673 protein-coding genes, 4 tRNA genes, 1 other RNA gene and 3 pseudogenes (1 of these 681 cut by a window edge) are annotated in these 922,746 nt (G+C 50.6%); 290 read left to right on the forward strand and 391 right to left on the reverse strand.

The window, feature by feature from the left end:
* The 4 genes from P2W70_RS30865 to P2W70_RS30880 all read right to left on the reverse strand — a co-directional run.
* Positions 1-3,176: the 5' portion of a SusC/RagA family TonB-linked outer membrane protein gene (locus P2W70_RS30865; protein WP_276485461.1), read on the reverse strand. It extends 124 nt beyond the left edge of the window; only the first 3,176 of its 3,300 coding nucleotides appear in the window; the start codon lies at positions 3,174-3,176; its stop codon lies beyond the left edge, outside the window.
* A 200-nt stretch (positions 3,177-3,376) separates the two neighbouring features.
* Positions 3,377-4,561, reverse strand: coding sequence for a FecR family protein (locus tag P2W70_RS30870; protein ID WP_276485462.1), 1,185 nt, complete (start codon positions 4,559-4,561; stop codon positions 3,377-3,379).
* A 91-nt stretch (positions 4,562-4,652) separates the two neighbouring features.
* A complete protein-coding gene (locus tag P2W70_RS30875) occupies positions 4,653-5,270 on the reverse strand; it encodes an RNA polymerase sigma factor (protein ID WP_276485463.1) in 618 nt (205 codons plus the stop codon).
* Between the two features lie 170 nt (positions 5,271-5,440).
* Positions 5,441-5,827: a hypothetical protein gene (locus P2W70_RS30880; RefSeq protein ID WP_276485464.1), complete on the reverse strand. Its 387-nt coding sequence runs from the start codon at positions 5,825-5,827 to the stop codon at positions 5,441-5,443.
* A 132-nt stretch (positions 5,828-5,959) separates the two neighbouring features.
* On the opposite strand from P2W70_RS30880, the gene P2W70_RS30885 reads away from it, so the two are divergent.
* From P2W70_RS30885 to P2W70_RS30895, 3 genes are all read left to right on the forward strand, one after another.
* Positions 5,960-7,891, forward strand: a complete 1,932-nt coding sequence (locus P2W70_RS30885) for a TlpA family protein disulfide reductase (RefSeq protein ID WP_276485465.1) — start codon at positions 5,960-5,962, stop codon at positions 7,889-7,891.
* A gap of 86 nt (positions 7,892-7,977) precedes the next feature.
* Entirely contained in the window at positions 7,978-8,649 is a 672-nt protein-coding gene (gene ung, locus P2W70_RS30890) for a uracil-DNA glycosylase (protein ID WP_276485466.1), read from the forward strand.
* 17 nt (positions 8,650-8,666) lie between these two features.
* Positions 8,667-9,407, forward strand: a complete 741-nt coding sequence (locus tag P2W70_RS30895) for a lysophospholipid acyltransferase family protein (RefSeq protein WP_276485467.1) — start codon at positions 8,667-8,669, stop codon at positions 9,405-9,407.
* A gap of 130 nt (positions 9,408-9,537) precedes the next feature.
* Here P2W70_RS30895 and P2W70_RS30900 read toward each other — a convergent pair whose 3' ends face one another.
* Positions 9,538-12,216: a putative LPS assembly protein LptD gene (locus P2W70_RS30900; protein WP_276485468.1), complete on the reverse strand. Its 2,679-nt coding sequence runs from the start codon at positions 12,214-12,216 to the stop codon at positions 9,538-9,540.
* Positions 12,217-12,334: 118 nt separating this feature from the next.
* Between P2W70_RS30900 and P2W70_RS30905 the strand changes: the two genes are divergently transcribed.
* The 12 genes from P2W70_RS30905 to P2W70_RS30960 all read left to right on the forward strand — a co-directional run bounded on the left by P2W70_RS30905 (position 12,335) and on the right by P2W70_RS30960 (position 30,389).
* Positions 12,335-13,264 carry an N-acetylmuramoyl-L-alanine amidase family protein gene (locus tag P2W70_RS30905; protein ID WP_276485469.1) on the forward strand — a complete coding sequence of 310 codons (930 nt, stop codon included), beginning with the start codon at positions 12,335-12,337 and terminating at the stop codon, positions 13,262-13,264.
* Positions 13,265-13,383: 119 nt separating this feature from the next.
* Positions 13,384-14,307, forward strand: coding sequence for an N-acetylmuramoyl-L-alanine amidase family protein (locus P2W70_RS30910; protein WP_276485470.1), 924 nt, complete (start codon positions 13,384-13,386; stop codon positions 14,305-14,307).
* 116 nt (positions 14,308-14,423) lie between these two features.
* Positions 14,424-15,407, forward strand: a complete 984-nt coding sequence (locus P2W70_RS30915) for an MlaD family protein (RefSeq protein ID WP_276485471.1) — start codon at positions 14,424-14,426, stop codon at positions 15,405-15,407.
* A gap of 16 nt (positions 15,408-15,423) precedes the next feature.
* The gene (locus P2W70_RS30920) at positions 15,424-17,064 is read left to right on the forward strand and encodes an OstA-like protein (RefSeq protein WP_276485472.1); all 1,641 of its coding nucleotides are present in this window, start codon (positions 15,424-15,426) and stop codon (positions 17,062-17,064) included.
* A 145-nt stretch (positions 17,065-17,209) separates the two neighbouring features.
* Entirely contained in the window at positions 17,210-17,719 is a 510-nt protein-coding gene (locus P2W70_RS30925) for a hypothetical protein (protein ID WP_276485473.1), read from the forward strand.
* Between the two features lie 309 nt (positions 17,720-18,028).
* Positions 18,029-18,778, forward strand: a complete 750-nt coding sequence (locus P2W70_RS30930) for a DeoR/GlpR family DNA-binding transcription regulator (RefSeq protein WP_276485474.1) — start codon at positions 18,029-18,031, stop codon at positions 18,776-18,778.
* Positions 18,779-18,891: 113 nt separating this feature from the next.
* On the forward strand, positions 18,892-22,143 hold the full coding sequence (locus P2W70_RS30935; protein WP_276485475.1) for a SusC/RagA family TonB-linked outer membrane protein: 3,252 nt from the start codon (positions 18,892-18,894) through the stop codon (positions 22,141-22,143).
* 18 nt (positions 22,144-22,161) lie between these two features.
* Positions 22,162-23,883, forward strand: coding sequence for a RagB/SusD family nutrient uptake outer membrane protein (locus tag P2W70_RS30940; RefSeq protein ID WP_276485476.1), 1,722 nt, complete (start codon positions 22,162-22,164; stop codon positions 23,881-23,883).
* A 184-nt stretch (positions 23,884-24,067) separates the two neighbouring features.
* The gene (locus tag P2W70_RS30945; RefSeq protein WP_276485477.1) at positions 24,068-24,817 is read left to right on the forward strand and encodes a DeoR/GlpR family DNA-binding transcription regulator; all 750 of its coding nucleotides are present in this window, start codon (positions 24,068-24,070) and stop codon (positions 24,815-24,817) included.
* A 140-nt stretch (positions 24,818-24,957) separates the two neighbouring features.
* Positions 24,958-28,077: a SusC/RagA family TonB-linked outer membrane protein gene (locus P2W70_RS30950; RefSeq protein WP_276485478.1), complete on the forward strand. Its 3,120-nt coding sequence runs from the start codon at positions 24,958-24,960 to the stop codon at positions 28,075-28,077.
* Positions 28,078-28,095: 18 nt separating this feature from the next.
* On the forward strand, positions 28,096-29,619 hold the full coding sequence (locus P2W70_RS30955; RefSeq protein WP_276485479.1) for a SusD/RagB family nutrient-binding outer membrane lipoprotein: 1,524 nt from the start codon (positions 28,096-28,098) through the stop codon (positions 29,617-29,619).
* Positions 29,620-29,630: 11 nt separating this feature from the next.
* A complete protein-coding gene (locus P2W70_RS30960; protein WP_276485480.1) occupies positions 29,631-30,389 on the forward strand; it encodes a DUF4397 domain-containing protein in 759 nt (252 codons plus the stop codon).
* Positions 30,390-30,469: 80 nt separating this feature from the next.
* Here the strand turns inward: P2W70_RS30960 and P2W70_RS30965 are convergent, their stop codons facing one another.
* The 4 genes from P2W70_RS30965 to P2W70_RS30980 all read right to left on the reverse strand — a co-directional run bounded on the left by P2W70_RS30965 (position 30,470) and on the right by P2W70_RS30980 (position 33,825).
* Entirely contained in the window at positions 30,470-31,714 is a 1,245-nt protein-coding gene (locus tag P2W70_RS30965) for a nucleoside recognition domain-containing protein (protein WP_276485481.1), read from the reverse strand.
* A 160-nt stretch (positions 31,715-31,874) separates the two neighbouring features.
* Entirely contained in the window at positions 31,875-32,669 is a 795-nt protein-coding gene (locus P2W70_RS30970) for a hypothetical protein (RefSeq protein ID WP_276485482.1), read from the reverse strand.
* A 109-nt stretch (positions 32,670-32,778) separates the two neighbouring features.
* A complete protein-coding gene (locus P2W70_RS30975) occupies positions 32,779-33,186 on the reverse strand; it encodes a hypothetical protein (protein ID WP_276485483.1) in 408 nt (135 codons plus the stop codon).
* Between the two features lie 111 nt (positions 33,187-33,297).
* Complete coding sequence (locus tag P2W70_RS30980) at positions 33,298-33,825, reverse strand: GNAT family N-acetyltransferase (protein WP_276485484.1); 528 nt, start codon at positions 33,823-33,825, stop codon at positions 33,298-33,300.
* 104 nt (positions 33,826-33,929) lie between these two features.
* Between P2W70_RS30980 and P2W70_RS30985 the strand changes: the two genes are divergently transcribed.
* Positions 33,930-34,610: a DUF2461 domain-containing protein gene (locus P2W70_RS30985; protein ID WP_276485485.1), complete on the forward strand. Its 681-nt coding sequence runs from the start codon at positions 33,930-33,932 to the stop codon at positions 34,608-34,610.
* 1 nt (position 34,611) lies between these two features.
* Here P2W70_RS30985 and P2W70_RS30990 read toward each other — a convergent pair whose 3' ends face one another.
* The 13 genes from P2W70_RS30990 to P2W70_RS31050 form a co-directional block, all read right to left on the reverse strand.
* Positions 34,612-35,460 (reverse strand): STM4011 family radical SAM protein, encoded by an 849-nt coding sequence (locus P2W70_RS30990; protein WP_276485486.1) that lies wholly within the window; start codon positions 35,458-35,460, stop codon positions 34,612-34,614.
* Entirely contained in the window at positions 35,457-36,758 is a 1,302-nt protein-coding gene (locus P2W70_RS30995; RefSeq protein WP_276485487.1) for an STM4012 family radical SAM protein, read from the reverse strand. Before P2W70_RS30995 ends, P2W70_RS30990 begins: the two co-directional genes overlap by 4 nt.
* Positions 36,758-37,567: an STM4013/SEN3800 family hydrolase gene (locus P2W70_RS31000; RefSeq protein WP_276485488.1), complete on the reverse strand. Its 810-nt coding sequence runs from the start codon at positions 37,565-37,567 to the stop codon at positions 36,758-36,760. Before P2W70_RS31000 ends, P2W70_RS30995 begins: the two co-directional genes overlap by 1 nt.
* Positions 37,558-38,232: an HAD family hydrolase gene (locus P2W70_RS31005; protein ID WP_276485489.1), complete on the reverse strand. Its 675-nt coding sequence runs from the start codon at positions 38,230-38,232 to the stop codon at positions 37,558-37,560. Before P2W70_RS31005 ends, P2W70_RS31000 begins: the two co-directional genes overlap by 10 nt.
* Entirely contained in the window at positions 38,226-39,326 is a 1,101-nt protein-coding gene (locus tag P2W70_RS31010; protein ID WP_276485490.1) for an STM4014 family protein, read from the reverse strand. The genes P2W70_RS31005 and P2W70_RS31010 overlap by 7 nt, the downstream gene beginning before the upstream one ends.
* 6 nt (positions 39,327-39,332) lie before the next feature.
* Complete coding sequence (locus P2W70_RS31015) at positions 39,333-40,241, reverse strand: STM4015 family protein (protein WP_276485491.1); 909 nt, start codon at positions 40,239-40,241, stop codon at positions 39,333-39,335.
* A gap of 75 nt (positions 40,242-40,316) precedes the next feature.
* Positions 40,317-40,961, reverse strand: a complete 645-nt coding sequence (locus tag P2W70_RS31020) for an NAD(P)H-dependent oxidoreductase (RefSeq protein WP_276485492.1) — start codon at positions 40,959-40,961, stop codon at positions 40,317-40,319.
* 112 nt (positions 40,962-41,073) lie between these two features.
* On the reverse strand, positions 41,074-42,618 hold the full coding sequence (locus P2W70_RS31025; protein WP_276485493.1) for a M20/M25/M40 family metallo-hydrolase: 1,545 nt from the start codon (positions 42,616-42,618) through the stop codon (positions 41,074-41,076).
* 161 nt (positions 42,619-42,779) lie between these two features.
* On the reverse strand, positions 42,780-44,426 hold the full coding sequence (locus tag P2W70_RS31030; RefSeq protein WP_276485494.1) for a serine hydrolase domain-containing protein: 1,647 nt from the start codon (positions 44,424-44,426) through the stop codon (positions 42,780-42,782).
* A gap of 117 nt (positions 44,427-44,543) precedes the next feature.
* Positions 44,544-45,353, reverse strand: a complete 810-nt coding sequence (locus P2W70_RS31035; RefSeq protein WP_276485495.1) for a helix-turn-helix transcriptional regulator — start codon at positions 45,351-45,353, stop codon at positions 44,544-44,546.
* Positions 45,354-45,377: 24 nt separating this feature from the next.
* Entirely contained in the window at positions 45,378-46,340 is a 963-nt protein-coding gene (locus P2W70_RS31040; protein ID WP_276485496.1) for a family 43 glycosylhydrolase, read from the reverse strand.
* 1 nt (position 46,341) lies between these two features.
* A complete protein-coding gene (locus P2W70_RS31045) occupies positions 46,342-47,412 on the reverse strand; it encodes a glycoside hydrolase 5 family protein (RefSeq protein ID WP_276485497.1) in 1,071 nt (356 codons plus the stop codon).
* Positions 47,413-47,630: 218 nt separating this feature from the next.
* A complete protein-coding gene (locus P2W70_RS31050) occupies positions 47,631-47,981 on the reverse strand; it encodes a winged helix-turn-helix transcriptional regulator (RefSeq protein ID WP_276485498.1) in 351 nt (116 codons plus the stop codon).
* Positions 47,982-48,095: 114 nt separating this feature from the next.
* Between P2W70_RS31050 and P2W70_RS31055 the strand changes: the two genes are divergently transcribed.
* On the forward strand, positions 48,096-48,848 hold the full coding sequence (locus P2W70_RS31055; protein ID WP_276485499.1) for an SDR family NAD(P)-dependent oxidoreductase: 753 nt from the start codon (positions 48,096-48,098) through the stop codon (positions 48,846-48,848).
* Between the two features lie 68 nt (positions 48,849-48,916).
* On the opposite strand, the gene P2W70_RS31060 is transcribed toward P2W70_RS31055, so the two are convergent.
* Entirely contained in the window at positions 48,917-49,894 is a 978-nt protein-coding gene (locus P2W70_RS31060; RefSeq protein WP_276485500.1) for a pectinesterase family protein, read from the reverse strand.
* A gap of 144 nt (positions 49,895-50,038) precedes the next feature.
* Positions 50,039-51,082, reverse strand: coding sequence for an NAD(P)-dependent alcohol dehydrogenase (locus tag P2W70_RS31065; RefSeq protein WP_276485501.1), 1,044 nt, complete (start codon positions 51,080-51,082; stop codon positions 50,039-50,041).
* Between the two features lie 184 nt (positions 51,083-51,266).
* Here P2W70_RS31065 and P2W70_RS31070 point away from each other — a divergent pair, with 184 nt between their 5' ends.
* On the forward strand, positions 51,267-51,896 hold the full coding sequence (locus P2W70_RS31070) for a hypothetical protein (RefSeq protein WP_276485502.1): 630 nt from the start codon (positions 51,267-51,269) through the stop codon (positions 51,894-51,896).
* A gap of 178 nt (positions 51,897-52,074) precedes the next feature.
* A complete protein-coding gene (locus P2W70_RS31075; RefSeq protein WP_276485503.1) occupies positions 52,075-52,554 on the forward strand; it encodes a hypothetical protein in 480 nt (159 codons plus the stop codon).
* Positions 52,555-52,689: 135 nt separating this feature from the next.
* On the opposite strand, the gene P2W70_RS31080 is transcribed toward P2W70_RS31075, so the two are convergent.
* The 12 genes from P2W70_RS31080 to P2W70_RS31135 all read right to left on the reverse strand — a co-directional run bounded on the left by P2W70_RS31080 (position 52,690) and on the right by P2W70_RS31135 (position 82,272).
* Positions 52,690-54,612 (reverse strand): RICIN domain-containing protein, encoded by a 1,923-nt coding sequence (locus tag P2W70_RS31080; RefSeq protein WP_276485504.1) that lies wholly within the window; start codon positions 54,610-54,612, stop codon positions 52,690-52,692.
* 29 nt (positions 54,613-54,641) lie between these two features.
* Positions 54,642-60,983: a cellulose binding domain-containing protein gene (locus tag P2W70_RS31085; RefSeq protein ID WP_276485505.1), complete on the reverse strand. Its 6,342-nt coding sequence runs from the start codon at positions 60,981-60,983 to the stop codon at positions 54,642-54,644.
* Positions 60,984-61,112: 129 nt separating this feature from the next.
* Entirely contained in the window at positions 61,113-62,906 is a 1,794-nt protein-coding gene (locus tag P2W70_RS31090; protein WP_276485506.1) for a glycoside hydrolase family 97 protein, read from the reverse strand.
* A gap of 4 nt (positions 62,907-62,910) precedes the next feature.
* Positions 62,911-63,924 (reverse strand): family 43 glycosylhydrolase, encoded by a 1,014-nt coding sequence (locus P2W70_RS31095; RefSeq protein ID WP_276485507.1) that lies wholly within the window; start codon positions 63,922-63,924, stop codon positions 62,911-62,913.
* A 49-nt stretch (positions 63,925-63,973) separates the two neighbouring features.
* The gene (locus P2W70_RS31100; protein WP_276485508.1) at positions 63,974-65,368 is read right to left on the reverse strand and encodes a glycosyl hydrolase family 28 protein; all 1,395 of its coding nucleotides are present in this window, start codon (positions 65,366-65,368) and stop codon (positions 63,974-63,976) included.
* A 97-nt stretch (positions 65,369-65,465) separates the two neighbouring features.
* Complete coding sequence (locus P2W70_RS31105; RefSeq protein ID WP_276485509.1) at positions 65,466-67,304, reverse strand: RagB/SusD family nutrient uptake outer membrane protein; 1,839 nt, start codon at positions 67,302-67,304, stop codon at positions 65,466-65,468.
* Positions 67,305-67,325: 21 nt separating this feature from the next.
* Positions 67,326-70,526 carry a SusC/RagA family TonB-linked outer membrane protein gene (locus P2W70_RS31110; protein WP_276485510.1) on the reverse strand — a complete coding sequence of 1,067 codons (3,201 nt, stop codon included), beginning with the start codon at positions 70,524-70,526 and terminating at the stop codon, positions 67,326-67,328.
* Positions 70,527-70,898: 372 nt separating this feature from the next.
* Positions 70,899-75,029 carry a hybrid sensor histidine kinase/response regulator transcription factor gene (locus P2W70_RS31115; protein WP_276485511.1) on the reverse strand — a complete coding sequence of 1,377 codons (4,131 nt, stop codon included), beginning with the start codon at positions 75,027-75,029 and terminating at the stop codon, positions 70,899-70,901.
* A 51-nt stretch (positions 75,030-75,080) separates the two neighbouring features.
* A complete protein-coding gene (gene fucP, locus P2W70_RS31120; RefSeq protein ID WP_276485512.1) occupies positions 75,081-76,307 on the reverse strand; it encodes an L-fucose:H+ symporter permease in 1,227 nt (408 codons plus the stop codon).
* Positions 76,308-76,334: 27 nt separating this feature from the next.
* On the reverse strand, positions 76,335-78,236 hold the full coding sequence (locus P2W70_RS31125; protein WP_276485513.1) for a glycoside hydrolase family 97 protein: 1,902 nt from the start codon (positions 78,234-78,236) through the stop codon (positions 76,335-76,337).
* Positions 78,233-79,432: a glycoside hydrolase family 88 protein gene (locus P2W70_RS31130; protein ID WP_276485514.1), complete on the reverse strand. Its 1,200-nt coding sequence runs from the start codon at positions 79,430-79,432 to the stop codon at positions 78,233-78,235. The genes P2W70_RS31125 and P2W70_RS31130 overlap by 4 nt, the downstream gene beginning before the upstream one ends.
* 11 nt (positions 79,433-79,443) lie before the next feature.
* The gene (locus tag P2W70_RS31135) at positions 79,444-82,272 is read right to left on the reverse strand and encodes an endo-acting ulvan lysase-like protein (RefSeq protein ID WP_276485515.1); all 2,829 of its coding nucleotides are present in this window, start codon (positions 82,270-82,272) and stop codon (positions 79,444-79,446) included.
* 260 nt (positions 82,273-82,532) lie between these two features.
* On the opposite strand from P2W70_RS31135, the gene P2W70_RS31140 reads away from it, so the two are divergent.
* A complete protein-coding gene (locus P2W70_RS31140; RefSeq protein ID WP_276485516.1) occupies positions 82,533-83,219 on the forward strand; it encodes an XAC2610-related protein in 687 nt (228 codons plus the stop codon).
* On the opposite strand, the gene P2W70_RS31145 is transcribed toward P2W70_RS31140, so the two are convergent.
* The 4 genes from P2W70_RS31145 to P2W70_RS31160 form a co-directional block, all read right to left on the reverse strand.
* Entirely contained in the window at positions 83,220-84,062 is an 843-nt protein-coding gene (locus P2W70_RS31145) for a glycoside hydrolase family 16 protein (RefSeq protein WP_276485517.1), read from the reverse strand.
* A 159-nt stretch (positions 84,063-84,221) separates the two neighbouring features.
* Positions 84,222-84,947 carry a hypothetical protein gene (locus P2W70_RS31150; RefSeq protein WP_276485518.1) on the reverse strand — a complete coding sequence of 242 codons (726 nt, stop codon included), beginning with the start codon at positions 84,945-84,947 and terminating at the stop codon, positions 84,222-84,224.
* A 206-nt stretch (positions 84,948-85,153) separates the two neighbouring features.
* Positions 85,154-85,651 carry an SRPBCC family protein gene (locus P2W70_RS31155; protein ID WP_276485519.1) on the reverse strand — a complete coding sequence of 166 codons (498 nt, stop codon included), beginning with the start codon at positions 85,649-85,651 and terminating at the stop codon, positions 85,154-85,156.
* 38 nt (positions 85,652-85,689) lie between these two features.
* Positions 85,690-86,481, reverse strand: coding sequence for an SDR family NAD(P)-dependent oxidoreductase (locus P2W70_RS31160; RefSeq protein ID WP_276485520.1), 792 nt, complete (start codon positions 86,479-86,481; stop codon positions 85,690-85,692).
* A gap of 125 nt (positions 86,482-86,606) precedes the next feature.
* On the opposite strand from P2W70_RS31160, the gene P2W70_RS31165 reads away from it, so the two are divergent.
* Entirely contained in the window at positions 86,607-87,596 is a 990-nt protein-coding gene (locus P2W70_RS31165) for a GlxA family transcriptional regulator (protein WP_276485521.1), read from the forward strand.
* A 17-nt stretch (positions 87,597-87,613) separates the two neighbouring features.
* Positions 87,614-88,057 carry a YqgE/AlgH family protein gene (locus P2W70_RS31170; protein WP_276485522.1) on the forward strand — a complete coding sequence of 148 codons (444 nt, stop codon included), beginning with the start codon at positions 87,614-87,616 and terminating at the stop codon, positions 88,055-88,057.
* A gap of 4 nt (positions 88,058-88,061) precedes the next feature.
* On the opposite strand, the gene P2W70_RS31175 is transcribed toward P2W70_RS31170, so the two are convergent.
* Positions 88,062-88,592, reverse strand: coding sequence for a hypothetical protein (locus tag P2W70_RS31175; RefSeq protein ID WP_276485523.1), 531 nt, complete (start codon positions 88,590-88,592; stop codon positions 88,062-88,064).
* 123 nt (positions 88,593-88,715) lie between these two features.
* Positions 88,716-89,576 (reverse strand): LysR substrate-binding domain-containing protein, encoded by an 861-nt coding sequence (locus tag P2W70_RS31180; RefSeq protein ID WP_276485524.1) that lies wholly within the window; start codon positions 89,574-89,576, stop codon positions 88,716-88,718.
* 95 nt (positions 89,577-89,671) lie between these two features.
* Between P2W70_RS31180 and P2W70_RS31185 the strand changes: the two genes are divergently transcribed.
* The 4 genes from P2W70_RS31185 to bla are packed head-to-tail and all read left to right on the forward strand — an operon-like array spanning position 89,672 to position 92,578.
* Complete coding sequence (locus P2W70_RS31185; RefSeq protein ID WP_276485525.1) at positions 89,672-90,193, forward strand: GNAT family N-acetyltransferase; 522 nt, start codon at positions 89,672-89,674, stop codon at positions 90,191-90,193.
* 17 nt (positions 90,194-90,210) lie between these two features.
* Positions 90,211-91,110, forward strand: a complete 900-nt coding sequence (locus P2W70_RS31190; RefSeq protein WP_276485526.1) for a DMT family transporter — start codon at positions 90,211-90,213, stop codon at positions 91,108-91,110.
* A gap of 35 nt (positions 91,111-91,145) precedes the next feature.
* Positions 91,146-91,691, forward strand: coding sequence for an alpha/beta fold hydrolase (locus P2W70_RS31195; protein WP_276485527.1), 546 nt, complete (start codon positions 91,146-91,148; stop codon positions 91,689-91,691).
* 14 nt (positions 91,692-91,705) lie between these two features.
* Entirely contained in the window at positions 91,706-92,578 is an 873-nt protein-coding gene (bla, locus tag P2W70_RS31200) for a subclass B3 metallo-beta-lactamase (RefSeq protein WP_276485528.1), read from the forward strand.
* 37 nt (positions 92,579-92,615) lie between these two features.
* On the opposite strand, the gene P2W70_RS31205 is transcribed toward bla, so the two are convergent.
* From P2W70_RS31205 to P2W70_RS31215, 3 genes are all read right to left on the reverse strand, one after another.
* Positions 92,616-93,017, reverse strand: a complete 402-nt coding sequence (locus tag P2W70_RS31205; protein WP_276485529.1) for a (R)-mandelonitrile lyase — start codon at positions 93,015-93,017, stop codon at positions 92,616-92,618.
* A 32-nt stretch (positions 93,018-93,049) separates the two neighbouring features.
* Positions 93,050-93,439 (reverse strand): putative quinol monooxygenase, encoded by a 390-nt coding sequence (locus P2W70_RS31210; protein ID WP_276485530.1) that lies wholly within the window; start codon positions 93,437-93,439, stop codon positions 93,050-93,052.
* A 104-nt stretch (positions 93,440-93,543) separates the two neighbouring features.
* Positions 93,544-94,437 carry an SDR family oxidoreductase gene (locus P2W70_RS31215; protein ID WP_276485531.1) on the reverse strand — a complete coding sequence of 298 codons (894 nt, stop codon included), beginning with the start codon at positions 94,435-94,437 and terminating at the stop codon, positions 93,544-93,546.
* A gap of 147 nt (positions 94,438-94,584) precedes the next feature.
* Here P2W70_RS31215 and katE point away from each other — a divergent pair, with 147 nt between their 5' ends.
* Positions 94,585-96,774: a catalase HPII gene (gene katE, locus P2W70_RS31220; protein ID WP_276485532.1), complete on the forward strand. Its 2,190-nt coding sequence runs from the start codon at positions 94,585-94,587 to the stop codon at positions 96,772-96,774.
* Positions 96,775-96,959: 185 nt separating this feature from the next.
* Here katE and P2W70_RS31225 read toward each other — a convergent pair whose 3' ends face one another.
* A complete protein-coding gene (locus tag P2W70_RS31225) occupies positions 96,960-97,655 on the reverse strand; it encodes a LytR/AlgR family response regulator transcription factor (protein ID WP_276485533.1) in 696 nt (231 codons plus the stop codon).
* Complete coding sequence (locus tag P2W70_RS31230; RefSeq protein ID WP_276485534.1) at positions 97,652-98,419, reverse strand: sensor histidine kinase; 768 nt, start codon at positions 98,417-98,419, stop codon at positions 97,652-97,654. Before P2W70_RS31230 ends, P2W70_RS31225 begins: the two co-directional genes overlap by 4 nt.
* A gap of 272 nt (positions 98,420-98,691) precedes the next feature.
* Here P2W70_RS31230 and P2W70_RS31235 point away from each other — a divergent pair, with 272 nt between their 5' ends.
* On the forward strand, positions 98,692-99,837 hold the full coding sequence (locus P2W70_RS31235) for a metallophosphoesterase (RefSeq protein WP_276485535.1): 1,146 nt from the start codon (positions 98,692-98,694) through the stop codon (positions 99,835-99,837).
* A 31-nt stretch (positions 99,838-99,868) separates the two neighbouring features.
* On the opposite strand, the gene P2W70_RS31240 is transcribed toward P2W70_RS31235, so the two are convergent.
* On the reverse strand, positions 99,869-101,350 hold the full coding sequence (locus tag P2W70_RS31240) for a sensor histidine kinase (RefSeq protein WP_276485536.1): 1,482 nt from the start codon (positions 101,348-101,350) through the stop codon (positions 99,869-99,871).
* 10 nt (positions 101,351-101,360) lie between these two features.
* A complete protein-coding gene (locus tag P2W70_RS31245) occupies positions 101,361-102,065 on the reverse strand; it encodes a response regulator transcription factor (protein ID WP_276485537.1) in 705 nt (234 codons plus the stop codon).
* A gap of 138 nt (positions 102,066-102,203) precedes the next feature.
* Here P2W70_RS31245 and P2W70_RS31250 point away from each other — a divergent pair, with 138 nt between their 5' ends.
* The 10 genes from P2W70_RS31250 (at position 102,204) to P2W70_RS31295 (ending at position 113,866) form a co-directional block, all read left to right on the forward strand.
* A complete protein-coding gene (locus P2W70_RS31250; RefSeq protein ID WP_276485538.1) occupies positions 102,204-103,499 on the forward strand; it encodes a spondin domain-containing protein in 1,296 nt (431 codons plus the stop codon).
* Between the two features lie 16 nt (positions 103,500-103,515).
* A complete protein-coding gene (locus tag P2W70_RS31255; protein WP_276485539.1) occupies positions 103,516-103,986 on the forward strand; it encodes a YHS domain-containing (seleno)protein in 471 nt (156 codons plus the stop codon).
* A gap of 15 nt (positions 103,987-104,001) precedes the next feature.
* The gene (locus P2W70_RS31260) at positions 104,002-104,442 is read left to right on the forward strand and encodes a YHS domain-containing (seleno)protein (protein WP_276485540.1); all 441 of its coding nucleotides are present in this window, start codon (positions 104,002-104,004) and stop codon (positions 104,440-104,442) included.
* Between the two features lie 31 nt (positions 104,443-104,473).
* A complete protein-coding gene (locus tag P2W70_RS31265; RefSeq protein ID WP_276485541.1) occupies positions 104,474-104,875 on the forward strand; it encodes a DoxX family protein in 402 nt (133 codons plus the stop codon).
* Between the two features lie 99 nt (positions 104,876-104,974).
* A complete protein-coding gene (locus P2W70_RS31270; RefSeq protein WP_276485542.1) occupies positions 104,975-106,039 on the forward strand; it encodes a T9SS type A sorting domain-containing protein in 1,065 nt (354 codons plus the stop codon).
* A 201-nt stretch (positions 106,040-106,240) separates the two neighbouring features.
* Positions 106,241-108,313 (forward strand): hybrid sensor histidine kinase/response regulator, encoded by a 2,073-nt coding sequence (locus tag P2W70_RS31275; RefSeq protein ID WP_276485543.1) that lies wholly within the window; start codon positions 106,241-106,243, stop codon positions 108,311-108,313.
* Between the two features lie 210 nt (positions 108,314-108,523).
* A complete protein-coding gene (locus P2W70_RS31280) occupies positions 108,524-109,939 on the forward strand; it encodes an OmpA family protein (protein ID WP_276485544.1) in 1,416 nt (471 codons plus the stop codon).
* Between the two features lie 147 nt (positions 109,940-110,086).
* A complete protein-coding gene (locus P2W70_RS31285; RefSeq protein WP_276485545.1) occupies positions 110,087-111,499 on the forward strand; it encodes a sulfatase family protein in 1,413 nt (470 codons plus the stop codon).
* A 279-nt stretch (positions 111,500-111,778) separates the two neighbouring features.
* Positions 111,779-113,107, forward strand: coding sequence for a serine hydrolase domain-containing protein (locus P2W70_RS31290; protein ID WP_276485546.1), 1,329 nt, complete (start codon positions 111,779-111,781; stop codon positions 113,105-113,107).
* A gap of 78 nt (positions 113,108-113,185) precedes the next feature.
* Entirely contained in the window at positions 113,186-113,866 is a 681-nt protein-coding gene (locus P2W70_RS31295; protein ID WP_276485547.1) for a DUF421 domain-containing protein, read from the forward strand.
* Positions 113,867-113,882: 16 nt separating this feature from the next.
* Here the strand turns inward: P2W70_RS31295 and P2W70_RS31300 are convergent, their stop codons facing one another.
* A complete protein-coding gene (locus P2W70_RS31300) occupies positions 113,883-114,200 on the reverse strand; it encodes a putative collagen-binding domain-containing protein (protein ID WP_338119872.1) in 318 nt (105 codons plus the stop codon).
* Here P2W70_RS31300 and P2W70_RS31305 point away from each other — a divergent pair.
* Positions 114,194-115,036, forward strand: a complete 843-nt coding sequence (locus tag P2W70_RS31305; protein ID WP_276485548.1) for a chromate resistance protein ChrB domain-containing protein — start codon at positions 114,194-114,196, stop codon at positions 115,034-115,036. The genes P2W70_RS31300 and P2W70_RS31305 overlap by 7 nt on opposite strands.
* Positions 115,037-115,111: 75 nt before the next feature.
* On the forward strand, positions 115,112-115,630 hold the full coding sequence (locus tag P2W70_RS31310) for a hypothetical protein (RefSeq protein ID WP_276485549.1): 519 nt from the start codon (positions 115,112-115,114) through the stop codon (positions 115,628-115,630).
* Positions 115,631-115,705: 75 nt separating this feature from the next.
* On the opposite strand, the gene xth is transcribed toward P2W70_RS31310, so the two are convergent.
* From xth to P2W70_RS31325, 3 genes are all read right to left on the reverse strand, one after another.
* The gene (xth, locus tag P2W70_RS31315; protein WP_276485550.1) at positions 115,706-116,482 is read right to left on the reverse strand and encodes an exodeoxyribonuclease III; all 777 of its coding nucleotides are present in this window, start codon (positions 116,480-116,482) and stop codon (positions 115,706-115,708) included.
* An 81-nt stretch (positions 116,483-116,563) separates the two neighbouring features.
* A complete protein-coding gene (locus P2W70_RS31320; RefSeq protein WP_276485551.1) occupies positions 116,564-117,826 on the reverse strand; it encodes a GAF domain-containing sensor histidine kinase in 1,263 nt (420 codons plus the stop codon).
* A 50-nt stretch (positions 117,827-117,876) separates the two neighbouring features.
* Positions 117,877-119,484: a sensor histidine kinase gene (locus tag P2W70_RS31325; RefSeq protein WP_276485552.1), complete on the reverse strand. Its 1,608-nt coding sequence runs from the start codon at positions 119,482-119,484 to the stop codon at positions 117,877-117,879.
* Between the two features lie 321 nt (positions 119,485-119,805).
* On the opposite strand from P2W70_RS31325, the gene P2W70_RS31330 reads away from it, so the two are divergent.
* The 4 genes from P2W70_RS31330 (at position 119,806) to P2W70_RS31345 (ending at position 123,825) form a co-directional block, all read left to right on the forward strand.
* Positions 119,806-120,261 (forward strand): response regulator, encoded by a 456-nt coding sequence (locus P2W70_RS31330; RefSeq protein WP_276485553.1) that lies wholly within the window; start codon positions 119,806-119,808, stop codon positions 120,259-120,261.
* A gap of 36 nt (positions 120,262-120,297) precedes the next feature.
* A complete protein-coding gene (locus P2W70_RS31335; RefSeq protein ID WP_276485554.1) occupies positions 120,298-121,689 on the forward strand; it encodes a GAF domain-containing sensor histidine kinase in 1,392 nt (463 codons plus the stop codon).
* Positions 121,690-122,441: 752 nt separating this feature from the next.
* A complete protein-coding gene (locus P2W70_RS31340; RefSeq protein WP_276485555.1) occupies positions 122,442-122,846 on the forward strand; it encodes a hypothetical protein in 405 nt (134 codons plus the stop codon).
* A gap of 427 nt (positions 122,847-123,273) precedes the next feature.
* Positions 123,274-123,825, forward strand: a complete 552-nt coding sequence (locus tag P2W70_RS31345) for a ferritin-like domain-containing protein (protein WP_276485556.1) — start codon at positions 123,274-123,276, stop codon at positions 123,823-123,825.
* 323 nt (positions 123,826-124,148) lie between these two features.
* On the opposite strand, the gene P2W70_RS31350 is transcribed toward P2W70_RS31345, so the two are convergent.
* From P2W70_RS31350 to P2W70_RS31360, 3 genes are all read right to left on the reverse strand, one after another.
* Positions 124,149-124,976: a hypothetical protein gene (locus P2W70_RS31350; protein WP_276485557.1), complete on the reverse strand. Its 828-nt coding sequence runs from the start codon at positions 124,974-124,976 to the stop codon at positions 124,149-124,151.
* 27 nt (positions 124,977-125,003) lie between these two features.
* Entirely contained in the window at positions 125,004-125,825 is an 822-nt protein-coding gene (locus tag P2W70_RS31355; protein WP_276485558.1) for a hypothetical protein, read from the reverse strand.
* A gap of 334 nt (positions 125,826-126,159) precedes the next feature.
* Positions 126,160-126,339: a hypothetical protein gene (locus P2W70_RS31360; RefSeq protein WP_276485559.1), complete on the reverse strand. Its 180-nt coding sequence runs from the start codon at positions 126,337-126,339 to the stop codon at positions 126,160-126,162.
* A 460-nt stretch (positions 126,340-126,799) separates the two neighbouring features.
* On the opposite strand from P2W70_RS31360, the gene P2W70_RS31365 reads away from it, so the two are divergent.
* The 7 genes from P2W70_RS31365 (at position 126,800) to P2W70_RS31395 (ending at position 131,796) form a co-directional block, all read left to right on the forward strand.
* The gene (locus P2W70_RS31365; RefSeq protein WP_276486159.1) at positions 126,800-127,399 is read left to right on the forward strand and encodes a DUF2490 domain-containing protein; all 600 of its coding nucleotides are present in this window, start codon (positions 126,800-126,802) and stop codon (positions 127,397-127,399) included.
* Between the two features lie 98 nt (positions 127,400-127,497).
* Complete coding sequence (locus tag P2W70_RS31370) at positions 127,498-127,890, forward strand: GlcG/HbpS family heme-binding protein (protein WP_276485560.1); 393 nt, start codon at positions 127,498-127,500, stop codon at positions 127,888-127,890.
* 35 nt (positions 127,891-127,925) lie between these two features.
* Positions 127,926-128,738, forward strand: a complete 813-nt coding sequence (locus tag P2W70_RS31375) for an SDR family oxidoreductase (RefSeq protein ID WP_276485561.1) — start codon at positions 127,926-127,928, stop codon at positions 128,736-128,738.
* Between the two features lie 108 nt (positions 128,739-128,846).
* Entirely contained in the window at positions 128,847-129,341 is a 495-nt protein-coding gene (locus tag P2W70_RS31380) for a nuclear transport factor 2 family protein (protein ID WP_276485562.1), read from the forward strand.
* Positions 129,342-129,369: 28 nt separating this feature from the next.
* A complete protein-coding gene (locus P2W70_RS31385) occupies positions 129,370-129,753 on the forward strand; it encodes a DoxX family protein (RefSeq protein ID WP_276485563.1) in 384 nt (127 codons plus the stop codon).
* A gap of 135 nt (positions 129,754-129,888) precedes the next feature.
* Positions 129,889-130,743 (forward strand): AraC family transcriptional regulator, encoded by an 855-nt coding sequence (locus P2W70_RS31390; RefSeq protein ID WP_276485564.1) that lies wholly within the window; start codon positions 129,889-129,891, stop codon positions 130,741-130,743.
* A gap of 174 nt (positions 130,744-130,917) precedes the next feature.
* The gene (locus tag P2W70_RS31395) at positions 130,918-131,796 is read left to right on the forward strand and encodes a helix-turn-helix domain-containing protein (RefSeq protein ID WP_276485565.1); all 879 of its coding nucleotides are present in this window, start codon (positions 130,918-130,920) and stop codon (positions 131,794-131,796) included.
* 44 nt (positions 131,797-131,840) lie between these two features.
* Here P2W70_RS31395 and P2W70_RS31400 read toward each other — a convergent pair whose 3' ends face one another.
* A complete protein-coding gene (locus P2W70_RS31400) occupies positions 131,841-133,241 on the reverse strand; it encodes a sigma-54-dependent transcriptional regulator (protein ID WP_276485566.1) in 1,401 nt (466 codons plus the stop codon).
* A gap of 495 nt (positions 133,242-133,736) precedes the next feature.
* Here P2W70_RS31400 and P2W70_RS31405 point away from each other — a divergent pair, with 495 nt between their 5' ends.
* Positions 133,737-136,145, forward strand: coding sequence for a tetratricopeptide repeat-containing sensor histidine kinase (locus P2W70_RS31405; protein WP_276485567.1), 2,409 nt, complete (start codon positions 133,737-133,739; stop codon positions 136,143-136,145).
* 54 nt (positions 136,146-136,199) lie between these two features.
* On the opposite strand, the gene P2W70_RS31410 is transcribed toward P2W70_RS31405, so the two are convergent.
* From P2W70_RS31410 to P2W70_RS31450, 9 genes are all read right to left on the reverse strand, one after another.
* Complete coding sequence (locus P2W70_RS31410; protein WP_276485568.1) at positions 136,200-138,326, reverse strand: histidine kinase dimerization/phosphoacceptor domain -containing protein; 2,127 nt, start codon at positions 138,324-138,326, stop codon at positions 136,200-136,202.
* 282 nt (positions 138,327-138,608) lie between these two features.
* The gene (locus P2W70_RS31415) at positions 138,609-139,073 is read right to left on the reverse strand and encodes a hypothetical protein (protein ID WP_276485569.1); all 465 of its coding nucleotides are present in this window, start codon (positions 139,071-139,073) and stop codon (positions 138,609-138,611) included.
* A 174-nt stretch (positions 139,074-139,247) separates the two neighbouring features.
* Positions 139,248-140,018 carry a ceramidase domain-containing protein gene (locus P2W70_RS31420; RefSeq protein ID WP_276485570.1) on the reverse strand — a complete coding sequence of 257 codons (771 nt, stop codon included), beginning with the start codon at positions 140,016-140,018 and terminating at the stop codon, positions 139,248-139,250.
* A gap of 364 nt (positions 140,019-140,382) precedes the next feature.
* Positions 140,383-140,913 carry a GNAT family N-acetyltransferase gene (locus tag P2W70_RS31425; RefSeq protein WP_276485571.1) on the reverse strand — a complete coding sequence of 177 codons (531 nt, stop codon included), beginning with the start codon at positions 140,911-140,913 and terminating at the stop codon, positions 140,383-140,385.
* Positions 140,906-141,346 carry a MarR family winged helix-turn-helix transcriptional regulator gene (locus P2W70_RS31430; RefSeq protein ID WP_276485572.1) on the reverse strand — a complete coding sequence of 147 codons (441 nt, stop codon included), beginning with the start codon at positions 141,344-141,346 and terminating at the stop codon, positions 140,906-140,908. Before P2W70_RS31430 ends, P2W70_RS31425 begins: the two co-directional genes overlap by 8 nt.
* A gap of 202 nt (positions 141,347-141,548) precedes the next feature.
* Positions 141,549-142,217: a hypothetical protein gene (locus tag P2W70_RS31435; RefSeq protein WP_276485574.1), complete on the reverse strand. Its 669-nt coding sequence runs from the start codon at positions 142,215-142,217 to the stop codon at positions 141,549-141,551.
* 82 nt (positions 142,218-142,299) lie between these two features.
* Positions 142,300-142,515: a hypothetical protein gene (locus tag P2W70_RS31440; RefSeq protein WP_276485575.1), complete on the reverse strand. Its 216-nt coding sequence runs from the start codon at positions 142,513-142,515 to the stop codon at positions 142,300-142,302.
* 418 nt (positions 142,516-142,933) lie between these two features.
* Positions 142,934-143,617 carry a hypothetical protein gene (locus P2W70_RS31445; protein WP_276485576.1) on the reverse strand — a complete coding sequence of 228 codons (684 nt, stop codon included), beginning with the start codon at positions 143,615-143,617 and terminating at the stop codon, positions 142,934-142,936.
* A gap of 525 nt (positions 143,618-144,142) precedes the next feature.
* Positions 144,143-144,973: an RteC domain-containing protein gene (locus P2W70_RS31450; protein WP_276485577.1), complete on the reverse strand. Its 831-nt coding sequence runs from the start codon at positions 144,971-144,973 to the stop codon at positions 144,143-144,145.
* Between the two features lie 444 nt (positions 144,974-145,417).
* On the opposite strand from P2W70_RS31450, the gene P2W70_RS31455 reads away from it, so the two are divergent.
* Positions 145,418-146,050 (forward strand): Crp/Fnr family transcriptional regulator, encoded by a 633-nt coding sequence (locus tag P2W70_RS31455; protein WP_276485578.1) that lies wholly within the window; start codon positions 145,418-145,420, stop codon positions 146,048-146,050.
* Between the two features lie 14 nt (positions 146,051-146,064).
* Here the strand turns inward: P2W70_RS31455 and P2W70_RS31460 are convergent, their stop codons facing one another.
* Genes P2W70_RS31460 through P2W70_RS31470 form a run of 3 tightly spaced genes read right to left on the reverse strand, consistent with a single transcriptional unit; the run spans position 146,065 to position 147,604 of the window.
* Positions 146,065-146,484, reverse strand: a complete 420-nt coding sequence (locus P2W70_RS31460; RefSeq protein ID WP_276485579.1) for a response regulator — start codon at positions 146,482-146,484, stop codon at positions 146,065-146,067.
* Positions 146,481-146,921, reverse strand: a complete 441-nt coding sequence (locus tag P2W70_RS31465) for a response regulator (RefSeq protein ID WP_276485580.1) — start codon at positions 146,919-146,921, stop codon at positions 146,481-146,483. Before P2W70_RS31465 ends, P2W70_RS31460 begins: the two co-directional genes overlap by 4 nt.
* A 26-nt stretch (positions 146,922-146,947) precedes the next feature.
* A complete protein-coding gene (locus P2W70_RS31470) occupies positions 146,948-147,604 on the reverse strand; it encodes a DUF6766 family protein (RefSeq protein ID WP_276485581.1) in 657 nt (218 codons plus the stop codon).
* Between the two features lie 235 nt (positions 147,605-147,839).
* On the opposite strand from P2W70_RS31470, the gene P2W70_RS31475 reads away from it, so the two are divergent.
* Entirely contained in the window at positions 147,840-148,439 is a 600-nt protein-coding gene (locus P2W70_RS31475; protein WP_276485582.1) for a YciE/YciF ferroxidase family protein, read from the forward strand.
* Between the two features lie 93 nt (positions 148,440-148,532).
* Here the strand turns inward: P2W70_RS31475 and P2W70_RS31480 are convergent, their stop codons facing one another.
* On the reverse strand, positions 148,533-149,705 hold the full coding sequence (locus tag P2W70_RS31480) for a zinc-dependent alcohol dehydrogenase (protein ID WP_276485583.1): 1,173 nt from the start codon (positions 149,703-149,705) through the stop codon (positions 148,533-148,535).
* A gap of 15 nt (positions 149,706-149,720) precedes the next feature.
* Positions 149,721-150,524, reverse strand: coding sequence for an SDR family NAD(P)-dependent oxidoreductase (locus tag P2W70_RS31485; protein ID WP_276485584.1), 804 nt, complete (start codon positions 150,522-150,524; stop codon positions 149,721-149,723).
* 222 nt (positions 150,525-150,746) lie between these two features.
* Here P2W70_RS31485 and P2W70_RS31490 point away from each other — a divergent pair, with 222 nt between their 5' ends.
* Positions 150,747-151,955, forward strand: a complete 1,209-nt coding sequence (locus tag P2W70_RS31490) for a PQQ-dependent sugar dehydrogenase (RefSeq protein ID WP_276485585.1) — start codon at positions 150,747-150,749, stop codon at positions 151,953-151,955.
* A gap of 4 nt (positions 151,956-151,959) precedes the next feature.
* Positions 151,960-152,910 (forward strand): hypothetical protein, encoded by a 951-nt coding sequence (locus tag P2W70_RS31495; RefSeq protein WP_276485586.1) that lies wholly within the window; start codon positions 151,960-151,962, stop codon positions 152,908-152,910.
* Here the strand turns inward: P2W70_RS31495 and P2W70_RS31500 are convergent.
* Together P2W70_RS31500 and glgX are read right to left on the reverse strand one after the other, a co-directional pair.
* Positions 152,903-153,130: a KTSC domain-containing protein gene (locus tag P2W70_RS31500; RefSeq protein WP_276485587.1), complete on the reverse strand. Its 228-nt coding sequence runs from the start codon at positions 153,128-153,130 to the stop codon at positions 152,903-152,905. The genes P2W70_RS31495 and P2W70_RS31500 overlap by 8 nt on opposite strands.
* Before the next feature lie 35 nt (positions 153,131-153,165).
* Entirely contained in the window at positions 153,166-155,319 is a 2,154-nt protein-coding gene (gene glgX / locus P2W70_RS31505; protein WP_276485588.1) for a glycogen debranching protein GlgX, read from the reverse strand.
* Positions 155,320-155,612: 293 nt separating this feature from the next.
* Here glgX and P2W70_RS31510 point away from each other — a divergent pair, with 293 nt between their 5' ends.
* The 6 genes from P2W70_RS31510 to P2W70_RS31535 all read left to right on the forward strand — a co-directional run bounded on the left by P2W70_RS31510 (position 155,613) and on the right by P2W70_RS31535 (position 163,004).
* Positions 155,613-156,593, forward strand: a complete 981-nt coding sequence (locus tag P2W70_RS31510; protein WP_276485589.1) for a TIGR03885 family FMN-dependent LLM class oxidoreductase — start codon at positions 155,613-155,615, stop codon at positions 156,591-156,593.
* 121 nt (positions 156,594-156,714) lie between these two features.
* On the forward strand, positions 156,715-157,083 hold the full coding sequence (locus P2W70_RS31515) for a hypothetical protein (protein WP_276485590.1): 369 nt from the start codon (positions 156,715-156,717) through the stop codon (positions 157,081-157,083).
* A 68-nt stretch (positions 157,084-157,151) separates the two neighbouring features.
* A complete protein-coding gene (locus tag P2W70_RS31520; RefSeq protein WP_276485591.1) occupies positions 157,152-158,207 on the forward strand; it encodes a chemotaxis protein CheB in 1,056 nt (351 codons plus the stop codon).
* Between the two features lie 54 nt (positions 158,208-158,261).
* Complete coding sequence (locus P2W70_RS31525) at positions 158,262-161,861, forward strand: CheR family methyltransferase (RefSeq protein ID WP_276485592.1); 3,600 nt, start codon at positions 158,262-158,264, stop codon at positions 161,859-161,861.
* A gap of 3 nt (positions 161,862-161,864) precedes the next feature.
* A complete protein-coding gene (locus P2W70_RS31530) occupies positions 161,865-162,227 on the forward strand; it encodes a response regulator transcription factor (protein ID WP_276485593.1) in 363 nt (120 codons plus the stop codon).
* A gap of 525 nt (positions 162,228-162,752) precedes the next feature.
* Positions 162,753-163,004: a hypothetical protein gene (locus tag P2W70_RS31535; RefSeq protein ID WP_276485594.1), complete on the forward strand. Its 252-nt coding sequence runs from the start codon at positions 162,753-162,755 to the stop codon at positions 163,002-163,004.
* A gap of 68 nt (positions 163,005-163,072) precedes the next feature.
* Here the strand turns inward: P2W70_RS31535 and P2W70_RS31540 are convergent, their stop codons facing one another.
* The 5 genes from P2W70_RS31540 to P2W70_RS31560 all read right to left on the reverse strand — a co-directional run bounded on the left by P2W70_RS31540 (position 163,073) and on the right by P2W70_RS31560 (position 167,718).
* Positions 163,073-163,747 carry a YciE/YciF ferroxidase family protein gene (locus tag P2W70_RS31540; protein WP_276485595.1) on the reverse strand — a complete coding sequence of 225 codons (675 nt, stop codon included), beginning with the start codon at positions 163,745-163,747 and terminating at the stop codon, positions 163,073-163,075.
* Positions 163,748-163,827: 80 nt separating this feature from the next.
* Positions 163,828-165,192 carry a hypothetical protein gene (locus tag P2W70_RS31545; RefSeq protein ID WP_276485596.1) on the reverse strand — a complete coding sequence of 455 codons (1,365 nt, stop codon included), beginning with the start codon at positions 165,190-165,192 and terminating at the stop codon, positions 163,828-163,830.
* A 256-nt stretch (positions 165,193-165,448) separates the two neighbouring features.
* Positions 165,449-165,844 (reverse strand): response regulator, encoded by a 396-nt coding sequence (locus P2W70_RS31550; RefSeq protein ID WP_276485597.1) that lies wholly within the window; start codon positions 165,842-165,844, stop codon positions 165,449-165,451.
* Between the two features lie 273 nt (positions 165,845-166,117).
* Entirely contained in the window at positions 166,118-167,266 is a 1,149-nt protein-coding gene (locus P2W70_RS31555) for a sensor histidine kinase (protein WP_276485598.1), read from the reverse strand.
* 95 nt (positions 167,267-167,361) lie between these two features.
* Positions 167,362-167,718, reverse strand: coding sequence for a hypothetical protein (locus P2W70_RS31560; RefSeq protein ID WP_276485599.1), 357 nt, complete (start codon positions 167,716-167,718; stop codon positions 167,362-167,364).
* Positions 167,719-167,955: 237 nt separating this feature from the next.
* On the opposite strand from P2W70_RS31560, the gene P2W70_RS31565 reads away from it, so the two are divergent.
* Positions 167,956-168,168, forward strand: coding sequence for a hypothetical protein (locus P2W70_RS31565; protein ID WP_276485600.1), 213 nt, complete (start codon positions 167,956-167,958; stop codon positions 168,166-168,168).
* A 92-nt stretch (positions 168,169-168,260) separates the two neighbouring features.
* Here the strand turns inward: P2W70_RS31565 and P2W70_RS31570 are convergent, their stop codons facing one another.
* On the reverse strand, positions 168,261-168,896 hold the full coding sequence (locus tag P2W70_RS31570) for a hypothetical protein (protein WP_276485601.1): 636 nt from the start codon (positions 168,894-168,896) through the stop codon (positions 168,261-168,263).
* Between the two features lie 12 nt (positions 168,897-168,908).
* Positions 168,909-169,895, reverse strand: a complete 987-nt coding sequence (locus P2W70_RS31575) for an SDR family oxidoreductase (protein WP_276485602.1) — start codon at positions 169,893-169,895, stop codon at positions 168,909-168,911.
* Positions 169,896-169,959: 64 nt separating this feature from the next.
* On the opposite strand from P2W70_RS31575, the gene P2W70_RS31580 reads away from it, so the two are divergent.
* From P2W70_RS31580 to P2W70_RS31590, 3 genes are all read left to right on the forward strand, one after another.
* The gene (locus P2W70_RS31580) at positions 169,960-170,241 is read left to right on the forward strand and encodes a SemiSWEET family sugar transporter (RefSeq protein ID WP_276485603.1); all 282 of its coding nucleotides are present in this window, start codon (positions 169,960-169,962) and stop codon (positions 170,239-170,241) included.
* Between the two features lie 103 nt (positions 170,242-170,344).
* The gene (locus tag P2W70_RS31585) at positions 170,345-170,536 is read left to right on the forward strand and encodes a hypothetical protein (protein ID WP_276485604.1); all 192 of its coding nucleotides are present in this window, start codon (positions 170,345-170,347) and stop codon (positions 170,534-170,536) included.
* 44 nt (positions 170,537-170,580) lie between these two features.
* Entirely contained in the window at positions 170,581-172,083 is a 1,503-nt protein-coding gene (locus tag P2W70_RS31590; RefSeq protein ID WP_276485605.1) for an ADP-ribosylglycohydrolase family protein, read from the forward strand.
* Between the two features lie 4 nt (positions 172,084-172,087).
* On the opposite strand, the gene P2W70_RS31595 is transcribed toward P2W70_RS31590, so the two are convergent.
* Positions 172,088-173,725, reverse strand: a complete 1,638-nt coding sequence (locus P2W70_RS31595; protein ID WP_276485606.1) for a trypsin-like peptidase domain-containing protein — start codon at positions 173,723-173,725, stop codon at positions 172,088-172,090.
* Positions 173,726-174,023: 298 nt separating this feature from the next.
* Here P2W70_RS31595 and P2W70_RS31600 point away from each other — a divergent pair, with 298 nt between their 5' ends.
* From P2W70_RS31600 to P2W70_RS31615, 4 genes are all read left to right on the forward strand, one after another.
* Positions 174,024-176,054 (forward strand): hypothetical protein, encoded by a 2,031-nt coding sequence (locus P2W70_RS31600; protein ID WP_276485607.1) that lies wholly within the window; start codon positions 174,024-174,026, stop codon positions 176,052-176,054.
* A gap of 11 nt (positions 176,055-176,065) precedes the next feature.
* Positions 176,066-177,484 (forward strand): hypothetical protein, encoded by a 1,419-nt coding sequence (locus tag P2W70_RS31605; protein WP_276485608.1) that lies wholly within the window; start codon positions 176,066-176,068, stop codon positions 177,482-177,484.
* A gap of 9 nt (positions 177,485-177,493) precedes the next feature.
* On the forward strand, positions 177,494-178,132 hold the full coding sequence (locus P2W70_RS31610; RefSeq protein ID WP_276485609.1) for a TVP38/TMEM64 family protein: 639 nt from the start codon (positions 177,494-177,496) through the stop codon (positions 178,130-178,132).
* A gap of 98 nt (positions 178,133-178,230) precedes the next feature.
* The gene (locus P2W70_RS31615; protein WP_276485610.1) at positions 178,231-178,827 is read left to right on the forward strand and encodes a leucine-rich repeat domain-containing protein; all 597 of its coding nucleotides are present in this window, start codon (positions 178,231-178,233) and stop codon (positions 178,825-178,827) included.
* 3 nt (positions 178,828-178,830) lie between these two features.
* On the opposite strand, the gene P2W70_RS31620 is transcribed toward P2W70_RS31615, so the two are convergent.
* Positions 178,831-179,526, reverse strand: a complete 696-nt coding sequence (locus P2W70_RS31620) for a response regulator transcription factor (RefSeq protein WP_276485611.1) — start codon at positions 179,524-179,526, stop codon at positions 178,831-178,833.
* Positions 179,526-180,893, reverse strand: coding sequence for a sensor histidine kinase (locus P2W70_RS31625; RefSeq protein WP_276485612.1), 1,368 nt, complete (start codon positions 180,891-180,893; stop codon positions 179,526-179,528). Before P2W70_RS31625 ends, P2W70_RS31620 begins: the two co-directional genes overlap by 1 nt.
* A gap of 256 nt (positions 180,894-181,149) precedes the next feature.
* Between P2W70_RS31625 and P2W70_RS31630 the strand changes: the two genes are divergently transcribed.
* Positions 181,150-181,809: a 2TM domain-containing protein gene (locus P2W70_RS31630; protein ID WP_276485613.1), complete on the forward strand. Its 660-nt coding sequence runs from the start codon at positions 181,150-181,152 to the stop codon at positions 181,807-181,809.
* A 52-nt stretch (positions 181,810-181,861) separates the two neighbouring features.
* Positions 181,862-182,590 carry a peroxiredoxin family protein gene (locus tag P2W70_RS31635; protein WP_276485614.1) on the forward strand — a complete coding sequence of 243 codons (729 nt, stop codon included), beginning with the start codon at positions 181,862-181,864 and terminating at the stop codon, positions 182,588-182,590.
* Between the two features lie 66 nt (positions 182,591-182,656).
* Here P2W70_RS31635 and P2W70_RS31640 read toward each other — a convergent pair whose 3' ends face one another.
* Entirely contained in the window at positions 182,657-184,246 is a 1,590-nt protein-coding gene (locus P2W70_RS31640) for a flavin monoamine oxidase family protein (protein ID WP_276485615.1), read from the reverse strand.
* 244 nt (positions 184,247-184,490) lie between these two features.
* Between P2W70_RS31640 and P2W70_RS31645 the strand changes: the two genes are divergently transcribed.
* Entirely contained in the window at positions 184,491-185,252 is a 762-nt protein-coding gene (locus P2W70_RS31645) for a hypothetical protein (protein ID WP_276485616.1), read from the forward strand.
* Between the two features lie 112 nt (positions 185,253-185,364).
* Complete coding sequence (locus P2W70_RS31650) at positions 185,365-186,543, forward strand: polysaccharide lyase 6 family protein (RefSeq protein ID WP_276485617.1); 1,179 nt, start codon at positions 185,365-185,367, stop codon at positions 186,541-186,543.
* Between the two features lie 56 nt (positions 186,544-186,599).
* On the opposite strand, the gene P2W70_RS31655 is transcribed toward P2W70_RS31650, so the two are convergent.
* From P2W70_RS31655 to P2W70_RS31695, 9 genes are all read right to left on the reverse strand, one after another.
* Complete coding sequence (locus tag P2W70_RS31655; protein WP_276485618.1) at positions 186,600-190,076, reverse strand: ThuA domain-containing protein; 3,477 nt, start codon at positions 190,074-190,076, stop codon at positions 186,600-186,602.
* 19 nt (positions 190,077-190,095) lie between these two features.
* The gene (locus P2W70_RS31660) at positions 190,096-190,881 is read right to left on the reverse strand and encodes a ThuA domain-containing protein (protein WP_276485619.1); all 786 of its coding nucleotides are present in this window, start codon (positions 190,879-190,881) and stop codon (positions 190,096-190,098) included.
* A gap of 37 nt (positions 190,882-190,918) precedes the next feature.
* Positions 190,919-192,097, reverse strand: a complete 1,179-nt coding sequence (locus tag P2W70_RS31665) for an AGE family epimerase/isomerase (RefSeq protein ID WP_276485620.1) — start codon at positions 192,095-192,097, stop codon at positions 190,919-190,921.
* Between the two features lie 9 nt (positions 192,098-192,106).
* The gene (locus tag P2W70_RS31670) at positions 192,107-193,327 is read right to left on the reverse strand and encodes a glycoside hydrolase family 130 protein (RefSeq protein WP_276485621.1); all 1,221 of its coding nucleotides are present in this window, start codon (positions 193,325-193,327) and stop codon (positions 192,107-192,109) included.
* Between the two features lie 21 nt (positions 193,328-193,348).
* Complete coding sequence (locus tag P2W70_RS31675; RefSeq protein ID WP_276485622.1) at positions 193,349-195,181, reverse strand: sodium:solute symporter family protein; 1,833 nt, start codon at positions 195,179-195,181, stop codon at positions 193,349-193,351.
* A gap of 26 nt (positions 195,182-195,207) precedes the next feature.
* The gene (locus P2W70_RS31680; protein WP_276485623.1) at positions 195,208-196,371 is read right to left on the reverse strand and encodes an esterase; all 1,164 of its coding nucleotides are present in this window, start codon (positions 196,369-196,371) and stop codon (positions 195,208-195,210) included.
* 23 nt (positions 196,372-196,394) lie between these two features.
* On the reverse strand, positions 196,395-198,059 hold the full coding sequence (locus tag P2W70_RS31685) for a DUF5060 domain-containing protein (RefSeq protein ID WP_276485624.1): 1,665 nt from the start codon (positions 198,057-198,059) through the stop codon (positions 196,395-196,397).
* 54 nt (positions 198,060-198,113) lie between these two features.
* Positions 198,114-199,151: a glycoside hydrolase family 26 protein gene (locus tag P2W70_RS31690; RefSeq protein WP_276485625.1), complete on the reverse strand. Its 1,038-nt coding sequence runs from the start codon at positions 199,149-199,151 to the stop codon at positions 198,114-198,116.
* Between the two features lie 101 nt (positions 199,152-199,252).
* Complete coding sequence (locus P2W70_RS31695) at positions 199,253-203,455, reverse strand: hybrid sensor histidine kinase/response regulator transcription factor (protein WP_276485626.1); 4,203 nt, start codon at positions 203,453-203,455, stop codon at positions 199,253-199,255.
* A 353-nt stretch (positions 203,456-203,808) separates the two neighbouring features.
* Between P2W70_RS31695 and P2W70_RS31700 the strand changes: the two genes are divergently transcribed.
* Entirely contained in the window at positions 203,809-204,684 is an 876-nt protein-coding gene (locus P2W70_RS31700; RefSeq protein WP_276485627.1) for an AraC family transcriptional regulator, read from the forward strand.
* A 14-nt stretch (positions 204,685-204,698) separates the two neighbouring features.
* On the opposite strand, the gene P2W70_RS31705 is transcribed toward P2W70_RS31700, so the two are convergent.
* From P2W70_RS31705 to P2W70_RS31725, 5 genes are read right to left on the reverse strand one after another with little or no spacing between them, the layout of a single operon-like run.
* Positions 204,699-205,823 carry a PKD domain-containing protein gene (locus tag P2W70_RS31705; protein ID WP_276485628.1) on the reverse strand — a complete coding sequence of 375 codons (1,125 nt, stop codon included), beginning with the start codon at positions 205,821-205,823 and terminating at the stop codon, positions 204,699-204,701.
* Between the two features lie 28 nt (positions 205,824-205,851).
* Positions 205,852-207,534 (reverse strand): RagB/SusD family nutrient uptake outer membrane protein, encoded by a 1,683-nt coding sequence (locus P2W70_RS31710; protein ID WP_276485629.1) that lies wholly within the window; start codon positions 207,532-207,534, stop codon positions 205,852-205,854.
* A 17-nt stretch (positions 207,535-207,551) separates the two neighbouring features.
* Positions 207,552-210,443, reverse strand: a complete 2,892-nt coding sequence (locus P2W70_RS31715) for a SusC/RagA family TonB-linked outer membrane protein (RefSeq protein WP_276485630.1) — start codon at positions 210,441-210,443, stop codon at positions 207,552-207,554.
* Between the two features lie 35 nt (positions 210,444-210,478).
* Positions 210,479-212,260, reverse strand: coding sequence for a RagB/SusD family nutrient uptake outer membrane protein (locus tag P2W70_RS31720; protein ID WP_276485631.1), 1,782 nt, complete (start codon positions 212,258-212,260; stop codon positions 210,479-210,481).
* 23 nt (positions 212,261-212,283) lie between these two features.
* On the reverse strand, positions 212,284-215,619 hold the full coding sequence (locus P2W70_RS31725) for a SusC/RagA family TonB-linked outer membrane protein (RefSeq protein ID WP_276485632.1): 3,336 nt from the start codon (positions 215,617-215,619) through the stop codon (positions 212,284-212,286).
* A gap of 277 nt (positions 215,620-215,896) precedes the next feature.
* Here P2W70_RS31725 and P2W70_RS31730 point away from each other — a divergent pair, with 277 nt between their 5' ends.
* Complete coding sequence (locus P2W70_RS31730; protein WP_276485633.1) at positions 215,897-216,598, forward strand: hypothetical protein; 702 nt, start codon at positions 215,897-215,899, stop codon at positions 216,596-216,598.
* 63 nt (positions 216,599-216,661) lie between these two features.
* On the opposite strand, the gene P2W70_RS31735 is transcribed toward P2W70_RS31730, so the two are convergent.
* Both P2W70_RS31735 and P2W70_RS31740 read right to left on the reverse strand, forming a co-directional pair.
* Positions 216,662-221,263: an FG-GAP-like repeat-containing protein gene (locus P2W70_RS31735; RefSeq protein WP_276485634.1), complete on the reverse strand. Its 4,602-nt coding sequence runs from the start codon at positions 221,261-221,263 to the stop codon at positions 216,662-216,664.
* Positions 221,264-221,438: 175 nt separating this feature from the next.
* Complete coding sequence (locus tag P2W70_RS31740) at positions 221,439-222,302, reverse strand: class I SAM-dependent methyltransferase (protein WP_276485635.1); 864 nt, start codon at positions 222,300-222,302, stop codon at positions 221,439-221,441.
* Positions 222,303-222,498: 196 nt separating this feature from the next.
* Between P2W70_RS31740 and P2W70_RS31745 the strand changes: the two genes are divergently transcribed.
* Together P2W70_RS31745 and P2W70_RS31750 are read left to right on the forward strand one after the other, a co-directional pair.
* Positions 222,499-223,287: a hypothetical protein gene (locus P2W70_RS31745; RefSeq protein ID WP_276485636.1), complete on the forward strand. Its 789-nt coding sequence runs from the start codon at positions 222,499-222,501 to the stop codon at positions 223,285-223,287.
* 67 nt (positions 223,288-223,354) lie between these two features.
* Complete coding sequence (locus tag P2W70_RS31750) at positions 223,355-223,486, forward strand: hypothetical protein (protein ID WP_276485637.1); 132 nt, start codon at positions 223,355-223,357, stop codon at positions 223,484-223,486.
* Positions 223,487-223,648: 162 nt separating this feature from the next.
* Here the strand turns inward: P2W70_RS31750 and P2W70_RS31755 are convergent, their stop codons facing one another.
* The 3 genes from P2W70_RS31755 to P2W70_RS31765 form a co-directional block, all read right to left on the reverse strand.
* Positions 223,649-225,418: a serine hydrolase domain-containing protein gene (locus P2W70_RS31755; RefSeq protein WP_276485638.1), complete on the reverse strand. Its 1,770-nt coding sequence runs from the start codon at positions 225,416-225,418 to the stop codon at positions 223,649-223,651.
* A 78-nt stretch (positions 225,419-225,496) separates the two neighbouring features.
* Positions 225,497-226,240 carry a LytR/AlgR family response regulator transcription factor gene (locus P2W70_RS31760; RefSeq protein ID WP_276485639.1) on the reverse strand — a complete coding sequence of 248 codons (744 nt, stop codon included), beginning with the start codon at positions 226,238-226,240 and terminating at the stop codon, positions 225,497-225,499.
* Positions 226,241-226,243: 3 nt separating this feature from the next.
* Complete coding sequence (locus tag P2W70_RS31765; protein WP_276485640.1) at positions 226,244-228,163, reverse strand: tetratricopeptide repeat-containing sensor histidine kinase; 1,920 nt, start codon at positions 228,161-228,163, stop codon at positions 226,244-226,246.
* A gap of 255 nt (positions 228,164-228,418) precedes the next feature.
* Between P2W70_RS31765 and P2W70_RS31770 the strand changes: the two genes are divergently transcribed.
* Complete coding sequence (locus tag P2W70_RS31770; protein ID WP_276485641.1) at positions 228,419-231,454, forward strand: T9SS type A sorting domain-containing protein; 3,036 nt, start codon at positions 228,419-228,421, stop codon at positions 231,452-231,454.
* Positions 231,455-231,537: 83 nt separating this feature from the next.
* Here P2W70_RS31770 and P2W70_RS31775 read toward each other — a convergent pair whose 3' ends face one another.
* Entirely contained in the window at positions 231,538-233,139 is a 1,602-nt protein-coding gene (locus P2W70_RS31775) for a glycoside hydrolase family 76 protein (protein ID WP_276485642.1), read from the reverse strand.
* A 636-nt stretch (positions 233,140-233,775) separates the two neighbouring features.
* On the opposite strand from P2W70_RS31775, the gene P2W70_RS31780 reads away from it, so the two are divergent.
* Both P2W70_RS31780 and P2W70_RS31785 read left to right on the forward strand, forming a co-directional pair.
* Positions 233,776-234,306: a DUF6036 family nucleotidyltransferase gene (locus P2W70_RS31780; protein ID WP_276485643.1), complete on the forward strand. Its 531-nt coding sequence runs from the start codon at positions 233,776-233,778 to the stop codon at positions 234,304-234,306.
* A complete protein-coding gene (locus P2W70_RS31785) occupies positions 234,303-234,488 on the forward strand; it encodes a hypothetical protein (RefSeq protein WP_276485644.1) in 186 nt (61 codons plus the stop codon). Before P2W70_RS31780 ends, P2W70_RS31785 begins: the two co-directional genes overlap by 4 nt.
* Before the next feature lie 443 nt (positions 234,489-234,931).
* Here P2W70_RS31785 and P2W70_RS31790 read toward each other — a convergent pair whose 3' ends face one another.
* Entirely contained in the window at positions 234,932-235,981 is a 1,050-nt protein-coding gene (locus tag P2W70_RS31790) for a DUF5694 domain-containing protein (RefSeq protein ID WP_276485645.1), read from the reverse strand.
* A 418-nt stretch (positions 235,982-236,399) separates the two neighbouring features.
* Between P2W70_RS31790 and P2W70_RS31795 the strand changes: the two genes are divergently transcribed.
* The 5 genes from P2W70_RS31795 (at position 236,400) to P2W70_RS31815 (ending at position 245,655) form a co-directional block, all read left to right on the forward strand.
* Positions 236,400-237,782 (forward strand): IPT/TIG domain-containing protein, encoded by a 1,383-nt coding sequence (locus P2W70_RS31795; protein ID WP_276485646.1) that lies wholly within the window; start codon positions 236,400-236,402, stop codon positions 237,780-237,782.
* Positions 237,783-237,885: 103 nt separating this feature from the next.
* Positions 237,886-240,972, forward strand: a complete 3,087-nt coding sequence (locus tag P2W70_RS31800; RefSeq protein ID WP_276485647.1) for a SusC/RagA family TonB-linked outer membrane protein — start codon at positions 237,886-237,888, stop codon at positions 240,970-240,972.
* A gap of 5 nt (positions 240,973-240,977) precedes the next feature.
* A complete protein-coding gene (locus P2W70_RS31805) occupies positions 240,978-242,996 on the forward strand; it encodes a RagB/SusD family nutrient uptake outer membrane protein (RefSeq protein WP_276485648.1) in 2,019 nt (672 codons plus the stop codon).
* An 83-nt stretch (positions 242,997-243,079) separates the two neighbouring features.
* Positions 243,080-244,081: a DUF4973 domain-containing protein gene (locus tag P2W70_RS31810; RefSeq protein ID WP_276485649.1), complete on the forward strand. Its 1,002-nt coding sequence runs from the start codon at positions 243,080-243,082 to the stop codon at positions 244,079-244,081.
* A 38-nt stretch (positions 244,082-244,119) separates the two neighbouring features.
* Positions 244,120-245,655 (forward strand): family 43 glycosylhydrolase, encoded by a 1,536-nt coding sequence (locus P2W70_RS31815; protein ID WP_276485650.1) that lies wholly within the window; start codon positions 244,120-244,122, stop codon positions 245,653-245,655.
* A gap of 87 nt (positions 245,656-245,742) precedes the next feature.
* On the opposite strand, the gene P2W70_RS31820 is transcribed toward P2W70_RS31815, so the two are convergent.
* From P2W70_RS31820 to P2W70_RS31840, 5 genes are all read right to left on the reverse strand, one after another.
* Positions 245,743-246,270 carry a DUF3237 domain-containing protein gene (locus P2W70_RS31820; protein WP_276485651.1) on the reverse strand — a complete coding sequence of 176 codons (528 nt, stop codon included), beginning with the start codon at positions 246,268-246,270 and terminating at the stop codon, positions 245,743-245,745.
* Between the two features lie 78 nt (positions 246,271-246,348).
* Entirely contained in the window at positions 246,349-247,206 is an 858-nt protein-coding gene (locus P2W70_RS31825) for an RNA polymerase sigma factor (protein WP_276485652.1), read from the reverse strand.
* A gap of 51 nt (positions 247,207-247,257) precedes the next feature.
* Entirely contained in the window at positions 247,258-248,061 is an 804-nt protein-coding gene (locus tag P2W70_RS31830; protein WP_276485653.1) for an SDR family NAD(P)-dependent oxidoreductase, read from the reverse strand.
* Between the two features lie 431 nt (positions 248,062-248,492).
* Positions 248,493-248,624, reverse strand: a complete 132-nt coding sequence (locus tag P2W70_RS31835; RefSeq protein WP_276485654.1) for a hypothetical protein — start codon at positions 248,622-248,624, stop codon at positions 248,493-248,495.
* 569 nt (positions 248,625-249,193) lie between these two features.
* Positions 249,194-249,267 (reverse strand) — tRNA-Pro (locus P2W70_RS31840).
* A gap of 117 nt (positions 249,268-249,384) precedes the next feature.
* Here P2W70_RS31840 and P2W70_RS31845 point away from each other — a divergent pair.
* The 4 genes from P2W70_RS31845 (at position 249,385) to P2W70_RS31860 (ending at position 252,765) form a co-directional block, all read left to right on the forward strand.
* Complete coding sequence (locus tag P2W70_RS31845; protein WP_276485655.1) at positions 249,385-250,248, forward strand: AraC family transcriptional regulator; 864 nt, start codon at positions 249,385-249,387, stop codon at positions 250,246-250,248.
* 104 nt (positions 250,249-250,352) lie between these two features.
* A complete protein-coding gene (locus P2W70_RS31850; RefSeq protein ID WP_276485656.1) occupies positions 250,353-251,027 on the forward strand; it encodes a response regulator transcription factor in 675 nt (224 codons plus the stop codon).
* Positions 251,024-252,073, forward strand: a complete 1,050-nt coding sequence (locus P2W70_RS31855; RefSeq protein WP_276485657.1) for a sensor histidine kinase — start codon at positions 251,024-251,026, stop codon at positions 252,071-252,073. The genes P2W70_RS31850 and P2W70_RS31855 overlap by 4 nt, the downstream gene beginning before the upstream one ends.
* Positions 252,074-252,138: 65 nt before the next feature.
* Positions 252,139-252,765 (forward strand): histidine phosphatase family protein, encoded by a 627-nt coding sequence (locus P2W70_RS31860; RefSeq protein ID WP_276485658.1) that lies wholly within the window; start codon positions 252,139-252,141, stop codon positions 252,763-252,765.
* A gap of 530 nt (positions 252,766-253,295) precedes the next feature.
* On the opposite strand, the gene P2W70_RS31865 is transcribed toward P2W70_RS31860, so the two are convergent.
* The 5 genes from P2W70_RS31865 to P2W70_RS31885 all read right to left on the reverse strand — a co-directional run bounded on the left by P2W70_RS31865 (position 253,296) and on the right by P2W70_RS31885 (position 259,409).
* Positions 253,296-254,519: a DUF4374 domain-containing protein gene (locus tag P2W70_RS31865; protein ID WP_276485659.1), complete on the reverse strand. Its 1,224-nt coding sequence runs from the start codon at positions 254,517-254,519 to the stop codon at positions 253,296-253,298.
* A 33-nt stretch (positions 254,520-254,552) separates the two neighbouring features.
* Positions 254,553-256,928, reverse strand: coding sequence for a TonB-dependent receptor (locus P2W70_RS31870; protein WP_276485660.1), 2,376 nt, complete (start codon positions 256,926-256,928; stop codon positions 254,553-254,555).
* 186 nt (positions 256,929-257,114) lie between these two features.
* Complete coding sequence (locus P2W70_RS31875) at positions 257,115-258,719, reverse strand: PepSY-associated TM helix domain-containing protein (RefSeq protein WP_276485661.1); 1,605 nt, start codon at positions 258,717-258,719, stop codon at positions 257,115-257,117.
* Between the two features lie 9 nt (positions 258,720-258,728).
* Positions 258,729-259,016 carry a hypothetical protein gene (locus P2W70_RS31880; protein ID WP_276485662.1) on the reverse strand — a complete coding sequence of 96 codons (288 nt, stop codon included), beginning with the start codon at positions 259,014-259,016 and terminating at the stop codon, positions 258,729-258,731.
* Between the two features lie 3 nt (positions 259,017-259,019).
* A complete protein-coding gene (locus P2W70_RS31885) occupies positions 259,020-259,409 on the reverse strand; it encodes a hypothetical protein (RefSeq protein WP_276485663.1) in 390 nt (129 codons plus the stop codon).
* Between the two features lie 168 nt (positions 259,410-259,577).
* On the opposite strand from P2W70_RS31885, the gene P2W70_RS31890 reads away from it, so the two are divergent.
* On the forward strand, positions 259,578-260,324 hold the full coding sequence (locus P2W70_RS31890; RefSeq protein WP_276485664.1) for a hypothetical protein: 747 nt from the start codon (positions 259,578-259,580) through the stop codon (positions 260,322-260,324).
* Positions 260,325-260,367: 43 nt separating this feature from the next.
* Here P2W70_RS31890 and P2W70_RS31895 read toward each other — a convergent pair whose 3' ends face one another.
* The 13 genes from P2W70_RS31895 to P2W70_RS31955 form a co-directional block, all read right to left on the reverse strand.
* Entirely contained in the window at positions 260,368-260,805 is a 438-nt protein-coding gene (locus tag P2W70_RS31895; RefSeq protein WP_276485665.1) for an SRPBCC family protein, read from the reverse strand.
* 92 nt (positions 260,806-260,897) lie between these two features.
* Positions 260,898-261,863 carry a glycoside hydrolase family 43 protein gene (locus tag P2W70_RS31900; RefSeq protein WP_276485666.1) on the reverse strand — a complete coding sequence of 322 codons (966 nt, stop codon included), beginning with the start codon at positions 261,861-261,863 and terminating at the stop codon, positions 260,898-260,900.
* Between the two features lie 126 nt (positions 261,864-261,989).
* Positions 261,990-263,213, reverse strand: coding sequence for a hypothetical protein (locus P2W70_RS31905; RefSeq protein ID WP_276485667.1), 1,224 nt, complete (start codon positions 263,211-263,213; stop codon positions 261,990-261,992).
* Positions 263,214-263,223: 10 nt separating this feature from the next.
* Positions 263,224-264,540 carry an OmpA family protein gene (locus tag P2W70_RS31910; protein ID WP_276485668.1) on the reverse strand — a complete coding sequence of 439 codons (1,317 nt, stop codon included), beginning with the start codon at positions 264,538-264,540 and terminating at the stop codon, positions 263,224-263,226.
* A 79-nt stretch (positions 264,541-264,619) separates the two neighbouring features.
* Complete coding sequence (locus tag P2W70_RS31915) at positions 264,620-265,255, reverse strand: response regulator transcription factor (RefSeq protein WP_276485669.1); 636 nt, start codon at positions 265,253-265,255, stop codon at positions 264,620-264,622.
* 42 nt (positions 265,256-265,297) lie between these two features.
* Complete coding sequence (locus P2W70_RS31920) at positions 265,298-267,508, reverse strand: sensor histidine kinase (protein ID WP_276485670.1); 2,211 nt, start codon at positions 267,506-267,508, stop codon at positions 265,298-265,300.
* Positions 267,509-267,623: 115 nt separating this feature from the next.
* On the reverse strand, positions 267,624-268,727 hold the full coding sequence (locus tag P2W70_RS31925) for a hypothetical protein (RefSeq protein ID WP_276485671.1): 1,104 nt from the start codon (positions 268,725-268,727) through the stop codon (positions 267,624-267,626).
* A gap of 194 nt (positions 268,728-268,921) precedes the next feature.
* Complete coding sequence (locus tag P2W70_RS31930; protein WP_276485672.1) at positions 268,922-270,163, reverse strand: COG1470 family protein; 1,242 nt, start codon at positions 270,161-270,163, stop codon at positions 268,922-268,924.
* 48 nt (positions 270,164-270,211) lie between these two features.
* Positions 270,212-271,912 (reverse strand): TlpA family protein disulfide reductase, encoded by a 1,701-nt coding sequence (locus tag P2W70_RS31935; RefSeq protein WP_276485673.1) that lies wholly within the window; start codon positions 271,910-271,912, stop codon positions 270,212-270,214.
* A gap of 64 nt (positions 271,913-271,976) precedes the next feature.
* Positions 271,977-272,567 (reverse strand): hypothetical protein, encoded by a 591-nt coding sequence (locus P2W70_RS31940; RefSeq protein ID WP_276485674.1) that lies wholly within the window; start codon positions 272,565-272,567, stop codon positions 271,977-271,979.
* 45 nt (positions 272,568-272,612) lie between these two features.
* A complete protein-coding gene (locus tag P2W70_RS31945) occupies positions 272,613-273,716 on the reverse strand; it encodes an AAA family ATPase (protein ID WP_276485675.1) in 1,104 nt (367 codons plus the stop codon).
* On the reverse strand, positions 273,700-274,410 hold the full coding sequence (locus P2W70_RS31950; RefSeq protein WP_276485676.1) for an RNA ligase family protein: 711 nt from the start codon (positions 274,408-274,410) through the stop codon (positions 273,700-273,702). The genes P2W70_RS31945 and P2W70_RS31950 overlap by 17 nt, the downstream gene beginning before the upstream one ends.
* Positions 274,411-274,700: 290 nt before the next feature.
* Positions 274,701-275,723 carry a bestrophin family protein gene (locus tag P2W70_RS31955; RefSeq protein ID WP_276485677.1) on the reverse strand — a complete coding sequence of 341 codons (1,023 nt, stop codon included), beginning with the start codon at positions 275,721-275,723 and terminating at the stop codon, positions 274,701-274,703.
* A gap of 324 nt (positions 275,724-276,047) precedes the next feature.
* On the opposite strand from P2W70_RS31955, the gene P2W70_RS31960 reads away from it, so the two are divergent.
* Positions 276,048-276,974: a family 2A encapsulin nanocompartment shell protein gene (locus tag P2W70_RS31960; RefSeq protein ID WP_276485678.1), complete on the forward strand. Its 927-nt coding sequence runs from the start codon at positions 276,048-276,050 to the stop codon at positions 276,972-276,974.
* The gene (locus tag P2W70_RS31965; RefSeq protein WP_276485679.1) at positions 276,958-278,640 is read left to right on the forward strand and encodes a family 2A encapsulin nanocompartment cargo protein cysteine desulfurase; all 1,683 of its coding nucleotides are present in this window, start codon (positions 276,958-276,960) and stop codon (positions 278,638-278,640) included. Before P2W70_RS31960 ends, P2W70_RS31965 begins: the two co-directional genes overlap by 17 nt.
* Positions 278,641-278,689: 49 nt before the next feature.
* Here P2W70_RS31965 and P2W70_RS31970 read toward each other — a convergent pair whose 3' ends face one another.
* Positions 278,690-283,489 (reverse strand): RecQ family ATP-dependent DNA helicase, encoded by a 4,800-nt coding sequence (locus tag P2W70_RS31970; RefSeq protein ID WP_276485680.1) that lies wholly within the window; start codon positions 283,487-283,489, stop codon positions 278,690-278,692.
* Positions 283,490-283,717: 228 nt separating this feature from the next.
* Positions 283,718-283,912 (reverse strand): PepSY domain-containing protein, encoded by a 195-nt coding sequence (locus tag P2W70_RS31975; protein ID WP_276485681.1) that lies wholly within the window; start codon positions 283,910-283,912, stop codon positions 283,718-283,720.
* Between the two features lie 219 nt (positions 283,913-284,131).
* On the opposite strand from P2W70_RS31975, the gene P2W70_RS31980 reads away from it, so the two are divergent.
* Positions 284,132-285,376, forward strand: a complete 1,245-nt coding sequence (locus tag P2W70_RS31980) for an SMP-30/gluconolactonase/LRE family protein (protein ID WP_276485682.1) — start codon at positions 284,132-284,134, stop codon at positions 285,374-285,376.
* Positions 285,377-285,382: 6 nt separating this feature from the next.
* Here the strand turns inward: P2W70_RS31980 and P2W70_RS31985 are convergent, their stop codons facing one another.
* Positions 285,383-286,174: a polysaccharide deacetylase family protein gene (locus tag P2W70_RS31985; protein WP_276485683.1), complete on the reverse strand. Its 792-nt coding sequence runs from the start codon at positions 286,172-286,174 to the stop codon at positions 285,383-285,385.
* Positions 286,175-286,310: 136 nt separating this feature from the next.
* Here P2W70_RS31985 and P2W70_RS31990 point away from each other — a divergent pair, with 136 nt between their 5' ends.
* From P2W70_RS31990 to P2W70_RS32010, 5 genes are all read left to right on the forward strand, one after another.
* Entirely contained in the window at positions 286,311-286,781 is a 471-nt protein-coding gene (locus P2W70_RS31990; RefSeq protein WP_276485684.1) for a TfoX/Sxy family protein, read from the forward strand.
* A 55-nt stretch (positions 286,782-286,836) separates the two neighbouring features.
* Positions 286,837-287,550, forward strand: coding sequence for a 2OG-Fe(II) oxygenase (locus P2W70_RS31995; protein ID WP_276485685.1), 714 nt, complete (start codon positions 286,837-286,839; stop codon positions 287,548-287,550).
* 134 nt (positions 287,551-287,684) lie between these two features.
* Complete coding sequence (locus P2W70_RS32000) at positions 287,685-289,718, forward strand: M13 family metallopeptidase (RefSeq protein ID WP_276485686.1); 2,034 nt, start codon at positions 287,685-287,687, stop codon at positions 289,716-289,718.
* A gap of 26 nt (positions 289,719-289,744) precedes the next feature.
* Entirely contained in the window at positions 289,745-290,599 is an 855-nt protein-coding gene (locus P2W70_RS32005) for a helix-turn-helix domain-containing protein (RefSeq protein ID WP_276485687.1), read from the forward strand.
* A 137-nt stretch (positions 290,600-290,736) separates the two neighbouring features.
* Entirely contained in the window at positions 290,737-291,162 is a 426-nt protein-coding gene (locus P2W70_RS32010) for a DinB family protein (protein ID WP_276485688.1), read from the forward strand.
* An 83-nt stretch (positions 291,163-291,245) separates the two neighbouring features.
* Here the strand turns inward: P2W70_RS32010 and P2W70_RS32015 are convergent, their stop codons facing one another.
* Complete coding sequence (locus P2W70_RS32015; RefSeq protein WP_276485690.1) at positions 291,246-292,277, reverse strand: dipeptide epimerase; 1,032 nt, start codon at positions 292,275-292,277, stop codon at positions 291,246-291,248.
* Between the two features lie 54 nt (positions 292,278-292,331).
* Positions 292,332-295,034 carry a 4-alpha-glucanotransferase gene (locus tag P2W70_RS32020; protein ID WP_276485691.1) on the reverse strand — a complete coding sequence of 901 codons (2,703 nt, stop codon included), beginning with the start codon at positions 295,032-295,034 and terminating at the stop codon, positions 292,332-292,334.
* Positions 295,035-295,350: 316 nt separating this feature from the next.
* Here P2W70_RS32020 and P2W70_RS32025 point away from each other — a divergent pair, with 316 nt between their 5' ends.
* Positions 295,351-295,503: a hypothetical protein gene (locus tag P2W70_RS32025; protein ID WP_276485692.1), complete on the forward strand. Its 153-nt coding sequence runs from the start codon at positions 295,351-295,353 to the stop codon at positions 295,501-295,503.
* 135 nt (positions 295,504-295,638) lie between these two features.
* Here P2W70_RS32025 and P2W70_RS32030 read toward each other — a convergent pair whose 3' ends face one another.
* Together P2W70_RS32030 and hppD are read right to left on the reverse strand one after the other, a co-directional pair.
* Positions 295,639-296,856 carry a L,D-transpeptidase family protein gene (locus P2W70_RS32030; protein ID WP_276485693.1) on the reverse strand — a complete coding sequence of 406 codons (1,218 nt, stop codon included), beginning with the start codon at positions 296,854-296,856 and terminating at the stop codon, positions 295,639-295,641.
* A gap of 365 nt (positions 296,857-297,221) precedes the next feature.
* The gene (gene hppD, locus P2W70_RS32035) at positions 297,222-298,352 is read right to left on the reverse strand and encodes a 4-hydroxyphenylpyruvate dioxygenase (protein ID WP_276485694.1); all 1,131 of its coding nucleotides are present in this window, start codon (positions 298,350-298,352) and stop codon (positions 297,222-297,224) included.
* Between the two features lie 579 nt (positions 298,353-298,931).
* Between hppD and aqpZ the strand changes: the two genes are divergently transcribed.
* The 7 genes from aqpZ (at position 298,932) to P2W70_RS32070 (ending at position 308,049) form a co-directional block, all read left to right on the forward strand.
* Positions 298,932-299,630 carry an aquaporin Z gene (gene aqpZ / locus P2W70_RS32040; protein WP_276485695.1) on the forward strand — a complete coding sequence of 233 codons (699 nt, stop codon included), beginning with the start codon at positions 298,932-298,934 and terminating at the stop codon, positions 299,628-299,630.
* Positions 299,631-299,672: 42 nt separating this feature from the next.
* Positions 299,673-300,794, forward strand: coding sequence for a 5-(carboxyamino)imidazole ribonucleotide synthase (locus P2W70_RS32045; RefSeq protein WP_276485696.1), 1,122 nt, complete (start codon positions 299,673-299,675; stop codon positions 300,792-300,794).
* 175 nt (positions 300,795-300,969) lie between these two features.
* Positions 300,970-302,022, forward strand: a complete 1,053-nt coding sequence (locus P2W70_RS32050) for an efflux RND transporter periplasmic adaptor subunit (protein ID WP_276485697.1) — start codon at positions 300,970-300,972, stop codon at positions 302,020-302,022.
* Between the two features lie 9 nt (positions 302,023-302,031).
* The gene (locus P2W70_RS32055) at positions 302,032-305,154 is read left to right on the forward strand and encodes an efflux RND transporter permease subunit (protein WP_276485698.1); all 3,123 of its coding nucleotides are present in this window, start codon (positions 302,032-302,034) and stop codon (positions 305,152-305,154) included.
* Between the two features lie 13 nt (positions 305,155-305,167).
* The gene (locus P2W70_RS32060) at positions 305,168-306,496 is read left to right on the forward strand and encodes a TolC family protein (protein WP_276485699.1); all 1,329 of its coding nucleotides are present in this window, start codon (positions 305,168-305,170) and stop codon (positions 306,494-306,496) included.
* Between the two features lie 99 nt (positions 306,497-306,595).
* Complete coding sequence (gene purE, locus P2W70_RS32065) at positions 306,596-307,111, forward strand: 5-(carboxyamino)imidazole ribonucleotide mutase (protein WP_276485700.1); 516 nt, start codon at positions 306,596-306,598, stop codon at positions 307,109-307,111.
* A 65-nt stretch (positions 307,112-307,176) separates the two neighbouring features.
* Positions 307,177-308,049, forward strand: coding sequence for a DUF6929 family protein (locus tag P2W70_RS32070; protein ID WP_276485701.1), 873 nt, complete (start codon positions 307,177-307,179; stop codon positions 308,047-308,049).
* A gap of 85 nt (positions 308,050-308,134) precedes the next feature.
* Here the strand turns inward: P2W70_RS32070 and bshC are convergent, their stop codons facing one another.
* The 7 genes from bshC to rimO all read right to left on the reverse strand — a co-directional run bounded on the left by bshC (position 308,135) and on the right by rimO (position 317,834).
* Positions 308,135-309,730: a bacillithiol biosynthesis cysteine-adding enzyme BshC gene (gene bshC, locus P2W70_RS32075; protein ID WP_276485702.1), complete on the reverse strand. Its 1,596-nt coding sequence runs from the start codon at positions 309,728-309,730 to the stop codon at positions 308,135-308,137.
* A 239-nt stretch (positions 309,731-309,969) separates the two neighbouring features.
* A complete protein-coding gene (locus tag P2W70_RS32080; protein ID WP_276485703.1) occupies positions 309,970-311,220 on the reverse strand; it encodes an NAD(P)/FAD-dependent oxidoreductase in 1,251 nt (416 codons plus the stop codon).
* Positions 311,221-311,305: 85 nt separating this feature from the next.
* Entirely contained in the window at positions 311,306-312,337 is a 1,032-nt protein-coding gene (locus P2W70_RS32085) for an aldose epimerase family protein (protein ID WP_276485704.1), read from the reverse strand.
* Positions 312,338-312,560: 223 nt separating this feature from the next.
* Positions 312,561-313,622, reverse strand: a complete 1,062-nt coding sequence (locus P2W70_RS32090) for a 4-hydroxyproline epimerase (protein ID WP_276485705.1) — start codon at positions 313,620-313,622, stop codon at positions 312,561-312,563.
* 67 nt (positions 313,623-313,689) lie between these two features.
* Positions 313,690-315,171, reverse strand: coding sequence for an aldehyde dehydrogenase (NADP(+)) (locus tag P2W70_RS32095; RefSeq protein ID WP_276485706.1), 1,482 nt, complete (start codon positions 315,169-315,171; stop codon positions 313,690-313,692).
* Between the two features lie 155 nt (positions 315,172-315,326).
* Positions 315,327-316,262: a dihydrodipicolinate synthase family protein gene (locus P2W70_RS32100; protein ID WP_276485707.1), complete on the reverse strand. Its 936-nt coding sequence runs from the start codon at positions 316,260-316,262 to the stop codon at positions 315,327-315,329.
* A 261-nt stretch (positions 316,263-316,523) separates the two neighbouring features.
* Positions 316,524-317,834, reverse strand: coding sequence for a 30S ribosomal protein S12 methylthiotransferase RimO (gene rimO, locus P2W70_RS32105; protein WP_276485708.1), 1,311 nt, complete (start codon positions 317,832-317,834; stop codon positions 316,524-316,526).
* Positions 317,835-318,080: 246 nt separating this feature from the next.
* Between rimO and P2W70_RS32110 the strand changes: the two genes are divergently transcribed.
* The gene (locus tag P2W70_RS32110) at positions 318,081-318,557 is read left to right on the forward strand and encodes a hypothetical protein (RefSeq protein WP_276485709.1); all 477 of its coding nucleotides are present in this window, start codon (positions 318,081-318,083) and stop codon (positions 318,555-318,557) included.
* Between the two features lie 100 nt (positions 318,558-318,657).
* Here the strand turns inward: P2W70_RS32110 and ftsY are convergent, their stop codons facing one another.
* The 5 genes from ftsY to P2W70_RS32135 all read right to left on the reverse strand — a co-directional run bounded on the left by ftsY (position 318,658) and on the right by P2W70_RS32135 (position 320,811).
* On the reverse strand, positions 318,658-319,626 hold the full coding sequence (gene ftsY, locus P2W70_RS32115; protein WP_276485710.1) for a signal recognition particle-docking protein FtsY: 969 nt from the start codon (positions 319,624-319,626) through the stop codon (positions 318,658-318,660).
* Between the two features lie 77 nt (positions 319,627-319,703).
* Positions 319,704-319,877, reverse strand: coding sequence for a DUF4295 domain-containing protein (locus tag P2W70_RS32120; RefSeq protein WP_276485711.1), 174 nt, complete (start codon positions 319,875-319,877; stop codon positions 319,704-319,706).
* 108 nt (positions 319,878-319,985) lie between these two features.
* Positions 319,986-320,168, reverse strand: coding sequence for a 50S ribosomal protein L33 (rpmG, locus tag P2W70_RS32125; RefSeq protein WP_119050615.1), 183 nt, complete (start codon positions 320,166-320,168; stop codon positions 319,986-319,988).
* Between the two features lie 28 nt (positions 320,169-320,196).
* Positions 320,197-320,433, reverse strand: coding sequence for a 50S ribosomal protein L28 (gene rpmB, locus P2W70_RS32130; RefSeq protein WP_276485712.1), 237 nt, complete (start codon positions 320,431-320,433; stop codon positions 320,197-320,199).
* Between the two features lie 138 nt (positions 320,434-320,571).
* The gene (locus P2W70_RS32135; RefSeq protein WP_276485713.1) at positions 320,572-320,811 is read right to left on the reverse strand and encodes a hypothetical protein; all 240 of its coding nucleotides are present in this window, start codon (positions 320,809-320,811) and stop codon (positions 320,572-320,574) included.
* Between the two features lie 217 nt (positions 320,812-321,028).
* Between P2W70_RS32135 and ppk1 the strand changes: the two genes are divergently transcribed.
* The 8 genes from ppk1 (at position 321,029) to P2W70_RS32175 (ending at position 333,833) form a co-directional block, all read left to right on the forward strand.
* Positions 321,029-323,140 carry a polyphosphate kinase 1 gene (ppk1, locus tag P2W70_RS32140; protein WP_276485714.1) on the forward strand — a complete coding sequence of 704 codons (2,112 nt, stop codon included), beginning with the start codon at positions 321,029-321,031 and terminating at the stop codon, positions 323,138-323,140.
* A gap of 31 nt (positions 323,141-323,171) precedes the next feature.
* A complete protein-coding gene (locus tag P2W70_RS32145; protein ID WP_276485715.1) occupies positions 323,172-324,080 on the forward strand; it encodes a Ppx/GppA phosphatase family protein in 909 nt (302 codons plus the stop codon).
* A gap of 44 nt (positions 324,081-324,124) precedes the next feature.
* Entirely contained in the window at positions 324,125-324,940 is an 816-nt protein-coding gene (gene panB, locus P2W70_RS32150) for a 3-methyl-2-oxobutanoate hydroxymethyltransferase (protein ID WP_276485716.1), read from the forward strand.
* A 242-nt stretch (positions 324,941-325,182) separates the two neighbouring features.
* Positions 325,183-327,768 carry a TonB-dependent receptor gene (locus P2W70_RS32155; protein ID WP_276485717.1) on the forward strand — a complete coding sequence of 862 codons (2,586 nt, stop codon included), beginning with the start codon at positions 325,183-325,185 and terminating at the stop codon, positions 327,766-327,768.
* Between the two features lie 150 nt (positions 327,769-327,918).
* Complete coding sequence (gene amaB / locus P2W70_RS32160) at positions 327,919-329,442, forward strand: L-piperidine-6-carboxylate dehydrogenase (protein WP_276485718.1); 1,524 nt, start codon at positions 327,919-327,921, stop codon at positions 329,440-329,442.
* Between the two features lie 230 nt (positions 329,443-329,672).
* Positions 329,673-331,124, forward strand: coding sequence for an OmpA family protein (locus P2W70_RS32165; protein WP_276485719.1), 1,452 nt, complete (start codon positions 329,673-329,675; stop codon positions 331,122-331,124).
* A 298-nt stretch (positions 331,125-331,422) separates the two neighbouring features.
* Positions 331,423-333,129 (forward strand): S8 family peptidase, encoded by a 1,707-nt coding sequence (locus P2W70_RS32170; RefSeq protein WP_276485720.1) that lies wholly within the window; start codon positions 331,423-331,425, stop codon positions 333,127-333,129.
* Positions 333,130-333,278: 149 nt separating this feature from the next.
* Entirely contained in the window at positions 333,279-333,833 is a 555-nt protein-coding gene (locus tag P2W70_RS32175; protein WP_276485721.1) for a DinB family protein, read from the forward strand.
* Positions 333,834-334,112: 279 nt separating this feature from the next.
* Here the strand turns inward: P2W70_RS32175 and P2W70_RS32180 are convergent, their stop codons facing one another.
* Positions 334,113-334,877 carry a Rossmann-like and DUF2520 domain-containing protein gene (locus P2W70_RS32180; RefSeq protein WP_276485722.1) on the reverse strand — a complete coding sequence of 255 codons (765 nt, stop codon included), beginning with the start codon at positions 334,875-334,877 and terminating at the stop codon, positions 334,113-334,115.
* Positions 334,878-335,104: 227 nt separating this feature from the next.
* Here P2W70_RS32180 and P2W70_RS32185 point away from each other — a divergent pair, with 227 nt between their 5' ends.
* The 10 genes from P2W70_RS32185 (at position 335,105) to P2W70_RS32230 (ending at position 348,524) form a co-directional block, all read left to right on the forward strand.
* The gene (locus P2W70_RS32185) at positions 335,105-335,950 is read left to right on the forward strand and encodes an alpha/beta hydrolase (RefSeq protein ID WP_276485723.1); all 846 of its coding nucleotides are present in this window, start codon (positions 335,105-335,107) and stop codon (positions 335,948-335,950) included.
* 118 nt (positions 335,951-336,068) lie between these two features.
* A complete protein-coding gene (locus tag P2W70_RS32190; RefSeq protein ID WP_276485724.1) occupies positions 336,069-337,655 on the forward strand; it encodes a flavin monoamine oxidase family protein in 1,587 nt (528 codons plus the stop codon).
* 14 nt (positions 337,656-337,669) lie between these two features.
* The gene (locus tag P2W70_RS32195; RefSeq protein WP_276485725.1) at positions 337,670-338,842 is read left to right on the forward strand and encodes a pyridoxal phosphate-dependent aminotransferase; all 1,173 of its coding nucleotides are present in this window, start codon (positions 337,670-337,672) and stop codon (positions 338,840-338,842) included.
* 169 nt (positions 338,843-339,011) lie between these two features.
* The gene (locus P2W70_RS32200) at positions 339,012-340,028 is read left to right on the forward strand and encodes a Hint domain-containing protein (protein WP_276485726.1); all 1,017 of its coding nucleotides are present in this window, start codon (positions 339,012-339,014) and stop codon (positions 340,026-340,028) included.
* Positions 340,029-340,546: 518 nt separating this feature from the next.
* On the forward strand, positions 340,547-340,912 hold the full coding sequence (locus P2W70_RS32205) for a helix-turn-helix transcriptional regulator (RefSeq protein WP_276485727.1): 366 nt from the start codon (positions 340,547-340,549) through the stop codon (positions 340,910-340,912).
* 348 nt (positions 340,913-341,260) lie between these two features.
* A complete protein-coding gene (locus P2W70_RS32210; RefSeq protein ID WP_276485728.1) occupies positions 341,261-341,695 on the forward strand; it encodes a MauE/DoxX family redox-associated membrane protein in 435 nt (144 codons plus the stop codon).
* A 93-nt stretch (positions 341,696-341,788) separates the two neighbouring features.
* Positions 341,789-342,442 (forward strand): RNA polymerase sigma factor, encoded by a 654-nt coding sequence (locus P2W70_RS32215; protein WP_276485729.1) that lies wholly within the window; start codon positions 341,789-341,791, stop codon positions 342,440-342,442.
* Positions 342,443-342,488: 46 nt separating this feature from the next.
* Positions 342,489-343,685, forward strand: coding sequence for a FecR family protein (locus tag P2W70_RS32220; RefSeq protein WP_276485730.1), 1,197 nt, complete (start codon positions 342,489-342,491; stop codon positions 343,683-343,685).
* Between the two features lie 202 nt (positions 343,686-343,887).
* Positions 343,888-347,124: a SusC/RagA family TonB-linked outer membrane protein gene (locus tag P2W70_RS32225; protein ID WP_276485731.1), complete on the forward strand. Its 3,237-nt coding sequence runs from the start codon at positions 343,888-343,890 to the stop codon at positions 347,122-347,124.
* A 5-nt stretch (positions 347,125-347,129) separates the two neighbouring features.
* The gene (locus P2W70_RS32230; RefSeq protein ID WP_276485732.1) at positions 347,130-348,524 is read left to right on the forward strand and encodes a RagB/SusD family nutrient uptake outer membrane protein; all 1,395 of its coding nucleotides are present in this window, start codon (positions 347,130-347,132) and stop codon (positions 348,522-348,524) included.
* Positions 348,525-348,526: 2 nt separating this feature from the next.
* Here the strand turns inward: P2W70_RS32230 and P2W70_RS32235 are convergent, their stop codons facing one another.
* The 4 genes from P2W70_RS32235 to P2W70_RS32250 all read right to left on the reverse strand — a co-directional run bounded on the left by P2W70_RS32235 (position 348,527) and on the right by P2W70_RS32250 (position 352,119).
* Complete coding sequence (locus P2W70_RS32235; RefSeq protein ID WP_276485733.1) at positions 348,527-348,841, reverse strand: hypothetical protein; 315 nt, start codon at positions 348,839-348,841, stop codon at positions 348,527-348,529.
* A gap of 458 nt (positions 348,842-349,299) precedes the next feature.
* The gene (locus P2W70_RS32240) at positions 349,300-349,962 is read right to left on the reverse strand and encodes a hypothetical protein (RefSeq protein ID WP_276485734.1); all 663 of its coding nucleotides are present in this window, start codon (positions 349,960-349,962) and stop codon (positions 349,300-349,302) included.
* Positions 349,963-350,564: 602 nt separating this feature from the next.
* Positions 350,565-351,299, reverse strand: a complete 735-nt coding sequence (locus tag P2W70_RS32245; protein WP_276485735.1) for a hypothetical protein — start codon at positions 351,297-351,299, stop codon at positions 350,565-350,567.
* A 61-nt stretch (positions 351,300-351,360) separates the two neighbouring features.
* A complete protein-coding gene (locus P2W70_RS32250; RefSeq protein WP_276485736.1) occupies positions 351,361-352,119 on the reverse strand; it encodes a hypothetical protein in 759 nt (252 codons plus the stop codon).
* Positions 352,120-352,595: 476 nt separating this feature from the next.
* Here P2W70_RS32250 and P2W70_RS32255 point away from each other — a divergent pair, with 476 nt between their 5' ends.
* A complete protein-coding gene (locus tag P2W70_RS32255; protein WP_276485737.1) occupies positions 352,596-352,835 on the forward strand; it encodes a hypothetical protein in 240 nt (79 codons plus the stop codon).
* A 225-nt stretch (positions 352,836-353,060) separates the two neighbouring features.
* Positions 353,061-353,273, forward strand: a complete 213-nt coding sequence (locus P2W70_RS32260; protein WP_276485738.1) for a hypothetical protein — start codon at positions 353,061-353,063, stop codon at positions 353,271-353,273.
* A gap of 840 nt (positions 353,274-354,113) precedes the next feature.
* Here P2W70_RS32260 and P2W70_RS32265 read toward each other — a convergent pair.
* Positions 354,114-356,075: an alpha-L-arabinofuranosidase C-terminal domain-containing protein gene (locus tag P2W70_RS32265; protein WP_276485739.1), complete on the reverse strand. Its 1,962-nt coding sequence runs from the start codon at positions 356,073-356,075 to the stop codon at positions 354,114-354,116.
* Between the two features lie 476 nt (positions 356,076-356,551).
* Here P2W70_RS32265 and P2W70_RS32270 point away from each other — a divergent pair, with 476 nt between their 5' ends.
* The 3 genes from P2W70_RS32270 to P2W70_RS32280 are packed head-to-tail and all read left to right on the forward strand — an operon-like array spanning position 356,552 to position 360,688.
* Positions 356,552-359,716, forward strand: a complete 3,165-nt coding sequence (locus tag P2W70_RS32270; protein WP_276485740.1) for an NAD(P)/FAD-dependent oxidoreductase — start codon at positions 356,552-356,554, stop codon at positions 359,714-359,716.
* Between the two features lie 34 nt (positions 359,717-359,750).
* Entirely contained in the window at positions 359,751-360,242 is a 492-nt protein-coding gene (locus P2W70_RS32275; RefSeq protein ID WP_276485741.1) for a TlpA family protein disulfide reductase, read from the forward strand.
* A 41-nt stretch (positions 360,243-360,283) separates the two neighbouring features.
* Positions 360,284-360,688 (forward strand): hypothetical protein, encoded by a 405-nt coding sequence (locus tag P2W70_RS32280; protein ID WP_276485742.1) that lies wholly within the window; start codon positions 360,284-360,286, stop codon positions 360,686-360,688.
* Between the two features lie 172 nt (positions 360,689-360,860).
* Here P2W70_RS32280 and P2W70_RS32285 read toward each other — a convergent pair whose 3' ends face one another.
* The 4 genes from P2W70_RS32285 to P2W70_RS32300 all read right to left on the reverse strand — a co-directional run bounded on the left by P2W70_RS32285 (position 360,861) and on the right by P2W70_RS32300 (position 370,216).
* A complete protein-coding gene (locus tag P2W70_RS32285; RefSeq protein ID WP_276485743.1) occupies positions 360,861-362,330 on the reverse strand; it encodes a RagB/SusD family nutrient uptake outer membrane protein in 1,470 nt (489 codons plus the stop codon).
* A gap of 38 nt (positions 362,331-362,368) precedes the next feature.
* Positions 362,369-365,788 (reverse strand): SusC/RagA family TonB-linked outer membrane protein, encoded by a 3,420-nt coding sequence (locus P2W70_RS32290; RefSeq protein WP_276485744.1) that lies wholly within the window; start codon positions 365,786-365,788, stop codon positions 362,369-362,371.
* 408 nt (positions 365,789-366,196) lie between these two features.
* Positions 366,197-367,414 carry a FecR family protein gene (locus P2W70_RS32295; protein WP_276485745.1) on the reverse strand — a complete coding sequence of 406 codons (1,218 nt, stop codon included), beginning with the start codon at positions 367,412-367,414 and terminating at the stop codon, positions 366,197-366,199.
* Between the two features lie 102 nt (positions 367,415-367,516).
* On the reverse strand, positions 367,517-370,216 hold the full coding sequence (locus tag P2W70_RS32300) for a TonB-dependent receptor (protein ID WP_276485746.1): 2,700 nt from the start codon (positions 370,214-370,216) through the stop codon (positions 367,517-367,519).
* Positions 370,217-370,336: 120 nt separating this feature from the next.
* Between P2W70_RS32300 and P2W70_RS32305 the strand changes: the two genes are divergently transcribed.
* Complete coding sequence (locus P2W70_RS32305; protein ID WP_276485747.1) at positions 370,337-371,182, forward strand: DUF5995 family protein; 846 nt, start codon at positions 370,337-370,339, stop codon at positions 371,180-371,182.
* Here P2W70_RS32305 and P2W70_RS32310 read toward each other — a convergent pair.
* Positions 371,179-371,802 (reverse strand): RNA polymerase sigma-70 factor, encoded by a 624-nt coding sequence (locus tag P2W70_RS32310; protein WP_276485748.1) that lies wholly within the window; start codon positions 371,800-371,802, stop codon positions 371,179-371,181. The genes P2W70_RS32305 and P2W70_RS32310 overlap by 4 nt on opposite strands.
* A gap of 439 nt (positions 371,803-372,241) precedes the next feature.
* On the opposite strand from P2W70_RS32310, the gene P2W70_RS32315 reads away from it, so the two are divergent.
* On the forward strand, positions 372,242-372,727 hold the full coding sequence (locus P2W70_RS32315; protein ID WP_276485749.1) for a hypothetical protein: 486 nt from the start codon (positions 372,242-372,244) through the stop codon (positions 372,725-372,727).
* Positions 372,728-372,800: 73 nt separating this feature from the next.
* On the opposite strand, the gene P2W70_RS32320 is transcribed toward P2W70_RS32315, so the two are convergent.
* The 7 genes from P2W70_RS32320 to P2W70_RS32350 all read right to left on the reverse strand — a co-directional run bounded on the left by P2W70_RS32320 (position 372,801) and on the right by P2W70_RS32350 (position 382,399).
* Complete coding sequence (locus tag P2W70_RS32320; RefSeq protein ID WP_276485750.1) at positions 372,801-373,082, reverse strand: hypothetical protein; 282 nt, start codon at positions 373,080-373,082, stop codon at positions 372,801-372,803.
* 182 nt (positions 373,083-373,264) lie between these two features.
* The gene (locus P2W70_RS32325; protein ID WP_276485751.1) at positions 373,265-374,680 is read right to left on the reverse strand and encodes a RagB/SusD family nutrient uptake outer membrane protein; all 1,416 of its coding nucleotides are present in this window, start codon (positions 374,678-374,680) and stop codon (positions 373,265-373,267) included.
* Positions 374,681-374,685: 5 nt separating this feature from the next.
* Positions 374,686-378,057, reverse strand: coding sequence for a SusC/RagA family TonB-linked outer membrane protein (locus P2W70_RS32330; protein WP_276485752.1), 3,372 nt, complete (start codon positions 378,055-378,057; stop codon positions 374,686-374,688).
* A gap of 327 nt (positions 378,058-378,384) precedes the next feature.
* Entirely contained in the window at positions 378,385-379,578 is a 1,194-nt protein-coding gene (locus P2W70_RS32335) for a FecR family protein (protein ID WP_276485753.1), read from the reverse strand.
* 93 nt (positions 379,579-379,671) lie between these two features.
* Complete coding sequence (locus P2W70_RS32340) at positions 379,672-380,256, reverse strand: sigma-70 family RNA polymerase sigma factor (RefSeq protein ID WP_276485754.1); 585 nt, start codon at positions 380,254-380,256, stop codon at positions 379,672-379,674.
* A 173-nt stretch (positions 380,257-380,429) separates the two neighbouring features.
* A complete protein-coding gene (locus tag P2W70_RS32345; RefSeq protein ID WP_276485755.1) occupies positions 380,430-381,311 on the reverse strand; it encodes a hypothetical protein in 882 nt (293 codons plus the stop codon).
* A gap of 431 nt (positions 381,312-381,742) precedes the next feature.
* Positions 381,743-382,399: a protein-L-isoaspartate(D-aspartate) O-methyltransferase gene (locus tag P2W70_RS32350; protein WP_276485756.1), complete on the reverse strand. Its 657-nt coding sequence runs from the start codon at positions 382,397-382,399 to the stop codon at positions 381,743-381,745.
* 283 nt (positions 382,400-382,682) lie between these two features.
* Between P2W70_RS32350 and P2W70_RS32355 the strand changes: the two genes are divergently transcribed.
* Positions 382,683-383,729 carry a sensor histidine kinase gene (locus tag P2W70_RS32355; protein ID WP_276485757.1) on the forward strand — a complete coding sequence of 349 codons (1,047 nt, stop codon included), beginning with the start codon at positions 382,683-382,685 and terminating at the stop codon, positions 383,727-383,729.
* An 88-nt stretch (positions 383,730-383,817) separates the two neighbouring features.
* Here the strand turns inward: P2W70_RS32355 and P2W70_RS32360 are convergent, their stop codons facing one another.
* From P2W70_RS32360 to P2W70_RS32380, 5 genes are all read right to left on the reverse strand, one after another.
* Positions 383,818-385,248, reverse strand: coding sequence for a glycoside hydrolase family 125 protein (locus P2W70_RS32360; protein WP_276485758.1), 1,431 nt, complete (start codon positions 385,246-385,248; stop codon positions 383,818-383,820).
* Positions 385,249-385,464: 216 nt separating this feature from the next.
* Positions 385,465-385,794: a hypothetical protein gene (locus P2W70_RS32365; protein ID WP_276485759.1), complete on the reverse strand. Its 330-nt coding sequence runs from the start codon at positions 385,792-385,794 to the stop codon at positions 385,465-385,467.
* Positions 385,795-385,903: 109 nt separating this feature from the next.
* Complete coding sequence (locus tag P2W70_RS32370; protein ID WP_276485760.1) at positions 385,904-387,313, reverse strand: serine hydrolase; 1,410 nt, start codon at positions 387,311-387,313, stop codon at positions 385,904-385,906.
* Positions 387,314-387,429: 116 nt separating this feature from the next.
* Positions 387,430-388,731: a RagB/SusD family nutrient uptake outer membrane protein gene (locus tag P2W70_RS32375; RefSeq protein ID WP_276485761.1), complete on the reverse strand. Its 1,302-nt coding sequence runs from the start codon at positions 388,729-388,731 to the stop codon at positions 387,430-387,432.
* Between the two features lie 19 nt (positions 388,732-388,750).
* Positions 388,751-391,912, reverse strand: a complete 3,162-nt coding sequence (locus P2W70_RS32380; protein ID WP_276485762.1) for a SusC/RagA family TonB-linked outer membrane protein — start codon at positions 391,910-391,912, stop codon at positions 388,751-388,753.
* Positions 391,913-392,302: 390 nt separating this feature from the next.
* On the opposite strand from P2W70_RS32380, the gene P2W70_RS32385 reads away from it, so the two are divergent.
* Positions 392,303-392,376 (forward strand) — tRNA-Arg (locus P2W70_RS32385).
* Positions 392,377-392,485: 109 nt separating this feature from the next.
* Here P2W70_RS32385 and P2W70_RS32390 read toward each other — a convergent pair.
* The 8 genes and pseudogenes from P2W70_RS32390 to P2W70_RS32425 all read right to left on the reverse strand — a co-directional run bounded on the left by P2W70_RS32390 (position 392,486) and on the right by P2W70_RS32425 (position 399,975).
* A complete protein-coding gene (locus P2W70_RS32390; RefSeq protein ID WP_276485763.1) occupies positions 392,486-393,226 on the reverse strand; it encodes a TIGR02391 family protein in 741 nt (246 codons plus the stop codon).
* A 396-nt stretch (positions 393,227-393,622) separates the two neighbouring features.
* A pseudogene (locus P2W70_RS32395) lies at positions 393,623-394,120 on the reverse strand (IS66 family transposase).
* A gap of 250 nt (positions 394,121-394,370) precedes the next feature.
* Positions 394,371-395,666 (reverse strand): hypothetical protein, encoded by a 1,296-nt coding sequence (locus P2W70_RS32400; RefSeq protein WP_276485764.1) that lies wholly within the window; start codon positions 395,664-395,666, stop codon positions 394,371-394,373.
* Between the two features lie 95 nt (positions 395,667-395,761).
* On the reverse strand, positions 395,762-397,243 hold the full coding sequence (locus P2W70_RS32405; RefSeq protein WP_276485765.1) for a hypothetical protein: 1,482 nt from the start codon (positions 397,241-397,243) through the stop codon (positions 395,762-395,764).
* Between the two features lie 270 nt (positions 397,244-397,513).
* A complete protein-coding gene (locus P2W70_RS32410; RefSeq protein ID WP_276485766.1) occupies positions 397,514-398,605 on the reverse strand; it encodes an exodeoxyribonuclease VII large subunit in 1,092 nt (363 codons plus the stop codon).
* Complete coding sequence (locus P2W70_RS32415) at positions 398,595-399,374, reverse strand: reverse transcriptase family protein (protein WP_276485767.1); 780 nt, start codon at positions 399,372-399,374, stop codon at positions 398,595-398,597. The genes P2W70_RS32410 and P2W70_RS32415 overlap by 11 nt, the downstream gene beginning before the upstream one ends.
* Before the next feature lie 41 nt (positions 399,375-399,415).
* Positions 399,416-399,709 carry a helix-turn-helix domain-containing protein gene (locus tag P2W70_RS32420; RefSeq protein WP_276485768.1) on the reverse strand — a complete coding sequence of 98 codons (294 nt, stop codon included), beginning with the start codon at positions 399,707-399,709 and terminating at the stop codon, positions 399,416-399,418.
* Between the two features lie 23 nt (positions 399,710-399,732).
* Positions 399,733-399,975, reverse strand: a complete 243-nt coding sequence (locus tag P2W70_RS32425; RefSeq protein ID WP_276485769.1) for a hypothetical protein — start codon at positions 399,973-399,975, stop codon at positions 399,733-399,735.
* A gap of 1,191 nt (positions 399,976-401,166) precedes the next feature.
* On the opposite strand from P2W70_RS32425, the gene P2W70_RS32430 reads away from it, so the two are divergent.
* Together P2W70_RS32430 and P2W70_RS32435 are read left to right on the forward strand one after the other, a co-directional pair.
* Positions 401,167-402,237, forward strand: a complete 1,071-nt coding sequence (locus P2W70_RS32430; RefSeq protein ID WP_276485770.1) for a hypothetical protein — start codon at positions 401,167-401,169, stop codon at positions 402,235-402,237.
* A gap of 160 nt (positions 402,238-402,397) precedes the next feature.
* Positions 402,398-402,673, forward strand: coding sequence for a hypothetical protein (locus P2W70_RS32435; RefSeq protein WP_276485771.1), 276 nt, complete (start codon positions 402,398-402,400; stop codon positions 402,671-402,673).
* 700 nt (positions 402,674-403,373) lie between these two features.
* On the opposite strand, the gene P2W70_RS32440 is transcribed toward P2W70_RS32435, so the two are convergent.
* The 4 genes from P2W70_RS32440 to P2W70_RS32455 all read right to left on the reverse strand — a co-directional run bounded on the left by P2W70_RS32440 (position 403,374) and on the right by P2W70_RS32455 (position 406,425).
* Positions 403,374-404,102, reverse strand: coding sequence for a hypothetical protein (locus P2W70_RS32440; protein ID WP_276485772.1), 729 nt, complete (start codon positions 404,100-404,102; stop codon positions 403,374-403,376).
* Positions 404,103-404,174: 72 nt separating this feature from the next.
* Positions 404,175-404,684: an HAD family hydrolase gene (locus tag P2W70_RS32445; RefSeq protein ID WP_276485773.1), complete on the reverse strand. Its 510-nt coding sequence runs from the start codon at positions 404,682-404,684 to the stop codon at positions 404,175-404,177.
* Positions 404,659-405,810 (reverse strand): DNA-processing protein DprA, encoded by a 1,152-nt coding sequence (locus P2W70_RS32450; RefSeq protein ID WP_276485774.1) that lies wholly within the window; start codon positions 405,808-405,810, stop codon positions 404,659-404,661. Before P2W70_RS32450 ends, P2W70_RS32445 begins: the two co-directional genes overlap by 26 nt.
* Positions 405,811-405,816: 6 nt before the next feature.
* Positions 405,817-406,425, reverse strand: a complete 609-nt coding sequence (locus P2W70_RS32455; protein ID WP_276485775.1) for a ComF family protein — start codon at positions 406,423-406,425, stop codon at positions 405,817-405,819.
* Between the two features lie 579 nt (positions 406,426-407,004).
* Between P2W70_RS32455 and P2W70_RS32460 the strand changes: the two genes are divergently transcribed.
* Positions 407,005-408,582 (forward strand): IS1182 family transposase, encoded by a 1,578-nt coding sequence (locus tag P2W70_RS32460; protein WP_276485776.1) that lies wholly within the window; start codon positions 407,005-407,007, stop codon positions 408,580-408,582.
* 335 nt (positions 408,583-408,917) lie between these two features.
* On the opposite strand, the gene P2W70_RS32465 is transcribed toward P2W70_RS32460, so the two are convergent.
* Positions 408,918-409,289: a hypothetical protein gene (locus P2W70_RS32465; RefSeq protein ID WP_276485777.1), complete on the reverse strand. Its 372-nt coding sequence runs from the start codon at positions 409,287-409,289 to the stop codon at positions 408,918-408,920.
* A 48-nt stretch (positions 409,290-409,337) separates the two neighbouring features.
* Positions 409,338-411,116 (reverse strand): glycoside hydrolase family 9 protein, encoded by a 1,779-nt coding sequence (locus tag P2W70_RS32470; protein ID WP_276485778.1) that lies wholly within the window; start codon positions 411,114-411,116, stop codon positions 409,338-409,340.
* Between the two features lie 224 nt (positions 411,117-411,340).
* Between P2W70_RS32470 and P2W70_RS32475 the strand changes: the two genes are divergently transcribed.
* Together P2W70_RS32475 and P2W70_RS32480 are read left to right on the forward strand one after the other, a co-directional pair.
* Positions 411,341-412,474: an acyltransferase family protein gene (locus P2W70_RS32475; RefSeq protein ID WP_276485779.1), complete on the forward strand. Its 1,134-nt coding sequence runs from the start codon at positions 411,341-411,343 to the stop codon at positions 412,472-412,474.
* Between the two features lie 131 nt (positions 412,475-412,605).
* Entirely contained in the window at positions 412,606-415,491 is a 2,886-nt protein-coding gene (locus tag P2W70_RS32480; RefSeq protein ID WP_276485780.1) for an alpha/beta hydrolase family protein, read from the forward strand.
* Here the strand turns inward: P2W70_RS32480 and P2W70_RS32485 are convergent.
* The 8 genes from P2W70_RS32485 to P2W70_RS32520 form a co-directional block, all read right to left on the reverse strand.
* The gene (locus P2W70_RS32485) at positions 415,469-416,101 is read right to left on the reverse strand and encodes a class I SAM-dependent methyltransferase (protein ID WP_276485781.1); all 633 of its coding nucleotides are present in this window, start codon (positions 416,099-416,101) and stop codon (positions 415,469-415,471) included. The genes P2W70_RS32480 and P2W70_RS32485 overlap by 23 nt on opposite strands.
* A 186-nt stretch (positions 416,102-416,287) precedes the next feature.
* Positions 416,288-417,265 (reverse strand): DUF5007 domain-containing protein, encoded by a 978-nt coding sequence (locus P2W70_RS32490; protein ID WP_276485782.1) that lies wholly within the window; start codon positions 417,263-417,265, stop codon positions 416,288-416,290.
* A gap of 18 nt (positions 417,266-417,283) precedes the next feature.
* Positions 417,284-417,970, reverse strand: a complete 687-nt coding sequence (locus P2W70_RS32495; protein ID WP_276485783.1) for a hypothetical protein — start codon at positions 417,968-417,970, stop codon at positions 417,284-417,286.
* Positions 417,971-418,003: 33 nt separating this feature from the next.
* Positions 418,004-419,608: a RagB/SusD family nutrient uptake outer membrane protein gene (locus P2W70_RS32500; protein ID WP_276485784.1), complete on the reverse strand. Its 1,605-nt coding sequence runs from the start codon at positions 419,606-419,608 to the stop codon at positions 418,004-418,006.
* A gap of 18 nt (positions 419,609-419,626) precedes the next feature.
* Positions 419,627-422,764 (reverse strand): SusC/RagA family TonB-linked outer membrane protein, encoded by a 3,138-nt coding sequence (locus tag P2W70_RS32505; RefSeq protein ID WP_276485785.1) that lies wholly within the window; start codon positions 422,762-422,764, stop codon positions 419,627-419,629.
* A 271-nt stretch (positions 422,765-423,035) separates the two neighbouring features.
* Positions 423,036-425,312, reverse strand: a complete 2,277-nt coding sequence (katG, locus tag P2W70_RS32510) for a catalase/peroxidase HPI (protein WP_276485786.1) — start codon at positions 425,310-425,312, stop codon at positions 423,036-423,038.
* 191 nt (positions 425,313-425,503) lie between these two features.
* Complete coding sequence (locus P2W70_RS32515) at positions 425,504-426,043, reverse strand: DsbA family protein (RefSeq protein ID WP_276485787.1); 540 nt, start codon at positions 426,041-426,043, stop codon at positions 425,504-425,506.
* On the reverse strand, positions 426,036-426,521 hold the full coding sequence (locus P2W70_RS32520) for a redoxin domain-containing protein (protein WP_276485788.1): 486 nt from the start codon (positions 426,519-426,521) through the stop codon (positions 426,036-426,038). The genes P2W70_RS32515 and P2W70_RS32520 overlap by 8 nt, the downstream gene beginning before the upstream one ends.
* 368 nt (positions 426,522-426,889) lie before the next feature.
* Between P2W70_RS32520 and P2W70_RS32525 the strand changes: the two genes are divergently transcribed.
* Positions 426,890-428,182: a sugar MFS transporter gene (locus P2W70_RS32525; RefSeq protein ID WP_276485789.1), complete on the forward strand. Its 1,293-nt coding sequence runs from the start codon at positions 426,890-426,892 to the stop codon at positions 428,180-428,182.
* 46 nt (positions 428,183-428,228) lie between these two features.
* On the opposite strand, the gene P2W70_RS32530 is transcribed toward P2W70_RS32525, so the two are convergent.
* On the reverse strand, positions 428,229-429,236 hold the full coding sequence (locus P2W70_RS32530) for a bestrophin family protein (RefSeq protein WP_276485790.1): 1,008 nt from the start codon (positions 429,234-429,236) through the stop codon (positions 428,229-428,231).
* A gap of 268 nt (positions 429,237-429,504) precedes the next feature.
* Between P2W70_RS32530 and P2W70_RS32535 the strand changes: the two genes are divergently transcribed.
* The 4 genes from P2W70_RS32535 (at position 429,505) to P2W70_RS32550 (ending at position 432,775) form a co-directional block, all read left to right on the forward strand.
* On the forward strand, positions 429,505-430,032 hold the full coding sequence (locus P2W70_RS32535; RefSeq protein WP_276485791.1) for a hypothetical protein: 528 nt from the start codon (positions 429,505-429,507) through the stop codon (positions 430,030-430,032).
* Between the two features lie 461 nt (positions 430,033-430,493).
* Positions 430,494-431,183: a BclA C-terminal domain-containing protein gene (locus P2W70_RS32540; RefSeq protein ID WP_276485792.1), complete on the forward strand. Its 690-nt coding sequence runs from the start codon at positions 430,494-430,496 to the stop codon at positions 431,181-431,183.
* Between the two features lie 50 nt (positions 431,184-431,233).
* A complete protein-coding gene (locus P2W70_RS32545) occupies positions 431,234-432,187 on the forward strand; it encodes a T9SS type A sorting domain-containing protein (RefSeq protein ID WP_276485793.1) in 954 nt (317 codons plus the stop codon).
* A gap of 180 nt (positions 432,188-432,367) precedes the next feature.
* On the forward strand, positions 432,368-432,775 hold the full coding sequence (locus P2W70_RS32550; protein ID WP_276485794.1) for a c-type cytochrome: 408 nt from the start codon (positions 432,368-432,370) through the stop codon (positions 432,773-432,775).
* 74 nt (positions 432,776-432,849) lie between these two features.
* On the opposite strand, the gene P2W70_RS32555 is transcribed toward P2W70_RS32550, so the two are convergent.
* The 4 genes from P2W70_RS32555 to P2W70_RS32570 all read right to left on the reverse strand — a co-directional run bounded on the left by P2W70_RS32555 (position 432,850) and on the right by P2W70_RS32570 (position 442,191).
* Positions 432,850-434,766, reverse strand: a complete 1,917-nt coding sequence (locus tag P2W70_RS32555) for an ulvan lysase-like protein (protein ID WP_276485795.1) — start codon at positions 434,764-434,766, stop codon at positions 432,850-432,852.
* Between the two features lie 115 nt (positions 434,767-434,881).
* Positions 434,882-437,281, reverse strand: coding sequence for a carbohydrate-binding protein (locus P2W70_RS32560; RefSeq protein WP_276485796.1), 2,400 nt, complete (start codon positions 437,279-437,281; stop codon positions 434,882-434,884).
* Between the two features lie 249 nt (positions 437,282-437,530).
* A complete protein-coding gene (locus P2W70_RS32565; RefSeq protein ID WP_276485797.1) occupies positions 437,531-439,063 on the reverse strand; it encodes a RagB/SusD family nutrient uptake outer membrane protein in 1,533 nt (510 codons plus the stop codon).
* Between the two features lie 20 nt (positions 439,064-439,083).
* On the reverse strand, positions 439,084-442,191 hold the full coding sequence (locus tag P2W70_RS32570) for a SusC/RagA family TonB-linked outer membrane protein (RefSeq protein WP_276485798.1): 3,108 nt from the start codon (positions 442,189-442,191) through the stop codon (positions 439,084-439,086).
* A gap of 216 nt (positions 442,192-442,407) precedes the next feature.
* Here P2W70_RS32570 and P2W70_RS32575 point away from each other — a divergent pair, with 216 nt between their 5' ends.
* The 3 genes from P2W70_RS32575 (at position 442,408) to P2W70_RS32585 (ending at position 446,911) form a co-directional block, all read left to right on the forward strand.
* Positions 442,408-445,362: a ligand-binding sensor domain-containing protein gene (locus tag P2W70_RS32575; protein ID WP_276485799.1), complete on the forward strand. Its 2,955-nt coding sequence runs from the start codon at positions 442,408-442,410 to the stop codon at positions 445,360-445,362.
* 264 nt (positions 445,363-445,626) lie between these two features.
* Positions 445,627-446,190, forward strand: coding sequence for a peroxiredoxin (locus P2W70_RS32580; RefSeq protein ID WP_276485800.1), 564 nt, complete (start codon positions 445,627-445,629; stop codon positions 446,188-446,190).
* Between the two features lie 121 nt (positions 446,191-446,311).
* Complete coding sequence (locus tag P2W70_RS32585; protein WP_276485801.1) at positions 446,312-446,911, forward strand: carboxymuconolactone decarboxylase family protein; 600 nt, start codon at positions 446,312-446,314, stop codon at positions 446,909-446,911.
* An 82-nt stretch (positions 446,912-446,993) separates the two neighbouring features.
* Here P2W70_RS32585 and P2W70_RS32590 read toward each other — a convergent pair whose 3' ends face one another.
* From P2W70_RS32590 to rpmI, 8 genes are all read right to left on the reverse strand, one after another.
* Positions 446,994-450,491 (reverse strand): VCBS repeat-containing protein, encoded by a 3,498-nt coding sequence (locus P2W70_RS32590; RefSeq protein WP_276485802.1) that lies wholly within the window; start codon positions 450,489-450,491, stop codon positions 446,994-446,996.
* Positions 450,492-450,496: 5 nt separating this feature from the next.
* On the reverse strand, positions 450,497-452,068 hold the full coding sequence (locus P2W70_RS32595; RefSeq protein WP_276485803.1) for a RagB/SusD family nutrient uptake outer membrane protein: 1,572 nt from the start codon (positions 452,066-452,068) through the stop codon (positions 450,497-450,499).
* Positions 452,069-452,136: 68 nt separating this feature from the next.
* Positions 452,137-455,553, reverse strand: a complete 3,417-nt coding sequence (locus tag P2W70_RS32600) for a TonB-dependent receptor (protein ID WP_276485804.1) — start codon at positions 455,551-455,553, stop codon at positions 452,137-452,139.
* Between the two features lie 176 nt (positions 455,554-455,729).
* Positions 455,730-456,836, reverse strand: a complete 1,107-nt coding sequence (locus P2W70_RS32605; protein WP_276485805.1) for a FecR family protein — start codon at positions 456,834-456,836, stop codon at positions 455,730-455,732.
* 176 nt (positions 456,837-457,012) lie between these two features.
* Entirely contained in the window at positions 457,013-457,585 is a 573-nt protein-coding gene (locus P2W70_RS32610; protein WP_276485806.1) for an RNA polymerase sigma factor, read from the reverse strand.
* 232 nt (positions 457,586-457,817) lie between these two features.
* A complete protein-coding gene (locus tag P2W70_RS32615; RefSeq protein ID WP_276485807.1) occupies positions 457,818-459,218 on the reverse strand; it encodes a type III PLP-dependent enzyme domain-containing protein in 1,401 nt (466 codons plus the stop codon).
* Positions 459,219-459,451: 233 nt separating this feature from the next.
* Positions 459,452-459,796, reverse strand: a complete 345-nt coding sequence (gene rplT, locus P2W70_RS32620) for a 50S ribosomal protein L20 (RefSeq protein ID WP_276485808.1) — start codon at positions 459,794-459,796, stop codon at positions 459,452-459,454.
* A 48-nt stretch (positions 459,797-459,844) separates the two neighbouring features.
* On the reverse strand, positions 459,845-460,042 hold the full coding sequence (gene rpmI, locus P2W70_RS32625; RefSeq protein ID WP_276485809.1) for a 50S ribosomal protein L35: 198 nt from the start codon (positions 460,040-460,042) through the stop codon (positions 459,845-459,847).
* Positions 460,043-460,563: 521 nt separating this feature from the next.
* Between rpmI and P2W70_RS32630 the strand changes: the two genes are divergently transcribed.
* A complete protein-coding gene (locus tag P2W70_RS32630) occupies positions 460,564-463,986 on the forward strand; it encodes a ThuA domain-containing protein (protein ID WP_276485810.1) in 3,423 nt (1,140 codons plus the stop codon).
* Between the two features lie 163 nt (positions 463,987-464,149).
* Here P2W70_RS32630 and P2W70_RS32635 read toward each other — a convergent pair whose 3' ends face one another.
* From P2W70_RS32635 to thrS, 5 genes are all read right to left on the reverse strand, one after another.
* Positions 464,150-467,611 (reverse strand): SBBP repeat-containing protein, encoded by a 3,462-nt coding sequence (locus P2W70_RS32635; RefSeq protein ID WP_276485811.1) that lies wholly within the window; start codon positions 467,609-467,611, stop codon positions 464,150-464,152.
* A gap of 247 nt (positions 467,612-467,858) precedes the next feature.
* On the reverse strand, positions 467,859-468,239 hold the full coding sequence (locus P2W70_RS32640) for a transmembrane 220 family protein (RefSeq protein ID WP_276485812.1): 381 nt from the start codon (positions 468,237-468,239) through the stop codon (positions 467,859-467,861).
* 21 nt (positions 468,240-468,260) lie between these two features.
* The gene (locus P2W70_RS32645) at positions 468,261-468,602 is read right to left on the reverse strand and encodes an MmcQ/YjbR family DNA-binding protein (RefSeq protein WP_276485813.1); all 342 of its coding nucleotides are present in this window, start codon (positions 468,600-468,602) and stop codon (positions 468,261-468,263) included.
* 84 nt (positions 468,603-468,686) lie between these two features.
* Positions 468,687-469,280: a translation initiation factor IF-3 gene (gene infC / locus P2W70_RS32650; RefSeq protein WP_276485814.1), complete on the reverse strand. Its 594-nt coding sequence runs from the start codon at positions 469,278-469,280 to the stop codon at positions 468,687-468,689.
* Between the two features lie 152 nt (positions 469,281-469,432).
* Complete coding sequence (gene thrS, locus P2W70_RS32655) at positions 469,433-471,373, reverse strand: threonine--tRNA ligase (protein ID WP_276485816.1); 1,941 nt, start codon at positions 471,371-471,373, stop codon at positions 469,433-469,435.
* 236 nt (positions 471,374-471,609) lie between these two features.
* On the opposite strand from thrS, the gene P2W70_RS32660 reads away from it, so the two are divergent.
* Positions 471,610-472,794 carry a hypothetical protein gene (locus tag P2W70_RS32660; RefSeq protein WP_276485817.1) on the forward strand — a complete coding sequence of 395 codons (1,185 nt, stop codon included), beginning with the start codon at positions 471,610-471,612 and terminating at the stop codon, positions 472,792-472,794.
* Positions 472,795-473,084: 290 nt separating this feature from the next.
* Positions 473,085-473,930, forward strand: a complete 846-nt coding sequence (locus P2W70_RS32665) for a hypothetical protein (RefSeq protein WP_276485818.1) — start codon at positions 473,085-473,087, stop codon at positions 473,928-473,930.
* Between the two features lie 129 nt (positions 473,931-474,059).
* Here the strand turns inward: P2W70_RS32665 and P2W70_RS32670 are convergent, their stop codons facing one another.
* The 11 genes from P2W70_RS32670 to P2W70_RS32720 all read right to left on the reverse strand — a co-directional run bounded on the left by P2W70_RS32670 (position 474,060) and on the right by P2W70_RS32720 (position 498,036).
* Entirely contained in the window at positions 474,060-475,631 is a 1,572-nt protein-coding gene (locus P2W70_RS32670; protein ID WP_276485819.1) for a M20/M25/M40 family metallo-hydrolase, read from the reverse strand.
* A gap of 230 nt (positions 475,632-475,861) precedes the next feature.
* A complete protein-coding gene (locus P2W70_RS32675; RefSeq protein ID WP_276485820.1) occupies positions 475,862-478,147 on the reverse strand; it encodes an FAD-dependent oxidoreductase in 2,286 nt (761 codons plus the stop codon).
* Between the two features lie 48 nt (positions 478,148-478,195).
* Positions 478,196-481,024 carry a glycoside hydrolase family protein gene (locus P2W70_RS32680; protein WP_276485821.1) on the reverse strand — a complete coding sequence of 943 codons (2,829 nt, stop codon included), beginning with the start codon at positions 481,022-481,024 and terminating at the stop codon, positions 478,196-478,198.
* A gap of 6 nt (positions 481,025-481,030) precedes the next feature.
* Positions 481,031-482,896 carry a glycoside hydrolase family 97 protein gene (locus tag P2W70_RS32685; RefSeq protein ID WP_276485822.1) on the reverse strand — a complete coding sequence of 622 codons (1,866 nt, stop codon included), beginning with the start codon at positions 482,894-482,896 and terminating at the stop codon, positions 481,031-481,033.
* A 103-nt stretch (positions 482,897-482,999) separates the two neighbouring features.
* Positions 483,000-484,409, reverse strand: coding sequence for an SGNH/GDSL hydrolase family protein (locus P2W70_RS32690; RefSeq protein WP_276485823.1), 1,410 nt, complete (start codon positions 484,407-484,409; stop codon positions 483,000-483,002).
* A 30-nt stretch (positions 484,410-484,439) separates the two neighbouring features.
* Positions 484,440-487,841, reverse strand: a complete 3,402-nt coding sequence (locus P2W70_RS32695) for a hypothetical protein (RefSeq protein WP_276485824.1) — start codon at positions 487,839-487,841, stop codon at positions 484,440-484,442.
* Between the two features lie 33 nt (positions 487,842-487,874).
* Positions 487,875-490,487 (reverse strand): glycoside hydrolase family protein, encoded by a 2,613-nt coding sequence (locus tag P2W70_RS32700; RefSeq protein WP_276485825.1) that lies wholly within the window; start codon positions 490,485-490,487, stop codon positions 487,875-487,877.
* Positions 490,484-492,226, reverse strand: coding sequence for a sodium:solute symporter family protein (locus tag P2W70_RS32705; RefSeq protein ID WP_276485826.1), 1,743 nt, complete (start codon positions 492,224-492,226; stop codon positions 490,484-490,486). The genes P2W70_RS32700 and P2W70_RS32705 overlap by 4 nt, the downstream gene beginning before the upstream one ends.
* A 27-nt stretch (positions 492,227-492,253) precedes the next feature.
* The gene (locus P2W70_RS32710) at positions 492,254-493,141 is read right to left on the reverse strand and encodes a DUF5017 domain-containing protein (RefSeq protein WP_276485827.1); all 888 of its coding nucleotides are present in this window, start codon (positions 493,139-493,141) and stop codon (positions 492,254-492,256) included.
* Between the two features lie 29 nt (positions 493,142-493,170).
* Positions 493,171-494,814, reverse strand: a complete 1,644-nt coding sequence (locus P2W70_RS32715) for a RagB/SusD family nutrient uptake outer membrane protein (RefSeq protein WP_276485828.1) — start codon at positions 494,812-494,814, stop codon at positions 493,171-493,173.
* A 21-nt stretch (positions 494,815-494,835) separates the two neighbouring features.
* Entirely contained in the window at positions 494,836-498,036 is a 3,201-nt protein-coding gene (locus tag P2W70_RS32720; RefSeq protein ID WP_276485829.1) for a SusC/RagA family TonB-linked outer membrane protein, read from the reverse strand.
* A 146-nt stretch (positions 498,037-498,182) separates the two neighbouring features.
* Between P2W70_RS32720 and P2W70_RS32725 the strand changes: the two genes are divergently transcribed.
* Entirely contained in the window at positions 498,183-499,196 is a 1,014-nt protein-coding gene (locus tag P2W70_RS32725) for a LacI family DNA-binding transcriptional regulator (protein WP_276485830.1), read from the forward strand.
* Positions 499,197-499,239: 43 nt separating this feature from the next.
* Here P2W70_RS32725 and P2W70_RS32730 read toward each other — a convergent pair whose 3' ends face one another.
* The 3 genes from P2W70_RS32730 to P2W70_RS32740 form a co-directional block, all read right to left on the reverse strand.
* On the reverse strand, positions 499,240-500,907 hold the full coding sequence (locus P2W70_RS32730) for a glycosyl hydrolase family 28 protein (RefSeq protein ID WP_276485831.1): 1,668 nt from the start codon (positions 500,905-500,907) through the stop codon (positions 499,240-499,242).
* Between the two features lie 46 nt (positions 500,908-500,953).
* A complete protein-coding gene (locus P2W70_RS32735) occupies positions 500,954-502,282 on the reverse strand; it encodes a T9SS type A sorting domain-containing protein (protein ID WP_276485832.1) in 1,329 nt (442 codons plus the stop codon).
* Positions 502,283-502,492: 210 nt separating this feature from the next.
* Positions 502,493-503,275, reverse strand: coding sequence for an AraC family transcriptional regulator (locus P2W70_RS32740; RefSeq protein WP_276485833.1), 783 nt, complete (start codon positions 503,273-503,275; stop codon positions 502,493-502,495).
* Between the two features lie 112 nt (positions 503,276-503,387).
* Here P2W70_RS32740 and P2W70_RS32745 point away from each other — a divergent pair, with 112 nt between their 5' ends.
* Complete coding sequence (locus P2W70_RS32745; RefSeq protein ID WP_276485834.1) at positions 503,388-504,446, forward strand: SDR family oxidoreductase; 1,059 nt, start codon at positions 503,388-503,390, stop codon at positions 504,444-504,446.
* A 398-nt stretch (positions 504,447-504,844) separates the two neighbouring features.
* Here P2W70_RS32745 and P2W70_RS32750 read toward each other — a convergent pair whose 3' ends face one another.
* The 4 genes from P2W70_RS32750 to P2W70_RS32765 form a co-directional block, all read right to left on the reverse strand.
* Positions 504,845-505,429: a hypothetical protein gene (locus P2W70_RS32750; protein ID WP_276485835.1), complete on the reverse strand. Its 585-nt coding sequence runs from the start codon at positions 505,427-505,429 to the stop codon at positions 504,845-504,847.
* A 64-nt stretch (positions 505,430-505,493) separates the two neighbouring features.
* Positions 505,494-506,204: a hypothetical protein gene (locus P2W70_RS32755; RefSeq protein ID WP_276485836.1), complete on the reverse strand. Its 711-nt coding sequence runs from the start codon at positions 506,202-506,204 to the stop codon at positions 505,494-505,496.
* A gap of 504 nt (positions 506,205-506,708) precedes the next feature.
* On the reverse strand, positions 506,709-509,015 hold the full coding sequence (locus P2W70_RS32760) for a TonB-dependent receptor (RefSeq protein ID WP_276485837.1): 2,307 nt from the start codon (positions 509,013-509,015) through the stop codon (positions 506,709-506,711).
* A 162-nt stretch (positions 509,016-509,177) separates the two neighbouring features.
* A complete protein-coding gene (locus P2W70_RS32765) occupies positions 509,178-509,771 on the reverse strand; it encodes a DUF3347 domain-containing protein (protein ID WP_276485838.1) in 594 nt (197 codons plus the stop codon).
* Positions 509,772-509,944: 173 nt separating this feature from the next.
* On the opposite strand from P2W70_RS32765, the gene P2W70_RS32770 reads away from it, so the two are divergent.
* The 4 genes from P2W70_RS32770 (at position 509,945) to P2W70_RS32785 (ending at position 515,417) form a co-directional block, all read left to right on the forward strand.
* Positions 509,945-511,951 (forward strand): ABC-F family ATP-binding cassette domain-containing protein, encoded by a 2,007-nt coding sequence (locus P2W70_RS32770; protein WP_276485839.1) that lies wholly within the window; start codon positions 509,945-509,947, stop codon positions 511,949-511,951.
* Positions 511,952-512,092: 141 nt separating this feature from the next.
* Positions 512,093-512,605, forward strand: a complete 513-nt coding sequence (locus tag P2W70_RS32775; protein ID WP_276485840.1) for a BON domain-containing protein — start codon at positions 512,093-512,095, stop codon at positions 512,603-512,605.
* 15 nt (positions 512,606-512,620) lie between these two features.
* Positions 512,621-512,998 carry a LysM peptidoglycan-binding domain-containing protein gene (locus P2W70_RS32780; protein ID WP_276485841.1) on the forward strand — a complete coding sequence of 126 codons (378 nt, stop codon included), beginning with the start codon at positions 512,621-512,623 and terminating at the stop codon, positions 512,996-512,998.
* Between the two features lie 181 nt (positions 512,999-513,179).
* Positions 513,180-515,417 (forward strand): patatin-like phospholipase family protein, encoded by a 2,238-nt coding sequence (locus P2W70_RS32785; protein WP_276485842.1) that lies wholly within the window; start codon positions 513,180-513,182, stop codon positions 515,415-515,417.
* On the opposite strand, the gene P2W70_RS32790 is transcribed toward P2W70_RS32785, so the two are convergent.
* Entirely contained in the window at positions 515,414-519,652 is a 4,239-nt protein-coding gene (locus tag P2W70_RS32790) for a PDC sensor domain-containing protein (protein ID WP_276485843.1), read from the reverse strand. The two genes, P2W70_RS32785 and P2W70_RS32790, sit on opposite strands and share 4 nt — an antisense overlap.
* A gap of 246 nt (positions 519,653-519,898) precedes the next feature.
* Between P2W70_RS32790 and P2W70_RS32795 the strand changes: the two genes are divergently transcribed.
* Both P2W70_RS32795 and P2W70_RS32800 read left to right on the forward strand, forming a co-directional pair.
* Positions 519,899-520,918 carry an SDR family NAD(P)-dependent oxidoreductase gene (locus P2W70_RS32795; RefSeq protein ID WP_276485844.1) on the forward strand — a complete coding sequence of 340 codons (1,020 nt, stop codon included), beginning with the start codon at positions 519,899-519,901 and terminating at the stop codon, positions 520,916-520,918.
* A gap of 55 nt (positions 520,919-520,973) precedes the next feature.
* Positions 520,974-521,804 (forward strand): helix-turn-helix domain-containing protein, encoded by an 831-nt coding sequence (locus P2W70_RS32800; RefSeq protein WP_276485845.1) that lies wholly within the window; start codon positions 520,974-520,976, stop codon positions 521,802-521,804.
* Here P2W70_RS32800 and P2W70_RS32805 read toward each other — a convergent pair.
* The 8 genes from P2W70_RS32805 to P2W70_RS32840 form a co-directional block, all read right to left on the reverse strand.
* Positions 521,773-522,822, reverse strand: a complete 1,050-nt coding sequence (locus P2W70_RS32805) for a formimidoylglutamase (RefSeq protein ID WP_276485846.1) — start codon at positions 522,820-522,822, stop codon at positions 521,773-521,775. The genes P2W70_RS32800 and P2W70_RS32805 overlap by 32 nt on opposite strands.
* Positions 522,823-522,847: 25 nt before the next feature.
* Positions 522,848-524,875, reverse strand: coding sequence for a site-specific recombinase (locus P2W70_RS32810; RefSeq protein WP_276485847.1), 2,028 nt, complete (start codon positions 524,873-524,875; stop codon positions 522,848-522,850).
* A 46-nt stretch (positions 524,876-524,921) separates the two neighbouring features.
* A complete protein-coding gene (gene hutI / locus P2W70_RS32815) occupies positions 524,922-526,169 on the reverse strand; it encodes an imidazolonepropionase (RefSeq protein ID WP_276485848.1) in 1,248 nt (415 codons plus the stop codon).
* A 21-nt stretch (positions 526,170-526,190) separates the two neighbouring features.
* Positions 526,191-527,948, reverse strand: coding sequence for a glycoside hydrolase family 15 protein (locus tag P2W70_RS32820; protein WP_276485849.1), 1,758 nt, complete (start codon positions 527,946-527,948; stop codon positions 526,191-526,193).
* Between the two features lie 7 nt (positions 527,949-527,955).
* Complete coding sequence (locus P2W70_RS32825) at positions 527,956-530,190, reverse strand: bifunctional alpha,alpha-trehalose-phosphate synthase (UDP-forming)/trehalose-phosphatase (RefSeq protein ID WP_276485850.1); 2,235 nt, start codon at positions 530,188-530,190, stop codon at positions 527,956-527,958.
* Positions 530,191-530,666: 476 nt separating this feature from the next.
* Positions 530,667-532,346: a urocanate hydratase gene (hutU, locus tag P2W70_RS32830; protein WP_276485851.1), complete on the reverse strand. Its 1,680-nt coding sequence runs from the start codon at positions 532,344-532,346 to the stop codon at positions 530,667-530,669.
* Positions 532,347-532,370: 24 nt separating this feature from the next.
* Positions 532,371-533,942, reverse strand: a complete 1,572-nt coding sequence (gene hutH / locus P2W70_RS32835; RefSeq protein WP_276485852.1) for a histidine ammonia-lyase — start codon at positions 533,940-533,942, stop codon at positions 532,371-532,373.
* 2 nt (positions 533,943-533,944) lie between these two features.
* On the reverse strand, positions 533,945-534,436 hold the full coding sequence (locus P2W70_RS32840) for a MarR family winged helix-turn-helix transcriptional regulator (protein WP_276485853.1): 492 nt from the start codon (positions 534,434-534,436) through the stop codon (positions 533,945-533,947).
* A gap of 331 nt (positions 534,437-534,767) precedes the next feature.
* Between P2W70_RS32840 and P2W70_RS32845 the strand changes: the two genes are divergently transcribed.
* From P2W70_RS32845 to P2W70_RS32860, 4 genes are all read left to right on the forward strand, one after another.
* A complete protein-coding gene (locus P2W70_RS32845; protein WP_276485854.1) occupies positions 534,768-535,976 on the forward strand; it encodes a nucleoside permease in 1,209 nt (402 codons plus the stop codon).
* 42 nt (positions 535,977-536,018) lie between these two features.
* Positions 536,019-537,212 (forward strand): Gfo/Idh/MocA family protein, encoded by a 1,194-nt coding sequence (locus P2W70_RS32850; protein WP_276485855.1) that lies wholly within the window; start codon positions 536,019-536,021, stop codon positions 537,210-537,212.
* 210 nt (positions 537,213-537,422) lie between these two features.
* Positions 537,423-538,076 (forward strand): hypothetical protein, encoded by a 654-nt coding sequence (locus P2W70_RS32855; protein ID WP_276485856.1) that lies wholly within the window; start codon positions 537,423-537,425, stop codon positions 538,074-538,076.
* Positions 538,063-540,234, forward strand: coding sequence for an outer membrane protein assembly factor BamB family protein (locus P2W70_RS32860; RefSeq protein ID WP_276485857.1), 2,172 nt, complete (start codon positions 538,063-538,065; stop codon positions 540,232-540,234). Before P2W70_RS32855 ends, P2W70_RS32860 begins: the two co-directional genes overlap by 14 nt.
* A 60-nt stretch (positions 540,235-540,294) precedes the next feature.
* Here the strand turns inward: P2W70_RS32860 and P2W70_RS32865 are convergent, their stop codons facing one another.
* Entirely contained in the window at positions 540,295-540,870 is a 576-nt protein-coding gene (locus P2W70_RS32865) for an OmpH/Skp family outer membrane protein (RefSeq protein WP_276485858.1), read from the reverse strand.
* Between the two features lie 103 nt (positions 540,871-540,973).
* Positions 540,974-542,701 (reverse strand): phospho-sugar mutase, encoded by a 1,728-nt coding sequence (locus tag P2W70_RS32870; RefSeq protein ID WP_276485859.1) that lies wholly within the window; start codon positions 542,699-542,701, stop codon positions 540,974-540,976.
* 116 nt (positions 542,702-542,817) lie between these two features.
* Between P2W70_RS32870 and P2W70_RS32875 the strand changes: the two genes are divergently transcribed.
* Positions 542,818-543,858 carry a DUF2279 domain-containing protein gene (locus P2W70_RS32875; RefSeq protein ID WP_276485860.1) on the forward strand — a complete coding sequence of 347 codons (1,041 nt, stop codon included), beginning with the start codon at positions 542,818-542,820 and terminating at the stop codon, positions 543,856-543,858.
* A 3-nt stretch (positions 543,859-543,861) separates the two neighbouring features.
* Here the strand turns inward: P2W70_RS32875 and P2W70_RS32880 are convergent, their stop codons facing one another.
* Complete coding sequence (locus P2W70_RS32880) at positions 543,862-544,356, reverse strand: phosphoribosyltransferase family protein (RefSeq protein WP_276485861.1); 495 nt, start codon at positions 544,354-544,356, stop codon at positions 543,862-543,864.
* A gap of 236 nt (positions 544,357-544,592) precedes the next feature.
* Between P2W70_RS32880 and P2W70_RS32885 the strand changes: the two genes are divergently transcribed.
* Positions 544,593-545,924 (forward strand): 4Fe-4S dicluster domain-containing protein, encoded by a 1,332-nt coding sequence (locus P2W70_RS32885; RefSeq protein ID WP_276485862.1) that lies wholly within the window; start codon positions 544,593-544,595, stop codon positions 545,922-545,924.
* A 202-nt stretch (positions 545,925-546,126) separates the two neighbouring features.
* Here the strand turns inward: P2W70_RS32885 and P2W70_RS32890 are convergent, their stop codons facing one another.
* From P2W70_RS32890 to P2W70_RS32910, 5 genes are all read right to left on the reverse strand, one after another.
* A complete protein-coding gene (locus P2W70_RS32890) occupies positions 546,127-546,774 on the reverse strand; it encodes a LysE family translocator (protein ID WP_276485863.1) in 648 nt (215 codons plus the stop codon).
* 12 nt (positions 546,775-546,786) lie between these two features.
* On the reverse strand, positions 546,787-547,851 hold the full coding sequence (locus P2W70_RS32895; protein ID WP_276485864.1) for an ATP-grasp domain-containing protein: 1,065 nt from the start codon (positions 547,849-547,851) through the stop codon (positions 546,787-546,789).
* Positions 547,851-548,579, reverse strand: a complete 729-nt coding sequence (locus P2W70_RS32900; protein WP_276485865.1) for an NRDE family protein — start codon at positions 548,577-548,579, stop codon at positions 547,851-547,853. The genes P2W70_RS32895 and P2W70_RS32900 overlap by 1 nt, the downstream gene beginning before the upstream one ends.
* The gene (locus P2W70_RS32905; protein ID WP_276485866.1) at positions 548,567-549,067 is read right to left on the reverse strand and encodes a hypothetical protein; all 501 of its coding nucleotides are present in this window, start codon (positions 549,065-549,067) and stop codon (positions 548,567-548,569) included. Before P2W70_RS32905 ends, P2W70_RS32900 begins: the two co-directional genes overlap by 13 nt.
* A gap of 63 nt (positions 549,068-549,130) precedes the next feature.
* Positions 549,131-549,694 (reverse strand): YceI family protein, encoded by a 564-nt coding sequence (locus P2W70_RS32910; RefSeq protein WP_276485867.1) that lies wholly within the window; start codon positions 549,692-549,694, stop codon positions 549,131-549,133.
* Between the two features lie 187 nt (positions 549,695-549,881).
* On the opposite strand from P2W70_RS32910, the gene P2W70_RS32915 reads away from it, so the two are divergent.
* From P2W70_RS32915 to P2W70_RS32965, 11 genes are all read left to right on the forward strand, one after another.
* On the forward strand, positions 549,882-550,658 hold the full coding sequence (locus P2W70_RS32915) for a (Fe-S)-binding protein (RefSeq protein ID WP_276485868.1): 777 nt from the start codon (positions 549,882-549,884) through the stop codon (positions 550,656-550,658).
* Positions 550,659-550,723: 65 nt separating this feature from the next.
* The gene (locus P2W70_RS32920; protein ID WP_276485869.1) at positions 550,724-551,236 is read left to right on the forward strand and encodes a hypothetical protein; all 513 of its coding nucleotides are present in this window, start codon (positions 550,724-550,726) and stop codon (positions 551,234-551,236) included.
* Between the two features lie 64 nt (positions 551,237-551,300).
* Positions 551,301-552,092: a class I SAM-dependent methyltransferase gene (locus P2W70_RS32925; RefSeq protein WP_276485870.1), complete on the forward strand. Its 792-nt coding sequence runs from the start codon at positions 551,301-551,303 to the stop codon at positions 552,090-552,092.
* An 829-nt stretch (positions 552,093-552,921) separates the two neighbouring features.
* Complete coding sequence (locus P2W70_RS32930) at positions 552,922-554,220, forward strand: hypothetical protein (protein ID WP_276485871.1); 1,299 nt, start codon at positions 552,922-552,924, stop codon at positions 554,218-554,220.
* A 62-nt stretch (positions 554,221-554,282) separates the two neighbouring features.
* Positions 554,283-554,672, forward strand: a complete 390-nt coding sequence (locus tag P2W70_RS32935; RefSeq protein WP_276485872.1) for a ribosomal maturation YjgA family protein — start codon at positions 554,283-554,285, stop codon at positions 554,670-554,672.
* A 261-nt stretch (positions 554,673-554,933) separates the two neighbouring features.
* On the forward strand, positions 554,934-555,230 hold the full coding sequence (locus P2W70_RS32940) for a hypothetical protein (protein WP_276485873.1): 297 nt from the start codon (positions 554,934-554,936) through the stop codon (positions 555,228-555,230).
* Between the two features lie 211 nt (positions 555,231-555,441).
* A complete protein-coding gene (locus P2W70_RS32945) occupies positions 555,442-556,143 on the forward strand; it encodes an ABC transporter ATP-binding protein (protein ID WP_276485874.1) in 702 nt (233 codons plus the stop codon).
* A gap of 21 nt (positions 556,144-556,164) precedes the next feature.
* The gene (locus P2W70_RS32950) at positions 556,165-558,642 is read left to right on the forward strand and encodes a TonB-dependent receptor (protein WP_276485875.1); all 2,478 of its coding nucleotides are present in this window, start codon (positions 556,165-556,167) and stop codon (positions 558,640-558,642) included.
* A 9-nt stretch (positions 558,643-558,651) separates the two neighbouring features.
* Positions 558,652-560,100 carry an ABC transporter permease gene (locus tag P2W70_RS32955; RefSeq protein ID WP_276485876.1) on the forward strand — a complete coding sequence of 483 codons (1,449 nt, stop codon included), beginning with the start codon at positions 558,652-558,654 and terminating at the stop codon, positions 560,098-560,100.
* 2 nt (positions 560,101-560,102) lie between these two features.
* On the forward strand, positions 560,103-561,446 hold the full coding sequence (locus tag P2W70_RS32960; RefSeq protein ID WP_276485877.1) for a DUF3526 domain-containing protein: 1,344 nt from the start codon (positions 560,103-560,105) through the stop codon (positions 561,444-561,446).
* A gap of 108 nt (positions 561,447-561,554) precedes the next feature.
* Complete coding sequence (locus P2W70_RS32965; protein WP_276485878.1) at positions 561,555-562,346, forward strand: nuclear transport factor 2 family protein; 792 nt, start codon at positions 561,555-561,557, stop codon at positions 562,344-562,346.
* A 95-nt stretch (positions 562,347-562,441) separates the two neighbouring features.
* Here P2W70_RS32965 and P2W70_RS32970 read toward each other — a convergent pair whose 3' ends face one another.
* Positions 562,442-563,332 carry a glutamate--tRNA ligase family protein gene (locus tag P2W70_RS32970; RefSeq protein WP_276485879.1) on the reverse strand — a complete coding sequence of 297 codons (891 nt, stop codon included), beginning with the start codon at positions 563,330-563,332 and terminating at the stop codon, positions 562,442-562,444.
* Positions 563,333-563,426: 94 nt separating this feature from the next.
* On the opposite strand from P2W70_RS32970, the gene P2W70_RS32975 reads away from it, so the two are divergent.
* Positions 563,427-565,688 carry a glycosyl hydrolase family 95 catalytic domain-containing protein gene (locus P2W70_RS32975; RefSeq protein WP_276485880.1) on the forward strand — a complete coding sequence of 754 codons (2,262 nt, stop codon included), beginning with the start codon at positions 563,427-563,429 and terminating at the stop codon, positions 565,686-565,688.
* Between the two features lie 473 nt (positions 565,689-566,161).
* Here P2W70_RS32975 and P2W70_RS32980 read toward each other — a convergent pair whose 3' ends face one another.
* Both P2W70_RS32980 and P2W70_RS32985 read right to left on the reverse strand, forming a co-directional pair.
* The gene (locus P2W70_RS32980) at positions 566,162-567,508 is read right to left on the reverse strand and encodes a sensor histidine kinase (protein ID WP_276485881.1); all 1,347 of its coding nucleotides are present in this window, start codon (positions 567,506-567,508) and stop codon (positions 566,162-566,164) included.
* 90 nt (positions 567,509-567,598) lie between these two features.
* Positions 567,599-568,963, reverse strand: coding sequence for a sigma-54-dependent transcriptional regulator (locus P2W70_RS32985; RefSeq protein WP_276485882.1), 1,365 nt, complete (start codon positions 568,961-568,963; stop codon positions 567,599-567,601).
* A 327-nt stretch (positions 568,964-569,290) separates the two neighbouring features.
* Between P2W70_RS32985 and P2W70_RS32990 the strand changes: the two genes are divergently transcribed.
* From P2W70_RS32990 to P2W70_RS33090, 21 genes are all read left to right on the forward strand, one after another.
* Positions 569,291-570,547: an efflux RND transporter periplasmic adaptor subunit gene (locus tag P2W70_RS32990; protein WP_276485883.1), complete on the forward strand. Its 1,257-nt coding sequence runs from the start codon at positions 569,291-569,293 to the stop codon at positions 570,545-570,547.
* Positions 570,548-570,597: 50 nt separating this feature from the next.
* Complete coding sequence (locus P2W70_RS32995) at positions 570,598-570,816, forward strand: hypothetical protein (protein WP_276485884.1); 219 nt, start codon at positions 570,598-570,600, stop codon at positions 570,814-570,816.
* Positions 570,817-570,861: 45 nt separating this feature from the next.
* Positions 570,862-571,539: an ABC transporter ATP-binding protein gene (locus P2W70_RS33000; protein WP_275832779.1), complete on the forward strand. Its 678-nt coding sequence runs from the start codon at positions 570,862-570,864 to the stop codon at positions 571,537-571,539.
* 95 nt (positions 571,540-571,634) lie between these two features.
* Positions 571,635-574,058: an ABC transporter permease gene (locus tag P2W70_RS33005; protein WP_276485885.1), complete on the forward strand. Its 2,424-nt coding sequence runs from the start codon at positions 571,635-571,637 to the stop codon at positions 574,056-574,058.
* Between the two features lie 26 nt (positions 574,059-574,084).
* Complete coding sequence (locus tag P2W70_RS33010) at positions 574,085-574,489, forward strand: hypothetical protein (RefSeq protein WP_276485886.1); 405 nt, start codon at positions 574,085-574,087, stop codon at positions 574,487-574,489.
* Positions 574,482-574,739, forward strand: a complete 258-nt coding sequence (locus P2W70_RS33015) for a hypothetical protein (RefSeq protein WP_276485887.1) — start codon at positions 574,482-574,484, stop codon at positions 574,737-574,739. Before P2W70_RS33010 ends, P2W70_RS33015 begins: the two co-directional genes overlap by 8 nt.
* Before the next feature lie 68 nt (positions 574,740-574,807).
* Entirely contained in the window at positions 574,808-577,222 is a 2,415-nt protein-coding gene (locus tag P2W70_RS33020) for an ABC transporter permease (RefSeq protein WP_276485888.1), read from the forward strand.
* A gap of 43 nt (positions 577,223-577,265) precedes the next feature.
* On the forward strand, positions 577,266-579,641 hold the full coding sequence (locus P2W70_RS33025) for an ABC transporter permease (RefSeq protein ID WP_276485889.1): 2,376 nt from the start codon (positions 577,266-577,268) through the stop codon (positions 579,639-579,641).
* 65 nt (positions 579,642-579,706) lie between these two features.
* Positions 579,707-582,118, forward strand: coding sequence for an ABC transporter permease (locus P2W70_RS33030; RefSeq protein WP_276485890.1), 2,412 nt, complete (start codon positions 579,707-579,709; stop codon positions 582,116-582,118).
* Positions 582,119-582,173: 55 nt separating this feature from the next.
* The gene (locus P2W70_RS33035; protein ID WP_276485891.1) at positions 582,174-584,618 is read left to right on the forward strand and encodes an ABC transporter permease; all 2,445 of its coding nucleotides are present in this window, start codon (positions 582,174-582,176) and stop codon (positions 584,616-584,618) included.
* Between the two features lie 99 nt (positions 584,619-584,717).
* Positions 584,718-587,069, forward strand: coding sequence for an ABC transporter permease (locus tag P2W70_RS33040; protein ID WP_276485892.1), 2,352 nt, complete (start codon positions 584,718-584,720; stop codon positions 587,067-587,069).
* A gap of 28 nt (positions 587,070-587,097) precedes the next feature.
* Positions 587,098-589,491 carry an ABC transporter permease gene (locus P2W70_RS33045; RefSeq protein ID WP_276485893.1) on the forward strand — a complete coding sequence of 798 codons (2,394 nt, stop codon included), beginning with the start codon at positions 587,098-587,100 and terminating at the stop codon, positions 589,489-589,491.
* 38 nt (positions 589,492-589,529) lie between these two features.
* On the forward strand, positions 589,530-591,932 hold the full coding sequence (locus tag P2W70_RS33050) for an ABC transporter permease (protein WP_276485894.1): 2,403 nt from the start codon (positions 589,530-589,532) through the stop codon (positions 591,930-591,932).
* A 24-nt stretch (positions 591,933-591,956) separates the two neighbouring features.
* Positions 591,957-594,368: an ABC transporter permease gene (locus P2W70_RS33055; RefSeq protein WP_276485895.1), complete on the forward strand. Its 2,412-nt coding sequence runs from the start codon at positions 591,957-591,959 to the stop codon at positions 594,366-594,368.
* A 32-nt stretch (positions 594,369-594,400) separates the two neighbouring features.
* Positions 594,401-596,779: an ABC transporter permease gene (locus tag P2W70_RS33060; RefSeq protein WP_276485896.1), complete on the forward strand. Its 2,379-nt coding sequence runs from the start codon at positions 594,401-594,403 to the stop codon at positions 596,777-596,779.
* Between the two features lie 30 nt (positions 596,780-596,809).
* Positions 596,810-599,221, forward strand: coding sequence for an ABC transporter permease (locus P2W70_RS33065; RefSeq protein WP_276485897.1), 2,412 nt, complete (start codon positions 596,810-596,812; stop codon positions 599,219-599,221).
* 53 nt (positions 599,222-599,274) lie between these two features.
* Positions 599,275-600,312, forward strand: coding sequence for a DUF4097 family beta strand repeat-containing protein (locus P2W70_RS33070; RefSeq protein ID WP_276485898.1), 1,038 nt, complete (start codon positions 599,275-599,277; stop codon positions 600,310-600,312).
* Between the two features lie 97 nt (positions 600,313-600,409).
* Entirely contained in the window at positions 600,410-602,821 is a 2,412-nt protein-coding gene (locus P2W70_RS33075) for an ABC transporter permease (protein ID WP_276485899.1), read from the forward strand.
* Positions 602,822-602,837: 16 nt separating this feature from the next.
* Positions 602,838-605,282 (forward strand): ABC transporter permease, encoded by a 2,445-nt coding sequence (locus P2W70_RS33080; protein ID WP_276485900.1) that lies wholly within the window; start codon positions 602,838-602,840, stop codon positions 605,280-605,282.
* A gap of 26 nt (positions 605,283-605,308) precedes the next feature.
* Positions 605,309-607,714 (forward strand): ABC transporter permease, encoded by a 2,406-nt coding sequence (locus P2W70_RS33085; protein WP_276485901.1) that lies wholly within the window; start codon positions 605,309-605,311, stop codon positions 607,712-607,714.
* 65 nt (positions 607,715-607,779) lie between these two features.
* The gene (locus tag P2W70_RS33090) at positions 607,780-610,176 is read left to right on the forward strand and encodes an ABC transporter permease (RefSeq protein ID WP_276485902.1); all 2,397 of its coding nucleotides are present in this window, start codon (positions 607,780-607,782) and stop codon (positions 610,174-610,176) included.
* Positions 610,177-610,179: 3 nt separating this feature from the next.
* On the opposite strand, the gene P2W70_RS33095 is transcribed toward P2W70_RS33090, so the two are convergent.
* Both P2W70_RS33095 and P2W70_RS33100 read right to left on the reverse strand, forming a co-directional pair.
* Complete coding sequence (locus P2W70_RS33095) at positions 610,180-612,666, reverse strand: mechanosensitive ion channel family protein (RefSeq protein ID WP_276485903.1); 2,487 nt, start codon at positions 612,664-612,666, stop codon at positions 610,180-610,182.
* A gap of 63 nt (positions 612,667-612,729) precedes the next feature.
* Positions 612,730-615,453, reverse strand: coding sequence for an autotransporter outer membrane beta-barrel domain-containing protein (locus tag P2W70_RS33100; protein ID WP_276485904.1), 2,724 nt, complete (start codon positions 615,451-615,453; stop codon positions 612,730-612,732).
* A gap of 357 nt (positions 615,454-615,810) precedes the next feature.
* Here P2W70_RS33100 and P2W70_RS33105 point away from each other — a divergent pair, with 357 nt between their 5' ends.
* The 5 genes from P2W70_RS33105 (at position 615,811) to lhpI (ending at position 623,611) form a co-directional block, all read left to right on the forward strand.
* Positions 615,811-618,201 carry an ABC transporter permease gene (locus tag P2W70_RS33105; protein WP_276485905.1) on the forward strand — a complete coding sequence of 797 codons (2,391 nt, stop codon included), beginning with the start codon at positions 615,811-615,813 and terminating at the stop codon, positions 618,199-618,201.
* A gap of 41 nt (positions 618,202-618,242) precedes the next feature.
* Positions 618,243-618,905 (forward strand): ABC transporter ATP-binding protein, encoded by a 663-nt coding sequence (locus P2W70_RS33110; RefSeq protein ID WP_276485906.1) that lies wholly within the window; start codon positions 618,243-618,245, stop codon positions 618,903-618,905.
* A gap of 28 nt (positions 618,906-618,933) precedes the next feature.
* Entirely contained in the window at positions 618,934-620,268 is a 1,335-nt protein-coding gene (locus P2W70_RS33115) for a TolC family protein (protein ID WP_276485907.1), read from the forward strand.
* 202 nt (positions 620,269-620,470) lie between these two features.
* Positions 620,471-622,633 carry a S9 family peptidase gene (locus P2W70_RS33120; protein WP_276485908.1) on the forward strand — a complete coding sequence of 721 codons (2,163 nt, stop codon included), beginning with the start codon at positions 620,471-620,473 and terminating at the stop codon, positions 622,631-622,633.
* A gap of 9 nt (positions 622,634-622,642) precedes the next feature.
* On the forward strand, positions 622,643-623,611 hold the full coding sequence (gene lhpI, locus P2W70_RS33125; RefSeq protein WP_276485909.1) for a bifunctional Delta(1)-pyrroline-2-carboxylate/Delta(1)-piperideine-2-carboxylate reductase: 969 nt from the start codon (positions 622,643-622,645) through the stop codon (positions 623,609-623,611).
* 77 nt (positions 623,612-623,688) lie between these two features.
* Here the strand turns inward: lhpI and P2W70_RS33130 are convergent, their stop codons facing one another.
* From P2W70_RS33130 to P2W70_RS33140, 3 genes are read right to left on the reverse strand one after another with little or no spacing between them, the layout of a single operon-like run.
* A complete protein-coding gene (locus tag P2W70_RS33130) occupies positions 623,689-628,287 on the reverse strand; it encodes a MopE-related protein (protein WP_276485910.1) in 4,599 nt (1,532 codons plus the stop codon).
* 22 nt (positions 628,288-628,309) lie between these two features.
* Complete coding sequence (locus P2W70_RS33135) at positions 628,310-629,056, reverse strand: YncE family protein (protein WP_276485911.1); 747 nt, start codon at positions 629,054-629,056, stop codon at positions 628,310-628,312.
* Between the two features lie 22 nt (positions 629,057-629,078).
* The gene (locus P2W70_RS33140) at positions 629,079-634,958 is read right to left on the reverse strand and encodes a CARDB domain-containing protein (protein WP_276485912.1); all 5,880 of its coding nucleotides are present in this window, start codon (positions 634,956-634,958) and stop codon (positions 629,079-629,081) included.
* 520 nt (positions 634,959-635,478) lie between these two features.
* On the opposite strand from P2W70_RS33140, the gene P2W70_RS33145 reads away from it, so the two are divergent.
* A tRNA-Gly gene (locus P2W70_RS33145) sits at positions 635,479-635,554 on the forward strand.
* A gap of 18 nt (positions 635,555-635,572) precedes the next feature.
* Here P2W70_RS33145 and P2W70_RS33150 read toward each other — a convergent pair.
* On the reverse strand, positions 635,573-636,556 hold the full coding sequence (locus P2W70_RS33150) for a patatin-like phospholipase family protein (RefSeq protein ID WP_276485913.1): 984 nt from the start codon (positions 636,554-636,556) through the stop codon (positions 635,573-635,575).
* A gap of 746 nt (positions 636,557-637,302) precedes the next feature.
* On the reverse strand, positions 637,303-639,825 hold the full coding sequence (locus P2W70_RS33155; RefSeq protein ID WP_276485914.1) for an outer membrane beta-barrel protein: 2,523 nt from the start codon (positions 639,823-639,825) through the stop codon (positions 637,303-637,305).
* A gap of 467 nt (positions 639,826-640,292) precedes the next feature.
* On the opposite strand from P2W70_RS33155, the gene miaB reads away from it, so the two are divergent.
* The 9 genes from miaB (at position 640,293) to P2W70_RS33200 (ending at position 648,085) form a co-directional block, all read left to right on the forward strand.
* Complete coding sequence (miaB, locus tag P2W70_RS33160) at positions 640,293-641,717, forward strand: tRNA (N6-isopentenyl adenosine(37)-C2)-methylthiotransferase MiaB (protein WP_276485915.1); 1,425 nt, start codon at positions 640,293-640,295, stop codon at positions 641,715-641,717.
* Positions 641,718-641,788: 71 nt separating this feature from the next.
* Positions 641,789-643,036, forward strand: coding sequence for a sigma-54 interaction domain-containing protein (locus P2W70_RS33165; RefSeq protein WP_276485916.1), 1,248 nt, complete (start codon positions 641,789-641,791; stop codon positions 643,034-643,036).
* Positions 643,037-643,046: 10 nt separating this feature from the next.
* Positions 643,047-643,616, forward strand: a complete 570-nt coding sequence (lptE, locus tag P2W70_RS33170) for an LPS assembly lipoprotein LptE (RefSeq protein ID WP_276485917.1) — start codon at positions 643,047-643,049, stop codon at positions 643,614-643,616.
* 8 nt (positions 643,617-643,624) lie between these two features.
* Positions 643,625-644,806, forward strand: coding sequence for a hypothetical protein (locus tag P2W70_RS33175; RefSeq protein WP_276485918.1), 1,182 nt, complete (start codon positions 643,625-643,627; stop codon positions 644,804-644,806).
* 1 nt (position 644,807) lies between these two features.
* Entirely contained in the window at positions 644,808-645,137 is a 330-nt protein-coding gene (secG, locus tag P2W70_RS33180; RefSeq protein ID WP_276485919.1) for a preprotein translocase subunit SecG, read from the forward strand.
* Positions 645,138-645,233: 96 nt separating this feature from the next.
* Positions 645,234-646,283 carry an endolytic transglycosylase MltG gene (gene mltG / locus P2W70_RS33185; RefSeq protein ID WP_276485920.1) on the forward strand — a complete coding sequence of 350 codons (1,050 nt, stop codon included), beginning with the start codon at positions 645,234-645,236 and terminating at the stop codon, positions 646,281-646,283.
* Positions 646,284-646,304: 21 nt separating this feature from the next.
* Positions 646,305-647,267, forward strand: coding sequence for a YihY/virulence factor BrkB family protein (locus P2W70_RS33190; RefSeq protein ID WP_276485921.1), 963 nt, complete (start codon positions 646,305-646,307; stop codon positions 647,265-647,267).
* Between the two features lie 33 nt (positions 647,268-647,300).
* Positions 647,301-647,906 carry a redoxin family protein gene (locus P2W70_RS33195; RefSeq protein ID WP_276485922.1) on the forward strand — a complete coding sequence of 202 codons (606 nt, stop codon included), beginning with the start codon at positions 647,301-647,303 and terminating at the stop codon, positions 647,904-647,906.
* Positions 647,903-648,085: a hypothetical protein gene (locus tag P2W70_RS33200; protein ID WP_276485923.1), complete on the forward strand. Its 183-nt coding sequence runs from the start codon at positions 647,903-647,905 to the stop codon at positions 648,083-648,085. The genes P2W70_RS33195 and P2W70_RS33200 overlap by 4 nt, the downstream gene beginning before the upstream one ends.
* A gap of 20 nt (positions 648,086-648,105) precedes the next feature.
* On the opposite strand, the gene P2W70_RS33205 is transcribed toward P2W70_RS33200, so the two are convergent.
* The 5 genes from P2W70_RS33205 to P2W70_RS33225 all read right to left on the reverse strand — a co-directional run bounded on the left by P2W70_RS33205 (position 648,106) and on the right by P2W70_RS33225 (position 652,686).
* On the reverse strand, positions 648,106-648,891 hold the full coding sequence (locus tag P2W70_RS33205; RefSeq protein ID WP_276485924.1) for a hypothetical protein: 786 nt from the start codon (positions 648,889-648,891) through the stop codon (positions 648,106-648,108).
* A gap of 189 nt (positions 648,892-649,080) precedes the next feature.
* A complete protein-coding gene (locus P2W70_RS33210; protein WP_276485925.1) occupies positions 649,081-649,875 on the reverse strand; it encodes a hypothetical protein in 795 nt (264 codons plus the stop codon).
* A gap of 400 nt (positions 649,876-650,275) precedes the next feature.
* Positions 650,276-651,061: a hypothetical protein gene (locus P2W70_RS33215; RefSeq protein WP_276485926.1), complete on the reverse strand. Its 786-nt coding sequence runs from the start codon at positions 651,059-651,061 to the stop codon at positions 650,276-650,278.
* 383 nt (positions 651,062-651,444) lie between these two features.
* Positions 651,445-651,930: a TlpA disulfide reductase family protein gene (locus P2W70_RS33220; protein WP_276485927.1), complete on the reverse strand. Its 486-nt coding sequence runs from the start codon at positions 651,928-651,930 to the stop codon at positions 651,445-651,447.
* Positions 651,931-652,083: 153 nt separating this feature from the next.
* Positions 652,084-652,686: a TrmH family RNA methyltransferase gene (locus tag P2W70_RS33225; RefSeq protein ID WP_276485928.1), complete on the reverse strand. Its 603-nt coding sequence runs from the start codon at positions 652,684-652,686 to the stop codon at positions 652,084-652,086.
* A 76-nt stretch (positions 652,687-652,762) separates the two neighbouring features.
* Between P2W70_RS33225 and P2W70_RS33230 the strand changes: the two genes are divergently transcribed.
* From P2W70_RS33230 to P2W70_RS33245, 4 genes are all read left to right on the forward strand, one after another.
* On the forward strand, positions 652,763-655,837 hold the full coding sequence (locus P2W70_RS33230) for an AsmA-like C-terminal region-containing protein (RefSeq protein WP_276485929.1): 3,075 nt from the start codon (positions 652,763-652,765) through the stop codon (positions 655,835-655,837).
* A 503-nt stretch (positions 655,838-656,340) separates the two neighbouring features.
* Positions 656,341-658,551, forward strand: coding sequence for a sodium-translocating pyrophosphatase (locus P2W70_RS33235; protein WP_276485930.1), 2,211 nt, complete (start codon positions 656,341-656,343; stop codon positions 658,549-658,551).
* 436 nt (positions 658,552-658,987) lie between these two features.
* Entirely contained in the window at positions 658,988-659,371 is a 384-nt protein-coding gene (locus P2W70_RS33240; protein ID WP_276485931.1) for a BlaI/MecI/CopY family transcriptional regulator, read from the forward strand.
* A gap of 3 nt (positions 659,372-659,374) precedes the next feature.
* Positions 659,375-661,246 (forward strand): M56 family metallopeptidase, encoded by a 1,872-nt coding sequence (locus P2W70_RS33245; RefSeq protein WP_276485932.1) that lies wholly within the window; start codon positions 659,375-659,377, stop codon positions 661,244-661,246.
* Between the two features lie 296 nt (positions 661,247-661,542).
* On the opposite strand, the gene P2W70_RS33250 is transcribed toward P2W70_RS33245, so the two are convergent.
* On the reverse strand, positions 661,543-662,013 hold the full coding sequence (locus P2W70_RS33250) for an FKBP-type peptidyl-prolyl cis-trans isomerase (protein ID WP_276485933.1): 471 nt from the start codon (positions 662,011-662,013) through the stop codon (positions 661,543-661,545).
* Between the two features lie 2,469 nt (positions 662,014-664,482).
* The gene (locus tag P2W70_RS33255) at positions 664,483-664,998 is read right to left on the reverse strand and encodes a WbqC family protein (RefSeq protein WP_276485934.1); all 516 of its coding nucleotides are present in this window, start codon (positions 664,996-664,998) and stop codon (positions 664,483-664,485) included.
* Between the two features lie 400 nt (positions 664,999-665,398).
* On the opposite strand from P2W70_RS33255, the gene P2W70_RS33260 reads away from it, so the two are divergent.
* Positions 665,399-665,848 (forward strand): LEA/WHy family protein, encoded by a 450-nt coding sequence (locus P2W70_RS33260; protein WP_276485935.1) that lies wholly within the window; start codon positions 665,399-665,401, stop codon positions 665,846-665,848.
* 2,837 nt (positions 665,849-668,685) lie between these two features.
* Here P2W70_RS33260 and P2W70_RS33265 read toward each other — a convergent pair.
* Both P2W70_RS33265 and pyrE read right to left on the reverse strand, forming a co-directional pair.
* Positions 668,686-669,039: a heavy-metal-associated domain-containing protein gene (locus P2W70_RS33265; RefSeq protein ID WP_276485936.1), complete on the reverse strand. Its 354-nt coding sequence runs from the start codon at positions 669,037-669,039 to the stop codon at positions 668,686-668,688.
* Positions 669,040-669,064: 25 nt separating this feature from the next.
* Positions 669,065-669,700 carry an orotate phosphoribosyltransferase gene (pyrE, locus tag P2W70_RS33270; protein ID WP_276485937.1) on the reverse strand — a complete coding sequence of 212 codons (636 nt, stop codon included), beginning with the start codon at positions 669,698-669,700 and terminating at the stop codon, positions 669,065-669,067.
* A 61-nt stretch (positions 669,701-669,761) separates the two neighbouring features.
* On the opposite strand from pyrE, the gene P2W70_RS33275 reads away from it, so the two are divergent.
* On the forward strand, positions 669,762-670,388 hold the full coding sequence (locus P2W70_RS33275) for an NUDIX hydrolase (RefSeq protein WP_276485938.1): 627 nt from the start codon (positions 669,762-669,764) through the stop codon (positions 670,386-670,388).
* A 24-nt stretch (positions 670,389-670,412) separates the two neighbouring features.
* Here P2W70_RS33275 and P2W70_RS33280 read toward each other — a convergent pair whose 3' ends face one another.
* The 5 genes from P2W70_RS33280 to P2W70_RS33300 all read right to left on the reverse strand — a co-directional run bounded on the left by P2W70_RS33280 (position 670,413) and on the right by P2W70_RS33300 (position 673,817).
* Entirely contained in the window at positions 670,413-670,838 is a 426-nt protein-coding gene (locus P2W70_RS33280) for a hotdog fold thioesterase (RefSeq protein WP_276485939.1), read from the reverse strand.
* 85 nt (positions 670,839-670,923) lie between these two features.
* Positions 670,924-671,400: a pantetheine-phosphate adenylyltransferase gene (gene coaD / locus P2W70_RS33285; protein ID WP_276485940.1), complete on the reverse strand. Its 477-nt coding sequence runs from the start codon at positions 671,398-671,400 to the stop codon at positions 670,924-670,926.
* A 33-nt stretch (positions 671,401-671,433) separates the two neighbouring features.
* Positions 671,434-672,369, reverse strand: coding sequence for an aspartate carbamoyltransferase catalytic subunit (locus P2W70_RS33290; RefSeq protein ID WP_276485941.1), 936 nt, complete (start codon positions 672,367-672,369; stop codon positions 671,434-671,436).
* Between the two features lie 69 nt (positions 672,370-672,438).
* A complete protein-coding gene (gene pyrR, locus P2W70_RS33295; RefSeq protein ID WP_276485942.1) occupies positions 672,439-672,960 on the reverse strand; it encodes a bifunctional pyr operon transcriptional regulator/uracil phosphoribosyltransferase PyrR in 522 nt (173 codons plus the stop codon).
* Positions 672,961-673,232: 272 nt separating this feature from the next.
* Positions 673,233-673,817, reverse strand: coding sequence for a porin family protein (locus P2W70_RS33300; RefSeq protein ID WP_276485943.1), 585 nt, complete (start codon positions 673,815-673,817; stop codon positions 673,233-673,235).
* Positions 673,818-674,156: 339 nt separating this feature from the next.
* Between P2W70_RS33300 and P2W70_RS33305 the strand changes: the two genes are divergently transcribed.
* A complete protein-coding gene (locus tag P2W70_RS33305) occupies positions 674,157-674,699 on the forward strand; it encodes a porin family protein (protein WP_276485944.1) in 543 nt (180 codons plus the stop codon).
* 85 nt (positions 674,700-674,784) lie between these two features.
* Here P2W70_RS33305 and pruA read toward each other — a convergent pair whose 3' ends face one another.
* The 3 genes from pruA to prfB form a co-directional block, all read right to left on the reverse strand.
* Entirely contained in the window at positions 674,785-676,416 is a 1,632-nt protein-coding gene (gene pruA / locus P2W70_RS33310) for an L-glutamate gamma-semialdehyde dehydrogenase (RefSeq protein WP_276485945.1), read from the reverse strand.
* A 15-nt stretch (positions 676,417-676,431) separates the two neighbouring features.
* Entirely contained in the window at positions 676,432-676,962 is a 531-nt protein-coding gene (locus tag P2W70_RS33315) for a hypothetical protein (RefSeq protein WP_276485946.1), read from the reverse strand.
* An 85-nt stretch (positions 676,963-677,047) separates the two neighbouring features.
* Positions 677,048-678,140 (reverse strand): peptide chain release factor 2 gene (prfB, locus tag P2W70_RS33320; RefSeq protein ID WP_420832411.1). Its coding sequence is split into 2 segments (ribosomal slippage): positions 677,048-678,079 and positions 678,081-678,140, totalling 1,092 coding nucleotides; the frame shifts between segments, so codons are not numbered across the junction.
* A gap of 286 nt (positions 678,141-678,426) precedes the next feature.
* On the opposite strand from prfB, the gene P2W70_RS33325 reads away from it, so the two are divergent.
* On the forward strand, positions 678,427-679,263 hold the full coding sequence (locus P2W70_RS33325; protein ID WP_276485948.1) for a dienelactone hydrolase family protein: 837 nt from the start codon (positions 678,427-678,429) through the stop codon (positions 679,261-679,263).
* A 125-nt stretch (positions 679,264-679,388) separates the two neighbouring features.
* Positions 679,389-681,437, forward strand: coding sequence for a TonB-dependent receptor (locus P2W70_RS33330; protein WP_276485949.1), 2,049 nt, complete (start codon positions 679,389-679,391; stop codon positions 681,435-681,437).
* Positions 681,438-681,463: 26 nt separating this feature from the next.
* Here the strand turns inward: P2W70_RS33330 and P2W70_RS33335 are convergent, their stop codons facing one another.
* Positions 681,464-682,858 (reverse strand): sensor histidine kinase, encoded by a 1,395-nt coding sequence (locus P2W70_RS33335; protein WP_276485950.1) that lies wholly within the window; start codon positions 682,856-682,858, stop codon positions 681,464-681,466.
* Between the two features lie 237 nt (positions 682,859-683,095).
* Between P2W70_RS33335 and P2W70_RS33340 the strand changes: the two genes are divergently transcribed.
* From P2W70_RS33340 to P2W70_RS33350, 3 genes are all read left to right on the forward strand, one after another.
* On the forward strand, positions 683,096-683,521 hold the full coding sequence (locus tag P2W70_RS33340) for a YqaE/Pmp3 family membrane protein (RefSeq protein ID WP_276485951.1): 426 nt from the start codon (positions 683,096-683,098) through the stop codon (positions 683,519-683,521).
* A gap of 142 nt (positions 683,522-683,663) precedes the next feature.
* Entirely contained in the window at positions 683,664-684,095 is a 432-nt protein-coding gene (locus P2W70_RS33345; protein ID WP_276485952.1) for an META domain-containing protein, read from the forward strand.
* Positions 684,096-684,117: 22 nt separating this feature from the next.
* On the forward strand, positions 684,118-684,912 hold the full coding sequence (locus P2W70_RS33350; RefSeq protein WP_276485953.1) for a DUF2452 domain-containing protein: 795 nt from the start codon (positions 684,118-684,120) through the stop codon (positions 684,910-684,912).
* A gap of 94 nt (positions 684,913-685,006) precedes the next feature.
* On the opposite strand, the gene P2W70_RS33355 is transcribed toward P2W70_RS33350, so the two are convergent.
* The 8 genes from P2W70_RS33355 to P2W70_RS33390 all read right to left on the reverse strand — a co-directional run bounded on the left by P2W70_RS33355 (position 685,007) and on the right by P2W70_RS33390 (position 696,297).
* The gene (locus P2W70_RS33355; RefSeq protein WP_276485954.1) at positions 685,007-685,486 is read right to left on the reverse strand and encodes a hypothetical protein; all 480 of its coding nucleotides are present in this window, start codon (positions 685,484-685,486) and stop codon (positions 685,007-685,009) included.
* 17 nt (positions 685,487-685,503) lie between these two features.
* Positions 685,504-688,944, reverse strand: a complete 3,441-nt coding sequence (locus P2W70_RS33360) for a beta strand repeat-containing protein (protein WP_276485955.1) — start codon at positions 688,942-688,944, stop codon at positions 685,504-685,506.
* Between the two features lie 71 nt (positions 688,945-689,015).
* Entirely contained in the window at positions 689,016-689,579 is a 564-nt protein-coding gene (locus P2W70_RS33365) for a T9SS type A sorting domain-containing protein (RefSeq protein WP_276485956.1), read from the reverse strand.
* 1,224 nt (positions 689,580-690,803) lie between these two features.
* The gene (locus P2W70_RS33370; protein ID WP_276485957.1) at positions 690,804-691,727 is read right to left on the reverse strand and encodes a glycerophosphodiester phosphodiesterase family protein; all 924 of its coding nucleotides are present in this window, start codon (positions 691,725-691,727) and stop codon (positions 690,804-690,806) included.
* A 55-nt stretch (positions 691,728-691,782) separates the two neighbouring features.
* A complete protein-coding gene (locus P2W70_RS33375) occupies positions 691,783-692,031 on the reverse strand; it encodes a hypothetical protein (protein ID WP_276485958.1) in 249 nt (82 codons plus the stop codon).
* 81 nt (positions 692,032-692,112) lie between these two features.
* Entirely contained in the window at positions 692,113-694,230 is a 2,118-nt protein-coding gene (locus tag P2W70_RS33380) for a TonB-dependent receptor (protein WP_276485959.1), read from the reverse strand.
* A 138-nt stretch (positions 694,231-694,368) separates the two neighbouring features.
* Positions 694,369-695,505: a cytochrome-c peroxidase gene (locus P2W70_RS33385; RefSeq protein ID WP_276485960.1), complete on the reverse strand. Its 1,137-nt coding sequence runs from the start codon at positions 695,503-695,505 to the stop codon at positions 694,369-694,371.
* A 315-nt stretch (positions 695,506-695,820) separates the two neighbouring features.
* A complete protein-coding gene (locus P2W70_RS33390) occupies positions 695,821-696,297 on the reverse strand; it encodes a DUF4920 domain-containing protein (RefSeq protein WP_276485961.1) in 477 nt (158 codons plus the stop codon).
* Between the two features lie 211 nt (positions 696,298-696,508).
* Here P2W70_RS33390 and P2W70_RS33395 point away from each other — a divergent pair, with 211 nt between their 5' ends.
* The 5 genes from P2W70_RS33395 (at position 696,509) to P2W70_RS33415 (ending at position 700,526) form a co-directional block, all read left to right on the forward strand.
* The gene (locus tag P2W70_RS33395; RefSeq protein ID WP_276485962.1) at positions 696,509-697,060 is read left to right on the forward strand and encodes a YceD family protein; all 552 of its coding nucleotides are present in this window, start codon (positions 696,509-696,511) and stop codon (positions 697,058-697,060) included.
* 29 nt (positions 697,061-697,089) lie between these two features.
* Positions 697,090-697,281 carry a 50S ribosomal protein L32 gene (gene rpmF / locus P2W70_RS33400; RefSeq protein ID WP_275832594.1) on the forward strand — a complete coding sequence of 64 codons (192 nt, stop codon included), beginning with the start codon at positions 697,090-697,092 and terminating at the stop codon, positions 697,279-697,281.
* Between the two features lie 29 nt (positions 697,282-697,310).
* Positions 697,311-698,255: a phosphate acyltransferase PlsX gene (gene plsX, locus P2W70_RS33405; RefSeq protein ID WP_276485963.1), complete on the forward strand. Its 945-nt coding sequence runs from the start codon at positions 697,311-697,313 to the stop codon at positions 698,253-698,255.
* Positions 698,256-698,358: 103 nt separating this feature from the next.
* On the forward strand, positions 698,359-699,276 hold the full coding sequence (locus P2W70_RS33410) for a CPBP family glutamic-type intramembrane protease (RefSeq protein ID WP_276485964.1): 918 nt from the start codon (positions 698,359-698,361) through the stop codon (positions 699,274-699,276).
* Between the two features lie 164 nt (positions 699,277-699,440).
* Positions 699,441-700,526 carry a tetratricopeptide repeat protein gene (locus P2W70_RS33415; protein ID WP_276485965.1) on the forward strand — a complete coding sequence of 362 codons (1,086 nt, stop codon included), beginning with the start codon at positions 699,441-699,443 and terminating at the stop codon, positions 700,524-700,526.
* Between the two features lie 7 nt (positions 700,527-700,533).
* Here P2W70_RS33415 and rnpB read toward each other — a convergent pair.
* An RNA gene (rnpB, locus tag P2W70_RS33420) (RNase P RNA component class A) lies at positions 700,534-701,009 on the reverse strand.
* Positions 701,010-701,228: 219 nt separating this feature from the next.
* Here rnpB and P2W70_RS33425 point away from each other — a divergent pair.
* Positions 701,229-702,062: a Cif family virulence factor gene (locus P2W70_RS33425; RefSeq protein WP_276485966.1), complete on the forward strand. Its 834-nt coding sequence runs from the start codon at positions 701,229-701,231 to the stop codon at positions 702,060-702,062.
* An 83-nt stretch (positions 702,063-702,145) separates the two neighbouring features.
* Here P2W70_RS33425 and P2W70_RS33430 read toward each other — a convergent pair whose 3' ends face one another.
* From P2W70_RS33430 to P2W70_RS33450, 5 genes are all read right to left on the reverse strand, one after another.
* A complete protein-coding gene (locus tag P2W70_RS33430; RefSeq protein WP_276485967.1) occupies positions 702,146-703,174 on the reverse strand; it encodes a Smr/MutS family protein in 1,029 nt (342 codons plus the stop codon).
* A 94-nt stretch (positions 703,175-703,268) separates the two neighbouring features.
* On the reverse strand, positions 703,269-703,910 hold the full coding sequence (locus tag P2W70_RS33435) for an HD domain-containing protein (RefSeq protein WP_276485968.1): 642 nt from the start codon (positions 703,908-703,910) through the stop codon (positions 703,269-703,271).
* A 4-nt stretch (positions 703,911-703,914) separates the two neighbouring features.
* A complete protein-coding gene (locus P2W70_RS33440; RefSeq protein ID WP_276485969.1) occupies positions 703,915-705,543 on the reverse strand; it encodes an amino acid permease in 1,629 nt (542 codons plus the stop codon).
* Between the two features lie 123 nt (positions 705,544-705,666).
* Positions 705,667-708,195, reverse strand: a complete 2,529-nt coding sequence (locus P2W70_RS33445) for a tetratricopeptide repeat-containing sensor histidine kinase (RefSeq protein ID WP_276485970.1) — start codon at positions 708,193-708,195, stop codon at positions 705,667-705,669.
* Positions 708,196-708,362: 167 nt separating this feature from the next.
* The gene (locus P2W70_RS33450; RefSeq protein WP_276485971.1) at positions 708,363-709,328 is read right to left on the reverse strand and encodes a polyprenyl synthetase family protein; all 966 of its coding nucleotides are present in this window, start codon (positions 709,326-709,328) and stop codon (positions 708,363-708,365) included.
* A gap of 979 nt (positions 709,329-710,307) precedes the next feature.
* On the opposite strand from P2W70_RS33450, the gene P2W70_RS33455 reads away from it, so the two are divergent.
* Entirely contained in the window at positions 710,308-710,796 is a 489-nt protein-coding gene (locus tag P2W70_RS33455; RefSeq protein WP_276485972.1) for a VOC family protein, read from the forward strand.
* 161 nt (positions 710,797-710,957) lie between these two features.
* Here the strand turns inward: P2W70_RS33455 and P2W70_RS33460 are convergent, their stop codons facing one another.
* Complete coding sequence (locus P2W70_RS33460; RefSeq protein WP_276485973.1) at positions 710,958-712,235, reverse strand: hypothetical protein; 1,278 nt, start codon at positions 712,233-712,235, stop codon at positions 710,958-710,960.
* 260 nt (positions 712,236-712,495) lie between these two features.
* Here P2W70_RS33460 and P2W70_RS33465 point away from each other — a divergent pair, with 260 nt between their 5' ends.
* Entirely contained in the window at positions 712,496-713,098 is a 603-nt protein-coding gene (locus P2W70_RS33465) for a hypothetical protein (RefSeq protein ID WP_276485974.1), read from the forward strand.
* A gap of 49 nt (positions 713,099-713,147) precedes the next feature.
* On the opposite strand, the gene rnr is transcribed toward P2W70_RS33465, so the two are convergent.
* From rnr to P2W70_RS33495, 6 genes are all read right to left on the reverse strand, one after another.
* Complete coding sequence (rnr, locus tag P2W70_RS33470; protein ID WP_276485975.1) at positions 713,148-715,277, reverse strand: ribonuclease R; 2,130 nt, start codon at positions 715,275-715,277, stop codon at positions 713,148-713,150.
* A 10-nt stretch (positions 715,278-715,287) separates the two neighbouring features.
* The gene (lpxK, locus tag P2W70_RS33475; RefSeq protein WP_276485976.1) at positions 715,288-716,364 is read right to left on the reverse strand and encodes a tetraacyldisaccharide 4'-kinase; all 1,077 of its coding nucleotides are present in this window, start codon (positions 716,362-716,364) and stop codon (positions 715,288-715,290) included.
* Entirely contained in the window at positions 716,354-716,923 is a 570-nt protein-coding gene (locus P2W70_RS33480) for a 5-formyltetrahydrofolate cyclo-ligase (protein WP_276485977.1), read from the reverse strand. Before P2W70_RS33480 ends, lpxK begins: the two co-directional genes overlap by 11 nt.
* Complete coding sequence (bioD, locus tag P2W70_RS33485) at positions 716,920-717,549, reverse strand: dethiobiotin synthase (RefSeq protein ID WP_276485978.1); 630 nt, start codon at positions 717,547-717,549, stop codon at positions 716,920-716,922. The genes P2W70_RS33480 and bioD overlap by 4 nt, the downstream gene beginning before the upstream one ends.
* 74 nt (positions 717,550-717,623) lie before the next feature.
* Entirely contained in the window at positions 717,624-718,163 is a 540-nt protein-coding gene (locus P2W70_RS33490; protein ID WP_276485979.1) for an RsmD family RNA methyltransferase, read from the reverse strand.
* Positions 718,154-719,002, reverse strand: coding sequence for a DUF3822 family protein (locus P2W70_RS33495; RefSeq protein ID WP_276485980.1), 849 nt, complete (start codon positions 719,000-719,002; stop codon positions 718,154-718,156). Before P2W70_RS33495 ends, P2W70_RS33490 begins: the two co-directional genes overlap by 10 nt.
* A gap of 253 nt (positions 719,003-719,255) precedes the next feature.
* Between P2W70_RS33495 and P2W70_RS33500 the strand changes: the two genes are divergently transcribed.
* Positions 719,256-720,629 carry an MATE family efflux transporter gene (locus P2W70_RS33500; RefSeq protein ID WP_276485981.1) on the forward strand — a complete coding sequence of 458 codons (1,374 nt, stop codon included), beginning with the start codon at positions 719,256-719,258 and terminating at the stop codon, positions 720,627-720,629.
* A gap of 38 nt (positions 720,630-720,667) precedes the next feature.
* Here P2W70_RS33500 and folB read toward each other — a convergent pair whose 3' ends face one another.
* From folB to P2W70_RS33520, 4 genes are all read right to left on the reverse strand, one after another.
* The gene (gene folB / locus P2W70_RS33505; RefSeq protein ID WP_276485982.1) at positions 720,668-721,027 is read right to left on the reverse strand and encodes a dihydroneopterin aldolase; all 360 of its coding nucleotides are present in this window, start codon (positions 721,025-721,027) and stop codon (positions 720,668-720,670) included.
* Positions 721,028-721,145: 118 nt separating this feature from the next.
* Positions 721,146-722,084, reverse strand: coding sequence for a thioredoxin-disulfide reductase (gene trxB, locus P2W70_RS33510; protein WP_276485983.1), 939 nt, complete (start codon positions 722,082-722,084; stop codon positions 721,146-721,148).
* Positions 722,085-722,274: 190 nt separating this feature from the next.
* Positions 722,275-723,162: a DUF4249 family protein gene (locus tag P2W70_RS33515; protein ID WP_276485984.1), complete on the reverse strand. Its 888-nt coding sequence runs from the start codon at positions 723,160-723,162 to the stop codon at positions 722,275-722,277.
* Between the two features lie 87 nt (positions 723,163-723,249).
* Positions 723,250-724,107 carry a sigma-70 family RNA polymerase sigma factor gene (locus P2W70_RS33520; protein ID WP_014217201.1) on the reverse strand — a complete coding sequence of 286 codons (858 nt, stop codon included), beginning with the start codon at positions 724,105-724,107 and terminating at the stop codon, positions 723,250-723,252.
* Between the two features lie 407 nt (positions 724,108-724,514).
* Between P2W70_RS33520 and P2W70_RS33525 the strand changes: the two genes are divergently transcribed.
* Both P2W70_RS33525 and P2W70_RS33530 read left to right on the forward strand, forming a co-directional pair.
* Entirely contained in the window at positions 724,515-724,886 is a 372-nt protein-coding gene (locus P2W70_RS33525; protein ID WP_276485985.1) for a BlaI/MecI/CopY family transcriptional regulator, read from the forward strand.
* Between the two features lie 39 nt (positions 724,887-724,925).
* Complete coding sequence (locus P2W70_RS33530) at positions 724,926-727,403, forward strand: M56 family metallopeptidase (RefSeq protein ID WP_276485986.1); 2,478 nt, start codon at positions 724,926-724,928, stop codon at positions 727,401-727,403.
* A gap of 401 nt (positions 727,404-727,804) precedes the next feature.
* Here the strand turns inward: P2W70_RS33530 and P2W70_RS33535 are convergent, their stop codons facing one another.
* From P2W70_RS33535 to P2W70_RS33580, 10 genes are all read right to left on the reverse strand, one after another.
* Complete coding sequence (locus P2W70_RS33535) at positions 727,805-728,968, reverse strand: AIR synthase related protein (RefSeq protein ID WP_276485987.1); 1,164 nt, start codon at positions 728,966-728,968, stop codon at positions 727,805-727,807.
* 242 nt (positions 728,969-729,210) lie between these two features.
* Entirely contained in the window at positions 729,211-729,897 is a 687-nt protein-coding gene (locus P2W70_RS33540; RefSeq protein ID WP_276485988.1) for an SGNH/GDSL hydrolase family protein, read from the reverse strand.
* A 21-nt stretch (positions 729,898-729,918) separates the two neighbouring features.
* Positions 729,919-731,298: a glycoside hydrolase family 28 protein gene (locus tag P2W70_RS33545; RefSeq protein WP_276485989.1), complete on the reverse strand. Its 1,380-nt coding sequence runs from the start codon at positions 731,296-731,298 to the stop codon at positions 729,919-729,921.
* A 30-nt stretch (positions 731,299-731,328) separates the two neighbouring features.
* Positions 731,329-732,852: a glycoside hydrolase family 28 protein gene (locus tag P2W70_RS33550; RefSeq protein ID WP_276485990.1), complete on the reverse strand. Its 1,524-nt coding sequence runs from the start codon at positions 732,850-732,852 to the stop codon at positions 731,329-731,331.
* 16 nt (positions 732,853-732,868) lie between these two features.
* Positions 732,869-734,581, reverse strand: a complete 1,713-nt coding sequence (locus P2W70_RS33555) for a T9SS type A sorting domain-containing protein (protein WP_276485991.1) — start codon at positions 734,579-734,581, stop codon at positions 732,869-732,871.
* Positions 734,582-734,612: 31 nt separating this feature from the next.
* The gene (locus tag P2W70_RS33560) at positions 734,613-735,368 is read right to left on the reverse strand and encodes a hypothetical protein (RefSeq protein WP_276485992.1); all 756 of its coding nucleotides are present in this window, start codon (positions 735,366-735,368) and stop codon (positions 734,613-734,615) included.
* A 165-nt stretch (positions 735,369-735,533) separates the two neighbouring features.
* On the reverse strand, positions 735,534-737,474 hold the full coding sequence (locus tag P2W70_RS33565; protein ID WP_276485993.1) for a RagB/SusD family nutrient uptake outer membrane protein: 1,941 nt from the start codon (positions 737,472-737,474) through the stop codon (positions 735,534-735,536).
* A 13-nt stretch (positions 737,475-737,487) separates the two neighbouring features.
* On the reverse strand, positions 737,488-741,153 hold the full coding sequence (locus P2W70_RS33570) for a SusC/RagA family TonB-linked outer membrane protein (RefSeq protein ID WP_276485994.1): 3,666 nt from the start codon (positions 741,151-741,153) through the stop codon (positions 737,488-737,490).
* A gap of 72 nt (positions 741,154-741,225) precedes the next feature.
* Positions 741,226-742,392 carry a FecR family protein gene (locus tag P2W70_RS33575; protein ID WP_276485995.1) on the reverse strand — a complete coding sequence of 389 codons (1,167 nt, stop codon included), beginning with the start codon at positions 742,390-742,392 and terminating at the stop codon, positions 741,226-741,228.
* A 73-nt stretch (positions 742,393-742,465) separates the two neighbouring features.
* On the reverse strand, positions 742,466-743,032 hold the full coding sequence (locus P2W70_RS33580) for a sigma-70 family RNA polymerase sigma factor (protein WP_276485996.1): 567 nt from the start codon (positions 743,030-743,032) through the stop codon (positions 742,466-742,468).
* A 309-nt stretch (positions 743,033-743,341) separates the two neighbouring features.
* Here P2W70_RS33580 and P2W70_RS33585 point away from each other — a divergent pair, with 309 nt between their 5' ends.
* The gene (locus tag P2W70_RS33585; RefSeq protein WP_276485997.1) at positions 743,342-744,322 is read left to right on the forward strand and encodes a bifunctional riboflavin kinase/FAD synthetase; all 981 of its coding nucleotides are present in this window, start codon (positions 743,342-743,344) and stop codon (positions 744,320-744,322) included.
* On the opposite strand, the gene holA is transcribed toward P2W70_RS33585, so the two are convergent.
* On the reverse strand, positions 744,319-745,317 hold the full coding sequence (holA, locus tag P2W70_RS33590) for a DNA polymerase III subunit delta (RefSeq protein WP_276485999.1): 999 nt from the start codon (positions 745,315-745,317) through the stop codon (positions 744,319-744,321). The genes P2W70_RS33585 and holA overlap by 4 nt on opposite strands.
* A 230-nt stretch (positions 745,318-745,547) precedes the next feature.
* On the opposite strand from holA, the gene P2W70_RS33595 reads away from it, so the two are divergent.
* A complete protein-coding gene (locus P2W70_RS33595; protein WP_276486000.1) occupies positions 745,548-746,525 on the forward strand; it encodes a hypothetical protein in 978 nt (325 codons plus the stop codon).
* Between the two features lie 217 nt (positions 746,526-746,742).
* Here P2W70_RS33595 and P2W70_RS33600 read toward each other — a convergent pair whose 3' ends face one another.
* Entirely contained in the window at positions 746,743-750,219 is a 3,477-nt protein-coding gene (locus P2W70_RS33600; RefSeq protein ID WP_276486001.1) for a hypothetical protein, read from the reverse strand.
* A gap of 366 nt (positions 750,220-750,585) precedes the next feature.
* Between P2W70_RS33600 and P2W70_RS33605 the strand changes: the two genes are divergently transcribed.
* Positions 750,586-751,449: a hypothetical protein gene (locus P2W70_RS33605; protein ID WP_276486002.1), complete on the forward strand. Its 864-nt coding sequence runs from the start codon at positions 750,586-750,588 to the stop codon at positions 751,447-751,449.
* Positions 751,450-751,469: 20 nt separating this feature from the next.
* On the opposite strand, the gene P2W70_RS33610 is transcribed toward P2W70_RS33605, so the two are convergent.
* The 6 genes from P2W70_RS33610 to P2W70_RS33635 form a co-directional block, all read right to left on the reverse strand.
* Positions 751,470-753,086 carry an ABC-F family ATP-binding cassette domain-containing protein gene (locus P2W70_RS33610; RefSeq protein ID WP_276486003.1) on the reverse strand — a complete coding sequence of 539 codons (1,617 nt, stop codon included), beginning with the start codon at positions 753,084-753,086 and terminating at the stop codon, positions 751,470-751,472.
* A gap of 225 nt (positions 753,087-753,311) precedes the next feature.
* Entirely contained in the window at positions 753,312-755,453 is a 2,142-nt protein-coding gene (locus P2W70_RS33615) for a S9 family peptidase (RefSeq protein WP_276486004.1), read from the reverse strand.
* 97 nt (positions 755,454-755,550) lie between these two features.
* The gene (locus tag P2W70_RS33620; protein WP_276486005.1) at positions 755,551-756,039 is read right to left on the reverse strand and encodes a VOC family protein; all 489 of its coding nucleotides are present in this window, start codon (positions 756,037-756,039) and stop codon (positions 755,551-755,553) included.
* Positions 756,040-756,128: 89 nt separating this feature from the next.
* Positions 756,129-756,893 (reverse strand): succinate dehydrogenase/fumarate reductase iron-sulfur subunit, encoded by a 765-nt coding sequence (locus P2W70_RS33625; RefSeq protein ID WP_276486006.1) that lies wholly within the window; start codon positions 756,891-756,893, stop codon positions 756,129-756,131.
* Between the two features lie 43 nt (positions 756,894-756,936).
* Entirely contained in the window at positions 756,937-758,910 is a 1,974-nt protein-coding gene (locus P2W70_RS33630) for a fumarate reductase/succinate dehydrogenase flavoprotein subunit (protein WP_276486007.1), read from the reverse strand.
* Between the two features lie 111 nt (positions 758,911-759,021).
* Positions 759,022-759,729 (reverse strand): succinate dehydrogenase cytochrome b subunit, encoded by a 708-nt coding sequence (locus tag P2W70_RS33635; protein WP_276486009.1) that lies wholly within the window; start codon positions 759,727-759,729, stop codon positions 759,022-759,024.
* A 390-nt stretch (positions 759,730-760,119) separates the two neighbouring features.
* Here P2W70_RS33635 and accD point away from each other — a divergent pair, with 390 nt between their 5' ends.
* The 3 genes from accD (at position 760,120) to P2W70_RS33650 (ending at position 762,713) form a co-directional block, all read left to right on the forward strand.
* Positions 760,120-761,031 (forward strand): acetyl-CoA carboxylase, carboxyltransferase subunit beta, encoded by a 912-nt coding sequence (accD, locus tag P2W70_RS33640; protein ID WP_276486010.1) that lies wholly within the window; start codon positions 760,120-760,122, stop codon positions 761,029-761,031.
* 76 nt (positions 761,032-761,107) lie between these two features.
* Positions 761,108-761,545 carry an SsrA-binding protein SmpB gene (gene smpB, locus P2W70_RS33645; protein WP_276486011.1) on the forward strand — a complete coding sequence of 146 codons (438 nt, stop codon included), beginning with the start codon at positions 761,108-761,110 and terminating at the stop codon, positions 761,543-761,545.
* A gap of 187 nt (positions 761,546-761,732) precedes the next feature.
* The gene (locus P2W70_RS33650) at positions 761,733-762,713 is read left to right on the forward strand and encodes a hypothetical protein (protein ID WP_276486012.1); all 981 of its coding nucleotides are present in this window, start codon (positions 761,733-761,735) and stop codon (positions 762,711-762,713) included.
* Between the two features lie 78 nt (positions 762,714-762,791).
* On the opposite strand, the gene P2W70_RS33655 is transcribed toward P2W70_RS33650, so the two are convergent.
* The 7 genes from P2W70_RS33655 to P2W70_RS33685 all read right to left on the reverse strand — a co-directional run bounded on the left by P2W70_RS33655 (position 762,792) and on the right by P2W70_RS33685 (position 774,166).
* Complete coding sequence (locus P2W70_RS33655) at positions 762,792-763,478, reverse strand: hypothetical protein (RefSeq protein WP_276486013.1); 687 nt, start codon at positions 763,476-763,478, stop codon at positions 762,792-762,794.
* 173 nt (positions 763,479-763,651) lie between these two features.
* The gene (locus P2W70_RS33660; protein ID WP_276486014.1) at positions 763,652-766,174 is read right to left on the reverse strand and encodes a DNA gyrase/topoisomerase IV subunit A; all 2,523 of its coding nucleotides are present in this window, start codon (positions 766,172-766,174) and stop codon (positions 763,652-763,654) included.
* Positions 766,175-766,279: 105 nt separating this feature from the next.
* Positions 766,280-767,629, reverse strand: a complete 1,350-nt coding sequence (locus tag P2W70_RS33665) for a serine hydrolase (protein WP_276486015.1) — start codon at positions 767,627-767,629, stop codon at positions 766,280-766,282.
* Positions 767,630-767,633: 4 nt separating this feature from the next.
* The gene (locus P2W70_RS33670) at positions 767,634-768,473 is read right to left on the reverse strand and encodes a DUF1835 domain-containing protein (RefSeq protein WP_276486016.1); all 840 of its coding nucleotides are present in this window, start codon (positions 768,471-768,473) and stop codon (positions 767,634-767,636) included.
* 6 nt (positions 768,474-768,479) lie between these two features.
* Positions 768,480-769,268 (reverse strand): class I SAM-dependent methyltransferase, encoded by a 789-nt coding sequence (locus tag P2W70_RS33675; protein ID WP_276486017.1) that lies wholly within the window; start codon positions 769,266-769,268, stop codon positions 768,480-768,482.
* A gap of 2 nt (positions 769,269-769,270) precedes the next feature.
* Positions 769,271-771,181: a DNA topoisomerase IV subunit B gene (locus P2W70_RS33680; protein WP_276486018.1), complete on the reverse strand. Its 1,911-nt coding sequence runs from the start codon at positions 771,179-771,181 to the stop codon at positions 769,271-769,273.
* Between the two features lie 834 nt (positions 771,182-772,015).
* Entirely contained in the window at positions 772,016-774,166 is a 2,151-nt protein-coding gene (locus P2W70_RS33685) for a M43 family zinc metalloprotease (RefSeq protein ID WP_276486019.1), read from the reverse strand.
* Positions 774,167-775,004: 838 nt separating this feature from the next.
* Here P2W70_RS33685 and P2W70_RS33690 point away from each other — a divergent pair.
* Together P2W70_RS33690 and P2W70_RS33695 are read left to right on the forward strand one after the other, a co-directional pair.
* The gene (locus tag P2W70_RS33690; RefSeq protein ID WP_276486020.1) at positions 775,005-775,328 is read left to right on the forward strand and encodes a carboxypeptidase-like regulatory domain-containing protein; all 324 of its coding nucleotides are present in this window, start codon (positions 775,005-775,007) and stop codon (positions 775,326-775,328) included.
* Positions 775,329-775,443: 115 nt separating this feature from the next.
* On the forward strand, positions 775,444-776,901 hold the full coding sequence (locus P2W70_RS33695; RefSeq protein ID WP_276486021.1) for an ATP-binding cassette domain-containing protein: 1,458 nt from the start codon (positions 775,444-775,446) through the stop codon (positions 776,899-776,901).
* Between the two features lies 1 nt (position 776,902).
* Here the strand turns inward: P2W70_RS33695 and P2W70_RS33700 are convergent, their stop codons facing one another.
* Positions 776,903-778,453 (reverse strand): MbnB/TglH/ChrH family RiPP precursor modification enzyme, encoded by a 1,551-nt coding sequence (locus P2W70_RS33700; protein ID WP_276486022.1) that lies wholly within the window; start codon positions 778,451-778,453, stop codon positions 776,903-776,905.
* Between the two features lie 4 nt (positions 778,454-778,457).
* Positions 778,458-778,715, reverse strand: a complete 258-nt coding sequence (locus P2W70_RS33705) for a hypothetical protein (protein WP_276486023.1) — start codon at positions 778,713-778,715, stop codon at positions 778,458-778,460.
* Positions 778,716-779,183: 468 nt separating this feature from the next.
* On the opposite strand from P2W70_RS33705, the gene P2W70_RS33710 reads away from it, so the two are divergent.
* A tRNA-Lys gene (locus P2W70_RS33710) sits at positions 779,184-779,257 on the forward strand.
* Between the two features lie 96 nt (positions 779,258-779,353).
* Here the strand turns inward: P2W70_RS33710 and P2W70_RS33715 are convergent.
* Positions 779,354-780,769 carry a TlpA family protein disulfide reductase gene (locus tag P2W70_RS33715; protein ID WP_276486024.1) on the reverse strand — a complete coding sequence of 472 codons (1,416 nt, stop codon included), beginning with the start codon at positions 780,767-780,769 and terminating at the stop codon, positions 779,354-779,356.
* A gap of 300 nt (positions 780,770-781,069) precedes the next feature.
* Between P2W70_RS33715 and P2W70_RS33720 the strand changes: the two genes are divergently transcribed.
* Positions 781,070-782,212 carry a DEAD/DEAH box helicase gene (locus tag P2W70_RS33720; protein WP_276486025.1) on the forward strand — a complete coding sequence of 381 codons (1,143 nt, stop codon included), beginning with the start codon at positions 781,070-781,072 and terminating at the stop codon, positions 782,210-782,212.
* Between the two features lie 9 nt (positions 782,213-782,221).
* Here P2W70_RS33720 and P2W70_RS33725 read toward each other — a convergent pair whose 3' ends face one another.
* A complete protein-coding gene (locus P2W70_RS33725; RefSeq protein ID WP_276486026.1) occupies positions 782,222-782,971 on the reverse strand; it encodes a response regulator transcription factor in 750 nt (249 codons plus the stop codon).
* Positions 782,972-783,048: 77 nt separating this feature from the next.
* Here P2W70_RS33725 and P2W70_RS33730 point away from each other — a divergent pair, with 77 nt between their 5' ends.
* Positions 783,049-783,765 carry a DUF3667 domain-containing protein gene (locus P2W70_RS33730; protein ID WP_276486027.1) on the forward strand — a complete coding sequence of 239 codons (717 nt, stop codon included), beginning with the start codon at positions 783,049-783,051 and terminating at the stop codon, positions 783,763-783,765.
* A 6-nt stretch (positions 783,766-783,771) separates the two neighbouring features.
* Complete coding sequence (locus tag P2W70_RS33735) at positions 783,772-783,966, forward strand: hypothetical protein (RefSeq protein ID WP_276486028.1); 195 nt, start codon at positions 783,772-783,774, stop codon at positions 783,964-783,966.
* Positions 783,967-784,018: 52 nt separating this feature from the next.
* On the opposite strand, the gene P2W70_RS33740 is transcribed toward P2W70_RS33735, so the two are convergent.
* Positions 784,019-784,579, reverse strand: coding sequence for a dihydrofolate reductase family protein (locus tag P2W70_RS33740; protein WP_276486029.1), 561 nt, complete (start codon positions 784,577-784,579; stop codon positions 784,019-784,021).
* Positions 784,580-784,791: 212 nt separating this feature from the next.
* Between P2W70_RS33740 and P2W70_RS33745 the strand changes: the two genes are divergently transcribed.
* The 5 genes from P2W70_RS33745 (at position 784,792) to P2W70_RS33765 (ending at position 789,473) form a co-directional block, all read left to right on the forward strand.
* Entirely contained in the window at positions 784,792-785,763 is a 972-nt protein-coding gene (locus P2W70_RS33745; RefSeq protein ID WP_276486030.1) for an aldo/keto reductase, read from the forward strand.
* A gap of 16 nt (positions 785,764-785,779) precedes the next feature.
* On the forward strand, positions 785,780-786,619 hold the full coding sequence (locus P2W70_RS33750) for a helix-turn-helix domain-containing protein (protein ID WP_276486031.1): 840 nt from the start codon (positions 785,780-785,782) through the stop codon (positions 786,617-786,619).
* 100 nt (positions 786,620-786,719) lie between these two features.
* Positions 786,720-787,325, forward strand: a complete 606-nt coding sequence (locus P2W70_RS33755; RefSeq protein ID WP_276486032.1) for a hypothetical protein — start codon at positions 786,720-786,722, stop codon at positions 787,323-787,325.
* A 136-nt stretch (positions 787,326-787,461) separates the two neighbouring features.
* On the forward strand, positions 787,462-788,058 hold the full coding sequence (locus P2W70_RS33760) for a YdeI/OmpD-associated family protein (protein WP_276486033.1): 597 nt from the start codon (positions 787,462-787,464) through the stop codon (positions 788,056-788,058).
* Positions 788,059-788,234: 176 nt separating this feature from the next.
* Positions 788,235-789,473, forward strand: coding sequence for a hypothetical protein (locus tag P2W70_RS33765; protein ID WP_276486034.1), 1,239 nt, complete (start codon positions 788,235-788,237; stop codon positions 789,471-789,473).
* Between the two features lie 168 nt (positions 789,474-789,641).
* On the opposite strand, the gene P2W70_RS33770 is transcribed toward P2W70_RS33765, so the two are convergent.
* Positions 789,642-790,727 carry an alpha/beta hydrolase gene (locus P2W70_RS33770; RefSeq protein ID WP_276486035.1) on the reverse strand — a complete coding sequence of 362 codons (1,086 nt, stop codon included), beginning with the start codon at positions 790,725-790,727 and terminating at the stop codon, positions 789,642-789,644.
* A gap of 264 nt (positions 790,728-790,991) precedes the next feature.
* Between P2W70_RS33770 and P2W70_RS33775 the strand changes: the two genes are divergently transcribed.
* Complete coding sequence (locus P2W70_RS33775; RefSeq protein ID WP_276486036.1) at positions 790,992-792,041, forward strand: linear amide C-N hydrolase; 1,050 nt, start codon at positions 790,992-790,994, stop codon at positions 792,039-792,041.
* A 54-nt stretch (positions 792,042-792,095) separates the two neighbouring features.
* On the opposite strand, the gene P2W70_RS33780 is transcribed toward P2W70_RS33775, so the two are convergent.
* Entirely contained in the window at positions 792,096-794,081 is a 1,986-nt protein-coding gene (locus tag P2W70_RS33780) for a tetratricopeptide repeat-containing sensor histidine kinase (protein WP_276486037.1), read from the reverse strand.
* Positions 794,082-794,313: 232 nt separating this feature from the next.
* Here P2W70_RS33780 and P2W70_RS33785 point away from each other — a divergent pair.
* The 5 genes and pseudogenes from P2W70_RS33785 to P2W70_RS33805 all read left to right on the forward strand — a co-directional run bounded on the left by P2W70_RS33785 (position 794,314) and on the right by P2W70_RS33805 (position 801,334).
* A pseudogene (locus P2W70_RS33785) lies at positions 794,314-794,991 on the forward strand (serine hydrolase domain-containing protein).
* Positions 794,945-795,337 carry a hypothetical protein gene (locus P2W70_RS33790; RefSeq protein ID WP_276486038.1) on the forward strand — a complete coding sequence of 131 codons (393 nt, stop codon included), beginning with the start codon at positions 794,945-794,947 and terminating at the stop codon, positions 795,335-795,337. Before P2W70_RS33785 ends, P2W70_RS33790 begins: the two are co-directional and overlap by 47 nt.
* Positions 795,338-795,349: 12 nt before the next feature.
* Entirely contained in the window at positions 795,350-797,308 is a 1,959-nt protein-coding gene (locus P2W70_RS33795; protein ID WP_276486039.1) for a sensor histidine kinase, read from the forward strand.
* Between the two features lie 2 nt (positions 797,309-797,310).
* On the forward strand, positions 797,311-797,913 hold the full coding sequence (locus P2W70_RS33800; protein WP_276486040.1) for a response regulator transcription factor: 603 nt from the start codon (positions 797,311-797,313) through the stop codon (positions 797,911-797,913).
* A gap of 31 nt (positions 797,914-797,944) precedes the next feature.
* Positions 797,945-801,334 carry a DEAD/DEAH box helicase gene (locus P2W70_RS33805; protein WP_276486041.1) on the forward strand — a complete coding sequence of 1,130 codons (3,390 nt, stop codon included), beginning with the start codon at positions 797,945-797,947 and terminating at the stop codon, positions 801,332-801,334.
* A 94-nt stretch (positions 801,335-801,428) separates the two neighbouring features.
* On the opposite strand, the gene P2W70_RS33810 is transcribed toward P2W70_RS33805, so the two are convergent.
* Positions 801,429-802,232 (reverse strand): SPFH domain-containing protein, encoded by an 804-nt coding sequence (locus P2W70_RS33810; protein ID WP_276486042.1) that lies wholly within the window; start codon positions 802,230-802,232, stop codon positions 801,429-801,431.
* Positions 802,232-802,417, reverse strand: coding sequence for a hypothetical protein (locus P2W70_RS33815; protein ID WP_276486043.1), 186 nt, complete (start codon positions 802,415-802,417; stop codon positions 802,232-802,234). Before P2W70_RS33815 ends, P2W70_RS33810 begins: the two co-directional genes overlap by 1 nt.
* Positions 802,418-802,600: 183 nt before the next feature.
* Between P2W70_RS33815 and P2W70_RS33820 the strand changes: the two are divergent.
* Positions 802,601-803,338: pseudogene (locus tag P2W70_RS33820) on the forward strand (M90 family metallopeptidase).
* Between the two features lie 45 nt (positions 803,339-803,383).
* On the opposite strand, the gene P2W70_RS33825 reads toward P2W70_RS33820, so the two are convergent.
* Both P2W70_RS33825 and P2W70_RS33830 read right to left on the reverse strand, forming a co-directional pair.
* Positions 803,384-804,088: a hemerythrin domain-containing protein gene (locus P2W70_RS33825; protein WP_276486044.1), complete on the reverse strand. Its 705-nt coding sequence runs from the start codon at positions 804,086-804,088 to the stop codon at positions 803,384-803,386.
* Between the two features lie 126 nt (positions 804,089-804,214).
* A complete protein-coding gene (locus P2W70_RS33830) occupies positions 804,215-804,946 on the reverse strand; it encodes a YdeI/OmpD-associated family protein (protein WP_276486045.1) in 732 nt (243 codons plus the stop codon).
* Positions 804,947-805,045: 99 nt separating this feature from the next.
* On the opposite strand from P2W70_RS33830, the gene P2W70_RS33835 reads away from it, so the two are divergent.
* The 3 genes from P2W70_RS33835 to P2W70_RS33845 all read left to right on the forward strand — a co-directional run bounded on the left by P2W70_RS33835 (position 805,046) and on the right by P2W70_RS33845 (position 811,173).
* Positions 805,046-805,423 carry a hypothetical protein gene (locus P2W70_RS33835; RefSeq protein WP_276486046.1) on the forward strand — a complete coding sequence of 126 codons (378 nt, stop codon included), beginning with the start codon at positions 805,046-805,048 and terminating at the stop codon, positions 805,421-805,423.
* 225 nt (positions 805,424-805,648) lie between these two features.
* Entirely contained in the window at positions 805,649-810,010 is a 4,362-nt protein-coding gene (locus P2W70_RS33840) for a CusA/CzcA family heavy metal efflux RND transporter (RefSeq protein ID WP_276486047.1), read from the forward strand.
* A gap of 17 nt (positions 810,011-810,027) precedes the next feature.
* Positions 810,028-811,173: an efflux RND transporter periplasmic adaptor subunit gene (locus tag P2W70_RS33845; protein WP_276486048.1), complete on the forward strand. Its 1,146-nt coding sequence runs from the start codon at positions 810,028-810,030 to the stop codon at positions 811,171-811,173.
* A gap of 80 nt (positions 811,174-811,253) precedes the next feature.
* Here the strand turns inward: P2W70_RS33845 and P2W70_RS33850 are convergent, their stop codons facing one another.
* Positions 811,254-811,706 (reverse strand): hypothetical protein, encoded by a 453-nt coding sequence (locus P2W70_RS33850; protein WP_276486049.1) that lies wholly within the window; start codon positions 811,704-811,706, stop codon positions 811,254-811,256.
* 116 nt (positions 811,707-811,822) lie between these two features.
* Positions 811,823-812,440: a hypothetical protein gene (locus P2W70_RS33855; protein WP_276486050.1), complete on the reverse strand. Its 618-nt coding sequence runs from the start codon at positions 812,438-812,440 to the stop codon at positions 811,823-811,825.
* A gap of 91 nt (positions 812,441-812,531) precedes the next feature.
* Between P2W70_RS33855 and P2W70_RS33860 the strand changes: the two genes are divergently transcribed.
* Positions 812,532-814,598 (forward strand): M48 family metallopeptidase, encoded by a 2,067-nt coding sequence (locus tag P2W70_RS33860; protein ID WP_276486051.1) that lies wholly within the window; start codon positions 812,532-812,534, stop codon positions 814,596-814,598.
* Between the two features lie 71 nt (positions 814,599-814,669).
* Here the strand turns inward: P2W70_RS33860 and P2W70_RS33865 are convergent, their stop codons facing one another.
* The 12 genes from P2W70_RS33865 to P2W70_RS33920 form a co-directional block, all read right to left on the reverse strand.
* Positions 814,670-815,770, reverse strand: a complete 1,101-nt coding sequence (locus tag P2W70_RS33865) for a DNA alkylation repair protein (protein WP_276486052.1) — start codon at positions 815,768-815,770, stop codon at positions 814,670-814,672.
* Positions 815,771-815,829: 59 nt separating this feature from the next.
* Positions 815,830-816,864 (reverse strand): phosphotriesterase family protein, encoded by a 1,035-nt coding sequence (locus P2W70_RS33870; protein ID WP_276486053.1) that lies wholly within the window; start codon positions 816,862-816,864, stop codon positions 815,830-815,832.
* A gap of 47 nt (positions 816,865-816,911) precedes the next feature.
* Complete coding sequence (locus P2W70_RS33875) at positions 816,912-820,157, reverse strand: glycosyl hydrolase (protein WP_276486054.1); 3,246 nt, start codon at positions 820,155-820,157, stop codon at positions 816,912-816,914.
* Between the two features lie 102 nt (positions 820,158-820,259).
* The gene (locus P2W70_RS33880; protein ID WP_276486056.1) at positions 820,260-821,300 is read right to left on the reverse strand and encodes a LacI family DNA-binding transcriptional regulator; all 1,041 of its coding nucleotides are present in this window, start codon (positions 821,298-821,300) and stop codon (positions 820,260-820,262) included.
* Between the two features lie 51 nt (positions 821,301-821,351).
* Positions 821,352-822,011 carry a hypothetical protein gene (locus P2W70_RS33885; RefSeq protein ID WP_276486057.1) on the reverse strand — a complete coding sequence of 220 codons (660 nt, stop codon included), beginning with the start codon at positions 822,009-822,011 and terminating at the stop codon, positions 821,352-821,354.
* 101 nt (positions 822,012-822,112) lie between these two features.
* Positions 822,113-824,560 carry a glutaminase family protein gene (locus P2W70_RS33890; RefSeq protein ID WP_276486058.1) on the reverse strand — a complete coding sequence of 816 codons (2,448 nt, stop codon included), beginning with the start codon at positions 824,558-824,560 and terminating at the stop codon, positions 822,113-822,115.
* A gap of 38 nt (positions 824,561-824,598) precedes the next feature.
* Positions 824,599-825,639 carry a glycoside hydrolase family 43 protein gene (locus P2W70_RS33895; protein ID WP_276486059.1) on the reverse strand — a complete coding sequence of 347 codons (1,041 nt, stop codon included), beginning with the start codon at positions 825,637-825,639 and terminating at the stop codon, positions 824,599-824,601.
* A 15-nt stretch (positions 825,640-825,654) separates the two neighbouring features.
* Complete coding sequence (locus tag P2W70_RS33900; RefSeq protein ID WP_276486060.1) at positions 825,655-827,727, reverse strand: beta-L-arabinofuranosidase domain-containing protein; 2,073 nt, start codon at positions 827,725-827,727, stop codon at positions 825,655-825,657.
* Positions 827,728-827,735: 8 nt separating this feature from the next.
* A complete protein-coding gene (locus P2W70_RS33905; protein ID WP_276486061.1) occupies positions 827,736-829,583 on the reverse strand; it encodes a glycoside hydrolase family 2 protein in 1,848 nt (615 codons plus the stop codon).
* 103 nt (positions 829,584-829,686) lie between these two features.
* Positions 829,687-830,391, reverse strand: a complete 705-nt coding sequence (locus P2W70_RS33910; protein ID WP_276486062.1) for a DUF3823 domain-containing protein — start codon at positions 830,389-830,391, stop codon at positions 829,687-829,689.
* Positions 830,392-830,431: 40 nt separating this feature from the next.
* A complete protein-coding gene (locus P2W70_RS33915; RefSeq protein ID WP_276486063.1) occupies positions 830,432-832,315 on the reverse strand; it encodes a RagB/SusD family nutrient uptake outer membrane protein in 1,884 nt (627 codons plus the stop codon).
* Positions 832,316-832,332: 17 nt separating this feature from the next.
* Positions 832,333-835,521 carry a SusC/RagA family TonB-linked outer membrane protein gene (locus tag P2W70_RS33920; protein WP_276486065.1) on the reverse strand — a complete coding sequence of 1,063 codons (3,189 nt, stop codon included), beginning with the start codon at positions 835,519-835,521 and terminating at the stop codon, positions 832,333-832,335.
* Positions 835,522-835,836: 315 nt separating this feature from the next.
* Between P2W70_RS33920 and P2W70_RS33925 the strand changes: the two genes are divergently transcribed.
* Together P2W70_RS33925 and P2W70_RS33930 are read left to right on the forward strand one after the other, a co-directional pair.
* Positions 835,837-839,037: a ligand-binding sensor domain-containing protein gene (locus P2W70_RS33925; RefSeq protein WP_276486067.1), complete on the forward strand. Its 3,201-nt coding sequence runs from the start codon at positions 835,837-835,839 to the stop codon at positions 839,035-839,037.
* A gap of 10 nt (positions 839,038-839,047) precedes the next feature.
* Positions 839,048-839,818, forward strand: a complete 771-nt coding sequence (locus P2W70_RS33930) for a response regulator transcription factor (RefSeq protein ID WP_276486068.1) — start codon at positions 839,048-839,050, stop codon at positions 839,816-839,818.
* A gap of 77 nt (positions 839,819-839,895) precedes the next feature.
* Here P2W70_RS33930 and P2W70_RS33935 read toward each other — a convergent pair whose 3' ends face one another.
* From P2W70_RS33935 to P2W70_RS33960, 6 genes are read right to left on the reverse strand one after another with little or no spacing between them, the layout of a single operon-like run.
* Complete coding sequence (locus P2W70_RS33935) at positions 839,896-842,643, reverse strand: T9SS type A sorting domain-containing protein (RefSeq protein ID WP_276486069.1); 2,748 nt, start codon at positions 842,641-842,643, stop codon at positions 839,896-839,898.
* 40 nt (positions 842,644-842,683) lie between these two features.
* Positions 842,684-843,661 (reverse strand): methionyl-tRNA formyltransferase, encoded by a 978-nt coding sequence (locus tag P2W70_RS33940; protein ID WP_276486070.1) that lies wholly within the window; start codon positions 843,659-843,661, stop codon positions 842,684-842,686.
* The gene (locus tag P2W70_RS33945) at positions 843,658-844,791 is read right to left on the reverse strand and encodes an ABC transporter substrate-binding protein (protein ID WP_276486071.1); all 1,134 of its coding nucleotides are present in this window, start codon (positions 844,789-844,791) and stop codon (positions 843,658-843,660) included. The genes P2W70_RS33940 and P2W70_RS33945 overlap by 4 nt, the downstream gene beginning before the upstream one ends.
* Positions 844,792-844,803: 12 nt before the next feature.
* Positions 844,804-845,346: a phage tail protein gene (locus P2W70_RS33950; RefSeq protein WP_276486072.1), complete on the reverse strand. Its 543-nt coding sequence runs from the start codon at positions 845,344-845,346 to the stop codon at positions 844,804-844,806.
* Positions 845,347-845,383: 37 nt separating this feature from the next.
* Positions 845,384-845,917, reverse strand: coding sequence for a phage tail protein (locus tag P2W70_RS33955; protein WP_276486073.1), 534 nt, complete (start codon positions 845,915-845,917; stop codon positions 845,384-845,386).
* A gap of 52 nt (positions 845,918-845,969) precedes the next feature.
* On the reverse strand, positions 845,970-846,512 hold the full coding sequence (locus P2W70_RS33960; RefSeq protein WP_276486074.1) for a phage tail protein: 543 nt from the start codon (positions 846,510-846,512) through the stop codon (positions 845,970-845,972).
* 873 nt (positions 846,513-847,385) lie between these two features.
* On the opposite strand from P2W70_RS33960, the gene P2W70_RS33965 reads away from it, so the two are divergent.
* Together P2W70_RS33965 and P2W70_RS33970 are read left to right on the forward strand one after the other, a co-directional pair.
* On the forward strand, positions 847,386-848,699 hold the full coding sequence (locus P2W70_RS33965) for a DUF2130 domain-containing protein (protein ID WP_276486075.1): 1,314 nt from the start codon (positions 847,386-847,388) through the stop codon (positions 848,697-848,699).
* A gap of 33 nt (positions 848,700-848,732) precedes the next feature.
* Complete coding sequence (locus P2W70_RS33970) at positions 848,733-849,407, forward strand: SH3 domain-containing protein (protein ID WP_276486076.1); 675 nt, start codon at positions 848,733-848,735, stop codon at positions 849,405-849,407.
* A 13-nt stretch (positions 849,408-849,420) separates the two neighbouring features.
* Here P2W70_RS33970 and P2W70_RS33975 read toward each other — a convergent pair whose 3' ends face one another.
* Entirely contained in the window at positions 849,421-850,059 is a 639-nt protein-coding gene (locus tag P2W70_RS33975; RefSeq protein ID WP_276486077.1) for a 4'-phosphopantetheinyl transferase family protein, read from the reverse strand.
* Positions 850,060-850,130: 71 nt separating this feature from the next.
* Between P2W70_RS33975 and dcd the strand changes: the two genes are divergently transcribed.
* Positions 850,131-850,667, forward strand: a complete 537-nt coding sequence (gene dcd / locus P2W70_RS33980; RefSeq protein WP_276486078.1) for a dCTP deaminase — start codon at positions 850,131-850,133, stop codon at positions 850,665-850,667.
* Here dcd and P2W70_RS33985 read toward each other — a convergent pair.
* The gene (locus P2W70_RS33985) at positions 850,664-851,743 is read right to left on the reverse strand and encodes a DUF3810 domain-containing protein (protein WP_276486079.1); all 1,080 of its coding nucleotides are present in this window, start codon (positions 851,741-851,743) and stop codon (positions 850,664-850,666) included. The genes dcd and P2W70_RS33985 overlap by 4 nt on opposite strands.
* A 187-nt stretch (positions 851,744-851,930) precedes the next feature.
* Here P2W70_RS33985 and P2W70_RS33990 point away from each other — a divergent pair, with 187 nt between their 5' ends.
* Both P2W70_RS33990 and rnhA read left to right on the forward strand, forming a co-directional pair.
* Positions 851,931-853,562 (forward strand): acyl-CoA carboxylase subunit beta, encoded by a 1,632-nt coding sequence (locus P2W70_RS33990; RefSeq protein ID WP_276486080.1) that lies wholly within the window; start codon positions 851,931-851,933, stop codon positions 853,560-853,562.
* Positions 853,563-853,646: 84 nt separating this feature from the next.
* Positions 853,647-854,120, forward strand: coding sequence for a ribonuclease HI (gene rnhA / locus P2W70_RS33995; RefSeq protein WP_276486081.1), 474 nt, complete (start codon positions 853,647-853,649; stop codon positions 854,118-854,120).
* Between the two features lie 60 nt (positions 854,121-854,180).
* Here rnhA and P2W70_RS34000 read toward each other — a convergent pair whose 3' ends face one another.
* Entirely contained in the window at positions 854,181-854,762 is a 582-nt protein-coding gene (locus P2W70_RS34000; RefSeq protein ID WP_276486082.1) for a DUF6580 family putative transport protein, read from the reverse strand.
* Between the two features lie 69 nt (positions 854,763-854,831).
* A complete protein-coding gene (manA, locus tag P2W70_RS34005) occupies positions 854,832-856,100 on the reverse strand; it encodes a mannose-6-phosphate isomerase, class I (RefSeq protein WP_338119871.1) in 1,269 nt (422 codons plus the stop codon).
* Between manA and P2W70_RS34010 the strand changes: the two genes are divergently transcribed.
* From P2W70_RS34010 to xerD, 3 genes are all read left to right on the forward strand, one after another.
* Complete coding sequence (locus P2W70_RS34010; protein ID WP_276486084.1) at positions 856,087-856,443, forward strand: YraN family protein; 357 nt, start codon at positions 856,087-856,089, stop codon at positions 856,441-856,443. The genes manA and P2W70_RS34010 overlap by 14 nt on opposite strands.
* Before the next feature lie 162 nt (positions 856,444-856,605).
* Positions 856,606-857,106 carry a YkgJ family cysteine cluster protein gene (locus tag P2W70_RS34015; protein WP_276486085.1) on the forward strand — a complete coding sequence of 167 codons (501 nt, stop codon included), beginning with the start codon at positions 856,606-856,608 and terminating at the stop codon, positions 857,104-857,106.
* 3 nt (positions 857,107-857,109) lie between these two features.
* Positions 857,110-858,012, forward strand: coding sequence for a site-specific tyrosine recombinase XerD (gene xerD, locus P2W70_RS34020; protein WP_276486086.1), 903 nt, complete (start codon positions 857,110-857,112; stop codon positions 858,010-858,012).
* A 111-nt stretch (positions 858,013-858,123) separates the two neighbouring features.
* On the opposite strand, the gene P2W70_RS34025 is transcribed toward xerD, so the two are convergent.
* The 3 genes from P2W70_RS34025 to P2W70_RS34035 all read right to left on the reverse strand — a co-directional run bounded on the left by P2W70_RS34025 (position 858,124) and on the right by P2W70_RS34035 (position 861,214).
* Positions 858,124-859,176: a T9SS type A sorting domain-containing protein gene (locus P2W70_RS34025; RefSeq protein WP_276486087.1), complete on the reverse strand. Its 1,053-nt coding sequence runs from the start codon at positions 859,174-859,176 to the stop codon at positions 858,124-858,126.
* A gap of 92 nt (positions 859,177-859,268) precedes the next feature.
* A complete protein-coding gene (locus P2W70_RS34030; protein ID WP_276486089.1) occupies positions 859,269-860,285 on the reverse strand; it encodes a carboxypeptidase-like regulatory domain-containing protein in 1,017 nt (338 codons plus the stop codon).
* 107 nt (positions 860,286-860,392) lie between these two features.
* Entirely contained in the window at positions 860,393-861,214 is an 822-nt protein-coding gene (locus P2W70_RS34035; RefSeq protein WP_276486090.1) for a T9SS type A sorting domain-containing protein, read from the reverse strand.
* 114 nt (positions 861,215-861,328) lie between these two features.
* Between P2W70_RS34035 and P2W70_RS34040 the strand changes: the two genes are divergently transcribed.
* The 3 genes from P2W70_RS34040 (at position 861,329) to P2W70_RS34050 (ending at position 864,595) form a co-directional block, all read left to right on the forward strand.
* Complete coding sequence (locus P2W70_RS34040; protein WP_276486091.1) at positions 861,329-861,928, forward strand: RNA polymerase sigma factor; 600 nt, start codon at positions 861,329-861,331, stop codon at positions 861,926-861,928.
* Positions 861,929-861,935: 7 nt separating this feature from the next.
* Positions 861,936-863,672 (forward strand): anti-sigma factor, encoded by a 1,737-nt coding sequence (locus tag P2W70_RS34045; RefSeq protein WP_276486092.1) that lies wholly within the window; start codon positions 861,936-861,938, stop codon positions 863,670-863,672.
* Positions 863,673-863,737: 65 nt separating this feature from the next.
* Entirely contained in the window at positions 863,738-864,595 is an 858-nt protein-coding gene (locus tag P2W70_RS34050) for a DUF2911 domain-containing protein (RefSeq protein WP_276486093.1), read from the forward strand.
* 289 nt (positions 864,596-864,884) lie between these two features.
* Here the strand turns inward: P2W70_RS34050 and P2W70_RS34055 are convergent, their stop codons facing one another.
* The 11 genes from P2W70_RS34055 to P2W70_RS34105 all read right to left on the reverse strand — a co-directional run bounded on the left by P2W70_RS34055 (position 864,885) and on the right by P2W70_RS34105 (position 882,972).
* Complete coding sequence (locus P2W70_RS34055) at positions 864,885-867,467, reverse strand: alpha-L-arabinofuranosidase C-terminal domain-containing protein (protein ID WP_276486094.1); 2,583 nt, start codon at positions 867,465-867,467, stop codon at positions 864,885-864,887.
* Between the two features lie 102 nt (positions 867,468-867,569).
* A complete protein-coding gene (locus P2W70_RS34060; protein ID WP_276486095.1) occupies positions 867,570-869,981 on the reverse strand; it encodes a glycoside hydrolase family 127 protein in 2,412 nt (803 codons plus the stop codon).
* Between the two features lie 94 nt (positions 869,982-870,075).
* Positions 870,076-871,053, reverse strand: a complete 978-nt coding sequence (locus P2W70_RS34065; protein ID WP_276486096.1) for a hypothetical protein — start codon at positions 871,051-871,053, stop codon at positions 870,076-870,078.
* 36 nt (positions 871,054-871,089) lie between these two features.
* Positions 871,090-871,764, reverse strand: coding sequence for a hypothetical protein (locus P2W70_RS34070; protein WP_276486098.1), 675 nt, complete (start codon positions 871,762-871,764; stop codon positions 871,090-871,092).
* Between the two features lie 19 nt (positions 871,765-871,783).
* Positions 871,784-873,310, reverse strand: a complete 1,527-nt coding sequence (locus tag P2W70_RS34075) for a RagB/SusD family nutrient uptake outer membrane protein (protein WP_276486099.1) — start codon at positions 873,308-873,310, stop codon at positions 871,784-871,786.
* 11 nt (positions 873,311-873,321) lie between these two features.
* Positions 873,322-876,483: a SusC/RagA family TonB-linked outer membrane protein gene (locus P2W70_RS34080; protein WP_276486100.1), complete on the reverse strand. Its 3,162-nt coding sequence runs from the start codon at positions 876,481-876,483 to the stop codon at positions 873,322-873,324.
* 672 nt (positions 876,484-877,155) lie between these two features.
* Complete coding sequence (locus tag P2W70_RS34085) at positions 877,156-878,202, reverse strand: agmatine deiminase family protein (protein ID WP_276486101.1); 1,047 nt, start codon at positions 878,200-878,202, stop codon at positions 877,156-877,158.
* A gap of 95 nt (positions 878,203-878,297) precedes the next feature.
* Positions 878,298-879,176 carry a carbon-nitrogen hydrolase gene (locus tag P2W70_RS34090; RefSeq protein WP_276486102.1) on the reverse strand — a complete coding sequence of 293 codons (879 nt, stop codon included), beginning with the start codon at positions 879,174-879,176 and terminating at the stop codon, positions 878,298-878,300.
* 246 nt (positions 879,177-879,422) lie between these two features.
* Positions 879,423-880,496, reverse strand: a complete 1,074-nt coding sequence (locus P2W70_RS34095; protein ID WP_276486103.1) for a fatty acid desaturase family protein — start codon at positions 880,494-880,496, stop codon at positions 879,423-879,425.
* 137 nt (positions 880,497-880,633) lie between these two features.
* Positions 880,634-881,371, reverse strand: coding sequence for a bacillithiol biosynthesis deacetylase BshB1 (bshB1, locus tag P2W70_RS34100; protein WP_276486104.1), 738 nt, complete (start codon positions 881,369-881,371; stop codon positions 880,634-880,636).
* A gap of 467 nt (positions 881,372-881,838) precedes the next feature.
* The gene (locus tag P2W70_RS34105; RefSeq protein WP_276486105.1) at positions 881,839-882,972 is read right to left on the reverse strand and encodes a serine hydrolase domain-containing protein; all 1,134 of its coding nucleotides are present in this window, start codon (positions 882,970-882,972) and stop codon (positions 881,839-881,841) included.
* A 169-nt stretch (positions 882,973-883,141) separates the two neighbouring features.
* Between P2W70_RS34105 and lpdA the strand changes: the two genes are divergently transcribed.
* Positions 883,142-884,545, forward strand: coding sequence for a dihydrolipoyl dehydrogenase (gene lpdA, locus P2W70_RS34110; protein WP_276486106.1), 1,404 nt, complete (start codon positions 883,142-883,144; stop codon positions 884,543-884,545).
* Between the two features lie 72 nt (positions 884,546-884,617).
* Here lpdA and P2W70_RS34115 read toward each other — a convergent pair whose 3' ends face one another.
* Positions 884,618-885,931 (reverse strand): hypothetical protein, encoded by a 1,314-nt coding sequence (locus P2W70_RS34115; protein ID WP_276486107.1) that lies wholly within the window; start codon positions 885,929-885,931, stop codon positions 884,618-884,620.
* Between the two features lie 217 nt (positions 885,932-886,148).
* Between P2W70_RS34115 and P2W70_RS34120 the strand changes: the two genes are divergently transcribed.
* Both P2W70_RS34120 and P2W70_RS34125 read left to right on the forward strand, forming a co-directional pair.
* On the forward strand, positions 886,149-887,156 hold the full coding sequence (locus tag P2W70_RS34120; protein WP_276486108.1) for a sensor histidine kinase: 1,008 nt from the start codon (positions 886,149-886,151) through the stop codon (positions 887,154-887,156).
* Complete coding sequence (locus P2W70_RS34125; protein ID WP_276486109.1) at positions 887,132-887,854, forward strand: LytR/AlgR family response regulator transcription factor; 723 nt, start codon at positions 887,132-887,134, stop codon at positions 887,852-887,854. Before P2W70_RS34120 ends, P2W70_RS34125 begins: the two co-directional genes overlap by 25 nt.
* A gap of 322 nt (positions 887,855-888,176) precedes the next feature.
* Here P2W70_RS34125 and P2W70_RS34130 read toward each other — a convergent pair whose 3' ends face one another.
* Positions 888,177-888,899: a DUF4197 domain-containing protein gene (locus P2W70_RS34130; RefSeq protein ID WP_276486110.1), complete on the reverse strand. Its 723-nt coding sequence runs from the start codon at positions 888,897-888,899 to the stop codon at positions 888,177-888,179.
* A 180-nt stretch (positions 888,900-889,079) separates the two neighbouring features.
* Between P2W70_RS34130 and P2W70_RS34135 the strand changes: the two genes are divergently transcribed.
* The gene (locus tag P2W70_RS34135; RefSeq protein ID WP_276486111.1) at positions 889,080-890,213 is read left to right on the forward strand and encodes an NAD(P)/FAD-dependent oxidoreductase; all 1,134 of its coding nucleotides are present in this window, start codon (positions 889,080-889,082) and stop codon (positions 890,211-890,213) included.
* Positions 890,214-890,287: 74 nt separating this feature from the next.
* Here the strand turns inward: P2W70_RS34135 and P2W70_RS34140 are convergent, their stop codons facing one another.
* Positions 890,288-891,544 (reverse strand): M43 family zinc metalloprotease, encoded by a 1,257-nt coding sequence (locus P2W70_RS34140; RefSeq protein WP_276486112.1) that lies wholly within the window; start codon positions 891,542-891,544, stop codon positions 890,288-890,290.
* 410 nt (positions 891,545-891,954) lie between these two features.
* Between P2W70_RS34140 and P2W70_RS34145 the strand changes: the two genes are divergently transcribed.
* Complete coding sequence (locus tag P2W70_RS34145) at positions 891,955-892,788, forward strand: glutaminyl-peptide cyclotransferase (protein WP_276486113.1); 834 nt, start codon at positions 891,955-891,957, stop codon at positions 892,786-892,788.
* Positions 892,789-892,835: 47 nt separating this feature from the next.
* Here the strand turns inward: P2W70_RS34145 and P2W70_RS34150 are convergent, their stop codons facing one another.
* From P2W70_RS34150 to P2W70_RS34165, 4 genes are all read right to left on the reverse strand, one after another.
* Positions 892,836-893,729 carry a class I SAM-dependent methyltransferase gene (locus tag P2W70_RS34150; protein ID WP_276486114.1) on the reverse strand — a complete coding sequence of 298 codons (894 nt, stop codon included), beginning with the start codon at positions 893,727-893,729 and terminating at the stop codon, positions 892,836-892,838.
* 75 nt (positions 893,730-893,804) lie between these two features.
* Positions 893,805-894,437, reverse strand: coding sequence for a hypothetical protein (locus tag P2W70_RS34155; RefSeq protein WP_276486115.1), 633 nt, complete (start codon positions 894,435-894,437; stop codon positions 893,805-893,807).
* A gap of 75 nt (positions 894,438-894,512) precedes the next feature.
* Complete coding sequence (locus P2W70_RS34160) at positions 894,513-896,171, reverse strand: TonB-dependent receptor (protein WP_276486116.1); 1,659 nt, start codon at positions 896,169-896,171, stop codon at positions 894,513-894,515.
* A gap of 46 nt (positions 896,172-896,217) precedes the next feature.
* Entirely contained in the window at positions 896,218-899,244 is a 3,027-nt protein-coding gene (locus tag P2W70_RS34165) for a tetratricopeptide repeat protein (protein ID WP_276486117.1), read from the reverse strand.
* Positions 899,245-899,521: 277 nt separating this feature from the next.
* On the opposite strand from P2W70_RS34165, the gene P2W70_RS34170 reads away from it, so the two are divergent.
* Both P2W70_RS34170 and P2W70_RS34175 read left to right on the forward strand, forming a co-directional pair.
* Positions 899,522-899,929, forward strand: a complete 408-nt coding sequence (locus P2W70_RS34170) for a DoxX family protein (RefSeq protein WP_276486118.1) — start codon at positions 899,522-899,524, stop codon at positions 899,927-899,929.
* Positions 899,930-899,972: 43 nt separating this feature from the next.
* Positions 899,973-900,395 (forward strand): acyl-CoA thioesterase, encoded by a 423-nt coding sequence (locus tag P2W70_RS34175; protein WP_276486119.1) that lies wholly within the window; start codon positions 899,973-899,975, stop codon positions 900,393-900,395.
* A gap of 361 nt (positions 900,396-900,756) precedes the next feature.
* Here the strand turns inward: P2W70_RS34175 and P2W70_RS34180 are convergent, their stop codons facing one another.
* The 4 genes from P2W70_RS34180 to P2W70_RS34195 all read right to left on the reverse strand — a co-directional run bounded on the left by P2W70_RS34180 (position 900,757) and on the right by P2W70_RS34195 (position 904,020).
* The gene (locus P2W70_RS34180) at positions 900,757-901,719 is read right to left on the reverse strand and encodes an alpha/beta hydrolase (RefSeq protein WP_276486120.1); all 963 of its coding nucleotides are present in this window, start codon (positions 901,717-901,719) and stop codon (positions 900,757-900,759) included.
* A gap of 30 nt (positions 901,720-901,749) precedes the next feature.
* On the reverse strand, positions 901,750-902,403 hold the full coding sequence (locus P2W70_RS34185) for an SdpI family protein (protein ID WP_276486121.1): 654 nt from the start codon (positions 902,401-902,403) through the stop codon (positions 901,750-901,752).
* 3 nt (positions 902,404-902,406) lie between these two features.
* Positions 902,407-902,661 carry an autorepressor SdpR family transcription factor gene (locus P2W70_RS34190; RefSeq protein WP_276486122.1) on the reverse strand — a complete coding sequence of 85 codons (255 nt, stop codon included), beginning with the start codon at positions 902,659-902,661 and terminating at the stop codon, positions 902,407-902,409.
* Between the two features lie 120 nt (positions 902,662-902,781).
* Positions 902,782-904,020 carry an RNA polymerase sigma factor gene (locus P2W70_RS34195; protein ID WP_276486123.1) on the reverse strand — a complete coding sequence of 413 codons (1,239 nt, stop codon included), beginning with the start codon at positions 904,018-904,020 and terminating at the stop codon, positions 902,782-902,784.
* 448 nt (positions 904,021-904,468) lie between these two features.
* Between P2W70_RS34195 and P2W70_RS34200 the strand changes: the two genes are divergently transcribed.
* The 3 genes from P2W70_RS34200 to P2W70_RS34210 are packed head-to-tail and all read left to right on the forward strand — an operon-like array spanning position 904,469 to position 910,118.
* Entirely contained in the window at positions 904,469-907,504 is a 3,036-nt protein-coding gene (locus P2W70_RS34200) for a SusC/RagA family TonB-linked outer membrane protein (RefSeq protein WP_276486124.1), read from the forward strand.
* 9 nt (positions 907,505-907,513) lie between these two features.
* On the forward strand, positions 907,514-909,043 hold the full coding sequence (locus P2W70_RS34205) for a RagB/SusD family nutrient uptake outer membrane protein (RefSeq protein ID WP_276486126.1): 1,530 nt from the start codon (positions 907,514-907,516) through the stop codon (positions 909,041-909,043).
* A 40-nt stretch (positions 909,044-909,083) separates the two neighbouring features.
* On the forward strand, positions 909,084-910,118 hold the full coding sequence (locus tag P2W70_RS34210; RefSeq protein ID WP_276486128.1) for a TlpA disulfide reductase family protein: 1,035 nt from the start codon (positions 909,084-909,086) through the stop codon (positions 910,116-910,118).
* Positions 910,119-910,216: 98 nt separating this feature from the next.
* On the opposite strand, the gene P2W70_RS34215 is transcribed toward P2W70_RS34210, so the two are convergent.
* The 4 genes from P2W70_RS34215 to dacB all read right to left on the reverse strand — a co-directional run bounded on the left by P2W70_RS34215 (position 910,217) and on the right by dacB (position 913,204).
* A complete protein-coding gene (locus P2W70_RS34215; protein WP_276486129.1) occupies positions 910,217-910,555 on the reverse strand; it encodes a YciI family protein in 339 nt (112 codons plus the stop codon).
* A 29-nt stretch (positions 910,556-910,584) separates the two neighbouring features.
* The gene (locus P2W70_RS34220; protein ID WP_276486130.1) at positions 910,585-911,046 is read right to left on the reverse strand and encodes a carboxymuconolactone decarboxylase family protein; all 462 of its coding nucleotides are present in this window, start codon (positions 911,044-911,046) and stop codon (positions 910,585-910,587) included.
* Between the two features lie 120 nt (positions 911,047-911,166).
* Positions 911,167-911,742: a putative glycolipid-binding domain-containing protein gene (locus P2W70_RS34225; RefSeq protein WP_276486131.1), complete on the reverse strand. Its 576-nt coding sequence runs from the start codon at positions 911,740-911,742 to the stop codon at positions 911,167-911,169.
* A 61-nt stretch (positions 911,743-911,803) separates the two neighbouring features.
* Positions 911,804-913,204 carry a D-alanyl-D-alanine carboxypeptidase/D-alanyl-D-alanine endopeptidase gene (gene dacB, locus P2W70_RS34230; RefSeq protein ID WP_276486132.1) on the reverse strand — a complete coding sequence of 467 codons (1,401 nt, stop codon included), beginning with the start codon at positions 913,202-913,204 and terminating at the stop codon, positions 911,804-911,806.
* A 119-nt stretch (positions 913,205-913,323) separates the two neighbouring features.
* Here dacB and P2W70_RS34235 point away from each other — a divergent pair, with 119 nt between their 5' ends.
* Positions 913,324-914,580: a CinA family nicotinamide mononucleotide deamidase-related protein gene (locus tag P2W70_RS34235; protein ID WP_276486133.1), complete on the forward strand. Its 1,257-nt coding sequence runs from the start codon at positions 913,324-913,326 to the stop codon at positions 914,578-914,580.
* A gap of 190 nt (positions 914,581-914,770) precedes the next feature.
* Positions 914,771-916,129 carry a dihydrolipoamide acetyltransferase family protein gene (locus tag P2W70_RS34240; protein WP_276486135.1) on the forward strand — a complete coding sequence of 453 codons (1,359 nt, stop codon included), beginning with the start codon at positions 914,771-914,773 and terminating at the stop codon, positions 916,127-916,129.
* An 82-nt stretch (positions 916,130-916,211) separates the two neighbouring features.
* On the opposite strand, the gene P2W70_RS34245 is transcribed toward P2W70_RS34240, so the two are convergent.
* The gene (locus P2W70_RS34245; RefSeq protein ID WP_276486136.1) at positions 916,212-916,742 is read right to left on the reverse strand and encodes a histidine phosphatase family protein; all 531 of its coding nucleotides are present in this window, start codon (positions 916,740-916,742) and stop codon (positions 916,212-916,214) included.
* A gap of 202 nt (positions 916,743-916,944) precedes the next feature.
* Here P2W70_RS34245 and P2W70_RS34250 point away from each other — a divergent pair, with 202 nt between their 5' ends.
* The gene (locus P2W70_RS34250) at positions 916,945-917,661 is read left to right on the forward strand and encodes a hypothetical protein (protein WP_276486137.1); all 717 of its coding nucleotides are present in this window, start codon (positions 916,945-916,947) and stop codon (positions 917,659-917,661) included.
* Between the two features lie 128 nt (positions 917,662-917,789).
* Here P2W70_RS34250 and P2W70_RS34255 read toward each other — a convergent pair whose 3' ends face one another.
* The 3 genes from P2W70_RS34255 to P2W70_RS34265 all read right to left on the reverse strand — a co-directional run bounded on the left by P2W70_RS34255 (position 917,790) and on the right by P2W70_RS34265 (position 922,730).
* Positions 917,790-920,846 carry an alpha/beta hydrolase family protein gene (locus P2W70_RS34255; protein ID WP_276486138.1) on the reverse strand — a complete coding sequence of 1,019 codons (3,057 nt, stop codon included), beginning with the start codon at positions 920,844-920,846 and terminating at the stop codon, positions 917,790-917,792.
* Positions 920,847-920,949: 103 nt separating this feature from the next.
* The gene (locus P2W70_RS34260) at positions 920,950-921,840 is read right to left on the reverse strand and encodes a DMT family transporter (RefSeq protein ID WP_276486139.1); all 891 of its coding nucleotides are present in this window, start codon (positions 921,838-921,840) and stop codon (positions 920,950-920,952) included.
* Positions 921,841-921,932: 92 nt separating this feature from the next.
* The gene (locus P2W70_RS34265) at positions 921,933-922,730 is read right to left on the reverse strand and encodes a polyprenol monophosphomannose synthase (RefSeq protein WP_276486140.1); all 798 of its coding nucleotides are present in this window, start codon (positions 922,728-922,730) and stop codon (positions 921,933-921,935) included.
* Positions 922,731-922,746: the final 16 nt, after the last annotated feature.

Here is a 922,746-nt window from a genome sequence, read left to right on the forward strand (position 1 = left end):
ATACCCACCCTTTTTATAAATCCACGGTTACTGAAATCATATCCCACGCGTACAGACTCCGCACTCAGCGTATTCTCTTCCTGGATGAAGCGGGAAGACATCTTCGTATCGGCCGTGATGGAAATAGCCCGGAACTGCGTCACATCACCTGCCTTTTTCCACCGGTCGTACAGTGCCCGCTTATCCTGGTTATTCATTACGTTGTTGTTGTCGATATTCTCTACTTTGGTAAACAAGGCGTCGTTCATGATATCGCCACCGTATTGATACCTGATCACGATACCCAGCGAAAATCCTTTCCACGCGAAGGCCGACGACATGACGCCTTCCACCACCGGACGCCGGTTACCCACTACCACCACATCTGCGGCGTCGTAGTCGTAGGTCATCGTACCATCGAGCTTGCGGAAGATCTCACGACCACTGGCCGGATCGATGCCGTAGGAATACACGGCCCACAGATCGTCGGCACTGTAACCGTCTTTGTACCTGTCCAATTGCTTGCTTTCTTCCTGCGTTTTGTTGAGTCCTTCCAGTTGCTTGCCCAGTCCACCGAAGACGGCTTTCTGCATGATACCTGTCAATCCGATGGACCAGTTGACGCCATGACGGTTCTGCCGGATCGGTGTATACCGGATATTCGCTTCGAGCCCCCGGTTGATCTGGTGCCCCACATTGCGGGGAAAACCATAAATGCCGGTGGAAGAAGGCAGATCAAGCTGCACGATCAGCGGATCTGTATTTTTCTCGAAAGCATTGATAAAACCTGTTAGTTTGCCTGCCAGCAAGGTGAAGTCGAGACCTATATTTGTTTGCAGGGTCTTTTGCCATTCGAGGTCTGGATTACCCAGCGTGGCCAGTGTAGTACCCTGACCAAACAGGTTGATCATTCGCTCGTAGGAGTATACCGACACGGACGTTATCTGGCCGAAGTTTTGGTTGCCCGTAGCACCCGTATTGGCTTTCAGGCGCAGCACTTCGATCCAGGGTTTGTCGGCAAAGAACTTTTCGCGGTGCAGGTTCCAGGCACCACCCACCGACCAGAACGGGGAATACATCTTACCCGATCCAAAAGCAGTGGAACCATCCATCCGATAGGAGAAGTCGACCACAAAACGTTTGTCGTAGGTATAGCTGGCGGAGGCCAGGAAGTTGTTTCTCCTGAACTGGTTGTAAAAAGTATTTGGACGTCCATTAGGTGCATACCCATAGGCAAATGCGGGATTGCCGTTGGAGCCTGACGGGAAACCGACGGACTCGGAGAAGTATACTTCATCTTTATTCTCCTGCGCTTCCATGCGCACCGTTCCATTTAATTGGTGACGGTCCCCAAACAGGTGGTTGTAGGTGAGCATGGCATTGGCCTGGTAAATAAAACTATTGAGGCGCTGGTTGGTGTGTCTTCCTTTTTCAAAGATGCCCTTGTCGTCGAAGTCGGTATGCTCAGGGGCTTTGTAGGTTACCGCATCTTCTGTACTCTTCGACAATTGTATACCGGCCAGCAGGTTGAGGTCGTTGTTGAACTGGTAACCAAACTGCAGGTTGTTCTGCACCAGCATGCCTTTCGTATTGTTGTAATTGTTGAGCGTCGCATTCCACAGCGGATTGACGATCCTTTCGGATCGGATGTTTCGATTATACGACACTTCCAGGTACTTATCGACTCCGCCGCCTGCATTGTATTTCTCATAGTAAGGATTCGCCTCGGCAAAGATGTTGAATGAACCATATGGCGACTCCACAGCCGTATATCCATTCACCATGGTGCGATTGGTGATGCTGACCTTGTTCTTCTTATAAAAGAGATCGACATTACCTTGCCAGGTCTTTCTGCCGGATCCCTTGAGCACCCCATCGGTTTGCTTGAATTGCAGACCGGCAATATAACTGATCACGTTATCGCTGCCTTCTGCGCGAATGGAGTGCCCGTGCGAAAAACCTGGTTGCACAGGTTCATTGAGCCAATAGGTGTTAACGCCACGGCGTACGCGGGTAAGCCGGGAAGAATAGAGGCTATCCAGGTAAAGCTGTTGTTCGATCAACGAAGGATGATATACGGTATACCTGCCGGACAGTCTTTCGAACTCGAGTTTCTCCTCGCCATTCATGAGGTTGTAGCCCGACAGATCAGGTAATTCCAGTTTGAAGTCACCGGTATAACTTACCTGCATCCTGCCGGCTTTGGGGCGGCGGGTTTCCACCACCACTACCCCATTGGCCGCGCGGGCACCATAGATGGCCGTGGAGGCTGCATCCTTCAACAGCGTAACGGATTCGATCCGGTTGATGTCGAGGTCTACGATGGTGCGTAGTTTGGCTTCAAAACCATCGAGGATGAAGAGGGGTTGGTTGGGATCGGCGGCAAACTGGCTGCGCAATGTATTGTTCGTAATACTGGTTTTACCGCGGATCTCCACATCGGGCAATTGATTGGGATTGGAACCAAGGGTATTGTTTTCAGTGAGAATAAAGGAAGGATCGAGAGAACGCAGACTCTGTATAACGTTCTGGTTGCCGATCGCCTTGATCTGAGCATTGTTGAAGGAAGCGGTGGCGCCGGTAAAGCTTTCTTTGCGGCGGGTGGTGATGCCAGTCACAACCATGTCCTGGAGGTTGGTATCGGAAGGCGAGAGTACGATAGCTGGTACTTCACCGTCTTTTACTTTAACGGAGCGGGCGGTAAAGCCAACATAGCTGATGACCAGCGTGAGGTTGTCGCTGCCGCCGTCGATCTCGAACGAACCGTCGGCTTTGGTGACGACACCAATCTTGGTACCGCGCACCACGACGCTGGCGCCCACGATGGGTTTGCCTTTGTCGTCAACGACCTTTCCTTTGAGGACAGGTGGCGCTGTGGCCGGGGCCGCTGTTTCCGGATCAGCTTCTTCCTTGCGGCGCAGTACAACGGTGTTGCGCACCGTTTCCCAGGTAAAAGGCTGTCCTTTGAAGCAGAGGTCCAGTACGGTACGCAGGCTCGCATTGTTCACATCGATCGTGACCGGATGTGCTTCCTGCAGCCAGTCGTTGCGGTACACGAAGGTGTAGCCCGTCTGCTCACGGATCTTTCTAAAGACCGTTTGGATCGGCACATTTTTTTCGGACAAGGTAACCTGCGACATCGTCCCGGCGCTGACGTGCAAACAAATGCCGAGTAACAAAAAAGTAGTCATTCTCATAGCCAACCCAAGTTTGGAGCGGCGGCTCAAAACCTGCCTGTAAACCGCTACAGGCATGGCTTTGCCATACGCAATTAAATGCATAGTTTTGGTTAGGTTTTGGTGATCAATAACAGTGTGTCAAAAATTGTTAGTATTCGCCAGCCAGCCGGTCATGTTGCCGCATGCCCGGCTTTTTTATGCGATTACCTTTCTTTCTCTTATTTAGCCGATAGCAATAATTTTTTGTTTTCGATCCTATACCTGACGCCACTCAACTCGAGAATGCGCAATACCTCCGATAACAAGAGGCTCCGGGGAAACTCGCCACTCAACGTCCCCCCTGGTATACCGTTTTCATAGACGACATCCACATCGTACCAACGCTCCAGCTCGGCCATCACCAGCGGCATTTTGGTATCACTGAAATAGAACTGCCCTTCTTTCCAGGCCATGATCGCGGAAAGATCGACCCCGGTTCGTTTTTTCAGCTGACTGTTCCCTACCACCATTTGCTCACCGGGTTGCAGTATCCCCTGGTTGCCGCCAGCAGATAACTTCACCGAACCTTCCAGCAAGGTGGTCGCAGTACCTTGTGAGATATCGTAGGTATTGATGTTGAAATGTGTACCCAATACTTGTATGGTTCCCTCTGTAGGAGCACCGGCTTTTGCAGCAAAATCTACCACAAAGGGTCTTGCCGCATCCTTCGCCACTTCAAAATAGACTTCACCACTCACTACCACCTTGCGGTTGTTTTCGACAAATCTGGTGGGATAAGTGATGCTGGAAGCCGCGTTAAGCCACACTTTCGTACCATCGGGCAATACCACCTGGAACTGCCTGCCACGGGGAGTAGACATCGTATTGTAGGCAACCGGACCATCCGTCACGGCAGGCACTTCATACACCAGCATGCCTTCCCTGATCACTGCCCGCATGCCCTGCTCTTCCAGTAACCCGGTATGGAGACTATCCAGCACGATCTTTTGTCCGTTGGCCAGCGTCAGCACGGCCCCATCCTGACCAGGCAGGGCATCGTGGTGGAGAACGGCCGCTGCGGGAACCGGCACCAATGGCTTGGGTGTACGCAGGAAGAATAGACCCGCGGTGACGGCAGCCAGCAAAACAGCAGCTGCTGCCCACCAACCATACCGGCGGCGCATCGGCACTACCCGGGCAGCTGGAATATCGGCCGCCAGTACGGATTGCAGCAATGGGTCATACCGTTCGCTGTTGTAGTCAACATCTGGTGTTTGTCGTGCCAGTAACGCAGCCAGTGCCTCGGTAACGGCTTCCTTGTTATGCGGTTCCCGCACAAACTGATGCAATTGCTCCAACTCTTCGGCATCGATGGCCCCCTGCAATTGTTTGTTCAATAAGGTTTGTAATATTTCCGGTTGCATCGGTAAAATTGATCAGGTTGTGTCAATAAGACCGGTAGGCCGATCTTTTATACCAATACACCGAAAAATATTTTTTTGGGGAGCAACTGGCTCAGCGCCTGAGCAGGAGAATGACGAGGATGGTGACAGTATAGCCCTGGCGGTTCAGCTGACTACGGAGAAACTCGAGGGAGGCCGACAAGGTATTGCGGACGGTCTGTACCGACAACCCCAGTTGTACAGCGATCTGGTCGGCGGTCAGGCCCTGTTCGCGGTTCATGAGGTAGATCTTTCTGCGCTGGGGTGATAGTTGAAGGACGGCCTGTTGTAAAGCGGCTTTGAGAAAATTGAGCTGGATGAGGTCGGCTGTTTCGGAATTGGCTTCCTCTGCCTGCCGCCCGACGGCCTGCAGGGCTTTGCGCTCGGTCACCGAACGCTGGAAAAGGGAGTAGCAAAGATTGGCGGTGATCTTGAAAAGCCAGGCCCGCGGATTGGTCAGCCCGGGGATCTTATCGCGGTTGAGCCAAAAACGCAAAAAGCTTTCCTGGATGACTTCTTCTACCTGCGCGTCGGAATGGGTAATGCTGAAGATGAAGGGACGTAATTGAGGCACCATCTGGCGATAGAAACTGGCAAACGCCTGTTCGTCACCAGCGGCAATGCCGGTAAACAAGGAGTAATCAGTCAGCAGTTCGCTGGTTTCCGATGGAGTAAATGTTGCCTCGTCCATAGCCTCGGGCTAAAATTAGTTAAAAATTGCACCTGTAAAAGGCAGGACCCCGATTGAATCGGTTAAACAAACGTTTGCATACGATGTTTTTGTTTGTTTTTCATGGCCAGGATCAACAACTTCAAAGCGCGGCGACCAGGCCACCGCGCTCTGAAGCGTATAACGCCATGTTACTTATGCAAGGCTTCTCCGTCGCAGGGACTTTGTCCGGTGGTGGCTGCCCCATCAGTATGAGAATACACGCCCGACAGGTAAGATGGATACACATAGAAAGAATGGATATGGTATCCCCAACCATGTTTCGTCACATACCCCGTGTACGATTCAGTAGGGATCTGCAGGCACGAGCTGGCATAAAAAAGCCGGACGTCGGTGACTGTACTGGTCGTCGATTCGATGGTGAGACTAAGCAAGGCCGGGGTACTATCTGACAGGGTCGTAGACCGGTACACCGTTACAGGTGCCAGCGGGGCGGATGTATTGCCCACGGCTTGAAAGCTAACAAACGATACTGCCATGACCAGGAGTGCGACCATGGAAAACAGGAATTTTCTCATGCAAAAATTTTAACGGTTATGAATAGTTTAAATATACCAATAAGCTACCGGATTGTAACAACCGATTACTTCTTTTTTTTCGTACATTTTCGGTTTGAAACAAGCTGTATTACCGTCACAAAAAGAATCCGTATGAGATCGCTCCTCTACGTGCTTGCTTTACTATGTTGTGGCTCGTTGTCGGCCCAGGTGTCCGTTCAATTTCTGCCAGCGAAACCAATACCCGGCCAGCCGATCACCGTTGTCGTCAACGGCGACTCGATCGGTTTGCCCCCACAAGACAGCCAGGTCGCTGTTGTTTATCTGTTGGAAATGGATCAGGTACCGGTTGCACAAGAAATAAAACTGGTACGTAATGGCATCTATCACACGGGCAACTTTACCACACAGCCAGGTACGCTGGCAGTAGCGATCGGTTTTCCGACAAGGCTTTACATAAAAGACGCAGATCCCCACACCTACCTGTATGGAAATGACAGCCGGCCTTTGCCAGGCGCGCGACGCACCTGGGGACAGGCCGCCCAACGATATGGAAACCTCTGGGCAAAAGAAATGTCGATTGCAGAGAGTCAGCAATTAGCGTTGGAAGATATGGCGCTTCATAAAGCCTACCTGAAAGCAACATACCCACAATACTATCTTTTTACCCTCACCCTTAGTGACAAGCCGGAAGACCGCGCACAATTGCAACAAGAGATCGACAGGCTGATCGACAATCCGGTTACCCCGGAAAGCGACCTCGACTACATCAAATACCTCTATACCCGTATCAAGCAACCGCAAAGGAAAGCAGGTGTCGACTCGGTGATCCTTGCTCGTTACCCCACAGGCAAAGTCTACCGCTTTTACCGCGTCGCGGCATTCTGGAATGAAGAAGAAAATCCGGAGAAAATGGAAGTGTTGTATGGTCAGTTGCTGAAGGACCTGCCCCCCGTAACCCCTGCCGACTCGATTGATTTTGACCGCTATTGCAATGGACTCTCAGCCGCCTGGCTGGCCAAAGACAGCATTGCCAAAGCAGAATGGTATGCCCACCGTATCCGTGACAACCGGCAACGGGCCGTTATGTACCACGATATTGCCGAGAAACTCGCCGGTGAAAACATTCATGGCAAGCCCATCAACGTTTCGCTGTCGGAGAAATATGTACAGGAAGCTATGGCTCTGCAACAGGCACTGCTGAACAATACCAACGGCAAACCAGCTTATTTGACGGAGGCGGGATGGAAGCATCAACTGCACAATACGTACCTGGCCTATACAAGAACCTATGCGCTGCTCCTGTATCACCGCAAACAATACCAGCAAGCTTATGACTGGCAGGAAAAAACCATGTCGGTCTTTTCTTATACAACTACTCCTTATGAGGCATTTGCTGTTTATTCGGAGAAAGTGAAAGGGGCGGTCGCCACGCAACCCTTCCTGGAACAATGTGTACGAACCGGCAAAGCCTCTCCGGCCATGAAAGCAGCCCTGAAAAAAACATACCTGCTCAAGCATACCGAACAGCAATGGGATGGCTACTACAATGGGTTGAAAACCGAACTGCTGGCCAGGTTGCGCACCAAACTCTCCCAGGAGATACTCCAGGAAACAGCTCCTGATTTCACACTCAAAGACCTTGATGGCAAAGAAGTATCAATGTCCAGCCTAAAAGGGAAAGTGGTCGTACTCGATTTTTGGGGTACCTGGTGTGGGCCTTGTGTAGCCTCTTTTCCAGCCATGAAGATGGCCAAAGAAAAATTCAAACAGGATCCCAACGTCGTATTCCTGTTTGTCGATGCAAGAGAAAAAGGAACCCCGCAGGAGGTGAATAAAAAAGTGGCCAGTTTTCTACAAAAGAACAACTACCCGTTTCGTGTACTGCTTGACCTGGATGATGCGGTCGTCAACAGCTTCAAAGTACCTGGTTTCCCCACCAAATACATTATCGACGGTAATGGTCTCATTCGCTTTATGGAGGCTGGGTTTGGCGGATCAGACGAAAACCTGACCGACCAAATTACGGCTATGATCGAACTGGCCCGCGAAGCGGGCGCAGGCAGTGGTAAAAGAGGATTTTGACAATCATCGATCAGATTACGATGGGCCTGTACCAAGAGGGGATGCAGGCCCATCATTTTTTTTATACATTTGGGCAAAATCAAGGCATGGAAGTCAAAATAGACGATAGCTGGAAACAGGTATTGAAGGAGGAGTTTAAAAGAGATTATTTCACGCAGATCGTAGGTCACCTGAAACTGGAAAAAGCGGGTGGCAAAACCATCTATCCGCCCGGTGGTCTTATTTTCAATGCCTTTAACCTCACCCCGTTCCATGCGGTAAAAGTAGTGGTGATCGGACAGGACCCTTACCATGGACAGGGGCAGGCCCATGGACTTTCCTTTTCGGTACAGGATGGCGTGAAGCCCCCGCCCTCCCTGGTCAATATCTATAAAGAGATCCACAACGATATCGGGCTGCCCATTCCCAAACACGGCAACCTGACAAAATGGGCCGAGCAGGGCGTTTTGATGCTCAACGCTTCGCTGACCGTAAGAGCAGGCGAACCCATGAGCCATTCCCGCATTGGCTGGGCCGACTTTACCGATGCCGTCATCCGCAAGGTATCGGAGCAAAAGAAAGGCGTCGTATTCCTGCTCTGGGGCAAGTTTGCACAGGCCAAACAAGAGCTCATCGATGAAACCAAACACCAGGTGCTCAAAGCAGCACACCCTTCTCCCTACTCGGCCGACAGCGGTTTTTTCGGCTGCCGCCATTTTTCCAAAACCAATGAATACCTGGTTCAGGAAGGGCTCGATCCGATAGACTGGTCGCTCTAATCCATTAACTTGCGTCCATGAAACTGATCAAAGAGATATTGGGTCGAGTTTTTGCCATATGGGCCATCATCGTATTTACCGTTACGCTGATCGTGTTCCTCATCCCCTTCCTGCTGTTTACCGTATACCTGCCCGATCCGAAAAAAACGCTGCGCTTCATCTCCATGTCGCGCGTATGGATGGGTGTATTCCTGCCCCTCATCGGCTGTCCGCTGCGTGTACGCGGCCGCAAAAACTTCAAGCCCGGCGAAAATTATGTGGTCGTTTGCAACCACAATTCGTTCATGGATGTGCCCATCTCCTCGCCCTATATTCCTGGAGGCAATAAGACCATCGCCAAAATAGAAATGGCAAAGATCCCCCTCTTCGGATTGATCTATCGCACAGGTAGCGTACTGGTAGACCGCAAGAGCGAGAAAAGCCGGAAAGATAGTTATGGGCAAATGAAGAAAGTACTGGCGATGGGCCTGCACATGTGTATTTATCCCGAAGGCACCCGCAATAAAAGTGACCAACCCATCAAGGCTTTCCATGACGGCGCCTTCCGCCTGGCCATCGATACCGGCAAAGCGGTGGTGCCCGGGATCATCTTCAATACCCGTGGTGTGCTGCCGGCCGACAAACCTTTCTTCCTGATGCCGCACCCTTTACGTTTTCACTTCCTGCCGCCGATACCCGTAGCCCCCAACGATACGGTAGAGTCGCTGAAGAACCGGACCCACGAGATCATGACGGCGTATTATGTGTCGAATAAGTGATACCAGGCACCGAGGCAACAAGGCAGCGAGGCACAGAGGCAACGAGACAGTGAGGGAAAATATAAGCTAATTATAAACAAAGCGGCCCGCCGTCGATGAGACAGCGGGCCGCTTTGTTGGTAATCTATTGTTACTGGTAGTAGAAACGGGTTCTGTTGATCCGAAGGTCACGCAGCAGGCCCGACTTGGGATTGATGGTGATGTTGAACGAACGATAGGTGCCCACCGGTGTTACGTTGATCGACAACTGCCAGCAGTGCATTTCACGCGACAGGAACATCGTCAGCATCTGTATCGAGGAGGTACGGAAATCGTAATAGGTGTTAACGCCCACCTTCCACTTGGGTGTCAGGTTGAAATCACCGTTCACGCTGACGTTTGAATTGGTCTGTGTTTCCCAGCCCGAGTAATCGGCTTTGAACAAGCGCGAAAAACTGAACGAATACGACAAGTTCAGCGACCAGGGGATATTGAAGTCGGTAAACTCCGCCGGGTTCTGTCGGGCAAACATCAGCTGTTCCTGCTGTTCTTCCGGCGTCATGGGCGGCAATTGACTGTTGAACGAGTCTTCTTCCTTGGGTGCCTTTTTATCGTCCTTGGGCTTACTCTGGAAAGAGGTAGATACGGCGACGTTACCACTGGTAATACGGCCCGGAGAGAACCGCCCACCCGACCAGGAATACTCGTCGATCCTGAATCCTCTGTCATTCACCTTATAGGGATCGAGGTTGGCCCCTGCGGTGATGTTGATCTTTTCAAACAAGGTACTGCGCAGGTAAAGACTGATCGTCGACAATTTGAACGAGTCGGCCAGGAAGTTATACCCTCCATTGAAACCAAAGCCATCGATGAGGCGGATCTTTTTAATGCCGCCGTCAGTGGTATCTTTTTTTGACCGCACTTTCGCTTCCAGGTTGTTGTCGAGACCAAAACTGATACCGCCAAATTGCCCTTCCCCAAAAGGTCCGAAGATGGTACCGTCGAAATGAGAGAACCGGTAAAAGTTCTTACCAGTACTATCGATTTGTGCATTGTAATATGCCCCTTTCGACAAGTCTGGCTTATAGCTGATGGATAAGGTAGGCCTTATCACGTGGCGGATCGCCGTTATGGGACTATTGGGGCCAAACTTTTCAAACTTCCCGAAGATAGCTGTACTCAAGCCCAGGCTGAAGGAGATATCACGCATGGTGTAGAACCCTTTTTCGGTAAGCGTATCCATCCGGTTGTTGACCTTATCCCACTCACGCGTGAACTTGCGCGAGTACCATTTTTCCTGGAAGCTGATACCGGGCGATACCTGTAAGGGGCCCAGCGAAGGCAGCGACAGCTGGATGGGAATACTGTGTTGGGCACCCCATTGCATCGTATCGAGGATCTTGCTGAGGCTGAAATCCTTTTCGTACAGACTGATCTGGTTCGCCACATTCGTGTTCAGACCAATACCCAGCTTCTCATACCATTTCGAAGCCCCCACGGCCTCTTTACGGGCAAAGGGATAAAAGGTATTGACCGTGAACGCCACATTGGGCAGGTTCATATTAATAAGCGTGGTGGTGTTATTCTGGTTGTGGTTGGCACTGGCCGTCAGGTTGAACATAGTACCCCAGGTCTTGGAATACGTGATAGAAGAACTCAAACTGTTCTGGTAGTTGCGCAATGGGTTGTTGGTGACATACTGGTTGTATTTGGATGAACCGGCATTCACGTTGGCGGAGAAGCTCTGTCCCGGCCTGGCCCGGCTATCTACCGAATGGCTCCAGGAGATGTTGAAGGTTTGCGCGGTGGTAAATTCCTGCTTGGCGTCATTACTGAGGATCCGCGTACTCTGGTAAGCCAGGTTCATGGATCCATTGTACCGGTACCGTTTTCGGTAAGTCGGCGTTACGAATGCGGCCCAGCCCCCATAGGAGTAAATATTGGTACGCAAAGTAACGTCGAAGTAATCGTTGATTACTTTATAATAACCCAGTCCTTCGAGGCCAAGACCAAACTGGTCGCTGGCGGCAAACTGGGGAGGCAACATACCCGAATGACGCCCCTGGTTGAGTGGAAAGAAACCAAAGGGCAGGTAGATGGGTACGGGTACTCCTTCAAATTCGGGGTGTATCGGCCCCGTGATCGCCAGCTTCTGGGTCACCATCTTCATGCGGGGTGTCCGGAAATTGAAGTGCGGTGTATCCAGGTTACAAGTCGTGATGATACCTCTTGCCGCGAAATATTCTGTAGGAGAAATCTTTTTAATGGTAGCGCCATGAACGATCATTTCACCCTGGGCAGTAATGGCCGATTGGGTAAGCCCTTTCATGGTTTTGGTATTGAAACGCATGAAGTCCGCATCCAGGATACTTTCGGCCTGCACCATTTTGGGTCTGCCCCTAAAATTACCGGCTGAGTCGCGGCGTGAAGTGGCAATCACTTCATTCTTCGATTGATCCATTTCAATACTATCGGCCGTCAGGTCCATATCCTTGTACTTCACCTGACCTTTGCTATACATGATGATCCGCTTATTGGGTATATCCATCACCATCGAATCCGAGGCCGAATAATGAATGGGGGCATCCAATGAGTCTTTGGAAAGTTTTATGCCGAAGGTATCGGTTTTGATACCCGATGTATCGTTCTTTTTACCGGCCGTGTCCACGGTTTTCCTGGCCGCGGAATCGCGCAGCCTGGGGATGGTATCCGTTCCCGGTTTCGTAGTATCCTGGTAGGCCGTTAATGTATTGTCAAAACCAGTAGTACGGGAATAATTACCCAGCACATTCACCGTTAAAAGGAATAGTGCAGCGAGTAATATCGGCAACCCTGGTTGTTTTAGGCTATTTTTGCGTCCGTAGATCATATGCAGTGGTGGGCAAAAATAGATATAAATGCATTAAGAATGTGTGAAGATTGGTGTGCCCATAAAATCATAACAAAATATGTTCAAAAGGATTACAGGCGTCGTTTTTTTCACTGTGGGAGCATTGCTGTTGATTGCGTTTACTGCTAAAAAACCTGTACCCCCCAAACAAGGTTCTCCAATAGGTATCATCATCATCGACCCCGGTCATGGAGGGCGCGACCCCGGTACCCTGGGCAGTTTCTCCCGCGAGTCGCATGTGGCACTTGCCATCTCCCTCAAACTGGGCAAAGCCATCAAAGCCGCCTTTCCCGATACCAAGGTGTTGTATACACGCTCTACCGACATCCTACCGGGCAACAAAACGATGAAAGAGTCCTATTATTACAGGTCCGACTTTGCAAATTCCTCTAATGGCGATCTCTTTATCAGCATCCATTGCAATTCGATCGGTAAAAAGCCAGGTGGCTGGTACGAAAAAAAGATCGTGTCGTACAGGAACGTGACCACCGGTAAAGGGAAAAAGAAGAAAACAAAAAAAGTTCCTGTATATAAATCTTATTACGTCAAGAACACCCATAAGGGTACCGAAACCTATATCTGGGCATCCGACCGGGTGGGACTTAAAGGCGAAGCGATCAATCAACGCCAGGAAGAAAGCGGAGAACATGCCGACAGCTCCATCGAGTTTGACATGAATACCCCCGAAGCCCGCATCCGGGCGCAGTTGTACGAGAAAAAATACTTTGGCAAAAGCCTAACCCTCGGCAATTTCGTCGAAGAAGCTTTCCGCAAAAGTGGGCGCATCAGCTATGGGGTAAAGCAGCGGAACCAGGAGGGCATCTGGGTGTTGCAGGCGACGGGTATGCCCAGCATTCTGGTAGAAACAGGATTTCTCTCCAATACAGAAGAAGAAAAATACCTCAATAGCGACAAAGGCCAGCAGGAAGTAGTGAACGGCATCATCACAGCACTCCGCAAATACAACGCCGCCCTTGACGGAAAATAACCGCTATCGGGAAAAATATCGCCTCCCTGAATATTAACGTATTAATAAGCATCTTCATCCGTTATTTTTGCATCTATAAAATCCCAGGCACTCACTATTTAAAGCGCCCGTTAAGCGATATGATGAAAAAGATCACTTGTTTACTGCTGATAGCCATCGCCTTTACGGTATTGACCTCCTTTTACGCCGAGCCCGGTGCTCCTGTGCAGAAACCTGTGATAAAAACCATCATCGTCGATGCAGGTCATGGCGGCTCCGACAATGGTGCCCGCGGCGATTATTCTTTCGAGAAAGACATTTGCCTGGCGGTAGCGTTGAAGCTGGGTAAAAAACTGGAACAGGAATTTCCCAATGTCAAGATACTCTATACGCGTACCCGCGACGAATATCCTTCGATCAAGTCCCGTGCTGATTTTGCCAATGCCAACAAGGGGGATCTGTTCGTATCGATCCACGTAAACGCCGGAGGTAAGATCAAGCATTCCAAGTTCGCCGGCTACCGTACCGAAACCTATTATACCGGTAAAGGCAAAAGCCGGAAAAAGCGAACCCGCAAAGTGCCAAAGTACACCGTCTATTATACCGACAACCCTTCCCGGGGCACGGAAACCTATATCTGGGCTGCCGATCGCGCCGATGCCAAAGGGGAATACGTGGGTGAGCGCCTTTCGGAAGATGTGAACGACTCTACCGAATACGCACCCGATATCAACGATCCGGAGTTCAAGGCCAAATCTTTGCTGTGGACTAAAAAGTATTTTGACAAGAGCCTGATGCTGGCGACCCTGGTGGAAGAAGAATTTGTGAACGGCGGCCGCGAAAGCCGGGGCGTAAAACAGCGCAATGAAAAAGGCATCTGGGTGCTGCAGGCCACGGCCATGCCCAGTATCCTTGTGGAAACCGGGTTTATTTCGCACCGCCCGGATGAAGATTACCTCAACAGTACAAAAGGGCAGGAGGAAATTGCCACCCAGGTCATGAATGCCATCAAGCGCTATAAATTGGCCACTGAAGGCAATCCAGCGCCGCAACAGGGCTTTTAAATGCCGAAAACTGGATTCCCACAACCTGTAATTCCCTATTTTTGTCGCTGGTATGCTTTTTTAAGGAATTCATAAACAACATTCCAGAAGCGCCATTGCTCACAAAATAGCCGGTAATGAAAATTTCGAATGAAACCAAGGTAGGATCTCTCACTGCTATAGCTATCGTCATATTGATCTTGGGGTTTAACTTTCTGAAGGGTAGAAATGTTACCGACCGTAGCGATAAGATCTACGCAGAATTCCCCAATGTAGACGGCTTACAGGTATCCAATCCCATCATGATAAATGGTTTACAGGTGGGTAAAGTGTACGGTATGAAGGAAAAGGACAAGAACCTGAGCGCCATCATCGTCACCATCAGCCTCAACAAAGACATCAATATCCCCAGAAATTCGGTGGCCACCATTAGCAGCGAACTGCTGGGTACGACCGCTATAAAGATCAAATTGGGCAATTCGACGGCTTATGTCGTAGATGGCGATACCCTGAACACCATGAAAAGCCTCGGACTGGCCGACAGACTGCAAAGCAGCCTCGACCCCACCCTGGCCAGCGTCAACAAAACACTGGGTTCCCTGGATAGCGTACTCCACAATCTCAACAGCGTCCTGGACCCCAATACCAAGAATAACCTGCAAAGTATTGTAGCCAACCTGACAACTTCTTCCAAATCGCTGGAACGGCTGCTCGATGCCCAAACCGGCATGCTGGCCAAAACGCTGGCTCATACCGAGTCCATCACCGGCAACCTGGCCAACAACAATGAAAAGATATCGGCGACAGTAGCCAATATGGAAAAAGCAACAGCAAAGCTTGCCAATGCCAATTTCGACCAGGCAGTCAATACCCTCGAAGGCACGTTGAAAAAGCTGGACGCTACGGTGGACAACATCAACAACAGCAAAGGCACCCTCGGTTCGCTGTTAAATGATCGCAAATTGTACGACCAGCTTCTGCAAACGAATCGCAGTTTGACTACCTTGCTCGACGATTTGCGGATGCACCCCAAACGTTATGTTAGCATTTCCGTATTTGGGAGAAAAGACAAAAAAGGACCGCTGACGGCACCTATCTATGACTCTACCTCCAAGAAGTAATCCTGAGAAGTATAAGATGCGAAGGTTCCTTAACCTCCTGGTGGCATTACTATTATTGAGCACCGCGGCTTCCGCACAGGTAACTGTTACACCACAACCAGGCGCCGATAGCGTCCGGGTGGTAGACCTGATCTATGCCGATAAGATCCGCCTGGAAACCGTCGACACCACGGTCGACTTACAGATACTCGTGGGTAAAGTGCACCTGAAGCAAGGCAAAACCCATTTCTTTGGCGACAGCGTCATCTACAACAAGAAAACCAGGATCGTCGAGGCTTTTGGGCATGTACACATCAATGATGCCGACAGCATCCATACCTATGCGGATAAACTGCTGTACTACGTGGATACCAAGAAGGCCATCCTCACCAACAATGCCAGGCTTACGGACGGCAAATCCACACTGACCACGAATGAATTGCACTACGACTCCAACGAAAAGATCGGAGAATACTTCAATGGCGGCAAAGTAGTCAACAGCAAATCGGTACTGACCAGCAAGGAAGCCACTTATTATGGCGATCTCAAAGATGTATATTTCAAGAAGGAGGTGGTATTGATCGACCCCGCCTACCAGCTCCGGTCCGATTCATTGTTATATAATACGAATACGGAGGTCACCACCTTTATTACCAAGACCTATATCAAAGACAGCTCGCAACGCGAGATCGAAACCAAAGAGGGTTTCTATGACCTCAAAAACAAAAAAGCGGAATTTGGCAAGCGCCCGACCATGATCGATGCCAAAGCCAGGACCAGGACCACCGCCGACTTTGTAGATATCAATGATAGTACCGGCATTACTACGCTGACTGGTCGTGCTGTGCACGTAGACAGCGTGCAATCGGTATCGGTACTCGCCAATTATATGTGGGTCAACAAAAAGGACGAGACCTTTTTTGCCACCCAAAATCCTTTGATGATCATCAAGCAGGACAAAGACTCTATTTATGTGACGGCCGATACCTTGTACTCTGGCCGGCTCAGCAAGTTGAAAGTACTGACCCGCACTGACTCATCGACCGGTAAGCTCGATACCATCAAAGGTGCTATTACACTGAACGTAAAGGAAAAGCCCAAAAACGACAGTGCCGACCGGTACTTCCAGGGCTACCACCATGTACGGATCTTCTCCGATTCACTGCAGGCCGTATCCGACAGCATGTTCTACAGCGGGGCCGATTCGGTTTTCCAATTGTTTACTGACCCTATTGCCTGGGCCAATAACAGCCAGATCACGGGCGATACCATGTACCTCTATACGAAGGATAAAAAACCTTCCCGGCTCTATGTATTCGAGAATGGGTTTGCGGTCAACAAGGTTGGCAAAGACATGTACAACCAGTTACGGGGTAACCGGATGAATGGATACTTTGTCGACGGGAATATCGATTACATGCGCTCGAAAGGCAATGCAGAAAGTGTTTTCTACGTCATGGACGAAGACAGTGCCCTGGTGGGCGTCAACAAAGCCGAAGGAGATATCATCGATCTGCGGTTCCTCAACAAAGAACTGAACAAAGTGGTGGTCATCAGCGAACCCAAGGCAACGATGTTCCCCGCCAAACAAACCACCGAACAAGACAAGCTACTACGCAACTTCCGGTGGCTGGAAGCCAGAAGACCCAAGACCAAGTTTGAACTCTTCGGCAACTAGCCCTATGGGAATAATATAAGATATCACACCGCACGTGCCACCCGCCGTGCGGTGTTTTTGTGTCCGTTTACATTCACGCAACTTTAACGGGCACACCATATATGATGGCATTATTTTTCGTTCATAACTACAAACCGGACGGACCATGAAACGCCTTACACCGCACATCAGCAACAACCCCATTGCAAAACAGGTAACGCTACTGGTCGCCTTCACCAGCTGCTGCCTGCTACTTCATCAACGTGCCGATGCACAGGATTACCGCTGGGGATTTGGCTTACGCCTCAGCAATTCCTCGCCAACCATCAACACCTCCGTCAGCGGCAAATATTTCATTCATGAGAAGAGTGCGGTAGAAGGCCTCGTATCCTTCGGCAGTCGCTTTGGAATGGGTGCCCTGCTCGAGATCCACAATACCATTCCCGGAGCTGATGGACTGCGCTGGTTTTATGGAGCTGGTCCTTATATCGGCTGGCAGGATAACAGAACCTATGCCGGTCCGATGGGGGTACTGGGCCTCGACTACAAGTTTCCCACGGTCCCCGTCAGCCTATCGATCGACTGGAAACCGGAGCTCGACATTAGCCCGGAGATCAACTTTGTGCCGGACGCTTTCGCGCTATCGGTGCGGTTTACGCTAGGTCCCAAACCCTAAATCCCCCTTTCATAGCCCCCTTCCTGTCCTCAGCGCCTGCCTGCCTTTATGGGTAGGGCAGCCTCCTTGCGTCCGTGGCGACGCGATTTTTAGCGCATCCTCTCCCCTTCGTTCAGCCTTCCGCATCACCCCTGCTGCCGGTTATCTCCTCCGGTTGCGGAATTTAGTCGCATTTTACCCCTCAAACCGACTTTACCTGCACATATATGTCGAAACATGCACGATTGGCAGGTTAAATGCTCGTTATCTATCCCATATTTGCTTTTTTATGCGACAATTTTCCTAATTTGGCTCGTCAACCAAGCTGATATGCTTAAAAAAGAACGGCAAGCTTATATACTCCGGCAGGTCAATCTGCACAACAAAGTATTGTCTTCCACACTCAGCAGCGAGATCAATGTATCTGAAGATACGATCCGCAGAGACCTGCATGAACTGGCAGAAGATGGCCGGATCATCAAGGTACATGGAGGCGCTCTCTCCCACTCCTTTCATGACCTGTCCAATCCATCCAGCAGTATTTACCTGCATGACCACAAAAAGGTGATCGCAGAAAAAGCAGCTTCCCTGATCGAAGATGGTATGTATATCCTCACGAGTGGGGGTAGCACCATCCTTGAACTGGCTCGTGTATTGCCACCGCAGTTGCGCGCCACTTTCGTATCGGGTAGCTTGCCGGCTATCGTAGAATATCTCCAGCATCCCAATATTGACGTGATCGTCATTGGCGATAAAATATCCAAGAACAGTCGTATCACGGTTGGCGGTGAAGCCATCTCCAAGATTGGGCATATCCGTGCCGATCTGTGTTTCCTGGGTATCGATGCGATCTCCGTGCAGCACGGTGTTTCCGACAGCGATTGGGATGTAGTCCAGCTAAAGAAAGCAATGATCGAGTCTTCCCAGAAGGTCGTTTGCCTCAGTATTGCCGAAAAGACTAACAGCGTCAAGCCTGTACACGTTTGTCCGGTCAGCAGTATCCATACGCTGATCACCGAATTGCCGCCGGGTGACCCGGCCTTACAGCCCTATGTCAATATGGGTATCGAGGTATTATAAGGCGAACTGCCCGTTCACCGTCCCTTTGTGCATTCCAGCCATTCTTATCCTATTCTTATCGGGTCCGGCTTATTGTTCATCAACTAGGCTCCATACACTTTAAATAACAATTTATGAGAACAAAACCACTATTCCTGCTTATACTGCTTTGCCTGACAGGCTTTGCTTATGGGCAGACCATCACCGGCGGGGTAGTCGATAAAGCTACCCGGGAGCCGATCGCGTCGGCTACGGTGACTGCCGGCAAGGGTCCGCAGTCCGTTCAAACAAATGCACAAGGAAAATTCACGATCGATGTGAAAGGAGCCAAAACCATTACCGTGACTGTTGTCGGATATGCGCCTTCAACGTCAAACGTAACGGCAGCTACCGAGTACAGCATTGAACTGGAACCTACCAACCAGGCGATGCAACAGGTGGTTGTTGTAGGTTATGGCACCCAAAAGAAAGCCAACCTGACCGGCGCGGTTGCCACGGTAGATGTTGACAAAACCTTTGGTTCCCGTCCGGTGACAGACGTTGCGCGTGGGTTACAGGGCGCCGTGGCCGGCCTTACCATCACTACTGCTACCGGTGACCTCGGCACTGATCCCAAGATCAGGTTACGCGGTCTCCAGGGTTCATTGAATACCGGCTCGGGAGGCGCCAAGCCCCTGGTTCTCGTAGACAACGTAGAGATCCCCAGCCTTCAGATGATCAATCCCGATGATATTGAATCGATCTCCGTACTGAAAGATGCGGCCTCGGCTTCCATCTACGGTACGCGTGGTGCTTTTGGCGTTATCCTGATCACTACTAAATCAGGCAAAAAAGGCGCTCCTACCAGGATCACTTATTCCAACAACTTTGCCTGGAGTGCTCCTACCACCACTCCCAAGCTGATGGGTGCGGCAGATAACTCGGAAGCAACCCTGGCTGCTCTTCAACGCACCAGCAGCGCTACCTCCTTCAAACTGCTGGGCTCTACCATCGACCAGTTTGCCATCGGCAAAATGCGGGAATGGGAAAAGCAATATGGCGGTCAGGACCTCGGCGATGAAATGTTGAAAGGACGCGATTGGGATACCATCGGCGGTAAATTATACTTCTATCGCTCTTTCGATCCTGAAAAAATGTACATGAAAGACTGGACACTGCAACAACGCCACGATATCAACGTGAGCGGCGGCAGTGAAAAGACCTCCTATACACTCGGCCTTGGTTATATGAACCAGGACGGTATCCTGAAAACCAATCCCGATCAGTTCAAACGTTATAATCTTACGCTTGGCATGACCACGGCAGTGAAAGATTGGCTGGATGTACGGGGAAAACTCATCTATTCGAATACGCTGCTCGAAACACCCTTCATATTCAGCGGCACCCAGTACGGCCCCTTGTATTATCTCTACCGCTGGCCAGCCAACCATCCTTATGGTACCGTAGACGGCAAGCCGTTCCGGAATGCTGTGACCGAGGTGGCCCAGGCCAATATGGATAACAACAAACGCGCGATGTCGCGTATCTCCGTTGGAGCCACCCTCAAACCCTTCAAAGGATTTACGCTCGACGCCGACTACACGTACACCAACATCAACCAACACCTGAAGCAGGTAGGTGGTAATACGCTGGCGTATAACTGGTGGGATTACAGCACCACTGTGGGCCTGAACTATTCTGCCTACCAGCCCGTGAGCTACAACAAAGCCCGTTATTATTCTTACTGGAATGAGATCAATACGGGCAAAGTGTTTGCGACCTATAACAAGACCATCAACAAGGACCATGTATTGAAATTCATTGCAGGTGGCGATATCGAATTGTATCGTGCCACGGATCAATCGTCTGAGCGCGCACTGCTCATCGACCCTGCTTATGGCGAGCCGTCGCTGGCAACTGGCGCTATGACCGCCGATAACAGCAACAGCCATTGGTCTACCCTCGGTTTCTTCGGCCGTATCAACTATGCTTATAAGAACAAGTTGCTGCTGGAGCTGAATGGCCGCTATGACGGTTCATCTAAGTTCCCGCCCAGCGATCTCTGGGGTTTCTTCCCCTCCGTATCGGCAGGTTATGTTCTCACGGAAGAAGACTATATGGATCCCCTCCGTGATGTATTGTCCTTCCTGAAGGTTCGCGCCTCTTATGGCTCCGTGGGCAACCAGGTGGTGGGCAACTACCGCTTCCTGTCACTCATGAGCTCCAGCAACTCCGGATGGATCCTGCCCAGCGGCAATACCGTTACCATGAGTACACCTGGCGCCTTGTCGCCCAACCTGACCTGGGAAACCATCAACACCCTCGACTTCGGTGTGGATGCCCGTTTCATCCAGAATAAACTGGGTGTCAGCTTCGACTGGTTCCGCCGCAATACGCTCGACATGATCACGGCTGGTGTTACCCTGCCTTCTTCCTTCGGTACTTCTTCGCCGGTACGTAATTTCGGTGAACTGCAGGGTACCGGTTGGGAACTGTCGATCGACTTCAACCACACCTTCCACAATGGACTGCACATCGGCCTCACCGGCACCTTGTCAGACGCCCTGGAGAAGATCACCAAATTCTCTGCGGTTACCAAGTCTTTGCCTGGTGCTATTGCAGCGATCAACACCACTTATTATGAAGGCATGACACTCGGTGAGATCTGGGGTTATGAAACAGACCGTCTCTTCACGGCAGACGATTTCTCAGGTGTAGGAACTACCAAACCCGGCATTCCCAGTCAGAAAAAACTGGAAAGCGGCTCCTTCGTATACGGTCCTGGTGATATCAAGTACAAAGACCTCGATGGCGATGGAGAGATCTTTCAGGGCACCAACACCGTAGACAACCCCGGCGACAAACGCATCATCGGCAACTCTACGCCCCGGTATCAGTACGGCTTCCGCATCGATGCCGACTATAAAGGTTTCGATCTTGGTGTATATGTACAGGGCGTTGCCAAACGTGACCTCTGGGCAAGTGGCCCCATTGTATTCCCTGGTTTCCGTGCTGCAGAATCGTGGTTCTCGCACCAGACCGATTATTGGAAAGATGCCAATACTCCGAATGCCTTCTATCCCCGCCCGGTTGAATACGGTGCCACGATCGATCGCTGGAACTTCCAGCCTCAGACGCGCTACCTGCTGAACCTGGCCTATACCCGTATCAAGAACATTACCGTTGGATATACCTTGCCTGCCGCCATCGTAAAGAAAGCCGGCATGCAAAGAGCCCGTATCTATTTCACCGGCGAAAACCTGATCACCTTCGACAAGCTCGGCGATATACCCATCGATCCGGAAATCGACTTCAGCCAGACTCAATTGGATAATGACCGGGCTGGTTTCGGTCGCGTGTATCCGTATCGCAAAACCCTGGCCGTCGGATTACAGGTTACTTTATAATTCTTAAAAAAAGATTGTATGAAAAAAATCATATTCACCATATTAGCGCCGGTAATGCTGACCGTGGCCTGCAAAAAGACCGACGAGTTTCTCACTAAACTGCCGCTGGATCAGCTGACTGACCAAACTTACTGGACCAGTGAAAGCAACGTAAGGACCTTTACCTGGGGCTTCTATCCCAGTTATTTCCCCGGGTATGCCTCCGGATTCGACCTCAGCTGGGGTGGCTATTTCTCCGGCGAATCCCTGAACGATGATTTTGCACCGACAACACCTACCCCCTTTACCAAGACGGTACCCGCTACGGGCGGTGGTTGGGCATTTACGAATATCCGCAAAGCCAATCTTTTCATCGAACGCGTAAAAGGGGTTCCCATGAGCGCGGAGGCGATCAACAACTGGGTAGGCATTGGCCGTTTTTTCCGTGCTATGGAATTCAGCAGCAAGGTGCGCACCTTTGGAGATTTCCCCTGGTACGGCCAGGCAATCACCAGCGAAAATGATACCGCTGCCCTGTATAAGCCGCGCGATCCACGTGAACTCGTGATGGACAGTGTACTGGCAGATTTCAAATTCGCCGCTGAAAATGTACGGGAAGCGGATGCAGCAACGGGCCCCAAAGGCCTGATCGTGAACAAAGCGGTTGTACTGGCTTTCATGTCACGTGTATTTCTCTTCGAAGGTACCTGGCAGAAATACCAAAAGAACAACACGACAAAGGCCAATGAATACCTGGAAGCAGCTAAATGGGCATCCAATGAGCTAATCACCAAATTCACTTATACGTTGGGACCCGATTACCGCAAACTCTTCAATTCACTGGATCTGTCTACCAATAATGAAATGATCCTGTATAGAAGGTATGAGGCTGGTACCAACCTGCTGACCCATAGCTTGCACAGCTACGTGAATAAAGAAGCACAAACCGGCGCTTCCCGCAACCTGCTGGAAAGCTACCTGGCCAAGGATGGTCTACCAATCAGCCTTTCTCCCCTGTACAAAGGAGATAAGACCATCGCCAATGTAGTAGCAGACCGCGATCCCCGCCTCAACGCCACGATCGTACCAGCGCTCAGGCTGAATGGCATAGCGAGTAACTATTCCACCTCTGGTTATTCGACGTTGAAGTTCTTCAACGACGACATCAAGGATGTGGCAGATGGCAACTCCAACACCAATACCACCGATGCACCTGTGATCCGTTTTGGTGAAGTGTTGATCAACTATGCAGAAGCCTGCGTTGAACTGGGTACCCTTACCCAGGCAGACCTCGACAAGAGCGTCAATAAACTGCGCAAGCGTACCGGCATCAACCTGCCCGATCTGCAGATCCTGGGGGGCGCTCCGGCCGTTAATGGCGTCGCCTACGATGACCCAAAACGCGACCCGCTGGTACCTGCCATGATCTGGGAGATCCGCCGGGAGCGCCGCATCGAACTGGCCATGGAAGGCTTCCGCAACAATGACCTGAGAAGATGGAAGAAACTGGACTACACGGATACCAAAACCAACCTGACCATCAACCGCGGCGCCTGGGTGAAGAAATCGGACTACGCCGCCACGTTAACCGTCGTCATCGAGGGTGGTGCCGCTGAAGGGTATGTCGTTCCATCCAGCAAAGCTGAATTGGAGCGTCCTTTTCCCGGCGACAAAGTCTACCTGAGCCCCCTGCCGTTGGATCAGATCAAACTGTACAAGGACAGAGGTGTTGACCTGAAACAGAACCCCGGCTGGGAATAATCACGTCCCGCCAACCGATATATCGAAAAGAGGATGCGCCGGCATCCTCTTTTCATTTACAAGCTGTTGTTTGCAGGATACAGCACCTCACCGGTCCAAATCCTCCCCTTTCTGCAAATAATATCCTGATTTAATGCGCATTTATGCGGCAATTGCCCTATTTTGTGCGTGTAACCGCTAACAAATGCTTAAGAAAGAACGCCAGGCCTACATACTGCACCAGGTGAACCTGCACAATAAAGTATTGTCTTCCAGCCTCAGCCAGGAAATCAGCGTATCGGAGGATACCATCCGTCGCGATTTACAGGAACTGGCCGACGAAGGCAAGATCATCAAAGTACACGGAGGTGCTTTGTCCCACTCCTTCAACCAGGTGTATTACCCCTCCAACAACGTTTATTCGCACGATCATAAGAAGATAATAGCGCAAAAAGCAGCATCGCTGGTAGAAGATGGCATGTTTGTGATCACGACCGGTGGTACCACGATTATCGAGCTGGCGAGGGCGCTCCCACCCCAATTGCGCGCCACATTTATCTCCGGCAGTATTCCCGCTGTGCTGGAATACATGCACCACCCTACCATTGAAGTGATCCTGATTGGCGACAAGGTGTCCAAGAATTCCAAGATCACCATCGGCAGTGAGGCGATTGCGCAGATCAAACGCATCCGCGCCGATGTCTGTTTCCTCGGTGTCAACGCCATCAGCATCAAAGATGGCATCACCGACAGCGACTGGGACGTGGTGCATCTGAAGAAAGCCATGATCGAATCTTCCCGTAAAGTGGTTTGTCTGTCGATCGCAGAAAAGATCAATTCCCTGCAGCCCATTCATATCTCAGAAGTCAATAAGATACATACCCTGATCACCGAGTTATCACCCGATGATCCCTTACTGAAACCATACCGCGATGCCGGTATTGAAGTACTATAGCAACAGCTGCCCCCTATCCGCTGCCACACTGATTGAATATCCTTTGAACTGCCCATATTGTAACCAGCAGACCTCGAGCCCATTTGAACGAAGGCTTATACGAAAACTGTTATAACTAAAAAGAACTAAACACTCGGCTTATGAGAAACACCCTCCGGCTGCTTCTGGCAGTCCTCTGGCTTTTGCCAGGCTATTCCGTTTCATTTGCACAAACGAGGACCGTGTCAGGTACCGTTTTGTCGGATGATAACGCTCCCCTGGCATCCGTGTCTGTCACAAACAAGACTACCAAAAAATCGGTAGTGACCAACATGGCTGGCCGCTTCACGATCGCGGCTGAAAAAGGACAGGTGCTCACCATTTCTTATGTAGGCTACTCCAACAAAGAGGTGGTGATCGGTGACAACGCAGAGATCACCATTCGCCTCGATGCAGCCAAAAACCAGATGGATGCGGTAGAAGTAACCGCGCTGGGCATTCCCCGTAGTAAAAAATCACTGGGCTACAGTACGCAAACCGTAAAAGGGGATGACCTGGCCCAATCGCAACGCGAAAACCTGTTGACGGCCCTTGCCGGTCGCGTGGCCGGGGTTACGGTCACCACCACCACCGGTCTGCCAGGCGCTTCCGTATCGATCATGCTTCGCGGCGCTGTATCGATGGACGGTAGTAACCAGCCCTTGTTCGTGATCGACGGTATGCCGGTTGACAACTCCACCTTCGCGCAGGGCGCGCTCGTCTCTGACGGCCCCAACCGCAACAACGACTACGCCAACCGGTTGTCCGATATCAACCCCAACGATATTGAAAGCCTGACGGTACTGAAAGGCCCCGAAGCAACGGCGCTGTATGGAAACGCCGGCGCTTCCGGAGCTATCATCATAACGACCAGGAAAGCCAAGGCTGGCCGCACAGCTACTTCTTATGACAATGCCTTCCGCCTGGAAAAAATCACCCGCTTCCCCGAAATTCAACAGATTTATGGCAGGGGTACCGTCGGTGTAGCCGATCCGCTTGTCCGCACCTTCCTGGGCCCTAAATATGCTGAAGGAGCCCCCATTTATGATAACATCAGAGGATTCTTCAAAACCGGCTTTACACAAAAGCATAACCTGTCTGTAGAATCCGGTACGGAGCAAAACTCCTTCCGTTTTGCAACCAACTATGTTGATCAGGATGGTATCGTGCCGCAAACCGGTTACAGAAGATTTTCTGCCCGCCTTACCGGCAATGTGGTCCTTTCGCCCAAGTTCGATATTCAGTCATCCCTGAACTATGCGCAAACGAAGACCCGCAAAGCTACCAAGGGGCAATACGGCTTCCTGATCAGTTTATTGACCTGGCCAAGTGACGACAACATCGAGAACTACCTGAACCCAGACGGTTCCCGCCGTGAGATCAGCGAAGGTTCTACCACCGAGATCGACAATCCGTTCTGGGATGTTGCCAAAAATAAAAGCGAAGACGACAACCAGCGCCTGATCGGTAACGTGAACCTGAACTACAAGCCTACCAAATGGCTGACGTTGAGATCAACGCTAGGGGTAGACCAGTACGTCACCAAGGGCTTTTCCATGATACACCCGCAATCCAGGCTGGGTATCGGCACCAACGGTGTGCTGGAAACCTTTACCGAAACCAACCTGCTGTACACCGGCCAGTTTACCGGTATTGCCATTAAGCAATTCGGCGATTTCAGTACGCAGTTCGTAGGTGGCTTTGCTTTTGACCAGAAAGAATATGAAGTGAACGCCATGCGCGGCGAGCAATTTTACATCCCTGACTACAACAGTATCAACAATACCAAACCCGAAACCATGCGTACCAAGAGTACACTGAACCGGGTACGTAACGTAGGCTGGTTTGGTCAGGCACAGGCAGGGTACAAAGACATCCTTTTTGCGACCCTCTCCGCCCGCTATGATGGTTCTTCTACCCTGGTACGTCCAGTAACAGCCGAAGCGACACTGAAAGACCGGACCGACCCGGCTTTCTTCTTCTACCCTGCTGCGAGCCTTGCTTTCAACTTCTCTGAGCTCGAAGTGTTCAAAGGCATGTCCTGGCTCGACTACGGTAAACTCCGTTTTTCAGCCGGTAAAACCGGTAAAACGGCCCGCTCTCCTTATGTAACAGCCAGCCGCTACGTACCCGTGCAAACCACCGGCGGTGGCTTTGCCTTAAGTGTATACGCCGGTAACGACCAGTTGACACCCGAGTTCACCTACAACTATGAAGTGGGTACAGAATTAAAGTTCCTGAAGAACAGGCTCGGTATCGACCTGGCTTATTACCATGTAGAATCTGAAAGCCAGATCCTCGCACCCCGTCTTAGCTATGCCACTGGTGCCATCCTGAAATGGCTCAATGGTGGTACCATCCGCAACCGCGGTATCGAAGTCATGCTGACTGGTAACCCGATCAGAACGAGAGATTTCAACTGGGATGTGACAGTCAACTTCGACAGGAACGTCAACATGATCACGAAGATGCCGGCCGACCTGCCGATCTTCTACATCTCCGACTACGACATGGTACCCTTTGGTGGTGTAAAGGCCTTCTACCGCGCGGGCAGTTCGATCAGCGCGCTGGGTGTGGAAGCCAGCGGTGCTACCGCCTTCCAACGCAGCAACAACGGAACTATCCTGATCAACCCCACCAACGGCCTGCCATACAGAGATACTGCCGCATCGTTGCTGGGTGATCGTAACCCCGACTTCAAGATTGGTTTCATCAACAATATCCGGTACAAGAACTGGACCCTGAGCATGAACTTCGATATCCGCAAGGGTGGAGATATCTTCAACGCGAATGCACTGGTGTTGAACAATATCGGATTGGGCGTAAGAACAGCCGATCGCGAAACACCCCGGGTGATCCAGGGCGTATTGAAAGACGGTCTGGAAAACAGCCCTCACCCTACTGCCAATACCATCTCGGTAACCCCCTATTACCAAAATGGTTACTACAACAATATCTATAACGTAGAAGATTATTTTGAAAGAGACATCAGCTGGGTAAGACTGCGCGACGTGACCCTGGCGTACAATTTTACAGGACTGTTGGGCAAGAAAGGCTTCTTTAGAAGTGGTTCAGTATTCGTAACAGGCACCGACGTATTCATGATCACCAACTACACGGGTGTAGACCCCAACGTAAGCGGTCTTACCGCCTCTGCGGGTGGCTTCGGTGGACAGGGTTACGATTACGGTGCACTGGCCCTTCCGGTTGGTATCAATTTTGGCCTTCGGGTAACTTTCTAACTTTCAAAAAAAACGGATATGAAAAAACATAGCCTTCTCTATATAGCAATAACACTACTGGCAGTCGCAGGTTGCCGGAAGTACCTGGACGTAAACGAAGATCCCCGTACACCACAACAAACCACTGCAGAAACATTGCTGCCCCATATGCAATCGTACATGGGTTATGCGCTGGGTCTCGATGGACGGTATACGGGTAAATATGTTCAATATTGGGTCAGCAATGCCGCCAATGATGGCGTAGAAGGACATGGCTCTGCTACCGGTACGGAAATGTGGACCATGCACTATACCAAACTCGGCCTCGCCATCGATCAGATGCTCAACGACGCCGTACTCAACGAGAAATGGTATTATGCCGGCATCGCCAAAGCGTTGCGTGCCTGGAGCTGGCAGCTGAGTACCGATCACTTCGGTCCCATGATCCTCAAACAGGCCTGGGAAACCGACCGGTACATCTTCGACTACGATTCACAGGAAGAGATCTACAAAGAAGTAGAAAAGCTTTGCAATGAATCATTGGAATATTTCAACAGGGAATCTGCCAAGACTATCCTGGGCTCCAGTGACTACATTTTTAAAGGCAATAAAGACCGCTGGGTAAAATTCGTGTACGGTGTATTGGCCATCAATGCCAACCACCTCTCCAATAAAGCGACTTACAATCCCGCTAAGGTGATCGAATACGCCGACAAATCAATGGCCGATAACGTAGATAATGCCCGCATCCAATACAATGGCACTACTGGCGGTTCAGCCACCACTTCAGATGCTTTTGTACTCGGTCCCAAACGCGCGAACATCACGTCCCTCTCCTATGTACAATCATCGGTGATCGTCAACATGCTGAAAGGCTACCACAGAGGTGTATCGGTAGAAGATCCGCGTATTATCAATATGATCCAACTGAGTGCGGATAGCACCTACAACGGCGCAGTACCCACCAGTGGCGATCCCAACAGCGCAGCCACCAACAAAAAAAGGATTCCTGCTATCATTGGTGGCTTCGCAGCCCCCTGGCCCGGCAGGTACCTGTTCCGCGACACCGTCAATTTCCCGATCATGACCTATTCGCAGATCCAGTTCATCAAAGCCGAGGCTGCCTTTAAAAGCGGTCAGCTGGGTATAGCCTATACCGCGTACAAGAACGGTATCGATAAAAGCATCGACCTCGTCAGCAGTCTGGGACCCAATACCATTACTGCCGCTAAGAAAAACACCTTCCTGGCAAGCGCCGCTGTCGCACAAACCGATGCGGACCTGACCATCAAGGATATCATGTGTCAGAAATACATCGCCCTGTGGGGATGGGGTTTTGAAGAAACCTGGGCCGATCTCCGGAGGTACAATTACGATACGACCGTATTCAAAGGATATGTCATTCCGGAACTTTCCAAGATCAGCAGTTCCAATGATGGCAAGCTCGTACAACGGTACCGTCCACAAAACACCGAGTACCTGTACAATGTAGACGCTTTGAACAAGATCGGCGCTACCAGAGACAACTATCATACAGACACCATGTGGTTTGCAAAACCTTAAAATGAATGAACATGAAAAAACTCAGCATATTCATCGTCCTCGCAGCTACGCTGGTAGCCTGTAAAAAGGAATACAAATCCATTTATTCTTTCGAGGACAAGACCAATAAAGCGAAAGTAAAATTCGTCCATGCGCTGGTCAATGCGTATCCACTGCCCGACACCGCAGCGCAGGCAGGATTGCAGCTCTACCTGAATGGTGAAAAACTCACGGGTGCCACCAATGTGACCTATGGTACGGGGGTTTTCCCCAGCCTGGAATATACCATGGTACCAGCCGGCGACAACAAACTGAAAGTGGTGATTCCCGTAGGCGCCAAGAACGCAGAGATCCCGGTATTTGAAGGACCACTCGTGCTCGAAGACCAGCAAACCTATACGGCCTTCATTACCGACTCACTGCCCAACAGTTCTATCTTTCTGATCAAAGAGAACTTTTCACAGTTTGCCGATTCCGGTAAATACTTTGTGCGGGTGATCAACCTGATGCCCAATGCAGCTATTGACCTGTATGGCACTACCGATCAAACCATGATCGCTACCAACATCGCCTACAAAGGATCGACCGAGTTCATCCAGGTCAATGTTGGTACGGGTGCGCGTGCTTTCCAGGCGCGCATGGTGGGTACCAACCTGACAGCTACAGCGAGCATCACACCGGTAGCCGGCAGAATGTACACCATCTTCTCGTACGGTGTAGCAGGCAAGGGCGGTACACGTGCACCCAAACTTGGATTCTACACTTCGAGGTTCCAGACGTATCAGTTCTAGCAACAATTATTACCAGATATAAAAAAGCCCCGGTCAATGTGAAGTTGACCGGGGCTTCTTATGTCAATATTGTTCAGCGTCTACCCCCAGGGCCAGTTATAAGCAACAATGATAGCGGTAATGATGCCAGCCAGATCGGCGAGCAAAGAAGCGGGAATGGCATAACGCGTACGTTTGATGCCCACCGAACCAAAGTACAAGGCCACTACATAGAAAGTGGTATCCGACGAACCCTGGAACATGCAGGCCAGCCGGCCCACAAACGAGTCGGGACCATAGGCCGGATTACGCATCACATCGATCATCATCGCGCGGGAACCGCTACCACTAAATGGCCGCATGAGTGCCGTAGGCAGGGCGGGTACAAAATCAGTATTGAATCCCAACTGGGCAAACAGCCAGGCAGCCCCTTGTAAGATATAATCAAATACCCCACTGCTGCGCAGCACCGAGATCGCCACCAGCATACCCACGAGATAAGGGATGATCTTAACGGCTACTTCAAAACCCTGCTTGGCGCCATCGATGAACGCATCGTACACAGCGATCTTCTTGTACATACCACCCAGAATAAAGGTGACAAACAGCAGCATGATGAGTCCCGTGCTGAGTACATTGGAGAAGATGGTAGCATTGCCAGGCGTCAATCCACGAAGAAACAGCGCCAGGGCAGCCAGCAAAGCCGAACCGATGAGACTGAACGCGGCGATAGCCACCCATTGCCGGGAGCTGAAACGTTGTTTAAAAGCGGCAATGATCATCGCCACCATGGTCGCCACGAACGTGCAGATCACACAGGGAATAAAGATATCGGTAGCATTTTTCGAACCTACAATCACCCGCTGGGCAATCACACTCACGGGAATAATACTAAGCCCCGAAGCATGCAGTACCATAAACATCACCTGGGCATCGGAAGCGGTATCTTTTTTAGGATTCAACTCCTGCAGGCTCTCCATGGCTTTGAGGCCAAATGGCGTGGCTGCATTGTCGAGCTGCAACAGGTTGGCCGAAAAGTTCATCATCATATGCCCCATCGCCGGGTGATTACGGGGTACACCGGGAAACAGTTTGTTAAAGAAAGGCCCCACGATACGCGACAACACATTGATGGCCCCTGCCCGTTCGCCGATTTGCATAAATCCAAGAAACAGGCTCATCACACCAATTAACCCCAGGGAGAGATCAACCCCACCCTTGGCAGAGTCGAACACACCATCCATCATTGTTTTAAACACCTGCGTATCGCCCAGGAAAATGAGCTTGAGCAAGGCCACCACAAAGGCAATCAGGAAAAAAGAGATCCACAGATAGTTCAATACCATAGCAGCTGGTTAAAAGCTTGTAAGTACATTAACTTTTAAAACGCTGAAGATAAAGTAAAGTTGTGGAAAGGCGACTGTTAAAACAACGCCGCTAAAGGTGGGGCAAGCCTTTCATCCGTCGAAGGTCGGCACCGGTCGATGATTGGGTTAACAGGGTTCGTCAATGATGCCCGCCGTCCGCTGCAACCCTGAAATAGGGCTTATAGGCGATCAATCTGTTCACCAGGTCTTTTCCATCGGCCAGGATCTTTGCCCGCTCCATTTCGCCTTCGGGCATGATGATATAACCATGAGGGGCTTTTCTTTCACCGAGTATCCACTGACCTGCATTCAACAATATGGGCCCCTGTTCATGCGGACCTGCGCCACCTATATCGGCATTGGTCATATAGGGTGCATAGAACATCGTATGCGGAAAACTCATCGTTACGATCTCTTTGTTGTCGGGATTGGCCGGATATACCCGCATGACAGGCGACAACATATAAGAAACACCTGGCCTGGCGGGCGCTTTGTAATAACCCCTTTTCATGCGTGCCACTACGGTATCCCTGATCTGCACCGGTGTATACTTCCCCGAAATCCCCATCGCAGCCACATCTTTATAAACCGGGAAGATCGTTCGCGCACCTTCTGCATCATAACTGATCGGTGTTGCCAGGTCTTTCGGGTATTGCTCCCACTCCCAGTCGATGCGTGATACAAAACAGAGGAAGCCGTTGGTCCCTTTCCTATGCTCATAGTAACCCCTTTTGGCATCGAACAGGTATACCGAAGCACCCGCGCGCAAGCGTGGCGGCAACGCGCTGAGCGCATAATCTGTTTCCAGGTCCGCCGGCATGATATCCGGCTCCCACCGGGTCGTGGGCTGCCCGCAGGCTGACAAGCTAAGCGTCAATACAAGCGTTGATAAGACATAATTGAGTATGACTTTTATGAGGGGACAACTTTTCATATGCAGCATTTACCTAAAGGTAAAGCCCCCTGCCAGCGAAGACAGGGGGCTACTGTAACGAATTGCAGGGGTAAATGCGACAAGTCCTGGCTCGCTCCTGCTAAAGTGGTCAATACAAGATGATCCGGCGGTCGGCGGTAGCAGCTGATGCGCCATCGCCCTGGCCCGACAGGTACACGATGATGCGCCGGTCGGCGGTGGCCGATGCACTGTTGCCCGTGTGGGAAATGGTCGAATACACGATGATCCGGCGGTCGGCCGAAGCATTGCCACCTTCCGATCCCACAAAGACATAGCTACCCAGACCGAGGTTGGCAGCAATACCATCCAGCTCGGCGGTACTCCTGGCCACACAAAGCCCTACCTGCTGTCCGTTGCGAAAGATCTTGTAGACAACCCCTTCCTGTTGGGCAACCATGCGGGCAGCCGACATAGCACCTGCAGCCTGCAGGGATTGCACACCCAGGCACAGGCTGACCATGGCTGATAAAGCCATTGCTTTAAACATGTTTTTCATACTTTTTTTGCCCTAAAACTAACGGTGGGTATAACCTGTCCAGCGCCTGAATCGTTGGGTGGCCCTGCGGGCAGATCAAATGCGGATAAATACGATGAATGACAGCAACCGCTATACTTCAAACTCGGCCGGGTACTGTACCGTGCCGGAAACATGCTGCAGGCCACCTTCCACCAGTTCGAGACCCAGGTATACATTGGACGGCACCTGGAAGGGAGGATGTATATGCCAGCGACTGGTAGGAACAAAACCAAAACGAGGATAATAATTTTCATGGCCCAATACGATCACCGACTGAAAACCCATATCGCGGGCTGCCGCCAATCCGTGACCCATCAGTTGCCGGCCTATGCCATTTTTTTGAAAGCCTGGCGCCACGGCCATGGGTGCCAGTGCCAGACTTACCACTTCATGCACCGTCTGGTCTACGATCTTCACTTTCGAAAAGAAGATATGACCAACAACCTGGTCTTCCATGACCGCAACCAACGACAATTCCGGAACAAACACATCGGGATTCTTACGCAAGGCATCTACGAGTTTCGCTTCCTTTTCTCCGCCAAAGGCATGGAAAAGCATTGCCTGCACGGCCGGTATATCTGCAGTCGTTTCCTGCCTGATGATAACTTCTTTTTTCATGGCCATCGTTTTTCAATCTATAAAAACCTGCCCCTCATTGCACACACTTCGCCTACTGAAAATTAAAACAATCGGCTGATTGATAAAGAATTTATATTTGAAACATGCCCACTATACCCGTATCGGCCATGAAGTTCCTGAGCACGTTGAAGAAAAACAATAACCGGGAATGGTTCAATGTCAACAAAGAAGCTTTCCTGGCACAGCAGGAGGCCATCGCCGTCGTCATGGAAGCCCTGTTGCAACAGCTTACTACACACGATGAGATAGAAACGCGTTCGGGCAAAGACAGCCTGTTCCGCATTTACCGCGACACGCGTTTCTCTACCGATAAAACACCCTACCGCACCAATTGGGCAGGCCGCTTCAAACGTGCCACCAAATTCCGCCGGGGCGGCTATTATTGGCAACTCGAGCCCGGCGCCAGCTTCCTGGCTGGTGGCTTCTGGGGTCCCAATCCGCAGGACATGAAACGCATCCGGGAAGACATCGCCTTCGATGCTACACCCTTGAGAAAGATCCTGAAACAGCGATCATTTGTCAACACCTTCGGTGCGCTGAAAGGAGAGCAGGTGAAAACAGCGCCCAAAGGGTTTACAGCCGACCATGAAGCGATCGACCTGCTGCGTTACAAACAGTTTCTGCTGATCAGGCCTTTTACAGACGAAGAAATATTGGGAAACGGGTTTGTCAAACTGGCCAACGAAACTTATAAAAGCATGCGCCCCTTTCTCGACTACATGAGTGAGGTACTCGTAGCAGATGCCAATGGATTGATGGAATAGCTCAACGGGGGGCGATACGCTCCAGTTCCCGACCCCGGAATACATCATACAAACCCAGCTCCTCCAGATGTACATAGCCGATATGGCAGCCACAGGTGGTATTGGTACAGGGCCGGGGAAATAAGGCCGTCCGGAAATCACCTTCATACAGGTTGCCCAGTTTCTCTTTCACAAAATGACAACGGAACATATCACCGGCGCCATTCACGCTAATAACGGTATGCCCGGTACGACAGGCTTTTCCCGCACTCGCATGATGCACCATATTGTACGGCACGAAGGGATCGACCGCCATCAGCCGGTCCTTTTCTTCCGTGGTATAATAATCGGCTGTTTTCTTCAGGGCATTCACCCACAAATAGGTTTGGGAGGGCAATAACGTACGCAACGCTTCGATCTCTGCAATGGTTTCTTTGAAGCCCACCACGCCCACGCTATAGGTAATACCCATAGCATCTAATTGCCGGCATTGATCCAGGAAACGCTCCCGGCTTACCTGCCCCGGATGGTAAGTGGTCCACAAGGCAATCTTTTCTTTATCGGCCTGCTGCAACCATTCCAGCCGGCAAGACAGGTTGGTTTGGATCGCTACCCGCTCTACCTGTGGCAGCCGGCTCAGCGCCACCATGGCCTGCTGGTAATGCTTACGGATCAATCCCTCACCCCATGGCGTAAAGAATAGCTTGAAGCGGATAGCAGGTTGCGCGGTGACAAATGCCACAAAGCGTTGCACCTGTCGCGCATCTTCGGCCAGCACCTCCCTGGAGTCCTTGCGCTTGGCAAAAGGACAGTAGGGGCAATCATAATTGCAGCCCGATAAGTCGCCCCGGTATAGTATAGACAGGTTCATTGTAAGGCAAATCCATTGATCCGTTCACGTATAGGTTCCGAATACAGGGCAGGCCCTATCGCATCCGAATAATCGATGCCGGTACTGGTCAGCCTTAACACGCTACCTTCCAGCGCTGCCAGTTGGTGGCCGACCAGCTTTTGCAGCAGCGGATAAGCAGCCATCGCCGCTTTTCCGTATAAGGTCCTGAACCTCGACAGATCGAGTCCGCTGCCATGCAGCACCGATTTGATCACATACCGCCGCTCCTGCTCTTCGGGCTCCAGTACGATGCCGTAATCGATGGTACCAAAGTCGCGGTGATCGATGTATTTTTCAATAATAGACCGGATATGTTGCCGCCCGACAGCATACTCCGACGAATAATGTACCTGCTTCGTATATGAACGTGCACCCGCTCCCAACCCGATCATCCCATCTTCCTGGCATACATACGACCGCACCGGCCCCATTTTACCACTGGTCGCTTTTCGAAACAAACGCATCGAAACCTGCTGGTAACCGGCCGATAACAACAATTGCTTGGCCGCCTGGTAATAAGGCCAACGCTGGTCCTCAACAGGCTGATCCAGCTTATTGATGCCCGTCAGCGGACGTACATACAAGGGATACATAAACACCTCGCCTATGCCCAGCCTGATCACCTCCTGCACCGAATGCAGCCAGGAAGCGAGCGTCTGACCATATGCTCCGTAAATGAGGTCGATATTCAATACCGGAAAATCGAAGGATTGTATCAGTTCGAGTGCCGCATATACGGCCTGATTCTTTTGCGGACGCCCCATCGCTTTGAGCTCCCGCTCTACAAAACTCTGCACGCCCATGCTCACCCTGTCTACCCCCTGCTCCTTCAGCAGGGCCAGCTTCTCACGCGAGATCGTGGCTGGCGACATCTCTACAGAGGCAGGTATCGTGGCAGGATCACAGCCCAGTTTCCGGATGATCCCAAATAGCTTTTCCAGTTGCGGCACCGTCAAAAACGTAGGCGTGCCCCCACCGATCGCCAGTTGACCAAAACCAGCCGGCCCAACCACCTCGTTGACCATATCGGCTTCCGCGGCCAGCGTATCGAGGTATACATCGACCATATCCTGCTTCGGATTGGCAATGGTAAAGAGATTGCAAAACCCACAACGCATTTCACAAAAAGGCAGGTGCACATACAGGAAAAGACTGTCCTTCTGCTCTGCCGACCACAAGCTGGCCAGCGACTGCGGTGGCAAAGCCCGATAACTGTGCTTATGCGGATAAGAATACGCATAGCCGTCAAAAACACGCTCAAATAATGAGTCCACCATCACACATGCTTTATGATAAATGTTGCCATCGGCACTTCCCACACCGTGGGATGACCGACGCGATGCCCCGTGTACCCGTCTTCGCCATAAGCCGTACCATGGTCGGAACACACGATACAAAAAGTATCCCTGCCCGACTGCCGGCAGGCATCAAACAAAAGTGGCCACTGGCCATCTATATATTTCAAGGCCGCTCCATGCGATGCCATCGAATCAACGGTAGCACCAGGCAGGTAACAATAATTGGGCTGATGAATGGCCGATACGTTGATAAAAAGAAACAAGGGTCGTTCTCCTCCATCGTGCATCAGGTCAGCAGCCAATGTAAACTGGTGTTGCGTAGATGCCGGATCGGTCACGCCAAAACGTGGTTCCCAATAACTTTCTTCAAACAAGCCGGGCAATACCCTGCCCAGCGCAGTTTGCTGGTTAAAGAAACCCACTCCACCGATACAGATGGTGCGGAAGCCCAGCCCCGCAAAACCTGAAACAATATCGGCCGTTTCAAATACCAACGTGCTGTCACCCGTTGTTTCGCTGCCGGCAAATTGGGCAGCAAAAAGACGTCCCGCTTTGGGCTGATCCGCCGGCGTTGGTAAAAAGCCGGCAAAAAATGCCTGGTGGGCAGCATAGGTAAAACTGCCGGGCGAATGGCAGCGCGTCCATCCTTCGGGGCAGTACTGCGCAAACTGCGGCAGTTGACCCTGTTGAAAGAGTTCATGCGCTACATCGTACCGCAGGCTATCGAGCGTAACCATCACCACGTTCATGGTACGCGCAACCTCGTTCATATCGTACCTCACAGCCATTGGGCAAGATCGGTGGTTTTGGCAACGATGAGATCGGGTTGAATACTGCCGGTAAAGGGTCGGTTATACGACACCCAGCAGGCATGAAATCCCGCCGTTTTGGGTCCGGCAATATCATGCTCCGGATGGTCACCGATAAAAAGGGTACGATCGGGATCAAGTTGCGCTTTTTCGATCATGCGTTGGTAGAAAACAGGATCGGGCTTGGGCACACCCACTTCTCCGGATATAAAGACGACTTCCGGTGCAAAGAGGTCTGTCAGTTCTGCCAGGCGCAACTTGTTCCGCTGATTAACACTGCTGCCGTTGGTAGCCAGTCCCAGGCGGAATGACTGCGCGGCCAGTCGCAGAAAGTCGGATACTTCCGGCGTGGGCTTCATAAAACCAGGTATACGTTGAAACAACCAGTTTAATAATTCATCGGCATTATACGGAACATCGGTCTTGGCCGCATATTGTCCGTGCAGCCACTCGGCAAATGCAAAACGGTCCAGGTAACCCCAGCTATCTTTTTCCATCACTGCATCGAGCAGCACACTATCATTGTATCGGTCATTGCCCTGCTCCTGCAACCACAGGCCGATCGTTTGCCGCATGGCACCATTGCGATCGACGAGGGTGTTATCGAGATCAAACACTAAAGTATCATAACGCTCTTTCAACATAGTTCACGGTTTATACGATGTAATACGGATCTTATTTCAGCTTCATAACAGGTATCGCCCTCATGCAACAGATTGGGCAGCAGATCGCCAAAAGCATTTACCTCCAATACGAAACAGCGGCGATGGTCTGCTGTCAGCAGTACGTCAACACCCAGGTACAGGGAGTTGGGAAAACAGGCAGCCGCCTGTTCGGCAGTACGTTGTATCGCGTGCCAGGCCTCCTGCCCGATCAGGTCGATGCATTCCCGGGGATCGGCCCGCCGGTTGCCCAGGTGCAGATTGGTGATGATCGTTGCGCTCGAGCGCACCACCATATGCCGGGCCCTGCCATTGATCACCAGCACACGCACATCAAAATAACGTTGCTGCAAGGTCGCTTTGGGCAACCAGGCCTCTGCAAAAACCTGCTCCCCTACCAGCCGGTCGACCAACGCCGCGATATCTTCTTCCTGCGTATAGGTACGCACCCTGCGTGAATTATATAGTGATACCTCCGCTCCATTGCGTACCAGTTCCACCGAAGTAATAGCCTGTACGCGGGTGCCCAGCTTTCGAAAAGCTACCACGCCTGAAGCCGATGAACCATGTGCCGGTTTCAGGAAAACACGTTGCAGCTGTTGCTGTTCCATGTGCAGGAGCAGGTCTTTATATCCCTTTATCTGCGATAACCGGGCAGGAACTGGTACGCCTCGCAGTTCCAGTAGTTGCTGGCAGGCAGGCTTATCAAATAGCAGTTGAATATCGGCCGGTGTATTCATCACAGACGCGCCAGCCCGATCTATCACCTGTTCTATTTGTTCCAGGCATTGACAGTACCCCCGGTACCAGGCCCGCATATTTCCGATGTGTCCAAACGGTTCATCTGTATCGGGCTCAGCCCCGCCCTGCTTCACCAGTAGCTTACGGACAAGATCGTTCTCTCCAGGCGATTCGATCCGCACGATAGAATCGGCCTTCAACGCCAGCGGCGTACTGCCCGTAAGCAATCCTTCGTACGACACTATTACCGGCTCGCCGGCACCCAGGTGCCGTACCGCGTCGGCGAATGCTGTCACACGCCTGTTTTCCGGATTGCCAATAACCACAAAATACATGGAATATTATTCAGTCACTTCTGCGTACCGGTATTCATCATCTGTTTGCCGGTCGTCTACATTGATGCCCACCCCCAACGACTGCAATTGTTGCATCATGTCTTCCGACAGGTAATGACGGCGCAGGTTGAGGAAAGTAAGTTGCCTGATACCCGGACTATTGAGCAAAGCTTTTGCTCCCTCATCACTCAAGGTGCCCATCGACAGGTCGAGCACTTTCAATTGCTGCAGTACCGGAGCGGTCGATACGGCGATCGCGAGGTCGTCCTGGATCTCGCTATTCATCAGGCCCAGGTGTGTCAGTTTGGGGAAGGTTTTACCACTGAGCAGGCTATCAAAATCTTCCACCCCGGAAGCGAAACCATAATTTTCTGAACCCAGCCACAGATCGAGGCGCTCCAGATTGGGCAACCGGGCTGCACTGATCTCTTTGATTACATTGGGTGGCATACCGCCTGTTTCCACGATCAGCGTTTGCAACTGGTCGTGTTGCAGGTTGCCGAAGGCCAGGTCTTCGCCGCCCCTTACCTGAAAATGCACCAGGCCGGGATAAGCCTCCAGCAATGGCTCCATATTTTCCTGCTTGATCCAGGATATTTCACATTCTTCATACGTGATATCGCCAATAAACAGGGCCTTCAATCCTTTAAAGAGCGTCCTATGCGAGATCAGCTTCATCACCACATCCGTCGAATTGTCCATTTCTGTACTGAACTGACCGATGATCAGTTCCTCCACCTGCCCAGCTTTGGGGTCTGCAGCGAAAGCATCGATCAGTTGTTCGATCGTCACATCTTCGTTGTCATAACTGATAGCGATGCGGTATACGGTGTTGATAGGATCGGCGATCCCCGTTGCGGGTGAATATTCCTGGACTGGTTTATTACGAAATACTGTCAGGTGTTCGGATACCATTGGTGAAGTTTTTGTAAATGTAACAGATGGGTGTTAAAGATTTATTACCGGACACATATCGACTCATTAAAATACTTATAAGAATCGCGGCGTACCCATATCCAATGGACCACTGGCAGGCCAGTCACCCTCCCGTCGCGGTAGCGAAACATGCGGCCACGCCACCCATTGGGCAGTACTAACCTGCATAGCAGCCACCAGGTTGTTCAGCACGATCACGAGGTCATCCATACGCCATACATCTTCGTTGGGATCATCGGGTTGCCCCGCAGAGGCGGCAATCGCTTCCAGGCCCACGCGCGATAATACCAGCGTGGAGCAGGGCGGACTCCAGCAACCCAGTCCGGAAAAAGCAGCCTGCAACCGGCTGGCAACATCAGTACCGCCTACCGAATCCATCGTCACTGCACAGGCGACCGGCTTGCCGAAGAAGGCTGGCGTATTTTCAAACGCCGTCGCTACTTCCAGGAAACGCTGCAAGGACGAGCTCCAGCTGTTCCAATACACGCCCGTTACTACCAGGAAGCCATCGGCTGCAGCCAGTAGTTCATAAACCTGTTGTGTAGCTGGCATGGGATCAGTAAGCGTCAGCACATCCGCCAATAGGTTCTTTTGCTGCCCGAGCCAGTCGACTGCTTTGCTGATCACTGCCCAGGAATTACCAGACGTACCACGCAAAGAGGCATTGAGGAGAAGGATCTTTTTAACCGCGGGTTCCATAGCGCTGCTTCTATTGTTTGAATAAAAGTATTTCTTTCCCCGCAATGACCCGCTTACACAAAATAAAAAATGCGGTCCGGGACCGCATTCCATATTCTTTCCTGGCAAACAACTAAGGTTGGTCGTACTCCCGGAACATCAATTCATAATACCGGATCATCCGGGCAAAATTGGTGACACTGATGTATTCGTTGTTGTTGTGAATGGTCTGTTGTTCGAAATTATTGATCGCTACCGGGCTGAACCGGTATACGTGATCACTGACCTGCTCATATTTGTAGGCATCGGTACCACCAATGGTCAGGTAGGGCGTTACCAAAGCATCGGGAAACAGTTTGCCGATCGTGCGTTTCATGACAGTGTATCCCTGCGATGCGATGCTGGAAATACCGGACGCTTCGCGTGGCGGGCTGTAATCTTCTATCGTGACTTCATAGCCCTTGCAGGCGTTCTCCAGGTGCTTGCGCACGTCGGCCACTTTATTACCGGGTAGCAGCCTGAAATTAACGACAAACTCTACCTCGGGCGCCAGCACATTGCTGGCATCGCTTCCTTTCAACATCGTCAGGGCGGTAGTGGTACGCACCAGGGCGTTGGTCGTATGCGATTTGGTGAGCGAACGCATCAGCACCCCTTTTAACAACCATTGGTTGGCAATGGCCATCCGGCTGGTAAACGACATGGTGCCGCCGACATTGGTAAAGAACTGATCGATCACCGGTATCACCATCGGTTTCATCTGGTCTTTTTCCAGCCGTTGCATGATCACCGCTGCTTTGCCGATCGCCGTCTCCAACGGCGGCATGGACGAGTGACCGCCCAGCCCCTTCACCTTCACCCGGGCCGACCAGAAACCCTTTTCAGCACAACCGATCAGCGCTACCGTGGCATCGATACCGGTCAGACTGCCTTTGGTCGACACGATACCGCCTTCATCATACACGGCGTCGAAGCGGATCCCTTTTTGTTTAAAGTCATCAGCTATCAATTGAGCTCCCTGGGTGCCCCCCACTTCTTCATCAAATCCAAAAGCAAAATAGATATCGCGGGAAGGCTTGAACCCTTCTTTCACCAGTTTCTCGCAGGCCTCCAGCAAGGCGAACAGCATATTTTTCATATCCAGGGTTCCCCGTCCATAGACCCTGCCATGCTCCACTGCGCCGGAAAAAGGGAAATGATCCCAGGCCTGCGCAATAGCGTTTATCGGCGGCAATGCCTGATCACCCGGTTTGAACGGCCCGGGCACACTATCCACATCGCCGGAATTGCCCGGTGGCACCACATCATAATGCGACAGGAAAAGAACGGGTTTCAGCGCCGCATTGCTGCCCTTCCAGTGGAAGACCATTCCCCGTTGATTGATGGTATAGTACTCCAGCTTTTCATACAACAAGGGATATACCTGGCGCAGGTACACCATAAAGGAGTCAAAAGGCTGGTAGTTAAAGTGAGTATAGTCGGCATTCGAGACCGTGGGGATCTGAATGCCACCGGCAAACCGTTGCAGGGAAATATCTTCGATCCGTAGCGTGGTCGCATCCGCAGATGCCGGAGCCGTTTTGGCCACCGGTGTAAACGGATACGTAAAAGTTTTGACCACAACGATGATGGCCACGATCAGGGCCAGTAACAGGATGCCGCCAATAAGTCTCCACATACAGATGAGGTTTTGCAAAAAATTAGGAGATTATTGACGACGACCCGCATCTTGTTTATGTTGTTGCGCTATGCTAACTGCATCGATGAAACAGGGTAACCTATTACCGCATCAACCCTGCCTGCAATAGCTCTCCCTGCTTTCCGGAAACTGTACGCTGGCTACTTGCTGGCGCCAGCCACATCCAGCACCGCCGGCAATACAAACTCGTTCATGATACGATCCACCTGCGGATGAGCATAAGGCATACCGTAAGCACTGGCGGTCACTACGATCACCAGTGGCTGATCGGTGAATACAAACACCTTATTGCCGCCATTGCCGGTGCAATAGTAGGTTTCATAAGCCTTGCCGTTCACCGTATATTGTTTGTTCCAGAACAACAAACCGTAATATTCGCCAGCCCGCTCGGGCAGGGCGATCTGTTTGCTGAAAGTCTGGTTGATCCAGGCTTTGGGCACCACCTGTTTGCCCTGCCAGGTTCCCCCGTTCTTGTATAGCTGCCCATACTTGGCCAGGTCGAGTGCTGCCAGCTGTAAACCACCCGCCGTACTGGGTACGTGTTGGGGCGTATAAGTCCATTCATATTTGCCGATCTGCAGCGGATCAAACAGCTTCTGCTTCGTATAAGCTTCCAGGCCACCAGGTACTTTTTGGTTCAGCATATCACCCAATACCATCACACCAGCCGTAAAATAATGCCACTGTCCGCGGGGAATGGTTTTCGTCACCGGCAGGTCGAGCGTAAACTTGACCCAATTGTCCGTCGGGTACATATTCTCTTCATTGCCGGGTGAATCGCCATCATTGTCATCGCCATCAAACACACTGTTCATCGTCAACAGGTCTCTGATCGTTACCTGTTCCTTCAACGGCGAATAGTTGGCATACTGCTGCAGGGCATAGAAATCTTTGAGTGGTTGCGTGATCGACTTGATATGCCCTTCCTGCAAGGCGATTCCCGTCATGGTAGAGGCAAAGGACTTGCCCACGGAGCGGGAATTGTGTAACGTGGTGCGACTGGCACCGTTGAAATATTCTTCAATCAGCAGTTTACCCTCCTTGATCACGATGATGCTGTTGATCTTTTTAAATTCCGCCAGTTCAATGCGCGCTTTGAGCTCACGGATCTTGTTGCGGTCAAAGGCAGCCGTCGATACCGCCAAGCCCGGGTAGGACGTTGGTGGGTGCAGTGTGACGGCAGAGAGGTCTATTTTGGGATGCAGGTTCACCGTAAGCACCAGATCACCGGCAGCGATCACCTCCCCTATGATATCCCGTACATGGGGCCGTATCTCCAACCGCATCAGGTGTTGCCCGTCTGTCAATGCATCCGTTCCACCATTGCGCAAAAAACGGCCCCAGAAGAACTGTGTCCACCAGGCCCCTTCCCGTGCATTATCGATCAGCGGCTTGTGCAGCACCGTTTCCGTATCGCGTATGGCCGGCAGGGGCGCGCCCTGGATATCGCTGGTATAAACGGGCTTGCCATCGAGGTACAGCGTAAAACGATAGCCACTCAGGCGGTGCAGCGTGTCCACTGGTAAAGCGGGTGCCAGTGCCTGCATCTGTGCGGTCAGTGGTTTGCTCAGGTAGGCGGTGAAGTAGAGATTGCTTTTATAGGTCAGCTCATAGTGGGCAATAAAATCACGCTCCGAAGCAGCGCTGGGCGTCACCGCCCGGGTTGAAAACAGGATCTTTCCCACCTGGGCCTGCTTCCAGGGGGAAGGAATGCCCTGACTAGGTGCCTGGGCCGAAGCGCGGCTGATCAACAACAATACAACAAATAACAAGAGGGGTAAACGCATGGCGCAAAACTACAGCAGCCCGCGTCTAAAAAATAGAACGAGGTTAACATCTGCCAACGGGGGCGGCAAGGAAGCCTGACAAATCCGTTGCAGGCAGATCAGTACGCAATTTCCCCCTCATCGTCTGGAGAGGCATTTGCGATAATGCAGCGGTGTGATGTGGTAGTGTGATTTAAAGGAGCGTATAAAATGACTTTGATCTGCAAATCCACATTCCAGTGAGATATCGGTCAGCGACAAGGCAGGATCGGGCAACAAGGTCATCGCCCGTTGCAGTTTGATGGTCCTGGCATAATCGCCAAACCCCATCCCGAAATAGCGGGTAAAATAGCGGGAAAGATGTACCGGATGCACCTGCACCGCCTGCGCCAGCGCCGGCAGTGACCATGCTTCGTGGGAGTCGTGCAGCAACTCGCGCAGCTTGCTTACCCAGGGTGGCCTGCGGTCTTTGGCAATAGGTTTCCCATCGCTCAATAACCCAAATAACTCCAGCAGCAGCGCATCTATCGCAGCTCGTCCCCCCGCCCCCATCAGCTTCATCTCCCGGATGATATTGTACATCAACCCCTTGATACGCGGATCGCCAATGCGGATACTGCCTTCTGTAAGATCATTGTGGCGGTCGAACGACTGAAACCAGTGGTCACTGACCTCCACATGAAAACCGCGCGTAAACCTTCCGGAAGCAATATTGTAATGTGCATCCTGCCAGTTGTGAAAAAGCAGGTCTCCGGCCCTACACTCGTACACCTCCTTTTTGTTGCCTTCCGTCATCCCCCCTTCGAGGATAAACGTGAAGTAATTGTTTTCATGAAAATGCCAGGGCACCCGGCCCTGTGTGTAGACGGTGTCCGTCAGGGTGACGCCTTCCAAACGGATGGTTTCATGGGTATCTCCGTAAAATTGTCCTGTGCGCGAGCAATTCATGGAGGTAATATACAATAACCTTTCTTATAGCACGACCAATTTATTCCCCTTCCACCGGAGGCGTTGGTGGCTCAGGAACCAGGTACGTCCTTTGTCGTTATTGCCCTGGTAAAACAGGTACAACTGCCCCTGTTGATCCTGAAAAATATCCGGATGTCCGCTTTCACTGGCGTTCCAGCTACCCGCAGGCCCATTGGGCAACAGGGGCTCATTCGACATACGCTCCCAGCGGAGGCCATCCCGGCTGCGGGCTACGCCGATCTGCTGCGGCTCGTTGTTGTACCCACCGGCATACACCATGTATAAGTATTTACCACGCACGATACAACTGGCCGCTTCGATGCAATTCTTTTCCCAGCCAAGCTGCGGTTTCAGAATAGACGAGTCTACCGCCTGCCTCCAGGTGTCACGACTGAAATCGGATCCCAGGCTGGTAACAGCCACTCCCTGCATTTGTACTTTATAAGCGGTATCGCGGGTAGCGAAATACAGAAAATACTGATCGCGGAATTGTACCACTTCCGCATCGATGGCACGGCCCACCGTCCAGTTGCCCGTAGGGCGGAAAATGGGGTTGGTGGGATTGCGGGTGAAGTGAATACCGTCTACCGACCACGCATGACAGATCGCATCCAGTTTCGCATTACCATAAGTTTGGTAAAACAGGTGCAGCGTATCCTTCCGCACGATCGCACCGGGTGCACAAAGGCCTTTTTGTTCATACCCTTCGCCGGGAGGTATCTCCCCTACTTTTTTCCAGTTGGTAAGATCCTGGCTCGTGGCGATGCCGATGCCCCATCCCATCTTGTCATTTGCCGGAATGGAATAATACATCCAATAGCTGTTCTTAAAGAAAACCACTTTGGGGTCTTTGGCCAGGGGCCTGCCGAGCCGGCTGCTGTCGGCAAAATACATAGCCGGTTTTTGCTGGGCGCGGACCACACCGCACAGCCAGCAAAAACCGGCCAGCAACAATAGCTTGCGCATATTATTTACCAGTTTGACTTCTGATCAGGGTTACTTCTTCCAGTTTGAAAGGGGTACCATCTTTTCTAAAGACATCATGAAACCAGATGGCAGGTTCGCTGCCATCGGCAATGGGCGTATCCCAGGCATAGATGGTATTGGACTTGCCCGCTACCAGGCCCCAGTTGATGGCAATGACCTTGTACTGCTTCAACAAAGGCAGGATGTTCTCGAAACGGCTGCCGCGGCTGCGTGCCATGTACTCCGTACAAACGAGTGGCTTACCGGTTTTCACCAGGAAGGAATCAAGCCATTGCTTATGCTCTACTTCGTTGGCGTAGTTGTGGTAAGTGATCACATCGGAATTTTCCAGTTGGTATTTGTTCAGCTCTTTCAGGCGCAGGTTCCATACACCGGCCGACAATGGCTGTACGGGATTGATCTCACGACCCCAGGCAAACACCTTTTGCAACAGCGGCATACTTTGGTTACCATAACCCGAGTTACCCGGCTCATTGTATACATCCCACAGCAGGATGCGTGTATCTTTTTTGAAACGGGTGAGCACATCCTTTACATATCCTTCCAGCATCTTATCGACCGTGAGGTCCATAAAGATCAGCTTACCGGGGTCCTGTACCCAACCCGAATTGTGCGTACCAGGTTTGGGCGCCGGTTGTTTGCCGATCTTATACGTATCGTTCCAGCAATCATCGAAGAAAACGAAGATGGTTTTGATATGATGACGATCGGAAATGTTGAGGTAGGTATTCATGCGGCGCTTGAATCCTTCTTTATCGGCCTGCCAGGCCAGGTGATGCAGGTATACCCGCATAACGCCCATACCTATTCCTTCCGCATAACCCAGTTCGCGATCGATGAGCGTAGAATCGAACGATTCGGCCTGCCACATTTCCAACTGGTTGATGGCATTGCTGGAGATATAATTAGCGCCTGCGGTCCACTTTACCTTGCTATACCAGGCATTGGCCTGTTCTTTGGTCCAGGGGGTAGTTCTTTTCTGGGCGATACTTGTTTGGGAGGCCCCAACCAACAGGAAAGGCAGCGCAGCAATCATTAGTTTCTTGTACATGTTCGAAGTATTATTCAGTTTAGCAATTCAGACCGTAAACTTAGTCCAAAAAAAGCTTGCAGCGCCCGCCGGTCAACGCACTTCCGTATCAACCTTTGTACGATACGTCTCAATTGGTGTGGCGAAACAAGGCAACAAGGCCCCGACGCACCAGGGAGACGGTCTAGCTATCCTTAATCCCTGTATTCCATTTTCAGTTTAGCTCATTCCCGAATTATTCATTTGCCTCTCTGCTTCTTCCCCCATGCACTCAATCGATCCAGAATCGGCATCAGCTCCACCGCCCGTTCGGTAAGTGTATATTCTACCCGGGGCGGCACTTCCGCATATACGGTACGTATGACAAGTCCATCCTGCTCCAATGCCTTTAGCTGCATCGACAACATACGCTCTGTGATGTGTGGATACGCTTCGCTCAGCTCATGAAAGCGATAAGTCTTTTTGCTCAGCCTGGCGAGCAACTGCAGTTTCCACCGGCCTGCCAGCATATTGACCGCATAGGTAAGATCACATTCCGTGATGAATTGCTCATTGAGAGAATAGGTAGATGCTTTTTTTCTGACGCCCATTACTTACAGGATTGATAGTCTCATACAATCATTTCCGCCATCCTAAAATTATAGACATCCTGCTACTTTTGACGAAGAAAATGCAACCCACTAACAGTCATAACTAAAAAAGCCATGGAACTTCATTTAACAGGAAAAACGGCGATCGTAACAGGCGCCAGCAAAGGTATCGGCCGCGCCATTGTAAAAGAGTTGGCCCTGGAGGGGGTACAGGTACTGGCCACCGCCAGGAATGCACAAAGCCTGCAGGCTTTACAACAGGAGATCATCGCAGCTGGCGGGGTAGCTCCCTTGCTGCTCGCGCAGGACATCACAGCCCCCGGCGCACCGCAACAGATCGCTCAATATGCCCTGGTCCACTTATCCCAGGTCGATATACTCGTGAACAATGCGGGCCGCAGCCAGCCGTTGGACGTGGTAGGCAACGAAGCAGATTGGGATGCCTCCATGACGCTCGACTTCGATCGTCCACGACAGTTGACCCAGGCACTGCTGCCCCATTTTATGGAACGCCGGCAGGGCGTCATCCTCAACCTCACCAGCACGTACGAATTACGCAGCCTCAACGGCTCGGCGATCGCCAAGGCGGGTATTGCTGCCTGGTCCAAAGGGTTGGCTGGTCAACTCGGCCCTTACGGCATCCGGGTCAATTGCCTGCAACCCGGCCTCATCGATACAGACAATATCCGCCGTTATTTCAATGCGGAAGAACGCCGGCAGTTTGCGACGCAGGAGATCCCACTGGGCGATTTTGGAGAGCCGGAAGACATGGCCAATATGGCCGTATTCCTGGTATCGCCCCGCGCCCGTTATATAACCGGTACGGTCGCTGTGGTCGACGGCGGTATGCGTCGCTATGCATTTTAAGGCGCTACCAATTCATAGGTTTTACCAGCGACAGTAGGAAGTATTGATCAGTGCTGAAGGGCTGGTAACTATTTCGCAGGTTTCCAGTCGCGGAACACCACACCGGGAACGTACTGACCAGCCTGCTCTTTTGTCAATTGTTTGGACCAGGATACGCGGCCTTCGGTAGCAGCGCCGGCACCCTTGTTGCTGTACTCCACATAGCGGGCAGTTTGTTCATTGCTTTCTTTGCCCCAGTTATGCCAACCTTCGGGTCTGATGAACGCAGGTAAGGTGCATTCGATGAACGCTACGTGCGCATAAGGCCGCCAGGGCCTGCCCAGGTAAAAGGTACCCGCTGCTGCATCGCCCGTTATCGTACAGCGAAGAAAAAGATAACCGTAAGGTTGCTCCTGCGAAGTGGAGGCGGCCGTAATATACCCACCGCGTTTGCAGAAAATAGTACAGTTTTCAAATACGGCAGTAGCCGAACCGAAAATAAAATCCACCGTACCCTCTATATAACAGTTGAGAAAATACTGACGGTTGAAGTTGCCATTGGTATACAGCGTATCCTGGAAACCAAGGAAGCGGCAGTTCTTGAATACGATCTTATCACCCCCTACCCACATGGCTACTGCCTGCCCCACAGGTCCGGAAGAATTTTCGAAGGTGATGTTCTCGGCGCGCACATCGCTACCCCTGATGAAGACACTGCTGGAACCCGAGGTGCCGATATTTTTTCCGGCACTGTCTGGTTTCGACGCATAGTCATCATAGGTAATGATTGTCTTTTGCACATCTTCCCCCAGCAGCACGATGGGCGCCTTGCCTGTAGGAATGGTGAGCTTCTCTTTATAAACACCGTTGCGGATGAAAATAGTAACAGCGGCGTGAGTACTATCCGGTACAGCCCGGATCGCTTCGTGCACGGTGCGGAAATCACCACGACCATCGGCCGATACGGTAATCTTTTTCGTTTGTGCCACGGCAGGCAACACGAAACACAGCAACAACAAGGGAAGTAAAAAAACAGTTGGGCGGCGATTGGCAAAAGATCGTTTCATATGACAGCAGAAATGGAACCCAATATGCGCCATATTTATCGTAACGCCAACTATTTAGGCAACAGACAGTGCAGGACAGTGCATAAAAAAACGTGCATGGTATCCAGTACCATGCACGCTATGAAAAGTTACCTGAAATAACAATTATTTCAACGTTGCGATATCGATCACGAAGCGGTAACGCACATCGCCTTTCAGCATGCGCTCGTAAGCCGCCGTAATGTCTTTGATATCGATCAGTTCGATATCTGAAACGATGTTGTGCTCGGCACAGAAGTCCAGCATTTCCTGCGTTTCCTGAATGCCACCGATACCAGAGCCAGCCAGGCTGCGACGACCACCGATCAGGGAGAAAGGTGCTACTTCCAGTTTGGCAGGAGGTACCCCTACACCGATCTGAACACCATTTACGCGCAGCATCGACTGGTACATGTCGATGTCGTGTACAGCAGAAACCGTATCGAGGATGAAATCGAATTTGTTGCGAACCGCTTTCACCTGCTCCTTGTCTGTCGTCACCACGAAATGGTGCGCACCCAGTTCTTTGGCAGCCGCTTCTTTAGAAGCCGACGTGCTCAACACGGTCACTTCCGCACCGAAAGCCACGCCAAACTTCACCGCCATGTGACCCAGACCACCGAGACCAACAACGGCCAGTTTATGACCTTTGCCCACTTTCCAGTGACGGAGGGGAGAATAGGTGGTGATACCAGCGCACAGCAAGGGTGCTGTAGCAGCCAGCGACAGTTTATCGGAGATGTGGAGTACAAACTCCTCGCGCGCTACGATCGTATTGGAATAACCACCATACGTGGGTACACCGCTGCGATCGAGGTTGTTGTAGGTTTGGGTATTACCCTCCAGGCAGTATTGCTCCAGGCCTTCCTGGCAGTTTTCACAAACCTGGCAGGAATCGACCATACAGCCAATACCGGCCAGATCACCCACTTTAAAGTTCTTGACATGGTCGCCCACTTTCACGATCTTACCGACGATCTCGTGACCGGGTACCATGGGAAATACCCCGGGAAACCAGTCGTTCTTTATCTGGTGCAGGTCCGAATGGCAGACACCGCAATATTGGATCTCTATCTGAATATCATGAGGCCCTACTTCCCGGCGTTCGAAACTCCAGGGAGCAAGGTCCGTTTCCGGTGTTTGTGCAGCATAACCTTTGGCTTGAATCATGGTTTTTTTCTTTTTATAAGGGGCAAAAATAGCTATCCTATACTTTTACCCGATTAAAGATTTCAAAGTAAATATTGCATAATTCAAACATTCGATCATCGCTTGTTGAAGGTTTGCGCCCAAATCGGGGGCGATTGGCAAGAAGTTTACCCTCTCCGGCGTCCAATAACCGTAAACCTTCGTTATGTCCCGTCCACACTTTACGATAGCGCTGCTTGCCGCCGCCCTCCTGCTGGGCTGCACCACCACCAGGCAACCATTGCATACAAAAGATTCCTTTGCGATCCTGGCAACCCCTCCAGACTATTTTGCCCGGCAAACCGGTCGGCTGGACATTGTGCGTAATGACAAGGAACCGCTCATTACCTGCCTGACCGATACTTCAGAAATGACCCTAAGTACGAACGACACTGCGCAAACCCGACTCGTGACACTATTATTCAACAACGGCCTCCTCACCCCAGAACTCCTGTCAAAAGCGATCAACAATTACAAATTAGTTGACCACCGGGGCGACACAATCGTGCATACCGGTAACATCAGCGGACGTCGTATTGAATTGCTTCAGCTTAGGCTGGTTCATGGTCCAAAAACGATAAAGGATTACAAGAAAACAGTAACCGTAAAAGTCCATGCAGCCTTTCCTGCCAGGCAACTTCCCGTTATGTCTGCGGTGGAAATACTAAAGCTGGGGAACGGCGTTTTTCTGTTTGAGCTAACTTTGAAAAGTAAAAGCAGTCCCGATGTAGACCTCGCCGCTTTTCTTCGTGAGGCCACCATCCTGCGACTGCTTTATACTGGTGCGGAGATCTGAGGCTTACCTGCTATTTGCGGAAGCCTGGTATCTTTTTAATATTGATTACCATAAAACTCTTCTCCTCCCGGTCCGTGAATCGGTCAGTTCAACACCTTTATCTGTCGCTTCGTCGAACCATAGGGTGCAACATCGCTTTTAGGGCCCTGCACCAGGCACCCGCCATTATTTTCGCAATATGAACACAACAACCTGGTTCCGCTTAATGGCTACACTCGTAGCTGTGCTCGTCATCACCGCCTTTAACCGGACTGTTGCCGGCAAGCTGCAAGCACCCTTTGCCGACAAATACTGGTTGCTCGAATCTTCCACGGTAGTACCCGCCATCGACCTCGACATGGACGGCAAACCCGACAACGATATCCGGGTCATGCTGGAAGATTGCAATAAAGACGATGCGGAAATGTACAAGACCGGTGGTAAGATCATTAAACACAACGGCGCCAAAAAATGTGATGAAGACGAAGAGACGATCGAAGAAAATGGTACCTGGGAATACAACGCCGCCACCAAACAACTCACTTCCCACCACAGCGATACCGATAAACCGCAAACGGTCACCATCCAGGAAGTATCGGCCACTAAAATGGTAGCCACGTATGTGTTCAAATCAGCCAAAGCCACCCATACCATTACTGCCGTATTCAAAAGCAAATAGGCGTCATCAAACCTCCCCATGCACCCACTCGGTGGCAGGGTTTCAGAACAGTCGTGTACAGCATGCCGGTGAAGTATATACAAGAAAACGGTCGCCCGACATGCGTAGGACGACCGTTCAGCTATTTTGTACTATTTATTGCTTGACCACTTTTACTGTCACTACTTCCCCACCCTGTACCACGCGCACCAGGTATACACCGGCCGGCTGTTTTTTCATATCCACTGCATGCCGGTTAGTCCGGATCAAACCGTTGTAAATGAGCCTGCCCGACAGGTCAGCCACTGTCATCAGCGGCGCCGTTCCCTCCGCGAGGGGGACTGTTACCACCAACTCATCGGTTACCGGGTTGGGAAATACCGCCAACTTTACCGTAGTCGCCGATACCGGTTCAGCAGGTAACGTAGCCACCCGTGCCTGTACCGGCAGGTTTTCCTGCACTAGTTGCCATTGCTGGTTCCTGCCACTGTTGTAGGTCCATTGCTGGATATTGGCACCATCGGTGAGCGAGTTACTCGTCACCTCTACTGCCTTACTGCTGTGCACTGGCGTGATGCGGTAAAATCCTCCACCCACATTCGTAAACGTAAATCGCTGATTGGTGCCACCGGTCGACTGCCAGATCTGCGCATTGGCGCCATCGGCCGTATTGCTGCTGGCTACATCGAGGAACTTGTTGCTGCCAACACCCACGACACTGAACTGGTTGCTGCCCGTATTGGTAAGTATCCATTGCTGGCACACACAATCATTGGCCGGCCATTGCCGTACATTGGCGCCATTGGCCGTACCATTGTTGGCTACTTCCATCGCTTGTCCGCTGTGCCGTGCAAAGATCTTGTAGGTGCCATTGGCCACCGTAGTCGGCAGGGGATCGCGCGTAAAGGTTAGCGTACCAAAACCCAGCTGATCGTAACCACCGCTATTGGGGCCATAGTTACCGCCGCCACCCTCCGGGCGATGCAGCGCTGCATAGGCCGCCATACCGGGTACCGACAGTCCACGCCTGTTGGCGTAGTGCTGGTATACCATCTCCCATACTGGTCGGATATTGCCCCGGCCGGCAGCTGCGATCAAGGTCTGCGACATGCCTGCACAGTTTTGCCCGGTGCCCCAATTGTAGGTGGTATAAGGAACTGTATTCCCGATATTGTATTGCGCCACGTATTCAGCCCCTTTCATAAACCGGTTGCTGTCGTACCCATACATGTCGTCGCCCTGGTTCCAGGCCATTTCACAAAAAGCGCCCATCAGGCCAATGCCCAGGGTGCAATGCCCCTGATCGCGGCCACTCTCCTGCCATTGACCCAGCGTACCCGAATGCAGGTACCATACCGCCTTGGTGATGGCCCCATTGCCTGCCCCATTCTTGAAATACTCGATGGCGCGGTTGTACAGGTCACGCCGGTCGCACAACACACCGATGGCCAGGATGGAAGCCATATTGCAGAGATCCCAGTTGGCCCAATAGTTAGTGATGCAAGCCGTATTGTGGTTCGTGAGAAAGTCTTCATTCAACGGATAAAATTCATTCAGCATCATATCCTTGAACCGCGTAAAATCAGCCACAGCCCAACCGGAATAGCTGCGCATGATCTCCGCTGCATTAGCAAACTGGTAACCATAGATACCGGCGGCAAGAAAACGATCGGCATTACCCGTAAGGTGTTTCATAGTCAACGACCAGGCATTCATGATCGCGATCGACTTGTTGGCATAAGCTACATCACCCGTCACCTTCCAGCGGATGGCTGTTTGATAAGCAGCGGCAATGTCATTGTACAGGATCGTGTAATTCTGACCCGTTCCACCGCGGATCACGGTATCCTGTGGATTGGGATTGTAAGTAAGTTGCGATCGGCTGTTGGCTACCAGGATATCCCAACTACCCTTCCAGGGTTGTGCATTCGCATTGACCTTCGCGTGCATCCGCGCAAAATCAGCTTCGGTATGTAATAGACCGGGGTGAACGAACGGCTGCGCTTGCGAAGCACCAGCCAGTAAGAGGGCCACCAGCAGCCATAAGCTGCCGGCGCCATAAAAAGCAAAACGTTTCATATGACAAGTGTTTAGTGAAAAAACAATCGTTATAGCTTCACCAGCCTCTTGGTGATCAGCACGCTGCCATTCCTAACCTGCACATGGTAGATACCAGCTGGTAACCCGTCCAGCGAAATGACCTGTACAGCTTGCGTCAACAACTGCGTCTTCAGCAACTGGCCCTGTATCGTCCTGATCTCCAACATAGCTTTCGGGTCCAGGCGCCCCATGCTCACCACCAGCCGGTCAGTGGCAGGATTAGGATACAGTCCTATCCGTGTTGCTGCTATGTCCTCCTGCACGGTCGCAGGGGTGGTAGTGCGGGCACCCGTCAACAAGGTTTGCCCGGGCTCTACACCCCAGATCAACCTTTCTTTATAGTAAACCGTTACTTTATCGCTGAGCGTCAAACTAACCACAGGAAGAAAAGAATGGTCATCGGATTGATCCAATACCGACCAGTTGCTTTTAGCTACACGGAACTGGATATTGCCCGTGTTGCTGAGCGGATACAGTAACCCTTTTGCAGGGTTGACCTGCAACTCGAGGTAGTGGTCGGCACCGGCCACACCACCACCGATGTTTTTAATACGTCCTGCGATAGCGCCTGAACCCAGAGCGGCATAGTCGGTCCAGTAATTGAGCGCCGTACTATCACCGCTGGTAAACCAGTAGCGCACACGCAGGTCGCCATAGTTAACCGGCACATTGCCCTCATTGCGCAATTGCAGCCAGGTACTGATCGTGGAGCTGCCACTGTTCACGGTTTGCGTGTAAGCTTTTACAGCCGTAACCGGTGTTACCAATGCCGGTTCTTCCCCCCACATCAGTTTGCCGTTGTAATACAAGGTAACCTTGTTATTGGGTGTGTAAGCAGTGGCAGGTGTATAGGAGTGATCATCGGATTCATTGAGAACTGCCCAGTTGCTGTTGGCGAACCGTGATTGGATCGCACCGGAATACCCTCCTGCCACAAGTTGTCCGGCGGCAGCATCGAAACGATACTCCACATAACCCAATGCCCCCATGCGCGGCGCTGTGAGGGGCACATAGTTCGCTTTGACGTTGCTGCCCAGCACCGCATAGTCGATCCAGGTCTGGATACCCGCATATTGCTCGGGTGTAAACCAATAACGTGCGGTAAGGCCTGCATAGGGAATCGCCACACTATCCTGGTTCACGATCCGCAGGTAAGGACGGATGCTGTTGTTGCCGGGTTGTGCGTGATCACCATCGAGGTGCTCGACCAGCAGGTGCAGCTTGCGCTCCATCGCCGTATTGATCTCGACACCTGACAATGCCCGGTTGAAGAGCTTGAACTCATCGATCGCCCCCCTGAACAATGGATCGTTGTATTGCGATTTACCGAGATAATTGATCGGTGTATTGCCCATGGCAGCAGGCCGCAGGGTCATATTGCTGTTTGTTGCCACCAATACCCCATCGATGTATAGCTTCGCTTCATTACCCGATTGGGTAATGGCAATATGCATCCAGGTATGGAGTGGCAAAGTACGGTTCACGCTCAGTTGCTGCTCCGCACTGTTGTTGTTTTTGATGGCATACCGCACGGTCGATTGCCCGTTCACCACGGCGGCCTGCAGGGTAAGGAACATATTGGTGGCCGAGCCATTGCCAAAATCAAAGATCCGCATCCAGCTCGATAAGGCATCGATCCGTATCCAGGTCGTCAGCGAGAAATCATTGAGACCACTTACCACACCAGCTGGCAAACTGGCGTAGCTGTTCGCAGTACCATCCAATACCAGTCCTTTTCCATGATAGCCGCTACCACGCGTAGCCGTAGCAGCCAGCGTAGCATGTTTCGCGCCCCAGCCATCGATACCACGGCCACCACCTGCTTCATCGAAAGCCCAGTAGCCATATTGATTCAGCCCTGGGGTCGCTTCCACTGCCGCACTTACTGCATATTGCGCGGAACTGTCGATAGCCCTGACAGTATAGAAGTACGTATTGCCATTCACGACCGGCGAATCGATGTACCGGCTGGCGTTGGTAGTGGTTACCAGGCTAAATGGACCTGTAGCTGCCGAAGCACGACGCACCTCGTACCGCATGCCATAGATGGGAGACCATTCCACAATAGTTTTGGCATCACCCGAGGCCACCAGCAGATCGCTGATCGAAGTGGATTGTATCGTAAGGCGCAAAGATCCCGTCGCGGAAGCTGTATCATTGCTTGCTGTCAGCGTGATCACATAGTCGCCCGCATCCGCAGGCACCCCGCTAATAATTCCGGTAATAGTATCGATGGTCAAACCCACCGGCAAAGGCGTCGCCCCAAACCGGTTGGGTGTATTGAGGGCCGTAATGGCATAGCTATAGTTTTTTCCGGTCAGCGTTGTGTCTACCCGGGCACTGGTGATGGCGGTCGACATCGTACGTTCATCGAGCAACACGATATCATTGCCTGTACCGCCGAGATAGCTGATCCGGAAATGGTACCCATTGATCGTCACAGGCGCCAGCTCGGGCAATCCTGCAAATACGCCATTGACAGCAGCGACACCCGTATTCTGCACGATCATGAAGGAAGTACCGGTAGCCATAGCCTGACTATTGATCGCCGTTACCTGCAAGCGTGCGCCCGTCAAATTCACGCTTGTCGCTTTTATCGTATCACTGCCTCCGGCGGGATTGACCTCTATCGCCAGCGTCGCATCTCCTTTCATCGTCAAGGCCCCGATCAGGATATTACCGACGCCTTCATTACCCGGTTCGAGCACTGCACCGATGCCATTAACCGTACCCACTGTTACGGCAGCCGTACTGCGGCCATTGCCACCAAAGCTGCCCTTCTCCACAATGACCGGACTGATGAACGTGCCATTGACCGGGTTATTGATCAGCAGGAACTTTCCACCCTTGATCGTGGTATTGCCACCATAGTTATGGTTGCCCGAGAAGGATAAGGTACCAGTACCTACTTTCTCCACATGTACGAAATTGACAATGGTACCACCAAATACGGTGTTTGTGTTCAGAGCACCGATACTGATGACCGGCGAACCTCCGGCATTGTTGCGGATATAGCCGCGGCCACTCAGCGAACCGAAATGCAGCGTACCGGTCGGGAACTGTATGCCCTGGCAATCGACGCCATTGGCATCCAGCAACCAGTTGGCTTTCGCACTGCCCGCATTGGGCGACTCGAAACGGACACGCTGGTTACCGCTCCGCAGCTTGGAAATAAACGTGCCGGTAAACTCACTGTTGTCTCCCTGCAGGTGAAGTCCTGCATAGGTATTGCCATCGTGCTCCAGTGTACCATTACCCAGTAACCGACCTTTCAACGTGATGGCATTGACCGTTTCATACATATAGCTGCGCTTGCCATCCACCACTTCAATGTCATTATAAAGGGTAGCATCGCCATTATCCGAATACAACGATCCGCCATTCAGGATGATCTTGCCGGTACCCAGTGGGCCGGATGTGGGCGCTGATGGTGCGCCGGTGCCGGTACCTGCAATCGCAATAGCATTCACCGGCGGCCATCCACCAGTGATACCATTGATGATGGTATTGCCCGCGTAAGTATTGTTACCAGAAATATAAAGGAAACCAGGGCCCGTCTTCGTTAAACCACCGGCACCACTGATAGGCCCACTCAGCGTGATGCGGTTGCTGGTGATGGTATTAACCTGCAACTGATCGGTCAACACGATCGGCATGCTGAGGGTCTGGTTGCTGGTCGAACTGTTGACCAGGTCGTTCTTCAATACCAAGCTATTGCCGTCGATGGTATAGGCATTGGCGCCGGGCAGGAAATCGATGCGCGACGCCTGCAGGTTAGTAAGATCGTTGGTGATCAATGTATCTTCCGAAGCTTTGAAAGCCAGTATGGCCGGATTCGCGGGCGCGGCCCCTTCCTCCCAATTTGCCGCCAACAGGAATGAATCGGTGGCCGCATTGTTCTTCCAGGTATATAGGCCCGCGCCGGGTACCCCAAATGCTTCGGGGGAATTGCTGCTCTCTTTGGTTTGTCCCACGGCGGAGATAACATAATAATAGGGCGATCCATTGACCAGATCATTGTCGGTGAAGCAAGTAGTCGCAACAGTATCGGTCACGGTGTAAGGCCCTCCGCTGACCGTACTGCGTTTGATGCGATAGGTAACCGCACCCGCCGCTGCCGGCCAACTGAGCTGCAACTGTCCCTGTCCATGCACGACAACAGGTTTATCCGGTGTAGCCGGCGGCACCGAAGCAAACACGACATTGGATGCACCGCTTTCCAAAGCACCGGCCATCGCAGTGACCACGTAATAGTTATTCACTTCCGGTACTGGTTGCGCATCGGTATAGGTAGTACCGGTGATGCCGGATTGCAACACGGTAAAAGGTCCCGCTGCCGCTGTACCCCGCTTTACGACATAGCCACTCGCATTGGCCACCGCCGGCCAGCTGAGCGTGATCCTTGTTGCGTTCGTTACGGCCGCCGTTACACCCGCCGGAACTGCCGGTGCAGTGGCTGCTGTTGTCTTTATCACCAATACGGCTGCCCCCGTGTCGATCACATTGATCGCCTGCAGCAAGACCGTGGCCGTTCCCGGCGCTGCCGGCGTGCCACTGATCACCCCCGTCAGTGAATCGAGCGCCAGGCCTGCCGGCAAGCCAATAGCACGGAATTGCACGGGCTGCGGTGTTGCCGTGATCGTATACTGTAAAGCTGTACCTGCTACTCCATGGACCAGGGTGGAGCTGTTGATGACAGGTCCACCAGACACCGTCGTATTGGTGATGGATACATGGCTGAACGTCGCCGTATTGAGTGCAGAGGTATTGTTGGATATCGTATACAATCCGATATAAGTATCAGTGGGCAGGTTCGTCAGGAACAAAGAATTGTTGGTCCAGTTGACCCCATCCTGCGAGTGAAAGGTGAAGACCCGGTGCCCCACTCTTTCGATCTTCAGCCACCAGGACGTTCGCGGACCATAATGCGTATAGCCCGCACCTGTATTGTAGCGCGAGTTGAGTGTACCATTGTTGTACAGGTTCATCGATACGAAATTCGCATTGGCTGCCAGCGACTCGCGGATCATAACACCCGTAGTAGCCGTACCCAGCGAATTGCCCTCTATCCGCGCCACGATGCTTACATCGCCCTGGACCGGCTTACCGGCGAACTGTATATTGGTACCGATCGCATTACCGGCTCCATTCAATTGCCAGCTTCCACTATTGTATGCTGCACTACCACCAATCCCTGTATTGCCGATGTCCACGCTGGTCAGGTAGTCGATCGGTGTCGTAGCCGGGTACACGATCGGTGGCGGCGCCACTGCAGTTGATGTATCAACAGATTTGAGGTACAGGAAAGACCAGGCGCCCTCGCCCACCAGCGTGCGCATGGAATCGGTATACGGCGTGGGAATGCCTTTGCGCAGCTGATAAGCACCCTTGATGATATTGTTGAAAGGTGACTGCCGGCGGAAGCCCGGAGGGATACCCCAGTTGGTATAATACGCGGAATAGCCACCAAAGGGTATGAAGCTCACCGTTTGGGGCGCCATGCTGTACTGGTGATACAGTTCCCCGATCGCCAGCAGGCGGTTGTCGAATTCAGCAAACAGGTCGATCCCCTGCTTCCAGGCCACTTCGGCGCTCCAGCCCAGGGCAGCTATCTGCACAAACCAATGATCATCGCGCCCCGCATCACCTACTTCGCCATTGGGCAGACTGTTGCGGAGGCCACCACCCGCATCCATCCGATACACTTCCAGGGCCTCTTTCCAACGCACGGGATCATCGAGAAAAGCAGCAATGCCCAACGCGATCTCCAATTGAATGGCCCCCTTGTTATGATCCCGCAATACACCAGGCACCCACGAGGCGGGGTACAATACATTGGCGAAATATTGCTTGACGTGATTGGTATTGGTGGCCGTCCACCCCGGGTAAGTACCCCGCAGGATATCCGCGCCGGTGACGAAGTACGGCGCATAATCACCGATATCGAGCATGTTCTCCCCGCCACCCCAGGTGGTATTGGTCACTGCCCAGGCCTCGAGCATATCCGTGGCCTTACGGGCATAGGCCGTATCGCCCGTAAAGATCCACATGAAAGCCAGGTTGTGGATGGCGACCATATCGCTTTTCCATTGCTCGTTGTTGAGGTTGGGAACACGGCTCACAGTAGCAAATGGCCCCCGCATGGCATAGTTCAACTTTGACCGTCCATCGTTGGCCAGCGCAGCATAACCCGTAGCCCAGGGCTCTCGGGTGATATTGCTTTTCAACAGGTCGAGATCGGAACGGGTGAAAGGTATACCGGGATGCGTAAAACGCTGGGAGAATACTATCAGCGGACATAGTAACGTCACAAGCAGCAGGCAGCGGCCTGCGGACAGGATAAACCTCATATGGCAATTTTTAGTCGTTGGTTAGAACACTAAAAATAACCAGGAGGCAACGTCCAGACGGGGGTAAAAGCAGCCAAATAAGGGGGATAAATAAGCTATCGGGCCATCACCGGCAGCTGCACCGGAACGTTACCGGAAAATGATCGCCTGGCCGCCCTTCGCTTTGATGGCCACCGGTAGCTTATCACCACGGCGTACGGTCAGCGTTCGCTTACGGATACCGCTCTGTGCATCATCTTCATAGATGGTGGCCGTATAGGTCTTACCCTTCCCCAGGAAATCGCAACGGATCTCACCGGCCCAATCAGCCGGTCCCGCCACATTGCCCATAAACCAGGTATCACCACTACGCCGCGCGACCGCCACATACTGCCCGATCTCACCGGCCAGGTAATGCGACTCGTCCCACACCGTCGGTACATATTTGAAGAATTCGATCTCGTCGGTATTGGTATAATCCAACGGCTTGCCATACCAGAAGATGGACTGCAGCGGACTGAAATATACCACCGTCAGTGCGAGCTGTTGCGCTTTGCTCACTTTGATGTTCTTACTGAAGCTATTCGTGGGATTGGGAAAACAAAACGTAAAATCTGCCGGCCCCGCCAGGAACCGGCTAAACGGCAATACAGTATTGTGAAAAGCATCCGGACTGTTCTCATCACCCCGTATGCCCTCCTGCGTCAACAAGGCAGGGTAAATACGGCTCAGTCCTGTTGGTTTGTAGTTGTCATGGATATTGAGCACAAAGCCGTGGTCTTGTGTTTTTTTCATCGCCTGCGCCAGCCATTGTATACCTTGTTGTGATACCCCATCTACAAAACCAAACTTCAACCCGGCTACCCCCCATTTTTTATACAAGGGTAAGATCGAATCCAGTTGGGCCTTCAATCCTACATAGTTCACATACAGGATCACCCCAATGCCTTTTTGCTTACCGTAATCGATCACCCGCTGCATGTCGATGGCGTCGATCGGTTGGGTAGGATCGGAACTGCCCCGGAACTCCGCACCATACCAACCCGCATCGTACATAATGTATTGAAAGTTATTGGTCGCCGCAAAGTCGATGCATTCCAGGCCAGCCTGTGTGGTCAATTGAGCACGGATCAGCTTACCAGGTTTGATCCAGTCCATGTTGTTCGAGACAACCGGCTCCGACAATTTCAAATACAGGTCACTGCTGGCCTGCAACCCGATGGCCGAATTGGCCACGCTGATCGTACGCCAGGGTGTGCGGAAGGTAGTATTATACCGAACCACACTGTCCTTGGTGAACGCGATGCCAAGGGTATGTTTTCCGGCCTTCTTCAACTCAGCCTTGGTATAATCCTCATTATTAGCCTCGCCAATACTCAGGTAATGCTTTCCCGATACGATGGTCGTTGGCAGGTCCGAACTACGTACCAAAGTGTCGATCGCCGTAGGAGTAAACACCGACTCATGGTTGTATTGGTACAAGGTAAATGCCGATGGTAGCTGGAAAGTAGTTTCCTCCTTCCCGATCCGCCATTCACTACCGGGCGGCGTCAGGACCTCATACCGGAAAGCTACATTGCCGTCAAACACCCGGAACACCAGGCGGAAACCAATGCCACTGTCGTCACACTCCATTATCAATTGCTGGTAGTGATTGTTAACCACCGCCCGTTCTCCCAGCGGCCAGTTAAATTGACTGCGCACTTTGAGCATGTGGCTTTTTATGACCGTTACCTGCCGGCCGATCACCCCCGCCTGGGTTTGCAAGCCCAGGGCAGACCAATCCACGACAGTAGCCCCCCGGAACAATACCCGGTAGACCAATTGCCCGTCATGCCGGGGATCGATCTCTGCTACCGTTTGTTTATCCGGCGAGGCGACCCGCAACTGACCATAACTATTTACAACACACAACAAGGCTATAAAAACAAGAACAACACGCATACAATTATTTCGCTTTAGTCGTATCTGCCGGCTTCCACACACCGGTCTTCACATTCACTTGAAAAGGCTTGGGTTCGGGCAACCACAGTTTACCATCACCGATCTCCACAGGCATCCACAAATAACGGGAATCCCATTGAGTAGCAGGTCTCCATTGGTCTCCCATATAGAGGATCGTCGTATCCTTCGATCCGGCGACTTTGAACAACATGGTCGATTGGGAACCCCAGGTATTCGATTCGGGTGGCGCAATATCCTTAAACTCGGACCACGGCCCTGCCAGCGATGTAGCCGTAGCATATTTATTTGGATTGGGTCGCCAGCCGGTCAGGGCCGAGCCGATCGCATAATACAACCCTTTGTAATGCACGATGGCGCCACCTTCCAGCGGAGATTTAATGAAACTTATTTCCTTCACCACATCCAGGTAATCAGCCGACAAACCCGCGATATAAAACCCTTTCGAGGGACGGCTTTCAAACACGAGATAAGGCGTACCATCATCATCGATAAACTGGCCAATATCACGGCTCTCATAACCCAGCGGACGGAAACTCTTTACATAGACAAATGGTCCTTCCGGTCTTTTGCTGGTGGCCACCCCTACCCGGGCCAATTTATAGGGCCGGTCATCGAGGTGAAAATACATGACATAGGTCTTCGACGATTTATTGTAGAAAACCTTCGGACGCTCCAGTACCCAACGGGGGCCCAGTTGCTCGGGATCGGTCAACTGCAAAGCATTGCCTTTGAAGGTCCAGTTGGTAAGGTCTTTGGAAGCATAACAACTTACATAGCGGTAATTGGTATCCTGCCCGCGCGACCGTTGCTCGCCATACCAATAATAAGTATTACCAAGTTTGATGATACCGCCACCATGCGCCTGGATATGATTGCCCTGTTGATCGGGCCATACCCCACCGGGTTGGATGACGTTTTTATGTTGTGCCAACACATGGCCCGACGAAAACAGGCAGATGGTCAGCAATAAGTGTACAGAGATCCGGGAGATTTTCATGTGCAATCATTTAAGGAGGCTTCGAAGCTAGCAATAAATACCATTAAAACTAATTAAAGACCACACCGTGAGCATGTGGCCCCACCCGCAGGTTGATGCCGGCAGCATGGGTGACCCGCTTACCATTTACCCGCAGGTTCTCAAACCGCACCCCCTCTACGGTATGTCCTGCATCCAACCCGTCGATCACTGGCATGGTGCTGTTACTGCCCTGGTAGAAAATATTCCTAAAAGAGATGTCCCGCACCCCACGGCCCGGTCCCGTATTGTATTTCTCATTGTACACGACCCGGATATTGAGCAACTGTCCTTCCTCGAAATCGTCTACATACACATTTTCAAAGTTGATATTGCGCACCAGGTTGGCATCGCCACAGGTAATCGCCATACATCCCTGGTAATTGGGATCGTCTTCATCCTGCTCCAGGATATAGAGGTTCCGGAATACCATATTCTCCAGCGTATCACCGGCATGCGTGGTATTGCCATGAATCCCGATATTGATGGGATGGGCTACGTCGGCCCATAAGGTCGCATTGGTTATTGCATAATTCCGTGCATTGCCAAAAAACTTCCAGCGGTGACCATAGATAGCAATACAATCATCCGAATTGCGCATAAAGATGTCGTCGATGCGCACATCCGAACAACTCATCAGGTCGATGCCGTCGCTCCAGCCCTGGCAACTGAACGAGGTGATATTACGGATCGTCAGCCCCCGCGAACCGCCGCCATAGATCGTGTAATGGCGTGGGTTGATAAAATTGATACCATTCACCTCCACACTGTCCGAATGGGTGATGACCACGCCTTCCTGTGGCTGGTCGATAATGCCCCGCCCCAGGATACGCACATTCTTTACACTGTCACAGACCAGCATGCCACGCAGCACGGCGCTGCCATGTATATAGACCGTTTTACCCGAGGGAATACGGAAGGTCTTGCGCACCGTATCCTTCGGCAGGTGCAAACCAGGACCATAATAGATCACGTTGGGGTCATTCGCAGCAGGCCTGGATGATTCAATTTCCTTGGCAAACACATGCAGGTTGCACCGTTTGTCGCCGTTGAATTCCACCGATAACTTTTTTGGAGAGGGCAGCGTAAACCGGATCGTGTTGCCCTCTATGACCGGGCGTACCCCCTGCACTTCGGGTCTTATCTTCACGCTTTGTACCTGGTCATTGTTCTTGCGCACCATCACTTCTACCGGCCCCTTCATATCGAAGTAGACCATCGAAGCCTCCTGCACTTTATCGAGGTCTACTTTTACCTTGTATTCAAAGAGATCCTGCCATACACCACCGGGGGTACGCACCCGCACGGTATAGTCATCGTTGTGCATGGAATAGACGACAGCCTGCGGTGGCGGGTACACCACCAGCTCCTGCGCAGCGATTGACTGCACACCGCAGAGCAAATAGAAAAAAAGAAATATTCTCATAGTTTTACGAATAGAATACGCCCCATTGGCGGGGCAACAAGGAGAGGTTGGCCTGGTAGCCTACCTCCCCTCAATGCCTCGATGCCTTGTTGCCTTCCTAGTAACCGGGATTCTGCAACAGTTTCCTGTTGAGGTTGATCTGATCGGTGGGTATAGAAGTCAGATAATTCTTCTTCGTCATCGGTACCGCCGGCGGTAAACCGAGCTTCAAAGCACCGGTAGCCGCGTCCACGCCATAGGGATACGATTCCGGTTTATAGGCAGGTTTATTGGTATAAGGATTCGTAAACGTGGCAATCTCCGTGGGCTGCCCGTTGTATTGCACGATCATCCCCTTCGGCACCTCGTTCAACTCCTGCTCCGCAATTCCCCACCGCATCAGGTCCGTAAAGCGGGTATTCTCGCTCAGCAATTCCAGCGTGCGCTCGCGGCGGATCTCGCCCAGCATAGTCAGACTGGCATACGGCGCGATCAGCGCATTGGTAAGGGCCGCTGCACCGGCCCGCGTCCTGATCTTATTGATCGACAAATTGAGGTCGGCATCAGAGATGGAACCATTGTTCAGTTCGCATTTAGCTTCGGCGTAGATAAGGTATACTTCCGCCAGGCGTATCTGCGGATAATCGTACGACTCCTGGTAATCATTACGGGCGATATGTTCGCTGCTCCATTTACGGCTGCCGTAACCACTGCCACCGGTCGTCAGGTCGGGAAAGCTGAAGTTGATATAAGATGGCCAGTTGAAAACGGTGAGGTAGTTGGCCAGCGTATAGTTGGCGCCGAAGGCCGCACTGAAACCCCAATACTTCTGCCGGGGTTTGCCGGTGATACAGGTCATACGCGACTCCCGGTTGTCAAACTCGTCGGTCATCTTCGCATAGCCCTTCGCTAATGGCGATACGGAGAACGGTAAACCATCCCTGCACAGGAACATGTCCATCAGCTTGCGGGATACACCGCCACCACCGGTATGCGTAAGGTTGGCATTGCCCTGCAACAAGGTGAAATCATATTTACTGGATAAGATATACTCTTTGTTGGCCGTCTTGGTAACTCCCTTGGGATTGGATTGTGCATCTTCCAGGATAAACAGGTAACGATAGCTGAGTGAGTCCACGCTACTGAACAACGCGTAGTCGTTGTACGCCATCACCTGCGCAGCCAGTTCGGCCGCTTCTGTCAGGTATTTCGTCACATTGGTCGCATCATAGCCCTTGCTACCGGCCCCGAACGAAGTACCATCACCATCGGTGTTCTTGCCCACATATTTTTCATAAGTGCCTTCGTACAACAATACCCGCGCTTTGAAGGCTTTCGCTGCCTGCTGGCTCACCTGTCCTTTATCCGATGCGGCAATATTTCCTTCCAGTGGCAGACCCGCGATGGCGACATCGAGGTCACTCAATACCTGCTGGGTCACTTCATACCGGCTGTTGCGGGGCGCCTGCAACAATGCACTGTTCACATCGGCCACTACGGTGTCGATGGGAACCCCACCAAAACGTTTCAACAGGAAGAAATGATGCCAGGCACGGAAGAAATGCGCGGCGGCCACATACTGCTTAATTCCATTGTAATCGCCTGCGTAGGCACGTCCTTTACCGATCAGGATATTGTTACCGCGGATATAGCTATACGGATTGTTCCAGTAAAGATCGGAACCGTTCAGCGTAGCGGGCCAGCCGTACCCGGCATTCAGCAGGTCGCTGCCCCAATCCATCCAGTTATAGATATTGCTGCCACTCACCGGCCTGAAGCCGATCATCTTGTTGTAAAAATCATTGGCGGCCGCTTTGAACTGATCGGGATTGTTGAAATAGATCGCCTCCGTAGCTGCATCCAGCGGATCGAGGTCGAGGAAGGTTTTCTCACAGGCGGTGAGGCACAGCATACTGCCGATACCCAATGCACCCAATAGTTTTTTCACCTTTTGCATATGGTAATACAGGTTGAAGAATTAGAAAGTAAGGTTTAGACCAAAAGACCAGGTTCTGAAGAACGGATAACTACTATCCGAGCTCTCCCCTCTTTCCGGATCAAATCCATCGCGTACAGACGTGATCTCGAAGAGATCATTGCCGGAGAAGAAGAAGCGGATATGCTGCGCACTGATCTTGCTGGCCATACCGGCAGGCAATGAATAACCGATCACGAGCGCCTTGAGCCTGGCATAACGCAGGTTCTGCACATTCACATCGTTGAACTGCCAGTTCCAGTTGTTGATATTACTGTCAAACGAAAGGCGGGGATACTGCGCATCAGGATTGGTCGGCGTCCAGGTTTTACCAACATACGTCGTATTCACGTTGAGGTAATTGCGGAAGAAAGGAGCGCGACCGTTACCACCACGCAGGATATTCCATTTCAATACGCCCTGTATGAAAGCGCTGAAGTCGAAACCCTTCCATTGTGCACCCAGGTTCACCCCAAAATTGTAGTGCGGATCGGCATCGCCGTAGAAGTACAGGTCACCGCTACCCTTCAGCCCGGTGCCGGTGGGCGTGATCAATCCATCGCCATCCAGGTCAACCAGTTTCAGGTCACCGGGACGCAGGGTATTGGAACCACCGGCAGCTGAACCATTATAGGTCGCCACCCTGCCGGAAGCACCATATTTCTTGAAGTAATCATTGGCTTCTTCCTGCGTTTTGAAATACCCTTCGCTTTGGTATACATAAATGCTGTTGAGCGGGTATCCTTCACGTGGATTGGTCCACTTGCCTTCGCCCCAGGTATTCGCTCCTGCATAAGAGATGATCGTGTTCTTTGCATTGGCTATATTGAACCCGACATTATACTGCACGTTGCCCACTTTATCCTTCCAGTTCAGCGTCAGCTCCCAGCCACGGGTACGCAGGGTACCGCTGTTGGTGGTAGGCGCCGCACCACCCAATACGCTGGGGTACACCAGCCGCACAAGCATGCCGACGTTCTTTTTCTCAAACAACTCTACGGTACCGGTCAACCGGTTGTTCAGCACACCAAACTCCAGGGCCAGGTTCTTGTTCACCATGCGCTCCCAGGTACGTACATTCGAGGTAATGCCATTCAGGTAACCGGTAGGCTGCATGGCCGGTGTAGCACCAAACAACGCGGTACCGGCGCCGATCAGCGCGAGGTAATCGTAATTGCCAATCCCTGCCTGTCCACCCGTCTCTCCATAGCTACCTTTCAGTTTCAGTTCATCCAACCATTTTACCCGTTCCAGGAACGACTCCTGCGCTATACGCCAGCCGCCCGATACGCCGTAGAAATTAGACCAACGGTTATCGGCATTGAAACGTGACGATCCATCGCGACGACCGAGGAACTCGACGAGGTATTTATCCTTGTATCCATAGTTGACGCGGGCAAAATAAGAGATCAATCCCCAATGGGAGGAACCGCCACCATTGAGACCGGCGTAAGAGGCTGTCGCAGGCGAAATGGCGGTATTGAGGTCAAACAATCCTTCGTATTGCAACTGGTTGCGGGTAGCGCTCGCTGATCTTGTTTCATACAATTCAGCGGAATTGCCGACCATCACCGCAATATCATGATCATCCGCTATGGTCTTGATGTAGTCCAACTGTGCACCATAGGTCTGGTACAGGGTATTACCCATCGATTCGGTAATAGCCGGGTTATTAGGAGGCGCAAACTGTGTAGAGTTGACCTTTGTGCCCAGCCAGTTGTACAGCATATAGGTTTGGTTATAAGCACTGTTCCAGCCATCACGTTTTACAATGGCGGCTGTACCTGTCAACTTCAGGCCACGGATCAGTTCAGCGATCAGTTTACCATTCAGCCGCACGATACCTTCCCGGTTTTTCGTGGTACCGCCGGAAGTAGTAGCGGCCACGGGATTGCGGTAACCGTAATCATCATAGTATTGACCCAATTTGTTGTAGGTGGCGAAAATAGGCGCATCAAAGAACCCATTGCCGATGCCATTACGCGGACTTTGTACCAGCCTGTTATCAAAGGACACACCGGTCTCCAATCGCACCCGCTCGGAGATATTGTAATCATAATTAAAGCGGGCGGTATACTTTTTTTCGCCGTCGTAAGCCGTCTTCAACAGCGACTTGTTATCGGAATAACCCAGTGACAGCATATAAGAGGACTTACCGGTAGCACCGCGCAGCGACACATTCTGTTGATTGGACCAGGAAGGGCCATACAACGCATCGAGCCAGTTGTTGTTTTCAAAATGGCGCACCACACCCGATGGGTCGGTCCAGTCGAAAGAAGAATCGGCCGCCATCTTGATCAGGTTTTCCTTGGTCCACTGCGGAAACCATTCCACCGGGTTGCCCTGCAGATCACGCCGGTCAGAAGTAGCCGTTTGCAAATACAGCGACGCCCACTCCGACATGGTGGCCCAAGGTACTTTGATGCCAATGGTATTGAGGTTGAAGTTGGAAGTGACACTGATCTGCGTGCGGTTGCCGCGGCCACGTTTGGTGGTCACCAGCAACACACCGCCCTGCGCACGGGCGCCATAAATGGCAGCAGACGCATCTTTCAGGGCCGTCACACTTTCAATATCATTGGGATTGATCAGGTTGAATTCCCAGGTGCCGATCAGCGGCACACCGTCTACAATGATCAATGGATCGACATTACTGACGGAAGAGGCACCCCGCATGGTGATGCTCAGTCCCTCGTTGCCCGGACGCGCGGAAGTACGTGTGATCTGCAGACCGGGCATCGATCCCTGCAGCGCATTGACCGCATTGGCCACCGGCCGGTCCTTGAATACCTCTTCCCCTACCCGCACGATAGAGCCGGTCAGCGTCGCCTTCTTTTTGGCGCCATAACCGACCACTACTACTTCATCAAGGTTGTTCTGCAGCTTTTCCAGTTTTACCACCAGCGCGGCGTTGCCATCGGGCAGCACCTCCTGTTCTATAAAGCCAACGCCCGAGATCAGCAGCCGGCCGTTGACCGGCAGTTGAATGGAGAATTGACCGTCGGTCGTGGTGGCAGCAGCCACCGATGATCCTTTTACGGTTACCGTTGCGCCGGTCACGGGTTGACCGGTAGCAGCATCGACAACAGTACCTGTAACGCTCCGCGTTTGTGCCAGCGCAGCAAACTGGTGCAGGAGTAAAAAACAGCACAACAGCCAGAGCGATCGGCCTTGTTGGCGGTGCAATCGTGTTACATTTCTCATAAAGCAATAATTATTGAAGTTTGGAGAGTTAGTAATTGACTAGTATGCCCGTATCTGATCACCAGGAGGGATATTCCGTAGATAGCTTACAAACCCGCCCTGTACCGGACCTCTCTGGTTGGTTGACGGTATTCGCCCACACGCCAATAGGGGGGAAAAATCGGGGGAGTGCCGGAAGGGGGCCGTGGCACAAGCGGTTACGTCGTAGCATAGCATAGCAATCGTATTAGGGTTGATAATCGACCAGCCACTGTTGCAAGGAGCTGATACTGATCATCAAAACTAATAGCGGGCGTAAAAAAGGAGGCGGGTAAAAAGGTCCAAAAAAGGGGGTGGAATTGTTCATTTGCCCATCAAGCACCGAAAAATCCCCTAATCGGGTTTGATGACATGTTTGTTGAGCTGGAGATTGTTGTGGAAAGGCTTTCGAAACCGCTTGATATACTCGGAAGGGTTCATACCGAAGAGCTGCTGGAAATGCGTGCGGAAATACTTGATATCGTTGAATCCGGTGATGGAGGCGATCTCGTTGATATTGTTTTCCGTATTGATCATGAGCCCGGCGGCCTTCCGCAAACGAATGAACCGGATAAACCCAACGATCGATTGGCCCGACACAGAATTCACCTTCCGGTACAGGCTCGAGCGGCTCATGCCCATCTCGGTCGAGAGGGTTTTGATCGAAAAGGTCTCGTCGTCGAGGTGGTCTTCCACCACCTTGATACAGCGCTCCAGGAACTCCCGGTACTCTACCGACACTTTCTGGTCGTTCTGCTGCAGGGTGATCTCATTATAGAAATATTGCTGCAGGGTATTCCGCTTTTTCAGCAGGCTGACCACCCGGGCCTTCAGCAATTCCTTTTCAAAAGGTTTGGTGATATAATCATCGGCGCCGGCCTCGATGCCTTTGAGGCGGGTTTCCGAAGCCGTACTCGCCGTGAGCAGGATGACGGGGATATGCGAGAGCGAGGTATTGTCCTTCACCTGCCGGCACAGTTCCAGTCCGCCCAGTTCCTCCATGGTGATATCGCTGATGATGAGGTCTGGCAGGTATTGTTGGGCAAGGTCCACACCGATCCTCCCATTGGCGGCCTCCAGGATCGAAAAGTCTTTACTGAAAGCCTGCGATATGTATTTCCGCAACTCTTCGTCATCGTCCACCACCAGGATAGTCGGTTTTTCCGACACGAGGGTAACCATCTCCTGGCTTTTTTCTTTGGGTGTTTCTTCCAATGCTGCAGGACGTAACTCTTCGAGGAAGGCCGGAGCAGCCGGTTGGTCGCGAACGATCTCCATCCCCGCAAAATGCGCCTGTCCTTTCAACAGCGACAGCGTAAAACAGGTGCCTTTGCCCGCTTCGCTCGTATACTGCAACGACCCGTGGTGTAATACGGTAAAATGCCGGGCGAGGTACAGCCCGATGCCAAAACCGGTTTTACCGGCCGACTGCCCCTCCCGCACCTGGTAAAAACTATTGAACAGTTTGTCGCCGACCTCCGGTGGTATACCAGGTCCGGTATCGCTTACACGAATGGAAAGTTCATCTGCCGCCTCCACCAACTGTAGACTGATGCGGCCACCCGCGGGGGTAAACTTCATCGCGTTCGACAAGAGGTTGAATAAGATGATCTCGAGTTTATCCCGGTCGGCACTTAGCATAACGGGTGCCTCCCCTGCTTCAAAGCGGTAATTTATCTTCTTGATGCGGGCTTGTTGGTCGAAACTGAAGAATACTTCTTTGCACAATTCAGTAGCATCCAGCTCCGTCAGGTGGAGGGAGTCGCTATGGGTTTCTGCTTTGCGGAATAACAACAATTGATCGACGAGGCTGAGCAGGCGGCGCGCATTGCGGTACACCATGTGTAGGCCTTCCTGCTGCGCGCCGGCAGTTTCGGCCGCCATCATTTCTTTGACGGGGTCGATGATGAGCGTAAGTGGTGTACGGAACTCGTGCGATACATTGGTGAAGAAGGCCAATCGCTTTTCGTGCACGGCTTTCTCCTGCTGTGCCGTCAGCTGTGATTCGCGGGCGGCCAGCTGCGCCACCTTCACATCGTAGTGCAACCTGTTTTGCCGGGTCTTGTAATACAGGAACAGGTAGATAGCGCCGGCAGCAGCAAGCACGTACAGGCTATAGGCCCACCAACTACGGTACCAGGGAGGCAGCACGATGACCTGGATGGCCAGCTCACGCGGGTTCCAGTCGCCATCGCCATTCGTACTCTTCACACGGAAAGTATACGTGCCTTCATCGAGGTGGGTATAGGTGGCCGAGCGCAGGTTGCCCGTGTAGTTCCAGCCACGATCCCACCCTTCCATGAAATAAGCATAGTTGATCTTTCCCGGCACGGTGTACTCTACAGCCGTAAAATGAAAACTGAAGATGGCTTCGTCATAAGGCACCCGGATCGTTTGAACCTGCGTACCTTCCGCAGCGGTGATGAATTGCGGCGCTTTTTCTATCGGTTGGTTGTTGATGTAGAGGTCGGTCAATAGCAAGGGAGGCATCACATGACTACCGGTGATCTCATCCGGCTTGAACAGGCTGAAACCTTTGATGCCCCCAAACACCAGTTCGCCCGACGACAACATGAGCGCACTGTTGTAATGAAATTGATTGCTTTGCAAGCCATCCGCCTGGTAGTAGTTCTTAAAGGTCTTCTGCGCGGCATTGAAGCGCGACAGGCCATTGAAGGTACTCAGCCACAGCTGGGCTTTTTCATCTTCCAGAATGGTCAATACCACATCACTGCACAACCCTTCTCCTGTGGTATAGATAGCGGTAACTGCCTTCTTATTGCGGTCAAACCGTTGCAGGCCGCCGCCTTCCGTACCGATCCACAGATCGCCACGGCTGTCTTCATAGATACATTTTACCGCATAACCAATATTGTAAAAGACATGTTGCTTGTTGACCCGGTCGATCTTAACCAGCTGCGTCAGGTTGCCACCCCAGAGGTTGCCCAGCCGGTCTTCATACAACGCAAACAGGTCCGACAGGGAGGCATCGAATACATCGAAACGATCTGCTGCGCGGTTATACCGGTAGAGTGCCCCATACTCACTGCCCTGCCGGAGGGTGGAAACCCACAACGATTGGTTGCGGTCTTCCAGCAGCGAATACGCTACCTTATTGTATCGATCGGAAACGCTGTTCAATAATGGGTAGGCGGTAAAGCGGCCGGTGGCAGCCTCGAAGCGGTTCACGCCTACACCGAAGGTGGTGATCCAGGTGGCGCCCGTATGATCTTGCTTGATCGCCACCACCGCATTGTGCGATAAAGAGGCAGGATTGCCCGGCTCGTTGCGATAATGCTGGAAGGTGTTGGTGTGCCGGTCCCAGCTATTGAGGCCACCGCCATCCGTTCCGATGTAGAGTTTACCGCCGGGCGCCTCATAGAGTGCGGAAACCGCATTGTCTACCAGGCTATTCGCTATGCCCGGCTCATGCGACACGGTCAGGAAATGCCCCTTCTGCGGATCGATGATGTTGACACCGGCGCGGGCAGTGCCCAGCCATTTGCGCGATTGCTGATCGATGAACACGGCATAAATGGTGCCGCCCGTCATTTCCTCGGCGTATTTACCATTGGCCGGTACTTCAAAACCCGTTCTGCCGGGTTGCCAGGTAAACAACTTACCGGTGGTGGTGCCGATCCAGAAACAATTGGCCGCATCGATGGCAAATGTGTTGATCGCACCATTGGTGGGGGGCGCCGAACTACCGTCAGCCACCACCGTGGTGATACCGGAAGAAGGCCGGTATAAATAAATCGACGACCCACTGCTGATCCATAGGTGATCGCCACGCAGTTCCATGGCCGTGGCTTCTGTCATCGTACTGCTGACGAGTTGCAGTTGTTGCGTACGGGCGTTGTATAAGGCAATGCCGTATTTGTGTACGAGTGCCCAGGCATTACCGGCTTCATCGACGCGGATGGCACGAACCGCATACTGGGTAATCGTACCCGTGTTGGTTACCAGGGGAACAGCGGTAGCAGTGGTGGCCCCTTTGGGGATGAGCAACAGGCCGGTACCCTCTGAGGCGACAAAAACATTTCCGGGCCGATCGGCACGGATATCTTTTACGACGGCGTTCAACGCTTGTACTGGCTGATCGGGTGATCGCTGCCAGCGGATGGTGGTAAAGCGGCCCGACAGCGTATTGAGTTTGCTGATACCCTGGCGGGTACCGATCCATAAATTGTGCAGGCTGTCTTCCGTAATGCTGGCGATGATATTGTGCACGAGAGAATTGCTGTCGCCTGTGCGGTGGCGGTACACTTTAAAGTCGTACCCATCGTAGCGGTTGAGACCATCGAAGGTGCCCAGCCATACCAGTCCGCGATGATCACGGAAGATGCAGCGCACCGTGTTGTTGGAAAGTCCCTGTTCGATGCCCAATGCCGTCAACGGCGGAAGTGGTGTAGCCTGCACCGTAACCGGGCGCCACAACAGCAGCAACAGGCCGATCAGCCAGCCATGGCGCCGCAACAGTTTCATATGGGGAACAGTTTCTCGCACGATCAACGTATCAATGCATGGAAAATTAGGTTATTTAACGCGATATAGACGGGCTCCAAACAGGAAAATAACGGCATAACAAACAATGGGCAGGTAATAGGCACTGGCCACATCATGATTGGCGATGAGGCCCATGATATACGGAAAGAAAGCGCCACCGACTACACCCATCGAGATAAAGGACGAGGCTGGTTGCGTATGTTTTCCCAGGTTCTTGAGACCCAGGCTGAAGATCGTCGGGAACATGATGCTGAAAAAGAAATTGATCATCAGCAGGGCCACGAAGGACGTCCAGCCCCAGCGTTGTGCCACGACCACACAAGCTACTACACTGCCCATCGCAAAAGCTGCCAGCAGTTTATTGGGTGCAATGAACTTCATCAGGTAGGTGCCCACAAAACGGCCCGCCGCCATCATGCCCATGAACAAGACCATATAATTGCCGGCCTTCTCCTCCGAGAAGCCCATTACCTCATTGCCGTAGTTGATGAAATAACTCCAGGTACCCGCCTGCGCTGCCACGTTGAAGAACTGTGCAATCGCTGCCCATACAAAATGGGGGTGCTGAAACAATTTCTTGCCGGGCGCCGTATCGACATTGGCCGCATCGGCATTCGTGGCAGCGTGGGGATCTTTCAAAGCCGGCACCTTCACCAACGCAAAAGACACAGCCACCAGCAACAGAAAGATGCCCAGACCCACGTACAGGGACTTTACCGACTCCAGGTCACCGGCACTTTCACCGGTCGACCGTAGCAGGAAGAAGGTACCTAACCAGGGGCCGATCATCGTACCCACGGCATTGAAGGATTGCGAGAAATTGATCCGCCGGTCGCTGGTACGCTGGTCACCCAGCGATACCACAAAGGGGTGAGCGACCGTTTCAAGGGTGGCCATTCCGCAACCCAGGATAAACAGCGCTACGCGAAAGAAGGTAAAAGAAAAAGCGTTGGCAGCGGGCACAAACAGGAAGGTGCCCAGTGCAAACAACGACAGGCCCAGTAACACGCCCATCTTATAGCCAAACCGTTTCATGAACAAGCCTGCGGGGATACTCATGATGAAATAGGCGCCAAACACCGAGAATTGGATAAGGCCCGATTGTGACTTCGACAGCTTCAGCACATTTTGAAAATGCTTATTGAGTACATCACTCATGGAATGCGCCACACCCCACAGCAGGAACAGCGAGGTCACGAAGATGAAGATGATGATGAAACGCTTTTCGGTGAACGCGGGTTGGTTGTGTTGATTCATATGCAGCAATGGTTGTATTGATCGTTATTAAGGATTGACAGCAATGGGTTGCAGCCGGATCGCCTGTCCGCCGGAAGCACGTAGAGGCACTTCCCACACCGTGGCGGCTGTTACCACTTTCTCCTCCACCCGCACCTGCGTGTTGGTCTTCACTGCCGGGTCGTCACTGTACACCGTGGCTTTGAATGACTGCCCTTTGGGCAAAAAGTCAAAGGACACCTGCAGCTTCCGCGCCTCCTTACTGGTGATCGTGCCGACAAACCACTCCTCTCCTTTCCTCCGCGCGATACTGACATATTCGCCTGGCCTGCCCTGCAACACCCTGGTTTCATCCCAGGAGGTGGGAATATGATCCCAGAACGACAGTTCAGGCTCGTGCTGACTCATTGCCGGCTTGTCGTACCAATACAATGTTTGCAACGGACTGTAATAGACCGCCGCCAGGGCCAGCTGGTGCGCGTGTGTCGTCCTGATGCGCGGATCGTAATAACAGATGGTGTAATCGGCTGCACCTGCAATATAGCGTGTAAAGGGCAGAATCGTGTTATGGGTTGCATCCGGCATTTCTTCGTTGCCCCGGATACCTTCCGCCGTTACCAGGTTGGGCCAGGTGCGCTGCTCGCCGGTCGGCCGCCAGTCATCGTGTACATTCACCATGAGTTGATTATGGGCCGCCTTTTTAAACATCTCCTCCAGCCAGGTTGTCCACCGGTGAGAGCCAACCTGCACAAACCCAAACTTCACCCCTTTTACACCCCAACGATTATACACGGCAAACAGTGAATCCGACTGGGCGTACAACCCCTGCAGGTTCGCATATAGCCACACACCAATACCCTTTTCTTGGCCGTAGGCAATAATACCCGGCAGGTCAAAATCGGGGATGGCCACTTTGGTCGCGTCGGAGTCGAAGGTAAAAGAGGGGCCATACCATTTCCAGTCGAACAAGATGTACTGCAATCCATGCCGGGCGGCAAAGTCGATGTTCTCTTTCGCATCGCGCGTGGTTTGCGTCATCACCCGCATGATCTTACCGGGTTTGATCCAGCTCATATCGGGTATGCGCGAAGGCTCATTCAGGTTGAGCAAAAGGTCGTTGTTTTCGATCAACTGACCGGGTTGCTCCGCCACCATGATCACCCGCCAGGGCGTCGCAAAAGGCGAAATGAGGTCGGCTGGCGTATACATACTCGTTACGATGGTATTGGGTTTGGCGCCTGCTTTGAATTTGGTACGGGCATAATCCACCATACGTGCTTCGGCCAGACAGGCATATAGTCCATTGGACAGTTGCAGCGTCAAGGGCCTTTCACTTTCATCGGGCCATTGGGCAAGCGGCAACAATTGATAGGCTCCTTGTGCCCACCCTGTATACCAGGCTTTCGTGTTGGCGGGCAATACAAACTCGGTATGCTCCTGCATCACGCGGTAATAGGTACCCTTCACATTCTCGGGAAAAAAGTAACGGATCGCAGCCCCTTCATTGTAGACACGTACTTCGATGGTCATCGGGTAGATCGGGTTGTCATCCTTGACCAGTTCTATCGAAGCCGCATGGTACCGGTCACGGATCACAGACCGCTCTCCATAAGGCGGCGTCCAGTCACTATCGTGTGTACTGGTACGGATCTGCTTTACCACCAGGTTTTCGCACCAGCGGGCGTGGCTATCCACCTTCAGGGCCATGGCCTGTTCGGACAAATGGTTGTCAAGTTGAATATCCAATGCCGATTCACCGATCACCAGCTGGTCTTTGAAACGCAGCTGGTAATACAACCTCTTGTTGCTGGGAGCCAATTGTTTCTGGTAGCACTGTAAGGTCAGCTTTTTATCGGGCGATTGCAGGGTCACTTCCGAACCAGCGACGACCGACTGGGCGCAGACCGGTAATACCGTGCAACAACAGAGTACGAACAACAATGATCTCATCGTTTACCCTCCTGTAATTGACGCAAGCGCGTCAGGGCTTCAATGTAATAGTAATCGGCATAGTTGATCGAAGCATCGATCTCGCTGCCATTGGGTTTATGACCGGTAGCATGCAACAGGAAAGCCGGCGACTGGTGACGTGCCTGGTATTGGTTGGAAGACAAGGCGGTGAGTAATGCCTCGGCCTGCTGCCGGTAGTAAGTTGCTTTCGCAGCATCGGTTGCCATCGTACTTAGTTCCAGCAGCGCCGATGCCGTGATGGCGGCCGCAGAGGCGTCTTTGGGAGCACGAGGTATATCGGGCGCCTGGAAATCCCAGTAGGGAATGCCATCTTGCGGCAGGCGTTGCAACCACACATCGGCCACCGATTGTGCAAAACGCCGGTAAGTAGTATCCTTTGTTTCGCGGTACATCAGCGTATAGCCATAGATGCCCCAGGCCTGTCCCCGCGCCCACATGGTACTGTCGGCATAACCCTGGTGTGTTTGCTGACGGATCACTTTTCCCGTGATGGTATCATATACCACCACGTGATAAGAAGTGAAATCCGGCCGGAAATGGTTTTTCATGGTGGTGTTGGCATGTTGCACCGCCATATCATACAGGCGTTGACCGCCCCCGTTTTTCGCCGCCCAGAACAGTAGCTCCAGGTTCATCATGTTGTCGATGATCGTATTGTGCCCGCCGAGGTGCTGCACCTCATGCGGCCAGCTGAGGATGGTACCGGCGACGGGGTTGAACAAGGTCGCTAAGGTATCGGCGGCCGCCAGCATGACACTTTTATAAGCCGTATCACCCGTTAACCGATAGCCGTTGCCATAACTGCAGTAGAGCTGAAAACCAATATCGTGATCACCCGCCTTGCTGAAAGCGATCGGTCGCAAGGTATTGGTGAAGGCTTGTGCTTTGGCTTTCCACGCAGTATCCTTCGTGTATTCGTATAAGTACCACAAAGTGCCGGGCCAGAAACCTGAGGTCCAGTCACGATAGTTGACATAACGCCAGCGGTCTTTGCCGGTAGCGATCGTACGTGGAATGCTGTCGTAAGACGGGATAGCGGCCGCTGTTTTTGCAGCCTGCGCTACACAGTAGTCGAGATGACTATTGGCAAGGTTGGTCTTTTGCGCACCACAGGCAGCCACCAGCAAGGTGGTGCCCGCTACCAGTAAGGAACGACCTGAAGAAGCAGTGATCATATGGAAGTATTTCAAGGTAACCATTCAAGGGTAGTATACGACACAGCCGGCAGCGCAAAGCGCAACACAGCTTGTCCATTCAATGTTGCGGTCTGTCCGGTATAGCGTGCAGTTCCATTGCCCAGGCGCAGGTGCTTATTGCCTTTGAGCACCGCCACCGGAACACTCAGCACAACAGGTTGCGCAGCGGTGAAATGCCAGTTGCCCTGTTGACGGGCCAATGCAGCGACCGTGTTGATTGTGGCCTCTATCCGGTAGCCACCGCTGCCGATGGACTTACCCTGGCCCAGAAACAAGTATTGTACAGCCCCTGCCTGCTCGCTGATAATACCCAGCGTACCGGTGCACGACTTATCATTGTAGCGAATGGCCTGCACGCCACTGGCATCGGCGAAGATGGTTTGCACATCACCCGCCTTACCGCGTACGACCAGTCCGCTGAAATCAGCCGGCGCCTGCGCGGGATAGAAGGCATCGATGGCAGCTATGGACTTTGGTTGTTCCGCAGTAGAAGGCTCAAATATCGCGACGAAGGGCCTCCGCCACGCCTCACCGCTTTGACGTGCAACGATCGTAGGCAGCGGCAGTTCGGCGATCTCGGCAGGCAAGCCCATCCGGCTGATCGCTTTCGACTTCGGGGCTTTCACGGTAAACAAAGTACGGCCAGGCGCTCCCTGCATCCACATATTCATTTGTATGGCCGGTCGCCCCGGTAACGCAAGATCCCACACGGCCTGGACATCTGCGCCCGTTGTCACCGAGCGCTTGTCCCAGAAATAATCATAACCGGGCAGGTGGCCACCGCCGAAAGAAAGCTCCTCGGTAGGTTGCAGGTTCAGTGCACCTCCTTTGGCAGCCTGCAATACAAACTGCTGACCCATATTGTGGTAAAAATAATCGTGCATCTTGTCCTTCCCATCGCGGCGGCGCGAACGGAATACATCTACATAATAACCGCTCGTTTCGCTGGTACGCACCACGGCGATCAGGCGCCGCTGGTCCGACTGTGTTTCCGGCTCTATGAAATACAGATCGCCAAAACTTACGCCGGGGAAATAACCCGCCTTCACACCGGAGGCGGGATAATTAGCCTTCACGGAGAATCCATGGTTGCTTTTCATGACGGGGTACATCGAGATACCATCCACGGCCACCGTATTGTGCGCGGGAAACTGTGCATAGTATTCATGGTAATCGGCCTGCCAGTAACTGGTACCAATACCAGCTTCGGGCGCCAGCACCAGCCCTTTGCCATACAGTTCCATCGCAATACCACCGGCATGCATATGATTGCCTTTGGAACCTGATAAAGACACCATCAATCCGTGCGTACTATCAAACCCATTGCGCAAGGCGAGGTAACTGACATGGGGCGAACTGAACACGGGCGATACATAGTCGGTGATCTTTCCGGCTTTTTCCGCAGGTGTATGTTCCCGCGCAGCAGGCAACAAGGCTGCCAATCCTTCCCGTCGCTCACCCGTCGCCCCTCCGCTACCCTGCAGCGATTCGAGGAAACCAATATACCGGGTTAAACTATCCGCCAGCCCCCGCTTCCCATGCAATTGAGCATGCGCCAGCAATTGCTTCGCCGGGTTGGACGAGATCCGGCCATAATACGAATCGCCCCAGGCCGTGAAATAGCCGTGCGGAAACAAATATTCTGCAGCTGCCACAACGGCCTTCTTTATGATCGGTAGGCCGGCCAGCAGATCGTGCTTATACTGCTGATCGAACCGTGCGACCAGGCCCGTAAAATCACCCAACACATTGAGCGAATACCCCGGGCATTCATTCCATAAACCGGTTAGCGAGTCATACCCTTGTTGCGCCAACCGGGCGATACTCCATTGCCGTTCTGCATTTTCATTGAGCACAAAATGGATGAAGTATTGACGGCCTTGTTGGTCGGGATACTGATCATCATCTTCCAGGATACTGGCGATGCTGAGGATATTACGCGCTTCGATGAGGTCCCAGTTGTTGAACCCTACCCCGTTGGCGATCTGCACACGCGCCCATTTGCGGAATACGTCGGCATAGAGGGCCATTTTGCCGGGCGCGCGTCGTTGCAGGTAGGCATATAGAAAATCATAGATGGCGGTGAGGTGGTTGATCATCGGCGTTTCCTGGATCACTTCAAACGTGATGAGGCCTGCGATGGTTTCATGGTGACCGTGGTTTAGGTCTTTGGGCGTAGACCGGTAATGCAGCCCTGTCATATAGGTATCGAACAGGTCGAAGGCAAAACGTCCATAGGTTGTATCACCCGTTACCCAATATACCTGGGCGGCCTGGCTGGCCAATGCCATGATGTTGTTGTTGATCGATTCGATGGTGCGGCCCGTCTTGCCGATCTCAGCCCATTCGAGCGGTTCTCCGGGTTTGGAGCGGTTGATGAGCCATACGCCGCGTGGGTCGTCTGAATAAGGCAGCAGGTCTTTCAGGGCAGGCGCGGCATATACCGTCACATTGTCGCGGGCACCTGGAAAGCGTACCGTAGGAACCGGGGCCGTTCCGTCGGCGTGGTCATAAACACCCCCTTTTATATATACCGTCGATGCTTTGGTGGTCCAGTACATTTGCAGCCGGGACACGATCCAGCTGCTGTCGTTACGGTGACGGCTCACATACGGATCGATCGTCGATTTCATTTTTTCGAAAAGGCTGCGGGCTGCCGGGTCTTCCGATACCGCCTTTTTGATTACCGGGAGGTCAGTGGTTTGTACAGCCTGCCGGGGATGGCCGGATGGATATTGCGCAGGCACCGGAATGCGTTGGGCGCAAAGGGAAGCAGCAATGATCAGTAAGGCAGCAAGGATAGACAAGCGGGGCAGCATGGCAATGTTTCGTTAATGATACACGGAAGTTACCGTATGTAGACAAATGTAGCCTGGCAGGGGGGTAAACCAGCGGGTATTATTTACCAAAAAAGGGGGAGGAATTGACCAATCTGTCTTCCCGCCTGCCCTAAACAGCTGTTACTGAATAATTTTACAAAACGGGCTGCCTTTATATTAAAAACTGCGTTAATAGCTATAAACAGCTTTAACAAAGCTGCACCATCAACGATCAAAAAATGGCGCTACATTCGGGTTACATGAAACGCCTGCTCCCCATACTGGCTGTGTTCATCGCCGGCTGCCTGTCTGGCGAACCCGGCAACGAAGCAACCATCGATCCTGCTGCCGGCATTATTTATCCAGCCGGGTTTTCGTTAGCCGGTACCCTTCAATGCGACCAGACCCGGTTGTCCGAACAGTTTGACGTAGCAGTAAACTTTGTACGCCTGACCGACTCGATCGAGCAGGAAGACTCCTGCCTGGTGCAGTTGCTGATCCGCGACAAAACCAGCCATGCTGTACTGGACAGTCTTACCCTCAGTTCTATTTTTTATAATGATGATGTGTTTGCCGGGTGCGACAATGCCCGTTCCTACACGACACGTCACCAGGCCGACCGGGAGATCTACAACGGTTACCAGGGTGATATCATCGTGGCCGACCTCAACTTCGACCACCTCGACGATATTGCCGTCATCAGCGATGTGGGCTTCACCAGCAATGCGCTTTATCATTATTTCGTGCAGACGACGGGCCGGAAATTCGTGGCAGACACTTATCTCACCGATTCTGTAGCTTATTTTCCCGAAAAGATCGATCCCCTGCGGCAACAATTGGTGACGCGTGTGCCCGCCGGCGTTTGCTGCCTCGGCATTCACACCTACCAATTGGGCAATGCCAACCGGCAGTGGCAACAGATCGCCTACGAAACCATCGGTCAGTAACTATTGTTGCTGGTACACCCGCACATAATCCACTTCAAAGCGATGGGGAAACGTGGCATCATTGGGTGTGCCGCCATTGTCGCCACCCAGGGCGAGGTTGAGCAGCATGTATTGAGGTTGCTGGAAGGGCTTGAAGTTACTGCCATCGCGGTTGGTCAGGTCAGCCTGCATCACCTTATTGAGCAGGATATCGTCTACATAGAGCGCCAGCGAATCGGCATCCCAGTCCATACGCCAGGTATGGAATTTCGTGGCCCAGGAAGCGTCGCCTAATTCCTCCAGTTTCTTCGTCACCGTGTACCACTTTTGTTTGCCATTTTCGCCGAGGTGCACAAAATTGGCCAGTAGCATGCCGCGATAGTATTCCATCATATCGATCTCGCCATTGGCAGGCCAGCGTTTGTTGACACCCAACGCCCACCAGGCAGGCCACATACCCGGACTTACATCGATACGTCCCCGCATTTCGAAGCGGCCGTATTGCCACTGGTGCAGGCCACGTGTGATGAGGCAGGAGGAGGTATAGTCGATCGTGGCGCGGTTCTTCCGCCAGTCCTGGCTATTCGCTTCGTAGTTCGGGTTCGGCCTTTGCTCCCGCTTTGCTTCAATGATCAGCAATCCTTTTTCGCAGCGTGCATTGTCCGGCTGGTACCATTGCAACTCATGGTTGCGTACAAAACCTTTTTCGTAGGTCCATTTGGTACTGTCGGGCCGGCCGTCTTTATTGAATTCGTCGCTCCACACCAATTTATAACCGGGCAGATTGTTGATCGAAGCGCGACGCGTAGCGCATCCTGAAAACAACAAGGTACTGGCAGCTGCAAAAAAAAGAAAGGTTCGCATCCTGCAATATAACCGACAAGATCATAAACAGCAAATCCTGGGAAGAACGCAGGATTTACTATCGACAGCCTTCAGTCGTGACCGCACTGCTCTATCAGGTTACAGGCCCGTAGCAGCAGAAAGTTCACCTTTTTAACTTATCGTATTTATAAAATCCATTTAGTGCAGTACCCAGGCTGGGCGTACCATCGGGCGCAAAACTGAATACAGAGTCCACCACCAATTGCCATAAAAGGTCGCCCGCGTTGGATTGTTGGGTAACACGGGCTCGAATAGGATATAACTAAAATACACATTGTTGGACATGGGTATTAACGTCGTATTGATCAACGTGCTGTAAGGACTGTGTTCGTTGTCGTACGTGTAGTCGATGTAGACAATAGGCAGGGAGGATGCGGCTCCAGCTCCTTTAGCAGAAAAGTTGTTGTAAAAATTGGCGCGCTTGAAATTGGGCGAATTGCCGGCATATTCATAAGTGGCAAAATTGTAGTATCGGAAATCACCTTCTTTACGGGCCAATCGGCCTTTGTTGTCATAGGAAAACTGAAAGCGGCTTGCCACAGTGACGCTATCCTGGTGGTAATCGATATACACCACGCGGCCACCCTGATAGTGGTACTTATAAAATCCTGGATCAACAGAATCTTTGGCCGTCCTGGGCCGTTGCTGAGCGTCGTTGGTCATCCTGAAATTGGGGCCAAATCCCCATGGCTGTGCAGTGATGTTGGTGAGCAGACGGTTGGCGTCGTACTTGTACTGAAAGCTGGCACCATTACCATCGAAGTTCAATTGCCAGTACTCTTTGTGACTGTGCCAATCGTCTTTGTGACAGGAAACCAGGAATAGTATCAACAGCAAGGGGGGCAAAACAATTATTCGTTTCATCATTAAGGTTTGAATGAGGAGTAAATAATGAATGCCTTGTTTGCACAGGGAAACAGCACTATGAGAGGCTTTCAGGAAAGATGGATGTGTGGAGAAAAGTGCTAGCTGCTTGAGTAGTAGAAATTACCAAATAAAAGCGACCCGGTAAATTAAAATTCCCGGGTCGATAAGAGCCACCAGAAAGGGTGAAAAAACGCTGGGGGAAACTATCCCTTCAGATCGAATTGTTCGATCATGTCGGCAACAACAACGTCAGGCTCGGGAGGATTGGGTTCTCCCTTGCCTTCTTCTATCAGTTTACGCAAACTTCCCTGCACGTATTTCGTCCAGCCAGCATAGCAGGCATCGTAACACTCATTGTCGGGCGACAGACCCTCGTGGGTAAATTGGATGTCGGTTTTGCCGTTGCTGGAACCGATCTCAAAAATGATGCGGTCACCCTGCCATTCGTGTTGATCCTCGGTGAAGTTGAAATAATTGTCGACGACCTGCCATACCACACGCTGCCCGGGTACCAGCTCGGTCACCTTCATCCTGCATACATGCATGTCCTTGTAGCGGTAAAACCATTCTGCTTGTAGTTTATCCGTATCACCCTTGATGTTTTGCGACCACCAGCCCCGAACATTGTTGATGGCTTTAAAAGCTTCCAGGGGCGATTGAAACACCTGGATCGACGTGGTAAAATCATTTCCTTGTTGCATAAGATGTCGTTTATTAAGTGGAATAAATCAAAACGTTTCTAACTGACCAACATACCGGCCGTGAGGTTCAATACCGTGCCGGAGATAGCAGCACCTTCATCCGATGCGGCAAAGAGGGCGGCATTACCCAGTTCATCGAGCGTCGTCAGCCGCTTGCGATGGGTCATCGACGACATCACTTCGGTAAACTGTTCGTAATTGGTGCCATGTGCTTTGCCGTGAATGGCGAACACCTCATCGATGAGGGGCGTTTCCGGAATGCCGGTCGTCAGCAGGCAAACTGATCGTACACCGTAGGCACCACATTCGGCAGAAATAGAACGGCACAAGGCTTCCAGGGTTGCCCAGGCAGGCACCATGCCGCCCACAAAGGGAGGACTCACGCGGCTCGCGTTGGGAATATGCATCAGGATGACGCCCCTACCCTGCTTCACCATTCGCCGCGCGGCTGCTCGCCCGGTAATAAAATGCGCTTGTGCATAGGTGCTGATGGGATGCATGTAGCTTGATACCGGCAGTTCGGTCAATGCGATCCCCTGAATGCCCGTTTGTGGTATACCAATGGCGTTGAAAGATATATCGACGCTGTGTGTACGCCCGATCACTTTGTTGAGGTGGGTTTCTACAGCCTGTTCATCCAAGGCATCGACAATAGCTGTTTCAATTTGGCCCCCATCCAACCGGATTTCGTCGGCGATCTGCTGCAATTTGGAGGCCGTGCGACCGGCTATAAAAACATGGGCACCCTCCCGTGCAAAAGCACGCGCCATGGCGCTTCCCACGGCACCATCACTGTATACGATGGCTACTTTGTTGTGTAATCTTTTCATGGCTATAAATTAGTTGTAGCACCAAAGCTACTATCCCCCCTTTCGGAAACGGCTGTGCTGTTTAGACATTCCCATGGGTTGATTTGGACAGCAACAATCCCTAACTTTACCAAAAACAGCAAGCCATGAAACACCTTACCATCGTCGTACCGGATGGGCAAACCAACCTCAGCAGCATTGCCTGCATCGTAGGTACCTATGAGATATTTGAGCGTGCCAATGCCTATTGGTACGAACAGCATTTTGAAGAACGTTTCCAGATTGTACTGGCAGGCGTCACGAAGAAAACCGATTTTCACCATGGGCTACTCACCGTCAATACCCATTGTCATGTCGATGACATCAGTCATACCGACCTGATCGTGATCCCTTCTCTGGCACGCAACTACGAGCAGGCATTGAACAAGAACAAACAACTGGTACAATGGATAGAAGCGCAATACCAGGGAGGCGCAGAGATGGCCAGTATGTGTTCGGGTGCTTACATGCTGGCTTCAGCCGGATTGCTCGATGGCAAGAAGTGCTCCACCCACTGGTGTTTCTCCGACAGCTTCAAAAACCAGTTTCCCAAAGTCGACCTGCAACCAGCCCAACTGATTACGCATGAACACCGCATTTATACCAACGGTGGCGGCTATTCCTTCCTCAACCTGGCGCTGTACCTGATCGAGCGGTTCTACGACCGGCAAACGGCCATCTATTGTTCCAAGATGTTCCAGATCGAGCTGGACCGTCAAACACAATCGCCTTTTATCATCTTCAAAGGGCAAAAAGAACATAGTGATGACGTGATCCGCCAGGCACAGGTATACATCGAAGACAACCTGCAGGAGAAGATCTCGATTGAAGAGTTATCATCGCGTTTTGCCGTAGGAAGGCGCAATTTTGACCGCCGCTTTATCAAGGCCACGGGCAATACACCGGTTGAATATGCGCAGCGGGTGAAAATAGAAGCGGCTAAAAAGGCCTTCGAGACCAGCCGTAAGAACATCAACGAAGTAATGTACGAGGTGGGATATTCAGACATCAAAGCATTTCGGGAAGTATTCCGGAAGATCACGGGCATGTCGCCCCTGGAATACCGTAACAAATACAACCGCGAAGCGGTAATTTAGCGAACAATCCTACCAATATGAAGGCCGGACAATTTCTTACCAGTACGTACCTGCTCGACGAAGACTATTTTGCCCAGGCAGTGATCCTGCTCACCGAATGCAATGAGCAGGGCGCGATGGGCTTTATCATCAACCGGCCGTTTGCGCGCCGCTTTAATGAGTTGGAAGAGTTTAAGCACAGTATTGCATTCCCCCTGTACGAAGGCGGTCCGGTCGACCAGGAACACCTGTTCTTTGTACACCGGCGGCCCGACCTGATCCCCGGAGGCGAACCCGCCGGCGAAGGGCTGTACATCGGTGGCGACTTCTCAACCGCCGTACGCCTCCTCAACAACAAAACCCTCACGGAGAAAGATATCAGGCTCTTCATCGGCTACTGTGGCTGGGACCGGGAAGGACTGGAAGCGGAAATAGCGGAAGGGAGTTGGACCCTGAGCGACTCAGGTCAACTATTATCCTAAATCCCTAGCAACCGCCTTTGCGAGGAAGATGCTGATACATGATGGTCCCGTCCCGTTCTACGTGTTCGCCCGAAATGATGGGATAGGCATACTTGGGTGCGCACGATACGCCATGGCTCTTTATCATTATTTTGTCGTTCACCTGCAGCCTGCGCAGCTGCTGCGGATCATCGTCAAACCTAAGAATATACTCGACGCCATCAATGTTGACCATCACCCCGAAACCCAGCAAGGAGCCTGGGGGAAGTGAAAGCGAGGTTACAACCGCCTCCATATCCGTATAGTCATTAATTGACTTCCTTATTTTAGCCGCACCGGCATACACTTTTTGACCCGCGGGCGACGCTTCCCATTTTTTGAACTGCCTACCGGCGGGGGTAGCCTCCCAGGCTTTCCTGGCTGCCCGCTTTTCAGCATCCGTAAGCGGTTTGGGTGCTACTGTTTTAGCAGGCTCTTTTTTCACTTCCCGACTGGCAAATACCAGTCCGCTCAACACCACCAGCGTTACCGTCAGCGCATACATATATTTTTTCATAGCCTATTAAGTTTGATACAGCAAACCTACTCTTATCCTTTCAGCTGGGCGGATTATGATTGTAAATAAACCGGTAAACCTTGTAAATTATTGTAAAAATGGCCCCTGCACCATTACCCACCGCTAACGGATCAACTTCAAAATATTCAGCACCACCGCATTCTCTTCTTCCTTGCGCCAGTGCAGGTACAAAGGGATTTCGAAAGGCAATTCGATGAAGCGCACGCCGGGATGCTTGGCGTAAGAGTAAGAAAAGGGAATCACCGACACGCCGAGCCCTTTTTCCACGGCACTCAGGATCACCGAGCCAAAGTCCGACTCGAACCGTACATCGGGTATAATCTTGTAATGGGTAAACACTTCGTTGATGATCAGCTCATAGCTTTCGCCATCGGTCAAGGTCGACATAATGAAGCGCTCGTGCTGCAAGGCTTTCGCCGTGATCTGTGATTTCCGCACGATCGGGTGCGCGGCGGGCACCACCAGGGCCAACTTGTCCTGCCGGATGAGTACCGAACCCAGGTCTTCCCCTTCATGCAAATGCCGGCTATAGCAGAGATCCATCTCGTACGCCTTCAGCATCTCGATCTCCTGCGTATGTTTGATCTGTAGCAATTCCACTTTCACCTCCGGAAAGCTCACAGCAATCCGGCTCAGTATATCCGGAAGTATATCATAGCTGATAGAGCCCGGGTGGTTGATGACGATCCGCCCGCCTTCGCCCTGGTGGATCTTGCGGGCATATAGGGCCGCTTCCTGGAACTTATCGAACAGTGGCTGCCATTGCTGCTGCAGAAACTTGCCCGCCGGTGTCAACTCTACCTTACGGTTGGACCGCTTGAACAACTGCACCTGCAACTCTTCTTCCAAAGCCTTGATCTGCCGGCTGAGTACCGACTGCGTCGCGTTTATTTTATACGAAGTACGCCAGTAATGCAGCTCTTCTGCCAGTTGCAAAAAATACCCGATCTGCTGTGTAGTCATACGATCATTAATGCCATTTTAGCATCATTCCAGTTAAAATTAGCATTTTTCAGCATCAAGCAACCCGCTAGTTTTGTAGCCGAAATCAAACACCGATGGAACAGATCAGCATCAGACCCGTTACCACAGCAGATATTGCGGCTTTACAAAATATCAGTCAGCAAACCTTCCTCGAAACGTTTGCCCACCACAATACGGAAGAGAACATGACCCAGTACCTGCAAGAGGGGCTCTCCTTCGATCGCTTGCAGACAGAGGTCCTCAACAACGAATCCACCTTCTTCTTCGCAGAACTGAACAGTGAGGTGATCGGCTACCTGAAAGTCAACACCGGACAATCGCAGACGGAACTACAGGACAACCGGGCCATCGAGATCGAACGGATCTATGTCTTGAAAGCTTACCATGGTAAGCAAGTAGGCCAGCAGTTGTACGACTGGGCCATCCGGATGGGCCAGGAGCGCCAGTCAGATTACGTATGGCTGGGCGTATGGGAACACAATACCAAGGCCCTAAGGTTCTACGAAAAGAATGGCTTTGTTCCATTCGACAGACACATTTTCCGACTGGGGAATGACGAACAGACCGACCTCCTGATGAAAAAGCAACTGGCATAAACACCCCCACGCATCCCATGAACAAGAAACATCTATTCCTGACACTGCTGATCATCGGCACGGCCTGCTGGGGCATCTCCTTTCCCGTTACCAAGATGGCGGTAACCGGCGTATCACAACCCATCTTCTTGTTGTACCGGTTTGGCCTCGCCACCCTGGTACTGGCCATCGTCTTTTTCCGCCAGCTTAAAAAGACCACGAAGAAATCCTTCATTGGTGGTGTACTGCTAAGCATCCCCCTGACTGCGGCCATCTATTTCCAGACCTGGGGCCTACAGCATACCTCCGCCTCCCAATGCGCTTTTATTGCCGGCATGACGGTGGTGGTGGTACCCATTCTCAAATGGCTTGTATATAGAAAAACTGTGGCCGCGAAGATCTGGCTGGCCGGACTGGTTGCCCTGGCGGGTTTATTCGTGATTTCCATCAAAGGCAGTCTGACCATCGGCCTGGGCGACCTGTTTACCATCATTGGCGCCATCGGCTTTGCGGGGTACCTCATCCAGGTAGAACGTTACTCCGCCACCGGCAACGATATCATACCTACTATAGTACCCATGTTCCTGACCTGCACGGTCATCATGCTGGGTTTTGCGCTGAGTGACACCAGGGCCAGCTGGCTACCGGACAAGCCCACCTTCTGGCCTGGTATTGCCTATTGCGCACTGCTGTCTACGGCATTCATGTACACCGTTTCCAATATCTCCCAACGTTATATCGCCGCCGAGAAGGTGGCGATCATTTACCTCTTTGAACCGGTCTTCGCCGCCGTGGCGGCGTATTTCCTGCTCGATGAAACCCTGTCCTGGCGCCTGGCCGTCGGCGGTACGCTTATTGTTGCCGGAACGATCATCTCCGAGATCAGGTCCAGAAGGCCAGGCATAAAACCGCTGTCGCCGGCCCCTGCTATTGAGTAGTATTCCCCGGCACACCATTTGACGCCATCATTGCTATGCAACAACAAGTACTATTCATCCAGGGAGGTGGCGATGACGGCTTTCATGCCGATCAGCCCATGGTCCGCGCGCTACAAGCTGCACTGGGCACCGACTACGAGATTGTCTACCCCGAACTGAAAAGCGATGACCAACGATCGGACTTCGGTTGGCCACGCCAGATCGGCCAGCTCATCGATCAACACCCCGATGGATTGATCCTGGCGGGCCACTCCTTAGGTGCCTCGCTGATCCTTAAATACCTGTCGGAGACAACCCCGCAAAAGAGGATCGCCGGCCTCTTCCTGCTGGCGCCCCCTTTCTGGTCGGGTGAGGAAGATTGGAAGCAGGGACTCATACTGCGACCGGACTTTGGTACCCAACTTCCGAAAGAGGTCCCTATAGGCATATACCAATGCCTGGACGACGACGTAGTGCCACCAGCCCAATTCGACCGCTACCGGGAGCACCTACCACAGGCAACCTTCCGCTTAATCGAAACAGGTGGCCATCAATTCAACAACGGCATGAATATTGTCGCCAGAGACATTCAACAATTATAACGCATCATCCTATCATGAATCGAATCGCCAAGTCCAGCCTGCTCATCATCACCTTGTTCGCCACCCTGTGCACCACCGCCCAATCAGTAAAAGAACCCACAAACACCGATCCCAATTGGAGCAAGTCCTACCCGGCCTTCCGCATCGCCGGCAACCTGTATTATGTAGGCACCTACGACCTGGCCAGCTACCTCATCGTGACACCTGTCGGAAATATTCTTATCAACACCGGACTGGCAGCTTCCGATAAAACCATTAAGACCAGTATCGAATCCCTGGGCTTTAAACTGGCCGATACCAAAATATTGTTAACCACCCAGGCGCATTACGATCACCTCGGTGCCATGTCCGCCATTCAACAAGCCACCGGCGCCCATATGATGATCGACGAGGCCGACGCGGCCGTAGCCGCCGACGGAGGCCGGTCTGATTATGCTTTTGGAGATACCGTTAGTTCCTTTGCCCCCGTGAAGATCGACCGGGTCTTGCACGACAAAGACACCATCACCCTGGGCGGCATGCACCTCCTCATGCTCCATCATCCCGGCCATACCAAGGGCTCCTGCAGCTTCCTCTTTGACGTGAAGGACGACAAACGTTCCTACCGGGTATTGATCGCCAATATGCCGTCCATTGTGACCAATAAACCGTTCAACAACATAGCAGCCTACCCGAACATTTCACAAGATTATGCGTACACGCTGAAGGCCATGAAGTCCCTGACATTTGACCTCTGGCTCTCCTCACACGCCAGCCAGTTTGACCTGCACCGCAAGCACCAACCCGGCAACAAGTACAATCCAGCCGCCTTCATCGACAGGAAAGGTTACGACACAGCGCTCAAGGGGCTGGAGCAACAATACCTGAAAAAAATAAGCGAGCAATAAGCGCTCCGCTTATGCCCGCGAATAAATTGCCCAAAATCTATGTAGCCCCCTGGTACTGTGCATCGCTCACCTGCTCCATCCAGTCCACCACCTTGCCGTTGAGGTTTTCCTGAATGGCAATATGGGACATGCCATGGGTCGAGGTGGCCCCGTGCCAATGCCGCTCTTCCGGGGCAAACCATACCACATCGCCCGGATGTACTACTTCTACTGCTCCACCTTCCCGCTGTACCCAGCCAATGCCCGAAACGACAATAATCGTTTGCCCCAATGGATGGGTATGCCAGGCCGTGCGCGCACCTGGTTCAAAAGTTACCGTAGCTGCAGCAGCCCGCCGGGCTTCGTTGGGGTCAAACAGCGGGTCGATGCGGACCGCCCCGGTAAACCAGTCCGCAGGGCCTTTGATAGATGGCTTAGTGCCTATTCTCGTAATCTCCATGGAATATCTTTTAATTAGCTCCTATGGTCCCTTTATTTAATTTTCAGCGTTGGTATCAGTGGATCAGTTTCCACCAATTCCAGCGACTTCACCATATCTTTGGTGCCTTCTTTATATTTAATAAAATGCGGTGTTTGTAAATGTGCCTTGTAAGCCGCTTCCGTTGCATACATTTCAAGTATGGTGAGATGAGTGGGTCGCTCTTTTTCAAACACCGCGTACAGCGTTAATACGCCCGATTCCTTTTGAACAGACATTTCAATCTCCTCCTTCAAAAATGCCTTGTAGCTGTCAAGTTGCGCGGAATCCACGACAACCCTGGCCAATCTTACTTTTTCGGGTTTTGGAGAAGACGTGGTACCGGTCGTGCAGGATACGACCACCAGACCCAGAGCGATGAACGATAGCGCAATTTTCAGCATTTTGGTAAAATTAAAGGCCGGAACGGACAGGTCCACTCCGGCCTTTCACTAAGGTAAGACATTAACTGCTTTAACTCCTGGTAGCACACGCACCACTATCCGCCTTATATCGTCGGCGTACCACCCGTTACCTGGATGGTGGAGCCCAGCATATAACTGGAATCATTCGAGGCCAACAACACATAAGCCGGTGCCAGCTCGGCCGGTTGCCCCGCACGCTTCAGGGGCGTCTGTAAGCCAAACTCAGCCACTGCTTCCGGCGGAAAGGTAGAAGGGATCAGCGGTGTCCACACCGGCCCGGGCGCCACGCAATTGACACGTATGCCCTTTTCGGCCCAGAGCTGTGCCAAACCGGACGTGAAGTTTTGGATCGCCCCCTTGGTCGTAGCATAATGCAGCAACGTTGGATTGGGCTTGTACGCATTGACCGAAGACGTATTGATCACCGTACTCCCTGGCTTCAGGTGTTGCTCGGCTGCCTTGCACAAATGGAACATCGAGAGAATGTTGACCTTAAAAGTATATTCCAGCTCTTCTGCCGTAATATCCTGCAAAGATTCGTGCGACATCTGGTAGGCCGCATTGTTCACCAGTATGTCTATTTTTCCAAAAGCCGCCACCGCCTGGTCGATGATATGGATGCAATGTTTTTCTTCGCTGATATCACCAGGTAACAACACTGCTTTACGTCCCGCGTCTTCCACCCATTTCGCTGTCTCTTTCGCATCGTCGTCTTCATTCAGGTAAGAGATCAATACATCGGCACCCTCGCGTGCAAAGGCAATGGCCACAGCACGGCCTATGCCGGAATCACCACCGGTGATGACCGCTTTCTTGCCCGTCAACTTGCCCGACCCTTTGTAACTCTTTTCCCCATGGTCTGCCTTCGGCTGCAGGTCCTTATCGGTACCAGGCACGCTTTGCTGCTGCTTGGGATAAGGGGGCTGCGGAAACTTACTGACGGGATTCTCTGTATGTTGAGTAGCTTGCTTTGCCATTGTTTTTTATTTAGCAGCGCCAACACCAAAACCATACCCCAGCAAGGTCCACGAACCGTAACCATGCGCGTTAATGCCCCATCTCCACAGGCATGCAAATTGTGACGGCCAACCCCACAAACCAATTTGAAAGCCAAAACCTACCATATGCCATCCAAAAAGAAGTCAGGGGCCAATGCCGATACCACCAATACCAAGATCGATGAACTCGCTCCCAACACCGAAAACGCTGCTAACGAATTCATGACCACCAACACCGGCGTCCGCATCAACGACGACCAAAACTCCCTCAAGGCCGGCGATCGTGGGCCTACCCTGCTCGAAGACTTCATCTTACGGGAAAAAATTACGCATTTTGACCATGAACGCATTCCGGAAAGGATCGTCCATGCCCGGGGAAATGCCGCCCACGGCGTGTTCAAACTATACGAGCCCATGGGTAAGTATACCAAAGCAGCATTCCTCAACGACACCAAAACAGAAACACCCGTCTTTGTGCGCTTTTCTACCGTGGCTGGCTCCCGTGGCTCCAGCGACCTGGCCCGCGACGTACGTGGCTTTGCTGTGAAATTCTATACCCAGGAAGGGAACTTCGACCTCGTGGGTAACAATATGCCCGTATTCTTCATTCAGGATGCGGTGAAATTTCCGGACCTCATCCATGCCGTAAAGCCCGAACCCCACAACGAAATACCACAGGCCGCTTCGGCACACGATACTTTCTGGGATTTTATCTCCCTCATGCCCGAGTCGACGCATATGATCATGTGGGCCATGAGCGACCGCGCCATCCCCCGCAGCCTGCGCATGATGGAAGGCTTTGGCGTACACACGTTCCGCTTCATCAACGAACAGGGCAAAGCCTGCTTTGTCAAGTTCCACTGGAAGCCCCTGCTCGGCGTACATTCCGTAGCGTGGGATGAAGCCCAGAAAATATCGGGCAAAGATCCCGACTTTCACCGGCGCGATCTCTGGGAAGCCATCGAAAGCGGTGCCTTTCCCGAATGGGAACTGGGCGTACAGATCGTACCGGAAAAAGATGAGTTCAAATACGATTTCGACCTGCTCGATCCCACCAAGATCATTCCCGAAGAACTGGTGCCGGTACAGCGCATCGGTAAGATGACGCTGAACCGCAACCCCGATAATTTCTTTGCAGAAACAGAACAGGTAGCTTTTCACGTGGGACATGTAGTACCCGGTATCGATTTTACCAACGATCCGCTACTGCAGGGCCGCCTCTTCTCCTATACCGATACGCAGTTGATTCGCCTCGGTGGACCCAATTTCCAGGAGATACCTATTAACCGTCCGGTAGTACCCGTGCACAACAACCAGCGGGATGGGCATATGCGCCAAACCATCAACCAGGGTCGTACCAGTTACAACCCCAATAGCCTGGGCGGCGGTTGCCCCTTCCAGGCCAAATGGGCCGAAGGAGGTTTTGCCTCCCATACCGAAAGGATCGACGCCAGAAAGGTTAGGGAACGTAGTCCCAGTTTCTTTGATCATTTCAGTCAGGCCACGTTGTTTTACAACAGCCAGTCCGACGCCGAAAAAGCGCATATCGTCAAAGCCTTCAGCTTCGAACTCGGCAAAGTAGAAACAGTAGCCATCCGCCAGCGTATGCTCGGCATCTTAACACAGGTGGATAAGGACCTCGCCGTGCAGGTAGCTTACAACCTGGGATTACCGGTACCCAAAAAGCCCGAGCAGCCCATCAACCACAGCATACCAGCCGATGGCAATCCGAAGAAGTACCAGCCCATCCATGTTGAAAGCCGGGTACAACAATCCGGTGCCCTCAGCATGGCCAATACCATCAAAGGAAATATACAAACACGTAAAGTGGCGATCCTCGCGGCAGATGGCGTAGACGCTGCCGCATTGACCACTGTAAAGAATGCGCTCCTATCCAAGGGAGCGGTACCGGAAGTGATTGCCCCGCGTTTGGGATCGATCGTGGCCGCAGACAAAACCGCCATTCCGGTTGATAGAAGTCTGCTGACGGTCGCCTCCGTGTTGTATGATGCAGTATATGTGCCCGGCGGTACCAACAGTGTGGCCACCATCGCCGATGAGCCCGATGCCGTCCATTTCCTGAATGAAGCGTACCGGCATTGCAAAGCCATCGCTTTCGATGCGTCGGCCACCAATGTTTTGGATCAAACCTATTTTGGTAAGAAGGTGCAAAAAGGCATGCCTGGTGAAGACTTCAAGCTGGATGCCGGGGTAGTGATACAGGCCAATCCAAAAAAACTGGCTGAACAATTCATCACCGCCATCGGTCAGCACCGTTTCTGGGAGCGCGAGCAATCCAAAGAAGTACCTGCGTAAGCAGGGATAATGATATTACAACGCGGGCGGATCAAATGATCCGCCCGCGTTGATCTTCTATTTTGCCTCTTTAGCGGCCACCTTTCGGTTGGGGGTAGCCAGTTTTCTCGCTTGCTGCAATTGGGTTTTGAAGATGATATTCTCCTTTACACCGCCAGGCAAAAGATACCATCTGCCCAGAATGCCTAACCAAGCAGTTTCAGAACATTTGTCCTGTAGGCGCCTCCAATTGGAATGGTACGATCGCCGATTTCAAGGCAGTTTCCCTCGATGCTGCGAATATGGTTACGGGCAACGACGAATGACTTGTGCACTTGCAAAAACTCGCCTGCCGGCAGCGACTCCAGGAGCGCGGATATCTTTTCACGAACCAGGATCATTTCATCCAACAATACCACCTTTGTATAATTACCGGTGGCTTCCAGCACTAAAACGGCATCCACTTTTACCTGAATGAATTTCTTATTACTCTGCAGAAAAATGTGACGATGACCGGCATTGGATGTTGATGGTACTGAAAAAGGAGAAACAGTTCCGCTAAATGCCTTGTTGACCGCCTTCAACATCCGCTCAAAACTAAAGGGCTTCAGGAGATAGTCAGCCACAGCATACTCATACCCTTCCAGTGCATGTTCCTGGTAAGCCGTAGTCACGATGACACGCGGCATACGCTCCAGCAACTTCAATAATTCGAACCCCTTCAACACCGGCATGTGCAGATCTAAAAAAACAAGATCCACTTCGTTCGACTGCAGATGTTCAAATGCGGACAAGGCATCATAGCAATGCTTCACCAACCGCATATCAGGCAGCAGATCGCAATACCCTTTGATAATATCATGGGCCATAAATTCGTCGTCAACTATTAAATACCTGATCATACATCATTTAATATTAGTTCGGCCTTGTATACATTATTCACAACTGTTGTAGCGAGTTGATGCTTGTCCGGGTAGGTCAATTCCAGCCTGCGTTGCAGGTTTTGTAACCCGATACCGGTTTTATTGGACTGTCCCCCCGGCGCAAAATTATTTGTAATAACAAAACTGATCGCATCCTCTTTACAGGTCAGGCGAATGTCGACAAAAGCGTTTTCGCGTAAACTATCTACTCCATGCTTGAATGCATTTTCCAGCAGCATAATAAACAACAGTGGCATCACCGTCTTACCCTCGTCAATTGCATCGTGAAAGGTAATGGCGATATGCTTTTGATACCTTGTTTTGTGCAGCTCAATATAGTTCAGCAAATGGTCTCTTTCTTCTTTTAATGTAACAACAGTTTTTTCCCCATCATAAATAGTATAGCGCATCAGGTCAGACAAACGCAAAATCAATTCCCGCGCTTTTACGGGATCTTTCGCTACCCAGCCGTACAGGTTATTGAGCATATTAAAGAAAAAATGAGGGTTTACCTGGCTCTTCAACAGCATTAGTTCCGCGATTGCCTTTTCATGGCGCAACCGCGCGATCGACAACAGTTGCCGCACCAACCAGGCAATACCCAATCCCAATAAAAGTGTATAGTAACCAATGACCAGCTTTGAGATGACAGGGTGATCGATTCCCAGAAAAGAAACGGATGGCTGGTCTGTGACAATCACCTGGATACTCGCTATAATCAGGGGGATGACACCAGCCAGCACCAACCCAACCACTACCCAACGCCTTGCATTTAATCTCCGTGCCATTCCGCAAAATACGATGCAACAACCGGCCTATCAAATCCCTTGATGAACGAAGCCCTCGCGGGGATAAACCACGCTTCTCCAGGGATGAATTCAAAGTTCCAGGGCCAATCGGCTATTCATGGCGCACATCGTTGAACTTGTCACATTTATTTCAAGGCCCCTGCACGCCTTTTTAGGTTTGCCGAAACATTTTAGCAATGAGTATTAAGAAAAGATGCCTAAGGTATTTGAAACACCTCGCTATTACCATTTTCGTCCTGGGTTTATCCGCTGTGCTTTTCGGACTGTATCACGGCGCCAGTTTTAGTTATGGCGAAGATGCCCGGATGATGGACTGGGACCATGACGGCCCCTATGTATTCCAGCAAGGCAATACTTTAAGCGTGGAGTATATCCGGGGAAATCACCACCAGGGGTTTTATACAGACAAGCAGCTATTTTCCGCAGATAGTGCCGTTGCAGCTTACTGCTATTTCCCGCTTGACTCCACACGTTTTGGGTTCCCAATATTACCAGGCACGAAAAAGCCGGCACACACCTATACTGCCGCCAGTAAGATCTTTGCCCTTTCCGATATAGAAAGTAGCTTCAGGGCCTTTCGGGATCTCCTGCTCAACAATGGTGTGATAGACCAAGAGCTGCGCTGGACCTTCGGCACCGGCCACCTCGTACTGGCAGGAGATTTCATTGATCGCGACTTCTCGGCGACGCAGGTCCTTTGGCTGATCTACAAGCTGGAACAAGAAGCCGCAAAGCAGGGTGGGCAGGTACATTATATCCTGGGAAACCATGAATTAAAGAACATGCAGGGGAATTATGAATCGACTTCGCCTAAATACTTCCATGTTTCAGCGATCCTGGGAAAGCAACAACAAGCACTGTATGACACCAACGCTGTGCTGGGAAAATGGATGGCCTCCAAAAATGCAGTCGAAATGATCAATGGTATCCTATTTACGCATGGCGGCATTCATCCGGATATCGCCCAGCGAGGTCTAAGCCTGGAAGATATTAATAAAATTACAGCCCAACATTACTATATTCCCTTCTATCCCCAAGCCGGCAAAAGCAATGCACAATTAGTCACCTCTACGAAAACCGGAGTTTCATGGTACAGGGGCTATTTCAAGGACAACCCAAATCAAAGAGACATAGATCGGATACTGAATCACTTCAAGGCAACCCATATCGTTGTTGGCCATACGCTTCAATCCAGCATCCGCAGGTTATACAACGGAAAGGTAATTGGTATAGATGTAAAGCATCCCAAAGACTACAACAAAAACTTTCCGGCAAAGACCTCGGAAGGGTTGCTGATCGAGGGAAATAAATTTTACAGATGTTCAGATTCTGGCAGCAAGGTGGAAATATAAGGCACCCAACCAGCTGTCCAACTCATAAAAACTAGGTCAGGGAACGCGGCAAAGCCGGCAACACAAACCGGAATGCCGCCCCTTGGCCCGGACTACTGATCACCTGTATCGTAGCCTGGTGAAGCTCCAGTATCTTTTTCACAATGGCCAACCCAATGCCCATGCCTTTCTTCGGCGTATGCCCCTCATTAAGTTGCTTGTAACGGTCAAAGATCAGGGCCAGCTCTTCCTGGGCAATCCCGATGCCCGTATCCACGACCTGCACCAGTATGCCCTCCGGCGTAGCTTCCAGCAACACGGTAATGCGCCCACCATCGGGTGTAAACTTGAAAGCATTGTCGATCAGGTTTTGCAGTACCCGCTCCGTCAATCCAATATCCGCGAATACCGGGGCCAGTGTGCCACTTGATTCCAGGCGCAGGTCGATACGCCGAGCCTCCGCCATCAGTTGGTACGATAGCAGGATATCTGCCGCCAGTTCATTGAGCAGGAATTGCTCTTTCTCCGGGTGTACCTGATTGGCCTCCAGTTTGGCATATTGAAACAACTGATCCACCAAACCCGACAACTTCTTATTGCTTTCAAACACGATGTTGAGGTATTTATCCTTATCTGCTTCGCTCAGGTCTTTTTTGATCAGGAGGGTTTCGATATACCCCTGCATGATCGATAACGGCGTACGCAGGTCATGCGATACATTGGCGATCAACTCCTGCCTGAACTTATCCGTCGCGCTGATCTTGTCGAAATTATCGACGATCACATCCGCCATCTCGTTGAAGGTACTCGTTAGCATACCCAGGTTGCCCTTACCATGACCTTCAATGCGGGCCGCATAATCTCCTTCTTTGAACCGCCGCACCACGCCCGCAATCTGACAAATGCTGTCTGTTATGAGGAAAAACGTGATCGCACCAACGATCAGCGCGATCAGCAGCGCACAGATAAAGAGATAGATGCCCAGTTTGTACGACAGGTCGCCGTTGAGCGAGTGCAGGATCTCCTGCTGCTTTTCACTGGCCAGCACCGCATAGACATACCCCGCCAGTTTGCCACCTTCGTATACCGGTGCTGCCGAAAAGATGCTGGGCTCTCCCGGCATTTTGGGATTATCCCCCATCGGTCGTTCGCCCCCCTTCATCGCCAACCATTGCTGTACCACACCAATATCCACCTGGTGTTGCCGCACCGAACGATCGGGCACCACGTAGTCGGTAATGCGCCCCGTCGTATCGAGCAAATACACTTCGACGCTGGGATTGGCCACCATCATCGAATGAATGATATCGTGCGTTACCGCGGTATCCGGCTGTCCATTTTTGATAGGATGCGTAAACTCGGCCAGGTGCGAAGCAATATTGCCATACAACTCCTGGTGTGCCATGGTATAATAAGAGCGTGATAGCCGGGAGGCAATGAGCACATAGACCAGCCCCAGCACGATCAACAGGATCGTAAAGGCCGCGGTGATCTTCCAGAATAACAGGTTGCCCCGGATCGTTTTTACAGACATGTGATTGGCTTTACAGTTCTTCGTTGAAGCGATACCCTACTCCCCAGGTCGTGAGGATGAAACGCGGATGAGCGATGTCTTCCTCTATCTTGCCCCGCAACCGGTTGATGTGCGAATTGACGGTATGTTCATACCCCTCAAAATCGTATCCCCATACCAGGTTCAGCAGCCGCTTGCGGCTATAACTTTTACCCGGATTGGAGGCCAGCAACGTGACCAGGTCAAATTCTTTGGGGGATAAGTCTACCCGGCTATTGTTCAGCGTCACTTTTCTTTTTTCGGTATCGATCTCAAGTCCATCAAAACGCAATACCGATGTAAGGGCTGTGGCCTCCGGCACGCCTCTACCCTCTTCTTTGCGGCGAAAGATGACCTTTACCCGGGCAATGAACTCCCGTACACTAAATGGCTTGGTAAGGTAATCATCGGCCCCTGTTTCCAATCCTACCACCTTGTCGATCTCCTCCGACTTGGCCGAAAGGATCAGTACCGGTGTATGCCGGTCTACCTGGCGCAGGCGCCTGCAAACCTCCATCCCATTCATGCCCGGCAACATCAGGTCGAGGATGATCAGGTCGAAGGGTTGGTCCAGCGCCAGGGCCAGCCCCTGCTGACCATTGGCCTGCGTCTGTACGGCACATCCCAGGTCCACGAGGTGGATCGTCAGCAAATCGACGATCTGCGCATCATCTTCCAGCAGCAACACCTTATGCATAGGCTTGTGGGTTTGATATTTTACCAAAATTCAGGAAAAATGGCATCCGTACAGCGTTGTGATACTTTTGTTATACTTCTGCAACCGCTTTGGGATATCGCCTGGATTCCTTTGTACCATCAAAAAACAAAGAAAGACATGAAACACCAACTCCTGCAGGCAACGCTCCTGCTCACCGCTACGATATCCCTCCTGGCTTGCAAAAAAGACCACGAAGACATGGCCCAACCAGCTACCCTGATGATCGAGAACGTATTGGCGGCCAAACCGCTCGTGCAATCGGGTACTTTTATGGGGCCTGGCACACCACCAGTCATCCTCCCCGGTCAGTCTGCCTCCATTACTTTTTCTGCCGCTAAGAACCAGCGCCTCTCTTTCGCCACTATGTACGGCTGGAGCAACGACCTTTTCTTTGCCCCCGCCAATCCCGGCATCCGGTTGTACAACGACGACGGCAGCCCCATTACCGGCGACGTATCGGCCCAGGTAAAGCTGTGGGACAATGGCACCCGCCTTAACCAGGCACCCGGCATGAAAGTCACGCATCCGGGTACGGCAGAAGCCACCCCCAAAAACATCAAAGAAGTGAACGGACTCGATGACTATGGCAACACCTACCTGGCCGCCTCGCAGCTCATGCAACTCACCCTCGCCTACAACGGCAACTCGATGTTCACCCTCACCATCAGCAACCACTCGGGCGGCACCGCCAACGAAACACCTTTCAGTCCCGGCGTATGGGCCATCTCTTATGTGGCCGGTCAGGACCTGCTATTGCCAACACCCGTGTATGCCAGCAACCAGCCATCCGCCAACGGATTGACCGATATCGCAGAACGGGGCGATAATATGATGCTGAGCAGTTACCTCACCGCACAAACCGGTATCTTTACCCCCTTATCACCCGTGCTGGTGGTGGTATACAAAGGCGACAACAATCCTTTCTACCAGCCAGGAGAAAAAGACCGGGGCGAGGGCCTGAAAGAATTGGCCCAAAAAGGCAATGCCGATATACTGGCAGCCAGCCTGCAACAAAAGATGGGCGTACAGCAGGTGTATGTGTTGAAAGCAGCGTCCACCACCGTACTGTTGCCCCGCATCGGTGAGAACGCTGGCGGCAAAGTATCCCAATCATTAATGCTCCACACAGGCGACAGAATAGCGATCGCCACGATGTATGGGTTTTCCAATGACTGGTTCTTCGCTACCACGGGCAATGATATTGCCGCCACACAGAAAGGCGATGTAACAAGTACCGTCGCATTGTTTGACAATGGCACGGCCATCAACCAGTTTCCCGGAGCCGGCATTACCCAGTTCAACCTCGCCGGCACCCCGTTATCCGAAAGCTTACCCATTCAAACGGTACCCAATCCCAATGCGTTCACGACACTGCCTCCCATAGCGCAGATCCTGAAAGTAACCTTACAATAAACAACGATACAACAACATGGAAAAGATCATCGGCACACTCCTGCTCGCGCTACTGAGTATAACCTTGGTATACGGACAGGAGACCAGCCAGCGCAAGCAGCAATTCAACATCGAAAAAACAGGCCTGGCCATAGAGGGTTATGACCCGGTAGCCTATTTTACCGGCAACAAAGCGCAGGAAGGTAAAAAGGAGATTAGCATGGTCTATGAGGGCATCACCTACCGGTTTGCCAGCCCGCAAAACAGGGACCTGTTCAAGGCCAATCCGGCGAAATACGAACCACAATACGGCGGCTGGTGCGCCTATGCCATGGGCGCCAAAGGCGAGAAAGTGGAAGTGGACCCGGAAACATTCAAGATACTCAACGGCAAGCTCTACCTGTTTTACAACAAATTCTTCAACAACACATTGAAGAGCTGGAACAAAGAAGAAAACAGCTTACAGACCGCGGCAGATAAAAACTGGACCAAATACTATCATCACTAATATCGAATCGACAACATGAAACAACTCCTGTTCGGCATTGGCGGGTTACTCCTGGCCACACTCAGCACCCAGGCACAACAACAAGAAGTCTTCACGGTAGATGGCAAAGCCATCAAAGGGTACGACCCGGTCGCCTTTTTCAAGGTTGCCATGCCGGTGAAAGGCATCGATAGTTTTTCCTACACGTACAAGGGAGCGCAATGGCAGTTTTGTTCCCGGGAAAACCTCGAGGCCTTCAAGGCCAACCCCGAGGCCTATGCTCCGCAATATGGTGGTTACTGTGCATACGGCACCGCAGAAGGGCATAAGGCGCCTACGCAAACCGACACCTGGACGATCATTAACAACAAGCTTTATTTCAATTACAACAGTAAGGTGAAACAAAGCTGGTTGAAAGATACCACCCACCTCATCGAAAAAGCAGACCGGCAATGGCCGGCGGTAAAGGCGCAATAAGCGCCTTTACCTTACTCAAAAACAACGAATCATGAAAACACGTACAAAGAATACGATCACCTGGATACTGCGGCTGCTGGCAGCCGTGATCATGCTGCAAACCCTGTTCTTCAAGTTTACGGCCGCGCCGGAATCGGTCTATATTTTTACCACCGTAGGCATGGAGCCGTGGGGACGTATTACGGTTGGCATCCTGGAGGCCATTGCCGCCATATTGTTGTTGGTGCCCCGCACAACATCCATCGGCGCCCTGCTTGGACTGGGCCTCATGTCGGGCGCCCTCTTTTTCCATTTTACCACGCTCGGCATTGCTGTACAGGGCGATGGCGGACAATTGTTTCTCTATGCTTTCCTGGTATGGATCAGTTGCCTGGTACTACTGGCCTTTGAACGTCGCGGCATTGGACTAATTAGAAAGCAAAATCGTGTCTAACGCCGGGTTATGAATTTGGGGCAAGATTTGTTGGCAGACCTGGCGGTCTTACAGGCCGAAAAGTGTCAACCCTGTTATTAGCCAGCAAATCTGTAAAATATGAAACATCGATTTCACCAATGGATAACCTGCCTGCTATTGCTGTCGACACATTCCCTATTCAGTCAGGTAGTGTACCAATTCCCGACCGTTACCAATCCGGCCGGATGCCCCTACTCGTATGACATATCCATTTCCATCAAGCTTGATTCAGTCAGTGTTACCAATATCTATTTCGACGACGGCACCACTGGATCATTCGCCTTTCAAACCCACTTCTCCTACACCAATATTTTCTCCAATTCCACCCTCCCAGCAGGCACTTTCTATACCTACGAGATGATCATTTTCTCCGACAACCCCAATCTTAATCAACCCTCGCAGACAAACAACGTTAGCGGTGTACCCTTGGAGACCGGTTCAGCCGGCAACTACCGCCCCTCCAACAACCCAACCTATAATTCCTCAGCATCCGCCCTCGGCCTAGTTTTGGGAGGCGTTTATACCTCTCCTACCATTTTGAATACGCTGGGCTACGACAGCGCCGTCATTCACATCAACCTGCCCTGCCTCGACACCACGATGTCGACGGATAACAACCTGCTGCCTGTATTATGGTCGCCCCTGCAAGTGGCCGTGGTGGACAAACAGGTAACCCTTAGCTGGCAGACCTATACCGAACAGCAGAATGCCGGCTTTTCCATTGAACGGAGCACGGATGGTCGCAACTGGACGAAGATCGGCTTCGTGCTCTCACAGACTGCCGATGGCAACAGTTCGACCATACTATCCTACAGCTTTTCGGAAACCCTTCCCGGCAACAACCAATGCCTGTACCGGGTCATACAGCATGACCTGGATGGCAACCAGGCCATCAGTAATATCGCACGTCTTCGGCCTGGAGGGGCATCCGATCGCAACAGCATCACCGTGTTTCCCAATCCCACGGCGGGAAAGATCAGGCTCAGCGGCGTCAATAGCAACACGCCATTCAACATCTACGACAACAATGGCCGCCTGCTGCAGAAAGGCCTCTACCAACAATACATCCAATTGCAGGTGCTCAAACCAGGCGTTTACTGGATACAGGTGCAGCAAAAAGCCATCCGGTTCGTCGTACAATAAAATCACTCCCGATCAAAATACCCGGATCAGATTACTTTCAATCGGTTTGCATACAATTGGCAGAAACACGCAGGGGCTAAAAATTAGCCCCTTCTTTTTTTCATAGTCTATCAACAATTCAGGATATTGCGTCCATAGCTATAGCAGGTAATCGTCAGGAAGGCGATTACCCATCAATCTAAGGAATCCAACCTATTACCCATGGACTTATTGCAAGAGGAACGCCGGATACAGGCTGTGCAGTGTTACAATTTACTCGATACGCCACCGGAAGAAGAATTTGATCATATTACCCGGTTGACAGCCTCCCTCTTCCATGTGCCCATCGCCATCATTTCGCTGTTTGACAGAACCCGCCAATGGTACAAATCCAGGATAGGACTCACCACCAACGAAATAGCCCGCGAACAATCTTTCTGCAATTTCACCATACAACAAACACAGTTGCTGGAAGTGGAAAATGCCACGCTGGATGAGCGATTCCGCCTCCATCCGAGTGTAGTGCCCGAGCAGGGTGTACGTTTCTATGCCGGCATTTCCATGATCGACGACGAAGGCTATGCACTTGGCACTTTCTGCATCGTAGGTTTTGAACCCAAAAAACTCACGGCTGCCGAAAAAGAGCAATTCCTGCTGCTGGCGCAAACAGCCACCGCCCTCATCAAGAGCTACAAAAAGAAAAACGAAGCGCAGCAGTTTGAAAAGATCTTCGAGGTATCGGCCGATTTTGTAGGCCTCTTTGCCCCCAGTGGCACCATCCTGAAAGCCAATCCGGCTTTCTGCAAGGCCATATCGGTGGACAGGGAACGCCTGGCAACGCTTTCCTTCTTCCAGGTGGTACATCCCGACGATCGGCCAGCTGTACTGGCCCTCTTCCACGACTGCCACCTGTGCGATGCGCCCATCCACTTCACGCATCGTCTACGGGTAGACCACAACGTCTACATCACCGTACAATGGACCATTACGGTGGAGCAGCCCTCTGGACACCTGATCGCCATTGGACGCGATATCACCGAAGCAGTACGCCAGGAACAGGAACTGCAGCGCGCCAGGCAGGAGGCAGAACAAGCCAGCACCGCCAAAAGCAGGTTCCTGGCCAATATGAGTCATGAGATCCGCACACCCCTCAATGGCATCATCGGCTTTGCAGGTCTTTTGAAAGAAACATCAATGACTCCGCTACAGTCGCAATACAGTACCATTATCAACCAATCGGCTACGGTATTATTGGGCCTCATCAATGATATCCTCGACTTTTCCAAGATCGAATCGGGCAAGTTGGAGCTGAACCTGGAAGGAACGAATTTGTCCGATCTCGTGGAGGAAACAGCCCATCTGATTGCCTTCCAAACACAGCAAAAAGGCTTGAAGGTGTTGATCAATACATCGAAGCAGCTGCCGGCCAGGGTACTGATCGATCCGCTGCGCGTGAAGCAAGTGCTTACCAACCTGCTCAGCAATGCCGTTAAGTTTACGGAGCAGGGCCAAATTGAAGTAACTGTGGAGCCCATTCGTCATCACGAAGACGGGCAAATGGATATACTATTTCAAGTCCGCGATACCGGCATCGGCATCCAAAAAGAACACTCCGCTAAGATATTTGAATCATTTTCCCAGGCCGACCCCAGCACCACCCGGAAATATGGTGGCACCGGGCTTGGCCTTTCCATCAGCAACTTACTGCTGGAAAAAATGAACAGCCGGCTGCAGTTATCCAGTGAGCCAGGCAAAGGCAGCACTTTCCATTTTGTCCTGAAAGTGACGATAGACGACCATACCGAACCGGCATCCACCACCACTCGTATTGACCCACCTCCTATTGCTAATCAGTCAACCACTTCCAGCACCTCCCAAAAAGCATCGCTGGCCAATCTACCCCTGAGCATACTGATCGTGGAAGACAATATGGTCAACAAGATCTTTGCACGCACGCTCATAGAACGACTGCTGCCCACCGCTACTATCCACGAAGCCAGCAACGGACTGGAGGCCATTGCTGCCTGCGAACAGTACACGCCCGGCTTCGTGTTGCTCGATGTGCAAATGCCTGAAATGAACGGTATAGAAGCGTGTAAACACATTCGCCGGCAGCCTGCTATGCGCGATAAACCGATCATCGCATTAACGGCCGGCAATGTGGTCGGTGACCGTGAAATATGCCTGGAAGCCGGCATGAATGACTTTCTCGTGAAGCCCTTTGCCCTCGACGACCTGGAAAAGCTGGTCAGGAAGTGGGTTGTCCGGGATAGCAACACGCCCCCTCCGCTTTAACGGCCACCGGTATATTTATTTATTACCTCGCACCGTGCCTGGCAACAGCACGCCCAGCTCTTTTTGCGGGTATACCTCCCCAGTTGCCACAAATGCTAAATCCGTGCAGGTTTGTTTTGATGAGCCAGGTCAATTCCATTAAGTTTAAGTATCCATTCACCTCCTTCCCTACACTGCAGTTTCGTTCATCACCCGCTTAAATTAAAGCAAATGAAAATCATATACTTTACGTTATGTATGATCCTGCTGTTGTCATTCGTTTTTGTGCAGGGACAGGAGGTAGATAAAATGCCACAGCTCATCAAAGAGCGTTACACCATTTCCGGGGGTATCCTCGGCGCATATAACCTGACCAGGCTGCGCGTGGGAGACAACAACGGCTCCGTCGAGTCAGACGGCTGGAAATCGGGCTTTGCCGGCGGACTCTGGGCCAACTTCCCGCTAGGCGGCAAAGTAGTATCCATCGAACCGCAGGTACAATACTCCCGCGTAGGCGGCAAAATAAAAACACCCAGTCCCAGTGGCAATCTCGATCAAACGCTCGACTACCTCTCCGTACCGCTCTTGTTCAAATGGAGCTCAAAGTCGGTAGCCCTGTTTGTAGGTCCGCAATTCGATTTTCTCCTGAGTGCGAAAAACAAAAACACCGATACCGACAACAAAGATGCCTTTGAAAGCAACGATATCGCCGTCACCGGTGGCATCGAGTTCATTCCACACGGGCGCATTACCATTTATGCGCGGTATATACATGGGTTTAAAAATGCCAACACCACGTCGTCTCCCGAATACTTCAACCAGGGCGGACAGGCAGGCATTAAACTGAAATTGTTCGGGAAATTCGTACCCGGTGATAAAGATGCCGATGGTGTCATCGATTCAAAAGATAAATGTCCGACGGTGATCGGCCTCGACCGCTATCAAGGCTGTCCGATTCCCGATACAGACGGCGATGGCGTAAATGACGAGGTAGACAAATGTCCCAACCAGACCGGCCTCGCCAAATACCAGGGTTGTCCCATTCCCGATACCGATGGTGATGGCATCAATGATGAAGAAGACAAATGCCCCAACGAAAAGGGTACGGCCAAGTACCAGGGTTGCCCGGTACCCGATACCGATGGTGATGGTATCAATGATGAAATGGATAAGTGCCCCAACGAGAAGGGCCTTGAAAAATACCAGGGATGCCCCATTCCTGATAGTGATGGCGACGGCATCAATGATGAAGAAGACAGGTGCCCCAACGAGCCTGGTGTACCGGAAATGAAAGGTTGTAAGAAGATCGAGAAGTTTGAAGCCAGCAGGGTCACCTTTGCCAGCAGCAAATCCATCCTGACGAAACAGGGCATGACCGAACTGGATATTGTGGTAGCCTTTATGCAACGTGCACCCGAAGGAGTCAAGATCAATCTGGTTGGTCATACAGACAATACGGGGTCCGACAAGATCAATGACCCGCTATCGCAAGCCAGGGCCGATGCTGCCAAAGCCTACCTGGTGAGCAAAGGCATCAGTGCAGACCGGATATCGACCGAAGGCCGCGGATCGGGAGAGCCCATCGCCCCCAACGACACAAAAGCCGGCAAAGCACAGAACAGAAGAGTGGAAGTGAAAATACAATAGACTCACATTACCATAGAGCCATCCAACCCCACAAGCGGAGTGATCCATTCGGACACTCCGCTTTGCTATCAGTACTACTGCAACGGCCAATCACTTATTTACTTATATTGGATCAATAAACTTTACTGGTACCATCAAATACCTTGCATGATCCATTCAGCATCGCTCAAACTGTCCGTTCTTGCTGCATTTTTGTTAGCCATTGCATGGACGGCTCCTGCCCAATCAACTACCAGGAGCGCCGGCAAAGCCTCCTCCAGCCAACGCCCCAATGTTATCATCATCCTAACGGACGACATGGGTTATACGGATATCGGTCACTTCGGTGGCCGCTTCGTGCCTACGCCCGGCATTGACCGGCTGGCACAACAAGGCCGCAGCTTTCACCAGTATTATAGTCCGGCCCCCATCTGCTCCCCCTCGCGCGCCGGCCTGCTTACGGGCACCTACCCCGGCCGCTGGAACTTTGCCACCTACCTCGACAATAAAAAACACAACCGGGAAGCCGAACAGGTCGACTTCCTCGATCCATCAGCCCCTTCCATTGCCCGCTTCTTCAAAAACGCCGGATACGCCACCGGTCATTTCGGCAAATGGCACCTGGGTGGTGGCAGAGATGTAAAGAACGCACCAGGCTTCGTGCAATATGGCATTGACGAACATGCCAGCACCTACGAGAGTCCTGAACCCGACCCATTACTAACAGCTACCAACTGGATCTGGTCCGACAAGGACAGCATCAAGCGTTGGAACCGCACCCAATACTTCGTCGACAAAACGCTCGACTTCCTGCGACGGCACCCCGACCAACCCTGCTTCATCAACCTATGGCCCGATGATGTGCACACACCCTGGGTGCCGCAAAAAAACGATGGCGATACCGGCAAGCTGCCACTCAATGCCGAGCAGGAGCCGGCCTTCAAACGCGTACTCACCGAATACGACCGGCAGATCGGCCGCTTGCTCGAACAATTGGATAAAATGGGCATTGCCAACAACACCATCGTCATTTTCACCAGCGACAATGGCCCTTTGCCCAGTTTCCGGGGCAGCCGCGCCGCCGGACTACGCGGCACCAAATTATCCCTGTACGAGGGCGGTACCCGCATGCCTTTTATCATAAGCTGGCCGGGTCATATCCCGGCTGCTTCGCTCGATACCAGTTCGGTGATCAGCGGGCTCGATCTACTGCCCTCGCTGGCCAACATTTGCAAGGTCCCACTTCCCCGCCCTTACGCGGGCGATGGAACCGATATCAGTAAGGTATTGCTGGGCAAGCCAGCCACCCGCACAAAAGACATCTGCTGGGAATATGGCCGCAACAACATCGCCTATCGGTACCCGGCAGCTCATGATAAAAGTCCGCAACTCGCCATCCGATCGGGCGACTGGAAACTATTGATGAACAGCGATGGCACCGGTGCGCAGTTATTCAATATCCTGAAAGATCCGCATGAAGATAATAACCTGGCATCCACCAAACCGGCTATTGCACAAAAACTCTCGGCAAAGCTCATGACCTGGTGGACATCATTGCCGAAGTATACCGCGCAACCATAATCAACCGCTCAAAAGTTCCACCACCTATCCTATTTCCGTGCCTCCCGGGCAAGCGATATCGCTATGCCTCCACACCAACAGACTGGCACTCAACGGTGATGCACCCGCCTGCAGATTAAACCAGGATCAGCCGGCTGCCATTCCATTATTTTTCCTTTGAAATATTAAAGAATCTATCTACTTTGCAATTCAAAGTGCTTTTAACCACAGAAACCATACACCCTTTTTATAGCGCTCACGGGCTTTGAACCATAAGTAATCACACCTAAAAATAACGTCATGATTACCACCGGGATGAAAACCATGCTGGCCATACTGTGCTGCCTGTTAGTTTGCGGTATCAGCCACGCCCAAACACTCGACAAGGCCAGGCTCGATCTGTTGTTTGACCGCCTGCTCGACAAGCACAAAGGCATGGGTAGTATCACGCTCACCAAAGACGGTAAGCTGCTGTACACGCATTCATTTGGCTATGCGCAGATCACCGATGCCGGCAATAAACCGTTGACCGACAACACCCGGTACCGCATTGCTTCGATCACCAAAACCTATACCGCCGTAATGATCCTGCAACTGGTGGAAGAAGGCAAACTCAAACTGACCTCCCCCCTCGGCCAATTCTTTCCGCAGATTCCGAATGCAGACAAGATCACGATCGCACAGATCCTGCAGCACCGCAGTGGCATCCCCGACATGACCGTCGATCCCGGTTGGAGAGCACAAGCCCATACCCACGAAGAGATCGTGGCCGCCATCGCCAAGGGCAAACCCTTGTTTGAGCCCGACAGCCAGCACCTCTACAGCAATACAGGTTATGTGCTGCTGGGTTATATATTGGAAAAAGTAGAAGGCAAGCCCTACGCGGACATACTACAACGACGCATCAACAAAAAGATCGGATTACAAAATACCTACCTGGGTATCGGCAACACTGATACAAGCAAGCAGGAGGCGCTTTCGTACCGGTATATGGGTGCCTGGAAGGAAGTGCCGGAGATGGACCTCAGCATTCCCGCCGGTGCCGGCGCCATCATCGCCACCCCAACCGATATGTGCCACTTTATCACCGCCTTGTTTGAAGGGAAACTGCTTTCTAAAAAAAGTCTTGATTTGATGACCACGATGCGCGACGGTGAAGGCATGGGCATGGAACCTTTCTCATTTGCCGGCCACACGCTGTATGGCCATACAGGCGGCAGCAATGTGTCGGGCTCCTGGCTGGCCTATGAGCCTACTGAAAAACTGGCCCTGGCCTATACCACCAATGCCAAGATCTATCCCGTGAAGGACATCGTTGCCGGTGTTTTCGACATCTACTGGAACAAACCTTACCAGGTACCTACGTTCGACGCCGTGGCCGTGAGCGACGAATTGCTCAATCAATATGTTGGTGTTTACGTAATCGCCGGTACGCCGGCGAAGATGACAGTTACCAAAAACGGCAGCAACCTGTTCATCGACAACAATGGAAACGCCATTCCGCTCGAAGCGACCTCCGATACCACCTTTACCCTCGCCCCCGGCGTTACCGTTACCTTCGATACCGCCAACAAACAAATGACCATCAAGCGTCCCCAGGGAGAAAGAGTGTTTACAAAGCAGCCATGAGCCCATGGCACAGGCTTTGCAAACCTGCCAGTGGCAGCCCTTTCCTTAAAACCGGCCGCCCATTCAACCTACCTTTTTATGGAGTGGAAAGAGATCTTGCTGAGCGACCTGAGCTGGTCGGCCGCATTGGAAATACTCATACGTACGCTATTGATGTTCACCTTCGTATTGCTGATGCTACGGGCCTCGGGCAAGAAGGGGGTGCGACAACTATCGATCTTCGAGGTAGCCATCATCATAGCGCTGGGTTCCGCAGCCGGTGATCCCATGTTCCGGCAGGATGATGCGATCGTTCCTTCACTCATCGTTTTTACGGCCATCCTCGTCTTCTACCGCGGCATTACCTGGTTATCGGCCCGCTTCGAACGGTTTGAAAGTATTTTGGAAGGCGATCCGGTGACGATCATCAAAGACGGACAGATCGAGCTCAACAACAAAGGCAACTCGCCGTTTGCGCGGGATGAGTTCTTTGCGGAGATGCGGGCGAAAAGCATCGAGCACATGGGGCAGGTAAGGCTCGCCGTGCTGGAAACCAATGGTACGGTCAGTTTCTTTTACTTCGAAGACAAAGACGTAAAGCCCGGCCTGCCGGTATTGCCCGACACCTACGAAACAGCCTGCACGCATATAGCGGGCGATGGACTATATGCGTGTTGTTATTGTGCCCATACACTGCCGCTGAAGGCTGGTAAGCACCAATGCCCGCGCTGCGATAAAAAGGAATGGGTGAAGGCGATCGATACGCGCCGTATTACTTAACCGGCCATGCTGCACCCTACCTACCCGGGGCGGGATACTTAGCCGCCACTGCATCGATTACGAGTACCCAGTCGTTACCGGTGCCGATGGATGGCGGGGTAAATTCTGCGGCAGCCTTTCGCTGTACCGTCCCGATCTTACTGGCCTTGCCATCTTTGGGATTGAACCACCAGGCGACAAATGCATCGCCACTCAGCAACGAGAGGTCGACCTGCACCGTTTTACCGATCGGCAGGTAGATCATGGCGTAGCTATCCTTGCCTTTCGGCTGGATACTACGTACTTCTTGCCTCCCGATCCGCAGCCTATATTTCGGTACATTAGCGCATGAAATGGATCACCCGCGAAAGACCTAAGATCGACCGCATCGCCTGCCCCTGGCTCCTGCTTCGCTTTGTGGATCCGGAAGCGGAAATCATCTATGTACCGTTTGACCAGGTGCTGCCGCTGTCTCAATCGCTGCCAGCCATTCCCTTCGACATTCCCGGTGTGGAATATACCCACTATGGAAAGGATTGCACCTTCGACTACATCATTCGCAAACACGGCATTACAGACCAGGCGGTCCTCGATATGGCGCCTATTGTGCGCGGGGCCGATACCGACAAACACGAACTGGCCCGGCAGGCGGCCGGCTTATGGGCCATTGCAGCCGGCATGGCTTACAATTACCCCGATGATCAGGTGCTGCTGCAACAAGGCATGATCATTTATGATGCGTTGTACAGCTGGGCCAAATACCTGCAACAGGAACGGCACCTGCAACATCCGCAGGAAGACCTGCTGATCCAGGTATTTGATAAATTCCTGAAAGCCCATACCACGAAAAAAATCCCGGCCTGGGCCCGTGAACTCAAAGAAATGATCCAGGATCATATCGACAGCAACCTCAACCTCACCGAGCTGTCGCGTAACCTCGATATCAATCCTTCGTATTTATCGCGTGAGTTCTCCAAACATTTCGATAACCTCAGTTTTGGCGAATACATCCGCCGGCAACGCATAGAAAAAGCCATCGACCTGATGAAAGACCCAGCCCATTCACTCACGCATATCGCTTACCTCACCGGCTTCTCGGACCAAAGCCATTTTACGCGCATCTTTAAGAAGCATACCGGGCAAAGTCCTTCCGCGTATCGTAAAAAAAACAGCCCAAAAGGTAAAGAATAGACCACGCAGTAAAACCTGTTCTATTTCATGACACAGAAGCGGGATAGCATTGCAGGGTAACAAACCATGACTGTGATGAAGCATCTCCGACTTTACTGTAGCGCCCTATTCCTGACTGTCTTAAGTGTTCATACCACCGCCGCACAACAACCGCCTGTAACCTACCCCAGGATCACCGCGTATGTAGGCATCCTGCATCCTCTTGTCACGGTTAGCCGTGCGCAGGAACCCCATTACAATTTTGATGGCGCGTATGTAGTCGGAATGCCTACGGGCATCAATATCTGGAAGAGTGCGCGGATCGGCTTTTCGATGGAGTTTGTGCCCCTGATCCGTGCCAATGGCGGCACCAGCAAGATGAACAATTTCCTGTTTCACCCCGGCGCTTTGTTTGGCCTGGGTAAGGGATTTACGCTGGCTACCCGGGCCGCTTTTGAAACATCTGGTAGATATGGCTTCACGCCCGTGCTCAACAAGATTGTGAAGAAAGGAGCTGGCAGTAGTGTATTTGTAGCCGTGCCGGTACCTGTCAGGTTTGGCAATGACCAGCCGGTCAGTTGTACCCTTGGCTTTCAGTTTGGGATCATCTTTTAACGCACCGACTGACCTGTTTACACTGGCCCCACCTGGTTGCTGAAAGTTGACCACGGTGAATGGGAGTATTATTATTTACGCTTTCAACTCAATCCAGGTAGGCGCGTGGTCACTGGCCTGCTCCCATCCTCGTACGTGGGTGTCTACGCCTGCCTTGCGCAGGCGGGGCCGCAGTTGCGGACTGAGTAGGAAATGATCGAGCCGCAGGCCGGCATTGCGTTCCCAGGCCTGGCGCAGGTAATCCCAGAAAGTATAGATCACTTGGCGCGGATAACGGTGACGAAGTGCATCGGTCCAACCCTGTTGCTGCAGGCGTGCAAACACCTGCCGCATCTCGATGCGAAAGAGTGCGTCATCGATGTATTTTCCGGGTTTGTAACAGTCCAGTTCCGTGGGCATGATGTTGAAGTCGCCAGCCAGCACCACGGGTACCTCATGGGCCAGCAGGGTTTTCGCATGGGCCTGCAATCTTTTATACCATTGCAGTTTATAGCTGAACTTAGGTCCCGGGTAAGGATTGCCATTGGGCGCATATAGACAAGCGATAACGATCTTGCCCACGATGGCTTCCAGGTAACGGCTTTGCACATCGTTGCGCCCGCCGGGCAGTTTACGGCGCAGTTCCTGGATGGGCTCGGTGCGCGAAAGGATCGCCACGCCATTCCAGGTCTTTTGCCCGTGCCACAAAGCCTGGTAACCAGCCTTCGCTATAGCTGCTTCCGGAAACCTTCCCTGCTCGGCTTTCAGTTCCTGCAGACACACGATATCCGGCCTGGATTCCAGCAACCAGCGCAACAACACAGGCAGCCGCTTATTGATATTATTGATATTGTAGGTAGCGATCTTGATCATAGAATTCCAGCAGCAAAAGATTTGCCTATACTGCCAGGTACACTTTGAAAGGGTCATCGTTGGGCAGGAAAACAGGAGGCATTAGTGGTCCTCATCTTGCACAATAACAGGAAACAACAAGGAAAAGACCGACCCCTTCCCTTCTACCGATTCTACCAACACGACCCCATCATGCTGCCGCATGATACGGCGCGCCTGCGATAAGCCGACACCAACACTGTCAACATGTGCTTTGGGCTTTAGCTGCACAAACAGGTCAAATATCTTTTCCAGGTGGGTGCCTTCGATCCCGATGCCATTGTCACGGATGCACACTTTATGGTATTTACGGTACTGCGTGCCCACCTGCGCATGTTGTATACTGCCGGCGTCCACGATGTCCGCAAAAATGTCGATGATCGGTAGGATATAGCCTTGGGAATACCTGAGTGCGTTGTCGATAATATGGTAAAGCACGATTTCCAATTGCCCGGCAATACCTGCCACTACTGGCAATGAGTGGACGGTTACAACAGCCTGCCTGCTTTTAATACCGGTCCGCAAACCAATCAGCACGTTGGCTACCACTTCCTGCAGGTCTACTTTCGTGAATTTTTCCGGGGCAGCTTGCATATCGGCCAGTTCATTCAACCGATTGATCTTTGCACTCAGGTCACCGGACAGTCTATTGATCTTGACGGCCAGGTCCCGCACCCGGTGTTCAGGAGGCAGCGAGACATCGTGGACGATCATGTCGGTAAATACCTGCAGCTTGCGCAAAGGCTCTTGCAACGAATGACGGCTCACGTGTTCATATTGGCGAACATCATCGCGGGAAGCTGCCAGATCCTGTTGCGCTTTGTTCAACACCAGCGCTTTGGCCTGCTGTTGATCCTGATTGTGCAGGTGGAAGGCGATCAGATCAGCAAACAGGTTGAACATTGTGACCATATTGCCAGCCTTCAGCGGCAATGGTTTCGGATCGATGGCACACAGCGTACCGAAGAACTGTCCGGATTTCAGGAAGATGGGTATGGAAATATAACTCTGAAATCCATACATCTTGGGGGTATGGTGATTGAAGAAGTATTTATCCTTTGCCACTTCATCTATAATTACCGGTTGCCCATGTCCCCGTATCTCGTTGCAAATGGTAGTTTCCAATTGCAGTTCCCCACCGGGCTTCAATCCAAAGCCGATCTCGTCCTGCACGGCACAGGCAATCCACCGGTTTTCCGTAACCCGGGCTACGGCGGCGAACCCCATGTTGGTCGTTCGGCAAATAAGTTCCAGCATAGATGGCACGATCTCCAATGACTGGATCTTTTCAACATCCCTCCTGAATTCTCCTTCCAGTGTAACCATTGTCAAATGGGTTTTTATAAAGATCGGGTAATTGCCTGGTAGCGTAGTTATCAGGCAGGTAAAAACACAGTAAAAGTAGCACCTTCCTGTGGTTTGGAGGAAGCCACGATATCTCCCCCATGTTGCTGGGCGATCTTTTTACACAGCGATAACCCAATGCCCGTACCATGGTACTCGGATTTGCTGTGTAACCGGTAAAAGATATCGAATACCTTATCTGCATCTGCTGCATTGAATCCAATACCATTGTCTCGTACGATGATGGTATGATACATCCGTTCCGGATCAAGTTTACCCTGGCCTTCGGGCTTTGATTGCGGCGGCGCAGCCTCGATGCTAATTTCGGGCACCACACCTGGCTTGTTGTACTTTAAGGCATTCGACAGCAGGTTGCCGAATAGCTGCATCATCTGAAGGCCATTGGCGTTCACAATGGGCAATGCGCTTACCCTGATCAGGGCTTTCTTTTCTTCGATCAGCAGTTCAAAATCTTCCATGGCTTCGTGTATGACCTTGTTGAGATCAATCCGTTCTATCTTTTGAAGTGGCTGGGAAGAGAGCTCTGCATAGGCCAGCAGGTCACGTACGAGGGTATTCATCCGATCGGAGGACCGCCTGATCTTCGCAGCATAATTGGTGTCACCAGTTTGTTTCGGCGCAGTTACCTGTTCCAGCCGGTCGGCGTAAATAGAAATTTTACGCAGCGGTTCCTGCAAATCATGAGAAGCGATATGGGCAAACTGTGCCAGATCGCTATTGGACCGTTGCAGCTCTTTATTCACTGCCGCCAGGTCGGCCGTACGATCTTCCACCATTTGTTCGATGCGCTGCCTGGCCAGCACCTGGGGAGTCACATCGATCGAGATGGCCAATACCCCCAGTATGTGTCCATCACTATCACGGTAGGGTTCGTACACGAAATTCTGGTATACCACATCAGGTTTTCCTTCACGGATCAGGTGCACGGGCCGTTCACTCGCGGTAAAGGTTTTGCCGGTATGGTACACTTCTGCCATCACCGCTTCCAGCCCCTGGTTGCGGGCATCCGGCAATCCGTCAAAGATGGGGCGGTGCATCACCGACTCCACCGGCTTGCCCCATATCTTCAACATGAGGGCATTGGCCATCTCCACCACATGTTGTGGCCCCAGCAGGATGCACATCGCTACCGGTGCCTGCAAAATCATGTTGCGGAAATTTTGTTCACTTTGCTCGATCCGGGATTTGGCAATATGCAGATCGGTGATGTCTGCCGCTGTATTCATGACCCCGTAAATATTGCCAGCCGCATCGTACAGTGGGGTAAAACTATAATTGAAGTAATAGGGCTGTAATACGCCTTCTTTCACCAGGTCCACTCGTTGGTTCCTGGCGTGAAAAGGTATCCCAGTCGTAAACACTTTATCCAGTTGATCGTAAATGCCCGTATCGACCAGTTCCGGCAATAAGTCCGCATAGCGTTTTCCTATTACATCGTTGCCTTTTCCCCACACGTCCAGGATCGACTGGTTGACGTATTGAATGCGCATGTCGCGGCCCACGTACACCCCTATCGGAAAAGGAGCGCCGGCCACCAGCGATTCGGCCTGGTTGTCGTAAAAGCGCCCTGAAGGCGGTTGGGGTCCGTAAGCGGCCCCTTCGGCAAAAGAATCCTGCATAATTTTATGTATGGCCACTCCGGGTTTAGCGGTCCCGGAATGTATTACAATAATAGAAGTTGAACGTAACTAATGTACAAAACCTTCAGTTACAACAAAACAAACGCCACCGACAACCCAAATCAATCAGCTGGAAAAACTGCCGCTTGCGTCCCTATTTGTCCATTTCAGACAACAAATAACCGATGAAAATACCCAGCAGGCTATCCCCACCATGCCCCAAAAGGCTCCTCGTTACAAGCCAGTTAGAAAAAACGCCCGGCTATCGACCACAATTAACTAACTTTCGTCAGTTTTCCCTTACATAAATACCCCTTTTTGTTGAAACAACTCCTTTTGGTGGATGATGATGCTGACGACGCTTTCCTGTTTAAGGAGGCGATCGATCGCATGCAATTGGCTATCTGCCAGACGGCAGAAGACGGCATTGCGCTGTTTAAACAGCTGGCCGCAGCCAACAGCGCCCTGCCGGATATTATATTCCTGGATATCAACATGCCGATGATGACCGGTTGGGAATGCCTGACAAAACTAAAAGGGGAAGAAGCTTACAGCCCTATTCCTGTAATCATGTATTCTACGTCCACGGCCAAAAGTGATATCGACAAATCGTTTGAACTGGGGGCATCATTGTTTATTTCGAAGCCAGAAAATTTCCAGGAGCTGACCAGGATTTTGGCGATCATAGCGATCAACCCCCTCTCCTCACTCCCGGAATTGTTGGCAGGGAGTCAACATGTTAAAAGTCCGACCCAGCTGAATCCGTCCAGGAACTAATATTTGTTACTGTGTCTTAAGATCAACTTGTGCGTTATGAATAGTACATCTGCATCCAAAAAGTCACTACATCATGGCAACTTGCATATCTATAATGAGCAGGAAAACCGTACCGCTCAGTTGGAGGAAGAGCTGGCTGATGCGCTTTTATTGCACAGGTTGAGTACAGAAATGATCCAGGAAGATGGGATAGATGGGCTGTATAAAAAAATTGTGCAGGCGGCCGTGGCGCTCATGCGTTCGCAGTTTGCCACCCTGCAGATGCTGTATCCCGACGAAGGCACGGTCGGTAAGCTCCGTATCCTGGCCAGCAGCGGCTTCACGCCGGAGGCGGAAGAATACTGGAAATGGATTTATAGTTATACGGGTAGTTCTTGCGGAGAGGTGTTGAGGACCGGCATACGACAGGTAATTCCGGACTACCGCACTTGTGCATTTATGCAAAACCAGCCCACGCTGGCGGTATTTTTAGATGGCGGCGTCATTGCGGCGCAAAGCACACCACTCTATTCCAGAAGCGGTCAACTGCTGGGCATGATATCGACGCATTGGGACCATCCGCATACACCACCCAAAAGACGGCTCGACCTGCTGGATATTTTGGCCCGCCAGGCGGCCGACCTGATCGAGCGCACCTCGTTGTTGACAGACCTGGAGAGCAAGGTGGCAGACAGGACGCGGGACCTGCAACGGTCCAACGAAGACCTGCAGCAGTTTGCCCATGTGGCCAGCCATGATTTGAAAGAGCCGGTTCGTAAGATCCGCACCTTTGGCTTACGCCTGAAGAATGAATGCAGTGACCATATGACGGCGGTATCAACACGGTATACCGATAAAATACTCGAGTCGGCCAGCCGCATGTCGACCATGATCGAAGGGATACTGACCTACTCATCGGCCAATGTGGCCCTGCAAAATGTGGAGCCCATCGACCTCAATCGCATCCTTACCGACATTGTCATCGACCTGGAGGTGATGATCGCCGACAAGCATGCGACCATTGAATGCGGGCCTTTACCGAATGTGGAAGGCGTGCAGGTGCTGCTTTACCAACTCTTCTATAACCTCCTCAACAACTCGCTGAAGTTCTCGAAACCTGCCGGTACGCAGCGCATCACTATGCAGGCGACATCGCTGGTAAAAGATGGCCGGGCCTATGCGCAGATCCTGTTGACCGATACGGGTATCGGTTTTGATCCTGTCTATAACGAAAAAGTATTTGAAACCTTTACCCGCCTGCAGGCAAAAAGCAAGTACGACGGTACTGGCCTTGGCCTTTCCCTGGCGCGGAAGATCGTCGAGCGGCATCAAGGCACTATCACCGCTGATGGCCGTATCGATCAGGGAGTTACCATCACCATCGTGTTGCCCTGGCGCAGTGATTCCCTAAGCTCAGCGTGCTGTGGTCCCCCTATGCTACTTCATTAACAGAAGCTGTTATCGCTATTGCATCCCGCCATGCCGTGGTACGCCCTATCACTAACGGGCATACTGCACGCATATCCATAAAGGACCACAGTGGTGATCGATTTCATGCACAAAAAGGCATCAAAACCTGGCATTACTGCCATAATTCCTGGATATAAAATAATTGTAAAATAACTGCCCCTTCGTTTAGTACCGATCGACGGTTTAGTTGTTATATAAGAAAGGATAAGGTTTAAGGTTAACGAATTTAGTTAGTTTGGCCCTGCGTGTCTACGTGGGGCTTTCTTATAAACTTTTTAGACTGCTCCACAGCTAAAACAATGCCTGGACGTATTGCAGACTGATCAATGGGATCTTCTGTAGTAGTTTGGAACAACAGTTCAAGCATTGGGGTTTATACATTTGTAGGTTAAGGCTCTTAATTAGATACCCCGCTCTTGTCGAAGAGTGGGGTTTGTTTTATTTAGGCAAGTCATAAATGACAGCCACAGCATTATAGTATATATCTACTTTTCGAAAGACTGGTAAGGCAGGTGGACGTAACTGAAAAAAGTATTCGAAAGTATAAGGTAATTGGCCCTATTGCATTTTATTGCTCCCTTTGAGGAACTGGAAAAAGATAAACAGGCCCACAGCGCCTACAAAAGAAATGTAATGATATACATCCTGATAAGTATTGCGGTATTGTTGGGCACGTTAGTTTATGCAGACATCAGGTTTGATGGGCATTTGTGACAACTCAACGAAAGCACATGAAGAAGATCATTGACCAAATCTATTACCTCGCCGCTACGGTTTACCGGACACTTGAAGCTGCCCGGCTCCATTCCCCCCATTTCCGGATGGTGGTAATCCTGGCATTTGGCACATTTTTATTGGCCACCTGCATTGCCATACCGCTCGCCGTGCCGATCACGACCTGGAGCCCCCGCGAACCAAAGATCATCCAGTGGCTGAAAGCAGGCCTCTATTTTGGAGCCCTCTTCATCCTGTTTGGCATAGTGTTCAGAAAACGCCTCCTCGATAAAAAAGAAGTAACAACAGAAAGCATTAGAAAATGTAAGAGATATGGTCCTTGGATCTTCTTCGGACTAATACTGCTAATGACAGCCTTATTGATCAAGAGAGGAATCGATATGGGAACGATAAAATGGTAAATGACTGTCTCGGGTCTTTAGAGAGCATTGGTTTGCACACCCCCCAAAAACCAAGAACCCAGCCTCCTCAGCTGGGTTTGGTTTCGCCTTAACCATTAAACCTAATTTCTATGAGTGTAATTGAACAGCCTGAGTTTAAAAACAACCCGGCCCGCGAGCCGGGTTAATAACAAAAACTGAAAAAAAGTATTCTCCTGGTGATTATGTACGAAGCAGCAATCCATATAGATTACTAAATTAAAAATATTTTACAGGCAGGGGTAGTTGTACTTAGCTGATCTTTTCCGGGCAGTCACAGTTTCTACCCAACTTGCGGGCATTCCGCCACAATACCTGGATAAAGCTGCGTATAGGTACGCATACAGCCAGATTTTGACGCCAGCCGGCACCGGCACATCATTTTATATAATCCTTAAAACAACTTATTATGGAACAAATGATCAACTTATACGACCTGCTGGAACATGAGATCAATGACCTCTATTCTGCGGAAGAGCAGATCATCGAAGCCCTGCCCAAGATGATCGAAAAGGCTGAAAACCCCAGGCTCAAGGCAGCGCTTAACGAACACCTGACCATCACCAAAGGCCACAAGGACCGCCTCGACCAGGTGAAGAAGATACTGCTGGCCGGTGAACAAGAAAAAAAGCCCGGCTTCCTGGAAAAGATCTTCGGCTCCTCCAAATGCAAAGGCACGGAAGGGCTCATCAAAGAAGGGGAACACATGATCAAACAAAACATGTCGCCCGAAGTGAGGGACGCCGCCATTATCGCCGCTGCCCAAAAGATAGAACACTACGAGATTTGTGGATATGGTACTGCCCGTGCCTATGCGATGCAATTGGGATTATCGAAGATAGAAGGATTGCTGAAACAAACACTCGACGAAGAATACGAAGCAGACGACAAATTGAGCGAGCTCGCCTTCTTCGATGTGAACCTGGATGCAGAAGTGGCGGATGGTCCCGTTAGCAAATGATAACAACACAGCACCAGCAACCTACACGAGACAATTACACAGGCGTCCAAAGGGGCGCCTGTGGTCGTACAGGCCTGTTATCATGCCTGCAACAATGGCAAGCCCTGCAAATGGTCCGTTGATCAGCCCCCTAACGAAGCTTATCGGTGCCAAAAAGAAAAACCCCGCATAGACATGCGGGGCGTCGCTAATCAAATTCGTTAACCATTAAACCTTATCCTTTCTTATATAACAACAAAAACATGAATCAGTACTAAACGATTTTCAAGTTTTTTTAGATCATTTTTCCTACCCGGAAGCGATCAACGGATATGCCTACCATCTCACTTTCCCAACACCGCCTCCAACATATCGTCGGTAATAAATATAACACCCAGTATCAGCATAAATTTCCCTATCCCAGGTTCCGGCCACTGGTCAAGGAACAGGTCAGCCATCTTATTGATATAATTCGCCTGGTACCTGAACGGCTTCGCTGCACGATCCCCTTCGTGTAAACCAAGCGTAAATACATTGCAGTAGGCCGCCCTGAGCCTGTCGCCTTTTCTGAGAAAAGCTTTCTCATTAAAGTCTTTTCTATGCGCCTTATACAAAGCATTAAAATCCTTGAACCTACCCATATCAACCTGGATAAAACGCCGGTAGCGTTTACAGATCACTTCACAGGCTATGACAGGATCGGCCGGAGGCCGAACCGTCTGGGTCAAGGTCAACAACACCAGGCCCATGAATTCGACCAGGCTGCCCTTCCAGGTCATCCTATCGCCTTCTTCGGGTGTGCCTACAAAAGCATTTTGGGGCCTCTCCAGGTATAACTTGATTTCGGGCAATCGATGACGGTTGCCTGTCTTGCCGACATTAGACATGTCGAGCTGACCGTCCGCTGCGACCTCAACAGTTCCCAATTGCCGTCTCCCCTGTTCCGCTATATAGCCGTCAACGTCGCAATCATTCTCCAGCGCCAACCGCATAGACTGGAAATCAGCATAAGGATGAATATTCACGATGACATGACGGTGCATTTCTTCCCACACCTCTTCGGGCTCGTGATCCTGGGTTTTGCTGATAGCCAACACAGCAGTCAGTATTTCTACCTTACTTCCCAGCCATTCCCACCTCTCTTTTCCCGGAGCCTGGTTCATTTCAGCCATGACAGTATTATTTAGTAAATAGATAGACTACTGCTTCTCCACTCCCAACACTTGCAGTAGCAACAGTTCCGATACAAATAACAGGTTGAAAACATGTGCCAAAATAGCCGGGTTAAGCTCTGGGCACCGGGCAGCAAATTCGGAACCGGTAACGGCGTTGTAAGAAGCCTGCACCATGAAACCCGACAACACCCTTTTATCGTCGGCCGATCGCTGCTGCAAAACCAACTGGCTCGCCTTCTGCAAGCGGTCGGATTTATCGCGGATATTATCAACATTTACAGCATACCCCATTGCGGTATAGACCGCTTCGATGTCGGGATATCCCTCAAAGTCCACCTCCACGGCAGTCAGCAGCAGCTGACAGATGTCTTCCCGTGCTTGAGACGGCTTTTTATCACGCATGATCCCCAGCCGCTCACATAAAACAACGACTCCCAGAAAGTCGACCAATTCGGCCTCCCAGACAAGCTTTTTCCCAGCCACTGGTTGCCCCACAAAAAACTCCGGATCAGGCCAGGTTTCGTACCCCTCCACCGCAAAACCCAAGTCTTCCAATTGCGCCTTGTGATCGGCATCCATCTCATGGGTGGCCCGTATACCATGCTTTTCCATATCCAGCAATGTGCTCTCCACATCACATAACGGTTGAAGCGCGAGGCGCATGGCTCGGAAGTTGAGATAGGGCCCCAAATCCAGGTCTGAGTCCGATAGTATTTTTTCGCCCAGTTCATCGATGTCCACATTGGGTACATCAAGGCTATAGATCAATACAAACTCTACAAATTGAACCTGGGCATTGATCAATTCGTTTTTTTGGTCTTCGGAAAGTTGATCGTATCCAGACATGCAATGCTTTTTAAAATGATGAATGTTAAATGACCTGATTACCAGGCACCAAAAAGAAAACCCCGCATAGACATGCAGGGCGTCGCTAATCAAATTCGTTAACCATTAAACCTTATCCTTTCTTATATAACAACTAAACCGCGAATCGGTACTAAACGAAATCAAACTTTTTTTAAGAAAACTTTTTATACCCAAAAGGGATCAAGTCATCAGTATGCATCTCCTGCAAACCTTTCGTCAGTTGTGCATGAGCAGACTGATCATTACCTGCACATATGGGTATAAAAGGAGGAACTTGCCGCGCGGCATTTGACCTCGATAGACGAGTAAAGCATCACTTCACGTAGCCCTTACTCCTGAACAGGGGAGAAGGACGCATTTGCTGACCGGCTGCCTCTTTAAAGTCTTTGACGGTCTTTCCATCGTACCGAAAAACCCCACCGCCCGATCCAAACCATATACTTCCATCCTTCGCTTCCACGATCGCCAAAAAATCCATTGCCTCGCCTGACATGATTTCGGTTACGACCGGTTTATCCTGGTACAACGACTTTTGATCGTACCGGGTAAGCGCCCAGCCTCTCGAATTTACCTCACCGGTCGTCCAGATAATTCCTTTATTATCTTGTAGGATGGCATACGCTGCGCGTTGCGATACCTTGGAATATGTGCGGTGGCTTGCTGTTGTGCACAGGCAGTGTCAACCACCAGCAGCAGGAGCCAGGTATAGCCGTGCAGGTATTTCATACAATACCGAAACTACCTCAATTCGATCAGTTTGACCGGTCAGGATGGTAAATTCCACCGTAAAGGTTGTAAATTATTGTAAACGGGCGCCTGATAGTACTTTTCGAAAAACCGCACCGCGTCGCCACAGCCAAGCTATTTGACCGTCCGCATCAAATACCTCTTATGCGCCTTAGCCAATTTTAGGAGCAAAAACCGTGTACTACCAACGACTATTATTGACATGGATGATGGCCGGCATCCAGATGACGCACGCCCAGCCGACCTCCATATGGGCTTTCCCGGGCATCAGCTGGCAATCAAAACATCACCAGCGCATCACCGCACAATATGGCTACAATCCGCAATGGAACATGCACGCCGCCTATGTGCAAGCCTTCCTACCAATCAACAAGCATATTACCCTCAACCCCGGCTACCTCTACCTGCAACGCAACCGTCCCCGGCTGGAGGAGCACGGCCTGATGCCAGCCATCATCTTCACGTGGTCTATCCGGCAACTCATCATTGACGATCGTAACCTTTATTGGCTCCGCATCAGGCACGCCGCCGAGGATATCCAGCTTTACCGTAACCGGTTGCGGATCTCCTATAGTATTTCTGCCGGACCGCTCACCATTAAACCCTACTGTTATGTAGAAGTTTTCTATCTCTTCAACCCTGGCCGATGGACACGTAACCGGGTAGCCCCCGGTATTTCAGTAGACCTGGCACATCGATTCAATCTCGATATCTCCTTCAATCGTGAACTCGATTATTTCAATGGACGTTCCAACCTCATCTTCCTCATGAGTACGGTCTCGCTCAACCGGCGCACTACAAAGTAGTGATGAGCGCCATAATCAACAACTACGACTGTCGCAGAAAAATAAAGTTCCCGAACGCTTGGCAATTTTACATCAGCAAACAAACAAATACAACAACCATGAACATCTCCTTACAACAAGCCAACCAGGCCTTGCAACAAGCCATCGACAAAGCAGTCGAGATCAGCGTACCGGTCAACATCGTGATAGTCGACAATACTGGCTACCTGAAAGCATTCGCCCGCATGGACGATGCCCTCCTCGGGTCCATCGACATCGCCTTGCAGAAAGCCAAAACATCCATGCTTTTCCGTATGGACACAGAAGCCGTAGGTGATTTCCTACAGCCCGGTGCTAAAGCTTATGGACTCGAGCTTACCAATGGAGGCCTGCTCGGCTTCGCCGGCGGAAAGCCCATCACGATCAACGGACAGGTCGCTGGCTTCATCGGCATTTCAGGCGGCGCTATCACGCAGGACGCACAGATCGCGCAGGCCGGTAGTAAACTGTAAACGTCATTTATTCAAACACCATACAAACATTTACTATGGCAGACAAAAAAAGGATCCTCATCACCGGAGCAGGTTCCGGATTGGGAGAAGGCGCAGCAATCGGTTTAGCAAAACTTGGCCACCAGGTCATCGCCGGCGTACAGATCTCACCGCAGGTCACCGCCCTCCGCGCTAAGGTGGAAGAGCTCGGCCTGCAAAACACCCTGCGCGTCGAAAAACTGGACGTCACCGATGCTTATGATGTGAAGTACGCCCTCACCTGGGACATCGACATCCTCTTCAGCAACGCCGGCATCGGTGAAGCCGGCCCCGTATTCGAGATTCCGGTAGACCTCGTCAGGCGTAATTTCGAGACCAATGTATTTGCCCCGCTGCACCTGGCACAAGGCTTCGTAGCCAAATGGATCAATGAAAAAAGAAAAGGAAAGGTAGTCTTCACTTCCTCTATGGGCGGCCTCTTCACCCCCGATGGCTATGGCATCTATGTGTCGACCAAGCATGCACTGGAAGCTGTTGCAGAAGCAATGTCTTCCGAATTGAAACCCTACAATATCCAGGTGCAGACCATCAACCCGGGCGCGTATCTGACTGGATACAACGAAACCATGGCCGACAACCCCTTCCGTTGGCTCGACGACAGCAAGAACTTCACCAAGCGGGCCGATATGCGTGCCACCTTCGATTCGCTACTGGGTACACCTCAAGGCCGTCTCGATCCCAAAGAAATGATCGACGCGATCATTCGCATCGTACCATCCGAAAAAGGCAAGTTCCGCAACGTGGTACCACAATTCGTGGAGGATATGCTGAAAGATCATCAACAGAAAGCCTGGGAGGTGACTATTTAAAAAAGGCTTGCGCTACGAAACGATTCCCGGCAACCGAACTGAAGCATATGCATACGGTGCAGAGGATTTAAGTTGTCCGGGGATCTTTTTCCCACCATACTATTTCATATGCAATACCCACATCAGCCGGTAAAGCGGTGCAGCATACTCACCATCCTGTTGCTGATCATCGCACTACCCGCCTTTACACAACATACCATGAACAATAAAACATTGATCAAGGAGGCCTTCGAAAAGTGGGCCAAAGGCACAGGTTCTTTTTTCGACCTGTTGGCCCCCGATGTGGTCTGGACGATCACTGGAAAAAGCGCCATTGCGAAGACCTATACCAGCAAAACACAATTCATACAGGAAGCCATCGACCCGCTCAATCGCCGCTTTAGTCATAAAATTGTTCCTACCGTTAAAGGTATCTATGCAGAAGCCGATATCGTCATTGCCCTTTGGGAAGGCAATGCCGTCGCTTCCGACGGCAAACCCTATACCAATACCTATTCCTGGTACATGAAGATCAGTGGAGGCCGCATCGTTGCAGTGACCGCTTTCTTTGAAAGCAAAGACCTCGACGATATCTGGTACCGGATACCTGACCCGCAGCAATAAACTTTTTTCACCAACTCAATACAACAACATGCGCAGTACAAAACTGGTTTATTACATCACCACCGCCCTGGTATCGTTGATGATGACGTATGCAGCGATCAGTTATTGCATCGATCCCAACCTTGAAGCGGCCTTTGATCACCTGGGCTTTCGGGCATATTTCCGCATTGAGCTGGCCATTGCGAAAATGATAGGCGTAGCACTGCTATGGTTGCCCGTTGCCGCCTGGATCAGGGAATGGACCTATGCAGCCTTTACCATCGTTTTTATCTCAGCTTTCATTTCCCACACCGCCATGGGCGATCCACTCATGGCCAGGATCATGCCCATCATTTTTCTCGTGCTACACCTCGCCTCGTATGTTTCCTGGCGTATACTTCGGTATACCCCGGATACAGGCAAACCGTATTGATCGTACCAAAACTATCCATCACCATGTATTACCTGCACGTTGTTGCGCTCACAGATTCCTACTTAGCGCCTTTTCGGTATGGGTTATACAGCCCATAGAGCGCGGCAACGTGCAGGTGATCAATAACCATCAACCATGTATTACCAAGCTGTTGCACCCACTCCTACAAACATCCTGCCCGCCTGCACCATTGCCCGCCTTACCACGTCTGGCAGTACAGACCACCAACCCTTTTCGCAGGTCACCGGACCGCAACAATACACCTTGCTCTGGATACAGGAGGGAAACGGGCAGATCAGCCTGGATACTGATCGGCTTACCATCTATCCTCAACACATCTATTGCCTGCGTCCCGGCCAGCGCGTACAGGTCACCCATTCCGACATGGAAGGCTGGCAACTTACTTTTCGCAAAGAATTTCTCGACCTGGTTGACAAAGGAGCGTCGTCCTTTGTGCATGGCGTATTGCTCCACCACTTTTGCGGCCGGCCAGCCATTCAGTTATCCCCGACCCTGGTGCCGCTGCTCGACTCCCTGATCAGCCAGATGCAACAAGAACAACATGGGCAGGATGTGTTACGACAGGAGGTGGTCCGCAATCTCCTGCGCCTCTTCATCATCTACCTGTGCAGGCATTGCGACACCATGCCCCCTTTGCCGGAAAACACCCGGCGTGCAGATATGGTCACCCATTTTTTTCAACTGGTCGAACAGCATTTTGTAACCCACAAAAAAGTTAATGAGTATGCATCCCTGCTGGGCATTACGCCCAACTACCTCAATGCTATCGTACGCGAGCACTCCGGCTTCTCCCCCAGCTACCATATTCAACAACGAATCGTGCTCGAAGCAAAACGACAGGCACTGTACGAACGCGATAGCATGAAAGAGATTGCCTATGCCCTCGGCTTCTGCAACCCCGCGCATTTCAGCAAGTATTTCAAGAGTACCACCGGTATCAATTTCACCACGTTTAAACGATCAGCATAAGCAGCGACGACAGTACTCCCGAAATACCGGGAGTTCTATCGGGACCACTCCCGGCATATCGGGATATGAAAAAAAGGAACAGGTGTAAATAGTTGAGCGGTAGGTGCTCATGCTTACGGCACAGGCTTTGGAAAAGTATAGTAAAGCCACTAAAGGCAGCTAAAAATGGCAAGTATGTACAACCAAACAATTGCATCCGCAGGTAACACACCTACCAAACAACTACTATCCACAGTCATCCAATACCGGAAAGACCAGGAAGGACAATGCTACCTCGAAGAAAATACCATCTTATACGTGTGCCGGGGGCGGTGGCGGATCGAACACGGCGCTACAATGCTGGAGGTGAATACCGGGCAACTCGTTTTGTTACACCAGCATCGGCTCATCAGGTACCGGGTGGTGCAGGAAGAGGCATTGGAAGCGCCTGCCTTTTTATTGCTCACCCTTTGCGGTTCGGTAGTTAGGGACTTCGTGAAGCAGGCACACCTGCAAGCAGTAACACCTCCAACGCCTGGCAATATGGTCTTGCACGAACCCAGCGTTCGGGTAAGTGCATGTTTACAATCAGTAGAAGCTTATTTTCGCCAGGGTGTATCGATGACCGACGCACTTATCCGTCTTAAAATACAGGAGTTCCTGTATTGCTTACCTGGTAGTATGGCCGACCAGTCCTTGCTGCAGCTGATACTCGACCTGCGCCAAAACTACCCCTGCAACATCACCACTGTGGTGGAAGAGAACCTGACCAACACCATTACGCTGGGTCAGCTGGCCAGGATGTCGGGACGTAGCCTATCCAGCTTTCGCAGGGATTTCCTGGCAATCTACAACATGCCGCCCTCCAGGTGGATCCGCCTGCAGCGCCTCGAAAAATCATTGCAGCTACTGGCCAGCACCCGGATGTCGGTCACCGATATTTGCTATACCCTGGGCTTCGAGAATATCGCCCATTTTTCCCGCCTGTTCAAATCGCATTTTGGCATACCGCCTTCTGCTTGTCGCACTACGGCCAATACGCAACCGCTAGCCGCTACCATGGGCGAGGCCTGAAGATTGACCAAAAGAGGTTTCGCTTAAACAACTACCGAGAATGTCTAATCTGGTTTGATGTAATCGCTTTTCTGTATGCCCAGTCTTTTCATTTTCGACTCCAGGGTGGAGGGGGCTAATTGAAGGAGTTCAGCGGCTCCCTGGTGACCACTGATCTTGCCCTGGGCTTTACGCAGGGCTTGCAGGATATAGGCCCGCTCATATTCCATCCAGGATTTGATCTCAGACGTTTCGGCCACGGCAGGTTCAGCGGGCTGCGAACGGATGCCAAAATAGATGGATGTTTCCGGTTGGTCGGGACCGAGCAGAACCATGCGCCGCATGGTATTTTCCAATTCGCGGATATTGCCGGGCCAGTGATAGTTGACCAGTTTATCGGCCAGTGTCGGTGACAGCGTAAACGGGGCTTTACCTTCCTGCCGGGAAAACAGCTGGATGAAGTGGTCGGCCAGCAACAGGATGTCTTCCTGGCGGTGGCGCAGGGCAGGTACCTGGATAGGAAATACATTGAGGCGGTAATAGAGGTCCATGCGAAACCGACCGGCAGCTACTTCCTGCTCGAGGTTGCGGTTCGTAGCAGCCACAATGCGCACATCTACCTGGATGGTTTGTTTGCCGCCTATGCGCTCGATCTCTTTTTCCTGCAAGACCCGTAACAGTTTGGCTTGTACCGCCGGCGGCATTTCGCCGATCTCATCGAGAAAGAGGGTACCTTTTTCGGCCTGCTCAAATTTACCGGTTGTTTTGGCCACCGCGTCGGTGAAGGCGCCTTTCTCGTGACCGAAGAGGATCGATTCGATCAAGGTGACCGGCATGGCGGCACAGTTGACTTTTATCAAGGGATATTGGCTCCGTGGCGACATGGCATGGATGGTTTCCGCCATCTTTTCTTTGCCGGTTCCACTTTCGCCCAGGATCAGCACGGAGGTCGATGAGGGGGCCACGATCCGGATATGCTCCATGGCTTGTTGCAGGGTGCTGCTTTGGCCTACAATATTCGGGAGTGGCTGCGGGTTAGTCCTGGCTGGCGCATTCGCCCCGGTTGTTGCTGCCTGTTGCTGCTTCATGGCTTCGATGCCATGACTGTGCTGGTACAGGGCGATCTCCAGCATGACTAGCACATCGCGTTCCCGGAAAGGCTTCACCAGAAAACCGGAAGGCCTGGTTTCCTTGGCGGCATCCAGGGTGACTTTATCGGAATTAGCAGAAATAAAGAGGAAGGGGATATTGCGCGTGCGAAGGCTCCGGGCCAGCTCAATTCCTGTTTGCGGACCTTTCAGGTAAATGTCAACCAACACAAAGTCTGGACTATCCTGGTCGAGCATCGCGAGCGCTACCGGAACCGATTTGGCAATGCCAGCCACTTCGTAACCTGCCTTCACCAACAGCCGTTCGAGGTTGGTCGCTTCAATGAATTCGTCTTCTACTATTAATACTTTTTTCATTTGGTTGAATTGGGCCCTGTTGTTGCGATCCATTGAACTTAGCTATTTACTGGTCAAATTTAATTCCTTTACGAGCTAACCTGATGGAGCGGTTGCCAATTCTGGTATTTTATTATATAAGTCGAGGAACGCATGAAAAAGCTTTGGTATGACAAGAGGCGTCACAGTGAAAAACCGGCTGATAAATATGACCTGGATAAGGAAATTCAAGGGCGAGGGCAGGATACCTGAAATGGATAGCATCAGTTTTCTAGAGGGGGCTGCGCGAAAAATAGCTCTCGAGCCGGGAACGCTAAGATACGATTTCCAGGCAGCCAGCTCAACATTTAATGCCCAACTTAATGCCATAAATCGTATTTTAGAAGCACTTAACGCACATCCAATCTATCCAACTTACCCGTTCCCTCTGAGTATGGCTTCCCGACATCAATCCGTCTACCTATCGCCCTTAGATAAGCCTTATCTGTTCAACTGTTACCATTTAACACTTCTAGTATGCGTGCAATCCACGTCGCATTGGGTCTAGCTGTCCATTTTATCGTATTGGTGAGCTACGGCCAGTTTATTCCTGGTGGCATGGTTATAAAACAAGAGCGGGTCCCAGGCCTGCTAAACCAGCTACACAATACGCTTACAAACACCCAACGAGCAGAAGTACTACTGGAACTCAGTTCTGCTTACCTGTATAGGCAGAAGACAGCCAAGAATGACGTTGACAGCGGAATGTTGTACGCCAGGCAATTGACAGAGCTGGCGTATCTAATGAAAAGTACCCACTATCAACAGCAGGGGCTTTTATTAACCGCCCTTTTGCGCATGGAATACCAGGACTTTGCTGGTGCCGAAAAATTACTGCGCGGCATGAATGATACCATGCAGGTAAAAATGCTTATCTGCCTGTCTGACCATTTTTACGCAAAAGCAAATACATCGCCGCTGGAACGCAGTCACGTCGACCAGGCTACCCGCTACGCGGAAATGGCGCTACCACTAGTAACCAAGACGAAAGTTCATATAAAGCGTATGGCCAGGGTGCTGGAAATTGCAGCTGACAAATACCGGCTCCTGCATCTAATGCCGCAAGTAGAAAAATACTCGCTGATGGTGCTGCAATGCAGGGACGGCAAGGGCTTCCCTTCGACAGCCGTGGTATACAGCATCCTGAGTATCCAATATACCCTGGAAGGTAATTTTTTCAAAGCCATGGAATACGGCCAAACGGCCGAAAAATCATTGACTAAAAGCAGCACCGCCGATGAAGTCGCTAACGTATACAATAGTCTGGGGAGTCTAAGCGCCGTACAAGAGCGACCTGAAAGAGTATTGTATTATTATGGTAAATTATTAGAAAACCCAATGCCCTATGCAAAGGTGCCAGGCTTTTATGGTGCTGTTGCGACCTATAGCGCCAATCTGCAAAAGCTCGGCCGCATCGATGAAGTAATACCCTTCCTGCAAAAAATGCAAAAAATGGTACCTCCAGCATCTGATGTAAATAAATACTACGCTTGTCTGGCATGGGGTCGTTGTTATCGCGAACTGAAGCAATTTGAACAGGCAGAAAAATACTTTAAAGAAGGGATAAAACATGCCGAAGCAGCGCGCATAGCGACCGGGGCGATCAGTTACCACCTAGGTATTCTATATTTCGAGTCTGATCAACCCGAAAAGGCAGTCACCACCCTTCAGTTTGCAGAAACCAACATGCGTGCCGAAAACAACCCCTTGATCGCGCAGAATTACAGCTATCTGTCCAAAGCACAAGCGGCAGTAGGAAAGTACGAAGAAGCTTATAGAAACCTGGTGAAAGGGAAAACCCTATCGGATTCATCATTTACTGCCAGCAGGGCACGCCTTACAGACGAATTGGAAACGCAATACGAAGTGCAGAAAAAAGAAGCAGACCTGCGTCAGAAAGAGCAAAACATACAAGCCTTGCACCTGGATGCTGCCACCCTGAAGCAGGATGCCCTGTTGAAAGATGCGGCATTAAAGCAGGCAGCGCTTGAGCAGCGGCAGAAAGATATAGAGCTGCAATTGCGGGAAAAGGACGTGAAAGGGTTAAAATTGGATAAGGAGCTTCGTGACAATATCATCCACCAAGCGGAGGTGAGAAAACACGTTACCTGGCTGATCATGGGATTGATGGGAGTCATCTTAGCCCTTTTGGGCTGGCTGTTTTGGTCGAAAATAAAGAGCAATAAAAAGATTGCCGGTCAAAATGGGCAGCTGCAGCAACTGGTCGCTGACAAGGTGTGGCTCCTAAAAGAAATGCACCATCGCGTCAAGAACAACCTGCAAACGATCGTGAGCCTGTTGGAGCTTCAATCTTCACATCTTCAGCATGACGCACTCGAGGCGATCCAACATTCACAATCCCGCATCTTTGCGATGTCATTGATACACCAGAAACTGTATCAGTCAGACGATACCAAAACGATTGACATGGCCGACTATGTTCCGGAACTGGTATGTTACCTGGAACAAAGCTTCCATAGCGACCAAAAGATCCGCATCATTTTAGACATCGATCACACTGCCTTAATCGTCAATGAAGCCGTATGCCTGGGGCTTGTCATCAATGAGGCAGTGACCAATGCTATGAAGTATGCATTCACAGAAGACAGGACAGGAGAGATCAGCATTCGCCTCAAAGCAATCCGGACAGATGAATTTGAACTGGTGATTGCAGACAACGGGCGAGGTCTGCCCAACAACTTCAATTTTCACCAATCCAATTCCATTGGCTTCAAACTAATCAGGGGGCTGAGCGATCAGCTGGAGGCTGCTATAGCTATTGAAAACGACAATGGACTAAAGATCACGGTCTCCAAGATACCTACCCTTCGGGTCCACAAAGTAAAAGCCATGGAAAAGGGCCTGGAGCAGCAACTGGCGGGATAGCTCATGCTTTCGTAGCTCGTAATCCCGCACCAAACCGACATCAAAAATTTCATGCTATTCCTGCGCCTTGTTTATTATTTCCGTTTGTTCAATAGTCGCTTGAAGTGCATGCCTGGGCTTGAACCGTATCATCACCGTAGTACCTTCGTGCGAAAGAATGGTGGCCTTTCCATCGATGTCTTCCGCCAACCCCTGAACAAGCTTCAATCCCAGACCCAGATTTACTTCATCCGCTTTCTGGAAACCGAGGCCATTGTCGGCAATCACAAGATCTGCCACATGGCCGTCGGTGGTGAGAGATACCGTGATTTGCGGATTTGCGATCGTTTCGTCGAACGCGTACTTGAAGGCGTTGGTGATGATCTCATTGACCATTAAGCCAATAGGCACGCCCTGGGTAACGTCCAGTTCGATCGGTGTGATATGTGTAGTGATAGACACCGACTGAACGGTAGACAGTGACGCTTTGAGGTGCTGAAGGAGTTCGTTGAGGTATACTTCCATATTGACAGACGACAGGTTGTCTGATCGGTACAGCTTCTGGTGCAGCAGGGAGGTGGCGTAAATGCGATTCTGGCTGGTTTGTAAAGCAAATTGTGCGTCCTCGTTTACGGAGCCAGCTTGCAGTTCCAGCAGGCTCATAATGGTCTGTAAATTGTTTTTTACGCGGTGGTGTACTTCTTTCAGCAGCCATTCTTTTTCTGTGACCAGCCGCTCCAGTTTCTGGTTTTTGTCTCCAATGAGCAAGTTGCTTTTTTGCTTGTTGCGGTATTGACGATACAGCAGCACTATGATTACCCCTGCCAATACGATGCCTGCAATGGTAAAACGCTTCACGAGGTTCGCTTGCCGGAGGTTGTCATCCTGTAGCAGGTTGGTACGGGTCAGCAGGGATATATGGTCGTCTTTGTGACGGAGTGAGTCTTCCTTTTTTTGCGTCTCGTATTGTGTCTGGTATTTTTGAATAGCTGCCGTTTTTGATTGGGTGATCATCGAATCGTCCCATCGTTTGTTTTCCCTCAGGTGGCGCATAGCGGAGAGGTAGTTGCCAGTAGCAGAGTCAGCGAGGAAAAGGCAATAGTGCAAGTGCCCTTTGGTACGTATTGATGTGGTACTATCTACCTGTTGCAGTGCTTTTTCCAGGTAGAATTTTGCCTGACGAAATTTGCCGGCTTCGACATATAACTGACCCACCGCATGGTAATCCGGGTCAATGTTGTTCCGGGTGCGTATCGCGAGTTCTGACAGGTAACAGGTTTCAGCCTTGTTGTATCGCTTTGCCAATCTGTAAAAATTTCCCATAGAATTTAGCCATTGCATGCTATCCATGGCGTTGTCTGGTGGGTATTTTTGATATAGCGTAGCAAAGGTGCTGTCGGCCTGCTTAAATTGTTTCAGTTTAATATATTCGTCTACCAATTGGCGAAGCACCTGGGTCATGTCGTAGTTTCCATATCGTATTTTGTAAAATTCGATCGCCTGTTTCAAATAAGTGATGCTTTTTTGGTGTTCTCCGCTTTTGGCCAATATCACGCCATGTGCCACGCAAAAATCACCATACCCTGCGCTGTCTTTTGAAGCTGCAGTCGCTCTTAAAGCTAGATCGGAGTAATAGAACGCTTTGTCTTCACTGCCTAACAGGTAAGTAAATCCGGCTAACTCATAGTAGATGTATTGCAGGTAGGGGTACTGAAGTTCTTTGAGCAATGCCACAATCCTCAACAATTTCACCTCTGCGTCAGGACTTATTTTTTCCGATTCAATACAGCTCACTTCTTTCATTGCCAATACCTTTTTCAAGGTGTCATTGAGTTTATTCGCTATCAGTAGGGCTTGTTGCGCGTAGTTCATACCTTTTTCCAAACGGTTTTTGGCATTGTCATGATTTCGGGTGTGTTGGGCCAGGTTGAGCAACAGCACAAACCGGGTGGAGTCATTTAGCGAAGGCAAGACCAGAACGGCGCTGTCGAGGTTGAATTTTCGCAGGTAGGCAAAGGCGGTCAGTAGTTTTGCTTCGTTATAAGTTCTGGCCAATCCGGCTTTTGCACTAATATCTGCCGCTTCATTGGCGAGTTTGAGGGCGCTGGAGAGGTTGTGTGTTTTAGGATAAGGGTTATGGACATAATAAGCGCCAAGCAGCACGAGTGCATGGGCCTTTTCCGGTGCGGACTTTGGTTTCACGATGATTTTTCTCAGTGTGGTTATTTGTGAAGCATTCACGTAGGGTACTCCAACAAGCAGTTGAGCACCGGTTTTCAAGTGCAGCAATAGGAAAGCAAGTAGCAGTATTAATGAGACCATGAATGGTCTACAGTATTGAAGTATGTTGGCGTTTGGCATAACAGGAGGACGTACTATGGTGGACAAGTCGCAGCCACTACGCAGTTTGTGTCCAAATGGTTTCTTGATCATACAAATTGATTTGATCTTTGGCGCTGGGGGCAAACCGGTCGCTTATATTTTTCAGGGGGATACTTCTAGTTTCTGTATGGATGTTGTGAGTGCTTGTCGACTGTAATAGCCCGACAATTCAAAATAGGCTTTGCCCAAGCAGTATCGGTAGGCACTTTTCTCCAAAAGAGGAATAGCCTGCTCCACTGCTTTTCTCCCGTTAGCCTCGTCGCCTTTTTCCCGATAGATAAAAGCTTGTGTCAACAGTATACGACCATCGGCGCCCGCGACCGGGTTGGATTTGTTGATGCGTGCGGCTTCTTCCACGCAGGCATTGGCACTGTCGAAATCAATCTTGTTTTCTCCCGGTTTGAATGCGTGGTAGTCTGCCAGGCGGAGTAATGGTTCCAACCTTCCAGGCCCTTTGGAGATTTGCTTTAGTATCTGTGTAAGAGAGTCCGCCTGTTGGCGATTGGTTGGTTGGGTAGCCGCAGCATGGGCTATCGTCATGGCCAGCATGACAAGGAGCATACGCATAGATAAAGCAATTGAATGTGTATGTTGACCAGGATAAGGGTTTACACAGGGAACGATCAGGTGTTTGATCCGGATGGCAAGAAAATGTATGCTCAATGGGAACGGGTAGAAAGGATAGATTGGACCATGATATTGGGTGTCCGAATATACGATAATTTTAAATACTTAGTACCCTTACGCCGGAAGTGCCAAAAGAGGCGATGCCTGGTAATACTTTTCATAAAACCGTACCATGTACCAGGTGGCCACCGCAGCCGCCAGGTGTTTGATAGAATGCCCGCTGAAGCCGATGGCGGCGAACAATTGCTCATCGTATACTTCGGCTACTTTGGCGACAATGTACCATAAGAATACCCAGATGAGAATGCGGATCTTTCGGTTCTTTTCCGGAGATCGGTATAGCCAATAAATGAGTGGGATAGCCAGCATGGGATAAAACTGCACAAATAAGTAAAACCGGAGATCGCCCCTCCCCTGCTGCTCCGTGTAATACCACCATCCCAGGCTCACAAAACCAACCAGCAACAATAGGTAGAATAACCGGTTGCCCCATTGCGGGGATATCCATTCGTAAACGGTAATCGCCAAAAAGCTCATGAAGATGATGGTCATGGGCAGCCGGTCAAACAATAGCCGGAAGTTGTCCGGCACCAGGTGGTAAAAGGCAGACCCAATTCCGGTCAATATGATACCGAGAAACAGTATGGTATACATGCGTTTGATGGCAGCGCTGGTGCTGGTAATGGTGAGGCAGTAAAGCCCATAACCACCAACAATAATAAAAGGCAGGTTGGTCAGCACGTTCCAGGCGTTGGAAATGCCCCAAAAACTAACCTGGTCGGCAAACTGGTGATAACTGGCAGGTTGACTGAATGGCTTTTGCAGCGCAGTAAGCACGATCAATACAATGGTTATGACAATAAGCGTAATCGACTTCTTATCCATAAGCAAGGTTCGTTTCAGATTCTACATTGAATATAACGAATAGCAGGTACAAAATAAAGCCCGCCTTAAAAAAAGCGGGCATTCCCATTCATATGCGTTAACCATTAAACCTTATCCTATATTCAATATACGTGGTACTATTTCGGATAGATTCACAAATCATAAATAAATTAACACTTACCTCTAAACGCCTTATTGACCTTTCTCGGGCACATTACGGTCGCTTACGGCCATACACTGATACCAACATATAAATTGAATTGGCAATTAATGAAGCTATACGGATATAGAGAACGATTCTCTTGGTCATCGACACGAGATTTAATAAAGTGCCAGGTAACCCATAATTTTAATCTTAACTTCTTCAAACACCAGCCGGCCGTCGTGTATTATTATTCAATTCATATCGCCTTTCCGTAACTAATCGACCAAAGGCATTCGTTTGCTTTTCTTCTGTCAGTTCAAAGCCGAAGCGCACGTACAGAGAAATGGCAGAATCCAACTCCGCTGTTGTCCATAAATAAGAATAGTCGTAACCTTTCTCGTTATGATAGTCGACGAATAACTGCATCAGCTTTTTACCCAAACCTATTCCCCTGTACGCTGAGTCAATATAAAAATAACGGAGTTGCGAACCATTTTTTTCTCGGTGCATCAGCAATACAAATCCGATGATATTTCCATCATCTTCGCAAACCCAAACCCGGTCCTTCTCAGGATCATAGGTGGTACAAAATTCATGCATACCTGCCAATGCGTACGACTCGAATGCTATCCCAAAATTGTATTCTTCGCTGTACAGCTTTGCCTGCCGGTAAATGGCGAAAGATAAATCGCCAGGAGCCAACTCTGTCCTGATCGTAATATCTTGCAAGGTTTTGTTTGCTTTACTCATACTTTATTCCTTTTTTCATCAACAACCTTATTTCTGCCATCTTCGTAATCAGGCGATTGCATTCGCTTTCCGACAGGTTTTTGAATAAGTCTTCAGCTTGTTTATCAGATGCCTTATCTAGTTTTTCAAATTCCTTTTTTCCCAGTTCAGATAGCTGTAATGCTACAACCCGCTTATCTTTGAGAGAATCAACCTTTTTGATCAACCTGGCTTTTTCAAACTTTTTTAGTATTCTGCTGAGATAGCCTTTGTCAATATCGACCAGTCCAATGATATCCGAAGCCGTCAATCCTTTACCATTATTCAACTCGAACAAGATGCGCGCCTCGATTAAGGAGTATTTACTGTTTAATATATGCTTATCGAGCAGGCCTACGATATCGGTATAAAACCTATTGAAACTTCTAAATTCCTGAATTTGTTCCGGCTTCATAAGGTCAAAGATCGGGCATATAGTTGACTTTGTCAACTATATTTAGTACCCTTACCAGCTAAACATTGATCTTAGGGAGATGTTCGAGCCCACTCTGCTCAAACTTTAAAAGATATTTTTATACTCGGAAATGATCAGACAAAAAACCCAGCCTTTATCGGCCGGGTTCAATCTGAGCTTAACCGGATTATTAAACCTTGATCTAGGGCGAATTACTTTTTATGAGTTCCCCATCCCACCCCACCACCATACCCGATAGCTCACGGGCTTTTAGAAAATCGCGCAGTTCACCAAGCGGTGCCAGGAAAGCCTTGTTTTCTGGAAGCAAGTCAGAAAACCGGATGAAGTGCACACATTCTACGCGCTCTCCAAACATGCGCTCACCCAGTACATTAAATACGGCCTGCTCGGCCATGATGTCCAGGTCATCGTGGGCATCCCTACCTACATCGACAAAGACCAGGAACGGTTTCCGGAACGTAAGCGAATTTCGCACGTCAAACCAAAACGACTCCCCGTCAAGTCCTGCTTCTGCCAGCTCTTCCCGAATGCCAGCTGCAACTGAGACGGGCGATATCAGCGATTCAAAATACCAGGCTGCCAGCCGCGGCGCTTTGTTGACCAACCGGTCAGCAGCCTTGAACGACTTTGCCCGTCCATGGGCTGTAATCAATAACCTGCCCAGTTTATGTACCCTATCGTCACTACAGGCGAGAAAGGCTTCCAGGTGACGGTCGTAGGCTGCCATATGCACCTCCAATTCGGCCATCCAATAAGCCTGTGCTGCCGGCGCCAGCTCATCATAACCGAGAAAGTGATGCTGGTTACGCCTGAACCATGCCCAAAAACGAGCTGCTTTGGTTGTTTTCATACAATGAATTTGATGTGGTGAATGATGGTTAAAAAGGACGCCCTCAGCCCGAGGGCGTCCTGAATGGATGGTCTGACCTTCCCTACTCTTCTTCGTTCAGTACCGCCGTTTGACTGACGGCGCCCATCACACTACCGGCTACGGCTACGTAACCTGCGATGGTATTCACGGCATCCGGCAGTTCTATCGGCGCTGCGAGTAAAGCGCCACTGGCGGCAGCCAGCGCCACGCCCAGGGTGCGCAGGAATTTGAAGAACTTGGGCGTTTTGGTGGTCATACGATTGATGATGTTGCTCATTGTTGATGTTTGAAAAATGAATAATGAAAATGCTGCTACTGATCATTGCCAGGATACGGATCGGCTCGGGCATTTGTATTCCCTGCGTTGCCTTTATGCCTCTTTGCCTTGGTGCCTTTCTTCCGGTGATCCGCCTCCCCAGCTGCCTGCCATCTCTGCGCAGAGAGCGCGGCAGCTGAGCGGGTGTAAGAACACGGTCCAATCGATGATCCGCGTGATAGCGGGACATGGCAGTGCCCGTACACACCAGGGGCGAACCTGTGGGTGTTGCGCGACGTGTGGTCCACGATGTTTGTTGGCTGAGGTGGTGGTCGCTGTAGCAACAGCGACCAGTGTCCTGTAGAAGGAGGATAGCCGCAACGGCGTGCCTGTGCGCCCTAACTTCGACTATTCACCGCACTGGAGGTTGGCTACTGGTTTACGGCTTGCTTACCGCAACAATTGCAGCTGCATTCGACTGGCCGGTCTTAAGGTCATAACTTACGCCGTTGATGTTTTGGTAGAACTCCACGCTCATAACAACAATGATGTTGTCGGGCGTATTGGCGGGAAAGTTTAGTACCATGTTTTCAGCCGGCCTCAAAACCTGGTCCCACCCGATCTCATTGGTGCTCACCTTAACATAGGTCGACGCGTCTGTCTCAAAATTCAGGGTAGCCAGCGCCAAAACCAGTTTGAAGTGGGTAGTCGCCTTCGGGCAGCCGATCAACACTTTCGGCACGAACTCAGGCATCGCAATAGTTGCCTGACCGGCAGCCCGGTCAATCGCAACGGTGTAACGAGGATAAACGATTTCGCGTAAGGGCACACGCCTGTTGAAATTGAATCCTTTCAACAACAGAAGATCACCATTTGTGACCGTACGTTCTCCCCTTTTACTGATAGGATCAGTACTAATCACCTTCGACAGTAATTTCACCAAACGGGTATGCGCATCATTGCTTTTAGCATATATCGTGAGCTCGCGAAATAGTTCACGAATAGACACCGACGCTTTACCCGATCGGGTAAACTCTGCCATGTTTTCTCTCGTACGCTCAAATACTGCATCATTCTGGACCTTTTCGGCTGTTACGCCATTGGCTGGAATTTTCTTCGCCATTTTTTTTTGATTTTTAGATGAATAAATAAGTTGGCCGGCCCAACTAACTAAATCGGTATAACCTGGCTGGTACCTGTGCAGCACTTCCTGCCGGGTACCTTTCGGATTGGTTGTTGTAAGCGGGGGACTGGTATGGGACTGGTACTGGACTGGTATGAAACTCCTATATAAGCGATACCAGTCTGCTAGGATATTCATAGGATCGGCATACAATAAACCAGCAAGTAGTGCCGCAGTCTGGTGCAAGTCGGATACGGGTGGAATATTATCGCCGCCGGGTATGTTTGCTTGTGTTGTCATATACATCAATTTTGATAACACAAAGCTGCGGCAATTACGCGACCCGATCTATATAGGAAGTATATACTATATACTTTTTTATTTTTGCAACAAGGCATAAAAAAAACGTCCAGTAAATGGACGTTCTAGTTAGTGTTTGACCTGGTTTATGTCGGGCCGTAAGACTTCTTTACGACAAAAACTATATAGTATATACCTATTATTACAGCAACTTTTTGGAGGAAATCATTTGTCCCGATCATCGAAATACTTCCTGTAACGTTCGATCAACCGGAGAAGAAACCGAAGTGGCTCTTTGCGACTTTCATTTTGCTGCGTCACCTGGCTATGAAGGCTAAGATCAACCGACCAACTTTCCTGAAAATGCTCCATGACCTCTTTCAAAGTGGCATTACCAAAAAAGCCGTCGAGGTAGAGGGCCTTTCCCAACTCACTCACCTCCGATGTCGATGCTGTACAACGCAACGTAGACTTTGAAGGTAAACGCACTGGAGCACTGGCGGGATGGTCCAGTTGTGACAAACGCCGGTCGACATACTGCATGTACAATTCTGTCGCCAGCAATTCGGCCAGTTGGATTTCACCAGCCGTTGAGCAGGGATCATCTATACTAAAATGTAAGGGATGGAAAAAAGCATCTTCATGGCCGCGTACAAAGTATTGCTCGTCCAGGGCATTGCTACCCGACTTGCAATAACACCAGAAGGAATCGTTTTGCGCTAAGACCTGGCTGGCTGCATCCAGCTCCCTGGCCAGGCGCTCCTTTTCCAGCTTGGGGGCGTTCAACTTGCCTAGCAGCAAATGCTGTACACGCTTATAATAGATATACCGGCTGGAAACCACCGCTTTGATATGCTTGAAAAAAAAGATCTCCGCTGCCCGGTCCGGGAAACCCTGCTCATTGACCGATTGCCTCAGTTGCCGCAGACTGTTGCGGCATTGTTGAATACGACTGGCATACACCGCAGGCGGGTCATTGTCCTGCGCCTCCAGTTCGCCGAGTTCATGGAGCAATGTTTGCAGCTGACGGGAAAATTGATCCGATTTGTTTTTCATACAAATTGATTTGAGTTTGTAGATATTGAATGCACGTGCCCTTTAACCGGCAGCGTGCTGCTATTACATTGTCACGTGGGCATCGGATCAAATACAGGGATATCGGAAAAGATTCGGTTGTGCGCGTTAGGCAGCAACAAAATTAATAGCGGTTAAGCATTCAAAAAATTAGCATATGCTAAGAAATTGCCGATTTGCCTGGTTGTTTTCAGGCATAAATTGACGTATGTTAATTTTCGAAGACGCCGCTTTTATCATCAACAACTTACCCGGGCCCATGCAGCGTCCATTGATCAACGATAATCCCTCATCCGGCAGCGAGCATGTTTGTGTTGTTTTATAAGTTTGTTTATATTTACGCTGCTTTTATCACCGTTAGTAGCCACTGTGTCCCAACCAAACAATCCAGAGATCATTTTATTCACCCAATAAAATGAATAGCACATGATCGATTGGATTGACCAGTTTTTCACCTACATCGAAAGCAAGAAAAAGCTGCCAGCGCAGACCCTTGACCAACTAAGGCTCCACATTGTCATCGAAAAAATCCCGAGGAATACCTGCATACTTCATTATGGCGCCATGAGCGACAAAATGTATTTTATTTGCCAGGGTGCGATGCGGGGCGAAATGCGGGAAATGGAGAACGAGGAATGGCAATACAAGTCATCTCGCTTTATGATGGAGCAGGAGATCGTCTTCAACGTAGAGAGTTTTGACGACCAGGTACCCAGCAGAGAAGCTATTTACACCCTGGAACCTGTCATCGCATTGACGATTAATCGCAATGAATACTATGACCTTGAAGCTGCCTTTCCTGAACTGGGTGGCCTTAGGGCAGACCTGGCTTTTGGGGTCATCAAGAAGGACAATAAACGTATCGAAGGCAAACAATCGCTCAACGTAGAGAAGCGAATTATATACCTCATAGAAAATGAACCGGAATGGATGAAACGGGTTCCCCAAATATACCTGGCGTCCTACACCTCCACTACACCAGAAAATTTCAGCCGCACCCTCAAAAAGATACGGAGAAAGGGCCTCAATAGAGATGGACAAACAAACGAACCATCCTGATCAATCGCCACCCCTCACACATTATTAATATGCTTGCACAGTTCCCAATAATCGAAGATCTTGGTCAGCATCGTACGGATCGTGCCCATACTCGCTGGTTTCATGAAATACCCCTGCACACTCAGTATATGGGCTTTCCGCACAGTCGATGGGTGGGCATTGGTAGAAATGAAGACAAAGGGGATCCCTTTTTGACGGAGATACTCGTCGGCTTGTATCTTCTCTTTGAACTCCAACCCATTCATCCTGGGCATATTGATGTCTGACAGGATAACAAATGGCTGCTCAGTGGTCGTGGAGAGGTATTGCAGGCATTCCTGACCGCCGTTAAAAAACCTGATCTGGTTGGGTATACCCATGTCACGGATGATTTCCGCATAAATATCCCGGTCATCCGGATCGTCGTCGACTATAATGATGGGCCCTTTTGTCATATGGTGGTTGAATGGTTGACGTCGCCATGCAAATGACCTTCCGCCAGTTGCTTAAACCAATGCGCAGTTGCAATGATCTCTTTCATCGTCAACCCCTTCGTGCGGCAGGCAAAGGCGCCGGCAGCCATTAAAGCCTCCTGCGCAGCGGGCGACACCAGGGTAGTGTAGATCACTACCGGTATATGCCCGTACCGGGTGCTCGCTTTTAAGGTGACAAGTAATTCGAGGGCCGAACTGCCAGGCAAGGAATTATCCAAAACGATGAGCGACGGATAAAGCGGTTGTTCTACCGTATCCAGGTAATGCATCAATTGCGCCCCATCTGCCAGTTTCTTAATGTCTGCTGCAGCACCAATCGCCAGGAAAGCTTCATCGAGCAACATCCGGTCATCGGCATCATCCTCCACCGCAACGATCTTAAAGGTCGCCGTACGCATATCTTTTTTGGGTATTTATAAAAAAATCATTCCCCTGTCTCCGCATGGGGTGCATCCACCGGCTTGGACTGCGGCGATCCTTTTTGCCGCAGAAAGATCGATAACACGATAATGGCAAATACACTCAGGAACTCACTCTGCCAGTTCTGAAACGATTCAAACCAAAAGCGGCTGTCGCCGATAAAGGCGCCCAGCGATTCCCGAGGCTTTCCCTGGCTGATCAGTTGTTCGTTCTCGTCTTTCAGGCTGCCATAGAGGTGCAGCAGAAAGGAGCCCGCAAACAAGAGCAGCAAAACGATCGTCAGCGAATGCTTATACACCGCCAGCACCCAGCCTCCCTTGCGTACCGGCCAGGGCGCACCGGGCCGGCTTGCGGAAGGTTCCCGGTCTACTTCTTCCTCCCCTTCACCCTTTTTTGACTCCGAGGAGCCTTTCTGGTACAGGAAGATCGTCAACCACACAAACAACGCCATTTGCAAAAACTCACTCTCCCAGTTCTCAAACGTGGCTTCTATAAAATGGCCCGATGTAATGTATTGAGCAGCTTGCACCGATGCCTGCCCTGCTTCTTCCCGCTCCTTATTGTACTCTTTCATACCCGTAACGAACTGGCCAACGATCGACACCAGGAAGAGCGCCAGGAAGATAATGGACAAACTGTTGTTTTTAATGAAACGCGCCATATACAATAGGTAGATGATCGTCGATACCAATTACGTACCAGCCGGTCACCGGCAAAGTTCAACCGCCATTGCCTGGATCACACAGGAGGAAAAGAAGGGAAAGACAATACACAATTAAGTGTCCATCCAATACCTCCTCGTACAGGAAAACCGTCTTCAATACACCATTCACGCTGCAATCCACGCTGGCACAGGCTTTGAACAGGTACCCTGAAAATAAAACAAACATATATTTATGGCAAAGACTAAAACACCCGCGAAAAAAAAGCAGTCAACTGCAAGCAGTGGTGCCGCTAAAGGCAATACACAACTGGAAAAGTTCTTCCTCGATTCAATGAAAGATATTTATTGGGCAGAAAAAGCGCTGACCAAGGCCCTGCCCAAGATGCAGAAAGCTGCTACAACCGAAGAGCTGCAGGAAGCCATCGGCACCCATCTCGTGCAAACCCAGGAGCAAGTAGGCCGTCTGGAGCAAGTATTCCAACTGCTGGGTAAAAAAGCCCAGGCAAAAAAATGCGACGCCATGGAAGGCCTGATCAAAGAAGGAGAATCGATCATTGAAGAAACGGAAGATGGAAGTATGACCCGTGATGTAGGGATCATCGCTGCGTCGCAAAAGGTAGAACACTACGAGATCGCTACCTACGGTACCCTGGTTCAATTGGCACATACCCTGGGACAGGAAGAGATTGCCGACATCCTGGCCACTACGCTGGACGAAGAAAAAGAGACTGACCTGTTGCTGACCGATATCGCCGAAAACAATGTTAATTGGGAAGCTGAGCAGGAAAATGGTGAAGATACAGATGACGAATCAACCGAGGAAGAAGAATAGTGTGTACCGACTGGTTCGCAAAAAAGAGCACCGGATCAACCGGTGCTTTTCTTTTTGCTACTATCTATAAAAGGTCGGATGGTTTAAATAACCCTATACTGCCCAGGGATCCAGTACCACCTTTACGCAATTGTCTTCTTTCTGTTTGAACATCGAATAGCCATCGGCTATCTTCGCAAGAGGCAAGCGGTGCGTGATGATGTCGTCGAGCACAACCCTGCCCTGCACCACATACTCCAGTAGTTCATCGATGTATTTCTGCGCCGGCGCCTGTCCGCCTTTCAGCGTAATACCTTTATCGAAGAACTGGCCAATCGGGAAATTGTCGTAAGTGGTGGGATATACCCCCAATACAGATACTGTTCCGCCGCGTCGCACCGCACTCATGCAAGCCTCCATCACTTTTACCGACCCCTTCTCCAGGTTGATCACTGCTTTGGCGCGGTCGAGCAGATCCCGGTCCGGCTCGAAGCCTACGGCATCGATGCAGGCATCCGCCCCACGATTATAAGTGACTGACCTGATTTGTTCAATCACGTTCTTGCCATTGCCTTCCCACAGGATGGTTTCGCAATTGGCCACGCGTGCTGCCTTGTCGAGCCGGTATTGTAACGTATCGATAATGAATACGCGACCCGCGCTCCGCAACCAGGCGCTTTTGGCGGCCATAATGCCTACCGGTCCGGCCCCAAAGATGGCGACGGTTTCCCCACCTTTGATATTGGCCCAGTCGATGCCGGTATAACCCGTGGGAAAGATATCAGTAAGAAACAATACCTGCTCGTCGGTCAGGTTGTCGGGCACCTTCCGCGGACCGTAATCGCCATAAGGCACCCGCACGTATTGTGCCTGTCCACCGTCGTAACCACCGTAAAGATCGGTGTAGCCAAACAAGGCGCCGCCCTTCTCCGTGAGCAAGCCACCCTCAGGGCCATAATTTTCAGGATTGCTATGTTCGCAATGCCCCGGCAACTGGTGGTTGCAGAAGAAACAATGGCCGCAGGCGATGGGAAACGGTACCACTACCCGATCGCCTCTTTTGAGGTTATTGACCGAACTGCCGGTTTCTTCCACAATGCCCATGAACTCGTGCCCCAATACCATGGGGCGTGGTTGCGGTATGCCGCCGGAATAGATGTGCAGGTCCGATCCGCAAATGGCGGTCGCGGTGACTTTCAATATAATGTCCCGTGGGTCCTTGATGATGGGATCATCGACCGTATCACAGGTGACCTTACCGGGTCCGTGTATAACTGCTGCTTTCATAATGGTAAAAGATGGTTAAAGACTTGAATATTTATTGACCGGCTCCTGTTTCTTTTTCATGTTATCGGCTACGGTGCTGTCGGGCAGTACGTTACTCATCGCCACATTGACCTTGTTGTGGAAGCCCGATACAACCATATCCTTACCCGCCATCAGCGCTTCATAACCATCTTTGGCCACCTTAGCCGCATCGTCCAGTTTGCCCTCCTGTACCACTTTCGATTCTGTCATCCCGGCTTTGTTGAAGAAGTCGGTATCGGTGGCGCCTGGCAGCAAAGCGGTGATTACTACCCCTGTATCTTTCAGTTCACTGCGGATGGCCTCTGTAAAGGACTGCACAAAGGCCTTGGTACCGTGGTACACCGACTGGTAAGGGCCGGGTGCCTTGCTGGCGATGGAGGAGAGGTTGAGGACCTTACCGTAGCCGCGGGCCACCATGTCTTTTACGAATTGCTTGGTCAGTATGACCAGGCTGCTGATGTTGAGGTCGATGATCGCGAGTTCGCGTTCGATGTCTGTTTCGATGAACTTACCGTACAGCCCCTGCCCGGCATCATTGACGAGCACATCGATGCGTATGCCCTTATGGATCATTTCTTCATAGACCTCGAAAGCACTTTGCGGGTGAAAGAGGTCTTTGTTAATCGTGATCACGTCAATGCTGAAAGCCTTCAATTCGGTAGCCGTATGCTGCAACGTCGCCTCGTCGCGGCCAACGATCACCAGGTGGTACCCATCCCGGGCAAACAGCCTGGCCAATTCATGGCCAATACCACTGGTAGCCCCGGTGATCAACGCATATTTTTTTTGTTGTGACATACTATTTTATTTGGTGAATACCGGTGCAGCAGCGATAACTATGCCCTATCAGGTTAATGAGCTACACTGCCAGCAGGTGGGAACTAAGTTCCCCGTGGCGTGGAGTATCATTGCTATTGCTTACCCCTCAATTACTGGCCGATGGTGACTTGTAGCCATAAGGCACCGATCACTGCCAGGGCACAAAGTTTGCGCGGCCGCTATTGATCAACCCAACTAAAAATGAAGACCTTCCTGCTCTTATCACTTGTTATCACACACCACTTTGTAGTACATGCCCAAAAAGGGCATCCGGCGAAGCAGCCAACTTCAGCCAACGTTCATACTTACTTTGCCGCCCACCAGGATTTTCAACCATCACTGGTGAGCAAATTAAAGGTGCCGACGGGCTTCAGGGTACAGGTGGCAGCCAGTGGGCTGGGCAAACCCCGTATGATGGCCGTAGGTGCCAACAATAGTCTCTACATCACCCGGCGCGATGTGGGTGATGTATTGCTGCTGCAGCAAATGGACGCCAACGGCCAATTCCAGTCGCTGAAAACCATTGTAGCGCAGTTCAACGGCGTACACGGCATCACCATTCATGACGGATGGCTGTACCTCTGCGCTACCAAAAAACTGACCCGCGGCAAACTTAATGCCGATGGTACTGTGGGCCCACTCGACACGCTGATCAATGACCTTCCTGATGGCGGCCAGCATGATAACCGCACTATTGCATTTGGGCCCGATAATAAATTATATGTAACGGTAGGGTCGGACTGCAACGACTGTAAGGAAACCAATCCCGAGCACGCTACCATCCTGCAAATGAATGCGGATGGCACCGAAAGAGTCGTTTACGCCCGCGGCCTGCGCAATACGTTGGGATTCGACTGGCACCCGCAAACCAGGGAGTTGTGGGGCATGGACCACGGCACCGACTGGCGGGGAGATGAGATACCGCCAGAAGAATTGAATAAGATCGTGAAAAACGGGGATTATGGATGGCCGCTCGTGTTTGGCAAACAGACCGTCGATCCTACCCGCGAAGACCCGGTAGGCAGTACCAAGGAGGCCTATGCCAAAACCACGCAGCCCGCCGTATGGCTTTTTCCTGCTCATGCGGCGCCCATTGATTTCCGTTTCCTGGGCAACGCCCCGCAGGCTAACTACCCGGCGGGTTATGCGACCGATGCCCTCGTCACCTGGCATGGCTCCTGGAATCGCCAGCAGCCGGAAGGGTTTAAAGTGCAACGTATCCGGTTTGTGAACGGACAACCCATTGCAGTCGAAGATTTCCTCACCGGCTTCTTTGATCCTGTGGCCAAAACAAGGTTTGGCAGGCCGGCCGGGCTGGCCATCGCCCCCAACGGCGTCATCTTTATTTCCGACGATGCAGGTGGCGTTGTCTACGCCGTGACAACCACAGCAACCACTGCTAAAAACTAATTACATGAAAACACTATTGATAGGATTTCTTTTGCTCACGGTCATCGCCCAGGGCCAAACCAAACGCATCAACTTCAAAGCGCCGATGTTTTACCCCGAAGGCGTTGTCTATGACGAGGCGGGCAAGCACTTTTTTGTAGGCTCTGTAAAAACAGCCACCATCGGCACCGTCAGTGAATCGGGTGATTTCAAGACGTTCTTTGCCGATACGACGCTCAAGTCCAGCTTTGGCATGAAGATCGATCCCCGGTCACAAAAACTCTGGGTATGCACGGGCGATCCCAATTACAGCGATTATGTCGACTCTGCCACATACAAAAAACAGATCAGGCTTATCGCCCTGGATCTCAAGACGGGTAAACGGACCCATGATATCGATCTATCCAATCTGTACCCCGGCAAACATTTTGCCAACGACCTGGTAATCGATGACGACGGAACCGTCTATATCACCGACAGCTATTCGCCGGTGGTGTACCGCGTGACTGCTGCCGGTAAGCCCGAATTATTTGCCCAGGATCCCCGCTTTGGGTCTGTAGACATCGGGCTCAATGGCATTGCCCTTACCAAAGAATACGTGCTGGTGGTCAACAACGGCACTGGTCAACTTTTTGTCATCAACAAGCAAAACCCTTCCCAAATCAGGCCGGTGAAGCAACCTGCTTTCTTTCCCGGCGCCGATGGCCTATTATGGGACAAAACAGGCCACCTGGTGTTGGTGCAAAACAAGGGCAGCCACAAGATCTACCAGTTGCGGTCTACCGATAACTGGCAATCTTGCCAACTGGTAGCCGCCACTTCCAGCGAAGACCGCTTTCTACAGCCTTCTACCGCTACCTTGAAAGGAAGTACCGTGTATGTCGTCAATTCCAAACTGAATGAACTCAGTGATCCTACCGCCAAACCATCTGAGGAATTCTCTTTGCAGGAAGTCGTTTTCCGGCCCGTTAAATAACTGCGCTACCAGCCGCATCGCCGGGCAGTATCTTTTCGAAGGCATACTTGCCTTTGATCTGCTGGTTATAAAAAATGCCTTTTTCCCGGAACCGGCGAAAGGCTTCTACCACTGCTTTGTCGACCTCGAAATAACGGTACCGGGTGCCGGTCACAAACTCGATGACCAGCACCCGGTTATCTTCGTCGTAATCGAACCGTTTGATGACTGTAGAGGGCATATCAATGCGTATCTACAACAACGCCATGCCAGTGTTTAGACCACATGTTGAGCATCGATGCTTTTGCCATTACTTTTCAGTAAGATCACCGACCGACCGCTGGCATTGACGACCTGGCCGGAGTGGTGTATGTCGGTATCTTCTTTCATAATACCATTGCCCGTATCGAGTATCTTGCGCCACTGCTGACCATATTCCGGTTTGGGCAGCTGGTAATCGACTGCTTCATGGTGGGCATTGAAGATGATGTAAAAGTTCTCATGGCTCACCACCTCGTTCTGCGGATCCTGTACATGGCTTTCCAGGCCATGCAGGTAGACACCCAGGCTCTTGGCAAAACCAGCCTGCCAATGCGTGTCTTGCATAGGCTCGCCTTCGGGCAAAAACCAGGCAATGTCTTCCATGCCCCCACCCGTGAGTGGCCGTCCACGAAACCAGCGGTTGCGACTGAATACGGGATGCTGCCGCCGCAGGTGGATGATATACTGCACAAATTGAAGGAGTTCCTGATCAGCCTTCGCCCAATCGATCCAGGAAAGCTCGTTGTCCTGACAATAGGCATTGTTGTTTCCTTGCTGGGTTTTACCCAGTTCATCGCCGGCCGTGATCATGGGCACGCCTTGTGACAACAACAAGGTGGCCAGTAAATTCCGTTGCTGCCGGCTACGCAGGGCATTGATATCCGGATCGTCGGTAGGGCCTTCGGTGCCGCAATTCCAGGAATGGTTCTCGTCTGCCCCATCACGATTCTCATCGCCATTGGCTTCGTTGTGCTTGTCGTTGTAGCTCACCAGGTCACGCAGGGTAAACCCATCGTGGGCGGTGATGAAGTTGATGCTGGAAGTAGGTTGACGGTTGCTGTTCTCATACAGGTCGGCGCTTCCTGCAAAGCGGGCGGCAAATTCGGCGAGCTTGCTATCGGCCCCTCGCCAGAAATCGCGCATACAGTCGCGGTAGCGGTCGTTCCACTCCGCCCATTCCGGCGGAAACTTGCCCAGCAGGTAACCTGTCTCGGTAATATCCCAGGGTTCGGCGATCAGCTTTACCTGCGAAATGACGGGGTCCTGGTGGATGATATCGAAAAAAGCATTGAGCCGGTCGGCATCGCGTAACTCGCGTACCAGGGCTGGCGCCAGGTCAAACCGGAAGCCGTCTACATGCATTTCCGTTACCCAATACCGCAGGCTGTCCATGATGAGGCGCAGCACATTCGGGTTGCCGGCATTGAGGGTATTGCCGGTACCGGTATAATCGTCGTAATAACGGGGACTTTCATGCCCGGGCCGGTAATAAGACTGGTTGTCGATACCGCGGAAAGACAAGGTAGGCCCGAGGTGATTGCCTTCGGCGGTATGGTTGTACACCACATCGAGGATCACTTCGATGCCTGCGTTGTGCAAGGCTTTGACCATCCGCTTGAACTCTTTCACCTGCTCGCCCAGCACACCGCTACTGGAATAGCGTACATCGGGGGCAAAAAAGCCGATGGTATTGTACCCCCAGTAATTGGTGAGCCCACGCTCGACGAGGTGACGGTCGGCCACATAATGGTGTACCGGTAACAGTTCGACCGCAGTAACACCCAGCTGTTTCAGGTAACGGATGGTGACCGGGTGGGCCAGGCCCGCGTACGTGCCGCGCAATTGCTCGGGCAATTCCGGATGCAATTTGGTAAAGCCCTTCACATGCAATTCGTAAATGACGGATTCATGATAAGGTATGTTCAGCGGTTTGTCGTTGCCCCATTTAAAGGCATCGTCTACTACGACAGATTTAGGAATATAGGGAGCACTGTCTACCGGTGAGGGATGCAGGTCGGCATCGGGGTGGCCGATCTCGTACCCAAACAGGGCATTGTTCCAGTCGATGCGCCCCGCGATGGCTTTTGCATACGGGTCGATCAGCAGCTTCGCGGGGTTGTGCCGATGACCCGCTTCGGGTTCGTAGGCACCATGAACCCGGTAGCCATACAGTTGCCCGGGCCGTATACCCGGGAGGTAGATATGCCATACCCCATCAAAACGATCGCGTATATTGATACGCAGCTGTTCTACATCCTGCTTTGCCTGGTCAAACAGGCACAACTCAACTGCCGATGCATGTGCCGCATAAAAAGCGAAGTTAACGCCCTTGCCGTCCCAGGTAGCGCCCAGTGGGTAAGGCTTGCCGGTTCTGGTAGTTAGTTTCATAGTAAGCCGATCTTGGTTTTCAATTCCTGTCTTGGATCACGCGCATAAAAAACATACCGGCTTTGGCGACACCGCTTAGGCCCTACAGGGTACACCAATGACTGATCGGCAGCAGGCATTTTCACAGTCAGGCTATTCAAATGTATTCCCCGAATTGAGACCGTCGGTCCACAGATACCCATACTGGTGCAACAACAGCAGGGCAACAGCGCTATACTATTTTGTGCAAAGATTGGTATTCGATTTGCGCAGAAGGCAATACCGTCACTTAATTATAAATAACTGCTAGTGTCATGTGCACCATCGCTTACCATGCTTCGCACGAACAATTTTCACCGGCCCACCTGCTGCAGTTGGTCATACAGGCGCAGGCGGCCGGCTTTGGCGCCATTCATTCTTCCGATCATTTTTACCCGTGGAGTGAACGACAAGGCCATAGTGGCTTTTCCCTCTCCTGGCTGGGTGCTGCTATGCAGGCCACTACCCTGCCCTTCAGCGTGATCTGCGCGCCAGGACCACGCTACCACCCGGCCGTGCTGGCGCAGGCAGCCGCTACCCTGGCCGAATTGTTTCCACGCCGGTTCTCCCTGGAGCTGGGCAGCGGCGAAGCCCTGAATGAAAACATTACCGGGGCACCCTGGCCACCCAAGCAACAACGCAATGAGCGCCTGCGCCAGGCAGCACAAATGATGCAGCGATTACTGGCCGGAGAAGAGATCACCGAGCAAGGACATTTCAACGCCGTTCAGGCCAGGCTCTATAGCTTACCGGCTGAACCACCGGCACTCTTTGGTGCCGCCATTACCGCAGCAACAGCGGCGTGGTGTGGACAATGGGCGGCGGGTTTGCTCACCACGGCGGGCGATCCGGCCGAAGTGCAGGAAAAGGTCGATGCATTTCGGCAAGGGGGCGGCGAAGGCAAACCTGTTTATCTGCAGTTTGCCTTCAGCTTTCACCCTGATCATGCCGTGGCGCTGCACAGCGCCCACGATCAATGGCGCTCCAACCTGGTATCAACGGGAGACCTGGCCGATTTCTCGCATCCACGGCAATTTGACGAGGCTTCGGCGAATATATCACCGGCACAGGTAGCAGAAAAGTTACCCATCATTTGTACTACACAAGACCTGTTTCGACAGGTGGACGCACTGGCTGCAACGGGAGCTAACCGGGTCATCCTGCACAATGTGAACCGTCACCAGGAATTGTTTATCCAGCAAGTGCAGGGTCACCTGCATAGGACTCGCCTCAAAGTGGGATTGGAAAGCTTTTAAACCATTGCCGCACAGCCCAATAATAACTCATTGCAGGTAGCTGGTAGTTGCCTGCGCATTAAAACACTTGGATGCACTATATCCCTGGCAACAATTGTGCATACCCTTAATAAACCTCTTTATGAAACGATTACCGGTTCTATTGTTAACCACCGCCTGCTGTTTTGCCGCCTGTATGAAAGACGGTACCTGGACTAAGGCCTGTCAACTCTCCACCGGGTTGCATACAGCCCCTGGCGATGCGAAAATCATGTATGAGATCACCGGCACCGGATCCGTATTTGTGAACCACGCTATTTATTACGATGCCGGTAACCCCATCAAAGTTGATAAACCTACCCTGCCGTTCGTGCTCACGTTGCCCGTACAGGCAGCCGACACGATCGGTTTGCAGGTGGAAGGACGGGCTATGGAAGGCAGACTCCAGATCAGGCATCGATTCATCATGGGTACCGATACCGTAACGACTACCGATGCGTGCGCCGGGTAAATCTGGCAACCACGGTGCCTCACCGGCGCCCCCAATTGTGGTGCGGTTTTGGTGGTTCAAGCAAACATATGAACAGGAATATCATCGTGCTGGGCGCTTCTGCCGGCGGTTTCGATGCGATCCGAAGCATAATAGCCGGGTTGCCCCGCCACCTGGAGGCAGCCGTCTTTGTCGTATGGCATATGGCTCCCGATGTCCGGGGCATATTACCTGACGTATTGAACACGCTGCAAACCTTACCCGCCGGTCATGCCATCGACCACGAACCGATCCGAAATGGACGCATCTATGTGGCACCGCCCGACCGGCATTTGCTGATCGAAAATGACCATATCCGGGTCACCCAGGGTCCCAAAGAAAACCGCTTCCGGCCTGCCATCGATCCCCTGTTCCGCTCTGCCGCCTTTACCTTTGGCACCCGTGTGATCGGTATCGTGCTCAGTGGAGGGCTCGACGATGGTTCGGCCGGCTTATGGACGATCAAGCAACGGGGTGGACTGGCCATTGTTCAGGATCCAGAAGAAGCCGACGTACCAGCCATGCCGCAGAATGCCCTGGCAACTATCGAGGCCGACTACATCCTGCGCACCGCAGATATACCCGCTGTACTGATCCGTTTGGTAAAGGAAGAAATGCCAAAGCCACTTCCTGGACCGGTAAGCGCCGAAGAAGTAGAGAAGACAGCCCGGGAGATCAACATCCAGCTGGAATCAGACACCTTGCAACAACACGTGATGGGGTTGGGCCAATTAAGCCCCTACACCTGTCCCGAATGCCATGGCGTACTAACCACGCTCCGCGAAGGCAACCTGGTGCGCTTCCGCTGTCATACCGGCCATGCTTTCTCCGCCGACAGCCTGCTCGCTTCGCTGACTGAAAACATCGAATCCAACCTCTGGAATGCGATACGGAGTATGCAGGAAAGCATTTTATTACTGAACCACCTCGGCGACCACCTGGCTGAGGCCAATCAGCCCAAGCTGGCTGCCGTGTATTTCAAGAAAGCCCGGGAGGCTGAATCCCGGTCGCGCCAGCTGCAGCAGATCGCGTACAACAACGAGTCACTAATGACGGCGGAATTGAACAAGCAGACAAAAACACCAGATAATAGATTCGGTAATTAGTCACAAAATCCGCACATCAACGGCTTTCTCCTGCAATCCAGTAACTTGCGCTTTATGTCCGAACATCAAGCCTCCTCTTCCTTCCTGGTCGTTGGCATCGGCGCTTCTGCCGGCGGCGTACAGGCACTGCAACAGTTTTTTAAGCAGGTGCCGGCCAATAGCGGTATGGCGTACGTGGTGATCCTGCATTTATCGCCCGATCATGACAGCCAGCTGGCCTCGGTGCTGCAGGTGGTGACAAGCATTCCCGTGGTACAGGTACAGGAAAAGGTAAAAGTGCAGCCCAATAATGTATATGTGATTTCCCCCAATATACACCTCACCATGGAAGACGGCCACCTGGCCGTGTCTACCAACATGGAGGTGGAAGACCGGCGGGCACCCGTAGATATCTTCTTCCGGACACTGGCCGATTCACATGGGCCCGAGGCCGTCTGCGTGATCTTATCCGGCACCGGCGCCAACGGATCGATGGGTCTCAAGCGTATCAAAGAAAAAGGTGGTGCCGCCTATGTGCAAAATCCGCGCGAAGCGGAGTTCAACGAAATGCCCCGCAATGCCATCGCCACCGAATTGGTCGATGAGGTATTGCCGGTAGCCGAGATACCTCACAAGATCATCGCCTACCAGCGCAGCCTGGGCACGGTACACATCCCCGTAGAGCCCGAAAACCGGCCCGAAGACCAGCAGCATGCCCTGCGCGAGATCTTCAGCCAGCTGCGCATGCGCACCGGCCATGATTTCAGCAACTACAAGCGGCCTACGCTGCTGCGCCGCATCGAGCGACGCATCAACATGCGTAACCTGCCCAACCTGCTGGCCTACGCCACGTATATTCAGCAAAACCCCGACGAGATCGTTTCCCTGCTCAAAGACCTACTCATTTCCGTGACCAATTTCTTCCGCGATAAAAAACCTTTTGACACCATTGCCGCCGAAGTGATCCCGACCATCCTCCAGGATAAAAAAGCCGAAGACCAGGTACGCATCTGGGTAGCAGGTTGCGCCACCGGCGAAGAAGCTTACTCACTGGCCATGTTGCTGGCCGAGCAAACACTCAGTTCCATCGACGGGCCCAAAGTGCAGATCTTCGCGACCGACATCGACGAAACGGCCATCGGCATTGCGCGCGAAGGCTATTATACCATCAACGACGCCGCCGACGTAACGCCCGATCGTCTCCGCCGTTTTTTCAACAAGGAAGGCGACGGCTACCGCATCCGCCGCGAGATCCGCGAAATGGTATTGTTTGCCAACCACAACTTCATCAAAGACCCGCCCTTCAGTCACCTCGATATGGTGGCCTGCCGCAATGTGCTCATCTACCTCAACCGCACGGCGCAGGAAAGGGTCATGGAAACCTTTCACTTTGCCCTGAAATCGGGTGGTTATTTGTTTCTCGGCTCCTCCGAATCAGCCGATGGATCCAACGACCTGTACACCACCTATAACCGCGAAGACCATATCTTCCAAAGCCGCAAGCGGCTCATCCGCACCTTTCCGGTACCGGAATCGGTACCTACTTTCCGGATAGAACCACCGCGCCTCACTACTACCCGTGAGCGTGACGCGCAGTCGCTGGACCGTATTACCAGTAGCGAACTGCACCAGCGGCTGCTGGAAGCTTACGCACCCCCTTCGCTGGTCGTCAATGAAGAATACGATATCGTTCACATATCCGAAAAGGCTGGCCGCTACCTGCAGATCGCCGGTGGTGAATTATCGCAAAACCTGCTCAAGCTGGTAAGGCCCGAACTGCGGCTGGAACTGCGCGGCGCCCTGTACCAGGCCACTCAACGGCAAACGGGCATCGAACTGCTGGCGATGAAAGTGGTGATCGAAGACCGAACCGAAACGGTCAACATCCATATTCGCCCGGTGCTGGAAGAAGGCAATGCTGCCAAGGGATACATCCTCGTGGTGTTTGAGCCGACCGCCGTCAGCGAAGATTCCATGCAGGAACTGGTGTTGCGGGCCGATGAACCCGTGGCGCGGCACCTGGAAGAAGAATTGATCCGCTTGAAAACCCAGTTGCGCGCCTCCATCGAGCAACACGAGTTTCACGCGGAAGAACTGAAAGCCAGCAATGAAGAATTGCAGGCCATGAACGAAGAGCTGCGCAGTGCCGCGGAAGAACTGGAGACGAGCAAGGAAGAACTGCAAAGCATCAATGAAGAGTTGCGCACCGTGAACCAGGAGCTGAAGGTAAAGATCGAGGAAACCAGCCTCAGCAGCAACAACCTGCAAAACCTCATCAATTCCGCCAGCATCGGTACCATCTTTCTCGACCGCAGCTTTCGCGTGGCGCTGTTTACCCCGGCTATCCGCGATATCTTCAACCTGATACCCGCCGATTTTGGCCGTCCGCTGTCCGACATCACCCACCGGCTGGAATACCACAACCTGTTGCAGGATGCAGAAACCGTACTGGAAAAATTACATACCGTAGAGCGGGAAGTGAGTACCACCGAAGGCCGCTCTTTTATGATGCGTGTACTGCCCTACCGAACGGCCGAAGACCATATTAACGGCGTGGTGATCACCTTCTTCGACATCACCTCGCGCAAACAGGCGGAACAGTCGCTGCAGATGTCGGAAGAAAGGCACCGCGTGGCCCTTTCTTCTGCCGGCATGGGTGCGTGGGATTGGAACCTGCTGACGGATAGTATCGTGTGGAATGACCAGCATTTTACCCTGCTTGGATTGAAACCTGACGGGCAATCGAAAACATTGAGTTACCTGCTGCATTTTGTCCATCCCGACGACCGGGCCATCGTGAGCGGGGCCTTCAGGCACGCCGCGGCACAAACCGGCATCTACCGCGCAGAGTTTCGTGTTATACGGGCCGATAATGGCGTTACACAGTGGATGAGCGGTTATGGCCGGGTGATAGAACAGCAGGACGGCAGGGCACGCCGCATGATCGGCGTAACGGTCGACATCTCCGAACACAAAGAACTGGAGCGGCAGAAAGACGAATTCCTCGGCATTGCCAGCCACGAATTGAAGACACCCGTCACCGGCATTAAAGCTTATACAGAATTGTTGCTCGCCATTTTCGAAGAAGGCGGCAACCCGGAAAATGCTGCCCTGATGCAGAAGCTGGACGGTCAGGTAGACCGGCTCACCAGCCTGATACGTGCCCTGCTGGATGCCACCAGCATTTCGGAAGGTCAATTGATGGTACACGCCGAAAGCTTTGACCTCAACGACATGATCACGGCCAGCCTGGATAATTTGCGACGACTTTCTACCAAGCACCACATCGATTTTGAGCCAGGCCCGATCAGACCGATCACGGCCGATCGCGATCGCATCGAACAGGTACTGAGCAATCTTGTATCCAACGCCATCAAGTACTCGCCCGATGGCGGGTCTGTATCCGTCCGCTCCGAAGACACCGGTACCGGAATTCGCATCACCGTACAGGACAATGGGATCGGCATACCGGAAGAAATGCAACACAAGGTGTTTGATCGCTTTTTCCGCATCAGTTATGCCCACTCCAATACCTATCCGGGCATGGGCCTGGGATTATACATCAGTGCCGGCATTGTACGCAGACATGGTGGCAGTATCGGATTAAAGAGCAAACCGGGTGAAGGATCACAATTTTATTTTACCCTCCCGTACGTAGCCCATCCAAATAAGTAATTATTGAAACGTATCATCATCGTAGACGACGATCCGGCTATCCTGGAAGCCTTTCACCTGATCCTTGGCAGGGCTGGCTATTCCGTTTCCTCCTATGTGAACGGGCAGGTACTGCTGACCCTGCCCTTGCCGCCCGTAGACCTGATACTGCTCGACAAGCAACTGTCTGGCGCCGATGGGCTCGACATTTGCCAACGGCTCAAACAACAGCCGGAGACCAAACATATCCCCATCGTGATGTTATCTGCCAGCCCCCATGTAAGGCCGCTGGCGATGAATGCCTGTGCCGACGATTTCCTGGAGAAGCCGTTCAGGATGAAGGACCTGCTGGAGATGGTAAAAAAGCATATAGGCATGGCCGGGTGAGCAAAAAAAAGACCGCGGTAACAACCGCGGTCAGGTGCTGAACATAGAAATACTCCGCTTAAAGGATGATTGAAATCCTACAGCATAGATCGCTGCACGAGGCCTTATCACGGACCCTATTGATACAACACCAATGAGTAGCTCAACGCAGGTGAAGTAACGCTTCACAGGAATGAAGCTGAAACATTTTATCACCTCCGTTCAGTGGGGTTAACAACTCAGCTGGTTTTTCTGATAAATGGCTTGTATGCGCAGACAGCGCTGCGCGGCTCGTTGAGGTACTCAATAAAGGCCGTCGTCCCATCTTGGACACCATTGAAACACCAATGAAGGGCTGAATCAGCAGTACCCTAACCAAAAGCATTAATAAACCAGTGTGAATCAGACCGAACAACGGTCCAAATTGAGTGTAAGATGTATAGACAAACGGTGAAGAATATTCCGTTGGTATCCTAAAACTATCTCATTTAAACGAGACCACCTAAATTACTTACCCCTTCATCCTGTAATCACGGGAAAACAACAATGAAAAGCGGCGCCTTTGCCTGGCCAGCCCTCCGCCTCGATAAAACCGTCGTGCGCCAACATGATCTTACGGCAGATGGCCAGTCCTGCACCGGAACTGGCGTATTTTTGGGGCATTTTATCCACCATGAGGAATATCCTTTCCGCATCTTCCGGCTCAAGAAGCCGTTCACGATGAATAACCTGCTTGCCATGGTAGGAAGGCATGTTGGCATGGCCAGCGAAGTACCCCCCAAAAAAAGACCGCGGTAACAACCGCGGTCAGGTGCCGAAAATAGAAATACTACGAAAAAAGTCTGGTTGCATTCAATGCAATCCGGTCACAGCGTAACACTTCCGGCGCCTATGGCCTGTTTGTCCCAGGAGTAGCCGCCTTCATGCTCAGCTTCGATATTGATATAAGACTCAGCGATATGCGTCAGCTGCTGGTCTGTATCTTCTTCTTCCTGTAAGGTTTTGTCGAGAATATCGGCCGCCCGCCGCATATCCATGGTTACAGCCAACTGCACCAATCCACCGTAGGTAGCAATTTCATAATGCTCTACTTTTTGTGCAGCAATGATCAGTGCGGCATCGCGGGTGAAACTTCCCTCCTCCGTTTCGCTGATGATGTTGCGCGCCTCCTTCAGCAAGCCGTCCATAGCGGCACAGGGCTTCGCCTCGGGTTCTTGTTTGATAAGGCGGAATACCTGTTCCAACCGTTTTACATGCCGCTCTGTTTGCTGGCGATGCGTTTCAAAAGCATCCTGCAATTCTTCGGTGGATACCGCGCTTTTCATTTCCTCCAACCCATTCAGCAAGGCCTTTTCTGCATAATATATATCCTTCAACTGATCGGTGAAGAACTTCTGCAGGTAGGAAGGAGACGTGCTGGATATCGCTTCTTTATCTGCTTGCTGGCCGGTGATCTGGCTATCGGATGAGGTACCCGAAGATCCGCTCGCTTTACCGGAAGCAGCCGCTCTATTGTTTTTTGAACTGGTGCCTGATTTCATAGTTGCATCTTATTTCATAGTGATCGATAACAGCAAGATCAGGGAATACCCTGATCCTGCTGCTGTATTTATCACGGGGGTTACCGGGAACTCTTTTTACCCGTGCCGCTGCTTTTGCTGCGGGCGCTGCTGGTATTGCTGCTGCCGCTGCGTTTACTGCTGCTGGTATTGCCCGCGCTGCCCGACGATTTGCCGCGGCCACTGCTGGCGTTGCTGCCACCTGACCGGCTATTGCTTTTGCCAGACTGGTTGTTGCTGCTGCCGGAACGACTGCTGGTGCTTCGTCCGCTGGTGCTGCTACCCGATCGGGAACTGCTGCCCGATGACCGGTTGCCGCTTTCGTTATCATCGTCCATGCCGTCGTTTTCATGGTAGTAGCGGCGGGAGTTATCGCTCTGGCTGTATTGGTCATTCATGCTGCCACGGCTGCCTTCATTGCCATAGCCAAACTCACCTTGCCGGTTGCGGTTGTGCTGTCCCATTCCCCGCTGGTTTTCGTACCCGGCATGGTTGCCGTTGCCCATTTGATCGTCGTAGCCGCCAAAGCCGCCTTGCGACCCGCCAAAGCCACCAGTGCCCCACTCATCGCCCCCAGTGCCGAGGCCACCGCCCTGGTTGCGTTGTGACCACTGGTTGCTTCCGCCCTGGTTACTGCCCTGTCCACGATAACCCTGGTTGCCATAGTTCTGGCCTCCCTGGTTGTCGTAGCCTCCCTGGTTGCCATAGTCGCCCTGGTTCCATTGGTTGCGATTGTTACCCTGGTTGCGTTGCAGCCATTGGTCATGGCCACCCTGCTGGCCGTATTGGTGTGAACCACCCTGGCCGCCGCCCTGGTTACCATAGCCCTGGTTGCCGTAACCACCCTGTTGGCCATATCCTTCATCACCCTGGTTCCACTGATTACGGTTGCCACCCTGGCTGCGTTGCGACCACTGGTTGCTGCTGCCCTGGTTCCCATAATCCTGCTGACCACCTCCGTAGTTGCCATAACCTTGATTACCATAACCGTGATTGCCGTAGCCCTGGTTACCATAACCTTGCTGCCGGCCGCCTTGCATGCCACGTCCTTTGCTGTATTGGTTGCTGTCGTCCTGGTTACGACCACCGCCGAAACCGCGCCGGCTACGACGCTGGCGCTCCATGCCACCGCTTTGCTGCTGGTCATACCCGCCTCGCTCCTGCTGATAACGCCCCTGCATGTTTCCGTGGTTATCGTCATCATCTTCGTTCCGGTCATAATCGTCGTCATAATCTTCATTATCATCATCTTCGTCGCCATAGCGGCCCTGCAATTCATTGTCATCGTCCTCATCATGGTCGTCTTCGTCGTATTGCTCGGCATACTGACGGCCATATTCTCCTGCTTGTTGTCCACTGTTCCGTTGGCCATATTGTGGCTGGCGTGAACTGTTTTGTCCACTGGAACGTCTGTCTCTTGTTGCCATAATCGATGAATTGATTTGTTAAGAATGAAAGTTTCATATGGTAATAATCCTGGCAGCCATTCCTGTAATTGATTACCCTCAACAGGTCATTCAGGCCACAGGTGTGCTGCCGATACAATTGTTATATTATGTAAAAACCACTGCGTACCGCAGGTTTGGTGGGATGGGGCTCCAAGGCCTTTACAGGCTTGTTATAGCAAGCTGTCGCTATGCTGTAAGCGGCATAAATTTCATGCCTGCCAGGTAGGTAAGATGATTACAGGTGCGGTTGTAATGTTTTATCACCGCCATTCAACTTTGATAAGAACTCAGCCAATTGCTGGATAGAACCTGGCTTTTGCAAACAGGAAGCGCCCTGCTTCATTGCCAGTTCTCTGGTAGTATCACTGAGGAAGTTTGAATACAGGATCACCTGCGTTTTATCGAGGTGGTGCATATCGCGGATGATGCGGAGACAATCCATTCCATTCGACACGGGCATGTTGTAATCGATGAGGATAACGTCGGGTAATATTTCTCGCAGTAATTGACGTGCGCGCGACAGGGAATTGGCCCACACACAATAATGGGGCAATTGGGCCAATTGTATGGCTTGATCGAGCATGAAATATTCGTCCTGGTCGTCGTCAATCAATAAGATCAGTTGCTGCATCCTTACTGGCTTTTCTGATAAAATGGCTTGTATGCGCAGACAGCGTTGCGCAGCGCGTTGAGGTACTCAATAAAGGCCGTCGTCCAATCCTGGACACCATTGAAGGGCTGAATCAGCAGTACCCTAACCAAAAGCATTAATAAACCAATGTAAATCAGACCGAACAACAGTCCAAATTAAGTGTAAGATCTATAGACAAACGGTAGAAGAAATATTCCGTTAGTATCCTAAAACTATTGCATTTTTACGACACCACCAAAATAGGCTATCTCTTCATCCGGTAATCAGTGGAAAATAACAATGAAAAGCCGCGCCTTTACCTGGCCAACCCTCCGCCTCGATAAAACCATCGTGCGCCAACATGATCTTACGGCAGATGGCCAGTCCCGCACCGGAGCTGGCGTATTTTTGGGGCATTTTATCCACCATGAGGAATATCCTTTCCGCATCTTCCGGCTCAAAGCCGGTACCATTGTCGGTCACACTTATTTTGAAGAAGGCGCGTTGCCCCTCCTCATAAGGGTCGTTATCGGGCATCGTCACTGACTGGCTGGAGATCGCTATGCGCAAAGGTGCCTGGTGCGGCCGGAAGCGGATAGCATTGTTCATCAGGTATAGAAACAGGTAGTGCAGAATATCCTTATACCCATTGACGACGGGTAGCACTGCTGCAGCAACTGTTGCGTCACTGGACAACAATTTTTCTGTCAATTGCGCCGACACCTGTTGCAACACCTCATTCAGGTCAACTGGCGTGCCTTCGTCCATCGGTGCATGTATGCCCGACAGCGCTACAATATCATCCAGTAACAGGTTCATGCGATTGAGTGAAGACTGCATGCGCCGCAGATTGGCCTTTCCGCCATCGGATAAAGACTTTGCCTCTGCCCGGATCAGCAATTCGAGCGAGGAATAGACATTGCGCAATGGCTCCTTGATATTGTGGGAAGTGATGTACGTGATCTGCGCCTGTTCTTCGTTGGCCCTTTCGAGCTGCTCGTATTTTTTCTTCAAGGCAATATTCAGCTTGTGCAATTGTTGTTCGGCCTTGATGCGGTGCGCCACATCGTGCATGATGTTCATGATACCCAACAATTTGCCTTCTTCACTTTTTAAAGGGATAAAATGATTTTCGTAGTGCTGGCGGTTGAAGCGCTCCCGGTGTGCCGGTACAAAACTTTTAATGCCGGAGAAGGCCAGCTCCATGGCCTGTAAAAGCTCCTTATCCTGCCGGCATTGCGGAAACACTTCCAACAGGTTTCTGCCCAGGATTTCCGCACCCCGGATACCCGATACCATTTCTGCTGTGCGGTTCCAGGCGATGATATTCCACTGTAGATCAATGGCCATGATCCGATCGATGCTGCAATCATTCAGCATTTCGGCAAGAGCGGGGGATACCAGGTATTGGGGGGAAGACATACCGTAAATTTAAGTCAATGCTGCAAATTGCTTACCAGCGTTTACCAATTGCTCCCGATGCCATCATCAACCGGTCAGGCAGTCATTGTGCCATGTTATGATTTCCCTTTCAGCGGCTTGGTCGGATTGATCGAATGGACATAATATTCATTGGTACCTGCGCGCCAAAAAGGTTTCGGGGGCGCTTCAACTGCCCGGCTGGCCAGCCAGGCTTTTAACGCCTCATAAAGGGAAGCGCGCAACACCTGTACCCGGTCGGGGCATTTCCCTGTCAAGGGGTCTAGTATGCCATTATACTCGGTAAATATATGGTGCCCGTACAACCAATTGTCGAGCCGGTTATTCATGATGCGTACATGGTATTCGCGGCCTGCCAGCCCTTCATGTACCCGTACGATGCCGCAATAGGTTTTGTCCCGGTAGATGAATTCTACGGAAAATATAACGCGCATAAATAAATTGTTTTGAGTGAAATATGCGTTCGCCACAACGACCAATATTTAAAAAAAGAAATCGCTGAAGAATTGTAAAAACAGGTCGATCGTTAGATCGCCGGTACCTTATATGACAAAAAAACAATGCCAGCCATTGCATTAAATATGTATTAAATAAATGAGATGACCAGTCTGGACATTGGCATACTTTTTTAATCCCTATCCATAAAGATTGTAAACCATAAAACTTTTGTTATGCCAGGTAACAACAGATCGATCGGCGGCCAGGAGCAGGCCGGTCCCAATATAGGTAACGACATCAGCCGCAACATCACCCGCGAAACACAAAGCGATGATACAACAGCGCCTGTTGTCAAGAATAAAGACAAGCAGCAACAAGAGCAAGCACAAAAAGACCAACAAAGACAACAACAAGGAAGTAACAGAGAAGACGACCAGGCACATTGAGGCCTGGTGCATAGACCAAAGCCTGGCGGTTCTACTGCCGGGCTTTATATTTATATACTGACCGGAAACATTGGCCGTACAAGACAGCAGCTTCAATGTTCAAACCGCAACAATCCGTTGGTCAAGCTTTTCCATTGCAGGGCAGACAAGCCCAGGCGGGCGCCCAGGTAAACGAACCAGTTGCGTAGTCTGGTCAACAGGTTGCCCTGATGTATGTTAGGGTGTTCGTTGCGGCCATACACGGCAGCGATCAATCGCTGCGCTTCACGGTAAACAACAAAGGTAGAAGTAGCCGCACTGTCAAAGAAATGTGGAGCCGCCTGCTGCGGCACGATGGGACTGCGCGCTGCCCGCACCGTGATGTACACGGCCTGTTGATGCATGGCTGTGCGTTTACCAATCTTTTCCACCTGCACCCAATCATCACCTTTTCCGCCTGGATTGCCGGGACCGGGCAGATCGATACAAAAATAATCTCCCTCCTGCGCAGGCCTGTCTGCTTTATGCCCCCGTGCATCGATGAGTTGAAAAGCAGCGGTGGCCTGGCCCGCCCATTGCTGCCAATGATTGACATCCAACAGCCGGCTGGCAGCTTTTTCAAAACAGGCAATACCTTCGGCTTCATTCCGGGCCGTATAATCGCTGCGGGTAGTTGTGGTGCTGCCGTGCACCTGGGGCGGTACCAGTTCCTGCAGCCACGCCGCGTAAATAGCAGATTCAGGTTTCATACAATGGTGGTTCTACAGGTGGTGCTGGTTTTTTCTGGCGGCGATGAGTAAACCGGCGGCCACACCGGCAATACCCGCGGCCACTACTACGGCCGCACGTTGCCTGCTGGCCTTGCTCATCTGCCAGCCACCGTCGACGCTGGTGCCGAAATCGACCGGTTGGGTGACATTACCGGAGGTGGTGGCCAGTGCAGGTGCGTTGTTCAGGTAACGACGCATCACAAATACCGTGGCAGCCCGGCTGATGGCCGGGAAAACATTCCAGGCCAGGCGCAGCAAGGCCGCACCAGCGCCAATCGTTTTTTTCGGCACGGGTGATTGGATGATGCGTACCACAGCACGAGCCACTTTTTCGGCGCTGTACACCGGTGGTGCAGGCTTCAGCGCTTTGCCGGTGTAGTTGGCGGCGTGTTGCATGCCGGGGGTATCGAGAAAGCCAGGATAGAGATCGCACACATGAATGTTGCGCCAACCCTGCAGCTCGCCTTTGAGGGCCTCCGAAAACCCGCGCAGACCAAATTTGCTGGCCGTATAGGCTGTAGCATAAGGCGTCGGAAACCAGCCACCTACAGAAATATTGTTGATCAGTATGCCATGCTGCTGTTGCTTGAAATAGGGAATAACGATATGGGCAGCGTGCATATAACCCAGGAGGTTGGTTTTGATCACCGCTTCACTCACTTCGGCAGGTACCTCTTCGAGCGGACCGGCGGCGAGCACGCCGGCATTGTTGATCCACACGTCGATGGCCCCTCCAAACTGATGCGCTTTTTCTGCCAGCAGGCGAATCGCCTCCACTTGCTGCATATCGGTAGGCACGGTCAACACGTTACTGCCTGCTTCGATACAGGCCTGGGCTGTTTCTTCGAGTGCTGCTTCCCGGCGTGCTGCCAATACCAGCGTAGCACCCTGTGCTGCCAACGCCAGTGCCATCGCCTTCCCTACCCCGCTCGAAGCGCCGGTGATGACAATGGTCTTTTCTTGAAAGGATGATTGCATACCAGTGGGCATGCAAATCGGATGCCCTGTGTAGGCAGTGGCGAGGCGCCGGGTATAAGTTTTGATGATTGATATACAAATGGATATTACCCAGCTAATAGGCATTGGAGCAAGTATAGGTACGGGCATCTCCCTCCTGCCGCAACTGATCAAAATTATACGGGAGAAAAAAGCCGAGCAACTTTCGATGGGTATGATGGCCGTTTTGTTAACCGGACTGATCTTATGGATAATCTATGGAGTCAGTAAAGATGACTGGATCATCATACTATCCAATGCTGTGTCCTTATTGCTGAATGTGGCGATCATCCTGCTGTCCATCAAATATAAAAAAGAAAGCCATTAACCGTTTGCCTGCTTAACAGACCTGTGGGGGGATGATTACCGGCAGGAGATTATGTCCGGCCGGGAAACGTCTGCTGTAGTGAACGTCGCTACTGATCGATGTATTGGATCGCAAATGCCAGCCAATCACCGATGGTTCACTCGACGACGGGAATACGAAAGACCCCGCCATCACCGAAAAATGGTTTTCCGAACTGGAAGGCTTGATTGAAGCCAATGATGGCTACTTCTACCCCGCTATGACGCCGTATCGTGAATGGGCAGACCTTGATTTCCGCAACCTGTCTCCTCTTTAGCACGGGAAATCTTCCTATCTTCCTACTCCAACCAATACCGCCACATGAAATACATCCTGCTTGCCGCCGCCTGCTGTACCCTGACCATGACCGCCACTGCGCAAAAGCGTATTACGCTATCAAAAGAAACCCTCAAAGACAAGATCATGGGTGGCTGGGCCGGACAAACCATCGGCGTCACCTACGGTGGCCCGTATGAATTCCAGTTCAACGGCACCTTCATCCAGGACTACCAGCCCCTGCCCTGGGACGGCAGCGTATTAAAGACCAATATGCTCCACAATGCCGGCCTGTACGATGACCTGTACATGGACCTCACCTTCGTCGATGTATTTGAAAAATACGGCCTCAACGCCCCGGTGGATTCCTTTGCCAATGCATTCGCCAACGCTGGGTATTTCCTGTGGCATGCCAACCAAGCCGCCCGCTACAATATCCTGCATGGCATCAAAGCCCCACAATCGGGCCAATGGCAACACAATCCCCATGCAGAAGACATCGACTACCAGATCGAAGCCGACTACGCCGGCCTCATGAGCCCCGGCATGCCCAATACCGCCTCCGCCATCTCCGACAAGATCGGGCATATCATGAACTACGGCGATGGCTGGTACGGCGGCGTCTATATCGGCGCCCTGTATTCGCTGGCCTTCCTGCATAATGACATTCACTTCATCGTAACGGAAGCCTTGAAAGTAATTCCTGCGTCCAGCACCTATTACCAGTGCATCAACGATGTCATCAACTGGCACAAGCAATACCCCAACGACTGGCACCGTACCTGGTATGAGATCCAACGCAAATGGTCGAACGATATCGCCTGCCACGACGGTATTTTCTCGGCATTCAACATCGACGCCAAGATCAACTCCGCCTATGTCGTACTGGGATTGCTGTATGGTCAAGGAGATTTTGGCCGGTCGCTGGAGATCGCCACCCGGGCCGGACAGGATGCCGATTGCAACCCCTCGTCGGTGGGCGGTATACTGGGCACCATCTTGGGATACAAAAAGATTCCCACCCATTGGAAACAGGGCCTCGTGGATATAGAAGACATTCCCTTCAAGTACACCGACATCTCGCTCAACAAAGCGTATGTGATCGGTCTCGGTCACGCCTTGAAGAATATACAGGCCAACGGTGGCAACATCAACGGTGACCAGGTGGAGATCCTGGTACAATCACCCAAAGCCGTTGCGCTGGAACAGGGATTCCCGAATAACCAACCCATCAGCCGCACGGGCTTTTACAAAACCCTCGGCGAAGCGTCTTTCGAATTCGAAGGCACGGGCTTTTCGCTGGCAGGCGCAGCACATAAAAAGCAAAAGGATAGTCTGGAGTATGTATTTGAGGTGGCGGTCTTTATAGACGGGCAGCCAACGGAGACCGTTCAACTGTCTACTGATTTTATCAAGCGCCGGCTCGAGATCTGCTGGAAATACCAACTGCCCAAAGGAAAACATGCTGTAAAACTAAAAGTCCTCAATCCACACGAATCGTATGAACTAAAGACCTCCAGCTATATTGTATTTTCGGAGAAACGCTGAGCACTTACTCTTTCCTGAGTAAGGGCGCCATCCATCCATTGATCACGGCCATGGGCATCACCAATGCCGCCGTGCGACTAAACCGGCTGATCACGATACCACAACACTTGCCTGCCGCATCGTATACGGGTGCGCCACATTCCGCGGCTTGTACCCGGGCATCGATGGTCCACACCGAGGCAAATCCATCCCGGCGCACACTCGCGCCGCCTTTAAACAGTTCTGCCGGATGGGTTGGGGTGCGCGCGGGCCAGGCTCCCATCACGATCGTTTGCTGAAAAAGACTATCGCCCCTTTTCACGTCCAGCACCAGCGTATCATTGGGAAAGTATTGCGCTAATAGCGCACCATAGTCGGCCGGCTGATGGATGGGCTGTCCGCCAAAACGCAGTATCTTATCCTGCAGTTGTATGCGGGCCTGTACCAAGGGGCTATTGGGATGTATATTGGCCAGGGTAGCCGCACCGTCCATCCACCGGGCACCGGCGCCGAAAAAGCCGCTGCTGTATTTCACCGGCAGCGCAATGGGGGCACAGCCCACCACTCCCCGCTTCTGCCGGCCACCCGGCAGCGCCGCATACACGAAACTACCGGGCGCCGGGCCAACGCCTGCATAGCTGGTATCTGTCTTCGACAAGGCACCTGTTAACTTTTTATCGACCCACAACAATACCAGGTCATGCTCCCGGCTATGGCTCACCACCTTCGCCAACAGGCGTTCCTGGTTGGTGACCACCACCGGCGCTGCTCCCACCTCACTGCTTTTACTCAGGATATAAGTGCCGCGTCCATCAAGGCTGATCGCCGTGCCAGCTATCGATTGTAGCTTACCCGCTACCTCACTCTGCAGCGACACTACGGCGGCGTTGGCAAGCTTTACCTGCGCGGGCACTGGTGCGTACTTAACAGCTGCGGCCGTTGGCACCTTCACTTTGTCCGCTGCCGGGAAATCAGTATACGTTTCCGCTTTGGTCAAGGCTGTCCAGTATTGCCGGTACAGATCGACGGGTGTATGAAAATTGCGGTCTTCCGATGTATCGCAACGACTATTGAGGGCAATCACGCGGCCTTGCAGATCGAATAGGGGTCCGCCCGAATCACCCGGCTCCATCACAGCCGTAGTGGCCAGGAACTCCGATTCCATCCTCGGGTTGGCGACCACGCCAAACCGTACCGTCGGGAAAGGCTGCGCGAGTGTTTCGGGATAAGCGATCATCAAACACGGATCACCGGATCGCATAGCTGCCGTATGGCCCATGGGCGCAAAGGGCCACGGGCCCGGCGCGAGGAGCTTCATCATCGCCACATCGGGGAGGTTGGATACATTGTCGCGCGCGATACGGCCCAGCCCGACGGCCAACGCTTCGCGCCCGTCGGGGAAATGCACCTTGTAGGTCTGTTGCGGGCGCGTGGTATGTGCCACCGTCAACAGATAACCATCAGCGGTCACCACCACCGCACTGAAAGGCGCACTGTTCTGTTGCTGCTGTACGGTATCGAAACCATAACAACGCACCGAAGCAGGGCGCGCGCGTTCGATAGCCGTTCGCAAAGCAGCGGGCACGGGAATTGGTTGTTGACGACCATACACGGTAATCGCACTCAACAACAGGATTGATACAAAGAGTCGGTTCAATAACATATAATTCGGTACGGGATTTAGTTCAGCGCGCGAATGTATCTCTTTTTCGCGGCTTCGATCATTACGTGCGTCCCAGTGCAGCAAGCGGCTGCATCACCGGCTGTATTTGCGTTTGAACGGAAACGAGCATATCCGTAGTTATACTGATTTCTTAGATCACTGGCGGATAAAATACCGTCTTTATACTGTTTTTACAATGCGCGGCATATCCTTTCTTTACACCAGCAACCTACCTTATAGCCCCTCTCCCTCACCCGTATATCATTATCGCTCGCAAACACTATTAAATCTTTCTGCTATGGGAGTTTTCCATTATCCACGCATCAACGTGAACGGGTTGTTGCAGGTGAACGTTGGCACCGCCAACAACGACGATTATTCCAATGACACCTTTTTACCAGACTCGCCTTACGCACCTGGTCAACCCGTGCGACTGGCCGATTCGGTCAACGTACAACCCATGCGCTATGGGATGTCGGACGAAGAGTGGATGAAATGGGCTGTTACGCCGCTGGACGTAGCCCCGCCCCCTTCATCGCCCCTGCTACTCAACAAGAGCGAAGGCGCTACCAGCAAAACCCAACTCATTCCCGGCGAATGGAACTTTTACGGCGATATGGGCCTTACCATGATGGGCGTGAAGGTCACCGGCATCACCGATCCCGGCAGCATCATTCCTGCCTCGCTGAAATCATCCTTATTGCAAGGCATACTCAGCTTCAACAATCGCCCCGGCGATACCGGCAGAAGTACGGGTATGATCATCGATGTAAACCCGGAGGATTCCAACTGCTCGCAAATGTTTGCCGACTTTCTCTCTATGGAGGCCAATGGAGCCTTTCTTTTTTCGGGTAAACCCACCAAGGGCATGACACGCTGGATCAACTTTCAGCGCAACACCAACCTCTCTGGCCCCAATGGAGCGGCCGCTACGTTTCAAATGTGTGTACCACTGGCCGACCTGCAAGGACAGCCCATCTTACAAGGTATGCCAACCACTTCGCCCGAAGGTACGCCCCTCAAAGGCATCTTATTCCGCTATACGCTGTACCGCCCCTTGCAAAAGATCAACGTATTCAAATACGATCCGCAGCAATGGATACAACAAATGACGGCGCTGTATGCCAACCAGGGCCTCAATCCCGACTATATCCAACTGCAGGGCACCATCGCACCCTGGTTTGCCGGAGAGCCGGAATCATGCCCTGTAGGCCGTTTCCTGGTGCCTCCACCCGGCAAGCCACCGCTGCCGGTACCACCCAACTCCAAAAGCAATGGGCCGCTGTTCAATCTTTGTCCGGCGATGGCTGCTATCGATGCCAATAGCAATACCCTGTCGGTCGACTTTTCGGCCAGCTTCCCCGACCAATATGGCGGTGGCCCTGCTTATGATCCGCTACAGCTCAACAACAATCCCCGGTGGGATTTTGGCCCCGTATACCTCAAGTTATCTTACAATGGCGTATCGGTGATCTCGCAATTGATCGACTACCAAAACCTGGCCGCCAACGACGCTGCGGGCTGGGTATTCGATTTTCCCATCGACCTCACCAGCGACGTGATCCAGGAATACCTGCAGCAAGGATCGTTCACCGTCGAAAGCACGCAATACGGTGTGTTGCTGCAGGAGAGCCCTTATTTTATCGTATCCGACCAATCGGGCGTGTATGCCGAGCAGGATACCACCCAGTCGCCCAATAATTTGTTTCGTAATGATGGGGGGGGCCTGGTCAATACCTCCTTCCTCGTGTACAAAAGAGGTACGCTGTTGACGGCAGCAGACCCTGAAAGGCTCACCTTATCGTACTACGACACCACGCCCAACCAGCAACCGGGTACCCTGCAACCGCTGGCCAGCAACTACCAGTCGGGCCAACCCATCAGCATTGCCGTGAGTACGGCTGGCAACCGTTGCATCACCGCTGTACTTTCTACCGACCCACCACCGCCGACGCAATACAGTGGCCTCAATGCCACTATTGCCCCGCTCATCAACCTGCGGATATTGCCGTATACCGATTACACCCAATACTACCTGCCACGCACCAACCCCACCGATCCGTATGTGGGTAATGACCTGCTCACCTTCGACGTGATCTACAACGAAGTGTTTCGCAATTATTACCTGCTGTACCCGGCCATGAGCCAGCGTATACCGTTGAATGATCCGGAGCAATGGAACGATGCAGAAATGGCGGGCCGCCTCCTGCAGCGGATCAGTCTGCCTTATTGGGGTAAAGCCGAAGCCATGCCGAGAACGCGGGACCTCTCCCAAAGCCGGCGGGAACTGCTGACTGCCTGGTGTTTAAAATTCTTCCAAAATCCTTAATCAACTGTTTTATGTCAACCATCCATAAATATGTCCTTTGCCTGATCGCTGTGCTCATGACCGGTGTCGCCAGCGCACAGGCTCCTTATGTCGTTACCGTAAAACCCTGGGATAGCAGCTTCGCCATCGGCGTGCAGTCTTTTGCCTGGGCCAGCTATGAAGGCAAATTGCTCATCGTAGGTGGACGCACCAACGGCTTTCACCGCACGTCGGACAAAGAGCGCACCTTCCCCTCCCAATACGACAACCAACAGTTCCGGGTAATCGATCTGAAAAATAAGCAAGCCTACAGTGCCGACATCCCCGGCGACTTTCTGTTGCCTTTGCGCACCACCAATATGGCCTACTACCAGGATGGCAATACACTGTACTTTGCCGGCGGTTATGGCTCTACCTGCAACAGTGATTCGGCTTCCTGCTACCAAACCTTCCCCAACCTGACAGCCATCCAGGTAGCCGGACTCGTCAATGCGATCGTGGCCGGACAAACCACCAACTTAGAACAATACCTGACCATGATCACCGATGAGCGGATGCGTGTGACCGGCGGTGGCCTGGAGAAGATCGGCGATTATTTCTACCTCGTATTCGGACAGAATTTCAACAGCATCTATAAGGGTGGGATCAGCGGCATCTATACCGAAGAGATCCGGCAGTTCAGGATCAACAACAGCAACGGCCAGTTATCGATCAGCGATTACAGTGCCACGACTACGCCCTTGCAATACCAGGGCATGTCGCAGTTTCACCGGCGCGACCTCAACATCTTCCCCACCATACTACCCAATGGCACGGAGGGTATTGGTGCGCTGGGCGGCGTATTTACCCAACAGGCAGGCCCCTACCCCAATCCGCTGACCATTGCTGCCGGCAATGGGTCGGCAACCGCGGCTATCGACACCGGGTTTCAGCAAAAGTTTTGCCTGTACGATTGTGCCCGCATGCTGGTATATGATCCCCGTGGCAAGAATATGTACGCCACGCTGTTTGGCGGCATTACGGATTACTACTACGATAAGTCCGGCAAGCCAGTACCATCGAACATGTCCAACTTCATGCCCTTCTTCAATCACCTGAGTACGGTGGGCCTTAGCAGCGCTGGCACCTATACAGAATATCCGCAATACCAGCCGGCCCTGCCGGGATATATAGGCTCCAATGCGTCTTTTATACCGCTCACGGGCGTAGCTACCTATGGCCGTAATCCCAACATCATCGATTACTCCACCTTACCACCCGGCAAGGCAGTACAGGTCGGCTGGATCTATGGGGGCATTACGGCTACAGCGCCACAGTCGAGCGAGTTCAACCCCACTTTTTCCAACAAGGTGATCTATGCCGTCTACGTCACGAGAAACAGTGCCGCGGGCAAAAAGGCAACACCCAAACCCATCAAACGAATGACCCGAAAACCTTCTTCAAAAGCATAAGCCACGACTATGCGCAAGATGGGCATCACGTTATTGGTCATTACCACGATTATCATTGGTATATTCCTGGGCTTTCCGGAACTGGAGGCGCGTTGTATGGCCTGGCTCGATCGATACCGGGCGCAGCCGGAGGGTTTTGTGCTGGTGAGTTTCTGCCTGCTGAGTGTGGATGTGTACCTGCCGGTGCCGTCGAGTATCGTCATGTTTGCGAATGGCGCCGTATTGGGCATCGCAGGTGGCACCTTACTTTCGTTGGCGGCGGCGCTCACCGGCAGTATGGCGGGTTTCTACACCGGTCGTTTGTCACGCCGGTTGGCGCAACGCTTTGTACCGGCAAACCGGCAGCGGGAAGCCGACGAGCTGTTTGAACGGTATGGGCCGATCAGTATCATCATTACGCGTGGTATACCGGTGTTGTCGGAGGCGATGGCCATTCTCGGCGGCACCCGGCAGATGACGGCCCTGCGTTTTTTACAACTCAACCTCCTGGGCTATTTACCGGTATGCCTGCTGTACAGCCTCTTTGGTCATTACGCACACAGTTCCGCCGCATTTTTGTGGGCTTTCGCCAGCTCCATTGTCATCGCTTTTTTGTACTGGGTGGGTGGACGAGTCTTTGTCAAAAAAAGCGTACCCCGCAAAACATAGGTGGTCGTCACGGCTTCGTGTCTGCGCGCGCGGGGCGGTATAGGTATTCTCAACCATTCCCCTTACATTTGGCGTAAGAGTATTAAAATTTTATGCCCGTGCGCCCCCAAACAACCCTTCCGTACGCCCTTTCTTTTGTGATGGCTGTAGTATTGATCGCAGCCGCTTGTAGTCCTGCTACTAAAGTTAATAACGACCCCGCCTACGGCTCTACTACGGCCTATATTATTTCCACGAAGCAATTGCAGAGCGATAAGATACCCGACAGTGTGTTTCGGCTGATCAACCTGCGCAGGCTGACGGTGAATGGAGGTGGCTGTAATGCGGCCACGAAGCCAAATGCCAATTGCTGGATGCTGCGCGAGATCCCGGCAGAAATAGCCAGCCTGCAACAATTGCTCACGCTGGAGCTAAAGGCGAACGACCTGCAGGCAGTGCCGCAGGAACTATCTTACCTGCTCAAACTAAAGACACTCGACCTGTCAGACAATCCCAGGCTGACCCAGATCAACCCTATTACCAAGCTGGTCAACCTCGAATACCTCTACTTGTATGGTTGTGACTTACAGGTATTGCCTGCGGATCTTAGCGGCCTGGTCAACCTGAAACAATTGGGATTGGCGGGTAACCGCATTGGTATTACAGAACAGGAGCGGATCAAAGCCGCCTTGCCGGGGTGTAAGGTCACGTTTTAGGCACTACCGCTTGTGCTCCACCAGTGAATATCCTTGTCCGCGGGTATTGATGATCTCGATGGTGGTATCTTCTTTCAACAGCTTGCGAAGCCGCGTAACGTACACATCCATACTTCTGGCGGTAAAGGGATTGTCTTCGCCCCACAGCCTGATCAGGGCCAGCTTTCTATCCAGCAACTGGTTTTTATGCTGCAGCAATAGCAGCAGCAAGTCAGCCTCGCGCTGCGACAGCGTGGATACGTTGGCGCCATCTGCCAATTCAAGGTACTGGTGCCGGAAGAGAAAGCGACCAAGGGTCATTTGTTGGGGTGTGGCATCTGCAGACTGACTCACTTTACGCCGTACCAACGCCTTCAACCGGAGGATCAGTTCTTCCATACTGAAAGGTTTCTTCATATAATCATCCGCCCCCAGTTCAAATCCTTTTAATACGTCTTCGTTTTGCGTACGGGCTGTCAGCATGATCAGCGGAATGTGCTCATCCACGACGCGTATCTCTTCCACCAACGCAAAGCCATCTTTGCGGGGCATCATCACATCGATCACACATACATCTGGCCGGAAGGTTTTGTACAGCTGCCATCCTTCCACGCCGTTTTTGGCGATCTCCACCACAAAACCTCTTTTCTCCAGCGATTCCTTGAGGATGGAGGCCAGTATTTGCTCATCCTCGACCAATAGTACCCGTATATTTTCCATTATGCAGTAAATGTTAGTGTGAAAACCGTGCCTTTGCCCACCTCGCTGGTTACGGCGATGGTTCCTTTCAGGTCGGTAACCAATCGCTTTACGTAGGCCAGCCCGATACCATACCCTTTACTATCGTGCAGATCGCCGGTGGGCACTCGGTAAAACTTATCAAAAATATAGGGCAACGACGCACGGGGAATGCCCATGCCCTGATCACGCACCTGCAACTGCCAGCCAGCCCCCACGCGCCTGACATCGATGGCGACTACGGCCGCCTCCGGCGAGTACTTGATAGCATTGTCGACCAGGTTGGACACAATCACCCCAAACATAAACCGGTCGGTAAGCACTTCAAAAGGGGCTTCCGATGCCGTGATGGTGATGGTCGCCCCATTGACGGGGGCATACCGCAATTGCGTCTGTTGTAATACCGGCAACAGGTCGATGGATTCCCATACGGGCAAGCGCCGCCCCTGCTCTATGCGGCTGAAGTCGAGGATACGTTCGATGTTCTTGTCGAGGTCGTCGATCACCAGGGTGTTGATGCCCAGGTAGCGCATCAACGATGCCTCGTCGTGTGCCGCGCCAAAACCCGCGAGCGCCTCGTTGGAGGAACGGAGTATCGTTAAAGGGGTACGTAGTTCGTGTATGACATTGTTGACAAAATCATTCTTCATCACATCCAGCTGCACCTGCCTTTTGATGATGCGACTCATATAGAACAGGCTGCCAGCCGACAAGAGGATGAGTAAGGTAGACACCAGTGCCGGCGCCACATTCATGCGGAATAAAAAAGCCATTTTATTAGTGAGCTGGGCCCTCACCACCGCGGGTTTCTGTTGGTAACTGATGACTGCGGCGATCTCTCCGGGTAACACCTGCTGTTGTTGGGGATCGATGCTCAGCGTAAACGCCTCTGCAATGCCATTGCGCAATAACTCCTGCCGGAAAAAACGGTGCAGCGTATCGAGATTGAAGGGTTTATTCGCCCGTTGTGAGAAGAGCCTGGCCACCAGCGACCTGACACCCGGCAATTGATCTTCATTGATATCGACGGTAACCAGCTTGATCGTAAAGGAAGGTTTCTGCGCACTGTCGCCGGCGCCCGGCGTGGAAGCCACCATTTGCTTCATCAAAAAAGTGAGGGCGGGTTTGTCGCCCGACAACGAAGCGGGTAACGTATCCTGGCCAACCAGGCTGCTGTCGATGCTCTGCCGGAGCGACAGGGTCGCGGTTTGTATAAAGTTGGCCCTGGCCGTGCGGTAATTGTAATACACCCAGTAAAGCTGGCAAAGGATAATACCAATGGCAGTTAGGGCCGCCATCAGGAATATAAAGCGTAACCTGCCTTTCATCCCGGGTAAGAAATTGCTCATAAGCCTGGTGTTTAGGTATCCTATCAAATATACAAAACTCGCTCTCCCCGCGGTGCAAAGCATGCCTCGCCCGCATTATATAGTGTTAACTGCTGTTAACACTACGATCATTTGCTGACAATCAGCCTGCTATAGCGAGTGTTAACAGCAGTTAGTACACGACCCGCCACGCTTAACACTATCCGGAAATTGCCGGTATAGCTTTGTGTAACAAAACCGATCTACCGAAAATTAATCACCAAAAAATCAACCAATCATGAAACAAGCACTCCGCGTTAACGCAACCACCGCCAAGAACAGCCAACTGGGATTTCGCATTCACCTGATCGCCTTCCTGCTGGGGACACCCGTTATCTGGATCGTATGGGGACTTACCGACACCACCTATCCCTGGCCGCTCTGGTCTACACCTGTGTGGGCAGTAGGGGTTCTATTTCATTACCTGGGCGTATTCAGGTTTAAGAAAGGCGACGCAAAGAAGAGCATGCTGATTGGCTCCCTGCTGCTGCTCCTGACTACCAGCAACAGTTTTGCCCTCCCCACCGAGCCTGCCAGCGAACAGGTGATGAACGCTTTTAAAAAGGACTTCTCCACGGCGCAGGACATCAGTTGGGAGACAAAAGCCGCAGTCTCCAAAGCCACCTTCCAGCTCAACGGCCAGGTACTGTTTGCCTACTATAGCGGTAATGGTACGCTGCTCGCGGTGATCCGCAACCTAACCTCCAACCAGTTGCCCATCCGGTTGCTGAGCGATCTCAAAAACAACTATGCCGGCTATTGGATCAGCGACCTGTTTGAAATGGTAGCCGACTCCACCAGCACTTATTACCTGACCGTGGAGAACAGCGAACAGAAGATCGTATTAAAGTCAACCGATAATGCCAACTGGGAAGTTTTCAGAAAAGAAGCCAAATAATCACCCACGCACACCTACATCAATCATACACTTCAACATACAATCTACCACCATGTTATACCGTCAACTGTTTATCGCCGCCTTCACGATCGTTCTTTTATCAGGCTTATTTTCCCTTCCGGTAGCCGCACAGTCAGGCACCAACGCATCGGACAAACCGCTCACCTACCTGCTGCCGGATGGCAGGATATTCAACCCTTCCAAAATAGACAGCCTGGAACAAGCCTGGGGTACCGGAAGGATTGCTTTTGACCACACTACAGCAGATGACGAAAAGGGGATTATTCATGTGGTCCGCCTGACAGACGAGATGGTCAAAGCCTCCAACGAACGGCGCGAAGCAGAAAGACGGGCCTTGAACAATATGCTGCATCGGCCAGCTCCCGATTTCACCCTCACCGATCTGCAAGGTAAGGCCTGGTCGCTGGCCAGCCTGAAGGGAAAAATAGTCGTGCTCAATTTCTGGTTCACCTCCTGCGGTCCCTGCATCAAAGAGATGCCGGACCTCAACAAGCTGACCAGGCAGTACGACGCCCGTGAAGTAGTGTTCCTGGCCATCACCTTCAACGATGCCGACCAGGTGCGGGCCTTTCAACAAAGAGTGGCTTTCGACTATACCCTGCTGCCCGCTGCACGAGCCACCATCAACGATTACAAGATCACCAATTATCCTACCAGCCTGGTGATCGATCAGCAGGGTGTTGTTAAAAAGATACAACAGGGAGGCGCCAATATCGAAGAAACATTGACCACGGCCATCGATTCGCTGAACAGGAAATAACCAGGTAGGTTCAACAAAAAGCGCCTTCCGGTCTCACGACTGGAAGGCGCTGCTGTTTAGATAAAATCATCCCATCTCCGCCTGTTGCGCTGGTTGTGCCACGGCGATGACCTCGAGTATGGCTTCTGCTGCCATACGGCCGGTTTCAGCGCCCCCTTCCATGAAGCCCTGAAAGGCTTCGCTGCAATGTTCACCGGCAAAATAGATCTGCTCTACTGGTGCCATCATCGCTGCGGTATCGATCCTGAACCACTGCCCTTTTTGTATACACGCATAACTGCCCTGCACAAATGGATATTCAGACCAGTTGAATACGCCGTGGTTATCGTTGTAGGTTTGTTTGATGCCTTTGATCACTTTCTCCAGTCCATCCAATAGGTTGTTCCGTAAGGCATCGGTATCGGCCATTTCTTTACCGGCTTTTCCGCCCAGGAAAACGGTATAGCCGGCATCGCCCGTGTTCTTGTTTTGCAGTTGGCTATTGTCCCACCCATTTTGAATGGTTTCATTGATCACATAGCCCGACTTGCCCTGCTTACGCCAGATCCTATCTTTAAAGCCGAGCAGGAACTTACTATTGGTGCCATAATCGTAATGATCGATCATGTATTGTTTACCATCGGGCATTTTTGCCGCCAACTCAAATTTCACTTTCCGCACCAATGTCAACGGAATGGCGATGATCACATAATGGGCCTGTGCGGTGGTACCATTCTCAAAATGCAGTACGGTTTCCGCGCCTGCTTTGGTCACTTTCTGTAGTTTGTGGGCATACCTGATCTGCGAACCGAAATCCTTAACCAGGGCGTCGATCAATGTTTCGTTGCCGCCTTTTACTTTATACCGTTCGTCGCTGTTGCCGAAGATCTCAAACCCTTCTTCCGTATTCAACCCAACAATGTCGATAAAATTGAGGCAGTTCAAATCGCTGGCCTCCATGCCAAATTCGGCGGTAAACGCCCAATACAGCAAATCTTTGAACCACGGACTGAGTCCGGTATAAGTAGCGAGGTAAGCTTGCAGCGACTGTTTATCGAGTTTTGCACCCTTTACTTCATCCTTGCCATCGGCCCGGTCCTTTTGCAGTTTTGGTATCATCTTTTTGAATTCGGCCACGACTGCTTTCTCCTCACGGTGGGCGCCCCCGAAGAAATAGGTATGGTGCTCGAGATCGTTGTCGGTAATGTCCTTGCCGCAATCAATGATATCGAGTTTGTATTGACCGACGAGGCGGAACATTTCCTTGTGGTTGGTGTCGATAAATTCGGCGCCGAGTTCGGTCGTAATGTTCTTTCCGAGTTTATTGCGGGCGGTAAAGATGCGGCCACCGGCGCGGTTGCTGCCTTCATAAATGGTGATATCGAGGCCCGGCGTTCTCGACAGCACGTTACAGGCATTCAGACCAGCAATACCGGCGCCTACGATGGCCACCTTTACCGGGTCTCCCCCCGGGCGGGTTATCGTGGTACCAGCCTGTAAGAAGTCGGGCAACATCAGGGCCGGGGCGCCGAGGGCGATATTGCGTAGGAAATGTTTTCTGGATAAACCACCTTCCACGGGTTCTCCGGATGCAGGTGGCAATGGATTGGTTTCCCTAAAAGCTTTTTGATAAGACTGTTGCAGTAAACGAACAAGAGGTGTCCTGGCTGTTTTCATGACGAGCAGTTTTTTTAAAAATATCATTTATCACCCTGTGTATTTTCCGTGAAAACACCTTTTTTTAGGTGGAGCAGGTCCCCTATTCAATCTGCGGACAAATCCTTACTAAAATAAAGTTTCACATCCCTTAGTACCAGTTACCGGTTTGGTTGTTATTATGATAGAATCAACTATGACGACCCATTATCCCGTCATTGTTGAATGAAAATCAATCCAATCATCTTAGAAAATTCATCAAAGCATGAAAAAGCTTAACTGCCAACAATTGCTAACGCTATCGGCCTTATTATCCCTCCTGGTGCTGCAAAGTTGTAAGAAAGACAAAGATGCTCCTGCCACTACCGACCTCAACGAACTCTACGCCAACGCCATCGATGATGCCATGATCACGGAAAACATCGAAAGGATCGACACCCTATGGCCGATCAACGCTGTCAACAGCCGGTTGCAATGGAAAACGGTGAAGGGCAAGCAATACCTGTTGATGGCCACCTTTATGCGCTTCCCTGGCAGTTATCCGGAAGGAGATTCCATCACCACCACCTGGGGCGACGCCTGGTTGTTCATCCCCCAGCAAATGAAAATGCGCATCGGCGGTAGTTTTAAAGCAGGCTCCGATACCCTGCTGCGCATCTGCCAGTTGCTGGGTCTGCCGCCCGTCAACAGCAACACCAATACCCATATTGCCGAGATCTGGGTGCCCGTAGACAGCTTACGACGCCCCGCCGGCAACCCGGATATCACGACCACCGCGGCCACGGAAGTGCTGATGAGCAACGCCACGCCGGCCTACGCCAACTGGTTCAACAACTATATTATTTACGCCTATTACCACACCCTGACCAGCGCCACCGACTTCCACTATCCCTGGACCCGCTTAGGTTATACCTACGATTGGGCACCAGGTAGCCGGGAAGTAGGCCTCAGCGAATTTGTATTGCGCGCTAAAACCGGGTGCTGGGTCAACAAAACGCGCACCGCCAGCAACTACTTTAAGGATTAGACCGTCCACGCACCTAAAACGTTTGCGTGGAAAAATCGCCGGATCGCCACTTCATCGACGACGTATCCGCTTATCTTTAGCGCCCCCTACAAAAAGGGACACCAACCTGACGATGAAGCCGTTCTTCATGATCCTGCTGGCGCTGTTTTGCTACTCCACCAGCTTTGCCAAAAAGTACAAGGTAGCCAGCCCCGAAGCTTTCAACAAGGCCGCTGCGGCAGCCGTTCCGGGCGATGAAATTATCATCCTCAACGGCCATTATACCGACTGGGCCATCACCATCAATACCAATGGCAACGCCGGCAAACCCATTATTATCAAGGCACAGACCGCCGGCAAGGTCATCTTTTCGGGCAGGATCACCCAATCCCTATTCAAACTGACGGGCTCCTATACGGTGCTGTCGGGCCTCCAATTCGCCGACTGCCGTATAGCGAAAGACAAAGGCAGCAGTGGCCTCCTCGTTGACGTAAAAGCCGCGCAATTCTGCCGGATCACCGGCTGCACCTTTACCCGGGATACGGCCGATGCGCAATTCATGCCCCTCGTATCCGTATCGGGCAAGGCGGCCGACAATCGCATCGACCATTGCCAGTTTATCGGCAATGTCGACAACATGGAAGTGCAGGTACAAGTGCGTGACGTAGACGTACCCGTGCGTACCCTCATCGATCAGAATGTGTTTCGGGATAAACCCAAAGTGAGCTGGAAGAATGCGAACGGCGGAGAATGTGTGCAGATCGGACAGGATCCCGTACTGCTCGGTACCCGCTATGCTTATACAACCGTACGCGACAACCGATTCATCAACTGCAACGGCGAAGCAGAAGTGATCAGCAATAAAAGTTCGGGCAACCGCTATAGCAACAATTACCTGGAAAACTGCGCCGGCGAACTCGTGATGCGGGGCGGTCATGATTGCGTGATCGACAGCAACACGATTCAGGGTGGCACCGGTGGCATCCGGGTCAATGGCACCCACCATACCATCACCAATAATAAACTGACCGGATTACCCACCGGCATCCGGCTGATGTATGGCATGGCCAAAGGCAAAGAAGAGATTGGCTTTTACATTGCAGCCAGCGATTGTATCGTCAGCAACAACCACATCGACCATTGCAAAGTGGGCATACTGGTGGGCGACAGCAAAAATGCAGACTGGACCGGGAAGTTCGATACGAAACGTTACCCCTCCCGCGTCATGCAGGATGTGCCACCCACCAATTACCAACTCGCCGACAATGTGATCACCGATAGCCAGGACACGCTGGTCGACAACACGCGCTGATGGCGTTACCTGCTATTCCTTATCGGCTCAGCAGACCTGATAACCAACATCGCTTTTTACCGTCGCGCATCCGACATTACCCCCAACTCCATCCGGATCTCTCCCCACTTGATGACGCCGTCATGCGGTGGGGATGGCTTCACGGCGATGAAATACACATCGTGCCGTCCGCTGACTGGCTTGTTGAGCCGGCCGCTGACGGTCGCAAAACTATCCATGCCACCGGTGGCGGGATAAGCCGTGGAGGACACTACCGGGCCAGCCCGTGAATCCAGGCGCACTTCTACCTGCCCGGCCGCAGCACCGGAGGCATAGTGGTAGGTGAAGCCCGTTACCTGCGTCAGGTCCACATCTTTCAGCATCACGTACGATTTATGTGGCCCGTCTGACAGGTTATCGCGAAAGCGGGGAAAGCCGTGTAATTCGTCGGCAAATACCGCCCGCACCTGCTGGTTGCGCAGGGTTACCACGGCAGTACCGGTAAGACTATCCACGCCCTGGGCGCCTTTATCTGTATACGCCGCCACGATCACGTGTTGTCCTTTGGGTTCTTTGTCGTTGTAGACCAACGGTAGTTTGCCCTGTAAGGGAATGGCCTGGGCCTGCTTACCCGGATCGGTGAGCGAGAAGATATACCGGACGATCTGCCGGGTGTCTTCTATCGTCAATTGCGGATGCGCATTCATCACATGCTCCGTACCCCAGCTACCTGCCCCACCCTGAATGATCTTTCTGGCCAGGTTCTCTTCGGCGCCTGCTTGTTGCTTATAGCGTTCAGCGATCGCCACCAAGCTGGGGCCTACAGAGGTTTTATCTACCGTATGACAGGTCTTGCAATCACTCGCCAGCATCAGCTCCTTACCAGCTACCTGGGTTTCGGTGAGGCTCGATAGGTTATGGATGTTTTGCAGGATATAACCAGCGGAATAAGTTTGTGGCGTATATACATACCAGGCCTGCACCCGCTGGGGGTCGATGACACCGTCTTCGCGGTCGGCCACCTGGATCGAATACGGGAACAGATCACCGGGCGCATAAAATGATAGGTTGTGGGGACTGCTGATGGTTACGACCGGGGTGGCATTGCCCGCCCGCACGGTCACCGTATCGCTGGATACGGCGCCCGACCGGTCTGTCACTTTCAACACGGCGTGGTACAGGCCCGGGGTTGTATAGGTATAGCTGGCTTCGGGGGTGGTAGCGCCTACCGTTTTGCCATCAAACAACCACTGGTAGGTCAAGACATCGTCGTCGTCGAGGTCGCGGCTGCCCTTACCTGTAAAAGATACGCGCAGTGGCAATGCACCGGCTATTGCCCGGATCACCGGTCCTTTCTTGAGGTCGGTGGTGAGGAAGGATCTCTTGTCGAGTGCATCGTTCGCCACCGAGTCTACCAAAGCCGCCCGCGCCAGGGGCACCCGGTTGCCGGTATAGTATTCGATCTTCACCAGTCGTGCATCGTCGTTGGCGACACCATATACTGACCCATACTCCAGCATATACATCACCCCATCGGTACCAAAGGCCATATCGATCGGCCGACGGAAATCGCCGTTGCTGCCCATGAAGGGTTCGCTGCGCAAATAGTTTTCTGCTTTGTCGAACCGCAGGTTGAGCACCCAGTTGCGCATCCAGTCAAACACAAACAGGCTGCCATCGTAATACGACGGAAATTTATTGGGTGAAGGGTTGCTTTCGTCGTAAGCATAGAAGGTACCCGCCATCGCCGAGCGGCCACCAATACCCAACTCGGGAAATTGCGCCGAGGCCGCATAAGGGTACCAGATCATGGCCGGCTGGGCAGGTGGCAAGTCCTGTAGCCCCGTATTGTTGGGTGAGCGGTTGACGGGATGCTGCGGATCGAACAAAGGCCCGGCCGTATCGGCTGCAAAATCCCATTTGGCATAGGGCTGGTTATCGGCAATCACATAGGGCCAACCGAAATTGCCGGCCTGGCGTGCCTGGTTGAATTCATCATAACCCCGGGGCCCCCGCTTTGTATCCTGCCCGGCATCCGGACCAATATCGCCCCAATACAAAACGCTGGTGCGCGGATTGACGGCAATGCGGTAAGGATTGCGCGCACCCATCACATAGATCTCGGGCAGGGTTTTGTCTGTGTCTTTGGGAAACAGGTTGCCCGCTGGTATGGTATAACTGCCATCCGGTTCGGGATGTATGCGCAGGATCTTTCCTTTGAAATCGTTGGTATTGGAGGCGCCGCGCTGGGCATCGAGGCTATAGTGCTGCTGTCCCGGCCGTTCGTCGAGCGGTGCAAATCCGTTGGAAGGAAAAGGGCTGCTGCCATCTCCGGTAGAAAGGTAGAGGTTACCGTTCTTATCCCAGGCCAGGGAGCCGCCATGGTGCGATCCGCTGTTCTTCTGCACCGGCACCCGCAACAGTATTTTTTCCGAGGCGGTATCGATGGTCAATAAAGGCGTAAGCGTAAAACGCGAGAGGTGGAAATAGAGCGGTTCTTCCGTTTGTCTACCCGGCGCATAGTAAAGGTACAGGAACCGGTTGTTGTCGAAGGCAGGATCGAGGGTCAACCCGATCAGGCCCGTACCACCGGTGGTGGTGACGGGAAACTGGTGCACCAGTTTGTATTGTTGCGTGCGGGTATTGTACAGTGAGAGTTTGCCAAACAGTTCGGTAAAGAATACCTGCCCGTTGCTGGCTACCGCCAGTTCCATGGGTGAGTTGAGATGATCTTTCAGGATCGTTTTCACAAACCGGTTTTCTTCGGGCATGGGTTGTGCGTAGGCTTTGTCGTAGTCGAGGGGGGTACCGTCGCCCATGGCATAGCGGATGCCCCCTGCCAGGTGCTGAAGAAACAAAGGCTCTTGATAGCTTTCATCGGTATGTCCGCAGCCGGTATAAAAGGCCCTTCCCCCATCAAACGCATGGTACCAGGCAATGGGATGGCTGGCGCCATTGGTACCACCTTCATAACTCGTTTCATCGAGACTGGCCAACACGTGGATACCCGGGTAAAAGGGGCGGTAATTGTACCACTCATCGGTACGCTCCCATTGCGCCGGCAATCCTTTCGTGGCGGCATGGGTGGTATCGCTGACCACTACCCGCGCCTGGCGGATATTGGAATTGTGCGGATGGCTTTCGAACCAGGCGCCCACCAGTTTGCCGTACCAGGGCCAGTCGTATTCGGTATCGGCCGCGGCATGGATGCCCACATAACCGCCACCGGCCTGTATGTAGCGTTCAAACGCCGCTTGCTGCACCGCATCGAGCACATTGCCGGTCGTACTGGCAAAAATCACGGCCCGGTATTGCCGCAGGTGTTCATCGGTAAACAAGCTGGCATCACTCGTGGTATCCACGCCGTATCCCTGCTCGCGCCCCAATTGCTGCATGGCCGCCTGCGCAAAGGGGATATTGCTGTGGTGCCAGCCCCTGGTTTTGGTAAACACCAGTACTTTGGCCGGACCAGCCTGTTGCCGGCAGGCAGCCATACTGCCCACGACGAGTAGCATCAACATCCCAAGCCGGATGCGATATAGGTTCACTAACATGTTGTGTATTTTAATCGGCTTACCGGATCCGTTGGGTGGTAGCCTTGCTGTAATCGAGTTGTACGTTGTTGCCGATCGCATACTGTATACCGGCCAGCAGGTGCTGCAAGAACAAGGGGTCGGCATACGCCGCATCAAAATGCCCCAGGGCGGTATAGAAGGCACGCCCGCCATCGTAGGCATGGTACCAGGCCACGGGATGATAAGCGCCGTGTTTGCCGCCTTTGTAGGTCGACTCATCTACCGTCAACAGCACGTGCAGGTCGCTCACCATGGTCTTGAAATTATACCATTCGTCGTGCCGCTTCCACGTACGGGGCAGGTGCCGCGTGCTGGCATGGTTGGTGTCTGCCACCATAACCACACCGTCCTGCGGTTCGGGATGCCCATCAAAAAAAGCGCCGGCCAGCCGCCCATACCAGGGCCAGCCATACTCCATCGTGGTAGCGGCATGAATGCCCACATAGCCGCCACCGGCCTGTATGTAGCGCTCGAAGTCGGCCTGCTGAGCCGTATCGAGCACATCGCCGCCGGGGCTCACGAATACGACCGCCGCATAACGCCGCAGGTTTTCTTCTTTGAACACGGCCGGGTTGGTACTGGTATCCACACCAAACCGATTGGCGGCACCCAGTTGCATGATCGCTTTCATGCCGGCGGGAATGGATTCGTGGTAATACCGCATGGTTTTGCTGAAGACCAGGATGCGGGGCGTAGTGCGCTGGGCCTGTAATACAATGGGTGCCAGCAATAACATTAACAAGGCGGTATTATAGCAGCGGCGTGCTTTCATATTGACGAGCATGGTGGAAAGATAAAAATAAATAATAGTGAATGGAACACTAGAGACGTTTCATGATCTCGAGGCAGGCGCGGCCATTGTGGTAGGGACATTTCCAGAGCCCTACTTTGCCCTGCGGCATCGGGCGATAACCGGCCGTCATACCCCAATACCATTCTCCCCGTTCGTGATCGATGAGGTGCTGGTCGATGAACTGCCAGGCCCCGATGGCGTGTTGCGCATACTTCGCCTCTCCGGATATTTGCCAGGCATTCACAAACCCTACGACCGCTTCTGCCTGCGGCCACCAGTGTTTTTCTTGTACCATCCGATCATGCGCAGGTTCATACTCGTACCACAGACCACCGTCTACATCCATCCCTTCCAGGGTAGCGTTGCTCATGGTGAGGGCGATCTGCCGGCAACGATCGACCCAGTGCTCGTCTTGGATGCGTTCGGCGGCTTCCAGCAGCAGCCAGCTGGCTTCTATATCATGGCCATACGAGATCGCATCGCCTTTTACCTGCCAGTGCTCATCGAAGAACAAGTGTAGGTGCCCGTTGTGTGGGTTGATGATGTGCTGGTCGAATACCTGTAATAACTGTTGTATTTGTACCCGCAACGACTCCTGTGGCCAGCTGCCGTACAAAGTGCTATACGCCTCCAGTACATGCAGGTGCGTATTCATCGTTTTTTTCTCATTGGCATCCTTGCTGCTCAGTCGCCCGTCATCGACGGTATTCCAGGCGCGGCCAAAGGCTTCGAAATAGCCGCCCTTGACGGGATCGTAACTGTGCTGTTGCAACAGGTGATACAGTTTGATGGCTTCCTCGCGGGCGGGCGGATAACCACTGGCGGCGTAATAGGCGCTCAGGGCAAAGATGGCGAAGGCCTGGGCATAGACCTGCTTTTTGGTGTCGAGTGGTTCACCGTTGTGTCGAATCGTCCAGTATACCCCGCCGTGTACAGGATCAATAAAATACTGCACGAAATACCGGTATACTTCGTCGGCGATCTTGCGGTACGCCGACTGACGGGTAGCCTGGTACGCCGCGGAGAAAGTCCATAGCACACGCGCATGCAATACCGCTCCTTTGTCGGCCTGCGGATGACGGGTATTGTCGTTGTCTACCTGGCCTACCACTCCGCCCTGCTCTTTGTCAAGCGCATACTTTGTCCAGTACCGGAGTATGCTGTCCAGTTCTTTGGTGGCCGCCTGTTTGAGTGCCTGTACATCCATAGCTCTATTTTATCGCATCATACCGGCTACCGGCTGTTGAAGCGCAAGGTCGTTGGCCGTTGTTTTGTTTTGGTCTACCAGGTCGACGATCGTCTGCACGGTCGCTGCAGAACGGAACCCATCGGCCGGACTGTTCAATACATAATCGAGCAGTTGGCTCACTGTCGTAGTCGCCACGTGCATGCGGGTATCGGAGGAAGCATAGTAGATAAATACTTTACCGTCGGCATCGGCGATCCAGCCATTGCAGAACAATACATTCGATACATCACCAATCCGTTCCTCCCCTTCCGGCGCCATGAAATAACCGGCCGGCTTGTGGGTGATCTTCTCCGGTTGTTGCAGATCCGTCATAAACAGGTACAACACGTAACGCAGTCCGGCAGCGGTGTTGCGCACACCGTGTGCCAGGTGCAGCCAGCCCTCCGGTGTTTTGATGGGCGCAGGTCCCAGTCCGTTCTTCAGCTCATACACGGTATGGTATACTTTGGGATCCATGATCACTTCTTCTGCCACGGCGGCGGCTTCGATGGAGTGGCTCAAGCCGAAACCAATACCGCCGCCCTTGCCGGCTTCGATGAAATTGTCCTGCGGGCGGGTATAAAAAGCATATTGTCCGTTGATGAATTCCGGATGCAGCACCACATTACGTTGCTGGGGCGAGGAGGTTTTCAAGTCGGCGAGCCGCTCCCATTGTACCAGGTCTTTGGTGCGGGCAATGCCACACTGGGCAATGGCTGCCGATTCATCACCCGGTCTGGCCGTCGGGTCTTTGCGTTCGGTACAAAAGAGGCCATAGATCCAGCCGTCTTCATGTTGCACCAGCCGCATATCGTATACATTCACATCCGGGTCGCTGGTCTCGGGCATGATCACGGGATACTCCCAGAACCTGAAGCCATCGATACCATTGTCGCTTTCGGCCACCGCGAAAAATGATTTACGGTCGATGCCTTCCACACGGGCTACCAGGATATACTTATCGTTGAATTTGAGCGCACCGGCATTGAAGGCTGCATTGATGCCAAACCGCTCCATCAGGAAGGGATTGGTAGATGCATCGAGGTCGTACCGCCAGTTGAGCGGTGTGTGCGCCGCGGTGAGTACCGGGTACTGGTAGCGCTGGTATACGCCATTGCTGTCTGGCACCGGATGATTGGACCGGTCGGTTAGTTGTTGCCACGCGTTTTGCAAAGCCTGCAATCTTTCCAAAAATTCAGGATTACTCATTATTCAGGTTTAGTCGTTTGATTAATTTTCGAGTTTGTTCCACCAGGTGCGTTTCAGTACCCCCACGATCACTACCAGGATGGCGATGGTGATCAGCAGCGGCAGCTTCAGCCACAATACCACATACATCGGCAGCAACGTGAGGCAGCATTGCGCGATGATGCCGAGGGCCACGTTGAACATATCCAGTTTGAACCGCCGGTTGGGCTGGAAGCCGGGATCGGCGGCCACTACCTGGGCATGTACCGGTTGCCAAAAACCCCAGGGCTTTACCTGCTTATAGAATTGCTGCAATACGGCCGCCTCCACCGGTGGCGCCGTATACGTGCCCACCAGGCTGCCAATGACGGAGATCACAAACAGCAGGGGCCAGTAATACAGCGCCAGTGTATGGGGAAACAGCGAGGGGAAGATCAGGGCGGCGACGACGCCTGCAGTCATCCCCCAGAAGAAACCATGCGCATTGAACCGCCACCAATACCATTTGAACATATTGGCGGCCACATAACCACCGTACAGGCCTGCCACGATCCATTGCAATACACTGTTCACATCTTTGGCGAAAAAGCCGAGCACGATGCTGAGTGCCACCACCACGATACCCGTGAGGTAGTTCATGGTGATCACCTTTTTGTTGGAAGCGGCCGGGTTCACATACTTGAGGTAAATATCATTGACAATATAAGCCTGGGCAGCATTCAGGGTGCCGGAGAAGGTACCCATAAAAGCGCCCAGCAAGCCCGTCAGTACCAGTCCTAATATGCCGGCCGGCAAAAAGCTGTTGACCGCCGCCGGTAGTATCCGCTCGAAGTCGGCCCCACCGGCTGTCGATAAATCGATCTTATTGAAGTACAACAGGGCGAGTACCGTGATCCCGATCACCATGCTGTAGCGGATGGGCAACAGGATGATGGATACAAAACCCGTCATCTTACTGGCCTCCATGGGCGAGCGGGTCGATAATACTTTCTGCATATCATAATTGGGGGCTGGGCCTGCCAGGCTGGCGAACACGCCTTTGAACAACATCATGGTGAAGAAGATGCCAAAGAGGCTAAAACCATCAGACGTGATCTTGTCGTTGGCAGCGGGTAAGATGGCGCTCCAATCGAGCCCGAGGCGGGCACCGAAGAAAGGATTGTGCCAACCTTCCGGCACGTGCAGGCTATTGCCCGGCCGGTGCAGGTGGATCATGGCGATCACCGCAATACTGATACAGGCCACGGTCATGATCACATACTTGATCACATCACCCAGCACGATGCTGTGCATACCGCCCAGGATGGAATAGAACATGGCAAACAGGGTGAAGATGATGCCGTAAAAATGGGCGACATACCCAGGCGCCACCTCGAAGGGCACATAAGGTGCCACCACGTGCCAGGGCACGAAGATCTCGATGAACTTGCCCAGGCCGATAAAGCCATACACGAGAAAACCGAAGCAGCTCAGGAGTGCAAAGGCCACCACGATATTGTGCGACCCGCGTACACCCTTGCCGGTTGTACCGAAGCGGGTAACCAGCCACTCGGCCCCGGTATTGGCATTGGAACGCCGCAGCCACTTGCTGAGGAACATCATCATGAACACCTGGTTGAATACCGGCCATAGCCAGGGTATCCACATACTCTTCATGCCATATACAAAACACAGGGCCACCATCCACATGGTACCGCTGATGTCAAACATATCACTGGCATCGCTGAGGCCCAGCATATACCAGGGCAGGCTTTTGCCGCCCATTAAATAACTTTCTTTGTTCTGCCGCGCCTTCTTGCGCATCAACCATCCCACCAGCACCATCGTTATCAGGTACAGGATCACGATACTTCCGTCGAGCCAGGTAATTTTCATGCCGTTCTTACTGTTTAGTGGGCCGCTTATCTGAATAGTTTAGGTAAAAACTGGTGCAACTGATCGCGCCATACACGCCATTCATGGCCACCGGGTATATTGTATACTTCGTGGCGGATACCCCGTTGCTGCAGTTGCGCCACCAGTTGCTGGTGACCGGGTATCCTGGGATCATCGATACCACAGCCGATCCACAATAGTTTCAATTGTTTGTTGACGGCTGCTGGATTGTTGAAGACGCCTGGTGCTCTGTCGTTGATGTCGAAGGCAGGATCGCTGAGCAGGCCTGAGCTGAACTCGCCGATCCAGGCAAACCGGTCGAGGTTGCGCAGGCCCATCACATAGGCCTGACCGCCGCCCATCGACAGGCCGGCAATCGCCCGTTGCTCGCGCCCGGTTTGTACCCGGTACTGCTTTTCGATATGGGGTATGACATCGAGCAGCAGCTCCTGCTCCAATTGCTCCATACCCTCCTTCGAACTGCCGCCGGCCCAGCTGCCATCGGTGAGCCCATTGGTCATCACGATGATCATCGGTACGGCTTGTTTTTGGGCCAGCAGGTTGTCGAGGATCACGGGCGCGCGGCCCGACTCCTGCGACCAGCTCGACTCATTATCACCACCACCATGGCGCAGGTACAACACGGGAAATCGTTTATTGGGCTGCGTAACATATTCCGGGGGCAGGTACACATACATATTGCGCAGCCGCCTGAGTGGCGTGGAGGCATAAGTGACGATATTGGTAACGCCATGCGGTACGGCCTGCACTTCATCGAAGCGTGCCGGCGAACCCGGCACCTCCACGATGCTGGCGTACAACTCCGTACCACTCTTGACAATCGGATTAGCCATATCGGGCAGCTTTATACCATCTATCGAAAAGAGGTAGGCATAGATACCGGGCGCTACCGGACCGATGGTCACGCGCCAATCACCACTGCTGTCTTTGGTCAGCGCCTGCGGTTGAATATTCCACTCACCAAAGAGCAGTTTCACGTCTTTGGCAGCAGGCGCTTTGAGGCGGAAGGTGATGTGCCGGTCTGCGTGTACCACCGGACTGAAAGCGCCCGTGGAAGGTGCCCAGAAACCCGTGGTGCTGAAACCGCTGTTGGCCGTTTGTGCGAAGGTGGTCAGTGTGGCACTCATGACCAGCAGGGTGCTACAGGCATATTGTCGTATCGTCTTCATGAACATGAATAGCGTTGAATGATTTATTGTACCGTTACCAGCAGCAACAACTCTTGTTTTGCCGGCAGGGTGATGGTGGGTGACGTAAACTGACCATTGGCCAGCTTGCCGCCGGTCAGTGTTTTGTATTGAAGGGTATTGGGGTCGTACGATTGTACGGTATAGGATTTAGCGGTGAGCGGAAACTTCACAGCTGTTGTTGCCACACCGTCACTTTCATTAAGCAGGTAAGCGAAAGCGGTATTACCGCATTGCACGGCCTGCACATGCAGCACCTCGGCCGAGATGGGCAGTTGCTCAAACCGGCCCTTGCCCGCCTGCAGCATCTTATCGCTGATGGCCCGCACCCCGCGGAAATAAGGTGTCATCTTTTGGTCGTCGAACAATTCCCACCACCAGCTCATCGGCAGGATGGGCGTAGCACTGAATAGTCCAAACCACAAACCTCTTTTGTAATCGTAGTTGGCCTCCCGCGCATATTTCGGGTCCTGGTCTTCCCAGCGGAAACCAAACTCGCCCACTACATAAGGCTTGCCGTAGGTTTCGATGTAGGCGGGATAGATGGCTGGTATCTTACCGGTGTGCTTGTAAATATGTTTCTGGTTGAAGTCGATATAGGGTATCGAGTTGAGCCCATCGATATCGCGGTGCGAAATGCTGGTGGTGACCAGGTGCTGGTAGGGATCGATGTCTTTGAGGTAGCGGCTCATTTCGCGGTGCCAATGGGTGACATACACGTGCGGGATCAATATGCTGTCGCTGCGGGTAAACACGCCGTTGTCGATCTCGTTGAAGAATTCCCACGCACCGATATGGGTACTGTATCCCCAGCGGGCTACTACGTAACGCAGCTTGTTCTTGTATTTCTCCATCGCGGCGGGCTGACTGAAAAACTCCGTATACGTCTTTACGGGTCCGCCGTTGGCCTGGTTGTAAGAACTATTGTTCCAGTTGCCGCTGTTCATATCGAGCGTCAGCATCATGTACAGGCCCAGCGAATCGATGAGGTGCAGCAATTGCTCCATGCGTTGGATACCGCCCGGATGAAAGTATTCGGTGGAGTTGACATAGCGTTTGGTAGAGTTGACCTTTTGTGTTTCCAGGGGCAGGTTCCAGGGGCACATCCAGGTGCGGAAATAATTGGCGCCGTTCTTCGACAAGGTGGGCAGTAAGTAATCATAGGTCCACTTGTCGTTCTCGAAGTTGCGCGACTCCCACCCTACGTTTTCCCCGATACCGCGAAACAGCTCGCCGTTGTCGAAGCGGAAGGTCCAATGATCGTTGGTATGCAGGAAGCCGGGTTTCTTACCAGGCTGGGCCGTGAAGGTTTGCGGCGTGGTTTCTTCCGAGCGGCCCGCGGTCGTGAGGCGGAAATAATAGTGATAGGTACCGGTTTCGCGCGCTGCGAAACGGGCTTTCCACTGCGAAGTAGCGGTATCTCCCTGATCGAAGTAGCAGGGTAATACCCAGGGTTTGCCGGAGGGTGCGGTCAGCACCATATCGAGCTGTAGTTCTTTTTGATCATAGGGATTGCGGAAGGGTGTATGCAGGGTAATGTCCCACTCGGCTTTTTCAAAACGAAGGATGGGTGTCGTGGGCGATACGGTCTTCGCGATGCGTTGTTGCGCCGTAACGTAACCGGGAAACAGGATCAGCAATACGAAAAAGAAAAGCATATAGCGTTGCATCAGACAAGTCGATTTTAGCTGTTGAAGAAGGAATGGTGTGCTGGCCTGCCGGGTTTATTTCCAACCGGGCATTTCGTCGAGCGTGAGTGTATTATCGGCGGTGATCACCTGTTTGATCTGGTCTTTGCTGTTGGCACTGAACACCAACTCGGACCAGCCCATGAAGAAGGTCCACCGGGGTTGTGCGGCCAGTTGGGCCGCGGTGGGATATTTCTGGCATTCACCGATGGCGATGGGTTTGCCTTTCGACACCCGCACCATCACGTCGTATTTCTCCTGCGAGAAACCGCTTTTATCATCGTATACATCGAGCGCTGCCACATCCCAATAATCGGCCCCGGGATTGTAGGCATCTGCATCGGTCGATAGACTGGCAAAATCCTGGATATCCCAAACCCATACGAGGTTCTTCAATCCTTTGGTGCGGGTCATGTAGTCGTGGGTCAGTTGCCACAAGCGCCGCGTACCTTCGGCACCGGGGCGGCCACCCCACCAGAATACGCCTTGGTTCATTTCATGCAGCGGGCGCCACAACACTTCCACGCCCCGCTCCTGCAGCCAACTGAGGTGTACAGCCACTTCATCCATCATCGCCTTCCAGCGCTGGTTGATGGGCGTACCGTCCGTAAGCAGGTCTTTCCATTGACTATCGGTGAGTTTGCTCTTCACGCCTTTATCGTCCCAGCCGCAGGGCTGCGAAAGTGCCGGGTTACAGGCATGCCACATGATGTTGACGATCGATCCTTTTTTCCATTGGGTCAGTGCCTCTTCGATCATCACACGGCGGTTATCGATGTTCTCGGCCTGGAAGAGGAAATCGCCACTCCAGAGGCCAGGGTATTTGCCGGTGGTGGTAAATATTTCTTCTGTCCACCGGGCGGGGGTAGCATTGGGTTCCCTGTTGTGGATGCCGGTGATGGTTTTTGAACCAGCTATCTTAGTAAGATAGTGGAGGGTTTTGAAACTGGCTGTTGGTGCCGGAGGATTGACGGGTGTGGGATCGTTTTCTTCGATCGTATTTTTCCTGGCGGTGCCACAAGCGAGGCAGGTGACGGTGGCTGTCAGTATCGTTCCGGTGATCCATTTTTTCATACGGCAATCGTTTTAGGCTGTCATTGATTGAGGAATCAAATTTAGCCGACGATGCCACGCGTTTTTGATGCAATCTTAACGATTCATGGTACTATAACCGATCACTGGCCACGCTGTCTGTTGACATACTCTTTGGGGCCCATTTTATACTGTTTGACAAAGCATTTATCGAAGTAGGAATGGCTGTTGAAACCAACCTCCAGCGCCACCTGGCTGATGGATAGTTTTCCTTCCAGCAACAACTTCAAACTCTTCTTCAGCCGGATCGATTTAATGAACTCGTGCACCGTTTGTCCCGTCAGTGTTTTTACCTTGGCATACAACACGGTTCTGCTCACCGCCATCTCTTTCGAGAGTACGCGGGCATCGAGGTTGGGATCGGCCAGGTGTGCTTCGATGAAGTGCACCAGTCGCTGGAGAAAATCTTCATCCGAAGCACTCAGCGACAGTCCTTCCGACTGGAAGGGAGCGGCAGCCTGCAACTGCTCGCGGATGGCGGTCTGTCGTTTCTCCTGCCTTTGCAGCAGGTTCAGCATCACCTGTATCAGCAATTCTTTCTTCACGGGTTTGGTGAGGTATACATCGGCGCCGGCCTCGTACCCGGAGGTTTGCATCCCTTCTTCCCACTGGCTGGTGAGGATGATGACGGGTATATGGCTGGTAGCCGTTGTCTGCCGCAGTTCGCGGCAAAACTCCAACCCATTCATGCCGGGCATCAACAAGTCAGTGATCACCAGAGCCGGTTGTATATCGTTGACCAGCTGAAGCCCCTCGCGGCCGTTGGCCGCCTCGAATAACTCAAACGTATCGGAGAGGATCAGCTTCAGGTAGTCGCGCACTTCTCGGTTGTCTTCTACGATGAGCAGTTTGCGGCCCTTGATCTTTACTAGTTTATCGGTGGGATAATCGGCCCAGAAACCGGCAGCGGTGGATGCCGCAGCAGGGCCTGTCAGCTCCATACCGTGAGCAGGTGTTGCCCGTACCTGGCTGGCGGGAAACGTCAGCTGAAAGCTGGTGCCCTGGCCTGGTGTGCTGGCGACCTCGATGGTTCCTTTGTTGGCAGCTACAAATTCGCGGGTGATCACCAAGCCCAGCCCGGTGCCTTTTTCACCGGCGGTGCCGGCGGTTACGGTAGTGCGGTTGATGTCGAACAATTGGGCTACCTGTTCGGTCGTCATCCCCACCCCGTTGTCGCTGATGGATAAGCGGACCCTGTCTTCTTCCTGCACCGCCTGCAGGGTGATGCGACCATGATAGCCCGTAAACTTGATGGCGTTGCCGAGTATATTACGCATCACCGTATCGACCATGTGCGGGTCGGCGTGCAGGTTGATCGTGGGGGGTATATCGACCTGTACCTGGATATGCTTGTTGTGCAGGGGCTGCTCCAGCAACCGCAGGTTCTGCTGCACCAACTCGGTGAGTGATACAGGTACGGGCTGGTATTCGATGGTGCGCGACTGGGTACGCGACCAGTTGAGCAGGTTGATCAGCAGTTCGTATACGGCTGCCGATGACTGGTGCATGCTATCGAGGTAACGCTCCAGTTCCCGGCGCTCCATACGGGGCAGTTGCTGCCGCACATACCCGGTAATATCGTTGAGCGCCGATACGGGATTGCGCAGGTCATGCGCGAGGATGGAGAAGAAATGATCCTTGGTATGGTTCAGTTGCTCCAGGGCTGATACGGTTTGTGCCAGCTCCTGGTTTTGCCCGATGATGTGTTGCTGCTGATCAAGGATCTTATCGGTTTGGCGTAATACTTCCTGGTTTGATTCTTCGAGGTGTTCTTTCTGACTTTTGATCTCATCGCGTTGCTCTACCAGGAAGGCATTGACCTGCTGCAGCTCCTGCGTTTGCCGGTCTACTTCTTCTTTCAATAAGCGGTTCCTGTTACGGATAGCGGCTACCCGTGCGTAAAACAAGCCTACCAGAGCGGCGATCACCAACAACCATACGAGGAACCGGAACCAGCCTGTTTGCCACCAGGGTGGCAAGACCACAATGTATAACGGATGCGGCGCAGCGATCCATTTACCGGCCGCATCGGTATAGCGGATGCGCAGTACATAGTTGCCCGGCGCCAGGTTGGTGAAGGATACCTTGCGCTCTTCGTGCAGGTCGATCCAGGCACCACCCCAGGAGTCGATGGAATAGCTGTACCTGGTTTTACCCGGTGCATAGCCATTGATGGCGGTGAAGCCCACCGAGAAAAAGGATTGCCGGTGGTTGAGCACCAGGGTATCGGTAAAGGCCAGCACCCGCTGCAACACCGATCCGGCGGCTCCCGGCTGTTGCAAGGCATTGAAGAGGTACAGATCGGTAAAATAAAAGGCCGGTGCCTGGGCAGGCAGCCGCAAACTATCGGGATGAAAAATATTGAATCCTTTTTCGCCACCAGCAATCAACTGCCCGTCGCTGGTTTGCAGTATGGCTTTTTGAAAGCCATCACTCAACAACCCATCATCTTCATCATAAGGCGTCAGCTTACCGGTGCGGGTATCCAGCGACAGCACGGCATCGCGCCCCGCTATCCACAGGGTATGATGACGTCCGGCCACCATGGCCTTCATCACTGGTGACAGGTTATAGCGCGTAGTATATCGGACAAAATGTTGCTGCTGCTCATCCCAGGCATCCAATCCCCCTTCGCTCACGATCCAGATACGGCCTTCCGCATCTTCGGTAATGGCGTTGACGGCGTTGCTGCTGATGCTGGTGGTATCGGCCTGGTGCTGGAAGCGTCGCAATTGTTTACCATCGTACAGGAATACGCCGCTGTAGGTACCGATCCACAAGCGCCGTTTGCTATCCTTGTACAGGTGATTGATCCAGGCGGGTGCATGCAGGTCGAACGGAAACAGCGTATTGTTCTTGTAATGGATGATGCGGTCGCTTGGTTTGTGGTACACGGCCAGTCCTTCGCCATGGGTGCCGATCCATACCAGGCTGTCATCGGGCAGTATCGCTTTTACATCGTTGAAGGGTAGTGAATACGGGTCATTGGGTTGATGCGTAAAAGAGCGCATCGCACCAGTAACCGGATCGATGCGTTTGACGCCGGCAGCCCAGGTGCTTACCCACAGTGATCTATCTTTATCGCCCTGGATACCGGTGATGGCAATACCGGCCAGGCCCGCTGCACCGTCTGGTCGTGACGACCGGCCCGTGTGCGCATCGAATTGCCAGAGGCCGCTGCCATTGGTGCCCAGCCAGATCTTACCGGCCGGCTGTTCGTACAGGCAGTTGATGGACCTGGCCTGCGGTTCTTTGGTTTGATCTTCCTGTTGCCCATAATTGCGAAACTGGTTCTTGTAGCGGTTGGTATAAAACAGTCCACTACCCTGGGTACCAAACCAGGTATTGCCAAAGGCATCTTCGCATAGGGAAAAAACAGCCATGAGCGGGTCCTGGCTGTTGTTGACAGCCTTCGTCGTCACGGGCCGGGGCTCGCCCTGCCCATCGGGCATATAACAGAGTAACCCTCGTTGCACCCCGATCCAGATAGTATGGGCACGGTCTTCGTACAGACTGCTGATGCTGTTGTTGCGCAGTCCGCTGGCGGGTCGGGAAAAAGACTTAAAGTTTTTGATGGCGGTTCCCTGCTCGTTCAATACCACGATGCCCTGGTCTTCGGTACCCACCCATACCTGGCGGCGGCTGTCGGCCAGTATCGCGGTGACCTTATCGCTGGGCAATCCTCCAGCTACGCCTTTTTGGTGACGCACGGCCTCAAAGCGTTTGCTTTGCTGGGAAAACTTCCGCACTCCCTTGTTGAAAATACCCGCCCAGATATTATCCGCCTGGTCGATGGTCATACAGAAGATGATGTCATCACCGGAGGTAAACCATTCCGACCGCTGGCTGTCGTAATCGTAGCGGCACAAGCCGTAAGAGGTACCCAGCCAGAGCTGGTGGCGGCTGTCTTCCCGGATCGCATTGACCGGTACGGCAGGGGTATTGGCACGGATGGCACAGGGGGTAAAGGCATCCTGTGCCCGGTCGTACAGGTTGAGCCCGCTGATGGTGCCCACCCACAAACGCCGGCGACTGTCTTCAAACAGGGTGTACACAATGTTATTGTCGATGCTGCGGCGATCCTGGTCGCTGTGCTCATATTTTTTGAAGCTATAGCCATCCCACCGGAACAATCCATCGAAGGCGGCCAGCCAGAGAAATCCGTAGGAGTCGCGGTAAACCGATTGCCAGGCATTGGTGGGCAGGCCATTGGCGGTGGAGTACTGGTAAAAGTTGAAGGGCATCTGCTGTGCCTGCAACAGAGAAACATACAGGCAGGCCAACACCAGCAAGTATTTTCTTATCGTGGGAGCATGTTTTAATGACCCCTTGTGGCAGCCAGCATTGATGTTATTATAACAAGTCAATCTCAAACATTTGACAATCAATCAAAAATTGGTAAGCGGAATCCGGTTCGTACTATAATTCAAATCTTCCGGACTATAGGATAAAGTGGTGGACCGGCGATGGGCTAACATTGAGGGCAGCCTGGCCTCCCCCTGCCATACCGGCCATTGAAGATAGCAGAAAGCGCCTAAGTTACCGGACTTATTACCTGAAGAGTGGTATTATTTTAACGGAATATGGTGGGTGGCCGGCAATAAGTGATTGCTGATTATAACACAAAAACTGCTGAGCCATGTTCAAAGACGTGATCCGGGAGATTACCCCGTTGACGCAAAACGATTGTTTTACCATCTTCTCGCGCAAAAAGACAGAGTTCAATTTTCCCCTGCACAGCCACGAGGAAATAGAGCTGAACCTCATTTTACACGCCTCGGGTACCAAACGCATCGTGGGCGACCACATCGAAGAGATCGATGATATGGAACTGGTATTGCTGGGCAGCAACCTGCCGCATGGCTGGTTTACCCACCGCTGTAAAAGCAGGAATATTCATGAGGTCACCATCCAGTTCCAGAAAGAGTTGTTTGCCCAAACCTTCCTGCAAAAGAACCAGCTGATCTATATCCGTAAATTATTTGATGGGGCGAAACGGGGAGTTGCCTTTTCCCGGGAGACGATCGAAACGATCGCCCCCCGGTTGCTGGCGTTGGATAAAAAGACGGGATTCGATTCGATACTCGAACTGTTCTCGATCTTCCACGATCTGTCGATCTCGCGAAACATCAAGATGCTGTCGGATACCACTTTTATGAAAGAGCAGGTGTCGTACAACAGCCGTCGGCTCGAGCGGGCCTTCGACTATATGCACCATCATTTTTCAAAAGAGCTGACACTGAAAGAAGTGGCCAAGGTAGCCAATATGCCCGAAGCTTCCTTCAGCCGGTTTGTGAAGATGCATACCGGTTACACGTTTACCGAAAGTCTTACCGATATACGCCTGGGACATGTGTCGCGGCTGCTGATCGACACCACCCACTCCATTGCCGAGATCGCCAACAAGTGTGGCTTCAACAACATGGCCAATTTCAACCGCATCTTCAAGATCAAAAAAGGCTGTACGCCCAAAGAATTCAAAAAGAATTATACCGGCCAGCGGGTGTTCATCTGAACACCTGCCGGTGGTTACGGCAGGACGGTAAAGCTGAGGTTGTCGAGCAACCAGTCGCCATTCGATTTACCCTGCCAGGTGCCAGCCTGTACGCCGATGTAGACGGTACCAGTTGCCGGGGCGACGTAAACACCGCCGGTGGTGGCACCGAAACCATAGGTCTTGTTGGCCAGGGTAACCAGGTCGCCATCGATGGCCGTCGTATTCGTTTGCGATCCCCAGCCCCACCAGGTATTGATGACGAGAAAATGGTTGGCATTGGCAGCGGTACTTTCCACCCAGGTATTGGCATCGGTGCTGATGTAGAACTGGAAATAACATTGCGAGCCGCCGGCGGGCGCTTTGACGCGCGCGCTCAGTTGATACTTCTTACCGGCCACTACGTTCACCGCCTGGTAGATGAGCTGGTTGGTCGATCCGCTGCTGTTGGTAAAGGAAGGGAAACGCAGCGCTGCACCATAACCACCCGCAGGTTTATCGCCGGTAAAGCCAAATACCGGCGGGTTGTTGTTTTGCGTGGCCCAGGCTGTCCAGAATTGTCCGTCACTGGCTTCGAAACCACCGCCCTTCAGCAGGTTGTTGTCGGCTACGGTGATCGTTTTGGATTTCACCACCACATCACCCAGCAGGCCGGTCACCGTGAGCTTCACGGTGTAATTGCCATAGGCGGGGAATTGATGATCGGGGGTGAGCTCGGTAGACTGGCTGTTGTCGCCAAAATCCCAGACCACCTTATCGATCGCCATCGAGGCGTTGCTGAACACCACGTTTTGCCCGAAGGAAGACGCGATGCCAAAATCGGCCGTAGCGGGGGCGGCGGCGGCCACCGTTTGCGTTACGGTAGCGGCATAACCGGCAGCACTTCTCGTGGTGAGGGTTACCTGGTATTTGCCCGAGCTGACATAGGTATGCACGGGGGATGCAGCGGTGGAACTGGTGCCATCACCAAACCGCCAGTAGTGCGATTCGGCATTGGCCGACGTGTTGTTGAAGGTCACCGCCAGCGAACCGGTCATGGCAGTGAAGGCGGCGGTCGGTGCAGGACCTTCCACCACTTCCGAACGGATGGTGGTATCCTTCTGGCAGGCGGCGAGTAAGGCAGCTGCCGTATAGAGCGTAACAATAGATAGTCGTTTCATACAATGCGTTGATGGATTGTGTCGGGGATTAGTAACCGGTATTTTGTTCCAGGGCGCCTTTGGAGTTGACTACTTCTGCCTGTGAGAAGGGATAATAGTACATGGCCGGTGCGCGGAAAGTACGGGTAGCCACATTCACTACCTGGTAGGTGTAGCTGCCATTGGCATTCTTGCTCACCCGCACGCCCTGTATAGGCTGGTTCAAGACCGTTTCCGCCTCCTTCCAGCGCAGCAAGTCCCAATACCTAAAATCTTCAAAAGCCAGTTCGATGCGGCGTTCGTGCTTCACGGCCTTCCGGAAATCAGGTATCGATGTGGTGGTGATGGCCGGCAGTGCATTGCTGGCGCGATCGCGCACCATTTTCAACGCCTGCCGGGCTGTGACGGTATAGCCGGTGGGTAAGGCATCGGGCCCATAAGCTTCATTCATCGCTTCGGCATAGTTGAGCAGTACTTCGGCATAGCGCATCAGTACCCAGTTGTGCTGCGCCGTGCCCCCTTGGGTAAGGTTGAGCTGATCGGTCAGGAATTTGCGGAGGTAATAGCCGGTACGGCTGCTGTTGGACCTGGCCTGATCATCCCGGCCACCGGGCGATTGATCGATGACGCGTCCGTTCCAGGTGCTGCCATTGGTAACGATCGAGGCAGCGAGTCGTGGGTCACGGTTCTTGTACGGATCAGCTGCATCGGGCATGCCGATGTATTCATAATCGGCAACGAGGTTGTGGGACGGCGTGAGGCCACTGTTGCCACCGGGTGTAGCGATCGGGTAATTGTTGACTTCCGGGTTGTTGTCGGCCGGCCGGCGGATGGCGAGGATGGTCTCATTGGCCGCGGGTGCATTGCCCCCGGCGAAGTAAGCACCATACCCACCCGTGTACAGGGCATAGCCGAGTCCGGTAGTGGTCATCACATCTCTCGCAGCAGCGGCGGCTTTCTGCCATTTGGCAGCCTCGCTGTTGGGGTTGTGCAGCGGGCTGGCGGCGTGTAACAATACACGTGCTTTGATGGCGAGGGCCACCCCTTTGGTAAACCGGCCATCCTGATCAGTATAAGAAGAGGTCTTCCAGTTTACCTGCAGGCTGTCTCTGTACGTATCCACTTCCGCAACGATGAAATCGACGACCTGCTCATAGGTGCTTTTCGCCACGTACCGGTTGGTCGCCTTATCGAGCGTTTGCGTGATCAGCGGCACGCCGCCAAAACGCTTGATCAGTTCGCTGTAGTAATAAGCACGGGCCACATGGGCTTCGGCCCGGTACCAGCCTACAAACAGTTTGTCTTTTTCATAGTTGGTGACATCGGCCACCGTATCGCGGTACAGGGCGATGAAGTTGCGCCAGTTGGCCGAATAGTCGAGGTAGTAATTGGCTGCGCGGATGCCCTCGTACAAATTGCGGTAGGCATTGGCATCGGGGTTGCTGTTGGGGTTGAGCGTGCCCTGGTTAAAGACCAATGCGTTGCCCGAAGCCTGTGTTTGCTGCACCTCATCGGTAGCGGCGGCAAACAGGTTGTTGTCGAGTGCATTGAACCCATAGGGCAATGCCGCATAAAACGCATTGGCAAAGGTATAGAGCGTTGCCCGGTCGGTTATGATGGTCTCTGGCGTTGCGTTGGTATCGATCTTCGTGTCGAGGAAGTTTTTGGTACAACCTGCGCCACCGGTCAGGCTACCCGCCAGTACCAAAGTATAGAGCAATCGTTTTTTCATCACTTGATTTTTAAGCATTAGAAAACAAGGGTAAATCCGGCATTGTACGATTTGAGTGCCGGGTAACCGGACAGCGTTTCGGGATCCATTTTGCTGTCGTCGAGCAAATGGCTCCAGGTAACAGGATTGACGGCGGTTACGAAGAAGCGGAGTTTGCTGGCACCCATGCGCCGCAGGCTGCCGGGTGCCAGGCTATAACCCAGCGATACCTGGCGCAGGCGAAGGAAATCGCGGTTCCTGATCCAGAAGCTGCTTGCCCGGTAGTTGTTGTTATTGGCCTGTGTGGTAAGGCGTGGATACGTAGCGGTTGCCCGGGTATCGATGCCCTGATCGGGATAATAGGCCCAGGCACCCTGTGCGATACCATAGGCATTGCCGTTGTTGACGAAGGCCTGTACCTGTGCATTGTTGCTGCTGAGGATATTGGTGGCAAAACCGGTTGCCCCCTGAAAGAATACATCCAGGTCAAAACCCTTGTAATTGGCCGATCCACCGAAGGCAAACGTAAACTGGGGGTACCCCGACTTGCCGATCTCCGTTACATCATTCTGGTCCACTTTGTCGTCGCCATTGAGGTCCTGGTACTTGAGGTCACCGGCCTGTACCGTACCAAAGGCAGGTACGGGTTGGCCCGCCTTGAGCGAACCATCGGCATTAAAATCACTCAACTGGTAAAAGCCGGTGGCGACCAGCCCGATCTGTGTGCCATAAGGACGTCCGGTTTGTGCGTTGTAGGGATAGGCTGGTGTCACCTCGGCCATATAATCGATCTTGTTCTTGTTGTAAGCAGCCAGGCCGGTCAGCGAATATCCTACCTGCCCTACCCGGTCGGTAAAGACACCGGTTACTTCAAAGCCTTTATTCGTTTGTTTGCCCAGGTTGCTGATGTAGACATTGTTGCCAAATGATCCGGGAATGGTATTGTCGCGGGTGAGGATATCACTGCGCTTATCGAGGTATACATCGATGCTGAGGTCGAGTTTGCGGAAGAGGCTGACATCCACCCCTACATTGTACTTCATGCTTTGCTCGGCAAATACACCGGGGTTGGCTATGTAGAGGGGCGTCAGCGCTCCCTGCCCTACTGGTGTACCATTGCTGGTATAAAAGGTCGAGAAGTTTTGCTGGTAGTATTGTTGGTAGAGGTAACGCCCATTCTGTCCGCCCACGGGGCTGCCTGCTCCTTCTGTATCGGCATTGCCGCTCTTGCCGGCCGAGGCACGCAGCTTCAGGAAGCTCACCGTTTGACTGCCTGCGAGGAAGGCTTCTTTGGAAACGATCCAGCCGGCAGAGATAGCGGGATAAAAGCCCCAGCGATTACCGGGCGCGTAGGCATCCGATCCGAAATAAGAGAAGGCCAGCTCGCCAATGTACTTGTCTTTGTAGGTATAATGGGCGCGGCCGCTCAGGTTCTGGTAGCGGTATACGAATGCATAGAAACCATCACCCCTAAACTCCGACTGGTGGTAATTGAGGGCGGTACGCCATTGGTGATGGCCACTGTTGCGGTTGTAGCCAATGGTGGCCGTGCCCTGTTTCCAGTCTTCCTGTCCGCCGGGAAACTGCGATGTGGCCCGGATCGGCGTGGTTTGATCGGTGGTGGTCTTTGCTCCTTCGTAGTAACGGGCATAGTTGGCCGTTTTGTTGTACCCGCTCAGGGTAAAGCTGTTGAAGGAAAAAGCCTGACTCAGGTACAAACCCGAGGTGATCATATCCAGTTTCTCCCGCAGTTCGAAATTGCCTTGCAGGAAACGGGCATTGGTGCTCGTCCAGCCCAGTTCATTGATGGAGGCCATCGGGTTGTTGGGGAACAAGGTAGTACCCGACCAGTTGCCCGTCGTAGGATCTTTCACCGGGTAGGTATTGGCGGGGTAACGTGCCAGGTCATTCCACAGCTGGCCGATATTGTAATTGGGTTGCTTGCGTTGTTCGATGCGGCCGCCCAGGTCTACCCGCGCTTCAAAGATCTTAAACAGGCGGAAGTCGAGGTTGGTGCGGATATTATAACGACGGAATACCTGGTTGAAGGTGGAATCCGTATTGTCGACATTGAACAGCCCCTGCTGGTTGGCATAGTTGAGGATCACATTGTAGCGCGCACTGCTGTCGCCCCCGTTGAACTGCAGGTCGGCATCGGCATAGAGCGCATTGGATTGCAGTACCTGTCGGTACCAATCCACATTGGTGCCGGTACCATTGCGGTAGGCATCGAGCTGCGCCTGGCTGTAGCGGGGTGACCACACATTGCCATTGTCGTTGCTGATGGCCTGGTTGTACAGCGAGGCATAGTCATAGGCACCTAATGGCTTGTTGACCTGTATAGGACTTTGCACACCGCTGCGGGCCTGCACCTGTATGGTGGGTTTACCAATCTGGCCCCGCTTGGTGGTCACCCAGATCACACCATTGGAGCCGCGCATGCCGAAGGTGGCGAGGGCGGCAGCATCTTTCAGGATGGCGATGCTCTCAATCTCTACCGGCGACAGGTTGCGGAAATAATTGCGGTTGGTCTCGAAGCCATCGACGAATATTTTATAAGTATGGTAACCACCGGCGCCGCCGAGGTAACCATAACTACCGATGCCGCGGATACCCAGCAGGGCTTCATCGTTGCCAGGCTCGCCGGAGTTTTGCGTTACGGTGAGTCCGGCCAGGCGGCCGTACAAGGTATTGGTGATATTGGCAGCGGGTGTCTGGTAGAGGGCGGTGCCTTGTACCGTCGCTACGGCGGCGGTCGATAGTCGTTGTGGCAGGGTAAAGAGCCGGCCTGGTTCGATGGTACCGGCGCGGTGATCGCTGGGTTGCGTGGTATCGGCAGCGCGTGGACTGCTTTGGGCAGCTGCTTCGCCGGCGGTCAAAGCCAGGACCAGGGCTGCGGCCGATAACCGGAATATATGATAACTGTTCATTGCTACTTGGTGTTGGATGGATAAATACTTGACGATTAATAACCGGGGTTCTGCAGAACAGATCCCTTATCGATCTCTTCCTGCGGGATCGGCTCCAGGAACATTTTCGGTTGCCAGTAAGCGGTGTACACCACTTTATCGTAGTAATTGACGATATTGGCCGGCAGGCGGTCATTGGCACCCGGCGTCACGAGGGTGAACTGAAACTCGCGCATGTCTCCACCAATAATGCCGGTACCGATATTGGCCAGCTTCCAGTGCTTCACATCAAAATAGCGGTGGTTCTCGTTGTAGAACTCGATGGCCCATTCGCGCTGGATGATCCGGCGCAGTTTGTCCTTATCCGTTTCGGTGATGGAAGGCAGACCGGCCCGGTTGTGTACGATGTTGAGGTTTTGCAAAGCCTTGTTGGCATTACCCGCTTCGTTGTATGCTTCGGCGAGGTTGAGGTAAAACTCCGCCATGCGAAACAGCGGGTACTCGAACCAGATGCGGGCGCCTGCGCGGTAATAGTACTTCGTGCTTTGGGCAGCGCCCTTGCCACGGCCTTCATGGTTCTGGCCACTGCTGCACTGTGAATAGCTCCAGGCAAAATCGCCGGGATTGTTCCAGCTATCGATCCCGTGCGCATAGTTATCGGCTTTAAAGCGGGGCTCCATGGCCTGCATCTTACTGTTGTAGTCGGCATAGGGCAAGGCATTGCCCGTTCCCTGACCGGGCCACGCCTGGTCACTACCATCGGCGCGGTAATAGTTGGCGAGGAAGTTGGACAGCATGCCGTAGTTATCCGTGAGGTAGCGTTCATTGCCGCTATAGCGGGTTGGATTGTAGAACTTGAAGAACTTGCTGCCGCCTTCATCGAGGCGGTAAGCGAGCAGCACTTCTTTGTTGGAAGGGGTGGACGTAGCCGTACCGTAGTCTTCAAACGCCTTGGTATTGGGTACGCCTACCCCACCGCCGGTGTTGATGATTCCATACCCTTTGGTAGCGGCCCAGGCCACCACCGCTTCACTGGCTGCGGCGGCATCGTTCCAACGCTCGGCGCTGCTGGTACCAAAACAGATCAGTTTGGGGTCGGCAGCCGGCAGGTAAGGGGTGGCGTTGTTGAACAGTGGCCGGGCGGCATAGAGCAGGGCCTTCGCCTTGATGGCCAGCGCGGCTCCCTTGGTAAAACGGCCATTGTATTTGTCTTCCCAATTATCGGGCAAACCGGTCACCGCCTCGTCGCTCAGCTTCACGGCATAGTCGAGTGTGGCCTGCAGCGAAGCGCGGGGAATGTTGAGGCTATCGGAAGGCAACAATACTTTGGTGACGATGGGCACCCCACCATAGCGGATCATCATACACATATAGCGGTACGCGACCAGGGCTTTCATTTCTGCTTTGACGGTGGCTTTCAAGGCACCGTCCATATCGGCTACCTTATCGATGTTTTCGAGAATGAGAAAACACTTGCGGATCGCGGCATAGTTGTCGAAGAAATTATCGGTGCTCTGCGCGCGATTGCCTTCATAGGCAACGGGGGTGAAACCAGCGTCTACAAACCGCTTCATGCTGGCCCAGGATTCACCGTACGAGAATTCGCCCGAGGCCCCCGACAAGGTACCGTTGTTGAGGGAGCGGCCGTCCCAGATATTGGCGACCAGGGCCGAGCGGTAGGCATTGGCAATGGCAGCTTCGGCGCCTGCCTGGTTCGAGAAAACAGTTTCGATGGTACTGTTGCCGGTGGTTTCCGGTTTTTCCAGGAACTCTTTGGCGCAGGAGCCCAGGCCCAGGGTGGCCAGCAATACCAGTGTATAATATAAGTTCTGTTTCATTGTACAAGCTTTGGAGAGTTGAATTAAAAACGGATGTTGGCGCCGATGACGAATACGCGGGTCATGGGATAGAGGCCATATCCGCCGGAGTCGGTCGATTCGGGATCGATGCCCTTGTCGATCGAGTCGCCCCAGGTCAGCAGGTTGTTGGCGTTGGCATACAGCCGGATGGCGCTTACGTTGACCTTGTTGAGCAGGGCCGGCTTGTTGAGCGTGTAGCCGATCTCGATATTCTTCAACCGCACGAAATCACTGGACACGAGCCAGAGATCGCTGGCCAGGTAGTTGGCGGTACCGCCTGCTCCGCCGTGCATGGTAGCGCGGGGATAGAGAATGGTTTGTCCGACAGCTGCTTTCTCCGGTGTCCAACGACCATCATACTGCCATTGCAGCAGGTTGCCCGCTGTTTGCCAGAAGGGCATGTTGAACTGGTAGTTGGCCAGGCTGAAAGAGCCATGGGCAGAACCGGTGAACAGCATACTCAGATCAAATCCTTTGAAACTACCACCAGCTTTGAAACTGAAGGTATATTGAGGCAGGTTGCTGTAGCCAATGGGCACATTGTCGCGGTTGTCGATGAGGCCATCGGCATTGATGTCTTTGTAGCGTACATCACCCAGTACGGCTTTGTTGCCATTGTAGGTATTGTTGGGGCGGTTGTCGAGTTGTTCTTTGGTGTTGAAGAAACCATCGAACACGAGGCCACGGTACTGACCAATGGGATAACCGGTTTGCGCCATCCAGGGATGTGCTTTCTGCGCCTCTGCGCGGTACAGTATCTTGTTTTTGGCGTAGTTGAGGTTGGCGGTGAGAAAGTAACTGAAAGTGGGCCGCTTGTCGGTCCAGCCCAATACGATCTCGTACCCCTGGTTGGTGGTTTTACCCACGTTGGCCGGGGGCACGGCACTGCCGCTAACACCATACGCATAAGGAATGATCTCGCTGAGGTTGGTGAGGATGTTGTTACGTTTGTCGCGAAACACGTCGACGGTCAGGGCCAACCTGTCTTGCAGGAAGCGTGCCTCGAGCCCAAAGTTTTGTTTGATGGCACGCTCCCAGGTCACATCGGGGTTACCGATATTGCCTTCGCTGGCACCGGCATAATACGGGTTTACCGCACTGCCGTTGCTGGATCCCCAGTAGTAACCTGCCTGGCCGGTATTGAAGGTACTGGGCAGGTAGAGATAGCGGCGGTTGCCGATCTGATCATTGCCCACTTCACCATAGGATGCACGCAATTTCAGGAAAGAGAAGACCGGTCCTTTCGGGAAGAACTTTTCGTTGCTCATCACCCAGCCGGCAGAATAGGCCGGGAACAAGCCGAATCGTTTGCCCTCGAGAAATTGCTCGGTACCGTTGTAGCCGACATTCACTTCCAGCAGGTAACGTTCGGCGTAGTTATAAGCCACACGACCTACCAGGCCCATAATGCCCGAGGCTGTATTGTCGCTGGTATTGGGAATACTGTATTTCTGTGCTTTGGCGAGTACCAGGCCGGTGACGTTGTGATCGCCGAAAGATTGGTTGTAATCGAGCCCGGCATCGAAATAAGTCTTCCGCCATACCGAATTGTGACCCGGGTCGGCATTGAAGACGCCTGCGCCCCTGGCGCCGCCAAAGAACTGCATGTCGTTGGGATTGGCCGGGTTGCGGCGTACCGAATACTCGGGCAGCGAAGGGCTGGTAGTGATGGCCTTTACATAGTTATCATCGTAGTTAATGGTAGCCCTGGCCGACAGACCAGGCGTTAACCAACCCATATTGTGGCGCACCACGATGCTGCTCGTGAGCAGGGTGTTGTAGAGCGATTCGCTGCCGCTGGCCAGCAGGTTGCGGGTAGCATTCTGTGCGCCTTTCAGGCTGCCCAGTTTGATACCCAGCGGATTGCTGGGAGAACCGGCTACCCCGGCATAACTGTTGACGAGCTTACCGTCTATGAGGCCCGGAGCTGTCAAGGGGCTGCTGTCGAAGATATACTGCATGATGATCTTGTAACGGCCGGCGAGGTCATAGGGACCTGCGCCGATGCCGGGGCCGGACGTTTCTCCAAACTGACCGGCGAGGTTGACAGATACCTGCAGGTTCTTCACCACATCGATGTCGAAGTTAGACCGGAAATTATACCGGTTGTATTTCGATTCAGTATTGGCGCCGTAGTACTTGGTATTGTTGAGGATACTGCCCTGACTGAAATAACCGAGTGAGGTAAAGTACTTCAGTTTCGAGGTACCACCAGAGATGTTCAGGTTGAGTTGTTGTTGCGGACCGGTATTGCCAAACTGTTGGGCGAAGAGGTCCTGGCTGCCGTAATAGAGGGCCGGCGCGTTGGCCAGTTGTTGTTTTTGTTCGGCAGAGAGGTTGGTCATGGCGTCGATCTCGGCCTGCGTGTAATCGCGGTTGTTCTGGAACTTCCAAAGATCGTCGTCGCTGAACAGGTTGTTGTTGAAACTGGTATTGTTGAAGGCACTTTGTTCGGTGCGGATGGCTTCGTTGCGCATGATGGCATAGTCGTAAGCATTGACATTGTGCAGCAGTTTGGTGGCTTTGGTGAAACCGTAATTACCGGCTACGCTCAATACTGCTTTGCCTGCCCGCCCGCGTTTGGAGGTAACGATGATGACGCCATTGGCGCCACGTATACCGTATACGGCCGTAGCGGAGGCATCTTTGAGGATACTGACGTTCTCAATTTCGTTGGCATCCATGGCATTCAACTGATCGTAGGCCCGTTCAGGTGCCTGCTCTACCCCATCGATCACCACCAATGGGTTGATGCTGCCCGAGAAGGTCGATACACCGCGTATATAGATGGTGGCCCCGTTGCGGCCGGGCTCACCACTGGTTTGCAGACCGCTGAGCCCCGGCGCATTGCCGATGAGCATATTCGAGATATTGGACACGGAGGTACCGACGAGTTCTTTGCCTGAAACGGTCGATACAGCGCCGGTCACCGTGGCCTTTTTCTGTTTGCCATAGGCTACTACCACCACATCGCCCAGTGCTACACCTTCTTCTTTCATCTCGATGTTGAGGTTGCGCGCAGTGCCCGGCATGCGTTCCTGCGGCGCAAAGCCAACATGACTGAACACGAGTACCGAGCGTTCGCCGGGTACGTTGAGGGAGAACCTGCCGTTGGCATCGGTGACCGTACCTTCCTGGGTGTTTTTGATATTGACAGAAACGCCGGCGAAGGGATTGCCCCTATCGTCGGTAACACGGCCGGCCACTACGATGTGGGAGGACGGAGTGCCGTTGTTTTGTGCCTGCCCGGGCAACCAGGCGACCCCTAGCAACAGGGAAAGCATCAGCGAGAGGGGTCCCGACAAAAAACCAAAGAGCCCCTTGCTATCATTTTTCATATGCAGTTCGTTTTAAACATTGATTGGGTTGAATGATGAGGGTCCATCAACCTGTGGGGGTAATTTGTTCAAACAGGTGGCGGAGCTTTGTGCGTGGTGCACGGGAGGAAAGATTACCCGGGTAGTGGGTTCAGTTTTTTCATACAGCTTTAGTTTTTAGAATCGTTTGTATTAACGATATCAAATGTAGAAAGATGCCGAAAGCGCTTTTGATGCTTTCTTAACATTGTATAATGTTTAAACAGAAGTGAGCATCCGTCCTATATTTGCAGCTGTCATGACAGTCGATACCACACATGCGGAACAACAAATTCTCCTCGTCACGAATTTCGAGGACCTGGTAGGTACACCCTTTAGTGGGGTCATCAATGCGATTGGCTGGACGCGAGAGCTGGCTGGTGATTTTGCAGAGATCGTTCATAAGATAGAGGCTACAGAGAATATCACCACGGTTGACGAGGAGGAGTTGCTGGCACTTACATTAAGCGAGGCAGGGCAACTGGCAAGGGCGACCATCTTGCATGACCTACAGTTGTTGGAAGCGCAGGGAGCAGCGCCTGTATTGAATGTAATTCATTACTATGACCAGGATGAGAGCGACCCGTTTTTCCCGACCGATGTGTATTCCTGGCATGTAGATCGGGCACCGATTCCTACCGCTACTTTCCTGTGCACGTATTATGGTGCCTCCAGTGATGTATTGCCGAATTCGAAAGGAACGCAGAAGATATTGATTCCTGCCATTAGACAGGAATTGCGTAAACGGTACGACGGACCGGAGGAAGGTTTCGATGCTTTTTTAAGGGAACATTTCTTTGATCTGCACTATGCCGCGGCAGCTGGCGCGCAGCCTGTCAACCTGGGCCTGGGCAACCTGTGGCGGCTGGCGGTGGATCATCCTGATAGCCCGGTACCGCCGAGTTTGCACCGGGCTCCCCGGGAAAATGCCGGGGAACCGAGGTTGTTGTTGATCTGTTGAGGACGCTGGCAGCCTTGCCTGCGTTACCTGCAGCACGTATTCACTCCACCCTCTCTGATAGGCTTATGGTATTTTCAGGAACTGCCAATAGTTTGTTTTACCCGACTTTCTCCGCAGCGATACAAAATACACACCGGTCGGTAGTGTCGACACCGGCATACTGATCGTTGCCTGACGACCCGCATTGTTCATCACCAGCATCGTCGTACCTAGCTGGTTGAAGACCGTCATCGTAGCCACGGGATCCAGTCGATTCTCATCCTGCACATGCAAGGTGGCCGTGACGGGGTTCGGATACCATCGGTAACCGGCACCAGCACCAGGGATATCGGGTGTTGCGGTGGGCACACCCAGCACCATGGTAAGGGGGCGGCTAATCGTCATGCATCCTTCCCGCAACTTACCGACACACCGGATCATATCGCCATTGGCGGCCGGTTTATAGTGGATCGTATCCCGTGTGGCACCAGGAATATCCTGCCATCCATGCGAACCGGTACTATCCTGCCATTGCAAGGGTAAGGTGGTACTGGAATACGAGCTGAACACTTTTAAGATCGTTTTTGCACCAGCCACCACAAACGACTCACCAGTGATACGGATATCAGAGCTAAAGATCGGACTGACTGTGATAACGAGTGGCGCGCTGCTTACCTGCGATTGCAGGCGGCAGGGCGCCGGGCTGGTCAACACACACTGCACCACATCCTTGTCACGCAAGGTAGAGCTGCTAAAGGTGGAGCTGCTGGTACCGACCGGGACCCCATTCACCGTCCATTGATAGCTGGCAGCAGGACCTGCATTTTGCCCAATAGCTGTAAACACCACATTGGAGCCCGGACATACGGTGGTAAGATAGGTGGAAACGCGAACCGACAGTGCACTCGTATCCGTTAGCGCCATGGTAACCTCCTTACTTTCGGCAATGGTGGGATAAGCGCAGGTTGCAGAGCTTGTCATTTGAACTGCAACACGGTCATTTTTTTTGAGCTTATTGCTGGTAAATACGTTTTGATTGATTCCCTGTGAGGCGCCATTGACCATCCAGTTATAGACCGGCAGGGCTCCTGTGTTTTTAGCGGTGGCAGTAAAGGTAATGGGCGTACCCGGACAACCTGTAAGGCCGGAAGCATTTATCTGCACTGCCGCTGTATCACCATTGACATGTATGGTAATCGTTTTACTGGTATCCTGAAGCGGCACCTGGCACACATCGCTGTAATATAGGATGGCCCGCACCTGGTCTTTGTCCTTCAAGGAAGTGGTTAAGAATTCATCGTCGTAAGATCTGGCATCTACCCCATTGATCTGCCACAGATAATAACCGCGCCTGTAACCACTGGTATCGACGCCCGTAAAAGAGACTTGCTTGCCGAGACAAATCGTGGTATCGGAAGCAATAATGAAAACGCCAGGGCTGGGCGTATAGTTGAGTCGCAATACAAACGTGCTGCTATAACGTCCATCAACGATACACCGGTATTGGTACCCATTCCACGAAAGAGGGTGGTTGACAAATTTTAGGGAGTTCGTCGTTGCACCCGTCAAGTAGGCATTTTCGACGACATTGACAAAACCACTGGCGGTATGCTGCTGCCATTGGTAGATTTTACCGGAGATATCGGACACCAGGGTGTTACCACCCTCGCGGCTGGTACACATCGGCACTATGACGGGAACATTGACAGTATTTCGATACACAATCATCTCATTGTCATCATAACTGGACGCTGCCAGGTCAGGTTTGCCATCGCCATCAAAATCCGCCGCAGCAACAGTTGGCGTATAGATCGCGCGGGAACCGGCGCCGGGACCATAGATCAGGCTATCCAATCGGGGAGTACCAGGTTGGGAACTATTTTTACTGATGAAAATGGACCTGGAATGAAAGCGCGTAGCTGGCACGACATCGGGCCTCGCATTTCCGCTGAAATTCGAGAGTACCCCTCCCTCGCCAACACCGGACCGCGGTTCGCTTTTGTCTAGCGCCATGACCACCGGCGGCATAAAGGCCAGGTTACCCTTCGTGCTGATATTTCTAAATACGCAGATGTTTTTGTCATTACAAACTACGATATCCGGTACGCCGTCGATGTCGAAGTCCACGATCGTAATATAGGTAGCTGAGAAAGACATGCCCGGTACACTGATATTGACAAAGTCTGCAAAGGAAATTTTTCCGCGGCTGCTGGTATTTCGGTACAACAACATTTCGGCGGCCAAATAGTCATGGTTCCTATAGACGACCAGCTCATTGAACCCGTCGCCATCCAGGTCGCCGGCTGCGAGGCCTGTAACTGGCTGCACTGCATTGAACTTTTGGGTGGCGCCAAAAGACAGGGTGCCTGGCCTGCTCGTATTCCGCATAACATTGACACAATAGTCGGAATACGCTGTTACGGCGATGTCATTTTTCCCATCATTGTCCAGGTCCGTAATGATGGCATCGTGGGTACCATCACCGGCAGGCAACACATATTTTTTCTCAAAGGAAATTTTACCCGGATTGCTGACATTCCGGTATGCGTACACTTCTCTGTTATTGGTTGTTTTCACCATATCGGGAAGTCCGTCGCCATCCAGGTCATTGATCGCAAATCGACCCACCGAAGAGAAGAAACTGTATCCAACATTTACCTTGGGAGCAAAGGATATCCGACCGCCAGTAGTGGTATTGCGGAAAACAGCCAGCGAGTCTCCCTGACCTGCAGATACTTGCGCTATCAGGTCAGGTTTGCCATCGCCGTCTATATCTTTCGCGTCCAGGTCACGGCCATAGCGCGATCCTTTTTGAATAATAAGACCTTCTGTGAAGGAATTGGGCGTAAAGTTGGCCGTACTATCGGCGAATGTCACATTAAAAGCGTGCACGGTTTCTCCCAAAAGGCCATTGTCTTTGTTGCGCACCTGGATGGTGCCCATGCTGGCACCGACCGGAACCGTACACACCAGTTGTCCGGATGAAGCCGATTGGATCTTCGCCGCAATGGAACCAAAAAAAACACTGTTATTGGAAGGGCTTGCCCCGAATCCGCTGCCAGTGATGGTGACTGTGGTCCCCACGATGCCTGCCACCGGCTGAAAGGCCTTGATGACCGGCGGCTCTGCAGTCGACGGCGCATAATACGTAAATCCGCCGACCGGAATGGTGCCATAGAACTGCTTCAGGGTGATGGTGCCGGTATTGCCGGCCGCTATGACAGCCGTCATCGCCGTATCGGATAAAATAGTAAAAGCAGTGGCTTTGACACCTCCAAAGGATACACCCGATACCGTGTTAAACTTGGAACCGTAGATGGTTACCATAGTGCCCTCGCTACCCGATTGCGGAAAATAGGAGGTCGCTTTGGCAATGCCGCCATCATAGAAAGGCGGATAGCGCGCAAGAGTATCAGACTTTCCTCCGGCAGTGACGATCAGTTGAACGGTATCCACACTTAGGACGATATCGTGGGTATAAGTCGCATTGTAACTGGTGCTGACTAGCGACCCGTTTACCAACCATTGATATTGGCAGCCTGTCCTGGAAAAATTCAGGAGTTTAACTTCGCCAGCTTTATACATACCTACGGTGTCTATTTTAAAATAGGCAGCCGCCCGGGGGGCACCTCCGTTGTCTGTCATTTCCAGGAACCCATGGCCCCCGCCTGCCCACACCTGCGTAGCCGAATAACATTGCAGGTCATAGTGTGTATATCCCAGGTACGTGAAAGGCGTTTCCCGGGAAAGCGGTTCCCAGGTTACTCCACTGTTGCTGGTCTTATAAACCTGATAGGGACGAACGAGTGCATAGCCAGTATTAACGTCGGTAAACCGAAACAATCCGCCTTCGAAAGGGGTGGCCTCCACATCATTCTGTTGCGTCCAGCTTTGGCCACCATTGGTTGTTTTATAAAAGTAGTATTTCGACTCACTGTACATACTGAGCCAACCGGTACTGGCGTCGAGGAAATAGGCATAATTGGCCGTGCCCGTCCTGGGCAAATTGATGGCTGGCCAGGATGTTCCACCGTTGCTGGTTTTAAGTAGGCCATTGGAGTTGTTGCCGCTGCCAAGCGCCAGGACGTTGTTGTTATCGACCGCTTCCAGGCGCCCAAAATAATAACCAGGCCGGCTTGCCGACACCGTCCAGGTCATCCCTTTATCGGTCGTCTTCAGGATACGGTCTGCATCAACCGCATAACCGGTATTATCATTTTTAGGGAAAATAACGTCTTTGATACCCGTCCTCAGTTGCATGGGATCATACTGGGAATGGAAAACCAACTTGAAAGAATTGCCGCCATCCAAAGAAGCTAAGATAGCTGGTACCAGTCCATAATCACCGTACACGATCAAGGTGTTCTTATCAAATGCTTTCACGCCTTCGATACCGAAACCAAAGGTGAGATTGATATTCGTAAAACTACCGTAATTGACATTGTTGAGAGTGATCGATTTCTTTGTATAGGTCTTTCCGCCATCGGTCGTATAGCCGATCCATCGGGCAAAAGCAACATACCCTTCGGTTGGGGAGTAAAAACTTAGTTTACGGATATCATTGTCTTCATCAGCGTCCAGGTACATTTGCTTTAGCTGAGCTGAAGCATAGGAAATGGACAGCATAAAACAGATAGCAAAAGAGAACAGACCTTTACAGGTCTTATTCGCGGCAAAAAGATACATGGACATGGATTTAGGGGCAATTCAGGCATAAATATAATCGAATTACCAGGACCACGCAAGCAAGAGGAACCGAAAAACGGCACCAGGTGTCATTTTCGTTTATCTCGACAATATAGTGTCCAACAGTTCGTTATTGTTCTCCTTATCCTTAGCCCCCACCTGCCTCTATCATCGATCACTTCTCCCCTACCGCCACGATCATTTCGCAGGGACCCACGAAGCGGTCGCCGGATTCAAATTGCCGCAACGCCGTTTCAATCTCGTCCCAAACGGATGCCTTTTCCGCATCCGATAGTTTGCCCATCATCTGGTGCAAAGCGCCAAAGGATTCCTTCTCAAACCGCACACACTCTTTCGCAGACGACAGTAAGAGCGGGGAATCGACCCGTTCCGCCTGTATATTTTTGAAACCCGCTTGTTCAAACGCTTTTTCTATTACGCCTGCTGCTCCCAAGCTGAAGGGCCCCGGCTGACCGGGTGCAGGCGGAGGCAGAGCCGCCCGGTTGCGAATGATGCCAACCGGCAGGGAAAAGAACTTATTGTTTTCGGGAATCGAGTATACGATAGCAGCTACCCTACCCCCTGGTTTCAACACACGCAGCATTTCCATCAACGCTTTCTGCTGGTCCGGGAAATAGATCAGCCCAACCCGCGAAATAACAGCATCGAAGGTTTCATCACCCACCGTCAGGTTTTCACCATCCATCACCTGGGTATCGATATTGGTTACACCTGCCTGCTGGGCCATTTGTTGGGCGTATGCCAGGATATTACCGGATATGTCGGTAGCCAGCACATACCCGGAGGGCCCTACCCGTTGTGCTGCCATTATCGATTGCTCCCCTGCCCCCGCTGCAATATCCAGTATATGATGACCGGTAGCCACCTGTGCCATGTCCAGCATCCTGGTAGTGGCAGGGCCAAGCCATTGGTGCAATGTGGGGCTCCATCGGTACCAGGCTTCAGCAGCTGCCTGCCATTGGTCATGTGTCGTATTTTTGTATTTGACGGGATCAAAAGAAGCAATAGTGGGTTCCATATTTTCGCTTTTTGAATGAATGAAAAAGGGGGTCAGTATGGATCCAATGTTATGAAATATTCAACCCCGTATGTATCACTCATATGAGTGGTGGAAGGATGGACCTTCGGTGAGAACTAAACCTGAAACATCTTACCATGCAATGAGTTGCGTATATTTGAACGTCGTGCATTCCTTAAAGTAACCATCCATGAGTATGAAATATTGGCATTGCCTGCTACTACTTACTTTTTTAGCCTGCAAGGATCAGCAACCACCTGTTGACAACACTGACACGGTAGCGGTTGATACCACTCAACATACGACGGTAGAAAGAATTCCACGTAAAGAGATTAGCTGGTCAGGCACCCTACATGGTAACATCCCGGTATTTCTACATTATCAGCAAGACACTACGCTACTCATCGGAGAAATTATATACTTAAACACCAAGGACAAACTGCCCAATAAACTGATAGGGACTATGGAAGACGATAGCAGTTACAGGCTGTTGGAATTTGAGCCATCCGGAAATATTACCGGCATTATTACCGGCACACCAACGAGCAAAACCTTTAATGGCACGTGGTTTTCTCCCAAAACACGGAAAGAGCTTACCCTCCATCTTTCGAAAAAAGACACCTCCATGATCCCGGCGCCCTTATTCATGAACTTTCAGGACATATTCGGGCACTATCATTACCAATACAGCGAGGCGGGCTACCAGGGAGATTTTACCATTACTCAACTGCGGGACGATCAAGCCGTTATTGGCATCACGGCAGTCACGGGCGAGCCCGCCAGAAACCTTGCACAAATCAATGAGGATACGGTGAAATTATTAATCGATACAGATTTCAATTACAAAAAGCCAGGTACCGACAATTGCGAATTTCGGGTTAAGTTTTACCCAGGATTCGTCTACGTAAAATACACGAAGGGATTTTGCGAGGGGCAATTTGGACATAACGCGACTGTTGAAGGGATTTATTTAAAAACAAAGTAACAAACATCGCACCCTCATTTCGACTCGCTGCCTCCTAACAACAAGCGGGCTGTTTAGCCCATACATTATGGCAAAAGGCGCCAGACCATTCCTGGAGGAGTTCAATGGCTCATTCGATTGTATCCATAGCCAACAGTTGGGCAACGGAACCATTGCCTTGTCGTATAAACCAACTCCGCTATTACCCGGCAACGACTAAAGATCGGCCGGAGGATCACTTACCTGACTGCCCTGCTCTGATAAGGCCCCGAATAAAACGAAGGTGTATCTTACCATTTGACACACCCTCGTTTGCCGATATGGCTACATTAGCAGCACATATCAGCACCTGTTATCATTAAACTATTTTGATTTATACATCCTAGTGTGATAGTTCCGTGCGTGCCTTTTTGATCACTGCCGCGTCAAATCCCTTGTTGCGGAAATAGTCAAAGTCCTTCTTCAATTGGTCGGTTAATGCAGTGCTGCCTGATTGTACATACTGCCGGTACAACTCCATCGCCCGGGAGAAATCACCTTTAAAGAGATACGTATGCGCCAGGTCTTTGACCAGCGACGAATCCCCAGGCTCCATCGCTACCCCCTTCGACAAAAAGACCATCGCTTTGTGGTAGTTTTTAGTTTCCAATAAATGACGGCCATAAACGCCCCATTGTCCGGGTTTCGGGTTTAGCGTATCTATTGAGTTGACTCTTTGTGCTGGAGCCACCAACCTGCCATTGGCCCTTCTCTCAAAACCGGTTACCATTCCTATGCTATCGAAAACGAAGGTCTTAGCACTCCCGAATTCGATGTTGCGAAAATCGGTGGCGGATGTAAAATGCATTTTGCTATTGATGCCTTCAATCCAGTAGTAAAGCCCGTCTATTTCTTTTGTCACCCTTGAAAATATGCCGTCGGTGATATAGTCGCCGATGTATTTCGCAGTGATCGTGTCGTGTACCGGTACGGTGGAGATCTGCTCCGGCTTGGGAAATCCTTCCCAGTTGTATACCAGCGCGATGCTGTTGATCAACTCAAACATCAGACTACCATCGTCCGCATTCATAAACACCACGGCCCCCTTTCCATTGGTCAACCCGGCAATAAATACACCGGTAAAGCCTTCGTTACTCGCCGTGTGATCGAAGTACAGCGCTCCATTCCTGTTCTGTATGAAGGTGCCCAGGGCCACGTCGTTTTTGTAGGGCGTCACATGCAGTTTCACCATCTCCTGGTTGAGTACTTTGGATGATTTTCCCTGGTAGGCTTGCTGTATCTCCATCATGTATTTGCAAAGGTCTGTTGGCGTAGTCCACAATCCGGCGGCGGCTTTTTCGGGATAGACGAAATACTTGCCCCGCACTTCATCGCCGTTCCTTTTATAGCCCGTTGCCAGCTGCTTCAGTTGGCTGCCTGCAGGGGGCTGCTGGTACGAGCTGTTGGTCATACCCAAAGGCCGGAAAACCTGCTCTTCCATATACTGCTCGTATCGCTGTTGGGTGAGATCGGTCAGCATTTGTTGTGTGATCAACGTACCGCCGCCGGAATAGCGAAATTCCTTCCCTGGTTCTGCTACCGATCGCACAGCTCCTGTGTTGGAAGGAGCCCGTCCGTCCAGCATATCCATAACGGACGGCAGGGCACTATCGCGGTGGTAACCGGGAAAACCATGTACCCCCAGTCCTGCGCTGTGGCTCAGCAACTGGGCGGTGGTGATCTTCTTGCCATGCGATACGGTGTCGTAGGGAAATTTCCAGTTAATGAGGTATTGGTTGATGTCCTGGTAGAGGTCCAGTTTGCCCTCCTGCGCCAGGCGGAGGACCCCTACGGCGTTGAGCGACTTGCTGATCGATCCGGGTTCAAACAAGGTATTGGTAGTCACCTTCCTTTTTTCTTTTTTGTCGGCATAGCCATATCCTTTGGCCCATACCACCTGGTAATTGTCGATCACCGCAATACTCACGCCCGCCACGTTGTAGTGCTTCATCCGTTCTGCCAGGGTAAAGGGTTTACCGTCTACCACTAAACCGCCCGACAGGCTGGCTTCTACCCGGGCAATCTGTTCGTTGATGGTTGAAGAGGAGGGCTGCTGTGCGGTGAGGGCTGTAAGGGCCTGCAACAGCAGGATGGTGAGGAAAATTCTTTTCATAGAAAACAAACCTATCCGTTTTGTGGTCCCCGCCATCCGAAAAAGGGTAAAAAGAGTGTAACCGAATGTAAATATTGGTTACAGCCAACCGTAGTGGCCGATTAGCTTATCTTTTTGCAGCCGGGAAACGGGCAACACATCGTTGGTGGTCATGGTGAGCAGACTTTCGTTGCGATTGAAATGTTTTACTTCGTTGAGGTTGATGATATATTGGCGGTGGATGCGCAGGAATTGCTGTTGTTCCAGCACGTACTGGATATCTTTCAGGGTCTTGGACACCAGTATCCGCCTTTTGTCTACCAGCACCAGGTCCGAATAATTGCTTTTGGCTTCTACAAACACAATGTCTTTCAGGTCGATAAAAGTGACCCCAGTCTGACTGGGTATGGCAATTTTGGTAATCGTGCCTTTCCTGAACTGTTGCTGCAGCACCTGCAGCTGGTCCGACTGGAGATGCTGTCGCTTTTCCACTTTGGCCACGACTTCCCGCAGCTCCTCGAGGGTGACCGGTTTTACCAGGTAATCCAGGGCATTGAACCGGAAAGCCTTTATGGCGAAATCATTGTAGGCGGTCACAAAGACTACGGAGAATTCCACCGGCATCAATTGCTCCAGCAGGTCGAAACCATTCAACACCGGCATTTCAATATCCAGCAAGAGCAGGTCGGGTTGCAGCGAGGTTATTTCAGACAAGGCCTGCTGACTGCTCGTGAAGGCGCCCACGATCTCCAATTGCGGAAAATGCCGTTCAATCGTTAACCGCATTAGTTGTACACTGTCTGGCTCATCGTCGAGCAGTATCGTTCGGATCCTGTTGTTCATACCTTAATCAATAGGAATATCAATGATGACTTCTGTGCCTGTAGCCTGCCCTTGCCCATCGTGCAGATCATGGACGGTAACCGACATATTGGTGTTATATAGCTGGTTGATCAGCTCGATGCGCTGGTGGGTGATGCTCATACCGAAAGACTTGTGCGTAGTGGCCGATTTACTTTTCAGTTCCGCAGCCCTGGCCCTGCCTACCCCATTATCCCTTACCACGATCTTCAGGTTGTCCTCCTCACACCGGAAAGAAACGACGAGCGTTCCGCCATCGGCTTTCGGCATCAACCCATGCCATATCGCATTTTCCACATAGGGCTGGATCAGCATGGGCGGTATTTCAATATAGTCCATATCTACGTTATCGGCAATGTCAATCTTGTAGTGCAGTTTTTCCTTAAAGCGCATGGCTTCCATTTCCATGTACAATTGCAAGGTTTCCACTTCCTGCTGCAGCAGGATACGATCGCTTTTGGAATTTTCGAGCACCAGCCGCATCAACCGCGAAAACTTACCCAGGTAACTGGTGGCTGCCTCCTGGTTATTTTCTACGGCATAGAGCTTGATGGAATTAAGGCAGTTGAAAATAAAATGCGGATTCATCTGCGACCGCAGGGAGTGCAGCGCCGCATCGCTGACCTTCCGTTCAAATTCAGATTCCCGTTGCTTTTGCTCGGCCCGCTCTTTCTCAAACTGCAACACCAGCTTCACCTGTTTATTCCGGTTGCGATAATATAAGAATCCACCCAAACCCAATAACAACACCAACGCGCCGCCACTGTACAGCCATTGCTGGCGCAACTGGAGTTTGTTCAGCGTATTGTCCTTGCTCAACAGGGCATTCTGGAAATGGAGGGAATCTTCTTTTTTGTCGAAATTGTACTGCATTTCGTTTTGGATCAGCTCGCGTTCCTTTTCATCGTTGAGCAGGCTGTCGTTCAATACCACATATTTTTTCAGGTTGGCGAACGCACTGTCGTACCGGCCAGAGGCGGCGTATACCTCCGAAATAACGGTGATGGCATCCGCTTCCATGGACAGGAAACCTCCCTGCCGGGCTATTTCATTCGCCTGTTTGGCATGCTGCAGGGCCAGGGGATAGTTTTTCTGCGCAAGGTACAGCGTCCCCAATCTCCGGTGATTGTTCGCCTTGCCATCTTCACTGCCGAGTTCGTTGAACACGTCGAGCGCCTTCTGCACGTAGTAAACAGCCGAATCGTATTTATTGCCGGTAATCCCGTTGGCCCTGAGCTTCGCTTCGGAAAACTCGATATACGCATCCCCCAGCCCGCTGTAAATACGGGCTTCCAGTTGTTTGTTGGTGGGCATATACTGCCTGAACAAGCCGAGCACTTCATTGAAGTGGCGGATGGCAGGGCCTACGCTGTCCATGCGTTTGTACAGCAGGGCTTTGTTGAGGATGGAACTGGGCAGGTATTGTTTGTCGCCCTGGGCTTTATAGATGGCAATGGCCTTGTCGAGGTATACCAGGGCATCTTTATAATGTTCATTGTGGGGCAGGTAAGCAGCGCCAATGGTATTGTAGACCCGGGCCAGGTCGATGGGCTTGTGCTGCGCCTCATACAGGTTAGCCGCTTTCTGCAAGGATTCCAGGGTCTTGGACACATTGTCGAGCCGGAGATAATCTACCCCCATCACAAAATAGGCCCTGGCCAACCCCGATCCGTCGTTCATTTTAGTGGCCAGCGCAATGGCCTTTTCAGCATATTGGAGCCCCACCGCCGGATCCACGTATTGCTGGTAAAAGGCGATATCATTCAGCAGTTTCAGTTTTACACTGTCTTCTTTGGTATAGGCCTGCTCGGCTTTTACCAGGGAATCGAGTTCGGGCCCCTGTGCCTGGGTGCCGGTAAAGCAAAAACAGCACAGGAATAGGGCGGCTATGTACCGTAATATCATACAATCATTGTTATCCATACAAATCTATTTCAAAACACCCGCTATGCCGGGCTGACCTTGCAGGAAGTACAATATAAAGGATGAACAGGGGTTGATTTTGCGTGAAGGGTATTTTACCCAGTTTCCCTTTTTTTCGTTTACACAACAAAACCTTCACTCAACCCGGCTTCCCTGTCACCCACACATTCAGGGGAAAGGGGTGTTTTCTCCTCCGCTAACTTGGGCAGTATATTTAAATTATTACAATTTATTGTCATGAAAAGAGTTCTACTTATCCTTTTGCTGATTGCCGGGTTTGGCACTGCCCATGCGCAATGGAGCGATACTAAGAATCAATTTTATGATTCGCTGGATATGCCCGTGGTACAAATGGCGAACGACCAAAAAAATCCGTTGATCGTTAAAAGCGAACCGGATGGCGGTTATGTGGTGATATGGGAAGATAACCGGGCCGGCAACACCGACATCTATGCCCAGAAGTACGATAAGAACGGCCATCGCCTCTGGGCGGAAAATGGCATACCCGTCGCTACCGGAACTGACAATCAACTGTATTTCACCATTGCGAATACCCAGTCCAGCTACTACAGCTACCGAAATGTAGGCCATGCCGCAACCGACGCAGCCGGTGGTTTTTACATCGCCTTCACGACCTCCGATCATAATGATGTATACGTGCAGCACATCAAAAACGACGGTAGCCGGGCGTTTGCCAACGAAGGGTATCCCGTGGCCGTTCATACGGCAGCCAACCAACCCTATTATGGGCAGCCGCAACTCATTGCCGACGGCAGGGGCGGTTTTTTTATCGGGTATTATGTAAGGAATCCATACAATGATGTGTATGTGTATTGCTACAAGGACGAGGGGGGCAACCTTCGACGCTATGGCGGCGGCATCATGAATCAATATGCCACCCAGGAGATCAGCGATGCCTACTGTGGAAAGCGGTATACGATCAATTATACCAATTCCGGCAACGCCAAATCCTTCGTTATTTTCTCCGACCTGCAAGACGGCTGTGGCGTCATCATGGCCCAATCGACCGGTTCAGAAAAAGTTTTTCCTGCTTATAACAGGCTGGCCCGGGTGAAAAAGAATTCGCATATAACCAAGGACATATGGGGAGAATCTCCCAGTGCGATCATCAATCCGGACGGTACTTCAGATCCTGTAACGCCGGAAAGACATGAATACTTTTATAAAAAAGACTCCGTGGTGAGGGTTTATTCTTTCAGTTCGCACTCCGAGAATGTGAGTTGTAATATCATCCTCAATTACCCCGTTCCACCCGGACAGGAGCCCGATATACGGCTGGTAAAATACGTCAATTACTACATAAGCAGTAATGGCTTTGCGGCGCTGAAAGCGCCTGTTTATGACATCGACAGAGTAATGGCTACCGTGCTGCCTACTGACGGTAATATCGATGCCATGCTGGTGACGTGGAATGAACGAAATTATATTAATAATAAGATCACAGAATTTGTAACAAAAGGTTATTCGTTGGCACTGGAGAAATACGATAGTGTACCCTATCAATTGGCAACAGATACGCTGTATCCTAATTTCGTCTACAATCCCCTTCAGCCTGCCGGACTAAATAAACTCAACCAGGGACCAGGAGAAATAGACACCCTCATCGCCTCTCCTCGTGTCAACTATTTTTATGATTTTGCTTTTACCGGTTCAGGCAACAGGGCTTTCCTGGCTACGGCGCCATTACCTGTTTCAGGACATAGCACGCAGAGTAATGATTCCATTTTTTACCAGGAAATAAAGTTGAGCCGGGTAGCGGCTGATGCCTTTGAAGTAAAGATCAATACCGACCAACCCAAAGGGGTGGTGATCGGCACCGGTCAATCAACCGGCAACAGCGTTTATAGCCCTACCCCTGGTATTGCCGGTGATGGCGCAGGCAATGCCGTTTTTTACTACGGTAAATCTCAAAGTACCATACAAGCAAGTCCTATAGGTGATCGCGGAAAGTTGTGGTGGGGTGCCTTTGGTACGCCGCTGAGCACGGGAAGATGGGACCGCAGTTGGACCAACCCCTCGGCCCCCGCTGTACTTATGAATACAGACGGTACAGGCGTGGCAGTTTGGTATGACGGCAGGAAAACCCCGGACGGCTACACGGGCTACAATATTTATATGCGGCATCTCGACAGCCTGCTGCGTCCAGCCTACCAGCCTCCCGCGCATACTTTGCGTTCCATCAGACCTGGCGTATCTGCCAGTACCACGGCCGATGCACAACTGATGGCAGGCTCCAGCCAGGCATGGACCGGCTTCCGCGGACTTTCGTATGACGCCTATTATTACGCGCCGCTGGTATCCATTAAAGATGACTATCCTTTAGGAACCGTGAATGCCAGTGCCTATGATTATGTGGGCCCGATACGAACCACTGCAACTGGCAAGCCTTACCTGGATCGCAACTATACCATTAGCGTCACCAACCATCCGGCCAATGCGGCCATCAGCGTACGGCTGATATTCACCAAAGAGCAGTTCGATGCCCTGAAAGCACGGGTTGCCTCCATCCAGGATCCGGGCGATCTGATGGTGATGAAGCAACCTTCTGCTGGCACGGCACCTGCCTCATATACCATTTCTGCCAACGATCGGGGCATACAGCCTGTTGGCTGGGGAACCATTGAAAATACGGAAGGAAATACGACCGTGATTGGCGGTTATTATATAGAAATCGTCATCGATGATTTCAGTAATTTCTTCATCATGGCAGCTGAAGCCACCCTGCCTGTTACCCTGCAATCCTTTACCGTCAATGCTGTCGACAACAAGTCGCTGTTGCAATGGATAACGGCTACGGAATCGAACAATGACCATTTTGTGATCGAGCGGTCGGGCGACGGTAGTGTGTTTACAAAGATCGGGCGTGTAACAGGTCATGGTACTACTACCATTCCCCAGCAGTACCAGTTTACCGATGGGGCGCCACTGGCCGGCAATAACTACTACCGCCTGGCACAGGTAGACCTCGATGGCCGTATCAATTATTCACCCATACGGTTGCTGTCATTCGGCGTGCAAACCCGTACGTTGCAGGTATCGCCCACCCCGGCCAACTCTACCCTGCAGATCCAGTTGCCGCAAGCGGCTGCCGGACAACACCCGATCGAACTGTACCATCTTTCCGGACGGAAGGTATTGGTACAGACAGTACCGGCGGGCACTACGCAGTTGACAATGGACATCAGTACCCTGGTACCGGGGGTATATATTATGCGGTATCATGGAGAGACGAGGAAAGTGGTGAAGCAGTAGATGTGTATTAGCCATTTTTAACGAGCATCACCCGCTATGCGGGCGATGCTCGTTGTTATTATGGTATAGACTGCCATTGCCCGTTATTGCAGCAGCCATCTTTCATTGTCGCCATTGCTTTCCTTCCACAGTACACACCTGGTACCGTTGGCCGGATTGTTGGCTACCACATTCAGGCAGTTTAAAGGGGCACACCGCGGTTTCAACTTATAGTAGCCGTCATAATCGTATACCAGTTTCCACAATTGAGCACTACCACCACTCCAGGTGTAAATTTGCGCTTCGGCATTATTAACAGCACTGGCACCGTTTACATCCAGCGCCGATCCGGTGGCATGCGTTGGTGTAAGCCGGTAATAGCCACGCCCCTGGCTAACCAGTTGCCATCTTTGGTGGGCGCCTCCGTTGTAAGTCCATATATTCGTTTTCACGGAGTTGGCTGTTCCGGCTCCAATCACATCCAGGGCACTGGCTTCGTTAATTTTGGGAGTGATCCGGTAAGTAGTTCCGCTTGAAAATCCCGGTTGTGCTACCGGCGTTACATTGAGCATGATGACGGTACCGATACACTCCAGGCTGCGAGCCACGTTATCCACCGGCATATTCTGCGTCCAGTTATTCCAGGAAATGTTGAGATCAGTGCGGCGTCTGTTCCAGGCGGCGTCTGCATTTCTCCGCATCCAATCCCAATAGGTGCTCCATAGATTATTATCTCGTACAAACTCACCCATGCCCCGGGCAAATTCGGATTGCGAGGTACCATCCCGTTGTCCGCTGGTCATAATGCCATTGTTGGTTTGGGTGAGTACTACGTAGTCTACGGACCGTTTCGCATCGTCGTACACGGATGGCCGGCCCGTGATGCGGTGAAGCGCGCTGGCAGCACTGACAAAAGCACCTATATTGTACGTATTGGCAGCATTGCTCCGTACGCCATTGGCCTGTATGTTTTCATATACAGCCCCCGTACTTTGGTTGTACAAGGTCGCCCAGATCCAATCATAAATGGCGCTAGCTTTTGTCAGATAGACGGTTTCGCCTGTCGATTCGTAAATGTACAGCGCGAGAATCACGGCCGGGTTGTTACTCAGGCCCGACTTTTCGTTTTTGCGAATATCCCACCAGATACCTCCGCCCAGGGCATTGTCCCACCCGCGGTCATACACCCGGTTGAAGGCATATTTAGCCTGGTTTAAAAAAGTGGCATTACCGGTTATCTGATAGCCACGCACAAAGGCAATGCCTGCCCAGAGCAAGTCGTCGTTGTATTCGTTCCAATTCCAGTCATAGAGTCCGCCTGATCCTTGTTCATTTTGCAAAAAGGTATTTAATAAATTAGTGATCAAGGTTCGGTGGGCGGTACTCTTGGTTCTTAGATACACATCTTCCACCATTTGAATCTCCAGGGCCTGCCGCCAGAAATAGTCATCACTGCTGTTGCTGACCGATTCCTTATAGTACTGTGTGGAGCCTGATGTGAACAGGAAAGTGTTGTTCAGGGCGGCAAAAGATTGATCGGCCAGTGGGTTCGCGATGGTTGCGAGCAGACCGGTTTCCTCCACCGGTGCTGGCTCCGGGCTGCTGTCCTTGAAGGCCGTTTTTTTACATCCGATGAATGTCGCCGTCGTAATTAGTAGTAATAAAATGCTGATTGCATTACTTGGTCTTAAGGAGTGTTTTTTCATTCTTTTAAGGTTGAAATGATCACTGAATAGTTTCATCCAAGAATAAAAGCCTGGCAAGTCGTTAGTTGGGCAAGTTTTATCTATAGGTAATCGCTGGTCTACGTATTCTAAGACGTGCCAACCTGGCACTACCGTTAGTCGGGGGGCGCACTTACAAAAACTTATGTCTGCTTGACCGGGCGTAGGGAAGGAATTTGAAATCTTGCAGCCCTTGGTTTTTCGCCTCTTTAATCGCGATCTTTTCATCCGTAGCTTTGCTCACTCTGTTGCAGGCGGCAAGATAGGCGTCCATCAATAAGATGATCTCTATCTATTCATTGAGGGTAAGCAATAGGGTTTTATCTACTTCAACAACAGAAATCGCCATAATACTATCGGGAGTGTTCTTTGCAATTGTTTACTTTACGTTCTCTCCGACCCAGGGTGATAAATCCCTGTTTTTGTAAAACCGTGCTTTGGGTTTAGAAGGCCAATACCATCAAATTTCATTGTAATAAAAGCCCCAGGTAAACAGTAAATCAGAACGTATTAAAACACATTGCAGAATCAGGATGCAAAAACATACAACTATAATAATCAATACTTTAGATAATGTTTTTTGCTCAATAGAGCGACTTAAAGTATCTTGTATTTTGTATGGTCGCATTTTTCCAGAAAATAACAGATGTACTCAATGAATCGAATATACCCTATATGCTTTCCGGGAGTGTAGCAATGAGTATTTACATAATACCCAGAGCAACAAGGGACTTTGATTTTGTTATTCATCTTGAACCGAAAAATATAGATCTATTTATTGAGCATTTCAAAGATGGCTATTATTGTGACAAAGAAGCCATTCAGGATGCAGTAAAAAGGCGAAGCATATTCAATATTATTGATCATGCATCTGGCTTTAAAGCTGATTTTGTGGTTTTAAAAGATGAGGCTTTCCGACAGGAAGAGTTTAGTAGAAGAAAAAAAGTTGATTTTTTTGATAAAGCGATTTATGTGGTCTCTCCGGAAGATCTACTTATTTCTAAAGTAATATGGATACAGGAATACCAATCAGCCCAGCAGGTGGAAGACATCAAAAATCTTGCTACCATTGAAAATATGGATTGGCCATATATTAAGAAATGGACTAGTAAATTGAATTTGAAGACATTTGATTTATTAACCTTATGAATGACACACCACAACATATAAAAGAGTTGCAATTAAAAATATGGCTATCGAAGTCTCCCGCAGAGAGACTTAAACAGTTTATGGAAGATAATGCCTCCTTATTTCAATTTTGGAAGGCTGCAAAAAAAGCAGATGAAAAAGCACCCGATTCGCGCTCGGTCATCAATGGCAATGATGGTTAATATTATTATTCGTAAGTCGCCATCGGAATTCCAGGACTACATCGTGCGCTGATCGAGCTTATCCCACCTATTACTCAAGCAACTACGCTTCGACTACGTCCATGCTGTTTTGTGTTTCCGTCCGCTTACCCGAGCAAGCTGGATTATCTACACTGATCCGGTTGCCCTCCCTATTACTCAAGTTACCTTTCCAGATTGCATAGGGCGGTTATTATTTCAGTCCGCGTTCCTAAGCGAGCTCAGGATGCTACTGTAAACAGAAAACCCGCAGCAGTCGCTGCGGGTTTGTGTTGGTCGGGACGAAGAACCAATTGACTATCGTTTGAACTTGTGTTCTATGTCTCTTGCGAATGCCTTTCTTTCTTTTAGTAAATGCTTTCTCATAAACCCATTGCCTACGCTGTTGAGCCAGGCCGAAACATTGGCTTATTTATTCGGTACAACTAAAACTCGTTTATATTTCTTACCCGAACCTGCGGCATAGTGCGGAAAATATCCTGCATGTATTTTCTATGATTGGCACCAGCCATCACCACTATTCGCCTAACGCCCGCTTTACGGGCACGGTTTACTACATTGTCGCACATGCCTTTGTTTCGCATGAGCCACCAATGGATCTTCGACAGCATTACTTCTTTGGGGAAGTTTTGCATGTCATACATGTCGGGCAAATAGAAATCACCCGATGCCGAGATGGCTGCCGCCTCATCCGTATTCAGCCACTCGGTCACCCTTTTCGAATACCGTTCAATAGAATCATATTTGGCATAACCGTTGTTGATCCTGGTAAGATGGGACTTTAATTCGTTTTTAAATGCCTGATTTGTATCCTTGCGGAATACAGCAAATTTAGTGTCAAACGCGGCCCAGGAGGCGCCCCAATTCAAGTCATAATCCTGGCAATCCATGGAGAGCAGTTCCCTGATGCCCAATTGTTGCATCAAGGGAAACGCGATCACGGCATATTCCGAGGTTTTTAACCGCTTCATGCTTCTTCCTGTCGTATCCAGCTTGGGACTCAGTAAACTATCGACATATCTTTCGAGTGAAGTATTGGGCGCTCGCTGCAGGTAGTCGAATACTTTCCAGAACTGATAATGCCCGTTCGCGACATCCTGGTTTAGGTAATAGGCGTGGGAAAGATCAGCTTTAATATAATAATTGGCAGTATCCAACAGGGCTCTTTTCTTCAAGCTGTCTATCCTCCCCGCCAGTAGCGCTTGGGGAATGTGGCGGTTTTTCTCCAGGGTTTGCAGTCTTTTGACGTTATCCGCTTTACACCAGTAGTCCATCACCAGCCTTTCGTCTTCGCTGCTGAGAAATTCTCCAAAAAAGGCAGTAGGACGGAAATCTCGAATTTTTCGATGAATGCCGGAGAAATCCTGCGCAGGATAGCCGCTGTAGTTGTGGGAAACACCTATCAACATAATATCCAACTGTTGGGCAATCACACTGCCTGGCATAAAACAAAGAAGAAAGATGATCCATTTCATATTGACGGATTGTATGAAACCGCTCGCTGCGGTGTAGCTTTTGATCCGCTAAGATATTGATAATACGGATCAGAACATGTTGCAAAAAATCATGTAGTTTTCATGCTACTCGAAACGGCTGGATTGCCTGGGGTCATCCAGGTGATGGTACATGTCCGTTACCACGGGCATCTATATCTATTTTTTTGCTCATACAAGATTGGAACAAAAAGACAAAAGATGGAATAATGCGCTTCGTCAAGGTTAGGTATTTTTCCATTGCAATAGAAACTGCCTATTGCCTATATAAGTACCAAACGATTGCAGGCAGTACTCAATAATCGGAATAAAAGCAGCGTCTTCTGCGAGACGCGAGGTCTTTTGCCCCTTGTTTGATGTATACCTGTTTAAGCTTTTTATAAACCAAGACAACGCCATTATGAAATTGAACCCGCAGAAACCTTATGCGCTTATTTTGTTGCTATTCCTATGTTCAAGCACTTTTTATTCCTGTAAAGAAGACGGACTTGTAGACAGCAAACACGACCCCTCCAAAACGACCGTCTTTTCAGATTTCTCACCCAGAACAGGAGCAGTTAGAACACGCCTGTACATTTACGGAGACAATTTTGGGACAGATATCTCTTTGATCCGCGTATATATAGGCGACAAAGAGATCAAGGTAGTCGGCGCCAATGGAAAACAAATTTATTGTTGGGTGCCTGGCCAAACGGCTACCGGGAAAGTACGGGTAGTAATCAATGAGACCTCGGGCAAAGTGGAACATACCTTTGAAGATCTATTCACGTACACCAATAGTACCACGGTGGGCACGCTCCTCGGCAACGTAGACGAGCTGGGCAACTCCTCCATCGTGGATGGGGCCTTTGAAGAGGCCAGGTTTTCGTATCCAGGCTGGGTAAGCTATGAGCCGGAAACCAATGTACTGTTTGTAACAGAATTGGACCGGGCCGTAAGACGGGTAGACCTGAACAACAGAACAGTATCTACGCTGGTTACCAATGGGCAGGCTTCCTTTACCAAGATGCAGACCACCACGCTCAGCGCCAATAAGGACACCTTGTTTCTGGGGGATGATAACGCAAACGTAACAGCCAGAACCAAGGTAGCCGTAGCCTACACACTGCGTTCGGAAAACTATCGCCGTGTACATCCTTACATCTACGATCCCGCCTGCTTTTCCACTGCACCGCATCCGGTAACCAACGAAATGTTCTACAATGGCTTTCAGGGTGTAAGTATCAAAAAAGCCATTCCGGATCCGGTCACGGGTGACCTTAACCCCAAACTGTTGTTCCTGGTAGGAGGAAGTACGAACAGTAATTCATTGATCTTCTTCCATCCCACCGGTAACTATGCTTATATCGTAATGCCTACCCGCATTTATAAGAGTATTTACAATTGGAATACACGCGAACTGGAACCTCCTATCCTCTTTGCAGGAAGCGCTACTGCAGGCGATGTGGACGCCATAGGCACATCAGCCCGGATACGCAAAGCTTACCAGGGGGTATTTGTAAAAAACCCTGCTTATGCAGGGCAGGCAGATGAATACGACTATTACTTCTGTGACCAAACCAACCAAAGCATCCGCATACTAACGCCAACCGGGGTAGTCACCACTTTTGCAGGTAAAGGCAGCCCCACGCCCGACGGTAGCGTAAGGGGGTATATTGACGGCGATCCGAGAACGGAAGCCCGTTTTGCCGACCCCTCCGGTATAGATTATGACCCCGTTCGGAAAATATTTTACATCGCAGAGCGCGATAATAAACGCATTCGAACCATCACAGCCGAATAAAAACACAACACTTCCCACCTTTTATTTTAACCCATTGCGCGGTTGCGTCAGCCACTATATGCAGTAGTGAGAAGCAGCCCAGGCAATGAATGAATACACACTTATGAAAATAATTGTCTCTGTATTAATGGCAATTGTTGGTGCTGTTACCTGTACCTACGCGCAGGATACCGCCCACATTGCCGCGACACCGACCGGTACAGTGATCGTTACCGGCACGATCGTCAATGAACAGAAAGATCCGATACCGGGCGTCACCGTTACCATTAAAGATCAGCCCGGATTGGGTATCACTGCCAACGAAAAGGGAGTATACTCCATAAAGGCCAACAAGTACCAGTGGCTCGTTTTTTCGCACCTGAGCTTTGTACAGCAAGAGATCCTGATAAAGGACACGCTGGTCATCAATGTAACCCTCAAAACATCCGACAAGAAAGCCATGGATGAGGTCATTGTAACCGCTTTAGGACGTCAGAAAAAAGCGACCGTAACAGGAGCCATCACAACGGTCGATGTATCCACGCTCAAAACATCCACTTCCAGCATTACCAATGCGCTGGCAGGAAACGTATCGGGCGTACTGGCTATGCAGGGTAGCGGGCAACCGGGCAGCAACTCCTCCGAATTCTGGATACGGGGTATATCCACATTTGGAGCGGGCACATCAGCGCTTGTTCTGGTAGATGGTTTTGAAAGAAGCCTTAACGAGATCAATATTGAAGACATTGAAACCTTTACCGTACTTAAAGACGCCTCTACCACAGCCATCTACGGCTCGCGGGGGGCAAACGGCGTGGTGTTGATCACCACCAAAAAAGGTAAAACAGATAAGGTAAGCATCAATGCCAAATACGAAGGATCTTATAACACCCGCACCTTTACGCCCAAGTTCGTCGATGGGTACACCTATGCCAGTTTGATGAATGAAGCGCGCATCACCCGGAACGAGGAGCCGTTTTATACAGAGGAAGACCTTGCACTTATCAGGAACCAATTGGACCCCGACCTATTCCCCGACATCAGTTGGATGGACATGTTCCTGAAACCCGGTGCTTTGACGCAGCGTGCCTCCCTCAATTTCGACGGTGGTGGCTCGCTGGCGCGCTATTTCGTATCCGGCAGCTATATCGATGAAGGTGGCATGTACGAAACCAGCGAAAACCTGAAAGGCTACAACACCAATGCCAACTACAAACGCTGGAACTATCGGGCGAATGTAGATATGAACCTTACTTCAACCACGTTGGTAAGGGTGGGGGTAAGTGGTAGCTTAGGTAAGCAAAACCTGCCGGGTGGTACTTATGACGAGATATGGGCCTCCCTCATGGGGCAAAACCCTATCTCGATCCCCATCAAGTATTCTACCGGCCAGGTGGCGTCGAGAGGAGGTGCGGAAAGGCAAAACCCATGGGTCCTGATTACCCAACAAGGCTATATTGAAAACTGGCAAAACAAGATTCAAACGAACGTTACCCTCGAGCAAAACCTGAAATTCATTACGCCCGGCTTACGTTTTGTAGGACGCTTTGGTTACGACAACAACAATAACAACTACATCCGCCGAATGAAATGGCCCGAAGGATGGATGGCAGAACGGCAACGTGAGTCAACCGGAGAACTGCGGCTAAAAAGATCCATTACCGAACAGCTGCTTACCCAGCGCTCCGATGCAACCGGCGACAGGGCCGAAACCTTCCAGGGAGAAATGCACTATACCAAAACCATTCAAAGCCACAGTTTTGGAGGAATCGTTCAATATACCCAGGAGAAAAAGGTGAATACCTCCAATTATGCCGAAGATTTGATGCAGGGTATAGAGCGTCGCAATCAACGGCTGGCAGGCCGGTTTACCTATGGCTACCGCTCCCGTTATTTCTTTGATATAAACTTTGGCTATAACGGTTCAGAGAACTTTGCGGCCGGCCATCAGTTCGGACTGTTCCCTGCCGTGTCCGGTGCCTGGAACGTGGCCGAAGAAGATTTTATACAGAAAAAACTCCCCTGGATGGACATGTTCAAGATCCGCTATTCCTATGGAAGAGTGGGGAACGATTACATGCCGGTACGATTTCCTTACCTCGCCTCTTTCAGCACAAACGTCGACGCAGGCTACAACTGGGGCGATCTCGAAAGTAGAAATAGCTATCCCTCCCTCTCCTACTCACGGGTAGCTTCCAATACAATCACCTGGGAGATATCTACCAAACATGATCTTGGGCTGGATTTTTCTTTTTTCGGAGACAAGTTCGGCGGTGCACTCGATTATTTTCATGAGCAGCGCGACGGCATTTATATGGAAAGACAGTTCATCCCCGACATTGTGGGGTTGAAAGGACAGGATCCCCGTGCCAACGTAGGCTCTACCCTATCCAGTGGCTTTGATGGACAATTGAAACTATCTCATCAGATCAACAAAGTAAGCCTTACCCTGCGTAGTACCATGACCTATAGTCGCAACAAAATACTGGAAGCAGATGAACAGTATAGCAACTACCCCTATACAACCCGGGCAGGTTTCAGGGTCAATCAAAACAAAGGACTCGTAGCATTGGGGCTATTTGAAAGTTATGATGATATCCGCAACAGCCCTACCCAAAGTTTTGGGCGGGTAGCACCGGGCGATATTAAGTATAAGGACATTAACGGCGATGGCGTTATTAATGACAATGATATTGTAGCTGTTGGCGCCACCCGTTACCCGAATCTCATTTACGGTTTTGGTCTGTCGGCCAACTGGAAAGGTTTTGATGCCAGTTTCTTATTTCAGGGAGCCGGAAAATCCTCTTTCTTCATCAATGGGTTCACGGTGTATCCCTTTAGCCAGGGAGACTGGGGCAATATACTCGCTGATGTGGTAGAATCTGGTCGCTGGATGTTGGGCAAGAATGAGGATCCCCATGCCGCCTACCCCCGGCTGAGCTATAACGGAAGTGCCAATAATTACCGGGCATCCACCTACTGGCTACGGGAGAGTTCTTACCTGCGGTTAAAAACGATAGATGCCGGATACACTTTTCCCAAAGCCATCACCAACAGGATAGGTGTCAAAACAATGCGCATTTATTTCCTGGGCACCAACCTGCTTACTTTCTCCCCATTCAAGATGTGGGATCCTGAAATGAACAGCACCAACGGACAGGCTTATCCATTGGCCAAAACATTCACCTGCGGCTTAACCATCAACCTTTAATACCCATGACGATGAAGAAAAAACAACTGATGATTGGCATGTTATTAACAGGCGTGATAGCCTGTTCGATATCCTGCAAAAAGTACCTGAACGTAGAGCATTACTTCAATGACCGCCAGAGCGAGGAGCGTATCTTCAAAAGCAAAGACTATACAGAGCAATGGCTCGCCAATGCCTATAGCGCATTATTGAACAACAACCTCGAAATGGGGGCTACCGGTAATAACCTGACCAACTATTCGGATGACATGTACTTTAACGAATCGTCCGGGGGCAATGGAGAAAGGTTCCGAAGGTTCAAATTCGGCGAATACGACCATACCTGGCTCCAGTCCTGGTCTCAATCCTATGGCGGCATCCGTCAGGCATCCGTCATGCTGCACAGCCTATCGGATGGCAGCACATTCACCGAGAGCCAGGTTACAGGGTATAAAGCGCAGGCCCGGTTTGTGCGCGCTTACCTCTATTGGCTGTTATTGCGCAAGTATGGCCCAGTGCCCATTATGCCTGATAAAGGGGTTGACTATGATGACACCTACGACAACCTCTCCTACCCACGCAACACGTATGAGGAAGTGGCAGGCTTTATAGCCGAAGAGATGGCATTGGCGGCGAAAGATCTTCCCCTGAAATGGGACAATCGCAATATTGGCCGCCCCACGCGCGGGGCAGCATTGGCTACCCGCGCCAAAGCGTTGCTCTTCGCCGCCAGTCCACTGGCAAATGGCAATCCGGAAATGGCCGACTTTACCAATGATGAGGGAAAACCATTGATTGCCCTGCAATACAGCGAAGAAAGATGGGCCAGGGCAGCAGCTGCCTGCAAGGATGTTATCAACCTCGGCATATACAAGCTCTACACAGCGGCGGCTAAAACTAGAGGAACTACGGATTACCCGGCTACCATTGCCCCACCCCATCACCCGGAGTATTCAGCGCGGAATTTTCCTGATGGCTGGGCAGACATTGATCCTTTCGAATCTTACAGGTCGGTCTTCAATGGAGAATTGTATGCTTCCGAAAACCCTGAAATGATATTTACCCGGGGAGACAACCAGATCAATGCAGAAGGAGGTATTATGGCATTGGCCAGACTCCAGATGCCGAAGACCGGAGGGGGATACAATTCGCATGGCCTTACACTGAAGCAATGCGATGCTTACAGCATGAACGACGGAAAACCTTTCGACAGGCAGGCCATACGCAATCAGTACGGCAGCAATATGTTTGTACTGCCAGCTGAAGTAAATGCCTTTAAGCCATTATTGGCCAATGTATGGAAAGAATTTGCCAACCGCGAACCCCGGTTTTATGCTTCCGTGGCCTTCAGCGGTGCACTTTGGACCATGTCCAGCGCGGTAAGCAATCTGCCCACCGTTACCAACCAGCAGATATTTTATTACCGGGGAGAGTTTAATGGTTATATAAATGGAGATACCTGGTTGCCGACCGGCATTGGCATCATGAAATTCGTGAACCCGAAAGACAACAACAGTGGAAATGGCGGAAAGATCTTTCCCAAAGTAGACCTTGCCATACGGTACGCAGATATCCTGTTGATGTATGCCGAATCACTGAATGAACTGACCGGCACTTATAACATTCCTTCCTGGGATGGCACCGCTAGCTATGCAGTATCCAGGCTTGAAGAGGACATGAAAAAAGCCGTAGGGCAAGTACGCATCCGGGCTGGCATACCAAACTTCGATCAATCCATATATGGCAGTAAAGAGGACCTGCGTAAAAAAATAAAGCAGGAACGGCAGGTGGAGTTTCTGGGCGAGAACCAGCGATACTACGACCTGCGTCGATGGAAAGATGCGCCTGTAGATGAAGCAGAGCAGATATACGGCTTTAATACTTTTATGACCAAGGCGCAGGCTGCCCTGTTTCACACGCCGGTACGCGTACCCTTATTACAAACTACCTTTTCCAGGAAAATGTATTTCTGGCCGATTGATTGGGATGAGCTGAGGAAGAACAAACGCCTGAATCAATCGCCCGGCTGGCCATCATTCGATTGATCAAAAAACGGCTTGACTTTGCTATAATAAACGGTCCGTATCATCAAACGGGCTTCCTGTCACTAAAGATTCAAAAATTACGCATGAAAAGTTTACAGCAATATATTATGATAGGCCTGTTGGGCATGGTGCTCAACTCCTGTACTGCCGAATGGGAGGATGAGCTTTATATACAGATGGTGTCCTTTAAAACCACGCTGAACAGCGAAGGGGTTGCCCCGGTTTACCTGAGATACAACAAAAATGGGGAGGTGACCTACAATTTACCGCTCATCGTCAGTGGGTCTCAGCCCAACCAATCGGACAAGTATGTTAAAATAGAAGTGGATAACGATACACTCACTATTTATAACAAGGAAAAGTATCAGCATCGCACCGATCTCTATTTTAAACAACTGCCTGCCAGTTATTTTGAATTGTCTTCGCCAACCTGTTTGATTCCAAGGGGATCAAATACGCAGAACTTTCCCATCAAATTCAAATTTGACAACTTAGACCTGGTGGAACGGTATGTGTTGCCACTTACCATCAAAGAAGATCCGGCTTATATCACCAATACCCGTAAGGGCTGGCGGAAAGCTTTGCTGAACGTGATACCCTTTAATGATTATTCGGGCAATTATTCCGCCACTTCCATGAACGCCTATCTGGATGGTCAGACTACCAACCCGCTCGTATCCAGCACCAGGACGGCCTATGTAGTAGATGAAAAATCGGTGTTCTTTTACGCCGGCGTAACCGAAGAAAGGGGAGAATCCCGGGGCGCCTATAAAGTTGTCATGGAATTTTTAGCGCCTGTAAAAGAAGGCAACGGCGACGAGGTAGGGGCATTGAATGTGTACGCAACCAACCCTGCCATCAATTTTGAAATGCTTGGCCAGCCAACCTATAAGCTCACAAAGACGGTAGACCCCACGAAGAAATACCTGGCAAAACAATATTATACAGTCAACCTCCGGTATAAATACGACGACATCACCACCATGCCTGGCATACCGGTGAGGTACAGCGTGGAAGGGTCAATGACTATGGAGCGCCAGCGAAACATACTCATTCCCGATGAAGACCAGGCCATTGAATGGTAAGGGCAACAACAATCAACCAGTATCACAAACACATGCAAATGAAAACATTCATTATAACGATAGGCATACTCGGTGGCATAATACTGTCTGCCGCCTGCCAAAAAGCAAAAGAACGTTATTACGACCCATTGCCGGAAAAACCTACCGGGCCTCCACCGCCAACAGGAGAATGGGCGGGATTTACGCGTGATAGCTTGTTTTTTAATCCCATTATGACGGGAGGACCTGATCCCTGGGTGACGCAGAAGAATGGTGTTTACTACTACACGTATACGCAGGGTAGTAAGCTCGTGATACTGGAGACCAAAAACCTGTCAGAGCTTGCTTCCGCACGCAGGTATGATGTGTGGACACCAGCGGCAGGCCACCCCTACTCCAGGAATTTATGGGCCCCCGAACTGCATGAGATCGATGGCAAATGGTATTTTTATTTTGCGGCAGATGACGGTAATAATGCGAACCACCGAATGTATGTAGTGGAAAACAGTTCCCCTACACCTGTAGAAGGCACCTGGGAGTTGAAGGGCAAGGTAGCTGATCCTACAGATGAATGGGCCATAGATGGAACAATACTGCAGTATAATGGCCAAATGTACATGATCTGGTCGGGGGGAAATGCAGGGGCTCCTCCACAAAATATCTATATCGCTAAAATGACCAATCCCTGGACAATTTCCAGCGAAAAAGTGATGATCGCCACCCCCAATTATACCTGGGAAAAAAATGGCAACCCCATCAATGAAGGACCGCAGGTACTTGTCAATCCGCAAGGGCGGGTCTTTGTCATCTATTCGGGCAGTGGGTACTGGGTAGACGGCTATTGCCTGGGCCAACTTACGTTGAAAGAAGGCGGAGATCCCATGGATCCGGCTGACTGGACAAAAAAGAATCACCCCGTTTTTTCTATGCGTTCGGAAAGCAGCATCTTTGGCCCTGGGCATAACGGCTTCTTTAAATCGCCTGACGGCAAGGAAGACTGGATTATTTACCATGCCCGTTCTGTTGCCAATAGCAGCAGTGGAGCCCGCAGCCCAAACATACAACGCTTCCAATGGAATCCTGACGGATCGCCTAATTTTGGGCTTCCGTCTATAACTGCTGCTCCTCAGATACGTCCGTCTGGTGAACCGTGGCGTTATATCCATCCTACAACCCAATGGTCAGTTACCGGATTTAGTTCGGAAGAGTCCGCCAGCGGTCGCCTGGCTTCTGCCATTATTGATGGCAACCTGACTACCATATGGATAACACGGTACTCTACAGATGCAACGGATTACCCCCATCACTGGGTAACGATTGACATGGGCGCCCAGGCTACGGTAGACGGATTTATTATATCGCAGAAGGAAGGTGATCGCAAGATCAAAGAGCTGGAAATACTCATCAGTAATGACAACAATACCTGGGAAAGCACTGGTATATTTATGCTTAATGATGTTAACCTGCTGCGCCAGTTCATTGATCTGCCGCAAACCAAACAGTTGCGTTATTTTAAACTCGTCCCCAGATCCGGCCACGATACGCAAAAGCAACCGGGCCTGGCAGAAGTGTCAACCTTCCGGTTTAAAAGTTAGTGTTCCGGTATAAAAGCGGCGCTACAAACCCTTCAGGTCCCATGACCTGAAGGGTTCAGTTCCAGCAAGCCACAAAATGAGAACGATTTACTGAATTGTATAAATCCGGTAATTCACTTTGCCCGAAGCAGGAAAACTACCTACACCTATCGCCACGGTGTGATTAAGCCAGGCATACCTCGGATGGCTTGTTTCAAATGACACCGCTGTTCGGAAATAATAATCAGCAGCAGCCAGCTCACCACCTTTTCCAGCACCAATCATAGCGAAGTTTTTTGCACTCGTGTGATTATATCCAGAATAGGTCATGTAAATAAGCGCGCCTTCATCAGTTTCAATAGTAGTGCGAACGTCTACTTTAAAGGTGGCGGAATCAAGCACAAGTCCCCACTCTCCGCTACCTGCTACTATTTTACCTTTTATTTTATCGCCTGTTACAACGCCTTCCCTGAACGGAAAAATGATCCGTGTTCCTCTTAATACAGGTCCAACCATCTGTGGAGGCTGGAGATCGATCGCCAAATCAAATAAAAACTGAGACTTCAATTCCTGCGCAAAGAGCTGCTGATGAAAAAACAGGGCGCCAATAAATAGGGAGAAGATAATTTTTTTCATACTACATGGTTGTATTTTAGTAAATGCGTTAAAAGTATTATTACTATAATGGTTGACTTGCTTCAAGTGCCAATACGGTTAGCCTGTTTTATCCTGGGGCAATTCAAAAAAGTTACTTACTTCTCCGATTGCCGTCTTGGTACACCTGAAAATAATATCATGCAAGTCGGTTCCTGAACTGTCTAGTGGATCAATGGCTTTTACAAGAGTGGTTCTCATTTTAAATAGTTCCGCCCGGTCAAACTTTGTCGATCCCTTTACCAATTCAAGTTTCATCCGTTGCTCTTGCTGATCTTGCTTAGGATTAAATATTCCATTCAGTTGGCTGCATTGGTCGCAGGGGCCATTTTTATTGATCAGGGCACACCTGTTATCAAAAATGCTTGTCATGGTATCCCGGGCGTAGATCAGGAGGTGTTTTACTATTCCTTCCGTTTTATCGAGAATGAGGCTGATCTCTTTCACAGAAAAATTATAAATATCCTTTAAGATCAACGCCACCTGATGTTCGATGGGTAAGGTTTTCGAAATGCAGGTGAAACAAAAATCGATATGTTCCTTCATTTCGTAAGCCCCGGCATTGGAAGTCTGGTGAACAATCCGGAAGGCTTGTCCGATCTCTTCCGTGCCGATGGCCAACATCGCTCCCTGATCCTGGGCATCAGCTGGCCATCTTTTTAATTTCCGCAAGTGATCATAAGCCAGGTTGGTGGCTATGCTGAATACCCAGGTCTTGAGTGACGAGTTCTGATGGAAGGTGGATATTCTGTCAAACGCCCTGATGAAAGTATCATGTGTCAGGTCCTCCACATCATTCCGATCGGTGAGTAGGCGGTAGAGATAGGATCTCAATGGGCTTTGAAATTCCGCAAACAAAGATTGGAACGAATTGATATCGCCGGCCATCGCCTTTTTAAGGATTTCTTCGCTTTCCATGTATTCAATTTAGTACTAGTTTATAAAGTGGACCGAAGCCCGATAGGTAAATTATAGTAAATTGAGCTTTCCGCAATCTACATCAACGATATGGCTGTTGAATAGTACCCCGTTTTCAGAAGCCAGGAAGGTAGCCGTCTCCGCTACTTGTTTCAATGTCGGTCCTGATCCCAGGATATCGAATTTTTTGTATTGTGCAGTCATATCTTCCTTGGAAACGCCTAATTGTTGAGAAAAGTCACTGATCATTTCCGATATCTTATAGGACTCGTAAATGGCGCTGGAGCAAATGCAGGTCACCTTGATCCCATGCTGGCCAAACTCCGCAGCCATTACCCTCGTCAATCCTTCAATAGCGGCACAGGCGGAGGCGAACCCAGCCATATTAGGGGTCTTGGTTCTCGACATAGAGGCGTTGAATAGTAAGATGGTGCCTTCGGATCCGGATTGGATCATATGTCTTGCGGCGCTCCTTGAAGTAAGGAATTGCGAGCCACAGATACTTTGCAAAGGATGCAGGAATTGCTCGAATGTGGCCATTGTCGTGGGCGTTCCGCTACCCGCATCCCTGTAATAGCTCCCGATGCCATTGAATACAATATCCAATTGTCCGTTATCAGCAACGACCTGTTGTAAATAGGCGTCGATCTCGGTTTCGTTCAACGCGTCAACTGTTCCTGCTTCGGCCTGGCCACCGCCTGCTTTGATCTCGTCGGCAAGGGCTTTTACTTTTGTGAGTTTACGGCCGGTGACATGCACTTTTGCGCCGTGTTGTGCGAAAGACCGGGCAACTGCTCCGGCAATTTCTCCGGAGGCCGCAAATACGACTGCTACTTTTCCTTTTAATAGCTCCATTTTTAAGGCGTTTATATTTTGGACGTATGGGCGTTCCAAAACGGTCGGGATTTTTGAAAAAAATGACCAAAGACCACCTTGCAGCTGCCTCTTTCCCAGCTTGGATAATCAGAATCATACTTAAATCATTGATTTGCATGATGTCCTCAATAGCTTACAAGTGCGGCAGTGGTACAAGTTCTCCGGCTGGTGCCAGTAGATCTGTCCCAACGTCCAAGTGCACCTTGGTTTCCTTGAAAAATAAAAGTAATGGAAGTGAAGGATTGAAGTGATGCGGAAGCAGGTCCTGTATTTTGTTCTGTAATAGCCAAAAACAGCTACGATAGCCATGCCGATCAGGAGGCATGGCTAATGCGGTTCGTTTTGCCTCCTTGCGGGTTGGGGAGGCAAGGACGGCCAACGCGCTTGTTGCCGTCCCTGCATGATAGGAGTTACTTTCCCTGCGTACTTGGCAGGGGTGCCCCTGGTAAAAATTCTTTTTGACCTTCGCCCGCCTTGCGACCGACAACTGTACCTACCAATGCGGCTACCAGCAGGGCGATGGTTAACATAAACTTGAGCATAAGTAATAGATTAAGATGATTAAATGTTCATCAAGACTACCACTGCGACATGCAATGACCAGGGCTTTGCAGCATGCAGCTGTTTACAGCTCCTCATCCACAGCATCGCAGCGGCGTGGAAGTTAAGTCATCTTTACACTGAACGAAGAACCATTCGATCAATGTAGCCGTTGCTAGACATACAATAACTGGCGCCGACAAATGGTGTTGAGGCGTGAATCGTGTCGTTTATCGAAAAATATACCTGTTAGACAGTTCAGGAACGAAGGGCCGGCTGTTATTGACCATCGGCATATGGTAGTGCAATGATGGCACTATCGTTTACCTCCCCACCAGTTCCTTTATCTTATTCCTCATTACCGCGTATTCTATCATCAGACTAAAGATGGTTGCTGCTTTCGGTTAAGGGAGTGAGATAACCAGGCCATCCAGGTTTTCCCACATATTACCCAAGCAACCTAGCTTCGACTTCGTCGAAGCCGTTTTGTGTTTCCGTCCGCTCCATGAGCAAGCTCAGGTCGCTACCGTAAACACAAAACCCGCAGCTTTCGCTGCGGGTTCCTTGTTAGTCGGGACGACTGGATTCGAACCAGCGACCTCTTCGTCCCGAACGAAGCACGCTACCGGGCTGCGCTACGTCCCGAACTTGGGGATAAAAGAGCAAACAAATGTAATTGACTGCCTGCATTTTTCAAAAATCCTGGCCTTCCCCACCCTCCCCCTTCAGAATCTCTTCAGATTTCTCCCCTTTATTCGCGCGATGATGCATGTCGCGGCTCCCCTGTACACCCACCCCCATTTCCAGGTATTCCATGTTCGGTTCAAATCGGCACCAGCCGACACCTGGCCCTGCAAGGGCGACTACCCCATCTCCCTCTTCTTTTGCACCAAAGGCGCCCAGGCCAGCCTCACCGTTAACAACAAACTGCTCTCGCCAGCTTTCCTCTCCTGGAAAAAGGTCAACCTCCTATTCCGGGGCAACCAGACCGCCCTACTCACCTGGAACGCCACCGCCATCACTGAGTTCATCGAGATCAGGCTCAAAGCCGCCTACCTCTCCCAACTCATCCACTCCACCCCGTCCGAATGGCCGGCCCTCTTTCACCTCGACAGCCCCGTCAAGCAGGTTTTCTACAGCCAGCAGGCACGCCCGCTGCAACCCGAAAACAACCAGGTCGTCAACAACATCATTCACGCTTCCCTGAAGCCCACCCGCTACCAGGATCTTGTATTCGAAGCCATGGTCATGGAAGCGGTAGCCCATGCCTGCTCACAACTACAACAGGCCATCACGCCCGACAAACTCCCCGAATCGCATACCCAGATCGCCCTGCAGGCCCAAAAACACATCAACGCCAACAAAGGCCGCAAACAATTCACCATCATCGGCCTCGCCCAACAGCTCGGCACCAACGAAACCACCCTCAAGCAGGCGTTCAAAGCCACCTTCGGCAAAACCCTCTTCCGTTACTACCAGGAACGCAATATGCAAGGCGCCAAAGAAGCCCTCCAGGCCGGCCAGTCCATCACAGATGTAGCAACCAAATACGGCTATCTCCACATCGCCCATTTCTCCGCCGCCTTCAAGAAAGAATTTGGCGTACCGCCCTCCCGCATGCACTAAAGGGAAATCCTCGCGCCATACGCTGTTTACGCCTACATTTGCAGACAGAACAGGTCCCACCACCACTTCAGCATTCCTTCAAACTTGAACCATCATTTTGACCGATGAAGATCCTGATCATAGAAGACGAAGAGACCCTCGCGCAAAGTATTGGCGCTTATCTGTCGGATGAAAGCTACCTGTGCGAGTATGCGGCTACCTTCAAAGCCGCCATGGACAAGATCGACGTATTCGAATACGACTGCATCGTGCTGGACCTGATGTTGCCGGGTGGTGATGGCATGAAGATCCTCTCAGCACTGAAGCAGCAAAACAAACAGGATGGGGTGATCATTGTGTCGGCCAGGAACTCGCTGGAAGATAAAATTGAAGGGCTGCAACTGGGTGCCGACGATTACCTCACCAAACCCTTTCACCTGTCGGAACTGGCTGCACGGATCTACTCCATCATCCGCCGCAAGCAGTTTGGCAGTGCCAATATCATCGAGCAGCATGAGCTCACCATCAACCTGCAGGCCAAGACGGTACTGATCAACGAGCAGCCCGTGACGCTAACACGCAAAGAATTCAACCTGCTGCTGTATTTCATCAGCAACAAAAACAAGGTCATCTCCAAAAGCGCCCTGGCCGAGCACCTGTCGGGCGAGGTAGCCGATATGATGGACAATTACGACTTCGTATACGTGCACATCAAGAACCTGAAAAAGAAACTGCAGGAAGCCGGCGGGGGCAATTACCTAAAAACATTGTATGGGTCAGGTTATAAATGGGAAGTATGAGTAAGCTATTGAACCTGTCGCTGAAAAAGATGATCGTCTTTGCCGTCACCGTACTGGTGTGCAGCATTCCTGTCTATTATGTCATCTTCACCAAGCTATGGCAGATGGAACTCGACGAGCACCATATCATCCTTACCGATGAAGCTGGCCGCGAAGACAGTTACCTGATCATCGTGATCCTGACCGGCCTCACGGTCCTGTTCCTGGTATTGCTGCTGGTGGGCTTTATCCTGCTCAACCGGTCCATCTCCAAAAGGCTCTGGAAACCCTTTTACCACAGCCTGGAAAAGATCCGGCATTTCGACCTCAACCAACGGGAAAAACCCAGCTTCGAGGCCACCGAGATCGATGAATTCAAGGCACTCAACCAAAGCCTGGATAAACTCATCGGCAGCAGCATTGCTGCGTACAACCAGCAAAAGGAATTTGCCGACAATGCGTCGCATGAATTGCAGACACCCCTCGCCATCGTACAATCCAAACTGGAATTGCTGATGCAAAACCAGTCGCTGACCACCGAGCAGTACGCCATCATCGAAGAAACCCTCAAGGCACTGTCGCGCGTCACCCGCATCAACAAAAACCTGCTGTTGCTCACCAAGATCGAGAACAGCCAGTATATGGATCGGGCCACCATCGACCTCTCGGCCTTGTTGGAAGAAACCATCCATACCTTCACGCCCTTTGCCCAATCGAAGGACCTGGAATTAAGCAGTGCTATCCCACCCGGCATTACGCTCGAGGGCAACCGGATATTGGTGGAGATCGTCTTAAACAACCTCATCACCAATGCCATCCGGTATTGCACCCCGCAAGGCGGTATCACCGTAAATCTTTCCCCGGGCAAACTGGTGATCGCCAACAGCGGCCTCGAAAAGCTACGCCAGGAACAGCTGTTCAAGCGCTTTGGCACCACTTCTTCCACCAAACCCGGTACAGGATTGGGATTGGCGCTGGTGAAGCAGATCAGCCAGCGGTATGGCTGGGAGGTACGCTATCGGTTCGAGAACAACTGCCATTATTTCACCCTGGCCTTCCAATCATAATGATCTTCTAATCCGATCAAATCTCCGATTGCCCTAACTTTGCGCCCTTTAAGAGCGCATCAATTATGGATAAAGAGTTGTATATCATCAGACATGGAGAAACAGATTACAACAAGCTGGGCATTGTGCAGGGCAGAGGCGTCAATACCGACCTTAATGCACTGGGCAGACAACAGGGGGAAGCCTTTTACCAGTACTATAAGCAACTGGGTTTTGATAAAGTATATACCTCTGCGCTGAAGCGTACCCATCAGACTGTAAAGAACTTTATTGAAGATGGTCTGGCCTGGGAGCAATTGCCGGGGCTCGATGAACTGTCTTTTGGTATCTGGGAGGGTAAGCACAGCAAGGAAGATTGGATCAGCGCCTTCCGCGACATGAATACCAATTGGCAGGGCGGACAATGTGACCTGGCTTTTGAAAAAGGGGAAAGTCCCAACCAGGTGGCCGCACGCCTGCAGGAAGCCATGGATATCATCCTTTCCAGGCCCCACGAAAAACGGGTACTCGTGTGTATGCATGGTCGTTCGTTGCTGGTACTGATGTGCCTGCTCACGCAATCACCGATCAGCCAGATGAGCAGCTTTGGTCATAGCAATACCTGTCTTTATCGTGTGTCTGTTAAGAACGGGCAGTTCACGATCATCGAGGCGAATGACATCCGTCACCTGGCGAACCCCGTGGAAGCCTAGCGGCATATACGCCAAAAAACTTGGCAAACCGCTGCCTGCAAGCTACCGCAGCAGCATAAACGCCAATAAATAGACAAGAACATATCGCAATCAATCAGTTAGCTCTATTTTACCGCCACGTAGCCACCTCCTTGCCTGCAACTTGCCTTCTTCTTGCCTGCACATTGCCTGCGCTCTCTATGTAAGACAGGCCTTTTGTAGAAGGTGTGCAGGCAATATGCAGACAATAAAGGGTAAATCAGGCGTTAATTCCGCTGCCAATCACCGCCTCATCACACAACATCGCTGCTAAATGCATTTAAAACCCGCCAGAATCTCCAAAAAAATCAAAACAGACCCAACCATTCATCCGAACATCAACTGGCTAAAAAGGGCCTAGAATCGGTCTACAATTTTTAGTGAAAAAGTACCCGGTAAATTCGGGCATTTTAACCTTTTTTTTGATTAGCCAAATTATTTGGCAAAACGTGTAAAAAAGCAAAAAGGCCAGCAGTTAACCTGCCGGCCTTTTTGCCCCTATCAGTAGCTACTTATTTGATCTTTTCGAGGCGCAGGATATAGTCGATACCACCGATGAACTCGGCTCCGGCTTTTAAACCGCCCGTAGCCGGATCATATTCCCAGATATAATCCTTGTCGGCGCTATTCACCGCAATATACGCCTTACCATCTTCCACGATCACGGCCTGTACCATACGCTCACCCTTGTCTGCAGGCAGGTCAAGTTTTTTGATAAACTGGCCGGTCTTCACGTTGATGACAGAGAAAGAATGTTCTGCATCGATCGACTCACCGGCAATACGCGTACGAACAATCGCCTGCCCATTGCCAATATACCACATCGCGGGGCCTTTACCATTGGAGGTCTTGGCAGAGAAGTCGAAATAGTAGCTGGCGTCGAGTGTCGTTTCACCGCTTTTGATGCGGTAAACCACCGAAGGAGAAGTGTAGTCGTAGTTGTACACCGGATCGGTGATGAAATACAGGTCATTGTTCTCGTCGATGAAAGATGCCTGGGCATAGACGATCGGTCCGCCCGGTGTGGTGCTCCGAACATCGGTGATCGTATTGTTGAGCGTCATGGCGGGATAGTTGACCACTGCAATGCTCATCTGCTTGTTGACCGGCATATTGGGGTACAGCGACCAATCGTCTGATACAAACTGATAACCGATAAACAGTTTACCTGCCCGGTATTCGGCAAAACCAATGCTGTAGTTGGTAAAGGTGGCGCTGGGGAAGGCCGTAAAGGGCAGTTTCCCGTTGGTTACCGTCATATCCTTCACCTTCACGATCGAATAGCGGGCTTCGTTCACCTGCGTTTCTGTAGCACCCGTGCCGAAGATTACCAGTGTTTCGTTGTCCACCCATACATAAGAGCTCCAGTTGAGCCAGGTATAGGGTATCTCGCGGTCTACCACCACCGCCCCATTGGCTACATGGTATTTGCCAAAACGGCCGCTGCCGCTGTTGGCATGGTAGAAGAATCCGTCTTTCTGCAAAATATCCTGCGCGTATACCTTGCCGGTCATCTCGGCGCCATTGCCCTGTACGGTGATCGTGCCCGATGTGAGGGAAGGTACATTGGCGATATAATAGGCCGTATTGGGCCAGCTGCCTACGCAGACTACTGCAGCATATTGTCCTTCCTCTGGTTGATCACTGCCGTTGTTGTCGTCTTTTTTACAGCCAAACAGCGAAGCGACAGCCAGTGTAGCCAGCGCCAGGTTCCTGATAGCGAAAATTGGTTTCATGTTCTTGTTTATTCAATTTATAAGTGAGCGTTGTTAGCGTAAGAAATAGCGGAACTTCATCGAGAAAGCCCTGCCTGGTTTTTGCAACCTGAAATTGTCGAAGGCCAGGTTGTCGGTGATGTTGCGGCATTCGGCAGAGATATTATACTTGCCTTCCTGTAGCGAATAGGTCAGTGTGGCATTGTGCACCACCTGCGTGGGGATGATCGATTTACCGCTCGCACTGCCGAAAGCCTCCCAGGTCAGGTAAAACCAATGCACATATTGTGTATACCAGTTGAACTGCAGACGGGTGTGCTTGCCGATCAGGTCGTTTTTACCCAACCCCAGGCTCGCGTTGCCAAACAACCAGGGTTGGTTGGGTATCTTGTTCTTATAGGTAGCTTCGGGCGTATTGGAGGTCGTATTGCCAAACTTCGTCGTATTGATGGCGTGCTGGTAGGTCATGTTCACGTTCAACGACAGCAGGCTGCTGTACTCGTAGCGTACCTCGGCTTCCAGGCCGGTAATGCGTACACTTGATTTGTTCTCGTTCTTCAAAGCCTTCGAACGCTGATCCGGCACCGGGTAAATGAAATCCACCGCCTTGCGGTAAAAGCCGGAAGCCTCCGCATAGAAGCGATGCTGTTCTTTCAGCGTCTTGCCATAATACATACCCACATTCACATTCTGGCTGTTCTCAGGGCGCAGATCCGGATTGGGTTGTACGTTGAGGCCATCCCCAAATACTTCATCCACTTCCTGCAGGCGGTACGCTTTTTCATAAGAAGCCTTTATCCCCCACTCCGGCAAGATCTTGTACCGGGTGGCAATGCCGTAGCCGTAGTTGGGCTGACTTTGGCTTACCGGGGTATATACATTGTTGATCCATTTATTGGTGGTCAGGTGCAGGCCATAGTATTTACCAAAGAAGGTATTCACCCAGCGTTTGTCGAGCAGCTCCTGTTGGTAGGCCAATCCGGCGATCTGCTTGTTGAGGATACCCGGTTGTGGATCGTCAGTCGCCACCAGCTCATTGTAACTTTCGTTCTTGATGCGATCGTACGTATAGTTGAAGTTGAGCGAGTGTTGATCATTGATGGCATAACTCAGGTTGATACGGGCAAACTGCTTGGGGCGGTTCATGCGCGACAGGCTTTTCACGCTGTTCATTTCCGAGGCGCTTTTGGTGGTCCAGCTGCCATCCCAGTAATACTGGCGAAACAGGGTATCTGCCGTCCGGTAGCTGTCTTTCGACAGGGAGGCGAATACATTCAGGTTGAGTCCGTCGACGAACAGGTTGTTTTTCTTGTACCGCAGCGAGCCACTATAGGCCTCACTTTCGCGGTTCACCTTACCATATACGATGGTCTGCTCGAAACCGGTTTGCAGGTCCTGCTTACCCTTCGAATAGCCACCCGCAACAAACAGCGCGTCGGCCCAGGATTTACCGGCCACTCCTACTTCCACCTGGCCCATGGCCGACTGGTATTGGTCATGAAAACGTTTGATATCGGTGCGTACGAAACTGGCGCCATTGAGATCGGTGATCTCGTCGCCTTTGCGCACACCGCCTTGCAATATCTCTACATCCTTCATCGTGTAGTTGTTGTCGGAGTAGTTGTAGAAGGCAGTGCCTTTTACCATGATACCCGTTTTGAGATGCGTGTACTGGCCGGTAAAAGAAGCGCGGTGCGTGTTGAAGGAACCAAGGCTGTAGCTGGCATCGAGGTAATTGCGCTGGTGCTGTGTGGTAATGATGTTGATGGCCCCGCCCATGGCATCCGAGCCGAGGTGCACGGGTACTACGCCTTTGTATACTTCGATACGTTCGGACAGGTTGACGGGAATATTGTTGAGCGACAGGGCGCTGCCCAATATATCGGTCGGCACCCCATCGATAAAGTATTTGACTGATTTACCAGAGAGGCCGTTGATCGAGAAATTGAAATTGGAACCTAGCCCACCCTGTTCGCGGATACGCACCCCGGTGGTGAGGTTGAGTACCTGGTTGATATCGGCCGTGGTATTGGCAAACTGTTTCGTCTCGACCACATTCACCGAAAATCCGGATTGCTTCGGCTCCTGTACCTTGCCGGCTGCGGTTACCTTCACAGTCTGCAGTTCCTGCTGCGACTTGATGAGCGTTACCGACAAGGCCGTTGTACCGGCTGCCAATATATGTGTCTGCGTAGCGTAACCCGCATAAGAAACAATGATCGTTACAGCCCCTTTGGCATCTTTAATTTCGAAGTAACCCCGTTTATCGGTCATGGTGCCCCGGTTGGTTTCGCGAATGATCACACTGGCACCTGCCACAGGGCCTTCGGCGTCCTTCACATAACCGCTGATGGTTGCCACAGTTTGTGCGTTTGTAAAAAAGGGAATACAATACAAGGCCAGTAAGCACAGGAAGGTACGTGCAGTCATTGTTTTGATTACTGTTTAATTAGAATAGGTAGGCAGGCAAGGTTCGTGGGATAAGATCCTGATAAAATTTTTCCGGGTGCGAAGGTAATAGCACGCAAAAGTTATACAGGTACCAATCCGGAAAAACCGTTTACGCAGAAAGGAAATCTATGATCGTACAACCATCGCCATAGTATTGTGAGCCCATTATACGACAGCTGGTACCGGCTTAGCCACAGCTTGCTTCACCGATGAGGTTGCCCGCGCCTGTTTCCGCTTCGCCAGCCACCAACAGATAAAGCTGCCCGATGCTACAAGGATCCAGAAGGTATCGATGAGTAGTATATCGTGGTAGTGCCGCCCATAACTCACCCAGGGCCAGTTGCCCGTCACGAGGCCATTGGTGACGGGTATACAGATACCGATCACGGAACCTGCCAGCAGGCAATGACGGCAGATCTTATAAATGTCTTTCTGAAAGAGGAATCCGATACTGGTGGCCAGCCACAGCCAGAAATAAAAATGATAGAGAAAAGGTTTACCGCCATCGGGGTACAACTTCACTGCAATAAACGCAGCGGCGGTCACCGGGAACATACTCATACAAACAGACAGGTATACCCGGGTAAGCCATAGATTGAATGCCCGTTTCTTCTCGGGTATATTGTTCTTTTGCCGGGCAACCAGCCAGATCAACACACCGGAGATGATGACAAAGCAACTACAGATACCCAACAGAAAGTACATGATCTTGGTACCATAACCGCCGTACTCTCCAAAATGCAATTCGTACACAGCGTTCTCCACCACCTGCGCATAGTGGGGGCTCGAGGCGGGATCTTCTTCTTTCAGGATGGCACCGCTGGCGACGTCGAAAACCAGTTCGCCCCGGCTGTTGAACTGCTCCCCGCGTGGTAAGGCACCACCTACATGCACCTGCATGCTGGCATCGCCGTAATTCAATACTTCTACGTGGTTGATGATGGCCCTGTCCCATTTTTTAGCAGCCAGGTCTACATAGTGGTTTAGGTCGGGTTGCGCGGCGGCTTGTTGTTTCATGGCCAGCTCGTGCGACCCATAACCCAGTGCCGACCACAGCGAATCCGTTTTACCGCCGTACTGCATCTGCACGGTCGGCTGGGTAAACAGCGGAAAACTGATGAGGAAATAAGCGCCTGTTACGGCAAAGACAAACAGGAAGGGAAAGGTGATCACACCGAGGGCGGTGTGGAGGTCGGTCCAAACGGTTTTCAGTTTCTCCCAGGGGCGAAAGATATAAAAGTTGGACACGATCTTCTGCCAATGTACCAGCAAGCCGGTAATAAGGGCGAAGAGGAAAACAAAGGCGACACCACCCGCTATGTAGTAGCCGAGGGGAAAGCCTACCTCTGCAATATCATTTACCTGTGCGAGGAAGTGCAGGCGGTACAGGAACTCGCTCAGGTCGTATGAATCTTCGTATTTGGTAGCCTTGAAGGTTTCGGGATCGAGGTAAAAGAAGCCGCCTTCGGCTTTGTTGTGGACGGTGTCTTTCGATTCGGACACATACACACCGATCTGGCGGGCATGTGGCTGCATACTGATCGATACCTCACGACCATAGAGGTTGTGTTTGGTAGCGACGGTATCGATGACCTGGTTGAAATTGATGGAACGCCCCTCGAGATGTGGCATATTCTTTTGCCAGGCCGAGACTTCCGATTTAAAGAAAGAAAAAGAACCGGCAAAGAAGATCACGAACAGTACAGCGGAGATGATGATGCCGCTGATGGTATGGGTATGGAAATAAATATTGTAGCGCCTCAGGTTCATCAGGATCGATTAAAAGTAGTGTTGGTAGATATAAGGACTCATCAATACGACACAGGCCAGCAGGTACCAGCCCCAGACCTTCCAGCCATTGGTGGAGAGGAAGGCTACCACCATCAGGGTGGCCCAGATGATATAGTTGGTGAAGTGCCCTGTCACGAACACGTCTTTCTTGGGCAGGAAGGACATGGTGCACTGCAAAAAGGCCAGTGACACGAGATAACCGCCCAGGATGCCGGCGGAGATCTTCAGGGTTCTTTGCAGGGGCGAGGTGGTCAGGTATTTTTTATTGGCGGGCATGTATCAGGCGAATAAAGTTTCCAGTAAAATGGTTCCGGCAGCGAGCAAGGCAATATGCTTCAGTTTCAGGTATTGCAGGGGGGCGATCATCACGATGAGGGAGGCCGCCGCCATGAGCAGCAACAGCGCCGTCAGGATGCCGACGCCGATGCCCAGCGATACAGCCAGTACGACAAAGGAAACCACGATCAGCGCCAATCCAGCGGCTTTGGCAACGGGCGGATGCGTTTGCAGCCACTGCTCAAAACGGCCGGTCGTGGATAACTTGGCTTTCCGGGAGGTATTGTACAGCATGAAGAACCCGGAGAAGCAACTGAACATAGAGAACGAATAGATCATCAGCATTAGTAAATGGAGTGCAAAACAAGAAATGATGGCGATCAGTATTGTCACACACTTGTCAGTTTCCCTTATTCGTAAGGGGATTTCCCGATAGCGTGTGGCAAGTGAAAGCAAGCGCAGCAATCCTCCTCCCCCATTTCACGACCCCTTTTCCCCAATTCATACCGACGCGGGGTGGCCTGCAAGCCACCCCGCGTTAATTTTGTACAAAGTATAGTCGTGAACAACAAAATCGTTTTCGCCATTGCCGCCGCAGTAAGCGTCTTCGCCGCCTGCAGTAAATCGGATGGTCCTACGCAGCCTCCGGTCGCCGACCCCAAAGGCTTTACCATCGACCTGCAGTCATCGGCCGTATCCATGCCCAACATCGATTCGGCCGACGTCATCTTCCGCCTCGTAGGCAGCAGCACGCGGGTCCAAGAGCGCCTCGTTAAAAAAGACAATAAGCTGATCGCGTCTACAAAAACTTTGACACCGGGCACCTGGAATGCCGACGTGGAGATCTATACCAAAACGGTCAACCAACTCAGCCAGCAATACGTGCTCATCAAAGCGATCCTGATCGCCGATCAACCGCAAGACATCAGCATTGCGGGTCCCAGCGCCACCAATGGCAACGGATGGATAAAACGAAATGTAAAGTCAAGCGCCAACGGACAAGTGGTGATCCTCGTACCGGAAGATGTGTACGACAGCTGGTTTGAGTTCCGGTCGAAGACTGCAGCGAAATTATTGCTGGGCGTACAACGAGAAGCGATCAACGTGAATTATGTAGTAGATGAGAAATCCTGGAGCTGCGCCAGCAATTGCCCGATGACGGAAGGTCGCCTGAACAACAACGCGCATTTTATGTCATTCACCGCAAACATCATGACTTCCCCCTGGACGAGAAATTCGATCAGCATGGCCGTGATCAATGAAAAACAGGAAGTACTGCTGGAGTACGACAGAGATTGGATAAAATAAACGTACTCCCGGGTGGCGGCCGTGCAGCCACCCGGCAACGCCATTAGCTGGCGCCAATCATCGGCGCCAGTTTGTTTTGCAGATATTGTGTCCACGACGGCGCGCAGGAATCATAACATTCGATGTCGGGCGTCAGCCCCTCGTGCGTAAATACCAGTTCTGTTTGGCCGCCCTTTTCGGCAATGTCAAACCGCACCCTGGTGCCGGTCCACTCCGCAGGCTGCTGCAGGTAGTTGAGCGCACTGTGGGTGACCAGCCACACCACCCGCCGATCGGGTATCACTTCCACCAGCTTTTGCCGGGTCACATGCAGCCCATCTGCCGCACTAAAAGTAAATTCATCGCCCTGCTGCTCCGTGCCCCCTTCCACATTTTCTGCATGATAGCCCGACCACCAGGCACGTACATTCGTAATGGCTTTGAAAACTTGCTGTGGTGTTTGATCGGTCAGCAAGGTAAACGTAAAATCGGCGGTACTCATACAATGTTAATTTTCGTAAAGCTAGGCTTCCTGCCCCGGTTTCACGGGGTGTGGTGTAGACATTGTTAAGGGCAGAAATGGACAATCCCGGACTACCTGTTTTCCAGCCATTGAAAGGAGCCGGGAACAGCCTCCAGCACAGCCGGTGCATCCTTCACGGGTTTGAACTGCAGGTCGACCACACCTGTCGCCCTTGGCGATACCCTGGCTTCCGAACGATGCGTGTGCAGTACGTAATGCATCCCCCCTTTCGCATCGAAGTATACATCACCATGCCCCGTACCTGGGTATCCGAAGTTGTTGCGGCTGATGATGGGGTTGCCTACGTATTTGGTCCAGGGGCCTGCCGGCGACTTGGACGTCGCATAACCCACGGCATAATCCTTATTGCGGAAATCGTTGGCCGAATAGATGAGGTAATACACCCCCTCGCGCTTCAATACCGTAGGGCCCTCGGCCACCGGCCACTCAGCCTTGGCAGTGTTCTCCCACCCTTCCGTACTGGCGATGCATTCCTTTTCTGTACCCGGTATCACATCCGACAGATCAGGTTTCATTTCCGTCACAAAAATGCGGTTGCCGTTTTGCAGCTTCACATGATAGAGATATACTTTACCGCTTTCATCGAAGTACAGGAAAGGATCGATCTGCCGGCCACTGCCGCTGAGAGCTGTTAGCGTGGTTTGCTGGAATGGACCCGCCGGGCTGGCTGCCTTGGCAATCGCAATTTGCTCATTGGCGGTATAGGCCATATAATAACTGCCTTTGTATTGCACGATCTGCGGCGCCCAGAAACCGGTGGTGCCATAAGATTCCCCTTGCTTCAGGGCCAGTCGCTGCGCGGTGTCAGCCGGCTGGCGCCAGGATTTACCATTGGTAGATACATACACCGGGAAACCATGGTTATGGCCCGTACCATAGAGGTAATAGGTGCCCTTATCGGCAAAGATGGTAGGGTCGGCTAAAAAGATGGTGGGTTGCTGAGCAGCGGCGGAGGAAGCAGCAGCCAGGCAAACTGCCAGTAAGCCACCGGCAATTTGTTGTAAGGAAATGGGCATTCGTTTACAGTTTTCAGGTAATAGTTGCACGTTACAAATTCCTGTAAACATAGTCTTTCCCTGCCTGCGCAACCAATTCCCGCGTTCCAATTTCTAGCCCAGGAATCTCATTATCGTACCAGTCTGCTAACAGCCCCGCGGCTTGCGCTCCAGGTAGCGCTTGCTCTTTTCCGCCATCGCCCGCCCCGGTTCATTCGCATGCCGGGCATCGAGCACGCGCAGTTCCGTTTCCAGTTCCATCAACTGCCCCAGCTGGCTGGTGAGGCAACCCAGCTTTTCCCGGGTTTTGGTACTGGTGCTGTTTTGCGCCTTGCAGATCTCCAGCTTGGTCGTCAGGATATCTTCCTGCACCACCACCAGCGGATCCATCATCGCCGCCAGGCTGCGCTGGGTGGCACTGTTCTGCTGGTGGGCATTGCCCGTGCGTGCCTGCAGCAAGGCCAGCTCCCGTTTGTTTTGTTGCTCCTTTTTGTAGTTGATCAGGGCGATCCGTTCGGTAGCGCAGGCCCCACTGGCATTCCTGGCTGCTTTGTCCAGCTTCTCTTTTTCCCGCGTGATGTTTTGTGCTTGCTGGTTATAATAGGTTTGTTCCCGCTCCACAAACTCCGCCGTGTTCAGGCAGGTATTCGTGACCTCGGTGTTCGTGACCCGGCAGCTATAGCCCGACGTGCGAAACTCCGTCACCACATACAGTCCCTCGTCGGTAGCCAGATACCCTACGCCCATATTGCCCAGGAATTTGCGTGGGTGCAGTTTCTCGGGAAACCGCTCGCCAAACAGGTACCAGGTCATATCCGGGTGGGTCGAGAACCGGTAGGCCATCGCCCGCATGCGTCCGTTACAATACAACTCCGTCGCATTTTTGCGTTGCAGGTCGACGGCGCCGGTAAACATACCTGCCATTTGCAGATAGGGATGCTCGTTGGTATTGCCCGTGCTCACCCATTTTTCGATCGTATTGTTCTTGCCTTTGTTGTTGTGGTAGTGATAGATATTGCCCGTCATACTCATCACCTGGAACGAGAAATCGGCCAGCTCCGGAAAAAGCATATTCACGAGTCCGTCTTCATGGGTCGGCAACAGGCCGATCACCCCGGTGCTGTTGTTGACAAACATACATTGCTCTGCCATCTTTACGGGCGTCGTGATCTTCAGGTCAAATTCCATGTTGAAGCAAAGCCGCTCATGCGGTACAATGATACGGGGTGTCGATGCCCCTGTGAGCACCGGTGCGCGGCGCACTGCCGCCCGCCAGGCAAAGATGGCCGCGCTATCCCTAAGCTCGCCCCCCTGCCCCAACGCCTGCACCGCCACCAGCCCGAGTACCAATACCAGGTATAACTTATGCATAGCAGCTGGTTTATAGTTTTACAAATTCTACCCGGCGGTTGCGGGCTTTCGCATCTGCGCTGTTGTTGGTGGCCACCGGTTGGCTTTCGCCTTTACCGTCGGTCTGGATGCGCGACCCGGCCACCGCATAGTTTTCGGTGATATAGGTCTTCACAGCGGCTGCCCGGCGCTGCGAGAGGCTGAGGTTGTCAGCATCGTTACCATCATTGTCGGTATGACCCACGATCCGGATCTTGAGCGCAGGTGTTTTTTGCAGGGCATCACCGAATTGGTCGATGATGGCAAAAGATTCCTTTTTGATCCGGTCACTGTTTACATCGAATAATATATCATTGGTTACTGCCTTGCCTTCTTCCAAGAGTTGCTTCACCAACAAGCTGCGGGCATCTGTCTCTGCCGAAGCGATGCGGACATTACCCACCAGCATACCGGTTTCTGACGCCGGTATCACGGCATTGTTGTTGAGGAAAAACGTATTGCGCATACCGGTGGTCAGTGCCTTTGGCAGGTCTATGAGCTTTTGATCGTCGAGGTAGAGCCGGATGCGCGATTTATTCACGGCGATCGCGACATGCAGTACCTTGTTGACATAAGCCGTCAGCGGGAAATTGCTTTTGTTGCCGATCACGTCATTGCCCAGTCCATATTCCAGGGTCTTCCCATCTTCTTCGGTATAGCGGTGCAGATTGATAAAAAAGCGTGGCTGGTAAAACAGGTCTTCCCGCAGGATATCTTTTACCTGGCTCAGGCCAAACTGGATAAAGGGCGTACTGCGCCCGCCTTCCGACCGCAGGAACAGGTCGAATTCGATCGTGCAGTTGTCGGGCAAGGATCCTTTAAAGTCGGGCACGATGATACAGTTGTGCACGACATCCAGCCATTTGCCGACTTCGCCACCAATGGTCACGAGTTTGCCGCTGCCATTGGTATTCCATTGGGCGGGAAAATCGTTGAGCCGGTCTTTGTCGAAGTGGTCTTCGAACAACACCTTACCACCCGGTTCAAAATCGCTGCCACCACTGGTAGTACCGGCGTTGCTGGGGCGCGTGCTGGTGGCTGGTCCTGTACCGGAGTTACTGGCGTTTTTTCCGTTGGCGATGGCTACATCGGTATCGCTGTTGGTTTTCTTGTCTTTCTTCTTGAAAATATTGCCGATGGCGCGGCCTGTTTTGTTGAAAGCAGAATCGAGGCCTTTGTCGATGTTGTTGTCGACACGGTTGTTGGCTTTGTCTTTGGCCCGTTGTTCCACCCGCTTGGGGATGGGTGCTTGTGCCTGCGTGAGGTAGCCGGCGATCAAAAGCCATAGCAGCAGTAGGTAGCGTTTCATGGTGTGGTTATTTCACCCAAACCTACTGTGCTGGTCGAAGTGCCACAACTACATATTGATGTGCTGAAGGGCGATATCCTTATACCAGCTTGTCGCGGATCGCCCGCGAAACGGCGCCGGCTGCAGAATGCACGTGGAGTTTATCGTAGATCTTCTTGATGTGAAAACGGATGGTATCGATGCTGACGCCCAGCTCCGTCGCCATCATTTTATAACTGTATCCCTGCACGAGTAACTGTAAAATCGCTGTTTCCTTTTCCGACAATCCGTTCGCTTCCGGTTGTGTCACCGCTGCCCGCGGCACCATCGTCAATACTTTTTTAGCTACCGACCCCGTCATGGGCGCGCCACCTGCCAGCACCATCCGGATGGCGCCAGACAATTCATCGGTTATGTATTGCTTGAGCAGGTAGCCCGAAGCTCCGGCACAAACGGCCTGGAAAATATTGTCGGTATCATCGAAAATGGTCAGCATGATGACCGGCAGGCTGGCATCGATGGCGCGGATCCTTTGTACTGCAGTAACGCCGTTTACGACAGGCATGTCGATGTCCATCAACACCACATCGGGCTGTAGTTGCCGGATATCCGTTTCTACGGTCTCCGCATTGGGCAATGCGGCCAGCAGTTCCATACCTTCCTCGCCATCGATCAATACTCCTATGCTGGCCCGCAGCGCTTCATTGTCATCATATACCAGTACCCGTATCGCCATATCGTAAAAATAAATGCCTTTGACAGATCAGCCGCTACATGATCATGTAAGCGGCAGTTGCAGATCGATGACCGTACCCTTGCCGGGCGCAGTCTCCATCACCAAAACACCCTGCATCGCCCGGGCACGTTGCTGCATATTGAGCAGGCCACTGGTCGAGCGGGGCAAGGCCGGATCGAACCCTACTCCATCATCCCTGATCTGCAGGTGCAGGTAATGGCCTTGCTGTTCCAGCTTCACCGAGACAGTGGTAGCCCGGGCATATTTGGCGATATTGTTGATGGCTTCTTTATAGATGAGCAGCAGGTCACGGCGTTGTTGCATATCCAGGGCGGTATGAAGCAAACCTTCGTCGAGATGGATCTCCGTACGTACCTGCCGGCTCTCCAGTGTCTGCGCTGCATACTCGCGCATGCGGATCACCATATTTTCCAGTTTATCGTTCTCTGGCTTTACGGCCCATACGATATCACTGATGCCTTGTTGGGCCGCTGCCGATTGCTCGGAGATGGTCCGGATAAACGCCAGGGCTCTACCACTATCCTGCTGCAGGCTTTTACCCGATGCTTCCGACAGGATCTTGATGCTCGTAAGGGTTGAGCCGATCTCATCGTGCAGGTCCTGCGCAATGTGATTGCGTACCGATAGCAATGCTTCCTGCTCGCGGAGCTGCCTTTTCAACTGGTAGCGGTTGAACAGGAAATAAGCGGCGATACCCGTCACGGCCAACAGCGCCAGCAAGAAATTACGGGTAGCTCTTGACCCCTTCAACTGGCGCTCCTGCAATTGCTTTTCTTTATCTGCCAGTGCCAACTGTTGCTGTGCGTTGCTGGCCAGCAGCTGTTGCCGTTCGAGCTGCTCTTGCTGCCGGTGGATCCGCAATGTCTGTAACTCCTTCTCTTTCGACAGCAGGTCGATCTCCTGTTGCCGCCGGCCGGCCTCCGCCAGGTTACCCGCCAGCAAGGCCTGCTGCTTTTCGAGTTGCAGCGCTTTGATGCGTTGCTCCGCATGCAGCCGGGTGATCAGGTTGTCTTTTTTCTCCGTTTCGTATTTCGTGCCCAGTTCGGCAATATCAGCCGTCGTTCTGTCTTTGATGATGCTATCGCGGTACCCCACATACTGGTTGAAGTGGGTATAGGCCGAATCGAACTGTGCCCTGCCCTTGTAAAATAGGGCCAGTTGATAATAGCAATCACGCAGGTTGAATTTGTCCTTGCGGGATAAGGCCAATTGCCGGGCCTGGTCGTAATAATGCAGGGCTTTTGCGGGGTCGGTACGGCTATAGGCCATGCCCGCGGCGATATAACGCCGCGACAACATCATGGGATCACGACCGCTGCGCTCCAACAAGGCGATGGCCTTCAATTCATACTCCAGGGCCGCAGCGGTATCCTGCTGGTCGCTGGCGATCAGCGAAGCCGTTACATACGCATGTACGATGCGTTGTTCTTCGCCCGACTGCAGGGCATATTGCACACACAACTGCTGGTACCGCAGCGCCTCGGCCGCATTGACCCCCAGGTAAAACTGGCTCAGGTTACAACAACCCAGCGACAGGCGGGCGATATCCCCCGCTTTCTCCCGGTATAGGATAGACTGCTTGGCATATTCGATGGTCTTGTCGCTTTGTTTCAGCTCATAATACAGGGTGGCCAGGTTGTTGTAAGCGGCGGCCTTCTCCCCGTCATAACCGGCGCCCAGCGATTCATAGATGCCGACGGAGCGCAACAGGCAAGCGGCCTTGTTGGTGAGGTCGCCCTTCATGCCGTAGGTGTACCCAAAATCATTGTAGGCCAGGGCACCGTACCGGGTAGGATGCTTGGCAAAATACTCCCTGGTGCATTGCTCGAATAAAGGAATGGCTTCGTCGTACCGGCCACCATACATCTTCACCTGTGCCTGTTGCAGTTGGGCAATGGCCACCAGCAGGGGATCGGCGAGTTGCAGCCCCAATGCCTGCGTCTTGCCCGCCTGCGTGCTGGCTTTCTCCAGGTCGCCTTTATCCAGCAGGATATCGGCACGCTCGATGCCTGCATACCCCACGCCTTTCCGGTAGCCTTGCCGGCGGCTATAGGTTTCTGCAAGGTCGCAGTAGTACAAAGCTGAGTCGTATTTAGAAGCAGAGAAAAAAGATTCGGCGCGGTCGATCAGCGCAACAACGGCCAGCGAGTCGCGGACAGTGGTTTGTGCCTGTGTATCGATGGCAATCGCCATCAGCAACAATACGCTATATAAGAGCAGCCGGTATTTCATGGAAAGGAGATGGAGGGTGGTGGCCATCCATCTTCAAGATAGGCAGAAGTTTAAACACGCGCAATTATTTGCCGGCAACGCGCGCAGGTTCCTGCGCTGGGATTGGCTCCCACAGCTATTGCTTGAGCAGGCCGGCAATGCCACTGTGCTGCGCAAAAAGGTTTTTACAGAACGTGTTGCTGAAATTGACTGGCATAGATTTCAACGTGAGCAATACATCGTCTCGCAGGCCTGCCCATACACTACCGGCAACGGCACTGCCGGATTGTGTGTAGAATTGCCACATCAGGTACGACAGCAACAGGCAGTTCTTACAGTTGCTGGCAAAGCAAACCACTTTACGCTTGTTTTCGCGATTGACCGGATGCGGATTGTTCGCTTCCCGTTGCAGGAAGATCAGGGTACCACGCTCAAAATCCGACAGCGCAAAGTTGACGCCGGAACCGGAAATGATCGTTTTGGTAACCGGGTAATCACGTTCCTCCTGTACCAGGTTCAGCGGTTGGATGGATCGACCGTACAACAGGCTACGCATCAAGGCTTTTTCATCACTCGGCATCTTCGGATAGGCCTCCATGCTACCTTCGTACGAATTGACCGACAATAGCTGTTGCCGGAAGATCTTGATACCGCCATCGGGTTGCGTTCCCTTTACATATACCTCTTCCCGCACCAGGTTATTGAAATGACGGAATACCTCTTTCACCGTCATGGTCGCAGTTCCGATGCGCAGGGAGAATCCGCCATTGGCGCCGCCCGCCAGCCACCCCATCAGATCGATCAGTTGGGCTTTTTTGATGTCTCCTTCCACATCGATCTTCAACTGTATCGACCAACCCATCGTGCACAGATAGATCATGGGAACGATGGAGCAGGTGATGCCAGGAGCTTCCTGGTGCAGCTGCAGGTCTGCCTTTTGGTAGCGACCCACAAAGGGGATTTGCAAGGCCCATACATCGGGGTTGTTGCCGGCCGACCGGCTATCGCACAACGATTTCCAGAAATGGCTTTTTTCCAGCTGCCTGGCCGGCATGCCTTTGAAGGAAAAGCTGGCCGTCGTCACGGGGGCTGCTGTCCAGTATTGCTGCGCATACGCCGACTTGCTGGTCAGAAAGGCAAAATTGGTTTGCAGGAAATTCTTTTGGGGTGCCTTGACCAGCGCAATGGCCGGATGAATTTCGAAGGCAGCTACCGTAATGTGTTTGAATGCATAGGCCATGGCAAAAAATTGGGACTATCTGTAAAAAAAACTACCTTTAAGATACAAGTACTGTCAGCGTCTGACAGCAGTTATTACTACTGAAAATGCCCGATTTCCCAAAGGAGAAGACATCCCTGCAAAGGAGACGTCAGTCCCTACAAGGGTAATCTAGCTGATTAATGCATATCGGTCGCAAGGCCGGTATGCTGTTTTTAGTCCAACACGATCAGTTTCATATGATCCATCACTACATGTTGCTTCAACCGGAGTTCGTCTTTGCCGATCGCATAAAACATACCCGCCTCTGCCAACTCATCGTTCTTCTGCTGTTTTACCAGGTTGCGCTCGTGCAATGTGATACCTGCTTCCTTACTATAGTCCAGCAGCTTCAACAGGTTTCTACTGGTTTGGTAAAACTGTTTACCGTCGCCGAATTGCCGGAGTTGTTCTTCTTGTTTCGGCTGTAAATCTCCCTTTGAGATTTTATAAACGCCCACCAGGATATAGTGGAGGTCTGTTTCGAAATAATGGGCACAATAATAAACCCGTTCGTCCTTGCAGGTAAACATCCAGGGGTGACCTTCATAACGCGGATTGAGCTTGAGGGCTTTCCACACCAATTCAACCGGTTTGTCATCTTCGCGAAAAGCCAGCCGGGCCAGTTGGATGCGTTTGAAGTATTGCCGAGTTTCATAACCTCCCCAAAACATCCCACCCAATACCACACCGACCAGTGCCAGGTAAAACAGTTTTTCGAGACTGATGGTATTGCCCTCGTACAACTGCCGGGCAAAGCTCCAGCCGGAGGTGCTACCGATATAATTCACCAGAAACAGACACAGTACGGAAATGAGTACACTGAATACCAGCTTCTCCTGCGTATCCAATGCCTTCGCGAAAGGCACTTTCACCAATGCCAGCAGCGACAGGAAAAACAAACCGGGCACGATGAATTGGGCAAATGCCAACGGAATACCGATGATCTTGTCGGTACCCAGCAAACCGATGTGCAGTGGTTTTTCGATCACCGCCTGGTTGTGGTACACCACGCCCTTTTGCTGCCAGGTATACGACAGGGTAAACAGCAGGTTGAAATCACCCACCAGCGCATTTTTAGCCACGACCAGTCGCAGGCCATTGCGGTTGGTGGCTGTGAAGGGGACCAGTTCGCCCAACCGGATCGAGTCTCCAGGGGCAACATCCATACTGCGTAAGGATACAAAGGCAGGGCCATTCAAGGATAACCGCAGGTTAGATACCGGTATGGCAGCCCCATTGGACAGCTGCACGACGAGGGGAATGGAGTCGCCGATCTCGACAGCTCCGCGCTCCAAGGTAATGGCCAAAGCCACGGCAGGTAGCTTTACATCCTTATCGGCCTGGGCCTGTAACAGACCCGGGCAGCCAATGATGTAGACGAGGAGCCAGCCAATCAGGTAGTTGAGATGACGCATCCTGGGGGTATATTCTACAATATACGAAACCCCAGTCAGATATGGCGGCTACTGCACGAGTGCCGCCAGTGCCGGCTTGTCGACCATCGAGATCCTGGTGATGGCGCCGGCCTTGTACACACCCGACCGATCGATGAATGCGTAGCCGGGATAACCGCTGAAGGAGAAGAATTTCCGGATCTCGGCATCCAGGGTATTGTCGATGAAAAAATGTACGCCGGGCTGCTCCAGTTCTGCCACCTTCCTTTTCCATTTTTCTTCGTTCGATCCGCTGGTGGTACATACATACACAAATACCACGGGCAGCTCTTTGGAAGACAGCTGCAGCTTCTTGCTGTGCGGCATCTCACCCAGGCAGGGGGCACACCAGGTGGCCCATAAGTCGAATACGATCGCCCTTCCCGGAAAGCTTTGTTTGAGGTTGGTCAGGAATTGCGTGGCGTTCATATTGGTCACCTTGTATAGCGAAGCGCCGAAGCCGGTTTCCAGCAGTGGCTTACCAAATGCCGCCATATTGGTTCCGGTACCGCTACCTGCCAGTGCTTTGTTGATGGAAGCGATCCTGGTGACTGTTTCGTCGTACTTGCTTTGCGCTAACTGACGGCTCCAGTTGGTTTGCATGGATGGCAACAATTGCTCGAGGGCCGCTTTGCGCTCGTCCACATCGCGGCTATCATTCAACCACAACTTCAGCACGTCGGCCTGTGGCGCCGTAAAGACGCTGTCGGTAAAACGAATGCAATTCGCCAGGGATCGCTGTTGCTGCAATGGCTGCATCAAACGCTGTAACTGGCTTACCCATCTTTGTCGCGTAGCAACGGAAATCGTATCGGTGCTGTTGGGCCATTGTACCATCTGCAGCGAGTCGATATACGATTTTTCGAAATCCGTTACACCGGGCATTGCCGCCAGCTCTTTGGGATGCACGCTTGTGCGGTTGGCTGGGTGCCACTTGATGTAATTGCCCAGGTACCTGGCCAGCAGCGTACTTGCGTTGGACATCAGATAGGTGCGGTGTTGGCGGACCTGCGCAAACAAAGGCGCTTCCATATTGTGAAACCAATAACTTACACAAAGCTGTCCGTAATACTCCGACAACCGCTCGTTGTCCAGTATCCAGCCATAGGGAGATGGGTGGGTAGCAATATAGTCGTCCTGGATCAGCTTCAGCGAATCGAAAATAGGTCGATAGGCCGCTTCCACTTCCGCGGCGACCGGCTTGCCCGAGCGGCCCACCTGGTGCATGCGATTACCCAGTGCCAGTTGCTCTTTGCGCCGGAACAGGATATAGTTGTTCATGTATTCGTTGAGGGGGCCATCCTTGCCCAGGAAACGCACACCGGGGCCATTCCAGTTAAGGTCACCACCCGCCGCTTTGATCTTGGCGACATCCAGCTCCAGCTCTAATGCTTCATACGCATAGATCCCTGCATAAAACAGGCTATCGATATTGAACCAGATCTGTTGATAAGGAAAGGCATAGTCCAGCGGCAGGCGAAAGCTGCCATCGGCAGCGGGGCGCGTCGTTTTCTGCTCCTGGCCCATGGGCGTTACCAGCGAGTATTCGATGACCGTTTTTTGCAATGCCTCGGGAGTTATATTGAGTAACTTACCTGTAATTACCGGTATGGGGCGGCTGGCAACGAATTGGTCGTACTCGGCATCTCCAATCGCGGGCGTACCGGCAGGTTGCGCATAGCCGGCCATATAGAGGAGGCAACAAAGGCTAAGGGAGCAGAAGTATCTCATAAAAATAGTTAAGGTTCCTAAATCTACGAACACTTCGTAATACAACAAGTGCATTCTGAAAGAATTAACAATCCTTGGAAGCAGGTACCAGATCAGCGACACGGGGGGCTGGCGGGATGGAGGCAGCCATCGCCAGCACCTGCTGACTGAATAAATATTGCCATAAAGGGAACAGGCTCAGCACACCCACATAGAAAAAAGGGCCATGCTCCAGGTCGGGTTTATAGAATAATTGGACAACCCAGCAAGCAACGCCCGCCGGCAAAGAAGCTTTGGTACCAGTCCACAATAGCCGCATCCACCGCATATGGCCGCGTCCCTTTAATAGGAAAATATTGTAGAGCAAGATCAGGCCCACAAAAGACAATCCGCCCACGGCCAACAATTGATATGGCGTGCCTTTGGTCATCCCTGGACCAGAACTTATCAGGAATAAGACTACAAAATAAAAGGCCATCGCCGATACCAGGAAAAAGAAAGCCCGCACCGTAGATTGTTTACCACTATAGAGCAGTAGTATGCCGCTGTAAACAGGACCGGGAAACACCCAGATGATCACCGCCGTCAGCACCGGCCCTCCACAGAAAAAGCAAATGACGCCTGCTGCAAAAATGGAAATGCCGGAAATCAAAGAAGCCCTGATAAGCTGATTCATGGCATGAATATACACTCATCAGGGCTTTGTTGCAAACTTGTACCACTACACGATATAGGTAACCTGGTGTGCCTCTACGGGAGAGGGCACTTCCAGTTTATTGGCCAGTTTGTCGACCACAGCAGGTGGCACTACCGCGGTACGGCCCTTGTTTTGTGCCATCAATTGTTGAAAGGGCGCTTCCACGTACACGATATGAACCGCCGCCTTGTACGAACCAAACAGGTCGATCAGTTGCGTCCGCATCGACCGGGTGGTATTGGTGGCATTCCAGACGAAGGACCGTTGTGCACGCAAATGCTCCCTGGCTAGTTCTTTGGCAGCCTGGATCACGCGGCCATTGCCACGCTTATCATCCGGCGCGTACCCCATCTCTATCCGTAATGCATCGAGCGATACGATGGGCCAGTCTTTGTACTGCTGACGCACATAAGTATCCTTGCCGGCGCCCGGCAAGCCGCTCATCAACACCACTTCCATGGCGGGCGTAACATACGGTACATAATCCGGGTAGCTAACTTCCGCCTGCAGGTAATGCACACGGGCATGGTCTGTCACGAACGGCCGGGTGGTACCCCAACAGCCAAGTTCCTTACAGAACTCTTCAAAACAATCGATACGGTACAGCATGTCGGGTATATCCGGGGCGATCCTGCCTTTCATATCGGCCCGGGCCAGTAGCGCCAGCCAGGCGGTATTTACTTCCATGCTCACCTGTATCGCCAGCTTGGTGGGGTCGGGCCGTTCCAGCAACCACAGCGGAATGCTGTGGTGCTGGACCAGTCCCCAAACCTGCTCACGGATGGCAAACGGTGTTGGGATATCCTTGTACAGGAGCCGCCGCGCAGTTTGGGCGCCCTTGCGCGCATGACCGGGGCTACCGATCCGTCCATCGGGCTCTTTGACCGTCGTGCTTCTTTTCTCCACATCATGCAGCAGGGCCGCGGCCCACAGTATTTCCTGCGCCTGGGGTTCCAATGCCTGGAAAGCAGGTTCCTTGCGGAGTGCCTCGATCACCAGTTGCGTATGAATGGCCACGTCACCTTCGGCGTGGTGTATAGGGTCTTGCGGGGTAGACCGCATATCGGCTACCCACGGAAACCGCTGTTCGAGGTAGTGCCAGTCTTTATGGTCACTGAGTGTCCACATGCGTTCCTCCTTCCTGTTTTAACCGGGCTCTTTGCCAGTGACGGGTCCAATGCTGGTCCGTTTTGACATGCCCTTTGCGTACATACTTAAATACATTGTGCGCAAAATCATCGACTGCATACCCCGCCGCGTTGCGCGAAACAATTCCTTCCATCGTTGCCTCCGAGCCGTCGTGGGCATTGACGGGGTCATAAGCCCCTTTGCCAGCAACGATCTGCAACACGTCGGCTTCGAAGGCCTTGCGGTTGGCCGGCTGGTCGACCACCTTGATCACTGGCACGGTGGGCAGCTCCAGCAGGTGGGCATAGAAGGTCGTTTCTTCCCAGCTCAGCCAGCGATCGTGTTCGCGGATCGCGAACACATGAAAGTGCTGTTCGAGCGATTGATAGCGCAGCGAATGCACGGCATACAGGTTCTCGAGAAAGATCTCGAGATCGCCGAGTTTGTGGCGTATGCTATGCCAGTATTGGCGCAGCGTTTCCGTCCAGGGGCTGGTGGTCGGCGCGGCATGCGAGCGTGCGAACACGCCGTATTTCGACAGGCAGTTGTTTTCTCCGTCGAGCTTTTCGGTATGCACCAAAGTGGGTATGCACTGCACATGATCCCAATAATCGTGCAGGATGCGGTCATCGCTGGTAGTGCCCGGCGAAAAGGGGTAATGCCCCGTACGGCCATATTTTCGTGAAATAGCCATGTAAAGTTGTTTTTTGATCAGCAATAAGATTCCTTGCGCAACGGGCGTTGCGCGTTAACCAGGTTTCAATATGTGCGATCCATTACATGACGCAAGATTGGTAGCTTTTAAAGATGGGGCAAAGATAGAAAATTTACCGGATGCACAAAATGGCCCTCAGTTAGCTATAATTTCATGGCCAACGAAATAGCCATAAAATCATAGCTAAAGATTCTTAGCTATTGTAAAATATTTGAGCCGGATAAGCTATCCCCAGCAGTTTGATACCCCGTGCCGGGCAAGTACCAACCTCACAGCAATATGTTGTTCTTCGGCTGTACAGGCGCTGGAATAGCTGTTTCGCCGATCATTTCAAGCAGATCGATCTCGATGGTACGGCAGATCGCCAACATTGGAATATCGTTGTGCAACCCCTCGAATGGGTTTTCGGAATAATCGCCGATCAGTTCCATCATCACGTATACAAACCCGATGATGACGCCCACGGGCACGGACAGCCAGATCATACCCTCGCCCAGCTTGGCAAACTCACTGACAATGCCAAAGGGCAACAGGAATACAAACAGGCACACAAACACGAAACTAAGGCTCGCATACTGCCGGGGAAACGGGAAGTTCTTGATGCGCTCCGCCCTACCCTGCTCCTCATAAAAACCATTCAGCACGGCCTGCAGGTTTACCTGCTGCATCGAATTGATAAGATTGCTTTCAAACAGCCCTTGCACGGCAGCTGTTTGACGATCCAGCAATTGCGTCGCCTTATTCGTATAACGGGCAATGGCTTGCTTTTCATCGGCAGATAGATAAGGTCTTGTATCCAGTTGTTCGTGCTCTTCTTTAAACTTATTGAAATATTTATCCCGCCGGCGCTGGTTAAACCTGCCATAGATCCAGGGCAACTGCACATGCTCCCACCGGGTGGGTTTGAGCAGCTGCTCGCGCAGTTGATACAGGTAAGCAATATGGCGGAACACGATCTCTTTCCGGATCTTATCATGCCCGGTGTTATCCGCGGAGGCACCGGCACGGAATTGTTTGATCATCGTAGCCAGTTTCCGGCTGTCGTTGACCATCGCCCCCCAGATCTTCCGCGCCTCCCAAAGCCGGTCGTACGATTGGTTGTTTTTAAAACCGACGTAGAAGGCTACGGCGGTACCGATCAACGATAGTGGTAACCAGGGGATGCGGATAAAATCCCACTGCGTGAAGTAATAAAGTGCCGGCACCACCGTCATCCAGGGGATCAGCCACAACAGGTGCTGTCCGGCAAAACGGTAGATATCTCCAATCGATAGTTGCTTTCTCGTGATCATACTTTCTAGCTGATTGTTGGTTAGTAGCAGGCCACCCGGTGGCCCCCGCATTCAAATTAAACATGCGTGTCTTGGTCATCCAATGTTAACCATTACAAATAAATTGGCAAAACAAATAGCATGACTTATATTTAACCTACGATCATTTCCCATCAACCATTGTAGCGCGCTGTACGAAGGAGACCCGCACCCTGCAGGTCAGGTTTACATGGATTCTTTTTTCCGATGCAAGTTAATGGCTGTCCGCCGTTCATCCGGACAAAGACTCGGTATGCGCAACAGTGCATAGCGCAGGTATCCATATACTTCTAAACAATACCTTCTATGGCAGAACAAATCACCAATTATCAGCAAACCGCCCTGGGCGATGTGGCCGCCCGGCAACTCGCGATCGCCACTCGTACCGTACCGCAAATGGTCACCATCAGTCCGCGCTGGCTTACCCGCCTGCTGAACTGGGTGCCCGTAGAATCGGGGGTATACCGGCTCAACAAGGTCAAAGATGCGGGGGCCATCGTCGTCGACTGTTCCGCCCGCGATGAACGGGTATTGCCCCAAACCTTCGTCGACTACATCGACAACCCGCGGGAATACAACCTCGCGGCCGTGCAAACGATCATCGATGTACATACCCGTGTATCCGATCTGTACAGCAAGCCGTATAACCAGATCAGCGAACAGCTGCGCCTGGCCATAGAGACCATCAAAGAACGGCAGGAAAGCGAATTGATCAACAACCAGGAATATGGACTGCTGCACAGCGTGGCGGCCAGCCAGCGCATTAAAACACGTGTGGGCGCGCCCACCCCGGATGATTTCGATGAGTTGATCGCCCTGGTGTGGAAAGAACCTGGTTTCTTCCTGTTGCACCCAATGGCCATCGCTGCCTTTGGCCGTGAGTGTACACGCCGTGGTGTACCACCACCCACCGTCAACCTCTTTGGCTCGCCCTTTATCACCTGGCGTGGTATTCCGTTGATCCCCTCCAATAAATTACCCATCGAAAATGGTAAGTCCAAGATCATCTTACTGCGCACCGGCGAAAGCCGCCAGGGTGTGGTAGGCCTGTTTCAGCCTGGCCTGCAGGGCGAACAATCACCCGGCTTATCCGTGCGGTTTATGGGCATCAATGACAAGGCCATCGCCTCCTACCTCGTTTCCCTGTATTGCTCATTGGCAGTACTGGTAGACGATGCGATCGCAGTATTGGATGACGTTGAAATCGACAATTACCATGAGTACAAATATTAATCAGCCGGGGCTGCCTGATATCGCCGCACTGGACAAACTTGCCAATGCATTTTTTCACCAGGATGCGCAGCTGCATCCCGCACTACCTTCCGTGGGTGGCAGTGGTCAATCGCCGGCCGGTGTGCTGCATGGCAACAACATCAATTTCGACCATCCGCAAACGGGTTTTCCCGATCAAAACCTGCAGGGAGGGGTATCGCCTTCTGTATCCGGTGATAGCCTCTTCTCGCCTGCCTTGCGACTGACCGATTATTTACCGTTTGAAAGCGAAACGCAACAGTTATTCAACCTGCAGGCCGCATTGGCCTTGACGCCGTCATCGCCAACCGGCTTTTCACAGCTACCTACTCATCACGGTACCGGAAGTCTGCCTCAGCTACCTCACCTGGGCCAGTCGTGGGAGGAACCACCTGCGTATTATTTCCAGGAGCATCGTTCACCAGAGTTTCACCCGTGGGGTTTCGATGTCAATACGGTGAAGAAAGATTTTCCCATTCTTGCAGAACGGGTCAACGGCAGGCCACTCGTTTGGCTCGACAATGCGGCCACCACGCAGAAGCCGAAGCAGGTCATCGACCGGATCAGCTATTTCTACCAGCACGAGAACTCCAACATACACCGGGCTGCGCACGAGTTGGCCGCACGTGCTACAGATGCTTATGAAAGTGCCCGTAAGAAAGTGCAAACGTATATTAATGCCGGGTCGCCCAATGAGATCGTGTTCGTACGCGGTACCACAGAAGGTATCAACCTGGTGGCCAAGAGCTGGGGCGAACAATACCTGCAGGCGGGTGACGAGATCATTGTCACGCATCTCGAGCATCATGCCAACATTGTGCCCTGGCAACAACTGGCGGCTAAGAAGGGATTGAAGTTACGTGTAGTACCGGTCGATGAGGATGGGCAGGTATTGCTGGAAGAATACACGAAGTTGCTCAATAGCAAAACAAAACTGGTGGCCTTTACCCAGGTCTCCAATGCACTGGGCACCATCACGCCTGCCAAAGCGATCATCGACCTGGCCCACCAGGCAGGGGCAAAAGTATTACTCGATGGCGCGCAGTCTGTTTCGCATCTCCGTACCGATGTACAGGGACTGAATCCCGATTGGTTTGTATTCTCGGGCCATAAGGTATTTGGTCCTACCGGTATTGGTGTGGTGTATGGCAAAGAAGTGTTGCTCAATGCCACCGATCCCTGGCAGCGCGGCGGTAACATGATCAAGGATGTCACTTTTGAACATACGCAATACCACAATGCGCCGGGGCGCTTTGAAGCGGGTACCGGCAATATTGCCGACGCCGTAGGGCTCGGTGCAGCCATCGACTATGTCAGCAAGCTGGGCATCGACAACATCGCATTGTATGAACATTATTTGTTGGAATATGCTACCCGGTTGTTGCAGCAGGTTCCCGGGCTACGGCTCATCGGCACCGCCAAAGAAAAAGCCAGTGTGCTGTCGTTTACCCTACAGGGCTATACCAATGACCAGGTAGGCCAGGCGCTCAACCAGGAAGGGATTGCCGTAAGAACCGGTCACCACTGCGCGCAGCCCATTCTGCGTCGGTTTGGGCTGGAGAGTACGGTGCGTCCATCCCTGGCGTTTTACAATACCTGTGCCGATGTGGATTTGTTGGTGAAGACGTTGCATCGATTGAAAAAATAAACCCGATCGGCGCCTGCTGGTTAGTTGGCAGACGCCAACTCTTATGATATTACATTTTTTTCAATAGCAGATGGGGGAGTATAATTTTTAGCTCGCGGTTATTCTCTTCTTCATTCCAATAAACCAGAAAATTCACTTTTGCCTCGACAACCTTAAAGCCCAGTCGAACTTGTTCACTTAGTTTTTCCTTGAATTTCTGAGAATATCTAACAACCAGATCACCTTTATCATTTTTAAGCCCTTCCTCCGCGACCTGTAGGCTATCCCCGCTTACCAACTCAGACACCTGGTGCTGCACGCGTGCAAAGTATCCCAGGTAAACATGCTTGAGTGTCAGATCGATTGCAATTTGAGCCGGCCCAGCATAGACACGATCATCTTTATAGTAGTTCGTATGCTCTCCTGAAAAACCTTGTAGGTAATTTCCGTAATAATGAATTGCCAGCATGAATTTAGCCCTGGTCGCTGCGACATAAAAAAGCCTCTTTGCTTCATCATTCCCGGGATAATAATCTTTTAGCAACAGGAACACATTGTTAAATTCCTTGCCCTTTGCTTTATGAATCGTAGAAACATAAATCACTTCGGAATCAATCTTCACAAAATCCTCGATCCTGGATTCAAACAAGAAGGCGTTCAAGTCGCTTTTGTATTTCCGAACCGTATTAACCGATTCAAAGGCATTTATCACTGAAAGAGCCAATTCTTTTTTATTACTCCCTCCTATCAGCTCCATCCATTTTCGCTTGGCTACCGCCCATTCTTCCTCCACGATTAGTGGATCGTCATTGTGTTGATCGACTAAATCCGTAAAGCACCTCAATTCATACAGTACACTGAGATTGAATGCATCGTTGGTTTGAATGAGCTTGGCTGGCAAGCCCATCTGAGTTAATAATCCTACCAATAGTTGCGCTTCTTTATTGGTCGTCGTCAACACACAAGTCGATCCTGACAGCGGGGCCTGCTGAATGGCCGATGACAGCGGTACAATAATATTTCCATGGAGGTATTCAACAATATCAATTACGCCGTCCGTAGTCTGGATGGCAAAGCAGGGGAAATCTTTTAGCCGATGCTCAATGGTTGATACCCAACCATTACAAAAAGACACAATATTTTTTCTGCTACGATAATTGTCAACCAGTTCATGCTTAGTTGCCGTTTTATCGGTAATTAATCGCTGCATGTTGGCAGCATCAGCTCCTCTGAACCCATAAATATTTTGATCATCATCCCCTACCAATATGACCCGCATATCTTCGTTCTCCTCCATCAAACAGCTGACCAGTTCGTATTCATCGGTATTTATATCTTGTGCCTCGTCAACGACCAGCACTGTTTTCGTGATTTTAGATGCCTCGATCTCTTTATTCCGGATCTTGCTCACCGTAGTGGCTATAATTTGCTCGGCTGCCGGCAGGTTACCAACCCTCCCGAGTAAATCAAAACAATAAGCGTGAAAGGTCTTTATTTCAATATAATGCGCAGCATTAGCGATCAACTCGATTAATCGTTTTTTGAATTCAGTAGCTGCAGCGCGGGAAAAAGTCAACATCAGTAACTGCTCATGTTTAACATCTTCCGTTAGCAGAAGAGATGCCAATTTATGCACCAACACCCTGGTTTTGCCGCTTCCGGGGCCGGCAGCCACAACAATATGCTGACTGGCTGCATCATTGATAATTTTCAGTTGCGCAGGAGAAAGATCACCAAACAACCTCATAAACTTTTCCGGGGTCAGGGTTCGCCTAATCTCGCTTTGTCTGCTTCCCGGAAAATATTTCGACAGAAAAGAAGAATAGTTTAAGCCAAAATAATCGTCTACAAATTGCAAAGCTTCTTTGTAATTCGCGATCATCTTTTTTGCGTATTCCCCAACGATGTGAATTTGCTGCACCTTTTGTTCGTAATACAGTTTTAAGCGTTCATAATCGCTTTCCGTATATTGCTTTCGATTGTTCGTTTCGAGACGGTCGATCGTCAGTTTATTGTAGGCAACCAGGAAGCCTCCTTCAATTTTAAGGGCCTCGATCCTGGACAGGTAAAAGAGCGTATCCTCGATATCATCTATGGTGGCCTTCAACGAAAACATACCCTGACTCGCCTCGATCATTTCCTTTAACTCCTGGATGGAGAACTCAATCAATACCTCTTCCTGCTTTTCGTCGGGCCTGGTTATTTCGTTGGATTGCTTAAATAAGTATTCGACGATCAATCTCGACAACAGGTGACGTTTTTCCTGCTTCTCCTTAAATAAGCTCTTTTCGATCAATAAGGTTATTTTGACATAATTTTTTGAGGAGGCCTGCTGCTGCCGCTTAATCCAGTTCTTAATCGCCCAGAAATTAAGGATCGTCTTCAGGTTATTCAGGGAACTATCCACCGCACCAGCTGCAAGTAGAGATTCATTGATCTCTTTCAAGTGATAGACGTCTTCTTCTTTCAGTATGGCCAGCAACTCCTCTTCTTGCTTCTTTATGGATTCTACTATTGATAAGGATTTGTTGACTGATTCCGTTCTTTTGATAAAAGCCGTCAGGTCTTGCGTTTTGTCAAGTATTTTCACCTCCCGCATCAATTCAATGACCCTGATCACCTCCTCTTTCACAATCCCCAACTGGTCGGAAATATAGTCAACCCTCGATTCGGCCATTTCTTCGGTCGACAATCGCTTGCTTTTACTGGAGAATAGCTTTTTAATAATGCGAACGGCCTGTACTTTCTGATGGTCGGAAAACTTTTCTGAGCCGTTGATACGATCAATGGCTTCTTGTGCATTCTTACTTAAGATACTGCTGGCAAAAACACGTGGCATATTTTGCCCCCGCTTTAGGTATCCGGCATCCTCCAGGGCAGCGATGGCAGTTGTCACCCTCGTTTCAATCTCATTGATACTATCATCCCATCCTGCTTTTCGGGCTATTTCAAGCGCCGAGTTCGACACCTTTGTTCTCGTTCTGGTCAACTCCTTTATGGCCCTCCAGATTTGATTGATCTCCTTACTGCTTATCTTAGTTTGGTTCAGGAGAATGAAGTGCTTATTCAGGTCTTCTTCGTCAAACAGGATATGACAATTTGCCTTCATCTTTTCATCACGGCCCGCCCTTCCTGCTTCCTGCATATAATTCTCCAATGAGTCCGAAATATCGTAATGTACCACAGCACCTACATCACTTTTGTCTACCCCCATTCCAAAGGCAGATGTTGCGACGATAATATCGCATTCTCCAGCCATAAAAGCCTTTTGATTTTGCGATTTCTCATCTTTATTCATCTTACCATGAAAGGGCCGCGCATCAAAACCGTCCTCAGCCAATCGTTGCGAAAGCTTGTTGGCTCTTTTTGTCCGGGAAACATATACAATGGATGCGTTGGTCTGACTTTCGAGGATACCTCGCAACTGGTTGTATTTATCCTCTTCAGTGGCGTTGGGATGGACAGCATAGGCTAAATTGGTTCTGGACGCATTGGCCCTAAACAACAGTAACCTGAGTTGCAGCTTCTCCTGGAAATAGGTAAGAATATCTTCAATCACTTTTTGCTTGGCAGTGGCTGTAAAACAGGAAACGGGAATAGGATACTCCAGGTTTTTCTTTTCTTGCAGGGTCTTGATAAAATCTCCAATGTACAAATAGTCTACCCTGAAGTCCTGCCCCCAGGACGAAAAACAATGCGCCTCATCGATAACAAACCGGGCAATTTTTCGCTTTAACAACAATCGTTCAATGGTAATAGACCTGAGTGATTCCGGCGATATGTACAAAAGACTGGCAAGCCCATTTTCAACCCTTTCAATCGCCTTACTGCGCTCAATGGGATCGAGCAAGCCGTTTATGGTCACAGCAGCTGTAATGCCTTTTTTCTCGAGGTTGTCCACCTGATCCTTCATCAACGATTGCAAGGGAGAAATGACAACGGTCAACGCTCTCGCATTCTCTCCGCTCATTAAGGCGGGAATTTGAAAGGTAATGGACTTTCCACCGCCGGTAGGGAATATGGCCAATAAGGACTTTCCATGAATAGCTGCGCCAACCGCATCTGCTTGCAAGGGTTGATCGCCATAGCTTCGAAACCCATCAAACCCAAAATGCCTTTTCAGGCTGAGCAAAGGATCCAGGGCCAATTTGCAATAGCTACAACCGGTTACGCAGGGGGAATTCCCCAACAAAAAAAGATACCTTTCTACTGCCGGATAGTTTCGCAATACCCAGGGGGGAGAAATGGAAAATCGATCTTCACAGTTCAACAGCGTTAAGGCATATGCCAGCGAAACCGGGTCGCTGGCCATTAACGCGTCAACATCACATTGACCACAAATTTTGTTGTAAAAATATTCCCTGATGAAGCTCCCCACATCATCCGGTACCTTAGGTGCATACTGAAGGCATTTAAAGAAGTTTCGGAAGTTTTTATCCTCCGCTAAAAGTGCGTATAGAATAGTTTTAAAAACATCGTCCAACTGGCCAAACGCGGCTATTTCATCGAAAAACAGGTCTCTTGCCTTAGCAGAATCGTTTACCGGATTGTTATTATTTTCCGGATCGAGTTTATCATCTTTAAGTAAATGGTGGTAGGGGCTTTTAGGAAACAGTAATGGAGAAAGCGGCAAGGTGTCGATGGTCCTGTCTAGGCCCCAGCCAGGGTCACCTAATTGTTTTTGTAAATAGACCAGGTCATGAGCGATGATATTGTGTCCACAGAGAAAATCGGCAGGCTGCGTAAAGGCGACGAACTCATTGAGCATATTTCTGTGAAATACTGCCCCACTTGATAGTACGCACCCAATGTCAAGTATTTGCTCACTTTTCGGGCTAACCTCAATATCAAAAAAAGCAGTTAGATTCATGCCAATGTGATAATTCGGTGATTTGAAATACCTCTACCTATTCATTACCAACAATTTAAGCACACAATTACTAATGTAAGACTTTATACACGAATAATCAAACGATACCGGCCACTTTCTGTAACGGTAACCGACGGGTGCAAGCGTATTTTACAATACCAGATGCATAAAAAAAGGTCAGCCGCTATGGCTAACCTTTAAATGCCCGTATCAGTTCAGTTCAATTCATCACTTACTCCTACTTGTACTTGTTTTCTTGCTTCCACTCCCCTTATTACTCCTCCCCCACCAGATATAAAACCCGGTGATGGGCGGTCCGGCGCAGATAAAACTCACCAGAAACATCAGGATACGGCCGGGCATACCGGCAATGGAGCCCGCATGGATATCGTAATTCATGCTGCGCAGCTTCACGCCTTTCATTCGATCCTTGTAATAAGTGGTTGACAAGTTATTACCCGTATGTTGAAGGAGACGAAAACGGGAAAATTCAAACAGGCTAACATTTGTTAAGAAGCCAGCACAAACAGCCCTCCGGCCCACACAAACAGTTGTTGATGTAAAATCGGGGGCAGCCGATCCAGCCGAAAACCTACAGGCCCAACATTAGCTTATTTTTATCGTATCATAACCATTCCAGCCATGAAGCCACTTTTGATTATCCTCTTGCTGACGCCACTCTTGCAAGTCATGGGACAAACATCCACGCCCGACTATCCGGGCTTCATGCAGGCAGCAACAGAAAATAAATATGCAGACTGTATCCGGCTGGGAAGAGACCTTGTTCCATATACCCGGCACCCCAATATATTGTATAAGCTTGCGGAATGTTATTGCCAGGCAGACAGTATGCAACAAAGCCTTCGCCTGCTGGAGGAACTGGCGGATAAAGGGCTGCCTTACCGGGTGAATGAAAACCCCAAACTGGCGATGCTTACCAGCCGCTCAGCCTTTGCCCCTATTGCTGCCCGGTTTACCGCGAATGGTAAAGACATACACCGCAGTGCAGACGCCTTCAGGCTCAACGATGCGCAACTGATTCCCGAAGGCATCGCTGCAACTGGTGATGGGCAGCGCTTTTTCCTTGGCAGTCTTGCGCAAAGCAAGGTGGTGGATCACACGATGAACAACGGCCAGCAAAAGGACCTGGTATCCAACGGGCAATATGGCCTGTGGATGGTGGTAGGGATGAAAGTCAGTGCCGACAACAAGACCTTGTGGCTCTGCAGTGCTTCGGAGCGGGATAGCAGTAACGGCTATGCAGGCATATTCGGCATCGAGCTGGCGACTGGTAGATTGGTGAATAAATACACCCTCGACAATAAAGCAGGTCCGCACCTGTTCAATGACCTGGTGACCACGGGAGATAGCTTGTTATATTATACAGATAGCAAGGCAGGCAACGTTTATAAGCTACAGCTGGCATCCGGTCGCATGACCGCCATCGCCAATGGGTTTACTTACCCCAATGGCATCGCCCGGAACGATTCTTCTACAGTCCTTTATATAGCAGATTTCAACGGCATCAAAAGGATCGACCTGACAAACAATACGACAGAGCCGCTCGATAGCCAGGTACCTACCTTCCTGCACCAGATCGATGGATTGTATTATTACAACAATTCGCTGATCGCGATACAGGACTCGGGCAACAACGACGATCGAATCGTTCGGTTTTACCTCGATGCCGCAGGACGACATATCATCCGTGTAGAGGTGCTGCAATCTTATCATCCCGATTTCATCCTGCCGACGACCGGTGTGATTGTAGGTAACGACTTTTATTACATTGCCAACAGTCAACTGCGCAACCTGCAGCCAGATGGATCGCTGACCAATGCCGCGACGCTAAAGAGGCCGCTGATCAAGCGATTGAGGTTGGAGTAAAGACATTTACCGGGCAGCTTGCGCCAGTGCCGCCACTTCTACGAACGGGGCCACCAGGATCTGTGATTTATTTTGTTGCAGGAATTGAATCAGTGCGCGGTGTGCGGCTGCCGATACATTGATCGAGTGATCACCCCCTACACCGTGAAATACAAAAACTAACATAGAGCGGTTAGTCATTGCTTTTTTGACGGCAGCGATCAATTGGTCGCCGGTGTTGTTGACTGCACTGAACCACTCCACCGGCACCTTGCCAAAGCCATTGACCGCGTTGGCATCGGGTGTACCATCCCGAAATGCTACAAACTGGTCTTTGAGCCCATACAGATAAGAGGAGTCCTGCACTTTTGTATCGCCGCAGGGACAAGCCATTGTCCGCTTCTTTTTACCATCGGTGGCTTCCAGCGCCGCATTGTTCATCCGCACTTCATCCATCATGCGACGCAGCGTATAGTTGTTGAGATCATAATCCACAGGCACCCATTCGCGGCCGGGGCGTTTGCCATAACAGGGATGAAACAAGGTATGGTTGCCCAGTTCATGTCCATTGGCCGCCGCTTTGCGCCATTCGGGAATCCGTTTGGTAAAGGCAGCCGATGATCCGATCAGGTAAAAGGTTCCTTTCAGTCCGGCGGAATCCAGGGTAGGAATGACCTGGTCGAGGTGAATATTCAAAGCATCATCGTAGCTAAGCACGACGGCACATTGTTTGTTCTTCCAGGGAGAAGGAGCCTGTGCGCAGGACAACAGGCTGTTGCCCAGCAGGCAACCGAACAGGATGGCTCTTGCAATCAGCATGACATGGGGTGAATTTGATAAGTGGCTAAGTTACGGATTAGTGTCAACATAGCCGGTAGGCTTCCGGCCGCCTTGTCCGAATACGTGATAGACGCTACCGTTAAATCAATTACATTTATAGCCTCATTCAACCGCCATGACCTACAACGAACAACTCGCCGACCGGGTACGGGAAATGATCGCCGCTACCGAAAACAACATCGTGGAAAAACGCATGTTTGGCGGCCTCTGTTTTATGGTCAACGATAAGATGCTGGCTGGCATCGAGTCTGAAAGAATGATGTTGCGCGTAGGGCCCGATGCCTATGAGGAAGCACTGGAAAAAGAAGGATGTACCCCCATGGATTTCACGGGCAAGGTGATGAAAGGATATGTTTTTGTAGACGCCGATGCCCTGGCGACCAACAAACAATTGTCGTGGTGGATTGGCATCACACTCAAATTCAACAAAGTTGCCAAAGCCTCGAAGAAGAAAACACCGGCCGCCGCGAAAAGCTCCCCCGGTAAGCAGGCAACGAAATCACCCACAGCGTCGGGCAAGCAGAAGACATCCAATAAGCACATTCAGCCAACAGCTTCCACATCAAAATCCCGCAACAAGCGATAGCCATTTCCGCAAGAATCGGGTTTCCCGCACCAACACAGGCTGGTAGTTTCGCACCATGGAAACCATTATCAGTACAATCAATAACGCCAACTGGGAGGCTGCCACCCAAGACCTGCACCAGCAGGGATATGCCCTGTTGCCCGGCCTGCTCGATGCGGCCGATTCCCAACAATTGATCGATCAATACCAGCAGCCCGCCTTGTTCCGTAAAACCATTGCTATGGAACGCTACCGGTTTGGCCTTGGCGAATACAAATACTACCAATACCCCCTACCCGATCTGCTGCAACAAATACGGCAATCGATCTATCCGCACCTGGCTCCTATCGCCAATGCCTGGATGAAGGCGCTAACGATCGACCAGCAATATCCAGCCACGCTGGAAGCATTGCACGTTGCCTGCCGGCAACATCAACAGATCCACCCCACCGTATTGATACTGCAATATGGCCCGGGTGGCCACAACACGCTGCACCAGGATCTATACGGCGATGTCTTCTTTCCTATCCAACTGGTGATGTTCCTGAATGAAGCCGGCAAGGACTATACCGGGGGTGAATTTGTATTGACCGAACAGATCCCGCGTGCCCAATCCAAAGCCATCGTACTCACCCCCAAGCGAGGCGACTTCCTCCTGTTTACCACCAATTTTCGGCCGGTCAGGGGCAGCAAAGGGTATTATCGGGTCAATATGAAACATGGCGTCAGTGCCGTACACAGCGGTCGCCGGTATACCCTGGGCATTATCTTCCATGACGCACAAAGCTGATGGCCCTACCCAAACTACCCAATCACCGCAGGCAGTGGCTGCGGTTCATCCTTTATTCCGACGTTCTGTACAGTAATTGCCGGGAATGCGCATCGCGTCTGTTATCTTCATAGCCTCCAAAACTACCAACAGTTATGAAGACCAACGTGTTGCTCACCGCTGCACTGCTCGGCAGCCTGCTCGCTTGTAAAAATAATGAACAACCATCGGCCAAACCCGATGTGGTGGCCGCCAATATGGACACCACCGTACGCCCCGGCGATGATTTCTTTCTCTACGCCAATGGCGGTTGGATCAAACGCAACCCCATTCCCGCAACAGAAAGCCGTTGGACCATCGCACACCTCGTATTTGAAGAATTGTACAAGCGCACCCTGGCCATCAACGAAAAAGCCATTGCCGACAGTGCCAAAGGAGGAGCATCACAAAAGCTGGCCAAATTCTGGCTCAGTGCTATGGACACGGTAGCTATCGACAAAGCAGGTATTACGCCCTTGCAGCCCGAGCTGGATCGGATCAATGCCGTCGATGGTGTGCCAGCCATCCTGCAGCTCATCGCAGACTGGCAACCCAAAGGCATTGCCCCGGCCTGGAGTGTCTACATCGACCAGGATCCCAAGAACAGTGATAAGATGGGCTTCCTGCTGTACCAGGGTGGCCTTGGCCTGGATGACCGCGACTATTACCTCAAGACCGATGCTCGCACCGTGCAGGTCCGGCAGGAATATGTGAAGCACCTTGCCAACATGTTCAAACTGATGGGTGACGACACCACCACGGCAGCCACCCATGCAGCCAGCGTGATGCAGCTGGAGACCCGATTGGCCAAGGCATCGCGCCGCCTCGAAGACATGCGCGATCCCTATATCAACTACAACAAATTTGCCGTCACCGACCTAAAGCAACTCACCCCCGCTATCGACTGGCGAGTCTGGCTGAACCAGATCGGTGCCAAGGTGGTCGATACCGTTATTGTGGGGCAACCTGACTTCTACCGCGAACTGCAAAAGGCCCTTACCACTGTACCACTGGACCAATGGAAGGCCTATCTCCGCTGGAACCTGATCAATGCCTCCGCCAATTACCTCAGTCAGCCATTTGTTGACGAGCATTTCCACTTTTACTACACCGTGATACGTGGCACCAAAGCACTACGTCCACGGTGGAAAAGGGTGCTGGACGAACAAAAAGACTTGATGGGAGAACTGGTGGGGCAGCTATTCGTGAAAGAATACTTCAACGAGGCAGCCAAACAACGGTACGAGCAAATGGTGGAAGCCATCCGCGATGCCCTCAAAGCCCGCATCAACCAGCTCGACTGGATGAGTGACAGCACCCGGCAAAAAGCCCTGCACAAGCTGGCGACCATGAAAAAGAAGGTAGGCTATCCCGATACCTGGAAAGATTTTTCAGCCATGGATATCGGGCATGTACCCTACGTGATCAATGTGCAGCGGGCACATGCCTGGTGGCATGAATACTATATCAAGAAATTGGGCAAACCGGTTGACCGCACGGAATGGGTAATGCCGCCGCAGGAATACAATGCTTATTACAATGCCTCCAACAACGAGATCGTGTTGCCAGCCGGCATCTTTACCATTCCCGGCTACCGCGATGAAGAAGTAGACGATGCCGTGGTTTATGGCTATGCCGCGGCTTCAACGATTGGACATGAGATCACGCACGGGTTCGACGACCAGGGCCGCCAATTTGATGCACATGGTAACTTGCTGAGCTGGTGGACGAAGACCGACGAAGACAAATTCAACAAGCGGGCGGCCGTGATGGTCGATCAGTTCAACGGTTATGTTGTAACCGATACGCTTCGCATCAACGGCAAAGCGACGCTCGGCGAAAACATTGCCGACCTGGGTGGTATTCTCCTGGGATGGGATGCCTTTAAACTTACCGATCAGTACAAAAAGGGGGAAAAGATTGCCGGACTTACGCCAGCGCAACGATACTTCCAGGGGTATGCACTCGGCTGGCTGGGGCATGCACGTCCCGAGTCACTGGCCGACCAATTGCTCACCGATGTGCATTCACCGGCTCAGTACCGTGTCAATGGCCCCATGGCCGATGTAGATGCATTTTACGAGACTTTTGGCCTGAAGCCAGGTGACAAGCTCTACCGGGCCGACAGTGCGCGGGTACGGATCTGGTAGTGAAGCAGATGTTGTAACTTAGTAAGATGGATGCCCTCATTCATACGCTGTTCGAGTCTGGCTTTTACCGCATCATGGATTTCAAATGCCAGTGTGTGGACTGCCGTACGTCCAAACCCGAGTACAGCGAAGCATTCGCCATCAGTTTCGTACGCAAGGGCAATTTTTTGTTCAATGTGTTCCGGCGTTCGCTGGATTCCTATACCGGTTGTGTATTGATCACCAAGCCCGGCTACGAACGTACGGTGACCCATGCGCACAGCGTACCCGATGAATGCACCATCTTTCAGTTCACGCCCAGCTTTTATACAGCGCTGCTGGAACAATATGGGAAAACGACCTTCTTTAGCAATGATGACCTCCATTCTACCTTGTACAAAACCACTCCGGAGACGGAGTTCCTGCATTTCTACATTGCCCGTTTGATCTTGAGCCGTACCGGCAGCAAACTGCAGGTGGATAACCTCGTGATGGAAATCGTACACCAGGTACTGGGCAGCATCACTGATTACCATCCCGACCAACGCATACATACCCGCCTCAAGCAACAACACCTTACCACGATCGAAGGGGCCAAGCAATACCTCACCGAACATTATACCGATGATATCTCGCTGCAGGACCTGGCTACGCATTGCCATGTGAGTCCATTCCATTTCAGCCGTATTTTCAAGACTTTTACGCAGACCTCCCCACATCAGTTCCTGCTTTCCATCCGGCTAAAACATGCAGAATTACTGCTGAAAGACACTACCCTACCGGTATCGGATATTGCTTTTACGACCGGCTTCAACAGCATCGAACATTTCACCGCCGCCTTCCGGCAAAAATACCATTGTCCGCCGGCCGCTTACCGCAACAAGTTCGTAGTTGCTTCCTGATCAGCAGGACATAACCTGGATGACGTTCGGGCCGGTTGCTGGTTGGAGCCTGGTTCTTTTTCCCCAGGTACCAATTCAGCAAGATTCCTTAACCCTGCCGGAGGGGCCCATAATAGCTTTGTGCGAAACAAATAGACATGCAAACACAAGTAGCCATGACCACACCCTTGCTCAAGACATTGGAAACGTCCCGGGAGTACACGCTGGCGGTAGCAGAAGCCATGCCCGAACAGGCCTATGACTCAAAACCAGCAGGCGCCGGCTGGAATTTCCGTGAGCTGTTGCAGCACATTGCCTACGGTATTGGTTGGTGGGAAGACAATTACATCAACGGAAAAGAGACCGATTGGGCACCACCTGCTGAAACCCTGAAAAAGAAACAGGTGATCGCGTCCATCAATGATGCCTATAGCCGGTTGAAAGCAACGATGGATGGCAGCCAGCTGAATGAGGCCGGTTTGCAGGGATTTCACGCTACATTGGATCATATTACCCACCATCGCGGTCAGGCCGTGCTGCACCTGCGGTGCCAGGGCATTGAACCACCGGCCTATACTTACTAAGGAAAGTATCGCCCATGAAAAACCGGTTATCGCTGCGGCACCGTCCGCGGCAATAACCGGTTTGATCACTACGACCTATTTTGTTATAATGACTTCTCGTAAATTTCGGTATAGTCCACGCCCAGACCGGGTTTGTTGGTCAGCACCACCCTGCCCTGCTCGAAAGTGAGGCCGGTGGCAATATCTTCTTTCAGCAACAGCGGGCCGTCCATATCCACATAGTCAACCAGCGGCGAAAGCTGCGCAATCGCCGCAGAGCCAATCGAGCTTTCATTCATACTGCCGATCATCACCTTCAAGCCCAATGACCGGGCTTTGTCGATCATGAAACGCGCAGGCGTAATGCCACTGCACTTGGTGAGCTTGATATTGATACCATGAAAGTGACCGGCGCATTTCTCTACATCGCCCTGCACCACACAGGATTCATCCGCTATCAGTGGCAGTGGCGACTCCTGATACAGCCTCTTCATACCTTCCCAGTTGTCTTTAGCGAGGGGCTGTTCGATAAACTCTACACCCAGGGTGGCGAGTTGCGGTATCTTCTCCAGCGCTTCTTCCACCGTCCACCCGGCATTGGCATCGATGCGGAAGACCGCATCGGTATGTTTACGCAAGGCTTGCACGATGGCAATATCTTCGTGGGTACCCAGCTTGATCTTATAGATGGGCCAGGGCATTTCTTTCATCTTCTCTACCATCTTGTCGATGGTATCGATACCAATGGTGTAATCGGTGGGGGGAGCCTTGGTGGTATCCAGTTTCCACAACTGGTGCAGCGGCTGACGGTAGGCCTTGCCCCACATATCCCACACGGCGATATCGAGCGCACAGACCAGAAAATTATTCTGCGGTAATAGATGATGCAGGTAATGCCAATAACGCTCCGGTTCGGTAAACGCAAATTGTTCGATCATTTGCTTTTTACGCTCCAGGTCTTCCACCATCTTCTCCACCGGGATATTGTAGTAGGCAATGGCCGGTGCTTCTCCATAGCCTATGATGCCACGATGTTCTACCTCCACCACGAGTGAAGGCTGGTGTGTTTTGGTGCCTTTGGAGATGGTGAAGGGATGGCGAAAAGGCAGGTTGTACGTCTTGTAAGTAACTTTCATTACTGGTTCGCAGATTTAAGTCTGCAATATACACCAGCCAGGGCCTGCTACTCACTATCCGCGTCCACTTTTCTCTACCTGTTCCTTGAGGTCTTCGTTGAAAGCCTTCTCCTTGATCAATTGCTCGAGCGGAATATGCATGCGGTAACGCCAGTAATGGCCTGATATCGCTGGTATGTTGATGCGCTCGGCCTGCGGGTTATCGCTGCGCAGCGACTCGCTGGTACCGAGAATATCCTGCAACTGGAAGATGGCCCACATTGCGGGAGCATGCAGGTGTTGCAGTACAATTGCCTTGTTTATCCAGGCTTCGCAGAAGAAAGGCGCATCGCCCCATTGTTGCAGCTCATTGTTATAAAAGCGCTGGATCTTTTCCCGGTCTTCTTCCCACCAGCCGCGGATCGTACTCATGTCGTGGGTTGATGGTGTTACCACTGAGAGATAGGGTGCTTTGGCCGGGTTGAAGAATTCGTGATTGGCATCTTTCGGCATACGCTGGATCTCGAGGCTGAGGATGCCCAACTGTTTCATCACAGTTGGTACACAACCTGGCACCAGGCCAAGGTCTTCGCCGCAGATCAGCATATTGGTAGCGCGCTTCAATGCCGGCAACCTTTTCATGGCTTCCTTCATCCAGTAAGCATCCTGGCGACGGAAGAAATAGTCTACGTACAGCTCATTGAGTAAATACTGTGTATGCAGGTCGAGGTGCCGGAATGAGGTAGTACTGCCGATACCGAAACGGAAATGGAATTGCTGACCGTTGGATCCGGGCTCTTCGAACAGGATGACGTTCGAAATAAGGTCATATAATCCTTGCCGGATATGCTGGTGGTCGGCAGTTGCCTCCAGCGTGCTGAAATATTGTTCTACCTGCCGCTGCGTGGTAAACTCGGGCTTCAGCTCGTAGGTACCGTCGCCGATGGCATGCAGGAAGGGTTTGAACTTATCGTTGTTGGGACCGAAGAGCTCCCAGAGTATGGCATCGTTGATACAGGGTTTGCAATAGCGGTAGTGGTCGAACCAGATGCCCCGGGCGGCAAATTCGTTCAATGCTACCGGTATAGCGTGTACAAAGCGGCCCATGATGCCTTCTACCGCATTGATAGGAATACTCCAGATCCGGAAGAAACCCAGGATATGGTCGATGCGGAAGGCATCGAAGTAATTGCCCATCTGCACAAAGCGGCGATGCCACCATTCGAATTGATCTTCAGCCATACGGTCCCAGTTGTAGGTCGGGAAACCCCAGTTCTGTCCGCGTACCGCGAAATCATCGGGTGGTGCACCGGCCTGCATCTCCATATGGTATAGCTCGGGCTCCATCCACGCATCGACACCATAACGGTATACACCGATGGGGATATCGCCTTTCAGGATGACGCCGTGTTTGTGCGCATACTCAGCTGCGGCTTTCAATTGCAGGTGCAGGTGGTACTGCGTGTAATAATGCCAGGCAATTTCATCATAGTGTTTGGCTTTGGGCGACACAAACTTGTCGATGGCTGCCACACTATATTGGCTATGTGTTTTCCACTGGTTGAAATCGGAGGTCTTGTATTTATCCCGCAGACAGCTGAAGGCCGCATAGGGAACCAGCCAATGTTTGTTTTGCTCGAAGAACAGGAAATAGTCCTTGTCTTTCAACAGTGCTTCTTTTTGCACCGCATACAACTCACGGATCACCCCAAGCTTGATTTTCATGACCGCCTCGTAATCCATATCGGGCAGCTCGTTGAGCTCCTTTTGTTTCTTCTTTAGCGGTTTGAGGATATCTGCATACTGCTTGCCGGCTACGGTATCGAGGTTGAGGTATAGCGGATGCAGGGCAAAAGCCGATATGGCCGCATAGGGATAGGTATCGAGCCAGGTATGGGTGGCGATGGTATCGTTGACGGGCAGGATCTGGATCAGCTTCAGACCGGTTTTGCGTGCCCAGTCTACCAACCCGTTCAGGTCGGTAAACTCACCGGTGCCGAAGGAGTTTTTACTGCGTAAGCTAAATACTGGTACGGACACGCCCGCCCCTTTCCAGGTATCGTTGGGAATATGCACAAAACCATCGTGCGAGATGGTCATACTGGCCTCTTCGTCTTTCGGCCCTTCGAGACCATACAGTATCCGGTTGTCGCCCGTCTCGAAGCGCACAAAACGTTGTTCTTTGGTGTCGTACACACCGTATTTATAATACAGCGGAAAATCTTCGCGTGGCAAGGTCAATTTGACCGACCACCAGCCGTTCTCCCGTACCAGCAGGATGGGTTCATCGGTATTCCAGTTGCCGGTATCGGACGTATTGCCGAGCAGGCAAAGTGCTTCGTGTTTCGACAGCAACGGAGCTTTTACTTTGAACTGGTGGGTGAACTTCTTCGGCTGTTTGGTTTTCGATTTGGCAGGCTCGGCCAGCAGCACTTCCTGATAAGGATCGGTATAGAAAACGTTCTCGAATTCGCCGGCATGGTTCCAGGTATCTACGAGCTGGAGGTAAGTGGCATTACCTGCCTGTGCAGCCTCGATCACCCGCTCACCCCATTCGAGTAAGCGGAAGCCTTCTTCGTTTTGAAAGACATAATTGTACCGGATGGCGCCCGATTCGGGAAACTCGGTCTCGATCGTGCCATGCCAGAAGTCATTGTTCAGGTGGTTCAGGGTAAATGCCTTCTCCGCATCACCATTACCCAATGCCTCGACGTTGCCGGTCACTGCCAGCAATTGGCCATATTGGGTATGAAAACGAACGTAAAAATGAATTGTCATCGTAGGTGTTTTCCAGTCAATCAGCCCCCATCCACGCAGGGTTTGGTTGGGCGAATTTATTACAAAGTGTACTAATTACGCGAACTATCCCCACCCGTTTGCGAACATGTTATGGAAAACATATATATCGAACCGGGTAAAGTCGGCCTGTGCTGCCTTTCAGGGCAGGCAACAACTTTGCGAAAAAAGAATGCCAACTTGTTGTAAAACGTGCGAAACGGGTCTGAAAGTGCCACTGGTAGCGGGTAAAAAATATTTACGGAACTATTTCACAATTAACTGTTTCGTCCTATTTTTGCGCAAATTCTTACGTACCATGGCTAATAAAAGAAACAAGGGCTTATACATGATCTTATTCCTGCTCTCTTGTGTGGCATTTGGAGCAGCTATCTTTTTGCGTTGGGAATACCTGACCCTGATCATTCCTTTCGTGTGCACTTATTTCGTTTTGGCACTGGACATTATCTAAGACCGATCCAACTCATTATAATGAGCCATCCTGCACAGGATGGCTTTTTTTATGGCTTTCCGGGTGGAAGACCGACTTCCCCAACCCAACAAAAAAGCCACCCGAAGGTGGCTTCCTATAGAAGTTTGCATGTAATCAGTTATTGAGTGTGGCACTGCTGGAAGGACTGCTGGTCGTGCTCGCTGCTGCTTCCGGCCGTTCGATGTAGAGGGATTGTTTCAGCCTGATAGACACATTTTGCTCCAGGCGCACGGCGGGTACCCAATCGGGCATCGCATCGAAGGCATCCATCAGTTTATCGTTCAGTTCCTCATTACCGCCTTTCAGCACTTTGGCATAACCAGGCTTGCCGTTCTTATCGATCACGAACTCGATCATCACGTAGGCCTTCTTCTGCCCTTCGTCGAGGTACTGGGCCATCTCATGGCTCAACTTGTCGATAAAGGCCTGGAAACCGGGATTACCGCCCGGAAATACGGGCAACTTATTGACCACAGCGAAGGTTTCGCCGGTAAACTCTTTTACAGGACGGGGATCGCGTTTCTTGACCACCTTCACGGGTTTCTCCGGGGCCGGTGGTATGACGCCTTCGATCACGTAATTGCCTTTTTTAGCGACCATGACCACGGGCAGGCGTTTGGTGGCTTCAAAATACAGGTAAGCATGCTTCAGTTCGTCGGCCAGGGCCGTATACTCGGGAAAATCCTTCACATGCTTGGCCAGGTAATCGGAGCTCTTCTGGTTTTTGAATTGGATCGGGAAGATGTGTACGGGAATGAATTCCTGCCCCTGTGCGCGCGCGTTGGCCGCCAGGATGTACAGTTCTTCGATCTGTGCATCATTGACCGGAATACAACCGGTGGTTACACAACTGCCGTGGATGTAGATATCACCACCCGGAGCGATAGAATCACCGAGGATGCGATCGGACGAGTTGGGATAATTGAGGCCCAGCGACAAATGGTATTGGCTGCGTGGGTTGAACTCATTGATGTAATAAAAACCTTCGGGCACCTGGTAATCGCCCTGCATACGTTTGGGACCAAGAGTACCTGCCAGCGCGCATACCTTATAGGTTTTAAATAACTGGAAAGGTTCGTTGGGCGCATTTTTTACCCACACTTCGAGCTGACTATCGTACTTGAACGAACGCAAATACATATAGCGGAAGGGCCAGGCCATGCCTTTTTCCAGGAACTGTTTGCGGAGGGTATCTTCTTTGCGTTTCCAGGCATCGCTGGTGCGGGGAAATGTCTTTTGGTACTCAACAAAGTTGAAGGTGGGGGCAGCGTTCTGCGACCACGCGTAGGTCCCGCCAAGCAAGACCACTGCCACTAGAAGTACATATTTCATCTGGTAGAATCCCACGGATTGATAACGTAATTTTTTGACCTGTTATTTCGGTACTTGGGTCAAATGCAGCATTAAAATTAACACAAATGATGGCGCAAAAATCAGCCCAGATTGTTAACAATGTGAAAAACTAAGTGAAAACCCGTGTAGGAACTACGTGCAGCACCGTAAAAAATGAAGGCAATACGGGCAAAGGTTACGAGGCAGGAATAGGCAACGAGGCAAATAGGCAACGGAGGCATCGAGTGAAATACACTGTACAAGACGCATGCGCCACCAAAATGATAAATGAGATTTTGACAAATAACAAAGGCTCCGGTTATGCCGGAGCCTTGTTGTTGTAAGGTATATTGCAATTGGCTAAATTACAGGTTACCTCTCAGCTCCTGCTCGCGCTCAATGGCTTCGAACAGTGCTTTGAAATTACCCTTGCCGAAGCTCTTGGCGCCCTTGCGTTGGATAATCTCAAAAAACAAGGTGGGCCTGTCTTCAACGGGTTTGGTGAATATCTGCAACAGGTAGCCCTCATCGTCACGATCCACAAGGATGCCCAGCTCTTTTAGCGGTGTTACATCTTCATCGATTTTGCCTACGCGATCCTGCAATTCGTCATAATATGAGGTGGGCACCTGCAGAAACTCTACCCCGCGGTCACGCAGCGCCGTCACGGTTTCAACAATATTGCTGGTAGCCAGCGCAACGTGCTGACAACCTTCTCCATTATAAAAATCGAGGTACTCTTCTACCTGCGACTTCTTCTTCCCTTCTGCCGGTTCATTGATCGGAAATTTTACAAATCCGTTTCCATTACTCATCACTTTACTCATCAGGGCCGAGTATTCGGTAGAGATATCGTTGTCGTCAAAGCTGAGGATATTGCGGAAGCCCATGACCTCTTCGTAGAAGTTTACCCATTTGTTCATTTGATTCCAGCCTACATTGCCCACGGAATGGTCTACGTACAGTAATCCCGTTGGTGTGGGATTGTAGTGGGAGGTCCAGGCACGATAACCCGGCATGAAGGCACCCCGGTAGTTCTTGCGCTCGATGAACAGGTGAACGGTTTCACCATAGGTGTAAATGCCACTCATGATCAACTCTCCATCAGCATCCTGGAGAAGTTTGGGTTCCATAAAGCTGCGGGCACCTCTTTGGGTGGTCTCTTCCCAGGCACTGCGGGCATCCTCCACGCGCAAGGCCAGCATTTTCACCCCGTCGCCATGTTTGTACACGTGGTCGGCGATCTCGTTGTTGGCGCGCAAGGGCGTGGTAAACACGAAAGTCAGTTTCTCCTGGCGAACTGCATAGCTCGCCCGGTCCTTCACACCCGTCTCGGGACCTGCGTAGGCCAATGACTGAAAACCGAAAGCTGTTTTGTAAAAATGAGCCGCCTGCTTAGCATTGCCCACATAGAATTCAACGTAATCGGTGCCTTGCAGGGGCAGGAAATCGTTTTGCGTATGAACGGTCGCAGCCGTTGCCAATTGAGTAGGCATATATAGACGTATTTAAAAGGTCAGTGAATAGATAACCGTAGCAAATAGTAATTCCGTAAAGCAGGTTGTGCAGCCAAGGGGCTGCCGGGGTTTAGTGGAGGGAATCCATGGCCAACGCTTCCATGAGCAGGCTGTACCCTACTCTTTTGTCGTTGAATATTTTATGGTCGTAATCAGGACGCATGCAGCACAAAGATAATTTTTTTTGGTTTCCACCACCAACTTCCGCCAGCTTGTTTTTAGTTCATAACTCCCTATTAATCAAACTTCTTATCCAGTTATGGCGGGAATATTTCATGCCTGCCACCCGATCGCTGTGGCCCAGGTGCCCAACAGCGCCTGGCCACACCCCCCTTTACCAGGCGTTCGACTATCTTGTTTAAAATCAGGCATCTTTTCGGCTTGCCATCTGGCCATAATGCGTATTTTAGGTTCCTGATCGACCGGCTATCGACAGCCGCCTGCTCCTCCTACGATCTTACTGCCCACTGATTCATTCTAAGCTCCATCCATCGTTCCGAACGAATGTTCGGGACCCGTTTGCCCTAACACTATTTCAACCACCAAATCAGCTCATCTATGAACGCCTCTTTGTCTCAGAAATGCATGGCAGAATTCTTCGGCACTTTTGTATTGGTATTTATCGGAACGGGGGCCGCCGTGCTGGCGGGTACACACGTCGGGTTTCTCGGTATCGCCTTTGCCTTCGGCTTATCGGTGCTGACCATGGCCTATGCCATCGGCCATATTTCCGGTTGTCACCTCAACCCGGCGATCACCATTTCCATGCTCGCCACGGGTAAGATCCCGTCTAAAGATGCCCTGGGGTATATCATTGCCCAGATTGCGGGCGCTATCGTAGGGTCGGCCCTGCTCTGGCTCATCGCGTCTGGCAAAGCCGACTACACCATCGCTGCCAATGGCCTGGGCCAGGATGGCGTGGAAGCGGGTTCTCCCGACCACTACTCCCTCACCAGCGGCCTGGTGGCGGAGATCGCCCTCACGGCCATCTTTCTGCTGGTGGTTCACGGCACCACCAGTAAAAACAACAGCAACACGGCCCACGCGGGTATTGCCATCGGCCTGGCGCTGACGATGATCCACATCGTGGGCATCCCGGTCACCGGTGTATCGGTCAATCCGGCCCGTAGTATCGGTCCGGCCATCTTTGTGGGCGGAGCTGCCATCAGCCATCTTTGGGTGTTTATTGTGGGACCGATTATCGGTGGTTTGATCGGTGGCGGCATCTGGAAATTGGTGGATAGTTTCCGGCCATAGGGCAAGTTGCTTTCCCTTATTTTTGCGCCTCAACCTACAGGCATGCAAAAAGTTGGTATTCTCGGCGGCGGACAATTAGGACGAATGTTATTACAGTCTGCTGCCAACTATCCCGTTGAGACCTATGTCATGGAAAATGATCCCGCCTGCCCTGCGGCGCATTTGTGCCATCACTTCGTAAAAGGTGATATTCGGAACTTTGATGATGTGTACAATTTTGGTAAAGGACTGGATGCCATTACCATTGAAATTGAGGCCGTTAACGAAGAGGCGCTGGAAAAACTGGAAAAGGAAGGCGTAAAGGTTTATCCCAAACCGTCCGCGCTCCGGACCATCAAGAACAAAATTCTCCAAAAACAATTCTATAAGGATCACCAAATCCCTACCTCTCCTTTTGTCATTACCCAGAACAAAGCAGAACTGCGTCAGCAAACCGCCTTTTTGCCGGCGGTACACAAGATTGGTCTGGGCGGTTACGATGGCCGTGGCGTACAGGTGATCAAAACCGCCGATGCCATCGACAGTGGGTTCGACGCCCCCTCTGTACTGGAAAAAATGGTGCCCATTCACAAAGAGATCGCCCAGATCGTAGCCATCAACGAAAAAGGTGAGACGGCGCTGTATCCCCCGGTGGATATGGTCATGGACCAGCACCTCAACCTGCTCGACTACCAGATCAGTCCGGCCGATATTCCCGATAAGACCTTGTGGAAGGTAGAAGCCATTGCCCTGGCGGTGGTAAAAGGGCTCAAGAGCCCCGGCCTATTTGCCGTGGAGCTTTTTGTAGACCGCAATGGTGACGTTCTCGTTAATGAAACTGCGCCCCGCGTTCATAACAGTGGCCATCACACCATCGAAGCCAACTACAGTTCACAGTTTGATATGCTGTGGCGGGTGATCCTGGGTTATCCCCTCGGTAATGCCGATCATATCTTACCCGCTGCCATCGTCAATGTGCTGGGGGCGGAAGGTTATAGCGGAGATGTTAAATACGACGGGCTGGATGAGGTTCTGCAGATGGACAATGTGTTTGTTCACATCTACGGGAAAAAACAAACCAAACCCGGCCGCAAGATGGGGCATATAACCATCGTCAGTAAAGATAAACACGACCTGACCTATAAAGCTCATCGCATTAAAAACGCGTTAAAAGTGATTAGTTAAGCTTGTTATGGCTACCACTCATACCCAATTTAACATAGAAGCATTGGTAAAACAGTAACTTAGCCGCGCACCAAATTAACCCAGGAGCCCTAAGCACATGAGACGTAGCATGCCCACTTTTCGCCGTATTACGATGCGACGTGTTGATCGGTCATTGTATGCCAAACAAAGAAACATGAAAGGTAAAAGCCGGTTAGCCGTATTGTTATTATTTGTATGCACGATTGCCTGCAAGGATGAAAAGAAACCTGCGAATGCACCTGCTCCGGGTGCCGGCAAAGGTAATGCGACCCTGCAGGTAGAAGCCTTTATCGTAAAGACCCAGTCACTTGGCGAACAGCTCGAAGTACCGGGCACACTGATGCCCTTCGAGCAAACAGAGATCCGTCCTGAAATCAGCGGCCGTGTAGTAAAACTCAATATACCCGAAGGTAGTTTCGTGAAGAGAGGCACTGTACTCGTCAAACTCTTCGACGAAGACCTGCAGGCACAACTCAAAAAGTTGCAGGTACAATTGCAGATCAATGCCAAGACTGCTGAACGGCAAAAAGAACTGCTCACCATCGGTGGTATCAGTCAGCAGGAATACGACCTGAGCGAACTGGCTGTCAGTAACCTTCGCGCCGACATCGACCTCATTCGTGTCAACATCACCAAAACAGAGATCCGCGCACCTTTCGATGGCCGTATTGGCCTCAAGAGCATTAGCGATGGAGCCTATATCTCCCCTACCACTCTGGTTACTACCATTAGCCAGGTAGGTCAATTGAAGATGGAGTTTTCCGTGCCGGAAAAGTACAGCGACATGATGCGCAAGGGCCGTCCCGTGACCTTCTCTGTAGCTGGTAGCAATAAGACTTTCAACGCCAACGTACTGGCCACCGAATCGGTGATCGAATCCAATACCCGTACGTTACGGGTGCGTACCATCATCGCCAGCAAAGACCCGATCCTCGTACCTGGTGCCTTTGCCAAGGTAGGATTGAAACTGGACCAGGATGATCGCGCCCTTATCATCCCTACCCAGGCAGTAATACCCCAGGCGCGTAACAAACGGGTCTTCGTGTACGCCAACGGGGTGGCCAAATCACAGGTCGTGACCACGGGCATCCGTGACTCTTCCTTTGTACAGGTGACCGATGGGTTGAAGCTGGGCGATACTGTCATCACAACGGGTCTGCTCGCCATTCGTCCCGACGCTAAAATCAAATTATCCAAAGTACAATAAGCGCTCGCCATGAATATTTCAGAACTGAGTTTACGCCGTCCGGTATTGGCAACAGTACTGAACATCGTGATCGTGTTGTTCGGTATCATCGGGTTCACCTTCCTGGGTGTACGCGACTATCCGGCCATCGACCCGCCCAACGTGAGCGTGAGTACCTCTTATCCCGGCGCCAATGCCGAGATCGTTGAATCGCAGATCACCGAACCGCTGGAGAAAGCCATCAATGGTATCGCCGGGGTAAAGAATATCACCTCTACCAGCAGCCAGGGCACCAGCCGTATCAACGTAGAATTTGAATTGAGCATCGACCTCGAGGCCGCTGCCAATGATGTACGCGATAAGGTATCACAAGCTTCCCGCTCCCTGCCCGATGACCTGCCGGCACCACCGGTGGTATCGAAGGCAGATGCCAGCTCCGACGCCATCATCTCGATGACCGTACAGAGCAATACGCGCAACCAGCTCGAGATCACCGAGTATGCCAATAACGTACTGGTTGAAAGATTGCAAACCATTCCCGGGGTGAGTGCCATCCAGGTATGGGGCGAAAAACGCTGGGCCATGCGCATCTGGTTCAACCCCGCCAAACTTAGTGCTTACGGACTTACGCCCGGCGACGTACAATCGGCCCTGGCCCGCGAAAACGTAGAGCTTCCCTCTGGTAAGATTGCCGGTAATGCTACTGAGCTATCTATCCGCACGTATGGGCGCCTGTTCACCGAAGATGATTTCAACAATGTCATCGTCAAGACCGTCAATGGCAATGAGATCCGCCTGAAGGATGTAGCAGAGGCTGTACTGGGCCCTGAAAATGAAGAGACCATTTTGAAGGAGAGTATGATCCCGATGATTGGCCTGGCCCTGGTACCGCAACCTGGCTCCAACTACGTGGCCATCTCCGAAGAGTTTTACAAACGCTTCGAGCAGCTCAAGAAGGAGATTCCCGACGATGTCAAGCTCAACATCGCCCTCGACCAGACGCGCTTTATCAAGCAATCGATATCGGAAGTAGAAGAAACCCTGATCATTGCCCTGATACTGGTGGTATTGATCATCTATCTCTTCTTCCGCGACTGGCTCATCTCGGTACGTCCGCTGATCGATATTCCGGTATCGCTGATCGGTGCGTTCTTCATCATGTACCTCAGTGGCTTTACGATCAACGTGCTGTCGCTGTTGGGTATCGTACTCGCTACCGGTCTGGTGGTGGATGACGGTATCGTGGTCACGGAAAACATCTTCAAGAAGATGGAGCAGGGTATGGATAAATACCGCGCTGCCAAAGAAGGTTCCAAAGAAATTTACTTTGCCGTTATCGCTACGTCGATCACCCTCGCAGTTATCTTTTTACCCATCATTTTCCTCCAGGGCTTTACCGGCCGTTTGTTTCGCGAGTTTGGAATCGTGGTAGCAGGCGCGGTATTGATCTCGGCCCTGGTATCACTGACACTGACACCGGTACTGAACGTCAAGCTGACCCGCAAGGTGCACAAGCATGGCTGGTTCTACAATAAAACAGAACCCTTCTTCCAGGCTATGGAAAATGGTTACTTCAATTCTCTGAAGCGTTTCATGCGGGTACGCTGGATTGCCTGGTTGTTGATATTAGGTTGTTTTGCGATCATACTGTTGATCGGTAGCGGCCTTAAATCGGAATTGGCGCCGATGGAAGACCGCAGTCAGTTCCGCCTGCAGGTCTCTGCTCCGGAGGGCACCTCCTACGATGCGATGGATGCGTATATCGACCGACTCTCGCAGTTCATGCTCGACTCCATCAAACCGGAAGAACGTAAGATCGTACTCTCTATCACTGCGCCTGGTTTCAGCGGTGCCGGTTCCGTCAACTCCGGCAACGTGCGGGTAACACTGGTGGATCCCCAAGACCGTACCCGTTCGCAGGAAGACATCGTAAACATGGTCAACCGCAACCTCAACAAATTCTCCGAAGGACGTGCGATCGCGGTACAGGAGCAGACCATTTCCGTAAACCGTCGCGCCGGCCAACCGGTGCAATTCGTTATTCAGAACAACAACTTCGACAAGCTGAAGGAAGTATTGCCCAAGTTTATCGAAGAAGCCAATAAAAGCGGCGTGCTCATCAACGTCGATGCCGACCTCAAGTTCAACAAACCGGAACTGAACATCGATATCGATCGTATCAAGGCCAGTCAACTGGGCGTTAGTATTGCCGATGTGTCGCAAACCCTGCAGCTGGCTTTGAGTAACCTGCGGCTGGGTTACTTCTACCGTGAAGGCAAACAATACCAGGTGATCGGTCAGGTAGCCCGCAACGACCGCGACGATCCTACCGACCTGAAGAATATCTATGTGCGCAACAACCGCAACGAGATCATTTCGATGGACAACCTGGTGAGCATCCGCGAAGAGACCACCCCTCCTACCCTGTATCACTTCAACCGGTACAAATCGGCGACACTGTCTGCCAGTCCGGCCAATGGTAAAACACTCGGAGAAGGCATCAAAGCGATGGAAGATATCGCCAGCCGTTTGCTGGATGATACCTATGCCACTTCATTGTCGGGTCCTTCCCGTGATTTCAAAGAGAGCTCCGGCAATATCGGCTTTGCGTTGATCCTGGCGATCGTGCTGATCTACCTGGTACTGGCCGCGCAATTTGAAAGCTTTATCGATCCTGCTATCATCATCCTGACGGTACCGATGGCCTTTGCCGGTGCGATCCTGTCACTCTGGTTATTTGATCAAACCCTCAATATCTTCTCGCAGATCGGTATGATCATGCTGATCGGTCTGGTTACGAAGAACGGTATCCTGATCGTGGAGTTTGCCAACCAGAAACAATTGCAGGGACTGTCTAAGCGGGAGGCGGTAACAGAAGCGGCGCAGGCACGTCTGCGGCCCATCCTGATGACGAGCCTCGCCATGGCCCTCGGCGCGTTGCCGATCGCTATGTCGCTGGGCGCGGCGGCTACCAGCCGGATCCCCTTGGGTATCGTGATCGTAGGTGGTATCATGTTCTCGCTGATATTGACCCTCTATGTGATCCCGGCTATTTACAGCTTCCTGTCGCGTAAAAAGAAAAAGAGTGAAATGGAATTGATGGATGAGGCATTTTTAAATGAAAAAACGCAGTCCGAGGTTCACCATGCATAAATGCATTCTGATTATGAAAAGAGTCCTTGTATTCTTTATCGCCATCGTATTGACGGGTGTTGCCCAGGCGCAGGATTCACTGACGCTGCAGGAGGCGATCGAAGCGGCCCTCAAAAACAACTACGATATCCTGTTGTCGCGCAATGATGCCGAATCCTACGCCATCGATTATTCTTATTCCTGGGCAGCCTTCCTGCCACAGGTGAACGGAACTGCCGGCACTACCTGGAATAAGAACAACCAGCAGCTCAAATTCCAGAAGCGTGTTGGTGGGGGCGATAGTAGCGTTACCCGTGATGCGGTGAAGACGCACAATATGAACTATGCGCTCAACCTCAACTGGACCCTGTTTGATGGTTTGAAAATGTTTGCTACCCGTGAGCGGCTCGAAGAGCTCGACAAACTGGGTGAGCTGGGGGTGAAAACGCAGGTGGTGAATACCGTTGCATCGGTCGTCAATAGTTATTATATCATCGTACGGCAGAAGCAACAACTGCGGGCCATCGAAGAGCAGATCTCCATCAATGAGGAGCGGGTAAAGCTGGCCGACAAGAAGATCTCCGTGGGGCTGGGCAGCAAACCCGAATTGCTGCAGGCACGTGTGGACCTCAACGCCCAGAAAGCCGCTCAGTTAACGCAATTGACGCTGATCGCGCAATTGCGCGACCGGCTGAACCAGATGATCGGTTTTCGCACGGGTGTAGTGTACAATGTAAGCGATAGTATTCCGCTGAATATGTCGCTGCAGTTTGGCGAGTTTGCCCAAAAGTTTGAGGAAAGCAATCCCTCGCTGTTGTTTGCCAAAAAGAACATCGATATCTCCCGCATCAGTTTGCGGGAACGCAAGGCCGACCTGTTCCCCACGCTTTCGTTCAACTCTTCGTACAACTTCACGCAAAACGACAACAGTGTGGCGGTAAACATCAACCAGCCTTTCTTCAACCGCAATAAAGGATTCAATTACGGATTTGGTCTCAATGTGCCGATCCTGAATGGCTTCAATACCAAACGACTCATCAGGCAGGCGGAGATCGATATCCGGTACAATCAACTGTTGTACGCCAACCAACGTTCGCAGATCGACATGGGCATCAGCAATGCCTTCAAGGACTATGAGCTGCAAAAGCAATTGCTGGCACTGGAGGATGACAACATCCAACTGGCCAAAGAAAACGTGATGATCGCCCTGGCCCGTTTCAAACAGGGAGTATCGACCTACCTCGAATTGCGGGAAGCGCAGATCAGTTTGCAGGATGCTTACAACCGTTTGATCGCCGCCCGGTACAATACCAAGCTGGCGGAGACCGAACTGTTGCGATTGAAGGGCGACCTGGTACGGTAGTTTTACTAAAACGACTACAGAAAATACGATGCATACAAGTGTTTTTGTGTCGTGGGGTGATAATTTTTCCCTTTCTTTGCGGTTCAAATCAATCCTTGCATGAATCCGCAGGTAGGTATTATAATGGGTAGCGATAGTGATCTGCATGTAATGCAAGCTGCTGCCGATATTCTTTCAACATTTGGTATTACTTTCGAACTGACCGTGGTGTCGGCACACCGTACCCCTTTGCGCATGGTTGACTATGCCACCCAAGCGCGTAAAAGGGGCCTTAAAGTGATCATTGCCGGCGCCGGCGGTGCCGCTCACCTGCCTGGCATGGTGGCCTCCCTGACCCCCCTTCCTGTTATCGGTGTTCCCGTCAAATCGTCCAATTCGATCGACGGTTGGGATTCCGTACTCTCCATTCTCCAGATGCCCAATGGCATCCCTGTGGCCACCGTGGCGCTCAATGCCGCTAAAAATGCGGGTATTCTGGCTGCTTCCATCATAGGTGCTTTCGATGAGCAGATCGGTGATAAAGTAGCCGATTACAAAAAGAACCTCGAAGCGGAGGTCCTTGCGAAAGCTGATAAACTGAAAAAAGAAGGCTGGCATAACCAGTACGATCAATAAGGATTGCTGTTGTATTGCAGAGGACACCGTAAATCTTGCCCAGGCAGGTAGTATAAATACATTATATGAAGTTGACGCTAACAGATTTTAAGATCCTTTCGACATTTCCTTCCGGATCTGGTATCGAGTTTCATGATGACAAGGTATGGGTGGTAGGCCGTGACGCCAAAGAGGTGTTGCTCATGAACAAGCGCTGGAAAGACCTGGAACATATTTCCCTGGTCGATCTCTCCGGAATCCCGTTGACCGAATCCATCGAATCTGATCTCGAAGCTACTACAGTGGTTGTCGTCAACAGCATTCCCCGTATGCTGATCCTTGGATCGGGTACCCGCTCCCACTACCACAACAAAGCCATCCTTTTTGACCTGGACAGCTACCAGAAAGACGAGTTTGACATGACCGTGTTTTACGATCGTGTTCGGGCTGCCGGTATTACCGATCTCAATATCGGCTCTGCCGCTACCCTGGATGAAGGACATATCATTCTCGCCAACCGCGGTAGCGCCGAACGGCCCGATAATCACCTCATCATAACCCGCAGCCTGTTCTGGAAAAACCAGGCAGATGCCGAACTGCAGGTGCTGCCTATCAAGTTCCCCGGCAAGGATGAGAAAATAAAACAAGCCGGCATTACCGGGCTTACTTATTCCCTGGTCAATGATTGGTTGATCTTTACGGCCTCTACACCCGACAATGGTATTGGTGTACCGGGCGACAGCTATCTCGGCATCATCGAGAACGCCTCCCGTAAGATCGGCCGCAAAGACATGAAGGTAAACGAGCTGATTCCACTGGGCAGTGCGGAGAAATCGATGAAGGGCTACAAGGTCGATTCCGTGTGCCTGCAATCGGAGAAGAATAACCGGGTAAAGCTGCAACTGGCTGCCGACAACAACGATGGCGTTTGCTGTCTCTTTAAAGTAAGGATCAAATAACAAGCATAGGTGCTGTATAAAGAAAATCCCGCCTCTTACGAGTGCGGGATTTTCTTTATATACCATCGCGGATGATCCGCTCTTTTTATTGTTGGTGTATGATCACAAACTCCTGTTCCAGGGCCAGGGAAGCATTCAATATACAGCGGATGAAATCCTTCCCATATTGTGCGTAGTAAGGCATAAAGTTTTCGACCCGCTCCTGTAATCCGCCTGTAGGGAACAGGGCCGTCTTGATCGCGTTGATCTGGATTTGCTCCTGCTCATATTTTTTCTTTTCTGCCCGCAACATCTTTTTCTCCAGTTCCTGCAAGGGCTTCAGGGTTTTCACTTCCAATGCTTCGATATGCGGTACGAGTGTTTCATCGACATGGCCCGCCTTCTCCCGCAGGCGTTTGTACAGCTCCTCGGCGGCCTGCAGTTCCTGTTCCAGTTTTAGGTGACCATTGGATTGCCGGGTGACCAGCTGCGTCAGCAATTGCTGCTCGGTCTGGAAGAAATCGGCGATGGAGAAGTTCATCTTCTGGATCTTCTCTTCCCATTTCTCCTCGATGAGGAGGAATGAATTTCTGATCACCAGTACCGGGAAAGAAACTTTATAGTGATGGAGCAGGTCTTTCAACTCGAGCCAGTAGGCCGTTTCTCCCCCACCGCCAATAAAGGCGATGTTGGGCAGCAGGGTTTCCTGGTATATACCCCGTAAGATCACGTTGGGACTAAAGCGCTCGGGATGATCGTGTAGTTCTTTTTTCAGTGTCTCGGCCGTAAAGCGAATATCCTGTCCCACTACAACCCATTCGTCACCTTGTTTCTCGATGCGCTCGCGAATACCACCCTCCAGGTAAAACAGGTTGATGGCCCTCGGGTTGGCCTGTACTTTATATTGTTCGCTAAGTCCTTTGATCGTTTGCTCCACAATACCAGAGGCTGTCTGGTGGAAGAGATCATCTTCAAAAACGGGCAGCATGATGCGCTTTAGCTCGGCATTGTCGGGCAACAGCACCACCAACCCATATTCGCCAAAGAGGGCATTGAGTAATTTGAACGTCGCCGTTTGAATATCGGGGCTGTTTGTATAGCAATCTTTCAGTAAGGCTACCAGCTCTTTTCCATGTGGCAATACCGACAACTCTCCTTCTATCCGGTGCAGGATAGGTTCCAGGCCTTTGGTGTTCATCCGTCCTACGGCGCCGGTCTGTTGTGTATTCCACACCAGCTTATCGCCACTCAGCCAGATATTACCCAGCTCATCGAGATCGGCATCTTCACTGCCGATCCAGAATACCGGTACAAAATCGTATTGAGGCAGCTCCTGTTTCAATTGTTGCGCCAGCCTTACCGCATGTAATGTTTTATAGACAAAGTACAGGTGGCCGGTGAAGATGGCCGGTTGATGGGCCGTGGTGATGGTAAACGTATTGCTGTTGGCCAGCAGGTTGATATTCCTGTTCACCGCCTCGTGGGTAGCTAAACCGGCGTACTGCTGTTTAAGCGCGGTCACCAGCGCTTCGCGGTGCTGTGGCAATTGCTGCCGTTGCCGTATTGCCTCCTGTACCCCTTGCAAGGTAGGTTCGTGTTGATAAAACGGACGTATAGACGGCGATTGCTGCAGGTAATCGGTGACTATCTTCGAGAAATAACCAGTAGCAACGTAAGGTAACTGTGTAGTATTACAATTCATAAGCGCTTAAACGATCGTAAAAGTACAAATTGCGGGCGGCAATTCTAACCGCCGGCCATTTTTAACAAAGTCGACACCAAAAGGTTCTGCCTGTCACGGCCAGGTAATGCACCGGGCCACGACAGGCAGTCCTTTGTCAAATCGTTGTAAACACTACGTACAGTGCTATTTCCGGTGACTACCAGCCTGTTCACCTGGGTGTACAAGCTGTGCGCAAAGGAATGTTAAAGCTGTGTTCCTTATTTGAAGCGTTCAACACTAAACGCGGAAGTATCGATGGTGGGTTTGCTGCCCTGCACGATCTCCTGGACAAGTTTACCGGTGCCGGCACCCAGGGCTACCCCCAGCATGGCATGGCCACCAGCCAGGCTCAGGTTGGCAAACTTGCTGTGACGGCCGATATACGGCAGGCCATCGGGGCTCAGCGGACGTAAGCCACTCCAGATCTTTTCCGGCTTGGGAAACTCGACCGGCAGGTTGGGATAATAGGTTTTAACCGCTTTATAAATAGCGTGTGCTCTTTTTTCGAGGGTGGGTGATTGCAGTCCGCTGATCTCCATGGTACCACCCATACGGAGGTCGGCGCCCATGGGTGTCATGGCCACGCGGTCGTCTACCAGGATCGACGGATAACGCAGGTTGCGTGCTACTTTTTCGTAGGTGATGCTATATCCTTTACCGGCCTGCAGGAGCAGGTCGACGCCAAGCATTTTGGTGAGTTCCGGCATCCAGGAACCATTGGCGATCACCAGCTCTTCGCTCGTGAACTTGCCTTTATCGGTCAATACAGCGGTCACTTTGCCCGCCTTGGTTTCAAACCCGGTAACGGTGGTATTCAGTTGCAGGTTGACCCCGGCGGCTTGCAGATGGCTCTTCAGGCTCTTCATGAACTTGCCGGGATGCATATGGCAATCCTGTGGGTACAATACGCCACCCCGCACATTCAATTCTACGTCGGGCTCCATGGCCTGTACTTCCTGGGCGGTCAGTATTTTGGTATCTACTTTGAAATGGGCGGCTTCTTCGGCCAGCTCGATCTCATGTTTTTCTGTCGAAGCATTCTTGTACAACATCAGGCAACCGATCTCCTGCATGTCGAAGTTGTCGCCGAGTGCATGCTTCATCTCGATGGTGAGCTCGCGGCTCAGGTGCAGGATGTTGTTGAGGTGGGGGGCTCCATGCTCCACGTTGGCTGCATTCGCTTTTTTGTAGAAAGCGAGGCACCAGCGGATCAGGTCCCAGTTGAGGCGGGGTTTGATGTAAAAGGGACTATCCGAGCGTAACATCCAGCGCATGCCCTGGGCAACGATGCCGGGCGTAGCGAGGGGAACAAAATGGCTGGGTGACACATAACCTGCATTACCGAAAGATGTACCATCTGTAATGTCTCCTCTTTCAATGACGGTCACCTGGTGGCCTGCCTGCTGCAGATAATAGGCACTGCTCAATCCGATGATACCACCACCAATAATTGTTACTTGCTTGCTCATAGTTAATACAGGGATCCCTTTGATTTGATGAAATAGAAAAGCCGCCCGGCAAGCTTTTTACAGCCCAACCGGACGGCTTTCCGGTTTACTTGGTTGAGAACTTATAGACTGTTGTTTGTGTATAGGTTTCGCCCGGCTTTAAGATCGTGCTGGGGAAAGAAGGCTGATTGGGTGAATCGGGGAAATGTTGTGTTTCCAGGCAAAGACCAGCATGTTTTACATACTTCTTGCCACCCTTGGTATTGGTCAATGTACCGTCCAGGAAGTTGCCGCTATAGAACTGCACCCCTGGTTCGGTGGTGAATACTTCCATGTAACGACCGCTGGCAGGATGGTACAATGCACCGATCTGCTCCAGGCCGGCACCTTTGGTCAGCACCCAGTTGTGGTCGAATCCGCCTTCTACTTTGCCGATATCGTTACCGATCTTCTTGGCGGTATTGAAGTCGAATGGTGTGCCTTTTACATCGGGCAGTTGACCCGTGGGGATCAGCTTTGCATTCACGGCTGTATACTTATCCGCTTTCAGCTGCAGCTCGTGGTCGAGCACGGTAGAGTCTGCACCAGCGCTGAGGTTGAAATAAGCATGGTTGGTGAGGTTGATCGGTGTAGCCTTGTCGGTCGAGGCTTTGTACTCGATCTTCAGCTCGTTGTTACCGGTCAGTGTGTACACTACTTCTGTATGCAGGTTGCCGGGATAACCTTCTTCACCATCCACGCTGTGGTAAGTGAGTTGCAGGCTGCTATCGCTTAACGGATTGCCGGTCCATACCACTTTGTCGAACCCTTTGTTGCCACCGTGCAGGGTGTTGCCATTGTTGTTCAGCGCCAGGGTGTAGGTTTTGCCATCGAGGGTAAACTTACCATTGGCGATGCGGTTGCCATAACGGCCGATCAAAGAACCGAAATAAGGATTACCAGCTTGCTGATAGCCACTCAGGGAATCATAGCCCAATACGACATCTCCGAAGGTGCCGCTTTTGTCGGGCGCCATCAGGTGGGTGATGGTACCACCATAGTTCAGGATCTTTACACTTACCCCGTTGCCATTGGTCAGGGTGTACTCGATCACCTCTTTGCCATCGGTTGTTCCAAAAGGTACTTGCGTCAAACTCATTTTTGCGGCTGTTGCGGTTGTTGAAGAATCAGATTTTGGTTCAGCAGTAGTGCCACCATCGTTGCAGCTTACTATTGCAGCGGCCATACTCAGACTAAACAGGGAATGCGTAATCAATCGTGTTGATTTCATATAGCTGGTTTATGTTTTTGAAACGGTAAGATAATCAAAGTCAGCAAAGAAGAAGTCAAACACGTACACCATTCCCGGCCGCTGGAGCCGCCTACAAAACCTGGAAGCCGTGTGCGTACGGATCATCCTGCGGATCGATGGAAATACTGTTGTATCCGTGGATCCTGGCCCAACCTTCGATGCTGGGCCTGATGGCCGGCTTACCCGTACCAAACGCATTGGGTATTTCTTCTTCTATGCGGCCAATAAATTTAGAGCCTATAATACTCTCGTGTATAAATTCATCGCCTTTTTTCAACAGTCCCTTGGTATACCACTGGGCCATACGGGCCGAGGTACCGGTACCACAGGGAGAACGGTCGATCGCTTTGTCGCCGTAGAAAACGGCGTTGCGGGCTGTGGAGGTTTTGTCCAAGACCGCACCGGTCCACAATACGTGCGAGCAGCCATTGATCGTGGGATCTTCGGGGTGCACAAACTCGTACTTTTCGTTGATCCGTTTGCGCATCTCGCGTGCCCAAGCGATCAGCTTATCGGCCGGGTAATGCTCCAGTCCCTTGAAGTTCTTCTGCACATCGACAATCGCGTAGAAATTACCACCATACGATACGTCGATCACCAACTCGCCCAGTTCGGGACATTCCACCGTCAGTTCGGTAGCGGCAAGATACGCCGGAATATTTGTCAATTTAACACTTTTAACCTTTTCTCCCTCCTGCGTATAGGTGATCCTTACCAGGCCCGCAGGTGCTTCCATCAGGATCACGCCGGGTGTTTTTGGTTTGATCAATCCTTCTTCTACCGCGATGGTGATGGTCCCGATCGTGCCATGACCACACATGGGTAAGCAGCCGCTGGTTTCGATGAACAGTACCGCCACATCATTTTTCGGATCGTGTGGGGGATACAGGATACTGCCGCTCATCATGTCGTGCCCCCGGGGCTCGAACATGAGGCCTTTGCGGATCCAATCATATTCTTTCAGGAAGTGCTGGCGCTTTTCGCTCATGTTGCTGCCGGTGAGGGCGGGACCTCCGTCGGCTACGAGACGGACGGGATTGCCGCAGGTATGGGCATCCACACAATGGAAAACATGTCCTGTGAGTGGTTTGGCCAGGGTAACGGTATGCTTGGTAATGGGGTTGTTCGTCATGATGAAAGGTTGGATAGTATAGATGCGTTCCGGCCCCGGAGGGCGAGCCGGAACAGCACATAGCTTCTTATAGTGCGTTTTTCGTCATTTCATTGTTCACGGTTCTCCAGATGCCCAGCGGGTTGCTGCTCTTCAGCTCTTCGGGCAGCAGGCTATCGGGCCAACCCTGGAAGGACACGGGGCGGGCAAAACGTTTGATGCCATCGGCGCCTACCGAGGTAAAGCGGCTGTCGGTGGTGGCGGGGAAAGGTCCGCCGTGTTGCATACTGAGCGCCACTTCCACGCCGGTGGGTACACTGTTGAGGATAAAGCGTCCGCAGATATTCTTCACCGCATCTACCAGTGCTTCGTTGTCGAGGATATCCTGCTCGGTCGCCATCATGGTAGCGGTCAGCTGTCCTTCGATCTTTTCGGCTACCTGCAACATTTCGGCGAGGTCGGCACAACGGATTACGATCGAGTAAGGACCAAATACTTCCTGGTGCAATACGGGATTGTTGAGGAATGCCTGGCCGGTAGCGGAAGCGATGGCTGGTACGCCCTGGTTGGCAGCGGGTGCCGTGGCCGACTCGGCTACGGTGGCTACTTCCTGTTGTGACAGGGCCTTCGCCTTGTTCTCTCCATAGGCTTTGGCGATGCCGGGGTGCAGCATGGTGCCGGGGGCAATTTTTTTAATCTCTTCACCCAGGGTATTGATAAAGGTTTGCAGTGCTTCGCCTTCGATACCGATCAGCAAACCTGGGTTGGTACAGAACTGACCGACGCCGAGGGTGATGGAACCTGCATACATTTTTGCAATGTCTGCTGCCGACTGCTCCATTTTGCCGGGCATTAACCAAACGGGGTTGATGCTGCCCATTTCGGCAAATACGGGGATGGGCTCTTTGCGTTCGTTGGCCCAGTCGAACAGGGCTTTGCCGCCCAGGTAAGAACCGGTAAAGCCAACGGCTTTTGTATAAGGATGGGTGACGAGTGCTTTACCCACTTCGAAAGCAGCGCCATGTACATGGGTAAAGGTTCCGTCGGGAAGATTCAGTTTTTTAACAGCCTCGTTGATGATACCGGCAACGAACTCGGAGGTGCCGGCATGGGCGGGGTGTGCCTTGACGATCACCGGGCAACCTGCTGCGAGTGCGGTAGCGGTGTCGCCGCCGGCCGTAGAGTAGGCAAACGGGAAATTGCTGGCGCCAAAGACCACTACAGGGCCCAGGGGCACGAGCATTTTACGGATATCGGGTTTGGGAGGGGTACGTTCTGCGTTGGCGGTATCGATGCTGATCTCGAGCCACTCTCCTTTCTCACAGGCGTCGGCATAACTGGTCAGTTGAAATACGGTGCGTCCTTTTTCATTGCGCAGGCGTGCCTCGGGCAGGTTGGTTTCGCGCATGGCTGTATGGATCAGCTCATCGGGAGCATTTTCCAGACCGGTGGCGATGGCGCGCATCAGGCCGGCACGTTGCTTCAGGGACAATTTTCTAAACTGGTGGAATGCCTTCCAGGCCTTTTCCATTACATCATTGATCTCGGCTACGGTTGCATCTTTATACATAGTAAACTCTTTTTACATGAATTGGCTAATCATCTTTGCCCGGCTTCCAACAGGGCCGGGTCACAGTATTGTTGCAGCAATATACAAAGCAGCGGGGCAAAGGTAAAAAGAACCGGGTGAGCTTCCCTGCCGGACGACTCACCCGGTTATATCCCTTACAGGTAGTTATTCACCACCGAAAGATTCAGGTAGTCGGGTAATACGGGGCGTGTGCGCATGCCTTCGTCGATGATGGCCTGTACGCGTGCACGCTCTTCACCGATGATGCGGAGACGGGGGGCACGGGTGTGCTCGGAACCGATACCGGTAGCTACCGATGCCAGTTTGATGTATTGTACCAGCTTGGCATCGATATCGAGGTCGAGCAATGGCATGAACCAACGGTAGATAGCAGCCGCTTCTTCCAGCTGACCAGCCTTTACCAGGCGGTAGATCGCTACTGTTTCGCGGGGGAATGCGTCGACGAGACCAGCCACCCAGCCATCAGCGCCCATCACGAGCTCTTCCATCGCAAGCGGGTCTACGCCACACATGATCTTGTAGCGATTACCGAAACGGTTGATCATCCGGGTTACGTTACTCACGTCGCGGGTTGATTCTTTCACGGCACCGATATTGGTGCATTCGGTCAGCTCTTCGAACATGTCGAGGGTGATCTCGATCTTATAATCGACCGGATTGTTATAGAGGATGATCGGGAGGTCGGTATTCGACGCGATCGTTTTGAAGTACTCTACCGTTTCGCGGTGGTCGCTCTTGTAGCGCATCGGCGGCAGCAGCATCAAACCTTGCGCTCCCCATTTGGCAGCGAGGGTCGCCTGGTTGATGGCTTCTCTTGTTGAGCCTTCTGCAATATTGAGGAGCACAGGTACCTGGCCGGCAGCTTTCTGGAGCGCGGTCTTCACCAATGCTTCTTTTTCAGCAATTGTGATAACACTGGCTTCGCCCAGTGTGCCACCAAGGATCAAGCCATCGACACCAGCTTCGATCTGGGCTTCGATGTTTTTCTCAAATAAGGGGAGATCCAATTCATCATCGGGTGTAAACTGTGTTGTGAGTGCAGGGAAGACACCTTTCCATTCAAAATGCATGGGCTTATAATTTTGATCAAAACTACGGTTGTACTGATATATTTGTTTGGCGGTATTTAATCAGTTTTAGTACAAAATTCGCAGGGTTGGATGGTAGATGCTTGCTGGCGCCTCTTTTACAGTTGGTAAATGATCGTTTTGCGTTTTCGGTTGCAGCTGCGTTAGGTAGGGTGCAAACGTTTCCGGTGGTCGTCTCCCTCCAACCATCCTGTGCCGTCTGCACCGGCAGCTATCTGCCGATCGCTATCAATATACCCATTATTAGTTTACCAATTCTCCTTCCAGGTCGTAGTCGTAGGCCTTGGTGATCTTTACATACACGAATTCGCCGGGGGTAAGCCTTTTGGTGGTGTTGACGATGACTTCGTTGTCCACTTCCACACTGTCGAATTCGGTACGGCCCAGGTAACGACCAGATTCCTTTTTATCGATCAATACTTTGAATGTCTGTCCTATTTTCTCCTGGTTCTTCTCCAGGCTGATCTCCTGCTGCACTTCCATGATCTCCTGTGCCCGGGCCTCTTTTTCTTCGGCGGGGATATTGTCTTCGAACCCGTAAGCCGAAGTGTTCTCCTCATGCGAGTAGGTGAAGATACCTACCCGGTCAAAGCGGTGTTCGCGCAGGAAATCCTTTACATCTTCCACATCCTGCTGCGTTTCGCCGGGGAAGCCGGTGATGAGTGTGGTACGCAGGCAGATGCCGGGTACTTTTTCGCGGATGGTGCTGATCAGTTCGCCCATTTCCGCCCTGGTGATCTGGCGGCGCATGGCTTTCAACATAGGATCGCTGGCATGTTGCAGCGGCATGTCGAGGTATTTACAGATGTTGTCCCTTTCGCGGATCACATCCAGTATTTCAAGGGGGAACTTCGAAGGGTACGCATAGTGCAGCCGGATCCATTCCAGGCCTTTTACGTCGGCCAGTTTATGCAACAGCTCTGCCAGCATGCGTTTTTTATAGATGTCGAGGCCGTAGTAGGTCAGTTCCTGGGCGATGAGCATCACTTCTTTCACGCCCATCTTCACCAGGCGTTCTGCTTCTTCTACCAGCGACTCGATGGGGCGGCTCACGTGGGTGCCGCGCATCAGCGGAATGGCACAGAAAGAACAGGTGCGGTTACAGCCTTCGGAGATCTTGAGGTAGGCATAATGTTTCGGCGTGGCCAGCAGGCGTTCGCCGATCAGTTCTGCTTTATAGTCTGCTTCAAATTGCTTCAGGATGAGGGGCAGTTCCATCGTGCCGAAATAGGCATCTACTTCGGGGATTTCCTGCTCGAGGTTGTTTTTGTACCGCTCGCTGAGGCAACCGGTCACATATACTTTGTCGAGCTTGCCTTTGCGCTTCAGGTCTACCTGATCGAGGATGGTATTGATGGACTCTTCCTTGGCTTTGTCGATAAAACCACAGGTATTGACCACCACAATATTGTGATCGAGTTTCTTGTTCTCGTGCACCACGTTGATATCATTGGCTGCGAGCTGACCGCTCAGCACTTCGCTATCCACCATGTTCTTGCTACAGCCCAGCGTAATGATATTGACCTTATCCTTTTTTAATGACCTCGTTTTCATAATATTTAAACAGCCGGCAAAGGTACGCCGCTTCCCCCAAAAGTACCAATTAAGTTGATCGGTATAAGGGATTTTACCAACGCTTCCCAGGGCGGGAATGGGCTATTCGCACTACTGTCCATTGGGGCCCGCCGCGGTTATTATCTCATGGTTTGCAGGTATTTATGACCAGTATTTTTGAGATTTAGGTATCTTGCGGCCCATTTGGCACAATATTTATAATTACGAGCACTAAATAAACTAGACATGAAAAAAGTAACCATTGTTGCAGTAGCTATGATCTGTTTGCTGACCATCGGGCAAACAGCCTATTCCCAATCAACCGGCAGCACGTACAAAACAGCCCTGGGCGCCAAAGTTTATTTTGGTAACGGTACCCTGGGTGGCGTTAACATCAAACATTTCCTGAACAACAATGGTGCGCTGGAAGGCTCGCTGTTGTTTGAGAATGGCTATGTTGGTATTGAAGGTCTGTACGACTGGCATGGTGACATCGCTGGTGCGGCAGGTCTGAAATGGTATGTAGGTGGTGGTGGTATGGTATTGTTCCCTACCAAAGATTACCTGGATACCTGGTTTGCCCTGCGCGGTACGCTCGGTCTGGATTACAAATTCACCGGCGCTCCTATCAGCGTAGCTTTTGATGTGAACCCCACTTTCCAGCTCGCTCCTAATACCGACTTCCACTTCTGGGGAGGTTTTGCGTTCCGTTTTGCGTTCTAATCCGTGAAGAAAGAATTTGCCTGCATAGAGAAAGGGCGTGTTGTCACCAACACGCCCTTTTCTTATTGTGATTATTTGTGCGCTTTTTTGCTGATCCGGGTTAGTCTTTCTTCTCCAGGTTGAAGAGGCTATCGACGAACTCGTGTTTGTCGAAGACGAGCAGGTCTTCCATCTTTTCACCCATTCCGATAAACTTGACGGGGATCTTGAACTGGTTGGCAATCGCCAATACGACGCCGCCCTTGGCGGTACCGTCGAGCTTGGTAATGGCCAGGGCCGATACATCGGTGGCAGCGGTAAACTGGCGGGCCTGTTCCAGGGCGTTCTGCCCGGTTGAGCCATCCAGTACCAGCAATACTTCATGTGGTGCTTCGGGAATATGTTTTTGAATAACCCGTTTGATCTTGCTCAGCTCATCCATGAGGTGGGCTTTGTTGTGCAGGCGGCCGGCGGTATCAATGATCACTACGTCGGCGCCTTTTGACACGCCACTCTGAACAGTATCGAAAGCGACGGAGGCGGGGTCGGCGCCCATGCCCTGCTTCACGATGGGTACTCCTACCCGATCGCTCCAGATGGTCAGTTGGTCGACGGCGGCGGCCCGGAAAGTATCGGCAGCACCGAGCAATACGGATTTACCGGCTTTCTTGAAGTTGTAGGCCAGTTTACCGATGGTGGTGGTTTTACCCACCCCATTCACGCCCACTACGAGGATGACGAAGGGTTTGGCGGGCAGTGTCGAGTCGAATGAATAAGCGGACGCCTCGGGGGCATCTACCAGCAGGCTTTCGATCTCCTGTTGCAGGATGCCATTGAGTTCAGCAGTATTGAGGTACTTGTCTTTCGATACGCGTTTTTCAATGCGTTCGATGATCTGCACGGTGGTTTCGATACCCACGTCGGCACTGACCAGGGCTTCTTCGAGGTTATCCAATACTTCGTCGTCGACCGTACTTTTACCAGCAATGGCTTTGGTCAGCTTTGACAGGAAGCCGGTCTTCGTTTTCTCCAACCCCTGGTCGAGTGTTTCTTTCTCTTTTTTACCGAATAATTTATTGAACAGGCCCATACTGCTGAAAGGTTTAATGAACACAAAAAGCTGTTCCTATGAAAGAACAGCTTTTAAATATTATACTTACTCACCCATTATTTTTGAGCCAGGAAATCCTTCACTTTCTCTTTGTGCACGATCTGCTCCTTGAAAGTGTAGGCACCAGTTTTGGGGCTGCGAACCGCACGGATCACTTTGGTCCAGTTCTTCGCTTCTGCTGAAGCCTTCGCATCCTTAACCTTCGAGTTTTTAGAAGCTGCTTTTGCCATATATACTTAATTTGAAAATTAGCGAATTTGAAAATTGAGCATTCGTCATGCTCTGTACCAACATCTGTACTAATTCATTTTCAAATTAGCACATTTTCATCCTACCAATTACTTGATTTCCTTGTGCACAGTCACCTTTTTCAGGATGGGGTTGAATTTCTTCAACTCCAGGCGCTCAGGGTTGTTTTTCTTGTTCTTGGTAGTGATATAGCGGCTGGTACCGGGTTGACCACTGGTTTTGTGCTCAGTGCATTCCAGGATCACCTGTACTCTGCTTCCTTTCTTTGCCATTGTTATAGACTTTTTACTTTACTTTAAGTTAGATTTTCTCGCCTTGGGCTCTCAGCTCCTTCACCACCACGTTCAAACCTCTCTTGTTGATGGTACGGATACCTTCAGTAGACAGTTTCAGGGTAATCCACTTGTCTTCTTCAGCGAGAAAGAAGCGTTTAGTCTGCAGGTTGGGCAGAAAACGGCGCTTTGATTTGATATTCGAGTGGGAAACGCGGTGCCCAGACACTGGAACTTTACCTGTTACCTGACATACTCTTGCCATGACTTCAAAAATTTAGGACGGCAAAGGTAGCGATTGCTAATGAATAATTGAAAAGAATGTTGGGGATTTTCGAACAAAGATTGTCCACACTGTGAATTTCGGGAAAACTGGTGGAATAATAATGGCCTGAATATGACTTTATTTCTTGAGAATCATTACTAAAGAGATCACAGAAGCGATGATGGCGATCAACTGCGCCAGGGAAGTTACATAGATGGTACGGGAAAGCTCGGAACGCACGCCGCCCAACTCCCTGGCCAGGTCTTCTTTGGTGGCAAATTTCGCGTCTGCCGCTGCAAACCGTTGATCTATATAGGCCCGGAGCGTTGCGAACTCACGAGTCATGCGCTCATCCAACTGTTTTATATCTTTTTGCATAATCTGCTCCAAGTGTTTGTGTGGGGGGGCCAATCGTTTTGGTTAATGTAGTTGCGCTGTACAAATATAACACTTTTTTGTTATTAATAAAAACCAATATAGGATTGGCGCAGGCGCCACAATTGCATGAAAAACAAGATAATAAATAATAATTCCTTAATTTAAAGTTCGTTTTGGCTGCGCCATCTTTGGCGAAAGCGATTTCTAAATGTTAGCAATGAAAAGGAAAACCATCGCAAGAGATATCAGCTGGCTGTCTTTCAATGCAAGGGTGTTGCAGGAAGCCGCCGACCCCAGCGTGCCCCTCCGGGAACGGATCAAGTTCCTCGGCATCTTTTCCAACAATATGGATGAATTTTTCCGGGTACGGGTAGCCACCCTCAAACGCATGGCCGATGTAGGGCCCAAACTGCGTAACATGCACCTGGAACAGGCACCGGACAAGATCCTCGACAATATCCAGCAGATCGTTCTGGAGCAACAGGCCGAGTTCAACGCCATTTTCGAGACCGTCCGCAAAGACATGGCCCGCGAGAAGATCTTCCTGCTCAATGAAAAACAACTCAATAAAGACCAACAGAAATTTGTACAGACCTTTTTTGAAGAAGAGGTACGTAACAATATAATTCCCCTGATGGTGGAAAGTATTCCCCAATTCCCCTATCTGCGGGAGAAATCGATCTATCTCGGCGTGGTCCTGTCCCGCAAGGATAGCTCCCTGCGCCGTAAATATGCCATTCTCGAGGTGCCCTCCAAGGCGGTGGGCCGTTTTATCAAACTCCCCTCTCCCGAAGGCCAGCACCATATCATCCTGCTGGAAGATGTCATCCGCTACAACCTCAAGAGCATCTTTTCCTTTTTCGGGTACGACCGCTACCAGGCCTGGGTCTTTAAAGTGACCAAGGATGCCGAGCTCGACCTCGACACCGACCTGTCGACCACCCTCATCCAAAAGATTGAAAAAGGCCTCAAGAACCGGCGTAAGGGCAAACCCGTGCGCTTTGTGTACGATAAGGAGATGGACGACGGCCTGCTGGCCTACCTGATCCGCAAGCTCAATATCTCCCGGAAAGAAAGTGTGATCCCTGGCGGGCGCATCCACAATTTCCGGCACTTTATGGATTTTCCAGACGTGTTTCAACGCAAGGGACAACGGAAAAAGCCCTTCCAGCATCCCCTGCTCAAGAATACGATGCGGGTAACGGATATGGTATTGCAAACGGATATCATGCTCAATTTCCCGTATCATTCGTTTAGCCCGGTGATCGACCTGCTGCGCGAGGCAGCCATCGACCCGGATGTAACGGCCATCAAGATCACCGCTTACCGGCTGGCCTCCAATTCAAAAGTCATCAACGCCCTCATCAATGCCGTGCGCAACGGCAAACAGGTGACGGTGATGCTGGAATTGCGGGCACGGTTCGACGAAGAAAACAACCTGGAGTGGAAGGAAAGACTGGAAGAAGAAGGCGTGAAGGTGGTGATCGGTATTCCCAACATGAAAGTGCATGCAAAGATCTGCCTGATCAAGAAACGGCAGAACAACCATACCATTCATTATGGTTTCGTGAGCACCGGCAACCTCAATGAAAAGACTTCTACAGTATACGGCGATCACTGTCTGCTGACGGCCGACCGCTTCATCATGGCGGATGTCAACAGGATCTTCAACTACCTGGAGAAACCCAAGGAAGGCGCCAAGTTCCTGAAGGCTTGCAAAACATTGATCCCCTGCCCCACGGGCCTGCGCCGCGAGTTGAACAAACTCATCAGTCGCGAGATCCGCCATGCGCGTGCTGGTTTGGGTGCTGCCATTACGCTCAAGGTAAACTCCCTGTCGGACGAAGAACTGATCACCCGCTTGTACGAAGCTGCCCGGGCTGGTGTAGAGATCAAACTCATCATTCGTGGTATCTTCTGTATGTACAGTGAAAGCAAGAAGTTCAAGGTACCGGTGAAAGCGGTCAGCATCATCGATGAGTACCTCGAACATGCGCGTGTATTCATCTTCCACAACAATGGTAATGAAAAAGTATATATCTCTTCCGCCGACTGGATGGTACGTAACCTGGACCACCGGGTAGAGGCTACTTGTCCCATTATGGATGAGAATATTAAAAAAGTGTTGAAAAATATACTGGAAATTCAGTTGAGTGATAATGTAAAAGCCAGAATTTTGGACAATGATCTCAGCAACCGGTATGTGAGGGACCGAAAAACCAAGAAGGTTCGCTCGCAGGTGGAGATCTATAATTACCTGCATCAGAAGACCAGCGCTGTACTGGATAGCCTCTCATCACCCGTACAGCAAGCGGAGGTTATACAATGAGGCAGGTTGTTGTTTCACGCTAAATTAACCCATGAGACTGGCGGCCATTGATATTGGAAGTAACGCGGCAAGATTGCTGATCTCGGATGTAGTCATTCAGGACAACGGCAAACCGGTGTTCCAGAAGATCAACCTGATCCGTGTACCCTTGCGTTTAGGTTTTGATGTTTTCGAGCAAGAGGCCATCATCTCCCCTGCCAAGGAAGCGATGATCCTGAATACCCTGAAGGCGTATCGTCACCTGCTCGATGCCTATGAGGTGCAACACCTCAAAGCCGCCGCCACCTCAGCCATGCGGGATGCGACGAATGCATCGGCTATCCTGCAGCGCATCAAACACGAAACCGGTATCGAGATCGAGATCATCACCGGCGATGCCGAAGCCTCCCTCATCTACGAGAATCATATCGCCGAAAATATGGACCGCGACCACTCTTACCTCTACATCGATGTAGGCGGTGGCAGTACCGAACTGACCTTTTTTGCCGACAATAAACTGGTCTTTAAACGCTCTTTCAATATCGGCACCATCCGCCTGCTGAAAAAACAGGTGGAGGACTGGCATTGGGAAGAGATGAAAGAAGTATTGAAACGGGAAACCCGCGGTCACTTCAACGATATCGTGGGCATTGGTTCGGGCGGCAACATCAACAAGATCTTCTCTATCTCCAAAAGAAAGGAAGGCAAACCCCTGCAACTGGAATTGCTGAAAGACTATTACAAAGAGTTCAGCAGCTTTACCCTGGAAGACAGGATGCGCCTCTATAAACTACGTGAAGACCGGGCGGATGTCATTGTACCTGCCTTGCAGGTTTACATCAATGTGATGCGGTGGGCCAATATTTCGGAGATCTATGTGCCTAAGATTGGCCTGGCCGACGGATTGATCCAGCACCTGTACGAAGAGCTGAAGGCAAAACGCAAACTGCCTACGTTTTAAGTGGTTTTTCCTACCTTTCCGCCCGCTTAACCAAAAAATCCGTCATGTCTGTCAACAAAGAAGTTAAAAGGATCACCACCAATACCCTGCAAAAGATGAAAGTAAATGGCGAAAGGATCTCGATGATCACCGCCTACGATTATTCTTTTGCCCGGCTTTTTGATGAAGCGGGGGTGGATACGATCCTGGTGGGCGACTCTGCTTCGAATGTGATGGCCGGTCACGAAACGACCCTGCCCATTACCCTCGACCAGATGATCTACCATGCTTCTTCGGTGATCCGGGGTGTGAACCGCTCCCTCGTTGTGGTGGACCTTCCCTTCGGTACGTACCAGGGCAATTCCAAAGAAGCGCTGGCTTCGGCGGTACGGATCATGAAAGAGACCGGGGCGCATGCCGTGAAGATTGAAGGGGGTGAAGAGATCCTGGAATCGGTGAAGCGTATCCTGGCAGCCGGTATACCGGTGATGGGCCACCTGGGCCTTACGCCACAATCCATCTACAAGTTTGGTACTTATACCGTGCGCGCCAAGGAAGAGGCGGAAGCCAATAAACTGCGCCGCGACGCCCTCATTTTGCAGGAAGCTGGCTGCTTTGGCCTGGTGCTGGAAAAGATACCAGCCGCCCTGGCCAAGGAAGTGTCAGAAAGTCTGGCCATTCCCACCATTGGTATCGGGGCCGGTAAGCACTGCGATGGTCAGGTGCTGGTGATGCACGATCTGCTGGGCATCAATACGGAATTCAAACCCCGTTTCCTGCGTCAATACCTCAACCTGCACGAGCAGATCACCGGCGCCGTTAAGAACTACGTGAAAGACGTCAAGTCCCGCGATTTCCCCAACGAACAGGAGCAATACTAGAAAACAGGCACCAAGGTATCGAGGCAACGAGGCATAGAGGCAGCAAGGCAACGTAGGAAATACAGCAATACAAGGCAATACAAACTTATGACCCGAATGCCCAACCTATCAAGGGCCACCCGATCTCTACGGGTTTGCCTGTAGTTGTCGTTTTTATCCGCACGGCTGTTGTACATATCCTGCACAGGCCTATCAAATCTGCCCCGAATTGGTTAAATTACAAGTAACCAAACAGGACTTGTATGAGAAAACTAACGCTCTTACTGGCGCTCATTGCCAGTTCCTATCTGTCATCCGCCCAAAAGACCATTTCCGGCACCGTCAAAGACGCTAAAACCAAGGAACCACTCGCCGGCGCTTCCATCACGATCAAAGGCACCAACCAGGGCACCACTTCCAACGGCAATGGCCAGTTTACCCTGCCTACCCAGGCTGGCGATGTGGTGGTGATCCGCTACATCGGTTATGGCGTACAGGAATTCGCCGCCGACAACCAGGCCAGCTGGGACATTGAACTCACCTCCAGCAGCGGCAACCTGCAGGAAATAACCGTCGTGGGCAGCCGCAGGCTGGGACGCACCGCCACCGAAACGCCGGTGCCCATCGATGTGATCGACATCAAGAACATCGCCCGGCAAACCGGCCGCTTCGATGTCAACAATATGCTGCAGTTTGCCACCCCTTCTTTCAATGCCAATAAACAATCCGGCTCCGACGGAGCCGACCACATCGATCCGGCCACCATTCGCGGCCTCGGGCCCGACCAGACGCTGGTCCTCATCAATGGTAAACGCCGGCACCAATCATCGCTGATCAACTTATTTGGCACCCGGGGCCGCGGTAATACAGGCACCGATCTGAATGCGATCCCCGCCTCGGCCATCGAGCGGGTGGAAGTATTGCGCGATGGCGCCTCTGCCCAGTATGGCTCCGATGCCATTGCCGGTGTGGTAAACGTGATCCTGAAATCATCTGTCAACGAGTTTACCGCCAATATCAATACCGGCGTGTACGACGCCAAGAAATACCGGTACGATCGCAACTATGATGGCGAGAGCTTTCAGATCAATGGTAATTATGGTACGCGCATCGGCGAGAAAGGCTTTATCAACTTCACCGCCGATTACCTCACCAATGCAAAGACCAACCGCGTACCGCCTCCCGGCGCCGTGACTTACCGCCGCCAATTCGGCGACGCTTCTGCCGAGAATTTCAGCGCTTTCTTCAACAGTGAAATACCGGTAGCCGACAATACCACCGTGTATGCTTTTGGCGGCTATAGCTATCGCTTTACCGATGCCTTTGCCTGGACACGCGAAGCCGATGACGACCGCAACATCAAAGACATTTACCCCAACGGTTTCGATCCGCGTATACAGTCGGCCATCGACGACAACTCCATTTCGGTGGGGGTGCGTACCAAACACAATGGCTGGACCATCGACCTCAACAATACGTATGGCCGCAACAAGATGCATTACTATGTAGACGGCACGCTTAATGCGAGCCTGCTGGCCAATTCACCCACGCATTTCGATGCCGGTGGCTTTTCCTTCTCGCAAAACACGACGGGCCTCAACTTCTCCAAGCCCTTCGATGTAGCGGAGGGACTGAACCTCGCCTTCGGTGCCGAATACCGGATCGACCGGTACAGCATCTTTGCGGGCGAAGAAGGTTCCTGGCAGAACTATGGCATCATCGATACGGTGATCAATGGCCAGATCGTCAAATACGACAAGCTACAGAAAGCGGCTGGCTCGCAGGGCTTCCCAGGCTTTCAGCCCCGTAATGCCGTCGATGCCAGCCGCAGCAATTTTGGCGGCTATGTAGATGCGGAACTGGATATTACCCGCGCTTTTCTGCTGTCGGGTGCTGTACGCTATGAAAAGTACAGTGATTTTGGCAGCACGCTCAATGGCAAACTGGCTACCCGTATCAAGCTGGCGAAAGGTTTTAACCTGCGCGCTTCCGTCAGTACCGGCTTCCGCGCACCCTCGTTGCAACAACGCTACTTCAACACCATCTATACCAATTTTGAAGGCGGCGTACCGGTAGAAGTGTTGCTGGCCAATAATCTCAGCACCGTGACGCGCACGCTGGGCATCCCACCCCTGAAAGAAGAGAAATCCGTGAACCTGAGTGCCGGCTTTACCGCGCAACCTGCCAAAGGACTCACGCTGACAGTGGATGGATACCTCATCAATGTGAAAGACCGCATCGTGCTGACGGGTACCTTCGACCAGAGTGACCCGGATATCGGTGGCGACCTGGCTGCGCTGGGTGTGGGCAAGGCCAATTTCTTCACCAATGCCATCGACTCGCGCAATATCGGGATCGATGTGATCCTGACCTATAATGCCACCCTTGGCAGTGGCCGGTTGAATACCACGCTGGCGGCCAACCTCAACAAATTGACCATCGAAGATATCCATACGGCGCCCAAGCTGGTGGGTAAAGAAGAGAACTACCTCAGCGAACGCGAAAAGTCTTTTATCATCGCTTCTGCCCCCAAAAGCAAGATCAACCTGACGGTGGATTACAGCACCTCCAAATTCAGCGCCACCGCCCGCTTTGTGCGTTATGGTGAAGTGACGCTGCTGGGGTACGATGATAAACCCAATGTTTATTCGCCCAAAGTCACCACTGACCTTACGGTGGGTTACCGGTTCTCGCGGAATGTTGGCCTCTATGTGGGTGCCGACAACGCCTTCAATGTGTACCCCGATACGCAGGACCAGGAGAATACGGAGATGGGTGGCTTGTGGGATTCCGTGCAAATGAATTTTGGCGGCCGGCATTATTTTGCCCGGCTCAGCTTCACGTTTTAATTACTTGCGTTATAGATCATCCCACCAGGGCCGTCTTTGTAGTAAAAGGCGGCCCTTTCAGTAACATCCCCCTCCCGCCAGGTGATGGACTGCCCGATGCCCCTTCCCTCCCCTTTTATTCCTTACTTTTGCGTCCTTAACATTGCAATTATGGATTTTCTTGCTCAATTGAAAATACAAGCCAGTAATGCGGGCGTATCGACCGGACAAACCTGGATCAACACGACCGGCCAGCCCATTGCCTCCCATTCGCCTGTAGATGGTAAACTGATCGGTTCCGTACAGGCAGCCGACCAGGCCAGTTACGAAACAGTGATCGCCAAAGCCCAGGAAGCTTTCCTCGCCTGGCGCCAATGGCCCGCGCCCAAACGTGGTGAAGTGGTACGTCAGATCGGCGAAGCGTTGCGTCAATACAAAGAGCCTTTGGGTAAACTCGTTTCTTATGAAATGGGCAAGAGCCTGCAGGAAGGATATGGTGAAGTACAGGAGATGATCGATATCTGCGATTTTGCGGTTGGCTTATCGCGCCAGCTCCATGGCTTTACCATGCACAGCGAACGCCCGGCGCACCGTATGTACGAGCAGTGGCATCCCCTGGGTCTGGTAGGTATTATTTCCGCGTTCAACTTCCCCGTGGCGGTATGGAGCTGGAACACCATGCTGGCTTGGGTATGTGGCAATGTGTGCATCTGGAAGCCTTCTGAAAAGACGCCACTCTGCGCAGTAGCGTGTCAACATATTGTTGAGGAAGTGTTTGCCAAGAATAACGTACCCGAAGGTGTATGCGGACTGGTCGTGGGTAACCGCGAAGTGGGTGAATGGCTGTCGACCGATACGCGCGTGCCACTGGTATCTGCCACCGGCTCTACCCGTATGGGTAAGGCAGTAGGTGCTGCTGTGGGTGCCCGCCTGGGCAAGGCCTTGCTGGAACTGGGTGGCAACAATGCCATCATCATTTCGAAAGACGCCGACCTTGATATCGCCGTGATGGGCGCCATCTTTGGCGCGGTAGGCACGGCCGGACAACGCTGTACCACTACCCGTCGCCTCATCATTCATGAAGACGTGTACGACACCATTAAAAATAAACTTGTCAATGCTTACCAACAATTGAGCATTGGCGATCCGCTCGATCAAAAGAACCATGTGGGTCCGTTGATCGATACCGATGCTGTGAAACTCTATCAGCAATCGATCGAGGCTTGTAAAAAAGAAGGTGGAACGTTTGTGGTAGAAGGGGGTGTACTGGAAGGCACCGGCTACGAAAGTGGTTGTTATGTGAAGCCCTGTATTGCCGAGGCGCAACCCCATTATGCCATCGTGCAACACGAAACCTTTGCCCCTATTCTGTACCTGCTCAAATACAAGACCATCGAGGAGGCTATCGCCATCCAGAACGGTGTACCACAGGGCTTGTCGTCGTCGATCATGACCCTCAACCTGCGCGAAGCCGAACAGTTTCTCTCTGCCTGGGGCAGTGATTGTGGTATCGCCAATGTGAACATCGGTACTTCTGGTGCAGAGATCGGCGGCGCCTTTGGGGGTGAAAAAGAAACCGGCGGTGGTCGCGAGAGTGGTAGTGATGCCTGGAAGGCGTATATGCGCCGGCAGACCAATACGATCAACTACTCGACCCAATTGCCATTGGCACAGGGGATCAAGTTTGATTTGTAGGGGAAAAGGCATAGAGGCAACCAGGCACTAAGGCAGAAAGGCAACGAGTGCAGAAAGCAACAGAAAGCAGCCTGCCTGACATTTGCGCCGATGGATCGCCAGCGGCCGAATGGCCGCCAAAAAAGTCATTTCCAACGACATATTAGTGCTTTTAACCGTATAATGGCCGGGCGGCCATACTTTTTTGCCGCCCTATTCGTTCATTAAGACTGGAAAGCCAGTTTCTGACTATGAAAAGATCGTTTACCCTGCTGCTGTTATTGGTGATCGTTGTTGCCGGCCAGGCCCAATTGCGGGTAGCTGTGCTGGGAGGTCCCCATTCCGCCTCTGTGAAAGAAACGAATAGTATATCCGGATGGGAAACCAACACCAAGCCGTTTTACACGAGCCGGAGTGGTTTCAACATCGGTTTTCTCGGTAATGTGCCGCTCAACAACAGCGGTAGCCTGGCCCTGCAACCCGGGGTATTCTATCAATCAAAAGGCAGAAAGTATACCCGCGCCTTCGATACTTCGGTGACACACACTGACACCCTCACCTACCGGTCCAATTTCTTCGTCAACTATATCGAGATCCCGTTCAACCTGGCCTATAAACTGCCCCTGGGCAAAAAAGCCAAGTTCTTCCTCAGCGCTGGCCCCTATGTAGGGTTTTACTTCAATGGCAAAAACTCGAGTGAGGTGCTGGTCGCGCCGACCGATTCTACGCTGAGCTTCAGCAAATCGGAGGAGACCTTTGAAGTGGGTAAGGGCAGCCGCAAGATGAAGACGGTCGATTTCGGTATCAATGGCCGCGTGGGCTTTGAGCTGGGCGGTGTCATTCTCTCGGGCTTCTACAGCCAGGGATTGACCAATTTCTTCCAGGCAGATTACGACGCTACTTATAAACACCAGGTGATCGGTGCCTCCCTCGGCTTCTGGCTCAACAAGCCAGCTGCCACAGCGCCACCGAAGGTGAAGGATCGTGATAAGGATGGTATTCCTGATGACCAGGATGCTTGTCCTACCCTTCCCGGATCTGTCCTGACCAAGGGCTGTCCGGATAAGGATGGCGATGGCGTAGCCGACCAGGTAGACAAATGCCCGGATGTAGCCGGTGTTGCCGCTTATCAGGGCTGCCCGGTACCGGATACGGATAAGGATGGCGTGAATGACCTGGAAGATAAATGTCCGAACGAAGCCGGACCGGCTTCGAACCAGGGTTGTCCGCTGCCCAAACCCAAACCGGAACCCGATACGGATGGCGATGGGGTGATCGACAAGGAAGACCAGTGCCCTACCGAGGCGGGTACCAAAGCGAACAATGGCTGTCCCGTGCTCCGGAAAGAAGTGATCGAGCAGGTGAACTTCGCCGCCCGTAACATCCTCTTCCAAACAGGCAGTGTAACGGTGGATGCCAGCTCGTATGCTGCGCTGAATGAGATCGTGTCCATCTTGCAGAAGAATCCGAAACTGCGCCTCAACATCAACGGCTATACCGACAATGTGGGGGCTATCACTTCCAATAAAGAGATCTCGCAAAAACGGGCCGATGCGGTGAAAAAATACCTCAACGAAAAGGGTATTGCCATCAACCGGTTGACGGCCAAAGGCCACGGTCCGGCTAATCCAATCGCCGACAACAACACCGTAGCGGGTCGTGTAAAAAACAGACGTGTGGAATTAAAGCTGCAGGAACTGTAGGCTTTCTCAACATAACTACTGGCCATTCATGTAATCTTACTACGTGGATGGCCTTCTTTTTATATTTTGGCTACCGGGAATGCGCCGAAAATGAGCCGATTATCGATTTTCGAGCCAATTTGTGGCATTTCCGGTCTGCTATTTGACTAGTTGACCATCAATAGCCAGGCGTATTTTCGATGATTCCCGAAAAGGGAAAATTAACGTTAAGGATTAGCAAAAAACAAGATATTTGTCCCTTTGCATCAAACTTATCTAATCATTATAACATCTGAGAGTAAGTAATAAATCAATCACAATGATTAAACCGGTAAAAGTTACAGGGCTGGCTGTCGCCCTTGTGTTGACAGGATTTGCTACGCAGGCGCAACAGGATAACCATACCCAAACCGAGGAACTCCCGAAAGGCTGGCATTTGCTTGACAAAACGAAAGATGGTTTTTATGGCATCAGTGTAGACAAGGCCTATGAATTTATTAAACAAAAGGGACTGAAGAGTAAGACCGTGGTGGTAGCCGTGATCGATTCCGGTGTGGATACCCTGCATGAAGACCTGAAGCCCATTTTGTGGAAGAACCCCAAGGAGATTCCCGGCAATGGCATCGACGACGACGGCAACGGATATATCGACGACGTATACGGCTGGAACTTTATCGGAAACAAAGATGGTCGCAACCTGAAACAAGACTCGTACGAAGGCGCCCGTGTATACCATGCCCTGAAGGCGAAATACGAAGGCAAAAAGATCGACCCCGCTACGCTGAAAGGCGATGAGCTGGAAGAATACAATATGTGGCTGAAAGCCAAGGCCCGCATTGAAGGTGGTAACGGCGAACCCGAGATCGACCTGATGCTGCTGAAACGCCTGCTGAAAGGCGCCAAAAAAGGCGACAGTATTTTGCAGGTGGCCCTGAGCAAAGAAACCTATACCGGTAATGACCTGGATACCCTGGTACCTAAAACCCCGGTTGACAAAGCTGCCCGTGAAAACATCCTTTACCTGTTCCGCGCCAATCAGCAAATGGAGCAGAGCAACAAGGAGCTGATCGGCGAATTTGAAGAGTTTGTGAATGGTGAAGAGCGCAAGGCAGAAGCCAAGGAAAAAGCGCCCCCCTCTTACCGTAAAGACATCATCGGTGACGATGAGAACGATATCAACGACAAATATTATGGTAACCCCGATGTGATGGCGGCTACGCCTTTTCACGGTACCCACGTATCTGGTATCATTGGTGCCGTGCGCAACAATGGCAAGGGAATGGATGGTGTGGCCGATGATGTGCGCATCATGATGATCCGTGCCGTACCAGATGGTGATGAGCACGATAAAGACATTGCCCTGGCGATCCGTTATGCGGTCGACAATGGCGCCAAGGTCATCAACATGAGCTTTGGTAAGGATTTCTCTCCACAAAAGAAATGGATCGACGACGCGGTGCGTTATGCCGATACCAAGGGTGTACTGCTGGTGCATGCTGCGGGTAACGATGCCAAGAACGTAGATACGGCGGATAATTTCCCCAATGCTGCTTTCCGCGATGGTAAGGGCCGTGCTACCAACTGGATCACGGTGGGTGCGAGTGGCGATCCCAAGAGTGGTGGTGTTACAGCACCTTTCTCCAACTATGGTAAAAAGGAAGTAGATGTATTTGCCCCTGGTGTACGCATCTATTCTACCATTCCGGGTACTACTACGTATGGTAACGCACAAGGTACCAGTATGGCCTCGCCCGTTGTGGCTGGTGCTGCTGCCTTCCTGCTGGAATACTTCCCCTACCTGACGCCCCAGCAGATCAAGTACTGCCTGGAAAAATCAGCGCAGGCACCTGCGAATAAGGTAACCAAACCCGGTACAGAAGAAGAGGTTCCTTTGAGTGAGCTGAGCCGCACCGGTGGTGTGATCAATGTATATGAAGCTGCCAAGATCGCTGCTACCCTGCAGCCTCAGAAAGGCACTCCGCAGAAAAAAGTAGCGAAGCCTACTTTGCAGAACAAGAAAGGATAAGTTATTTTTCGTTAATAGATTGGAATGGGCTGACCGTCGTGGTCGGCCTTTTCTATTGGTGGTGGGACCAGGCGATTGCATGTGGATTTGGTAGTGGTTTGTTTCGGGAAGTCGCAGGTTTTTGATAGCTTTAGTTAAAACAACTGCGTATGGTGAGCCGAAAACAGGTGTTGGTGCCCGAAGCTTACAACAACTACATCAATGCCATTACCGAAAACGAACTGGATGCGGCGTTGCGGAAGAACAGCCGGCGTTTTCGCAAGCTGCTCAAAAATATCCCCAAGAAGAAGATCAACTACGCCTATGCCGAAGGCAAGTGGACGCTGAAAGAATTGCTGCAGCATATCGTGGATGCGGAGCGGGTGTTTGCTTTCCGGGCTTTGCATTTTGCCCGTAAGGATACGGCTCCCCTGCCTGGCTTTGATGAAAATGTATGGGCCATTACCGCCAAGGCGCCCAAGCGCAGTTGGAACGACCTGGTGGATGAATTCAACGCCCTGCGTGTATCGACCGAGTTCTTGTTTGCTTCGCTGGATGAAGACCAGTTGCTGCAAAACGGTACGGCCAACAATAACCAGATGAGTGTAGTCGGACTCGGCTTCGTGTGTGCCGGTCATGTGGCGCACCATATGCGGATCATCAAGGAGCGTTACCTGCACGAGTATCCTGCCAAAAAGAAAAAGGCGAAGAAATACGAGCCCTAAAGGCTTCCCGGGCTGGCGTACTGCTCCCCTTTCTCCCGGAAAAGGTATCGCCAATGCCCACCCACCTGTATCATTTACCGATTTTATTGCGCATTCGTAGCGTAGATGCAGCGGCTCTATAAAGGGCCGCTGCATCACTGCTGCATCACCGCTGTATCTCCGCTGCATCTCCGCTGCATCCTCTATTACCGCGTACAAAATCAATGCATTCCGCGAGGAGCTGGCGAGCAGGGGACGCCCACACTCCTATAACAATGATAATAAATGAGTTATACGGGACTATATTTCTTTCGGCCGCTGGATGCTCTGGGTAAACCAGGCGTAGAGGTCCTTGAGCTCGCCGTGAGGCTGCAGCAGTTCGAGGTGTTTTTGGATGGTGGGTTCGTCACGCCGGATAGCGGGGCCCGTTTGGGAGGAGGCCGGCGAAGCCTGTTGCAGGCGGTCGGCTACCTGGCTGATGAGCGGATGCAACAGGGAGAAGTTGGCCTGTTCTTCGGCACAGTAACGCTCGGCCAGGGTGTAGAGGTGGTTGGTAAAATTGCTGACGATCACCGCCGCCACATGTAGTTTGAGGCGTTGTTCATCGTCTGCCCGTTGTACCTGTGGCGAGATACTGGCGGCCAGGGTATTGATCGTGGCCAGGTCCTCTTCGTTGGTAGCGTCGATCAACAAGGGGATGGTGGGCAGTTGCTCCATTTCTTTGCGCAGGCTCTGCAAGGGATACAACACGCCATACCGATCGCTGGCTGCTTGCAGCACTTCTTTCGACACCGATCCCGCGGTATGTACAACCAATTTCTTGTGCAGGGACAGGGTGGCTGCCACGGTTGCTATCGCTGCATCGGTTACGGCCACGATGTACAAACTGGCCGTTTGATCGAGCTGTTGGGTGCTGGTGGTATACGCTGCCCCGAGTTGCTCTGCCAGCACATGGGCTGCTTTGGCGGATCTACCGACGACCTGTACGATCTGGTGCCCTGCGGCGCGAAGCTTTTTGCCCAATACCGTGGCGGTATTGCCGGTTCCGATGATGACGATGCGCATGGGGGCAAGGTACGGAGGAAAGGCGGAAAGGCAGCGAGGCAACAAGGCACCAAGGCATCGAGGGGAAAGGCAGAAAGGCGAGGCGGAAAGGCAGCAAGGCAACCAGGTAGAAAGGCAACTAGGCATCGAGGCAGCAAGGCAACAAGGAAAGGCAGCGAGGCGTTTGATGAACAGCATGCGACGGCTACTGTTTGCAGTTCGGTGGTAGTGGGGTAACTTGCCGCCCTATGAAGTTGGCGCAAAAACTGGTGGTGAATTATTTCCGGGCCAAGCTGAACCTGCTGGCCCTCGTCTCCAACAAAGCAGCGGCACGCAGTGCCTTCCGGCTTTTCTGTACGCCCCTGCGCAAACCCCGGTTCAAAGAAGCACCCCCTGTCTTCAAACGTGGCGAAGCCCTCTCTTTCTCCCTCGACGGACTTACCATCCGCGGCCATCGTTGGAACCACCCGCGCCCACACAAAGTACTTGTCATTCATGGCTTCGAATCGACGGTCAAAAACTTCGACCGCTATATCGCTCCCCTCCTCAAGAAGGATTATGAAGTGCTTGCTTTCGATGCGCCGGCCCATGGCAGTTCGGATGGACAACGGATCATCATTCCTCAATATGTCGACATGCTGCGTACCATTCACGAGCAGTATGGCCCCGTCAACAGCTTCATGGCCCATTCGCTGGGCGGCCTGGCGCTGACGTTGTTTGTTGCCTCCATTCCGCATGGGCCCGACACCAAGGTGGTGCTGATCGCCCCGGTGACCGAAACCACCACCGCCATCGATACTTTCTTCCGTTTTCTTGACCTGCCCGCTGGCGTACGCAAGGCCTTCGATCAACATATTCACGACCTCTCCGGCTATTGGCCATCCCATTACTCCATACGCCGCGCCCTGCAGCAGGTACAGGCCCAGGTATTGTGGTTTCATGACGAGCAGGATGAGCTGACGCCGCTATCCGATGCCATCAAAGTACGCGATGACCAGCATCCCCGGCTGGATTTTGTCATTACCCAGGGGCTCGGGCACCGGGCTATTTACCGGGATAATAAGGTAACGAAGCAGGTGGTGGAGTTTTTGTAGGGCGTTGCGCCCTCATTTTCATCATATCATTTTAACGCTCATCTATTAATCTGCCTGCGGAAAGCGAAGATTTTCTATATTGACAGCAGTTTCATCAACGATTAATCTTTTTTATCATTTGAACCAGCTCACAAGGAGAAAATTTCTACAGCACAGTAGCCGGCTGGCGGGTGGTGCGTACCCTGCTATGATGGCACTGGGACTTTTGAAAGAAGCCCCCGCCCATGCTTTTGACCTGCCCAGCGACCCCGAGGCCAACCGTGAACACGTCATTATTCTGGGAGCCGGTCTGGCCGGTATGACAGCGGCTTACGAATTACAAAAACTAGGTTATCGCTGTACCCTCCTCGAAGCGCGCAACCGTTCCGGTGGCCGCTGCTGGAGTGTACGTAAAGGATCGGTACATACCGAAACCGGTACCCCCACGCAACAAGCGAACTTCGACGACGGATTGTATTTCAATGCGGGCCCTTCCCGCATCCCCCACAACCATCAACTCTCTTTACATTACTGCAAGGAACTCGGTGTGCCCTTACAGGTGTACAACAACGTGAACGAGTCTGCCTATTATTTCAGTGAAGGCAAAGGTCCGCTGAGTAATAAAAAGGTGCGGGTACGCGAGGTGCACAACGATGTACGGGGTTACCTCAGCGAGCTGCTGGCGAAAGCGGTGGACAGTCATGCCGTGGATGCGGCCCTCTCCAAAGAAGACGCGCAAAAGGTGGTGGAGTACCTGCGCGCGGAAGGTGGGCTGGATATCGACAAACTGTACAAGGCTTCCGCCCGCCGGGGTTATATTGAACAGCCGGGTGCCGGTGAAAAAGCCGGTCGTATTGCGGAACCCCATACGCTCGCTGCGTTGGTAGGCTCCGGACTACTTGATCCAGATTTTTACAATGTCGCCGAATATACCTATGAGTTACAGATGACGATGTTCCAGGCCGTGGGGGGTATGGAGGTGATCGCGCAGCATTTTGAAAAGAAGTTGCAGCAACCCATTCGCTACCAGGCCGAAGTAACGGCTATCCACAACACGGAAAAAGGGGTACAGATCATTTACAAAACACCAGCCGGTGCGCAACGCATCGATGGAGACTATTGTATCTGCACCATTCCGTTACCCGTGCTCAGCAATATCGACCATGATTTCTCTTCTGCCGTGAGCCGTGCGATCGACTATGCCAATTATATCAAGACGGGCAAGATCGGTTTGCAATTCAAACGCCGGTTCTGGGAAGAAGATGAAAACATCTATGGCGGCATCACCCATACCAATAACGAACTGACGCAAATTTTTTATCCTTCCAACGATTATCTCGGGAAGAAGGGAATGCTGATCGGGTATTATAATTTCAACGAGAAAGCACGGGTGGTAGGTGACCTGACTTATGCGGAGCGGGAAAAGCTGGCGCTGGCGAAAGGCAGGCTGATCCACCCACAATACGATACCGACTTCGAGCGATCGTTTTCCGTGAGCTGGCACAAGACGCAGTACAACCTGGGTGGCTGGTCGGTGTATACGAGCGAAGACCGGCAAACGCATTACAAGGCCTTGCTGACGCCCGACAAGCGTACGTATTTTGCGGGTGAGCATACAACGTACCTGAACTCGTGGATGGCCGGGGCCTTTGAATCGGCGCGGCAGGTGACCGCTGCACTCCACGGCCGCATTTCAGAAAAGCAATTGACGTATCCGAAACAATAACCAAACTAACTACTATGTCTACACACATGAACCGCCGGCAACTGCTGAAGACCGGCGCCCTGCTGACCGGCGGATTGGGCCTGCTGCCAACGCTCGCTACTTCCGCCCTGGCACACGCACCCGCCGAATCTTTCCATCCATTGAAAGTGCTGGAGACGGATGAATCGGTGTTGCTCTCAGCCCCACCGGAAGTGAAAGCCCGTCTATCGGCGAATGAGAATCCTTTTGGTCCGTCGGTGAAAGCCAAGCAAGCCATCCAGGATGCCATTGCCAAGAGCTACCAGTATCCGTTTATGGCCAGCCGGGAGCTGATCAGTAAAATATCTGCCTACGAAAATATTCCTGCGGAGCAGATCCTGCTGGGAGCCGGCTCCTCCCCCATCCTGCTGGCGGCGGCCTTGTATTACAGCAAGGACGGCGGCAGCGTTGTGACGGCCGATCCTTCGTATGATGACCTGCCCGAGAAGGCGGAAGACTTCAAGGCCCGGTTGATCAAAGTGCCGTTGACTGCCGACTACCACCTCGACCTCGACGCGATGGAGAAAGCCATTGCCGCCGACACCAAGCTGGTGTATATCTGCAATCCCAATAACCCCACTGCGACTGCGTTGGATACCGCGAAACTGCGCGCCTTCTGCGAACGCGTATCCGCCAAAGTACCCGTATTTATCGATGAGGCCTATATCGATTACCTCGATGACCCGAAGGCAGCTTCTATGCTGGACTGTGTGCGCAACAAACAAAACGTGATCATTGCCCGTACTTTCTCCAAGCTGTACGGCTTTGCGGGCTTGCGGGTAGGTTATGCCGTTGGCCCGACTGCCACGATGCGTGCGATCAGTCAGTACAGCAATGGCGGCATGTCGATCGCCGCTACCTCTATTCAGGCTGCTGCTGTGGCCTACAACGATTTCGAGTACCTGAACGCGGCGAAAGCCAAGACCGTGGCGTCCAAACAATTCCTGTACGATGTATTGAAAGCGGAAGGATATACCTGGATCCCTTCGGCAGCTAATTTTGTGATGTTCCCCATCAAAATGGAAGCACGTAAGTTTGGCGATGAAATGATGAAACGGGGCGTATCGATCCGTACCTGGAAATTTGCCGGTAAGGAATGGTGCCGTATCAGCATCGGCACGATGGAAGAGATGCAGGCCTTTGCGAACGCGTTTAGAGAGATATCTTAGAAAGAATGGCTGTCTTATAGGCAACCAGGCATCGAGGCAACCAGGCATCGAGGCAAATAGGCAACGAGGAAAACCAATACAAGGCAACTAGGTAACGAGGCATCGAGGCAACTAGGAATACAAATACAACCGTAGCGGGAAAAACAATTTAGTCACTGAAAATTTGAACATGAAATATAAGACATGCGGATACAAGCAGGCCCTTGCTTTGTCCGTGGCGCTGAGCGCATCCGTACTCTATGCTGCCGGACAGGACAAACCGGCTCGCAGCCTGAGCCTGGAAGAATACGAAAAAGCCAAGGCTTTTGCCGTGAAGGACCTGGACAACGATACCTATGTGAAGTTTGAGAATGCTTATGTACTCGACCGGTACGAGAGTCGTAAGCCTTATTTCATCACAGGCGATGATGGCAAAAAGAAACGCATCGACATTTACAAACTGCTCGCCAAGGAAGGCATGGCCGACCTGGGTGTGATGGTGTTCTATACCAACGAAACCGGCAAGGTATACAAGGCCGTGATGCCCAGCTTTACCGCCGACGCCAAGGTATGGAACAAGTATTTTGAAGATATCCATGCCATCGACAAGCAAGAAGCCAATTTTGTACTGAAGCTGTCGTATGTACTATCCAAAGAGTTTGGCTTCCAGCTGTACAAAGCTGCCAATGCGGGTAAAGACCTGAGCAAGGAATCGGGTACCTATGGTAATGATATTTGTTTCCCCGGCAGTATGCAGGTAAGCATGGCCGATGGCGGTACGCGGGCGTTGGAAACGATTCAACCGGGCGACCGGATCGTAACCGTCGATGCGGCCACACAACAGACTACCGTGGTGACGGTGAAGGAGCTGACTTCCCATGCAGCCAGTAACTATGCCCTTACGCAGCTGACTTTGCTGGGCGCCCAGGAAACGGTGACTGCCGAAGGTACCGCCGTATTGCTCTCCGCCAAGACATTGTCGGCCACCCCCAACCACCCGGTCAAGACACGGAACGGCGACAAAAAGATGGGTGAGGTACGGGCTGGCGATGAGATCCTTTGCGCCGATGTTCGCGGTGGTGGTTACCAGGCTTTCCGGGTGTGGCGGGTGGCCGAAGGGGCTGGCGGACACCAAAAAGTGTACAATATCGTAGCCGACGGCGGCAGCACCTTCGTGATGAACGGGGTGATGGTATTGCAGAAGTAATTGACTATAACAACTTTGCAACCCGCGTACGGACGAGTCCGTTACGCGGGTTGTTTATTTTACGGAAAATCCCGATCGCATAATAATTCGTGCTGATTGAATAACTCGGGTAACGTAGATTGCATACAGGTTTAGGATTTCCATTAGTTTGGACAGGGCACCTCTCAACATTCGAACTTCCCTAGTTTACGTGCAAACTCACTTATTGTAACAAACGGTAGTAACGGCGACGAGACCCGATCGCTGGTGAACTACTCTTACACCTCAATCTGGTACGGTTCAACGCAATGATGAAGCAAAAAATTGTATCTTTTTTACAGGCTTAATGGTTAAATGGCGCGCTGCGCGGGATGCACAGCAATCCCTGGATGTACTCCATTGCTGTCTGTGGCCAGGATGGCTATGGAGCAACCGGGGATGATGGTGTGTATTCCGCAACAGCCAGTCGTTTTGATCAGGCGGCTGTCGACACCTCTATTCCTGCACCTAGCATTCATTCATCTATTAAACCTTTTGCTATGCAAATTCAATTATCAGAAGCCGATGTGCAAAGACTTGCCCTTGTACGTGAGACTATTATGAAGAACCTGCGTTATCATTACACGATCCCCACGCTGGCGCAGACCGCAGGCATCAATGAGTTCAAGCTCAAAACAGGATTCAAAGCGCTGTATGGCCAACCGGTGTTTGATTTCCTGACCGAACAGCGGATGCGAATGGCGATGGAACTGATGGAGAGCAACAACTACTCCATCGGTGAGATTGCCCACCGTTGCGGTTACAACCATCCTACTAATTTCTGCGCGGCTTTCCGTAGGCGGTACCATATCCGCCCATCCGATTACCGGAAGAATATCCCCGAGCAGATCAAGAGTGCCGTATAATGGCTCTTTGAACGGGCTATCCAACAGGCGGAGCTTAGGGAGCTCCGCCTGTTTTATTACCAGCCTGCCCTACTAAATATTTCCATCTACATCAGGGGGTTTCCTGCTTCCATCAGGTTCGTGGGCTAACTTACAGGTATCGGCACACTATTCCTGCTTTAACCCCTATTTTTAAATAGAACTATATGTATGCACCCGACCCCATCATCCGGGTGGCTGGAAACTGAGCCTGGCTATTTATTTTTTGTTTCTTTGCGCGCCTTGTATTTGTGAAGGATAAGGCAGTGAACCTGCCAGGCGCTACTCTCCCAGCCCCCGGATCTTTTAGCTTATTACCAGATCAACTATATGAAACGTACTATTTTACTGGAGATCATTGTTGCCTTGTTTGTTGTGTTGTTCCTGTATACGGCGATCAGCAAGCTGATGGAATACAGCATTTTTGTAGAGCAACTCAAGGAATCGCCGATCGTCGGCTTTGCTGCGGTGCCGGTTGCTATAGGTTTACCCTTAGTCGAGTTTGCGTTGGTGGCCGGCCTGGTGTTGCCCCGGTGGCGGTTACGTGCTTTGTATGCCTCTAGCGGGCTGATGGTTGCCTTTACTATTTATATTATCGTGTTGATGAATGTAGCAGAGCACCTGCCCTGTAGTTGCGGCGGTGTATTGGCCCAGTTGTCGTGGCATGAACATATTGTATTCAATTTAGTATTCATTGTATTCGGGATATTGGGTATTCTGCTGCATCGCAAGGAGTTGCATGCCGGACGCGCTATACCCGGTTAGTAGTATGCGTTATTTTTTTCCTTTTTTGAATAGTTGGATTTAAATTTAGGTTCGTTCTTTACAATGGCCTCCCCCGGCTATTAATCAACTACCATGAACGAATCGCTCCCGATCTTAAAACGGCTGCAGGCCGGCAACAAGCAGGTCTTATTCGAGCTGGACGCTCAATATGCTGAAGGCCTGTTCCGGGCACTCTCTTACCAACGACTCCTGGTCAATCAAGCTGATTTCGATGAAATCTTTAACGAAGCGTTGCTGAAAATCTGGGAAAGCCGCGATGAATTGCCGGCTGATACGCAGGTTGGCCGGTTGCTGTGCACGATGACGCGTCGTAAGGCGATCGACCGTTTTCGGCAGTTCAGTACGCGGGCGGGGCAGTTGTTGCGGCCGGTGATGCCCGAGCAACTCGAGGAAGGCGCGCTGGATGAGCCCGTCGCTACCCATGAGTGGCCAATGTGGCAGGCCCGGATCGACCGGTTCCGGTCGGCTGTGGATCAACTGACCGAACCTCAACGGGCGGTGATCGAGCTGGTCTTCTTCCAGGGTAAGTCGCTGCGAGAAGCGGCCCGTGAGTTGAGTATGGCTTATACCACGGCGGCGACACACCGGGTGCGCGCCCTGGAAAAGATGCGCGACTATGTAGCTCCTTATATTACGCCAGATATTTTAGATCAACTAGCGCCTTTACTATCAGCGCTTTGGTTACTTATTTCAACTTTTTTAAAAAATAATTGCCTCCCGATGTAGTAATAATTCCAATTTGCTCGGCTTTACTATGAACTCAACCTTGTCTATGGAATATCTCGACACACCAATATCCATCATCTACTGGAAAAACCAGTACGGTGAGCCGCTGACGGTCGAGGAAGCCGAGCAGTTGGAAGCGTGGCAACGGGCCCATCCGGGCAAGGCACCTCATGTGGTGCTGCACAATGAGCTAACCTTCCATGAAGCTTTTAAACAAGGGCGACAGGCAGCGATGCAACGGTTACTGGCGACCATCGATCCAGCGACTGTTCCGGCGGAGACGGAAACTCCTGTGGTGCCTATGCCTACTACGCGTTGGTACCAGCAACGCAGGATCGTTGTGGCAGCGGTAATTGCCGGCAGTGTAGGGATTGGCGTAGCGCTGTGGATGCCTGACCACAAAACGGCCGAATCCGGTCAGACGCAACAGGTAGCCCATACTGTCCAACGTCCAGCAGCCAGCGATACGGCTTTGTTTGTAGAACTGGCGGATGGGGAACGGTTTGCGGTGGGGACGAAAGATACTGGTGTGTTGGCGCAACTGGGTAGTGTTCAGCTACGTAGTACCGGGTCACGACAATTGGTATACGAGGCAGTGGCCGGTGAAAAAGGGGAGGCTCTGATCCATCATAAGATCGTTACGATTGGCCAACAGCTGGTTACTGTTGAACTAGTGGACCATAGTGTGGCCGAGCTGGGACCCCATAGTTTACTACAGGTAGACGTATCCGGCAGTAGTGAAAAAAGAATTGTACATTTGGCAGGTATCGCGCATTTCACGGTGGCGCATGATAAAAACCGTCCTTTTATAGTCAATACTGCTGGTGCCACGCTACAAGTATTGGGAACTGAGTTTGTGGTGACTACAAAAGACAAGGATTTCACGACTGTTGGACTGGTGAATGGGTCCTTGCTGGTATCGGGCGCGCGGCAACGGGCCACGCTTGTACCCGGACAAACGGTTCAGGTATCCCCTTCGGGCGACGTCAGGTATGTAAAAGACCGTTTGAACAGTTTACTTGGTTTTACAGAGAATCGATTTTATTATAGTAATAAAACGCTGGCTACCATTACAGCAGATATCGAACAATGGTATGCCGTGCAGCTAATCGACAGCAACCCCTCAGATTCGTTAGGCACTTATCATTTTGGTCCTGTACCCCGCGACCTTCCGTTGACTAAAGTATTGGAAAAACTAAACAAGCTGACAGGGCACCAGTTCCGATACGAGCAACGACCTTAACCCCCGTAGTAGAACGCATTGCCCCACCTGGTATGACAGGCATGGGCGCTAAAGAGTCTGTCCCAAAATTGCGGGACGCCATTGAACCACCTTTTTACCAATCCTTAAAAGGATTACCATTAAACCTTTCCTTGATGATGCCAATGGCCTCCGTGGCCATTGGTTTTTCTCGTTTGATGCGTATAACCTAAACGATTGGGCAATGCCTGAAAAAGTCCAGAGGGTAACACTACTGCTCACCATGCTGCTGCACACCACGCTGGTGGTGTGTGCTTACGACACCAGCCGCACCTATCCGGTCAATTTCAAAAACACACCGATTGCGCTGGCGCTACAATCCCTGACCCAACAGTCGGGACAAGCGATTAATTTTCAAACCCAACAATTGCCGCCGAGGTGGCGGGTAACGCTCGACACCACGGCTACCGTCCTGGAGATCGTAAGGTTGCTGTTTAAGGATCAGCCTTATTTTATCGAGCTCACGGATGGTGATATTTATATCCGGCTCAAACCGGCCCGGATCGTTACCCTGCGCGTGGTGAATCCGGCGAAGCAGGCTTTGGAAGGTGTGACCATCCGGGATCTGCGGCAGGACTCGAGCCGGAGTGGCTCTACCGATGCAGACGGTAAGTGGCAATGTCTGCTCTTTGGCGACTCGCTGCCAGTGGAACTGACGATGATTGGTCATTACTCACGGCGGACCGTGGTTTACGACCACCAGGAAATTGCGCTGGAGGAAAATATTGCCGAATCGGATCCTGTGGTGATTGCCTATGGCAAGAGTCCGCGGCGGCGGATTGTGGGTAATGTGTATGAAGCGAAGATCAATTTCGTCGGCAAACCTTATGACAATGTCAATAGTCTCCTGCGGCTATTGCCGGGTGTGCTGGTAAGGAACAAAACCGATATACCCTGGGGCAGCCAATCTTTGGAGATCGAAGGCTCCCGGACCATTCAACCGCTTAGTGGCATCCGGCAGGTCGATGAACCACTTATACTCATCAATGGACTTCCTTGCCCGGCGCGCGTGGGGTCGCTGAGCCAATTGGCCTCTGCGGCTGGAGATCCCAGCAATACCGGCGCCGGTTTACACCCGCTCAGCTTTTTGAATGTCGATGATATCGAAACGATCACGGTACTTAAAGATGCCAGTGCTACCGCCATTTATGGTGCCCGGGGTGCCAATGGCGTTATCCTGATTGAATTGCGCAAACCCACCAACCAAACCCCGCTGTTCAACCTGTATGTGATGACCGGCATTACCAGCTCCTATCGCCGGCCGAAAACGTTAAACACGACTGAATTCCTGGACTTACGCCGTTCGGCCTTTCCCCCCGGTACCGTTTTCGATAAGACCAATTTTCCTGAGTTGTATATGGACAGCAGCTTGTACACGAATTGGTCTGATGTGCTGTACAAGAATACCGCTATCTCGCACACCACCCAATTCTCTGCTTCCGGCCAGGTGAGTCGTGTAAGCTGGTTGGGCAGTTTCAATTATCGCCGTGACTCGTATGTGTTCCCGACGCACAATAAAGATGAATGGGCCCGGTTTTACAACCAGCTTAACTACAAATCACAAAACCACAAACTGGAGCTCAACAGTTTTGTTTCCGCCAGTATTGGCGAAAATGCTACGCCTGCATCCGAGCTCACCCCCATCGTATTTGCTACACCACACGCGCCTAGAAAACTGCAAGCTGATAGCCTCGATGTTTATAACCATCCCTTGCGCTGGTTCAATAGCCAGTACCGGGCTCAATCCAACTACTACCTGGCAAACCTTCAATTGAGTTATTCTTTTCTGAAATACTTTAAAGTCAAACTGGACGGTGGCATTGGCTGGCAGCAATTGAAAGAAAAGGCCAGTTTTCCGCTTTCCTATTATCCACCCGATAGCAGTAGTCGTGGTCATATCGACCAGGCTGGTCGACAGATCTTCACCTGGCTGGTAGAACCACAATTGCATTTCCATCTTGCCCGCGGCAAACTAAGCTGGAACGCACTTTTAGGCGCCAACTACCAGCAGTCAAAATATCGCAGCGAGGTTCGTACCCTTCCCGGCTATACCAGTGATGACAAACTCAATCAACAGTTGGTCTACCCTACCCTGGATACCTTCTGGACGCAGTACAAGCTGCTCAGCTTTTTTGGTCGTGTGAACCTGGAAATCGATCAACGATACGTATTGGAAGGCAGCGTTCGCCAGGATGGCTCCTCCCGCTTTGCGCCTGAAAACCAGTTCGGCATCTTTTACTCGGTGGGCGGGGCCTGGTTGTTGTCTGCTACCAACTTCTGGAAACCACTGCAGCCCGTTATCAACCTCGCCAAGCTGCGGGTCAGTCATGGCGTGACCGGCAACGACCAGGTGGACGATTATGGTTATATGGGTCAATATAGGGCTACGAATGTCGCCTATCAATACGGCGCTTTGCCAGGATGGGTGCAGAACCTACCGGCCAGTAATAAATTAACCTGGGCAGAGACCCGCAAAACCGAAGCGGGTCTCCACCTGGAATATAAAAAGCGTCTCGGCCTTGATCTGGGCGCTTACTGGCACCGTAGCATTAACCAGGTAATCCGCCTGCCATTGGCAGCGCAAAGCGGGTTTAGCGAACTGGCCTATTGGAATTTCCCGGTCGTTGTCGACAATCGGGGCTGGGATGTATCATTGCATTACAAAACAGTGAATACCACCAATCGTTGGCAGACCTCCCTACAATTGAATTATACACATCCCCGTAACCTGCTACGCTCCTTTGATTCTATCACCACCAATATACTACGTCAGGAATTACTATTGAGCAAACCACTTACTGCCAGAAAACTGTATCATTATACCGGTGTAGATCCAATTACTGGGCTATACACGGTGGCCGACTTCAACGGAGATGGCAAGATTACGGACGTGGACAAACAATCCATTCGCGATGTGGAAGTCAAGGGCTATGGGAGCCTTTCTGTGCAAGTGAAATATGGCCGATGGGCTGCTGGCTTTATCCTGGAAGGCCGCCAACAAACTGGATATTCTGCCATCTCTTACGCCAATCAACGACTATTTCCGGGCCGACTCGAAGCCTCAGGTTTCAGCAATCAGCTACAGAGTGTGTTGAACCGATGGCCTGTTGCCAATGCCCAATATCAACGACCTGCCACCTCTCTCAGCACAGCGGCAGACAAGGCATTCGACCACTATATGAATTCAGACGCCATTCAAACCGATCAAAGTTATGTCTGCCTGAGGCACTTGGCATTGGAATATACCTTTCCCTTCAAAGGAATTTTCAATAAATCCATTAACCAAATGCGCCTTTTCCTGCAAGGCCAAAACCTTGTGGTACTAAGTAGATATAAAGAAGGCAACCCCACGCTTACCCAACCATTTGCACAACCCGTTACGCGGACGTTCAGCCTCGGTGCACAAATTAGCTTTAAATAAATTCTATGCGAGCTGTATCCTGCACAATGATTCTTTTAACTATCCTATTAGTTGGTTGTACTAAACTCACGAATGTCGATGGACCACCCAACCGATTTGACAATCCATTCCAGAGTGATGAAACGGCCACTGGTCTGATTTTGGGTATCTACGAGAAAAATATGGAACGTCAATGTCTATTTAACGGACACATGAGCCGATATGGCGGATTACGAAGTACCGAATTTGCACTTCGAATTGTCAGCGGAGATGACGGCGATTTCCAGCTTTTACAGTTGAAGCCCAATAATCGCGTGCTCGGTTTCTTATGGTTACCAGCTTACGAATGTATTGCCCGCTGCAATCTTGTATTGCACGAACTACCTGGAGCAAAGGATGTTAGCGAATCATTAAAGCCCATTCTTTTGGGCGAAGCCTATTTTCTGCGTGCTTTGAGTTACTTCTACCTCGTAAATCTCTTTGATAGTATTCCACTCGTCACCGGCATCGATATTGGAGAAAACAGTCAATTACCGCAATCAGGAGCGAAGTCCATTTACGATCAGATTGAGCAGGACCTCCAGGCAGCCCTACCACTTTTACCAGATCGACATCCAGATACAGGATTGGACTCATTACGCCGTACCCGCATCGAAAAGGGAGCTGCAAACGGCTTATTAGCGCGCGTTTATTTGTATCTAGGTAACTATGAACAAGCAGCCCACTATTCCACTCTTGTAATTGAGCAAGGTGGCTATCAAATGGAGAATCTAGAGAAAGTATTTTATAATACTAGTAGAGAAACTATCTTGCAATTTAAACCGGTTATGGCCACTGCCAGTACCGCTGAAGCTTCCATCTTTTTACCAGACGTGGGTGGCATACCTAATTATGAACTAACGAATACAGTATTACAATCATTTGTAGCCGGGGATTTACGCAAGTCTCAATGGACACGATTGATGCGTGTTGGTACGCAAGACAAATACCAGGCAAGAAAATACACTATCACTACAGCGCAACCCCGATTAGAATACAATATCGTATTAAGATTGGCCGAACAATACCTAATAAGGGCCGAGGCGCGTGTGCGCCTCGGCGATATTTCAGGTGCTAGTGCCGACCTTAGCATTATTCGGCAACGCGCTGGCCTCAATTCTCTACCCGGGAACAGCACAGTTTTGAGCTTACTACAGGCTATTGCTTCGGAACGACAAGCAGAACTGTTTGCAGAATGGGGCCATCGATTACTAGACCTGCATCGCTGGTGGTCATTGCCGACTGGTGATGTACTACAATTTCGCGCCGACAGCGTATTGAAATCACAGCCAGGATGGCATCCGTATATGCGTCATTGGCCCATACCGCAACAAGAATTGTTTAAGAATCCGCAACTACATCAAAACGAAGGCTATAACTGACATTAATAATTACTGTAAATAATCGCAGTCGCTTGGCTCGCATGGTATCCCCACTCAAAGGCCGTAAGGCCAGCGCCTGAAGAACCGCTGAAAGTATAACCGGAATAGGCGCTGCGCAATCGAGTCAATTCATCATTCACCGTCGAGACCTCACCAGTGAATGACACCCAATCCGGATCGTTGTACCAGGAATACGTTACACGTCTATCAATAAATGGAGCAATGGTTGCATCTGGACCGGGAGGTGTTGTTGGCAAAGCGTTAACTTGCACGAGCAGGCAGGCAGCGACTAGCACTGCGAAGATTGCTTTCTTCATGGTCGAGGTTTTTTATATGATGAATAAAAAATGAGAACCTCAATATTTAACGCCACTTGCTGTTTTTGGATAGCTTCGCCGGTCCATTCAGCCAAACAGTACATCCTCGTTGGGAGCGAGTTAAAGAAATACTTTTAGGCAAGGCTTTGCCTGCGGGAAGTTTACTGGGATGCCCAAGGGTATATGAGGAGATCTTAGTGGGAGATCAATATAGCAGTATGCAGCTTGTATGAGTGGGAAATTAAAAATAGCTTCAGAGGAGATAATGGGGCTGTGGTATTGTCCACAGTTATAAAAGCAAGCGGTAATTGATAACGGAAGAAAGGGAATATCTATCCTACTACTAAAGTGCCTATATATATTTTAACCGTGTAGTGGATAACAATCTCAAGATAAAGTAATTTTTCAATACGACGTGCGAATAATTCTAAATAAAGTGCCGTTGATTTTGACTTGTCTTATTTTTTACGCGTCTTCAATTCTCCGAGGCAATTTATGGACAGGTTGCCAATTTCCAGCTCGGGAAAATGTTTCCGCAGTTGGTCCAGCTCAATCAGTTGCTCATATTGACCAGCAGCAATCTCCGAATTGTCGTATACATCTACCCAATGCAGCTGCGTGCCAACGATTTTCTCACCCAGTTGATCACAGACCATCGCGTCTATCGCCTCCGACATTTTTTCCGTCGGCTCCTCCCCTATGTTGGCATAACATTGTACCGTATACCTGTTGGCCCTGGGTGTCCAAATCGGCGGCAGGCAGCGTATACTGGCCCTTGTAATGCCCGTGTCTGCATACTCCTTATCCAGGTGCTCCCCATACAACCCGGCGGGCTGCAGCCCATATACCTTCCAGCCTTTGAGTGCTGGCGCTTTGGCTGCCATGTTCTCCGCCATGCTGAAGTAGCGGGGATTGGCCAATGCCGTGATCGTTATTGAACTCTCCCCCTCCTCGGGATAAAACAGGACTACCGACAATCGCTTGGTATAAGCCCGCATATGTGTTACCAGTTCCCGCTCCCAATACCTCTTCAGGTCTTTGTCCATTTCATTGAGGTGCCGATAAATCTCGCTATTGAAGCTGAACCAGGTCCAAAATTGTTTGGCATGATTAAATAACATCGGTTTTAATTTTTATTGTCTTCTTACTTTCATTGAGTCGTTTTAACGCGTCGTCCAAATCTATCGTGAGCACCACGCAGAACTCTTTTATGGATAACACTTGTACCTCTACCTTTTCTAGTTTATTCCTGACATATTGAATCCTTCGCCAAGCGGTACTTTTGGATTTATTTATAATGTCCCTGGCATACTGAATTGTAATTTCATCTGACGCGAGAATCATGACTGTGGTTTTTCGGTTAAAGGATTTACTTTGAGGTATAGGGTTACGTAACGGCTTCCACCATTATACGCTCAATAGTCCTGTACGGGCATACCATCCCCTTTACTTAATTGTTTTTATTTTGCGAACGGATTACACATCCGCCCTTACTATCAGTATAACCTTAACCGGGTGCATCCCGAGCGGACAACACCTTCGCCCTTTTAGCAATGATCTCATCAGCAAGAAAAAAATATAGCAGCTACTATGAACAGTTAGTTGACAGATCCAATATTATCTTATTGTTACGACACTAAATTATATAGAATTGATTAAATATATAGTGGACTTTCTACAAAATATTTTTACTATTTCAGTTCACGTACAATTGCGTTTCGCCTTATGCGCTTCTTAACTGCAGTGGACCAGGAACAGTTATCCAACTTTTAGCTCCTGGCAAGCTATTTTGTGCATACCACTGACCGAAAACTGCGACAAAACAGCAGTACTCCTTTACGTTCGGCCACTCAAACAACATTTGCTTTCCGGGCATCCACATTCGCTTGCCCGGCATGGCCACCGTTTGCTGCCAAGGTGTGTGTAATACCTGGTGCACCTCCTGTATCACCAAGACCGTCGCTTTGATGCGCAGGTGCGTGTAGGGTGCCGGCAAGTGCCAATCAATGACTGGCATCGTCGATGGCCATGTAACCAAGCATCTGTTGTTGCCCTCCCGTTTAATGACGGGATTGGCTTGTATCATGTATTGTTGCCAACGATGCCATCTATTGCAGTCGAGGTTATCCAAGGATTGCGCATTCTCCTGGAGCAGGCTACGAAAACCTGGCGGATTGCGTTGATCTTTGGACAACCCTTTGCGGATAGCGCCCGCCAACAATCGCACCGGACTTTTGATGCCGGTCGCCGGAACCAGCACTTTGGCCATGTCCCGTGCCAGCTGTAAAGCCCCGGCAAAATCCGTAGCGGATTGGCGTGTGTGAAAAAAAACTGGATCGACCATAACCCGCTCGGCGGAAAGTCCAATCTTGTGCAGCTTATAATATCCATCTTTAGGTTGCAATGTAAAGCCGGGGAATTCCCGTTTGCTGATCCTATCGCGTTTGTTGTTTTTCATATAAAGATCGTTTGGGAGAAGAAGGAGCCAGGCTGGATGGCCCGGCTCCTTTTCCCTGTGTTTAAGCAGGTAAATCCACCACAGCCAATTGCAAGGCACTTGCGCCTTTACTTTGGTTGTGCAGGTTTCCGTTGACGATGATGAGGAACTCAATACCTACCAGCAACAGGATTGGTACTGTACTGTTTGCCGGTAAGTTCATCGCGAGGGAAGCCGCTGCCAGGGGTTGGTTGTCCCAAGGCAGGTTCACCGTGTTCGCCCGCACGAGGCTGGCCGTCTCGGCATCAAAATCAATCGCCATGGCCGCGGCGAAGATGTTGAAGTGCGTAGAGTCTGCCGGTGCCGCGATGTCGATTGCGGGCGTGAGGGCTGGTACCTGAACAGCTACCTGGCCCGTTACGCGATCGATGGAAAAGCCCAGGTCGGGTTTCAGCGCCTGCGCCAATGATACGCCGAGGTTGAACTCAAACCCCTTTAAGAGCGTGAGATCACCTTCACTCACCTTGCGATCGCCCCAGTCGTTGTTGGGATCCGATTTGAGGATCCGTGACATGACCTGGGTGACGCGACTGGCGGCGCGGTTGTCGCCCGCTCTGCGCATCTCGTTGTTGACGACCTTCCGGAAAAACTTGGCAGCTTTGCCGGAAGCGCCAAACTCGCGGCCATTGAGGCGGGTGTTCTTAAAGCGGGGATCCGATTTAATGCGCTCACCGCTGACGCCACCTTTGGCGCGGGCCAGGTACCCGTCCTGGCTTTTGTAGAAACTGATGTCATCGATAGTTCCTGCCAACTTGATGTGGCGGTTGATCTGCTTTGCCACTTTTGTGCTTTTAAAAGGTTTGGATTGATGATGCTGTTGCGTTGCCCGCGGTGCAACGTCTATAAGAAAGTTTGGATCGTAGCGAGCGGGCGCCAGCTTCCCTGCTGTTTACCGTCCAAACTGCTCATTTTTTGTTCTTACGCTATTTTGATACACTATCTATACGGCATCTATACACCATCCTTACACTATCCTTACCCTATCCACCAATTTTATGAGCCCCATGTCTTCGTTCGCACTAACCTGTTGCAAACGTAGGGCAGGTATCGATCGCTTCCAAATATGTGACTAGTTTTGACTACTAATAAACAGTTTTGACTACTCGCCTTTTTCCGCGCCCTATTCATTAGTAGCCAAAAGCGTTCAATAGTGGTCGTAATTGGTCAACCCATTTGGAAACGGGCCTGTCGCCACCGTATGTTTGTAGGGACATGTTGGTCATGACAACAATCCATTTATTCTAAAACATCATTACCATGAAAAGACCAGTTCATACCGCCAAAGTGATCCCGCTTGCGGGCACCCCAACTGCCGACGCCTCACGCCCCTTGACGGGGGAGCGCCCGCAAGCATCCAGAAAGCGTACCCCAAAAACAGGTGTCCTCTATCCCACCACCTCCTTTATGCCATCGAAGCAGGCCACCGGAAAAAGAAAGGGAAAGGGAAATGCAACACCTGCTGCTGCCACACGCACCCGCAAGAAACAACGAGCTTAATGGCCGATGGGGATGGAACGATCCGCTCCGCCCCATCGCTATTGTGGTGACGTGTTGCAACCAGGCCTGATTCGTAACACAACGGAAGCTGCGGCCTTTTCGGCTCCAGGCTAACTACCCGGAAGAAGCCAGACCTTCCTCTGCGGACACACCTCCGCCTTTCCTGCAGCCGCGCGTGCTGTGGCTTCCGTTGTTCTTTTACAACACCTTTAAAACTACATGCTGATGAGTATACCAGAAAGATTAAGTAAACCAACACCGCCCTTCTTCAAGAAGCTGCGCAATGTATCGCTGATATTAGCTGCTGCCAGCGGCGCCCTCCTCGCGAGTGCAGACTTGTTACCCAAAGTGCTGCAGCAGGCGGCCTGCTATATTGCAGTGGCGGGCACTGTTGCTGGCGCCGTGAGCCAGGCGGTGGTGAAAGAAGAAGAACAGTAATCTATTTCAGGATAAGCGAGTAAAAGAAGCCCCACGATGTTTGTCGTGGGGCTTCTCTTGTCACTTTTTATCGGCGTTCTCTATTGCGTTGAGGTACCAATTATTGCTATTAACCTTCTACGGGTCTCCATATGAGATGCGTTAAGAAAAATCGTAGAGTTGGTTACATGGTGAAAATTGACCTATCCTAAGTACTTATTAGGTTTACTTACATTTAACACTACGTCACCCAAAAAGTGTAAAAAATATGAAGGTAAACAACACATGTTGAACTTATATCATTTTTCAACTTGTTAGGGATAGCGAACAACTCATCAGTATCTTAAATCCGTTTCGCCTAATCCTCAATGCCGACAGCTTTTGACTTAAAACAAATTGATGTAGACGGGCATAGAGTTGTGGTTATGGGACAAGCATATGTAGCCGCATACTCTTGGGCAGCGCCATCAATAGTAGAAGAGTTTGTGCAACTGATTACAATCCGATTGCAAATCGTAGTCGTCAAAGTAGTTGTCAACAGACGAGAATATGCACATACGTTAGGTGTTTTCACTTTGAATGCAAACAGTGCGCTAACTGCACTAATTACGACAATTCCATAAATCATTGCTTTGGGAGTGTTCATAAACAGGCGCCTTTTGCATCCAAAAGGCAAAAGTTTAGCGGTTAAATAATATAGAGTGGAAGAAAATTGGCAGGATAAGGTGTAACACAACTAAGGTAATCCATCCGATTACTGCAATCAGTATGATTAGTGATGCCTTGGGGATTATCTTCCGGCCCTAAACACAAAATCCCCGCATGTGCGGGGACCTGTTTCATTCATGGCTTCTATGGTTATTACATCTTATATCGAAAGACTGTCAATGAGTAAGGAGGAAGCTCAATGAGCGCATTTGGCTTCCCTTGCCATTTCGTGACCATTGGAATTACGCTATCCGGCTTCTCCATTGTATTCTGGTCGTTGATACCAAGACCTTTCAACACCGTAATCGTTCCCTCCAGTTTTTTAGCCTTAGCCCCTTTCCAATTCAAACTCCGCGTCTTTTTATCTGCAGAAGCATTCACCAATTTTATGATAACTTCCTTTGAGGCAGTATCGATCGCAGCCGTCACGAAACAGCTATCCTGCCCGGTAACTGGTTTTCCCTCTTCCAAAATCGGTATTGCATGTGTGCCCCTGTTGTTGCTAAACATCTGTTGAACATAATAACTGGGTGTTTTCAAAACCTGGCTGTTGTTAAACCAAATCAGGTTTGGTGTCCACTGCCAAGCATCCGTATGAGCGAATAAGGGCGCATAGGCACTCATCGTCACAATATCCGCATTGCGCTCCAAGCCCGTCATGAATGCCGCTTCGGCAAGTGCACACAACAAGGTATTCTTGTTGTCCTGGCTCCCAATGCGCACGCTGTGGCAGGCATATTCTCCGAGAAAGATCTTTGGCCCTTTTCTGTCGTAGTTGTCATACTTCGCGCTGTTCATCAGAAACCAATTGGGCGTTTGGTAGTAGTGCTCATCGATGATATCCACTTGCAGTTTGCGCAAGGTGGTATCCATATATCTGAACTGGGGGTTCGGTGAATACCCTGTACTGGTGATGAGCTGCATCTCCGGATATTTTGATTTAATGGCCTTGCTAAAAGCCAGTAATCGCTCAATGTATTGGGGGCCCCAGTTCTCATTGCCGACACCCAGCCATTTCATGCCAAATGGAGCAGGGTGCCCCAGATCTGCCCGCTTTTTACCCCAGGTGGTATTGACGTCGCCGTTTGCAAATTCAATTAGATCCAGCGCGTCCTGGATGTATGTATCAAGCTGGTTCATCGGCACTACCTCGGCTGTATTGAACTGGCAACTCATGCCACAGTTGATGATTGGCATTGGGGAAGCTCCAATATCATCGCACATTTGAAAGTACTCGAAAAAGCCCAGGGCGTAGCTTTGGTAATAATCAGGCGTTGGTCGTTTCTCTACCCCATGGTTCCATTTATTAATGATGAGCTTGCGCTCATTCAGTGGGCCAATGGTATGCTTCCACTGGTAGCGTTCGTTCAGGTCAGTACCCTCCACGATACAACCTCCTGGAAAACGGACAAAACCAGGCTTGAGATCGGCCAGGGACTGCACCATGTCAGCGCGAAGCCCATGGGACCGTTTCTTCCAGGTATCGGAAGGATACAGCGAGATCATATCGAGGTCCAATTTACCTTGCCCATCGAACCAGATGACGAGGCGACCTTTACTGGTGGTATCGTCTGCCGTGAGATTAATGGATTGTTCCTGCCATTCACCGCTGACCGCATTCGGGCTTATGGTGGTTTTCGCTATGGGTTTACCAGTTTGATTGAAAATCTGAACGGTGAGCGTAATACCTGGCGTGGACTGCCTGTACATCATTGAAAGGCTGTATGATTGCCCTTTCTTAATCACCATACCCCCAAAACCTTCGTTAATAAGTCCAATACCATTCGCTACCTGCTGTTTGGCTATTTGCAAATACTTTGGATTGTTGGCGTTCTCTGCCTGTCGATTTACTATCACTAACGTACCGTCAGGCGCTTTACCAGCTGCAGGCTTCCACCCCATCATGGGATCATTGAACTCGAAAGACCCGTTCTTCACCAGGTCAGCATTCAGACCACCGTCAGCTCCCCTATTGATGTCTTCGAAAAAAATACCCCAAAGCGATTCAGCAATTGGCTTTCGATTACCTGTAAGGTCTACATTGTAAGCCACCGGCGCCTGCCCATTTGAACGGATGGCGGCGACTAATAAAAGAAAAGCGGTATATCTTTTCATGAATAATTCGATTAATGATTATCCCGGCAAATCCGGTACTCCATGAAACGAACAACCAAGCACTTTAACTATTCGTCTTCTGAATTTTCCCCAACTGCCCTTTACCTATTGAAGTTAAAGCTAGCTAATTGAATGTCACCAGCACTAAATCGCGCAAACCTCACAACTTTGTACACTACTCAAAAAATACTCTTTTCATCAGCCAAAATCCTAATCCAATTATATCAAGGGTATATCTTGCATACAGTTCACGCAGCAAGGCAATGACCACGATGAATTTAGTTTGCACAATTCCTTTTACCCCGACCAAGAGCCGACCCAAATTCACATTACTACTCAAAACATCTTTTATTTAACTAAAAGATCATTACCAGCATACTTATATACTAATCACAGGCTACACATTCATTAACCGAACAAGAGCTGCTGCATCGCATTTCTGTCGCGCAGTTGCTCAATCATTGAACCTTATACATATGCCCAAGAAAGCCATTATTATCGGCGCAGGTCCTGCCGGCCTTACTGCCGCGTATGAGCTCCTGAAACGTACCGACATCAAGCCAATCGTCATCGAGAAATGCAACCAAGTGGGTGGCATTTCCAAGACCGTCAGTTATAAGGGAAACAAAATGGACTTCGGTCCACACCGCTTTTTCTCCAAGAGCGACCGGGTGATGAACTGGTGGACCAACATCATGCCCCTCCATACCCCTAAAGGAGAAGACCTTACGATCAGTTACCAAAACAAATCGAGAACCCTTGACACAGGTAATTTCCTGACTACCGACGAAACAAATGGGCTACCCCCCAAACAGTCGATGATGGTCATTCCTCGTCTCACGCGCATCTATTTCCTTCGTCAGTTCTTTGCCTACCCAATACAATTATCCATCGCCACACTTGGCCAATTGGGTATTTGGACTACCATTAAAATTGTGTTCTCTTACCTATATGCCCGGCTGGTTCCCCGTAAACCAGAAAACAGCCTGGAAGATTTCATGATCAATAAGTTTGGCAGTGTACTTTATCACATTTTCTTCAAGGATTATACCGAGAAGGTGTGGGGCATGGATTGCAATAAGATCTCTGCAGATTGGGGCGCGCAACGCATCAAAGGCGTTTCATTGAGTAAGGCAGTTATCCATGCAGCGAAGGCACTCGCCAAAAAGAAAAAGAAGACTGATATCAATCAAAAAGATACAGAAACCAGCCTGATCGAGCAGTTCCTCTACCCAGCTATGGGCGCCGGTGCGATGTGGGAAGAAGTGGCCCGCCAGGTGGAAGTGATGGGGGGCAAGATCGTCAGCAATTACGATGTTAAGCATATCCTGACCGAAGGTGATCAAATCACCGGCATCCAGGCTTTAAATATGCAAACAGGACAGCTTGAATCTCTGGAAGGAGACTATTTTTTCTCTACCATGCCCGTCAAAGAGCTAATCAGCGGCATGAAAACGGATGTACCCACAGAAATTAAGGATATTGCAGAGGGGCTCATTTATCGGGATTTTGTTTACGCAGGCGTGCTGGTCAAGAAGATGACCATGGCCACCCCAAAAGATAGCTGGATCTATATCCAGGAGAAGGATGTAAAGGTTGCCCGCATGCAGGTATATAATAATTGGGGACCTTATATGGTAGCCGATCCCAATACGGTATGGCTAGGCCTGGAATACTTCTGTACGAAAGGCGATGCGATCTGGAATACTACGGACGAAGATATCAAGAAGCTAGCCGTTGAGGAACTCATCAAAATGGACCTCATCACACGCGAAGATGTGTTGGACAGCACCGTTAACCGGATGGAAAAGACTTATCCTGCTTACTTCGGCACCTACACCCGGTTTGAGGAAATACAAAATTACCTGGAGCGTTTCCCCAACCTGTTCCTTGTTGGACGAAACGGCATGCACAAGTATAACAATACCGACCATAGTATGCTGACGGCGATGGTAGCGGTAGACAATATCGCCGAAGGAATTACCAGCAAAGCTAACCTGTGGGAAATTAATACCGAGCAGGAGTATCATGAGGTCAAGAAAGATTCGATTCAGGAAAACAACGGCACCCTCGATAAAAACGCACCAGTTCCTAATTTCGGGGGCAATAGAGCCGCAGCTGGTGGGTTGAAATCATTTATTCTTCGCGACAAAACAAACCGGCAGTTTTTATGGTTTGCGGCCATCATCTCCGTCATACAATTTGTGATATTTAAGTACTTCTATCCATTCGCCCATTATATACACGGAGATTCCTTTGTCTACATACAAGCGGCTTCTGGCAATTGGGACATTAATACGCACTTGATCGGCTACTCCCGTTTCTTACGACTATTTAGTGTGTTCAGCAGTTCAGATGTATTATTAACCGCCTTTCAATACCTGATAGCACAGGCAAGTGGCATGTTTTTCCTGTTCACGATCTTCTATTTCCATCAGATTGGAAGAGTCATGCGATATATCCTAGTGATTATTATGGTCGTAAATCCAATGTTTTTGTACATAGCCAATATGGTTTCCAGTGATTGCCTCTTCATGAGTTTAAGTCTAACCTGGTTTTCGCTTCTATTATGGATTCTATATCGGCCATCCAATCTAATTATTCTAGCACACACCATAGTAATTTCATTTGCATTCACTGTTCGTTATAATGCACTGGTATATCCCGGGATAGCCGTCTTGGTATTCCTTTTCGCAAAAATACCTTTTCACAAAAAGGCCATTGGTATAGGATCATTCCTAATTCTTTGCGGGCTATTCGTCGCCTATACTGGAAATAAATTCAAAGAGCTAACTGGCATTTGGCAATTCTCGCCTTTCAGCGGCTGGCAGGCAGCGAATAATGCTATGTATACGTATCGCTATGTCGACAGCGCCGACAGAAAGCCTGTTCCCAAAAAGTTCTTTGCCCTAGATAGTACGATCAGGGACTATTTTGATAAACACAGAGATATTAAGAAGTTTCCCATTGAAGACATAAAGGCCAGCACTTTCTATATGTGGACACCAGGACTGCCACTATACGCCTATCGAGACAAAGTTTTCTTTGACAAAAAGGATACACTTGCAACTGATTTGAAGATGTGGTCAAGTATGGGGCCATTGTACAAAGACTATGGAACCTGGATTCTTAAGCAATACCCTCTTCAATTTGCACAACATTTCGTCGGGCCAAATTTTATCAAGTATTACGCCCCGCCAGCAGAATTTATGGAATTCTACAACGGAGGAAACGATAGTGTCACCCTCGGAGCCGTAAAATGGTTTCATTATAAAAATGCCCACGTTTATTCCCGAATTATGGATCCCAAATCTTATATACTTGAAATTTATCCGATTGTTACGGGGATGATGAACGTTATGCTGTTTTGTTCACTAATCTGTTTCGTATGGCTAGGCGGACTGAGGAGAACAACTCCTCTAAAAAAAACCTTAATCCTAGTATTTGCTATTTGGTCCATCAATGCAATATTCACCATCCTTTCATCGCCAGCTGCTATTCGATTGCAAGCTTTTCCTATTTTGCTTGAAACAGCTTTTGCGTTGATTTTGGTAGACTGGCTATATAACTTGGCAAGTAAAACTGAATTAGCGAAGACTTCGAAAGAGCAAAACTCACTAAATACGGCAATCACGAACTAGCGTCCATTTTCTTTTGTAGAATAAAAGCAAACCAATGAGATATTCACCGCTAATATTATTACTAATTTTTTCTGCTTGCTTTGGCAAGAAGCCGGAAACAACAGGAAACGAGGGTAAAACACTTCCAGAATTCAGCCTATTAATGCTAGACAGTACCTATCTCAACACAAAAAATATAAAAACAGGCAAGCCATCTGTATTCTTCATTTTTAGCGCCTATTGCCCACACTGTAAATCGCAACTTTTAAGCATGCTAGACAATATGGATAAATTAAATGAGACCCAAATCTATATGATAGCCCAAGAACCACTTTCCGCAATTAGGGAATACTACAAAAATGCAAACCTGGTTAAATTCCCAAATATAAAAATGGGAATCGACACTTCAGGATTTCTCGGAGAATACATGCACGTAAAAGGGATACCCTATTTGGCCTTATTTGACAAGGAGAAAAAATTACTTAAAGCATATTTAGGTCCGACTAAAACATCCATAATCAAAGACGGCCTTTCCTTAAACAACTAATTAAAAATCAAACTTTTTGCGCAGAGATACGAAGCAGCGACTTGCAAGCACTGCTTCAAGTGGAGCAGCCGAAAACCACTTTCATCAGAGTAGGCAATGAAATTCCATTAAAGTTTAGCTTTTTGATCCAAAAAGCACCTTTTTTTATGAAAAGAGTAAAAATCATGCTGACTTCAGTACTTGCATTGGCAGTTGTTGCTGGTGCTGTAGCTTTCAAAGTAAAAACTGATAATGTGTGCGCTTGGGCAAAATTATTCCCAACAACCGTCACCACACCTTCGACTACACTTTTTTCAACCGACAGAGTGACAACAATTCCAGGTATTCGCGCAACTACAACTACTACAGCAAACGTATATGCGCTAACACAAGTTACTACAGCGGCTGAATGTCCCACTACACCTGTAATTGGACTGAAAAGCAAGACAATCGCAAACGAGGAATAATTAATATCAATATTCCATTTAATAAAAGCGGAAGAACTTCTTCCGCTTTTACATTCTGAAAATTCTAAAAATATTCGCGACGACGATCTCTAGCAGTATTCCAATTAACCCTAGAAAATACCAATTGCGTATCGTATCAGACGTCGCAATAAAAAGTAAAACTAAAGGCTTACTAATAACCAGGGTTTTGAGTTAGTCGTGGATTAAATAACAAATCATTAAAAGGTATAGGCAAAAGTTGGTCTTCAGTCTCCCACGTACCACCTTTCTCAGGCGTAACCTTACTCATTATCTCGTTAATTTTATTAACTCTTTTCAGATCAAACCATCGATGCCCCCATTCACAAAATAGTTCAACTTGACGTTCATGAAGAATTGCATTCAATAATTCCTTCGCTGAAACTGAAGAAATAACTTTTTCAATTAATGGAAGATTAGCTCTCAGTCTAACCTTATTTATATCATCAATGGAACCATTCAAATTACCTTCGTTTGCTCTAGCCTCTGCCCTTATTAAATACATTTCCGATAATCTAAGGCAAATGCTGTATTCCTGCATTTGATCTAAATTTAATAGATTGGGATTATATTCTCCTTCCTTATACTTATAGGGAAAATAAGATAAATTAGGGGGCTCCCCAAAACTACTAATCCACAAATCCTCCCTTTGATCATCTGGTTCAAATGCATTTAAAAGATACGAACTTAACTGAACCTGTTTTTCAAAGCCTAACCCAGAGGGTATTGCTGACAAATTAAATCTTCGCCCTTCAGTAGTATTCCAACCAATACTAGTTGGTTGAATCTGCCAAATAGCATCTTTTGAGCCTTTTAAAAATGTAAATCCTATTGGATCTAAATTGAACAAGGCAGTATTATCAATTATTCTAGTGGATTCCATTTCCGCCAGTTGCCACTTTTCAGAATAAATATATACACGTGCTAGAAGTGCAGTAGCCGCCCATTTTGTTGGACGTACACGTTGTTCTAGACCCACTCCATAATTAGTCAAACGGCCATTTAAATATTTGTCGTTTAAAAGCTCCCTTGCACTCAACAGATCTTTAATAATGGCTTGGTACACCTGATCGACTGATGTTCGAACCAATAAACGAGTCTGCTCTGGATCAGTAGAAGTCGGCAAAGGAATACTACCATATAAATTTACAAGATAAAAATTCAACCAACTTCTAATAAATAAGGCCTCCCCTGTTAGTTGATCCTTAATCCTACTCGTCAACTTGCTGTTACCCTGTAGCCCTTCCAAAGCTGAATTACAACGAAAAATTAAGTTGTAATACGAATTCCAAAATTCGTGTCCCCGAGAAACACTTTCATTAGAAGCCAAGGAATTATGGTAGTAGTCTAGCTTTGCCATATCAGCTCCATCCCAAATCGTCCATTCATCAGCTAAAAGTCCAACCAATTCAGCAATCTCGGCCCCCATATCTATTAAATCTGAACTGATTCCAGTCAAAACAACAATCGCCGTTTCGTCTGTTGTAAACATACTGGCTTGAGAAACATTACCCTTTGGAACTTCTACTTGCACGAATTTTCGGCAATTTACAAATTGCATTATCAAGAAAACAAATATGGCATGAATCAAAGTAAGTCTGCTTTTTCCTGATTTCATTCTCATTATCTACATTTTTACTGCTAAAAGCCAATTACCAAAATTTATAAATTTATCTGGGCACCAACTGTGATAACTCTAAGTGGGGGAAGCCCACCAAGACTTAAGGTTTCGGGATCTAAACCATTATATCTACTAAAAGTCAAAATATTTTGCCCATTCGAGAAAATTCTTAGTTGTTTTATCTTAAGTCTCCTTAGTAATTTCTGAGGCACTGTATAGGAAAGTGAGATATTCTTCAATCTTAAGAATGACAGGTTTTTATATGCCAAATCTCCCAATATTGTGGGCATTCCAGTACTAGAAGAAGCATACTTCTGATATATCCCTGGCATTTCGGGACTTTGCCACCGGTTTAAGACAGCAACTGGTTGATTACCGTATACAACATATGGATCGTTAAAAGCTACTAACCCAGCAACAGTAGTAAATCTAATAATATCATTAGCCTTTCTATTGCTAAATTGCCAGAGGAAATCTAATGTTAAAGACTTAAATGTGAAGGAATTTTGAAACCCTCCATACCACCTAGCACTAGTATTATATAAAATCGTTCTATCATCCAAAGAGGGCTGAGAAGTAGGTTGCCCATGGGTACTATTAAACTGGTATATACCTTTCTCTCTATTTAAGCCATAATAAGAATATGTCTTCGTAGTTCCTAGCGGTGCACCAATTAGCATGGTATTACTTAATGGTGACAAATCCAGACCAGGGAATTTTACAAGTTTATTGCGAGGGATCGTTAAATTGAAACTAGCATTGTATTTAATATTTCCCAGGTTAACACCAGAACTAGTAAGTAAAAACTCCCATCCATCATTCTGAATTACTGCAGGTAAATTTTGAAGATATGATCCGAAACCTGTCATGATTGGCATATTTACTGATGTCAAGCTATTTGAACTCCTATTATTATAGTAATTAATTGACAAAAGACATTTATCGTTAAATAAACCAATGTCAACGCCAGCCTGCATTTTTCGAGTCTCTTCCCACTCCAAATATGGATTTGGCAACCCTGTTGGCGCATACACACCTGAAGTTCCTTGATAAGAAATATCCCGATAAGACGGTTGATAAAGGTTCATAAATCTATAGTTGCCAATCTGATCGTTACCAGTGGTTCCATAGCTACCCCTTATTTTTGCAAAACTAACTATACTAAATAGTCTCCTGAAAAAGTTTTCCTCGCTAACCACCCACCCGATCGCCACTGAGCCAAAATTATTAAATTGACTTTCGGATCCAAATCTAGAACTTCCATCACGTCTCGCAGATAAATTCATCAAATACTTACCTCTGTATGAATAGGCTACTCGGCCAAAAACAGCATTATATTTGTATTCACTAGCATCAACCCCCCAAGGTCTAATTACCATACCAGATGTCATATTTTTTAACAAAGCATCGCTTGAAAAACCCGTCACCCAAAAACCTCTGCCATCATTGACCTGATTTTGAAAAGTCGTACCCGCTAAAACATTTAAAGAATGAAACCCAATTTTAAATTGCCACAAAAGTTGGGGTTCAACAATCCAGCTGCGTGTGTTATTATAATTAAACTTTGAACTCCTTTCTCTACCTTCTCGCTTTTCAGGCTTCTCAGTTTCTTCATAAGAGGCACTAAATTGATCCGAAGCCATTGATGTAAATCCGAATGTGCTTTTAAGCTCAAGTCCATCAATAATTCGATAGCTTACGCTTGCGTTACTTATTAAATTGTCTACTTTAGTTTCAAAAACATTATAAAGCTTGGATAATGGATTGTACCAAGTTGAATTACCATTTGTGGGATTAGGCGCCCAATTTAAACTTCCATCACCATTGAATAATGCGGGAGCTACTGGTGGCAAATTAAGAGCGTAGCTTGTAAAATCAACACCTGGTAATTTATTTAGGTTGTACATATAACTAGCCCCCATTTGCAACTTAAATCGCTGATCTTTAGAAGTTGCTGAAACATTTAAATGAAGACTTCCTAACGAATTTGCGAAAGACCCGGGAAAAACAGTGCTTTCACGGCCATAAGTAGAGCTAACCAAAAATTGGGTATATTCAGATCCTCCCGAGACACTAACGGTACCTCTTGTAAAGTTTGCATTACCTCCAATCAACTCCTTCTGCCAATCTGTGTACCGAGTGGTATCCCAAACACCTCGCAAGTCATAGTCGCTTGACAATATTGGTCTCCCGTCGTTTCGTTTTGCCTCTCTGCGCATTTCCATATATTGAGCACTGCTGAGTAGTTTAATCTTTTGGGGAACATGTCCGACACCTTGTTGTAAATTCACATCTATTTTAAGACTTCCTGGCTTTCCTTTTTTTGTTGTTATGAGAATTGCCCCATTGGCCGCTCGCGAACCATATATTGCAGTAGCATCCGCGTCCCTTAGGACAGTAATGCTTTCTATGTCAGCCGGGTTAATGTAGGCGAGTGGGCTTCCATAATTTGACAAACTTCTTTCTCCATCATTTGATGATGTGCCTAGAATAGGTACATCTCCCCCACCCGAAAATGTGGATAGATTTTGCGAAGAATAGGGGATACCATCAACTACTATAAATGGATCTGAGCCAACAACTGAATTGTCTAAGTTGTTTCTTCCTTGAATCCTTATAGTAACTCCACCACCTGCAATCCCATTTTCTTGAGCAACTACTAATCCAGGAACTCTGCCAGCTAAGGATAATAACGGATTGTTTATTGGTTGCTTTTCTATGTCTTCGGCCTTAATAGTTACAATTGGCCCCAAGCTCATACGTTGGGATGATTTTCCATATGCAATGATTTGGACCTCGTCCAGCTTGCTAGTCTTACCTTTGACTGTTACAATTATTGAAGTTTGGCCTTTGATAGCAAACTCAGACGTTTCAATATTTGTTCCAGTCAAAATCAATACAGATGTAGCTTCAACCCTTTTTATTACAAATTCTCCATCCCCATCAGTTGAGGTTCCTAATTTATTGTTTCCTTTAACTTGTATTGAAACCCCGGCCACCGGATCGCCCCTTTCATTTATTACACGACCACGCACATCAATCTGTAATTGATAAACCAACTCAAGATTTTGTTGTATCTGGATTTTTTTCTCAATTTTTTCCTTTATAATAATAACACGTTCGATCACGGTGTATGTCAAAGGTTGACCTTGAAGAATGACACCTAATGCATCAAAAATCTTAGCGTTAGCTACATTTATGGTAATCGGCTTTGCTTTGGCCAAATCAGTTTCGCTGTAAGTAAAAGTATAACCAGTTTGTTTCCTGATCTCTGTGAGCACTTTTGAAAGTGGGGCGTCCTTGAAATTTAGATTTACCACTTGAGATTCACCTGGCGGATTAAATGCCACCATAGGAATCAACCATACAATCAAAAATAACAGTTTGTAAAATCGCTGAAGTTTTGCTATCGTATCAGCATTGGGGCAGTTTTTTCGTTGACCATAAGCAGATCGTAACATAATTGATTCCTTAATGTTGTCGTTAACAAAAAGGCAACTGCAGTATATTGAAGGTATCTTTACTAATCAATAAGCCCTTCCAGATATAATAACCGTTGCCAAGTTTCGGATCAAAAAGAGAACTTAAAATCTCATAGGCAAGGCAAAGGTTATGCTTAACGATTGCAGCGAGGGGGTTTAATGGTTAAGACTTGGTAGGAATAACGCTTGTAGAAGTTATTTGGAGACTATTTAGCATCACCCACTAGAATATTAAACGAACATGCGGTAAGGCATAACCATTAATTTGTTATCTTTTTATAAAATTATTTACCCAGTGCCCCATAATGGAAAAGATCGCGTAGGTATCCCTAATCGCGATCTTTTACTGCTCTTTTATACTAACAATCGGTAGTATCCTATTTCCTATTACTCCGCTACATAAATCGTTTTGCCCCTCACTTCAAAATGTACCTTTTGTGTTGCTTCCAGTATCTCAAATAATTTTGACAACGGTAAATTCCGAGAAACTGTTGCCGTGAACCTTTCGTCGATCGGTTTCGGCATCTCAATGGCATCTATTCCAGGGTACCAGCGCTTCACTTCCTGCAGTATCTCTTTTAACGGAGTCGCCTTGAAATCAAATAGACCATTTTTCCAGGCAATAATAGTTTCCGTCTCAACTTCTGTCACCTCGATACCTGGCTTATTTTCACCAACAATCGCTTGCTGTGCTGGCTTCAGTACAACTTTACTTCTTGTAGCCATGGCCTTGACCTCTACCTTCCCTTCTAACAACGTAGTCAACAACTTTCCCTCTTCGCCATAACTGCGTACATTGAAATGAGTACCAAGCACCCGCACTTCAGCATCGGCCGTAGCAACAATAAACGGTTTAGACGGCTGTTTCGCTACCTCAAAATAGGCCTCGCCCGTCAGTTCCACCCTGCGTTCATCCCCAGAAAATCGCACCGGAAAACGCAGGCTGGCGTCGGCATTCAACCAAACCTTGCTGTTATCGGGCAAAGTAAGCGCGATAAAACTCCCCCGAGCTGTCCTTGCCGTATTATAAGCCATTGGCTCATCGACATCAGGATTGCCCCCTTTATTACTACCGGTTTTATACTCCAGCATTTCTCCCTGCTTTCGTACTGCAACCCCCTGATCTTCCGTCAACACACCATTTTGCTGGTCTTCCAACAGAATGGTGCGGCCATCACTTAGGGTCAGCGTAGCTTTATTTGCTCCCGGCAGAATATTCTCCCCCTTATTGGCCTCCACAACTGGCGCCGCCTGGGGAGTCTTCTGATTGACCAACCAGAGAACCAGTGCCGTGGCCAACACCAACAGCGTGGCGGCGGCCACCATCCAGTACCAGGATCTTTTGTATGCCGGCAGTTTTACAGGAACTCCATTCAACCCGATCCGGGCAGTTAATCGTTGCCAGCTCGCCTCCTTGTTGTACTTAGCCATTGCTGCTAAGGATTTCGCTACTTCTACGTCGTCCTGGCACCGGTCGTAAAAAGCCGCATTTTCTTGCAAAGTAGCTTTCCAGGCATCTAGTTCCTTCTGTTCGCCTTCCGAGATATCGCCCTCCTGCTCAGCCAACAATATCCTAACTATATCATTTACAGCTACTTCTTTCATACATTTGATTATTCATGAGGAAATGGTTTATAGGTTACTGTATAAGAACGAATTGGTGGGAAAAGTCAACCATTACCAATGGAAAGTATTTGGCTAGTCGTATTACTTGCGCATCTGCTGCAGGTTATACAAAAAAGTAAGCAGCCAGTAACGTTGCAATACCTGGCCGTTTGAATCTTCGATAAAAGTGGGCGTAATGATCCTGTTGACCGAGGTATTTTGGTGCAGCAGGTCATATACCGACAGCCTGACAACTCCCCGGCTATCTTTTAGCAGATGATAGTTTACAGCCATATTCCACAGCGTAATACCCTTCGGAAATCCGGGCGCCGTACGCGCATTGTACACATATTGCCAGTTTTGCTCCCAGACCATTTTCTTTGGCCAATTCACCAGCACAATGCCAGTGACTGTATGATTAATGGTATTGGCATCGAGGTTGGGCTGCATCGAATATCGATTCTGGACGAACCGGATCGTCCAGGCCGGCATCACCGTCACCAGGCTCTTATAGGTAAAGGTCATAGCGAAGCGCTGGTTTACCACCCAACTATTCGTTACGTTTTGCAACTTATTTGAGTAGGAAACATTCCTGTTGTGATACCCATTGTTGTACTGCGACAGCCGTAAAGTCCAGTTTTTCCGGCGCCAACTGTAGCTGTAGCTGGAATTGAAGCCGACTGTGTAGTTTCCATCGCTATTCACCGGGCGGGTAACCTGGATACTATCGAACCAGGTATCTTCGACCACCTGGTTTTTAACGGTTCCCACACCAACCCCTATAGTCCAGAACTGCCTGCTGCTGAATTGCTCGATACCAATATCCAGGTTGTGGTAGAAAGACGGTTTTAAATCCGGATTGCCCAAACGCAGGTATAGTGTATTCCTGTTGTCAGGTACTGGTTGCAATTGCTCGATGGTAGGCTGCTGGCTTCGCCCCGCGTAATTCAGGGTTATGTTACCTGTTTTACTAAAGGGATAGGAAATGCGTGCTGACGGAAAAATATTGATAAATCGTTTGCCAAAGTAGGCTTTGGGCCATTCGGAATTATTCTGCTGGTCAAGCCATTGTACACCCGCCCCGATCGATCCATTCCATTTAGGCCCTGTGAAATGAATCGCGGAGCTTGGCATATTGATCACCTGTTTATTTTGAAAAGCATTCGAGAACACAGTATCGACCAGATCGTATCGACCGCTCACTGGGTTAAATTGATTCGTCCATCGATTGTTATCCCCTTGTGACCGGCTATGGGTGTATTTCAATTCCCAATTGAGCCGAGGGGTCAACGGTTCGGTATAGCTAGCTGACACACTCCAAAACCTGTTGGCCCCTTTAATGTTGCTTTGCTGATCGATCAACTGCTGACTGACGGAACCATCTTGCTGGTAAAAAAACGTGGTTGCTTTATTGGTTTCTGTACCTGGCCGTTCATTTCCATTGAATAACACACTAAACGTGATCGACCGACCTGGCTTTCCCAAGCGGCGCCCCATAAACAATTCAGCATTCATATCACGCTCCCTGGTACTGTTGCCCCACTCGCTGGTCGTATTATTGATTGGTTGGCCGCCCAGGCTTGCAGAACCTGCCTGGCTTTGGACTTGACCTTGCTCCCTTGCCAACCTGCCATTGATGGACAGGTATATATCCGTGAGACTGTCCAACTTGTAATTCACCATCCCGTTGACCTTATGCCAATCGTTGGTATTCTTACTGTTGTTCAAGGCATGGTAAACAAACCCAGTGTCGCCCAGGAAATTCTGCCGGCGGGTCGTAACGCTGTTGACGGTCTTGGCGTGGTTGTAAAAATAGCTGCCGTTCACCGTCAGCTTTTCGCCAAACACATTCCCAAAGTTTAGTCCTGCCCCTTTTGTTTCAGTAATCCCACGGCTGCCACCCGCGTTCTGATCAGGCTTCCCTGTCATCAGGTCGCCTTCCGTCAGGTTGATCCGGTTGATGCTGTTGAGGTTACCTATGAAATTCAATTGTAGTGGCCCATCCAGGTAGTTGAGGCTGGTACCAGACTCATAGCGTTTATCTGTACCCAGGCCTGCTGCCGCCCGTCCAAACACCCCTCTTTTCTTGTCTTTCTTGAGCGTGATGTTGATGGCCTTGTCTTCCCTGCCCGTTTTGATGTTATTGAACAAGGCTTCCCGGGTTTTCAGGTCTACGACCTGCACTTTATCAATGATATCCTTGGGCAGGTTTTTGGAGGCTATCTTAAAATCATTGCCGAAAAAATCCTTTCCATCTACCGTGATCTTGGCGATCTTCCTGCCCTGGTAAGTGATGCCGCCATTTTCGTCGACTTCTAAGCCAGGCAACAGCCGTAGGAGGTCTTCCATCACTCCGTTCACCGAAGTCTTGAAGGAACCGGCATCGTATTCGATGGTATCTTTTTTGATCAGCACCGGTGGGCGACGAGCCGCCACCACCACATCTTCTAGTTGGTCATAGAATTTTCTCAACTGCACCGTACTGATCAGGAGCTCTTTTGTTTCTGGTGCAATGATAAAATCCTGGGTATAGGAACTGAGCCCGCTGTAAGATACCAGTACGCGGCAAGGTTTGGCCTGCGGAATATCGCGCACAATGAACTCCCCTTTCTTGTTGGTCATCGCATAGCTAACCAGGGAAGAATCTGCCACCAGGAAAACAGATACCGTAGCGGCCTCGATGGGCTGACTTGAAGCGGAATCTACTACTATCCCCCGAAGAGATCCCACGCGGCTGCGTTGCGCTTGTACTGCACCCGTTGTACATATAGCCCACAAGAGCAAGATGGCGAGGCAACGCATATGCTGCAGGATAAGATTAGGTTATCGGCGATAGAAGCCATACCCAATGTAGCCAAATAGAAGAATGAGGTCGGTAGTAATTAGGGGCGAAAGCCGTAGATTCGTACCAACTACTTGCTTATGCCCTTAACAACTTACCAACCTGGCCCGCTCCCTACCACCATCGATGCCGTCATTCAGCAATTGGAGCAATTGATCGAAGCATGCGCTGCCCAAAAGGACCGTATCGGGTATTTTGCGGCTCTTTACCATAAAGTAACGGTACGGGTAAAACAAGGCATTCAAAACGGGGAATTTGAAGACGGACCACGCATGGAGCGGCTCGATGTGCTATTTGCCAATCGGTACCTCGCAGCTGTTCGCCAATACTTGCACAAGGAACCACCTACCGGGTCCTGGACAGTGGCATTTACCGCCACCCATAAACGCCGTACATTAGTTTTGCAGCATTTATTGCTGGGTATGAATGCGCATATTAACCTCGACCTGGGGGTGGCTGCGGTAGAAACTATGGCGGGGCAAGATATCGATACCATCCGAGGCGACTTCAATACGATCAATACCATCATTGGCTCCCTGATCTTTGAAGTGATGAACGAGATCAACCGGGTATCTCCCCTGCTGTCCTTGTTTGGCTTTCATGCTACCAACGAATCCATCCTGATCCAATTCAGCATTACCAATGCCCGGGATGGGGCGTGGAGCTTTGCAGAAAATCTGGCACTAAAAGTGGGAAAACCGCCCGCGGACTGGGCCACTTGCATCAATACCCGAGATGGTAGTATTCAAAAACTGGGACAATCGCTTACCAAACCCAAGGGACTCATACGCATTACTATGTGGTTTATTCACCTATTTGAATGGAAAAACCCTGCTCGTGTGATCGGCGCTTTTTATAAGCAGGAGAAAAAGTACATCACTACCGCTGAGCTGGATGTGAAAAAGAAGCCGGCCACTGCTGCCTAATCTTCGCACAATGCCTTGAAAAAATGCAGTAATAAGGCCACTGGGAGCACATTTTTCTTGAGCAGCGCAGCTTTTAATATATTAATGGCTTTGGTTTTCTGGTTACGTACCGTTTGCTCGGAGAGATTCAACAATTGCGCTATTTCGCGCGTCGTTAGCCGATCGAAGAAATGAAGCTTGAAAATTTCCTGGCAACGATCGGGTAATTCTGACATTTGCTGGTACAACTGCTGAATGTATTCCGCGTACATCATGTCATAATCATCCTTCTGCATTTCAGAGATATAGTACTCGGAAGTATACAGAATCTCTTTGTGGATGCGGTTGTGTATCTCTTCGCTGCGGAGGTGATCGTAGCAAGCATTTCGGGTAGTGACATATAGAAATGCCCTAATACTTGGCAAACTATCGAAATTCTGGCGGAGCAGCCATAGTTTGGAGAAGGTTTCAGATACAATGTCTTCGCTCACCTGGTCATTCCTCGTCAACTGATAGGCATAATATACCAGTGCCCGGTAGTTGTTTTTCCACAGCTGGTTCAGCGCGGGGATAGCTTGCCTTTCGTCTTCTTTCAGGGCAATAGCTATGGTGGTGTCGTTGTTGATCTCAGCAGAAATCATAGTGATGCTCGGCAATTAAACGGGTCCTTGAATTAAGTAAATGGCCTATTAAAGGATAGTGTCCGATTGATCGCCGGGCCACTGAAGCCTGGAGGCGAAGTATTCACTCAGGGATATCTAAAGGAGGTTATCGATTAGGAATTTGAATCCAGGCTGGCAGACAATTGATTGATAAGCAATGTTACTCGAAAAAAACTGGATTTACCCGCCGCTCCTCCCATTTTTTTTGCAAAAATGAATTGGCATATGAAAATCAATTGTTTCTAACGGTTGTTACGCATGATTGAGGTACCCGTAATAGATCTGACCGGGCTCAAATTTTGCTTTAACAAGATTTGCAGCAGCCAACTATGGTTAGATGCTTGTCCCAATCGTAGTATTATATACGGCCGGCCCAATGATCGGCCAGCCTCTATATTATTTAACAAAAAAGCTACGTATGAAAATGTTCTGTTTCCTAACCGGGATACTGATCAGTTGTGCTTGCTATGCCCAAGAAGGCGTGAAAGGTACCTGGGTAATGAAAACAAAAGAAGTTGTGACTGGCCCTGACTATGAAAATGGCATCCCGACTCAAGTCTCTTTCAAACAGGAAGGAGATTCCCTGATTATCGAAAGCGTGTTTATTGAAAACAATGCCGAAGTCAACAACCGGCAAGCAGTATTGATGAACGGCCAGCCCGCCACAAAAACTGGCGCCGCCTCCGGTAGAAAGTACGTTAGAAGCATCAAATGGAATGCTGACAAAAAAGGACTTGTTTTCACTACGGTGATCTACGTGCCAGAAAATCCTACAGAAGTAGACCTGACACGCATTGAAACGATCACTGTATCGCCAGATGGCAAAGAACTCACGTTGAACAAAAAATCCGTCGAGACGAAGGCCGAAAACTGGGAAAGTAAAGCTGTATATGTACGAAAATAATTCTTAGTCACCTAACGGGCTCCCTCCAATGTCTGCGAGGGAGCCCATTACCTTTTGTCCCTCCATAAGACCACTACAAATCACTAAAGATCACCACGGTTGCATAATACGGATGCTCGCCCCACTCATATTCGGTTAAACCCAGCGTGTAGGCGCTACTGAAGATATTGGCCGGGTGCAGCATGCGCAGCCGCAATAACTCGGCACTCACGCTGGACGAAGAACCCGCCGAAACGGTCATGTCTTCATCCATATACCAGGTATAGATCTGTCGGTCATCAAGGGATGTTGTTGGCGTTTTGTAACTACCCAATACCACTAAAGCTCCCAATAGGAGCAAGGAGAATCTTTTCATAAAAAAAGGTTTACTATTTATAGATGTGATGCACTCAATACAAGCCATCGGATAGTGCACGGCGCCAGGAAGCAATCATATAGTAGGAAGCACTTACAAGGTAGGGGAAATAAACAATGGGGATTGGATCGCCGCCACTAATTGATGCCGCTCAAGCGGATCTATACCCAGTTTGCGACGGGTTATTCATACCCGGGATTTTGCACCAACGCCGGATTTAAAGTCAACTCTGCCGCCGGCACCGGTAACAAGGACTGGTACGGCCTCCAACCAGTCTTGCAGCTGCTCATCACCTCCTCCAGCCGGTACTTATAGGTTTGGATATTGACCATTCGCTTCAGGTCGAACCAACGATGCCCGCCCTCGGCCAATAACTCCACCCTCCGCTCCTGCTCTATCGCCACCAATACCTCATATTGCGTCAACCCATCAGGCAACGGTGGCAGACCAGCCCTGCTCCGGATCACATTCACATCCATCACCGCTCCCCGATCCCCTTCCAGCCTGCCCAACTTAGCACGCGCCTCCGCCCTGATCAACCAAATCTCCGCCAGTCGCATCACGCAATGCGCCTCCTCAGCAGGCCATTTGTTTTGGCGGTACTTCACCGGATAATACCCCTGCTCATTCGCCTGCATGAAGTATCGTAACCAGGCCGCCTTTCTATGGTCGCCCGTTTCGAAACCATCCATCATATTATCACTCACCGCATACGCCGGCATGGCACCAGCCGTGAAAGGAATGAACCGGCGAGCCTCACCCGTACCAAAGCCATCGATAGCGGGCCACAACGCCCAAATCGTTTCTTCACTGTCGGCCATCCCGATAGCTGCCTGCCTTGCCGCCAGCTGATAATAACCTGACCGGATCAACTCATCTGCCAGCAACACTGCCCGGTCGAAATTGTGCCGGAACAAATACACCCTGGCCAGCAAGGCCGTGGCCGCGGTGTTGTAGGCCCTCACCCGCTTTGGTTCCCTTTTCACGCCACCGGCCGGGAAAGGCTCCATTTGCTTACTGGCCTCGACCAGGTCTTTGATGATCAGTTCATAGATATCTGCTACCGAAGCGCGGGGTAATCGCGCGTTCTCTTTAAAATCCAACCCGATTACTTTGGGTACGCCGCCAAACAGATTCACCAGCATAAAGTAATTGTATGCCCGTAAAAATTTTGCTTCGCCCATCAATTGTAGCTTCAGCCCGGTCCTTACCCCGGTCGACTGCCCCAACTTCTCCAGCACGGTATTCGCCAATACGATTGCCTTGTAAGGATCGCCCCACATCGTTGCCAGTACACTGTTCCCCGGCTGTACCTGGCCACTAAAGTATTCACCATCTGCTTTCGTCGCGGTAACCCCTACACACCGCAGCTCATCTGTCAACAAACCCAAACTGACCGTATGGGCACCCTGCATAAACTGTGCACCCTGCGCCATGACATAGTAAATATGGGATACGGCAGCGATCGCTGCCGTATCCTGGTTAAACACCTGTTCTGTTGCGATGCCTCCGGGCGGCATATCCAGCACCAGCATTTTTTTACAGTGCATGGCTGCAACAGCTATGAAAAGAAGCGCCAAATGGTTATTGCGGTTCATACTCCTTACAATTTAGTTTCGAAGCCCAACACCACACCACGCATGGAGGGTATGCCAGAATAGGACTGCACAATGGTGGGATCGCCCTTGTACCCTTTGCTGTTTTGCCATAAATTTTGTCCCTCTATATAAAAGCGGCAACTGCTTACGCCCCATTTGTTGAGTGTCTTCAATCCAAAGGGCGATATGGTGGCGCGGATATATTTTAACCGGTAGTAAGACATGTTCGCGAGCAAGGCCCGCGACTTTTTAACGTTCTCCACGCCTTGCTGCAAATCCGGCGTATTACCTACCCGCTGGAATTTCGACACATCGCCCGGCTGTCGCCACCGGTTGGCGAAAGCTGCCGGCAGGTTCATCTGTAACGATTTCTGCCATTTTCCCGGCGTATTGTTGATGTAGGCCATGTATAATTCCGGGTCTATACCCTGCTGCGTACAGGCATCGATGCAAAAATCCAGTTCGAACCAATCCCGCTTGATATTGCCCGTCCAGGCTGCAAAAAAGCTGGGGGTCAACGATCCTGCCACCACATTATCTTCGTCGCCTATTACGCCATCGCCATTCCGATCTACGTACTGAAAAACACCCGTGGCGGGATCCACTCCGCCGAACCCAGCCCCCTGCTGCACCGTGAGTGGCTGACCGACTATCAACGAACTACTATACAGGGAAGAATCGAGCCCCTTGAAATACTTCAGTTTGTTGCGATACCCTGATAGTACCAGCTGTGTGGAGAAACGGCGGTTCTTCTCCACCTTCGAGGTGTAGTTGATGGTGAACTCGGTACCCGCGTTTTCCACCCCCGCTTCGGCATTGTTGCCGCGCACCACGCCCAATCCTGATTGTGCGGCCACCGTTGTGCTCACCACCTGCCGTGAGGTGACATTGGAATAGTAAGCCCCCACCAACGATAAGCGATCCCAGAGCTCCAGCTCAATGGCCACTTCTTTCTTCCGGTTCAGTTCCGGCTTGGGATAAAAATCGGCCAGTCCATCAGGCTGCAGGGTGCCCGTACCGCCATAATTATCCTGCGAACCAGGCCGCCATACGCCAATTGTTTTGTAGAGTGCCGGGTGATTGCCCGATGTACCATAGCTGGTGCGCAACCTACCGTTGGTAATCCAGGAGTTGGGTGACCGTAAAAACTTTTCTTCCCCAAACAACCACACCAACCCGACGGCGCCGTACCCATAGGCCTTGGGCTTTGCCCCTATCCTACCGATCCCATCTACCCGCGTGGTGAGTTCGGCCACGTATTTGCCCCGCCATTCGCCGTGTATACGGCTGAAACCTGCCGCATACCGGTAATTGGTGCCTCCCTGTTCGGGTTTTATTTTACCGGCCGTGGCGGGCGTCGTGAGCGGTGTATTTTTGGGGTAATCCGAAGCGATGATCATTTCTGCCCGTTCTTTTTGGTCGAGGTAGGTGGCCCCCAGCAACAGGTTTATTTTGTATCGACGCTCGTTGTTGGCGATCCGGTATTCCAGCTGTGGTTCCAGGATGATGCTACTGAACCGGGTATTGGCAAAGTTCGCGGCCCCCAACTTCGCCTGGGCCGGATCATTGGCTTTTTCGGGAAAGATGGCTACTTCCTCCACCCGGGCATTGTGCAAGCCATATGATAAACGCCAGGTCGTTTGCGGCATTTCATAGGCTACCTGTCCTGACGCGAGTACACTGGCCATCGTCACGGTGTAGGTTTGTAGCAGCTTTGCCCAGGGATTAACGAACGCCACGTTGTTCTTTTTCCACTGCATTTGTCCGTTCTTATCATAAGGTTCCGGCGTATTGGGTGGCAGCCTGAAGTAGGGGGTGATGTCGGTAGCCGGCATGATATCGGTAGAAGTGCCGCCCACGATACTGGCGCCTATCTTCCATTTGGGAGCCGGGTTTGCCTGGAATCCGATTTGGGTAGTGACCTGGCTCGACGGCATATTGGCCGGAAAGATCGAGGAAGACTTGCGACCGCCGATGCCCATGTTGTAATTGAGCCTATTGTCGCCCCCATTGAGTTGCATATGAACACTATTCATGCGTGCCGTTTCACCCATTAATAACCGCGGCAGGTCAATGGAACGCGTAGTATCCCAGTATAGCTCCGGAAATTTAGCCGGGTCTTGTGTATTGCCTTGCATGGTATGGCGCATTGGCAGGTAGTGGGCCGTGCCCATCATGCTGGGCAGCGTGCTGGCCCTATACCAACCGGTGTTGTAGTTAAGGGTCAAGCGTGGTTTGCCATTCTTTCCTTTTTTGGTTGTTATCAGCATGGCGCCATGCGCGGCCAGTGATCCGTAAATAGCCGTCGCACTCGCGTCTTTCAATACTTCTATACTTTCTATATCCAGGTTATTCATTAACCCAAACAGGCTGAAACCACCTGCCATGACGCCACTACCATCGGGCATAAAACCAGGCCCCGTGAGCTTGCTGGACCATTTGGAGCGGGTAATAAAGGGGATACCATCTACGATGATCAGCGGGTCGTTGGCTGGCAACTCACTAGGCCCCTGGTCTTCACCAATTCGTGGGTTAAACCCTCTGACACTTAACCTGACGGCTGTGCGATACAATCCATTTAACGGAACGCCCGATACACCCGGCGCCCAATCTGATATGGAAGCGAATGCATTGTCGGGTCGAACTGGCGACAAATCATTTCCCCGTATTTTATCTACCGAACCGACGTTCGATTTCTTGATAGCGGATCCATAGGCTATGACGACGACTTCGTCCAGGGGTTTGTCATTTTCCTTCAAAGTGATCAGGGCTGTATCACCCTTGATCAACAGCACAGATCTTTCGTGGTATTTCTCTCCACTCACGCGCACTTCCAACAGAAAACCTTCCTGCTGTATCCTGAACCACCCCTTTTCATTCGTAAAAATGCCCGCTTGCTTTCCCGTCACGGTAACGTAACACCCGGGAATGGGTGCGCCGTCTTCGTCAATCACGTAGCCTACATATTGCGTCAAGGGCTTTGGAGGCAAGGGGATCACGGTTCTCTTACCCGGTTTCAACACGATAAAGTCTTCGTAGTAGGTTACATCCAATCCTTTACCCTGGAGAATTTCATCAAACAGTTCCCTTACTGTTATATTTTTAACATTGATAGAAATAATTCTTACATGGATAATGTCGGGTAAGGAATATCCAAACTGCCAGTTGGTTTGCTTCTTAATTTCGTTAATGACTTGTTCAAGCGTCGCATTTTCCAACTTGATGGATACGCGTGTACGCAAAATGAACTTGCCCACCGGCTGTTTTTGCCGCGGTTCAATACGTTGCGGAACTGCCTTTAGTACCACTGGCTGAGCGACCGTTCCTACAAACAAAAAGAGCATACAGACATACAAAATAAATCCCCGTGTCATCATTGTGCTGTTGTTTTAACACTTTCAAAATCGGGTTTTGGAAAAAGGCAATAGCTACTTGCGCCTGGCTTTGCAGCCAGGTCATGTTATTGCCAGGGCTTGACATGGGCTCAAGCCAATACACTACTTATACAACGGCTCAGGGCTTGGAAGGGGTTTAATGGTCAGAAAAAGGAAAACAAGATTTACTGGAAGTTGATCCTTGAGATCTGTAACAGGTCTTAACGTGGAAAATTGGATGCTGAACGCCGGCCAGGACGGCTTGGGCGCATCAGAACGTAACCGGTGGGATAAGGTTCAATGGATTCCGCGATGCTATTTCAATGCTTTTTACTTACTGATATGTACTTCGTTGCCATCAATGTTGTAATGAAATGCGCCTGCCATTTCCAGGATCGTGAGTGGCTTGGTAATTTCTTCTGTTTTATCAATGCGGCCAATGATGTACTTTTTGTTTTCAATTTCTTCGCCGTACGTCACCTTCACTTCGTACCACCGCTCGAGCCGCCGGATAATCTCCGACAGTCTTTTATTGTTAAACACAAAATAGCCGTTCTTCCAGGCGATGGCTTCCACAGTATCTGCCTCTTTGTCTATCCGTAACCTTGATTTGGCGATGGTCGCTGCCTGTCCCGGATAGAGTATGGCCGTATCTGTTGGCGTACTAAGCTGTATAGAGCCTTCTACCAGGGTTGCCAGCAGGTCTTCGTTGCTATAGGCAGATACATTGAAACGCGTTCCCAGTACCTGGATGCTATTACCGTTAATATGAACGACAAAAGGTCGTTGCTGGTCTTTGGCCACTTCAAAATAAGCTTCTCCTTTCAGTTGCACTTCCCGTTTGCCTTTCGAAAACAAGACCGGGTAACTAAGTTCGGAGTCAGCATTCAACCATACTTGCGTACCATCTTCCAACGCTACTTTGTATTCGCCACCTATTGGCGTGGTAATCTTGTTGGTTCGGTACTCCTCGCCTGCATAACCAGTTGGCCTTCGGTATTGTAGTTCTCCGTGCCCGGCAAAGTACAACACTACTGCTCCTTCCTGCATGGAACGTTCTTCTCCGGCTGGCATCAACCCCACTGTTTTTCCATCAGACAACAACAAGGTCGCTTTTTTGAAGCCCTGTTGTTTGTCGACTAGCACCACCTGTTCCTTCACAACGGGTTGGTTACTATGGACGATCCAAAGCCACCCCACTCCTAACACTATTGGTGCCAATACAGCCGCCACCAATGCCCGGAATTTATAGCTTTTGTATACCGGTTGGATATCGACAGTCGACAGCGCCGTTGCTGGTATTGATTGGGTCAGCCATCGTTCCTTAAACTGTTCATAGCCAGGAACCTGCCGGCTTATCCCGATATACTCGCTGAACGCTGCGCTGCTCATTAATTTGCCGCCTCTGCTGGCTATTTCACGGCGCAGGAGCTCTTGTAACTCTTCTTGCTGTGGCGTAAGCGGTAACTGAAGCATGATCCGGGCGCAAAGCTCCGCGATCTTATCATCGTTAAGGTTTGTCATGCGTTAATGGTATTACTACAATCAATACAAAACCCGTCTGCATCTTAACAAGATCCTTCATTTGTTTTTCATTTTTACCCCTTTCCGCGGTATTCATTGCGCGATCAATAAGATACTTACCAGCCATTGTGCCCATTCCGGGTATCTGTTCCTTATTTTCGTCAGCGCTCTCGACTTAATCGTATATACGGACTGCAGGGTGATGTTGAGCTCTGCCGCTATTTCTTCCGAATCTTTGCTTTCCAGCAGGAACTTTTCCAATATGATGCGCTCCGTACCTACGGCCGATCCAATCAGCTTTCTGATGATCTCTTCCATTTCAATCGTTTCGTAAAAAGCCAGTCCACTCTCCTGCTTCCAGTCATCCGGTGGTGTTGCCCAGTCAAGGTTTGTAATAGCTCTCCTCTTTTGTCGCATCAACTGTTTGAAACAACCATTTCTTACTGCCACGTATAAGTATTTCGCCACTTCCTCTTCTGATGGGAATGGCTGTTGACCATCCATGCGCATGGTACTGGCCAATGCATTCAGTACGATGTCCGTTCTTTCTTCCCGGTCGTTGACCCATTTCGCGGCATACGCGAAATACTTCGTAATATGGTTTTCATAGAATGTTGCCCAAAAAAGGTCTCTGCTTTTATCGGCCGGAGATGGAGATCCGGCTTCGCGAAACTGCATAGGCATATCATTTATCATCGACTGTTGCCAGGCAACCGTGGACTTTGCCTTCGTTTGTTCATACATCCAATATCCTTCCCCACTTTTTCACAACGAATAGCCAAATACGATCAACCATTGTCAACAGCCAACATATTATTGAATTAATATTCCCGACGTTTTGTTCGTGCCCGTTACTGGCAACTATCCACCGTCCGCTCGATTTCTTCAAAGGAAATAAAGGCTCTTCGCGTAAAATTTCTCGTACCCGACTGCAACAAGGTATAGGTCACCTGCGGACTTTTATGCAGGATGACCAGGTAGTTCTTATACAGGTACATGGAATCCCGGGCATTTAACTGATATCCATCGCCCGCCTTGTAGGTATACATGTCGTTATTGAATTCGACAGACCTGTTTTGCGCGCGAAACGATATGGCAGCCATGGTATCAGCCGCTGTCGCCTTCTCTATTTCATGCAGCGACCGGAAATTTAGTGCCTGGTAATGGTAACAGCAGTGCCTGAACCGGTAATCGAGCAACACCGAGTCCTTCAGTATTTCCTCCAATAGCTGATTGGACAGTTGATAGTTTTTGTATTCACGCAGCACCAGCGCAATGATCAGGTTGCCGAACAATTCCGTTTTTCTGGCCACCGTAACACGAATGGAGTCTACCGCTGGTATTACTATTTTGTGTTGCAATGAATCAGCCGACCCGGCTTGGTACAAAAAAATGTATCCCGCCAGGGATGAATCTATCGTACGGTAACTGCCGCAGGCGTATAGTCCTTTGGTAAAATGTCCAGCCAGGAAGTGGTCTTTGATGCTTTTGCTGTCTTTGCTGTCGAAATTCAGCGAGTCGTTGGCCGCGATGATCTTTACGATATTGGCCGCTTCATAACCCGACAGGTGGGCGGCCACTTGCATGCGGATGCGTTGTGCTATCTGTCTATCCTCATTATCACCTTTAAAGTTGTTGATGGTGATGGCTGCCTCTGGCCGTGGGCAGCAAGTAGTGACAATGCTATCCCAATTCACCACTACCCCCATGGCTATGGTTGCAACTATCGTCAACAAGACCAGGCGCCATTTTGCTTTTTTACGAACCGGGGCAGGAAATTGACTAATAACGCCATTTATTTTTTGGCGCCGGAGTTTGTGCCAACAAAACTGCGCTGCAAACAACCAGGAAAGGCCAATAATCAGTATCCAGCCACGCTTGTTGCCTATGAATTGTTGTACAACAGTTGATAATGTTAGAAAACCTGCCAGCACTGGTGTGGAGATACCAATGACAGCCTGAAATATTTTAAACGATTTCGGTACCTGAGGTTCGGACGGGACTGGCATTACAATCTTTTATCGACTACAATAGTGTTACCAATTGTATAAAGACGCTTTTATGCCCGACCTCAACCAGGGATACCAGAAAACTTTTAAGGAAAAGTAATTCCGTGTTTAGATAGTTACCCTTGAGACTTATCCGTTATGGGTATTTTTACGTGCTATAAATTTTTCCCCTCCAACATGGGTACAAAAGAGAAGTTTTCAAAGACTTCTTCGTGTGTACTGCCGTCGGCCAGTTTGGTGAGGCGCAACATGCGTTGCACATTGCCTTCCCCTACCGGGATCACCATTTTGCCGCCGACCTTCATTTGCTGTACCAGTTTGGGAGGAATAAACGGCGCGGCAGCGGTAATAATGACCTTATCAAAAGGGCCATAGGTGGGAAGCCCTTCAAAACCGTCGCCATAGAAGTATTTAATATTGGGGTACTTGCTGCGTAACACGAACTTTCGGTGTTCATCAAACAACTGCTTCTGCCGCTCGATGGTGTACACCATCGCCTGCAGTTCACCCAGCACAATCGCCTGGTAGCCGCTGCCGGTACCTATTTCCAACACCTTCTCGCGTGGTTTGATGTCGAGTAATTGAGATTGATAAGCGACCGTATAGGGTTGAGAGATGGTTTGGTCGGCGGTGATCGGAAAGGCCCGATCTTCATACGCGATCTTGTCAAAAGCCGAATCCATGAAATAATGGCGGGGGATAGCACCTATCGCCGCCAGCACCCGCTCATCGGTAATGTTCTTTTCCTTCAACAACTTCACCAACTGTGCCCGCATTCCTTTGTGCCGGTATGTATCTTCGAAAGTTCTCATAAACGCGACAAAGATAGGTCAAAAGCGACTGAAGATCAACCTAGTGGATAAATCAGTCTACCTCACCAACTTATCAACAAGACTTGGATCGCATTGTCCAGCTCCTTATCCCTACCGGCTGCTGTTGATAATTGTCAGCGAGACAAGTACGCAAACTGACCTAAGGGTTAGCACCATATTAAAATCTACACGAAAACCCTTAGCCCAAATACTAGGGATTGCAGACTGCCCGTTAATGCCCCTTGATCGCAACCCTGTTCGTAAACCCTAACTGACCCAACCCATGCACCCCATCTACGATAAACTGTCGCGGATAGGCTTTCTGTCGCGCAGTTACACCTTCAAATTCCTATTCATCGCCTTTCTGGGCATTCACGTGCCGCTGATCGGACTGCTGGTATTTGTGTTACTCGCCACCGGCATCATCAGCACCGGCGCCATCTTGCTCATCACGCTGATCTTAACCCTGGCGGCTACTGCAGCCACGCTGCTGACGCTGAACGGGCTGCTTGCTCCCCTCCGCCAAAGCCAGCGCACCCTGCAGGAGTTTCTCAACGACCAGGAGCTGCCCCAGCTGCCTACCCATTACCATGACGAGGCCGGCCAACTCATGCAACATATTCAGCTCACGCTGACCGAACTCAACAATGTACTGGAGGAAAAGAAAGACCTGACTGCCCTGCTCTCCCATGACCTGCGTACGCCTTTGCGCAATGTGCAGACCTATGCCGGCATGATCCAGGACCAGGCCCTCAGCCCCGATGAGATCAAAGAATTTGCTGAAGCCATTACCGAATCGGCCCGCGAGCAGCAACAGATCTTAGAGAATATTCTGGAGATACTGCGGATGGACTACCTGTTCCAGGATGGCAACCGGCGCGAAGCCACGCCCCTGCAGCCCCTCATCGAAGAAGTGATGCAAACTATGGGACCACTTGCCAGCCACAAACAGATACGCCTGTCGACCCAGCTAAATTTTACCGGCGATGTGCAGGTGCATAGCGACCTATTTAAGCAGGTATTGAAGAATCTCGTGAGCAATGCCATCAAATTCTCGCACGCGGGCTCTGAAGTCTCCATGCTTATCCAACGCCAGCAGCATCAAACCATCATTGAAGTGACCGATAAAGGCATTGGTTTCGATGCCGACACGGCGGAGCAGCTATTTGACCGGTTTACTCGAAGTGGCCGTCGGGGCACGGCGGGCGAGCCCAGCACCGGTTTGGGCCTGTACCTGAGCCGTAAGATCATCCGTCACCAGCAAGGCGACCTGCAGGCTTATAGTGCCGACACGGGCAAAGGTGCCACCTTTACCATCAGTCTGAATTAGTTTTTTATTACCTCCTACACCCATAAAAAAAACCTTGCGTTGACAGCGTGGGCTGGTCGCAAGGTTCACCTATTTTCTGTCGCAACGATTATCCCAATAAGGTTGGTTGCGTTTTATACGTCTTCCATAAGAATTCGCCAAAGAGGGTGTTGGCCCAGGCGAACCATTTACGGGTGAAGTTTTTAGGATCGTTTTTATGAAATGCTTCGTGCATGAAACCGGTATCGCCGTGCGTTTGCTGCAGCATAGCGATACAGGCTTTGATCTCTGCCGGGTCTTTGCTGGTGAGACCACGCATGGTGATGGCCATGGGCCAGATCATATCCTGCCCCACGTGCGGTCCACCGATGCCTTCGCCGGCCGTGCCTTTGAAGAAGAAAGGATTCTCGCTGCTCAATACGAGCTTACGGGTATTGCGGTAGATAGGGTCCGTTTCTTTGATGGCGCCAAGGTATGGCAGGGCCAGCAGGCTGGGTACGTTGGCATCGTCCATCAGGTTGTAACTGCCGAAGCCATTCACTTCATACGCATACACCTTCCCAAAAGTCTTGTGTTCTACGACGGCGTATTGCTGCAGTGCTTTTTCTACCTCGTCGGCCAGGGCCTTGCACTCGCCGGCTGTCTTTGTGTCCTTTGCAATGGTGGTCAGCATCTCGGCCGCCTGGCGTAAGCTTACTACGGCAAAGAAGTTGGACGGAATCAGGAAGGAAAATACCGTGGCATCGTCACTGGGGCGAAAGGCCGAGCAAATCAGTCCCACGGGCTTTACCGGATAACCATAACCGCTCATGGGCAGGGTATCGGTCGCGAATGGCGTGGTACGCTGGAACTTGTATTTGCCATTGCCGGTTTTGCGCTGCTGGTCGCGGAAAGTATCGTAGATGGCTTTGATGGCCAATTGCCATTGTGCATCGAAGGGCGCCGTATCGCCGGTCGTTTTCCAATAATGATATCCTAGACGGATGGGGTAACACAGGGAGTCGATCTCCCATTTGCGTTCGTGCACGCCGGGCTTCATATCAGTGTGGTCTTTGGTCCACTCGCCACGCTTTTCGGGATCGTTGTAAAAGGCGTTAGCAAAAGGATCTTTCAGGATACAGGCCGTTTGGTGGTTGATGACGCCCGCGATGAGGTCTTTCAAAGGCTTGTCTTCTTTCACGAACTGCAGGTAAGGCCATACCTGGGCGCTGGAATCGCGGAGCCACATGGCATCGATATCGCCCGTGATGACATACGTATCGGGTCGCCCCCCTTTGGTAGTATGATACACCGTGGTGTCGAGGGTATTGGGAAAACAATTCTCAAACAACCAGGTGAGCTCGGGGTTCTTGACGGAGGCTTTGAATTCGGTGATGGCTTTTTCGACCGCCGCGCTGGTGAAATGACGTTTATCGGCGGGCGTGCGCACGACCGGAAATTGATCGGCCGTACCTGGTGTGATCGCCCAGGAAGCCATGGGGGCGGTAAACAAGGCGGCCCCTGCGAGGCCTGATTGCTGGAGGAAGGTTCTACGTTTCATAACTGCAAGTAATTGATGGTAAATACCGGCTCATGGCCGAACTATACCGTTTTAGCTACTAAGATAGGGAAAAAAGGGAAAAGGCAGCGAGGCATCAAGGCAACGAGGCAACTGAGGAATACAGGCGAAAAGGCAGCAAGGCAAAGAGGGACAGGCAGCGAGGCAGAAAGGCAGCCAGGCAACTGAGGAATACCGGCAAAAAGGACTCGGGGCAGGTTACCAAAGGAAAAATGCAGCGGCCATGAGCAGCGCAGCCACGACGATCAGGAGGTAGCTACGCCGAAAAGGCAACTGGGGCTTAGGGGCTTGTTTCGCCGTTCTACTTGCCGGAGTATGCTCCACCGCTGTATGTAATTCTCCCCGCTCATCGACATAGGTAATTGATCTGTGCTGGTGAGCAGCCTGCTGGTAGACTTCGTACAACAGATCGTGCAGTTTAACTTCCTGCTTGCTGGTTTGCAGCAGGTTCATGAATTCGCTAAACTCCTGTTGGGAACAGGAGCCTTCCATAAACTTATTGAATAGTAATTCGATCCTGGCAGTCATCGTTTCCTTTCGGCTGCTTATCAGAATGGGTATTCATCGCATGCCTTACCTGGCTTCTTTAACGCGTGTAATATTATTTTATTATGTTTTGTGCCCGATGAGCACACCCCTACTCTTTTAGTTTTTTTATCTGTTCGGCCGCATTGCTGTTGGAGGGATCGAGTTGCAGCGATCGTTGGTAGTTTTGAATGGCCGCTGCTTTATCGCCTTTCACGGCATATGCTTCCCCCAGGCTATCCCAGGTGTTGGCCGAGTTGGGAAAATCGAGGGTGTTTTGTTTGAATACGATGAGGGCGTCATCGACCTTCTTCTTGCGCAACAGGAGGTATCCGATACTATTCATATCACTTTCACTGATCTTGTATTCGGGATGCTGTGCTGCTTCCGCAATGAAACGCTCGATGGTTTTGGCAGCTCCCTGGGCTTCGATGGCCTCGTAAAATAGTTTCCTGGTGGGATTGTACGCGGGATAATCGAGCCACGCTACGGCAGGGTGTGTGCTGTGCAAGGCATCTTTAAGCAGGTTGTCGGCAATCGTAATACCGTTGTAACTATTGGTGAAGTACACGATCCCGTCTTTGGTATCGAGGTTGGCAGTCATAAAGCATTTGCTATCGCCCTGATCGCCCCAGTGCCAAAAGAACTTTCCCTGGGCGGTGTTTTCCAATCCAACACCCAGTCCCCAGGCTACTTCGGCAAACTTGTTGGCGTCGACTTTTATCTGTGGGGTGAACATGGCTGTATGCATCTTTGCGCTGAGGCCTGTGCCATTCAGCAAAGCGACCATGAAGGTGGCGTAGTCCCTGGCCGTTGTGCGGACACTGGCGGCTGCATTGGCACCTTTGTATTCCGCACGGAACGACATATTGCCCAACCAATCGTGCCGGTAGGCCCCTCGCGTCTGATAGCTATCGAGCCAAGTAAAGCTGGTTTGCTGCATGCCCAGCGGCGTGAATACGACCTGTTTGCTGTACGTTTCCAGTGGCTGGCCGGTGAGCTTTTCCATGACCCTGGCGAGAAATACAAATCCTTCCCCGGAATAACTGAACTTTTCACCCGGCGTAAAATTGATGGGCAGTTTGCCCCCTTCCTGCGCCCGCCAGTTGGGAAAACCGGCCGAATGTGATAATACGCGGCGTGCCGTGACGAGGCGTAAGCGTGGATCGTCGCCCACGTCGTAGTTATTGTCCAGATATGTACTGAGCGGCGTATCCAGGTTCAACCTGCCCTGGTCGACCAACTGTATGGCCATATAGGCGGTGACGACCTTGCTGAGCGAGGCTGCTTCGAAGATGGTGGAATCCGTTACGGGTTGCCTGGTAGCCGCATTGCTGACCCCATAATGGCGTACCCACACGAGTGTGCCATTGCTGATGTAGGCGGCAGACAAGCCGGGTATATCGTGGCTGGTGATGAGTTCGGGAATGTCTTTTTCCAGTTTGGCGATGGTGGCCTTGGGCGACTGGGCGCAGGCGGCGGCAGTCAGGATCACCAATATGGCGGAGAAAAGGGTGCGCATGGGCGGTGTTTTTTGTATAGACGTAAAAATTACGGCAAATGTTACACGTAAAAAAGCCCGGACAGGCCCGGGCTTTTTTACGTGATATCCTCAAAAGGTTGCTTTGTGGCAGCCTATTAATTCGCGGGATCGGGCGGGGTATTGCCGTTGTTGTCGCGCTCCACAAATGGGTAGGGCATGTAGTTGCGTTTGCGTTCGGCCAATGGTCGCTCGAGCCGTCGTTGATCGGCCAGGCGAAGGCCCGACAGGTACAGTTCTATCGCCCGGTTGCGGTAGATCTGCTCCAGCAAGGCCGCTTGTGTAACCGCCCCGGCATAAGGAGGTAAATCGGCCCCTACACCAAAGGGATCCTCTGCTGGTTTCTTAACGAGGATGGCGTTGAGGAAGGTAATGGCATCGGGCAACCTGTTTTGCCGGGCGGCGACTTCCGCCTTGATCAGTGTCATTTCGCCAGGCAGGTAGACCGGCCAGGCGGTGCCGGCGGCGGCTCCAAAACCATTGATGCGGTATCGCTGCGCGGAAGCCGGATTGATCGCAATGTAAAACGGTACCCGCTTATCCGTTAATACCGGCTCCAGGGCTTTGGGCAATCCCATGGTAGAGTCGATGGGCTGATAGACATTGTTGGTGGAGGTGGCCGTTTCCCAGATGGGGTTGAGGGTCACCGCATCGAAGTTGAAGGTGGATTTCACGGTCAGGCCTACCGCGTTGGCGGCCGTGAGCGCCACAGGAAGATTACCTGCCTGTAGGGCAAACCTGGCTTTCAATGCCTGCAACGAGTTGACAATGTCTATGCCTGCCGGAATATTGGCCAGAAACTGCGCACTGATGGGATTGGCAGTATGCACATTCAGTGCATTGTCGAGTACAGCCACCGCCTTGTTAAAACCTGCTGCACTGCTGATGAACGTTACATTGGTACCGATCGTATCGGGTATATTGTCCCAGTTGCTGGCCAGGTTACCCAGGGCGAGGGCCTTGAAGAGGCTGGCGTACGCGATGAGCCCGCTGGCGTAATTCTTATCGGTGAGGTTGGGCGCATTGCGGAGCACGTTGTTGGCATCAAAGATGACCTTGTTGCTGTTGGTCCAGAGACCAGCCAGGATGGTATTGGTACCATCGACAGAGGTACCGCCCAGGAATAACTGGTATTCGGCGGTATTACCCTGGTTAATGATGTTGAGCTGCCTGGTCACGAAACCATCTGTGGTGACCTGATTGTATAGCGAGCTCGCACGGGTAGTGGTGTAGGCCCTTTGCAACCCTATCGCGACGCCGGTCAATCCGCGTGGCGTGGTGAGGGCATCATCGACCGGCACTTTGCTGGGTTCTATATAGTTCTTTTTGCAACCGGCAGCCGTGATAAGCGCAAGGCCAAGTAGCAGGGCGTTGGTATATTGTCTATGTTTGGCATTCATACAAATAGCTTTTTTTGTGTTAGAATTTGGCGGCGAGTGACAGGCTGAAGGTGCGTGGAATGGGTACTGCACCAAAGTCGACCCCGCGCAATACGGTACTTTGTCCGCCGGCATTGACTTCCGGATCGTATCCCTTGTAATCATCCCAGGAGATGAGGTTACGGCCGCTTACGCTGAGCGTAAGATCCCGAAAGATATTCCTGATCTTACCAAAGCGATAGCTCAGGGAAATTTCCCGCAGCTTCACAAAAGATCCGTCGTCTACGCGCCATTCTTCTATCTGGTATACGCTGTTGATGTAACCCCGGGGCAGCTCGCCGCGGTGTTCCTGTTCGGCCACCTTGCCATTGCCTACACCCTGGCGTGTTCTGAAGTCAGCATTCCATACATCTACGCCCTGCACGGCATCGAACTGCACCCGCAATGACAGGTTCTTGTAACCCACTTCATTGACGAGAGAAGCGGTATAATCGGGATTGGGGTCGCCGACTACTTTGCGTAAGGTGGTGCCAGTGGGTAGTCCGCCTGCATCGCGCTGGGTGGTATAGCTCAGCGGTCCGTTTTGGGTGCCTTTTTCAATTTGCGGGAAGCCCGTGGCATTTTTGATCTGGTTGCCGTTGGCATCCAGGGCAAAGAAGGTGCCGTAGAATACCCCTACCGGATACCCCTGCAACAAGGCTACCGGTGCGCCCGCATTGGTGCTGAGTAGGTTGAGGGCCTGACCAATGTTGAGCACTTCGTTGCGGTTGTGGTTGTAGATCGCGGTGATGTCCCAATTCCAATCTTTGGTCTTTACGGGGGTACCGGTCAACACCACCTCAAAGCCTTTGTTGCGCAGTGATCCGATGTTATTGAGGAAACTGGCGTACCCATTGGTGGGTGCTATACCACGACTAATAAGCAGGTCATTGACTTTCTTTGAGTAATAGTTGAATTGCAGTCCGAGACGGCTTTGGAAAAAAGCCAGATCGGTACCGACTTCTATTTCAGCCTGCCTTTCGGGCTTGATGTCTGGGTTTACAATTTGGTTGTTGCTGAACATCGCGATGCGGCTGAGATAAGCGATGGCGTTGTAATTATTAAACCGTGCGTAAGCGGATATCCCTGTCAGGTTACCCGATTGCCCGTAGGCGACCCGCAGTTTGGCGAGGTTCCACCATTTGGCCATCGGTGTTTTTTGCCAGAAATCGCTTTCGGATAACACATAGCTACCACTACCTTTTACGTATAGTTGGTTTCGTTCTTCTTCACCAAATACCGAAGAACCATCGAGGCGGAGTGCTCCGGTCAGGAAAATCTGGTTACGGATCTTAAAGTTCTGCTGCAAATAGACACCGGATATCGATAGTTCGGTGCGTTCATCGGCACCCGGTAGTGGCGTGCTGGCCGCATTGACCGTCTCTACAAACGGCGACATGCCGCGACCATGGTACAGGGTATACCCGTTCTTTTCGTATTGCATGGAATAACCTGCCTGGGTAGTGCTGGCGATATCATCCGTGATATCGATGTTGTAGGTCGCGTTGAGCTCGTGGTTGATCTGGAAGAAATTGTTGTTGGCAGCGCTGGCATAACCATTCTGTGACACCAACAGATCGGGACCACCACCAAAAAATGCTGTGCTCACGTTGTAAGCGTAAGGCGGCATCAAGGTTGTACCGCGCTGCGCATAATTATCGACACCAATGGTATAATCGAGTGAAAATCCTTTGAACGGTTTCAGTTTGATCGCTGCACTGGCGATGAGCCGGTTGGTCTCCTGGCGTTGTTTAAAATCTTCGATGACGGAGACCGGATTAACGCGTCCCCGCTCCCCTACAGCCTGCAGGTTGCCCAGGGCATCGCGTTTCCAGATATCGTGGAAGTTGCCGATGATGGTCACTGCATTCATCGGTGAGAAGAAAGAGTTGCCATCGGGTTTTTCATTGCCGGCGCTGTTGATGTAGTTGACGCCGACGCTCAGGTTAGCCCATTTGGTGAGCTCCTGGTCAAGGTTCATGCGAAAGCTGAAACGTTTGAAGTCTGTATTCCTGATGATACCCTGGTTGAAGAAATAGGAAGCAGACGTATAGTATTTCGTTTTGTCTTTGCCGCCGCTGACAGATACGTTGTTATCGGTACCGAGGGCGGTGTGGAAGATATAATCCTGGTAGTCGTAGCGGGTAACCGGCGTGGTATTGGTCGGTAATGCTCCATTGACCGCCGTGATCAGGTCCTGGGTCAACGCGCCTGGACCATCGGTAGGTCCACCGAATTTGGTGGGTGCCTGGTTGACGTCGAGTTTTTTGCGCAGCTCACTCATCAGGATGCCGGTAGAGAAACTGACTGCCGGCGCACCGGTGCTGCCACGTTTGGTGAAGATCTGTACGACGCCTGCGTTAGCCCGTGAGCCATAGATGGCGGCAGCGGCAGCGCCGTTGAGCACCTCAATCCTTTCGATGTCGGCTGGGTTGATATCGGCCATGCGTGATTGTCCGACGGTACCTACGAAGAGGTTGCTGCCGGTACCATTGGTCGAGGTGTTGGGCGCGTCGTAGGTATTTTGCGTATTGGTGACGCGGTTGGTGGCGTTGTTGACGATAACGCCATCGACAATGTATAGGGGCTCGGAGGAGCTGTTGATGGAGCTGATGCCGCGCAGGCGGACGGAAATGCCACCGGCGGGATCGCCGGAGTTTTGAATGACCTGGGCGCCGGCTGTTTTGCCCTGGAGGGCAGCGAGTACGTTGCTGGTAGCGCCTTTGTTGAGGTCGTCGGCTTTCAGGGTGCTGATGTAGCTGCCGATCTGTTTGCGGGTGGTGCCCTGGGAAGTACCGGTCACGATGACCTCATCGAGGCCAAGGGCATCATCGACGAGGGTGGCCGAGACCGTGTAGGTGGCTGCGTTGCCCACTTCCAGGGGGCGGTCGACGGCTTTGAAGCCGACGCCGGAGAACTGGAGGGTGTAGGAGCCGGGTTTGAGGGGGGCTGTCAGGGAATAATTGCCACTGGCATCCGTGGCGGTGCCGTAGGTGGTGTTTTTGATGGCTACGGAAATGGCGGCGAGGGGCTGATCGGTAGCGCCTGATACTTTACCACTAATGGTGATCTGGGCGGCAGCCAGCAGGGAGAAGAGGCTACCAATCAGTAAAAGTCCAAACCGCCGTAACGGCTGACAATACGATGATGGAGAAGTTGACATAAGCCTGTTTTTCTTGGTTAGTGAATGTTTGAACGTGTAAGTATAGGTAGTCGGTGTTGCTGCGGTTGGTAGCTTATCGGGTACCTTAAATTACGTCAATCGGTTTGATATTCAGCACTTCCCGTATCATTTTTGGCCGTTCTTGTCCTGATCGTGCAAGATTGTGCAGGAAAAGTTTGGACAAGCTGGATGGTAGAAATGGTAGCGTGCAGGGGTGGGGAAACGTTGGTGATGGGCGCTGTAGGAAATCATCAAAAAACCTTGATCTACAATCCCACAGCAATTAAATATATTTGACTATATTTGCCGCTCGAAAAAAGCGCTCGATCGTTACAAGTTGATGATAATCTGCGAATAATGAGAACAGCTGTTGATTTTCGAAGTTGATCCGGTCCGGTAGCTCAGTTGGATAGAGCAACTGCCTTCTAAGCAGTAGGTCATTGGTTCGAATCCAATCCGGATCACAGAAAATAAGAAGCCTTCAGAATCGTTTGATTTTGAAGGCTTTTTTATGTTCGATATAAACATTGTATTTTAGAAGTATCGAACACTGGTATAGTCCCTTTGATACTTTTAGGAAATAAACATTGACTTGTCTAATTGCCTGAACATATAAGAAATGATACCCAATATTTCCAGGCACTCCTGTTTATTGATTTTCCCTGACAAAGCGGTTTCATGTGATGTAGGGTTTCTGAACATTTTCATAATGCCTGCTGACATGAATTGAAAACCTTCAAGTTCATTCTTTTCTGTTTCTGTATTACCAGCATTGAAGCGAAGTTTTCCCTTATTACCCAATACTGCAAACATAAGTTCATTGCCATCTTTATCGCTACCGCTTTTTTGCTGCACAGCTTTGTTATATGCTTTGCAGGCTTCGTTTACGCAAGTAAAATAATGGCCTTGCTTAAAGAACTTTGCACAATTAGCTACCACCTGCTGATGCATGCTGTTTACCGATGTAGAAGCCAGTGAATCATCAGGTTCAGGCAATGGTACATCATACCCTCCTTTTACTAATATCTTATTGATAGTTGTAATATCTATCTTGCCCACTATATTCTCCAGAAGAATGACCATTTTCTCAATTTTCTCCTGATCCGTTACATCATCCAAGTTGGCTATGGTAGCAAGAAAGTCAAATAGCGTAGCAAAGTTGCCATGCATATCATTTGGGTCATGAAACCTGGACGGTGGAAAGTCGAATGTAATTTTCCAGGATCGACGTAAATGCTCTTCTGTCCAAAAGCCATATCCAGGGGAACGGTATTCTTCACTCAACTTTGTAACTATGTGTTTCCAATTTAACATACCTTAACCATTGATTATTTATTCAAGTTAACGTATGCCACGCATTGTTTAACTATTCAGTTATTTATGATGTTAATAAATAACATAGATATGTTAGTTATTTTTGGGCAGAGCGATGAGCGGTACTTTTTTCCAAGCTGATCAAGCATATTTCCCATTTTCCTTTACTGCGCAGGTAGGTTGCGTAGTAGTAGCCGTACCTTTAGCTCGACTAAAAATTAACCATGAACACTTTCGCGGACTGGATACATATCGAAAACCAGTTGCCTATGCCAGAATATTCGGTACTTGTAGGGAAACTGACAGAGGACAATACTATGGTCACTGGATTTGGTCGGCTAATACTCACGAATGATCATAGTGATGCTGGTTGGCTCTGTACGTAGGATGGTAATTTTAGAACGATAACGGCGCGCCCATATTGGATGCCCTTACAATGGGACGGATACTGTTCTCGACAGGATTGTTGTCGATGTTCAGGCGGCCGTCGGTAATATATAGAGACAATTTATGCCACCGCTCCATGCTGTAGGCAAGCGCCTTGCCAATAGCGCTTTTAGGAAGCACCTATATATATTGCTGCTGCATCCATAGCCACATCCCTTTCAGGATAGGTGCAGCTTTGGCACACCGGACAATCCTGATCTCCTCGAAGTTCGCATTGCCTTCCCTGCAGACCCGTTCTATGTTGTAAAGCTTCTGTATTTCCTTAAGAGCGTAGGACGCGCGTTCGTAATCATTGTCCAATGCTTCATTGAACATACGACGGGCATGTGCCATGCAATATATCAGTGTAATATTTGGACGCTTGTCAAAAATATCATAGGCCACATAGCCATCTGTTTGTAAATATCCCTGGAAGTTTGCCAGTATCCATGGGGCCTTCCCGTCCACGGCCTTCCTGGTAATCGAAGAACACGATCTTACTGACCTTCTTGAACTTTCTAGCCCACATTGCTAAGAAATATAACTATGATGTGATTGAGTTACAGGCATGCAACGATCAAGCGGCTGCATTTGTCTCGGCTACCGGCTTCTCGAGAAAGCCAGGGACTTTTTTTGACTACATTATCTTAGTCGAAGACTTAGCCAAAAAGATTTCCGATAAGTGAGGGTAACGGCGACCAGACTTTTTTTCATTTTCCTAGACGAGTGGTATTGGTAGTTGCGAGCTAAAAATTGGAAGTTTATGAAGGGTTATCCATTTTTCAATATGTTCTTTGTATCGAGATAAACTGTCTTTGCAGAATACTTTGAAACTCCAGGAAAGTTCCTTTGATAGAAAGTATTTCCGGAATATGAGGCAAACGATATCGTCAGTATCCTTAGATTCCAAATACTCTTGAATTAATGTCCCATCAAAAGTATTTTCATTTTGGAATAATGATATTTCTGTTCCCCGGTATATTTCATTGTCAAAGAAAAAAATTCGAGGCATATGCTTCAAGTCCTTTTGGCTTTTCCGCTTCTTGTCAATTTTGCCTATAAGATATTCAACAGTATGGGAAGACATCATTTCATACTTGAATACAACATGTGTTTCATGTAGTTGTCTTTGTGTTTCGTCAATCAATTCTATTCGTCCTGGCTTCACAGCAAAAGAAACATTATTATCGTGTATTAGCTCGGTTTGATTTTCAAAAATGCCAATATGAAAGGGCTCAATTAAGACATCACCCACTTGAATGTTAGTAATTGCACATACTATTTGCTTCTCAAAGTTCAACTGATGCGTCTCTCGGGCTTTCTTAAAATACTCACGAAACGCAAGTTTGTATAAATTCTTGCCGGATTTCAATGCAACTTCGTTCTTTGTCTTTACAGTGATATAACTATTTATGGCAACTGGGTATTTTAACCATTGGCTAACAAATTCCTCGTGCATATTGGATAAAAAAGATAATCCAGGCAACTGGTATGAATACAACTTTTTGCACTCGAATAAAAACTTTGTATCACCAATCGTTAGAAACCCCTCCCTTTCTTTACCGTCTAGTATTTCTTTTCCTGAATGTTCTATATTGTTGATGCGAAGCAGCTCGTATGTTAGTGCTTCGAAATAGTAGTTGCGAAATCCTTGCCTTTTGCTATTGCTTCTGAGCTGTTTAATCAAATCAACGTGATATCTTTCCGTTTCCTTTAAGACATAAACGATTTCGAAAAGTTGAAATATTGAGCCATAGTCGTCATTGACCAACAGTTGAAAAATCCACGGAGAATCTTTAGCTGTTAACCTAATAGTGTTAAAATGCGCCGTTTCGATTATAAAAAAATCGGCTCCAAAAAAATCCTCCAAATATTTATAAATCTCGAGCAGTTTCTTATCATCAATCTTTATCCTGCGGTGTAAGCTTAAATTAGAATTTATCATCCTGGTTCTCTTGAGCCATTCTGAAAGCAAATTCAACTCGGGAATAGATTTGGGAAAAACTGTTCTCATTTCGGACATAAAATGTAATGTGTTAGGAGAATAATGCCAGTTTCAGAAGGGAAAGCTGCTGATTTGCCAGCGATATTGGTTTCGTTAAGATGCTATTATACTTCAGCTTCACCCTCTGGAGAAGCCATAACATCTTCGTCGATATCTTCTAACTCTCCTATATCCCGATAGTATTCTTCGTCAATTGTAAGGCCGATAGCATTTTCCTGCGCTTTTACATGGTTGACTACCCAACCTTTGTAGCCCATCCATTTAAGGATTATAGCATTGGTCAAGGTCAAAAGCCTCATGCCCAACTCGAGTTCATTCATTTCAAAAGTCTTCTCTTCCATGGGCTCCAATATAACATTGCCATGCAAGAGTGCATTTCGGTAGTCCAAGGCTAGCACATCTCTTCCAGATAGCGGAATACCCAGTAGCTTAAAAGGGATTTTAAGGCGGTCGCGATTTGTTGCCTTATTAATCTCATTAATCTTATTCTGAAGTATGGTCGGGTTGAAATCTGGATCATTTCGGTAGTCCTCCAAAACCGATAGCAGCCTGTCTCTGAATTCTTTTGCCTTTGTTCTTAGTTTTATGGGGTTAATCTTTTCGGGGAATTTCTGTTCGAACAAGGTCGCTAGTCCCTCTAATGCTAATGCAAAACCCGCCGGCATCATGAGAAGCGAGGATCTCTTCGCTTCAATGATCAACAGTGCTATTACCTTATGAGCATCACAGGAGTGAATCCAGTTACACAGTTTGTTTAGTGCTTGAGTTGAAATTTCAATAGTTTTTCCCTTATACTTCTGGTGCAAACCCGCGCTTCCCCTTAGCCATGAGGCTGCATTGCCTGTAAGCCCCGAGTAAATCGTTAAAATACTCGGACGTAATGTTGTATAGCGCCATGTGGTTGGGATTGTCATATCTTCAGTCGCATATGAGAAAATATACTGTTCGTTCTGCCAAAGATGACCGTTTACAAACGCAAGTCCTATGCTAATCGCCCAGCAACGTTCTCTGAATGTTTCATAACTCATTTTCGCGTCACAATCGATGATCAGGAACAGTTCTTGCCCCGCCCTAACCTGGCATATGGTAAATTGGTCTTCTAAAAGAGTAATGCGTACAAGTCCACTTGCATTTGATAGCTTTCCCGGCTCAGTTATATAACTATAAGGTTCGACAGTAAAATAATGAATGGAAAGAAAGCCTTCGGTAATTGGCAGAATCGCTCTAAGGTAACTATGGTCGGGAAAATTGCCTCCTGGTTGAAAGCTATTTACCTGTAATTCACGCCTTGAATAGGTCCCTTTACGGTCGCGATGATGATGTCTGATCCTGTTTTGAAATGTATCGATTAACCTGTACTCGGCATTATGACTCTGAAAAGTAATATTTTCGACAATATCCCTGTCAATACTGAGATGCTGCTTGCTGAATGCGGCCAGCTTGTAACCCCGTTCCTTCTGTTTTTTAAGAATGCCAATGAATGGCGTGTCAAAGTTGTTACAATACACCTGCCCATAAGTAGTCTTGTCATTAAGCCGCTGTATGATGCCAATTGCCTCTACTGCATTGATTTTCTTATTACTCATTATATCAGAAAATTTACTTGAACTTTATTTGGGGGCAATTAGAAGCCTTACTCCTTTCAAGAAACTGCGAATTCGGCTGGCCCTACTGCTATATGCTTTGGGTTTATCAACGAATTGCCTCCTGAGCTACATCAAAGGTTTAAACAGATATTTACGTTACTGTTTAAAGTTCACTTCGGGGGACCTAAAGGCGATAAGGTTAGGACTTTCAACCACTTAGAGAGATAGATCTATTCACACTATTAGTCTTACGTTCACTTTGTTAGTTGGCTAAATCAGTAGAACGCATATGATAATTAGAGAAATGATCAATAATGTCAGAATTATACCATTTCGCGTCTTTTGCTTGGTGATCAAAATGGACAATTGTTCGTTGCGCTCTCTTTCGGCTTTTTGTGCAGCGGTCGCTTGCTGGGTACTTTCTGTGAGGCGAGCGTTAAGGGACTTAATTTCGCCTTGATAGGAAAGTTCAACCTGGCGAGTGATATCTGTAATCAGCTTGGCCTTTGATCGCTGAATGTCTTCTATGCTGGATGAGTAGCATTCATATAGATACTGACCAAGTGCGGTCGGTGTGATAAACGACTTGTCTGACACTTTTTGGAACAACGGCTCATCGACAGCATGTCCGATTGCTGAGATAAGGATTGGTTGCAGGGTTATGGCAGCCTGGGCCAATTCAATGTTATCAAATACCTGTAGATTTTCCCCGCCGCCGCGCACTACAACTACAATGTCATTCGCAGCATGGGTGTCAAGAGCCGAAACGATGTCCTGTGGCCGTGTGAAATTGACCCGAACGAAGCGGACTTCATAGATAGCTACACTATCTTTGAGTTGGTGCAAGAAATCCTGATCAACAATGGCCGTTGTACCAAGAATGACAGTGATATTGACCTTCGCTTGTTTGAATATCCGGTCCCGAATAAGGTTCCTTACATCCTTAAAGCCAATTTGCGCCTTTTGCCGGATTAATGCCAGGGATTGCATATCCGCCGGGTCTTGCTCAGTTAACGCCTGATGATGTAGTTCGGACAGTCGGAGTATCAAATCGATCCTGCCCGTTGCTGCAGCTACTCTTTTGGTAACATAGCAAGTGCCTTCAATGAGTTGGCCCTCCTGAAGTTTTTGGCGGATCGTTTCGTGCACCATCAGCGTCATATTCGCCTCTCCCACCTCATCCTTCAGTATGTCGTAATACATCCCGTTGTAGTTAACACCCTTACCTTTTCTGTATATTCCTTTGACCAGCAACAATTGCTGCAACACCGGCGACGACAATGAATTATCTAACAGGTGTACGATTGCACCTGGCCCATAGACCAGCATTTCTACCCCAGGCAAAAACTCACTATTTTCCATTCTTATTGGGTTTATTTTTGGGCTTTAACCCTGCAAAATAATAGCCTAGCCCCCGGCGGGTCGGCTCCGGCGTCGAAGGATCTGCATATTTGTCCTTTAGTATTTGGGGCGGGCGAAGTACGTTTTGACCGATATCAACACCTGTAAGGATTATCCGCCCCATTTTATAATACGTTTTGTTGTAGCCGATATAGAACCCAGCTTTGTTGATGATGTCAATAAATGTAGGAACTAATTCTTCAAAATCCTTATGCGAGGAAAACCCAAGGTCATCGACAAAGCGGGTATAAGTTATTTCATGCTCGGCACAGAGGGCTAGGATTTGCTCATCCATCTTCAGTCCTGCCAGGTTTGCAAGAAATGGACTGGTGGGAGGCCCCTGCGCCAGGTGACCCCGGTATGTTGTAAGCTTTGTCAGCCAGTGGCTCACTTTGGGGGAAAATCCGCAAGCGAGCAAACATTCATTCACCCGTTTATTGGTCACAAAATCAAAATATGCTCTCAAGTCGGTGTGGAATTTATACAACTTTCCCTGGTGCGGCCGCGTATTAGTCACGTTCCCGCGACCGCGAATACCGCCGTGGAGGTGTGCAGGCAATTGTATTTTACTGAAAATCCGAGATTGAATGAGATCCTGGATATGGCGGAGTTCCTGCCGGCTGGGATGGAAATGTCTATACTTTTTCTGACCCTTTACTACTCCTTTCTTGCGCTGAAAGTGATAATGAAATTGGTCGGCATCTTCAGTTACGCGTTCTAAATCCGGCATACTATACTTTAAAACAGCACTTAGGTGCGTTAAAGATGCTATCATTCAATTGCCATTAAGTCTGTTAGAAATTGTTTGATAAGTGGTTCTATCATCCGGAAATGTGCTGCCTTATGTTCAGGGATGTCTTTTTCGTCAACAGCAAAAAAGAAAAGGAATGGAAGCGGGGTATTTAGTGTTTTGGCGATTTTTTCCAACAGCGCTACATTAGGCGTCTTATGGTTGTTTTCGACCTGAGATAAGTATGTATGGGTAATACCAAGCATGTCGGCCATTTCAGTTTGCTTCAGATTCTTTTTCTGCCGTAATGTAGTGATGGTTTTTCCTAAGTTCATAAAAAAATAAATTAAGTGGACGGTTAAAGAAGCTTATCGATTAAGTTTTGGGCTTGCTCTGCGATAAGTGGGTGGGTTAGCCACCTCATTAACAACTCTGCAATGCGCATACCATTTTGAAATCTCTCATCTCCCTTCTTCTCGTCGTGTTCTCTAAGATGAGCGATAACGTCTCTTAAAAGTTCGCATTCTTTAACCGTCATTGAACCACGGTTCTTTAGAATTTCATTGAGCCCGTCTATGAGGGCTTTTGTCGTTTTGGACATAAAAAATAATTTAAATTTTAGACCAGCTTATGCTGCCCTGTCCAATGCAGTGGCGGTCAAAATTTGACGTGGTTCAACTGAAAAAATCACTTAATTCAATCCTGTCCATAGAAGAGTTATAGCAGAGTCCTTCGCAAGTAAAATAACAAAACGATAAAACTACTGATAAACTAAGAACCACATGCGTTAATAACTGCAAGACACGAATCTGGTTAATCCAATACGCCGAAACCTTCACTTATCGATAACATCATGGTTATAGCAAGTATAAATGACACGGTTATTGGCCTACCACGGCATTTCCTGTTAACCATTGTACTTATCAATTCAGATAGTTACAAACCGGCTGAAATGCAGGATATACTATTCTGCGCAAAGAGATATGAACTTCATATGATTTCGCTGGACGTATTCTGTCGTCACCGTCCGGATGCGAGACCCGCATCTGAGGCGCGATGGCTAGGAACAATTATGCGGAATCGACGTTCTGCAACATCCTTTTCCACATTACGCACTGAAGCGCTTAATGACATGATGACCTACTGCCGACATTCAAAGAACTAATGCAAATATACGATGTTTCACTGAAAGTGAAACATTTTCTTCAGCCATATTTAAAACAATATTTTTATATTGATTTACAATCAATTAGAACACCCCATTAATAACCGCAGTGAAAGCGACCGAAGTAAACAGGATGTAAAAAAAGGCATCGACTAGAATGGGCCGGTAGTTCGAAAAGCTTGCGGCATTACGGCCAAACACTTAAAGAGGATACCGGGTTTTCTGACCCGTGAATTCCCAATAAGCTCCATTTATCACCCAGCGAGGTTCGGGACCTCATCATCCAAATGAAGAAGGTCCGATCAGTTGAACCAGACGCACATCGTAATAAGTGGGGTAAATAGCGGGTAGTTCACAAAGCATTTTGCCTAAATGGATCGCATGGAACATACAAAGTGCAGTTCGCTACAAAAAAGATTGAATCTGGCGACTACGGTTTTGTCGGTTTTCCTTGCAGTTTTTTCATTTTTGGAGACTTTGGTGCGTTTTGGAGAATTCAACCCGTGCCTTGCAAGCTAGAAGATATCAGTTGCAACATGTAAGTGTGTAAGGGTTGCTCACTTTTATGGCGGCTTTGTGCGCTTGTCATACATTTGGTCTCCCATAACATGAAAAGCAATTGCAGGTATGAGAAATGAATTTCCTATCAGCGTGAAACAAAAATTGGCAGAAAGAGTCGCCTACCGTTGCTCTTTCCCCGATTGTGACCAACACACTATCGGACCGGGTGTAGAGAATGATATGGCCACTATGAATCTGGAAGAAGCTGCACATATTTATGCCGCCTCACCAGGTGGGCCAAGATATAATCCTGAGCTGAGTGATGACGCATGTAGGTCTATTGAAAATGGTATTTGGCTTTGCCGAAAACATGCACGGGTAATTGATGTGGGTCACAAGGTATACGCTGCACAGACTTTGAAGACCTGGAAGAAAAGTGCAGAGTTGCGGGCTCGTTATGTCTTGCTGGGGGGCGATACGGATCAAGCTGCCCTCCCTTCAGTACTGCTCCGGCTTGGTCATAGACTGGTATGTTGGGTACGATGGTTGGCAATCGAGCATCTGCAATGGACTTTTGAGGTGGTAGCTTTCGTAGAAGGATCAATACAGGATTTGCAGATGTATTGTAGCTCATTTTCCCAGATGCCGTCCTATAACCGGTTTGTTATTATCGAGAGCCAAGGTGATGGTAGATGCCTAGAAGGGATACATTTGAAAGTTGAACAGGGACAGCGGGTGCTTTTGGAATGCTTCGTAGGGCCAAAGGCACCACGTTCCATCCATCAGGACATGGCAGATTTCGCGCTGGATTCAGATTTTGACCTGGAGACCTATCAGGGTGATCTACATGTGGTAACAGGAACCGAGGCGGCTATCCAGGCGATCACCCTATCCCTTAGCCTTCAATATGGCGATTTAAAGGAATTTCCAGATGAGGGGTCAGAGTTCAGGTGGATTTTAGCGCACTACCAGCACGATCCTTTACTCAACAAGATGATAAAAATGGAGGTCGCCAGGCTGCTAACGGTGGGCGCAAACCTGGCGAATCGCCCTGGTTTAGACTTCGTAAACCGGGTAATCGATGTACAGGTGCTGGGTGTCCGACAACTTCCCATTTGCTCACCGGCTATCGTCCATCTGGAGCTGGAATTCGGGGATGGTGAACAATGGAAGGGTATAATTCAGATTCCAGTATAGGATGGTTGTCGAATACAACTATTTCCTGCGTGTATAATGCTATAATAAGCTGAAAAACACAATCAAAACTGATTATGTTTTTCTCTATGTGAAGAAAAATTCGTATATTTATATATAGGGCAGTCGAAAGACTTAAAACCCTTTTTTACAAATGAAAAATATGAAAAAAAGTAAGCTTTATTTCCATGTACCCTCTCAGCAGGAGGTTTATGAAGTGACCCCTGATTGCTGTGTAGTAAGGGTGCATTACAATGAGAAGGATCCTCTCATCCAAGGTAGAAATGATGAGGAAGGCTCCAGGCTGCTCAATTCCTATGATTTGGAATGCTACACCTGTCATCCAGGACTGGAAATTATACCAGTAAGCCAGGAATTCTACCAGCAAAAGTATAGAGAAGCCATTGAGCTTAACGAGAGAAGAAACAATGCTGCATAACTAAGCATTTTATCCCCAATTCCAGGAAGCTGAGTGCTTATACTTCATAGTATAGTCCTCCCGGACAGTTAACCCAAGTGAACTCAGCGTAGACATCTCCACTTTTACTTAGAAATTCACCTCACATTCCAACAGACGGCGTCAGCCGGTAATTGCATTTTGCATGCCGGCGCGCTGTCCATGGATTGTACTGTTTAGCCCGTGGAGGAGAGTAACCTTGCACGTTGTTTGCGATTCAGTTCCGAAATAATGTTATCCTCCGTTGTTACGCCATCCTGCACGCTCAAGGCTTTGATGGAATAGCGCATGCCTTTGCCATTGGCAGATGTCTTTAGGTCAGCGAATGAGCTTTCGGGAGTCGCGACGCCAATAAGGTTTGATTGAGCCCGGGAGCATTATTCCGGGGGTAATTACGGCATTGCAAGAAAATGGCAATCTGGATAGCTGAACTGAACATTGTAAATTATCAAAGTGTTGGATCATACTTTCTTAATCCTAAGAAATCCATGTATTCGTTAAAATCCCACACTGACAAATGTGAACCCGCCCGTGAAGCACTTGCGATCATTGCTTTGTCAGATGTTACAAAGTGCAACCTCGAGCCTCCAATAGTATGTTTTCCAGCATTGAACATTAGCTCTATATCCAATAGAAAATTGGCACGGCTTTTAAGTGTCATGTCAAACTCAGATCCAAGCAATCATTCGTAAAGCTCTTGAAATAATGCGATCGGCTCGGGAAAGAATGACGCAAATGCTTTAGCCATATCACCAAGCTCTTCATCACTATGCTCCCTTACTAACCCAGTTTCTTTTAGGGCTGCGTACGTTGCTACGATATAGCCAATCCCAATCATTTGTTTGAACGATTCTGATCGAATATTTTCAAACATTCCTTTTCTTTGCACAGGGTCGTTAGCAAACAACTGCCAACTGGTCGAGGTTGGGTCTAATTTCCTGATCACATGTAGAATATCGCTTATGAAGTTTTGCTCGCTTCTATACACTTCAGCCTTTATTCTGTTAAGATTTTGCTGGTGTTTTATAAAAACGTGAGGCGTAGGGTCGCTGGCAAATTCAGAAAGCATTCTACCTATCGCTTCACAATGCGCAACCTTGCTTGGCAAAGTGCTGTCGAAAAATATTCTGCTTATTTGTAAATCTTGCGTCGCCATTACTCTATATTCTGTAGAATCCCCATTGTACTTGTAAAGCGCCTTTATAGCCTTCATGCAAACGGCAAAATAGGGGTCGGTCCTATCAGCAATGTGCGACAACAGCTCTTGGGCGACGATAACTGAAAAGCTACTCTCAATATTGTTTGCTTTCTCACGGGTGTTGAGGTTTTGTATTGCTTTTTCTACTTCTGAGTCTGATCTGTTCGTAACGAAATACCGGTAGGCGTTTATGTCCCAAACAACTTTATCCATAGTATCATTTATAGGAAGTAATAAAAGACAAGGTTTCCATTTTATGCGACTTGCAACGGAGCCAAACCTTGATTATCCGTTTAATAAAGCGATTATATCGATGGGGGTATTGGCAACAAATGCAGGATTGGCGCCCAATAGTTTTTTCTGGTTTTCCGCACCCCAAAGGCATGCAACTGATCTTATGCCTGCCGCGTTCGATGAAATGATGTCGATGTCTTTATCTCCAAACGATAAGATAGAATCTGCAGATGCATTCAATTTAGCGAGAGCCAAGTTCATTGGAGCAGGGTGGGGTTTAATTTGGGCTTTTCCAACATCATGGTAACAAACTGTATATGTACTACAAAACTGCCATTGATGACAAACTTTGATGCAATAAGGTTCAGGACTTGATGTGACTATGCAGTAATCAATACTACTTTGTTTTAAAAAGGTCAATACTTCACGTATTCCATTATACTCCTGGAAGGACGGAATAAGTTCATAAACCTTTGGCCAATTCCTCGGCCTGAATGGTTCAGCAATTTTGCTATCAATCAGTGTTAGGTCAAGGTCAAATATTACTTTCGTTATGGGCATGGCTACTATCGTTATCCTTTTTCTTGGTTTTAGCCTTTCTTGGCGAGGGTACACTACCATCAAGTGCTAATTGTACATTATCTTGCTGTGACTTCTTTGACTTTTTTTTCTTTTCAGATTTAGGCTGTTCTGTCGTCGTTATAGAACTCCATTCTTTGTCATCAAAAAGTATCAGGTTTATATCAGTAAGTGGTGTTTTTTCAATAGTGGCAAGATTGGGGTGACGCGATGGGGAAACTTTACTTATGAGCCAGTCTATATCCTCTTTAGTGTTCAAAGCTCTTGCCTTTTCCTCAGAAATCAATTTTTCATTGCCACGCGATTTATCGTTCTTTTTATCATGTGGATGGGCTACAGCAGCTAAAATTCTACCATAGTCAATAGTGTACTGTACAGTGTGCATTGTACCTCCCTTTATATCGGTTTCAATAACAACTGTAGCTTTTGAAAAGGCAGCTTGTATTCGGTCGCGTTCAACAAAGAAGTTCCCAATAGCCCTTGTTTTCACTATATATTCTGAAATCAAACACCCTCCATGCTCGAGGATCTTCTCAGCAAGCCAGGCATTTTCTCTTGGATAGACGCTATCAAGTCCATGTGCCAAAATAGCGTGGGTTAGACCATTAGCTTTAAGACATCCTGTGTGTGCTGCTGTGTCACATCCTTTTGCTAATCCGCTCACGACAGTGATTTTTTCCTCTCCTAATCTATATCCAATTCTTTCTCCAACTGCTTTGCCGTATGGAGATGGTTCTCTTGTACCAATGACAGCGACACATGGGTTCTCCGAAAGATTGTGAATGTTGCCTTTGAAATAAAGAATCACTGGGAAGTTAGGTGTATTTAGTAGCTGTTTGGGATAGCTGGTGTCTCCGTACGAAAGTGCTTTGATATTTTGGCGCTCACTTTCCTCGATTAGATTTTCAGCTTTCTCGAAAGAAGCAAAAATTTCCTGTTTCGTTAGAGGTTGAAGTTTTAAGGTTTGACTGTAATCTAAAATAGCTTCAACGAGATCAATGTCCAACGTCGGTCTAAATGTCAATACGTCATTAAGTTTCACTACTTTACTTCTTCCAATCCCTTTCACATGAAGTAGCTTGATGATTTGACTTTTAGTAAGGTTCATTTCTGGCTATTTGTATTTTGAAAGAACCGACCGGTAGTATTCCTCCACATCCTTTTCGTTGTTTGAAACGCCAGCATATTCTGGTTTCTTAGTTTGCGCCAAACAATAACCATACAACTTTGCATCAGGGCACTCATCTTTAATTAGTTTCCCGATAACCTCCAATGTAGTACCTGTTGTAGTAATATCGTCAACCACAAGGATATTCAAACTATTCCAGTCAATTCCTTTTGTAAGGTAATACACATCCTCTAATTCGGCTATTCTTTCTGGCCTGGAAAGGTATTTCAACGACTTAGTTTTCCTTTTTTTTGCGACGGACAATGGAGAGTAAGTGCCGCCGCTTCCTTCGTGTATGGCAATACAAAGACTTCTCACCCTATTGGGCCTTGTTGCTGTGGTTTCGTTACTGCCAAGTGCTCTGATTATGTAGTCAAATTCTATTCCTGTTTTCTCAATTTCGATTGCGGATATTTCTGAAAAAGCAGCGACCTGCGCTTTGTAATCAGCCTTAAAATCCATTAGCTGTTTTGTGATAAAATCGGCCGACCGTTTCGTAAAATACTTGAATTTATACCAAACCGTTTCATATCCGTCTAAATCAAATGACTCCATTCCTGTGGTTTTAAGGGTGTCGTAATTTAAGCCTGCGCGATACTTGGGGAAACCGTGTTTTCACCGTATTTGGCACTTTTCGGCTCAAAGTCTATTCAGCAACCTAATAAAACGAAAAGGGTACGCATTGCAACTACGTTACGGCATTTATTATTTTAGCAAAAATTAAATAGGTTGGAATGATTAAACCAAAAGTGCTTCATTTGACAGGGAGTTTGGAGCCAGGAAGAATACAGGCTTGACCGGCGGCCAAGCCGATGAGCTGATTGAGCCGTGGATCGCCTTGTCACAATGACTGGATGTTCAGGTTTCCGATGACCAAAATGCTGATTATACGCAGAGAGAGTAGCCTTGAAATCACAATATTTGCTCCGACTGGCAAATATTGTTGGAAATGTGTAAATCCGGCATTGGAGTGCATTTAAGACACGCATTTGACACGCAAGGCCTACAGTTGCTCATTCTCAGGCCAAGTTCGATTCCTGTTCTGGCACAAAGGGGCTGACCAAAAAGGTCAGCCCTTACTTTTTGTAGTAAGGGCTGTTTTGTAATTTTAAGTTACCACACTAAAAAATTACAATGGCTAAAGTAAAGACTTCTGTAGTATTTAAGCATTACGCTCCCCAACAATCTTTATTGCTTCCCCCCTCCTTAGAAGAGCTTATTGGTCCTAAACATTTGGTTCGTGTGGTGAACGAAGTTGTGGAAGCTATGGATATCAGTGACTTAATCAATTTATACCAGGGTGGCGGCACCAGTAGTTTTCATCCCCGGATGCTGCTAAAAGTGTTGTTATATGCCTACAGTGTCAAGATTTACACTGGCCGCAAAATTGCCAAAGCACTTGGTCAGGACATTCACTTCATGTGGCTATCGGGTATGAGTCGTCCGGACTTTCGGACGATCAACAATTTTCGCAGCAGCAAAGCCAAAGAGATAATAGAAGTGCTGTTTAAAGAGATGCTGGAGTTCCTGGTAGCACAGCAGTATATTAAACTGGAGAACTATTTCTGCGACGGTACCACTTTACGTGCCGATACCAATCAACACAAAATGGTTTGGAAGAAGAATGCAGAGCGCTATGGGAAGAAGAATCTGGAGCACTGCCGGGAGTTGTTCAAACAGATAGAGGAATTGAACGACCAGGAGAATAAAGCCTATGGCAGTGGGGATCTGGAGGAGCACGGAGCGTCTTCAGCCGTTACCAAAGAGGCTATTGCAGAAAAGGTGACAGCTCTGAACCAAACGATCCGTAATGCAGCTACTAAAAGCTGCAAACGCAAGGCCGCCACTCTTAAAAAGAAGCTGCGGGAAGCAGAAAGCAAGATAGATAAGTACGATGTCCAGATCGCCAAAGCCGGTAAACGAAGCGGCTATAATAAAACCGATCCGGATGCCAGCGCAATGATGATGAAAAATAAAGTGGAGGTACTTCCTGCCTACAATATACTGGCAGGCAGTGAACAGCAGTTCATTACAGGAATAAGTGTTCATCAGACTACTAACGACGGCGTTTGCTTTGAAGAGCACTTGCAACAGATCGAACAGCAGCAGCCCAGTAAACCAGACAGGATCATCGCAGACAGCATCTTTGGTACAGAACAGAACTATGAATTGTTACAGAGTAATGAGATAGCCAATTACATGAAGTTCCCCCTCTACCACAAGGAGCAGACAAAGGCATACCAGCAGAACCGTTTTATCAAAGAGAACTTCTCTTATGATCCTGTAACGGATAGTTATGGATGCCCCAATGATCAACGGCTTATCTTCAAAGGCAAACGTCAACATACACATAAGCGTACAGGTTACAGATCTGTAGTGAAGCTGTATGAATGCAATGATTGTTCAGGTTGTCCTTTTATTCAGCAATGTTGTAAATCCACCAAAGGCAATAACCGTCAGATAGAGGTGAATGAAAAGCTGGAAACCTTTAAGCAACAGGCCCGGGAAAATCTCCATACAGAACTGGGCCAGACCTTAAAAAAACGACGTAGTATCGAAATTGAAAGCTGTTTCGGTGACATCAAACACAATATGGGCTTCCGTCGCTTCCACCTGCGTGGGCTACACAAGGTAAAAACAGAATTTGCGCTGGTGGCAATGGCCCATAACCTCAGAAAACTGCACCTCAAGGAACTCAAAAAGACAGCATAGTAAAAAAAAACGCCTCCCTAAACGATTTTTAGTACCAGGCCAACTCCACAATTTTACAGCGTCACAGAAAAAACGCCTCTCCCCAAAAAACATATAGCCCGCCAGAGCGGGCCACATGTTTTTTACATTTTTAGGCGCTGACCTTTTTGGTCAGCCCCCTACGGTTTCAAGATTAATAAATCTTATTTAATTCATTGATCATTAGCCCTTTTAGGTTTCACATGGCCTTAAATTTATTCCAGAACGAGTTCGAAATCTGTCCGAATGGGTTAACGCAACAAACTAAAAAGCCTTCAAGTCATCCACTTGAAGGCTTTTTTATGTTTGATACATTCTTATTTCGACAACAGCAATCCAGGCAAGCGTAACCCTTCTTCGCTCTCCAGTACTTTCAGCATGCCTTTTTGTAGCCCGGCGGGTATTAGACTGATCTCCGCCTGGCCAAGGGGTTGCAGCAGTTCGATAAAGTCATCCTTCTCATTGTAGTATCCCAAAGACAATTGCCATCGGCCTTTCACCAACAGCTGGAGCGCCGTCTCCGTGTCTTCTTCATAATCGTTGGCTTTTACGAGGGCACAGCTTTCTTCTTCCATTTCCTCAAAATGGACATCAAACGCCTTTGATTCGGCCAACTCTTTCAAAAGTTTTTGCAGCACTGCACCCGGTTGCTGTTTCAGCCGGTCTTCGAATACCTTATTTTTTGCCATAAGTACCGCAAAGATAAAAACAACGATCTATATCCCGTCGCTGAACCATCATTTGTTCGCCGCCAATGCCGTCACCGCCTGCAGGAACCAGGCCGTGTGGGGAATCCACTGTTCGGTCCAACGCCATTCGTTGCCGGCAGCTTCCTGTTTGAAATCGATACCGCTGCCATCCGCCTGCCCCTCCTTACCGGTAATACCGTTGGAGATGCCTCCTTTTCCGGAGCCGTGGCCATACATGGAAGCCATATAAGGTACATTGTTGACGCCAAATCCATACATGAAGCACATGGCGTACGGATTGCTGCCCAATATCCAGTCCAGTTGCCGGGTAGCCAGTGCTACCAGCGAATCTTTCCTGCTTTTATCAGCAGGCTTGTTGTATACCCATTGTGCCCCTGTCAACAAGGCGGTAGCAATAGAACCCAACCGGGCATTCTCGCCCTGCCACCACCAGCCCGACTCATTCTCGTGCGGAATGAAAAAGCCGTTCTGTTGCTGCTGCCTGACGGCAAAGGTCTGGCGCGCATAGCCGAACGGATTGCTGACCTCGTAGGTAACCGCCAATTGATAATCGAGCCAGCCACGGATGGTGCTCAACGTTGTATTGCGCAATACAGGGTCTTTTTCTATGGCCAGGTAGCGGCCGAGTGCCACCACGGGCAGACCGGCGTCGGACGCATGCCAGAAAGGACGGCTTCCATCATCCGCGATGAAATAGCCACCCGGTGCCTGGCGACGGTTCAAATTGCTGGCGCGTTTGCGCGCCTCCTCCCGATACGGTACTTCACCCGTCGTGATCGATAATTCCGTGGCCGCCATCAGGGCACAATAATCATCGAGGATATTCTCCTTTCCATCATCGGTGTATTTCGTATTGTTGGTCAACAGGTGGGCAAAAGCTCTGCGCGCAGCAGCCAGGTATTGGGCCGACGTAGAGTCGCCGTGCTTTTTCCAACGCGCCACCCTGGCCAGTGCGGCAATGGCCATGCCACCACCCTCCCGGAAGGCACACTGGTAATCGGCCGTAGTGACGCTATTGGCCAATAATCCTACAATGCGTCGGGCGCTGGGATCTTTCTTAAAATAGCTGAACACCGTCATGTAGAAATAACCTTCCGGCGATAAGGAACGCATGAGGTAATCGGCACCCCACAAAGCCTCTTGCTCCAGCGAGTCTTTTACTTTCAAAGTACCCAACAATTGCGGAATGGTTTCTGCCGTATTGACCATCGACCAGGTAACCAGTGGGGTTTGTTGGGGTGACATGAAATTTGTATAGGCCAGGTGGGAAAAGTATTTGCTGATATCTCCCGACGCATCGCACCAGCCACCGCGTACATCTACCGTTTTGTCGCTGCCAAACAACAGCATTTGCTTATCCGATGCCTGCTCTTGCGGCGTATTGGCCCTTTGATGTTGAAAATACTGCACGATGGAAGGGATCGTCAACCGGGCGAGCGCCTTCTCTGCCACCTGAAAGGAAGCCGACGAACAAGCAGCCCCGTCGAGCACTACGCGCAGCTGGTAGTGACCAGGCTGCCGAACCGCAGAAAAATCGGCCAGGTAATAAAACTGCTTCGGCTCCCACCCTTCTACTTGCTGGGGCTTGCCGATCTTACCGCTATAAACGATCTTCTGTGAAGTTTCGTTCCAGATGTGAAAAGAAATGGTATCTGCATATTGGGTTGTCGTTTGCAGGATGGCATTTTTGGGCGATTGAATATCCCAACCCACCTGGTTGACATGTATTTTAAGTTGGGAAAAAAGTGAAGTCGAGTAGCCAAGACATGCAAGCAATAAAAAGCAGGAGAAAGTCAGCTGTTTCATATCAACGAATTTACCAGTAGGATCACAAGAATGCGCTACTACAAATATTCCAAAAGCATCAAGCAATGATAAACAACTGACTATCAATATACAACTCCACTCCTGTAGAGGTTTTGGCGTAGTTCACTACGGTCATTTAAAACTCCGCCTACTAATTTCTGATCTGCACCGACCTAATTACTTGATTGCAATAACTTCAACGACTTAACGATAAATCTTTTGTCATGAAGTATTTGTCTATTCGTTTTTTACAGGCGATTGCGGTCCTTTCTATATTAGCGGCCAGTGGCTACCTCTATGCCGAGATAACGACGAAAGCCAATTTTAGCACACTCCCCCCTTACTTCAATATCGGACTGGCAGGATTTGACCTGTTGTTTGTGATCGCCGGATTTGTCGTAAGCCAACAATTTCGCAATTACCATGGCGGTGCTGACGCTGCGCGCTTTCTGGGGAACCGTTTTATCCGGATCAACTTACTTTTCTACATTACCAGTTTATTGTGTTATGGCCTCTCCCTGTTGCAGGAACGCATTGCCAACGGTGGCATCTTTTTTAATCAAGACGAGGTCATTCAGCGCATCATTGATACAATTATATTGGTACCCGCCACCGATGCACAATTCTTATACAACCCTTTTTTGCCCATTACCTGGGCCCTGGCCTTTCTGTGGCTTTCCTACCTACTGTATTCTGTGGCTATACTCATTAGCCGAAAGCAGAAAATCCTCCTCATGGCCGTTTTTATTGCGATTTTGAACAGTTTACAATATATCCTGCAACCAGTCGACCTGCGATTAACCTTTTTATGGAATCCCATCCTTGCTGAGTTTTTGCTGGGCATGATCCTATTTCGTATTCTGGACAAACTGAAACATCCCCAGGCGGGCTTGGGTTATCTGATGATTGCCCTCTCACTGGCCTGGCTGATTGCTTTGTGCTGGTTGAGCGATCCTGCAATAGGGCATCCTGGGAATATTTTGGCAGGTATTTTAAGTATTAAGCGATTGTTGTACTGGGGAATACCCAGTGGCGTTTTGTTGATGGGCGTTTTGCTGGTAGAGCAAGCAGGCCATTTGAAAACAATTTGGCAGCAAGGTCTATTCCAGCGTTTGGGCAGGGCCTCCTACCCTATCTTCTTAGCGATCGGGCTCATGGGACCTGTCATGCAATTGTTAGAAACTGCTGTCGGTTCAAAGCTTCCTGTCGTTGTGCTTGTGTTAATGTACGTACTAATAGCCATTTTGCTCGGGTTCGGCATACATCAGTTAGCACGACGTTTTGCCCCCAAGACGTCCCAAACAGTTAAACCTGTGGCATATGAAAATAGCCCAACCTTGATTAAAACTCAGGCTTAGCCATCCGGCTACGCCAATACGCCCGAAAGCGATCAAATTCAAGGCCTTAAGATTAGGTAAATAAATGGTTAATTAGACTCATTATACGTTATAATCAGCAATACCATCATCAAAGAATCTATAAAAGTCCGATGAAATCTATTGCGCTCGTATTTCCGATCCTATTTTTCTTTTTGCATAGCCTATGCCAAAAACCAATTGTTGATACCGGTATGTTAAACACTTGGCCCATCGTAGCCACCGGAGAAGATGGCATAGCTATGAGTCCGGATGGGCACTTTGCGGCTTATGTCATCTATAACCAGCCAAGGGGAAAAAGCACGCTGACGATAAAACAATTGGAAGGCAATTGGGAAAAGTCGATTGTCGCTGAATATCCATCGATCATATTCTTCAGCGCTGACAGCAAACTACTACTCTTCAAAACTGAGGAGGGGCTTTTTAAGCTGCAGATGGGCAAAACAACTGCTCAACTTTTTGCTGGTAATGTAGACGTATTTTACCCTTACGAATTAAAAGGGAAATGGATACTTCTCGCCAACGAAAAAAAAGCATCATCTTATAGACTAATTGACCTTGTAACGAGCAAGGAACAAGTCTTTGATGATGTTGCTCAATTTGAATGGATGGATGCGGGCAAAAAAATTTTATTCAAGTCTCCCGCGAACGACCTGACGCTGCTTGACCTTTCTTCGAATCACAAATTTACTCTGTCAAAAATTGTTGATTATCGATTTTCGAATAATCTAAATGAAATAGCTTACGTAAGTCTTCACGATGCTGCGCAGGTTCTGAAAAGAAAACCATTGAAAGTTGGACCCGAAAAAATTTCCTGGATCGGAAAACCTTCGGACCGTATCGAGCAACTTACATACAGCGAAGATGACCGACAGCTGTCTTTTGTTGTAATCGATGACAAAAATGATAAAAGCATCTGGCATTGCCGTTCATCGGACATGATAGCGACTCAGCTCATCAACGACGCCGAGCTTTTAGAGAAACAAGGCCTCAGCATCGAGTCATTGAATTATTTTAGCGCTCAAGGCTGCAAATGGATATATTTTTCTACAGAGCGATCCCCTGCGTCTGACTTGTCTACGGTACCAACTGTAACTAGTGTGGATATCTGGAATTATCAGGATGACGAATTATTCCCTGCACAAATTGACACTCGATCGTTTAGGTCTGGCGTTTTATTTGCCATAGAAACCACCACAAAACAGTTACATAGATTTACTAAAAATGAAAATTGCATTCAAGCATTTAATGATCTTGTTTTAGTTGAAATAACTGAGAATCAAAAAAGGAAGAGCCAATTCCAACAAGGCGCTCAAGAATACTGGCTTTATAATCTTAAGACGGGTTCCAAAACTCCTATTATAGGAAAAAACAAAAATCCCATGGCTGGTGTTCGCATTTCGACTTCCCCCCATTACCGCTGGATCATCTATTGGGATCAGGCTACTGAAGACTACTACAGTTTAGACTCACAAACCGGAAATATTGTAAACCTAACAGCTCATTTGCCATTCAAATTTACCGATGAAGTGCTTCAAAACGTAAGACCTATTCCTGTGGGCTATATCAATTGGCTAAAAAATGAAAGCTATATGCTTATTTTCGACAACTACGATTTATGGAAGATAGACCCCAGTGGCACCGAACAACCAATATGCCTTACTGGAGAATATGGAAGAAACCACGGTGTTTACCTAAGGTTTATGCAAGTACCTCCGGCAAGCATAGCACCAGGAACTGAAGTCCTCTTTACCGGGTTCAATAAATGGACTAAAGAAAATAGCATATTTAGCATGAAATGGGGGAATTCAAAGAGCTTAACTTGTTTAGTAGTAGGCCCATATAATTATTATCAAACCACCATTTTTCAGCAACCATTCAACAACCCTATGGCCCCTTTATCAGGTACCCACGGAAAGGCCTCTCACTGGATCGTATTGAGACAAAGTGAGAAGGAGTATCCTAATCTATATTATAGTAAAGACCTGCAGCATTTCAAGCCGATCACCCACCTGGAACCACATAAAGCTGTTAATTGGCTAACTGCCGAACCGGTTATCTGGAAGATGTACAATGGACAACTCAACACTGGCGTGCTGTATAAACCAGAAAACTTTGACTCCACCCAAAAGTATCCTGTTATTTTTAATTATTATGAGAAGTTCTCCCAACGTTGTTACCAGTTCCCTATGCCGGGACTGACAACTGCAAACATTAACATACCATGGTTTGTAAGCCGCGGATACCTTGTATTTACGCCAGATATTCAATACAGCACTGCCAATGTTCCTGGCGGGATGACCATCACTGAAGCAGCCTACAATGCCGTCGCTTCTGCCGGGGAATTCCTGGCGCAGCGCCCCTATGTAGACAAAGAACACATGGCCATTCAGGGGCATAGTTTTGGCGCTTACCAGACATTGGGTATACTCTGCAACTCTTCCGATCGGTTTGCAGCCGCAATTGAAATAGCCGGAACTACTGATATTATCAGCTCATATTTAACATTGATAACAGGTGACGAATCTCCTAACGCTTCGTTAAAAGAGGATAAACAGGATCATCCTCAAGGTAGAATGGGGGCTACCCCTTGGGAACGGCCAGATATCTATCTTAAAAGTTCATCGGTTTTGAACGCCCACAAGATAAAAACTCCATTATTGATGGTCCACAATAAAAAAGATGGCGCTATTAATTTTAACCAGGCTGTCGAGATGTATATGGCGTTGCGAAGGTTGAGTAAGCCGTGCTGGCTGATTCAATATGATAATAGTGGGCATGTATTAACAAATCGGAAAGACAAATTAGACTTCACACTTAGGCTTACCCAGTATCTTGACCATCATCTTAAAGACGCACCAGCACCACTCTGGATGACCATGACTCACTTAAGGCAATATAAGGACAAGAATAACCTGTTCGCTTTGGACAGTACCCGCAGTTGCTTCCCAGGCTGCAAGGCCTGCGCCAAGTACGTTACTCCATCACCAACAAACTAACCATCGTTTCCTGGCCATCCTTAACGACCACCAGCTCCTTCTGGCTGGTGCAAAGCGGCAATAACTTCTCGATAAACGGCTTTGCCATCAATCGTTGGGGCGTCGTGAGCAAGATGGTGGTGCCCTGCGCCAAGAAACGCAATAACACGGTGTATAGGCGATCAAACTGTTCAGGATCATAATTGATGTCGGCGAGCAGTAATACTTCAGCAGTGAGGTCATGGGGCAGGTGATTCCAATCCAGGAGCCGGGCTGTGAAATTCGACAATTGGGCATGACGTGCGGACTGTTCAATGGCTTCCACCGCTTCCGGCAAATAATCGCTGCAACAAACTTCCTGCGCATAGCGGCCCGCCACCATTGACGGCAATCCCAATCCGGCCGCCAATTCCAGCACCCGCTTGCCCTGCACCCATTCGGGATGCTCGTGTATATAGTCTGCGAGGGCAATGCCAGCCGGCCACAATTTTGTCCAGTGCGGAAAGGGAACATTTACCTGCACCCGCTTTTGCTGAAAATACGCTGCCTGCACCGCCTGTGCATCCGGTACGAACAGCTCTACCTGGTAGCCTGGACGTTTAATTTTCTGTAATTGTAACGCTATCGACATAATGCTCTAAGCCTGTAAAATAACCCCTTTTTAGGGAAAGACACTCCCGCCCTCCAGCGGGACGGGACAACATTTCTGCCGGAGGCACCCCAGGAAATGCCAGTAGTGCAAAAAAAATCGGCAATACCTGTGAGGTATTGCCGATACAGAGGCTTAAGCAGAACGATTCACCAATACTAAACAAACTTAGTTAATGCGCTGCGCATCGGTCAGCTGGACCTGCACGACGTAGGTGCCTTCTATCTTCACCTGAAACCCTACCACCGGGTTGGCGGCATTGTTGGGCAGTGCGTCGATAGATACATACGTAGCCGGAATTCTATAATAGATCAGGTAGCCCCAATCTGTAGATGGCGTTATATAAGGGCGCAACGGAAACGGCGCCACTTCAAAATCACAGATCATGGCGGTATCGGTGTATTTCACCGGGTTGAACTTGGCGTGCGTTTCGAAGAACGGACGGTCGCCGCGCTTAACGATCATACCCGCTGCCGGATTGAAGGGGCGGCCATTCTTGTCCACATACTTCAGGATCACGCGCGCGCCATCGTTGGATACCTTGGTAGCGGTTACCCGAGGCGCCTTGATGCCGGTAAACACCTCACTCGCATTGGAGCCAGAGGCTGCCGCGTAGGTAAGGGTGAACACATCGTCTGTAGTAGGATCCACCACATTGATGTCGGCAAATGCCGGATAATCCTTGGTGCCCCTGGAGTTGGTGGCCCTAAGATCAAAAGTATACAAGCCCAGGGGCAGGTTGGCAGAGGCGCGGTTGAAACTGATCTGACCACTGATGGGGTTGAAATTCATCGGGGTCATTTTCTTGAGCTCCCGTTTCTTGTTCAACAGCTCGACTGTGGTATCCTTTTGCGGATCGAACACATCTCCTTCTTTAAATACCAATACTTCGTATTCCTGGAAAAATTCCTTCGGTGCTGCTGCACCTGTCGCTTTATCGCGCAGGTTCGACAATTCAAAGCTGATCGGTGGTGTAGAACCATCGGCATTGATCCGGTCTGACAGGGTCAGCGATAACCCCCTTTTGGCGTAAATAACGCGGTCTTTGTAGCGGATGGTATCGCTGAGAAAACCCACGTCGATTTTGGAACAGGCTGCCGCCAAAGCGACAACGGCCAATGAAGCAACTATTATTTTCTTTTTCATTGTATTGTGCTTTAAGGGTTATTTGGGCAGTGGTTCAGTGTTGAAGAACAGGCGGTGGCGGTTGTCCAATACGTGAATAATACCTGTTGTGGTGATGATGCCGGATGTCTGGCAATCGACTGTCACATCTTTTAATTCGTTGGGAATCGACGTGAAATCGAGTTCATCCGCATCCAACGTGCCGATCACTTTGGTAAAGTTGACATAATCGACATACTCGATGTAGGTATTGTACGGCTGTATCCTGCGCAGTTTGATGTACTGACGGATATTGGAGCCCATCGGGCCAATCTGACTGGTGAAGAAAGCGCCTTTTGTATTGAGGTTCTCGCGCTGAATTTTGCCGGGGAAGATGTACATCCGGAGTGAGTCTTTCAGCACCGCCGCGCTTACGTCTTTCATCCCGAACACGATGTTTTCGCTGCCCACTTCAATGATCTTTTGCTGTTTTTTAGCCAGCATCCAATCCCGAACACCCCAGTTGGTCACGGCAAAAAAGGTGACATCGCCATTGATGGCATCTTTCAATCCGGCCATATCGATGGCTTTTACCAGCGAATCGAAGGAACCGTGTTGTTTCAAATAATCGTAGGTGGTCATGTTGACATGGGGATCGTGTGTACCACCGTCATTCTTGTATTTGTCCTTTTTGCACGACGCCAGCAACAAGATCAGGGCCAGTGCCATCAGTATTTTGCTTGCCATTACTCGCATAAATTTCCTTTAGTAGTTGAACAATTAGATCTTGCCTCTCCAGTACTGGGTTTGTACCAGGTATTTGTTTTCCTTGAACAGTACGGGAGCTACCGGCCAGTAAAAGCCTTCTGCCTTCAGTCGCTGATCGCTTAACCAGGACGAACTATTGACCGCCTGCCTGGTGCGTACGAGGTCATAAAACAACTGGCCTTCGAGGTACAGTTCTTTGGCGCGCTCGGCGATGTACTCAGTCATGACTTGCGCTTTTGTAGCGGTCTGCGGTACAAAGCTGGATACATGGGCGCCATTGCGCTGACGGAATCCGTTGATGATGTCGATAGCCGTAGTCACCTGATTTTTGTACAGGGCAATTTCCGCCTTTAACAGCTGCATGTCGGCCAACCGGAAAATGTTCTGGTTGTTGCTGAAATTACCGTCGAGTTGTTGTCCGGGTTCGCGGAAGATGATGTTTGAATACTTGATGCAGGTGGGATAATCGCTGTTTACGTCATCGAAATTCTTTCTGAAGCGGATGTCTGAATTGTCCATTCCTTTTTTCTCCACTTCCATCCATACCCACTGGTTGGTTACCCATACCCATTCCCACACCTTGGTGGTTTTATAATAGTGCGAAGACAGGTAGTCTTTCTTCACATAGTAAAACGCGTTAGCAGCAAAATAGCGCACATAGCGGCTATCGAGGAACCAACGTCCGATGTGCTGGGTAGAACCTTCCAGGGTATTTTCGCTTTTATTGATCTCGAAAATGCTCTCGGTAGAGCGACCGATAAAAGTTTGATAGTAATTGGCCGTATCGGTGAGCTTATAGCCACCTTTTGTTTCGATCTCATTGATCGCGTTGGCTGCATTGTCTACATCGGCCATGATGGGATCATTCGTCTGCATGTTGCTGACAGTAGCGCGCCAGAGGTAGAGGTGTGCCAACAGGGCGTAAGCAGCACCTTTGTTGGCTGTCACCGCCTTATCGGCCGCAGAATTGTACTCCCATTTCAGGCTTTCGATCGCTGCCTTACAGTCTTTTTCGATCTGCGCCATTACTTCCAGTTTGGGTGTACGGCCCAGGTGGGGAGCTTTCAGCGGATCGTCATACGCTTCTATCACCAAGGGTACATCACCCCATACCCGCACCAGCATGAAGTAGGTGAGCGCCCGGATAAACAGGGCCTGGCCTTTGATGTTGTTGCGATAATTGACAGGATCTGCATACCCCTTCAGGACTTCCTCCGGTACTGCCTCCATGTTCTTCAACACGATGTTGGACATGGCGATGGTCTTGTAAAACTTTGTCCAGTTACCCAGTGCCTGAGACACATAATTGTGGTCGAAGCGACCTTGGGTGACCTCGGTATTTCCCTGACCATCATTCGTACGCAGGTTAAACTCATAGTCGGTGGTGGCGTCACCATAGGCGTAAAAACAGTTCCAGGTGTTGTAAAGGCCGTCTGAGAGGGCATCACGAAGCATCGAATAATTGCCGGCAATGGCATTGGTGCCAGCCCGGGGATCGGACCAGAATACTTCGTTGTAGGTAGAGTTCTTGGGTTCCTGTTCCAAAATCTTATTACAGGATACCGTGGTCAGTGAACACAAACCCAGGAATATATAGGGAAGTTGCTTGATGTTCATATAAGATTTTTACCAGATTTAGAATTGTACTTGGACGCCGAGTGTAAATTTCTTGGGAATGGGGTAACCACCGCCGGCATACTGGCCGTAGTAGTCAACCGCTTCCGCGTCGGGCAGTCTCTTCGACTTTTGGATCATGAACACATTGTCCAATACGCCATAGATCTTGAATTGACCCAGTTTCCATTTTTTGATGAGCTGGGTGGGCAGATCGTAACCTGCTGTTACACTTTTCAAGCGCAGGTAGTCACCATCCTCGAGCCAGAACGTTTGACCACGTACATAGTAGTAGCGGTACGTACTCATGGGATAAGCGGGATAATCAGCTTTATCACCGGGTTTGCGCCAGATATTCATTTTGGAGAAGTCGGGCGTTGAAATATTGGCCATATCCGCCAGGTTACCCGATCCGGATACGTTCTCGAATACATCCGCATCAAACGTATTGATCACATCGCGGTCGAATACGAAGGAGAAGAACAGGCCGAGGGTGAAATTCTTGTACGAGAAGTTGTTGGTCCAACCACCGGTGAATTTAGGATTGGGGTCACCATAGGGGATCTTATCCGGATTCATATCGGTTTCGAACGGATTGATCAGGTAATCTCCATCGATGTCTACAAACGACATATCGCCGGCTTTGTACGCGCCTGGTACACCTACAGGGGTACCGGTAACGGGGTTGATGGGAATATCGGCCGTGGTAGAATATACACCGTTCGTTTTGTACATGTAGAAGGTGTTGATGGGCCTTCCTACACTCAGGATATGTGTTTTATCGAAAGATCCGTTGGACGTGATGAGGTCACGTCCGGAGTTGGGCAGCGACATGATCGTGTTCTTGTTGTACGACACGTTCAGGCGGCTGAACCAGTTTACCGCACTACCTCTCTTCAGGGGGCTACCCGCCAATACCACTTCCACACCCGCGTTGCGCACGCCAATGGAGTTGGTCTTTGCCAGGTCATATCCTGTGGTCACGGGCAGTAGCACGTCCATCAGGATATTGGAGCCTTCGCGGTTGTAGAGGTCGGCCATGATTTGGAATTTGCCGTTCCACATTTCCAGTTCTGCCCCTACGTTCCATTCAAAGGATTTTTCCCAGCTGATGCCTGGCTGGGCCACCCCATTGGTGAAGTTGGGCGTAATTGCGGAAACTCCATTGTACGAAGTTGCATCACCGGCGCCATAATAGCTGCCTGCGTTGACGCGATACAAGTTGTACGACAGGTAGTTTTGACCGGGTGCCTTACCCGCATTGCCCACACTACCGCGGATCTTCAGCAGGGAAATATTGGACTTGCTGTCCTTCATGAATGCTTCTTCAGACAGCAACCAGGCGGCAGAAGCAGAGGGGAAGGTACCCCATTTGTTGTTTTTACCGAAACGCGAAGAACCATCCCTTCTTACCACCGCAGACAACATATAGCGGCTGTCATAGTCATACACCAGGCGCGCATAGTAGGCTACCAGCCCATTCGCCTGATAATCGGAACTCGCCGTGAGGTGACGTTGCTGGAAGCCAGAGATCACCTGGATCTGATCGCTCACCCCATTACGGCCTTCAGCAAACAGCGATTTGAACTGGTTGTATTCTACGTCCATACCCCCCATCAACGCCACGTTGTGTTTGCCGAAAGCGTTGTTGTAACTCAGGTAATTGGAGGTGCGCAGGTTGATGCTTTGATCGGTAAACGAGTTGGAAATATTTCCAGCACCACCCGTGAGCTCATTGGTACGGTTGTAATCGCGGCGATTGCCATTTTGCATGTACGACGACTGCGAGGTAAAGTTCAGGTGCTTGGAAAATTCATACCCCAGGTTGAGGTTCACCGTAAACTGGCTTCCTACGTTCTCATCCAGGTTCTTATCGTAGGCTCCCAGCAAGAAATCTTTGCGGGAATCGCTGATATTATAGAGCGAAGTGGGCATATTGGTCGCATTGAGTCCGACTGTGTTTCCCGCGCCCCGTGATCTTTGCGTACGTGAATAAGCGATGATGGGGTTGATGGTCAACTTTTGGTTCAACGCCTTCGACATCAGGTTGAGGCGCATGGTATAGCGGGTGAATCCCGTTGCCTTTACGATACCTTCTTCATTGTAATAACCAGCGCTGAAACGATAGTTCATACCACCGGCTGCACCGCCACTAAGGCTGAGGTCGGCATTGTTGATGCGGCCTACCTGGTAAAACATATCCTGCCAGTCGGTGTTGCCGTTGAAGGCGGGGTTCAGGCTATCCGTCAGCACATACGGCATGGCAATCATCTGACCATCGCTCAACCGCTGTTGAGCATAGAGATCATTGATCATTTCCATCTTCTGGCGGCGTTCCGTGGTACCCAGTGTGGTGTTGCGCAATTGAGGACGTTGGGTAAAACCTGTGTAGAGGGACAGGTTCACGCGAGGTTCGGTATTGCGGCCACGTTTGGTGGTCACCATAATCACCCCATTCGCCGCTCTGGAACCATAGATGGCTGCCGCAGAGGCATCACGCAATACGTCGATGCTTTCGATATCCTGCGGGTTGATGCCGGCGATGAAGTTGGTACCGGTACCCATGCCTGGCGTGTAATTGTCTTGTGCGGGCTGTGGAATACCATCTACTACATACAAGGGCTGGTTGGTAATTACATATTCGTCGTATCCGCGGCTCAGCGTTGTGGTACCCCGGATCTGAACCGTGGGGGATGCACCCGGTTCACCGGTAAAGTTCTGCACGTTCACACCTGCGAGGCGACCTTGTAGTAACTGATCGAAACTGGCAGCAGGCAGGTTGGCCAATTCTTTACCCGAGATACTGGAAATCGCCGCGGTGTTCTTCTTCCGCGTGATCTTCTGGTAACCGATCACGACAATGTCATCCATGCTGCTTTGCGTAATCTGCATGGATTCATTGATCTCGTTGCGGTTTTGGATCGGAACGATCTTTTTGGTGTACCCGATCATGGCTAGTTCAAGCGTGCCATTACCCGGAGCCGGAATAGAGAAGTGTCCCTTGTAATCGGTCTGGGTGGCGACCTTCGTGCCACGCAGTGAAATGGTAACACCTTCGAGCGGAGCTCCTTTTTCGTCCTTGACCGTTCCTGAAACGGCCTGTGCCATGGCTATGGCAGACACAAAAAGGCTGATAAGAGATAGCAGTAAGCCTCTCATAAGCATAAAAAAGGTTTGGTTAGAATTGTTGTGTACAGTCGTTGATGTACACCAAAGCAATATCTGAGAAATACCACTTTGGCTATCCAAACAAAATTAAGGCGTGATAAAAATCGACATGGTGTCTATATTACCCAGTAAAAGACAGAATTTAACCGGTATTGTCTTTTAGTGACCATCCTACACTATATATTCCATTTTCTTTCCAGATTAAATAGCAAAGGCCTCCGCTTTGCAGCAGAGGCCTTCTATACTATAGTCTTTCCGGAATTTATTGCAGATCGAACCGATCCAGGTTCATCACTTTGGTCCAGGCGGCTACAAAGTCCTGCACAAATTTACCTTGTGCATCACCACTACCATATACTTCTGCTACAGCACGCAACTCGGAGTTGGAGCCAAAGACCAGATCGGCGCGGGTGGCGGTCCATTTGGGTTGACCACTGGCGCGGTCGCTGCCGATATATACTTCCCGGTCTTCCGATACGGCCTTCCAGGCCGTGTTCATATCGAGCAGGTTGATGAAGAAGTCATTGGTCAGTTGACCGGCGCGCTGTGTAAACACACCGTTTTTGGAACCATCCTGGTTGGTATCCAGTACCCGCAATCCACCCACCAGTACCGTCAATTCAGGTGCAGTCAGTGTCAGCAAATGCGCCCGGTCGATCAGCAAGGCTTCGGTTGCTACCGGAACGCGGGTTCTGCGGTAATTGCGGAAGCCATCTGCTTTGGGTTCGAGGTATCCTACGGATTCTACATCCGTTTGCTCCTGTGTAGCATCCATACGGCCGGCCCTGAAGGGTACTTTAATATCGTGTCCGGCATCTTTCGCTGCTTTTTCGACAGCGGCGCTGCCGGCCAGTACGATCAGATCCGCGAGGGATATCTTTTTACCATTCGTCGCCGATCCATTGAAAGCTGACTGGATGCTTTCCAGTTTGGCCAGCACCTGGTGCAATTGTACGGGGTTGTTGACAGCCCAGTCTTTTTGCGGTGCCAGGCGAATGCGGGCTCCATTGGCCCCACCCCGCTTGTCGGACCCACGGAAAGTGGACGCAGACGCCCAGGCCGTGGAGACGAGTTGTCCTACGGTGAGTCCAGACGCCAACACGGTTGCTTTCAAGGATGCGATGTCGTTGTCATCGACGAGCGGATGATTTACTGCCGGAATGGGATCCTGCCACAACAGTACTTCCTCCGGCACATCTGCCCCCAGGTAGCGGGCACGCGGCCCCATATCACGGTGCGTGAGTTTGAACCAGGCGCGGGCAAAGGCGTCGGCGAAGGCATCGGGGTTTTCCAGGAAATGACGTGATATCTTTTCATAAGCCGGGTCGAAACGCAGCGACAGGTCTGTCGTGAGCATCGTCGGCTTGTGTTTTTTGTTGGTATCATATGCATCCGGTATGATCCCTTCGGCGTCTTTGGCTACCCACTGATGCGCACCAGCAGGGCTCTTGGTCAACTCCCACTCAAACCCAAAGAGGTTTTCGAAAAAGTTATTGCTCCATTGCGTCGGAGTTTTGGTCCAGATCACTTCGAGACCACTGGTAATGGTATCAGCGCCGCTGCCGGAACCAAAGCTGTTGTGCCAGCCCAGGCCCTGTGCATCAAGATCGGACGCTTCGGGTTCTTTACCCACGTTGTCGGCGGAAGCAGCTCCGTGCGTTTTACCAAAACTATGACCACCCGCGATGAGGGCTACGGTCTCTTCATCGTTCATTGCCATGCGGCCGAAGGTATCACGGATATCTTTGGCAGCGGCGATCGGATCGGGATTGCCATCGGGGCCTTCCGGGTTGACGTAGATGAGGCCCATCTGTACGGCCGCCAGTGGCTTCTCGAGGTTACGACCGTGGATATGACCATCCGCATCGTCGTCGGAGACCAATACGCCATGATCTTCTACCACGCCGTGCGAACCGTTGGCGTAACGTACATCACCACCGAGCCAGGTGGTTTCTGAACCCCAGTATACATCTTCATCGGGCTCCCATACATCGGGCCGGCCACCAGCAAATCCGAAGGTCTTGAAACCCATGGATTCGAGGGCGATATTGCCGGTGAGGATCAGCAGATCGGCCCAGGATAATTTATTACCGTATTTCTGTTTGATGGGCCATAGCAACCTGCGTGCCTTATCGAGGCTCACATTGTCGGGCCAGCTATTGAGTGGTGCAAAACGTTGCTGTCCGGCACCACCACCACCGCGGCCATCAGTAACCCGGTAGGTACCGGCACTGTGCCAGGCCATGCGGATAAACAAGGGACCATAGTGACCAAAGTCGGCGGGCCACCAATCCTGCGAGTCGGTCATGAGTGCGTGCAGGTCTTTTTTCACGGCCTCCAGGTCGAGGCTTTTGAAAGCTGCTGCATAATTAAAATCATCTCCCATCGGATTGGATTTCTCCGAATGCTGCCGAAGAATGCTCACCTTTAGCTGGTTGGGCCACCAGTCGCGGTTGCGGGTTCCACCGCCGGCCACGTTGTGCTTCATACTGCCATTGTGAAAAGGGCACTTGCTGATGTCGTTAGATGCTGCTCCCATTGTTTAATAAGATTTTGATATGCAATGATTACTTGAGTAGACTATGTTTATTCCGGACCGGTCAAAAGTAGGCTTTTGACCAAATAAACGCTATCGATTAATTCTATCCTTCAATAGTTTAATCCTATCACGCATCATGCCAAGTATCCAATGCTCAACAACGACGGGATTGGCGGCTGTGCCCCTTTTTGCTAGTGCGTATGTGTGTGCTGCACTTTGGCATGCAGTGCGGCCTGCAGGGAATCGTAGTCGTAACTGCCGTTGTACTTGTCGCCATTGATGAAGAACGAAGGTGTTCCATTGACACCACTGCGGATACCACTTTCAAAATCCTCATTCACCATATCTTCCAGGTCCTGGTCCTGTATATCGTTGCGGAATTGTTCCAGGTCCAACCCCACATTTTTCGCCAGCAGGAACAGCAACTCTGGGCTCAGGGTTTTCTGGTGCTCAAAGATCGCATCATGCATTTCCCAGTATTTGTTTTGCCGGGCGGCCGCTTCTGCCGCTACCGCAGCCGGGAAGGCCATGGGATGTGCGTTCGACAAAGGAAAATTACGGAATACAAATTTCAACTTATCCCCCCAATGCGTTACGATTTGTTTAACGATTGGAAAGGCGGCTCCGCAATGGGGGCATTGGTAATCGCCATATTCAACGAGGGTCAGGGCGGCATTGGCGGCGCCTTCAAAATGGTCGCCCTGGTGTACGGGCGGGTTAAGCTTAGACATGGGCTGTAGTTTTTTGTTTGTTATCGGACAATGATTCCAGGGCATCGAGAATGCCATCGGCTCCGGGATTAACGGCCGTGGGTGATAGATAGCTCCACTGTATGGTGCCCTGCTCATCGATGACGAAGAGCGCGCGCTCACATTGTCCTTCCTGCTCGTTGTATACGCCATAGGCCTGGGCGATAGCACCCTTGGGCTGGAAGTCGGCGAGGAGGGGGAAATGCAGGGTTCGTTCCTGCGCATAAGCCATATGACACCATTTGCTGTCGACAGAGATACCTACCAGTTCGGCATTGTATTTCCGGAAATACTTGAGCATTTCATTGTACAGCGACATCTGGTCGCCGCACACCGGGCTGAAGTCGGCCGGGTAAAACGCCAGGATCACTCTTTTGCCCTGGAGGTCTTTTAACTTTAATCGTTGGTCGGGCGTAGCGAACAGATCGAACGCCGGTGCCTGTTGTCCTTTTTCTAACATAATATGGAGGTTAATACATTGAGTTGGGCTATAGACCCTCCTTTTTGCAGCAAAAATGTGACCACCCGGCAGCGATTATTTCATTTGTACAAGAGGGTCCATAATATCGACAACAGCCTTTCTACAAGCGACGCCATCCAGCGCCAGGTTGGCATTTTCTTTCTGCCCGTTTGTTGTTCGTCAGCCGACTTTCTTCCCCAAAAAATGCCTGCCTGGCACGGTTTGTCCGGGTGCCTGGTCGGCCAGGCTGCGGGTATATTCGGGCTGGTTAGTGGCTGCATTTTCGCGCAAACGGTTGCCCTCGCTCTCCTACCCTGCCTTAATTAACTTATCGTTATCTTCATCGACAACCGACTTAAACTACATCAATGACAAAAGCTGCTGGCAACCGGAATGCGATGATCATGATCGGCATTCTCTTTTTCGTATTTGGCTTTGTAACCTGGCTGAATGGTACGCTGATCCCCTTCCTCAAGCTGGTGTGCCAGTTGGAGACCGATACGGAAGCGTTTTTCGTGACGACTGCCTTTTACCTGGCTTACTTCTTTCTGGCGATCCCTTCGGCCAGGATCCTGCAGTCGACCGGGTTCAAGAACGGTATGGCCCTGGGACTCGTCGTCATGGCCGCTGGTTCACTCCTCTTTCTGCCTGCCGCTGATAGCAGGAGTTTTGCCCTTTTCCTGACCGGCCTTTTTGTGCAGGGTATGGGACTGGCCTTGTTACAAACTGCCTCCAATCCCTATATCAGTATCCTGGGGCCTATCGATAGTGCGGCACAACGGATCAGCATTATGGGTATCTGTAATAAAACGGCGGGCGCCATCAGTCCCCTGATACTGGGGGCGCTGGTATTGAAGAATGCCAGTTCGCTGGAGAAGGACATTGCCGCAGCTACCGATCCTGCGGCGAAAGAAGCGCTGCTGAATCAACTCGCCGGGCGCATACACACGCCTTATATCATCATGGCGGTCGTGTTGATTGTACTGGCCCTGGTCGTGAAACGCAGTAACCTGCCCTCCATTAAGACGGAAGAAATGGATACGGCTGGTGCAATGGAAGGCGCTGGTAAAACCATCTGGCAGTTCCCCCACCTGTGGCTGGGCGTCATTTGTTTGTTCCTGTATGTGGGTGTAGAAGTGATGGCCGGAGACGCCATCGGTATGTTTGGCAAGAGCAGTGGCATCGGCCTCGAGGAAACACGGTATTTCACCACCTTCACCCTGATTGCCATGCTCGTGGGGTATGTAATTGGCATCTTTACGATTCCTCAACTGATCAGTCAGCAAAAAGCGTTGAAAATATCGGCGATCACGGGTATGCTCTTCAGCCTCGGCATCTATTTCTCCAGCGGTTATGTGGCCATCGCCTTCATTGCCCTGCTTGGCTTGTCGAATGCCCTGATGTGGCCAGCTATTTTCCCCCTGGCCATTAAGGGATTGGGGCGGCATACGCAGATGGGATCGGCCCTGTTGGTCATGGGTATTGTTGGGGGCGCTATCGTACCGCCATTGTATGGCTGGTTGTCGGCACCCGGCCGGTTATCACACAATGCAGCATTTATGATCTGCACCCTCCCCTGCTATCTCTACATCTGTTACTACGCGATCAAAGGCCATAAGGCCGGCAGTAGCCAACTGACCGGTTCACCCGCGATCTCCTGATACTTTACCAAGAGAGCAGCTTCCCGCTGCTCTCTTTTTTTTAAGTCTACATCAGAATATTATTGACCGGCGTTACGGCTGGCGGTAAATGGGTATCATCGAGCATTTCCTTCAGGTCGGTTTCAATCATCTTACTGAGTTGCGTGATGGGTACATCGTTGGCGCTTCCTTCAAAGGGATTGACAGAAGCCTCTCCCACCGCATCGAGAGTCATAAATGCCCACCCCACAACCGAGGCAAACGGAATGATGAAATAAATGGTCCACCCGGCGAGTACGGTGCCATCACCCAGGTGCTGAAACTCTTTCAGCAATCCAAAGGGCAACAGGATCACGAAGAGGTATAAGAGATAAGTAGTAATGGACGAGAAATTACGTGGATACGGAAAGTTCTTGATGCGCTCAGCCCTTCCCTGTTGCTCGTAAAATCCATCTATGCTGCGTTGCAATTGCATTTGTTGAAAATCAGAGATCACTCCTTGCCGGTGCAGGTCGTTGATCGTTTTGGACTGCAGGGCGATGGTTTGCGAAGCCCGGTTCTTTTTCCCCAACAAGTATTTCAATTCCTCGTCGTCGAGGTATCCTTGCATGGCTTCTTCCAAAGGCTGGGTGCGCTCGGGAATGGTGTACACATGCGACATGTATTCTTTGTACCGCACTTCATCCATGATTTCCCAGGGTCGTGGTTCCCGCAACTGGTACCGCAGAAAGGTAAGCCAGGCAAAATGCCGGTTAAACAGGAGCCGTGCACGCGGATCATCTTTGCCGCCCAGAAAGTCACGGGCTTTGACGGCAAACGCACGACTGTCGTTGATGATGGCGCCATAGATCTGCCGGGCTTCCCACAGGCGGTTGTAACTGGCATTGTTCTTAAACCCCACGATAAAGGCAACCGCCGTGCCCAGCATCGCTACGGGAAGCCAGGAGATAGCGATAAAGGTAAGTCCTGCACAATACAGTAAGGTAGGTACCAGCGACAATAAAAAGCATTTGTAAATGTCCCTTCGGCTCCACATCACGAATTCACGGATGTTGTAACGTTTCCCGATGTTCATTGCATTAGTTTTATACCCCAAACATACCCAGTTACGGTCTTGTAAAATTATTAATTTGCCGGATAAGGGTATCAATATTCATAATCGCCTCCTACGATACCCGTATACGACCTATCCTACCAACAACAACAGCCCACCCGCCTTTTGCTGGTACACCCCGATTTGAGGCAACCGTAGAATGCTGGCCTCGAAAAGGGGATGATCGTAAGCGATGGATGCGCTGGCATCATTATAGAGCAGTTGTCTTTGTTATCATAAACTACCCGTTATGGCAAATAGCTTATTTGACCGGCAGCACAAGCGTGAGTACTTGCTATGGGGCGCCCTGGCGGGACTGGCTTACTCGATTCCCGTGCTCATTTATCTGGCCCTGGCCAATTATTATTACTCGGCTACGGTGTTTATTGGCTGTATTCTGTTCATGTTTGTCATCCTTACCTATGCCATGCGCTTAACAAAGCGACAGCCGGAATACAAAAGCACGTGGATGATGATCATTGCAGGGCATATGGTGATACTCATCGGTATCATTATATCCGTGCTGGCATCCTTCCTGTTGTGCTTCATTTTTATTCCCGGATTCATGAGTGGACATAGCTCGGATACCTTTTTGCAGGAGTCGCCAGAAGCGGTCAACAGGCACAATGCCAGTACACTGATGATGATCGCCATTACTTCCACCCTGGTCAACTTTGGTGTAGGAGGGGTGATTTCGATTTTGGTATCCTACGCAGTAAAACTGAACCAGACCAAGGACAAAACGCCCATCGTATTAAACAACGAGTCAGCAAAATAGGATGAGCTTCCAGGTTGTTAGTAACGGCATCGCTCATTTCTAACATGATTTTAATGCGCGTGTACCACAAATGATTTTACATTTACACTGTACCACCGCTCCACATTAGTAGCAGCAACTTCTATCCTTTTTAATGTATCCCATTCAGATAAGCCAGTAAATGCTTATCACGTATTCCTTAGCACGCCATTCCATCTTCGCATGAGGTTCTAAGTTTCCCAACCAAACGGTCAGGGCCCGGCCCGGACTGTCACTACATCTTGATTCACACAGGCTGAACTGGCTGTGCTAATAACTGGCACTATCGGGACATGCCTCACATGGCGTATGCTGTTCGCGACTGCACCAGCAGGCAAGCAACTACGAAGCCACGCCTGTGGTCGGCGTTTGCCTTAGGGCAATTGCATTCGCTCTTGTCAACAGGAGTATGATCCTGTATTTAATAACCACATATAGTTACTATGAAAAGAACATCTTACCTATCCATCTTCTTATTGTTTTTTGCCTCCCTCTCGCAGGCACAAGTAGGCATCGGCACCATCCTGCCCAATGCCAGCTCACTACTGGAAGTACAGTCAACTACCAAAGGGGTATTGATACCCCGCATGACCTCCGGGCAACGGACGGCCATTGCTACTCCCGCTGAAGGTTTGATGGTCTTTCAGACCAATGCGCCTGCCGGCTTGTGGATGATCATCAATGGTGTATGGACGCGCTTGGCCAATGCCAACAGCACCGACCTGTACGGGGCTTCGACGGGCTATGCAGCCAACACCAGCGGAACCACCCTCAACCTGGCATTACTGGGTACTGCGCCTGTGCCTTTTCCCAATGCACAAAACCTCGGCTCGAATATCAGCGTCAATCCGGCAGGCACCGTTTTCACCGTGGCAACTGCCGGCCGGTACCGGATCAGTTATGTGGTCAACCTGACTGCAGGCCTTCTGTCACGTACAGAGTTAGTCGTGAATGGAGCCACAGTTGCTGCAGGTAGTTATGCTGCAGCGCTGGCCGTCAACCGGTTTGCTTCGGAAGTGGTGTTGACCTTACCCGCCAACTCGACGGTTCAGCTGAACCTGATCTCGGCATTAAGCCTTTCCTTGCTCAACGGCGGCCCAGGTGCTTATATCACCATTCAACGTGTTGAATAATTGCTGGGCGACAGACAGCACTTTCATTATTCAACTTTAAACGTCAAACAATGCGATACATTACCATCATAACGTGTTGCCTGTTGTACTATGGACCGGCAACAGCACAGGTTGGGGCAGGCACCCTGCACCTGCAGGCAGGTGTCATCTTTTCTGCCGACAGCCTGGTGCTGATCCCTTCTGCGGACATCACCATCACCGGCAACACACTTACCCATAACTACATCACCATTCCCGGCACCCAGGTCGCCACCAACAGTATCGGCCGCGTGTACAACTGGGCTACTAACGTAACCGACTACTCAGGATCTATCGGGATCATTTACAGCGATGCGGAATTGGCTGGCAATCCCGAACTAAGCCTGCAGATCGCTTACAACAACGGCAACTGGACCACTACCTCCACCAGCACGGTGGACCCTGTCGCCAACTATGTTGCCTATACGGGTAATAATCTTTCCTTCAGACAAATCACGGCGACTTCAGCAGGAGTCATTCTGCCGATTGTATATGCAGGCTTCACCGCAGCGCTGCGCGAACAGTATGTGTCGCTGGACTGGAATATGGCCGACATGGAAGACCTGGAAAGTTTCGACGTGGAATACAGTGCCGATGGCAGAAACTGGCAGGCGGCCACCCGTCTACGCCCGGCGCCCGGGCAAACCCGGTTTACCTACGACCACAAGGATCTCAACTTCTCGACCAGGTACTACCGCATTGCCGGTATCGATACCCGGGGTGTTAAAACCTATTCCAGCATTGCGACGGTGCGCAACAGTGGGGCTGGCAATAACCTGCGTATTGTGCGGCAGGGACAAAACACCCTGTTGTACTTCCAGGGCACTGCACCTGCAGCCGTACAGCTATACGATATGAAAGGACAATTGCTGCAAACCCGTACGGTAGTGCAACAGCAGTGCGAGATCAACGGATTACGACCCGGCGCCTATGTTATTTTCTATATTGTCGAAGGGCAGAAGCTGACGCGGAAGATCCAGTTGTAAGCTAGTTGTATGAAAAACCAAGCTCTGAAAACCCTTGGCAGTTAGAAGAACCCCTGTGTTTCGTGCTGGGTACTGTAAAAGGGCGTGTCGACGGACACGCCTTTTTTTGTTGTCTCGACGCATTCCCCCTATATTTATTCCCTGATCGACCAATTCGTTACCATACACAATAACAAATCTATGTTTCGCAAAACAACTTTAATCACCGGTGTGCTGCTGGTAGGTGTTGCCACAACAGCGTGGGTACCCCTACAGGACAAGAAACTGGCGGAAGCCAAGGCACGCGGTAAGCAGCTTTATGAAGAATTGTGCCAGCATTGCCACCTCGCAGATGGCAAAGGCATGCCAGGCGCCATACCGCCACTAGCCAAATCCGATTACCTGAAAAACCTGACCAAGACGATCCATGCGGTGAAGTTTGGCCTGTCTGAACCCACCAAAGTAAATGGGGTGGAATACTCGACCCCGATGCCAGCTGCCAATATCAGCGATGAGGAAGTAGCCGATGTGGTCACTTTTGTGCTGACCAGCTGGGGCAATAAGGGCAAACTGGTCACCGCTGCTGACGTGGCCAAAGTAAAGCAATAGATCATTACAGCAGATAAGATAAGCGGGCTGCCGGTAGGTGGCCCGTTTGTATTTTGCGGTGACTGATCAGCCAGCTACAAGATCTCCAGCGTGACCTCCGTATCCGGTCCTTCCAGGGCAAGCGGAATAGCTTCGAAACCAGGTACAAAGTTGAATACACGCCCCTGCGTGGTGGGCAAAAGCCGAATAGGCCGGGATGCTTTTATTCTGACCCGCACGGCGCCCTTTTCAACAAAAAGGGTGTGGTCATCCTGCACGATCAGGCGTTCGCTGTTTTTCGCAATTAATGGAATGATGATCTGCGGGCGGATGTCTGGGGCCGTTTCATCCCATGTATAGCGGCACTCCAGTTTATCTTTTGTAAAACGGTAGTCGATCCTGGTACGGATGGCTCCGCCAACCGGAGAATCCTGGTGACGATCCACCAATTGTGCCTGGGTGCTCACCCTTACCTCCCGGTTGCTTTGCTGTAGGGAGATACTAGCAGCCTGGTCACTACAATTCAGGTATAATCCATCGGCAGTTTTCCATGCTATACGTGGCGTCAACGGCATCGACAAAGGATCGGTATCCGGCTGCATATTACCTGCTTCAAAAAGCTGGTATTCATTCATACTGGCCGCTAGCAGCGGCCCGGTCTTTTCATGCCACAACATGGTCAATGCCCCGCCTGTAGCATGACCATTCGTCGTTTTCTTGTAATCCTTATCGTATCCCGTCACCGTAGCCCGAAAGCCACCCTGGCTGATGAGCCAGGTCTGTATATCTTCAAATGCCCGTACACCATACACCTCCTCACGCGGCAACCTGATGGCCGATACAGAAACGGCCGGCTTTACCGGTGGCTGATCCAGTATCATTGTCAAAGCTTTGATGTGGCAGAAGGTATGGTGAATACTGACGGGCACCTGGTGCGCTACATAGTGCGGACCACCATACAGCAGTCCGTTATGTGTACAGGCCAGTAGCTGTTCCGCATTCTTCCCCGCCACGCGGGCAAAGCGCGGGTCACGATCGGCCAGCAGGGCGTAAGCGGGCTGGCAACCATCGGAAGTACGGCTACCCCAGTAGGTCCATTTGAAATTGCGGGTACCCCAGCTATTGTCCCAACCTCCATCAGGCAGCATAAATTCCATATGTGCCTGCAAAGAACGGACGACGGGCTCCAGTACAACTTCATCGTTGGTCAACAGTCCGTATTGAACCAGCGAAGGCAAAGATTCCTCCACATTGTAACCCAGGTCTATGGCATAACAACCCTTGGCGCTGGCCTGGTAAAGATCGCCTTCGCCATAGAGCAGTCCGTTCTTTGGGGTGAAGAAACGGATCGCCTGGTGGGCAAACTCCCTTCCTTTCGCCTTATAGGCGGGAATATCCAGTAATTGCCCCAGCAGCGTCAATCCATACGAAGCGGCAACGGGGTAGTTGATGTTGCCATATTCAAGGGAGAAGTTTTTGTATACATAGTCGCCTGCTTTTTTAAGCCTGGCTTTTACTTCAGACACAAAAGCCTGATCGAGTAAGGTGCCGTGGTGGTGCAATGCATCACACAAAGCGATGATGGTAAAGATGGTGGTGCCTTTCCAGGCACCTTTCACTGGTTCATTCAACCAGGAACCATCTTCCTGGCTGACCCTTCTTTCCATCCAGCGGTACAACAACACAGCGCCCTCCACATACCGGTGATCATTTGTTTGCCGGGCAAGGTGCAGAAAGGGATAGATGGCATCCCCTACCCGGCCGTGCACAAGGTGATAACCGGGACACAGTATGCCGCCATAGTTATCGGTTTGCCCGGCATCGGTTACCTGGTGCGACAACAAGGCGGCACCCCAGGTTTGTACCAGTTGCCGGCTCAGGGTATAGAGGTCTGGAGATGATCCTGTCACCAATAAAGGACTATCGGCCAGGGCCTGCCAGCTACCCAATAAACCAATACTGCCGGCAGCAGTGTGCGTGATGAACTTTCTTCTGGAAAATAAAGGATACAAGCAGGGTCGTTTTAAATGGGGTTTAAATATAAGCGCTCCCGGTGGCATCACAAAATACCCGGGTCGTGAGCGACCACGACCCACCGGGAGCGCTTATGCGTTCATCTAGCTGCTATCAATGATGACCGATGACCAGTTTTTTAGTTTGCGGCGCCTGACTGCCGACGGTTACCCGAACCGTGTAGGCCCCTGGCTTCAGCTGCGTCAGCGTAACCGATGACTTCAAAGTTCCCTGGTACACCATCCTGCCGGCGACATCAAAGATGGCCAGCTTACCGGGCCTGGCGGTTTTGATCGTAACAGCACCGGGTGAAGGATTGGGATATACCTGCAAGGCCCACCCTTCGGCTGCCAGCTCTGGCGTCATGAGCGCCGTAACAGGACCATCGCCCCCATTCACGACGGTGCCTACAGATGCCCAGTTGAAGGCTTCCCAACCGCTGATGCTGGCGCGGTTGCAGGTCATGGCTTGTGTGCCGTTTTCTGAACTGACATACAAATTATTGTTGCCCCGCAGGGAGATGGTACCATCTGCATTGACCACCCACACGAAACGCTCCCACCCACCGGCGGTAGCGCGGCTGCAGGTGATGGCAGCGGCTCCGTTCTCAGAAGAAACATATTTACTCATGCTGCGCAACAATATGGTACCACTGCCACCATCCAGTACCGAGAAACGTTCCCAGTCGCCCGCCGTAGCGCGGTTACAGGTCATGGCTTGTGTACCATTCTCGCCCGATACAAACTGGTTATTGATGCCGCGCAACGTAATGACCTGCCCGATCGGTGCAGCCGTGGAGGTATTGGACGTAATGCTGATCCAGTTGAGGTTGAACCCACCGCCTGGAAAAGCAAGTCCGATTTCCTGCTGACCTGCCGGAAGCGTAACGGTGTGCGAAATGGTTTGCCAGGTTTGCCAACCACCGGTGGCCGGCACTGCGATGGTACCCAACACGGCGCCACCTCCAAACCGTTCCAGGCGAATACTACCGCCGCCGGCCTGGCTCGCGATGCGGTACTGTACGGTATAGGTGCCGGCCGTTGGCACATTGATGCGGTAACCCGCCCAATCGCCGGCGTCGATATAACCTATATTCTGGCCGCCACCTGCATCGGTACAGGCTTCCGTCTGCAAACCACTCATGGCGCAATACGCTTCTGCCTGTAGCGTACCGGGTACGGCGTTGTAGTTGCCAGTACAGGTGGTTGAACTCGCTCCGCGGCGCGGATCCACCGCCGCCAGCGGGCCGCCGTTCACCACCGTATTGGCAAATTGTATATTGTTGAGCACACCACTCATGGCCGATACACCATCCGTGAGGTAAGGCGGCCCCACGATACGCCGCAAGGCAGCATTGGCACTGGAACTGGTACGCTTGTACGTCCAGTGGCACCAGCCAATACCTGCAGCATTGAGCTTATCGACATTCTGCCGTAACCAGGCATCGCTATTCTCGCCCGTTTCGCCTACCCATACGGGCACATTCCAGCGGCTGCGAAACTCGGTGAGGTTGATGAGCCGGTTGATCTGGTTGGGGTTGCCATCACGGATATTATCATCTCCCTCCGGTATCCAGTAGCGGTGTGCGTTGTACACCAGGTTACTGCGGTTGGTAAACTTATTGGGCTCCAGCCAATCGTAGTTGTTGCCAAAGCCATTGCCCTCGATCATGATGAGGTGGGTATCGCCCAGGCCACGGATCATGTTGACGAGCCGGTTGGTGAGGTTGAAGATGGCCTGCCCGCCGCCAGGTACATTGTTGGGCTCATTGATCAGGTCCCAGAATGCCACCGTATTGTTGTTGATGTGCCTGCCAACGATGGCCTGCCACAGGCGTACCGTCACATCCTGGAAGATGGACCGGTTCCACAGGTCATTACCCACCAGCGCATCGGAGATATTGGCATCCGAGCCCTGTGCCCCGGGAGCGGCATGCAGATCGACGATCACGTACATACCTCGTGCAGCACACCAGTTGAGGCAGTTCTCGAGCGTACGGAACCCTTCGGTGGTAAAGTCGGTAAATAGCTGGTTGTTGTTGTACCAACCCGTGATGGCGTTTACATAGTTCTGGTAATTGGCCGAGTTGCGCGCCACGGTATTGCGTACCGCCTGTTGCGCCGCCGTCAAAAACAATTCGTAGTGCATGGGAATACGCACACAATTGAAGCCCTGGTCGGCGATCCAGTTGATGTCGGCCTGGGTGATGAACGTGTTGCGCCAGGTTTGGTAAAAGGCTGCTACCTGCGCATCGGTTTGCCCCTGGTTGTAGAGGATACGTTTAAAGGACCATTGGGTGCCACCGCTGTTGGGGTTCATCATATACCCTTCCTGCAACAGCCAACCACCCAGCCCCACTCCCTTGAGCATCACTTCCTGGTTACTCGCATTGACAATTCGTTGACCATCTGCCCGCAACCTCGATAGTTGCGCCTTAGCAGCCTGGCATATGACCAGCATCGTTAGCAGGCCTGTTAGTAGCGGCCTGACCTTGTTTCGTAACTGTACATACATGATGTATTGGTTTTTGGTTAACAAACTAGCCTGAGCGCCGAAGCCGGCAGTCGAATGTGGAGTGTATGCTATCGGTGCGAAGGTGATAATCTGGTAGCGTTGGCTGATAAACAAAGGTGGAAGCATTCGACCTGAAAAGGTAAATGCGTTCCACCTGATAAGTGATTGCTTGCGAAACGCGCAGCGTTATCTATCAATAACGCTAACTGCCTGTATCAAAAGTTAAGAACGGTGCGGCGGTTCAGGAGGTTACTTGGTGCCGCCCCATTCTTTGGTCTGTTCAATCTTGGTGTTCTCCAGTTCAAGGATCGGTATCGGCAGGTATTCGTGCTTGCCTGCTTTAAAACCACGCGGGCCTAATACGGATGGCGCATCCCCCCAGCGTACGAGATCGAGCCAGCGATGGCCTTCACCCGCCAATTCAATCCTTCTCTCCAGCTTCAGGTTGTTGAGCGTGAGGGGTACCCGGTGCAGGTTGTCGCCATACGCCCGATCGCGCACCGCATCGAGCAGTGCTTGTGCACGCGTGAGGTCGCTATTGGTCGACAGCAGGGCTTCCGCCTCGAGCAGGTAGGTATCAGCCAGGCGCATATCATACATATTCTTGGGGAAGTTGAGCTCCATATTACCCGCCCCTGTCCACTTGAAGGATTCACGACCAGCCGTCTTCTCCAGGAAGTAACCGGTATTCATGTATCCTTTCTGGTAAGTGATCTTGCCATCGTCTTCCAGTTGCTTGAGGTTGGCAATGGTAGCGGCGAGCCTGGGATCGTTCTTCATGACATTGAAGAGGTCTTCCGTAACCGGCAGGAAACTCCAGCCCGACACATAATCGGGTGCAGACGCATCCTTGCGATTGTATCCACGTGGCCCCGTCATAATGTTCAGCACATTACCCTCGGTACAGGATACACAACCCCAGCCACCAGCGGAAGTATTGGTGTAAGAGATTTCGAAGATGGATTCAGAATTGAATTCATTGGCGAGCGAGAAAAGACCAGCAAAGCTGGCAAACAGTTTATTGCCATAAGCACCGGTACCGCCGGGTGTACCATTCACTACGGCAAACTCGGCCGCTGCTTCCTTGTATTTCTTTTGCCATAGATATACCTTACCCAATAAAGCCTGGGCTGCAGCCTTGGTAGCCCGGCCGGCCTGGGTGGTCAACGTGAGCGTGGCGGGCAGGTCGGTGAAGGCTTCTTTAATGTCTTTTTCGATCTGTACATATACCTGGTCGGCGGGCACCTGCAATACGTCGTACATCTTTTCGGGCGCTACCGGCTCGGTGATCAGCGGAATGGCCTTGAAGAAACGTACCAGGTCGAAGTAGAAATAGGCCCGCAGGAATTTAGCTTCTGCCGTAAAGCGTTTTTTATTGTTCTCCTCCATCGGCACCTTCACCAGTTTTTGCAAAAGCACATTGGCCCGGAATACGCCTGAGAACCCTTTGGACCACAACTCGCCCTGCGGCCCATTGGAGGGGCTGAGGGTATAGTTGGAGATCACCTGGTAGTTGGCGATGTCGTTGGGACCACCACCACCGGCGTAGTGATCATCCGAGCCGGCGTCCATGGTACCGATCTTGGTAACATAGCCATTGCCCTGCCAGCCCACTACATCATACACGGCCACCAGTCCGTTATAAGCTTCCTGCTCATTGCGGTAATAACCGTCTTCCAGGAACTGGCCTTTGGGATCGGCTTTGAGAAATTCTTTGGAGCAGGACGCTGTCAACAGTCCTGCCACCATCATTACACCATATGTTATTTGAATTGTTTTCATTTGTCTTGCTTTTTGGATGATTATAAGCCAACATTGATACCCAACATGAAAGAACGGGCCTGTGGATAGATGCCCCGGTCGATACTCATGACGCCGCCCCCGATCTCCGGATCGTAGCCCGTATACTGGGTAATGGTGAAGAGATTTTGGCTCATCACGTATACCCGCACGCGGTTAAGTCCAGCCTTGCTGATCATCCCGGCTGGCAAGGTGTAACCCACCTGCAATGTTTTGAGGCGGAAATAACCACCATCTTCCAGGTAGAAGTCGGAAGGGTTGTTGAAGTTCTTATTGGGATCATCCTGGTTAAGGCGTGGATACACATTGGTAGCGCCTTCACCCGTCCAGCGACCGAGTGCCCGGGTTTGCCAGTTGGCATTGCCGATATCGAGGCGACGGAGCCCCTGGAAGATCTTGTTGCCGAAGGCACCCTGTCCGAAGATGACGGCATCGAACCCTTTGTAAGCGAGATTGAAGGTCATACCGTAGGTCCAGGTTGGTGTGGGGTTGCCGATGAATACACGGTCCGCCTCGTCGATGGCTCCATTGCCATCGGTATCCTGCCAGCGGAAATCGCCGGGTTTGGCGTCTGGCTGTATTTTCTTACCGGTCTTATCGGTATGCGCATCCACTTCAGCCTGGTTCTGGAAAATACCCAGCGTCTTCAGGCCAAAGAATTCACCGATTGGCTGTCCGACCTGCGTGCGGGTAATACCACCAAAGTTCATGTTCTGAAAGTTGGCACCACCGGTGAGGTATTTGATGCCATTACCCAGGAAGGTTACTTCGTTCTTCATCCAGGATATGTTGCCATTGGCCGAGAAGGAGAAGTCGCCCATCTTCTTGCGGTAGCCGAGCTCTACTTCAAAACCGGTATTCTTCACACTGCCGATATTGGCAGCAGGGTTACCGATGGCGCCTACATACCCGGGAATGCGGGGATTCTGGAGGATGTCGACGGTCTTTTTATTGAACCACTCTACCGTTACATTGATATCATCGAGTAGCACCGCGTCGAAGCCAATATTGGTGGTGCGGGTCTCTTCCCATTTCAGGTTGGGATTGGAAGGGGCATTGGGGCTGTAACCGGGTGAATAGCTACCCGAGGTACCAATCGTATAGTTACGGCCACTGCCTACGGTGGAGATAAAGGCAAAGTCACCAATATTATCGTTACCTACTGCTCCATAGCCGGCCCGGAACTTCAGGAAGTTGATGCGGCTGTTGGCAGGGAAGAAATTCTCTTTCGAAGCCACCCAACCCAACATGAAGGAAGGAAACACACCATACTGTTTATTGGGACCAAAACGGGAGGAGCCATCCCGGCGTACCAGCGCCTGGAAGAGGTATTTTTCCTGGTAGTCGTAGGTGATACGACCAAAGAGTGAGCTCACCATATGCTCGATGCCTTCCGAACCATCGGTATTGCGCTGGTCGGCCGGCACTTTGAAGTTAAGTGACGCCTCATCGAAGTTATCTGCAGGAATGTTGAAGAAAGTAACACTGGTCATGCGGGCCCTGTTTTCGAGGTAGGCACCCTGACCGGCCAGTACGGTAAAATTATGATCGCCGAATGCCCGCGCGTACGAGATGGTATTCTCCAGGTTGTAATCGAAGCGGCGGTTGTTGGTACGGCGAAAATTCGTTTGCGTAGTGCTGTTGGTCGCATTGAGCCAGAAAACCGGCGTATACGCTTCATCGCCCCAGAAGGCCAGTTTAAGACCAAAGGTCGACTTGATCTTCAGCCCCTTGAGCGGCGATACTTCGGCATACATATTACCCACCACATTGTCGCTCCAGCTATAGTTGCCCAGGCGGGTTTGAATATAGGCCAGCGGGTTGGTCATCTCCTGCCCTACGATGGTAGAGATTCCGTAGGGATTACCATTGGCATCGCGGCGCACGCCTTTGTTGGTATACGGTGCTGCCGCTGCTTTGACAGGATCTGTCTCTACCAGCGGGGTAATGGGATCGAGGTTGATGGCAGCAGAGAGCGGCCCGCCAAACTCGCTGTTGGTGTTGCCGAGACCCACCGATTTGTCATGGGCATAACCAATGTTCTCCCCCAGGCTGAGCCAGGAATTGATCTTATGGGTAGAATTGATGCGCACCGCTATACGCTGGTACTTCGAAATATCGGAGGCTACGATGCCCTCCTGGTCTAGGTAGCCGAGTGACATATAGAAGGTCGATTTGTCGCTGCCGCCACTGATGCTGAGCTCATGGTTCTGCCGGCGGGCGTCTTTGTTGAAGATCACATCCTGCCAATCGGTACCAGCCCCCAAAGAGGAGGGATTGGCAAAGGGCGCTGGCTTGCCCGCATTGACCGCTGCTTCGTTGCGCAGTGTCGCATAGTCGGTAGCATTGAGGAGGTCCAGCTTTTTGGCCGGCGCCGATGTGCCATAAAACCCGTTATAGTTGACACTCACGCGGCCAGCCTTACCTTTCTTGGTGGTTACCAGTATAACGCCGGTGGCTGCCCGCGAACCATAAATGGCCTGGGAGGCCGCATCTTTCAATACTTCAATCGATTCGATATCAGATTGATTCAGGTAACCAATGCCGCCTGCATCTACGACGACCCCATCGATCACCCACAGTGGATTGTTGTTATTGAGCGTAGTGATACCCCGTACCCGTACCGTGGCTGCTGACCCTGGCTGACCGCTGTTGGCAGCAATGGTGATACCGGAAGCCCGGCCCTGCAGCGCATCTTCCACCCGGTTGATGGGCATATTTTCCAGGTCGGATCCCTTCACCCGGGAGATGGCCCCCGTGGTCACGCTTTTTTTCTGGGTACCGTATCCGATCACCACGATATCATCGAGATCGGCGGCCCGGGGCTGAAGGGCAATGGCAGCCGGAACGCTGCCGACGGCGAACTCACGTTCACCATAACCGAGACTTTTAATGATTAATGTTTCACCGTTAGAAGCGGAGATGATAAAGCTACCGTTAGGATCGGTAACGGTACCACGCGTAGTACCTTTTACAGTAATGGAAGCCCCGGCGATGGGCTTACCATCCTGGTCGTTGACCTTACCGGTAACCTGTTGCTGCTGTGCCCATATCGCGGGCGACACCAACAGGCATAGCAAGAGTAATGCACAAGCAATTGTTTTAGTCATACACAAGCAGTTTAAAAACGGAGTGATAAAATGGGATTATCGTCCTCGTTAGTTGGACAGGGGCAAATTAATCTTGACTACCCCTTTTTTGCTGTGTGGGGCGTACGTCATTACTACTACAATTATTTTTAATATGTTGAGCACCAATAGCGCCCATTTACGCCAGCCCTACTACAAACAAATTTTCCCCTATTTTTACCGCAAACGATTGCTTGTATGAGGCTGCTGCTTTTGCTAATCACCTGTGTATCCCTGCTACCCGTTTGTGCGCAGAACACCATCGGCTTTCCGGATATCATCAATTACCCCAAAGAAAGGTATCGCGGTGGCGGCCAGAACTGGGATGTGGCCATCGACCACCGCGGCATGCTGTATTTTGCCAACACGGAAGGGCTACTCACCTACGACGGCCAGTTCTGGAAACTATACCCCATCGCCAATCATACAAGGCTGCGATCAGTAAAGGTGGACAGCCGGGGATATGTCTTTACCGGCGCCCAGGACGAACTCGGCTACTATTTCCCCGATCAAACGGGCACATTGCGCTACCATTCCCTCCGCGCATTGGTACCCAAAAGCAGCGGCACCGTATCGGATGTGTGGGACATCGAGCTACAGGGTGATGCCGTATTCTACCGCCTTTATAATATGATATTGGAGTACCGCGATGGCCGGATCAAGACCTGGCCGGCCCCGCTGGAATGGCGTAAAATGTTCAAAACCAGCAAAGGATTGTATGCCCAGGATAAAAAAGAGGGGTTGATGCAGTTCACCGGCGACAAGTGGATCGTGGTATGCCCCAACAGCCAAATACAGGACAAACTGATCAACAGCCTCCTCGATGCGCCGGATGGATCACTGTTGATCGCCAGCCATAAAAACGGGTTTTATCAATTGAAGGGCAATCAGTTAACCCCCTGGAAAACCCATGCCGACGACGAACTGGCCACCAACCGGATCTACAGCGCCATCTCCCTCAACGAAAATGAAATGGCCGTAGGCACCACCTCCAACGGTTGCTATGTGGTCAATAAGATCAATGGCCGCATCATCCAGCACTTCAGCATGGAGGAAGGACTGCAAAACAACAACGTGCTCAGGCTTTTTGCCGACAGCCGGCAGAATATCTGGCTGGCCCTCGACAATGGCATCGACTTTATCCGCTACAATACCTTTATCAAACAGATCTACCCCGACAAAAAGAATCTACTGACCACCTATGCCGCCCAGGTGTACGATAAGAAATTGTATGTGGGCACTTCGGATGGCCTGTATGTTACCCCTCTCTGCCATTCCAGCGATTTCAGTTTTTCGGGCAACCATTTCACCCAGGTGCCCAACAGCCAGGGACAGGTCTGGAACCTGTCGGTCGTCAACAACCAACTGATGATGGGGCACCATGAGGGAGCTTTTGCCATCAACCAGGATCGGGCGCAGCAACTATCCACCGAAAAGGGTTGTTGGCTGTATCGCCCCTATACGGCACAAGGCTCTTCGTATCAGATGCTGATCGGCGCCTACAATGGTCTGTACGGTGTGCCAGGAAGCACCGGGGGATTCGTGGCGCCCGCCTATTTTGAAGGACTGCGGGAATCGCTGCGCTTCCTGGCCATCGATAACGAAGATTCGATCTGGTCGTCGCACCCTTATCGCGGTGTCTACAAACTTAGCCTGGCACACAATCAATTGCACTATACACTGTTTACCAGTAAAGATGGCCTTCCTTCCGACTACGACAACTTTGTGTACCGCATCCGCAACCGGATCGTTGTAGCGACACGTCAGGGTATCTATGAATTCAATGCGGGCACACGACGCTTTGAAAAAAGCAGCCTGCTGTATGAAGTATTTGGCGACATGCCGGTGCAGTTTCTTACAGAGGATGCCAATGGCAATATCTGGTTTACCTCCAACAGAACGCCGGGCATCGTCGATTTTCACAAGCCTTCAGAAAAGCATTCTTACTCCATTATCTCTTTTCCCGAGCTGCAGCAAAAGATCGTCAATGGGTTTGAGTTCATCTATCCGTATGATGATGAAAACATCTTCATGGCGGCAGAAAAGGGCTTGTACCACATCAACTACCGCAAGTACATTCAATCGGCCAGCGGTCCTGCCGTCTCCATTGGTGCGGTACGCACCATGGGTAAATCCGACAGCCTGCTGTTTGGTGGTTATTTCAGCAATGGCGTATCCCTGCAGCGGCAACAAGCCAAAGAGCAGGAAGCCCGGCTGCCACATGGATTCAATGATTATCATTTTGAATATGCCTCGCCTGCGCTGGACCAGGGTAGTAATGTAGAATACAGCTACCGCCTCACCGGCTTCAATGACAACTGGAGCGAATGGACCCCTAAAACGGAAAAAGAATACACCAACCTCCCCTACGGCCACTATGTGTTTGCCGTAAAGGCCCGCAACAACCTGGGCATCGAATCGGCCGAGACACATTATAGCTTCACGATTTTACCAGCCTTTTACCAGACCACCCTGGCCAAGTCGCTGTATGTGCTGGTGTTTATCGGTCTGCTTTACTGGCTTTACCGCCGTCAACAGCAAAAGTTTGTGAAACAGCAGCGGGAGTACCAGCAAAAGCAGGAACACCTGATCTCCCTGCACCAACTGGACCTGGAGCGCAATGAGAACGAACTGATCAAAGTGCAGAACGATAAACTGGCTTCGGATGTCAACTTCAAGAACCGCGAGCTGGCGTCTGTCACCATGCACCTGGTAGACCGTGGCCGGGTACTGTCGAACATCAAGGAAGTGTTGAATACCACCATCAAAAAACTGGAACCTACCGTCAACCAGGATCATTTTAAACGGGTAATGCGCCTGTTTGAGGAAGCCGAAAACAACGAAGAGGACTGGGAGCATTTCTCCCACCATTTCGATGAAGTGCACAGCAATTTCCTGGCACGGGTGAAAAAGCAATTTCCATCGCTTACCACCACCGATCTTAAATTGTGTGCGTACCTGCACATCGACCTTACCTCGAAAGAGATCGCACAATTGCTGGGGATTTCGGTGCGGGGGGTGGAAACCAGCCGTTATCGGCTGCGGAAGAAGTTGGGTATTCCCGGAGAAGTATCGCTGAATGCTTACCTGCTGGAAGCCATCGACAACCCCGACCAGCTGCGGCAACCGCGTGCACCGATGGCGGAGGCCTAAAAAAACTGGTGGCCATTGGTTATCCAACAAGTTTTTCCGGTAGACTACCGGAACAGTCGACTTGTACTATTCGCCGTAAGCTGCGCCCATGGTGCGATGGCCGCGATATAGATATTATCTATTGATTAATAGAAAAGGGTGATTGGCCTCTATAAGCATAACTCCTACATTTGCACCACTTTATTATCTCACACGATTAGCCTGCCTGCGAAAAGTTACGCATCCTTTTTATTTATTGTTTCGTAATTAATCAGCATAATCAATATGTCCAACAAGGTTATTTCCATTGGCAGCCAGTTTCCTGCCTACAAGAAGAAAGCAGTAGTATCTATCGAGAAAGGAAAAGAGTTCAGCGAATTGACCAACGAGAGCAACAATGGTCAGTGGACCGTGATGTTCTGGTGGCCGAAGGATTTCACTTTTGTATGCCCCACAGAGATTGCCGAGTTCAACAAGAAGCACAGTGAATTCACTGACCGCGACACCGTGCTGATCGGCGCTTCTACCGATTCTGAATTTGTACACGCTGCCTGGAGAAGAGATCACGCCGACCTGCGTGACCTGAAATTCCCCATGCTGGCCGACACGTCCAAATCACTGGCAGAAGAGCTGGGTATCCTGGACAACGAAGAGAAGATCGCTTACCGCGCTACCTTCATTATCGATCCTCAGGGTATCGTTCGTTGGGTAAGTGTGTATGACCTGAATGTAGGTCGCAACGTACAGGAAGTATTGCGCGTGCTGGATGCCCTGCAAACAGACGAGCTGTGCCCCTGCAACTGGAACAAAGGACAGGAAACCCTGACCACCCAGTTGAGCTTGAACTAATAAGTACATTATTGGATGAGGTGAGCCGTAGGATGCATTCGCTCCCCTGCCCTCACCTCTCTTTTTTTATGATCATCTCAGGCACCTGCTTTTTTGCGGGTACCGACTAAATACTTCGATTATGAGTGCTACCATAGCCATTCAGAATGAAACCTTTCAGAATCTGCTCAACGATCTGAATATTCCTCAGTATGTGCCTTCTGCCAATGCGCAGGCCCTGTTGCAGGTGAATGCCCGCTTTATCAAGGACCTGAAGATCAATACCGGCAATGTATTGAACAATACGCAGCAACTGAACCGTAAGGAAGCGTTGTTGCTGGCCCTGTCGGTAGCGATCAACGAAAAATTCGACCTGCTGAAGGAAAGCTTCACGACCCTGGCGAAAGAAAATGGCGCTACGGACGAAGAGATCGCTGAAGTGACAGCGTGCACGTCGCTGATGAATACAAACAATATATTCTACCGTTTCCGTCATTTCATGGGCAAGGAGTATTACAACAATACCCCTGCCGGTATCAAGATGAGCATCATGGTGAATCCTGTGCTGGGCAAAGAATTCTTTGAATTGCTGAGCCTGGTGGTGAGCTCCATCAATGGTTGTGAAATGTGTGTTACCGCACACGAAGCTTCTGTATTGCAACATGGCAGTTCCGAAGCCCGTGTACTGGAAGCCGTGAAACTCGGCGCGGTGATCAAGGGGTTGATCAGCGTGCTGGCTTAATACCGAGCCCCTATTCGTTTATATAAAGTGCTGTTAAGGCGTTGATTGTTCAGCCCGGCCCCGAAAGGCCGGGTTGATGCTTTCAGGGAAGGCGCGAAGCCAGTTTCGCCGTAGCCCGGGCTGCCAGCTGCGCTTTCGAAGTGGCCTTTACCCGGTGCACCTGCAACCGGTCGTTGTTGGTAGCTGCTAACACCAGGCGGTCGCCGTTCTTGAGGCGAATGCTCGCCAGGTCTTTTACATCACCGCGCAGAATCCAGCCACTGTTGGCCGGGTTCGTGGCCTTGAACTGCTTGTTCTTCTGCCCCCTCAAAAAGCAACCATACGACGCATCATAGCGCCCGATCATGACATCGGCCTGGTATTCATTGCCCGCCAGCAACAGATCGGTGATACCGTCGCCATCGAAGTCATCGCACAGGATCGCATTGACCGGGGCAAACTGCGCTTCTGCCGGCAGATAGCGCTTTACAAACTTCCCATTACCGAGATTCTCCAGCCAGCAACTGGCCAGCTCGTTGCAGGTCAGGTGCAGCAGACTGTCTTTCGACTTCCCCTTGAAGATACCTTCGTATCCCGCCTGTGCATAGTCTTTGTGGTACAGAAACTGCTTCTTGATCGCGGGCACCTGGTCGGCGAATTGCCGCCGGTTGATCGCAGGATAAGATCGCTTCCGGCCGGTATTGTCTTTGAGGTAATAGAATGGAATAGGATCTATACTGCCGTTGCCGTCCATATCACTGGCAAACAACTCCATCGGCTCCTGTTCGCTTACGCGGTAATCACAGTTGAGGCCCATATTGCCGGCAATGAGGTCCATATCGCCGTCACCGTCCACATCCAAAGCAGCGAGACTGCGCCACATACCTTCCATCTGTTGCAAGCCGGTAGCCGCCGTCGTTTCGTGAAGCTGTCCACGCACATTCTTAAAGAAGCGAATGGGCATCCATTCGCCCGCGATCACCAGGTCTGGCAGTTGGTCATTGTCGAGATCGGTCCAGGCGGCACCTGTGATCATTCCCGGATGAAGCAAGGCCGGACATACCGTAGCCGTAACATCCGTAAAGAGGCCCTTTTTGTTGTGCAGGATAAAACTGCGGGGAGCGATGGGGTATTGTTTCGAGACCCGGCCTCCAATAAACAGGTCGGGCAGTCCGTCGCGATCATAATCCGCCACCTGCACACAGCCGGCGATCGTGCGTACCGCTGCAGGAATGGCCGCTTTATTGGCCGTAAAACGCCCCTTGCCATCATTGAGGTAGAGCACGGGTTGTTGATATACGGACAGGTCATCAAATCGATTATCACCAACCGTGATCAGCAGATCCTGGTCACCATCCCCATCGGCATCGAAGAACACGCAATCCTGGTCTTCCTGCATCTTGACACTGTCCGTGATATTACTAGCCGCAAAACTGCCATAAGCCTGCTGTACAAACAATCGGCCGGAGTAGTTGAAAGCCCCGCCTACAAAGAAATCGGTCAGCCCATCGCGGTTCACATCGGCGGTAGTGATAAAAGGACCCAGCTGGGAATATTTCTGCGGCAGCAAACGCTGCACGGCAAAATCATTCTGTATACCTTCCACATGCAAGTAATCGATACCCGTAGCCGGTTCGAAGAATGTCGCAAGTTCGGATACGCCAGTTGGTAACGCAGGTGTTGATGCGTCGCTGATAGACAAAGTGAGCAGCGTATCGGCGGTTACCCCCTTTAATACCTGACGCCGGCTGTCGGGCCAGCGTACTTCGATAGAATCGATGGTGACCCGCCCCTTTCCGCCTGCCACTGGTACCATACCGTGGGTGGCTACCTGCGCGGCCCCCAGGCCAGATGACTTTGGTGCTACCCCATTGCCCAGGCCCACAAACAATCGCTGGTCGACTGAAGAGAAATACCCCCGCACAGGATTCTGCTGCACACGCTGCACCGTTCCGTTGTGGTAAACGGTCACGGTGGCGCCAAAGCCCCGTGGATTGGCTTGATCGCCCTTGAGCGCCAGCGTCAGATAATGGGCAGTGGCTGGTTTCCCCGCCTGCAATGTATTGTTGACCAGCACGAATGCTTCCTGGTTGATATTGTTCACAACAAGATCGAGGTCACCATCATTGTCGAGATCGGCCCAGGCCGCTCCATTAGACATCGACGGCTCGTCTACGCCGGCCGTTGCCGATGCATCGGCAAACCGGTATTCCCCCGTATTGAGGTAGAGATAGTTTTTAAGTTTGATGTGATCGAGCGATGCCAGTTTACTGTTGATTAGTTGCCGCTGCTCCTGCGCACTGCGTTGGTTGGCAAACACGGTAGAGCTGAACTCGATAAAGTCGGCATTGATGAAGTCGCGGCCAATGCCATTGGTGATGTGCATGTCTTTCCAGCCATCGTTGTTGAAATCGGCCATGAGTACACTCCAGCTCCAGTCGGTGGTCGCTATACCAGCCAGTTGGCCGATCTCACTGAAGAAGGGCATGGAGGTATCGCCCTGCTGGTAATGACCGTTGTTTAACTGCAACAAATTGCGCATGAAACAGGGTTCATAACCCGACGCCCGCTCGGCCTGGTAACGCTCGTAGTTCATGAAAGAGAAAGTAGTCTTGCGGCGCTGGTTGTCTTCCGGCATCATATCGAGCGTCACGATATCGGGCAGGCCATCATTATTGATATCGGCTGCGTCGGTGCCCATGCTGGAATAGCTTTGGTGGCGCAGGCTTTTGGCGGCTACGTTCGAAAAAGTACCGTTGCGGTTGTTGAGCCATAACAGATCATCGGATAGAAAATCATTGGCCACATAGATGTCGGGCCAGTCATCGCCATTGAAATCTTCTACGACTACGCCCAGACCATAAGCATCATCCAGGATACCGGCGGCGCATGTTACATCGGTGAACACGGGATGGTTGCCGCCGGCAGGGGTACCATCGTTGCGGTACAACCGGTCATTGGCAAGGGACTTACCCGTAAAATTGCGCGGGTAAATGGTATTGGCATTGGGGCCGTTCAATAAATAATTGGCGAGGTACATATCGAGATCGCCATCGCGATCATAATCGACGAACACGGCCTGGGTAGAATAGCTGGTATCAGCCAGTCCATACGTTGCGGCCGATTCGGTAAAATGCAGCTGACCATCGTTGATGTATAGCAGATTGGCCGCACGTTGCGACAGGTCTTTTCCAAAGGCGGAGACATAAATATCATCGAAGCCATCGTTGTTGATATCGACGATGCTGACACCGGTTGCCCAGATATTGGTGAGTAAACCCGCCTGCTCGGTGATATCCTGAAATTGATAGTTCCCCTTGTTGATGTAGAGGCGACAGCTTACCTGGTTGCCTGTGAAGAATACATCGGGCAGCCCATCATTGTTGAAGTCACCGATCCCTACCCCACCGCCCATATAACCAAACTCGTTGATGAAGGATCGGGAGGAATCGGTTTCGCGAACATCATTGATGAAATGAATACCCGTTTGCGATGCCGGCAGTGCTGTAAATAAAGTAGTGGCCTGCTCCTCTCTGCAGGCCACCATCATGATGCACAGGACGACAATCGATGTATGCAGTACAAACGATCTCGGCGACATAGTTATTAATAATCTGGGTTTTGCTTGGGAAGATCTCCCGTACCCAATTTGGGATTGTTATCGATCTCTGCCTGTGGTATCGGCAGGAACTCATCCCTCGATTTGTAATAGGAAATGGGATCAGATCCGGCGGCCGCATAATAGCCCTTCTTGCGCCAGCGCAGGATATCCCGGTTACGCACTTCTTCACCACCCAGCTCTACCGTCTTTTCATGCATGAGGGCTTTGGTGACCTGGTCTTTGGTACCAGTGGGGTACTGTGCGGTTGGATAGGCCGGCATGGCCACGCTGACACGGGCCCTTACCTGGTTGAGGTAGCCTACCGCAGCAGCCGTATTGCCCAACTCGTTCTCACATTCTGCCAGCATCAGCAGTACCTCGGCATAGCGGATGATGCGCTGGTTGATACCACCTGGCCTGAAACCACTGTTGTCTTTGTAGATCAACATGAACTTGCGCCAGCTGATCTTTTTAGTAACCCCATTCACTACCGAGGCATTACCATTCTGCTCGGCATCCGTGAGGGTATTGGCGTTGTTATTGTATTTGTCACCCGTCTGGTACACAGAAAAAGAAAAACGTGGGTCGGTCTTGGTGGCCCCGGTTGCCGTATTCTCAAAGGCATTCAGGTATTTGTTCGAAGGTATAAGGTTGCGCCAGGCGATGGGTGAATACTCCTGGTTGCGCACGGTGCTCTGTGGCTGGGCATTGGGCTGGTCGTCGCCCGTATATCCCCAGTTGAAGTTGTTATCGCCCCGGTCGAAGAACACGGCCTCAAAGATCGACTCGCTGTTGAATTCATGTTCTTCGTCGAAATTGTCGAGGTAATTATCGGTCAGCTTATAGAGCGTATTGCCGGGATTCACGGCCAGCAGGGCTGTCTTGGCGCTACCATAGTCACCCTTCTGCATATAAGCTCTTCCGAGCATGGCATTGGCGGCTCCTTTAGAAGCCCGTCCCTTGTCCGTAGGCGTGGTTTCCAAACCGGCGGCAGCATCTTTCAGGTCCTGGAAGATCTGTGTATACACGGCATCTGCCGTAGCACGGGGCTGAAACTGATCAGGAGCAGTCACCTGTTTGGTGTACAATGGTACACCACCCCACATGGATACCAGTTCAAAATAAGCCCACCCGCGGAAGAATTTGGCTTCTGCCACCAGGCGGTCCCGCAGGGTATTGTTGTCGGTCACATTGGGCGCATTGTCGATCACCGTATTCGAACGGTGGATGACTGTATACAACCCATTCCATACGCTGTTCATCACGGCATTGGAAGGTACCGTGCCGCCCGTCAGCATTTGCGTACGAGGTGGTTCCAGCTGTCCGCCTCCCGCTGCCACATCGTCGCTGCGGGTATCGTGTACGAAGAACCATTCGCGGCCGATGAGGGCAGCCGAGTGGAAGATGGAATAGATCGCGTTGGTCCCCCCCAGCAACTCATTGCTGTTCTTGAAGTAGTTGTTGACGGTGGGTGAATTGGGATTTGTTTTATCGAGGTCCCTGTTACAGGCAACGATCACCATCACTGCCAACAGGCAGGCGGCAATCATTACTTTATAGACAGTTGTATATTTCATAAGAAGCTATTTTAGAAATATCGTTTTTGTTATCAAGTCGTTTTAATCAACCAGCTTTTACCGGTGTATCAGAAGCCCACCTGCAGGCCAAACTGGAATGACCGGGCAGCAGGATACTGACCATAGTCGATACCATTGGTGAGGGTGGTGTTCTTGGAACCGATCTCCGGATCCCAACCATCGTAACCGGTAATGGTCAACAGGTTTTGAGAAGAGACATACAACCGGAAGCTGCTGATGGCACCGCCGGTGATGTTCTGCAATACCTTGTTGGGAATGGTGTAACCAATGATCAGGTTCTTGAGGCGCAGGTAAGAACCGTCTTCTATCCAGCGGTCGGAAGGACGCACGTTCTGGTTAGGATCGCCGCTCACGGCACGGGGGATATTGGTGTTCTTGTTATTGGGCGTCCACGCATTCAATACACCTGTGCCGGCGCCAAACAAGCGCGCCATACCCTCCGTGATGATGCGGGCTGCATTGAAGATCTTATTGCCCTGTACACCCTGGAAGAACAGCGAGGCATCAAAGTTCTTGTATTTGGCACCGTAGTTCAGCGCATAGGAGAACTTAGGCAGGTAATCGCCCAAAATGGCGCGGTCATTATCGGTAATGCGGCCATCGTTGTCGAGGTCGGCGAACTTGAGATCACCTGCTTTGGTACCCGGCAGTTGGGTAGGGCTTTTCGATACTTCATCGTCCGACTGGAAGATGCCCAATACCCGGTATCCATAAAAAGACTGGATCACCTCACCAGCCTTGGTGCGCGTGATAGGGGTACCACCGCCAAAATCCTGGTCGCCACCCTGGTCAATGGTAGCTGTTTCCGTATTCAGGCTAAGTACTTTATTGCGGATGAAGCTGATGTTGCCCGTCAAGTTCCAGGTAAATTCTCCATCCGTTTTATTGTAACCAGCCTGTAGCTCCAGGCCCTTGTTTTCCATCGAGGCTACGTTGGCCAGTACACCGGCACCGTTAAAACCAAACGAAGGTGGTGTAGGCACGTTCAGGATGAGGTTGTCTGTTTTACGGATAAAATATTCGGCCGAGAGGGTAATCCGGTTGTTGAGAAAACCCACGTCGAGGCCGATATTGGTTTGCTTGGTCTTTTCCCATTCCAAATCAGCATTGCCCAGGGCATTGTAATAAGAACCATTGCCGGTGGAGTTCACGTTGTTGAACGGATAAGTAGCCCCGTTGGCAAACACCGTTACCTGCCAGGGGTAGTCATTGGCCAATGCCGCTACCGCATTCAGACCAGTGATACCGTAGCCGGCCCTGACTTTCAACTCAGAGATAAAAGGAGCAGTACGCATGAACTGCTCCTGGTCGATACGCCAGCCTATGGAGGCAGAAGGGAAGTTGGCGTATTTCTTTCCGGGTGCCCAGAGCGACAACCCATCCCGACGGATGGCCGCGCTCAACAGGTATTTGCCGGCGTATTCATAGTTGACCCGACCTACCATCGATTGCAGGAAGTTTTCGCTGCGGGTCGACACATAACTAACGTTGGTGGCGCCGCGCAGCACATCGATATCGTTGCTGTTCTGGTTACCCGAGGCATTCTCCAGCGAACTCTTGGTACCCTGTACTTCAAAAACGCCGATGGCATTGATGTGGTGCTCGCCAAAGGTTTTATCGAAGGTCAGTTGTTCAGTAAACAACAGGGTGGTAGACAGATTGCGCTGGTTGCGGATGGTTGAAACGCCTGCATTCCTGCCCTTGTCGTTGAAGATGGGGCTGAACTGGTGCTGGAACAGGTTGACGTAATCAACGCCAAAGGTGGAGCGGAACTTCAGCCAAGGCGTGAAGTTGACCTCCAGGAAAGCCGTACCGAGCAATTTCAGGGTTTTGTTTTTGGCATTGCCCAGCAGTTCCGCATCTTCGATCGGGTTCGTAGGGTCAGAGCCGTCGAAGCTGTTTTCTGCGCCCCGGTATCCACCAATTGTCGTGGGATCGAACACGGGGAGATAAGGCAAGCTACGCACGACATTCACCAGGCGTGTACGATTGCCCGACGTATTATCGTATCGTTGGTTGGAATAAGAGATAAAGAGGTTTTGTCCGAAGGTGAACACTTTGCTGATGACGTGGTCGGAGTTGATGCGGAAATTGCCCCGCTCATAATTAACGCCGGTAGCGATGCCATCCTGCTTGAAGTAACCGGCCGAAGCAAAGAAGCGGGAAGCGTTGTTACCACCACTCAGCGACAGATCCTGCTGCGTGATGATACCACTCTTGAAATAGGCATCCTGCCAATCGGTATTGGTCTGCGCAAAGGTCTGCGTGGCACCGTCATAAATAGGCTTGTTGAAATTGGCTGGCTCCAGGCGTGGTGGCGGAGCGATACCGGCGGCACCGTTCAGCGCCCTTTCGTATTGCAGGTATTGCGTAGTATTGAGCAGGTCGATCTGCCGCCAGGCCTTCTGGGTACCTACATAGCTGTCGAGGTTTACCCGCAGCTTGTTGTCTCTCCTGCCCTTCTTCGTGGTGATAAGGATTACCCCATTGGTGGCGCGCGAACCATAAATGGCAGCGGCGCTGGCATCCTTCAATACTTCTACCGACTCGATATCGCGGCTATTGAAATTGCTGAGGTTTCCGGTGGGAAAGCCATCGATCACATACAGCGGGTCGCTTGCAAAGCTGATAGAGCTGATACCACGGATACGCACAATGGGTGACGTACCGGGTTCACCGTTATTGGTGACGGTGAGCCCCGCGACACGGCCTTGCAGGGCCGATTCTACGCTGGCTACCGGTAGTTCGGCAATGGTTTTACCACTAACGGAAGAAATGGCACCGGTCAGCGAACTTCTGCGCTGGGTACCATAGCCCACGATGATCACTTCATTCATATTGACCATCTCGGCTTGCATGGTGACGGCAAGGTCACTCTCCTGCCCAACCGTGGCGGTAAATTGCTTATACCCCACCATGGAGAATACGAGCACATCACCCGATTCGGCATTGATGCTGAATTCGCCGGCCTGGTTGGTGGCCGTACCTTTGGCGGTACCCTTTACCACGACCGACACACCGGCCAGTCCATCCCCTTTTTCGTTGGTCACTTTTCCCGTAATAGGTTTATAGCTGGGCTCTGCGGCTCCTTCGCCATAGGCAGCAGCCTCATCGTAATACGCGATGGCGGCTGTGGAGCCATCTCCTTTCCGCATCAGCACCACCTGCGTACCGGAAACCTGGTAGCAGATATTGAGTGGCTTCAGCAATACATCGAGCACGTCGCCCAGGCGACGGTCTTTGGCCACTACGGAAACTTTTTGACGGGTGGGAATGCGCTGTGCGCTGTAAACGAACTTGATACCGGCCAGAGAGCTGATCTCTCCCAGTACCATTTTGACTTCCTTCTGTTCTGCAACCAGGTTGATCTTCTTATTCAGTATCTCCTGCCCATGGATGGGGCTGGCCTGAATGACCACCTGAAGTGTCGTTATCAATAATAGCGGCAGCAGTCCTATTCTCATAAACCCGTAAATTAACTGGTTAACGAGCCCTTTTTTCATATTTTTGCAATGTTTGGTTAAGGCAATTTGTTTTGTTTTAATCAACGTCTGATTCCCCCCTTCTTTAACGGTAGCGGGGATGGTACCGGGCTGATATTGTTCGCAGCAATAGCAGCCCTTTTTTATTGGTTAATACGTTACTGACATCCGTTAGACTGAATCACTACCTGGCCATCTATCACTTCGTAGGCGGCTCCGATAGCAGAACAGATCAGGTCCAGTTTATGGTAAAAATTTTCATTCTTCAGGTCGGCGGTGACGGTACATTTCTCCAGCAGTTCATTGTCGTACACGATGTTGATGCCATAAGCCCGCGACAGTTCGCTGAATACCATAATCAGGCTGGCATCCTCGTACTCCATTTTCTGCTCTTTCATGCGCGGTACGACCAGCAGCGGTTCATCAAGCAATACCTTCTGGAATTTATGTCCCAGTTTTTCGTATACGAGTTGCTGATTGGGGGTTAGTATGACTTCGCCGGGCTTGTGATCGGTAGCACTGCGGCGGGTAGTGGTAACGGCTTGTGAATAGACGGTCACTTTGCCGGTGCGAACGATGACCTGTATCGTGGTATCGCTATCGAATGACCGGACGGTAAAACTGGTACCCAGTACTTTGGTGACCAGTTCGTTGGCAAAGACCCGGAACGGGCGATCGGGATTGCGGGCCACTTCAAAAAAAGCTTCTCCCGACAGGTATACGTCTCGGAAACTGCCGGTATCGAAGTGGTTGCCATACCCGATGCGGCTGCCAGGCGACAGTGACAGGGCGCTACCATCGGCCAGGGCAATGGTAATAGGCTTATCGGATGTATTTACATGCTCTATCAGGCTGCGGGTAGCGGTCATCGACTCCCAGGTATAATTCTCACGATCGGTGGTATGACTGATCATATACCAGCAGGCACCACCCATCAACATCAAAAGTATCGCTGCTGCCGCCCGCCAACGGGTGCGCCGTATGGGCACTACCGGAGCGGCCGGTTCTGCCGTAGGTTGCTGGTGGATGGTTTGCAGCAACCGGTCGGTTTCCGCATTGATCTCTCCACTGTCTATGGCTGGTGGCGCTATGTACAGGGACTGAACAATGGTCCGGGCCTCTGCCACCAGTAGGTGCTTATCGGGGTTCCTGGCCAGCCAGTTGCGCCAGGTTAGTTCATCTTCCGGCCGACGCTCGTAGACCCAGCGGACAAAGTCCTCGTCGATTACGAAGTCTGTGATATCATACAAGCGAAAATCTTTCATGCCTGGCGATGTTATAGAGATAAGTTCCGGGAACCGCCCCGATCTACTGAGTTTTGGGAAAGTTTTTTTGGCGAAAGCTTCAATTGACGGTTAACACCTTGATGCTGTAGTCGTTAGTGTGAGGAGTTTTTTTCATCCGCCGTCGGGAATCGCGCTGTGGGGCGGTTAAGCGCTGGCTATTTGACGAATTCTGCCTGCCAAAGGCTGCGGAGCTTTTGAAGCGTTTCGTGCAGGAGGTTATAAACGCTTTGACGGCTGATGTTCATGAGTTCGGCGATCTGTCCGTGATCGAGACGCTGGTAGAATTTAAGATAGATGACTTCCTGCTGACGTTTGGAAAGCAGGGCAAGGGTATTGCGCACGGCAATGGCCTTCTCTTCAGACACCTGTTTGTCGATGATGAGTTTCTCGATGGAGAACTCCTGGAAGAACGGGTAACCATCCTGCCAATCGGCCAGGGGGGTATTGTGGTGGAGCTGGTGCAGGGATTTGAGCACCTTGTTTTTGACGGCCCGCAACAGGTAATATTTGAAAGAAAGGATGGCAGGGGCATTGTTGCGACGCTGCCAGAGGCTGATAAATACCTCCTGAATAGCGTCTTTCACAAGGCCTGTATCGGTGGTGAAACGGATGCCGTAGCTGTACAGGTCGGCATAATACTGCTTCATCAGCGTAGCAAGGGCTTGCTCATCGCTTTGTTGCAACTGGTGCAGCAGGTTCTGGTCAGCATGGGTGTCATGCAGCGGCATTAGCAATCACTTGTTTGGTAGCATGTTTAACGGAGTATCCGTTATTCCCGGATAATGTCATACCTAAGTTCTCCTATATTCTTAAACGTTTGCGTAACTGGATAAAAATTCATCAATATTGGCTAAAAATCTATCAATATCAGGTAAACGTTCTAAGTAGTTGCCTGTAGGGGCGCCAACAAAAAATGGGTGCCCGAGGGCACCCATTTGGTATTGAAAGCTGGTTCAATGCTTATTTTACGTAACCGAGGATCTTCAGCATGCTTTGCGCCGATTGCTCCTTGGCGTAGACCCAGTCTACCAGTTTGCCGTTTTTGTCCTGGCCAACAATGATGTGCTTGGGGGATGGGATGAGGCAATGTTTGATACCACCATATCCGCTGATCTGATCCTGGTAGGCGCCTGTATGGAAGAAACCCAGGTAGAGCGGTTCTCCATTGGTGACCTTGGGCAGGAATACTTCGTTCACGTGCTCTTCCGAATCGTAATAGTCATGGCTATCACAGGTGATGCCGCCCAATACGACGCGTTGGTACTCCTGATCCCATTTATTGACCGGCAACAACAGGAATTTCTCGCCGATGCCCCAGGTATCGGGCAGGGTGGTAATGAACGAGGAATCGATCATATACCAGATCTCGCGATCGTTCTGCATCTTTTGGCCGATCACGCTATAGATATGCGCCATGCTCTCTCCTACCGTATAGCTACCGAATTCGGTAAAGATGTGCGGCATGGGCACGTTGTTCTTTTTACAGGCTTTCTTGATGTTACCGATGATCTCATTGATCATAAACTGGTAATCGTATTCGAAGCCGAGCGAGTGCTTGATGGGGAAGCCGCCGCCAATATTGATGGAGTCCAGTTCGGGGCAGATCTTTTTCAACTGGCAATACAGGTTGATCACCTTGTTGAGCTCACTCCAGTAATAGATATCATCCTTGATCCCCTTGTTGAGGAAGATGTGGAGCATCTTCAGCTGGAAGCGGTCTTCATTACCTTCGATCTTATCGACATAGAACTCAAGTACGTCGCGTGGACGGAAACCGAGGCGGGAGGTATAGAAGGGGAAATTGGGTTCCTCTTCTGCCGCGATGCGGATGCCGAGTTTGAAAGGGCCTTTTACCGACTTCTTGTATTGCTGCAGTTCCTCTTTGTTGTCGAGAATGGGGATCACATTCTTGAAACCAGTGTTCAGCAGTCCTGCGATACGGCTGGTATAAGTCTTTTGCTTATAACCGTTGCAGATGATGAAGGTATCTTTCGTGATCTTCTTTTTCTCGTAGAGCTTCTTGATGATCTCGATATCGTAGGCATAAGAAGTCTCCAGGTGGATATCGTGCTTCAATGCTTCTTCTACCACGAATGAGAAATGCGAACTCTTGGTACAATAACAATAATTGTACTCACCCGTGTAGCGATGTTTCTTCATCGCATTGTCAAACATCTTCTTCGCCTTCTTGATCTGCATGCCGATCTTGGGCAGATAAGTAAGCTTCATGGGCGTACCATACTTCTCGATCAGGGCCATCAGGTCGAGGCCGTTGAAGTGCAGGTTATTGCCCTTTGTTTCAAACCCTTCCTGTGGAAAGTTAAAGGTTTGCGACACCAGGTCGGTGTACGAGTTGTTCATGAACTGATTCTGGCTGATGGCAGTGAATTTAAATTGTGACAAAAAAACACCGTACGAAAAAAGTACACAAAAGTAATAGTTTGCAGGGTTTTACAAATAAAAACCTTGCCAGCCGCGGCAGGGCGGCCACTATAGCCCTTTAAAACAACAGGATTATCTTTTTGTTAAGCGGATATAGACATAAAAAAGCCGGATGTGTAACACATCCGGCTGGTATCTTATAGCACGTAGGCTTATTTTACAGAGGCTACCAGGAGCTTGAAGGTATCAGGCTCGTTCATAGCGAGGTCAGCCAGTACTTTACGATCGAGGGTGATACCCTTTTCATTCAGCTTGTGAATGAACACAGAGTAAGTCAGACCTTCGGGACGTACAGCGGCGTTGATACGCGCGATCCACAGAGCGCGGTATTCTCTTTTCTTCAATTTGCGGCCTACATAACGGTACTGAAGACCTTTCTCCAATACGTTCTTGGCTACAGTGTATACATTCTTACGTTTGCCATAGAAGCCCTTGGCTTGTTTCAAAATCCTTTTGCGGCGTGCCCGGCTAGCTACAGCATTTACTGAACGTGGCATATCTTAATAATTTGAGAAGTTAAAGTTGATAGTTTAAACGGCTAATACTTATTTCAGCCTGAGTAGACGTTTTACAAAGTCTACGTTGGACTTGTGTACAACACCGTCCTTGGCCATAGCACGTTTACGCTTCTTTGATTTCTTGGTCAGAATGTGACGCTTGAAAGACTTCTGGTGAGTGATCTTGCCGGTGCCGGTTACTTTGAAACGCTTCTTGGCACTCGAGTTTGTTTTTACTTTAGGCATTTTAATACCTTTAATTGTTACACCCTGCTGGCGCCCCCGATCCACCGGGGAACTTTTTGGGCCTTGTGGGCAATAAGGTCTTTACCAATGGGAATCGATAAAAACCGAAAATGGAGCGCAAAGGTAAGTAAAAGCAAGTCAAATACGAATCTTTTCCGCAGAAAGATTGGAAGATATTCCCTCCCCCACAATTGACACAAGATAACCATCCGACCTGTAACCCGCACGCCAGCATCAAACACAACCATATATAAGGTGTTCAACCACAATTAACCATGAAAATTATACCCACTGTTAAGTCCATTAATGGTACGCCAAAAATACGTCAGCGGCAAAGGTATTGATTTTGAGAAAAAGTCTAATCATATTAAATATCAACAAGTTAAGCCAATAACTCAAATACCTGTCCGCCGCTAAATGCTTATAGTCCGGGCTTTTTACTTCTTCTCCATTGCCGGTCAACACTCTTACTAGCTGGAATTCATTGAAAACCCTATCTTTAGTCCCTATCCCCCATGCATATGAAAAAAACGCTCGCAGTCCTCGCTCTTGTAGCTTTCTTATTCCATCTATCCAGTTGTAGCAGAACCCGGCCCGGACAACCCCGTGTGCTGGTCTTTTCCAAAACGACCGGTTTCCGGCACAGTTCCATTCCCCAGGGCATCGCTGCCATTACTAAACTGGGGCAGGAAAACGGGTTTTCCGTTGACACCACCGAAAATGCCGACTATTTTAATGAGGACTCGCTGGCCAAATATGCCGCTGTCATCTTCCTCCACACCACTGGCGACCTCCTCAACCAATACCAGGAGGCCGATTTCGAGCGCTATATCCAATCGGGCGGTGGCTTTGTGGGCATCCACGCAGCGGCCGATGCCGAGTACGACTGGGGTTGGTACGGCCGCCTGGTAGGCGGTTATTTCGAAAGCCATCCCGAACAGCAGGTGGCTAAACTGATCGTACAGGATTCGACAAATGCAGCCACCAAACACCTCCCCCACGTGTGGGAACGCAAGGATGAATGGTACAACTTCAAGAACCTGAACCCCGACGTTCACGTATTACTCACCATCGATGAGAAGAGCTACCAGGGCGGTAAGAATGGCGACCACCACCCCATGGCCTGGTACCATGATTTCGACGGTGGCCGCGCTTTTTACACCGAGCTGGGCCATACCGAGGAATCGTTTGTAGAAGATAATTATCTTAAACATGTGCTCGCCGGCATTCAATACGCCATTGGCAAGAACGACCAGCTCGATTTTGCCAAAGCCAAACAGCTGCGCACACCCGATGAAGACCGCTTTACCAAAACTGTCTTGGCGCAGGGCATGTTCTTCGAACCCACCGAAATGACCATCCTGCCCAATTTCGATATCCTCGTGGCGCAACGCCGGGGTGAATTGATGTTGTACAAGCACGCCGATTCGGGTGGCACGGTAAAACAGGTGGGATATCTGAATGTGTACCACAAAACCGAAACGCCCAACGTAAATGCCGAAGAAGGATTCCTCGGACTGCAAGCCGATCCCAACTTCGCGAAGAATCATTATATCTACGCTTTCTATAGCCCGAAGGACACGTCCGTCAACCGCCTGTCGCGCTTTCAGTTCGAGAACGACAGCCTGGACATGCAATCTGAACACATCATCCTGCAATTCTATTCGCAACGCAATATCTGTTGCCATACCGGAGGCTCCATTGCCTTTGGCAAAGAGGGCAACGAGTTGTTCCTGTCTACAGGCGATAATTCAACGCCTTTCGACGAACCCAATCAGCCTTATGTGAACCACGGCTTTGGCCCCACCGATGACCGACCCGATCACTTCCAGTATGACGCACGTCGCTCCTCTTCCAACACCAATGACCTGCGCGGAAAGATCCTGCGCATAAAACTGAAAGAAGACGGTACGTATGAGATCCCCGAAGGCAACCTGTTTCCGAAAGGTACCGCCAATACCAAACCAGAGATCTATGTGATGGGCAACCGTAACCCTTACCGTATTTCCGTCGATAAAAAGACCAACTTCCTCTATTGGGGTGAAGTAGGACCAGATGCCAACAACGACAGCCTGAGCACGCGTGGCCCCCGTGGTTATGATGAGGTAAACCAGGCCCGCAAAGCTGGTTATTTTGGCTGGCCATTGTTTGTCGGCAATAACTATCCGTACCGGGCTTATGACTATGCGAGCGGCGCCACCGGCGAACTGTATGAGGCCGGTAAACCCGTCAACAATTCGCGCAACAATACTGGATTGCAGGCTTTACCACCCGCGCAACCTGCTTTTATCTGGTATCCATATGGCCCTTCAAAAGATTTTCCGCAAGTAGGCACCGGTGCCCGCAATGCCATGGCAGGTCCTGTATACTACACGGATATGTACCCGGCGGCTACCCGATTGCCGGATTACTACAATAACAAGCTGATCATTTATGATTGGGTACGTGGCTGGATGAAAGCGGTGACCATGAAGCCCAATGGCGACTTCGACAAGATGGAGCCATTCATGGAGCATACGAAGCTGAACTCGATGATCGACCTCGAAGTAGGTCCCGATGGTCGCCTCTATGCACTGGAATATGGTACCGGCTGGTTCAGCAAGAATGCGGATGCCGGCATCTCCCGGTTCGATTACAACGGTGGCAACCGCGCCCCCAAAGTAGACAGCCTGCAGGTAAACCGGCAGGACGGCGCGCTCCCTTTCCAGGTGAAAGCAACGGTCAAAGCCAAAGACCCCGAAAAGGATAAGCTGACTTATACCTGGCATATCGGCGACAGCACGGTAGTCACTAGCGAACCTGCCCTGGACTACACCATAAAAAAAGCCGGAGACTATGCGATCTCCGTAGAGGTGGCGGATGATAAAGGCGCCAAATCGAAGAGCAGCGTAACAAATATTTATGCAGGCAACGAAGCCCCGGTTGTGACACTCGCCATCCAGGGCAACCAGACCTTCTATTTCCCCGGCAAAGCCATTCAATACAGCGTGAACATCGAAGACCGCGATGATACCGCGAAGGTGCGCGACCTGAGCAACCTGATCGTGTCGGCCGACTATGTAGAAGGAAGCGACAAGGCCGGAGCTTCACAAGGTCACCAGGTATTGACAGAAGCCACCATGGGTAAGAACATGATGTTATCGCTGGATTGTAAGACCTGCCACAAAGTGGACGAAAAATCGATCGGACCTTCTTTCGTCGATGTAGCGAAACGTTATGAAAAAGATGCCAAGGCCGTGCCTTACCTGGTAGACAAGATCATCAAAGGCGGCGGCGGTGTATGGGGCGAAGTAGCCATGGCTGCTCACCCCACCCTGAAGGAATCGGATGCCCGGCAGATCGTCGTCTGGATACAATCGCTGACTGCCAGCCAGGAAGCCAAGAAATCCTTACCACCTACAGGTTCGGTGCAGCCGACACTCGGTAAACCCGTCAAGGACAATGGGATTTTTTCTCTGAGCGCCAGCTATACCGACAAGGGTGGCAACAACATCAAGCCCCTTACAGGCAACGATGCCATCACCCTGCGCAATCCCAAGGTGACATTCAGAAACGTAAAGAAGCTGGAGAAATATACCAGTATCAATGCCAACGGCAGCACCATTTTGATAACGCCGAAAGAATTGGGCTGGTTTGCGTTGGAACGCATCGACCTGACCGGTATTAACAATGCTACTTTGTTGGCCGGTTATCAGCAACCGCCTACCAAAGGGTATACTTTCGAAGTGCGCCTCGATGCACCGGATGGCAAACTGCTGGGCGGCTTCACCCTGGGCGCCGGAGGCCCTGCAGCAAAAAGCGAAAACACTTTCATTAGCAAGGAATTGCCCGTTAAGCTGGAACCCGTTACCGATGGCAAAAAACACACGCTGTACATCGTCAGCAAACCCTTAGATGCTACAGAAAGCAACACGGTGGGACTGACAGCCATCTCTTTTAAATAATCAGTTATCTATCTAATTACACAAAAGGGGTGATCCGCATGGATCACCCCTTTTTTATGGGAACAACATTGCTGGCATATATTTTTCTCCTGACACAAAAAGGCGTCCCTGTCAGATACAGAGACGCCTTTAATAAGATGAGCCAATCCATCAGAAAGTTCGCTTATCGCTGCTTGATCACCGTAGCAGTTTGTACCGAGCTGGTATTGCTGATGAAGAGGCTGGTATAGTAGATGCCTGAACCCAGTTTCGCCAGCGTCATAGATACCGTGTTCCTGCCAGGCTTCAATACCACTTTTACCTGGTGTACGACAGTACCGGCCGTGTTGATGACCCGGATCGTGCCTGATTGATTCTTGTTAGAGGTGTTGTTGTAAGACAGCGTATAAGCATTGTCGGTCACCGTGGGGTACACCGCCAGCTGGCCGTTTGTGGCGCTGTAGTTGACCCGAACGATTTGGCTATACGAACTTCTGCCATCGAGGTCGGTTTGTTTCAGCCGGTAATACGACCAGCCAGTCAACGGTTGTTTATCGATGAACTGGTAGTCCATCCGCGTTTGACAATCGACACATCCGGCGATGCGTCCCAATGCCGTAAACTGGCTGCCATCGGCACTCCTCTCCAGCGTGAAATAATCATTGTTGACCTGCGAGGAAACCGTCCACCTGGTTACCACCTGCGATGGTTGCTGCACAGCTGTGAAAGATTCCAGTTTGATGGGCAACATGGTCATCATGGAGAACTGGGCCAGGTAGATATCGCTGCCGCTGATGGATCTGAACGGATACGCCGCTGCACCAGACAGGTTATCGACATTCGCTACCGACATGAAACTTCCCGCCAGGTAAATATTATCTGCATCATCGAAGGCAATACTACCGGGCTGGTCGTTCTGCCCGCCACCGATCGCCCTGCCGCCGTTGTACCGCAAGGAGCGATCAAATACCAGCAGGAAAACATCGGCATTCCCTTCGTTAGGAAAAATCGCTGCCCCTGGCCCCATGCTCCAATCCACACTCCAAAACTGACCGGCCACGTACACATTACCCCGGGCGTCCAGTTTCAGTTTTGTCACCATATCGTTGAGGCTGCCGCCAAAAGAGCGGGCGTTCACATAGTTGCCGGCCGCATCGTACTTCGCGACAAAACCATCGAGGGTGCCAGCGCTCGTCAGTGCTTCTACTCCCGTGCCGGGATCAAAATCGACCGTATTCATAAAATGACCCGCTACATACAGGTTACCATCGGCATCGACCGCCAGGGCGCCCGCATTGTCGTTGCCGGTACTACCCAATCGAAAAGCATTGGCATAATTTCCATTCGCATCCAGCTTCGACACATAGATATCGGCAATGCCGGCAGTGACCAGGCTTACCACACCAGCACCCGGATCGGCATCCATGGTGCCCCAAACATTACCGGCACTGTATACATTGCCCGACGCATCGACGGCGATAGATGAAGGCGTCTCGTTATCCGTGCCGCCCATCACCGAGGCGAAAACATAGCCTAGATTGGAATTGTATTTGGCTACAAAAATATCTGATCCGCTGCCTGCAGCAGACCGGTTGGCGACGCCCGTACCAGGATCGAAATCGACCGTACCATAGAAGGTTCCGGTCAGGTACACCGCGCCGGCATTGTCGATGGTCATGGCACTGATCACATCGTAGCTGGTGCCACCAAAAATCACCGCATTCACATAATTGCCGCTACTGTTCAGTTTAAGTAGAAAAATATCATCACTGGAGCCAGTGGCGGTTCGGTTGGCGGTGCCCGTACCTGGATCCAAATCGACCGTACCAGAGAAACTGCCGGTAACATAGATATTGCCGGCGGCATCCGTGGCGATGCCTTTACCCTGTGTACTACTGGTGTTGCCGATCCGGCGGGCAAACAACAACTGGCCAGCCGCATTGTACTTGGCGATGTAACAATCGACGTACCCTGTTGACGTCAGGGAAGTAACGCCCGTTCCGGGATCGAAATCGACCGTGCGGGAGAAATACCCGATCACGTAATAGTTGTTGCTGGCATCGATCCAGGTAGCGTTGACCATATTGTTGGAAGATGCATTGAGTGGGATATTGTGTACAAAGGAAGCAGAATAAGCCCCCGCACTGGTAAGTTTTAAATGATAGCCGATCGTTTGGGTACCCGGTGCCGTAACATTCAAAGTAGCAGCTCCCGGATTGAGATCGACAGTGCCACTAAAACTACCATTGACATATACGTTATTGCTGGCATCTGTCGCAAAAGCACCTACCCGGTCGTAGCTGGTGCCTCCTACTTTCACCGCCCAGGAATAGACACCGGCTGTCGTATATTTGGCGATGAAACCATCAGCACTACCAGCACTTACCAGGTTGTTTGTAGCCGCTGCCGGGTTGAAATCGACCGTACCGCTAAAGTAGCCGCCGATAATAGCATTTCCGGCAGCATCTACTTTCAACGCCTGGGCCACCTCGCCGCCTGTATTGTTGCCCATGCGGACAGCCCAGCTATACACACCAGCAGCTGTATACTTCGCCAGAAAGATATCACTGTACCCGGCGGAGGCCTGGTTCGCCACAGCAGTAGCCGGGTTGAAGTCGACCGTATTCTCAAACGATCCAGTCAGGTACACATTACCACTGGCATCTGTATCCAGTCCATAGGCGATATCGGTACCAGTACCTCCCACCACAAACCCCCAGGTGTAATTACCGGAAAGGTCATATTTCGCCAGAAAAATATCGGTGGCGGTGGAGGCGCTTACCTGTGACAGGTTACTGACCCCAGGTCCAGGATCAAAGTCGGTAGCTGCTCCATATAAGTAGCCCGTGATGTACAGCGCGTTGGACACCACCTTTATTTTGTTGCTATAGATCTGTGTAGAGCCAGTAGGGGCGCCCATATTAAAGGCAAACTGGTAATTACCGTCGTTGTCATATTTTGCCACATAACAATCGATAGCGCCTTTCCTGGTAAGCGTGGCCACGCCTGGTCCCGGATCAAAATCAGCCGCATCACTCGACAACATACCCGTGAGGTAGATATTGCCGGAAGCATCCAACCCCATGCTATTGGCCATGTCATTGGTATTGCCTCCCATCGATTTCGCAAACACAAAATCACCCGACGGTGTAAACTTGGAGAAGAAGATGTCATAGTTACCATTGCTGGTAAGTTTGGTGACACCGACACCCGGATCGAAATCGACCGTGTTGGAAAAATAACCGCTTACGATGATATTACCGCTGTTATCGATCGCCACATTACTGGGCAGATCCTGTCCTCCCGATCCCCAGGATCGGCCCCAGAGAAAAGCACCGGCCGAACTGTATTTCGCCAGGAAACAATCTTCCTGACCATTGCTGATAACATAAGAAACGCCGGTACCGGGATCGAGATCGGCGGTTGCCCGCAGCACGCCGACCTGGTAGATATTGCCCGATGCATCCACCACACTGGCGATAGGCTGTGTGTCGCCGCCTGATGCAATGGTGGCACTGATGGTTTGTGTGGAAAGAATAGATTGTGCAGAGAGCCGGGATGAAAAGCAAAGGCAGGAAAGAACAATCGCAGCACAGGATCGTGCCACTGCACGACACCTGCCCAAGGGTGGGTAAAAAGTTTTCATAGTAGTTCCTGGATTTGGACCCCAGGTTTTGTTTTTGGTTTTCCGAATTGAATTTCAACCCGTAAGATCAGGCTTAATTGTAATTGCGGTGTAGACCCCGGGGTTCAATTCCACCCTAATCCATAAAATAACAGCGTCCCGTACACCGTACGGGACGCTATTCTAACTACATTCTAATATCGTTTTAATAACTTGCTCTTTTTTCGTCTGCCACACTATCGGGAATGGTCAATAGCACAGTCAGTCATCACACCTTTTTCAATTTTCTCTTCGCGTAATAGTAGTCGATGATCAGCACAATGTTCAGGATCATCAGTCCAAAAAACTCCCGGGTATCTTCAATCCAGGGCGTGGAGGCTTTCATGCTTTGTGCAATATTCTCCGCCTGGTGTTCGGTGAGCCAGTCCCATACGCCATTTTTTTCGGTGAACAGGAAAATGGCGTAGATGGTAAAAACAGCGAACCCAAACAGGTAAGCCTTGGGATAGTACTTTCCGCGGAAAGCGAGCCAGCATAACACGGCGCCATAACCGTAAATAGGGATCCACACATACGGATCGGGATCATTGTATTGCAAGGCTGCACTGACGACGAAGAGCAGACAAAAAAGCAGGTTGAAGATCTTCATAACACAATATAGGAATAATGATTACAGGCCATATTCGGCCTTTACCTTTTTGGGCAGTTTGTCACGGATGAGTTCATACGATTGCCGCAGCAACAGCGCTACTTCTTTCTTGCCTACCTTCTCCGGTTGCGTCACCGTCACCCATCTGGCCCGGGCCAGGTAAGGTGCCGGCATAAAGCCGTCCGTACCGGATAGTTCTTCAAACTGATCATCGGGCACTTTGAAGGAGATACGCCCATCATCGAGGCCAAACAGGCAGAACATCTTTTTGGCCACCATAAAGCACAGGGATTGCTCCCATTTCACTTCCTCTTCCGTAGCTGGCCAGGCCAGGCAATGTTGCTGCAACCATTCGAGTTCCATAAATGGCTGTTTTAAGGTAGTACCGTGTAATAAAAAAGCATCCTGCGGCCTACGCAGGATGCTTTGTCGTATCGTATCGGAAGACTAGCCCTCTTTGGCGTCTTTCTTCTTCTTTTGACTCTTCGGTGCGATGATCATCAGCATACGCTTTCCTTCCAGTTTGGGCATGCCCTCGGGCTGTCCGCTTTCTGCCAGGCGCTCTGCAAATTTCAGCAATACGAGCTCTCCGCGCTCTTTGAACATGATGGCGCGGCCTTTGAACTGCACATACGCTTTCACCTTGTTGCCCTCTTTGAGGAAGGTTTCTGCGTGACGTGCTTTGAAATCAAAGTCATGGTCATCTGTACCAGGCGTAAAACGGATCTCTTTTACTTCGGCCGTTTTACTGTTGGCCTTCATCTCCTTTTCCTTCTTCTTCTTCTCGTACAGGAATTTATTATAATCGATGATCTTACAAACCGGTGGATCAGCCTGCGGTGAAATCTCTACCAGGTCCAGCCCCTGTTCCTGCGCCATCTTTTGCGCTTCCTGGGTAGAATAAACACCTACTGTTACGTTGTCGCCAACCAAACGCACCTGTGGTACGCGGATCATGTGGTTGGTACGATGTTCTTGTTGTTGTTCCTTTCTGAAACGTGGATTGAATGCACCTCTTGGAGGTCTCGGTGGAAATGCCATTTACAATTTTTACGTGAATAATTTACAATACCGGCGTATTTACTTTTGGGTTTTCACTGCCTCAGTCTGCCGGCGACTGGCTGCAGGCCCGGCGATGGCCGGAATGTTTTTATGAGTACGATGCTTATAAACTCGTTGCGACTACATTTATTTTACTCCCCTCTTCTTTCTTTGATCTCGGCGGTCAGTTCTTTAATGAACTCATCAACGCTTTTAGATCCCAGATCACCCTTACCCTGACGGCGGATGGAGGCCGAACCATCGTTCATTTCCTTCTCTCCTACTACCAACATATAAGGTACTTTCATCAACTCGGTATCGCGAATCTTCTTACCGATCTTCTCGTTGCGGTCGTCGACCTCACCACGAATATCTGCATTTTTCAGCGATTCTAAAATACTATTTGCGTAGGGCAGGAACTTATCCGAAATCGGTAAAACCTTTACCTGTACGGGTGCCAGCCAGGCCGGGAACTTTCCGGCATAGTGCTCGAGCAGGAAGCCGATGAACCGTTCGTGGGTACCCAGGGGCGCCCGGTGAATGATCAGCGGCACTTCGGGTGCGTTGTCCTTGTTGGTAAACTCTAGCCCAAAGCGGCGGCCCTGCGCAAAATCCACCTGGTTGGTGGCCAGGGTAAACTCACGGCCGATGGTGCTCCAGATCTGAACGTCGATCTTGGGGCCGTAGAAGGCGCCCTCGTCGGGTACTTCGATGTAAGGAATATTCGATTCCTTCAGTACTTGGCGTACCATTTCCTCGGTTTCCAACCACAATTCAGGCTCATTGATGTACTTCTGGCCCAGCTTGGAAGGCTCGTGCAGCGACAGGCGCATCACGTATTTCTCAATGCCAAAGATCCTAAAGTACTTGATATACATATCGTTAACAGCCCTGAACTCATCAGCAAACTGTTCGCGGGTGCAATAGATATGCGCGTCGTTCATGTGCAAACACCGTACCCGCATCAGCCCAAACAGCTCTCCACTTTGCTCATAGCGGTAGCAGGTACCGTATTCCGCCAGGCGGAGAGGCAGTTCCTTATAGCTTCTGTGCTCGGCAGAGAAGATCTTGTGGTGGTGGGGACAGTTCATGGCCTTCAGGTAGTATTTGGTACCGTCCAGTTCCATGGGCGGATACATACTGTCCTGATAATAAGGCAAGTGTCCACTGGTGAGGTACATACTCTCCTTGGCGATATGGGGCGTTACCACCCTTTTGTAGCCACCCTTGGTTTCTGTTTCCTTGGCCAGCTTTTCCAGCTCCTCGATGATGATGGTTCCGTTGGGCATCCACAGGGGCAAACCAGGACCTACATCATCATCCATGGTGAAGATCCCCAGTTCCTTACCCAGTTTGCGGTGGTCGCGTTTTTTGGCTTCCTCCAGCAGGGTCAGGTATTCGTCCAGCTCTTTTTGAGAGGGGAAGGTAACCCCGTAGATGCGGGTCAGCATCTTGTTGTTGGAGTCGTTTTTCCAGTACGCACCGGCGATATTGGTCAGTTTGATGGCCTTGATCGGTCCGGTACTGGGAATATGCGGTCCACGGCAGAGATCAGTGAAATTACCCTGTGTGTAGAAGGTGATCTCGCCGTCATTCAGGCCGCTGAGCAGGTCGAGCTTGTACTCGTCGCCCTTGCCGGTAAAATATTCGATCGCTTCCGCCTTGGGCATGGCCTTGCGGATATAGCTATTGTTTTGTTTGGCCAGCTCGGTCATTTTTTTCTCGAGCTTGCTCAGGTCCTCTTCGGTAACCTGGCGACCGCCGAGGTCGATATCGTAATAGAAACCTGGTTGTTTTTCCAAAGCAGGGCCCACCCAGAATTTGGCACCCGGGAACATATCTTCCACGGCTTCCGCCATGAGGTGGGCGGAGGAATGCCAGAACGTGTTTTTACCACCGTCTTCATTCCACGTCAGCAGTTTCAGTGAAGCGTCTTCCGTGATGGGCCGTGTAGCGTCCCATACCTGTCCATTTATTTCTGCTGCCAGTACTTTTCTGGCCAGTCCTTCACTGATCGATTTGGCGATGTCCAAAGCGGAAACGCCCGCTTCGTACTCCCGCACTGCTCCGTCCGGTAATGTAATCTTGATCATTTTGATAAGTGCCGTTTCTGTTTTCGGTTTATATAACAAGCGGTATGAGGTAACTGTTCGTATCGATGGGAATGGCGGCGTCCAACATTTATTTGAATCGCGTATCTTCGGCCGTACTCCTGTTATCTCATATCCGAAAGACCGCAAATTTAACGAACTTTTGCAGACCGCGACATACGATATTTGTCGTAATAAAAGAAGAATTTAACTAATTTGCCACCGTGAGGTGTTTATTCATGAAGCGATTTCTACTATTTGCATTATGTTTTGCCAGCCTTTCCCTTGCCGCTCAGGATCTGACAGGTATCTGGCGGGGCGGATTCAGGACAACGGGGCAGGCCAGGTTGATGGAGGTGCTGGGAGCAGACGAGCGGTACAAATTTGAAGTACAGCTCGATCAAAAAGGCAAGCGGTTTGAAGGTGTTACGTATTCTTACCTGACCACTGTTTTTTACGGCAAGGCCACTTGCCAGGGCACGGTGAATCCCACTACCAGCAAAGTTTTACTGGAAGAGATCAAGATTGTCGAGCAACGCATGAGTGCAGGCAGCAGCATCTGCATCATGACGCTCTTTTTACAATATTCCAAAGTAGGTGACGAAGAGTTCCTCGAAGGCACTTACTCCAGCATCAAAACAAGCGATTCGACCGACTGTGGCCGCGGAACCGTCTTCCTCCGCAAGGTGCCTACCTCCGACTTTTACAAAGAGCCTTTCCTGGTAGAGCGGGAAAAGAAAGGGATCAAACCGCCGCCACCCGTGGCAAAAAAGCCAGATAGCGCTGTCGTGAAAAAGACAACACCGGTCACGAAACCGACAACGCCGGTGAAGAAGCCTACTACCACGGTACCACCCACTACCGTAAAGAAACCGGTAACGCCGCCACCAGCGACCGTGAAGAAACCAACGACCACCACACCGGCCAAGAAACCAACACCAATACCCAACCCACCAGTCGCCCAAAAACAGGTCGAGGTAAAACCGTCACCGAACGTGAAGATCGACTCGGCCAATAAACCGGAAAAACCCGTTATTGCAGTGGCCCCGGTACCAACGCCGAAAATATTGCTGACGCGCGAAAATGAACTGGCCAAGACCATCATTACCGGTGCCAACCAGATCACTTTGCGGATCTATGACAATGGCAGTGTAGATGGCGATACCATTTCGGTATATGTCGACAAGAAACTGGTATTGTCGAAAAAGCGGTTGACTGAAAAGGCCATCACACTCACCCTCGACCTGAGTGAAGACCTACCCTACCACGAATTGGTGATGGTGGCCGAAAACCTCGGTGAGATCCCTCCAAACACATCATTGATGATCGTGGATGCGGGCAAAAAGCAATACGAGGTCCGGATCACCTCCACCGAACAAAAGAATGCGATGGTGATCTTCCGGTTTGACAAATCGGTGCCTTAATAAAATCATTGAGCCTAGTAAGCCCGGTAGCAACAGCGCCGGGCTTTTTTATTGGCATCAGTATCACCAAACCACATTTGTCAACAACACAAGCCTTCCACTCCCCTGCCAGCTTCGCAAGTAGCACTATATACATGGTGGTGATGTTGTGCGGTGTTATTCCGGTGTCAATGGAGCGACTGCCTGGCGGGTAATTACATCGTATTCCGAAAGCTTACTGACACGATGCCGTTCACATAAAATTGAACAGGCAGATCGTAATAAATCTTAATTTCCAATAAAATCCCCTGATGCGTTTTATTCTCCTGTCCTTTTTGGTACTATGCAGTAGTGCGCTTGCGGCACAATCCCTCACCGGCATCTGGCGCGGAAAGCGTACGCAGGGTTCACAAGGTTGTTTTCCTGAATACTTTCTGGAGTTACACATCACCTGGTCAAACGAGACGAGTTTCATGGGCAACGCGTACAGTTTTGTCAACGAAAAACAGTATACCAAAGTCAATTTTACCGGCAAATTCAACCCGCTCAATAAACGCATGGTGATCACAGAAAGTGCCGTATTGCAATACAGCGTGCCGGATCATTGCATACCCTGTATCAAAATATACGACCTTACCTGGTCGAAGAATGGCAAACAGGAAGTGCTGGTGGGCGATTGGACCGGGCATGAGATGGGTAATAACAATCCTTGTCCGCCGGGCAAGATCACCCTCAACCGCGAAACGGTGCCCACCTTCCCCGTCGACCTCTACCAAAGTGACACGTTGCTGAAATTGCAAAAGAACTTCCGGTTGCAAGACCGGGAAAAGGAAGTGGTACAAACCATCGAGATCGATACTCCAGCCATCAAGATCGAACTGTACGACAACGCAGAGATCGACGACGATACCGTGAGCATCTTCGTCAACAACACGCTGCTGCTCCACAAAAAACGACTGACCGACCGGGCGCTGCCGGTCACCTTCAATGCATTTCCCGGAACAGACTACGAGTTGATGATGTATGCGGAAAACCTTGGCCGCATCCCACCGAATACGGCGTTGATGGTCATCACGGCCGGCAAAAAACGATACGAGGTCAGACTATCGTCGAGCGAGCAAAAAAGTGCCGTAGTGAAGTTCAGGTATTTGAAGTGAAGGCAGCCTGGCATATAGGCAACGAGAAAAAGGATAGCTATCATCTATTTAACCTTGCTAATAAGACAAATGCCCCGCTCTCGCGGGGCATTGTTGTGTTTGCGTCGGTCCTATAGCCGAAAAGTTGGATTAGAAACCTTGTCTTCCGCCACCTTGTTGGCTAGCCGGCTTGCGTGGTAATTTCTCATCACGCTGAGCGGCATGGTACACGAAAGAAGCGATCACGGTAGCAGCCTGTTTCAGGTCATCTGCCTGCAGGTGATCGTAAGAGTCCATATTGGTATGGTGCGTACGGGTATTGTATTCGATCTCATCCTGTATGAACTGGAAGCCGGGTAAGCCGATACCATCAAACGACTGGTGGTCGGTACCACCGGTGTTCTGCAGGGTGACGGTTGTTGCGCCGAGGTCCTTGAAGGGCTCGAGCCATTTGGCAAAGATGGGCTTTACCCCTTCGTTGCCCTGAAGGTACACGCCCCGTACTTTACCCGTTCCATTGTCGAGGTTAAAATAGGCAGATACCTTATCTCCTTCAACATTATAGCGGCGGGTAGTCGTATCAGTAAAGTGATTGCGTACATAGTTGCGTGAACCATGCAAACCTTGCTCTTCCCCACCCCACAAAGCGATCCGAATGGTACGGCGTGGTTGAATGTTCAGCACTTTCAGGATGCGGATGGCTTCCATCATGACGGCACAGCCTGCTGCATTGTCCGTAGCACCCACAGAACCATGCCAGGAGTCGAGGTGACCACCGAGCATGACCAGTTCTTCTTTCAGTTTGGGATCGGTGCCTTTGATCTCGGCGATCACATTGTACCCTTTGAGGTCACTGGTGTAGAACTTCGATTTTACGTCAACATCGATCTTGACGGGGATATTAGCCGCTACCAGTCTCTGCAGCGACATATAATCTTCGTAAGCCAGCATGATATCCAGGAAATTCTCGGGGCTGCCGCCAACATAAGCGCCACCACCTTGTACAAACAGGGTACCATCACGACCGCGGGGGCTGGTGCTCAGCAGGGCAATAGCGCCTTCTGCTTTGGCCATTTCGCGGATCTTGGCCTGCAGGGCTGCTGCCGCGCCAAAGTTACCACGACCGCCGGGGCCACCAGGACCACCAGGACGGTTGGCCGCTGGCTGGGGCGTCCAGGCTGCCATCTTCGCCAGTTCTTCGTCGGTATGACGACCCGCATCGGCCTTATACGTAGGCTTCAGGGTATCGGTACGGGGCACTAGCAGGAGTTTGCCTTTCAATTTACCCTTGTATTTTTCGAGGTCGGTAGAGTCCTTCACGTTGAAGAGGATCACCTCCGCATTTTTAAGCCCCTTGGTACTGGAGGTCCAGGTTTTGGGAAATGCGATCAGCGGACGATAGTAAGGCGCCGTCATCGCTACGTATGACTTTTCCAACTCCCATCCTTTACCCCAATCGCCCCAGGCTTCGAGCTTGGCGTCGGCTGCCCCGAATTTGGTCAGTTCGGCCTTGGCCCAATTGGCGGCCCGCAGGTAACCGGGAGAGTTGTTGAGACGGGGACCGCTTACCTCGGTGAGGTAAAAGACGATGTCCATCACTTTGGAGTTGTTGAGCCCTTCCTGGCGGATCTTTTGCACCATGGCATCATCGAGCTTTTCGGACTGCGCGAAGGCCATGTACCCTGCCAGCAAGGTGGAACAGGTGAACAGTAGTTTTCTCATGAACAATAAAAATTTATGGTTGGACGCGAAAAGTAGGGGTTTCCTGCTGTAAACCCCGATGCCAATGCGATAATTTGTACCTGGCCGGGATGGGCGGCGAGGACCAGGCCCCCATCGCCATCCATAATAAATATTTACCATGCGCCAGGTAATCGGCAACATACACACCAAAAAAACCGGCGGACGCTTTCAAAGCAGCACGCCGGTTCATAAAAGAAGTTCATTATTTACTAGCCATAACACCGTACCCCAAACAAAGCAGCAGGTACGTCGGCAGAAGGATGATCGAGTTCGATGATCAGCTTTTCAACCGCCACCGGTTTCTCCAATTTGATCTTGTTATGGGTGCGGTAGTTGCCATTTACTGCAGCCAATAGCTGTCCCGATTCATTCTTGATACGATAATTCCTTACACAGAATGGCATCACGGTTTCCGGATGGTGCATCAGCACAGATTCCAGGGGATGATCATAGTCTGCATCAAAAAAAAGATCGATACTATTGATGGTTTGAGGGGTGCCCCATCCGATGCTTAGCCTCGGATGAGGATCCTTCCAGTCTGCCACCCAGGCATTGGGGCGATCAGTAGGCCGATCGATTCCATTGCGGATATTGTCGATTCCAAAAGCATTCAATGCAGCAGTGTATTTGAAAGCGATATTGTGCCCCTCCGGCCTGCGCTGCGGACACCAGAACTCGAAAGTATCCATACCGATATCTTCAGGTGGCGTCTGCTTGCCATAATTGGAAACTGCTTTGTTGATGGTATTGAAAACAGATAATATCCCTGTTACTCTTTTACTGGTATGATGCAACTGGACCAGCGGGTTCTTCATAATGGTCAGAAATGCATAACCTGGTTTTTCCATAACGGCGTCGAATGCGATCTGCAAACAATTGCGGCCGGGTTGTATAGCAAGAACCTGCTTTGCCAGGCTGATATCCGGCGTGTGATTACCCTGCTTACTGCTGATGCGCAATTCTAGTTCCAGCTGCGTCTCGGTTTCCGATTGCACATGAATGACAAAGGGAGCTACTTCGCCAGCCTCCAGCGGTACCATTTGCGCAAGAGAAAGCGTCAGCGGCTTCAGAAAACCTTCTTCCGGCAGTTCCTGCAATACCAGTTCACTGCTCGCCTCGATGGTGGCGATCTGCACTTTATCAGCCTTGTCAACGAGGGCTAGTCCGGGAATATATTGACCTGTTTGCTGCAGGCGCTGTTGCAACGCGCCAATTCTGCCCTTTTGAATGATCTCCGCAGGCAACAGCCCTTCTTCTTTACACAGCGCAGCCGCCATACCTACGGCTTGCGAAGCATAAGCAGCGGTGGCCATTACCCGGGTAGAACCAAAAGCGACATGCGAAGCACTAATGATTCGCCCGCCCAGGAAAAGGTTGCTGATATTCCGGCTGTACAGGCAGCGATAAGGGATCTGGTAAATCCCTTTGGCGTGCCATTGGTTGCAACCGGGTTTTTCACTGAATACACCGTCGGCCGGGTGAAGATCGATACTCCAGCCACCAAAAGCTACCGCATCTTCATGCGTCCGTTGCTCAACGATATCCTGTTGTATCAGCATATAGTCGCCTTCAAACCGGCGGCTTTCCCGTTTGCCGGGGATCGTACCCACCCATTCGAGCGTGAGATTGGCCGCCTCCGGAAAGGCGCCTGAGTTTTTGATATGGTTCCATACGCCATAGATCACTTTCCAAAGCTCCCATTTGATCTGTTCGGTATCGTGCACCGTGTCCAACCGTCCACCATACTCGATCCACCAAAGCTTACACCCAAACTCCTGTGCATTGAATGATTTGAAACGAGGTATCTGGGCAATATCCTTCAGTGCAAAGGCAGGCGGTACAAAATTGACCGGACGGCCCGTATCCTTACTATAGAAATACAAAGTATGTCCGAGCAGTTCTCCGTATTCTTTCGTGGGCGCAAACAGCTCGCCAAACTCCTCCATACTTTCCGCCCCCATGCGAAAAGCAGCACCGGACAGGAAACCCACTACCCCATCGCCCGAAGCATCACAAAACAAGGGCGCAGACAACACATATTCTGTCTGGTTTTGACTGCAGAATGCTTTTACCGAGCTGATCTTGTCTGCACTTTCTTTCTCCACATCGTATACCGCCGTATTGAGCAATAACTTGATATTGGATTCATTGACTACTTTATCCAGCAACAGCATGTCCAGGATCACGGCATTACCTTCCGGATTGCGATACGTATTCTCCACCAGAATTTCATCGATCACACCACCTTCACGGGCCCAGCGGTTGTTATTGCCCATATGCGAAGTGGCGCCCAGCACCCACAGCCGCACTTCACTGCTGCTGTTACCGCCCAATACGGGCCTGTCCTGTACAAGTACAACGGTGCAACCTTCCCGTGCAGCGGTAATTGCACAGCAAACACCGGAAAGACCTCCACCTACAACGACCAGGTCTGCCTGAATCTTTTTGTTCATCAACGAGCGCTTGTTTCCTGTACTGTTCTTATCTACTTTCATCGTTACCTGTTATAAATATTTGAATAAGGTTTAATGATAGGTACCTACTCATTTGCCCAGGGTTACCGTTTCCGTTTTCAGCGCTGAGCCATCTACGCCGGTCAGCGAGAGATAGAATTGTACGGTAGCTGCTTGTGCTGCCGGTACTGTAAATTCAAAAGGATAGGCAACATCATCGATCCTGACTTGCTCACCATCCGGTTTAGTACAAAACAAAGTGGCTTTGCTGAACTTATTATCGTCTGCTTCCAGGTACACGAATAACCTTCTGTCGTATTGACCGAGGCGTATCAGCATCGCATGAGTCCCGCCAGGCTTGAGTTTTACATAATCCCTTCCAGCTATTCCGTAATTCGAATTCAACAACGCCTGCTGAAATGATGACCGGATAGCTGCGCCTTCGATGCGCACCGCTGTAAGGCCGTTGGCCGGCACCTGGATCTCGAAGCTGCCATCTTTGATGGCCTGCTGCCGCTGGCCGGTGAATGATTGCACCACACTCCCGTTTCGTAATTGCACACGGGCCGGATCGATACGCACGTTTGTCGTTACTGCTTTGGTCGATTGGTTGGCAAAGGCCAGGTAGAGCGTATTGCCTTTCCGGGCTGCGACATAATTCAACTCGTTACTGGCAATGTTCAGCAACCGGGCAGGCATCCACAACTGCACCTCCTTTTCCGAATAAAAGGTTCCTTTTTGTGCACCATATAATTTGTTCTGCAGATAAGCATACCCTTCCATGTATTCCGACGGAAAATCGATCTGCCCCTTGCTGCGCACGAAAGCATCCGTCACCAGGTAGTCGAGCAACATACTCGCCATCGGTAGAATATGATTGTAATGAAATGAATTCACACTCTGCGCCTTGTGCTCATGCAGGGGAAAGTCAAGCTTTTCATAAGCGGTCGTTCGCTCCGTATTGATGTGATAACCCGGGAAATTACGGTAGCGGCCGATCATGGCTGCCTTGGCCACCTGCACCAGGAAACTGTCTTTGGCATAATAACCCAGCCGCAGCATCCAGGGTGCATAATTCGCCATGAAGATGCCACGGTGACCGGTAGAGGTGCCCGAAGACTCCGGTGTAAGGCCGATCTCCGAAAGCCGCCAGGCCGGCGCCTGTTCTTCCGGGTAGTACATTTGTGTATGCCCCTTTGACCGCAGGTACCAGTACATCGGTGCTTTACCGCCTTTGTTGACGGTAATCAGGCTATCCGGTATCGCCGGACTCATCCAGGTAAACATAGTATAGTTGCGTGCCCCTTCCCTGGCCGACTGCAGGTAACGGTCATTGCCCGTCAGTTCATACAATTGCAGGAACTCGATCCACCGACCGGTAAAAGTGGGCCAGAAGAAATAACCGGTTTGCATGGGATCATTGAAAGCAGTTTGTGGCTGATCGATCCGTTGTGCTATATAGCGGTCTGCACCAGCAACACTGGCCTGCAGGTATTTATTATCGCCGGTGGCTTTATACAACCACATATCGCTGATCCAATTCCTGCCTACCTCTTTGTATTCCATATTGCGCACCCGCGTGGCATGGTATTCTTTTTCAGCCATGGCCAGGAAGAAAGGATTCTTTTTCCCAAACACTTCGTACAGGGCCAGCAATTCGGATATCGGTGCAATAGGTCCTTTCATTTTACGGCTGGGACTTTGGATCTTCTGCGTACTATCCAACGCAAAAAGAAACTTCTCCCGGCTCAGCATAAACTCCATCAGGGGATATGCCCGCTTTTCAAACATCACCGAATCATCGCGCACGATCGCCAGCTCCAGCGGATTCAGGCTCGACACGTTCTTTACGGCGCCCGGGACATCGGTACTATAGGCACAGCCTTTAAGGCTGTCGATGAACCAGGCATAATGCGACAAGGAATAATCCACCATATTGTCCAGCGCTGTATTCAGCGAAGCGATATCGTTTTGCCTGTAGTCCCGGAAACCGAAAACTGTTCTGGCCAGTTGCTCATAAGTCTGGTTGACCGTCATCGGCGACACGACCAGGTAACAACTGAAATCGAACGACTGGCCTGGCTCCATTTTCGATTGATAGCCCCCAGGCAACGGTGCATAGATCTGTGGCTGCAATTGCTTTTGATCATTGACCAATGCCACACCAAACCGGCTATTGGGTAAGGTAGGCAGCGGTTGAAAAGGCAGTTCTTTGCTCGCCGCCAGTACGCCAATGGTATTGGCACCATCAAAAACCAGCGTCGATGGCAGGGGCGCCATAAAGGCCGGTGTACAATAGGCAGCGTCCGGAATACGCTTTTCCTGCCAGATCAGCGGTTGCCAGATACCAGCTGCCTGGTCAGGCGTAAAGGAAGGAGCGCCCGTGTATCCCACGCTGTAATAACCGGGTTTATGAGGCTTGAAAGAAAAATGCAAAGAAGGGTACGGACCTTTTTCTAACAGGTACGCGGTTAAAGTAAAATCTCCGGTAGCGGGGAATAGAAAAAATATTGTGTCCTGTACTAGTTGAAAGCCTGTAGCCATCAATACCGTACGATCACCGGCATGATATATATTAGCGGTCCTGCCTTCAGCTTTCGTACGCAGGATCCGGTCATCGAAACCATCACCCGCCATGGCAGCACCAACCTTTTTCTGTTTGAAATCATTCCGGCTGCTGTCACTCACTTTCCAGGTGAGTACATTGTATTCTACTTTTTGTAATCCGGCCGGCTTCAATGCCATTCCCGGATCGGTTGCATTATAGAGAATGGTAAATCCCGGTAAGAAACGATAGTCTTTTTTCCCGCTTTTGATGATCAGGTCTTTCTTACCCACGACCACCTGTGCCCGCAACATAATAGCCGGGACATGGGCGACAAGCAATAGCAGGCAATAGCTCAACAATCTTCCTTTCATAACAGATCACTGCTTTATTTGGATCACCAGACCACCGTTGGCCGGCAGGTTGAATGACGATACTGTATTCTTATTGGGTAGCTGCTTTGCGCGCATAAACCCTTTCCCGTCTGCCGCATCGGTGATCACCGTTACCTTGCCCTTTACCGGGCTTCCGGCAAAAGCCGGGTTTAGCTGAAAGGGCATTTCCCGGTCAGTGCCATTGATCACCGCGACATACCAGGTATTACCCTTGCGGCGTGCGAAGGCCGCACAAGTGCCGATATCACTGCCAGGCAGCACAATGGTACTGTCCCAGGTAGTGGGCAATGTATTAAGCAAAGGCAGGATAGGTTTGTATACCGGTTGCCGTAGTAATTCCACCGGATTTTCTGCAATGCACTGAAACGGCGAGTCGAAGAGGTACAACAACGCCAGTTGATGGGTATAGGTGGTATTGGCCCGGTTACTGAAGAAGGCGGGCGTATAGTCGCCATGGCCGCATAATAACCGGGTGAACGGCAACGCCGCATTGTGCCAGGCGGGGATAGGCTCGTTCATGATATTGAGTTCCATACCGCGGATCCCCTCGCGGGTGAGCTCATTGGGATAGGTTGTGCTTTCACCGGTAGGTGCCTGACAGCCATGGAAATTCACCAGCAATTTTCTGGCGGCGCAAGCCCGTAGCAGCCCGATCTCAAAATCGATGAAGCCCTTGTCTTCACTGTTCATGAAATCGGTTTTGATGCCCACTGCCCCACTGCGGCGGATGCTATCGAGAAAAAGGTTTCGCAGCACGGTATCCAGCAGGTCTTTGCTGTGCTTCCATACCCATACCCCTACCTGCTTGTTAGCAGCATAGCGGCTGAGTGAAGTCAGCTCTGCCCACTTATCGGTCCACTTTGTTTCCCAGCCTTCATCGATCAGGGTATATTGGAAACGGAGCTTCGCCGCTGCATCGACGAAGCGCCTTTCCTCGGCAGGCTGCATATAATTTTCTTCGTTGCGCGAGATCCAGCTCCACACAGAAACACCAGGCTTGATCCACGAGCGATCGGCAAAAAGTGTAGCATCGGGAGCGGGATTCAATAACGGAATAACTTTGTTATTGACCAGCTCATCGAGGTTCTTCGCAAACAGGATCACCCGCCAGGGCGTCGATAATTTTTCGCGCACGGTAAAGCCAGCCTCTCCCTCTGTAAAATTCACCTGTACTGTATTGTCACCGACAGCCTTCAGGCGCATACCACTGTAGCCGTACAATGCCGCTTCGGTTACCACCATGTATTTATTGTCCGGCAATGCTGCTACCAGGGGTTTCCCTTGTATCGGCCCCTCTGAGGAGACCGTAGGCAACTTATCGGGCGTTGTTTGCTGCCAAAGACCGGCATAAGATTTCAGTTTCCAGTTGCTGTTCCTTTCAAAATACCAGATACGCGCCTGATCGGGAAATTGAAACGTGGTCAGTTCCTCCTGCACCCGAACGGGTTGCACTCCTGCAGGCCGATAACGGAACGCAAAGCCATTATCGAACAAACGGAAGGTAACTGTGTCGGTCGCTTCCTGTTGGCGTACCAACACCACGTATTCAATACTATGACTATTTACGGGCCGTTCACCCAGCCCAATTAATCTCACCTCACGCATATCCTGCCTGCGGTGAAGCCTGATATCCGACACTTGGGTTCCAACGCTTCTTCCATCTGCCACGATACCGAGGGTTGCCTGTTTCACCAGTACGACATCACCCGCCTTCAAATGATAGCTGAGTTTTCCGTGAGCAAGGTAGAGTTCTGCTTGCAGGGATTGATGAGGACTGGTCAGCCGGATCGGCTCACCGGCCATAGAAAGGCCAGCCAGACATACGAGGACTATGGTAAGCAATACGCGCATAAGTAACAGGTTTCAAATTTAGTCACGACCATGTTTTGCCTATAGCGTCTACGCTATAAAATCAGGCTGGGAACATTCCCAATTCATGGGAATGTTCCCATAGTTACCGGTTCCCGTTCACGGGTTGTAAAGGTTTACCGTTCAGTAATATTTTGCCGAGGTAGAAGACTGTCCTGTCATAGCGGCCGGGGTTGGCCGTAATATCCTGTAGTTGCTTTTCACCCAGTATAGCCCGCTTATCAGCCTTATCCGCAGAGATGCGCACCGTAACCGTATGTTCACCCGGCGCGAGCCGGATGCAGTCAAACTGGCCCCGGTAGCGGTTATTACAGAAGCTGTTAAACCGATTAAGGTATGCAGTCCCACCATCTCTGATGGCGGACACCCTTGTACCTGGCAGTACGCCCGATATCTGCACCGGACGACCATCCACTTCAATTGCCAATTGACCCACTTCAGGGCCACCGATATCGAAGAAGCCAAAGAGGTCGCCGGAGAACCGGAACGTAAATCCAGCGCCGGGTCGTTCTCCTTTCAAGAGGTAAGGGAACCAACCTTTGAAAGAGTTTAGATAGCTACTGTCTGCCGGATCGATCTTTTGCCAGTCCCCTTCAAACCGGGCAATGGATTCCGGGGCATACATGCCGGCGGCTTCCCAGTTACCGGCGATTACCGGAACAGGCAATCCATGTTGCAACTGCCCGGCAGTAGATTGCATGCGCTGCATACTGCGCGCAATAGCGCCTGCATAGAGATCGCCGCCTGCTGACAACGGATGGATCCCATCCACCGAAAAAATCGTTTTTCCCGGTATGGACCGACTATCCGATTTCCAGACCAGCTTATCTTCCTGCTCCAGCATAGCTGGCTGCATACCCAAATGAATAGCCGGTATGCCGTAGTGTGCTGCAATCGAATCAAAACCAGCTATATTATCCGGCACTTTACCGGCTGCGTAGAACGCAGTCTGCCCATTGAACAATGTATAGAGCAGGCAGATGTCGATGGTGGGATCTTCACGGCGGATCTGCCGGATCATACCTTCCAGTCCATCCCGGTAAGCGCCATTTACCGCAAATTCGATAAACACCAGGTCGGGCCGGTATTGCAGCAACTGTTCCCACAACCGGCAGGCACCCAAATCTGTGCCGGTACCCGACACGCCTGCATTGATCGCCTTCATAGGTGTGCGCGGATACATCGACTGGATAAACCGGGCACTACCGGCCCGATAGCCCTGCACCGCCTGGGTGATGCTGCCACCGATATAGCCGATGGTCACTGCTTTCCCGGCAGCTGCCTTCTTAAAAAAATTAGGTAGTCCATCACGTACGGTACATTCCTGTACATTATCGAACGGCAATGGCGTTATCACCCGCACTTCCCTGGCACCGGGGTCAAAGAACAAGGGCGAAGCGCCGGATTGCGAGGCCGCAATCAATTTATCCCTGCTTTCATCGCTGGTCTTATTCACCTGTGCGCAGGCAACGCTGCCCATCACTAATATAGCCATTATGGAACAACAGATCCGCATAAGTATAGTCTATTCAAATTGTATGTTGGTGGTCGTTAGTTTTCCATCACTGCCCTTTAACTGCAGTTTCCCTGTCAGCGGTTTGCCAGCCGGCAATTTATAGACCGACCATTCATACGGGTAACTATCCTTACTCACCTGTGTGCCTGCTAGGGAAAAACTTATACTGGCACCGTCAACAGGTCCCGCTTCCAGGTAACCATATATAGAATCCCAGCCAAAAGGCGACCGGATCCTGAACACATAACATTTACCGTAGGGCGCGCCCAGATCGATCACTTGCATGCCGTGCTGAACGGGTGCCTGCACTGCGGGTTTGTTGGTTGCCTTCAATGGAACCGATAAGGCCACCATTCCTTTGGCCGGCACGGATATTTCCATGGCGCGGTTCTTCAATGGAATAGGCTCTTGTTTACTGCCATCAACGTGTTGCAATACCGCAGGGCCCGTAGCTGCCACAGGCACTTCCACGCCAAGCGAGATATCCGCCGTTTGTCGCTCCGCCCCTTCATTCATCACCAGTATCCAGAAACGATCATCGGATATAGCCGTTACATAATTAAAGCCAGGTCGGTCAATCGTCACAAGGCCACGTTTCATCCAGAGACTGGCAGCCTGGTCACCAAACACCGTTCCCTTGCCGGCACCAAAAGCCCTGTTGTTGAACCACACGAATCCATCCTGCTTACCGAAGGGGAATTGCACTTTTCCATTCGACCGCGTGATCGCTTCCGTAATGAGGTAATCAAGGGTGAATGCCAGGTGCGGCGGAATATGGTGGTAATAGATCGAGCTTACATCTGGTCCTTTATACGGAAAGTCTTTGGAGTGCGTAATATCTGTAAAGCCGGAAGCATAATACCCAGGATAGGTCGAGAAACGTCCTATAACTGCGTTTCGTGCATAGGTGAGGAAGATCTTTTGCTGACTGTACTGGTGCAGCCTTAACAGGTGCGGTGCCCAACTGCTCATGAAGACAGGCCTTACGGTTTTACCCGCATCGAAATACGTGAAAGGCTGTTCAAAGCCCAGGCCTACCGGCGACACCAGCCATTGCGGCACCTGCTTTTCCGGCGCATCGCCCTTCACCCGGGGAAAGCCCAGGCGGTATCTTTTATCGCCTTTCCACCACAAGGTAGTATTGCCTTCGTATTGATTGCCCGGGTGAATAACCTGCAGGGTATCCTTTACCTGGGGATACGAGCGTATACCCGCCACGGTGTGATAGGCAGATGATTCGGCGGCCTCCAGAAATCTTTTCTCCTGCGTCGCCTCATAAATGTCGATCATGTCCCACCAATAGGCATAAAAAGAAGTATTGTAGAAAGGTTCTCTCGACAGTGGCTTCGTAATGGCCCCATTAACCTGTAATGCAATAAACCGGTCTGCACTCACCTTCGCTTTATTGAGCCACTGCTGGTCACCGGTAAGCCGCCAGGCGGCCAGTTCCTGCGTGTAGGTCGGCACTTCCACGGAGTACCCTTTTGCAGGCCGTATCGCTCCACCTGGCAAAGCGATCTCCCTTAACCAGGGGTTTGCCTCACCCAGCAAACGATTCAACCCTTCGTAGTAGTTGGTGGTAAATTGTGATCCAAAGGGACTCAGTTGTAGAGACTTTTTATCACTGTTGAATGGGGTGCCGGACACCGCTTTAGCCCAGCGAAATCCACTGCGCGATAAGGTATATTCAATGGTAGGCAAAGCGCGTTTGAGGTAGAAGTCTTCGTCTTTGGTCATCACTGCCACCGATACCAGGGTGAGTGGCGAAGCATGTACCACCGTCGGCACAACAGCAGGATTGGCCTCGATATCATAAAAGCCTTTCAGTCCCGCATCCCAACCTGCCGCCGAATCGTTCTTCATCAGCTCCACCATATTGAAAGCTGTTTCCGTCAGCGAAGTATTATCCTGTTTACGATAATCAGTCACGCGGTAGATGCTGTCCGATACATAGGTCAACACCTCGTTCCATCCTGTGGCGAAAGCACCGATGGCAAACTCCCGCTTTAAAATACTTCCCGCCGTCAGTTTAGAATCCGGCTGACCAAGGATGGGTGAAAAGGCTACTGGCTGCACGCGGTTGCTTTCATTTTTTACGGTAAACCCAAGGGGGCCGTTGGCACTGCCCCAGTCATTGGGCGCAAAGCTGCGCGCCAGGCCGCTGGCAAACGTGCTGACTAGTCCCCATTCAGTTCTCATCTCGGCAATCGACACCGGCTGCGGCATCATCCCGGATGGTACCATCACCGGTTGAGGAGACAAGCGCTGGTACTGGAACATGGGTGGCAACAATATATTGGTGGCGCTATCGGCTGCTATGCTTTGGAAGGCAGCCAGCCCCATACTGTAATAACCAGCAAGCTGTGGTTTATATTGCAGGTTCACTTCCACATGTCTCGCCCCGGGCGCCAATGACCAGGTACCTGTCAGAATCGGTTCCCCGGCCACGGTATAGTTTACTTCGATCGTTTGTGCATTCAACTGCTTTGCCGCCACCGGTATGGCTTCCGTCACCTGACCGGCAAAGAAAGGATTGAGGATAACATCCGTTTCCAGGATGGAGTATTTATGGCCGTTATTCTCAAATGAGGTGAGTCCGGTACTACCATTCCAGGAGGGAAAGAAATTGCCAAAGCCGAGCTGCGGATCGTCGGCCCGAATGATATACACTTTATGGTCTTCCCGCTTCGCATCCATACTGCCCCACTTACCTTGTATGCGGATATCCGTTTTAGCCACCAGCCGTTTTGTTTCGCTGCCCGTTGCCGGCATGAACCGTACGCGCACCTCATCGTTTTGGATCGATGCTACAGGTGGTCGCACACCGCTGGCCAGTGCCGCAGATAGCTGGGGAAATTGCACCGGTGTTGGCTGCACGACCACCGGCTTCACCCGCAGACTCGTCAGTGTCGATAGCGGCTGCGCATTGGGATCAAAACCATCGGCCGCTGAGAGGATGATCGCATCACAGCGTCCGAAATTACCCCGGCTGTCATTGAGCCTGAGCACTGCATTGCCTGCCGGCAATGTCACCGTTCCTGCTTGCTCCCAATAGAATCCCGGTTTACCATGCCTGCCCGATTCCTCTGGCATAATTTGATCGTTCACCGAAAGCCTGAACAACCTGGTGCCTGGCCGGTCGTTTGGATAATCGGCCGCCCGAACCCATACCTGGTAATTGCCTGCCTGTTTCACAGCTACTACAGTCAATGCATCGACCGCTTTGGTCTTGCCAGACATAACACGCAGAATACTGTTGTTGAAAAATCCTTTACCTCCCTCCCGCTCTACCACCCAGCCACCTTTGAACTGGAAGTCTTCTGCTTCAATGAGGTATTGAGCCTGTTGGCCACGGGCTATGGCAGCGCCCAACAAGCAACTGATGAAGAACAAAACACGCAGGTTTTGCATAATACAATTTTGAAGGGTTTTCTACTACACGGATCACCAGGCGATCTCGATCACCTGCATACCATAAGCGGGGATGGACAGCTTCCATCGGTCACCGGTTGGCAACGTTGATCGCCGGCCATCGGCATCCCGCAGGTGAACTGCCCCGTGACGGATACGGTCGTTATTCAGTATCTTATTGTAATCGACGGTTATCGTTGTTGCCAGTAGATCGTCATCATTATTCAGCAACAGCAAGAAGAGTTTTCGTTGCGTCGTATCGATGGCACCGAAATAGTCCAGATAGGGGCTATCTGTCTGCAACATGCCTTGCTTCAGCAGCAAAGATGCTGATTGACCATACACCTTACCAGGCTTGAAGCCATAGCTCTGGTGTGGGCCTACCTTGGGCGTGATCCATCCGCGAGGGAAACTCACCTGGCCTTTTGAACGCAGCGACGCTTCCGACAGCAGGTAATCCGTGATCCAGCCGATCTGCCACCAGGCGTGATGCGGATACGGCCCCGCTCCCCGGTTCATGACATCCCAATAGTAAGACGCTACGCTGGTCGACGAGTCGACAAAAGCATCGCGTCCCAACGCTGCGGCACGCGCCATTGTCAGGAACAGGGAATCTTGGGTGAGGGAAAACATACGTACGAAAAGCCCGGCATGACTAGCGAGTAATATCGGCCCACGTAAGGTGGCAGAACCAAAGCTGCCGCCGTGTTCGAAACTGAGGCCCACCTGACTGATCTCCCAATCGCGCCGGGGTACACCGCGTACCGATTTCTGTAATTGGGAAGGTATGGGATGCGTATACACACTGGTGGTATACAATTGAGCTGTTCTGATGGCCGCATCCTGGTGACGTTTATCTTTTGTGATAGCGTACAGATCAAGCAAAGCCTGTGCACTCTGTCCCGTTGCAAAGTCGGGGGCGAACCGCGTATCGCCACACACGCCGGTAAAATGCCCTTTATCGACCGCATGGGTCATAAACCATTCTGCTCCTTTGATAGCGCCCTGCAGGTATTTTTGATCGCCCAACAATTTATAAGCGATCAACAAACCATAGAAAGTGGGCCGCAGGTCTTCCAGGTCGGTAAACATAGGCTGTTGCGTGGCATGATCGTAGGCCACCGCCCAACGGCCTTCGGGGCTCATCCAGTTTAGTAATTTGTCGGCTGCCATCCGCACTTCACGACGCATGGCTGTATCATTGGGCTCAAACAACAATATATTGCCGGCATCCATCAACACATAATACGTGGTACCGATGGGCTCCACATAAGGTCCCCACTCTTCCGTAAATTTTTTCTTCGTAGGCAGGTAATATTGACCGGCAGCCGAACCGTAGAAGAAGCCCGCCACCGTATCTTGTTGGGTGAGTTTAAAATTGCGCGCATAGGGAAGTCTGGTGGCCTGCAATACCGGATCGCCGGAAATACGGGCCAGCATCCACATCGCGCCATAGTCTGCATTCTTGATGGCAAAGCCATCGCCGCCATGCACACCACCGCGGTAATCCTGCGCGCCGATGGTCAGTCCGCGGTATTGTTCGGTCCTCCATTTGGAGGTACTGTCGTCGATCACATACTGGTGCATCCGTTGAATGCGATCGGTGAGGGAATGACCGGCCTGTTTCAAAGACAAAAAATCCTTTAGCCGGTACACATCATTCGCGGCATGTTTATATACATTGTACCAATTGTCAGCCTTGATGGTATACCGGAAAGAAAAACGAACAGTATCACCCTTTTTCAGCCAGGATCCTTTTTCACCCAATATGGGATGCCAGGCCATAGGCGTCAATTGGGCTGCCCTGTTCATAACAGACAATCCCAACTGCCAGGTGTTTTGTGTACTATGGTCCGTCTCCCAGGGGTCGCGGCTGGTGCCGGGTTCCGGGATAACGGCGAAGGTGATGCCTTGTTTATTGGTAACGAGTGGTGATAATGTACTCGCCGTCCTTTCACGGGTCACTACCGGCAAGGCAGGTATGCCTTGTCCATATCCATAAGATTTTACCAGGTTCATTTCGATCGCGCTGCCCTGAAAATGTCCGGGCACCATGGCCCAGGCAAGGTCCTTTTCCGCCGTAGTGGCGAGTGTGGGCGATGCCAGGGAAAAGAAACCATCAGCTTTGGCCTGCAATACAAGGTCGACCAGGATATCGCTGCCGTAGGCAGCATCCATACGCCAGGTGGCTGTCACCGTTGCCTTGTCCAGTTGCTGACTGAACTGCAACTGCTTGCCCACCTGCTTCATTTGCGCAGGATAGAATCCTGCCGCCTCGCCGGACTTATTGAGCGCCACGGGTAGCAAGGTCTGCTTCCAGGGCGGCAGGATATAGCGGTATTGCGGCTCCGGTATATCAATCAGTTTTCCTTGTTCATCATATACTTTGGCCGGCACCGTATCGGGCCTGGCGGCGGTATACAGGAACATATACTCGCCACTAAGGCCCGGCAGCAATAGCCATTTGTTGCCTTGCTTCACCGCCAGCTTTTGCAAACGCCACCCTGCCTCAGACTGCTGCCATTCTACCTGCAAAGCAGAAGAGGACAAGCTCGCTTTATCAGCCTTTGTTGGCTGTGCTGCCGCAGTAACAGAGCACACAACAGCCGTACAAATAGCCACTATATTTTGGGGGAGGATATTCATGCCTGTTCAGATTGAGTATAGGTAGCAGGCGATGGCTTCATGCCATTGGTATGCTGCGGTATTTTAGCTTTAATGGCTGCGCGGAAGGGAATGATCGCACTCAACAGGATCAACAACGCAATAACGGCCACAAGGCCAGATCCTGCCGTCGTAAGCAGGCTTAGCGCAAGCAACAGTACCGCAATGAAGGCCAGTGCAAAGGCGATCACCCGCAAGCCGAACCTATTCTGCTTTTTCACCTCCAGTGCTTCTTCTTCATTCACTTGTTGCGCATTTGCCTTGCGTTGCGCTTTGCCGGTAAGGTAGGCGTCGTATTCCGGGCTTACCTTATTGGCAGAACGCATATACCACTCCCAGGCAGCCAGCATCATAAACGGCAGGCCTACACCCAATACCATTTCCGCACCGCGGCTGAGTTTGAAACCTAGGGTCAGCGGCAGGATCATTTTAAAGACCAGGTTTACCGCCAGACTAGTCAGGGTGATCGACAAGGTGGCTTTTCCCGTGAGGCGTTTAGAGAACAGTGCCCAGATAGGCGGGGCCAGCAGCGGACCGCCTGTTATGGCGCCGATGCTCAGCGTAAACTCTACGATGCCGCCGATATACGGAACAATGAGTGCAATGCCGATCATACCCAACCCAAATAACCAGGAGGAGATCCGCGCCACCCGCATCAATTGACTATCGGAAGCACCGGGATTGATGCTGCCTTTATAAATATCGTTGGTGAATACTGCCGATACCACATTCAACGCGGTATTGGCAGATGCAGAGGTTGAGAAATACATGCCCGTCAGGATCAAACCCATAAGGCCCGCAGGCAACACATGTTTGCAGATCATCAGGTAGGCATTCTCAGTATCGAGTCCGGTCAATCCCGGATTGATGGTTTTGTACACCATCGGCGGCAACATCCAAAGAATGGGGCTGATCAGGTACAAGCCTGCAAAAAGAAAAGCCACCTTAGAGGCCGACTTAGGTTTGTCAACACTGGTATAGCGTTGCACAAAAGTCCAGTTACCACCGATATAGAAAATATGGTAGAGTGCGAAAGCCAGGATAAAACCCCAGGTATATTCACCATTCACTACCTGGAAAAAGCGGTCGGGCGCTTTCTGCAGGAACTGTTCTACGCCACCCGCCGCATCGAATGCCAATGGCATGATGATAAGGATAGCGGCTGTCAGGATAACGAATTGCAGGATATCGGTGACCATGACCGCCCAAAGTCCCCCCACGGCCGTATAAGCGATCATGAACAAACCGAGCACAATGGTAGTAGGCAGCAACGGAAAGCCGAGCGAAGACCCTACCAGTTTGGCCACGGAATACAATACAGATCCCTTGATGAAAAGGGACACCAGCATAAAGATGTAGATATAACTTTTCTGCACCCGCTCCCCCAGCCTTTCACGGATAAATTCGGCAGCCGTGAGGTTGCCCGTTGCCTTCCACCGGGGCGCCAGGTAAAGCCCTGTAATGAGGCCGCCTATGCACATGGTCCACTGGATGGTAATGGCCACCCAACCATGCTGATAGGCTATGGAGCCCCACGCAACGAAAGTGCCGGCAGAAAAAAAGCTCATGAAAAGCGATAAGCCACCGATCGTCCAGGGAACGGCTTCGCCACCGGCAAAAAATGACTTCAGGTTCCTGCCGGTACGGGCAAACAGGAACCCGATCAGCATGATGAAGACGGAGAAGACAACGATGACAGCGGTATCGATGGTTGAGTGCATAGTGTTGGCGGATATGCTCCAGGGAATTTAGGGAGTTATGGTGATGGTCAGTTCCTTTATGACGCGCGCAGGTGTATTATAATAAGAAGCATTACTGGCTTCAAACACTACCTTGTATGTTCCTGGTTTGTTGAACAGGTCGGTGGCCGGTGCATAACGTGTGAGATTGGTCGTGATATTCTTGATGGCAATTCCCTTATCCGGTGTAGCCGTATTGGGATTGAAACTTTTTGACAACACCCAATCATCGTCTGCATTGTTGGCCGTAGCCTGACTCAGCAGCTGCGCGCTCGTAATTGACCAGTTAGACGCCGGATTCACGAAGCTGACAGACTTCCAGGCCGCGGTAGACATATTGGCCATCGGTGTAACCACACCATCCGGCGCCTGGTTGTCCGCATTGAAAGTGCGTATCACCCACCGGTTAGGACCAGCCAGGGCGGGTGTTACATACCGGAAGGCGATGGTGGCCGACTTGTTGTTATTGGTAAATTCAGAGAGGTCGACCGATCCGGATTGTGTCTGGTCCACACCCGAAGACAGTGTGAACCGGCTGGTCACATCCGTCCAGGTAGCCGTTTTCACATTTGTGGTATCGAACACCCCATTGAAGTCGTTCGACACGAGCACGGTCATGTTGTTGCGGATGCCAAACTGCTGCCAGGTATTGAACTTTACCAGCAGTTTATTGCCCGTAGAGAAAGTTCTCTCGCGGAACTCATATACACGACCGGGCGTACCTGGCCAAAACACCATGTTCTGGGGGCTACCGGTGAAATGAAAGATGATCGAGTCGCCCAGTTTAAACGTTGAGCCGTTAGCCGTGACTTCGAAAGCAGGGGCCTCCACTTCATCGCGCTTGCTGCAGGATCCCAGGAGCAGGCCAGCCAGGGTATATAGAAGAAGTTTATTCATGTCCTTGATATTCGAATGTTGAATAGATATTACCAACCGGGGTTTTGTGATACATAGGGGTTCACAGCGATCTCCGTATTGGGAATGGGGAACAATACGCTCCTGGCCGTGATCCGGGCAGCCTGCTTGATGGCCGCATCGGATAAGGTACTGGGCATATTGGTTTGGTAAGCGGCCACCTGCTGTTGCATGGTGCTGACATAAGTACCCCAACGCAACAGATCATGTTTCCGCAACCCCTCGTAACTCAACTCCCGGAACCTTTCCAGCTTGATGGCTTCGAGGTAGTCGGTCGTAACGATACCCGGATCGAGGTCCACCGTTTGATCGGCCACCGCGGCGGGTTTTCCAAATCCCCTCCTTCTCACCTGGTTAACATACTCTATGCCGGTAGGTGTGGCACCCACTACATGGGCTTCCGCTTCCGCATACATCAGCAATACATCCGAATAGCGGAGCATGGGAAAGTTGATACAGGTAAAATCCTGGTTCTTGGGGGTAGTTACTTCATACTCCCGGCGGTACTTACCGGCGCTTCTTTCATAGATCTGCGTTGAGGTCCAGTTGGTCCTTGTCACCGGCGCTGTTGTACCGGTACCGGTTATCACAAAACGGTAAGGAGCAACGGTCCAATCCCTCCGCAGGTCGCCATCTTCATACGCGCTGTACAGTTTGGCGGTGGCGTGCACATAATCGTAGGCAAATCCTGTATCGATGTTCGGACAGAACACACCCATCCAGGAGCCTACATAGCCGCCCTCGCGGATAATTTCCTGGTTATTGCCAAAGTATTCTACTTCCCAGATACTCTCTTTGATATCGTACCGGTTTCTCGACAAGTTAATGAAGACCTCGGAAAAGCTGGGATTGAGCGCATGTAGCTTCGAGTCAATCACTTTCTGTGCATACAATTGCGCTTCCGCATATTTGGATTCGTCTTTCAGGGGTTCGCCTGCCATGGTGAGGTACACCCTGGCCAACACGCCCTGCACAGCCGATTTACTGACCCGTCCATTAAAGCCATAGGCCGTAATTTCCTTTACCAGCCCTTCAGCCTCTTTCATATCCTGTACGATCTGCGCATACACTTCGGCCAGTGGTGCGCGGGGCAGGCTGGGCTCCAGCGGAGATTTCGTATAGGTGAGTTTCAGGGGCACACCACCCCAGTTATCTGCCAGCACGAAATAGTAGAATCCGCGCAGAAACAAGGCCTGGCCTTTTATTTCATTCTTAACGGAATCGGGCACGTCGGCGCCACCTACCCGCTCGATCAGCATATTGGCGCGCTCGATGCCCACATACAGGGCCTCCCAGCAGCGGTTAAGCTCCAGCATACTTGCATCGAGTGTATTGGACATATAACCGGTAGGCTGGTTCTTGATGAAGAATTCATCACTGAAACTGAGGAAGCCGTACAAGGCACTGCCGTAGGTACGACGATCGCCGAGGCGGTCGTAGACCGATGACAGGGCGCGATCGAGGTCCTCGCGTGTTTTATAATAGGTTTCCGGTGTAATGGAATCGACCGGTTTGGTATCGAGGAATCGCTTGCAGGAGTTGAAAAGCAGCGCCAGGCAGCAGATCGTGAATAGCAGACGCAGGCTTTTGACCGCCCGCCCGGCTACCTGGGGCTGTTTGTTCTTTAGCACCGATGAAAAAAGAATGGGGAACATATGCTAAGCAGTTTAATATCGTTAGAAAGTTACGTTGAGGCCAAGGGTGATGGTCCTGGCTTTGGGATAGGCCGACCAATCGAAGCTGGGGGTGAGTGGAGAGTTCCGTACAGATACTTCCGGATCCACACCCGAGTAATTGGTCCAGGTCACCAGGTTCTGCGCGGCTGCATACAACCGGATGCTCTTGATCTTTATGCGCTTCAACACCGGCGAAGGCAAAGTATACCCCAGGGCAACCGTCTTCAGGCGCAGGTAAGATCCGTCTTCGATCACCCGGTTGGAATACACGTTGGGACTAGTCACCCCGGCCACCGGTAATTCAGCGTCGATATTATCGGGTCGCCACCGGTCTTCAAATGATTTGAACATATTGAGGTAAGGTCTTCCCTCCATGCCTTCAAACACCAGGCGGTTCGCATTCAGCACATCGTTGCCATAAGACCATTGGAAGAATACACTCAGGTCAAAATCGCGGTACCTGAAATTATTGGTGAAGCCGCCGATATGTTTGGGCATCGGGTTACCGATGATTGTCTGGTCATTGGCATCCACTACCCCATCACCGTTGATATCCTTGTATTTCACAAATCCTGGTTTGATGAGTGACCTGTCTTGTCCATTATTGGGGATCTCTTCTTTCAGTTGATAGCTCCCATTGGGCAGTTTGATAAAATCCTGCTCCTGGTACAATCCATCATTGATGAACCCTAGGAACATGGCTACCGGCATGCCCGGACGGGCCAGGTAAGGAAGACCGTTGTTGAAATTGTCGTTCCAGCCCTGTACACGGGTAGTAATGCTTGGCTGATCGTAGTTCAGTTCCAGTATCTTATTGCGGTTGAAGGCGATGTTGAAATTGGTATTCCAGGAGAAACGCTTGTTATCTACATTCATGGTATTCAGGGTAAACTCAAGACCATTGTTAGATACCTTACCGATGTTCTTGTAGCCGTTCAGGTAACCGGAAGAAGCGGCGAGGTTGGCCAGCAGCAGCAGATCGCTGGTGCGCTTGTTGTAATAATCGACTGTCAATGCCAGGCGGTTATTAAAGAACGCCAGATCGAGACCAAGGTCGAGTTGTGCCGTACGCTCCCATTGTAATTCTTCATTACCCACTTCAACCGGGGCAGATCCGGGAATATGTATGTTGTTGAAATAATAACCCGGGGTAGTGTTGCCGCTGCCATTGGTGAAACCGGTTTGGCGTAGTACCGACAGGTACGCAAAATCAGCTACGCGGTTGTTGCCGGTAACGCCATAACTGGTGCGCAGTTTCATATCCGTGATCCAGTCGAACTGCTTCATGAAGCTTTCCTGTTTGATGCGCCATGCGAAAGATCCCGACGGGAAATATCCCCAGCGCCTGCCAGGCGCAAACTTAGATGATCCATCTGCCCGGAAAGAGGCGGTAAAAAGATATTTCTGATTCCAGGTATAGTTCGCTCTTCCCAGGAAGCTCGCGAGTGCCGCTTCCGAATCCGCAGACGTATTGGTGAGCGGAATACCTTCATCGAGACCACTGATGCCCAGTGCTTCGTTGGGCACCTTGCCGGCAGAGAATCCATCGGCAATGGCCCGCGTTCGTTGCAGGGTAAAACCACCCACCACATTCAATACATGGTTTTTATTGAAGCGCTTGTTGTAGGTCAGCGTATTCTCATTGAGCCAACTGGTAAATACATTGTTGTTGATAGAACCATTCACGCCATAGGTTTGCCCGTACACGGTACGGGGATTACCGGCGGCTGTTTTTGAGTTGTTGAAGACCTCCCGGCGGTTACCGTTTCTGGTAACGCCACCGCTGATGCGCAGCGTGAGGTCTTTGGATATTTTATAGTTCAGGTATCCGTTGGCCAGCAGCACATTGGTAAAGCCTACAATATGGGCGTTCTTCGCAGACACGATAGGATTAACGCGCAGGTCGGAATTGGTAGAGATATTGGGATCGAACGCATCGTCGACAAAGCTGAGATCGGCCAGCGAATCACCTGTCAGCGGCCGGTAGCCCCAGGCGCTGAAGAAAAGATAAGAGGAAGCATTGATACCATTCTCGCCACCATTGGTAGCAACCTGACCTTGCGTCCGCAACCAGGAGTAATTGACATTCACACCTACTTTCAGCTTGTCCGAGACAGTTTGATCCAGCACTACCCGGCCCTGGTATCTTGTGAAACCACTGTTGATGATAATGCCCTGCTGGTCGAGGGCTGATCCTGAGATCACATAACGGCTCTTATCATTGCCACCCGTGAGGGAGATGCTATGGTTTTGCATGGGTGCGGTGCGGAAGATCTGATCCTGCCAGTTAACGCCTTCCGCATTTTTATAAGAGTCGAGCGTTTTGCCGTTATTGAGGTAGAGGCCCGATTGGGTCGGGTTGAGCTCCAGTTGGTATTTCACAAATTCGTACGGGCTCATCACCTCCTGGCGTTTGATCTCCTGTTGTAATCCATACCAGGCATTGTAAGTGAGGACCGGTGGGCCGGTCTTTCCTTTTTTGGTGGTAATGAGTACGACACCATTGGCGCCCCTGGCACCATAGATGGCAGTAGCGGAGGCATCTTTTAATACTTCGATCGATTCGATATCATCAGGATTGAAAGCATTGTTGCCGGGGTTCTCGATCGGGAAGCCGTCGATCACATATAGCGGGGCATTGTTCTGAGTAATGGAGTTGCCACCGCGGATAGTGATGAGGTTGCTGGCGCCAGGTTGACCATCGATGGCGCTTACCTGCACACCGGCCACCCGGCCGCCGAGGGCGTCTTCGAAAGAAGCAACCGGCGCCTTCTTCATGTCTGTCACCTTTACCTGCCCCACCGAACCGGTCAGGTCCCGTTTCTTGACGGTACCATAACCGATCACCACCACATCGTCGAGGTCCTTCATCGAGCTGGTGAGCTTGAGGTTGTACACCGTAATACCGGCACTTAGTTTCAGTTCCTTGGTGACAAACCCTACCATGGAAAAAGCGAGTTCGGCGCCTTTCAGGTTGTCTACGGTAATGATGAAGATCCCATTGTCATTGGTGATTGCGGTAACCTTTTTGCCTTTCAGCTGAACCGTGACGTCGGCCAGGGGCTCGTCCTCCTCATCGGTTACTTTACCGGTTATGACCTGGGAGGTGGAAGCGGGGGGAGCATTCTGGGCCTGCAGGCCGGAGAATGTCGTTACGACTGTAATCAGTGTAAGTAGTAGTGCAGCTAATCTTTGTTTCATACGGAGCATCGTTCGCTAACAAAAATGCCAATTACGGATCTGAGGACAAAGAATCTTCCCTCATTTTATTAATGGGAACATTCCCAATTTACGGGAATGTTCCCATATCGTTCCAATTCCTTTTATTTGTATCCTAATCCCTCTGCATGAAGCGCCATCAGACAACGATTGTAGACATTGCCAAAAAGCTGAACCTCTCCAAATCCACTGTATCGCGTGTACTCACCGGCCATCCCAGCGTTAGTGAAAAAACGCGGCAGGCCGTACTGGAACTGGCGGGGCAGCTCGATTACCAGCGGAATATGCTATCCGTAAGCTTACTTAATAAAAAAAGCAATACCATTGGTATCATCGTGCCCGAATTCATGAGTTCCTATTTCCCACAGGTGATCATGGGTGCACAGGAAGTGGCTGCAGAAGCAGGCTACAACCTGATCATTGGCCACTCCAATGAAACCTACGAAACAGAAGTGGCCAATACGCGGCTGATGCTGGCCAACCAGGTAGACGGGCTGTTGGTTTCCCTGACCAAAGAGACCCGCAATTTTGACCACCTGAAGATTTTCGAACGTAAAGGAATTCCCATTGTGTTCTTCAACCGGGTGTGCGATGAAATGGATGTACCAAAGGTGGTGGTAGATGATTATGAGGGCGCTTTCCGGGCGGTGGAGCACCTGATCAAAAGAAAGAAAAAACGAATCGCTCACCTGGCGGGGCCTGATTCGCTGCTCATCAGCGTAAAAAGATTGCGGGGCTACCGGGACGCTTTGAAGAAATACAATATTCCCATCGATGAGGAATTGATCATTCCTTATGACCTCACCATTGCCAAGGTGAAGATCTATGTCAACCACTTATTGCGGTTGAGCAACCCACCCGATGCTATCTTTGCGATCAACGATCCTACCGCCATCGAAGCGCTGCAGATCGTAAAAAAGAAAGGGCTGGATGTACCGAAGGACATCGCGATCGTCGGCTTCAGCAATGACCTTGCTTCCGGCCTCATCGATCCCGCGCTCACAACGGTTTCCCAGCCCGTAAAAGAAATGGGGCAAACAGCCGCCCAACTACTCATCGATCAGATCAACCGCGACGTATCGGAATGGAAAACGATTATCCGCGTATTGAAAACAGAACTGATCGTGCGTAAAAGCAGTTGAGCAAGCGGCATACCGTGATCGTTTTGCCAACGCCCACAGTTGATCAGGGCGTATTATTGATATTCCATACCGATACAGTGTTGATGGCTCCCCAGCGCTTACCATGTTCCCTTGTCTGACAGGGATATGGCACCACGGTATTGGATGTTTGCATCAACCCGCTGACCGACGCAAATACCATTGCAGGATAAGGACATTTTTCGATCGTATTGTGGTGTACATTGATCTGGCTAAAAGCACCTGCTGTGGCCGGCACCTGCGGAATGCCATTGACGTACCAGACAGACAGCGCACCGGGTGGCATACCCTGGTTGGTTTTCTCAAACATGCACTCAAATAGTTTGTTGTATTTGATCTCCACATTATCGGCGAAACCGCCACCCATCCAGGTGATCTCAGGCGCTACGAGGATACCATTCATGGCCGTGCCGGCGATCTCATTGTCCTGCACTACCCCATGAGAGCTTTTGATGAGGATGCCGCGGGAGCGGTTGGCGCCAACCTTGTTGTTGCGCACCATAAAACCTTTTCCCGTATGATTTTCATTGTACACCAGGTCTCCCAATCCCATGGCCGGCAACGTGTCGACCGTGAGGATCGTTCCCCGGGTATAGCTTGTTTTAAACAGCAATTCGGGATACCGGTTGGTGATCGTATCGCGGTCTGCCGCGGTGGGCGTGAAAGTAGCGATCGCCGTGATCTTCATCATACCAGCCTTGGTGCCTGCGTACAATACATGTTGCAGTGTATCGCCCACATAAAAGATGGGCAACCCTTCCCTGCTCAGCACATGCATGGTTTTGGCGGATGTATCGATGCGGCATACCGGGAATGAGCGACCTACGATCACGATGCAATCATCACCATTGTGCTTCACCTCGCAGTTCTCGATCAGCGGCCCTACACTGGCCAGGCTGCTGTGGATTCCGTCAGCATTGCCCGACCGCAACCGTGCAGGAATACCAGGCGGCATACTGCCCCTGCCCACTTTGCAACGGTTGTAATGTGAATTGCGGCTATCCCGCTCGAAGAAAGAGAAACTGTTGGAACCATAGATGGTGACATCCTGCACCGTAGCATTGGTACATTTTTCCAGCATAAAGCAATGCGCAGGCGGATTGGTCTTCGTGCTCACCACATCCAGCACGACCAGGTCGCCTACTTTTTCGAAGGCTACCCAGGCGGCATTCTTGGTTAGCCGGAATTTACGGGTGGTACCAATACGGGCAAAAGACGTATAATGGCCTTCGCTCGTTGTGATGCTGTTGCGCTTCAACTGACGGGTGGCGGGGTCATAGAACTGTACGCGGCTATGCCGTACATTGTCCACCGCATAACCGGTATCGATCTCCACTTCAAACCACAGATTGGTGGGATCTTTGGCGACGATCACTCCCTGCGTAAAACAAAGCGGATCGTAGTCGATCGTGAGGTCCTTGATGGTGATATCCGTACAATTGAGGAAGCGGAAAGCCAGTTCCTGCGAGTTGCAGATGATGGTGGAATTGTTACCCCGGATCTCTACATTGCTGAGGTTGTGAAACTGATAGGCGCCATTCGTCATATTGTTGAGCAGGTAGGTACCTGCCGGTATATTGATCACGGCGCTACCGGCCTGTGCGTCGAGGATGGGTTTCAATTCGGGCCATTGCCTGGCAGATGCCGTCAGGGATACCAGGAGAAAAAATAACAAGTAAAATATCCTATTCATAACTATTGAGCTTTATGGTATTGTGAAATAGGTGGGGCCCGGCGGGCTACAGCTTCACCAACTTTTTAGTAGCTGCTGTTTTACCATCGTGCAGGGTGACATAGTAAATGCCCTGCAAGAGTCCCGTGAGATCGATGTTCACCCGGCCATTTTGCAGTCCACCACCTTCTACTCTTTTTACGACCTGTCCGGAGGAATTGGTCACCACCAGTGTTCCTTTGTTCAATTGTTTCGCATCGAACGTTACCAATACCTGGTCGCGGGCTGCATTGGGCGTCAGTTGCAGTTGCCGGAGGGATGATGCTTCGGAAGCAACCAGGGAAGGCGAAACAGCTTCGGGCGCCATCACGATGGAGCGGAACACCTGCATATCGTTGGAGTGAACGATCAGTTTCGGCGTGAGTGCTGCGAACGAAGCATTGTACCCAGTATTATCAGTGAGCGTAACTACTTCTCCGCTGGCGCCGGTACTGTTGTCATTCCGGCGGATGGCGTACATCACGACATGACCGCTGGCATTGAGTTGCCCGGTCACAGCGCGGTATTTATCAGACAAGGCGCCGATGGCCCCATTGCTCACCCAGGTACCGCCCGATAGCGAATATTTCTTCAATTGGTTATCATCCGCCACGTACAGCACATCCGATCCCGATCCGGCATTGATCATAAAGAATTGATAGGGACTACCGGCCGTGGATACACCGGGCAGGTTGGTCATTGTTTGGCCCGTGGTAACAGGTAGCCCGGTTCCCACCGACGTGATGCGCAATGAGCCTGAGGTAGAAGTAGCATACAACTGACCGTTTATCACCATGAGGTTACGGGCTGTGGTGGTGGTAAGTTGCGTGTGCGTGGTACCACCCAATGTAGAGTGCATGACGCCGCCCGAGCCGCCACTGGTCCAGATACTGGCGCCATCGATCACGGCAGCACGAATAGACTGCGTGTTGAAAGCGCTGAGGGCCGTACTGGTGTTAATAGCAGCATTATGATCGATGACCCCTACTACCCTTTTTACCGTAGCGCTGGCGGAGGCGGAAACACCTGCCAGTCCGGGAGCAGCATCATAACCGGCCAGTGCCAGTTGACTCCCATCCTGCGAAAGGCTGACATACCCTTCGGTATAGTCACTGGTAGAGATGGGCAGCGTGAGGCGTTTGTTGGTACCGTCTACCACGGTGGGCAGCGCAATGGTACGGACAAGATCCCCGCAGGGATTGTATTCGTCGAGGTAAACGGGTTGCGCGACACCGGCCGTCAGTACACCAGCGCCGGAACCTATTCTTACCACTACGAAATTTCCAGGCGTAAATGCCTGCGAGAAGGTGTTGGTAGCTATCAGCACCAACAACAAATGAAGGATTGTTTTTTTCATATGGCAAATCGTATTGTGAACAAGTAACACAAAAAACGATTGGCCGGAAGCGAAAAGAACGCCGTTTTTTTTCATGGGAATGTTCCCGGTGAGCGGGAATGTTCCCATGAGGAGAACCGCTCGTTTCGAGTCGTTGTACGTCTGATGCTCACAGGACTTCTGCGATAAGGTCACCTTGCACCATCGTGTCCTCAACAGCGTCGCCTTCACCTACTTTACCAGCTTCTTAACATGACTCTCATCAGTCAGGCCAAATTCGGCGGCTATTTCCTTGAGACTGTACTGCCCACTGGCGAGGCGCTGTGTGATCAGCGTTTTTCGGTATGCCTGGATATAGTCGCGTAGTGTGATTCCGGTATTGCGTTTGAAATAAGGACCAATATAATCAGCGGTGGTATTGAACTGGTCCGCCATCACCGGCGCACGTAGTTGCTCTGGTTCGTAAATATGCTTGTGCACATAGCAGAATATCGCCTGCATGTCTTTGCCACGGCCGGGCACCACTTTCAGTTCCGGCATATTCCGCTGCAGGATACTGGCGATCGACAACAATTGCCACCACAACAGCTGCTCATTACCGACGGTGTCTTCTTTCATGGTAGCCACCGTATCAAATAACCGCGCTGCGATCTTGTTATCAACTTCCATCAACCGGAACCCCGACTGATGCGTCTCCCTGCTCTTGATCAGGTATTCCAGATGTTGCCAGCCTTGCGCAGGCCCACTGCTTTGCTTGTACAAATAGGGATCAGTAAACTTCAAGTAAATAAAACGGGTCGGTGCAGCAATCTCGAAGTAATGTTGATCTTCCGGCCCCAACAGGAAGATCGTCCCCGCCTGATAAGGCTGTGCCAGTTGATTCACCACATGAACCCCCTTGCCCTTTTTGACGTAGATGAGTTCATAGTGGTTGTGGTTGTGCGCAGGATGTAGCCACTCTCCCACTTCAAAGTCTTCCACCACCAAAGGCTGAAATTGCCGGTAACGTTTCATAGCGAAAAGTTACCAATTCTTCACGGAACTATACCAACAACCCTGATCAACAAAGTGGAGCTTTGCAATAAGAACAACGCCTTACAGGCATGACTTACTGTAAAACTTTTTTATGCAAAACACAATTAATACGGCACTCGTGGTAGGCGCCAATGGCGTCATCGGCAGCAACCTCATCAAACATTTACAGTCGCTCGACAACTGGCAGGTGATCGGACTATCCCGCAAGGGCGGCGACAACAAGCCTCGCCTGCAACACGTGGCTATTGACCTATTGGATGCTGCTGCCAGCCGTAACGCCCTGGTCCACCTCAACAACGTCACGCATATTTTCTATTCTGCCTACCAGGATCGCCCTACCTGGGCTGAGTTGGTCGCTCCTAACCTGGCCATGCTGGTGAACGTGGTGGAGGCCATAGAACCCATCGCCCCTAATCTGCAGCATATTTCCCTGATGCAGGGCTACAAAGTGTATGGCGCCCACCTGGGGCCTTTTAAAACACCTGCCAAAGAAAGTGATGCAGGGCACATGCCGCCCGAGTTCAACGTCGACCAGCAACAATGGCTGGAACGGCAGCAGCAAGGCAAACGCTGGACCTGGTCGGCCATACGCCCTTCGGTGGTGGGCGGTACCGCCCTGGGCAACCCCATGAACCTCGCGCTCAATATTGCCGTCTACGCCTCAATCTCCAAAGCCCATGGACTGCCTCTGCGGTTTCCCGGCAAACCCGGCGCCTACGACAAACTGATGGAAATGACGGATGCCGGTCTGTTGGCAGAAGCGACGGTATGGGCCGCCACAACGGCAGCAGCGGCCAATGAGGCGTTCAATATTGCCAATGGAGATTTGTTCCGCTGGAATGATCTATGGCCCAACATCGCGGCTTATTTTGATCTTACCGTGGCTCCACCGTTGCCGATGCAGCTACAAACCGTTATGGCGGATAAAGAACCAGTTTGGCAACGGCTGCAAGAACAACACGGTCTGGCGACGCATCCGTATGCACAACTATCCAACTGGGCTTTCGCCGACTTCGTGTTTTCGTGGGACTATGACTTCTTTGCAGACGGCAGCAAGGCACGTCGCCTCGGTTTTCATAAGTATGTCGATACGGAGCAGATGTTTTACCGGTTGTTTGATGAGCTGCGGGCAATGACAGTAATTCCCTGATTCGTTTCTTTCCCGGGCGACAAAGTAAGCAGTGCCACTACGTACAGCCTATCGAATGGCCTTGGGAGTATGCTTACTGGCCAGATAATGCTTACAAGGTCGCACTGAATAGTACTAAAGGTCGCACTGCAATGGCCTAAACAGTGCTACATACCCTACATTCCGATGACAGCTGGACTTCAATAACAGGCTTATTGCCAAGCAATTGAAATACTTCCGACTTATTAATGGCAAACATAGTGAGTGGGACCTTGAACATTTTCTTCATTGGTCCGCTTCGGGGGAGTTAGGAGGGACGCAGCAAGCGGGCACAATGGCTGCCAAGTGCACGCGGAGAAGTGTCGCCGTTTATAGAGTAACCAACAGGATGACACCAACAAAGATGAACTGTGTAGGTTTCATGGTTTGATTAAATGTGCGGAAGCTGTTGATCCGTCCTTGCTCACCCTGATGTATTCCGTCGTCGTTTGGTGACCGGCACCAAAAGTGGGCATGAAGAGCAACATCGCCACACCTCCCTTACTATTGACTATTACCAGGTTGTTTTCGACGGTAAGTCCTATACAATTGTCTTCAGAACTAAGCCCCCAAAGCAAGGGACCAAAGATCATACCGGCCGAATAGTATTTTCGGGTATCCAGAAATCCTTTTTTCACCCGAAACTTGAGCCTTTTGGTCTCGATAAGGCTATCATTGCGCAGCAGGCTGGCCTTTATTCGTTTTTCATTCAGCACCTCAAAAGTGACGATTGCCTGATCCCCATTCACGATGGGTGGATGATCGGGCTGCAGCGTGGCCCAGAGCGAGTGGCCCTCCCTGTAGACGGTATCGATATTCTTGTTATAGAATCTACCATTCAAAGCGGCGAGTTGCTCTTTGGAAAGGAACTGGTCCTGTTTCATTTCTTTCCGCATGCTCAGGTCAACCGTTGCGCAGGAGGAGGCAGCCAGTATAAGCAAGTTTAAGAAAAGGTATTTCATCATGGGTGGAGGTTAGTTGGGGCCAGTTTAGCCACCTCAATATAAGCCGAATTGCTGATGAATGCAGCTATTCGTAGTAAGTATAACTCAGCTTCACCATTTTTTGTACGCCCCGCTCCGGGCGGGTGATGATGATCTGCAGTGGATTGCCGATCGGGTCGAATGCTACATATTGGTAACTGGTTTGCCCCTCGATTCCATTGACCTGGTCTTTCGTTTTATAGGAAATGATCTGCTGCTGGGTGTTCAGGTGAAACGTCTGCCAGTTGTCTTGCAGCAGCTTACCAGTCGGATCGAACGTACGTATCCTGGTTTGCTGCACCCGCGACGAATCGTTGAGGGTGACGGTCGTTTCATATTTTGGCTTCCCTTCTCCATCCGTCACCTTCTCCAGGTATTCTTTGGGCGATAGCCAGGTCACCTTGCCCTGCAGCAATACCTGTTTGCCTTTGCTGTAGGAAGTCCACTCCGATTTAAGGTTGTTGTGAAAGCGATAGACATTTTTGTAATACGACACCTGACCGCTACCCGCCGGGCCAGCCGCGGTAAGCGAGTCAATATTCCCCTGTACATTGAAGTAATACCGGTAGCTCACCAGGGGCATGACCGTATCTACGCGAATATTGCCATCCGCATCGGACTCCATTTGGAAATCTTCCCGGGTAACGACCTTCACGGCACCCTTGTATCCATATTCGTGTTGGTCGCGGTGCATGGATTGCGCCTGCGTGCAATAGCAAGCCAGTATCAACAATATGATCAAGGTTAGTTTGTACATCCTGCCGTGATTATCCGGTTTAATAACACGAAGAACGTCATTTTTCGCTGGCTATTTATCAAGGTCTGTTAAGAGTTTGCCAAAGAACGGGCTTTCTAAAAAGCGATTGGTAATTGAATTTGCCTTTATAGTTAATGAACTAAACCAGTTGTACATCTCCTTCTATGCAATGACCATGTATGGACACTCGGGGCCCTATCGCTTTTGGTGTAAGTGATTGATTTAGAAAAGTTGTGCTATTTCCATTACACTTCCATGGGAGCGAGTAGGGAGCGGTATGGAAGCGAGTAGGGAGCGGTACCCTTCGGGCCTCTGCCCAGGGTTTGAAAAAGTACGGAACGGTACGGGCCGGGTAAGGGATGGGTTCGGAAAACGGCTTGGCTGGAGTACGACTGCACAACACGGTCAAAACGCTGCAAATGTACTACGACAAGGAGGGGTGTTCCAACTATTGGGGAAAATGTCATGACATCATGCAATCAGCCATGCAGGTAGATCTACCCGCTAAAACTTAAAATTCCACGTCACGGCAGGAATAATCGGAAACAACGATACCTGGCGGGCTTCTACCTGAAGGGTGCCGTCGTAGGGACTGCCCGTTTGATCGAAGTAAATGAAATAGGGGTTGAGGTGGCTGTAGACGTTGTAGATGCTGAATACCCAGCTTTGCTGCAGCCGCTGGCCGGGCTTATGCCGGGGCGTGAGTGTCGCCGAAATATCAGCGCGGTGGTAGGCATCGAGGCGATATTGGTTCACCTTGCTGTACTCCTGGGTGAGTACACCACCAATGATATAAAAACGCTCCGGTAAAGTTGTTGCATTTCCTGTGCCGTACACAAATACGGCCGAGAACTTCCATTTCTTATTGAGCTCGTACATTCCCACCACCGACATATCGTGCCGGCGATCGTATTTGGCGTAATATTTTTGTCCGTCGTTGAGGCCATCAAACTGCCGCCAGGTCCAGGATAAGGTATACCCTACCCAACCTGTAAAGCGGCCTTTGGTTTTGTTGATGAACAATTCTGTCCCGTAACTCCACCCCTTGCCAAAGACAAACTCCTCTTCCGGGTCCTTGAGCGAAGGCGTATAGCCTTCCCGGTATTCGATCTGGTTGTCCATCTGCTTATAATACAGTTCGACGGAAGTCTCGAACATGTTGTCGTTGAAGTTGCGGAACAACCCGAGTGCATAGAGCCAGCTTTGCTGCGGCCTCACCCGGTAAGTACTCGGCACCCACAGGTCGGTTGGTAAAGTAGAACCGGCGTTGCTCACCAGGTGTATGTACTGGTTATTGCGTGTCACTGCCACTTTCAGCGATGTTTCCTCATCCAGTATATAACGTACCGACAACCGCGGCTCCAGCCCGTTGTAACTTTTTACTCTACTGCCTTTGCCGTACACCACACTATCAAGCTTGTTACCATCGGCATCGCGCTCAAACAATTTATACGGCCCCACCTGCGTAAAATTGCTGTACCGCAGTCCCGCATGCACGCGGATGCGGTTGCTCAACTCCCAATCGTCTTGTACATACAGGCCCGACTCCAACGCATGCTTACGGCCTTCGTTGTTGGGCTCAAACACCGTGGTACCCTGACTGCCACTGAGCACATTGGGCGTAAACCGGTGATAGGTATAGATGCCTCCGAAACGAAATTTATGGCGCGGGGCCGGGTAATAATCTACGTCGACCTTGGCACCCAGGTCACGGATACCCGACGAGAGCTTGATGGAAAAATCATTCTGTGCAGCACCAAACGAGAATTTATAATCGTTGTAGACGAGCGTCGTATTGGCAAACAGCTTGCGGTGAAAGACATGGTTCCACCGCAGGGTGGCCGTTGCATTGCCCCAGGGAATATTGGCTTTAAAAGAACGCTGGGCATTGTTAAAGTCAAACACATCGCGCCCTACATAGCCACTGAGGTAGAGCCGGTCGCGGTCGGAGAATTTATAATTGACCTTGGCATTCACATCATAGAAATAATAGCCGGAGCCATGAAAGGAATTGTCCTTACCGATAAAAGGTTTGATCAGCATATCGATGTAGGTACGCCGGGCCGATACGATGAAAGACGCTTTGTCTTTTTGGATCGGTCCCTGTATAGACAATCGCGACGCGATGGCCCCAATCCCCCCTTCCACTTCATATTCCTTCATATTCCCCTCTTTCATGGCGATGTCGAGTACTGAAGACAGGCGGCCGCCATATTGCGCGGGCATGCCTCCCTTGATCAGGGAGATATTCTTGATGGCATCGGCATTGAAGATGGAGAAGAACCCAAAGAGGTGGCCGGTATTGTATACCGTGGCATCATCGAGCAGGATGAGGTTTTGATCGGGCCCTCCCCCACGCACGTACAAACCCGTATTCCCCTCTCCGGCATTACGTACACCCGGCATCAGTTGCAGGGTCTTGAGCAGGTCTACCTCGCCGAGCAATACGGGCACGGCCTTTACCTGGTTGATGGACAGGTCGATCTTGCCCATTTGCGCTTGTTGTACATTGTTGTCGCGGCGGCGCGAGGAGACGACGACTGTTTCCAGCATTGCCCGCTGCAGCAGTTCGAAGTTGATGACGGTATCCGTGTCCAGTAACAGCTGCAGGGTTCGTGGCTGATAACCGGTAAACGTTACATACAACGTGTGGCTATCCTGTGGCAGGGTGATGGAATAGTATCCATATTGGTTGCTGCCCACGCTGCGCCCCATTCCATTGACGGTTATGGTAGCACCGATCAATGATTCGCCCGATAGCGAATCCCGCACATAACCACTCAGGGTATGCCGGGGCTGCGCGGCCACCACGAATGTGCAAAGCCAGGCGATGAGTGAGGTCGTTATCTGCTGTGGGGAAAGGATATGTCTGTTTTGATAAAGTTAGCGGATTAGACGGCAGGTTGTCCTTGTGCTCATAAAAAGCCCGCTTGCTGCAAGGCAGTAAGCGGGCATGTATTAGGGCTACCCCATTTATTTCTTCGAATAATCGAGCGAATCTTCCACGCTGCCGCAATGGAGCATTTCATCGCCAAAGTAGGGATTGAGGATCTCTGCCTCACGGCTTACCCAATAAGCGCCTTTGTCGTTGAAGGCCATGGGGCAGTATTGCCAGTACACTTTTTCGCCACTGTACTTGACGGTGCGGGTGAGGCTATAGATGGCGTCGGCAATCATTTCAAACTGCTTGCGCTGCTCCCCGAGGCCTTTGCTGTCGGCGAGTACTTTGGCGGTGGCGCTGATATTGGCCATATAACTTTGGGCGCTGGAGGTGATCATGCCGGTGCTGTCGCCCTGGATCTCGCTGATCTTCAACCCTTCAGAAGCCGAGGCGAGGCTAAGCGCGGCGGCGCGGGCTTTGGCGGTATCGCTGGCTACCAGGGCATCTTTCACCCCGTAGTAAGCATTCAGCAATTCCGCATAGGACTGGTTGAAGGGACCGGTATTTTCGCCCTGGGCCACAGGCTTTTGCTTTTCGCGGGGAGCTTCCTCCTTATCACCCAGGAATTTCCAGGCTACAAATCCTACGACAGCAAGCACGAGTACAGCAATAATGACCTTTTTCATCTTTTTGTGGGTTTAATCCTGTTGAGCAGGAGGCAGTTAGGGCTCCTGGCCGGTTAAGTTTCGCCAAAGTTAAAAGATTTAACGGTTTCCGGGGCCGGAAAAGGCGTTTTTGAGGGCCGGATTTGGGTGATAATGTGTAACTTGCGGGGTTTCAAAACAAGCAATTTTTCTTTATGCTGGCAGGATTTACGAATATGACTTTCGAGTTTGGTGCAAGAGCTATTGTAGAAGACGCTACCTGGCATATTCAACCGAACGAGCGGATCGGCCTTATTGGTTACAATGGAACCGGTAAATCGACCTTACTGAAACTACTCGTGGGCGAATATTCCGCGTCTGCCGGTACGGTAGAACGCAGCCGTGGTACCACCATTGGTTACCTGCACCAGGACCTGCTGAGTTTTGACACCAACGATTCTATCCTCGAGGTGGCGCTCAGTGCTTTCGAGCGGGTTCGCCAGCTGGAAAAAGAGATTGAAGCCGTGGGTAATGAGCTGGAGAAAACCGGCGACGAAGACTTGCTGATCAAATACACCGATATGCTGCACGAGATGGAAACACTCGGCGGTTACAATATCCAGCATAAAACAGAAGAAGTATTGCAGGGCCTTGGCTTTGCCAATGCCGACTTGCAACGCCCCTATAAAGAGTTCAGCGGTGGCTGGCGTATGCGTGTACTGCTCGCCAAAATGATCCTCGCCGCCCCCGACCTGCTGCTGCTCGATGAGCCTACGAACCACCTTGACCTTCCCTCTATCGAGTGGCTCGAGAAATACCTGACCCATTACCAGGGTTCGGTGGTGATCATCAGTCACGATAAATACTTCCTGAACAGGATGGTCACGAAGATCATCGAGCTATACCAGCGCAAACTGCATATCTACAACGGTAACTACGAATACTACGAGACTGAAAAGGTCATGCGGATGGAACTGGCACAACGTGCCTTCGAAAACCAGCAGGACTATATCCGTCAGCAGGAACGCTTCATTGAGCGTTTCAAGGCCAAAGCTTCGAAAGCAGCTGCTGCGCAGAGTGCGATGAAACGCCTCGACAAGATCGAACGACTGGAAGATGTGGCACTAGAAAGGCCCAGTTTGCGGATCAACTTCCAGGTGGACAAGACACCTGGCCGTGTGCTGGCCGAACTGAAACAGGTGAGCAAAAGTTTCGGCTCTAACAAGATCATCGAAAATACCGGCGCCGAGATCAACCGCGGTGACAAGATCGCGCTGATCGGTGCCAACGGTAAAGGTAAATCGACCGTGCTGCGCATCATTGCCGGTGTAGAAGGCCATGAAGGCGAACGCCGTTGGGGACACAATGTGGACGAAAGCTTCTATGCCCAGCACCAATTGGAAGCCCTCAACGTGAACAATACCATCATCGACGAGATGAAGGAAGCCGGCAGTCAGAAAACAGAGCTGGAATTACGTACCATCCTGGGTTGTTTCCTGTTCAGCGGTGACGATGCCGATAAAAAGATCAAGGTATTGAGTGGTGGTGAAAAGGCCCGTGTGGCCCTTGCGAAAACGATCATCAGCAAGGCCAACTTCCTGATGCTCGATGAGCCTACGAACCACCTCGACATGCATACCGTAGACCTGCTGATCGAAGCCCTTAACAAATACGAAGGCACCATCATACTGGTGAGCCACGACCGTTATTTCGTATCGAAGGTGGCCAATAAGATCTGGGCGATCGAAGATCACCAGATCAAGGATTTCGATGGTGGCTACGAAGAGTGGGTTGCCTGGAAAGAGCGCATGCGGAAAAAGCAGGAAGAAGAAGCCAGACAACTGGCCAATGAGCAAAAGAACCAGCAGAACAACGGTAAAAAGACCGAAAACAGCTCATCCAAAGCGCCTGTTCAACCTGCCCCTGCGCCTGTTGCCCAACAGCCGGTAGCCCCCATTAAACAAGATCCGATCAACAAAGAGGCCAAGAAGGAGTTGCAAAAAAAGCAACGTCAATTTAAAGAACTGGAAGAAAAAATAAGTAACTTAAACAAGCGTAAGGCTGAACTGGAGGCGCAACTGGCCTCTCCGAACATTATGTCGGACAAGAACAAGTTCCTGCAAACGGAACGCGATTACAAGAGCCTTACCGATAACCTCCAGGAAACTTCTAAACAATACGAAATCGTTTTTGAAGAGATCATAGAACTCGAATCGCAGTAACCCCGCTACTACTGGTTTTGTTTTGCGCCCGCTACTACCGTGGATAGTTTTGCTATACACGTTACCGTTTATTCCTGTCCTCCCCCGCTCCATCCGTGGCATGGTATTGTTATGGGCAAGCTTAATCAAACCAGCTATACAATGAAGCAAACATTTTCGATGCGGCTCCTGCTGCTCTCTCTTTTTATCGCAGTAAGCGGTATGATGCTCTATTCCTGTAAAGGCCAGGTAAAAGACAGCGACCTGCAAATGGTGGTAGACGACAAGGCGAAAGCCATTACCGGCCTCGGTACCGCCTCGGGTACCGTAAAGGACGGCGTGGTAACACTGACTGGTGAGGTCACCGATGAAACAGCCAAAGTAGCGTTCGAGTCTTCTGTCAAGACCATCCCCGGCGTCAAATCGGTGGTCAATAACCTGACCGTAGCACCTCCGCCTGCACCGGCACCAGACCCGGTCACTATCTCCCCCGATGCACAACTGACGACAGCAGTCAATGAGGTGGTGAAAGCCTATAACGGGGTAACAGCCGAGGTTAAGGAAGGTATTGTAACACTTACCGGCACCATCAAAAGAGCGGACCTGCAGAAACTGATGCCGGCCCTGATGGCCCTGCAGCCCAAAAAGGTCGAAAACAAATTAACCATAAAATAGTGGAGGGACTTCACCATGGCATTACAAGATAAATACAAGGAACTGGTCGATGCGGCCAAAGGCTCGGGAGTTACCAATCTGCAGGTACGGGAGCAGGACAATGTGCTGTATGTAGATGGCGAAGCGCCATCGTTTACCGTAAAGGATGACCTGTGGAAGATCTACGACAAGATCGATCCCGATTACCGGGCCTCCGACCTGGTGCTGAACATCACGGTGGCGGCCGGCGCCGCGCCGGAAGAGTATGAAGTAGTGCCGGGCGATAACCTGACCAAGATCGGGAAGAAGTTTGGCCTCACCTGGAAGGACGTACACGAAGCCAATAAGGACCTCATCAAAAACCCCGACCTGATACAGGTGGGTTGGAAGCTGAAGATCCCGCGGAAGGCCTAGGAAAGGCATCGAGGTAACGAGGCAGCAAGGCAACGGAGGAAATACAGGAAGGTAGAGGAAAGGCAAATGGTGAATATTTTAACTTTTTATTCAAATAAAGCTGTTCCAATTAAACGGAACAGCTTTTATTTTGTAATAGATCCGGTCGTCATTGTATATTACATCGCAACCCCCTGTGTGCATGAAACACTGTGTAACCTGTATCCTTCTGCTGTGGTCTGTTCTCGTACTGGCTCAACCTACGCCTTCGGCGTCGAGGCCCAGGATCGGCGTCACCCTTAGTGGCGGTGGCGCCAAAGGACTGGCACATATCGGCATCCTCAAAGCCATGGACTCTGCCGGCCTCAAAGTAGATTATATCTCCGGTACCAGCATGGGCAGCATCATCGGCAGCCTATATGCCGTCGGTTACTCCGCCGACTCCATCGAAAGGATCGCCCGCACCATCGACTGGGACCTGCTGCTGAGCAATGCCTCCTCCCTGCGTAGCATTTTCATGGAAGAAAAAGAAGAATACGGCAAATACATTCTTGAACTTCCCTGGGTCAACCATAGTTTTCGTCTGCCCAGCGGCGTTTTGCAGGGCCAGGAACTCTGGCTCAAGTTTTCCGAACTCTTCTTTCCGGTCTATAATCAAAAAGACTTCTCCAAATTCAGTGTCCCCTTTCGTTGCATCGGTACTGATGTAGGTACGGGTGAAGCCGTGGTGATGAAAGAAGGCGAGATCATCAGCGCTATCCGCTCCAGTATGGCCATTCCTTCGGTCTTCACCGCCGTCGAATACCAGGGTAAAAAGCTGATCGATGGCGGCCTCGTCCGCAATTTCCCGGTACGCGACGTCAAAGAAATGGGTGCCGACTTCGTTATCGGCAGCAATGTGGCGACGGGCCTCATGCCCTCCGAAAAAGTCAGGAATGCCTTGCAGATCCTGTTGCAGGTAGCCTTTTTCCGCGAAGCGGAAGACAATAAAAAGGAAGTCGCGCAGACCGACATCTATGTGCCCTTCAACATGACGAAGTTCACCATGGGCAGCTTTGGCGATTCGAAAGAGATCATCGAACTCGGTATCGAAGAAGGCCGCAAACTGTATCCACGCTTCAAGCACCTGGCCGACTCGCTCAACGCCATCTTCGGCCCACAGCCCGTCCGCGAAAACCGCCTGCCGGCTGTACATGGTGTCGTTATCTCTTCGTATGAAGTACATGGTACGGAGCGTACATCGGCCGAGTTCTTCATACATACCATGAATTTCGAGCTGAACACCTTTTATACTGCCCGCCGGTTGGCCAATATGGTGCGGCAAGCGTATGGTACCCGCTACTACAGCCGGGTGAATTATTCGCTTGAACCCCAGGAAGACGGTACCGCCAAGATCGTCTTCGATGTGTCGGAGTACCCGCTGACCACGGCCAAACTGGGCCTGCATTATAACCGTTTTACGGGGGTAGGCCTGATCGCCAATATCACTGCGCGCAATTTCTTCACGACCAACTCGCGCAGCCTCGTATCGGTCAATATCGGGGAAACCTTCCGCATCCGCGGGGAGCACCTCCAATACCTGGGCCGCCTCAAGAACGTGGCCCTGATCCTGGAGATGCAATACGATAATTTCGACATTGGCACCTATACGGAATCGAAGCAGAACGGTTTGTACAATCTCAACTTTTTTAAGATTGGTAACAAGCTGCAGTTCTCTGCCAAGCGGCAGTTTACCGTGGGCGTAGGCAGCCGGTATGAATGGGTAAAATATGATCCCAAAATATCGTCGACCGTCGAGTTCAAGGGCAGTAAGAAGTTCTTCACACCGTTTGTATACATGAACCACAACTCGCTCGACAAAAACATCTTCCCCCGCCGGGGTTTTAAGCTTGATGTAGAAGCCGGTTGGGTAGCACCACAGAATTCACGCATGCGTTTCTACGAGAACGGACTTGAATTACCCAGGGGGATGATCGTGGTCAGCGATCACAGTTTTTACCGCAGCAGCATCAACCTGGAAACCTACACGCCTCTCACCCGCAAAGCCACCCTGCTGGGCAACCTGCAAGGCGGCGCCAATTTCGGCTATAAGAACAATGTACTGAATGAATTTGTGATCGGGGGCCTGCAACGAACCTTCCGCAACCAGATCGTTTTTGCCGGACTGGTTGAAGGGGAAGAATATACCGCGAGTGTAGCTGCCCTGCAAGGCGGTATTCGCTGGCAGGTCTTCAATAATACTTACCTCACCGGCCGTGCTAATGTGCTCTTCAACAATTTCGTGGAGGGCAGCGACTTTTTTGCGGTACGGGATTTCTTTTCAGGCTATTCCGCCACCTTCTCGTACAACTTTGCCCTTGGCCCCCTGGAGATCAGCGCCATGTATTGCGACCAGACCCGCAAGATCCAGTCGTACGTAAGTCTCGGTATTCCTTTCTAAGGCGTTTTGGCTTTGGGACCCGAAAAGGCATCCAGAATCTTCAACAAGGCTGCTATTCCTCCAGCCGCCGCCGCGAGGTAGGTGATCAGGTTATTAAAAGCATCACGCTGGGTGGTGAAGAGGAACAAGGCCACCGCTATCACCACGATGATCACCGGCAATTGGAACCGGTTCCAACTATGCGACGGATCGGCTCCTTCCCGCATCTTGGTCAGTTCGTTCTTATCTATCCGCTTCAATACAAATGCCCGGAAGCTTTCGTTCATCGTCCAATACCCCGTAGCGCTGCCATTGATGCGCAGTAAACCCAGGGCATGCAGGTTATCGGCCACGTCCTGGTTACGCTGGTTGAGCAGTCCATCGCTGGCGATATCGTACAGCGTGCGCTGTTCTTCGGCCGTGAGGGTTTGCCACAGCGACAGGTAATACGGATAGGCCATCGCTTCCAACTTGATGAGAAAAGAGTTGAATAAGTCTTCGGTGCCGGGCTTTCCGATCTTTTCCTTTTCACCCATCAGCACTTTGGCCTTGGGTAGCCATTCGCGTACCAGCGACTGACGCAAGGGGGCCAGCAAGCCGTACAGGAATTCGCTGTGGGCGCATTCGCGGTATAATTTCTCGTTGAGCTGGCGACCGAGAAAGTAGACATCATAGTTCTTTTCCCAGGCAGCATCGGTCGTCTGCTGCTTTGCCCCAGCATAGTGCCATTTGTGGTAGTACAGGCAAAAATTGTTCATGACATTGAGCCAGCGATCGGTGAGGTCCTTGACGGGCTTGGTCGGGTTATCCGCCGGTGGCGGCTCCTTCACCACCATGGCTTCGAAGTGCCGGCTGGACGATACGACTAGTCTTATATACTTATAGGCGAGTAAACGCTCCACCACCTTCAGTTTATCTTCGGTGGCCGCCAGGTCATCCATCTTCATTTCGAAATGGCGTATTACGACGGCCGTTTTGCGTTGCGCGAGTTCCTCCGGCGTCAGCTTGCCAATTGCATCGGTAATACCTTTCCATTGCTGCTGGAAAAGTGTCGTCTCCGGCTTATCGGGATCGACGGCAAACATAAGCGCAATATCGAGGGTAAATATCGTATAGCCGTCGTCTTTCAGACTCAGGTTGATCAGGTTGAACTTTCCCGAATTGATCATACCCAATATGTACACATGATTGACCGGGTTGAGCGATCGGATGAAGGTCTTGTTGATCATTTCACGCGCGGAGAACTCCGATCGGTTGAAGAAGAACACCCGCGGTATCAGTTGTTGCAGCAGGAGGTAAATGCCTGCCAGCAGTAGACAAATGATGAGGAGCAGTAGAATATGGATCTCCGGATCGCGCATAAACCGCTCGCCCAATTGGTGCGAAACCGGGTAGATGTTCTTGACGGCAGACAGGCGGTAATCACCGTCAGCATAGGTGCGGGTACGCAAGATATCTATGCGGAAGCGCAGCGAATTGGGATTGGCCGTATCGTTCCAGGTAAAATTGCCCACCATGGAATCTTCATTATTCAGGTATTCTATGCGCCGGGCATAATTGGAGAAGGAAGGTTTGATCACGTTGTACAACCGGCTAAAGCGCGTGATAGCCCATCGCAGCGTATCCGTATGTTGATCGCGTTCGATGCGATCGGCCAGAAAATCGTAGTGGAAGGGACGGCGGTAACTCACCTGCCAGTTGCTATCGTTTGCATAGTCCCGATAGGGCTTTTTGTTCAGCAGGTTGTTGACGAAATCCAGTTGCTGGTATTTGATGGCCAGTTTTTGTTCTTCGCGGAAGGAAAGACTGAAGAACAACAACGTAGGCACCACAGCAGTGGCCATAATAAACGAAAAGAGTGAATTGTAGTAGTATTTCTGGTAGCGCTTGATACCCCTGATGCTACCGGGGGCTACTACATACCGGGAAATGAGCCAGCAGCCAACGACGAGCAGGATCTGCGACGAAAGGAAAATGCCTGCGCCATCAGTCAGGTTGCTCATGAACAGGCCCGCCGCCAGCAGGTAAAGCCCGATAAGGATGGTGATGGTATGCTCGATCTTGCGTCCACGGTATTGACGGATAGGGCCCGTTCCTGTTTCTTTATCGAGGGCGAGGTCTTCACGGGTGTACACCCTGTATGAATATACGATGAGAATATGGGTAAAGCCGAGGGAGATGCCCAACAGGTACAGCTCGTCGGCCCGGTTGGAAATGAAGGCGAATAGAAAGAGCAGTACGGAAGCAAGGGCAAATGCCCAGGTAGCTTTTATATAAGCATTGCCGCGGTGCCTTTTAGGCTCCACCCAAATAAAAAGGATAGACCGCGAGAGCCGGCGGAAGCTGAGCACGCGGGTGATGAGCACGAGCAGCAGGATGATGCCCATGTTGATGAGCACGAGAATAGAGCTGGCGCTCATGATGTCGAGATCCTGGTTCCAGTTGTTCTCGACATCATAAAAGGTGACGAGGTAAAAGGGCATGCGATCGATGGGCTGCGCATAGAACCGGTGGTTGCTGCCAGTATAATGCGCATTGTAGTATCCTGAAGCACCGGTAGTCAGCAGGGAATTGAGTTTAACATTGTCGCTGCATTCCTCTACCAGGTTCTCGTTGAGTGACCGGTTCTCGTCGTAATGAAAATAGACATTACCGCGGCCATCCACCAGGCAAAAACCAAAGCCATAAGGCAATACAGGATTGAATATCGAACGCATTGGTGTACTGAGGGAGATCATCTCTATGTTGTCGAGCTTTGCCTGCCATTGTTTGCGCAGGGTGGTATCGGTGATCAGGTTGGTTTGTTGCAATAGCTGCCGGAGGCGGCTTTTACGGGCGATGATGGCCAGTTTTTGCTGCGACACCCAGGAAGTGACAGCAGTGAGGAAAAACTCCTGCTGGTCACGGCGTATCAGCGACCCCTGTGTAACAGCCTGGAAATAGTCGCGGTCTTTGAGGTTGACCTTGGTGGGCACAAAGGGGTTGCGCGTCCACCGGATGGTTTGCATACCGGCACTGTTGGTCCATACAATGTGCTCAAAGTAGGGATACCTGGTGCCCAATGAATCGGGTTTGTAGGGGATATCGGGTACGGGTGTCGGTGTTTTGCCGGCCAGGTCGATGAAGAAGCCCGATTGGTTGACTGGTGCATAGAGGTCGGGCAGGCGGCCATCTAGCCGGGCTCCTTGCTGATTGATCAGCTTTAGCAGTTCGCGTTCGCTCTCCTCCATCTCGCCCAAAGCGTCTTTTACTTCCGACAAAAAGGTTTGCTGGATATTGGTCGCGAGCGTCCGGAGCTGGTCATCGGATGGCCTGCGGATCAGAAAGTAATACGCGTAGATGTTGACCAATATAATGATGAGGATGGAACCGATGAGGTGTATGGAGATCAGGGATGTCAGCACGTTGCGGGCGAGCAAGGGCTCTGAGCGGGTCATCAGGAATATCTTGAGCAGCGGGAACATGAGGATAACCAACACGATGCCCAATACCAGCCAGAGTATGGCATTGCCCGGAATAAAACGGCTTTCTGCGTAATAGTCCTCTACCGGCATGTACCCGCCGATGACAAAGCGGTGTTTACCCTTCACGGTGAATGGCGTCATGAACACCTTGTATTTTTTACCTCCTGTTTCTACCTGCCGGATGGCGCCAAATTCGCGGGTGAGCTCGCCGGTGACGGAATCTTTCACCTCGTTGCCCTGTGCGATCGGAGTAAGCGTATCGTGTGATAGGTTGATGTCATCAAACAATACGGTATCGTTGTGAGCCAGGAAAAAATACCGGAACAGATCGCGCCGGAGATAGGACCTGATGAAATCGTTGACAGGGGCCACGGCCCGCTGATCGGGTTTGGTGCCGAATATGAAGTTCCAGCTATCGCGCTGACGGATGGTGAAGTAATTATCGGTAGGGGTGGTATCTGACACCAGGCGAAGTCCGTATTCGCCTTCGATGCGGTTGAGCAGTGGATTGGGGCCAGGCTGTCCCGGTATCGGATGCAGGGTATCTACCGCGCTTAGGAAGTTGATGCTATTGCGTTCGGCATAGCCTTCTATTTTCTCGCGGATATTGCTGCCGATGCGGTTGAGCCCACGGAAGGAACGTTCCCGTATGTTGCGTTCATTCTGCTTAATGATCACATTGGAGTAGAAATAAAAAGCAGCCCCGATAACGATCAGGGTGATGATGGCGGGCGCATAACGCCTGATGAACTGCCCGATACCATCAGACAGCGGCTTGATGAATTTGAACATAGGTTAGTTATCTGAAAAGGTTCCAAACGGGTGATGGGCCCGGTGGGCGGGTACAGATAACGTTCGGTGGATACTAATTTGAACAGCAGTCGGGAGGGATGTATGTATTGTAATTTAAGGAATTATCTGCAATCGTTGAAGGGTACTTACCGGACCTGGTCCGGATAACAAAGCAAATTCGGTCCTTTCAACAAAATCAAGTGGCTGGGCTTGTTCGAATTTTGGGTCAACAAAAACAATTGAACCATGCAACAAACCATGAACATGCCTGCGAAGCAACAACCCATCCACTCCGGATTCAACGCTCAATCTACCGCCGCCGAAGTCATTCAGGGCATCGACCTCCGCGACAAGGTAGTCATCATTACCGGTGGCTATGCGGGCATTGGGCTGGAAACAACCCGGGTACTGTCGGCTGCCGGCGCTACCGTGATCGTACCAGCCAGGGATCTTGCCAAGGCGACCAGCAGTGTGGCTGGTATCGAGCGGGTGGAGCTGACCTCCCTTGACCTGATGGACCCCATATCCATCGACGGCTTTGCTGCTTCCTTCCTGGCTTCCGGTCGCCCACTGCATCTGCTCATCAACAATGCCGGGATCATGTGGGTGCCTTTGCGCCGGGATAGTCGGGGCCATGAGTCGCAACTGTCTACCAATTACCTGGGCGCCTTTCAGCTGACAGCCCGCTTATGGCCGGCCTTGCAACAAGCACCCGGTGCCAGGGTGATCAATGTGTCGTCGTTTGGTCACCAGATGGCGCCTTTCGACTTTACCGATCCGAATTTCCGGGAGCGTGCTTATGAGAGCCTGCAAGGCTATGGCCAGTCAAAGACGGCGATGAACCTTTTTGCCGTTGAACTGGACCGCAGGGGCGCTGCAAGCGGCATAAGGGCTTACGCAGTACACCCCGGCGCCGTGAATGGCACCGACCTGGGCAGGGAGGCACCGATCGCCATGTTTCAGGCTATGGGAACGTTTGATGAATCGGGGAAAATAAAACCCGAGGTGGCCGCCACGCTGAAAACCATCGAGCAGGGCGCCGCCACGACCGTGTGGTGCGCTACCAGCCCGCTGTTGCAAGCGCTGGGTGGCGTGTATTGTGAGGATTGCGATGTAGCAGAGCTGGATCATGGACAACTAGAACACCGCTATGACCAGCCCTCCACGCTGCGTGGCGTGCTCCCCTACTCCATTAACCCGGCCCTGGCGAAACGGCTCTGGACGCTGACGGAACAACTGACCGGCATCCAATTTCTCCCGTACTAAACCATCAGCGGATGTTGACACTGATCTTCCTAACTTTAATGCGCAAGGCTACTTCATGGAATACACGGCTAAATACATTACGGAGGACATCAAACTCAGCTGTTACGACGACAAGCTGTTCAAAACGGAGATGATGTTTGACCAGCACATGCTGGTCTGGTTCATTTCGGGCGAAACGAAGATCGTGCAGTCGGAGGCGACCTACACTTTTACGGCGGGTGATATCTTCCTGATCCCGAGGCACCAGCTGGCCACGATCATCAACTATCCCAAAGACGGGCAGCCGCATAAGACCGTCGTCATGCACCTCACCACCGAACGCTTGCGGGCGTATTATGCAAATCAGCCCGTATACGCCGGTGCTCCGGCAGAACAAAAGATCCACCGGTTCCGCGATCATCCGCTGCTGCACAGTTGCCTGGCTTCGCTGATCCCGTATTTCGAGGTAAAAGGGCCTTTTCCTGAACAGATCGCGTCGCTGAAGATCACAGAGGCCATCAGTATTTTGCGGACCATCGAGCCGGGAATCGATGCGGTGTTAGCACAATACGATGTGCCGGGTAAGATCGACCTGGTCACTTATATGGAGAAGCATTTCATGTTCAATATGCCGATGGAAAAGTTTGGCTACCTGACGGGACGCAGTCTGACCACCTTCAAACGTGACTTCAAGAAGGCCTTTCAAACCACGCCGCAAAAATGGCTGACGCAGAAAAGGCTGGAGCGTGCCCACTATTTGCTCTCCGAGAAAAGTTACAAGCCGGTCGATGTGTACTTCGAAACGGGTTTCGAGAACCTTTCACATTTCTCCTTCGCATTCAAGAAGCATTTTGGGTATGCGCCGTCGTCGTTGCCTATTCCGCGTGCGCTTTCAGGAAATCGCTGACGAGGTAGCTGACCAGTTTGCCCGTGGAATCATCTTTGCGACCGTCGGCCAGTTGTGCGGCGCCTTCACAGATATGCACATAAGCTACATCACAATCCATCGCTGTATAGGTCAGGTACTGGCGGGCATGTTGGGGAAGCAGTCCCGAAGGAGTGAGTGCGCTGGACAAGGTATGCTCGATACAATCCAGGTCGAGTTCGATGCCCGTGTAGTTTTCTTCGGTAAAGCTGGTGGCGTGGGCCACGGCCTGCGTAAAGCTGCGCTTCTCGTGAATAAAAATATCTTCGTAGGTGATGAAATCGATGAAGGGATTGTTGACGATATCGAGCCACACGTTTTGTGGCAGGTAGTTTTCGTGCAGGCCCACGATACAGTATTTCTGCAGGTAGCCATCTTCTTCCGCATACCGGAATCCGTTGCCACTGTGGCGCCCTTCCGCAGGCCTGAAGTCGCTGTGGGCATCGAGGTTGATGCTGTTGATCTGTGCAAGGGGTAGCAGTCCTGCTTTGTGCAACCCTTTGGAAGCGCCTTTGATGAGGGGGTAAGCATTGTTGTGCCCGCCGCCGATCACGATGGGTACCTTCTTATGGCTGGTAATGATCTTGATGAGTTCTTCCACTTCCTCGTCGATGGTAATGACGGCGTGCCGGTAGGCATCAATCTTTTCATCGTAGCTATGGGCATTCTGTTCGATCAGCCATTTGAGATCGCCAAAGTCGAAATGGCCAAGCAGCAACACTTCGTCACCCAGCAGGAAATCATTGCTTTGGATATTGAGGAAAGAGCTGAGAAAGGGTACCCAGATCGAGTCAGTGCCTCCTACCCCATGGTTGGCGCGTACGCCGATATCTTCCGGCACACCAATGAGTACATAGGCGGCGGTGGATTGAGCGAGCGATGCTTCGAGCTGATTTTTATCAGCGATCACCTGTATACATTCACCCAGACGAGTTTCGAACTTGCGCAATTTGGTCAGAGAGAGTACATCCTGCTTGTCGTAAAACTTGAAATGCTTCATATCAACAACTGTTTTCGAAGTGAGCCTATGCGGCATCGGGTTGCAATCTTTTTCTAGGCCGGAAGAAGTCCAGGGGGTGGGAACGGAAGTATTTCCACAGTATGCTCAGGAATTCGGGATAGTCACGCAATTTGACGCCTCTTGACCGTACGGCTACGATGAAGGCAAGGGAAAAGCTAACGAGGAAGTTGAGAAAGCCGATGCCCAGTACGCCGACAAACACCGCGGTCAGGTAGGTGTAAGATACATTATTCCATCCTACGCCGTACAACCCGATGGAAGAATTGGCGGCGGCAATCGTGATGTGGCGGATATCGAAGCCGATACCAAACAGGTCACCGGCGGTGGTGGCCATGCCCAGGAAGAAACCCAGGCTGATGTTACCAGCCAGGCTGCCTGCATGTCCATCGAGGTAGTGGGCGATGCGCTCCAGGCGATCGCGCGATATGGCCTGGCGCAGTACGGGATGCTCGGTAATACGGCGAGCTATCCGGCCATAATTCATCTTATTCTGCACATATCCGGCAATGAGGCTGCTGATGAACAGGAATACGCCGGTGTTGCAGGCATAGGCCAACGACAGGCTACGCCAGGGGTGCTGGGCATCCATCATTTTCATGGCTGCATCACCACTCACCAAGGGATGGCCAAAGCAAATATCATAGAGCCAGGCCAGCCCGAAAGTGACGGGCCACACGATGATCAGGTTGCCGATAAAAGAAGCGATCTGGCTGCGGGACACTTTCGATACCGTTACTGCCAGGTTGTATAGATTGGGCGTATCATCCGCTTTACGGGTATCGAGTGAACTGGCTACGGCACTGGCTGTAAACGCTGGCTGCTTGGTGGCGAGCGTCGTTTTCGTTTCTTCGATGGCGACGAAACCGACACTATAGTTGATGCTATAGGTGAATCCATGCCAGAACGGCGCCATATGGATCTTTCCCAACAGGATCTTGGCTATCGCCACAAAGCAAACGATGAGGCCACCTCCCATGGCGGTGAAGATCATCTGAAAATATTCAAGCGGCGAAGACGTGATGTACTTGGTTCCTTTTTTCGTCTTGTGTTCAGCGATCTGATAAGCCAGGTACCCGGTGGTTTGGGAAAGGAATTCGAAGATACTGTTCTTACGGTTTTCATAGCGGATCACTTTGATGAACAGGGTAGCTAGCCGGTTGGTATCCATGTGGTGGTCGGCATCTACGATATCGAGTACCAGCAGCATGCGTTCGAGCTTCTGCTCGATCTGAAAAAGTATATAGGTTTGCGAGAGGCTCGCTCCCCTTTCCGCCGTTTGGTCGCGGATATATTGTACGATGTGTTGGGCCTGTTGCATCTCCGAATAAATGCGTTGCAACAGATCGGCATGGGTTGCGGGGTCTGGATCGGCTTGTTTATCGAGCAATTCTTTCAGTTCGTACACCAGGTATTGCTGCACCGCAAATGGATTGTCCTGTTGCCCTGTTTTGAAGGGAGCGTTTTTGACAATATCGTTCTCCCACCCCAATTGGGCTACACCCGCTGAAAGTATTTGGAGTGCTGCCAGGGCCTGGCGGGTAATGATGGGTTCACGCCCCTTTACTGATAATCCCAGGGCTTCAAAAAACTGCACCCAGCGAGCATGCCCGATCTCCTCTACCCAGAGGTAATCCTGGCGGCGGTAAAAGATCCGGTCGAGCAGGTAGAGAAAATCATTGGGGTCTTGTACAGGGGGGAGTAATTTATGTTTGAGTCGCGCATGCAGTTCGCGCCCAACGCCGCGCGACACAGTAACACCGCTTTCGGTGAGCATAGGCAGCAGGTTGCTGTTGATGAGCTGGGCGAGGATGGCGGTGCGCAGTTCGGTTACCACAATTGGCTGCTCGGATAGAAAATGCAATACTCTGCCGATGTTCTGTACCGCTTCTTCCGGCTTGCGGGTACGCGGCCTTATCAGGCGTACGAAGGACACCAGGTAGTCGACGGCAACTTCGCGGTCTTTGATGGAGACCTTGGGCCTTTGTTGCAGGAACTGGATAAATGGATCCGTCTTTTTTTTTCTCCTGATCATTTCCTTCAGTATAAGTTCGATGCGCTGCTACTCAATTTACAACAAATTACAACCACGCTCCTTTTATCATTACTGTATCGATTAGGTTGCTGCCAAAAGCATAAGGCAGGTAAGCCAATGAAGGTATGGGTCTCGTGACGATCAGGTTGGCTTTTTTGCCAACAGTAATACTTCCCAGCTGTTCGCCGAGCTCCATGGCATAGGCTCCATTGAGGGTGGCCGCATTAATGGCTTCTTCGGGCAGCATTTTCATCTGTATACAACTCATAGCCACCACCAGGTTCATATTACCACTGGGAGACGAGCCAGGGTTGAAGTCGGAGGCCAGGGCGATGGCACAGCCGGCATCGATGAGGGCACGGGCCGGTTGAAAGGGCATGCGCAGGAAAAAGGCTGCGGTGGGCAGCAGGGTACCGATGGTATTCGATTGTGCCAGCGACTGTATGGCATCTTCATCCATTGTTTCGAGGTGATCGACACTGATGGCGCCGAGCCTGACGCCGGTTTGCGTGCCGCCTGACAGGTTCAGCTGGTTGGCATGGATCTTTGGCTTGAGCCCATGCGCCATGCCTGCCTTGCAGACATGCTCGGTTTCTTCGGGAGAGAAAAATCCTTCTTCGCAGAACACATCGATGTAATCGGCCAGGTTATCCCGGGCAATGACCGGCAACATGTGCTCCGTAATCTGCTGCAGGTAACCTTGGTGATTGTTCTTAAACTCCGTGGGATAAGTATGTGCGCCGAGAAAGGTTGCTTTGATATCGAGGGCTGACCGCTGCTTCAGTCGCTTGATCACACGCAGCATTTTGAGCTCTCCTTCTACCGTGAGCCCATATCCACTCTTTATCTCGATGGCGCCTGTGCCGAGCCGGCTGAGTTCTTCAAGTCGTTGCCAGGCCTGGTGGAAGAGCTCGTCTTCGGAAGCCTCGTTGAGTTTGCGGGCCGAGTTGAGGATGCCCCCGCCCTTAGCGGCGATATCGGCATAACTCATGCCTTTGAGTTTGTACACAAACTCTTCTTCGCGGCTGGCGGCAAAGACGATATGGGTATGGCTATCGCACCACGTGGGTAATACGGTAGCGCCGGCTGCATCGTAGGTCTCGCTGGCCATAGACCTGTAGCCACTTTTGTCGAGGTCATCCATACTGCCAAAGGCGGCGATGGTATCGTCTTCAATGAGCAGGTAAGCCTTATCAATACAAGGTAATTCGGCGAGCTGATCGCCGCGTAATACAGTAGTCAGTGCCCGTACGCCGACGAGCTGGTGGATGTTGGTAATGAGCAAGGATGCCATGCCGTAAAGATAGCATCCCCTTTACAGAAAATCTACCTTATCTACCTTGCGTGCTATACGAAAAGCGGCATTGATCAACCCTACATGGCTATAGGTCTGCGGGAAATTGCCCCATTGCGACCCATCCACGTGTACATCTTCGCTGAAGATGCCGAGGTGGTTGCTAAAGGACAGTATCTTATCCAGGTTTTGGATGGCATCGTCTGTACGACCCACACAAGCCAAGGCATCTACATACCAGAAAGCGCATACCAGGAAGGTGGTTTCGGGGAAGCCGAAATCATCGTAGTGCTTGTACCGGTAAAAGAGTCCATGATCAGCCAGCAGCTCTTTTTCGAGTGCGGCGATATGGTCGCGGGCACGCTGGGAATTGTGCTCGAGGTAGTTCATGGTGACCATCGACAGGGTACTGGCATCGAGGTTGGGGGTGCCGATGGCCTGTGGATAGACCTTGCGTTCTTTATCGTAGGCTTCTTCGAGCAGCTTGTTGGCTGCCTGGGCCAGCCTGGTGGCCTGCTGCATCAGTGGCTGGTCGTTGAAGACCGCGCCGATCTTGTAGGCCGCTTTGGCACCTGCCCAATGGAAGAGCAGCGTATAGGTATGCACCTGCACCTGGTTGCGGAACTCCCACAGGCCCGAGTCGGGCATGGTGAGCGTACGCTCGATATTATTTAGCAGCCACGGTACGATGGAGCGGTAGTTGTACTTGCGCATATAGGTCAACCGCTTGTCGGTATAGAGCGGCAGCAACGATACCAGGATCTGTCCGTATACGTCGTGCTGTAACTGGATATAGGCTTTGTTTCCGACCCGTACGGGCTTGTTGCCCAGGTAGCCGTTCAGGTCGATGGTGAGCTCTTCGAGGTCTTTCTCCCCACCGATGCCATACATAGGCTGCATAGCGTTGCCGGCGTTGGCCAGTATATTATGGATGAAATCGAAATATTTTTCCAGTTCTTCAAAGTGACCGATCTGGTTAAAGGCGCGCAGTGTATAGTGCGCATCGCGGAACCAGCAGAAGCGGTAATCCCAGTTACGGGTGCTATCGTGGAATTCGGGCAAGCTGGTGGTACCGGAAGCGATGATACCACCGGTATCTTCGTATTGATGCAGCTTCAATACCAGGGCCGAGCGGATGATCTCTTCCTGGTAGATATCCGGCAGGTAACAGCTCTTGATCCATTCCTGCCAGTGCTGGATGGTCTTGCGCAGGAATTCCTCGCTGGTTTCCTTAAGTGGTGCTTCAAGAGGAGCTCCGTACGTCAATATCATATACCTGTCCTGGTCCAGCACCAGGGGCGTGCTGTTCAACACATAGGTCAGCGACAGATCGGTGGTTACCCGCACCTGTTGCCCCAGGTTCATGAACCGGATATGGTTGCTGCCGGTGGTCACTTCGGGTTTGATCTTGCCATAGTCACCCCGTGGGTCGCACACGACCCGGATGGCCGGCTCTCCGTGCAACAGTTCTATCTTGCGCACCAGCATCAGGGGTTTGAACTGGCGCTCGTGCACATTCATGCGCGGTGCGCAGTCTTTCACCACAAAGCTGCCGTCGGCAGCGGTGAACTCGGTACACAATACATTGGTATTGGGTACATAGTATTGCCTGCTCGTCCAGCCTTCGGCCGCGGGCGTGATGGAGAAATGCCCTCCCTTATCCTCATCGAGCAAGGAGCCGAAGAGGAAACTGCTGTCGAAGCGTGGGAGGCACATCCATTTTACATCTGCTTTGAGGTCGATATAGGCCAGGTAAGAACAATTACCTATTATACCCATGTTGTATTTATGCACCGGCATATTCCGTTTCAGTTAAAGGCGTCAATAATTGGTCTAGCAGTGGCAACACTTTCCGTTGGGAAAATACTGTGTACTGCGCAGCCGTAATTCCATTGCTAACTTTTATACTATAGGCCTTGTTGCCAAGGGCTTTGAACATATCCTCATCGGTGGTATCATCGCCGATACACAGGGTAAAATCAGGACTCAGGTCATTCACAATCCGCAGTGCCATCACGCCCTTATCGAATCCCGCCATCCGCACTTCGATTACCTTATTCCCATCGATCACCTGCAGCATGGTGTTTTGTACCATCTGGTGCAGGTTGTTGATCAATTCCCGCGAGCGGCTGAAGCCCAGATCGGCCGGCGTGTTGCGGTAATGCCAGGCAATGGTGTTGTTCTTTTCTTCCACAAACGATCCCACACAACGCGTTACGAATATCTGCATGATGGGACGGATCACTTCTTTCCAGGGTTCGGAAGTAGGAATGCTTTGCTGCCAGCTTTCGCCCTTCATCCGGAAACTGGCTCCATGTTCGGCCACCAGGGTCACGGGCAGGTGTCCCAACCATTTGTCGAGTACATCGGCATCGCGGCCACTGATGATGACCACATGGTTCTTTTCATCACTGGCCAGCCGGTACAACAGTTCTTTCAATTCTTTGCTGGGGACTGCTTCCTGGGGTACACGGGCAAAAGACACGAGGGTACCATCGTAATCGAGCAGGAAGCAACGTTTTTGCGCTTTCTGGTAATGCTGGTGGATGCGTTTGTAGATGCGATCATCCAGTAGTTTGGTCTGCATCTTCTGTTGTTCTTTCCGCACATTGGCGAGCTGATCGAGAAAGTCATTGACCCACTTCACGACGTCATAATCCACCAGGCGTTTTTGCATGAGCGCCATGCGGTGTTTCTGTTCGTGCAGGGGCATTTCGAGGGCACGGTCGATGGCATTGGACACATCTATTACATCTGTCGGGTTCACCAGCAGGGCTTCGTTGAGTTCGCTGGCGGCCCCGGCGAGTTCACTTAACACCAGCACACCCCGTTGGGTAACGCAGCTGGCTACGTATTCTTTGGCCACGAGGTTCATCCCATCGCGCAAGGGCGTGATGAGTGCCACATCGGCGGCCTGGTACAAGGCACACAGCTCATTAAACGGCAGGTGGTTGTAGCGGTAGATCACCGGTTGCCAGCTGATGCTGGAGAATTTTCCGTTGAGGGTACCGATCTTTTCTTCGATCTGCCGTTTCCTCTCGAGGTACGTAGGGATCTCATCGCGTGATGGCACGACGTTGAGTACGAATACGACTTTCTCGATCCATTCGGGATGCTGTTGTAGAAAGCACTCGAAGCCATTGAGGCGGTCCATGAGCCCTTTTGTATAATCGAGCCGATCGACAGAAAAGATGATCTTCTTGTTCTCGAAGTTGCGTTTGATGTCGTTGCGCAGTTCCAGCACTTCGCTGTCGTAGGCGGCCTGGTGAAATCGTTTGTAATCGATACCGATGGGAAACAGGTCGGCTTTGACGAGCCTGTCCTGGTATTGCATGGTATAAAAATAATTATCGACGCCCAACAACATCTTCACACTTTGCATGAAGTGTTGTACATAGTCGTGCGTATGAAACCCGATGAGGTCGGCGCCCATCAGGCCACGCAACAAAGCAGTCTTCCATTCCGTAGGGAGCAGGCGCAATATCTCGTAAGAAGGGAACGGAATGTGCAGGAAGAAACCGATCTGCACATTGGGTTGCACCGCGCGCAGCATCTCGGGAACCAGCATGAGCTGGTAGTCGTGTATCCACACGGTGTCGCCGGGTTCTACCACTTCTGCCAGGCGGTTGGCAAAGTTCCTGTTCACCTGAACGTATGCGTCATAATAATTCGCCTGGTATTGAACGAGGCTTGGAAAATAGTGGAACAGGGGCCATAGTACCGAGTTGGAAAAGCCGTTGTAATAATCTTTATATACAGCGGTATCCATGAACAACGGTATAGCGGTAAAATCATATTTGGCCAGTCTCGGTTGCACTTCCGACTCCCAGTCTTCGCCGGAGAAGTCGGCTACGCCCATCCACATCTTTTCCCGGATATCGCTGGATGCCGAAGCATCGCTTTCAAAATAGCTTTTGATAGCTGATACCAGGCCACCCGAACTCTGCCGGATCGTCACCTGGTCTCCGTCGCGATCTACGGAAAAAGGTAATCTGTTCGAAACAATAATAAGTCTACCCATATGAAAAAATTAGGGGTACGGATTAAAATGATTGAATAATGGTTTTCAAAAAGGAGGCCAGTTTGAGTAATTCAAACCACAAACGGCGGGTGGCTATTCAGATCGTACTGACTGCAGTGACCCAATCGACTGATAACGGGCAATAGCCGGGACAAGAGGTTATGATCCCACGGGGACAAAAGTAGCCGGGGCTTATTAGGCCGACCTTATAATAAGATTACAATAAAATTAAAATGTGGAGGTTCCTGTACAAACACTTGTCTAAGCTGCTGATGTTATGACCGTTAGCAGGTAGTTGATCATCCTGTTCGCCATGATTACAAGGCGAGATATACATTATCATCGCAGGGTATATATAACAACAGCCTGACAGGTTTGCATGCTGCCAGGCTGTTGAGGAAGAATCTATGATATCGAAACCACCGCAGGTGTTTAGTTCGAACCGGCTACCCTGTGCTCTGCCTGCATCGTTACCGCTATTGCAATCGCTGTTTGATATCCAACTGATGAGTTGTTGCTGTTTCCTGTGCTTGTTCGTACCCTGCATCGGCATGTCGGATGACGCCCATACCAGGATCATTGCGCAGTACGCGAGCAAGTCTTGCTGCTGCGGCCTCGGTACCATCGGCCACGATGACCATGCCGGCATGTATGCTGTAGCCCATCCCTACTCCACCGCCGTGGTGCAGGCTGACCCAGGAAGCACCACCAGCTGTATTGACGAGTGCATTGAGCAATGGCCAATCGGCTACGGCGTCGCTGCCATCTTTCATGGCTTCGGTTTCGCGATTGGGTGAGGCGACGGATCCGGTGTCGAGGTGATCACGACCTATGACGATAGGCGCTTTTACTTTACCGGTGCGTACGAGTTCGTTGAAGGCCAGTCCGGCCTTTTCCCGTTCTCCTTGTCCGAGCCAGCAGATACGGGCGGGTAATCCCTGGAAGGCTATCTTCTCCTTTGCAAGGCGCAACCAGCGTTGCAGGGAGGCGTTTTCGGGAAACATCTCACCAATGACCTGGTCGGTCACGGCGATATCGGCGGGATCGCCACTGAGGGCGGCCCAGCGGAAAGGCCCTTTGCCTTCGCAGAAGAGCGGACGTATGTAAGCCGGTACAAAACCCGGGAAGTCGAAGGCGTTTTGCAAGCCCCGCTCCTGCGCCCTAGCGCGGATATTGTTGCCATAGTCGAAGGTGATGGCGCCCAGGGTTTGCAATTGTATCATCAGTTCTACGTGACGGCGCATGGAGTCATAGGCGAGGTCGATGTATTGAACGGGGTTTTGCTCGCGCAATACTTTCGCTTGTTCATAGGAGATCGTATGCGGCCAATAACCGATGAGGGGGTCGTGGGCCGAGGTTTGGTCGGTAAGGGTATCCGGAATAACGTTGCGTGCGATCAGTCGTTCCAGTAGTGTTACTGCATTGCAGTGTACACCGATGGACAAGGTCTCGCCATTTTGCTTCGCCTCCAGGGCGCGGTCGATGGCGACGTCGATGTCTTCGATCATCACATCGAGGTATCTGGTCTCGATACGTTTTTCAATACGCCATTTTTCCACTTCCGCGATGAGGGCTACGCCTTCATTCATCGTGATCGCCAATGGCTGGGCGCCACCCATACCACCGAGACCAGCGGTTACGTTGAGGGTACCTTTTAGGGTACCGCCAAAATGTTTGTTGGCTGCTGCCGCATAGGTTTCATAAGTGCCCTGTACGATACCTTGCGAACCGATATAGATCCAGGAGCCGGCGGTCATTTGTCCGTACATCATCAGTCCCTTCTTTTCAAGCTCATCGAAATGTTCCCAGGTAGCCCAGCGGGGTACGAGTTGGGAATTGGACAATAAGATACGCGGGGTATCGGGATGTGTTTTCAGGATACCCACCGGCTTGCCGCTTTGGATGAGCAAGGTTTCATCATTCTCCAGGTCTTTCAGGGCTTTGATGATGTAGTCGAGTGCTTCGAAATTGCGGGCGGCTTTGCCGCGGCCACCGTATACGATGAGGTCATCGGGCCGCTCGGCCACCTGTGGGTCGAGGTTATTGAGCAACATGCGCAGGGCTGCTTCCTGTATCCAGCCTTTGCAGGTGCGTTCGCTACCCGTAGGCGTTTTGTATTTGATGGGATCGTACCGGCGGATCGTATCGTTGTTCATATGCGGTATTTATCGTGGAGGTAACTAAATGCTGAAGGATTCATATCCTTTGTTGAGGTTGACCCCGGCTAGCGAGGTATAGGTGTTCACGGCTTCTACAAAAGAGAAGTCGTGAATGATGTTCCGGATCTGGTTGATATCGTCGGCGAAGATGCGGTCTTCTTCGGCAAAACTTACGCTGCGGCGTACATAGTCATGGGCAAACTCGAGGATGGCGCTGCTCTTGAGCGGATGGCGAAACTCGATGGCCTGTGAAGCGCTCAGCAGTTCGATGGCCAGGATGTACTCGAGGTTGTCGAGCACTTTGTTGAGTTTGCGGCCGCTGATGCTGCCCATACTCACGTGGTCTTCCTGGCCCAGTGAGGTGGGAATACTGTCGGCACTGGCCGGGAAGCAGAGTGTTTTGTTTTCCGTAACCAGTGCTGCCGTGGTGTACTGGGGGATCATGAAACCACTATTGAGCCCCACATTCTTCATGAGCAACATGGGCAGGCCCCATTTGCCTTCGAGCAGCAGGTAACAGCGACGGTCGGCGATATTGCCGATCTCGGCGGCGGCTACGCAAGCGTAGTCGAGTGGCAAGGCGAGTGGCTGGCCATGGAAGTTGCCACCGCTGATGGTATCGTCGGCGGTCAAGATGATCGGGTTGTCGGTGACGGCATTGAGTTCGATCTCCGTGAGTTCTTTCAAATGCAGCCAGGCATTGCGGGAAGCGCCATGTACCTGGGGCATACAGCGCAGGCTGTAGGGGTCTTGTACGCGGCCGCAATCGATATGGCTTTGCATGATGGCAGAATCGTGCAGCATGTCGCGCAGGCGCTGGGCCACGAGCTGGGTACCGGCAAAGGGACGCAGCTGGTGCAGGCGCGCATCGAAAGGTGCCTGGGTGCCGGTGAGTGCTTCGAGGCTCATGGCGCCGATGATGTCGGCTGCTTCGAGGCAGTTGTGCAGGCGCTGAACGCCTTTGATGGCGAAGGCCAGGATGAACTGGGTGCCGTTGATGAGGGCGAGACCTTCTTTGGGACCGAGTTGTATGGGGGCGAGTTTGAACTGCTGCAGTACTTCCTGCGATTTGTAGCGGTGGCCACGGAAGAATACTTCACCGAGGCCGATGAGGGGCAGGAAAAGGTGGGCCAGGGGGGCAAGGTCGCCGGAGGCACCTACACTCCCCTTTTCCGGTACCAGGGGGATCACATCGTTGTCGATATGCCAGTTGATGCGTTCGAGGGTTTCCAGTTGCACGCCGGAGTAGCCTTGTGCCAGGGCCTGCATTTTGGTGATGAGCATGAGCTTGGCCACTTCGGTAGGGATGGGATCACCCACGCCTACGCTGTGGCTTTGCAGTATTTTGTATTGCAGGGTGCGGGTATCTTCTTCTGATATTTTGGCGTTGGCGAGGATGCCGAAGCCGGTGGTGATGCCGTATACGGTACGGTCGTTATCGACAATTTCCTGTACCTGCTGCTGGCTGTTGGTGATGCGCTTTCTGGCTTCTTTGTTCAGTACGCCTTGCATGTCGCCTTTAGCGATGGCGAGGGCTTTGCCGATGGTGAGGGTTTCTACACCGTATTCGAATGTGTTGTTTTTACTGGCCATGATCATGCTTTGTGGTTCATAATGGTTTCTACGCGGTCAAACAGGCTGCGTTCCGAGAGGCCTGCCTCCAGTTCGCCCACGGCTTTGAGCAGCTGTTTGCTGTGTTTGCCTTCGTTGACGAGCTCTACCATGGCGGCGGAGAGAGCTGTCCATACCGGGGCTATCTGTTGTTGTAGTTTTCTGCCTTTGGGGGTGAAGGCCACGACCTTGCGGCGGGCATCGTTGGGGTCGGCGGTGGTCTTGACGAGTCCCTTTGTTTGGAGGGCACTGATGAGCTGACTGACCGAGGAATGGGAGATCAGCAGTTCGTCGGCGATGTCGCGTATCGATACGGTCTCTTTGCGGGAGAGGATGTAGAATACGGGAAACCAGGCTGCGTCGAAAGGCAGGTCGTGCGCATCGTAGAGCCGGTTCACATCGCCCAGGAATGTTTCGCTGAGCCGCCGCAGGCGGCTGCCGAAGACGAGGAAGCCGAGTGATTCGTAGAAGTTCATAAATTGTATAAGTACTTATACAAATATAGGGAATTGGGGGAAATAGGCAACCAGGCATCTAGGCAGCAAGGCATCCAGGCAGCGAGCATCCAGTAGCCAGACAGGCGGCAAGCTGTACGAAGGTGAAGCTTGCAAGCACTATAACGACCCGGCCAACCAAATTAATTGAATTTAATGTCAGGCATCCTCCTCAGGTCCAATTTTACCGGATTCGGGATAGCTGCGAATTCGCTGAAAGCTTAGTTCTAAAACGTTGCAGCAAATATGAGATTTGTTCGTAATTTTCGCCACGCTTATTCTTTCTAACTAAAACAAGATCAAACAACGACTAATGAAAACTACGACCGGCGTTTCGCTTGGATTTATGATGTTCCTGGAGTATTTCATCTGGTGTTCCTGGTATGTGACCATGGGCACCTATATGGGTGAACACCTGAAATCGACCGATATACAAATTGGCGCAGCCTATAGTGCGCTTGCTCTGGCCACCATTATCGCTCCTTTTTTCGTGGGCCTTGTAGCTGACCGGTATTTTGCGGCTCAACGCATTATGGGTGTTCTGCACCTGGTAGGCGCCGCTTTATTGTTCCTGGCTACTCAGGTCGATACCAATGGACCTTTCTACTGGGTTATTCTTGGCTACTCGTTGATGTACATGCCAACAATCGCTTTGTCCAACAGCATCGCATTCTCCCAAATGAATGATCCCGGCAAGCAGTTTCCCTGGATCCGCGTATTCGGTACCCTGGGCTGGATCGTTGCCGGCTTTATCGTAGGTGGACTGGGTATCGAAAAGTCCAGTAATACTTTCGTCATGGCTGCCGCCGCTTCTGCCGCACTGGGGCTTTATAGCTTTCTGCTCCCCAATACGCCACCCAAAGCAAAAGGAGAAGTTGCTTCCGCTGCCAAAATCCTGGGCGCCGACGCCTTCGTATTGTTCAAAAGCCGGCCCTACCTGATCTTTTTTATAGCAGCCATCCTGGTTTGTATCCCCTTGTCCTTCTACTATGGTTTCGCCAACCCCTTCCTGAACGAAGTCGGATTGGACAAACCTGCCCAGAAAATGATCCTGGGTCAGTTTTCTGAAGCCATTTTCATTGTGGCTATTCCGTTCCTGTTCAATAGCATTGGGGTCAAAAAGATGCTGCTGCTGGGTATGACAGCCTGGGTATTGCGCTATGTGGCCTTTGCCTATGGTGATGCTGGCAACAACACCTGGATGCTGTATGCCGGTATTATCCTGCATGGCATCTGTTACGACTTCTTCTTTGTAACTGGTTATATGTATACTGAAAAGAAGGCTGGCGAAAAGATCAAGAATGCTGCACAGGGCCTCTTTACCTTCGCCACGTATGGCCTGGGCATGCTGATCGGCACCTGGTTCTCTGGTGTCATCGTTGGTAAATACGCAATCGCCGGTGACCCCATTACCCACGACTGGAAAAGTATCTGGTATGTACCTGCAATCATTGCAGTAGCGGTGATGGTATACTTCGTACTTTTCTTTAAAGAAAAGAAAGAGGTTAACGAAGCTGCTTAATCAAGCAGCAATGATCTTTAAACACTTTTCAAACAAAATCATATGCAACGTATTGCCATGTTAGGCTCGGGTTTTATCGGACGTTTCTATGCCGAATCGATCCAGGGCTACAGAAGTAAGGATAAGATCGTCAGCATCTATTCGCGCCGCGAAGAGAGTGCGAAAAAGTTTGCGGATGACTATAAAGTATCGCATGTGACCACTGATATGGAAGCCGCTATCGCGCATCCGGAAGTGGACATGGTCTGTATCGCATTGCCCAATAACCTGCACGAAGCGGCGGTGATGCTGTGCTGCAAACACAAGAAAGCGGTGATCACCACCAAGCCCCTCGGCCGCAACGGTGAAGAAGCCAAACGCATGCTGGAAGCGGTAGAAAAAGCCGGTATCTTCAACGGTTACCTCGAAGACCTCGTGTATACCCCCAAGTTCATCAAAGCGATGGACAGCGTGAAGAACGGCGCCCTCGGCCGCATTCTCTGGGCCAAATCGCGCGAGACGCACCCTGGCCCCCACAGCGACTGGTTCTGGGATATCGAGCAGGCAGGCGGTGGATGTATTCTCGACCTTGGCTGTCATTGCGTGGAGATCACGCGCAGCTATATCGGTAAAGACATCAAACCCGTAGAGGTGATGTGCTGGGCCGATACCCAGGTGAAACCCATCGATGCGGAAGACCATGCCATCGGCCTGGTGAAATATGAGAATGGCGCTATCGGTCAGTTTGAGGTAAGCTGGACCTTCCGTGGTGGTCTCGACCTGCGCGATGAAGTGATGGGCTCCGAAGGCACCATCTGGATCAATAGTTTCCTGCGTACCGGTTTCGATATGTTTACCACCGGCAAGGGAGCCGACTATGTAGCCGAGAAAGCTGAAAGCAATACCGGCTGGCTGTTTCCCGTAGGTGATGAGCTGAATGAACTGGGCTACAACCATATGTTCATGGACATGTTCAATGCGGTCGAAGCCGGCACCGATCCCAAAGAAAGCTTCTATGATGGTTATGTGGTCAACTGTATCCTCGATGCTGCCTACCGCTCTGCCAAAAGCAAGCTCTGGGAGCCTGTGAAACTGGACATCTGGCGTGGTAAGGAAGGCGTGACGAAAGACAGCCACCTGACCGAATACGATGCCGACCACTATCTGGTGAAGGAAGAGGTGACGCATTATGGCGCGAAGAAAGTGATCATCAAGAACAAGCAAACCGGTAAGATCACCGAGAAGACATTAGAATAATTCTCCATGCCGGATACACGAAGCAGGGATGCCGCATTTTAGTTGCTGCATCCCTGTTTTCTTTTTACCTTAAGGGGGATGAAATATTGCTGCCTGCTAATTGCTACCTGCATCCTGACCGCCTGCTCGACTGCGCCTGTCCAAATGAGCAAGGAGGAAAACAATAAAAAATTGTCCAAGTACTTCAGGGACGTGCAGTTACGGAATTTTATGGACTCATCGACACTACGTCACGTCGCTATCAGGCTGGCAGCTTTTCGGGAGGCTCCACTTACCGGTCAAACTTCCACCGGCCCTGTAATTCGGTTTCTTTACACATCTGTTTATGCCCCCTTCACGGTCATCCAGATCCGGCAAGGTCAGGTCGTGGTGAAAAAAGCCAACAGTGGTGAACCCGGCTTTGACATCGACCTGGATACTACACAGGTCAGTGAAGCCGACCTGGCCTTCAAGCGAGTGTTTACCCGGTACGCAAAACTATTACGAAACAATGACCCCGATACGTCGCTGCTGCTACAAGCCCATCCGGAACTGCGGGGTGGGCTGTATCGCGTGAATGATATCAGCGACAGGATACTCATACCTAAGGCCGACTCTGTAGTCTATGTACAGCAAACTTCACCGATCGATGGGGCACAACTAACTGCCCTGCTGCACCGCATCGACAGTATCGGTTTCTGGCAAAAGCCGGTACATAAAGGGGTGGCCGGCGGTATATATCCTACCAACTGGCACCTGGAAGTGAAAACCGGCGGCAAACACCACGCCATTGAAATCAGTAACCGGGAAAGTGGTCCTTATTACGAACTGGGAAAATTCCTGCTTAGCCAATATGCCCAACTTAAAGACGATGAAATACAATAAACGATTGCTGCCTGCTGCAGCCCTGCTTGCGCTGGTGGGCCTGTCTGCCTGTTCCAACAACAGCACCACCGCTTATACCACCTGGCCGGCTTACGGCGGTGGCAAAGACAATATTCACTATTCATCGCTGCAAACGATCGATACCGGTAATGTAGCGCAGCTGCGACCAGCCTGGACGTATCATACCAGCGATGCCGATACCGTCCATCACTCCCAGATACAATGTAACCCCCTCATGGTCGACGGCGTGTTGTATGGCACTACGCCCACCACTAAACTGTTTGCCATCGATGCTGCTACGGGTCAGGAAAAATGGGTCTTCAATCCCAATGACACGACGCAGACCACCAGCACCATCCGCTTTATCCTCAACAACAACCGTGGGGTGGCTTATTGGGGTGAAGGCGAAGACAAACGCATCCTCTACACCGCCGGCTCGCATCTCTATGCCGTCAATGCCACCACGGGCAAGTTGATCGAAAGCTTTGGCAGCAAAGGAAAAGTAGACCTGCACCACGGCCTGGGCCGTAATGTAAAAGACCTGTATGTAACAGCCACCTCCCCCGGCATGGTTTACAAAGACCTGTTTATCCTCGGCTCACGCGTCGATGAAGGCGCTGCGGCGGCACCTGGACATATCCGCGCCTTCGATGTACGTTCCGGCGCTATCCGCTGGATCTTCCATACCATTCCGCAGCCGGGTGAAGCTGGTTTCGAGACCTGGGATGATACGACTGCGTATAAACATATTGGTGGCGCCAACAGCTGGGGCGGCTTCTCGCTCGATGAACAGCGGGGTATCCTCTTTGCGCCTACCGGGTCTGCCTCTTTCGATTTCTATGGCGGCAAAAGAAAAGGCAGTAACCTGTTTGCCAACTGTCTGCTGGCACTCGATGCCGCTACTGGTCAACGCAAATGGCATTTCCAGTTCATTCACCACGATGTATGGGACCGGGACCTACCCTGCCCGCCTGCACTCGTTACCATCAAAAAGGATGGCAAAACGATCGATGCCGTAGCGCAGTTATCCAAACATGGCATGGTGTACGTATTTGACCGCGAGACGGGCATGCCCGTATATCCCATCGAAGAAAAAGCCATTGATACCAATACCACGTTGACCGGCGAACGCATCTGGCCAACGCAACCCATCCCTGCTATACCTAAACCTTTTGTACGGCAACAGTTCACGGTCAATGACCTGAACCCCTACCTGCCGGATAGCTCGAAAGCAAAACTGCAAAAAGCCCTGGCGGGTTACAGGTCTGGCAATATGTTCATGCCACCCGGACTGCAAACCATGGTGTTGCTGCCGGGCCTCGATGGCGGCGGTGAATGGGGCGGACCATCTTACGATCCGCAAACCGGCTACCTGTACGTGAATGCGAATGAAATGCCCTGGTTGATCACCATGCGCGAAAACAAACTATCGAAGCCGGCGGCGGAGAACTACGGACAGGCTGGTAAACGCTTATACGACCTGCATTGTATGGCTTGCCATGGTGGGGACCGAAAAGGATCGGGTAATAATCCTACGTTGCTGAACATTGCATCCCGTTACAAGGAGCCGGATATTTTATCACTCATCAACAGTGGGCGCCGGATGATGCCGGCCTTTGCACACCTCAATACGGAAGAGAAAGAAGCGATCGTGTCTTATGTCACGGAATCGCGTGTACGTCAACAGCAAGCTTTCAAATCCCAACCGCAGTCCATCGACAGCTTCCTGAATCTACCCTATAGTATGACGGGTTATTATAAATTCCTCAGCCCGGAGGGCCATCCGGCGATCAGTCCGCCCTGGGGCACCATTACGGCCATCAACCTGCATACAGGGGAACATGTGTGGAAGACCACGCTGGGCGAATATCCTGAACTCACCGCCAAAGGTATCCCTGCTACCGGTACGGAGAACTATGGCAGCTCGGTGGTGACGGCTGGCGGCCTGTTGTTCATAGCCGCTGCCCGCGATGGCAAGCTGCGCGCCTTCAATAAATACAGCGGAAAACTGTTGTGGGAATATGCCCTGCCAGCTCCTGGCTTCGCTACGCCATCGGTATACGAAGTACAGGGGAAACAATATATCGTGATTGCCTGCGGCGGTGGTAAACTCGGCACGCCCTCTGGCGACAGCTATATGGCATTTGCGTTGCCGTGAGGAAGGCATAAAAAAATCCCGGCATCGCTGCCGGGATCTATCAATACCTTGTACGGTTGCTTATTGCTTGGGCGCTGTGCCGGCTGGCTTGGGCGCCGTAGCGGGCGGCGCAGCTTCTGGCTTGGCCAGGTTGATGTTGAGCTTCTTCGCGACCAACGGCAAAATATCGTCGGCTGCCGGGAAGGAGATCAATTGTTCTTTGCTCAACACATAAGTGATGCCATTTTCTTTGGCCACGGCTTGTGTAGTCGTCACGGCCTTTTGCTGAATGGGGGCCAGTAACTCCTGCTCTTTAGCCTGCATCATCTTGGGGGCTTCTGTCTGGCTGAAATTGACTGCTTTCAGGTAAGCCTCATTCAGCTGGCGGCGCTTGATCTGCTTTTGTGCACTTGTCCACTTGATAGAGTCCTTGGCAAACGTGCTGTCGAGGATCTCATATTGCTCCTGGTACTCGTTGGCCTGCTGTTGCAGTGCCTGCTGATACTCGGCCATGTCTGCATTGGCCTTCTTGAACTCGGGCATCGCCACGATGAGTTCCTGTAAACTGATGTAACCGATCTTACTCTGAGCCTGCACAGTACCTGCCGTGAATGCCATGGCGCAAACCAGGATCACGCATAAAAAACGCTTTTGCATGTTAGTTGTAGTTGTTTAGATGTTTAGTTGTTATCTGTAAGTCAATAATGCCGGTCCTTTCGCTGCTTCTACGGCCCTTTCAGGCCCGGCATTAACGTTTCTTTTATTTCAATTGCATATCCTGGATGATACCATCGATGCGTGTCTTGAGCTCGCCATGTACTGTATCGAAATTGGCGGCACTATCCAACTTGGTGTTAACGCTGAAATAGAACTTGATCTTGGGTTCGGTACCGCTGGGGCGTGCCGAGATCTTACTACCATCGGCGAGGAGGAACTGCAGTACGTTGGATTTGGGCAGGGTGATCTCCCACTCCGCTCCGGTTTGCAGGTTCTTGCCTTTGCGCAGTTCATAATCGAGCAGCTCTACCACCTTCGATCCATTGATGGTGGCCGGTGGATTCTTGCGGTACGACTCCATCATTTCAGCGATCTCCTTCTGACCATTCATCCCCTTCTTGGTGATGGAGATCAGGTGCTCTTTGAAGAAGCCATATTTTACATAGAGGTCGATCAGTTTGTCGTACAGCGAACGGCCCTTGTCTTTTTCATACGCGGCCATTTCGCACAGGAAGGCTACAGCAGATACCGCATCCTTATCGCGCAACTGAGAACCGATCATCAGTCCATAGCTTTCTTCTCCACCTATCACATAGTTTTCGGTAGCTTCTTTTTCTTTGATGAGCTCGGCGATCCACTTGAATCCAGTCAGTACGTTGTAGCATTTGATATTGTTGCCTGCCGCGATGTTGTCGATCATGTCGGTCGTTACGATGGTCTTGACCACCATATCGTTGGCCTGTGCAATGCCTTTTGCCTTGCGGGCTTCGATGAGGTAGTTAAATGCCAGAACGGCCGTTTGGTTACCATTCATCAGCACCCATTTGCCTTGATGGTCCTTAATGGCGATACCTACGCGGTCGGCATCGGGATCGGTACCCAGCAGGATGTCGGCGTCGAGCGCTTGTGCCTGTTTCAGGCCAATGCTCATGGCTTCGCTCTCTTCCGGATTGGGATAGTGCACGGTGGGGAAATTACCATCCGGCACGGATTGCTCCTTCACAATAGACACATTGGTAAAACCAAAGGTCTTCAGTACTTCAGGCACCAGGGTAATACCTGTACCGTGTATGGGAGTATAAACGATCTTGAGGTCGTGTTGCTTGGCGATAACTTCCGGGTATACGCTCAGACTTTTCACCATTTTGATATACGCTTCGTCGAGCTCTTTGCCGATGATGGTGATATTGGCTTCGCCACCTTCCCACTGTACATCGTCTACAGAAGCGATCTTATCTACTTCAATGATCACGTTTTTGTCGTGTGGTGGCACCAACTGGCCGCCATCGCTCCAATAGGCTTTGTAGCCGTTGTATTCCTTGGGATTATGAGAGGCGGTACATACGATCCCTCCCTGGCAGCCCAGGTGGCGGATGGCAAAGGATAATTCGGGCGTAGGGCGCAATGCTTCGAACAGAAAGACTTTGATGCCATTGGCACCCATTACGTTAGCGACAATTTCCGCAAAGAAACGGCTGTTGTTGCGGCTGTCGTGTGCGATGGCAATGCGGATCACACCGCCGGGATATGTTTGTTTGAGGTAGTTGGCAAAACCTTGTGTGGCCATACCTACCGTATATTTATTCATGCGGTTGGTACCTACCCCCATAATGCCGCGCAGACCTCCGGTACCGAATTCCAGGTTTCTGTAAAAGCTTTCGGTCAGTTCATTGGGATTTTCAGATTCTAACTTTTTAATCTCGTCTTTGGTAGCCTGATCATAGTTGCCAGACAGCCAGTTGCTCACTTTTTCCTGTATTACAGCATCCATTTCTTTCTGTTTTATATAATAGTTGGGGGACTAATATCGTTAAGATTGGGAAGATTACAAAGCTGACTTCGGTTTTTTGTAAATCTGAATCCAATATCTTATCGTTAATAGTAGCTGTGGCTTACTACAAAATCCTCAATATCCTACCAGCTTGCCTGGTATTGCTGCTGATGTCGTATTCAGCAAGCGCACAGTCCTTGCCTGCTTTGCCCCAGAAAATACCCGCATCCGGTGATACTACCCGAAAAGATACAAATCAAGTGCGTCCGAATGCCGGTAACTGGACGTTGATCCCCATCCGGGAGACGCCCTGCCTTTCTTGTAACGGACGTAAATGGGCCGTTGCCGGCGGCCACCTGGCCATTTGGGGAGCCTCTTTTTATACCCTGAACAAGGCCTGGTACAAAGATTATCCCAAATCGGACTTTCATTTCTTCAACGACAATGCCGAATGGCTGCAAATGGATAAGCTGGGTCATCTATGGACGGCCTACCAGATGAGTCGTGTATCGGGGGTGGCCTGGCAATGGGCTGGTTTTACACGCCAGCAAGCTGCCTGGCTGGGGGGCCTCAGCGGGGTCGCGTACCAGAGCATCATCGAGATCCAGGATGGTTTTTCGGCCGAATGGGGCTTCAGCTGGGGGGATATGACGGCTAATATGGCCGGATCGGCGCTGTACACGGTGCAGGAACTGCTGGGGGGAGATCATAAAATACAGGTCAAACTCAGTTACTCGCCCTATACCTATTCTGACGACATGAAAGCCAGGCGGGATGCGTTTTTTGGCAAAAGTGTCCAGGAAAGGATCCTGAAGGACTATAATTCACAGACCTATTGGTTAAGCGCCAACCTGCGCTCTTTTATACCGGCCAGCGGATTACCTAAATGGCTGAATGTGTCGGTCGGGTATTCCGGTAAAGGCATGTTGGGCGGGATGGACAATACCTGGACCGATAAGGAGGGTATGGAACATGACCGGTCGGATATACGGCGTACCCGCCATTTTTACCTGAGTGCCGACGTGGACCTCACCAAGATCAGGACCAATAATAAAATTCTCCGCACGGTATTTTATGTCCTGAATGCGGTCAAAATACCTGCCCCCACCCTCGAATTGTCGCAAGGGAAGTTGCGTGGGCACTGGCTTTACTTTTAGCGTCTACTCCATATAGGCGCCTTTCACGTCATCGCCATCCGTTTCTACAAAAATGTGTTCCTGGAGTGTGGTCGCCAGTGATAATCCTACATAATCGGTATGAATGGGGAAAGCTTTGTGGGTGCGCTCCACCAGCGCGAGGGTTTGCACTTTGCGGGGGTGAAAGGCCAGGAGTGGTTTCATGGCATACAACAGCGTCTTTCCGCTGTTGGCCACATCGTCGATGATGAGTACCACTTTGTTGTTGAAGTCCGTATCGGGGGTAATGGTCACCTCGTCGGGGTTCTTTTTATCGAGGGAAATGGTGATGAGGTCAGTTTTGATGGAGCTGATCTGTTGCAGCAATTGCTGGATATTGCGCGCGATCACACTGCCACTTTCGCGGATCCCAGCCAGGATGATGGAGGGCTCATCGAGGTTATTTTCCACGATCTCGTAGGCCATGCGCTGCATTTTCCGGTTGGCGGTCGTTGCATCCAGTATATAGTTCTTTGCCATGCTAGTCTATTTGAATAATTATGCTTTTCGGGTTGCAAAATACAAATCAGGAAGGGATTTGCAATTGATGCTGTCTTATTCTGCCCTTCCCCGCCCCGGTTGGCGCTTTCGGCGGTAAAACCTGCAAAAAACGCCATTGTGGGTTGCGTGTTAACTACTTATGCTACCAAAGTTATCACTGTCCGCCGCAAATCCTGAAACCTTGCGTATCTTAGCGGGGACCAATTTTTCAATGCATGGTATACCTGCAGCAGATTTTGTTTTTAATCGCGGTTGTTGCGGCCGTTTGGATCTTTTCGAAAAAAGTAGCGGCCATCCGGCGTAATATCCTGCTGGGGCGGGATGAGAATTACAGTGACCATCCCGATCTGCGCTGGAAAAATGTTTTCCTGCTGGCTTTCGGGCAGAAGAAAATGTTCCGCCGCCCAATGGTGGCCCTGATGCACTTCATTATTTATGCAGGCTTCATCATCATCAATGCCGAGGTGCTGGAGATCGTCATCGACGGACTGTTCGGCACCCACCGCCTGTTTGCCGGGTTCCTCGGCAGCTTTTACACGTTTCTGATCAATGCCTTCGAAATCCTGGCAATTGGGGTACTCGGTGTGTGTGTTGCTTTCCTCGTACGCCGGAACTTCATGAAGCTGAAACGCTTTATCAGCCATGACCTCGACGGCTGGCCCCGGAGCGACGCCAATTATATTTTGATCACCGAGATCGTGCTGATGACCCTGTTCCTGACCATGAACGCTTCGGATACTTTGCTACAGGCACGTGGTTACGGTCATTATGCCGACCATAACACGGGTAATTTTGTACTCTCCCAATACCTGCAACCACTGTTGAACGGACTGAGCGATGGCGCGCTGGTGGGTGTAGAACGTGCCTGCTGGTGGCTGCACATCCTGGGCATCCTGGTATTCCTGAATTACCTGCCCTATTCCAAGCACCTGCACATTTTGCTGGCATTTCCCAATGCTTATTATACCCGTTTGCTGCCCAAGGGTGAAATGCACAATATGGTTTCCATCCAGAATGAAGTACTGTACGCCATGCAGCCCGAACTGGCCCCGACGGATGCCACGCCGCCCGCCAAGTTTGGTGCGAAGGATGTGATGGACCTGAGCTGGCGCAACCTGATGGACGCTTACAGTTGTACCGAGTGCGGCCGCTGTAGCAGTGCCTGTCCGGCCACACAAACCGGCAAAGCGCTTTCGCCCCGTAAGATTATGATGGATACCCGTGACCGGCTGGAAGAAGTGGGCAAGAATATCGATGCCAATGGCGGCGAATTCAAAGACGACGGCAAATCACTGTTACATAATTATATCAGCACCGAAGAGTTGCGTGCCTGCACCACCTGCAATGCCTGTGTAGAGGAGTGCCCGGTCAGCATCAGTCCGCTGGAGATCATTCTCGAGCTTCGTCGCTCACTGATCATGGAAGAAAGCAATGCGCCGCAGGAATGGAACGGCATGTTCAGCAATATCGAGAACAATTTTGCTCCCTGGAAATTCAGTCCCGACGACCGTGATAAATGGGCCGAAGAGCTGGCGGGCCAGTCTTAAAGGCAACAAGGCATCGAGGCAACGTAGGGAAGGCAAGGAAATGCAAGGCAACGAGGCATCTAGTCATCGAGGCAACCAGTTAAAAACAGCATAACATTTAATAACAAATCCCTTTCATTCGTAAGATTGAAAGGGATTTTTGTATCAGAAAACGGTGGATTGCTTACTTCCGGGATTTCACCTGGTGCCTGGGTGCCGAAACCTACAATTGCTCTGCAGCGTCCTTCCCGCGCCACATCTTGATCGCCATGATCACGGCCGTCACCGCAAAAATGCCGCCGATGACCCAGTTGACCACGTTTTGATTGGCATTCAGTTTATCGACCATCAGGTGACCACCAAAGATGAAGATTAAATTGCCGATAAAGGTTCCGATACCAATACCGACGATATAGGTATTGTAGTGATCTGCGCGGGGCAATAATACTTTCTTGGTGAAGAGCACGGTACTCCAACCAAACCAGAATGGTATCTGCATGGGGTTGATGGCACTCATGCTGACGCCCAGCCAGAAGCGATGGATGGTACTACTGAGGATGATATTTTTACCTGAACCAGATGGATGCGCTGCTGCAATGAAGGTGGTAACCGCCAGCGCCACCACGATGAGCAGGGTAAACCACTCGAGCCAACGGAAGAGTTTCTTTTGTTTGCGTACCCAGTCCATCGCCACCAGCGATAGCCGTACATAGATCATTTCGATGATGAGGGCGCCAATCGCAAAATAGAGCGCAGGGCGAATACCGTCGGAGACGGAGATCTGCATAGCCGCTACATTCAAAGTACCCAACGGCAAAGTGCCCAGGAAGCTGATAAAAAGCCCCGTAAAAAATATGCGTAACAGTTTCATGTTGTCAATAGATCATTTCGGCATGGCCTCCAGTCTGGCCGACCACTCCTTATCTTCCCGGAACATTTGTACACCTTCCTTCCAACTCAGGTAGGGATGGCCCTTGCGGTGGTTCATCCGGCTGATTCGTCCGAGGATGAGCCAATGGCGTACAATCTCCTTCCAGGCAAAGAACAGGGAATGTCGCGGATCATAGATATGGGTAGGCTCGGCGCCTGCACCGTTTATTTCAATGACCGCAAAGTTGCGCCCTTGTTTTAACTCTTCCAAAGTATTATAGCGGATATCGAGCCGTCCGTAATAAAATTCCGGGATCTGGCAGCACAATTGATCGATGGCAACCTCCAGGGCTTCATCCACCAGGTGTGAATGGTCGAGGAACAAGGAGCCGCGGGCATGGTTGCCATAGGGAGACACTACCCGCTTCTCCCCTTCGGGCAACACCTCCTGCAAGCCTTCTCCATGCATGGCTTCCAGGCTTTCGAGGTACATGAGCGCCCGTTTGTTCCTTTCCAGCAATTGACGGATCGAATGTAGCCCATCACCCGTTACTGCCAGGAATTCCTTCTTGACGATGCCTGAAATACGGCCGGACGGCGCGTCGGGGTATTTGTAATAGAAGATGCCGATCTCATTTTTCCAGGGTACGTATTCCTGGATATGGAAGTCGAGGTAGGCATTGGCTACATACTGCCTCACAGCCGTCTCATCGGCCAGCACCTTTACTCCCCGGCCGCGGCCTCCTACATTGGGCTTACCGATCATCGGAAAGGAAAGGCCCTGCTTTTTCAAGGCGGCTACTACGTTCTCTCCATTAGCGGGCAGATCGAAGAAAGCGGTACGCGGGTGGTATTGCGGGGGGATCAGGTCTACGAGATCCTTTTTCGATTCATTGAGGAAACCGCCGTTCTGAATACGGGGATTGGCGGCTGCAAAAAAGAAGAGGGAGCGGGCACGGAGGCTGGGATAGAACCAAAGCGGATAGATCCACGCATATACTGCAGCGTGGCTCCAGTATTCCCAATTGAACAGCCTGATAAAAAAAGGCCGGTGCAGTAGTCGCTGGAGTACGTTCATTATCGGCCTACCCCTATTTTTTCGATGGTGAGCTCCTGGGTGAAGGTCTGTTGTTGCCGCAGATCGAGATACCGCATGACCATCGCATCGGGAGATATGGCCAGCGACGTGACGCTGACGGTGCCCACTTTGCCATCGCGGTTCATGAGCAGGTCGTTGTGGGCGTCGCCATCGCCGGTAAACTGGTGAAAGTGCAGCACGTCTTCCTGGAATGGTCGGCGGTGCCTGGACAACCAGTTATCGAACCACTGCTTTCTGCGGGCAATAATGTCGGGGCCGTAAAGTGTTACGGAACTCCAGATATGTGGTATGGATGCGTCGAGTTGCTGCGCGTATTTTTGTGTTCCATCCCAGCGGCACTCATAGAGCTGCCCATCTTCCCAGATGACAGCCGTGAAGGGCTCGATGCCCTCCAGCTTGATGGGGGAGAAATACTGGTAGGGCATGGTACTATCGAGCAGGTCGAGGAGGATAAGTCCCCGGCTCTTGCGATAAGGTGGTTGCGGCGTATGCGCTACCCAGCCTCCGTTGAGCAAAACGATGGCATTGCCGTTCTCATGCGCAGCGATCCAGGTGCCCCCGGCATCGATATCTTTGGGGAACAGCAATCTGCCGGAGGGGAGGTCATAGACGGCAGGCGGTATGGCCTGCGACCGTCGTTGTTGCTCATCCCGGTTGGAGGTCAGTATAATCTTATCGGGCGTTGGAATAAAAGTTACTGTGCACATTGTTTCTTATGCTTCATGGTCGAAGAGGCGACGCCAAAATCATCGGGCAGGGAGATCGTGGTCACTTCGGTCAATCCTACCCTGATCAGCGCCATGTGGTGAATAGTATGTTCCAGGTTGTAAGCTACCTCGCGGTAGTAGTTCGTGGCGATCGATAAAGGTGCCGCTGCATGGTCATCGTAAGTAGCTTCAAGCATCAGTTGCTTATCGCCACGACCGAGGCCGCTGTGTATTTCGAGGAGCAGATGGCTGGCGAGCTCTTTATCGGTTTCGATGGCGAGGTCCCGTTTACGTTGCTCGTAATTGACGACGCCAAGATCGTACCCTTTCTCCAGGCATTGAAACAGTTCTATCACGTGCCGGACATGCTGGCCAATGGTATTATTGAACAGATTTTTGCAGGGCTGTACATATTCTTGCTGACTGATCTGGGCAAGGGAATCAGCAAGCTGTACAAAGACCGTATTCACAGCCTGTTGTAATTGCATCGGTCGGTTTTATAACTTGAAAATAAGATTAAATCAGCGTTGCCTTTCAGGCTTAACTGGTTTTTAATCAGTTTCGCTATCCTGCGCTGCTTGTCTGACCAACACCCGCAGTTGCACCTGCAGCTTGTCCGAGATGGTGCTCGTTTTGCCAACACCGTAGGGTTTGCGTCGCGTGTCAAATGCACCTTCCATCAGAAACCCGTCACTGGTGGGTACAGCGGTAAAAGCGATGGACAGAGGCAGGGATATCGATCTGATTGTCAAAGTACCTTCTATAAAAAATGTGCCAGCCTTTTTGCCAGCGGTTACTTTTTTAGATACGAAACTGATTACCGGATAGTTCTGCACATCGAAGAAAGCGGCATCCCGGAGATGCTCATCTCTCTTTTTATTGCCGGTATTGATGGACGCTACCCCTACCTGTACATCAAAATGACTGGTTTCGGGATGTTCCGGATCAAACCGGATGGTGCCGGCCAGCGCGCTGAAACTGCCTTTTACCGGTACGCCCAGGTTTTTGATGGTAAAGGTGATGGACGAACTATCGGCAACGGGCAGGTAAGTCTGGCCAAAGGCTGCCCCGGTGACGATCATGGCTACCAACCACCCAACAATCTGCTTGCGCATAAGTCTTTTCCTGCGTTTTGTATAAAAGTAACGGTTCCGGGGAAGGGTGTCGATACCTCCTGTCATAATCCCAATCCCAACGCGGTACGGGGCTTCCTGCAACTGTATAAGCTATTGATAACTCAAATGTAATGAATGTTCCGGGTTTCATATTTTGGCAGTAGATTTACACCCAAATTTTGATGGCATGCATGTACCAACCATGGCCGAGATGATGGCCAGCGGGCAAACTCCGGATATTTTGTTTTGGGTAGGCTGTGCGGGCAGTTTTGACCAACGCGCCCAGAAAATCACGAAGGCTTTTGCCACCATTCTCTCGAAAGTGGGTATCAATTATGCCATCATGGGTAAGGAAGAGCTGTGCACGGGCGACCCGGCCCGCCGGGCTGGCAACGAGTTCATGTTTCAAATGATGGCCTACCAGAACATCCAGGTTCTCAACGGGTACGGCATCAAAAAGATCGTCACCACCTGTCCGCATTGTTTCAACATCCTCAAAAACGAATACCCGGTATTGGGCGGCACTTACGAGGTGATCCACCATACTACCCTGCTGCAGCAGCTGATCGACGAAGGTAAGATCGTATTGCAGGGCGGCGGTGCTTTTAAGGGAAAACGTATTACCTACCACGACAGCTGTTACCTGGGTCGCGCCAATGATATTTATGAAGCGCCCCGCAAAGTGCTGGAAGCGCTGGACGCCGAGCTGGTGGAGATGAAACGCTGTCGCAGCAAAGGTTTGTGCTGCGGTGCCGGCGGTGCCCAGATGTTTAAAGAAGAAGAAAAAGGAACGATCCGCATCAATATCGAGCGCAGCAACGAGGCACTCGACACCGGCGCCCAGATCATTGCCTCTGCCTGCCCGTTCTGCAATACCATGCTCACCGACGGCGTCAAGAACAAAGAGCAGGAGCAGAACGTGCACGTGCTGGACGTGGCCGAACTGATCGCTCAGTCGATGTAAGTTGTCTGTTTGCCCCGTGGGGCTTGCCCTGCCGGCCATCGGATCACAATTCGTATCTTTGCCCTATGAACTGGAATTATTTACCGGCTATTCCCGCCGATTTTGCGCCCGACTCCCGAGTTTGGATCTACCAGAGCAGCCGTTTGCTGAGCATGGGCGAAGCCCTGCATACCGAAGATCTGTTGAATACCTTTGTAGAGAACTGGAAATCGCATGGCACGCCAGTAAAGGGCTTCGGCACGTTGTTGTTTGGCCAGTTCATCGTACTGATAGCCGATGAGAACGCTACCGGCGTCAGCGGTTGCAGTACCGACAGTTCCGTGCGTTTTGTAAAACAGCTGGAAGAGCTTTTCAAAGTACAACTATTCGACCGTCAGCTGCTGGCTTTCCAGGTCAAAGACAAGGTACAACTGCTACCCCTTTCCCAATTACAACATGCAGTCGACCACGGCTTTATATCCGCCGACACCTTATACTTCAACAACCTGGTGCAGACCAAGGAAGAGCTGGAGACCAAATGGATGGTGCCTGTCAAGGACAGCTGGCTGAGCCGCCGCATTGCGATTACCGAAAAATGATTAATTTGGATTGACAATACTCCCGACCCGGCCGTAATTAACCCATTTCAACTTCTCTAACATCATGAGTATTGAAAGAATCGAGCCCGGGACAGCTGGTTGGAGCGCCTATTATGCCAATCACATCAACCGGTACATGTTTGCTCTCCAGCAGATCGACCGCAATACACCCGCCCGCCTTTTGGATGCAGCTTGCGGAGTGGGCTACGGCACTCAATTCCTGGCCAATCACACACAATGTCATTCTACCGGGGTAGACATCAACACCCACGCGCTCGATATCGCCAACCGGCAATTTCGTACGCCTAATACCGACTTCCTGCTCGATGATTGTACCAAGCTGAACAATGCCGCCAGCAAAGGACTATACGACTACGTGGTAAGCTTCGAAACCTTTGAACACCTATCAGAACCAGAGGCCTTCCTGGAATCGACCAAAAAGGTGATGAAGCCAGGCGGTAAGGTGATTCTCAGTACCCCCAATATCAATGTATCCAGTCCAGGTAGCAGTGATGGTAAGGTTGCCTGGGAATTTCATGAAAAAGAATATACGCCGGCAGAATTCTACGGTATGATCGACGCCGCCGGCTTCAAAAATATCCAGTTTTACGGTCAACAGTATACCACCCGGGGAAAATTGAAGAGCGAACTCATGGGTGATCTGCATCAATTGTGGTCAAATCCCTTCATGCGTGCAGGACGTTGGATTCAACAGGTTTTCCGGGGACGAAAATTTGAACCCCTGATGAAAGAGTCGATCGAGGATTTTGAGATCGTTCCCTATGGATCGCCTGCTGATTGTGACGCTCTGAAGACCAACGGTCCTTTTGTCCAGATCATTGTAGCAGAAAAATAACCAGGTATCGCCTTACATACCTGCAAGAAAGCTGCCCTGGCGCAGCTTTCTTGCTTTATAACCCAGCAATAACCGAAAATAGATGGTCTTGTCGAAAACATTTTATCATGATACTTTGAAGATTGTATAAAATCTGTTAAATTGCTATACAACCAAACTAACACATCACATGAGAAAAACTATTCACCTGGGATACCCCCGCTATTGGAGTGATCCACCCCGGTAATTTCTTCCCGCATTTTTACGGATAATCTGACACCCTCCGGACAGGCTGATGCCCGACCGACCGTATTGACTTGTTATCAGCCCAACGATTCCTTGCTTTTCATGTACAGTTAAAACCCTTGGTGAGCGCCTGCCCGCAGGATGACTTGCCCCCTATCGACCCGCTGTCGCGGGCCCTGGAAATCTATTGCCATGTCTGAAATAATTTATCGACAGTGGGCAGTAATGCCTGACTGTTCACTATGAACAAAGCCTCCTGAACCCTTGGAACTTTTTCGTAAAGCTCCTCCCCAGCAACCCTGCAGTACCTATGGCCTTGCCAAGCGGCCTGTGGCTGTCAGTGAATGGCGGTGAGTTTTTTTCTCTATCTCAATGGGCGGGGACTGACTTTTCTAAGCCGGTCCCCCTTTTTATTTTAGGAGTATCCCGAAATATCCACTACCCCCACCTATTAGCGTGCATCCCCGCACTATCAGGTAACTTTTATAATTGTGCAACAAGTAGTTTTCCGGAAACCAACAATTACCTAAATTACTGTTGATTAGTATCGTACCTCTTCTTACCGTAAGCCGTTAAACACGATCTGTATACCAAATCTTACGTTATGAAGTGTTATTACGCACGGCTTATCTTATTGCTGCTTTTGCCTTTTAAAACCTTTGCTCAGTGTGTACCACCCGTCCCAGCCCCCATCATCACCTGCAATACAGGCGGCAACCTCGTAGACAACCTGGTCATTAATGCCGGTGACACATACTCTGACCACAATATTGGCGGCACTTACAGCAATATTACGGTCAATGGCGGCACTTTACTACTTTGTGGCACCACTGTTATCAATGGCGTCAATTTCAACGGTGGGCGTATCGTCATGAACCCTGATGCCGACGTTACCTTTAATGGCAGCTTCAATACTTCTTCCAATGAGACATTCATCAACTATGGAACGGCCACCTTTAATAATGGTTTGAACATTCAAGGTTCCTCTTCCTATTTTTTCAATGCATCGACAGCGCATCTTGCCGTCAATGGAACGTTATTCTTCAATGGTAGCTATTTCTTCAATAACGGAACCGCTTATGCTACCGATATGGTCATGAACGGAGGAGCATCCATCTGTCTCGGCACGGGCTGTTATGTCAACACCAACAGTATCCAGAACAATACGGACAATCCGATCAGCGTACCCAACGGCAAAGCATGTATCAGTTTAAATTCTTCTCTATCCGGCAATAACCCCATTACGGCAGATCCGGATTTATTCCTATGCCTAGAATCAACCGCGACGACGCCATCACCTATCTTGACGGGTGCAGCCACGGTGTCGAACAATTGTACCGAATGCCAGCATTTGCTGGGTTCCCTGCCCTTGAAACTCCTGTCGTTTACTGGCGACTACCTCGATGGAGCTTTACGGCTTTCCTGGGAAACGACGTGGGAAGAAAACGTGCGGGAATTTATCGTAGAGCGAAGCAGCGATGGCGTCCGCTTTGAGGCCATCGGCAAGATTGCCGCCAATAACCGCGCCTCTACCTACCAGTTCAGGTCGACCGAATATGCCCAGGGCCTGTACCGGTTGAAAATGCTAGATGTGGATGAACGGTACACCTATTCTTCGGTTGTACGTGTGCAAACAGCGCCAGTAGGTTTACAACTGGTCGTGTTATCGAACCCGGTGACGGGGCCGGTTGCCCAGGTGTCTGTCATGTCTGCCATCAACCAGCACGGAATGTTGGTTTTGCTGGATAATACCGGCCGCCTCGTAAAGCAGCAGCCACTAACCTTACAAAAAGGCAACCAATATATTCAGTTGGAACTTGGGCACCTCGTTCCCGGTAATTATTTACTGTATTTCACCGGTCGCGCCTCGAGAACAAAACCAGTACAATTGGTGAAGCAATAATCGTTTGCCTGTATGGCAGGATTGAACAATATTTGCGCTACCGAATGTGACCGGTTGCGCTTATGTTCAGATTTAACAAGACTTACTTTCTCCTGGCAATTGTACTGTTTATCGTAGAAGTATTGATCGCCCTCTATGTTGACGATGCCATCATCCGCCCGTATCTCGGCGACCTGCTCGTCGTGATCCTTATGTATTCCTTTGTTCGGGCCTTCACCCAATTCGCCGTACTAGCCGTAGCAATTAGCGTACTCCTGTTTGCCTACCTCATCGAGATCCTGCAATATTTTCAACTGGTTCACCGGCTGGGCCTTGGGCAATACCCATTGGCACGCATCGTGATCGGCAGCACCTTTCAATGGATCGACCTGGTAGCCTATACGGCCGGTATTGCCATCGTGCTGTGGGTGGAGCAGAAAAGAGGGATTGACCTTCGCCGGGCAGGTTCCTGAGCTTGTAACATGCAACTTCTGATAAAGCAGAGCCAACATCTGCCAGCTAATTTCCCCTTTTATTCTTATCAGCCAGGCGTCTGCCCAATCCTTCCCTTTAGATCAGACGGATAATTGTACCATCCATATTAATTTTCGGGATAAGCAAGGGTTTGTCGGCCCCCTACCTTATATTTGCAACCTTGTTGAAATTATCACCTGGCAGCAAATCGACCATACCAAACTTTCACGGCAGCGCTTTTACTGGTGCTGTACACCTTCATGGCGACGCCTGTACACTGCTGGCACCATCATCTGTACGAAACCAGCAGCAGCCAAACGGCTGACCAGCCCGATACCGATGGGCCTGCCCTGTCGCTGTTCAAGGGTAGCTCACTCTCCAACCATTGTGATATCTGTGCACACCATTTTGCCGTATACGAACCAGCAGCGACCTCGCAATACCAGTTTGCCCCACAACAATTGCGTGCTGCTTATGCCGTGTACCAGGCAGCCTCACTGACGGCTACGGTACACCAGTTCTCTAATAAAGGGCCTCCCCCGGGCCTGATCGCCTGATCTTCTTTTCCCTTATTTATTGACCTGCCAGCCATGGATTGCGGGCACCTGTATGCGTTTGCTACCAGCGATTGATCCTATGCAGATCATCCCCGTTGTGTAGCTATTAAACGCCTATGCACCTGCGTTGCCTTCCATGGCCAGCCACCACTGTCGTGCTGCCCTAACCCGGCATCCCGCACGCATTCGTATACCACCAATCATTCCCGATATGCATACTCTAGAAGCGACCCAACTGACCAAACAATACCAGGGTCATACAGCACTCAATGGCCTTAACCTATCCCTGCAATCCGGAGACATCTTTTGTCTGCTCGGCCAAAATGGCGCTGGCAAAACAACGACGCTCAATATCTTTCTCGGGTTCCTGGAAGCCAGCTCCGGCGAAGCACGTATCATGGACATACCCGTTACCATGAACGGCCATGCCACCCGCCAATACCTGGCCTATATACCCGAGGTCGTACAACTTTACCCCAACCTGACCGGTATTGAAAACCTGGACTTCTTCAGCCGCCTGGCAGGGTTTACTTACTCCGACATCAAACTGCAGGAGTTCCTGCTCAAAGCCGGTTTACAGGAAACCGCGCACCGCAAACGCCTGCAAACGTTCAGTAAAGGCATGCGCCAGAAAGTAGGTATCGCCATTGCCCTGGCCAAAAACGCCCAGGTGATCTTTATGGATGAACCCACCAGCGGTCTCGATCCCAAAGCGACGCAAGAGTTTACGGCAGTCGTCAAAGAGCTGGGCCAGGAAGGCAAAACAGTGTTGATGGCCACCCATGACCTGTTTAACGCCGTACAGGTAGGAACGCGCATCGGCATCATGAAGGCGGGACACCTGGTACATACCGCCCCCACCAGCACCATCACTGCCGATGCCTTACAACAACTTTACCTCGAAACCATCTAACCTGACACCCACACTCGCTACATGAAATCATTATCGATCCTTTTGCTTTATTCGCTCTTCACACTTCCTGTTGTTGCCCAGGTAGCGGTCTCGGGCCAGGTTGTCAACCAACAGGGCGAACCACTGGAAGGAGCCACTATCCATTTGCAGGGCCAGCAGCTGAGCCGATCAGCTACCAGCCAATCAGCCGGTGCTTTTACGCTGCTCTCTGTATTGCCCGGCGCCTACCAGCTCACCGTGAGCGCGGTAGGCTATACCACGCACCAGCAACCATTCGTGGTACACAGCACACAGCCAACAACCGCTGTGGTCATCACGCTTACGCGTCAGTCGCAGGACCTGCAGACGGTGGAAGTCATTGGCCGCAGCAACACCGGGTACACCAGCAACTATTCCTTTTCCGCTACGCGGATGGCGATGGCCAACCGGAATATTCCGCAAAACATCACCACCGTCACCAAAGAGCTCATCAGTGACCGGCAGGCCTTTCAGCTGGCCGATGCCTTGAAGACAGCCAGCAGTGTGACAGCCACCAGTTATTACAACCAGTTTACCATTCGGGGTATTAGTCAAAATGAAGAAGGCACCATCATCAATGGCATGCGCACCAGGCAGTATTATTTCTCGCAGCCACTGACTGCGAACATCGAACGTGTGGAGATCATCAAAGGGCCGGCCAGTGCCACCTTTTCCAGCGTTGATCCGGGTGGCAGCATCAACCTGGTGACCAAGAAACCATTGACGGTAGCCAGGAAAGAGATCAGCCTGAGTGTGGGCAGCTTTAGCCAACTGCGTGGTGCACTCGATTTTACCGGACCACTCAATAAAGAAAAGACCTTGCTGTACCGCATCAATGCGGCCTGGCAAGATGCCAAGAGCTATCGCGACCTGCAGTACCAGAAAGCGCTCTTGTTGTCGCCGTCGTTCTCTTACATTCCCAACCCACAAACATCGGTCAACATAGAGCTCATCTACAATTACATGAATACACGCCTCGATCGGGGGCAGGCCATCTTTGGTGCGGTTGACGGTAAGACAGACCTCAACAGTACACCCAACAGTTTCAACATGGGAGCCCCCAATGATTATTTCCGGTCGAAGGATGTCGTATTCATGGGTAATTTCGCGCACAAGTTCAACCAACACATCAGTTTCAATACGGTATATATGAAACAGACCTGGATGGAAGACCTGCAGGAGCACCGGACCACCAATGCCTTTGCGGTAGATGTCAACAACGACCCCATCCCTACCCTTGCAGCCATGCAAATGGTACAAAGGCAGCAGAACTGGAATACAGATAACCTCAACAGCTATTTCACCATTCAGGGCAACACGGACAAGATCGCCCATCAACTGCTGATCGGTTATGACCTGATCCGTACCCACAAGCTGAAAGGTGGCGGACAAAATGCAGCACGTGGTTACCTGCTGACCAATGGCAAGACCATCAATACCTACAACCCGGCCAATAAAGACCAGTACCAATTGGTGACGCAGAACGGTGTTCAATACCCGCGCCCGAATGTAGATCACTTCAACCTGGCCGATCCATTGTACACCCTGCGCTACGTCAATGATTATGTATTCACCAAATCGGCGTTGCCGGCCGCCCTTGTGCAGTCGGATGCGCTGTATGTACAGGAGCAGCTGACCTGGAAAAAGCTGATCGTGCTGTTGAGCCTTCGCGCAGATTGGTTTACCGACATCACCAACTACAAAGCCAACAATAACCTTACCACCAAACAGTTTCGCGCGGTGCCCCGCATCGGCGTTACGTATGCCGTAACACCTTCGGTCAATGCGTATGCTACTTACCTCGAGGGCTTCCAGCCACAGGCCAATACGGCAACGCTGGCGCCCGTAGCGGCACCGGCCGGCAGCTCGTTTGACCCCATCCTCAGCGACCTGAAGGAAGTGGGCGTAAAGGCAACCATCTTCAGGAATATCCAGGTGAATGCTGCCATTTTCGAGATCAACCAACGTAACCTGTTGATGAATGCCGATGATCCCACGCAGCCCGATCTGCTGGTGGCACGCGGGGCAGAGAGAAGCCGCGGGTTTGAAATGGACCTTGCCGGCTTCATTCGACCCAACTGGCAACTCAATGTAGCTTACAGTTATATCGATGCCACGATCCGCAACGACCGCAATCCTGCGCTGATCGGTGCCCGCAAGCAAAACACACCGGTGCATAGCGGTAGCCTGTGGACGCGGTATAATTTTGAAAACGGTAAGATCCTGCGTGACCTGGGTATTGGTATCGGCATTCAATACAGCGGCGATAAACTGCCATTGTATGCAAGAACATTTACCGTACCTGCCTATACCCTGCTCGATGCGGCGGTGTACTATACGCCCAATAACAGCAATATGCAGCTGTCGATCAATATCAACAATGTGCTTGACGAGGCCTATTGGGTCGGTGCGCAGAATTACCTGCGGCTGTTTCCCGGTGCGCCCCGCAATCTTTTGTTGACCGCTACTTATAAATTTTAAAGTACCTGTATGCGTATCCCTATTATCCGGTTAATAGCCCGGCAACTCCGGCAAAACGCCTTTGCCAACAAAGGCGTATTCGTGTTGACCATTATCATTGGTGTGTTGTTACTCTACGCCGCCGTAACGGGTTGGCTCAATGTAGAGGACCAGGTGTCCATGCGGCATGATTCGCAGGAGCAGGCCCGGCACGACTGGCTCAGCAATCCCGACAAACATCCGCATCGCATGGCGCACTACGGACATTTTGCGTTTCGTCCGCGGCCATCGCTCAGCTTTTTCGATTTTGGCATGGAGAATTTCATGGGCAGCACCATCTTCCTGGAAGCCCATAAACAGAATGCGACCAACTTTTCAGAAGCAGGGTTCTCTACCGGCCTTTTGCGCTTTGGCGAACTCAGCATCGCCATGATCTTACAGGTGCTGGTGCCGCTGCTGATCTGCTTTCTGGGGTTCAATGCCATTGCCACCGAGCGGGAAAATGGCACCCTGAAAGTATTGTTCAGCCAGGGGGTGAACTGGCGGGAACTGATCGCCGGTAAAACCCTGGGTATCCTGGGTGTGGTGCTGGTGCTGTACCTGCCGGTGATGATGGTATCGATCGGACTTTGGTTGTTCCTTATTCAGTTTAACATTACCGCCGACGAGGTGATCCGGCTGCTGGGCATCACCGGTATCTACTTCCTGTACTTCGTGATCTATAGCCTGATTGCGGTGCTGGTGTCGGCCTGGAGCCAAACGGCGCGGGCAGCCCTGGTGAAGCTCATTGGCATCTGGTTGTTGTTTACAACAGTATTGCCGCGGGCTACGCAATCGGCCGGCAGCTGGTGGCACCCCGCTCCTTCCACTACTGCCTTTCATGCGGCGGTGGAGAAGGATATTTTGAAAGAAGGCGATAGCCACAACCCCAACGATGTACACTACAAGGCCATCAAAGATTCTGTGTTGCAAGCACACGGTGTCGATTCCGTACAGCAGTTACCCTTCAACTACAGCGGGTTTATCATGGCGGAAGGCGAGAAGATCAGTGCAAAACTGTACAACCAGCACATGGAACGGTTGCTGCATACCTATGCGCAACAAAACCGGCTGGCCCATTATGCGGCCTTTGTGAATCCGTTCATGGCGGTCAAGTACAGTTCGATGGCGGTAACCGGGACCGACTATCATTCTTACATCAACTTTCAACAACAGGCAGAAACTTACCGGTACGACCTTGCTCAAAAGATGAATGCGCTGCAGATGCAGTACATCAGCAATTACAAACCCCAACCGGGAGAACCACCTGCGATGATCTCCCGGAGTCACTGGGCTTCTTTGCCGGAGTTCAGCTACCAGCCGGTAGCACTGGGGGCTGCCCTCGCACAAGAAAGCTTGTCATTGATAGCCATCTCCGGGTGGATCATCTTACTGGTATGGATGGTACGTATTGCTTCCCGAAAATTAAAAGCCATTTAAATATGCTCTTACTTGCTTTCAAGAATTTTATCCGTTCGCGCAGTGTATTGCTGGGTATTGTTTTCCTGCTGCTGACTGGCGTCATTAGCTTATTGATTGGTCGGCAGTTTCTTGACAGGCAACATCAGCACCTGCGTGATGTACAGGCCTGGCAGCAGGAACACGTTCAGCGTAATGTTGCCTTTCACGACAAAGAGATCGGTTTGCTGCTATATTATCTCCGTTTCTCGCTGGTGAACGAAACGCATCCATTGAACGGGCTCTCGATCGGTCAACGGGATGTAACCCCTTCCGTCAAAAGTCTGAACATCCGTAATCTCGAGGCGCAGCAATACGATACCGACCTGTACAACCCCACCAACCTTTTGCTGGGCAACCTCGACTTCAGTTTTGTACTGATCTACCTGTTTCCGTTGATGATCATTGCCTTCACCTATAATACACTGTCGGGCGAAAAGGAGCAAGGCACCTGGTCATTGCTGTCGCTGCAGGCAGGCAAGCCGGGCAAACTGATCCTGCAATTATTTGCCTTGCGGGGCGCAGTACTGCTGGCCCTGTTTATCGTGCTGGTGGCGCTGGCCATCCCGATACTGGGATTGCCCCTGGACAGGGGGCTGCTGGCTGTTGTGACAGTGGGCATCCTTTACCTGCTTTTCTGGCTGTCGGCAAGCTGGTGGATATTGTCCTGGCAGAAAAGTTCACCGGTGAATGCGATCAGTTTGCTGGCCCTCTGGGTGCTGCTGACCATGGTATCACCAGCTATGATCAACAATTTCCTGATCAACCGCTACCCTACGCCAGAAGCATTGGAAACAGCGGTGGAGCAACGGCGTGGTTACCACGATAAATGGGACCAGGATCAGGTGCTGGCTATGAAACCATTTTATAAACATTACCCGCAATTTGCACATTATGGCGTGCCCAAAGATCGTGGCTGGTTGTGGTATTTTGCCGCACAGCAGATGGGTGATGATGAGGCGAAGGCCAGTTCGGACCTACTACGGAAAAAGCTGCACAGCCGGGAGCAAGCAGGCCAGGCCATCGCCTGGTTCATCCCATCCCTGCATGTACAATGGCAGTTGAATGGCCTGGCACAGGCTGGGCTTGGCAATTACCTGCAGTACCTTGACCGGGCGGCAATATTCCATGAAGCCAATCGCCTGCATTATTATCCAGCGATCTTCGAAGGTCGTGCCGTGAGCAGTGAAGACTGGAAAGCGATACAGGTAACGCGTTTTACAGCGCCGCAATACGTAGACTGGCTACGCCTGACCTTGCCACTGGTACTGAGTGTGGTCCTTTTGTCATTGCTTAGTACGTTCAATGGCAGAAAACAGTTTCAATAATGCCTGAAATGATTACTTTTAGGGTCTTCCAACTTCGTTCACCCTGACAAGCCTCCGGCTGCAGGCATTTCAATCATTACTGATAGTGTAGTAAAAAGCCATCGAGTCATGCAAAACAAGATTTGTATCCGCATCGCCATCGCCCTTTCAAGCGTACTGGGCATCACTTCTCCAGAAGCCGCACAAAGCAACGTCGACGAGCTGAAAGCCATCATCCTGCAAGGTGACAGCCTTTTTTGGGCGGGCTACAATACCTGCGACACTTCCCTTACCGGTCGCTTTATCGCCGATAACCTGGAGTTCTTTCACGACAAAGGCGGCCTTACAAAAGGCAAGGCGGCTTTGCAGTTGAGCCTGAAGAAAAACCTGTGCAGCAATCCCGACTGGCATTTGCGCCGGGTGGCGGTACCGGGCACGGTCCAGTTTTTTCCGCTGGCCAATAATGGCGAGTTGTATGGCGCCATCCTGCAAGGTGAACACTATTTCTATGTAACGGAAAAGGGAAAACCGGAGTTCCGCGACGGCCGGGCCCATTTCAACCATTTGTGGCTGAAAGAAAACGGCCGGTGGGTAATGGTGCGCATACTGAGCTATAACCACCATGCCGCAGAGCCGGAAACGGGTGGCGCGATCAAGTTGCCCGCTGCTACATTGCAACAATATACTGGTCGTTACAGCGGTCCGGAGAACGACAATGTAACGGTAGCCGTTGCCAATGACGGACTGCTCATTAAAGCGGGCAACCATTCATTGGTCGTACAAGCGTCCTCAGAGACTGAGTTCTTTTCTTCCGAACGTCCGTTGAAGTTCTCGTTTGTAAAAAACAGTGCCGGGAAGGTTACAAGCTTGAAGGTGCTGGAAAAAGGGACTGTGACAGAGGAGTTGAAGAAGGTGGAGTAAGGTAAATCTTTTCAAAAAGTAAAAAAGCAAAAGGCGATTGTCTTTTGCCTTTTTATGATCGTATGCCAAGGTGATAAAATACCCTGCTTCGCGACTCATCCCGGCAACAACAAAGCACCCAGATCTTCCCAATCACTGACGGGCTCTTTATGACCGAGCATTCCAGCGATCATGGTATAGACATCGGCTGCTGTTTTTCCTTCCTTGCGCCAGTATTGAATGGAGGTATCTGAAGCAGACTTGGAAAGCTTCATTTCGCCCTCTTTTTTCAACAGTGGGTGATGGTAAAAAGTAGTATTTAAAAAAGGTTGATCCTGTAAGAGCGTCGCGAGGTAAAGTTGTGCCAGCGTTGAGTCATAGAGATCTTCGCCACGCACCACCAGGTCAACACCATAGTGGTGATCATCTACCACCGAAGCCAGTTGATAGGATGGATAACCATCCTTTTTGCGCACCACGAAATACTGCATGGTGGCCGGTAAACGCGCCTCCACACTGTTGTAGGGCCATTTCTTCATCCGCAATGGCCGGTCAGCGCTCGTATATACACGCCAATTCACCTCAGGCGTCTCCAACGGAATGGATTTCAGCAAACAGGTACCCAGGTAGGCTTCACCACCCTCCGCTGCTACCTGGCTGCGCGAACAATTGCAGGCGAACACCGCGTTCTTATCCTCCAGTCGCATCAGCGCTGCTGCATATTGCGGCATGCGGTGCACCTGCGAATATTCTTTTTCAAACTGGGCTGCATCCCTTGGGCCTTCATCCCACGGAATTTCGAGGAAATTCAGCGTATCGAATATATCCTGTACAAATGCCGGCTGCACCCGCTGCCGGTCGAGGTCGTCGATACGCAGCAGGATGCTGGCGCCCGCCCGGCGGGCCATAGCAGCCGTCAGCGCAAAAGACAGTGCGTTGCCCAGGTGCAGGTAGCCGCTGGGAGTGGGTGCGATCCTTGTTTTCTTAAAAGACGGATTTTGTAGCATCAGTGCAAACGGTTGAACAATTAGGAGAATGGTTTCAATATTCTGGCAAGTTTAATGAATATTTGTTCAATTATTCATTCCACCACTGTCAGTCATGAGAAGAATTCCGCTTGGTTGCTTGCTGTCCATGATCTTTTTGCCGGTTGTATCCGCATTTGCGCAGCCATCCGGCAAACACAATTTATCATTCAACCAGCTCGCCAACCGCTGGGATGAAGCCATGCCTCTTGGAAATGGCATGCTGGGTGCACTCATCTGGCAGAAGCAATCCAAACTACGTCTTTCGCTCGATCGCGCTGATCTCTGGGATGAAAGAAAGGCGATGGATATTTCGAAGTTTAATTTTGCCTGGGTAGAGCAACAGGTGTTGAAAAAAGATTACAAACCCGTACAACAACTGGGTGACTATCCCTACGACAATGTCCCCTATCCTACCAAACTACCCGCCGCGGCCATGGAATTTGACATAGCATCCCTGGGTAAGGTAGTATCCAATACGCTCGATATACAAACTGCACTCAACACGTTGAAATTCGCCAATGGCGTCGTATTCAACTGCTATATCCACGCCACAGATCCCGTTGGCTATTTCGGATTTGAAAATCTATCAGCTGGTAAGTTCGCTGATCTGTTGCCCAAACTGATCGTGCACAATTACAACAATGGCAAAACCAACGGCAGCGATAACAGTCATGCGGGCCAGGGCCTGGAAAAACTGGGATACCAAAAAGGAACTGTTACCCAAACAACTAACAGTATCCGCTATCGTCAGCCTACCTATGACGAACACTTTTACGAAGTATTGGTGCAGTGGACGAAAATGCCCAATAACAAACTGATCGGCAGCTGGACGGTATCCAACGACAAAGCAGCCAGCCTGCCTAAGATCGACTCTACCAGCGCTGAACCAACCGGCTGGCCAACCCATATCACCTGGTGGCAACAGTACTGGGCACAATCATCGGTGAGCCTGCCGGATGCCGCCCTTGAGAAGCAATACTATCTCGAGCTCTATAAATTGGGCAGCGTTGCCCGCGCCGGAGCACCAGCCATCACCTTACAAGCCGTATGGACCGCCGACAATGGTAGCCTGCCGCCCTGGAAAGGAGATTTCCACAACGACCTCAATACACAATTAAGTTACTGGCCTGCTTATACCGGTAACCGGCTGGCTGAAGCAGCCACCTTTACCGATTGGTTGTGGAAGATCAAGCCGAAGAACCAGCAATACACCAAACACTATTTCGGCGTAAAAGGTCTCAATGTACCCGGCGTGGCTACTTTGAGTGGCGACCCGATGGGTGGCTGGATCCAATATTCCTTATCCCCTACTGTGGGTGCCTGGTGCGCACAGCATTTCTATTGGCAATGGAAGTATTCGATGGACAAACTGTTTCTGAAGGAGCGAGCGTATCCCTACCTGCACGAAGCGGCTACCTACCTCGAACGGATTACCCGGCTTAAAAATGGCGTACGCAAATTGCCTTTGAGTAGCAGTCCGGAATACAACAACAATGACATCAGTGCGTGGTTCCTGGAATGGAGCAATTTCGATTTATCCCTGGCCAAATTTCTCTTTGCCGCAGCAGCGGAAGTGAGCGATGCAGCGGGTAAGAAATCGGAAGCCAAGCATTGGAAAGCCGTCTTGGATCAATTACCCGCGTATGAAGTGAATGAAACGGGTTTTACGGTCGCGCCGGGTCAGAACCTGAACGAATCGCACCGGCATTTCTCTCAGTATATGTCAATCTATCCCCTGGCCCTGCTCGACATCAACCGGCCTGCTGATAAACCGATCATCGAAAACTCGCTCCGGCGCATCGAAAAAATGGGTACCCGCGCCTGGTGCGGTTATTCTTTTGCGTGGATGGCCTGTCTGTATGCCCGCACTTACCAGGCCGACAGTGCGCTACGCCAGTTGCAGATCTTTGCCTCCAACTTCTGTTCGCCCAATAGCTTTCATCTGAATGGCGACCAGAAAGGCGGCCAGTACTCCGGCTTCACCTACCGCCCTTTTACACTCGAAGGCAATTTTGCTTTTGCGCAAGGCGTGCATGAACTGTTGCTGCAAAGCCGGCAGGGGTATGTAGAAGTATTTCCGGCCGTGCCGAAAAGTTGGGATGATGTATCATTCAGCAGTCTGCGGGCAGCTGGCGGATTGCTGATATCGGCCACCAAGGTGGAAGGACTGAGTACCACGGTCGAGATCAAAGCGGAGAAAGGCGGGCTAGTTCGCGTCAAACTGCCCTTCACGCATTACCAATGCTCCGACCGTACGAAACCTATTGAATCCAAAGATGGCATTCTCACGTTTCTGATGAGCGCTGGAGAAAGCGTGACGTTTATCGGGCGGTAGATCCGCGCCACAAAACCTGGCAAAACAGGCGCATTCCACTTCCACCACCGATCAACCACCAATAACACCCATAAACCAATAACAATCAACCATTCAGTATCATTCTCCAGCCACATGGTCGGAGAACTGTCTGTTCCCACTCTACACATCCTCTACACATCCTCTGAATCCTCTCTGGTAAGCAGAGCATATCCAGAAGGGGTGCAGACCATGTGCAGACAATATCCAGGCAATGTGGCGAGAAACCAGCAGCTAATGAACATCCACCCTATGCACACGCTTGCTAAACGCATTTAAAAACTCCTACATGGCCCCAAAACCCATCAAGCAAGAGTAAGACCCAAAAGCCAGTTCCGGGCGCTTAAAACGCCTTAAAATCGATGGCGGAATTTCAACAAAAAAAGGGCTCAAAAAGCCCCTTTTTTATAAATCTTTTTTTATACGCCAGGTTTTCTGGCGAAAAACCGGCGCAATTAAAACTGCAAACTGAAAGCCGTACCCTCGCCCTCCACGGAGTTGACGTTGATCTGCCCCCGGTGCAGCATCATGATCTGCTTACACAAACTGAGGCCAATACCACTTCCACTTTTCTTCGTGCTGAAGAAGGGTATGAATATTTTATCCAACAACTCTTCCGGCATACCGATACCATTGTCAGCCACCTTGACGACCACCCGGCGATTGGATGCCAGATAACCCGACAATACGATCCGTGGCTCTGCCTGGTCCTTCACCGCCTCCATGGCATTCACCACGAGATTGATCAGCACCTGCTCCACCAAGCTCGTATCGGCTTCCAGCATCAGGTCGGGATCTTTGAGGATGATCTCCATCTCGATGTTCTTGGCATCCAGCGTCGGTTCCATCAATTGGTGCAGGTTCTCGAACAGGTCGCGCACATATACCTTCTTCAGGTTGGGTTGTGTGATCTTGTTGAGGTTACGGTAAGTCTCGGCAAATTTCAACAACCCTTCACTGCGCCGCTTGATCGTATCGATGCCCAGCTCCAGGTCATCGAGCTGGCCGCCTTTGTTATCGAGCGAACCCATCGACTCCTGCAAACGCAACTTCAACGTGGCTGCCAGTGAAGAAATGGGTGCAATGGAATTCATGATCTCATGGGTCATTACACTCAACAGTTTCTGCCAGGCTTTCGACTCCGTTTCGTCCAATGCTTCGTTTACGTTTTGAAAGGCCACCAGTTTGTATACAACACCTTCCGTCTGGAAAGCAGTCGCTGACAACAGTACTTTCACGGCATTCTTTTCCGGGTGCGCCGTTGCGATCTTGCTGTCGCCGGGCTTCAGGATGAGTACCTGCCGGTACAGATCGCCATCGCGCTTGGACAACGAATGGATCGTTTTCAGGTAAGGCAATTGCAACATACGCTTCAATGCCTCATTCATCCACACTACATCTCCTCCCTCCTCTTTGAACATCAGTATGCCGGTATCGATCAGTTCAAGTATCTTTTGCAAATACTGGTATTGCGTTTCTTTCTCCTTGCTGATCACCTTGAACGTAGAATTGATCTCGTTGAATCCCTTGCGCAACGGTTGAAGTTCTACCGGGGCATGTTTCACATCGAAATACCGGGAGAAATCCCGGTAATGTACCGACTCCACAAACGCATTCAATTCATCGTGCGCCTTCCGCTGAAAACGGTACAGGTCCACCATCTGGTAAGCGATCACCGGCAACATGATCACCAGGTAGATAAAATACTGGTGCACGATCAGGAAGGCGGTGGCCGTCAATGTTACCAGCAACAGGAAAATGCGGCTCAGGATGCGCCATTCTATATTCCGAAAATCCATCATAATAGTTCCGTTTCACTAAGGTTTGCCTCGTTACCGGGGCTTCTGAATGGCAGGCACCAGTCTGTTGGGGGTGGTGTACCGGCCGGCCGTCTAAATATCGTATTTACTCAGTCTTCTGTACAAAGCAGTCCGGGTAAGGCCCAGCTCCTTAGCGGCCTTGGTGATATTCCCATTGTGCTTTTCGATCACGCGCAAAATGGTATTCTTTTCCACCGAACTCAGTTTCAGTTCGTCAGGTTCCGAATCCACGACCACCGTCGATTCGATGGGTGAGAAGATCAGGTCGCTGGCCTGCAGCACATTGCCATCGGCCATGATCACGGCCCGCTCGATGGTGTATTGCAATTCACGAATATTGCCGGGGTAATGGTAGGTCAGTAATTTCTCCATTGCGCGGGTGTCGAACTCCAGTACCGGCTTGAGGTATTTGTTGCTATAGATCTTACTGAAATGTTTGGCCAGCAAAATGATGTCATTATCGCGCTTGCGCAAGGGTGGCACCATGATCTCTACGGTATTGATGCGATAGATCAGGTCTTTGCGGAACTTGCTCTCGTTGGCCAATTCGGGCAACGGCACATTGGTGGCGCAGATGAGGCGGATATTGATGGGCAGCGGGTCGTTGGTACCCAGGCGTGTTACCTGCCGATTCTGTAACACACTCAATAATTTGGCCTGCTGGTGCAGCGAGATATTGCCAATTTCATCAAGGAACAGTGTGCCTCCATTGGCGCCTTCAAAGCGCCCAACGCGGTCTTCGCGCGCGTCGGTGAAAGCCCCTTTCTTGTGGCCAAAGAGCTCACTTTCAAACAGGCTCTCGGTCAGCGCGCCGACATCGACCTTGACATAGGCCTTATCTGCCCGTAGCGAATGCTGGTGAATGGCTTTGGCGATCAGGTCCTTACCGGTACCGTTTTCACCAAGTATCAAGATATTCGCATCCGTGGGAGCGATCTTCTCGATCTTATAGAAGATATCGCGCATGATCTCCGACTCGCCCAGCAATTCCTTGCCGATGATCGAGTCATTGGACAGGGCCGGCCCGGCAGCTGCCTTGCCCGACGTTGTACGCTTCAGTGCGTCCTTGATGGTCGTGATCAGTTTTTCGTTGTGCCAGGGTTTTACCACAAAATCGGCCGCCCCTTCTTTCAGGCTGCGCACCGCCAGGTCAATATCGCCATAGGCTGTGATCATGATTACCGCTGCCTCCGACTTGAACTCTTTCTTCACTTTGCTGAGCCAAAATATGCCCTCGTTGCCCGTATTGATCGAACTGGTGAAATTCATGTCGAGCAGGATCACATCGAAAGTCTGCTTGGATAGCAGCCAACGCAGGTTTTCGGGGTTCTTTTCCGTAACCACCTCTTTGGCTTCGGTCTTGAGCAGGAGGCGTACGGCCGTCAACACATCGGTATCATCATCAATGATTAAAACACTGGCATTCTTTAGTAACATAATGGGGAAAATATATATTGAGTTGGATGCAACATAACGCAACTACAATTATACCATAATTACAAAGGCATGGCAAACAATTTTTTACGCAAAAACAGCCTTTCAGGCCAACTGTATCGAAAGCGGACAGTGGTTGTAGCGGTAACGAACAGATTCGTAGAGAAGCTGCGCCTAAGTAACTGGCTATCATAACACTTGCATTCTGGCACGGCGTTGCTTTCTTAGTAGGACAATTAGGTATTTCTCATGTGATTGTTATTGTGGTCATCCGGCCATCAGCCAGCCGGATGACTTTTTTAAAAAAACTAAATTCTAAAAGCATATACCGTGGACAGAGTCATTGCCAAAAAGAAGTGGTCGAGCAAAAAAGTCTTAACGATCGGAGGTATTGTAGCCCTTGCCGGCCTGATCGGCGCCAGCATTTATTTCACCTCGGGTAAAAAACGCCTGAATGTCGACACGGAACGTATTACCATCAGTGAGGTCAAGAAAAATGCATTCCAGGAAACTATTCCTATCAACGGCGTCGTATTACCGATCACCACCATTTACCTCGATGCCCAGGAAGGTGGCCGGGTGGAAGAAAAGTTCGTGGAAGACGGGACCGTCATGAAAAAAGGCCAACCGATCCTCCGCCTCTCCAACCCTGACCTGGCACTGAACCTCGTCAACCAGGAAACCTCGGTGTACAACCTGCTGACGCAGATGCAGATCGCGAGCAACAATGCCCAACAAAACACGGTCACCAAGCTGAACCAGATGACCGATGTAGAAAACTCGCTCAAAGAAGCTGAGCGTATCTACAACCTCAACAAGAAGCTGTATGCCCAGAAAGTGATTGGCGAACAGGAATTCCGTCAGTCTGAAAATACGTACAACTACAACCTGCAAAAGAAAAAGCTGACGGCCGAGATCCTCAAACAGGACTCTGTATCTACCAATCAGCAGATCACGCAGGCCCGCCAGCTCTATGTTGGTTCTCAAAACGCCCTCGACCTGACCCGTAAAAAGGTTGGCGACCTGATCGTACGCTCTCCGGTGGATGGTCAATTGACCTCACTCGATGCGGAATTGGGTCAGAATAAGAACAAAGGCGAACGCCTCGGACAGATCGACGTACTCAGCGGCTTCAAAGTAAGAGCCGACATCGACGAGCATTATCTCTCCCGCATTTACAACGACCTGACCGGTACTTTCGATTTCGCCGGCAAGAGCTACAAACTCCGGATCACCAAAGTATACTCGCAGATCACCGCCGGCAGGTTCCAGGTAGATATGCAGTTTGTAGACGACGTCCCCAAGGGCATCCGTCGTGGTCAAACCTTACAGATCCGCCTGGCGCTCAGTGACGAAACGCAGGCTGTGCTCCTGGCCAAAGGTGGTTTTTACCAGCAAACCGGTGGCAACTGGATCTTCAAGGTGAGTGAAAATGGTAGCACGGCATATAAGGTCAACATCAGCCTGGGCCGTCAAAGTCCAGACTATTACGAAGTACTGGAAGGATTGAAACCTGGTGACAAAGTCGTTACCTCCAGCTACGAGAACTATGGGGATATGCAGGAATTGGTACTCAAAAAAGAATAACCGGCTCATAATACCGGACAACCTGTAACATTCATCAACATTTATACGTCATGAAAAGCAAGTTCACCTATGCCCTCTTACTGCTGCTTTGCGGCACCATGGGCGCCTCGTCCAACAGGAATGCGACCACCTGCGATGCGATCAAACGCACCCAGGATGCCGCCACCCTGATGGCAGAGCCAGGAACGCCGAAGGTCAATACGGAGGCCAATGCCGTCGTAGAAGCCACCGGATACCTGCCAGGATTGAACGTCGTTTTCTCCAACTAACCTAACAGTCGCCGGGCGGCCGGGATAACAAATAAAACAAATAACATGATCAAAATCACAGACCTCGAGAAAGTCTACCGTACAGAAGAAGTTGAAACTGTGGCGCTGAACAAATTATCCATTGAAGTAAAAGAGGGTGAGTTCGTAGCCGTGATGGGACCTTCCGGCTGTGGCAAGTCGACCCTGTTGAATATCCTCGGCCTGTTGGACGATCCCGATGCCGGCAGCTTTGTGTTCAATGGCCAGGAGATCGCACACTTCAATGAGCGCAAACGTGCAGACCTGCGCAAACACAATATTGGTTTCGTATTTCAGAGCTTTAACCTCATCGACGAACTGACGGTGTTCGAAAATGTGGAACTGCCTCTCATTTATACCGGCGTTAAATCGGCCGACCGTAAAAAACGTGTGGAAGAAGCCCTCGACAAGATGCAGATCATGCACCGCCGCAACCACTACCCGCAACAATTGTCTGGTGGTCAGCAGCAGCGTGTGGCTGTTGCCCGTGCCGTGGTCAACAACCCCAAGCTGATCCTGGCGGATGAGCCCACCGGTAACCTCGACTCTTCCAATGGTAACGAGGTAATGACCCTGCTCACTGACCTCAACGAACAAGGAACTACCATCGTCATGGTAACGCACTCCGAACACGATGCCCGTTACAGCCACCGCATCATCCGGATGCTGGACGGACAAGCCGTGTTGGAAAACATCATGGTTTAAGTTGTTCGTGCCACGGGTGTAGTGGTTGCGGCTCATGCCGTCCCCTACGCCCGTAGCCGAAGTTATCCCATACACCGCTAAAAAAGCGTATAGTCATGATCTACAACTACCTGAAGATAGCCTTTCGCAGCTTGCTGAAGTATCGGTTTATCTTCTTCACGAATCTTTTTGGCCTAACCGTAGGTTTTACCTGCTGTCTGCTCATCTTCGTGTATATCCTGCACGAGACCAGTTTCGATAAGCAACATCCCCGGGCCGACCAGACCTACCGGGTTACCCGTCTTTTCCGCAATGCCGAGACCGGCGCTACCAACCTTAACCTGGGTGCGGTAGCTCCTCCCTTTGCCCCCTATCTTACCAATGACTTCAAACAGATAGAAGGTATTACCCGTGTACTGCCCACCGGCAACCTCACGTTGCGTTATGAAGACAAACTGTTTAGCGAAAACGATGTTTACTTCTCCGACGAACAGTTCTTCGATTTCTTCGCCGTAGACGTTACCAAAGGCGATCGGAAAACTGCCCTCAATGAACCGTATACGGTGATGCTTTCGGAAGAAGTGGCCAACAAGTACTTTGGTAACAGCGACCCCATCAACAAAATGGTGAAGGTTAACAACGAAGCCAAAGCATTCAAGGTGACGGGCGTATATAAGGCTTTCCCGACCAATATGCACCTGCGCCCCAACCTGATGGTGTCCTTCAATACGCTCCGCGACTCTACCATTTACGGTGAAGAGAACCTGCGTACCAACTGGGGCAATAACGCTTTCTACACGTATATACGTTTGCCAGCCGGATCGGATCCCGCAAAACTCGAAGCCCAGTTCCCGGCCTTTATAGACCGGCACCTTACACAAGGCTCGGCCGTTAAAGCGTCCAAATGGACGCAATTGTCATTACAAAAGCTCACGGACATACATCTCCACTCCCACCTCGACTCGGAGATCCGGGAAAACGGTGATATCCGTCGTGTATATATCTTCTCTGCTATTGCGTTGTTTATCCTGCTCATTGCCTGCATCAACTATATGAACCTGGCCACTGCCCGTTCGGTACTGCGTGCCCGGGAGATTGGTATTCGTAAGGTAGTGGGTGCAGAACGCAAAGAACTTATTTTCCAGTTCCTCAGCGAATCCACGCTGATCACCTGGCTGGCTATGATCCTGGCCTTTGTCCTCAGCTGGCAGCTGATGCCTTTCCTGAATAAGGTATCGGGACAAACACTCAGCATTACTGCCCTGCTGCGCTGGGAAGTATTGGTCCCCATCCTCCTCGCACCATTTGTCGTAGGCCTGGTCGCCGGTATCTATCCCGCCCTGTTCATGTCTTCCTTCCGCCCTATCAAAGTGCTGAAAGGATTCATGAAGACTGGCGGCGCCAACATCTCTTTTCGCCAGGTACTCGTCACTACGCAGTTTGCGGTTTCGATCATGCTGATCATCGCCACGGCAGTCGTGTACCGCCAGTTGCAATACATGCAGGAGAAATCACTGGGTTTCGACCGTGAACATATTGTGACGATGGGTTATGACGGCGACCTCAGTCCGAGGTATGATGCCTTCCGTGGCGCCATGCTGTCCAATACACAGATCAAAAGCATTGGTCGTTCTTCACGCATCCCCACCGGCCGCCTGCTGGATGCCAATGGCGCCTCCATTGAAAGGGGCGACTCATTGGCCCCCGTCACTGCCGACATCAAATACCTGGTAGCCGACCAGGACTTTATTGGCACTTATGGCGTTAAGACTGTTGCCGGACGCTCTTTTTCCCGCGATTATGGTTTGGATACTGCCGGCTTTATCGTCAATGAAGCGGCGGTGAAAGCGATGGGCCTGGCTTCCAATGAAGCAGCCGTGGGTAAGAATTTCAGCTACGGCAATCGTAAGGGCAAGATCATCGGCGTGATCAATGACTTCCATTTCGAGTCCCTGCACCAAAGTATCATACCGCTGGTATTGCTGATGCCGGAAAGCGATCGCTACAACCGGCTCTCGATCAAAGTATCTGGTAGCAATATGCCGGCGGCACTCGCGCACATTGAACAAACCTGGAAACAGTTTCTGCCGGAAGCCCCCTTCAGCTACACCTTCCTGGATGACCGCTTTGCCGACCTGTACCGGGCCGAGCAACAGCAGGGCACCCTGTTCACCATCTTTGCGAGCATCGCTATCGTGATCGCCTGCCTGGGCTTATTCGGGCTGTCGGCCTTTGCGATCAACCAGCGCATCAAAGAGATCGGTATACGGAAAGTGATAGGCGCTTCCGTACCAAGTATCGTGACCCTGCTGTCGAAAGACTTTCTGAAACTGGTAGCTATTGCCACGGTCATCTCCTTCCCCATCGCCTGGTACGCGATGAACAACTGGCTGGAGGATTTTGCGTACCGCAGCACGATACCCTGGTGGATCTTTTTAGGAGCCGGCATCATCGCGGTGATCATTGCCCTGGGCACCATTAGTTTCCAGGCGATCAAAGCGGCTACTGCCAACCCTGTTAAAAGTTTAAGAAGCGAATAATTTACCTCATTCATCAACCGAAGTATATGAAAAAGTATAGTCTCCTCCTGTTACTCGCCGCGCTTGCTTCAGGCGCCATGGCCCAGGAGAAAAAAGAATACACCAGTATCAGCAAAAGCATCAGCGATGATGGCAAAACGCTGGACATGAAAGTATCTTTCAAAGCAAAGGGCGAGAAAACCCAGCATTATGAAAACACATTCGATATCCGTAACCTGAGCAAGAGCGACAAAGAAGCACTCGTGAGCAGGATCATGGATTCGCTGGGTGTACCCAACCAGACACCGCCTGCTGCTCCTAAAGCGCCGGAACCACCTAAGTCGCCGGAGGCCCCCAAGGCTCCGGAAGCGCCCAAGGCACCCAAACAAAGGCGGTATGCTGCCGCCCAACCTATTCCTGCTAACGCTATCAACCTGCAACAATATGCGTAACCACCGTCACCTTACGCTCGTAGCGATTGCCCTGCTCGTCCTAGCAACAGCCTGCGACCGCGACACCGTCGTCAAAAACTCCATTACGTATGACAAGGACATCCTGAAGGTGGCCGTATACGTTAAGGTCGATGGCCAGGTACGTAAAGACTATAAACGGGAGATCAATGTAGCCGGTCTCCCCAAAGAAGAAAGGGATGCCCTGGGTAAGCAATTGCTTGACTCGCTCAAGGCTTTGCCCGACAACTAAGCTTCCATCCACCTATGCTGGCCATACCACCCTACCCATTGTTCATTACCCAACCAATCTAAATTAGTATGTTTAGCAATTACATGAAGATCGCCTGGCGCAACCTCTGGAAACACAAGGTATTTGCCACGATCGTAGTATTTGGTATGGCCATCGCCTTTGCCGCAGCTTTGTTGCTCTCGGCCACTGCGTACCACGAATTGTCGTACGACCAGTTTCACGAAAACAAAAACCATCTTTACCAATTCTATTTCCAGGAGCAGCATGCCAACAGACAGGAAGAGAGTTCCTCTATGCCGGTTCCCCTGGCCCCTGCCCTCAAGGCCGATTACCCGGAAATAAAGCATATTACCCGCTACGGAAGCAGTCCCTATAGTACTGCCCGCTACAACAACAAGGAAGTGAATTTCAACATCCGCTCGGTAGACCCCGATTTTCTGCAGATGTTCACTTTCCCGGTAGTTCAGGGTAATACCAAGGCCCCCCTCGGCAACCTCAATGACGTGGTACTCACCGACCGCGTGGCCAGGATCATTTTCAAAGAAGAAGAGCCAATCGGCAAAACAATCGAACTGAAGCAAGACAACGGCTGGCAGTCATTCACCGTTGCTGCCATCGTCAAAGACTTCCCCGACAACAGCAGCTTTACTTTCGACATTCTCCAACGTTTCGAGCATTTTGGCGGCTACCGCGATCTGACCGATGTGTGGGATTCTGACAACCACGAAGTATTTATGCAGCTGCAGGACAACGTGCAGCCCGCTGCCTTCGAAAAACAAACTTATTCCTTCGTTCATAAACACTATGCAGAGAAACTCACCTCGCTGAAACGCGATGGCGCCCTTCCCGACAATACTGGCGAACTCGTTCGCCTGCGCACGATCCCGATGAGTGAGATCCACTTCAACGAGATCAGTAATTCGGGCGAAGGTGTCAATGCCTTCTATCCTTATCTGCTGCTGATCATCAGCGGCTTTATCCTGTTTATTGCCTGTGTGAATTTTGTGAACCTATCGCTGGCCCGTTCCTTCACCCGCTCGAAAGAGATCGGCATCCGCAAGGTGATGGGCGCTATGCGCTGGCAACTGATCTCCCAGTTCTGGGGAGAAGCACTGATCGTGAGTCTGCTGGCCCTCGTAGCCGGCGTGGTGCTTGCCTGGGGTATCATGCCTTACTACAAACAAGTATTTTACCGCAGCATGTCGATGGAGATGCTCAGCTCGCCGATGATGTTGCTGTATATCGTTGCAGGTTTCATTCTCGTCACCCTGATCGCTGGCGGCTATCCAGCCTGGATCATCTCCGCCTTCAAAACCGTAGAGTCGGTGAAGGGCAAACTGCCTGTGGGCCGATCGCACAAAGTGCGCAACACCCTGATGGTGGTTCAATTTGTGTTGTCGTCCCTGCTCATCATCTGCACCATGATCGTATGGCAGCAGCTGAACTACCTGCGTACCAAACCACTGGGCTATAACAATCACCAGGTGATCAGCTTGCCCATTGGTCCGGCCATGGACCCAGAGAAGGCCCTGCACCTGATGCGTGACCGGCTGGCGAAAGAACCCCGTATCCTGAGCGTCACGGGTACAGACATGAATATGGGACGTGGTCGGGATGGCTCTTCCTCTACCTCGATCATGGGATTCGATTATAAAGACAAGGGCATCAAAACGCACTGGCTGCGGGTCGATTATGATTACCTGAAAACAATGGATATCCAGTTGCTGGAAGGGCGTGATTTCTCACGCAATTTTGGCACAGATACCGGTGGTGTGATCATCAATGAGACCATGGCGCGACAATTGGGTGAAAAAGATCCTTTGACGGCCGTACTGGACATCGATGGTGGTAAGTTGAACGTGATCGGCGTCGTGAAAGACTTTCACTTCAAATCCCTGCACCGTGAATTGGCTCCACTGACCCTGACGATCCGTCCCAACTGGGGCATGTCGTATATCTTTATCCGTGTACAACCGGATAACCTGCCTGCTTCGATGGACGTGATCAAGGGTGCCTGGAAGGAAGTAAATCCCAAAGCCACCTTCAATGCCTCTTTCCTCGATGAGAATACAGATCGTACTTACAATGGAGAAACGAAATTATCCAAAATATTCATCAGCGGTGCCGTCTTGGCGATCCTGATCTCCTGTATGGGCTTGTTTGCCATTGCCCTGCTGGCGATCCTGCAACGCACCAAGGAGATTGGTATCCGCAAGGTGCTGGGTGCCAGCGTACCGCATATCGTCGGCCTGGTATCCCGCGACTTTATGATCCTGGTGCTGGTCGCCATTGTGATCGCGTCGCCGATCGCCTGGTATGCCATGCACAACTGGCTGCAATCATTCTATTACCGCATCGATATTGCCTGGTGGATCTTTGCATTGGCGGGTGTCCTGGCGCTTGTCATCGCCTTTATCACCCTGAGCCTGCAATCGGTAAAAGCTGCCCTCAGGAACCCGGTAAAAAGTTTGCGCAGCGAATAACCCACGAACTAAACAACCAACACCAACCATACAAACAGTATCGATGTTCAGGAACTATCTAAAAACAGCTTTCAGGAACCTGTGGAAACACAAAGCCTTTTCCTTCATCAATATCATGGGGCTTACCGTGGGCATGACGGCCTGCTTCCTCATCTTCCTGTATGTACGCTTTGAACTATCTTACGACACTTTCAATACCAAAGCAGACCGGGTGTACCGAATCGTGGGGGATCTGAAAACGCCTTCCGAAACACTGAAGACCGGCGGTCCTTCGTGGGCAGCACCTCCCAATATCAAAGATGAGTTTCCCGAAGTGGAAGCCTTTGTGCGTTTCAACGGCGATTATATGCTGCTGCGTCGCGGCGATATAAAGATCCAGGAGCCCAGCATCGGATTTGCCGACTCCGCCCTCTTCAAGATCTTCGACTTCAAACTGCTGCAGGGTAATCCCGAAAAAGCATTGACCGAACCACAGAGCATCGTATTGTCGGAAAAAGCCGCCAAGAAGTTTTTTGGCAATGAGAACCCCATGGGGCAAACGCTGCTGATGTGGGATAGCGGCGAGCCAGCCAAGATTACGGGTATTATGAAAGAAATTCCCGAGAATTCGCAGCTCAAGGTAGATGTCTTTGTATCGATGAGTACGCTCACCGGCAAATTTGCCAAGGACCTCGACAACCAATGGGGTAACTATGGCACTTCTGCCTGGTTGTTGCTAAAACCCGGCACCAATTACAAGGCGCTGGAATCGAAGTTCCCGGCCTTCATCAAAAAGCGGGCGGGTAAAGAAGAGGCGGAGATGCAGATGTATGCCACCCTCAAGCTGGAGCCTTTACTCGATGTATACCTGCATTCGGAATACGCAGCCAACGGCAGCATCACCAACGTATACATCTTTTCGATCGTTGCCGTTTTCATCCTGCTGATAGCCTGTATCAACTTCATCAACCTCACCACTGCCCGCTCTACCGAGCGTGCCAAAGAGGTGGGCATTCGTAAAGTGGTGGGCGCCGGTAAGGTGCAGCTGGTACGCCAGTTCATTGGCGAATCGGTTATCCTTTGCGTGGTCGCTTTCCTGTTTACCATCGGGCTGGCAGCTTTGTTGCTCCCCTTGTTTAACCAGCTCGCCGGCAAGGAAGTGAGCCCTGGTATTTTTAGTAACTGGGGGTATATCGGCACCCTGTTTGCGGCAGCAATTGGTATTGGTATGCTGGCTGGGATTTATCCCGCACTGGTACTCACCTCCTTCCAACCGATCGTGGTATTGAAAGGCCGCTTCTCGACCGGTATGCGCGGCATCTTGCTCCGGAAAGGGCTGGTAGTAACGCAGTTCAGTATTTCCATTGCGCTGATCATCGCCACCATCATCGTTTACCGACAGATGGACTTTATGCGTAACCAGGACCTGGGTTTCAAAAAGGACCAGATGGTGATCATCAATACCAATAATGATCCGGCCCGGGAAGCCTTCAAACAATCGTTGACTACTGTGCCTGGCGTACAGGCGGTATCGTTGGCCGGTAGTGTACCCGGCGGTGGCAATCCAGGTGCCTATTCGGAGGTGGAAAACTTCAAAGGCGACCTGCAGATCGCCAACCTCGACCTGTATTTTGTCGATTTCGATTATATCAAGATCTATGATATGAAGATGGCAGCGGGCCGCCCTTTCTCCCGCGATTTCCTTACGGATACTACGCAGGCCATGATCATCAATGAAACTGCTGCGCGGCTTTTCGGCTATCCCAGTGCCGAGCAAGCCATTGGTCGTCGTTATAAACAGTGGGGCAGCGAAGGCAGGATCGTCGGTGTGGTGAAGGATTTTCATTTCCGTTCCCTCCAAAGCCAGATCAAGCCGCTGACCATGCGGATCAATCCTAAAGGCTCGGGACTGGTATCTGCGAAAATTGCCCCTACCAATGTCAAAGCCACGTTGACGGCTATCGAGAACAACTGGAAACGCATCATGCCCAACCGGCCTTTCAGCTATCGGTTCCTCGACGAACAATTTAATGAGCAATACCGTGCGGAAGAACGTTTTGGTAACCTCTTCTTCAATTTCGCCATCCTCGCCATCTTCATTTCCTGCCTGGGCTTGCTGGGCCTCGCCGCCTATAGCACCGCGCAACGGACCAAAGAGATCGGCATCCGTAAAGTGATGGGCGCTTCGGTAGCCGGCATCATCAACCTGGTATCGAAAGACTTCCTGAAACTGGTCGGTATTGCCTTCGTGATTGCCGCGCCTACTGCCTGGTACTTTATGCACAAATGGGTAGAAGGTTTCGCCTACCGTACCCCAATCGCCTGGTGGGTATTCCTGCTGGCCGGCGCGCTGGCCCTGGTCATCGCCGTGGCCACCATCAGTTTCCAAGCCATCAAAGCAGCTATCATGAACCCTGTAAAAAGCTTAAGAAGCGAATAATTCATCATTATAAAACTGCACACCACCCACCACCCATCATTGACTATCATTAAAACCAACAAGCCGTGATCATCAACTATTTAAAAATCGCCTGGCGTAACCTGGTTCGGAACAAAACGTTCTCCTTTATCAATGTATTTGGCTTATCGGTGGGCCTCACTTGTTTTTTACTGATAGCAGCCTTTGTTTATGACGAGCTGACCTATGACCGCTATGCCAAAGATGCCGCCAATATGTACCGGGTGCAACTGCACCTGGACGAAAATGGTGGTACCACAGATTTCCCGATGGTGGATGCCGCCGTGGGCGAAGGCATTAAAAATGCTTTTCCGGAAGTTGTTAGCTTCACCCGACTCATACGTCGTGGCGGCTGGTTTTTCCAGTACCAGGGTACTACCTTCAAAGAAGACCGGGTGGCGATCCTCGATGATAATTTCCTCTCGTCCTTTTCCATCAAATTGTCTGAAGGCGATATCAAAACGGCCTTGCTGGAACCAAACACCATCGTGCTTTCCCGCGCTACGGCCATCAAGTATTTTGGAGAAGGTCCGGCGCTGGGCAAAATGCTGACGGCCCAGGACAAGAGCTACCAGGTAACCGGTGTTTTTGAAACATTGCCGGGTAACTCTCATTTCCATTTCGACATGGCCTTTAGCATGAACAGCCTGCAGGCCCGTCAGGAAACCTGGAGCAATGTATCCCATTATACCTATGTAACCCTTCAACCCGGAACCGATCCTGCCAAACTGGAAGCTAAATTCCCCCAACTGGTGGCCAAATATGTCGTACCTGAAATACAGGCCGACATGGGCGTATCATTGGCAGAAGCGCAGAAATCGATTAATACCTTTCGTTTCTTCCTGCAGCCGCTGGCCGACATCCACCTGCATTCCAATACGAAATACGAACTGGAAGCCAATGGCGATATCAGCTATGTCTATATATTCAGCGCCCTGGCTTTGTTCATTTTGCTGCTGGCTTGTGTCAACTTTACCAACCTGTCTACTGCCAGCGCAACGCGTCGTGCCCGTGAAGTGGGTATCCGTAAAGTGATGGGCTCACAAAAAACACAATTGGTATTGCAGTTCCTGACAGAATCGATCCTGCTCAGCCTGATCGCTACCGGCATTGCGCTGGCGATCGTATACGCCTTGTTACCGGCCTTCAACCAGGTTAGCGGCAAGGCGATCCATATGAATTTCTTTCTGCAATGGCAGACCTTATTGGGTGCCGTAACGGTGAGTCTGCTTACCGGTATCCTCGCCGGCCTCTACCCTTCTTTTGTGTTGTCGTCTTTTGCCCCCATCAAAGTGTTGAAAGGCCGGCTGGCCACCCAACCCCGTGGCCATTTGCTGCGCAGCGGGCTGGTGGTATTCCAGTTTGTGATCTCTACTGCCCTGATCATCTCGACCATCATCGTATACCGCCAGCTGTATTTTATGCAAAACCAAAAGCTGGGGTATGATAAAGACCAGGTGCTGATCATCCAGGATACCTGGGCTGGCCTTGGCAATAATGAGGCCGCCTTCAAACAACAGCTCTTAGCAGATACGCGTGTAAGCCATGCCACCATTTCGTATTCTGTACCAGCCAATGGCAGCAACGATGGTACGCAGGTATACCTGAAGGCGCAGCAGGAGGGCGACGCCCGACAGGAGATTCAGACGGGTATTTTCCGCGTCGATTATGATTACCTGCATACGCTGGGAATGAAGATGGCAGCAGGCAGGAACTTTTCAGCCGACCATCCTGGCGATTCGGCTTCCGTGGTCGTGAATGAAACTGCCGTACGGGCACTGGGCATTACTGGTAACCCGATCGGCCGCACCATTGTGCGTTCCGGACGCAGGGAGTTTACCATCGTAGGGGTCGTGCAGGATTTTCATACCGCTACTGCCCGGCAAAAGATCGCTCCCTTGATGATGTTGCTGGGCCGTAACAACGGCGCCATGATGGTGAAGGTGGCCTCAAAAGATATGACGGCCTTCCTCGCAGACACCAAAAAGGTATGGCAGTCTTTCAGTCCGCAGACACCTTTCACCTATAGTTTTCTCGATGACCGGTTTGCTCAATTGTATGCAGCTGAAGAGAAGAGCGGTCAATTGTTTTCAGTGTTTGCCGTGGTCTCCATCGTCATTGCCTGCCTGGGCTTGTTTGGCCTGGTAGCATATACCGTTGAGCAGCGTACCCGTGAAATTGGTATCCGCAAGGTACTGGGCGCTTCCGTACAGCAAGTGCTGGTGCTCGTATCGAAAGAGTTCCTGTTGCTTGTGGGTATTGCATTGGTGATCGCTGTGCCGGCCAGCTGGTGGGCGATGACCCAATGGCTGGAAGATTTTGCGTATCGTACCCGCATCGATGCGGGCGTATTTATACTGGCCGGGGTGATCGCTTTGCTGATCGCTGCCGTCACCATCAGCTTCCAGGCCATTCGGGCCGCGCTGATGAATCCCGTCAAGAGCTTAAGAAGTGAATAACAGATAAGGCTATGAGGAAAATGTAAGTCATTCTCAACAACTAAAACCTGTCTGTATGTTTGTGAATTTCTTCAAACCAGGGTGGAGAACCTTGTTACGTAACAAGGGATATACTACCATCAATGTACTGGGGTTGGCGCTGGGCATCAGCTCCTGCCTGGTTATTTTCCTCATTGCCAGTTATGAACTGGGTTACGATCGTTTTCATCCTAACCGCGACCGCGTCTACCGAATTGTAGGTGCCAGCCAGTTTAAGAACGAAGCGGTCCGCAAAAAAGGCTATGTGCCCGCGCCGGTACCCATGCGGGTACGCGAACAGGTGAGCGGGCTGGAACAGGTAACTGCTTTCCACAACTACTATGCATCGGTAACCGTGCCTCAGCCCAACCAGGAGGCGAGGGTATTTGAAGTCGTACGCGATCAACCTTCGCCGGTTATCATAACCGAACCTTCTTATTTTTCCATCTTCACGTACCAATGGCTGGCTGGCAACCCCGCAAAGGCGCTGTCGGCCCCCTTCCAGGTGGTATTGACGGAAAAAGCGGCCAGCCGCTATTTCGGCGACCAGCCTGCTGCCAACCTCATCGGCCGGGAACTCTACTACAATGACTCCCTGCATGTACAGGTTGCCGGTATCGTGCGCGACTGGACGGGTAACACCGATTTTGGTTTTACGGATTTCATCTCCTTTGCTACTATACCCAATAGCTTCCTGAAAGAGAACATCGATATGAATGCGTGGGGCATGTGGGACTACTACTCACAGGCCTATGTAAAGCTGGCGCCCGGTACCACTCCTGAGCAGGTCAATGCCCATCTTACCCGCTTTGCCAAAGACAATATGCAAGGGCCAGGCAACCAGTTGCAACTGCAACCCCTGTCGGATATTCATTTTAATGAAGACTATGCCGACGGTTATGCCCGCAAGGTGCATTTACCCACCTTGTACGGATTGATGGGCATTGCCCTGTTCATACTGCTGATCGCTGTGATCAACTTTGTCAACCTCTCGACGGCACAATCCATCACGCGCGCCAAAGAGATCGGGGTACGTAAAGTGTTGGGTAGCGGACGGGCGAGCTTGCGGTTGCAGTTCTTTGGCGAAACCTTCCTGATCACACTCGCAGCCCTCGTACTCTCCGTGATCATGCTGAAACCCATTTTAGCCGCCTTCAATGACTTTATACCGACCGGCGTACTGGTCAATCCTTTCACGAAAACGACCTGGCTGATCCTGGCCATCATTTTGGTAGCAACCACCTTACTGGCCGGCTTTTACCCGGCCGGTGTTATTGCCGCCTTCAAACCCGTGACCAGTCTGAAAGGACAACCATCGACTACCGTACATGGCAAACAATACCTGCGCAAATCGCTCATCGTATTTCAGTTTACCGTATCGCTGGTCTTCATCATCGGAACATTGGTGGTGGGCAAGCAAATTCACTATATGCTCAACACGGACCTGGGTTTCGATCATGATGCGATCGTCAACCTGCGTCCGGGGCGTGATGCCTCTGCTGCCAGTAAACAATTGCTGGCCCAACAACTGCTTCAGTTGCCCGGCGTCAAAGCGGTTAGCATTCATGGAGAAACTCCGGCCGCCAAAAGACATGGTGGAACCTCTATCAAGACGCTCGGCAGCCAGCTGACAGACAATGAGATCACATCTTCATTTGGATATGTAGATGCGCAATATTTATCGCTGTACCAGATCAAACTACTGGCTGGGCGCAACCTGTTGCCATCCGACACCCTGCGTGAATTTGTGGTCAATGCCACCTGCGCCCGGGCGCTGGGCTTCGACACACCCGAAAAAGCCATTGGCCAAATCGTACAAGTCGGTATAGCCGGAAAAACAGGACCAATAGTTGGCGTTATGGATGATTTTCATGCGAAGTCGTTCCATGAAGCGATCCCCCCTTTCTTCCTGACAACCGAGGCCAAGGCCTACCGCACCATCAGCGTTAAACTGGCTACCGGCCAGCAACAATTGGGTACCGTAAAAGGCTTACTGGCCGCCATCGACAGTAAATGGAAAGCAGTATACCCCGACAAAAAACCATCGTTGACCTTTTTTGATGAAACACTGGCAGCGATGTATGAAAAAGAGCAGAAAACAGCGCGGTTGATGAATACGGCCATGGGTATGGCTATTTTCATCTCCTGCATCGGTTTATTTGGACTGGCTACTTTCACGATGCAGCAAAGAGCCAAGGAGATCGGCATCCGCAAGGTGCTGGGAGCTACCGTTGGTAATATCACCTCGATGCTGACCAGGGAATTTGTACAGCTGGTGTTGATCGCAACGCTGATTGCAGCGCCGGTGGCCTGGTACTTTATGCATCACTGGCTGGAAGACTTTGCCTACCGCACCGCCATCAGTTGGTGGATCATCGCACTGGCAGGCATACTGGCTACCGGCATCACGTTGTGTACGATTGGTATACAGGCCATCCGGGCAGCCATGGCCAACCCGGTTAAAAGTTTGAGAAACGAATAAAGTGTCAGCCTGCTGTCAAGCAGGCTGTGCTTGTACTATATCAACCAATAAAATCTATCGACCGTGTTCAGGAACTATTTAAAAACCGCCTGGCGGAACTTGTGGAAGAACAAAACCATGGCCTTCATCAATGTGCTGGGCCTGGTAACGGGTATTACCTGCTGCCTGCTGATCGGCCTGTACATACAGCATGAATACAGCTTCGACAAGTTTCAGGCCAAGGGCAACCGTATTACCCGGGTAATCATGGACTACCGGTTTTCGAGTGGCGATGGTAAAAAGGTGGCTGTGACCAGTACCAAAGTATTGCCGGTCTTTGCACGTACTTTTCCGGAGATAGAATCGGGCATGCGCATGACGTCTGCCTTCCGGGTGGTAACATTGGGTGACCAGCGCTTCGAAGAAAAGAACTTCCTTTATGCAGACTCAACTTTCTTCGACCTGTTTTCTTTTTCACTGACCCAGGGCGATCCCAAAAACGCCTTATCAGGTATAAACAAGGTGGTGCTGACAGCCAGTACAGCTACTAAATATTTCGGTCTGCAAAACCCGATGGGTAAGATCTTACAGATCGGCGCCAATGCAGTGCCCTATGAGGTCACCGGCATCCTGCCCGATCTGCCTTCCAACTCGCAGATCACGTTCGACTTCCTGTGCTCTTTTTCCTCGCTGCAGGCCAACCAGGAGAAGACCTGGTGGAATGCCAATTATACGACCTTCCTGTTGCTGAAAAAGGAAACCGATTTCGCGCCGCTGGAAGCCAAGATCAAGGCGTATATGGATAAAGACATGAAGGGCGCCAACGCCAGCATCGAGTTTACCCTGGAACGTTTTGATCGTATCCACCTCCACTCGCCATACGATGGTCTGGTACCGAATACCAATATCACGTACCTGTATATCCTCACCGGTGTGGCCTTGCTCATCCTGAGCATTGCCTGCATTACTTACGTTAATCTCAGTACGGCCCGCTCCATCGACCGCAGCCGTGAAGTGGGTATCCGTAAAGCGATCGGTGCCTTGAAGCACCAGATCTTCCGCCAGTTCATTGCCGAATCACTGCTGCTCTGCACACTGGCTATGTTGGCCAGTGCTGGTGTGGTGGCATTGCTGCTGCCGGCCTTCAATCATTTATCTGGCGCCAGTTTATCGTTTCCCTCCTTGCTGACACCCGCCATTCTCGGGGTGATGGGCCTTATCATTGCCTGCGTGAGCTTCCTGGCGGGCAGCTACCCCGCACTGGTGCTGGCCGCTTTCAAACCGGTCAAGGTGTTGAAAGGCGCAGCCGTCAAGAATAGCTCCGGCGCCTGGTTGCGCAAAACACTCATCGTATTCCAGTTTGGCATCTCGGTATTCCTCGTGATCGGTACGCTCATCATTCACCAGCAGATGACCTTCATCCAGGAAAAAAAGCTGGGCTATGATCGTGACCATATCCTCGTTTTGCCGCTCGATAGTAAACTGCTGGATAAATATGCCACGCTGAAAGGTCAACTACTCAATCAACCGGGCGTAGTGAGCGTAACACGTTCCAATGCCCTGCCTACGCAGATCGGCAGTGGCTTCAACATGCGTAACGCCACCATGGCCGAAACAGACAATATGGCCGTGACCGCCGCCACGATCGACGAAGACTATCTGAAGACGATGGGTATAGAACTGGTGGCCGGCGCTCCCCTCACCCACCAGGATTACATCGATGGCACACTCGATAGCTTCGAATTACGCTACTACCATTATATCCTCAACGAGTCTGCTGCTAAAGCACTGGGATGGACACCCCAAGAGGCCATTGGCAAAAAGATGTGGCTCGACGCGAGCCGGCCGGGTGAGGTAAAAGGCGTAACCAAAGATTTCCATTTCCAGTCGCTGCATTCGGCCGTGATGCCGCTGGTGTTGTTTACAGACACCTGGGGGGCCAACCTGCTCGTCAAGATCTCCGGTGAGCATATCGGTAACACCCTCGAAGCGATCAATTCCACCTGGAAATCCATGGCGCCGCATCGTCCGTTCAGCTATCATTTTCTCGATGAGGACTACAATAAAATGTATGCTTCCGAGCAGCGGTTGGGCAAGATCATGAACCTGTTTGCCGGCATTGCCATCGTACTGGCCTGTATGGGCTTGTTTGGCCTGGCCTACCACGCCATGCAGCAACGGCAAAAAGAGATTGGCATCCGTAAAGTATTGGGGGCATCCGTGGCACAGATACTCGTACTCGTATCCAGGAACTTCCTCCTGCTGGTATTAATTGCTTTTGCGATTGCGGTACCAGCCACCTGGTGGGCGATGAATAACTGGCTGCAAGACTTTGCTTACCGGATCGACATCAACTGGTTGGTCTTTGCCGTTGGCGGTTTGCTGATAATGGCCATTGCCGCCGTGACCGTCGGGGCGCAGGCGATCAAAGCAGCGCTGACGAATCCCGTTAAGAGTTTGAAGAACGAATAACTCCTTATAAGCCTTATACAAGCAACCTATGTGGCGCAATTATTTTAAAACAGCTTTCCGCAACCTGCTTCGCACCAAAGCGTATGCAAGTATCAATATCGCGGGACTTACGATCGGGCTCACGGCCTTCTGGCTCATTGCCCTGTACATCGCCGACGAGCTCAGCTATGAACGCTTTCATACGCAGGCGAATCGTATTTACCGCGTGGCCCAGCATACCCGCTGGGATGGTGGGGATATGCACCAGGCATCTACATCGGCGCCCTTCGCCCCCGCTCTGAAGGATTACTTTCCCCAGGTGCAGGAAGCAACCCGCATTATCCCCGAAGGCGGCGGCATTATTGCGTACAACAACAAACCCATCAAAGCAGAAGATATCTTCTTCGCCGATGCCAATATCTTCAAAGTATTTACTTACCCTTTCCTGGCCGGCGATGCGAATACGGCGCTTGCCCGCCCCGAGTCGATCGTACTGAGTGAAACACTGGCGCGTAAATTATTTGGTGATCCGAGAAAGGCGTTGAATCAAACGGTATACTTCAGCAATAACTATCCCAACCTGGTGACGGGTGTGATGCGTGATGTACCTGCCAATACGCACCTGCGCTTCAGCGGCCTGCGTTCTTTACCGGCGAACTATACCGACAACTGGCAAAACTTCAACAGTTATACTTACCTCTTGTTGCGCGCGGGCACCGATGTTCACCAGGTAGCAGCCGGCCTGCCTGCTTTTGCTGCCGGCAGCATCCAGAAGATCATGCGGGTGACAGACTACCGGCTGGAGCTGCAACCACTGACCGATATACACCTGCACAGTAACCTGCAGTACGAACTCGGTCCCAACAGCAGCATCAACCGGGTATACATCTTTTCAGCCATCGCTTTGCTGGTCCTGGCTATTGCCATCATCAACTATATCAACCTGTCTACCGCCCGGTCTTCTACGCGTATCCGCGAAGTAGGGGTACGTAAGGTCATTGGCTCCGGCCGCTGGCACCTCATCGGTATGTTCATTGCCGAGGCGCTGGTCTTGACCCTGGTATCAACCCTACTGGCCTGGTTCTGTACGCAGATCCTGTTACCCTTGTTCAACTCATTGTCGGGCAAGGAACTCAGCATCTGGCGTTTCGGGGTACCACTCACCTTGCTGTTCATCCTGGCGTTTGCGTTATTGACGGGCGCCATGAGTGGCCTCTACCCGGCCATCTTTCTTTCGCGCTTCAAGGCTATTCCGGCTTTGAAAGGACAAATGGGTAACCTGTCGACCAGTATCTTCTTCCGCAAATCATTGGTCGTATTTCAATTTACCATTACAGTGATCATGATAGCCGGCTCGCTGGTCATCTACCGCCAAATGCAGTTTACATCCAAAAAAGACCTCGGCTTCAACAAAGAACAGGTACTCACCTTTCATATACATGACCGGGAGGTTCGCAAACAAGTCAGCGCTATCAAAACGCAGCTGCTGCAAAATCCGCTGGTGCAGGGGGTATCGGCAGCCGGCAATCCCATCGGCAACAATGACCTCGGTGAACATGGATTCACTTTCGAGACCAATGACGGCTCCTTCACCACCAGCAGCAAAATGGCGCAGGAACTGATGGTGGATGCAGAATACCTGGGCACAATGGGCATTCAGCTGGCACAGGGCCGCAACTTCATTCCCGGCGCCGAAGCGGATAAATACAGCGGCGCCATCGTCAACGAAACCCTGGTGAAGGAAATGGGCTGGACAAATGCCCTCCATAAACGCGTACGTTTCAAATACGGAGCAGACGAAGTCGGTGAAAGAACTGTGGTGGGTGTTGTGAAAGATTTTCACACCTACTCTCTACAGCATAAGGTAGGATCGATGGTATTGCTGATGCCGCCCGTCGCCACCATGGAAGACAACCTGTATGTAAAGATCAATACCGACCATACGAAACAAGCACTCGCCTGGATCGAAAAAGTATACAAGGAGTTTGACCGGAGCAACCCTGTCGAGTTCAACTTCCTCGACCAGAATTTCGCCCGGCAATATGCAGCCGAGCAAAAGCAGGAAACCCTGTCACTGATATTCACCATACTGGCCGTATTGATCGCTTCCCTTGGCCTCTTTGGCCTGGCTGCCTTTACGGCGCAGCAAAAGATCAAAGAGATCGGTATCCGCAAGGTATTGGGAGCCTCTGTGCCTTCGATCGTACGTATGCTCAGTACCGACTTCATCAAACTGGTAGCCTTCGCGATCGTGATCGCTACACCGATTGCATGGCTGTCGATGCACCAATGGTTGCAGGGCTTCGCCTACCGGATTGACATACAATGGTGGATATTTGGACTGGCCGGTATCCTGGCCCTGTTCATAACGCTGGCAACGATCAGCATACATGCCATCAAAGCCGCGTTGGCAAACCCGATAGAAAGCCTGCGCAACGAATAAAGAAGTATAGCCTATTAAACGTATAAAAACAGTTACCCGTGTTCAAAAACTATTTCAAAACTGCCTTCCGTAGCCTGATGAGAAACAGGAGTTATGCCGTGATCAATATCACTGGCCTGGCCGTGGGTATTGCAGCCTGCCTGTTGATCTACCTGATCACCAGCTATCACCTCAGCTTCGATAACTACCATACCAAAAGGGACCGGATCTACCGGATGTACACCGAGACCGGTGGTGTTGGCGGGGGCCGCAGTGCCGGTGTACCCTGGGCGGTACCGGAAGGATTGCGCCAGGATTTTCCCGAACTGGAGAAAGTAGCCGGCGTATTTGGCAGCGGCGGCGACCAGATCACTGTACTGGATGAACAGAACAATCCGGGCAAGAAATTCAAGGAAGCGCGTGGCTTCTTTTATGTTGAACCGGCGATCTTCGACATCTTCGATTTCACATGGCTGGCCGGAGATAAAGCGACCGCTTTATCCGGCCCCGATATGGTCGTGCTGACCAGGGAGATCGCGGAGAAATATTTTGGCGACTGGCAAAAAGCCGTAGGACGCTCTATCAAATATGACAACGCCAAAGTATATAAGGTCACCGGCATCCTGGCGGATCCTCCACCCACTACCGATATACCTTTCCGCATCGTGGCTTCCATGAAGTCATTCAAGGAACCCGACTACACCGATTGGATCAGTATCTGGAGTGGTCATCACTGTTATTTCGTGTTACCGGAAAACTATCCGGCATCCCGGCTGAGCAAGCTGCTGCCCGGCTTCGTCAAAAAACACAAGCCTGTCGAAAACCAAAAAGAAGGATTTGGCCTGCAGGCCCTGACCGACATGCACTTCGATACCACCCTGGGCGTTTATTCGCGCCAGGTATTCAGTAAAGAGCTCATCACTACGCTGTCGCTGATCGGACTGTTCCTGCTCATCATCGCTTGTGTCAACTTCATCAACCTGGCCACCGCACAGGCCGTGAACAGGGCGAAGGAAGTAGGTGTTCGCAAGGTACTGGGCAGCAGCCGTCGCAACCTCATCACGCAGTTTCTCGGCGAAACCCTCATCATTACCGGTACTGCGGTATTGCTGGCCACGGCTGTTGCCTGGCTCGTGGTGCCTGCACTCAACACGCTGCTGCAGATACAGATCAGTCGTAACTTCTTTGGCAGCCTTACCGTTCCGCTATTTGCTATCGCCATCACCGTGATCGTAACGTTCCTGGCAGGCTTTTATCCGGCGCTCGTATTATCAGGTTATAATCCCATTACAGCCTTGCGCAGCAAGATCGCTGCCAAAACTTCCGGTGGCCTCACCTTACGCAGGGGCCTGGTCGTCTTCCAGTTTGCCATCGCCCAGGTACTCATCATCGGTATGCTGGTGATCGTAGGTCAGATGAATTTTTTCAAGAAGACCTCCATGGGCTTTACCAAAGATCATATCCTCACGGTTCCGATACCGGGCGACAGTGCGAGCCGCAGCCGGGCCGAATACCTGCGTGGAGAATTGGAGCGGCAACCGGGCATCAGCGATGTCAGTTTTGCCTTCACCAGTCCTTTCGACAATGGCAACTGGAGCTCTGATTTCAAATTCGACAACAATCCCAACAATACAGGCTTCGAAGCCAACCTCAAATTTGCAGACGTCAATTACTTCAAGACCTATGACCTGCAGTTCATCGCCGGGCGGCCGTTCTATGAAAGCGATAGCATCCGGGAGTTTGTAGTGACCGAGCAATTCATCAAGCGGGTAGGTCTCCATGATCCACAGGAAGCGATCGGCAAAAAGATCGATCTGTGGGATGGGCAACATGTAAAAACCATCTGCGGTGTCGTCAAGGATTTTCATAGCCAGACATTACGCCAGGCACTGGAACCAGTCATCCTCGCTTCGCAAAGGACGTCTTACAACATGTTTGGCTTAAAACTGGAGCCCGGTAAGACGAAAGAAGCACTGGCTTTCATTGAGAAACTTTGGACGACGACTTATCCTGATTTCGTGTACGAATACCAGTTCCTCGACGATAAAGTAGACCGGTCCTATCGCCGCGAAACACAGCTTTCGCACCTGTACACCATTTTCGCCGGTATCGCCATCTTTATCTCCTGCCTGGGTTTATACGGGCTGGTGTCTTTCATGGCCACCCAACGCGTAAAAGAAGTAGGCATCCGCAAAGTATTGGGCGCTTCGGTAGGTCATATCGTGTATCTCTTTTCGCGCGAATTCACCATCCTTGTATTGCTGTCGTTTGTGATTGCAGCACCAGTGGCCTGGTACCTGATGACCCGCTGGCTAGCCGATTTCGAATACCGTATTCCTTTAGGAGCGAGTATATTCCTGCTGGCCATAGTCGGTTCGATCGCCATTGCCTGGATCACGGTCGGTTACCGCGCCGTCAGGGCCGCACTGGCCAACCCTGTGAAAAGTTTAAAAAGTGAATAGTTCAACCTTTTAAAACAATGAGCCGTGCTTAAAACATACTGCAAGATCGCCTGGCGCACCGCACTCCGTAATAAAAGTTTTACGGCCATTAGTCTGGGCAGCCTGGTATTGGGCATCACGATGTTCTTCTTCATCAGCCTGTGGGTAAAAGATGAACTGTCGTTCGATGCCGGATATGCCGACCAACCCAACGTATGCCGGTTGGAAACAACCCTGGTACTGCCCGACGGGCAGACGGATAAAATGGCTACTGTGGGCTGGCCAGTCGGCAAGGCCTTGCAGGCGCAATATCCCGAGATCGAGCACCTGACCTATGTACGGGAATGGTACCCGATCATCAAAACCGAGCAAAGACGTTTCTATGAAAATGCATTCTACGCCGACGATCAATTCTTTTCCGTTTTAAACTATCCCCTCCAGGAAGGTAATGCGGCGAAGGCATTGACCGAACCCTACAGCGTTGTGATCTCTCAGGACGCCAAGGCCAGGTATTTCGGACAGGGAGAAGCGCTGGGTAAAATACTGATGGTGAATGATACCGTTCCTTTCAAAGTCACGGGTGTCTTCGCGGAGTTGCCAGCCAATTCGCACCTCAGCTTCGACATGATCGCTTCTTTCAGTTCTTATTGCAGCATGGATCCGGAAAGCTGTCAGCAGGAATTTGCCAAGGGCTGGTTCGATATCAACGTGTACAATTATGTACGTCTGCGCAAGGACGCTTCCGTCATCGGCACCAACGCCCGCATCAGCAACCTGGTACAAGTGGCCGGCGCGGCTCAGGTGAAAGAAACAGGTTTTAAAAGTACCCTGTCCCTGCGGCCGGTGAAAGATATCTACCTGTACTCCGGTATGCGCACGGCGCGGGGAGAACTGGGTAATATCAAAACCATCCAGTTCTTTCTCGCCATCGGCATCTTCATCCTGGTGATCGCCTGTCTCAACTTCATCAACCTGTCTACCGCCCGGTCGGTAGAAAGAGCCAAAGAGATCGGTATCCAGAAAGTGCTGGGCAATAGCCGCCGTCGCCTGATCGGCCAATTCCTGACAGAAGCGGCCATACTGTGTACCATAGCGGCACTGATCAGTATGATCGTCATGGTGGCACTGCTTCCCCTCTACAATAGCTTCTCGGGCAAATCATTCACGGTGCCTACTTTATTGTCACCTGGCAATCTGCTGTTGTTGACGGGTATTATCGCCGTGCTGGTACCACTGGCAGGCTTCTACCCTGCCTGGGTGCTCTCGTCCTTCAAGCCTATCAAAGTGCTAAAGGGACGTTTCTCGCATTCCGGCTCCGGTACCTTGCTGCGTCAATCGCTGGTGGTATTGCAGTTTGTGATCTCGGCAGGCTTCATCATGTGTACCGCTATTATGTGGCAGCAAATGCGCTTTATGCAAACCAGGGAACTGGGTTTCAAAACCGACAATATGCTACTGGTGGATATTACGACCGTGCCTTGGGTACAACGGCATGATAAAGCCGATCTGTTCAAAAAAGAACTGATGCGCCGCAACGGCAGCCGCTCCATCACCGCAGCAGGGGCTATCCCGGGCCGTTCGGGATGGGATGGCCAGTTTGCTTATCCGGAAGGAAAAACGAAAGAAGAAAGCCTGATCGTAGAATACATTACCACCGATCATGACTACGTCAAAACCATTGGTCTGCCGCTGATCGCGGGGCGCGATTTTCTGTCCAACAGCGAAGCGGATACCAAAGAGGCTTTCATCATCAACGAAGCTGCCGTTAAACTATTTGGCTGGGGTACACCCCAACAAGCCATTGGCAAAAAACTAAAGACCTCGGGGAAGGAAGGACAGGTGGTTGGTGTGGTGAAGAATTATCACCAGCATGGTTTGCAATCGAAGATCGGTCCGGTGGTACTGAGTCCTGTGGGATATTATAGCGTCATCGCGCTGCGATACGAAAACATCACACCAGCCCGGGCTATTGCCAATGCAGAAGCCGTGTGGAAAGAAGTATACGGCGATTATCCTTTTTACTACCGTTTCATGGACGAGGATTTTCAACGTCAGTACAGCAAGGAAGAAAAGCTGCATAGCTTTTTTGGCATCGCAGCCGGCCTGTCGATCCTGATCGGTTGCCTGGGACTACTGGGGCTCATCATCTATACCGCGCACAAACGGGTACGCGAGATCGGCATCCGAAAAGTACTGGGAGCAGGTATCGCGAATATCGTCACGCTGCTATCGATCGACCTGTTGAAACTGGTAGGCATCGCGATCGTACTGGCCATACCACTGGCCTGGTGGGTGATGGACAATTGGCTACAGCAGTTTGCCTTCCGCATCAACATGCAATGGTGGGTATTTGCTGCCTCGGCAGTGGCTGCTCTCCTGATCGCCTTACTGACCATTAGCTTCCAGGCCCTGAAAGCCGCCCTGACCAATCCTGTGAAGAACCTGAGAACCGACTAATTGGCCGCTGGCCACCACCCAATATAATTGCCATGTTCAAGAATCAGCTGATTGCCGCCTGGCGCACCCTCACCAGGAACAGAACCTACACTACGATCAACGTGCTGGGGTTATCCCTGAGCGTGGGCATCGCAACGGTGTTGTTCATGATCGTACGGTTTGAAAAGAGTTTCGATACCTGGCATGCCAAAGCACCCCAACTGTACCAGCTCCTGGGCAAAGACCGCTTTGACGGGCTTAATTCGCATATTCCCCAGGGCGCCATCTATGCGCTCAACAATAAAATACCCGGTGTAGAACAGGCTGTGAATGTCATGGAGTACGAGCCTTACGGTATTCGTGTCAACAACGAAAACCTGGCCATGAAAAAGACCTACTTCGCCGGGCCCGAACTCTTCCACATGATCGATGCGCAATGGATCGCCGGATCTCCCGAAGCTTCCCTGAGCCAACCCTTTCAGGTAGTACTGGATGAACCCACCGCTATCCGCTTTTTTAAAAGCACGCAGCAGGCCATGGGGCAAATCATTCGCTACGAGAACAACATGGATATGAAAGTATCCGGCATCATCAAAAAAATGCCGTCCAATACGCAGTTCACGATGCCCATGATCCTCTCGTATGCTTCCCTGCTGCGCTTCATGGATTGGTACAAAGACAATACCTATTTCGGTGGTGGCGACTCCTATTTCCAGGGATTTGTGCTGCTGAAACCCGGCGCCCGGCCTTCGGATATTGTCAAAGCACTCAATGCAGAAGCGGCCCAGCACAAGCATGCGGCCATTATCGATTATCAACTGGTGAACCTGGCCGACCATCATTTCAATCCCAATCCCGAAATTGATTTTTTAAACTATGCCATCCCTTACTGGTTGTTGAATACCCTCGTTGGCATTGGCGCTTTCCTGTTACTGATCGCCAGCATCAATTTCATCAATATGGCCACGGTACAGGCCATGCAGCGTAACAAAGCGACCGGTGTACGCAAGATATTGGGTAGCAGCCGCTGGCAGCTCATGGGGCAATTCCTGTTGGAAACTGGTCTGCTTGTAGTGGCAGCACTGGGCGGCGGCGCTTTGATTGCTTATATCCTGTTACCCTTTACCAGCGAGCTGTTACACACCCAGGTGGCCGACGCCAACAACTGGAATGGCAGTACGGTGGTGTTCCTGCTACTCATTGGATTGGCATTAACGCTGTTGTCGGGCATCTATCCCGCGATCCTGCTTTCGGGTTTCAAACCCATACAGCTGCTTCGATCACGCTTTTTCACCGCACGTGCCGGTGGCTTCTCCCTGCGCCGTATGCTGGTCGTAACGCAGTTTACCATCGCCCTGGTCCTCGTCATCTGCACATTGATTGGCGTAAAGCAACTCAATCATTTTTACCACAAAGAACTGGGCTTCGACAAAGCGTCTGTGCTGAAAGTCATGTTGCCGAATAGCCAGGACGAACGAGGCCGGCGGGTCCTCCGCAGCGAACTGGAAAACCAACCCGCCATTACGAACATCACCTTCGGCCTCACTACCCCCTCGGGTACCGGCAACTGGTGGTGGGCCAATGTAAAACACCATGGACTGAAGGATGGCGAACAGCAGTTTCGCCAACAGTTTATCGATACCAATTACTTTTCCTTCTTCCGCATTCCATTGCTGACCGGCCGGTCGTTTACCGCTGCCGACAGCACAGCTCCCGTCGTACTGGTCAACGAAACAGCCGTCCGTCAGATGGGCTTTACACAACCTATGGAAGCGTTGGGACAGGTCATAGCGCTCGGCAATGAACAATATACCGTAGCCGGCATTGTCAAAGACTACCAATCACAAAGTTTGCGTTTTGGCAGTACGCCGCACGTATTCATCTATAACCGCCGTTATCAGACGGCCATGTTCCGAATACATCCCCAACAACAAGAAGCTGCGCTGAAACTGGTAAGCGCTGCCTTCAAAAAAGTATACCCGGACTATTACATGGATTATACCTTCCTGGATGATGAGCTGCGCACTTTCTACAGCGATGAAAGCAAACTGGCCCACTTCTTATCCTTGTTCTCCATCGTCGGTATCCTCATCGGCTGTTTGGGTGTGTATGGATTGGTTGCCTATGTGTGTATGCGCAAGACCAAAGAGATCGGTATTCGTAAGGTGCTGGGCGCCGGCTTTCTGCACATCATGGCCCTGCTCAATGTGGAGTTCCTGTGGCTGATCGGTCTCGCCTTTGTGATCGCTGCACCGGTGGCAGGACTGATCATGCATCGTTTTCTACAGGAGTACACTAACCGTATTGCTTTACCAGGATGGATCTTCCTGCTGACTGGGGCCGGTGCAGTGGTAATTACCCTGATCACGATCAGCTTTCAGGCCGTCCGCGCGTCGCTGGCCAACCCGGTAAAGAGTTTAAGAAGTGAATAAGCAATCACTTAACACCCTCAATAGTATACCATGTTTAAAAACTATTTAAAAACGGCCTGGCGAAACCTGTGGAAGAACAAAGCCTATTCCGCCATCAACATCATTGGCCTGTCGATCGGCATGGCTGCCTGTATCGTCATCATGCTGTTTGTGCTGTATGAAAAAGGATTCGACGGCCGGCATACCAAAAACATCTACCGGCTCGATGAGGTACAAAAATTTCCTGGCATGGTGGCTCCCCAGCAGGTAGCCCTGTCGATGTTTCCGATGGGCCCTACCCTGCAGGCGGAGTTTCCACAAGTGAAACAATTCACGCGCATCAACAGCTACAACAAACCACCCATCACCTATGGAGATAAAAAAGTATCACTGACAAACCTGTTCTGGGCCGACTCTACGTTTCTCGATATCTTCAACTTTCGCCTGCTCGAAGGAGACCGCCTGCAGGTGTTGCAGCAACCCAACAGTGTAGTGCTGACGCAATCGGCGGCCGACAAGATCTTTGGCCGCGAAAACCCGGTGGGCAAAACGATTACGATCAACGGCAGCGATACCATGACCTTCAAGGTAACCGGCATCCTGGAGAATATCCCGGGCAATTCGCACCTACAATTTGAAGGGTTGCTGTCGTTCAACACCCGGCCGACGGCACGCATGATGGAAAACTGGGGTGGCAACTGGGTCAATACCTACCTCGAGCTGGCGCCCGGTACCGATATCGCCGCCCTCGAAAAAGCCTTTCCGGCATACCTGAAGCGGCATATGACGGAAGAAAGGTCTACCTTCTATGAACTGTTCCTGCAACCCCTGGCAGCGGTCCATGCCGGATCTTCGCACATCACGCATGACTACAACAACTACGGGAAATTCGATGGCTCTTATACCAACCTGTTCTCGATCATTGCGCTCATCGTACTGGTGATCGCCTGTATCAATTTCATGAACCTTTCCACCGCACGCTCCGCTGGCCGGGCCCGTGAAGTAGGGGTCCGAAAATCGGTTGGTGCCCACCGCTTTCAATTGGGCATACAGTTTATCGGCGAGTCCGTTCTGCTGTGTATCCTGGCATTGATGATCGCATTGGGTCTGGTGCAACTCACCTTACCCTGGGTATCGCAGCTAAGCCAGCGTGACCTTAATATGATCGTATTCATCAATGGTCCATTGTTGTTGACGGCTTTGGCAGGATCACTACTGGTAGGCATCCTCGCAGGCCTGTATCCTGCAGTGTACCTGTCCTCTTTCCAGGCAGTGAAAGTGTTGAAAGGCACTATCACAGCGGGCAACCGCAAAAGCCTGTTCAGGAACGTGCTGGTCGTGGGGCAATTCTCGAGTGCTATCTTCCTGATCATCGCAACGCTGTTTGCCGTACGGCAGCTCAACTTCATGCAGCACAAAGATCCCGGATTCAACAAAGAGCAGGTATTGACCATACCACTCACCTTCGCCACCCAACAACGCTACGAAGCTGTAAAATCCGAGTTACTCAACAATACCCTGATCACAGGCGTTTCTGCCTCCACCCAACGCTTGGGTAATAACCTGCACCAGACCGGCGTCAATTACTATCCCGGCGATAAACCCATGCGCAGCCTCACGACCTCACAGGTGGTTGTAGACCCCGATTATTTATCCGTATACAAGATACCCCTGCTTGCCGGCCGCAATTTCTCCAAAGACTACGCCACCGACAATGCCAAAGCCTATATCGTCAACGAAACGATGGCCAAAGAACTGCTGAAGGAAACACCACAGGCCCCGTATGCCAGCCTGATCGGCAAACGTTTTGGTTTCGGCGGCATGGATTCTGCCGGTACCATTGTAGGCGTATCCAGGGATTTCAACTTCAACTCGCTTCACCATAAGATCGAAACCCTGACCATCCTGGACCAGAAAGACTGGGGTTATTCCGAAATTTCGGTGCGCGTCAACGGCGCAAAGGCCAAAGAAGCGGTAGCCTTTATACAGGGTGTTTGGCAAAAAGTAAATCCGGGTGAAGAACTGGAATTTACTTTCCTTGACGATCACTTCAAAGAGCTGTACCACGCCGATGCACAGGTTAGTCAAACAGTAGGTGTACTCGCCGGACTGGCGATCGTTATCTCGTGCCTTGGTTTGTTTGGCCTGGCATCCTATGCTGCCGAGCGCCGTATCAAAGAGATCGGTATCCGCAAGGTGCTGGGAGCGTCCATACAGAGCATCGTCCGCCTGATGTCGAAAGACTTCCTGCGGCTGGTGTTGATCGCCAACCTCATCGCCTGGCCGCTTGCCTGGCTGGCCATGTACAAATGGTTGGAGGATTTTGCGTACCGCATTCCCATCAGCATTTGGGTATTCCTGGCAGCTGGTGTTGCCGCTCTGCTGATCGCGCTGTGTACAGTTGCGTTCCAGGCGTTGCGCGCTTCGATCGCCAACCCCGTTAAAAGTTTACGGAGCGAATAAGCAACTTTCCGATTATTCAGTCGACCTTATTACTAACAATAAAATGATTATATATGAAATCATTCTTTTCCCTTCTCCTGGCAGCTGGCCTGTGTCAGGTTGCCCAGGCGCAAACCGAAACGCCTTTCCAGACCAAATCCCTGAAAGATGCCGGTATTGAAAAGGTAACAGCCGAAACATCGGGTGGCAATATTTCCGTGACGGGCGGAGCCGCCGACCTGCGGATCGATGTATACATCCGGCCAAGCAATGGCCGCATAAGTACACTCAGTAAGGAAGATATCCAGAAAAGACTGGAGGAAGACTACGACTTTAAAGTAACCACAGAGAATCACCAGCTCACGGCGATCGCGCGGCCTAAAGATCGTTCCGGGAGTTATGATTGGAAACGCGCCCTATCGATATCTTTTGTGATCTATGTACCCCGTAATGTAGCCACCAGCCTCACCACCAGTGGTGGAAATGTGGCGCTCGCCCACCTCGCGGGTGTACAGGATTTCCGCACGAGTGGCGGCAACCTCTCACTTGATGACCTGACGGGCAATATCAAGGGGTCTACGTCCGGCGGTAATATAGATATCAAAGATTCCAAAGACGATATCACGTTGATCACCAGTGGTGGTAATGTAAAAGCCGCCAACTGCGATGGTAAGATCAGGTTGACGACCTCAGGCGGCAACGTGACACTGGATCAATTGAAAGGCACGATCGATGCTACCACCAGTGGTGGCACCGTGCGCGCCACCACGGTTGGAGGAGATCTTTCTGCAGTGACTTCCGGTGGCAATGTACACCTGGAGAACCTGTCGTGCAGCGTTCGGGCCTCTACTAGCGGCGGTAATATGACCGTGAGCCTGAAAGAGCTGGGCAGCTTCGTGAAGCTTGCTAATTCAGGCGGCAATATCAGCCTGGACCTGCCCGGTGGAAAAGGACTCGACCTGCATATCACCGGCGGTAAAGTAAAAGCGGGTACCCTGAGTAATTTCAGTGGTACGGTAGAAGATGATTCCATCGATGGTAAGATCAACGGCGGAGGCATTCCCGTTACCGTGAAAGGCGGCAGCGGACGGGTGACCCTGTCGATCAAATAGTATAAGATATCGATTGCCCTCCATCGGTCAGGAACCGATGGAGGGCTTCATCCATTCATAAGCACCTGTATTCACTGCACACCAAAACCAAACAAACATGTTCCGTAACTATTTCAAAACCGCGATCCGCAATATCTGGCGCTACAAATATTTGTCGGCCATCAATATCGGCGGGCTCAGCCTGGGCCTGGCCTGCGTGATGCTCATCATGCTGTTTGTGAATGATGAGTTCAGCTTCGACAGGAACCACGTCAAAGGCGATCGCATCGTGCGGCTGGTACAAACCTTTACCGATACGAGTGGCCAGGAGTCGCGCACCGGCATCTCTTCCACAGCGGCGGGTCCGGCGTATATGTCCTCCATTCCGGAACTCGCGCAATATTGCCGGGTGAAAGGCTGGCGGCGTACGGTGAAGAAAGGCGCCGAAGGTATCGAGGAACAGGTGATGATGACAGACCCCTCATTCTTCGAGCTTTTTACCGTCGACCTGCAAAGCGGCAACCGGGCTACTATGCTGCAACACCGTCATTCTATCGTGATCACGGAAGAGATGGCCTTGAAATATTTTGGTCAACAGGATGCGATGGGCAAGATACTTGAGCTGGATATGGATGGCACTTTCGAACCTTTCGAGGTGACGGGCATCGTCAGGAACGCACCACTCAATTCTTCTATTCAATACAGCATGATCATTCCCTTCGAGAACGACCTCTCGATCGACCCGGCCGAACGCGCCCAACAATTGGGCAACTGGGGCATGAAACACCTGAACACTTTCTTCCTGCTCCACAGGGCCGAAGACCGTGCCAAAGCGGAAAGCAAATTACTGGCGGCCTACCAACAGCACAACAAAGCAGCCTATGAAGAAGCCATGAAACGCGCCGGCGCAACCGCACGGCTCGAATTGTTCCTGCAACCGCTGCGGGAGATCCACCTTGACAACCGTTTCTTTGCCTCGAACGGTTTGCGGTTCTGGAGCGACTCCAAATATTCTTATATCCTTTCCGGCCTCGCCATCTTACTGCTGGTGATCGCCTGTATCAACTTCATCAATATCTCACTGGCCAGGTCGATCCGCCGCAACAAAGAGATCGGTATCCGCAAGGTCTCCGGTGGCTCCCGCACACAAGTGATGATCCAGTTCCTCGCAGAGTCGTTTATCGTGACGGGCCTCGCCTTTTTGCCCGCTATTTTACTGGTCTATCTCTTCCTTCCCACCTTCAGTACACTGGCTTCGAAGCATTTTGATATCACCTATCTTTTCCAGCCATCCATCCTGGCGCTCTTTACCGGTCTGTGGGTACTGGTATCCCTCCTATCCGGTGGCTGGCCCGCCTTTGTGGCTTCGGGTTTTACCCCTTCCACGACCTTGTATGGTCGGTTCAAACTCGTTAACAAGAACAGGCTGGGCAAATCGCTGGTGGTGATGCAATTTGCCATCGCACTGGGGCTTATCATCAGCATGGTTTTCTTCAACAAACAGTTCACCTACATGACCCGTAACAACCAATTGGGTTATCGTACTGAAAATGTGATACGGCTCTCTACGCCCTGGGGCAAACCGGAAGAAGGCCGCCTGTTGCGGCAAACACTCGCCCAAAACCCGGCCATCGTGCAGGTTGGGTCCAAAGGCGGCGACTTCAACAAATCGAAATACTACATCGGTACCAAACCAACGGACTGGATATACACGGAAAATATCGACGATCAGTACCTGCAAACACTGGACATCGGGCTCGCCAAAGGACGCTACCTCAGTTATAACAACACCATCGACACCATTTCGACCTGCCTGGTCAATGAAGCATTCGCCAACGAACTGCTCGATCGTAGTAAAGACCCTATCGGCCAGATCGTGAAGCTGGGCAACCAGCGAGACGAACTGCAGATCGTCGGCGTAGTGAAGAACTACCACATCGCTTCTTTCAAAGAAAAGATTTCACCAGCCATCTATACGCTCACCAAGAGCAATGGCGGCAATGTTTTCATCCAGTATGCCTCAGGCAAGGCACAACAGGCCACCGCAGCGCTGGAAAAGGCTTACGCCACCCTGTTGCCTTACTTTACACTTGATTACACATTTATGGAAGACTGGAACCGCAACCGCTATGGCCAGGAAGAACAGTGGAAAAAGATCGTAACCTATGCGGCCTCAATCGCCATCCTGATCTCCTGCCTCGGCTTGTTTGCCCTCGCTACCCTATCAGTGGAGCAACGCGTTAAAGAGATCGGTATTCGCAAAGTACTGGGCGCTTCCGCCATCCAGGTAGCTGGCATGCTATCAGTCGACTTCCTGAAGCTTGTATTGATTGCGTTCCTGATCGCTGCACCAATAGCAGGCTGGCTAATGTATGACTGGTTGCAGGACTTTGCCTACCGCATACCGTTCAGCGGCTGGATCATTGCCGGCACTGGCCTGGCTGTACTCGCCATTGCCCTATTGGTCGTGAGCCTGCGCACCATTGGCGCAGCCCTTGCCAATCCCGTAAAGAATTTAAGAAGTGAATAAACAAAAATAGATCACCATGATCGCTAACCACCTTCGGATCGCTGTACGCAACCTGCGCAAACGCAGGGGGCACACCCTGCTCAACCTGACCGGCCTGACCATCGGTATGACCTGCTGCCTGCTGATCTTCCACTATGTATCGTTCGAGAAAAGTTATGATACCTTCCACAAAGAAGCCGATGACATCGTACGCCTGCAGATAGACCGGTACAAAGAGGGGGTGCTGCAATGGAAATCGGCCACGGTATATCCCGCCATCGGGCCAACCCTGAAAAAAGATTTCCCGGAGGTTGCCGACATATGCCGCCTCATCGATGCCGACATGCTGATCACCAATGAAGAGCGGCAACAGAAATTTAACGAGACCAAAGGATATTTTGCCGACCCGTCAACCTTGAACATGTTCGACATCCGGTTTACGCAAGGCAACCCGGCAACCGCCCTGGTGGGTCCCGACAAACTGGTCATCTCCGAGAGCATGGCCAATAAATACTTTGGAACCACCCAGGCCCTCGGCAAACGACTGTCGGTACGCTACGGCGGTTTGACCTTGCCCTACGAGGTAAGCGGTGTATTCAAAGACTATCCGGCCAATTCCCACCTCGACATTCAATACCTGGCCCCCTACGATGCATTCAAGAAGGTGATCCTGACCGTGTGGCGCGACAGCAGCAATCCTGCCGATAACGCCTGGGGCTGGTACGACTTCTACACCTATGTGAAGCTGAAACCAGGTACGGACGTGGCTAAATTTTCCGCCAAACTACCCGGCTTCAGCGATAAGTACATGAACAGTTCCGAATATGCGAAGAAGAACAATCACCGGACATTTGTACAATGGATGCCTTTGCAGAATGTTCACCTGTATTCACAACTGAACCAGGAAGCCGAAGTGAACGGCAACGGACAGGCGGTAGGTTTTTTGTTCCTCGTCGCCATCTTCATTATCGGTATTGCCTGGATCAACTACATTAACCTCGCCACGGCCCGTTCGGTAGAACGCGCCAAAGAGGTAGGAGTTCGAAAGGTACTGGGGGCCCTGCGCACCGACCTCATCCGGCAATTCCTCACGGAAAGCTTCCTGCTCAACCTGCTGGCGCTGGCGCTTTCGCTGGGACTGTTCTTTGCGCTGCTTATACCCTTCGGCCGGTTTGTAGGACAGCCGGAGAACAGCATGAACCTGTCGCCACACTACTGGCAACTCTTTGCCGGGATCTTTGTGGGCGGAACCCTGCTCTCGGGCCTTTATCCTGCCTTTGTATTGTCTGGCTTCCAACCGATCAAAGTGCTGAAAGGCTTATTCAAGAATTCTACCAGCGGGCTGCTCCTGCGCAAAGGGTTGATCGTACTTCAGTTCACTACTTCAGTAGTATTGATTGCAGGCACCATTGTCGTATACCGGCAGGTTAGTTATATGCGCAACCAAAAGCTGGGTGCCAATATCGAACAGACATTGGTATTGCAGGGCGCTACCTCGCCCAATGACTCTACCTACAAGCAACTCATGCAACCCTTTAAATCGGCGATACTACAACAAAGCGGCATCAAACAGATGGCGGTATCGTCCAACGTAATGGGGCAGGAAATATACTGGACCAACTCACACAAGCAGGTAACGCAGCAAAGCCAGGCCGCTACCACGTTGTACAACCTGGGTATCGACGCCGACTTCGTACCTATGTTTGACATGAAGCTGGCAGCTGGCAGAAATTTCGATCCCTCGTACGGAACAGAGTACAGCAATGTACTGCTGAATGAAGAAGGTGTTAAGGTCATGGGCTTCGCCAACGCTGCCGAAGCTATTGGCAAACGCATCAACAGCGGTCGCGATACTGCCACGATCGTAGGCGTACTGGCTAATTATCACCAACAGGGATTACAAAAAGCAATCTCGCCGTTGTTGATACGTTATCAACCCGATAACCGCAATTACTATTCGATCAGGATGAGTGCGGGTAATGTCAAAGCTACAGTGGAAGCGGTTAAGCAGGAATGGGATAAATATTTTCCGGGCGACCCTTTCAATTATATTTTCCTGGACGACTATTTCAACAAGCAATACCAGGCTGACCTGCTCTTCGGTAAAGTGTTTGGCATCTTTGCCTCATTGGCGATCCTCATCGCCTGCTTCGGCCTGCTGGGCCTTTCGGCTTACAATGTGATACAACGTACGAAAGAAATAGGCATCCGGAAAGTATTGGGCGCCTCTTCTCAAAGTATTCTCGTATTGTTGTCGAAGGATTTCATGAAGCTGATCGTGTTATCGCTGGTGCTGGCCATCCCGATAGGCTGGTACGTAATGCATATATGGCTGCGGGATTTTGCCTATCGTATTACCCTCGCCTGGTGGTTCTTTGCCGTGGCCGGTGTATTGGCTCTAGGGATCGCCTTATTGACCATTGTATTACAGGCAGCGAAAGCCATCGTCCTAAATCCCGTTAAAAGCCTGAGAAGCGAATAATATTGACCCTCTAAAATTAATATACCTTGATCAGAAACTTTTTCAAAACAGCCTGGCGCAAGATGTGGAAACACAAAAGTGAAAGCGCCATCAACCTGGCAGGATTATCGATTGGCATGACAGCCGCGGTACTGATCATGTTGTGGGTACAGAACGAGTTGAGCTACGACAATTATCATCCCAGTGTGGAGCAGGTCTACCGGATCACCAACCATGTGCCCATAACCCCGGAGGAAACCTGGGTATGGGAGAACTCTCCTTTTCCGCTGACAGAGATCGCCAAAAAAGAAATACCGGATATTGAAGCACTGGCCTTCATGAGTCAGGGCTATGGTACCACCTTCAACATCCGGGGTGAGCTTTTCAAGGAAAAGAAGGCGGCGAACGTATCAGCAGAATGGTTTGACGTCTTCAAATACGAATTCGTATCCGGATCACCGACCAGCTTTTTCCAGGCTCCCTTCAATATGGCGATGACCGAATCGGCCGCGCGCCGCTATTTCGGTAAGGCCGAGCCAATCGGACAACTGGTGAAGATCGATACCATCAACTACCAGGTAACGGCCATCTTAAAAGACAACCCCACCAATTCGAGCTTTCAGTACGACGTACTGATGCCGATGGCGGCCAAACACACCAACCCCAAACAGTTGGCCAATGACCGGCAATGGGGTAATTTCAACCACATCACTTTCATCCGGATCAACCCGAAATCGAATCCCCAACAGGTAAGTGCCAAGCTCACCCAGTTGCTGGACAATAACCGGAAAGAAAACAAGGTCAGGGCCGCTCTTCTTCCCCTGCGTGAACTGCATTTCGACAACACGGTTCAGAATACGGTGTTCCAGACCGGTAGCCGGCAGGCAGTCTATGTATTTGCCTTCCTCGCCGTATTGATCCTGGTGGTTGCCTGTATCAACTATGTCAACCTTACGACGGCCCGTGCCAGCATGCGCGCCAAAGAAGTAAGCATCCGTAAGATCGTGGGCGCAGCCCGGGGCTCGCTCTTTGGTCAGTTCCTTGCAGAATCGCTGTTCACCGGGTTTATTGCCTTACTGATCACTATTGCCCTGGTGCAACTGGCATTACCTTTCTTTAACGAGGTTACCGGCCAGCCATTCAGGCTGCCGCTGACAGCTGCCAGTTTCTGGCTGCTCATCGCTGGAACCATCGTAACCGTCACGTTGCTGACGGGCATCTACCCGGCCCTGCTGTTGTCGTCTTTCAAACCCCTTAGTCTTTTTAAAGGCGGCAGCATATTGAAGCTGAAAGACGTTACCCTGCGAAAGATCCTGGTGACTACACAATTTGCCGTTTCGGTCATGCTCATTGCGGCGACCCTGATCATCTATAAACAATTGGCCTTTATCCGCAGTCAAAATACCGGGTACGACCGGTCGCAGGTGCTTACTTTTACCCTGCCCTGGAAGGTGCTGGAACCCTATCGTAAGGACAATAATCAGGTCGTTCTATTTCACAACAGGTTACAGCAACAATTAATGGGTATCAGCGGCATTGAAAAAGTAACGACTGCCAACGAATCGGTGCTCAGCATAGAAAGCAGTTCTGCGGGTAATGCAGACTGGGCTGGCCGTCCCAAGGAATATGAACCATCACTGGTACGATTATCCGGCGATGAGACATTCCCCTCTTTCTTTGGGCTTGAGCTGGCGGCAGGCCGGTGGTTCCGTCCACAGGATGAGAACGACGCCATGAATAGTTTTATCCTGAACGAAACGGCCATTAAACAACTGAAGATCCGGCAGCCAGCGGTTGGCCAGTATTTCAAGTTCAACGGCGACTCGGGTCAGATCGTTGGCGTTGTCAAAGACTTTCATTTCCGTAGCTTACACACCGCGATATCTCCCCTGGTGTATCACATCGGTGATGATTGGCGATTGAACTACTTCCTGAAGGTATCGCCCAAAAGTATCGGCTCGGTAATACCTGCTGTCGAAAAGATCTGGAAATCAACCGTACCTACGGTTCCGTTCGAATATGAATTCCTCAACGAATCATTCGAAAAACAATACCGGGCGGAGAACCGGATGTCGACCCTGATGATCATCTTTGCCAGTATCGCGATCTTCATTTCGTGTCTGGGATTGCTGGGTCTCGCAGCCTTTAGTGCCGAACGCAGGACCAAGGAGATCGGCATCCGTAAAGTACTCGGTGCCAGTATATCCAGCATCATTGCCTTGCTGAGCCGCGAGTTCCTCCTGCTGGTGATCGTTGGTGGATTGATTGCTGTACCGGTGGCCTGGTGGGCCATGAACAAATGGCTGGAGAATTTCGCTTACCGGGTGTCGCTTAGTCCGTGGACCTTTGCCGCTGCAGGTATACTGGTACTGGCCATCACCCTGGTCATCGTTGGTCTGCATAGCCTGCGCGCGGCCTCCAGCAACCCCACCAGTAGTTTAAGAAACGAATAATAGAGCAGCCGGGCAGGTAATTCCTGTCCGGCTCTTTCCTTCTTCCAACTTTTAAATCAATTCGTATGTGGCGCAATTTTGTCCTGCTCGCCTGGAGAAACCTCATCAAGCACAAGACCTTTTCGTTAATCAACATACTGGGCCTATCTGCCGGGATTGCTTTCGTATTTCTGATTGGCACCTATGTATGGGGAGAGCTACGGGTGAACAAAAGTATTGCCGACAACGAACGTGTATACCTGGTGCGCAGTAAATGGAAGAAACCGGAGATGGGCATGGATCTTACCACGTTGGGAGCGTTGGGCAGATCGCTTAAAAACGACTATCCCGGCCTGGTAGAGTCTTATTATCGGCATGATGGGATCAGCTCCATTGTATCCAGGGGTAACAAATATTTTCGGGAAGGATTGCAACCTGGCGACAGCACCTTTCTATCCATCACGGGTTTCCCCTTGGTGCAAGGCGATGCGCGCACAGCCTTGCATGGTCCTAATGCCCTGGTACTGACCGAAAGCAAAGCTCAAAAGTATTTTGGCCGCACCGATGTGCTCGGCGAAACGCTGACCCTGCAATCTTTTGCCGGCGGCAAACAAGACTTTGTCATCACCGGTGTACTGAGAGATCTGCCGTATAATACGATCAATAATTTTACCAATACCAAGAACGAGATCTTCCTGTCGGAACAAAGTCTCCGTTTCTTTGGCCGTTACGAGGGCTTTCAGGCCTGGCAAAATGCGTACATCATCAACTATGTTAAGCTCCGCAAAGGCGTACAGCCGGCCGATCTGCAAAAGCCTATCCGGCAGCTGCTGACCTCAAATACCACGCCTGATATACAAGCCAACCTGGAAGTGTACCTGACACCGGTCAGTGATTATTACCTGGAAATGAACAACGGTCTCGCGCGCCGTATGGTATATACCCTCAGCATGGTGGCCCTGTTCATCCTCGTGATGGCGGTGATCAATTTCATCAACATCACCATCGGCAACTCCACCACCAGACTGAAAGAGATCGGCTTGCGCAAAGTCATGGGTGGCAGTCGCCAACAACTGATAGGTCAGTTCCTGACCGAATCGGTGGTATTGGCATTGCTTTCCGTTGTGCTGGCCTTGTCCATCTACCAGCTGGCCTACCCTTTCTGCGGTAAGATGCTGGGTCGGGCCCTGCCATCGCTGACGGCTATGCCGATGGCAGCTATGGCTATCCCCTTCGCTACGGCGTTGTTGATCGGCCTGCTGGCCGGTTCCTATCCTGCCCTGATCCTTTCCCAGCAGCCTTCCGTTGACTCCCTGAAAGGCAAACTAAAGACAGTCAAAGAGAAAGTAATATTCCGGCGCGCACTCATCGCCCTGCAGTTTACGACGGCTATCGTTGTCTTTGTTGGCGCCATGGTAGTGGGCCGCCAGGTCGACTACGCCTTCAACAGCAGCCTGGGCTACGATAAAGCACAGATCATCACTGCCACGGTGCCACGTGACTGGACCACAACAGGCGTGCATCATATGGAAACTGTCCGTAACGAGCTATCGCGTCTGCCCGAGGTGGTCAGCGCCAGCGTATCTTACGAGATCCCCGATGGCATGAGTGGCAATGGCGGCAACCTGTATCCTGCCTCAGGCGATTCCATACAAGCCGTTATTTGCACGGGCCTCGCAACCGATGACCAGTACGCTGCTACTTATGGCCTCACCATGGCTGCCGGCCAATATTTGGATCGGGACACCACGAAACTGGTGATCAACGAAACAGCAGCCCGATTGCTTGGGTGGAAGGATGTGCAGACTGCCGTAGGACAACCCGTAAAGCTGGTGGGTGTTCGGCAAACGCTGACCATTGGCGGCGTTGTCAAAGACTTCCATTTCGAGAGCAAGCATGTAGCTATTACCCCAATGGTGATCAGCCATATTCGCAATACAGCCACCTACCGGTACCTGTCATTCAAAGTAAAGGCAGGCAATATGGCAAAGACTTTGTCCGCCATAGAACAAAAATGGGCGACTGTACTGCCGGGTGCTCCGTTCGATTACAAGTTTATGGACGATACCCTCGGTTTCCTTTACCGGTCGGAAATACAACTGAAGCAAGCCGCCGAAACCGCTACCCTGCTGGCCATCGTTATCGTATTATTGGGCGTATTGGGGGTGGTGACCCTCAGTATTACCCGTCGCATGAAGGAGGTAGGTATCCGTAAAGTATTGGGCGCTTCCGGCGCCCAGATCATCAGCCTCTTCCTACAGGAATTTGCGTGGACGATCGTGCTGGCAAATCTCATTGCCTGGCCACTGGCCTGGTGGGCGCTAAATAATTGGTTGGGCAACTTTGTATACCGCATTCAACTTAATCTCGCACCTTTCGCCCTGGTGGCCGTTGTAATTGCCTTACTGATCGCAGCGATCGTATCGCTGCAGACCATCGTGCGGGCCTTGAAGAATCCGATCAGGAATCTGCGGAGCGAATAACCTTCATGTTGTACCCGGCTTTTCTTCAGAAGCCTCCACCGTGATATGCAGGTCCTGGTGCGGATAAGGTATATCGATACCTGCGTCTTTGAAAGACTGCTGAATGGCATTGATCACATCGCTTTTCGTCTGTCCCAGGTCGCGGGGATGCCCCAACCAGAAAAAGAGCTGAAAATCGATAGCACTGCTGTTAAAAGATGTATTGAGCACGGCAGGAGCAGGGAACTTCAATATTTTTTCGTGCGATTGCAGGATATGTTGCAGGATCTCTTGGGCCTTTCCCAGATCAGTACCATACCCCACCCCTACCGTGAGGTCGCCCCGGCGAAGCGTATTGCCTTGCGTCCAGTTGACCACATGCTGGTTGAGCAGGTCACCATTGGGGATCACCACTACCGCGCCATCCCAGGCTGCCAGTATACTGCTTCGAAAACCAATCGATTTGATCGTACCTTCTTTACCAGCAACAGATACGATATCCCCTACATTGACTGGTTTCTCGAAGGCGATGATGAGGCCACTCACCAGGTTGTTGACCAGCGTCTGCAAACCAAATCCAATGCCTACGCCCAACGCACCGAGTATGAGGGTAATTTTATCCAGCGGAATACCTGCAGCTGCAAAAGCCAGGAACATACCGATGCTGATGATGGCTATACGCACCAGCAGCAACCAACTGCCAAGCCCCACTTTCTTTTCACCTGAAGACCGGCTGCCGTTGTCTTCAGAAGCAAAAAAAGACACGATGCGGGATACCACGACCGACAATGCCAGGATGAGGAAAAAAGCCAGTACACCACCTATGGAAAAAGAATAATCTCCAATGGTCCTGGGGGTAAACAGCAGGTCCTCGACCGGATCTGTCAGCAGGTGGAAGAGATAAAAGTTGCGACCAAAGAGGATAAACCACCCCACTACCAGGAATAAATAAAATATGGGAGGCGCTTTTTTACCGATACGGTCGAAATTTATGTAGAATAATTTTTTATCCGGCGTGTGATAAACCTGCGAAGCGAGATAAAGACCTTCATTGATCAGCCGGATGGTCCACAACATCTGGACAGCGATCATTCCACTGCAATAGCCGCTCACCAGGCTCGTCTTCGAAAAATTGTACCAGCCATAAAGATTGGCGATGGTGGCCATGCCCTCCAATGCCAGCATGAAACCGGCAAAATAGAGGATCGCTTTCTCCCGTAATTCATTACGGTGTTTGTTAAACAACAGCAATGCACCCAATACACAACCCACTCCCGATAACAACATCATACACCAGCGTTCGGTACGGGATGGCTGCAACACCAGGTTGACGGCACTAGCTGCGATGTAAAGACCAATAAGAACGAACCAGGCACGTAGCCAATACACGGCAACCCCATGTCGGAATACAAAACTGAGGCAAATAGCTACCACCAACCACAAGGAGGCACTGAATACAAAAGGAGGATTCGGGAAGATGAATTGAAATAGGGTTACAACAATTACGATGGCCGATAGCAATGGAAATCGCAATAGGTGCTGCCCTTCATATTCCTTTTGCAGCAACCCGGCTTTGACCGTTTTCTTTTTCAGGGACCGCAGAAAAACGGTCGCCGCCAAGATGAGTAGCGCCAATAAAAACAGGTTGCCCCGGTTATTTTGTAGAAAGAATTGCCAGCTCAAGCGGTCTTTGGCCACAGAAAATGCGAGCACCTCGCGCAGGGTGCGATGGGTAAAAGCCGGTTTCCAGAGCGGAGGCAGTTCACCGGTGAAACTCCGGACTGATACAGCCAACCGGTGCTGTTCGATCTCTTCCAGCCCCGCAATAAGGATCGATACCAATTCATCACAGCGCAATTGAAATGTCCGTATCCTGGGTACTACTTTTTCCAGGATGCTGTCGGCCGGCCGTAGTTCGTGTGCAACCGACTTTAGCTTTTGAAAATACTGTACCAGTTGCAGGCTATCATTGCTGAATGCATACAACGTGGAATCACTGGTCAGTGAATCCACATTGTTGCGGTACCGCATCAGGTCACGTTGCAGGCGGTCTATCTGCTCCTTGCGCACGCTGGCTTTTCGCAATAACTCTTCCAATATCTTAGTCGTGGTAGCCAGGTTGCGGTGGGTGGGTAATTCGCCGGGGTTCGTAAATACACCTTCACCGGCGATCGTGTACCAATGGGTGATCTGGTCAAGATCGTCGATAATGGCTGCTGTGTCGAGTGAACGTTTCAGGTAGGCTTTAGCATTGTTGATGTTCTTACGTATTTGTTCCAACAGATCATCCTGTCGAATCGCCAGTTTATCCGTTCTGAATTCAGCAATACTTTCACGTCCCCGGTCCTTGATGCGCTTGATGGGATCACGGAAAACAGGCTCGACAGTATCTGCTATTCCAGGTACTGAAACGGTAGTATCTTGCTGCTGGCCCTGGACTACGCCAACCGACACGCACAACAACAGGGTGGGTCCAAACAGCCATCTTGATAATATCTGGTATACACGCATGAAAAAAGGTGGACTTCCGTCCACCTTGATAAGACACCTTTCGACCGGAGAAACCGCCAACTGTTAGTTTGCCACTACATAGCGCACCACCTGCCGTTCTTTACGGGTAGTCGTTACTTCTATGAAATAAATCCCCTGCGCCAAAGCGGCTGCGTTTGAATAATAAGCATTCATGCCACGACCCAACAACAGTTGACCGGTGCTCACCAGCTTCCCCAGTCCATCGGTCACCCGGATCGTTGCCACAGTTGCAGCACCTGAGAAAATATTCAACGTATAATTGCCCGGCCCCGGATTCTTCAGCACCTTTACCTGCAACTGGTCGCCGAAGTCACCTACCTGAATGACACGCGAGTATTCAAAGCGGCCATCCTTGTCTACCAGCCTCAGCCGGTACCAGGCGGTACTGTTAGTGCCTGCATCCCGGAAGTTATAGGCATGTTGCCCACCCTCTCCGATGGCCTTTACCCTGCCTATATCGCTGAATGTATTGCCGTCTTTGCTGCGTTCTACCACATATTCATCAAAGTTCACTTCATTGTCGACTACCCAATCCAGTAAATGAGCCCCTTGCTGCGACTCACCCCGGAAGCTGATCAGGTGAACGGGTAAGGGATTCGTTAATGAATTGATGGATGCCAGCGTAAATGGACTGAAGGAAGGTACAGCATTGGTCGTCCGCACATAATTAGGTGACTCCGCTACATTGCCCGCATCCTCCCATAGGCTACCATTCCACCTTGACACCCGCAGCTGCGCAGGCGCTGTAATGGTACCGCTTCTTCCGCTTACATAAGAGAGAGAAACAAAGGGATTGGAAGCGGTGCCCGTCTTGTTGATCATCCAGTATTCCACATCGCTTATTTTTTGCAGGCTAGGTTGCTTAGCATTGTCATTGTACAATGGACCGGGATCAACATGAAAATACTGGGCGGTCACGACATCGGTAGCCGGTGAGGTGATCTTGGCTGGCGCATAGAAACCCTGGTTGCCGATCGGGAACACGAAATCGGCATACCAACTGAATTGTACCGGCCCGTCGACGAAGCTGAGGTTGCTGGCTTCATACGCTACTGCCTGGTTCTTGAATGACAGGTAATTGGTGCTACTGCCCATCACGATACCGCGGGTGAACCGGATGAATTTCGGGCCGTTGCCATCGGCAAACTGGTCCATCACCACCGGCGAGCCCAGAATTAGGTTACCGGATGGTTTATTGACGATAAAAGATCCATTCCAGGCGTCGATACGGGTGGGCGCAAACGTCAGTGTTTGATCGCCAGTGCCGGTAAATAACAGGTTGGAGACACCGGCGGTCGGATTGGCACCTGCTTCAAAATTGATATTCCCCTTGGCATCAAATGCACTACCCGTTTGTCCCTGCATCGTACCCGAGCGGAAGGTCAAGGTGCCATTTACCACCAGCGTATCCGCTAATCCTGGTGTAAACTGTGACTGGTTATCGAAAATGAGGTTATTGAAGGTTTCACGGTTAGCCGTCAGGTTGGTACCGGTAGGAATGGAAGGATAATAGAAGACATAAGTGCCACCATTCGCGTTAAACACGCCACCCGAGTTGATGTGCTCGCCGGTGTTGTACAGGTAGTTATTGGGTGCATTGAAAGTGCCACCCGGCTCTATCTCCAGGCTCCGGAAACGGCTGCGGATCGGGTTGTTATTGGGAAACTGTATGATGCCCCGGCGCACAATGAAGCGGGCATCGAAATTCCCGATACGGATGGTGTCATCCACTGCACCGGCGCCACGGTAAACATTCACCACGACATTCGGTGATGATTTGATGATACCTACGAAATTCGTAACCCCTGTCACCGCCAATGGCGCCGCAAGCGTAACTGTACTGGGATTGGGTCCCGTACAAGCAATAGGGATAGAAGATCCACTGAAGGACGTTCCTGTCGTGACATCTTTTTCTATCTTAATAAATCCGCCGCCGGAGAATTGACCGGACGTCAACGTAAGCAGGTTATTGATTTGAAAGGTATCCGCAGCAGCTGTCGTATTAAAGTTTATTCGACTGGTTCCCGCTTTGTTGATGATGAGGTTGTAAAATACCACCGTACCAGGATCGTTAGCGGTTACAATGACCACATCCTGCTGGCCGGCGCCATTGAAGGTAAAAGTACTGGTGCCTGCCACTACGGATAAAGGTGTAGCGATGGTCATATTGTTGCCGATAAGAACGTTGCCGCTCCCGGCATTCAAAGTCCCTCCTGTTACCTGGAAAGAATTGTTAGCGACCTGCAAGGTGCCACTGTTTACATTAAAAGCACCATTAGTTAACGAGAATGTACTGGCCGCTGTGAATGAACCGGCACCGAGCGAGATCGTTCCACCACTCATGGTAAACGTGTTGGCCGCACTAATGGCGGAACCGTCCGCATCGATGCTACCATTGGAGATGGTAAAAACACCATTGGCCAAAAACGCAGCTGTAGCGGATAATGTGATGGCGCCCCCCGTTACCGAAGTATTGTTGCTGACTGTCAACCGACCGGCACTGCCAAGGGTCAGTGCACCACCGGAGAAGGTAAGCGACTGCACGGTCGTGGTGACGTTTAAAAGAGCCGCGTTGGGCGTTACCCGGTCGAAGAATACAGCATCGTTGCTGCCGGGCACCGAAGCACCGCCCGCTCCTCCCGGCGCGGTAGACCAATTGGTCGTCGTATTCCAATCCGTAGAGGTAGCTCCCACCCAGTAACGCTGGGCTTGCAAAACAATCGAGCTGAAGACGAGGTAGCAAACTGTTAGTAGAGATCTCTTCATGGTTTTCATATTCATAACTGGTAAACATTAAGCAGGGTCATGCCGGACGGCAGCCCGGAAAAGCAACCGTCACCCCCACCGGCAGCTGGCCGGCGGACGCTGTATCGAAACCGAACAGTTTTTGTATCGGAAACGAACTGTACAGCCGTTCAATAAGCTTATATTACACTGTAAATCATACCACTACGTTCTGGCATGTGATTGCCATACTACGGGCAGGCATCCGGATGGCAGGGAAAGCATAGCCATGGGAATGAAGGGGAAAGTAAAGCCGTGAAAAACAGACTTCTTCCGATGCAACAAAATGCCAGCTGGATAGCCTATTATTTTGCACCGGTATTATAAAAGATCATCAACTTGATTAGGAACTACCTTAAAATAGCCTGCAGGAACCTTGTAAGAAACAAGGTATTCGCATTCATCAATGTCTTCGGACTTGGATTGAGTATGGCGGTCTGCCTGTTGGTGATCATCCATGTAAAAGACCAGCTGGGCTATGATACATTTCATCCCCGGTCCGATCGCATGGTGCGCATCATTACTCATGTTACAGGTCGCGAAGGAAACACCTATACATGGGCCAGCACGCCACTGCCGCTGGCTCCTAAACTGAATGCCGAGTTTGATCCCGCGGCGCTCCAGGTACGTGTTTACCCCTACAACAACAATGCCACCAGTGGTGTCAAAGATTTCTACTTACAACAAGCATTTGTCGATAGCGGCTTTTTCCAGCTTTTCGGATTCCCCCTGCAGGCCGGCAATGCTGCCACTGTGCTCAGCGCACCCAACAGCATCGTGTTAAGCCAGGCTACTGCTACCAAATTTTTCGAGCCGGGACAAGCCATGGGACAAACCATCTCCATCACCGGCCTGGGCGACTTCACCGTGACCGGTGTGATGCAACCGCCGCCCGGCAAATCGCACTTGCTTAAAGATGCCTACCTCTCCATGAGTTCTGTCAATGTGTTGGAAAAAACCGGAAAATTGCCGGCCATGCTTCAACAATGGGACCTTACCAAAGCCTATACCTACCTGCAATTGCCACCACATCGTTCTGCCAGCCAACTGGACAAGTCACTTCAGTCTGTCTCCCGGGAATTACTGCAGCAGTCTAACAAGATTGGCCAGGAGAGTTTTTATTTTGAAGTGCAGCCCTTCGACAAGATCATACTCAGCGAAGAAATGGGTTTTTCTTTGGGCGATACCGGTTCCCGCGGAAAGGTGTGGGCCGAGATTTCGGTCGCCTTCGTCATCCTGCTATCGGCTTGTTTCAATTACACCAACCTGTCTATCGCCCGTTCTTTACGCCGCGGTAAAGAAGTTGGGGTACGGAAGGTCGCTGGCGCCAGGCGTGTACAAATATTTACACAATTCATTGTAGAATCTTTGCTGACAGCCTTTCTCGCGCTTGCGCTGGGATATGTCATGCTTCACCTGATAACAGGACAACCATTCAGCCGGGAAATCACGTCGGCCGACGAACTTTCCCTGGATGCAGCCACGGCTGGATGGTTTGTTCTGTTTGCTTTGTTTGCCGGTCTGCTGGCGGGCGGTCTGCCGGCCTGGGCGCTCTCTTCTTTCAAACCGGTAGCGGTATTGAAAAATCTTACGACCGTCAAATTATTCCTGGGGAATGGCGTACGCAAGGGGTTGCTGGTAATACAATTTGCGCTCTCGCTGATCGCGATCATCTTCACGCTGACCTTTTACCGGCAATTCAGCTATATGGCATCGGCCGATCCAGGGTTCAGAAAAGATCATATCATTACGTTGCCCGCTACGCCTGAAAGCCAGCCCCGGTTGAAACAGGCGTTGGAGCAATTGAACGGTATTACCGGTGTAGCCACCGTATCTACCGTGCCCGGTAAAAATGCTACGGGCACCACCAAAGTGCAAACCCAGGCCGGCAAAGACTATATCGGTATGGATTACTATTATGCAGATCCGGAGATCTTTTCCGTCATGCAATTGAACTTTCTGGCAGGGCGTCCCTTTATTGCCATCAACGATAGCCTGATGGGCGAGCGCCAGGTGGTGATCAATGAACGTGCTTTGCAACCACTGCAACTCGGCACACCCCAGGAAGCTGTGGGCAAAACCATCCTGCTGGATGACAGCATCACCGTGCAGATTGCCGGCGTCGTAAAAAATGTATTTCACCGGGGCATGGCCAGCCCCTATATTCCGCTCGTAATACGGAACAAGCCCTTTGCCACACATTTCGTTGTTGCCAGTACGGTCAATACGCTTCCCCCCGGTTACCTGGCACGGGTAGAAGCTGTCTGGAAAAATCACTATCCCGGGCAACCCTTTGCCGGAAGTTGGATGCAGGACGAATGGGATGGCCGGCACGCAGCAACCGGCACTGTGGGTATGCTGGGTTTTCTGACCCTCATCACCGTGACGATCGCTTCGCTTGGTTTGCTGGGTATGGTGATCTATACGACCGAAACAAGGCGCAAAGAGATCGGCATCCGCAAGGTAATGGGGGCCGGTGTTGGTGCTGTTATGGCGCTCCTGAGCAGGAACTTTGTTAAACTGTTGTTGATCGCCGGATCGATTGCCCTGCCCATCGGTTTCCTGCTGGGCCATTTTTTCCTGAATATATTTGCCAACCGCATACAGGTGGGCATCGACATACTATTGATAAGTTTTGGGGCGATGCTTTTGATCGCATTAATGACTATCATTACACAAATTTACCGGGTAGCCACAGCCAATCCGGTCAATAGCCTGAGAACAGAATAACAGGCAAGCACCTAAATAGTAAACACAAAACAAACGATCACATGTTAGAGCTCAAGCACATCTCCAAATGGGTAAATGTAGGCGGCAAGCCCACCTTCCTGCTGAAAGATATCAACTTCAAGGTCGATGCCGGCGAATTCATATCCATTATGGGCCCCTCGGGATCGGGTAAATCGACCCTGCTGCACATTGTCGGCATGCTCGACGATGCCAACGAAGGCGAATATTTTTTCAATGGTGAGCCTGTACATTCGATGAAAGAAAAACAACGCTCCCAGTTATATAAAAAACACATTGGTTTTGTATTCCAGGCCTACCACCTCATCGACGAACTGACGGTGTATGAGAACATCGAAACACCCCTCATATACCAGGATATCAAATCCTCCGAGCGCAAGGCCATGGTAGCAGATATACTCGACCGGTTCAATATCGTAGGTAAGAAAGACCTCTTCCCTACCCAGCTCTCCGGTGGTCAGCAACAACTGGTGGGTATCGCCCGGGCCCTCATAGCTAAGCCACAATTGCTGTTGGCCGATGAGCCCACCGGCAACCTCAATTCCAAACAAGGGGAAGACATCATGGAACTGTTCCAACAACTGAACAAAGATGGCGTCACCATCATCCAGGTAACGCACTCCGAAAAGAATGCAGAATACGGTACACGGATCGTGAACCTCCTGGATGGGCGAATAGACAATTAATTTAGGAACATAATAAAGAAACTGAAACATGAAACCCGGTAAAGCCTTGATGATCTGTTATGCGGTAGTATCGATGTCGCTGAACAGCCAGGCACAGAATGCACCCATAACACTGAAGCAGGTAGTCGATGCGGCTATTGCCAGGAATTTTGATGTAAAAAATAAGGAGTTCGACATGGACGTGTCGCACATCGATTGGAAGCAGGGTAAAGCTAATTTGCTGCCCAGCTTCAGCGCCAATATCAACCATAATTTTAACCAGGGACGAAGCATCGACCCTACTACCAACAGCTACGTAAATTCAAACTACTCATCTGCCTCCTACAACCTGGGAGGGGATGTAACTTTATTCAGTGGCTTACGCTGGATGAATAACATGAAGGCAACCCGATATGCCTACGACGCCAGCCGAAGCGCCTTGCAGCAACAAAAAGATGACATCACGCTGAATGTGATCCTGGCCTACCTCGACATGTTGTCCAACTACGACCTGCTGGAGCAGGCGAAAAAACAAGTAGAGGTTACGCAAAAGCAGGTAGACCGTCTCACAGTAATGAATGAAGAAGGCGCTATCAAACCGTCTGACCTGTACGATGTAAAGGGAACGCTGGCAGATAATAAGATCGGGCTGACCAACGCACGGAATAACCTCGCCACCTCACGGCTTAAACTGGCGCAATTGATGAATGTGCCCTATGACGAGCACCTTGAAATAGAAAGGATCGGCATAGAACAATTTGCCACAGATTATACGGCCACAACAGACAGTATCTACGCTGCTGCCCTGGAACACATGGGCCTGGTAAAGCAGGCGGATCTACTCGTCAAAAGCCTTCAAAAGTCTTTAAAAGCCAGCAGAGGTGCCTTATGGCCCACACTCAGTTTTGGCGGCGGTATCGACACAAGATTCGCCAGCACGCCTGATGCCACCGGCAACAAGGTGCCCTATTATGATCAGCTCAGTAACAACTATTTCACCAACTACGGTTTCGGCTTACGCATTCCTATACTCAATTCATTGGTGGCGAAACACAATGTGGAACGATCCAAAGTGGCGGTAGAAAGAGGACAGTTTAATCAACAGGCCACTCTTACTACGCTAAAACAGAATATTGAACGTGATCGCCTTAATCTGGAAAACACCCGCAACCGTTACCTGGCACTCGTAGAGCAGGTATCCGCTTATACAGAAAACTTCCGCGCTGCCGAGATCAGGTTCAACAACGGTGCTTCGAACTCAGTGGATTACCTGTTGGCGAAAAACAACCTCGACCGCTCCAATACCAACCTGATCATTGCTCGCTACGAATACGTATTACGAACTAAGATCCTCGATTATTACCAGGGGAAATTTGTTTACTAAATATAGTGTTTGAAAATTCGGCCAAAGAGGGTGTACGATACAACGTGCACCCTTTTTCATTTGCCCCTGCCAGGGATATTTAGCAGGCTGCCTTGCTAAAAATTAGGCCGTAGAGTTAAAATCCGCGAATGCATCAGCAATATCGGGTTATTGCGCCAGCTAATTCCCCACCATCTTTGCAATACCCATAAATAATGCTGCAATGAAAAAATGGCAACCCGCCTTAAGCCTGATAGGCCTGCTCTGTCTATTCAACCTGACTGCCCATGCCCGGCAGACCTGGGATTCGGAAAATACCTATCTCGCCGCAGAACAAGGAAATATTGTAAGAACTTCCTTACCCGGCCTGACCAAAGAAACCCTGGTCTCCTCCGCCCAACTCACACCCCCACAGGGCGGTGGGCCACTGAGATTCTCTCAATTCGTACTGTCTGCCGACAAAAAAAAGCTGCTGTTATTCACCGATAGCCGTCGTGAATACCACAATACCTTCAGTTCTTGCTGGGTGTATGATATTCCCGCAGCAAAACTCTGCCGGATCGGGGCACGGCACCAGCCCGGTCAATTGCTCAATGCCACCCTTTCGCCAAATGGCCAATATGTGGCCTACGTGTACGACAACAATATCTACGTAGAAAATGCTGCCTCACAAGAGGTACGTCAACTGACAACAGATGGTAATGATAAATTATTGAACGGCTGGTTTGATTATGTCTACAGCGAGGAGCTTTTCCTCACCAACGGTATCCGTTGGAGTCCCGACAGCAGGAAGATCGCGTATTGGCAAATGGACCTGTCCAAAGTAGGCACCTTCCACATGATCAACAATACGGACAGCATTTACCCGAAGCTGGTTCCTTTTGCTTTCTCCAAACCGGGTGAACCGAATGCAGAAGCGAAGATCGGCATCGTAGCTGTAGAAGGCGGTAAAACTCAATGGATTCAGCGTCCCGAAAATCCGCAGGATCTATACCTCACACAGATGGACTGGACGCCCGATGGTTCGCGGTTGCTGTTGCAGCAGATGAACCGGAAACAAAATGAAAGCAAACTGTTCTTATGCCATCCTGCAACAGGCGACAAGCAGCTGATCTATACCGACCGCGACGAAGCATGGATCGATGTGAAGTCATTCTGGATGCGGGGTGGTGGCAATTATGACTGGGTGAATAACGGAAAAGCATTCCTGTGGGCCAGTGAAAAAAGCGGTTGGCGAAAACTCTACCTGGTCGACCTGACTGGCAAGGAATTGCTGATCACCAAAGGTGATTATGATGTAACGGCCATAAGCGCCATCGACGAAAAAAATGGGTTTGTATACTTCATGGCATCACCCGCCAATGCGACCCAGCTGTACCTGTACCGTGCTTCGCTGAAAGGTACGGGCACACCGGTCAGGATTTCGCCGGCAGCATTGGAAGGCACACACCGCTATTCGTTTTCACCGGAGGGCAAGTGGGCGCGTCATTCTTTCTCCAGCCATAAATACCAGCCGGCCTCCGAATGGTTGCTGATGCCCGCCCATAAAGCCACGGACACTGCCACGGCCATCGAGCAACACCTGAAAGAAAATCCAGCCTACAAGAACATCAGCTTTTTCAAAGTCACCACCGATGAGGGTGTCGAGATGGATGGGTTTATGGTAAAGCCGGCCAACTTCGATGCCACTAAAAAATACCCGGTTGTATTTTATGTGTATTCAGAGCCCGCCGGCGCCTCCGTAAACGATGGGGCCGGTATTGGTGGCAGGGGTGGCTTCTTCAATACCGACAGTGGCTATATCGCCATTGCCGTGGAAGGACGCGGGGCTCCCGCGCCGAAGGGACGCGCCTGGCGTAAGGCCATCTATGGCAACCTGGGATGGATCAATGTGAATGATCAGGCCGCGGCGGCCAGGAAGATCATCGAGTGGCCTTTTATTGACCGCAACCGCGTAGCGGTATATGGGTCAAGCGGCGGCGGATCTACTACATTACACCTGCTTTTCCGGTATCCGGAGATTTACAAGGTAGGACTCGCCTCGGCCGGTGTACCTTCGCACTTCGTGTACAACAGTATCTACCAGGAACGTTATCTCGGTGTGCTGCCGGAAAGCCGCGCCAATTATATCAAGGGTTCGGCCATTACCTATGCCAAAGGGCTGACAGGCCATTTGCTGATCATGCACGGTACCGGCGACCACAACGTACATTACCAGGGTGAGGAAATGCTACTCAATGAACTGATGAAACACAACCGCCAGTTTCAGTTCATGCCCTATCCCAACAGAACCCATGGCATCTCTGAAGGCGAAGGTACAGGACTGCACAGACGAACCATGATGGCCGATTTTTTAAGACAATATTGCCCGCCGGGCGGAATTTAACCACAGAATATGCTAATTATTTCAAACCAGGATATTGAAGCGTCGCTGGACTATGCCGAGCTCATTGCCAACCTGCGGGAGATCTTTTCCGGAGAATTTACCATGCCACTCCGCCACCATCATTTTTATGGTTTACCGGGAGGTATCGAAAATACTTTGATCCTGATGCCATCCTGGACCAATGAATATATGGGCATCAAACAGGTGGTGGTCGCTCCGGATAATGCCACACGCGATCTACCCTCCATTCATGCGCAATACACCTTGATGAGTGCGGTGACCGGGGTGCCGCTGGCGATGATGAATGCGAGCCTGCTTACTTCATTCCGCACCGCCTGCGCCTCCGCGCTGGCGGCCAATTACCTGGCAACCAGAGACGCCTCCGTGCTGCTGGTCGTTGGCACCGGAAAAGTAGCCTACCACATGGTGGCGGCGCATAACTCTGTGCGGGATTATAAACGGATGTTGGTATGGGGAAGAAATGAAACGAAGGCAGCAGTTATGCAACAGCAGCTGCAGCAATCGGGACATGCCATTGAAATAGTGACTAACCTGGAAGAGGCAGTTCGTGCAGCCGATGTGATCTCCTGCGCCACCATGTCTCAGGAACCATTGATAAAAGGCGCCTGGTTAAAGCCCGGGCAACACCTGGACCTGGTGGGCTCGTATAAGCCTGCCACCCGTGAGGTCGACGACGATGCCGTGACGAGATCAACACTGTTTGTTGATGCGAGAGCGGGTGCACTGCATGAATCGGGCGAACTGGCTATTCCTATCAAAAACGGTCTGATCACCCCTGAAGCTGTCAAGGCCGACCTGGTGGAGCTCTGCAAAGGTATTCATCCCGGCAGGACGTCTCCCGAAGAGATCACCTTGTACAAGTCCGTTGGACTGGCCATCGAGGACCTCGCTGCGGCCCTGCTTGTGTACAAGCGGGTCAGTGCAAAAGGCAAATCCAAAGAACCAGTCATTTATTAAACGATAACAAAAGCCCCCGGTGAAAGCGGGGACTTTTGTCGTATAATGGGTTATATGATGTTTCTTTGCAGCAGCTATTATAGCTTGATCAGTTTGATCACCTTCCGGCGTTTACCCTGTACCGCTTCCAGCACATAATACCCTTTCTGATATCGGGCGCCTAGTTGCAAGCGGCTGCCGATGGATACATTGTCCCTGACCTCTACAATCCGGCCAGCCTGGTCAAATACCCGTATCATTACTTTTTCATTGGCAGCACCCTGCTTCAGGTGCACCGTGAAATCGTGGTAACTGGGAATCGGTGACACGACGACTTGAAAATCACCGTCCGTGACTACGGCATCCGTAGTTGCCGTAGCCGTCGTCGATTCCCGCAGGGTAATGATGGTTGCTTCGTCCACCACACCGTTGCAGTTGTTGTCCTTGCCGTCTTTCAACTCTGGCGCGCCGGGATAGATCGTAGGATCGTAGTCATGGCAATCGTCACCGCGGGTCACATAACCCGTCAAGGGAACCGCTGAATAAACAGCTCCTTTGTCGCGGCCATAACCATCCTTGTCCACATCGGGATAAAACCACTGCTTGGGGAGTCCCTCATCGATCAGCCCATCACAATTGTCATCCCGACCATTGGGCAGTTCGGGCGCTCCGGGATAGATGGTCGCTTCCCAATCGACACAATCACCCGCTATCAGCACCATGCCGGCAATCGGTATGGCAGACAACTTCGAGCCGCCGTCGCGACCAAATCCATCATGGTCGGCATCGATATAATATCGTTTCATTGGTAATCCTTCATCGATCTCACCGTCGCAATCATTGTCACGGCCATCGGCCAGTTCCGGTGCACCCGGATAGATGGCGGCATCCCAATCGATGCAATCACCGCCTACCAGCACCATGCCGGCAATCGGTATCGCCGACAACCTTGAACCTCCGTCGCGACCAAATCCATCATGGTCTGCATCGATGTAGTATCGTTGCAGGGGTAATCCTTCATCGATCTGTCCGTTACAGTTGTTGTCTTTCCCATCGGCCAGTTCTGGTGCACCGGGATATACACTGGCATCCCAGTCGATACAATCACCGCCTACCAGCACCATGCCGGGAATTGGTTTCGCCGACAATACGGAACCACCATCGCGACCAAATCCGTCATGATCCGCATCGATGTAATAGCGTTGCAAGCCACAACCTTCATCCACCAGCCCATCGCAATCATCGTCGATGTTATTGCCACAGATCTCGGTAGCGTTGGGATGCACGGCCGCGTTGTTGTCATTACAATCCTTGTTATTGGTTACATAACCAGCCGGAGGAGCACAGGTGGTACCTTGTTTCTTATCGGTAGGGGAACCAAATCCATCTCCATCCGCATCGCGGTAATAGGTAATGATGAAGCCTTCATCTATTTCACCATCGCAATCATCATCCACGCCGTTGCACACTTCCTCCGTGCAGTCGTCAGTGATCCTGATGGCGGTTTCCGCTATCAGCTTCATAGCTTCCACGTTACCGGTATTGTCTGCAGCTATCACAAAAAAACCATAGGTGTTACCAGCTGCACCGGAGAACTGGAGAGCTGTGTCGGCACTCGCAGCCTGTACCGGTTTGAATACACCGCCATTCTCCGACACATACAAACTATAGTCGCGTACCCCCGACCCACCGGCATCGTCGACCCCATGCCAACTGACGCGGAAGGACGCCTCCTTACCCGTGGCAGGCAATGCCTTCACCTTACTGACCGGAGCTACCGCATCGATGGTGTTGAAGATGGACGGCGTTTCAATGGCCGCATTGACATCGAATACGATGCTGGCTTTCGCATGGAGGGTATCACCAGTCTGCGTATCGGCTCCCGGGCTGATGGTATAGGTAACGAAGCCCTCGCCCTTGCCGGTAGAATCGTTGATCGGCAAAAAGCCCAACAATGCATTGGCTGGTGGCAATCCGGTATTCGGATCTTTCGACTCGAAGATCCAGAACACTTCGCGTTTTGTAACATCGATACCAGCTACCACATCTACCACTACACCCAGCGAATCCAGCAGGTTGAGGCGGGTAGTATAATAAGTTTTATCGGCCGGTACCGCAAAGGTCATATTGGCAAAACCATAGTCACCGAGGCGCAGCGAATATAGATTGGCATTGGCATCGATGGGATGGTTGATCTTCACTACCTGAGCTGGCGCGGAAGCAAACTCCGGATCATTTTCGAATCGCACCATATACGAATGACGCTTCGACCTGGCGATCATCTTCGCCGGCCCATAACCCTCGGGGCCTACAATATCGTTGGGGTCGCGTGAACATACAATGGGAACAAAAGTGACCTGGCCGCCCTTTGTTTGCGAGCAACCTCCTTCCAGATCCTTCACCGTTACGGAATAGTAACCCGAGGAACTGACAGTCTTCACGCCGCCCGGCCAGCTGTATTCATAATTGCCCGAGCCATTGGAAGCCGAAGCCACCAGGGTGATCGAGGGATTTTCGTCCTGGCAGAACTGTACCGATCCGAAGCCCGCTACATCCACCTGCAGGCCCTTATCCTCCAGCTCGAAGTCTTTGGGAAATTCGCATTCCGTATCCTTTCTGCGCACCACAGCGGTGTGTTTACCGCCAGCAAGTTTCTTGAAAGTATTGGAGGCCTGCCAGGGTGAACCATCTACCCGGTATTCGAACGGACCTTCATCGCCTGTCACTACGATCTTTGCCGTACCGTTCTTGTTCTTACAATCGGTGGGCGGCGTAGTCTCCACCTCGATCTCCAGGTCGATGAGCTTGAACTCATGCAGGTCATCCTTGCGGGTCACGCCGCCGGGCTTCCAGGTGTCATCGGGTTGGTGTTTGTCCATCATCTCGCCCGACTTGGCACCTTTGTCACCAAAACCCTGCAGGCCGTTATCACATAGGTCGTGCCCATCGATCTCCAGTTTGTGTGGTCCTTCCGGTCCCTCCTTCGTCAGCTCAGCAGGGATCTCGAATTCGAAGATCTTGCCATCACCGCCGCCATCGTCGCCGCTGGCCTGGTCTTTCCAGTTGAGGCCTGGCACTTCCACCGTTACATCCTTCATCGGTTCGCTGAATTCGATACGGATGCGGATAGTGCCACAGGCTTTCTCATCGTTCTTATCTTCTTTGAAGGTCAGCTTGTTCGATCCTGTGTTCCAGATCCAGCTGCCTTTGTATTTGAACTTACCACCTTCGATCTCCACCACCTTCGCATACGGTCTGAAGTTATCGACCTTGAACTCTTCAAATTCGGTTTTGCTATGCTTCAGATCACCCAGTACAATGCCTACCCGGTACCGCAGATCGGGAAACAACGCCTCGTCAATGATACGCGCTTTGTTGTAACCGGGCCGGTAACCATTGGGCTGCGATTCGGACTTACGGGCATCAGTGGCCCAGTACTGCTCTTTGTCGATTTCCGTCGTCAACCCTTTTTCCCCTTTGGTATTGGTCACCGTATAGGAAAACCACTGCTTCCAATCATAGCCCAGCGGCGTACTCGGAATCTTACTTTGGAACTTGTCATCGTAATCGACGATCTGGGATACCAGCTCAAAGTTTGGGGTGCCAGGGTCGCTTTCGTACCAGATATTGGAGTTGAAGACTACATACGGTTTGTCTTTCGTCTTGACCGACTTCTGCCAGTCACCCTCTTCAAACTTCTCTATAAAATACCCCACCAATCCAGGATTGGTCCAGGGATTGTCCCTCGATTGCCGGTCAATGGCTTCTGCAATGATGTCGACACCGTTGTGCACCTTACCATCATCATAAAACTCCTCCAGGTCGGGCGCCTTCTTATAACGGATTTTTTTGCCGTCCTGGTTCATATCCATCAGTTCGGGCGCCATCAGGTAGGGATCCCGGTGTGCCCCGTTTTCAAACAAGGTGAAAGGGTTCAGTTCCAGGTCAGGCAATTCGGCCGGCGAATAACCAAAGTGGGTATGGTTCGAGAGGCCGCCCCAGGTACCCGTATGAATGGTGCCGATCTTTTCACCCATCTCTACCGTTTCTCCTTCTACAATATTGCCGGGTATACCACCAAGGTGATTGAACGACAGGAAATACTCGACGCCGCGGATCTTAACCAGAATGATGACACCGGTGTCGCTGGTCGTTTCTCCCGGACTGGCCGAGGCCACGACGCCGCCAACCGGCGCACGTACGATCTCCCCATTCCTGTCATTAGGTCCTTGCATGTCTACGCCTTCATGGAAGTATTTTTTGTTGTTCGTTCCGATGGCTTGTCCAAAACCATGCAGGATGTCGTGACTTTCATGCGTTGGATCGCCGGGCTCTGTCACAGGCCAGGTCATCTGGAAACCGTTTCCTTTCACGTTCGACTCTTTCCAACTACCATTGATCCTTTCACGCACCTGGTAATAATACCAGTTGCCTTCATTCAGTCCCTCGTCGAGGTAAAATTGAGCGGCAGTATCCCGGGGTTCCCAGGCACCCCAGGGACCGTTATTGACCCGCCGGCGGAATTCGACCGAATCGGAACTGGCAGACCGGGTCCACTTGACCAGCATCTCCCCTTTATACAGGCTGGGATAAGCCATTTCCATTCTTAGCTGTTGCGCCCTTCCGGACAAACTGCCCAGGACTGCCGACAGGAAGATCAGCGTACAGAGAAGCCGGCGGCGTACAATATGTTTCATATAAATCAGGAATTAAATAGTGTTATTTCAACCTTACAGATATATACTCGAGTTCGGTGCCTACCTGGATCGTTCCATTTGCGATAGTACCCCGGTGGGTATGGATCAGTCGGCCCGCCCGGTCGTATACCATCGTTTTCATGGTATACTCGTTGGAAAAGAACATGGACACAGCCACGAACTGGTTGTCTTCGGTAAAGTATACCCGCGACAGGTGGGCAGCAGGCAGCATTACCGACCAGTTCTTGTCACCGGCAGCATTATAGACAGAAAGCAAGTACAAAGCCTTTCCTTCCCGCGCCACATTGCCTGCAAAGGCCAGGGCGCCATTGTTGCCAACAACCGCCATATAAGGCTTTTTGGCCAGCAGGCCCAGCGAACGGATCAGTTGACCGGAACCATCATAAACATTGGCGTAACCGTTGGTGGCCGAATGGTTGTACAGCGTATCGCCAAACACCCAGATCCTGCTGCCGTCATTGGCCACGGCCACATGCGTGAGCGCCGGTACCAACGCTTCCAGGTTCCTGCCGGAAACGTGGTAATACAGCGCACCATCCCTGTTCTCCCCTTTGATGGAAAGGCCCTGTCGGTCAGCCACCAGCGAATCGGTGCCCGGTGTCTGCTGTACCCGGCCCGCTATATTGAAAGTATCGGCAGGCTCAGCTGGCTGGGCATAGGATTGCGTTGCGGTCAGCAGCAGCAGGCAACAGGCTATGCCGTGCGGGAAGGCAAACCGGCGTTTTATGTATTGAATCATTGCTTTCATGGTTTGTCGTATTGAATGAATCTTATTGATCATTATCCATCAGCATGAAACCCAGCACGGTGGTGGCCTTCGCATATACGATGACCGTTCCTTTCGCACCCGGGCGCAAGCGCCCGGCCGGGCCGCCCACTTCCTGCAAATGCAGGGTAAGCGTCTTGCCGGCAGTCTCTATATCGCCTGGCTTCAGGGCAATGGGCGCTCCGCCAAGGCTGGTAACCCTGACCACCGGATTGATGATATCGGTATGGCCGGTATTGGCAAAGGCCACCTGGAAGCTTAGCACATTGGAGGGACGGGCATTGGGTGGGCTCACGATGCTGGTACTCAGCACAGCCCCTGTACCGGCTACCACGGTAAAACTTTGCGGCAGTACGGCCGTGTCGCCGTCGATATTTTCCGCTACCACATCGTATACACCGGCAGCAACACCTTGGAGGTCGATGCGGGCATACAGGCTGGTAGGATTGATGATCTCCACACGGGCAGCCTTTACGGATTGACTGCCCTGCTGCAAACAAATGGTACGTACCGTATTCAATTTAGCGCCCTGTACTAGCACCGTCACCTCACCGGTATTGCCGCCTTCCTTGGCCTCCACTGTCCGTATGTCGAAATGTAGCACGGAAGCTTTCACCGATACAGATTGCGCTTCCAGTGTCCGCGTACGGCCATGGACGAGCACATAATAGGTACCGCTGCGCAGTGCAGGGATGATGATCTCCTGGTTGGCCTGGTAAGGCACCTCACCCGAAAGATCATGAACGGCCATACCCGCTACATCGCCGTAGCGCACATACATACCATTATCACCTTTGGCCGTATCACCCTGTAGCGTGATCAGCAGCGAAGCGCCTACCAGTGAATCGGGTACATCGAAGCGGTAGTATTTATCTTTTGCATGACCAAGGATGGATTGTTTTACCTGTTCCGGTTCGAGCGCTTCCATAGCTACCTGTACAGGTTGCCGTGAAGGAGAAATATTATTGTTTTCATCTACCTCCGGCATATTGTTCTGCACATCCGCATGTACCAGTGCATAGTATGGACGCAGTGATACGCCCTTGAGCGAAACGGACATCGACTGCTCTATGGCTCCGCCCGGCGCCAGGTTGGCACGTACCGGAATAGAACCCACCAGCACATCCGCTACATCTTTTACATCATCGGCCGACAGGAAAATGCTTTGCAGGAAAAACCCATTTGCCGGATGAGTACCCGTGTTGCGCACTTTCCACTTGACCATCACTTCCTCGCCCGCCTGGGCCGATGCAGGCACCTGCACATCGGTGACGACCAGGTCCGACAGCTCGTCTTTCACGATAGTGATCAAAGTGGTGGACAGGTTCTCTTCTGCGTTGTGTTCGTACACGTTGTCGTTGGCATCCGATTGGAAAATGAGCACATGATTGCCCAGGTTGGTCATCGGTAGCAATACTTCCATACTGTCTTGGTATTGGGCACCCGCAGCCAGCGCTCCCTTGCGCACAAAGGCGCCCAGTTGCACATCCAGCGGATCGAGATGAATATCTTTAGAGAGGAAGATCTTTTCGGTCCAGCCGCTCTTGTTGGTAGCGCCAGTTCCTTTGTTCTGCACCACCCATTTTACCGGGAGCGGTTGGCCGGCAAAACCTTCATCGGGGATTGTCAACTTCGTTACCACCAGGTCGGCAGGCGGCGTCAACACGATACCGATCGGTACAGGTTGACCGCCGTTGCGTACCAGGCCATAGTTGTTGCCGGGCTGTGCATCATAGTTTACATTTTCCGGGTCGGCTACTACCAGCAGGTAAAACCGGCCGGCAAGCCCGTTGGGAAGCTGCAAGGTCTGTTCGCTGGTATAAGCTCCTTGTGCAGGCAGATCGCCCCGGTGTACAAAAGATTGGAGGCGCTGATCATTGCCATCCCATACCGTATCGGCAGAGAGATACACGGCATCGGTCCATTGTCCCGGCAACGTAATAGCCTCACCCTTGTTCTGCACTGTCCATTGCACGGAGAGGGGCATGCCCGATTGTCCACTTGCCGGCGCGATGACCGGACCAACGACAATATCTACCGGAGGATATTTTTTGATATAGAAAGCCTTGCTGCGGCCTGTATTGTTATTGGAGTCTTTGTGTTCGTACAATTGGTGGCCGGCATTGGTCACCACGAATAGATAGTAATCACTGCCACCCACATGGCCCGGCAGCATCACCGACGTAGACACACGGTACATACTGTCTTTATCGATGGCCGCTTGTTGCCCAAGCGTGCGCAACAGCACTACTTTGGCAGCATCCCAGGTCGGTTGTTGGGATACATAGATACGGTCGGTCCAGTTGCTGTCGTTGGTAGACCGGTTGCCTTTATTCACCACCGTATAGCTGATGGCTGCCAGTGCACCGCCGGCGGCCTGGTCGGGCACCGCTATAGCACTCACCTGCAGATCGGCCCAGGGGCCGAAACTTACCTCGATCGCTGCCACGCTACGGCCGGTATTGTTGTTTTGGTTGGTTTCATAAACAGTATCGGTCACGTCTGTTTGAACATATAAGTAATAGCTTCCCGCAATGCCTTCCGGCAGTACCACAGACACCGACTTGCCGGTATCACGCCCGGCCTCGAGGCGGCCGGTCGCATAGCTATGCAGTTTCACGACGGTGCTGCTGGCAGCATCGAAAGCCGGACTTTTGCTGATCAGGATACGGTCGGTCAGCCGGGTATTTTCAAGCGCACTGCCATTGTTTTTCAGGGTATAGTGGATATTGATCGCCTGCCCGGAAAGACCAGCAACCGGCATAGTGAGTTGAGCGATGGAAAGATCGGGTGTCGAGACCTGCATGGGCAGAGGGCTAACAATGATATTGTTGTGCTCGGCCTCGTATTCAAATACTTCCTTGAATACATCTGTTTGTACCGCCACATAAAAAGTGCCGGCGAGATGCCTGGGCAAGAGGAAGGTTCTTTCAACCGGGTAGAACTCACCCGCATTCAAAGCTGTCGATCTTGTTACCGTACTCAACTCAATAGCGGTCTGCGCGTTGAAAACAGGTGTGGTAGAAAGGTAAACAGCATCGCGCCAATAGGTATTGTTGGTAGCAGCACCGCCAGCATTGCCTACCTTCCAGCGCAATGTTACTTTACTGTTTTCCGCAGCGGCGGCAGGGGCTTCGATAGCCTGCACCACAAGGTCTACCGGAGGCGCCTGGATGATATTGACGATGCCGCTCTTGTTGGTATTATTGTCTTCGGCCGCATGCTCATATAGGTCATCGGCCCAGTCGGTTACTACATGCACGTAGTAATTACCGGCAACCGTATCTGGCAGGCGTACGGTCATTTTCTGCGTGTAACTGCTGGTGGACGTGAGCTCAGCGCCATGGTAAAGCATGCCGAGTTTAACAGCCTTATTCCTGTCCAGAACTGCCTCCTTTGTCAGGTATAGTACATCCATCCAGCCCGCACCGCTCGCTTTGCCGATTCCGTCATTGTTCACGGTCCAGATCACTTCCACCAGTTGGCCCGAGAAGGCATTGTTTGGCGGGGTAACCGTACTCACCTGCAGATCGGGCGGCGGCGTAAGTTGAATATTGACAGGAGTTGCACTGAAGCCAAGGTTGTTGGCATCGTCCTTTTCCAGCAGCTGATCGTAATCGTTGGCTGCTACGATAAAGTAATATTTGCTGTAGAGGCCATTGGGCAGGTTGAAGGTAGCGGTTCCGGTGTAACTGCCACCGCTGTTGAGGGCGCTGGTATTGGCTACCGATATACAACTGATATCATGTTCATCGAGCACCAGGTCGGTAGAGAGATAGACCCTGTCGAGCCAGTTACGATCGAGTGTAGCACCCTGCCCCGCATTTCTCACTTGCCAGCTTAGCGAAATAGACTGGCCCGAAAAAGCCGTGGCGGGCGCCTGTACATTGTTGACTGTGAGGTCGGGCAAGTGGCGCAGCTGGAAGGTCTGCACGGCACTTTCGAGCAAGGCACAGACACCACGCGCCACCACACGCCATTTATAGGGCTTGCCATACTCCAGCAGTGTGCTGTTGTATAAAGTATGGTTGATATCCGTGATCCCTTTGATCAGGGGCACCTTGGGTTGTACGCCCTCGGCGGGCCATACATAAATATCGTAAGAGACCGCTTTTTCTACCGGGAACCAGGAGAAGGTTAGCGGAAAGGACACGCTGGTATTCCCGTCCGAAGGCAGCATCTTGCCGATGGAGCCGGTCAGCGGATTGGAGATTACCTGCACGGCGAGGGTACTGGCCGATCCGGCTGCACTACAATCGGAGGAATAGGATACTGCTATCTGGTGGCTGCCGGGTGATGACCACAGCACCGTGATTTCATTACCTTCGGCTTCAACTGCGACGCCGTCTACCGTCCAGTGATAGGTGGCGCCATACACCAAGGGCACCTGATAAATAGATTCAAACTGCAGGCAGCCGGTAGGATCGCCCGTTATGGCGCCCGGCTTTTTGACCGGCACACATACCGTGGCATCTTCAAACACCATCGTTTGCGCGCTTTCATTGAATGCAAAGGCACGCACTGTCACCGAACCGACACCGGTGGTGATCAACGTATCGTCTTCAACATACCCGGGGCCCGACAAAACATTATAAACGATCTCTTGTCCATTGCTGGCAGTAGCCTTGAGTGGGTAACGCCCATCGCCATCTTCATCGACGGGCAGGGGAAAGCTGATTACCGGTGCATCTTGTTTGATCCAGATGAGCAGGGTGGCCGTGGTGACCTGTTGCGGATGGCCATTGTCGGTGGCCGTCATGTAGAGAAAATGAAAACCCGCATTACAAGGGTCACCTTCTATTTTGATCTTGATCCGTGAAGTGGGGCCATTGGTGACGGTATAGTTCAGTTTGCAGATCGATCCTTCATCGGCCAGCACTTCGGTGGTCACCGTTTGGCCCGCTTCTGGTGCAGTAAAGAAAGGTTCGATCTCTATGGTTTGTCCCACATTGAGCTCGATGACGCGGCTCAGTTCATCGTAGTTGAACTGCGGAGGCAGGTTGGGTAGGGTCCGTACATCGTACGAGAAACATTTGTTGGCCAGGTATTGAATACCGTCATGCTGGCCGCCGGGACCATCGTAGCTGTCATCCAACTTTCCAAATCGGCCGATCTGCTGGTAGTACTGGAAAAAATCGCCATTGATACCTACGAGTGCGGGGAAATCGCCGGCTTCGTAAGCAGTAGTCCACTGCATATCGCCGTAGTTCATTTTCAGGTTGGTGTTGGGGCCCAGCAGTTCGTCGCCGGGTACACCGATGATGACCTGGAAGGTATTGAGTTTGTCGCCTTCCTGGTCAGCATAGCCAACATGGTCCCAGGTTACGATGAGGTGAGTAGGTGTTACCTTGTAATACACCTGGCCGCTGTTGGCGTGGCGGGTATCGACATCGCCCCAGAAAGGGGCGATCACGGGTTGGTAATAAGGTAGCGCGATGGGCAGGTACTCTTCGATCGGCTCGGTAAAAGAGATCGTACCATCCGTATTGATATAAACTTCGTTGTAGGTAGTACCGTACAGGTTGAACGAAAAGGGAAGATGAATGGCGTCGGAGCTGTTGCCGTCACCACGGGGAAGCGCCGTAAAAGAGGCGTCGACCGGCACGAGACAGGCAGGCGCAACGAGCGCCTTGTTGGTGATAACTCCTTTGGTCGTCGCAGGCGATTGGTTCTTTACAGGCGATTGGGCCGCTACCTGCGTTTTGCGTGCCCGCAGGGCGCTTGCGCCAGGTGCTACAGCCTTGCGTTTACTTTTCAGGAGGAGCTCCTTCCAGGCAGCGCTGCCGGAAGAGAGGTCTGGCTTAGGAGTGATCTGGGCATTGCTTTCGATGCCTGCCAGCAAGAGGAGCCAACAAAAAAAAATGACCCGCAATATGATCTTCATTGTATAAAAGTTGAACGATATGATTCAGTTGGTTTAGTATGGGCACAGCGAATCCCTCACCCGGTCTGCGCATGAATTTGCCTGCCGGGCATAGGAAGTTCGATGCAGGCCCGGGCCTGCATCACCTTGGTAAATGCTAAGTGATAATGGATTGAAACCTGCCTGGCAGGGTTTCGTTGAGGGGGTGATTCAGCATAGAGCAAGGCATAGCTAATCGGCACGGAGTAGGCATAAAAACAACTTGCTCACGATAAACTTTCTCAAAAGTAGTGGACCGTGGATACTACAATCACCACTATCTGACGAATTGTTAAAATTTCCGATCAATTGAGGAAAGGTATGCCTGTATAGATGGAGTGTATAATTAGCGTCACGAATGGTGGAGGCATGTTTTACCGGAGTACATTTTTTACATGTAGGTAGTCCAGCGTGTGTTGAAATAATCTGCGAAGATGAACTTGGCTAGCTTCAATTGTAATTGTAAAACGATCCTGAATTTTCATTAACTTTAGTATTACCAGCGGAAATAGCTCATTTGGTAGAGCGATAGCTTCCCAAGCTATAGGTGGCGGGTTCGAGCCCCGTTTTCCGCTCCACTTGCATCAACGCCTCATTCAGGTCGTTACCGACGTATTAGCTCCTGCGATCAACGGCTTCTTTGCATCACTGCCAAAGAACCGCCGCGCCCCCTCGCGGCCGCTTTCCAGCAACTCCTCCACCACCTTCTTCGGCAGCTTGCGCACCCGGCCCGAATGATTCAGTGTGCTGATCGTCACTGTACGTTTCCATTGACTGGTATTTGCCGCCTCCGGACTGACCTTATCGATCAGCGTTACATACACCGCTTTCATATAGTCTTTGAGGCTTTTAATGCGTATGGGCGCATTGCCCGCATGCTGGCGGTTATAGGCGATCTGCTCCGGCGACTCCATCATCAGCCCCAGGGTTTCCGGGTTCTCCATCATCACATTACGCGGCAAGTGTATCCCACTCACATACTTCGACGAATCGAACAGGAACAAGGGATAGTTACTCAGCGCACCACCATCCACCATCAGGTGCAGGCTCACCCCTTCCACCTTCTTATCGTACACCGCACCACAATCGTCGATCAGCACCGGTTTAAAGTACAGGGGAATCGATAGCGAGATGCGTACCGCATCCTTCACCCGCATATGCGGGTATTGTTCGTATGAAAAAATGCGCAGACATTGGTAGGTAAGGTCAGTGCCCGTTATATAGAGGTCTTTGTATCCTTTGGTCGCACGCAACCGGTGCAGCTCACCCAGGGTGATATCACCATTGCCCGTTTTCGCAGCGATCAGGTCATGCAGCCATTGGCTGATCTTCTCTCCTTTGTAGTAACCAAAATCCTTCTTCAACCGGTGTACGCCCGTTCCGAAGAACCACGATCCATCATTGAATTCCTGGGGCTTTACATAAGCCGTCAATTGCAGAATCTCACAGGGTGTATAGCCCACCGACAGCAAGCAAGCCTGTATCGCCCCAGCCGAGGTCCCTCCTACCCGCTCGATGCCTTTCAACACCTGCAGGCTATCCAGTACTTCAAAAGCCCCGGCATAGGCAAAACCTCGCACCCCGCCGCCTTACAGCACCAGGTTCTTATAACAAACCGGCTGCGCCATGGCCGTACCGGCCAGTGACACTGTCAATAATGCGATAAGTAGTATTTGCTTCATTCCCTGAAAATACCAGAACAGGTCCGGAAGCAAAAGCACCTCAACCCATTTAACGTTTTTTTAGACGAGTCTTCAATCACTTTTCGCCCGAGAATAATACTCATGGAGGATTGAAAAATATTTCGGTAAACGCAACGACACCAGCTTATTAAGCGTCTAATGTAACCGCCATCACCTACCTGCCTTCTCAACCTTGCCGCCGGGCAGCGACAGGAGCCAGTAATGTCTTCTACACCCGCCCCTACGACGCCCCCTTATAGAGACCTTACCGAGACCTTATAGAGACCTTATAGAGACTTTACCGAGACTTCATCCCCTATCCGCTCCATACCTTACCCAGTTCTTACAGGTATCAAACGGTAGCTTCTGCCACTTTCTCCCCCATAAATGCCCGGATAATGCCTGACTACGACTTCCACCTTGCCCGCCTCATCACACCCCCTACGACACTCCCTGCCTACTCCTATACTACTTCTATATTACTCCTATAACACTCCTATACTACTGGTATAGCCATATACCAGTAACATACCAGTCTGATACCAGTCCCCTACCACTCTCCCGCACGGGTAATAGGAATCCGCAGGCAGTCGCCATAAACCCCGAACGAGGTTTCAAAGCATTAAAGTCAACAGGAAAGCCGCTTAAATAGGTTTACCGATGGGCGCAGCGGCTGCCGGTTTTCCAGCCGGTTGTTTCGCCGGAACGGCTTTCACTGGCGTACCAGTGCCCTTGGCCGGCATGGCCTTGACCGGGGCACCGTTACCCGCCACCTGCTTCACGGGCATGGCCTTTCCACCGCCCTGCAAAGGCGTTGGCTTCTTCTTGCCACTGCCCGCCAGGTTGGTGAAATTGTAGCTCACCGTCAGTCGGTAACTGCGCGTGCGCGCATTGCTGAAAGACTCGAGGTTGTAATTGGGACCAAAGGTGTACGTAGTATATTTCTGCTGGAAGATCGGATCGATCGCGTTCAACGTGAGCACCAGCTTCTTGTTAAACAGTTTACGTTGCACAGCCAGGTTCATTCGCACGTTGCTGCGCACCGTACCCTGCGGATTGGCAAAACGGTTAAGCGTGAAATTGCCATTTACATTCCATACATCCAGCGGCGCCCAGTTGGTATTGAAACTGGTCGTGATGGAACCACCATCGCGGTATTTGTTCTTCTCCTTGTCGTACTGGCTGTACTTATTGTAGGTATAGCTGGCACTAAAGTTCATCCGGAACTGTTTGGAAACCGTATAACCACTCCAGGAACTGATTTCATATTCATGGCGGTCATCGATATTCTGCCAGGAGGTCTCCGTTTTGCCATCGGGCAACAAGGTACGGATCTGGCTGAAGATGCTTTGCACCACATTATAGCCCATACCAATATTCGCGTAGTATTTATCGGTATTGCGCCCAACCACCACATCGAAGTTGTGTGCCATCGTTGGCTCCAGTTCGGGATTACCATAGCGCAGGTTGTTGGGATCACCGTAGTCGATACTGGGGTTCAGCTGGGTGATACCTGGCCGGCGGATCGTTTTCCGGTAAGAGGCACTCAGGTTCACAATATCTTCCCAACGTTTGTTGAAATTAACAAACGGCAGCCAGCTCGTATAATCGTTGTTGACGGTTGTTTTGTCTTTCAGGTCAAACTGGATTTCCGTCACCTCTGCATTCACCCCCGCGGTGATACTCATCAGTTCCGTGATCAGCTGCTTCATCGAGAACCGGGCATTGTGCACACCCTGCCGGAAACCGAAATCATTACTCAACACATCACTCTTCACATATTCATTATCAGGCTTCCTTAAATATTGTGTATTCAGCACCACATGGCTGGCGTCGACCACTGTACCGGCACCCACCGAAAAGGAAGTACTCTTGTTATCGAGCAACTTATCGTAGTTGACACGTACGCTGTAGCCATGGTTCCAGCTATCGTTCAATTGTTGCTGCGTACTGTCTACGCCAGTAGGCGTACGATCGGGCTGCAGGAACTGCTGGAAGAAAGTGCGGTCATTGCGGTTGTAAGAATAATTGGCGCCTGCGATCAGCCGCAGGGTTTCCCCTGGTTTCTTGCCCTTGTGGGTATAGGTCAGGTTCATCGCCGGATTCAAGTTCTCGCCTTCAGTTTGCACATAGCGGTTGCTCAGTTTGCTGATCTGCTCAAAACGGTTGAGGTTGGTATACTCGTTTTCACTGCGGTTCCTGAAATCATTGTAATTGAACAGAAGCAATACGTTCACAATATTGTACCGGTCGATATCATAATCGATGCTCAGCCTCGCCCCCGGCCGCGTATTGCGGTTGCGGTAACTATTGGTGGTATTGAAGAAGTTGGTGGAATCCTTATAGATATTCTCCCGCTTGGAATACCCGTTGCCGCTAACCCGGTTATCGCCCGTGTTGACGTTGAGGTTGATGGCCAATCCCTTTTTCCTGAAGTTGAAATTGCCACTCACATTGCGCTCTCCATTGGTCCCGGCAGACACCGCCAGGCGGGCGCCAGCCCCTACCCGACCTTTGCGGGTGATGATATTGATCACACCGCCCTGTTCGTTCGCATATTGGGGTGGTGGGTTGGTCATGACTTCAATGCGCTCGATCATACTGCCGGGCAGTGATTCCAGAAAATCCTGCAATTGTTGGGCATTCAGGTCTACCGGTTTATCATCGATGAGGATACGGGGCTCTTTACCGCGTACCACCACCTTGCCATCCGGATCATTGGCTACCAGGGGCACACTTTTCAGCAGTTCGCTGGCCGTGCTGCCCGCACTCAAGGCCGACTCGCCCGCATTGAAGGTAATATTGCCATCCCGGCTCTGGATCAGCGGTTTTTCTGCATACACCACCACTTCCTGCATCTGGTCGTTGGTGCCGGACTTCATCACCAGGTCGTTGAGGTTGAAGTCGAACCGCTCGGTACGGAAATGCAGGCTGTCGATCACCAGCGGCTGAAAACCCACGTAGGTCACCTTGAGGCGATACCAGCCAAAAGCGATGTTGGAGATCGAAAAATTACCGTTCTTATCTGTGATGGAAGATCGGCCGGTCAGCGAATCGGCCATCAATTGAAGTTCTACAGTGGCATCGGCCACGGCTTTTTGTTTATCATCGAGCAGGTTGCCGGTGAGGATACCTGGCGACTGGACCCCAGATTCTTGAGCATTCAAGGAAAAGGTCCAAATGATAGCAAATATCAACAAAAAGCAGCGGTGTAGTAGGGTCATGCAATCGTAAAGTTAACTTTTCATGAATAATATCTAAAACCTTTGGTTCAAAAAGTAGATTTCAGGTATGAGCGGAAAAGCCGTTTCTTTCCCCCAGTGTCGTGCTCATGATGGCACGCCGGGATTCGCCGTTCAGGGGCATATTCCGGCTTCGGAAAGCAGCTTCGCTGGCAATTTCCCGCAGCGGGTTCCCGGAACGGTGAAATGCTGACCCATCGCCGCATAGGACGCTTTTTCAGGTCCGGCCCTTGTACACCCATTCCCGTTTTTTTAACCCCATTTTCATTTACCGCCAACCATTCAATCGTTTATAGAAAATCAGGTAAACGCGGACCCAGCACCCCTGCCATCCTGTCATTGTTTCTCCCTCATTTTAGCTATCTTTGCCCCTTTCAAATTTTCAACAGCTGATGCCGGATCTGATTACCCATACCAAACAGGACGAAAGTCGCCAGGGAGAGGCCTACGCGCCATTTGTGAATGACCCTGTTTCCTATGGCAAGAAGTTTTACATAGAGAGTTATGGATGCGCCATGAATTTCTCCGATAGTGAGATCGTGGCTTCTATCCTGCAGGAGAATGGTTTTGGCGCCACCCGCAATTACGCTGAAGCCGACCTCATACTGATCAATACCTGCTCCATCCGCGAAAAAGCCGAGCAAACCGTGCGCAAGCGGCTCAATGACCTGCGCACCATCAAGGAAGACAAACCCGGCGCCCTCATCGGCGTATTGGGCTGTATGGCGGAGCGACTCAAGTCCAAACTGCTGGAAGAAGAAAAGCTGGTTGACCTCGTGGTAGGTCCCGATGCCTATCGTACCCTACCCGGACTGATCGAAGAAGCCAATGACGGTCAGAAAGCCGTGAACGTACTGCTCAGCCGCGAAGAAACCTATGCCGATATTTCCCCCGTTCGATTGAACAGCAATGGCATCAATGCCTTTGTGAGCATCATGCGGGGTTGTAACAATATGTGTTCCTTCTGCGTGGTGCCCTTTACCCGTGGCCGCGAACGAAGCCGCGATGCGGACTCTATCGTGAAGGAATGCCAGGATCTTTTCAATCAGGGCTTCCGCGAAGTAACCCTGCTGGGACAGAATGTGGACAGCTATTACTGGAACACGGGTGTCAATGGCGAGATCGTCGTGACCTTTGCCCAGTTGCTGGAACGAGTAGCCCAGGTAAGTCCCTTGCTGCGGGTTCGCTTCTCCACCTCCCACCCCAAAGACATTACCGATGATGTACTGCATACCATGGCCCGGTATGAGAATATCTGCAAATACATTCACCTCCCCGTACAAAGCGGTTCTACGCGTATCCTTCAGCTGATGAACCGTACCTATACCCGTGAGTGGTACCTGGCCAAGGTAGACCGCATCAAAGCGATCATGCCCGACTGTAGCCTCAGCTCCGATATCATTGCCGGCTTCTGTACCGAAACGGAGGAAGACCACCAGGATACGCTGAGCATCATGGAATACAGTGGCTACGATTACAGCTATATGTTCTTCTACAGCGAACGTCCAGGTACGCTGGCAGCCCGTCGCTACCAGGATGATATTCCTGAAGACGTCAAGAAGAGAAGGCTCGATGAGATCATCAACATGCAGCGCAAGCTGAGCCATGAAAGCAACCTGAAGGATCTGGGCAAAACCTTCAAGGTCCTGATCGAAGGAGATTCCAAAAAGAGTGACGCAGACTGGATGGGGCGCACCAGCCAATACAAGGTGGTCGTTTTTCCGAAAGCAGGTCATGCACTGAACAAAGGAGATTACGCGATGGTTACTATTGACGATTGTACCGGCGGTACGCTGCTGGGAAAGATCGTTCAATAACACCGGCTGTATATACAGGAAGATGGCAGGAATTGTGAAACCAGATTAATTGAGCTAAAAGAATCGTGACTATGGATATCCAATCAATCAAAAACCGCTTTGGCATCATTGGCAACTCACCCGCATTGAATTATGCCTTGCAGGTAGCTGTCCAGGTAGCCAATACAGACCTCACCGTACTGATCACCGGAGAAAGCGGTGCCGGTAAAGAAGCCTTCTCCCAGATCATTCACGCCTTATCCAACCGTAAGCATAACCCCTTCATTGCGGTCAACTGCGGTGCCATTCCCGAAGGAACCATCGATTCCGAACTGTTTGGTCACGAAAAAGGATCCTTTACCGGTGCGGTAGATTCCCGCAAAGGCTATTTTGAAACCGTCAACGGCGGCACCATCTTTCTCGATGAGATCGGTGAAATGCCTCTGGGCACTCAGGCGCGCCTGCTGCGCGTACTGGAAACCGGCGAATTTATCCGCGTAGGTTCTTCCAAAGTACAGAAGACAGATGTACGCGTCATTGCCGCCACCAATAAAGACCTCCTTGAATTCACCACCAACGGCAAATTCCGGGAAGACCTTTACTACCGTTTGAGTACCGTTCCCATCCGGGTACCTGCGCTCCGCGACCGGAAAGAAGATATTCCCCTGTTGTTCCGCCGCTTTGCTGTTGACTTCGCAGAGAAATACAAAGCCTCCCCGATACAGCTGGAAGACGAGGCGAAAGATGTGTTAATTAACTATGGCTGGCCCGGAAATATTCGTGAATTGAAGAATATTGCGGAGCAGATTTCCGTTCTTGCCAGCGACAAGCAGGTAACAGGTCCGGAACTCAGGCGTTTTCTGCCCGACCGCGATGCGTCCAACCGGCTCCCGATCCTCGTGGGGGGCGGTGGCAGCACCAGCAACGGGCATGAGTTTGCCAACGAACGCGAGATCCTGTACAAACTCTTCTTCGATATGAAGAAGGACGTGACCGAGCTGAAGAAGATGTTTGTGGAGATATTGCAGAACCCCGGCATGGCGCAACAGCACCAGTCCCTGATCAATGAGCTCAAAGGCAATAAAGAGATCATGGCGCCGGCCATTATGCAACAACCAACCGTCACCACCGCGCAGCCGGTGATGCTGCACCACAATGACGACGCCATCCATCACCATGAAGAAGTGGAAGATTCCCTCAACATCATGGACATGGAAAAAGACCTGATCATGAAGGCGCTTAAAAAGCACAAAGGCAAAAGAAAAGACGCCGCCACCGATCTGGGCATCAGCGAAAGGACCTTATACCGCAAGTTAAAAGAATATGATATCAAGGAGTGACCTATCTACCATGAACGATAACCACCAATACAGGAACACCACGACCGGCTTACAACGCATCAGGCTCACCAGGATTAGCAACCGCCTCCTCGCGGGTATCATCCTGCCCGTATTGCTGCTGTTCAGCGGTTGCTACTCTTTCAAGGATGTCAGCATCCCCCCCGAGGTAAAGACCTTTCACATAGACCTGATCGGCAACAAAGCACGCTATATCAACCCACAGTTGAGCCCCCAGATTACCGACAAACTGCGGCAGAAGATCGTGGGCCAAACGAGGCTGTCGCCGGTGCAGGACAATGCGCATTACGAGATCTCAGGTACCATCACCGATTATTCGGTGACCACCTCGGGTATCTCAAACCAGCAGGCGTCCATCAACCGGTTGAATGTGGGTATCGAGCTGGAACTCAGGAATACCGTGAATCCCACCGATCCCAAGACGAATTTCAAGGCACAGGTGTCGCGCAATTTCGATTTCAACGCCAACCTGTCGCTCACCCAGGCCGAACCGCAATTGACACCCGACATCATCAAGAACATGGTCGATGAAATGTTCAACCGCTTATTTTCAAACTGGTAATCCGATACATGCAACAACACATTCATACGATTGTCAAACATTTTTTTCAAAAAGACAGCCTGCAGGAAGTGTCCGAGCAGACCCTCCGGCAATTTACGGAAGAGCATCCCTACTCTTCTGTAGGTCATTGGCTGCTGGCAAAGAAAGTGCATGACACGGCACCCGACCGGGCTGCCGAACAATCGGCAGAAGCCGTTGCCTGGTTCAACAATCCGCTGTGGCTCCACTGGACACTGCAGGAACACGAACCGGTAGCAGAAACCTTGTTCATTCCTTCCCCCAAGGAAGAAACGGTCGTACACCGGTACGAAAAACCGGTGGCACCGGTAGAAGAAGTGAGTGCGCCGGCTGTGTTGGCACCAGCAGCCCAGATCGCGGAACAAGTCGTTGCAGACGAAGTCGATCACCTGGAGGAGACAGAAATACTGATTCCCGGCGTATCGAGCCCCGTGAGCCTGGTAGAAGTCGCCACTGACGAAGAAGAAGAACCCGCCACCGCCGATCCCATCACCGGCATCACGCCCGATGCGGAAAGCGACTTCGAGATCACGGAAACGGTTGAAGAAAGCGTACCCACCATCTCCATTCCTGTCGATGAACAAGATTATACCGACAGCGAAGCGGAGGCAGACGATACGGAAGGGCCCGAGGAAGTGCACGATACACCGCTCCATATTTCTTTGCAAGGCATTGAGAACGTGCAGGATATTCCCGCTCCCCAAACCGACACACCGCCCCCTGCCCAGCCCTTACCGGGTATTGCCGGCCTCATGGAGGCCTTCAAGCCTGTACTGGCCGACAGCGAGGAACCCGTGTTTGAGCCCTACCATACCATCGATTATTTTGCTTCCCTGGGCGTCAAACTGCGCCAGGAAGACCTCAAAGACAAGTTGGGTATACAACTGAAGAGTTTTACCGAATGGCTGCGGGGCATGAAAAGGATCACCCCTACCACCCCGATTCCTGAAGAGATCACCCAGCAATTCGACGATGCCCTGGCACAGGTGATCCAGGAAATTGCCGGTCACTCCGTAGAGGGTAAAGAGGTCATCACAGAAGCCATGGCCGAGGTGTGGGTAAAGCAAGGTAGCAAACAGAAAGCCATAGCGATATACGAGAAATTAAGTTTGCAGAATCCCGCCAAATCCCCTTATTTTGCAACTCGTATTGAACAAATAAAAGCACTGTGATATGATTTTCTTCCTGATCCTGATCATTATAGCGAGCGTTGCAATGGGCTTGTTCATCCTCATCCAGAATCCCAAAGGTGGTGGATTGGCTGGTAACATCGCTGGCTTCAACTCCCAGTTCATGGGTGTGAAACAAACTACCGATGTACTGGAAAAAGGTACCTGGGTCATGGCAGTAGCCATCGCATTGCTTTGTCTGTCTTCTGCTTTCTTTATCAAAGGAGGCGTTAGCGATGTAAAAGACGGCAATATCCGCCCCAGCACACAACAAACTGCACCTGCCAGCACTGCACCAGTTCCTGGCGCATTACCTGCTCCTGCAGCCAAATAAGACAGCATAAACTAAACATATTCAACCCTGCCATTTACGGCAGGGTTTTTTATTGTAAATCCTTTGACTATTTTACAGCGTCAATCTTATATACCTATGTGGAAGAAGTTGATACTGATCGTACTGATTATCCTGTTAGCCGGCGCTGCATTCATCGGCTGGCGTTTCTTTCTCGGCAATACCCCGTTTGAAGAAAAACGTAAGTTCCTGTACATACGTACCGGTCACGCCAATTACGAAGAAGTGCTGCAGACCATCAAAGACAGCAACTTTGTTCGGAACCCTGGCTCGTTCGATTTCCTGGCCCGTCGCCTGGACCTGCCCGAGCTGGTGAAGCCTGGTAAATATGAGATCACCAAGGGCATGAGCCTGTCGGCCATCGTACGCATGCTGCGTAATGGACAGCAGTCGCCCGTCAACCTCGTGGTCACCAAAGTACGCACCAAAGAAGACCTGGCCGGTATCATCGGCCGGCGCTTCGAATGCGACTCCGCTTCGGTAATGGCCTATATGAGCAATGAAGATACCCTGCGCCATTATGGTTTCGATGCCAATACCATTATGGCCACTGTATATCCCAATACCTATACGTACTTCTGGAATACGACGCCACCTGCCATCTTCAAAAAGCTTTTTGCCGAATACAAAAAGGTATGGACACCCGAACGGTTGCAACAGGCACAGGCATTGGGTCTGAGTCCCGTACAGGTATACACCTTTGCCTCCATCATTGAAGAGGAAACACAGAACAACAGTGAAAAAGACACGATGGCCAGTGTCTACATCAACCGCTTCCGCAGCGGTATGCCCCTACAGGCCGACCCTACGGTGAAGTTTGCCTTACGTGATTTCACCCTCAAACGCATTTATGAAAAGCACCTGCAGGTGGAGTCGCCCTACAATACTTACCGCAACAAAGGATTGCCCCCCGGCCCTATCTGTACCCCTTCGCTGATCACCCTTGACAAGGTGCTACAGTCGCCGAACACGAAGTATTTGTATTTTGTGGTAAGCCCTGACCTCACCCGCCATATTTTTACGGAGAATTATAAAGATCATATGACCTATGCCCGTGAATTTCATAAGTCAATGGATGAAAGGGCCCGCAGAAAAGCAGCGCAGGATAGCAGTGCCGCTTCTAAGTAACAAAAGCCTGGAATAGCGATCATGACCAAACTGGAACGTATTCTGCTGAATTTACCGCCCGTTAAGTTCGTAACGGAGAAGAGCAAACACATCATTTTGCCCGGGTTCGATCGCGTGCCCCTGTATGATGTAGGCGTGTTCTTCATTCAGCAGGTCAACAAGGTAGGGCTTACAGAAAGGGCTTCGGCGGTGTCGTACAACTTCATCATGGCCATTCCGCCTACCTGCCTGTTCCTGTTTACGCTGATCCCCCAACTACCCTTTATCCGCCAACGGTCCATCCGCTGGCAGCTCAAATCGCTGATCCGGGAAATGATCCCGGCTCCCGAATACAACAAAGGCATCATTGACTTTGTCGACAGCTTTTGGGAAAGCAGCCGTATCGGTCTGCTGTCATTTGGTTTCGTGTTACTGATCTTCTTCGCCTCCAACGGCATGATGGGATTGATGCGTTCCTTCAGCAAGAACTACGTGGGTTTTCAGCGACGTACCAGTCTGCAAACACGATGGGCCGCCATCAAACTGACCCTGCTGATGATGGGGCTCATTTTTGCGTGCCTGGTATTGCTCTCCCTGCAGGGCATTGTACTGAACTGGATGGGTATCAGCAGCGAATTTGTGAAGACGGTAATCCGCAGTCTCCGCTGGGTTTTCTTAATAGCGTTAATCTTTTATGCATTCGGATTTATTTACAAATATGCGCCTGCTATCAAGAAACGTTGGCGCCTCGCCTCTCCAGGAGCCATCCTGGCTACCTTCCTCAGCATTTTGTCGACCGTGGGCTTCTCCCTCTTCGTGAGTATGTTTGGCAAATACAACGCCCTGTATGGCTCTATTGGCACCATCATTGTGCTGATGATCGTGATATATATCAATTCACTGGTGTTACTGATCGGCTACGAATTGAATGTCAGCATCCACTCGCTCAAGGCACTCGCAGAAGAACGGACCAAACATGAGACAAGCGGTCAACTGGTGAAGTGATTTTTTCAGTAACTTGTAGTAAACAAATTAACCATGAACAAGCTTGTAACTGGCCTGGTGCTACCGGTCTTAGCATTACTGGCCTTCACGATTAAGAACGACCCGCTGCCCATCGGTGCGGCCCTCCCCAAAGCAGACAACAAGATCAAAGATATCTCCGGCAAGGAGCTCACCCTCAAAAGCGCTACAGGCGACAATGGCCTGCTGGTCATGTTCAGCTGCAACACCTGCCCTGTAGTGATCAACAACCAGTCGCGTACCAACGAAGTTTGTCAGTATGCGCAAGACAAGAAGGTGGGCGTGGTATTGCTAAATGCCAATGAAGGCAACCGGGCCTCGTCCGAATCGCTCGAAGCGATGAAGCAGTACGCAACAGGCCAGGGCTTCAGGTGGTACTATGCCGAAGACAAGAACCATGAGCTCGCAGACGCATTTGGTGCTAGCCGGACACCCGAGTGCTTCCTGTTTGACAAAACAGGTAAACTCGTGTACCACGGCGCCATCGACGATAATCCAAACAATGCTGAAGCAGTTAATCGCAAACACCTTAAGGAAGCAATTGACGAAGTGACCACCGGTAAGGATGTGAGCGTAAAGCAATCCCGTTCTATCGGATGCTCTATTAAGAGGAAGTCATGAGCACCCCGTTTTTAAAATCTTGGCACGAAAGAGCCCGCCGGTATGGCGGGCTTTTTTTTATGCTTAAAGTGGTATGGCTGGATGGAAACGATCAGTTGCCGCTGGTCCGCCAGCAAACCCCAGTGATCTTCTTTACGAACATGGGTGAAAATGCACAGGCGGTTGCCTTTGTCGGCTGACCAATTAGTTGCTGGTTCCTTTAGAAAGCAGTATAGTCTTTGGGCAGCTTCCCTTTGCAATCATAATTGATCTGTGCAAGGGCACCGTAGTAGTAGCCGGCAAACTGTCCTCCTGTACTGCTCAATGTATAATGGGAAGGCAGTCCCGTATCGTGCCAGGCGGTAGCATAACCATTGTTGAGGCTGTAGTTGCGGTCGATAAACATCCAGATGCGGCTGGTGCGGTGCATACAGGGCTTGTTGTCATAAACTACACCGGGCAGCACCAGGTTGCCGACAGCATCGTAGGTATAATAAGTATGTAAGGGATTATCGGGTATAGCATACCATGTTTGCGCGGTATGAACGATACGCTCGTATTGATCATAGTCATAGGTCACCACGGCAACGTCATAATACACGTCGGGCGCCCCGTTGACCACCGTACCCCAGAAGTAAACGGTATCAGCTACTACCCGCCCCTTCTTGTCGTAGGCATACTGGTGCCAGAACTCGAAGAAGTTGTCGTCGTACAAGCCTATATAATCCGTGAGTTGACGCTTGTTGTTGTACCAGAACACACCATCGGGGTGGCCCGTACCTGTCTGTGACTGGCGCACCCGGCTGGGGTCGCCCCATTTATTGTATTCGATGTTTACTTTGATGGAATCCTGCTGATAGAGGTAGGTCATGTTGGTAATGCGGCAATCATCGATGGTGGCCAGCGGGTCTTTTTTGAGTTCCTGATCAACTTTCTTACAACCGGCAAAGATCATGGCAAGGAAGATCGCACTGCATAGCAGGTAGAATGGGTAGCGTTGGTTCATAGACACATTTTGTAAACTGGTTCAATCAAATGTGAGGCCACGGTAAAAACGATCATTCTGCCCGATTACCTAAATCGCCCAATAAAAATTGGGGAAAGGAATACCAAAACAAAAGGTTCCGGGAGCACCCGGAACCTTTTGCACAATTGCACGGGGAAATTCCACTGCCATGTTGCAGGTAGCTACTCCTTATTCGTAGGTGATCCAGACACGGGTATTGGGCCAAATATTCGTCAGAAAGCGGAATGGCCCCTGGTTCTGCCCAAATTGAACGCGAACCGGCAGTCCGGCATCATTGTATTCAGCGGCTACAAACTGGTTATTGACGCTATAGTCTTTGGACACCAGTTGCCACACCGGATGAATACTAACCAGGCTGGTTTCCGTATCAAATACATTGGGCAGGTAACTCCTGACCAGATTACCATTGGCATTGTAAGGATACAGGTCCACCATGGGCGTACTGGATGGGAGCATCGTTGTCGTGGTACTGGTAACTCTGTGCAAGGAATCGTAAACATTGTTGACTAATAGCTTGTACGTTGGCGAGACCGGACCACCTGGCGTAATCATGCCATACCAGTACAATGAATCATGCGTTGGCCGACCCGCGCTATCGTATTGGTAGCGGCTCCATTCATAGAAAATAGAGCCGGAATAAACTGTATAATAATCTGTGAGCCGGTGTAAAGAATCGTACCGGAAATACATATTATACCGCCCATAATAGGGAGAGGCGCTAAAGATAATAGAATCCGGGTTGCCGTAGGCGTTGTAACTAAAAGTAGCGATCGTCGAGTCATAAATGGACCATCCTGCGATGCTTTTGATACGATACCCTGAGGAACTGGAAAAGGTACTAAGCGTTTCCGTAGTGGATTGCTCCCCTTTGGTCTCTACAAGATCTACGGCTTTTTTACAGCTGATGCACAACAGGAGTGTGCAGATGCCCAATATAAAGGACATACGATTTCCTTTCATCATGTCTGAAGAAGATTTAATGGTTGAATGAAAACAATAAAAGACCAGTCAGGCTACTACCGGTAAGCAGCCTGGATGGTTTTCAGGAAATGGAATTGTAAAAACTGGTTGTTAACAACAACAACTGGCGAGGGAGCGTGCGTGCATTCCAAAAATAGGAAAAACATATATAGCACACCGTTTGTATTGGGCTATTTTTTTGACAACAACAAATTCTACGTATAAATACTGCCGTTATCAGGTATAGATACACGTTTACATCAAACATGAAGAGGCGTAAAATATAAAATCAGTGTCTTAAAATCAAGTACACAACCACAATTCCCCACCAAAGACCCGAATAGAAAGAGGGTGTATCTTCAAACTTTTGATACACCCTCTTTATATTGACTGCAAAATTCCCTTATTCGTAGGTCACCTTTATGCGTGCACCAGGGATATTGTGTTGTAAAAAATGAAAATATACAAACTCGTCTTGCATGTGAAATTGTGTAGGCAATCCCGCCTCATTATATTCGTCCACTAAAAACAGGTTATTGCGACTGAAATTCTTATTGACCAACTGCCAGACATCGTGCGTTCGAAAAATACTGATCTTTGAATCATACTGATACACAAAATCGCCCGGCACCAGGTTGCCTCGTATATCGTATTCATAAGTACGTTCGAAGCGGCCGCCAGTGTTCGGAATGAGTACATGGGTATTCGTTCGGGCAACACGTCCATACCTGTCGTAGGTATAATCCGACACCAGCAGTGTCTGGTTTTGCAAAGGACCATCAGGACCAACGACACCCATTTGATAGAGCGTGTCCTGGATCACACGTCCACTGCTGTCGTACACATATCGCCACCAATGTTCAAAATGGCTACTATCGTACATGACAAAATAATCCCTTAATTGGCGGTTTTGTTGATAGCGGAAGAAACCATTCAACCTGCCTGTGGTAGTATGGCTAAAAATAATACTGGTGGGGTCACCCGCTTCGTTATAGTTAAAATAGGCGATCGTGCTGTCTGTAGGATGCCATGCAGACATGGTCTTGATGCGGTATTTTTGTGGGACCGACTTGCTGACCACCCGATCATCCCGGCCTTGCTCTGTCATTTCAAGCAATTTGTTACAGCTTGCCAATAACAACAGGGCGCCAACGCCCAACCCAAAGGATATACGCTTTCCTTTCTTCATATTTGAAAAGATTTAAAAGTTAATGAAACAACGAAATGATATACGGGCAGCGACCGGCCGGCAACCCGGGTGTTTTTAGGAAACAGGAATCAAATGATTGTTTGTCGACAAATTCTCTGGAGGGGAATACAAATTTACCGGTAAAACCAATAGGCATGGCCGATGTAAGGCGGCTTATAGCATGGAATGGGGAATTAGATTGCCCAATGGCAGGTTGCAATAGCTGTGCGGGCGGAGATGCTGCCTGCACATTGGCAGGGAATGATTTTATGTGTTTACCTGGTCTCCCTGCTGCTGGTATCGGATAAAAAGAAGCAGCCAGTGCTAGAAACCATGAGCGCAACAGTCCATTAGTCACTGTCTTACCACTACAACGAGTTTTATCAGGGAATGGCTTTCAGAGCCGCTTTGATCTCCGGTACCACCTGCCGGTCGGTAAGCGCCCGGTCGAAGAAACGGCGGTACCCGGTCTTCTTATTGACGAAGAGGGTAGCCGGTATGCCGCCATCCCAGCGTTCGTTGACCTTGGGGCAGAAGTAGTCGGCATTCGTTTCGTCGAGCCAATACAATGTTGCTTTAATGTTCTTCTTTTTGATGAATGCTTCCAGCGTTTGGGGAAAGTCGCGGGGAAAATCAAGACTAACGAGTACAAGCTCTACCTGTTGATCGGCAAACTGCGCTACTCCCTCCTGCAGAAACGGCAACTCCTCTACGCAAGGGGCGCACCAGGTCGCCCAGAAATTGATCACCAGTGGATGATCGCTGCTGTCGATATGCCGCTCCAGATCGGTGATCTTGATCTTTTTGACCTGGGCATAGCCAGACGCTGTGCCTGCGCATAAGATCAATATCATCCATAAACATTTCATAGTCATTGTTAGCGTTGATGAAAATTGCCAATATATGTTTGCACGCCCCGGTTGACGGTATGCCGTGGCCGATTTGCCTCGTTGTATTGCCTTTCGTCCTCGATGCCTGTTTGCCTTGGTGCCTCGTTGCCTTTTTTCCTCGCTGCCTTCCCATCAATCCAACTCCTTATCCTCTCCCAGAAAACCCCACTCATCAAGCAAGGTACCGAGTTGCGGCTCCTGCAATTTACGCTGATCGTAATGTCCCGCGTTTTTCTTCTGCCGGTATGCCTCATACAAGGTAACGGCACAGGCAACCGAAATATTGAGCGATTGTATGATCCCCTGCTGGGGGATGATGAAGTTGCCATCGGCCATGGCTCTTATCTCGTCGCTCACCCCCGAATGTTCGTTACCAAAGACCAGGGCCATCGACCCGGTGAAGTCGACGCTGTACAGATCCACCGCATCACTGCTCAGGTGGGTCGTCAAAATTCGATCGTACCTGCTGCGCAAGACAGTCCAGCACTCCCGGACATCCGTATACTGATGGACCGTAAGCCATTTAGCCGCGCTGCTGCTGCTTTTGGCGCCCCATTTCTTATGCGGACCGATACGGGTAGTCAGTACGTAAAGCTCCTGGATACCCACCGCATCGCAGGTTCTCATCACGGCAGAAATATTATGTGGGTCAAACACATTCTCCAGTACAATCGTCAGGTCATTTTGCCGTTTATTAAGAACCGATAAGAGCTTTTCCCGTCTTTCTGGCGTCATATTTGTAAAAGATTGAATGCTAAAGTACAATAAACTATTTTTGCAAGCTGCAAACCACAGCAAACCCTGATAGCCCATGTTAAAAAAAATACTCAAGATCACCGGAATCTCCTTGCTGGTACTCGTCGTGATTCTCTTTACCGCCCCTTTTATCTTCAAAGGGAAGATTGTAAAGATCGCCAAGGAACAAATCAACAAAAATATCAATGCGAAAGCCGACTTCAAGGATGTGAGCATTTCCTTCTTCCGTCGCTTTCCCCGGGTGTCACTCGCTCTGGAAGGACTACAGGTGACCGGCCTCGGTGAATTTGCCAAAGACACCCTGATCAGTGCCAAAGAGATCGATGTAGCCGTGAACCTGTTCAGTGTATTCAGCGCCAAAGACATGAAAGTGTATGCCATCAATGTCGACGAGCCCCGCATTCATGCCCTAGTCAACAAAGATGGTAAGGCCAACTGGGACATCGTAAAGCCCGACACCGCCACAGTCGCTACACCCGAAGAACCGGCCAGTCCGTTCAAACTGAACCTGCAAAAATATGCGATCAAGAACGGCTATCTCTACTACGAGGATGCCAGTGCAGGCATGAGCAGCGAGATCGTCAACCTCAACCACGAGGGCAGCGGCGATTTCACCGCTGACAACTTTATCCTGCAAACCGGCACGACAGCCGATGCGGTGACCTTCAACTACGGTGGTATCCCCTACCTGGCCAGGACCAAAACCGCCATCGACGCCGACCTGCAGATCGATATGGTCAACAGCAAGTACAGCTTCAAGACCGATGAGATCGCCGTCAATGACCTCAAGCTGAGCAGCGAAGGATTTTTCCAGCTGGTCAATGACAGTACCTACAACATGGACATCGCTTTCAAAGCGCCTTCGACAGAATTCAAAAGCATCCTGTCGCTGGTCCCTGCCGTATACCAACAGGATTTTGCCAAGATCGAAACCAAGGGTAAAGCGATTTTCGATGGTTTTGTAAAAGGTACTTACAGCCCCACGCAGATCCCGGCTTACAATATCAACCTCGGCATCCAGGACGGCTTTTTTAAGTATCCTGACCTGCCCCAGCCGGTTAAGAATATCAACCTCGAACTCAAGGTCAACAACCCGGATGGTGTAACCGATAATACGGTGGTGAACATTCCCAAGGCACATATCGAATTTGGCAACGATCCTTTCGATTTCCACCTCGAATTGAAGAAGCCCATGACCGACCAATACATCGATGCCGGTGCCAAAGGTAAACTCAACCTCGCCAGCATCACCCAGTTTGTAAAACTGCCCGACACCAAGCTGTCGGGTACCGTGAGTGCCGATGTAACAGCCAAGGGCAATATGGCTGTAGTGACCCAGCAAAAGCCCGGCGAGTTCAGCGCCAAAGGTTTTGTCGACATCACCAACCTCTTCTACGCTTCGAAAGATTTTCCGCAGCCGATTCAAAATACGAATGCGCGCATCAATATCGACAATCCGGATGGAGTGCCCGATCATACAACCGTGCACATTCCCGCTGCCCACGTAGAGGTGGGCAAGGATGCGGCAGATATTACCCTGTTATTGAAAACACCCGCCTCCGATCCCTACTTCGAAGGAACAGTAAAGGGCGGTTTGAATTTGGCCAATATTGCGCAGTTCTATGCCTTCGAGGCGGGTACCAGCCTGGCAGGTCTGCTCAATGCCGACTTAGCCTTCAAAGGCAAGAAATCCTATATCGATAAGAGTCAGTATGAAGCTTTCCAAACCTCCGGCACGATCAAGGCTGCTAATGTGGTCTACAAATCGAAGGACTATCCGGATGGTGTAACCGTTAGCAATACCGGTCTCACTTTCAACCCGAAGAATGTGACGCTGAACACCCTCGTTGGTAATTTCATGGGTACTAATTTCAATGCCAATGGCAGCTTCGATAACCTGATCGGTTATGCCATGAAAGATGAACCACTGGCAGGCACCCTCAATGTATCGGCCGATAAGGTAGACCTCAATAAACTGATGGGTGCTACCACCGATGCAACAGACACCGCCACGGTTGCCACCGAATCAGCTCCCTTCGCAGTTCCAAAAAATATTCAACTGACCCTGAATACCAAGGTCGACCAGGTTAAATACGACAAAGTAGAATACAAGAACATCAGCGGTACACTGGCCCTCAAAGATGAGACCGTAGCCCTGAAAGATCTCAAGATGAATGCCCTCGACGGCAACATCGGCCTGAATGGCTCCTATTCTACCAGGCTTAGCAAGACTAAACCTGATATCACTTTGGCTTACGATGTTCAAAACCTGGATGTACAAAAAACCTTCACCGCCTTTAACACAGTACAAAAACTGATGCCCATTGGCCAGTTTATCGCTGGTAAACTGACTTCCAAAATGACGATGAAAGGTAAACTGGGTGAAGACATGATGCCCGACCTCAGCTCGCTGACCGGTGAGGGTACCCTGTTTTTGCTGGAAGGGTTTCTGGCTAAATTCCAGCCGCTGGAGAAGCTGGCTTCTACCCTTAACATCAATGAGCTGCAATCCATCTCGGTAAAAGACATCAAAAACTACTTCGAATTTGCCAATGGCAAAGTGCTGATAAAACCTTTCAATGTAAAAGTGAAGGACATCGATATGGAAGTAGGCGGTATGCACGGTCTCGATCAATCGCTGGACTACGTGCTCAACCTGAAAGTGCCTCGTGCCAAGCTGGGTGAAAAGGCCAATAGCCTGGTCAACAACCTGGCATCACAGGCTAACAGCAAAGGCATTCCGGTGAAGCTGAGCGATATCATCAACTTCAAAGTGAATGTTGGTGGCAGCATCACAAGCCCCACGATCAAAACCGATCTGAAAGATGCCGGCTCCAGCCTGGCCCAGGATATGAAAGACCAGGCCAACGAGTTTGTAGAAGCGAAAAAAGCAGCAGCCGACAGTGCCATCGCTGCCGCGAAACAAGCGACGAAGGATTCCATTGCTTCTGCCAAAAACCAGGTGGTAAAAGGATTGAAGGATGAGCTGGGGAAAGCAATCTCAGGACAAAAAGATACCACTGGAACCAATACTACCAAGGATACGAAAAAGGCGCTGGAAGAAACTGGAAAAGGGTTGCTCAACAACCTGCTGAAAAAGAAAAAACCAACGGATAGTGTGAAGCAGTAATGCCAGGTAATTAGTCTTTTTGTTTCAAATTCGATCGCCGTTATTCCCTCAACATATTGATCCCCGGCCAGGTGGCCGGGGATTCGTTTTTTATTATCGCCAGACGTCTTCCCGGCGCAACGTACTGGAAACTGCCTTTCTCTTACCCAGCTAGCCTGCAACCCGCTTGATCGTATTACTCCAATTGCCTGCAGGTCGCACTGGCTACCAATGAAAAATGCTACTTGTAGGCCTATCCAGTGCGACCTTGAAACCCTATTCCGGCAGTAAACAGGCTATGTGAGTCAGTTTTGGTCCGAATGGTTGATCAACCGCCTACGCCTCGGTTACCGCCTATAAACCATGCCGCCCGGCAACGGCAACCCGATCATAACCCACAGAAAAACACCCCTCGACTCACCTGTCATCCGGCTGCAAAAAAATCCACGTCCACATTGAATTAGGGGCCTATTACCTTATATTTGTCAACCTTAAAAACAAATTCGAATCAGAATCAACTACTTATGGACAAATTGCTCTATCTCGTCCCTGTGATGGGAGTTATTGGCCTGCTATACACCCTGGTGAAATTCAACTGGGTATCCAAGCAGGACGCCGGCACTGATCGTATGAAGGAGATCAGCACGTACATTGCTGAGGGTGCCATGGCTTTTTTGAAAGCAGAATGGAAGGTCCTCGGCTACTTCGTGGTACTGGTCGGAATTTTGCTGGGCGTTATGGCACAAGCCAACCCACACTCACATTGGTCTATCGCGATTGCCTTTGCTATTGGAGCCGTATTCAGCGCTACCGCCGGTTACATCGGTATGCGTGTTGCCACCAAAGCCAATGTTCGTACAGCACAAGCCGCCAGAACCAGCTTAAGTAAAGCCCTCAACGTTTCCTTCACCGGCGGTGCTGTGATGGGATTGGGCGTATCCGGCCTGGCCGTTCTTGGTCTGGGTGGCTTATTCATCCTCCTCAAATCATTCTTTGGCGCCACAGAAGTCTCTTCGGAAGAAATGCTGAAGACCATCGAGGTACTGACAGGTTTCTCCTTGGGTGCTGAATCGATTGCCCTCTTCGCCCGCGTAGGCGGCGGTATCTATACGAAAGCTGCCGACGTAGGCGCTGACCTGGTAGGTAAAGTGGAAGCCGGCATTCCCGAAGATGATCCCCGCAACCCTGCCACCATCGCCGACAACGTAGGTGACAACGTGGGTGACGTAGCCGGTATGGGCGCCGATCTGTTCGGTTCTTATGTAGCTACCGTACTCGCTACAATGGTCCTAGGACAGGAAACAGCTTCTGTCGATGAATTTGGCGGATTTGCTCCTATCTTACTGCCCATGCTGATTGCTGGTGTAGGCATCATTTTTTCGATCATTGCCACCCTCTTCGTGCGCATCAGTGAAAATGCAACTATCAGCACCAGTGTTGTACAAAAAGCCCTCAACATGGGTAACTGGGGATCTATCGTCCTCACTGCAGCAGCTTCCGCCGCCCTGGTTTATTATATTCTTCCCGAAGAAATGGTACTGCGTGGTGAAACATTCACCAAGTGGGGCGTACTCGGCGCTATTGGCGTAGGCCTGGCCGTGGGAACCCTCATGAGCATCATTACTGAATATTATACTGCGATGGGTAAAGGTCCGGTCATGAGCATTATCCGTCAGTCGTCAACCGGCCACGCTACCAACGTCATTGGTGGTTTGGCAGTGGGTATGGAATCAACCTTCCTGCCGATCATCGTCCTGGCTGCCGGTATCTATGGATCTCATGCCTGCGCTGGTCTGTACGGTGTAGCAATCGCAGCTGCCGGTATGATGGCAACCACTGCGATGCAGCTGGCCATCGACGCCTTCGGTCCTATTGCCGATAATGCCGGTGGTATCGCCGAAATGAGCGAACTGCCCAAGGAAGTGCGTGAAAAGACCGATGTGCTCGATGCCGTCGGTAACACCACGGCAGCAACGGGTAAAGGTTTCGCCATCGCCTCTGCGGCCCTCACGGCGCTGGCCCTTTTTGCGGCATTCGTGGGTGTGGCAGGCATCCAAGGCATCGACATCTACCGTGCTAATGTATTGGCCTGTCTGTTTGTCGGTGGCATGATCCCCTTTATCTTCTCTTCGCTGGCTATCCGCGCTGTGGGACAGGCGGCCATGGCCATGGTGGAAGAAGTGCGTCGTCAGTTCCGCACCATTCCCGGTATTATGGAAGGAACCGGCAAACCGGAATACGACAAATGCGTGGCGATCTCAACGAGTGCGTCCATCAAGAAAATGATGCTGCCTGGTGCCATCGCTATTATTTCTCCCCTCATTATTGGTTTTGCCTTCGGCCCTGAGGCACTAGGTGGCTTCCTGGCTGGCGCTACCGTGAGTGGTGTACTGATGGGCATGTTCCAGAATAACGCCGGTGGTGCGTGGGACAATGCCAAGAAGTCTTTCGAAAAAGGTGTTGAGATCAACGGCCAGACTTACTACAAAAAATCAGAGCCGCACAAGGCATCGGTTACCGGCGATACAGTAGGTGATCCATTTAAGGATACTTCCGGTCCGTCGATGAACATCCTCATCAAACTGATGTCGATCGTGTCATTGGTAATTGCTCCCACGCTGAAGCAGATCTTTTTTCCTGAACCGGAAGTGTTCAATCCTGCCGGCTCAAAAACCGAACAGGTGGTGGTAAAGAGCAGTACAACGACAACGAATGCAACGGTGGCAAAATTCTAACGTTTTTTTTACAGGCAACACCTGTTTATTCAGCTGCAACCACTATATTTGCAGCTCATAACTAAAGGCACTATATCATACCAAATACCAAAGTCCCCATGTTTCCACATGGGGTCTTTACATTTCAGGACCCTCCCATTGTTTTTCTGCACCGGATCGGTCATCCTACCGACCAATTCCGACAGTCACCCACCGCATCCGGTCCGCATCCAGCTTAAAAGTTTCCCCGCTTTAAGAATGTCTTGATCGCCGCATCGCCTTACAGCACCCTACGTCCGGTTTCATGCCTGATTTTGCCCTTCTCTGCCTCACCGCCCAACCCGGGTTTATCCCCATTCACCTAATTAACCTGTGATTAAAATGACCTGTTTCTTACCTTCCCCTTAACAATTCATTACGAAATATGTCGTATTTTTAGAGCAAATGTTGTTCTGCTATGTCAACCGTTAAAACTATCAAACCTACAGAGAGCGAACTGGAAATCCTCCAGGTGATTTGGGCGAAGGGTACTGCCAGTGTACGCGAAGTGCATGAGGAGCTGTTGAAAGTGAAAGAAGCGGGTTACACCACCACGCTGAAACTCATGCAGATCATGTTCGAAAAAGGACTGGTAAAGCGCGATGATTCTGTGAAGACGCACATTTATCAAGCCGCTGTAAGCCGGGAAAAGACGCAAAAACATTTGGTCGGCAAAATGATCGACTCCCTATTTGGTGGATCTCCTACCGAATTGGTCATTCAGGCGCTGGGCAATCATAAAGCAACGGCCGATGAATTGGAAGCGATTCAGCAACTGATAGACAACCTTAAAAAACAGTAGTAGATGAACCTGGTCAACCAATCCGCTTTTCTTAAGGCATTGGGATGGTCATTATTAGACAGCTTGTGGCAATTAGGCATTTTATGGCTGCTCTATGTTGTACTGACTGCCAATGGAAAAAAATTCACCGCACGCCAACGTCATACGCTGGCCCTGTTATCACTGGCCGGAGGTTCCGCGTGGTTCCTCATCACGCTGGTGATCAACTTTTATAATGCGGCCGCTACGCCTACGATTATTACCCTCCTGGTACAAGCGGGGGAATTGATCCATCTGCCAGCTACCAAAGGCAATTTCAGTACACTTATGGAGCAAATGTTGCCCTTCCTCAGCGTTGCTTACCTGCTGGTGGCCATGCTGCTCTTCGTTCGCTTCTACCGTCAATATCATTTTACAAGACGGCTGTTTACCCAGGGACTGCAAAAAATCAATCCCGAATGGCGTGTGTTTGTACAGGAAACGGTACTGCACATGAGCATACCCCGCAAAGTAAGCATCTGGTTGTCCTCCAGGGTAGATACGCCACTCACCATTGGTTTCTGGAAACCCATTATTTTACTGCCTGTCGCAGCCGTCAACAACCTCAGTATAGAACAAACGGAAGCCATCATCCTGCATGAGCTCCATCACATCAAACGCAACGACTACCTGGTCAATCTGCTCATCGCCAGCACCGATATCATTTTCTTCTTTAATCCATTTGCCCGCCTGCTGGCAGGTAATATGCGTCGGGAGAGAGAGCATAGCTGCGACGATATGGTATTGCAGTTCAGGTACGACGCTACCCAATATGCACGCGCCCTGCTGACACTTGAGCAAAACCGCTCTTCGCTGACGCCTGCACTGGCCGTAGCAGCAACCGGTAAAAGCAACAACCTGCTGCTGAACCGGGTAAAACGTATGCTGACGAACGAACCTGCCGCCAATGCTGTCAGCCAGAAACTGGCCGCCTGGCTGGTATCAGCTTTCCTGATTGGTTTTATTGGCTGGTACAATCCCGGTAAAGCCATCGTTACCCAAATCGAAGAAATTGCCATAAAGACGCCGCAAACCACCTCTGTTGAGTTTGCCTCCAACATCAGTACGCCTCCTGCTGCCCCGGCTGTAGCAGATCAATCCCTAGAGCCCGCTGCGCCTCTAACGGATGACCAACGCCCCTGCACCGGGGAGGAAGAGTCTACAGAGGACGACACCGATGGTGAAGCGCTCCTCTCCGACCGTGACCTGGCTGCCCTCCAATTGGAAATGAGCCTGTTTGCCGCACAACAGCAACAAGCAGCGCAACAAATGGTGAAGCTGGTGGCTTCTACAGAAATGCGTGATTACTCGTTACAAGTTACTCAGGAGGCTATTGCGGCGGTAGGCCCTGTCCTCAACCACCCCTATATTCCCGGCAACAGTTTCCTGGTTCAGATCATAGAAGATACGCTGCGCCCCAAGCAGTATGTCATGAGCCAGTCTGAAAAAGAGGCTAAAGAAGCGATGGACAAAGCCATGAAAGCGCTGGAACAAGTCGATTGGCAGAAGATAGAAAAGGAACTCAAAAACGCCACCGGCCAGATAGATGGACAGCAACTCCAACAGGAGATCATCAAAGCGATCAAAAGAGTAGATTGGAAAAAGATCAGCCAGGATACCGAAAAGGCGCTGCAACTGTCGAGCCGTCAACTGGCTGAAGAGCAAGCCATGCTGAAAGCCAAACTCGAGCAATATGGCCGTCAGCGCCAGGAAAAACAAGAGAAACTCAGGCAACTGCAGCAACAGGTTGTGTTGGACCGTCTCCAGCAAAATGAGAAATCCAATAATTGTGAGCAATCCGGCACCACTGACGCAGAACAAAAAATCACCCGGAAAAAGAAGATTATTGTGATCTGATTAGCCTGTTCTATAAGGATAGCTATCAACCTATATTCAATGCCCCTTTGGGGCATTTTTTATTTGCGCAAGTATTCGGGGAAGTCAGACCTGACAGCAACGACCCGTGCCACGGCCTGTTTGGGCCAATTCTATCGCCTTACTTACAGGATTGACCTGATAGCTGACCAGTTCACTTGCCAAACGCTAAGGACCTGCTTACGGCCATAGAGGATCACAGGTTCAAACTGAGACATCATAAAATGCATAGGCCAGGACTCAGTGTCCTGGCCTATGCCTATCCCTAAACAGGAAATTTATTTCACATCCAGTATATCGACATCGAATGCCAGGACTGCATTACCAGGGATCGGACTGGACCCTTTACAGCCATACCCCAAATTGGGAGGAATAACCAACTTAATTTTACCCCCTTTTGCCACTTTGGTAAGACCTATCTGCCATCCCACTACTACCTGGCTTACAAGAAATGCCACATTACTTCCTTTGTCGAAAACCGTTCCATCTGTAAGTTTACCAGTATAATTGACCGTAACACGGGAATTGATCGTGGGCTTATTACCAGTTCCTTCAGCCAGCACCTGATAATACATACCACTTGGATCTTTAGTGCCCGTAATGCCATTAGCAGTCATATAGGCCTGCATAGCAGCATCATTTTCCGCATCAGTAGTCGGTGTACAGGAATTGCTGTTGTTGCTGTTTTTGTCACATCCCCACAGGGTCATGGCCAACGCCACACTCAGAAAAATAGAAAAAAAACGCATGGTTCAGAAGTTTGGTCGCAAATATAGGGTGCAGCGCCGGATTAACAGATAATATTAACAGCCATATCACAGTCTGCGAGAGGAATAAATCAGACATTATGGTCCGAGACGCTTTACCAGTTTTCGCTGCTGCATGACAAAGTAAAGGTTCCCAGAAAACATACAGTTTAATTTAATATATAATTCTACGAATGGCCACATAATGATAGCCTTCACAACACATACGTATAAACAACCTTCCGTCGTCCGTTCGATTTTATATCCCGACCTCTTCAATAGCGCACCAGTCACCTCAAAACATCGATCGGTCAATATAGACCTTTTTCATGGCTAGTACTTCTGAAATGATCTTCCCCCACCATCAGTAGCAGCACCTCAAATACCGGCGCAGCTCTACCAGGTCATAAAACACCTACCAATCAATGTCTTCTTGCATCTGCCCTCCCCCTCAATTTACACCGTCAAATTGCAGGCTATTCCACAGACTATTTACGAATCATTTAATAAGCGCGCTGGAAGCCCTAAAATGATCAAGGAGGAGTCCTTTTCACGCGGTACCCATCGACCCTCCCCACGTGCTTGACAGGTCATTGGATCGAGTTCCTTTGCACTAAAAATGGATGGACCAACCTCGGACACAGTCCCTGGAAAATGGAGAGGAATTGCCGGTTTAGACACCTCCCTATCTACCCTTCTCATTGGCCACATATTCCACCCTCCCACTGCCAGTTTGGCCGTCCACTAAATACGTTTTGCATTACCTGGTGTGCTTGGTTACAACTGCAGTTTTCCGCAGATCACCTCTCCAGATATCCTCATCGTCGCCAACCTGATACGCTTGCGACGAGTTGCATGACTAACGGAAAATTCAGACAGATCGATCCCCAATGGTTCAGCCAATTTTCTCTTCACCACTCTCACGTGCTAGTGAGGGGCCGCATTCTCAAGTAAACCAGGCCGCCGTTATTTTGATCGGGGGCACACTACCACGCTGCCCCTTTTCTATCATCCATCCTCGAAGTTGTTCACGGCTATCAATAACCTTGCATCGCCACGTCGGCAGCACCTTTATATTGAAGCCAATACACCGAGCGCGACTTACACGTCAGTGCGTTGGTCAACTATTATCGCGCACGTCAACTAGACGAACCGCCACAAAGCAGCCGTTCCACCCAACGGCTCTTACCAAAGCGCTATCCTCGTCAAACGTATTCATCAGCAGCAGCAGCACGTCGCCTTAAAAGTGCGCCACCTTCCCATTAAACATAAAATAGATACTTGTTTTTATACATCTGTTTTTGAGCAACAGCCGACGATAGCCGGAGCACGTACACTTTACGAGGCTTCGAAAACTCACGCTCCGTTGCGGACAATTTATTACAGCATTCAGCTAGCTGGTCACCGGAGAGGTGGTAGGCCGAAATAGTGCCCCGTTTCACCGAGCCTGTTCCCCTTTCACCTTTACACACAAACCGGGCTTTCGGAAGTAAATTTTAGCAACGGTCAAACAAGACTTCATTCAGGTGAATGAAAAAGGAAACCCAAAATGGGTCTTATTTGACCACGACAGACAAGGCACGGAGTAGAACAATAAGCGCAGCCAGCGCAGGGCATTTTTTACTGGTCATACACCCACGACAAATGTTGACTGAAAACTTCAAAAAAACAAAGCCAGCTTTTTCTGTCCTCTTCGAACTGGGTCTGTTTCGCCGGAAAGGTTTCCGCGTCCCTGGAGATACGAGGATCTTGACACAAAAATGGAAGGAGGGAAAATGACTCTCCAAAAGGGGGCATCCAGAAAGTTGATGCCAGCGGGAGTCGGTGGTTTGTAATGGAAAAAAAGGACGGCTTAGGATGATTTTCAATAAAGCAACTCGTACCCGCCACCATAAGTTCGCGGGGAACAATTATCGTGTAAAATGGCCCGTCGTCTAATTCAATGCGAAATACAGGCAGATCCTCTGCGAGCATTTGGGGCATTTTCCTTATTGCCCAGAAAATGCATCGCCAGTCAATTATTGCAATTGAAAGAAATATGAATCTCTCTTAAGGGATCTGAGGTGCGTCAATCCAAATTCCACAATTGGGAATCACCTGCATACTAATTACGGCCTTGGCAAACTTCTCCAACACCTGGTTTGCGAGCCAGCAGAAGTTATCTGCATCTCACTCCACTAATTCACTGCCGGCGTTCAGTATCTTTTATCAAATCGTACCAGCTGAATGATCATTCCGTAGGTGGCCATCTGTTACTATAGTTATGCAACCTGTCAGAAAATAACATTCCCAAACTTTTTGCTACTCCGCGAAAAATGTTGCTTCAACCTCGTAATCATCTACACTCTCTGAAGAGGGAAGCCCAAACAAAAATTAAACAATATTCATATTCAATAAATTACAATAAGTCACGAAAGGAAGTTCCGTTTCAAATTCACATATAGCGAATTTAATATTCTTTCTATTTACCATTTAATTGGCCTTCAAAAGAGCCCGGGCATTTTTGCCCTCACAGCACAACAGGTCCAAAATTGAGCAATGTGGGAGGAATCCTGTACGGTCTTCAAATACCTGTCGATACAGAACCGGCGATCGAAATCTCTGGTGTATATTTTTGGGCAAAACTTCATTCCGCAGATCAAGCCATTCTGTCACTTCTATTTTTTCAACAGGCTGCGTCGTCAGGCTGATCGAAGTTGACCAACCCAATTGCCTGATCGTCCATTCCCAACATGCCATGTTCCAGTCGACGAGAAAATTTACCTGCCTCGAATAGAGACTTTCCAGTTCATCCCGGTAGAATTCGAACCAGGGCGACCGGTTGTAACAAGACACGATCGTTTTCCAATGTTGGGACTGCCAGGAATACCGGTTAGCTATTCGGACGTCCTTCGTCATCTTTCGTTGTCCCCGGCCTTCCTCGAGGGGAATACTTAAGCTTACAGGTCCTCCGGCACCTGCCAGCACCAATCTGTTCCTAAAACTCATTTTTTGCCAGTTCTCATATACGTCAAACTCTATATGCGAAAAGTTATTTGCTATTTTATAAACATCAACTGGCGCTAAATATTCTATATCAATCAATAATGTACTCATTGTAATACTTTATTTAGAAAGGCTTAGAGTGTTCCACGAAAACAGTGCAATTGGCTGCTTACTGGGTGGAAACACCGCTACAAAAATTACCAATGACTAAAGTTAAAATACTTAAAACTACTTAAATAGCTATTAAATTATAAGCTAACTATATTAGATGTTGATTAAGAGACGATTTCAGTTTTTAGAAACCTCGCTGCACTAATATTCTTAGCATAGATTCCGTTAAAAGTACTTCCTCATTTTTGGCGGAAAAAATTATTCCCCTACTTTGTGTCCACAAAAAATAGACATGAATAAAAGGCTTCTAATGGGCTTATTCCCTATCCTGGTTTTGTCGTGTGCAAAGCCAACTGGCTTCCAGTACCTGGGGGTTAGAAATGTTAAAGTGATCAAATTCGGACTTAAGGAATCAACGGTTTCTTCGGAGGTCGGCTATTACAATCCCAATAAATTTCCGGTTACCATGAAACAGGCGGAGGTGGATGTTTATGTGAACAACATTCTTTTTGGGCATAGTATTTTGGATTCAACGATTCGAATTCCCAAAAGAGACAGCTTCTATATTCCCGTCCTATTAACTGTCAATATGTCTACAACAGCCATGAGTTTGATTCAAACACTGGGTGGCGGGCAAGACAGTGTGAAGGTCAAACTTGACGGAAAAGCCAGAGTGGGTCGAGGTGGAATTTTTATCAATTTTCCCATTAAATACAAGGGAATGCAGAAACTGAAGTTCTAAATGCGGCCAGATGCTGTAAAATAGTTTTCATTAAAACAGGTCATATAAGACTTTTAATATTGTCTTATATGACCTGTTTCATTTTAACTCATCCGTATACACATTTTTTATAAATAGTCTATTTTTTGCCAAAACACCAATTTCAAGCATTCTGAAGTACTGATTATTGCAGCATCAAAACCCTAACCGGTCGTTGGAAAAACTAACTGAAGGAGCAAACAAAAGGTCATAAATGACCTATTCCAATTTTTTGACTTATACTGTTTTTTACCGAAAACCGCCTAAACAGGGGTACTGCAAGAATCCTGGCAGCGGTCATTTTTGACACATTCGATAAGGTGTGAAAAACTGAAATTGGCGATTGTCAACTATAAAATGTCAGGCAACCATAGGTCTTATTTGCCCCGACACGATTTGCAGCGAGTTACCAAATTACATCCCACTGCAGTTTTTCGAAGTGCGAAACAGGGTTGCCTTGAGAGTCATTTTAGACTTGGCGCGTAACTGTAACTGAGTAGGAAGATCTTAAAATTTCCAAATTTGAAACTCCCCAAAATGTTAGATTAATGTTGAGAACATCGGTCTTTTTAGACAGCTGCTTAACGAAGTCGTCCCAATTTTTTTCCTCCCCATTTGCTGGAGATTCCCTAACCTCCACTCGCTCGATAGGTCTTATTTGTCCTTTCGTAGTTACGCTTAGGCCGTTCCCGACGCGCCCCAGGTTAGCAATTTTAGCCATATCGACTTTAAAATTCCGACTATGATAGGTCGTTTTTAACCGCCGTAAAAAGCGCTTTCAACAACTGAACTTATTAAATACAGACAAACCAATACGTCCTGTTTGACCTGCTTAGGCCGTTCAGAATTTCGCCCACTTGACCTGAAGCCAGGAATTCTTGGTCGCATTTTCTTAACCTGGTCGGTCATTTCCCATCAAACAGTCATCAAAAGGCGCGTCAACGAAGGTCTATTTTGACCTCATCGAAAGTTATCAGCAGCAGAAAGGTGGGATATTCAAGCTGTTTTGAAAGGGAAAAAAAGGGCAAACTTGACAGTTCATCTTACCATATATATAAGGCATAAATTAGTGGACGGCCACCTGCAAGTTTCGGGTAGGTGAAATGGAAGCAATCGGAGATTCCAGAACGAGTCATTTTTACCCTACTCCACTGGACTTATGCCTTCTCTCCAAAGTGGGTCATTTATAACTTATTTTCATCGTACACGGCAGTGACGGCAAGTGGGTCAAACTAGACATACAAATCTGAAGTACGGCCTACAGCAGTCCTAAAATCCTATCCGCACATTAGACATATTTGACCTATTTATCTACACTGCAGAGGACGGTATTTAAAGCAGTTTGAGATAATTTGAAGGCTGCCAAGGTATTTGTGGTGGGATAGATCAGGTCACAAAAGACTTTAAATGCGTCATCATCAAAGGTCTTTTAAGACCTTCCTGCAGGCCAAAAGTCAACAGCCCGGCGCCCTCAAAAGTGTCGGAGATTCGCTAAAGAAGGGGTCATATGGTCTCAGAAGTCCCTCTTCCAAAACGTCATAATAGACCTACATAAATGATTATCCAAGTATGCCGGAAGGGTTAAATCAACCCTCCTTTATTGATTTACTGTGGTCAAAAAAGACATTTCATTTTGCCCTGCACGGGAGCTGGCAGCTGCCGGTCTCACGCACGGCAAGGTCAAAATTGATCTTCACATTAGGGGCAACTGGAATCGTTTTACTCACTAGTAAATAGCTTAGCTGGTCAACTAATTAGCATTTCAGGCAATTACTAGGCTCACCAGAAAGGAAAAACAAGCCCTGCAAAAAGGTCATATTTACCCTGTTTATTGCATCAGAAATTGGCTGGTAAATGGTCCCCCACCCCCAAAGGAAGGTCTGCCGTAAAGCACAAAGCCACCATCAGACATAGTCATAAAAGACCATTTTCGGATAATAATTATTTGTCTAAACAGACAGTAGCTGCCTCCTATTTTTTAGCAAATAACTGGGAATGCAGGTCGTTAATAAGCATCAAAACAGCGAAGATATTATCATCCCTGGTACCTACAAGTTGTCTAATAAGACCTTAATAACCAAAACATGAAAACGTCTACTTCGACGTTAGCTAGGGCTATTTGATAGGTCGTATAAACTAACAGGTAACAGCCATAATGTCAGAAATGCAGCCCGTTTTGTTGCTGTTTTTAGACTGGAAGACGGGGCTGCTCGACTTCATTATAGGTGTTTATTGAGGTTTTTTTGAAGAAAATGACTTCCCTAGCTTCCAATAACATAGCAGAAAAAAGCTTTTCCTTATCGCTTCGGCCGTATAAAACGGGCACCTATTTAACTAAAAACTTTCTTTACGCATCTACCTCAACCAGCAAAAGGCAGGTCTATTTAGACCTCCCTTCGATTACTACCTATTAGATCATAAATAACCTTTTCAAAAAGTGTTATAAACTCTTCCGCTTGCATCTCAGGATTTCGATTTCAACAGGTCATTTATTACCCGGTAAAGACCTCAGTCCCTTTTACCCAAATGATGACTTTCACCTAGTCCTTTTTGACCTTACCGCATCAAAACTAAAAAAGACAAAATAGACTTAGTAGCCTGTATCCTAAAAGTCTGCTGTCATCCGGTTACGAAACGTCATAGATGACCAAATCAATAAACTCTAATTACGTCATCTATGTCCATCTTGTTGCACCATCAAAAAGGTCAAATAAAACTCAATATTTGTCACTTTGGTTTTGCTCCTATATCCCGATTTAGGGCATAAAAAAAGCCATTTCCTGCTGGAAATGGCTGTATTCAAATAGATTATTTTATATCTACATTCCTCCCCCATCTTCGGGTTTCTTGCAGCATTTAGGCAGCTTTTTATAAGCCTCAGCGTCTGCAGTTACATCATCAGCATCATAGCCTGCGTTGGCAATAGCGGTCTTTACGTTTTCGACATTGGTGCGGTCACTGATGAATGTCACTTTGGTCACTTTTTTCTTGTAATCAACGGTGACTTTTTGAACGCCATCCTCACGTTTCAGGAACTCTTCAATGCGCTTCTTGCAGCTTTCACATTGTACGGTGGGGGTCTTGATCGTAACGTTTTGCACGGCCTTGGTCTGGCTAAATCCAGTTACCAGTAAGCCCAGCACAGCGATCAACATAAGAATTAGCTTCTTCATACAGACATAGTTTTGCCAAATATAGCTATTTCCCATTCCAGTTGCCAGGATCCTGGCTCCACTTTAACAAAACCTCCTGCTGATCCGCAGAAACCAATCCTTTTTCAATAGCAAGATCTATGAGCACGGGATAATTGGTTAGTGACTTATAGGTAATTCCCGCTTTTTCAAAGGCATCCTTTGCCACCGGAAAACCATAGGTGAAGATAGAAACCATACCAATTACTTCTACACCAGCAGCTTTTAACACGTCAACCACCTGCAGGCTGCTTTTTCCTGTAGAGATAAGGTCTTCTACGACCACGACTTTCTGGCCAGCGGAGTAAGATCCCTCGATCTGGTTACCCAATCCATGCTCTTTGGGTTTGGGACGTACATATATATAGGGAAGTTTGAGCTGGTCGGCGGCCATAGCTCCCCAGGGAATACCTGCCGTTGCTACACCTGCCAGCAACTCCGCTTCGGGAAACTGTTCGAAGATCACATTACACATTTCCGACTTTACGAAATCACGGATATAGGGAAAAGACAGCACCTTGCGGTTATCACAATAAATGGGACTTTTCCATCCTGAAGCCCAGGTAAATGGTTCCCCTGGATTCAATTTAATAGCATTAATTTGTAGAAGCTTTTCGGCTACTGCCTTCTCATTCTGGGACATAGTGTGATTTTATTCGATCCGGCGAAATTGGCGGATGGGCCCGGAAAATGGAAAATTATTTATGCACATCAAGATATACTTTAACGACAAACCTTTGTTCCTTACAGACTCGATCACACCCGAGATCGAGCCGTATGCACACCACGACGATGCCGTGCTGATCGATGAATTCTCCACCCCTGGCGTTAATTCGATGATACACGAGATGCGGCAGGAAAAGATCCATGCTGGCATCTACTTACATAGTAATCTTGATGAACTGGAAAAGACTTTTCGGAAGAAATTTACCCTCGTTCAGGCTGGTGGCGGCCTGGTGTTGAATGACGACGGGGACCTCCTGATGATATTTCGTCGCGGGAAATGGGACTTACCCAAAGGAAAATTGGATGCCGGTGAGTCACTGGAAGCCTGTGCTGTACGGGAAGTACAGGAAGAGACCGGCGTTCAGCAGGTGGTATTGGAGAAGCCTTTGGTGGTGACCTACCATACTTATGATGAAAGCGGTAAACATATCCTGAAAGAATCACATTGGTACCTGATGAAAGCTCCGGGTAATCAGGCGCTGATACCACAAACGGAAGAACAGATCTCAGCACTTAAATGGGTCCCTGCCAGTGAGGTTACGGACTATAGCAAAAACACTTTCCCTTCTATTATAGACGTATTGCAGGCTGGTGGCTATTTGTAAACAGCTGCACGCGGAATTGCTTTCTTATTTTCTGGCCAGGATAGCCACCGTCAGACGGCTAATGCATACCAGCTTATCCCGCTCATCGACAATGCGGATATCCCAAACATGGGTGGTAGCACCGATATGAATCGGGCTGGCTGTACCAGTCACAAAGCCGCTACGCACTCCTCTCACATGGTTTGCATTGATCTCAAGCCCTACGCACATAGCCTTCGACTGGTCAATAACCAGCGCAGAAGCTACGCTGCCCAGTGTTTCGGCGAGTACACAGGACGCACCGCCATGCAACAAGCCAAATGGCTGATGCGTACGCTGATCTACGGGCATACGTGCTTTAAGAAAATCAGGACCTACTTCGGTAAACTCAATACCAATCACCTCTGCAATGGTGTTTTTACCAAGTGGATGCAAGTCCTGCACCTGTACGTCTTTCTGAAACCAGATCATAAAAGGTAAGTTGATTTACCACAGCAGTGCGTAGTGGTCTCCGGACGGAAAACGGTTATTATCCTCTAGCAAAACCATCCACTAATTACCTGGGGTTTTGTAACGAGCGCGCCACCACCTCAGGTAAGAAACGCATCACGTCGCCCCCATTCCGCAGCACGTCCCTGACCAGGGTAGAAGCTATCGAAGTATATTGGGGTAGGCAGGTCAGGAATATCGTTTCTATATTGTTATCGAGACTGCGATTCATATCTGCAATCGCTTTCTCGTATTCGAAGTCGTTTACATACCGAATGCCTCTTACGATGAAATTGGCGCCTACTTTCCGGCAGCAATCCACCGTCAACCCTTCATATAACATGGCGCTTACTTTAGGAGTATCCTTGTAGATCTCCTGTATCCAGCTGATCCTTTGCTCGTCGGCAAACATGGGTGTTTTATTGATGTTACGCCCAATGCCTATCACCAGTTTATCGAACAATGGCAGCGCCCTGTTGATGATGTCGAGGTGACCGACTGTAATAGGATCGAATGTTCCGGGAAATAAAGCAATTCGTTGCATAAAATGGATTGTACGATGACAAGGACTCCATCCTTAATTCATACTTCCTCTCCCGCCTGAAAGCAGGTACAAAGCAGCCATACGAACGGCTACACCATTCTCTACCTGGTTAAGGATGATGGATTGTTTGCTGTCTGCCGCATCACTGTCCAGTTCTACGCCCCTGTTGATGGGGCCGGGGTGCATGATCACCACCTCTTTATTAAGGCTATCCAGCAGCTGTTTGTTGATGCCATAGGCCAGACTGTATTCACGTAAAGAGGAGAACAAAACCTGATTTTGACGCTCGAGCTGTATGCGCAATACATTTGCCACATCACACCACTCCAATGCCTTCCGCAGGTTGTATTCAACACGTACATCAAAAGCTTCCTGAATGTATTTGGGGATCAATGTGGGCGGACCTGCTACCATGATCTCCGCTCCCATTTTTTTCAACAGGTAGATATTGCTCATGGCTACACGGGAGTGCATGATATCGCCAATGATCGCCACTTTCAGCCCTTCCAGTTTGCCTAATCGTTCACGCATGGAGAATGCATCCAACAACCCTTGTGTAGGATGTTCGTTGATGCCATCTCCGGCATTGATGATTGCTGCAGGAATATGTTTGGCGAGGAAATGCGGTGCACCGCTGGCACTGTGTCGCATCACCACCATATCCACTTTCATGGAAAGGATGTTGTTGACAGTATCCAGGAGGGTTTCTCCTTTTGAAACGGAAGAACCGCTGGCTGTAAAATTGATGGTATCGGCACTCAGGCGCTTTTCTGCCAATTCAAAAGAAATACGGGTGCGGGTGGAATTCTCGTAAAATAAATTCACGATGGTCACATCCCGCAGGGAAGGTACCTTTTTGATGGGTCGCTGTAATACTTCTTTGAATTCCGTAGCAGTATCTAAGATAAGCTGGATGTCCTGATGGGTAAGATCCCTGATGCCGAGCAAATGTTTAACTGAAAGTTGCATGTCGGGCAGCAAAATTAGAGCAAATAATGTTATGGTGCAAAATAAGGTATCTCACAGGATACTAACATCTTACATTAACACAACTTCTTCTTTTCCATCCCTTTCCTTCCAGAACACTTTTACCTTCTGGGAAATAATGGAATCGATCGACTTTCCTACATAGTCTGCCTGTATGGGCAACTGGCGGCTAAAACGACGATCAATCAGGATACACAATTCGACCTTGGCAGGCCGGCCAAAGTCCAGCAGGGCATCGAGCGCAGCCCGGATGGTACGACCGGTCCAGAGTACGTCGTCGATAATCACTACATTCTTATTTTCAATACTAAAAGGGATGTCCGTATGATTGGGGGCGTGAAGTGACGTTCGCACGTCATCGCGGTAAAAAGTGATGTCGAGCTTGCCATATTTAACCAATACGGGCGGCACCAACTGGCGGATCTCCTGTACAATCTGGTCTGATACAAAAATCCCCCGGGGCTGAATGCCAATCAGTACCGTATTTTCCAGGTTTACGTGATTTTCCAGAATCTGGTGCCCCAATCGCTTGATGGTAATAGCCAGTTGTTGCTCGTTCAAAACCGTTTTCATATCAATAGAATTAATCTCCACCAAGCCGCCTGAACGCTTGACTCAGGCTCTTTTCAATGGAAAAATTTCCATAAAAATAAGAAACCACTGTCAATGACAGTGGTTTTGCCTTAAAGAATATGTTACAGCATGAGCCAGGGGGCTACCGGCTATTGGGGCTCGCGTAGAAGAGGCTTTCATACGCCGCAACACACCTGATCCACAATATTGCTACCGGCAATAACGTTCATTTTTCATGGCGGAGTTTCCCCCCTGCTGCTGCATCCTGCTCCTTACTTGCTACCCAGTATGTAAAATGCACCGATCTGTATAACGCTGTTCTTGACTTTGTAGTCACCAGACTCTTTGCCCAGGTTGCTAAGTCCCAGGTTGAAACGCGCGTTGAAACCGATATTCGATTTGGTTACATAACCAGCACCAAAAGCCCAGGCAAAATCAAAAGTTTTGTAACCATCCTTAAGGTCCTCCTTTTCTCCATCAGACTTAGCTTTGGCACTTAACAGAAAACCCAGTTGGGGACCAGTGTGCGCAAAGAATCCGCTTTCGTGGTTGTATTGGGCAAGTAAAGGCAAATTGATGTAGGTGAGGTTAATGGTCGATTTGCCAGATACGCCTTCATATTCCCAATCACTCTTTGCTCCTTGTGTTGAGAATACCAACTCAGGATGGAAACTGAATTGTTCAGCAAACGCTACGTCGGCAAATCCACCGAAGTGAATACCCAGTTTCATTTTATTACCTTCCACATCACCTGCTACATTGGAAAGGTTCAAACCAGCCTTGGCGCCATACTTTACCTGTCCAAAAGACAACAGATTACCACCTGCGAGCAAAAGAACTAAGAAAAACTTTTTCATGATCACGTTTTATTGGTTAATGATAGTGCAAAACTCAGCTAAATCAGTCCTGCCGGCAATAACATGAAGATGTGGTTTTATCGCCCGGATACTCACCATCACTCGTACTCGCTACCCACCCAATTGTCGCTAGCAGGTAATGAAATGTCGAATTAAGCGAATGAATCACACAATACCACCCGGATTGAATGTGTGACATGTATAACGCTTAATCAGCAAACCAATCTTGTAGTGATAAAATCTAGCAGACACACACAATAAAAATTACGTTTATACATTTTTATACGGCATTGCTACATGTAGTATGGATCCGATTTCTTATTTCACAAAAACCACAAAATGAAAAAGGTTTTATTCGCAGCATTAATGACAATTGCAGCTCAAGGTGTATTTGCACAAGTAAACAAAGGTCAATGGTTGGTCGGTGGTAACGCCTCCTTCAGTTCCCAAAAGACCGGCGATTCTGATGCAGGAAAGAGCACCAGCTTTACGATTAGCCCCAATGCAGGTTATTTTTTCATCGACAAACTTGCCGGCGGTCTACGTGTTTCATTCGAAAGTGATAAAAACAAGAGTGACGACGATGCCACAAGCACCTTCCTCATCGCTCCTTTTGCCCGTTATTATTTCCTGCCAGCAGCAGAAAAACTGAACATCCTGGCAGACGTTAGCTATGGCTTTGGTAGTACCGGCAAAGGAGATAAGCAAAGTCTTAGCGGTTTCACGATCGCCGCAGGCCCTGCATTATTCCTTACACCCAATACTGCGCTCGAATTCACATTGGGTTATGAGTCTTTCAAGCTCGAACACGCTGCCGACAGAACCAATTCTTTCGGTGTTAACGTAGGCTTCCAGATCCACCTCGGTGGCGGAAAGAAATAATTGATTCAAATATAGCCAATAAGAAAGGGCCGTCTTCCATTCGCGATAGAAGACGGCCCTTGTATTTTATACCCTACAGGTGAAGTTATGCTTCCTGCAGGAATGGATAACGATAATCGGTAGGGGGCACGAATGTCTCTTTGATCGTACGCGCACTCAACCAGCGATACAGGTTCAGGATAGAACCAGCTTTGTCGTTGGTACCGGAGGCACGGGCACCACCAAAGGGTTGTTGTCCCACTACAGCGCCTGTCGGCTTGTCGTTGATGTAGAAATTGCCTGCAGCATTGCGCAGCTTGTTGGTAGCGAGCTCCACTGCTGAACGGTCCTGCGAAAGGATAGAACCTGTCAAGGCATAAGGAGAAGTGCTGTCTACCAACGCCAGTGTTTCTTCAAACTTGTCGGCGTCGTATACATAGATGGTCAAGACGGGTCCAAAGATCTCCTCGCACATGGTGACGTACTTAGGATCTTTTGCTTCGATCACTGTAGGCTGTACGAAATACCCTTTCGACTTATCGCAGTCGCCGCCTACCCAAATCTCAGCTTTCGGATCTTTCTTTGCGTTGTCGATATAGCTCTTGATCTTGTCAAAGCTCTTTTCATCGATCACCGCATTCACGAAGTTGGTGAAATCTTCCACTGTCCCTACTTTAAAACTCTTTACGCCTTCGATCAGCTTTTGCTTTACTTCCGCCGCCATATTCGAGGGAATATACGCACGAGACGCAGCAGAACATTTCTGGCCCTGGAATTCAAAAGCGCCGCGCAACAAAGCAGTCACCACCGCATCGGGCAATGCACTTTTGTGTGCCACTACGAAATCCTTACCGCCTGTTTCGCCTACAATACGGGGGTATGAGCGATAGGAAGACATGTTTTTGCCAATGGTTTCCCACATGTTATTGAATACGCCTGTAGATCCTGTAAAATGCACACCGGCAAAATCACGATGCGTGAAACATACTTTACCCAGTGTAGGCCCGTCTACGTAAATCAGGTTGATCACACCATCCGGCAGACCAGCTTCCTGCATAATACGCATGAACATTTGTGCAGAATACACCTGTGTATTGGCTGGCTTCCATACTACCACATTACCGCACATGGCTGCAGATGCCGGCAGGTTGCCACCAATAGCCGTGAAGTTGAATGGCGTCACTGCCAGCACAAAGCCTTCCAGCGGGCGGAACTCCAGCCTGTTGTGCATACCAGGACTACTGATGGGTTGTTGCTTATAGATCTCACTTAAAAAGTGTACGTTGAAGCGCAGGAAATCGACGATCTCGCAGGCAGCGTCGATCTCAGCCTGGTAGGCGTTCTTGCTTTGCCCCAGCATGGTGGTACCGTTCATATAAGGACGGTATTTGGTAGCAATAAGATCTGCCGCTTTCAGGAAGATGTTGGCGCGGTTCTCCCAGCTCATGGCTGCCCAGCTTTCTTTGGCTGCCAACGCTGCGGTGATCGCTTCGGTGATATGTTTTTCTTCTCCATGGTGAAAATAGCCCAACGTATGTGCTATTTCATGCGGAGGATGGATGGCTACTTTATTTCCGGTACGGACTTCTTTTCCGCCGATGTACATGGGAATATCGGCCTCCTGGCTTTTCAACTCAGCCAGCACCTCTTTCAATCTTTTCTTTTCTGCCGAACCCGGTGCATAATTCAGCACAGGATCATTGACCGGCATGGGATACGAAAAATAACCTAAGCTCATATTCTATGTGGTTTATTACTTGTTATTAATTCCAACGATTAGATAACGGTTGCCAGACTGACGGAACCATACTGCTCCATCCCCGATCATAGCGCCCTGGTCACGACGGAAAATCTGCCGCAGGTTTTGCTGTAGCAGCGCCGTACGCACCTTTTCATTGAACAGCGAATCGTATTGTTGCAGGAATTGTTGCTGGTGGGCAATCTTCGGATTGCGCAACGGATAGTCGACCACCTGCGCAACGCTATCCCGCTGGCCGTTGGTCACCCAGCCGCGTAAACGTATCAGAAACTGCTTGAAACCGACAGGATCAGAAAAGCCGGCGTTCTCCCAGCTGGCCGGGATACTGCCATCCGTAAAGACACTGTCATCCCCCAATGGGTCCAACGCTGCCTGCTGGTCATGCGCTGGAATCAGTTCCCTCGCATTACTGGTTGCCGGCGATTGGGCAACAGTATCTTCTTGGCCATTGGCAACTTCCTTCCCTGCCCCGTCACCGCAGGCGGTAAAGGCCATCAACACCGATAATAACAACAAGCGACTCATGTTATCTGTTTTAGTTCAACATTGACATTGAGCGGCAAGGGTCGCTGTCTGACCAGGGGTTAATTACCGGGAAAAGCGTACAGTTTTAGACCTGTGCTTCTTTTTCCATCATCAGGTAAGCTTTGATAAAGCCGTCCAGTTCTCCATCCATCACCGGCTGCACGTTACCTACTTCAAAATCGGTGCGGTGATCCTTGATCATTTTGTAAGGATGGAATACATAACTGCGTATCTGGCTTCCCCACTCGATCTTCTTTTTATTGGCATTTGCGGCATTTTTCAATGCTTCGCGCTTGCGCATCTCTTCTTCGTAAAGGCGGCTTTTCAACATCTGCATGGCCATCTCCCGGTTTTCTCCCTGTGTGCGCGCCTTCTGGCACTCCACAATGATTCCACTGGGATTGTGCTTCAATCGTACAGCTGTTTCCACCTTGTTTACGTTCTGTCCGCCTTTACCACCGCTTCGGTAGAATTCCCATTCCAGGTCAGCCGGGTTCACGGCCACTTCGATGCTATCGTCTACCAGCGGGTATACGTAAATAGAAGCGAAGGAGGTGTGACGCCTTGCATTGCTGTCGAAGGGGGAGATACGTACCAGGCGGTGCACACCGCTTTCCGCTTTCAGGAAGCCGTAGGCAAACGGACCGTCAAACTGCAGCGTAGCGCTTTTAACGCCTGCGCCATCTCCGTCTTGCCAGTCCAGTTCGGTCACCGACCACCCCTGCTTCTCGCCATACATGCGGTACATACGTGCCAGCATTTCGGCCCAGTCCTGGCTTTCAGTACCACCTGCACCGCTATTGATCTGCAGCACCCCTGGCAATTCATCTTCCGGCTGGTTCAGTGTGCTCTTGAACTCGGCTTCCTCCAATTGCAGCAGCGAGCGCTCATAGGCTTCCCGTGTTTCCTCTTCAGACGCCTCGCCCGCTTTCCAGAAGTCGAAAAGAACGGCAAAATCCTCTACAGAAGCCTCCGACTGCTCATACAGTTTTACCCAGTACTCGTTCAGTTTGGTGTTCTTAAGAATGTCGGTAGCGCGCTTGTTGTCATCCCAAAATCCGGGCGACAACGATAATTGTTTATCCTGGTTTATCTTATCACGTCTGTTATCGACGTCAAAGAAACCTCCTCAGGACCACAACACGGTCCCTCATAGCTTTGATAGATTCTTGTGTCATAAGGGCGCAAAGATAATGATTAGTTCCGTTGGCCGTCAGTCAGCAGGCCGGGCATAATAATTATGGTTAAGCATTGATTAATAGGCGATCAATGCGGGAAAAATTCTCTTATTTCGTGCGAAGAAATGGCAGCCGACCGGCAAGCCCTGTGTCAACCCTGTACGATCATTGTGTTTGCCATTGGTGCCTCCGGGGTATTAAATAGCTGGCTCGTACCTGGATGACACATACCCCGCACAAGGCCCCCACCCGATTTCTACCAGTTTCAAACAACAAAATGTTATATATGAAGTATGTATCTTTTTTAGCTACCTCCTTGACTTTCATCCTGTTCCTCGCCGCCTGCGGTGATGCTGGCACCAAAACGGAGCCCGAAGCCGCCAAAACGGATTCGGTGCGCCTGTTCGAAGGCCCGGTCGACTATGCCGCTGATACCACCAAGCTGGTTGGTTTCGTGGCTTATAACGAGGCTTCTACTGAAAAAAGACCTGCTGTTCTGATCGTTCCGGAATGGTGGGGATTGAATGAATACCCGAAAACACGGGCCCGCCAGCTGGCCAACCTGGGCTATGTAGCCCTGGTTGCGGATTTCTACGGCAACGGACTGGCGGTTGATAGCCCTTCACAGGCCGGCAACCAGGCAACGAAGTTCTACACGAACCCAGCCCTGATCAATGCCCGTTTTACAGCCGCATTGAATAAGCTCAAGAGTTATCCCCAGGTGGATACCACCAAACTGGCTGCGATCGGCTATTGCTTTGGCGGTTCCATGGTGCTGAATGCGGCCAAAATGGGCGCCCCGGTTAACGGGGTGGTTAGCTTCCATGGAGACCTGCGCGGTGTGCCTGCCGATAAAAACCTTTTGAAGGCAAAGATCCTGGTATGCCATGGTGCTGCTGATTCTTTCGTTCCGCAGGAGCAGGTAGACGCCTTTAAAAAACAAATGGACTCTATCGGTGCCGACTACACCTTTAAGGCTTACCCCGATGCTGTACATGCTTTTACCAATCCGGGTGCTACTGAAATTGGTCAACGCTTTGGTATGAACATCAAATACAACGCAGCAGCCGATACGGCGTCGTGGAAGGAGATGCAGGATTTCTTCGGTAGGATCTTCCAATAAGTTAACGCCATCATAATATTCAGCCCGGCTGCCCGTAAAGGGCTACAGCCGGGCTTTTTTGGCCCTATGCCGGTTTTGCATCCCCGTGGGATTTGCTATCTTTCTCTTCCAAAACCCATCGAGCCATGCGAACTGCCCCATCCCTACTGCTTGCAGCAGTCAGTATGTTGGTACTTTCTCAAAAGAGTACAGCACAGGATTCCACTTCCTCTTCCACACTCACCCTTGGCAGGGTGACCTTACAAAAAGAATATACGCAATCCATCACGATCAAGGGTACTGACCTGGAAAGAATGCCTTTTGCGTCCCTGTCCGAGGCACTGCAGGCGTGGAGCCTTGGCTACCTGAGCACCGATAACAACATCATCTTTGCGGTCGACGGCGTGATCATCAATGATGTGAATGTGTATAGCAAATATGATATAGAAGAAGTAGTGCTGGTGCAGAATGCGGTCAGTACGCTAAATGGTGCCACCACCTCGCAGGTGCTGGCCCTGGTCAAGACAAGACGCCGTGGCCTTGGCAGTTCCGGACTCACCGTGGCTGGGCAGTCGTACCAGGTTAGGGCCGATCGGAAACAACATCCCAATCTACCAACGGATGCCACATCAACCATAAACTATTTTCATACCTATCACGTGGGAGGCTATTACAACAGCCGGTCCGTTCAATTCAATGTATCAGCCAATTACCTGCGCGATGTCTCACCCTTTTTAGCCTCTCCGGGTGTACAGGTCATAAAGCCGATGAGTAATGACCGGTTAGGCATCAATGGCTGGCTACAGGCACAACTAGGACGAGCCCATGAACTTACCTTTCGCATCAACGCCACGCCGCAGTTTGGCGGGTTTGAAGAACGCATTGACAGAACCAATCCCGTTTGGAACTATTTCAATACACGCAAAGACAGGATCTCCATTGTCAATCCCTCATTGGGCCTAAGGTCCAGCTTAGCCAAAGGATTAACGAATGAATTCACGGTCGTTTACGCCACGGGTACAGGCAAAGTGGATGTTGAAACCGAACAGAAAGGGGCCGCCATTTCTTATTATAAGGGACACTCCACCACGAAAGCCAATCAATGGGTAGTCATGGACAATGTCACTTACCACGCGCCGTTGAATAAAGATTGGTCACTGAACCCTTCACTGAGTTTGTTTTACCGACATGTTCAGCATGAAATTACATCCTCTTCCAGTACCCAGGCACCTGGCGGCGGATTGGGTGGCGGAGGTAGCCTGAGTTCCAGTACCACGAAACAAAAGGGGGCTATCTTCCTCCTGACCCCCTCCATCAACCTGTATTACCGTAAGAGCTTTAATCTCCAGGCGGGTGTTCAAACCAACCTGTCTAAAACCAATGGAGCGCAAATCAACAAAGTACTACCCTTCGCCACCACCAGTATTGATGTTGTGAAGCTCTTCAGGCCACAAGGAACCACCAGCTTGCAGTTATTCGGTTCCATTGGCCAGGCCGACAACCTGGGCGATTACCGGCTGAATCTCGAAACGACTGTCTATATCCCCACCTTTGGCTATTTAACTTACCTGCCTGCCATTGCTCCTTTTCAACGGAAACAATCGCTGTGGAACTGGCATACGGGTACCAGACTAGGCTTATGGAATGGCCGTTTAACAGCTAACTATGCGTATGAAAGTCGTAGTTATGTTGGTATTCTTTTCCTCTCGGGGCCTCAAGGTCCATTGGTCACATTTGAAGAGTTGCTATCGCAGTCGCACAATCTCAACCTGCAATGGCAGGTGATGAATAACCAGTCGCTTAACTGGCGCACCAGTGTAAGTGCCGTGGCCACCCAACATCAAGTCAAGGGTTTGCAGCCCACTACTCCCACCCCACCCAATCCGGCCATATCACTCGACAACAAATCGACCTGGACGGGCGGTTGGGCAAACCGGGTAATAGCCTTCCAACGCCTGACAGCCGGTATAGATGTTCTCTATGCATTCAATCAGCCTAATTATGTATTGGGACTGGATATGGAACGCAAAGATGTAGTGTCGCTGGCCAATGTGTATGTGGGTTATGTATTTTCGTTGAAGGGCGCCAGCACACTGGAGTGTTATGCCAATAGCAGAAACCCTGCCCAAGACAAAGACCTGAACAACATTGCTTCTTACAAATATTATGGATTGGGATTCAAGGCTACATTGTAGGTAGTAGCTCTAAGCTGGCTTTACTATCAGGCTACCTGATCCTTATAAAGGGGCAATGTGAAGGAGAATGATGTTCCTTTACCGGGTTCGCTTTGCACAGAGATGTCGCCACCATTCTTTTGCAGAAACTCTTTACACAATTTCAGGCCAAGGCCCGTACCTGTTTCTGCATTGGTGCCTTTGGTGGTAAAATAAGCATCGCCGAAAATGCGCTGCATATGTTCGTGGCTCATACCAACGCCCGTGTCTTCGACCGTCACCTCTACCTGCATGGACTTTTCTGTTGCTCCTACATATACGGTTCCATGTTTGGGAGTATACTTGATCGCATTCGACAGCAGGTTGCGCAATACGAGGTTGACCATCTCCCGGTCTGCATAGCAATACATGGGTTCATCCAGCCTGCATTCCAGGTACACCTCTTTGTTCTCTGCCTGCAATTGCAACAACTGTAGTACCTCGATCATCATGCGTTGCACATCCAATACTTCGGGATTGACGGTAGCATGTTTCATTTGCGATTTGGCCCATTGCAGCAGGTTTTCCATCAGACTGGTCGTATAATTCATTTCTGTGGCAATACCAGGCACCATTTCTACGATCTCCTGTGGCGATAATTTATAGCGCTGCATGTTGTAAAACAAGTTGCGTAAAGCGTACATGGGCGTTTTGAGATCGTGTGCTATGACGGAGAACAGCTTGTTCTTTACCTGGTTCAGCTCCGACAATTCGCGGGTCTGTTGCTCCAGCAGTAAGGCCTTTTCTGCAATCACCTGTTTCTGCCGGGTGATCTCCATGGTCCTGCGGTGCAGCTCACGGCTTTTCCCTATGATGCTTTGCTGATAATCAGTATTTTCCTTTTTGATCAGGAAAAGCGTATAGAATATGAACCCAAGTGCCGTGATATGATGAAAAACAAACAGCCAGTAATTAACAGCCGCCAGCCTGAAGTAATAATCATGAGGCACCACCGTAGCAGCCAGATAGCAGGCTGCCGACCAGCAGAAGGCAAAGATGATGCTGGGCAACTTCTGGAGGAAAAATACGGCCATCACGCCATAGAGGATGAAAAACAGGGAAACACCGGCATCTACTTTTCCCAGGTAAACCAGACAGGTAACCAGGGGATATATGCTGAAATATACCAGTCTTGCAGCCTCATAATAATGTTCGTAGGTCAGCCACAGAATGATCACACCAATGGCCAATGGTGACACCACTACATACCAGACCAGGGGTGGTAAATGATCGTTGCTGAAGATCCCTGCCAGGGTGAGCAGCAGGCCCGCCAGCATGCTGAAGAAATTAAGCTGGTTGAAGATACTGAGCCGCCGTTTCTCATATTCCTCCATATTACCGTGTACGCCGATCGATCTGATGAAATCCCATAGCTGGTTCATCGATTGGAGGATGGGCTGCACGGGAGATGATTTCCCAGGATTGAATTTGATTAGGCGTATCAGGGTTGGTGGTTTTAAGAGATATGAGGAAAGATAGTCATAAAACTGTTGTAATGCAAGCTTGGGGCAGGCTTCATCTATTATAACAATACAATGTGTTGGAAAACATATCGATAAGGCTGTTGCTTTTTCAAAACTCCCGTTGGAAATCCAAAATATATGTTAATTTCACCGCTTTAATTACCCAAATTAATCACTATGAAAAGACTTACACTCCAGCTTTTTCTTTGTTTGATCCTGATTAGTGCAGTAATACCCGGCAGCTATGCAGCCACCGCCTCCGAGCCTGTTACAACTACTGCACCTGCTTCTGCTGAGCCCGATCCCAACACCGTCAATGCTGCTATGAAAGAGTTCAAGAGCCTTTCCCGCGCTGAAAGAAAATCAAGGATGAAGGACGCCAAGAAACTGCTGAAGCAGTACAAGGCTGATAAAAAGGCTGGGAAAGACGCCGAGACCGACCAGGTGCTGCTCGCCATCCTGGCTATCCTGCTGCCACCGCTGGCGGTTTACCTGAAAGTAGGTGAAATAAACGGGAAGTTCTGGTTGAGCCTGATCCTGACCCTGCTTTTCTGGATCCCCGGTGTGATCTACGCTTTACTCGTTGTATTCGACGCAGTATAATCGAACATATTGTAACCTTTTATAAAAGCTTCTCTCCTAACCGGAAGGAGCTTTTTTCTTTTATACAAGTAATTGTTAAAGCCCCTGCTGCCGTATGTAGCCGTTCCCTTTCCTGCATCCAGTAACCATAAAATCATACGTTATGCAAAAATTAATAGCTGTCCTGACATTGATGATCCTGTTTGTCGCCTGTGCTCCCAAAAGCCGTCCTACAGTCAGTGAAAGAGCCGATAGCCCGTTGACCAATACCCGTTGGAAACTAGTCAAGCTGACCAGCCTGCCCAATGGGCTACCCCCATTAACCAAAGATGTATTCATTCAACTGGATACCGGGAGGATCAAAGGGTTTGGTGGTTGTAACAATTACTTTGGGGGTTATACCCTGTCTGGCCAAAGCCTGCGGTTTACAGGCGTTGGCAGCACCAAAATGTTTTGCCAGGAAACCATGGAGGTAGAGAACAAGTTGTTTAAGGCCATCAACAGCACCAATCAATACCGGATCACGGGCACTAAACTGGAACTGCTACAGGATAAAGAAGTGCTGGCAAGTTTTGAGGCGCTGTACCTGCAATAGGTCTAAATTGTATTTTTGGTTCATGGTACAAGCGTATAATTTTCTGGCCAGCTGGCAGCTGTTTCCCGAAAAAGGCAGTTATGAGTTTGGTGACAGGCCCCGTTCCGGTATCTACAAATTGGAGACGGTTGAAAACGAGCGGTTGTTGGTGGTCAACATGAACTGGGTTACCCTGGAAAACCAGGCTTTTGAATCGAAATATGTACTGGTACCCGATGGCCAGGTGCATAGTTTTGAGAATACGGAGATCGCCGACAGCTTTAAGGTCAACTTTATAGATGGTATTACCTTCGAAACGGAGTTCTTTAAGAACAGCCTTCCCGTTCTTCATGTCACCAACGAGATCATGCCCAATGGCTATATGAGGATCACGCAGAAGGGCTTCACGCCTGCACAACGGGAGTATACCAATGTGGAGTATTATCACAAGCAGCTAAGTGTGCTACCCTATGCAGCGTCTGTGTCGGGCGCCCTGGTCAAGGCTACGGAAGAAGGGGTGATCCGCCACAAAGCCCTGACGGCAATGGAAGAGCAGACCAATATGCAGTTGGTGCAGATCCGGAAGCAGATCGAATTGCTGGCCCTTCAGGCGCAGGAGATCCAACAACGAAAAGAACTATCGATGTTGATCTATAATGCCAAATTAAGTTTTGCCCCCGTGATCGGACAAACCTATTACCTGTACGAAAAGAAAGACGACAGTCATTTGTTGTCGTTGGTCAGCCCCCGGGAATGGGGCGGCGGCGCAGGTCCCTATAAGCGATTTGTAGCCACCGTGAAGTTACTGGCCGACCACACCTGGATGGAGATGGTATAAGATCAACAGCTTCATAACTGAGTTGGCCTACACCAGACCACATAAAAAAAGGGTACCTCATAACGAGATACCCTTTTGCCATAGTATAGGTTGCTTAATCCTGTTTTTTGGATTGGAGGATAGGCTTGGCAGGCAAAGCCTTCTTACCTTCCTTACTGTCAATAGCGGCATCCTGTGTAGGTAATATACCTGGATTCACCGGTGTGACGGGCTTTTGCTCTACAGCCTTCTGGTCACTAGGCAGGTTGCTGTTGCCTTGCAATCGGGCAGCCGGACGTATGCTCCGTTGCGCACTACGGGCAACACCACCGCCGCCGGCATATTGCACGCCTTTCAATGAATTTCTCTTGATGAGGCTTCCGGCCGTTTCCCTGCCTTCATTGGGATCTTTCGCTGCTTTCGCTACCCGGGCCGACCTGTTTATGCTGGGACCAAACTTCAATCCAGGCGCTGTGCCATTCTTCAATTGACTACCGATGCTTTCATCTGTTTTGAATTCCTGTGCACTTGATTGAAAAGTACAGGCCAACAGTATGCCCAATACAATCGCGCAATTTTTAACTGTATGCTTCATGGTCATTCTTTTTCTGGTTACTTAATGCTTACCAATATGTTGATCTTTCCAATGCCCTGACCATTATAGTCCTGCAGGGCTTTACCGATCACCTGTCCTACTTTCACTTTATCGGGGTCAGCTTTCATAGCGACACCGGCGATAGAGGAAGTAACGATCAGATCGCCGCGCTTAATAGCGCCGCCTTCCAGGCATACCTTCGTTGGCAGTACGCCAATTACACCCATGGGTACCTTGCCGGTCAGGTCGGCGTCGATGTTCTCTTCTGTGAGCAATACACCGGGCTTAGTCGCGTATACACCTGCTACGAGCATGGAATACGGTTCGGCTGATTTCTCCACGGCACGGTCCTTATCAGTAGCAATGACCAGCACATCACCAGGTTCGTATTGGTTGATTGTACCCGTGACATCGAATGCTTCCGCTACGTCTGCGCCGCTTGCCTGTGTACCACCGTTGAAGAAACCACGGCCGGCTTTGTTGATGCGGGCTACGTTGGTACCACCGCTCTGGTAAACTGCCAGGCTGCCACTGGCTCCTGTATGGTTGATGAGCAAGGTGTTGCCAGTACCATTAGTACTTATTTGTACAGTAGGTTGCCCATTGGCTGCGTTGAAGTTGGCAAAGCGACCTGCCTTACCTGTACCGAAATTGGGGATCCATCCAAAGATCGCATTGCCACTACCGTCGCAGGTGGCTTCTACACCGTCACCGGTACCACCCGCATTGGCTGTGATACCATTACCTGCACCTTCTGTCAATGCCAGCAAGGCTGGGCCATTGCCGGCAGGGTTACTGGCATAAAATAAACCTGCATACCCGCCTGTACCTGAAGACTTACCGTAAACACCGGCTGTGCCAAAGTTGGCAAAGATGGAGTTTACTTCCCCCATCACTGCTGGTGACGTACCTGTTGTTCTGTCGACCATGAAGTTACCCGCAGTACCATTACCCACGGTTTTCACGGTTATTACATCGCTTTCATTGTCTTCGTTGTAGATCTGGAACCGTCCTGCACGTCCGGTAGCAAAAGTGGGAACCCAGGCATACAGGGCATTACCGCCGCCATCGATGTTGGCTTCTATGGCATTACCATCCTTACTGGCATTGGCGGTGATCGCATTGCCATTACCATCGGTGATCGCCACTAAGGAAGCGCCATTCCCCGAAGGATTGGAAGCATGGAACAAGCCAGCAAAACCACCAGTACCAGAAGATACACCGAAGATACCCGCAGCACCAAAGTTGCCGAAGATCGTCTTTACCTCTCCACGTACGGCCGCTCCTACACTATTGGTATTGTCTACCAGGAAGGAAGCAGCATTACCTTGTGTATTATCAGGAATATTACCATTGCCGTTGGTCTCTACTTCGAGGGTGTTACCCAGGTCATTGTCACTGTTGGTATTGGTGAAACGACCAGCGCGGCCTTTACTGCTATTGATACCCACCTGCCCCAGCACACCAACACCTGTACCGGTGGCATTGGTAGCCAGGAAACCCCTTACGCCATAACCACCGCCATCGTTGCGACCTACTACCGCACCGGCAATATCGCTGGTAGTACGACCTACAACCGCTTCACCAGCGCCATTGTTGTCGCCGACGATACCAGCCGAGGTCTGTTGGTTAGTAATACCATGGATACCAAATCCAGCACCGGTAGAGCTCCGAACACCTGCTCCATTACCTGTTGTAGATACGTTAACAACTGTACCATTACCCACCGAATTGGCATTCAGCACCGTATTGTTATTTGAATTATTGAATATGGATATGCTGGCAGGGATACCATTGTTGGAGGTGGCCGTTAAACCAGTACCTGAATTGCTATTGGCATATACACCAGTTCCATTGGCACTGGAGTTGCCATAGACACCGAGGCCATTGGGGGTAACACCATAAACACCCCAGCCAGAACCAGCTTGAGATCCCCATACACCTATACCAAGACCACCGCTGCCGTTATTAATACCGCGTACAGCGGAAGAAAAGCCTCCAGGAGCTGTCGAGGTAATGATGCCGCGTACCGCGGCAATGCTGGAAGTAGTGGTATTGTTGATCCCTTCTATGGAAGTACCATCACCATCGTTCTCTATTGAGAACAGCGTACTGGCGTTGTTTTCAAGTGTGATGTAGGGTAAAGCAAATCCTCCACCTCCCAACGCAGAGGGAGCCCAGTTGATACCATCGAATTTCAATACCTGACCAGCTGCAGGCGCCGTGTTAACAACTGGCGTCCCCTGCAGTTTAACCACTATCGGACTGGGATAGGTACCACCGAGATCACCGCTGGCAGGACCTGTTGCACCAAAGGTGATACCCGGGTCGAGCTTGGCCAGCGTAACAGCACCATCGGCCAGTTTGGGCGTGGTGATGTTGGCATCAAGCACCTTCACAGTAGTTACTGCATTATCGGCCAGTTTAGCGGTCGTTACGCTCATGTCAGCGAGCTTGGCTTCTGTAATATTCGCGTCAACCACTTTCGCTGTCGTGACTGCATTGTCGGCCAGTTTCGGCGTAGTCACTGAACCATCGGCCAGCTTGGTGGTGCCTACCGCACCATCCATGATCTTGGTAGCGCCTACCGAGTTATCCGTAAGCTTTGCCCCTGTGATATTGTTGTCGGCTACCTTGGCGGTAGTAACAGCGTTATCAGCGAGCTTCGGCGTAGTCACTGAACCATCGGCCAGCTTGGGTGTACCCACTGCACCATCCATAATCTTGGTGGCGCCTACAGAGTTATCAGCGAGCTTGGCGGTAGTAACAGCTCCATCGGCGAGTTTAGCGGCAGTGACACCTGCATCCATGATCTTTGCGGTGCTGACGGCATTGTCGGCAATCTTAGCGGTGATCACCGAACCATCGGCCAGTTTGCCAATGGTGATGGCTGCATCAGCGATCTTGGCGGTCGTGATGCTGGCATCGGCAACCTTGGCGGTCGTCACTGCATTGTTGGCAATCTTACCCGTCACCACGGCGTTGGGTGCAATGGAGGGATTGGGATAAGTACCTGTTAGATCGCCTCCTGCCGGACCACCCGCACCTGCTGAATTCGCATACATCGCGTAAGGAACGGACAGCAGTTGTGTAGTGCCTATGGAGGTTAACGCATTGCCGTTTTCCGGATCGATCTCTACCTGCATGAACTTGGCACCGCTCGACCAGTCGATGCCGGCCATGGTACCTGTTACATTGGTGGCACCTGCGCTTCCTACCTGTACATTGAACAGGCCTACCGTATTGGTCGTGAGCGAGCGTGTTTCTGAGTAGGCAATGGTACCATTGGCGGAGCCATTACGGATACTCAGCCTAAGTTTGATGGATTTATTGGCCAGTACGTTACCCACTGCATTGCGGGCTACACCCTGGTAATTCAGCAAAGCGGGTGCCTGTGCCATGGAGTACAGGGCTGCCAGCTGCAATACAGTAAGCAAGCATAAAATTCGCTTCATCATTTGATGTGTTTTGAGGTTTGAGAGATGCTAATTGATTAATAGTTGGGTAGTGTGCTACCTACCTGTTGCGCCTACCTGTTATCGATCTTGACGACGCGGAAGCCGCTGTGGCGGATCACCGATTTTTTGTCAGAACGAAGTCTGCTTGGATAGAGCGTGGCGATCACGAAATAGGTACCGGATGGATACCTCGAAAGATCGAAGTAAGCGATACGCGAAGCGTTGTTATATTCGCGTTCTCTCACCTCCAATACTTTCCCGTTACCATCGGTCAGTTGCAGTCTGATGAACCCGGATTCGCGAATGAAGAAGTCGAGCTCAAACCTACCCACGGTCGGATTGGGGAAGAGCCTGAATTCGCCGGGAGCGAAAATGAGCGATAGATTGGAGTTACCAGTAATCTCTGTTAGTGGTTGTAGTATGCCATGCGTGAGCAGCACGATACTATCGGCAGGTGCGAGCGATTCGATGATGGTCATTTCGCCAAGGCTCCAATCGAAACGATAATAGGAATTGGGGTCACTGGATGTACCTCCCGCTACATTGAGTACCGAGGGCCTGATCGTTTGTCCCGAACCTTGTAACGCGACGATCGTCAACAGCAAAATGAAACATGCTTTGTAAACTTTGTTCATAAGCAGCCGGACTTTATTTTAAAGGTTAATAATGCCATTGCACAGCGGTATACTCCGTGCCGGAAGCACAGAGCTATGCCTGAACAGTAAAGGGGATTAGGCAAAAAAGGTAAGGGCTGCATCAGCTTCATGCAGCATAACACGGTCAGCGCTACCGGAAATCGGTAGTCATATACATACAGGTATCAAGGCAACTACAGGCGGTGAAAGTTTTGATCTGCAAAATTCAGTGGTCGGGCATGAAAGGCAACAGCTATTCAAAAAGGTACGTAGGGATCAACTACAGGACGTAAAAATAGATAGTTTTTCAAATATAAAAAACTCCCACTTTGTGGTAATTTTTTTGAGAAGACAATACCCGAATACAGTCAAACTATACACTATACCACGAAGAAGGTATACGACTGGGTTGGATAATGATTTTTGGTGCTACCAACAGCGATAGGTTGGGTATTGATCAGGTCGGTGCAGATAATGTCTGGGATAAGTTAATGGGTTGGTCGGGGGTTGAAAAGATTGGACGATGTACCAATGAGTAGGCAGGATTGGCATGGTGGTTAAAAAGAGAAAGTCTCCTGCAAAACAAGAGACTTCCCGCTATAGCATTTGTGCCTTCAAAGGAACCGGTTTAAGTGCTTGTTCATAGGTAATGGAATCATTCAAAGGACTTACTATGTTGCCAGACACTGTCGGTGACAGGTCCTGTTTCTGATCAAAAGAGGTGGAGCGCATGATGATGTCAATTCAGAAGGTCCACATAATCCGTCCAATTCAACGCTTGAAAGCATTCCGGAGGGCCCCACCAGCCTTTACAAAGAACTATCTTGAAGAAGAGCCGGCCGAAGCCGAAAAAGCAATCAGTCCATTTTCCAATTGCCACCCTTCGGTGATATCTGTCGATTACTTTACAAATTTGCAAACTAACACCTTCATCTCTGTTACGGTTTCGGTAAAACGCGCTTACGGAAGCGGGAAATTGCGCAGCCAGGGGGCTGGAATAACATATATAATAGGTTGACACGATACGGATTAGCCGCCCGGTTATTGCCAGCAGAACGAGCCCTGGGGGCATAGGGGGCAGCTACAGTCCTCCCCAATGCGTCAGTCCATGGCTTAGGTATCACCGGTTGCCGGGACCACAGCCCTGGCTACAAAAAACATCCGGCAGGTCCACCAGCGTCTTTGCTAGCCAACCTGCCGGATGGAAAAAATACAGCTGTTGTATTATAGCTGAGAAAAGTAATTGGGATAATCCGTGATGATGCCGTTAACGCCCAGTTTGATCAGGGTCTGCATCTCCTCTTTCGTATTCACGGTCCAGGGTACCAGCTTCATGTTGTGCTGTTTGCAGGCAGCCACCATATCAGCCGTTACCAGTTTGTACGCCGGGCTGTAAACATCCGGGGTGAAGCCCAGTTTCTTCAGGTTGTCTTCCAGGCTCATCTTCGGATCGCCGGTCAAAAAGCCGATCGTCGTACCGGGATACTTGTTGTGTACTTCCTGCAGCGGCCTGAAGTCGAAGGACTGGATATAAAAACGATTCCCGATCTTCTTGCTTTTCACAACGTCCATGACCGATTTGATCATCTCTTCGGGGCCGGCATTGTAGTTGAGCGTATCGTACTGGGGACTGGTCTTAACTTCTATGTTGTAGATCACCGGTGTTCCCCCGCGCGCGGCTGTAAATGCTTCTACCGAGTCGATCAGTTCACCCAACAAAGGCATATAGCTTTTTACTTTCTGCTGTTGTGGCCAGCCATTGTAGGGTTTGGAACCTACATCAAACTTACGCACATCGGCATAGTTCATCTGGCGCCATACAAACTTCTTCGCCTCTTCTTTCGATATCTCTTTGCCATCTTCCGTCAACGTATGGTTAACATTTACATACGGATCATGCGCGATCATCACCTGCTTGTCTTTGGTAATATAGATATCCACTTCGACGAAGTTGGCTCCCACCTCGATGGCCTTGGTCATCGCAGGGATGGTATTCTCGGGCATCAGGCCCCGGGTCCCCCGGTGCCCTTCTTTATAAAATGCAGGGTACTGAAAATTGGTGGTCATTTTCTGAGTGCTTTTACAAGCAAACAAGCCTGTCAGCGCAAGGGCAGCTGTAACAGACAGCATAGGCAGCATATGTTTCATGGAGTATTCAATTAAGGCGGCAAATATATACCCATCGACAGGATGGGGATGTTATTTATTTGTTGCGGCGGAAGTCCCACGAATCGTGATCGGCATCACCCTCATTGGTATCCCGCGGGCGGTCTACATCTTTCACGGTACGGTGTTCTTCGCCCACTTTGTGCAGTGGTCCGAGTTTGATCTCTTCGGGATCGGGTAACACAGCCCCTTCGGAGGTTTCTTCAGGGTTTGCGTTATTATCGTAACCGGTATTATTGGTTTGCTCTATCGCCGACTCTTCGGCTGGTCTTTTCTTGTCACCCATATTGCATCTTTTTACAGCATGAACAAATCAGGCACATACAATCGCTGGTGGCGAGATCGGCTACACGCCCGCATCAGGAGCTTACCATTTTACCCGAAGGGTGAATCCCCAGGTCTCAGGATTACCAAGGTGAACGGCTCCAAAGTCGTACGCGTAACTGATGTACTTTCTGTTACCTAAATTACGACCCCAGAAGAGAATTTCCGCATATTTGGTGATGATTCCTGCCCGTGCATTGAGCAGGTTGTAAGGTGATTGACGAATGTTATTCGACAGGTCGAAATATTGCTCGCCGAGGTATTGCCACTCACCACGCGCCATCAACTGCACCGTTCCTTTACGTGTTACGGGCACCTGGTATTGCAGGGCCAGCATGGAGGTCATATCCGGCGTAAACAATTGTTTCTTACCGGCGAGGTCTACCGCATTACCATTTTGCGACACTTTCAGTGTTTTGTATTCCGCATCGGTAAAGCCAACCTGGTAATTCACTTCCAGGCCTTTGACAGGCAACGCTGCCAGCTCTATCTCCGCACCTTTGCTTTGGAGCTTACCAGCATTCCTGGTCACGGTGATGGCATCGGGCAGCACCAGCGTCGGTACCTGTGCGTCGGTGATGGTGGCATAGAACAACGCTACATTCACCCGCAGGCTGTTATTGAAAAAGGTATTCTTGCTACCGAGCTCAATATTGTTGCTGTACTCCGGTTTATAGGCGTAAAGCGGTGGCGTAGATGGATCGGCGGCCAGTTGCGTTAAACCACCGGCACGATAACCACGGCTATACGTAACAAACAGGTCATTGTGGGCGGCTGCATGGTACAAGACGCCAAGTTTGGGGGAGAAGGCGTTGAAATTGGCATGTGCCGAAGTATCGGGCTGAAAGTCGAACACGGGCGTTGGCGAACCGTCGGGCAGGTATTCACCCAACACCTGCTGTTTCTTGCGCTCATAATCATACCGCAATCCTGCGATCAGTTCCCATTGTTTGTTCAACACATAGTTACCCTCTCCATACAAAGCAATACCAAAGCCCTTGCCGGTAGAGGTATTGACCAGCGCATAATTCTTTTCGGGCGATCCCATCATCTCGGCATCTTCCCCGAAATGGGTAGCCTGCTTCACCGGGTTATCGAGTGCAAAGAGGTAGCTGCCGGCCGTCCAGCGGAAGGCACTGGTATTGGCAGACGTGAAGCGAAATTCCTGGGTCAGTACTTTCACTTTGTTCCAGTCATTGCCGTAGTTGTTGATAATGGATACGCCGTCGATGGGCGAGAAGTCGCCGTCGATGGGATCTTTGTAATAACGGTGGTTGGACTGCCAGGCCGTTTGCGAACTGAAGTTGAATCCACGGCCGGTATGGTTGATAGACAGCGACGCATTGAGTGTGTTATCCACCATTTCGGTGGTCGCATTCTGGTTGAGTTCGAAAGGATGTTCAAACGCATTGTCTACACCGTTCACCAGGGTGAAGGCGCCGTTGTTGCGATTGGCCACATGTTTTACATTGAGCGTCATCGACCAGGCCGAATTGACGATGTACTTCAGGAAATAGTTGCCGGAAAGGCTATGCTGTCGATCGAAGTCTTTGTTGTTGTAGAGGTTGGTATAATAACCATCACGGCCATCATAGATGCCCGACACGCCCAGGTACAATTTATCCTTGATCAAGGGTGCACGGAACCCCACTGCGTAACGCTGCTGGCCATAGTTGCCGATATTGGCTTCGGCAAATCCCGTGATGCGGTTGGTAGGTTGTTTGGTGATGATGTTGATCACGCCACCCATCGCATTACGGCCATAGAGGGTACCCTGTGGTCCACGCAATACTTCTATGCGCTCGATATCATTGAGCTGTGAGATATAGGTATCCAGGCCAAACTGATTCACACCATCGATGTAGGTAGCCACGGCCGGATCGTACGATGTCGTGGTAATACCCCGGATGGAGGTTACGTTCCTGCCATCACCCGGATCGGCCGAAAACAGGTTGGGGACTACTGCCGTGATCTCACGGGTATTCCACAGGCGATAGTTCAGTACTTCACGGGAGGTGATGGCCGACACCGTCACCGGTATCTTTTGCAGTTTCTCTTCTTTCTTTTGCGCTGTCACGACAATCGCATCGAGGCTGTCGACAGTTTGGGCATAGGCACCAGAGCACAATAAGGTACCGATCAATGGATAAAATAGTCTCATATGAATCGTTCAAAAAATTGAAGGCCAATATTACGCATTAATCGTACAGCCTGTGCAGGAAATCACGGCAGACGGCCCACCGTAGCCCAACAAAAAACCCGCCATGGGCGGGTTTTTCTATCAACTGTTCTGATCGTCTCATTTTGGCAATTCGGGCCGGTCCATTTTGTAGGGGACACCGGTGATGGCATCAAGAAAGGCCATCAAGGCTTTTTTCTCTTCGGGGGTGAGGTCCAGCTTTTTGATCAGGGGATCCGTTTTGGGGAACAAGGGATCATTAACCTGGTCGGGCTTGGGTTTGGGCTGCGGCATACCAGCACTGTACATATTGAGAATACCCTCGATATTGTCGAACAAGCCATTGTGCATCCAGGGGCGTGTTTTCATGACATCGCGCAGGGAGGGTGTACGAAACTTGCCAACATCTCCTGCCTCTTTGGTTACGTTATAACGGCCAAGGTCTTCGTATTTACGTCCGTAGTAGGTAAGACCAATATTATGAAACTGGTTGTCGGTGAAATAGGTTCCGTTGTGGCAGTTCATACAACGTGCTTTGGTGCGGAACAGGTGCAGGCCCTGTATTTCTTCGTCATTCAACCGCTGGTACTTGCCATTCATAAATTCGTCGAAGCGGCTGCGGCGGCTGGCCACCGAGCGTTCGAAAGCAGCCAGGGCATCCAGGATGCGGTCGAGGTTGATCTTCTTATCACCATATACTTTTTCAAACAGCGGCGGGTAACCGGCGATGGCCGATAACTCGTCTGGTATGGTCGGCGGCTCCTGGTTCATTTCATGAATGGTCGCCATGGGGTTGATCGCCTGGTCTTCGAGACTGGCCGAGCGACCGTCCCAAAACAGCTCCTTTACCTGGGCCACATTGAGTATCGTGGAGGTATTGCGGGTACCCTGGCGGTGATCGTTACCGAGAGAAACCGTGCGACCGTCGGTCCAGGCCAGGTCGGGGTCGTGGCAGCTGCTGCAGGAGATCTGGTTGGAGCCCGATAAGCGCGGGTCGAAAAAGAGGAGTTTTCCGAGGTTGATCTTGGGGTCTTTCAGCTTGGCTACAATAGCGGTATCGACGGGCAATGCGGTCAGTTCTTTCCAATTGACGCCGGCATCGATGGTTGGTTGTGGCCATTCGCTGATGGACCGTGCATACAGGGCACGCAGGCTGTCGTTCCACGACAGGGAGTCTTCTACGGGTTGGGTGGTGGTGAAAGAAGCGATACCAGCCACCAGCGCGACGAGCAACGCTACTACGAGATACTTCTTCATACTTATAAATATACCTATAGTCGGTTCATAGCCACCATTTGCCCAATTGGCACTTAATCAGCTGGATGGATGGTGCTGTTAACAATAAAGCGCGGCAAAGTTCCTGTAACGCACGCATTTCTGTTTTCGAGAAGAGGAAAAAGGGGGCGAATGTGGTGAAAATCAGGTTGCCCGGACATTATTGCCGCGGCTTCTTGCGCCGGCTGCTGCTAAAACAAGGCCTGCCGCAAACAAAAAACGCAGGAACCCGGATGATGGTCCCGGTTCCTGCGTGTACACCTGCTATTTTGTTGTGCTGTAACGGCTGTCTGTGACTTATTTCATCACGAGGATGCCGTTGGCGAGCAACCTGATCTCTTTTTTGGGCTCGGTGATGGCGTCGATCTCTGCCTGCGGTTTCTTCGCATCTTCTGCGTAGTGGCGGAGTTCGTTGACCGAAGTCGTCTTGATCTTTGCTTCTGTATCCAGTACGACGGTTTTACCGATCATATCCATGGGTACGAAGAATGCATAATCTTTCATTTTTACGAAAGCAGTGGTATTGTCGTCCACCTGTACTTTCATCCAGCAACCTTTTTTGGGGCATACGTCCAATACCTTGGCAATCACCTTGGTTTGACCGATGCTGTCTTGTTTATCGAGGGCTGCGGGCAGTTTGGAGATGTCCATCGCGCCTTTGGCGTTGATCTTGGCTCCGTAAGTATCACCTGGGTTGGCGGGTCCTTTGGGAGGTTGGGCCTGGGCCAGGGATAAGGTTGTAGCGGCAATAGCCAGCAATAAAAGCTTTTTCATATTGTAAATACTGCTTTAATTTAGACTACAAAGGTGCATAAATAGGTCCAGACTTGTTTACGAAAAGGGAAAATAGATCGCGTGGTGGTTGATTTACAGGCTGATAGATCGTAATTCACGGATGTGGGAATATTTTACGCCTTTTTTACCCTTAGGGCTTAATCTTTAGTTGATTATCCCTACCTTTGCAAACTCTTTAAAAGGGATGCTCATGAGTAGCCGCAGGAATTACGATATCGCATTCGTTGGGCTGAAGCCGGGAATCCATGAGTTTGAGTATGATATTGATGAAAAGTTCTTTGTAGAGTACCAAGAGCAGGACTTCAGAAACTGCAAGGCCCATGTGAAGCTGACATTGGATAAGAAGACGGGCTTTATGCTGCTGAAATTTGAAATAGGCGGCCAGTTGGAAGTGACCTGTGATCGCTGTGGTAACAATCTGCCCCTGCAACTGTGGGATGATTTCAACATCGTTGTCAAGATGGTGGAAGATCCCGAAGTGATGAACGAGCAGGAGGAAGATCCGGATGTATATTATATAGCACGTAGCGAAAGCCACCTGCATATAGCCGACTGGATCTATGAATTCATCAATCTTAGCATACCCATGCAACGCATGTGTGCCGAAGACGAGATAGGTGGTTCGCACTGTAATAAAGAAGTGCTGGACATGTTGAACAAGATGGACGCCCAACAAAAAGAATTACCCCAAAACCCTTTATGGAAAGGTTTGGAGCAGTTCAAAGACTTAGAAGACAATTGATTTTTTAGTAGTTTATAAATTTTGAGGTCATGCCAAATCCCAAACGCAGACATTCCCAACAAAGGGGTGCGAAGAGAAGAACTCACTATAAAGCTGAGAAGGTTACTTTAAGCAAGGACAGCACCACTGGTGAGATCCATGTTCGCCACCGTGCTCACGTGAGCGAGGGTAAGTTGTATTACAAAGGAAAAGTGGTTGTAGAGCAATCTCCCATTAAATAAGGCCTTTTAATACAAACCTTACCTGCCGGATGAATATTGGTTTAGATATGATGGGTGGAGACTTTGCGCCGCTCGAAGCGGTCAAAGGTATCCAGCTTTATTTGTCGGAAACTGATAGTCCGGCAATATTGTTTTTAACCGGTGACGAGGCACAGCTCAATCCGCTGCTGCAGGAGTATAACATTCCTGCAGACCGGGTGAAAGTGGTGCATGCGCCACAGGTTATTGACATGCACGAACATCCCACCAAAGCGCTCAAGGAAAAGCAACAATCTTCTATTGCCATCGGGTTTCACCTGCTGGCTTCTGGCAAAACAGACGCGTTTATCAGCGCCGGCAACACCGGCGCCATGCTGGTAGGCTCGATGTACTCCATCAAAGCGATAGAAGGTGTATTGCGCCCTACGATCTCCACGATCATGCCCAAGGAGAACGGTAAAACAGGCCTCCTGCTGGATGTTGGCATCAATGCCGACTGTAAGCCGGAAAACCTGAACCAGTTTGCCGTTCTGGGTTCCCTGTATGCACAGTATATCCTGGGTATCGACAATCCCCGGGTAGCGCTGCTGAATATCGGCGAGGAAGAAGGTAAGGGAAATATCCTGGCGCAGAGTACTTATCCCCTGCTCAAAGCCAATGATCAGATCAACTTTATCGGAAACGTCGAAGGCCGGGATGTGCTGGAAGACAAAGCCGACGTCATGGTATGCGAAGGCTTTACCGGTAATGTGATCCTGAAACTGGCTGAATCTATCTACGACATTACTCACCGCAAAGAGATCAAACACGAGTATTTCGATCGTTTCAACTTCGAGCTGTACGGCGGAACGCCGGTACTCGGTGTTGCCAAGCCCGTGATCATCGGTCATGGTATCTCCCATGCCCGCGCATTCTGCAATATGATCCTCGTGGCCCAGAAAATGATTGAAACCGACTTGATGAGCAAGATGAAAGCCAGCTTCCACGCTCAATAAAGTGTACAGACACGGATAGCTCGCCGGTGTACTACTTCAGCCTGCTGTTCCTGTTGACGAAGCAAGACCAGGCCATCTCCTTGCATTTTGATTTCCTATTGCGATGAAAAGCATCCTTGGGTACTTACGGTCCTATGCAGGCACGCTCAACCGGCCATCCTTTCTGAGCGTAAGCTTACTCATGGCCGTACTCGTCTACCTCAACTATACCTTCGGTATCGAACGCAGCATTATGGCCCAACCGGCATGGATCCGCCTGGGCGGTTTTCTTTGCCTGTACTTGTTTATATTCGGGGGTGCCTGGCTGCTGCAATCACTCTTCTCCCCCACCCTGCACAAAATGCCCCGCTGCTGGTATTGGCTGTTGCTGGCAGCCTGCGCCATCTTCGCGATCAAGGTATCGATGGATGATATCACCCGCTGGCTGACGGCCGGACTGACCGATCCCTGGGACCGCTATGGGTACTATGTACTGAACTGGCCCCTGAAATGCGCGGTGGTATTGTTGTTGATCTCCTTTGTGTGGCGGACAGGCAGGTTTACCGGCCCCGTGGCTGGCCTGCAGCTACGTGGCTTCGACGTAAAGCCTTATTGGTGGTTGCTGTTGATGATGGTGCCCCTCATCGCGTTTGCGGGCACACAGGCCGATTTTCAGCACACCTATCCCAAAATGCAGCGCATTTACTTCATCGACGACCATACGGCCGTTAGCTGGCCCTGGAAGCTTTTGTACGAGCTGTCGTATGGAGTCGATTTTCTCACTATTGAGGCCTTCTTCCGCGGGTTCCTCGTGCTGGCCTTTGCCCGTTTTGCTGGCGCCGCCGCTATTTTGCCCATGGCCGCCTTCTATTGTTGTATCCATTTCGGCAAACCCCTGTTTGAATGTATCACTTCTTATTTCGGAGGGCTGATCCTCGGGGTTGTTGTGCTCAATACCCGCAGTATCTGGGGTGGGCTGATCGTGCACCTGGGCATCGCCTGGCTGATGGAGCTGGCCGGCTACTATTTTGCGGGCCATTGACCGCTACCCCCTTTGTGGTATTGTCTGCTGACTGCCTTTGTAGTAACTTTCATTTCCTTCCTGTATTTATTGCGCTTCTTCGCGTCCTCCTTTTGCTGCCACCTGTATCTGCCTTCCGTATTACCCTTTGAAACACCCTATGGCAGAACCTTTAAAACATGGGTATGAAGTTATTACTGCTCGTCATGGGAGTAAGCCTGGGCATGGTGGTCAGGGCATCGGATGATCCCAACATTCCCTTTACCATTGGTTGCCGGCACAATAGCGCTCAAAGCAAAGTCATCCAGGACCTCGCACTGATCCTTCGCCAGGAAAATCATCTATTTGAAACCGGGATCGACAGTGTGGCCTTTTACCCGCAAAAAATGGTGGGTTATCTTATCAGCGGCCAAACCATTCCGCTCGATTATTATATCAGGGACCTCTCGCCGCTTTCCGATTCGGTATACCTGATGCGCTTATATGAACGCGGTCGACTGGAGCCTTATCTGATCGAACTGCCTGGCGGTGATTATAATGAATTGTACCAAAAGTTTTCGGAACTGCTGGCTATCCGGTTGCAGCAAACCAGTCCGGAGGAGGTGCTCGGTTACCTGGGTACGCTGGGGGACCATGAAGTTACGACCAGTTACTACCTGCAAGGCCTGCATGGTTACCTGACCCATGATTACGAACAGTCGATCAGGTGGCTCGATAGTGCCATCAGCCTTAACCCGCAACACCACCGGGCATGGTTCATCAAAGCCCTGTGCTACAAACAAACCCATCAATACGAGCGCTACAAGGAGTGTATCGAGAAAGCTTTGCAGGAGCATCCGCAGAACGGCGGATACCAGATCGAGCTGGGCAACTATTACCTGCGGAACGGTCAGCTCAACCAGGCGATCGCCTACTACCGGCGTATGGAAAATAGTCCCCGGTATGCTGACCTCGCCTGCTGGAATCTCTACATTGCCTACACACGCCTCGGCGATCAGTCGGCCGCTGTGCAATACCTTGGTAAGATCAATTCCACATCGCGGTTCTACATCGATGCCCAGGCGCGCATAGAGCAGGCAAATTCTACGCGACGGATGTTGAAACTGCTATTCTACATCGTCGTGCCGGCCATAGCGATTGGCGGCTGCATTCTTGTGTTGAGGAATGTATTGAAGAGAAAGGAAAGTCTGGCGGATCAGAAAATACAGGTAGCCGTATCTGTCGTGTCGTTGCTGATCGTTGTACTGGAACTCTTATTCAAGTTCATCTAAGAAAAAAAGTAACTACAAACCTGTAAGCCGGATTCTGTTCCCCACCATAGGTGGAGTGGTTATCATTTATCTAGGCCTGGCATTACTGACAGGCTCGTGCTGCCTACCCACCCAACGGACCCGGTGAAGGGATCGGGCGAGCAGCCCTCGACCGTTGGTATACATGGCATTTCAGCATGCAAGGTTTACCCCTGCCGTACATTACTGCACAACACCGTAGGCTCTTACCCTACGTTTTCACCATCACCCTCCGTAGCCCTGGCGAAGGCGTGGGCCCACGCCAGGGTTACGAACGAAGCCGCCGGAGGCCGGAAGCTGAAGGCTGTTATTCTCTGTGGCACTGTCTGTTTCGCGAAGGGCCGAAGCCCTTTTACGAACCCGGCTCTTCACCGGTACATTGCTCTGCGCTGTCCGGACTTTCCTCCCCTTCGCCGGCCCGTGCAGGCACGAATCGGACGAAGAAGCGATAACCCGGTTTGTAGTTGCCGCAAAGGTACGATTTTCGGCGGGGATAGGTGGGCCCTATCGCTATAAAGACGGGGGCAATCCATTCAACAGCTATTGAACAGCAACATGTTCCAGTTGCCGGCAGCTAAACGTCAGCAATTGAATGGTGCTGTTAAGCGGCCCTATACTACAGTCTGGCGGAATGAGTATAGCTTCGCGACGGTGCCCCCTTACATTAGCAACAAAATACAATCGATGCGCACAGTTGTACTCCTGATCGTTTTTGTGATCGCCAATAGGGTTTGCCAGGCGCAGCCCACCAGCGAGGTGACGAAAGCTGAATTGTCTTTTGCCCGGACAGCCCGTGAGCAGGGACCCAAAATGGCTTTTCTGCAATATGCCGATAGCCAGGGTGTAGTGTTTGCCGGCGGCAAGCCACGCAATGCCCTCAAAAGCTGGAAGGCATTGCCCGATCAGTCTTTTACGTTGTGGTGGCACCCCGCTTTTGCCGGCATTGCTGCGTCTGGTGATTTCGGGTTTACCACTGGGCCCTTCTATTGGCGCGCCGCTGCCCCCGACACCGCTACTTCGTTCGGTCATTACAGTACGGTTTGGTACAAAAACGCTGCCGGACAGTGGAAGTTTCTCGCAGATATCGGGATCAATTATGCTACCTCGCTCTACGAACAGCAAACCTTGCAGGAACTGCCCGGATCACAGCTGACTGCCGCCCCGACGGTTTCCCCTCGTTCGTTGGTGGATACGATTGCCCTGATGCCTGAACAGGACTTTATCGACCACTACCGGCGCGAAGGCATACTTGCTTTCGGGGCTGTTACCACGCCTGCCACCTGGTTCAACCTGGAAGGAGTCCATCCTGTTACCAAGGTGCAGGATGTAGCGGCGGCGCTGCGCCGTGTACCGGCCGGACTGCATTTTACGCCCCTTGCTGCCGGCATGGCCGCCAGCCGCGATATGGCGTATGTGTATGGAACTGTTACGCACAACAACAAAACCGAGAACTACCTGCGGGTATGGGGCCATACCCCGGCAGGCTGGAAGCTGCTATTGCAAGTACTGAAATGGTAATACCGATGTGATAAAAAGTAGGGGGCGCATCACGTGCCGTGATGCGCCCCCTGGTATGATGAGCCGTTGACGACGGAGTTCGTTTAGTACTGGAAATAGATTTCCGTGGCTCCGTAGCCGTAGGCCGGGTGGTACTTATTGAAAAAGCTTTTCACCCCTTTCTTGTATTTGAGTATTTCGTGGATCTCGTCACGCAGTTTACCGCTACCCACGCCATGGATGGCGATGAAAGCCGGCTTGTGGTGCAGGATGGCCAGGTCGAGGTATTTCTCGAAAGTCCGCAACTGCAGGTCGAGCTTTTCATAGTTGTCGAGCGTCTCGTGGTCGATGGCCAGCTTTTCGATGTGCAGGTCAATTTCGTTCTTAGCCGGCTCGAGGTGTTGGCGTGTATGCGCCGCGTCATAGATCTTGAAACCCTTGGCACCAAGTATACTCACGTCGATACCCGGATCTTCCACCTTGGGCGGATAGGTATCGAACAATTTGTATGAGAAGGTAGCTTCCCCTTTCCGTTTGAGTTCTTCGATGCGGGCAAAGACCTGCTTGGCTTTCAGCTTGAGGGACGCCTCGAAGTAATCGGCCTTGTTCTTGTCGGGTTTCTCGAGGGAGAAATCGAACGCAAAGGTCGGACTGTCGTTGAGGTTCTCAAACGGCACGTCGTGGATGTAGAAATCTTCAAAAGGACGTACCTGGTTGACCAGGTCGAAATGGGATTCGCCCTGGTAGTTCAGTTTGTACGTGAACTTATACCCATCATTGGTACGGTTCACCAGGTGCACTTTCAGGTCGTCGACTACGTCGTCGCCAAATTCGTCGGGCACCAGTATGGGAATGAAGGTGAGCCATACCCCATCTACCGTCCGGTCTTTCAAAGGTTTCTTCTCACGTGGAATATCGTCGATGAATTTCTTGGGTTTGTTGTCTTTCTTTTCAGGCACCACTTTTTTGGCGCTGAACTGCTTGAAATAGGGAAAATCCAGCTGGTCGGTGTAAGCGGGAAACTTTACGCCACGTACTTCGACCATCACCATTTTCTCATTGATTATGTCCACTACTTCTCCATCGTCGTTGGAATGCAGCACTACTACTTTATCTCCTATCTGGAATTTCATGGTGCAAAATTATACAATTCGCGGAAATACGGGAGCAGATCAGTGGCACTGTATGGGCGAGGGCCGGCGGCAAGGCTTTCCGGGAGGGTCGACCTTATTGGAACCACTGCAATTCCCGCTGCATATTGGCGCGGGCGGTATCGGTGTATTGCTGGTGAAACCAGGGGGTATGAAAGATACGGTCTGCCTGCAGGGTATGCTGGAGGAAGCCGCGGCGACCGGGGTTGTACATCAGGTCGGGATAGAGGCGGTATTCCTTGCGCACCTGGCGGGCGTAGACCTCGTACTGCTCCCAGGGGGTGCCGAGGATGGCCATGTCAAAGTCGAGGAACCAGGCCAGGTCGCTGGCATAAGGAGCCGTTGGCGTCACCTGGTGCTTGTGGGTGGCCTTTATCAGCTCCCTGACGACCTGTATCTTATCGGCGGTAACGCAGAGGGTAGCCAGGCGCTTATCGGCCATATCCGCGCTGCGTGCTTCATTGTCTTTGCGGAATACGTTGTACACGACATCGTGGTAAAAGATCGCGAAAACGACACAGTCCCAATGCTGCAATTGGTCGCGGTGTTGGGTAGCCAGCTGCAGCAGCTGACCGATGTGCTGCAGGTTGTGGTAATGGCGTGCGGTACCGGTATAGCGCCTGCGGATCTCATCAAACGAAATGGCGATCACATCCTGGCTGTCGGTATAGTTTGCGCAGCACGCGTTCCATATTGCTTCCATTGTCTGCAATTCCATGCTATCAGGCATTTGCCAACTTACTCTTTCTAAAACCGTACATGAAGTAAATAGTCAGTCCGATCGCCATCCAGATGATGAATACGATCCAGTTGCGGAGGTGGATCTCCGTCATCAGGTAAAAGCAACTCAGCATGCCCATTACGGGAATGAAGGAGAGCTTCTTCCTGAATGTTTGTACCGCCAGCACAATGGCTACGATCAGGAACACATAAAAGGGAATATAGGCCTTCCAGTATTCGAACCCACGGCTGAAGTCGAAGCGCTCCTGGATGGGTCCCCACAGGCCGATGAAGGTGGCCAATACAATGACAGGAATAATCCACTGTCCATTGATATAGGGCAGTTTGAATCGCTTGTTGGTGGTGATCTCTTCCTGGGGCAGCGTCAGCACACCGCCACAAACCAAGATGAAGGCAAACAGGGTGCCGATACTGGTGAGGTCGGTAACGATGGTCAGGTTGAGGAACAGGGAAGGTACGCCTACCAGGATGCCCGTCAGGATGGTGGCGAATGAAGGTGTATTGAATTTGGGGTGGATCTTGCTGAAGCGCTTGGGCAGCAGGCCGTCGCGGCTCATGCTCATCCAGATACGGGGCTGGCCCATCTGGAACACCAGCAAGACGCTGGCTGTGGCGATGACGGCACTGACCGAGATCAGGTAACTTACTTTTTCGAGGCCTACGCTTTTGAACACAAAGGCCAGGGGATCATCGACCTTGAGGCTGGTAAAGGGTACCATGCCGGTCAATACGAGCGCGATCAGGATGTACAGAATAGTACAAATGATCAGCGAGTAGATCATACCCCGTGGCAGGTCATGCTGGGGGTTGCGACATTCTTCGGCCGTGGTGGATACAGCATCGAAACCGATGTACGCAAAGAATACCGCCGACACGCCTTTCAGTACGCCGTCGAATCCATTGGGCAGGAAGGGGCTCCAGTTGGCAGGTTCTACGTAGAAGAAACCAGCTACGATCACGAAAATGATGACGGCGATCTTGAGCCCCACCATGAGGTTGGTGGTGCGTTTACTTTCCTGGATACCCATGTAGACGATCCAGGTGATGAGTACCACGATCAGGAAGGCGGGCAGGTTCATGATCACGGGTATGCCTGCTATATGCGGGGCAGCAGCGACTACTTCCAGACTGGCGCTGTCGTAGTTGTTGATGAGCCATTCGGGGAGGTGTACACCGATACCCGCCAGTAAATTATGGAAATAACCGCTCCAGCTGATGGCGACGGCGATGTTACCAATTCCGTATTCCAGGATCAATGACCAGCCGATGATCCAGGCGACCACTTCTCCAAAAGACACGTAAGCATAGGTATAGGCGCTGCCCGATACGGGGATGCGCGAAGCGAATTCAGCATAACAGAGCGCTGAAAATCCGCAGGTGATGGCTGTAATGATAAAGAGGATGACGACGCCGGGACCACCATCGAAAGAGGCCTGGCCGATGGTGGAGAAGATACCCGCGCCGATGACGGCAGCGATCCCCATTGCTGTGAGGTCTTTTACCCGCAGGGCTCGTTTAAGGCCGGTATGCGAATGTCCATCTCCTAATCCCGCATTGTATTCCTTGGTCAGTAATTCCAGTGACTTTTTCCGGAACAACGAGTTTGCCATGCTGATCGTGGGTTTAAGGGGCGGAAATTAGCAAAAAAACATGAAAAGGTGACCATTAATCAGGTTAAAGGATACGGCACGCCAGGACATACCCGAAAGGAATAATATATTGGATAATTGTCATTACACTGATACGGTCGCTTCCTCTTCGACCTCTCCCGCTATCACATACAGGGCATTGGCTGAAAACCGGACCATCACGGTCGTACCTTCATTGGACAGGATCTCGATATGCCCCCTGATCTCCCGGGTAAGCCCCTTCATCAGTTCCAGGCCCAGCGAATTGTTGGACTGACCCGTGAGGTGCAGCCCTACCCCTACCCCATTGTCTGCAATGCTCAACACTATCTCCTCGTCTACCCGCCGCATGGCAATATCGATCGTTCCCCTTTTGCCATCAGGGAAGGCGTATTTGATGGCATTGGTGACTGCCTCGTTCACGATCAGGGCTACCGGGATGGCCACAGATAGGTCGAGCGAGATAGGATCGACTTCCAGGTTGTACTGGATCTTATTGTTCTCTCCAAAGCTTTCCCGGAGGTACCACATGAACTCGGGCAGGTACTGGCTCATGTTGATCGTCTTCACATTTTCTACCTGGTACAGCTTCTGGTGTATCAGCGACATGGCATAGATGCGGTGCTGACTGCTTTCGATGGCCCGCAGGGCGTCGTCCTGCAGGTAGATGGCTTGTGATTCGAGCAGGCTGATGATGGTTTGCAGGTTGTTCTTGACACGGTGGTGTACTTCGCGCAACAGCCATTCTTTTTCCCGCACCAGGTGTTGCAACTGATCGTTTTGTGAAGTCACCATTTGGTTGGCCAGTCGCTTCTGGCGGTATTGACGGTAAAACAGCACCGCCAGCAGGAGGAATACCACGGTAGCCACAATGCTGATGTTGCGTGTTATTTTGGTTTGCTGCAGATTGGCCCGTTGCAGGCGGTCAATTTTCTGCAAGCCATCAATCTGCTCATCCCGCTGCCGGATCGTGATTTCCTTTTTCTCGGTCTCATTCTGCACCTGTAGCTGGTGAAACTGTCGCGCCTTCACCACATCGGTGAGCGAATCATTGAGCAAGTTGTATTGCCGGTAATGGCCCAGGGCCGACTGAAAGTTGCCCGCGGCCGAATCTACCTGGTAGCGCACCCAATACTGGTCACGGCGCAACCGGGCCGACACGACGCGGTAACCTGAAAAAGCATCGCGCCTACCCGCAGTGGCGATATAGGGTGCGGCTTCCGCAAAACGCTTTTGATCTACATAAAAGCGGGCTATCCGGGTGTACGCTTCGGCTCCCGATATACCAAAGGGCATGGAAAACATTTCACGTGCCTTGTATTGCTGGGATTCTTTATCGAGCCTGATCATATTCAGGTAATGCTGCTCCGCCAGGGCTGGTTTGTTCATCGCCACATAAATATCACCACGGGCTGCAGCCAACGACTCCCTGCTGTAGGGATCTTGCGGAGGATAATCTTTTTCAAATGACTCGATATAGGCAAGCGCCTTTTCCGGTTGGCCAAGATCAATGTACTGCTCCGCTGCCTTCCTGGCTACAAAGGCATGCAAATCACCATATATATTATCTTTCACCTGCTGAAAATAAGATAAGGCTTTCTCTGGTTGTCCATCGGCTGCATAGATAAAACCGGTCAGCGCGAGATCTGGCGCCATGATGGCCTGATCAAGCTCTTCGAGATTCTTTTCGGCAAACAAGGCCCATTTGAGCGCTTCTTCCAACTGGCCAGTCGAGTAGCAGAGCCAGGCGAGTATCCGCGCATCTACGTGTAAATTTTTGCTTCCGATCGCTTTGCGCAATTCGATCACCTGCAGGAACATGGCCCTGGCAGTATCGAAATGGGAGTGCGACATGTTGATGAAGGCGATGTCTTCCAGCACAGAATAGAGGTTGGCAGTATCCTTTAACTGTTGGTATAGTTTAAAAGCCGTACCATGGGCCCACATCTGCGCCTCGAAGGTAGTATCGGTATCGGGCATGTATTTTCCCATCTCGGACCAGATATGCGCCTCTTTCGACAGTTCCTTCGATTGTTGCAGGTCGTGGATAATCTCCAGAAAGGCGTTTTTACCTCTTTCCAATTGATCGGAAGAATAGTAGTACTTGGCCAGCGCGATGAGGCTTTCATGTTTCCAATGTACGGAACCGGTGGCCTGGGCATTTTGCAGTGCCTTATTGAAGTAGACCTGGGCCGAGTCGAGCGCGGGCTTTTTAAGACCGGGTTGATACAGGAACCCCTCCCCCAATAAGATGAAGATGCGTGATCGCTGTTCCGGACTCACGAGCAACAGCAGCGCACGGGCCTGGTCATTCTTCCCTTGTTTAATGTATACTTTACCAAGCAGGTTTGCGCTTTCGTGGATACCATAGGGGTATTTCAATTTACGGGACAATTCCATGCTGTGGTTGCAGTAGGCTAACACGCTGTCGTAATTCCGCTCTTGGGAATGTCGCCAATGGTAGTCTGCCAGGGCGAGTAGGGTCTTCACGCGGGGGGTATCCAGCCTGGTGCTGTCCAGCTTTTGCAACAAGGCCAGCTTTTGCTTTGAAGGAGGCTTTTCGTTGCCCTGTTGCGCCGACGCCATGTAGCCCATGAGCACCAGGGCGATGACCAGATGGTAGTATATTTTCATTGCCGGGAGGTTATAGCTGCCGTGTTCGTTTCTCCCGGCAAAATTAGGATAACACGCCGGAATAGCGGGTCGCGTAGCTACCCACCACAGGCATTTTGTTGTCTATTTCGTTACTGTGGGCCGCAATTGGGCGCGGTTGTCGATGATCCGGCCGTTGTGCCCCTGGCCTAATATTCCCGTTGTACCAGGAAATGTGCGAGGTTGGTCAGCGTGTCCTTGCGACCAGTTACCACGGTGATATTGTCTAAATGCTGGAAGGCGCTGTTGAGGTATTTATCTTTGAGGTCGAAGGCCCATTTATCGACGCCGCAGGCGCGGTAGAGGTCCAGCACGCGCTGTACCTTATCGGCAGGATTCTCCTGCAGGAGGCGTTTCAATTCCTGCTGCTGGTCGGGTGAGCAGGATTCCAGGGCCTTGATCATGAGGAAGGTTTTCTTGTTGGCCACGATGTCGCCGCCTACCTGTTTGCCAAATTTGGCGGGATCGCCGAAGCAATCGAGGTAGTCGTCCTGTATCTGGAAGGCGATGCCCAGCTCTTTACCGAAGGCGTAGAGTTCATCCTGGTTGCCTTTGGAGGCGCCGCCGAGGATGGCGCCCAGCTGCAGGCTGGCTGCCAGGAGCACGGAGGTTTTCAGCTCGATCATGTGGATGTATTCGTCGAGCTGGACGGCCTCCTGCTTTTCGAAATCCATGTCGAGTTGCTGTCCTTCGCACACTTCTTTGGCGGTTTTGTTGAAGAGGTGCAGGATCTTGTGAAAATGCTCGGACCGTACTTTGTTGAGGTGTTCGTAGGCCGCAACGAGCATGACATCGCCGGCGAGCAGGGCCGTCGGTTCGTCGTATTTGGCATGTACGGTGGGCATGTTGCGCCGCAGGGGCGCTTTGTCCATGATATCGTCGTGAATGAGCGTAAAGTTGTGGAAGAGCTCGATGGCGGTAGCGATATGCCATGCATCTGGCACGATGTCGTCGAAGATCTCGTTGCCCATGAGGCAGAGCACCGGGCGCACACGTTTGCCGCCCAGACTCAGAAAGTACTCATTGGGATCGTACAACGAGGCTGGCTGTGCCGGGAAATGGCGAACGCTGAATTTCTGTGCGAACTCTTTTGATAACTCTTCGAATGAATGCATGGTCAATGGGTATGGGGTGCAAGATAGGGCGAAATGGGCATTAATCACCTGCGCGCCAGCGCATTGGTACAAATCGGTGCAGGGCTGGTAAAATGATGCGGTTATTTTATGGAATGGGCAAGGTTTTGGGCTATCTTCATGGCACACGCCCAATACCTGTCTATTCATGCGCCAACGCCTACTTTTCACTTTCTCCATTTCGATCAAACCCGCCATGGGATTAATTATGCCGACGCGCATCAACATAAACCCGCTTCCAGCCTGCATTTAAGGGTCACTGACATGGGGTTGACATGGAGTTGACCTGGGGTTGACCTGGGGTTGACTAGCGGTAGCTACCTGACAGCCATACTACAGCTACGGAGCAGTTATGGAGAAGCTATTAAGGACCAATTGGTGAGCCTACCCGCGGGCATGCCATCCATCCCTTTTCTGAACTTTTACGGGCATCGGCAGGGTGCAGGCATGCATTAGCGGCAATTTGCAACCATTACGCATTTCGCCAGGCGCACTTATTCCGGCCCCGCAATCGGCCCGCCACGAGGCGCTAATGAGCCAGCAGCCACCTTCCTCCATCCAGATTATCATCCTATCTATCCCATACCTTTGACTACCCTGCCCAACCATCCCCCCTACCCGCCCTGGCTACCAGACCAACACTGTCCGAAAATGCTCTACACATAGCACTGACTCCCTCTGTACATGGTCTATTTTCCCTATAGCGCAGTGCTATGTGTAGACGATGTGCAGACAGTACGCAGAACATATCCAGGCAACAGGCAGGCAGGTGGGCTACCAGCCATGGGGACCTTTCAGGCTATAGCCCATGCAGTCCTTCGATGAGCACAGCAAGACCGATGTTAACCCAGAAGCTCCCGTCGCAACAGGCCCCGGACAAAGGCGCAGCGACACCCGCCCAGTGCGGTCGGCAGCATGTAGGTTTGTACCACGATTTCATTCACCCAAAAACATGCTATGTATGCCTACGAACGATCAGAAAATAGCCACCTGCCTATGGTTTGATGGACAAGCGGAGGCTGCCATCGATTTCTACAGTGCTGTATTCAAAGAAAACCTACAACGGGGAGATATTCTTCGCTGGGGAGATGGTGGTCCCGGCGTGAAAGGGTCGGTGCTCACTGCCGGCTTTTACCTCTTTGGCCAGGAATTCGTTTGTCTCAACGGAGGACCGCAATTCAGGTTCAACGAATCTGTTTCTCTGTACATCAAATGTAAAGACCAGGCCGAAGTGGATTACTACTGGCAAAAGCTTGGTGAAGGTGGCAAAGAGAGCATGTGCGGTTGGATACAGGACAAATTCGGTTTCTGGTGGCAGGTGGTACCGGAATCTATGTTAAAGATGCTCACCAGTAAAGATCAAAAGAAGATCGACAGTGCCATGAAGGCCATGATGACGATGCGCAAGCTCGACAAGGCAAAGTTGGAAGCGGCTTACCAGGCCGGTTAGGTTTCAATCATTTGCTTTAGCTTACAAATTATCAATAACGATGGGCCGCCGGGAACGGCGACCCATCTTTCATTAGCGACCAGTTATTCAACTCAGCAATGGCCGTAATGTCTGTTCTGTATCGTTACACCCATTGTACAGCCAGAAAAAGTTTAGCCTATTTATCCATTTACCAATTTGGCACTGAATTTTCCTTTGGCGGTTGTCACCGCCTTGAAGTTGTTGTAACTCGCCTGTTCCACACTAAAGGTTCCCTCTACCCGACCATTCCCCAGCTTCGTGATGGTAATACCTCCGGCGCTTGGCAGCAGTTCACCATCCGGATTCGGCATATACATACTCACATATCCTGTTGCCGTGGTGTTATAATGCCAGGTGGTTTTATTCTTCAGGTCGAATCCATGCGTACCTAAACCACCGACCCATTTGATCGCGAAATAACCACCGCCTTCATCTTCCGGGTTAGCAAGAAAATACTGATCGCCCTGCCGCACGCAAGGTGTTGCCGGAAATATCACTGGTGCACCACCATGCAGGCTCATTTCGATCCAGCTGTCGCCGATCAATGAGATCGTCGATAGCAGCAGGTATTTGCCCTGAGCCGGACCATTCAATTCCAGTTGGATGGTTGCCGACCTATTGTTCGTGATCGTTGCGGGCGCCTGGTATTCCACCACATTGCCGGTTGTGTTATTCAGATTACCCGGACCTGTTAGTTTCCAGCCTTTGATGTATTTCGCCGGCAGGGGTACTGGCTCTCCCACCGGATACGGGTTACCCCGGGGCGGTAAGGGCTGCAACAGGTCATCGAGGCAATGACAGGGATTGGGTACCGCATTGTATAGCAGCGCCTTCACCGTTTGTTTCGTTCCTTCTCCCAGCGATGCACTCACCGGGTTGAGGCTTACCCGCTCCATCAACGCCCAATCGCTAAAATGGCTGGTTTGTATTTTCACGGTCTTCGTCACCGTATCGACAATACCACCTCCGGGCATTTGCCAGACACCTGCTGCGTCCTGGTACGAGAGCCCGGCGGAAATAGGAAAGGTCAGCGAATCTTTAAATGCCGTATAGACATATTCAAGGGTAACCGGTTTGGCAAATTGTTTGCCATGGGGCGTCAGGCGGAAAGCACGGCCCTTCCCGGCCACATTGGTATTCGTAATCGTTTGTACACCGAAGTAAGTGTCGCTGCTCACGGCGCCTGCCGGTACAATGATCCGGAAAGTGTTATCCGGACTGCTTACCGTACCGCCCTGCGGACCGATCATCCGGTTCACGGCAGGATCCAGGGCTTCTCCTACCGGTGTCTTTTTGGGAACAATGATGACCAGGTCGTCCGGTTGCTTCGCCGGATCTTTCTTACAGGCTGTTCCCATCACCAGCAGGCACCATGCACCCAGTGCTGCCTGCATCATACGATTGTTGCTTGCTTTCATGGCTATGTATTGTGCCTGCAAGATGTCATAAAGCAAGGTGAACGTCGGCCCCAGGCGGGTTGAACTGGTCGAATACTTTACCGAGTTCTAAAAAATGCCGACTGAAGTAAATGCTTCCGCACCTTTCGATAGCCCATACCGGCAGGTGAACGCTCCCTTTCTGCAGTTGGTCGGCTTTAACAGGTGATACTTTGTTTGGCGGATTATTATTGCCCCGCTTTCCACCATTGGCAAAGCAAGCAACTCCTCAACTCTTTATTATGCGTAGAATTGTACTCGTAGTATCACTCATCGGATGGTCTGTCGGCTGCCTGGCACAGCAACCTAAAACCCCGGATGTGGAAACAGTCACGAAGGTGACGATCCTTAATCCAGGCATTGGGTATGAACATCCCATAGGCCATCACCAGACGCTTTACCTGCAAGGCATGTTTAGTATATCGGGTTCATTAGGTTATTCTGGCAACCTGGGCTGGCTGTCGGAATTATACATCCATCCGGCCCTATCGTTGGAATATCGTTACTACTTCGGATGGAAACGTCGCCTGGAGCGCGGTAAGCGGGTAGCGCTGAACAGCGCCAACTATCTGGCAGGTTTCTTCCGTACCGATTTTCCCGAACGCTATTACTGGAACAATGCCGGATCTCTTGACAGATTCCGTAAAGCCATTCATGCGCTGGGCGTCACGGCCGGGATGCAACGCAACTATAGGGGGCGCTTCAGCCTGGACCTGAACATCGGTTTCGGTCATACCATCGAGCCCGGTTATACCGATGCAAGCGGATATTGGTACACCAAAAACAGTCAATTCTATTTTCCGGGTCGGCTGAGTTTGGGTATCTGGTTGAACAAACGGAAATAAAAACGGCGGGCCTGTGTGAGGGCCCGCCGTGGTATCGACATTGTCTTTGTTACTTCTTCTTGCCGTTCTTCTTCTTAGGCCTGGAAGATTTACCGGCCTCCTTGCCGGGAGGAATAACGCCACGCGGCCCTTTGGGCGCCTTGGGTGGCCTTGCCGGACGCAGCTGCTGCAAACCTGCTTCCACTTTGTCGTCGCCGGTGGTTGCCGTGATCACCCATTCGTAATCGAGCTGGCGTTTGGTGAGGTTGGCCGCCACCACCTTGATACGCACTTTATCACCCATGCGGAACTTACGGCCGCTGCGCATACCTACCAACTGGTAATCGCTTTCTACATGGCGGAAATCATCGTAGTCGGATAAGCTATTGATGCTTACCAGGCCTTCACATTTGTGCTCGACGGTTTCTACCCAGAAGCCAAAGGAGGCCACACCACTGATCACGCCTTCAAACTCATCGCCCAGGAAGTTTTGCATGTACTCCACCTGCTTGTATTTGTTGGCGGCCCTTTCGGACTCCATCGCACTGCGTTCCTTTTCGCTGCAATGCTTGCATTTTTGTTCCATCTTCTTATCAGCCTCCACCTTATCGTTGAGGATATCAAAGAGTACCCGGTGTACCAATACATCGGGGTAACGGCGTATGGGCGATGTGAAGTGGCAGTAGTATTTGAACCCTAGTCCATAGTGACCGATATTCTCGGCCGTATAGATCGCCTTGGCCATGGTGCGGATGCCCAGTTGCTCCAGCACATGCTGTTCTGGTTTACCCTGCACATCTTTCAGCAACTGATTGAATGATTTAGCAATGGCCTCAGGGCTCTTGGTATCGAACTCGTGCCCGTACTTACGCGCCAGCGCAGCAAAGGGCTCCAGTTTCATCTCATCGGGCTTGTCGTGCACCCGGTATGGGAAGGGCACTTCCTTTTTATTGGGCAACTTGACCTTCGATACGCTTTCGGCCACCACGCGGTTGGCCAAGAGCATAAACTCTTCGATCAGTTGATGCGCTTCCTTGCTTTCTTTGACCACGATACCGATCGGCTTTCCTTTCTCATCGAGCTTGAAGCGTACTTCCTGCGAGGAGAAGTTGATAGCGCCTTTGCGGAAACGCTGTTTACGGAACTTCTGTGCCAGGGTATTCAACAGTACGATCTCATCGCGGTACAATCCTTCGCCCTGTTCGATGATCTCCTGCACTTCTTCATACGTGAAGCGGTGGTCGGAGTGGATGACCGTTTTGCCCAGCCAGTAATTCTTGATATCACCTTTATCGTTGATCTGGAAGATGGCCGAAAAAGTTAGCTTGTCCTCATGCGGACGCAGCGAGCAAAGCTCGTTGGAAATCCTTTCGGGCAACATCGGCAATACGCGGTCGGGCAGGTACACGGAGGTAGCGCGGGTATACGCCTCTTCGTCGAGGGCCGTACCCGGTTCTACATAATGCCCTACGTCGGCGATGTGCACCCCTATTTCGTAATAACCATTCTTCAATACGCGGATGGAGATGGCATCGTCGAAATCCTTGGCATCGACGGGATCGATGGTGAAGGTGAGGGTGTCACGTACATCTTTACGGTTATCGATCTCCGACTGCGGAATGGTGTCGGGTATACGGGCTGTTTCTTCGATCACGTCATCGGGAAACTCCAGCGGGAAGCCGTTCTGCATGAGAATGTCTTTCATCGCCATATCGTTGACGTCACCTGCCTGCATCACCTGTACCACTTCCCCATTGGGCTTTTTATTGGGCAACCATTCGGTGATACGTACGATCACGCGATCGTTGTTCTGTGCGTCTTTGAGCGCTGTCAGCGGCACGAAGATATCGGGCATGGGTTTGTCGACATCGGGAATGAAGAACGCGAAGTTCTTGCCGATCTCTATCTTACCCATGAATTCTTTTTGCTTTCGTTGTACCACTTCCACGACCTTGCCTTGCTGGCGGCCGCTGCTGCGTCCACCACCTGCGTTGACAACCCGCACCCGCACGGTATCACCGTGGAGGGCGGTATTGAAATCGCCGGGGCGCACCAATACATCGCTGGGATGATCAGGTACGATCACATATCCTACACCTGAGCGGGTGATGTCCAGGGTGCCTTTCAGGGTATCCTGGTCGGTAAACCCTTTTTTCTTTTTACTCTTATTCTTATTCTTCTTAGTTGGTTTCTTGCTCATCGCAAATTCTTTAAGGCCTGTAGGTAAATTCCCTGATGAATGTAGTGATTATATCACTAAATACGCCTTGTTCCTCGAAAAGGAATTGCACTTCGATAGGAATTACGTAGACAGGCAGTTCTTTTAATTGTTGTTCAAATTTCACCAGCCGTACAGCATCTTTTTCGGTGGTAAGGATGATCTTATTGCTGGTCTGGATGGCGTCAAACCTCTTTACAATATCCTTCAAATCATCAATGGAGAAAATGTGATGATCGCTGTACGGGATCTCATAGTAGGTCTTGCTGTTTTCATGCAGGTATTTCTTGAGCGGTGCCGGATTGGCAATACCGCTGACGAGTAATACTTCCATGCTATCGTCGATCGTCGTTTCGCCCCGGTGCAGTATATGGTAGGGCATACCGTATCGGATGGTGGAGAAAAATACCCTTTGGTGTGGCAAAGGGTCGATCTCTTCCACGATGGTGTTGCGCTCGGCCTGGGAGAGGTCGGGCCGGCATTTGGTGACTACCAGCACATCGGCACGCTGGTAACTGGTCTTTTCATCGCGCAGGTCGCCAGTGGGCAGAAACCAGTCGCGGGTGAAGAGGTTGCTGTGGTCGGTGAGCACAATATTGAATCCTGCCCTTACGGTGCGGTGCTGGAAAGCATCATCCAGCACGATCACTTTGGTATCCGGCTTGTCGTGCAGCAACTGCGGAATGGCCACTACCCGTTCTTCTCCTACTGCTATGCTGACATCCGGGAACTTCTGGTGAAACTGCATGGGTTCGTCACCGATCTCCAGGGCGGTGGTACGCGGATGGGCAAGGGCATATCCCCTTGTCTTGCGTTTGTATCCCCTGCTTAATACGGCTACTTCCATGTTGTTATGCAACAGCTTCAGCAAAAACTCTACCATGGGCGATTTACCGGTGCCGCCGGCGGAGAGATTGCCTACGCAAATAATGGGCAGGTTGAAGGAGGTCGATTTCAGAATATTCTTGTCAAACAGCCTGTTGCGCAACCAGATCACAGCGCCATAGATCAGTGACACGGGAAACAACAGCACACGTATGGGTTTCAGCAACGGAGCATTAAAATTCATATAAACGATACGGGGTGATACAATAGTTTAAAGGGATATCATACTGGTTAACATCTTCGATGTGCTGGACGGCTTCAAAAAAGCAAAAACCGATCCGGATGACATCTGGTCTGCACCGGGCGAGGAAACGGTCGTAATACCCTTTGCCATAACCTACCCGATAACCTTTTTGTTCGAATGCGACGAGGGGTACAAAGACCACGTCGAGCATTTCGGGTTCGATGATGTGGCTACTGATGGGCTCCAGTACATGGAATTTGTTTCTCGTGTACATGCCACCGCGCTGCATCAATACAGCGTCCATATCGCACACCTGCTCATCGATACGGGGCCAGGCTATCTGCAGGGAGGGATTTTGTTGTTTAAGCATGTCCTCACAAACAGACACATCGAATTCACGGCGGATAACGAGGGGTGAGTAGGACAGGAGAAATTTGACAGGGGGCAAGGTCAGTTTCCTGAAGTTGAAAGCCATGAGGGCTGTTTGCTGCTGGAGGTCTTCTTCCGGAATATCCATCCTGCGTTGCAGGTAGTCCTTACGAACATTTTTTTTTATCATAGAAATCCTTTCAATCGCTTTTGAAGGGCAGCTGTCTGAGCCTCGATAAATTGTCCGTCTTCTGCTTTCATGAGTGGTACAGATGCAATTAAAGGGTAGTTACTCCAGCGCACAATCTCTTCTTCGTAGTGAAGGTATTGATCATTGAATATCCACCCTACTACCGGTATATTCATCTCCCTGCATAGGCGGGCGGTTAGTAACGAGTGATTGATGCTACCCAGGTAATTGCGACTGATCAGTATGACTTTCGCATCCAGGGCTTTGATCAGGTCTGCTACAAATTCAGTCTCATTGACAGGAACGAGCAGTCCACCAGCACCTTCGATGATCAAATTACGACTAATTGACGGAACCTGTTCACAAATTTTTTGCAGGGAGATGTGCACCCCTTCCTCGCGGGCAGCAATATGTGGGGATGCGGGCATGCGTAATTTGTAGGCTTCCGGATGTACGACTCCCGGCGTGCCTCGCAGTAGTTGGCGCACGTAGTCGCTGTCGGTACCTTCTTCAAAGCCTGCTTGTATGGGTTTCCAGTAGTCGGCTTCCAGGGCCCTGGCCAGCAGTGCCGAAATGAAGGTTTTACCAACACCGGTACCTATGCCTGTTATGAATATCCTGTTCATGTATTGATATGGCTGCGCAGGTAGCGAATCCACCGGGCTTGCCTCTGTCACTGATCTGATTGGCTATGTCCTGCTTACTTGTTTACAAAAATGCTGAAAATTGTGGTACCATAATTACGGGCAGTGGTAAAGAGCGGATACTTCTCGTAGTTGTTACGGGGGGTATGTTCCAATACGAACCAGCCATTGGGTTTCAGGAGTTGTTTCTCCACGATCTTTTTCGGCAACTCATCGATGGTATTGAGTGCGTAAGGCGGTCCGGCAAAGATGAAGTCAAACTGTTCTGTACATTGCTCGAGGTATTTGAATACCTCCATCTTGATCACTTTGAAGTTTTCCAGCTTCAGGTCCTGCGATGTCTTTTTGATGAAATCGAACATAGCAGGATCTTTTTCGACGATGGTCAGGTCCTGCGCGCCACGGGAAGCCAGCTCATAGCTGATGCTACCTGTACCGCCGAAGATATCTAGGGTTTTGAGACTCTCGATCTCGAGGTTGTTCTGGATGATGTTGAAGAGCCCTTCTTTGGCGATATCGGTGGTAGGCCGGGTATGCGGCATCTTTGCGGGCGGATTGATCCGCCTTCCTCCATGTTCGCCACTGATTATACGCATAAGGCCATATTCAACAAGGGTGAAAAATAGTGTCCGGGATACTCTTCAAAGCCGTCGTGTACGCGTGCAGCTCCCTGTACGCCCTCCCACTCCATGACCAGGAAATACTTGAATAGTTCCTGGTATAGGATGGATTGCTCATCGAGCAGGCCGGATATTCTGAGTAATACGGTTTCATTGCTGAAATCGAAACGGTCGCAGAGCGCCAGCAACTGGTACGATACATCATCGGGTGTATCATAGCCGTAGGTCTGGATGAGCTGCAAAGCGTTCTTTTTGAAAACGGCTACCACGATCCTGTCGGAGGCCACCACTACCTTCAGTACCGCATCGCCGGAATGGTCTTTTTCGATGCCCGACAGCATGATGGTGTAGTAGTGCCAGTATTTACCGGCCGCGAACTTCTGCTGCATGAGGGCATGGGCTTCGCGGGGGATGCGGTAGATATTGTACGCGTTCCAGCCTGGTATCTTTTCACTCAGCAAGAGGCCTTTGTGGGCATTGCCGAATACCAGTTCGGTAACGGGTTTGTTGAGTTCTATGTGGTAAAACTTCTCCGGCAGCAGGTTGCTGTCGGTATAATGGTAAATGACAAATGCTTCGCGGTAGGTGAGTTGCAGCAACTCATCGCCTGCCAGCACCTCCTGTAAGGCCTCCATGACTGGTTTTCCGGGCAGGAAGTCGAGGTTGTACTGCCGCATGCCCATAAAGCGCTGCTGCTGTTTGTTGTACAACACGTAGCTAAATACCTTTTCACCCACTTCCATGAGTAACAGGCTGTTCTGGATCTCTTCCTGCCGGGCGTTACCCGGAACGATGTCAAAAGTGGCTTTCAGCATATTTATTCGGAGTGCAATATTACACGAAATGCATGAATAAAGCGAATTGCGTGGCGGGCGGCTTGCGGCGCATCCCCTTGACGGCAATCGTTTTAGCATCCTTAGAACGCCAGTTTTGTGCCAATATTTTCCCACGAGGGCACCTGGGCCGGGTTTGTGCAAGGCCATTCTGCGGGCATTTGCTACTTTTGCCGGCGCTCCGATGCACCGCGATTACGCGAGGAAGAAGCCGTTAAAGGGGGATTTATCAGTTATGGCCACAGTTGTACCTAATGATTTACGGGTAGAGGTGTCGAACCGTCAGATTTTGAAGATCGCATTGCCGATCAGCTTTGCGTTGTTGGTACCGCAGATCAATTTCATCACCAACAACATTTTTCTGGGGGGCCTTGGCGAGCAGGAACTGGGCACCGCGGGCCTCACCGGCGTGTACTACCTGATCTTTGCGGCCATTGGTTTTGGTCTCAACAATGGTCTGCAGGCCCTCATTGCGCGGCGCGCCGGCGAGAACCGGGTAGAAGAGATCGGGAAGCTGTTTTCGCAAGGGGTGCGTATTGCGATGATCATTGCTGCGATCGGCATTGCGGTTACCTATCTCATCGCTCCACTGATCCTGCGGATTTCGCTGCACGATGAAACAGTGCTGCGCCAGTCGGTCAGTTTCCTGTATATCCGTATCTGGGGCTTGCCGTTTCTTTACATCTACCAGATGCGCAATGCTTTGCTGGTGGGTACCAACCAAAGTAAATACCTGGTGATCGGCACGCTGGCCGAAACCGTGGCCAATATCTTCTTCGATTATACGCTCATCTATGGTAAGCTGGGCTTTCCGGCGCTGGGCTTCAATGGTGCGGCGATCGCTTCCATTATCGCCGAAGCTACCGGTATGTTTGTGGTATTCCTGGTGATCCACCGCAAAGGGATCAGCAAACGTTTCTCCCTGTACAAGCATTTCGGGTACCAAAAAGACATTTCGAAACTGATCCTCGTTCAATCCTCTCCCCTGGTATTTCAACATGCCATCAGTGTGATCAGCTGGATCTTCTTTTACATCCTGGTAGAGCGTCATGGTTTTTCGGCAGGGCACAGCAACCGTGACCTGGCGATCTCCAACACGATGCGCAACCTGTTTGGTTTCTTTGGGGTGTTTACCTGGGCTTTTGCCGCTACTACGAACACCATGGTGAGCAATGTGATTGGGCAGGATAAGAAGGAGCTTGTATTGACGCTCGTGCGTAAGATCGTGCGGATCAGTTTCAGCATCGCCTGTGTCATCGCCTTAGTACTGAACCTCATTCCTCATACGCTCCTTAGCATCTATGGACAGGACAGTTCCTTTGCGCAGGATGCCATTCCGGTGGTACGGGTCGTGTCGAGCGCACTGGTGCTGATGTCTTTCTCTACGGTATGGCTCAGTGCTGTAACTGGTAGTGGCAACTCTAGCGTCAGCCTGATCATCGAGGCTATCACCATCGTGTTTTATTGCCTGTATGTATACCTGGTGCTGGAGGTCTTCAAGCTGCCGATTACCATTGGCTGGATGGCTGAATGGATCTATTGGATTGCCATCTTCTCGCTCTCCTTTTGGTATATACGGAGCGGCAAGTGGAAGAAGAAGGTGATCTGACAGCTGGCCGGACAATCACCTGCCGTTAACAGCCTTAATTAGCGTTCAAATTTCTTGTGCATGGTAATACCCAGTTTCCCCTGTATGTTCTCGACAGGTGGTTCGAGTTTGAAGATGGACAGGGTCACTTCTATCGCGTAAGGGTATTGGTGCTTGAGTTTTCGGATAATGCCTTCTGCTACTTTCTCCAGGAGCGGCGTAGCTACTTTCATGCGTTGTTTTACGATCTCAAACACATCGACATAGTTGATGGTGTTCTTCAGGTCGTCGAAGGTAACGGCTGATTCGTCGTACGTGACTTTCAGGTTTACTTCGTAAGGGCTGCCGGTCTTTTGCTCTCCTTCATAGATACCGTGATAAGCATGTAACCGGATGTTGTGTAACTCGATTGAAACCATATAAGTTATTTGGCCCCGTCTTCGGGGAAAACGGGGCCAAATTAGAAAGTATTAGGGACTTGTCATGTTATTTTTTCGGTATCTCTGCCTTGCTTATAACCTTGTGACTGCAATGACTTTATACCAGTCCTTTGGCCGACAGGTAACGTTCTGCATCGAGGGCAGCCATACAACCGCTACCAGCAGCTGTTACTGCCTGACGGTATATTTTATCCTGTACATCACCGGCTGCAAATACGCCTTCCACATTGGTTCTGGAAGTACCGGGGATGGTTTTGATATAACCTGCTTCATCCATATCGATAAAGCCGTCGAAAATACCTGAATTGGGCTGGTGGCCGATGGCTACAAAGAAACCCTGGATGGGGATCTGCTGTACATCGCCCGTCTGGATGTTGCGGATCTTCACGCCATCCACTTTATGTTCACCTGTTACCTCTACGGTTTCTGTATTCCAGTATACTTTGATGTTGGGCGTAGCTAGTACACGATCCTGCATCACTTTGGATGCACGCATCGCGTCACGGCGTACAAACATATGAACAGTCGATGCCAGTTTGGACAGGTACAGGGCTTCTTCTGCTGCTGTATCACCCGCTCCTACAATGGCTACTTCCTTGGTGCGGAAGAAGAATCCGTCGCACACGGCGCAGGCACTGACGCCAAATCCGTTGAGGCGTTCTTCGCTTTCGAGGCCCAGCCATTTGGCGGAAGCGCCGGTAGAGATGATCACCGCATCGGCTTCGATGAGCTTTTCTTCATCGATCCATACCTTGAAGGGTTGCTGGGAGAAATCGACCTTGGTAGCCAGTCCGAAGCGGATATCGGCGCCCATGCGGGTTGCCTGCTTTTCGAAATGGATCATCATTTCGGGGCCTTGTACACCATCGGCATAACCGGGATAGTTCTCTACTTCGGTGGTGATGGTGAGCTGACCGCCCGGCTGAATGCCCTGGTACAATACGGGTTTCATATTGGCCCTTGCGGCATAAATGGCGGCTGTATATCCTGCGGGACCTGATCCTATAATTAAACAGTGTACTTTTTCGCTTTCCATATATTCTTTGTTCTTGACTAAAATCTGGCAAAAATAAAGGCAAAACCGTTAACAAAGCGCTAACCAATGCTGAACCTTAATTCCTTGTGCATAACCTAGGTAATAACAGCGGAGAAGTGGACTATGTTCAATGTGTGTCGCGTACACGCTGACCATATGATCCTGTGAAAATTCATGCAATACAGCGCTGCTACTTCGGAATGATGAGGGTGGTATATTGGGCAGCGTAGCCGCCGAAGTAGCCGAGGGCGCCCCCTTTGACATTGCTCAACACTTTTACCGGGGTGGAGAAGGGATTGCCGATGCTGGTGTAATTGTACTCCATCGTGCGCCAGAAATCGAAGGTGGCCTTGTCGATATTACACAGTTTCACCGTCACCGTATCGCCCCGGTAAAAAAAGGCATAGTCTTCCAGGTCGATCTTTTCATTACGGTTTACGCCGTGCTCTACCTGTATATCGTATGTGGTACCATCAACGATCTGGTCATCGAATACCGAGGTGAGGCCGGGATAGAAGGGCTCCTTATTCGACCGGGTAAAATACCGGATATAGTTGCCGTAGCCGGGGGGATCGTAGGTGCGCGACATCAACACCACTTTATTGGTATCGGGATTGTTGGGGGCCTGCTGCCACCAGAGTGACTGGATCAGCTTGGTCAGCGCAGGAATGGTGGTTTCGGCTGTATAGGTTTTGCCCTCTACCCGCACCTCAAGGCTATACCGGGTATTGAGCTGGCCGAGAAAGGCGGTGGCCAGATTGGCTGAATCGAGGGAGTAATGATACACGGTGTACCCGTTGCCGGCAGGCAGCTGGTATTCTTTCAGGCGATGGGTCAGAACGCCGTTGGACATATATATTTCGGCATCGTGTATAAACGAATTGGCGAGTGTATCGGGGGAGATCTGGCCGAAGTAAGCCAGGCTATGGGAGAGGATGACGGTGGGCGGCTGGGCGTTTTCGATCGTCGCCTCGATGACTACGGCGGCCGACGCTTCGCGGGGCGTAAAGGAAATTGCCTTCTCGCAGGAGGTGTAAAATATGCTCAGCAACAATATCCAGCTCAATCGCCCGTTCATAGTGCGTTAAAGTTAGTATACCGGCCACAAAAAACCCGGCAGGTTTGGAACCATACCGGGCTTTAATGTGATTAACGTACTATAATACTAACCTAAATATGCTTTGAGGGCGTTGCTGTAACGCGCTTTTTGTAAACGCTTGATCGCTCTTTCCTTGATCTGACGGATACGTTCTTTGGTAAGGTCGTATTTCTGTCCGATCTGCTCGATGGTAACACCATTTTCGCCGTCGAGGCCAAAATAAGCGTTTACGATCTCTGCTTCGCGGGGGCTGAGTGACTTCAACACGCGGCGGATCTCGTTGCGGAGTGAGTCTTTCATCACGTCGTCGTCCGTATCATCACCACCTTCGAGCAGGTCGCCCATGGCCACGTCTTCTGCTTCGTGCACGGGGGCATCGAGGGAAGTGTGACGGGTATTGCTCTGGAATATATTGTTGATCTCAGTTTCGCTCATTTCCAACAGCTCAGCCAGCTCTTCGGTGCTTGGCTCGCGCTCATGCTCCTGTTCGAAGGCCATGTACGCTTTGTTGGCTTTATTGTAGGTACCGATCTTGTTTTGGGGAAGACGTACCAGACGACCTTGTTCGGCCAAAGCCTGCAGGATCGACTGACGGATCCACCAAACGGCGTAAGAGATGAATTTGAAACCCTTGGTTTCGTCGAAACGTTGGGCAGCTTTGATCAGACCGAGGTTACCTTCGTTGATCAAATCACTGAGTGACAGACCCTGGTGTTGATATTGTTTAGCTACGGACACTACGAAACGGAGGTTCGCCTGCACCAATTTGTCCAAAGCTTTCTGATCGCCCATCTTGATCCGCTGGGCCAGTACTGTTTCTTCTTCAGGAGTGATCATCGGGATCTTCGAAATCTCCTGCAGATATTTCTCTACTGCCTGCGAATCACGATTAGTTATCTGGGTAGCAATTTTGAGCTGTCTCATATCAAATTTCTAAGTGTAAAATTTACTATTTCGGGGCAGGGTAAAGGATTCAACAATAGATAGACTGAGAAAGTTCAGGGCAGGTTGCAAATCAACTGCAAATGAGCTGTTAATGTGTCCGATCCGTCCAGAACCGTCTGCAAAAATAACACGCAATCCCGACATCTCATAGCCTTTGTGGATAAAATCGACGCTGCCGAAGGTACAACCCCTGACAGCCTGCCACTCCAACTCCTGTTTTTCAGACCAGCCGTCCAAGCTGTAAGCTAAGCCTACACTACTATTGACGTTGTAACCATTAATTTCCTGTGGTTGTTCGCCCCTCTCAAAAAAATATTGTTAATATCCAAAAAAATATTTTGTAACTAAGGATTTAGTTATAGATTTACGCAACTAAAAACTTAGTTATGAAAGCGCTTACCAAAGCAGAAGAGCAGGTTATGTTGGTGGTATGGGACCTGGGACAAGGTTTCCTGAAAGATGTGATGGAGCAAATGCCCGAGCCCAAGCCCCACTCCAATACGGTAGCTACGCTGTTGAAGATATTGGTTGAGAAGGAATTTATGACTTATGAGGTACAAGGGCGCAACAACTTATATAAACCACTGATTTCCAAGAGTGAATATGGAAAGAAAAGTGCCAGCCATTTGGTGAAGGGCTATTTTGAGGGTTCGGCCGCCAAGCTGGTCTCGCAGTTTGTCAGCGACAACGAGTTGAACCAGGAAGAGCTGGAAAACCTGCTGCAGCAGATCCGCGACGCCCAAAAAAACCAACACTAGGCTTCCGCCCTCCATCAAAACCAATCAAAAATCAGCTGTATGAGCGTACTGATGTATTTTCTGAAGGTGATCCTCTGCTCTGGTATCCTGTTTGGCTACTACTACCTGTTTCTCCGCAATAAGCGCTTTCACCATTATAACCGTTTTTACCTGCTGGCCGCACTGGCCCTGTCGATGGTATTGCCCTTGATCCGGATCCATGTACTGGAAGAAGAAGGTGTTTTACAACAGGTAGCTTACCGCTCAGTGAAGGTGGTAACCCTGCAGACGCCTGCCGCAACTAGCGATGCAACGGCGGCTATCAGTACCCCACCGCTTTTCACCCTGGCCAACCTGTTTTGGCTGGTATATGGCGCGGGGGTGTTTTACCTGTTGGTGGCGCTGGCGCGCTCACTACGGTATATTCAACAGCTTTCTCACAGGTATCCTTATGAAATGATAGAGCAATTGAAACTGTATCAAACGAATGAACCGGGGACGCCTTTTTCATTCTTCCGCTCAATATACTGGAATGAGGAGCTCAATTTCAATAGTTCAAAGGGGCAGCAGATCTTCCGTCATGAGTTGTTTCATGTGCAGCAAAGGCATTCGGCCGATACCATTGCCGCAGAACTGATCACCATGTTCGGTTGGTTCAATCCCTTCTTTTACCTGATCAAACGGGAACTGAAAGCGATCCATGAGTTCCTGGCAGACCAATACGCCGCATCGGGCAGCAATCGTTACCAGTATGCGGAACTTTTGGTGCAGCAGGTGATGGACAGCCGTTCGCCGGCGATCACGCACCCATTTTTCCAAAACCAATTAAAAAGACGCATTGCCATGATCATGCAACATAATCAATCGAAATATGGCTACTGGAGCCGGGTAATGGTATTACCCATCTCCGTGTTCCTCTTCTTTTCTGTGAGCCTGTATGCACAGGAGCGCAGAGCAGAAAAGCAGGCGGCAGATCTTTCGTCAATGGACCAAACATCGTTGAATGGTTCCCTGGAAAATATCCATAAACTGACGCCTGATCAATTGCCACAACTTCCCCCCGATCAGGCGCCTGCCCTGGTTAGGACCTGGTCGCAGGAAGACGACCCGCGGGAAAAAGCGATCGTACAAGCAGTTCAGCAATTGCCTGTTTACCAGGTCATGCGTCAGGTGGAAGGCACGGAACTCGATCAGCAACTCTTCAGCCAATGGTGGGTGATAGAGGTACTCAGGAGAAACATAGAGCAGCGACTCTATGCAGATAAACCCAATATCCAACAGCTGATGGTTCATGACTTAAACAACGGCAGGGCGATGCAAAACGGGTTGATCATCAAGAAGGCCCATTTGCTGAATGATCCGGCTTATACAGGAAAACTGCCCCGTAAGACTGAACAATTCCTCCTGTCGGAATACTGGAAAAGCTTAGGCGTTACATGGTTAATCAAAAGTGCCACAGACACGGTAGCTCCCGGGCGCAAGACACCAAATGGCCCATATACCACCCGTATAGATTCTGTTCAATTCAGGAATTTCGAGGTTGTCTACGACAAAAGGGCGCTTTATACCGACTCTTCGAAGCAGTTTCATTTTTCCGCCATCGATGACAAAAAAATGCTGTACACCGACTCGATGAAATTTGGCAATTACCGAACCGTAAAAGATGGCAGGATGCAGTACACCGACTCAACCAGGGTGCAGTTTCATGCAGATTTTAAAGAGGGGAAATATGTTGATTCCGTAAAGACCTTCAATTTTAAGTTGGTCGACGACCAGCCAGCTAAAATACAGGGCACCTACCATTGGCAGACACTTTCCCCCGACACCACCATTCCGAAACTGCAGCGCCTTTTCAATAAGAACTACCGCTACCCGGTGACTTTGCTGGAAAACCATGGTGAGGGTTCAATCTATTACTCCTTCCTGCTAGACGAAGACGGTTCGCTGAAAAATTTCGAGGTGTACGATGCTCCTCCTGCGGCGGCCAAGGGAAATATCTACGAGATCGTGATCGTTGGTTATGCCAACAAAGACGCTTCACGTACTTTATCGACAGAAGAAAAACAGCAGCTGATGAAAGGGGAAGTGAACCGTGTTGCAGCCAAGAACACGCCCATCCCGGGCAAATACAAGCCCACCCGGTATTATTTTAAAGCAACCTGGAAAGCGCAGGTGGAAAAAGCCGCCTCGAAGCCGATTACCGGTATCAATAACGATGGGGAAAAGACCTATGTTAAGGTCGATGTATTACCTGCTTATACGGGAGGCGCCAGTGCATGGAAAAAATACCTGGATAATAATCTACAATACCCGGCAAAGGCGAAGGCTAAGCAGGTGGAAGGCCAGGTTGTCGTACAATTTGTCGTGAATAAAGAAGGTGGTATAAACGACCTGCAGGCGATCAGCGGACCAGACGAACTCAAGGCAGAAGCCTACCGCCTGGTATTAAACTCAGCCGCTAATTGGAAACCTGCTGTGCAGGATGGCCAGGCAGTACGTGCGTACATGAAACAGCCGATCAACTTCAAATTACAATAGTCAAATATTCACCAACCTTGCGATTAACCAGTGTGATTAAACGCAGTGCGTCAACTATTCGTGTTAAACAGACAGTTGTTCGATAATGCGCACAAGTTGTATCGAAAGCGGTCATGAAAAGTAGTCGAAGACTGCCCTTAGCACCTGGTTATCAAACCTTAGCAATATGGCACAGGGATTGAAAAACTGTTACCCGTCGCAAGGTATATAGAATACCTTTTCCAAAATTTCTATACGCAAGTTAACCTTAGTTAACTACGGGGCTGGTTTCCATCAGCCCCTTATTTTTTTGCAAGGGGTCCTGATTTCTGCGATAGGATTGGCCGGGAAAAGGACTGGCAGCGCTGTTGCACGAGGTACAACGGACTGCCAGTTGTTTGTTATGTATACCGCCGTAATGACTAGAATACGATTTCCTGTCCGGCTGTTTTGATGATCAGTTCTTTTTTGTCGCTGGCCTCTACCCGACCAACGATCTTGGCGTCGATGCCCAGTTCCTGGGCTGCGGCGATCATGCCGGCTGCTGCTGCTTCGCTGGTAAACACCTCGAGGCGATGCCCCATGTTGAATACCTGGTACATTTCGCGCAGGTCGCTGCCAGATGCTTCCTGGATCAGTTGGAAGATGACCGGCGGCTCGAACAAGTTATCCTTTACGATGCGGAAATCACCGGGCAGGTATTTCATGCACTTCGTCTGGCCACCGCCACTGCAATGGATGAGACCGTGAATATCGTCGAATTGTTGTTCGAAGAGTTGCTTCAGCAAGGGGGCATAGGTACGTGTTGGGCTCAGCAACAGCTGACCTACATTGATGGGTGAGCGGGGCACCTGGTCGGTCATGCGGTGGGGGCCGATGTAGACAACCTCATCGCTGAGGGCGTTCTCGAACGACTCTTTGAATTGCTCCGCATAGAACTTAGCGAGTACATCATGGCGGGCACTGGTGAGGCCATTGCTGCCGATGCCGCTGTTGTAAGTAGATTCATATTTCGCCTGGCCAAAGCTGGCAAAACCAACGATCACGTCACCGGGCTGGATCTTTTCGTTGGTAACGAGTTTATCCTTGGGCCAGCGGGCGGTCATGGTGCCATTGACGGCGATGGTGCGTACCACATCGCCTACGTCGGCTGTTTCGCCACCGAGGAAATGAATGTTGACACCGTATTGTTTCAGCTCGTCGAAGATCTCCTGGGTGCCGTTGATCACGACTTCCAGCACTTCGCCGGGTACTTGTTTCTTGTTGCGGTCGATAGTAGAAGAGAAAAGCAGGTTGTCGTGGATACCTACACAGAGCAGGTCATCAAGGTTCATGACGATGGCGTCCTGCGCGATGCCCTTCCATACACTGATATCTCCGGTCTCTTTCCAGTAGAGGTATGCCAGGATGCTTTTGGTGCCGGCTCCGTCGGCATGCATCAGGTTGACGTAGTTTTCGTCGCCGGTGAGGTAATCGGGATAGATCTTGCAAAATGCGAAGGGATACAATCCCTTGTCCAGTTTCTCGGTAGCCTTGTGAACTTCTTCTTTCTGAGCGGAAACACCCCGCTGGGAATATAAACTCATGGCGCAAAACTACTATTTACGCCCCGAATTCGTTGCCCGGGAAAGGGTAAGCTTCTGACTATTTTTTCACAATCAGGGAGTTATGGAACAAAAATGGTCTGCCGAAGTGCCACCCGGGAAAGGCACGACACCCGACAGACGCTATCATACAGTACGAACAAAATCAATAAGTTATCAGCCTTTCGAGGAGAATTGGATGGTTGGGCTTACCGATTACTATCACCTGGCGCACCAATTTGCCACTAAGGTCGAGCCTCATGGCGCTGCAAAAACCCGGCAATGTAGGCCGCCTGCAGGGCCTTCACCTCTTCCTTGTAATGCACGTGATCGGCAAAGCGATTGGCCCCTAGCCCCTTGGTGAAGGAATACAAGTCAATGCTGGCGATCCCAGCTTTGCGTACCTCCTCATCGGCGATCGCATTGTATTGCTCCAGGTCTTGGGCGTAGCGGTGGAAGCCCTTGTTCTTACGGTGGATGGAATCGACCACTTCGGTCGTCCTGATCCAAACCAAGGGCACTTTACGCTTTTTGACAATGGCAAAGATCTGGGCGAGGTTGGTCCGGTATTCTGCCGCATCCACTGCCGGCGCGCCCGTCGCGGTATCGCGTTTGATATCGTGCAAGCCGCAATTGAGGGTCATGAGGTCGGGCCGGAAGGTGTTTTCGGCAAACTTGAGCCGTATATAGGCCAGCGCCATACGGGAGTTGCCCAAATTAGACCCTTTGGGAATATCGAGGTTCTGGAACCCCTCGCCGGTTTCTTGTTTCCGGAGGATGGTATACTTCCCGGCCAGCATGTTCTCCAGGTAGGGACTGCTGTACTGCATCGAGATACTATCACCCAGGAGGAAAAGCGTTTTCGGTGGCGCAGGCCGCAGCGCTGTACACACCACGAACACCAGCAAGGCATAACAAGCATTTTTTTTCATAATCATCTTTTAGCGTATCATTTATTGTTCCCACACATTGTTGTACCTGAAATCCGTGACCGCCACCTGTCTGATGGTAGTCGAAGGATTGGCCCCATTGCCGGGTACAAAGTCACGTACCGAGATGCCTTGCACATCTTCCAACCAAATAGCAGGCCGCGCATCGTTGCCGGCTAACGTAAAGCGGATATTATCAAGCGTAATGCCCTTTGCATGCCGCACATACAATCCATAGGCGGGCAAACTATGACCAAACATTCGGTTCTCGGGGTACTTGGTCTCCTGCTCCGGTATTTTCCGGGTCACGTCTTCGAGGGTGCCGCCGCCGGTATGTTGCAGGACCATATCCCGCAGGGTCACGTTCTCTATCTGAAATCCCGGCACCGCCGCGATGGTGGAAGGAATAAGGCTGTTGGCCCTTGCCGTGATATTGGCGATCAACACATTTCTCAATACGCCCACCGGGTTCTTTCGTTGACCCAGCCGCATAAAAATGGGCGTTTGTATCCCTGTCATTGAAATGTTGGTAATCATTACCTGATCCATCACGCCCCCATCGACTACCTCCAGCGCAATGCCTGCGATACCAGAGATCGTGTCTGTGACGCCCTTGACGATCTTATGCCATTTCCAGAAGGGCGATTCGGCGGCGGCTTTCAACACACAATTGCTGATGGCGATATTTTTGAAGCCTGCCAGGGAGCCGGTACCCATCTTGATGAAATTGCAATTAGAAGCGATCACGCAATTGGTAATAGTGATGTTTTCCGTCATACGGCCTGGCTGTTCGCTTTTAAGGCATATGCCATCATCATCGCTGTCGATGATGCAGTCGGAGATGGTGACGTTACGGCTGTCGATGTCGATGCCATCGTTGTTGTGGTTGACATGTGAATAGATCCTGAGACCGTTGACGATGATCTGATCACTGTCAAACAGTTTAAGCGTCCAGCGGGCCGAATGATACAACCTGACATCACGAATCGTTATGTGCTGGCTGCCTTCCACCAGCAGCACATAAGGCCGGTCAGGTGCTTCCTCTACAATACTGAAACTCCCCCCATTGCCATCGATCATCCCTGTACCTGTCACTGCCGCGTTTTGTACGCCTTTCAAGCAGACCAGAGCCATGGTCTTTTTATCGTATTCAGACAACAAGGGTGTGGCCTTGAGTACGGCACCCGGCGACAAGTGAAGGTTTACACGATCTTTCACATAAATGCAACCGGTTAGGAATGTGCCGGAAGGCACCCACACCGTTCCCCCACCCTTCGCGGCACAATCATCGATCGCCCGCTGTATGGCTTTTGTATTGATGGTTTTGCCATCCCCCCGGGCTTTGTATTGGACGATATCAAATATATCCTGTGCTTTGATCGAAGTGCTCAGCAATAGGGTCATCAATAAAAGTATACTGTTCCTCCTCATCCCTTATTCGTTTTTAAGTTCAACATTCGAGACATATTCATTCTTCTGTAGCTGCAAGCCATCGATGGTCACAACCTTCTTCCCAAACAGCGTTACATTGTCAAATACCACGCCTGCTATCGCATGGTCCTGATCTAGTCCTTCCAGTGTGATCTTACTGTGGAAGCGGGGTCCGAAGTAGCAGTCCTTGATCAACACGTTTCGAATGGCGCCCTGCCCACTTCGTTGTTTGATGGCAAAGTGAATGGCTTTCTTTTCAAAGTCCGGAAAGCCATATTCGAAGTAATTGTTGACGAAGCGAATGTTTTCAAACCGGGCACCATCATAACAGTAGAGGGTCAAACCACGATCGGCCATCATGACGTAGTTGTTTTCAAAAGAGATATTGCGCATATAAGTGGCCTTGGTTTCCGTGCCTACTTTCAAGGCCGACTTTTTGGTCAGAAACAGACAACCTTCTACCCGAATGTTTTCACAATCACGCAACAGGTTGCTGTTGTTGGTCGACTTGATGGCCACATTGTCATCGCTACAAAAAGCAAAGCAGTGTTGAATGAGTACATGGCGGGAAGCATCGGGATCGAAGCCATCTGTATTCGGCACCTCCAGGTCGTTGATCAGTTTTACGTTCCGGATGGTGACACTATCACTGTACAGGATATGGGTATTCCAGGCGGCGGGATCAAAAAAACTGATCCCGTCGATCACTACATTGCGGCTACTGCGAATACGTACCAGGTTGGCAGGCTTACCGGTTTTGCGAACCAGGGCACCATTGCCGTTGATGATTCCCCTGCCCCATATCCGAACCTGGTTGGCATGCTCTACCAGAATCAGGCGACTGAAGGTCATGTGTTCGCCATTGTCTGAATAAGCTTTTCCATCCCGTAGTTTATTGGCCTCTACAAATCCTTTATCGGTCACATATTGTGTAGTATCGAAGGAGCCATTGATGAGGCAACCACCCGATAGGTAGATACGGGCCTGGCTGCCGATCGTCAGGGTGCCCGTGTTGTAAATACCAGGACCAAAATATAAGACCTTACGGGCTGCGGCCGTTTCATCGATCGCGCGTTGGATCTCCCGGGTAGAAAGACGTTTGCCGGTCGCATCTGCTTGGTACCGGGCGATATCCACCACTTCCTTACCGGAAGGGTCGAAGTGGTCGATGCTGTCCGCCAGGATGAATAGTTTTTCGGCACCAAGGGTCAGGACATGATAGCCTGGTTGCTCGAAACGGACCCGGATGCCACTTGTTGTTTTTTCGAAATCATGGGCCGGACTGATCTTCACCTCCCTTGTCTGCGACGGGAACCGAATATCGAGTTCAGTCATTCCTTGCTGGCCATAGCGGATATAATGGATGCCTTTGTAGGAGGATACCGGGATATCGACTTTACCTGCGCTGACCGTAAACAGCTTACTGGATTCACCGGTCAACAAGGGGTAGGGCTGCACCTTTGATTGTGCCGATAAAACTATCGACATCAATACCGCGAGGACCGTAACTGCATAGTTCCTGATCATATTAAAGTGACTTTGTTTACCATTTCACCAGTTTCACCTTCTTCCCATTACCATATTGCAGGTAATAGATTCCCGCGGGCTGCGTTCCCAGGTTCAACTGCTGCGTACCCGGTTGCATGGTTTGCCGAAAAACCACTACGCCTGCTCCATTGTATACCGTCACCATTTGTTTCGTGCTCAACCGGACTGTCAGCACATCGCGGAAGGGATTGGGGAATACTGCCTGTTCTTTCAGCGGACTGCCGACAGCTGCGGGCGTTTGTAGGGTTCTTGCTCCGGCACTTTCACCGGGCGCAGCGATTTCCAACAGTAGCAGGTTGTCGGGTACATCGATCGTTATCGAACTCGTCGATGCATAACTATTGATGGGCGCACCAGTTAGCAGGGGCTGGTACAGGTTCGCCACCAGTGCCGTATAGGGTAGTCCGACAGTAATACTTTGAGGGCTGATACCTACATCGGTAAAAGTGGTATAATCATAGTTGGCGCCTTTTTCGGCGCCCAACCACAAGGCCAGGTAATAGCGGCCATTGTTTTTCTGGTAGAGGCTATAACGTACACCCGCTGTATCACCTGTGATGGTCAGCGCCAATGGGGTCGGTGAAAAAACCAGGCTGGTATCCTTCAAAATGGCCAGGGTATTTTTGATGGCAGTATAGGCGGGCTTCTCGGAGCCATCTGTGCGCAGCAGGCCAAAGTTCTTCTCTACATCTCCTTGATCGGCCGTATGCTGATCGATGAACTCGTAGGCATAAGCCCTTGCCGCCCCCCGTTTGAATAGTTCCATAAACGCTACGGAATAATATTTACCGGCCGCCAGTTCGGACGAGTAGTGAAAGGAGTTGAGGCCAAAGGTGCAGGCAGCAGGATTGTTGAACCCCCGCGCGGTGGGAAAACCAAACTCGGTGGTTATCCAGGGTTTCCCTTTGGCCAGGGTATCGTAATAAGGTTGATCCTGATCGTACCGCGCACCGGGAAAGATGCGATTGGCCGGGCCGGTCACATCGTACGGATGCAGGTTAGCATAATCGAACCAACTACTGATGTGCGGCGTTGGCGTGGCCAGGCTATCGGGCATGGAAGGAGCAGGCCCAAAATGGGTAGGGCTTGCATTGATAATGCTCACGGCACTCAGCGCAGGCGTGCTGTGGGTTCTTGTCCAAAGGGTTTGCTGTATGGTACGCGTGAGTGTGATCCAATCCGCCGGAAACCAAACGGCAATGGTGCGGTCGGGCTCATTGAACCCTTCAAAATGTTGTATCGTCCTGACGAGCTCCGGGTTGGTATCAAACAGTTCGAGGTAGGCGGCGTCGTTCAGGAACCGGAGGGTGTCGATTACGCGCCTGCTGTCGAGCAGGTAGTCATATTTGATGCCGCAGCTGTCATGCAATTTCAGGTAACGCTGCCGCATGAGGGAGGCACTCACCGATCCGAGGAAGCTGGGATGCGGAAAATTGTCACGGATATGTTTTATACCCAGTTGTTTGAGTTTGGGATAAATAATCGATTCGAAGGCCGTATAATAGTTCAGGTGAGTATACCGTAAGTGCGTGTTCACTCCGACCCCATCGGTGTAGCTATACGCACTCTTGGGGGTAATCGTTATTTGGGCCCGGGTATTTGCGGCAATACCGGACAGCAGTAAAAATAGACAGGTAATACGACCTGCAGCTGCGCGACGTGTGCGGCGTAGTTTGCAGGCTTGCAAGAGGATTATCTTGATTGGCATAAGCATCGTTTGTTGGGTGGTGATTGACAGGCTATGGCAGGGCAGTAAACACAAGGTCATCGAAAGCGATCATTCCGCTATTGGAGTAGAAAAGGAGTTTGAAATTTTGCAGGTCATTGCCGGCCCCGGCGGCCGCAACACCGGTAAAGAAACGGTTGGTACCGGCCCACATATCCCATTTGTCATTGGCGACGGTATAGCTATTCCCATCTGGTCCGGTGTAGGTGCGTGCGGTGCCCGAGTTGTTGGAAACGAGGGTAAAGGACTGCTCGTCAACAAACCAGGGGCTTTGCACCGTAGCGCTGGCCGCTACGTGGTTGTCCATGATCCTGAACCGGCCCGTACTCGCACTATCGGTATACACCGCAAAGCGGGTATGCGTGGTGGTACTGTTGGAGGCATAGTCGTTGGTAAAACCCGCGCCGATATTGAACAGGGCCAAAACAGCTGGAGGCGTAGGCAGGTTGGTGATGGCACAAACCGCATTCATGGTAAAGGTCATTTTCAGCAGGGCGGGCGCTGTAGCTGCAAAGTTGGCCGTGCGCGCAAAGCAACTGTTGTGCGGTCCCGTGCAGGACTTGCGTATAAGTCGCACCTTCTTGTTGGAAATATCGATGGAGCCATTGGCCCCCGCCGCGGCGGCAAACGTGAATTGGCCGGTGGAGGGACTGCTGGCCTGCACGTAGTCGCCGATACTGGTGGCGCCGTTGAAAGATTGGGAGAAGAGTTGCGCTTTCCCTGCATGGAATGCCATGGAAAAGCTAAACAGGCATAGAAGAAACCGCATGGTTGTATATTTTAGGATGAAGAAATCAATACGTCTGGTCAAAACAATGCCTACCCTGGTGAGTGCTTACGCTCACCAGGGGGCTGATGCAAACAGTACGAACGATATCAGCCAGGCATTGATGCTATTTGCTGCTTGCTATTTTCGCAGGGAGGCAGCCCCCTGTCAATATTGTGGATTCTGCGGTCTTAAGTTATAATTGGCTTCCATGGCCGCCTGTGGCAGCGGATACAATTCGCTTTTGCCCGATTGGAAACCGTACCCATAAAAATTCACGAAGGTCGTGGTGATCGATGCATTGGCGACCCATGCCACACGGTTCACATTGGCGCCCGAATTGGGCAAGGTAATATCGGCAATGTTGGGTGTGATGGTATTGTCGCGAAGACCACTTCCGCTGGCCGGCGACGCCTTGTAGAACGAGTTGGCCCAGATCTTCCCGGTCTCTACGCCGTTGACCCTGGAATAGAAATACATGAGCCGCGGTAAGCTCGCCGTTAGCGTATAGGCCGGTGGAGCCGCCATATAGGAATAAGGCTGCATGGCCGTGCCCGCCGCCATACGCACGAGGTTGGCTTTCGTCTCGGTCAGCGCAGTGCCCAACAGGTTCCAGCGAATGAGGTCGTATTTGCGGATGCCTTCGCCGCCGAATTCAAGCGCCCGTTCTTTCACCAACAGTTTGAAGAATCCCTCCTTGTCGGTGGGAATAGCAGGCACGAGGGATGCGTCGCCTCCGTGACCGCGCTGGCTCACTTCGCGGAATGCGTCGATGGCTTTTGCAGAAGGTGCACTATTAAGCTCATTATCAGCTTCAGCATACATCAGCAATACATCTGAGAAACGGATCAGCGGCCAGTTGAGCTGCATGGTCGTAAGTGATGCGTTCGATGCCGGTGTCAGGGTCACTGGATTGGTACCGGTGGTGGCACCGCTGCTGAAATAGAAGGAAGGATTGGAGACCCAGTCTCTTCTAAACTTTCCATCGTAAATAGAATGGCTGGCATTGCCCCGGCCATAAACATCCAATACGATCTGAAACGGCACCAGTGTCACATCCCGACGTACGTCGGTGGAATCAAACAGGTAAAAGTAGGTGGGTAAAGCGGGGCCAAAGGGACCACCCACGCCATTCATCCGCGTACCGCTGGCGATACCGATCCGGCTATCGGAAGAATTGGTGCCCAGGGCTGTGGCCACCTGCATCATCAACTCGCCTTGCGGGTCAACCGCCACGTGCGCATTGATCACGTCTTTGAACATCGCCCTGTAGGTAGGCATCAGTGTATGCTGTTCCCGGCGTTTCATCAGCGAATCGCATTCGGCCTGTGCCATTTTATAATAGTCGACATAGTCCGCGGCTCTTTCCAACTGGCCGTTCTGGCGCAGCGCATAGCCACCCCGGAATAAGGCGATCCGCGCCCGCAGCGCCATGGCCGTTCCTTTGGTGAAACGTTCATCCTGCGCCACGGCTGTACGCCAGGGCAACAATGCCTTCGCTTCTTCCAGATCCGCTATCGCGTGGGTCAGTATGCTATCCCGGTGTGTTCTGCCCTGGAACGGTGTATTGATGAATGCCGTTGGCACGCGCTGCTCGGGCAGGTCGCCAAAGATGCGTGTCAACTCAAAATAATACTGTGCCCGCAACACCAGGGCTTCGCCATGCATGCGCCTGAGCTCTCCCGCTGTCTGCCCTTCCTGGTATTGCTTCATGCGGGGCAGGTAATAGATGCAGTTGTTGGCCCTTTCTATGCCCTGGTATAACTGGTTATAGGTAGACAGGATATCGGCATTGCTGGCATTGAGGGTATAGTGCGCCTGTTGGCGGCGTGCCACATCCAGGCCGGCGCCACCACCCAGGATGGCATCGTCGTCGTACACGTATTGGTAACTGGTAAACAGTCCGTAACCGGGATCTCCGGCCATGGCCATGTATGCCCCCATCAAAGCCGCTTTGGCATTGACCTCATTGCTGAATACAATCCCTACATCGAAGCTGGAGATGGGTTGGGGAGATAAATATTTTTTACAGGAACCGGCGCTCATCGACACCATGAGTATCACGAGGCAGCAGGTTCTGTTCAGGTTGAATGAATATTTCATACGCATAACAATCGGTGGTTTAGAAAATAACATTTAAGCCCAGTAAGAATGACCTGCCGCGCGGATACGCCGAGTAATCGACGCCTGGCGTAAGGATACTTCTCCGGGAACTCACATCCGGATCATAACCACTGTAACCAGTGATGGTTGCAACATTGTTGGCCGTGGCATACACCCGTAGACTGGCGATGTGCATTTTTTTCAATAAAGCTTTGTTCAGGGTGTAGCCCAGGGTGATGTTGTTGACCCGGAGATAGGAACCATCTTCCACGGCAAAAGAGCTGGGATAATAGCCGAGTGTACTACGCAGGGGCATCCATTGTTTGGCGCCTGCATTCAAGGCTGCCAGTTTCTCCGGTTCTATACCGATCACGGTGGTGGCATTGAGCTGCTTTTGCACCAGCTGGCCACTCCCGTCGATCACCTTCCAACGATCATTGACGCTGGCGAGCATATTGGCATCGAGGTTATAGGCTGTGGTGAGTTCCAGCTTATTGGCATTATAGACGTCGTTGCCATAGGAGAAGTTCATGAATACGTTCAGGTCGAAGTTCTTGTAATTGACCTGCTGGTTAAAACCACCGGTGATCTTTGGCAGCACGTTGCCGATCACGGTACGGTCGTCGAGGTCGATCTTACCGTCGCCAGTCACGTCGGCATATTTAATGGCACCTGGTTGCACGAGATCGGTCAGCACCGCCTGCGGATTGGGCAGGCCAGGCTTCAGGGTGTACTGGTGTGTGAGCGCAGGGTAGGTGGCATTCGATACCGGCGTGGTGGTAAAATCATCGACCGTATAATATCCTTCTACTTTCAATCCATACACGGCACCGATGGGCTGACCAACTTTTATAAGATAATCGGCGGGATTACCAGCGGTGGCAAAGAAGCCGGAGGATGCCGTGAACTGCTGCTGGTCGCCCAGGCTGATGATCTTGTTGCGGTTGACGGATGCGTTGACACTGCTATTCCAGGTGAAGTCCTTCTTTTTGATCACGGTGGCCGACAGCTGCACTTCAATACCCTGGTTGCGGATGGTACCTACATTCTGGTATTGGGTGCGGTAGCCCGTGTTGGCCGGAAAGCTGTTCTCCACCAGCAGGTTCTTCGTACTGTTGTTGTATACGTCTACCGTCAGGTCGAGCCGGCGGTTGAAGAGCGACAGGTCGAGGCCGATATTAGCAGAGCTCAGCGACTCCCATTGGATGCCCGTATTGCCAAAACGTGCCGGTAACAACAATGTATAGTTCAATACATTGTTGAGGCCATAACCCGAATTGGCCGGTGTGGAATAATTGGCCGCATAGCCGTAGGGATCGATGCGGTTATTACCCGATACGCCATAGCTTATCCGGAGTTTGGCATCATCAATAAAAGTTACCCGTTTCATGAAGTCCTCCTGCGAGATGCGCCAAGCGGCCGAGGCTGAGGGGAAATACCCCCATTTGTTGTTGACTGAATCGGACGCGACAAATACATTGCTGTAATCGGGTCCGAATAAGGACGATCCATCAGCCCGAAAGTTCAGCGACAGCAGGTATTTCTGTTTAAAGTCGTACGACCAGCGGGTAAAGAAGGAAACCTGCCTGGTCTGCACTTCAGCCGACACCGGTTTGGGTTGTGCAAATCCAACAGGCGGCGTGGCCAGGCCAAAATTGGCAAAGGCAATATCAGGGGAGGTACCTATCGGAAAATAGCGAATGGTTTGGCTATTGGAGGTGGTCTTTGTTTCGAATATCTCGTGACCGGCCAGGATGGTGAGCCGGCCCTCGCCGTTCAGGAACCGGTTGTTGTTGTAGGTAAATACATTGGAGTTGTTCAGGACAGAACGCCTGGTATCTGTGAGGGAGGCGATGGGCATCCTGGCCCCGTTGTTCTTCGAGTTGGCCGTGATGGTATCATCAAAGCTTTTACCCTGTGTACTGGTCACATCATATCCAAAAGTGCTTTTAAACGACAGGCCTTTGAGCAGGTTGATGTTGATATAGCCATTGAAGTTATACAGCACAGCCGTCGACAAGCGGTATTCTGCCTGCGAGAGCAGGTAGGGGTTGATGAGGTTGAGTTGATTGCCCGGATTGAAGTCGCTCAGGTCCTGGTCGTAATAGGCTTCGTCCTGCCCCGGGAGGAACAAGGGGCGGTAGCGGGTGTATTGACGCAGGCGATTGGTATTGGCGCTACCTGCATCGGAGGTACCGGCTCCCTTTATCTGCTGGTTGTTGTAGCGTACGTTGAAGCCCATTTTGATGGCGTTGCTGATCTTTTGATCGAGCCGGAAGTTGAGCAATCTGCGGGCGAAAGAGGAATTCAATAGCAACCCTTCCTGGGTATTGTTGGTTAGGCTCAAGTTGAACTGGGTGGCCTGGTTACCGCCGGAGAGGGTGAGGTTCTGTGTAGTTTGCAACGCATTACGCCCCATCATCCGCTCCTGCCAGTTCATGGCATTGGGATAGTTCAAATAGGTAGCAATGGTATCGTAGTTGTTGGGATCGCGGATGTATTTGCTGACCATATTGAGGTCATTGGTAGCACCTGTGTATTGTGCCCTTTCATACTGGTAGAGTACGAACTGGTAGGGGTCCATCATGTCCAGTTGCTTCGTCAATTGGTTGATGCCGGCAAAGGTGTTGAAGGTCACGGTATATTTTCCATTGGTATTCTTCCCTCCCTTCGTGGTAATGATGACCACACCATTGGCGCCCCGGGCCCCGTAGATGGCGGTGGAGGCCGCATCTTTCAGCACATTGATGGATTCGATATCCTGGGGTGATAATACGTCGAGTGCATTTTCTACCTGTACCCCGTCAACGACATACAGCGGCGAACCCGACTGGGTAATGGAGTTGCGGCCACGGATGAATACATCGACCGGCGCACCAGGTGATCCTTCTCCCACCACGATCTGTACGCCTGCCAAGCGGCCCTGCAAGGCCTGCGCAGCAGAGTTGAGGGGGATGTCTTTCAATTGCTTTTCTGAGATCGCCGATATCGCGCCGGTGACGTCTTTGCGGTTCACCGACCCATACCCGATCACGACGATGTCATCCATCTCTTTCTGTGATGGAGTCATCGACACATTGACCAGGGTGCGGTTACTCACTGCAACTTCTTTTACTTCATACCCTACCATCGATACGACGAGTGTCACCGGACTTTTCGCGTTGGCCAGGTCGAGCGAGTAGTTACCAGTCGTATCAGCGATGGCAGAAAGATTGGTGCCTTTTACGATGACGGTTGCCCGGTATAAAGGTTCATTTCGTTCATTGGTCACCCGACCGCTCACCAGGAGCGGCTCTTCAGCCGCTGCGGAACGGGGTGGCGTCGTACTCTTTTTAAACACGACTGTTTTGTCATTGATATTGATGTTGTAACTGATGCCCCGCGGTACGAAATATTTATCCAATACTTCTTTCAGTGTCGCATTATTGACCACCACCTCGATGGCCTTGTCTTCTTTGAAAAGCTCTGCATTGTAGAGGAAGTCGAACCCGGTTTGCTGCTTGAGCAACGGGATTACTTTGAGCAGGGTAATGGACGGCTGTTTGATGGTGATGGTCTGTGCCCGCAGGGCAGTACCCGCTACAATCAGGAGCAGGAACAGCAGCCATTTCTTTCCGGGCAATAATCGTCTTTTCCAGGAATGGCCGGGGGGACACTCCTTGAACAAATGGGTGTTAAGCAGCATTTCGTTGTTTTTATTTCATATGGGCCAGGGCGCCTTAACCACAGCGCAGACAAGGACCGTTTTCAGGGAGGATCAGGGTAAGACCGTCACCTGTTTTCCTTCTATTTTAAAATGGATGGTATTGGTTATTTCCAGATTCTTCAGTAATTGTTGCAGGGTTTTCGCGCGGGAGAACGTTCCACCAAAAGCCATCGATTCCACGCCTGGTGTATAGACCACGGTGATATCGTACCAACGGGCAATCCGTTGCATCATCGTTTTTATGTTCTCGTTGCGGAAGGTGAAGTAGCCATTCTTCCAGGCCACTGCATCGTCAACGTCTGCAGTCGACACATGGATCTTTTGTCCGTCGGCTACTATCTGGGCTTGCTGACCAGGTACCAGTATCCGTTGCTCGTTGCCTGCTGCTACCTTCACGGATCCTTCCAGCAAAGTGGTCACCACTTCCCCCTCATCGCCATACGCTTTTATATTAAAATGGGTTCCCAGCACCTGCGTCCTGGTTCCCCCGGCGGCGACCGTAAAGAGCTTTGCCGCATCCTTGGCTACTTCAAAATAGGCCTCGCCGGTCAGCTCCACCGTACGGGTATCGCCGGTAAAGGAAGCTGGAAAGCGAAGGGAACTGGCAGCATTCAGCCATACCTTCGAACCGTCGGCCAGTACCAGGTTGAATTCGCCTCCATTGGGTGTGGTAATGGTATTAAAAGCCATCTCCCGCGTCGCGGGTTGGGCCCCATTTTCCAGGTCGTACACCAAGGTACTATCGTTGGATTTCCGTAGGGAAGCCTCCCCCTGTTGCAATCCCTGTTGCAGGGCGTCGGTCAGGTTGACGATACGGCCATCGGCGAGTTGCAGGGTCGCTGTTGGCTTGCCTGGCGCCACATCATTCTTATAATGATCTGCTACTGACGGTGGCGGTACTCCTGGCTTTGCTCTTTGCAACACCATTATCGCCATACCGGCCAGCAATACGACAGCGGCTGCAGTGGCCCACCATTTTCTGCGTGTGGACTTCATGGCGACCACCCTGGCCGGTGCGGCCGGCAATTGCATTTGTTGTTGAATACCCAACAGGATACGGTCTTTCAACGCAGCTTCGCTATCGGGCAAGGTTGTCAATACCGTCTGTTCATCATCTGTCCAGGCATCGTACCAGGCATGCAACTCCTCTTTCTCCGCCTCCGTGGCTGAGCCTTCGAGAAATTTATCGGCGAGCATTTGTAAACGTTCTTGTTGCATGGTGGCTGGTCTATTAATAAGAGTGCAGGTGGTTCCTTTTACCCTTAGTGTTGTTGAAAAAAAAATTAAATAGTTACAGGAAGAGGGTCAGGGGGGAGTCGCCGAGTTTGGTACGAATGGTTTTCAGGGCTTTGGTGAGGTGCGCCTCCGCCGTTTTGATAGAGATGCCCAGCTCTTCCGCTACCTGTGGCAGTGGCTGGTCGAGCAGTTTATTGTGAATAAACACCAGCCGGCATTTTTCGGGAAGGTGGTTGGCCAGCTTACTGACGATCTCGAGCAATATCTTGTTTTCAAAACTTCCGGTTTCCAATGTCTGGCCAAGGTTGGCAGCAGGCAGCTTTTCCAGGGAAGTGATGGCTGCTTTTTTTTGTCGTTGTAACCGGGCGTACACGGCATAGCGGGTCATGGCAGACAGGTAGGCAGGCAGGGCTTCGATCTGCAGGGTTGCCCGTTTGCTCCAGAGCGTTACAAATATTTCCTGCACGATCTCTTCGGCCTCCACCGTCTCGTGTACATGCTTAAGGGCAATAAAATACAGTTTGTTCCAGTAACGATGATAGAGTTCATTGAATGCCTCATGGCTGCCTGCCTGGAGCAGGGCTAGTAGTTCATCATCGGGCAACGCGGCAAACTTATTCATCACGTACGGCAGCAGTTGGGTAATTGAATGGGTGGCCATCGGGGCATCAGCGCCCCTGAAGATAGGATGAGGTATTACGTATTGCTTGCTTCTGTAAGAAGTTAGACGCCAAGGTAAGACAGATCATGCATACAGCATAATCTGTACCCTGCCCATCACGTACAGAACACCCATCATAAGGCATCTAAACAACTGTTTATTAATCGTTTACAGTACCATTAACCCGGCGCCTGCTTTTTGCTCATAATATAAGCCCCTGAATCTCAACTTCTGATTGCGCGCAGCAGTTTGTATTTTCGCGTGGCATTTATGAAAGTTTACAATTCGACCGATCAGATCCCGTCTTTTCAACGCGCCGTACTCACCATTGGCACGTTCGACGGCGTGCACCTGGGCCACCGCCAGATATTGAACCAATTGAAAGAAGAAGCTGACCGGATCGACGGAGAGACGGTAATCATTACCTTTCATCCCCACCCCCGTAAGGTAGTGGCAGCGGGGCAACCTGCCTTTCACCTGCTCAATACCATTGAGGAGCGGATCGAGTTGCTGGCGCAATGTGGTATCGATCACCTGGTGATCGTTCCCTTTACGGCCGAATTCGCCCAACAGACACCGGCGGAATACATCGAGCATTTCCTGATCGAAAAGTTCCATCCCCATACCATCATCATAGGATACGACCATCGCTTTGGCCAGGGCCGTACGGGCAACTACAAGCTGATGGAAGAATACAGTGACCGGTTTCGCCTGCTGGAAATACCCGGTCATGTGATCGACGAAAACACCGTCAGCTCCACACGCATCCGCCAGGCATTGCTCGACAGCGACCTGGAGCAAGCCAATGGCCTGCTGGGATATGATTACTTCTTTGAGGGAACTGTAGTAGATGGTAATAAACTCGGCAGGGAACTGGGTTATCCTACAGCGAACCTGCACATGGAAATTGCCGAGAAGCTGGTACCGGGCAATGGCATCTATGTGGTGGAAGCTGCCGTCGTTAAACATCCTTCGCATATCAGCCTGCTCCCTTCTGCCCAGGCTGGCGGCGCCCCTGTAGCGCCTACCCTGCAGGGCATGATGAGCATCGGCATTCGCCCCACGATCACCGACAACAGGCGGACCATTGAAGTGAACCTATTCGACTTCAACGAAGACATTTATGGTCGTTGCTTACGGGTGTATGTCAAACAGTACCTGCGCCCCGAACTCAAGTTCGACGGGCTCGATGCCCTGGTAGCCCAGTTGGCGCGGGATAAAGAAGACTCCCTGCGTTACTTCGGTCGTTAACACATCATTTTAGCCACCATCTCTTTGAGGAGAGAGGCGTCGGAAGTGCCTGTATCGCCAATACCGATGCTTTTCAGGTTGTATTGGTGCAGGAGGAGTAAGGCAGCCTCTACACCGTCATAACCATAGTTCTTGGCAGTCAACAGGTAGTCTTTCACGAACCAGGCATTGACCCCGATGTTGACGGCGATGGTCTTGTCGTCTTTGGCCGACTGGCCGAAGATCATATAAGTTTTGCTGAACAGGTTGTACAGGGATGGGAGGATGAGTTGTATGGGAGCCGCTTTGGGATTGGCCTCGAAGTACTGGATGATGCGCATGGCCTTGGCCATATCACGGGCAGCAACGGCACTTTGTAATTCGAATGGATTGTACTCCTTACTAACGCCTACATATTTTTCGATATCGTCCTCCGTAATATTCTTGCGATCTGCCAGGTTGACGAGTATCTTGTCGACTTCGTTGTTGATGCGGCTAAGGTCATTACCAATATGGTCAACGAGCAGCAACAAGGCTTTTTGGGAGATGGTGTATCCTTTGGATTGTACGAGTTCGTTGGTCCAGTCGGGCAACTGGTTGTCGTACATCTTTTTGGTGGTGAACATTTCACCCTTTTCCTTGAGGGTCTTGGCGAGCTTGCTGCGACCGTCCACCTTCTTCTCTTTATAGGAAACGACAAAGATGGTCGACGACAGTGGATTATCTATATAAGGTTCTAGCTTATCTATATCGCGCATCTGTTGTGCTTCCTTTAACAGGACGACCTGTTTATCGGAAAACATGGGATAGCGGCGGCAGGCATTGATGATATCGGGCCAGTTGGCATCTTTGCCATAAAAGACAGTCAGGTTGAATCCGGCCTCGGCTTCTGTAAGAATATTGTGTTCCGCGTAGTTAATTATTTTATCGATGTAATAGTCTTCTTCTCCTTCCAGCCAGTAAATGGGTTTGTATTGTTTCTTTTTCCAATCAGATATTATTTTTTCTGCAGACATGGGAACGATAAATAGTTAAAACTGGTGCAATATTACGTCAAAAAAAGGCTTTCTAAACCTATAAATATACCTTCGCAAAACACAATACTACGCTATGTTTCAGCGTTTTCCACGTTGTCCTGCCAGGACCCTTCAAAATTTCTGGCATGGTTTTAGAATAACCCTCTATCGAAAGCTGAACGATAGGGTTCAGCACCCGAATTTTAAACTTTTGAAAACACATAACAATTATGAGTACAACCAATTATCCATCAGCCAGTCCCCAAAATCAACCGCCTAAGAAAGATTCTAAAAACCTGATCATCGGCTTACTCGCCGTTGGTATCCTGGGTACATGGGGTTATTTCCTGTGGGACAAAAACAAATCTGACCAGCAGATCAACACCCTGCAAACACAATACGTTGCTGTAGACTCTTCCAAGAATGAATTGCAGAAGAGCTTCGACGCAGCTGTTATCCGTCTCGACTCACTGACCGGTTACAACAACGAACTGGAAGGTAAGCTGAGCGAAAAGAACAGCGAAGTCAGCAAACTGAGAAATCAGATCGCTGCCAAGCTGAAGAAAGAGCGCCTTACTGAAAGAGAGAAGAAAGAGCTGGCCGTGCAAATCGCCGACCTGAACTCTAAGATCAACAATCTCGAGCAGGAAGTTGCCCGTCTTACACAAGAAAACGGTGTGCTGACCACTGAGAAAACTCAACTGACAGCAGACAAAGAACAACTCACCAACGACCTGGCTACTACCAATACTGCCAAGGTTGAGCTCGAAAAGAAAGTTGATGTAGCTTCTACTTTCAACGCTTCTAACATCGCTATCACACCGATCGACGAAAAGAGCGGCGGTCGTGAAAAAGTAACTGAAAAGGCAAAACGCGTAGACAAGCTGGTTATCTCCTTTGATGTTGACAACCGCATTGCTCAGTCTGCCAACACAGAAGTATATGTATCTGTAACCGATCCCGAAGGCAAGCCAGTAACTGTTGAAGCACTGGGTTCCGGTACCTTCACTACCCGTGAAGAAGGCGACAAGTTCTATACTTTCAAGATGCCTGTAAACTACGAAGCTGGTAAGAAGGCTCACATTGAATATCCCTGGAAACAAAACAGCGGTTTCAAGAGAGGTAACTACAAGATCGAAGTTTACCACAATGGTTTCAAGATCGGCGAAAGCGTTCGCGAACTGAAGAAAGCTGGTATCTTCGGATAATCGAAGAACAGTCACTATACCGAGCGACCCGGCCAATGGCCGGGTCGCTTTTTTTGTGCCTGGCCTATTTGCTTTTGTCAGATGCTTCCATCTCGTGCGGTCGGGCAATCCCCCAGCTACTCACGTAGAGGTCGTAAAGGACACTGCAGATGTTGAAAACACCCACCTAACAGGACCATTGAATGATTGAATACTATGTGTGCGAATCAATGAAGGGTTACAGCAACGCCCTGATGGCCGCGCGGCCAATATGAACAATGCGGGAAGTACCGGGCTTGCGGCCTTCGTACTGGATGTTGATCTCAAGGCTATTGGACAACCGGCGAGTGAGGTCAAGATTCCACAAATAGTTCTTACCCGGCAACAATCCATCGAGCATAATGTAGGAAGACGGCGAATTGGTACCACCATTGGGATCCTGTGTCGTAAAGGAGATATTGTTGTACGTAAAGCGTCCTAGGATCGATGTACTGGAGAGAATATTGTACTTAATTTCCGAGCTCAGGGCATTGGAGCCTGCTTTCTCCCTACTGCCTGTCTGGTTCTCTTTCTGGCTGTATTTGTAGCCAAGTATTGCCCGCATGCTGGCTCCTTTGGTGAAGGTCAGCCTTGGTTCCATCTCATACTGATCGATCTTGTAATTGCGGTTATCGAATTTAGGATTGGAGCTGGACAACTGGTTGATCCCCGATTTGCCCGTCAGCTCCAGCATGAACATCCTGGTCACGTTCCAGCGTCCACGCATACTCCACTCATCGATCCGCCGGCTTTCGTATCCATACGTCAACAACGACTTATTGCTATTACGCGAATTATTCATATCGATACCCCATTTGGGGCTAAAGCGGTTGAAGGAAAAGGTATTGACGAAAATGGAGTTGAGCGTAATAAGGGAGGTATCGCTGAGCGGTGCTTTGAACGGATTGAATTGTACCAGTCCACGGGCAATCTCTTTCTTGTTCAATTGCAGTGACGATTGCAGGTTGATATTGGCCAGCAGCTTCAACAGTCCCTTGGCCTTCGACAGATCGATCTGTGACCGCGGATTCAATCCCAGGGTATAATTGAAGGTATTGTAATTCGCTTTTACAAATTGGTTGGTAGGTGTGAAGATGCGGATGTATTTTGCCTGGTCCTGGAAGAGCGCTACTTCAAACTCATTCAGCTGTTGCACGCCATCGTTGTTGTAATCGTTCCAGGTAAACTCTCCCTGCCCGGCCGGCACTTCGAGGTATACGAAATCCCGCTTCTGCTCCTGCCCTGCCCCAATCTCATACAGCAGGCTGCCCGTCAGCAGTCCCCGCCATTCATTCACCAGGTATTCAGCCCGGCCCAGCAGGCTGTTGTCGGCCTTTTGTGTCGTCACCTTATCATTCAGTATCGTCAGTGTACGGTAAGTGCCATTGAAGCGGAACTGGTGCCGCTCATTCTTCATCAATTCGGTAAACAGGTTGATGTTGTGGCTGCGGTCGGAGGTGGTCAATTCTGTACCCAGCGGATAGGCATTGGTGCGGGTAAAATAGATTACGCCCCAGCGATTGGGCTTGGCGTCATCCGACTTGATGGAAGCCTGTAAATTCTCGAAGGAGAAACTTTGTAACGCCACACTGTCCGACAGCTTATTGCGGACCTCATTGTGCTCGATGGCGTAATTGATACCAAGGGTATAGTTCTTCAACCGGGGAAACTTGCGGGAGATGTCGATGGTAGGACGCAGAAAATAACCCTTGTCGGTGATTGCGTCCATGGCCGAATACATCAATACATTGTTGAACTTCCAGCCCCGTACGTCTTGCACATGGGTGATGGTATTGCGAATGCCTGTGAAGTCACTACCCCGGTTATAATGGGTAAACTGGTAACGCACCGTATTGCCCCGGGCATCGAGCAATTGAGCGGCGCCGGTAGCGATGCCTTCATTCGCGGCCGTTACCTGCAAGGGCAATCCCCAGTCGCGGGTGAACTCTACATTGCGCAGCCGCTCCAGCGGTTTGAACCTGGCCTCCACATATTCAAAACCGCCTTCAGTGATCAACTGCAAGCCCGCCTTTGATCCTTTGAACGGTAAGGTGTTCCTAATATTGACCTTTCCGGCATAGCCCTTGTCATTGCCTTTATCTATCGATGAGAAAGTATTGACATCATAGCTACTCATCGCTACCTCCGTATTGACCACCAGGTTTTTGGTGATGTTGTAGTCGACACCGAGGCTGACAAGTTGTTGTTTTTTGGGAGTGACCAATAATACTGCCGCTTCGTATTGTCCCTGTGGTTTTCCATTCACCGGTTCTACCCAACGGTATACTTTTCCATTGGCGCCATTGAGGTCGGGCAGGTAGTTGCCATTGCCAATGCCTACATCGATAAACGACAGGCTATAGCGGGCGCTATCCGGGTGGGTGCTGTACACATAGATGCTGTCACGGTCTGGTGCGCCCGCCCAGGTAGTATCGATCTTTTTGTACAATATTTTACCGGCTGCAAAGGTGTCGATATTGGCCGTGGGATAGAAGGCCCGGCTGATGCTATCGCCGAGACCTGCGAGGAAGATCTTCTGTTGGGGATCCAGGTTCTGATTGATGGGCGAGCTTTTGGCGTCGGCATTGTTGAATAATCCTACACGCACCGTTGCCTTTGACCCAATCTTCACCTCATCTGCCAGGTAAATATTGGAGTTGAGGTAGTTTCTGTCGGCGTATTCAAACTCGATCTGTATCCGCCGGTCTTTGGTGATCATTCTTTTGGGGGTGAAAGTGATCTCCGCTGTATTGTAATTGATGACGTAGTCCTGGTCTTCTCCCCGCTGCAATAATTCACCATCGATGTACACCCGTTCCGTGTTGGCCAGCACTACAAAGAAGAACTCGTTGTTGGCGCCTTGCAGCCGGTAGGGCCCCTGGTTGCCTTCCTGCCCGTTGAATACATTGCGGGTAAACTTGCCCTTGGCAATGGAGCCACTGACCATCAGGTTGTTGCTGACCTTATCGCTGATATCCGTTTTTGTTTCGAAAGCGATACCCTGCAGGCGCTTGTAGAAGTTCAGGAAATAACTCTGTTGCTGGCGGATATCGATATCGCCCAGGCTCAGTGCCCAGTTCTTCTTCTTGAACTGCAGGAAGATGCGATCAAATTCATTGAGCTCCTGGGTGGTTCCATCTGGTTGGATGGGGATATTGTTGTCGGTGATGGCTGCTACGATCTCTATACTATCGGCGAGGTAGCCGTTCAACTGCAGGTTGAGGTTGGAGGTCACTACCGCATCCTGGCTATTGCCGAAGGAGATAGCCCGACCAAAACTACCGTTGTAGTTGATGTTGCCAAAGTTGAAGAAGCTTTCAGATGCAGCAATACCGGCGTAGTTGGGGGTGAAGGGTTGGCCGATAAAGTTGTTCATGATGCTGTCATAGGGCATCCGGTTGACGGCTGCATCGAGCCGGCGTGGAAATACCCGGTAGTAGACCACCATGGTATCGCTGGGTGGCCGGCCTTTCCAGGTCAATGCGGCCTTGACATAGTCTAGGTGGTACAGACTGTCGGGGATCCCAGGTATTGACAAGGTACGGGGAATAATGCTCAGCGTATCGAGCTGTACGAAGGTCTGGCTGGCGGTGATGATCTTTTTGCGCAGGTTGGACAATGATCGTTCCGTCCGCGGAGCCTGGGCAAATGCCGGCTGCAGGATGGGTAGGCTCAACAAAACAAGTATCAGGATCCTCCCGATCAACAAAGTGCAATTTCGTGTAACTGAATCCCTTCGCGGAAACGGAGGCGCTTTGTGGCTTTCCGGAAGGCAACCTGATCAAAGCCTACTGAATCCCATGTACGAAGCAGTTCAGTTTGGCCACCGATTATAGCGCTTAAAATTAGGCTTTTATTGCCTTTGGCCGGGGCTTTTAATGTATTGGTAAAAGGCAACTGCTCCCTGGCGCCCGCGTGTGATGGATGCCGTCTTGCGCGCAGGATGGCCGGGGCCGGGTGTGATCAATGGGGAATGGCCGGATCTGCCTTGGTGCAACGAACCACAAAATTTGCTTGTCTTGCAGGCTAAGCCCCTCATCACATGAAAATCATTCTACTACGCTGCCTGCCCCTGCTATTGCTCACGAGTTGCGTGACCAGGGCCATTTACCAAAGTCCGATGCATACCAATACCAACCGGTATAAACCGATGCCGATGCACAACGAAGGTTCAGCTGCCGCCAGCTATGCCGGGATTCATGCCGCTGTGGGTACGGCCAACGAACACGGACAAGACCAGGCTTTCAGCTTTGGTACTTCTTTTCACCGCAGTCATAACTTCAGTTTTTTCCAGGCGACCTATGGTGCTACCCTGGAACTGGGAGATTATAAAGTAAACCAGTACCCGATCATCCATGACAGCCTTGGTGGCAATACCTACCGCAATTTCGACCCGGTGAAGATCAACGAACGGGCTGGCCACAAGTTCTTTGGCGCTTATGGATTGAATGGCAGTGTCAATGTGGTAGCGCCGTTTGGCAATGCCGAGTGGCGCGTGCTGGGTGCCGAGTTGGCCTGGAACCAGGAATTTGGTCGATACCTCGACTTCCGCAAAAATATGCCAACCGGCGCGGTAACGATGGCCGACCGCAAGAAGACTTATTTCGTCTGGGGCGTCTTTACGGAGATGGTGGGCCGGGTAGGCGACGACAATCGACTGGGGTATAAACTGGCGCTTTTCGGCACCAACCGCCGCATCTACGATGAGTGGAATACCAGTAACCCCAACCTGGACTATGTGCAGGCTGCCTGCCTGGCGCAAACCCTTCATTTTACGGTCGACAACAAAGTAACGATTGCCGCGCAGGTCAATTTGGGCACCTATGCTTTCAGTTCCACCCTCAGCACGATCGTGCGGCTGGACAATCTACGCAAGAAAAAAGCCGGCACAGCGGCCGGCTTGTAATCAGCTATGTTCATGAAGTATTAAGCTACTTTCAGTTTCTTCGACTGCTTTTCCTCGAGGAATTCATCGAAGGTCATCAGCTTATCGTTGACGCCGTTGGGGGTCAGTTCGATAATGCGGTTGGCCACGGTTTGAAGGAAGGTATGGTCATGCGAAGAGATCAATACGATACCTGTAAAGTTCGTCATGCTTTCGTTGAATGCCTGGATGGATTCCAGGTCAAGGTGGTTGGTAGGCTCATCGAGGATCACCACGTTGGGGTCCTGGAGCATCATCCGGCTCACCATACAACGTACTTTCTCACCACCGCTCAATACCGTTGTCTTCTTCATGATCTCATCACCGGCAAAAAGCATTTTGCCGAGGAACCCACGCAAGAAGGGCTCATCTACGTCGGTTACATGCGGTGGCACATATTGACGCAGCCAATCCATCAGGTTGAGGTTGGTGGTGAAGAACTCGGAGTTATCGTTGGGCAGATAAGCTTTGGAGACGGTGGTACCCCACTCGTACTTGCCGCCATCGGCTTGTTTTTTACCATTGATGATCTCAAAGAAAGCCGTGATGGCCAATTGGTCATCGGCTACGATCGCGATCTTATCGCCTTTGTTGACGGTGAAGCTGGCATTGTTGAAAAGAACACGGCCATCGATAGAGGCAGATAGTTTTTCAACGTTGAGGATCTGGTTGCCTACTTCACGCAGTTGCTTGAAAATGATACCTGGATACTTACGGTTCGAAGGTGTGATGTCTTCGATCACCAATTTCTCCAGGGCTTTCTTACGGGAAGTAGCCTGCTTGGATTTAGAGGCGTTCGCACTGAATCGGGCGATAAAGTCCATCAGGTCTTTACGCTTTTCTTCCATCTTCTTGTTCTTGTCGCCTTGCTGACGGGCAGCCAGCTGGCTACTTTCATACCAGAAGGTATAGTTACCGGTATATACCTTGATCTTCTGACGGTCTACGTCGGCTACGTGTGTACACACGGTATCGAGGAAGTGACGGTCGTGGGAAACGACGATCACGATGTTCTCATATTCTGCGAGGAAGTTCTCGAGCCAGGAGATGGTCACCACGTCGAGGTTGTTGGTAGGCTCATCGAGGATGAGGATATCGGGGTTGCCGAACAATGCCTGGGCCAACAACACGCGCACTTTTTGCGCACCGTTGATGTCTTTCATCAGGGTTTGGTGAACCTCATCGGGCACACCCAGTTCATTAAGCAGGGTTGCTGCATCACTTTCGGCGGTATAGCCACCCATTTCACCAAATTCGCCTTCGAGCTCACCGGCACGGATACCGTCTTCTTCGGTAAAATCTTCTTTTGCGTAGATCTCATCCTTCTCCTTCATTACCTGCCACATTTTGCTATGGCCCATCAACACGGTGTTGAGTACGGTAATGTCGTCGAATGCGAAGTGGTTTTGGTTGAGGGTTGCCATCCGTTCGCCGGGGGTGATGTCGACAGTGCCTTTGTTGGGCTCGATCTCACCGGACAGGATCTTCAGAAAGGTGGATTTACCGGCACCGTTGGCACCGATTACACCATAGCAATTGCCTTTGGTAAAGGAGATGTTTACTTCATCAAACAAAACGCGTTTACCAAAAGAGAGTGTTATATTATTTGCCGATATCATATTCTTAGACTGAATTTCAGGGCGCAAAGGTACGATAAATTACGTTGCCGCGGGCTTCTTTTGGAGGCTGTTTGCACGGTGCAGGCTGGTTATTAGCGACCTGTGTATCTAAATGACTATCAACGATCTACAGATGGGTCAAAATGACCGGTGGCGGACCTTGCAGGCCCGCCACCGCTTGTATATTCTTTCCGGGCGCCCTGGCGCCCGATAAATCACCGCACTTTACTCGACTTTTCCTTCCAGTGCCAGGTAAAAGGCGTAGCGCAGTGCCACATCTTTCAGGTAGTCGAAACGGCCAGAGGCGCCACCGTGACCGGCTTCCATGTTGATTTTGAACAACAGGATGTTTTTGTCCGTCTTCAGTTCCCGCAGCCTGGCCACCCATTTGGCAGGCTCGAAATACTGTACCTGCGAATCGTGCAGCCCGGTGGTTACCAGCAGGTTGGGATATGCCTTTTTCTCTACATTGTCGTAGGGCGAATAGGTTTTGATATAGGCGTATTCGGCACTATCCGCCGGATTGCCCCATTCTTCATATTCCCCGGTGGTCAGGGGAATGCTGGCGTCCGACATGGTAGTGATCACATCTACAAACGGTACATCGGCCACCACACCTTTCCAAAGATCGGGACGCAGGTTGGTGATCGCCCCCATCAGCAGGCCACCGGCACTGCCGCCATTGGCGTAGAGATGTTCCTTTACGGTGTATTTCTCTTTGATCAGGAATTCAGCTGCGTCGATGAAATCGAAGAAGGTATTTTTCTTGTGGAAAAGGTGACCATTGTCATACCATTGGCGACCCAATTCCTGACCACCCCGCACGTGAGCGATGGCATATACAAAACCACGGTCGAGCAGGCTGATCACATTACTGTTGAAGCCCGGGTTGGTACTGGAGCCATACGAGCCATACGCATACAGCAAGAGTGGATTGCTGCCATCTTTCTGCATGCCTTTTTTGTACACCAGTGATACGGGCACCTTCACGCCATCACGCGCAGTGGCCCAGATACGTTCGGAAGCATACTCTTCTTTCTTGAAGCCACCCAATACCTCTGTTTGTTTCTTTAATTCCCGTTGTTGTGTATCCATGTTGAAATCATAGATCGATGCCGGTGTGGTCATCGACGTATAAGACAAGCGCAGCACATTGGTATTGTAGTCGGGGTTGACGTTTACATAAGAACTGTATACTGCCTCATCAAACGGAATATAATAATCCTTTTTAGCCGTCTGGTTGATGACCCTGATCTGGTTGAGCGCATCTTTTACCTCTCCCAGCACCAGGTGATCCTTGAATAGGGTTAGGGAAGAGATGTACACGTCATTGCGGTGGGCAATCACTTCTTTCCAATTTTCGCGGCCGGTCTTTCCTTCCGGTGTTTCCATCAGGCGGAAATTGGGCGCATTCCAGTCGGTCAGCACATAGAATTTATCGTTGTAGTGTTCGATGCTGTATTGCAGGTTGTTCTCTCTGGGTTGAAATACCACGAAGTTGCCCGTTGGGTTGGTGGCCTCGATCAACCGGTATTCACTCGACACCTGGTTCATATCCGATACGATGCTCACATACTTTTTCGATTTGGTACGGAATACGCCGATATAGAACCGGTTGTCTTTTTCTTCAAACACCAGTACATCCTGTTTGGGATCGGTGCCCAGTACGTGGCGCCATACCTGGTAGCCCAATAAGGTTTTCACGTCTTTGCGCACGTAGAAAAAGGTCTTGTTGTCGGCCGCCCAAGCCAGGTCGCCCCCTTCCACATTGGGAATCGTTTCAGGATACACGTCACCAGTCACCAGGTTTTTGAAGCGCAGGCCGTACAGGCGACGACTTACGGAATCGGCGGTAAAGGCCAGTAGTTCGTTGTTGTCGCTGACGGAGCGGCCACCTACTGAATAGTATTTGAAGCCTTCGGCCATTTTATTCTGATCGAGCATAATCTCTTCGGAAGCTTCGAGGGTTTCTTTCTTGCGGCAGAAGATGGGATATTGCTTGCCTTCCTCAAAGCGGGAATAATACCAATAGCCATTGTTCTTGAAGGGCAGCGACTCGTCTTTCTCTTTGATGCGTCCCTTCATTTCTGCAAACAGTTTGTCCTGTAGTGCCTTGGTACCACTCATCATGGTATCGAGGTAGGCGTTCTCTGCTTTGAGGTAGTCGATCACTTGGGGATTCTCGCGCTCGTTGAGCCAGTAGTAGTCATCGATACGGGTATCGCCGTGTGCCTTGAATTCTTTAGGGTGTTTATCTGCCACCGGAGGCGTCACGCCTTCGGGCCATTTGTAGGAGTGCATAGTCTGTGAAGATTGATTACAAGCTGTAAAAGCTACAGCTGTGATGAAGAGCCATCTTTTATTCATGCAGCAGTTTTTATGGCTCTGAAAATACTCATTTGTGCAACTGCTTGTATTACCTTTTGTGTAATGGGGCAAAATTACCTAAAACCATTAATGACCTTTATTGATCAGCTTCTGCCAGTAATCCTTCCACATCGAGGTGTTCGGTTACCATGTGCAGGTTGCCCGCTGCATCGAGTGGCCACTGTTCGCGGGGCTTATCCCAGTACAGCTCTACCCCATTGCCGTCGGGATCGTCGAGGTAGATGGCTTCCGATACGCCATGGTCTGACAAGCCGGTGAGCGGATATTTTGCCGCGATGAGGCGCTGCAGGATATTGGCAAGGTCTTTCCGGGTTGGGTAAAGAATGGCCGTATGAAAAAGACCGGCCGTATTGCGGGGCGCTGGTGGCCCGTCCTTGCTGTACCAGGTATTGAGGCCGATGTGGTGGTGGTAACCGCCGGCAGACACAAATACTGCCTGGGTACCATAGCGTTGCATGATCTCGAACCCCAGCAGGTCGTGGTAAAAGCCGAGTGCCCGGTCGAGGTCGGCCACCTTGAGGTGTATGTGCCCGATGCGTGTTTGTGAAGGTACTTTGTAGTCCATGTGGTAAGATAACAAGGATCGGGATAGAAAGGTTGGGGCACAAAAAAACCGGCCAGTTGGCCGGTTTCAATGAACTATTGATTGGACGATTACTTGTCGACAGTCAAACCAGCACGCAGGTACTCGCTGTTGAGGCGGGCAATATTGCTGATGGAGATCTCTTTGGGACAAACCGCTTCGCAGGCGCCGGTATTGGTACAGCCGCCAAACCCTTCTTTATCGAGCTGGGCAACCATGTTGAGGGCACGGTCTTTACGCTCGGGATCACCTTGTGGCAGCAGGGCGAGGTGACTCACCTTGGCCGACAGGAAGAGCATCGCGGAGCTGTTCTTACAGGAAGCTACGCAGGCGCCACAACCGATACAAGCCGCATTGGCAAATGCCAGGTCAGCCTTGTCTTTCTCGATGGGCATAGCGTTCGCATCTACCGCATTACCGGTATTGACGGAGATATAACCACCCGCCTGTATGATGCGATCGAACGCCGAGCGGTCGACCATGAGGTCCTTGATAACAGGGAATGCCTTGGCTCTCCAGGGTTCTACCACGATGGTATCGCCATCTTTGTAGGCGCGCATGTGGAGCTGGCAGGTGGTATTGGCTTCCCAGGGTCCGTGCGGACGGCCATCGATATACATGGAGCAGGCACCGCAGATACCTTCCCGGCAATCATGGTCAAAAGTGATGGGGTCTCTTCCTTCGCGGATCAGTTCTTCGTTGAGTACGTCGAACATTTCGAGGAAGGACATTTCGGAGGAGATGTTCTTTACCTGGTAGGTTTCAAATTGTCCCCTATCATCCTTATTCTTTTGTCTCCAGACCTTGAGGGTCAGATTCATATTGTAATGCTCCATAGTATATTATTAAAGACCGGGTAAGAGATTTCTATTGTTTCGATTATTTGTAGGAACGTTGAGTAGGCTTGGCCACTTCAAACTTGAGTTCTTCTTTGTGCAGCTCCCAGTTGCTGACGGCTTTGAATTCCCAGGCTGCTACATACTGAAAGTTCTCATCGTCACGCATGGCTTCGCCTTCTTCTGTTTGCGACTCTTCGCGGAAGTGTCCACCACAGCTTTCGCGGCGATTAAGGGCATCTTTACACATCAGTTCGCCCAGTTCGATGAAGTCGGCTACGCGGTTGGCTTTGTCGAGCTCAGGATTCATTTCCTTGATATCGCCGGGGATACGTACATCGCTCCAGAACTCTTTGCGGAGTTGCTGGATCTCGACGATCGCTTCCTGCAAGCCTTTTTCGTTACGGGCCATACCGCACTTGTCCCACATGATCTTTCCAAGACGCTTGTGGAAGCTTTCTACGGTTTGTTTACCCTTGATTTTCATCAGTGTTTCGATACGCTCGCGCACTTCCTTTTCGGCTGCTTCGAAAGCAGGATCGGTCGTGGGTATGGGCTTGGTGCGGATATCGTCGGCGAGGTAATTACCAATGGTGTAAGGGATAACGAAGTAACCATCGGCCAGACCTTGCATCAGGGCAGAAGCACCGAGGCGGTTGGCACCGTGGTCGCTGAAGTTGGCCTCACCGAGGCAATATAAACCAGGTACGGTGGTCATCAGTTCATAATCGACCCAGAGGCCACCCATGGTGTAGTGCACCGCTGGATAGATACGCATGGGGATCTCGTACGGGTTTTCGCCGGTGATCTTTTCGTACATGTCGAACAGGTTACCGTACTTGGCCTTTACAACGGCCATACCTTGTTTGCGAATGGTATCCGCATCGGGATTGTTGATACCGAGTTTGCGGCATTCGATCTTTCCATAACGGTCGATGGCATCGGCGTAATCGAGGTACACCGCTTGTTTGGAAGTACCTACGCCATAGCCGGCATCGCAACGCTCTTTGGCAGCCCTGGAAGCCACGTCACGTGGTACCAGGTTACCGAAGGCGGGATATCTTCTTTCAAGGTAATAATCTCTTTCGTCTTCGGGGATCTCGCTGGCTTTGCGGCTATCGCCCTGTTTCTTAGGCACCCAGATACGACCATCATTACGCAAGCTCTCCGACATCAGGGTCAGCTTGGATTGGTGATCACCACTCACCGGGATACAGGTAGGGTGGATCTGTGTGTAGCAGGGGTTGCCGAAGAAAGCGCCTTTTACGTGTGCTTTCCAGGCGGCGGTCACGTTGCTACCCATCGCATTGGTAGACAGGTAGAATACGTTGCCGTATCCACCGGTACACAGCAATACGGCGTGTCCGAAATGACGCTCCAGTTCTCCGGTTACGAGGTTACGGGCAATGATCCCTCTCGCCTTGCCGTCGATCTTCACGATATCGAGCATTTCATGGCGGGAATACTGTGTTACGTTACCGAGTGCGATCTGACGTTCCTGGGCCTGGTAGGCGCCTATCAATAACTGCTGACCGGTTTGACCGGCCGCGTAGAATGTTCTTTGTACCTGTGTACCACCAAATGAACGGTTGCTGAGCAAGCCACCATATTCGCGGGCGAAGGGAACACCTTGTGCCACGCATTGGTCGATGATGTTGGCACTGACTTCTGCCAGACGGTGTACGTTGCCTTCACGGGCGCGGTAGTCACCACCTTTTACGGTATCATAAAACAACCGGAAGGTAGAGTCGCCATCATTCTGATAGTTCTTGGCAGCGTTGATACCGCCCTGAGCGGCAATGGAGTGTGCACGACGGGGAGAATCCTGGAAACAGAAGGTCTTCACTTTGTAGCCCAACTCGCCGAGTGCCGCCGCCGCGGAGGCGCCGGCCAATCCTGTTCCTACGATAATGATCTCGATGTGACGTTTATTGGCCGGGTTGACCAGCTTACAATGTCCTTTGTAATCTGTCCACTTGTTATCTAAAGGACCGGCTGGAATTTTTGAGTTCAACATATAACCAGTTTATGGTTTTTCTGATGTAGTTATTTTGTTTGCGCCGTCTGGTGTTCTACAACAGGGGCGCTATGGCATTTGTTGTGCGTAGGTGTAGGTTTCGGGGGAGCATTAGTTTTCCCAACCGATCCAGCCGAAATAGATGGCAATCGGCATCAGTGCAAAAATGAGCGGCACGATGATGGAGAAACCCAGGCCGATGCTGTTGATCAGGATCAGGTAGCGTTTGTTGTACACACCCAATGTTCTGAAGGCGCTCTGGAAGCCGTGTGCCAGGTGGTAAGCCAGGGAAATGCAACCGATGAGGTACAGGATCACAATGATGGGATTACCCTGGAATACTTCGAGCATTTTGGCGAACAGGTCGTGGTGCTCGGGATTATAGTGTGCTTCGGGGAGGCCGGTGATCCGGGAAGGAACCCAGAAGTGAGAAATGTGCATGATGAGGAACAACAACAGCAGGGTACCGAGCAGGGCCATGGAGCGGCTGTACCATTTGCTTCCCTTGTTGCCCATTTGTTTGGCATAACCAACACCGCGACGGGCGCGGTTCTGTACTTCCACCATATATCCCTGTACGATGTGCAGGATGATGAAAGCGAAGAGGCCGATCTCGAGTGCGCGCGGCACCCAGTTAGATCCCATGAAGTGGGCTGCTCTGTTAAACATTTCACCGTCATCGGTTGGGTCGAAGAAATCGGCAAACATGCAGGCATTGAGCCCCACGTGCACGATCAGGAAGAGGACCAAAAAAAGACCCGTTAAGCTCATTACCAGTTTTTTACCAATGGAGGACGTAAAGAAGGCAGACCATTTCATCGTTTAAGTATTTCCTTTTAGCCAGATGGACTCCGTGTTCCATCACAAATGTTAATATGTCTTTGGCGAGGTCTCAGGATGATTTTGGAGAATCCATCCATGAGGCACATTGATCTATCAGACTGATTTCGACGCAAAAATAACGCAGCAAGGTGAAATATCATATTTCGGTAAAAAATTTCCTGCTTTATATACAATTCGTGGCAACATTTCGTTATACGTGATACACTTTGCTAATATCAGTTTACGTTTTATCTTTTTCACTGTAATAATGACACGTTTTATTGTTGAAGCAAGGCGCTCGGATTTACCTGATTCTCTGCGCACTTTCCACTGTAGTTCTTGCACTTATTGTAAAATTCATATCTTAGCCCCCTTAAAATCGACCTAATGAAGCAAGAAGAGGATTTTGAGGCCAATCTGGCAGGGGAAGAAGGACAGAGCGAAGAAACGAAGTCAAGTTGGTTCAAACGGATCAAGAAGGGGATTCTCACCAGTACCGCCGACAAAAAAGAAACGCCCGAAGGTCTCTGGAGCAAATGTCCGGAATGCGGTTATATCTGTACCGTCACGGAGCTCCGGGAGAATCTTTTTGTGTGCCCTAAATGTAGTTATCACCATCGTATTGGCAGCTCGGAATATTTTGATGTGATCTATGACGAAGACCAGTACGAAATTTTATTCGAGAACATCCGCAGCAAGGACTTTCTGCATTTCACCGATCTCAAATCCTATGAGAAGCGATTGCAGGAAACCTGGGCCAAGACCGATATTACAGACAGTATCCGGATAGCCAGGGGTAAGATCAAATCGCACGAGCTGGTCATTGGCTGTATGGACTTCGAGTTCATCGGCGGATCACTGGGTAGTGTCATGGGAGAACGTATTGCACGGGCAGCGGATATCTGCCTCGAACACAAGATTCCCCTGATGATCATTTGTAAATCGGGAGGTGCCCGTATGATGGAGAGCGCCTTTTCACTGATGCAGCTGGCCAAGGTATCGGGCAAGCTGTCGCAGTTGACGGATGCCGGCATTCCTTATATATCTTTCCTAACGGATCCTTCCTTTGGTGGTATCTCGGCGTCTTTTGGTATGCTGGGTGACCTGAACATTGCCGAGCCGGGCGCCCTGATCGGGTTTGCCGGTCCGCGTGTAATCAAGGAGACGATCAAGAAAGACCTGCCCGAAGGTTTCCAGCGTAGTGAATTCCTGCTGGAACATGGGTTTCTGGATTTCATCGTACACCGTAAGGATCTGCGCGATAAGCTGGCTACCTTACTTGGATTATTCAAGCATTAAGCAATCATATTTCATTACGAAGCCAGCATTCTTAGAGGAATGCTGGCTTCGTACTAATAGTTAGAGAACGTTTTTCATGGCTGATATACGCAACAAGGCGGCATTCCACGAGTATTTCATCGAAGACAAATACGATGCAGGCCTTGTATTGCTGGGCACAGAAGTAAAATCACTACGTGCCGGCAGGGCCAGTTTTAACGACAGCTATTGCTTTTTTCATAAAAGTGAACTGTGGATCAAAAGTCTGCACATTGCGGAATACTCACATGGCGTGGGCAACAACCACAACCCCGTACGGGAAAGAAAGCTTTTACTGCAAAAGAAAGAGTTGCGCAAGATAGAAGCCAAGATGAAAGAAAAGGGCTACACCATCGTGCCCCTGCGTATCTTCTTCAACGAAGGTGGTCTCGCCAAGATCGAGATCGGATTGGGCAAGGGTAAAAAGCTCTATGACAAACGGGAAACGATCAAGCAACGCGACAATGACCGGGAAATGAAACGGTTTATAAAATAACTATATTCCCAGGCTTATGGGCCAGTACCACTGGTTATTCTTCTCCCCCGACCATCCCCTATCCTACTACCTCCTTTCCTCCTGAACCACCCACTGCCAACTGCAGCGTCCAACGGTATAGACCTGATTGTGGTTACCATTTGGCAGCTTCCGGATTTGGCTTGATTTTTTCTCCTTAAATTCACGTATGTTGAAACAAACACTTCTCTTTGTATCACTGCTGGCAGCCCAATATGCCGGTGCCCAGACGTTGACGGGCGCCTGGTTTGGCAGGGCCGATGTGGTCAACCAGGGTTCGCAAAACAATTACCTGACCGAGTTTATCCTGAAACAGAAAGGCGATGAAGTAGAAGGCATCTTTGGCTATTATTTCAAAGACAGCTACCAAAGTTTCTTTGTACGCGGAACGTACAACAAAACGACCCGCGAAGTGTCGATACCTGGCCTTACCATGTTCCACTACAGTTCTTCCACCCGTGGTGGCATCGAATGCCCCATGAATTTTTCCGGTAAGCTGATGGTAAGCCAGGCCAAGAGTACCCTGAGCGGCTCTTTCATAACAGAACCGAAATACAAATATACCTGCCCCGAACTACGTACCACTTTCACGCTCGATATCGAGCAAGACCCTACCCTGGCGATGAGCAGCCCCGGTCGCAAATTCTGGCAACCGCAGCAAGAGGATGTGATCGTGTCGAATGGACCTACCCCCGAAAGCCAGCCAGTAGTGACGGCAGCGGTCGTAGTGGCCGACTCGATCGTGGCCAAGCCGGTCGATATGAAGGAAGCCGAGAAGCAAAAGCTGGTAGAAAAATTCGACAACCGTAAAAACGTATTCCTGCAGGAAATAGATATCGAGAGTGATTCGATCCGCGTCAGTTTTTATGACAATGGCGATATCGATGGCGATACCATCAGTGTATTGCTCAATAAAACCCCGATCCTGATGAAGCAGGAGCTGAGTTCACGGGGTGTCACCATTTATGTGGCCATGACCGATAAACGCCCGGTAAGTGAGATCAGCATGTTTGCCGACAACCTCGGTAAGTTTCCGCCCAATACGGCCCTGATGGTCGTGACCGACGGTATACACCGGTATGAAATTTACATGTCGAGTACCCTCAGCCAGAATGCAACCGTCAAGCTCCGGAGGAAGAAGCGACCATAAATGAACATGACTGAACCATATTAAAAAGGCCTGGCATATTCCGCCAGGCCTTTTCTATAGTTGTATATGCTTCGTATCCTATTTGATGCTGTACTCCGTCAGGTTGGAAACAGACTTCAGCCCCCCGGTCATGATGGGATCTCCATTGGATTCTATTTGTATGATACCTATATTCTTGGCAATGTAAAATTCATAGGTAATGAATGGCAACTTACCGAATACCGGCATATCATACGAAAGAATCAGGCTGGTGTGTATCACATCTTTGAAGGTGTTTGCTCCTACCTTATGCGTGATCCCCTTCTCTACAATGGATCCATTGATATAGCCAACAGTCCCATTGGCCCTGACAGCCTCGTGCTCCCAGGAATAGCCAATAGCGGCGGTATCATTCAGGTGCATCATCGTGATGTTGAGGGTAACACCCGTGCTGGGTGCCACTGCAGACTGAAACGTGTAGTACTCATGATCTTTGCGGCCAAAAAAACCTTCCTGTACACCAGGTACACCTACTGCCGTAACCTGCGCCATGACATAATTAATGCCGTTCATCACCTTTGTTTGGTCGGTGCAGGTCATGAGGGTTTCTCTGTTAAAGGCTCCCGTCTCCTTGTATTTCCAATAGCTGCCTTTAGAGGTAGGTTGGTAATTGCCCCCGCCATCGGCGCCTGTGCCACTACCATTACCGACTTCAAAACTACCTTCCTTTTTACAGCTGGTCAGGAGAGCGATGGCCACCAGGAGGCCAAGCAGTACTTTATTCATGATCTGAGTACAAGGGTTTTATGGGTGATGGGCTTCCGGGATTTCCCGGCTAAATAAAACTACGACAATAACGTCAACCAACACCTAATAATTGTTCCTATTCATCAAACGGGCCACCTGAAATCCAGGTGGCCCGTTGATTAAATATTATAGATCGATTGAATACTGTTGATCTAAAACAATTCCGGCTGATCAGATTCGGTTTCCTTGATCTCCTTCATGGTCCACTCAAACTCGGTACTCTTGGTGAAATCGGCCAGTTTGATGCCTACCGCTTTCCAGCCCATCGTTTCTACAAAACCGGCGATCTTGACTTTCTGGGTACGGGCCTGTGTACCACGGCCCGACTTGATCAATACGATCGGTTCCGGGTGGGTGGTCACGGCTTCCAGGAAGTTACCGTCGCCCTCTTTGATGAACATGAACTTGTTGTTGAGCGTCGTCGTCTCGATTTTGAAACGCTTGATATTGAACTGCTGTTTGTCGTTGTCGAGATAGATGGCCGTAACGATCTTGTCGGGGTTGAACTTTTCGATCTCGATCACCTGATCCGGATCAAACTTGCGCGTCAACTCCTGATCGGCAATCTGGTAAGTACCATCTTTGTACATGACCAGCAGCCTGTCTTCCGGCTGGAAGCTACCCAGGTATTCGCCTTTGGCTTCTGTGGACAGACGGCCAAACTGATCATCGAACCAAAGTTTTCTACCACCCAGGGTAGAGCGGCCCGCTTCCTTGAACTTGACATTCTTGACGGGATATTTGGTCACCTGGTTGCCCATGCTGCTACGGTTCTTGATCTCCAGCTCTTCGAAGGCAAAGTCAAACTCTTTATTACGCGCAGAGCTGTTGGGGTTCAGTACCACTTTCACGATCTCGGCTTCTCCATTGGCGTTGGCCGTAAAATAAAGCACTTTGCTCTTTTCGCCCCCCTTGGTGAGGTCGTATTCCTTATCGCGGGTAATGCCTGTTACATTGAAGCGTTTGGCGAACACAATGCCCGACTTGCTGTCTACATACATCATGTTGTAGGTAGTACGTTCATCGTTCTTCTGGAATACCGCAATGTGGATGATGTCTTTACCGATGAATACCTTGTCGGCCACCTTGACGATCTTCATCTTACCGGCTTTGGTAAAGACAATGATATCATCGAGGTTCGATACATCGGCTACGAATTCATCTTTCTTGAGGCCCGAGCCCACAAAACCATCGGCTTTGTTGACGTAGAGTTTGATATTGGCAATCGCTACCTGCTTGGCCTGGATGGCTTCGAAAAGCTTCACCTCGGTCTTGCGTTCGCGCCCTTTGCCATATTTCTTTTGCAACCCTTCGTAGTAAGCCACCGTGAAGTCGACCAGGTTGTTGAGGTCGCTCTTTACCTGCTTGATCTCTTTCTCCAGGCCCCTGATCTGCTCGTTGAGTTCGTCGATATCCAGTTTATAGATACGGCGTACAGGCTTTTCAGTCAGCTTGACGATGTCTTCGCGGGTGATATCCCTGCGCAATTGCTTGCGGAATGGTTCGAAGGCTTTGGCGATGGCGCCCAGTACCTTCTCCCAGGTTTCGTGACGTTTCTCCAACTCTTTATAGATCTTTTCTTCGAAGAAGATCTTTTCGAGTGAGGTGTAGTGCCATTTCTCCTGCAGTTCGGCCAGCTTGATCTCCAATTCACGACGCAGCAGGTCCTTGGTCTTCTCTACCGACAGGCGGAGCAACTCATGCACACCGAGGAATACGGGCTTCTTATCGACGATCACACAGGCGTTGGGTGATATGCTCACTTCACAATCGGTGAAGGCATACAGTGCATCGATGGTGATATCGGGCGAAATGCCGGGTGCGAGATCCACCTGGATCTCCACTTCGGCCGCTGTATTATCGGTTACTTTTTTGATCTTGATCTTACCCTGATCGTTGGCCTTTACGATAGAGTCCATCAGTGCCGCGGTGGTTACACCGTAGGGCACATCCTTGATCAGGAGGGTCTTTTTATCAAACTCTTCAATGTGCGCGCGTACACGTACCCTACCGCCGCGCTTTCCTTCGTTGTAGTTGGAAGCATCGATCATACCGCCTGTGAGGAAGTCGGGCAGCAGCTCGAACTTTCTGCCACGCAGGTATTTGATCGCAGCGTCGATGATCTCGTTGAAGTTGTGTGGTAATATTTTGGTGGCCAACCCTACTGCAATCCCTTCGGCACCCTGTGCCAGCAGCAACGGGAACTTCATGGGGAGGGTGACCGGTTCGTTCTTACGACCGTCGTAACTGAGCGCCCAATCGGTGGTCTTCGCATTGAAGGCTACATCGAGGGCAAATTTGCTGAGACGCGCTTCGATATAACGGGCAGCAGCGGCGTCATCGCCGGTACGCACATCACCCCAGTTACCCTGGGTATCGATGAGCAGGTCTTTTTGTCCCATATTCACCAGGGCATCGCCGATACTGGCGTCACCATGGGGATGGTATTGCATGGCCTGTCCGATGATGTTGGCTACCTTGTTGTAGCGTCCATCATCCATTTCTTTCATAGCGTGCAGGATACGCCGTTGTACGGGTTTCAATCCGTCTTCGACGGCCGGTACGGCTCTTTCGAGGATTACATAGGAAGCATAATCGAGGAACCAGGTTTTGTACTGGCCGGTCAACCCGCTGTCGAGGTTGAATGCCTGCTCGTTTATTTTTGATTTTGCCATAGATCTGTTTTATGCTGACGCCGCCACTCAGGATGCTGACGAGACGCCAGACTTGTTTTTGCCAATGCTACCCAGGTGTGTATCGCCAAACTTGACTCCCCCCAGTTACTTAATCTTTTTTGCTTCTTTCTTGCCTCCCTGGTCCCAGATCAATCCGGTTACCGTGCCATCGGTGCCGCGCACAAACTCGGCAGAAGCCTCCACTACTTTCAAGAAAAACTTCTTCTCCGATTCAGCATACAGGTCAAATTCCGGTTGCCCTGTCGCTCTTACTTTCAGGGCATTGTTCTGCACCCGGATGGTGAGTATAAATCCTGGTGCCAGTTCGTAATCACCAGCATACTGCTGTAACACCGCCGGATCTACTGGTAGCACGATCTTTTCTTTCGGAATATCGTACGACCTGTTGTTGAGGATGGCCAATATACCGCGGCTGATCTTTTCCAGCGATCCGGTGTTCATGTTGCAAAGCAGGATGACACAACAGTCATCCGCCGGAATACGGGTAAACAGGGTGTTGAATCCAAAGATGCCACCACCATGCTGCACCAGGCGTTTGCCGTAAATCGAGTCGATCTCCCAACCATACCCATAGTTGCTGAGGAAAGGCGTATAGGCCCTTTCCAGCGAAGCAGCCTTGATGGTCGCATTATTCAGGAGGCCCTTGTGCCAGGCCCACATATCGTTGACCGTCGCATACAAAGCGCCGGCTGCATAGGAGGCTGTAGAATCGACGATGGCGCCAGGTATTTTCAGTTGCTCTTTGTAAGTTGTATAGCCGGTTGCTTTATCGGGACTTTGCAGGTGCGTAAAATCAAAACCACTGTGCGTCATCCCCAGGGGAGTCAGTATCCGCTCGTGCATCATCTGCTCATAGGTTTTGCCCGTTACCTTTTCAATGATGTATCCCAGCAACATATAACCCGAGTTGCTATAACTGTACTTCGAGCCGGAGGTAAACCCGAGCGGCTTGTCTTTGAACAGCGAGATGATCTTTTCGTGGGTGGCAGGTTTGGTCGCCTCTGCGTTCATGAACCTGCCATCGTTGGTATAGTTGAAGATGCCGGAAGTATGGGTAAGCAGGTTTTCGATCGTTATCGAATCGGCCCAGGATAGTTCCGGAAAGTATTTGCTTAATTTATCTTTTACCGACAGCTTCTTTTGCTCTTCCAGTTGGAGGATAAGGGCAGCGGTAAATTGTTTGGTGACGGAGCCCATCTGGTAGATGGTGTTCACATCATTGTACGTGCTGTCTTTTACGCTCTTCATGCCATACCCCTTACTGATCACCACCTGGCCCTTGTTGACGACGAGCAGGGTGCCATTAAAGTTGTATTGGCGTGCATAAGCATTCACCAGCTCATTGATGCGGTCGGCATCGCTTTGAGCGGTGGCGGGGTGGCTGCAGGCAAACTGCAGTACCACGATCAGTAAAAGCCAGCACCTGCGTGTCATGTTGTTATGGGTTGGAGGTTGTTTCGGCCAGTTGCGCGGCTTTGTTCTTCACTTCAAATTCTTTCATGAACTTCACATAGCCCTGTACATCGTACCCACCGGCGGCGATCATTGACTTCAGTCGCCAAAGCATATAGGCATCTCCTGTGGTTTGCTTGTTTTTACTCAGGAACTGGCTGATGATCTTGGATCCCTTTTGCCAGTCATTGGTGATGTATTTCTTCAGGTCTTCATCGTAATAATCGTACCCATGCTGACCCAGCTTCTTGCCACCTTCCAACAGGCGTACGCCTTTGTCTTCCTGTTGCAGTTTGGCCCATTCATCGGGATCCACTTCAAACTCACTCAGCGTGATCTGCCTGGCCAGCTTTTTGGCTTTCAGGAACTCTTTGGGTGGAATGACATGCAGCCATTCGGGATAAAAGATCAGCCCTTTTTCATTGATGAAAGGCAGGTTGTTGAGGTACAGGATGAACAGCCTGCCCTGGAAATCTTTCAACTGGCTCATGAGCCAATAGTAGCCACTTACATCGTGTTTATTCTGTGCCGCCCAGATGTAAACGATCTCCGCCGGATCGTTTTTTAATTTTTCGATCAGGTCGGCTACCAATTTGTTATCGTCGACGGATCCATCGTCTATTTTATTTTCAAAATCGCCTCCCGCCAATACATCGCGCCACCACTGTTTGCGGGCCTCGATGCCTTCAACGGTATAGATACCCACCAGGGGGCCTACCGCATAGTCATCTTTCACCTGCCACACCTCGCCTTCCAGGGAAGGATCAAGCTCTATGGCTTTCTTCAGTACATCTACATCAGCTTCGTTGAACACTATATGGATCATGGTCTCTTATTTCTGTTCTGGTGTAATGAGGTAATAAACGCAGGTCGTTACAAAGTTGCGTACCCAGGGTATGTGCCGGATGATGGCAAATTGTTGTCTGGGCTTCCATCCGAATTTGTATTCATAGATGGGGTTGATCAGGTAGTGTGTAACGGCGCTGATCCGGTAGCCTGTTTGCCGTACGATCTTCTCAAAACGTTCGATGGTGATCTGCGTATCCCGGATCTCCATCATCTCCTCGACGTTCTCGTTCTTGCGCGTGAGCAGGTAACGGTAAATACCACGTGGCAGCAGGTGATACCAGGGCAGCTTGCTGAGCCATTTGTTCTTACAGATCTGCTGGTGGCCACCGAATGGCATTTGCCAGGGCGGAAACCCAAAGAAGATAACTCCGTTGGGCGTCAGCAATCTTTTCATTTCCGCGATCAGCTTGGGCTGGTCGTGAATATGCTCGATCACATCCTTGAGGATGATGATGTCAAACTTACCACCGAGTTCCTCTACCTCTACTTTATAAATATCCTTGTCGATGTATTTTACTTTGCCTGCCTCGACATAATCTTTCGTCCATTGGGCCGCATGTACGAGCCGCGTTGCATCGAACTCCACTCCTACACCGGTGCATCCTCTTTCCAGAAAAGCAAACAGTACACCCGCTTCTCCACAACCGATCTCCAGCACCCGTTGCCCAGGTAGTATCGTGAATCCCCGCTCTATAAACGGTATAACAAACCGTACAGTATTGTCGCGTTGTATATCGAAATATCGTTTCCGGTCGGCGTGAAATTCAAACATGGTTAGTCTTTCTTTTCTTCTTCTCCCTCACCAATCAGGTCAAGCTCTACTTTCAGGTTATCGATGATGAACTCCTGGCGTTCCTGTGTATTCTTACCCATGTAATATTCCAGCAACTGCTGAATGTGCTCGCCCTGTTCGATGATCACGGGTTCCTTGCGCATGTCTACACCGATGAAACGGGCAAACTCGTCGGGTGAGATCTCTCCCAAACCTTTGAAGCGCGTGATCTCGGGTTTGGCGCCGAGTTTCTTCATGGCTTTCTGTTTCTCTACCTCGTCGTAACAATAGATCGTCTCTTGTTTGTTACGTACACGGAACAAAGGCGTCTCGAGGATGTATACGTGTCCGTTCTTTACCAGGTCGGGGAAGAACTGCAGGAAGAAGGTCATCAGCAGCAGGCGGATGTGCATCCCGTCAACATCAGCATCGGTAGCGATGACGATATTGTTAAAGCGCAATCCTTCGTATCCTTCTTCGATATTAAGAGCGTGTTGCAGCAGGTTGAACTCTTCGTTTTCGTAAACCACTTTTTTGGTAAGACCAAAACAGTTGAGTGGTTTACCGCGCAAGCTGAATACCGCTTGTGTTTCTACGCTGCGTGCCTTGGTGATGGAACCGCTCGCTGAATCACCTTCGGTAATAAAAATGGTGCTTTCCTTTTGCTTCTCGAGTACCTTATCCTTGTCTTTGCCGGTGGCTTCGTCATTGAGGTGGTAACGGCAGTCACGCAGCTTGCGGTTGTGCAGGTTAGCTTTCTTGGCGCGCTCGTTGGCCAGTTTCTTGATACCGGCCAGTTCCTTGCGTTCACGCTCACTCTGCTCGATCCGTTTCTTCAACGCTTCGGCTGTAGTAGGATTGCGGTGCAGGAAGTTGTCGAGCTCCTTCATGAGGAAGTCACTGATGAAGTTCCGCATCGTAGGGCCGTTTTCAAACACCACCTGCGAGCCAAGTTTGGTCTTGGTCTGGCTTTCGAATACGGGCTCCTGTACACGGACAGAGACGGCGGCGCAAATAGAACCACGGATATCAGCCGCATCATAGTCTTTCTTGAAGAACTCGCGGATGGTCTTTACAAACCCTTCGCGGAAGGCCGCCAGGTGTGTACCGCCCTGGGTGGTATACTGGCCATTGACGAACGAGTAGTATTCTTCTCCGTATTGATTTTCGTGGGTGATGGCTACTTCGATATCTTCTCCCTTGAGGTGAATAACGGGGTAGCGCAATTCATCTTCATTGGTCTTCCGTTGCAGGAGGTCGAGCAGACCGTTCTTGCTCACGTATTTCTTCCCATTGAAGTTGATAACGAGCCCCGCGTTGAGGTAGCAGTAGTTCCACAATTGTCCGTCGAGGTATTCGGGGATGTAGTGGAAATTCTTGAAGATCGTGTCATCGGGAATAAAGGATACCATGGTACCGTTTTCCTCGGTGGTTTTTGCTTCCTTGTGTTCTTTGGAAAGTACACCCCGTTCAAATTCGGCCGTCTTTTCTTTTCCTTCGCGGTAAGCGGTCACTTTGAAGTAGTTGCTGAGGGCGTTGACCGCCTTGGTACCCACCCCGTTCAATCCGACGCTCTTCTGGAAGGCTTTGCTGTCGTATTTGGCGCCCGTATTGATCTTGCTCACTACGTCGACCACTTTGCCCAGGGGGATACCCCGGCCATAGTCGCGTATGGTCACGGTTTTATCTTCGATCTTGATCTCGACGTTTTTACCATAGCCCATGGTGTGCTCATCGATACAGTTATCGATCACTTCTTTTATTAATACATAGATACCGTCATCCGGACTACTGCCATCGCCGAGTTTCCCGATGTACATACCGGGTCGGAGACGGATGTGTTCGCGCCAATCGAGGCTTCGGATCGAGTCTTCGGTGTATTCAAACAGGTTGCTGTCTTTTTCTTTTGCCATTCTATACAATATTGGTTATCAAGGGAATCCATTACCTGTCTCCGTTCAATCCGGGGTAGGCAATCCCCTGCTCCCTATTTCAGGAACGGGCAAATATAGGAAAAGCGCGTCAGAAGGAGCCGGACGGAAATATTAACGATTTGTGGAAAAAAGGACTTGACGATGAACTACTTGCAACAGGACCCGGATGGCGGGAAGCTGCCGGAAAGCGTGTCCGGTAAGGGCGGAGTGTACGCGGAGTGGGTGCGTACTGTATGCGGACTACTCCAGAAATGGACCGGGATAGTTCGGGACTGTACCAGGACTATACAGGGGTTTAGTACATTCTCAGTGCATTCCCTGTGCACTACCAGAGCATTACCAGTACACTACCCGTACGGTTGCCGCCCATGTGCCTCGTCCTGTCTTGTCCTAAAATAGCTATACGCGTGAATAATTGGTCCTGGTGGGGACTGTACCCCTGCGTAGGCCGACTGCGAAATTGTCCAATTTAATGCCAGATAGCATGCTATTCAAACACAGTGTAAAGACAAATCAAAGACACTTTTGTTTTGTGTTTGCTGTGCGTTTGATCTGTGTTTGATGTGTGATTGATGTGTGTTTGATCTGTGTTTCATGCGAAAAAATCTCTGTAAAGCATTTTAAATGAACCTATTAGGTGCACACCAAAAGTACAAATCGCGAAATTGACGGTTTAATACGTTAATAATCACTCCATTAGAAAAAATATTTGTTCACCGACAGCAGACAGACCACTGCCCGCCCTACCGCGCACCAACAAAAAACCCGGCTGCTGGTCGGCAAGCCGGGTTGGAATATTACATAGATAACCAATTACCTGATCTTCATTACTTTGTGAACCGTCGTCTTATCTCCCAGCACAATCCGGACCGTGTACAAGCCACTGGCGTAGGCGCTGAGGTCAAAATCAATGCGGGTTCCGGCGTTGTTGCTGAAGCGGCGCTCGGCCACCTTCTGGCCGGCCATATTATAGATGGATATCGACTTCAGATTGTTCGGGTTCGGGTAAAACTGAACGCTCAGAGCCCCGCTGGTGGGATTGGGCGTTACCAGGATGCCTTTGTCTTTCAGGTTGGGATTGATCACTACCTTATAAAGATTGATGTCGTCGAGGTAGATATTGTTCTCAAACTGCGAATTGTTGAGGAATGCCAGGAGCAGGGGCCCTTTATTGATGTAGGCAGTCAGGTTGACTGAATCCTTGCGCCATTCGGCCGCCGTGGGCACGAATGAATTGGTCACCGCGGTACGACGGGTTACCAGGTTCTCACCCCATTTCTTGTAAAGACTGGTATAAGTGGCCCCGCAATCCGTGCTGATGAGCACCTGGAGGGTATCCCATACATTGCCAGGTGTGGCAAGATCCGATTGCACGGCTGCAGCCACCTGGAAAGAGACGAAGGCGGAATCAGCCGAAGCGATGTTCACCAGCGGCATCCGCAGGTAATCGAGCGGGCCATTTTGCTGGTAGTCGAGGTTGCGGATCACTACGGAAGCATTGCCGGTTTTGGCGACACCGGTCACCCGTTCCCAGGTGAGCGCGGCGTCCGGATTCACGATATCCCAACCTGCAGGCGGAAAGGCAGCCCCTTCAAAACCTTCTGTGATGGGCGGATCTACTGGTGGATTGTATTCAAAATTGGTGGTGAGGGTATCATTGGTCCGCTCTCCATCGATACTGCCGTTGGGCTCGGCTACATAGATCTTCAGGGTATGTTTACCCGCAGTGGTCGTGAGGTTGCTCAACGTGACGATGGTGGAAGCCTGGCTGGCCAACGAGCCTGTCCAGGCGGTTCGTACCGGTGCGGCTCCGTCAATACTGGCGTAGATACCGGCGGTAGTAAGCCGTTGTGCCCCCAGGTTACGCAGCGTAATGGTAGGCGTGAAGGAAGGAGCACAAATCCTGGCCACCGGGTTATCGATGCTACGCAGCGATGCATTCAGGTTGATGAGGGGTATCGGATCTGCACCATTCGAAGTCAGCAGGGAAGCCCGGTTCACCATCAGGGCCGTCTGCATCCTGGCCACTTGTAGTTTGGTAAACATGACCATGCAGGCATCGTTGGTATAATCCATGAAGTTCTGGTACATGATACCGGGTGCGGTGGTGGTACAGTTATCGGTTACTACGCCCTGGGGGCACCCACCGGAGGCATCCGCCTGGTTGGGCGTGTCAGCGATCTCATCGGTGCCGGCACAGGAACCTTTCGCATCATCACCCCAGATATGGTAGAGGAAAAAGTAGTGTCCTGTTTCATGCACCAGCGTGCGGCCTTTGTTGTAGGGCGACAAGCTGCCACCCGGTACCGAGCTGTATTGTACCACGACCCCTTGCTCAGCTGTCACACTACCGCCAGGAAAGGTGGCATATCCAAGTATTCCCCCGCTGAGGTTGATCAGCCATATATTGAGGTACCGGGAAGGATCCCAGGCATCCATGCCTCCTTTGGCTGCATACTTGGGCGAATTATCGGTATAGGCATAGCTTGCCTGTGTCGTTGTTTTGCGGTTGATACCGGTGGTAGGTTCATCGTTGGGGGTACGCTGGGCGATCCTGAACTGGATCTTCGCTTTGCCAAACAAGGATTTGAAGGCAGCCGGAATTTTGCTGGAGTCTGCATTGAGGCCCGCAAAATCGATATTGAGGGTATCGAGTTGCGCTTTGATCTGCGCATCGGTCACCAGGCTGGTATTCGTGAGCAGCACATGAAATACGACCGGCACATAGAGGGTGTCGGCTTGCGTACCCAGCAGTTGCACGTCTTCCCGGGCAGTGATCCCCTGCCGCATCTGGCGGGTGGTTTGCTCATATTGAGCTTTCAGGGCAGGATAACGCTCCAGGTTTTGTTGCAACAAGGGTACGGAGGCACAGCGTTCGACGGCCACTTTGAGCTGCGCATAAACCGGACTACCCAATACGATCAAAATTGCTAAAGCCAGTAAGAATCGGTTGGCGGCCAACATGCTATTGTATTTAAGTGTACTACGTATCCTGGCTCAAAACTGTTGGCTGCCGGGGACTAAAATAGAGGGAATAGGGTATTTTATCTGCCAGCCTGCTTTTTGAGGGTACCAGTTTATTCCCACAAATTAATGAATTAGGAAAACTCCGTGACCAATTAACCGGTGAGGCGGCTGAATTTACCGTCAGAATGGCCAGGAGCTGCCTACCCTGGCCTGTTCGGCTGCATGCTGACCTATTGAATAATATGTTAGGGCGTGCAATTGCTTTTTTTATTGAAAGCACAGATATTCCTTAACCCGGAACGCACCGAAGGCCGCTACCATTTATTTCCATTAATCATTTTATAAGCAGCGTGTGCCTATACCCGATACAGGCATTATGGGTTTTGAACAATAGCCACGTTGCCTGTAACATCGATACCACTATCTCCTACCGCTACTGAAGCAGGTGATAAAAATCGGCTTCACATTAAAATGGTTTAATGCCCGAAACGAAATGCAAGCATGGTCAGTCTATTTATGCGTGGATGTTTGACAGCGTGAAGTTTGGATGGATATTCTATTCGATGAGCAAGAGCGAAAGCTTCACTCTTCACTGATTGTGTAGACTTTATTGCTCATTAGCTGATCAGGTCAAATGGCTCAACATTAAAACAATTGTGCCATGAAACCCAGTGCTGTAGCTAGATCCGGACAAATACTTGTTAAAATATTTTTTGTTAGAGCGTGGAGATTATGGCATAGTACTTGAATAGACAATGATAACCCCGACACACCAACTAACCGTAAGGCTTCTTTATTTAGTAACCATTTTTATTAACCTATAATTGTACATTGTATGAAAAGCATCAAAGCAAGATTGGTAGGCTTTAGCATCGTAGCGGCTACCGCAGGTTTATTCGCATTCACAGCTGTTCAAACTGGTTCTGTTAAGGGTACTGTATCACCCGCCGACGGCGCGGTACGTGCATGGGCTCTGTCTGGCACGGACACACTGAAAGCGACTATCGATAAAGGTGCGTTTGAAATTACCGGCGCAAAGGCTGGCACTTACCGCGTAATCATCGAGGCTAAGCCACCTTACAAGAACGCTGCGAAGGATGGTGTAACCGTTGTTGATGGTCAACCTACAGACATCGGCGAAATCAAACTGGAACAATAGTCTATTATTACTCATAGTTATTGATCCTTAACAGCACACCATGGCCGGGAGAAATCCCGCACCATGGTGTGCTTTTTTTATCCCTTATCTTTGCCGGCCTAAATCGGGGATGTATATGCAAGGATCATTATTACAACTGGACCAGGTATCGGTTAAACTCGGCGCTCAGCAGGTACTTAAAAATATTAATCTCACCATACTGCCCGGTCAACACTGGGCCATTACCGGCGAATCGGGTAGCGGCAAATCTGTGTTGGTGCATACACTAACCGGACGGCATTTTTACAGCGGGCATATTCACGCCGCTTTCGGTACCCCGGAAACCTTTCACCACCAGATCATCGTGGTAGAGCAACAACATCGCTTTAAGGACCTCACCAACCGAAGCGATTTTTATTACCAGCAACGTTTCAATTCTTTCGATGCTGAAAGGACTGCTACCGTAGCTCAATTGTTATCGGAATACATTTCTTCGGAAAATCAGACGGAAGCCGATCAGTGGATTGGCTTATTACAAATTGGCCGGCTTTTGCAGGAACCATTGATCCAATTGTCGAATGGCGAAAACAAAAGACTGCAGCTCACGATCGCTTTATTACAACATCCGACGGTGCTGGTACTCGACAATCCGTTTGTGGGCCTGGATGTGAATGGCCGAACGATCCTGCATGATATCCTGGGCAAGATCAGCACGACTGGTGTAACATTGATCCTTATTACCACACCCGATCAATTATCTCCCTGTATTACTCATGTGGCGACCCTCGACCATGGCGTACTGACGAGTGCGGTGCCCATCGATCAATACGTAGCTCCTAAAGCAGTGGCACTTTCCCTGCCGGTAGAAGCTGCGTTGGCAGCGATGGCCGGCATGCAGGAAACCGATTTCGAAATGGCTATCCGTATGAACAATGTGTCGATCGCCTATGACGGAAAACATATTCTGCAAAACATCAACTGGGAAGTGAAACGTGGCGAGCGCTGGAGTGTATCGGGCCCTAATGGTGCGGGTAAATCGACCTTGTTAAGTCTGATCACGGGCGACAATCCGCAGGCCTATGCCAATGAGATCTATCTGTTTGACAAACGCCGTGGTAGTGGAGAAAGCATCTGGGACATCAAGCGGAAGACGGGTTATGTATCGCCCGAAATGCATTTATACTTCGATTATACTGCCACCTGTTTTCAGGCGATTGCCTCCGGCCTGTTTGATACAATTGGCCTGTTTCGTCTATTGACGCCTGAGCAGGAAGCATTGGTGAACCAATGGATCTCGCTGATGCAACTGGAAGCCAAGGCGCACCATGGCCTGACTAGACTCTCTGCGGGTGAACAGCGGTTGACCTTGCTAGCAAGGGCGCTCATCAAACACCCAGCCCTATTGATCCTCGATGAACCTTGCCAGGGTCTGGATGCTGCCCACACACAACTGTTCCGCAACCTGGTAGATGCGATCTGCGCGCAGTCGCCTACTACCCTCGTGTATGTGAGCCATTACAAAGAAGAGTTGCCTTCCTGTGTAGATAAATTCCTGGCACTGGATAAGGGGCAAGGGACGGTAACGGGGGTATAGGCTAGTGCACTACTGCCTGGTGATGAAACTTGTTTTCGAGGATGCCTTCACCGCCTTCTACAGCCAATTCATAATTACCTTCGAAGATCTGGTGTGGTTTGCGACCTTCTGCCAAAGCCTTCATAAACGAGAGGGGGTCAAACGGGAAATTAACTATTCTGTCCTGTCCGTCGAGCAAGGTCATGGTATAGGCCTTTTCAAAATTAATCACCTCTTGCAGTCCGATCACGTCAATGCTCATATCTTGTATGTATCGGATGAAGTTAGCTCCTTCCGTAGAAGCAAATGGTTCCGGTGGCGCCGTCTTCCAGAAATCGACCAACAGTTTTTCGTATTCCTCAACGCCCAAATAGATCATCAGCAGCCTTGCCGTATACCGGTAACTTTCGGACACCATCGAAGCACGGAACGTTTGTATCAGTTCTTTGATGAGTTCTATTGCCGGATCGTTCTTCACCGATTCCCAGGGACAATGGATGGGCTGATCTACCACCAGGGCAGCCAGCACATCTTCCCACTCGGCGGGTGTAACAGTACAGATATCGATGGAGTGCTGGGATGCAGATGACTGCATCGCATGACCGCCCTCCTTCTGAGCCGTTGCCTGGGCATTATCGCCAACGGCACTAAAAGCACTCGTTGCCCTATCACTTTGTATTGTTATCCCCGCAACTGCCCGTTTTCTTCTTTTCCGCCTCTCCCAGATACGGTTCAATTGCTCGAGGTCGTGTTGCAGCAAACCATTGTTCAGATCGCTGAGGTAATCCGGGAATATCTCGAAGATCATAGCGCCGAGGTTGGGCAGTTGCGGCACCAGCGCTGCTGCAACGTCCAGCAGGTTGTCGGGAATCTTACCACTGTGTGCATCGATGTAAAAGTTACCCCGCATCTTGCCACCGGCTACGTGTATCTCCACTACCCGCTCGAGGGGAATCTCAGCCAGAAAGTCTTGCATCGACTGCCGGCCATTGAGTTGGTTGGTGAGCAGGTTGTGCAGGTCGAGTAAGATGCCGCAATCCGCCTGTTCAACCACATGGCGCATAAACAGGCCATCATGGATATGACCAGGTATGGTGCGCAGGTAATTGACACCGGTTTCTACTGCGATGGGTATTGGCACCTGGCGCTGCATGCTGTTGATGGTTTGCACAGCAGCCTCCACACCAGCGGGCGTTTGTAATGGAGGCAACATATAGTTGGTCACAAAGTCGCGCCCTTCATAGGTAGCTTTATTGAAACTCAAATGCTCGCTCATCCAGGGTACACCAAGCGCTTCTATCATGGTATGGTGTAAGGGATACTCCACCGGATCTGGCAATCGCGAGCCACCGACCGGAAAACCGATGCTGTGCATCAGTTTGTGGTAAGGCAGGTTTTGTATCTTTTTCAGGGTTACCTGATCGATCGCATACTGATTGGTGGAAGGATCGGGTTGTATCCAGTGTGTTTGAGGTTCTATTTCCAATACCTGTATCAGACCCGTGTACTTTTCCAACACGCGGTCCAATACAGGATGGTAGGTCAGACCTATACCTAGTTCAGGTATTTTCATACGTTTATTTGAAAACGTTTACGATCTGTGCCGCAGGATTGACAACGAAGTCTCTTTCAATGTCGAAGAAGCAAGCTGAACCGGAGATGCAGGGTTTGCAGCCGATGCGGTCGCCCAGTTCGCGCAGCATTTTGCCGAAGAGGTCGATGTCATTGGCGACGTTGACAGGGAGGGTAACGCGAATGGCGGCGCTTTTGGCTGCCAGTGAGGAAGCAGCTGGCAGTGAGGCTACGGATGCTCCTGATGCTAATTTTGCGTCCATGATAACGGTGTTTGTTGTTTTAAATAGGTTTCTTTTACGTCGAAACTTTCACGCCTGTGTTGCGCACAGGAATGCCGTTTCCTGCTAGTTTTTGTGGCAGGGCAAGCTTTATGCACGATGGTTTCATCGATGTCTGGTTGACGGGCGGGTGTGGGTTGGAACAGCTGGCAATCTGTTCCGGAGCTAATGGAAGATGGTCGGAAGGATCTTTCGCCTTGCAGGTCATATCCGGCGATTGAAAAGCTAAGGTACTACCTGACGAAGCGGAAGTCAATACAACGTTGGTGGTAATCTGGTGGCGCTTATGGTAGGGGGAATAGTGCTTTGTACCACGAACGTGGTATGGTGGAAGCCCGGCAACGAATATTTTTTCAGAAAAGTTTGTACTGTAATCCTATTTTTCCTTACTTTTGCAATCCCTTTTACGAAAAGCATTGTTTACGGTGCTGTAAACGGGAAACAAGGTCAGACTCCCTAGCTCAGTTGGTTAGAGCTACTGACTCTTAATCAGTAGGTCCTGGGTTCGAGTCCCAGGGGGGTCACTAAGAAAAGAGGTCATCGTAAGATGGCCTCTTTTTTTGTGCTTGTATTTGCCAGTTCGCGGTGAGGACAGTTGATCCGGTTTTAATTGGATCACCCTACCGGGTTAACGCTTGTTCAATTTGCTGTGTAAGTTCATCGGGTTTGGTGGAAGGCGTAGCCAGAAATATATTACCCTTTTTGTCGATGAGGCAGGTGGTAGGATAGGCAGCTACTTTATAGTGACCGATAATGGGATGGCTGCTTCCTTTACCTTCCGTGAATGCATGGTACCCTGCTATGGTATTTTTTGTCAAAGCATCGAGCCAGGTTGAGCGTGGGTCGATGGAAACATTTAGGAAAACAACATCCTGCCGGTTGGCGAAGTATTTCTTCACCGGTGCAATGGTGCTGAACAAAGCATGACAAGGACCGCAGGTGGCAAACCAAAAATCTAGGTAGATCACTTTGCCCCGGAAATGCGCGAGGTTCACCTTTTCTCCTTTTTCGTTCTCGATCGTGAAATCCGGTGCGGGCATACCTCTTCTAAAGCTGGTGACGTTGTTGTAGTACTTCCGGATATAGTGTGCGTACACGGAATCGGTCGGTGAAGTATACGTTTCTTTGATCAGCATTTCGAGGTCTTCTGCCTGGTTCAGCTTGCTGATATCGCTTTCCAGGAAGAGTGTCAATACAGGAACCTGTAAACGCCCCCGCAAGTATTGCTTCAGCCAATTGTATTTATCGGTCAGGTTGTTGCTGATCAGCCCGTCCATCACCAGGTCGGAATACTGGCGGAAGAAGATATTGTACACTTCGTTTACATAGTTGTGCGCATAATAAAGCGACTCATCGACCTTCAGGATATTTTGCAGGATGGCCTTCGACCGCGGGCTCAGTGCGTGTTTTCTGTTGACCATTGTCTGTTCAATACTTTCATTATACAACATCGTGGTACCCCGGTATTGTTGGCCCCATACTGCCGCCATTACCTCTGCTTTGAGGAGGTCGAAACTTTCTTTACGCATGGAGGGCCCGATCGGTTGAAGGCGTAGCAAAAATGCCTGCCCTGCGCTATCGATATAAGAATACAAGGCGTCGAAAGGAGCCGCAGTAGCTTTAAATCGTGGAAGATTTTCGCGTACTTGTTTATTTAAGTTGAATTGTTTGAAGTCTGATAAGAAGGCAGTTTTGGAAGCTCCTTTTCCTGTCAGTTCCGGTAAAGTTGCTGCGCCCGTGGTGGAGTAGCGCAGGTGGAGGCTATCGCCGGGTTCCAACAACAGATTAAAACCCTTTCCGTTGTTTTGAAGGTAGCAGAGTACGGGCCGGCTGAGGTCGATCACCTGCCGGAATTGTCCGTTCTCCGTCAAGATCGTATAAGTAGTGCTTTGCCGGATCGTTGGGTTGTATTGGAGAAATAGCCGGAGGGTATCCCTGCCGGCGCCTGGCATTGCTCCGGCGATGATGGCGGTGTTTTGCGCTGGTAAGGTACTAACGGATAGCAATAAGATCAAGACGGGAAGAAAACGGTTCATACAATCAGGGTTGGTTTACCCGGATAAGAGACGGAAAACCGCAAAAGGTTGTAATTGATAAAAAAGAAAAGTGGCTAATTTAACAGTCTCATATTCTGACAAGTGTAAAGGGAGTTAGCTGCTTTGTGTAAATTATTGATAGTTAGACCCTTTCAGGTTGCATAGAGCCTTGAAGTCATTCCAGAACGAGTTCGACTTTTGTCCTAATGGGTTCACTTAAAATGAGTTTATCAGCCTTGATAGCCTCTTTTTTTTGTGCCTGCATACAGCCTTATCGATAGCTTTGCGCAAAAATAGAAGATGGCATTTTCCGCTTTGGGCTTATCAGCACCGTTGTTAAAGGCAATAGCCGCTCAATCATTTACACAGCCTACGCCTGTGCAACAGCAGGCTATTCCTGCCATCCTTCAGGGTAAAGATATACTCGGCCTCTCTAAAACAGGCTCGGGCAAAACAGCTGGTTATGTATTGCCCATCCTGGAATTGTGCCAGCGCCGGGTAGAAAAGAAAGACAGGCATGCGCGGATACTGATCATGGTGCCCACCCGTGAACTCGCAATACAGGTAAATGATGTCTGTAAAACCTTCAGCGCTCAACTGCCGAACAAAATAAAAACAATGGCCGTGTATGGCGGTGTTTCCATCAACCCACAGATGATGGCCTTGCATGGCATCGAAATATTAGTCGCTACACCAGGCCGGTTGCTTGATCTGATAGACCACAAAGCCGTGCACCTGTCACAAGTAGAGATACTGGTATTGGACGAAGCCGATCAAATGTTGAACCTGGGCTTTCAGGAAGAGATGGAAAAGGTGTTTCAACTACTGCCAGCCAAACGCCAGAACCTGTTGTTCTCTGCCACTGCCAGTGAAGATATTAAAGCTATGCAGCGACACCTGCTGCACCAGCCTGTTACGATTGAAGTGGAAGAACAAGAACAGGACATTGAACTGATTCAACAACTTGCCTATCGGGTAACAGCAGCACGTAAAGGCCCTTTATTGCGCTACCTGATCAAGCACGAAAATATGCAGCAGGTGCTGGTATTTACCTCTGCCGTAAGAACGGCAGATAACCTCACCGGCAAACTGATCAAAAATGGCATACAGGCTGCCTCCTTACACGGGCACCTGAGCCAGACAGGTCGACTTGAAACCCTGCAACGTTTTAAAGCCGGCAAGTTGCGGGTACTGGTAGCGTCTGATCTTGCGTCGCGGGGTATCGACATTCAGCAATTGCCCATCGTCATCAACTACGAGTTGCCGCGTTCTCCCAAAGATTATGTTCACCGCATCGGTCGCACCGGCCGGGCAGGCGCTTCAGGCAGGGCCATTACGTTGGTTTGTCCTGAAGACGAGCATCATTTTGGCATCATCCAGAAAAAGATGGGAAAAAAGGTAGAGATACTGGAGAGTGACGATATTAATCTGCAGGGCTTTTAAAGGGACGTCTTAGATCAACTTACTCCCCACGGCGTATGACAGTGCGTCCATCACATTGCTAACCTCCAGCCGCTCGAAGATCCTTCGGCGATAATATTTGACCGTATCGGGGGCGACAAATAATTTCTCGGCAATCTGATCGATGGAGAACCCCTGTGCATGCAAGCGCAGCACTTCCAGTTCTCTTTCCGTCAGCGCGGGTTTTACCGATCTTTGCCAGCGCTTTTTGCCGGGCAGTAGTTCCCACAGCTCGTCGCTCCCCTGCTTATAAATACGCACATTACCAGCCGCCTGCTGTCGCGATAAGGAAACAACGCACATCGACTTCCACATCTTCCCTTCGGGCGTTAGAAAAAGCGGTGTCAGTTTATGATTGATGAGGACCTGCTTACCATTCTTATGGTTGAGGTTAAAGTCATAAGTAATACTATACAGCTTGCGCTCGCCGACGGGCAGCTGCGCGTAAAATTCAAACCCTGCTTCATTAAGCTGGGCCAGTAGTTCCAGGTCCTGGGGTGGTACCTGCCGGAAATAGAATTCATAGCCCAGTTGCAGCACTTCCTCTGCCATATAGCCACAAAGAAAAAGGGGGTTATCCGACACGTATTCAAATGACATATTCGTGTAGTCGATCACGTATACGCTCTCGTAGGTTAGCCGGGCAAAGGCCTTTACCGCTTCCAGGTAATGCTGGTCGGTTTCCGTGATGACGCCTAACTTATTGGTGGTCAACAGGGTTGAACCGGCTTTGTGCTTCATGGATCGCTGTTAAGGAACGCTAAAACTACACCGGGGTGTAGGTATTATCAAATTTTTTGCTGCGAAATTTGAACCGCATGACCTGTAGACATTGTAATACCGCCGGCACCTTGCACTATTGCCCCAACTGCGGACAACCTGTTTCTCTTAAACGGATTAACGGGCACTATATCATCCACGAAGTTGAACACGTCTTACACTTTGAAAAAGGAATTCTTTACACCATCCGGGAACTGCTCACGAAACCTGGAGAAAATGTACGACGCTTCATCACGGATGACCGAAGCAGGCTGGTAAAGCCCATTATCTTTCTTATAGTGACCTCCACGATCTATTCGCTGGTGAGCCATTTCTTTCACATTGAGGATGGCTATATTCAATATAAGGGGTTTGAAAAATCCGCAACAGGATCTATTTTTAATTGGGTTCAAGGCCATTATGGCTACTCCAACATCCTGATGGGGTTGTTCATTGCCTTCTGGACAAAGCTATTTTTCAAGAAATACGGCTTCAACGCCTATGAGATCCTGATCCTCCTTTGTTTTGCCATCGGCATGGAAATGCTGTTCCTGTCGGTATTCGCCATCATTCAGGGAATCACGCATGTACACCTGATGCAAGTATCGGTCATCATCAGCCTGATCTATTGCTCCTGGGCCATCGGACAGTTTTTTGATAAGAAGAAGGCAGGCAACTACTTCAAGGCCCTGGCGGCTTACCTGTTGGGCATGATGACCTTTTCGCTGGTTGCCATAGCGATTGGAATAACCATCGACCTCCTCATCAAACACTAAATAAACATGGAAAAGAAACCTACTTTACGATTTACTTTTACCATTGTAGCCATCATACTGGGCGTTACTTTGTATAAGCAATTCGATTTTAAGACGCTCAAATTCGAGCATACCGGGCTGGCCATCATTTACGCCATCACCTTTGCCTTCTCCATCTTCTACCTGGTCAGGAACCGCAAAAAAGCCGGTAACAACCCTTGATAGCCAGATACGCAGGCTGGTCCTGCGTTATTTTTTGTACCCTTTGCCTATCTTAATCAGGCTTCACATAGTGTAGCGCTACATTGCCCGAAGGAAAGACCTTTGACGCTATCAATTTCAACTCCAGCGAACTGGCAAGGTTGATGCCCTTCATCAAACGTGTGCCCTCGCCAGCCAGCAATGGCTGCACGACAATCCTGTATTCATCTACCAGCCCCTGCTCTATCAAATAAGAAGGAAGCACGACTCCACCCAGCAGCATATCGCCGCCCGGCTCCTGCTTCAAGCGTTGTATCTCCGCTACCGGATCTGTGCGTACAATCCTTGTCCGCGGCTCATCCACCTGGCTGAGGGTTGTAGAGAAAACGAGCTTGTCGGTGGCCGTAAATACCTGCGCAAACTCATTCATGGACCGTGTAGGTGCTGAATTCGTTCTGGCCACGTCGGGCCAGAAAGGTACCATGAGTTCATACGTCTTGCGGCCGTAGACCAACAGGTCAGCCTCCTGTATGAGGTCTTTAAAATAATCATGCACATCCTGGTCTCCTTTTCCTTTTGTGTGGTCACAGCAGCCATCGATGGTGATATTGATACCGAATATGAGTTTACGCATGGTATTGCTTTTAGGTTGTACGTTGTTGAGCTACCAAATATAACAGATAGGACGATCGGTCCGCGGGTGCAATTACGTCAGTATAAAGGGATTTTGCGACAGGCCTGGCCCTCCCATCACCTGAGCCACCCAGACAAGTAGATTGAGCCGTGGAAGCAAGTGCCCCTACCCTGCCAGGTATGACCTTTGTACCATCAAACAATTTAATAGCTATGACTTCAATGACTAAAATACCATTGGGTAAAAACGGGCCACTTGTATCCAAACTGGGTCTTGGCTGTATGCGCATGTCTCCTGTATGGGGCAGCAAAGCCACCGACGAAAACGAAAGCATCGCCACCATTCAACAGGCACTCGACAGCGGTATCAATTTTCTGAATACCGGTGACTTTTACGGCGCCGGTCACAACGAACTGCTGGTGGGCAAGGCCATCAAAGGCAGAAGGAATGATGCTTTTATCAGCGTCAAGTTTGGCGCTATCTTTTATGGCGGCCATTGGCTCGGCCTCGACCTTCGCCCCGTCGCCATCAAGAACTTTATCAATTACTCCCTGGTACGCCTGGGCATCGACACCATCGACTTGTATCAACCCTGCCGCTTGGACAACAGCGTTCCTATCGAAGATATCATTGGAACGATCGCCGACCTAATTAAAGAAGGCAAGGTTCGACACCTGGGTGTATCTGAGATCACAGCCGACCAATTGCGTAAAGCCAACAGCGTGTACCCGGTCAGCGCACTGGAGATTGGTTATTCGCTGGCCGACCGCCAGATCGAAAGCGACCTGCTTCCTACCGCCAGGGAATTGGGTATTGGTGTAGTAGCTTTTGCCAACACGGCGGAAGGTTTACTTACTGGTAATATGACTGCACCGTTGGCTGCCACCGACTACCAAACGCATTTCTCCCGTTTCCAGGGGGAGAACCTGATCAAAAACCTCGAAAAGGTGGAACTATTAAAGCAGTTGGCCAGTGACAAAGGATTTACCCCTACCCAACTGGCGATTGCCTGGGTGAATGCGCAAGGCGATCACATCATGCCACTGGTCAGTATGAGTAAAAGGTCCAGGTTACCAGAAAATACACAGGCGATGGAGATCGTATTTACGCCCGAAGAAATGAACCTACTCAACACCCATTTTGCGCCGGGGGCCATACTCGGCGGCACCTATCTTCAACGATAGCTTGTATTTTTACGGTATGACGAACCCAACTGAGATCCTTCCCGGCGTGATCTTCTACTCCTACCTCGCTACCTCCAGAAAGGAGAAGGTGGCCTTTATGGAGCATAATACCCTGATATTGCAGGTCTCCGGCCTGTTTAAACTGGAGACGGCCACAGATAGTATTTCTATGGGGCGCGGACAGATGCTGCTCGTACAAAAGAATCAGTTGGGCGAACTTACCAAAACACCTTTGGAAGAGGAACACTATCAAACGATCGTCATCTGCCTGCAGGAAGACCTGTTACGGCAGATCGCGCTGGAGGAAAAGATCGAAGTCACGCATAAATACACGGGGCCTTCCAACGTCCTGATCCCGGGCAATGATTTCCTGCATGCCTTCTTTCAATCTGTGTTACCCTATGTGCGTAATCCGGAAAACAAAATAACGCAGGCTGTTGGTTTGCTGAAGGTAAAAGAGGCTGTATACCTGCTGCTCGATATCATGCCCGGGCTCAAGGACTTGTTGTTCGACTTTTCGGAGCCCTATAAGATCGACCTGGAAAAATTCATGGTGAGTAATTTTCACTTCAATGTACCCGTTGAAAAGCTGGCCCGATTAACGGGTAGAAGTCTTGCCGGGTTCAAACGCGACTTCCAGAAGATATTTGGCATGCCACCCCGCCAATGGTTATTAGAGAAAAGACTATCGGAAGCGCGGCATCTTATGGAGAAGAAAAACAAAAAACCTTCGGCCATTTACCTGGACCTCGGCTTTGAAAGTCTTTCTCATTTCTCTCATTCCTTCAAAAAGAAATTTGGCAAAGCGCCTACGGAATGGCTGAATGAAGACGGGGTAAGCCTGGATGCTGTGTAAAAGGAATGATTACCCGATTTTTTTAGCCCGGATATCAACCATTAGCCTATATTTATTCCATAGTCAGGAATTGAAATAAGTCTCTACTAAATTCGACACCATGGAAAAGATCACTCCCTTCAAAGACGCATCAACAGCCATTAGCAGTTTGGACAATGGCGGCAGGTTTTATAATGTATTCACCCGCTCGCAGGATGATATGATCAGCCTGGCCGAAGTAGGTAAGGTAGCAGGACTGTTTCTCGGTAAGCAGAAGGAAATGCTGTACCTGGAGCTGGCACTAACGGGACTTTCCGATGCAGACAAAGCTATCGTTCAGCAAAAGTTCGATTCGGACCTGGCTGACAGTTATGCAAAATTCAAAGCGTTGCGGCTGTCTCCCGCGGAAATAGCCAGCAAAGGCATCATTTCATCCAATGTTATTCTAAGCGGCATACCTAAACTGGTCAATTCAGGCACACGGCTGAAGGGATTTATACTGGTACCCGCCGGCCCCGCCTTTACCATGTTACCCATTTCCGAAATATACGATACCTATGAGCTCAGTGACCCAACGGGCACCGCCCATTTCCTGATCGTCACGGAAAAGGATAAAGAAAAGCTACCCGAACAACTGATCACTGTAGGAGGCATCCTGAAAGAATCCCGGGATAACGACGACGCCCCGGCGGACCTCTTTGTGGAAGTAAGCTATTACCTGGCGTAAACCCGATCATCATACGGATTGATATTCCAAGACCTGCGCTGGCGCAGGTCTTGTCTTTTTTACAGTCTCTATCCGGCCGTCTGATTTTTCGTTACTTTGTGGCTTATTAACAATTATACCTTGTAAAACCTCCAGCATGCCAAGCAACGCAACAGATTCCCAGGTTGATGCCTACCTGAGCGAAGCAACCCAGTGGACAAAAGAAATGCAAGCGCTAAGAGCCATTGCGCTCGACTGTGGCCTGGAGGAATCCTTGAAGTGGGGTAAACCCTGTTATGCCTTCGAAGGCAAGAATATCGTCGTTATACAGGGGTTCAAGGCCTATTGTGCATTGCTCTTCTTTCAGGGTTTCCAACTAAGCGATCCCGAGGGCATCCTGGTGAAGACGGGCGAAAATACCCGTGTAGGCAGGCAGGTACGTGTCAACAATACGAAAGAGGTGACCAAACTGGCAGCCGTACTGAAAAGATATATCTACGAAGCGATTGAGCTGGTCAATGCAGGAATAAAGTTCCCACCGCCCAAACAGACTGCGCTCAAGATACCGGAAGAGTTACAAGCGCAATTCAGCAAAAAAAAATCGCTGCGGACTGCCTTTGAAGCTTTGACGCTTGGGCGTCAGCGGGCTTATCTTATACACTTTTCGCAAGCCAAGCAATCCAGCACACGTACAGCCAGGATCGAGAAATGTACACCACAGATCCTGCTTGGTAAAGGACTGAACGAACGATAGCACTGAACCACTGCGGGTTTGCTGAACACCCCCTCCATGCAAGGTTTTGTTTCTTTTCTGCCAATAACTCCCGAAAACCGGTAGCAATGCCAAGGGTATACCGGTCTTTTTTATCCGTTCTTACAAAAGCAAGCTCTACACACATCAACATCCATTGTTCAGTAAAAACCTTTTGTATGAATCCACAAGCAAGAATTTATGTCAGTGGCGCTTTTTGCTTCGGTAAACAGGTAGCGGTCAGCAACCTGTTGGAAGCCAACTACAACGCGATCATCGTCTGGTCCTTACATGTAAATGCAGCCGGCGATCTTATTATGAACAACACGCCGATCGTTACCAATGGCGTTTACTCGGAACAACAGACCATGGACCTGCCCGCCCGACTGGCCACCCTCTACCAAAAGGGTATTTCTGTCATCTTTTCGGTAGGGGCCGGGGGAACGAGTGATTTTACGAACATCAACAACCTGATCAACCAGTATGGTATCGGCCCTGACAATCCTTTATACACCAACTTTTCGGTGTTGAAGTCGACGATGGTCAATGCGGGTGGCAATATCGACGCCATCGACTTTGACAATGAAGACCTTTTCGAATCGGGGGTGATGATCCAATTTGGATCTATGTTACACGACATTGGTTACTCCTCCGTTACTTTCTGCCCTTACTTCGACACGAGCCTTTGGCAGGAAACCCTGCAGGAACTCACCAACCGGTACGGCCCCAATTTCGTCAGCGCCTTCCACCTGCAATGTTATTCGGGCGGCGCGGGAAACGTTCCTTCCGAATGGGGCAAAGTAATCGCGCAATGTAAAAGCAATGCGTTGTTAATCCCCGGCCTTGCCACCAACCAGGCTGGCCCGGGCACCTGGTGGCAAAGCAGCACCAACCAACCCGGCTCCAGCGTAAAGACCTATCCCAATGTTGCCCAATACGGTAATGGCGACTGGTCGAGCGTACTGCGCCAGGGCAATTATCCCAGTGCAGACGCGGCCATGCAAAGTTGTATTGGTGGCGAAACCTTTTTCTTCTATTGCAACCAGGCGGTAGGTTTCGGCGGCAAGGTCTTTCAGCAGGGAGATGCCGTCTTCTTCGGCGGTAATCCACAATGGGGCAGTGCTCCTCAATGTACCAGCTATGCACTCGCCAATGGCTGTAGCAATATTTACAACAATAATGGCGCCTGCCCCAATGACCTGCAGGCACAGTTTGGGCAATGGGCCAAACAACCTTATCCACCAACTGGCGGGTTCATCTGGCTGTACGATTCCATCGTGAATTGTGTACTGTCCGGACCTTGTGGTGAAGGAGGTGACACGGTAGCCACCGTTTGTAGCCTGTATAAGGAGGCCATCATCCAAGGCGTAGGACAGCCCGCTGCAACCGGCAAAAAACCGGCATTGTCCAGCCTGTAAATACCAGGAACCACAGTCACTTTTATGTATACCAACCAGCGCGGCTACCCTCCGGTAGCCGCTTTATTTATGGAGGTAGGTGCAACGGGTAGTAGCAGCCTAGGACCAAACAAAAAGACCACCCGTAGGTGGCCTTTACCTGCTATAACTGTTAAAGTACAATAAACCTTATTTCAGCGCCTGTTTCAATTCGCTGGCTGCATAGCGCAGTGCAGATTGCACTTCAGGCACTGTTGCCAGGGGATTCAACAAACCATAGTCATGGATCATACCTTGGTAGCGTACCAACGACACCTTTACACCGGCCTCGTTCATTTTACGGGCATAGGCTTCCCCTTCGTCACGCAGTACATCGTTTTCTGCTGTCTGCACCAGCGTAGGCGGCAAGCCTTTCAGTTGCTCTGTGGTAGCTTGCAGTGGCGAAGCAAAGATCTCCTTGCGCTGCGCCTGATCGGGTATATAGTTGTCCCAGAACCATTTCATCATGTTCTTGGTCAGAAAACGATCGGCCTCAAACTGATTGTACGAACCCGTTTCGAAGTCGGCATTGGTTACCGGCCAGAAGAGTACCTGGAATTTCAATTCGGGCCCTTTGTTTTCTTTGGCTTTTAGCGCTACTGCCGCGGCTATGTTTCCACCGGCACTATTGCCCACCACAGCCAGCCGTTTACCGTCTACGCCGATCTCTGCTCCGTGAGCAGCCACCCATTTGGTGGCGGCAAAACTTTCATTGACAGCTACCGGATATTTTGCTTCGGGAGACCGCGTATACTCTGCATGTACTGCTACTGCGCCTGAGTTAACCACCAGGTCGCGAATGAAACGCTGGTGAGTAGGGAAATCGCCGATCACCCAGCCACCACCATGGAAGAACATGAAAGCAGGCAGGGTGCCTGTAGCACCGGCCGGCTTAACGATAAAGAGTTTCACCGTAAGGCCATCTTCCGTAATAGTTTTCTCTGATACCTCCACGCCCGACAGGTCTACTTTCACGGAAGTCTGGGCACCTTCCAGCACTTTGCGAGCTTCGCCCGGCTGCATGGTTTCCATGGGCTTTCCACCGCTGGTATTGAGTGCTTTCAGGAATGCCTTGGTCTCTACTTCTATGGCAGGATCTGTAGCATAGTCTGCCACGGTGCCTGCTGTAGCCGTCACCGAGTCGGCAGCAGAGGCGGCAACTTCCTTTTTATCTCCTTCGCCGCCGCAGCCTGCCAGAAGCAGACCGGGCATTAATGCATAAATAAATGATTTCATCGTTGCTGGTTTTGATGTATGTTTCCTGCAAAGCTATAGTCGCTCCCGGCCGGCAGCAATTGACAAATGATGGCAACAATTGTACAATTCCCTGAAGTCCGCTGACTGGTGAATCTACTTAATTCTCTATCTTTAATTCACTGCTGCATTCCTTCTTACGGTTCCTGAACGCTATAGCCCTGTCGATGCTCCACGCACCGGACAGGCTTCGTTTCATCCTCCCCTGCACTGTTGGAACTTTTCATTTCACCAAAAGCACCTTCTATGCGTACAATGATCAAAGCTTTCCTGTTGTTGGTATTATGGCCTTTATCCGGCGCCCTGTACAATGGCTATGCCTGTACCCGGGTGATGTACAAAGGATTGGACAACCTCATCATTACTGCCCGCTCGATGGATTGGAAAGAAGACATCTATCCCAACCTCTGGATCTTTCCGCGCGGCATGAGCAGGAATGGCGAAGCAGGTCCTAACTCCGTGAAATGGACATCAAAGTACGGCAGTGTCGTCGCCTCTGCCTATGACTTTTGCAGTACCGACGGTATGAATGAAAAAGGCCTGGTGGCCAACCTGCTTTGGCTGGCTGAATCACAATACCCGGCTTATGATGGCAAGAAACCGGGACTGTCCATTGCTGCCTGGGTGCAGTATGTACTCGACAATTACTCTACGGTTGCGGAAGCGGTAAAGGCGTTGAAGCAAGAACCTTTCATCGTGGTGAGTGACAAAGTACCAGGTGAGGACCGTATGGCCAACCTGCATCTCTCCATTTCGGATGCAACGGGTGACAACGCCATTTTCGAATACATTGGCGGCAAACTGGATATTCACCATGACAAAAGCTACCAGGTGATGACCAACTCTCCGGCCTTTGACAAGCAACTGGCTTTGAATGAATACTGGAAGGATATTGGCGGAACCGTTATGTTGCCCGGTACCAACCGTGCATCCGATCGTTTTGTACGCGCCTCGTTCTATACCGAAGCGATTCCGAAAACAGCGGATAAGAAGCTTGGAGTTGCCAGCGTTTTCAGCGTGATCAGGAATTGCTCGGTACCTTATGGCATCACCACCCCCAATCAACCCAATATCTCTTCTACCCGCTGGCGCTCCGTATCGGATCACAAGAACCTGGTGTACTTCTTCGAAACGGCCCTCACCCCCAATACCTTTTGGGTAAACCTGAAAGAGCTTGATTTCTCGGACAAGGCCCCGGTGAAAAGGCTGGGTTTGTCCAAAGGAGAAGTGTATGCCGGCAATGCCGCACCTTCCTTTCAAAATAGTGCCCCGTTTAAATTCCTTGGGTTGCAATAAACGACTAACAGCTGGCTGCCCAGGCAGCCTGCTGTTCAATTACTCTACACATCATCAGGCTACATAGCGGAGTTTATCGGTATTGAACTCGACGTGAATGGAGGTGCCCTGCGAAGAGGAGTCGATATCGACCTTTCCCTGGAAGGCCTGCATGCGGGTGTGTAAACTATAAATACCCAGCCCCTGCGAGTTGGCCAGACTATCAGGATCAAATCCGCTACCATTGTCCTCTACGGTTATGCTCAGCATATCTTCGGTAAAAGTGAGCTGCACGACGGCTGCCGAGGCATCGGCATGCCTGATCACATTGTTGATGAGCTCTTGTATGGTCCGGTATACCATCAGTTCAAAATGGCTGTTGTACCGGCCAGGCTCCCCATAAGCATGAAAATTCACATCCAGCCTGTTGCCATTGACCTTCTGACAAAAAGTTTTCACCGCCTCTACCAGTCCCTGCTCATGCAAGGTAACAGGCAGCAGGTTGTGCGCCGTTTCGCGAATTTCTGCAGTGGCATCTTTGAGCAAGGTCATCGATTCTTTATAAGCGGGAATTGCCGGCAACTGAACAACCTGGTGGCCCAATGAATCCATGTTGAGCCTGGCGGCTGACAGAATACTACCAACACCATCGTGCAGGTTACGGGCAATGCGGGTACGCTCCCGCTCCTCGCCTTCCATCATCGCTTTCACGGCCAGCAACTCATGCTCCTTTTGTATCATCAGCCATTGCAGCTTTTGTTTTTGCCGTACGCCCAACCAGATCAAAATACCGATCAGCAACAAGGTGATCATCGCAATGATGGTGATCATGATCATCAGATCCTTTCGCCGCAGACTGGCTTTTTGCTGCTCGATAGACAACTGCTTATCGGATATCACTTTGTCTTTCTGCAGTGTGCGGTATTTTGTTTCGAGTTCATTGACCCGCGCGTGCATTTTTTCGCTAAGCAGCGAGTCGTTGTACTCGCGGAACTGATCAAATGCGTCAAGACTTTTCATACTCTTTCCCAGGTGCGCATAGACCCTTACCAGGTTGCCATACACTTTCCACAGGCCCTCTTTGCTGCCCATTTTTGTGGCAATGGCCTTTGCCTTGAACATATAATCTTTGGCTTTCTCCCACTGATTGCTTTGTTCGTAGATCTTCGAATAGCAGAGGTATACATTCATCACGTAATAGGGTGTATTGCTCCGCAGGGCCAATGACTCGGCCTGCCGGATATAATACATCGCAGAATCGAGTTGTTTGAAATTGGTATAGGAGTTGGCCAGGTTGGACCTGACCATAAAACGCGTTACCAGGTTGATCCCCTTGTCTGCCATGGTCAATACTTCCAGGTATTGATTGACGGCTTCCCGTTCTTTGCCCAGGGAAATGAGTGTTACGCTGCGATTGTTCAATATGCGGCACAGCAGCGCAGTATCTTTTTGCTCACGGGCAAGTGCTTCTGCTTTGTCGAGGTACTGGATACTTTTATTGAATTCATTCACTTCATTGAAGGTATTGCCGATCCCGTCGTAGACCTGTGCCAGGAATCGCCTGGCGCCGGCCTGCTCCATCGCTGCTGCGGCTTTGAGATACCAGGTAATCGCCGTTTCGAAATCATCCTGGTAATAGCAAAGGTTACCTACATTGTTATAGACCTTGCCCAGTTCGAGGTGGTTGCCGATGGCTGTAAACTGAATGATGGCTTTATCGAACCAGGCTTTGGCTTCGGATAGTTCTGCTTTATCGGAGTAGATAATTCCGGTGAGGGCAGCGCTTTTGGCTTTGCCATATCCATCCTGGAGACGTTCGCTCAGATTCGCGGCCCTTTGTATTACTGGTAAAGCCGTATCATTATCGTAATCCATCAGCGCATCACCATATTGCAATAACTGTCGCACGAGGTTCGTGTCTTCCCGTACGCGCGTAACCAGCGGTTTATACCTGGCGTGTATATCGCTGATCGTTTGTGCCTGGCAGGTACAGATGATCAGTGTCAGCAGACAGCTGAGCAGATAATATGGATAGCAGGAGCTTGCGTTGGTATGATTCATGGCTTACCCGGTATGAGCGCTTCTAAATTAGGAAGGAATCTGATCTTATGGGGTCGTTTCAGACCTGGTTCATCGCTTCCTGGGGGCTGTCCGGGAGAAGAACTAAACACTTCATGCAGTCATTCTTACAACTCATACAAAGTCTGGGGTGACTGGGGAGAATGCCTGGCGCCGCACTTATGCAACATTGCGCTACTTATCCCGTCTATTATCGACACCCCATTACACACCTATGAGAAATTTTATCATTTGTTGCCTGTTTACTGTCTACGGGTTGCCGGGCCATCGTGCGCAATCGCTAACAAAACAAGCCAATCAACTACTAAGTAGCTACCAGCAACAAGGTCAGTTCGACGGCGCGGTATTGATTGCCCGCGGTGACCAGGTCATTTACCAACATCAGTTCGGCATGGCCAACCGGCAGTTCAGGGTACCCATCTCCGCCATCACCCGATTTCCGGTGGCTTCCATCAGCAAATTGTATGCTGCTACCCTGATCCTGGCCCTGCAGCAGGAGGGTCGGTTGCCAATCGACAGCACTGTTTCCCGGTAACTGCTCGAACTGCTGCCACAAAGTGGCCGGCTCATTACGCTGCGTCATTTGTTGAATCATGAGTCGGGCCTGCCCAATGACAAAGTGCCGGACTATACCACCCGGCGATCGCCCTATGAATTTATTAAAACCCGGGTGTCGGATACCTTGCTGTTCCAGCCCGGCAGCCGGTACCGGTACAATAATGTGAACCACATTCTACTGGCTTGCCTCATCGGCCAGATTATAGGCAAGCCCTGGGATCAGGCGTTGCAACAATATAACCGGCCCCCTACAACTTCACCATACTGGGGTCGCACACCGCGACTCGGTGTTCGAACAATTGGCCTACGGTTATCACAACTATGCTTTTGGTAATCCCAGTGTAAACGACCCACTGGAGAACGATGATCCCCTGTTTCTCGAAAATTATGCCCTTGCCGGCGCCATCTATACCACCCCCGCCGAACTGTTTACCTTTCACCGGGCCTTGCAACAAAAGCAACTATTGCGAGAGCCTGCCTATTCCCTGTTGTACGGTATCGACAGTCTACGTAGCAGAAAAGACAACCGTGGTTATTGGGTATCGCCCGGCGGTTATATTGGTATGGAAAAGATAGGTGCTACAGCCGTGCTTGTCATTGAAAGGAACGGCAACATCATAAAAGACCCCGGGGAGCATACCCTGGGGTCATTTTTATTAAGCGGGAACCCCTATATTTGATTTTTATCGTACATGTTGATCAAAACCCTGGCCCAACCATTCCTTAGTTGTATCCTTTTCATCCTGCTGGCAACTTTGCCATGCCAGGCAGATACCCTGACGATCAACACGCCGGCGCAATCACTGCAAAAAACATCCCTAGTTCCTTATTTAGCTGTTTGGGAAGATGTATCCAACATTTCGGATACCAACACGGCCCGTCGTCATACAGCCGACTTTGTCCCCCTTGCACAATTCAAACAACAATACCCTACGAGTTTTTGCTGGCTGCGTATGCCACTGCGTCTTGATATGGCCCAGGATGCTGCCATGATCCTCTCTTTCAATCACCTTACGTTTGTCGACGTCTTCGTGTACGATGGGTCGCAGCTCATTGCCCACAAAGCGGTGGGCGCCTTCCGGTCGCGCCAATACATTGCCCCTTTTGATGGCCGCGAGTTTGTCCGGCTTTTGATGCAGCCGGGTCATCGATACGAGTTACTACTCAAAGTACACCATACCAAATATTACGACCCCACTTTCGATTTTGCCCTACAGCAACAAGATGCATTCCTGCAAAACGATGCACGGCGTAAGACACTCGACGCCTGGTCGCAGGGAGCAATTGCCCTCTTTTTTGTATATGCGCTATTGTCGTGGGTGGTGAGCCGCTATCGACCCTATATCTGGCTGCTCTGTTATATTCTTGGCATCGGCATGTACGGCGTATGTACCCGGGGTTATTTTATTGAATGGGTCACGCCCTATCATCCCGAAGTAGGCTGGTATTTCAACCTGCTGTTCATACACCTGGGTAGTTTCGGCATTTATATGCTCCTGATGGATTTCTGGCAGATGCGTCAGCACAACCCCCGTCTTTACCGCATTGGTCAGATGCTGACGATAGGATTGGCGGGCCTGTCGATCGTGCAGCTCTCCATCGACTACTTTACCGGCAATTTTAACCTGGCCAACACCATCAATATGTGCCTGTCGGTATTCCCGCTGGGGTTCATCATCAGCTCCATCTGGATCTGCTGGCACCGCCTCTCCAAGGCACAACGTTATCTTGCGTATGGTATTGGTATCTTTTTCGTGTCGGCAATCATTGCGATCGTAGGCTCTACGATCTGGCGCGAACAGGCTTTGTCGCCTATTCCCTATATTTCGAATGTGACCACCCTGGCGGTATTTTTACTGTTTGCTACCGGCCTGAAGGAGGACCTGCGGCAACATGAGATCGACAAACATGCTGCGCTGCGGGAACTCAACACCCTGCAACAATTTCAGAACTCTATTCTTGAGCGTAAGGTGGAAGCCCGTACTTCGGAGTTGATGGTAACGAACCGTGCCCTGTCTGAACAGTCCGCCTTGCTGGCCGAGCGCAATAAAAAGATCGAGACGCTGATCAACGAGCTCAATCACCGGGTAAAGAACAACCTGCAGTTACTGTATGGACTGAGCAGCCTGCAAGTGCCGATGGTAAAAGATGATGCCGCCCGTGAGATATTGCGGGGCAATATGGGTAAGATCAAAGCGATGATGCTGGTGAATGAAAAGCTGCTCAGCTTTGAGGAACAATCGTCGGTGCGTGCGCACGAATTCACGACCGAGCTGGCCGATCACCTGCAGCGTATCTACGACAGCCGGCACCGGATCCGTATACTTCAAAACATCGATCGCAGCCTGCTGTTGCAAGGCAAGCAGGCCCTATCGTTTGGCCTTATCCTTACCGAATTGCTGACCAACTCATTCAAATATGCTTTTGCGGATCATCCGGACCCAACGATCCGCATTGTGATGCAGCTGACCGATGAACGCAATATGCTGTTCACCTATTCTGACAATGGAACGGGACTCAGCCACCGTGAACAGTCATTGCCCGTAACGATGGGCGTATCACTGATCCACGACCTGGCCCGCCAGATGAATGGCGCCATCCAGGTGAGTAATGGTCAGGGCTTAACCTATCAGTTCCAAATCCCTGTATAATAATGGTACGTGTATTAATTATCGAAGACGAGATCATCATTGCCCGCTTTATCGAACAACAACTGTTGTCATCCTTCCCCTGTACTACCCGCATTGCGGTATCAGTTAAAGAGGCCCGGGAGGCGATGCATGAATTGACGCCCCATTTATTGCTGTGCGATATCAACCTGCAGGACAATCAATCGGGCATTGCACTGGTGACCGAATTGCGCCAGCAATATTCATTCGAGGTCATCTATATAACGTCCTATCAGAACCGCAGCATCATCGAGCAGGCCTCTGCCACCAACCCAGCCAACTACATTCTCAAGCCGGTAGACGAAGCGCAACTTTTCGCCGGTGTTCAGTTGGTGATGAACAAGATCAGTCAAACGGCTGCTGTGGGAGAAAAGCTGGTCAATCCGGCAGCCTTATTCAATACTACCGAGCGCAGCATCCTGCAATTGATCCGCGACCAAAAGACCACGAAGGAAATCGCCCAGGCCTTGTTCCTGAGTCCATACACCATCAAGAATCATCGTCATAATATCTGTCGCAAACTGCAACTGGAAGAAGGCAATAATGCCCTGCTAAAATGGGTCATGCAGTATAGTCACTTATTGTAGACCTCCTCAAATAGCCGATATTTGCCCACTTATGGAGCAAGCGGGAGATAAGGCGGAGATACCATCCGGGCGTTTTAAGCGGTTTGCGCTCAACGAGCTGAACGAAACGCTGGTTGCACGGCGCAGCCTCGACGGCACCTGGATCGAGCCGAAAGACTACCAACTGATATCGGCCCATCAACTGGAGCCCGACCATGGCATTTTTCTCAACAGGTTTGCCTTCCCCCTTTTTCCGCCTGTAACCGTTTTGCGGCAGGAAGACCAATTGCTGGTAGCCTGCACCTGCCACCAAAATGACCAGCAGCTGTGTATCCATGAAGCGCAGGTACTCACCGCGCTGCTACGCAAGGACGAATTGGGCGTATTTTTCTTTGCTCCGCTGCGCCACGAAAAACTACGCAAATTTGCTGCTGATTATGGCCTTTCCCAGGTAGACAACCCCGATGACTATTTTAGGATCAGCTATGAAAACAATAAGCTGGTCATTACCACGCGTGACACCTCCCTGCTGGCCATTACTGCCGACACCCTGGTGGCCATGAACCAGCAGTTATTCCCCTCAGCAGACGCTGTCTTGAAGGACGATCCCAGCGCCGAAGGGAAGATCACGATCGTGGTATTGAAGCAACACAAATACCATAAGCATTTACTGGTAGAGCTCTATCATGCCGGCGTGTCGAAGGAAGGTAAAATCAAGAATCCACTGGTTCCCGTTGCCCCACTCGACCTGGCCTGGACGCTCGATGATCCGGAACACCTGAAGTTTTACACGGCCGTGCACAAGTTCCAGCACCATCCTGCCGGTAAAAGAACCGCTTCGGACCTGAAGGCCCTTAAGGCCATCATTCGTAATCCAGGCCGATACCGCTTTTATACACACCAGTCTGCTCATTCAGAGAATATCACTGTCACTTCCATCACACCAATAAGCGTGGCATTATTGCCCGGCAGCATCCAGCTCTCGGTATCCCGCGAAGGGGCCTTTTATGCCATGCATGGTCAATTGATGGCAGATCATAAAACGTACTCCCTGCAAGATGTACAAATGCGCTTCGACTGGTTCCTGCAAGCCGATGACACATTCTACCTCATCGATCATCTCCCCGCTCTCGGCATGATCGATCTGTTAAAACGGCGCGACCATTTCCTCATCCATGCCAACAAGTATGGCGAATTTAAAGGACAGTTGCTCGATAAACTGGAAGACAGGATCGACATCGACTACCAATACCTACCACAGGCATCCGCGGAGCAAATGGCTACGACAGGACACCATAACGCTATTCAACGGATCATTTACCTCTCCGACCTGAAGAACTATGTCATGATCATCCCGGTAGTCCGTTATGGTGAAGTAGAGATCCCGATCCGTACTAAACGGCAGGTGCATGCTGTTGATGCCAAGGGCAAAGAATTCCTGATCAAGCGGGATGATGCGGCCGAACGTGCCTTCACGGCGCTAATCCTCCAACAACATCCGCACTTCGAAGAACAACTCGATGACGATCTGCATTACTGGTACCTGCACCGCGACCGGTTCCTTTCCGAAGATTGGTTCCTGCAGGCCTTCGAGGTATGGGAAAAAGAAGGGATCCAAGTGCTTGGGTTCAACGACCTGGAAAACAACCGCATCAATCCACATCGCGTAAAAATAGACATCAAGGTACTGACCGGCATCAACTGGTTCAATGCCGACGTACGTGTACGATTTGGCAAACAAAAGGCGTCGCTGAAACAAGTCTTCAAATCCATCCGTAACCAGAACAAGTACATACAGTTGGATGATGGCACGCAAGGTATTTTACCCGCGGAGTGGATCAAAAAATTCACCGATTACTTCAACAATGCAGAAATCGTCGACGAGTCGACTATTCGCATCCATAAGATCAATTTACCGGCCGTAGAGCGCCTGTATGAGGAAGCATTTCCCGACACAGCCATCGAGCAGGAGATCAATGACTACCGCATGCGCCTGCAAGCGATCGATCGCATCCACGATGTAGAGGAACCGATCGACCTGCATGCCGTATTGCGCCCTTATCAGCGGGAAGGACTCAACTGGCTCAACTTCCTCGACGACCTGAATTTTGGTGGCGTGCTGGCGGACGATATGGGCCTGGGAAAATCGATCCAGATCATAGCGTTCATTCTCTCGCAACGTAACAAGGTTGATCGGAATACCAACCTGTTGGTCGTTCCCTCTACCCTTGTGTTCAACTGGCAGCAGGAAATAGCCCGTTTTGCACCTTCCATCAAAATAAGAACGGTGCATGGCGCCAACCGTATAAAACATGCCGAAGACTTCGACAACTACGAGCTCATCATTACCACGTATGGCACCTTGTTGTCGGATATCAGCTTTATCAAAGACTATGTCTTCAACTACGTATTTCTCGACGAATCGCAGAACATTAAAAATCCTGAGACACAACGATACAAAGCCGTTCGCCTGTTGAATGCACGAAATCGCATCGCTATCACCGGCACCCCCATTGAGAACAACACGTTTGACCTGTACAGCCAACTCTCCTTTGCCTGCCCCGGGTTATTGGGTAGTAAGCAATACTTCAAGGACGTTTTCTCTACGCCGATCGATACCTTCAAGAACAGCAAGCGCGCGTTGGAATTGCAGCAACAGGTAAAACCTTTTATCCTTCGACGTACCAAAGACGAGGTGGCTACCGAACTGCCCGATAAAACGGAGATGGTGGTGTACTGTGAAATGGACGAAGAACAACGTGGTATCTATGATGCGTACGAAAAGGAATTCAGGGACTATATATCCGCCACTACGGATGATCAGTTGAAGAAGAATCCGATGAATGTGTTGAAAGGCCTGACGCGCTTGCGACAGATCTGCGATGCCCCCGCCCTGCTGGGTGATGACGCACTTACAGGCTATAGCTCGGCCAAGATCAACACCCTGCTGGAGCAAATAGACACCAAATCGCCCCAACACAAGATCCTAGTATTCTCGCAATTCGTGTCTATGCTCGACCTGATTGCCGTTCAACTGAAAGACAGGCAGATCGGCTATGAACTACTCACCGGCAGCAGCCGCAACCGCGGCGAGGTAGTCAATGCTTTTCAAAACAATCCAGCCAGTCGTGTATTCCTGATCAGCCTGAAAGCCGGCGGTACCGGCCTCAACCTCACTGCCGCTGATTATGTATACCTGGTAGATCCCTGGTGGAACCCAGCCGTCGAAAACCAGGCTATCGATCGGGCTCACCGGATCGGGCAAGACAAAAAAGTGATTGCCATACGCCTGATCTGTGCGGATACGGTAGAGGAAAAGATGCTGCAGATGCAGGAGACGAAACGATCGCTGGCCGACGACCTCATCAAAACGGGCAATGCGATGGGCCCTGCTTTATCGAGAAACGAACTATTGCAATTACTCAGCGTACGGCCTCAATAATACATCCCTTCACCCACACGATCATTGACAGGCATTAAAAAGCCCGGCAAGGACTTGCCGGGCGGAAAGGCGTATATATGGTTAATGTAACACGTTATTGATTACCCAGGATGACGGGTGTTTTGCCATCGGTGATGATCACTTTGTTGCTGGTATTGCGGATCGCTTCGATCCACTGCTCCTGCAATACACGGGGCTCCAGACCTGATGCTTTAACGCGGTTAGCCTCCGCCTCGATCTTGGCTTTCTCCAATTGCATGCGGGCGACTTCCAATTCATTCTTTACCTGCTCGGCCTGCTGTATCGCGTTGTTACGCTTTTCGATCGCCGCCACCATCGACGCAGGTGGCTTCAAACCTGAGGTTAATGTCAGCAGGTTAAAGTATTTGCCCGCAAACTCTTCCCGCAACCTTTTCTCCACCGCTTTTTCGAAGGAGTTGAGGTTATTCATCAGGCTATCGGTGCTGTAGCTACGACCTTCTTCCCGGTAGGCATTCACCACAATCTGGTTCAACACGTTAGCTTCGATATTGTCCATCATTAGGTTGGGATCGGTGACACCGAGGTGTTTGTAGTGAAAGATAATCTCCACCCCTTGTCCACGTACCGCTGAATAGGTATAAGTAGGATCAACGCTAAACGAGCCAGCGTCCCTGGCGGTGATGTTTACTTCGGAGGGATCTGCTTTCTGTTCCCACATAGGCACCTGAAACAATTCGGAGCCAGGGCCCAGAATACCTTGTGCACCCGTTACGGCTTTAAAGTCTTCACGGCCATTGCGACCGTAGCCCTCCATCTTCACCCCTTCAAAGTTGGGCAATACCCGGTTACAGGTACAGGCAGTGACACTGACCAGTGAAAAGAAAAGAACGACGTGCAATAATTTACTTGGTTTCATTATTTGTTGGGTTGTTTTAAGGTGAAAATGCGACGATAAGGAAAGATGACCAGCAACACAGCGTGTACGATCATGCTCAACCAACTCAGTCTAGGCGTATCGGATTGATACAATGATATATGTGCCAGGATGATGAAGAAGTTCATCACACCAAAGAGCAGTATAAATAGGATAGCTTTTTGCATACTCATTGGTAGCGGGCAGGATAACTTTATTACAGCTTTAACAAAAAATAGTGTGGGATGCTGCTGTTGAACCAATTGACACCGCAAGTGGGAAGCGTGGAAGCTGTTTTTTTGGGCTTGCGGCACAAAGCTGTATCTTAACGGCCTATGGAACCGATCATTGGCATTGCAGGCATTGCTATTATGGCGTATCTTATTTCGCTGGCCTTCCGGCGCAAAAAGGTGCAGCCTGGTTTAACAGAAGAAACCGTCAGGAATATTCTCGGCAAAGAAGTAGCCTTCTATAAAAAACTGGACGATAATCAACAGGTAGCGTTTGCAGTCCGCGTGATGCGCTTTCTGCAACGCGTGCATATAACGGGTGTAAAAACAGCCGTTGATGACCTTGATAAGGTGCTGGTGGCTGCCGGTGCCATTATTCCCATCTTTGCCTTTCCGGATTGGGAGTACCGGAATATCCATGAGGTATTGTTGTATCCAGGCTCTTTTAATGAAGAGTTTGGGCAGGACGGCAATGAACGCAATATCCTGGGCATGGTCGGAAATGGGCCTATGCAAAATGTGATGGTACTGTCGCAAGAAAATGTACGGGCCGGGTTCAAGGCCGGCAGTGATAAACACAATACGGCTATTCACGAATTTGTTCACCTTGTCGATAAATCGGATGGATCTACAGATGGACTACCGGAAGCACTCATCCCCCACCAGTACGCCCGTCCCTGGCTAAAACGCATTCATGAAGAAATGCGCCTGATCAAAGAAGGCAGGTAGGATATCAATTACTACGGCACCACCAACGAAGCCGAGTTCCTGGCGGTCGTGTCGGAATATTTCTTTGAAAAGCCAGGTGAGATGGAAAAGAAACACCCGGAATTATACGCTTTACTAAAATCGATCTTTCAACCGACGGAAGCGGTGTAGTATCCGCCAATCACCAGCGCTCCTGCTTAAGCGTTTTCCAGTCAGCTACACCACCGGGCAGGTCATTTCGTCAACACGAGGTGATAATGCGTGTCTTAAAAGGTGCCAGCGCTTAGCCGGCAACACTTCCTCTGCCAGCCGTAGCTGTATCTCGTAAAGGGTTTGCTGGCCTTTGCGCCGCAGGCCGTTTAACCATCCCAATAGCTCCTGATTGCTGGAAGCTGCCACCATCCACCGGCTTTGCTCGTACAGGTCGCCGGGCGGTATGGTATCGATCAGCATCTGCCGTATCTGGAGCAATTCCAGGTCGGTGTAATAGACCCACAAGACCTCATTCAACTCGTCTTCCTCTTTATTCATCTGTGACAGGTTGAAGGCGATAAAATCGTTGAACGTCAACAACAGGTAACGCCCCCACCCGATCATGGCTGCTCTGTCATCCGTTTGCTCCCAGGCACTGATGGTGTTGCGCAGGCTTTCGGTCAGCACTTCAGCTGTTATTTGCCCCTCCTGAAAACGCTCTACCAGCGCTCCATCGTAGCGGGCTACCGCAGGCAGTATGAATGTATTTTCATGATCTGCATGCTTTTCAAAATAGCAGAGGATCTTTTCGAGGTCGTACACCATTTCGGTGGCGTCGTCGCGGTTGTCGAAATCCGTTTGTTGTAAACGATCGGCGGCATCGTACAACATCGACCTGAGTGCTTTGTGTACCTGGTTGAAGATGTTGTATCTTTTTTGTTGCATCATGGCTATTGCTTTGAATGGCGCAAAATTGCACCATTCCTGTTCAGGCCAGCAGGCAGGCCTACATCAACTGCCATTATCGGAGGATTAATTACTCAATTTGTGCATTGAAACGAAAACCCGTGGAGCTTAATGAAATTTCTTTCCTTCCTCCAACATAGCAACAATCGTTTCCATACGGCGGACCCTGGTTTCCGGCTTTTTAGCCGTCTCCAACCGCCAGCAGATGGCAAACAGGTTGGTTTTATTCAATGTCTGAAAAAATGTATAGGCTGCCTTGTTCTTTTTGACAAGGGCCAGGAAATCCTCGGGGATGGTGCTTTTGGAAGGGGGATTGTAGGCCTGGTCCCAACGTCCATCAGCTTTGGCAGCTTCCACTTCTTTAAACCCTCGTGGTTGCATGCGCTTTGCTTTGACCAGCCTGGCTACATGGTCTACATTGACCTTTGACCAAATGCTTTTGGCACGCCGGGGGGTGAAGCGCTGGAGAAACGACGCTTCATCGTACTTGTTGGCAACGCCATCGATCCAGCCGAAACACAACACCACATCGATTGCTTCGGCGCGGGAAACAGTTTTCACGTTAGTACCCTTTTTATACATACGCAACCAAAGGCCTTTTGCCTCCTGGTGATGCTCGTGCATCCAGGCTTCAAACTCCTCAGACGACTGGAATGAGAGTACCGGCAGATCGTCCTGGATGCTTCTTACAGGTTCTCCCTTGGCCGATACGGTAGTCCTGGCCGCTTTTTTAGCTGGTGACGGGGAGGCTTTGGCTTCGGCGGCTTTTTTGCCTGCTACCTGGGATGACGAGGGCAACCTGGTGGATGACTGAGCTGACTTTTTTGCTTTTGTTGGCATGGGGATCCGTTGTATCCTCCAAAATTAGAATTATTTAATGTGGGTTCAATGTGTTATGAATGGATTACAAGTTTGCCTTTCCCTGCCTATCTTTGCCCCGTGAAAAGAGGTTGCCTCTACATATTGTTCCTGGTTGTAATGCTCAACGATACGTCACTGAACCAGTTTCTGAAACTGCCGGTGCTAGTAGCGCATTTCACGGAACACCTGCAGCAGGACAGCCGGATCGGTTTTGTGCAATTCCTCGCCATGCACTATTGGGGTACTGACCTCAACGACAACGATGATGACCGCGACGCGCAGCTGCCCTACAAGAAAGTAGACCTGCACTCCCTGGATCATCCGGTGCCTCCCCTCTTCAAAGCAGCCATCGGGCAACATCCCGACTTTAGCTCCGTACTGGTACAGCCGGTTTTCAACAATGACCTGCTACCTCAACCCGCACTGGAATCTTTGTTTCGCCCTCCCAAAGCATAATCCTCACATTCTCCGCTACGGAGAATCAATGTTCCTTTCTGCTGTGTACCTATGTGTGTGGCCCTGCGCCTTATTACGGTATGATTAGTTGTTTTTGCACTAACTGTCACCTTCGAAGGGCAGTTTTGAGCCAAGCAACCATCTACTGTTCACAGGGTTCGATTGCCAACCTGGCGTACACTCCATCTTTTCCTTATTTGTTCATACTTCAAGTTCGTATTGTTTATGCTGAATAAGATCATCAGCTTTTCCGTCAGGAACAAGCTGATCATTGGACTATTTGTCATCGCACTTACTTTGTGGGGCGGCTATGAGGTAACCAGGTTACCCATCGACGCCGTTCCCGACATTACCGACAACCAGGTGCAGGTACTCACCGTGTCGCCCTCATTGGGCGCGCCTGATATCGAACGGCTCATTACTTTCCCGATCGAACAGGCCTGCAGCAATATTCCCGGCCTCAAGCAGTTACGCAGTTTCTCTCGTTTTGGCCTATCACTGGTCACCGTGGTGTTCAATGATGAGACCGATGTGTACTGGGCAAGGCAGCAGATCGCCGAGCGGCTGCAACAGGTACAGCAGCAGATACCCGAGGGTATCGGCTCGCCCGAAATGGCGCCTGTATCGACCGGCCTGGGTGAGATCTATCAATATGTCGTACGCCCTAAAGCAGGCTATGAAGGTAAGTACGATGCCATGCAACTGCGTACGATCCAGGATTGGATCGTACGGCGTCAATTGATGGGTACGCCGGGCGTGGCCGAAGTATCGAGCTTTGGCGGTCAACTGAAGCAATATGAGATTGCGGTGCGTCAGGAGCAGTTAAAAGCAAATGGCCTTACGATCTCTGATGTATTTGACGCCCTCGAAAAAAACAACCAGAATACCGGGGGCGCGTATATTGAAAAGGGGCCTACCGTGCTGTATATCCGCAGTGAGGGACTTACTACAGATCTTTCGGATATCGAGCAGGTAGTGGTCAAGACGCTGGCAAACGGTGTACCTGTATTGATGCGCGACGTAGCAACGATCCACTTCGGCGCCGCCATCCGCTATGGCGCCATGACCTACAATGACAAAGGCGAGGTTGCCGGCGCCGTATTGATGATGCTGAAAGGGGAAAACGCTGCTGCCGTGATCAAACGGGTAAAGAACCGGATCGAGGAGATACAGCAGATGTTGCCGGAGGGCGTGGTGATCGAACCATTCCTCGACAGAACCAAAATGGTGAACAATGCCATCGAAACCGTAGAGACCAACCTGCTGGAAGGGGCGATCATAGTGATCCTCGTACTGGTATTTTTCCTCGGCAACCTGCGTGCCGGCCTCATTGTATCCTCGGTCATCCCACTCTCGATGCTTTTTGCCATCATCCTCATGAATAAATTTGGCGTGGGCGGCAACCTGATGTCATTGGGTGCTATCGACTTCGGCCTTATTGTAGATGGGTCTGTGATCGTGGTGGAAGCTATCCTGCATCGCTTCTCCCACTCCAAGCATTTCAGGCATCTCACGCGCATCAGCCAGGCTCAGATGGATGAAGAGGTGATCAACTCTACCGGCTCGATGATCAAGAGTGCTGTATTCAGCCAGATCATCATCCTGATCGTATACCTGCCGATCCTTTCCCTGCAAGGCATTGAAGGCAAGATGTTCAAACCCATGGCTATTACGATTGCTTTTGCCATCCTGGGCGCCTTCCTTCTGTCGGTAACCTATGTACCTATGATGGCATCCCTATGCCTCAGCAAAAAGCTCACGCATAAGAAAACGATGACCGACCGGCTGATGATTTTTCTCGAGCGCCGCTATCACCCCCTGCTGGGAAAGATGCTGCGATTCCCCAAAACGATCATAACTGTCGTGCTTGCTTTGTTTATGGTGGCGGTGCTGATCCTGGGACGCATGGGCGGCGAGTTCATCCCTCAGTTGGAAGAAGGTGATTTCGCAGTAGAAACGCGCCTGCTAACGGGTAGCAACCTGAATAACACCATCAAGTCGACTCAACAGGCTTCGGGCATTCTGCTAAAAGGATTCCCCGAAGTGGAGAAAGTGGTGACGAAGATTGGTAGCTCGGAAGTACCTACCGACCCTATGCCATTCGAAGCAGGCGATATGATCGTGGTATTGAAACCAAAAAAAGAATGGACTTCCGCCAAAACCTTTCCCGAGTTGAGCGCGAAGATGACCGAGGCCCTGGAAGCAGTACCTGGTATTACCGTCAGCTTTCAGTTTCCCGTACAGATGCGCTTCAACGAGCTCATGACAGGTGCCCGGCAGGATATCGTGTGTAAGATATTTGGAGAAAACCTGGATACACTGGCTCATTATGCGCACCGCCTGAATGAGATCATTCAATCGGTACCGGGTGCCATCAACATCTATGAGGAAACGGTTACCGGCATGCCACAGGTGGTGATCAAATACAACCGCAGCGGTATGGCCAAATACGGATTGAATGTCAGCGACATCAACCGGGTGGTCAACACCGCCTTTGCAGGCCAGGTGGCTGGACAGGTATACGAAGGCGAAAAGCGATTCGACATGGTCGTGCGGCTGGCTGGCGAAGGACGCAAGAATATAGCCGATATACAAAACCTGCTGGTACCCACCCGACAGGGCACTCAAATACCTTTAACTATGGTTGCCGATATACAGGAGATCGAAGGCGTGAACCAGGTGCAGCGGGAAAACACCCGCCGCCGGATCATTGTAGGCTTCAACGTCAACGGACGTGATGTTCAGTCTATCGTTACTGAATTACAAGAGAAAGCAGCCCGGCAGCTCCACCTTCCCCGTGAATATACGATTGTATACGGAGGTTCCTTCGAGAACATGAATGCAGCGAAAGAGCGGTTGAGTATCGTGGTACCGGTAGCACTGCTGATGATCTTCCTGCTGTTGTATTTTGCTTTTAATAGCGTAAAACAGGGCTTATTGATCTATACCGCTATTCCGCTTTCGGCGATTGGTGGAATTATTGCGCTATGGGGACGCGATATGCCGTTTAGCATCTCTGCGGGTGTGGGCTTCATTGCGCTTTTCGGCGTGGCTGTATTGAACGGCATCCTACTCGTGAGCGAATTCAACCGGTTGAAAAAAGAAGGCTGGGAGGATGTGAGGCGCATCGTCATCCATGCAACGAAGTCGAAGTTGCGCGCCGTATTGATGACGGCACTCGTGCCTTCACTGGGTTTCATTCCGATGGCCATTAGTACCGGCGCCGGTGGTGAAGTGCAAAAGCCCCTGGCTACGGTAGTCATCGGCGGTCTCATCATCTCTACCTTCCTCACGTTGTTCCTGCTTCCCATCCTGTACATCGTGTTCGAAAAAGGGTTTGGCTACTTCCGGAAACGAAAGTCCTTAGCAGCCGTTTTGGTGATACTTGTTATGGGCACCGCCCTACAGGCACAGGACCCTATCCGCCTTGAAGCTGCCATCGATAGTGCCGTCAAAAACAACCAACGGTTGCGGATCGCCAATACGGCCATCAACTATTACGAGGCGCTGCAAAAAACACATCTTGATCTTGATAAGACAGGACTTGACGTAGAATATGGCCGGTTTAACAGTTTGGCAAACGACAATAAGTTTACGATCTCGCAGGGCATTGCCTTTCCTTCGGTCTACAAACATCAACGCAGCATCAACCGTTCGCAGCTGCTGATTAGTCAGACCAGCAGGTTACAGCAGGAGGTGGAACTGAAAGCTGCGGTGAAGCAAGTGTTCTTTGAGATGATCGTACTGCAACAACGACGAAACTTGCTGCAGGAAGCCGACAGCCTCTACCGTCAATTGCTGCAACGTACCCAACAACGTTTTCAGGCCGGCGATATCGACGTGCTGGAGAAGACAACCGTTGAAAATCAGCGCCAGCAAATCGGCAGCCAGCTACTACTGTTGGAGACCGACTACCAGGTGCTGCAAACGCAGCTGCAGGTATTACTCAATAGTCCCTTCAGGCCAGTGCCTCTAGCTGATACAACGCTATATAAACTCAGCGTGTTGCCGGATACCAGTTTATTGGCCGGCAGCCCGGCACTGCAAATGCTGCAACAGCAGGTACTGCTATCAGAACAGCAGGTAAAGCTGGAAAAGAGTAAACTGCTGCCGAGCTTTAGCGCTGGCTACAACAACAGCTCAATTATTGGCTGGCAGGCCAACAAACAAGGCGATGACCTGTATTTTGGCGGCAGCAAGCGTTTCTCCTCTGTCAATCTTGGTGTAGGCATTCCTCTTTTCTCTGGTGCACAGCGTGCCCGCATCAAAGCAAGCCAGGTTGCGGTGACCCGCCAGCAACAGGAAACCAACGCTACCCATCAGCAATTGGTGGCGAACCTGGAGAACGCCACGCAGGTTTTCCTGCAACGTACTAACCTGGTGCAGGAATACCAGCAATTGTTATTACCCAATGCAAAGACCATCATCCAGACGGCCACGCAACGGCTCCAGGCAGGAGAAACGGGGTATCTCGACTGGGTGATATTGGTCAACCAGGCCCTGCAGATCCGCAGCGACTATTTCAACGCCGTGCAGCAACGCAATGAAGCTGCTTTTGATATTGAAAAACTAACCGCTTCTCACTAAGCATAAAAAGAATGATCATGATGCAAAGAATAATAACCGTTTTGATCCTGGCCAGCCTGCTGACGCAATGCAAGGACGAGCCCGCCCCCGCTGACGATCCTATTGCTACCGCTGACAGTTTTCAAGTACAGGAAGATGTGGTAACCCTCACGGCTGTACAGGCTGGCAATGCCGGGATTGCTACCGGTACACCAGCAAAAAGAAGCATGCATACCTCGCTGCAGGTGAGTGGTATCATCGATGTGCCGCCTCAAAATATCGTATCGATCAGCGTACCATTGGGTGGCTACCTGAAGAAAACAGCCCTGTTGCCCGGTACGAAGATCAGCAAAGGTGCTGTGCTGGCTACCCTGGAAGATCAGCAGTACATTCAGTTGCAGGAAGACTACCTGACGGCCAAAAGTAAACTGGGCTTTGCCGAGGCCGATTTTTCCCGTCAGCAAGGCCTGAATGCCACCAAAGCCGTAAGCGATAAAGTGTTCCAGCAGGTGCGTAGTGAATATGAAAGCCAGAAGATCCTGGTGCGTTCACTCGCCGAAAAACTGCGGCTGATCGGCATCAACCCTGCATCGCTCAATGAAAATACAATCTCACGCAGCATTCACCTGTATGCGCCCATCAGTGGTTATGTGAGTAAAGTAAATGTCAATATCGGCAAGTATGTAAGTCCTACAGATGTGTTATTCGAACTGATCAGCCCGAATGACCTGCACCTCAGCCTGACAGTATTTGAGAACCATGCGGCCAATCTGCGGAAGGGTCAGCCTGTGGTCTGCTACTCCAATAGCAACCCCGGTGTCAAATACCAGGCAACAGTTGAACTGATCACGCCTGCTGTTAACGAAGAACGTTCAGCCGAGGTACACTGTCATTTCTTACAGGGATCCAAAGACCTCATGCCCGGTATGTTCATGAATGCGGAGATCGAGTTCAACAATGCACAAGTATTGTCGGTACCCGAGGATGCAGTGGTGAAATGGAGCAACGCGTATTATGTTTTCGTGGAAGAAGCACCCAATACCTTCAAATTGCTGCCTGTGGAGACCGGCGTATCCCATGGAGGCTATACCGAGCTCAAAACAGCCCTGGCCGAGGATAAAAAATTGGTTACCAAGAACGCGTATACACTACTGATGAAGATGAAGAACAGTGCGGAAGAATAAAGCAACTTATTGACCTTGAGAGACCAGTATCCGTTCCCTATCATACAGCCTGATGGTTCGCCATCAGGCTTTTGTCTTTCTTACAACGACCTGATCCACTGTTCTGCCAGTAAAGGGTCGGTAAAATAATGTTCCCGATCGTGGCTGTAGCTGGATTCATACAGCTGGATTTTGGTTTCATCCTGGTGTGCATGTGCCGCAGCCGTGCAACGAATGCCACGTGTTACAACCAATGGTAGGTTCGCCGCTTCCTCAAACAGATCGAGGTAGCCGACCCGCCAACCGTAAGCAGCCAGGCTTAAAGGAACAATACTCCGGAATCTTTTGTGCACCTCAAAATCTACGGCTTTGAAGCCGTACAGGTTGACGAAGATCTTAAAACTGCTTTCGTCAGGCAATTGACTGAACGCAGTTTGAAGCGATCGCTCCCATCGCTCAATATCATTGCTGTTTACCTGACCGCTGAGGCTAGTAATGATCATACCCGCATCAGGATTCCAGGTAGTGTCGGCTATGACAGTATTGTTCATCATGGAAAGCTACTATTGATAGCTGTTCAAACGAAGTGCAGTAGCATCAATCAGCCACTAAAACGTCCGAAATGCCCAAACTGAATTCCGAATGATGTAGCGGGACCGGTTTGGTATTCCTACCGTTTTCGTGCGTGCCGATACACCAGCCAGGTAACCCAACTCATCCAGATCATGACCAGCAGGAAAGTAGCCTTTTGCAGTACCGGCAGCGCATACAAACCATAACCCGTATAGTACACATAATTGTTGACACCAATCATGCCGAGACAACCTGCACCCAAAATGACCAGCCGGTAACGGCGGTCTTTATAGAATGCCAGGAAGGTCGTCATCAGCGCATCAATGCCAGGAATACTGGCTAGCGTGATCACGAGATCATGGTGCCTGGATGACAAGAAAGGAGTGATCGCCATCGAGATTACACCAGCACCTCTGATACAGATCTTGTGCGCCAGGCAACTGCCAAACAGGATAGGTACCTGCCACCAGAAGACAGCCAGTGAAAGACACAATAGGATCATGGCAGTCATCGCTACCCGCCAACCCGGATTTGCGGCTCCATTGGCCGCCTGAGGGCTCAGTAGTTCGCACCAATAATTGTGCAGGACGCTGAATCCCCCGGATTGCGGATCGGCGTCCGAACCGCCGGGGTAAAGGGCGGCAGCGATGATATACAATAAAACAAAACTGCAAAAACCAAGGATCGGAGTAAGCAGGTAGATTCTATTGCGCATAGGCTTACTGTATGTATACAATACATGCAGCTTCCGCGAATAGTTTTTAATAATTGTGAAAATAGGCTATATTAACCCATATTTTCACCCCATGAACCCTCTATACCCTCCCAAACCCTTAAACGCAGATGCTGTCAGCATTACCCCGTCGGTCCAGTTCAAAAAAGAAGTCGTTGGTGTGGTCTATACCATCGTACTGTTTTTTGCCGTCTACCTGCTATTGGTCATCGGTGCTGTATTGCTATCCATTGCCTGCTTTTACCTGGGCTATTCGCTGATCGTTGCCATGCCCAAATTCCTGACCCTGGTGATTGGCCTGGGGCTGATGGCGGTTGGTTTGTCACTAGTATACTTTCTCCTCAAGTTTATCTTTGCCAAACGAACCACCGATAATTCACAGCGCGTTGAACTGAAAGAATCGGAGCAGCCGAGGCTTTTTGCGTTCATCCGCACATTGACAAAAGAAACTCAAACACCCTTCCCCAAGAAGATCTACCTCTCGGCTCAGGTCAATGCCTGTGTGTTCTATAATTCTTCCTTCTGGAGTATGTTCATTCCGGTTCGTAAAAACCTGGAGATTGGCCTTGGGCTGGTCAACGCTATCAACATGGGTGAATTCAAGGCCGTTATGGCGCATGAATTCGGGCACTTCAGCCAACGCAGCATGAAGCTGGGCAGTTTTACCTACAACGTGAACCAGGTGATCTACAACATGCTGTATGAAAACAACAGCTACACCAATTTCCTCAATGCCTGGGGCAGCCTCGATGGTATTCTGGCCATATTCGCGTCCATCACGGTGGGTATTGCCCGTGGCATTCAATGGATACTCAAGCAGGTATACATGGTAATGAACAAGCGTTACATGAGCCTCAGCCGTGAAATGGAGTTTCATGCCGATGCGGTGGCCGCTTCTGTATCCGGAGGCAATAACCTGGTTACCGCTTTTCATCGTATCGAACTGGCCAGTGCCTCTTACAACCATGTACTGGCAAAAGTCAATGAAGCCATCGAACGCAAGCAGGCTTCACAGAATGTATTTGCCGATCAGCTCGTTGTCATGCAACAAACCTCGCTCAGGCATGGTTTGTCTCTTCAACAGGGATTACCAGTGGTCACCCCGGCCTTTCTCACCAGCCGTTTCCCATCTCGTATCAATTACAAAGACCAGTGGGCCAGTCACCCTACTAATCAAGACCGTACAGAACGGTTACAACAACTGGGACTGGATGCGGCAGTAACCGATACGCCTGCCTGGGCCATCTTTGACCAGCCGGAAGCCCTGCAATTGCGACTGACCAACCATATTTACAATACCGCACAGGTCGCGGTAGATGGCTTTCAATTGTATGCTGCCGATGAGTTCAAGCAGCGTTATGAAGACAACGAAGCAGCCTGGTCACTCCCCCCAGTCTACAAAGATTTCTTTGAGGGATACTATCCCTATCTGGCTCAACTACCAGCCGCCAATGCCACCACGGCTATTGCATGGTCGACAATCGATACTACTGCCAACCGGCACCTGAAAGACCAACTGGCACGTACAACAGCCGACCTGCAGATCGTTGAAGCGATTGCTAAAGGCGATACTGGCATCAAGTATTTTGATTTCGACGGCACCAAGCGTTCCGCCGGGGATGCCGCTGAAGTAGCCACTCTATTACGTACCGAAACTGCCAGCTTACAACAACGCCGCCAGGAACTGGATCAGGAGCTACTCACCTGGTTGATGCAGGAAAACCGTGAAGGTTTACCACTGTACCGTAAATGGTTGCTGCTCGACCAACAACTTGCCAATCCTGCCACGGCGATCATGAATACGGTGCAGCTATTTTCTGACCCGAATTTAACGATCGGCCGCTTACAAGGACAGATCGATGAGATCACTGAAATTCGTGAGCCTGCTTTGCGTACCCTCTGGCAACATTTGCTGGATGAACAGGTACTGCAGGCGGCAGATCCCCTCCATACCGAAATCACGGCATTTATGGCCACCCGCTATGTGTACCTTACCGGTTCCGATTTCAACAATGAGGCATTCAATCACTTGCTGCGTACAGTAAGCAATACGGAGCATTGGATCGCAAAGCAGAAAATAGCCGCTTTCAGGGCCTGGTTGCAACCTACCGTTCCTACACAGCCTACTCTTCCTGCGTAAACGCTGAAAAGAATAAATGCCGGGCCAGTCAACCTGGTCCGGCATTTATTTTACGTGTAATTCGTCGGGCCTTATTTGCTGACCGTAAATTTCTTGCTCGCCAACTCTACCCCGTTAATAACAATGGCTAGGGTATGCTGACCCGCATAGTGCTTGCGGGTGGTAAGGTCTCTGAAGGACTGGGCACGTTTAAATACAACCGGCTTACCGGGTTGGTAGGTATTTTCTGTGATCTTAAATAATTTCCGGCTTCCCTTGCCACCCGACTTGACATAGTCGATACCATATTCTACCCTCAGCTTGATGGGTTGATCTCCCTTATTGATCAGCTCAAAGGTGAAATGCAGGGAATCTCCTATTCCGATGCTCTTATCGGTGATCCTGAGTTTATCAACGACTACTTTGTCGGATACTGCCAGGCCAAACAGCTTCATGGCTTGCGGATTGGCTTTACGCAACAAGGTCCGGCTACCATGTTTGATGATCCAATCGGTGCGGGGTGAGTATCCCTGCCACCGTCGTACAATAGCCAGTACGATATCAGGATTATCCTTAACGATATCATTCAGGTTATTAGCAACACTCTTGCGTACAAACTCTGCAGGATCGTCCTTTAGGTTCTCCAGGATGGGTAGTATGGGCGTCGGATCTTTTTTCAAGGCCGGCAGGGCCATGGCCCAGGGCAGACGCGGCCTGCATCCTTCACTTGAAAGCCGGCGCACGTGCAAACTCTCGTGCTTGGACCACTTAAGCAGCTGTTTCATGGCTTTCGCAGGATAGCGCACAATGAAGGGGCGGACAGCGAATTCACAACTGATGAACTGTGTGATGAATTCGATCGCTTTCATGGAGATGTCGTAATGCTCGATGCCGTACTTTTCTACATATTCCGTCAGGAACATATGTTCCAATCCACCGCGACCGCCCTCTTTGAGAACAGCCTCAATAAATGCATATAGCTGCTTTACTGCCTGCTCATAGGTTGGCGGCATGAACTGGTGTAACGTTTCGGCTATATGCTTCATACGCGCTTTCAATTCGCGCGCTTCCCATTCGTCGTCATGTATCTTTTTAAGAAATTGTTTCTTATCGAAGCCTTTGAGGGTTTTGCCAAGTATGCTGGTCAGCTTGTTGAAAAAGGTATCGTTGTAGAGGTTCTTGAATGGTTCCACCTGCGCCTGATTTAGGCTGCAATATAGGAATTTGGAGCAAGGAGCAGTTGCTCATTGGTCTATGCGCGGCGAATGCCGGTTGTAAATGCCTGTACTGGGTTGTGCACAATGAGTTGATCGATGTCTGCCTGTGAAAACCCTTGTTCCCTGAGTAGGGGCAGCAACTTTGTGAATAGCGCCGTATAACCGACAAACGGCCCTCCATCGGGTTTTTCCGGATCGTACCAGCCCGCGTCATGCGCGACCAATACCCGTTGCAACAATTGCTGTCCTTTAAGCTGGAGCAATGGTTTAACATAGTCGGCCGGATCTCCCCATCCAATTGCATCAAGACTTACCCAGGCTCCTGCCCGGGCCGCCTTTGCCTGTAAATGCAGGTCCGCTTCTTCCTGCGCATGCACCCACACAAAAGCAGCAGATTGTACGCCGGCGGCTTGTAATAGCTCGATTTGTTCGAAAGCGGCAGGCGCTCTGCCGGTATGGGAACAAATCGTAAGGCCGGTAGCCAGGTGTGTGATGGCGGCTGCCCGGACCAGTTTTTGGTGTACAGGTGTCAACTTACCTTCATCCACACTGATCTTGATAAAGCCAGGCCGAACCCCAGAATCCCCAATACCGTCTTTTGCTTCTTTGATCCATCGCGCCGCCAGTTGTTCTGCAGTTTCCGTATGTACCCAGGCTGGCAGGTATTTGTTGTTAAAGGCTCCGTAATAGCCCGTATTGGTTACGATATGCAACCCGCTTTTCTGTGCGACCATTTTCAGCAATAGTGGATCACGCCCTACAAAGGCCGGTGTGCAATCAAAGAAGGTTTTGACACCAGCAGCTTTTACCGCTTCGATAAAAGGCCAAGCTTTGTGAATGACAGCCTCCCGTTCCCAGCGATTTTCATTGATCTTTTCGGCCCCGATAAAATCAACCAGAATATGTTCGTGGATAAGCGTAGTGCCCATTTGGGCTGCTTTAACCGGGCCCAATACCGTCATGAGCGTCCCTTGCGCCTCCGGCCCTTCCCAACGCGTGTTGGCTATAGCACTGGTGGAGAGCAGACCTCCAACTGTTGATGTCAGGAATTGTCGACGGGATAATGGCATGGAGTGAAGATATGTATAATTGCAGGGATCCTGCCGAAGCTTTGCCCCTACTCCTTCATCGACCAAAAAGTAACCGGCCCAACCAGGCCCGAGGGCTGCAGGGGACTATCGGGTTTATAAGGATAGTAAGGCATCCAGCTTTTACGCTGATCAACGGGCTGCCGGCTATCGCCAATAAGCCGGTTCACATAGGTACTGACCACGGTTATTTCGAGTTTGTTCTCACCAGCCTTCAGTGCTGGCGTGATGTCGATTTGCCAGGGAGCCGTCCACAGGGTGCCTAATTCTTTTCCATTCAGCTTCACCTGTGCCAGGTTATATACTACTCCCAGGTTCATCCATGCTTTTTCTCCCTTGGTCAATGTATAACCGGTGAAACTGGTTTTGTAGACTGCCGGACCTGAATAGTATTTAATGTTATCTGCTGATTGCTGGCTCCAATCTTCCAGTTTGTTTAGCACCATAGCCTTTGCCGGCCCACGCATAGCCGTATCAAACTGCACTGTCCATTGCCTGCTGTGCGATTGCAGTGGCTTTAGCTTCGGAAAATTCACTCCAGGGATCTTTCCTATTGCCGGCCGTCTGAATACGATAAAAGCGCTTTGCAATGGCTCCAGTTTCAGGGGAACTACGGTATGCCTTCCCTCGATCCGATATTCAGGTAGCGAACGCATGTCGCCCGTTGTGGCATCCCACCATTCGGGCTGTAAACCCGTCACCCGAAAAGCAGGCTCAAAACCCAATGTCGTTTCGGTTTGGTTCGTGATAAAATAAATCTCCGCCCCGGGAAGCGCCCGATGCGTGTACAGTATCTGGCTGCCGGTATTGCTGATGAAATCAGGGGGTGTCTGCACCAAAGCCAATGCCAGTTTCATCGTCATGTCCCTCAACACCATTCCTTTTCCCAGGGTCGCTTGTTTTGTCTGAATGCCATCTACCCCCTGCCACATTTCGGCAGCGGTGCGCTGCACCTGCATATCGGAAGCAGGATAGTGTTGCAATCCTGGGGCTCTCTTGGGTGGTGCGCCCAATATGGCAGCACCCGCCTGTACCAGTTCTTTGATCTTTACCAATACACCTGGCCGCATCGTTTCAGCAGGCGGAAGTACCAGCAACCGGTACGACATGCCATCCGGCAATACCATACGTCCGTCTTTAACCGTCAGTTTGGCGATAGCTTCCGCATTTATATAGTCGAACTGATAACCAGCCGGCAACTCCGGTTCACGAATGCCCGTCATCTTGGGTGCATCATCTCCGATATAATAAGCGACATCATTCACTGGTTTGCCTTGTTGCAACAGAAAATTGCAGCGTCTGATATAATCGATAAATGCTTTGCTGTAATTGAACCAGGTATTGTGCCGGTTGAATTCTGTACCAAACCAGGCATTCACGCCCGGCTTTTTATCTTCATAAGGCTGGTGAATATAAACGTGTAACAAGGTGTTGTTGATGCCCTCGGTGAAAGACCAGTCGCCCCGTTTTTTCAACATGGCGGGATAACGCCCGAATGAATTTCCTGCGGCAGTAAAGGACTCTGCCGACACTTTTGTTTTGCCGTAAATATGTGCTGCGGAGGAAGCCGCCCTGTTTTCAATACTGCCCAACTCTCCTTCACTCCAAAATTCTCCCGACACTTCATCTGCCTGTCCGCCATATTGCAGGAACTCGGCAGGGAATCCCCAATGGCCATAGTTTTCCAGCCACAACTTCATACCATGCTGATTGGCCTCTGTACGCAGTCCACCTACGTAGTGCGTGGCCACCCTGTCGGCAATAAAGCGCCGCAGGTCCCATAGAAATCGATTGGACAATTCAACACTATTTACTACCCGGCCAGACAACACGGGCAGCCAACGCAAGGGATCGTACCCCATGGCCGTGTGGAAATCTGCCGCCATATCGTCTGTCCAGTTCTGTGACCCCGTTTCGTAACTATCGGCAACCAGCCACTTTAATGCAGCCCGGTGCTCTGGCGCGATACGTTGTTGTATGGTGCCTGCAAAGGCACTAAAATGCTTTGGCAGCATGGCACGGTTCATTTTATCGACTTCCAGCCCCTTGCCTGCCGGGCTGGCAGGCGCATTGGTAACACCGGTAGGTACCATCCCATACCGCACAATGATCCAATCGCCTTTCGGTACATTCCAATGCAAAGTGCCATTGGGGGAAAGTTGCCGTGTAAGATCCATGACTTTATTGGCATCGATCACCAGGTCTTTCGATTCCGGTTCCGGTTGATTGCTCCATTGGTATTCCCTCCAGGCCGGTAAAGGAGACTGATACATCTTAGCCAACTGCTTCTCCATATAGTGATCGATCACGGGGGAGGCAGCCAGCTTAATCTCCGCCAGGCCGGCCTTTCCTTTGATGGCACTGATCACCAGTCTGAAGACTTTTGCCGTAGTAGTAGGAAATGAAATTGCTACGGGGGCATAGGGCAGGAACCCTACATTGAGTTGGGGATTGGAACGGTCCAGTTCCAGTTCATCGACCGTGGTAAACGAACTTCCGTCTCCCGCTTGCAATTGCACGTGTGCGCGGAAAGGGGTAGCCGCGGGATACAATACCATACTGCGGGCAGTAAAGGCTTTTGTTACCGTAAGGTTTATGGTTATTTCCTGTGTGTTGGCGGGAAACAAGACTTCTGAAGCTGGATCTCTATCAGTCAGATTGATAGTGTTGCTCAACACAATCGAGCTAGCAACTACGGGATTGTACAGCGCGATCTCTTCCTGGTCCATGGCGGGGGCCGGATAGGCCATCACTGCCACTGGCTGAAAATCTGGCCGCTCCACCTGTAGAGGCAAGGAAATCCGCTTGGGACCCTTAACCCGCCATTCAACAGCAGTAAGGTACCGCATGCTTTGTGCAGGCTTGATCCAGGGCCCGCCAGACTGGCTCCATCCCGGGCCATTGAACAGGCCAATTTCTATACCGTGTTGCGAAGCGGAACGTACGGCGGCATCCGTAGCAGCCCACCAGGTATCGGAAAATAAGGGAGCATCGCCATAAGGCAGTTCTTCCGGTGGGTTTCCAATATTGCCGATAAATGCACGACCAATGCCCACGTGCTGCATCGCTTCGATATCTTTCACCACACCTTCGGGAGATACATGATCGTTCATCCAATACCAATACACACCGGGTTTTACGGAGTCCGGAGGTACGCTGAATCCACTTTCCAGCGGACTGAGCGGTTTTTTGGCCAACGGTATTTTTTGCGCCTTCAAGAGCGCGGGGCAAATGATCAGCAAAGCGCTGAATGCATAGGGCTTTAATGATAACATGACCCCCGTAAGATACTGCGAATTTGTGAGCCGGTAAATCCGGATCGGGAATTAGCCATTGCTTTGGCGGCAAACGTCCTACAGTCCTGAAAAGAAAACAACTCAGCTTCGTATCAGCCCTTGTAGGTTGGAAGATTGACGTACGATGATGGCCGGCTCCAGTACGAGTTTGCGGGGCGGCGCTTTGAGTGATACTTTTTTATGCAGCAGATCGAAAAACAACGCTGCTGCTTCCTCCCCCATCCGTTCGGTATGCTGGTTGACGGTTGAAAGCGACGGTGTCAGGTATTCACTAAACATTTCGTTGGCAAAACCAATGATTGCGATCTGCTGTGGGATCTGCAGGCCAGCTTCTTTGATGGCTTGCATTGCCCCCAGGGCGGTAAAATCTTCCACTGCAAAGACAGCATCCGGCAGCAAGGGCAACAACTTATTCATACATTCCCTCCCCGACTCGATGCTCACTTTGCCATATACGATCAGGTCATCGTCGACCGCAATATTGTGCACATTCAGCGCATCGATATACCCCCGTAAGCGCTGATTGAAATTCGCCACGTGTTGTTGTCCGCCGATATGTGCGATACGACGGCAGCCCTGTTGTATAAGGTGCGTAGTAGCATCGAAGGCCCCCTGGTAGTCGTTCACCACCACGGCAGGTACCTGCAGGGATTCATGCGCCCGATCAAACAGCACCAGCGGAATGCCTTTGGCTTTCAGGTCGGCGTAATGCTTGAGGTTGATCGATTCTTTCGAAATGGAAGCCAGCACCCCATCGACGCGCGAATTAACAAAGGTTTGTACAGCCTTCTTTTCCAGCTCGTACAATTCATTGCTTTGGTACAGCAACACGTTGTAATCATTCCTGCTGGCCACTTTCTCGATACCATGAATCACCGATCCAAAGAAATTGATCTCGGCACTGGGAATGATCACCCCAATGATCTTTGACCGGCCCGACCGCAAAGAAGAGGCTATTTTATTGGGCTGGTAATTCATTCGCCTGGCGGCTGCCTTCACGGCTTCCCGCGTAGCATCGCTGATCGCCGGATGATCATTCAATGCCCGAGATACGGTGGCTGCCGCCACATTTAGCTCGCGAGCGATATCAAGTATGGTTATTCTTACTGTAGGTTCACTCATGCCGGTAAGTTGATCAATATTGGATGGTTTACGCAGGGCGGAAACCCGGCGTTACTGAGCTTCCAGTGCCTTGATCAGCCGGATCACCTCTTCCCGTTGATTGAAATCGACTGGATTGGCCTTCAGGTATTCGCCCAGCCATTTCTTTTTATCCGGCACCAGCTTGCCCAATTGCTGCGGGTTGGAGAGTTTGGTGTAAGTATTGTCCTTTCGGAGCAAATAAACGGTTTTAGTAGTCACTTTGTATTCTTCAGGCAGTTGAAGCGCGTATACCGTACCTGCACCATGCAGGCTTTTCATGACGTTGGAGGAAGAAGTCGCCGTGGTAGATCCGTACCCGGAAGAAACGCCTTGTTCTTCCACGGAACCAATATAGTCTGCATAGACAGGGTAGGTAGTGCCGGCAACCCATTCATAAAACTTTTTGTTGACGGGAATAAATTTGCGCCCCTGAATGATGACCGAGTCGATCGATTGTGGATTCGCAATAGCCAATGGCTGGCCGTTGTTGTCGAAGATCATTTCATAGGTAAGGGTATTGTAGTTGAGCTTTCGATCGGACACTTCGCCGGAATGAAGGTAAACCTTGCCTGGAGCAAACTGATCGAATACATAATGTGAAAGACGGGAGCCCAGTACCTGGTTGGCAGATTGGGCCTGCGTCGACAATTGCGTCAACGCGAGCAATAGCAGATAGCAGATCTTTTTCATAGACAAGAATCGTTTTGGCTTGCCCGGACATTCAGATCCGGTCGTATGGTTAAGAATAATGATCCTCGTGCGAGACTAAGCCCCACACGAGGATCACCGGTTTATTTATCCAACAGTTTGATAAAATAGCCCCCTACCACACTACGGGCCTGAAACCCGACTTGTTTTCCATTGGTCGTCTCGTGCCAATCACACAGCGGTACCCGGGTAGTTGTTTCAGCAGCATATTTATATAGGGGCTCTACCAGGGCATTCCAATCTGCCCGGTTATTGGTCAGCGCAGCTGTCCACATGATCCAGTCTGACTTCGTGTAGGTCTTTCGGCTGTCGAGCGGCAATCCATAAGTTTGTTGCTTGGTGAGATAGTATTTAATTTCTTTCTCATATACTTCTTTTGGGAATACATTCAAATGAAGTAGCTTATCCCACACCAGGTTATACTTTTGACTCCAGCTACCCGGACGGCCAAATGCGAGGGTGTAGTGATCACCATCACCGGCCAGCTGCATCCAGCGTTTTGCCATTGCCACTGCCGTGTCATGGTATCTTTGTTCTGTAGCCTTATCACCAAGCTGGCCAGCCAGCATTGCATATCCCGCAATACCCATGATCGCTTTTACCGACAGGTTGGCGTTGCGCGCCAGGTGACCGGCAAAATCATCCGTACATAATTGATTGGCAGGATCAAATCCATCCTTTACCAGGTATCCCACCCAGGTGCTCAGGGTATTCCAGTGTTGCTTCGCATAGTTGGCATTTCCTTCCGCTTTCGCGATGGCTGCAGTCAGGATGATCATATTACCTGCTTCTTCCACGGGCATGTCTTCACCATACAATTGTCCATTGGCCAACGGATAGGTGCCCAGATCATGTGCCGGAAAGGGCTTTGTCCATTTACCGCTTTCACTGTAATAGAAAATACCGTTGAGCATGCCTTTCAGCAGATCGGGATTATAGGCCAGGTATAAAGGAGCCGAAGGATAGGTTACATCAACTGTATTGATGCAGCCATTGCTATAGTTCTCCTTGGAAAGGAAAAGGATATCGCCTTTAGTATCTTTCAACACTTTATGGGCCGATACACTTTGACGATAGGCGAGCTCACACAGCTGCGCATATTGCTCACCACCGGCGCGCAGGGTTTCGTCATAGAGTTTCTTGTTAAATTGGTTGCATTTTTCAAGAACCATTGTTTGCTCTTTGGCTGCTTTACCTAACTCCTGCTCGATGGTCGAGCCATTCTGTGCCCACCAGGCCTTCAGGTTCTGGCCAAAGTATTGAATGGCATACACGTCATCGTACCCGATCAGGAAGGTGCGTACCATCTCGTTGCCCCTGGCGGCAGTTCCGCTGAGTACCGTATTTACATAGAGTTGTTTTCCTTCCAGCTTGGTAGCGCGCTTGACCATCGCCGGGCTGAACGCGCTCATAGCACCGGAGAAGGTTGATACCCATTGCTTAGGCTGGTCTTTTTCTGCCGCTGCCACATAGAGATATCCCCAATCGATGCGTAGGTCATCACCCTTTTTCTTTAAGATCGGTTGTTCGAGGGTTCCTACTTTCAGGATACCCAAACCCTGTGCATTGTATTGTTCCGCCACAACCGGCTGCGCGGGTGTATTGGTGGCCAAGGCAGAAGAAGCGCCCAGGTAGACCTGTACCGTGTGCTTAGCGCCATCAGCGGAACTGACAGCCGTTTGTACATAGGTAACCGGCCTCGACAGCAGGTCAATATTATCTGGCAGTAAGGGAGAAGTAAAAGTGAGCTTGAGTTTCGTACCACCTGCTGTAAACTGGTAAATGGTTTGCGTAGCGTTGACCGTTACGCTCTCCTGCTTTGCCAGCTGCATGTTACCACCAGGTTGCTCTTTGGGCTCGCTGACGATACCAGCATCGAGCCAGGCCCCGCCTGCCGTGTTAGCGACATGAATGGCCAGTACATTCTTTCCCTTCACCAGTTTACTGGCAGCTGCTTCGGGAATAGCGAAATACTGGAACTTATTGAGCCAGCCTACATGGCTGTAAATTTTCTCTCCATTAAGGTATACCTCTGTATTGTCGTCGTGGTTGAGTTTCAACAACAGTTTCCGCAGATCGGCTGTGCTTTCCAATTCAAACGTACGGCGCACCCAGATGTTCCTGCTTCTCCACAACGTGCCGCCAGCCTCGCGGTTATCTGTAAAGGGAGCGGCGCCTTTTTTCCAACTACCTTCATCAAAGGAAGTAGTCATCCAACCTGTCGGCGGTTCACTTTCTGTGTAGGCAAAGTCATAAGCCTGCTCATCGGAGGCTGGCAATACGGATTGGTAAACTTTTTCCGGCGCACCCATAAAGCGATACACCTTGCCATCTACATTGATCAGGCCAATCAATGATTGATCAGCGCCCGTCCAATGTTTCGTAGGCATTGCATTCAATTCATTCGTGGTCGACCATACGCTGAAATAGGGATCGTGCGTGATCAGGGGGTAAGCAGGCGCACGCATCTCCTGTGCGTTTATGCTGCCGAGTTGCATCATCAAACATCCTATGGCCAGTGCTTTTTTCATTTGTAAGCTTTCTATTTTGTAGTAATTTCTTTTCGTGATCAGGGTTGTGCAGGCACCGGGACGGGTATGCCTTCTTTAACAGGCTCTCCAAACTGTGGCATACCCGCTGCGTCCCAGGTAAATGGCTGAGCCCGCGGAGAGCGAAACCCGCCACATCCCTGCCCCGGTGCACTATTGGCGTGGTAAAGGATCCAATCCTGCTTACCATCCGGTGATTTGAAAAAGGAGTTATGTCCGGGTGCATATACGTCGTTCTCCTTCGATTGCCTGAACAATGTAATAGGGTGTTTCTTCCAACTGGTAACCTCCAGCAGGTTGTCCTTGCCGGTGAAGCTCAGCAAACCGAGAGCGTAGAAATCTGTCCAGCAACCACTGGCCGAAAACACAATGAAAAGCCGTTCCCCATGTATGAGCGCCTGCGGCCCCTCGTTTACATTGACATGTGGTGGATTGCCGCCCAGGTCTCCATGTTTTTCCCACTCGAACTGAGGGGCACTGATGCGCACCCGCTGTCCTTCGATGGTCCAGGGATTGCTCATCTTGGCAATATAAATATCCTGCTGGCCGTTCGTGTCTCCTTCCCAGCCCGACCAGATCATATACAGCTGGTTCTTCCAGGTAAATACATCTCCATCGATGGCCCATTTATCGGCAGGATCGGCCACTTTCGCTTTAAAGACCCATTCACCTTCCATCGGATCGGCAGACGCATTCTCCAATGCATACATGCGGTGATTATCGTTGCGACCGTCATCGGCCGCGAAATAAGCATACCACTTGCCTTGCAGGAAATGAATCTCAGGCGCCCACAATTCTTTTGAATACATCGTGTTGGCGGGCGGCCGGTAGATCGTTTTGCGCTGTGCCGTCTTGAGGTCGGCCAGGCTTTTTGTCTTCCACAGGTCTATCCGGTTACCAGTCGTATGCGTATAATAATAGTAGCCATCCTTGTAGAACGAAAAAGGGTCGGCTCCGGAGGTTAACAAAGGATTGGTAAAAGTAGCGCCGGGGGTTTGGGCCAGCGCACCTTTACCTGCGACGTAAACTAAACATAAAACTAAAAGCCATCTACGGTTCATGTCCTTGTATTTATCTTACCGTACCACCGGAAAGGAAGCTATCCGCAAGCGGGCTGCCCCCATAGGTACAAGTGTCAATGCTGTAACTGGTGCAGTAGTCGCCACCGGGCTCTGGGGTAACAAGCCACACAAACCATATTGATCGATGGTCCAGGCAGGTATCTGTTTGCCCTTTGCTTTCAATACGATCGGTACATTGGTCTGCGTAAAGGGATTGTTGTCCTTTGGCCAGTTTTTCCGTACCACTGTAAACTGCTTGTCCAGGGACTGTTCGTTGAGCAACAACCCATAGTTCCAGTCGTTGTCAGGAAAGATCTCGAATGATGGCCATTTGGCCGGATCTGCCTGTTCCTGCCATTTAGAATCTCCGATGGCGGTTTCCTTACTGTCCTTCTTTTCGTATCGCTCGTTGATCAGCAGTGAATAAGTAATAGGCCCGCGGTTGATGCTTACACTGTTCTTGTTTTTTTCCCAGGTGCGTAGCTTTAGCTGCATTGGCAGTTCAAGGGTTACCTGGTCGTTGTTCTTCCACTCGTTGTTTAGCTTAACATAACCGCCGGGCATCGGTTGAAAGGTAACCTGCTTGCCGTTTACCTTCACCACGGGTTGCTGGCACCATTCGGGTAGCCGGAGGTACAACGGGAAGGTGTTAGCCTTGGCGGTTTTCACCGTCAAATTCACCGCCTCTTCAAACGGATAACGTGTGTTTTCTACGATTGTCACGGTAGCTCCCGCTCCAACTTTTGCTGTTACCTGTCCATCGACATATAACTGTGCAGCCAATCCGTTATCGGGTGTAGCCATCCAGCTGTTCTCTGCGTAGTATACCCAGCCAGCCGCATGATTGTGCTGGCAGCAACGACTACTGAATGGATTCATCATCAGGAAGGGACCATTGTTGTCTATACCCGGTGCATGGTTCTTGCTATCGCTCACCACCATATTGGGGGCTGTGAGATAACGGAGCGAACGATAGTCCGGCATAAATGCTGCAGGAAAGGTATTGAAGGCAACATCCTCACAATTCTCCGCCCATTTTGTATCCCCGGTATACCAGAGCAACATCTGATCCGAGGTCATTTGCTCCACCATACCACAGGTCTCCACCAGTTGACGCGGATCGTCGTATCCCTTGCGGGCATTTTCGTCGGCGCCAAACATACCGCCAGGAACCTGTCCGTAGATATCGCGTATCAACCTGAAATTATCGTACGAAGCCTTCAGGTCGGTTTCATTGCGGCTGAGCATAGCATATTGTGCCGGCTCGCGGAAACACTGCGCCACGTTTACATTGTGCCAGTTGGGCAGGTTGGTGGTCTGGCGCCAGTTGGCAGTATTGTTGTGCAGCTTGGTGACCAGATCCATCAACCAGCTTTCTCCGGTTCGGTTGTACAGCCAGTATACACTGTAAATATTGTCACCACCGCGGCTGTTTTCCCAGTAATCTTCCAGCAACTGATCATCGGCCAGCGACAACTGCCATTTGAAGTATTTACTCATCAGTTGCAATACCCGATCATCGTTGGAATATTCGTAGTAGGATTGCAGGCACCAAAGCATAGGCATATTGGTCCACAGGTCGCGTTTTCCATGGCGGGTAACCAGCGGGCCAAAATCACCATCTGCCCGTTGGTTGTCGATGGCCGCATCAAGCCAGAACTTTGCCTCCCTGATCATCTTCACATCCTGCAACATGTATCCGATATTGGCATATCCTTTCAGCCAGTAGGGCAATTCTTCCCAGCCATATTTTCCTTTGCCGTCTTTGTGCAGCCAGGCATTGTCCTGCCGAGACAACCAGATACTGATCTCTCCCAGTTGCCCGGTAAGGCCATCTCTTTGCAACTCCATTACCTTGCGCAGCCAACCGCCAGGTTTCACTGCTGTAACGGGCAGCTTTACAAAGTATTGTTGTTGCAGGGGCGCTTTATTACTGGCATAATACTGATTTCGTACAGCGTTATCGGGCTTGCGTACAACCTCCGCCTTCAGGGCTGTTTGCGCGTGCAGGGAGGCAGTCAGGGAAAAGCATAAACAAGCCGTTGCAACGATATGCTTTTTGTTCTTGTTCCACATAGTATCGGGCATATCTTTCATTATTTCATGGTCACGAGGTTGATATCGTATAACTTCTTATGCACTTCTTTCAGGCGTTGCACAGGTATTTTGAACACCTTGCGGTCGTAGGTGAGCAAACCATTGGTTTCAACCTCCACGTCTGTCGTTTGCGTATACACAGCAGCCGACAGTCCCTTTTTGATCAGTGCGGGAAATTTGTCGATGAGCTGTGCATAATTGGTTGCCAGTTCATCCTGGCTCTTGAAACTGCGGTATCCCCAGTTGTTCTTATCCTGCCAGGTATGGCCTTCGAGTGGTAAGCCAAGGCCACCAAACTCACCCAATACGATCACATACTTATTTCCGTATATATCGGCACTGGGCATAGCAGGCTGCGGATAATTGTGCAGATCGATGATATGTCCCGCAGCATGGAAATTACCACCACTGGCTGTGTTGACCAGGCGAGAAGGATCAAGTTTGCTGGTCCAGTCAACGATTTCTTTGGTTTTGAACTGTCCCCAGGCTTCGTTAAATGGTACCCACACGATGATGCTGGGGAAATTGTGCAGTGATTCCATGATCGCCTGCCATTCGGTACGGTAGATCTTCTCAGAAGCTGCACTGCGCTCCATATCATATCCGATACCTTCTATAGCCGGGCGAGGTTCCCAGCGGGCACCCAGATCACCGCTTGGCATATCCTGCCATACCAGCATACCCAGCTGATCGCAATGGTAATACCAGCGGGCAGGCTCCACCTTCACGTGTTTGCGGATCATGTTGAAGCCCATTTCCTTTGTTTGCACGATATCGAATTTCAAGGCTTCATCAGTCGGCGCAGTATAAAGACCATCGGGCCACCAACCCTGATCGAGGGGGCCGTATTGGAATACAAATCGATTGTTGAGCAACATGCGCTGGATGCCGTTGGCATCAGCAGCCATGGATATTTTACGCATGGCGAAATAACTGTCTGCCTCATCTACCACTTTCCCACTGCGCAGCACCTGCACTTTCAGACCATAGAGGAAGGGAGACTCGGGCGTCCACAGTTTGGGATTATCGATGACCGCTTTTACCGGCTGTCCGGCAGCGGTACTGTATTCGTTCAATTTAGCAGCTCCATCGAGGATAGTCACTTTTACCAGGTCGCCGCTTTGTGCATTGGCTACATTCGTCTCTACGGAAATGGTTTTGTTGTCAATGTCCGGTGTCTGGCGGGTCGTTACAATATGTGTTTTAGCCACCGTTTCGAGCCACACCGTTTGCCAGATACCGGTTACCGGGGTGTACCAGATACCGTTTGGCTTTTTTACTTGTTTGCCGCGGGGCTGAGGGCCTTCATCCGAAGGATCCCATACGGAAACAGCAAATTCCTGTTCTTTACTTTTCTTCAGAAAAGGAGTAATATCGACCGAGAATGGATCAAAGCCACCTTCGTGGGTGGCAGCCTGCTGGCCATTCACATAGATGGTACAGCGCCAATCAACAGCACCGAAATGAAGTAATATTTGCTGATCCTTTTTAGCAGCAGGAATAGCGATCAGTCGTTTATACCACAGTACACTGTCTTTTCCCACTGTTTTACCAACTCCCGACAAGGCCGACTCAACTGCATAAGGTACCAGGATGTTTCCAGCGAAGGAAGCAGGCAAGGTGGATTCCTGTGCTTTGGGCAGAATGGCGTACTGCCACAGGCCGTTGAGGTTTTGCCAGTTTTTGCGTACCAGCTGCGGCCGGGGATATTCGGGCAGCGGAGCAGCAGGATTTACATTTGCCGACCATTGGGTCGTAATATGACCTGGCACAACTTGCCAGCTTTGTTGGGAATAGAGGCTACCGGTCAGTAATAACAGCAGTAAGAAGACGGGTACACGTTGCATGATAAATGTAATTGATTTGAACCTTAAATCTATTGAATAAATGGGAATTAAATAGGTTTAAAAGCCATCAGGCAGCTCGGGTCCACCTGATGGCTAAATGGTTTTAGAATGTGATTTTCTGGATTGGACTATACAGACGATCTTCCACTCCGGCGATCTTCACACCTACACGCGCAAAAACATAATTCTGTGCCGGGGTCATGGATGGGATAGCTACACTTAATTGCAGGTTGTTGAGGTCGGTAGCCCCATTCACCGTAGAATCTTTTCGCTGTACCTGCATATTCCCGTTCGAGCCGACAATAGTGGTTTTGTTGATATACAAGGATACCGATTCAATATTGCGTGCATTGGCATCCGTAATGATCTTTTCGATCTTCACGGTGGCACTTACCCGCCCATTGGCCTGGGAGAATTGTGCATTGCGTACCATGTAGTAAGGCACTACTTCGATGTCGAGGATCTGGTTACCTTTCAGATCGACCAGGAGCGTATCCTTGGCAGCACCTGCTTCTTTCAGCATCCACGGACCCTCATTTTTAGGGATCACCAATTTGTAGTTGGCATTGAACAACACAGCGGAGAAATTCCCTTCCTGGGTGATCTGCACATCGATCGGAGCATACAATCCCCAGCCGGATTCCCAGAGCTGAAAGCGCACCTGGTTCTGTTCTACCATGATTGGTTGTCCCTGGTAGGTGATCCGGCCTTTGAAAGTAGTACCGGGCGGATCGAAATTGTCTTTCTTGCAAGCGGAGAATACCACCAGCAAGGCAGGTATAGCGAGATAATTGATGATTCGTTTCATGAAATATCGTTTAATAGCTTCTAGTATTGGGTTGGCTATCCTATTGATTGGGATTACGTACGATCTTCGGATTGCGGTTGATCACGTTATCCCCAATAAAGGAATAATAATTTCCAAGTCTGAAACGGTCGGAAGCCGTCACGCGATTGGGTAATACTTCTTTGAAAATATACTTCGCATGGTTGGGTCCACCGGGATCATGGATCTTGTAAGGCCATAGTCCCCAGGGCTGCGTATTGCGTTTGGTAGCCACACCCAGGTTGGCCGTAAGATCCGACGCGGAAATCGCATTCCCATCCCATACAATATGTGCCAGTCGCCAACGCTTCATATCGAACAGGTACTGTCCCTCAAAAGCCAGCTCTACCCTACGCTCATGAACGATGCGATCGAACGTGACATCTCCTGCAACAAGCGGCATGGTAAGGCCTGCTCTTGCGCGCACCGTATTCAGGTAACCAGCTGCTGCCGCTTTATCATTCAATTCAAAGGCAGCCTCTGCAGCGATCAGGTAGATCTCTCCAAGACGGTAACGAACAAACCAAACTTCGCTGTTTACGCCACGCTGGCCAGATCCCACAGAAGGGTCCATATATTTACGGACATAGAAACCGGTTTGGGCGCTGAATTGATAACCATTGATAGGACCATCATAACCAACTGCCTGTACATCTACATTGTTTACCTTTTGGGTTCCACCGGGCAGGTCCGATGTTACGACTGTACCATTTGCCAGTTGCAATCCAGCCCAGATGTCTACCCCTTTTCCTTTAAAAGTAGTGCCAGGCAGTATCACAGTGCCAGCAAGGCGCGCATCACGTCCCGCAAAGATCTCAGTCGGCGTCGTGTAGTAGATATAGTTGCTCCCGCTTTTTGTGGGCAGCGGCGCAAACGTGTTGTCCAACTTCTCGAATTGCTGTACCAGGTTGAGTGAAGGGTTGAGGCGGCCGCCTTCCTGCTCTTCCGCTGTATAGCGTGGCTGGTTGACAAGCGTGAACCCGTGCACTTTACCGCTCTGCAACTTGTAGTCTTCCACGAAGATCACTTCGTTGTTGTTCGACTTATCATAGAACAGGGCTGCAAAATTCTCAGACAGGTCTGGCTTTTTATTATACAAGGCATAGGCGCCTGCTTTGCCTTCCAGCAGGTCTTTGGCTGCCTGCAACGCTTTCTGATAGTAACCATTGGCTTTTTCACCAGGAATGCTTACTTCCAGCCCAGGCAGGGCCACCTGCGGTGTGGTAGCGCCGTACTTCGCTATGGATCCGGCATACAAAGCCGCTCTTGCCTGCATGGCCAACACGGCACCTTTTGTAGCTCTTGATTTTTCGCCGATATTGGTAGGCACCAGATCCTTGATGGCCTCCGCCTCGCTGATCACGAAATCATAGATCTCATGTTCTTTGGCACGAGGGTGTTGGAGGTAGGAAGGATCCCCGCTGAAGTCATATTGCTCAGGTTCCAGGATCAACGGTACCCCGCCCATTCGTTTCGCCATTTCAAAATAGTAAGAGGCACGCAGAAAGCGGGCTTCTGCGCCGAGGCGGTTACGATCAGCCTCATTGATCTTGGTAGCCGCTGCACATTTCTTAATAAACAGGTTCATGTCACGTACATAACCATAGTCCCAGGTACCCCAATCACCGTAACCCCATTCTGAATTGGTGACACGTCCATACTGACCGTTATCAGAAGGAAAAGCATCGTTAAGATTAACCATGCTGGCCCAATCCTCAACTGACTCCATATCCCAATAGCGATTGTACAAGTTACCCAACAGCGAAAGTGCCAATGATGGATCACTCCACATTTGTTCTTCACTGAACAGGTTGGTAGGTTGTTTATTGAGGAAAGCGTCGTCTTTCAGACAACCGGTCATAGAAGTTGCCAGTGCTATATAAGTGATCGTTATTAACTTTTTCATTGAGCGCAAGTGTTAGATTATAAGGAAAGGTTTACGCCTACATTCACCACACGGCTCTGCGGATACTGCAGACCATTGTCATCGATTACCTCAGGATCGATACCGTATTTATTCAGGTTATCGATCGAGAACAGGTTGTATACATTCACGTAGAATCTTGCTCTTTGTACCTTAACCCTGTTCAGAAGATTCTTTGGAATAGCATAACCTACTTCAATAGTACGCGCACGGATATAAGTTACATTGTGCAACCAATAGGTACTGTTGCGATAGTTGCTATGACCACCATTGTTGTATCGGAAGGCCGGGTATTTTCCGGGAATCCATTTACTGTTGAGGTCAAAAGGATTTTCATGGCGCCAGCGATCGGTCAGCATCAGGTTAAGCGCACCCTCATTTTGGAAAGGCCACCTTTGCTCCCAGTTCTGGTTCCAGGCGTACATACCACCACCAGAGAAGTCAGCAGTGAAGTCTACTCCCTTGTACTGCAAACCGATGCTGAAACCGAAGGTGATGTTGGGCTGTCCGCCAGTGGTATAACCGATCGGCCTTTCGTCGTATCCAGTAATGCGTCCATCACCATTAATATCTTCATAGATGATATCGCCGGGCAACAAGGTCTTATTGCCTTGCCCGTCCTGATCTACCGGGTGGTTATTGATTTGCTCCTGTGTCTGGAATTGACCCTGAGAAACATATCCCCAGAATATATCGCGGTAACGGTCAGGGCTTGTATTGCCAGAATTGCGGAAGTGATCCCAGGAATTGTTCCAGCGTGGCTTGTACGATTTCACGAATTTGCCACGGGAGATCATACCGTTGCCACTTACCGTGTAATTCAGGTTCCCCATTTTGCCTGTGTAAGCCAATGAAGCTTCGAAACCGGTTTGCGATTCATCACGTACGTTTTCATCAGGTAATCCATATCCAAGCTCTTCAGGCAACAGGATATCGTATTTCTGACCACGAAGACCAGACCGGAGACGATAGAAATAGTCCACCGAACCGCGCAGAGCGTTGTTGAACAGGGCGAAATCGGCTCCGATATCAGTGATCTTACTCTTATACCAGGTGATGTTCTTGATTGGCTCACCACGGTTCACAGAGGTGATCAGCGCTGACCCACTAAGGATGGCGATACCTGCATTGTAGTTATACCCAGACAGGTAGTCAAATGGACCGATACCTACGTCATCATCCCCTGTGATACCCCAGGAGGCCCTTATTTTGAAGTCGGAGATCACAGAATTGCTACCGGCTACCTTGTTGAAGAAATTCTCTTCAGACAATCTCCAGGCGCCCGATACATAGGGGAAGTAACCTACCCTTCTGTCCGGTGCAAATTTCCAGGATGCGTCGCGACGTACCGAAGCCTCAAAAATGTATTTGTTGGAGTAGCTATAGTTGACCCGGCCTATGTAACCGATACGGGCCTCGCGGTCGTCTCTGTCATCATAGCGATCCATCGTAGAGAAATAGATCAACGGTAAGGCGTTAGTTTTGGGCACTGCATGCAGGTAATAATCGAGGTTGCGGATATCCTGTTTTTCCGCGACGGCTGTAGCACCTATAGTATGTTCACCAAAAGTCCGGTTATAGCTCAATTGCCATTGCCAGATATTACGCATTACCTTGCTGGTACCACGTTCGCGCCAGGGATTGGTTACTGACGCAGTTACTTTATAGGTATCTGTTGTCGGATCGTAGTTGTAGGCGTCGTAGGTATACTCGTGGCCGTTCATGACCTTATCGGCCAGGTAGTAAGAGAACTGCGCCCGGGCGGAAAGTCCTTTTACATAAGGAACCTGGTACTCGGCATTGAAGTTGGTTTGCAATACGCGCCAGTCTTCACGCCAATAACCCGACCTGGCTTTGTTGAGCAGGCCCCAGTTGGTTTCATTGTGGCGGATATCCTGCAGGTATAGTGGATTGTCGTTGGCATAGGGACGGTCCATGGGTGTATTGCGCAGCAGTGCAAAGCGCGGGGCCCAATAGTCATCCTGACCAGGAACACCGGGCTGATCGCGTGTTTCGATGCGACCATTGATCTGCACACCTACTTTCAATCCATCGGCAATCTTCGCCTCTACGTTACTTTGAATATTGGTACGCCCGAACGTGAATTCCCGGCCCAATACGGCTGTCTGATCAAAGCGGGTAACGGAGAAATAGTAGTTGATGCGGTCCGATCCACCAGTTGCGCTCGCATTGATAGAAGACATGGGCGCATTCTTTTGGATAATATAGTCATACCAGTCAAAGCTCTTGTAGCCATACTCGGTGCCCTGTTTGAATTTCTCCAACTGATCCTGGGTAATGGACGTGCTACCAAATTGGTTCATCTCGGCCTCTGCTTTACCCAACATCCAGTCGTAGGAGTTGTTGACGGCGCGAGGGAAACGGGTCCATGTTTGCCACGCAGTATAGGCATCTACATTTACCGTATTGCGCGTTCCTGTACGCCCGCGTTTGGTAGTCACCACGACAACACCGTTGGCAGCACGTACGCCGTAGATGGCCGCCGAGGCGTCTTTCAACACAGTGATGGTCTCAATGTCATTAGGTGCCAGGTTATTGAACTGTCCGGCGTCCTGCTGTATACCATCGATCACAAACAACGGATTGCCCATGTTGCGGATCTGGATATTCGCACTCGCGCCAGGTCGTCCATCGGCCATCCGGAAGCTCACGCCGGGGATTTTTCCCGCGAGCCCCGAGCTGACGGTAGCACCACCATGAACTTTCTCGATATCCTTGGAAGTGATCGTAGAAATGGCCCCGGTAAGGGATTCCTTCTTCCGGGAGCCATAACCGATAACGACTACTTCACCAAGGTCTTTATTGGCGCTTTCCAGCGCCACAATTATTTGTTTCTGCGATCCTACACGCACCTCTTTGGCAGTAAATCCAATGGAGGTAAATACTAGCACGGCTTTATCATTAGCCACTGTCATGGAGAATGCTCCATCAGCACCGCTAACGACGACGTTGGTAGTACCTTTTTCTGTAATGGTAATGTTCGGCGCTCCTACGCCCACTGTGTCTTTGACGATACCTGTGATCGGGATTCTGGCCCCGTCCTGGGCCTTTGAGAGATTACAAAATACTGAGAGGAGAAGTAGAAGGAAAAGATGTTTTCCTTTTTGCGGCCAGGGAATGCGGCAGCCTGTCATTCCCGGCAGGGAATAGCTAATCGTACACTTCATACGGCAGTTAATTGTTAGTGAATCAATGGAAACGTTTGCATGGAATGGCGCAATCGCTACTGTTCAAAATATGTTCACCATTCGTCAGTAAATTTTGCATTAATCCATTTCATAAGCGACTTTATTCGTCTCATAGTTTCGGCAAAATGTCTCAATCAATAACTCCTAAAGCCTGAAACCCCAGTACTAATACGAATTAGCAGGTTCGCAACCTGCACAGCATAAAGGAGTTGCGACAGCTTGGAATCTATATGCCGGAGTAGTGCCGGGTGGGTCCGATACTTTATTATATTTGTGCAAACCGAACTTATTGCTTTGAAATTTGCTGTCATTTGCATAACGATTGCCTTCTTTGCTGGTTGCCCGTCTGTTGTAGGACAGGGTTATTATTTCCGGCATTACCAGGTGGAGAATGGTCTTTCGAACAATACCGTCTTCTGCAGCGTTCAGGACCGCAAAGGGTTCATGTGGTTTGGCACCAAAGACGGTGTCAACCGGTTCGATGGTATTACCTTTAAGGTATTTCGTCCCGATCCCAACGACCCGCAAAGTCTTGGTAATAATTTCGTCTACAGCATCCACGAAGACTCACGGGGCGTTATTTGGGCCGGCACCCGGGAAGGTCTTTATCGCTACAATGCCTCTACAGAGCGTTTTAGTTATATCCCTAACAGCCGGTTTTCCGATACACGCGACATTACTTCTGACAAAAATGGCAACCTATGGTTTATTGTAGGCCTGAAGCTCTTCAGGTACAATGAAGCAAAAGATAGTATACCGGAACTCATCAATAAGGGCAATACCCAGATATCTGCCATCTGCGTTACCCCGGAAGGACAATTATGGGCCGCCACCGACCACGGGCAGTTACAATCATATGATGCCCGGCAGCAGGTGGATGGACAGTATGATCTGTTTGACCATTCACGCCCCACTTCCTCCCATTGGATAGAAGACATTTTCGATACGGGCCAGGGATATATCCTGGTAGGCACCTCTAATCAGGGCATCAAATGTTTCGACATCAGCCTGCACACCTATAAGGACATCCTGACCTACAATGCCGACAAAACGGAAGTATATGGGCGGGATTTCGCCCACTACGAAGGCGATGAATACTGGATGGCTACCGAATCGGGGGTATATATTTACAACCTGCGAACAGGCGCTTATAGCAACCTGCGCAAAAAATTCAATGATCCCTACTCCATTTCCGACAATGCCGTGTATTCGCTTTGCCGCGACCGCGAAGGAGGTATCTGGGCAGGCACTTATTTTGGCGGCGTCAACTACTATCCCCACCAATATTCCTCCTTTCAGAAGTACTATCCCGACAATACGGCCAACAGCATCAGTGGCAATGCCGTGCGCGAAGTTTGCGCTGACCAGCTCGGTAATCTCTGGATCGGTACGGAAGACGGTGGCCTCAACAAGCTACAGCAGTCAACCGGTAAGGTCACACACTACCTGCCCGATGGTACACACCAGGGAATATCGTACAGCAATATTCATGGTATACTACCAGTTGGCAACGAATTATGGATCGGAACTTTCGAGCATGGACTGGACGTGATGGATATCCAGACAGGCAAAGTCATCCGGCATTATGCCGGCGGCGGCGGCGCCAGTAGTCTCCGAGGAAATTTCATCCTGACCCTGCAGCAGCTACGATCGGGCGAGATCCTCGCAGGCACCCCCTTAGGCCTGTTTCGATATGTGAGAGCGGGAGATCATTTCACCACTGTACCGGAAGCGCCTGGCTACAATTTTGTCTACAGCATTGTAGAAGACCACAATGGCATGATCTGGCTGGCGACTATTGGTAATGGCGTTCTTTATTACCATCCGAAGACTGGTGTGCGGGGCCAGTTGTTGCATGATTCGACCAACAACAACAGCCTACCCTCCGATATCGTCAACAATGTATTCGAAGACAGCCGGCAGTTGCTTTGGTTTGCTACTGAAGGCGGTGGCCTCTGCCGCTACGACCAGGTCAACAAGCAGTTTCGCCGCTATACGACACATGACGGTTTACCCAGCGATTTCGTATTTAAGACACTGGAAGACGGGAAAGGTCATCTATGGGTAAGCACTTCGCGGGGGCTTACCAGTCTCGATCCTCTGACAGGCAGTATGAAAGTCTACACCCGTGCCAATGGCCTGTTGAGCGATCAGTTCAATTACAGTTCGGGGTTCAAGGACAAGGATGGTCGTATGTATTTCGGCAGCGTTCGCGGCCTGATCAGCTTCAATCCTGATGAATTTACGACCAACAACTATGTACCGCCGGTTTACATCACTGGCTTCCAGGTCAATCACAAAGAGTTACCTATTGGACAAACAGGCGATCTGCTGGAACAATCCATCATACAAACCCGGCAGATTACGCTGCCCTACGATGTTTCCACCTTCAGCATCGACTTCGCAGCACTCAGTTATACAGCCCCGGAGATGACGGAATACGCTTATAAGATGGAAGGACTTGATAGGGACTGGACCTACCTCACCGCCAACCGTAAGGTCTATTTTACCGGATTGGCCCCAGGCAATTATGCGTTCACGGTCAGAGCAGCCAACAGTTCCGGAGCATGGAACAGCGCTTTGACGCAGATACAGATCAAGATACTCCCCCCCTGGTGGTTGAGTCATTGGGCCTACCTGGCCTATGCGGTAATCATCACCTGCATCATCCTGAACCTGGTCCGCAACTATCACCGGCGTATCCAGGAAAAGAATGAACGCCGGATGGAATTGATGGAACATGAAAAAGAGAAAGAGTTGTACCAATCCAAGATTGAATTCTTTACCAATGTAGCACACGAAATACGCACGCCGCTAACGCTGATCAAAGGGCCATTGGAAAAAGTGATCCGAAAAGCAGGGGACGTACCAGACCTGCACAATAGCCTGCGCATAATGGAGCGCAATACAGATCGCCTGGTGGACCTGACCAATCAACTGCTTGACTTTCGGCAAACGGAGACAAGCGGTTTCAGCCTGAGCTTTACGCCCGTCAATATCTCTGATCTGCTGGAAGAAACCTACTCGAATTTCAAACCGTTGGCCGAACAACACAACCTGCAATTCACGTTGTACATGCCAGCCCAGCCTTTGCATAGCCTGGCTGATGCCGATGCATTGAATAAGATCTTTAGCAACTTATTCAGCAATGCCGTTAAATACGCCGCTCATCAAGTACACGTGAAGTTGTTACCACAAGCTTCGAAGAATTATTTTATAATCGAGGTCCACAATGACGGAAGTCTGATACCTGATGACATGAAAGAGAAAATATTTGAACCATTCGTGCGCCTGAAAAGAGCCGAGAAAACCAAAGGAACCGGTATCGGTCTGGCTTTGGCCCGGTCTTTGGCACAATTACACCAGGGAGAACTGTACCTTTCTGAACCCTTAAACAGTATGAACATCTTTGTATTAAAACTTCCACTGCTACCGTCAGACAACTCAGCCGTCGCTATATCGACAGATACTACTAAACAACCTGTAAAACCATAACCTTACTGCTATGACACCAACTATCCTTCTGGTAGACGACAATGATGAGATCCTCGAATTCCTCGCCGGAGAGCTGGGAGATCAGTACCATGTATTAAAAGCCACCAATGGCCAGGAAGCATTGACCATCATCGCACAGGAGGCCGTACAGCTCATCGTGAGTGATGTAATGATGCCAGAAATAGATGGCTTCGAGCTTTGCCGACTCATCAAGACCAATTTCGACTACAGTCATATCCCCGTGATCCTGCTGACGGCACGTAATACACTTCAATCGAAAATCGAAGGGCTGAAGCTGGGTGCCGATGCCTATATCGAAAAACCGTTTTCACCCGAGCACCTGCAGGCGCAGATCGCAAACCTGATCAGCAACCGCGTAAAGATCAGAGAATACTTTGCCAACTCCCCATTGGTACATATTAAGAGCATGGCCTACTCTTCGGCGGATGAACAATTCCTCGAATCGCTCAATGAAACGATCCGTCAGCATTTAGATGATACGGAGCTAGACGTAGAGAAGCTGGCAAGGTTTATGAATATGAGCCGCCCTACCCTTTACCGGAAGATCAAAGCGATCTCCAACCTGACACCCAATGAACTCATCAACATTACCCGCCTTAAGAAGGCAGCGGAAATGCTAGCCAGCGGGCAACACAAAGTGTATGAGGTGGCCGATATGGTAGGCTACAATTCCCAGAACAATTTTGGACGAAACTTCCTCAAGCAATTTGGTATTACACCTACAGAATACATGAGTATAAAAAAAGGGGAAGCTGGATAAATAAAACTACCATACATCTTATAAATCACGAACGCGCCTTTACAGGGCGCGTTCGTGATTTATGACGCGTAAGATTGTTACTCTTTCACAATCCGGATGGATTGCCCACCCTTCAGGCGCAAAGTATATACGCCTTTATTGTATTTATCCATATAGATCGTGGTTACACTTTGCGTGACCAGGATTCGCTGCAACGCTCTGCCGGTACCATCATAAAGAATGGCCGTAGTACCGATCAGCTCCTTATCAGTCACATTGAGTGTAGCGGTAATTCTGACGGGGTTGGGATAAAAGCTTACCAATCCACGTCGATCACTTTGAAGGTGAATCACTTTGCTGTAGGTGCTGCGGCCATCGATATCAGTCTGTTTGACCCGATAAGAAGCCTTACCTACCAATGCAATGGACTCTTCCCATTCATAGCTATGTTCTCCATCCCCCTGCGATACCAGGCTTCCTATGACCGAATATTGGACACCATCGATCGACCGTTCTACGCTATAATTGGCAACTTGTTGTTCCTGCACTTTCCAGCTGATGGTAGCCTTGCCCGCATCATTCAATACTCCGTTTAACGACAACCAGGTCACTGGCAGGGCAAACAGGGAGGTTTGCAGGAAGAACCCACTGAATCCAACCACATTGAAACTGATCTCCCAACGGCTAGCCGTGGCATTCCAAACAACGTCTGCATCGGCGGGATCGATCACTGAGGTGCCTGCTTGCGGATAGCTGCTCGGAGCGCCCGTATTATTGTTACTGGTACCTGTGAATTTGGTAAAGCGAACATTCGCCTTACGGGCTGCGTCTGCTGGCCCTGTAGGCAATAGAGCGATTAAGCCAGGGTAGGCATTGAAGGTATTAAACTCTGCCTGGGTAAAGTAAAGGGTAACCCGCCCTGTTGCTGTGGCCGCATTGGTCGCTGGCGTGATTTCGTAGTGCCTTTGCACATAGGGATAAGTGTAGGTTTGTACCGATGCGTCAATCCAAACTTTCGCAGATACGCTACCAGACACTGGATTGGCTCCGTTGGGAACCAACTTTGTAATCAGGTTGCAGGATGCGTCGTAGATGTTTGTATTATTGCCGGATACAATAAAGGTTAAATTGGAGGTTGCACCGGAAGCCAGTTGCGTGGGAGGTAATCCGATCACCACCGGTTTGTTCACGATTGTACCGGCATTATCGGTGATGGTGACTGTATAATTGCCGACACATAGGTTCGACGCCGTCGCCCCGGTGCCGCCGGAAGGACTCCACGAATAAAAATAAGGCGCAACTCCGCCTGTAGCCAGCACGGTAGCAGAACCATCGCACCCATTGGCACAGGTAGCATTTACAACGGATACAGAAGCGGCCAGCGGAGCACCAAATTGGGCGAATAACAAATCACTGGAAGTACCTGCTGCCGTCAGGGTAAAAGGTCCGAAGATGGCCGTGCCTCCAAATTGGCCTGCTAGTGCAAATCGCAGCAATGGTCCACCTGTAGAGATACCCCGACCGATATCATCTACTGTTGTGCTGCCACCACCAGCAGCACCTGCCCATAACCAGGTACCGTCTGTTGATGAGAGACCAGCCACAAAAAGGTCGGCAAAGGCACCACTGCTGTTGATTGTAGTAGTACCAAAAGTAGCTGCCCCTCTGAATTGACCAGTCAGCCCAAGTAATCCAACACCGTTGCTCGTAATTGCATTACCGCGGTCCACATCCGATCCTCCACTGGGTTTTACCGCCCATGCAAAATCGTTGGCATCGAGATTATACCGTGCTACATAGATTTCATCATCACTGCCCCCTGTCAGTGTGATGCTTCCAAAAGTGATCTCGGAATTATCATAAAAGCCCGTAAAGACCACATCCTGTGTGTACACATCGTAGGTTATGCTCAATCCCGCTTCCTCTCCTGCTGTACTCACATTGACAGCGCTTAGAAAAGCGCCGGTACTGGCGTTCATCTCCAGCACAATGATGTCATTTAATCCGGAGTTACCGATCGCTCCCAGGCTACCATAGGTCGCAGCGGTGGCATTATAGCTACCGGTTACTACAATTTCGTTGTAGGGTGCAGGCACATAACATATCCCCCCACCGTTACCATTGTCACCGCTGGCAGTTGACCCACCGCCACTAAGCCACAATGGCGTACCATCGGCTGTAGCAAACTTTGCCACAAACAGATCGGAGCTACTACCACCAGTAGGCGAAATCGTAGTACTGCCCAATGTCATAGATCCGTTGTATGCACCCAGGATATATGGATTACCGCTACCATCGATACAGATTGCGTTTGCAGCATCACCGACAGTTGACCCTACCGGCTTAGCCCACAGCCAGGTGCCGGAGGAGGCACTCAGTTTAGCCACCACAATATCCGTACCACCAGTGGTACTGATCGTAATACTGCCGAATGTAGCTGATGTGCCTGTAATGGTACCTATGATATAAACATTTGTGCCGTCCGTTGCAATCCCAACACCGTTATCTCCTGTAGATCCACCGCCTTTGACGGCCCATTGAAAAGCCCCATTGGCATTATATTTTGCAACTACAATGTCGGAATTGACCGCTGTAAGTTGTCCCGCGGGCGTACCTGCCGGGTCAAAGTTGAGCGTACCTCCAAATTGGCCAACATAGTAGGTATTACCGCTGGCATCTGTAGCGACCCCCCGGGTAGACTCGCCAGGCGCAGACCCTACCCCAAAAGCACTTGTCCAGGTCTGCGCATGCACGGCACCACCCATTAAGAGACCTATCAAAATCATGAATAACCTGCCACAACTGGCAGCATATGACCACGCAGGCAGTAAGTAAATCTTTTTCATAGCAAAGTTTGATGTTATAATTCTTTAACGGTTTTCTGAATCAAGCGATAGCGGGTTCCTGTCCCGCGTCAACTGTTGTCCTGGCAACAGGCAATACACCTAGCCTCGTCAACTTTTGCAAGCCAAACAAAGCCAGTTGATGGCCCATAAAAAATCCTTCTTCGCAATACACGATCTCCGCCTTCAGCAATAGGTTATCAACACAGGTGACCAACAGTCCTTTTTCTTCCGAGATTTCGACGATGGTTCCTGGTATTGCCTCGTTTACTGCTTCCGCAGGATGGATGCTAGCTTCAGTAATGCCAAAGCTCCAGCCATTCCAGGAAGTAACGGCACCTTTGTTCCACGGGTTACAGGCCTTTACCAGGGCTTTGATGCTGGAGGCGGTCATCGTATGCCAATCGATTACCAGGTCGGAGGCCTGTGGTTTCCGGTACCAATTCGACGGTCCTGTTTGCGCAAAGGAGGAGACTTGTCCGGAATCCAGCAAAGGCAGCAAATGCTGCGTTAAATGCTGTCCGGCAAATGCCAGCTGCGTATTTAGCATACCAAAACTTATATCCGGAGAAATAGGGATGGGAGCTTGCATGATCAGCGGTCCGGTATCAAATGATCCATCCATCTGGTGAACGCTGATTCCCCCTTGCGGCACCTGTTGGCGGATTATCCAGAATAATGGGTTCGGCCCTCTCCAACCTGGTAAGGGCGCATAGTGAAAATTGATAAAACCCATCGGTGGAATTGCAAGAACAGCCGCAGGAATCTTCCACGGAAACGTCTTGACCAGTACAACGGCCGGTGAATGAATGTGAAGCCATTCCAACAGTCCTGCTTCCAGGCCTTTTTTAGCAAAAAAGGTGCAGGGTACACGTGCATTACGACAGAGCTGCTCTACGACAGGCCGGATATCTGTGGCAATATCGGCCATACCGACAGCCACCACCCTGCCTGCCTGCAGCAGCGCTGCCAGGGCAGGCAGGGCAAGCCTGTCATTGCACAAAACGCCTATTCTCGTCATATACAGAAATAGTTATTGCGCCATCCTGAGACTACCATCTCATTCTCATAGCCCTGATAATAAGTATGGTCTGAGGCTTCCACGGCTTGTTGTTCAACTACCCGAAATGCGCATTTGCCATTTTCGCCAGCAACGATGTTACCGTAATAAAGCGGCGCATAAGTATGGTGTGTGTTCTGGTGAACCGTGACGCCACCTCTCGGGCTGTTGTAATGCCATCCCTTGAGCGCAGGCGCCCCGGCCTCTAAGCCATAACTCCCCATAATGGCGGCCTCCCAACCAAAAAGCTGAAAGAGGTTGGGCTGTTTGTTACGAGCGTGCATAGCGCTGGTAAACACTCGCTGTTGGTCATTGTCCAGCGTAGAAGCCCAGGGAACAAAGGCATGGAAAGTACCCCCGGGAAAATCGCATTTCGCGAGCAATTGCTCTTCTGCCATATAGGGTGCACAATAAAATGGCAGACTGACTGCCTTAGCTCCTTCTTTTTTTAGTGACTGGAAGAATAATTCCGCGAGATAGGTACTGAAACAGGCAGCCACGCAATCGGCACCCGCTTTATCGAGCATGTCGAGGTAGTCGTTGATGCTGAACTCAGCCACCTTGTATCCGCTGACATAATTGCCACAGACTGCGCCCCCTGATGCAGCTACACTGACATGATAACTCCACGGACCTCTGTATCCGCCATCGTAGAAAGAAGTTGCCATCAGCACCTTTTGCGACTGGCTGGCCAACTGACGACCAGACAGGTAACAGGCATGAGCCCCCTGGAAAGAAATATGATAACAATAATCATTAATGGCTGTCTCGGGTAGTTGCATGCCAGCATCCAGGAAGATGAACGGACGTCGCACAGAAGCCGCCAGTTGGTAAAGTGGTGCGGCATTGGCAGCATTACAATAAGCCACCATTACCTGAACGTCTTCCTGCAGCAGCAGCCTTTCTGCTTTTGCATAATTCGCACTTTCATCCTCTCCAAATCCAATGTTCTCCGTAACCACCTGTGTATCAGGAAGGCCCACCTGCTGTAAGCCGGCCCGCAATCCTTCCAGCATATCGAACCCCATGGCAGGATAATCAGTAGATCGTGGCAGCAGCAATCCAAACTTTAGAGGCATAGTTCTTTGCATTATGGGTAACGGTTAATTTCTGGCCGGAAATACGCCCGCCATACAAATGATGTAATTGAGTGCTAAAAATGGGGGGTGGTTATCAAAAGGTTGCGTCTGCCCGGTAATCCCTGAATTCAGCGGTACATTGTAGGGTTTCATATGCCCGTCGGCTGTGGACGCGAATGCCAGCCCGCCACCTGCTTCTGGTGCATAAATACAGTTATTGGGATTATTGGTTGTTGCGTTGGTGGCAGATGCAGGGGTAATATTCACAGTCATTGCATGCACATGCTGTGGCATTTGACCTGTTGTAAGCGTATTGGTTTCCGTGCCAGCCGACTGGCCAATCACGTAATCGGAGAGGCCAGGCCCCTGTCCTACGCCTATAACCATACGTCCACGGAGGTCGGGCAACGCAAAAGTGGTCGTTCCATTACCTCCGTAATAGGTGCCAATGAGTGAGAACAATGCCGTATTCTGGCTGATCGGAACGATCTGACCGGCACATAATGCCCAGTTTCTGGGAGCGAAATTGCCGGCAAACAAAGTTACATAAGCAAGTACACCGTCCATATATAGAATGTTTGAAAAGGTAAGTGTTGAAGGATGATTAATTGCGTGAAGGGAAGACACCTTCGACTGCGATGATGTAATTCATGGCCAGATAAGGCGGCAGTAAACTTACTGGTTGGCTACCGCCTGCAATCGGTGTGTTCATGGCAAGATCGGCCGGAGCCATGCCAAAACCGTCGGCAGAAGCGCCATACACATTACTGGCGGGTTGCCCCGGTACTGCATTGGCACACGTGTTGGAACCTGAACTGGTTGCGGCCGGAATAGGTGCTGTAAAGGAGATCACCGTATGAGTATGAACAGGTAATTGTCCCGAGGTAAGGGTTACACTCTCCGTTCCGGCAACTTGCCCCAATACCACTGAACTGCCCGGATGAACAGCAACCCGGCTGCTGAGGTTAGGAAGTGCGAAGGTCGTCTGCCCGTCGCCACCATAAATGGTGCCTATCAGCGCAAAAAGTGCCGAATTCTCGGCAATCGAAAGCAATTGTCCGCGGCAGTACATCCAGCCGCGAGGAGCAAAATTGCCCGCGAAAATGGTCACATTCGCTAAGTATGGTTGCACAAACATATTCAGATGTTTAGTAGTTGTTCAATTGATAGTTATTGAATCCGTAATCGGATTAGTTTCTGGAAGGAAAAATACCTTGCAGGCAAATGATATAATTCATGCCCAAATAGGGCGGCATTTTGGAGAACGGCTGCCCACCACCTGCATTTTGTATCGTGGTTGTATAAGCTGGCGCAGCCATGTTGATGGATGCTGTAGCCGCTGCTGCATATCCCTGCGTAAAACCGGCGGGCACCATACCGTCAGGAGACGCTTCTGTGCCTGCGGCGTTATTACACGGGAGCGATACCGGAAGATTTCCGTTGTGGTTGTGTTGAGGCATGTTAGCGATGGTCAACGTGGTGGTCGCACTACCCCCTGCCTGCCCCAACGTATAATTGCCGAGGCCTGGTCCTTGTCCGGTGCCTACGGGAGCACGGTTTTGTAGATTAGGAAGCATAAAAGAGGTAGTGCCGTTGCCTCCGAAAGTGGTGCCCAGGAGCGCAAACAAGGCCTGGTTCTGCGCAATGGCCAGCGTCTGCCCATTGCAAAAAGCCCAGGCTTTAGGAGCAAAATCACCGGCAAAGCAAGTAATAACTGCCATAGTTCCTTCCATAGTGGGATGTTTTGGTTTTTAAGTGAAGACAATAAATATTCAGGCTAAAAAAGAGAACACTTTTTTAACTGCACAGTGATACACAAACAGAATCTTTAACCAGGTATGGTGCGGACAAGGCTATGTGGGTACAATGCTGTATAGCCAACAGCAAAGGTCAGTGGGTTAGCGGGTTATCGCTTCTTTCAGAAGTCCTCAATGTGTCGGTAGGATTAGCTGATACAGGTGTATTGTCAGTAGTCGGTTATAAAAATAGGTAAATTTGATTATATAGTGCAAAAGGAACATAAAACTAGATCTGTTTAACAAAACATACAACCTTCACCGTAAGACTTTATTTGTCAAGCTGTTCAATACTGTTAAGGCTCAAGAGCAGACGGGAAGCCCAGTTCCTTCAACAAAGATTAGGTAGTACTACGTTGAACGCTTGCGAACTTCCCACTAAGTACATGCCCAAAAACAAGCAAGACAAATGGCCGCATACAAGCAAGTCAATTACTACAACCTGCATCATAATGATTTGTGCACCTTATAAAACAAATACGCTATAGCACAAACGATAAGCAGTTTAAGATACCTCCCACAATACAGATGAAAAAGTCCCACAAAATTATTCGTCTCATCAATGCCTGCTATATATATAGCCGGTTAGCTTATTCTTTTAACAGAACACCATTTTATACTGTCCAATACCAATAATTGCTTACCCGCTTTTACAGGCTTTCGTGATCATCCTGCCAGTGCCTACCTGTTCGTTTTGTGCAGTCCTGATTGGCCGCTACTTGTTGCATCTCCCTATCAGATTGGAAACCATTGATTTTGCAAAATGATGCGCTCCTTTTTTAATTAACTTTGCACCCAAATCATCAGGGAATGGCTACGGATATAAAATGCCCCAAATGTGGACATCAGTTTGATATAGAGGATGCTGTATCGGAAGAATACAAGAAGGAGCTGCGCGAGCAGATGGTACAATATAAAAAGCAGCAGGAAGAAGCTTTCGCCCGTAAGGAGAAAGAAACGGCGGAGCAATTTGCTCGGAAGGAAAAGGAACAGACCGAACAGTTTGCCCGCCGCGAAAGAGACTTACAACAGCAGGCCCAGGCCGCTGCTACCGAATACAACCGGAAATTTCAGGAGGAAAAGGTCAAATTGCAGCAATCGCTGGAAGAAAACCTCCGTAAGAGCATCGGTGCCGATTACGAGAATCAGCTCTCCCTGCTGACCCAAAATAACAAGGACAACGAAGAGAAATTACGGACTGCCAGGTTGAAAGAGCTGGAATTCCTGAAAAAAGAACAGGAGCTGAAAACCAAAGAACAGGAGCTGGAATTGTCCGTGCAACGGAAACTGCAGGAAGAAAGGACCCGTTTATCGGAAGAGATCCGGAAAATGGAAGAAGAGAAGAATGCCAACCGGGAGATCGAACACCAGCTCAAACAAAAGGAACTCGAAAAGCAGTTGGAAGATCAGAAAAGGTTGATCGAAGAAATGAAGCGCAAAGCCGAACAGGGGTCCATGCAATTGCAGGGAGAGATCCAGGAACTGGCCTTGGAAGAAATGCTGAAAGCTGCCTTCCCCTTCGACATGATCAACGAAGTGGGCAAAGGTATCCGCGGGGCAGACTGTATCCTGACCATACGCAACCAGTTTGGCCAGGAATGCGGCCGCATTATTTATGAGAGTAAGCGGACAAAACACTTTGACAAAAGCTGGATCGAGAAACTCAAAGCCGATATGCGCAGCACAACGGCCGATGTAGCGGTGATCGTGAGCCAGGCCATGCCAGAACAGTTGAATAAGTTTGGCCAGGTGGAAGGTATCTGGATCTGCACATTCGGCGAAGCGATCGCCCTCTCACAGGTACTGCGCGATGGCATCATCAAGATCTACAACGTCTCCAAATCGCAGGAGAACCGCGGTGATAAGATGCACTTATTGTATGATTATTTAACCAGTAATGAATTTGGCGAGCAGTGGAAAGCCATCCGCGAAGGATTTCAATCGATGAAAATGTCGATTCAGAAAGAACGCGACGCCATGGAAAAATTGTGGAAGGCCCGGGAAAAGCAACTGGAAAAAGTGCTGCTGAATGCAGCGCACATCAAGGGCTCCATCGAAGGCATTGCCGGCAGTGAGAATATACAGTTGAATTTGATCGACGAAACTGATTTATTGGAAGATTAACCGTAAACTTGCGCCCCTATAAGTGCTATTCTTATGAAATATTTCCTCGTCCTTTTATTGTCCGTACAAAGCCTGCTGACCATTGCCCAAACCTATCGCAACCCTCCCCGCAGCGAAGTGAGCAAAGACAGCTCCTTGCGGAAATTTACCGATACACTCAAAGCCATTGTTGCCCGCAAAGATGCCCAGGCACTGGTCAGGCTGCTCAACCCTGCCGTAAAAGTAGCCTCCAACGGCGCGGCCAACGGAGTCAAGGGGTTCAAAGAGATATATGCGCCCCAACATGCCGCTTCTCCTATCTGGAAAAACCTGGAGGAAATGTTGACGCTCGGTGGCGTATTCACCGGCAAGGTCAACCAGGAGTTTATTTTCCCCTATGCAGCACACCGCGATATCAAGGATAAGAGCTGTCTGAATTGCGGCCAATGCGTCACCATCATTGCTCCTGACGCGCATGTACGCAAAAAAGCCGACCGTACTGCTCCTTCCGTGGGCGTGTTGAACTACGATATCGTAAAAGTGGTAACCGAACCGGTCAGTAAGGTAAAGGGAGGCAATGAAGAGAATTGGGTCTATATTCAATCTTTCGATGGTAAGATCACTGGCTGGGTACGCAACGATCTCACCTGGGATATCTGTGACTATCGTCTGTTGCTCGACAAGCAAAAAGGACAGTGGCAGATCAAATCACTGATTGCCGGAGAGTAGCCGGGACTCGCTACTAGGTCACCACCCAGGCCAACCCCAACTGATCGAATAACCTGGCCGTGAGGGTCATGGGAACTACATCACCTTTGCGGAACTCGAAAGGCATCGTAATCCACTCATTGACGCCGGATACAATTTCACCCGACAGGCGCATATGGTCCTTAAAATCGACCAGGCCCAGTCCGTACCATTTGTAGATCGCTTCCTTGGCACTCCACAACAACGTGGTAAGCTCCAGGTGCATTTGCGGAAGGTCTTCCCAAACGCGCAGAAAGGCGGCCTCCTCGCTATGCAGGAACTTCTCCGATATCCGACGTAGTCGGGGCGTAACAAATTCTACATCCACCCCTACCCGATAGCGATCGCTGACAATCGCTGCCGCAAAATTTCCACAATGAGATATAGAGAAGTGATATTGCTCGCTTTCGAGAAAAGGTTTGCGCGTATCGGCCACCAGGATCTCCGACAGGGGAAAGTCTTCATACAACGCAGGTAGCAAATACCGCCCCGCCAGGTGCTGTAAGCGTTTGTAGGGGTGCGACACATCTTTCTTAAGTGGTACACGCTCCAGAAAAAACGCCTCAGGCTCTTCGATACGCCAAATCCCCAGCCTGGTGTGCTCGTTGATATTATGTTGATAAAACAGTGCCAATGTATAATTTTAGCGATTACTTTCGTTATGGGAGCCCTAATTTCGCCTCAAATATAAAATAAGCATACCACATGATCTTGTCGGACAAGCGCATATTGGAAGAAATGGAGAAAGGAACGATTAAAATCGAGCCCTACAAGAGAGAATGCCTTGGCAGCAATTCGTACGATGTGCACCTGGGTAAAGTGCTGGCAACCTATCGCGAGCATATACTGGATGCCAAAAAACACAATACCATCGAGTCTTTCGAGATCCCGGATGACGGCTTCGTCCTCTATCCCCATGTCTTCTACCTGGGGGTAACCATGGAATACACCGAAACACATGCCCATGTACCTTTTCTGGAAGGCAAATCCTCCACTGGTCGACTGGGTATCGATATCCATGCCACGGCCGGCAAAGGAGATGTGGGTTTTTGCGGTAACTGGACCCTGGAGATATCGGTAAAACAGCCGGTCCGGATCTATGCCGGCATGCCGATCGGCCAGTTGATCTATTTCCCCGTAGAAGGAGAGATCGAAGTAAAATACAACCAGAAACAGAATGCGAAATACAGTGGCCAGCCCAACAGGCCTGTAGAAAGTATGATGTGGAAGAACAAGTTCTAAACCGCACCAGCACCATACTTTCTGTAATAAGCAATGAGCCACGCAATCACCTCGTTATAACTCAATTTACCTGAAGGCTGTTGATTAGCCTTCAGGTATTGACCATACAGTTTATCGATCACTGCCTCTACCGGATTGCGGTGCCGCAAATAGAACTCCTTCAGCTCCGCATAGTCTTTCTTCGCTCCCTGTGGCAAATGTTCTCTGAATTGCTTGGCCAGCATCGAATCCTGCCGGTACAGATAATACCAACTGTAAGAATACATATCGAAATACACCGAATACCGGAAACGCGCGTCGCTGGAAGATTTGGCGGCCAGGTAACCGGAAAAATTAGCCTCACTCTCTTTGGCATACCCCAGTTGATGCCCTATTTCATGACAGGTGGTAAATGGCTGCAGAAATACCGGTACAGTCGTGTTGACCTGCGCTTCTCCGGTAAACGGGTTGTAGTAGCCGGTATACCCCAGGTAATTGCCCAGGTAGCTATACAGGGAAGGTTTTACGGAAGAATGCCGGTAACTGATAGCTGGATGCCGGGGAGTCAGGCTATCATAGGCCACCTCGGCCCCGTCAAACAAGTAACGCTTTTTGTGCAGAGCTTCGCGGTCAATCCGTCCCGTGCTATCCAGATCCTGTAATCTGCTGACCAATACCTCCATCACCTGTACCAATTCTTCTTTGGTATACTTATCGACCTGCAGGCCCAGGTCGGCAGCAATGCCCGCCCGGTTATAATTCAGCCCCCAGAAAAGATTGAAAGAGACATAAACACACAATATGACATGCAGCAACAGCCGCCCTCCACTAAGCCAATAGGTGCGATCCGCTTTTCGCCGGATCAGGCGCTTCACGAGGTCGAACAATTTATACAACAGAAAGATGATTGCAGCTCCATACAGCAGATCACCGATACTGAAGGGTATCCATCCCAACAAAATCCGTTGTACGGCCGCCATAAGGGGATAGAAGCCATGCGCATAATACCTGTCGACGGCTTCAGGAAACATAGAAAAGACTTTCAACAATAACGCCACCCCAATTAACAGGAACAGCCATTTGTTTTTCTTCCACATACCCACTAAAAATAGTAAAATCTTTACAGTCAATGGAATAGTCCTTGTGTTAACTCCCTCCCCCCGGCATCAACCTTGCGTAAGCAGGTGTGTGCCGTTTGCCTGAAAGTCTTATTTTGTGGTACTTACCGGCCAGGGCATCAGTGTACCCACCTGAAACTGCCCCGGCCATTAAAACGCTTGTACTATGAACCTGGAATTTAACAAGAACGAAGATGCGATCAAGTTAGCGTTGAGCCAATTGCGCCAGCGGCTCGACCTGGTAGGCCTGGGCGGTGGAAAAAAGGCTATTGAAAAACAACACGAAAAGAACAAACTCACAGCCCGCGAAAGGATCGATTACCTACGCGACGACCATACTCCTTTTATTGAACTGGGCGCCCTCGCAGGTTGGGAAATGTATGCCGAGCAAGGCGGCTGCCCTGCTGGTGGTACGGTGGCGGGTGTAGGATATGTCAGCGGACGTCAGTGTATGATCGTAGCCAATGACCAAACAGTAAAGGCAGGTGCCTGGTTTCCGATCACCGGCAAAAAGAACCTGCGTATGCAGGAGATTGCCATGGAAAACCACTTGCCGGTCATCTACCTGGTGGACAGCGCGGGCGTTTTTCTGCCCATGCAGGATGAAATATTCCCCGATAAAGAACATTTCGGTCGCATCTTCCGCAACAATGCCCGCATGAGCGCCATGGGGATCACCCAGATCGCTGCTGTGTTGGGCAGCTGCGTGGCCGGAGGAGCCTACCTCCCGATCATGAGCGATGAAACCCTCATGGTGGAAGGCAATGGCTCTATCTTCCTCGCAGGCCCCTACCTGGTAAAAGCAGCTATTGGTGAAGACATCGACAGCGAAACACTCGGTGGTGCAGAAACACACAATGCCATCAGCGGTATCGCCGATTACAAGTTCGCTACCGAACAGGAGTGCCTGGACCAGGTGAAACGCATTGTGTCACGTATTGGCGGCAACGCCAGCATAGCAGGTCTCGATCGCGTTAAACCGGTCGCTCCGGCCAAATCACCCGCGGAGATCTATGGCATCATCCCTGCCGACCCCACCAAGGCCTACGATATGCTTGACGTGATCGAACGGCTGGTAGACAATTCCGAGTTCGACCAATTTAAAAAAGAATACGGAAAAACGATCCTCTGCGGCTATGCCCGCATCGACGGCTGGGCCGTAGGTATCGTGGCTAACCAGCGCAAGATGGTGAAAAGCAAGAAAGGGGAAATGCAAATGGGTGGTGTGATCTACAATGACAGCGCTGACAAAGCAGCCCGCTTTATCATGAACTGTAACCAGAAAAAGATCCCGCTGGTATTTCTGCAAGACGTTACCGGATTCATGGTGGGCTCCCGCAGCGAACAGGCAGGCATCATCAAAGATGGCGCCAAGCTGGTCAACGCAGTGGCCAATTCTGTGGTCCCCAAGATCACCATCGTGGTAGGCAACTCGTATGGCGCCGGTAATTATGCCATGTGTGGCAAGGCCTACGATCCGCGATTCATTTACGCCTGGCCTGGTGCCCGCATTGCCGTCATGGGTGGAGACCAGGCTGCCAAAACCTTGCTGCAGATCCAGGTTGCCGGCATGAAGGCCAAAGGCAAAACCGTATCACCCGAGGAGGAGGAGAAACTGTTGCAGGACATCAAAGGCCGTTACGAGCAACAAACAAGTCCCTACTATGCCGCGGCACGGTTGTGGGTAGACGGTATCATCGATCCGCTGACTACCCGGGAAGTTATCTCGGAAGGACTCGCAGCAGCCAACCACCAACCCTATATGGCGCCCTTCAATCCCGGCGTGATACAGGTGTAGATTTTTTTAATTGTCCGTTTTTGACGAACATTGCCGCCTTAATACCGTCACCTTAAACGAACAACCTTTTAATTTTTACTTGATTTGGCAAGCAATACAGAACTCGTGGTATACACTGATGGCTCCTCCCGCGGCAACCCAGGTCCCGGAGGCTATGGCGCGATCCTGATGTATGGAGGAAAAACCAAAGAATTATCTGGTGGATACCGCCGCACGACCAATAACCGCATGGAATTGCTGGCCGTGATTGCCGCACTGGAAGCACTGAACCGTGAGGGATTGAACATTACGGTTTATTCCGACAGCCAGTACGTAGTAAAAGCGGTCAAGGAAGGCTGGTTGAAGAAATGGATCGCTACCGGATTTGCCGGTGGTAAAAAGAATCCCGATCTCTGGACCCGCTATTATAAGCTCTCACAAAAACACAATATCAAATTCGTGTGGGTAAAGGGCCATGCCGATAACGTTTACAACAACCGGTGCGACACCCTCGCCACCACAGCGGCCGATGGTAAACACCTGCTGGTTGACGAAGGCTACGAGGCCGGCCAGGGATAGCATAAAAAAAGCCCGGCCAATATGTATTGGCCAGGCTCCGATCTTGTGGTGCGAAAAGACTTATGCGGCAGCAGGCACTTCAGCTACACGCTGCGTGCTCTTGCTCTTGTTGGTAAAATAGTAAACCCCGAAGAAGATGGCGCTGAAGAATATAGTGCCCAGCAATGATCCCTTAAAGAAAGGAACCGCTTGCGTGAAGCAATCAACCAATCCAGCCCAGGTCTTGGGATACATATTGTAAGGAATACCCATCCAGACAACAAGGTTCGAAATCAGGAAGAAATACACCGGTGCCACCAGCGAACCAGCAATGACATTCAGCACATTTACCTTTTTAAACAGGAACCCAACCAGTACTACAGATCCCATGATGATGTAGTTGATGATCTGACCTTCGTAGAAACCACGAATGGTACTGAGCCCCTGTGTATACAGTATTTCGTACATCACATCTGAAATAAAGAGGGAAAACAAAGGCAGACCGAAAGCCAGCGTTTTGTTATTACGGATGGCCATACCGCCAAAAAGGGCCATGGCAATTTGTGGGGCAAAACCCAGCATCCGGTTATCGACAACGCGATACACAGAAGCGGCAGCAATCAATACAAACAGGTAGATGATATTGGCTCTATTCAGTTTCATACGGGATAAATATCGGCAAATTTACGATAATTTATTGCTTTCAGCCTTAGAAATAGCACGAACGGGCTCTCAGGCGGGCACGGTAGCCACAAATACTTCCGTTCCTTTTACAGTATTGATTGTCAACGCTGTACCAGCTACTGCCAGTAAAGCTTCTCCTTGTTGCAGGCGCACGGTTTCAGCACCTGCGCTGGCGTCTACATCACCGGCATATACGAAGAAGATATCGACAGTAGTGGATGTTATGGTGGTAGTACCACCGGCCTTCAGCGTAATACGGTGCAATTCAAAATCTTTGGCTGGAGTAGGGAAGATCTCTTCGCCTGCCGAAGAACCAGGTACGCCGGTGATGACCGTCGGCACGATCGGCTCGAAACGCACATGCTTCATCAATTCCTGCACGTCGACATGTTTATTGGTCAATCCACCCCGCAGTACGTTGTCGGAATTGGCCATGATCTCCATATTCTGCCCTTCCAGATAGGCATGCAGGATGCCCGCGTCCTGGAAGATCGCTTCCCCGGGATGCAGGTTGACGACATTAAAGAAATAAATAGAGAAGATCCCCCGATCGATGCGACCAGGTTCACAAAAGGTATTGAAGGCACGGGCGGCCCAAAAATCTTCTTGTGCTCTTTTCAACGCACCCTTTTCATACAAAGGCAGGATTCGGTCGACCAGGGGCTGTAAATGCTCGTTTACGGCCTGCTGATCCATTTCCATGGCCGTTTTGTATAGTGCTGCGTAGTTTCCTTCGCCAAATACCGGCAGCAGAAAGCGCAATTCGGGCGTCGCTTCCAGTACCTGCTTCAATTGATCAGCTGTTTTGAAACCATGCAGCAGCCAAAACTCACTGAGGGCGTACATCAATTCAGGCTTATGGTTATCATCCTTATAATTACGATGGGGAGCGTTGAGCGCCACTCCCTTGGCGTTTTCAGCCGCAAAATCGGCTATTGCCGCTTGCTTTTCCGGATGCACCTGGATCGACAACATGTCTTTTACATCGAGCACCTTGAACAGGTAGGGCAGTTTACCAAACTCACCCTGTACTTTTTTACCCAACAACGCGGGATGCGCTGCCAGCAGGGCATTCAAAGGTTGTTGCTGACCATCGGTACCGGTCACTACAGCGGGAGCATTGTCGTGGGCTCCCATCCAGTATTCTGCAAAAGGTTTATTGTCGGGATTCTGCTGTTGTAACAAGGCAGGGATAAATTGGGATCCACCCCAAGTATATGGTTGAACCTTTCCCTCAAGCTTACTTATTTTTGTGCTGTTATCCATATTCCTGTTTAAGGGCGCAAAATACAAAAAGCTTGTCATGGCCCAACACATAGAAACCGGCAAAAAAGGCGAACAACTCGCTGCCAATTGGCTGCAACAACACGGTTATACCATTTTGCACAGCAACTGGCGTTACCAACATTATGAACTGGATATCGTTGCCACCCGCGACGACCTGCTGCATTTCATTGAAGTCAAAACCAGGACTTCGCTCGACTTCGGGATGCCGGAAGAGGGTGTCACCCGGCTCAAGATCCGCCACCTGATCAAAGCGGGGGCAGCTTACCAGTACCAGTATCCCGGCTGGAAACGTGTGCAGTACAATATCCTGTCCATCCTGCTAGTGGATCAGCAGCCACCGGAATACTTCTTTATCGAAGATATTTATGTATAGAAGTGTCCGACCCTGCCCGCTCCCTTATCCGCGCTGTCGCGTACCTGCTATCGTGGATACAATGTTCAAAAGAGATGGCGCCAGCAACGGGTTTCAGCGCCATTTTTGTAGACATTTGGATAATATTGCAGTAAATTCATACATCTAACCCAGTAAGACCAGATGGCATTCAATCTTCGTGCATACAAAAAGACCATGTTGCTCAACCGCAGTTCTTTCCGGCGCTTTCTTACCAAACTGGAAAAGACCCCACCCCGGCGGCTGGATCAACTCGCTGTAGAAACCGATGTGGAAGTATGGAAGGAAACGGATTGCCTGGCCTGCGCCAATTGCTGCAAGACCATGAGCCCTACCTTCACTCCCGCCGATATGAAACGTATCGCCAACCACCTGGAGATGGGTGTTGAGGACTTTAAAAAGAAATGGCTGTACAAAGACCGTAATGGAGATTGGGTCAACAAGAACCAACCCTGTCAGTTCCTCAATCTCAAGGACAACAAATGTTCCATCTATGAAGTGCGGCCGGCCGACTGCTCCGGTTTTCCGCACCATACCAAGCGTCGCATGGTCGACTATATCCACGTGTTTAAGCAAAATGTTGAATACTGCCCTGCTACCTACAAGCTGGTAGAGAAGATGATCGAAAAGGTGAAGACCAAGTAATCTATGTGGGAACCTTATAAGAAGGGCTTCCGGGCCTTTCTGCAACTCGAAAAATCACTATCCGATAATTCAGTCGAGGCCTATGGCCGCGACATCGAAAAACTAACGCAATACCTGCAGCAGAAGGGTATTGAAAAAAATCCTGCCGCCATCGAACTGGCCGATCTGCAGCAGTTCGTACATTGGGTGGCAGAACTGGGCATGACACCTACCTCGCAAGCCCGCATCATTTCAGGTATACGCGCCTTTTTCCAGTTCTGTTCGATCGAACAGATCGTCACCAACGACCCGACTGTTTTATTGGAAGCTCCCAAATTGAAGCGGGCGCTGCCCGATGTCCTCACTTTTGGAGAGATCGAGACCATCATCCAGCAACTCGACCTCAGCAAACCAGAGGGAGTCCGCAACAAAGCTATTCTGGAAACCATGTACAGTTGCGGATTGCGCGTAAGTGAGGTGATCAACCTCAAAATATCCCAGTTATACTTCAAGCAGGGCTATATCCGTGTACTGGGTAAAGGTGATAAAGAAAGACTGGTACCTATTGGGAAGAGCGCCATCAAACACATCCGGATCTACCAGGATGATATCAGGGTACATGTACCTATCCAAAAAGGACAGGATGACATTTTGTTCCTCAACCGCCGCGGTAGTAAGCTAACGCGCGTCATGATCTTCCTCCTATTAAAAGACCTCGTACAAAAAGCTGGGATCAACAAGAACATCAGCCCCCATACCTTCCGTCATTCTTTCGCGACCCACCTGGTAGAGGGTGGGGCCGACCTGCGGGCCGTACAGGAAATGCTGGGCCATGAAAGTATCACCACCACGGAGATCTATACGCACCTCGACCGCGACTTCCTGCGTGATACGTTGCAAACCTTCCACCCGGCCTTCAAACAATAAAAAAACACCAGCCGTAGATACGGACCGGTGTGTTTTTCCAGTGTGTAAAAAACCGATGGATCGTACAAGATCTTTGTGGGCACACAGGTAATTCTTGCAGCCCTAAGTCATTTATTGAATAACCAGTTTGGACTGGTATACTTCTTTTTCGTGCTGACTGGTAATGCGCATCCAATACACCCCATGACTCCAAAATGATCGCGTCACCAATGTCAGCGCCTGCGGAGATTGCACCACCTGCAAGGCCTGCACATGTACCTGTCGACCGGCCGCATCCAGCAACTCCAGTTTGTATTGCCCCCTTTGCTTCAGCTTCAGGGATACCGTTACCGTTCCTCCGCCAGCTACCGGATTTGGATACAGGGTAATACTTTTATTTCCAGGTAACCAGCCCGATATTGTTTTCTTAGCCAGTTCCACTGGCGACTCTTCTACCACCACAGCAACCTCCCCCACCCAGCTGGCATCATCAACCAATACCGCTGCTGAATTATGCTCGCTGACCACTTCCTCCAACTCAATGTCACGTACGATAAGTGAATCCGTGTTTATCGTACCGGCTGTATCAGTGACTAAAAATTGCCTGATAGTGTCTACCACTTCAAGAGCTGGCTTCCCTACAACACACGATTCAGGTATACCCTGGTACGCTACAATACTGATTCCCCCTGTTACCGCGTATTCAGTCATCACTACACCCGTTGTTCCGATCAACACTTCGACAGGCGGTTGCTTGGCCGCGTACCTCAACGCCATTTCCTGTAAAGAAGGTTTATTGATCGCGTGTGAAATACTCCAGAACGGCTTATCCGCTTTGATCGTAGTCGGCATAACTTCACCTAACATATAATCCCCAGATTGTGCAGAGGCTGGCTGGCCCGAAAGCAACAATGCGCCTGCAAGTACACTCCAGCCATAAGCGAAAGCAAAAGATCGTTTCGGCTTTTCAGTACGATAACTTTTATTCAACTGGTGGTTATGAAATCGACCACATACCGACGAAGTCGCCTGCTGCATATAGGTCAGCACTTCCTGATCACTCATGTTGGTGAAATCGACTACGATCTTTTGACAGGAACTGCAGTGACGACCACGATCCTGGGGTACCATCTGCTGCCAGTTTTCATGACAGGGTGAAGGAATACTGAGATGTAGAGCAGGCATAAGCGTTGGGTTTGATGATAAGATGCAACCGCCGCATAATTCCACACAACAATCCTGCTTGATGTCATTACCGAACCAGGTAGCCGCTGTTTTTATTGCAGCACCAACTTGGCGTGGTATATTTTCTTGTCGGTCAGGCCCCTCACCCGCACCCAATAAATGCCTCTACTCCACGAAGATTGGGTGGGTACATTCATCACTTGTGCAGGTTGTGTCACCTGCAGGGCCTGTACATGTACCAGGCGTCCACCTGCATCCAGCAATTCCAGTTTATATTCACCGGTCGTTTTAATATTCAATGTCAGCTTTACGCCACTACCTACAGTTGCAGGATTGGGATACACCGTCACTGACTTTTTCCCGGGCCATAGATCAATCACGGCACGCTCCACCTTATCCAGCATGGTGACGCTGTGCACGATCGATACGGCACCGCCTCTACCACATCCTCTCCTGTTTCCGTAAGCAATCACACTTACCGCTTCCATTTGCGAACTGGTAGGCGCCAATACAAACTCCGTCGGCAACTCTTCCCCTACTTTCAATATATATTCCCTTTTATCGTATCCCACGGCACTGATTTCCAGTAATGCCGATTCCTTGTTGGTGAGGTCTGCAATCCTAAATTCTCCCTTCTCGTTGGCAGCGGCAACCGTTCCGACGCCAGCAATAGTTATGCTGGCATGGGCAATGGGCTGTTTTGTCCTGCTATCCAGTACAATGCCACTACAAGTACTTGCCGGTCCTTTACGTGCAGGTTTGCACAAGGGAGCTTCGATAAGCTGCGCCACTTTACCCGTTTGCGCTGTCAGGTCCTGGCTCATCAACAACAAGCCACTGACGAGCGCACTCCAGAAATATCGAAAAGAAAAGGAAGGCCGGGCAGTGCCTTCAATCATGTTCCTGTTCAGCTGATCATCATCCAAACGACCACAAACCGTGGTTGTCGCTTTGGACAAAAAGGCTAGAACTTGTTGGTCACTCATCAGCGAGAAATCTATGACCGTTTTCTGGCAGGCCCCGCAATAACGTCCCTGCTCTATTGGCGTCATCTGTTGCCAGTTTTCGTGACATGGTGTAGGAATGTCGATGTGTACAGATCTTTTCATACGCAATTGCTTTCTTACTGGATGCAATGTCAGCAGCACTTACACAATCGATATAAAATTTTGTACGATAAAACAACTACTACCGGTCGTCATTACCTGCACAGGAGCTATTGAATAATTAGTTTTGCTTCCTGAATCTTTTTACCGGCGCTGGTTACCCTGGCCCAATACAACCCTTTGATCCAGGAACTCTGTACTGGCACCGAAAAGGTTTGCCCCGAGTAGGCAATTTGTAACCCCTGCACATGCACAATACGACCGGCCACATCCATCAATTCCAGTTTATAGAAGCCTGGGTAAAACGCCTCCGTTTTCAAACTTACATAGCCACCCGCTTGCGCAGGATTGGGATAAAAGCTTATATTCTTTTTAAAGGGCAACCAATCGCCAAGCGTATTGAAGGCACGGGAGACATGGTCAGCAGGTGAAGTCAACTCCCTCGATACTACAAAACCGAGGGTGACAGTTTCAATTCCTGAATTGCGGATAAGCGCCAAGTGGGTAAAATCGGCCATCGACTCAACATTAAGCGCTGGCAATTTTATGTTTTGCTTGGATTTCTTTTTCCCGGGCGGCTTGCAGTCTGCAACGACTATTTCCCCCTGCTTCACGGTAGCCGTTTGCCCCGACACATCACTGGCTGTCATCAGCCACCCGCCCACCAATACACTCCAGGCGTAATTGAAATTAAACCGGCGTTTCGGCACCTGGTCCCGGTAGGTTTTATCGAGTTGGTCATTGCTGAATCGCCCGCACACTCCGGTAGTTGCCTCACGGAAATAGGCCAATATAGCCTGATCGCTCAGCTGGGTAAAATCGACCACCGTTTTCTGACAAGCCCTGCAATAACGGCCTTGCTCGTTGGGCGTCATGTGCAGCCAATTTTCGTGACAGGGTTCGTCGATGTTGATATGCAGGGGGTTGGGCATAATCAATAGGTTTTGTAATTATCAGATGCTCCTATTGCCAAAATTGCATAAAGCCCTGCCCGGTAAGATTTTTACACAAGCCTTTAACCATTCTTTTGTTAATTTTAGCCACGCGTGGCCTTCCTTAAGAACATACAACAGAATGATTTACCAGATAAAGAGCTGGTAAAAATGTTCCAATCCTCCGGTAACCTGGAGGTGCTGGCCATCCTTTTTCAGCGCTATATGGACCTCCTGTATGGGGTTTGCCTCAAATACATGCCCGATTCGGAATCTGCCAAAGATGCTGTAATGCAGGTGTTTGAGGAGCTGGTACAGAAGTTGCCCAAACATGAAGTGGAGAATTTCAAGAGCTGGCTGTATGCCCTGGCAAAGAATTACTGCCTGATGCAGCTCCGCACACCGAAAAATCTGAAAACCACCGAATTTAACCCCGACAGTGTGCAATCGGCAGAAGAAATGCATCTACAGGGTGTAAACCTGAAAGAGGAGAATCTCCAGAAAATGGAAAGATGCCTCGACACACTTTCCCGGGAGCAACGCGATACCGTGAAACTGTTTTACCTGCAAAACAAATGTTATAAAGAAATTGCAGATATAACAGGCCTGGATTGGAATAAAGTACGGAGTTATATACAGAACGGGCGGAGAAATCTGCGGATCTGTATGGAAAAGGTAGAAGAAGAAAGTAGCTTGCTTAAAATAAAAACTTAGTTTGTTCATGTCCGCAACTGACCATACGAAACATTATTCAGCAGCTGATATCCAGCGGTATCTCGCCGGCGAATTGTCGCCTGCCGAAATGCATGCTCTGGAGCTGGCTGCCCTGGATGATCCTTTCCTGGCGGATGCCATCGAGGGCATGCAATTAACCATTGCGCAACAAAGCAAGGCCCCTATCGATACCCACCTCCAGGAACTGCACCAAAGGTTGCAGGAGCGGGTTGCTGGTGAAGACCGCCGCCAGGTGGCCCCCGTCATTGCCTTCCGCTGGTGGCAAGCCGCCGCAGCCGCTGCTGTGGTCATTATCGGCGGTATCTGGTATTTCAATAGCACCAGCGATAGCCGTACTCATTTACAGCCGGTAGCGGCAGTAGAGAAAACAAAAGATGTCAACCCGGAAAGCGTGGCTCCCCAATCGTTCATGGCAGACTCTTCGGTAGCTACTAATCAGGTGTTGACCGACTCCTTGCTCCCCCCGGGTATGTTGGCGAAAGAAACAGAAAGTTCAGCGGGGATAACCAGCCAAAAGTCCGGGTATGCAATTTCTGAGAACGCGCTGGAGAACAACGCTTCCAAAAAGGCCATAACACCACCTGCCATGGCTTATTCGCCACTCCCCAAGCCGTCCAAATCTCAAACCGAAGCAAAGATCCTTACACAAGAAAATCAGCTGGTAGCCGCCGAAAAATCGGAACAACCAGCCGCAATACTCAACAAGCAGACCTATCAGCCTACCATGGAAGATAGCATGCGCTTGGCTTTCGCGCCCAAAAAGGCCTTGTCCAGCCGCAACCAGGCCAATTTATCGAATACCGCCATATCTTCCAATGCAACCCGGCCAGGTGATTTTGAACAGATAATCGTCGGCAAAACACCACGGGACACGTCCGCAGCGGGATTCCTGAGCAAGCCCCGCGAGCGTGAAATGAATTTATCGCGCAGAGAGCTCAGCGCCCGGCAGGCAAAGAAAAATCCCGATGCACTGCTGAGCGGTTTTGTCAGTGGCCGGGTGACCGATAATGCCACCAATAGCCCGATCTCCAATGCACTACTCCGCATCGATGGCAAAAGGGATTATTTTACCGATAACAAAGGTTGGTTCAAAATTCCGACCAATGATTCGGTGGTCAATGTAGCAGTGGGCACCTCCGGTTACTATACCCAGAACCTGCAACTCAATAACCATAGCAGCAATCTGATCAGCCTGAACCAACTGGGCGACAAAGCCCCCAATCCCCAACTCAATTTCAATGGCCTCCAAGGGAAGGTGGCTGGCGTTCAGGTGGAACGGGAATTTGCGGGTGATTCAGCAGCTGTCGCTTCTTTTAAAAACACGTTCCACAACGATTCAACGGGCGATTACCGGACCAAATTGGCATCCAGGAAAAAGGAAATGCAGATTGGATATGGCTACGCTTTTGATAAGCAGGCCGAATCAGCCGCACAACGGTCATCCAGCCTTAAAATGACCAACGCAGAGCCCGAATACGGCTGGCTCAAATACCAACAATACCTCGATCAAAACAAACGCCTGCCGGAAAACGGTACTGCCGGGGCCGGCAAAGTAGTAGTAGCCTTTGAAGTGGATAAAAAGGGCGTACCAGCCAATTTCCTGGCCATATCCTCCCCCGGCCAGGCTTACTCCGACGAAGCCGTTCGCCTTATCAAGGCAGGTCCCTCCTGGAAGCTGCTCAAGGGCCGTAAAGCAAAAGTTACCGTGGTCGTTACATTTTAAACCTTTTATACAACTGTTCTTTTTGCAGGGCAATTATCGTTTACCTTTGCGAAAATTTAATTGCCATGCGCAAAACCATCAACGTCTTTGCTTTCACTTTGCTGACAGCTTTTGCCGGCTATGCCCAGCCTCTTAAAACACCGGCTCCATCACCCACACAAACGATCAAGCAGGACTTTGGCCTGTCTTCGATCGAACTGTCTTATTCACGCCCACAAATGAAAGGTCGTAAGATCATGGGCGATCTGGTACCTTATAAAAAAGTATGGCGCACGGGTGCCAACCAGGCCACTGTCCTCACCTTCGGTGACGATGTGATCATTGGCGGCACCAAGGTACCCGCCGGTAAATATGGCCTCGTAAGCATCCCCGACGCAACCAATTGGGTGCTGATCCTGACCAAACAACTCGACATCACCTCTCCCGCTGCTTACAAGCAAGAGAATGATGTGGTACGGGTGAATGCCAAACCACGCCTCGTGGCTACCGCTGCACAGTCTTTTACCTTCCAGTTTGCGAACGTACAATCTTCCAGCTGCGAACTGCAACTGCAATGGGATAAAACAGTCGTAACGCTGCCCATCAAAACCGACATCGACAGTAAGATCATGGCACAGATCGAAACCAGCATCAATGGTGATGGTGACGAAGCCAAGAAGCCTTATTTCAATGCGGCGATGTATTTCCTCGACAATGGTAAGGACCTGAACAAAGCCCTCGAGTGGTTTAATAAAGCAGAAGCACAAAACCCGAAAGCATTCTGGGTACTGCACAACAAAGCCAATTGCCTCGCCAAACTGGGCAAAAAAGCAGATGCCATCGCTACAGCCAACAAATCGATCGAACTGGCCAAAGAAGCCAAAAACGATGATTACGTGTCGCTCAACCAAAAGTTGATCGCCAGGTTGAATGCCAAGGGATAAAATGACCTACCTATAAAAAGAACCTTAACACTTCCTTCGAATGGTCGCCAACAGGCGGCCATTTTTCTTTGTTACCCGCTCCCATCGGATATAAGTAACAAAATTATGACCACACCTGAACGGGCTGACAATCGCGGAAATCCATGATTTATGGTGGCGAACGATCCCCTGAAAGAGGGATTGACAAAAGGAAGCTGTTCCGGGGAGAGAGGTCGCATCGGAAGGGATTGGTCAGCAGGTAAGGCTACCATGCCGACCAATCTTATCCATGCGTTGGGTACTGAGATTACTAGCGTTGAGCTGTTTTCTTCCAGCCAATATCTTTTACACGTAAAATGGCGATCGTGTAAGGTTTAAGCGTCACTTCAAACGAAGGTTTCACATTGGTGAGCTTCGTAACGACAGGAACGTATTGCGTTGGTTTTTCCAGGGAGTTCTCTGCTTGCGGAGAATCAGCCTGCAACGTGGTCAGCTCACCGGTAGCGCCCACGGCCAACACACCCTCCAGGTTAATTGCGGCTGCATAGGGAGCATCCGATCCATTGACCATCTTCACAATGATATCACCGGTCTGCTGGTCCCGGCCGGCAATACTAAAGAAAGTATTGGGCTGTTTGAAAGAGAAAAGCTGTTTGCCATCGAGGTAGCAATCAATTTTATCCACCCCTACTTCAATGGTAATATCATACCATTTGCCGGTTTCAATCGGGGCAGGTAACCTGCGCTGTGGCATCATATCGGCGATAGAGAAGCTATCCGCCACCAGTTCCACCACATAATTGATATTGACATAAGAGCCGATATGCACCCGCATATGGCTGGCTGCATCTTTCACGGCAAAAGGAATGATGAACGCATTGGTGCCGCCTGTTTTGCGGGCCTTGAGTTTCAGCGTATAGGTATCGAACGATTTACCGGCGAGCAGGTTGAGGCGTTGGGCGCCCTGCGCAGTTTGCGCCAGCGCACTGTCTTTCACGCTCCACCGGCCACGAATGGCCTGCCATTCCTGCGGACGGTTGATGAAATCACTTTTATAAACGGTTTTTCCATCTTTTACGACTTCAATATCCCGGTATTCAGTTTGCGTATCCCAGGTAGCCAGGCCAATGCCTCCGGCAAATTGCGGCAGCGGGTTGGCCGCCGGCGGCAACGTCACCGTTGTTTGCAGATTTTGATCGGCCCGGTGATCCGACATCATTTTGATGGCATAATACGAGATACGGCCAAAGCTTTTGCCGGCATCGAAGTTGATAAGGTTAACAGGCCAATGGCGTGTATTGACATTTTCGAACAGTGGTGCATAGCTCGACATTTTAACGAGGTCACCATTGCGTTCCATACCCATGATGTACACCGCATCATTCAGCGCAGCCATCATATTACCACTGCCTACGCCGGCATTGGTCGCATACTCTCCTACGTACACATCCCAATCACCGCGCTTGTATTTATCAAAGTGATCGTAGTTGTTAAAGGCCCAGTAAGCAGCTTTGTAAGCATGCTCATCGGCCACATCTACTACCTTCATGCTGTCGAGCGTACGCTTGTTGATATCACCAATACCCATGCTGGCCATCAGGATCAGCTGCGGATACTTCTTTTTGATGGCTTCATAGAATATATTGTATCTTTTTGCATACCGCGGGCCATGTTGTTCGTTACCAATTTCCACGTACTTGAGCGAAAAAGGCTTGGGGTGTCCATTGGCGGCCCTTACCTTGCCCCATTTCGAAGTAGCGGGCCCGATAGCATATTCGATGGCATCGAGCACATCATCTACTACTGGTTGCAGGGAGTCGTCGGGAATGAAAGTGCCGCTGCGGTATTCACACGAAACGCCTGCATTGAACACATAGAGCGCTTCCGCTTTCAGGTCCTCGCAGAACTGCAGGTACTCATGGTAACCAAAACCATCGCTGCTCCAATAGCCCCATACACTATAAGTGCCAGGTCTTTTTTCCTGGGGTCCGATGGTACGTTTCCAGTTGGCGGCATTTTCTATATTGATGCCCTCCACAAAACAACCACCTGGCCAGCGTACGAAGGCAGGTTTGAGATCTGCCAGGTATTGTGCCAGGTCTTTCCGCATCCCATTGGGCCGGTTCTTGAATGTTTGCTGCGGGAAAAGAGATACGAAATCCAGCCATACCGTGCCCGTGCTGCCGAATGTAAATACAAATTTGGCCTTAAGGTCGGTGGCGGTGGGTTTCAGTGTACAGGTATATTTTTTCCAGGTACCGCCTTTAACATTGCTGAGTACTTGTTGCGCCAATACTTTTCCATCCTTCGATTGCAGGGATACGGTCAACGCTCCCTTGTACCGGTCATCGGTACGTACGTAAAAGGAGAGGTTGTACAACTCGCCTGCATTGGCCTTGATACCCCAGAAGCCTTCGTTGACCAGGTTGTTCTTTCCGCCCGCATCCAATGCCTGTATGTCTACCTGCATGGAGTTGGGAGTGGCGTCGGTCAATGGCTTTTCCTGCGTCAGCTGGATCTTGATATTGTCCGCACTGGCGGTTTCCAGCGACCAGGCAGGCCACTGGCTTCTTAATGGCCAGCGCATCCGCCAATCGCTCACGCGTGGTTGCAGCATGTAGTGGGGCGTGCCCGAGGTGGGTATCAGCCAGCCGTTCTCAATTTTGGTACCTGCCGGCACCCGGCTTTCTTCGAAACCGCGGTTCTGGATCAACTCTCCATACAGGCCGCCTTCTCCCCCATGACTGATCTCTTCGAAGAAGATACCATGCAGGGTAGAAGCCACAGCAGCTCCCGGTTTGTTGGCGTCGATGGTAATGGTAGCCTGACGCTGGCTATGTGCTGCGGCGTTGACGAGCAGGGCTGCAGCAAGGGTGATAAATGGTTTGCGCATCTGGTAAGGTTCAGTGCATCCCCGGTAACGGGGGCAGTTCAAATTTACAATTCAATAAATAACAGTCGCTGCCCCCGTAGGGGCAACGACTGAACAACAAAACTATCTTACGATCCACTCATGGATGCCGGTTGCATGGTTGGCAGGCAACTGTACTTCCATTTTAAGGGCAGTGGTTTTTATAGGTTCAAATTTAACGGTATTGTATTTGTCTTTCGAAAGCTCGTAGTCACCGGTGGTTTGCACAGGCACCCACTCGGTTCCTTTCTTGTAATACAACTTCCAGGAAGCTGGGATACGACAACCACCAAATGGACCGTCGTCGAACCAGTATACTTTGGATTCAGACACCGTATATTCCTGATCAAATTCATACTGCACCCATTCCAGGGTGTTTTTCTTGGGCCACCAATGCAGGTAAGGGGCATTGTTGTCCTGTGCACTTTCGGGATCGTACTGATCACTCAGCGCTTTCCACATACGTTGGTTGTTGAGCGAGGCCGTGGCCTTGCTTTTCGCAGCAATGGTGAGGGCTGGTTTGGGTTTGGCAGCAGACGCTTCATAAGGGATCCATACCACCATTTCACCAGGGCCGCGGTTGGCCCAGCTATAATACGGAATAGCAGTTACTGTTTGTGAAGACTTGACGAGTTCATCGCTATTGAGCTGCCTCTTGGTAGAAGAGCCCTGCATTTCCAGCACGGTAACGCCGTTCAGCAAATTGGACTTGACCACGGGCTTTACGTCTACCGCTTTGTCTACTACGATGTTTTGTACCGCACTGTCTTTGTTGTCGGGACCTTCCAGGCAATACAGCAACGGACCACGCTGTAAAGCGAAACGGCTTTTATCATCTTTGACATCTTCTTTGGCAAATAGCTTCTGTACTTCCATGGGCAGTTCGAAGGCAATGGCGTCACCCTTTTTCCATTTGCGGTTGATCACTGCATACCCTTTCACCATATCATATTTTATGGGTTTGCCATTGAGGGTGATCACGAGGGGCTGCGCTTTTTTATCAGCGGCAAAATAGAGATCGCCGGGTACCACTTCTTTTTTAGACCATCCGGGCACACGTACCTGAAGGGCAAAGCTGGTTGTCTTCTCAGGGCTTACCACGATCTTCACTTTTCCTTCCCAGGGATATGCTGTTTGTTGCTCCAGCTTGATGTTACCAGCGGGCAACTTGATATCCGCCGTACCACCAGCAAAGAGATTTACATACAGGTCGTTTTTGTTCTGGGCATACATGTATCCCGGCATCGACGGCAGGAAGCGCGTCATGTTGGAAATACAACAAGCGCAACCAAACCACGCACTGCGTTGGTGCTGCCCCATAGAGGCCAATGGGTTGGGATAAAAGAAACGGTCACCACTGAGGGATACACCCGATAGCAGGCCGTTGTACAATACGCGCTCCAGTACATCGATGTATTTGGCATCGCCGTGCAACAGGAACATACGGTTGTTCCAGTACACATTCGCAATGGCCGCACAGGTCTCTGCATATGCCGACATATTGGGCAGCTGGAACGGAGCACCAAAGGCTTCGCCCGCGCCGGTAGCGCCTATACCGCCCGTAATGTAGAGTTTTCTTTCCACCACATCATGCCAGATGGCATCGATGGCTTTGAGGTAAGCTTCATTGCCGGTCAGGGCCGCAATATCCGCCATACCGGTGTACATATAGGTGGCGCGTACGGCATGTCCTACTGCTTCATCCTGCTCCACTACTTTTTTATGTGCCTGGCTATACTGACCTTTTTTAGGTCCACGTACATCGAGAAAGAACTTGGCGAGATCGAGGTATTCCTTTTTACCAGTTACCCGGTACATCTTGGCCAATCCGATTTCCACTACCTGGTGACCGGGTGCTTTTTCTTCTTTGCCGTAGCCGAAGTCCTTTACGAGCAGGTCGGCATTTTTGATGGCGATATTCAGCAGGTTCTTCTTGCCGGTCGCCTGGTAATGCGCTACTGCCGCTTCAAACAGGTGGCCAGAGTTATACAGCTCATGGCTCAGGTCTTCTTCTTTTTGCCAGCGTTTGGTACCTACCCAGTCGTGCACTTTTGCCGGTTTCATAGTACGGAACGTATAGAGGTAGCCATCGGGCTCCTGTGCATCGGCAATGATCTGGATGAGCGAATCCATGTATGACTCCAGCTTCGGATTCTTTTGCACCTGCAGGCCATAGGAAGCCCCTTCCAGCACTTTATAGATATCGGTATCATCAAAAGTGTACTCGGTGTATTTGTCGGCGGGCATTTTGCCGGCGGCCTTCAGAAAGTTGTCGATCCGTCCGGTTCGCCTGCACTGCTCCAGCGTATAGGGGATCGTTACATCCGCATTCACCTGAATTTTAGGAGCCCAGAAATGGTCGGTAAGGTGAACATGGGTAAAATCAACAGGCTGGATAGGATAATCCGAGTGTTGCGCACACACAGGCAGCGTTGCCGCAAACAGGGCCGCATACATCGCTGCTTTTCTTTTGGATGATGTTGACAAAAAACTCATGGGTAACTTAATAAATGAGAAATTAATAAATAAGAAAGAACGAAGACAGCCATCTCTCAGACTGCCTTCATCGGTTGTTATAATTTGCTATCAACTACTTTTTAGCCGCAAAGTTTACCCGGTTGGTGATGATCCAGGTTCCTTTCACATAAGGAATGCCCTGATCAGCCGGGTACAGCCTTACTGAGAACTCAGGATTGATGTTCTGGTTCAGGTCATTAAAAGCAGCTGGTATACGATAGGAACTGAGGTACGCATTGTTCAATACAAACAGCGGATAAGTAGGCGTTTTATCCGGATATTGATAAACCAATGCCGTATCAGTTATCTCTTCTGCATAATACGGAGCAAACTGCTTGAAAGAATACCGTAAGCCCGTAGTACCCGCGAGCGTAGCCCGGGGTATTACCTGTCCTGTCTTCGGATTGAAGGTGGCACCATTTTTATCCACAAACTTCACGATGATCTTATTGGGGCCGGCAGGCACCCTGTCTACGGTAACGGCAAAGTTAGCCTGCGTTACAAATGTCGCTTCCTGACCAGTTACAGAAGTGCTGGCAAATTGCCGCACCAATTGAAAGGGAACTGCAGGATTGATGCGCACCCGGGCAATGCTGTTCAGCACAATTGTACCCTTCACATTAGACGCCTGCACATCGAAATCATAGATACCGGTATCTACAAACATAGAAGCGGGCGTTACTTCAAGACGACCGCCCAGCTCATTTACATTAAAAGGCTTGTACATAGCCGTGCCCAGCTTTTTAGACAACATATCGAGCGTGCTGTCGCTAAACAGTATTTCACCCTTGTAGATCGGAATTTCATACTCTTTAGAAAGCACATCGGTAACAGCACCTGTTTTGTCACGAACGGCGAGCAGTTTGACTGTCAAGGCCTGGGTAGAGCCATCGGTTTCCAGCGGAGCTGAAGTGGTTACACGGCCTTTGGCGGCAGTGAAAGGATTGGCCCGGTAGAACAACCTGTCACTTAAAAAGCCTACGTCGTCTTTATTACAGCCCCACAACGTGACAACGAGCGCTGTGGCAGCAGTGATATGTCTCAATTTCATGATTGACCTGATTTTGTATGATTCAATAACAACTTCCTAAAACCTGCCAAACGTATGCAGGTTAGACAATACGTGCAACACACGGTTCCCGTTTTCGGGCAGAATACCAGTGGTTTGACAAAGTACCCGTATATCTGATTCATTCGCTGGCGGTACAACACCCGGCTCATCGATGGCGCCCCGCACTTTAACCAGGTACAGCAGGTACGTAGGTGCATTGGAACGTTCGAGGTAAAGGGTATTGGTTTGCAGCTCTTTCATTACGCCCAACTGAAGACCGGCCACCACTTTTGATGGATACATCGTAGGTTTCAATTCCTGCGCGTCTGCCAGCGTGATCTTGTCCGCAAACATGTATTGCAGTACAGAATCTGCTTTCATGTCTTTGTACAAGCTATCTAGTGTATACGCTGCTGCAGGATTGGCAGCTTGCTTTTCCGTCAGGCGCAGGGTCATATAACGGCCAATGGAATAGTTGGTAGGTGCAAAGAACGTATTGGCTGCATTGACCTGCTCTTTAAGTCCGTAGTGATCGATTACTTTCACCAGGGTATCAAAAAGCTTCCAGGGGTGCTGGGCCAGGTAATCGTAGGTAGTAAGTGGTGTCCTGGGATCATGTACACCGCCATCCGTGAGGTAAGCTGCTTTTTTGCAGGAAGTAGCCCCGGCAAAGATGATGATGAGAAGGATACCTATTGAATAACTTTTCATAATTTCTAGTTTTAGCAGTTTACATTTTGTCTCTCCAGAAAGGCGTTTGCGTCAGTTTGGTGTTCAGCTGAATCAGGATCGGATCTACCGGCCAGTAATATTTGCCTTGCTGAAATTGCGTTCCGTCCATGCGCACAATCGCACCAGTGCCGTTGAACTTCAGGGTACCGGTTTTCCGGGCCAGCCTGATGAGGTCATAAAACCGGTGACCTTCCAGGAACAACTCGCGTGCCCTTTCCTCGATCACTGTTTCGAACAAGGTATTGTCGGGGCCTGTGTAGGCCGATACATTGTTGATCGAGCGGATCTCATTGAGCAGTGTACGGGCTTCACCAAACGTGGATTGTGCTGCCAGCGCTTCCGCTTTCAACAACTTAATATCCGCCAGCCGGAAAACGATGATGTTGTTGAGGTTGATGGGCGATGTATTGTTGGCCGCTGTGTAGATGATATTCGAGTATTTGATATTGATCGGATCAACGGTACCCCAGTAAGCGAAACCGTTCTTACGGCGGTAGTCATTGCTATCAGCGGTGTTGGGGAACAGGTTGTTCAGCGTACCCACATCCAGGGTAAACTGTGAGTTACCCAGGTTGGTCGCCAGGTAGGGCGTTTTGAGTGTCCTGAAGGCAATATCACCGATTACCGGGTTGGTATGTCCCGATCCTTCAGTATTCGAATTCTTGGCAATCTCAAAAATCCCTTCCGTCGTGTTGCCTTTAAAAATACTCAGGTAAGTCGTGCCATTGCTCCGGTTCACATACGTATAACCACCTTTCGAAATGACGGAATCTGCAGCGACGATCACTTTATCGTACTCCCCTTTCCAGGCATAGATATGTGCGAGCAGCGCATAAGCAGCCCCTTTACTGGCACGGATTGGCCTATTGGCGCTGGCGGCTGCCCAGGTCATTTTGGGCAGAGCAGCTTCCAGGTCTTTGATACACAGGTTCAATATTTCGGCCTGCGGTGTACGCTCCAGATTGGGCGCCAGTGCAGCGTCAGCTACTGATTCGGTCACCAGCGGCACATCACCCCAGATGCGGGCCATGTAGAAGTAGTTAAAGGCCCGGAGAAAATACGCTTCTGCCACCAGTGCATCTTTAGCAGCCTGCCTGTTGGCCGATGTGAATTGATCCACGGGTATGCCTGGGATGTTTTGCAGACAACGGTTTGCCTGGTCGATCGCCCGGTAAAAATTATCCCAGCGACGCAACCGCAGCAGACCGCGGTGTAATTCGGTGGCAGGAATAAAAAATCCCCAGTTGATATTGCCGATATGGTTGATGTCTTCCCCGGGCAGGTTAGACATGAACTCGTCGGTGGCAAAATCGCCATAATAGTAGTGAGACATTCCCTGCTCCATCAGCGAGGTGCGGGTGAGTGCATAAGTACCCGCCATGGCGTTGTTGGCTTCCGCCTCGTTGTTCCAGAAATTGCCGTCGGTGGCCGTGTTGATGGGCTTCCGCTCCAGGAACTTCTGGCAGGAAGTCAATGAGGTTGCCAGTAACAGGGCAACAGAAAGTTTATTGATAATTCGGTTCATGTTCGCAGTTTTTAGAAATTAAGCTCAAGGCCAAATGTGAACTTTTTAGGAAGCGGATAATCGTTACCATTGGTATAGCCATCAGGGGAAACCAGTTCAGGATCGGGAACGGTCGCATTGTGCAATACGAACACGTTGTCGATAATGCTATAGAAACGGATGCTGCGAAGTCCTACCTTTTTGGCGAACTTTTGCGGCATGGAATAACCCAGGTTGATGTTCTTCAACCGGAAGAAGCTCGCATCTTCCGTGAAGATGGTTTGAGCGATATGCCATTTGTCGACCGCATTGTTGATCAGTGACGGGAAAAACGCTACGTCACCGGGCTGACGCCAGAAGTCAAGGCCGCCGAAATCAGAAGCCGGGCCAGAATAAGGTCCCCAGCGGTTTACTACATCATTGCCCGCAGAAGCCAGCTTATCAGATAAATAACCATTCCACAGCGTTCTGCCTGAAATGAAGGTGGCCAATACCTGCAAGGTGAAATTCTTGTAAGAGAAGCTGTTGACGATACCGCCGTACAGTTTTGTCTGGGGGTTGCCTTTATAGATCTTATCGAGGTTATCGATGTTGTAGTCGCCATTGATATCTCTCTTGGCACCATCGCCAGCCCCGAAGAAGTTACCACCATACCAACGGATGCGCTGACCGGTGAGTGGATCTACAGGTACATCACCCTGTGTAGGATAAACACTGGGCACATCCCATACCAGGAAGCCGTACATGGGCTGTCCAATGGTAAGGGTACGTTGCAACCAGGGCTGGCCATAGACGAAATCACGATTACCATCGGGCAGTTTGGTGACCAGGTTATCATTGAAGGCAACGTTCAACGTGGTGCTCCATTTCAACGGAGAGTTCTTACCAAGGTTCTGTGTGGTCAGTGTGAATTCGTATCCCTTGTTGCGTACATCCACATAGTTGTTGGAGGCGGTAGTATAACCGGTAGTAACCGGTACGGGAATGTTGAATACCAGCTCGCGGGAATCTTTGATATAATAGTCTGCTGTAAGGGTAATACGATCATTCAGGAAATTCGCATCGATACCCAGGTTCATTTGGGGCGACCTTTCCCAGGTGATATTGGCAGCAGGTGCCGGCACCCCATAATTAGGCGTTATGGCTGTTACACCATTGTACGTGATCACGTTACCGGTAGCACCTGATCCGAGCGTAGAACTCGTATACGCCACATTGGTCGATAACTGACGATACTGGGCGTAGTAGTTACCGGGATCACGGCCCGTGATGCCATAGCTACCGCGTACTTTCAGAAAGTTTACCACATCCTTTAGGCCATCAAACCATTTTTCTTCCGAAACATTCCAGCGCACAGACGCGGCAGGGAAAGTACCCCAGCGGCTGGAGGAGGAATAACGGGAAGATGCATCCATCCGGAAGCTACCATCGATGCCATACTTGCCTTTGTAGTCATAGCCAATACGGGCAAAACCCGATACGCGGGAACGATCTTCATAAGTAGTAGATGCAGACAATCCCGGTCCGCTTGGAACACCTTGCAACATCTGGATGGCATCGAAAGGAACACCATTACCTCTGGCATTGGTGACTTGGTTCACTTGTTCTTCGGCACCTTGTCCAAGCAACGCAGTGATCGTATGGTCCTTGATCTCTTTGGTATAGGTCAGATAGTTCTCAACCTCCCAGCGGCGGCTATTGGAAGAGAAGTGTATGGCATCTGACCGGTTGTTGGTGGTCACGGATTTATGCTGCAGATAATCACGACGGGCAAAACCGAAATTATACGACAATGACGTGGTAAACGTCAGTTCCGGCGTGATGTTAGCGATCAAGCGGGTATTACCGTTGATGGAAGTTGTACGGTCGTCATCACGCACCTGACTGCTCCTGCCTTCATACATTTCTTTTACCTGGTCAGTTATACGCCAGAAAGAAGACGGGAAATTGGATACGCTGAAGGGATAAATGCTGGCCAGATTACCCGGACCATGCTTGGCTTTCGTGAAGCCCAGGTACAGGTCGGTAGTTACTTCAATGCCTTTGTAGGGCTTTACCGACAGGAACAGGCGAGGTGTGGTACGGGCCAGGGTAAAGCCACGCATGATACCTTCTTCTTCGTAGCGGTTCATCGAGATACGATAGGCAAATCTTTCTTCAGCACCGCCAATGTTAACGTCCACGTTTTTGATGGTGGCATCCTGTAAGAACAGTCCCTGCCAGTCGGTATTGTTGTTGAAAGCCGTGTTCAGACTATCGGTCAGGAACTGGCTCAACTGCCCCTTTTGGGTATAATCGGCCTGTGCCCGCAGAATGTCCATTTTATATTGTCTTTCAGCAACACCCGCCAATACCGGTTTCATAGCTGGCGCCGTCGAGATACCAACATAAGATGATACACGGAACTGGGGCCGGCCTGTTTTAGGTCTTTTGGTTTTGATGATGATAACACCATTACCGGCTCTCGCCCCATAAATAGCCGCCGCAGAGGCATCTTTCAGGATGTCGACCGACTCAATATCATTGGGGTTGATCGCCAACAGCGGGTTCGCATTACCATAGGCCGAGCGAACGTCGCTTACATCATATACGATACCATCGATCACATACAGCGGAGAGCTGATGCCGTTGGCTCCGATACTTCCGTCGCCATTGCTGACACTTGTATTACCCCGAATATTGACAATATTGTTTGCACCGGGTTCACCTGAAACACTGAGGATATTCAAGCCCGCAGCACGGCCTTGCAGCATCTGATCGAAGGTGGGATAAGGAATGTTTTCGATGTCTTTTCCTTTTACGGTAGAGATAGCGGCAGAGGTCTTGCGCCGTTGGATATTCTGGTAGCCAATGACCACGACATCCTCCATTCCTTTGGTATCTTCTTCCAGCACGATCTGCAGGGAAGTTCTTCCATTAACAGTGATGTTTTGTGAGGAATACCCTACAAAACTAATTTCCAGTACGGGCTTAGCAGTTTTCAGTTGAATGGTAAAGGTGCCATCGTCTTTGGAAGATAAACTGTTGGAGGAACCTTTTTCTTTGATCGTAACACCCGGCAGTGGGTTGCCGGTCTTCTTTTCCGTGATCCGGCCACTTACACTTTGTTGCGCCTGGGCAACGAGTGATGACAGGATGCATACAAAAAGCCATGGAATGCGCCAGGGCTTTGCAGCAGTCAGCATGTTGGTCATAATTGTTATTTTGTTTGGTTTATGCAATAGCAAGCTATTGCCGGCATGATACAGGCAGTAGTACATTCGTACACATCTAAAAAGGGCAAGAAATTATCTTCTTTTTACAGGGCAGGTTAATGGTTACGCATCATATGCGAAATGCTGAAAGGTCACTGACAGGTGGAATGTATTCCGTTGCCGGAACACGGGAGGCTAATAACTTTTTCATTTTAGCAAGCTTTAGGGTTGATGTAAAAGAATCCCTATCAAAGCAAACAGCACCTCACTTACAAGATGAGACACGATTTGTTTAATTGTCAATCTTACAATTAAAAGTACCTACCTTTTTGAATACGTCTTTTACCTATTTTATCATATTCTACTAAGATATTCGCTAAATGCTACGTCGATATAGCCGGCGTTTTTATCGACCAAAACCCTTATCAGGTCTTTATTCTGCGCTTTTCACCACCGGCGCCGGTCATTTGACAAAGATCAAAACACCCCCTTTGGTTGGTCACCGTATGTTGGTTATTCATTTACCTGCCACATGCTAAAAACCGGCAGATCAGCTGTTTCGCCAGCCGCTTTGGAAGATCACGGCAGTAGTATTGCCGCCCGTGTTGGTGGACAGGGGCACAAAAAAAGGGTGGCAGCTATGGCTACCACCCCTTCATGATCCTTATATTATTATATAGCGGGTTCCTGCTGACTGAGGCAATGGAAACTGCCCAGGCCCCAAATGATCTCGGTAGAGTCGATACCGACTACTTTTCGATCAGGGAAACAATCCTGGATGATCTGCAAAGCCTGCTCGTCTTTGTCGCAACGGAAAGTAGGAACGATCACAGACGCATTAGCAATACAGAAGTTGGCATAGGACGCTGGCAGTCGCTGATCATCGTATACTACTTCGTCGGGCATGGGTAGTTCTACAATATTCAGCTGCTTGCCGTTCAATAGCCGCATGGCCTTCAACTGATCGAGGTTGGTTTGCAGTAGCTCATAGTTCTCATCCACCTTATTCTCTTCGATCACGGTGAGCACCGTGTCTTCATTGACGAAACGAACGGTATCATCGATATGACCATCGGTATCATCTCCAACAATACCTTCATCGACCCACAACACCTGCTCTACGCCGTAGTAGTTGTACAGGTATTCTTCGATCTGTTGTTGATTCAGGTGCGGGTTGCGGTTAGGATTGAGCAGGCAGGCTGTAGAAGTGAGCAAGGTGCCCTTGCCATTGAACTCTACAGAACCACCCTCCATAACGATACCAGGATTATATACGGGGATATTCAACGCTTTACCGATCCGCGTAGGGATCACATCGTCGAGGTCAAAGGGAGGGTATTTGCCACCCCAGGCATTATAGCCCCAATCGACGATCACCTTTTTGATGTCGGCCTTTGGATTGACCAGGAATGCCGGACCATGATCGCGGCACCAGGCATCGTTGGTGGGATGTAAAAAGAACTCCACCTTACTGAGATCGGCACCCGCTTCACGGATGTATTTCAACGCGAAGTTTTTCATCGCTTCATCAGCCACATTGATACGCACCAGTTCGCCAAGCGACAGTTCGCGGATAAACTGAGCGTAGTACGGATAGATCGCATCGATCTTGCCGGGCCAGGAGGCTTCCTTGTGTGGCCAGCTGAGCCAGGTCGCTACATGTGGCGCAAATTCAGCGGGGAAATAATATCCTAAGCTCTTGGGAGTAACTGATTCCATGAAGGGCTATATGTTTTAAAAGTAAAATGCTCAATGTCCGATGGCAAATCGCCCTGATGGCGAGTGGGAGCCGCGAACATTGAGCATGGATATAACTAGTTCTCGTCGTCGATATAACGCTTGGTGATGGGCTGATAGGAGTCGATGCGGCGATCGCGCATGAACGGCCAATGCGTACGGTAGCGGTCACTCTTCGCGAGGTCGAGCTCCACCACTTCTACTTCTTCCTGGTCGTGCGATGCCTTGTAGAGCAGCGTACCGAAAGGATTGGACACAAAAGAGCCGCCCCAGAATTGCATAGCGCCGTTCTGCTCCAGGCCTACACGGTTTACGCTCACCACGTGCACACCATTCGCTACGGCATGGCTGCGCTGAATGGTCTGCCATGCATTGTATTGCTCGGTATTGGTCGCTTCATCCTGTGCGGTAGCCCAGCCTATGGCGGTGGGATAGAACAGGATCTCTGCTCCCATGAGAGAGGTAATACGGGCTGCTTCGGGATACCATTGATCCCAGCAGATGAGCACACCAAAGGTGGCAAACTTCGTCTTGAACACTTTGTAACCGAGGTCGCCGGGCGTGAAGTAGAACTTCTCATAATACGCCGGATCGTCGGGAATATGCATCTTCCGGTACTTGCCGAGATAAGAACCATCGGCATCGAGTACCGCAGTGGTATTGTGGTACAGGCCCTGTGCCCGCTTCTCAAACAAAGAGGCAATGATCACCACGCCTTCTTCTTTGGCTACCTTGCTCAGGGCATCGGTAGAAGCGCCGGGAATGGGCTCGGCCAGTTTGAAGTTTTCATAATCCTCCACATCACAGAAATAGAGTGATGTAAACAATTCCTGCAGGCATACGATCTGCGCGCCTTTGGCGGCTGCTTCCCGCACCTTGACTATCGCCTTCTGCAAGTTCTCTTCTTTGTTGGCAGTACAGGTTGTCTGCACCAAACCTACTTTTACTGTTGACATGTTTGCTACGCTGAATTTTGAAGTGCAAAAATAGTTTTTTAGCCGGGAACAAGACGTAAAATGAGGGTTAATAGTTGCGTGGGGAAAGAAAGGCAGTCAGGCAGCCAGGCATTAAGGCACCCTAGGGGGAAGGCAGTAGTAACCTAAAAAACACAACCCGGACTGGCTGAGCCGGTCCGGGTTGTGGTATGTTGTTGTATTTGTACGCTTGTATTACTCAGTGTCGTTGACTTCCCTCGTTGCCACTTACGCTGCCCTGCCCATTTGCTTCAGGAAAGCGACGTGCGAAGCCACTGCATAACGCACACGGGGATATTCGATGTACTCGATACCGTATTCCTTACAAGCCTGGCGGATGATCTTGCTGATCGCCGGGTAGTGGATGTGGGAGATTTTGGGAAACAGGTGGTGCTCGATCTGGAAGTTGAGACCGCCTACCAACCAGCTCACCACTTTGTTGTGGGTAGCAAAATTGGCGGTTGTTTTGATCTGGTGTACAGCCCACTCGTCTTCGAGTTTATTGGTATCAACGTTGGGCACCGGGAAAGCGGTATGCTCTACGGTATGCGCCAGTTGGAACACGAGGCTCAATACAAGACCCGCCACCAATGTCATCACCAAAAAGCTAACCAACCAGGAAGTGAACCCTACCATGTAGATCGGCAAACCCACAAACAGGAAGAGGTGAAACACTTTGAAACCCCAGAATACGAGGTGGTCACTCAGCTTCATTTTTTTCAGGGGCATGTTGCCGATACGGCTCTTGAAATATTTTTGATAGTCCAGCACGAAGATCCAGAACACGTACAGCAAAGAGTACAGGAACCAGAAATAGATATGCTGGTATTTGTGCAGGCGATATTTGGGTTGTGTAGAGCTCATGCGCATCCAGGGCTGGATATCGATATCATCATCGAGGCCATCCACGTTGGTGTACGCGTGGTGGATCACATTGTGCTTCATGTTCCACATAAAGCTGTTACCACCCAGTATGTTCAGGGAGAAGGCTGCAAAGCTGTTCACCCATTTGTATTTGCTGAAGCTACCGTGCGCACCGTCGTGCATCACATTGAAACCGATCGCGGACACTACTCCACCCAACAATACGCTTTCGAGAATGGCGAAGAACACATTCGGCGTAAAGAACACCAGGTGAACATAGATCGCCAGAAACACCACCATCAGGATCACCGCTTTCATGAAGATCGGATAATCTCCATACTGCGATTTACCTACTTCCTCGAAGTAGTTGGTGATACGCTTCTTCAACTCCGTGTGGAATGAAGGCTGTACGTTGGCGAATTTTGGCACTGCTGACATGATCTTCTAGTTTTTAAAATGGTGGCAAAGGTAATCAATCACCGGGTAATTAACGGCTAAAATTGTGCAATCGCTATGCCGGAAACGGAATTTTACCAAGACGCTAACGTATGTGACAATCAGGCGACAATATCTGTTTAGGTTTCTACCTGCACCAGCGCGTCGAGGTTCCTGATACCTATCTTTTTCTCGCTGATAAAGCCTTCTGCATATTTCACGCCGATGCGTTTGCCGAGCATTCTGGCACGGGCGATGACGCTGTCAAGAAAATCGGGGGTGGAAATATAGGTTTGTGGTTCTTTATCGCCTGCAGTACCGCTGTTGAATTGCGTACCATATGCTTCGATCGATTTCATGCGTTGCTCGAATACATCGCTGATATCGATGAGAATATCTGGCTCATGGTACCAGTCCTGCATGTAATGCAGTACATATTTCGGACGCCAGCGCGCCTGCGGATTGCCCGTGTCGTCTTTTGTCTCGATCTTGATGAGCCCCGCCAAGAAACAGGCATCGGCGATCAGGTGCCCCGCCCGTCCATGGTCGGGGTGACGATCATCGAGAATATTCGCAATTACAATCTCCGGCTGGTATTTACGAATGGCCTGTATCAGTTGCAGCTTGTGCTCTTCATCATTGCGGAAAAAGCCATCCCGCATTTTAAGGTTCTCTCGTACTTGCACGCCGAGGATTTTTGCCGCGGCAGCGGCTTCTGCATAACGCGTTTCGATCGTTCCGCGGGTGCCCAGTTCGCCTTGCGTAAGGTCCAGGATACCCACTTGCTTACCGAGTTTCAATTCATTGAGCAGGGTGCCCGAACAGCCGAGTTCCACATCGTCCGGGTGAACGCCGATAGCGAGAATGTCTAGTTTCATACCTGTTTTTGCGATTAAGCGCGACAAAAGTAGTAAAACGCGCCAAGAGCCAAAAAGTTTGGCCCGTAGCACAATTCTAACCGGTTTGTGATGAACTCTTCCGGCCTGTTCGCAGCTTATTCAAACTGGATAGGTCCTATGCTCTCAGGGGGTTCTCAGGGTTATCCCCGGGTTATGGTAGGCTAAAAACCCAAGGATGACCCTAGGATAACCCTAGGATGACCCTAGGATGACCCTGGGATGGGAGGTCCTACAGCGGTTGAACAGGCCGCCCAAAAAGGTCCAACCAGACCGTTTTCAGGCCCTGTTTTTGGCTGATTTTGTAATTGTGAGGGATTTTCTAAGGCACGAGAAGGCGTACCCTGTCCATGCAGCTATAGCCGTGGATGACCTACCAGGCTGGCAGAAACCAAAAAGAAGCAATAATTAATTGATAATCTTACATTTAAAGAGTAACGGAAAGAACTTTACAGCCCCCTCGCCCAACGAACAAGGTCGTTGACCTCGCGGGGCACCGTATTGGACACGGAACCGCGTTTTTTACCCAGTCTTACTACTACCATGTTCTTGTCGGGAATGCAGATAATGTATTGACCGAGAATGCCGCGGGCATAGAAAACTGATGGATCGGTGGGATCTATCCACCATTGATAACCATAGTATTCCGTCGGCTGTCCATCTACATCTGGTATGCGACAGGGTGTTATCGACGCTTTGAAATAATCGGGCGTAATGATCTCCTGCCCTTTCCAGCGACCGCTGTCGAGCATCAGACTGCCGATCCGGGCAAAATCGCGCGCATTGGTATTGAAACAACAATAAGCCTTTTCGTGCCCGCCGGTATGATCCGTGCTCCAGAGTGCCGGATGCTCGGCGCCCAGTGGCTTCCACAACTTCTCCGAGGCATAGGCACTCAGGCTTTTACCCGTCGCTTTCTCTACGATCAACCCCAGCAATTGGGTATCGCCCGATTTATAGCGGTGCAGGGTACCAGGTGTTTGCACGATCTGCACGCCCGTAGCCGTCTTGTAAATATCACTGCCATAATAGGCTTCGGTGGTCACCGAAAGCGGGTTGGAATAAGATTCGTCCCAGTCGCTGCCGCTGCTCATCGTGAGCAGGTCGCCGATGCGCACGGCTGCCTTGTTGCCTGCCGCAAATTCCGGGAGATAATGACCTACAGGATCCTGGAGGGAAGCAATGCTGCCATCTTTAAGCGCCGCGCCAATCAGCAAACTGGTTATACTCTTGGCTACGGAGAATGACCCCGACCACGAAGAGTCGGTATACCCCTGGTCATAGTGTTCGTACAACAATGAATCGTTGCGCAGCACGACTACCGCAATCGTGCTGATATCCTGTAGAAAAGCCCGCAAACTGTCGGGCATCGTGGGTTTGTTGTAATGCGCTGCCTGGGGCCAGGGCTGGTGATCGCCGGTAACGACGGTATTGTTGGTAAACTTCTCGTAGTCGTCAATGTTGGCAAAATTGTACCAGACTGCCTTAAACAGGTAAGTACGGCCACTGGCAAAAGCATAAATAGAGAATACGCCCAGTATGATAAGAATCGTTAACAGGAAATAACGAAGGACTTTTTTCATGAACCCCGGAAGTTTATGGGGAAGTTACACAATAAACATCTGACGACCATCTGCTGTTATAGAAGGTGGCTCATTTGGCTTTTTTCCGTTTTTCGAGTAGCTTCGCTGGTCTTTTGAGCAATAATGCGTTCATATTCAGAATTCTGAAATTTAAAATCGTACATCACATATGGCATACGACGTAGTAGTTCTCGGTAGCGGCCCCGGTGGATACGTGGCAGCTATCCGTGCCGCCCAATTGGGTTTTAAGACAGCAATTATTGAAAAAGAAAACCTGGGAGGTATCTGCCTCAACTGGGGTTGTATCCCAACCAAGGCCCTGCTGAAGAGTGCCCAGGTTATGGACTATATCAATCACGCCAAGGATTTTGGTATTGAAGCGTCTGGTAAGCACGACTTTGCCGCTGTGGTAAAACGCAGCCGCGGTGCCGCCGACAAGATGAGCAAAGGCGTTCAGTTCCTGATGAAGAAGAACAAGATCGATGTGGTCATGGGCTTTGGTAAACTGAAAGCAAAAGGTCAGATCGAAGTAACCGCCGCCGATGGCAGCAAGCAATTGGTGGAAGGTAAACATATCATCCTCGCAACCGGTGGCCGCAGCCGTGAGTTGCCCGCCCTGAAGCAGGATGGCAAAAAGATCATCGGCTACCGCGAAGCCATGGTACTGCCCGAGCAGCCCAAGAGCATCATCGTAGTAGGTAGTGGTGCGATCGGCGTTGAGTTTGGCTACTTCTACAACAGCATGGGTACCAAAGTAACGATCGTCGAGTTTCTGCCCCGCATCGTACCTGTTGAAGATGAAGACATCTCCAAAGAACTGGAAAAGCAATTCAAGAAGAAAGGTATCGATGTACTCACCAATGCCGAAGTAACCAAAGTGGATACCAGCGGTAATGGTGTGAAAGCGACCGTTAAAACGGCCAATGGCGAGATCACCCTGGAAGCTGATATCGTACTGAGCGCAGTAGGTGTTGCTGCCAACATCGAAGGCATTGGTCTCGAAGAGACTGGTGTTAAGACCGAAAAAGGAAAGATCTCCGTTGACAAATACTACCAGACCAATGTGCCCGGCATCTATGCCATCGGTGATTGCGTACCTGGTCAGGCCCTCGCACACGTAGCTTCGAAAGAAGGTATCATCTGTGTAGAGAACATTGGCTACAACGAAAAGAAATACAACCACCAACCCGAAGCACTGGATTACGGCAACGTACCGGGCTGTACTTATTGCACGCCTGAGGTAGCGTCTGTAGGTCTTACTGAAAAGCAAGCCAAGGATGCAGGCTACGATATCAAGGTGGGCAAGTTCCCGCTGACGGCTTCCGGTAAAGCGGTAGGCGCCGGTCATACCGAAGGGTTCGTAAAAGTGGTCTTCGACGCTAAGTATGGCGAGTGGCTGGGAACCCATATGATCGGTTACAACGTAACGGAGATCATCATTGAAACCGTAGTAGCCCGCAAGCTGGAGACTACGTACCATGAAGTGCTGAACAGCATTCACCCGCACCCAACCATCAGCGAAAGCGTGAAAGACGCGATCGAAGTGGCGTATGGCGAGGCGATCCACCTGTAATCAAGTTATTGCACATATTGTACAACGGGGCTGTATCGACCATACGGCCCCGTTTTTTTTGTATTATCCGTATCAACGTGGTGGCTGTAATTGCAGGTCGCCTGTACGGCTACCGGGTACCAACGTCCAACCCGCTGCCAGTTCCAGCGTCCAGTCGGCAGCGCGGATCGTGGAGCCATTGTCTGTATTATCATTTGGCTGCAGTCCGCGTGTCGACACAAAGAGTCGCTGCCAGTTGTGCATCAGTGCGTCGCCCGTCACGACCATTCTCCCCCATTTGTCGGTGATGGTCAGGGTAGGATACACTGTGCCTTTCTCCCCCAGCGGAAAAAGCTGACTGGGGTTGAAAGATACACTCATCTTGGGGGTGAAGGTCAATTCCAATACCGGGCCTTCGACGAGCTTGGCCCAATATGCTTTTTCTTTCTTCAGCCGCTGCCGTTCGCGCGCTGCTTCTTCCTGCCTGATGCGGTCACCGGCATAATATTTCGCTGCCGCCTGTACCCTTGCAGCATTCGGTACCTCCTTCGACAATTGGTAATACTTTGCCAGCAATGCAGGAAAACGATCGCCCGCCTGCAATACCTGCTGCCATCCCGGACGAATTTGCGATAACAACATGCCATACACAGGTCCCGTGAGGTAGGCAAAGGAGCGGGCAAAAGAAGGGAACAACACCGTTGCACTGTCTGCCAGACCTGGCAGATAGCTGGTATCCTGCGCAGCGATACCACTCACATACACGCCCGTAAATTCTGCCAGCCCTTCATTCCATTCAAGGGCTTCTTCTACCTGCCTGGCAGCCGGGAACCGCTGGTAACGCCATGCGCGGAACCAGGAAGCCCGTTGCAAATGCTGCCGGCGTATACGGTCCTGCGACCGCCACGCTGCCGCCAGGGCTGCCAGCTCGAGCCTGAACCACATGCGCCCTGCTTCGCTGTCGAGGTGATCACAAACCGGACTGGCGCCTGCAAAGCCAAGCGCCGGCTGCACACGGTGAAACAACTCGTGCGCCATCAGCTTCTCCTGCTCCGCCTGATCGGTCGGTAAGGGCAGCATCAGCATCGTCCATGGCACCCCGGCCCATTGGGTGGCCGTATTGGCGATATTGACCGACAGCGGCAGCTTGCCGGAATAGACAGCCCCCACGGCTTGCAGCAGCCCCTGTGTATCGGGCTGGTTGGCAAATACCCGACGGGTAACAGGATCCACCAGCAATACCGGCCCTGCCAGTGTGCAGCCCCACAATTGTGCGGCAGGCGTTGCGCACAAGCGGTTGATGGTCGCAAAATGCCTTGCTGCCAATGATACACCGCTATCGCTGTCCGACTGCGCCAGCAAGCGGCCGTAAACAAGTACCAGTAAAGCTATCAGCCAATATTTCATATCAGTTTTTGCACAAAGCTGGCATAGCTTCCCCAGCTGGTAAACTTAATTATAGCAAGCGACTGATTTATTATAGGAGGTGCGCTCACTACACGTAAAAGCCTGCTACAATCCCCTGAAGGCCTACCCGCTTGCCTGCAACTATACTTGCTCCTGCAAAACCGGCATTTGCTATAAATCGCAGTGGCTAATGTGGGTAAAATCGTACTTTACCGCTATGCGAAAAGCTGCGCTATCGGTCGCCTTTTGGGGGCTGTTTTTTCTAAGCTGGCAACAGGTGGTGTATTTCTATGTCGATAACATCGTGAACCGCCTGCTGTTTACCGCCTTCGATGTAAGTCAGGTCATCCTTGTCTTTTATATCACCTATAGCATCATCACACCGCGCTTCTTCCATCGCCGTCGACAATGGCTATTTGCAGGGGCGCTGCTGGTGACCGTCGTACTGGCCAGTTTGCTGCTGCATTATACCATGCTATTCTTTCTGCGGCGCGCTATCATTCCCATCCGGTTCAACTTTACCTGGACGTATCACAGCATGATGGCCAACCGCTATCTTATTGCCTTGCTGGGTGCACTGGCCGGCCTGATCGTGAAGTTATCGGTACAATGGCTGCAGGCGCGCCGTACCCTGGCCGAAACGGAAAAACGCCAGATCGCTGCCGAACTCCTGTACCTTAAAACACAGGTGAACCCCCATTTCCTGTTCAACGCCATCAACACCGTATATATCCAGATCGATGAATCGACAGAAGCCGCCAAACATACATTGAGCGCTTTTTCGGATATGCTACGCTACCAGCTGTACGAATGCAACCAGGAAAAAATTCCCATCGAAAAAGAAGTGACCTACCTCCAACACTACCTGACGTTGCAACAGTTGCGGTTGGATGAGCGCTACCAGTTGCAAGTTGACTTCGACGACCATTTGAAAGGCTTTCAACTGGCGCCATTTGTGCTGATGCCCCTGGTAGAAAATATGTTTAAACACGCTGGCGGACAGCCTCCCATTCTTATACAGGGTAACCTACGGTACGAAGGAGGGGTTTTGTATTTTTACAGCATCAATTCCATCGATGCGGGAGGCGGGCAACCGGGCTCCGGCGGCATAGGGTTGGCCAACCTGCAAAGAAGGCTCGAACTGATCTATCCTGGCCGCCATTCGCTCACCACCCGTAAAGGTGCAGAACAATATGAAGTATGGCTGACGTTGCAACCGATATGATCCTGCATTGCCTGATTGCCGATGACGAACCCATCGCCCGCACCGGTATGCGCAAACTGGTAGAGCAGGTACCCTTCCTGCACCTGGCCGGCATTGCAAAAGATACCGCAGAGATTGGCCGGTTGTTGGCACAACAATCCGTACAACTGCTTTTCCTCGACATTCAGATGCCCGGCGTCAATGGCATCGATTACCTGAAAACGTTCCACGAGCCACCCCGGGTCATCTTCACAACTGCCTACCCCGAATATGCCATCGAGGGGTACAACCTCGATGTGCTCGATTATTTGCTCAAGCCCATTACCCTTACTCGCTTTCAGAAAGCAGCCAACAAGGCCAGGGATTATTTTCTGCGCCCTGCAACAGCTACGGCCACGGCGCCGGCAGATCACCTGTTCGTCAAAACCAACCGGCAATTGGTAAAAATTGCCTTCAATGACATCTTATATATTCAGGCCATGCTGAATTATGTCATCCTGCACACTACCCAACAGAAGATCATCACCTATGCTTCTGTAAAATCCATGCTGGACAATTTACCCACCAACCGCTTCTGTAAGATTCACAAATCATATATCGCAGCCATCGATAAGATCAACGGGCTACAGGCTAACGAGGTGATCATAGGTACACACCGGTTGCCCCTGAGCAGGAACCATAAAGACAACCTGCTGAAGCTCCTGGGCAACCGTATTTAGTCACAATAGGATGCGCAGTGACAGGAAAATCATTTAAGAGGCCGTCGCCCCGGTATAGCCCCCAGGGTCTATTCGCCACCAGAATAAAGGTTGGCCCATCACATAGTACCCTTTGCCGGCGTTACTACCTGCCTTAAACGACAAAGCGACCCCGAAGGGCCGCTCTGTACTGGTTGAAGTTGGAACAAGAAAAAGGTATACTAGTGCCATTAGTCCGTGGCCGGTATTTCTTTGTGATCTTTGTCATACTATTTTCCTTGTCTGAACGCGGTAGGCAAGCACTATACGTCGGTGCCGGTGGCTCGTCCAGCAAGGCGAGCTACTAACTGCCTTGTGCCTGCTTGCTGCCGAATACTTTTTTCAGGATCTCGGTGGTACGGGCTACAGGATCTTTACGGATCTTCTGCTCTTCGAGACTTACCTGCAGAAAGATGCCGTCCATGGCTTTTCCGGTTACGAAAGCTGCCAGATCCGGATTGATCTTATTGGTAGCAAAACGATTGTAATTAGTAAATACATCCGACCAGTATTTGGTGGCGCCTACTTTGCTCAGCGACTGCTCGATAACGGGCCGGAATGCTTCTGTAAGTTGGGCAGTGGTCTTTTGTTTGAGGTAATTGGTGGCTGCAAAATCGCCGCCTTTCAATATACCAAGTGCATCCTGGATAGTCATGGTCTTCACGGCATTGACGAAGATGGGAGCTGCTGACTTGGCAGCATCTTCTGCAGCACGATTGACGGAGAGGATGGCTTTGTCGACCAGGCTACCGAGTCCAACATCACGCAATGTCTTTTCTACTTTCTGCGCTTCTTCGGGCAGCAGGATCTTGATGGCTGCGTTTTTGAAGAATCCGTCGAGCGCAGACAGCTGATTGGCCGATTGCTGCGCGCCTAGCGACAGGGCTTCTTTCAAACCCGACACAATGTCGGCATTGGAAAGGCCACCATTGGCAGTTTGGCCATAGTCTTTCAATATTTGATGAGCTGTATCACAACTACTCATCATGATGGTACAGAGCAGTAAGGCGTAGATCGATCTTTTCATTAGGAATAATTTGAGGACGAGTGGATTACCGATTATTTTTGTTTTATGTCAACCGCAAACGTACAATATTCTGATTGCTTTTTCCGTATGTGTGTGGGTAAATTAATGGACAGGATATTGCACTACTCCCCTGCTAATATTAATTTCGATTACAGTTCCGGTATTCTATAAATAGACCATATGCAAATCTCCATCTGGGAAAAAGAAAGTTTTTACGCACCAAAAGATGTCATTATCGTAGGCAGTGGACTGGTGGGTTTGTGGAGCGCTTACTACATCAAGAAACAAAATCCTAAATGGTCGGTGGCTATCGTTGACCGTGGCATCATCCCCACAGGCGCCAGTACCCGCAACGCGGGCTTTGCCTGCTTTGGCAGTGTAACAGAGTTACAGGATGATTTCAACAAAATGGGGGAAGACAAAACCCTCGAACTGGTGAGCATGCGTTACCAGGGATTACAAAGGATCCGAAAGGTATTCGATGAAAAACTGATCGACTTCGAACTTTGCGGCGGCTACGAACTCATCTCCTCCAACAACGATCCTGGGGTGGAAGCCCTGGAAGAGATGATGGCGGGCGTGAACAAGAAACTGAAATCAGCCGTCAAGACCGGCTCTACTTTCAAACTCTCCGACAGCAAGATCAGCCAATTCGGTTTTCACAATGTGGCCCACCTCATCGAGAATAAGATGGAAGGCTATCTGCACTCCGGCAAGTTGTGCCAGGCCTTGTTGCAGCTGGTACAATCGATGGGCGTTACGGTTTTCAACGGCGTGGAGATCGCCCGCTATGAAAAGATACTCGGCAAGATCGTTTTATATACAAAACAGGAAATCCGGTTCACCACCGGTAAACTGCTGATCTGTACCAACGCCTTTGCGAAGGAACTGCTGCCTTCCATAGAGATCATCCCGGCAAGGGGACAGGTACTGGTCACCTCGGCGATGCAAGACCTGAAATTGAATGGTACTTTTCACTTCGATGAGGGCTTCTATTATTTCCGCAATATCGGTAACCGGGTATTGCTGGGCGGCGCCAGGAACAAGGCTTTTGAGGCCGAGCGCACCACCGACATGAATACCACAGACACCATTCAGAAAGAGCTGGAAAAATTCCTGTCCAAATACATTCTGCCCGGCAAAGAATATGCAATTACCGACCGCTGGAGCGGCATCATGGGCATGGGCACCGAAAAAATGCCCGTGGTGAAGGAACTGGCCGCCGATATTTATTGCGCCGTACGGATGAGTGGAATGGGTGTGGCGCTGGCGCCAATCGTAGGCGAAAAAGTAGCCAATATGATGACCAATTAAGACATTGAAGTACGTTTACATAGGGACCCGCCCGGTGCTGCCACAAGCTCACCGGGCATTTTGTTGCCGCGGCGCTATTGTCCTTTCAGTAGTTTGTACACTCTCCGAACGCCCTGGATCTTTACGAAGTAGATGCCATCCGGCAAATGATCGATATAGATGGCGGTGTTGCCTTTGGTCAACTGCTTCTGCATCATTTGCTGTCCAAAGCGGTTGGTGATGGTCAGCTCTTTGCCCAGCAACTCCCCTTCACGACCTTCCTGCAGGGTAAAATAGGTGGTTGCCGGACTCGGATACAGTTTGATCTCTGTGCTGAGCTCCCGAATGGGCTCTTCTACCGGCTGGTCGATGATCACGACCGGCGTACCGGTCACTCCTTTGGAAGCCAGTAAGGAATTACGGGGACCGCCGGGCTCAAACAAGCTGCGCATTCTGGCCCGCTGGCCCTGGGTGAAGAGATTGAGACAGGCATCGTCGGTAAAGTCCATGAAATTACTGTACATATCACCAGCGGCGTCGGTTCCACAGGAGATCTGGACGCCTGAGGGGCATTTACGGGTGGGTAAACGTTGCTTTGGTGTATCATCGATCTGATCATCACCACACACCTGGTCGCCCCAAAGGTGCATCAACCCCAACCAGTGACCAATTTCATGGGTAGCTGTTCTTCCCTTATTGTAAGGCGCTGCTGCGGTACCCTGGGTGCCAAAAGCGGTTGGCGCAATCGCAACACCATCTACTGCCTTATCGCCGCCCAGTACACTGGTGTAGCCCAACAGGCCACCCGCCAGCGTGCCTACCCAGATATTGAGGTAGCTGTCGGCGTCCCAGGCATCGGAACCACCTTTGCTGGTGTATTTGATGCGGTCGTCCAAACCATACATTTGGATATTGCTCGACTTGCGTAGGATACCAGTGGTCTTTTGTCCTTTGGGATCGATCCTGGCCAGTTCAAATTCGATCTGGCAATCGGCCGCCAACTTTTTGAATATCGCCGGGGTAAAGACGGTATCGGCATTCAACCTTCTGAAATCCCGGTTCAATACATCGATCTGCGATTTGATCTGGGCATCGCTGATATTGTTTGCAGGAACATTGTACAACACGTGAACCACTACAGGGATCTTAATGATCGTGATCGCAGGAGCATCACCGGCACCCATTAAGAGCACATCGCTTTGGGGACGTGCCAGCGCCTGGGTCATTTTTGCTGCGAGCGCAGGATTGGCCTGCAACTGTTGTTGCTGGTATTCGAAGGAGGCACATGGGCGTTGCGCACAAACGCTGCCAGCCATCAACAGTATTGAGGAAGCGAGTACAACATGTTTCATTGGTAACGACTTTAGAAGGCATCACATAGGTCCTGGAAGTCGTTTCATAAGGGTGCCCCTTTGTGGGCGGAAGGTTATTCTGATAGGAAGATGGGCGTACTTGTGTATACAATGGATCATGCCACAACAGGCATGGAATAGAGACTGTGTCAAACACGATATTGGAAACAAGTCAATGAAAAAGTAACCGGGTATTCAAGAGGCAGATCACAGATCTTATACATCGAGCCACCCGTAAAAGGAGCAGAAAAAGGATAGGAAAATTACTATTGAGTGGTATTCAAACGATAAGCACTGTAAAGCAAGCAAAAGTTTTCAATAAATCAAAGCACTTTACCAAAATTTTCGGGCCTGTATAAGCCTTAACTTAGGGTCAAATTGTATTTTTGGAACCTGAGGACCATTAATTTATGAAGAAGATACTTTCCATAGGCGTAGTCGCCGCCATTGCGTTGTATACCGTTTCCGCCTCCTGTACCGACGAGCCGAAGCCCGATAAAGGCGAGACCACTGGTAGTGTGGCGGCGCCCCCTGCCGCGATCCAGTTTACTGTCGTCAATAAATTCCCCTTCGATACCAGTTACTTTACCGAAGGGCTGGAGTTTTATAAAGGACAGCTGCTGGCAAGTTCCGGCGGCAACAATGAGAGCAGCCCCTACCCTTCTGAATTTGGTATGGTAGACCGGGCCACCGGCAAAGTGACTCCCAAAGCCAAGCTGGACAAAGCCAAATATTTCGGAGAAGGCATTACGGTTTTCAACGATAAGATCTATATGCTTACCTGGACCAGTGGAGTGGGCTTTGTGTATGATGCCAATACTTTCAAACTGATCAAAGAGTTCAAAATACCTGCCCCACAGGGATGGGGTCTTACGCATGATTCTGCCTCGCTGATCATGAGCGATGGATCGAGTAACCTGTATTTCCTCGATCCGGAAACCCTGCAGGTTAAAAACACCCTGACCGTTACCCACAACAGCTCGCCCCTCAACAACATCAATGAACTGGAATACGTGAATGGGGTGATCTATGCCAACCGGTGGATGGAAAACGTCATCCTGAAGATCGATGCGACCACCGGTAATGTATTGGGACAAATGGACATGGACAGCCTCGATCAGCAGGCCAAAGCCACCTATCCCGGTGCTTTGGAAATGAATGGCATCGCCTACGACCATGCTACCGGCAAGTTGTTCGTAACCGGTAAGAAATGGCCCACCCTTTTCGAGATCAAGCTTTTGTAATACCACGCGGTCAACCGACCGGCTCAATAGAGATGCAGCTCCACCGACTACTTGTTAACCACGTAGATCACCGAGCTGCATTTTTCTTTATTGCCTACCGCTTTGAGGTTGGACACCAGGCCACGCCAGAAACCTTTTACCAGACTGGCTTTGCCTGTTTTGTATTTTTCGCTGAGCAGGCTTACATAAAAGCTATCAAACCACATGGGTCGGGTGGCTTTTACAGACAGACCGTGGCGCTGCAGCAAAGTGCGCATGGAAGCGGGAGAAAAATGATACAAGTGCCGGGGCACATCGTAGGCCGCCCAATGGGCCTGGTAGTACGTGGCGTCGTGTGAAGTATAATTGGGGACGGCGATCAGGAGTACGCCGCCAGGTTTCAGTAATGCTTTCAATCGTTCTATATAATCATCCAGCTGGTGCACATGCTCCAGCACATGCCACATCGTGATCACATCGAAGTGCGAGGCAGGCAGATTGAAGAGATCACTGCTATCCTGCAGGGCAATACCGTGTTGCTCCTGTGCCCGCTGGCGGGTTTCCGCATCCGGCTCCAGTCCCGTCACCTGCCATCCCTTCTGCCGCATAAACGCAGCAAAAGCGCCTACGCCAGCACCCACATCGAGCAAATTACCCGTGTTGCGACCACTGACCGATTGCACCAGTGACCGCTTACTACCCAATGTATAGTTCCGCACCAGGTGATACAACCGGTTGACCAATCCCTTGCTGGTATTGGTATGTGAAATATAGTTCTCGGATTGGTAATAACGGCCGATGGCAGCTGCGGCCGGAACATCCTGGGTAAAGCGATGGGTGCAGGTAGCGCAGTGCCATACGGCAAATGCTTCCTGCGACACGGTATAGTCCTGTACCGACAATACCTGCCGGATGGTAGTAGCCTGGCAGGCGGGGCAATGTGTATAGTGAATTGGGTCCATTTTCTTCGGGTGCAAAGAAAAGAAAGAATGGGCAATTCAGCACAGGCATTTCAATAAGAACCGGCCAACCAGGGGTTAGCGGGCCGTATTGATGTGCTGCTGGTTACCCGTTGAATTGATGGAAAAACCGTTTTTGTAATAGTGAAAGAAGATTGCGCTCAGGGCTATAAACGTCAGGATGAGGGCATAGATCCACCAGGTTTTGTCTTTTACCGGTACTTCTTCCTCCGTGGCATCCATCGATTCTACCGGCATGAACTCGCGGGTTACCTCGCGGTCGCCCACCAGCATGGTATGCTGGGTTTTGCTGTGGATAACCCGTGTGGCATGGGCAGGTTGCTGGGGGGATGAGATGGCCCCTGCAGCTTCAAATACGATCTCTCCGGAAGCATCTTTGCGCAGTGCCCCTACTCCTTTCCACTCCACGGCTTCTTCTGTACGGAGCCGGTTGCGCAGGTCATACGCCCATTCGTTGTACCATTTGATGGCCTCGTAATCGGCCATATCCTTTTGCTGGGCCAGATAGGTAAAGAAATCCTTATCGGGCGCATCGAAGTATTTATCGAAGCGGAAATGATAGGAAGGTGGCAGTATCTGCTTGTTCACAAAATCCGTCTGCGCCGGGATCCGCTCGATGTAAACGGTTCCCAACCCCGGTATGCTGATACTCTTATGCTGCAGCAAATAACTGGTCAGCGCTTCTATCATATTCCTCCTGATTTATATGTATTGTTACAGGGCGCAAGATAAGGCTTCGCCGCTAAATCCTGCTATCCTTCCCCCCTAACGCTGGTTGAAGGAATATGTGATGCCGCCCAGGATATTAAATCCAAAAACGTCGTACTGATTCCAGCGCTGGTATTTGTTGTTGAAGATATTGTTCATCTGCAGCCAGAGGTTGAAATTCTTCGTGATCCGGAACTCCGCACCGGCGTTCAGGTCGAAAGCGGCGGGGCTTTTGCCATTCTCGCCATCTTTCCGGCGATATTGCGCACCATCCCAGGCCCAGAGGTCCGAATGCAACCAGAGGTCTTTCATCACCTGCCAGCGGAGGCCTACATTCAGTTCGACCGGGATCATACCCCAGGCTTTCATTTCACGCTCTACCTTGGTAAACCAGTTGAGGTTGAAACCGGCAGTAGCATTGAACTTCTCGCCGATATTATATCCTACTTCCGAATGAATGTTGACGACATTGACCTGGGGATCGTAAATGGTGAGGAAGGTCTTGCCGTCTATCGTATCGTTTACGAAAAGGGCAATATCACGGTATTTCTGCAAGCCTACTTTGGCCGAGTAGGTAAAATGCCCTGCGACCGAGCCCTTGAAACCAGCATACAATTCCGTTACACGCGTATTCATCAAAGAATCGGGCTGGGCGATCCAGGGATTGATGGAGGCGAAACGCTGATACGATCCTTTCTGGTAATAGCCAATCCAACCCAGTTGCAGGGTCAGCTGTTTATCGCCCGTAGAGATATCGGCCATCAGGTTGGGCAGCAGGTTGAACTTCTTATCCTGCCAGGTGGGCAATATGCCGCCATGCAGGTTCAAGGTGGGTGTTTTATACTGCAAAGCAGTTCCTACCTGGTATAAATTGTTGTTGTCGGTAAACTTGGTTCCCGGCGTATTGACCGAGTAGTTGGTCAGGTCGGCCGTAACACCCAGCTTAAAAGTGAATTCATCGCCAAAGGTTTTCTCCAGTGGCAGGTTGATCACCGTATTGGACTCCCGCCCTTTGGGACTGTGGTTGTCATTAAATACACTTACCCGCATACTGGGGTGGTAATTGATACCAAACTCGGTAGGCGCCAGGTTATGCATATCTGCTCTTGCCTCGATGGTCTGGAAGCGCTGACGCAGGTCTTTTTTGGTAAAGATCAGCGAATCGGGCTGGTATCCATAGAGGTAATAATCATTGCTGCTGAAACCTACGGAACCGTTCCATTCGAGGTTCTTGGGTGTTTTGTAAGTAACCGCTGCCCCTACTTTGGCCAGACTGTTCTTCTGGAAAGCCTGGTCACCTTTTGAATTGTAGTAATTGGCAAACACATTGAAGAAGGTGGTTTGTCCGTCGCCAAAACTGAAACCCGCTTTCACGTAAGGCTGGTGTACGTTACCAATACCCACTTTGATGTAGTTGCTGTTGACCCAGCTATTGAGTGAGTCCATCTGCAAAGCTACCGGCTTGAGTTCGGCAGGCTGGTAGGTGAAATACAGGTTTTGAACCGGAATATTGTATAACAACGTGGGTTTCGACGTATCAGCAACCGGCGGGGCAGCGTTGAAATTGATCTTCGAAGCCTCACGAAGTACAGGTTTGAACGTGGAGGTAATATCAATCGTTTTGCGTTTGGTAGTATCCTGTGCCAGGGCAGCGATACCTGCTCCCCAGAAACATGCACCCAGTGCTACTACTTTAAGAACTGCTTTATTATTCATCTGCAAATTGATTCTTTGTTAATGGATGGATTCAACAATAGCTGCTCTACTCGACCTTGCTGCTCTTCTTTTCTGCTTCCGTGGTTTCTTTCAGTTTACGCACGGCTTCCGAGCGCAGCTCTTCGATCTTCGCATTGTCCACCACACTCTGGTAAGTAGCCTTGGCATTGAAATAATCCTGCTGCTTGAAGTACACATCGCCCAGTACGATATAAGCCTTGGTAACCCAGTGTTCGTATGAACCGGCTTTGTTGATGACCTCAAAAGCCGCTTTCTCGGCCTCTGGCAGGCGGTTCTGAGCCAGGTAGCTGTTGGCGATCTCGTAGCGGGCTTCGGCACCATACGCCGATTTGCTCAGTGACACGACCGTACGGTAAGCAGTGATCGCCTGGTCGTATTCTTTCGCATTTTGGTGCGATTTGGCAATGGCCAGGTTCGCCAGTACCTTGTCGTCGGTACCGATACCTTTCTGCGCCAACAGGTCTTTCGCATTGGCTACCGCCTCTGCATATTTCTGCAACTGGTACTGGCTGCGCAATAAACCACGCATCGCTTCCAGCTTGTTTTCCTGGGAAGAAGCGAAATCCTTCAGCTTCGTAAAGTATTTCTCGGCTTTTGGATAATCTTTCAGGTCGAAGAAATTGAGACGGGCTGCATTGACCAGCGATTTCTCGCCAAATTTGTGCGGCACCCGGTCGGACAGGATCTCATACCCTGCAGCCGCCTTGGCCCAATCCTTCTGATTGAAGTAGATCTCGCTTTTGTAATACAGCGCCTCCAACGAATGTTTGCCGTCGGGGAACTTCGCGAGGTATTCTTCGAACTTTTTGGCAGCTGCCGGGAAATTGCCGTTGTTGAATTGCACTTCCGCTTCCTGGTAGGCCAGTTCATCCTCTTGCGTGGTCGTTACTTCCTTACCCATCTTACGGGCAAAAGCTACGTATTCGCTGGTTTTACCCTGCTCGATGTAAATGATGCGGGCGTTCTCCAGGGCTGCATCTGCCTCGGGTGCATTGGGGAACTGCTGCAGGAGCGCAGAATACTGGTTGAGCGCTTCGGAATTGTTATCGAGGTTGTAATAAGCGATACCCATCTTCAGTAATGCTTTGGGCTTAAGCGAAGAGTTGGGATCACTCACCACATTCTTGAGGTAAGGGATCGCTTCGCGGAACTGCTCGTTGGCCAGCATGGTCACGGCAATTTCCATATTTGCATCGGCGATAAGGCCTGAGCTGGGATAGCGACGGCTGATGGTCGACAGCAGGTTGATCTTCTCCTTGCCGTTGTTGACACCAGCGATCATCGCTTTCTGGAAGGTTGCATAATCACTGGCAGGCCAGGAGTATTCCAATACTTTGTTGTACATGGATTCCGCCTTCTTATAATCGCGGGCCATGTAATAGCAATCAGCTATGCGAACGTAGGCATCCTGCTCGAGCGCCGAAGCATTGAGCCGCGGGATTCCAGGCACCACCTGCTCGAAGAAACCCTGTGCCAGTTTATAGTTTTCCTTTTTCAGGTAGCTATAGCCCAGGTTGTATTTAGCATTCGCCGGGTTTACTTCTCCATTGACCACACTACCCTTCAGGTACTCCTGGTAGTAGCGGATCGCATCATCCGTCTTATTGAGGCGATAGGAGATCTCCCCTTTCCAGAATTGCACATAGGGCAATACGGAACCACTGTTGGGATCGATCTCTGCACGGGTCAGCAATTCCAGGGCAGTTACCAGCATACCATCATTGGCGAGTTCAGTAGCGCGGCCGTATAATATTTTGGGGTAGAGACGACGTGCATTGGGTGATGGCGACTTCACGCTTTCCAGCAACGCGAGGGCATCCTTGTAGTTGTTGGTATTGGCCAGCACACTCACCATCAGTTCACGGGCCTCGTTATTGTATTCCGATTGCGGGTAGGCCTGGATAAAACGTTGCAACTCTGTAAGCGCCAGATCCTGGTAGCCTAGTTCGTAGGAAAGCTTGGCATAGTTGAACATCGAGATCTCTTTCTGCTTCGCATTGCTGTTGTTGGCAGCACCGATCAGGAAAGCGTTGCGGGCATTGGCTTTCTGGCCTGTCTTCAGGTAAGCATCCCCCAGCAGGTACATGGCATTTTGTGCCAGTGAGTCATCTTTACCGCTGATTTGCTTGAACCCTTCAATGGCTTTGTTATAGTTATTGGCTTTGTAATAGCAATACGACAGCTCGTATACGTCTTCCTTGCGCACCTTGTCCGATTTGTTGACATAGGTTTCGAGGTAAGGCAGGGCCTTTGCATACTGTTGCTTTTCAAAGTACGCATGCCCCACGATCTGGCGCATTTCGAGGTCATAGTGCAGGTTGCCTCTTTTCAGCTTGTTCTCTGCGTACTCGAGGGCCTTGTCTTTCTGACCGAGCGAATAGTAAATGTTCGCCACGTAGTAAGGCACTACTTTGCCATAGTCAGGATGATCTTCTACGACGGCAAACGCATCAAGGGCGTCGCGGTATTTTCTGTCGTAGAATGCTATGAATCCATAGTAATAGTTGGCGTCGATATAGTTGGGATCGGTCTTGATTTGCCGGATGGCATCAAAAAGCGGTTTTGCCTTGTCAAACTGCTTGGCATTGAAGTAAGCATAACCCAGGTGAAACTTCATGTCGGCGATCTCACGGTTGCTGAGGTTTGCGATATCAGCCTTTTCAAACAGGGGGATCGCTTCTGCATATTGCTGCTGCCTGAAATAGTATTCTGCCAGGTGGAAGGCCATCATCTGGGTGCGGGCCTCATTGGCCTCCAGGTCGATGAAGTTCCTGGCGTTCTGTTCAGCCGCCTTTTCGTTTTGCTTGAGGGCGCAGACGATCGTGTAGTACCGGATTTCCTGGTAAGGCAACGCCTGGTTGGTGATATCCGCCTCCTTCTGCTTCAGCGTGAGATCCTTCAACAGCGGATAAGCCAAGCTGTACTGCTCCCGTTGAAAATATTCTTTAGCCTGCTTGTAAGAGGCCTGGGGATCGTCGAGGAACTTTGTTTGTTGGGCAATAGAAAATTGGGAAAGACCAAGAAGAGCAATGATAGCTGTCGATTTTTTCATTCCCTGCTTTTTTATTCAATTCTTTTTTTGATTCCGGGGAACAAAAAAAATACGAATAGCGAATCGGATCTTGAGTGTTCTTGCTTAATTCCAGTTCGGCATTCGTAGTGCTTCTGTTGGCTCCCCTGCTGGGTTTTTAACGTGGTAAAGTTTCTAATTATTTTATGTTCAACCAAAGATCGTTCCTAACACTGTGGATAAGTGCAAGGATTAACAATTCTTTTTGTTTATGTATAGCCAAAACAAAACCATTATTTTTGAAAAAATATCCTAACCGATGAGCAAACTCATATCAACAAACTACAGCACAGGAGCCTTTAATTTCGGAGCCCTGGTATTGCGTCTGGCAGCAGGTGGACTCCTTATCCCACACGGATTCGACAAGCTTGCTCACTTTACTCAGTATAAGGCAAAATTCATCAATTTCATGGGCATCGGCTCTACCGCCTCGCTCTCCCTGACCATCTTTGCGGAGCTGTTCTGCGCGCTTTTCGTGGTATTGGGATTGGCTACACGACTGGCTGCCATCCCACCCTTCATCGCTATGTTCGTAGCACTGTGGAAAGGCCACAACATGGATATATTCGGTAAAGGCGAACATGCGGCCCTCTTTATGTTTGCTTTTCTCGTGATCCTCGTGATAGGCCCCGGCAGAGCCAGCGTAGACGGTGCCATGGGCAAATAACACCAACCGATTCAGCTAACCATTTACATTTTCAAGCTAGCTTATGTTCATTGCGGAGACCAACATACGCGTTCGATATGCGGAGACCGATCAGATGGATGTCGTTTACTACGGCAATTATGCGCAGTACTTTGAAGTTGGACGTGTAGAGGCCATCCGGCAATTGGGGTATAGCTACAAGGACATGGAAAACAGTGGCGTCATGATGCCGGTGGTAGAGATGCAGTGCAAATACCTGCGGCCGGCACATTATGACGACCTGTTGACCATCAAAACCATGTTGCGGGAACTGCCGGAAGGCCACCGCATCGAGTTCAACCAGGAAGTGTACAATGAACAGGGAAAATTGCTGACGGCCGGAAAGATCGTGCTCTATTTTCTGGACATGAATACCAGAACCCGCACCCATATGCCAGCCCCCTTGCGAGCGGCGCTGGCACCATTTTTTACCCAGGCAGGAAGTTAAAGATTCCTTAATCGAGCGACTATTGCATGATTGGGAAGAAACGTATTTCTTTGCACCACCAATCCAAGAAAAACCAATGAGACCAATATCATTGAAAAACCGACCAAGTCCAGGATCCAAGTGAAAAACCAGTCCAGATCGCTGAAAAACCGACAAGACCAACGTCCAAAGAAAAACCAGATCCAGATCCGCTTCCTGGCAGGCGCAGCCTGAAGGAAAGAAAAACCACGACCGTCCGAAAGTCCTTTGAAAAACATCCCCAGCGGATGTTTTTCTCCTTTTAGCCCCGACCGGCCTCTATACCTCCCGCCATCGCCTCCTTCAGCGCCCCAATTTCAACCCGGCCAGCCTGCTGACGATACTATTTTTTCCCTTTGATAAAAGACACCACCTGTTGCCCCAGCGCCGGCACGATCGGCAAAAGGGGGTCATTATAAGTCTTCATATTGGCAGCCCTATCACCCGAAACAGGCTTTAGTATGTGGTTCATGCCGGGAATAATAGCGAGCGTAGCACGCGGATTGGCAGCCGACAGCCTTTTAGCATCTTCCACCGACACCTGGATGTCCTGATCACCCTGAACGATCAATACTGGCATCCTGAGCTTAGCGATCAGCACCTGTGGATCATACCTGAACCACGATATCATATAAGGCTGTATCGATGGCCTGAATACCGAATTGATCATCCGATTCACACTATCAACGGTTTTACCTTTTCCCAAACTATCCAATATGGGCAAGGCCAGGTCCCTCACCATGGGAGGCTGTGCATTGAATTGTTCTTTCAATAAAGCATCCGCCCGCTGCCCCGCCCCGGCTATAGAGATATACGCATTGGCTTTGGCATCAGCTGCCGCCAGCATACCAATCAAAGATCCCTCACTGTGACCAATCACTACAACTCTTCGAAACCGTTTATCTTGTTGCAATAGCGCTACCCAGCCACGGGCATCGGACACATAATCGTCAAACCGCAATGCCGACTCGGCTTTCATCGCCCCAACGCTGGCGCCGATACCCCGCTTGTCATAACGCAAGGTCGTTATACCTTGCTTCAACAATTCATCCGACAGCATTTTCAAAGAGTTGTTTTTCATCATCTGGTTATTACCGTCCTTATCGGTTGGGCCAGAACCTGCAATGATCAGGGCCACGGTCTCACTGTTGCCGGAAGCAGGCAGCGATAGCCAACCTGCAATATTTCCACTTTCCGTCTTCAGGGTTACCGATGTTTCCACTGGTGCCGCCTGCTGCGCAGTGACAGGTTGCGTCATGCCGGCATACCACAAGGATATACCCAGCAGGCTTAAACAAAGTTTCATAAGCTGCTTATTAAGTGTAGAAAAAAGTATTTACCGTATTTGCGCCTGGCGCCTGAATTCGATATAGGAGAAGGCGACGGGCACCACTACCAATACCGCGAGTACTGCGCCGGCCGTAATCAGGAGCGCCACATGAGACCTGATAACCAATGCTGCAATGATGATCAGGATGCCACCCACCATCCATAACCGGGCACCGAGGTAGTGCGTCTTGCGCCATACCTGCTCATTTTCCAACGTCCAGGGAGTCCGGATGCCCATGAAATAATTGGGACGCAGTGCCTGAAAATAGTTGCCCAGCATCGTCAGCATGAGACCTACGAGCGCTATCAGCCACTGAGGATTATCTATATGCCCCATTCGCGTTACATACAACAGGTAAACAGATAGTACCGACATAAAAAAGATGATCATAAAGCGGAGACTATGGTATTTATCTCCCATCTCCCGAAGTCTTTTTTTAGGATCCAGTACCGGGATCACAAACATCAGCAGATACACTGCCAACGCTAATCCCGACGGTATAACCAGCAGCAGGGCTTTACGGGACCAGTCATCCGCCACCCCTTCTATATTAAAATGCGTGGGGACCCGTTCCGGCAAGGATGCCCAAATGATAGCGAGATATCCAAAAGGCAACAGGATCAATACCCACAACAGCAACTCCCTGATGAATCTGTTCATAAGCTATTTTTTTAGGGTGAGTATGAATTGCAGCACATCGTCCAGCACGGTGGTATTGATAGAATAGGTAATGTACTGCCCTTCCTTCACCGTTGTTACCAAACCTGCCTGCTTGAGTTTGTCGAGATGATGCGATACGCTGGGTGCTGCCATGTCGAACTTGGCGGCTATCTCTCCTGCCGTCATATCGCGTTTGCGCAAAAGCTTCAGGATCTCCCTGCGTGCCGGGTCATTCAGCGCTTTAAAAACCTCGTTCATGGAAGCACGTGCGTATTTATATATTTAGACAAATGTCTAAATACTATCTGGCATTACCAAATCGGTCCTTGCTTTTTTGATAACCGTCAATGTCGCTGAGGGGAAAGGAACAGTCGCGGTTCAGGCATTCAACTGTCCGATCTTTTTACGGAGCATGACCCGTTCGGCCTCTACACGGGTCTGCAGCACAGCCTGCTCGTAGTGAAACCGGGCTTGCTGCCGGTCGGTCGTGCTGTACAACTCACCTGCAAGGAGATGATAATACTGGTCATGCGGAACTGTAAGGGCTTCGAGTGCCGAAAGCGCCGATGGGGCTCCCTGTACCCGATAGATCGCATACACCCTGTTGAGCGCCACAGCCGGGGAGGCATTCGTGCGGGACAACAGATCGTATAATTGCAGGATACGTTGCCATTTTTCAGGCGAGTCTTCTTTCCTGGAATGCCAAAAAGCGATTCCTGCTTCCAGGTGAAAAGAACTGAGTTCGTTACCGGCCCCCGACAGGTGTAGATATTGATCGCCCTGGGCTATTAGTTCCCGGTTCCACAATGCCTCATCTTGTTGATCGTACAAAATTAGTTCACCGGCACTATCTGTTCTGGCCTCCAACCGCGAGGCATGGTAACACATCAGGGCCATCAATGCGTGGGTTGTAGGCAGACTGGTTGCCTCATGGTCTGCCAGGAGCTTGCCCAACCGGAGCGCCTCCAGGCAAAGATCTTTGCGTAGCACATCGTTTTGGCTTCGTGAATAATACCCTTCATTAAATAGCAGGTAAACAACCTTCCACACACTATCCAGCCGTTTCAGGATCTCATTGTGCGCCGGCATCTCCATGTCAATATTGCCTTCCCGCAACTTCTCTTTAGCCCTGAACAATCGCTTATTGATGGTTTCTTTATTGGTCAGAAAGGCATCGGCAATCTCGTCGATGCCAAACCCGCAAAGTATACGAAGCGCGAGCCCAATCTGTGCCTCGGCAGGTATAATAGGATGACATACGGCAAACACCATCTGCAGTTGACTATCCTGTATGTTTTTCGTGGAGAAATCAGGCTCCTCAGGATCAGCTTGCATTTCCTGGGCCTGCTTAACCGCGGGAAGCACTTTTTGCTGCAGGATCTTATCACGCCTGAAATGATACAACGTTTTTTGTTTGGCCACTGCATACAACCAGGCAACCGGATTGGGCGGCAGACCTTTCATACCCCAGGTTTCGGCTGCCTGCAGAAAAGTTTCACTGACAAGATCTTCAGCCGTCTCGATATAAGTCAATCCAAACTGCTTGCTGATCACAGCCACCGTACGGGTGAACTCCTGCTGAAACAATTGCCTGATATCATTGTCTTGCTTTTGCATGTGGCTACCTGGTATATATTATAGACGATGATCCGAACGGATCTCAAATATAATGCGTTTGCGAATAGCACCTGGAAAGCCGCCACCGTACATCGTTTCAACAACGACGTAACTTTACCCCCATGAATAATGTTAAAATAATTAGGCGGAATGTAGACCTTGAAGTATATTTGTCTACCATTTAAGTAGACTTATAGAAACCACAGTACCAAATCAACTATTATGACACCTTTAGTAACACATCGATCCCTGCTCCGGAGCACTCATGCCTACCAGTATTGCTCCTTATACCGCTGTTAATATCATACCATAAGAATACCACTTGGTGTGGTTTTGACGATCAGGAAGATGGCGCTGGTTGATCATTTGCTATGCAACAAATGAAATGCCACTTGCATGCCTTCCCGGGTCGTAGCGCCTATTTATTTTAAACACTCAATGCAACCGAATGAAGCAACGTTTCCGGATGTGGCTAATGGCTATTCTATTGTTACCATTGCACATCTTCGCTCAAAATGCCACCTCCACCATCAATTCTGTACTACACGGAAAAGTGACCGATCTTAAAAAAGGCACCCCACTGGAGGGAGCCAGTGTCGTCATTAAAAACACCACGCACAGTGTCGTAACCGACCCCGACGGCAAGTTCACTTTCCGCACGGGCCAGAAACTACCCTATATCCTGGTTATCAGTTATGTTGGCTATAAACCGCTGACAGTAACTGCCCATACAGAAGACATCGAGATCAAACTGGAAGAATTACCTAACCAGCTGGAAGAAGTAGTGGTAACTGGTGTAGCAGAAGGAACCAGTCGCAAGAAACTTTCTTTTGCGCTTACCAAAGTAAGCACCGAACAACTGAATACAGTGCCCGCTACCGATGCCTCACAATCTCTGCGGGGTAAGGTAGCAGGTATTCAGATAGATCAATCTGCCGGCAACCAGAGCGCCACCGTGTACCTGCGCGGCGCCAAGTCCATCAATGGCAACATAGCCCCCCTGCTGGTAGTGGATGGCTATGTTACCGGACTGGGCCTGTCGGACCTGAATCCACAAGACATCGAATCGATTGAAGTAGTAAAAGGTGCGGCAGCCTCCGCCTTGTATGGAACACGGGGAGAAGGTGGTGTGATCCAGGTGATCACCAAAAAAGGAAAAGGACTTAACAAAATTAATATCACGGTAGACAACGAATACGGGATCAGCAATGTACAGCGTACACCTCCAACATCGCAATTGCACTTTTACAAGGTCAATGCGGATGGTACGTTTGTATTGAGTTCCGGCAACAACCGTACATTGGATTTCAAAGACAACGGCTTTTCGCTCAATCAGCATCCCTACACGAAATACAACGACAATGTGGGCAATATGCTGAGCAACAATCCCTATTATACGAACTACGTGTCGATATCGACAGCCGGCGAAAAATTCAACCTGTTTGGATCCTTTCAGAATCAATCCAAAGGAGGTGTTGCCGGCCCCATCGAGCCAGACACCCGCAGAACCGCCCTGCTGAATGTTGGCTATAAGCCCAATAAAAACCTGGAGGCAGAAGTAACGGTGCAATATTTCAACAGAAACACCCCTTCAGCCTCTTTATCCTCCAGCGGAGCGGGTTCTGTATTGTATTCCGCGCTATTGTATGAACCGTTTGTAGACCTTACCGAACGCCAGGCCGATGGCCGATACGCCTTCAAACCCTACGGTTTTGATATCCAGAAGTTCAATGTGGGCAATCCATTTTATCAGTTGACGTATCGGGAATATGCAAATGCCAGCAACAACCTGATGCTCGGTGGCCGTTTGAAATACAAATTCTCCAAAAAGATTTCAGCCGAGGTAGCTGGTTCGTTTCAGAATGAATATGCTGAACTGGAAGACTATTATCCCAAGGGATACCAGACACTTACCGCAGATGTCACCAAAAACAATGGCTACTATGGATTGTCCAACACCCATCAGTCATCGAAGAATGGGCAGGTACAGTTGAACTACGTGGACCAGTTTGGAGATTTCGATTTCGGCGTCAACCTGAAATCAGTATACGAAGAATCAAAGACCACTGGCTTAAGTGCGTCCGGTTACAACCTCACTGCCCCGGTAAAAAGTCTGGCTGTGGTAGACGCCAGTACCCAAAGTACTTCTTCCAGCTGGAGCCAGCTGGTAAACTACGGGTATTTCCTCAACCTGAAATCTGCCTGGAAGAATAAGGTATTTATCGACGTACTGGGCCGCCTTGATCAAAGTTCCCGTTTCGGCTCTAATGTGGCCACTGCCTTTTTCCCGCGTGCTTCTATCGCCTATCGTATTTCGGAAGACATCGCCCTTGGTCCCGTCACCGAGTTGAAGGTAAGAGCTGCTTATGGCAGAGCGGGTAGTTTACCTGGCTATGGCGCCAAGGAAAGCCAGGTTCGATTGACCAACTCGGGCGGTGTGAGCTTTGTCAGAAGGGAGAATACAGACCTGACCCGCGCTGTCACTTCCGAATTGGAAGTAGGGTTTGACGCCGTCCTGTTTAACAAAATCAATATCCAGGCAAACTACGCATCGGCCTCCAGCCGCAACGATTTTATCCAGGAGCCTTCTTTCCCGCCCGTCAATGGCACTGCAGGAATCTGGAATAACCTGGGCGAAGTAAGATCCAATTCCCTCGAACTGGAGATCAATGGCAACATTATCAACGATAAAAAATGGCATTGGAATGCAGGTGCCACTTTTAGCCGGGTAAGAAGCAAGATCACCTCACTCGGCACTGTACCGGAATTTACATCGGGCGATTTCCGAAAGGCCGCCGGCATCAGTCCCTATTCTTATTATGGGTATAGCATTCTTACCAGTCTTTCACAACTCGAGGTAGACGATAAAGGATTCGTCTCCAATGCAGGCAATGGTATACTGAAGCCAGAAGATTTCACCCTCAACAAACTGGGCTTTGTAGTGCTGAAGAGTCAGATCGGTACGGCGGCAGAAACACCGGTATTTTATCAGAATGCCGCTACCGGTAATAACAAAGTGATCGGGGATGCACAACCAGATTTCCAGGTAGGATTCACCAATAGCGTAAGCTGGGGACCATTGTCGTTGTATGCCGTAGTAGATTGGAAACAGGGTGGACAGAAGTATAACGAAACCGTCAATTACCTGACGTATCAATATCGCTCCACCTTCACCGATAAAGCCGTAGCAGCAGGCCTGCCATTGGCTTTTACGACGGCGGTATTCAATGCACAACAAACTACCGACTATTGGATAGAGAACAGTGGCTACGTTTCCATCCGCGAGATCTCCCTGAGCTACCAATTGCCTGTTCAGCAACTCGGTATCGGACGTATCGTGAAAGGGGCTAAGCTTTCCGCCATCGGCCGAAACCTGTATACCTGGACCGACTTCACCGGTGTTACGCCCGAAGGTTTTGACATCGACTTCTACGCATACCCAGTGTTCCGCACTTTCAGCGGCCGGCTTACCATTAATTTCTAATTACACATCATGAAACAAACAGTCTATATAGTGCTTTCGATCGCCTTACTGGCATCGTGCAAAAAGCTCAACTTCGATGATCCTACTACGCTTACCAATGACGAGGCACTCATCAAAGTACCGGATCTGGGATACCGGCTTGCCACCAGCAGTGTACAATCCACGTTCAGCACCTCTACCAGTTCGGCCGGTACACACTTCAGTCTGCTGGCAGACCAAACCACCAATACCAATGGCAACTCCTCCTGGTGGGACTTTGCCAATGAACCGCGACTCAGACTGAACAACAATGCCTCTTATCGGGGTGCCGTTACCTGGAACACTTTTTACAACAATTTCTACCAGGTAAACCTGGACGCCACGATCACCCTGGATTATATCGAAAACCAGAAACTGGTGATCAAAGACAACCAGGGAAATGACCGGACCAAGGATTGCCAGATCGCAGCCTACTTCGCCAAGGGGGTGTCACAAGGATATCTCGGTGTCATCTTCGACAGGGGCATCATCGTAGACGCTACAAACCTGAGCACCCGTAGCTTTCCCAATTCTTACAAAGAATTGATCACAAATGGCGTTGCGCATCTCGACAAAGCCATCCAACTGGCCAGTGAGCACAACGAGTTCAAGTTCGATTTCCTGTCGGGCATTACGATCAACAAAACAACCTTTATTCAAGTGGCCAATTCCCTGGCTGCCCGCATCCTTTCTTCGCAAGCGCGTGACAAAGCAGAGGCAGCTGCCCTCGGCAATGACTTTTGGAACAGGGTGTACAATTATGCCTCGAAAGGCGTTACCTCAGATTACACCATCAAGACGGTTACCGGAGGTTATTACAACCAGTTGGTAACAAATCTTGTTCAGCGTAACGCAGACGGTTCGGGCTGGCTGGCACCAGATCTTAAAGTGGCCTACCTGGCAGACAAGACGGGCAATACACCCAAATTCTATCCCAGTACCGGCATCCTGCCCGCCATCACTTCCGATGATCCCCGTTTCTATGAGTATTTCGGTTATACCGCCAGCTTTGGCATCATGCTCGAATCACGCGGCCGTGGCTTGTTTACCAATTATTATCGCAAGCGCTGGTTCAATACCCAGAATACCTTAAATGTACCAGAGGCGGTGAATCCCTATTTTCTAAGTGAAGAGATCCGGCTATTGAAGGCAGAAGCTAAGTTCTGGCAGAAAGACTACGATGCCGCGGCCGCACTACTCAACGAACCCAACGCATCGCGTATCCTCAAAGGCAAATTGTCAGCCGTACTAGCCTCAGAAGCTGACCTGCGCAAGGCACTGCACTATGAATATGCCATCGAGATCGATGCAGCCGGCGGTGCCTTTGTACCCTTCACCTTCATGCGGAGAAACAACCTGCTGGTGGGAGGTACGCCAACCGAATATCCCATACCACAACTGCAGCTTGAGTTGGCCAAAACAACCATCTACACCTTCGGTGGCAAAAGTTTCTTCGGAGAGAAAGGCGCCTATGGAGAGGTGGCGACCGCCCCCAATGAAGGTTGGAAAGCCTCAGAATAATACAACAACCCGATTTTTCACCTACCAATAATCAATCACGATGCTTAAAAATTCGATCCCCCTGCCTGCAAGATCAGCGCTGTTCCTGTTCGGCCTGTTGACCTTCGTGGCTGGCGCCACATCCGCCAATGTTAATTTTGCCAAAGAGCAGATCAGGATCAAAGGAGAGGCCGTAGGCATTAAAAACAGCGACAAGGTTTACCTGCAACGGTATCAAAACAAGATGTTCTTTGTCATCGATTCTGCTGTGGTCAAAGATGGTAACTTCACCTTCAATCACAAGCTCGACATACCAGAACTATATGGAGTTTCCGCGGAACCAGGTGAATTATCCACACTGTTCGTTTTTATCGACACCAAGAATGAACTGGCCATTCACCTCGATACGGCGAGAGGTGGTCGCAACAGCACCATTAGCGGTTCACCGGCTGCAGATCGTTACAAGTTGTACCAGCAAAATGCACGCAATACAAATATTGAGGCATTCATCAAAGAGCAGCCTGCTTCCATCGTATCTGCCTTTGTACTGTATCGTTACTTCTCCCCCAGCCTGTCGGCTGACGAGGTAGTTAAATACACCAACCTGCTCGATCCCTCGTTGTCGGGAACTCAATATGTGAAGTTGTTGCGCGAGCTGCCCGCCTCGCTGCGGAGCACTGCGATAGGAGAAAAGGCGCCGGACTTCGAGTTACCCAATCCGGAAGGCAAGCTGGTAAAACTTTCCGATCACTTTGGCAAATACCTGCTGGTCGATTTCTGGGCGGCCTGGTGTGGACCTTGCAGACGAGAAAACCCCAATATCGTACGGGTCTTTAACAAGTATAAGGACAAAGGCTTTTCCGTGTTTGGTGTGTCGCTCGACAGTAAGAAGGATGCCTGGATCCAGGCTATTCAAAAAGACGGTTTGAACTGGCCACAGGTATCCGACCTGTTGTTCTGGGATAGCGGTCCGGCAAAGCTGTACGGTATTCGTGGTATTCCCGGTAATGTGTTGCTCGATCCCACGGGTAAGATCATCGCCCGCAACCTGCGTGGTGAAGACCTCGAAAAGAAGCTGGCGGAATTGATCCACTAACCCATCGTCACCATAGGAAGCAACCAAAAAGGTCCGGGCAGTTAGCCAGGACCTTTTTATTATCGTCTGTCTTAAGGATAACAGGAACCTGGCAACCACTATTGATATACCGGCCTGATCTCCACGCTACCACCCGCATCGAGGGCAGGGCATCCGTTGGCCAGGGTAGTCGCCTCCTCGATATCGGCTGCACTGACCACCAGGAAGCTACCCAGTCGCTCTCTGATCTCCACAAACGGGCCATCTGTAACTACTCCACCCGCCCGTAAAACTTTTCCTTCATCAGCCAGCCGAATACCGGTTTGTACCAGCTTGCCCTGGCTGGCAATGCCTCCTACCCAGTCATGCCATTTATTGTACAACTGTTGCATCTCAGTAGGTGAGGTCTGACTATGATCATAGCTGGGTTGACGGAACAATAAAATAAACTCTTTCATGGTATACTCTTAAATGATTGTAGATGCTGTTAGGCGTATTGGCCGGGTTGATAGTTACCAACTTTTGCCGGGAAAGCAATATTAATACGATTATAACTGTTGATGGTAATAACTGCGACGGTTAGATCGATCAGTTCCTGCTCGTCGAACTGCTGACTCGCTGCCTCATAGATATCATCGGGCACATGGCCTGCAGAAAACTTTGTCAATGCCTCAGCCCAGGCGAGTGCTGCCCGCTCCTTTTCACTGTAAAAGGGAGTTTCTCTCCAGGCATCCATCACCAGCAGCCGCTGAGCAGGCTCACCTTCGGCCAACAGATCCTTGGAGTGCATGTCCAGACAGTAGGCGCATCCGTTGATCTGCGAAACCCGGTAGTACAGCAGGTTCAATAACCTCTTTTCGACAGGTGATTTTGCCAGGTAAATAGCGAGTCCGTAAATGGCTTTCATAGCGGCTTGTCCTTTTGCATGGATGTTCAGTCTTTGTGTCATGATCTTTATTTTTTATTGGTATAGTGTGTTTACATACCAATAATGACTGACCGAACAAGGATTGGACAAAAAAGAACAATTATTTTCAGAAAAACTTCAACTTGCTGATAATCAATATCTCTACACCTTATAAGCACTCACCGCGACCGCCGCTCTCTCAAACAAATCGGGATAGTAAGTCACCAGGCCATGCTCATCGACATCAATGACTGCTTCGAAATCATTCGGCACGTTTTCAAACTTGAACTGTCCTTCCTGAAGACGGGTATATTGCTGCTGAACCGGCAGTACGGTTTGCTCCAGTATATTGAAATAAACAACATCTATCTGGTGGGTGGCTGTTGCATCAAACGACAGGCGACGAATGGGTAAGCTATTAGTAAGACAGGTAAGCGTGATATCGACATCGGTGCATTGGTCGAACTGGGGGGCTGCCTCCCCCTGCAGCCACCAGTGGCTCCGTGCATCACAGCGCAAACTCCATTGGTGTATTTCATCGCGCAACTGGCATTTTATCTCCAATTCCCGGGTCTCCCATTGTTCGTTGGCCAGCAGATAATAATCGACCTTGTACAAAGCCTGTTGGTAGTGTCCCACGATGGAAGATTGTACTTTGACGCACTGCCCGGTTACTTCAACAATACAATTCTCCAGCGAATGGTATTCGATGCCTTTCCAGATAATATTGTGCTGCATGTTGCTATCGCTACAAAGACCATTCCCGCATGCTGCCCCACCTGCAAGGACAGCCACCTCCTTATTTAAGCAGGTTCAACACCTGGTACATGGCTTTAACCATCTCGCCCGACGAGCCGTCGTAATTATTGGCAATGATGGCGAAGCTATATTCCTTTCCATCCCTGGCAGTATGATAACCGGCAAATGCACGAGCTCCGCCAATGGAGCCACTTTTCATCTTCATGCCATTGTATTCGGGCAGGCAATGGTAAAAGGAGGAATACCAGGGCCGCGTCTTCGCGTATTGCAGCACCTGTACCAGCGAGGTTGTAGTGACCCTGTTCTGTGGCGACAGGCCACTACCATCCAGCAAGTGAATGGCTGCCTTGTCGATGCCCCTCGCCTGCCAGAAATTACGCAATAGCTCGATGCCCCTGTCGGTGGCAGCGGGTGCCCCTTGCTGTGCAGCCATCGTTTTGACCAGCGCTTCCCCATAGAGATTAATGCTGCGACGCAGGAACCAATAATTGATACTATCCAACGGCGGAGAGGAGATGGAACTTACGGTATGCCAATTATCCGGACTGCTTGTATTGACTGGTACGATATCTACCTGGCCGCTATTGTCGATACCTCCACCCGCGAGAACAGCTGAAAAAGCTTTGGTCAGGGCCATAGCAGGATCTGCCAGGGCGCCGGATATCGCAAAAGATCTTTCATTTACAGGAATGGTACCTGCCACGAGCGGCATTTTACCAGGTACCGGGCTCAGGTAAATATAGGCGTTGTCGCCACTGCCTTTTGCTGCCGACTTCAGCTCATTGATGTACTGACTGTTTGGATCACTATCCTCCAGTATCGAAACCGGGTCATTCACAGTGGCGCCAGATCGCAAATGCAGGTCATACTGATTTTCCTGCCAGTTGATGCCATAAGCACCCGCGCCGTAGTAATTGCCGATGTCCTGCCAAATCCATCCATCGGGAATTCCCTGATGTGAAAATCCCACTGAATAAGGAATGATGGCTCCATCGATCCCACGGGTGATCCCCAAACGGCGGCAATCGGCCAACAGTTGTTTCAACACGACCGAGTCTTTGGTTTCCTTCCATCGCCAGCTACCCAGCGTGGGGTCACCGCTGCCGACTACGTACAGGTTGCCTTTCAATCTCCCAGCCCCTATCTCGCCATCGTGACGCAGCTGCATAGTATACCGGAATGAAGGCCCCAGTAACTCGAAGGCGGCGGTACTGGTAAAAAGCTTTTGGGTGCTGGCCGGTGCCAAACCAATATTGTTGTTGTGCGCATACACCGGTTTGCCGGTTTTGGCATCTGCCACGTATAAACTAAAGATGGCATATTTCATGGCAGGAGTCGCTTCCAGCTGCCGCACAGCAGTGGCTAGCTGCTGGGACAACGCCTGCCCCTTTGAAGGAGTAAACAATAAGATACTACCAAGGAACAGGAGTATATATTTCATGGTGCTCATGCTGACATTTGAACCGGCAACGTACCGAAAATTCATGAATTGGCACGCCGGCCTGGTGATTAAGTGGGTTGTTTGCTTATCCCCTACCTTTGTTGCCCAATTGACAAGCTATGGAACAGGTTTTTGCATCGATCATAACGATAGGCGATGAATTGCTGATAGGACAAGTCGTCGATACCAATAGTGCCTGGATGGCACAGGAACTCAATAAAGCCGGTATCTGGCTCAAGCGCCGGGTAGCAGTGGGTGATGACAAACACGAGATCATCAACGCGCTGGAAGCGCAGGCACAAGATACCCAGATTATCCTGATGACGGGCGGTCTTGGCCCTACGGCCGATGACATCACCAAACCGGTACTGGCCGATTATTTTGGCGGTAAACTGGTCGTGCATCAGCCTACGCTGCAACATCTTCACCATCTTTTCGAGAACATATACCGGCGCCCCCTCACTGATCGCAACCTGAAACAGGCAGAACTGCCAGACGTGTGCACCGTATTGCCGAATCTACGTGGTTCAGCCCCTGGCATGTGGTTCGAAAAAGAAGGACGGATCTACATTTCGCTGCCCGGTGTACCACATGAAATGAAGGGCCTGATGACAGCCGAGGTGTTGCCTCGCTTGCAAAAGCATTTTACCATGCCCCATATCGCCCACCGGACTATGCTGACAGCCGGCATCGGCGAAAGCTTCCTGGCCGATGTGATCCAGGAATGGGAACAACAACTGCCAGCTCACCTCAAACTGGCCTACCTGCCCAATTATGGAATGGTACGGCTGCGTATTACGGGATCGGGATCCGACAAAGACCAGTTGGAGCAGGAACTCGATGAGCAATTTGCCAGGCTAAAAGTACTGGCCAAACAATGGATGGTGATTGATGAGGATCTGCCATTGCACGAAGTGGTCGGCCGCCGGTTAAAAGAACAAGGCAAAACGATGGCGACGGCGGAAAGCTGTACCGGCGGTTACATTGCCCACCTTATTACTTCGGTACCCGGCTCCAGTGCCTATTATAAAGGAAGTGTGATTTCTTATGCCAATGAAGTGAAGGAAAACCTGTTGAGCGTATCTCCGGCCACCCTGGCCGCCACGGGCGCCGTCAGCGAGGATACTGTACAACAAATGGTACAGGGAGCGCTCTCTTCGCTGCACACAGATTATGCCCTGGCAACCTCCGGCATCATGGGTCCAGATGGCGGTAGTGCCGAAAAGCCCGTTGGAATGGTTTGGATAGCAGTAGGTAACCGGGAAAAGATCGTCACCCAGCAGTTCAATTTTCGATTCGACAGGATGCGGAATATTGAACTGACGGCCAACCACAGCCTCAATCTCCTGAGAAAATTTATTGAAGAGCATGGCTGATGCGAACGATTGTTAGTAAAATCATTACCTTTGACGCCTTATGGCCAGATAGTTATTGTTTGTTGTTTGTGTTGATTGCATTTACTTTGTAGAGCATTCTTTATCAATTAGGTGTGCAGATTGCAAGTAGTTGTCAGACACAATCGACAAAGACAGGCCAAAAACTAAATTTTAAAACCAGAATCTCATTATGGCAGTTGTTGACCTGGTGATGCCTAAACTGGGCGAGAGTATCATGGAAGCTACCGTGCTGAAATGGCACAAGCAGCCCGGCGATCCGGTAAAGCTGGATGAAACCGTGCTGGAGATAGCTACCGATAAGGTAGACAGTGAGGTGCCCTCCACAGCTGAAGGCGTTATCGACGAAATATTGTTCAATGTGAACGATGTGGTACCCATCGGTACTGTGATTGCGCGTATTCGCACAGGAGCAGCGGAGCCTGCTGGCACCTCGCCCAAACCGCAGCAACCTGCTACCACGCAACAGGCAGTACAGCAACCCGCCAGGCCGGTAGGCGAGCAGGCAGTTGTGCATACGACACCTGTCAATACCGTCAATGGTAATGCGGGACGTTTTTATTCTCCTCTGGTACTGACCATTGCCGCCGGAGAAGGTGTGAGCATGAGTGAATTGGAAAAGATCCCCGGTACCGGCAACGAAGGCCGCGTCACCAAGAAAGATATTCTGCAATACGTAGATGCTAAAAAAGCGGGCAAACCGATCGAGTATATTCAACCGGTTACCACGCAGCCCAAGGCAACCCAGGCTGAGGTGATCAGAACCCAGGAGTCGAAACCTGCTGCCACGCCCCAGCCTACCCAGATCACCACCTATTCGGGCAATGTAGAGATCATCGAGATGGATCGCATGCGCAAGGCCATCGCTCACCATATGACCAACAGCGTACAAACCAGCGCCCATGTGACCAGCTTTACAGAAGCTGATGTTACCAACCTGGTTTTATGGCGCGAAAAAGTAAAGAAGGAATTCGAAAAAAGAGAAGGTGAAAAACTGACCTTCACCCCGCTTTTCATAGAGGCCGTGATACGCTGTATCAAGAAATATCCCTGGCTCAACAGCAGCGTGGATGGAGATAAGATCATTTTGAAGAAAGATATTAATATCGGCATGGCGGCTGCCCTGCCCAGTGGTAACCTCATCGTACCGGTGATCAAGAACGCAGATCAACTCAACCTGGTGGGCCTTACCAAGCAGGTAAATACCCTGGCCAACAATGCCCGCAACGCCAAATTGAAACCCGACGATACACAAGGCGGCACCTTTACCTTGACCAACGTTGGCACTTTTGGCAGCCTGATGGGCACTCCCATCATCAACCAGCCTCAGGTGGCCATTCTCGCGGTAGGAGCCATCAAGAAAAGACCTGTAGTGATAGAAACAGAACAGGGTGACTCCATTGCCATAAGGCATATGATGTACCTGTCTATGTCATACGACCACCGCATTATCGACGGAGCCTTAGGCTCTACTTTCCTCAATGCTGTGGCAAAAGAATTGGAACATTTTAACCCGGAAAGGGAAATTTAGTGTTGTGTTGCTAGCTTTTAAGCCAAAGCCCGGGTGCATGCCCGGGCTTATTTTTTTGAATACGCTGAAGCCGCTTCCTGGTCTACCTGGCAGATTGCGATGCTTCGCCAAACTTTTTACGCTCATAGGTTATTTTGGTACCCAGCCACTTTCTGTATCGGATAACAAACAGGTTATCAAACTCGGTATCTGGCAGGTCGCCCGGAACCTCTACCCGCCCACTCAACCCATTGACAATATCATCCACGGTATTGCTATGTCCCACGATCAAGGCATTTCGCTTTAATCGCTTGAGCTGACCAATAAAGGCCGAATCCGGCTTCGGCCCATATGTTTGTACGTTTAGCCCCTCATAAATGCGCAAGGGCTCCGCGGTACTACGGGTACGCACGGTATTGGTAGCGTAGAGGTAGGCAATTTTCTTGTCTTTGAGTTCCTCCTTCAAGTCATTGGCCCGCAGTTCACCTTTAACGCTCAGCGGGGGATCGTTGGGGGTAGATAGGGTGATGCCAGCGGATGGCACAGCTTTTTCAGCATGCCTTACCACATAATAAGTATGGCTGCATGACGTTAGGAATAAACAAATCAGAATGTTGGTCGAAAAGCATTTCATGTTGGTCGGTTTTAACATCTTAAAATTAAACGCCAATTCGGAATAGCCATCAAATTTTCGTAAATTCAATAAACCGCTAAACCATTTTTACAAGGTGAAAGACGAGGCTATTGTATCGGTTGTATGAACTATATGAAAACGAAACAGGCTTAGCGCAATCAATTGCCCCGGCGTCATCTTCAGACCTTAAAATTCTTACCAGATGAAGACACTCTCCGAAACCTGGTTCGCTGATGGGTACATTGACTTTGAACTGAAGAAATACACCCTGCTCGCTTATCTCCAGGAAGTGAACAAGTATTTCGACGCCAATAAACTATACCCCCAACTCGCCGATGTTATCTTTCATTACAACAACCTGGTCGCTTTTCGCGAAAACAAGAAGTACCTGCAGGAACAGTTTCCCAAAACGCTGACTGGCATACAGATGGAAAAATTGCAACTGTTGTATGAACAGATCATCCAGGATGATGAGATGATGCAGGAACTGGAGGATATCATCAATTATTCTGCGGGTAAGATGAAAAAAGCCATTACCAACGGTACGGAGATCTACGAATTTGTTGAACACAAGCTGACCATCTTTCCGGTGGGGCTGCTCCCCCTCGACGTTCGGGAAGGTTATTTCTTTCTGAGTGAAGGAACCTACCGCCAAACACGGGTGTACCAGTACCGGCTCAGCATCTTTGAAAAGCACGATGAAAAATACCGCGCCATCAAAACCGACTTTGTCGATCAATGGCAGCGTAATATGGTCAATACCTACGAAAACATCAAGGCCGAGCTGATCCGTCAAAAGCGCGACCTACCCAATCCGGCCGTATACTCCATCGAAACGGAATTGACCTTTCCCGTCGATGAAACCTTACTGCCGGTGGCCAAAAGAAGCCTTGTACGGTATATTACCACGGCAGCATAAAAAGATCGCATTTTAAAGGCCGCCAGACAGGTACAGCGAATCTATTACTATAAAAGCCAAGTCCGCAAGCGATACTCCCTGGGAGCTAACTTGCGGACTTGTTGTATACGATGGCATTGGTGGCCTTATCAGAAACCTTTCTTCTCTTCGATATTCAGTCCCCAATCAACCCCTTTCTCAGTTGCAGGCACGCCTTCTGCGATCCATTTAGCAGCCGGAGCGCCTTTCAGGTAATGATCGAAGAACTGACCCAGGCGAACACTCAGGTCCTTGCGGTTCCTTCTTTCCACCAGGTTATGGTCTTCTCCATTGTATTGCAGCATCCACACCTTTTTGCCCAGTCGACGCAAGGCCGTGAAGTATTCAATGCCCTGGTACCAGGGTACAGCACCATCGGCATCGTTGTGCATGATGAGCAAAGGCGTCGTCACTTTATCGGCTTTGAACAAAGGAGAGTTCTTCAGGTACAAATCAGGCTTTTGCCACAAGGTAGCACCGATACGGCTTTGGCTATGCTCGTACTGGAACTGGCGGTTGAGACCTGTACCCCAACGGATACCACCATAAGCACTAGTCATATTGGCTACAGGAGCGCCGGCTCCGGCAGCGGCAAACATTTTCGTGCGGGTTACTAAGTAAGCCACCTGGTAGCCCCCCCAGCTTTGCCCCTGAATAGCCATCTTGGTAGAATCAACCCAGGGCATCCTGGCCAAATGCTTTGCAGCAGAAACAACGGAATTGTAAGCACTTTCGCCTGGCTCGCCATTCTTGTAGTAGATATTCGGATCAAATACCAGGTAGCCATTGCTCACGAAGTAAGCGATATTCACTGTCGAAGCACTGGGGGCCGGTGTACGGTAGTTGTACAAACCATCGGCATCCCGCTCGTAGAAGTAGAAGATCACCGGGTATTTCTTCTTGGGGTCGAAGTTTTCCGGTTTGAACAACAAACCTTCTGCTTCTTTTCCGTCAAACATCTTCCACTTGACCAGCTCGGCCGTTAACCAGTTATAGTCTTTCTGCTGCGGATTGATCGCACTGAGCTGGGTAAAGCTCTTCATATCAGCAGAAGTATAAATATTGGAGGACTCCTGTACATTCATACGGCCAACGATATAGGAAGTGGCATCTTTCGCTTTACGCGGCATTGCATAGGTGTAAGGTCCCATGGTCAGCAATTCGGGATCGCCAGCAGCGCTAAGCTTCTTCGTATAATAACCATCATATTTGTTGGTACGATTGAATGCCTCCAATAACGCCTGCTCATCGGGTGCAATGGTGCGCTTTTCCGTATCCTGGCGCACATAACGCAAAACAATCTTATTCTTTTTGCCGAAACCGTTGGTAACGTTCACAGGAACCTTCGCACCGGTAGGGTCAACCTGCCAGATATCATAACGGTCATTGATCAGGACGGCAGCATCATTATCGAGCCAGCCGGCAATACCGAAGGAGGAAGGATCATCGGGATGATCATCTTCATCATCATACAAATGCGCGGCTATCTTTTGGGTAACATTCCTGACCGTTCCTGTTGCTACTTCATAGGTAAAATAGTTCCTGGTAGTCATATCGTACCAGCATACAAACCTGCCGGTGGGTGACGCGGTGTAGAAACCTCTTTGTTTGTCCTTCACCAGTTTTGCCGATCCATCTGCCAGTGATATTAGGTAAGCACGTTGACGGGCAAAACCTTGCCATTGTGCTTCTACACGATTTCCCTTACTGGAAGTAGCTAATACAAAATCAGCATTGCCCTCGTCCACTAGTTGGATATTTTCTGTACTGTCGCTACCCAGCTGTACCACTTTGCCGGAACCTATGTGTAACACCGAAGCATAACTTCTGCGCAGATCATTGGTGAGTTGAACCAACTGCTGCGGCTGCAGGTAGTCGTCGTTATAGTGCCAAACATCCAGTCGGGCAGTTTCGAAATCCACGAGCGTGGTATCTTTCGGCTTCTTGACCTGTGCCAGTCCGAAGAACAATTTGGAACCATCCTTGCTGAAAGTAAGAAAATAGTTTTCACTTACAGTAAGTCCATTGCGCACACCAGTGGTAGTACGATCCACCTTCGTTTGCGCGCTATCCATGCCAGGTTTGTAATACCACAACTTATAAAACTTCGACAAGGCTTTCGATACGCTGTCTCTTTCGGCAACAAATACCAACTGGCTGCCAGTTTCATCGAACGAAATACTCTTCAAGTCATTGAATTGTTTCATGACGGTATCTACTTTGCCACCAGGCAGCCCGGCCCACAACAGTGCGGGTACGGAGCTATTGTTGCCATTTGCTTTCGTAGTCCTTATCACAAGGGCGTTGCCGGTTTCACTGAAAAAGTAGTCGCTCACCAGTTTAAACACCCTTTCTTCACCAGTTTGCAGGTTACGCAGCACCAGTTCGGTTCCCTCTTCACCATCTACAACAGAAGCGCCGGTGCTCATGCCGCCCATGCGACCTGCACCGCCTCCGCCACGCCCGGTAGGCGCAGCGGCAGGTCTGGTTCCGCTCGCAGCAGGCGTATTACCACTGCCGGCATTGCCGCCAGCTCCGGTTTCTCTCCGGGGGCCGGCCTGCAAAACCGCCATGCCGTTTGCCTTGGCCTCATTGGCTTTGTTACGCAGACTATCAGCTACACGCGCCAGGCTATCGGCCATACGCAGCAGGTTATTGAGTTGGGTAGCTGAATCGGGCCTTGCCGGGCGGGTAGTTTCCGGCAGTGATTTATCCAACAGGTAGGCAACCCATTGACCAGTTCCTTTCACCGGTGTTTTAAAAGATTTTACGCGGGCAGTCTTGGTAATATCCCCCTTGCCCAGCTCCAGGATACCCAGGCTATCCTTGGGCATATCGTTGGGTGTTTTCTTTTTTATACGTGCATCCCGTGTTTCTTTAAAAGGTGCACGGATCTTAAACACCACATACCGGCTGTCTTCGGTGATCGTGGCGCCATAACCTCGCGCAATTTCCTTTTTCCAGGAATTGTCAGCAGCTTGTATGACCAACGTCCCGTCACCTTCCTGGGGTGTTATGGCATAGGCCACATACTTGCCGTTATTGCTGATAGCACGCTCACCGATGCTTTGCCAGCCATCATAAACAGTATGGTCCAGGGGCTTTTTCTGTGCCATGAGTGTGGCAGAGAGCAGCAATCCCGGAAGCAGGTAAATAAGTCTTCTCATTTGAATGCTTGGTTTGGGATAAAATTATGCTAAAGTACTATTTGACGTTCTTTACGATAACGCATTGTGGCCAGTGGCAAATGAACTCCTTAATCGCCCCGTATCAGCCCACAGCAGGTACCACTTTCTTATGCGACCGGTAAACGAACCATGTTTGCAATAAAACTGATATGACGATCAGTGACAGTCCGATATAAAAGCTTCCTGCCAGCAGCTTATCTTCACGATACACGATAAAGGCCAGCGCGATACCATATAATGGCTCGAGATTATAAGTGAGATTGACAGTAAACGCGGAGATCTTTTTCAACGCATTCATAGACAGGTGGAAAGCCCAAACCGTACAGAACCAGGCCAATACCAGCAGCCAACCCAGATCGCTGAGCGTGGGAAGTACATGCGTCGGTGGCACATAATGCAGGTAAAAGGGCAGCAAACAGCATAAAAAGAGAAATCCCCCGCTCAGTTCATACAAGGTTACCGTTTCGGGGGTATGCTTTTTCAGCAACAGGCTGTTGAAGATCGGAAAGAGGCTACCTAACAGGGCGGAGATAAGGCCAAAGATGATCCCGGTTTTGTATTGCGGGTCGAAATGGAAGATCAGGGAAATACCGGCAATGGCTATCAGGCCCAACAAGAGTTCCCGAAAGTTGAATGGTTTACGCACGATCAATGGTTCAAAGATGGCTGTGAAAAACCCGATCGCGGAAAATGTAACAAGTGCCACCGAGACATTTGCATATTTGATGCTGCCATAAAATGTTACCCAATGCAGGGCAGCAATAGCCCCTACGCCTGTAATTTTCAGGATTTCCCGCAAACTGGTACGCTTTAACTGTTTACGCAAGAAAAAAAGGACCCATAAGGTGAGCGCTGTAAAAAGCAGTCGGTACCAGACCAACAGACCTTCATTCAAAGTGATCAGGCGACCAAGAATACCAGTAAAGCCGGCGAGCAGCACGGCGCCATGTAATTGAAGAAACGCTTTGCGCATGTGGCAAGATAAGAAAGATGCCAGCAATGGGAACGGGAAAATGGTACCGGAGGGTCCGGAACAATGAATAGCACACTAAAAAACGGAAAATACTAGCTCCATTTGACCTCTTTGTCTTCACTTTTCATGGCAGGGAACACCGCGTCGGAGCCGGTGTTTTTCACCCGCCTGCGGTAATCCTTAAAGAGGCTGTGCCAGCGAAGTTTCAACACCCCGAGAATGCCTTCCTTTACGATGCCCTTGTGCATTTTGGAAGCGCCGAACTTACGGTCTTCAAAAATAATGGGTACTTCTTTGATCTTAAAGCCAAGTTTCCAGGCAGCAAATTTCATTTCAATCTGGAAAGCATAGCCCAGGAATCGAATCTGGTCAAAGTTGAGTGATTCCAATACCTCAGCCCGGTAGCATACGAAACCGGCCGTGGTATCCCTCACCGGCATCCAGGTGATAAGACGGGTGTACAAAGAGCCGCCTTTAGACAAGAGGATCCTGTTGCGTGGCCAGTTGACGGTACCACCGCCAGCCACATAACGGGAGCCAATAGCTACATCAGCACCCTGCCTGCAGGCTTCATATAAACGTTGAAGATCTTTGGGATTGTGCGAAAAATCGGCATCCATCTCAATGATGTACCGGTAACCTCTAGCCAGGGACCATTTAAAGCCGTGGATATAAGCTGTACCTAGGCCTAATTTGCCGGTACGCTCTTCGAGGAATAACTGATTGGGGTAAATTGCCTGTAATGATTTCACAATGGCAGCCGTACCATCTGGAGAACCATCATCTATGACCAGGATATTAAAATCCTGGTGCAACGCAAATATTGCATCGATAATGAGCTTGATATTCTCCTTCTCATTATATGTGGGTATGATTACTATCTTTTCCAAATCAGGCAATCAATGA

The sequence above is a fragment of the Paraflavitalea pollutisoli genome (assembly GCF_029360705.1).
Lineage (GTDB): Bacteria > Bacteroidota > Bacteroidia > Chitinophagales > Chitinophagaceae > Paraflavitalea > Paraflavitalea pollutisoli.

Excerpts from the sequence above, each read along its gene's own strand:
- P2W70_RS32440 (WP_276485772.1), bottom strand. The coding sequence starts at position 404,102 with ATGGATAAAGTTGTTTGGGACATAAACGCCTACCGGTATTTCGTTACG.
- P2W70_RS31080 (WP_276485504.1), bottom strand. The coding sequence starts at position 54,612 with ATGAAACGTTTTGCTTTTTATGGCGCCGGCAGCTTATGGCTGCTGGTG.
- P2W70_RS32480 (WP_276485780.1), top strand. The coding sequence starts at position 412,606 with ATGAAATCTATTGCGCTCGTATTTCCGATCCTATTTTTCTTTTTGCAT.
- P2W70_RS31440 (WP_276485575.1), bottom strand. The coding sequence starts at position 142,515 with ATGAGCAACATCATCAATCGTATGACCACCAAAACGCCCAAGTTCTTC.
- P2W70_RS31850 (WP_276485656.1), top strand. The coding sequence starts at position 250,353 with ATGAAGATCCTGATCATAGAAGACGAAGAGACCCTCGCGCAAAGTATT.
- P2W70_RS31400 (WP_276485566.1), bottom strand. The coding sequence starts at position 133,241 with ATGAAAAAAGTATTAATAGTAGAAGACGAATTCATTGAAGCGACCAAC.
- rimO (WP_276485708.1), bottom strand. The coding sequence starts at position 317,834 with ATGAAAACGAGGTCATTAAAAAAGGATAAGGTCAATATCATTACGCTG.
- hutH (WP_276485852.1), bottom strand. The coding sequence starts at position 533,942 with ATGGCCAGTAAAAACAACACATTCGAATACGGTGTAGAAACCCTCACC.
- P2W70_RS32840 (WP_276485853.1), bottom strand. The coding sequence starts at position 534,436 with ATGAACTTCTACGAATCACTCGGCTTCCTCGTCTTCGGCAGCCGCCTG.
- P2W70_RS32910 (WP_276485867.1), bottom strand. The coding sequence starts at position 549,694 with ATGCGCAAGCAGATTGTTGGGTGGTTGGTAGCCATGATCGTCACCGGG.
- P2W70_RS33525 (WP_276485985.1), top strand. The coding sequence starts at position 724,515 with ATGAAAGCGCTTACCAAAGCAGAAGAGCAGGTTATGTTGGTGGTATGG.
- glgX (WP_276485588.1), bottom strand. The coding sequence starts at position 155,319 with ATGAAACTAACTACCAGAACCGGCAAGCCTTACCCACTGGGCGCTACC.
- P2W70_RS31625 (WP_276485612.1), bottom strand. The coding sequence starts at position 180,893 with ATGAGCAATTTCTTACCCGGGATGAAAGGCAGGTTACGCTTTATATTC.
- P2W70_RS30915 (WP_276485471.1), top strand. The coding sequence starts at position 14,424 with ATGAAAATTTCGAATGAAACCAAGGTAGGATCTCTCACTGCTATAGCT.
- P2W70_RS31050 (WP_276485498.1), bottom strand. The coding sequence starts at position 47,981 with ATGGGCGTCAGAAAAAAAGCATCTACCTATTCTCTCAATGAGCAATTC.
- holA (WP_276485999.1), bottom strand. The coding sequence starts at position 745,317 with ATGTCTGCAGAAAAAATAATATCTGATTGGAAAAAGAAACAATACAAA.
- panB (WP_276485716.1), top strand. The coding sequence starts at position 324,125 with ATGTCTGTCAACAAAGAAGTTAAAAGGATCACCACCAATACCCTGCAA.
- P2W70_RS31820 (WP_276485651.1), bottom strand. The coding sequence starts at position 246,270 with ATGAAAAAAATTATCTTCTCCCTATTTATTGGCGCCCTGTTTTTTCAT.
- P2W70_RS31665 (WP_276485620.1), bottom strand. The coding sequence starts at position 192,097 with ATGGATGTACAGGCACTCAAACAGGCGGCCACCAAAGAACTGGACAGC.
- P2W70_RS33880 (WP_276486056.1), bottom strand. The coding sequence starts at position 821,300 with ATGAGTGAACCTACAGTAAGAATAACCATACTTGATATCGCTCGCGAG.
- P2W70_RS34130 (WP_276486110.1), bottom strand. The coding sequence starts at position 888,899 with ATGAAAAGATCGATCTACGCCTTACTGCTCTGTACCATCATGATGAGT.
- P2W70_RS32405 (WP_276485765.1), bottom strand. The coding sequence starts at position 397,243 with ATGAGTAATAAGAAAATCAATGCAGTAGAGGCAATTGGCATCATACAG.
- P2W70_RS31310 (WP_276485549.1), top strand. The coding sequence starts at position 115,112 with ATGAAGCATCTCCGACTTTACTGTAGCGCCCTATTCCTGACTGTCTTA.
- P2W70_RS33875 (WP_276486054.1), bottom strand. The coding sequence starts at position 820,157 with ATGTTATCATTAAAGCCCTATGCATTCAGCGCTTTGCTGATCATTTGC.
- P2W70_RS32855 (WP_276485856.1), top strand. The coding sequence starts at position 537,423 with ATGGACTCATCGACACTACGTCACGTCGCTATCAGGCTGGCAGCTTTT.
- P2W70_RS32630 (WP_276485810.1), top strand. The coding sequence starts at position 460,564 with ATGAAAAAAACGCTCGCAGTCCTCGCTCTTGTAGCTTTCTTATTCCAT.
- P2W70_RS34160 (WP_276486116.1), bottom strand. The coding sequence starts at position 896,171 with ATGAATAATAAAGCAGTTCTTAAAGTAGTAGCACTGGGTGCATGTTTC.
- bshC (WP_276485702.1), bottom strand. The coding sequence starts at position 309,730 with ATGAATTGTAATACTACACAGTTACCTTACGTTGCTACTGGTTATTTC.
- P2W70_RS32925 (WP_276485870.1), top strand. The coding sequence starts at position 551,301 with ATGAGTATTGAAAGAATCGAGCCCGGGACAGCTGGTTGGAGCGCCTAT.
- P2W70_RS33500 (WP_276485981.1), top strand. The coding sequence starts at position 719,256 with ATGGCCACAGTTGTACCTAATGATTTACGGGTAGAGGTGTCGAACCGT.
- P2W70_RS33570 (WP_276485994.1), bottom strand. The coding sequence starts at position 741,153 with ATGCTGCTTAACACCCATTTGTTCAAGGAGTGTCCCCCCGGCCATTCC.
- P2W70_RS34205 (WP_276486126.1), top strand. The coding sequence starts at position 907,514 with ATGAAACAAACAGTCTATATAGTGCTTTCGATCGCCTTACTGGCATCG.
- P2W70_RS32315 (WP_276485749.1), top strand. The coding sequence starts at position 372,242 with ATGAAAATGTTCTGTTTCCTAACCGGGATACTGATCAGTTGTGCTTGC.
- amaB (WP_276485718.1), top strand. The coding sequence starts at position 327,919 with ATGGATTTTCTTGCTCAATTGAAAATACAAGCCAGTAATGCGGGCGTA.
- P2W70_RS33515 (WP_276485984.1), bottom strand. The coding sequence starts at position 723,162 with ATGAACGGGCGATTGAGCTGGATATTGTTGCTGAGCATATTTTACACC.
- secG (WP_276485919.1), top strand. The coding sequence starts at position 644,808 with ATGATTTTCTTCCTGATCCTGATCATTATAGCGAGCGTTGCAATGGGC.
- P2W70_RS33605 (WP_276486002.1), top strand. The coding sequence starts at position 750,586 with ATGAAAATCATTCTACTACGCTGCCTGCCCCTGCTATTGCTCACGAGT.
- P2W70_RS33060 (WP_276485896.1), top strand. The coding sequence starts at position 594,401 with ATGTTCAAGAATCAGCTGATTGCCGCCTGGCGCACCCTCACCAGGAAC.
- P2W70_RS32095 (WP_276485706.1), bottom strand. The coding sequence starts at position 315,171 with ATGTATAAAGATGCAACCGTAGCCGAGATCAATGATGTAATGGAAAAG.
- P2W70_RS33775 (WP_276486036.1), top strand. The coding sequence starts at position 790,992 with ATGCGTACAATGATCAAAGCTTTCCTGTTGTTGGTATTATGGCCTTTA.
- P2W70_RS33330 (WP_276485949.1), top strand. The coding sequence starts at position 679,389 with ATGCGAACTGCCCCATCCCTACTGCTTGCAGCAGTCAGTATGTTGGTA.
- P2W70_RS32025 (WP_276485692.1), top strand. The coding sequence starts at position 295,351 with ATGGCTAATAAAAGAAACAAGGGCTTATACATGATCTTATTCCTGCTC.
- P2W70_RS32570 (WP_276485798.1), bottom strand. The coding sequence starts at position 442,191 with ATGACTAAAACAATTGCTTGTGCATTACTCTTGCTATGCCTGTTGGTG.
- P2W70_RS31110 (WP_276485510.1), bottom strand. The coding sequence starts at position 70,526 with ATGAGAAATGTAACACGATTGCACCGCCAACAAGGCCGATCGCTCTGG.
- P2W70_RS33065 (WP_276485897.1), top strand. The coding sequence starts at position 596,810 with ATGTTTAAAAACTATTTAAAAACGGCCTGGCGAAACCTGTGGAAGAAC.
- P2W70_RS32435 (WP_276485771.1), top strand. The coding sequence starts at position 402,398 with ATGAAAAAAAGTAAGCTTTATTTCCATGTACCCTCTCAGCAGGAGGTT.
- P2W70_RS32810 (WP_276485847.1), bottom strand. The coding sequence starts at position 524,875 with ATGATCAGGAGAAAAAAAAAGACGGATCCATTTATCCAGTTCCTGCAA.
- P2W70_RS33360 (WP_276485955.1), bottom strand. The coding sequence starts at position 688,944 with ATGATGAAGCGAATTTTATGCTTGCTTACTGTATTGCAGCTGGCAGCC.
- P2W70_RS31035 (WP_276485495.1), bottom strand. The coding sequence starts at position 45,353 with ATGAATTGCTCGCGCACAGGACAATTTTACGGAGATACCCATGAAACC.
- trxB (WP_276485983.1), bottom strand. The coding sequence starts at position 722,084 with ATGGAAAGCGAAAAAGTACACTGTTTAATTATAGGATCAGGTCCCGCA.
- P2W70_RS33415 (WP_276485965.1), top strand. The coding sequence starts at position 699,441 with ATGAAGTTATTACTGCTCGTCATGGGAGTAAGCCTGGGCATGGTGGTC.
- P2W70_RS31190 (WP_276485526.1), top strand. The coding sequence starts at position 90,211 with ATGAACAAGAAACATCTATTCCTGACACTGCTGATCATCGGCACGGCC.
- P2W70_RS33985 (WP_276486079.1), bottom strand. The coding sequence starts at position 851,743 with ATGTGGAAGAAAAACAAATGGCTGTTCCTGTTAATTGGGGTGGCGTTA.
- P2W70_RS33015 (WP_276485887.1), top strand. The coding sequence starts at position 574,482 with ATGCGTAACCACCGTCACCTTACGCTCGTAGCGATTGCCCTGCTCGTC.
- P2W70_RS33425 (WP_276485966.1), top strand. The coding sequence starts at position 701,229 with ATGCGCACAGTTGTACTCCTGATCGTTTTTGTGATCGCCAATAGGGTT.
- P2W70_RS33630 (WP_276486007.1), bottom strand. The coding sequence starts at position 758,910 with ATGTTGAACTCAAAAATTCCAGCCGGTCCTTTAGATAACAAGTGGACA.
- P2W70_RS32545 (WP_276485793.1), top strand. The coding sequence starts at position 431,234 with ATGCGATACATTACCATCATAACGTGTTGCCTGTTGTACTATGGACCG.
- P2W70_RS34190 (WP_276486122.1), bottom strand. The coding sequence starts at position 902,661 with ATGAACGAGGTTTTTAAAGCGCTGAATGACCCGGCACGCAGGGAGATC.
- P2W70_RS31900 (WP_276485666.1), bottom strand. The coding sequence starts at position 261,863 with ATGCCCATTTCCTTACAACAAATTGCCGGTGGCTTACTGGCAGTTTGC.
- P2W70_RS32085 (WP_276485704.1), bottom strand. The coding sequence starts at position 312,337 with ATGAGTTTGACGCAAGTACCTTTTGGAACAACCGATGGCAAAGAGGTG.
- P2W70_RS32080 (WP_276485703.1), bottom strand. The coding sequence starts at position 311,220 with ATGAGCAAGCAAGTAACAATTATTGGTGGTGGTATCATCGGATTGAGC.
- P2W70_RS30920 (WP_276485472.1), top strand. The coding sequence starts at position 15,424 with ATGCGAAGGTTCCTTAACCTCCTGGTGGCATTACTATTATTGAGCACC.
- P2W70_RS31485 (WP_276485584.1), bottom strand. The coding sequence starts at position 150,524 with ATGTCACAACAAAAAAAATATGCGTTGATCACCGGGGCTACCAGTGGT.
- P2W70_RS32460 (WP_276485776.1), top strand. The coding sequence starts at position 407,005 with ATGGCTAAAGTAAAGACTTCTGTAGTATTTAAGCATTACGCTCCCCAA.
- P2W70_RS32205 (WP_276485727.1), top strand. The coding sequence starts at position 340,547 with ATGCAAATTCAATTATCAGAAGCCGATGTGCAAAGACTTGCCCTTGTA.
- P2W70_RS32230 (WP_276485732.1), top strand. The coding sequence starts at position 347,130 with ATGCGAGCTGTATCCTGCACAATGATTCTTTTAACTATCCTATTAGTT.
- P2W70_RS31630 (WP_276485613.1), top strand. The coding sequence starts at position 181,150 with ATGAAACAAGCACTCCGCGTTAACGCAACCACCGCCAAGAACAGCCAA.
- P2W70_RS32425 (WP_276485769.1), bottom strand. The coding sequence starts at position 399,975 with ATGTCCAAAACGACAAAAGCCCTCATAGACGGGCTCAATGAAATTCTA.
- lpxK (WP_276485976.1), bottom strand. The coding sequence starts at position 716,364 with ATGAATTTTAATGCTCCGTTGCTGAAACCCATACGTGTGCTGTTGTTT.
- P2W70_RS31055 (WP_276485499.1), top strand. The coding sequence starts at position 48,096 with ATGGAACTTCATTTAACAGGAAAAACGGCGATCGTAACAGGCGCCAGC.
- P2W70_RS31675 (WP_276485622.1), bottom strand. The coding sequence starts at position 195,181 with ATGAAAATTACCTGGCTCGACGGAAGTATCGTGATCCTGTACCTGATA.
- P2W70_RS33940 (WP_276486070.1), bottom strand. The coding sequence starts at position 843,661 with ATGACGAGAATAGGCGTTTTGTGCAATGACAGGCTTGCCCTGCCTGCC.
- P2W70_RS32515 (WP_276485787.1), bottom strand. The coding sequence starts at position 426,043 with ATGTCTAAGCTTAACCCGCCCGTACACCAGGGCGACCATTTTGAAGGC.
- coaD (WP_276485940.1), bottom strand. The coding sequence starts at position 671,400 with ATGCAACGAATTGCTTTATTTCCCGGAACATTCGATCCTATTACAGTC.
- P2W70_RS32975 (WP_276485880.1), top strand. The coding sequence starts at position 563,427 with ATGAGAAGAATTCCGCTTGGTTGCTTGCTGTCCATGATCTTTTTGCCG.
- P2W70_RS33990 (WP_276486080.1), top strand. The coding sequence starts at position 851,931 with ATGAACCTGGAATTTAACAAGAACGAAGATGCGATCAAGTTAGCGTTG.
- P2W70_RS31550 (WP_276485597.1), bottom strand. The coding sequence starts at position 165,844 with ATGCAGCAACTGATCTTATTGATTGACGACGACCAGGACGAATATTTC.
- P2W70_RS33290 (WP_276485941.1), bottom strand. The coding sequence starts at position 672,369 with ATGCAACTTTCAGTTAAACATTTGCTCGGCATCAGGGATCTTACCCAT.
- P2W70_RS31940 (WP_276485674.1), bottom strand. The coding sequence starts at position 272,567 with ATGAATCAGCTTATCAGGGCTTCTTTGATTTCCGGCATTTCCATTTTT.
- P2W70_RS32895 (WP_276485864.1), bottom strand. The coding sequence starts at position 547,851 with ATGAACGTACTCCAGCGACTACTGCACCGGCCTTTTTTTATCAGGCTG.
- P2W70_RS32285 (WP_276485743.1), bottom strand. The coding sequence starts at position 362,330 with ATGAGAATGAAATCAGGAAAAAGCAGACTTACTTTGATTCATGCCATA.
- P2W70_RS33275 (WP_276485938.1), top strand. The coding sequence starts at position 669,762 with ATGCACATCAAGATATACTTTAACGACAAACCTTTGTTCCTTACAGAC.
- P2W70_RS33970 (WP_276486076.1), top strand. The coding sequence starts at position 848,733 with ATGAAATATTTCCTCGTCCTTTTATTGTCCGTACAAAGCCTGCTGACC.
- P2W70_RS33675 (WP_276486017.1), bottom strand. The coding sequence starts at position 769,268 with ATGTTTGAATTTCACGCCGACCGGAAACGATATTTCGATATACAACGC.
- P2W70_RS33075 (WP_276485899.1), top strand. The coding sequence starts at position 600,410 with ATGTTCCGTAACTATTTCAAAACCGCGATCCGCAATATCTGGCGCTAC.
- P2W70_RS31880 (WP_276485662.1), bottom strand. The coding sequence starts at position 259,016 with ATGCCCGCCAATAAAAAATACCTGACCACCTCGCCCCTGCAAAGAACC.
- P2W70_RS32970 (WP_276485879.1), bottom strand. The coding sequence starts at position 563,332 with ATGCTACAAAATCCGTCTTTTAAGAAAACAAGGATCGCACCCACTCCC.
- P2W70_RS31270 (WP_276485542.1), top strand. The coding sequence starts at position 104,975 with ATGAAACATCGATTTCACCAATGGATAACCTGCCTGCTATTGCTGTCG.
- P2W70_RS31395 (WP_276485565.1), top strand. The coding sequence starts at position 130,918 with ATGTACAACCAAACAATTGCATCCGCAGGTAACACACCTACCAAACAA.
- P2W70_RS31785 (WP_276485644.1), top strand. The coding sequence starts at position 234,303 with ATGAATGACACACCACAACATATAAAAGAGTTGCAATTAAAAATATGG.
- P2W70_RS32210 (WP_276485728.1), top strand. The coding sequence starts at position 341,261 with ATGAAACGTACTATTTTACTGGAGATCATTGTTGCCTTGTTTGTTGTG.
- infC (WP_276485814.1), bottom strand. The coding sequence starts at position 469,280 with ATGGCATTTCCACCGAGACCTCCAAGAGGTGCATTCAATCCACGTTTC.
- P2W70_RS33900 (WP_276486060.1), bottom strand. The coding sequence starts at position 827,727 with ATGCCCGATACTATGTGGAACAAGAACAAAAAGCATATCGTTGCAACG.
- P2W70_RS33135 (WP_276485911.1), bottom strand. The coding sequence starts at position 629,056 with ATGAAAGCAATGATTCAATACATAAAACGCCGGTTTGCCTTCCCGCAC.
- P2W70_RS33370 (WP_276485957.1), bottom strand. The coding sequence starts at position 691,727 with ATGAAACATATGCTGCCTATGCTGTCTGTTACAGCTGCCCTTGCGCTG.
- P2W70_RS31945 (WP_276485675.1), bottom strand. The coding sequence starts at position 273,716 with ATGTGGACACTCAGTGACCATAAAGACTGGCACTACCTCGAACAGCGG.
- P2W70_RS31280 (WP_276485544.1), top strand. The coding sequence starts at position 108,524 with ATGAAAATCATATACTTTACGTTATGTATGATCCTGCTGTTGTCATTC.
- P2W70_RS32275 (WP_276485741.1), top strand. The coding sequence starts at position 359,751 with ATGAGATATTCACCGCTAATATTATTACTAATTTTTTCTGCTTGCTTT.
- P2W70_RS33480 (WP_276485977.1), bottom strand. The coding sequence starts at position 716,923 with ATGATAAAAAAAAATGTTCGTAAGGACTACCTGCAACGCAGGATGGAT.
- P2W70_RS33730 (WP_276486027.1), top strand. The coding sequence starts at position 783,049 with ATGACCTGTAGACATTGTAATACCGCCGGCACCTTGCACTATTGCCCC.
- P2W70_RS34235 (WP_276486133.1), top strand. The coding sequence starts at position 913,324 with ATGGAACAGGTTTTTGCATCGATCATAACGATAGGCGATGAATTGCTG.
- P2W70_RS32550 (WP_276485794.1), top strand. The coding sequence starts at position 432,368 with ATGTTTCGCAAAACAACTTTAATCACCGGTGTGCTGCTGGTAGGTGTT.
- P2W70_RS33140 (WP_276485912.1), bottom strand. The coding sequence starts at position 634,958 with ATGAAGATCATATTGCGGGTCATTTTTTTTTGTTGGCTCCTCTTGCTG.
- P2W70_RS32800 (WP_276485845.1), top strand. The coding sequence starts at position 520,974 with ATGGAATACACGGCTAAATACATTACGGAGGACATCAAACTCAGCTGT.
- P2W70_RS33895 (WP_276486059.1), bottom strand. The coding sequence starts at position 825,639 with ATGAACCGTAGATGGCTTTTAGTTTTATGTTTAGTTTACGTCGCAGGT.
- P2W70_RS32165 (WP_276485719.1), top strand. The coding sequence starts at position 329,673 with ATGAAAAGATCGTTTACCCTGCTGCTGTTATTGGTGATCGTTGTTGCC.
- P2W70_RS33545 (WP_276485989.1), bottom strand. The coding sequence starts at position 731,298 with ATGACCCTATTGCTGAGCACTTCGATCAAAGCACAGGATATATTTGAT.
- P2W70_RS34240 (WP_276486135.1), top strand. The coding sequence starts at position 914,771 with ATGGCAGTTGTTGACCTGGTGATGCCTAAACTGGGCGAGAGTATCATG.
- P2W70_RS31020 (WP_276485492.1), bottom strand. The coding sequence starts at position 40,961 with ATGGAACCCGCGGTTAAAAAGATCCTTCTCCTCAATGCCTCTTTGCGT.
- P2W70_RS32350 (WP_276485756.1), bottom strand. The coding sequence starts at position 382,399 with ATGAGAACTTTCGAAGATACATACCGGCACAAAGGAATGCGGGCACAG.
- P2W70_RS33530 (WP_276485986.1), top strand. The coding sequence starts at position 724,926 with ATGAGCGTACTGATGTATTTTCTGAAGGTGATCCTCTGCTCTGGTATC.
- P2W70_RS32005 (WP_276485687.1), top strand. The coding sequence starts at position 289,745 with ATGGATGCCCTCATTCATACGCTGTTCGAGTCTGGCTTTTACCGCATC.
- P2W70_RS33410 (WP_276485964.1), top strand. The coding sequence starts at position 698,359 with ATGAAAAGCATCCTTGGGTACTTACGGTCCTATGCAGGCACGCTCAAC.
- P2W70_RS33110 (WP_276485906.1), top strand. The coding sequence starts at position 618,243 with ATGTTAGAGCTCAAGCACATCTCCAAATGGGTAAATGTAGGCGGCAAG.
- P2W70_RS33635 (WP_276486009.1), bottom strand. The coding sequence starts at position 759,729 with ATGAAATGGTCTGCCTTCTTTACGTCCTCCATTGGTAAAAAACTGGTA.
- manA (WP_338119871.1), bottom strand. The coding sequence starts at position 856,100 with ATGTGTTGGGCCATGACAAGCTTTTTGTATTTTGCGCCCTTAAACAGG.
- P2W70_RS33080 (WP_276485900.1), top strand. The coding sequence starts at position 602,838 with ATGATCGCTAACCACCTTCGGATCGCTGTACGCAACCTGCGCAAACGC.
- P2W70_RS32845 (WP_276485854.1), top strand. The coding sequence starts at position 534,768 with ATGAAAACTACGACCGGCGTTTCGCTTGGATTTATGATGTTCCTGGAG.
- P2W70_RS31025 (WP_276485493.1), bottom strand. The coding sequence starts at position 42,618 with ATGTGGAGACTTATTGGCGGCATCCTGTTACTGGCCCTGATCGTGGCC.
- P2W70_RS31595 (WP_276485606.1), bottom strand. The coding sequence starts at position 173,725 with ATGTTATTGAACCGACTCTTTGTATCAATCCTGTTGTTGAGTGCGATT.
- P2W70_RS32245 (WP_276485735.1), bottom strand. The coding sequence starts at position 351,299 with ATGAAAAACAACAAACGCGATAGGATCAGCAAACGGGAATTCCCCGGC.
- P2W70_RS33240 (WP_276485931.1), top strand. The coding sequence starts at position 658,988 with ATGTCAACCGTTAAAACTATCAAACCTACAGAGAGCGAACTGGAAATC.
- P2W70_RS32850 (WP_276485855.1), top strand. The coding sequence starts at position 536,019 with ATGCAACGTATTGCCATGTTAGGCTCGGGTTTTATCGGACGTTTCTAT.
- P2W70_RS33870 (WP_276486053.1), bottom strand. The coding sequence starts at position 816,864 with ATGCCATTATCCCGTCGACAATTCCTGACATCAACAGTTGGAGGTCTG.
- P2W70_RS32500 (WP_276485784.1), bottom strand. The coding sequence starts at position 419,608 with ATGAACATCAAGCAACTTCCCTATATATTCCTGGGTTTGTGTTCACTG.
- P2W70_RS32635 (WP_276485811.1), bottom strand. The coding sequence starts at position 467,611 with ATGAAAACTTTTTACCCACCCTTGGGCAGGTGTCGTGCAGTGGCACGA.
- P2W70_RS34010 (WP_276486084.1), top strand. The coding sequence starts at position 856,087 with ATGGCCCAACACATAGAAACCGGCAAAAAAGGCGAACAACTCGCTGCC.
- P2W70_RS32260 (WP_276485738.1), top strand. The coding sequence starts at position 353,061 with ATGAGTATACCAGAAAGATTAAGTAAACCAACACCGCCCTTCTTCAAG.
- P2W70_RS32055 (WP_276485698.1), top strand. The coding sequence starts at position 302,032 with ATGAATATTTCAGAACTGAGTTTACGCCGTCCGGTATTGGCAACAGTA.
- P2W70_RS31965 (WP_276485679.1), top strand. The coding sequence starts at position 276,958 with ATGAGTACAAATATTAATCAGCCGGGGCTGCCTGATATCGCCGCACTG.
- P2W70_RS31655 (WP_276485618.1), bottom strand. The coding sequence starts at position 190,076 with ATGTTAGTGAACCTATATCGCATCCGGCTTGGGATGTTGATGCTACTC.
- pyrR (WP_276485942.1), bottom strand. The coding sequence starts at position 672,960 with ATGAAAACGGTTTTGAACGAGCAACAACTGGCTATTACCATCAAGCGA.
- P2W70_RS32475 (WP_276485779.1), top strand. The coding sequence starts at position 411,341 with ATGAAGTATTTGTCTATTCGTTTTTTACAGGCGATTGCGGTCCTTTCT.
- P2W70_RS33350 (WP_276485953.1), top strand. The coding sequence starts at position 684,118 with ATGGTACAAGCGTATAATTTTCTGGCCAGCTGGCAGCTGTTTCCCGAA.
- P2W70_RS30975 (WP_276485483.1), bottom strand. The coding sequence starts at position 33,186 with ATGAAAAACATGTTTAAAGCAATGGCTTTATCAGCCATGGTCAGCCTG.
- lhpI (WP_276485909.1), top strand. The coding sequence starts at position 622,643 with ATGCTAATTATTTCAAACCAGGATATTGAAGCGTCGCTGGACTATGCC.
- P2W70_RS32485 (WP_276485781.1), bottom strand. The coding sequence starts at position 416,101 with ATGTCGATAGCGTTACAATTACAGAAAATTAAACGTCCAGGCTACCAG.
- P2W70_RS34070 (WP_276486098.1), bottom strand. The coding sequence starts at position 871,764 with ATGAAAAGTTATTCAATAGGTATCCTTCTCATCATCATCTTTGCCGGG.
- P2W70_RS31870 (WP_276485660.1), bottom strand. The coding sequence starts at position 256,928 with ATGACTGCACGTACCTTCCTGTGCTTACTGGCCTTGTATTGTATTCCC.
- P2W70_RS32255 (WP_276485737.1), top strand. The coding sequence starts at position 352,596 with ATGAAAAGACCAGTTCATACCGCCAAAGTGATCCCGCTTGCGGGCACC.
- P2W70_RS33245 (WP_276485932.1), top strand. The coding sequence starts at position 659,375 with ATGAACCTGGTCAACCAATCCGCTTTTCTTAAGGCATTGGGATGGTCA.
- P2W70_RS34105 (WP_276486105.1), bottom strand. The coding sequence starts at position 882,972 with ATGAAAAAAGTCCTTCGTTATTTCCTGTTAACGATTCTTATCATACTG.
- P2W70_RS31360 (WP_276485559.1), bottom strand. The coding sequence starts at position 126,339 with ATGTCAGGCGAGGCAATGGATTTTTTGGCGATCGTGGAAGCGAAGGAT.
- P2W70_RS30990 (WP_276485486.1), bottom strand. The coding sequence starts at position 35,460 with ATGAACCTGTCTATACTATACCGGGGCGACTTATCGGGCTGCAATTAT.
- P2W70_RS31425 (WP_276485571.1), bottom strand. The coding sequence starts at position 140,913 with ATGAGTAAAGCAAACAAAACCTTGCAAGATATTACGATCAGGACAGAG.
- P2W70_RS31390 (WP_276485564.1), top strand. The coding sequence starts at position 129,889 with ATGTATTACCAAGCTGTTGCACCCACTCCTACAAACATCCTGCCCGCC.
- P2W70_RS31875 (WP_276485661.1), bottom strand. The coding sequence starts at position 258,719 with ATGAACCTGAGGCGCTACAATATTTATTTCCATACCCATACCATCAGC.
- P2W70_RS31285 (WP_276485545.1), top strand. The coding sequence starts at position 110,087 with ATGATCCATTCAGCATCGCTCAAACTGTCCGTTCTTGCTGCATTTTTG.
- P2W70_RS31520 (WP_276485591.1), top strand. The coding sequence starts at position 157,152 with ATGAACAGGAATATCATCGTGCTGGGCGCTTCTGCCGGCGGTTTCGAT.
- P2W70_RS32745 (WP_276485834.1), top strand. The coding sequence starts at position 503,388 with ATGCAAAACACAATTAATACGGCACTCGTGGTAGGCGCCAATGGCGTC.
- P2W70_RS34150 (WP_276486114.1), bottom strand. The coding sequence starts at position 893,729 with ATGGACCCAATTCACTATACACATTGCCCCGCCTGCCAGGCTACTACC.
- P2W70_RS32695 (WP_276485824.1), bottom strand. The coding sequence starts at position 487,841 with ATGCAAAACCTGCGTGTTTTGTTCTTCATCAGTTGCTTGTTGGGCGCT.
- P2W70_RS33935 (WP_276486069.1), bottom strand. The coding sequence starts at position 842,643 with ATGAAAAAGATTTACTTACTGCCTGCGTGGTCATATGCTGCCAGTTGT.
- P2W70_RS34125 (WP_276486109.1), top strand. The coding sequence starts at position 887,132 with ATGGCTGACGTTGCAACCGATATGATCCTGCATTGCCTGATTGCCGAT.
- P2W70_RS31070 (WP_276485502.1), top strand. The coding sequence starts at position 51,267 with ATGTCCCGTCCACACTTTACGATAGCGCTGCTTGCCGCCGCCCTCCTG.
- P2W70_RS33555 (WP_276485991.1), bottom strand. The coding sequence starts at position 734,581 with ATGCCAATCAAGATAATCCTCTTGCAAGCCTGCAAACTACGCCGCACA.
- P2W70_RS32155 (WP_276485717.1), top strand. The coding sequence starts at position 325,183 with ATGAGAAAACTAACGCTCTTACTGGCGCTCATTGCCAGTTCCTATCTG.
- P2W70_RS31975 (WP_276485681.1), bottom strand. The coding sequence starts at position 283,912 with ATGAAAGGCGTGAAGCTGCGCAGCATGAATTACGATATCCATGCGGGC.
- P2W70_RS33810 (WP_276486042.1), bottom strand. The coding sequence starts at position 802,232 with ATGAAACCAAGTAAATTATTGCACGTCGTTCTTTTCTTTTCACTGGTC.
- P2W70_RS32265 (WP_276485739.1), bottom strand. The coding sequence starts at position 356,075 with ATGAAAAGATATACCGCTTTTCTTTTATTAGTCGCCGCCATCCGTTCA.
- P2W70_RS32560 (WP_276485796.1), bottom strand. The coding sequence starts at position 437,281 with ATGTATGTACAGTTACGAAACAAGGTCAGGCCGCTACTAACAGGCCTG.
- xth (WP_276485550.1), bottom strand. The coding sequence starts at position 116,482 with ATGATCAAGATCGCTACCTACAATATCAATAATATCAATAAGCGGCTG.
- P2W70_RS32715 (WP_276485828.1), bottom strand. The coding sequence starts at position 494,814 with ATGTTCCCCATTCTTTTTTCATCGGTGCTAAAGAACAAACAGCCCCAG.
- P2W70_RS33385 (WP_276485960.1), bottom strand. The coding sequence starts at position 695,505 with ATGAAGAAGTATCTCGTAGTAGCGTTGCTCGTCGCGCTGGTGGCTGGT.
- rpmG (WP_119050615.1), bottom strand. The coding sequence starts at position 320,168 with ATGGCAAAGAAAGGAAGCAGAGTACAGGTGATCCTGGAATGCACTGAG.
- P2W70_RS32905 (WP_276485866.1), bottom strand. The coding sequence starts at position 549,067 with ATGCAATTACAACAGGCTGTGAATACGGTCTTTGTACAGCTTGCTGAT.
- P2W70_RS33800 (WP_276486040.1), top strand. The coding sequence starts at position 797,311 with ATGGTACGTGTATTAATTATCGAAGACGAGATCATCATTGCCCGCTTT.
- P2W70_RS32045 (WP_276485696.1), top strand. The coding sequence starts at position 299,673 with ATGCAAAAAGTTGGTATTCTCGGCGGCGGACAATTAGGACGAATGTTA.
- ppk1 (WP_276485714.1), top strand. The coding sequence starts at position 321,029 with ATGAAAAGGAAAACCATCGCAAGAGATATCAGCTGGCTGTCTTTCAAT.
- P2W70_RS31915 (WP_276485669.1), bottom strand. The coding sequence starts at position 265,255 with ATGGCGATACGGGTACTGGTATATGATGACAATGAAGCGCTGCGGGCC.
- P2W70_RS31445 (WP_276485576.1), bottom strand. The coding sequence starts at position 143,617 with ATGGCGAAGAAAATTCCAGCCAATGGCGTAACAGCCGAAAAGGTCCAG.
- P2W70_RS31990 (WP_276485684.1), top strand. The coding sequence starts at position 286,311 with ATGACCTACAACGAACAACTCGCCGACCGGGTACGGGAAATGATCGCC.
- katE (WP_276485532.1), top strand. The coding sequence starts at position 94,585 with ATGCCATCCAAAAAGAAGTCAGGGGCCAATGCCGATACCACCAATACC.
- P2W70_RS31800 (WP_276485647.1), top strand. The coding sequence starts at position 237,886 with ATGAAAATAATTGTCTCTGTATTAATGGCAATTGTTGGTGCTGTTACC.
- P2W70_RS32090 (WP_276485705.1), bottom strand. The coding sequence starts at position 313,622 with ATGACGAACAACCCCATTACCAAGCATACCGTTACCCTGGCCAAACCA.
- P2W70_RS30925 (WP_276485473.1), top strand. The coding sequence starts at position 17,210 with ATGAAACGCCTTACACCGCACATCAGCAACAACCCCATTGCAAAACAG.
- P2W70_RS32900 (WP_276485865.1), bottom strand. The coding sequence starts at position 548,579 with ATGTGCACAGTAACTTTTATTCCAACGCCCGATAAGATTATACTGACC.
- P2W70_RS32790 (WP_276485843.1), bottom strand. The coding sequence starts at position 519,652 with ATGTTCAAATTCATCAAGCCGCTGTCTGATGGTATCGGGCAGTTCATC.
- P2W70_RS33130 (WP_276485910.1), bottom strand. The coding sequence starts at position 628,287 with ATGAAACATATTGTACGCCGCCGGCTTCTCTGTACGCTGATCTTCCTG.
- P2W70_RS32050 (WP_276485697.1), top strand. The coding sequence starts at position 300,970 with ATGAAAGGTAAAAGCCGGTTAGCCGTATTGTTATTATTTGTATGCACG.
- P2W70_RS33260 (WP_276485935.1), top strand. The coding sequence starts at position 665,399 with ATGAATAAAAGGCTTCTAATGGGCTTATTCCCTATCCTGGTTTTGTCG.
- mltG (WP_276485920.1), top strand. The coding sequence starts at position 645,234 with ATGTGGAAGAAGTTGATACTGATCGTACTGATTATCCTGTTAGCCGGC.
- P2W70_RS31515 (WP_276485590.1), top strand. The coding sequence starts at position 156,715 with ATGAAACGATTACCGGTTCTATTGTTAACCACCGCCTGCTGTTTTGCC.
- P2W70_RS32240 (WP_276485734.1), bottom strand. The coding sequence starts at position 349,962 with ATGTTATTTAATCATGCCAAACAATTTTGGACCTGGTTCAGCTTCAAT.
- P2W70_RS33550 (WP_276485990.1), bottom strand. The coding sequence starts at position 732,852 with ATGATCAGGAACTATGCAGTTACGGTCCTCGCGGTATTGATGTCGATA.
- P2W70_RS33960 (WP_276486074.1), bottom strand. The coding sequence starts at position 846,512 with ATGGAAGGAACTATGGCAGTTATTACTTGCTTTGCCGGTGATTTTGCT.
- P2W70_RS33395 (WP_276485962.1), top strand. The coding sequence starts at position 696,509 with ATGAGTAGCCGCAGGAATTACGATATCGCATTCGTTGGGCTGAAGCCG.
- P2W70_RS33070 (WP_276485898.1), top strand. The coding sequence starts at position 599,275 with ATGAAATCATTCTTTTCCCTTCTCCTGGCAGCTGGCCTGTGTCAGGTT.
- P2W70_RS32710 (WP_276485827.1), bottom strand. The coding sequence starts at position 493,141 with ATGAATAAACTTCTTCTATATACCCTGGCTGGCCTGCTCCTGGGATCC.
- P2W70_RS31365 (WP_276486159.1), top strand. The coding sequence starts at position 126,800 with ATGATGGCCGGCATCCAGATGACGCACGCCCAGCCGACCTCCATATGG.
- P2W70_RS32300 (WP_276485746.1), bottom strand. The coding sequence starts at position 370,216 with ATGCGTTGCCTCGCCATCTTGCTCTTGTGGGCTATATGTACAACGGGT.
- P2W70_RS31830 (WP_276485653.1), bottom strand. The coding sequence starts at position 248,061 with ATGGAGCTATTAAAAGGAAAAGTAGCAGTCGTATTTGCGGCCTCCGGA.
- P2W70_RS32305 (WP_276485747.1), top strand. The coding sequence starts at position 370,337 with ATGCCCTTAACAACTTACCAACCTGGCCCGCTCCCTACCACCATCGAT.
- P2W70_RS32295 (WP_276485745.1), bottom strand. The coding sequence starts at position 367,414 with ATGAAAGAAGTAGCTGTAAATGATATAGTTAGGATATTGTTGGCTGAG.
- P2W70_RS30935 (WP_276485475.1), top strand. The coding sequence starts at position 18,892 with ATGAGAACAAAACCACTATTCCTGCTTATACTGCTTTGCCTGACAGGC.
- P2W70_RS31010 (WP_276485490.1), bottom strand. The coding sequence starts at position 39,326 with ATGTATTTTGTGGTTATTGGCAATCCGGAAAACAGGCGTGTGACAGCA.
- P2W70_RS33585 (WP_276485997.1), top strand. The coding sequence starts at position 743,342 with ATGAAAGTTTACAATTCGACCGATCAGATCCCGTCTTTTCAACGCGCC.
- P2W70_RS32590 (WP_276485802.1), bottom strand. The coding sequence starts at position 450,491 with ATGTCGCCGAGATCGTTTGTACTGCATACATCGATTGTCGTCCTGTGC.
- P2W70_RS31580 (WP_276485603.1), top strand. The coding sequence starts at position 169,960 with ATGATTGATATACAAATGGATATTACCCAGCTAATAGGCATTGGAGCA.
- P2W70_RS32365 (WP_276485759.1), bottom strand. The coding sequence starts at position 385,794 with ATGACTGCCAGGATCGAATTACTATTCAATAAGTTTATGGAAGGCTCC.
- P2W70_RS31005 (WP_276485489.1), bottom strand. The coding sequence starts at position 38,232 with ATGTTGAAAGAGCGTTATGATACTTTAGTGTTTGATCTCGATAACACC.
- P2W70_RS33175 (WP_276485918.1), top strand. The coding sequence starts at position 643,625 with ATGCAACAACACATTCATACGATTGTCAAACATTTTTTTCAAAAAGAC.
- P2W70_RS30995 (WP_276485487.1), bottom strand. The coding sequence starts at position 36,758 with ATGGTGGACTCATTATTTGAGCGTGTTTTTGACGGCTATGCGTATTCT.
- P2W70_RS31895 (WP_276485665.1), bottom strand. The coding sequence starts at position 260,805 with ATGAGTACCGCCGATTTTACGTTTACCTTGCTGACCGATCAAACACCA.
- P2W70_RS34195 (WP_276486123.1), bottom strand. The coding sequence starts at position 904,020 with ATGCAAAAGCAAGACAATGATATCAGGCAATTGTTTCAGCAGGAGTTC.
- P2W70_RS32955 (WP_276485876.1), top strand. The coding sequence starts at position 558,652 with ATGCGTATCCCTATTATCCGGTTAATAGCCCGGCAACTCCGGCAAAAC.
- P2W70_RS31760 (WP_276485639.1), bottom strand. The coding sequence starts at position 226,240 with ATGAACAACAGGATCCGAACGATACTGCTCGACGATGAGCCAGACAGT.
- P2W70_RS31000 (WP_276485488.1), bottom strand. The coding sequence starts at position 37,567 with ATGGCTGTGAGGTACGATATGAACGAGGTTGCGCGTACCATGAACGTG.
- P2W70_RS33365 (WP_276485956.1), bottom strand. The coding sequence starts at position 689,579 with ATGAACAAAGTTTACAAAGCATGTTTCATTTTGCTGTTGACGATCGTC.
- P2W70_RS33460 (WP_276485973.1), bottom strand. The coding sequence starts at position 712,235 with ATGAAAGCAAGCAACAATCGTATGATGCAGGCAGCACTGGGTGCATGG.
- P2W70_RS31065 (WP_276485501.1), bottom strand. The coding sequence starts at position 51,082 with ATGATTCAAGCCAAAGGTTATGCTGCACAAACACCGGAAACGGACCTT.
- P2W70_RS33250 (WP_276485933.1), bottom strand. The coding sequence starts at position 662,013 with ATGCGTTTTTTTTCTATTTTTCTGAGTGTGGCGTTGGCCATGACCCTG.
- P2W70_RS31705 (WP_276485628.1), bottom strand. The coding sequence starts at position 205,823 with ATGAAACGACTATCTATTGTTACGCTCTATACGGCAGCTGCCTTACTC.
- P2W70_RS32340 (WP_276485754.1), bottom strand. The coding sequence starts at position 380,256 with ATGCAGTTTCGCGAAGCCGGATCTCCATCTCCGGCCGATAAAAGCAGA.
- P2W70_RS31495 (WP_276485586.1), top strand. The coding sequence starts at position 151,960 with ATGAAAACACTATTGATAGGATTTCTTTTGCTCACGGTCATCGCCCAG.
- P2W70_RS33220 (WP_276485927.1), bottom strand. The coding sequence starts at position 651,930 with ATGAAATGTTTATGGATGATATTGATCTTATGCGCAGGCACAGCGTCT.
- P2W70_RS32175 (WP_276485721.1), top strand. The coding sequence starts at position 333,279 with ATGGTGAGCCGAAAACAGGTGTTGGTGCCCGAAGCTTACAACAACTAC.
- dacB (WP_276486132.1), bottom strand. The coding sequence starts at position 913,204 with ATGAAATATATACTCCTGTTCCTTGGTAGTATCTTATTGTTTACTCCT.
- P2W70_RS32820 (WP_276485849.1), bottom strand. The coding sequence starts at position 527,948 with ATGGGTATAATAGGTAATTGTTCTTACCTGGCCTATATCGACCTCAAA.
- P2W70_RS31320 (WP_276485551.1), bottom strand. The coding sequence starts at position 117,826 with ATGGTTACACTGGAAGGAGAATTCAGGAGGGATGTTGAAAAGATCCAG.
- P2W70_RS32645 (WP_276485813.1), bottom strand. The coding sequence starts at position 468,602 with ATGGAACTCGAATGGTTGCAGCAACATTGCCTGGCCTGGCCAGCTACG.
- P2W70_RS34185 (WP_276486121.1), bottom strand. The coding sequence starts at position 902,403 with ATGAACAGATTCATCAGGGAGTTGCTGTTGTGGGTATTGATCCTGTTG.
- P2W70_RS34085 (WP_276486101.1), bottom strand. The coding sequence starts at position 878,202 with ATGGAATCAGTTACTCCCAAGAGCTTAGGATATTATTTCCCCGCTGAA.
- P2W70_RS31955 (WP_276485677.1), bottom strand. The coding sequence starts at position 275,723 with ATGATCACGAGAAAGCAACTATCGATTGGAGATATCTACCGTTTTGCC.
- P2W70_RS31225 (WP_276485533.1), bottom strand. The coding sequence starts at position 97,655 with ATGATCAGGTATTTAATAGTTGACGACGAATTTATGGCCCATGATATT.
- P2W70_RS31345 (WP_276485556.1), top strand. The coding sequence starts at position 123,274 with ATGGAACAAATGATCAACTTATACGACCTGCTGGAACATGAGATCAAT.
- P2W70_RS31560 (WP_276485599.1), bottom strand. The coding sequence starts at position 167,718 with ATGCGCGTTATATTTTCCGTAGAATTCATCTACCGGGACAAAACCTAT.
- P2W70_RS32765 (WP_276485838.1), bottom strand. The coding sequence starts at position 509,771 with ATGAAAAAGGTCATTATTGCTGTACTCGTGCTTGCTGTCGTAGGATTT.
- P2W70_RS33095 (WP_276485903.1), bottom strand. The coding sequence starts at position 612,666 with ATGCGTGTATACCAGATATTATCAAGATGGCTGTTTGGACCCACCCTG.
- P2W70_RS33090 (WP_276485902.1), top strand. The coding sequence starts at position 607,780 with ATGTGGCGCAATTTTGTCCTGCTCGCCTGGAGAAACCTCATCAAGCAC.
- P2W70_RS34000 (WP_276486082.1), bottom strand. The coding sequence starts at position 854,762 with ATGAAACTGAATAGAGCCAATATCATCTACCTGTTTGTATTGATTGCT.
- P2W70_RS34035 (WP_276486090.1), bottom strand. The coding sequence starts at position 861,214 with ATGCCCAACCCCCTGCATATCAACATCGACGAACCCTGTCACGAAAAT.
- P2W70_RS32010 (WP_276485688.1), top strand. The coding sequence starts at position 290,737 with ATGCAAACACAAGTAGCCATGACCACACCCTTGCTCAAGACATTGGAA.
- P2W70_RS32960 (WP_276485877.1), top strand. The coding sequence starts at position 560,103 with ATGCTCTTACTTGCTTTCAAGAATTTTATCCGTTCGCGCAGTGTATTG.
- P2W70_RS32195 (WP_276485725.1), top strand. The coding sequence starts at position 337,670 with ATGTCTACACACATGAACCGCCGGCAACTGCTGAAGACCGGCGCCCTG.
- P2W70_RS34065 (WP_276486096.1), bottom strand. The coding sequence starts at position 871,053 with ATGAAATTGAGACATATCACTGCTGCCACAGCGCTCGTTGTCACGTTG.
- P2W70_RS31660 (WP_276485619.1), bottom strand. The coding sequence starts at position 190,881 with ATGCTCGTCAATATGAAAGCACGCCGCTGCTATAATACCGCCTTGTTA.
- P2W70_RS31335 (WP_276485554.1), top strand. The coding sequence starts at position 120,298 with ATGAATAGTACATCTGCATCCAAAAAGTCACTACATCATGGCAACTTG.
- P2W70_RS33815 (WP_276486043.1), bottom strand. The coding sequence starts at position 802,417 with ATGCAAAAAGCTATCCTATTTATACTGCTCTTTGGTGTGATGAACTTC.
- P2W70_RS34180 (WP_276486120.1), bottom strand. The coding sequence starts at position 901,719 with ATGAAACTTTGTTTAAGCCTGCTGGGTATATCCTTGTGGTATGCCGGC.
- P2W70_RS33910 (WP_276486062.1), bottom strand. The coding sequence starts at position 830,391 with ATGAAACGAATCATCAATTATCTCGCTATACCTGCCTTGCTGGTGGTA.
- P2W70_RS31465 (WP_276485580.1), bottom strand. The coding sequence starts at position 146,921 with ATGCGTACGGCGACCTTTAAGATCGTTGCGGTGGAGGATGATGCCGAT.
- P2W70_RS32110 (WP_276485709.1), top strand. The coding sequence starts at position 318,081 with ATGAAAAAAGTAACCATTGTTGCAGTAGCTATGATCTGTTTGCTGACC.
- P2W70_RS34145 (WP_276486113.1), top strand. The coding sequence starts at position 891,955 with ATGAAGAAGATACTTTCCATAGGCGTAGTCGCCGCCATTGCGTTGTAT.
- P2W70_RS31470 (WP_276485581.1), bottom strand. The coding sequence starts at position 147,604 with ATGGCGCGTTTCATTAAAAACAACAGTTTGTCCATTATCTTCCTGGCG.
- hppD (WP_276485694.1), bottom strand. The coding sequence starts at position 298,352 with ATGCCTACTCAATTGGCAACGGCTGCGACCGTTCATACGCAAAACGAT.
- P2W70_RS33955 (WP_276486073.1), bottom strand. The coding sequence starts at position 845,917 with ATGTTTGTGCAACCATACTTAGCGAATGTGACCATTTTCGCGGGCAAT.
- P2W70_RS32120 (WP_276485711.1), bottom strand. The coding sequence starts at position 319,877 with ATGGCAAAAGCAGCTTCTAAAAACTCGAAGGTTAAGGATGCGAAGGCT.
- P2W70_RS31130 (WP_276485514.1), bottom strand. The coding sequence starts at position 79,432 with ATGATCACTGCTTCTTCAGGTCGTTCCTTACTGGTAGCGGGCACCACC.
- rplT (WP_276485808.1), bottom strand. The coding sequence starts at position 459,796 with ATGCCACGTTCAGTAAATGCTGTAGCTAGCCGGGCACGCCGCAAAAGG.
- P2W70_RS34080 (WP_276486100.1), bottom strand. The coding sequence starts at position 876,483 with ATGACCAACATGCTGACTGCTGCAAAGCCCTGGCGCATTCCATGGCTT.
- P2W70_RS33115 (WP_276485907.1), top strand. The coding sequence starts at position 618,934 with ATGAAACCCGGTAAAGCCTTGATGATCTGTTATGCGGTAGTATCGATG.
- P2W70_RS31685 (WP_276485624.1), bottom strand. The coding sequence starts at position 198,059 with ATGCAACGCTATATGCTTTTCTTTTTCGTATTGCTGATCCTGTTTCCC.
- P2W70_RS30885 (WP_276485465.1), top strand. The coding sequence starts at position 5,960 with ATGAGATCGCTCCTCTACGTGCTTGCTTTACTATGTTGTGGCTCGTTG.
- P2W70_RS30870 (WP_276485462.1), bottom strand. The coding sequence starts at position 4,561 with ATGCAACCGGAAATATTACAAACCTTATTGAACAAACAATTGCAGGGG.
- P2W70_RS31935 (WP_276485673.1), bottom strand. The coding sequence starts at position 271,912 with ATGAGATACTTCTGCTCCCTTAGCCTTTGTTGCCTCCTCTATATGGCC.
- P2W70_RS33430 (WP_276485967.1), bottom strand. The coding sequence starts at position 703,174 with ATGAAATTCCAGATAGGAGATAAAGTAGTAGTGCTGCATTCCAACGAC.
- P2W70_RS32540 (WP_276485792.1), top strand. The coding sequence starts at position 430,494 with ATGAAAAGAACATCTTACCTATCCATCTTCTTATTGTTTTTTGCCTCC.
- P2W70_RS33300 (WP_276485943.1), bottom strand. The coding sequence starts at position 673,817 with ATGAAAAAGTTTTTCTTAGTTCTTTTGCTCGCAGGTGGTAATCTGTTG.
- P2W70_RS31140 (WP_276485516.1), top strand. The coding sequence starts at position 82,533 with ATGAAACGCCTGCTCCCCATACTGGCTGTGTTCATCGCCGGCTGCCTG.
- P2W70_RS33610 (WP_276486003.1), bottom strand. The coding sequence starts at position 753,086 with ATGATATCGGCAAATAATATAACACTCTCTTTTGGTAAACGCGTTTTG.
- P2W70_RS33965 (WP_276486075.1), top strand. The coding sequence starts at position 847,386 with ATGGCTACGGATATAAAATGCCCCAAATGTGGACATCAGTTTGATATA.
- P2W70_RS32725 (WP_276485830.1), top strand. The coding sequence starts at position 498,183 with ATGAAGCGCCATCAGACAACGATTGTAGACATTGCCAAAAAGCTGAAC.
- P2W70_RS32885 (WP_276485862.1), top strand. The coding sequence starts at position 544,593 with ATGGTATACCTGCAGCAGATTTTGTTTTTAATCGCGGTTGTTGCGGCC.
- P2W70_RS31115 (WP_276485511.1), bottom strand. The coding sequence starts at position 75,029 with ATGAAACTGTTGCGGCGCCATGGCTGGCTGATCGGCCTGTTGCTGCTG.
- P2W70_RS33670 (WP_276486016.1), bottom strand. The coding sequence starts at position 768,473 with ATGATCCATATAGTGTTCAACGAAGCTGATGTAGATGTACTGAAGAAA.
- P2W70_RS32220 (WP_276485730.1), top strand. The coding sequence starts at position 342,489 with ATGGAATATCTCGACACACCAATATCCATCATCTACTGGAAAAACCAG.
- P2W70_RS31555 (WP_276485598.1), bottom strand. The coding sequence starts at position 167,266 with ATGTCTTCCCCCCAATACCTGGTATCCCCCGCTCTTGCCGAAATGCTG.
- P2W70_RS33715 (WP_276486024.1), bottom strand. The coding sequence starts at position 780,769 with ATGAACCGTTTTCTTCCCGTCTTGATCTTATTGCTATCCGTTAGTACC.
- P2W70_RS31125 (WP_276485513.1), bottom strand. The coding sequence starts at position 78,236 with ATGAGATCATTGTTGTTCGTACTCTGTTGTTGCACGGTATTACCGGTC.
- P2W70_RS33745 (WP_276486030.1), top strand. The coding sequence starts at position 784,792 with ATGACTTCAATGACTAAAATACCATTGGGTAAAAACGGGCCACTTGTA.
- P2W70_RS31415 (WP_276485569.1), bottom strand. The coding sequence starts at position 139,073 with ATGCGTATGCTCCTTGTCATGCTGGCCATGACGATAGCCCATGCTGCG.
- P2W70_RS32525 (WP_276485789.1), top strand. The coding sequence starts at position 426,890 with ATGACAAAAGCTGCTGGCAACCGGAATGCGATGATCATGATCGGCATT.
- P2W70_RS32675 (WP_276485820.1), bottom strand. The coding sequence starts at position 478,147 with ATGAAAGTAGATAAGAACAGTACAGGAAACAAGCGCTCGTTGATGAAC.
- P2W70_RS30875 (WP_276485463.1), bottom strand. The coding sequence starts at position 5,270 with ATGGACGAGGCAACATTTACTCCATCGGAAACCAGCGAACTGCTGACT.
- P2W70_RS31145 (WP_276485517.1), bottom strand. The coding sequence starts at position 84,062 with ATGCGAACCTTTCTTTTTTTTGCAGCTGCCAGTACCTTGTTGTTTTCA.
- P2W70_RS34170 (WP_276486118.1), top strand. The coding sequence starts at position 899,522 with ATGAGCAAACTCATATCAACAAACTACAGCACAGGAGCCTTTAATTTC.
- P2W70_RS31535 (WP_276485594.1), top strand. The coding sequence starts at position 162,753 with ATGAAAAGCGGCGCCTTTGCCTGGCCAGCCCTCCGCCTCGATAAAACC.
- P2W70_RS33945 (WP_276486071.1), bottom strand. The coding sequence starts at position 844,791 with ATGCAAAGAACTATGCCTCTAAAGTTTGGATTGCTGCTGCCACGATCT.
- P2W70_RS31405 (WP_276485567.1), top strand. The coding sequence starts at position 133,737 with ATGCGTGCAATCCACGTCGCATTGGGTCTAGCTGTCCATTTTATCGTA.
- P2W70_RS33700 (WP_276486022.1), bottom strand. The coding sequence starts at position 778,453 with ATGAAAATACCTGAACTAGGTATAGGTCTGACCTACCATCCTGTATTG.
- P2W70_RS31995 (WP_276485685.1), top strand. The coding sequence starts at position 286,837 with ATGGAAACCATTATCAGTACAATCAATAACGCCAACTGGGAGGCTGCC.
- folB (WP_276485982.1), bottom strand. The coding sequence starts at position 721,027 with ATGGTTTCAATCGAGTTACACAACATCCGGTTACATGCTTATCACGGT.
- P2W70_RS32730 (WP_276485831.1), bottom strand. The coding sequence starts at position 500,907 with ATGAATAGGATATTTTACTTGTTATTTTTTCTCCTGGTATCCCTGACG.
- P2W70_RS34255 (WP_276486138.1), bottom strand. The coding sequence starts at position 920,846 with ATGAGAAGACTTATTTACCTGCTTCCGGGATTGCTGCTCTCTGCCACA.
- P2W70_RS32915 (WP_276485868.1), top strand. The coding sequence starts at position 549,882 with ATGCATGTACCAACCATGGCCGAGATGATGGCCAGCGGGCAAACTCCG.
- P2W70_RS31810 (WP_276485649.1), top strand. The coding sequence starts at position 243,080 with ATGAAAAGTTTACAGCAATATATTATGATAGGCCTGTTGGGCATGGTG.
- P2W70_RS32380 (WP_276485762.1), bottom strand. The coding sequence starts at position 391,912 with ATGTCAACTTCTCCATCATCGTATTGTCAGCCGTTACGGCGGTTTGGA.
- P2W70_RS34225 (WP_276486131.1), bottom strand. The coding sequence starts at position 911,742 with ATGCAGCACAATATTATCTGGAAAGGCATCGAATACCATTCGCTGGAG.
- P2W70_RS32410 (WP_276485766.1), bottom strand. The coding sequence starts at position 398,605 with ATGGAAAATAGTGAGTTTTTGCCTGGGGTAGAAATGCTGGTCTATGGG.
- P2W70_RS33325 (WP_276485948.1), top strand. The coding sequence starts at position 678,427 with ATGAAGTATGTATCTTTTTTAGCTACCTCCTTGACTTTCATCCTGTTC.
- P2W70_RS31650 (WP_276485617.1), top strand. The coding sequence starts at position 185,365 with ATGAAGCCGTTCTTCATGATCCTGCTGGCGCTGTTTTGCTACTCCACC.
- P2W70_RS31680 (WP_276485623.1), bottom strand. The coding sequence starts at position 196,371 with ATGAAGACGATACGACAATATGCCTGTAGCACCCTGCTGGTCATGAGT.
- P2W70_RS32595 (WP_276485803.1), bottom strand. The coding sequence starts at position 452,068 with ATGAAATATACAACTGTCTATAAAGTAATGATTGCCGCCTGCCTGTTG.
- P2W70_RS31910 (WP_276485668.1), bottom strand. The coding sequence starts at position 264,540 with ATGAAACGCTACCTACTGCTGCTATGGCTTTTGATCGCCGGCTACCTC.
- P2W70_RS32580 (WP_276485800.1), top strand. The coding sequence starts at position 445,627 with ATGTCCAACAAGGTTATTTCCATTGGCAGCCAGTTTCCTGCCTACAAG.
- P2W70_RS33890 (WP_276486058.1), bottom strand. The coding sequence starts at position 824,560 with ATGAAAAAAGCACTGGCCATAGGATGTTTGATGATGCAACTCGGCAGC.
- P2W70_RS31460 (WP_276485579.1), bottom strand. The coding sequence starts at position 146,484 with ATGACAAAAGGGCCCATCATTATAGTCGACGACGATCCGGATGACCGG.
- P2W70_RS33210 (WP_276485925.1), bottom strand. The coding sequence starts at position 649,875 with ATGATGAAAGGAAATCGTATGTCCTTTATATTGGGCATCTGCACACTC.
- P2W70_RS33625 (WP_276486006.1), bottom strand. The coding sequence starts at position 756,893 with ATGGAGCATTACAATATGAATCTGACCCTCAAGGTCTGGAGACAAAAG.
- P2W70_RS31635 (WP_276485614.1), top strand. The coding sequence starts at position 181,862 with ATGTTATACCGTCAACTGTTTATCGCCGCCTTCACGATCGTTCTTTTA.
- P2W70_RS33750 (WP_276486031.1), top strand. The coding sequence starts at position 785,780 with ATGACGAACCCAACTGAGATCCTTCCCGGCGTGATCTTCTACTCCTAC.
- P2W70_RS31670 (WP_276485621.1), bottom strand. The coding sequence starts at position 193,327 with ATGAGTAATCCTGAATTTTTGGAAAGATTGCAGGCTTTGCAAAACGCG.
- P2W70_RS32100 (WP_276485707.1), bottom strand. The coding sequence starts at position 316,262 with ATGCATTTTGAATGGAAAGGTGTCTTCCCTGCACTCACAACACAGTTT.
- P2W70_RS32235 (WP_276485733.1), bottom strand. The coding sequence starts at position 348,841 with ATGAAGAAAGCAATCTTCGCAGTGCTAGTCGCTGCCTGCCTGCTCGTG.
- pruA (WP_276485945.1), bottom strand. The coding sequence starts at position 676,416 with ATGAGCTTAGGTTATTTTTCGTATCCCATGCCGGTCAATGATCCTGTG.
- P2W70_RS31815 (WP_276485650.1), top strand. The coding sequence starts at position 244,120 with ATGAAAACATTCATTATAACGATAGGCATACTCGGTGGCATAATACTG.
- P2W70_RS32360 (WP_276485758.1), bottom strand. The coding sequence starts at position 385,248 with ATGAAACGTAGAACCTTCCTCCAGCAATCAGGCCTCGCAGGGGCCGCC.
- P2W70_RS33650 (WP_276486012.1), top strand. The coding sequence starts at position 761,733 with ATGTTGAAACAAACACTTCTCTTTGTATCACTGCTGGCAGCCCAATAT.
- P2W70_RS32660 (WP_276485817.1), top strand. The coding sequence starts at position 471,610 with ATGAAGCGATTTCTACTATTTGCATTATGTTTTGCCAGCCTTTCCCTT.
- P2W70_RS33200 (WP_276485923.1), top strand. The coding sequence starts at position 647,903 with ATGAGCACCCCGTTTTTAAAATCTTGGCACGAAAGAGCCCGCCGGTAT.
- P2W70_RS30970 (WP_276485482.1), bottom strand. The coding sequence starts at position 32,669 with ATGAAAAGTTGTCCCCTCATAAAAGTCATACTCAATTATGTCTTATCA.
- P2W70_RS33450 (WP_276485971.1), bottom strand. The coding sequence starts at position 709,328 with ATGCATTCATTCGAAGAGTTATCAAAAGAGTTCGCACAGAAATTCAGC.
- P2W70_RS31905 (WP_276485667.1), bottom strand. The coding sequence starts at position 263,213 with ATGCATAAGTTATACCTGGTATTGGTACTCGGGCTGGTGGCGGTGCAG.
- rpmI (WP_276485809.1), bottom strand. The coding sequence starts at position 460,042 with ATGCCTAAAGTAAAAACAAACTCGAGTGCCAAGAAGCGTTTCAAAGTA.
- P2W70_RS31350 (WP_276485557.1), bottom strand. The coding sequence starts at position 124,976 with ATGGCTGAAATGAACCAGGCTCCGGGAAAAGAGAGGTGGGAATGGCTG.
- P2W70_RS31490 (WP_276485585.1), top strand. The coding sequence starts at position 150,747 with ATGAAGACCTTCCTGCTCTTATCACTTGTTATCACACACCACTTTGTA.
- P2W70_RS32530 (WP_276485790.1), bottom strand. The coding sequence starts at position 429,236 with ATGAACATCGGGAAACGTTACAACATCCGTGAATTCGTGATGTGGAGC.
- P2W70_RS30895 (WP_276485467.1), top strand. The coding sequence starts at position 8,667 with ATGAAACTGATCAAAGAGATATTGGGTCGAGTTTTTGCCATATGGGCC.
- P2W70_RS32750 (WP_276485835.1), bottom strand. The coding sequence starts at position 505,429 with ATGATGAAATACCTTTTCTTAAACTTGCTTATACTGGCTGCCTCCTCC.
- P2W70_RS31750 (WP_276485637.1), top strand. The coding sequence starts at position 223,355 with ATGGCAAAAGGCGCCAGACCATTCCTGGAGGAGTTCAATGGCTCATTC.
- P2W70_RS32860 (WP_276485857.1), top strand. The coding sequence starts at position 538,063 with ATGAAATACAATAAACGATTGCTGCCTGCTGCAGCCCTGCTTGCGCTG.
- P2W70_RS31060 (WP_276485500.1), bottom strand. The coding sequence starts at position 49,894 with ATGAAACGATCTTTTGCCAATCGCCGCCCAACTGTTTTTTTACTTCCC.
- P2W70_RS32505 (WP_276485785.1), bottom strand. The coding sequence starts at position 422,764 with ATGAGAGGCTTACTGCTATCTCTTATCAGCCTTTTTGTGTCTGCCATA.
- P2W70_RS34060 (WP_276486095.1), bottom strand. The coding sequence starts at position 869,981 with ATGAGTTTTTTGTCAACATCATCCAAAAGAAAAGCAGCGATGTATGCG.
- P2W70_RS31755 (WP_276485638.1), bottom strand. The coding sequence starts at position 225,418 with ATGAAAAGAATTTTCCTCACCATCCTGCTGTTGCAGGCCCTTACAGCC.
- P2W70_RS33830 (WP_276486045.1), bottom strand. The coding sequence starts at position 804,946 with ATGCCAACAAAAGCAAAAAAGTCAGCTCAGTCATCCACCAGGTTGCCC.
- P2W70_RS32310 (WP_276485748.1), bottom strand. The coding sequence starts at position 371,802 with ATGATTTCTGCTGAGATCAACAACGACACCACCATAGCTATTGCCCTG.
- P2W70_RS33565 (WP_276485993.1), bottom strand. The coding sequence starts at position 737,474 with ATGCGTATGAAATATTCATTCAACCTGAACAGAACCTGCTGCCTCGTG.
- P2W70_RS32215 (WP_276485729.1), top strand. The coding sequence starts at position 341,789 with ATGAACGAATCGCTCCCGATCTTAAAACGGCTGCAGGCCGGCAACAAG.
- P2W70_RS31475 (WP_276485582.1), top strand. The coding sequence starts at position 147,840 with ATGGCAAAGACTAAAACACCCGCGAAAAAAAAGCAGTCAACTGCAAGC.
- P2W70_RS31845 (WP_276485655.1), top strand. The coding sequence starts at position 249,385 with ATGATGCATGTCGCGGCTCCCCTGTACACCCACCCCCATTTCCAGGTA.
- P2W70_RS31030 (WP_276485494.1), bottom strand. The coding sequence starts at position 44,426 with ATGCGTTTACCCCTCTTGTTATTTGTTGTATTGTTGTTGATCAGCCGC.
- P2W70_RS32735 (WP_276485832.1), bottom strand. The coding sequence starts at position 502,282 with ATGAAAAAAACAATCCTTCATTTGTTGTTGGTGCTGATAGCTACCAAC.
- P2W70_RS31155 (WP_276485519.1), bottom strand. The coding sequence starts at position 85,651 with ATGCAACAAGGAAATGATTTTACCACGTCGATCCAGGTGTTTCAATCG.
- P2W70_RS32170 (WP_276485720.1), top strand. The coding sequence starts at position 331,423 with ATGATTAAACCGGTAAAAGTTACAGGGCTGGCTGTCGCCCTTGTGTTG.
- P2W70_RS32680 (WP_276485821.1), bottom strand. The coding sequence starts at position 481,024 with ATGAAAGGAAGATTGTTGAGCTATTGCCTGCTATTGCTTGTCGCCCAT.
- P2W70_RS30965 (WP_276485481.1), bottom strand. The coding sequence starts at position 31,714 with ATGGTATTGAACTATCTGTGGATCTCTTTTTTCCTGATTGCCTTTGTG.
- P2W70_RS32615 (WP_276485807.1), bottom strand. The coding sequence starts at position 459,218 with ATGAACAACTCGTACACCGACCTGGTGTCGCAAACCTTTAACTTTCCA.
- P2W70_RS32015 (WP_276485690.1), bottom strand. The coding sequence starts at position 292,277 with ATGAAAGTTACTTACAAGACGTACAACCTGCCTTTTCGCCATCCCTTC.
- P2W70_RS32495 (WP_276485783.1), bottom strand. The coding sequence starts at position 417,970 with ATGGCAAGCAAAATACTGATGGCACTGGCCCTGATCTTGTTGCTGGCG.
- P2W70_RS33770 (WP_276486035.1), bottom strand. The coding sequence starts at position 790,727 with ATGAAATCATTTATTTATGCATTAATGCCCGGTCTGCTTCTGGCAGGC.
- P2W70_RS33190 (WP_276485921.1), top strand. The coding sequence starts at position 646,305 with ATGACCAAACTGGAACGTATTCTGCTGAATTTACCGCCCGTTAAGTTC.
- xerD (WP_276486086.1), top strand. The coding sequence starts at position 857,110 with ATGTGGGAACCTTATAAGAAGGGCTTCCGGGCCTTTCTGCAACTCGAA.
- P2W70_RS31765 (WP_276485640.1), bottom strand. The coding sequence starts at position 228,163 with ATGATATTACGGTACATAGCCGCCCTATTCCTGTGCTGTTTTTGCTTT.
- P2W70_RS31185 (WP_276485525.1), top strand. The coding sequence starts at position 89,672 with ATGGAACAGATCAGCATCAGACCCGTTACCACAGCAGATATTGCGGCT.
- P2W70_RS33575 (WP_276485995.1), bottom strand. The coding sequence starts at position 742,392 with ATGCAACAAGAACGTTTACAAATGCTCGCCGATAAATTTCTCGAAGGC.
- P2W70_RS30960 (WP_276485480.1), top strand. The coding sequence starts at position 29,631 with ATGAAAAAACTCAGCATATTCATCGTCCTCGCAGCTACGCTGGTAGCC.
- P2W70_RS32445 (WP_276485773.1), bottom strand. The coding sequence starts at position 404,684 with ATGCCCATAACGAAAGTAATATTTGACCTTGACCTAACACTGATTGAT.
- P2W70_RS31565 (WP_276485600.1), top strand. The coding sequence starts at position 167,956 with ATGCCAGGTAACAACAGATCGATCGGCGGCCAGGAGCAGGCCGGTCCC.
- P2W70_RS31925 (WP_276485671.1), bottom strand. The coding sequence starts at position 268,727 with ATGGCCTATGCATTCAAACACATTACGGTAGCTGCCTTCGAAATTCAT.
- P2W70_RS34140 (WP_276486112.1), bottom strand. The coding sequence starts at position 891,544 with ATGAAACATGTTGTACTCGCTTCCTCAATACTGTTGATGGCTGGCAGC.
- P2W70_RS32320 (WP_276485750.1), bottom strand. The coding sequence starts at position 373,082 with ATGAAAAGATTCTCCTTGCTCCTATTGGGAGCTTTAGTGGTATTGGGT.
- P2W70_RS31245 (WP_276485537.1), bottom strand. The coding sequence starts at position 102,065 with ATGCATAAGGTGTTGCTGCTGGAAGATGATGCGCAGATCGTCGATTTG.
- P2W70_RS33930 (WP_276486068.1), top strand. The coding sequence starts at position 839,048 with ATGACACCAACTATCCTTCTGGTAGACGACAATGATGAGATCCTCGAA.
- P2W70_RS31770 (WP_276485641.1), top strand. The coding sequence starts at position 228,419 with ATGAAAAGAGTTCTACTTATCCTTTTGCTGATTGCCGGGTTTGGCACT.
- P2W70_RS32740 (WP_276485833.1), bottom strand. The coding sequence starts at position 503,275 with ATGAAACGTTACCGGCAATTTCAGCCTTTGGTGGTGGAAGACTTTGAA.
- P2W70_RS32535 (WP_276485791.1), top strand. The coding sequence starts at position 429,505 with ATGGCAAATAGCTTATTTGACCGGCAGCACAAGCGTGAGTACTTGCTA.
- P2W70_RS33915 (WP_276486063.1), bottom strand. The coding sequence starts at position 832,315 with ATGAAAAAGTTAATAACGATCACTTATATAGCACTGGCAACTTCTATG.
- P2W70_RS34115 (WP_276486107.1), bottom strand. The coding sequence starts at position 885,931 with ATGAAATATTGGCTGATAGCTTTACTGGTACTTGTTTACGGCCGCTTG.
- P2W70_RS31355 (WP_276485558.1), bottom strand. The coding sequence starts at position 125,825 with ATGTCTGGATACGATCAACTTTCCGAAGACCAAAAAAACGAATTGATC.
- P2W70_RS31605 (WP_276485608.1), top strand. The coding sequence starts at position 176,066 with ATGTCAACCATCCATAAATATGTCCTTTGCCTGATCGCTGTGCTCATG.
- P2W70_RS33120 (WP_276485908.1), top strand. The coding sequence starts at position 620,471 with ATGAAAAAATGGCAACCCGCCTTAAGCCTGATAGGCCTGCTCTGTCTA.
- P2W70_RS33465 (WP_276485974.1), top strand. The coding sequence starts at position 712,496 with ATGCGTAGAATTGTACTCGTAGTATCACTCATCGGATGGTCTGTCGGC.
- P2W70_RS32185 (WP_276485723.1), top strand. The coding sequence starts at position 335,105 with ATGAAGTTGGCGCAAAAACTGGTGGTGAATTATTTCCGGGCCAAGCTG.
- P2W70_RS31525 (WP_276485592.1), top strand. The coding sequence starts at position 158,262 with ATGTCCGAACATCAAGCCTCCTCTTCCTTCCTGGTCGTTGGCATCGGC.
- P2W70_RS32950 (WP_276485875.1), top strand. The coding sequence starts at position 556,165 with ATGAAATCATTATCGATCCTTTTGCTTTATTCGCTCTTCACACTTCCT.
- P2W70_RS33620 (WP_276486005.1), bottom strand. The coding sequence starts at position 756,039 with ATGGACTACAAAGTACCTTCACAAACACGCATCGGGCACATACACCTC.
- P2W70_RS32145 (WP_276485715.1), top strand. The coding sequence starts at position 323,172 with ATGAGACTGGCGGCCATTGATATTGGAAGTAACGCGGCAAGATTGCTG.
- P2W70_RS34015 (WP_276486085.1), top strand. The coding sequence starts at position 856,606 with ATGGCATTCAATCTTCGTGCATACAAAAAGACCATGTTGCTCAACCGC.
- P2W70_RS33685 (WP_276486019.1), bottom strand. The coding sequence starts at position 774,166 with ATGTTGGCCGCCAACCGATTCTTACTGGCTTTAGCAATTTTGATCGTA.
- P2W70_RS30955 (WP_276485479.1), top strand. The coding sequence starts at position 28,096 with ATGAAAAAACATAGCCTTCTCTATATAGCAATAACACTACTGGCAGTC.
- P2W70_RS31170 (WP_276485522.1), top strand. The coding sequence starts at position 87,614 with ATGAAGGCCGGACAATTTCTTACCAGTACGTACCTGCTCGACGAAGAC.
- P2W70_RS32200 (WP_276485726.1), top strand. The coding sequence starts at position 339,012 with ATGAAATATAAGACATGCGGATACAAGCAGGCCCTTGCTTTGTCCGTG.
- P2W70_RS32270 (WP_276485740.1), top strand. The coding sequence starts at position 356,552 with ATGCCCAAGAAAGCCATTATTATCGGCGCAGGTCCTGCCGGCCTTACT.
- P2W70_RS33495 (WP_276485980.1), bottom strand. The coding sequence starts at position 719,002 with ATGCTGAAAGCCACTTTTGACATCGTTCCGGGTAACGCCCGGCAGGAA.
- P2W70_RS32575 (WP_276485799.1), top strand. The coding sequence starts at position 442,408 with ATGAGGCTGCTGCTTTTGCTAATCACCTGTGTATCCCTGCTACCCGTT.
- P2W70_RS31930 (WP_276485672.1), bottom strand. The coding sequence starts at position 270,163 with ATGCGTCATCTCAACTACCTGATTGGCTGGCTCCTCGTCTACATCATT.
- P2W70_RS31260 (WP_276485540.1), top strand. The coding sequence starts at position 104,002 with ATGAAACAACTCCTGTTCGGCATTGGCGGGTTACTCCTGGCCACACTC.
- P2W70_RS32720 (WP_276485829.1), bottom strand. The coding sequence starts at position 498,036 with ATGAAACAAAGATTAGCTGCACTACTACTTACACTGATTACAGTCGTA.
- P2W70_RS31435 (WP_276485574.1), bottom strand. The coding sequence starts at position 142,217 with ATGAAAACAACCAAAGCAGCTCGTTTTTGGGCATGGTTCAGGCGTAAC.
- P2W70_RS32965 (WP_276485878.1), top strand. The coding sequence starts at position 561,555 with ATGCAAAACAAGATTTGTATCCGCATCGCCATCGCCCTTTCAAGCGTA.
- P2W70_RS33690 (WP_276486020.1), top strand. The coding sequence starts at position 775,005 with ATGAAAAGCATCAAAGCAAGATTGGTAGGCTTTAGCATCGTAGCGGCT.
- aqpZ (WP_276485695.1), top strand. The coding sequence starts at position 298,932 with ATGAACGCCTCTTTGTCTCAGAAATGCATGGCAGAATTCTTCGGCACT.
- P2W70_RS32640 (WP_276485812.1), bottom strand. The coding sequence starts at position 468,239 with ATGAAGATCTTCAACCTGCTTTTTTGTCTGCTCTTCGTCGTCAGTGCA.
- P2W70_RS32330 (WP_276485752.1), bottom strand. The coding sequence starts at position 378,057 with ATGATGACACGGGGATTTATTTTGTATGTCTGTATGCTCTTTTTGTTT.
- P2W70_RS31735 (WP_276485634.1), bottom strand. The coding sequence starts at position 221,263 with ATGTATCTTTTTGCCGCGAATAAGACCTGTAAAGGTCTGTTCTCTTTT.
- P2W70_RS33490 (WP_276485979.1), bottom strand. The coding sequence starts at position 718,163 with ATGCGTATAATCAGTGGCGAACATGGAGGAAGGCGGATCAATCCGCCC.
- P2W70_RS31835 (WP_276485654.1), bottom strand. The coding sequence starts at position 248,624 with ATGCTCAAGTTTATGTTAACCATCGCCCTGCTGGTAGCCGCATTGGTA.
- P2W70_RS33845 (WP_276486048.1), top strand. The coding sequence starts at position 810,028 with ATGATGCAAAGAATAATAACCGTTTTGATCCTGGCCAGCCTGCTGACG.
- rpmF (WP_275832594.1), top strand. The coding sequence starts at position 697,090 with ATGCCAAATCCCAAACGCAGACATTCCCAACAAAGGGGTGCGAAGAGA.
- P2W70_RS30880 (WP_276485464.1), bottom strand. The coding sequence starts at position 5,827 with ATGAGAAAATTCCTGTTTTCCATGGTCGCACTCCTGGTCATGGCAGTA.
- P2W70_RS33825 (WP_276486044.1), bottom strand. The coding sequence starts at position 804,088 with ATGATGCAACAAAAAAGATACAACATCTTCAACCAGGTACACAAAGCA.
- P2W70_RS32795 (WP_276485844.1), top strand. The coding sequence starts at position 519,899 with ATGCAACAAACCATGAACATGCCTGCGAAGCAACAACCCATCCACTCC.
- P2W70_RS31085 (WP_276485505.1), bottom strand. The coding sequence starts at position 60,983 with ATGAGGTTTATCCTGTCCGCAGGCCGCTGCCTGCTGCTTGTGACGTTA.
- P2W70_RS31860 (WP_276485658.1), top strand. The coding sequence starts at position 252,139 with ATGGATAAAGAGTTGTATATCATCAGACATGGAGAAACAGATTACAAC.
- P2W70_RS33840 (WP_276486047.1), top strand. The coding sequence starts at position 805,649 with ATGCTGAATAAGATCATCAGCTTTTCCGTCAGGAACAAGCTGATCATT.
- P2W70_RS33905 (WP_276486061.1), bottom strand. The coding sequence starts at position 829,583 with ATGCAACGTGTACCCGTCTTCTTACTGCTGTTATTACTGACCGGTAGC.
- P2W70_RS33000 (WP_275832779.1), top strand. The coding sequence starts at position 570,862 with ATGATCAAAATCACAGACCTCGAGAAAGTCTACCGTACAGAAGAAGTT.
- P2W70_RS33950 (WP_276486072.1), bottom strand. The coding sequence starts at position 845,346 with ATGGACGGTGTACTTGCTTATGTAACTTTGTTTGCCGGCAATTTCGCT.
- P2W70_RS30950 (WP_276485478.1), top strand. The coding sequence starts at position 24,958 with ATGAGAAACACCCTCCGGCTGCTTCTGGCAGTCCTCTGGCTTTTGCCA.
- P2W70_RS33255 (WP_276485934.1), bottom strand. The coding sequence starts at position 664,998 with ATGAGTTTTAGGAACAGATTGGTGCTGGCAGGTGCCGGAGGACCTGTA.
- P2W70_RS32450 (WP_276485774.1), bottom strand. The coding sequence starts at position 405,810 with ATGAACCTTACTAAAAGTCAAATCATCAAGCTACTTCATGTGAAAGGG.
- P2W70_RS32985 (WP_276485882.1), bottom strand. The coding sequence starts at position 568,963 with ATGTTACTAAAGAATGCCAGTGTTTTAATCATTGATGATGATACCGAT.
- P2W70_RS31545 (WP_276485596.1), bottom strand. The coding sequence starts at position 165,192 with ATGGCAACAAGAGACAGACGTTCCAGTGGACAAAACAGTTCACGCCAG.
- lpdA (WP_276486106.1), top strand. The coding sequence starts at position 883,142 with ATGGCATACGACGTAGTAGTTCTCGGTAGCGGCCCCGGTGGATACGTG.
- P2W70_RS33735 (WP_276486028.1), top strand. The coding sequence starts at position 783,772 with ATGGAAAAGAAACCTACTTTACGATTTACTTTTACCATTGTAGCCATC.
- P2W70_RS34055 (WP_276486094.1), bottom strand. The coding sequence starts at position 867,467 with ATGCGCAAACCATTTATCACCCTTGCTGCAGCCCTGCTCGTCAACGCC.
- P2W70_RS33580 (WP_276485996.1), bottom strand. The coding sequence starts at position 743,032 with ATGAATAAGTTTGCCGCGTTGCCCGATGATGAACTACTAGCCCTGCTC.
- P2W70_RS32520 (WP_276485788.1), bottom strand. The coding sequence starts at position 426,521 with ATGTTAGAAAAAGGACAACAGGCACCGGCGTTCGATCTGTTCGCTACG.
- P2W70_RS32780 (WP_276485841.1), top strand. The coding sequence starts at position 512,621 with ATGGCATTACAAGATAAATACAAGGAACTGGTCGATGCGGCCAAAGGC.
- P2W70_RS32690 (WP_276485823.1), bottom strand. The coding sequence starts at position 484,409 with ATGGCTATATTAGTGATGGGCAGCGTTGCCTGCGCACAGGTGAATAAG.
- P2W70_RS32880 (WP_276485861.1), bottom strand. The coding sequence starts at position 544,356 with ATGGCAAAGAACTATATACTGGATGCAACGACCGCCAACCGGAAAATG.
- P2W70_RS33005 (WP_276485885.1), top strand. The coding sequence starts at position 571,635 with ATGATCTACAACTACCTGAAGATAGCCTTTCGCAGCTTGCTGAAGTAT.
- P2W70_RS33705 (WP_276486023.1), bottom strand. The coding sequence starts at position 778,715 with ATGGACGCAAAATTAGCATCAGGAGCATCCGTAGCCTCACTGCCAGCT.
- P2W70_RS33520 (WP_014217201.1), bottom strand. The coding sequence starts at position 724,107 with ATGAGACAGCTCAAAATTGCTACCCAGATAACTAATCGTGATTCGCAG.
- P2W70_RS32135 (WP_276485713.1), bottom strand. The coding sequence starts at position 320,811 with ATGCAAAAAGATATAAAACAGTTGGATGAGCGCATGACTCGTGAGTTC.
- P2W70_RS32940 (WP_276485873.1), top strand. The coding sequence starts at position 554,934 with ATGGCGACGCCTGTACACTGCTGGCACCATCATCTGTACGAAACCAGC.
- P2W70_RS32225 (WP_276485731.1), top strand. The coding sequence starts at position 343,888 with ATGCCTGAAAAAGTCCAGAGGGTAACACTACTGCTCACCATGCTGCTG.
- P2W70_RS31610 (WP_276485609.1), top strand. The coding sequence starts at position 177,494 with ATGCGCAAGATGGGCATCACGTTATTGGTCATTACCACGATTATCATT.
- P2W70_RS32935 (WP_276485872.1), top strand. The coding sequence starts at position 554,283 with ATGTTCAGATTTAACAAGACTTACTTTCTCCTGGCAATTGTACTGTTT.
- P2W70_RS31250 (WP_276485538.1), top strand. The coding sequence starts at position 102,204 with ATGAAACACCAACTCCTGCAGGCAACGCTCCTGCTCACCGCTACGATA.
- bioD (WP_276485978.1), bottom strand. The coding sequence starts at position 717,549 with ATGAACAGGATATTCATAACAGGCATAGGTACCGGTGTTGGTAAAACC.
- P2W70_RS33455 (WP_276485972.1), top strand. The coding sequence starts at position 710,308 with ATGCCTACGAACGATCAGAAAATAGCCACCTGCCTATGGTTTGATGGA.
- P2W70_RS33595 (WP_276486000.1), top strand. The coding sequence starts at position 745,548 with ATGAGTACAACCAATTATCCATCAGCCAGTCCCCAAAATCAACCGCCT.
- P2W70_RS31150 (WP_276485518.1), bottom strand. The coding sequence starts at position 84,947 with ATGAAACGAATAATTGTTTTGCCCCCCTTGCTGTTGATACTATTCCTG.
- P2W70_RS32775 (WP_276485840.1), top strand. The coding sequence starts at position 512,093 with ATGAAGCAAACATTTTCGATGCGGCTCCTGCTGCTCTCTCTTTTTATC.
- P2W70_RS32870 (WP_276485859.1), bottom strand. The coding sequence starts at position 542,701 with ATGGATGCTGTAATACAGGAAAAAGTGAGCAACTGGCTGTCTGGCAAC.
- P2W70_RS32325 (WP_276485751.1), bottom strand. The coding sequence starts at position 374,680 with ATGAACCGCAATAACCATTTGGCGCTTCTTTTCATAGCTGTTGCAGCC.
- P2W70_RS30945 (WP_276485477.1), top strand. The coding sequence starts at position 24,068 with ATGCTTAAGAAAGAACGCCAGGCCTACATACTGCACCAGGTGAACCTG.
- P2W70_RS34025 (WP_276486087.1), bottom strand. The coding sequence starts at position 859,176 with ATGCCTGCTCTACATCTCAGTATTCCTTCACCCTGTCATGAAAACTGG.
- P2W70_RS33695 (WP_276486021.1), top strand. The coding sequence starts at position 775,444 with ATGCAAGGATCATTATTACAACTGGACCAGGTATCGGTTAAACTCGGC.
- P2W70_RS30940 (WP_276485476.1), top strand. The coding sequence starts at position 22,162 with ATGAAAAAAATCATATTCACCATATTAGCGCCGGTAATGCTGACCGTG.
- P2W70_RS31455 (WP_276485578.1), top strand. The coding sequence starts at position 145,418 with ATGATCGATTGGATTGACCAGTTTTTCACCTACATCGAAAGCAAGAAA.
- P2W70_RS30905 (WP_276485469.1), top strand. The coding sequence starts at position 12,335 with ATGTTCAAAAGGATTACAGGCGTCGTTTTTTTCACTGTGGGAGCATTG.
- P2W70_RS34095 (WP_276486103.1), bottom strand. The coding sequence starts at position 880,496 with ATGTCAGCAGTGCCAAAATTCGCCAACGTACAGCCTTCATTCCACACG.
- P2W70_RS33280 (WP_276485939.1), bottom strand. The coding sequence starts at position 670,838 with ATGATCTGGTTTCAGAAAGACGTACAGGTGCAGGACTTGCATCCACTT.
- P2W70_RS31215 (WP_276485531.1), bottom strand. The coding sequence starts at position 94,437 with ATGGCAAAGCAAGCTACTCAACATACAGAGAATCCCGTCAGTAAGTTT.
- P2W70_RS33535 (WP_276485987.1), bottom strand. The coding sequence starts at position 728,968 with ATGAGTTTATATTCCCAGCGGGGTGTTTCCGCTCAGAAAGAAGAAGTT.
- P2W70_RS31980 (WP_276485682.1), top strand. The coding sequence starts at position 284,132 with ATGAAGCCACTTTTGATTATCCTCTTGCTGACGCCACTCTTGCAAGTC.
- P2W70_RS32400 (WP_276485764.1), bottom strand. The coding sequence starts at position 395,666 with ATGAGAACAGTTTTTCCCAAATCTATTCCCGAGTTGAATTTGCTTTCA.
- P2W70_RS33760 (WP_276486033.1), top strand. The coding sequence starts at position 787,462 with ATGCCAAGCAACGCAACAGATTCCCAGGTTGATGCCTACCTGAGCGAA.
- P2W70_RS34245 (WP_276486136.1), bottom strand. The coding sequence starts at position 916,742 with ATGAAATGCTTTTCGACCAACATTCTGATTTGTTTATTCCTAACGTCA.
- P2W70_RS31710 (WP_276485629.1), bottom strand. The coding sequence starts at position 207,534 with ATGAAAAAACGATTGCTCTATACTTTGGTACTGGCGGGTAGCCTGACC.
- P2W70_RS33445 (WP_276485970.1), bottom strand. The coding sequence starts at position 708,195 with ATGAAAATATACTACCATCTGGTCATCGCCCTGGTGCTCATGGGCTAC.
- P2W70_RS33195 (WP_276485922.1), top strand. The coding sequence starts at position 647,301 with ATGAACAAGCTTGTAACTGGCCTGGTGCTACCGGTCTTAGCATTACTG.
- P2W70_RS31640 (WP_276485615.1), bottom strand. The coding sequence starts at position 184,246 with ATGAAAACAGCCAGGACACCTCTTGTTCGTTTACTGCAACAGTCTTAT.
- P2W70_RS31690 (WP_276485625.1), bottom strand. The coding sequence starts at position 199,151 with ATGAAAAAATGGATCACCGGAACGATACTGACAGCCACCGTCACCTGC.
- P2W70_RS33165 (WP_276485916.1), top strand. The coding sequence starts at position 641,789 with ATGGATATCCAATCAATCAAAAACCGCTTTGGCATCATTGGCAACTCA.
- P2W70_RS31855 (WP_276485657.1), top strand. The coding sequence starts at position 251,024 with ATGAGTAAGCTATTGAACCTGTCGCTGAAAAAGATGATCGTCTTTGCC.
- P2W70_RS32670 (WP_276485819.1), bottom strand. The coding sequence starts at position 475,631 with ATGAGAAAACTACTGTTCACCTGTTCCACCTTGCTGGCAGGGTACATG.
- P2W70_RS34050 (WP_276486093.1), top strand. The coding sequence starts at position 863,738 with ATGCGCAAAACCATCAACGTCTTTGCTTTCACTTTGCTGACAGCTTTT.
- P2W70_RS34090 (WP_276486102.1), bottom strand. The coding sequence starts at position 879,176 with ATGTCAACAGTAAAAGTAGGTTTGGTGCAGACAACCTGTACTGCCAAC.
- P2W70_RS33340 (WP_276485951.1), top strand. The coding sequence starts at position 683,096 with ATGAAAAGACTTACACTCCAGCTTTTTCTTTGTTTGATCCTGATTAGT.
- fucP (WP_276485512.1), bottom strand. The coding sequence starts at position 76,307 with ATGAATCAACACAACCAACCCGCGTTCACCGAAAAGCGTTTCATCATC.
- P2W70_RS33380 (WP_276485959.1), bottom strand. The coding sequence starts at position 694,230 with ATGAGACTATTTTATCCATTGATCGGTACCTTATTGTGCTCTGGTGCC.
- P2W70_RS32000 (WP_276485686.1), top strand. The coding sequence starts at position 287,685 with ATGAAGACCAACGTGTTGCTCACCGCTGCACTGCTCGGCAGCCTGCTC.
- P2W70_RS31095 (WP_276485507.1), bottom strand. The coding sequence starts at position 63,924 with ATGAAAATCTCCCGGATCTCTGTACACTTATTGCTGACCATCTGCCTG.
- bla (WP_276485528.1), top strand. The coding sequence starts at position 91,706 with ATGAATCGAATCGCCAAGTCCAGCCTGCTCATCATCACCTTGTTCGCC.
- P2W70_RS32685 (WP_276485822.1), bottom strand. The coding sequence starts at position 482,896 with ATGCGCGTATTGCTTACCATAGTCCTCGTATGTCTGGCTGGCCTTTCT.
- P2W70_RS34210 (WP_276486128.1), top strand. The coding sequence starts at position 909,084 with ATGCTTAAAAATTCGATCCCCCTGCCTGCAAGATCAGCGCTGTTCCTG.
- P2W70_RS31105 (WP_276485509.1), bottom strand. The coding sequence starts at position 67,304 with ATGCAAAAGGTGAAAAAACTATTGGGTGCATTGGGTATCGGCAGTATG.
- P2W70_RS31740 (WP_276485635.1), bottom strand. The coding sequence starts at position 222,302 with ATGGAACCCACTATTGCTTCTTTTGATCCCGTCAAATACAAAAATACG.
- P2W70_RS33375 (WP_276485958.1), bottom strand. The coding sequence starts at position 692,031 with ATGGGTGACAAGAAAAGACCAGCCGAAGAGTCGGCGATAGAGCAAACC.
- P2W70_RS33355 (WP_276485954.1), bottom strand. The coding sequence starts at position 685,486 with ATGAAGCATACAGTTAAAAATTGCGCGATTGTATTGGGCATACTGTTG.
- P2W70_RS31645 (WP_276485616.1), top strand. The coding sequence starts at position 184,491 with ATGAAAAAGCTTAACTGCCAACAATTGCTAACGCTATCGGCCTTATTA.
- P2W70_RS33755 (WP_276486032.1), top strand. The coding sequence starts at position 786,720 with ATGGAAAAGATCACTCCCTTCAAAGACGCATCAACAGCCATTAGCAGT.
- P2W70_RS32020 (WP_276485691.1), bottom strand. The coding sequence starts at position 295,034 with ATGACAATTCATTTTTACGTTCGTTTTCATACCCAATATGGCCAATTG.
- P2W70_RS32375 (WP_276485761.1), bottom strand. The coding sequence starts at position 388,731 with ATGAATGCCAAACATAGACAATATACCAACGCCCTGCTACTTGGCCTT.
- P2W70_RS31720 (WP_276485631.1), bottom strand. The coding sequence starts at position 212,260 with ATGAAACAGAACTTATATTATACACTGGTATTGCTGGCCACCCTGGGC.
- P2W70_RS31385 (WP_276485563.1), top strand. The coding sequence starts at position 129,370 with ATGCGCAGTACAAAACTGGTTTATTACATCACCACCGCCCTGGTATCG.
- P2W70_RS33435 (WP_276485968.1), bottom strand. The coding sequence starts at position 703,910 with ATGGAATTGCAGACAATGGAAGCAATATGGAACGCGTGCTGCGCAAAC.
- P2W70_RS32455 (WP_276485775.1), bottom strand. The coding sequence starts at position 406,425 with ATGGAGTCATTTGATTTAGACGGATATGAAACGGTTTGGTATAAATTC.
- P2W70_RS31380 (WP_276485562.1), top strand. The coding sequence starts at position 128,847 with ATGCAATACCCACATCAGCCGGTAAAGCGGTGCAGCATACTCACCATC.
- P2W70_RS34155 (WP_276486115.1), bottom strand. The coding sequence starts at position 894,437 with ATGATAGAAGCGCTGACCAGTTATTTGCTGCAGCATAAGAGTATCAGC.
- P2W70_RS34200 (WP_276486124.1), top strand. The coding sequence starts at position 904,469 with ATGAAGCAACGTTTCCGGATGTGGCTAATGGCTATTCTATTGTTACCA.
- P2W70_RS32980 (WP_276485881.1), bottom strand. The coding sequence starts at position 567,508 with ATGATGGATTTTCGGAATATAGAATGGCGCATCCTGAGCCGCATTTTC.
- ung (WP_276485466.1), top strand. The coding sequence starts at position 7,978 with ATGGAAGTCAAAATAGACGATAGCTGGAAACAGGTATTGAAGGAGGAG.
- P2W70_RS31500 (WP_276485587.1), bottom strand. The coding sequence starts at position 153,130 with ATGCCCTCTACAGTCATCAAACGGTTCGATTACGACGAAGATAACCGG.
- P2W70_RS33720 (WP_276486025.1), top strand. The coding sequence starts at position 781,070 with ATGGCATTTTCCGCTTTGGGCTTATCAGCACCGTTGTTAAAGGCAATA.
- P2W70_RS31275 (WP_276485543.1), top strand. The coding sequence starts at position 106,241 with ATGGACTTATTGCAAGAGGAACGCCGGATACAGGCTGTGCAGTGTTAC.
- P2W70_RS33885 (WP_276486057.1), bottom strand. The coding sequence starts at position 822,011 with ATGAAAAAGATCTGCTATCTGCTATTGCTCGCGTTGACGCAATTGTCG.
- P2W70_RS32920 (WP_276485869.1), top strand. The coding sequence starts at position 550,724 with ATGAACTGGAATTATTTACCGGCTATTCCCGCCGATTTTGCGCCCGAC.
- P2W70_RS33765 (WP_276486034.1), top strand. The coding sequence starts at position 788,235 with ATGAATCCACAAGCAAGAATTTATGTCAGTGGCGCTTTTTGCTTCGGT.
- P2W70_RS31570 (WP_276485601.1), bottom strand. The coding sequence starts at position 168,896 with ATGAAACCTGAATCTGCTATTTACGCGGCGTGGCTGCAGGAACTGGTA.
- P2W70_RS31600 (WP_276485607.1), top strand. The coding sequence starts at position 174,024 with ATGGGAGTTTTCCATTATCCACGCATCAACGTGAACGGGTTGTTGCAG.
- P2W70_RS31745 (WP_276485636.1), top strand. The coding sequence starts at position 222,499 with ATGAAATATTGGCATTGCCTGCTACTACTTACTTTTTTAGCCTGCAAG.
- P2W70_RS32995 (WP_276485884.1), top strand. The coding sequence starts at position 570,598 with ATGAAAAGCAAGTTCACCTATGCCCTCTTACTGCTGCTTTGCGGCACC.
- P2W70_RS32370 (WP_276485760.1), bottom strand. The coding sequence starts at position 387,313 with ATGCGCACCCTTTTCTCCGCCATATTGGTGATCCTGACTGCCGCCGCC.
- P2W70_RS32785 (WP_276485842.1), top strand. The coding sequence starts at position 513,180 with ATGAAACACTGTGTAACCTGTATCCTTCTGCTGTGGTCTGTTCTCGTA.
- P2W70_RS32890 (WP_276485863.1), bottom strand. The coding sequence starts at position 546,774 with ATGAAACTGTTACGCATATTTTTTACGGGGCTTTTTATCAGCTTCCTG.
- P2W70_RS32825 (WP_276485850.1), bottom strand. The coding sequence starts at position 530,190 with ATGGGTAGACTTATTATTGTTTCGAACAGATTACCTTTTTCCGTAGAT.
- P2W70_RS31575 (WP_276485602.1), bottom strand. The coding sequence starts at position 169,895 with ATGCAATCATCCTTTCAAGAAAAGACCATTGTCATCACCGGCGCTTCG.
- P2W70_RS31480 (WP_276485583.1), bottom strand. The coding sequence starts at position 149,705 with ATGAAAGCAGCAGTTATACACGGACCCGGTAAGGTCACCTGTGATACG.
- P2W70_RS32180 (WP_276485722.1), bottom strand. The coding sequence starts at position 334,877 with ATGCGCATCGTCATCATCGGAACCGGCAATACCGCCACGGTATTGGGC.
- P2W70_RS34250 (WP_276486137.1), top strand. The coding sequence starts at position 916,945 with ATGAAGACACTCTCCGAAACCTGGTTCGCTGATGGGTACATTGACTTT.
- P2W70_RS34075 (WP_276486099.1), bottom strand. The coding sequence starts at position 873,310 with ATGAACCGAATTATCAATAAACTTTCTGTTGCCCTGTTACTGGCAACC.
- P2W70_RS33860 (WP_276486051.1), top strand. The coding sequence starts at position 812,532 with ATGAACCCTCTATACCCTCCCAAACCCTTAAACGCAGATGCTGTCAGC.
- P2W70_RS33560 (WP_276485992.1), bottom strand. The coding sequence starts at position 735,368 with ATGCGGTTTCTTCTATGCCTGTTTAGCTTTTCCATGGCATTCCATGCA.
- hutU (WP_276485851.1), bottom strand. The coding sequence starts at position 532,346 with ATGAACAACGATACGATCCGCCGGTACGATCCCATCAAATACAAAACG.
- P2W70_RS32865 (WP_276485858.1), bottom strand. The coding sequence starts at position 540,870 with ATGCAAAAGCGTTTTTTATGCGTGATCCTGGTTTGCGCCATGGCATTC.
- P2W70_RS32700 (WP_276485825.1), bottom strand. The coding sequence starts at position 490,487 with ATGAATATCCTCCCCCAAAATATAGTGGCTATTTGTACGGCTGTTGTG.
- P2W70_RS32665 (WP_276485818.1), top strand. The coding sequence starts at position 473,085 with ATGCGTTTTATTCTCCTGTCCTTTTTGGTACTATGCAGTAGTGCGCTT.
- P2W70_RS33660 (WP_276486014.1), bottom strand. The coding sequence starts at position 766,174 with ATGGCAAAATCAAAAATAAACGAGCAGGCATTCAACCTCGACAGCGGG.
- P2W70_RS34220 (WP_276486130.1), bottom strand. The coding sequence starts at position 911,046 with ATGACACAAAGACTGAACATCCATGCAAAAGGACAAGCCGCTATGAAA.
- dcd (WP_276486078.1), top strand. The coding sequence starts at position 850,131 with ATGATCTTGTCGGACAAGCGCATATTGGAAGAAATGGAGAAAGGAACG.
- P2W70_RS31960 (WP_276485678.1), top strand. The coding sequence starts at position 276,048 with ATGGCAGAACAAATCACCAATTATCAGCAAACCGCCCTGGGCGATGTG.
- rpmB (WP_276485712.1), bottom strand. The coding sequence starts at position 320,433 with ATGGCAAGAGTATGTCAGGTAACAGGTAAAGTTCCAGTGTCTGGGCAC.
- P2W70_RS31045 (WP_276485497.1), bottom strand. The coding sequence starts at position 47,412 with ATGTACAAGAAACTAATGATTGCTGCGCTGCCTTTCCTGTTGGTTGGG.
- P2W70_RS33440 (WP_276485969.1), bottom strand. The coding sequence starts at position 705,543 with ATGGCAAACTCGTTGTTCCGGAAAAAGTCACTGGAATTACTGACCAAG.
- P2W70_RS33390 (WP_276485961.1), bottom strand. The coding sequence starts at position 696,297 with ATGAAAAAGCTTTTATTGCTGGCTATTGCCGCTACAACCTTATCCCTG.
- P2W70_RS33920 (WP_276486065.1), bottom strand. The coding sequence starts at position 835,521 with ATGAAGTGTACGATTAGCTATTCCCTGCCGGGAATGACAGGCTGCCGC.
- P2W70_RS30985 (WP_276485485.1), top strand. The coding sequence starts at position 33,930 with ATGCCCACTATACCCGTATCGGCCATGAAGTTCCTGAGCACGTTGAAG.
- P2W70_RS33345 (WP_276485952.1), top strand. The coding sequence starts at position 683,664 with ATGCAAAAATTAATAGCTGTCCTGACATTGATGATCCTGTTTGTCGCC.
- P2W70_RS31450 (WP_276485577.1), bottom strand. The coding sequence starts at position 144,973 with ATGAAAAACAAATCGGATCAATTTTCCCGTCAGCTGCAAACATTGCTC.
- P2W70_RS31295 (WP_276485547.1), top strand. The coding sequence starts at position 113,186 with ATGGAGTGGAAAGAGATCTTGCTGAGCGACCTGAGCTGGTCGGCCGCA.
- P2W70_RS32490 (WP_276485782.1), bottom strand. The coding sequence starts at position 417,265 with ATGAAAAAGAAAATAATAGTTGCTTCATTGGCCGTTGTCGCTTTGGCG.
- P2W70_RS33795 (WP_276486039.1), top strand. The coding sequence starts at position 795,350 with ATGTTGATCAAAACCCTGGCCCAACCATTCCTTAGTTGTATCCTTTTC.
- P2W70_RS31195 (WP_276485527.1), top strand. The coding sequence starts at position 91,146 with ATGCAACAACAAGTACTATTCATCCAGGGAGGTGGCGATGACGGCTTT.
- P2W70_RS31985 (WP_276485683.1), bottom strand. The coding sequence starts at position 286,174 with ATGCTGATTGCAAGAGCCATCCTGTTCGGTTGCCTGCTGGGCAACAGC.
- P2W70_RS33225 (WP_276485928.1), bottom strand. The coding sequence starts at position 652,686 with ATGACGCCAGAAAGACGGGAAAAGCTCTTATCGGTTCTTAATAAACGG.
- P2W70_RS31290 (WP_276485546.1), top strand. The coding sequence starts at position 111,779 with ATGATTACCACCGGGATGAAAACCATGCTGGCCATACTGTGCTGCCTG.
- P2W70_RS32585 (WP_276485801.1), top strand. The coding sequence starts at position 446,312 with ATGAGTGCTACCATAGCCATTCAGAATGAAACCTTTCAGAATCTGCTC.
- P2W70_RS31175 (WP_276485523.1), bottom strand. The coding sequence starts at position 88,592 with ATGAAAAAATATATGTATGCGCTGACGGTAACGCTGGTGGTGTTGAGC.
- rnr (WP_276485975.1), bottom strand. The coding sequence starts at position 715,277 with ATGAGCAAGAAACCAACTAAGAAGAATAAGAATAAGAGTAAAAAGAAA.
- P2W70_RS34215 (WP_276486129.1), bottom strand. The coding sequence starts at position 910,555 with ATGAAAGAGTTTATTTTATTGTTCCGTCAACCCAGCTATGATCATAGT.
- P2W70_RS32390 (WP_276485763.1), bottom strand. The coding sequence starts at position 393,226 with ATGTTAAATTGGAAACACATAGTTACAAAGTTGAGTGAAGAATACCGT.
- P2W70_RS32290 (WP_276485744.1), bottom strand. The coding sequence starts at position 365,788 with ATGTTACGATCTGCTTATGGTCAACGAAAAAACTGCCCCAATGCTGAT.
- P2W70_RS32805 (WP_276485846.1), bottom strand. The coding sequence starts at position 522,822 with ATGAAGCATTTCAAGTTTTACGACAAGCAGGATGTACTCTCTCTGACC.
- P2W70_RS30930 (WP_276485474.1), top strand. The coding sequence starts at position 18,029 with ATGCTTAAAAAAGAACGGCAAGCTTATATACTCCGGCAGGTCAATCTG.
- P2W70_RS31715 (WP_276485630.1), bottom strand. The coding sequence starts at position 210,443 with ATGAACAGTTATCATATATTCCGGTTATCGGCCGCAGCCCTGGTCCTG.
- P2W70_RS33265 (WP_276485936.1), bottom strand. The coding sequence starts at position 669,039 with ATGAAGAAGCTAATTCTTATGTTGATCGCTGTGCTGGGCTTACTGGTA.
- P2W70_RS33020 (WP_276485888.1), top strand. The coding sequence starts at position 574,808 with ATGTTTAGCAATTACATGAAGATCGCCTGGCGCAACCTCTGGAAACAC.
- P2W70_RS31780 (WP_276485643.1), top strand. The coding sequence starts at position 233,776 with ATGGTCGCATTTTTCCAGAAAATAACAGATGTACTCAATGAATCGAAT.
- P2W70_RS32060 (WP_276485699.1), top strand. The coding sequence starts at position 305,168 with ATGAAAAGAGTCCTTGTATTCTTTATCGCCATCGTATTGACGGGTGTT.
- P2W70_RS31265 (WP_276485541.1), top strand. The coding sequence starts at position 104,474 with ATGAAAACACGTACAAAGAATACGATCACCTGGATACTGCGGCTGCTG.
- accD (WP_276486010.1), top strand. The coding sequence starts at position 760,120 with ATGAAGCAAGAAGAGGATTTTGAGGCCAATCTGGCAGGGGAAGAAGGA.
- P2W70_RS31375 (WP_276485561.1), top strand. The coding sequence starts at position 127,926 with ATGGCAGACAAAAAAAGGATCCTCATCACCGGAGCAGGTTCCGGATTG.
- P2W70_RS31240 (WP_276485536.1), bottom strand. The coding sequence starts at position 101,350 with ATGTCTGTAAAAACGATCCGGGGCAACCTGTTATTCTGGAAGATCACC.
- P2W70_RS31015 (WP_276485491.1), bottom strand. The coding sequence starts at position 40,241 with ATGGTATCCGAACACCTGACAGTATTTCGTAATAAACCAGTCCAGGAA.
- P2W70_RS31420 (WP_276485570.1), bottom strand. The coding sequence starts at position 140,018 with ATGGATAAGAAGTCGATTACGCTTATTGTCATAACCATTGTATTGATC.
- P2W70_RS33680 (WP_276486018.1), bottom strand. The coding sequence starts at position 771,181 with ATGGCAAAAGAAAAAGACAGCAACCTGTTTGAATACACCGAAGACTCG.
- P2W70_RS33010 (WP_276485886.1), top strand. The coding sequence starts at position 574,085 with ATGAAAAAGTATAGTCTCCTCCTGTTACTCGCCGCGCTTGCTTCAGGC.
- P2W70_RS33235 (WP_276485930.1), top strand. The coding sequence starts at position 656,341 with ATGGACAAATTGCTCTATCTCGTCCCTGTGATGGGAGTTATTGGCCTG.
- smpB (WP_276486011.1), top strand. The coding sequence starts at position 761,108 with ATGGCTGATATACGCAACAAGGCGGCATTCCACGAGTATTTCATCGAA.
- P2W70_RS31825 (WP_276485652.1), bottom strand. The coding sequence starts at position 247,206 with ATGGAAAGCGAAGAAATCCTTAAAAAGGCGATGGCCGGCGATATCAAT.
- P2W70_RS31970 (WP_276485680.1), bottom strand. The coding sequence starts at position 283,489 with ATGAATCTAACTGCTTTTTTTGATATTGAGGTTAGCCCGAAAAGTGAG.
- P2W70_RS33100 (WP_276485904.1), bottom strand. The coding sequence starts at position 615,453 with ATGAAGAGATCTCTACTAACAGTTTGCTACCTCGTCTTCAGCTCGATT.
- P2W70_RS32415 (WP_276485767.1), bottom strand. The coding sequence starts at position 399,374 with ATGCCGGATTTAGAACGCGTAACTGAAGATGCCGACCAATTTCATTAT.
- bshB1 (WP_276486104.1), bottom strand. The coding sequence starts at position 881,371 with ATGAAACTAGACATTCTCGCTATCGGCGTTCACCCGGACGATGTGGAA.
- hutI (WP_276485848.1), bottom strand. The coding sequence starts at position 526,169 with ATGGCATCCTTGCTCATTACCAACATCCACCAGCTCGTCGGCGTACGG.
- P2W70_RS32610 (WP_276485806.1), bottom strand. The coding sequence starts at position 457,585 with ATGCCGCTGCATGACACCCATGCTGACCAGAACCTGCTGCACCAGTTG.
- P2W70_RS31590 (WP_276485605.1), top strand. The coding sequence starts at position 170,581 with ATGAAATACATCCTGCTTGCCGCCGCCTGCTGTACCCTGACCATGACC.
- P2W70_RS31950 (WP_276485676.1), bottom strand. The coding sequence starts at position 274,410 with ATGGCTATTTCACGAAAATATGGCCGTACGGGGCATTACCCCTTTTCG.
- P2W70_RS33665 (WP_276486015.1), bottom strand. The coding sequence starts at position 767,629 with ATGACACGCAGGTGCTGGCTTTTACTGATCGTGGTACTGCAGTTTGCC.
- P2W70_RS33655 (WP_276486013.1), bottom strand. The coding sequence starts at position 763,478 with ATGAATAAAGTACTGCTTGGCCTCCTGGTGGCCATCGCTCTCCTGACC.
- P2W70_RS31040 (WP_276485496.1), bottom strand. The coding sequence starts at position 46,340 with ATGCGCAAGCTATTGTTGCTGGCCGGTTTTTGCTGGCTGTGCGGTGTG.
- purE (WP_276485700.1), top strand. The coding sequence starts at position 306,596 with ATGAATCCGCAGGTAGGTATTATAATGGGTAGCGATAGTGATCTGCAT.
- P2W70_RS31180 (WP_276485524.1), bottom strand. The coding sequence starts at position 89,576 with ATGACTACACAGCAGATCGGGTATTTTTTGCAACTGGCAGAAGAGCTG.
- P2W70_RS33305 (WP_276485944.1), top strand. The coding sequence starts at position 674,157 with ATGAAAAAGGTTTTATTCGCAGCATTAATGACAATTGCAGCTCAAGGT.
- P2W70_RS32070 (WP_276485701.1), top strand. The coding sequence starts at position 307,177 with ATGAAGTTGACGCTAACAGATTTTAAGATCCTTTCGACATTTCCTTCC.
- P2W70_RS31135 (WP_276485515.1), bottom strand. The coding sequence starts at position 82,272 with ATGCTGCCCCGCTTGTCTATCCTTGCTGCCTTACTGATCATTGCTGCT.
- P2W70_RS32470 (WP_276485778.1), bottom strand. The coding sequence starts at position 411,116 with ATGAAACAGCTGACTTTCTCCTGCTTTTTATTGCTTGCATGTCTTGGC.
- P2W70_RS31075 (WP_276485503.1), top strand. The coding sequence starts at position 52,075 with ATGAACACAACAACCTGGTTCCGCTTAATGGCTACACTCGTAGCTGTG.
- P2W70_RS33540 (WP_276485988.1), bottom strand. The coding sequence starts at position 729,897 with ATGAAAAAAAATGCTTGTTATGCCTTGCTGGTGTTCGTGGTGTGTACA.
- lptE (WP_276485917.1), top strand. The coding sequence starts at position 643,047 with ATGAACGATAACCACCAATACAGGAACACCACGACCGGCTTACAACGC.
- P2W70_RS31805 (WP_276485648.1), top strand. The coding sequence starts at position 240,978 with ATGACGATGAAGAAAAAACAACTGATGATTGGCATGTTATTAACAGGC.
- P2W70_RS34260 (WP_276486139.1), bottom strand. The coding sequence starts at position 921,840 with ATGCGCAAAGCGTTTCTTCAATTACATGGCGCCGTGCTGCTCGCCGGC.
- P2W70_RS31210 (WP_276485530.1), bottom strand. The coding sequence starts at position 93,439 with ATGCTGAAAATTGCGCTATCGTTCATCGCTCTGGGTCTGGTGGTCGTA.
- P2W70_RS34165 (WP_276486117.1), bottom strand. The coding sequence starts at position 899,244 with ATGAAAAAATCGACAGCTATCATTGCTCTTCTTGGTCTTTCCCAATTT.
- P2W70_RS31165 (WP_276485521.1), top strand. The coding sequence starts at position 86,607 with ATGAAACACCTTACCATCGTCGTACCGGATGGGCAAACCAACCTCAGC.
- P2W70_RS32355 (WP_276485757.1), top strand. The coding sequence starts at position 382,683 with ATGCACCCCATCTACGATAAACTGTCGCGGATAGGCTTTCTGTCGCGC.
- P2W70_RS34175 (WP_276486119.1), top strand. The coding sequence starts at position 899,973 with ATGTTCATTGCGGAGACCAACATACGCGTTCGATATGCGGAGACCGAT.
- P2W70_RS34120 (WP_276486108.1), top strand. The coding sequence starts at position 886,149 with ATGCGAAAAGCTGCGCTATCGGTCGCCTTTTGGGGGCTGTTTTTTCTA.
- P2W70_RS31255 (WP_276485539.1), top strand. The coding sequence starts at position 103,516 with ATGGAAAAGATCATCGGCACACTCCTGCTCGCGCTACTGAGTATAACC.
- P2W70_RS30980 (WP_276485484.1), bottom strand. The coding sequence starts at position 33,825 with ATGAAAAAAGAAGTTATCATCAGGCAGGAAACGACTGCAGATATACCG.
- P2W70_RS33725 (WP_276486026.1), bottom strand. The coding sequence starts at position 782,971 with ATGAAGCACAAAGCCGGTTCAACCCTGTTGACCACCAATAAGTTAGGC.
- P2W70_RS31340 (WP_276485555.1), top strand. The coding sequence starts at position 122,442 with ATGAAGAAGATCATTGACCAAATCTATTACCTCGCCGCTACGGTTTAC.
- P2W70_RS31205 (WP_276485529.1), bottom strand. The coding sequence starts at position 93,017 with ATGGAGATTACGAGAATAGGCACTAAGCCATCTATCAAAGGCCCTGCG.
- P2W70_RS33315 (WP_276485946.1), bottom strand. The coding sequence starts at position 676,962 with ATGAGTCGCTTGTTGTTATTATCGGTGTTGATGGCCTTTACCGCCTGC.
- P2W70_RS33045 (WP_276485893.1), top strand. The coding sequence starts at position 587,098 with ATGTGGCGCAATTATTTTAAAACAGCTTTCCGCAACCTGCTTCGCACC.
- P2W70_RS32945 (WP_276485874.1), top strand. The coding sequence starts at position 555,442 with ATGCATACTCTAGAAGCGACCCAACTGACCAAACAATACCAGGGTCAT.
- P2W70_RS33035 (WP_276485891.1), top strand. The coding sequence starts at position 582,174 with ATGTTTGTGAATTTCTTCAAACCAGGGTGGAGAACCTTGTTACGTAAC.
- P2W70_RS33615 (WP_276486004.1), bottom strand. The coding sequence starts at position 755,453 with ATGAATAAAAGATGGCTCTTCATCACAGCTGTAGCTTTTACAGCTTGT.
- P2W70_RS31700 (WP_276485627.1), top strand. The coding sequence starts at position 203,809 with ATGTTCAAAGACGTGATCCGGGAGATTACCCCGTTGACGCAAAACGAT.
- P2W70_RS33780 (WP_276486037.1), bottom strand. The coding sequence starts at position 794,081 with ATGAATCATACCAACGCAAGCTCCTGCTATCCATATTATCTGCTCAGC.
- P2W70_RS31790 (WP_276485645.1), bottom strand. The coding sequence starts at position 235,981 with ATGAAATGGATCATCTTTCTTCTTTGTTTTATGCCAGGCAGTGTGATT.
- plsX (WP_276485963.1), top strand. The coding sequence starts at position 697,311 with ATGAATATTGGTTTAGATATGATGGGTGGAGACTTTGCGCCGCTCGAA.
- P2W70_RS32930 (WP_276485871.1), top strand. The coding sequence starts at position 552,922 with ATGAAGTGTTATTACGCACGGCTTATCTTATTGCTGCTTTTGCCTTTT.
- P2W70_RS32755 (WP_276485836.1), bottom strand. The coding sequence starts at position 506,204 with ATGTACAAACTAACCTTGATCATATTGTTGATACTGGCTTGCTATTGC.
- P2W70_RS31090 (WP_276485506.1), bottom strand. The coding sequence starts at position 62,906 with ATGCGTGTTGTTCTTGTTTTTATAGCCTTGTTGTGTGTTGTAAATAGT.
- P2W70_RS32605 (WP_276485805.1), bottom strand. The coding sequence starts at position 456,836 with ATGAAAGATTTTCGCTTGTATGATATCACAGACTTCGTAATCGACGAG.
- P2W70_RS31325 (WP_276485552.1), bottom strand. The coding sequence starts at position 119,484 with ATGCAGGATTCTTTTGCCGAAGGGGCCGCTTACGGACCCCAACCGCCT.
- P2W70_RS31100 (WP_276485508.1), bottom strand. The coding sequence starts at position 65,368 with ATGAGAATATTTCTTTTTTTCTATTTGCTCTGCGGTGTGCAGTCAATC.
- P2W70_RS31540 (WP_276485595.1), bottom strand. The coding sequence starts at position 163,747 with ATGAAATCAGGCACCAGTTCAAAAAACAATAGAGCGGCTGCTTCCGGT.
- P2W70_RS32420 (WP_276485768.1), bottom strand. The coding sequence starts at position 399,709 with ATGAACTTAGGAAAAACCATCACTACATTACGGCAGAAAAAGAATCTG.
- P2W70_RS30910 (WP_276485470.1), top strand. The coding sequence starts at position 13,384 with ATGATGAAAAAGATCACTTGTTTACTGCTGATAGCCATCGCCTTTACG.
- P2W70_RS32705 (WP_276485826.1), bottom strand. The coding sequence starts at position 492,226 with ATGCACTCAACCATCGATACCGCTGTCATCGTTGTCTTCTCCGTCTTC.
- P2W70_RS32565 (WP_276485797.1), bottom strand. The coding sequence starts at position 439,063 with ATGAAAACAATTCAAATAACATATGGTGTAATGATGGTGGCAGGACTG.
- P2W70_RS33230 (WP_276485929.1), top strand. The coding sequence starts at position 652,763 with ATGTTAAAAAAAATACTCAAGATCACCGGAATCTCCTTGCTGGTACTC.
- ftsY (WP_276485710.1), bottom strand. The coding sequence starts at position 319,626 with ATGGGCCTGTTCAATAAATTATTCGGTAAAAAAGAGAAAGAAACACTC.
- P2W70_RS34030 (WP_276486089.1), bottom strand. The coding sequence starts at position 860,285 with ATGAAAAGATCTGTACACATCGACATTCCTACACCATGTCACGAAAAC.
- P2W70_RS32335 (WP_276485753.1), bottom strand. The coding sequence starts at position 379,578 with ATGACAAACCTTAACGATGATAAGATCGCGGAGCTTTGCGCCCGGATC.
- P2W70_RS31865 (WP_276485659.1), bottom strand. The coding sequence starts at position 254,519 with ATGAAACCAATTTTCGCTATCAGGAACCTGGCGCTGGCTACACTGGCT.
- P2W70_RS34045 (WP_276486092.1), top strand. The coding sequence starts at position 861,936 with ATGTCCGCAACTGACCATACGAAACATTATTCAGCAGCTGATATCCAG.
- P2W70_RS33805 (WP_276486041.1), top strand. The coding sequence starts at position 797,945 with ATGGAGCAAGCGGGAGATAAGGCGGAGATACCATCCGGGCGTTTTAAG.
- thrS (WP_276485816.1), bottom strand. The coding sequence starts at position 471,373 with ATGATCAAGATTACATTACCGGACGGAGCAGTGCGGGAGTACGAAGCG.
- P2W70_RS31370 (WP_276485560.1), top strand. The coding sequence starts at position 127,498 with ATGAACATCTCCTTACAACAAGCCAACCAGGCCTTGCAACAAGCCATC.
- P2W70_RS31775 (WP_276485642.1), bottom strand. The coding sequence starts at position 233,139 with ATGAAAAAACACTCCTTAAGACCAAGTAATGCAATCAGCATTTTATTA.
- P2W70_RS32770 (WP_276485839.1), top strand. The coding sequence starts at position 509,945 with ATGCTGGCAGGATTTACGAATATGACTTTCGAGTTTGGTGCAAGAGCT.
- P2W70_RS31795 (WP_276485646.1), top strand. The coding sequence starts at position 236,400 with ATGAAATTGAACCCGCAGAAACCTTATGCGCTTATTTTGTTGCTATTC.
- P2W70_RS33850 (WP_276486049.1), bottom strand. The coding sequence starts at position 811,706 with ATGATGAACAATACTGTCATAGCCGACACTACCTGGAATCCTGATGCG.
- P2W70_RS32030 (WP_276485693.1), bottom strand. The coding sequence starts at position 296,856 with ATGAAATATGTACTTCTAGTGGCAGTGGTCTTGCTTGGCGGGACCTAC.
- P2W70_RS33205 (WP_276485924.1), bottom strand. The coding sequence starts at position 648,891 with ATGAACCAACGCTACCCATTCTACCTGCTATGCAGTGCGATCTTCCTT.
- P2W70_RS33740 (WP_276486029.1), bottom strand. The coding sequence starts at position 784,579 with ATGCGTAAACTCATATTCGGTATCAATATCACCATCGATGGCTGCTGT.
- P2W70_RS33855 (WP_276486050.1), bottom strand. The coding sequence starts at position 812,440 with ATGCGCAATAGAATCTACCTGCTTACTCCGATCCTTGGTTTTTGCAGT.
- P2W70_RS34135 (WP_276486111.1), top strand. The coding sequence starts at position 889,080 with ATGCAAATCTCCATCTGGGAAAAAGAAAGTTTTTACGCACCAAAAGAT.
- P2W70_RS31920 (WP_276485670.1), bottom strand. The coding sequence starts at position 267,508 with ATGAAATACCGGCTGCTCTTATATAGCGTATTGTTGCTGATGGCGATT.
- pyrE (WP_276485937.1), bottom strand. The coding sequence starts at position 669,700 with ATGTCCCAGAATGAGAAGGCAGTAGCCGAAAAGCTTCTACAAATTAAT.
- P2W70_RS33215 (WP_276485926.1), bottom strand. The coding sequence starts at position 651,061 with ATGAAGAAAGGAAAGCGTATATCCTTTGGGTTGGGCGTTGGCGCCCTG.
- P2W70_RS31725 (WP_276485632.1), bottom strand. The coding sequence starts at position 215,619 with ATGAAAAATGATAGCAAGGGGCTCTTTGGTTTTTTGTCGGGACCCCTC.
- P2W70_RS31430 (WP_276485572.1), bottom strand. The coding sequence starts at position 141,346 with ATGAAGCCGGAACAAATTCAGGAATTTAGAAGTTTCAATAGGTTTTAT.
- P2W70_RS33025 (WP_276485889.1), top strand. The coding sequence starts at position 577,266 with ATGTTCAGGAACTATCTAAAAACAGCTTTCAGGAACCTGTGGAAACAC.
- P2W70_RS32465 (WP_276485777.1), bottom strand. The coding sequence starts at position 409,289 with ATGGCAAAAAATAAGGTATTCGAAGACCGGCTGAAACAGCAACCGGGT.
- P2W70_RS32600 (WP_276485804.1), bottom strand. The coding sequence starts at position 455,553 with ATGAGAATAGGACTGCTGCCGCTATTATTGATAACGACACTTCAGGTG.
- P2W70_RS31730 (WP_276485633.1), top strand. The coding sequence starts at position 215,897 with ATGACAGTCGATACCACACATGCGGAACAACAAATTCTCCTCGTCACG.
- P2W70_RS32430 (WP_276485770.1), top strand. The coding sequence starts at position 401,167 with ATGAGAAATGAATTTCCTATCAGCGTGAAACAAAAATTGGCAGAAAGA.
- P2W70_RS31620 (WP_276485611.1), bottom strand. The coding sequence starts at position 179,526 with ATGGAAAATATACGGGTACTATTGGTCGAGGATGAGCAAATACTGGCC.
- miaB (WP_276485915.1), top strand. The coding sequence starts at position 640,293 with ATGCCGGATCTGATTACCCATACCAAACAGGACGAAAGTCGCCAGGGA.
- katG (WP_276485786.1), bottom strand. The coding sequence starts at position 425,312 with ATGGGAGCAGCATCTAACGACATCAGCAAGTGCCCTTTTCACAATGGC.
- P2W70_RS31160 (WP_276485520.1), bottom strand. The coding sequence starts at position 86,481 with ATGAAAAGATTACACAACAAAGTAGCCATCGTATACAGTGATGGTGCC.
- P2W70_RS31510 (WP_276485589.1), top strand. The coding sequence starts at position 155,613 with ATGTGCACCATCGCTTACCATGCTTCGCACGAACAATTTTCACCGGCC.
- P2W70_RS31305 (WP_276485548.1), top strand. The coding sequence starts at position 114,194 with ATGAAATGGATCACCCGCGAAAGACCTAAGATCGACCGCATCGCCTGC.